The sequence below is a fragment of the Caulobacter sp. GW821-FHT11E11 genome (assembly GCF_058808315.1).
The window spans coordinates 1-665,534 of record NZ_JBXARO010000003.1 but is presented as its reverse complement, the minus strand read 5'-3'; the positions used below and the strand labels follow the sequence as shown (position 1 = coordinate 665,534).

At 67.9% G+C, this 665,534-nt stretch carries 586 protein-coding genes, 9 tRNA genes, 10 pseudogenes and 3 riboswitches; of the genes and pseudogenes, 289 read left to right on the top strand and 316 right to left on the bottom strand.

Annotated features, from left to right (window positions below):
* Positions 1-109: 109 nt before the first annotated feature.
* Both AC1RR5_RS10365 and spbR read right to left on the bottom strand, forming a co-directional pair.
* On the bottom strand, positions 110-874 hold the full coding sequence (locus AC1RR5_RS10365) for an NUDIX hydrolase (protein WP_492921312.1): 765 nt from the start codon (positions 872-874) through the stop codon (positions 110-112).
* 68 nt (positions 875-942) lie between these two features.
* A complete protein-coding gene (spbR, locus tag AC1RR5_RS10360) occupies positions 943-2,091 on the bottom strand; it encodes a pole-localized protein SpbR (protein WP_492921310.1) in 1,149 nt (382 codons plus the stop codon).
* A 153-nt stretch (positions 2,092-2,244) separates the two neighbouring features.
* Here spbR and AC1RR5_RS10355 point away from each other — a divergent pair, with 153 nt between their 5' ends.
* The 3 genes from AC1RR5_RS10355 to AC1RR5_RS10345 all read left to right on the top strand — a co-directional run bounded on the left by AC1RR5_RS10355 (position 2,245) and on the right by AC1RR5_RS10345 (position 5,961).
* Entirely contained in the window at positions 2,245-4,041 is a 1,797-nt protein-coding gene (locus AC1RR5_RS10355) for an ATP-binding protein (protein ID WP_492921308.1), read from the top strand.
* Positions 4,042-4,270: 229 nt separating this feature from the next.
* Positions 4,271-4,690, top strand: coding sequence for a nucleoside diphosphate kinase regulator (rnk, locus tag AC1RR5_RS10350; RefSeq protein ID WP_492921307.1), 420 nt, complete (start codon positions 4,271-4,273; stop codon positions 4,688-4,690).
* An 83-nt stretch (positions 4,691-4,773) separates the two neighbouring features.
* Positions 4,774-5,961, top strand: a complete 1,188-nt coding sequence (locus tag AC1RR5_RS10345; protein ID WP_492921306.1) for a CaiB/BaiF CoA transferase family protein — start codon at positions 4,774-4,776, stop codon at positions 5,959-5,961.
* Here the strand turns inward: AC1RR5_RS10345 and AC1RR5_RS10340 are convergent.
* Positions 5,951-6,820, bottom strand: a complete 870-nt coding sequence (locus tag AC1RR5_RS10340) for a transglycosylase SLT domain-containing protein (RefSeq protein ID WP_492921305.1) — start codon at positions 6,818-6,820, stop codon at positions 5,951-5,953. The two genes, AC1RR5_RS10345 and AC1RR5_RS10340, sit on opposite strands and share 11 nt — an antisense overlap.
* A 193-nt stretch (positions 6,821-7,013) precedes the next feature.
* Here AC1RR5_RS10340 and AC1RR5_RS10335 point away from each other — a divergent pair, with 193 nt between their 5' ends.
* Positions 7,014-7,730, top strand: coding sequence for an energy transducer TonB family protein (locus AC1RR5_RS10335; RefSeq protein WP_492921304.1), 717 nt, complete (start codon positions 7,014-7,016; stop codon positions 7,728-7,730).
* A gap of 62 nt (positions 7,731-7,792) precedes the next feature.
* Here the strand turns inward: AC1RR5_RS10335 and AC1RR5_RS10330 are convergent, their stop codons facing one another.
* Together AC1RR5_RS10330 and AC1RR5_RS10325 are read right to left on the bottom strand one after the other, a co-directional pair.
* The gene (locus tag AC1RR5_RS10330) at positions 7,793-8,956 is read right to left on the bottom strand and encodes an acyl-CoA dehydrogenase family protein (RefSeq protein ID WP_492921303.1); all 1,164 of its coding nucleotides are present in this window, start codon (positions 8,954-8,956) and stop codon (positions 7,793-7,795) included.
* 6 nt (positions 8,957-8,962) lie between these two features.
* On the bottom strand, positions 8,963-9,991 hold the full coding sequence (locus AC1RR5_RS10325; protein WP_492921302.1) for an NAD(P)/FAD-dependent oxidoreductase: 1,029 nt from the start codon (positions 9,989-9,991) through the stop codon (positions 8,963-8,965).
* A gap of 220 nt (positions 9,992-10,211) precedes the next feature.
* Here AC1RR5_RS10325 and AC1RR5_RS10320 point away from each other — a divergent pair, with 220 nt between their 5' ends.
* From AC1RR5_RS10320 to ku, 3 genes are all read left to right on the top strand, one after another.
* Complete coding sequence (locus AC1RR5_RS10320; protein WP_492921301.1) at positions 10,212-10,619, top strand: helix-turn-helix domain-containing protein; 408 nt, start codon at positions 10,212-10,214, stop codon at positions 10,617-10,619.
* A 118-nt stretch (positions 10,620-10,737) separates the two neighbouring features.
* Positions 10,738-11,769 carry a DNA topoisomerase IB gene (locus AC1RR5_RS10315; protein ID WP_492921300.1) on the top strand — a complete coding sequence of 344 codons (1,032 nt, stop codon included), beginning with the start codon at positions 10,738-10,740 and terminating at the stop codon, positions 11,767-11,769.
* A gap of 11 nt (positions 11,770-11,780) precedes the next feature.
* Positions 11,781-12,629, top strand: coding sequence for a non-homologous end joining protein Ku (gene ku / locus AC1RR5_RS10310; protein WP_492921299.1), 849 nt, complete (start codon positions 11,781-11,783; stop codon positions 12,627-12,629).
* Here ku and AC1RR5_RS10305 read toward each other — a convergent pair.
* From AC1RR5_RS10305 to AC1RR5_RS10295, 3 genes are all read right to left on the bottom strand, one after another.
* On the bottom strand, positions 12,626-13,054 hold the full coding sequence (locus tag AC1RR5_RS10305; protein ID WP_492921297.1) for a nuclear transport factor 2-like protein: 429 nt from the start codon (positions 13,052-13,054) through the stop codon (positions 12,626-12,628). The genes ku and AC1RR5_RS10305 overlap by 4 nt on opposite strands.
* Before the next feature lie 61 nt (positions 13,055-13,115).
* Entirely contained in the window at positions 13,116-15,734 is a 2,619-nt protein-coding gene (gene ligD / locus AC1RR5_RS10300) for a DNA ligase D (RefSeq protein ID WP_492921296.1), read from the bottom strand.
* Between the two features lie 18 nt (positions 15,735-15,752).
* Positions 15,753-16,022, bottom strand: a complete 270-nt coding sequence (locus AC1RR5_RS10295; RefSeq protein ID WP_492921294.1) for a hypothetical protein — start codon at positions 16,020-16,022, stop codon at positions 15,753-15,755.
* A gap of 328 nt (positions 16,023-16,350) precedes the next feature.
* On the opposite strand from AC1RR5_RS10295, the gene AC1RR5_RS10290 reads away from it, so the two are divergent.
* The 3 genes from AC1RR5_RS10290 (at position 16,351) to AC1RR5_RS10280 (ending at position 19,411) form a co-directional block, all read left to right on the top strand.
* Positions 16,351-16,632 (top strand): HU family DNA-binding protein, encoded by a 282-nt coding sequence (locus AC1RR5_RS10290; RefSeq protein WP_066682603.1) that lies wholly within the window; start codon positions 16,351-16,353, stop codon positions 16,630-16,632.
* Positions 16,633-16,760: 128 nt separating this feature from the next.
* Positions 16,761-17,981: a putative DNA modification/repair radical SAM protein gene (locus AC1RR5_RS10285; protein ID WP_492921292.1), complete on the top strand. Its 1,221-nt coding sequence runs from the start codon at positions 16,761-16,763 to the stop codon at positions 17,979-17,981.
* The gene (locus AC1RR5_RS10280; RefSeq protein ID WP_492921290.1) at positions 17,981-19,411 is read left to right on the top strand and encodes a UdgX family uracil-DNA binding protein; all 1,431 of its coding nucleotides are present in this window, start codon (positions 17,981-17,983) and stop codon (positions 19,409-19,411) included. The genes AC1RR5_RS10285 and AC1RR5_RS10280 overlap by 1 nt, the downstream gene beginning before the upstream one ends.
* A 48-nt stretch (positions 19,412-19,459) precedes the next feature.
* On the opposite strand, the gene AC1RR5_RS10275 is transcribed toward AC1RR5_RS10280, so the two are convergent.
* The 8 genes from AC1RR5_RS10275 to AC1RR5_RS10240 all read right to left on the bottom strand — a co-directional run bounded on the left by AC1RR5_RS10275 (position 19,460) and on the right by AC1RR5_RS10240 (position 25,225).
* Positions 19,460-19,996 carry a hemerythrin domain-containing protein gene (locus AC1RR5_RS10275; protein WP_492921289.1) on the bottom strand — a complete coding sequence of 179 codons (537 nt, stop codon included), beginning with the start codon at positions 19,994-19,996 and terminating at the stop codon, positions 19,460-19,462.
* A 128-nt stretch (positions 19,997-20,124) separates the two neighbouring features.
* Positions 20,125-20,322, bottom strand: a complete 198-nt coding sequence (locus AC1RR5_RS10270; protein ID WP_492921288.1) for a hypothetical protein — start codon at positions 20,320-20,322, stop codon at positions 20,125-20,127.
* 61 nt (positions 20,323-20,383) lie between these two features.
* Positions 20,384-22,108 (bottom strand): ATP-binding protein, encoded by a 1,725-nt coding sequence (locus AC1RR5_RS10265; protein WP_492921286.1) that lies wholly within the window; start codon positions 22,106-22,108, stop codon positions 20,384-20,386.
* Positions 22,105-22,698, bottom strand: a complete 594-nt coding sequence (locus tag AC1RR5_RS10260) for a TOL_0243 family YfiR-like periplasmic protein (RefSeq protein ID WP_492921285.1) — start codon at positions 22,696-22,698, stop codon at positions 22,105-22,107. The genes AC1RR5_RS10265 and AC1RR5_RS10260 overlap by 4 nt, the downstream gene beginning before the upstream one ends.
* Positions 22,699-22,868: 170 nt before the next feature.
* A tRNA-His gene (locus AC1RR5_RS10255) sits at positions 22,869-22,945 on the bottom strand.
* 201 nt (positions 22,946-23,146) lie between these two features.
* The gene (locus AC1RR5_RS10250; protein ID WP_492921284.1) at positions 23,147-23,878 is read right to left on the bottom strand and encodes an energy transducer TonB; all 732 of its coding nucleotides are present in this window, start codon (positions 23,876-23,878) and stop codon (positions 23,147-23,149) included.
* A gap of 13 nt (positions 23,879-23,891) precedes the next feature.
* Positions 23,892-24,323: a biopolymer transporter ExbD gene (locus tag AC1RR5_RS10245; RefSeq protein WP_492921283.1), complete on the bottom strand. Its 432-nt coding sequence runs from the start codon at positions 24,321-24,323 to the stop codon at positions 23,892-23,894.
* Between the two features lie 5 nt (positions 24,324-24,328).
* The gene (locus AC1RR5_RS10240; RefSeq protein ID WP_492921281.1) at positions 24,329-25,225 is read right to left on the bottom strand and encodes a MotA/TolQ/ExbB proton channel family protein; all 897 of its coding nucleotides are present in this window, start codon (positions 25,223-25,225) and stop codon (positions 24,329-24,331) included.
* Positions 25,226-25,543: 318 nt separating this feature from the next.
* On the opposite strand from AC1RR5_RS10240, the gene AC1RR5_RS10235 reads away from it, so the two are divergent.
* Complete coding sequence (locus tag AC1RR5_RS10235) at positions 25,544-25,816, top strand: hypothetical protein (protein WP_492921279.1); 273 nt, start codon at positions 25,544-25,546, stop codon at positions 25,814-25,816.
* Here the strand turns inward: AC1RR5_RS10235 and AC1RR5_RS10230 are convergent.
* The 13 genes from AC1RR5_RS10230 to AC1RR5_RS10170 form a co-directional block, all read right to left on the bottom strand.
* Positions 25,807-25,882 (bottom strand) — tRNA-Phe (locus AC1RR5_RS10230). The genes AC1RR5_RS10235 and AC1RR5_RS10230 overlap by 10 nt on opposite strands.
* Before the next feature lie 97 nt (positions 25,883-25,979).
* The gene (gene yacG, locus AC1RR5_RS10225) at positions 25,980-26,153 is read right to left on the bottom strand and encodes a DNA gyrase inhibitor YacG (protein ID WP_492921277.1); all 174 of its coding nucleotides are present in this window, start codon (positions 26,151-26,153) and stop codon (positions 25,980-25,982) included.
* The gene (locus AC1RR5_RS10220) at positions 26,150-27,235 is read right to left on the bottom strand and encodes a ribonuclease E/G (protein ID WP_492921276.1); all 1,086 of its coding nucleotides are present in this window, start codon (positions 27,233-27,235) and stop codon (positions 26,150-26,152) included. The genes yacG and AC1RR5_RS10220 overlap by 4 nt, the downstream gene beginning before the upstream one ends.
* Positions 27,232-27,825 carry a Maf family protein gene (locus AC1RR5_RS10215; RefSeq protein ID WP_492921275.1) on the bottom strand — a complete coding sequence of 198 codons (594 nt, stop codon included), beginning with the start codon at positions 27,823-27,825 and terminating at the stop codon, positions 27,232-27,234. Before AC1RR5_RS10215 ends, AC1RR5_RS10220 begins: the two co-directional genes overlap by 4 nt.
* A 6-nt stretch (positions 27,826-27,831) precedes the next feature.
* Positions 27,832-28,050 (bottom strand): translation initiation factor IF-1, encoded by a 219-nt coding sequence (gene infA / locus AC1RR5_RS10210; RefSeq protein ID WP_035044427.1) that lies wholly within the window; start codon positions 28,048-28,050, stop codon positions 27,832-27,834.
* A 97-nt stretch (positions 28,051-28,147) separates the two neighbouring features.
* Entirely contained in the window at positions 28,148-28,606 is a 459-nt protein-coding gene (locus AC1RR5_RS10205) for an arsenate reductase/protein-tyrosine-phosphatase family protein (protein ID WP_492921274.1), read from the bottom strand.
* A 4-nt stretch (positions 28,607-28,610) separates the two neighbouring features.
* A complete protein-coding gene (locus AC1RR5_RS10200; RefSeq protein WP_492921273.1) occupies positions 28,611-29,090 on the bottom strand; it encodes a UPF0262 family protein in 480 nt (159 codons plus the stop codon).
* Positions 29,091-29,109: 19 nt separating this feature from the next.
* Positions 29,110-30,396 (bottom strand): histidinol dehydrogenase, encoded by a 1,287-nt coding sequence (gene hisD / locus AC1RR5_RS10195; RefSeq protein WP_492921271.1) that lies wholly within the window; start codon positions 30,394-30,396, stop codon positions 29,110-29,112.
* A 44-nt stretch (positions 30,397-30,440) separates the two neighbouring features.
* Positions 30,441-31,886, bottom strand: coding sequence for an NCS1 family nucleobase:cation symporter-1 (locus AC1RR5_RS10190; RefSeq protein WP_492921270.1), 1,446 nt, complete (start codon positions 31,884-31,886; stop codon positions 30,441-30,443).
* Between the two features lie 116 nt (positions 31,887-32,002).
* Positions 32,003-32,197 (bottom strand): hypothetical protein, encoded by a 195-nt coding sequence (locus tag AC1RR5_RS10185; RefSeq protein WP_492921269.1) that lies wholly within the window; start codon positions 32,195-32,197, stop codon positions 32,003-32,005.
* Positions 32,198-32,377: 180 nt separating this feature from the next.
* Positions 32,378-32,815, bottom strand: coding sequence for a DUF2948 family protein (locus AC1RR5_RS10180; RefSeq protein ID WP_492921268.1), 438 nt, complete (start codon positions 32,813-32,815; stop codon positions 32,378-32,380).
* Positions 32,816-32,818: 3 nt separating this feature from the next.
* A complete protein-coding gene (gene murA / locus AC1RR5_RS10175) occupies positions 32,819-34,108 on the bottom strand; it encodes a UDP-N-acetylglucosamine 1-carboxyvinyltransferase (protein WP_492921267.1) in 1,290 nt (429 codons plus the stop codon).
* A gap of 110 nt (positions 34,109-34,218) precedes the next feature.
* A complete protein-coding gene (locus tag AC1RR5_RS10170; RefSeq protein ID WP_492921342.1) occupies positions 34,219-34,674 on the bottom strand; it encodes a hypothetical protein in 456 nt (151 codons plus the stop codon).
* Positions 34,675-34,763: 89 nt separating this feature from the next.
* Between AC1RR5_RS10170 and AC1RR5_RS10165 the strand changes: the two genes are divergently transcribed.
* From AC1RR5_RS10165 to AC1RR5_RS10150, 4 genes are all read left to right on the top strand, one after another.
* Positions 34,764-34,838 (top strand) — tRNA-Thr (locus tag AC1RR5_RS10165).
* Positions 34,839-35,254: 416 nt separating this feature from the next.
* Positions 35,255-35,566 (top strand): putative quinol monooxygenase, encoded by a 312-nt coding sequence (locus AC1RR5_RS10160; protein ID WP_492921266.1) that lies wholly within the window; start codon positions 35,255-35,257, stop codon positions 35,564-35,566.
* Between the two features lie 93 nt (positions 35,567-35,659).
* Complete coding sequence (locus tag AC1RR5_RS10155) at positions 35,660-36,169, top strand: pyridoxamine 5'-phosphate oxidase family protein (RefSeq protein ID WP_492921265.1); 510 nt, start codon at positions 35,660-35,662, stop codon at positions 36,167-36,169.
* Positions 36,170-36,197: 28 nt separating this feature from the next.
* On the top strand, positions 36,198-37,412 hold the full coding sequence (locus AC1RR5_RS10150) for an NAD(P)/FAD-dependent oxidoreductase (protein WP_492921264.1): 1,215 nt from the start codon (positions 36,198-36,200) through the stop codon (positions 37,410-37,412).
* 46 nt (positions 37,413-37,458) lie between these two features.
* Here the strand turns inward: AC1RR5_RS10150 and AC1RR5_RS10145 are convergent, their stop codons facing one another.
* A complete protein-coding gene (locus tag AC1RR5_RS10145; RefSeq protein ID WP_492921263.1) occupies positions 37,459-39,552 on the bottom strand; it encodes a catalase in 2,094 nt (697 codons plus the stop codon).
* A gap of 168 nt (positions 39,553-39,720) precedes the next feature.
* Between AC1RR5_RS10145 and AC1RR5_RS10140 the strand changes: the two genes are divergently transcribed.
* Positions 39,721-40,686: an NAD(P)/FAD-dependent oxidoreductase gene (locus AC1RR5_RS10140; protein WP_492921262.1), complete on the top strand. Its 966-nt coding sequence runs from the start codon at positions 39,721-39,723 to the stop codon at positions 40,684-40,686.
* Here AC1RR5_RS10140 and AC1RR5_RS10135 read toward each other — a convergent pair.
* Positions 40,683-41,942, bottom strand: a complete 1,260-nt coding sequence (locus AC1RR5_RS10135) for a DUF2252 family protein (RefSeq protein ID WP_492921260.1) — start codon at positions 41,940-41,942, stop codon at positions 40,683-40,685. The genes AC1RR5_RS10140 and AC1RR5_RS10135 overlap by 4 nt on opposite strands.
* On the bottom strand, positions 41,942-42,808 hold the full coding sequence (locus AC1RR5_RS10130; protein ID WP_492921259.1) for a DUF1206 domain-containing protein: 867 nt from the start codon (positions 42,806-42,808) through the stop codon (positions 41,942-41,944). The genes AC1RR5_RS10135 and AC1RR5_RS10130 overlap by 1 nt, the downstream gene beginning before the upstream one ends.
* A 215-nt stretch (positions 42,809-43,023) precedes the next feature.
* On the opposite strand from AC1RR5_RS10130, the gene AC1RR5_RS10125 reads away from it, so the two are divergent.
* Both AC1RR5_RS10125 and AC1RR5_RS10120 read left to right on the top strand, forming a co-directional pair.
* The gene (locus tag AC1RR5_RS10125; RefSeq protein ID WP_492921258.1) at positions 43,024-43,683 is read left to right on the top strand and encodes an alpha/beta hydrolase; all 660 of its coding nucleotides are present in this window, start codon (positions 43,024-43,026) and stop codon (positions 43,681-43,683) included.
* 90 nt (positions 43,684-43,773) lie between these two features.
* Positions 43,774-44,319, top strand: a complete 546-nt coding sequence (locus tag AC1RR5_RS10120; RefSeq protein ID WP_492921257.1) for a DUF1697 domain-containing protein — start codon at positions 43,774-43,776, stop codon at positions 44,317-44,319.
* 38 nt (positions 44,320-44,357) lie between these two features.
* On the opposite strand, the gene AC1RR5_RS10115 is transcribed toward AC1RR5_RS10120, so the two are convergent.
* Genes AC1RR5_RS10115 through AC1RR5_RS10095 form a run of 5 tightly spaced genes read right to left on the bottom strand, consistent with a single transcriptional unit; the run spans position 44,358 to position 52,492 of the window.
* Positions 44,358-47,624, bottom strand: a complete 3,267-nt coding sequence (locus AC1RR5_RS10115) for a glycosyl hydrolase (RefSeq protein ID WP_492921256.1) — start codon at positions 47,622-47,624, stop codon at positions 44,358-44,360.
* 54 nt (positions 47,625-47,678) lie between these two features.
* A complete protein-coding gene (locus AC1RR5_RS10110) occupies positions 47,679-47,879 on the bottom strand; it encodes a hypothetical protein (RefSeq protein ID WP_492921255.1) in 201 nt (66 codons plus the stop codon).
* 4 nt (positions 47,880-47,883) lie between these two features.
* Positions 47,884-49,197, bottom strand: a complete 1,314-nt coding sequence (locus tag AC1RR5_RS10105; protein WP_492921253.1) for a glycoside hydrolase family 1 protein — start codon at positions 49,195-49,197, stop codon at positions 47,884-47,886.
* Between the two features lie 38 nt (positions 49,198-49,235).
* The gene (locus AC1RR5_RS10100; protein ID WP_492921252.1) at positions 49,236-50,171 is read right to left on the bottom strand and encodes an alpha/beta hydrolase; all 936 of its coding nucleotides are present in this window, start codon (positions 50,169-50,171) and stop codon (positions 49,236-49,238) included.
* Entirely contained in the window at positions 50,171-52,492 is a 2,322-nt protein-coding gene (locus AC1RR5_RS10095) for a TonB-dependent receptor (protein WP_492921251.1), read from the bottom strand. The genes AC1RR5_RS10100 and AC1RR5_RS10095 overlap by 1 nt, the downstream gene beginning before the upstream one ends.
* 273 nt (positions 52,493-52,765) lie before the next feature.
* Here AC1RR5_RS10095 and AC1RR5_RS10090 point away from each other — a divergent pair, with 273 nt between their 5' ends.
* From AC1RR5_RS10090 to AC1RR5_RS10045, 10 genes are all read left to right on the top strand, one after another.
* The gene (locus AC1RR5_RS10090) at positions 52,766-53,671 is read left to right on the top strand and encodes a LysR family transcriptional regulator (protein WP_492921250.1); all 906 of its coding nucleotides are present in this window, start codon (positions 52,766-52,768) and stop codon (positions 53,669-53,671) included.
* A 180-nt stretch (positions 53,672-53,851) separates the two neighbouring features.
* A complete protein-coding gene (locus tag AC1RR5_RS10085; protein ID WP_492921341.1) occupies positions 53,852-55,084 on the top strand; it encodes an amidohydrolase family protein in 1,233 nt (410 codons plus the stop codon).
* A gap of 4 nt (positions 55,085-55,088) precedes the next feature.
* Entirely contained in the window at positions 55,089-55,889 is an 801-nt protein-coding gene (locus AC1RR5_RS10080; protein WP_492921249.1) for an alpha/beta hydrolase family protein, read from the top strand.
* On the top strand, positions 55,886-57,469 hold the full coding sequence (gene mhpA / locus AC1RR5_RS10075; RefSeq protein WP_492921248.1) for a bifunctional 3-(3-hydroxy-phenyl)propionate/3-hydroxycinnamic acid hydroxylase MhpA: 1,584 nt from the start codon (positions 55,886-55,888) through the stop codon (positions 57,467-57,469). The genes AC1RR5_RS10080 and mhpA overlap by 4 nt, the downstream gene beginning before the upstream one ends.
* Positions 57,457-57,909: a GlcG/HbpS family heme-binding protein gene (locus AC1RR5_RS10070; RefSeq protein ID WP_492921246.1), complete on the top strand. Its 453-nt coding sequence runs from the start codon at positions 57,457-57,459 to the stop codon at positions 57,907-57,909. The genes mhpA and AC1RR5_RS10070 overlap by 13 nt, the downstream gene beginning before the upstream one ends.
* A 9-nt stretch (positions 57,910-57,918) precedes the next feature.
* Positions 57,919-58,788, top strand: coding sequence for a VOC family protein (locus AC1RR5_RS10065; protein WP_492921245.1), 870 nt, complete (start codon positions 57,919-57,921; stop codon positions 58,786-58,788).
* 14 nt (positions 58,789-58,802) lie between these two features.
* A complete protein-coding gene (locus AC1RR5_RS10060) occupies positions 58,803-59,651 on the top strand; it encodes a fumarylacetoacetate hydrolase family protein (protein ID WP_492921244.1) in 849 nt (282 codons plus the stop codon).
* A 229-nt stretch (positions 59,652-59,880) separates the two neighbouring features.
* Entirely contained in the window at positions 59,881-60,609 is a 729-nt protein-coding gene (locus AC1RR5_RS10055; RefSeq protein ID WP_492921243.1) for a DUF7168 domain-containing protein, read from the top strand.
* Positions 60,610-60,801: 192 nt separating this feature from the next.
* On the top strand, positions 60,802-61,389 hold the full coding sequence (locus AC1RR5_RS10050; RefSeq protein WP_492921242.1) for an alpha-ketoglutarate-dependent dioxygenase AlkB: 588 nt from the start codon (positions 60,802-60,804) through the stop codon (positions 61,387-61,389).
* Between the two features lie 135 nt (positions 61,390-61,524).
* Positions 61,525-63,306, top strand: coding sequence for an SLC13 family permease (locus AC1RR5_RS10045; RefSeq protein ID WP_492921241.1), 1,782 nt, complete (start codon positions 61,525-61,527; stop codon positions 63,304-63,306).
* 88 nt (positions 63,307-63,394) lie between these two features.
* On the opposite strand, the gene AC1RR5_RS10040 is transcribed toward AC1RR5_RS10045, so the two are convergent.
* From AC1RR5_RS10040 to AC1RR5_RS10030, 3 genes are all read right to left on the bottom strand, one after another.
* Positions 63,395-64,291, bottom strand: a complete 897-nt coding sequence (locus AC1RR5_RS10040; protein WP_492921240.1) for a hypothetical protein — start codon at positions 64,289-64,291, stop codon at positions 63,395-63,397.
* A 13-nt stretch (positions 64,292-64,304) separates the two neighbouring features.
* Positions 64,305-65,105 (bottom strand): alpha/beta fold hydrolase, encoded by an 801-nt coding sequence (locus tag AC1RR5_RS10035; RefSeq protein WP_492921239.1) that lies wholly within the window; start codon positions 65,103-65,105, stop codon positions 64,305-64,307.
* Between the two features lie 140 nt (positions 65,106-65,245).
* Positions 65,246-65,995 carry an SDR family NAD(P)-dependent oxidoreductase gene (locus tag AC1RR5_RS10030; RefSeq protein WP_492921237.1) on the bottom strand — a complete coding sequence of 250 codons (750 nt, stop codon included), beginning with the start codon at positions 65,993-65,995 and terminating at the stop codon, positions 65,246-65,248.
* A 106-nt stretch (positions 65,996-66,101) separates the two neighbouring features.
* Here AC1RR5_RS10030 and AC1RR5_RS10025 point away from each other — a divergent pair, with 106 nt between their 5' ends.
* The 5 genes from AC1RR5_RS10025 to AC1RR5_RS10005 all read left to right on the top strand — a co-directional run bounded on the left by AC1RR5_RS10025 (position 66,102) and on the right by AC1RR5_RS10005 (position 70,154).
* The gene (locus AC1RR5_RS10025) at positions 66,102-67,031 is read left to right on the top strand and encodes a LysR family transcriptional regulator (RefSeq protein ID WP_492921235.1); all 930 of its coding nucleotides are present in this window, start codon (positions 66,102-66,104) and stop codon (positions 67,029-67,031) included.
* Between the two features lie 107 nt (positions 67,032-67,138).
* A complete protein-coding gene (locus tag AC1RR5_RS10020; RefSeq protein WP_492921233.1) occupies positions 67,139-67,549 on the top strand; it encodes a DUF427 domain-containing protein in 411 nt (136 codons plus the stop codon).
* A gap of 361 nt (positions 67,550-67,910) precedes the next feature.
* Complete coding sequence (locus tag AC1RR5_RS10015; protein ID WP_492921231.1) at positions 67,911-68,696, top strand: SDR family oxidoreductase; 786 nt, start codon at positions 67,911-67,913, stop codon at positions 68,694-68,696.
* Between the two features lie 4 nt (positions 68,697-68,700).
* Positions 68,701-69,453 (top strand): SDR family oxidoreductase, encoded by a 753-nt coding sequence (locus AC1RR5_RS10010; RefSeq protein WP_492921229.1) that lies wholly within the window; start codon positions 68,701-68,703, stop codon positions 69,451-69,453.
* Between the two features lie 38 nt (positions 69,454-69,491).
* Entirely contained in the window at positions 69,492-70,154 is a 663-nt protein-coding gene (locus tag AC1RR5_RS10005) for an HD domain-containing protein (protein ID WP_492921227.1), read from the top strand.
* Positions 70,155-70,193: 39 nt separating this feature from the next.
* On the opposite strand, the gene AC1RR5_RS10000 is transcribed toward AC1RR5_RS10005, so the two are convergent.
* Positions 70,194-70,949: an SDR family oxidoreductase gene (locus tag AC1RR5_RS10000; RefSeq protein WP_492921225.1), complete on the bottom strand. Its 756-nt coding sequence runs from the start codon at positions 70,947-70,949 to the stop codon at positions 70,194-70,196.
* Positions 70,950-71,263: 314 nt separating this feature from the next.
* On the opposite strand from AC1RR5_RS10000, the gene AC1RR5_RS09995 reads away from it, so the two are divergent.
* From AC1RR5_RS09995 to AC1RR5_RS09960, 8 genes are all read left to right on the top strand, one after another.
* Positions 71,264-71,725, top strand: a complete 462-nt coding sequence (locus tag AC1RR5_RS09995; RefSeq protein WP_492921223.1) for a carboxymuconolactone decarboxylase family protein — start codon at positions 71,264-71,266, stop codon at positions 71,723-71,725.
* A gap of 159 nt (positions 71,726-71,884) precedes the next feature.
* Entirely contained in the window at positions 71,885-72,295 is a 411-nt protein-coding gene (locus AC1RR5_RS09990) for a hypothetical protein (RefSeq protein WP_492921222.1), read from the top strand.
* A gap of 231 nt (positions 72,296-72,526) precedes the next feature.
* Positions 72,527-73,033, top strand: coding sequence for a helix-turn-helix domain-containing protein (locus AC1RR5_RS09985; protein WP_492921220.1), 507 nt, complete (start codon positions 72,527-72,529; stop codon positions 73,031-73,033).
* A gap of 158 nt (positions 73,034-73,191) precedes the next feature.
* Positions 73,192-74,031, top strand: a complete 840-nt coding sequence (locus tag AC1RR5_RS09980; protein ID WP_492921340.1) for an alpha/beta fold hydrolase — start codon at positions 73,192-73,194, stop codon at positions 74,029-74,031.
* A gap of 125 nt (positions 74,032-74,156) precedes the next feature.
* Positions 74,157-74,714 (top strand): RNA polymerase sigma factor, encoded by a 558-nt coding sequence (locus AC1RR5_RS09975; RefSeq protein ID WP_492921339.1) that lies wholly within the window; start codon positions 74,157-74,159, stop codon positions 74,712-74,714.
* Positions 74,711-75,730 (top strand): FecR family protein, encoded by a 1,020-nt coding sequence (locus AC1RR5_RS09970; protein WP_492921218.1) that lies wholly within the window; start codon positions 74,711-74,713, stop codon positions 75,728-75,730. Before AC1RR5_RS09975 ends, AC1RR5_RS09970 begins: the two co-directional genes overlap by 4 nt.
* A gap of 99 nt (positions 75,731-75,829) precedes the next feature.
* Positions 75,830-76,567, top strand: coding sequence for a response regulator transcription factor (locus tag AC1RR5_RS09965; protein WP_492921216.1), 738 nt, complete (start codon positions 75,830-75,832; stop codon positions 76,565-76,567).
* Complete coding sequence (locus tag AC1RR5_RS09960) at positions 76,554-77,570, top strand: ATP-binding protein (RefSeq protein ID WP_492921214.1); 1,017 nt, start codon at positions 76,554-76,556, stop codon at positions 77,568-77,570. The genes AC1RR5_RS09965 and AC1RR5_RS09960 overlap by 14 nt, the downstream gene beginning before the upstream one ends.
* On the opposite strand, the gene AC1RR5_RS09955 is transcribed toward AC1RR5_RS09960, so the two are convergent.
* Positions 77,567-80,524, bottom strand: coding sequence for a TonB-dependent receptor (locus tag AC1RR5_RS09955; protein WP_492921213.1), 2,958 nt, complete (start codon positions 80,522-80,524; stop codon positions 77,567-77,569). The genes AC1RR5_RS09960 and AC1RR5_RS09955 overlap by 4 nt on opposite strands.
* 483 nt (positions 80,525-81,007) lie before the next feature.
* On the opposite strand from AC1RR5_RS09955, the gene AC1RR5_RS09950 reads away from it, so the two are divergent.
* The 4 genes from AC1RR5_RS09950 to AC1RR5_RS09935 all read left to right on the top strand — a co-directional run bounded on the left by AC1RR5_RS09950 (position 81,008) and on the right by AC1RR5_RS09935 (position 88,470).
* Positions 81,008-83,725: a TonB-dependent receptor gene (locus AC1RR5_RS09950; protein ID WP_492921212.1), complete on the top strand. Its 2,718-nt coding sequence runs from the start codon at positions 81,008-81,010 to the stop codon at positions 83,723-83,725.
* A 205-nt stretch (positions 83,726-83,930) separates the two neighbouring features.
* Positions 83,931-86,894 carry a TonB-dependent receptor gene (locus tag AC1RR5_RS09945; RefSeq protein ID WP_492921210.1) on the top strand — a complete coding sequence of 988 codons (2,964 nt, stop codon included), beginning with the start codon at positions 83,931-83,933 and terminating at the stop codon, positions 86,892-86,894.
* A gap of 99 nt (positions 86,895-86,993) precedes the next feature.
* Positions 86,994-87,515 carry an RNA polymerase sigma factor gene (locus AC1RR5_RS09940; protein WP_492921208.1) on the top strand — a complete coding sequence of 174 codons (522 nt, stop codon included), beginning with the start codon at positions 86,994-86,996 and terminating at the stop codon, positions 87,513-87,515.
* A complete protein-coding gene (locus tag AC1RR5_RS09935) occupies positions 87,505-88,470 on the top strand; it encodes a FecR family protein (protein WP_492921206.1) in 966 nt (321 codons plus the stop codon). Before AC1RR5_RS09940 ends, AC1RR5_RS09935 begins: the two co-directional genes overlap by 11 nt.
* On the opposite strand, the gene AC1RR5_RS09930 is transcribed toward AC1RR5_RS09935, so the two are convergent.
* The 10 genes from AC1RR5_RS09930 to AC1RR5_RS09885 form a co-directional block, all read right to left on the bottom strand.
* Entirely contained in the window at positions 88,467-89,966 is a 1,500-nt protein-coding gene (locus tag AC1RR5_RS09930) for a GH39 family glycosyl hydrolase (RefSeq protein ID WP_492921338.1), read from the bottom strand. The genes AC1RR5_RS09935 and AC1RR5_RS09930 overlap by 4 nt on opposite strands.
* Positions 89,967-90,113: 147 nt before the next feature.
* Positions 90,114-92,093, bottom strand: a complete 1,980-nt coding sequence (locus tag AC1RR5_RS09925; protein WP_492921204.1) for a TonB-dependent receptor — start codon at positions 92,091-92,093, stop codon at positions 90,114-90,116.
* 55 nt (positions 92,094-92,148) lie between these two features.
* Positions 92,149-93,567, bottom strand: a complete 1,419-nt coding sequence (locus AC1RR5_RS09920) for an efflux transporter outer membrane subunit (RefSeq protein WP_492921202.1) — start codon at positions 93,565-93,567, stop codon at positions 92,149-92,151.
* Positions 93,564-94,445: an efflux RND transporter periplasmic adaptor subunit gene (locus AC1RR5_RS09915; RefSeq protein WP_492921200.1), complete on the bottom strand. Its 882-nt coding sequence runs from the start codon at positions 94,443-94,445 to the stop codon at positions 93,564-93,566. Before AC1RR5_RS09915 ends, AC1RR5_RS09920 begins: the two co-directional genes overlap by 4 nt.
* A 2-nt stretch (positions 94,446-94,447) precedes the next feature.
* Positions 94,448-94,657, bottom strand: coding sequence for a DUF1656 domain-containing protein (locus AC1RR5_RS09910; protein ID WP_291873900.1), 210 nt, complete (start codon positions 94,655-94,657; stop codon positions 94,448-94,450).
* Positions 94,654-96,672 (bottom strand): FUSC family protein, encoded by a 2,019-nt coding sequence (locus tag AC1RR5_RS09905; RefSeq protein ID WP_492921198.1) that lies wholly within the window; start codon positions 96,670-96,672, stop codon positions 94,654-94,656. The genes AC1RR5_RS09910 and AC1RR5_RS09905 overlap by 4 nt, the downstream gene beginning before the upstream one ends.
* Positions 96,673-96,678: 6 nt before the next feature.
* Positions 96,679-97,137: a MarR family winged helix-turn-helix transcriptional regulator gene (locus AC1RR5_RS09900; RefSeq protein ID WP_492921196.1), complete on the bottom strand. Its 459-nt coding sequence runs from the start codon at positions 97,135-97,137 to the stop codon at positions 96,679-96,681.
* 111 nt (positions 97,138-97,248) lie between these two features.
* Positions 97,249-98,235, bottom strand: coding sequence for a purine-nucleoside phosphorylase (locus tag AC1RR5_RS09895; RefSeq protein WP_492921195.1), 987 nt, complete (start codon positions 98,233-98,235; stop codon positions 97,249-97,251).
* A 125-nt stretch (positions 98,236-98,360) separates the two neighbouring features.
* Positions 98,361-99,224, bottom strand: a complete 864-nt coding sequence (locus AC1RR5_RS09890) for a dienelactone hydrolase family protein (RefSeq protein ID WP_492921194.1) — start codon at positions 99,222-99,224, stop codon at positions 98,361-98,363.
* A gap of 62 nt (positions 99,225-99,286) precedes the next feature.
* Positions 99,287-100,327, bottom strand: coding sequence for a glycosylasparaginase (locus tag AC1RR5_RS09885; protein ID WP_492921193.1), 1,041 nt, complete (start codon positions 100,325-100,327; stop codon positions 99,287-99,289).
* A 55-nt stretch (positions 100,328-100,382) separates the two neighbouring features.
* Here AC1RR5_RS09885 and AC1RR5_RS09880 point away from each other — a divergent pair, with 55 nt between their 5' ends.
* Entirely contained in the window at positions 100,383-101,120 is a 738-nt protein-coding gene (locus tag AC1RR5_RS09880; protein ID WP_492921191.1) for a copper homeostasis protein CutC, read from the top strand.
* Here AC1RR5_RS09880 and pelA read toward each other — a convergent pair.
* The 4 genes from pelA to AC1RR5_RS09860 form a co-directional block, all read right to left on the bottom strand.
* Complete coding sequence (pelA, locus tag AC1RR5_RS09875; protein WP_492921190.1) at positions 101,117-102,433, bottom strand: pectate lyase; 1,317 nt, start codon at positions 102,431-102,433, stop codon at positions 101,117-101,119. The genes AC1RR5_RS09880 and pelA overlap by 4 nt on opposite strands.
* A gap of 93 nt (positions 102,434-102,526) precedes the next feature.
* Positions 102,527-103,690 (bottom strand): glutathionylspermidine synthase family protein, encoded by a 1,164-nt coding sequence (locus AC1RR5_RS09870; protein WP_492921189.1) that lies wholly within the window; start codon positions 103,688-103,690, stop codon positions 102,527-102,529.
* On the bottom strand, positions 103,690-104,448 hold the full coding sequence (locus AC1RR5_RS09865; protein WP_492921187.1) for a PspA/IM30 family protein: 759 nt from the start codon (positions 104,446-104,448) through the stop codon (positions 103,690-103,692). Before AC1RR5_RS09865 ends, AC1RR5_RS09870 begins: the two co-directional genes overlap by 1 nt.
* Positions 104,449-104,472: 24 nt before the next feature.
* Positions 104,473-105,144, bottom strand: a complete 672-nt coding sequence (locus tag AC1RR5_RS09860) for a YjfI family protein (protein ID WP_492921186.1) — start codon at positions 105,142-105,144, stop codon at positions 104,473-104,475.
* Between the two features lie 156 nt (positions 105,145-105,300).
* On the opposite strand from AC1RR5_RS09860, the gene AC1RR5_RS09855 reads away from it, so the two are divergent.
* The 4 genes from AC1RR5_RS09855 (at position 105,301) to AC1RR5_RS09840 (ending at position 107,643) form a co-directional block, all read left to right on the top strand.
* Positions 105,301-105,945, top strand: a complete 645-nt coding sequence (locus AC1RR5_RS09855) for a YjfK family protein (protein WP_492921185.1) — start codon at positions 105,301-105,303, stop codon at positions 105,943-105,945.
* Positions 105,946-105,958: 13 nt separating this feature from the next.
* Entirely contained in the window at positions 105,959-106,372 is a 414-nt protein-coding gene (locus AC1RR5_RS09850) for a DUF350 domain-containing protein (protein ID WP_492921184.1), read from the top strand.
* A gap of 11 nt (positions 106,373-106,383) precedes the next feature.
* The gene (locus AC1RR5_RS09845; protein ID WP_492921183.1) at positions 106,384-107,013 is read left to right on the top strand and encodes a DUF1190 domain-containing protein; all 630 of its coding nucleotides are present in this window, start codon (positions 106,384-106,386) and stop codon (positions 107,011-107,013) included.
* A gap of 144 nt (positions 107,014-107,157) precedes the next feature.
* Positions 107,158-107,643 (top strand): hypothetical protein, encoded by a 486-nt coding sequence (locus AC1RR5_RS09840; RefSeq protein ID WP_492921182.1) that lies wholly within the window; start codon positions 107,158-107,160, stop codon positions 107,641-107,643.
* Between the two features lie 4 nt (positions 107,644-107,647).
* Here the strand turns inward: AC1RR5_RS09840 and AC1RR5_RS09835 are convergent, their stop codons facing one another.
* From AC1RR5_RS09835 to AC1RR5_RS09815, 5 genes are all read right to left on the bottom strand, one after another.
* On the bottom strand, positions 107,648-108,124 hold the full coding sequence (locus tag AC1RR5_RS09835) for a low molecular weight protein-tyrosine-phosphatase (RefSeq protein ID WP_492921180.1): 477 nt from the start codon (positions 108,122-108,124) through the stop codon (positions 107,648-107,650).
* Entirely contained in the window at positions 108,124-111,714 is a 3,591-nt protein-coding gene (locus AC1RR5_RS09830; protein WP_492921179.1) for a hydantoinase B/oxoprolinase family protein, read from the bottom strand. Before AC1RR5_RS09830 ends, AC1RR5_RS09835 begins: the two co-directional genes overlap by 1 nt.
* A gap of 45 nt (positions 111,715-111,759) precedes the next feature.
* Positions 111,760-112,335, bottom strand: coding sequence for a TMEM165/GDT1 family protein (locus AC1RR5_RS09825; RefSeq protein WP_492921178.1), 576 nt, complete (start codon positions 112,333-112,335; stop codon positions 111,760-111,762).
* 56 nt (positions 112,336-112,391) lie between these two features.
* Positions 112,392-112,530, bottom strand: a riboswitch (yybP-ykoY riboswitch).
* A 33-nt stretch (positions 112,531-112,563) separates the two neighbouring features.
* Positions 112,564-113,283 (bottom strand): DUF2793 domain-containing protein, encoded by a 720-nt coding sequence (locus tag AC1RR5_RS09820; protein WP_492921177.1) that lies wholly within the window; start codon positions 113,281-113,283, stop codon positions 112,564-112,566.
* Positions 113,284-113,375: 92 nt separating this feature from the next.
* Positions 113,376-114,383 carry an NAD(P)H-dependent flavin oxidoreductase gene (locus tag AC1RR5_RS09815; protein WP_492921175.1) on the bottom strand — a complete coding sequence of 336 codons (1,008 nt, stop codon included), beginning with the start codon at positions 114,381-114,383 and terminating at the stop codon, positions 113,376-113,378.
* 233 nt (positions 114,384-114,616) lie between these two features.
* Here AC1RR5_RS09815 and AC1RR5_RS09810 point away from each other — a divergent pair, with 233 nt between their 5' ends.
* Genes AC1RR5_RS09810 through AC1RR5_RS09800 form a run of 3 tightly spaced genes read left to right on the top strand, consistent with a single transcriptional unit; the run spans position 114,617 to position 118,777 of the window.
* On the top strand, positions 114,617-116,002 hold the full coding sequence (locus tag AC1RR5_RS09810; protein WP_492921337.1) for a methylmalonyl-CoA mutase family protein: 1,386 nt from the start codon (positions 114,617-114,619) through the stop codon (positions 116,000-116,002).
* A 3-nt stretch (positions 116,003-116,005) separates the two neighbouring features.
* The gene (gene scpA, locus AC1RR5_RS09805; RefSeq protein ID WP_492921173.1) at positions 116,006-118,159 is read left to right on the top strand and encodes a methylmalonyl-CoA mutase; all 2,154 of its coding nucleotides are present in this window, start codon (positions 116,006-116,008) and stop codon (positions 118,157-118,159) included.
* Between the two features lie 42 nt (positions 118,160-118,201).
* The gene (locus AC1RR5_RS09800) at positions 118,202-118,777 is read left to right on the top strand and encodes a Uma2 family endonuclease (RefSeq protein ID WP_492921171.1); all 576 of its coding nucleotides are present in this window, start codon (positions 118,202-118,204) and stop codon (positions 118,775-118,777) included.
* Here the strand turns inward: AC1RR5_RS09800 and AC1RR5_RS09795 are convergent.
* The gene (locus AC1RR5_RS09795; protein WP_492921170.1) at positions 118,774-119,235 is read right to left on the bottom strand and encodes a DUF4112 domain-containing protein; all 462 of its coding nucleotides are present in this window, start codon (positions 119,233-119,235) and stop codon (positions 118,774-118,776) included. The genes AC1RR5_RS09800 and AC1RR5_RS09795 overlap by 4 nt on opposite strands.
* Before the next feature lie 36 nt (positions 119,236-119,271).
* Entirely contained in the window at positions 119,272-119,736 is a 465-nt protein-coding gene (locus tag AC1RR5_RS09790) for a DUF4112 domain-containing protein (protein WP_291874416.1), read from the bottom strand.
* 182 nt (positions 119,737-119,918) lie between these two features.
* Between AC1RR5_RS09790 and AC1RR5_RS09785 the strand changes: the two genes are divergently transcribed.
* A complete protein-coding gene (locus AC1RR5_RS09785) occupies positions 119,919-120,236 on the top strand; it encodes a YbjQ family protein (protein WP_291873847.1) in 318 nt (105 codons plus the stop codon).
* On the opposite strand, the gene AC1RR5_RS09780 is transcribed toward AC1RR5_RS09785, so the two are convergent.
* Entirely contained in the window at positions 120,233-120,829 is a 597-nt protein-coding gene (locus AC1RR5_RS09780; protein WP_492921169.1) for a TetR/AcrR family transcriptional regulator, read from the bottom strand. The two genes, AC1RR5_RS09785 and AC1RR5_RS09780, sit on opposite strands and share 4 nt — an antisense overlap.
* Before the next feature lie 123 nt (positions 120,830-120,952).
* On the opposite strand from AC1RR5_RS09780, the gene AC1RR5_RS09775 reads away from it, so the two are divergent.
* Positions 120,953-122,134 carry an MFS transporter gene (locus AC1RR5_RS09775; RefSeq protein WP_492921168.1) on the top strand — a complete coding sequence of 394 codons (1,182 nt, stop codon included), beginning with the start codon at positions 120,953-120,955 and terminating at the stop codon, positions 122,132-122,134.
* Here AC1RR5_RS09775 and AC1RR5_RS09770 read toward each other — a convergent pair.
* Positions 122,117-122,440 (bottom strand): (2Fe-2S) ferredoxin domain-containing protein, encoded by a 324-nt coding sequence (locus tag AC1RR5_RS09770; protein WP_492921167.1) that lies wholly within the window; start codon positions 122,438-122,440, stop codon positions 122,117-122,119. The genes AC1RR5_RS09775 and AC1RR5_RS09770 overlap by 18 nt on opposite strands.
* Positions 122,441-122,474: 34 nt before the next feature.
* On the opposite strand from AC1RR5_RS09770, the gene AC1RR5_RS09765 reads away from it, so the two are divergent.
* Entirely contained in the window at positions 122,475-122,783 is a 309-nt protein-coding gene (locus tag AC1RR5_RS09765; RefSeq protein WP_492921166.1) for a hypothetical protein, read from the top strand.
* On the opposite strand, the gene AC1RR5_RS09760 is transcribed toward AC1RR5_RS09765, so the two are convergent.
* On the bottom strand, positions 122,780-123,481 hold the full coding sequence (locus AC1RR5_RS09760) for a Cif family virulence factor (RefSeq protein WP_492921165.1): 702 nt from the start codon (positions 123,479-123,481) through the stop codon (positions 122,780-122,782). The two genes, AC1RR5_RS09765 and AC1RR5_RS09760, sit on opposite strands and share 4 nt — an antisense overlap.
* A 109-nt stretch (positions 123,482-123,590) precedes the next feature.
* On the opposite strand from AC1RR5_RS09760, the gene AC1RR5_RS09755 reads away from it, so the two are divergent.
* The gene (locus AC1RR5_RS09755) at positions 123,591-124,004 is read left to right on the top strand and encodes a helix-turn-helix transcriptional regulator (RefSeq protein WP_492921164.1); all 414 of its coding nucleotides are present in this window, start codon (positions 123,591-123,593) and stop codon (positions 124,002-124,004) included.
* 97 nt (positions 124,005-124,101) lie between these two features.
* Positions 124,102-124,620, top strand: a complete 519-nt coding sequence (locus AC1RR5_RS09750) for a DUF4199 domain-containing protein (RefSeq protein ID WP_492921163.1) — start codon at positions 124,102-124,104, stop codon at positions 124,618-124,620.
* Here AC1RR5_RS09750 and AC1RR5_RS09745 read toward each other — a convergent pair.
* The 5 genes from AC1RR5_RS09745 to fliQ form a co-directional block, all read right to left on the bottom strand.
* On the bottom strand, positions 124,617-126,155 hold the full coding sequence (locus tag AC1RR5_RS09745; RefSeq protein ID WP_492921162.1) for a DUF5605 domain-containing protein: 1,539 nt from the start codon (positions 126,153-126,155) through the stop codon (positions 124,617-124,619). The genes AC1RR5_RS09750 and AC1RR5_RS09745 overlap by 4 nt on opposite strands.
* Positions 126,156-126,195: 40 nt before the next feature.
* Positions 126,196-128,280, bottom strand: a complete 2,085-nt coding sequence (cckA, locus tag AC1RR5_RS09740; RefSeq protein WP_492921161.1) for a cell cycle histidine kinase CckA — start codon at positions 128,278-128,280, stop codon at positions 126,196-126,198.
* Positions 128,281-128,384: 104 nt separating this feature from the next.
* The gene (gene flhB / locus AC1RR5_RS09735) at positions 128,385-129,482 is read right to left on the bottom strand and encodes a flagellar biosynthesis protein FlhB (protein ID WP_492921160.1); all 1,098 of its coding nucleotides are present in this window, start codon (positions 129,480-129,482) and stop codon (positions 128,385-128,387) included.
* Between the two features lie 9 nt (positions 129,483-129,491).
* Positions 129,492-130,247, bottom strand: a complete 756-nt coding sequence (fliR, locus tag AC1RR5_RS09730; RefSeq protein WP_492921159.1) for a flagellar biosynthetic protein FliR — start codon at positions 130,245-130,247, stop codon at positions 129,492-129,494.
* A gap of 25 nt (positions 130,248-130,272) precedes the next feature.
* Positions 130,273-130,536, bottom strand: a complete 264-nt coding sequence (gene fliQ, locus AC1RR5_RS09725; RefSeq protein ID WP_492082926.1) for a flagellar biosynthesis protein FliQ — start codon at positions 130,534-130,536, stop codon at positions 130,273-130,275.
* Positions 130,537-130,678: 142 nt separating this feature from the next.
* Between fliQ and AC1RR5_RS09720 the strand changes: the two genes are divergently transcribed.
* On the top strand, positions 130,679-131,485 hold the full coding sequence (locus AC1RR5_RS09720; protein WP_492921158.1) for an ion transporter: 807 nt from the start codon (positions 130,679-130,681) through the stop codon (positions 131,483-131,485).
* Here AC1RR5_RS09720 and AC1RR5_RS09715 read toward each other — a convergent pair.
* The 3 genes from AC1RR5_RS09715 to AC1RR5_RS09705 all read right to left on the bottom strand — a co-directional run bounded on the left by AC1RR5_RS09715 (position 131,460) and on the right by AC1RR5_RS09705 (position 133,609).
* Positions 131,460-131,825 carry a GatB/YqeY domain-containing protein gene (locus AC1RR5_RS09715; RefSeq protein ID WP_492921157.1) on the bottom strand — a complete coding sequence of 122 codons (366 nt, stop codon included), beginning with the start codon at positions 131,823-131,825 and terminating at the stop codon, positions 131,460-131,462. The two genes, AC1RR5_RS09720 and AC1RR5_RS09715, sit on opposite strands and share 26 nt — an antisense overlap.
* 43 nt (positions 131,826-131,868) lie before the next feature.
* The gene (locus tag AC1RR5_RS09710) at positions 131,869-132,168 is read right to left on the bottom strand and encodes an energy transducer TonB (protein WP_492921156.1); all 300 of its coding nucleotides are present in this window, start codon (positions 132,166-132,168) and stop codon (positions 131,869-131,871) included.
* 61 nt (positions 132,169-132,229) lie between these two features.
* A complete protein-coding gene (locus AC1RR5_RS09705) occupies positions 132,230-133,609 on the bottom strand; it encodes a hypothetical protein (protein ID WP_492921155.1) in 1,380 nt (459 codons plus the stop codon).
* A gap of 381 nt (positions 133,610-133,990) precedes the next feature.
* Between AC1RR5_RS09705 and AC1RR5_RS09700 the strand changes: the two genes are divergently transcribed.
* Positions 133,991-134,470 (top strand): ribonuclease H, encoded by a 480-nt coding sequence (locus AC1RR5_RS09700; RefSeq protein ID WP_492921154.1) that lies wholly within the window; start codon positions 133,991-133,993, stop codon positions 134,468-134,470.
* On the opposite strand, the gene AC1RR5_RS09695 is transcribed toward AC1RR5_RS09700, so the two are convergent.
* Positions 134,467-134,847, bottom strand: coding sequence for a methylglyoxal synthase (locus tag AC1RR5_RS09695; protein ID WP_492921152.1), 381 nt, complete (start codon positions 134,845-134,847; stop codon positions 134,467-134,469). The two genes, AC1RR5_RS09700 and AC1RR5_RS09695, sit on opposite strands and share 4 nt — an antisense overlap.
* Positions 134,848-135,007: 160 nt before the next feature.
* Here AC1RR5_RS09695 and AC1RR5_RS09690 point away from each other — a divergent pair, with 160 nt between their 5' ends.
* Together AC1RR5_RS09690 and AC1RR5_RS09685 are read left to right on the top strand one after the other, a co-directional pair.
* Complete coding sequence (locus AC1RR5_RS09690; RefSeq protein ID WP_492921150.1) at positions 135,008-135,607, top strand: hypothetical protein; 600 nt, start codon at positions 135,008-135,010, stop codon at positions 135,605-135,607.
* Between the two features lie 7 nt (positions 135,608-135,614).
* Positions 135,615-136,433 carry a hypothetical protein gene (locus AC1RR5_RS09685; protein WP_492921148.1) on the top strand — a complete coding sequence of 273 codons (819 nt, stop codon included), beginning with the start codon at positions 135,615-135,617 and terminating at the stop codon, positions 136,431-136,433.
* Here AC1RR5_RS09685 and AC1RR5_RS09680 read toward each other — a convergent pair.
* The 5 genes from AC1RR5_RS09680 to AC1RR5_RS09660 all read right to left on the bottom strand — a co-directional run bounded on the left by AC1RR5_RS09680 (position 136,430) and on the right by AC1RR5_RS09660 (position 145,168).
* The gene (locus tag AC1RR5_RS09680; RefSeq protein ID WP_492921146.1) at positions 136,430-138,028 is read right to left on the bottom strand and encodes a peptide chain release factor 3; all 1,599 of its coding nucleotides are present in this window, start codon (positions 138,026-138,028) and stop codon (positions 136,430-136,432) included. The genes AC1RR5_RS09685 and AC1RR5_RS09680 overlap by 4 nt on opposite strands.
* A gap of 24 nt (positions 138,029-138,052) precedes the next feature.
* Positions 138,053-139,564, bottom strand: coding sequence for a tetratricopeptide repeat protein (locus AC1RR5_RS09675; protein ID WP_492921144.1), 1,512 nt, complete (start codon positions 139,562-139,564; stop codon positions 138,053-138,055).
* Positions 139,565-139,566: 2 nt separating this feature from the next.
* Positions 139,567-141,102 (bottom strand): DUF1570 domain-containing protein, encoded by a 1,536-nt coding sequence (locus tag AC1RR5_RS09670; protein ID WP_492921142.1) that lies wholly within the window; start codon positions 141,100-141,102, stop codon positions 139,567-139,569.
* Positions 141,099-142,676, bottom strand: coding sequence for a DUF1570 domain-containing protein (locus AC1RR5_RS09665; protein ID WP_492921141.1), 1,578 nt, complete (start codon positions 142,674-142,676; stop codon positions 141,099-141,101). Before AC1RR5_RS09665 ends, AC1RR5_RS09670 begins: the two co-directional genes overlap by 4 nt.
* A 107-nt stretch (positions 142,677-142,783) precedes the next feature.
* Complete coding sequence (locus tag AC1RR5_RS09660) at positions 142,784-145,168, bottom strand: TonB-dependent receptor plug domain-containing protein (RefSeq protein WP_492921140.1); 2,385 nt, start codon at positions 145,166-145,168, stop codon at positions 142,784-142,786.
* 252 nt (positions 145,169-145,420) lie between these two features.
* Between AC1RR5_RS09660 and AC1RR5_RS09655 the strand changes: the two genes are divergently transcribed.
* A complete protein-coding gene (locus tag AC1RR5_RS09655) occupies positions 145,421-145,570 on the top strand; it encodes a hypothetical protein (protein ID WP_492921139.1) in 150 nt (49 codons plus the stop codon).
* Between the two features lie 4 nt (positions 145,571-145,574).
* On the opposite strand, the gene AC1RR5_RS09650 is transcribed toward AC1RR5_RS09655, so the two are convergent.
* Together AC1RR5_RS09650 and AC1RR5_RS09645 are read right to left on the bottom strand one after the other, a co-directional pair.
* On the bottom strand, positions 145,575-145,955 hold the full coding sequence (locus AC1RR5_RS09650; RefSeq protein WP_492921336.1) for a hypothetical protein: 381 nt from the start codon (positions 145,953-145,955) through the stop codon (positions 145,575-145,577).
* Positions 145,956-146,089: 134 nt separating this feature from the next.
* Complete coding sequence (locus tag AC1RR5_RS09645; RefSeq protein WP_492921137.1) at positions 146,090-146,419, bottom strand: DUF1491 family protein; 330 nt, start codon at positions 146,417-146,419, stop codon at positions 146,090-146,092.
* A 126-nt stretch (positions 146,420-146,545) separates the two neighbouring features.
* Between AC1RR5_RS09645 and AC1RR5_RS09640 the strand changes: the two genes are divergently transcribed.
* Complete coding sequence (locus AC1RR5_RS09640) at positions 146,546-147,466, top strand: hypothetical protein (RefSeq protein WP_492921136.1); 921 nt, start codon at positions 146,546-146,548, stop codon at positions 147,464-147,466.
* Between the two features lie 6 nt (positions 147,467-147,472).
* Here the strand turns inward: AC1RR5_RS09640 and divJ are convergent, their stop codons facing one another.
* Positions 147,473-149,209 carry a cell cycle sensor histidine kinase DivJ gene (gene divJ / locus AC1RR5_RS09635; RefSeq protein WP_492921134.1) on the bottom strand — a complete coding sequence of 579 codons (1,737 nt, stop codon included), beginning with the start codon at positions 149,207-149,209 and terminating at the stop codon, positions 147,473-147,475.
* 196 nt (positions 149,210-149,405) lie between these two features.
* Between divJ and AC1RR5_RS09630 the strand changes: the two genes are divergently transcribed.
* From AC1RR5_RS09630 to AC1RR5_RS09610, 5 genes are all read left to right on the top strand, one after another.
* The gene (locus tag AC1RR5_RS09630; RefSeq protein WP_492921133.1) at positions 149,406-150,200 is read left to right on the top strand and encodes a sensor histidine kinase; all 795 of its coding nucleotides are present in this window, start codon (positions 149,406-149,408) and stop codon (positions 150,198-150,200) included.
* 44 nt (positions 150,201-150,244) lie between these two features.
* Positions 150,245-150,670 (top strand): SufE family protein, encoded by a 426-nt coding sequence (locus tag AC1RR5_RS09625; RefSeq protein WP_492921132.1) that lies wholly within the window; start codon positions 150,245-150,247, stop codon positions 150,668-150,670.
* Complete coding sequence (gene trhO, locus AC1RR5_RS09620; protein WP_492921131.1) at positions 150,663-151,595, top strand: oxygen-dependent tRNA uridine(34) hydroxylase TrhO; 933 nt, start codon at positions 150,663-150,665, stop codon at positions 151,593-151,595. The genes AC1RR5_RS09625 and trhO overlap by 8 nt, the downstream gene beginning before the upstream one ends.
* 57 nt (positions 151,596-151,652) lie before the next feature.
* Entirely contained in the window at positions 151,653-152,102 is a 450-nt protein-coding gene (locus AC1RR5_RS09615) for a PA2169 family four-helix-bundle protein (protein ID WP_492921129.1), read from the top strand.
* An 83-nt stretch (positions 152,103-152,185) separates the two neighbouring features.
* Positions 152,186-152,506: an ArsR/SmtB family transcription factor gene (locus AC1RR5_RS09610; RefSeq protein WP_492921127.1), complete on the top strand. Its 321-nt coding sequence runs from the start codon at positions 152,186-152,188 to the stop codon at positions 152,504-152,506.
* On the opposite strand, the gene AC1RR5_RS09605 is transcribed toward AC1RR5_RS09610, so the two are convergent.
* Both AC1RR5_RS09605 and AC1RR5_RS09600 read right to left on the bottom strand, forming a co-directional pair.
* The gene (locus AC1RR5_RS09605) at positions 152,503-153,387 is read right to left on the bottom strand and encodes a DUF8189 domain-containing protein (protein WP_492921126.1); all 885 of its coding nucleotides are present in this window, start codon (positions 153,385-153,387) and stop codon (positions 152,503-152,505) included. The two genes, AC1RR5_RS09610 and AC1RR5_RS09605, sit on opposite strands and share 4 nt — an antisense overlap.
* Before the next feature lie 530 nt (positions 153,388-153,917).
* The gene (locus tag AC1RR5_RS09600; protein WP_492921124.1) at positions 153,918-154,391 is read right to left on the bottom strand and encodes a GatB/YqeY domain-containing protein; all 474 of its coding nucleotides are present in this window, start codon (positions 154,389-154,391) and stop codon (positions 153,918-153,920) included.
* Between the two features lie 355 nt (positions 154,392-154,746).
* On the opposite strand from AC1RR5_RS09600, the gene AC1RR5_RS09595 reads away from it, so the two are divergent.
* Positions 154,747-155,496, top strand: coding sequence for a glucose 1-dehydrogenase (locus AC1RR5_RS09595; protein WP_492921122.1), 750 nt, complete (start codon positions 154,747-154,749; stop codon positions 155,494-155,496).
* A 10-nt stretch (positions 155,497-155,506) separates the two neighbouring features.
* Here AC1RR5_RS09595 and AC1RR5_RS09590 read toward each other — a convergent pair whose 3' ends face one another.
* The 6 genes from AC1RR5_RS09590 to AC1RR5_RS09565 form a co-directional block, all read right to left on the bottom strand.
* Positions 155,507-156,232, bottom strand: a complete 726-nt coding sequence (locus AC1RR5_RS09590; RefSeq protein ID WP_492921121.1) for a DUF6456 domain-containing protein — start codon at positions 156,230-156,232, stop codon at positions 155,507-155,509.
* Complete coding sequence (locus tag AC1RR5_RS09585) at positions 156,232-156,600, bottom strand: helix-turn-helix domain-containing protein (RefSeq protein ID WP_492921119.1); 369 nt, start codon at positions 156,598-156,600, stop codon at positions 156,232-156,234. The genes AC1RR5_RS09590 and AC1RR5_RS09585 overlap by 1 nt, the downstream gene beginning before the upstream one ends.
* Positions 156,601-156,720: 120 nt before the next feature.
* Complete coding sequence (locus AC1RR5_RS09580) at positions 156,721-157,677, bottom strand: hypothetical protein (RefSeq protein ID WP_492921117.1); 957 nt, start codon at positions 157,675-157,677, stop codon at positions 156,721-156,723.
* Positions 157,678-157,695: 18 nt separating this feature from the next.
* The gene (locus AC1RR5_RS09575; RefSeq protein WP_492921116.1) at positions 157,696-158,631 is read right to left on the bottom strand and encodes a sugar kinase; all 936 of its coding nucleotides are present in this window, start codon (positions 158,629-158,631) and stop codon (positions 157,696-157,698) included.
* A 1-nt stretch (position 158,632) separates the two neighbouring features.
* Positions 158,633-160,390, bottom strand: a complete 1,758-nt coding sequence (locus AC1RR5_RS09570) for a DUF885 domain-containing protein (protein WP_492921115.1) — start codon at positions 160,388-160,390, stop codon at positions 158,633-158,635.
* Positions 160,391-160,489: 99 nt separating this feature from the next.
* Positions 160,490-160,564 (bottom strand) — tRNA-Gly (locus tag AC1RR5_RS09565).
* 149 nt (positions 160,565-160,713) lie between these two features.
* On the opposite strand from AC1RR5_RS09565, the gene AC1RR5_RS09560 reads away from it, so the two are divergent.
* Together AC1RR5_RS09560 and AC1RR5_RS09555 are read left to right on the top strand one after the other, a co-directional pair.
* Positions 160,714-161,574: an SDR family oxidoreductase gene (locus AC1RR5_RS09560; protein WP_492921114.1), complete on the top strand. Its 861-nt coding sequence runs from the start codon at positions 160,714-160,716 to the stop codon at positions 161,572-161,574.
* 110 nt (positions 161,575-161,684) lie between these two features.
* Complete coding sequence (locus AC1RR5_RS09555; protein ID WP_492921113.1) at positions 161,685-162,629, top strand: class I SAM-dependent methyltransferase; 945 nt, start codon at positions 161,685-161,687, stop codon at positions 162,627-162,629.
* Positions 162,630-162,633: 4 nt separating this feature from the next.
* Here the strand turns inward: AC1RR5_RS09555 and AC1RR5_RS09550 are convergent, their stop codons facing one another.
* Positions 162,634-163,506, bottom strand: coding sequence for an alpha/beta fold hydrolase (locus tag AC1RR5_RS09550; protein ID WP_492921112.1), 873 nt, complete (start codon positions 163,504-163,506; stop codon positions 162,634-162,636).
* Positions 163,507-163,562: 56 nt separating this feature from the next.
* Between AC1RR5_RS09550 and AC1RR5_RS09545 the strand changes: the two genes are divergently transcribed.
* Complete coding sequence (locus AC1RR5_RS09545) at positions 163,563-164,735, top strand: glycosyltransferase family 4 protein (protein ID WP_492921111.1); 1,173 nt, start codon at positions 163,563-163,565, stop codon at positions 164,733-164,735.
* A complete protein-coding gene (locus tag AC1RR5_RS09540; RefSeq protein ID WP_492921110.1) occupies positions 164,732-165,703 on the top strand; it encodes a glycosyltransferase family 9 protein in 972 nt (323 codons plus the stop codon). Before AC1RR5_RS09545 ends, AC1RR5_RS09540 begins: the two co-directional genes overlap by 4 nt.
* Here the strand turns inward: AC1RR5_RS09540 and AC1RR5_RS09535 are convergent.
* On the bottom strand, positions 165,700-166,299 hold the full coding sequence (locus AC1RR5_RS09535; protein WP_492921109.1) for a YitT family protein: 600 nt from the start codon (positions 166,297-166,299) through the stop codon (positions 165,700-165,702). The genes AC1RR5_RS09540 and AC1RR5_RS09535 overlap by 4 nt on opposite strands.
* A 250-nt stretch (positions 166,300-166,549) precedes the next feature.
* Between AC1RR5_RS09535 and infC the strand changes: the two genes are divergently transcribed.
* The 13 genes from infC to AC1RR5_RS09470 all read left to right on the top strand — a co-directional run bounded on the left by infC (position 166,550) and on the right by AC1RR5_RS09470 (position 179,539).
* A complete protein-coding gene (gene infC, locus AC1RR5_RS09530; protein ID WP_492082975.1) occupies positions 166,550-167,071 on the top strand; it encodes a translation initiation factor IF-3 in 522 nt (173 codons plus the stop codon).
* Between the two features lie 133 nt (positions 167,072-167,204).
* Entirely contained in the window at positions 167,205-169,139 is a 1,935-nt protein-coding gene (locus AC1RR5_RS09525; protein ID WP_492921107.1) for an alpha/beta hydrolase family protein, read from the top strand.
* A gap of 51 nt (positions 169,140-169,190) precedes the next feature.
* Positions 169,191-170,381: an MFS transporter gene (locus AC1RR5_RS09520; RefSeq protein WP_492921105.1), complete on the top strand. Its 1,191-nt coding sequence runs from the start codon at positions 169,191-169,193 to the stop codon at positions 170,379-170,381.
* A 123-nt stretch (positions 170,382-170,504) separates the two neighbouring features.
* Positions 170,505-170,705 (top strand): 50S ribosomal protein L35, encoded by a 201-nt coding sequence (gene rpmI, locus AC1RR5_RS09515; protein ID WP_018061454.1) that lies wholly within the window; start codon positions 170,505-170,507, stop codon positions 170,703-170,705.
* A 15-nt stretch (positions 170,706-170,720) separates the two neighbouring features.
* Complete coding sequence (gene rplT, locus AC1RR5_RS09510) at positions 170,721-171,080, top strand: 50S ribosomal protein L20 (protein WP_099580311.1); 360 nt, start codon at positions 170,721-170,723, stop codon at positions 171,078-171,080.
* Between the two features lie 121 nt (positions 171,081-171,201).
* Complete coding sequence (pheS, locus tag AC1RR5_RS09505; protein ID WP_492921104.1) at positions 171,202-172,275, top strand: phenylalanine--tRNA ligase subunit alpha; 1,074 nt, start codon at positions 171,202-171,204, stop codon at positions 172,273-172,275.
* Positions 172,276-172,285: 10 nt separating this feature from the next.
* Positions 172,286-174,724 carry a phenylalanine--tRNA ligase subunit beta gene (gene pheT, locus AC1RR5_RS09500; protein ID WP_492921102.1) on the top strand — a complete coding sequence of 813 codons (2,439 nt, stop codon included), beginning with the start codon at positions 172,286-172,288 and terminating at the stop codon, positions 174,722-174,724.
* Between the two features lie 276 nt (positions 174,725-175,000).
* Positions 175,001-175,153, top strand: a complete 153-nt coding sequence (locus tag AC1RR5_RS09495) for a hypothetical protein (protein ID WP_492082980.1) — start codon at positions 175,001-175,003, stop codon at positions 175,151-175,153.
* 122 nt (positions 175,154-175,275) lie between these two features.
* Positions 175,276-175,572 (top strand): hypothetical protein, encoded by a 297-nt coding sequence (locus AC1RR5_RS09490; protein WP_492082981.1) that lies wholly within the window; start codon positions 175,276-175,278, stop codon positions 175,570-175,572.
* Entirely contained in the window at positions 175,557-175,841 is a 285-nt protein-coding gene (locus AC1RR5_RS09485; protein WP_492921100.1) for an ACT domain-containing protein, read from the top strand. Before AC1RR5_RS09490 ends, AC1RR5_RS09485 begins: the two co-directional genes overlap by 16 nt.
* 56 nt (positions 175,842-175,897) lie before the next feature.
* Positions 175,898-176,488 (top strand): peptide-methionine (S)-S-oxide reductase MsrA, encoded by a 591-nt coding sequence (gene msrA, locus AC1RR5_RS09480; RefSeq protein ID WP_492921099.1) that lies wholly within the window; start codon positions 175,898-175,900, stop codon positions 176,486-176,488.
* A 73-nt stretch (positions 176,489-176,561) separates the two neighbouring features.
* Positions 176,562-177,959, top strand: coding sequence for a DUF4139 domain-containing protein (locus tag AC1RR5_RS09475; RefSeq protein WP_492921098.1), 1,398 nt, complete (start codon positions 176,562-176,564; stop codon positions 177,957-177,959).
* Positions 177,960-177,961: 2 nt separating this feature from the next.
* On the top strand, positions 177,962-179,539 hold the full coding sequence (locus AC1RR5_RS09470) for a DUF4139 domain-containing protein (protein ID WP_492921097.1): 1,578 nt from the start codon (positions 177,962-177,964) through the stop codon (positions 179,537-179,539).
* On the opposite strand, the gene AC1RR5_RS09465 is transcribed toward AC1RR5_RS09470, so the two are convergent.
* A complete protein-coding gene (locus tag AC1RR5_RS09465) occupies positions 179,536-180,273 on the bottom strand; it encodes a DUF1134 domain-containing protein (RefSeq protein WP_492921095.1) in 738 nt (245 codons plus the stop codon). The genes AC1RR5_RS09470 and AC1RR5_RS09465 overlap by 4 nt on opposite strands.
* Before the next feature lie 161 nt (positions 180,274-180,434).
* On the opposite strand from AC1RR5_RS09465, the gene lepA reads away from it, so the two are divergent.
* Positions 180,435-182,243, top strand: coding sequence for a translation elongation factor 4 (gene lepA / locus AC1RR5_RS09460; RefSeq protein WP_492921094.1), 1,809 nt, complete (start codon positions 180,435-180,437; stop codon positions 182,241-182,243).
* Positions 182,244-182,347: 104 nt separating this feature from the next.
* Positions 182,348-182,908 carry a hypothetical protein gene (locus AC1RR5_RS09455; RefSeq protein ID WP_492921092.1) on the top strand — a complete coding sequence of 187 codons (561 nt, stop codon included), beginning with the start codon at positions 182,348-182,350 and terminating at the stop codon, positions 182,906-182,908.
* 10 nt (positions 182,909-182,918) lie between these two features.
* Here AC1RR5_RS09455 and AC1RR5_RS09450 read toward each other — a convergent pair whose 3' ends face one another.
* Entirely contained in the window at positions 182,919-183,695 is a 777-nt protein-coding gene (locus AC1RR5_RS09450) for a protein NO VEIN domain-containing protein (RefSeq protein WP_492921091.1), read from the bottom strand.
* A 53-nt stretch (positions 183,696-183,748) separates the two neighbouring features.
* Positions 183,749-184,312 (bottom strand): hypothetical protein, encoded by a 564-nt coding sequence (locus AC1RR5_RS09445; protein WP_492921089.1) that lies wholly within the window; start codon positions 184,310-184,312, stop codon positions 183,749-183,751.
* Positions 184,313-184,375: 63 nt separating this feature from the next.
* Here AC1RR5_RS09445 and AC1RR5_RS09440 point away from each other — a divergent pair, with 63 nt between their 5' ends.
* Positions 184,376-184,552 carry a hypothetical protein gene (locus AC1RR5_RS09440; protein WP_492921088.1) on the top strand — a complete coding sequence of 59 codons (177 nt, stop codon included), beginning with the start codon at positions 184,376-184,378 and terminating at the stop codon, positions 184,550-184,552.
* Positions 184,549-185,169, top strand: a complete 621-nt coding sequence (locus tag AC1RR5_RS09435) for a glutathione S-transferase family protein (protein ID WP_492921087.1) — start codon at positions 184,549-184,551, stop codon at positions 185,167-185,169. The genes AC1RR5_RS09440 and AC1RR5_RS09435 overlap by 4 nt, the downstream gene beginning before the upstream one ends.
* Here AC1RR5_RS09435 and AC1RR5_RS09430 read toward each other — a convergent pair.
* Positions 185,099-186,196: a D-alanyl-D-alanine carboxypeptidase family protein gene (locus tag AC1RR5_RS09430; protein WP_492921086.1), complete on the bottom strand. Its 1,098-nt coding sequence runs from the start codon at positions 186,194-186,196 to the stop codon at positions 185,099-185,101. The two genes, AC1RR5_RS09435 and AC1RR5_RS09430, sit on opposite strands and share 71 nt — an antisense overlap.
* Positions 186,197-186,273: 77 nt before the next feature.
* On the opposite strand from AC1RR5_RS09430, the gene AC1RR5_RS09425 reads away from it, so the two are divergent.
* Positions 186,274-187,362 (top strand): L,D-transpeptidase family protein, encoded by a 1,089-nt coding sequence (locus tag AC1RR5_RS09425; RefSeq protein ID WP_492921085.1) that lies wholly within the window; start codon positions 186,274-186,276, stop codon positions 187,360-187,362.
* Position 187,363: 1 nt separating this feature from the next.
* Here AC1RR5_RS09425 and AC1RR5_RS09420 read toward each other — a convergent pair whose 3' ends face one another.
* The gene (locus AC1RR5_RS09420; protein WP_492921084.1) at positions 187,364-188,113 is read right to left on the bottom strand and encodes a class I SAM-dependent methyltransferase; all 750 of its coding nucleotides are present in this window, start codon (positions 188,111-188,113) and stop codon (positions 187,364-187,366) included.
* A 166-nt stretch (positions 188,114-188,279) separates the two neighbouring features.
* Between AC1RR5_RS09420 and AC1RR5_RS09415 the strand changes: the two genes are divergently transcribed.
* From AC1RR5_RS09415 to AC1RR5_RS09400, 4 genes are all read left to right on the top strand, one after another.
* A complete protein-coding gene (locus tag AC1RR5_RS09415) occupies positions 188,280-190,382 on the top strand; it encodes an acylase (RefSeq protein ID WP_492921083.1) in 2,103 nt (700 codons plus the stop codon).
* An 87-nt stretch (positions 190,383-190,469) separates the two neighbouring features.
* Positions 190,470-191,090 carry a beta/gamma crystallin-related protein gene (locus tag AC1RR5_RS09410; protein WP_492921082.1) on the top strand — a complete coding sequence of 207 codons (621 nt, stop codon included), beginning with the start codon at positions 190,470-190,472 and terminating at the stop codon, positions 191,088-191,090.
* An 11-nt stretch (positions 191,091-191,101) separates the two neighbouring features.
* A complete protein-coding gene (locus tag AC1RR5_RS09405) occupies positions 191,102-191,515 on the top strand; it encodes a beta/gamma crystallin-related protein (RefSeq protein ID WP_492921081.1) in 414 nt (137 codons plus the stop codon).
* Positions 191,516-191,598: 83 nt separating this feature from the next.
* Positions 191,599-191,736, top strand: a complete 138-nt coding sequence (locus tag AC1RR5_RS09400; protein ID WP_492921080.1) for an entericidin A/B family lipoprotein — start codon at positions 191,599-191,601, stop codon at positions 191,734-191,736.
* A gap of 6 nt (positions 191,737-191,742) precedes the next feature.
* Here AC1RR5_RS09400 and AC1RR5_RS09395 read toward each other — a convergent pair whose 3' ends face one another.
* On the bottom strand, positions 191,743-191,910 hold the full coding sequence (locus AC1RR5_RS09395) for a hypothetical protein (RefSeq protein WP_492921079.1): 168 nt from the start codon (positions 191,908-191,910) through the stop codon (positions 191,743-191,745).
* 282 nt (positions 191,911-192,192) lie between these two features.
* On the opposite strand from AC1RR5_RS09395, the gene AC1RR5_RS09390 reads away from it, so the two are divergent.
* From AC1RR5_RS09390 to AC1RR5_RS09375, 4 genes are all read left to right on the top strand, one after another.
* Positions 192,193-192,576 (top strand): DUF983 domain-containing protein, encoded by a 384-nt coding sequence (locus AC1RR5_RS09390; RefSeq protein ID WP_492921078.1) that lies wholly within the window; start codon positions 192,193-192,195, stop codon positions 192,574-192,576.
* A 137-nt stretch (positions 192,577-192,713) separates the two neighbouring features.
* Entirely contained in the window at positions 192,714-192,869 is a 156-nt protein-coding gene (locus tag AC1RR5_RS09385; protein WP_165185512.1) for a DUF3309 family protein, read from the top strand.
* A 65-nt stretch (positions 192,870-192,934) separates the two neighbouring features.
* Positions 192,935-194,386 (top strand): MFS transporter, encoded by a 1,452-nt coding sequence (locus tag AC1RR5_RS09380; RefSeq protein ID WP_492921077.1) that lies wholly within the window; start codon positions 192,935-192,937, stop codon positions 194,384-194,386.
* A 41-nt stretch (positions 194,387-194,427) separates the two neighbouring features.
* Positions 194,428-195,174, top strand: a complete 747-nt coding sequence (locus AC1RR5_RS09375; protein ID WP_492921076.1) for a DUF599 domain-containing protein — start codon at positions 194,428-194,430, stop codon at positions 195,172-195,174.
* 603 nt (positions 195,175-195,777) lie between these two features.
* Here the strand turns inward: AC1RR5_RS09375 and AC1RR5_RS09370 are convergent.
* A complete protein-coding gene (locus AC1RR5_RS09370; RefSeq protein ID WP_492921075.1) occupies positions 195,778-197,313 on the bottom strand; it encodes a methyltransferase regulatory domain-containing protein in 1,536 nt (511 codons plus the stop codon).
* A 186-nt stretch (positions 197,314-197,499) separates the two neighbouring features.
* Here AC1RR5_RS09370 and AC1RR5_RS09365 point away from each other — a divergent pair, with 186 nt between their 5' ends.
* Positions 197,500-198,789: a glycosyltransferase gene (locus AC1RR5_RS09365; protein ID WP_492921074.1), complete on the top strand. Its 1,290-nt coding sequence runs from the start codon at positions 197,500-197,502 to the stop codon at positions 198,787-198,789.
* On the opposite strand, the gene AC1RR5_RS09360 is transcribed toward AC1RR5_RS09365, so the two are convergent.
* The 9 genes from AC1RR5_RS09360 to AC1RR5_RS09320 all read right to left on the bottom strand — a co-directional run bounded on the left by AC1RR5_RS09360 (position 198,786) and on the right by AC1RR5_RS09320 (position 212,033).
* The gene (locus AC1RR5_RS09360) at positions 198,786-200,369 is read right to left on the bottom strand and encodes a TolC family outer membrane protein (RefSeq protein ID WP_492921335.1); all 1,584 of its coding nucleotides are present in this window, start codon (positions 200,367-200,369) and stop codon (positions 198,786-198,788) included. The genes AC1RR5_RS09365 and AC1RR5_RS09360 overlap by 4 nt on opposite strands.
* A gap of 56 nt (positions 200,370-200,425) precedes the next feature.
* A complete protein-coding gene (locus AC1RR5_RS09355; protein WP_492921073.1) occupies positions 200,426-201,463 on the bottom strand; it encodes a glycosyltransferase family 4 protein in 1,038 nt (345 codons plus the stop codon).
* The gene (locus AC1RR5_RS09350) at positions 201,460-202,497 is read right to left on the bottom strand and encodes a glycosyltransferase family 4 protein (RefSeq protein ID WP_492921072.1); all 1,038 of its coding nucleotides are present in this window, start codon (positions 202,495-202,497) and stop codon (positions 201,460-201,462) included. Before AC1RR5_RS09350 ends, AC1RR5_RS09355 begins: the two co-directional genes overlap by 4 nt.
* 3 nt (positions 202,498-202,500) lie before the next feature.
* Entirely contained in the window at positions 202,501-203,616 is a 1,116-nt protein-coding gene (locus tag AC1RR5_RS09345; RefSeq protein WP_492921071.1) for a DegT/DnrJ/EryC1/StrS family aminotransferase, read from the bottom strand.
* A complete protein-coding gene (locus tag AC1RR5_RS09340; protein ID WP_492921070.1) occupies positions 203,613-204,245 on the bottom strand; it encodes an acetyltransferase in 633 nt (210 codons plus the stop codon). Before AC1RR5_RS09340 ends, AC1RR5_RS09345 begins: the two co-directional genes overlap by 4 nt.
* A complete protein-coding gene (gene gmd / locus AC1RR5_RS09335; RefSeq protein ID WP_492921069.1) occupies positions 204,245-205,222 on the bottom strand; it encodes a GDP-mannose 4,6-dehydratase in 978 nt (325 codons plus the stop codon). Before gmd ends, AC1RR5_RS09340 begins: the two co-directional genes overlap by 1 nt.
* Positions 205,223-205,359: 137 nt before the next feature.
* Positions 205,360-206,670, bottom strand: coding sequence for an HlyD family type I secretion periplasmic adaptor subunit (locus AC1RR5_RS09330; protein WP_492921068.1), 1,311 nt, complete (start codon positions 206,668-206,670; stop codon positions 205,360-205,362).
* A 61-nt stretch (positions 206,671-206,731) separates the two neighbouring features.
* Positions 206,732-208,453, bottom strand: coding sequence for a type I secretion system permease/ATPase (locus AC1RR5_RS09325; RefSeq protein ID WP_492921067.1), 1,722 nt, complete (start codon positions 208,451-208,453; stop codon positions 206,732-206,734).
* 277 nt (positions 208,454-208,730) lie between these two features.
* Positions 208,731-212,033 carry a beta strand repeat-containing protein gene (locus AC1RR5_RS09320; RefSeq protein ID WP_492921066.1) on the bottom strand — a complete coding sequence of 1,101 codons (3,303 nt, stop codon included), beginning with the start codon at positions 212,031-212,033 and terminating at the stop codon, positions 208,731-208,733.
* A gap of 264 nt (positions 212,034-212,297) precedes the next feature.
* Here AC1RR5_RS09320 and AC1RR5_RS09315 point away from each other — a divergent pair, with 264 nt between their 5' ends.
* From AC1RR5_RS09315 to AC1RR5_RS09300, 4 genes are all read left to right on the top strand, one after another.
* Positions 212,298-212,597, top strand: coding sequence for a helix-turn-helix domain-containing protein (locus AC1RR5_RS09315; RefSeq protein WP_492921065.1), 300 nt, complete (start codon positions 212,298-212,300; stop codon positions 212,595-212,597).
* 67 nt (positions 212,598-212,664) lie between these two features.
* Positions 212,665-214,188, top strand: a complete 1,524-nt coding sequence (locus tag AC1RR5_RS09310) for a hypothetical protein (protein ID WP_492921064.1) — start codon at positions 212,665-212,667, stop codon at positions 214,186-214,188.
* 87 nt (positions 214,189-214,275) lie between these two features.
* Entirely contained in the window at positions 214,276-215,544 is a 1,269-nt protein-coding gene (locus tag AC1RR5_RS09305) for an FkbM family methyltransferase (RefSeq protein WP_492921063.1), read from the top strand.
* A 10-nt stretch (positions 215,545-215,554) separates the two neighbouring features.
* Positions 215,555-216,859 carry a glycosyltransferase family 4 protein gene (locus AC1RR5_RS09300; protein ID WP_492921061.1) on the top strand — a complete coding sequence of 435 codons (1,305 nt, stop codon included), beginning with the start codon at positions 215,555-215,557 and terminating at the stop codon, positions 216,857-216,859.
* On the opposite strand, the gene AC1RR5_RS09295 is transcribed toward AC1RR5_RS09300, so the two are convergent.
* From AC1RR5_RS09295 to AC1RR5_RS09255, 9 genes are all read right to left on the bottom strand, one after another.
* Complete coding sequence (locus tag AC1RR5_RS09295) at positions 216,856-218,355, bottom strand: tryptophan halogenase family protein (protein ID WP_492921059.1); 1,500 nt, start codon at positions 218,353-218,355, stop codon at positions 216,856-216,858. The two genes, AC1RR5_RS09300 and AC1RR5_RS09295, sit on opposite strands and share 4 nt — an antisense overlap.
* A 19-nt stretch (positions 218,356-218,374) precedes the next feature.
* Positions 218,375-219,481 (bottom strand): cupin-like domain-containing protein, encoded by a 1,107-nt coding sequence (locus AC1RR5_RS09290; protein ID WP_492921057.1) that lies wholly within the window; start codon positions 219,479-219,481, stop codon positions 218,375-218,377.
* Complete coding sequence (locus tag AC1RR5_RS09285) at positions 219,406-220,128, bottom strand: SapC family protein (RefSeq protein ID WP_492921056.1); 723 nt, start codon at positions 220,126-220,128, stop codon at positions 219,406-219,408. Before AC1RR5_RS09285 ends, AC1RR5_RS09290 begins: the two co-directional genes overlap by 76 nt.
* 99 nt (positions 220,129-220,227) lie before the next feature.
* Entirely contained in the window at positions 220,228-223,332 is a 3,105-nt protein-coding gene (locus AC1RR5_RS09280; protein WP_492921055.1) for a TonB-dependent receptor, read from the bottom strand.
* A 402-nt stretch (positions 223,333-223,734) separates the two neighbouring features.
* Positions 223,735-226,224: a beta-galactosidase GalA gene (gene galA / locus AC1RR5_RS09275; RefSeq protein ID WP_492921053.1), complete on the bottom strand. Its 2,490-nt coding sequence runs from the start codon at positions 226,222-226,224 to the stop codon at positions 223,735-223,737.
* Between the two features lie 73 nt (positions 226,225-226,297).
* Positions 226,298-228,940 carry a TonB-dependent receptor gene (locus AC1RR5_RS09270; RefSeq protein WP_492921052.1) on the bottom strand — a complete coding sequence of 881 codons (2,643 nt, stop codon included), beginning with the start codon at positions 228,938-228,940 and terminating at the stop codon, positions 226,298-226,300.
* Between the two features lie 139 nt (positions 228,941-229,079).
* Positions 229,080-230,426, bottom strand: coding sequence for a glycoside hydrolase family 53 protein (locus AC1RR5_RS09265; RefSeq protein ID WP_492921050.1), 1,347 nt, complete (start codon positions 230,424-230,426; stop codon positions 229,080-229,082).
* Positions 230,427-230,506: 80 nt separating this feature from the next.
* Positions 230,507-232,273: a response regulator gene (locus AC1RR5_RS09260; RefSeq protein WP_492921049.1), complete on the bottom strand. Its 1,767-nt coding sequence runs from the start codon at positions 232,271-232,273 to the stop codon at positions 230,507-230,509.
* A 181-nt stretch (positions 232,274-232,454) separates the two neighbouring features.
* On the bottom strand, positions 232,455-234,485 hold the full coding sequence (locus AC1RR5_RS09255; protein ID WP_492921048.1) for a TonB-dependent siderophore receptor: 2,031 nt from the start codon (positions 234,483-234,485) through the stop codon (positions 232,455-232,457).
* Positions 234,486-234,555: 70 nt separating this feature from the next.
* On the opposite strand from AC1RR5_RS09255, the gene AC1RR5_RS09250 reads away from it, so the two are divergent.
* From AC1RR5_RS09250 to AC1RR5_RS09230, 5 genes are all read left to right on the top strand, one after another.
* Complete coding sequence (locus AC1RR5_RS09250; protein WP_492921047.1) at positions 234,556-235,707, top strand: acetyltransferase domain-containing protein; 1,152 nt, start codon at positions 234,556-234,558, stop codon at positions 235,705-235,707.
* A 175-nt stretch (positions 235,708-235,882) separates the two neighbouring features.
* Positions 235,883-238,129: a TonB-dependent receptor gene (locus AC1RR5_RS09245; RefSeq protein ID WP_492921046.1), complete on the top strand. Its 2,247-nt coding sequence runs from the start codon at positions 235,883-235,885 to the stop codon at positions 238,127-238,129.
* On the top strand, positions 238,126-238,689 hold the full coding sequence (locus AC1RR5_RS09240) for a hypothetical protein (RefSeq protein WP_492921044.1): 564 nt from the start codon (positions 238,126-238,128) through the stop codon (positions 238,687-238,689). Before AC1RR5_RS09245 ends, AC1RR5_RS09240 begins: the two co-directional genes overlap by 4 nt.
* Position 238,690: 1 nt before the next feature.
* Entirely contained in the window at positions 238,691-240,208 is a 1,518-nt protein-coding gene (locus AC1RR5_RS09235; protein ID WP_492921042.1) for a PepSY-associated TM helix domain-containing protein, read from the top strand.
* A 70-nt stretch (positions 240,209-240,278) separates the two neighbouring features.
* A complete protein-coding gene (locus AC1RR5_RS09230; RefSeq protein WP_492921040.1) occupies positions 240,279-241,778 on the top strand; it encodes an MFS transporter in 1,500 nt (499 codons plus the stop codon).
* On the opposite strand, the gene AC1RR5_RS09225 is transcribed toward AC1RR5_RS09230, so the two are convergent.
* Positions 241,775-243,019 (bottom strand): histidine-type phosphatase, encoded by a 1,245-nt coding sequence (locus AC1RR5_RS09225; RefSeq protein ID WP_492921038.1) that lies wholly within the window; start codon positions 243,017-243,019, stop codon positions 241,775-241,777. The two genes, AC1RR5_RS09230 and AC1RR5_RS09225, sit on opposite strands and share 4 nt — an antisense overlap.
* A 196-nt stretch (positions 243,020-243,215) precedes the next feature.
* Here AC1RR5_RS09225 and AC1RR5_RS09220 point away from each other — a divergent pair, with 196 nt between their 5' ends.
* The 3 genes from AC1RR5_RS09220 (at position 243,216) to AC1RR5_RS09210 (ending at position 246,867) form a co-directional block, all read left to right on the top strand.
* Positions 243,216-245,369, top strand: coding sequence for a TonB-dependent receptor domain-containing protein (locus AC1RR5_RS09220; protein WP_492921036.1), 2,154 nt, complete (start codon positions 243,216-243,218; stop codon positions 245,367-245,369).
* A 230-nt stretch (positions 245,370-245,599) separates the two neighbouring features.
* Entirely contained in the window at positions 245,600-246,700 is a 1,101-nt protein-coding gene (locus AC1RR5_RS09215; protein WP_492921034.1) for a PepSY-associated TM helix domain-containing protein, read from the top strand.
* On the top strand, positions 246,697-246,867 hold the full coding sequence (locus AC1RR5_RS09210; protein ID WP_492921032.1) for a hypothetical protein: 171 nt from the start codon (positions 246,697-246,699) through the stop codon (positions 246,865-246,867). The genes AC1RR5_RS09215 and AC1RR5_RS09210 overlap by 4 nt, the downstream gene beginning before the upstream one ends.
* On the opposite strand, the gene AC1RR5_RS09205 is transcribed toward AC1RR5_RS09210, so the two are convergent.
* From AC1RR5_RS09205 to AC1RR5_RS09195, 3 genes are read right to left on the bottom strand one after another with little or no spacing between them, the layout of a single operon-like run.
* Positions 246,851-247,396 (bottom strand): carboxymuconolactone decarboxylase family protein, encoded by a 546-nt coding sequence (locus AC1RR5_RS09205; RefSeq protein ID WP_492921031.1) that lies wholly within the window; start codon positions 247,394-247,396, stop codon positions 246,851-246,853. The genes AC1RR5_RS09210 and AC1RR5_RS09205 overlap by 17 nt on opposite strands.
* 15 nt (positions 247,397-247,411) lie before the next feature.
* Entirely contained in the window at positions 247,412-247,930 is a 519-nt protein-coding gene (locus AC1RR5_RS09200; protein ID WP_492921029.1) for a redoxin domain-containing protein, read from the bottom strand.
* Positions 247,931-247,941: 11 nt separating this feature from the next.
* Positions 247,942-248,664, bottom strand: coding sequence for a hypothetical protein (locus AC1RR5_RS09195; protein ID WP_492921027.1), 723 nt, complete (start codon positions 248,662-248,664; stop codon positions 247,942-247,944).
* 120 nt (positions 248,665-248,784) lie between these two features.
* On the opposite strand from AC1RR5_RS09195, the gene AC1RR5_RS09190 reads away from it, so the two are divergent.
* The gene (locus AC1RR5_RS09190; protein ID WP_492921025.1) at positions 248,785-249,675 is read left to right on the top strand and encodes a LysR family transcriptional regulator; all 891 of its coding nucleotides are present in this window, start codon (positions 248,785-248,787) and stop codon (positions 249,673-249,675) included.
* A gap of 3 nt (positions 249,676-249,678) precedes the next feature.
* On the opposite strand, the gene AC1RR5_RS09185 is transcribed toward AC1RR5_RS09190, so the two are convergent.
* Positions 249,679-250,617 (bottom strand): alpha/beta fold hydrolase, encoded by a 939-nt coding sequence (locus tag AC1RR5_RS09185; RefSeq protein ID WP_492921023.1) that lies wholly within the window; start codon positions 250,615-250,617, stop codon positions 249,679-249,681.
* Positions 250,618-250,621: 4 nt separating this feature from the next.
* Positions 250,622-252,073 (bottom strand): catalase, encoded by a 1,452-nt coding sequence (locus AC1RR5_RS09180; protein WP_492921021.1) that lies wholly within the window; start codon positions 252,071-252,073, stop codon positions 250,622-250,624.
* 288 nt (positions 252,074-252,361) lie between these two features.
* Between AC1RR5_RS09180 and AC1RR5_RS09175 the strand changes: the two genes are divergently transcribed.
* Both AC1RR5_RS09175 and AC1RR5_RS09170 read left to right on the top strand, forming a co-directional pair.
* A complete protein-coding gene (locus tag AC1RR5_RS09175; RefSeq protein WP_492921334.1) occupies positions 252,362-253,198 on the top strand; it encodes an alpha/beta fold hydrolase in 837 nt (278 codons plus the stop codon).
* Between the two features lie 89 nt (positions 253,199-253,287).
* On the top strand, positions 253,288-253,692 hold the full coding sequence (locus AC1RR5_RS09170; RefSeq protein ID WP_492921019.1) for a helix-turn-helix domain-containing protein: 405 nt from the start codon (positions 253,288-253,290) through the stop codon (positions 253,690-253,692).
* Between the two features lie 3 nt (positions 253,693-253,695).
* Here the strand turns inward: AC1RR5_RS09170 and AC1RR5_RS09165 are convergent, their stop codons facing one another.
* The 4 genes from AC1RR5_RS09165 to AC1RR5_RS09150 are packed head-to-tail and all read right to left on the bottom strand — an operon-like array spanning position 253,696 to position 256,792.
* Positions 253,696-254,697: a FecR family protein gene (locus AC1RR5_RS09165; protein WP_492921018.1), complete on the bottom strand. Its 1,002-nt coding sequence runs from the start codon at positions 254,695-254,697 to the stop codon at positions 253,696-253,698.
* A complete protein-coding gene (locus AC1RR5_RS09160) occupies positions 254,694-255,269 on the bottom strand; it encodes an RNA polymerase sigma factor (protein ID WP_492921017.1) in 576 nt (191 codons plus the stop codon). The genes AC1RR5_RS09165 and AC1RR5_RS09160 overlap by 4 nt, the downstream gene beginning before the upstream one ends.
* Positions 255,270-255,328: 59 nt before the next feature.
* Entirely contained in the window at positions 255,329-255,952 is a 624-nt protein-coding gene (locus AC1RR5_RS09155; protein WP_492921015.1) for a pyridoxamine 5'-phosphate oxidase family protein, read from the bottom strand.
* Positions 255,953-256,003: 51 nt separating this feature from the next.
* Positions 256,004-256,792: a helix-turn-helix transcriptional regulator gene (locus AC1RR5_RS09150; RefSeq protein WP_492921014.1), complete on the bottom strand. Its 789-nt coding sequence runs from the start codon at positions 256,790-256,792 to the stop codon at positions 256,004-256,006.
* 180 nt (positions 256,793-256,972) lie between these two features.
* On the opposite strand from AC1RR5_RS09150, the gene AC1RR5_RS09145 reads away from it, so the two are divergent.
* The 5 genes from AC1RR5_RS09145 (at position 256,973) to metE (ending at position 264,029) form a co-directional block, all read left to right on the top strand.
* Positions 256,973-257,260, top strand: coding sequence for a hypothetical protein (locus AC1RR5_RS09145; protein WP_492921013.1), 288 nt, complete (start codon positions 256,973-256,975; stop codon positions 257,258-257,260).
* Positions 257,257-258,819: a PepSY-associated TM helix domain-containing protein gene (locus AC1RR5_RS09140; protein WP_492921012.1), complete on the top strand. Its 1,563-nt coding sequence runs from the start codon at positions 257,257-257,259 to the stop codon at positions 258,817-258,819. Before AC1RR5_RS09145 ends, AC1RR5_RS09140 begins: the two co-directional genes overlap by 4 nt.
* A complete protein-coding gene (locus AC1RR5_RS09135) occupies positions 258,816-259,094 on the top strand; it encodes a DUF3325 domain-containing protein (RefSeq protein WP_492921010.1) in 279 nt (92 codons plus the stop codon). The genes AC1RR5_RS09140 and AC1RR5_RS09135 overlap by 4 nt, the downstream gene beginning before the upstream one ends.
* Before the next feature lie 46 nt (positions 259,095-259,140).
* The gene (locus tag AC1RR5_RS09130) at positions 259,141-261,330 is read left to right on the top strand and encodes a TonB-dependent siderophore receptor (RefSeq protein ID WP_492921008.1); all 2,190 of its coding nucleotides are present in this window, start codon (positions 259,141-259,143) and stop codon (positions 261,328-261,330) included.
* A gap of 57 nt (positions 261,331-261,387) precedes the next feature.
* Positions 261,388-261,604, top strand: a riboswitch (cobalamin riboswitch).
* Positions 261,605-261,716: 112 nt separating this feature from the next.
* Entirely contained in the window at positions 261,717-264,029 is a 2,313-nt protein-coding gene (gene metE / locus AC1RR5_RS09125) for a 5-methyltetrahydropteroyltriglutamate--homocysteine S-methyltransferase (RefSeq protein WP_492921007.1), read from the top strand.
* On the opposite strand, the gene AC1RR5_RS09120 is transcribed toward metE, so the two are convergent.
* The gene (locus tag AC1RR5_RS09120) at positions 264,026-265,462 is read right to left on the bottom strand and encodes a helix-turn-helix domain-containing protein (protein ID WP_492921006.1); all 1,437 of its coding nucleotides are present in this window, start codon (positions 265,460-265,462) and stop codon (positions 264,026-264,028) included. The genes metE and AC1RR5_RS09120 overlap by 4 nt on opposite strands.
* Positions 265,463-265,627: 165 nt before the next feature.
* On the opposite strand from AC1RR5_RS09120, the gene AC1RR5_RS09115 reads away from it, so the two are divergent.
* From AC1RR5_RS09115 to AC1RR5_RS09100, 4 genes are all read left to right on the top strand, one after another.
* Positions 265,628-267,247 carry an isocitrate lyase gene (locus AC1RR5_RS09115; protein ID WP_492921004.1) on the top strand — a complete coding sequence of 540 codons (1,620 nt, stop codon included), beginning with the start codon at positions 265,628-265,630 and terminating at the stop codon, positions 267,245-267,247.
* A 31-nt stretch (positions 267,248-267,278) separates the two neighbouring features.
* Positions 267,279-267,506, top strand: a complete 228-nt coding sequence (locus tag AC1RR5_RS09110) for a hypothetical protein (protein ID WP_454717421.1) — start codon at positions 267,279-267,281, stop codon at positions 267,504-267,506.
* A gap of 79 nt (positions 267,507-267,585) precedes the next feature.
* Entirely contained in the window at positions 267,586-269,163 is a 1,578-nt protein-coding gene (gene aceB / locus AC1RR5_RS09105) for a malate synthase A (RefSeq protein ID WP_492921003.1), read from the top strand.
* Positions 269,164-269,311: 148 nt separating this feature from the next.
* Positions 269,312-270,418: a DNA alkylation repair protein gene (locus AC1RR5_RS09100; RefSeq protein ID WP_492921001.1), complete on the top strand. Its 1,107-nt coding sequence runs from the start codon at positions 269,312-269,314 to the stop codon at positions 270,416-270,418.
* A 135-nt stretch (positions 270,419-270,553) separates the two neighbouring features.
* Here AC1RR5_RS09100 and AC1RR5_RS09095 read toward each other — a convergent pair whose 3' ends face one another.
* The gene (locus AC1RR5_RS09095) at positions 270,554-272,149 is read right to left on the bottom strand and encodes a P-loop NTPase fold protein (protein WP_492921000.1); all 1,596 of its coding nucleotides are present in this window, start codon (positions 272,147-272,149) and stop codon (positions 270,554-270,556) included.
* 79 nt (positions 272,150-272,228) lie between these two features.
* On the opposite strand from AC1RR5_RS09095, the gene AC1RR5_RS09090 reads away from it, so the two are divergent.
* The 3 genes from AC1RR5_RS09090 to AC1RR5_RS09080 are packed head-to-tail and all read left to right on the top strand — an operon-like array spanning position 272,229 to position 279,397.
* Positions 272,229-273,521 carry a hypothetical protein gene (locus AC1RR5_RS09090; protein WP_492920998.1) on the top strand — a complete coding sequence of 431 codons (1,293 nt, stop codon included), beginning with the start codon at positions 272,229-272,231 and terminating at the stop codon, positions 273,519-273,521.
* Between the two features lie 12 nt (positions 273,522-273,533).
* Complete coding sequence (locus AC1RR5_RS09085) at positions 273,534-274,517, top strand: AAA family ATPase (protein WP_492920997.1); 984 nt, start codon at positions 273,534-273,536, stop codon at positions 274,515-274,517.
* Positions 274,514-279,397 (top strand): ankyrin repeat domain-containing protein, encoded by a 4,884-nt coding sequence (locus tag AC1RR5_RS09080; RefSeq protein WP_492920996.1) that lies wholly within the window; start codon positions 274,514-274,516, stop codon positions 279,395-279,397. The genes AC1RR5_RS09085 and AC1RR5_RS09080 overlap by 4 nt, the downstream gene beginning before the upstream one ends.
* A 665-nt stretch (positions 279,398-280,062) precedes the next feature.
* Here AC1RR5_RS09080 and AC1RR5_RS09075 read toward each other — a convergent pair.
* Positions 280,063-280,152, bottom strand: a tRNA-Ser gene (locus tag AC1RR5_RS09075).
* Positions 280,153-280,304: 152 nt separating this feature from the next.
* On the opposite strand from AC1RR5_RS09075, the gene msrA (AC1RR5_RS09070) reads away from it, so the two are divergent.
* Both msrA (AC1RR5_RS09070) and AC1RR5_RS09065 read left to right on the top strand, forming a co-directional pair.
* Positions 280,305-280,958, top strand: coding sequence for a peptide-methionine (S)-S-oxide reductase MsrA (gene msrA, locus AC1RR5_RS09070; RefSeq protein WP_492920995.1), 654 nt, complete (start codon positions 280,305-280,307; stop codon positions 280,956-280,958).
* Positions 280,958-281,305 (top strand): MmcQ/YjbR family DNA-binding protein, encoded by a 348-nt coding sequence (locus AC1RR5_RS09065; RefSeq protein WP_492920993.1) that lies wholly within the window; start codon positions 280,958-280,960, stop codon positions 281,303-281,305. The genes msrA (AC1RR5_RS09070) and AC1RR5_RS09065 overlap by 1 nt, the downstream gene beginning before the upstream one ends.
* Here the strand turns inward: AC1RR5_RS09065 and AC1RR5_RS09060 are convergent.
* Positions 281,302-281,931, bottom strand: a complete 630-nt coding sequence (locus AC1RR5_RS09060) for a TetR/AcrR family transcriptional regulator (protein WP_492920992.1) — start codon at positions 281,929-281,931, stop codon at positions 281,302-281,304. The two genes, AC1RR5_RS09065 and AC1RR5_RS09060, sit on opposite strands and share 4 nt — an antisense overlap.
* A 365-nt stretch (positions 281,932-282,296) precedes the next feature.
* Here AC1RR5_RS09060 and AC1RR5_RS09055 point away from each other — a divergent pair, with 365 nt between their 5' ends.
* The 5 genes from AC1RR5_RS09055 (at position 282,297) to AC1RR5_RS09035 (ending at position 290,924) form a co-directional block, all read left to right on the top strand.
* A complete protein-coding gene (locus AC1RR5_RS09055) occupies positions 282,297-284,798 on the top strand; it encodes a TonB-dependent receptor (RefSeq protein WP_492920990.1) in 2,502 nt (833 codons plus the stop codon).
* 137 nt (positions 284,799-284,935) lie between these two features.
* Positions 284,936-286,795: a glycoside hydrolase family 2 protein gene (locus tag AC1RR5_RS09050; RefSeq protein ID WP_492920988.1), complete on the top strand. Its 1,860-nt coding sequence runs from the start codon at positions 284,936-284,938 to the stop codon at positions 286,793-286,795.
* Positions 286,796-286,928: 133 nt separating this feature from the next.
* Positions 286,929-289,226, top strand: a complete 2,298-nt coding sequence (locus AC1RR5_RS09045) for a glycoside hydrolase family 3 N-terminal domain-containing protein (RefSeq protein WP_492920986.1) — start codon at positions 286,929-286,931, stop codon at positions 289,224-289,226.
* Entirely contained in the window at positions 289,223-290,515 is a 1,293-nt protein-coding gene (locus AC1RR5_RS09040; RefSeq protein ID WP_492920984.1) for an MFS transporter, read from the top strand. Before AC1RR5_RS09045 ends, AC1RR5_RS09040 begins: the two co-directional genes overlap by 4 nt.
* A gap of 283 nt (positions 290,516-290,798) precedes the next feature.
* Complete coding sequence (locus AC1RR5_RS09035; RefSeq protein WP_492920982.1) at positions 290,799-290,924, top strand: hypothetical protein; 126 nt, start codon at positions 290,799-290,801, stop codon at positions 290,922-290,924.
* Here the strand turns inward: AC1RR5_RS09035 and AC1RR5_RS09030 are convergent.
* The 7 genes from AC1RR5_RS09030 to manD all read right to left on the bottom strand — a co-directional run bounded on the left by AC1RR5_RS09030 (position 290,921) and on the right by manD (position 299,141).
* Complete coding sequence (locus AC1RR5_RS09030) at positions 290,921-291,817, bottom strand: TauD/TfdA dioxygenase family protein (protein WP_492920980.1); 897 nt, start codon at positions 291,815-291,817, stop codon at positions 290,921-290,923. The two genes, AC1RR5_RS09035 and AC1RR5_RS09030, sit on opposite strands and share 4 nt — an antisense overlap.
* Before the next feature lie 79 nt (positions 291,818-291,896).
* Positions 291,897-293,525 carry a glycoside hydrolase family 43 protein gene (locus AC1RR5_RS09025; protein ID WP_492920979.1) on the bottom strand — a complete coding sequence of 543 codons (1,629 nt, stop codon included), beginning with the start codon at positions 293,523-293,525 and terminating at the stop codon, positions 291,897-291,899.
* Complete coding sequence (locus AC1RR5_RS09020; protein ID WP_492921333.1) at positions 293,522-294,757, bottom strand: MFS transporter; 1,236 nt, start codon at positions 294,755-294,757, stop codon at positions 293,522-293,524. Before AC1RR5_RS09020 ends, AC1RR5_RS09025 begins: the two co-directional genes overlap by 4 nt.
* A 151-nt stretch (positions 294,758-294,908) precedes the next feature.
* Positions 294,909-295,397, bottom strand: coding sequence for a low affinity iron permease family protein (locus tag AC1RR5_RS09015; RefSeq protein ID WP_492920978.1), 489 nt, complete (start codon positions 295,395-295,397; stop codon positions 294,909-294,911).
* Between the two features lie 30 nt (positions 295,398-295,427).
* Entirely contained in the window at positions 295,428-295,682 is a 255-nt protein-coding gene (locus tag AC1RR5_RS09010; protein ID WP_492920977.1) for a hypothetical protein, read from the bottom strand.
* 332 nt (positions 295,683-296,014) lie between these two features.
* A complete protein-coding gene (locus AC1RR5_RS09005; RefSeq protein WP_492920976.1) occupies positions 296,015-297,856 on the bottom strand; it encodes a hypothetical protein in 1,842 nt (613 codons plus the stop codon).
* A 73-nt stretch (positions 297,857-297,929) separates the two neighbouring features.
* Positions 297,930-299,141: a D-mannonate dehydratase ManD gene (manD, locus tag AC1RR5_RS09000; RefSeq protein WP_492920975.1), complete on the bottom strand. Its 1,212-nt coding sequence runs from the start codon at positions 299,139-299,141 to the stop codon at positions 297,930-297,932.
* Positions 299,142-299,312: 171 nt separating this feature from the next.
* Here manD and AC1RR5_RS08995 point away from each other — a divergent pair, with 171 nt between their 5' ends.
* Complete coding sequence (locus tag AC1RR5_RS08995; RefSeq protein ID WP_492920974.1) at positions 299,313-300,074, top strand: FadR/GntR family transcriptional regulator; 762 nt, start codon at positions 299,313-299,315, stop codon at positions 300,072-300,074.
* Here AC1RR5_RS08995 and AC1RR5_RS08990 read toward each other — a convergent pair.
* Both AC1RR5_RS08990 and AC1RR5_RS08985 read right to left on the bottom strand, forming a co-directional pair.
* Positions 300,071-300,739 carry a dihydrofolate reductase family protein gene (locus AC1RR5_RS08990; protein ID WP_492920973.1) on the bottom strand — a complete coding sequence of 223 codons (669 nt, stop codon included), beginning with the start codon at positions 300,737-300,739 and terminating at the stop codon, positions 300,071-300,073. The genes AC1RR5_RS08995 and AC1RR5_RS08990 overlap by 4 nt on opposite strands.
* A 68-nt stretch (positions 300,740-300,807) precedes the next feature.
* Positions 300,808-302,079 (bottom strand): alginate lyase family protein, encoded by a 1,272-nt coding sequence (locus AC1RR5_RS08985; RefSeq protein ID WP_492920972.1) that lies wholly within the window; start codon positions 302,077-302,079, stop codon positions 300,808-300,810.
* Positions 302,080-302,268: 189 nt separating this feature from the next.
* Between AC1RR5_RS08985 and AC1RR5_RS08980 the strand changes: the two genes are divergently transcribed.
* The 3 genes from AC1RR5_RS08980 to AC1RR5_RS08970 all read left to right on the top strand — a co-directional run bounded on the left by AC1RR5_RS08980 (position 302,269) and on the right by AC1RR5_RS08970 (position 309,594).
* Complete coding sequence (locus AC1RR5_RS08980; RefSeq protein ID WP_492920971.1) at positions 302,269-303,426, top strand: glycoside hydrolase family 88/105 protein; 1,158 nt, start codon at positions 302,269-302,271, stop codon at positions 303,424-303,426.
* Between the two features lie 414 nt (positions 303,427-303,840).
* Positions 303,841-306,627, top strand: a complete 2,787-nt coding sequence (locus tag AC1RR5_RS08975; RefSeq protein ID WP_492920970.1) for a TonB-dependent receptor — start codon at positions 303,841-303,843, stop codon at positions 306,625-306,627.
* A gap of 213 nt (positions 306,628-306,840) precedes the next feature.
* Positions 306,841-309,594: a M14 family metallopeptidase gene (locus AC1RR5_RS08970; protein WP_492920969.1), complete on the top strand. Its 2,754-nt coding sequence runs from the start codon at positions 306,841-306,843 to the stop codon at positions 309,592-309,594.
* A 3-nt stretch (positions 309,595-309,597) separates the two neighbouring features.
* On the opposite strand, the gene AC1RR5_RS08965 is transcribed toward AC1RR5_RS08970, so the two are convergent.
* The 6 genes from AC1RR5_RS08965 to AC1RR5_RS08940 form a co-directional block, all read right to left on the bottom strand.
* Positions 309,598-310,092: a hypothetical protein gene (locus tag AC1RR5_RS08965; RefSeq protein ID WP_492920967.1), complete on the bottom strand. Its 495-nt coding sequence runs from the start codon at positions 310,090-310,092 to the stop codon at positions 309,598-309,600.
* Between the two features lie 153 nt (positions 310,093-310,245).
* Positions 310,246-311,982: a gamma-glutamyltransferase gene (gene ggt, locus AC1RR5_RS08960; protein ID WP_492920966.1), complete on the bottom strand. Its 1,737-nt coding sequence runs from the start codon at positions 311,980-311,982 to the stop codon at positions 310,246-310,248.
* 59 nt (positions 311,983-312,041) lie between these two features.
* Positions 312,042-315,314 (bottom strand): TonB-dependent receptor domain-containing protein, encoded by a 3,273-nt coding sequence (locus AC1RR5_RS08955; protein WP_492920965.1) that lies wholly within the window; start codon positions 315,312-315,314, stop codon positions 312,042-312,044.
* A 102-nt stretch (positions 315,315-315,416) separates the two neighbouring features.
* Positions 315,417-316,412, bottom strand: a complete 996-nt coding sequence (locus AC1RR5_RS08950) for a FecR family protein (RefSeq protein WP_492920964.1) — start codon at positions 316,410-316,412, stop codon at positions 315,417-315,419.
* Entirely contained in the window at positions 316,376-316,972 is a 597-nt protein-coding gene (locus AC1RR5_RS08945; protein WP_492920963.1) for an RNA polymerase sigma factor, read from the bottom strand. Before AC1RR5_RS08945 ends, AC1RR5_RS08950 begins: the two co-directional genes overlap by 37 nt.
* 87 nt (positions 316,973-317,059) lie before the next feature.
* Entirely contained in the window at positions 317,060-318,712 is a 1,653-nt protein-coding gene (locus tag AC1RR5_RS08940; RefSeq protein WP_492920962.1) for an MFS transporter, read from the bottom strand.
* A gap of 205 nt (positions 318,713-318,917) precedes the next feature.
* Here AC1RR5_RS08940 and AC1RR5_RS08935 point away from each other — a divergent pair, with 205 nt between their 5' ends.
* Positions 318,918-321,608: an AMP-binding protein gene (locus AC1RR5_RS08935; RefSeq protein WP_492920961.1), complete on the top strand. Its 2,691-nt coding sequence runs from the start codon at positions 318,918-318,920 to the stop codon at positions 321,606-321,608.
* A 42-nt stretch (positions 321,609-321,650) separates the two neighbouring features.
* On the top strand, positions 321,651-322,250 hold the full coding sequence (locus AC1RR5_RS08930; protein WP_492920959.1) for a peptidylprolyl isomerase: 600 nt from the start codon (positions 321,651-321,653) through the stop codon (positions 322,248-322,250).
* Here the strand turns inward: AC1RR5_RS08930 and AC1RR5_RS08925 are convergent.
* From AC1RR5_RS08925 to AC1RR5_RS08915, 3 genes are all read right to left on the bottom strand, one after another.
* Positions 322,247-323,797: a tryptophan halogenase family protein gene (locus tag AC1RR5_RS08925; protein WP_492920958.1), complete on the bottom strand. Its 1,551-nt coding sequence runs from the start codon at positions 323,795-323,797 to the stop codon at positions 322,247-322,249. The two genes, AC1RR5_RS08930 and AC1RR5_RS08925, sit on opposite strands and share 4 nt — an antisense overlap.
* 9 nt (positions 323,798-323,806) lie before the next feature.
* Positions 323,807-325,327, bottom strand: a complete 1,521-nt coding sequence (locus tag AC1RR5_RS08920) for a tryptophan halogenase family protein (RefSeq protein WP_492920956.1) — start codon at positions 325,325-325,327, stop codon at positions 323,807-323,809.
* Between the two features lie 157 nt (positions 325,328-325,484).
* Positions 325,485-328,571, bottom strand: a complete 3,087-nt coding sequence (locus AC1RR5_RS08915; RefSeq protein ID WP_492920955.1) for a TonB-dependent receptor — start codon at positions 328,569-328,571, stop codon at positions 325,485-325,487.
* A 649-nt stretch (positions 328,572-329,220) separates the two neighbouring features.
* On the opposite strand from AC1RR5_RS08915, the gene AC1RR5_RS08910 reads away from it, so the two are divergent.
* The 3 genes from AC1RR5_RS08910 (at position 329,221) to AC1RR5_RS08900 (ending at position 333,713) form a co-directional block, all read left to right on the top strand.
* Entirely contained in the window at positions 329,221-330,264 is a 1,044-nt protein-coding gene (locus AC1RR5_RS08910) for a LacI family DNA-binding transcriptional regulator (RefSeq protein ID WP_492920954.1), read from the top strand.
* A gap of 56 nt (positions 330,265-330,320) precedes the next feature.
* On the top strand, positions 330,321-332,615 hold the full coding sequence (locus AC1RR5_RS08905) for a beta-glucosidase family protein (protein ID WP_492920952.1): 2,295 nt from the start codon (positions 330,321-330,323) through the stop codon (positions 332,613-332,615).
* Between the two features lie 174 nt (positions 332,616-332,789).
* Positions 332,790-333,713 (top strand): Gfo/Idh/MocA family protein, encoded by a 924-nt coding sequence (locus AC1RR5_RS08900; protein ID WP_492920950.1) that lies wholly within the window; start codon positions 332,790-332,792, stop codon positions 333,711-333,713.
* Between the two features lie 117 nt (positions 333,714-333,830).
* Here AC1RR5_RS08900 and AC1RR5_RS08895 read toward each other — a convergent pair whose 3' ends face one another.
* The 3 genes from AC1RR5_RS08895 to AC1RR5_RS08885 all read right to left on the bottom strand — a co-directional run bounded on the left by AC1RR5_RS08895 (position 333,831) and on the right by AC1RR5_RS08885 (position 337,912).
* Positions 333,831-335,423, bottom strand: a complete 1,593-nt coding sequence (locus AC1RR5_RS08895; RefSeq protein WP_492920948.1) for a fatty acid--CoA ligase — start codon at positions 335,421-335,423, stop codon at positions 333,831-333,833.
* 96 nt (positions 335,424-335,519) lie between these two features.
* Positions 335,520-336,257 carry a copper resistance protein B gene (locus AC1RR5_RS08890; RefSeq protein WP_492920946.1) on the bottom strand — a complete coding sequence of 246 codons (738 nt, stop codon included), beginning with the start codon at positions 336,255-336,257 and terminating at the stop codon, positions 335,520-335,522.
* Positions 336,254-337,912 carry a copper resistance system multicopper oxidase gene (locus AC1RR5_RS08885; RefSeq protein WP_492920945.1) on the bottom strand — a complete coding sequence of 553 codons (1,659 nt, stop codon included), beginning with the start codon at positions 337,910-337,912 and terminating at the stop codon, positions 336,254-336,256. The genes AC1RR5_RS08890 and AC1RR5_RS08885 overlap by 4 nt, the downstream gene beginning before the upstream one ends.
* A gap of 48 nt (positions 337,913-337,960) precedes the next feature.
* Between AC1RR5_RS08885 and ybaK the strand changes: the two genes are divergently transcribed.
* Both ybaK and AC1RR5_RS08875 read left to right on the top strand, forming a co-directional pair.
* Entirely contained in the window at positions 337,961-338,437 is a 477-nt protein-coding gene (gene ybaK / locus AC1RR5_RS08880; protein ID WP_492920943.1) for a Cys-tRNA(Pro) deacylase, read from the top strand.
* A 54-nt stretch (positions 338,438-338,491) separates the two neighbouring features.
* A tRNA-Met gene (locus tag AC1RR5_RS08875) sits at positions 338,492-338,568 on the top strand.
* Positions 338,569-338,605: 37 nt separating this feature from the next.
* Here AC1RR5_RS08875 and AC1RR5_RS08870 read toward each other — a convergent pair.
* Positions 338,606-339,076, bottom strand: a complete 471-nt coding sequence (locus AC1RR5_RS08870) for a hypothetical protein (protein WP_492920942.1) — start codon at positions 339,074-339,076, stop codon at positions 338,606-338,608.
* 116 nt (positions 339,077-339,192) lie between these two features.
* On the opposite strand from AC1RR5_RS08870, the gene AC1RR5_RS08865 reads away from it, so the two are divergent.
* Entirely contained in the window at positions 339,193-339,606 is a 414-nt protein-coding gene (locus AC1RR5_RS08865; RefSeq protein WP_492920940.1) for a GFA family protein, read from the top strand.
* Between the two features lie 20 nt (positions 339,607-339,626).
* On the opposite strand, the gene AC1RR5_RS08860 is transcribed toward AC1RR5_RS08865, so the two are convergent.
* The 4 genes from AC1RR5_RS08860 to AC1RR5_RS08845 form a co-directional block, all read right to left on the bottom strand.
* Entirely contained in the window at positions 339,627-340,712 is a 1,086-nt protein-coding gene (locus AC1RR5_RS08860; protein WP_492920938.1) for a hypothetical protein, read from the bottom strand.
* A gap of 112 nt (positions 340,713-340,824) precedes the next feature.
* Complete coding sequence (locus tag AC1RR5_RS08855; protein ID WP_492920937.1) at positions 340,825-341,364, bottom strand: DUF1993 domain-containing protein; 540 nt, start codon at positions 341,362-341,364, stop codon at positions 340,825-340,827.
* A 78-nt stretch (positions 341,365-341,442) separates the two neighbouring features.
* Entirely contained in the window at positions 341,443-342,144 is a 702-nt protein-coding gene (gene hutC / locus AC1RR5_RS08850) for a histidine utilization transcriptional repressor HutC (protein WP_492920936.1), read from the bottom strand.
* Positions 342,141-343,517, bottom strand: coding sequence for a formimidoylglutamate deiminase (locus AC1RR5_RS08845; protein ID WP_492920935.1), 1,377 nt, complete (start codon positions 343,515-343,517; stop codon positions 342,141-342,143). Before AC1RR5_RS08845 ends, hutC begins: the two co-directional genes overlap by 4 nt.
* A gap of 73 nt (positions 343,518-343,590) precedes the next feature.
* Here AC1RR5_RS08845 and hutI point away from each other — a divergent pair, with 73 nt between their 5' ends.
* Genes hutI through hutU form a run of 4 tightly spaced genes read left to right on the top strand, consistent with a single transcriptional unit; the run spans position 343,591 to position 348,795 of the window.
* Positions 343,591-344,796, top strand: coding sequence for an imidazolonepropionase (gene hutI / locus AC1RR5_RS08840; RefSeq protein WP_492920934.1), 1,206 nt, complete (start codon positions 343,591-343,593; stop codon positions 344,794-344,796).
* The gene (gene hutH / locus AC1RR5_RS08835) at positions 344,781-346,322 is read left to right on the top strand and encodes a histidine ammonia-lyase (protein ID WP_492920933.1); all 1,542 of its coding nucleotides are present in this window, start codon (positions 344,781-344,783) and stop codon (positions 346,320-346,322) included. The genes hutI and hutH overlap by 16 nt, the downstream gene beginning before the upstream one ends.
* A complete protein-coding gene (hutG, locus tag AC1RR5_RS08830) occupies positions 346,319-347,134 on the top strand; it encodes an N-formylglutamate deformylase (protein WP_492920931.1) in 816 nt (271 codons plus the stop codon). The genes hutH and hutG overlap by 4 nt, the downstream gene beginning before the upstream one ends.
* Complete coding sequence (gene hutU, locus AC1RR5_RS08825) at positions 347,131-348,795, top strand: urocanate hydratase (protein ID WP_492920930.1); 1,665 nt, start codon at positions 347,131-347,133, stop codon at positions 348,793-348,795. The genes hutG and hutU overlap by 4 nt, the downstream gene beginning before the upstream one ends.
* Here hutU and AC1RR5_RS08820 read toward each other — a convergent pair.
* Positions 348,792-350,339, bottom strand: coding sequence for a glycine betaine ABC transporter substrate-binding protein (locus tag AC1RR5_RS08820; RefSeq protein WP_492920929.1), 1,548 nt, complete (start codon positions 350,337-350,339; stop codon positions 348,792-348,794). The genes hutU and AC1RR5_RS08820 overlap by 4 nt on opposite strands.
* Positions 350,332-351,093: an ATP-binding cassette domain-containing protein gene (locus tag AC1RR5_RS08815; protein ID WP_492920928.1), complete on the bottom strand. Its 762-nt coding sequence runs from the start codon at positions 351,091-351,093 to the stop codon at positions 350,332-350,334. The genes AC1RR5_RS08820 and AC1RR5_RS08815 overlap by 8 nt, the downstream gene beginning before the upstream one ends.
* Positions 351,094-351,229: 136 nt before the next feature.
* Between AC1RR5_RS08815 and AC1RR5_RS08810 the strand changes: the two genes are divergently transcribed.
* Positions 351,230-351,403, top strand: coding sequence for a hypothetical protein (locus AC1RR5_RS08810; RefSeq protein ID WP_492920927.1), 174 nt, complete (start codon positions 351,230-351,232; stop codon positions 351,401-351,403).
* A 142-nt stretch (positions 351,404-351,545) separates the two neighbouring features.
* Here the strand turns inward: AC1RR5_RS08810 and fliE are convergent, their stop codons facing one another.
* Genes fliE through flgB form a run of 3 tightly spaced genes read right to left on the bottom strand, consistent with a single transcriptional unit; the run spans position 351,546 to position 352,745 of the window.
* Entirely contained in the window at positions 351,546-351,860 is a 315-nt protein-coding gene (gene fliE, locus AC1RR5_RS08805; protein WP_492920925.1) for a flagellar hook-basal body complex protein FliE, read from the bottom strand.
* 10 nt (positions 351,861-351,870) lie between these two features.
* Positions 351,871-352,290 carry a flagellar basal body rod protein FlgC gene (gene flgC / locus AC1RR5_RS08800; RefSeq protein WP_492920924.1) on the bottom strand — a complete coding sequence of 140 codons (420 nt, stop codon included), beginning with the start codon at positions 352,288-352,290 and terminating at the stop codon, positions 351,871-351,873.
* An 11-nt stretch (positions 352,291-352,301) separates the two neighbouring features.
* The gene (gene flgB, locus AC1RR5_RS08795) at positions 352,302-352,745 is read right to left on the bottom strand and encodes a flagellar basal body rod protein FlgB (RefSeq protein ID WP_492921332.1); all 444 of its coding nucleotides are present in this window, start codon (positions 352,743-352,745) and stop codon (positions 352,302-352,304) included.
* Positions 352,746-352,853: 108 nt separating this feature from the next.
* On the opposite strand from flgB, the gene AC1RR5_RS08790 reads away from it, so the two are divergent.
* From AC1RR5_RS08790 to AC1RR5_RS08780, 3 genes are read left to right on the top strand one after another with little or no spacing between them, the layout of a single operon-like run.
* Complete coding sequence (locus tag AC1RR5_RS08790) at positions 352,854-353,156, top strand: FliO/MopB family protein (protein WP_492920923.1); 303 nt, start codon at positions 352,854-352,856, stop codon at positions 353,154-353,156.
* On the top strand, positions 353,156-353,956 hold the full coding sequence (gene fliP / locus AC1RR5_RS08785; protein ID WP_492920922.1) for a flagellar type III secretion system pore protein FliP: 801 nt from the start codon (positions 353,156-353,158) through the stop codon (positions 353,954-353,956). Before AC1RR5_RS08790 ends, fliP begins: the two co-directional genes overlap by 1 nt.
* A gap of 25 nt (positions 353,957-353,981) precedes the next feature.
* Positions 353,982-354,893 carry a ribokinase gene (locus AC1RR5_RS08780; RefSeq protein WP_492920921.1) on the top strand — a complete coding sequence of 304 codons (912 nt, stop codon included), beginning with the start codon at positions 353,982-353,984 and terminating at the stop codon, positions 354,891-354,893.
* 4 nt (positions 354,894-354,897) lie between these two features.
* On the opposite strand, the gene AC1RR5_RS08775 is transcribed toward AC1RR5_RS08780, so the two are convergent.
* The 6 genes from AC1RR5_RS08775 to AC1RR5_RS08750 all read right to left on the bottom strand — a co-directional run bounded on the left by AC1RR5_RS08775 (position 354,898) and on the right by AC1RR5_RS08750 (position 360,221).
* Positions 354,898-355,221 carry a hypothetical protein gene (locus AC1RR5_RS08775; RefSeq protein ID WP_492920920.1) on the bottom strand — a complete coding sequence of 108 codons (324 nt, stop codon included), beginning with the start codon at positions 355,219-355,221 and terminating at the stop codon, positions 354,898-354,900.
* 104 nt (positions 355,222-355,325) lie between these two features.
* Entirely contained in the window at positions 355,326-355,820 is a 495-nt protein-coding gene (gene mopJ / locus AC1RR5_RS08770; protein WP_492921330.1) for a motility/cell cycle regulatory protein MopJ, read from the bottom strand.
* A gap of 197 nt (positions 355,821-356,017) precedes the next feature.
* Positions 356,018-356,437 (bottom strand): Ros/MucR family transcriptional regulator, encoded by a 420-nt coding sequence (locus tag AC1RR5_RS08765; RefSeq protein WP_492920919.1) that lies wholly within the window; start codon positions 356,435-356,437, stop codon positions 356,018-356,020.
* A 224-nt stretch (positions 356,438-356,661) separates the two neighbouring features.
* Complete coding sequence (locus tag AC1RR5_RS08760) at positions 356,662-357,885, bottom strand: DUF2336 domain-containing protein (protein WP_492920918.1); 1,224 nt, start codon at positions 357,883-357,885, stop codon at positions 356,662-356,664.
* A 56-nt stretch (positions 357,886-357,941) separates the two neighbouring features.
* Positions 357,942-358,826, bottom strand: a complete 885-nt coding sequence (locus AC1RR5_RS08755) for a crotonase/enoyl-CoA hydratase family protein (RefSeq protein ID WP_492920917.1) — start codon at positions 358,824-358,826, stop codon at positions 357,942-357,944.
* 60 nt (positions 358,827-358,886) lie between these two features.
* Positions 358,887-360,221: a cytochrome P450 gene (locus tag AC1RR5_RS08750; protein ID WP_492920916.1), complete on the bottom strand. Its 1,335-nt coding sequence runs from the start codon at positions 360,219-360,221 to the stop codon at positions 358,887-358,889.
* Positions 360,222-360,400: 179 nt separating this feature from the next.
* On the opposite strand from AC1RR5_RS08750, the gene AC1RR5_RS08745 reads away from it, so the two are divergent.
* Positions 360,401-362,068 (top strand): GMC family oxidoreductase, encoded by a 1,668-nt coding sequence (locus tag AC1RR5_RS08745; protein ID WP_492920915.1) that lies wholly within the window; start codon positions 360,401-360,403, stop codon positions 362,066-362,068.
* A gap of 23 nt (positions 362,069-362,091) precedes the next feature.
* Complete coding sequence (locus tag AC1RR5_RS08740) at positions 362,092-363,630, top strand: acyl-CoA synthetase (protein ID WP_492920914.1); 1,539 nt, start codon at positions 362,092-362,094, stop codon at positions 363,628-363,630.
* Here AC1RR5_RS08740 and AC1RR5_RS08735 read toward each other — a convergent pair.
* A complete protein-coding gene (locus AC1RR5_RS08735; RefSeq protein ID WP_492920913.1) occupies positions 363,627-365,591 on the bottom strand; it encodes a M10 family metallopeptidase C-terminal domain-containing protein in 1,965 nt (654 codons plus the stop codon). The two genes, AC1RR5_RS08740 and AC1RR5_RS08735, sit on opposite strands and share 4 nt — an antisense overlap.
* 126 nt (positions 365,592-365,717) lie before the next feature.
* Between AC1RR5_RS08735 and AC1RR5_RS08730 the strand changes: the two genes are divergently transcribed.
* The 4 genes from AC1RR5_RS08730 (at position 365,718) to AC1RR5_RS08715 (ending at position 368,421) form a co-directional block, all read left to right on the top strand.
* Positions 365,718-367,052, top strand: a complete 1,335-nt coding sequence (locus AC1RR5_RS08730; protein ID WP_492920912.1) for an Nramp family divalent metal transporter — start codon at positions 365,718-365,720, stop codon at positions 367,050-367,052.
* A gap of 54 nt (positions 367,053-367,106) precedes the next feature.
* Positions 367,107-367,553 (top strand): MaoC family dehydratase, encoded by a 447-nt coding sequence (locus tag AC1RR5_RS08725; RefSeq protein ID WP_099580679.1) that lies wholly within the window; start codon positions 367,107-367,109, stop codon positions 367,551-367,553.
* 73 nt (positions 367,554-367,626) lie between these two features.
* Complete coding sequence (locus tag AC1RR5_RS08720; protein WP_492920911.1) at positions 367,627-367,944, top strand: DUF1272 domain-containing protein; 318 nt, start codon at positions 367,627-367,629, stop codon at positions 367,942-367,944.
* Positions 367,945-367,947: 3 nt separating this feature from the next.
* Complete coding sequence (locus AC1RR5_RS08715) at positions 367,948-368,421, top strand: OsmC family protein (protein WP_492920909.1); 474 nt, start codon at positions 367,948-367,950, stop codon at positions 368,419-368,421.
* On the opposite strand, the gene AC1RR5_RS08710 is transcribed toward AC1RR5_RS08715, so the two are convergent.
* Positions 368,403-369,191, bottom strand: coding sequence for a helix-turn-helix domain-containing protein (locus AC1RR5_RS08710; protein ID WP_492920908.1), 789 nt, complete (start codon positions 369,189-369,191; stop codon positions 368,403-368,405). The genes AC1RR5_RS08715 and AC1RR5_RS08710 overlap by 19 nt on opposite strands.
* 108 nt (positions 369,192-369,299) lie before the next feature.
* On the opposite strand from AC1RR5_RS08710, the gene AC1RR5_RS08705 reads away from it, so the two are divergent.
* The gene (locus AC1RR5_RS08705; RefSeq protein ID WP_492920907.1) at positions 369,300-370,220 is read left to right on the top strand and encodes an alpha/beta fold hydrolase; all 921 of its coding nucleotides are present in this window, start codon (positions 369,300-369,302) and stop codon (positions 370,218-370,220) included.
* 47 nt (positions 370,221-370,267) lie between these two features.
* Positions 370,268-372,178, top strand: coding sequence for a M1 family metallopeptidase (locus tag AC1RR5_RS08700; RefSeq protein WP_492920906.1), 1,911 nt, complete (start codon positions 370,268-370,270; stop codon positions 372,176-372,178).
* A 60-nt stretch (positions 372,179-372,238) separates the two neighbouring features.
* On the opposite strand, the pseudogene AC1RR5_RS08695 reads toward AC1RR5_RS08700, so the two are convergent.
* Both AC1RR5_RS08695 and AC1RR5_RS08690 read right to left on the bottom strand, forming a co-directional pair.
* Positions 372,239-372,435: pseudogene (locus AC1RR5_RS08695) on the bottom strand (CsbD family protein).
* A gap of 76 nt (positions 372,436-372,511) precedes the next feature.
* Positions 372,512-373,360 carry a trypsin-like serine peptidase gene (locus AC1RR5_RS08690; RefSeq protein ID WP_492920905.1) on the bottom strand — a complete coding sequence of 283 codons (849 nt, stop codon included), beginning with the start codon at positions 373,358-373,360 and terminating at the stop codon, positions 372,512-372,514.
* A gap of 126 nt (positions 373,361-373,486) precedes the next feature.
* Between AC1RR5_RS08690 and AC1RR5_RS08685 the strand changes: the two genes are divergently transcribed.
* From AC1RR5_RS08685 to AC1RR5_RS08675, 3 genes are all read left to right on the top strand, one after another.
* Complete coding sequence (locus AC1RR5_RS08685; protein ID WP_492920904.1) at positions 373,487-375,679, top strand: S9 family peptidase; 2,193 nt, start codon at positions 373,487-373,489, stop codon at positions 375,677-375,679.
* Positions 375,676-376,227, top strand: a complete 552-nt coding sequence (locus AC1RR5_RS08680) for a GNAT family N-acetyltransferase (RefSeq protein ID WP_492920902.1) — start codon at positions 375,676-375,678, stop codon at positions 376,225-376,227. Before AC1RR5_RS08685 ends, AC1RR5_RS08680 begins: the two co-directional genes overlap by 4 nt.
* A 131-nt stretch (positions 376,228-376,358) precedes the next feature.
* Positions 376,359-378,128 carry an ATP-binding protein gene (locus AC1RR5_RS08675; protein WP_492920901.1) on the top strand — a complete coding sequence of 590 codons (1,770 nt, stop codon included), beginning with the start codon at positions 376,359-376,361 and terminating at the stop codon, positions 378,126-378,128.
* Between the two features lie 84 nt (positions 378,129-378,212).
* On the opposite strand, the gene AC1RR5_RS08670 is transcribed toward AC1RR5_RS08675, so the two are convergent.
* Entirely contained in the window at positions 378,213-378,644 is a 432-nt protein-coding gene (locus tag AC1RR5_RS08670; RefSeq protein WP_492920900.1) for a Ros/MucR family transcriptional regulator, read from the bottom strand.
* A 413-nt stretch (positions 378,645-379,057) separates the two neighbouring features.
* On the opposite strand from AC1RR5_RS08670, the gene AC1RR5_RS08665 reads away from it, so the two are divergent.
* Positions 379,058-379,345, top strand: coding sequence for a DUF1330 domain-containing protein (locus AC1RR5_RS08665; RefSeq protein ID WP_492920899.1), 288 nt, complete (start codon positions 379,058-379,060; stop codon positions 379,343-379,345).
* Positions 379,346-379,392: 47 nt separating this feature from the next.
* On the opposite strand, the gene AC1RR5_RS08660 is transcribed toward AC1RR5_RS08665, so the two are convergent.
* A tRNA-Gln gene (locus AC1RR5_RS08660) sits at positions 379,393-379,466 on the bottom strand.
* Between the two features lie 165 nt (positions 379,467-379,631).
* Between AC1RR5_RS08660 and AC1RR5_RS08655 the strand changes: the two genes are divergently transcribed.
* From AC1RR5_RS08655 to AC1RR5_RS08645, 3 genes and pseudogenes are all read left to right on the top strand, one after another.
* A tRNA-Pro gene (locus tag AC1RR5_RS08655) sits at positions 379,632-379,708 on the top strand.
* A gap of 174 nt (positions 379,709-379,882) precedes the next feature.
* Complete coding sequence (sppA, locus tag AC1RR5_RS08650; protein WP_492920898.1) at positions 379,883-381,667, top strand: signal peptide peptidase SppA; 1,785 nt, start codon at positions 379,883-379,885, stop codon at positions 381,665-381,667.
* Between the two features lie 89 nt (positions 381,668-381,756).
* A pseudogene (locus AC1RR5_RS08645) lies at positions 381,757-381,893 on the top strand (hypothetical protein).
* A 113-nt stretch (positions 381,894-382,006) separates the two neighbouring features.
* Here the strand turns inward: AC1RR5_RS08645 and AC1RR5_RS08640 are convergent.
* Complete coding sequence (locus tag AC1RR5_RS08640) at positions 382,007-385,237, bottom strand: TonB-dependent receptor (RefSeq protein WP_492920897.1); 3,231 nt, start codon at positions 385,235-385,237, stop codon at positions 382,007-382,009.
* A gap of 605 nt (positions 385,238-385,842) precedes the next feature.
* Here AC1RR5_RS08640 and AC1RR5_RS08635 point away from each other — a divergent pair.
* Positions 385,843-386,250: a TIGR01244 family sulfur transferase gene (locus AC1RR5_RS08635; protein ID WP_492920896.1), complete on the top strand. Its 408-nt coding sequence runs from the start codon at positions 385,843-385,845 to the stop codon at positions 386,248-386,250.
* 4 nt (positions 386,251-386,254) lie between these two features.
* Here the strand turns inward: AC1RR5_RS08635 and AC1RR5_RS08630 are convergent, their stop codons facing one another.
* Positions 386,255-386,401, bottom strand: coding sequence for a hypothetical protein (locus tag AC1RR5_RS08630; RefSeq protein ID WP_492920894.1), 147 nt, complete (start codon positions 386,399-386,401; stop codon positions 386,255-386,257).
* A 67-nt stretch (positions 386,402-386,468) separates the two neighbouring features.
* On the opposite strand from AC1RR5_RS08630, the gene AC1RR5_RS08625 reads away from it, so the two are divergent.
* Positions 386,469-387,356: an MBL fold metallo-hydrolase gene (locus tag AC1RR5_RS08625; RefSeq protein ID WP_492920893.1), complete on the top strand. Its 888-nt coding sequence runs from the start codon at positions 386,469-386,471 to the stop codon at positions 387,354-387,356.
* Here the strand turns inward: AC1RR5_RS08625 and AC1RR5_RS08620 are convergent.
* The 4 genes from AC1RR5_RS08620 to AC1RR5_RS08605 all read right to left on the bottom strand — a co-directional run bounded on the left by AC1RR5_RS08620 (position 387,353) and on the right by AC1RR5_RS08605 (position 391,362).
* Complete coding sequence (locus AC1RR5_RS08620; protein WP_492920892.1) at positions 387,353-387,790, bottom strand: hypothetical protein; 438 nt, start codon at positions 387,788-387,790, stop codon at positions 387,353-387,355. The genes AC1RR5_RS08625 and AC1RR5_RS08620 overlap by 4 nt on opposite strands.
* Positions 387,790-387,972 (bottom strand): hypothetical protein, encoded by a 183-nt coding sequence (locus AC1RR5_RS08615; RefSeq protein WP_492920891.1) that lies wholly within the window; start codon positions 387,970-387,972, stop codon positions 387,790-387,792. Before AC1RR5_RS08615 ends, AC1RR5_RS08620 begins: the two co-directional genes overlap by 1 nt.
* Before the next feature lie 31 nt (positions 387,973-388,003).
* On the bottom strand, positions 388,004-388,318 hold the full coding sequence (locus tag AC1RR5_RS08610; RefSeq protein ID WP_492920889.1) for an ArsR/SmtB family transcription factor: 315 nt from the start codon (positions 388,316-388,318) through the stop codon (positions 388,004-388,006).
* A 101-nt stretch (positions 388,319-388,419) separates the two neighbouring features.
* Positions 388,420-391,362 carry a long-chain-fatty-acid--CoA ligase gene (locus tag AC1RR5_RS08605; protein ID WP_492920887.1) on the bottom strand — a complete coding sequence of 981 codons (2,943 nt, stop codon included), beginning with the start codon at positions 391,360-391,362 and terminating at the stop codon, positions 388,420-388,422.
* 228 nt (positions 391,363-391,590) lie between these two features.
* On the opposite strand from AC1RR5_RS08605, the gene AC1RR5_RS08600 reads away from it, so the two are divergent.
* Positions 391,591-393,354: a hybrid sensor histidine kinase/response regulator gene (locus tag AC1RR5_RS08600; RefSeq protein WP_492920885.1), complete on the top strand. Its 1,764-nt coding sequence runs from the start codon at positions 391,591-391,593 to the stop codon at positions 393,352-393,354.
* 3 nt (positions 393,355-393,357) lie between these two features.
* Here AC1RR5_RS08600 and AC1RR5_RS08595 read toward each other — a convergent pair whose 3' ends face one another.
* The gene (locus AC1RR5_RS08595) at positions 393,358-394,857 is read right to left on the bottom strand and encodes a bifunctional aminoglycoside phosphotransferase/ATP-binding protein (RefSeq protein WP_492920883.1); all 1,500 of its coding nucleotides are present in this window, start codon (positions 394,855-394,857) and stop codon (positions 393,358-393,360) included.
* Between the two features lie 145 nt (positions 394,858-395,002).
* Here AC1RR5_RS08595 and AC1RR5_RS08590 point away from each other — a divergent pair, with 145 nt between their 5' ends.
* Positions 395,003-395,623 carry a TetR/AcrR family transcriptional regulator gene (locus AC1RR5_RS08590; protein WP_492921328.1) on the top strand — a complete coding sequence of 207 codons (621 nt, stop codon included), beginning with the start codon at positions 395,003-395,005 and terminating at the stop codon, positions 395,621-395,623.
* 52 nt (positions 395,624-395,675) lie between these two features.
* A riboswitch (SAM-I-IV-variant riboswitch) is annotated at positions 395,676-395,780 on the top strand.
* Between the two features lie 49 nt (positions 395,781-395,829).
* Positions 395,830-396,756, top strand: a complete 927-nt coding sequence (locus AC1RR5_RS08585; RefSeq protein ID WP_492920881.1) for a homoserine O-succinyltransferase — start codon at positions 395,830-395,832, stop codon at positions 396,754-396,756.
* A 5-nt stretch (positions 396,757-396,761) separates the two neighbouring features.
* Here the strand turns inward: AC1RR5_RS08585 and AC1RR5_RS08580 are convergent, their stop codons facing one another.
* Complete coding sequence (locus tag AC1RR5_RS08580; protein WP_492920880.1) at positions 396,762-397,778, bottom strand: hypothetical protein; 1,017 nt, start codon at positions 397,776-397,778, stop codon at positions 396,762-396,764.
* Between the two features lie 80 nt (positions 397,779-397,858).
* A complete protein-coding gene (pdxH, locus tag AC1RR5_RS08575) occupies positions 397,859-398,527 on the bottom strand; it encodes a pyridoxamine 5'-phosphate oxidase (protein ID WP_492921326.1) in 669 nt (222 codons plus the stop codon).
* A 103-nt stretch (positions 398,528-398,630) separates the two neighbouring features.
* On the opposite strand from pdxH, the gene AC1RR5_RS08570 reads away from it, so the two are divergent.
* From AC1RR5_RS08570 to AC1RR5_RS08560, 3 genes are all read left to right on the top strand, one after another.
* Positions 398,631-399,332: a DnaJ domain-containing protein gene (locus tag AC1RR5_RS08570; protein WP_492920878.1), complete on the top strand. Its 702-nt coding sequence runs from the start codon at positions 398,631-398,633 to the stop codon at positions 399,330-399,332.
* Positions 399,333-399,442: 110 nt separating this feature from the next.
* Positions 399,443-399,859 carry an organic hydroperoxide resistance protein gene (locus AC1RR5_RS08565; protein WP_492920877.1) on the top strand — a complete coding sequence of 139 codons (417 nt, stop codon included), beginning with the start codon at positions 399,443-399,445 and terminating at the stop codon, positions 399,857-399,859.
* An 11-nt stretch (positions 399,860-399,870) separates the two neighbouring features.
* The gene (locus tag AC1RR5_RS08560) at positions 399,871-400,317 is read left to right on the top strand and encodes a MarR family winged helix-turn-helix transcriptional regulator (protein ID WP_492920876.1); all 447 of its coding nucleotides are present in this window, start codon (positions 399,871-399,873) and stop codon (positions 400,315-400,317) included.
* Positions 400,318-400,320: 3 nt separating this feature from the next.
* Here AC1RR5_RS08560 and AC1RR5_RS08555 read toward each other — a convergent pair whose 3' ends face one another.
* The 3 genes from AC1RR5_RS08555 to AC1RR5_RS08545 all read right to left on the bottom strand — a co-directional run bounded on the left by AC1RR5_RS08555 (position 400,321) and on the right by AC1RR5_RS08545 (position 402,052).
* Positions 400,321-400,725, bottom strand: coding sequence for a DUF4282 domain-containing protein (locus AC1RR5_RS08555; protein ID WP_492920874.1), 405 nt, complete (start codon positions 400,723-400,725; stop codon positions 400,321-400,323).
* Between the two features lie 100 nt (positions 400,726-400,825).
* A complete protein-coding gene (locus AC1RR5_RS08550; protein WP_492920872.1) occupies positions 400,826-401,359 on the bottom strand; it encodes a hypothetical protein in 534 nt (177 codons plus the stop codon).
* A 90-nt stretch (positions 401,360-401,449) separates the two neighbouring features.
* The gene (locus tag AC1RR5_RS08545) at positions 401,450-402,052 is read right to left on the bottom strand and encodes a TetR/AcrR family transcriptional regulator (RefSeq protein WP_492920871.1); all 603 of its coding nucleotides are present in this window, start codon (positions 402,050-402,052) and stop codon (positions 401,450-401,452) included.
* A gap of 113 nt (positions 402,053-402,165) precedes the next feature.
* Here AC1RR5_RS08545 and AC1RR5_RS08540 point away from each other — a divergent pair, with 113 nt between their 5' ends.
* Entirely contained in the window at positions 402,166-403,479 is a 1,314-nt protein-coding gene (locus AC1RR5_RS08540; protein WP_492920869.1) for an oxygenase MpaB family protein, read from the top strand.
* On the opposite strand, the gene AC1RR5_RS08535 is transcribed toward AC1RR5_RS08540, so the two are convergent.
* From AC1RR5_RS08535 to AC1RR5_RS08485, 11 genes are all read right to left on the bottom strand, one after another.
* Positions 403,476-404,849, bottom strand: coding sequence for an OprO/OprP family phosphate-selective porin (locus AC1RR5_RS08535; protein WP_492920868.1), 1,374 nt, complete (start codon positions 404,847-404,849; stop codon positions 403,476-403,478). The two genes, AC1RR5_RS08540 and AC1RR5_RS08535, sit on opposite strands and share 4 nt — an antisense overlap.
* A gap of 93 nt (positions 404,850-404,942) precedes the next feature.
* Complete coding sequence (flhA, locus tag AC1RR5_RS08530; protein WP_492920867.1) at positions 404,943-407,051, bottom strand: flagellar biosynthesis protein FlhA; 2,109 nt, start codon at positions 407,049-407,051, stop codon at positions 404,943-404,945.
* A gap of 138 nt (positions 407,052-407,189) precedes the next feature.
* Positions 407,190-408,563, bottom strand: a complete 1,374-nt coding sequence (flbD, locus tag AC1RR5_RS08525; protein WP_492920866.1) for a sigma-54-dependent transcriptional regulator FlbD — start codon at positions 408,561-408,563, stop codon at positions 407,190-407,192.
* Between the two features lie 27 nt (positions 408,564-408,590).
* On the bottom strand, positions 408,591-408,926 hold the full coding sequence (gene fliN, locus AC1RR5_RS08520) for a flagellar motor switch protein FliN (protein WP_492920865.1): 336 nt from the start codon (positions 408,924-408,926) through the stop codon (positions 408,591-408,593).
* 15 nt (positions 408,927-408,941) lie between these two features.
* On the bottom strand, positions 408,942-409,577 hold the full coding sequence (locus AC1RR5_RS08515) for a FliH/SctL family protein (RefSeq protein WP_492920864.1): 636 nt from the start codon (positions 409,575-409,577) through the stop codon (positions 408,942-408,944).
* A 13-nt stretch (positions 409,578-409,590) separates the two neighbouring features.
* Entirely contained in the window at positions 409,591-410,613 is a 1,023-nt protein-coding gene (gene fliG, locus AC1RR5_RS08510) for a flagellar motor switch protein FliG (protein ID WP_492920863.1), read from the bottom strand.
* Positions 410,613-412,274 (bottom strand): flagellar basal-body MS-ring/collar protein FliF, encoded by a 1,662-nt coding sequence (gene fliF / locus AC1RR5_RS08505; RefSeq protein ID WP_492920862.1) that lies wholly within the window; start codon positions 412,272-412,274, stop codon positions 410,613-410,615. Before fliF ends, fliG begins: the two co-directional genes overlap by 1 nt.
* A gap of 271 nt (positions 412,275-412,545) precedes the next feature.
* Positions 412,546-412,827, bottom strand: coding sequence for a CtrA inhibitor SciP (sciP, locus tag AC1RR5_RS08500; protein ID WP_099580735.1), 282 nt, complete (start codon positions 412,825-412,827; stop codon positions 412,546-412,548).
* 168 nt (positions 412,828-412,995) lie between these two features.
* Complete coding sequence (flgE, locus tag AC1RR5_RS08495; RefSeq protein ID WP_492920861.1) at positions 412,996-414,765, bottom strand: flagellar hook protein FlgE; 1,770 nt, start codon at positions 414,763-414,765, stop codon at positions 412,996-412,998.
* A 132-nt stretch (positions 414,766-414,897) separates the two neighbouring features.
* Positions 414,898-415,614, bottom strand: a complete 717-nt coding sequence (locus AC1RR5_RS08490; RefSeq protein WP_492920860.1) for a flagellar hook assembly protein FlgD — start codon at positions 415,612-415,614, stop codon at positions 414,898-414,900.
* Between the two features lie 14 nt (positions 415,615-415,628).
* Positions 415,629-417,485, bottom strand: a complete 1,857-nt coding sequence (locus AC1RR5_RS08485) for a flagellar hook-length control protein FliK (RefSeq protein WP_492920859.1) — start codon at positions 417,483-417,485, stop codon at positions 415,629-415,631.
* A gap of 415 nt (positions 417,486-417,900) precedes the next feature.
* Here AC1RR5_RS08485 and flgK point away from each other — a divergent pair, with 415 nt between their 5' ends.
* The 5 genes from flgK (at position 417,901) to AC1RR5_RS08460 (ending at position 422,885) form a co-directional block, all read left to right on the top strand.
* Positions 417,901-420,012, top strand: a complete 2,112-nt coding sequence (flgK, locus tag AC1RR5_RS08480; RefSeq protein WP_492920858.1) for a flagellar hook-associated protein FlgK — start codon at positions 417,901-417,903, stop codon at positions 420,010-420,012.
* A gap of 3 nt (positions 420,013-420,015) precedes the next feature.
* Positions 420,016-420,939, top strand: a complete 924-nt coding sequence (locus AC1RR5_RS08475; protein ID WP_492920857.1) for a flagellin — start codon at positions 420,016-420,018, stop codon at positions 420,937-420,939.
* Between the two features lie 66 nt (positions 420,940-421,005).
* Positions 421,006-422,226 carry a tRNA 2-thiouridine(34) synthase MnmA gene (gene mnmA / locus AC1RR5_RS08470; protein ID WP_492920856.1) on the top strand — a complete coding sequence of 407 codons (1,221 nt, stop codon included), beginning with the start codon at positions 421,006-421,008 and terminating at the stop codon, positions 422,224-422,226.
* A gap of 63 nt (positions 422,227-422,289) precedes the next feature.
* Positions 422,290-422,739 carry a DUF4126 domain-containing protein gene (locus tag AC1RR5_RS08465; RefSeq protein ID WP_492920855.1) on the top strand — a complete coding sequence of 150 codons (450 nt, stop codon included), beginning with the start codon at positions 422,290-422,292 and terminating at the stop codon, positions 422,737-422,739.
* The gene (locus AC1RR5_RS08460; RefSeq protein WP_492920854.1) at positions 422,739-422,885 is read left to right on the top strand and encodes a hypothetical protein; all 147 of its coding nucleotides are present in this window, start codon (positions 422,739-422,741) and stop codon (positions 422,883-422,885) included. The genes AC1RR5_RS08465 and AC1RR5_RS08460 overlap by 1 nt, the downstream gene beginning before the upstream one ends.
* Here the strand turns inward: AC1RR5_RS08460 and AC1RR5_RS08455 are convergent.
* The 3 genes from AC1RR5_RS08455 to AC1RR5_RS08445 form a co-directional block, all read right to left on the bottom strand.
* Positions 422,882-423,352, bottom strand: coding sequence for a hypothetical protein (locus AC1RR5_RS08455; RefSeq protein WP_492920853.1), 471 nt, complete (start codon positions 423,350-423,352; stop codon positions 422,882-422,884). The two genes, AC1RR5_RS08460 and AC1RR5_RS08455, sit on opposite strands and share 4 nt — an antisense overlap.
* A 75-nt stretch (positions 423,353-423,427) precedes the next feature.
* Positions 423,428-425,230 (bottom strand): methyl-accepting chemotaxis protein, encoded by a 1,803-nt coding sequence (locus AC1RR5_RS08450; protein ID WP_492920852.1) that lies wholly within the window; start codon positions 425,228-425,230, stop codon positions 423,428-423,430.
* Positions 425,231-425,349: 119 nt separating this feature from the next.
* Positions 425,350-425,850, bottom strand: coding sequence for a winged helix-turn-helix transcriptional regulator (locus AC1RR5_RS08445; RefSeq protein WP_492920851.1), 501 nt, complete (start codon positions 425,848-425,850; stop codon positions 425,350-425,352).
* A 236-nt stretch (positions 425,851-426,086) separates the two neighbouring features.
* Between AC1RR5_RS08445 and AC1RR5_RS08440 the strand changes: the two genes are divergently transcribed.
* Both AC1RR5_RS08440 and AC1RR5_RS08435 read left to right on the top strand, forming a co-directional pair.
* Complete coding sequence (locus AC1RR5_RS08440) at positions 426,087-427,274, top strand: acetyl-CoA C-acyltransferase (RefSeq protein ID WP_492920850.1); 1,188 nt, start codon at positions 426,087-426,089, stop codon at positions 427,272-427,274.
* 47 nt (positions 427,275-427,321) lie between these two features.
* Entirely contained in the window at positions 427,322-427,591 is a 270-nt protein-coding gene (locus AC1RR5_RS08435; protein ID WP_492920849.1) for a GNAT family N-acetyltransferase, read from the top strand.
* On the opposite strand, the gene AC1RR5_RS08430 is transcribed toward AC1RR5_RS08435, so the two are convergent.
* Together AC1RR5_RS08430 and AC1RR5_RS08425 are read right to left on the bottom strand one after the other, a co-directional pair.
* Positions 427,588-428,967 (bottom strand): M20/M25/M40 family metallo-hydrolase, encoded by a 1,380-nt coding sequence (locus AC1RR5_RS08430; protein ID WP_492920848.1) that lies wholly within the window; start codon positions 428,965-428,967, stop codon positions 427,588-427,590. The genes AC1RR5_RS08435 and AC1RR5_RS08430 overlap by 4 nt on opposite strands.
* A 63-nt stretch (positions 428,968-429,030) precedes the next feature.
* Entirely contained in the window at positions 429,031-429,531 is a 501-nt protein-coding gene (locus AC1RR5_RS08425) for a winged helix-turn-helix transcriptional regulator (RefSeq protein ID WP_492920847.1), read from the bottom strand.
* A 100-nt stretch (positions 429,532-429,631) separates the two neighbouring features.
* On the opposite strand from AC1RR5_RS08425, the gene AC1RR5_RS08420 reads away from it, so the two are divergent.
* Positions 429,632-430,429, top strand: a complete 798-nt coding sequence (locus AC1RR5_RS08420) for an SDR family NAD(P)-dependent oxidoreductase (RefSeq protein ID WP_492920846.1) — start codon at positions 429,632-429,634, stop codon at positions 430,427-430,429.
* Positions 430,430-430,535: 106 nt separating this feature from the next.
* On the opposite strand, the gene AC1RR5_RS08415 is transcribed toward AC1RR5_RS08420, so the two are convergent.
* Together AC1RR5_RS08415 and AC1RR5_RS08410 are read right to left on the bottom strand one after the other, a co-directional pair.
* Positions 430,536-431,105 (bottom strand): OmpA family protein, encoded by a 570-nt coding sequence (locus AC1RR5_RS08415; protein ID WP_492920845.1) that lies wholly within the window; start codon positions 431,103-431,105, stop codon positions 430,536-430,538.
* Positions 431,106-431,305: 200 nt separating this feature from the next.
* Positions 431,306-432,175: a LysR family transcriptional regulator gene (locus tag AC1RR5_RS08410; RefSeq protein ID WP_492920844.1), complete on the bottom strand. Its 870-nt coding sequence runs from the start codon at positions 432,173-432,175 to the stop codon at positions 431,306-431,308.
* A gap of 98 nt (positions 432,176-432,273) precedes the next feature.
* On the opposite strand from AC1RR5_RS08410, the gene bla reads away from it, so the two are divergent.
* From bla to AC1RR5_RS08385, 5 genes and pseudogenes are all read left to right on the top strand, one after another.
* Complete coding sequence (gene bla / locus AC1RR5_RS08405; RefSeq protein WP_492920843.1) at positions 432,274-433,155, top strand: class A beta-lactamase; 882 nt, start codon at positions 432,274-432,276, stop codon at positions 433,153-433,155.
* A 30-nt stretch (positions 433,156-433,185) separates the two neighbouring features.
* Positions 433,186-433,266 (top strand): annotated as a pseudogene (locus tag AC1RR5_RS08400) (hypothetical protein); the annotation flags it as partial.
* A gap of 167 nt (positions 433,267-433,433) precedes the next feature.
* Positions 433,434-433,748: a hypothetical protein gene (locus tag AC1RR5_RS08395; RefSeq protein WP_492920842.1), complete on the top strand. Its 315-nt coding sequence runs from the start codon at positions 433,434-433,436 to the stop codon at positions 433,746-433,748.
* A gap of 85 nt (positions 433,749-433,833) precedes the next feature.
* Positions 433,834-436,449, top strand: coding sequence for a glycoside hydrolase family 3 C-terminal domain-containing protein (locus AC1RR5_RS08390; protein WP_492920841.1), 2,616 nt, complete (start codon positions 433,834-433,836; stop codon positions 436,447-436,449).
* Between the two features lie 113 nt (positions 436,450-436,562).
* The gene (locus AC1RR5_RS08385) at positions 436,563-438,737 is read left to right on the top strand and encodes a hypothetical protein (protein WP_492920840.1); all 2,175 of its coding nucleotides are present in this window, start codon (positions 436,563-436,565) and stop codon (positions 438,735-438,737) included.
* Between the two features lie 34 nt (positions 438,738-438,771).
* Here the strand turns inward: AC1RR5_RS08385 and AC1RR5_RS08380 are convergent, their stop codons facing one another.
* Entirely contained in the window at positions 438,772-439,740 is a 969-nt protein-coding gene (locus AC1RR5_RS08380) for an SDR family NAD(P)-dependent oxidoreductase (RefSeq protein WP_492920839.1), read from the bottom strand.
* 123 nt (positions 439,741-439,863) lie between these two features.
* On the opposite strand from AC1RR5_RS08380, the gene AC1RR5_RS08375 reads away from it, so the two are divergent.
* Positions 439,864-440,427 (top strand): TetR/AcrR family transcriptional regulator, encoded by a 564-nt coding sequence (locus AC1RR5_RS08375; protein WP_492920838.1) that lies wholly within the window; start codon positions 439,864-439,866, stop codon positions 440,425-440,427.
* A gap of 1 nt (position 440,428) precedes the next feature.
* Here the strand turns inward: AC1RR5_RS08375 and AC1RR5_RS08370 are convergent, their stop codons facing one another.
* From AC1RR5_RS08370 to AC1RR5_RS08360, 3 genes are read right to left on the bottom strand one after another with little or no spacing between them, the layout of a single operon-like run.
* Positions 440,429-440,812, bottom strand: coding sequence for a hypothetical protein (locus AC1RR5_RS08370; protein WP_492920836.1), 384 nt, complete (start codon positions 440,810-440,812; stop codon positions 440,429-440,431).
* Positions 440,813-440,825: 13 nt separating this feature from the next.
* Positions 440,826-441,740, bottom strand: a complete 915-nt coding sequence (locus AC1RR5_RS08365) for a beta-1,6-N-acetylglucosaminyltransferase (protein ID WP_492920834.1) — start codon at positions 441,738-441,740, stop codon at positions 440,826-440,828.
* Positions 441,737-441,862 (bottom strand): hypothetical protein, encoded by a 126-nt coding sequence (locus AC1RR5_RS08360; RefSeq protein WP_492920832.1) that lies wholly within the window; start codon positions 441,860-441,862, stop codon positions 441,737-441,739. Before AC1RR5_RS08360 ends, AC1RR5_RS08365 begins: the two co-directional genes overlap by 4 nt.
* Before the next feature lie 552 nt (positions 441,863-442,414).
* Here AC1RR5_RS08360 and AC1RR5_RS08355 point away from each other — a divergent pair.
* From AC1RR5_RS08355 to AC1RR5_RS08345, 3 genes are read left to right on the top strand one after another with little or no spacing between them, the layout of a single operon-like run.
* Positions 442,415-442,621 (top strand): hypothetical protein, encoded by a 207-nt coding sequence (locus AC1RR5_RS08355; RefSeq protein ID WP_492920830.1) that lies wholly within the window; start codon positions 442,415-442,417, stop codon positions 442,619-442,621.
* A complete protein-coding gene (locus tag AC1RR5_RS08350) occupies positions 442,618-442,803 on the top strand; it encodes a coiled-coil domain-containing protein (RefSeq protein ID WP_492920828.1) in 186 nt (61 codons plus the stop codon). Before AC1RR5_RS08355 ends, AC1RR5_RS08350 begins: the two co-directional genes overlap by 4 nt.
* Positions 442,800-442,991 (top strand): hypothetical protein, encoded by a 192-nt coding sequence (locus tag AC1RR5_RS08345; RefSeq protein WP_492920827.1) that lies wholly within the window; start codon positions 442,800-442,802, stop codon positions 442,989-442,991. Before AC1RR5_RS08350 ends, AC1RR5_RS08345 begins: the two co-directional genes overlap by 4 nt.
* Positions 442,992-442,998: 7 nt before the next feature.
* On the opposite strand, the gene AC1RR5_RS08340 is transcribed toward AC1RR5_RS08345, so the two are convergent.
* From AC1RR5_RS08340 to AC1RR5_RS08310, 7 genes are all read right to left on the bottom strand, one after another.
* On the bottom strand, positions 442,999-443,331 hold the full coding sequence (locus AC1RR5_RS08340) for a hypothetical protein (RefSeq protein ID WP_492920826.1): 333 nt from the start codon (positions 443,329-443,331) through the stop codon (positions 442,999-443,001).
* 65 nt (positions 443,332-443,396) lie between these two features.
* Complete coding sequence (gene clpB / locus AC1RR5_RS08335; protein WP_492920825.1) at positions 443,397-445,976, bottom strand: ATP-dependent chaperone ClpB; 2,580 nt, start codon at positions 445,974-445,976, stop codon at positions 443,397-443,399.
* A gap of 105 nt (positions 445,977-446,081) precedes the next feature.
* Entirely contained in the window at positions 446,082-446,849 is a 768-nt protein-coding gene (locus AC1RR5_RS08330; RefSeq protein ID WP_492920824.1) for a M48 family metallopeptidase, read from the bottom strand.
* A gap of 72 nt (positions 446,850-446,921) precedes the next feature.
* A complete protein-coding gene (locus AC1RR5_RS08325; RefSeq protein ID WP_492920823.1) occupies positions 446,922-447,485 on the bottom strand; it encodes a hypothetical protein in 564 nt (187 codons plus the stop codon).
* A gap of 73 nt (positions 447,486-447,558) precedes the next feature.
* Entirely contained in the window at positions 447,559-448,167 is a 609-nt protein-coding gene (locus AC1RR5_RS08320) for a TetR/AcrR family transcriptional regulator (protein ID WP_492920822.1), read from the bottom strand.
* A gap of 38 nt (positions 448,168-448,205) precedes the next feature.
* Positions 448,206-448,796, bottom strand: a complete 591-nt coding sequence (locus tag AC1RR5_RS08315; protein WP_492920821.1) for a DUF4893 domain-containing protein — start codon at positions 448,794-448,796, stop codon at positions 448,206-448,208.
* Positions 448,797-448,851: 55 nt separating this feature from the next.
* Positions 448,852-449,628 (bottom strand): sialate O-acetylesterase, encoded by a 777-nt coding sequence (locus AC1RR5_RS08310; RefSeq protein WP_492920820.1) that lies wholly within the window; start codon positions 449,626-449,628, stop codon positions 448,852-448,854.
* Between the two features lie 483 nt (positions 449,629-450,111).
* Here AC1RR5_RS08310 and AC1RR5_RS08305 point away from each other — a divergent pair, with 483 nt between their 5' ends.
* Entirely contained in the window at positions 450,112-452,874 is a 2,763-nt protein-coding gene (locus AC1RR5_RS08305; RefSeq protein ID WP_492920819.1) for a TonB-dependent receptor plug domain-containing protein, read from the top strand.
* 63 nt (positions 452,875-452,937) lie between these two features.
* Here AC1RR5_RS08305 and AC1RR5_RS08300 read toward each other — a convergent pair whose 3' ends face one another.
* From AC1RR5_RS08300 to prmC, 3 genes and pseudogenes are all read right to left on the bottom strand, one after another.
* Positions 452,938-454,173 carry a DUF4167 domain-containing protein gene (locus AC1RR5_RS08300; RefSeq protein WP_492920817.1) on the bottom strand — a complete coding sequence of 412 codons (1,236 nt, stop codon included), beginning with the start codon at positions 454,171-454,173 and terminating at the stop codon, positions 452,938-452,940.
* 4 nt (positions 454,174-454,177) lie between these two features.
* Positions 454,178-454,377: pseudogene (locus AC1RR5_RS08295) on the bottom strand (hypothetical protein); the annotation flags it as partial.
* A 37-nt stretch (positions 454,378-454,414) separates the two neighbouring features.
* On the bottom strand, positions 454,415-455,284 hold the full coding sequence (gene prmC / locus AC1RR5_RS08290; protein ID WP_492920816.1) for a peptide chain release factor N(5)-glutamine methyltransferase: 870 nt from the start codon (positions 455,282-455,284) through the stop codon (positions 454,415-454,417).
* Between the two features lie 72 nt (positions 455,285-455,356).
* Here prmC and AC1RR5_RS08285 point away from each other — a divergent pair.
* Both AC1RR5_RS08285 and AC1RR5_RS08280 read left to right on the top strand, forming a co-directional pair.
* Positions 455,357-455,620: pseudogene (locus AC1RR5_RS08285) on the top strand (type II toxin-antitoxin system ParD family antitoxin); the annotation flags it as partial.
* Positions 455,621-455,658: 38 nt separating this feature from the next.
* The gene (locus AC1RR5_RS08280; RefSeq protein WP_492921324.1) at positions 455,659-455,907 is read left to right on the top strand and encodes a type II toxin-antitoxin system RelE/ParE family toxin; all 249 of its coding nucleotides are present in this window, start codon (positions 455,659-455,661) and stop codon (positions 455,905-455,907) included.
* On the opposite strand, the gene AC1RR5_RS08275 is transcribed toward AC1RR5_RS08280, so the two are convergent.
* Positions 455,908-456,669, bottom strand: a complete 762-nt coding sequence (locus AC1RR5_RS08275) for an MOSC domain-containing protein (RefSeq protein ID WP_492920815.1) — start codon at positions 456,667-456,669, stop codon at positions 455,908-455,910. It lies immediately after the preceding gene.
* A gap of 92 nt (positions 456,670-456,761) precedes the next feature.
* Between AC1RR5_RS08275 and AC1RR5_RS08270 the strand changes: the two genes are divergently transcribed.
* From AC1RR5_RS08270 to AC1RR5_RS08255, 4 genes and pseudogenes are all read left to right on the top strand, one after another.
* The gene (locus AC1RR5_RS08270) at positions 456,762-457,973 is read left to right on the top strand and encodes a YihY/virulence factor BrkB family protein (RefSeq protein ID WP_492920814.1); all 1,212 of its coding nucleotides are present in this window, start codon (positions 456,762-456,764) and stop codon (positions 457,971-457,973) included.
* Between the two features lie 86 nt (positions 457,974-458,059).
* Positions 458,060-458,599 (top strand): GNAT family N-acetyltransferase, encoded by a 540-nt coding sequence (locus AC1RR5_RS08265; protein WP_492920812.1) that lies wholly within the window; start codon positions 458,060-458,062, stop codon positions 458,597-458,599.
* Between the two features lie 35 nt (positions 458,600-458,634).
* Positions 458,635-459,165, top strand: a pseudogene (locus tag AC1RR5_RS08260) (AAA family ATPase); the annotation flags it as partial.
* Positions 459,166-459,220: 55 nt separating this feature from the next.
* The gene (locus AC1RR5_RS08255; protein WP_492920811.1) at positions 459,221-459,988 is read left to right on the top strand and encodes a DUF3108 domain-containing protein; all 768 of its coding nucleotides are present in this window, start codon (positions 459,221-459,223) and stop codon (positions 459,986-459,988) included.
* A 4-nt stretch (positions 459,989-459,992) separates the two neighbouring features.
* Here the strand turns inward: AC1RR5_RS08255 and AC1RR5_RS08250 are convergent, their stop codons facing one another.
* The gene (locus AC1RR5_RS08250) at positions 459,993-461,375 is read right to left on the bottom strand and encodes an aminotransferase-like domain-containing protein (RefSeq protein ID WP_492920810.1); all 1,383 of its coding nucleotides are present in this window, start codon (positions 461,373-461,375) and stop codon (positions 459,993-459,995) included.
* A 96-nt stretch (positions 461,376-461,471) separates the two neighbouring features.
* On the opposite strand from AC1RR5_RS08250, the gene AC1RR5_RS08245 reads away from it, so the two are divergent.
* Together AC1RR5_RS08245 and AC1RR5_RS08240 are read left to right on the top strand one after the other, a co-directional pair.
* Entirely contained in the window at positions 461,472-462,137 is a 666-nt protein-coding gene (locus AC1RR5_RS08245) for a LysE family translocator (protein ID WP_492920809.1), read from the top strand.
* A 54-nt stretch (positions 462,138-462,191) separates the two neighbouring features.
* Complete coding sequence (locus AC1RR5_RS08240; RefSeq protein ID WP_492920807.1) at positions 462,192-462,665, top strand: molybdopterin-binding protein; 474 nt, start codon at positions 462,192-462,194, stop codon at positions 462,663-462,665.
* Between the two features lie 3 nt (positions 462,666-462,668).
* Here AC1RR5_RS08240 and AC1RR5_RS08235 read toward each other — a convergent pair whose 3' ends face one another.
* Together AC1RR5_RS08235 and AC1RR5_RS08230 are read right to left on the bottom strand one after the other, a co-directional pair.
* Positions 462,669-463,205 (bottom strand): DUF1993 domain-containing protein, encoded by a 537-nt coding sequence (locus AC1RR5_RS08235; RefSeq protein ID WP_492920806.1) that lies wholly within the window; start codon positions 463,203-463,205, stop codon positions 462,669-462,671.
* Positions 463,206-463,308: 103 nt separating this feature from the next.
* Positions 463,309-465,516 (bottom strand): annotated as a pseudogene (locus tag AC1RR5_RS08230) (putative bifunctional diguanylate cyclase/phosphodiesterase).
* A 179-nt stretch (positions 465,517-465,695) separates the two neighbouring features.
* On the opposite strand from AC1RR5_RS08230, the gene prfA reads away from it, so the two are divergent.
* The 3 genes from prfA to AC1RR5_RS08215 all read left to right on the top strand — a co-directional run bounded on the left by prfA (position 465,696) and on the right by AC1RR5_RS08215 (position 468,923).
* Positions 465,696-466,766 carry a peptide chain release factor 1 gene (prfA, locus tag AC1RR5_RS08225; RefSeq protein WP_492920805.1) on the top strand — a complete coding sequence of 357 codons (1,071 nt, stop codon included), beginning with the start codon at positions 465,696-465,698 and terminating at the stop codon, positions 466,764-466,766.
* Positions 466,766-467,530: a pseudouridine synthase gene (locus tag AC1RR5_RS08220; RefSeq protein ID WP_492920804.1), complete on the top strand. Its 765-nt coding sequence runs from the start codon at positions 466,766-466,768 to the stop codon at positions 467,528-467,530. Before prfA ends, AC1RR5_RS08220 begins: the two co-directional genes overlap by 1 nt.
* A 391-nt stretch (positions 467,531-467,921) precedes the next feature.
* The gene (locus AC1RR5_RS08215) at positions 467,922-468,923 is read left to right on the top strand and encodes a hypothetical protein (protein ID WP_492920803.1); all 1,002 of its coding nucleotides are present in this window, start codon (positions 467,922-467,924) and stop codon (positions 468,921-468,923) included.
* Between the two features lie 78 nt (positions 468,924-469,001).
* Here the strand turns inward: AC1RR5_RS08215 and katG are convergent, their stop codons facing one another.
* Positions 469,002-471,239, bottom strand: a complete 2,238-nt coding sequence (gene katG / locus AC1RR5_RS08210) for a catalase/peroxidase HPI (RefSeq protein ID WP_492920801.1) — start codon at positions 471,237-471,239, stop codon at positions 469,002-469,004.
* Between the two features lie 310 nt (positions 471,240-471,549).
* On the opposite strand from katG, the gene AC1RR5_RS08205 reads away from it, so the two are divergent.
* From AC1RR5_RS08205 to AC1RR5_RS08175, 7 genes are all read left to right on the top strand, one after another.
* Positions 471,550-472,836 carry a cation:proton antiporter gene (locus AC1RR5_RS08205; RefSeq protein WP_492920799.1) on the top strand — a complete coding sequence of 429 codons (1,287 nt, stop codon included), beginning with the start codon at positions 471,550-471,552 and terminating at the stop codon, positions 472,834-472,836.
* Entirely contained in the window at positions 472,833-473,336 is a 504-nt protein-coding gene (locus AC1RR5_RS08200) for a flavin reductase family protein (protein ID WP_492920798.1), read from the top strand. Before AC1RR5_RS08205 ends, AC1RR5_RS08200 begins: the two co-directional genes overlap by 4 nt.
* Before the next feature lie 32 nt (positions 473,337-473,368).
* A complete protein-coding gene (locus tag AC1RR5_RS08195) occupies positions 473,369-474,934 on the top strand; it encodes a tryptophan halogenase family protein (RefSeq protein WP_492920797.1) in 1,566 nt (521 codons plus the stop codon).
* 94 nt (positions 474,935-475,028) lie between these two features.
* Complete coding sequence (locus AC1RR5_RS08190; RefSeq protein WP_492920796.1) at positions 475,029-475,844, top strand: intradiol ring-cleavage dioxygenase; 816 nt, start codon at positions 475,029-475,031, stop codon at positions 475,842-475,844.
* Positions 475,845-475,901: 57 nt separating this feature from the next.
* Entirely contained in the window at positions 475,902-476,729 is an 828-nt protein-coding gene (locus tag AC1RR5_RS08185; RefSeq protein WP_492920795.1) for a hypothetical protein, read from the top strand.
* Positions 476,726-478,369, top strand: coding sequence for a hypothetical protein (locus AC1RR5_RS08180; RefSeq protein ID WP_492920794.1), 1,644 nt, complete (start codon positions 476,726-476,728; stop codon positions 478,367-478,369). Before AC1RR5_RS08185 ends, AC1RR5_RS08180 begins: the two co-directional genes overlap by 4 nt.
* Before the next feature lie 69 nt (positions 478,370-478,438).
* Positions 478,439-478,861 carry a helix-turn-helix domain-containing protein gene (locus AC1RR5_RS08175; RefSeq protein WP_492920792.1) on the top strand — a complete coding sequence of 141 codons (423 nt, stop codon included), beginning with the start codon at positions 478,439-478,441 and terminating at the stop codon, positions 478,859-478,861.
* Positions 478,862-478,863: 2 nt separating this feature from the next.
* Here the strand turns inward: AC1RR5_RS08175 and ispG are convergent, their stop codons facing one another.
* From ispG to AC1RR5_RS08150, 5 genes are all read right to left on the bottom strand, one after another.
* Complete coding sequence (gene ispG, locus AC1RR5_RS08170; RefSeq protein ID WP_492920790.1) at positions 478,864-480,003, bottom strand: flavodoxin-dependent (E)-4-hydroxy-3-methylbut-2-enyl-diphosphate synthase; 1,140 nt, start codon at positions 480,001-480,003, stop codon at positions 478,864-478,866.
* Positions 480,004-480,065: 62 nt separating this feature from the next.
* Positions 480,066-481,145 (bottom strand): helix-turn-helix domain-containing protein, encoded by a 1,080-nt coding sequence (locus tag AC1RR5_RS08165; RefSeq protein ID WP_492920788.1) that lies wholly within the window; start codon positions 481,143-481,145, stop codon positions 480,066-480,068.
* A 172-nt stretch (positions 481,146-481,317) separates the two neighbouring features.
* Positions 481,318-483,582, bottom strand: a complete 2,265-nt coding sequence (ptsP, locus tag AC1RR5_RS08160; protein ID WP_492920786.1) for a phosphoenolpyruvate--protein phosphotransferase — start codon at positions 483,580-483,582, stop codon at positions 481,318-481,320.
* 256 nt (positions 483,583-483,838) lie between these two features.
* Positions 483,839-484,216, bottom strand: a complete 378-nt coding sequence (locus AC1RR5_RS08155; protein ID WP_492920785.1) for a YMGG-like glycine zipper-containing protein — start codon at positions 484,214-484,216, stop codon at positions 483,839-483,841.
* 134 nt (positions 484,217-484,350) lie between these two features.
* Positions 484,351-485,298: a DMT family transporter gene (locus AC1RR5_RS08150; protein WP_492920784.1), complete on the bottom strand. Its 948-nt coding sequence runs from the start codon at positions 485,296-485,298 to the stop codon at positions 484,351-484,353.
* Between the two features lie 133 nt (positions 485,299-485,431).
* On the opposite strand from AC1RR5_RS08150, the gene AC1RR5_RS08145 reads away from it, so the two are divergent.
* A complete protein-coding gene (locus tag AC1RR5_RS08145) occupies positions 485,432-485,806 on the top strand; it encodes a SprB repeat-containing protein (protein WP_492920782.1) in 375 nt (124 codons plus the stop codon).
* Positions 485,807-485,809: 3 nt separating this feature from the next.
* On the opposite strand, the gene AC1RR5_RS08140 is transcribed toward AC1RR5_RS08145, so the two are convergent.
* From AC1RR5_RS08140 to AC1RR5_RS08130, 3 genes are all read right to left on the bottom strand, one after another.
* Positions 485,810-486,538 carry a helix-turn-helix domain-containing protein gene (locus AC1RR5_RS08140; protein WP_492920781.1) on the bottom strand — a complete coding sequence of 243 codons (729 nt, stop codon included), beginning with the start codon at positions 486,536-486,538 and terminating at the stop codon, positions 485,810-485,812.
* Positions 486,539-486,556: 18 nt separating this feature from the next.
* The gene (locus tag AC1RR5_RS08135) at positions 486,557-487,021 is read right to left on the bottom strand and encodes a hypothetical protein (RefSeq protein WP_492920780.1); all 465 of its coding nucleotides are present in this window, start codon (positions 487,019-487,021) and stop codon (positions 486,557-486,559) included.
* Between the two features lie 88 nt (positions 487,022-487,109).
* Positions 487,110-488,357, bottom strand: a complete 1,248-nt coding sequence (locus AC1RR5_RS08130; RefSeq protein WP_492920778.1) for an aspartate kinase — start codon at positions 488,355-488,357, stop codon at positions 487,110-487,112.
* 169 nt (positions 488,358-488,526) lie between these two features.
* Here AC1RR5_RS08130 and ubiG point away from each other — a divergent pair, with 169 nt between their 5' ends.
* The 4 genes from ubiG (at position 488,527) to AC1RR5_RS08110 (ending at position 491,743) form a co-directional block, all read left to right on the top strand.
* Complete coding sequence (gene ubiG, locus AC1RR5_RS08125; protein WP_492920776.1) at positions 488,527-489,282, top strand: bifunctional 2-polyprenyl-6-hydroxyphenol methylase/3-demethylubiquinol 3-O-methyltransferase UbiG; 756 nt, start codon at positions 488,527-488,529, stop codon at positions 489,280-489,282.
* A gap of 122 nt (positions 489,283-489,404) precedes the next feature.
* The gene (locus AC1RR5_RS08120; RefSeq protein WP_492920774.1) at positions 489,405-490,412 is read left to right on the top strand and encodes a YMGG-like glycine zipper-containing protein; all 1,008 of its coding nucleotides are present in this window, start codon (positions 489,405-489,407) and stop codon (positions 490,410-490,412) included.
* 197 nt (positions 490,413-490,609) lie between these two features.
* Positions 490,610-490,909, top strand: a complete 300-nt coding sequence (locus AC1RR5_RS08115) for a glycine zipper 2TM domain-containing protein (RefSeq protein WP_492920772.1) — start codon at positions 490,610-490,612, stop codon at positions 490,907-490,909.
* Between the two features lie 96 nt (positions 490,910-491,005).
* Entirely contained in the window at positions 491,006-491,743 is a 738-nt protein-coding gene (locus tag AC1RR5_RS08110; protein ID WP_492920770.1) for a ferritin-like domain-containing protein, read from the top strand.
* On the opposite strand, the gene AC1RR5_RS08105 is transcribed toward AC1RR5_RS08110, so the two are convergent.
* Genes AC1RR5_RS08105 through AC1RR5_RS08090 form a run of 4 tightly spaced genes read right to left on the bottom strand, consistent with a single transcriptional unit; the run spans position 491,740 to position 494,072 of the window.
* Positions 491,740-492,174 (bottom strand): DUF1178 family protein, encoded by a 435-nt coding sequence (locus AC1RR5_RS08105; protein ID WP_492920769.1) that lies wholly within the window; start codon positions 492,172-492,174, stop codon positions 491,740-491,742. The genes AC1RR5_RS08110 and AC1RR5_RS08105 overlap by 4 nt on opposite strands.
* A 19-nt stretch (positions 492,175-492,193) precedes the next feature.
* Positions 492,194-493,027 carry a carbon-nitrogen hydrolase family protein gene (locus tag AC1RR5_RS08100; protein ID WP_492920768.1) on the bottom strand — a complete coding sequence of 278 codons (834 nt, stop codon included), beginning with the start codon at positions 493,025-493,027 and terminating at the stop codon, positions 492,194-492,196.
* A complete protein-coding gene (gene grxC, locus AC1RR5_RS08095; protein ID WP_492920767.1) occupies positions 493,024-493,278 on the bottom strand; it encodes a glutaredoxin 3 in 255 nt (84 codons plus the stop codon). Before grxC ends, AC1RR5_RS08100 begins: the two co-directional genes overlap by 4 nt.
* Before the next feature lie 29 nt (positions 493,279-493,307).
* The gene (locus AC1RR5_RS08090; RefSeq protein WP_492920765.1) at positions 493,308-494,072 is read right to left on the bottom strand and encodes a ComF family protein; all 765 of its coding nucleotides are present in this window, start codon (positions 494,070-494,072) and stop codon (positions 493,308-493,310) included.
* Between AC1RR5_RS08090 and AC1RR5_RS08085 the strand changes: the two genes are divergently transcribed.
* Complete coding sequence (locus tag AC1RR5_RS08085; protein WP_492920764.1) at positions 494,072-494,986, top strand: methyltransferase domain-containing protein; 915 nt, start codon at positions 494,072-494,074, stop codon at positions 494,984-494,986. The two genes, AC1RR5_RS08090 and AC1RR5_RS08085, sit on opposite strands and share 1 nt — an antisense overlap.
* Positions 494,987-494,989: 3 nt before the next feature.
* Here the strand turns inward: AC1RR5_RS08085 and AC1RR5_RS08080 are convergent, their stop codons facing one another.
* Together AC1RR5_RS08080 and mutT are read right to left on the bottom strand one after the other, a co-directional pair.
* Positions 494,990-495,226 carry a Flp family type IVb pilin gene (locus AC1RR5_RS08080; RefSeq protein ID WP_492920762.1) on the bottom strand — a complete coding sequence of 79 codons (237 nt, stop codon included), beginning with the start codon at positions 495,224-495,226 and terminating at the stop codon, positions 494,990-494,992.
* The gene (gene mutT, locus AC1RR5_RS08075; RefSeq protein WP_492920761.1) at positions 495,142-495,546 is read right to left on the bottom strand and encodes an 8-oxo-dGTP diphosphatase MutT; all 405 of its coding nucleotides are present in this window, start codon (positions 495,544-495,546) and stop codon (positions 495,142-495,144) included. The genes AC1RR5_RS08080 and mutT overlap by 85 nt, the downstream gene beginning before the upstream one ends.
* Positions 495,547-495,826: 280 nt before the next feature.
* Between mutT and AC1RR5_RS08070 the strand changes: the two genes are divergently transcribed.
* A complete protein-coding gene (locus AC1RR5_RS08070; protein WP_492920760.1) occupies positions 495,827-497,260 on the top strand; it encodes a DEAD/DEAH box helicase in 1,434 nt (477 codons plus the stop codon).
* Between the two features lie 212 nt (positions 497,261-497,472).
* Entirely contained in the window at positions 497,473-499,680 is a 2,208-nt protein-coding gene (locus AC1RR5_RS08065) for a PAS domain-containing protein (protein WP_492920758.1), read from the top strand.
* Between the two features lie 49 nt (positions 499,681-499,729).
* Here the strand turns inward: AC1RR5_RS08065 and AC1RR5_RS08060 are convergent, their stop codons facing one another.
* The 8 genes from AC1RR5_RS08060 to AC1RR5_RS08025 form a co-directional block, all read right to left on the bottom strand.
* Positions 499,730-501,277: a hypothetical protein gene (locus AC1RR5_RS08060; RefSeq protein ID WP_492920757.1), complete on the bottom strand. Its 1,548-nt coding sequence runs from the start codon at positions 501,275-501,277 to the stop codon at positions 499,730-499,732.
* Positions 501,274-502,044 carry an ABC transporter ATP-binding protein gene (locus AC1RR5_RS08055; RefSeq protein WP_492920755.1) on the bottom strand — a complete coding sequence of 257 codons (771 nt, stop codon included), beginning with the start codon at positions 502,042-502,044 and terminating at the stop codon, positions 501,274-501,276. The genes AC1RR5_RS08060 and AC1RR5_RS08055 overlap by 4 nt, the downstream gene beginning before the upstream one ends.
* Before the next feature lie 86 nt (positions 502,045-502,130).
* Positions 502,131-504,275: a TonB-dependent siderophore receptor gene (locus AC1RR5_RS08050; protein ID WP_492920753.1), complete on the bottom strand. Its 2,145-nt coding sequence runs from the start codon at positions 504,273-504,275 to the stop codon at positions 502,131-502,133.
* A 149-nt stretch (positions 504,276-504,424) separates the two neighbouring features.
* On the bottom strand, positions 504,425-504,952 hold the full coding sequence (locus AC1RR5_RS08045) for a hypothetical protein (protein WP_492920752.1): 528 nt from the start codon (positions 504,950-504,952) through the stop codon (positions 504,425-504,427).
* A gap of 124 nt (positions 504,953-505,076) precedes the next feature.
* Positions 505,077-506,462 carry a putative Ig domain-containing protein gene (locus AC1RR5_RS08040; protein WP_492920750.1) on the bottom strand — a complete coding sequence of 462 codons (1,386 nt, stop codon included), beginning with the start codon at positions 506,460-506,462 and terminating at the stop codon, positions 505,077-505,079.
* Positions 506,463-506,641: 179 nt separating this feature from the next.
* Positions 506,642-507,121, bottom strand: a complete 480-nt coding sequence (locus AC1RR5_RS08035; protein WP_492920748.1) for a hypothetical protein — start codon at positions 507,119-507,121, stop codon at positions 506,642-506,644.
* Between the two features lie 3 nt (positions 507,122-507,124).
* On the bottom strand, positions 507,125-508,603 hold the full coding sequence (argJ, locus tag AC1RR5_RS08030) for a bifunctional glutamate N-acetyltransferase/amino-acid acetyltransferase ArgJ (protein ID WP_492920747.1): 1,479 nt from the start codon (positions 508,601-508,603) through the stop codon (positions 507,125-507,127).
* A gap of 9 nt (positions 508,604-508,612) precedes the next feature.
* A complete protein-coding gene (locus tag AC1RR5_RS08025; RefSeq protein WP_492920745.1) occupies positions 508,613-509,584 on the bottom strand; it encodes a peptidylprolyl isomerase in 972 nt (323 codons plus the stop codon).
* Positions 509,585-509,885: 301 nt separating this feature from the next.
* Here AC1RR5_RS08025 and secA point away from each other — a divergent pair, with 301 nt between their 5' ends.
* Positions 509,886-512,654: a preprotein translocase subunit SecA gene (gene secA, locus AC1RR5_RS08020; protein ID WP_492920744.1), complete on the top strand. Its 2,769-nt coding sequence runs from the start codon at positions 509,886-509,888 to the stop codon at positions 512,652-512,654.
* A 61-nt stretch (positions 512,655-512,715) separates the two neighbouring features.
* On the opposite strand, the gene AC1RR5_RS08015 is transcribed toward secA, so the two are convergent.
* A complete protein-coding gene (locus tag AC1RR5_RS08015; protein WP_492920743.1) occupies positions 512,716-514,077 on the bottom strand; it encodes an MFS transporter in 1,362 nt (453 codons plus the stop codon).
* Between the two features lie 85 nt (positions 514,078-514,162).
* Between AC1RR5_RS08015 and AC1RR5_RS08010 the strand changes: the two genes are divergently transcribed.
* Positions 514,163-514,867 carry an ArsR/SmtB family transcription factor gene (locus tag AC1RR5_RS08010; protein ID WP_492920741.1) on the top strand — a complete coding sequence of 235 codons (705 nt, stop codon included), beginning with the start codon at positions 514,163-514,165 and terminating at the stop codon, positions 514,865-514,867.
* Positions 514,868-514,915: 48 nt separating this feature from the next.
* Here the strand turns inward: AC1RR5_RS08010 and AC1RR5_RS08005 are convergent, their stop codons facing one another.
* A complete protein-coding gene (locus AC1RR5_RS08005; protein ID WP_492920739.1) occupies positions 514,916-515,971 on the bottom strand; it encodes a DUF2855 family protein in 1,056 nt (351 codons plus the stop codon).
* A 70-nt stretch (positions 515,972-516,041) separates the two neighbouring features.
* Entirely contained in the window at positions 516,042-517,427 is a 1,386-nt protein-coding gene (locus AC1RR5_RS08000; protein WP_492920738.1) for a carotenoid oxygenase family protein, read from the bottom strand.
* Between the two features lie 79 nt (positions 517,428-517,506).
* Here AC1RR5_RS08000 and AC1RR5_RS07995 point away from each other — a divergent pair, with 79 nt between their 5' ends.
* From AC1RR5_RS07995 to AC1RR5_RS07985, 3 genes are all read left to right on the top strand, one after another.
* Complete coding sequence (locus tag AC1RR5_RS07995) at positions 517,507-518,112, top strand: TetR/AcrR family transcriptional regulator (protein WP_492920736.1); 606 nt, start codon at positions 517,507-517,509, stop codon at positions 518,110-518,112.
* 87 nt (positions 518,113-518,199) lie between these two features.
* Positions 518,200-519,096, top strand: coding sequence for an EamA family transporter (locus AC1RR5_RS07990; protein ID WP_492920734.1), 897 nt, complete (start codon positions 518,200-518,202; stop codon positions 519,094-519,096).
* 37 nt (positions 519,097-519,133) lie between these two features.
* Positions 519,134-520,276 (top strand): epoxide hydrolase family protein, encoded by a 1,143-nt coding sequence (locus tag AC1RR5_RS07985; RefSeq protein WP_492920732.1) that lies wholly within the window; start codon positions 519,134-519,136, stop codon positions 520,274-520,276.
* Positions 520,277-520,297: 21 nt separating this feature from the next.
* On the opposite strand, the gene AC1RR5_RS07980 is transcribed toward AC1RR5_RS07985, so the two are convergent.
* On the bottom strand, positions 520,298-520,708 hold the full coding sequence (locus AC1RR5_RS07980) for a hypothetical protein (protein WP_492920730.1): 411 nt from the start codon (positions 520,706-520,708) through the stop codon (positions 520,298-520,300).
* A gap of 231 nt (positions 520,709-520,939) precedes the next feature.
* Here AC1RR5_RS07980 and AC1RR5_RS07975 point away from each other — a divergent pair, with 231 nt between their 5' ends.
* Positions 520,940-521,959 carry a threonine aldolase family protein gene (locus AC1RR5_RS07975; RefSeq protein ID WP_492920729.1) on the top strand — a complete coding sequence of 340 codons (1,020 nt, stop codon included), beginning with the start codon at positions 520,940-520,942 and terminating at the stop codon, positions 521,957-521,959.
* Here the strand turns inward: AC1RR5_RS07975 and AC1RR5_RS07970 are convergent.
* From AC1RR5_RS07970 to AC1RR5_RS07955, 4 genes are all read right to left on the bottom strand, one after another.
* Positions 521,956-524,154: a putative bifunctional diguanylate cyclase/phosphodiesterase gene (locus tag AC1RR5_RS07970; protein WP_492920727.1), complete on the bottom strand. Its 2,199-nt coding sequence runs from the start codon at positions 524,152-524,154 to the stop codon at positions 521,956-521,958. The two genes, AC1RR5_RS07975 and AC1RR5_RS07970, sit on opposite strands and share 4 nt — an antisense overlap.
* Positions 524,155-524,313: 159 nt before the next feature.
* On the bottom strand, positions 524,314-524,949 hold the full coding sequence (locus AC1RR5_RS07965; RefSeq protein WP_492920725.1) for a carboxymuconolactone decarboxylase family protein: 636 nt from the start codon (positions 524,947-524,949) through the stop codon (positions 524,314-524,316).
* Entirely contained in the window at positions 524,949-525,473 is a 525-nt protein-coding gene (locus tag AC1RR5_RS07960) for a VOC family protein (protein WP_492920724.1), read from the bottom strand. The genes AC1RR5_RS07965 and AC1RR5_RS07960 overlap by 1 nt, the downstream gene beginning before the upstream one ends.
* 69 nt (positions 525,474-525,542) lie before the next feature.
* Positions 525,543-525,902, bottom strand: a complete 360-nt coding sequence (locus AC1RR5_RS07955) for a phage holin family protein (protein ID WP_492920722.1) — start codon at positions 525,900-525,902, stop codon at positions 525,543-525,545.
* 207 nt (positions 525,903-526,109) lie between these two features.
* Between AC1RR5_RS07955 and rpoH the strand changes: the two genes are divergently transcribed.
* The 4 genes from rpoH to AC1RR5_RS07935 all read left to right on the top strand — a co-directional run bounded on the left by rpoH (position 526,110) and on the right by AC1RR5_RS07935 (position 530,842).
* A complete protein-coding gene (gene rpoH, locus AC1RR5_RS07950) occupies positions 526,110-527,006 on the top strand; it encodes an RNA polymerase sigma factor RpoH (protein WP_492921322.1) in 897 nt (298 codons plus the stop codon).
* Positions 527,007-527,095: 89 nt separating this feature from the next.
* The gene (locus AC1RR5_RS07945) at positions 527,096-527,557 is read left to right on the top strand and encodes a hypothetical protein (protein WP_492920720.1); all 462 of its coding nucleotides are present in this window, start codon (positions 527,096-527,098) and stop codon (positions 527,555-527,557) included.
* 15 nt (positions 527,558-527,572) lie between these two features.
* Positions 527,573-528,289 (top strand): alpha/beta fold hydrolase, encoded by a 717-nt coding sequence (locus AC1RR5_RS07940; RefSeq protein ID WP_492920718.1) that lies wholly within the window; start codon positions 527,573-527,575, stop codon positions 528,287-528,289.
* A 264-nt stretch (positions 528,290-528,553) separates the two neighbouring features.
* Positions 528,554-530,842 carry a TonB-dependent receptor plug domain-containing protein gene (locus tag AC1RR5_RS07935; protein WP_492920716.1) on the top strand — a complete coding sequence of 763 codons (2,289 nt, stop codon included), beginning with the start codon at positions 528,554-528,556 and terminating at the stop codon, positions 530,840-530,842.
* A gap of 78 nt (positions 530,843-530,920) precedes the next feature.
* On the opposite strand, the gene AC1RR5_RS07930 is transcribed toward AC1RR5_RS07935, so the two are convergent.
* The 6 genes from AC1RR5_RS07930 to AC1RR5_RS07905 form a co-directional block, all read right to left on the bottom strand.
* A complete protein-coding gene (locus AC1RR5_RS07930; protein ID WP_492921321.1) occupies positions 530,921-531,667 on the bottom strand; it encodes a response regulator in 747 nt (248 codons plus the stop codon).
* 168 nt (positions 531,668-531,835) lie between these two features.
* A complete protein-coding gene (locus AC1RR5_RS07925; protein WP_492921320.1) occupies positions 531,836-532,927 on the bottom strand; it encodes a hypothetical protein in 1,092 nt (363 codons plus the stop codon).
* A 156-nt stretch (positions 532,928-533,083) separates the two neighbouring features.
* The gene (locus AC1RR5_RS07920) at positions 533,084-533,866 is read right to left on the bottom strand and encodes a polysaccharide deacetylase family protein (RefSeq protein ID WP_492920715.1); all 783 of its coding nucleotides are present in this window, start codon (positions 533,864-533,866) and stop codon (positions 533,084-533,086) included.
* Positions 533,866-535,527, bottom strand: coding sequence for an ATP-binding protein (locus AC1RR5_RS07915; RefSeq protein WP_492920714.1), 1,662 nt, complete (start codon positions 535,525-535,527; stop codon positions 533,866-533,868). The genes AC1RR5_RS07920 and AC1RR5_RS07915 overlap by 1 nt, the downstream gene beginning before the upstream one ends.
* A gap of 181 nt (positions 535,528-535,708) precedes the next feature.
* Positions 535,709-536,995, bottom strand: a complete 1,287-nt coding sequence (locus AC1RR5_RS07910; protein WP_492920713.1) for an adenylosuccinate synthase — start codon at positions 536,993-536,995, stop codon at positions 535,709-535,711.
* Positions 536,996-537,119: 124 nt separating this feature from the next.
* A complete protein-coding gene (locus tag AC1RR5_RS07905; protein ID WP_492920711.1) occupies positions 537,120-537,728 on the bottom strand; it encodes an acyloxyacyl hydrolase in 609 nt (202 codons plus the stop codon).
* A gap of 146 nt (positions 537,729-537,874) precedes the next feature.
* Here AC1RR5_RS07905 and AC1RR5_RS07900 point away from each other — a divergent pair, with 146 nt between their 5' ends.
* From AC1RR5_RS07900 to AC1RR5_RS07875, 6 genes and pseudogenes are all read left to right on the top strand, one after another.
* Positions 537,875-538,852 (top strand): threonine ammonia-lyase, encoded by a 978-nt coding sequence (locus AC1RR5_RS07900; protein ID WP_492920710.1) that lies wholly within the window; start codon positions 537,875-537,877, stop codon positions 538,850-538,852.
* A gap of 126 nt (positions 538,853-538,978) precedes the next feature.
* Positions 538,979-540,172: an alanine racemase gene (locus tag AC1RR5_RS07895; protein ID WP_492920709.1), complete on the top strand. Its 1,194-nt coding sequence runs from the start codon at positions 538,979-538,981 to the stop codon at positions 540,170-540,172.
* Between the two features lie 36 nt (positions 540,173-540,208).
* Positions 540,209-541,864 (top strand): M28 family metallopeptidase, encoded by a 1,656-nt coding sequence (locus AC1RR5_RS07890; protein ID WP_492920707.1) that lies wholly within the window; start codon positions 540,209-540,211, stop codon positions 541,862-541,864.
* Between the two features lie 128 nt (positions 541,865-541,992).
* Complete coding sequence (locus tag AC1RR5_RS07885) at positions 541,993-543,381, top strand: L-serine ammonia-lyase (RefSeq protein ID WP_492920705.1); 1,389 nt, start codon at positions 541,993-541,995, stop codon at positions 543,379-543,381.
* 49 nt (positions 543,382-543,430) lie between these two features.
* Positions 543,431-544,224: pseudogene (locus tag AC1RR5_RS07880) on the top strand (DUF72 domain-containing protein).
* Positions 544,221-544,694, top strand: a complete 474-nt coding sequence (locus AC1RR5_RS07875; RefSeq protein WP_492920703.1) for a hypothetical protein — start codon at positions 544,221-544,223, stop codon at positions 544,692-544,694. The pseudogene AC1RR5_RS07880 and the gene AC1RR5_RS07875 overlap by 4 nt, the downstream one beginning before the upstream one ends.
* Here the strand turns inward: AC1RR5_RS07875 and AC1RR5_RS07870 are convergent.
* Both AC1RR5_RS07870 and AC1RR5_RS07865 read right to left on the bottom strand, forming a co-directional pair.
* Positions 544,691-545,482: a DUF1295 domain-containing protein gene (locus AC1RR5_RS07870; protein ID WP_492920701.1), complete on the bottom strand. Its 792-nt coding sequence runs from the start codon at positions 545,480-545,482 to the stop codon at positions 544,691-544,693. The genes AC1RR5_RS07875 and AC1RR5_RS07870 overlap by 4 nt on opposite strands.
* Positions 545,483-545,533: 51 nt before the next feature.
* Positions 545,534-546,757, bottom strand: a complete 1,224-nt coding sequence (locus AC1RR5_RS07865) for an acetyl-CoA acetyltransferase (protein WP_492920699.1) — start codon at positions 546,755-546,757, stop codon at positions 545,534-545,536.
* A 125-nt stretch (positions 546,758-546,882) separates the two neighbouring features.
* Between AC1RR5_RS07865 and AC1RR5_RS07860 the strand changes: the two genes are divergently transcribed.
* The gene (locus AC1RR5_RS07860) at positions 546,883-547,830 is read left to right on the top strand and encodes a winged helix-turn-helix transcriptional regulator (protein ID WP_492920698.1); all 948 of its coding nucleotides are present in this window, start codon (positions 546,883-546,885) and stop codon (positions 547,828-547,830) included.
* Between the two features lie 23 nt (positions 547,831-547,853).
* Entirely contained in the window at positions 547,854-548,333 is a 480-nt protein-coding gene (locus AC1RR5_RS07855) for a hypothetical protein (RefSeq protein WP_492920697.1), read from the top strand.
* 4 nt (positions 548,334-548,337) lie between these two features.
* Here AC1RR5_RS07855 and AC1RR5_RS07850 read toward each other — a convergent pair whose 3' ends face one another.
* Together AC1RR5_RS07850 and didA are read right to left on the bottom strand one after the other, a co-directional pair.
* The gene (locus tag AC1RR5_RS07850; RefSeq protein WP_492921318.1) at positions 548,338-549,339 is read right to left on the bottom strand and encodes a dipeptide epimerase; all 1,002 of its coding nucleotides are present in this window, start codon (positions 549,337-549,339) and stop codon (positions 548,338-548,340) included.
* 47 nt (positions 549,340-549,386) lie between these two features.
* The gene (gene didA / locus AC1RR5_RS07845) at positions 549,387-549,590 is read right to left on the bottom strand and encodes a DNA damage-induced SOS-independent cell division inhibitor A (RefSeq protein ID WP_492920696.1); all 204 of its coding nucleotides are present in this window, start codon (positions 549,588-549,590) and stop codon (positions 549,387-549,389) included.
* Between the two features lie 110 nt (positions 549,591-549,700).
* Between didA and AC1RR5_RS07840 the strand changes: the two genes are divergently transcribed.
* On the top strand, positions 549,701-550,009 hold the full coding sequence (locus AC1RR5_RS07840) for a polyhydroxyalkanoic acid system family protein (RefSeq protein WP_492920695.1): 309 nt from the start codon (positions 549,701-549,703) through the stop codon (positions 550,007-550,009).
* A 330-nt stretch (positions 550,010-550,339) separates the two neighbouring features.
* Positions 550,340-550,633 (top strand): GNAT family N-acetyltransferase, encoded by a 294-nt coding sequence (locus AC1RR5_RS07835; RefSeq protein ID WP_492921317.1) that lies wholly within the window; start codon positions 550,340-550,342, stop codon positions 550,631-550,633.
* On the opposite strand, the gene AC1RR5_RS07830 is transcribed toward AC1RR5_RS07835, so the two are convergent.
* The gene (locus tag AC1RR5_RS07830) at positions 550,576-551,010 is read right to left on the bottom strand and encodes a winged helix-turn-helix transcriptional regulator (RefSeq protein ID WP_492920694.1); all 435 of its coding nucleotides are present in this window, start codon (positions 551,008-551,010) and stop codon (positions 550,576-550,578) included. The genes AC1RR5_RS07835 and AC1RR5_RS07830 overlap by 58 nt on opposite strands.
* Before the next feature lie 71 nt (positions 551,011-551,081).
* Between AC1RR5_RS07830 and AC1RR5_RS07825 the strand changes: the two genes are divergently transcribed.
* Positions 551,082-551,465 carry an MAPEG family protein gene (locus AC1RR5_RS07825; RefSeq protein WP_492920693.1) on the top strand — a complete coding sequence of 128 codons (384 nt, stop codon included), beginning with the start codon at positions 551,082-551,084 and terminating at the stop codon, positions 551,463-551,465.
* Here AC1RR5_RS07825 and AC1RR5_RS07820 read toward each other — a convergent pair.
* Positions 551,462-552,319, bottom strand: coding sequence for a sigma-70 family RNA polymerase sigma factor (locus AC1RR5_RS07820; protein ID WP_492920692.1), 858 nt, complete (start codon positions 552,317-552,319; stop codon positions 551,462-551,464). The two genes, AC1RR5_RS07825 and AC1RR5_RS07820, sit on opposite strands and share 4 nt — an antisense overlap.
* A gap of 94 nt (positions 552,320-552,413) precedes the next feature.
* Between AC1RR5_RS07820 and AC1RR5_RS07815 the strand changes: the two genes are divergently transcribed.
* A complete protein-coding gene (locus tag AC1RR5_RS07815; RefSeq protein WP_492920691.1) occupies positions 552,414-552,872 on the top strand; it encodes a carboxymuconolactone decarboxylase family protein in 459 nt (152 codons plus the stop codon).
* Between the two features lie 9 nt (positions 552,873-552,881).
* Here AC1RR5_RS07815 and AC1RR5_RS07810 read toward each other — a convergent pair whose 3' ends face one another.
* Positions 552,882-553,292: a DUF983 domain-containing protein gene (locus AC1RR5_RS07810; RefSeq protein WP_492920690.1), complete on the bottom strand. Its 411-nt coding sequence runs from the start codon at positions 553,290-553,292 to the stop codon at positions 552,882-552,884.
* Between the two features lie 50 nt (positions 553,293-553,342).
* Between AC1RR5_RS07810 and AC1RR5_RS07805 the strand changes: the two genes are divergently transcribed.
* Complete coding sequence (locus AC1RR5_RS07805; protein ID WP_492920689.1) at positions 553,343-554,704, top strand: aminotransferase-like domain-containing protein; 1,362 nt, start codon at positions 553,343-553,345, stop codon at positions 554,702-554,704.
* Here the strand turns inward: AC1RR5_RS07805 and AC1RR5_RS07800 are convergent.
* Together AC1RR5_RS07800 and AC1RR5_RS07795 are read right to left on the bottom strand one after the other, a co-directional pair.
* Complete coding sequence (locus AC1RR5_RS07800; protein WP_492920688.1) at positions 554,701-554,901, bottom strand: hypothetical protein; 201 nt, start codon at positions 554,899-554,901, stop codon at positions 554,701-554,703. The two genes, AC1RR5_RS07805 and AC1RR5_RS07800, sit on opposite strands and share 4 nt — an antisense overlap.
* 50 nt (positions 554,902-554,951) lie before the next feature.
* Positions 554,952-555,575: a TetR/AcrR family transcriptional regulator gene (locus AC1RR5_RS07795; RefSeq protein WP_492920687.1), complete on the bottom strand. Its 624-nt coding sequence runs from the start codon at positions 555,573-555,575 to the stop codon at positions 554,952-554,954.
* Positions 555,576-555,651: 76 nt separating this feature from the next.
* On the opposite strand from AC1RR5_RS07795, the gene AC1RR5_RS07790 reads away from it, so the two are divergent.
* From AC1RR5_RS07790 to AC1RR5_RS07765, 6 genes are all read left to right on the top strand, one after another.
* Positions 555,652-556,728, top strand: coding sequence for an efflux RND transporter periplasmic adaptor subunit (locus AC1RR5_RS07790; protein WP_492920686.1), 1,077 nt, complete (start codon positions 555,652-555,654; stop codon positions 556,726-556,728).
* A gap of 3 nt (positions 556,729-556,731) precedes the next feature.
* A complete protein-coding gene (locus AC1RR5_RS07785; protein WP_492920685.1) occupies positions 556,732-559,800 on the top strand; it encodes an efflux RND transporter permease subunit in 3,069 nt (1,022 codons plus the stop codon).
* A 103-nt stretch (positions 559,801-559,903) separates the two neighbouring features.
* Positions 559,904-561,085 (top strand): acyltransferase family protein, encoded by a 1,182-nt coding sequence (locus AC1RR5_RS07780; protein ID WP_492920684.1) that lies wholly within the window; start codon positions 559,904-559,906, stop codon positions 561,083-561,085.
* On the top strand, positions 561,036-562,667 hold the full coding sequence (locus tag AC1RR5_RS07775) for a phytoene desaturase family protein (RefSeq protein ID WP_492920683.1): 1,632 nt from the start codon (positions 561,036-561,038) through the stop codon (positions 562,665-562,667). The genes AC1RR5_RS07780 and AC1RR5_RS07775 overlap by 50 nt, the downstream gene beginning before the upstream one ends.
* Positions 562,664-563,803, top strand: a complete 1,140-nt coding sequence (locus AC1RR5_RS07770) for an aromatic ring-hydroxylating oxygenase subunit alpha (protein WP_492920682.1) — start codon at positions 562,664-562,666, stop codon at positions 563,801-563,803. The genes AC1RR5_RS07775 and AC1RR5_RS07770 overlap by 4 nt, the downstream gene beginning before the upstream one ends.
* The gene (locus tag AC1RR5_RS07765; protein ID WP_492920681.1) at positions 563,800-564,396 is read left to right on the top strand and encodes a TetR/AcrR family transcriptional regulator; all 597 of its coding nucleotides are present in this window, start codon (positions 563,800-563,802) and stop codon (positions 564,394-564,396) included. Before AC1RR5_RS07770 ends, AC1RR5_RS07765 begins: the two co-directional genes overlap by 4 nt.
* 173 nt (positions 564,397-564,569) lie before the next feature.
* Here AC1RR5_RS07765 and AC1RR5_RS07760 read toward each other — a convergent pair whose 3' ends face one another.
* The 6 genes from AC1RR5_RS07760 to AC1RR5_RS07735 all read right to left on the bottom strand — a co-directional run bounded on the left by AC1RR5_RS07760 (position 564,570) and on the right by AC1RR5_RS07735 (position 572,780).
* Positions 564,570-564,809: a hypothetical protein gene (locus AC1RR5_RS07760; protein WP_492920679.1), complete on the bottom strand. Its 240-nt coding sequence runs from the start codon at positions 564,807-564,809 to the stop codon at positions 564,570-564,572.
* A gap of 139 nt (positions 564,810-564,948) precedes the next feature.
* Positions 564,949-566,226 carry a metal-dependent hydrolase family protein gene (locus AC1RR5_RS07755; RefSeq protein WP_492920678.1) on the bottom strand — a complete coding sequence of 426 codons (1,278 nt, stop codon included), beginning with the start codon at positions 566,224-566,226 and terminating at the stop codon, positions 564,949-564,951.
* Complete coding sequence (locus AC1RR5_RS07750; protein ID WP_492920677.1) at positions 566,223-567,545, bottom strand: amino acid permease; 1,323 nt, start codon at positions 567,543-567,545, stop codon at positions 566,223-566,225. Before AC1RR5_RS07750 ends, AC1RR5_RS07755 begins: the two co-directional genes overlap by 4 nt.
* An 86-nt stretch (positions 567,546-567,631) precedes the next feature.
* Positions 567,632-570,016, bottom strand: a complete 2,385-nt coding sequence (locus AC1RR5_RS07745) for a TonB-dependent receptor (protein ID WP_492920676.1) — start codon at positions 570,014-570,016, stop codon at positions 567,632-567,634.
* A gap of 129 nt (positions 570,017-570,145) precedes the next feature.
* Positions 570,146-572,167 carry a tetratricopeptide repeat-containing sulfotransferase family protein gene (locus AC1RR5_RS07740; RefSeq protein WP_492920675.1) on the bottom strand — a complete coding sequence of 674 codons (2,022 nt, stop codon included), beginning with the start codon at positions 572,165-572,167 and terminating at the stop codon, positions 570,146-570,148.
* Positions 572,168-572,213: 46 nt separating this feature from the next.
* Positions 572,214-572,780 (bottom strand): SRPBCC family protein, encoded by a 567-nt coding sequence (locus tag AC1RR5_RS07735; RefSeq protein WP_492920674.1) that lies wholly within the window; start codon positions 572,778-572,780, stop codon positions 572,214-572,216.
* Positions 572,781-572,866: 86 nt separating this feature from the next.
* On the opposite strand from AC1RR5_RS07735, the gene AC1RR5_RS07730 reads away from it, so the two are divergent.
* Positions 572,867-573,466 (top strand): TetR/AcrR family transcriptional regulator, encoded by a 600-nt coding sequence (locus tag AC1RR5_RS07730; protein WP_492920673.1) that lies wholly within the window; start codon positions 572,867-572,869, stop codon positions 573,464-573,466.
* Here the strand turns inward: AC1RR5_RS07730 and AC1RR5_RS07725 are convergent.
* The 12 genes from AC1RR5_RS07725 to AC1RR5_RS07670 form a co-directional block, all read right to left on the bottom strand.
* Entirely contained in the window at positions 573,463-574,734 is a 1,272-nt protein-coding gene (locus tag AC1RR5_RS07725) for an NAD(P)/FAD-dependent oxidoreductase (protein WP_492920672.1), read from the bottom strand. The genes AC1RR5_RS07730 and AC1RR5_RS07725 overlap by 4 nt on opposite strands.
* Positions 574,727-576,124: a glutamine synthetase family protein gene (locus AC1RR5_RS07720; protein WP_492920671.1), complete on the bottom strand. Its 1,398-nt coding sequence runs from the start codon at positions 576,122-576,124 to the stop codon at positions 574,727-574,729. Before AC1RR5_RS07720 ends, AC1RR5_RS07725 begins: the two co-directional genes overlap by 8 nt.
* Entirely contained in the window at positions 576,121-577,524 is a 1,404-nt protein-coding gene (locus AC1RR5_RS07715) for an aspartate aminotransferase family protein (RefSeq protein ID WP_492920670.1), read from the bottom strand. The genes AC1RR5_RS07720 and AC1RR5_RS07715 overlap by 4 nt, the downstream gene beginning before the upstream one ends.
* 137 nt (positions 577,525-577,661) lie before the next feature.
* Positions 577,662-578,780, bottom strand: a complete 1,119-nt coding sequence (locus AC1RR5_RS07710; RefSeq protein ID WP_492920668.1) for an ABC transporter ATP-binding protein — start codon at positions 578,778-578,780, stop codon at positions 577,662-577,664.
* Entirely contained in the window at positions 578,777-579,634 is an 858-nt protein-coding gene (locus AC1RR5_RS07705) for an ABC transporter permease (RefSeq protein ID WP_492920666.1), read from the bottom strand. The genes AC1RR5_RS07710 and AC1RR5_RS07705 overlap by 4 nt, the downstream gene beginning before the upstream one ends.
* A complete protein-coding gene (locus AC1RR5_RS07700) occupies positions 579,631-580,551 on the bottom strand; it encodes an ABC transporter permease (protein WP_492921316.1) in 921 nt (306 codons plus the stop codon). Before AC1RR5_RS07700 ends, AC1RR5_RS07705 begins: the two co-directional genes overlap by 4 nt.
* Before the next feature lie 119 nt (positions 580,552-580,670).
* Positions 580,671-581,765, bottom strand: a complete 1,095-nt coding sequence (locus tag AC1RR5_RS07695) for an ABC transporter substrate-binding protein (RefSeq protein ID WP_492920665.1) — start codon at positions 581,763-581,765, stop codon at positions 580,671-580,673.
* Positions 581,766-581,798: 33 nt separating this feature from the next.
* Positions 581,799-583,178, bottom strand: coding sequence for a glutamine synthetase family protein (locus AC1RR5_RS07690; protein ID WP_492920663.1), 1,380 nt, complete (start codon positions 583,176-583,178; stop codon positions 581,799-581,801).
* Positions 583,175-584,536: an aspartate aminotransferase family protein gene (locus AC1RR5_RS07685; RefSeq protein ID WP_492920661.1), complete on the bottom strand. Its 1,362-nt coding sequence runs from the start codon at positions 584,534-584,536 to the stop codon at positions 583,175-583,177. Before AC1RR5_RS07685 ends, AC1RR5_RS07690 begins: the two co-directional genes overlap by 4 nt.
* The gene (locus AC1RR5_RS07680; RefSeq protein WP_492920659.1) at positions 584,533-585,984 is read right to left on the bottom strand and encodes an NAD-dependent succinate-semialdehyde dehydrogenase; all 1,452 of its coding nucleotides are present in this window, start codon (positions 585,982-585,984) and stop codon (positions 584,533-584,535) included. The genes AC1RR5_RS07685 and AC1RR5_RS07680 overlap by 4 nt, the downstream gene beginning before the upstream one ends.
* Positions 585,985-585,991: 7 nt before the next feature.
* Positions 585,992-587,482: an aldehyde dehydrogenase gene (locus AC1RR5_RS07675; protein WP_492920657.1), complete on the bottom strand. Its 1,491-nt coding sequence runs from the start codon at positions 587,480-587,482 to the stop codon at positions 585,992-585,994.
* 65 nt (positions 587,483-587,547) lie between these two features.
* On the bottom strand, positions 587,548-588,222 hold the full coding sequence (locus AC1RR5_RS07670) for a GntR family transcriptional regulator (protein ID WP_492920656.1): 675 nt from the start codon (positions 588,220-588,222) through the stop codon (positions 587,548-587,550).
* 71 nt (positions 588,223-588,293) lie between these two features.
* Between AC1RR5_RS07670 and aptA the strand changes: the two genes are divergently transcribed.
* Both aptA and gst read left to right on the top strand, forming a co-directional pair.
* The gene (gene aptA, locus AC1RR5_RS07665) at positions 588,294-589,607 is read left to right on the top strand and encodes an omega-aminotransferase AptA (protein WP_492920654.1); all 1,314 of its coding nucleotides are present in this window, start codon (positions 588,294-588,296) and stop codon (positions 589,605-589,607) included.
* 51 nt (positions 589,608-589,658) lie between these two features.
* Complete coding sequence (gene gst, locus AC1RR5_RS07660; RefSeq protein ID WP_492920653.1) at positions 589,659-590,360, top strand: glutathione transferase, Atu5508 family; 702 nt, start codon at positions 589,659-589,661, stop codon at positions 590,358-590,360.
* Here the strand turns inward: gst and AC1RR5_RS07655 are convergent.
* The gene (locus AC1RR5_RS07655) at positions 590,357-591,307 is read right to left on the bottom strand and encodes a bifunctional helix-turn-helix transcriptional regulator/GNAT family N-acetyltransferase (protein WP_492920652.1); all 951 of its coding nucleotides are present in this window, start codon (positions 591,305-591,307) and stop codon (positions 590,357-590,359) included. The two genes, gst and AC1RR5_RS07655, sit on opposite strands and share 4 nt — an antisense overlap.
* Positions 591,308-591,374: 67 nt before the next feature.
* Positions 591,375-591,857 carry a hypothetical protein gene (locus AC1RR5_RS07650; RefSeq protein WP_492920650.1) on the bottom strand — a complete coding sequence of 161 codons (483 nt, stop codon included), beginning with the start codon at positions 591,855-591,857 and terminating at the stop codon, positions 591,375-591,377.
* Positions 591,858-591,998: 141 nt separating this feature from the next.
* Here AC1RR5_RS07650 and AC1RR5_RS07645 point away from each other — a divergent pair, with 141 nt between their 5' ends.
* From AC1RR5_RS07645 to AC1RR5_RS07615, 7 genes are all read left to right on the top strand, one after another.
* Positions 591,999-592,370, top strand: a complete 372-nt coding sequence (locus tag AC1RR5_RS07645; protein ID WP_492920648.1) for a BlaI/MecI/CopY family transcriptional regulator — start codon at positions 591,999-592,001, stop codon at positions 592,368-592,370.
* Positions 592,370-593,827: a M56 family metallopeptidase gene (locus AC1RR5_RS07640; protein WP_492920647.1), complete on the top strand. Its 1,458-nt coding sequence runs from the start codon at positions 592,370-592,372 to the stop codon at positions 593,825-593,827. Before AC1RR5_RS07645 ends, AC1RR5_RS07640 begins: the two co-directional genes overlap by 1 nt.
* The gene (locus AC1RR5_RS07635; RefSeq protein ID WP_492920646.1) at positions 593,827-595,155 is read left to right on the top strand and encodes a M56 family metallopeptidase; all 1,329 of its coding nucleotides are present in this window, start codon (positions 593,827-593,829) and stop codon (positions 595,153-595,155) included. Before AC1RR5_RS07640 ends, AC1RR5_RS07635 begins: the two co-directional genes overlap by 1 nt.
* Positions 595,156-595,253: 98 nt before the next feature.
* Positions 595,254-596,603: a pectate lyase gene (locus tag AC1RR5_RS07630; protein WP_492920645.1), complete on the top strand. Its 1,350-nt coding sequence runs from the start codon at positions 595,254-595,256 to the stop codon at positions 596,601-596,603.
* 79 nt (positions 596,604-596,682) lie between these two features.
* The gene (aroC, locus tag AC1RR5_RS07625; RefSeq protein ID WP_492920643.1) at positions 596,683-597,801 is read left to right on the top strand and encodes a chorismate synthase; all 1,119 of its coding nucleotides are present in this window, start codon (positions 596,683-596,685) and stop codon (positions 597,799-597,801) included.
* Positions 597,802-597,978: 177 nt separating this feature from the next.
* Positions 597,979-598,521, top strand: coding sequence for a response regulator (locus AC1RR5_RS07620; RefSeq protein ID WP_492921314.1), 543 nt, complete (start codon positions 597,979-597,981; stop codon positions 598,519-598,521).
* Between the two features lie 48 nt (positions 598,522-598,569).
* Positions 598,570-598,797, top strand: a complete 228-nt coding sequence (locus AC1RR5_RS07615) for a hypothetical protein (RefSeq protein WP_492920642.1) — start codon at positions 598,570-598,572, stop codon at positions 598,795-598,797.
* Here AC1RR5_RS07615 and AC1RR5_RS07610 read toward each other — a convergent pair whose 3' ends face one another.
* The 3 genes from AC1RR5_RS07610 to queC all read right to left on the bottom strand — a co-directional run bounded on the left by AC1RR5_RS07610 (position 598,798) and on the right by queC (position 600,596).
* The gene (locus AC1RR5_RS07610; protein WP_492920640.1) at positions 598,798-599,163 is read right to left on the bottom strand and encodes a 6-pyruvoyl trahydropterin synthase family protein; all 366 of its coding nucleotides are present in this window, start codon (positions 599,161-599,163) and stop codon (positions 598,798-598,800) included.
* A 72-nt stretch (positions 599,164-599,235) separates the two neighbouring features.
* The gene (queE, locus tag AC1RR5_RS07605) at positions 599,236-599,868 is read right to left on the bottom strand and encodes a 7-carboxy-7-deazaguanine synthase (RefSeq protein ID WP_492920638.1); all 633 of its coding nucleotides are present in this window, start codon (positions 599,866-599,868) and stop codon (positions 599,236-599,238) included.
* Positions 599,865-600,596, bottom strand: coding sequence for a 7-cyano-7-deazaguanine synthase QueC (queC, locus tag AC1RR5_RS07600; RefSeq protein ID WP_492920636.1), 732 nt, complete (start codon positions 600,594-600,596; stop codon positions 599,865-599,867). The genes queE and queC overlap by 4 nt, the downstream gene beginning before the upstream one ends.
* Before the next feature lie 468 nt (positions 600,597-601,064).
* On the opposite strand from queC, the gene AC1RR5_RS07595 reads away from it, so the two are divergent.
* The 3 genes from AC1RR5_RS07595 to AC1RR5_RS07585 all read left to right on the top strand — a co-directional run bounded on the left by AC1RR5_RS07595 (position 601,065) and on the right by AC1RR5_RS07585 (position 606,464).
* On the top strand, positions 601,065-603,896 hold the full coding sequence (locus AC1RR5_RS07595; protein WP_492920634.1) for a TonB-dependent receptor: 2,832 nt from the start codon (positions 601,065-601,067) through the stop codon (positions 603,894-603,896).
* Between the two features lie 200 nt (positions 603,897-604,096).
* A complete protein-coding gene (locus AC1RR5_RS07590) occupies positions 604,097-605,629 on the top strand; it encodes a response regulator (RefSeq protein ID WP_492920633.1) in 1,533 nt (510 codons plus the stop codon).
* Positions 605,630-605,735: 106 nt separating this feature from the next.
* Complete coding sequence (locus tag AC1RR5_RS07585; RefSeq protein WP_492920632.1) at positions 605,736-606,464, top strand: helix-turn-helix transcriptional regulator; 729 nt, start codon at positions 605,736-605,738, stop codon at positions 606,462-606,464.
* Here the strand turns inward: AC1RR5_RS07585 and AC1RR5_RS07580 are convergent, their stop codons facing one another.
* Positions 606,465-606,791 (bottom strand): Mpo1-like protein, encoded by a 327-nt coding sequence (locus AC1RR5_RS07580; protein WP_492920631.1) that lies wholly within the window; start codon positions 606,789-606,791, stop codon positions 606,465-606,467.
* Between the two features lie 145 nt (positions 606,792-606,936).
* Between AC1RR5_RS07580 and AC1RR5_RS07575 the strand changes: the two genes are divergently transcribed.
* Together AC1RR5_RS07575 and AC1RR5_RS07570 are read left to right on the top strand one after the other, a co-directional pair.
* Complete coding sequence (locus AC1RR5_RS07575; RefSeq protein ID WP_492920630.1) at positions 606,937-607,746, top strand: acyl-homoserine-lactone synthase; 810 nt, start codon at positions 606,937-606,939, stop codon at positions 607,744-607,746.
* 264 nt (positions 607,747-608,010) lie between these two features.
* Positions 608,011-608,442, top strand: coding sequence for a helix-turn-helix domain-containing protein (locus tag AC1RR5_RS07570; protein WP_492920629.1), 432 nt, complete (start codon positions 608,011-608,013; stop codon positions 608,440-608,442).
* Positions 608,443-608,552: 110 nt separating this feature from the next.
* Here AC1RR5_RS07570 and AC1RR5_RS07565 read toward each other — a convergent pair whose 3' ends face one another.
* A complete protein-coding gene (locus tag AC1RR5_RS07565; protein WP_492920628.1) occupies positions 608,553-608,906 on the bottom strand; it encodes a PilZ domain-containing protein in 354 nt (117 codons plus the stop codon).
* Positions 608,907-609,128: 222 nt separating this feature from the next.
* Here AC1RR5_RS07565 and AC1RR5_RS07560 point away from each other — a divergent pair, with 222 nt between their 5' ends.
* On the top strand, positions 609,129-610,097 hold the full coding sequence (locus tag AC1RR5_RS07560; protein WP_492920627.1) for a glucokinase: 969 nt from the start codon (positions 609,129-609,131) through the stop codon (positions 610,095-610,097).
* A gap of 137 nt (positions 610,098-610,234) precedes the next feature.
* Here AC1RR5_RS07560 and AC1RR5_RS07555 read toward each other — a convergent pair whose 3' ends face one another.
* Positions 610,235-611,449: a methionine gamma-lyase gene (locus AC1RR5_RS07555; RefSeq protein WP_492920626.1), complete on the bottom strand. Its 1,215-nt coding sequence runs from the start codon at positions 611,447-611,449 to the stop codon at positions 610,235-610,237.
* A 107-nt stretch (positions 611,450-611,556) separates the two neighbouring features.
* Between AC1RR5_RS07555 and AC1RR5_RS07550 the strand changes: the two genes are divergently transcribed.
* From AC1RR5_RS07550 to AC1RR5_RS07535, 4 genes are all read left to right on the top strand, one after another.
* A complete protein-coding gene (locus AC1RR5_RS07550) occupies positions 611,557-612,015 on the top strand; it encodes an Lrp/AsnC family transcriptional regulator (protein ID WP_492920624.1) in 459 nt (152 codons plus the stop codon).
* 76 nt (positions 612,016-612,091) lie between these two features.
* The gene (locus AC1RR5_RS07545) at positions 612,092-613,525 is read left to right on the top strand and encodes a sensor histidine kinase (RefSeq protein ID WP_492920623.1); all 1,434 of its coding nucleotides are present in this window, start codon (positions 612,092-612,094) and stop codon (positions 613,523-613,525) included.
* A gap of 200 nt (positions 613,526-613,725) precedes the next feature.
* Positions 613,726-615,111: a glycoside hydrolase family 47 protein gene (locus tag AC1RR5_RS07540; protein WP_492920622.1), complete on the top strand. Its 1,386-nt coding sequence runs from the start codon at positions 613,726-613,728 to the stop codon at positions 615,109-615,111.
* Positions 615,112-615,228: 117 nt separating this feature from the next.
* A complete protein-coding gene (locus AC1RR5_RS07535) occupies positions 615,229-616,236 on the top strand; it encodes a glycerophosphodiester phosphodiesterase family protein (protein ID WP_492920621.1) in 1,008 nt (335 codons plus the stop codon).
* Here the strand turns inward: AC1RR5_RS07535 and AC1RR5_RS07530 are convergent.
* The 5 genes from AC1RR5_RS07530 to AC1RR5_RS07510 all read right to left on the bottom strand — a co-directional run bounded on the left by AC1RR5_RS07530 (position 616,169) and on the right by AC1RR5_RS07510 (position 619,453).
* Complete coding sequence (locus tag AC1RR5_RS07530) at positions 616,169-616,630, bottom strand: hypothetical protein (RefSeq protein ID WP_492920620.1); 462 nt, start codon at positions 616,628-616,630, stop codon at positions 616,169-616,171. The genes AC1RR5_RS07535 and AC1RR5_RS07530 overlap by 68 nt on opposite strands.
* A 68-nt stretch (positions 616,631-616,698) precedes the next feature.
* Positions 616,699-616,775, bottom strand: a tRNA-Met gene (locus tag AC1RR5_RS07525).
* 44 nt (positions 616,776-616,819) lie between these two features.
* Positions 616,820-617,872 (bottom strand): glycosyltransferase, encoded by a 1,053-nt coding sequence (locus AC1RR5_RS07520; RefSeq protein WP_492920619.1) that lies wholly within the window; start codon positions 617,870-617,872, stop codon positions 616,820-616,822.
* Between the two features lie 150 nt (positions 617,873-618,022).
* Complete coding sequence (locus AC1RR5_RS07515; protein ID WP_492920617.1) at positions 618,023-619,141, bottom strand: NAD(P)/FAD-dependent oxidoreductase; 1,119 nt, start codon at positions 619,139-619,141, stop codon at positions 618,023-618,025.
* A 27-nt stretch (positions 619,142-619,168) separates the two neighbouring features.
* Complete coding sequence (locus tag AC1RR5_RS07510) at positions 619,169-619,453, bottom strand: hypothetical protein (RefSeq protein WP_492920616.1); 285 nt, start codon at positions 619,451-619,453, stop codon at positions 619,169-619,171.
* A gap of 50 nt (positions 619,454-619,503) precedes the next feature.
* Here AC1RR5_RS07510 and AC1RR5_RS07505 point away from each other — a divergent pair, with 50 nt between their 5' ends.
* On the top strand, positions 619,504-620,859 hold the full coding sequence (locus AC1RR5_RS07505) for an APC family permease (RefSeq protein ID WP_492920615.1): 1,356 nt from the start codon (positions 619,504-619,506) through the stop codon (positions 620,857-620,859).
* On the opposite strand, the gene AC1RR5_RS07500 is transcribed toward AC1RR5_RS07505, so the two are convergent.
* Positions 620,849-624,286, bottom strand: coding sequence for an indolepyruvate ferredoxin oxidoreductase family protein (locus AC1RR5_RS07500; protein WP_492920614.1), 3,438 nt, complete (start codon positions 624,284-624,286; stop codon positions 620,849-620,851). The genes AC1RR5_RS07505 and AC1RR5_RS07500 overlap by 11 nt on opposite strands.
* 142 nt (positions 624,287-624,428) lie before the next feature.
* On the opposite strand from AC1RR5_RS07500, the gene AC1RR5_RS07495 reads away from it, so the two are divergent.
* From AC1RR5_RS07495 to AC1RR5_RS07480, 4 genes are all read left to right on the top strand, one after another.
* Positions 624,429-624,926 (top strand): Lrp/AsnC family transcriptional regulator, encoded by a 498-nt coding sequence (locus AC1RR5_RS07495; RefSeq protein WP_047409974.1) that lies wholly within the window; start codon positions 624,429-624,431, stop codon positions 624,924-624,926.
* A gap of 61 nt (positions 624,927-624,987) precedes the next feature.
* Positions 624,988-626,268: an MFS transporter gene (locus AC1RR5_RS07490; RefSeq protein ID WP_492920613.1), complete on the top strand. Its 1,281-nt coding sequence runs from the start codon at positions 624,988-624,990 to the stop codon at positions 626,266-626,268.
* Between the two features lie 95 nt (positions 626,269-626,363).
* Positions 626,364-627,260, top strand: a complete 897-nt coding sequence (locus AC1RR5_RS07485; protein WP_492920611.1) for a pirin family protein — start codon at positions 626,364-626,366, stop codon at positions 627,258-627,260.
* A 79-nt stretch (positions 627,261-627,339) separates the two neighbouring features.
* The gene (locus AC1RR5_RS07480) at positions 627,340-627,642 is read left to right on the top strand and encodes a hypothetical protein (RefSeq protein ID WP_492920610.1); all 303 of its coding nucleotides are present in this window, start codon (positions 627,340-627,342) and stop codon (positions 627,640-627,642) included.
* A gap of 59 nt (positions 627,643-627,701) precedes the next feature.
* Here AC1RR5_RS07480 and AC1RR5_RS07475 read toward each other — a convergent pair whose 3' ends face one another.
* On the bottom strand, positions 627,702-628,847 hold the full coding sequence (locus tag AC1RR5_RS07475) for an acyl-CoA dehydrogenase family protein (protein ID WP_492920609.1): 1,146 nt from the start codon (positions 628,845-628,847) through the stop codon (positions 627,702-627,704).
* 177 nt (positions 628,848-629,024) lie between these two features.
* Between AC1RR5_RS07475 and AC1RR5_RS07470 the strand changes: the two genes are divergently transcribed.
* Positions 629,025-629,726: a winged helix-turn-helix transcriptional regulator gene (locus tag AC1RR5_RS07470; protein ID WP_492920608.1), complete on the top strand. Its 702-nt coding sequence runs from the start codon at positions 629,025-629,027 to the stop codon at positions 629,724-629,726.
* Between the two features lie 3 nt (positions 629,727-629,729).
* Here the strand turns inward: AC1RR5_RS07470 and AC1RR5_RS07465 are convergent, their stop codons facing one another.
* Positions 629,730-630,818 (bottom strand): phytanoyl-CoA dioxygenase family protein, encoded by a 1,089-nt coding sequence (locus tag AC1RR5_RS07465; protein WP_492920607.1) that lies wholly within the window; start codon positions 630,816-630,818, stop codon positions 629,730-629,732.
* A gap of 119 nt (positions 630,819-630,937) precedes the next feature.
* Between AC1RR5_RS07465 and AC1RR5_RS07460 the strand changes: the two genes are divergently transcribed.
* Together AC1RR5_RS07460 and corA are read left to right on the top strand one after the other, a co-directional pair.
* Entirely contained in the window at positions 630,938-631,972 is a 1,035-nt protein-coding gene (locus AC1RR5_RS07460) for an adenosine deaminase (protein ID WP_492920605.1), read from the top strand.
* 4 nt (positions 631,973-631,976) lie between these two features.
* Positions 631,977-632,945: a magnesium/cobalt transporter CorA gene (gene corA, locus AC1RR5_RS07455; RefSeq protein WP_492920604.1), complete on the top strand. Its 969-nt coding sequence runs from the start codon at positions 631,977-631,979 to the stop codon at positions 632,943-632,945.
* Here the strand turns inward: corA and AC1RR5_RS07450 are convergent.
* From AC1RR5_RS07450 to AC1RR5_RS07430, 5 genes are all read right to left on the bottom strand, one after another.
* Positions 632,942-633,442, bottom strand: a complete 501-nt coding sequence (locus AC1RR5_RS07450) for a DUF2199 domain-containing protein (protein ID WP_492920603.1) — start codon at positions 633,440-633,442, stop codon at positions 632,942-632,944. The genes corA and AC1RR5_RS07450 overlap by 4 nt on opposite strands.
* 46 nt (positions 633,443-633,488) lie before the next feature.
* The gene (locus tag AC1RR5_RS07445) at positions 633,489-634,472 is read right to left on the bottom strand and encodes a DegT/DnrJ/EryC1/StrS family aminotransferase (RefSeq protein WP_492920602.1); all 984 of its coding nucleotides are present in this window, start codon (positions 634,470-634,472) and stop codon (positions 633,489-633,491) included.
* 115 nt (positions 634,473-634,587) lie between these two features.
* A complete protein-coding gene (locus AC1RR5_RS07440) occupies positions 634,588-636,120 on the bottom strand; it encodes a class I adenylate-forming enzyme family protein (RefSeq protein ID WP_492920601.1) in 1,533 nt (510 codons plus the stop codon).
* A 167-nt stretch (positions 636,121-636,287) separates the two neighbouring features.
* Complete coding sequence (locus AC1RR5_RS07435; protein ID WP_492920600.1) at positions 636,288-638,366, bottom strand: 3-hydroxyacyl-CoA dehydrogenase NAD-binding domain-containing protein; 2,079 nt, start codon at positions 638,364-638,366, stop codon at positions 636,288-636,290.
* A 406-nt stretch (positions 638,367-638,772) separates the two neighbouring features.
* Positions 638,773-639,999, bottom strand: a complete 1,227-nt coding sequence (locus tag AC1RR5_RS07430; protein WP_492920599.1) for a serine hydrolase domain-containing protein — start codon at positions 639,997-639,999, stop codon at positions 638,773-638,775.
* Positions 640,000-640,121: 122 nt separating this feature from the next.
* Here AC1RR5_RS07430 and AC1RR5_RS07425 point away from each other — a divergent pair, with 122 nt between their 5' ends.
* Positions 640,122-642,041 (top strand): ATP-binding protein, encoded by a 1,920-nt coding sequence (locus tag AC1RR5_RS07425; RefSeq protein WP_492920598.1) that lies wholly within the window; start codon positions 640,122-640,124, stop codon positions 642,039-642,041.
* Here the strand turns inward: AC1RR5_RS07425 and AC1RR5_RS07420 are convergent, their stop codons facing one another.
* Complete coding sequence (locus AC1RR5_RS07420) at positions 642,042-643,217, bottom strand: Yip1 family protein (protein WP_492920597.1); 1,176 nt, start codon at positions 643,215-643,217, stop codon at positions 642,042-642,044.
* Between the two features lie 271 nt (positions 643,218-643,488).
* Between AC1RR5_RS07420 and AC1RR5_RS07415 the strand changes: the two genes are divergently transcribed.
* Positions 643,489-644,739 (top strand): TetR/AcrR family transcriptional regulator, encoded by a 1,251-nt coding sequence (locus AC1RR5_RS07415; RefSeq protein WP_492920596.1) that lies wholly within the window; start codon positions 643,489-643,491, stop codon positions 644,737-644,739.
* Between the two features lie 102 nt (positions 644,740-644,841).
* A complete protein-coding gene (locus AC1RR5_RS07410) occupies positions 644,842-645,957 on the top strand; it encodes a hypothetical protein (RefSeq protein ID WP_492920595.1) in 1,116 nt (371 codons plus the stop codon).
* Here the strand turns inward: AC1RR5_RS07410 and AC1RR5_RS07405 are convergent.
* Positions 645,954-646,907 (bottom strand): hypothetical protein, encoded by a 954-nt coding sequence (locus AC1RR5_RS07405; protein WP_492920594.1) that lies wholly within the window; start codon positions 646,905-646,907, stop codon positions 645,954-645,956. The two genes, AC1RR5_RS07410 and AC1RR5_RS07405, sit on opposite strands and share 4 nt — an antisense overlap.
* A 105-nt stretch (positions 646,908-647,012) precedes the next feature.
* On the opposite strand from AC1RR5_RS07405, the gene AC1RR5_RS07400 reads away from it, so the two are divergent.
* Positions 647,013-647,732: a DUF6683 family protein gene (locus AC1RR5_RS07400; protein WP_492920593.1), complete on the top strand. Its 720-nt coding sequence runs from the start codon at positions 647,013-647,015 to the stop codon at positions 647,730-647,732.
* A gap of 12 nt (positions 647,733-647,744) precedes the next feature.
* On the opposite strand, the gene AC1RR5_RS07395 is transcribed toward AC1RR5_RS07400, so the two are convergent.
* From AC1RR5_RS07395 to AC1RR5_RS07380, 4 genes and pseudogenes are all read right to left on the bottom strand, one after another.
* A complete protein-coding gene (locus AC1RR5_RS07395; protein WP_492920592.1) occupies positions 647,745-650,081 on the bottom strand; it encodes a TonB-dependent receptor in 2,337 nt (778 codons plus the stop codon).
* Between the two features lie 237 nt (positions 650,082-650,318).
* A pseudogene (locus tag AC1RR5_RS07390) lies at positions 650,319-651,605 on the bottom strand (aminotransferase class V-fold PLP-dependent enzyme); the annotation flags it as partial.
* Between the two features lie 113 nt (positions 651,606-651,718).
* Positions 651,719-652,285 (bottom strand): hypothetical protein, encoded by a 567-nt coding sequence (locus AC1RR5_RS07385; RefSeq protein WP_492920590.1) that lies wholly within the window; start codon positions 652,283-652,285, stop codon positions 651,719-651,721.
* A gap of 123 nt (positions 652,286-652,408) precedes the next feature.
* A pseudogene (locus AC1RR5_RS07380) lies at positions 652,409-655,487 on the bottom strand (TonB-dependent receptor domain-containing protein); the annotation flags it as partial.
* Positions 655,488-655,926: 439 nt separating this feature from the next.
* Between AC1RR5_RS07380 and AC1RR5_RS07375 the strand changes: the two are divergent.
* The 4 genes from AC1RR5_RS07375 to AC1RR5_RS07360 are packed head-to-tail and all read left to right on the top strand — an operon-like array spanning position 655,927 to position 662,102.
* Entirely contained in the window at positions 655,927-657,420 is a 1,494-nt protein-coding gene (locus tag AC1RR5_RS07375) for an efflux transporter outer membrane subunit (RefSeq protein ID WP_492920589.1), read from the top strand.
* Entirely contained in the window at positions 657,417-658,490 is a 1,074-nt protein-coding gene (locus AC1RR5_RS07370; RefSeq protein ID WP_492920587.1) for an efflux RND transporter periplasmic adaptor subunit, read from the top strand. The genes AC1RR5_RS07375 and AC1RR5_RS07370 overlap by 4 nt, the downstream gene beginning before the upstream one ends.
* Positions 658,490-661,624: an efflux RND transporter permease subunit gene (locus tag AC1RR5_RS07365; RefSeq protein ID WP_492920586.1), complete on the top strand. Its 3,135-nt coding sequence runs from the start codon at positions 658,490-658,492 to the stop codon at positions 661,622-661,624. Before AC1RR5_RS07370 ends, AC1RR5_RS07365 begins: the two co-directional genes overlap by 1 nt.
* Position 661,625: 1 nt before the next feature.
* Positions 661,626-662,102 (top strand): GNAT family N-acetyltransferase, encoded by a 477-nt coding sequence (locus AC1RR5_RS07360; protein ID WP_492920584.1) that lies wholly within the window; start codon positions 661,626-661,628, stop codon positions 662,100-662,102.
* Here the strand turns inward: AC1RR5_RS07360 and AC1RR5_RS07355 are convergent.
* A complete protein-coding gene (locus tag AC1RR5_RS07355; RefSeq protein WP_492920583.1) occupies positions 662,099-663,085 on the bottom strand; it encodes a sensor histidine kinase in 987 nt (328 codons plus the stop codon). The two genes, AC1RR5_RS07360 and AC1RR5_RS07355, sit on opposite strands and share 4 nt — an antisense overlap.
* A 144-nt stretch (positions 663,086-663,229) precedes the next feature.
* Here AC1RR5_RS07355 and AC1RR5_RS07350 point away from each other — a divergent pair, with 144 nt between their 5' ends.
* Positions 663,230-664,669 (top strand): serine hydrolase domain-containing protein, encoded by a 1,440-nt coding sequence (locus AC1RR5_RS07350; RefSeq protein ID WP_492920582.1) that lies wholly within the window; start codon positions 663,230-663,232, stop codon positions 664,667-664,669.
* A gap of 100 nt (positions 664,670-664,769) precedes the next feature.
* Here the strand turns inward: AC1RR5_RS07350 and AC1RR5_RS07345 are convergent.
* A partial coding sequence (locus tag AC1RR5_RS07345) for an elongation factor Tu (RefSeq protein ID WP_492920581.1) occupies positions 664,770-665,534 on the bottom strand: 765 nt, incomplete at its 5' end.

The window sequence follows — 665,534 nt, the reverse complement described above, 5'->3', positions numbered from 1 at the left end:
AAGCACTTCCGACGCTTCGCCACCCGATACGACCGAAGAACCGTTCACTTCCTCGGCTTCATTCACCTCGCCGCCGCCATGATCTGGATGCGCTGAATGTCGATAAGGTCTAGAGCGCTTCCAGCGGCTCGGTCACCGGGCCGTAGCCGGCGTTCTCCTGGATCCGCAGGACCGGCCCGTCGATCCACGGCTCGACGGTGACCAGCTCGCGCGCCCCTGCCCGCGCCACGGCGTCGGAGGGGTCGGCGCTCTCGGCCAGCAGCTGCAGGTTCATGCGCGTGGGGAAGATCACCTTGCGCTGGCCCGACGCCGCCAGCTCCAGCGCCAGGCCTGGCGCGATCCACTCGGCGTCGACCGCCTCGTGGCCGTCGCAGATGGCCTGCTGGGCCAGCGGCGCGTGGGCGACGTAGAACCAGGTGTCGAACCGCTTGGGCATCAGCTTGGGCGTGATCCAGCGGGCGAAGACGGTCAGGGCCGAGAGATCAAGCTTCAGCCCCAGGTCCTCGACCACGTCGATGAAGGCCACCTTATCCTGCGCCACCGCGTCCCGGATGTCCTTGGCCGCCTCGCCGGCATAGAAGGCGCCGTCCTTGTCGCGGGCCAGCAGCACGCCGGCCTCCTCATAGGCCTCGCGGATGGCGGCGATGCGCAGAGCCACGCCATCGTGGCCGACCTCGTCGAAGCCGATCGCCAGGTCGCGCCAGCGCGGGTCGCTGTCGCCACCGTGGCTCTTGCCGCCCGGAAACACCAGGGCCCCGGCCGCGAAGTCGATCTGGTGATGCCGCTTGACCATCAGCACCTCGAACGAAGGCGCGTCTCGAAGCAGCAGTACGGTGGCGGCGGGACGGATCTCGCCTTGCGGGGAGTCGGACATGCGGGAAGTCTGGCGCCGCTAAGTGCGCTTGCCCAGACTTCTTTCGAACGATCGTTTGGTTTCGGCGCTTAAGCCGCGCCCTGGTCCTTGCGGTCGGCGCGGCGCTTGTTGCTGCTGCGGTCCATGCGCTCCAGCAGGTACTCGTTGTCCTCGCGCGAGACCGTGTGTGACGAGGTCAGGAAGCGCTGGATCATGTGCTCCTGGAAGCGCGCGCGATCGTGCGCCCCACCGTCGAACTCCAGGCCGTGGAAGGCGTCGACGCCCGCGCGGAAGGCCGAGAACAGGCGCGGCGGCAGGCCGGCGCGCTCGCATATCGCCTTCAGCCCCAGGGAGCCGGCGTCGTGGATCATCAGCCAGGTGCGGTGGTGCGGCACGCCGGCCAGCTCGGCCACGGCCCACTCGAAGAAGGTCATGTGGCCATGGGCCAGGGCGCGCAGGATCAGGGACGGCGACAGGCGGCCGACCTTGTGCAGGTGGGCGACGAAGGCCTTGGGATCGGAAGCGCGGCCGGCCTGGTCCACGAGGTCGATCGTGGCCCGCTCCTTGGCGCCGACGATCAGCTCCATCGTCAGCTCGGCCGACAGGGCGTGGTTGGTCAGGATGTGGTCGCGCAGTTGCTCGCCGACCATCTCGATCAGGCGCTCGGTCACCGCCATCGGCAGGGCCGTACGGTAGGCCACCGCTTGCAGCACGTGCTCGGACTTGGCGAAGCGGTCCAGGGCCTTCTGCAGCGCCACTTCCGAGAAGCGGGCGTTGTCGTTGGCGACGGCCGTGGCGACCACGTCCTCGTTGCCCTGCTCGACGAGCATCGAGGTAATCTTGGCCGACAGCTTGGGACGCTTGGCCACCGCCATCTGGCGCACCGGACCGCCGACGCGGACGATCTCGGCCAGGTCGGTGTCGGTAAACACCGGCGAGAAGCTGATGATCGGCAGGCTGACGCTCTCGACGTCGCGCGCCAGGCGGTTGGCCACGTCGGCCGGCAGGGCCTGGGAATTCTTGAGCGTGACCGCCATGGCCCGGCGGACCAGCTCGGCGGCGTCGGCAGCCATCACCCGCAGGATGTCGTGGGCGACCTGGCGCTCGTCGTCGGTGAGGACAGAGCGATCGATGCTCCGGCACAGCTTGTGCGCCGCCAGGGCGCGCTCGTCCGGCGTCGCGCCCTTCACGAGCATGCGGATGTCTGAGTCGGTCAGTGCAGCGCGGGTGGTAGCCATGGTTCGCCTGCCGGGAGCTATGCTTGGAGTCGCATGGTGGGCGGTTAGGCTTAATGATCGATTGAGCCGGGAACCTGTGGATTAACGATGTCCCGTAACTGGGTACAAACCACGCTCGACTAGGGTGCGCGCAGACCGAAGAGGAATGCGATCTTGCTCGCTGAGCGCCGCCTGAAGACAAGCCCGATGGACGGCGCCCGACTGGCCAAGGCCCTGGACGCCCAGGCCGCGCTTTTGCCTTATGCGCTGGGGGTTTTCGCCGTCAGCCTGGCCCTGTTCGTGTGGGTCGGATCGTTCGCCGACAACCGCGTCTGGATGAGCGCCACCTTCGCCGTCTTCGCCATCAACTGGGGCGCCTTCTACGCCGCGGTGAACTGGCTGCGCGACGATGCGTCGCAAGATCTTAACCGTCGGGCCCGGGTGCAGGTGCTGTGCGGCGTGCTGTGGGCCCTGAGCGTCATGCAGATCTCCGCCTTCGCCCAAGGCGCCGGCCCTGCTCGCGACACCCTGCTGATGATGGCCACGGCCGGCGCGGTGCTGTGCGCCTTCTTCGCCGCCCCGTACCTGCCCGCCCTGCTGATCGTCGCCCCGCTGGCCGCCGCCGGCCCGCTGATCGCCCAGTTCTCCCACCCGGACGGCCGCCAGGCCGGCGAGGTGACCTGGGGCGCCGCGGCGCTGGCCTTGACCCTGGGCATGATCCTCAACCGCATGTTCCGCCGCCAGCACGACCTGGCCGTCTCGCACGAGGAGTTGGTCGACGAGCGCCTGCGCGTGCTGGAAGCGGCCGAGCGCACCGCCCGCAGCAAGTCCCACATCGTCGCCACCCTCAGCCACGAGATCCGCAACGGCCTAACCGGCGTCACCCACGTGCTGGCCGCCGCCGCCGGCAAGGGCGGTCGCGCCGCGCCGTCGCGCGAGCAGCTGAACGCCGCCCTCGACGCGGCCCAGGACCTGATCGCGGTGCTGAACGCCACCCTCGACAGCGAGACCGCCGAGGCGGGCCGCCTGAACGTCGAGACCCAGCCGTTCGACCCGGTCCGCCTGGTCCAGGACCTGGTCCTGCTGGACAAGCCGCATGCGGCGCTCAAGGGCCTGGAGCTGTCGGTCCACATCGATCCGCTGCTGCGCGGTCGCGACAAGGGCGCGGTCATCGCCGACGCCCTGCGCACCCGCCAGATCATCGCCAACCTGCTGGGCAACGCCGTCAAATACACCGTGCGTGGCCGCATCGAGGTCCGCGTCGAGCTGCGCGAGGGCCTGATCGCCGTCGAGGTCGCCGACACTGGCCCCGGTCTGACCACCGAAGAGATGGAGCAGGCCTTCGAGGCCTTCCGCCGCGTCGAGCGCACCGGCGCCGGCGTCAACGGCGCGGGCCTGGGCCTGTCGCTGTCACGCCAGCTGGCCCGCCTGATGGGCGGCGCCCTCGACGCTCGCAGCGCCGTGGGCGTGGGCAGCTGCTTCACCCTGACCCTGCCCTTCGACGCCATCGCCGAGTACGAGCGTGAGGAAGAGCAACAGGACGCCGGCTTCACCGAAGCGCCGGGCGCGCCGCGCACCCTGCGCGTGCTGATCGCCGAGGACGACGCCCTGAATGCGGCCATGCTGCGCGCCATCCTGGAGCAGCTGGGCCACCAGGTGGTCCACGCCCAGAACGGCCGCCGTGCCGCCGATCTGGCCAAGATCGCCGAGTTCGACCTCTTGATGTTCGACCACCGCATGCCGGTGCTGGACGGGCCGGGCGCCGCCGCCTCGCTGCGCGAAGCCGACGGCCCCAACCGCGCCACCCCGATCGTGGCGGTCATCGAAGGCGACGGCGAGGAAGCCTCGGAGTTCCTGGACGCCGGCGCCGACATCATCCTGCGCAAGCCCGTCAGCGTCGCCGCCGTGGCCCGCGTCCTGGCCGACGCCGCCGCCCTGGATCGCAACGGCGCCAAGTCGGAAGCAGCCTAAGACCGTCAAGCACGGTTTGACATCCCGCCCGCGGAGGCGAGAATGGCGCATGTTTTCGCGCCCGACCTTCCGGCGTTTTCGCCATCACGGCGGTAGCCTGCTCGCAGGCTCCTAGCCCCGAACCGTCCGCGCGCCTGTCGCAGGCGTTCGGGGCGAACATCACGCATTCCGCCGCCTAAACAACGCGCCCTTCCGCGCGCGCCTTCACACCTTTCGCTGGGAGCTTTTCATGCTCACGCAAGCGGACGCCATCGCGCGTCCTCGCATCATCATGGCCGAGACCGAGGCCGAACACCTGTCCACCTTGGCCCTGCAGATGGAACAGGCCGCCCCGCTGGCGGCTGACATGCTGCTGCAGGAGATCGACCGCGCCGAGATCCGCCCCGACGCGGCCATGCCCGACCATGTCGTGCGCATGCGCTCGACCGTGCGTTTCGAGGACGACGCCCATGGCGTGGCCCGCTCAGTGCTGCTGGTCTATCCCAAGGAGGCCGACATCGCCGCCGGCAAGATCTCGGTGCTGTCCCTGGTCGGGGCGGGCCTGATCGGTCTTTCCGTCGGCCAGTCGATCCAGTGGCCCGACCGCGACGGCCACGAGCGGGCGCTGCGCATCCTCAAGGTCGAGCCGCCCGGCCGTCTGGTGTTCTGAACCGAGGGCTTGCCGCCGGGTAAGCCTTTCCCCTTCCCTCCCCCTCCCGCATGCTCCCCTCAACGAGAAAAAGGGAGAGAGCGATGCTGGAGGGACTGCGGGTCGTCGAGCTGGCGACCTATATCGCCGCCCCCGGCGCGGCCGGGATCATGGCCGACTGGGGCGCAGAGGTGATCAAGGTCGAGTCGCCGGAAGGCGATCCGATGCGGCGCTTCTTCGACACCATCGGCTCGGACCAGGACGCCAACCCGATCTTCGAGCTCGACAACCGGGGCAAGAAGGCCGTGGTGCTCGACATCCGATCCGATCTCGGCCGCGACGCCCTGAAAGCCCTGGCGGCCACCGCCGACATCTTCCTGACCAATGTCCGCCCCGCCGCCCTGGCCCGCGCCGGCGTCGACTACGAGACGCTGAAGGCGATCAATCCGCGCCTGATCTATTGCAGCCTGACGGGCTATGGCCTGACCGGTCCTGACCGCGACAAGCCCGGCATGGATGTCGCCGCCTTCTGGTCGCGGGCCGGGGTCGGGGCGATCACCGCGCCGAAGGGCACCGAGCCCTTCCCTATCCGCACCGGCATGGGCGACCACGTCACCTCCTTGGCGACGGTGTCCGCGATCCTCGCGGCAGTCCACGAGCGCACCAACACGGGCGTCGGCCGGCTGGTCGAGACCTCGCTGCTGCGCACGGGCGTCTATGCGATCGGCTCGGACATGGCGATCCAGCTGCGTTTCGGGAAACTGGCCTCCACGCGCGGCAGACGAGAGTCCGTGCAGCCGCTGGCCAACTTCTACAAGACGGCCGACGGCCGGTGGATCTGCCTGCTGCCCCGTCAGGGCTCGGTCGACTGGCCGCGCATCGCCGCCGCCGCCGGCCGGCCCGAGCTGGTCGACGATCCGCGCTTCGCCTCCGCCAAAACCCGTCGCGAGAACGGCCAGGCGCTGGTCGACATCCTGGATGAGGCCTTCGGGGCCATGGCCTATGAAGACGCCGCCGAGGCTCTGGACGCCGGCGACATCACCTGGGCGCCCTATCAGACCCCGCGCGAGCTGGTCGACGACGCCCAGGCCGAGGCGGCCGGCTGCTTCGTGGACACGCCGGACGGCGCCGGCGGCACGTTCAAGGCGCCGGCTGCTCCGGCCCGTTTCCCGGGTTCGGAGGATGGCCCACGCGGACCCGCGCCCAAGCTGGGCGCGGACACGGCGGCGGTATTCAAGGCATTGGGGTGGTCGGAAGATCAGGTCGCCGCGCTGACCAGCGTCAGCGTTTGACCTTCTCGTTGGCGTCGGCCAGCACGCGCAGCATCTCGGCCGAGAACATCGAGCTGGCCAGGCGCTGACCGCCGCCCATGCTGGCGCTGTCGGTATTGCCGAACGGGCTGCCGGCGTCCTGCGAGCCGCGCAGGATCAGGTCGACCATCGCCTCTTGCTGGCGGATGCGCTCCAGGCGACGACCGCTGGCATATTGCATGAAGCCCTGGTCGCTCTGGACCGTCGGAGCCTGCACCGGGCCGACGTCGACACGCGTCGCGCCGCCGGTCTTGGTCAGGTTGGCGTAGACCTCGCCCACGGTGGCGGCGCGGCCGTCGCGGTAGAAGATCGAGCGGTTGGCCTGGGCCGCGTCCGGGAACATCGCCGCGGCGCTGGCGCCCGGCGAGGCGGTGGCGGCCTGGATCAGGCGGGCCGAACCCGACGGACCCAGGAAGTGGGCGGCGTACAGCTCGCCGGCCGTAGGGTCGCGCCCCACCCGGCCACGAAGGTACGAGGCATGGTCACTGGCCAGCTCGCCAGCCATCAGCGAAGCGGCGTGCGGATCGGTCTTCAGGCCCAGCACGGCCTTTCGAGCCTCGTCGCCCTCGACGCGGAAGCGACCATCGGAGCCCTGGCTGATCAGGTCGGCGTAACGAGCATAGCCGTACTTGGCGCCGTGCTTCTTCAGCGTGGACAGCCAGGTCTGGTCGACGAACTGGAACAGGCCCGAGGCCGACGACGTCCGCGCCTTGGCGGCGGGGTTGAAACCGCTCTCGCGCTTGGCGGTGCCCATCAGGAACGTGAAGTCGACCCCGGTCGCGCTGGAAGCGCGCTGGATCGCCGACTCGACGACGCTGCGAATGGAACTGACGGCGGGCATGGGCCTCAGGAGTCGGCGACTATGGTTAATTCGCGATTAACCACGTTCGCAGACCCGCGTCCGGAGACGAGATGCCGCACCCATTCTTACAGGCGTAAGACAATTCGCCACGTAGATTACGAATGTCAATTTACAGACAGAAGCGTTCGTGCTGACCTGATCCTACAGATGTAATTCAGCGTAGGAGATCGACATGAACCTGGCTCTCCACCCCAGCGGCTCCGGCATTCCCGGCCTGGACGCTCCGCCACGCAAGCCCTCGAAGGTGCTGCTGATCGGCCTGGGCGTCTCGGCTGCGCTGCACGCCGGGCTGATCGGCTACCTGGCCTACCAGAAGTGGGTCTCGCCGCTGCCGAACGCCGAGCCGGAGACGATCTTGCGGTTGGACCACTACGAGCTGCCCACGCCGCCTCCTCCACCGCCGCCGCAAACCGACCAGCCGCCGCCGCGCAACCAGATGAAGCTGCATACGCCGCTCGCCACGCCGTTCACCCCACCAGAACCCTTGGTGGTCAAGACGCTGGACGTGCCAGAAAGTCCCGGCACAGATGCGCCGCCGACCCTGCCGACGGTTCCTGCACAGCCCAACGTCCCGCCCGCGCCGCAGCCCAAGGTCATCACCCGCGCCAACTGGCTGCGCACGCCCTCGGCCGACGAGGTCTCGCGCTACTATCCGGAAAGCGCCCAGCGACGCGGCCTGTCCGGCTCGGCGACGCTAAGCTGCATGGTCGCGCTGAACGGCACGGTCCGCGACTGCGTGGTGGCCAGCGAAACGCCCGTCGACGAAGGCTTCGGCAACGCGGCGCTGAAGATCTCGCGCTTCTTCAGGATGAAGCCGCAGTTGGAGGACGGCCAGGCCGTCGACGGCGCGACCGTCCGTATCCCCATCCGGTTCAACGCGGGCGCCTAAGCCCACCCTCCGGCGTTGAAACGGCGGCCGGGTCGCGAGCCTTCCGCGACCCGGCCTTTGACTCAGTAGCTCTTGGGCAGACCCAAGACGCGCTCGGCGATGAAGTTCAGGATCATCTCGCGGCTGACCGGCGCGATGCGGGCGATCATCGCTTCGCGGAAGTAGCGCTCGACGTCGTATTCCTTGGCGTAGCCCATGCCGCCGTGGGCCAGGACCGAATTCTCGCAGGCATGGAAGCCGGCCTCGGCGCCCAGGTACTTGGCGGCGTTGGCCTCAGCCCCGCAGTCCTTGCCCTGGTCGTAGAGGGCGGCGGCCTTGAAGGCGAGCAGGTTGGCGGCCTCCAGCTCGGCCCACGACTTGGCCAGCGGATGGGCCACGCCTTGGTTCTTGCCGATGGGACGGCCAAACACGATCCGCTCGTTGGCGTAGGTGGTCGCCTTGGCCAACGCCGCGCGGCCCAGGCCAATGGCCTCGACGGCGAACAGCACGCGCTCGGGGTTGAGGCCGTGCAGCAGGTACGCGAAGCCCTTGCCCTCCTCGCCGACCAGATCCTCCGCCGGGACGAACAGATCCTCGATAAAGAGCATGTTACATTCGACGGCCTTGCGGCCCATCTTCGGGATCGGCTTGGCCTCGATCTTCTCGGCATCGGTGTAGAACAGCGACAGGCCTTGCGTCGGCTTGGCGCACTGATCCTTGGGCGTGGTGCGGGCGATGATCAGGATCTTGTTGGCGCGCTGGGCGCCGGTGGTCCAGATCTTCCGGCCGTTCAGGCGATAGCCGCCGTCGACCTTCTCGGCCCGTGTCTCCAGGCTGGAGGTATCGAGGCCCGAATTCGGCTCGGTCACCGCGAAGCACATCTTGTCCTCGCCCGAGATCAGGCGCGGCAGCAGGCGCTCGCGCTGCGCGTCCGTGCCAAACTTCACCAGCGGCATCGGGCCGAAGATGTTGAGGTGGATTGCGCTGGCGCCCGAGAAGCCCGCACCCGACTGGGCCACGGTCTGCATCATCACGGCAGCTTCGGTCAGGCCCAGGCCCGCCCCGCCGACGCTTTCGGGCATGGCCACGCCCAACCATCCGCCCTGAGCAATGGCGGCGACGAACTCCTCGGGGAAGTTGCCGGTCTCGTCGGTGCGGCGCCAGTACTCATCATCGAAGGCCGCGCACACCTTGGCGACGCCTTCGCGAATGGCTTCCTGCTCTTCGGTCAACCAGAATCCGGACATCCGGCCCTACTCCCCTGCGTTGCTTTGACCCTCGGACTTCTCGAAACGGCGCGCGTCCATGGCGGCGGCGTCCGGGCCCGGGTTATCGTCATTCAGATACGCCGCGACCATGTCGGCCACAAGCGGCGCGAGCAGCCAGCCGTTGCGCCGCGCGCCCACGGCCAGCATGACACCGGGGGCCCTGCTCCAGCCGACCAGCGGCAGGCCGTCGGTCGTGGTCACGCGCACGCCGACCTCGACGCTCGCCGCGTCCAGATCCAGGTCCGGCCGCAGGTCCCAGGCCGCGGCGCGCAGCGTCTGGGTGGCGGAAGCGTCAGGCTCGAGGTCGTCGCGACCGACCTCCATCGTCGCCCCGATGGCCAGGGTCTCGCCGGGGGCCAGGTAAACCCCCTCCCCCCGCACGACCACGTCGCCTTCGTCGGCCGAGGTTCGCAGAAGCTGCCCCTTGATCGGCGCCAAGGCTCTGGTCTCCGGCGCCAACTGGCCATCCCGCGCGCCAGGGCCGGTGGCCACGACCAGGATGTCGAAGGTCTCGATACGACCGTCCGCCAGCAACAGATGGCCGGGCGCGAAGCCCTCGACCGCCTCGGCCTCGAACCGCACGCCCGCCGCCTCAGCGGCCGCCCGCAGCGCCGCCAGCGCCGGCCGCGCTTCGATGCGCCAGTCCTCGGGGATGGTCTCGTCGGCCGGCAGGCCCAGGTCGCGCAGCTTGCTCGCGACCTGCTCGCGCCAGGCTTCGGAGCCCTCGATTCGCACGCCCGCCCGGTGGATTTCGATGCCCAGCCCCTTGGCGAAGGCCGGCCACAGGTCACGGGCGCGGCGCATCAGGGCCAGGTGATCGCGCGACGCGGGGTCGAAAAGCGCCTCGCTGACCGGCGCTAGCATGCCCGCCGCCACGCCCGAGGCGTTGTCGCCCAGCGGCGCCGGATCGAAGACGGTGACCTTGAAGCCGGCCCGCGCCAGGCGCAGCGCCACCGCCGATCCCAACGCCCCGGCCCCAGCCACGGCGATACGCGCGCCTGATTGAACTGTCATGGCGCGCAAACACCTTCCGAGCGCGCGAACGTCAAGTCCGGAACGACCACGTCCTTTACTTGGTCCATTCATCATTAACGATAGTAAATCGAGCGCGACACTTTGGCGCGAAGACCCGTTCCGTGCACGTCCGGACGTGACGATGCAGCCAAGCTGTGTCTATACCCGTTAACATTGGCATGACGGCCGCCGCCGCGCGGCGCAGATGGAATAGAGGCGGATGAACGATCGACCCGCAGTCGAACCAGCCCACCCCGTTGATCTTTATGTGGGCGCTCGGCTGAGAATTCGCCGCAAGATGATGGGCCTGAGCCAGACCCAGGTCGCGGACGCCCTCGGCATCACCTTCCAGCAGATCCAGAAGTACGAGCGCGGCGCCAATCGCATCAGCGCCAGCAAGCTTTACGACGCCGCCAAGCTGCTGCAGGCGCCGGTGTCCTACTTCTTCGAAGGTCTGGAAGACACCGACGGCGGCATCGACGACGGCTTCGCCCAGCGCATGACCGAGTTCGTGTCGACGCCCGAAGGCCTGGAACTGGCCAGCCTGTTCCCGCGCCTGGCCGACCGTCGCCTGCGCCGCCGGGTGGTCGATCTGGTCCGCGCCATGGTGGACGACGACGCTCCGTAACGGCGTCCCGATCAGTAGCTTTCGAAAGGCCCGCGCCGTCAAAGTCGCGGGCCTTTTCGCATTCGGAACCCGCCTCCGCGCCCGCCGTTGATCCGACAAAGGACGGAGGGCTGGTCATATGCCGCGCGATACGCTCGAACTTCAGCCGGCGGCGCCCGGCCTGCTCTATGTGAACGACGACGATCCAGGGCTACGCCGGGTCAAGGCCGGCGAGGGCTTCGCCTATCGCGACCCCGACGGCGACAACGTCGATGACGCCGCCACGCTGGACCGCATCAAGACCCTGGCCATCCCGCCGGCCTGGACCGACGTATGGATCTGTCCCTCGCCGCACGGCCACATCCAGGCCACCGGCCGGGACCAGAAGGGCCGCAAGCAGTACCGCTATCACGAGGCCTGGCGACGCGACCGCGACGGGCTGAAGTTTGGCCGCATGATCGCCTTCGGCCGTGCTCTGCCGAAGTTGCGGACGCGGGTCGAGACCGATCTCGCGCGCCGGGGCCTGCCCCGCGACAAGGTGGTCGCCGCCGTTGTCCGCCTGATGGAGCTGACCCTGATCCGGGTCGGCAACGAGGAGTATGCGCAGGCCAACAAGAGCTTCGGCCTGACCACCCTGCGCGACCGCCACGCCAAGCTGTCCAGCGTGGGCGGCACGTTCCAGTTCAAGGGCAAGAGCGGCAAGGTCCACACGACGGGCTTTCGCGACCGTCGCCTGGCCCGCATCGTCAAGGCCTGCCAGGACGTGCCCGGCCAGCGCCTGTTCCAGTATCTCGACGAGGACGGCCAACGCCGCTCGGTCGAGAGCGCCGACGTCAACGGCTATATCCGCGCGGCGATGGGCGAGGACTTCTCGGCCAAGGACTTCCGCACCTGGGCCGGCACCCTGGCCGCCGCGCGGGCCCTGTGCCTGATCCCCAAGGCCGGCAGCCCCACCGAGGCCAAGCGCAACGTCAACACTTGCGTGAAGGCTGTCGCGGGCCTGCTGGGCAACACGGCCGCCGTCTGCCGGGGCTCGTACATCCATCCGCTGGTGCTGGAAGCCTATCAGCAGGGCGTGTTGCCGCTGAAGCCAGGCCGCTCGGAGCGGGCGTTCGAGTTGGCCGTTATCCGCTTCCTGGAGGCCGCCAAGGCCTCGTGCTCGAAAGCCTGAGGAGAGCGCCTATGGCCGCCGGCCGTCCCACCTGGCAGGGCCACCTGCGCCTGTCGCTCGTAACCTGCCCCGTCGCGATGTACACCGCCACCGACTCGCGCGGCGACGTGCACTTCAACATGCTGCACAAGAAGACCCACAACAGGATCCGCATGGTCCCGACCGATCCGGACCTGGGGCCCATCGAGCGCGCCGACATCGTCAAGGGCTACGAGGTCGAGAAGGACGAGTACATCGTCGTCACCCAGGACGAGATCGACAGCGTCCGCCTGGAAAGCACCCGCACGATCGACATCGAGCGCTTCGTGCCGGCCAGCGACATCGATCGCCTCTACTGGGACAATCCCTACTTCCTGGTCCCCGACGGCAAGCTGGCCGCCGAGGCCTATGGCGTGATCCGCGAGGCCATGACCAAGGAGGGCCAGGTCGCCCTCGGCCGCGTGGTCATGCACCAGCGCGAGCGCCTCTTGGCCATCGAGCCGCGCGACAACGGCATGGTCGCCTGGTCCCTGCGCAACCGCCGCGAGGTCCGCGACGCGGCGACCTATTTCGACGCCATCCCCGACAAGAAGCCCGACGCGGCGATGATCCAGATCGCCCAGAAAATCATCGAGCAGAAGGAGGGCCCCTTCGATCCCGAGCAGTTCAACGACCGCTACGAGGACGCCCTGCGCGCGCTGATCAAGGAAAAGCAGAAGGGCAAGGGCCGCAAGGTCACCGTCGAGGAGCCCGAGGATACGAACGTGGTCGACCTGATGGAGGCGCTACGCAACAGCCTGGGCAAGGCGCCGGCCAAGGCCAAGCCGGCGGCCAAGAAGCCCGCCGCGCACAAGGCGCCGGCGCGGAAGAAGGCCGGCTAGGCCGTCAACCCGCCCAGCAGCTCCTTCAGGCGCGGCCCGGCCTTGGCGGCCATCGCCTCGCCCACGGCCGCGGCGGCGTTGGCCGGACGGATCATCACCTCGAATTCGGTGATCTTGCCGGCGTCGTCGAAGGAGATGATGTCGATGCCCTTGAGCTTCTTGTCGCCAACGCGCGCGCTGAACTCGAGCACCACGGACTCGTGTCCCTCGGACCAAAACTCCCGGTGATAGGCGAAGTCCTCCAAGATGGTGTTGACCGTGGCGATGATGTGCACGAGCGGCTCGACGCCCGGATAGGGCGTGAAGAAGGCCGGCGAGCGGAACACCACCGCGTCGGACGCCAAGGGACGCAAACGGTCGAACTCGCGCTTCTCCAGCAGGTCGTGCCAAGTCTCTAGCGCTTGCAGCGCCTGCTCGCGGGCCATGCCGTTCTCCCCATGATCCCGACGTTCGAATGCGCCGGATAGCGGCACTGTAAAATCCGACCTACGCCTTGCCCAGCTTCTTGATCGCCGGCGCCAGGTCGCGCTCGCTGTCGGCATAGGCGTCCCAGGCGTCGAGGTCCTTCACCAGGCCCGGAACCGTCCGGATGTTGAACCGCGACGGATCCAGTCCCTTGCGCACCTGGGTCCAGGCCACCGGCCATGAGACCGGCGCGCCCGGACGGCCGCGCGGCGACAGCGGGGCCACGGCCGTGCTCATGCGGTCGTTGCGCAGGTAGTCGAGGAAGATTTTCCCGCCACGATCCTTCTTGGCCATGGTGATCAGGTACTGGTCGGGACTGTCGGCCGCCATGCGGGCGCAGACCTCGCGGGCGAAGGCCTTGGCGGCGTCCCAGTCGACCTTGGTTCCCTTCAGCGGCGTGACCACATGGAGGCCCTTGCCGCCGGTGGTCTTGCAGAACGGGACCAGGCCCAAGGCCTCCAGCCGGTCGCGGATCTCGCGCGCGCCCTCGACCACGGCGTCGAACGAGACGTCCGGCGCGGGGTCCAGGTCGAAGACCAGGCGGCCCGGAACCTCCGGCGCGCCCTCCCGGCAGTTCCAGGGGTGCAGCTCGGGCGCGCCCCACTGGGCGGCGGCGACCAGGCTCTCGACGGTGTTGAACACCAGATACGGCTTGTGGTCGCCGCTGACCGTGACCTCGTCGATCAGGGCCGAGACGCCTTTGCCCGAATGGCGCTGGAAGAAGGTCTCGCCGCCGATGCCGTCCGGCATGCGGATCACCGAGCAGGGCCGGCCCTTCACGTGCTCCAGCATCCAGGGGCCGACGGCTTCGAAGTACTGCGCCAAGTCCAGCTTGGTCCCCGGCGTGCCGTCGCCGGCGTCGGGCCACAGCGGCTTGTCGGGATTGGAGATCGCCACGCCCAGCACCGAGGCCTTGCCGCCGGCGCGCTTGGCCGAGGCCGGTTTCGGCTGAGCCAACTCGACCTCCTCGACCGGGGCCGGCGCCTCGGCCGCGACGGCCTTGGCGGGCTTGTCCTCGCGCAGGCCCTTGAACGAGGCCTGGCGCACCGAGCCGTCGCCCGTGAAGCCCGCGAACTCGATCTCGGCCACCAGTTCGGGCTCGACCCAATGGATGCCTGCCCCACCGCGCGGCGCACCCTTGCCGCCGAACGGCGAGGTCTTGCGCGCCAGCGCCTTCAGAGCCGGGAGCAGCTTAGCGACCTTGTCGCGGCCATAGCCCGTGCCGACCCGGCCGACATGGGCCAGTTCGCCCTCTTTATTGTAGATGCCGACGATCAGCGAGCGGAACGCGTCGCCCGTGGTGGTCCAGCCCCCGATCACCACCTCGTGGCCGGCCCGGCACTTGGCCTTGGTCCAGGTCGCGCCCTTGCCCGAGCGATACGGCGCGTCCAGCTTCTTGGAGATCACGCCCTCCAGCGACATCCGGCAAGCCGACTGCAGCACCGCCTCACCGCCGCTGGTGAAGTGCTCGACGTAGCGGATGCGTTCTCCCTCAGGCAGCAGCGTCTTCAGCCGGTTCTTGCGGTCCGACAGCGGCAGCTCGGTCAGGTCCTGACCATCGGCATGCAGCAGGTCGAAGGCGAAGAAGATCAGGTCGTCGGTCTTCTCCTCCGACAGCGCCGCCTGCAGTCCCGCGAAGCTGGGCGAGCCGGCCTCGTCCAGGGCCACGACCTCGCCGTCGATCAGGGCGTCGGGGAGATCCTCGGCATCCGCGATCAGCTGCGGGAAGCGCTTGCTCCAGTCCAGGCCCGTTCGGGTACGCAGAGCGGCCTTGCCGCCCTCGATCCGCAGCTGCATGCGATAGCCGTCGAACTTGATCTCGTGGACCCAGTCCCCGCCGCCCGGCGGCCTGTCGACCAGCTTGCACAGCTGCGGCGGGATGAAGTCGGACATCTTCGCCGCCTTGGCGGGCTTGGCCTTGGCCATCTTGCCCTTCGGCGCGCCCGTCTCCTCGGCGGCCTTCTCGGCGCTGGCCTCGGGTGAATTCGTGCTGCTCCAGACGGCGTCCGACGTGGGCCCCTGCCCTGTCATGAACGGCGTCGGCGCCTTGCCCTTGCCGGCCGCGATCTTGTCCATCGTCCGGCCCGAGGCGATCGAGAAGGACGTGTCCTCCAGGAAGTCGAGGTCGCCCTCGATCGCGAACTCGTCGTGATGCTTGATCAGCAGCCAGTTCTCGCGTTTGCCGCCGAACTTGTCGTTGTTGATCCGGACGAGAACCCAGCCGCCCTTCATCCGCTCGCCGGCGAAGACGAGCTTGATCTCGCCCTTCTTGAGGCCCTTCTCCAGGTCGAAGCCCGGCTCGGGCGCCCACCAGCCGCGGTCCCATAGCATCACCGTGCCGCCGCCATACTGGCCTTCGGGGATCGTGCCCTCGAAATCGCCATAGGCCAGCGGGTGGTCTTCGACATGGACGGCCAGGCGCTTGTCGTGCGGATCGCGCGACGGCCCCCGGGTCACCGCCCACGACAGGAACACGCCCTCGTGCTCCAGCCGCAGGTCGTAGTGCAGCCGCGTGGCGTCGTGCTTCTGGATGACGAAACGCGCCCGCTCGGACGCGGCGACCTCGACCTCGCCCGAAGGCTCAGCCGTGAGCTTGAAGTCGCGCTTGGCCTGATAGGCCGCGAGCTTGCGCGCTGCCATGGTCGTTATTCGCCCCCGTTACTCGCCATCGAAGACTTGCGGTCGCTTGTCGTCCTCGTCGACGCCATCGCCGCCGTCGGCGTCTTCCTCGAGGGCGATGATTTCGTCGTCGTCCAGATCCTCGCCGATCAGGGCGTCGTCATCGTCGGCGTCGCCCTCGGCCTGGGTAACATCCAGCACGTCCGGCAGCTCCTCAAAGGTGCGCAACTCGCCGTCCTTGCCGACGACATCCTCGTCCAGCGCCTCGGCGCCGTCCTGCCCGTCCCATCCATTATCGACATCGGTCATGGCGGTCTCTCCTGTGTGTTCAGGAAGAATGGCTAGGGCCGGCGCGGCGTTCCGGTCTTGTCGATTTGAACCCGAACCGGCCCGGATCGGAGGCGATTCCGTGCAGAATCACCTAGTGCGCGAGTCGGCTCATAGTCCACTTACGGGACCAATATTAACGCTTTTGCCCCGAACTTGGCCGTTCGTGAGGCGACGATTTCGTAAAAATCCCCGGCCCACGGGCGTTTTGCCCCCATGAATCGGCGTTTTAACCTTCCCTAACGGGTGACAAACCCGAAACGCCTCGGCAGGCTCACAACTCCCTGATTCACAGGACATGAGCTTAGAGATGACGAACGTTTCCGATCTGGTCGACGCCGCTGTCGCCGCCGACGACAAGCTGACCAAGACCCAAGCCAAGGCCATCATCGACGGCGTTTTCAAGTCGATCTCCGACGCCGCCGTGAAGGGCGAAGAAGTCTCGATTCCGGGCTTCGGCAAGTTCAAGGTCCAGGCCAAGCCGGCCCGCACCGGCCGTAACCCGGCCACGGGCGCGACCATCGAAATCGCCGCCAGCAAGAAGGTCGCCTTCACGCCGGCCAAGCAACTGAAGGACGCCGTCAACGGCTAAGCCTTTGGCGGGGAGCAGGCCGCAAAGTCTGCTCCCCGACGCTTCTATTCACGCGCGACATTGTGCTCCATGCCCTTGTCGCGCGTGAAGACTATCTAGAACAAAATAAGAACGATAACGTGCCATGCATGGCCGTTCTCGATCTCAGACGTAAGCTCGCTATCCTCTCCGACGCCGCCAAGTACGACGCGTCCTGCGCCTCGTCCGGCGCCGAGAAACGGACCTCCGTCGGCGGCCAGGGCGTGGGCTCGACCGAGGGCATGGGCATCTGTCACGCTTATGCGCCCGACGGTCGCTGCATCAGCCTGCTGAAGATCCTGCTGACCAACTTCTGCATCTACGACTGCGCCTACTGCATCAACCGCGTGTCGTCGAACACACCCCGGGCGCGGTTCACGGTGAAGGAGGTCGTCGACCTCACCCTGAATTTCTACAAGCGCAACTACATCGAGGGCCTGTTCCTGTCGTCGGGCGTCATCCGCACGGGCGACTACACGATGGAGGAGATGGTCCGGGTGGCGAAATCGCTGCGGCTGGACCACGACTTCCGCGGCTACATCCACCTCAAGCTGATCCCCGAGGCTTTGCCGGAACTGGCGGCCGAGGCCGGCCTCTATGCTGACCGGGTGTCGATCAATATCGAGCTGCCACGTGACGACAGCCTGGCCGCCCTGGCCCCCGAGAAGAGTCCCACCGACATCAAGCGCGCCATGGGCCGCATGCGCCTGGCGATCGACGATTACGCCGAGCCGGCGAAGAAGGCCGGACGGCGGTCCTTCGCCCGCAGCCAGTCGACCCAGCTGATCGTCGGGGCGGACGCGGCCAAGGACGGCGACATCCTGGCCCGCAGCGCCAGCCTGTATGGCGCCTATCGCCTGGGACGGGTGTTCTACTCGGCCTTCAGCCCGATCCCCGACGCCAGTTCGCGCCTGCCCCTGGCCCGGCCGCCGCTGCTGCGCGAGCACCGCCTGTACCAGGCCGACTGGCTGATGCGCTTCTACGGCTTCGAGCGGCCCGAGATCGTCGCCGAGGGCGAGGACCTGGACCTGACCGTCGATCCCAAGACCAGCTGGGCGCTGCGCAACCGCGCCAAGTTCCCGATCCATATCCAGACCGCTGACAAGGAAACGCTGCTGCGCGTGCCGGGCATCGGCGCCAAGGCCGTGGAACGCATCCTGGCGGCCCGGAAGGTCACCCGCCTGACGCTGGATGACCTCAAGCGCGTTGGGGCCGTCCTGAAGCGCGCCAGGGCCTTCGTGGTCACCGCCGACTGGACGCCCGGCGCCCTGGCTGATCGCGAGAGCCTGAAGGCCGCCCTGGTCCAGCCCCAGCAGCTGAGCCTGTTCTGATGCGGGTGGTGCGCTTGGCGTCCGAGATCGACTTCGCCGGCTGGCGCGCGGCCGCGCGGGCGCTGCGGGCCGAGGGCGTGACGCCCGAGGCGGTGGTGTGGACGGTGGAGCGGGAACTGTTCGACCTGGACTTGCCCGTCGCCGCTTCTGGCGCGGCGAACTTCACTGTGCCCGCCGCCTTTGTCGAATTGGCCGAGCAGGTGATCCAGAACCGCAGCGCCGACCGCTGTGCCCTGCTCTACCGCATCCTGTGGCGGCTGGAGCGCGAGCCGCGGCTGATCGACAATCCGGCCGATCCTGACATGGCGCGCGCCCGCGACATGGCCAAGGCCGTCAGCCGCGCCTCGCACAAGATGAAGGCCTTCGTCCGCTTCCGGTTGATCGAAGGCGCAGCGACCGAGACCTACGCCGCCTGGTTCGAGCCCGCCCACCGCGTCACCGAGGCCACCGCCGGCTTCTTCGTGCGCCGCTTCACCAACATGGACTGGACCATCCTGACGCCCGACGCCTGCGTGGCCTGGGACCGCGAGCGGCTGATGGTGTCGGAAGGCGCCGATCCGGCTGATGCGCCGTCCGAGGACGCTCAGGAAGAGCTCTGGCGCACCTACTACGCCTCGATCTTCAACCCCGCCCGGCTGAACCCCAGGCAGATGCGTCAGGAGATGCCCAAGCGCTACTGGCGGAACCTGCCCGAGGCGGCGCTCATTCCCGAGCTGATCGAAACCGCCCAGGAGCGCGCCGCCGCCATGGTCGCGTCCACGCCTCGCCAACCGTCCGACCGCGTGCTGAAGGCCGCCCTGCGCCACGCGCGCGACGCCTCGTACGGCTCGGGCGCGGCCACGACGCTGGAGGAGGTCGACGCCGGCGTCCATGTCTGTCGCCGCTGCGACCTCTGGCGCGACGCCACCCAGGGCGTGCCGGGCGAAGGCGTGACCCCGGCGCCGCTGATGTTCGTCGGCGAGCAGCCCGGCGACCAGGAGGACCTTGCCGGTCGCCCGTTTGTCGGGCCGGCGGGGCAGATGTTCGACAAGGCCCTGGCCGAGGCCGGCGTCGCCCGCAACCGGACCTACGTCACCAACGCCGTGAAGCACTTCAAGCACGAGCTGCGCGGCAAGCGGCGTATCCACAAGACGCCGGACCGCGGCGAGGTCACCGCCTGTCGCTGGTGGCTGGACGCCGAGCGACGCCTGGTCAAGCCGCGTGTGATCGTGATGCTCGGCGCGACGGCGGCCCTGGGCGTGACGGGCAAACCGACGCCGATCGGGGCCAACCGCGGGAAGGCGCTGCAACTGTCCGACCAAAGCCAGGGCGTGGTGACCTATCACCCGTCGTTCCTGCTGCGTGTCCCGGATGAGGACGCCAAGGCGCGGGCCTATGCGGAATTCGTGCAGGACCTGCGGATGGCGGGTGAACTGGCGGGCCTGACATAGCAAAACGCCCGGCCTCTCGGCCGGGCGTCTGTTGAGCGCTCGGTAGCTTTAGTGCGCGGCCTTGCCGCCGTACTCAGCCATCAGCTCTTCCTTGCGGGCCTTCATGCGTTCGCCCATGCCCTCCAGGTCTTCTTCGCCCTTCTTGGCCTGGGCGAAGAAGCCGCCGGGCTGCTCCTCTTCCTTGACGTGGTGCTTGATGTACTCGCCCAGCACCTTGACCTTGGCGTCGTAGAACTCCTGGCCGGGCTTCATGGCCTCGATCTCGGCGATCAGCTTCTTGGCGCCGTCGTGCTCGACATATGCCTCGTCGATCAGGTCGTCCTCGACCTCGCCGCGGCTCTCTGGATAGAGGACCTCTTCCTCGATCTGGGTGTGGACCTTCAGGGCCAGGGCGATCTGGTTGAACAGGGCCAGCTTCTCGGCGTCCTTTTCGAGCTGCTCATACTCGTCGAACATCGCCTCCACCTCGCGGTGGTCCTTCTTGAGCAGGGTGATGGCCAGCGGATCACGGCGGCCCGTGCGACGGGTCGACTTACGCGGCTTGGCGGACTTGGTCTTACTGGTAGTTTTCGCGGTGGCGGCCATGGTGTTCTCCTGAACTGACCGCCAACCAACTCGCGGAGGAAGAGACCCGTTCCGTCGCCGTCAAACTCTTGAATGAGAAGCACTTTCAATGTCGAGCGACCGACAGTCGGCCGCTCGACACATGACGGTCAGCGGTTCTGAACGTTGCCCGAATGGGTCGTGTTCTGGCGCAGGTTGCCCGAGCGGCCTTGCTCGTCGAGATTTACGTCGGCATTGCCGACTTCCTGACTCTGCAGATCGTCGTGGCGACCGCCCTGCCCTTCGATGTCGGGCTTCTGGCCCTTGAAGGCGCGTTGTTCGGGCGGGATGGGGGGCGCTTTGGACATGGCTTCCTCCGTGATCGGTGAATGACTCCAACCGATCCGCGCTCCCGAGGGTTCCTACACCCTAGCTGGCTCGCTGCTGGCCCGTCAGCGCCGTATCCAGCTCCGTCGCCAGGGCTTCGATGCGGTAGGGCTTGATCAGCACCCGGCGGCCCTCGTTGGTCGCGGCGGCGGCGGCGGCGCTGTAGCCGGTGGTCAGGATCACCGGAAGGCTGGGGCGCAGGCGCGAGATGTCGCGCGCCAGGTCCAGGCCACCGACGTCGCCCGGCATGACCATGTCGCTGAACACCAGGTCGAAGGCGCCGTCCTTGCGCAGCACCTCCAGGGCGGCCAAGGCCTCGCCGGCGCGGACCACCTCGTAGCCCAGTTCGCGCAGCATCTCCTCGACCAGCTGGGCGACGCTGTCGTCGTCCTCGACCAGCAGGATGCGGTAGCGGCCGATCGGACCGGCCTTGCGCGGGGCGATGGCGGCGGGCTCGGCGGCCAAGGCCTTGGTCGAGCGCGGGATGCGCAGCCAGATCGTGGCGCCCTCGCCCAGCTTGCTCTCGACGCCCGCCTCGCCGCCCGAAGCGCGGGCGAAGCCGTAGACCTGCGATAGGCCCAAGCCCGTGCCCTTGCCGACGGCCTTCGTCGTGAAAAACGGTTCAAAGAGCCGGGTCAGCATCTCGGGCGCGACGCCGGGGCCGGTGTCGCGAATGGCCAAGCGGATGGTGTCCCCTGCCCCGTCCGGACGGCCGGAGGGTTCGTTGCGGGCCTCGATGGTGATCGTGCCGCCATCGGGCATGGCGTCGCGGGCGTTGATGGCGATGTTCAGCACCGCCACCTCCAGCTGCGAGGCGTCGACCTCGATGCGCCACAGGTCGGGCGGCAGGTTGATCTCGACCTTGACGTCCTCACGTAGGGAGCGGTCCAGCAGGGCGTGCATGCCGGCCAGGCGGGTGGCGATATCCACCACCTCGGGCTTCAGCGGCGTGCGGCGCGAGAAGGCCAGCAGTTGCTGGGTCAGGCTGGCGCCGCGATCGATGGCCTGGCGCACGCCCTGGCGCAGGCGCTCGCGGCGCGCGGGGTCGGTGGTGCGGTCCAAGAGGTCGATACCGCTGGAGGCGACCATCAGCAGGTTGTTGAAGTCGTGGGCCACGCCGCCGGTCAGCTGGCCCATGGCCTCCATCTTCTGCGACTGACGCAGGGCCTCCTCGGCCTTTTCGCGCTCGCGGATCTCGGCCTGGAGCTTGCGGTTGGTCACGACCTCGCGGGCGTTGCTGGCGCCCAGCACGGCCACCAACAGGGCGGCCATGACGATCAGTAGCGCGAAACCCGCATAGCGCATCGCCCGGCGGGACGGCGATTCCAGCACCGAGCGCAGATAGACCGAGCCCAGCACCGTCTCTCCCTCGGTCACCGGCGAGGTCAGGACCAAGCGGGCGCCGTCCAGGCGGGGCGGTCCCAGGGTGTTGCGGGCCGGCGGCGGCGGCGCGCCGGGACGGGTGAAGCTGGCGGTCAGCCCGCCTTGCATGTCGTAGGCGGCGACCGCCTCGACATCGGGGTTGGAGCTCTGGGCTCCGACATATTCGCGGGCCGCAGAGCGGTCGTCGAAGGCCAAGGGCGCGGCCATGCTGCCGGCCAGGATACGGAGCTGCACCTCGGCCTGGCGATGGCGCTCCTGCTGGCCCAGGTGCTCGTTATAGGCGGCCATGCCGAAGGCGGCCGCGACGATGGCCACGGCCAGGGCGATGGCCATCGACACGGTCAGGGCGGGCCGCCAGCCCGGTCGCGCGGCCGGTGCGGTCATTTGCCCCCCTCGCGCGGCTGCGCCGACAGCGCCAGCAGCTTGGAACTCAGGGTCAGGCCGGCCGCCTGGGCGGCGTCGGCGCGAATCGAAAAGCGCAGGCGGCTGTCGACGATCACGAACTGGACGATGGCGCCCGGCGCCTCCAGCTCCTCGTCCGCCACGGTCAGGACCGGCTTGCCGGCCACCACGGCCAGCATCTGCTGCGGCGTCTGCTGGCGAGAGGCGCTGAGGAACAGCAGGTGGCAGCCCGCGCCCTTGGCCACGATTGGCAGGCGCATGACGATCACGGGATGGTCGCCGACATGCAGGGCGCCGGCCACGCGGTCGATGGCGCCGCCGAACGGATCACGGCCGCCGACGCACAGCCGGAACGGGCTGCCGGGCGCCTCGAACGCTTCCTCGGGCCAGTCAACAAAGGGGGTGAACTTGGCCAGGTAACCGGCCTTCAGGGCGTAGCCGGGCTCCTGCTCGCCCGCCTGGGCCGCGCCAGCGAACGCGCATGCGAAGACCGTCGCCGTGAAGAGCCACGACGACCACGTACGCCAACCGGGCTTGCGCACCGGGGCACTGGGCGGGAAACCCAAAACCATACGCCTGTTCCCCCATGGGATTCTCAACGCGAAGCGGAACCGTTCGATCCCACACCGATGACATTTTGGAGGCAAGGGTCGACCATGCGACAAAACGCAGGGGCGAATAGAACTCGGGGGTGACCAGAACGCAAAAGGCCCGGGGCGAACCCCGGGCCTTTAGGTGACGATGGTACCGCCTCTCAGGCTTGAACTGAGGACCTCCGGTTCCACAAACCGGCGCTCTAACCAACTGAGCTAAGGCGGCGCATCGCGAGGGAGTGTCTTTAGTCGGACGCGCTCCCCGGATCAAGCGTCGAAACACGCTATTTTCACAGGAAAACGCGCGGGTTCCGCCTAGGCGTTTTCCAAGCAAAACCGCATGCGCTCACGCCGGGGCATTTTCCAAAGAAAACGCCCCGGAGCCGAAACTCCGGGGCGTCTCTTAGCTTTCGCCTGGATCCAGGCCCTATTGCGGGACTTGGAACACCAGCGGGACGGTCACCTGACCACCGTCGACGGGCGCGCCGTCGAGGGTTTTGGGCTTCATCCGGAACAGGCGCGACAGACGCAGGGCAGCGTCGCCGAAGCCCATGTCCGCAGGGTTCTCGGAGACTACAGAGCAGCTCTCCAGGGTACCCTTGGCCGTCACGGTGCACGAGATCGTCGCGCGACCAGAGACTTCCATCCGTTGAGCACGGTCCGGATAGTACCGGGCCATGTCGTCACCGCTCGGCTTACGAGCCCAGTCAGGGCGCGTGATGACCGAAGCGCGAGCCGGCGGGTTCGTCGGCACCGGCGGCACGGCGGAGATCACCGGCGGAGCCGTCGTCTCGACCCGCTTTTCAACGGGCGGGATCGGCAGCGGCGGCGGCGGCGTCACGTCCGGCGGCGGAGCCACCGGGGGACGCGGCTGCACCACGGCCGGAGGCGGCGGCGGTTCATTGGTCGGCGGCGGCGGCGGCGGAGGCGGCGGAGGCGGCGGCGGAGGCGGAGGCAGCTCCACATCCACAGCTTCGTCCGAATACTCCTGGAACACCGCTTCGAACTTCTGCTTCGCCAGGTAGGCGAAGAGGAGCGCGTGCAGACCGCAGACTACGACCAGGGCGACGCCGAACGGCCCCATACCCTTTTTGCGACGCGGGCCGTCAGAGGTGAGCGGATCGTAGTGGCGATGCTCGGGCGTTTGTTGTTCAGCCATGCAGCACCCCTACTTAGCTATCATCCCGTCCAACGAGAGCCACGCTGTAGAAGCCGTTATCCTGGAGGGTGTTCATCACCTCCATGAAAGCCCCGTAGCGAACCTTTTCGTCGGCCCGGATGAAGATGCGCTCCTTAGACGGATCGCGTCGGCCCATACCTTTGACGATGTCCTGACCCATCTCTTCGATGGAGGTCTGGTTGTCACCGATATAGAGCTGCCCCGTCGACTTGATCGAGATATAGACCGGCTTCGGCGGGTTGGGAGTTGCTTTCGCCACCGCCGCGGGCAGGTTCACTTCGATCGACACGGAGGCGAGCGGAGCCGCCACCATGAAGATGATCAGGAGGACCAGCATAACGTCCACGAAGGGCGTAACGTTGATCTCGCTGTTCTGTTCGACGCTGAACCTGTCGCCCCCACCGCCTGAGAGTTTGGCGGCCATGGGTGTTACGCCCCCTTGTCGAGCTGACGCGAGATGGCGTTCATCAGTTCAGCAACGAAGCCTTCCGAGCGGGTGCCGTAACCCGAGATGCGGGTCTGGAAGTAGTTGTAGAAGATAACGGCCGGGATAGCGGCGAAGAGGCCGATACCGGTGGCCAGCAGAGCTTCAGCGATACCCGGCGCGACGACGGCCAGGTTGGTCGTGTTGGTGTTCGCGATGCCGATGAACGACGTCATGATGCCGTAAACCGTACCGAACAGACCGATGAACGGACCAGCCGAACCGACCGAGGCCAGGAACACCATGCCGCCCGACAGGCGCTTGGCCAGCGAGGCTTGCACCGCGTTGATGGCGTAGGTGGCGCGAGCCAGCGTCGAGTCACGGTGCTCGCCGGCGACAGCCAGACCAGCTTGACGCGACAGTTCGACTTCCTGCGAGGCAGCGGCGGCCATGTCGGCCATCGGGTTGCCTTCGAACTCTTCCGACGAGCTGATGCGCGCGATGTCAGCGATCGAGCGAGCGCCGCGGAAGGCTTCCAGGAACTTGTCCGATTGCTTGTTCAGGCCAGCGAACTCGAAAATCTTGGTGAGCAGCAGAACCCACGAGAAGACCGAGGCCAGGAGCAGGCCGATCATGACGACCTTAACGACGGCGCCGGCGGCCAGGAACATGCCGACCGGGGTCAGCGAGTGGCCAGCTTTCTTCTCGCCGCCTTCTTCGGCGGGAGCGGCTTCCGGAGCCGGGGCAGCAGCGGCGGCGTCAGCGGCCGGAGCGGGGGCGGCGGCTTCCGAAGTCGCGGGGGCCGGAGCCGCGGCGTCTTGGGCGAAAGCCGGGGCGCTCGCCATCAGCGCGATAGCGCCAACGAGAGCGATGAGGGGGGTCTTCCGTTTAATGTCGAGCATCTTTCGCCAGTTCCTGATTGGTCTAGCACGTTTGGACCGAGGGTCGTCGCGCGAGAGCGTCTCCACCCTAACTCTGAATAGCCCACCTGGAGGTCGATTGCTCTCCCAAACCTGGCGGACCCGCTTCGCTGCGCTCGACCCGTTACGCCCCTCACGAGGACCAGGCCTCCAGAAGGATCGTTTCGAAGCGCGGGCAACCGACGCCCTTTTGGGGCTCCGGTCTTACCGCAATGTTAGAATTGCGGCTGTGGTCCTTTGGCAACCCCTTTTCGCACCGTCAAGGGGCTCGTGTGGGCACAAAATCGTCGTAGACGGCCCATGCCCCCGCCCATTACCGCGCCGCACAAAAGAGTTTTCTGGAAAAAGGGGCGGTTTTTCCCTGACAACGAGAAAAACCATGCTGCACCGCAGCAAAGCAACAAAACGCTGGTCGATGAAGAAAGGCGCCCGCTGTCTTGGCAGATGGGGCCGCGGGCCGAACGGTCAACCGCCCTCATGACGGAAAAACGACGACGCGGACGACCTGGCTTCAGGGCGTCCGAAAATGCGCTCGGCTTCCAGATCGGAAAAGGAAGAGAGAGTGGTGCCTGAGACCGGATTCGAACCAGTGACACGCGGATTTTCAATCCGCTGCTCTACCAACTGAGCTACTCAGGCATCTTGCGTTCGGCGGTCGAAACCGCTTCGGCGACCTCGCTAGCAGCGAGGAGCCGGGTCTATAAGTGAGGCCGAACGGGATGTCCAGCGCCCTTTTTCATTCCCTGTGGATGTCTCCAGACAGAGGATTTTCGTCGTCCTCGTCGGTCCCTGGAACGACATAGCGACCGCTCAGCCAGCGCTGGAGGTCCACGTCCGAGCAACGCTTGGAACAGAAGGGGCGGAAGGCGGTTTCGACCGGCTTGCCGCAGATAGCGCAGCCCGTGCTCATGCGGCGGACACCTCGATACGGTCGTCGGGCCAGCCCGACTGAGATTCTACGACAAAGCGGCGACCCAGGCGCTCGGCGACGCCGGCGTCCAGTTCGGCCGCGAAGGCTTGCGCGACGACCGGGGCGCAGCGGGCCGTCAGGCGACCGCCTGGGTCCGCCCTGCCCTCGCGCTCCAGCGCTCTTGCGAGACGGCGCGCCACATAGCGGGGATTCGCAGACCCATTCTGAGCCAGCAACCGGTCGAGAATCGGCGCCGCGCGGCGCGGGACGATCATTTCCAGCGTCCCGAACTTGCTGATCGCCCCGATTCCCACGCCCGGATTGTCCTGGGCGAAGGCGTTGCGGGCGGCCGTGGTCAGGGCCTGGCCGTCATGGCCGCGCCCCACCAGGTCGAAGACGATGATTCCCCCCAGGCCTTTGAGGCGCAGCACGCGCGCGGCGACGCTCAGGGCGGCCATGTTGGCCTGGCGCGAGGCGCGCTTCGAATCGGTCGCCTCACGCGCGCCCAGGTCGACATCGACAGTCGTCAGGGCGCGGGTGGGCTCCACGGCGATGTCACCGCCGCCCGGCAGGGCGAAGACGATCGCCAGGGCGTCGGCCTCGGCCTCCTCGACGGCCAGGAGGGCCTTGTCCCCCGTCGTGGGCGATCCGGCCTTCACATGGTGACGCAGGAGCGCCTCCAGGGTCGGCGCGGCCTCTATGACGCGCGGCTCGCCCGTCCCCTCGGCGACGAAGCGGGCCACGGCGGCCTTGCCCAGGCGCGAGGCGGTCTTGATCTCGATCTCGACCAGCCCGCCCTCGACCAGCTTGGGCATGTCGGGCCGGATAGGCAGCAGCACGTCCTGGCCGCCCGGCAGGGCCACGAAGGCCGAGGCGAAGGCCTTCTCGATCGTCTTGATGCGGGCCACCCCGCGCACGCCCTCGGCGTCCAGCGGGTCGTCCGAGGGCCAGGAGACCAACAGGCGCTCGGGACGGCCATCCAGGGTCACGACCCCGACCGTCTCGCCGACGCCCTTGTAGAGGTACGCCCGGCGCTCGGCGGGGACCTTCACGGTCTTGGTATACTCGGTCTTGGCGTTCATGGCCGATACCCCAGGCCCGTCAGCAGGTTCAGCGTCTCATAGAGCGGCAGGCCGACGACGCTGGGATAGGAGCCTTGCAACTCGGTGATGAAGCCGCCAGCCAGGCCCTGGACGCCGTAGCCGCCTGCCTTGCCCTGCCACTGGCCGCTAGCGACATAGGCGTCGCGCTCGGCGTCGGACAGGCGCTTGAAGCCGACCTTGGTCTCGACCAGACGCGAGGATTCGCGGCCGTCCGGGGCGATCAGGGCCACGCCGGTCAGAACCTTGTGGGTCCGGCCCGACAGCAGCTTCAGGCAGTAGAGGACATCGGCCTGCGTTTCGGCCTTGGGCAGGATGCGCCGGCCGACGGCCACCACCGTGTCGGCGGCCAGGACAAAGTCGCCCGACGCGCGGGCGGCGACGGCGCGCGCCTTCTCCTGCGCCAGGCGCAGGGCATGGCGGCGCGGGGTCTCGTCGCGCAACGGAGATTCGTCGATGTCGGCGGGGTCGACCCGGTCGGGCGTAACGCCGACCTGGGCCAGCAGGTCCAGGCGCCGCGGGCTCGCGCTGGCCAGCACCAGCGCCGGCCGGGCGGCCGTCTGCACAACCATACGCGCTTACTTGAAGCGGTAGGTGATACGGCCCTTGGTCAGGTCGTAGGGGGTCATCTCGACCAGGACCTTGTCGCCGGCCAGCACGCGGATGCGGTTCTTGCGCATCTTGCCGGCGGTGTGGGCGATGATCTCGTGTGCGTTCTCGAGGGTCACCCGGAAGGTGGCGTTCGGCAGCAGTTCGCTGACCGTACCGGGAAACTCGAGCAGTTCTTCCTTAGCCATCAGGCCTCTCAATGGAGCGAATCGTATAGCCGCGAGGGTACGCCTGACGGGTGAGTCAGGACGAGGCCCTTCGCGGCGAGGCGCCTCTATAACGCATTCACCCCCCAAACGTCGATGGCGCGCCGAAACGTCGCTTGATGGCCTCGGCCAGGGTGTCGCGAACCTCCCTGTACGCCTCAAGTCGGGCCTCGCGTGAGCCATCCTGGAGGGTGGGGTCGTGGGTAGGCCAGTACTCGATCTCGACCGCGCGATCGCGCGACAGCTCCACCGCTCGGTGCTGAGCCTCGGGAGTCAGGGAGACGACGACGTCGAAGCTGTCATCCTCCAGTTCGACGAAGGTCTTGGGCTTGTGGTCCGAGACGTCCAGGCCCAGCTCGTCCATGACCACGACGACGAAGGGGTCGATCCCCTCCCCCGCCGGATCCGGCTTCAGCCCGCACGAATCGACGAAGGCCCGTGTGCCGTAGAAACGCTTGAACAGCCCCTCGGCCATCGGCGAGCGCACGCGGTTGTAGTTGCAGGTGAACAGCACCGCATCGGGCAACGCGTCCGTCACCGACTCAGCCCCGCCAGTGCAGCGCGCAGATCAGGGTGAAGAGGCGGCGGGCGGTGTCCAGGTCGGTCTTGACCTTGCCCTCCAGCCGCTCGCGCAGGAGGCTCGAGCCCTCGTTGTGCAGGCCGCGCCGGCCCATGTCCAAGGCCTCGATCTGCTGCGGCGTCGAGTTGCGGATCGCCGAGTAGTAGCTGTCGCAGATCATGAAATAGTCTTTGATCACCCCTCGGAAGGGTGACAGCGACAGCAGGTGGCGGCGTTCGTAAGCCGGTCCCTTGATGTCGAAGGCCAGGCGGTTCTCGATCAGCGACAGGCGGATGTCGTAGGGCCCGCCGCTCGCCTCGGCCGGTTCGAAATAGTTGGCTTCCAGGAGATCGAAGATCGCGACCTGGCGCTCCTGCTCCTGGTCGCGCGACGCAGCCGCGAGGCTGTCCTCGTCGATCTCGATCGACTTGATGCTGTGGCTGGCGCGGTCGTCGGTGCTCATCTGCGCAAAGGTTCGCGCGTCAGTCGGCCGAAGGCAACCGTATGGACGCCGACAAGGCGTGGGCGGGCAGCCCCTCGGCCTTGGCCAACGCCACGGTGTGCGGTCCCAGGATGCCGAACGAGGCCGTGTCGCACTTCACGATCGAGGTGCGCTTGATGAAGTCGTAGATCGACAGGCCCGACTGGAAGCGCGCCGCGCGGCTGGTCGGCAGCACGTGGTTGGAGCCGGCCACATAGTCGCCGATGGCTTCCGGCGTCACCCGGCCCAGGAAGATCGCGCCGGCGTGGCGCACGCGGTCTGACAAGGCTTCCGGATTGTCGAGGGCGAACTCGACGTGCTCGGGGGCGATGGCGTCGACCAGGGCCGGGCTCTCGTCCAGCGGCGCGATGATCACCGCGCCGTGGTCGCGCCACGAGGCGGCGGCGTCCTCGCCGGTGGCCAGGGTCTTGAGGCGCTCGATCACGGCGGCCTCGACGGCGGCGGCGAAGGCCTCGTCGTCGGTGATCAGGATCGACTGGGCGGCTGGGTCGTGCTCGGCCTGGCTGAGCAGGTCGGCGGCGATCCAGTCGGGATTGTTCTTGTTGTCGGCGACCACCACGATCTCGGACGGACCGGCCAGGGCGTCGATGCCGACCACGCCGTACAGCCGGCGCTTGGCGGCGGTGACATAGGCGTTGCCGGGGCCGACGATCTTATCGACCGGCTGGATGGGGCCTGCCCCGTAGGCGAGCGCGGCGACGGCCTGGGCCCCGCCCACACGCCAGATCTCGGTCACGCCGGCTTCCTTGGCGGCCGCCAGCACGGCGGGCTGCAGCTTGCCGGGCGGGGTGACCATGGCGATGCGGTCGACGCCGGCCACCTGGGCGGGCACGGCGTTCATCAGCACCGTCGAGGGATAGGCCGCGCGGCCGCCGGGGACATAGACGCCCACGGCCTCCAGCGGCGTCCAGCGCCAGCCCAGCTCGACGCCGGCCTCGTCGGTCCAGGCCTGGTCGGCCGGCCGCTGGCGGCTGTGATAGGCGCGGATGCGGGCGGCGGCGAAGGCGATGGCCTCGCGCACGTCGGCGGGCGTGTCGGCCCAGCCCTGCTCGATCTCCTCAGGCGTGACCCGGATCGTCTCGGCGGTCAGCTCGACCTTGTCGAACTTGCGGCTGTAGTCGAGCAGCGCCTCGAGCCCATGGGTCTTCACGGCTTCCAGCACTTCCGCGGCGGCGGCGTCGACATCAGCCGGCGAGCCGCGACGCTCGTCGAGAAAGGCCTTGAAGGCGGCCTGGAAATCCGGGGCGGTGAAAGAGAAGCGGCGCATGGGGTCTAAATGCGGTTTTTGCGGCGGCAAGCAAGTCAGAAAGCCTAAGGGCGTCCCCGCATCATCACCCCGTACACTGTCGCCGCGATCGCCAGGCCCACGAACCAGGCATAGGTGTAGAGCCCCGTCCAGAACGCCCCGACACCCGCGAACAGGTGCGGCGCGGCCGCCGCCAGGAAGCCCGGCAGGTTCGGCAGCACGCCCAGCACCAGGGCCACGATCGCCGCCGGGTTCCAGCCGCCCCGGTACGCATAGGCCCCGTCCTTGGCGTAGAGGTCGTCCACAACCAGCTCTGCCTTCCGCACGATCCAGTAGTCGACAATCAGGATCCCCGCGATCGGTCCTAGCAGCGCGCCGTAGCCGACCAGCCAGGTGAAGATGTAGCCCTGGGTGGTCTCCAGGAGCTTCCAGGGCATGATCAACACGCCGATGCCGGCCGTGATCCAGCCGCCGATGCGGTAGGTGATCTTGCTGGGCCACAGGGCCGAGAAGTCATAGGCCGGCCCGACCAGGTTGGCGGCGATGTTGCAGCAGACAGTGTCCAAGCTGATGATCAGCAAGCCCACGACCACGGCGATGCCGCCGATGTCGCCGGCCAGCTGCACCGGGTCCCAGATCGCCTTGCCGAACACGATCACCGTGGCCGAGGTCGTCACGACACTGACCAGGGCCAGCAGGCCCATCGGCGCCGGCAGGCCCACGGCCTGGCCGATGATCTGGTCCGATTGCGTTTTGGCGAACCGCGTGAAGTCGGGGATGTTCAGGGCCAGCGTCGCCCAGAACCCGACCATGGCCGTCAGGGCGGGCGCGAACACGCTCCAGAACTGACCGGCCTTGGCGCCCCCGTCGACGAAGGCCGAGGGCTGGTGGAAGATGGGACCCAGGCCGCCGGCCTTGCTGACCGCCCACCAGACCATCAGGCCGCAGATCAGGATCTTGATCGGCGCGGTCCAGGTCTCCAGCTTGCGCACCGCCGTCAGGCCCTTGGTGACGAACAAAAGCTGGATGGCCCAGAAGGCGAAGAAGGCCAGCAATTGGCCAAGGCCAATGCCCAGCAAGGGCAGCGGCGCGCCCTCCAGCTTCCTGCCGACGATCACGCCCAGCAGGGTCAGCAGCGCGCCGCCGCCGATCCAGGTCTGGATGCCGTACCAGCCGCAGGCGACAACGGCCCGCGCCACGGCCGGGACCCGCGCGCCCTTCCAGCCGAACGACGAGCGCGCCAGCACGGCATAGGGCACACCCCAGCGCGCGCCGGCGTGGCCGATCAACAGCATCGGGACCAGCACGACCAGATTGCCCAGCAGCACGGTCGCCACCGCCTGCCCCGCCGACATGCCCTGCTCGATCAGGCCCGAGGCCAGCATGTAGGCCGGCACGCAGATGACCATGCCCAGCCACAGCGCCGCGAAGTGCTGCCAGCGCCAGGTGCGCTGCGCCTCGCTGGTCGGGGCCAGGTCTTCGTTCCACAGGTCGCTGTCAGGGGTGCGCATGCGGCGAAGCTTAGGGGCTGTTCGCACTCGCTGGCAATCGGCGGAACAGTGTTCGCTCTGCCGCCACCCAAGCCTTTGCCTTGCTAGGCACAAGGCCTAGGAAGGCAGGGCGTTGTTTAAGCGAGCGCCGCGTAGGCCAGGGTCGCAAGCCCGGCGCAGAACACGAAGCTCAGCGCCACCAGCGTCGCCCGCCCCCAGTCGAAGCAGGGCCCGCCATGGCGCAGCACCGGCGGCTCGGGTTTGGTGATGTCGCACGAGCGGAAGAAAACCGACTGGGTTTCCCCAGTCGCATAGGACGACTTCCGGGCCATCGAGGGCCTCCCTAGACGAGCGCGCCTCTGTCGGGCGCATGGCGTTAACCTAACACCGCTCGCGCCTCAGGCGAATTAGCCTAGCGATCACTACCGCGTGGGACGAATCCTCAGCTGGAGGCCTGCCCGTCACAGATCAGAAAAAAGGCGCCGCTCAACAGATGAGCAGGCGCCTAAATTTCAGTCCGCGTGCCCCGGTGTCCGGGGCGTCGCCCAAGGGTCGGAAACATCGGCCAAAGCCACGTCCAGGCAGTCGACCGAAACGCGCATGTCGCCGCCGCCCGCGAAGGTCAGGACCACGATGCCCGCCGGCGCCTCTTCGGCCGGCTCGAAGCCGATCGACATCAACGAGACGACCGCGCCCTTGGCGTCGCGGCGCAGGTTGCGGGCCTGCACGCCGGCGACGTCGCCGAACTGCAGGGCCGAGCGCACGCGCTCGCCCTTCTTGGCCTTGGCCTCTTCCCAGCGGAAGCGGTTGCAGGCGATCGTCAGGGTGCGGCCTTGCGCGTCCCAGCGGATGTCGCCGATCTTGGCCACGGCGTCCTGCAGGGCGGCCGACAGCACGCCCAGGTCGTCGGCGTCTTGAGCCAGCAGGCGCAGGGGCTTGTTTTCAGCCATACTCTAGAGCTCCGGCTCGCCGTCGCCCTTGATGCGACGGACCTGGGCGCCGCAAGCGCCCAGCTTCTCTTCGAGACGCTCGAAGCCGCGGTCCAGGTGATAGATGCGGCTGACCGTGGTCTCGCCGCGCGCGACCAGGCCGGCGATCACCAAGCTGACCGAAGCGCGCAGGTCGGTGGCCATCACCTCGGCGCCTTCCAACTGCTCGACGCCGCGCACGCGGGCCTCGCCGCCCGAGACCGAGATGTCCGCGCCCAGGCGCATCAGCTCGGGAGCGTGCATGAAGCGGTTTTCGAAGATGGTCTCGCGGATGCGGCTCTCGCCGTTCGCGGTGGTCATCAGGGCCATGAACTGCGCCTGCAGGTCGGTGGCGAAGCCCGGGAACGGCGCGGTCTCGATGTCAACGGCGTTCAGGCGCGAACCGTTGCGGCGGATGATGCAGCCATCGGCCGTGTGCTCGACGCCGGCGCCGGCCTCTTCCAGCTTGATCAGCAGGCTGTCGATCAGGCCCGGACGGGCGTTGGTCAGGCGCACTTCACCGCCGGCCATGGCGGCGGCGACGGCGTAGGTGCCCATCTCGATCCGGTCGGGGATCACCGCGTGGGTCGCGCCCTTCAGGCGAGCGACGCCGGTGATCGTCACCGTCGGCGTGCCCGCGCCTTCGACCTTGGCGCCCATGGCGTTCAGGCATTCCTGCAGGTCGACCAGTTCCGGCTCGCAGGCGGCGTTGTGGATCACCGAGACGCCGTCGGCCAGCACGGCGGCCAGCATGGCGTGTTCGGTCGCGCCCACCGACACGATCGGGAAGTGGATCTCGGCGCCCTTCAGGCCACGCGGGGCCTGGGCGTAGACATAGCCTTCGTGCAGGTCGATCTTGGCGCCCAGGGCTTCCAGCGCCTGCAGGTGCAGGTCGACGGGACGGGCGCCGATGGTGCAGCCGCCCGGCAGCGAGACCTTGGCCTGGCCCGAACGGGCGACCAGAGGGCCCAGCACGTTGAACGAGGCCCGCATCTGGCGCACCAGGTCATAGGGCGCGAAGCCGCTGGTGATCTCGGCGGCGTGCAGCAGGGTCTGCTGGCCGTCGGGACCGTCACTCTCGGTGACCTCGACGCCCAGGCGCGACAGCAGCTTGCCCAGGAAGCGCGTATCCGCCAGGCGCGGCATATTGGTCAGGCGCAGCGGCTCATCCGTGAGCAGGCTGGCCGCCATCAGCTTGATGGCAGAGTTCTTGGCGCCGCTGACCGGGATCGTCCCGTTCAGCCGCGCGCCGCCGGTGATGGCGATGCGATCCATTCAAGTCCCTCGGGCGCGCGGGTGTGGGGTCGCCGCGCGGCTCACATGTGAGCCGCGCGTTCTATCCGTTGCAAGAGGGGTTGCAAGGGCTCCCCATCGAAATTGGCAGGCTAAAGCGGCGCGGAGAGATCGTAGGGACGCTCGTCGTCAGGCCATCGCAGGTCGTGGGTGGCGCCGGCTACGTCCAGGGCGACCTGGGCCAGGTCCAGCGCCTTGCGGATCGCCGAGAGACCATCGCGGCCGAAGGCGGCCTTGCCGTGCTCGGTGTCGAACTGGCCGCCGTCGCCGGTCAGCCGCACCGCGACCGCCCAGCCCTCGCCGTCCGGATGGGGGAACGGCGCCGACAGCTCGATCGCCAGGGCGGCGCGATTTCCGTCGCGGTGACTTATCCCCAGCAAGCTTCGAACGACGTTATACGGCTTGGGCGCGGCTTCGGCGGCGGCGGTCGCGGGATCGACATCCCCGCCAGAACTCCCACGGGCCGCGGCTTTCCGCTTACGGAGGTTCGTTCTGAGCGCTTCGGCGAGCTTGGCTTCGCGGGTCGTCTTGTCGTCGCTGATCGGCATGCGCACGGGGTGCGGCGACAAAGTTCTGCGGTCAAGGCGATTTAGGGCTTGGCGTTCGCGATTCACCTCGCTATACGCCCCTCCTCTTCGCCGCGGTAGCTCAGTGGTAGAGCGCATCCTTGGTAAGGCTGAGGTCCAGGGTTCGAGTCCCTGTCGTGGCACCATGGGGTCCAAGCAAAAACAATTGCTTGGACCCCACCTACTCCCCGAAATCGCAAAGATTCAAAAGCTTGCAGTAAGCAAACGTCCGCTTGAGACGCTTGCGCGCGGCCAGCGCCGCGTCGTGCAAAGCTGACCGGCCAAGGTGGATTTTACCCTTGCCGCGGATCCAGCCGTTGCAACGTGAAAGGCCACTCAGCGCCAGAAGCCGCCCTTAGCTCATGGCCGAGCAGCAGAGATTGGTCGATGCTGAAGTCAGAGCGGTCTTGGGTTCAGCTTTCCCAAACGGGCCTCGGTCACGAGACCTCCAGCATGCTCACAGCGAAGCCCGATTGGCGACTGCTGCCATATTCCGAGAGGGCCGCTTGGTAGTCCTTGTTTGTCGGCGCCGGAACACGCCGTCGACGCAGGGAGGAGCGCCATGAAACGCGAATTCGCCGATAGTCTGGTGATGCTGGCCGAGCTCACAGTCAAGCCGGACAAACTCGCGGAGTTCTTGAACTACACCATCGCGAACCTGGCGATGAGCCGGTCGTATCCCGGCAACATTCAGTTCGACATTTTGATCGACGAGGGCGTTCCGGAGAAGGTGACCTTCTACGAAGTCTGGGAGTCACTGGAGGCGCAGCAGACCTACATGGCTTGGCGCGTCGAGGCCGGCGACCTGACAAAACTGCTTTCGCTACTGGCCTGTGAGCCCAAGTTCACGGCCTTGCGCAGGATCTCCGCCTAGCGCCCCGTTCGAACGCTCCGACGCCAAGCGAGTGCTTTCAGCAACGCGCGGTCGCCCGAAGCGTTTGCTGGGTCCGATCGCGGAGGAAGCACGATGGCCAAGGAACGCACCGACGACAATTCCAAGTCGCCGCAGGAGGTTGAGGACCGCATCTGGGAGCTGGTCGAAAAAATCGACATCGGCATGTTCACGACCTGGGATGGCGAGCAACAACACAGCCGGCCCTTGTCGGCTCGGGTGCGCCGCGACGAACACGCCATCCATTTTCTCGTCGATGTCGAGGGCGACAAGAACGGTCAGGTCGAACACTTCCCCAGCGTCTCATGTGCTTGGGCCGATAACGGCCACTACAAGTATGTCTTGATCGCCGGCACGGCCCGGCTGACCAACGACCGCGCCAAGATCGCCGAGCTGTGGAGCGACTTCGACAAGGCCTGGTGGGAAGACCCAACCGACCCGGCTATTCGCCTCCTGACCCTTACACCCGAAAATGGCGAACTCTGGGATAGCCCAGGCAAGGCCGTGGCGCTGGCCAAGATGGTCATCTCCGCGGTGACGGGCGCGGCGCCCCAGATGGGCGACCACGCCAAGGTCGCGCTCTAGCGTCTGCCTGCGGTTCAAGGGGGGTTTGATGACGGGGACCACGATCAAGCGCGACCTGCGCACCGGGCGCTCGCTTTGGGCCGATAGCCCTGGCCTGGGCGTGCCGGTGCGTGCGCTGACGGCCGCGATCAGCGTCGATGTCGCCATCGTCGGCGCCGGGATCAGCGGCGCCTTCATGGCGCATGAGCTCTCGAAGGATCATTCGGTCGCGGTGCTGGACCGGCGTCCGCCGCTCATGGGGTCGACATTGGCGTCGACGGCGCTGCTGCAATGGGAGATCGACCTTCCGCTCACGGCGCTCGCCAAGAAGATCGGCGCGGCGAACGCCAGGCGAGCCTATCTCCGGTCGCGCCTGGCCGTGGACGCCCTGAAGCGGATCGTGGCCGAAGAGCGCATCGTTTGCGGGCTGAAGGACAAGTCGTCCCTCTACCTGGCGGGCGATGCGTACGGCCATCGCGCGCTGGAGACCGAAGCGCAGGCCCGCGCTGAGATCGGCTTGGACAGCCAATATCTCGATAAGGCCGCCCTGCACGAACGGTTCGGCGTGGAGCGCACCGGCGCTATCCTCTCCAGCGGCTCAGCCAGCGGCGATCCTGCCCGGCTGGCGGCAGCGCTACTGAGGCGCGCTCACGAACGCGGCGCGCGGATCTGGTCGCCCGTCGAGGCGCTGCAGGCGGTCAGCGATCCGGACGGGGTGACGCTGCTGACCGACACAGGTCATGCGGTGCGGGCGAAATCGGTGGTGTTCTGCTGCGGGTACGAATTTCCCAAGACCGTCCCCACCCCAGGGGCCGAGATCATCTCGACCTGGGCGATGGCTTCCAAGCCCCGTCAGCGCTGCCCCGCGTGGCTGCGGGACATGCTCGTCTGGGAGGCGTCCGATCCGTATCTCTATCTGCGCATGGGCGGTGACGGTCGCCTGATCGTCGGGGGCGAGGACGAAGCCTCCGCGGTCGCCCACCAGGACAAGGCAAAGCTGAAGCGCAAGCGCGAGATCCTCACCGGCAAGCTGCAGCGGCTGCTCCCGGACGTCACGTTCGAGATCGACTACGGCTGGGCCGGCGCCTTTGGCGAGAGCGCGACGGGCCTGCCCAGCATCGGGCCTATTGAGGCCATGGATCACACCTGGGCCGTCATGGGCTTTGGCGGCAACGGCATCACCTATTCGGTGATCGCCTCGCAGATCGTCGCGGCCGAGATCCGGGGCGAACCCGACCCGGATGCGGATCTCTATAGGACCTGAGAACGAAGCTCGCGGCGCGTGACCGCGAGCTTCGCCTCGTGAGGCCTTAAGCCAGCGTCCGCACCTTCGGCTCGCGATCCCAGAACCGCTTGGCCGCCGCCGCGATGAAATCGTCGCCGAGGTCGGTGACGCCTTCGTCCGGCTCGACTCCAGCCTTGGCGAGCAGGGGCTGGGCCGCCTCCGTGGCGCCGATGGCCTTCAGGTGGCCGAAGGCGTCCATGACGAATTGCACGGCGGCGGCCTCCTTGAGCAGGGCCGCGCAACCGTCTTCGGACAGCACCAGGGCGATCGCGTCGACCGTCACCGAAGGCGTGCCAGCCAATTGGCCGTCGGCCGCGATCAGGGTTCCGTCCGCGCCCTTGGCCCCGCCGATCTTGGGCGCGATGACCTTGGCCACGGCGCCAGCCTTCTTGATCGCCGCCTTCAGCTTGTCGACCGCCTTGGCGTCCGAGCCATCGGCCACCAGCACGCCGATGACGTGGCCCTTGATGTCGGTGGGCTCCAGCGGGCCGTTGATGATCCGCAGGGCCGGCGAAAGCTCCAGGTCCTGGACGGCGACCGCCGCCTTCGAGGCCTTGGGCACGGGCATGTTCAGGCCCGCACCGACCCGCTTGGCGAGATCGGGATCGACATTGACGAGGTTGGACAGCATCCGCGTCCGCACCGCCTCGATGCCGACCTTGGAGAGCTCGAACACCAGGGCCGAGGCCAGGTGCGCCTGCTCGGCCGGATCCAGCGAGCGGAAGAACAATCGCGCCTGGCTGTAGTGGTCGGCGAAGCTCTCGGGGCGGACCCGCAGCTTCTCCGCGCCCAGGTCGGCGCCGACGCTGGTGGTCCGGAAGCCGGTCACCGGGCATTCGCGCGGACCGCCCTCTTCGCCCGCCGTTTCGGCCAGGCTGTTGGGCTCGTAGTTGGCGCGGCCCTTGGGCTGCAGCATCTGCATCATGCCGTCGCGCTGGAAGTTCATCACCGGACACTTGGGCGCGTTGATCGGGATCTGGTGGAAGTTGGCCGTGCCCAGCCGGCTCTTCTGGGTGTCGAGATACGAAAACAGCCGCCCCTGCAGCAGCGGATCCTCGGTGAAGTCGACGCCCGGCACGATATTGCCGGGGCAGAAGGCGACCTGCTCGGTCTCGGCGAAGAAGTTGTCGGGATAGCGATCCAGCACCATCCGCCCGATCGGCTGCACCGGCAGCACCTCTTCCGGGATGATCTTGGTCGGGTCCAGCACGTCGAACGGCAGGCTGTCGGCGAAGGCCTGGTCGAAGGCCTGGACGCCCAACTCCCACTCGGGGAAGTCGCCGCGCTGGATGGCTTCGAACAGGTCGCGGCGCTGGAAGTCGGGATCGGCGCCGGCGATCTTCACCGCCTCGTCCCAGATCGTCGAGGCCACGCCCTGCTTGGGCTTCCAGTGGAACTTGACGAAGGTGACCTTGTCCTTGGCGTCGACCAGCCGGAAAGTGTGGACGCCGAAGCCCTGCATGGTGCGCAAAGAACGCGGGATGGTCCGGTCGCTCATCGCCCACATGATCATGTGGGTGCTCTCGGGCATCAGGCTGATGAAGTCCCAGAAGGTGTCGTGGGCGCTGGCGGCCTGCGGATAACCGCGATCGGCCTCCATCTTCACCGAGTGGACCAGGTCTGGGAACTTCATGGCGTCCTGGATGAAGAACACCGGGATGTTGTTGCCCACGAGGTCCCAGTTGCCCTGCTGGGTGTAGAACTTCACCGCGAAGCCGCGCACGTCGCGGGGCGTGTCGACGCTGCCCGCGCCACCGGCCACGGTGGAGAAGCGCACGAAGACCGGGGTCTTCTCGCCGGGACGCTGGAACAGATCTGCCTTCGAGAGCTTGGCCGCGCCTTCATAGGCTTCGAAATAACCGTGGGCGGCCGAGCCGCGCGCGTGGACGATGCGCTCAGGAATGCGCTCGTGATCGAAGTGGAAGATCTTTTCGCGAAGGACGAAGTCCTCCAGCAGCACCGGCCCCCGCGCGCCGGCCTTCAACTGGTTCTGGTTGTCGGAGACCCGGATGCCCTGATTGGTGGTCAGGTGGCCCTCCGGACTATGCGGGCCGCCGTCCGGCACGCGCTGATGGGTCTCGTCGCCCTCGCCGCGCTCGGTAATGAAGCCGTCGTCCATGGTCGCCTCCTCGATCCCGCTTTCGGGTCGAGGGCCAAACCCGCGCTAGCCGGGGCGGTTCCGTCGAGTATCAGCCACATCTCAACATGGACGTGTGGATGTAGACGCCGCAGCCGGAACGGGCCTGAGGTCCCGACGGTTTAAGAGCGCCTCTGACCAGGAACCTTCATGCCGCCGATCGCAAATTCCAAAGCCTCGAGCCAAGAAACCCCAGCGAACGCGGCGACCGACTACGACGTGATCATCGTCGGCGCGGGTCCTGCGGGCCTGACGGCGGCGACCTATCTGGGACGCTTTCGCCGAAAGGTCCTGATCCTGGACGGAGGTCCCTCGCGCGCCGACTGGATCCCGGAAAGCCACAACACGCCGGGCTTTTCACGCGGCGTCAGCGGCCGGGCGCTGCTGGACGACATGGGCCGGCAGGCGGCGCTCTACGGCGCTGAGCGGCGATCGGCCAGGGCTCAAACCCTGACACGGGTCACCAACGGCTTCGAGCTTCATCTCGACACGCCCGATGACCGCCCCCTGCGCGCGCGCTTCGTCCTATTGGCGACCGGCGTCGTCGATCGTCTGCCCGAGCTGGACGCGATCGATGCGGCCATCCGCGCGGCCAAGGTGCGTATGTGCCCGATCTGCGACGCCTACGAGGTCATAGACCGTAAGATCGCCGTCCTGGGCGACGGAGATCTGGGCGCGCGCGAGGCTGCGTTCCTGACCACCTACTCCCAGGCCGTCACCCTCCTGCATCTTGGCCCTGCCTCGAACCTCAGCGATCGCCAAGCGCTTGCGGCTCATGGCGTCGAGGTCGCGTCCATCGCCATGGCCGATCTGTCGGTCAGCGCCGACGCTGTCACCGTTCGCTCCCCGGGCGGCTCTGGACGAGACTTCGACTGCCTTTACTTGGCGCTGGGCTGCGAGATGCAGAGCCGCCTGGCGGTCTCGTGGGGTGCGGCGCACGATCCCGATGGCAATCTCCTGGTCAACGCGCACCAGGAAACCTCGATCGAAGGGCTCTACGCCGCCGGCGACGTGGTGCGAGGCCTCAATCAGATCGCCGTGGCCGCGGCCGAGGCGGCGATCGCCGCGACCGACATCCACAAGCGCCTGCGAGCCTTGAACCTCCAGCGTCACTAGGCCGGCGTCTTGCGCGGTCCATCCGGTACGAGCGCCAAGGCGTAGCGGCGGCAGTGTTCCAAGTAAGCCGCCTCGTGCACGGCGGTCAGGTCCACGACGCTGGACCAGAGCCATGAAGGGGCATCGAGCGCGCCGGAACGGTTGCGGGCCAGGTCCGCGATCCAGGCCTTGCGTGTCGCCTCGTCCATCTGCCGGCCATGGGCGTGACCAACGACCCGGGCCAAGGATTTGGCGGCGTCCATCGCTTCAACCGGCGACAGACCGACGATCTCCAGCTTCATGTCTTGCGGCATCAGCTCGCGCACGAAGACGGCCTTGTCCAGGAGGCGCCCCGCCGCCATGCGCTGTCCGAGGTTGGGCGACAGGGCCAGCGCCCCGGCCACGACCCGTTCGGCATTGTCGCGCGGCATGGCGGCCTTGGGGTCGCGCGGCGCGGCGGCCTTGATCGCCTCCTTGATGTCCAGGAAGCAGATGTCGGGCGCGCGGTCCCCGCCATCGACTTCCAGCAGAACGGCGAAGCGCAGGCGGCCCAGCGAGCTGCAGCCCTTGACCCAATAGGCGGCGTCCAGGAGGCGAATGTCGTCCTTGCGGCCTCGCGACTTGAGGCTGGTGACCAGATCTCGCACCGCATCGCTCTGGCAGATCGCTTCGATCTCGTGGCGCTCGGTGCGCGTGATGGGCCAGAAGCGGCGGCCAATCGGAATCTCTGGCCGTACGCCGCTCAGGCGCTCGCCGGCCAGGTGCTTCCAGGCCCGTCGCTCGGCTTCGCGCACGACCGCCCCGATCATCGGCGGATGCGGCGCCTCGATATCGAAATCGCCCGCCAGCGCGTCCTCGTAACCCTCGACCATCGCCTCCAGCATCTGGGCGGTGATGACGCCGGGCAGGTCCGAACCGCGCGCGGCCGAGGCCAGCGACAGGCCCAGGCGGATCAGGTCGTGCGCCGGATTGCCGATCACGGTCTGGTCGAGATCGCGGATCTGGATGTCGACCTGGCCCTTGGCGTTGGCCAGAGGCCCGAGATTGCCCAGATGGCAGTCGCCGCAGATCCAGACTGGCGGACCAGCCGGAAGGCTGGTCTGACGCCCCTCCAGCCACTCGTAGAATTTGACCGTGCTGCCCCGGACATAGGCATGGGCCGAGCGCGCCATCTTGAGATTGCGCGTCCGGACAAGGACGGGTCCGCGCTTGGCCGGCCGCACGGCCAGAGCCTCGCGCGCGGCGCCCTTGGCGCGTTCGATGCGATCCTTGGCCATCAGGGCAGCGCCTCGGCCGGACGGATATGTCGGAAGGCCGCCTCCACGAACCCGAACAGGCCGAAGGCGACGAGGCCCATGGCCACAAGAGCCAGCACCCAGGAGCCGAACGGCTGGCTCTCAACCGCCTGCAGCGCTCCGCCCCAGCTGCGGGCGTCGCTGCTGCGCGCGTCCAGCCCCGCCTCGATCAGGAAGGCGCCCGCCGGCAAGGTCGCCAAGCCTCTCGCGCCGTAGCCGATCTTGGCCATGGGCACGACCCAGCGGCACACCTTGTCGTCGCACGACAGTCGCTTGGCGAAATCCTGCTTCAGGCCCTGGATGACATTGCCCAGCCCGACGCCAATCAGCCCCGCCCCCGCGAGCAGCAGGAGAATATCGCCGTAGGGCAGCGCCAGGATGGCGGCCGCCGCACCGTGGGCGGCCTGTTCTTCGTCCGCCTCGCCGACATCCTCGACCTCGTCCAGCAGTTCCAGCGCCCAGAGGCCAAGGCCGCCGTAGATCAGGCCGCTGACGGCTTGGCCGATCCGCACGGCGATGGCCTTGGGCGTTGTCCCATGGCGGTCGGCATCGAACACCGCCTGCAACGCCCGCCAGGTCGCAAAACCTAGGAGGCCGACCGCGACGAGCGCCACCAGGACCAGGCCAAGAGGCCAATCGGCCCAGGCCGCCAACATGGCCTTGGCCCCGCGCGCCTTGGGCAGCACGTCGGCGGCGGCCAGCAGGACGATCGCGCCGAGACCAAGATAGACCACGCCGCGCGCAGCGTAGCCCAGGCGCGAAGCCCATTCGAGCAGGCGCGCGAAATCGAGCCGCCTTGTCCAACGCGGTATCTTCAGTCCTGCCAGCACGGCTCTGCTGCGCCCCATGTCCAGCCCTCACGCGATCCGTAGCGGCCAAGCGCTACAGTCGGGCAAACTCAACGGCGCCCTGCTCCTCGGCGTTCCCGAAGGCCTCTTGGTTTGTTTCAAAAGATTGCCCGAAGGTCCTGTCGATCCCATGTCGGACACGGACACTTTCGGTCTCGATCGCTTTTGCCTAGGCTCCCGCTCATCCCTCCCCGCCTTCATTGTTGAGGACCGGCGTGACTGACAGCCTCATGCTCGACGGCCCTGGCCTCGCCCCCGCCTCGGGTGGCGCGCCCAAGTCCCTGGTGATCTTCCTGCACGGCTACGGATCGAATGGGGCTGACCTGATCGACCTCGCGCCCTATTGGGCCCAGGCCCTGCCCGATACCCTTTTCCTGTCGCCCGACGCGCCCCAACCCTGCGACGGCGTGCCTTACGGCCGCCAGTGGTGGCCCCTCACCAGCCTGACGTCACAGGCGCGAGCCTCCGGGGTGCGCACGTCAGCTCCGGCCTTGAACGCCTATATCGACGCCCAGCTGGCGGCCCATGGCCTGACCGAGGACAGGCTCGCCCTGGTAGGATTCAGCCAGGGCGCGATGATGGCCCTCCATGTTGGCCCGCGGCGCACCAAAGCCCTGGCTGGGATCATCGGCTTTTCGGGAATGCTCGCCGATCCCGAGGCCCTGGCCGCTGAGGTCGTGACCAAGCCTCCGGTGCTGCTGGTGCATGGCGACCGCGACGAGGTCCTGCCAGTCGCCGCCCTTCACCAGGCCGAAGCCGGCCTCAAGGCGCTCGACTTCGAGGTGGCCGCGCATGTCTCGCCCGGCCTGGGACACAGCATCGATGAGATCGGCCTGCGGCTGGGCGCGCGATTCCTGATCGAAAAGCTCGTCTGAACGCGTCGAGCACGAAGCGCCGGCCTCAAATCCCCCGCGACGGCGGCCCGCGCAGGGCTTACACAGCCGCCTCGTTCGAAAGGCTCGACCATGTCTCTTCACATCGCCCTGCTACGCGGCGTCAACGCCGCCGGTGGTCGTCTGATCACCGCCGACGAGCTGACCGGCCTGTTGACCGATCTCGGCCACACCGAAGTCCGCATGGGCCCCAAGGTCGGCGACCTGGTGTTCGAGAGCGGCGAGCGCACCGGCGCGGAACTTCAGACCCAGATCGAAACCGAGCTGATGGCGCGCCTGGGCCTGCGCACCGATGTCTATGTCCGCACCGCCGAGGCCTGGCGGGCCCTGGTCGCGGCCAACCCGTTCCCGGACTTCGCGGCGGCCGATCCGGGCTGGCTGATGACTCTGTTCTGCAAGGACACCCCCGACAAGAAGGCCATGGGCGCCCTGCGCGCGGCTATTCGCGGGACCGAGCAGGCGCGGGCCGAAAGCCGCCAGATCTATGCGATCTATCCCGACGGCGTCGGCGGCTCGAAACTGACCACCAGCCTGGTTGAGAAGACCCTCGGCACGCGGATCACGGGGCGGACGTGGACGGCGGTGCTGGCGCTCACCGAGATGCTCGAGCCGATCTAGTCCTCGCTGCCTTTCCTGTCGCCATCGTCCCGCCCGCACTACCGTCGCTCGATCAGGGTGACCGGCCCGATCAAGCCGGAGGGTGACAGCGGCGCGTTCGGCGGGAACGGGCTGAAGGTGGCCAGAGCCTTGGGCCCCTTGGCGTCGGGCTGGTGGTCGCCGATCAGACGGTTGGGCCACAGGTTGCTGACCCTGACTTCCAGCCTATTGCTCCCCGGCTTCAAGGCGTCGGTCACATCCAGCGCGAACGGCGCGTTCCAGGCCGTACCGACCAGCTTGCCGTTGAGGGTGACGCTGGCCAGGTTCTTCACCTCGCCCAGATTCAGCAGCACCCTGCCCTGCCTGGCCTTTGGCGCCTGGAAGACCGTCACATAGGTCGCCGTGCCCGAGAAGTAACGCACCTTGGGGTCGCCGCTCGCCGTCCACGAGCCGAGCTTGGCCTCTGCGTCTCCGACTTCCGGGAAGGACAGGCGCCAGCCGGCATCCAGCGTCGCGAGGGTCCGGTCGGTTCTGGTGGGCGCCTGATACTCAGCTGCCCCCGGTTTGCGGAAGACGACAAACACGGCGTCGTGCGGGGCAAGCGCCAGCTGGACGCTGGTGCGGCTGTCGGCCGTCCTGTAGCTGGCCGCCTCGATTGATCCCGTATCGGCCCGCCAGACCTCGGCCGCCCGGCCGCTCACCCGGAAGCTGGCCGAAACGTCCTTAGCCTGATCGCCGGGATTGGACACGAAATAGAGGTCGCCGTCCTCCAGGCGCCGGTGGACGAAACGCAGGCCCGCGCCGCCGTCGTCGACGTCCTGGCCGACCGGCGCCAGGGCTCCGGCCAGATCGGTCGACACGTCGGCGAAGGTCTCCGAGGCCAGACGCTGGAACACGGCATCGTCGTCGGCCAGGCTGGGACTACCCACCGGGCGCTGGCCGACGATGGTCACGCCCACGCGCTTGAGTTCCGCGATCTTGCGCAGCACCGGCAAGGTCATGTGGCGGGTGGACGGGTCCAACGCCAGAACGCGATAGCGCGCGCCCGAAGCGCTCACCAATCCGCCGTCCTTGGCCTCCAGCACATTGACCAGGGCCTCGCCGTTGACGAAGTCGTAGGCGTAGCCCGCCGGGATGGCCGGCATCTGCTTGCCGAACAGCTCGGTGATGTTTCCTCCCTCGCCGTAGAGATAGGCGACCTCGGCGACGAACCGCCCCTGCTGCAGCAAATGCGAGCTGCGGGCCAGGTAGTCGATCCAGGGTCCGGCCTGCTCGGCCCAGGTCTCCTTGCGGGTGAACCACTGGCCGAAGATGGCCAGGCTCATGCCGGGTCCGGGCGTGTCGACGGGCTGGTGAACCGACGTGTGGATGATGAAACGATTGAGACCGTTGGCCATCATCGCATCGGCCACCGGCTTCAGGGCCGCCGGGTCATAGCCATAGGTGTTGCTGGCGGCCGTGAACGACTCCGCCGCCACCAGGTTCTGGCCGTAGAGGTGCGCCACCGAAGCGGATTCGCGGATGTCGGCGTCGTAGCTGTGCGGATCGTTGGTGACGGGCACCTGCGTCCAGGTCGCGCCCATCGGCACGTCGGCGCTCTTCTTGACCTGCATGCCGTCGCCGACGAAGGCGCGGCCGGTCTCGTGGGACTCGCCATAGCGCTTCATGCCCCGCGCATGAAGGGCCGCCGACAAAGTCCCGTAGTGCTCGTCGGCGATCAGGTCGCCGATGGTCTGGCGGAAGTCCCACAGGAAGGCGTCGCTGGCCACCGCGCTCTCGACGACCCGGCCGCTCAGCACGGGCAGCCACGGCCGGGGGTCGTAGCCGCGCCGGGCCTCAAACTGCGCCAGCATGGCCTCGGTCCAGTTGGCCGAGCCGGCCTCCCAGCTGTCGGTGACCACCGCCTGGACGCCGCGCTTGCCCATCAGCGCGGGCCCGACCGCCTTCTCGTATTCGCCGAGATAGGCGTCGGCATAGGCCTTCACATGCTCGCCGTTCAGCTTGTCGACCTCCAGACCGGTTCCTTCGTCGGAGGCGGGGCTGTTCTGGCGGCCGGTCAGGGAATAGCCGTAGCGCAGGACCACCCATTTCCCGGCGGGCGGCGTCCAGTCCAGGCTGCCGTCTGCCTTCAGGCGATCGGTGAGGTCAATGATGTCGGCCCGGCGGATGACGGCGTCGGCGGCGATCCGCGGCGTCGGTTCGTCGCCCAGCCCCATGGCCGACGACCAGCCAGCCTTGTCCTCGAACCGATGGACGCGCGCCCCGACCTCGAAGGACAGCTCGGCGATCTTGTGGCTGGTCGGCGCGGGGATCCCAAACATCGCCGAAGCCGGATCAGGCTTGCGCGGCAGGAACACGACCCGGAAATAGCGCGCCGTGGTCGCGGCGAAGGCCACGGTCTGCTGGAGCGCGCCGTGCGTTGGCAGCTCGGTCAGGGCGCGGAAGGTCTTGCCATCATCGCTTGCCTCGATCCGCCCCTCCGGCGCGGTGGCGCCGAACTCGCCGAACCCACCGGCGTGGGCGGCGACCAGACGCAAGGCCCGCAGGGTCTGCGGCCGGCCATAGTCGAACTGGACCCAGGTCTCGCGGTCGGGCGCGAAGGAGAGCTCGACCTGGCGCACCAGGTCGCCGTCGCCCAGCGTCGCCACGTCCACCGCGCTGCTGGCGATCACCTTCGCCGCGGCCGGCGCGGTTTCCGCCGCTGGCAGGCGATAGGCCACGACGGCGGCGTCGCGATACAGGGTCGGCGAAACGCCCTTGACCGCGGCCATGGCCGAACCGCCACCGGGCACGGCCTGGAACGGGCCAGTGGTCGAGGGCGGCGCGGGCAAGGACTTGTCGAGCTTGCGGCCGCCATCGACCGTGAGTTCGCTCCAGACCAGCTTCTTCATGGCCTGCTGCGGCGTGACCCAGGGACCGCCCGTCTCGCTCCAGCCCGGCGAGCCGGCGATGGCGAATTCGAAGCCGTTGGCGTCGGCCGTTTCGACCGCGTGCTTGAAGGCCGCGCGCCACTCGGGCGTCATGAACACCAGGCGCTTGTCGACCAGTTGCGGCGTGTTGAACGGTCCGGCCGGCTCGTTGAACGAAGCGTCGAAGTTCTGCACTCCGGCCAAGCCGATGCGCTTCATCCAGGCCAGGTCCTTATCGATCCCGTCCTGGGTGATGTTGCCGTTCATCCAATGCCACCAGACGCGCGGCCGGGCGGTGTTGGGCGGATTGGCGAAGGCCTTGTCCAGCCCGTCCACCGCCTGGCGCGCCAAGGCGGGTGAGCCGCAGAGCATGGCGGCCAGGGCCGCTCCGGCGATCAGGCGACGGGCAAGGGTCATGGTCGGTCTACTCCGGGGCCGGAAGCATACGCCGCCGGCCGAACACTGTCGGGATCAGTTCGCGCGCCGAGCTTTCAGCCGCTCGACGGTCAGGGCCATGAAGCCGCCGAAGAAGCCGCTGAACAGGCCGCTCACCCCGTTATCCAGGGCGTTGACGATGGAGTTCGGCGGCACGGGGACGAGATAACCGACCAGGGCGCTGATCACCGCGCCGATGACGCCGCCGATGAGACCCGCGAGGATGGCTTTCTTCATCGGCTCAGATCCTGTTGGCGCGGGCGATGGCGCCCAGCAGCACGGCGCTGGGCTTGGGCGTGCGGACCTGGGTGGCGCGATCGACGGCGACCAGGCCGAACTTGGGCCCGTAGCCGAACACCCACTCGAAATTGTCCATCAGCGACCAGTGGATATAGCTCTTCACCGGCACGCCATCGGCCAGGCAGGCCTTCACCCCTTGCAGGGCGACCTTGATGTAGGCGACGCGGCGCGTGTCGTCCTCGGTGGCGATGCCGTTCTCGGTCACATAGATCGGCTTGCCGGTGGCGGCGTGGGCGTAGCGGATGGTCTGCTCCAGCGCCTGGGGCCAGAACTCCTCGCCGGTCTGGGTCAGCTCGACGCCCTCAGGCGGATGCATCTGCCCCTTGGCGTCGACCCGCGCGCGGCTGTAGGTCTGCACGCCCACGAAGTCGCCGGTGGCCTTCAGGGTGTCCAGCCAGGGCTGGTAGCACTGGGCGCGCTTCTCGTCGCGACGGCTGTCAGAGCCGACCGCCTGGTCGTCCATCATCGCCAGCGAGAGGCCGACGGGGAAGTCGCCGGGACCGGCCTTGATCGCCGCGTAGCCCAACCGGTGCGCCTCGATCAGGTTGGGCATCATGACGTCCTGGCGACCGAACTGGGCGCTGGAGAAGGTGGCGCTGCCGCAGGCCTTGGCCGCGTCGACCATGGCCTGCTTCATCTGGTCGAGAATGAACGGCGGCAGCATCCAGTGCAGCAGCAGGCCGATATTGGGCTCGTTGAAGGTCACCGCCGCGCCCGCCAGGTCGCCCACGCCCTTGACCGCGTAGTCGCAATAGCGCGCGAACAAGGCCGGCGATTCCGGGTTCTCCCAACCGCCCTGAGCCGCGAACCAGCGCGGGACGGTGAAGTGGTTAAAGGTGATGACCGGCGTCAGGCCGTGCTGGCGACAGGTCGCGGCGACCTGGCGATAGTGGCGCAGCTCGGCGGCGGAGAACTGACCCTTGGCCGGCTCGATCCGCGCCCACTCCAGCGAGAAGCGATAGGTGTTGAAGCCAAGCTTCGCCAGCAGAGCGATGTCGTCGGCATAGCGATGATAGTGGTCGCAGGCGTCGCCCGACGGCTCCATGAACGGGCCGGGCTTCAGTTGCTCCAAGAGCCAGGTGTCGCCGTTGACGTTGTTGCCCTCGACCTGGTGACCGGCGGTGGCCGCGCCCCACAGGAAACCCTTGGGCATGTTGCCGGCCAGGGAGACCTTGCCCGCGGCCACGGCGGGCGTCGCGGCGGCGACCGCCGCCAGGGAAAGCAGCGCGCGGCGCGAAACGTCACGATCGGTCATTCGAGATACTCCGGAAACTGGACATCGTGGCGCGTGGCCTAGGACTTGGTCAGGAAACCCATCGCCTTCATCCAGGCGAAGAACTGGTCGATCCACAGGTCACTGGTCGTGCCCTGCTTGCGCATGCCGAAACCGTGGTCGCCCTTCTGGTAGACGTGCAGTTCGGTCGAGCCTCCGGCCTGGCGCCAGGCCTGGACCAGACCGAAGTCAGTCCTGCCAAACAGCGGATCGTCCGCGGCGATGGCGGCGAACAGCGGCTGCGGATGGGCCGGCGGCGTCACTGTGTTTAGCGGACCGTAGATCGGGGCGACGAAGTCGGGTCGCGCGTCGGACGCGTCCTTGAGCGTCGTCTGCAGGACGGTCATGGCGCCGGCCGAGAAGCCGACCATACCGACCCGCTTGGGATCCACGCCCCACTCACCGGATCGCCGGCGCACCAGGCGCAGGGCCTCTTGCGCGTCGGCGATCGCCAGCGGCTGGAAGATCGGCGGGACCTTGTCGGCGCCGGACTTGGCGGCGGCGCCGAAGCGTGCGGCCAGGGCGCCGAGCGCGGCCTCGTCGTCATCCGGCGTCGGATCCAGGCGGTACTTCAGCACGAAGGCCGCCACGCCATGCGCGGCCAGCCACTCGGCGACCTGCACGCCCTCTCCGTCGATCGACAGCATCATGTAGGCGCCGCCGGGGGCGACGATGACCGCCGCGCCGGTGGCCTTGTCCTTGGCCGGCAGGAACGGCGTCAGGGTCGGACGGGTGACGTTGCGGATCGCTCGCCCGCCCATCAGCACGTTCCAGTGCTCGACCTGGGTCGCTCCTTCCGAACCGGGCGCCACGCCGGCATAGAGCGGGATGGCGTTCGGCTCGGCCGGCGTCGGGATCGTCTTGATCTCGGGCTTGGGGAAGTTCTGCGCCTGAACCGATCCGGTCCAGGCGCAGGCGATCGCGGCGACCGTCGCCAAGGCGTAGGCGACGCGCATCAGAAGTGGCCTTCCAGGCTGACGCCGATCGTGCGGCGCGCCTCACGGGTGCGCCAGTTGATGTAGCCGTCATAGCCGCTCTGGAACGGCAGGGTGATGACGGCGGCGTTGAAGTCCTGGTCCAGCAGGTTGCGGGCGAACACCCCCACCCGCCATTGCCGGTCCTCCGGACCGATCCCGGCCGACACGTTCAGCACGCCGTAGCCCTTTTGCTCGGTGTTGGGATTGCCGACGGCGTTCTGGGTCTTGCTCCGGTAGGAGTAGTTGGCCGAGGCGTCGAAGGTCAGGGCGCTGGAAATCGCATGCTCGAACGAGCCGCCGACCACCGTCGTGATCTTGGGCGCGCCGGCCAGGGTCTGACCCTTGGCCTGGTAGAGCGGGTTGGCCGTGGTCGAGCCCGGCGCGTTGCAGGTCGACGCGACCGCCGCGGCGCCGGCCGCCAGGACGTTGTTCGGACAGGCCGTCAGGTAGTCGGTGTATTTGGCGTCCGAATAGGTGGTCGAGGCGTTCAGCTTCAGCGAGGCGCTGACCCGCAGATTGGCCTCGATCTCGAAGCCCGTCGCCTTCAGGCCGCCGGCGTTCTCGGTGACGAACTCGTTGTTGCGCAGCACCGCCGTCTGCAGGTCGGTGTACTTGTCGTGGAAGATGTTGCCGTTCAGCGTCAGGCGACGGTCCAGCAGCGTGGTCTTGGCGCCGATGGTGATGTCGTCCACCGTCTGCGGGGCGACATTGGTCCGCGTGCCGCTGAGCGCCGAGAAGGTCACTGTCGGGCCCAGATAGCCACGGGCCACGGTGCCGAAGATCAGCACGTCATCGGACGGCTTGAACTCCAGGCCGAGGCGGCCAGACGGGCTGCTCTTGGAGGTCGAGCCGGTCTGCAGGGCGCGCGGGGCATAAGGCACGGTGCTGCCGCCCGCGGTCAGGAAAGGCGGCAGGGACGGATCCGCCTCGGACCAGTTGGACGCCTCGACCTTGTCCTTGGTCATACGCGCCCCGCCCAGCAGGCTCAGGGTGTCGCTAAGCTTGAAGCGGCCGTCGATGAACACCGCGGCGCTATCGGTCGTGGTCTCGCCGTGGTTCAGGCCGGCGGTGATCGAAACGACGGGGACGAGGCTGAAGGGCGTCGCCGGCCGCAGTTGCGCGCTCTCGCCGGTGTTCTCGGTCTTCAGTCGCGAGACGAAAACGCCGGCCACGTAGGTGAGAGCCTTGTCGCCCGGCGAGGTCAGGCGCAGTTCCTGCGACAGCTGGGACTTCTTCAGGCCGCGGGCCTGGGCCGTAAACTTGGCCTGCGGCGAGCCGTCGATCGAATAGTTGTACGGGTCGTCCTTGTAGCCGCGATAGGCGCTGAGCGAGGTCAGGGTGTATTCGCCCAGATCCCAGTTCAGCTCCAGGGAAGCGCCGTAGTTCTTGGAGCCCAGCGTGCCGCCGCCGTCCTCGATCGACTTGTCGTTCGAGGCGCCGGGCGTGACGCCGAGGGCCGCCAGATTGGTGAAGGGCGGCAGGAAATTGTTGTCGGTCGTGGGCGCCTTGTTGAGCGTCCACAGCTGACCGGGTCCCTTCTGGCGTTGCTTGGAATAGTCGCCGATCAGGTAGGCGCTGAAGGTGTCGCTGGGCTTCCAGTAGAGCTTGGCGCGCGCGCCGTTGTTGTGGATGCCGCCCCAGTCCTCGTTGCGGACCACGTTGCGCACGAAGCCGTCATAGGCCTTGTCGAACAGGAAGACCCCGATCGCCAGCTGGTCGCTGAGCGGAACAGTGAAGCCGCCGTGGATGTCGCGCTCGTTCAGCGAGCCATAGGAGGCGAAGATGTCGGCCGTCGGCGCGCCCAGGCTGGGCTTGCGGGTGGTGATCGAGATCACGCCGCTGGAGGCGTTCTTGCCAAACTGGGTGCCTTGCGGGCCTTTCAGGACTTCGACGCGCTCCAGGTCGCCCAGGCTGTCGACCGGCGAACCGAACGGCACGACCACGCCATCGACGACCAGGCCGACGGGGGATTCCGAGCTCGAGGTGAAGCCGCCCGCCGAGCCGACCCCGCGCAGGCGGAAACCGCTGTCGTTCGGCGTGGTGCCGAACTGGACGCCGCTGACGGAGTACTGCAGGTCGGTGACGCTCTTGCCGCCGGTCTTGACCAGTTGGTCGCCGCTGACGGCCGAGACGGCCAGGGGAACGTCTTGCAGGCGTTCGGCGCGACGGGTGGCGGTGACGACGACTTCGTCGAGGGCGACCGCCTCAGCCGGCGCCGTGGTCTGGGCGTGGGCCGTCGCGGCCGAAGACGCCAGGGCGATGCAAGTCGCGGCCAGCAGGCGAGCCTTGAAGGAAGTCATCTGGTTGTTCCCCGTCCTGTTATGAGCCGGTGCATGACCGACTTGGCCGACGGCCGACGCGAGGTCGGTCGAGGGCCTTGTTTCACTCCCGACGACGGTTCGAGCCTGGGCTCGCCGCCTGTTCGTTGATGGTCACGCTAAGGAACGGGGTCCGGCGAGACCAATTCAATCGTTGAACACCATCCATCATCGCCAATGATGCGCGCTCGTCGCTGTCATTGATGGAGATCAAGCGAGATTGTCCGCCGCCCCGAAGCGCGCCTAGGATTGGTGATGCGTTTCCACAATCTAGATCTCAACCTGCTGGTCGTACTCGATTCGCTGCTCAGCGAACGCAGCGTCAGCCAGACCGCCCAGGAGCTGCGGCTGACCCAGCCGGCGATCAGCAACGCCCTGTCGCGTCTGCGCCTGCATTTCGAAGACGACCTGATGGTGCAGGTCGGCCGCAAGATGGTCCCCACCCCGTTCGCCGAGAGCCTGGCCGAGCCCGTGCGCCAGGCGCTGGACGACCTGCGCCGCATCGTCGTGACACGTTCGGAGTTCGACCCGTCGGTAGCCGAGCGCACCTTCACCTTCGTCTGCTCGGACTACGTATTCAGCGTGCTGCTGACCGGCGCGATCCAGAAGCTGGCGACCATCGCCCCGCGCATTGGCATCCAGGTGCTGCTGTCCACCGACCTGACCCGCGGCCTGCTCAGCGAGGGCAAGGTCGACTTCATGGTCGTGCCAGAGCGGCGCGGCGATCCCCAGCACCCCAGCACGCCGGTGTTCACCGACCGCTTCGCCTGCATCGCCTGGTCTCAGAATCCGCTGATCGGCAACGTCCTGACGCTGGAGAAGTACCTGGAACTGGAGCATGTCAGCGTCGTGCTGGGCCCGCACAACCCGCCGCATATCGAGCAGGAGTCGCTGGACGCCCAAGGCGTGGTCCGCAAGATCGCCGTCCACGCGCCTACCTTCAATGCGGTGGCCGAAGCGGTCGTCGGCGGCAACCTGATCGCCACCGTCCACGCCCGCGCGGCCGAGCTCTATGCCGCCCGCCTGCCGATCAAGGTCTATCCGCCGCCCGTCGAGATCGCGACGTTCGTGGAGTGCCTGCAGTGGCACAAGAACAAGCAATCCGACGCGGGCACGATCTGGATGCGCGACTTCCTGGTGAACCACGCACGCGACCTTTAAGCACCTGAGTTATCAACGATAATTTCCGCATCACCGGCCGTGATGCGAGCCATTCCGCGATTGAATTTCCGCCGACATGCGGCCTGTCCCTAGATGGCGTCAGGTGGCGTAGGCGCTTCGTCCGAGACGATCGAACGCCGCCCAACGAGAAATCAAAGGGTGGAACTCGACGTGTCGCGCATGCTCATCACCAACGTCCGGATTTTCGACGGATCGGGGCAAGCGCCCTTCCCCGGCGAAGTGCTCATCGAGGACGACCGCATCACCCGGGTCACCGAGGCCGGCAAGCCCTGGATCGATCCGGCCGGTGCTCAGGTTCTGGACGGCGGCGGCGCCACCCTGATGCCGGGCATGGTCGAGGCCCACGCCCACCTGTCCTGGCCCTCGTCGATCGAGCGCTTCATTCCCGACTTCGTGCTGCCGCCCGAGGAGCAACTGCTGGCCACCGTGCGCAACGCCCGGGTGGTGCTGGAAAGCGGCTTCACCAGCGCCTATTCGGCGGGCGCCCTGGGCGAACGCATCGAGGTCGTGGTCCGCAACGAGATCGAAGGCGGCTGGACGCCCGGTCCGCGCCTGCGCGCCGCCACCATCGAGCGCAGCCCCGAGGGCGATCCGATCGCCACTGGCGACGTCCATCACGGTCGCGGCCCCGAGGCGATGAAGAAATTCGTCAAGTTCTGCAAGGAGATCGGCGTCGACCAGGTCAAGCTGCAGATCAGCGGCGAGGACGCCCTGCTGCCCGGCAGCAGCCAACACATTCTGTACACGGAAGAAGAAGCGCAGGCGGCCGGCGAGCAGGCCCGCGAGAGCGACATCTGGCTGTCGGCCCACACCCAGGCCAGCGAGGCCATCAAGATGGCGCTGCGGGCGGGCGTGCGGGTGCTCTATCACTGCACCTATGCCGACGCCGAGGCGCTCGACATGCTCGAAGCCAAGAAGGACGAGATCTTCGTCGCCCCGGCCATCGGCGTCATCGTCGCCACTCTGGAAGCCACGCCCCCGCCGCACATCGACATGAGCGCGATGAAGGAAGCGGCCAAGCCGGTTATCGAGCTGTCCAAGAAACTCATCCCAGAGCTGAAGCGGCGCGGCATCCGCGTCCTGCCGGGCGGCGACTACGGCTTCCCGTTCAATCCGAATGGCGCCAACGCCCGCGACCTGCAGCACTTCGTCGACCTGTTCGGCTACACGCCGACCGAAGCCCTGGTGGCCGCCACCAAGCTGGGCGGCGAGTTGATGGGACGCGGCGACGAGCTGGGCCTGATCAAGCCAGGCTACCTGGCCGACCTGCTGCTGGTGAAGGGCGACCCGACGCAGGACGTATCGATCCTGCAGAACCGCGCCAACCTCCTGGTGATCATGAAGGGCGGCAAGGCCCACAAGTCGCTGCTGCCCGTGAGCCAGGCGGCCTGACGCCATGACCTCGATCCAAAGCGGCCTGACCTTCGCCGTCCATGACGGCGTCGCGCTGAAGGGCGATCTCTACGTGCCGGCCGGCGAGGGTCCTCACCCGATCGTCGTCGCCGTGCCCGGCGGCGCCTGGCTGCGCGGCGACAAGAAGCAGTTGGGCCACTGGGGCCGCCACCTGTCGGCCGCCGGCTTTGCGGTGTTCGCCATCGACTATCGCCGCGCCACGGCCGGCAAGGTGTTTCCCCAGAACGTCCAGGACGTGATGGCGGCGGCGCGCTTCCTGGTCGACCAGGCGAGCGCGCTGTCGTTGGATCCGGCGCGACTGGGCCTGCTGGGCGCCTCGGCCGGCGCGCACCTGGCGGCGCTGACGGCCTTGACCCACGACCAGCCCGTCACCTTCAAGACGCTGGTCGGCGTCTATGGCGTCTATGACCTTGTCGCCCACTGGCAGGCCGATCTCGACAAGAACCCCGAGCCTGGCCAGGACCACACCGTGCGGATGCTGGGCGCGACGCCCTACGACGACCAGCAGCTCTATTTCGACGCCTCGCCGATCCGCCAGGTCAGCTACGCCCGCAACGCGCTGAAGACCCTGCTGGTCTGGGGCGCCGACGACGCCGATGTCCTGCCCGCCCAGTCGGAAAGCTTCGCCCGCGCCTTGCGCCAGGCACGGTTCTTCGTCCGCACCCAGGCCGTGCCGGGCGCCGGGCATTTCTGGTTCAGCGATGAGCCGATCGACGCCCCCCACAGCCACACCGGCAAGGTCGCCCCGACCCTGGTCGCCTTCCTGAAGCAGCACCTGGCATGAGCGCGCTGATCTACGACGTCGCCGTCGTCGGCTGCGGACCGGTCGGGGCCATGGCCGCCAACCTGCTGGGCCAGGCGGGTCTTTCCGTGCTGGTCCTCGAGCAGGAGCGCGCGCCGCATCCCCTGCCCCGGGCCGTCCACATTGATCATGAGATGATGCGGATCTTCCAGGGGGCGGGCCTGGCCGAGCGCCTGCTGCCGCTGATGCGCGAGACGCAGGGCCACCTGCACATCGGCGCCGATGGCGGCGTAATCCGCTACATGGGCACGGCCGGTCACGCCAAGCGCTTCGGCTGGGCCAACGACTACTTCTTCTACCAGCCCGAGCTGGAAGCCGAGCTGCGCGACGCCCTGGCCCGCTTCCCAAAGGTCGAGCTGCGCCTGGGCGCTGCGCTGGAGAGCCTGATCCAAGACGCCGAGATCGCCACCCTGACGCTCGGCGACGGGACCACCGCTCGCGCCCGCTACGTCATCGCCTGCGACGGGGCCCGCAGCGCCGTGCGCAAGAGCCTGGGCGTCAAGCTGGACGACCTCGACTTCGAGGAGCCGTGGCTGGTCATCGACGCCGAGGTCGACGGGCCGATCGCCTTCCCAGCCTTCACGGGCGTGCCGCAAGACGCGGACCTGCAGCAGCTGTCGGTGATGCTGTGCGACCCGCGCCGCCCGGCCACCATCGTGCCCGGACGCGGCGACCACCGCCGCTGGGAGTTCATGCTGCTGCCCGGCGAGGATGACCAGGCGATGATGGAGCCAGCCTCTGTCGAGGCCCTGATCGCACCGTGGGTCGCGGGCTCGACCTATCGTCTGGTTCGCGCCGCCACCTACCGCTTCCACGGCCTGGTCGCCGAGCGCTGGCAGGTCGGCCGGGTGTTCCTGGCCGGCGACGCCGCCCACCAGACCCCGCCCTTCTTCGGCCAGGGCATGTGCCACGGCCTGCGTGACGTCTCCAACTTGGCCTGGAAGCTGGCCCTGGTTCTGGACGGCCGGGCGGGTGCAAGCCTGCTCGACACCTATCAGCCCGAGCGCGACCCGCATGTGCGCGGCGTGATCGGCGCGGCGGTCGGGGCCGGACGCTACATCTGCCAGCTAGATCCGGCCCTGGCCGCCCAGCGCGACGCCCAGCTGCGCGAGGTCATGGCCGCCGCCAAGCCTGGCGCGACGGCCGCCGACCTGATCCCGCGCTACCAGGCGGGGGTCGTCCGTCCCGAGGCCGGCGAGCGCTTCATCCATCCCCGCGTCCAGGGCAAGGACGGCGCACCGCGCCTGCTCGACGACCTGACCGGCGGCGGCTTCGTGCTGCTGTCGCTCGAGGCCGCGCCACTGGAGGGCCTCAGCTCCGCCCAGACGGCTGCCTGGAAGGCGCTTGGCGCGCGCGCCTTCTCGTTGGCTGGCGACCTCGTCGACACCGATGGCGCGATCACCGGCTGGCTCGCCGCCAAGCCCGCCCGCGCCGTGCTGCTGCGGCCCGACGCCTATGTCTACGGCGTGGTCGACGCGACCACCGACCTCCCCACCCTGCTCGACCATCTGGCCGCCGATCTGCGCCTGCGCGCCACCGAGGAAATCCTATGCACCGCCTGACCCTCCAAGCGGCCTCGGCCATCGTCGACGCCGCCCTCGCCGAGGCCCGTCGCCAGGGCTTTTCGCCGCTGTGCGTGGCGGTGCTGGACGCCGGCGCGCACCTGATCGCCCTCAAGCGCGAGGACGAGGCCAGCCTGATGCGCGCTCAGATCGCCATCGCCAAGGCCACCGGCGGCCTAGGCATGGGCTATGGCAGCCGCGAACTGGCAAAGCGCGCCAACGCCTCCCCCGTCTTCTACTCGGCCCTGTTCGCGATCAGCGGCGGGGCCATGGCCCCTTCACCGGGCGGGGTGCTGATCCGCAACGCCGAAGGCGAGCTGATCGGTGCGGTCGGCGTCAGCGGCGACACCGGTGACGCCGACGAGGCCTGCGCAATTGCCGGCGTTATCGCCGCCGGCCTGACCCCCGATCCGGGCGGCGCGCCCGCCCCGAAAGCCTAGAGCCCCACCATGCGCCTTCGCAGCATCGAACTGAACGTCCCCGACACCGTCGCGGCCAAAGACTTCCTGACCGGGGTCTGGGGCGCGGCCGACGCCGGGATTGTCGAGTCCACCGCCTACGTCCGGGGCTCGGGCGCGTTTCCCTATCTCGTATCCTTGACCCAGGCCGACGCCCCGTCGATCCGCTCGACCACGTTCGTCGGGACAGCTGAAGAGGTCACCGCCATCGCCGCCCGCGCCAAAGCCGCCGGCGCGCCGTGCCGCGACACCGTCTCCGACGACCTCGGCGGCGGCCAGGGCATTCTCGTCCAGCTGCCCGAGGGCGAGGTCCTGCGCTTCTTGCACGGCGACAGACTCGTGGCCCCCATCGAAGGCCGCGACCTGCCGGTCAAGCTGACCCATGTGGTGATGAACTCAGCCGACGCCGAGGCCACCGCCGACTTCGCCGAGACGGTGCTGGGTTTCAAGGTCTCGGACCGGACCAAAGGCATGGTGTTCGTGCGCTGCAACACCTCGCACCACTCGACCGCCTTCGCCCGGGCCGGCTTCACCTCGCTGAACCACATCGCCTTCGAGATGGCCGACGTGGACGCGGTGATGCGCGGCATCGGCCGCATGCGCGACGTCGGCGCCGCCCCCGCCTGGGGCCCCGGCCGCCACGGTCCCGGCGACAATGTCTTCGCCTATTTCATCTCGCCGTTCGGCGCGGTCGTGGAGTTCTCCACCGCCGTGGAGATCGTGCCCGAGGACTATCGCGTCGGCGTCCCCGAGGACTGGACCTGGCCAGAGGGCCGCATCGACCAGTGGGGCATGTCCGACAAGGACCTGGTCAATCTCGGCGTCGCCGAACGCACCTTCAAATACCTGCCGCTGGCTTGAGTGAGACTTCCTCGATGAAACTGATCAGCTTCCGCCACCAGGGCGTCGCCAGCTACGGCGCGGTGCAAGGCGACCGCGTCGCCGACTTCGGCGCCCTGGCCGGGCCTGACGCCTACGACCTTGTCGCCGCTCTGGCCACTGGCGCGATCGCCGATCTCGCGGCCGAGGCGACGTTCGACATTCCGATCGCCGAGGTCGAGCTGCTGCCCGTTGTCACCACGCCGAGCAAGATCTTCTGCGTCGGCCACAACTACGAAACCCACCGCCAGGAGACCGGCCGGGCCAAGGTCGGCCATCCATCGATCTTCACCCGCTTCGCCGACACCCTCACCCCGCACGGCGGCCAGATCGTTCGCCCCAAGGTCTCGACCAGCCTCGACTACGAAGGTGAGCTGGCCATCGTCATTGGCAAGGGCGGCCGCCACATCGCCGAAGCCGACGCCATGGACCACGTCGCCGGCTTCGCCTGCGCCAACGACGCCTCGGTCCGCGACTGGCAGTGGCACACCCAGCAGTTCACGCCCGGGAAGAACTTCCCCGCGACGGGAGGCCTTGGCCCCTGGCTGGTGACGCCCGACGAGATCGCCAACCTGGACGCCGTCACCGTCACCACCCGTCTGAACGGCGAGGTCATGCAGCACGCCAGCCTGGCCGACCTCATCTTCCCCCTGCCGACGATCATTGCCTATCTCTCGGCCTTCACGCCGCTGTCGCCCGGCGACCTGATCCTGACCGGCACCCCTGGCGGCGTCGGCGCCAAGCGTGAACCGCCGGTCTGGATGAAGCCGGGCGACGTTGTCGAGGTCGAGATCACGGATGTCGGCCTGCTTTCGAACATCGTCGTCGAGGAGGTTCAGGTCTAATACCGGTGATGCGCGCTCGGGTGGCGATCATCAGCGCCCGGTCTGACCGGGCGCGACAAAGCCGGCAGCGGTAGTTGGTACAGCCGGCGACAGCTGTCGCCGTATCTGGCGTTGTTAGCGAGCTGGTGTGCGTGCGCTGCTGGGATGCTCGGCAGGCTTCGGTTAGAAGGCTGCCCAGGCAAACTTGGCGGGCCGGCGCCGCCTAAAGTCGACTTTTCGGGACGCATCCGTGAACGTAAATCCCGATCTCGCCGCCCTTGAAAAGCTCAAGACACGCATCCAGGGACTTCGCGCCAAGACGACGGACAACGGCTGCACCGAAGCCGAAGCCTTGTCGGCTGCCGCCAAGGTCGCGGCATTGCTCGATCGTTACGACCTATCGCTGACTGACGTCGAAATCCGTGAAGCGCCATGCGAGCGGCGCGAATACGACACCCGCCATAACAAGCGCATACCGCTGGAGGACTGTATCGGCGCCGTCGCGACCTTCTGCGACTGTCGGGTTTGGCGCGAGAAAACCCCTACGGGCGATCCGCGATACGTCTTCTTCGGTCTCCGCGCCGATATCGAAGCCGCGCACTACCTGACAGAGCTGATCGACAGCGCCGTGCGGTCCGAGCTTGGCCGCTACAAGACCAGCGCCAGCTACCAACGGTTTCGGCACCAGGACCGACACATGGCGAACGCATCCTTCACCCTGGGCATGGTCACGTCCATCGCGGAAAAACTGACCGCAATGAAGGTCGGGCGAGACCAGGCGAACAACGACGCCGGGCGTCATCTTGTTGTTCTCAAGTCAGCGGTCGTTGACGCCGAACTCAGGAGACTCGATCTGAAGCTGGAGACCGTGCGCCGCGCTACCCGGATGGTGTCGACAGACGCATACGACGCCGGCGGCGCCGCGGGCGCGTCCTTGGCTATCAATCCCAGGGGACGAGAACCCCCATGGCGACCGTGAGCGTCGATTGACTCTCAAACCTTATTGAGAACAATAAGGGAACATCAAGGACCCTGACATGCCCTCCTCCCCCCGGCCCGGACGCGCCGCGTCTGCGGAGACGCCGCCGCGCGTCTATCGCCGCGCTGTCGAGCAGGCCGGCATGCCCTGGTCACGGTGTTGCGCGGTAAGGCAAGTCGAGGCGCCGAAGACATGAGTTTGCAGCTCAGCCTTTTCGAGGCGTCGCGCTCGCCTAAGCCGTCGCTACCGGAAGGCTTCGCCTACCAGCCCGACTTGATCGATAGGAACGAAGAGCGTGATCTTGTGGCGCGCTTCCAGGATCTGGATTTTCAGCCCTACGAGCACCTGGGCTATCTGGGTAACCGTCGCGTGGCCAGCTTCGGCTGGCGCCGCGATGATCGCGGCCACATGGTCGAGACGGGCGAGCCGATCCCCGACCTCCTGCGTCCGTTGCTCGACAAGGTCGCCGGCTTCACGGGGTTGGCCGTGGACAGTTTTCGTCACGCCCTAGTCACCGAATATGCTCCCGGCGCGGGGATCGGCTGGCATCGCGACCGTCCGCCGGCCGTGGCCGTCGCCGGCGTCTCACTGCTCTCGCCCTGCGCTTTCCGGCTCCGTCGCAGGGCCGGCGACCGCTGGGACCGAGCGACCATCCAAGCCCAACCCCGGTCGGCCTATCTGATGGCCGGCCCGTCTCGTAGCGACTGGCAGCACAGCATCCCGCCGCTGGAAGCCCTCAGATACTCGGTGACTTTCCGAACCGTGAGGCAGGATCGGTGAGCCTCCGCCTCTTCAGCGAGCTCTGGGCGTCTTGGGCCGACGTTCCTCTCGGCACTGCAGCAACATGCAACAGCGTGAACCTGCACCGTCGCGGCGAGTTACCCCAACAAGCACGGCTTCGGGGAATTTCATCAAGTGACACTTCACCAGGGCCTAGCCTTCGGTCTCATTGCCGCGACCATCGTCGCCTTCGTCTGGGGACGATGGCGCTATGATCTGATCGCCTTGGGGGCTCTGGCCTTAGGCATGGCCATGGGGTTGATCCCGGTGAAGGCGGCCTTCGAGGGCTTCGCCAACGACATCGTCGTCATCATCGCCAGCGCCCTGGTGCTGAGCGCCGCCGTCGCGCGCTCTGGCATCGTCGACCTCCTCATGGCCCCGCTGCTGCCCAAGTTGAAGGACGAGCGTACCCAGGTCCCCGTTCTGGCCGGGACGACCGCCGTCCTGTCGATGGCCACCAAGAACGTCGGGGCCCTGGCCCTGATGATGCCCAGCGCCTTGCAGATCGCCCACCGCACCGGCGTGCCGCCCGGCCGCTTGTTGATGCCCATGGCCTTCGGCTCGTTGGTCGGCGGTTTGGCCGTACTGGTCGGCACCTCGCCCAACATCATCGTCTCGGAGGTTCGCCAGGAGGCGTTGGGCCAACCTTTCAAGATGTTCGACTTCTTCCCGGTCGGCGGCATTCTGACCGTGATCGCCATCGCCTATCTGACCTTCGCCTATCGGCTACTGCCGCGCGAGCGCCAAGCCGCGATCGATGTCGACGCGGCCCTGGCGGCCAAGGCCTATGTCACCGAGGTCGAGGTCCCCGAAAGCTGGAGCTTCCAGACCGGCAGTGTCGGCGCTCTGAAGAAAGCCGCCGAGGGCGCGGTTTCGGTGGTTGCGATCCTGCGGGGCCGCAAGCGGATCGAGGCCCCGCACGCCAATCTCAAGATCCACGTCGGCGACGTGTTGCTGCTGGAGGGCGAGCAGCAGGAGCTCAATCAGCTGATCGTCGCGGCCAAGCTGCGCCTGCGTGACGCCGACCGGCCGGTGGCCATGAACGAACCGACCGAGGAAATTCGTGTGGTCGAGGCGGTGATCGGCGGTGAGAGCGACTTGATCGGTCAGTCGGCCCGCAGCGTCACCCTCAGCCATAGCCATGGCGTCAATCTGCTGGGCGTCAGCCGCAGCGGTCACCGCATGGCCGGGCGGTTGGCGACTATCCGGCTCCGAGGCGGCGACATTCTGGTGCTGCAGGGCGCCGAGCAGTCGCTGCCCGCCGCGCTCAAGGCCCTGGGCCTGCTGCCCCTTGCCGAGCGCGAGGTAAGGCTAGGCGGCGTGCGCCACGCCTTGTTACCGGTGGTGATCCTGGCGGTGGCTATGGGACTTGTGGCCACCGGCGTCATCCCAGTCGCGGCCGGCTTCTTCGGCGCGGCGGTGCTGGTGGTTGCGACCGGAGCGCTGCGGATGCGTGAGGCCTATGCAGCCTTGGAGGCGCCGGTGCTGGTGCTGGTCGCGGCGCTGATACCAGTCAGCGACACGGTGCAGAAGACCGGCGGCGCCGACCTGATCTCGGCCTGGCTGTCGGGCGCCTTCCACGGCCTGCCGCCCATCGCCACCCTGACGGCGATGATGGCCGTGGCCATGGCCGCCACGCCGTTCCTCAACAACGCCGCCACCGTGCTGATCGCCGCCCCGATCGGCATGGGCGTGGCCCAGCGTCTGGGTCTGTCGCCGGATCCGTTCCTGATGGCCGTGGCGGTCGGAGCAGGCTGCGACTTCCTCACGCCCGTCGGCCACCAGTGCAACACGCTGGTGTTGGGACCGGGCGGGTACCGGTTTGGCGACTATGCCAGGCTAGGTGCGCCACTCAGCGCGCTGATCCTGCTGATCGCGCCGTGGCTGATCGCTTGGGTCTGGCCGTTCCACGCCTAAGGATGTGCGGCGCCGTGAGCGGACATTCGCACGCCGCGAAAACTAGACCCGCAACTTACCGCGAGCGGCGTCGATAGCACGAATGGGGTTAGGCCCCCTCCTGCCCAGTCCGTCGCCTACCGAGCCACGCCGCCACGTTCAGCGCGTAGCGGTGCGTGTCCGCTAGAGCCTGGGGCTCACGGATCATGCCGTCGCCCGGGCGCTCGGAGACGAAGCTCGGGCATCCCCGCGACAGATCCCAATTGTAGTCGGCGAAGTGGTGGAAGGTGCTCTGCAGGATCGCGGGGCCGCCCTCGTCGCCGCGCTCGAAGGCCACGGCGAGATTGAAGTTCCGGTCCGTGGCCAGGCTCCTGCCCATCGCGACGACACGCGCCTTCGCGCCATCGGGGACGATCACCGCGCCCTCGTGCGGATGGGCGGGCAGGTAGCGCAGAACGCCGGTGGGAGACGACGGGGAGAAGAGGATCGGGTGCGTCGGCTCCACCACCTGGATGACCTGATAGTCGCCGTTGGCCCCCGACCGGTAGTTCGGCCAGGAGATGGCCTGCGTCTCCTCGTCGTCACGGATATGGCGGCTTTGGTCGGGCTCGAGGTTCTTGCTGTGGAAGCGATGCGCCAGGCCAACGCCGCCCAGCGTGCAGACGGACGAGCCCAGATCCATATGGTCCCGCGCGACCATCAGGGCGCCGCCGCCGGCGCGGAACCGGGAAATCGCCTCGCAATCCTCGGTCGTAAGGCCATTGCCGACATCGACCGCGAACAGCCAGAGCTGATCGAAGTCGCTGTCATCCAGCCTGGAGAGAACGGGATCGGGAACGCCTATCGGCCCCCGATCCCGCGCCTCCACCGCGTATAGCGGCCGCCCTTCGCCGTCGACCGCGCCGACCAGCAGATCGCGCAACAGGCCAAAGCGCGCGATGGACCAGTCGTCCGACACGGTGGGTATCGTGGTCTGCAGCAGAATGCGCGTGGGAAGGACGTTCATGGCGATCTCCAATTCAGCGGCCCGAGGCGGCGTCTTCGATCAGCGTCGTGACCGCATCGGGATGGGAGACCATCAAGGCGTGGGACGCCCCTTCGACCGCGACGGTCTTTCGCGCGCCCGCCCGCTCGGCCATGAACCGCTGGGTCTGCGCCGGGATGTTGCGATCTGCCGAGCCGTAGATCACGTAGGACGGCAGGCGTTTCCATGACGGCGCGGAGGCCATGTCGGACAGGGCTCGCCCCGTCACCGGCCGCTGGGTTGCGGCCATCAGCGCCGCCGTGGCGGCGGGCACATCGGCGGCGAACTGATCGCGGAACTTGGCGGGCTGGATGTAGAAGTCCTCGTCCCCGTCGGGCAGGGTCACCGGCGCGAGCGCCGTGGCCAGCGTGCCGCCCGGGAACTTTCCGGAGAGGAAAAGGGCCGACTCGCCCGCCTCGGGCAGGAAGCCGGCGACATAGACCAGCGCCTGAACGTTGGTGGCGTCATTGGCGGCTTCGGTGATCACCTCGCCGCCGTAGGAATGGCCGACCAGGATGACCGGACCGGGGATCGACTTGACGAGGGCCGACACCGTCTGGGCGTCCGAGCCTAGGGCGCGCAGGGCGTTGGCCGCGGCCACCACCCGATAGCCGTCCCGGGTCAGCCGCGTCACCACCCCGTTCCAGCCGGAGGAGTCGGCGAAGGCGCCGTGCACGAGCACGATCGTCGGCTTTTCGCGGGGCGGCGCGGCCTGGGCCGCCGCCGGGTTCGCCAGGCTCAGCGCGGCGGCCAGGGACAGCGCGGTCAGGGAAAGGCCGGAAAGGATCTTGCGCATGAGTGTCTCCGTGGCGGCCAGGAGCGGCCTGTGCGCCAAGACTGCGGACCCGCCCGCCCCGCGCCTACCTCGCGGAAGGGTCTGGCTGACCTCGTCGAAGGTCTAGGCCAGCCCCTCCCGGGGCGGGGGCCCGCGAGGTGCTAGAGCAGGCTCATGCCGCCATCGACCTTGAGGTTGACGCCGGTGACGAAGCTGCTGGCGTCGGAGGCCAGGAAGAGCGCCGCGCGCGCCAGCTCCTCCGGTCGACCCAGGCGGCCCAGCGGGATGCCGCTGGCCACCGCGCTTTCGAAGGCCCCGCGCTCCGACGCCGGAATGCCCAGCTTGTCGAGGATGGCGGTGTCGGTCGGGCCGGGGCTCAGGAGGTTCACGCGGATGCCGCGCGCCTTGAACTCCAGCGCCCAGCTGCGCGCGAAGGCGCCCAGGGCCGCCTTCGACCCGGCATAGACCGCGTGGCCGTCCAGCACCTTGTCGCTGGCGATCGAGCTGGTCAGGATGATCGCGCCGTTGTCGCGCAGCAGCGGCGCGATCGTCTGGACGCCGAAGAACACCGCCCGCGCGTTGGTCGCGAACTGGGCGTCGTACTCGGCTTCCGAAACCCGCGACGAGGGCGTGATCGTGTTGACGCCGGCATTGGCCATGTAGATGTCCACGCCGCCGAAGCGCGTCCGCGCCAGCTCGGCCACGGCGTCCTGGTGCGCCGGGTCGGCGACGTCGCCGGCCAGGCCGACGGCTCGGGCCCCGATCTCGGCGACCGCTGCGTCGACGACGTCCGCGCGGCGTCCGGTGATAATGACCGACGCGCCCTCCCGCACGAACAGCTTGGCCGTCTCCAGGCCGATGCCGCTGTTGCCGCCGGTGATCACCGCGACCTTGTTGATGAGAGTATCCATGGGGCTACGGGCTCCGAAGACGTGTTGATGAAGCCCTCCAGATAGCCTTGACGAAAATTCAAATAAGTCGGCGCATTGGCACATCACTCATTCCATTACGGAACAGATGACCGACCTCCTCGACAACGCCGCAGGGCTGACGGCCTTCATCAACACGGTCGAGACCGGCTCCTTTAGCGCCGCCGCGCGCCTGGCGGGCACGACCCCGTCGTCGGTGTCCAAGAGCGTGGCCCGACTGGAGCGGCGACTGGGCGTGGTCCTGTTCACGCGCTCGACCCGCACGCTGAACCTGACCCTGGAGGGCGCGGCCTATTTCGAGCGCGTCATGCCGCTGCTGCGGGCCCTCGGCGAGGCCCAGGACGTCGTCCAGAGCGCCGCCGTCGCCCAAGGTCGGCTTCGGGTTTCCTTGCCGACAGACCTCGGTCGCCTGCTCATGGATCCCCTGACGCGGATCTTCCTGAAGCGACACCCGCGGATCCATCTGGAACTGCACATGACCGACCGTCGTGTCGACCTGATCCGCGAAGGCTACGACCTGGCCTTGAGGGCCGGCGCGGTGGACGACAGCGCCCTGACCGTGCGCGCGCTGGGCCTGGCGCCGCTGGTCCTGGTCGCTTCTCCGGACCACCTGGACCAGCATGGCCGGCCCGAAACGCTCGAGGCGCTCGGCGCCGCGCGCCACGTTCGTTATCGCCTGGACGGCAGGCCCTTCCCGATCACCTTCGCAAGCGGCGCGATGCTGTCGCCGGAGGGCGCTCTCGATTGCGATTCCGGCTTCGCCCTGAGAGCCGCGGCGATCAATGGCGTGGGGATCGCCCAGTTGCTGCGCTGGACCGTGGACGAAGACCTGCGGGCCGGCCGGCTGGAGGTCGTCATGCCCGACGCGCCCCTCCCAACGGTGCCGCTGCAGATCCTCCACGCCTTCGGGCGCCTTCAGCCCCTTCGCGCACGCCTCTTCGCCGACTTCGTGGCCGAACAAGCGGAGGCTCTGGCGCGGGCGTCCAGCGATCTCGCCCTAGACCTTGGTCCAGCCTGAACCAGACCTTTGCCGCGCTGGCCGCTCGCCCTCCGTACAGTTTCGACGCGCGGCCAAGTCCCCTAGCCCTGGAGAGGAACCATTTCCTCAAGCCAGGCGCGATCGACATGACCCCTCCCCCGTCCAATCAGACCTTCGAGATCACGCGCGAGCCCATGCGCGTCCGTGCGCTGTTCGAGGGCCACGACATCGCCGACAGCGATGACGTGGTCGTCGTGCGCGAGGCGGGCCGGCCTCCCGTGCGGTACTTCCCGCGCAAGGACGTGTTCATGGCGTTCCTGCACCAGACCGACAAGGTCACCCGCAACGCCGACAAGGGCGACGCGCGGCACTTCACGATCTATCGGGACCAGCACATCGTCGACAACGTGGCCTGGTCGTACGAGACGCCCAACGCGCCTTTCGCCGACATCGCCGGGCGCATCGCCTTCCGGGCCGAGCACGTCGAATTCCAGGTCGACGGACAGTCCGCGGCCGAGACCGGTATCGATGACGAGGGCGTCGTCGTCGAGGGATAGGCGCACCGAGCGCCTTGCGCTGACTACACCTAAGTACAGTTCCGTTTAGGCCGACCGACTTTCTAATAACGCCGTCGCAGCCGTGTTAATCGGACGCGACAGGGATGATGAACGCAGGATTTTTTCCGATTTCATCCTGCGGCCAACGAAGTGGCAGGCGAGCATCCTACCTGTCCGGCTCAACCCCGCACGACGCCGCGGCGCGCCCCTGCGCCGCTGGCGTCGTGCACCCCGGCCAAACGTCGGTGATGACCTATACGGTGGGATAGCCCGCCCTGGCCCTCGCAGCCAATCGACCCATCCCCGCCCCCAGCCCTAGCCTGCCGATCCTGGATTTTGGATCACGCCGAGGGCGACACACATGAAGATCGTTGTGGTGGGCGGCAGCGGCCGTATCGGCGGCAGGCTCGTCTATAATCTTCGTCAGGACGACTATCGCGTCCTGGAGGCCTCGCCGTCCTTCGGCGTCGACACCCTGACGGAAGTCGGACTGGCGCGCGCGCTGGAAGGCGCGACGGCGGTCGTCGACGTCACCCAGTCGCCGTCGCTGGAGGGGTCGGACGCCAAGGCATTCTTCCAGACCTCGGGCCGCAATCTGCTCGCCGCGGCGCGCGCGGCGGGGGTCGGACACCACCTGGTCCTGTCGATCGTCGGCGTCGATCGCCTGCAGTCCAGCGGCTACTTCCAGGCCAAGAAGATCCAGGAAGACCTGGTCAAGGCTTCCGGGCTTCCCTTCACGATCCTGCGGTCGACGCAGTTCTTCGAGTTCATCACCGGTGTCGTCCAGGACGGCACGACGCGTGACGTGGTCATCTCGCCAGCGCCCGTCCAGCCGATCGCCGCAGACGACGTCGCCGAGACCCTGGCCGACCTCGTCCTGGGCGCGCCCCTGAACGACACCGTCGAGGTCGCTGGACCCGAGCGCCAGCGCCTGGACGATCTGGCGAGCCAGGTGCTCACCGCCTACGAGGACCCCCGCCGGGTGACCGCCGACATCCACGCCCGCTATTTCGGCGCCGAGCTGGACGAGCGGTCCCTGCTGCCGGGCGACCGCCCACGCATCGCCCCGACCCGCTTCTCGGACTGGCTGCGCCAGAGCCTGCAGGCGCCGTCCGCCGCTACTCGTCACGCAAACCGGAAGGGCTGATCCCATGAAAATCGTTGTCACAGGCGGCGCGGGGGTCGTTGGATCCAAGGTCGTCGAGATCCTCACGCGCCTGGGCCATCAAGTCACGTCCGCGTCGCGCAGGACGGGCGTCGACGTCATCACCGGCCAGGGGCTGGAAGAGGCCTTCGTCGGCGCCGACGCCGTCATCGACGTCGTCAATCCGTCGACCTATGACGAGGCGACGGCCCTGCGGTTCTTCGAGACCTCCAGCCGCAACATCCTGGCTGCCGCGGCCGCCACCGAAGTGCGCCACTATGTGGCCCTGTCGATCGTCGGCTCCGAGCGCCTGCCGGACAGCGGCTACTTCCGCGCCAAGCTTGCGCAGGAGGCCCAGATCAAGGCGGCCAGCGTGCCCTACACGATCGTCCGCTCCACCCAGTTCTTCGAGTTCCTGGACGCCGTCGTTGAGGACGGCGCGCGGGGTGACGAGATCCGCCTGCCGCCGGCGCGGGTCCAGTTCATCGCCGCCCACGACGCCGCGGCGGCCCTGGCCGACATCGCCGATCGCGCGCCGGCCAACGACACCCTCGAGGTGGCCGGTCCCGACCCGTTCCGGCTGGACGATCTGGCCCGTCTGTATCTCGCGGCGCGCGGCGACGCCCGGCGCGTCACGGCCGATCCGGACGCGCGCTACTTCGGCGCCCGGCTCGACGACCAGACCCTGATCGCGGGCGCTGTCCCGCGGTTCGGACACACCGAGTTCGACAGCTGGCTGCGGACGCGGACCGGCCGCTAGACGCGCCGCTCTCCTCCCTTCCCGCAAGGATCATCGCCATGACCGACGCCCCGCCTGCCACCGAGGGCCAACTGCGGACACTGTTCCCGGGCCTTCCCCAATCGCCCCTGATCAGCCGGGCCTTCCACCATGCCCGCGATCGCAGTCCCGCCTTCCTGTTCAACCACGCCGCCCGCTCGTGGATGTTCGCCGCGCGGCTCGCGGCGCTGGAGGGCGTGGCGCATGACGCCGAGGTCCTGGCCGTCTCGACCCTGCTGCACGACCTGGGCCTGACCGAGCATGTCTCGGGACCCAACCGCTTCGAGGTCGAGGGCGCCGGCGCCGCCAGGGCCTTCGTGCGCGAACAGGGCTTCGACGACCACCGCGCCCAGCTGGTCTGGGACAGCATCGCCCTGCACGGCACGCCTTCGATCGCCATGTTCAAGGAGCCGGAAGTGGCGCTCTGCGCGCGCGGTGTCGGCGCCGACTTCGGGACGCCGGACAACGACCTTCTGGGCGCCCCGACCATGACCCTGGCCATCGCCGCCGCGCCCCGGCTGGACATGAAGCGCCAGTTCACCGCCTGCGTCTGCCACATCGCCCGGACCAGGCCCGAGACCACCTACGCCAACTTCATCCGCGATTTCGGCGAACGGCTGGTGCCTGGCTACAAGGCTCCGTCCTGGGTCGACGTGATCGCGGACGGCCCCTTCGCCGAATAGGCGCGGGCGGCCGCTGGGCCTCCCGCGCCGTCGGGACCGCTAGTCGGCGGCCATGGACTCGTTGAGCCAGGCCTCGAAGGTGGTCTCGCCCAGGATCGGATCGGCGCCAGGCGTCAGCGAACGCTCTTCCAGGCGCGCGCCGAAATAGAGCGCCTCGGGGTCGGCGACGACGTCGCGGGGATCCTGCTGGGCGTCCAGGTACTGCTCGGCGAAGACGTCCAGGCGGAAGCTTTCGGGTCCAGCCACTTCGATCGTGCCATTGACCGGCGCGCCCACCACCACGCGGGCGAGAACGGCGGCGACGTCGTCGGCCGCGATCGGTTGGATCTGGACCGGTGGCAGGCGGATGGCTTCGCCCACGGCCGCGGAATGGACGATGCCGCCGACGAACTGGAAGAACTGGGTCGACCGCAGGATCGTGTAGGGCGTCGAGGAGGCCTTGATCAGGGCCTCCTGCGCCAGCTTGGCACGGAAATAGCCGCTGGCCTGCAGGCGTTCGGTCCCCACCACCGACAGGGCGATGTGGTGCTTGACGCCGGCCATCTGCTCGGCGGCCAGGAGATTGCGCCCCGCCGTCTGAAAGAACGCCATGGCCGCGTCATCCTCGAACGACGGCGAGTTGGCGACGTCGACCACGACGTCGGCGCCGGCCAGCGCCTGGGCCAGGCCTTCGCCGGTCAGGGTGTTGACCCCGGTGTTGGGCGCGGCGGCGATCGCCTCATGGCCCATGCGGGTCAGGTTGGCGACGGTCTTCGACCCGATGAGGCCAGTTCCACCGATGACGACGATCTTCATTGCAGGTCTCCTTGAGGGTTGACGGAGAGCCTTGGGGCGCAACGCCTGGGGCAAGTCCTCGGACCTCTCCGACGGTTCGAACAAGGGAGGTATCGCGCGCCTCTTGGCGCATGGAACGCTATCCATACCGCCACGTCCGGCGGCCAAACCTAACCCCGGCCTGGACCTGGGCGCGGGCGTGGCGAGGCCGGACTATCCCGAGGACAGGGGCGGCCTATCGGAAGGGCGTAGCCGCATCCACCGGCCGGACGATGGCCGGCGCCCCCGCCGGCCCGGCAAGGTCGGATCACTTCAACTTCACCGAAGGATCCCACATGACCCCGCGCTTCGCCCCGTTCAAAATCGTCCCGGATCTCACCACCGCCCTGATCGCGGTCGAGAAGGCCCTGGGCGCCACCAGCATCGAGCACAGCCTCGCCGAGCTGGTGAAGATCCGCGCCTCGCAGATCAACGGCTGCGCCTTCTGCGTCCACATGCACGTCACCGACGCCAAGGCGCACGGCGAGACCGACATGCGCCTGTTCTTGCTGGACACCTGGCGCGAGTCCCCGCTGTTCACCGACCGCGAGCGCGCAGCCCTGGCCTGGACCGAATCCCTGACTCGGATCGCCAAGACCGGCGCGTCGGACGCCGACTACGCGCTGGTCCAGAGCCAGTTCAACGAGGTCGAGATCGCGACCCTGTCGGTGATGATCGGCCAGATCAACACCTGGAACCGCCTGCAGGTGGCCGCTCGCGCCGTTCACCCCGTCCAGCCCGCCGTCGCGGCCGCCTAACCCCCCAGCCCGCCGAAGCGACCCCGCCTCGCTTCGGCCGCGCGGAGACGGCGCGCCGATCCCTCCCCCCGAAGGCGCGACGCCGCTCCGCTGCGCCCCGGCTCGTCACCACGAGCCGGGGCGTGACCCTTTTCGCCTCATCTTTCGCAGGGAACCGCCATGCTGAAGTCTTTCCTCATCGGTCTCGCCGTGGTGCTGGGCCTCGCCGCCCTCGCCAACGGAGCCTTCATGTTGGCCTCGCCCGAGGGCTGGTATTTCGCCGTGCCTGGCGTGACGACGACCGGGGCGTACAACCAGCACTTCATCCGCGACATCGGCATCGTCTTCCTGTTCATCGGCGCCGGCTTCCTGACCGGGGCGTGCAAGCCTCGCTTGCGGCTGTTCACCTGGGCGGCGCCGACGATCTGGCTTTCCGCCCACGCGCTGTTCCATTTCTGGGAGGTGGCCGTCGGCATCTGCTCGGCCTCGGCCATCGGCCGCGACTTCCCCGCCGTGACCCTGCCCGCCCTGCTGGGCTGGGGACTGACGATCTGGGCGTTCCAGCAGAGGGGGATCGACGGCGCGTCCTAGCTCCCTTCTCACGACCCCGGCCAGTTCCGCCGCGCTCCATGGGGCGCGGCGGTTTTGCGTTCCGGGCGGCGCCGTTCCAGCGCGCGGCACGCCTAACCCCCGCACGACCTATACCGCCGCATAGGGTCGCCAAACCTACGCCCATCCCGCTCAGACCAAGGGACGGATGGGGCTGCCGCTCGCCGCCCTCTAGCGTCTGGTCATCAACAGCGCCTCCGCGGAGACAACCCCATGCCCCTCTATTCGGCGACCTCCATGCCAACGGATCGGCCACGCGACGACGCCGCGGCCTCCACGGTCGATCAGCTGCTGCGGACCTTCGCGGATCTCGGCGCCCATCCGGCCGAAGGCGAGCCCGATCCGAGCGCGGACCGCCGTCGCCCCCTGCCCCCGGGCGCCCAGCTCCCCCTCTGGCGCGCGAGAAAGATCGAACGTTTCATCGCGGAGAATCTGGACCGGACGCTGAGCCTGGAGACCCTGGCCTCTCAGGTCCAGCTCAGCTGCAACCACTTCGCGCGAGCCTGCAAGAACACTACGGGCCTAACGCCGCGCCAACTGGTGCTGCGCCACCGGATCGAGCGCGCTCAAGCGCTGCTGCGCGACACGGCCACGCCGCTCGGCGAGATCGCGCTGATCTGCGGCTTCGCCGACCAGGCCCACTTCTCGCGGACCTTTCGCCAGGAGCTCGAGGCGACCCCGTCCGACTGGCGCCGCCGCAACCGCGCCGCCTCCAACTGAAGGGACATCCCATGACCCCGTCGAACCAGAACGCTTCGCGCCGCCTCGTCGTCGCGAGCCTGGGCCTGACTGCCGCGACCGTGGCGGCCGGCCTTCCCTCGCCCGGATCCGCCCGGGCCAAGACCCCCTCCCCGCAGACCACGTCAGGAACCAGCACCATGGGCAGCAGCTTCGTCACCACCAAGGATGGCGTCCAGATCTTCTACAAGGACTGGGGGCCCAAGACCGCCCAGCCGATCGTGTTCCACCACGGCTGGCCGCTGACGGCGGACGACTGGGACAACCAGATGCTGTTCTTCCTGGCCCAGGGATATCGCGTGATCGCCCATGACCGTCGCGGTCACGGGCGCTCGACCCAGACCGACACCGGCAACGAGATGGACACCTACGCCGCCGACCTGTCCGCGGTGACCGACCATCTGGGCCTGAAGAACGCCATCCACGTCGGCCATTCGACGGGCGGCGGCGAGGCTGCCCGCTACGTGGCGCGATACGGCGGCGCCGGTCGCGTGGCCAAGCTGGTGCTGATCGGCGCGGTGCCGCCGATCATGGTCAAGACGGCGGGCAATCCGGGCGGCTTGCCGGTCGAGGTGTTCGACGGCCTGCGCGACGCCCTGGCCGCCAACCGCGGCGAGTTCTATCGCGACCTGGCCGGCGGCCCGTTCTACGGCTTCAACCGCCCCGGCGCGAAGGTCCGCCCGGTGGTGGTCGACAACTGGTGGCGGCAGGCCATGATGGGCGGCGCCAAGGCGCAATACGACTGCATCGCCGCCTTCTCGGCGACCGACTTCACCAACGACCTCAAGACGATCGATGCGCCGGTGCTGCTGATGCACGGCGACGACGACCAGATCGTCCCGATCGCCGATGCGGCCCTGCTGGGGATCAAGCTGCTGAAGAAGGGCTCGCTGAAGGTCTACAAGGGCCTGCCGCATGGCATGGCCACGACCCATCCCGAGATCATCAATCCGGACCTGCTGGCCTTCTTCAAGGGCTGACGCGACCTGGGCCGGGAAGCGCCTCTCCGAGGAGGCGCTTCCTTCGCTCCGGAGCTCTCGGCAACCGGACCGCACGAGGAATTGCGATGAATCGCGGGTCAGCGCATGGTGAAGCCGCCTTGCAGGTGCGTCGCCTGAGGCGCGACAGGGAGAACCTGCCCATCAGCCTCCTCGATCCAGAGACCGACCAAGTCCTGGCGGGCCAAGCCGTATCCCTGCGAAACGCGCTTGCGCGCTATTTCCAGCGGCGGGTGCGAGACGCCAGCGAGGTGGACGATCTGGTGCAGGAGGTCTTCCTGCGTATCGTGCGACGCGGCGACGCCGGCGAGCTCGAGAAGCTGGAGGGCTACGTCTTCAAGACGGCCTCCAGCGTGCTGATGGATCGGGCCCGACGTCGCAAGGTCCGCCAGGCCGACCGTCACGTTCCCTTCGAGCCAGAGGTCCATGCCGGCGAAGCGCCCGGCCCCGAACGGACGCTGATCGGGCTGGAAACCCTGGAGGCCATCGGCGTGGCGCTGCTCGAACTGCCGGAGCGAACGCGCCGGGTGTTCGTCCTGCGCCGGATAGAAGGCCTTTCCGCCCCCGAGATCGCCCGACGGCTGGGGGTCTCGCCCGGCGCGGTGGACAAGCACATGCTCAAAGCGGTTCGCCACATCCTGGCGCGAACGAGGGACGAACGATGAGCCATCCCTTTGCCCAGGCGGACCAGGCCACCGCTCCCGAAGACGCCGCCGCCCTGTGGCTGCTTCGCCGTGACGCCGGCCAGGACGTCGAACGCGATCCCCAGTTCATCGCCTGGCGCGACGGCGCGCCCGACAATGCGCGAGCCTGGGCGCACGCGGCCTCGATTTGGCAGACCACGGGCAGCGCCCCCAGCGATGATCCGCTGTTCGCGGCTCTGCGGCGCGACGCCCTCCAGGCGCGGCCCGATCGTCGTCCCCTCGTCGCCACACTAGCCGCGATGGCGGCGGCCGTAGTCGTCGCGGTCGGACTGGCTTGGCTCCCCCTGTCGTCGCGCATCACACCCACGCCAACGCAGCCCGGTCCCCCGACCAACGCGGCGCCGACCTTCGCCGTCGCCGCCGCCGAGACCCCGAACAGTTTCGCGCTGCCGGACGGCAGCCGCGTCACGCTGAACGCCAACTCCGCGATCGCCGTCGACTATCGAGCAGGTAGCCGCGCTGTGCGTCTGCTGCGCGGACAGGCCTATTTCAGCGTCGTCCACGACACGCAGCGCCCCTTCACCGTGGCGGCGCGGACGCGGACGATCACCGACCTGGGCACCGAGTTCGACGTGCGGCTGGATGATCAGGCCATGACGGTCACCCTCGCCAAGGGCGCTGTCGCCGTATCGGCCGTTCGCGGCCGGGACGACATCAAGCTCTCGACGCCCGGCCAGCAACTCGTCTCGGCGCCGGGCCAGGCCGACGCGGTCACGCGCGTGGACCTGACAGGGGCCCTGTCCTGGCGGACCCGGCTTCTCGAGTTCTCCGAAACGCCCCTGGCCGCCGCCGTCGCCGAGGTCAACCGCTACGGTGGCCCCTCCGCCAAGGTCGTCGACCCGGCCGCGGCCGTGCTGCCGGTCAGCGGCCAGTACCGCGCGGGCGATCCTACCCGCTTCGCCCAGTCGCTGGCCGAAGTCTACCGGGTGCGGGTGCGGACTCGCGACGACGGCGGCGCCGACATAGCCTCCCGCTAGCGGAAGCAACGGGCCACGAGAGGCCTTCTCAAGAAAAATCTCGGCGCTTGGTATGAGGTCGGCGAAAGGCTGCGTTCTTGGTGGCAGGAGGGCCTTCAAATGCCAGCACTGCTCAAGATCGACGCCTATCGCACCCGATCGGTCCCGGTCGCGGCGGACCCGTTCCCGTCGCGCGCCGACGCCCCGCTGAACGACACGGGCAGCGCTCCGGTCGTCCTGGTGGTCGACGACGACGACGAGGTCAGGGCGTCGCTCTGCGAACTCCTGGAGTCGGTCGGCATCGCCGCAGTCGGCTTCGGGGCGGCCAACCGGCTTCTCGAGACCGACCTGCTCGACGCGCCTGGCTGCCTGATCCTCGATGTGCGCATGCCCGGCCTCAGCGGCCTGGCGTTCCAGGAACAGCTGATCGCGCGCGGCGACAGCAAGCCGATCATCTTCCTCACCGGCCACGGCGACATCCCGATGACCGCCAAGGCCATGAAGGCGGGCGCCACGGACTTTCTCACCAAGCCCGTGCGCGATCAGACCTTGCTCGACGCCGTCGCCCTGGCCCTCGCGGCGGACGTCCGGCAGCGGGCCGAAAACCTCTCCAGGCGTCACGCGCTCGAGCTCTACGCCACGCTGACGCCGCGCGAACGACAGGTCCTGGAAGCGGTCGCCCAGGGCCGTCTCAACAAGTGCATCGCCTTCGATCTCGGGATCAGCGAGGTGACGGTCAAGCTCCATCGCAGCAGCGTCATGCGGAAGATGGGCGCCCGGTCGGTCGCCGATCTGGTCCGCGCCTGGCAGTCGCTGCCGGCCGACGCCCAGCGGGAAGTCGGCCATGAGCCGGCTTGACCTCTCGGCGCCGTACGCCCTGCTGACGCTGGACGGACAGGCCCCGGATCGCGTCATCGACGCCAATCCGCGCGCGGCCGCGCTGTTCGGAAGCGACAATCCCGACGCGCTACTGGGTCCGGCAGACCACCTGTTCGCGGCGACGCCGGAGGCGCCCAGTCGGATCGCCGCCGCGCGTCTGGCCGGGCGCGGAGAGCACGTCGAGGACATCACCATCCGCCGGTTCGACGGCGCCGCGCTCGACGTGCTGATGCACGTGACGTTCCCGTCGTCCACGAAACCGTCCGGATCGATCCTGGTGCTGATGATCGACGTCACGGACCGATTGCGCGGCGACGCCCTGATGGCGTCCATCGCCCATGAAATCCGGCAGCCGCTTTCGGCCATCGCCACCAATGCCGACGCCTCCGTGCGATGGCTCGACCGCGCCACGCCGCGCGTGGACAAGGTCCTCCCGCTGCTGGCTCGCATCAGCGCCAACGCCCGCCGGGCCAGCGATCTCCTGCAAAGCCATCGCAGAGCCGGAGACGGTCGCAAGGCGCACGGCGCGCTGGACGTCAACGCCGTGGTCGCCGAGACCTGCGAGCTGGTTCGACACGACGCTGGGGACCGCCGGATCGGCATTGACCTTGCCTTGGTCGACGCCCCGCCCCTCGTGCGCGGCGACCGGATCCAGCTGCAGCAGGTCGTCTTCAACCTGCTCCTGAACGCCGTGCAGGCGATCGATCAATCGGCGGTCCGACGCCGCCGGGTGAGCGTCAGCACCGCGATCGGCGGCGACGGAGTCCGCCTTTCGGTGAAGGACACCGGTCCCGGCGTGCCGCCCCAGCACCTCGATCGGATCTTCACGCGCGCCTTTACGACCAAGCCCGACGGCATGGGCCTGGGCCTGGCCATCTGTCGTACGATCGTCGAGGCCCACCACGGCTCGATCCGCGCCTCGAACGCCCCCGGCGGCGGCGCCCGCTTCGACGTCGTCCTGCCCGCCGCGTCCCGGCCTTAGAACCGCGCGGTCAGCGAAGCCGTGATCCACCGTCGGCGCGGGTCGCCATAGGCGCTGAAGCCCAGATTGGTCGGCGTGGCCACGATCGGCGGACTTCGATCGAAGAGGTTCTGGACCGACAGGCGAGCCTCCAGCGACCGCAGCGGGTCCAGCCCAAACGGCGCGATGAACCGCCGGCGCAGGCTGAGGTCGACATAGAGCTGCGCGGGCACGCGCTCGGCGCCCTGGTCGCGGATGAGCTCGGAATTGCCGACCGAAGCGGGGTCGGCGGCGGCCACCCTGTAACTGGCGTAGTATTGCGCGTTGAGGTCGATGGTCAGGGGACCGCGCGCCCACTCCACCCCGCCGTTGCCACGCCATTCCAGGGGCCCGTCCACGTAGCCGACCTTGTCGATCGTCGGCGCGCCAGGGGCCCCACGCTTGGCGAACGTCGGCTCCCAGGTGAACGCGCCATAGACGCGCAGATCGCCGATGCGCAGTGGCGGCGCTCGCCAGTCGACCTGGACATCCACGGTCTCGACCTCCGTGCGGCCGGCGTTGATCAGCGTCATGTCGAGCGCCGTCACCCGGCCGACGACAAGGCCATCCGCCTTGTCCGCCTCCGTGACCGGGGCGCGGATGACCCGCTCGGGGTACCGCGCTTCGGCCGCCAGCAGCTCGGCCGGGCCCAGCAGGAAGCGCGCCGGCTCACGCGAGACCGTGGTCCGGGCGTAGTCGATGGAGAGACGGGGTCCGCCACGGCCATCGGGATTCAGCACCGCGCCGACCGAGAAGCTGGTGGCTTCCGCGGAACCGATACGGGTCGAGCCCCCCTGGAGGATCTTCCAGGTCCCTTCGCTTCCGAGCGCCCGGCCAGACCTGCGCGGATCTAGCACTGCCTCGGCGCCGGGCAGCCTGAAACCGCTGATGCCCGCGAAGTCCGCCAGCGTCGGCGGTCGCTCGCCGGTCGCCAGACTTGCCCGCAACATGAGCCGAGGGGTCGGCAGGAGGCGCGCGCCGGCCGTGAACATCGTGGTGGTGTGGCGGACCGAGAAACGGCCCTGGCTACTGCCCAACGAAATGATCTGCAGGTCACCGTCGTGGACCAAACGGTCGTGCCGCACGGCGAGCTGCGCTTCCAGGCCGCGCAGCAGGAGATTGCTGGCGTCGGCCGCGCCCAGCGGCGCCCGAAGCTCGACATAGCCGGAGCGAACGCGTTGGCTCCGGGCAGGCAGGTCAAGCGACCGTCCGTAAAGCTCGGTCTTGGAGGTGGCGACGCGATCTTCACGGTCCTCGAAGAGCACCGTAGCTGTAAGCGGCCCGGACGGGAGCTTCAGCAGAGGTCCGGACAGGCGTATCGACGCGTCGAGCAGGCGGCCGTCGAGATACAGCCTCTCCTCGGTGGGCATCGAATAGGCTGGCAGCGCCGCGACCAGGGCCGCCCAGTCTCCAAACGGCGCCACGGGCGGTTCGCCATTGGGACCCGGCTTCGCAGTGCCGACCGCTATCAGGAGCCCGGCGTTCGCGCGCCTAGCCTTGCTACGGTACAGGCTCCGCCCGACCGTGTAGTCGGCCGACGCCTTCCAGCCGCTCGGTAGCGCGACGATCGTCCCGGCGCTCCAGCGGCTGGTCGCGATCGCATACGAGGTTTCGTCACCCAACGCGCCCATCGGGAAGCTGAGGGCGATAGCCTGGGCGAAGGGATTGCCCGGCGCGTCGGCCGACAGCAGGAAGGTGCTGTCGAACTCGGTGCCGGCCCATCGCCCGGTATTCCTCAGATAGAAACCGTCGAGATAGACCTCGGCGCTCGCCCCCAACCGGCGGCGGATGTTGACCAGGCCCGACGTGATGTGGCCCGCCGTCGCGATGTAGCCGCGCTTGCCCGAGAGGTCGTCGGCCAGGTCCGCCGGGATCTTGCCGGCGTTGGCCACGAGCAGCGCGTTGGCGTTGGCGCTGGTCCCGCTGAAGCCCAGGGGCAGGAAGGTGAAGGTCCCGCCCAGCGCCGCGCCGCCGCGATCCGGGTCGAGGGTCAGGTTCCCTTCGAGACTGGCGACCGAGACCCCGTCTCGAACGGGAAGGGAGACGGCGTAAGCCGTGGGATTGTTGGCGAAACGCAGGCGACCGGCGCTGTCGACATAGTTCCTGCGCCCCGTCTCGAGCGGCGCGGCCTCGCCATGGGAGACGAAAAGCATGACGTCGGTGTCGCCATGGTCGGGCGTGAAGCCTAGCCGCCCTTCCATGCGAAATTGCCGAGAGTCGCCACGCTCGCTTCCGCCCGCATGGGCCGTCAATTCCAAGCCCCGATAGTCTCGCCGCAGCACGATATTGACGACGCCCCCGATGGCGCCGGGACCGTGAATGCCGCCCGCCGTGTTGGTGAGCACCTCGACCCGCTCCACCGCGCCCGGCGGAATGCCGTTGATGTCGGCCTGGTTGAAGTCGCCGCCCGATGACGGCACGAAGGGCATCCGCCGGCCGTCCACGAGGACCAGCGTCGACGTCTCGCCAAAGCCTCGAAGGTTGATCGCCGACCGACTTTCGCCGCCGCCCAGGGCCAGGGAGCCCGCCTGGGTGTTGGCCGGCTCGCGGACGCGAAGGAACTCGTCGATCGTCGCGCGGGCGGCCGTATCGATCTCGGCCTGACCGAAGACCTTGTAGGGCTGGATGTCGTTCTCGGTCCGGCGGATGTCGGCGTTCTGCGTGCGGCGTCCGACCACCAGCAGCTCGGCCACCGCGCCGTCGTCGCGCCCCTCGCCCCTTTCGACGGGCCGCAGCGTGGGAAGCGCGAAGAGCACGATGACGCCGCCCGACGTTCTGCGGTAGCCGACGCCACTGCCCGCCAGCAGTTGGGAGAGCGCCGCCTCGCCGGACAATCGGCCACGAACGGGACGCGCCGCCAGCCCCCGCACCAGACCACGATCGAAAAGCAATTCGATCCCCGTCTGCCGCGCCAGGTCGGCGAGCGCCGAAGGCATGTCTCTCGCGCGGATGTCCAAGGACACGGTCGGCCCGACCGCCGCCGTCGCTCCGGTCGCGAGGCAGGACGCCAACAGCAACGGAAGGACGAGACTTCGCAAGGAACAGTCCTCAAAATTATGGTGAGCGCCCTCGCTAGCAGAGACCTCTTCTGTTGTCGTCCCGACTGATGCGGCGATCGTGGAGAAGGGATCAACTGCCGGGTGAACAGACCCAGTATGAGGGTGCTGTTGGCTCTCCAGCTCCGTATTGGAAACAGCACGCCCGCTCCGCGGACGTAGCGGCTCAATGCGTGTTTCCACCCCCTGCCAAGGGCCGGCCCCGATCGTCCGCTGACGGATCGCCCGCGCCGTTCGTCGCAAACATTTCACATAAAACCGGGCCTCAAAACTGTCCCCGGCGGGCGCTCATCGCCCTCTCCCCGGCCGACGATCGCGGGGAAGCCTCCCCGCCGCGTCAACAGACCCAAAGGGATCGGGGCCATGAAAAAAGCCATCAAGTTCAACCTTCTGACCACGACGGCGCTGTCCGTCGCGCTGCTGGGCGCGGCCCAGGCGCATGCGGCCGAAACGCCTGCCGCCCCCGTGGCGCCGGCCGCCGAGCCGGCCGCGGACGAGATCGAGGCGATCGTCGTCACCGGCTTCCGCGACAGCCTGCTGCACGCCCGCGACCTGAAGCGTAAGGCCACCGGCGCCGTCGACGTGATCGTCTCCGAGGACATCGCCGCCTTCCCCGACCTGAACCTGGCGGAATCTCTGCAGCGCGTCCCCGGCGTGACCATCTCGCGCGACAGCGGCGAAGGCCGTCAGATCACGCTGCGGGGCCTGGGTCCGGACTTCACCCGCACCCAGCTGAACGGCATGGAAGTGCTGGGCAACACCGCCTCGGGCATGGACAACCGCGGCGGCGTCAGCCGTTCGCGCGCCTTCGACTTCAGCCTGTTCGCCTCGGAACTGTTCAACCGCGTGACGGTGCAGAAGTCCTACGCCTCGGAACAGGACGAAGGCGGCATCGGCGGCACCGTGCAGCTGGCGACGGCCAAGCCGTTCGACTATGCGGGCTTCAAGGCCGTGCTGTCGGCCAAGGGCCAGCACAACAGCAACGCCGGCGACAAGATCACGCCGCGCGTGGTCGGCCTGATCTCGAACCGCTGGGGTAATTTCGGCGCCCTGGCCTCGGTCGCCTACGGTGAGAACGACTCCAACGAGTTCGGTTATCGCAGCTTCAACTGGGGTCCGATCCGCGGCAACGCCGGCAATATCGGCTCGGGCGTCAGCGCCGCCGACGCCGCCAAGCTGACGGCCGCCACCGCGACCATCTTCGCCCCCCAGGCCAACACCTATTCGACCTGGTTCGACCACCGCAAGCGCCTGGGCGCGACGGTGGCCCTGCAATACCAGGGCGACAAGCTGAAGCTGGACTTCGACGGCCTGTACAGTCAGCTGGAAAACAGCCGCCAGAACTTCTCCCTGGCCACCTCGGGCATCAACAGCCTGACCGGCAACATCACCGGGACGCAGGTGATGCAAAGCGCCGTGATCCAGGGCAACACCCTGATGGCCGCCAACTATACCGGCGTCGACATCCGCAGCGAGTTCAATCGCGAGGAAGACAAGACCAAGTTCTACCAGCTGGGTCTGAGCGGCTCGTACCAGGCCACCGACAAGCTGCTGCTGTCGGGTCTGATCGGCTACTCGAAGTCGGACTACGCCCTGCCGGTCTTCGACAAGGTGTTCCTGGAATCCAAGAACTACACCTTCAGCTTCGACGACCGTCCCAGCATGCCGGTCAACACCTACGGCCCCGGCCTGACCGATCCGGCCAAGTGGGACCTGATGCGGATGGACACCCAGGAGAACAAGATCTCCTCGGAATACTCCAACGCCAAGTTCGACGTGGCCTTCGCCGCCAACGAGATCTCCACCCTGAAGGGCGGCGTCTCGTTCAAGAAGTTCCAGAACTACGGCGCGCAGTGGGGCGACAAGCAGTTCCGCAACGTCCCGGCCAACACCAAGATCCCCGACAATCTGAAGATGGTCGTGCCGTTCAAGTCGCTGGGCGCCTACATCGTCGGCGACGTCGATCCGGTCTACGCCCTGATCGGCCAGACGCGTGACCTGGAAGCCCAGGGCGCCAAGTTCGCCACCCCCGGCACCGCCTTCACGGTGACCGAGGAGACCAAGGCGGCCTATCTGCAATACGACCTGAACACCGAGATCCTGGGTAAGGGCGTCCGCGCCAACGCCGGCGTCCGCTACTACTCGACCGACCTGAGCTCGGACGGCACGCTGAACACCGGGACCAGCCTCCAGCCGGTGTCGATCAAGCACAAGTACAACGGCTGGCTGCCCGCCCTGAACGTGGCCGTCGACGTCAACGAAGGCCTGGTCGCCCGCTTCAGCGCCAACCGCGACATCAGCCGCCCAGCCCTGGGCGACCTGGCCGCCGCCGGCTCGCTGACCACCGCCCCGTTCGGCGGCACGATCAGCACCGGCAACCCAAACCTGACCCCGTTCACTTCGGACTCGATCGAAGGCTCGCTGGAGTTTTACGACGGCAAGGTCGGCGCGTTCACGATCGGCGTCTTCTACAAGAAGCTGAAGTCGTTCATCACGTCGCAGACCAGCATCATGCCCTACTCGCAGACGGGCTTCCCGCTGTCGTTCCTGCTGCCGGGCCAGGACGGCTCGATCATGTACAATGTCAGCCGTCCGGTGAACGGCCCCGGCGCCGACATCCAGGGCCTGGAAGCCTCGTTCCAGCGTGATTTCACCTTCCTGCCCGCGCCGTTCAACCACCTGGGCGTCGTGGCCAACGGCACTTATGCCGACGGCTCCTCGCCGGTGATCATCAGCGGCCAGTCGGTGACCCTGCCGCTGATGCAGCTGTCGAAGTACTCGGCCAACGCCACGATCTACTACGAGACCGATACCTGGGGCATGCGCCTGTCGACCGCCTATCGCGACAAGTACCTGACCGGCGCCGGCGGCAACGGCAACATCGGCGACGGCTACAAGTCGACCAACAACGTCGACTTCGCCGCTCACTATAACGTCCTGCCGAGCCTGAAGCTGACCCTGGAAGGCATCAACCTGACCAACCAGCACAGCATCCAGTTCACCGACATCGCCGCCAAGCGGACCACGGTGAACGTCAGCAGCGGTCGCACCATCCTGATCGGCGCGACCTACGAGTTCTAACCCCTCCTTCGTCCCCTGAACTTGGGGCCGTCGTCCTTCCGGGACGGCGGCCTTCTTTTTGCGTTGCCCTCTTTCGTTGCCGTGGGGCCACGCCCGGGCGGTCCAATCACTCCGTCCACAGAACCTTCAAATTACTGACATGCGCCGTTTGTAGGGGTTCGCCCAGGCGCCGGAAGCTTTGCTGGTCGCCGTTGTGAGGACCCTGATGGCGGCACGGCGCGCCTGGCTGTCGCGTTCGGGTTCGGTGTTGGCCGGCGCGATGCTGGCCTTGACCGCCGCCACGCCCGCGCGGGCCGAGGCGCCGCGACGCTTCGCCATCGAGGGCGGCGACCTGTCCCGCGCCCTGAACAGCTTCTCGCGCCAGGCCGACGTGCCGGTCATGACCCTGGCCGACATCCGCCACCGCACCAGCCGCGGCGTGCGCGGCGTGCTGACGCCCAGCCAGGCGCTGAACCGCCTGATCGACGGCCAGAACCTGCACGCCGTGGCGGCCGGCGGCGGCTATGTTCTGCGCGAGGCCGCCCCCGCCCCGCCGCCGCCCGTGTCCGCGCCGCGCCATGCCCCGCCGCCCGAGATCTCGACCCAGGTCGACGCCGTCGTCGTCACCGGCTTTCGCGAGACCATGCTGCACGCCCGCGACCTGAAGCGCCGCGTCGCCGGCGACCAGGAGGTGATCCTGGCCGAGGACATCGCCGCCTTCCCGGACCTAAACCTGGCCGAGTCCCTGCAGCGCGTGCCCGGCATGACCATCTCGCGCGACACCGGTGAGGGTCGCCAGATCGCCCTGCGGGGCCTGGGCCCCGACTTCACCCGCGCCCAGCTGAACGGCATGGAGGTCTCGGCCTCGACCGCCTCGGGCATGGACAATCGCGGCTCGGTCAGTCGCACCCGGGCCTTCGACTATTCGATCTTCGCCAGTGAGCTCTTCAACAAGGTCACGGTTTGGAAGTCGTACGCCGCCGACCAGGACGAGGGCGGCATCGGCGGCACGGTCGAGCTGCGCACGGCCAAGCCGTTCGACTATTCCGGCGACAAGTTGGCCTTTTCGGCCAAGGCCCTGACCAACAGCGCCACGGGCGCGGTCAGTCCGCGCTTCGCCGCCCTGGCCTCCAAGCGCTGGGGCGATGTCGGGGCGCTGGTCTCGGTGGCTTACAGCGAGAACGACGCCAACGAATACGGCTATCGCAACTGGGGCTGGACGCCGGTGACCTTCGGCGCGGCCAATATCGGGCCGGGCGTCGATCCCGTCGTGGCCAGCCGCCTGATCAACGGAACCGGCGCCAATCGCGTCATCATGCCGGTGGCGCAGAGCTACTCGACCTGGTTCGACCACCGCGCGCGCCTCGGCGTCACCCTGGCCCTCCAATACGAGCCCGGCGACCGCCTGAAGCTGGGCGCCGACCTGCTGTACGGGCGCCTTTCCAACGACCGCGACGAGTTCTCGCTGGCCAGCGCCGGCGACAATCCGCTGACCGGCGACGTTAAGGGAACCCAGCGCCTGCGGGCCGCGCAGATCCGGGGCAACAGCCTCGTCTATGCCGACTACTCCGGCGGCGTGGACCTGCGCAGCGAGCACAAGCGCTCGGAGGACTCCACGGTCTTCCTGCAAGGCGCGCTCAGTGGCGAGTGGCAGACAACCGACCGCCTGCGCCTGCGTGGCATGGCCGGCTGGTCGAAGTCCGACTTCGAAGGGCCGGTCTTCGACAAGATCTTCCTGCAGGCCAGCAACAAGGCTTTCAGGTACGACCTGCGCGGGGCCGACGCGGCGGCCAGCAACACCTACGGCTTCGATTCGGCCGACCCGGCCCATTGGAACCTGATGCGCGCCGACACCCGCGAGGATCAGGTCGTCAACCAGTTTACCACCGGTCGGCTGGACTTCGACTACCAGGCCGCGCCGACGCTCACGATCGAGGGCGGCGTCCAGTACAAAGCCTTCCGCAACGACGGCTATACGCGGCGCGCCCGCACCGACTATCCGACCGGCGGCCCCGCGCCCCAGGCGGTCAAAGAGCTGATCTTCGAGAAGTCCCTGCGGCCCTACGTCGTCGGCGACATCGAAGCGACCTTCGCGCGCCTCAACGTACCCCGCGACCTCAGCGCGGCCGACGACATGCCCGGTTCGGACTATTCGATCATCGAGAAGACCTGGGCCGCCTATCTGATGGCGCGCGCCAACGGCGTCGTGGGCGACAGGAGCTGGCGCGGGGACATGGGCCTGCGCTGGTACGCCACCGACCTGACCTCGGCCGGCATGGTCAACACCGGGACCAGGCTGGAGCCGGCGGTGCTGCACAGCGTCTATGACGGCGTGCTGCCGGCCTTCAACCTGGCGGTCGACCTGTCGCCCTCGGTGGTCGCAAGGGTCTCGGCCAACCGCAACATCAGCCGCCCCAGCCTCTCGGACCTGCGCGCGGCCGGCAATGTCAATTCCGCGCCGTTCGGCGGCACGATCTCGGCCGGCAATCCCAACCTGCGCCCGTTCCTGGCCGACGCCCTAGAGGGCGCGCTGGAGGCCTATCAGGGCCGCCAGGGCTATTTCGCGATCAGACTGTTCTACAAGCGGATGGACTCATTCATCACCACGGCGAGCAATTCGGTCACCTACGGCTCGACCGGCTATCCGCTGGAGTTTCTGTCGCCGGGCAATGGCCCCGACACCATCTACGGCTTCGTGCGCCCGGTGAACGGCGACGGCGCCTCGATCCGCGGGGTCGAGCTGGCCGTGCAGCGGGACTTCGACTTCCTGCCCGCCCCATTCGACGGCCTGGGCTTCGTCGGCAACGTCACCCACGCCGCCGGCCGCTCCAACGTGCTGATCGACGACGCCTCGATCATGCTGGACCTGTTCCAGCTGTCGAAATGGACCTCGAACGCCACGCTCTATTACGAGACCAAGCGCTGGGGCGCGCGCGTCTCGTCGGCCTATCGTTCGGGCTATCTGGACGGCGCCGGCGGCAGCGGCTCGATCGGCTCGGGCTACAAGGCCAGCAACAACATCGACTTCGCCGCCCACTACAATACGGACGGCGGCCTGCGCATCGTGGTCGAGGGCGTCAACCTGACCAACGCCCCGATCACCCAGTTCTCCGACCTCACCGAAAAGCGCCTGACCGCCCGCACGGTCAGCGGCCGCACCTTCACCCTCGGCGTGACCTACGAGTTCTGACGCGCCATGCGGAAAAGCATCTTCTCCCTGTCCCCGTTCGGTCGTCCCGCGCCTCTACCCCATATGGACGCGCGCACGACCATGCCGACCGGAAGCGCCATGACCGACGTAATCGCGGTGCTGCGGCCCCACGAGCGCAAGCTCTCGGCCTATATCGTCCGCCGGTCCAAGGACGCGGGGCGGGCCGAGGACATTCTGCAGGAGACCTTCCTCACCGTGATGCGCCAGGCGCAAAAGCAGGAGATCACCCAGCCGCTGGCCTATGCCTATCGGGTGGCGGACTCGCTGATCTACGCCCAGGCCCGCCGCGACAAGCGCGAGTCGCCGATCGGCGACGAGGACTTCGGCTGCGACCTGCCCCTGCCCGACGCGGTGCTGGAGCACAAGCAGCGCGCGGCGGTGTTCGAGAAGGCCCTGAAGCGCCTCTCGCCCCTGCGCCGCGACATCTTCATCCGCCGTCACATCGACGGCCAGTCCAGACAAGCCATCGCCGACGATCTTCGGATCAATGTGGAGGCCGTCAAGAAACACCTCGTGCGGGCCATGACCGAACTGGCCGGCGCGATGCAGGACGCGGCGGTCAACGCCGCGCGAGAAGGGAACGGCCGCGATGCGCGCTAACGACAACTGGCGCCTGCCGTCCGAAGACGAGCTGGAGATCGCCGCCGACTGGGTCGATCGTCTACCCAACCTGACCGCCGAAGAACGCCTGGAGCTGGAAGCCTGGCTGGCCGGCGGTCCTGGCCGCGCCGCCGCCTTTAGCCTGATGCGCGACACCCAGCGCGACACCGCCCTGCTGGACGCCGCCGAGCGCGTGCGCGCCGCACCCGTGGCCAAGCGCTCGATCCGCCTGGGCCTGATCGCCGCCGGCATCGCCGTGGTCGCCGGCCTGTCGGCCGCCGTGCTGGTCCGGCCCTATCTGGCCGGCGTCGAAAAGCCCCTCGAACTGGCCACGCCGCTGGGCCAGCGCGCCGAGCACAAGCTCAGCGACGCCTCGGTGGTCACCCTGGCCGCCGATAGCGGCGTCTCCGTGCGCTACAGCCGGGGCGCCCGCGACGTGGCCCTGAACAAGGGCGACGCGGTGTTCGACGTGGCCAAGGACGCCAAGCGCCCCTTCCGGGTCCAGGCCGGCGACACCCAGGTGACCGCCGTCGGCACGACCTTCGAGGTCGAGCTGGTCAGCGACGCCGTCCAGGTCCGCGTCTTCGACGGCGTGGTCCGGGTCAACCGCGACGGCGCCGAACGGCGCCTGGGCAAGGGCGAGTGGCTGATGCTGGCCTCGAACCGCGCGCCGGTCGGCGGTCGCCTGGACGCCGGCAGCTACGAGGCCTGGCGCTCGGACTGGCTGGACGCCGACGGCCTGCCGCTGAAATACGTGATCGCCCGCCTGAACCGCTACACGACCCAGAGCGTGGCCCTGCACGATCCCAGCCTGGGCGAGCTGAAAGTCACCGGCCGCTTCAAGCTAGACCGGCCGACCGAGTCCCTGACCATGATCGCCGCCCTGCTCGACATGCAGGCCCATCCGGAAGGCCGGCGGGTCTACCTGACGCCTCGGCGGGCGCCTTCGTCCTAGAGCGGCGCCAACTCGATCAGCACGATGTCGTTGGCGCGCATCGGCAGGTCGACCACGGTCTCGCCACGCACGGTGACGACCTTGTCGATCTCGGGCCGGTCCTGGGTCAGCCCCTCCAGCAGGCGCTGCTGGTCGGCGGTCAGGGTCTTGGGCAGGCCCATGTCGATATAGGCGCTGTAGGCGTCGTTGGCGCGATAGCCGGTGCGGCGCGCGCGCAGGCGATAGCGGCCCGGCTTCAGGCCCGCCACGCGCAGCTTCAACGGCTCGACGTCGAAGGCCGGATGCAGGCGCTGGTAGAACGGCCGGTTGCTGACCTTCTGGTCCGGCTGACGCCAGGCATAGGCCAGCACCGTTACCCGCCCACCGTCACGCGCGGCGAAGACCTGGCCGTCGCTGGTCGCCAGCGCCTGGCCCCTGATGGCGTTCAGGTACTTGTAGGCGAACCAGGCCGGCTTCCTGATCCCCTGCGGGTTCATCAGGCCAAAGCCGCCCTCGAACGGCTTGGTCGGCGGGCCGGGCTCTTCGAAGAGGTCGGTATAGGTCCAGTAACTCATGCCCTGGACCAGGCCTTGCGTGCGCCGCAGCTTCTCCAGGATGTAGGCGGCGCTGACATAGCTGTCGTGGACGCTGTCGCGCGGCGTGTAGCTGGTGCTCCACTCGGTGAAGTATAGCGGCAGGCCCGGGAAGGCCGAGGCCTCGATCTGCTCGCGCACCCGCCGCACATCGCCGACGATGGCGTCCGGCGAGGCCGACAGCTTGGTGTCCTGCTCGCCCTTCTCGTCCAGGAACCCACCCTCGACGCCGTAGGTATGGGTGGTGACGAAGTCGACGGCCGCACCGCTCTGCTTCACATGGGCCAGGAACTCCGGGACCCAGGCCGCGCCGGCCGTCGAGGGCCCGCCAACCCGCAGGGTCGGGTCGATCGCCTTGATGGCCCGAGCGGTGACGTCATAGAGCTCGAAATAGGCCGCCTGATCTGCCTTCTCCCAGAAGCCGTCCAGGTTGGGCTCGTTCCAGACCTCGAAGAACCAGGTCCGCACCTCGGCCTCGCCGTAGCGCTGGCGCACATGCCGGACGAAGGCGTCGATCAGGTCGCGCCACGGCCCCAGCTGCGGGTGGCTGGTGTTGCCCTTCCAGTAGAAGATCGTCAGGTCCGAGGTCTTCATCGCCTCGGGCGTGAAACCCAGCTCGACGAACGGCTTGATCCCCTTGGCCAGCAGGGCGTCGTACAGCTGATCGAGTTTCGTCCAGTCGTAGACGATCTTGCCGTCCTGGACCTTCACCGTGCCCAGCACGTCGTGGAACACCGCGTGGAAGCGGATGTAGCGGAAGCCCAGCTCGTCGACTGTGGTCTTCAGCTGCCCCTGGCTATCGTCGCGGATCAGGGTGCCGGGATAGTCCGAGCCGATCGACAGGTCGAAGAAGCGGTCGACCGGGCCGGTCGTCTTGGCCACGTCCAGCGCGATCACGCGCGGCGCCGGCGCGGCGTGCGCCATCATTGGCAGGCTCGAAATGGCGGCCAGCAGGGCGCGGCGCGACAGGCGCATGAGCTTCCTTCCCTCTTCGTTGAGAGCAGGGCTACACGGCCATGATAGCGCTATCAATTCCTATTGTAGGATAATTACAGATCAGCGGCGCCCAAATCAGCGCCGCAGAGCGAAGCCGACATAGACCGTGCGAGGCGCGGAGAAGCTCGTGACGCCATCCGCCGTCTGGCCGACAGCGAGGTTGGCGTCCAAGGCGTTGTCGGCCGCCAGATAGACCTCGGACGTCGGCGACAGCGCCCAGCCGACCCGCAGGTCGACGCCCGTCCCGGCCTTCAGGACCCGCAGGTTCAGGTCGTCCTCGTAGCGCTTGCTCTCGTAGCGCAGGTCGGCGTCGAGGGTCAGGCGATCGATCGGCTTCCAGCGGACACCGGCAGTAGCGGTCAGGGCCGGCGCCTGGGCGGGCCGCTTGCCATCCAGCTGGGCGACCGCGCCGCTGCCCTCGACGCGGGCGTGGGTCGCCGAGACGGCCGCGCGGACGGTCCAGGCCGATGACAGGTCGGCGGCGATGTCGCCCTCCAGGCCATAGGCGTTGATCTCGCCGGCGTTCTGGCGCTGGCGCAGGACACCGCCGGCCGGGATGAAGCCGGCGATCGGGAAGGCGCCCGGACCGATGCCGATGGTGACGTTGGTGATCGGGTCGTGGACCTGATTGTAGAAGACGCCGAGGTTCCACTTCACCGCCCCTTCACCGGAGAAGCCGGTCTCGACGCCGTACAGGGTCTCGGGCTTCAGGGCGGCGTTGGCCTCGGTGACGTCGTTGCCGACGCGGAACGGGCGGTGCAGCTCGTTGAGCGTGGGCGGCCGGAAGCCGGCATAGGCCGCCGCGCGCACCCAGGTCTCGCCGGACAGGCGCTGGCGGACACCCACGCGGGCCGTCGGGGTCGTGCCCGAGGCGTTGGCCGGCGGCGCGTCCAGGGTCAGGGCGCCGGTCGCCGCATCCCGCTCGCGCCGCACGCCGCCATACGAGCGCCAGCCGTCCAGCCTCGCCCCCGCGACCAGGATGAAATCCGGCCGGCTCCAGGCGGTCTCGGCATAGACGCCGCCCACCAGGGTCCGGCCACCGGCCGTGCGCTGGCGGGTGAAGGTCCCGGCCATGTAGCGGAAGAGCTCGTTGGTATTGCCCTCGGTCGCCCGGACGTCGCCGCCCAGCTCCCACGTCCATTCGCCCAGCGCGCCCTGCCAGGCCGCGTTGAGGCCATAGCCGCTGGAGGGCGTCGAGTACTGGTCGTTGGCCGGGGTCGTGCCGATACGTCCGGCCGCGACGGCGGCGGAGGTGTTCTCCAGGTCGCTGCTGCGCGCCCAGGCCTGCAGCCGCCAGCTGTCGGTCGCCAGGGTCACGGCCAGCGAACTGCCGGTGGCGTTGGACTTGGCCCCGAACAGGCCCGCGCCGCGCTTTTCCTGGAAGGTCGCCACACGTGCGGCCCAGCGCACGCCGCCGGCTTCGCCCTGCACCCGCGCGGCGATCGAACCGTCTTCCAAGGTGGTAGGGACGTCGGCCGCGCCCGCCGCCGAACCCCGCACGGGCCGGTAGCCGTCGGTGCGCGAGCCGCTAGCGGTCAGCAGTAGGTGATCGGTCCCGAACGTCCCGGCCGCCCGCCAGCCGTCGCGCTCCCGCATCTCGGCGGTGAAGCTGGTCAGGCCGCCGCCGGTCGCCCGCTCGCGCAGGGCCACCACGCCGGTCAGGGCGCCGGCGCCGTAAGGTCCCGCCCCGGCCCCGCGCACGATGGTCGCGCCGGATAGACCCTCGCCCGGCAAGCCGGTCCAGATTACCCAGCCGCCGAACGGATCGTTCTGCGGCGCGCCGTCCAGGGTGACGAGCGCTCGGCCAGCGCCCGACGGCGCGACGGCGCGGAGCGAGAGCCCCTGGATGGTCGGATTGGCCGCGTCGCTGCCGGTGCGGCGAAACAGCGAGACGCCCGGCGTGGTCTTCAGCACGTCGTCCAACCGCCCCTGGGCGCCCAGTTCGGCGGCGTTATAATAGGCGGTGGAGAAGACGTCCTGCCCGGGCAAGGGAAGCAGCCGGGGCGCCTCGACGACGACGGCGGAGACCGGGGGCGGCGGGGCGTCAAGCGGCACGGGCGAACTCTACTTTGGCGAAAGGCTATGCTTAGTCCAAAGCCCTGCATCGCCGCTATCGTTCCCAGCCACCGCCCAGCGCCAGAAACAGGTTTACCTGGTCAGCCGCGACCTGACTGTCCGACGCCGCCAATTGCGCCTCGGCCCCGGCCAAGGTGCGCTGTGCATCAAGGCCCGCCAGGTACGGACTGCGCCCAGCACGATAAAGGCGCTGAGCCTGGCTCTCGGCCAGTTGCGCCTGATCGCGGGCGGCCTTCAGGGCGGCCTGCCGTTGCAGGTCGTGGACATAGGCGTCCAGGCTCGTCTCTGTCTCGCGCAGCGCGGTCAGCACCACACCGTCGAACCGGGCCAGCGCGCCGTCCGCGCCGGCCTCGGCCTGGCGGATCCGGGCGCGCTCGCCCTCGCCCGGCAGGGTCCAGCTGATCAGCGAGGTCAGGCCCCAGCGGTCGGCGGGCGCCGTGCCGATGTCCGCCAGCAGGCCCGTCGAGCCCGCCCCCGCGCCCAAGGTGATGCTGGGATAGAGCGCCGCCGTCGCGACGCCGATCCGGGCGGTGGCGCCGGCCAGGGTCCGCTCGGCCTGGCGCACATCGGGACGGCGCTTCAGCAGGGCCGCGCCGTCGCCGACCGGGATCGGGCGCGTCAGGGTCGGCGGGGCCACGCAGGCCTCGACCGCCTTGGGGAATTCGGCGGGCGGCTTGCCGGTCAGGGTGGCCAGCTTGTACAGCGCCGCGCGGCGGCGGCTCTGGAAGGTCGGCAGGCTGGCGCGCGACAGGTCCAGCTGGGCCTGGGCGCGGGTGACGTCCACGGCCGTGCCGCGACCGGCCTTCACCAACTTCTGGGTGACCGCCAGGCTGCGGCCCTGAAGGTCCAGGGTGCGTTGGGCCACCGCCAGTTCGTGGCCGTTCGCGCAGGCCTCGACATAGGCGCGGGCGACGTCGGCGGCGACGCTGACGCGGGCTAGGTCGAGCGCGGCCTGCGAGGCCTCGGCGTCGGCATGGGCGGCCTCGGCGGCGCGCTTGATCCGGCCGACCAGGTCGACCTGGTAGCTGACCTTCAGGCCCACATCGGCCAGGTTCTCGACCGGCAGCTGTTCGGCCTTGAGGAACTGCTCGCCGGACTCGCGCGAGTGCATGGCGGCGGCCGAGGCCCCGACCGTGAAGCCGCCCGCGTCATCCGCCTCGCCGGCCACGGCCCGCGCGCGGGCCAGGTTGGCGGCGGCGACGCGCAGGTCGGTATTGGCGGCCAGCGCCGCCTCGACCAGGCCGTTCAGGACCGGGTCGTCATAGAGCTTCCACCAGCCGGTCGGAACCGGGTCCTGACTGACGGCCTTCGAGCTCGCGCCCAAGAAAGCCCCCTGCGCCGAAGGGGCGTTGATCTTGGCCTTGTCCGGCAGCTTGTAGTTGGGACCGACGGTCGTGCAGGCGGTAAGCGCCAGCAGCGAGCCGGCGACCGCCAGGATGCGCAGCGGGCTCATCGACCGGCTCCCACCACCGCGACCGTGGCGGTGCGGCCGGCGATCAGGCGCAGGTCGTGCGGTGTCTGGTCCAGGGCCACGCGCACCGGCACCCGCTGGGCCAGGCGCACCCAGCTGAAGGTCGGATTGACGTTGGGCAGCAGGTTGCCACTGGCGGCGCGGTCTCGGTCCTCGATGCCGGCGGCGATCGACTGGATATGACCCTTCAGTGGCCGCTCCTCGCCCATCACCTTGATACTGACCGGCTGGCCGATGCGCAGACCCGACAGCTTGGTCTCCTCGAAATAGCCCTCGACCCGGAACGAGCGGCTGTCGATCAGGGCCAGCACCGGCTTGCCGGCGGTGACGTAGTCGCCGGTGCGCAGGGTGAGGTCCGACAGGAAACCGTCGGTCGGCGCCAGCACCACGGTGCGCTTCAGATTCAGCACCGCGACATCGCGAGCCGCCAGGGCCTGAGACAGGGCCGCCTGGCTCAACTCGACCTTGGACAGACTCTGCTCGGTGACTTCACCCGCCACCAGGTCGCCCAGGGCGCGGTTGCGGGTGAGTTCGCGGCGGGCCTGGGCCAGTCCGGCGCGCTGGGCCTCGACGGCGGCGTCGGCCTGGCGCAGGGCCAGGGCGTAGCGCTCGCGGTCGACATAGAACAGCGGCTGGCCGGCCTTGACCGTCTGGTCGTTGGTCGCCTCGACGGCGGTGACCAGGCCCGACACGTCGGGGGCCACCTGCACGACGTCGGCGCGCACGCGGCCGTCACGGGTCCAGGGGTCGACCTGGTAGTGGGTCCAGAGCGCCTTGCCGCCGACCAGAGCGGCGATCACGACGGCGCCGGTGACGGCGACGCGGGCGGTGGTCAGCAGGATGGATTTGGTGGAGGGCATGGTCAGAACTTCAGAGGAGAAGGGACCGTCACGACGGCGGCCCAGAGGATGACGAACAAGGCGGTGTCGAACAGCGCCGGGTGCCAGACGAAGCGGTAGGCGCCGACCTTCGACAGGGCGCGACGCAGGACGAACGAGGCGGCCAGGGCGATCACCGCCGAGACCAGGACGGACGACAGGAAGACCCCGTCGATATTCAGCTCACCGGTCATCGGGCGATCTCCGGAACGAAGGCGGGGGCCTCCGGGAACAGGTTGCGGCGCAGACCGACCAGGCCCGAGACGCCCTGCACCGCCGAGGCGGCGGGGGCGATCGACAGGCCGCGCAGGGCCGCATCGACGCGGGCCAGCAGCTCCTCGCCGGGCTTGCGGCTGTGGCCGGCGGCCAGGGCGGCGAAGTGCTCGCCGACGCTGTCGAGGGCGGCGTCCAGCTGGCTCTTACCCTCCGGCGAAAGGTCAGGACGGGCGGTCTGGACGGCGACCAGGTTCATGCCGACCCGCAGGTCGCGCAGGGCGTCGACGCCGACGAAGTCGTGGCGCTCTCCGGCCTGGGCCAGCTTGGGGGTCAGCATGCCCAGCCGGTCGACCAGTATGGCGGCGAAGGCGGCCGGCTCGGGCGCCTGGCGGGCGCGGGCCAGGCGGGCGAGGCCTCTCCAGGTGCGGATCAACAGGCGCCGGGCGCTGGCGTCCACGCCCATCGAGCGCAGACCGGCCGTGACCATGATCGCGAACAGCAGGCCGACAAACTGGCCCAGATTGCCATTGAGGAAACTGGCGAAGTCGGCGCTGAAGGTCTCTTGCAGGGCGAGCGCGTTGCAGAAGCCGATCAGGACGGCCAGGCCCGCGCCCATGGTCGCGGGGTTGGGAATGTAGAGGCCCAGGAACAGCAGCGGCGGCGCCATGACCAGCAGCAGCATCGGAAAGCCGTCGATACTGGGCAGGATAGCGAACATGTAGAGCGCCGAAAGCGGGAGCGAGACCAGGGTGAACAGGCCGAAGTTCTTGATGGCCGGCACCGGGTCATCCATCGCCGCGAAGAAACAGCAGAAGACGGCGGCCATGACGGGCGCGGCCGCGCCGTCACCCCAGCCGGCCAGGATCCAGGCGGCGCAGGACAGCAGGATGGCGATCGCCGCCGCGCCGCCCGACAGTAGGGCCAGCGGCAGGTCAGCATGCATCGGGCGCAGACCCTTAGCCCTAGCCGAGGCGTCCAGGGCCGGCGACAACGGGGCGTCGGGATTGTCCAGGCGCGCCATCAGGGCGTGGCCCTCGGCCAGGGCGCGGACGGCGTCGGACAGGCGCACCAGCAGGCTCTCGATCAGCAGGCTGTCCCAGGCCGCGCCACGACGGCGAGCGGCGAGTTCCTGCAGGCGCTCGATCAGGTCCAGGCCCTCATCGCGCGGCGAACCGGACTCGATCCAAGCGACCACGGTGTCGAGCGCAGCACGGACGCGGTCGTCGCGGACCTCGCGCAGGGCTTCCATGCGGTCGGCGAGCCCCGACAGCAGTGGGATCAGCAGCAGCATGCGCTCGTGCAGGGCGCGGACGACGCCGGTGGTCTCGCGCAGGCGCGAAGTGTCGAACGGCAGGTGGACGGCCAGCATCTGGATCTCGCTGGCGGCGGCGGCCAGGTGACGGCGGTCGCGCGCGATGGCCTCGGCGTCCTCGCCGCGCAGCACGTCCAGCGCCCAGCGGTCGGCCTCGCCCAGCCAGGTCTTTAGCCGAGTGCGAAGCACCGCGCCGACGGGACGCGGGAAGACCAGGCTATGGACCAGGGTGGCGCAGATGATGCCCAGGCCGATCTCGATCACCCGCGACACGGCGACGTCGAAGATCGCGCCGGGCTGGGAGACGCTGGGAAAGCCGATGATCGCCGCCGTATAGCCGGCCAGCATCAGCACATAGCTGCGCGGTGTGCGGTCCAGCAGCGAGATGGTCAGGCAGCCGCCGACCCACAACGCGAGCGCCAAGGACAGCAGCCACGGAGCGTTGACCAGGTTCGGCACCAGGGCCACGGCGGCCATGGCGCCCAGGATGGTGCCCAGCACGCGATAGACGGCCTTGGAGCGCACGGCCCCGGCCAGCGGCTGGCTGACGATATAGGCGGTGGTCATCGCCCAGTAGGGGCGCGGCAGGCCCAGGGCGAAACCGATATAGAGGGCCAGCATCGCCGCCGCGAAACTGTTCACCGAGAACAGCAGCGTATGCCGATCGAGTTTCGGGAACATGGGAGGCTAGATCCCCTGCCCGGCCGCGGCGTCCAGGGCGGCCTCGAAGGCGGCGAAGGTGCGCAGGGCGGCTTGAAGGTCGGCGTCGCTGACGCCGGTCAGCATCTGGGCCCGGACCACCTGCACGGCGTCCTCGACCACGGCGGCCAGAGCCTGGCCTTCCGCGGTCAGGTGCAGGGTCTTGGCGCGCTTGTCGGACGGGTCGTCGCGGCGCTCGACCAGGCCGGCCTGGGCCAGCTGGTCGAGGATACGGACCAGCGAGGGGCCCTCCACGCCTATCTCCTCGGCCAGTGTCCCCTGGCGCATGCCACCGCCGGCGCGGGCGATGTGCAGCACCGGCATGGCCTTGGCGTCCGAGATGCCATGGGCGGCCAGGGCGCGATTGACCTCCTTGCGATAGACCCGCGCCAGGCGCAGCAGAGCGCCGGCGAAGGCGCGTTCAGCAAGGGTGCGGGCAGAGGTCATGGAACGACGATCTTTTAAATAGGTAGCTTCCTATCTAAATTAGATAGCATCCTACCTATTTGATCGCAAGAGCGGCGCCGGCAGAATTTGCTGCAGCGCAATGTGACGAGTTCAGAGGGGCGGCGGACCGTCCCGCCATCGCGGCCAGTCGGCGACGATGTGGTCAACGACCCGCGATCCGACCACGCCGATATTGGCGACGGTCTCGGCGAAGCCGCCGGCCGTCTGGCCCGGCGCCGGGTCGAGATGCTGCAGCGTCGTTTCGCCCGGCGCGCCCTGATCGAAATTGACCGCGCCGCGCAGGCTCAGGATGCGTCCCGTTCCCCACTGGCGCTTGATCACCAGGGCCAGGGCGGCGGCCTCCATCTCGGTGATCACATAGTCGTCGGCGCCGTAGAGCTTGGCGATGTACTGGGCTTCCCGGGACAGACCCGGGCCATGGAAGAAGGTGTCGCCGGTCATGTGCGTGCCGACCATGACCGAGGGGGCCTTGCGCGCGCGGGCGTCGGCATAACGCATGCGGTAGCGGCGGGCGTCCTCGCTGTCCTGCATCGGCGCGCCCTGCGACAGGCGCACGGCCCAGCCGACCAGGTTCGGATCCAGCGGGAAGCGGCGATAGTCCTCGTACCCAGCCCGCGGCATGAAGGTCGGCGCGCCGGGCGTGTTCTCCTCCGGCGCCCAGCGATGGCCCAGATCATAGTCGACCAGCCAGGTCGCCCACGAGACGTCGCCGATCGTCCCGCGCGACGGCGGGGTTCCACCGACGCCGCTGAGAATGAAGTAGGCCTGCGAGAAGTCGTAGGCCGGGTCCAGCAGGATGGCCTGCATCGAGGCCGACGCATTGACCTTGCCCATGCCCAGGGTCGAACCGCAGACGCCGTCAGTGTCGCAGTAGACCGGCTTCAGAGCGCCCTTCACCGGTCGGGGCGTGCTCTGGCGCCAGTAGCGCTCGTACCAGGGCTGGAACTCGCCGGCGCGGTCGCCGATGTTTTCGCCGATCTCGAACATGGCGGCCACGAAAACCTTGACCTTGACCGGGGTCGGAGTCCGCGCCTGGGCGCCGCTCGCCAGGGCCAAAGCGACGATCGTCGCGACCAAGGTTCCAGTGTATCGAGATAGCAATCGGATGATCATGCTGGACGCTATCAACCTTAAAGGCTGATTTGCAGAGGAACCGCGCCGTCGAAGGCGCGGTCCCCGTCGTTGCCCGATTTCGATGCGACCTAGCCCAGCGCCTTCTTGTACAGCGCCAGCAGGTTGGCCCAGGCCGTCTCGGCGGCCGCCTCGTTGTAGACTTGGCTGCCTTTCACCGTCCAACCGTGGGCGGCGCCGGCGAAGACCTCGACCTGGGCCGGGCGCTTGGCCTCGGCGAAGGCGGCCTTCAGCTTGTCCTTCACGTCCGGTTCCTTCTGATCGTCGTTGTCGGCGATCTCGATCAGGTACGAGGCGTGGGTCTTGGGGATCAGCAGGTGCGGGCTGTCGGCGTCGGCCGTGATCAGGCCGCCGCCGTGGAAGGTGGCCACCGCGCCGATGCGGCCCGGCGCGGCGCCGGCCGTGCGGAACGACAGCGGACCGCCCATGCAGTAGCCCTGCACGCCGATCTTCTTGCCCTTGTCCGTCTGCGGCTGGGCGTCGAGGAAGGCGACATAGGCCTCGGCGTCCTTGAAGGTGCCGGCCGGGGTCACCGAGGCGCGCAGCGGGGTGATCTTGGCGCGGTCGTCGGGATTGGCGAAGTTGAAGGTGCCGTCGATCACCGGCGCCTTCTTGACCCGGTAATAGAGGTTGGGGACCAGCACGACGTAGCCGGCGGCGGCGAGGCGGCGACCCATGTCACGGAACACCGGGCGCAGGCTCATGACGTCGGGCCACAGAAGCACGGCCGGGTGCTTGCCCTTGCCCTTGGGATAGAACAGGGCCGCGTCGGCCTCGCCGTCGTCGGTCTTGATGGTGACGTCCTTCTCCTCGACCGTGTCGTCGGCGCGGGCGACGGTGGCGACGCCGGTGGCGACCACCGTCATCAGGCCGAAAGCCCGGCGCGACAGGCGCGGGTCGTGAACCAGGCCGGGGTGGATATCGTCATCGCACATGGCGGTCTCCCTCTGAACTTGGCGGGCACGCTATAACCGCGTTCTGCCGCCGCCTACCCACTTTAGGACGCGACTTGGTACGTCGCTTTCCCGGGCAGCAGCAGGTCCTGCTTGCGGCCGTCGCACAGGGCGTAGCTGAAGCCGGACTGGATCGCCCAGGCCCCGACCTCGCCCTTCTTGTTGACGGCCAGGAAGCCCACCTGGATGTCCTTGGCCTGGGGCTTCTTCTTCAGGATCCGCTCGACGGCCTCGCGGCAGGCGGCCTCGGGCGAGCGGCCCTGGCGCATCAGCTCCACGACCAGGAAGCTGCCGACATTGCGGATCACCTCCTCGCCGACGCCGGTCGAGGTGGCGCCGCCGACCTCGTTGTCGACATAGAGGCCCGCGCCGATGATCGGGCTGTCCCCCACCCGGCCGCGCATCTTCCAGGCCATGCCGCTGGTGGTGCAGGCGCCGGCGATATTGCCCTTGGCGTCGATGGCCAGCATGCCGATGGTGTCGTGGTTGTTCGCCCCGCCCGGCGTACCCAGCCGGCCCGTGGTCTTGCCGTAGTCGCCGACCTCGCTGTTGGCCTTGGGCGCGTACTTGGCGTCCTTCTTCCAGGCCTCCCAGGCAGCCTTGGATTCGGGGGTCAGCAGCTCCTCGTACTGGAAGCCCTGCTCGATCGCGAACTGCAGGGCGCCGGCTCCGACCAGCATCACGTGCGGGGTCTTCTCCATCACCCGGCGGGCGACCGAGATCGGGTGGGCGATGTGCTCGAGCGCCGCGACCGAGCCGCAGTTGCCCAGCTCGTCCATGATGCAGGCGTCCAGCGAGACATGGCCGTCGCGGTCGGGGTAGCCGGCGCGGCCGACGCTGTGGTTCTTCAGGTCCTGCTCGGGGATGCGCGCGCCGGCCTCAACGGCGTCCAGCGCCCTACCGCCCTTGGACAGCACCGCCCATGCGGCCTGGTTGGCGGCGACGCCGAAGTCCCAGGTGGAGATCACGCACGGGCCGTCCAGCTTGGTGATCGTCTCGCCACTCCCTTGGGCGGCGGACGCCTTGCTGCTCAACATCGCCGATCCCGCCAGGGTGGCGCCGATCAGACCCCTACGATTCATCATCTTCGTGTGCTCCAAGAAGGCCGCGCCGATTCCCTAGCATGAGCGAGACCAGACCATGACCGCCGACCGCGTCCTGTTGGAAGTCTGTGTCGATACGCCTGCCGGATTGGCGGCGGCGATCGCCGGTGGCGCGGATCGCATCGAACTTTGCGCGGCGCTGGCCCTGCAGGGCCTGACCCCCGCCCCCGGCCTGATGGCCCTGGCGGCGCAGGCGCCGATCCCGATCTATCCGATGATCCGTCCTCGGAACGGCGACTTCTGCTTCGATGCGCGCGACCTGGACACGATGCGTCGCGACATCGACGCGGTGCGCGGCTACGGCCTGGCCGGCGTGGCGATCGGCGCCAACCGTCCGGACGGCGAGCTGGATGTCCAGGCGCTGGAGATGCTGGCCAGGCACTGCGAGGGCCTGGGCATGACCCTGCACCGCTCGTTCGACTTCGTGGCCGATCAGGCCGCGTCGCTGGAGACGGCGATCGAGCTGGGCTTCGAGCGCATCCTGACCTCGGGCGGCGCCCTGACCGCCGAGGCCGGGGCCGAACAGATCGCCGCGCTGGTCAGCCAAGCCGCAGGCCGCATCGCCATCCTGGCCGGCGCGGGCGTGCGGCCGAGCAACGTGGCCGAGTTGGTCCGCCGCACCGGTGTGCGCGAGGTGCACGGCTCGTTCGGCGGCTTCCTGCCGGGCGCCGATTCCGCCTCCAAGCTGGGCGCCATGGGCTTCGTGCCACCCGAGCTGCGGGACACGGACCATGCGGCCGTGGCCGAGGTGGTCCGCATCCTGCGTTCGCTCTAGAGGCCCAACTTGGCCGGGTGGGTCTTGGCCCAGGTTTCGTACGCCGCAATCGCCTTGGCCGGGCCCGTGCCGAACCAGGCATAGCCGTTGCGGCGTTCCAGCGAGAGCTCGTTGACGTCGTCGCGCAGGGTCTTGTCGCGCTCGCCGAAGACCGGCTTGCCAGCCGTGCTGTAATAGCGCGACCACAGCGGACCCGCGCCCGGCTGGTCGACCAGGCGGCGGCCTTCGGGGTCGGCCTTGCCGCCGATCCAGGCCTTGCCCGTCAGCGCCGCGCCCTTCAGCCAGGCCACGCCCGCATGGACGGCGGCGATCTCGGCCGGGGCCGGATCTGGCAGGCTCATCAGGTAGGTCAGGAGATCGGCGCTCTCGCCCGTGGACAGGGCCGGCGGCTCGAAGTTGCGGCCAGCGACCGGGGCCAGGGTGAACGGGTCGGCCTGCTGGCCCCAGATCGTCGGCTTGCCGTCGACGCGGATCTGGGCGGCGACGATGACCTCGCGGCCCTTCTTGGCGGCCGCGCCCGACTTGGCGCGCAGGTCGGCGGGCACGAAGGCGAAGTCCGGCTTGGCCTCCGACACCTCGGTCAGCAGATCGGCGGCTTCCGAGACGGCGTTGTCGTTGAAGGTGACGGCGTCGTGATAGCCGCCTTCCAGCGGCCAGACCTGCGGCCAGCCACCGTTCGGGAACTGGGCGTTTAGCAGATAGTGCACGCCCTTCAAGAAGCTCTGACGATAGACGTCGCCATCCTTGCTCGAAGCCTGCGCGGCGACCTTGGCCAGGAAGCGCAGCTCGGTGATAGTGGCGTTGTTGTCCAGCGTGCCGACATAGCCCCACTTGGGGTCGCGGGCGGCGTCGAAGTCGTTCTCGGTCAGATATTTGGAATTGTTGTCCGAAGCCCAGGGCTGGCCCGGCAGGCGCAGCGCGCCGTGGCGGTCCTGGTTCTTGCTCCAGCCGCCGGCCGGGGTCTGGAAGCTGACAATGACGTCGGCGACGTGGCGGGCCTCGGGCGAGGCGTACCAGGCCGCGTCCTTGTTCAGCGGCATGCCGCCGTCGCCGTGGCCCGTCGCGGGCGGCCGCGGCGCGGTCTCACCGGGCTTCAGCTCGGCGGCCAGGGCGGCGCGGTCGGCCTTCTCCTGGGCGCCGGAGCGCGCGAGATAGGCCTTCCACGCCGGCTGCTGGGCGGCCGGCAGTTTGGCGATCCGCTCGGCGGTGATCGGCTGGGCCGGCGTGTTGGTCCCGATCACACTGGCGAAGGCCGGCGACGCCAGCAGGCTGGCGGACAGGAACAGGCCGATGGCGGCGGCGCGATAGGTCATCCGGACGTCTCTCCCCGAGGGCGTCATTGTCGTTGAACGCCTGGATATCTCGGGAATGATACCGGTTTCCTACCGGGTTGAAACAGAGGTCGATCAGCCCTCGATGATGTGCGGGATGAACCGCGAGCGGTCACGGGTCACGCGGCCCCGGTCCTCGCGCACGCCGATCCCGGCGGCCTGGTCGCCAATGACCCAGGAGCCGACCACCGGATAGTTCACGCCGAACTTGGGCGGGGGTTTGAGTTCCTGGCGGATCCAGCCTTCCTCGCCATAACCCAGGTCCAGAACCCGGCCCTTGCGGCCATCCTTCCAGAGCTCGACGTTCGCGCCCTCGCGGCTGAACAGCGGCTTGCGGGCGTAGCTGGAGCCCAGGCGCTCGACCTTGGGATCGTCGTCGAAATAGGTCTCCAGCAGGTTCGGATGGCCCGGATTGCGCTCCCACAGCAGCGGCAGCAGCGCCTTGTTGGACAGCACCGCCTTCCACGGCGGTTCCAGGAACAGGGTGTTGGAGCCGGCGATGTTGGCGGCGTACGGCTCGCGCAGCATCTGTTCCCAGGGGTGCAGCTTGAAGATCGCGCCGATCAGGTAGTTGTCCTGGTCGATGAAGCGGCCGTCGGCGTCGAGGCCGATCTCTGTCGTCGGCACGAACTTGGGCTCCAGGCCCGCCAGGGTCGCCATGTCCTCCAGGAACCGCACCGTCTGGCGGTCCTCGACGAAGTCGGCGTCGCTGGCGAAGTGGACGAATCCACCGTTCGGGAAGATCTCCTTGAACCGCTCGGCCAGGCGATCGTGCAGGCTGTTGAACTGGTCGGTGCTGTCGGGGAGCTTCCCCTGCTGGATCAGGTCCTCCAGCCACAGCCACTGGAACACGCCCGCCTCATAGATGCTGGTCGGGGTGTCGGCGTTGTATTCGTAGAGCTTGGGCGGACCCGCCCCGTCGTAGAAGAAGTCGAAGCGGCCATACAGCGAAGGATCGCGTCGCTTCCACGAGGCGGCGATCAGATCGCGCGAGGCTTCCGGGATCCGCAGCCGCGCCATCAGGGCGTCGTCGCCGACCGCGTCCTCGACCAGCTCCAGGCACAGCTTGTGCAGCGCCTCGGTGGCGGGCTCGATATGGCCCTCGATCTGTTCGAGCGTGAAGGCGTAGGCCGCCCGCTCGTCCCAATAGCGTCGGCCATCGGCGTGATGCCAGGTGAAGCCGACGGCCTCGGCCTTGGACTTCCAGTCCGGCCGAGGCGTCAGGGTAAGACGGCGCATCAGGCGTCCGAGCCGTCCTTGTTGACCTTGACCTTGTCCTCGATGGCCAGCATCGGGGCGGGCAGAGCCTCGTCCTTGGGGGCCATCAGGCGCGCCAGCACGTCCTCGGCGCCGCCACCGCCCGGCAGGATGCCGGCGGCCGCGAGCTTGGCGTCCAGATCCGCGCCGGTCTTACGGTCCTCGGACTCGCTATGCAGCTTGAACTGCTCTTCGCGGACCGACTGGCGTTCCTTGATGCGCTTGAGGCTATCGGCGGCCGAACCGACGACGCCGCTGGCCGAACCCGAGCGCGAGATCACCGCGGCCTGGGCCTTCTGGACGCTCTCGTTGACCTTCACGATCTCGATCTCGCGGCGCAGCGCTTCGACCTTGGTGTCGGTCTGGGCGATGATCGTGCGCAGCTTCTCCTCGGCCGTGCGCAGCTCGGTCATCTGCGTCGACTTCTGGCCGGCGTCCTTCTCGAGGTCGGCGATGCGCTGGGCCACTTCCAGGGCCAGGGCCTGGTCGCCCTTGTTCATCGCGGCGCGGGCCGAGGACTCGTACTTGCGCGACTGGTCGGTCAGCTGGCCGACCTCGGTCTCCAGGCTGCGGCGGCGGGCGACCAGCTTGGCCAGCTCGTCCCGGGCCTTGCCCTGAGCGTTGTCGGCGTCGCGGATTTCCTGGTCCAGGATCCTCAGGGCGTTGGCGTCCACGATGGTCTGCGCACCGTCATGCGCGGTCCCACGGAACAGGGCCGAGAGCTTGCTCCAGATCGACATCAATAAGTCTCCAGGTCCAATTCTTTAGGCGGCCGACGCGCGGCTTTTTTCGAAGGTGTCGCGCAGGTCGCTGGCGGCGGCGATGGCGTTGTCGGCCAGGGTGCGCAGCTCGATGATCAGCGTCTGCAGGGTGGTCTTGGACGAGATCTCGCCCATCAGCTCGTAATAGTCACGGCCGTCGACGCTGGTGATGCCGAAATTCGACAGCGGCACGATCTTCTGGGCCTTGAGCAGGAACTCGTTGAAGGCCGCGCGGTCGTTCTGCTCGTCACAGGGCCACAGCAGGGTCGAGACGACCAGCTGCAGCGCGCCGCCGCTGACATAGATCGGCAGGTCGCCGAACTCGTGCATGACCACCTGCAGCACAGGCTCGACGCCTTCGATGACGGTGGCGGTCATTTCGTCTTCGCGCACGAGGGCGCTTTCCACCAGCCCGTCACGCAGGCTGTGGATCGTCCAGGCGGTGTCGATAACGGAGTCCATGTGTCTGACGCCCTTGGGAGGATGGGGGTTGGTCTTGAGAGTTGGCCCGCGCACCGATTCCACGACGATGGACTGGACGGCCGAAAGGATGTCGGGCTTGCATGCCGCCGGGGCCCAGACTTCGATCTTCACGAAGCCGGCGACCCTGCGGGCCTCGCGCCACGCTCGGGTTCTTTCAGCGGCCTGGGCGCTTCTCGTCGGTTTGGCAGGCATGCGTTACATGTACGCATAACATGTACGCTTGACAAGGCGTCGTTCGGGGGCATCCTGCGGCCGACTTCTCCTTAGGGCAAGCGCGCCTTGGGGTAGAGCCGGCATCATCGTTCAGATAGGTATGCCGGCCAGTTCTTTGAGGGCTCGCGCAGCGCGATGTTCGGAAAACTTTTCGGCAAAAAAGAGGGCGCCCGCCCCGCCCTGCCCGTCATTCGCAACGTGACGATCGGCCGGACCGTGGTGCTGGACCCGCTGGCCTGGCGCCGCCTGGGCGCGGAGACCAAGTTCGCCCTCGACCGCGACACGCTGGAGATCACCGCCCAGGGCCTGATCCAGCTGAACGACGGCGCGTTCGTGCATCGCTTCTACACGGACGACGAGATCCTGTTCCAGGTCGTCTCGGACGACCGCGAGGGCCAGAAGGCCAACGACTTCACCGTCTTCGTCCCGTGGGCCAGTGAATATCCGGCCGACCGCGCCGATCGCGACCTGTGGATCCAGCGCCTGCGCGGTCGAACCTTCCAGCCCGAGGGCCTGCCCGCCTACACCCGCCTGTGGTTCGGCGACGAGGCCGAGCAGCAGGACCCGGTGACGCTGTGGGAAGACGTCTATTACGACCGCGACGCCGAACAGCCCGCCCGCCGCCTGTTCCAGACCGCCATGCTGTTCCACCGCGACTTCGCCGGCGGCGACGGGCGCGAGCTGCTGCTGGCGCTGACGGTCGAGCCGGAAGACAGCAGTGACGTCAGTCACGAGACGATGATCGGCCTGCCGCTGTCGGTGGGCGAATTCAGGGCATAGGGGACCAACGACGATGTTCGACTTCACCGGATTCCAGGAAGGCGCGACGGCGTTCCTGCTGGCCTTCGTCGTGGCCGGCCTGTTCACGATCGCCTTCAAGTACATCTACCAGTGGGTGACGCCCTACAACGAGAAGGCCCTTATCCGCGCCGGCAACAACGCCGCCGCGATCGCCCTGGCCGGCGCCCTGATCGGCTATGCCCTGCCGCTGGCCTCGGCCCTGAGCCACACCGTCAGCCTGCCCGAGCTCGCCGCCTGGGCGACCCTGGCCGGGATCATCCAGATCGCCGCCTTCACCGGCGTGCGCCTGGTCGCCCTGCCTGACGTCAAGGCCCGCATCGAGAACGGCGAAACCTCGATCGGCGTCTATCTGGCGGGCATCTCGATCGCGGTCGGCCTGCTGAACGCCGCCTGCATGACGGTTTGAGGAACCCGGCGATGACCACGCGCAAGCGCTCGAGCTCGCTGAAGCTCACCACCATGCTGGCCGGCGCCACCGCGCTGACCCTGTCCGGCTGCGACGATCCCGGCGGCCAGGCCAGCTGGGACCCCAACAAGGGCCAGCAGGTCGAGGCCTTCAGCTACAAGACCCTGCAGGAATGCAAGGACGCCAACGAGGTGTCCGACCAGCAGTGCGACACCTCCTTCAGCGCCGCCCAGAAGGACGACGAGAAGAACGCCCCGCGCTACGAGGCCCGCGCCTCGTGCGAGGACGTCTATGGCGTCGGCAACTGCGTGCCGCGCAACCAGGCCAATGGCGGCGGCAGCTTCTTCACGCCCCTGCTGGCCGGCTTCGTGATCGGCCAGATGCTGGACGGCGGCGGCTATCGCGGCACCGGCCTCTATCGCCGCGACGACGGCTATTACTCGACCTATGGCGGACGCCTGGGCCGCGACTACGGCACCGGCCGCACGACGATCAGCAAGTCCAGCATCGATCCGCCGGACGCCATCCGCCAGGCCCCGCCCAAGATCCAGACCCGCACCTCGGTGGTCTCGCGCGGCGGCTTCGGCGGCGGTCGCAGCTATGCCAGCAGCGGCAGCTATCGCGGCGGTTTCGGCGGATAGACCGAGTTCGTTATTTTTGCGATTGACTCGCAAGAGCGCGTCGCGTTTAGTTGCGAAGTGTTCGCAAGAACGCGTCGGGCCGCTCACCGAGATCGGTTCGCCACGGCGGGTGTCGGCCCCCTGCTTGGCGAGGAGATTTCCGGCGTGCGGCCCGACCCTTTCTCAGAGACACACCTGAACCACTGCGGCCCGGTCGGGCTGGCCGATGGCGAGCGCATCCTGCTCTGGATGCTGCGCCAGTGGGTGACGGCCCGCGTGCTGGGCGAAGAGCCCGGCCAGCGGCTGTCGAAGAAGGCGGGCGCCCTCGTCTCCCCACGCGTGGCGACCGCCTTCATCCTGATGATGAGCGCCATCGAGGGCCAGGTCCGCCGGCCCCTCTGCGTGTCCGCGCCCTGCTGCGGCGGCTATGCGGACGACGAGCAGCGCCTGATCACCGCCTGCGGCGTCTGCCCGGCCTCGCCCGAAATCGCCGGCCGCCTGATCGAGGGCATGGTGGTCACGCCCGAGACCGTGACGGTCATGGCCCGTTTCCTCAACACGGCCCTGGCCAATGACGGCATGGCCCTGCCGATGCGGTTCGAGGAACCGGAAGCGCCGGTCCAGCCCGCGCGGCGACCGACCCTGCACTAGCCTCCTAGCGCCAACCCTCGTCCGCCAAGCGCTTGGCCAACGCTTGGGCGCTGAGCACCACGTCGTTCCAGGTCACGTCGAAGCCGGCGTCGTCGCCATAGTAGGGGTCGGCCACCGGCCGCCCCGCATGGCCTTCCACCAGATCCAGCAGCAGCCCGACCTCGGCGGTCGCGTCCGAGGGCGCGACCTGCAGCAGGCCGCGCAGGTTGTCGTGGTCCAGGGCGTAGATGTGGGTGAAGGTTCGGAAGTCGTCGGCCTTCACCTGGCGGGCCTTCAGGCCGCTGATGTCGATGCCGTTGCGGCGGGCCACGGCGATGGCGCGCGGATCCGGCGGATCGCCCTTGTGCCAGCCGCCCGTGCCGGCGCTGTCGACCGTGACGTCCAGGCCTAGCCGCTCGGCTTCCGCCCTGAATGCGCCCTCAGCCAGGGGCGAGCGACAGATGTTGCCCATGCAGACGAACAGCACGCTGGCCTTGGTCATCACGCTTTTCCCCAACCGCCGCCGCCCGGCGTCTCGATGACGATGGCGTCTCCCGCGCCGACCTCGACGAGATCGGTGGCGGCCATCGGCTGAACGCTACCGTCGGCGCGCTCGATCCGCGCCTTGCCGACGGCGCCCGGGCCACCGCCCTCTAGCCCGAACGGTGGCACGCGCCGGCGGTTGGACAACAGCGTGGCGACCATCGGCTCGCGGAATCCGATCCGGCGCACCACGCCGTCGCCACCGCGATAGGCCCCCTGCCCGCCCGAACCACGCCGGATCGAGAACGCCGCGACCAGCACCGGGTATCGGGTCTCCAGCACCTCGGGATCGGTCAGGCGGCTGTTGGTCATGTGGGTCTGGACCGCGTCGGTCCCGGCGAAGTCCGGGCCTGCCCCCGCGCCGCCGCAGATGGTCTCGTAGTACTGCCGCCGCTCGTCGCCGAAGGTGAAGTTGTTCATCGTCCCCTGCGCCCCGGCCATGACGTTCAGCGCGCCATAAAGTGCGTCGACCACCACTTGGCTGGTCTCGACATTGCCGGCCACCACCGCCGCCGGATAACGCGGCCGCAGCATCGAGCCTTCGGGGATGACCAACTCGACGGGCCGCAAGCAGCCGTCGTTCATCGGGATCTCGTCGTCCACGAGCGTGCGGAACACGTACAGCGCCGCCGCCCGGCAGATCGAGGCGGGGGCGTTGAAGTTGGTCGGGACCTGGTCGCTGGTGCCGGTGAAGTCGACGCGGGCGGTGCGGGCCTGCTGGTCGACCTCGATGGCGACCTTCACGACCGAACCATCGTCCAGCTCGTAGGCGAACGATCCGCTACGGGTCGTCGCCAGCACGCGGCGGACGGCTTCTTCGGCGTTGTCCTGCACGTGGGCCATGTAGGCCTCGACGACGTCCTGGCCGAACTCGGCGACCATGCCGGTCAGGGCCTCGGCCCCGCGCGCGCAGGCGGCGATCTGGGCCTTGAGGTCGCCGATGTTCTGGTCGGGATTGCGCGCCGGCCAGCGGCCCGAGGTCAGCAGGAACCGCGTCTCGGCCTCCAGGAGCCGCCCGCCCTCGACCAGCAGGAAGTTCTCGATGAGAACACCCTCCTCCTCGACCGTCCTGCTGGTCGGCGGCATCGAGCCTGGCGTGATCCCGCCGATGTCGCCCTGGTGGCCCCGCGCGGCGACGTAGAAGAGCAGAGCGCCCTCAGCGTCGAACACCGGCATCACCACCGTGACGTCCGGCAGGTGGGTGCCGCCGTTGTAGGGGGCGTTGAGCATATAGACGTCGCCGGGCTGCATGCCGCGTCCGTCGTGTTCGCGCGCATCGCGGATGGCCCGCACGCTGTCACCCATCGAGCCCAGGTGCACCGGCATGTGCGGGGCGTTGGCGATCAGGTCGCCGTCGCGGCTGAACAGAGCGCAGGAGAAGTCCAGCCGCTCCTTGATGTTCACCGAATAGGCGGTGTTCTGGAGCGCAAAGCCCATCTCCTCGGCTACGGCCATGAAGAGGTTGTTGAACACCTCCAGCATGACCGGGTCGGCCTGCGTGCCAATGGCCTTGCGGGTCGGCAGAGCGACGACGCGGTCGAGGATCAGATTGAGGTGCGCGTCGACCGCGGCGCGCCAGCCGGGTTCGACGACGGTCGTGCCGGTGGCCTCGCGGATGATGGCCGGACCGAGGATCTCGGCGCCGATGGCCAGGGCTTCACGGTCGAAGACGGGCGTGCTGTGGAGTTCGCCGGCCATGCGGGTCTCTACAATGGCCAGCGGTCCGGTTTGAATTGCTCCAACGGATTTTAAGTCCGGCGCGCCTCCTGCGTTCGAATGCCCGATCGCCTCCACCGACAGCGTCTCGACCACCAGCGCCGTCGTCGGCGAGGTGAAGCCGAAGCGGCGCTGATGCAATTCTTCGAACTCTTCGCGAACCTTGTCGCCAAACGGCACGACCAGCGGCGTGTCGGTGCCGGCGTACTTCACCCGCAGGCTGGCGACGGTCTCGACCGAGGCCATCGGCACGTCCTGGGCGCGCAGGGCGGCTTCAGCCTCGGCGGCCAGCACCTTCGCACGGTCGGTCAGGTCGCCCGCCGCGTCCAGCGGTCGCTCGACCGTCTCCTCACGGATCAGGCGCAGGTCGGCCAGGCCCATGCCGTAGGCGCTCAGCACCCCGGCGAAGGGGTGGATCATCACCTTGGTCATGCTCAGCGCGTCGGCCACCAGGCAGGCATGCTGCCCGCCCGCCCCGCCGAAACAAGCCAGCACATAGCGGGTGACGTCGTAGCCGCGCTGGATCGAGATTTGCCGCACCGCCTTGGCCATGTTCTCGACGGCGATGGTGACGAAGCCCTCGGCGACCTCTTGCGGGGTCATGGCCTTGCCAGTCGCCGCTTCGATCTCCGCCGACACCGCCTCGAAGCCGCGCGCAACGGCCTCGGCGTCCAGCGGTTGGTCGGCATTAGGACCGAACACCTTGGGGAAGAACTCCGGCCGCAGCTTGCCCAGCATGATGTTGCAGTCGGTGACCGTCAGCGGCCCGCCCCGGCGATAGGCCGCCGGTCCTGGCACCGCGCCGGCCGAAGCTGGCCCCACCCGCAGCCGCGCGCCGTCGAACGAACAGATCGAGCCGCCGCCGGCCGCCACGGTGTGGATGTTCATCATCGGCGCGCGCATCCGCACGCCGGCCACCACGGTCTCGAAGGCCCGCTCGTACTGGCCGGCATAGTGGCAGACGTCGGTCGAGGTGCCGCCCATGTCGAAGCCGATGACGCGCTCGAACCCGGCCTCGCCGGCGGTCCGCGCCATGCCGACCATGCCGCCGGCCGGGCCGGACAGGATGGCGTCCTTGCCCCGGAAGGCCCGCGCGTCGGTCAGGCCGCCGTTCGACTGCATGAACAGCAGCCGGGTGTCGTGCCCCAGCGCGCCGGCGACCTGGTCCACATAGCGCCGCAGGATCGGCGACAGGTAGGCGTCGACCACCGTCGTATCGCCCCGCCCGACCAGCTTCATCAGCGGGCTGACCTCGTGGCTGACCGACACCTGGGTGAAGCCGATCTCGCGCGCGATGATCGCTACCCGCGCCTCATGATCAGTAAAGCGAAAGCCGTGCAGCAGCACGATGGCGATGGCCCGGAAGCCTTCGTCGAACGCGGCCTGCAGCCCCACTCGCGCGGCGCTCTCGTCCAGCGGCCGCAACACCTGCCCCTCGACACTCATCCGCTCGTCGATCTCGACAACGCGGTCGTAAAGGGCTTCCGGCTTGACGATATGGCGCTCGAACAACTTAGGCCGCGCCTGGTAGCCAATGCGCAGCGCATCGGCGTGACCCGCCGTGATCGCCAGGACCGTCGGCTCGCCCTTGCGCTCCAGCAGGGCGTTGGTGGCCACGGTCGTGCCCATCTTCACCGCGTCGATTGTCGCGCCCTCGGGCAGCAGCGCCCGGACACCCGCCACGGCGGCGTCGGCATAGTGCTCGGGATTTTCCGACAGCAGCTTGTGGGTGACCAGCGACCCATCCGGCCGCCGCGCGACGATGTCGGTGAACGTGCCGCCGCGGTCGATCCAGAATTCCCAGCCGCGCAAAACTTGAGGGTTGGGGGTCATGAGGGGCGAAACTCCATGCTCCGCCCCTCATAGCCGCTGAGAGAGCTACTTCAACAGTCCCGTCAGCTCGGCCACCTGCCAAATGCCCAGCAGGAGGAAGATCAGCGCCGCGCCGATGCGCACGTACTTCAGCGGCACGATCTTGGTGGCGGCCTCGCCCAGGTACACGGCGGGCACATTGGCCAGCATCATGCCCAGGGTGGTGCCGGCGGCGACCCAGAAGATCGAGTGGAACTTGGCGCCCAGGGCCACCGTGGCGATCTGGGTCTTGTCGCCCATCTCGACCAGGAAGAAGGCGATGGTGGTGGTCAGGAAGACGCCGTAGCGACCCGCGTTCTGGCCCTCCTCGTCATCGGCCTTGTCGGGGATCAGCGCCCAGCCGGCCATGGCGATGAACGAGATGGCGATGGCCCACTTGAACCAGGCGCCGCTTAGGGAGTCGGCGACCCAGTAACCTGCCGTGGCGGCCAGGGCGTGGTTGGCCAGGGTGGCGACCAAGATGCCCATGATGATCGGGATCGGCTTCTTGAACCGCGTGGCCAGGATGATGGCCAGGAGCTGGGTCTTGTCGCCGATCTCGGCGATGGCCACGACCAGGGTCGAGACGAGCAGGCTTTCCACTGAAATAGTCCTCCGGGCCGGGCGCATGCCAATAGCGTCGACGTCCACCCGGCCCGGATGGAAATCGGCGCCATTGGTCTCGCCAAGGAAGCTCTAAAGTCGCTTCCTTTCCCCGCGCCATGGTCCGAGGACCAAGTGTGTTGACGGCGGGGCCCGCTGATAGATGCGGGCGGCTACTCCCCAAAGGTGAGGCGGCGTGTAGCCGAGCCCATCCCCGCCGTCAACGCGTCAGGCCACCGAAGCGGGTGCGTCGAACCGCAGCACGTGAATAGCCACTCTCACCTTCCCCGCCACGAAGTTCCCACCCACCGCCGTCAGCAGCACCGGCGTGTCGGCGTAGAAGGCCGTCGGACCAATCACCCCGATGTTGCTGGAGTTCTTGGCCACGCCAAGCGAACCGCCGAACTTGCTGGCCTCGCCCGAGACGCCGCAATGGTACGACGCCGCCCCGGTGATCGCGGCCGTGGTCCGGGTCGAGACCGCCAGCACGATGGCGCGGCTCGGGATAGCGATGCTGGTCGCGATCGAGGCGCCCGACAGCGCGACCTCCTGCTCCAGGACCTCCAGGCGGGTGTTGGCGAGGTTTGGCGTCTGAGCCGCCACAGTGCTCCGGAACGTCGCCGACAGCGGCGTCCAGGCCGCGCCGTCGAAGGCGACCATCTGGTTCTCGTCTTTGACCCAGGCCAAGACGCCCGCGGCAGGCGTCAGGGCCTCCCAGGCGCCGGCCTCGAAGCGCATCAGCGTTCCCGCCGGCGGGCCGGGCCAGGCGGCGATCCAGACGCCGCCACTGACGGGGCTGGCCGGCTGAACAGTGACAGACCGGCTCTCGACGGCCAGTTGCACCAGGCCGTCCAGCCGGGCGAGGCTCTCATTGATGGGGATGTGTTTCTGGGCCTGGGCGGCGACCACATAGGGCAGGCCAAGGCGGGGTGTGACGTCGTCGAACATGTGCGGCTCCGGGAGCGGTTGAAGTTGCTCCCAGCATCACGTCGCCGCGAAGAGCGGGGACGAAGCGTGCTCCGTCCCCGTGCCTTGCCCGCTTACTCGGCGGCGAAAGCCAAATGATTTCCGGAGGTCAGCGCCGTCTTGGCCGCCAATTCGGCCTTGGCTTGCTCGTACTCCGCCGCGAACTTGGCGACGAGCTCAGCGGTCGGCAGCACCTTGTCGATCGCACCGATGCCCTGGCCCGAGCCCCAGATGTCGCGCCAGGCCTTGGCCTCCTGGTTGCCGCCCGAGCCGAAGCTCATCTTGGACGGATCGCTGACCGGCAGGTTCTCCGGGTCCAGGCCCGCATTGACGATCGACGAGCGCAGGTAGTTGCCATGCACGCCGGTGAACAGGTTCGAATAGACGATGCCGTCGGCGCGGCCCTCGACGATGCCCTGCTTGTAGCCCTCGATGGCGTTGGCCTCTTCGGTCGCGATGAAGGCCGAGCCGATATAGGCTAGGTCCGCGCCCATGGCCTGGGCGGCCAGGATCGAGCGGCCCGAGGCGATCGAGCCAGACAGCGCCACCGGCCCATCGAACCACTGGCGGATTTCCTGGATCAGCGCGAACGGCGACAGGACGCCGGCGTGACCGCCCGCGCCGGCCGCGACCGGGATCAGGCCGTCGGCGCCCTTCTCGATGGCCTTGTGCGCGTGCCGGTCGTTGATCACGTCATGCAGGGTGATGCCGCCATACGAGTGGATCGCGCCATTCAGATCCTCGCGGGCGCCCAGCGAGGTGATGACCACCGGGACCTTGTGCTTGATGCACAGTTCGATGTCCTCCTCGAGCCGGTTGTTGGTCTTGTGGACGATCTGGTTGACCGCGAACGGCGCGCTGCGCGCTTCCGGGTGAGCCTTGTCGTGGGCGGCCAGTTCCTCGGTGATGCGGTGCAGCCATTCGTCCAGCTGCGAGATCGGACGGGCGTTCAACGACGGGAACGAGCCCACGATGCCGGCCTTGCACTGGGCGATGACCAGGTCCGGATTGCTGATGATGAACAGCGGCGAGGCGATGACCGGCAGGCGCAGGTGGTCGCGCAGGATCGGCGGCAGAGCCATGGAGGAGTTCCCCTTTGGAGTCGGTCTGGAGCGCCGACATATGTGATCACCGATCAGATTAAACGCGCGTTTGGCTCCCGCGCAAGACTTGACGGCCGTAAGGGCAGGAGCGCATCACGGTCGAAAAGACAAAAAATGCTGCACCGCAGGAGAGAGACGCTTTGACCGTGCCGACGACGTCCCTGGCCGAGGATTTTGGCGCCCAAGGCGACGACGCGACGCGCGTCCGCTGGATGGCCCTGGTCGAGAAGACCCTGAAAGGCCAGAGCTTCGACGACGCCCTGACGGTCAAGACCCCCGACGGCCTGACGATCCAGCCGCTGTACACCGCCGCCGACGGCGTTGCCGTGGCCCGCGACCTGCGCGCCCGCGATCCCGAGCGCCCTTGGGACCTGCGCGTCCGCGCGGCCCATCCCGATCTTTCGCATACGGCCAAGGATGTCCTGACCGATCTTGAGAACGGTGCGGCCTCGGTGCTGCTGCAGATCGATCCGACGGGCGCGAACGGCGTCGCCATCGGCTCGGCCGACGATCTGGCCAAGGCGCTGTCGGGTGTGCTGGTCGACCTCGCCCCCGTCGCCCTGGACGCCGGCTTCCTGGGTCCCAAAGCCGCCGACTGGCTGGGCGCGCTGGCCAAGGCCGCGCCGAACGCGCCCTTGGCGTTCCACCTGGATCCTCTCACCGCCTTCGCCCAGGCCGGCGTCAGCCCTGGCCCGATCGAGAGCCACGTCTTCAACGCCGCCACGGTCGCCTCGCGCCTGGCCCAGACCTACGTCAAGGCCAGCCTTTTCCTGGCCACGGGCCGCGCCGCCCACGAGGCTGGCGGCTCCAATACCGAGGAGCTGGCGATGATGACCGCCAGCGCCCTGGCCTACGCCAAGGCTCTGGTCCGTCAGGGCCTGACGATGGACGAGGCTTTCGGTCGGATCGTGCTCGGCGTCAGCCTGGACGGGGAATATTTCACCGGCGTCGCCAAGGTCCGCGCGGCCAAGGCGATGTGGGCGCGGCTCACCGACGCTTGCGGGGTTTCCGTCGCGCCGAAGATCGAGGTCCGCTCCTCGCGCCGGATGCTGGCCAAGGCCGACGCCTGGACCAACCTGCTGCGCCTGACCTCCGCCGGGTTCGCCGGCGCGGTTGGCGGCGCGGACGTGATCCTGTTGGACGCTTTCACCGACGCCATCGGCCTGCCCACCGCCTTTGCCCGCCGCCAGGCTCGCAACACCCAGCTGGTTTTGATGGAAGAGAGCAATCTGGGCCGTGTCGCCGATCCGGCCGGCGGGGCCTGGTACCTGGACAGCCTGACCGACCAGATGGCCCGCGCCGCTTGGGGCGGCTTCCAGGCCATCGAGGCCGCCGGCGGGATCATCAAGGCTCTGGAAAGCGGAGCGGTCGCCGACGCGGTGGCCAACACCCGCGCTTCGCAGGAAGCCGCCTTCGCCGACAAATCCCGCAAGATCCTCGGCGTCACCGTCTTCCCGAACGCCGACGACAAGACGCCGGAGGTCGAGACGCCCGAGGCGGTCGCCGTCACCGGTCTCGACGTCCGCCTTCCCGGCCCAGATAGCCACTGCCCGGCCCTGACGCCGGTCCGCTTCGCCGCCGCCTTCGAGGGAGCGTAAGCCATGAGCAAGTTCCCCGACTTCACGGCCATCGACTTCGCTGAGGTTGCCTCAGCGCCGGCTCCGAAAGGCGAGGCCTGGAACACGCCCGAAGGCGTCCCCGTCGCCCCGGCGTTCGACGCCGAGGACGTGGCGGACCTGGACTTCACCGGCGGCTTCCCGGGCGTCGCGCCCTATGTGCGCGGCCCCTACCCGACCATGTACGTGACCAATCCGTGGACGGTGCGGCAGTATGCGGGCTTCTCGACGGCCGAGGATTCCAATGCCTTTTACCGCCGCAACCTCGCGGCCGGTCAGATGGGCCTGTCGGTGGCCTTCGATCTCGCCACGCACCGGGGGTACGACAGCGACCACGAGCGGGTGAAGGGCGACGTCGGCATGGCCGGCGTGGCCATCGACTCGATCCTGGACATGCGCACGCTCTTCAGTGGCATCCCGCTCGACAAGATGAGCGTGTCGATGACCATGAACGGCGCGGTGCTGCCGATCCTGGCGCTCTACATCGTCGCGGCCGAGGAACAGGGCGTCTCGCCCGACAAGCTGTCGGGGACGATCCAGAACGACATCCTCAAAGAGTTCATGGTGCGGAACACCTACATCTATCCGCCCGCGCCCTCGATGCGGATCATCTCGGACATCTTCGCCTTCACCTCGGCGAACATGCCCAAGTTCAACTCGATCTCGATCAGCGGCTATCACATGCAGGAGGCTGGGGCGACGGCCGACCTGGAGCTGGCCTACACCCTGGCCGACGGCATCGAATACGCCCGCGCCGGCGTCGCGGCCGGCATGAGCATCGACGTCTTCGCCCCGCGCCTGAGCTTCTTCTGGGCGATCGGCATGAACTACTTCATGGAGGTCGCGAAGATGCGCGCGGCCCGCCTGCTGTGGGCTCGCCTGATGAAGCGCGAGTTCGAGCCCAAGGACGACCGCTCGCTATCCCTGCGCACGCACAGCCAGACCTCGGGCTGGTCGCTGGCGGCGCAGGACGTGTTCAACAACGTCTCGCGCACCTGCGTAGAGGCCATGGCCGCCGTGAACGGCCAGACCCAGAGCCTGCACACCAACGCCCTGGACGAGGCCCTGGCCCTCCCGACCGACTTCTCGGCCCGCATCGCCCGCAACACCCAGCTGTTCCTGCAGATGGAGAGCGGCACGACCCGCGTGGCCGACCCCTGGGGCGGCAGCTACTATGTCGAGCGCCTGACCCACGACCTGGCCCAGAAGGCCCTGGCCCACATCGAAGAGGTCGAGGCCGCCGGCGGCATGGCCAAGGCCATCGAGCGCGGCATCCCCAAGCTGCGCATCGAGGAAGCCGCCGCCAAGACCCAGGCCCGCATCGACGCCAATCGCCAGAGCGTGGTCGGCGTCAATCGCTACAAGCCCGAGGTCGAGGACGTGATCCCGATGCTCAAGGTCGACAACGGCTCGGTCCGCGCCCAACAGCTGGAAAAGCTGGAGCGCCTGAAGGCTGAGCGCGATCCGGTCGCGACCGAGGCGGCGCTGAAGGCCCTGGAAGACGGCGCGCGCGGGACCGGCAACCTGCTGGCCCTGGCCGTCGACGCCGCCCGCGCCAAGGCCACGGTCGGCGAGATCAGCCTGGCCATGGAGAAGGTGTTCGGCCGCCACCGCGCCGTGATCCAGGCCATCGAGGGCGTCTATGGCAAGGAGGCCGGCGCCGATCCCAAGGCCGCCCGCGCCCGCGCCATGGTCGCCGCCTTCCGCGAAGCCCACGGCGGCGCGCCGCGCATCATGGTCGCCAAGATGGGCCAGGACGGCCACGACCGCGGCCAGAAGGTGATCTCCAGCGCCTTCGCCGACCTGGGCTTCCAAGTCGAGATCGGCCCGCTGTTCCAGACCCCGGCCGAGGCCGCCGACGAGGCCATCGCCGCCGGCGTCCACGTGGTCGGCGCCTCATCCCTGGCGGCGGGTCACCTGACCCTGGTGCCCGAACTGAAGGCCGAACTGGCCAAGCGCGACCGTTCTGACATCGTGGTGGTGGTCGGCGGCGTGATCCCGCCCCAGGACTTCCAGGCCCTGCTGGACGCCGGCGCCGCCAGCATCTTCCCGCCCGGCACGGTCATCGCCGAAGCGGCCATCGAGGTGCTGGAGAAGCTGAACATCCAGCTCGGCTACAGCCAGGGCACGGCGGCGTAGGATCGAGCGTGCGCTAATCGTACGGCGTGGTACGATTAGCTCATGAACGCCCTCGTCCGCGCGCTGGAAACGTCTCAACAGCACCGCTTCACGCTGGACGATGTGCTGCGCATGCAAGAGGCTGGGATCCTCGACGAAAGCGCTCGTGTCGAGCTGATCGATGGAGCCCTAGTCGAGATGGCTGCCGAAGGCGCACCGCATACTCGCGTGAAGATGCAGATCGCAAAGCGCTTCATGCTTTTCGCGGGCGACGCTGTGCAGGTGATCATCGAAGGCACACTGAGGCTGTCGCCGATCAACGCGCCCGATCCCGACCTCTATCTCTACGACGCCGACTTGGCGCTCACTGACGTGACCGGCGCCAATGTTGGCCTCGTCATCGAGATCGCGCATTCGACCATTCGACACGACCTCGCCTTCAAGGCCGAGCTCTACGCTCAGCATAGCGTGCGTGACTATTGGGTCGTGGATGTGAACAGCGACACGATCAGCGTTCATCGCGATCCGGTCGACGGCGTGTATCGCGACATCAAGCGCTATACGGCAAACGACACCGTGACGGCTCTCGTCCTGCCGAGCGTTTCACTGCGCCTCGCCGACCTGCCGCCGATCCGCTAGCCCTTCTTGCGCCCAAACATCCCGCGCTTCTTCCTTGACCGCTCCACGGCGATCTCGTCGGGCAGGCCGTGGCGGGCTTCGATGTCTTTCTGCAGCGCCTTGGCGGCCATCAGGTGGCCGGGGAACAGGGTATCGACCAGCCAGCCGGCGACCGGCACCGTGTCGGAGAGGTTGTCGGCGGCGAGATAGGCCGCCATCCGCGCCAGGGTTCCGGCCGAAGCGCCGCCCTGGAAGGCGTGGAACATCAGCAGCGCGCCAGCGCTGAGGCCGTAGGCCAGGCCCACGCCCGGCACCCAGGCCAATACACCGTCGAGGCCGATGCCGAAGGGGCCGACGCCGATCAGGCGGTCGGAGAGGCGCTTGACCGTCTCGGCCGAGCGCCAGGCGCGATGGGCCTTGGCGCGGCGGCCTTCATGGCGATCCGAATAGCCGGAGGAGAGCGAAAGATCGTCGGTCATGCTTGGCTCAACGCTCCGCCCCTCTTGTCGTTGCTATCAGCCCAGGAACACGACCCGGCGGCGTTCCTTGCCCTGCTGGATGCGCGCCAGCAGGTCACGATACTCCTGCGTGGCCTGCACGTCCTTGCGTGAGCCCTCGAAGTAGATCGTGTCGTCCATGTGCTTGGTCAGCATGTCGGCCGACCACTTGTGGCCGGTGAACAGCACGTCGACCGCCTTGCCCGCCACCGGGATCGAGCCGGCCACCGTGTCGATCAGGATGATGGCCACGATCTGGATGACGATCATCGGCGCCGCGCGAGCCCGCACGGCGTCCAGCACGATCAGGCCGCCAGCGCCCAGGCTGTACAGCTCGCCCGCGCCCGGAATCCAGGTCAGCAGGCCGTCCAGGCCAATGCCCAACGGTCCGATCCCGACGACGTTGTCGGAGAGCTTCTTCACCCGCTCGACGTTGTTGCGGATGTTGTGCAGCTCGATGTGCGACTTCGCGAAGATCACCAGGCGGCTCCGGACACGGTAAACGCGGGCAATCTGCCTGAAGCCCGGCCGTGCAGGAAGGGCAAAGGCCCCAGATTCCCCCGCCACGCGAACCTCGTGATGATTAGTGTCGCTTTCCGGGGGAGCCCCTCGCGAATGGCGGCGTTTGCGCCTAAGTTAACCCTGTTGCGCGCCAGGATTCCCGGATGCTGATCTCGACCACGCCGTTCATCGAAGGCAACCCCGTCCGGGAGTACAAGGGCGCTATCTATGCCCAGTCGATCCTGGGCGCCAATGTCGTGCTCGATCTGCTGGCGGCCATCCGCGACTTCGTCGGCGGCCACTCCAAGTCGTACGAACGCGTCCTGGCCCGCGCCCGCGAAGACGCTATGAAGAACCTGGTCAAGGAAGCTGAGAAGCTGGGCGCCAACGCCATCCTGGCCGTCGACCTCGACTACAACACCGTCGGTCCCAACGGCTCGATGATGATGGTTTCCGTCTCCGGGACGGCCGTCGTTCTCTAGAGCCTGGGCAGCAGCCCTTCCAGCATGGCCTTGAAGGTCGGGATCGCCTTCAGCGCGGCCGCTTCCGGGTCTACCGCATTGGCGATCCACAAGGCCGCGTCGGTCGAGGCGCCGCAGACCAGCCGCGCGGCCACGTCCGCGTCAATGTCGCGCCGCACCAGTCCCTCGGCCTGCAAGTGCTCCAGATTGGCGCGGATCGTGGCGATACAGCCATCGGCGCTGGGCCAGGTCGATGGGTCGCCCAGGATGGCCGGCGCGTCGCGCAGCATGATCCGCTGGATGTCCGGCTCCAGCGCCATCTCGATATAGCCGATGTTCTCGGCCACCAAGCCCTCCCAACGCGAGGGCGCGGCCGCAGCGATCGCCGACAGGCGCTCGGCCATCTCGGCATCGATTTCCAGGACCACGGCCTCCAGCAGACCCTTCTTGTCGCCGAAGTGGTGGTAAAGGGCCCCGCGCGTCAGCCCGGCCTCGGCGGTGAAATCGTCCATCGAGGCCTCGGCATAGCCCTTCTCGCCAAAGGCCTTGCGGGCCGCGGCGATCAGCTTGGCGCGGGTCTCTGCGATCATCTCGGGGCGCGATCGGCGCGACATGAAGAACCTCGGCGAAAAGTCAGCGGAGCGTAGTTGACATACGGCGCGTATGTCACCACTTCAAGTCACATACGAGGCGTATGTATGTCGTCAGGACAGGCATCGCAAAGTGGAGTGCGGGACGTGTCGAACCCCTACAGCGAGATCTTTCAGACGCCAGGAACCAAGGGCTTCGCGGCGGCTGGGTTCGTGGCGCGCCTGCCCGTCGCCATGGCCCCGATCGGCATCGTCACCATGCTCTCGCAAGCCAAGGGCGGCTATTGGCTGGCCGGGGCGGTCGCCGCTGCCTTCACCCTGACCAACGCCATCGCCGCGCCTCAGATCTCGCGGCTGGTCGACCGTCATGGCCAGAGCCGGCTGCTGGTCCCCGCCACCATCATCGCCGTTGTCGCCTTCGCCCTGCTGGTCCTGGCCACGCGGCTGAACTGGCCCAGCTGGACGCTGTTCGCCTCCGCCCTGCTGGCCGCGGCCATGCCCAGCATGCCGGCCATGGTGCGGGCCCGCTGGACCGAGAAGTTCCGCGACACCCCGCAGCTGAACACCGCCTTCGCCTTCGAGTCCGCCGCCGACGAGCTCGTTTATATCGCCGGCGCGTCGCTGTCGGTGGGCCTGAGCGTGGCGCTGTTCCCCGAGGCGGGCGTGCTGATCTCGACCCTGTTCCTGGCCACTGGCATGACCGCCTTCGTGCTGCAAAAGGCCACCGAGCCCAAGGTCCGTATGGTCGAGGGTGTCCCGCATCGATCGGCCATCACGCTGCCGGCCGTCCAGATCCTCACCGCAGCCCTGGTCTTTGTTGGCGCGATCTTCGCCACGGCCGAGGTCAGCACCGTGGCCCTGACCAAGGACCTGGGCCAGCCGGGCGCGGCCAGCCTGGTCATCGGCGTTTACGCCATCGGCTCGTTCGTCGTGGGCCTGATCGTCGGCGCCCTGAACCTGCGCATACCGCTGCATCGTCAGCTGCTGACCGCCCTCGCCGTCCTGCTGGTCACCACCCTGCCGCTGCTGGCCGCCAACAGCGTCGTGACACTGGCCGGCGCGATCTTCATCAGCGGCGTGGCCATCTCGCCGACCTTCATCACCGCCTTCGGCCTGGTCGAGCGCCGCGTGCCCGCCGAGGTGCTGACCGAGGGCGTGACCTGGGTGATGACCGGAATCGGCATTGGCATGGCCCTGGGCGCTTTCGCGGCCGGCTGGGTGGTCGACAGCTTCGGCGCGCACAACGGCTTCTGGGTCTCGATCGCGGCGGCCAGCGCGGCCCTGGCGATCGTCGGCCTGGGCCAGCGGGTTCTAGCGCGGCCGGTCTAGACCCAGCCGCTCGACCACGCTTTCGGTCGACGCGCCGCGCGGGACTACGGCCCATTCGCGCGGCGCCGAGGCTTTCACGGCCACGACTGCGCCCTTGGGACAGACGTCCAGGCAGTCGACCTCAATGACGGCGGCAGCCGCCTTGCGACCCTTGCCCTTGGCCCCGATCACCTTGCGCAGCACCTTGGCCAGCTTCTGGTCGCCGTCGTCGCCGAAGCCGCCTTTCAGCTTCTTCGAGCACTTGCGGCACACCAGCACCACCTCGCTCCAGTCGGCCTTCACGCGCTTGATCGGCTTCTCGCTCATGACCTGAAGATGGGAACGATGCTAGGAGGGCGCCATGGCTCGCAAACTCACCGCCAAAGTCGTCAAGGATCCCACCGCCGAGGCCGATCGCGCCTGGTTCGAGGCCAACCCCGAGCGGCGATTCCGCCTGCGCGATCCCGCGCCCGTCGAGTTCAAGGACCCGCTGGGCGATCCCGGTGATGGCTTTTCCTGGCGCGTGCTGATCGCCCGCCTGCCCGACGGCGGCCGCCTGCGCCTGCCGGTCTCGCTGTCGTGGGAGCTGCACAACGACCACGCCAAGGACCAGCACCTGCAGATCCTGTTCGACCAGGTCGCGCCGGCCGAGGCCAAGGCCCGGCTCTAGCCTTCCCGCACCCAGAGCAGGGCCAGCATCCGCCAGCCCTCGCGTGTGCGCAGCAGCAGAGCGCAGTCGGCATAGGTCGCGCCCGACGCCGACAGGAACGTCCAGGTCGCCGCGCCGAGGTCGCCCCGTCCCTCTTCCGCCCGCGCCAGCACCGTCTGTTTCGAGGGGTAGTTCGCCTTCGCCCGCGCCGCGTAGCGCGCCTGCCAGTCGGCCACTGACGCAGCGACCAGCTGCTCGTCGTCGAGGGTGATCACCAGGGCGCGCGGCGCGATCGCCTGGGCCAGCTCGGCGGGATTCCAGCCGGCGTCGGATTTCAGCTTGAGGTCCACCGCCGCCCGCACGCCATCCGCTGGCTCCCGCGGGCCATCGGGACCGACCACCCGGCCGACGATACGCCAGCGGCACTCCAGGCGCGCCCACAGCGTGTAGTCCCGCTGTGCGCCGCCTTGCGTCCACCGAGACGTAACGATCGCCGTGCGTGGGCCTTCACTGACGAGCTGTGTTTCCAGATCAGGCGCGGGCTGGGCGGGCGCGGTCTTCCAGGCAGACCGCGTCTGGCCGACGACTTCGCCGCCCTCCATTGCATAGACGACGGTCGAGGGCTGGACCCGCGCCACGATCGCGGCGGCGTCGCCGGCCCGGAAGGCCTGCGTATAGGCCGCGATCGCGGCCGGAAGGGTCTCGCATGTATCGAACATGGCTCGACCCTAGCGCCCCGAGCCGGTTCGGGAATTTCGAAGATCATGGCCGATCGTTTCGCCAGATGGATGCTGGCGATCGCGCCGAGGATCGCGCACCCTCGAGGCCATGATCCGCACCGTCCTCCTCTGGGCGCTGGTGCTGGCCGTGGGCGCGTTCGCGCTGCAGTGGCTGGAGTACCGGTTCCTGGTCCGCGCCCTTTCCTGGCAGGTCTATGTCGGGCTGGTCGGCGTCGCCTTCGCGGCCGGCGGGGTCTGGATCGGTTGGAAGCTGGCGGCGCGCGCCCGGCCGCAGACCTTCGCCCGCAACGAGGCCGCCCTCGCGTCCCTGGGCCTGACCGGCCAGGAGGTGAAGGTGCTGGAGCGCCTGGCCGCCGGCCGCTCCAACAAGGAGATCGCCCGCGACCTTGGCCTCTCGCCCAACACGGTGAAAACCCATGTCGGCAATCTTTACGGCAAGCTGGATGTCAACCGCCGCACCCAGGCGGTCGGCAAGGCTCGCGGGCTGGCCCTCATCCCCTGAAACCGGTCGAATTCACCCGTTCGGGTGATACCGTCGCGGCAGCGAGACCAGGCAAGCTGGCGGCGCGTCGCAGGGGGCGGCGCGGAGGAGGGACATCATGCAACGCACCATCCTGACCTACGGCCTGATCTCGGGCGCGATCATCATCCTGGGCATGATCGCCACCATCGTGCTGTCGGCGCAGCACAGCCTGTGGCTGGGTTATCTGATCATGCTGGTCGGCCTGTCGGCGATCCTGCTGGCGGTGAAGTCGCATCGCGACCAGGCGCTGGGCGGAGTCATCAAGTTCTGGCCAGCCTTCCTGATCGGCCTGGGCGTCGCGGTCGTGGCCGGCGTCGTCTATGTCGCGATCTGGGAGGGTTACCTGGCCATCACCCACTACCGCTTCATGGACGACTACACTGCCAGCATCCTGGCGGCCAAGAAGGCCGAGGGCCTGTCGGGCGCGGCCTACGCCAAGCTGGCCGCCGAGATGGCCGAGATGACCCGGAACTACGCCAACCCGCTGTACCGGATGCCGATGACCTTCGCCGAGATCTTCCCGGTCGGCCTGCTGGTCGCCTTGGTCAGCGCGGCCCTGCTGCGCAATCCGAGGTTCCTGCCGGCGCGCGCCTAGAGCCGGACCACGCGCACCGCCATCCACGGCCGGCCAGGCAGCGCCACGGTCGGCCGCTTGGGGTCGTGCAGGTAGTAGGCGTCCTTCTTGGCCATGACGAATTCGCCGTCGACAGGCGTCACGGTCATGTTCCAGGTGTCGAGCACGTCGACCCGGAAACGCTCGCCGCCGGCCAGTTCGTCCTTAGGCAGGTCGACGGCCCATTCGCGGGGCGCGGCCTCGCCGAAATAGCGCAGGTAGTAGGACCCGGCCTTGCCGCCCAGGTGCTGGTCCCAGGTGCGGTCGATGGGGTCGAGGCCCGGCGTCGGGCCGGCTTCCATCACCGCCTTCAGGAAGGCCAAGCGCGGGACGCTGTGGCCCGTGAAGTGGCCGCCCTTGGCCGTCCAGCGCACGCCTTCCTTGAAGACCTCGCCGTGGCCGACATAGGTCCCGGCCACCGTGCCGTGCCAGAAGCGCTGGATCAGGTCCTGCGCGGTCAGGTCGCCCCAGCGCTTGTCCAGGTCGCCCTCGTAGCGGACCTCGTCGAAGATCACCGGCTTCTTCCACACGTCGCGGAAGATCTGGGCGCGGCTGTCGTCCATCACCGCCGAGCCGTTCTGGACGCTGGCATGGGTGATCCACGGCCGGCTGTTGTCGTAGACGTCGCGCCAGTTGTGGATCGAGCACAGGCGGCCGTACGGATCCTCGGCCTTGATCAGCTGGCCGATGCGCTCGAAGTCGGCGATCGACTTGGCCTTCACCAGGTCCCACTCGTTGGCCAGCGACCACCAGACGTTCGCGAAGCTGGCGAACCGGGCGACCATGTAGCGGATGTAGCGGTCGTCCCGCGCCGGCGTCATCGCATGCCAGCCGGTCTTGTCGTCATAAGGGTGGAACAGGATCAGGTCGGCCTGGACACCGATCTCGGCGAGCCGCCGGACGCGGTCCTCCAGACGCCGGAAATAGACGGGGTTCGGACGGTCGTAGTCCCAGCCTTCGCCGGCCTTCTCGAACGGGTGGATCGGCTCGCCCGCCACGTTCGGGAAGATGCACATGCGCATCTTGTTGAACGGCGAGGCCTTCAGGGTCGCCAGGGTCTCGTCGCACAGGGCGTCGCTCTGCTGGGCCCAAGAATAGGCCGTAGTCCCCACCTGGCGATACGGCGTGCCGTCGACATGGGCGAAGTGGTAGCCGGCGGTCACCTGGACCGGGCCGTGGTCGCGAGGGGCTGTCGCTGTGACCGTCCCGGTTTGCCCGTTCAGAGCCTTGACCGGACTGGTCGTCCGCCAGCGCCAGACGCCTTCGGTCGGAGGAGAGAAGCGGATCTTCCAGGTCCCGTCGCCGTCATGGAACCCCCGGACCTTCAGCGTCGCCTTGCCGTCGGTGAAGACCGCCGCGAGGGCCACGTCGAACGGATTGCCGGGCGCCGTCGCCTTCAGTGTGATCTCGTGGACGCCCCAACGCGGGACGGTCGAGCCGTCGGCCAAGGCTGGCGCGGCGATGAAGGCCAGGCCAAGGCCCGTGGCGGCGCGGCGGGTCAGGGAAAGCGAACGCATGGCCGCAGTAGCGCGGCCACGCTCGGATTCCGCAATCCCTTTAAGCCGCCTGCAGCTGCTGCTTGACCCGCTCGGCCAGGGTCTTGATGTCGATCGGCTTGGGCAGGAAGGTCACGCCCGTCTCGCCTTCCAGCAGGTCGCTGAACTCGGCCTCGGCATAACCCGAGATGAACATCACCGGCGCGGCGCCCAGATAGATCCGGGCCTTCTTGAGCAAGGTCGGGCCGTCGATGCCGGGCATGATCACGTCGGAGATCAGCAGGTCGATCTTGCCGGCATTCTCTTCGGCGATGATCAGGGCCTCCTCGCCGTCGGCGGCCTCCAGCACCTCGTAGCCGCGGGCGCGCAGCAGGCGGGCGGCGACGCTGCGGACGGCGTCCTCGTCCTCGACGAACAGGATGCGGCCGGCGCCCGACAGGTCGCGGGCGGCGCGCGGCTTGACCGGCTCGGCCTTGGCCGCGGCCTGGGCGGCGGCGACGGCCGGCGGCGCGTCGTAGATCGGCAGGAAGATGCGGAACGCCGCGCCCTCGCCCGGACGGCTGTGGACGTGGATCCAGCCGTCGCTTTGCTTGACGATGCCGTAAACGGTAGCCAGGCCCAGGCCCGTGCCCTCGCCCACCGGCTTGGTGGTGAAGAACGGGTCGAAGATCTTGCCCATGACGTCGGGCGGGATGCCGGGGCCGTCGTCGCTGACCTCGATGAAGGCCACGTCGCTCTCGGCGGCCGGGAAGCCCAGGCCGATGGCCTCGTCGCGGGTCAGGCGGGCAGTGCGGATGCGCACGATGCCGCCGCCCTTGGCCGCGCGCACGGCGTCGCGGGCGTTGACGGCCAGGTTCATGACCGCCGTCTCGAGCTGGCTCTTGTCGGCGCGCACCTGAGGCAGGTCGCGGCCGTAGTCGGTGATCAGCTTGACGTCTTCACGCAGCAGGCGGCGCAGCAGGACCTCGAACTCCGAGATCAGCTCGCCCAGATCCAGCACCTCGCGCTGGACGGTCTGCTTGCGCGAGAAGGCCAGCAGCTTGCGCACCAGGTCGGCGGCGCGCACGCCCGTCTGGCGGATCTCGTTCAGGCCTTCGTACGACGGGTCGCCGACCGGGTGGCGGTGCAGCAGCTCGTCCAGGCGCAGCTGGATGGCTGTCAGCAGGTTGTTGAAGTCGTGGGCGACGCCGCCGGCCAGCTGGCCGATGGCCTGCATCTTCTGGGCCTGGGCCAGCTGCAGCTCGACCTGCTTCTGCTCCGACACGTCGATCATGTAGGCCACGACACGGCCGTCGGCGCGGTAGAGATAGAGGTGCGCGATCCGGCTGGGATCGCGGGCCAGGCGCACCTCGAACGGGCCGGCGCGGCCTTCGTTCAGGCGGGTCTCGGCCTCGGCGCGCGAGTTCGGGTCGATCAGGTCGCCGAACACCCCGCCGGCCTGGGCGCCGGTCATGGTGGTCAGGGCCGGATTGGTCTCCAGGATCCGCGACTTGAAGGGCTCAAGGCCTTCCAGCAGCGCCGCGCCGAACGGCGAGGCGCCGGCGAAGGCGTCCAGGGCGTTCTGTTGCGGGGCCGCGGCGCGCTCGACCACCGGCGCGGGGATCGACAGCTCGGCGATCGGTTCGGGCACGTAGATCGGCGCCAGGCGCAGCAGCAGGCGGCCACCGGCCAGGCGCGAGACCTTGGCCGTGTAGTCATTGCCGCCGGCGGTCAGCACGCCCTCGGCCATCTGGCCCTTGCGGGCCTGGACCAGGGCGGCGAACAGGCTGGAGCCCGCCGCGCCGCTGGGCAGGCGACGGCCCTCGCCCATCACGTCGCGCCAGGCGGGATTGGTCAGCAGCACCCGGCCGTCGGCGGCGGCCAGGGCGGCCGGCTCGCTCAGGGCCTCGATGAAGCCTTCGGCCTGATCGGAATCGTCGCCGCTGGCGCCCGAGCCGCGAATGGCCACCAGGCCCAGGATCGCGACGCCGGCCACGCCCAGCAACAGCAGCAGGCCCGCCAGGGTGGTGGGGCCGGCTTTCAGCGCCGGAGCGGCCGAAAAGGCGGCCGCGGCCACGAAAAATACCGCCGCGCCCACCAGCCACGGATCGAAGCGCCGACGCGATGCGCCGGTCGAAGCTTTGTCCTGGAGCTGGAAATCGGCCATGGGCGGCATTGTTACCTTTGTTACGGCGAAGCAGCGACTCACCCGCAATCGGAGAAAGGATAGCCTTTCCCGAGCGGTAGGTCAGTTTTCCCGAAAATTGAGTCTTAGAGAGGACGCGCGCGGCTCGGCTCACGGGCCTGAGGCTTCTTCCCGTTCATGATGAAGCTGATGACCTTGGCCACGGCTTCGAAGTGCTCGACGGGGATTTCCTCGTCGACCTCGACGCTGGCGTGCAGGGCGCGCGCCAGGGGCGGGTCTTCCAGAACCGGCACGCCGTGCTCCTCGGCGATGGCGCGGATCTTCAGGGCCAGCTCGTCGACACCCTTGGCCACGCACATCGGCGCGGGCGTCTCGCCGGGCTCGTACTTCAGCGCCACGGCGAAGTGGGTCGGGTTCATGACGACCACGGTCGCCTTGGGCACGGCCTGCATCATCCGCTGGCGCGAGCGCTGCATCTGGATCTGGCGACGCTTGCCCTTGATGTGGGGGTCACCGTCCGACTGCTTGTACTCGTCCTTGACCTCCTGGAGGGTCATGCGCATGCGCTTCATGAACTGCTGGCGCTGGATGAACCAGTCGAAGGCCGAGGTGGCGACCAGGAAGATGATCACCATGATCAGCAGCTTCTTGGATAGCTTGATCGCCTCGGGGATCAGCGAGACCACGTCCATGCCGACCAGGTTGCGCACCTCGCCGACATTGGGCTTCAGCACCATCCAGGCGATGATCGCGGTGACGGCGATCTTCACGATCGACTTGGCGAACTGGATCATGCCCTGCATGCCGAAGATGCGGCCCAGGCCCTTCATCGGATCCAGCTTGCTGAGTTCGGGCTTCAGCTTGTCGGGCGTCAGCATGAAGCCGGTCTGCGCCACGTTGGCGACCACGCCCAGCACCGAGGCCACGACCATCACCAGCACCAGCGGCGGCAGGGCGGCCATGACCGCCTGCTTCATGACCAGCATGGCGCCGCCGCTCGACAGCTCGATCGTGCCGGCATGGGCGATGAACGGATAGAGCGCATTGGCCAGGTCGCGGGTCAGCCAGCCGCCGGCGATCAGGATCACCGAGACCGCGCCGGCCAGCGAGGCCAGCTGGGCGATGTCCGCCGACTTGACGACGTCGCCCTTGGCGCGGGCGTCCGAAAGCTTCTTGGCTGACGGTTCTTCTGTTTTCGACTCGGGATCTGAATCGTCGGCCATGCGCGCCCCCTAGCTGAAAATTCGCAGGAGTTGCGCGTAGCGGTCGGTCCAGACCATGGCGATGCCGCCCAGGGACAGCGCCAGCAGAGACAGGCCCAGGATCACGCTGAGCGGCGAAGCCACGAAGAAGATCTGGAAGGCGGGCATGACCCGCCCGACCAGGCCGACAGCGAGATTGAAGACCAGTGAGAATACGATCACCGGCGCGGCCAGCTGGACGCCCAGGGTGAACGATTGGGCCACCGTCCGCACCGCCAGGGTGACGGCGTCATTGACCGGCACGGGACGGGTGAACGGGAACAGGGTGTAGGACTTGACGATGGCGCCGATGAACAGGTGATGCAGGCCCGTGGCCATCACCAGGGTCAGGCCCAGCATCGACAGGAAGGTGGCCACCGCCGTGCTCGAGCCCTGCATCGAGGGGTTGGTGCTCTGGGCGAACGACAGGGTGGTCTGCATCGAGATGATTTCGCCGGCCGTGGTCAGCGAGCTCATGAACAGGCGCAGCACCGAACCGATCATCAGGCCGATCAGGATCTCGTGGATCACCGCGCCGACCAGGCCGCCCAGGGTGTTGGGGATCGGCGGCACGGTGTTGGCGATCAGGGGCCCCAGCAGCAGGGCCATCAGCAGGGCGAACGCCAGGCGGATTCGCGGCGGCACCGACGCTTCGCCGATGCCGGGCATGGTCATGACCATCGCCGCCACCCGCGAGAACACGAGCGCGGCGACATAGACCTGAAATGCCGTGGCGAAGGAATTCACCGCTTAAGTCCCCGCCCCTTCCGACCTACATGCCCGCGATGCGAGCGGCGATCTGGCGCATGAAGCCGCTCATCAGCGAGCCCATCAGCGGCAGGAAGATCAGCAGCGAGACGAAGATGGCGACGATCTTGGGCGCATAGACCAGGGTCTGCTCCTGGATCTGGGTCAGGGCCTGGAACAGGCCGATGGCGACACCGATCACAAGGCCGACGATCAGGCAGGGCGCGCACAGCTGAAGCGTCAGCCAGATCGCGTCCCGGCCAACATCAAGAACCTCTGCGCCCGTCATGCAAAGCCTCGTCGGAATCGGCCGTACTGGCCGTGTTGTTTCGAGGCTGGAAGATCGTCCGGATATGGTTAACAGGGCGTTAGGGGTTGTCGCCAGGGCGGCAAGAAATGCCGGGCGCGACGGTCGGTCGCGGGGGACCATGATGAACGAAATCGACGGGCCGATGTCATTGCGACGCCGCCTCTACGCCCAGCTGGAACCCAGCGCACGCCCGATTCCGGGGCTGTCGCTCCTGAACCGCGTTCTGGTTGGCGCCATCCTCTTCGCGACCGCCATCGCGATCGCCGAAACTGAGAAGAGCCTACCTCGATCGGCCGTGACGGTGTTCGAGATTTCCGAGATCTGCCTGGGCTGCTTCTTCTTGCTGGAATACCTGATCAGGGTGTGGACGGCGCCGGAGCGTCGTCCACACCGCTCCCCTTTGGCGGAAAGACTTCGGTTCGTCTTTTCACTAGCGGGCGTCCTCGACGTCGTCGTGGTCGTTGCTTCCTTCATGCCTGCCGCCGTCGGCAGCGCGGTATTGCTGCGATGGTTGCGCCTTGGGCGGATCCTGCGGCTGGCGAAGCTGGGCCGCATGTCCCGCGCGCTCGACCATATCCTCGAGGCCATCCATTCGCGTCGCCACGAGTTGACCTTGGCCGTTCTGGCCGGCCTCGCGCTGATCGTGGTCGCGGCCACGGCGCTCTACTTCGCCGAGGGATCGGTTCAGCCCGAAAAGTTCGGCAGCATCCCGCGCGCGTTATGGTGGGCCGTCGCGACCCTGACCACGATCGGCTACGGCGACGTCTATCCCGTCACGCCGCTCGGCAAGCTCCTGGCCGGCGTGACCGCCCTCCTGAGCATCGGCCTCATCGCCATGCCGACAGGCATCCTCGCGGCGGCCTTCAGCGACGGAATGGAAAAGCATCGCCGCCTTTCCGACGTCAGTTCACCAGATACCGTTCGATAAGCTCCACCTCGTCCAACCGCTCCCGCGCTACGTCAGCACGTCCTACCCGCTTGAGCTCTTCCGCCGCCATACGGCGGTCGGCCTGCTCTTGCACCAGAACAGCACGAACATCCGCCGCGCTCAGCACACGCCGAGGCGCCTCGGCAGAACCGTCACCGAACTGCAGGACCACGTATTTCTGATGCTCGGCGGTCATCGGCACGGCCTCGGCGTTGTCGAGGGCGGCGATCAGCACACGCAGGAGGCTGATCTCGGCCGTGCGGCGATCACGCATGGCGGCCTTGAGGTCCGTTTGGAGGCGTAGCCGCATGGCGGCGGCGGGCGGATCGATGGCGCTCATCACGTCATCATGCCGCCGGCCGCGCCGGCTGTCGTCAATCGCTTTAGCGAATACGGATGCGCACCGGGACCTGGATGTACGAACCGGCGCGGCTCTTGCCGTCCGGGCCCAGCAGGTCGACCTGGTATTGCGAGACCATCGACAGCGCGGCCTGGCCGACGCCCAGGTCGCCCGGGCTCTCTTCCTGCACGGTGCAGGCGGTCAGGTGGCCGTCGTTCTTGACGAGGCAGTTCAGCAGGGCGACGGCGACGCGCGGCTCGGAGACGGGGGTCAGCAGGTCCGACGGAGCCTGGGCCGGAGCGGCGTTGGCGAGAGCGGCGGCGAGAGCGAGCGAAGCGATCACGAGTTCATCCCTTTTACTTTGTCTTTTTCAGCGGCCCTACCCGCCGGTGTCCTATTTCGGATCAGGCGGCCTGGGCCTGTTTCAGACGTTGCAGGCCTTGTGCCGCCAGGTCGGTCAGCGAGCGCAGACCCAGTTCCGAGAACACGTCGAAGGCGCAGGCCAGCGCCGCCCCGGCGCGAGCCAGGCGGCCGTCGTCGCGACCGGTGATCTCGACCCGGGCCTCGTACAGGCGGGCCAGATTCATCTGGGCCACGGCCCAACTGGCCGGATCGCGGCCGCCCGGCGCGGCGGCCAGCTCGGCCTTGAAGGCCAGCTCGGCGGCGTCCAGCACCGCCAGGTCGGCGGTCAGCTCGGCGCAGCGGGCCAGGCTGAGGGCGCGGTTGTTGGCGACCACGGCGCGCAGGGCCAGGGCCGGCTGGGCCTTCAGCACCACGGTGGCGCGGTCATAGGCCGAGACGGCCTGCTCGAAGGCGCGCTCGCTGGTCGAGGCCTCGCCCGTGGCCTGGAAGGCCGCGCCCAGCGACGCCTGGGCGCGCGCCCAGTCCATCGGGCTGTGGTCGGCGGTCAGGACGTCGACGGCCGCGCTCTGGGCCTCGACACCGTCGACCAGACACGACAGTTCGCCGTCCAGCTCGCCCAGCAGCACCAAGGCCTGGCCGCGCAGGCCTTCCAGCCGCGCCCAGGCCAGCGGTTCGAAATCGGGATCCAGCACGCCGGCGCCCGTCTTGGCTTCCGACATGGCCAGCTCGGCCAGGGTGCGGTCTTTCAGGCGCTCGGCGCAGGCCAGGATCAGTTCGATCCGCGCGGCGCGCTGATCAGCCAGCTGCAGGCGGGCCGGGCCGCCCTTTACGCGCTTGGCGGCGGCCAGGGCGCGCAGTGGCGCCTCATAGGCCTGGACCGCGACGAGAGCCCGGTCGACATTGTTCTCGGAGAGGGCCGCGCGGCCGTCCAGGCCGGCGGACAGCGCCCCGCAGAGGGCCGTGCGCTGGCCGACCGGCGTGCGGGCCAGGGTCGCCGAGGCGGCGGCCACCAGGCCCTCGTCGCCGAACAGGTCCGCGCCTAGCACGGCCAGCACGGCTTGCTCACAGCGGGCGGCGGCCAGGGCGTCCGAGCGTCGTTCGGCCTCGAAGATCTTCACAGCGGCCTCGGCCTGGGCAGCGCCCTTGCGAAGCGCGGTCGCGTCGCCGCTGCGGCGGGCCAGTTCGCGCCAGACGACGGCGGCCTCCAGCAGGCGCGCCCCGCGGTCCTTGGCGCCGATGCGGCCGGCGACCACGTCGGCCGAACGGGCCTCATTGGTCAGGAGCCGAACATCCAGAAGCTCCAGCAGCGACGTATCGCCCCCGGTCAGCCCCTCGCGCCATGCCCCCTTGAAGCTGCCTTCGGCATCGACGCCGAACAACCGCTTCAGATCCCGTCCGAACTCGAACATCGCTTTGCGCACTCCGCCTGCGGATCGTCCCACGTCGGGACAGCCCGACGGAGGTTCAACGCCTAATCAGCAAAACCGGAGCCAGCGCGCTTAACAAGTGGTTAACAGGTGTTTACAGCGCGTTAACCATAAATATTTTCCATATTTTTACACCTTGATCCGAATTTCAACCATATTGGTTGAAGATGTAGTGAACTGGCACACTTCTTGCTTTAGCGAATACAAGCAGAGCCATGTAAGAGCATTATTTCTTAGAACTTTGTTCATTGAACTAAAAATGACGTTAACCCTAAGTTTTAAGCCCGAGTTTACCTTTCGTTCACGGGCGCCCTCCCCTCCGCAGCGCGAAACGGTCTAGAAAGCGCGGATCGTCATCGATTCCGGAGCCCCGCCATGGCCGCCGTCACTGTCTGGATCGCCAGCCTCTGCCGCCCCGATCCGGGCTATGGCGGTTGGGCCTGGGTGCGCAGGATCGAGGGCGAGACCGGCGCGGCGGCCACCAAGGGCGCGGCCGGCGGCGAGCGCCGCACCACGGGCGCGACCATGAGCCTGACGGCCCTGACCGAGGCGCTGGATGGCCTCTCCGACCTGCCGGCCGACACGGCGGTGACGCTGCGCTTCCTGGATCCCGGCCTGGCCGGCCAGCTCGTGACCTCGGACGGCGACTACGCCACGGCCGAGCCCACCGCCTGGGCCGCCGCCCGCGCGGCCGTCGCCAAGCGTCCCGTTCTAGAACTGGTCCCAGCCACGCCGACCGATGCGGCCAGCGGCTTCCTGAACGCCTGGGCCGAGTTCGGCCTCGACACCGCCAAGTCGCGCGGCAGCTTCAAGGCCGCGATCCCCAAGCCGAACTTGATGAAGTTCCCGGGCTAGCCTTCGCGGCAGCCCACGATCAGGTCCGCCGTCGCCGGATTGCACGCGAACGGGATATTGGCCAGGGTCGCCAGGCGGATCAGCGCCTTGACGTCGACGTCGTGCGGCTGCGGCGAGAGCGGGTCGACGAAGAAGATCAGGACGTCCAGCCGGCCCTCGGCGATCATCGCCCCCAGCTGCTGATCGCCGCCCAGCGGCCCGCTCTTCAGCCGCACCAGATTGAGCTTCGGCAGCGCCTCCAGGATCCGGCCGCCGGTGGTGCCGGTGGCGAACAGCGCCTTGTCCTTCAGGAAGTCGGCATGGGCCAGCGACCACTCGACCAGCGCGGCCTTCTTGTCGTCGTGGGCCACGAGGCCGATGGCGAGGGGAGCGGTCATGCGGTGCGATTCCGAGCGGATACGAAGCCGATATAGCGGCTAGCCGACCTGCTCACGAGTCCGTGCATGGACCAAAATCCTGGGATGCATAATCTGAACAGCTCTACCCCAAGAGTACGGTGCGCGTATGGGTGAGCTTCCAAGAGCATGGCGTCGGGCGATGATCTTCATCACCACGCTCTCGCTGCTCTTCATCGTCTGGAAGTCGGCGTCGCCGACCAGCGACTGGATGGCCGAACATCTGGCGGAATTCCTGGGCTCGGTGGCGAGCGCGGGCGCGTTGGCCTTCATCGCCTATAGCCTCAACATCCAGGCTCGCCAGACCCGCAGCCAGGAGATCCTGACCGCCTTCTCCCTGGCGCGCAGCGACCTGGAGAGCCTGTCGCGCACCATCGCGCTCTCGGCCAAGCTGGTCGTCCAGACCCGGGCCAACGGCGAGCGGGGTCGACTGGACTACTGGGAAGGGCTCTACGCCTCCGGCGACCGCACTGCCTTCACGCGCCTGTTCACGCGCGGCCAGAAGATCAGGGCCTGCCTGAAGGCCAAGGACAGCATGCCGCTTCGGCACAATGTCGGCCTCTACATCCAGCTGTTCGAGAGCGTGCTGGCGCTCAGTCGCGAGGACGAGCTGCGCGGCATGCTGTTGAAGCTGCCGCTAGGCCGCGCCTACAGCGCCCTCAAGATCGCCGTCGACGAAGACCCCGACGGCCGGTATCTGCGCAGCCTCGAACACTTGCCGCGCGATATCGAGGACGCCTGACCAAGCCATGAGCGAAACCGAGATCGACGGCCGCCTGCTGCAGCGCTGGCTGCGCACCGACGCGGCCGAGCCGGGCCTGCTGGTCGGCTGCGCCCTGGACGACGGCGAATGCGACGAGCCGCTGGCGATCACCCAGGTCGACGTGGCTCGCCAGGCGATCGTCTGCGGCCGAGTCCGCATCCCGTTCGCGCGCCTGCCCGACTGCCTGCTGGTCGCGCCGGCCGACCACCCGGTCGTCCCGGCGATCCGGGCCTGTGTCTCGCCGCAGGAACAGCTGCACCAGCGCATGAAGACGGAGCTGGGCGAGGAGTATCCCCGGCCGTTCGCTTCGGTCGAAGACCTCGAGGCCGTCCACGCCGCAGAGATGGCGCGTCGCGAGGGCAAGCTGCCCGAACGCGCCTTGCGTGGGCCGTGGGTGCGAGCGTTGAAGCGCAATGAGCTGCATCGCCAGGGCGCGCAGTTGGCCCAGTCGTGGCGGCAGCTGGCCAACGCCATGGGGGCGCCGTGGTCGGACATCGCCCTGCACCTGGCCTGGTTCCAGCGGCACGCCGGCCATCCCAACCGCGCGATCGAGACGGCGCGAGACTTCTGGGCGTCGAAGGCGGTGGCGTCCCAGACCGAGATCGCCATGCTGGCCACGGTCGAGGCGGCGTCCTGGATCGATCGTTTCGAGCGCAAGGGCGGCGCACCGCCTGACCTGGTCGAGGCCCGTCGCGCGGCCGCCAAGGCCTACGCCATCAACACGACCGATCCCGAGATCAAGGCCGTCTACCAGCGCCTGCAGGCGATCGCGGACGGCCCTGACGATAGTCGCAGGGGCCGCTAGGCGCGTTCCTTGGTCCGCTCGAAGCGCACCTTGGGATAGCGCTCGGCGACATAGCCGATTTCCCAGGACGACTTGCCCAGGAACACCGGCTGCTCGTCGATGTCCTGGCCCATGGCCGACTTGTGCTTGCTGACAAAGTCCTCGACGTCGGCCCGATCGCCGCCCAGCCAGCGGGCCTCGGCATAGGGGCTGGCCTCGAAGATACAGTCCAGCTGGTACTCGTTGGCCAGGCGGTCGGCCATGACCTCGAACTGCAGCTGGCCCACGGCCCCGACGATGAAGTCGCTGCCGATCATCGGGCGGAACAGCTGGGTGACGCCCTCTTCGGCGAGACCCTCCAGCGCCTTCTTCAGGTGCTTGGCCTTCAGCGGATCCTTGACGCGCACGCGGCGCAGGATTTCCGGGGCGAAGTTGGGCAGGCCGGCGAAGCGTAGAGTCCCGGTCTCGGACAGGCTGTCGCCCACCCGCAAAACACCATGATTTGGAATCCCAATGACGTCGCCGGCGAAGGCGTCCTCAGCCAGTTCGCGGTCGCTGGCGAAGAACATGATCGGCGCGTTGACGCTCATGGCCTTGCCGGTGTTCTGGGCCTTCAGCTTCATGCCGCGCGTGAAGCGGCCGCTGGTCAGGCGCAGGAAGGCGATCCGGTCGCGGTGGTTGGGGTCCATGTTCGCCTGGACCTTGAACACGAAGCCCGACACCTCGTTGTCGCCGGGGGCGACATGGGTGTCGACGCCGGCCTTGTTGACCTTGGCCGGATGCGGCGGCGGAGCGTAGGCGCCGATGCCGCCCAAGAGCTCGTTGACGCCGAAGTGGCGCAGGGCCGAGCCGAAGAACACCGGCGTCATGTGGCCTTCCAAGAAGCTCTGGACGTCGAACGGCTTGCCGGCCTCGGTGACCAGCATGGCGTTGTCTTCCAGCTCGGCCTTTTCTTGCGGGTCCAGGTACTGGACCACCGCATTGCCTTTGAAGGCGATCGGGTCCGGGTGGCCCTCGTCGTCGGTCGAGCTCTTCTTGGCGTAGGGGATGAACTTGTCGTTGCGCAGGTCCAGCATGCCCTTGAAGCGGCCGCCCGAACCGGCCGGCCAGTATAGTGGCGCCGGGTCCAGGGCCAGCTTGGACGAGACCTCGTCCAGCAGCTCGAACGGGTCCTGGGCCTCGCGGTCCATCTTGTTGATGAAGGTGATGATCGGGATGTCGCGCAGGCGGCACACCTCGAACAGCTTCAGGGTCTGGGGCTCGATGCCCTTGGCGGCGTCCAGCACCATGATCGCCGCGTCGGCGGCGGTCAGGGTGCGGTAGGTGTCTTCGGAGAAGTCTTCGTGGCCCGGGGTGTCCAGCAGGTTGAACATCAGGCCGTCGTGATCGAACGTCATCACCGAGGCGGAGACCGAGATCCCGCGCTCGCGTTCGATCTTCATCCAGTCCGACTGGGTCCTACGCGTCTGGCCACGGGCGCGCACGGCGCCGGCCGCGCGGATCGCCCCGCCGGCCAGCAGCAGGTTTTCCGTCAGGGTCGTCTTGCCGGCGTCGGGGTGGCTGATGATGGCGAAGGTGCGCCGACGGGCGGCTTCAGCGGCGGGGGACTTGCTCATGGCGCGGGGTTACCGCTCCGGAGCCTACTTGTCACCTTCCTCGGATGTCGCGGCCGGCTTTCGCCGCGCGATGGCCTCCTCGAACCGCCGCTTGGCCTCGGCGGCCTGGGGGCCGGCGTGCGGGTCGTTGAACACCGGCTCGACCATGGCGGCGGCCTCGTCGAAGCGGCTGCGCCGCATCAGCGCATCAGCGGCGGCGATGCGGAACTGCGCCACCTGCGGGGCCAGCGCCTGGGCTTTCAGCAGCACGTTGACGGTGTTGTCGTTGGGATAGTTGGCGTCGCCGCGCCGGCTTACGCCGTAGTCATAGAGCAGCAAAGCGTTGTTGGGGTCGACGGCGAAACCCTTGCCGAACCACTCACGCGCTTCCCGCATGTAATTCGCCGCATTGGCGGGGTCAGTACGGGCCTGCAGCATGCAGGACCAGCCCAGGGTCTGCAGCGCCTCGACGTCGCGCGGATCGACCTCGACCCTGTGCTTGAGCAGGACCTGAGCCTTGGCGCGGTCGCCGAAGTCGTTCTCGGCCCGCGCTTGCGTCATCTCGGCCAGGCGATCGCCGGGATAGCGAGCCGCGCGCTCGCGGATCATGGCCAGCAAGGCGGGGCGTTCGACCGGCGGCACGCCCATCTTCAGCCGCTGGCCTTCTAGCAGCAGATCGTCGGCCGAGGCCGGCAGGCGGGTGACGGTCAGCGCCTGCGCGCTCGACGGCGGACGCGGCAGGCGCCGCCCCGGCAGGGCCAGCATGTACTGCTTGAGCACGCGCTCCAGGTCCTTCATCGGAACGCCAGCCGCCTCGGGCATCAGCGCCACCGGATCGCCGCCCGCGGCCACCGCGGTGGCGTACCGGGTCAGGCGAGCCAGGCGCGCGGGGTCCGACATCATGTAGTGGGTCAGCAGCCAGGACTGGGCGTAGAAGGCGGCGATGTCGCGCCGATCGCCCGTCAGCGCCCGTCGGCCCAGGATCTGGTCGAACGGCGTCCAGGTCGTCCCCCGCAGCCAGGCGATGCGCGGGCTCGTGCGGCCCAGTTCCACGGCGTCAGGCTTGAACAGCACGGTGGAGAAGTACTCGGCATACCCCTCGACCAGCCACGAGGCGTAGGCGGCCGGCGCATGCTGCTTCATGAAGTGGTGGGTGTATTCGTGGAACAGCACCTGGCGACCGCGCTCGGTGTCGCCTTCCAGGCTGATGATGGCGAAGATGTCGCCGACCGAGGCGTTGTAGAAGCCGGCGACATTGGTGATGCTCGGCTGCACGCGTTTCAGGTCGGTCTGGCGCGGCACGATGTAGATCGGCAGCGGCCTCTCGTCGGCCGAGACGTCCACGTCATGCAGGCTGCGCAGCAGGCCCGCGAAGCTCTCCAGATCCTTGGCCATCTGGACCAGGACCCTCTCGCTGACGTGTCCGTACAACGAGAACGACGGCGTGCTGATGTGCAGCCAGTCGCTGGCGTCCTGAGCGCGGGCAAGGCCCGAGACGGCCAGCGGCGCCAAGGCCACGCTCAACGCGAACGTCCGCCGCGATATCACGCTACGCATAATCAGCCCTTCTTGTCGGACGCCGGTTTCTCTTCGGGACCACCGGCCGCCTTGGCGACCGGCTTCTCTTCCGGCAGCGCCTTCAGCATCGCCTGCGCCGCCTCGGCTTCCGGGCCGCCGTGCGGACTGCCGGCCAGGGGCGTCAGCACGGTGCGGGCGGTGTCGTATTCCTTGAACTCGACCAGCGCCCGGCCCGCGTCCAGACGCAGGTGGCCGACCTGGGGCGCCAGGGTCATGGCGCGCACCCGGATGTTGACCATGTTGTCGGTCAACGGCTCCAGCTGCCGGGCTTCGGCATAGCCGTGCAGCACCCGCGGGTCGTCGGGCTCGACCTTGAAGGCGCGAGCGAACAGCTTGCCGGCCTCGCCCAGGATCTCCTTGCGGTGGTCCTTGTCGGCGTCGGCGACCATGAGCCGGCTCTCGCCCAGCACGACCAGGGCGTCCTTGTCCTTGGGATCGGCCACCAGGAGCGCGTTCAGGAGCGCCTCCCCCGCCGCGCGGTCGCCGAACTGGGTCTCGGCCTGGGCGCGCACCAGCCGGGCGAAGCGGTCGTCGGGATAGCGGGCGGCGGCGTTGCGGATCGATTGCAGCACGGCCGGCCGCTCATCCTTGCCCACGCCCAGCTTCAGCCGCTGGTAGTCCAGCAACAGGGCGTCCGCCGAGAGCGGCAGGGTGGTCACGGTCATCTGCGCTTCCGCCGGCGTGAGGCGCGGCAGCGCACCGGCCGGCAGCGGACGGTCCAGATACGACTTCAGCGCGCTGCGCAGGCCGTCCATGTCCTGGCCGAAGACCTTCTGCCACGCCTCGGTCGGCTTCTGTCCCGTGCGCACGGCCTCCAGGTACGGGCTCAGCTTCTTGCGGCGCTCCGGGTCCGACAGGATGTAATGGGTCAGCAGCCAGGCCTGGGCGTAGTAGCTGTTGGTCTCCCACTTGCCGAACTCGCCGGGACGCTTGGTCAGCAGGTCGCTCATCGAGACCCAGCTGGAGCCGGGCGCGACCAGGGTATAGGCGCGGCCCTTGTTGTAGCCGCCGACGACGAAGCGGTTCCAGCCCAGGTCGGTGGTCATGTAGTACTCGGCATAACCCTCGACGAGCCAGGCCGGATAGGCGCTGGGATAGTAGCGCAGCATGAAGTGATGCACGTATTCGTGCATCACCGTGTCGTCGCCGCGGTTCTGGTCGTTATCGTCGGACACGCCGTCGCGGATGGCGATGGTGAACACTTCGGTCGTCGCGGGAATGTAGACCCCTTGCGTGCCCTCGCGCGCCCAGGGCAGCACGCGCCGCAGCTGACCAAGGTCGGAGACCAGATAGACCGGCAGCTTGATCGGCGGCGCGTTCTCCGGGGGCTGCCTGTGCAACCGGCGCAGCACGGAGTCGAAGTCCTCCAGCATCGAGGCGTACTGGCGCACGGCCTTTTCGCTGCGGCCATAGACCACGAAGTGCTCGCTCTCGGCCCGCCGCCATTCGGCGCTGGCCGTCGCGGGAAGCGCCAGCAGGGCCAGGCACAGCAGCGCGGCCGAGAGCTTGCGGATCACGGGGTCGCCTCGCCGCCGATCTTCTGCAGCAAGGCCTTGGCCTGCTTGGCCGTCTTGCCGCCGTGCGGGTTGTTGGCCACCGGACGCAGCAGCGCAGCGGCCTTGTCATTCTGGCCGCGCGTGATCAAGGCCTCGGCCTCAGTGATGGTGATCTCCGGAACCTGCGGCGCCAGCATGTGGGCCTCGTCCAGCACGTTCAGGACGTTGTCGCTGGGATATTTCGGATCGAGCTTGCGGCTGAGGGCGTAGCCGTACAGCGTCTGGAACCGCTCGGGATCCAGCTTGAAGGCCTGGCCCAGCTTCAGGCCCGCCTCCTTGTACAGCGTCGCGCGGCGGGCCGGATCGCGGTCGCCGATGGCCATGCGCCCCATGCCCGCCAGCTCGAAGCCCTCGGGATCCTCCGGATGCTCGGCGGCATAGGCGTCGGCCAGCTTCAGCCCGGCCTCGCGGTCGCCATAGGTCAGCTCGGCCCGCGCCAGGGTCAGCCGGGCGATCGGCGCGTTCGGATAACGCTCGGCGCCGCGCCGGGCCTGAGTCAGCAGGCCCTGCTCCCAGGTCTTCAGCTGTTCCTTGTACTCGGCGATCCGCTTGGGCGTCGCGCCCGGGGCGTCCTCGTCGATGTCGGCGTCATTGCCAAACAGGCCGGCCCGGCGCAGGCCCTGGCTGACCAGCAGCAGGTCGTCGGCGGCCGGGGGCATCGGCGAGAGCTTGATCTCGGGCGTGGGCAGGTTGCTGACCGTGTAGTCGGTGAACTTCAGCGCGCCCATCATGTAGCCGCGCAGCTCCGTCTGCAGCTTGCCGTGCGACATGCCGGTGATCTCGGTCATGGCCTTGATCGGATCGGCGCCGCCGCCGACAGCCTTCATGTAGGCCTGCAGCTGCTGGTAGCGCGCCGGATCGCTCATGAAATAGTGGGTCAGCAGCCAGGCCTGGGCGTAGAACATCGGCGGCTCCGAGCCGCCGGTCAGCTCGAACGGCCGCTTGCTCAGCAGCTTCTCCATCGAGACCCACGGGCCGTTGCGCAGGTCGCCGCCGCGCATGGCGTTGCGGCCGACCTGGATCTTGTTCTCGTCGATCACCGCGCTACCGAAGTACTCGGCATAACCCTCGGTCAGCCAGGCCGGATAGCCGTAGGGGAAGTAGCGCAGCATGAAGTGGTGCACGTATTCGTGCTGGATGACGTGGTCGCTTTCCTTCTCGCGCAAGGCCACGGCGAACACGTCGTTGGGGCTGGGCACGTAGAAGCCGCCGACGCCGTCCCCCAGCCCCGGGATCACGGTCTCGAACCCGGTCTTGGAGATCACCAGATAGATCGGCAGCTTGCGCACCGCGTCGCCGTCCAGCGGCATGCCGTGCAGGTAGCGCAACAGGCCGTCATAGCGCTCCAGCTTGACGACATAGTCCTTGAGGGCGATCGGCGTGACGTCGCCATAGACGGTGAAGTGCGGGCTCTCGGCACGGGTCCAGCGCCCCTTGGCCCCCTCCCCTGAGGAATTGGCCGCCCAGGCGGTCGAACTCGCCAGCGCTGTCGTGACCAACAGGCCGATGATCGCCGCCATTTTGCGCTTGTACATGCGCCTACCCCACAACCCGCAATCTGCGATTGAGGCTAGGCGGGATCACCGTTGGGACGCAAGAGGGGTTCGAGGCGCGGCCGAGACCGCGCCTCGAAAAGTCAGGCTTAGAACTTGGCCGAGAGACGGGCGTACCAGAGGCCGCCATCGGTGTCGTACGGCGCGTTGCGCGAGTAGATCAGGCCGCGCGAGGCCTGGAACGTCGCCTCGTCCGGATAGGTGTCGAACAGGTTCTCGGCGCCCACCGTCAGCTTCAGCTTTTCCGTCAGTTCGGCGCTGATCGACAGATCGACCAAGGCCTTGCCGGCGAAGTTCTGGATCAGGTCGGCTGCGCCGTTGGCCTGGGCGTCGGTCCACTCGCCCGACCAGCGGGTGCGGATCATGCCGTTGAACCGACCGCGGCTGTAGTCGAACGTCACGTTGGCGGCGTTCTGCGGCAGGCCGTTCTCGAGATTGACGCGGGCCAGGTTCGAGACCTCGGTCAGTTTGGAGCGGGTGACCTTGGTGTCGTTCCAGTTCCAGGCCGCCGTCACGCCGGCCTTGCCGCCCAGCAGCTGGCCGCGCCACGAGCCCACCACGTCCACGCCCTGGGTGCGGGTGTCGAACGAGTTGGTGAAGTAGCTGACCGTCGTCAAGCTGTCCGCGCCGGGCACGCCGGCCGCGACCAGCTGGGCCCGCAGCGCCGGGGTCACCGTGAAGTTCGGCGACACGGCGAAGCGGTTGTCGACGTCGACGCGGTAGTAGTCGACCGAGGCCGTGAAGCCGCCCTGGCGGAAGACGAAGCCCAGCGAGACGTTCTTGGACTCTTCCGGCTCCAGCGGCTTGCCGCCTAAGGCCTGCGAGATCGGGTTGATCGGCGACAGGCGGCCCGAGGTGAACAGCAGCAGCGTCGTGGTGTTCAGGCCCTGCGAGGTGCGGGTGTTGTTGATCTGGCCGGCGGTCGGGGCGCGGAAGCCGCTCGAGACCGCGCCACGGATGGCGAAGTTCGGCGTGAACTCGTAGCGCGCGGCGATCTTGCCGTCGGTGGTCTGGCCGAACTCCGAGAAGTCCTCGTGGCGGATGGCGATGTCGGCGCCCAGCTTGTCGGTGATCGGCAGGTCGAGGTCGATGTAGCCAGCATAGCTGGTCTGGTCCCACGACCCGGCCTGGCTGGGGGCGTAGCCCGGGAAGCCGTTCGAGCCGCTGGGCAGGCCGGCCGGCGCGCCAGGGCCGACATCCCACGAATAGCGGTCGCCCGCCTGGATCTCGTAGGTCTCCTTGCGGGCTTCCAGGCCCAGGGCCAGGTTCGCCGGCTTGGCCAGGAACGACCATTCCAGCGGCCGCGAGGCGTCCAGGTTGAGGGTCTGTTCCTTCTGGATCAGCGAGCCGGCGTCGAAGCTGGTCGGCGACTGCGGGCCGAACGAGGCGTTGATGCTGTTGTTCAGGAAGTAGTCGACGTCGTCGCGGCCCCAGCCGAACGAGGCGTCCCACGACCAGCCCATGGCGTCGCCGCGCAGGCCGCCGGTCAGCGAGGCGTTGGTCTCGTCCTGACCGAAGATCGGCGAGAAGCCGGCCGGGTACAGCTGGTTCAGGGACCAGCCGGGGAACAGCGGGCTGGTGCGGTACGAGGTGTCGGTCGACGGGTTGCGCCAGTTGAAGTCGGTCTCGCCGTGCATGTCGCTGAACGTGCCGAAGGCATAGGCCTCGACCGCGTCGCTGACCGGCAGGACCAGGTTCAGCGAGGCGCGCCAGACTTCGCGGTCCGGCTGGCCCCAGCGCTGCACGGGGTTCTTGACCTTGATGGTCGGATTGGCGGCCTGGAAGGCGATGGCGTCCGGACGCTGGCGGGTGCGCGAGGTGGCCTCGGCATTGGTGTAGTCGAGCGCGCCGACCAGGCTGCCGCCGCTGCCGATGGCGACGCCATAGCGCGCGCCCAGTTCGGTCTTCTCGCCGTCGCCGGCATAGTAGCGGCCGTACTGGGCGTGACCGTCGAAGCCGGTCTTGTCGCTGAGGATGACATTGATCACCCCGGCAATGGCGTCCGAGCCGTACTGGGCCGAGGCGCCGTCGCGCAGCACTTCGATGCGCTCGATGCCGCTGGCGCCCAGCGAGGCCAGGTCGACGCCTTGTTGGCCGCGACCGCCGAGGACGGCCGAGCGGTGACGGCGCTTGCCATTGACCAGCACCAGCGTCTGGTCGGGCGACAGGCCGCGCAGGGTGGCCGGGCGCACGAAGGCCTGGCCGTCGGCGGCCGGCAGGCGCTGGACGTTGAACGACGGCGTGGTGGCCGCCAGCTTGTCCATGATCTCGTCCGAAACGGTGTTGCGCAGGGCTTCCTGGCTGACGACGTCGACCGGCGCGGCCGACTCGAAGGCCGTGCGGTCGATACGGCGCGTGCCGGTCACGACGATGGTGTCGACCTCGGTGTCGGCGCTCGCGATTTGCTGCGCCTGGGCTTGGCTGGAGAGCGCCAGGGCGAGCACGCCCCAGGCGACGGTGGACAGAAGCTTCATCGTGAACCTGCACTGTTTGTTTCAGCGCGGCGTAGCGATGGCTGTTGTCGGACAGGCGACGGACTGATGTCGGCTGGATGAAGGCTGGGAACGGCGTTCGCCGAAACCTTGGGCGCAACCCTGACCGGCCTGCGTCCATTTCGCCTAGGGAAACGACAAAAAGCCCCTATTCGAAGAATGGGTTTGGAGTCATGCTTCCCGTATTCCGCACCGGCGACGTCAGATCGCCGGACGAATGGAGGAAATCGAACGATGGCCCTGCTCGACCATCACCATCGCGCCCCCGCCCGGCAGCATCCCGCCGGCAGCGCGCTGTGCTTTGGCATCACCATCGCCGGACTCGTCGTCCTGGCAATGGTCATCAGTTGGCTGATGACGATGGTGCCGGTTCTCGGTCGCTAAGGTTTTAAGCGGCCAGACGCCGCCAGACCTGGCGGTCGGCTTCGAGATTGGTGAGCGCGCCGGAATTCTGGCGCTGTAGAAGCGTGGCCATGATCTCGATGCTCAACTGCGCATAGCGCACCTGGACATCTTCCTTGAGGCAACCACGGCCCGGCGCGATGAACAGGGCCGCATTGACGTCCGGCGACTTGGCCACGATCAGGGCTGCCAGGCGCTCGGCCCGTTCGCGATCCTTGTGCTGCAGCAGCGGTTCTTCCGCGAACAGCTCCTTGCCCAGTTCCCCGACATAGTTGAGCGACAGCGCCGCGAAACGGTCGCGAGTCATCGGCGGCGACAGTTCTGCCGCGTCGAAACTCAGGATCACGTCGTTCATCAGGAAAAGCATGGCGGGCACAGGGAGCAGTTTGGAGGCCCGCGCAAAATGCCCGAAACACGCTTTAGGTCCGGTTTAGGAGCAGGGTTAACGTCGCGCCTAAGTCGACTTACCCACAGACGCTCCACCTATGAGATTCATTACTCCTAGGCCTCGACCGGCTCGGTCAGGAAGTGGCGACCGTCTCGGTCCTCGATTTCGACCACCCAGACGTCGGGGTCGATGCGGGCCGCGCGCTCGGCATAGGCGTCGAGGTCGGGCTCGAACTCGGAGCGAACCGGCTGCATCCAGAATCGCTCGCCGTCACCGCGCGTGGCCTCGCTGAAGAGCTTGGCGGTACCGGCCTTGCGGTCGACCACTTTGACCAGCACCGCCCCGGCCCGCTGGTCGCCCTTGCGGGCCACCATGGCGAAGGCGCCGCCCAACTCCGCGCGGCGGATCAACGCGCCGACCCAGATATCCGTCGAAAGAAGCATCCGCTAACCGAACCGAAACCCCGGGGCTCTATAGCTCGCCCCTTCAAGTCTCGAAGCATACGAGCAAATGACGCCCCTCTGTCCGCCTAATTTAGGCGGACAGAATTTCCTGGAGTTTGAAGCGCGATGGCCGCCGAAACCGGCTTCCACTTTCGGCTATCGCGCTTCAAGGCGCACCAGAAAGGTCGCGTGGCGCGATGGGTCGGGGTGTCGATTGGGTTGGCGAGCTTCGCCTTCCCTACGGTGCTGTTCGCCAACGCCGCCGACCAGCTCTACGAACGCACGCTGATGACGGCGGCCGACGGCCGCTGCCGGCTGTTCACGCCCACCGTCTCGGCTGCCCTCGACGCCTCCCGCGCCCAGGCGCGCGGCGCGACCCTGCGCTCGGGCGCCAGTGAGCAGCAGGTCGCCGCCCTGGAGCAGCGCGCGCGCGGCAAGGCCGCAGGCGTGGCCTGCAATTCCAAGGACCTGACCGTTGCCGCCGGCCGTGTGAAGAAGGCCTTCGAAGGCTATTCGCAGATGCTGGCCATGAACTATCCGGGCGATGTCGCCTCGTGGAAGGCCGAGCGCTCGGTCTCGTCGACCATCCCGGTCTGGCGGCTGTCGCAACCCTCCAGCTTCGGCGCCGATCGCCTGATCTTCGGCCTGGTCGGCCGCGCCCAGGCGCTGACGACGGTGGCCACCTTCGACAACGGCCAGCGCCCCTACGCGGCGCGCATCATCGTGCGCGACACCAGCCGCACCATGGGCCCCTACATCGCCCCCGGCGCGGGCCGCAACCTCTCGGGCAAGGTCGCGCCGCGCAACGCCAGCCGGGTGTTCACGGCCGAGACCCGCGAGGAAGCCCCGCTTACCCTGCTGCCGACCGGCGCCAAGACGGGCCTGGCCTTCCGCTTCCCGACGGCGGCCGCCGATGCGATCTCGCAACTGGATCCGCGCGAGGCGGTGACGGTGGAGTTCGCCTTCACCGGACGCGGCGACGAAGTCACCCGCAAGGCCTATGTCGAGGTCGGGGATTTCGCGGCGGGCCGGGCGTTCCTGCGCTAGACGCGCTTAGCGCGGCGCGAAGGCGATGACGTTGTCGCCCAGGGCTGCGGGCGGCGCTTCAGCCTGCTCTTCCACCAGCGTTTCCAGAGACACCGGCTCGGGCGCGGCCGCGCGCAGCGGGGTCAGCAGCACCGGCAGGCGCACCGACACGCTGGTGCCCGCGCCCAGGCGGCTTTCGATGATCATCTCACCGCCATGCAGCTTGGCGAAGGCGCGGACCAGCGACAGACCCAGGCCCGTGCCCTTGGCGCGCTGCTCGACGCCGCCGGCCTGCTCGTAGGGACGGCCCAGGCGCTCGAGGTCCTCAGGGGAAATGCCGACGCCGGTGTCGGCGACGATGATCTCCAGAACGCCGTCATAGCCATGGGCCGTGACCGTCACCTGGCCGCCGCGCGGGGTGAACTTCAGGGCGTTGGAGACAAGGTTCAACACGATCTGCTTCAGGGCGCGGCGGTCGGCGTCGACCTCAAGCTCGCCCGGCGGCAGCACGCCGCGCAGCTGGACATTGGCGGTGTCGGCCTGGACGCGCAGCAGGCGCATGGCCGCCTGCACCGCCTCGCGGGCGTCGAAGATCCCGCGTTGCAGCTCGAAGCGCTCGGCCTCGATCTTGGACATGTCCAGCACGTCGTTGATCAGGTCCAGCAGGTGGCCGCCGCTCTCGTGAATCAGCTCGGCATATTCGGCGTAGCGGTCGCTCAAGGGGCCGAACATCCGGCCGCGCATGATGTCCGAGAAGCCCATGATGGCGTTCAGCGGCGTGCGCAGCTCGTGGCTCATATTGGCCAGGAAACGGGCGCGACCGGCGGCAAGGCCCTCGGCGTCGACGCGGGCCTGATCCAGAGAGCTCTCGCGGTTGCGCTCGGCGGTGACGTCGCGCAGCACGCCGACCAGCTGGTTGGGCGACACCCGCACCAGGTCGATCGCGACGATGCGCTCCAGACCCAGGGCCGGGTTGAAGGTCAGGCTGGCCAGGCCGTCGCGATGGGCGGCGGCGATGGCGGCGGTCAGGCGCTGGCGGTCGCCGGGCGCGGCTGCGCCGGTCAGGCCGCGATTGACCAGGTCGACGGTGGTGACGCCGGGCGGCGGCGCGCCGCGCACGGCGGTCACCTGCCCCTGGCCCTTGATGGCGATGGCCAGGTGCGGCAGGCCATCCAGCAGGGTTTCCAGCGCCAGGATCTCCGACGCGTTGCGATCGTCGCGCGCGCCCTGGCGGCGACGGCCGATCAGCAGGCCGGCGGCGACGCCAAGGCCCGTGGTGACCAGCGCGAGGAAGCCCAGCACGAACGCCAACGGGCCGGTCGGCTCGGGCGGGGCCAGGCCGGAAAGTTGGGTCAGGGCGGCGACGCAGCCGCCGATCAGCGACAGGGCCGCGCCTTCGGCCAGGCGACGGGACTGATTGGTGAGCGAGGCCGCCGCGACCGGGGCCAGGCACCAGGCGGCCATGGCGCCGGAGACGCCGCCGGTCAGCACCGCCGCCAGGGCGCCGCCCACGGCCCACAGGACCAGGATCAGCGACTGGGTGCGCTCGTCGTCACGGGTAAAGATCAGCGAGGCCAGGGCCGGAACCGCGCCCGCGCCCAGGGCCGCCCACACGGGCCAGCCGCCGGCGTCGGTGAACAGGGTCGCGGCGGCCGCCAGGCAGATAGCCGCCAGCCAGCCCAGGCGCCATGCATGCGCGGGATCGAACCCCGCCGTGCGAACGGCTGGGCGTCTGATCGGGTCTGGAAGCGTCTCGAATTCCAAAGGCCGCTGACTTCAAGCGCGGTGGGGAAGGATCACCGTCGTCAAACCTTAACGCGGCCGAGCCGTTCCCCCAAGACCGCACAATCGCTGAGCGACCTTTCCTGGTGGACGCGTTGTGGACGGAAACGGATTCGTAAGCGCCTGAGGCGATAGTCTCGGGTTCAATCGTCACGGACAGAACGTCCGGGAGCCCACCATGCCAGAACTGGCGTCCATGGACGCTTCGACCGTCTCCGCCCTCGCGGACACCGATCCGGCCGTGCGCCGGGCGGCCGCGATCGAGCGTCGACGCCTGGCTCTCGACGACCGCAAGCGGTCGTTCCTGCGCATGGTCAGCCACGAACTGCGCACCCCGCTGAACGCCGTGATCGGCTTCTCCGAGATCCTCTCTCAGGAGCTCTACGGCCCGCTTGGGAGCCCGCAGTACAAGGAATATGCGGGCATCGTCCATGAGAGCGGCCTGAAGCTGCTGAAGCTGGTCAACCAGATCGTCGAGATCGCCCGTCTCGAAGGCCACGTCACCGATATCGAGATGACGCCTGAGAACCTGGACGAGGCGATGGAGGATGTCGTCGACGCCCTGCAGTCCGAGATCCGCCGCCGCGACGTGATCGTCCATCTGGTCGGCGAGAAGACCATGCCGGCGGTCCTGGCCGACAGCCGGGGTCTGCGGACCATGCTGACCAACCTGCTGCAGAACGCCGTCACCCACTCGCCCGCTGGGGGAGTCGTGCATGTCGCCGCCGCCAAGATCGGCCGCGAGGTTGAGATCACCATTCGCGACCAGGGCCCTGGCGTGGAGAGCGCCGAGCTGCCCCGCCTGCTGCAACCGTTCGAACAGGGCGGCTCGACCCTGACCCGCACCGCCGAGGGCGTCGGCCTGGGCCTGCCGATCGTCGACCTTCTGTCGCGCGCCATGGGCGGCCAGCTGAAGCTGTCGTCCAGCCTGGGCGCGGGCTTCCTGGCGCGACTGATCCTTCCCGCTGCATAGGCCAAAGCTTGCCTTGCAGGGACGAGGCCCCTAATTGGCCCGCCATGACCAGCCCGATCGACACCGCCCTCAACGACCTCGCCGAAGAGTTCGAGCTCCTCGGCGACTGGGAGGAGCGCTATCGCTACGTGATCGAGCTGGGCAAGGAGCTCGAACCTCTCACCGACGCCGAGCGCTCGGAAGAGAACAAGGTGCGCGGCTGCGCCAGCCAGGTGTGGCTGGTCACCCAGCCGCAAGCCGACGGGACGCTGAAGTTCCGCGGCGACAGCGACGCCCACATCGTCAGCGGCCTGGTGGCCATCATGCTGCGCCTCTATTCGGGCCGGACGCCCGCCGACATCGCCACCTTCGACGCCAAGGGCGCGATGGACAAGCTGGGCCTGTCCGGCGCGCTGTCCTCGCAACGCTCCAATGGCCTGAAGTCGATGGTCGCCCGCATCCAGCACGACGCGCAGGTTCGCCTTGCCTGACATCCGCGTCGCCGCGCTGTACCGCTTCACGCGGTTTCCGGACCCGGCGGCGATCCAGGGCCCGCTGGCCGCGCTGTGCTGCGGCCTGGGCGTCAAGGGCACCCTGCTGCTGGCCCCCGAAGGCATCAACGGCACAATCGCCGGCGAGGACGCCGCCATCGAGGCGGTGCTGGCCCACATCCGCGCCCTGCCCGGCTGCGAAGGCCTGGCGCCCAAGACCGCCTGGGCCGAGCGCATGCCGTTCTATCGGATGAAGGTCCGCCTCAAGAAAGAGATCGTCACCCTGGGCGAGCCGGACCTCGACCCCACCGACGCCGGGACCTATGTCGCGCCCACCGACTGGAACGCCCTGATCAGCGATCCCGACGTGGTGGTGATCGACACCCGCAACGACTACGAGGTCGCCGTCGGCGCCTTCGAGGGCGCGATCGATCCCCGGACAGCCAGCTTCTCGGACTTCCCCGCCTGGTTCCGCGACTGGCGCCAGGGCCTGGACGCGCCGCCGAAGAAGATCGCCATGTACTGCACCGGCGGCATCCGCTGCGAGAAGTCGACCGCCTTCCTCAAGGCCGAGGGCGTCGAGGACGTCTTCCACCTGCAGGGCGGCATCCTCGACTATCTGGAGCAGGTGCCCGAGCCGGAAAGCCTGTGGCGCGGCGAGTGCTTCGTGTTCGACGAGCGCGTCGCGGTCGGTCACGGCCTGTCGCAAGGAACCCACGTCCTGTGCCGAGGCTGCCGCATGCCGGTCAGTCCGGAGGCCCAGACCTCAAAGCTGTATGTCGAGGGCGTCTCCTGCCCCGCCTGCGATGATCAGCGGTCGGACGACCAGAAGGCCCGCGCCGCCGAACGCCACCGCCAGGCCCTGCACTGCCAGACCCTGGGCATCGATCACGTGGGCGCGACACCGCCGGTCAAGATCGGCTGAACCGTTCGCGGTCGCCCCGCGTTGACCCGGCTCCCCTACCTAGCGTGGAGCCCCGCGATGCATACGAACGAAGACCACATCAAGCTCGTCAACGGCCTGGTCGAAACCACGATCGACAGCGCCGACGGCTACGCTGAAGCCGCCAAGGACGCCGACGCCTCGCGCTATCGCGAGCTGTTCGAACGCCGCGCCCAGGAGCGCCGCTCGGTCGCCTCGGAACTGCAGGACGAGGTCCGCCGCCTGGGTGGCGAGCCCAAGGACGACGGCACCATCCTGGCCGCCGCCCACCGCGTGTTCCTGAACCTGAAGGACTCGATCACCAAGGGCGACGAAGCCGTCGTCACCGAGGTCGAGGCTGGCGAGGACCACATCAAGGCCAAGTACGAGAAAGCCCTGCAGGACACCGACGTCGACGCCCAGACCCGCGCGGCGATCGAAAAGGCCTGGACCTCGGTGAAGTCCGGCCACGACCAGATGCGCGACCTCAAGCTCTCGCTGAAGCACTAACCTTCAGCCTGAACGCTTCGAAGGGCGGGTCCGGACGGTCCCGCCCTTTTCGCATATTTGCGTCCGGCCCCGCCGCACCGCATATGAAGGCCATGGAAGACGCAGCCCACATCGTGCTGGACACCCCTATCGTCCTCGACGAGCGCCAGGTGAACCTGATCGCCAAGGCCCTGGCCGACCCGCGTCGTCGCCAGATTCTCAAGGAGGTCGGCGCGGCCAGCGAGCCCTTCCCGTGCGGCGCGATGGCCCAGCACGTGCCGGTGACCGCCGCCACCCTCTCGCACCACATGAAGGAGCTGGAGACGGCCGGCCTGATCAAGATCTGCCGCCAGGGCAAGTTCGCCTTCCTGGTGCTGCAACGCGACGTGCTCAGCGCCTATCTGGCCCAGCTCGCCGAGATCTAGACCGACAATACCGCCACGCCGGGCGTGTCCGAGATCAATGGCGGACAGATGACGTCGTTGTCCCAGCGGTCGCTGCCCTGCCAGCGGATGTACCAGAGCGAGCCATCGTCGTGGTAACCCTGGTGGAACGTATAGACCGAGCCCTTGAACGTGACCGCGGCGGGGCTCTCCGACATCCCGCACGGCAACGTGTAGGTCTTGAACCAGCTTTCGGGATAGGCCGGACTGCCGCGCCAGCAGGACATCTTCCCCTCGTCACTGCTGCGGCAGAAGAACAGGAAAAGATCGTTGCCGCTGACGGTGACGGACGGGCTTCCCGCGATGGCCCCGACACCCATGCTCGGCACGACAACGGTGTCCTTGCCCCAGCTCGTCCCGTCATAGGCCGAATACCAGATCGACCGATCGGAGTGCTCCGGGCCGCGCGAGTCATAACCGCTGTGGAACAGATACAGCTTGCCGCCATAGACCGTGGCGCTGGGGCTGTACGACATGCCGAGCGGGATCTGGGTGTCGCCCGACCAGCTCGTCCCGTCATAGGTCATGTGGAACAGCTTGCCGGAATTGCCGCTGTCCTGGTGGAAGACCCAGAGCTTGCCGCCGTAGACGACGGCGGCCGGGTTGTGCGACAGGCCCGCGCCCAACGACTGGTCGGCTGACCACCTGCCGTTCGCGTAGGTCATGTGCATCAGGGTATTCGCATTGTCGCCCGTGCCCCGCCGGAACACGTGAACCACGCCGTTGTACACCGCCACCGCCGGCCCACCGGTGATGCCGGCGCCGAGCGCCTTGTCCGCCCAGGTCGCGCCGTCCCAGGTGGCGCACCACAGCGCGCCGTCGTTTCCATAGCCTTGATGAAGCACATACAGGGTGTCGGTCATCGCAATGCCTCCCAGCGTTTCTTTCGAAAGCGTAGAGGCAATCGCAACTCAACCGCGTAACCATTTCTTGCTACAGCCGGAGAGTTTACCGCATCGCACGGAGGTCTTGATGCAGTGGCGCGTGTTGGGATTGGCGAGCCTGTTCGTCGTCCTCGCCAGCGGCCTGGCGACGCTCGCCGTCCTGCACGATCCGCCCGAGACCAAGGATCACATCGCCCGGGAGTGCCGCTTCATCGCGGCCCTGGACAAGGCGCGGATCCCCAAGGTCAACAAGTACAACGACGGCCCGAGTCTGGAATTCACGCGCTTCCAGTACTCCCGTGTCACGTTCCTACCGGGCGATCGATACGCGCTGTTCAGGTCAACCTCGTGCGCCTGGTCCCATGACGCCTGGGACCAGGAAGCGACTTCCGCGTCTGGCGACGCGTGGGCGACGTTTGGGAACCCGCCAGCAGCTACGACGAGGTGGCCCTGTACGTGCCGCCGCGCTTCAAACCGCCCGTTCGCTGCTTCGAACGGGCGCCCTCGATCTAAGCCTTGGCCAGCGCGCTGGCCGCCTTGCCGTCATACTGACCGCCGAAGCTCGTCTTCAGATGGGCCATGATCGCCCCGACGTTAGCGCCGGGGTTCTTGGCCCGGAAGTCGTCGATGGCTTCGCGCAGTTCCGATTCCGTCATCTGCTTGGGGCCATACGAGGACAGGATCACCAGTTCGGTTTCAGCCGCCTTGGTGCGCTCGTCCACCTTCGACGCATCGCCACCGGCTTCGATCAGGCGCGCGCGTTCAGTCGCGAGGTTTTCCAGCGTCAGCTTGGTGTTCTTCAAGAACTTCGCGACGGTCGCGACAACCTTTTCGTCCGTGACCTCCGTCACGCCGCGCTTGAATTCTTCGGTCGTGATCTGCGTCGCTTCGCCGATCAATGTGGTGAGCACGTCAGCCTTCAGACGGTCGCTCAGCTTGCGCGCCGCGAGTTGGTCAGCTTTGAGCTCGTCGAGCAAAGCCATGTCGTCGTCCTTTCAGTTCATTCTATTCGGTCGTGCTGTAGTGGGGGTGACCGCAGCTCTTCAAGAGCACGGGCGAGGCGCAAGTCACGAGGAATTATCCGGGCTAAGTCCCCGCACCCGTAAGCGCAACGATCTTATATAGGCAGGACAAGGCAGGGGCGCATGGCTGAACGTATTTCGCTGCCAGCCTCCTTGCGCGACGCGGTCGCGCCGGAAAGCACGCGCTTATGCATTTCCGCGCAACGACCGCAAAAAATCTCTCTCCCCCGCTCATTGAATCACTTCGATGATTATCTAAATGTCGAAGCGATCGCCGATGAAGGCGACCGGCCACTAGGCCGAACGGAGAGAGATCATGAGCAAGCTTACGGGTAAGACCGCTGTCGTGACCGGCGCCTCGAAGGGCATCGGGGCCGCTATCGCCAAGGCCCTGGCCGCCGAGGGCGCGGCCGTCGCCGTCAACTACGCTTCCAGCCGCGACGGCGCCGACAAGGTCGTGGCCGAGATCACCGCCGCCGGCGGCAAGGCTATCGCCGTCCAGGGCGACGTGGCCAAGAGCGCCGACGTTACCCGCCTGTTCGAAGAGACCGATAAGGCGTTCGGCGGCGTCGACATCCTGGTCAACAACGCTGGCGTTTACGAGTTCGCCGCACTGGAAGACGTCACCGAGGAGCACTTCCACCGCCAGTTCAACATCAATGTCCTGGGCCTGCTGCTGGCCACGCAGGAAGCGGCCAAGCGCTTCGGCGCCGACGGCGGCAGCGTGATCAACATCAGCTCGGCGGCGACCACGGTCGATATCCCGACCGCCTCGGTCTACACGGGCACCAAGGCCGCCGTGGACTCGATCACCCGCGTCCTGGCCAAGGAGCTGGGCTCGCGCAAGATCCGCGTCAACGCCATCTCGCCCGGCGCGGTCGAGACCGAAGGCACCCACACCGTGGGCATCATCGGCAGCGACCTCGAGACACAGATGATCGCCCAGACCCCGCTGGGCCGCCTGGGTCAGCCGTCGGACATCGCGCCGGTGGCGACCTTCCTGGCCTCGCCGGACAGCTTCTGGATCACCGGCGAGATCATCGCCGTGGCCGGCGGCAACCGCTAACGACCAGGCCTCAGGCCATCCGATAATGCTGCGCCAGGCGCTGCAAGGCGAGTTTCAGGACCGTCTTGCCCGCCCGGCGCGGCAGCTTCAGCGACCGCTCGGCCGTCTCCAGCGCCGAGCCCAGCAAGCAGACCCGTTCCAGGATCTCGCGCAGGCCCGGCCCCACCGCCGCCAATGCCCTGGCGATCCGCTCACGCGCGGCGTGGTCGCGCTCGGCCGGGGCCAGACCTGGGCGTCCGCCTGATACGCGTGGTGTCAGGTCCCAGCGCATGGTGGTGCGGCCCTGGGTTCCCAGGCTCTCGAATTCCTCGCGCAGCCGTTCGCCCGCTGCGGCCTCGACCGGCGTCAGCCACGGCTGGCCCTCCCCGTCACGGCGACGAGCCAGCCAGGCGATCGGCGACTCCCCGAGATTGCGGCGGACCTTGCCTTCGGCGGTTTCGACTTCCGCTTCGATCACCCCGGGCCGTCCGGGCGGAGGAAGAGCGGGCTCCGATCGCGCCGCCATTGACCACCCGCCCTGCGGACGGACCTTCAGGGTCGCCTCCCGCGCCAAGACCTGGAAGGCGGCCTCGTCCAGGGTCAGCATCACGCTGCGCCGCCGGCTGGCGCCCAGCCGCACGCCGTAGCCCAGGCCCTGCGCCTCGACCACCGCCCCGGGACGCGACAGCAGCCGCATGGCCCTCTCGGCCAGTCGCCGGGCCTCCAGCTCCGCCTCGAAGACTTCGCCGACGCCCATCACGGCATCCCCTCGGCATGGGCCGGCGCCTGGCGCAGGCAGGCTTCCAGCTCGGCCAGGCGACGGTCGAAGGCGGCGTCCTCGCGCAGGTCCTCGATCTTGCGACAGGCGTGGCCGCAGGTGGTGCGATCGCGTCCGAACGCGAAGGCCACCCGCGCCAGCGACCAGTGGAAGGTGATGTGGGTCAGGTAGATGGCCAGCTGCCGCGCGCGGACAGCGGCGATCGACGCCCGCCTCGGCGTCGAGATCTCGGCCGCCGGCACCCCGGTGGCCAGGGACACGAGATGGGTGACGAAGCCGACCGTCAGGCGGTCGCGACGGGGATCGGGCGTGATCGCCCAGATATCCTCAAGGGCTTGAACCAGCATGGAGTCCTCTCCTCCCGACCGCGAGTGCGATCGACAGATACGACTATAGGTTTATTTTCCCAAACAGAGGAAGATATTCCTATTGCACTCAAGCTTCCCGAGGATAAGGCATTGATTTTTCTAGGCCGCGACCCGCGAAGCACCCGCGCCCGGACGAGCATTGGTGCGCGCCAAGTCGGCGATAGCGCCCCTCAGGAGATTCGGCGGCGAGCGCCGAGGCTGCAGGATCCGGAAGGACGGCACGCGGTCGAATAGCCGCCCCATCCGCTCGGCCCAAGCCGCGTCGATCCGGACACCTGACGCGCGGAGCCGGCGACAGGCCTCGACCGAGGCCGCCGTTCCGAAGACGGGATTGGCCGCTCGGATATCCCCGGGGCTCGCGGCGCGCAGCTTCTCGACGATATGCGACGGCGGGAGCGGCCCCTCTCCAAGCCAGCGCTCGGATCGGTGGAAACCGTCAGAACCGAACAGGCGCATCATGTAGGCGGCCCGCGACTGCAGCAGTACGCGCTCCTCGGGATCGACCAGGATGATGGGAAACAGCGGCGCCAACGCGGGCAAGGCGGTGTTGGCATAGGCGCGAACGCCCCAATAGGGCTCGGCGATGGCGGCGAAGTGGGCCGCGTCGCGGATCAGCTCCAGGCCCGAGTCCTCCATCGGCAGGATCTCGATCTTGGACTTGCGGCGATCGACGGAGTCGTTGGCGACGTCGACATACAGCGTGCCCAGCCGCATGGCGTTCTGGAAGTAGCGTCCACGCAGCGCGCCCCAGACGAGACGGGCCTCACCACCGCCCTTGAAGAAGGCCTTGAGCGCCCGCGCCCCCGGCGAGCCGGCCATGTCGCTCCAGGCCCTCAGGCGAGCGAACACGTCCAGGGTGATCTCCAGGCAGTAGCCGTAGGGATAGGGCTTATCGCGACGCGCCGCGGCCTCGTCCCCCAGCACCCGATCGGTCCCGACCCGCAGATCCAGGAATGCGGCCTCCAGCTCGGCCAGGACGGGCGTGAGGAAGCGCCGCGTGAGGGCGGCCTGGAGGCGGCCCGCGCCGAGGGGCTCGGGCGGCTTGAGCAGGGTCATACGCGTACACGAAGGGAACTAGGCGTCGAGGGCGACGTCATGGGGCAAGATAGCGCCTCGGTGCGAGACCACCAACGCAGCCAGGGCGTGGGCCCGCGCAACCGCCTCCGAAATGGGTTTCCCGGCCAGGCGCGACGACAGGTAGGCGGCGTTGAAGCTGTCCCCCGCCCCCGTGGTGTCGACCGCCTTCACGCGGCCGGGCGCCGGCGTGGTCGTCCGGCCGTCGGGGCGATGGACGTTGACGCAATGGCTCTCGTCGCGCGCCACCACCTCGGCGCCGGCCTTGGCCCATTCGCCGGCCAGGTCCTCGGCCTCGCGGTCGTAGAGCGGGCGGCTGTCCTCGCTGCTCAGCGAGATGTAGCGGCATGACGGCACGACCCCGTCCAAGGCGGCGCGGGCGGCTTCGGCGCTGGGCCAGAGGGCCGGGCGGTAGTTGAAGTCCAGCGCCACCGCGATGCCCAGCGAGTGGACGTAGGCGAGGATGTCCTTCAGGCGCGCCCGGCCAATGTCGCCGATCACCGCCAGGGTCACGCCCGACAGATAGACGAGGTCACTGGCCTTGGCCGCCTCGATCAGTTGGTCGGCGGTGTGGGCCGAGAACAGGTCGCGGATCGGGGCCCGCTCGCGCCAGTAGTGGAACTTCCGCTCGCCGTGATCGTCCAAGACGATGGCGTAGAGGCCCGGCAAGCGGTTCTCGACCTGGCGGACCAGGCGGGTGTCCATGGCCTCGCGACGCATGGTCGACAGCACGCCCTCGCTGAAGGGATCCCCCTGCCCCAGCGCCGTACAGTAGGCGACCTGATCACCCAGCCGGGCCATGTAGATCGCCGTGTTGAAGGTGTCGCCGGCATAGCCCATTCGGTACAGGGGCGCGCCGCCGCCCATTCCTACTTCAGGGGCAGCTTCCGGCGACAGCTCGACCATGCATTCGCCGAGGACGGTGATCTTGGCCATGTCAGCCCTTCTTCTTGTTTTGCTGGGCGATCCAGGCGTCGATGCGGGTCTCCAGGACCGACAGCGGCAGCGAGCCGTGCAGCAGCACCGCATCGTGGAAGCCGCGCTCGTCGAAGCGGTCGCCCAGCTTCTTCTCGGCCTTCCGGCGCAGCTCCAAGAGCTTCAGCTCGCCGATCTTGTAGGCCAGGGCCTGGCCGGGCCAGGAGACATAGCGCTTGAGCTCGACCTCGATGTTTACCGGCGACAAGGCGGTGTTGTCCGTGAAGCAGGCGCGGGCCTGGTCCAGGCTCCAGCCTTTCCAGTGCATGCCGGTGTCGGCCACCAGGCGGCAGGCGCGCCACATCTCGTAGGACAGCCGGCCGAACAGCTCATAAGGATCGCGATAGATCCCCATCTCCTCGCCCAACCACTCCGAATACAGGCCCCAGCCCTCGCCATAGGCCGTGAAGTAAAGATTTCTGCGGAACTCGGGCGCGCCGACCTGTTCCTGGGCCAGGGAGGTCTGGATGTGGTGGCCCGGCGCGCCCTCGTGCAGCACCAGGGCCGGCAGCTCGTACAGCGGCCGCTGGTCCAGTTCCGAAGTGTTGATCATCAGCCCGCCGGCCCGGCCGGCCTTGGGATCACCACCGAAGTAGCGGCCGGTGGTGTAGCCCTTCTCGATGCTGGCCGGCACCGGCCGCACGCCATAGGTCAGGCGCGGCAGGACGCCGAAATGGGCCGGCAGCTGGTCGTCGGCGCGCTTGGCGATCTCGCTGGACTTCTCCAGCAGCTGCTGGCGGCTGGTCGCGTAGAAGCGTGGATCCTGGCGCAGCATGGCGATGAAGGCCGTCAGGTCGCCCTGGAAGCCGGCGACCTTCATCGCCTCCTGCATGCGGGCGCGGATGCGAGCGACCTCCGCCTGGCCGATGTCGTGGATCTGGTCGGGCGTCAGGTCGGTGGTCGTATGGCGATGGGCCAGGAAGGCGTAGTAGCGCTTGCCGTCCGGCAGGTCCGAGGCTGCCAGGCTCCTGGCCGCGTGCGGGACGTAGTCCTCGGTCATGAACTTGACGAAGCTGGCGCGGGCCGGAGCGACCTTGTCGGTCAGCGCCGCCTCGCCCTCGGCGATCAAGGCCGCGCGGTTCGGGACCTCGGCCGGCAGCGACCGCAGCGGGGCCAGCAGCGGATCCTCGGACAGCGGCGTGGCGGCCGCGCGCTGGGCCCGCTCCAGCACCGCCTGGGCGGTCGGGACGGCCTGGACAAAGCCGCTGGCCACGCCGCGTCGGGCGTTGTCGATATTGGTCGCGTACCAGCCGGGCATGCCGTTCAGCAGGGCGATCCAGCGCCGCGCCTCTTCGACATTGCGCAGGGTCGTGCCACTGGCCCGGTACAGCATCATCACGTCGAAGCCGCCATCGCTGCTGAACGGCATGCGGGCCTCGTCGAAAGCCGCCGCATCGATCCGGTCGCCCAGGCTGAACAGCAGCAGGTCGCGGGTCAGGCGCTCGTCCTCGGACAGGCCCTTGTCACCCATGCCTTTAAGCTCGGTCCGGATCTGCTTCAGCTTGGCGGTGCGGTCGGCGTCGGCGGCCGGCGTGACGTCGGGCAGCTTCCAGCGCGCGTCGCTCGAGCCGCCGGAATCGGGATCCTCACCCGGATCGCCCAGGGCCTCGTAGCGGATGACCAGATTGGTCAGGTTGACGGACGCGGGACCGGCCCAGGCGGCCGAGACCGTCAGCGCGGCGAGACAGGCGCCGGCCACGCAAGATGCGATGCGAGTCATGCGGTCCAGCTTAGGCCAAGCCGACGCGCAGGGACATGCGAATCGCCGACCCGATCAGGGCCGCCACGTTCGTCTAAATGTTCGGAAGATTTTCGAGAATGGAGCGGGCGAAGAGATTCGAACTCTCGACCCCAACCTTGGCAAGGTTGTGCTCTACCACTGAGCTACGCCCGCATCGGAGGGGCTCGGAAGAGCGCCCCGCGACGAGGAGGCGGCTTATGGCAGAGGCCTTCGCGCTTGGCAAGCGCCCTTTGAGGGGTTGCGGAGAGGGTTTTTTCGGAGGCTTGATCTGGGCAGGTTTTCCGGGGGCGGAGTTCTAGGCGTTGCGTCTGTTTGTGTTCGGTCTGGGCTATGTCGGCGCGGCGTTTTCACGCGCCTTGCGAGCACGCGGTTGGGAAATCGCCGCCACGGCGCGGGATGAAGACCAGGCCGATCGGCTGCGCGCCCAGGGAATCACGCCGGCCGATCCAGACCACCGAGACGCCATGGCCGCCGCCCTCACCGGCGTGAACGCCATCCTGGTCACCGCCCCGCCCGGCCCCGACGGCTGCCCGGCCCTGGAATCGCTGATCCCCGCCCTGGCGCAGGCGCAGGCCTTCCCCGACTGGATCGGCTACCTGTCCACGACCGGGGTCTATGGCGACTTCGACGGCCGCTGGGTGTTCGAGACTTCCCCGCTCAAGGCGCAGTCGGTCGAAGGCGCGCGCCGCGTCGGCGCCGAGCGCGACTGGCGCCAGGTCGGACGCGGCATGGGCCTGACGGTCACCACCTTCCGCCTGCCGGGCATCTATGGCCCCGGCCGCAGCGCCCTGGACCGCCTGCGCGCCGGCGAAGGCCGCCGCATCGTCAAGCCGGGCCAGGTGTTCAGCCGCATCCACCTCGACGACATCGTCACGGGCCTCTCGGCCTCGCTGGACCGCCCGCGCGCCGGCGGGATCTACAACCTGGTCGACGACGCACCGGCCCCGCCGCAAGACGTCATGGAACACGCCGCCCACCTGCTGGGCGTCCCGGTCCCCCCGGACCTGCCCTTCAACGAACTGGGCATGTCCCCAGCCACCCGCCGCTTCTACGCCGAGAACAAACGCGTCTCGAACGCGCGGGCCAAGGCCGAGCTTGGGTGGCGCCCCGCGCATCCGACCTATCGCGAAGGCCTGGCGGCGATACTGAAGGCGGGTGGTTGACGCTCGCGCCAAAAAGACCGCTTGCCCAGAGACTCAACTTTTGATTTCACCTCGATGGCTGAGGGGGTGGGCATGGCGACCTCGACACAAGTAGTACGAGGGAGGTCGCCTTGAGTTATGCCGGCCCGAAACGCTTCCACGCGAACGCCCACGATGACTATGCGGCCTTCACGGAGGCGGCGATCAGCTACGTCGCCAATCTGCCGTCCCATGCTCTACGCGGCCTTGTCGAAAAGCCGCTGGATTGGCGACCCGGCCATCCCAGCTACTTCACCGCGATGCTCCAGCTGCTCAGCGCGCTGCAAGCGCTGAACCTGCCGCCGGGCGCCAAGATCATCGAGGTGGGTTCCGGCGCGGGCTGGGCGACCGAAATCCTGGCTTCGCTGTGGTACCGCGTCGATTGCGTCGAGCCCTCCCCGGAGATGATCCGCGCGGCCCGCAAGCGGGTGCGCGAGCACCTCAGGCTTCGCGGCAACGAGCACTTCCACCGTCGCGTGACCTGGCAGGCGTCGACGATGGAAGAGGCCCGGCTGGAGCCGGGCTCCGCCGACGCGGTGATCTATTTCGAGAGCTTCCATCATGTCGTCGACGAACACGCGGCGCTGGAAAAAACGCTGAACTCCCTGCGCCCAGGAGGCCAGATCGTCATCCTGGGCGATTCAAACTGGATCCCCGGAAATGTCGAGCAGGAGACGGCCTGGAAGGCGGAAATGGCCGCCTATGGGACGCTCGAAAGCCCCCTCACGGCCGACTACATGACCTGGCTGCTGGCGGAGAAGGGCTTCGTCGATATCAAGCGGTGTCACCTGGTGAACGGGCTGACGCCGACGGAACGCGAGGCTGAACCGGTCAGGGCCTTCGCACTAATGGACGCGACCTGGGTCAACCTTGCCATCGCCAGAAAGCCCCTGAACGGCCAAGCGCCCTCCCCGGACGTCGAATATCCTTACGGACTGCCGCTGGAGGACACGGCGCCGAATTCGGCGAGCGATCGCCTTCGCCGCGCGATTAGCGGCCAGCTGCGGAACCTGGCGGACGCGATCTCCGGCCGCTGAATCGCTACTCGTCGTCGATCGCCGGCGCCCTCGGCGTGATCCCCACCGCGTCCAGCCCCGCCGCATTGCGAAGCCGCGCCGCCCGCGCCAGGCGGCGGCTCACCAAGTCGCCCTCTTCCGGCTCAGCCAGCCCCTTGACCTCGACGACGGCGGCGACCAGGCGCTCCAGGTCCTGGGGACGCGACAGCCGGTGGTCACCGTCCTTGATCAGGGTGAAGACGACGTTGTCGGACTTCAGGGCGTTGGCCAATTCCAGCGCGTGTGTCCACGGCACGTCGGGGTCGGCGCCGCCTTGCAGCACCCGTACCGGGACGTCGATCGGCACGGGTCCCGGCAGGATCGACCACCGCGCCCCGTCGTCCAGCAGTTCGCGGGTGATCGCATAGCCGCCGTCGTCATACTCCGAAGGCCGGATCCAGAAGCCGTCGCGGGCGATGGCCGCCTTGGCCTCGGCCGAGAGGTCGGGCTCCATCAGCTTCTCGGTGAAGTCCGGCGCGGGCGCGATCAGCACCATGGCCTTCACGCGGTCCGGACGGGCGATCGCCGCCAGGCACGACAGCCAGCCGCCCATGGACGAGCCGACCAGCACCAGCGGCCCCGTGGTGAGCTCATCGATCACCGTCAGAGCGTCCGCGCGCCAGCGGCTGATGGTTCCGTCTTTGAACTGACCATCCGACTCGCCGTGGCCGAAATAGTCGAAGCGGATGTAGCTGCCGCCGGTCGCCTTGGCCTGCTCGGCCAGGACCTCGGCCTTGGTCCCCGTCATGTCGGAATGGAAACCACCCAGCCACACAACCGTTGGCCCTTCGCCCTCCACGCGGCGAAAGGCGATCTTCGAGCCGTCTTTGCTCGCTAGAGCACCTCGGGATTCGGTCATGGCGTCGCCTCGATCCTTTCGCTAACTAAAATCCGCTCGTTTTCGCCGAGAGTCGCGTGCCCGACCTACCCGCCGATTTCACCTTGCTGCAAGTCACACCCGAGCTTGAAACGGGCGGGGCGGAGCAAACGACGATTGATGTCGCCCATGCCGTGGTGGCGCAAGGCGGCAAGGCCTTGGTCGCAACCAAGGGCGGTCGCATGGCCGCGCGCCTGGAGGCCGACGGGGGCCGCCTGGCCCAGATGCCGGCCCAGTCCAAGAACCCGCTGGTCATGCTGGGCAACGCCGCGCGGCTGATCGACCTGATCCGGCGCGAGAAGGTCAGCTTGGTCCACGCCCGCTCGCGCGCCCCCGCCTTCAGCGCCCTGTGGGCCGCGCACGCCACCAAGGTGCCGTTCGTCGCCACCTACCACGGGGTCTACAACGCCAAGTCAGAACTGAAGCGCTGGTACAATGCGGTGATGACCAAGGGCGACCTGGTCATCGCCAATTCCGAATACACCCGCCAGCACGTGATCAAGGAACATGGCATCGCGCCCGAAAAGGTCGTGGCCATCCCGCGTGGCGTCGACCTTTCGCGCTTCGAGCCCGGCGTCGTCGGCTGCGACCGCGTCGAGAAGCTGCGCGCGACCTGGGGCGTGGCGGAGGGCGAACGCCGGCTGAAGGTGCTACTGGCCGGTCGCCTGACCCGCTGGAAGGGTCAGGGCCTGCTGATCGAGGCCATGAAGGTCCTGAAGGACCGCGGCGAGAACCGCATCCTCCTGCTGCTGGTCGGCGACGACCAGGGCCGCAAGGGCTATCGCGCCGAGCTTGAGGCCGCCATCGCCGCCGCCGGCCTGCAGGACGCGGTTAAGCTGGTCGGCCACTGCGACGACATGCCGGCCGCCTATCTGCTGGCCGATCTGGCCATCGCGCCTTCGCTCGAACCGGAAGCCTTCGGCCGCACCGCCGTCGAGCCGCAGGTGATGGGCCGCCCGGTCCTGGCCTCGGACCACGGGGCCACGCGCGAGACGGTCGCGCCCGGCGAAACGGGCTGGCTGGTCAAGCCGGGCGACGCGCAGGCCTGGGCCGACGCCCTGCTGCACGCCTGCGAAGTCGGGGCCGCCGGCCGCCAGACCATGGGCCTGGCCGCGAGGACACGTGCGCGGCGGTTGTATTCAGTGGACGCTATGTGCGAAGCCACCCTCAAGGTTTATGCACGCGTATTGGGTTTGGAGCGTTCGGCTTGAGCAAGGAGATCAAGAAGGTCCTGGTGATCAAGCTGGGCGCCCTGGGCGACTTCGTCCTGGCGCTCGCCGCAATGAAGAAGATCCGCGAGGCGCATCCCAAGGCCAAGATCACCCTGCTGACCACCGCGCCCTTCGAGGGCCTGGCCAAGCTCAGCCCCTATTTCAACACCGTCGAGACCGACGGCCGCCCCGGCGACGTGGGCGAGACGCTGGCCATGATCGGCCGCATCCGCAAGGCGCGCTACGACCGGGTCTACGACCTGCAGACCAACAGCCGCACCAACTGGTACTTCCAGGCGCTGCGTCCCTTTCCGCCGCAGTGGAACGGCATCGCCGTCGGCGCCCAGCTGCCGCAAAAGGGCAAGGCCCGCCAGCGCATGCACACCCTGGAGCGCCAGGCCGACCAGCTGCGCGCCGCCGGCATCTGGCCCGACGCCCCGACCGAGCCGGGCAGCGCCCCGCCGCCGGACCTGTCGTGGATCCTGCGCAAGCACAAGGAGCCGCGCCCCGTCGCCGGCGCCGCCACGCCCAAGCCCTATGTCCTGTTCGTGCCCGGCGGCTCGGCCCACCGGCCCGAAAAGCGCTGGCCCGTCGAGTACTACGCCCAGCTGGGTTCGCTGCTAAAGGCGCGCGGCCTCGACATCGTGATCATCGGCGGCCCGCAGGAAAGCGCCATGGCGCGCCACATCCAGAAGGCCGTCGGCGGCGCCCGCGACCTGACCGGCCGCACCGACTTCGCCCAATTGGCCGTACTGGGCGCCAAGGCCGCCCTGGCAGTCGGCAACGACACCGGCCCCACGCACCTGCTGGCCGCCGCCGGCGCGCCGACCATCGTGTTGTTCTCCGACGCCTCGGACCCCGACCTGTGCGGCCCGCGCGGCCACGTGGCCGTGATCCGCTCGCCGGACCTGCAGGCGTTGCCCGTCAGCACGGTCGCCAGCGCGGCGATGGCGCTGCTGCCGCATTAATAGCCGGCGTACCGCCCAGGCTTGTGATTAGCGATGATCACCGCGCTCAGCGCCACGGCGCTGGCGATGGACAGCAAGAGCTTGTCGAAGCTGATCGTGAAGAAGGCCGCGGCGATGACCAGGCAGTCGGCGGTCATCTGCACCTTGCCGGCGCTGATCCCGCGCCGTTCCTGCAGCCAGAGGGCCAGCACGCCCGTGCCGCCGACGCTGGAGCGGTGGCGCGCGAGGGCAAGAATGCCCATGCCGATGATGGTGCCGCCGAACACCGCCGAGAAGATCGGGTCGACGCGTTCGACCTTCAGCCAATAGGGCATGCCCCAGGCCAAGCCCGCCAGCAGCAGGTTGGTCGCCAGGGTCTTGCCGGTGAAGGTCCAGCCCAGGGTCCGCTGAGCCAGGACGTAGAACGGCAGGTTCAGGACGAAGAACGTCACGCCCACCGGCCAATCCGTCAGGTAGGAGATGATCAGCGCCACCCCGGCCACGCCGCCGGTGACCAGGCCCGCGGCCTTCAACAGGGTCAGCCCCACGGCGATGAAACTGGAGCCGATCAGGAGGGCGTGGACGTCCTCCAGGGCGGTGTGGCGATGCTGGGTCATGAAGGTCGGAACAAGCGTCTTGGTCAGAGGAAACTCGTCCCTGTCCCGCCGTTTCCATCCCATCACGCGCTAGATCAGAAAAAACTGGACCTGCGCGGCGTCTCTTTGTCCGCCTTCGCTTGATACGCGGCGGCCGGCGCGTCATATATCACTTTCTCGCGGCGCGCCCAGCGCGGCGCGCATGCGTTCAACTGTACCCTCAACTACTCTTTCCATTAACAGCCCCGGAGCCGCCCCTATTCGCCGTCCTATGCAAACGCCGCCCGTTAAAGACGGACCGCGTATCAACGAAGACATCCGCGTCCCGCGCGTCCTGCTGATCGACCAGAACGGCGAGAAGCAAGGCGAGATGCCGACCTCCTCCGCGCTCGAAGCGGCGGAAGAAGCTGGCATGGACCTGGTGGAAATCGTTCCGAACGCCAATCCGCCTGTCTGCAAGATCCTGGACTACGGCAAGTTCAAGTTCCAGGAGCAGAAAAAGAAGAACGAGGCGCGCAAGCGGCAGAAGGTCGTCGAGCTCAAGGAGATCAAGCTCCGCCCGAACATCGACATCCACGACTATGAAGTGAAGGCGAAAGCCATGACTCGCTTCTTCGAGGAAGGCGACAAGGTGAAGGTCACCCTGCGCTTCCGCGGTCGTGAAATGGCGCACCCGGAACTGGGCATGAAGCTGCTGCTCAAGGTCAAGGCCGACTTCGACGAAGTCGCCAAGGTCGAGTACGAGCCGCGCATGGAAGGCCGTCAGATGATCATGATCCTGGCCCCGCGCTAGGCTCCCGATCACCGGTAGACATCGAAACGCCCCGGCCCTCGCGCCGGGGCGTTTTGTTTTGGGCTAAACGCCCCGGCGAGCGCTCGACAGCTACACACCCTCTGGTAGCTTGGCCGCAGTTCTGGGGGATTCCATGTTCAAGACCATTCTGGCCGCCGGCTTGGCGACGGCCGCGCTGACGGCTTCCATCTCGACGGCCACGGCCGGCAGCCTGCAGGCCTATGGCCGCCTGCCGGCGTTGTCGGATGTCGAGATCTCGAGCGACGGCGCCAATCTGGCCTACATCGTTCACGACGCCGGAAGCGCGCGGGTGGTGATCCAGCCCCTGGATGGCGGCGCGGCCCAGAGCATCGATTTCGGCAAGGCCAAGGTGCGCGGCGTCAGCTGGCCCGACCCGGTCCACGTGCTGGTGGAGGTCTCCCGCACCGACTCCATCGAGTACATGACCTATGTCGGCGAGATGTTTCAGGCGACCAGCGTGAACATCAAGACGGGCGCCTCGGTTCAGATCCCGACCAAGGGCTACGAGACCATCACCAACATCCTGCAGGACAACCCGACCGGCGCCGTGATCGGCGGCAAGCCTGCGATCCTGGCCGCGCTGTATGCCGGCGAGGAGGCCAAGTCGATCCAGCGCGGTCGCTACGACCTCTACCGCATCGATCCCGATACCGGCATCGCGTCCATGCACCAGATGGGCGACATCGACACCAACAGCTATCTGGCCAAGGCCGACGGCACGGTGGTGGCGCGCACCCGCTTCCACCGCGAGAATTCCCGCTGGTCGCTGGAGCTGCGCAAGGGTGGCTGGACCGACGCCTATGTCGTCACCGCGCCCCTGGATCGCCCCGGCCTGCTGGGCCTGTCGCTGGACGAGAAGTCGGTCGTGCTCAAGCTGTGGGACGACGCGACCAAGGCCTATCGCTTCGCGCCGATCTCGCTGGAGACGGGCAAGATGGGCGCGTTCTACGGCCCGACCGAGCCCTTCAGGACGATCACCGACAACAGCCAGCGCATCATCGGCGTTGTCCGTGAAGTCGGCTTCCAGCAGTACGAGTTCTTCGAGCCTCGCATGGCAGCCGCCTGGTCGACGATCGCCGGCGTGTTTCCGGGCCGCCAGCTGACCCTGCAGTCCGCCAGCGACGACTGTTCGAAGATCGTCTTCTATGTCGAAGGCACGGGCGAGCCCGGCGGCTACTACCTGCTGAACCTGGCGGCCCAGAAACTGCAGAAGGTGGGCTCGGCCCTGCCGAGCCTGACCGGCGCGGACGTCGCCGAAGTGCGGACCGTGACCTATCCCGCCGCCGACGGCCTCTCGATCCACGGCTATCTGACCCTGCCGCAAGGCCGCGCGGCCAAGGGCCTGCCGCTGGTGGTGCTGCCGCACGGCGGTCCGCGCGCCCGTGACTCGGCCGGGTTCGACTGGTGGGCCCAGGCCCTGGCCTCGCGCGGCTACGCGGTGCTGCAACCCAACTTCCGCGGCTCCACCGGCTATGGCGAGGACTTCGTCCGCGCCAGCGACGGCGAGTGGGGCGGCAAGATGCAGACCGACCTGTCGGACGGCGTGCGGGCCCTGGCCAAGCAGGGCCTGATCGATCCCAAACGCGTCTGCATCGTCGGCGCCAGCTATGGCGGCTATGCGGCCCTGGCCGGCATCACCCTGGACAAGGGCGTCTATCGCTGCGCGGCCTCGATCTCGGGCATCGGCGACACCCGCAAGATGCTGGACTGGTACACCAGCCGCTACGGCGAGGAGCAGCCGATCGTCCGCGACTACAAGCGCTACTTCGCCGTCGCCTCGGCCTCGGACGACAAGCTGGCGGCGCGCTCGCCGGCGCGCCACGCCGAGAACGCCGACGGTCCGGTGCTGCTGATCCACGGCAAGGACGACACCGTCGTGCCCTTCGACCAGAGCACCGACATGCGCCGCGCCCTGGAACGCGCCGGCAAGCCGGTCGAGTTCGTCACCCTGGCGGCCGAGGACCACTGGCTGTCGCGCGAAGCCACCCGCCAGCAGATGCTGAGCGCCGTGGTCGCCTTCCTGGAGAAGAACAATCCGCCGAACTGATCGCCGCGCGGGTCGCCAACCTGGGCGTTCAGGCGTAAACCGCGCGTCCTGATGTCCGAACCCGCCCACAGCGCTCGCGCCCTGGTCGTCCTGCTCCTGGTTGTCTTCATCAACCTGGTGGGCTTTGGCGTGGTCATCCCGCTGCTGCCCTTCTACGCCAAATCGATGAACGCCGCCCCGTGGCAGGTGACGACCATGTTCGCCGCCTACAGCCTGGGGCAGTTCTTCGGCGAGCCGTTCTGGGGCCGGCTGTCGGACCGCATCGGCCGGCGGCCGGTGCTGATCGTCACCATCATCGCCAACACCCTGGCCTATATCGCCCTGGCCTTCGCGCCGAACATCTGGATCGCCATGGCCGTGCGCCTGGTCGGGGGTTTCGGCAGCGGCAACATCTCGACGATCCAGGGCTACATGGCCGACGTCACCCCGCCCGAAAAGCGCGCCGGCCGCATGGGCCTGCTGGGCGCGGCCTTCGGAGCCGGCTTCGTGATCGGCCCGGCCCTCGTCATGGTCATCCATCCGGGCGCGGGCCACCTGGGCTACCAGCTGCCGCTGTTCCTGGCCGCCGCCATGGCCGGGACCGCCGCCCTGGGCGTGGTGCTGTTCGTCGCCGAGAGCCGCGCGCCGTCCACGCCGGGCGCGATCCAGCCCAACCGCCGCGAGGCCCTGGCCGCCGCGGCCGCCCATCCGGTTCTGTCGCGGGTGCTGCTGGTCACCCTGATCTCGACCGCCGCCTTCGCCGGGATGGAGGCGGTGTTCGGCCTCTATGCCGATGTCCGCTTCGGCTGGGGCGCGAGCCAGGTGGCCGCGTGCTTCGCGATCATCGGGGTCATCGCCTCGCTGGGCCAGGGCCTGCTGACCGGACGCCTGGCCAGGCGATTCGGCGAGGGGCGCGTGCTGACGACGGGCCTGGCGATCATCGCCCTGACCCTCTTGATCACGCCGTTCATCCCCAGCCCGCCGGTGGCTGTCGTGGCGGTGGCCTGCACGGCCTTTGGCCAGTCGCTGGTCTTCCCGTGCGTGGCCGCCCTGATCTCGCGGGCCAGCCCGCCCGACCGCCAGGGCCAGATGCTGGGCCTGAACATGGCCGCCGGCTCGCTGGCCCGCATCGGCGGTCCCCTGCTGGCCGGTCCGCTGTTCGGCATCGCCATCGGCGGCCCCTACTGGTTCGGTTCGGCCCTGATGATCCCGGCCATCTTCTTCGCCATGACGATCGTGCATCGGACGAAAGCGGCGGCCTAAATGCTTGCCATGCCTGAGTCTCTCCTGTAGTAACCCCGCCTTTCCGGAACCGCCTGGCCAATTGGCATGCCATGGCGGTTCGTCTTGCTATCCCAGAGGACGGGGCGAAAGCTCCGACGCGAAATGCCTAAGTTGAAGACCAAGTCGGGCGCTAAGAAGCGCTTCAAGATCACGGCCACGGGTAAGCTGAAAGCCGGCGTCGCCGGCAAGCGCCACCGTCTGATCGGCCACAACGGCAAGTACATCCGCCAAAACCGCGGAACGAAGGTGATGAGCGAGGCTGACGCCAAGACCATCCGTTCGTACCTGCCCTACGGCCTTTAAGAGGAGCGCTGACACATGGCTCGCGTCAAACGTGGCGTCACCGCCCACGCCAAGCACAAGAAGGTTCTTGAACAGGCGAAAGGCTTCTACGGCCGCCGCAAGAACACCATCCGCACCGCCAAGGCCGCCGTCGATAAGGCCGGTCAATACGCGTACCGTGACCGCAAGGTGCGCAAGCGCGCCTTCCGCTCGCTGTGGATCCAACGCATCAACGCCGGCGCTCGCATCGAGGGCTTCACCTACTCGCAATTTATCCACGGCCTGGACGTGGCGGGTGTGGTGATCGACCGTAAGGTTCTCGCCGACATCGCGGGTAACGACCCGGCTGCTTTCAAGGCTATTGCTGACAAGGTCCGCACCGCCCTGGCCGCCTAAGGACATCTGAGTTTTCGAACTCATTCGATCCTGAAAAGCCCTCCGGTGCGAACCGGAGGGCTTTTTGCTGCGCGTTATCCGGTTCCAACCGTTCCCAAAACCGCCTAGACGGATGCCCGTCATGACCGATCTCAACACTCTCGAATCCGACGTCCTGGCCCAGGTGGCCGGCGCTGCGGACCTCCAAGCGCTCGACGCCGTCCGCGTGGCCGCCGTCGGCAAGACCGGCTCCATCTCGGGCCTGCTCAAGACCCTGGGCGCGATGAGCCCCGAGGAGCGCAAGGACCGCGGCGCGGCCATCAACGCTCTCCGCGACAAGGTCGCCACGGCCATCGCCGACAAGAAGGCTGGCCTGGAAGCCGCCGAGCTTGACGCGCGCCTGGCCAGCGAGACGCTGGACCTGTCCCTGCCCGCCCCGCACCGTCGCAAGGGCAGCGTCCACCCGACCATGCAGACCATGGACGAGATGATCTCCATCTTCGCCGAGATGGGCTTCGCCGTCGCCGAAGGTCCCGACATCGAGGACGACTTCCACAACTTCACGGCCCTGAACTTCCCCGAGAAGCACCCGGCCCGCGAGATGCACGACACCTTCTTCTTCAACACGAAGGAGACGGGTGAACGCATGCTGCTGCGTACGCACACCAGCCCGGTCCAAGTCCGGACGATGGTGTCGCAGAAGCCGCCGATCCGCATCATCGCGCCGGGCCGCACCTATCGCGTGGACAACGACGCCACCCACACGCCGGTGTTCCACCAGGTCGAGGGCCTGGTGATCGACAAGGGCATCCACATGGGCCACCTGAAGTGGACCCTGGAGACCTTCCTCGCGCGGTTCTTCGAGACCGACGCGGTCACCACCCAGTTCCGCCCGCACCACTTCCCATTCACCGAGCCGTCGGCCGAGATGGACGTGCAGTGCGACCGCTCGGGCGGCGAGATCAAGATCGGCCAGGGCACGTCGTGGCTCGAGATCCTGGGCTGCGGCATGGTTCACCCGAACGTGCTGCGCGCCTGCGGCATTGATCCTGACGAGTACCAGGGCTTCGCCTTCGGCATGGGCGTCGATCGCCTGGGCATGCTGAAATATGGCATGCCGGACCTGCGCGACATGTGGTCGTCGGACGTCCGCTGGCTGTCGCACTACGGCTTCAGCGCCTTCGCCGCGCCGAACGCCGCCTCGGGCCTGAGCTGAGACCAGAACGATGAAATTCACCCTCTCCTGGCTCAAGGATCACCTTGAGACCACCGCCACCGTCCCCGAGATCGTCGCGGCCATGACCATGGCCGGGCTCGAGGTCGAGCACGTCATCGATCCGGCGACCAAGCTGGCGCCGTTCACGGTCTGCAAGATCGTCGAGGCCGCCCGCCACCCCAATGCCGACCGTCTCCAGGTCTGCCAGGTCGACACCGTCGACGGCCGCAAGGAGATCGTCTGCGGCGCGCCGAACGCCCGTCCGGGCTTGACCACCATCTACGCCCCGATCGGCGCCTATGTGCCCGGCCTGGACGTGACCCTGGTCGAGAAGCCGGTGCGCGGCGTCGTCTCGAACGGCATGCTCTGCTCGGCCGCCGAGCTGGAATACGCCACTGAGAGCGACGGCATCATGGAGCTGCCCGACGCCCTGCCGGTCGGAACCTCGGCCGTCGACGCCCTGGGCCTGGAAGCCGTCATCGACTTCGAAGTGACCCCCAACCGTCCCGACTGGCTGGGCGTCGTGGGCATCGCCCGCGACCTGGCCGCCGCCGGCGTGGGCAAGCTGAAGGACGTCTCGATCGCGCCGATCCCGGGCACGTTCCAGAGCCCGATCACCGTCACGGTCGATGGCGAGGCCTGCCCGGCCTTCGCTGGCCGTTACATCCGCGGCGTCAAGAACGGTCCCTCGCCCAAATGGCTGGCCGACCGCCTGGTCGCCATCGGCCTGCGCCCGATCAGCACCCTGGTGGATATCACCAACCTGATCACCTACGACCGCGCTCGCCCGCTGCACGTCTATGACGTCGCCAAGCTGTCGGGGACGGTGATCTCGACGCGCCTGGGCCGCCATGGCGTCAATGGCGACGAGCACCTGATCGCCCTGGACGGCAAGACCTACGAGCTGACCCCGGAAATGTCGGTTATCGCCGACGCCTCGGGCGAGCGTCCGATCGGCCTGGGCGGCGTGATGGGCGGCGAGAGCACCGGCTGCTCGGACGACACCACCGACGTCTTCGTCGAGAGCGCCTGGTTCGACCCGATCCGCACGGCCCAGACCGGCCGCGCCACCGGCATCGCCAGCGACGCCCAGTACCGCTTCGCCCGCACGGTCGACACCGGGTCGCTGGTCCCCGGCATCGAGCTGGCGACCAAGCTGATCCTGGAACTGTGCGGCGGCGAGCCGTCGGAAGTCGTGTTCGTGGGCGAGGTCCTGCCCGCGCCCAAGCCGATCCTGTTCGACCCGGCCTATGTCGGCCAGCTGTCGGGCCTGGAGATCGAGCCGCAGAAGTCGCTCAAGATCCTCACGGACCTGGGCTTCAAGCTGGACGCCCCCAAGGACGTCTCGCCGACCGAGTTCGCGACCCATGCCGAGGCCGCCGTCTGCGTGACCCCGCCGACCTTCCGCCGCGACGTGGAAGGCAAGGCCGACCTGGTCGAAGAAGTCGCGCGCATCGCCGGCTACGGCGCCCTGCCCTCGACGCCGCTGCCGGAAGTGCCGCGCGCGGTCGGCGGCATCCTGACGGCCAAGCAGGCGCGAGGCCGCACGGCCCGTCGCGCCCTGGCGGCCGCCGGCTACGCCGAAGCGGTGACCTTCAGCTTCACGCACCACAAGACCGCCGAGCTGTTCGGTGGCGGGCAGCCGGAACTGCTGCTGGCCAATCCGATCGCCTCGGAACTGGACTGCATGCGCCCGTCGCTGCTGCCCAACCTGATCGAGGCGGCCGGCCGCAATGCGCGCCAGGGCTTCCCTGACGCGGCCCTGTTCGAGATCGGCCCGACCTTCCACGGTGAGCGTCCGAACGACCAGCGCACCGTTGTCGCGGCGATCCTGGTCCCCAAGGCCCCGCGCGGCTGGGACAAGGCGGCGCAAGGCGACGTCTTCACCGTCAAGGCCGACCTGCTGGCCCTGCTGGAAGAGCTGGGCGCGCCGGTGGCGTCGCTGCAGACCGCCCAAGGCTCGGCCTCGTCCTGGTGGCATCCGGGTCGCTCGGCGCGCCTGCAGCTGGGCCCCAAGGCGGTGATGGCCGAGTTCGGCGAGATCCACCCGGCGGTGCTGAAGGCCCTGGACGTGGCCGGCCCGGTCTATGGCTTCGAGATCACCCTGGAGGCGATCCCCGAGCCGAAGAAGAAGTCGATCAAGACCCGTCCGGCGTTCTCGCCGTCGGCCCTGATGCCGCTGACCCGCGACTTCGCCTTCGTCGTCGAGAAGGCCAAGCCGGCCGGCGACCTGGTGAAGGCCGCCATCGGCGCCGACAAGGCCCTGATCACCGCCGCGCGCGTGTTCGACGTCTACGAAGGCCCCGGCGTGCCGGACGGCTTCAAGTCGGTCGCTATCGAGGTCGTGGTGCAGCCGCGCGAGGCCACGCTGACGGACGCCGAGATCGGCGCGCTGTCGGCGAAGGTCGTGGCGGCTGCCGAGAAGGCTGGCGGCAAGCTGCGGTCTTAAGACTAGGCGAGGGGGCAGGTTGATCACTTGCCCCCTCGCGCCTTCGGCGCTCCTCCCCCGGAGGGGGAAGACGGATCCTTCTGCCCCCTCCGGGGGCGGACGACCTCGCGGAGCGAGGTCAGGTGGGGACCAGTGCTGAGTTTTCAGGCGCCCCGCCCTCGGTGAGGCAAAACCGCCCTCCCCCGCGACCGATCGCCCTTCGCACAGGCAAGACCTTGCGCAATCCCAAACGCCACGCTACCTGTAAGTGGCGCTAACTGGATTCATTGCTTCCACATGCAATCGACCTTCGCCTTCGCCGCCTTTGCGACCACCGGCCTTGCCGCCGTGGCTGCGATGTCGTGCGCCGTGGCGATGTGGAATATGATTAACACCCAGATTAAAACCGTTCCCATTCGGACGGGGCAAAATCGGCGCAAGCAGCGGTAGGAACCCTACCAAAACCAAAGCCGAAGGATCGCAAGATCTCCAAAAGCCCCGCTCCCACGAGCGGGGTTTTTTGTTGCGCGCTCCTCCGGTCCTCCAAGCCTCTCATGCAAGGGACCACTCCAATGAGCTACCTGCCCTCCCCACCCTCCTTCCATAGCGACCAGGAAGGCGTCACCGTCCACCAGCTGTTGCTGGCCGCCCAGGACGCTCCCAGCGCGCTGGAAGCCGTCCGCCAAGGCCTCGCCGACAGCGGCGCCGAACTGTGCGGCCTGACGATGAAGCCGGTCGGCCAGATCGTCGAAGCCTCGCTGAAGGTGCGCCACCTGGGCGACCAGGCCGCCCGCCTGCTGGCCCGTGACCTGGCCGCCTGGCCCGGCGTCAATTCGGCCTCGGTCGAGCATCAATGGTTCCGACCGTGAGCCTCGTAGACGCAGCCAAACCCGAGGAAGAGAAACGCCGTCTCTTCCTCGTCACCGCCGAAGACACGCCTGACGCCCTGATGCGGGTGCTGGGCGTGGCCTCGGTGCAGCAGGCTCGCCTGCGCGCCCTGTCCGCCGCTCCCGAGGGTCAGCACCTGACCATTAGGCTCGAGATCGACGACCAGGGCGACGCCCGGGCCGAGGTCCTGGCCTCGCGCCTGGCCGCCTGTCCCAGCGTGCGTGGCGTGGGTTTCGGCTGGCGGCTGTAACCTTCGTCCGTTTCCGTGCGTATCTGAGTCCGAGTCCGCTTTCTGGAGAGACCTCGATGCGCCGCCTGCTCGCCTTACTCGCCACCCTGTTCGCCCTGACCGGGGTCAGCGCCTCGGCCGCCGCTACGCTGAAGACCGAAAGCGCCGTGTTCGCCGGCGGCTGCTTCTGGTGCATGGAGCACGACATGCAGGGCGTGCCGGGCGTCATCAAGGTCGAGAGCGGCTATACCGGCGGCCACCTGAAGAACCCGACCTATCGCGACGTCACTAGCGAGACCTCGGGCCACTACGAGTCGGTGCGCGTCACCTATGACCCGGCCAAGCTGGACTACGGCTTCCTGCTGTATCGCTACTGGAAGCTGGTCGACCCGACCGACGACGGCGGCCAGTTCTGCGACCGCGGGCCGTCCTATCGCCCGGCCGTCTTCGTCACGCCGGCCCAGCGCCCGATCGCCGAGAAGTCCCGCACCGAGGCCGCCAAGCGCCTGAAGTCCGGCACGATGAAGACCGACATCCTGCCGCTGCAGACCTTCTACCCGGCCGAGGCCTATCACCGCGACTACGCCAAGCGGAACAAGCTGAACTACTTCGCCTATCGCACCGGCTGCGGGCGTGACGCGCGCCTGAAACAGGTGTGGGGCGGTTGAGCCCCTTCAACCCTGCCTAGACTTCGCCTTACTCCCGTGTAGCTTACTGATGTAATTACACGGGAGGATGTCGATGAACCGTCGCGCGCTGCTGGCCACGGCTGGCCTGCTCTTGGTCCCGCTGAGCGCGGCCCACTCTCAAGAAAACAGGGCGCAACAGCGCGAGGTCTCGGTCACAATCTACAATTCGGACCTGGCGCTCGTGGAAGACGCCCGCCCGCTGGATCTGAAGGCCGGCCGCCAGAAGCTGGAGTTCAAGGACGTCTCGGCCCAGATCCGGCCCGAGACGGTCAGCCTGTCGGCCCCTGGCGTCACCATCCTGGAGCAGAACTTCGACTACGATCTGCTCACGCCCGACAAGCTGATGGAGAAGGCGGTCGGCCAGCAGGTCAGGATCGTCCGCACCAATCCCGGCGACGGCAAGGAGACCACCGAGGTCGCCACCGTCCTGGCCGCCAACGAGGGCGTGGTCCTCAAGATCGGCGACCGCATCGAGGTGCTGCGCGACGACGGCGTCCCGACCCGCGTGATCTTCGACAAGGTGCCCGAGACCCTGCGCGCCCGCCCGACCCTGTCGGTCAGCGTCGAGAGCGCCAACGCCGGCGCGCGCCAGGCCAAGCTCAGCTACCTGACCTCGGGCCTGTCGTGGAAGGCCGACTATGTCGCCCTGTTCGACGAGGCCAAGAACGCACTCGACCTGCAAGGCTGGATCACACTCTCCAACACCTCGGGCACGCCATTCGAGAACGCCAGGACCCAGCTGGTGGCCGGCGACGTCGACCAGCTCTCCCAGAACAACGGCTATAGCCCGCCGCGTCGCGGGACGCCGGGCATGATCAGCGCCGGAACCGAGAGCGGGACCGGCGAGCGGGTCGCCGACTACTACGTCTATCCCCTGGCCGAGCGGACCACGATCGCGGCCAACCAGAACAAGCAGGTCGGCTTCCTGTCGGCCCAGGCCGTGGCGGCGCGCAAGGTCTACGAGGTCCGCTCGGACTGGTTCCAGAGCCAGCCCGAACCGGTGAAGGCCGTCGTCGCCATCCAGTTCAGCAACGCCAAGCTGGCGGGCCTGGGCAGCCAGTTGCCGGCCGGGACCATGCGGGTCTACATGCGCGACGCGGCGGGCGATCCGAAGTTCGTCGGCGAGAACGCCATCGGCCACACCCCGGCCGGCTCGGAGCTGTCGATCAAGACCGGCGAGGCCTTCGACGTCTCCAGCCAAGCGACCCTGGTCGCCGAGACCAAGGCGTCCAAGACCCGCTCGCGCTACGAGATGCGTTACCTGCTGCGCAACGCCAAGGCCCAGCCGGTGACCGTCGAGCTGCGCCAGGGCGGGCTGTGGCGCGACGGCGAGGTCAAGGCCGAGAGCCTCAAGAGCCGCCGCATCGACGCCCGGACGCTGGGCTGGAGCGTGCCGGTGCCGGCCAATGGCGAGACGACGCTGACCTTCACGGTCGAGACGGGGTGGTGAGGATGCGCGCCTTGATCGGCGCGCTCGCCCTGGCCGCCGCCGTCCCCGCCTATGCCGCCACCATCGCCTCGCCCGCGCCCGAGCGCGTGGCGATCACCCTCTATCGCGACGGTGACGGACCGTTCCAGGCGCTGCAGCCCTGGCAGCGCGCCCAGGCCGCCGAGAAGGGCCTGATCCTGGTCAGCGAGACCCGCACGGTCGACCTGCCCGCCGGCCGGCATGTGGTCCGCTTCGACGGCGTCGCCGAGGGCCTGATCCCGCAGAGCGCGGCGGTCGAGGGCCTGCCGGGCAAGGCGGTGGAGCGCAACTACGACTACGCCCTGCTCAGCCCCGGAACCCTGGTCGAGCGGTCGTTGGGCCAGCCGATCAAGGTGGTGCGCACCAACCGCAAGACCGGCCGCCAGCAGTCGGTCGACGCCACCCTGCTGCAAGGTCCCGACGGTCTGATGGTCCGCACCGCCGACGGCGTCGAGGCGCTGGGCTGCTCGGGCGGTCCCGAGCGTCTTGTGCTGGGCCGCGTGCCCGACGGCCTGACCGACAAGCCCAGCCTGTCGACGATCGTCGACGTCCTCGCGCCTACCCGCGCCAAGCTGACCGTGTCGTATCTGGCGCTGGGCGTGAACTGGCAGGCCGACTACGTCGCCCGTATCCACCCGGACGGCAAGCGACTGGACCTGACCGGCTGGCTGACCCTGGTCAACAGCGGCGGCAGCGCCTTCGTGGACGCCCCGACCCAGGCCGTGGCCGGCAAGCTTTCGCGCCAGTATGTCCGCGTCGACAAGGGCCAGGCCAAGGCGATCCAGCGCGCCTGCTGGCCGATGGACACCACCCATGTCGGCAAGGGCCCGATGCCGCCCGAGCTGGCCTATGCCGCCGGCGCGCCGATGCCGGCTCCGCCCGTGCCGACCATGGCCCCTTCACGCGCCGAGGTCGTCCTGAAAGGCGCGCGCCGGTCGCTGGCCGAGCAGTCCGACCTGGGTGACTACAAGCTCTACACCCTGCCCGAACCGGTCACCCTGGCCGCCCGCCAGACCAAGCAGGTGGCCTTCCTGGACCAGAAGGACGTCGCCTTCCAGCGGTTGTACGTGGTGAACCTGAACGTCTGGAACACGCCGGATCCCGAGACCGCGTTCACCTCCCTCGCCGTGGTGTTGCGGCTGGAGAACAAGGCCGCCAACGGCCTGGGTAAGCCCCTGCCCTCCGGCGCCCTGTCGGCGATGGAGACCGTCGACGGCCGCCCGACCTTCGCCGGCGAGCAGGCCGTGCGGGACGTCGCCGTAGGCGAGCCGATGGATCTCAACATCGGCCAGGCCATGGACATCATCGCCCGCCCCCGCCTGGTGGCCGAGGAGAAGCGGCCCAAGGGGATGACGCGGCGGACCTACGAGGTCGACCTGACCAACGCCAAGACCATCCCGGTGACCGTCGAGATCCGCCAGAACCCTTATCTGGAGGCCTTCAAGGTGGTGTCCGAGCCGCAGAAGCACGACATCCGCCAGGGCCAGGTCGCCTGGCGCGTGCCCCTGGCCGCCGGCCAGGCGCGGACCTTCCGCTATGCCATCGAGTACGACGGGTCCTAGAGCGGCATCCAGCGGCGCTTGCGGCTGTAGCCCAGGTAGCCGACGTTGGCGCCCAGGCGCAGGCCCACGCCCGCGCGGATGGGGGCCAGGGTGATGTCGTCGGCCTTCTGATAGTTCACGCCCAGGCCGCCGATCAGATAGGCGGTGCCCTCCACGCCGGGGAACCGGCGGAAGATGGCGTCGGGGTACTGCAGGTTATAGCAGAGGGTGAAGTTACGGCTGGCGTTACCGCCCCAGTCCCATCCGACAGTCGGGCCTTGCCAGAACACTTCCAGCGTCGGGCGGCCCTTCATGTACAGCAGGCCCCGACCGTAGCGCAGACCGGCCACGAAGGCGCCTGAGCCCTCTTCGCCGGCGATGTAGGCCGTGGGCTGGCCCTTGTCCCTGAACACCTTCTCGATCGCCGCCCCGGCGCTCTCGGCCGTCACGCCCAGGAAATCGGACGTGGCGCGGATCATCTCGTCGGCGGAATAGGTCTGGGCGCGGCCGGTGTCGTAGGCCGGCTGCGACCCGTTCGAGGCCGGGGCGGGCGACGGCGGCGGCGTGTAGGAGTCCTGGGCGATCGGCTGCGGCGACGAGGACGCATAGGGATCGGCCGGGGCGGGGCTGGCCGGACCGATCGGCTGCGGCGGCGGCAGTTGTTCGCTGTAGCGGCTCTGGCGAGCCAGGGCCTCGGTGGCCACGGCGCTCATGCCAGCGGCGGCGCCCGAGAGGATCAGCTTGCGACGGTCCATGGGAGCCCTCCAGATCGATTTGATTGCAACACTGTTGCAAGCCATTGAGACCGGTTTGCGGCTCCAAACTTAACGAGCGGTTAAGCATGCGCGACGCGTCGCCGCAGACCTAACGAGTAACGCCCCTCGCGAAGCGGGCCAAATGTGGTATGCGCACGCCCATGACTTCGACGCCTCTCGACAAGATCCGCAACTTTTCCATCGTGGCCCACATCGACCACGGCAAGTCCACGCTCTCGGACCGCCTGATCCAGGAGACCGGCGGCCTGACCGCGCGCGAGATGAGCGCGCAGGTCCTCGACAACATGGACATCGAGAAAGAGCGCGGCATCACCATCAAGGCGCAGACCGTGCGCCTGAAGTACAAGGCCGACGACGGCGAGGATTACATCCTCAACCTGATGGACACCCCCGGGCACGTCGACTTCGCCTATGAGGTCTCGCGCTCGCTGGCCGCCTGCGAAGGCTCGATCCTGGTCGTCGACGCCTCGCAGGGCGTGGAAGCCCAGACCCTGGCCAACGTCTATTCGGCGATCGACAACAATCACGAGATCGTCCCGGTCCTGAACAAGATCGATCTGCCGGCCGCCGAGCCCGAGCGCGTGCGCGCCCAGATCGAGGACCTGATCGGCCTGGACGCCAGCGACGCCGTGCTGGCCAGCGCCAAGTCGGGCCTGGGCATCCACGACGTGCTGGAAGCCATCGTCAAACGCCTGCCCGCTCCCAAGGGCGACCGCGACGCGCCGCTGAAGGCGCTGCTGGTCGACGCCTGGTACGACGCCTACCTCGGCGTCGTCGTGCTGGTGCGCATCTTCGACGGCACGCTGAAGGCCGGCCAGCAGGTCCGCATGATGCAGACCGGCGCCACCCACCGCATCGACAAGGTCGGCGTGTTCACGCCCAAGGCCACCGACGTGCAGGAGCTGGGTCCCGGCGAGGTCGGCTTCTTCACCGCCTCGATCAAGGAAGTGGCCGACGCCGCCGTCGGCGACACCATCACCGACGAGAAGAAGCAGACCGCCCAGGCCCTCCCGGGCTTCAAGGAAGTCCAGCCGGTCGTGTTCTGCGGCCTCTTCCCGGTCGACGCCGCCGACTTCGAGGACCTGCGCGCCGCCGTCGGCAAGCTGCGCCTGAACGACGGCAGCTTCACCTACGAGATGGAAAGCTCGGCCGCGCTGGGCTTCGGCTTCCGCTGCGGGTTCCTTGGCCTGCTGCACCTGGAGATCATCCAGGAGCGCCTGAGCCGCGAGTTCGACCTCGACCTGATCGCGACGGCCCCGTCGGTCGTCTACAAGATCCACATGCGCGACGGCTCGGAGATCGAGCTGCACAACCCGGCCGACCTGCCGGACGTCATGCAGATCGAGAACATCAGCGAGCCCTGGATCAAGGCCACGATCTTCACCCCGGACGAGTTCCTGGGCGGCGTGATCAAGCTTTGCCAGGACCGTCGCGGGCAACAGCGCGAGCTGAGCTATGTCGGCAACCGCGCCATGGTCATCTACGACCTGCCGCTGAACGAGGTGGTCTTCGACTTCTACGACCGCCTGAAGTCGATCTCGAAGGGCTATGCCAGCTTCGACTACCAGCTCGAGGACTATCGCGTCGGCGACCTGGTGAAGATGTCGATCCTGGTCAATGCCGAGCCGGTCGACGCTCTCTCCATGCTGGTCCACCGCGACCGCGCCGAGAGCCGTGGCCGCGGCATGTGCGAGAAGATGAAGGAACTCATCCCGCAGCACATGTTCGTCATCCCCATCCAGGCGGCCATCGGCGGCCGGATCATCGCCCGCGAAACCGTCCGCGCCCTGCGCAAGGACGTGACTGCCAAGTGCTACGGCGGCGACGCCTCGCGTAAGCGCAAGCTGCTGGACAAGCAGAAGGCCGGCAAGAAGCGCATGCGCCAGTTCGGCAAGGTCGAGATTCCGCAGGAAGCCTTCATCGCCGCCCTGAAGATGGACGAGGATTGATCGGCTTCCGCCAACAGATTTGAAAAGCCCCGCCGGTGTCGCCGGCGGGGCTTTTTGTTGGTCTCGTGCAAGAAGGCGGGCGATGGACGGGGTCTAGTGCCGCCATGTCCATCGCCGTCATCGACCACGACGAGATCATCGAGCGCGAGCTGGCCCTGATGAGCGCGTGTGTCGGCGCGGACTTTCCCGGCTATCGCAACCACGTCTACAGGGTGCTGACCTACGCGATGCACTTCCTCGGTGAAGATGCGCGATGGCGGCCGGCGATCGCCTTCGCCCTGGCGCATCATGATGTCGGCCTGTGGACCGACCGGGCGCTGGCCTATCTGGAGCCGTCCGAACGCCAGGCCGAGCAGGCCCGCCAAGCGCGGGCGCCGGACCTGGACGCCCAGCTGGTCCGCGACCTGATCCACTGGCATCACAAGGTCACGCCGTTCCGGGGCGCGAACGCCGAGGTCGTCAACGCCGTGCGCAAGGCCGACTGGATCGACGCCAGCGGCGGACGGGTGTCCAAGGGCCTGTCGCGCCGGCAGATCGTCACGGTGATGACCGCGCTGCCGCCGCTGGGCTTCTACGAGACGCTGATGCGGCTGCCCGGCGAGCTGAACCACGGCCGGACCTTGGGCGGCCTGGCGGTGATGGCGGCGCACGTGTTCAAGGCTTGAGGCCGCCGCCTCAGTGGAACGGCGGCTTCAGGCGGTAGAAGCGCGCTTCGCCCAGCAGGTCGTAGACGCGGCGAATGCGGAAGGCGTTGGGCTGGGCCTTGGCCAGTTCGAACTCGGCGTGGCTGAGGCCGAACGGAGCCACTTCGCCGGCCAGGGTGGCCTTGACCACGATCAGGCGCGGGATCTCGTCCAGGCCGAAGCTGATGACGTCGCAGCCCTCGGGATCGCCGTCACGGGCCGGGCGGATGCTGCCGGCCAGATCGGCGCGGCCGCGACCCGACAGGCGACGGGCCTCGTGCGCCACCACGCTGGCCACGCCCAGGCCCTTGAGGAACCGGTCGTCGGCCTCGCGGCCCGACATGTCGAAGCGCTGGATGGCCCGGATCAGGCGCTCGTCCATCGGCATCGGCCGGGGCGGCGCGGTCTCGATCAGGGCAATGGCCGAGGGGGCGGTGAACAGGGCGGCGGGGCGGACGGCCGAGGCCAGCAGGGTCGGCTTCAGGGCCAGCTGGTCCTCGACGGCGTCCAGCAGCGCCTCGTCATAGGACCACCGCGGCGGCATGTCCTTGAGGATCGGCAGGCCGATCAGCGACAGCACCGCCGAGATCTCGCCCTGCTTCCAGGTGATCGGCATGTCCGACTTGCCGGTGACGAAGCGGACCGTGCGGTCGTGGGTGGCGCGGTCGAACGGCTTGCCGGCGAGCGTCTTCTCCAGCTGGGCGACATAGTCTCCCACCACCACAGCGAGGTCAGCCCCCGTCCACTCGCGCCCCGATTCCCCCGTCATCTGACAATGATGAGGCAAGGCGCATCGGCGCGCCACACGCTTCAGTTAAGGCGTTAGCGACTGCTCGCTCCGGAAGCGACGGCCATCGGGGCGTCCTGGACCGGCATCTGGTCAGGCAGCAGCTTGGCCGCCTCCATGGCTCGGCGCACCGTGGTGACCGGATCGTTCGACCCGACCTTGAAGGTCACGGCCGCCGTCTGGGCCGGGTTGTCGCCGAGATTGGCGAAGCCGCCGGTCCGCTCGGCATTGACTGTGACGCCATAGGTCTTGTTGCCCAGCACCCGGCACAGCAGCACGAACGTCTTCTGGTCGGGCAGCAGCCGGGGCGTCTTCACGCAGTCCATCGGCTCGGCGCCCGCCGCCGGGGCGTAGTTCCAGGCGGCCGGCGACATCTGCTGGTCGAAGGCGACCTTCAGGATCAGCACGCCGGGGGCCACCGTCTCATCCTGGGCCGGATAGGTCGAGACCAGCTTGGGCGGCAGGGTCGGCGGCAGGATCAGCACCGGCGAGACCTCGTTGGGGTCCCCCTTGGCCTGGGCATAGGCGCCATTGGGGGCGCCCGACGCCGAAACGACGGCGAGGGCTATCAGGACGGGAACCGAACGGCGGGACGACATCTTTCCAGACTGACCTTCAAGCGCGGCCTTCTCAAGGCGCCATTCGAGGCCTACATCGCCCTTATGACCGATAAGAACGATATCCCGCCGGCTGACGAGACGCCGATGCAGCGCGCCCTGCGCCTGAAGAAGGCCGCTCAAGGCAAGCACGGCCACGGGGCCAAGGCCTCGACCGGCAAGATCGAGCGCTCCAGCGTCGCCGCGCCGACCGGCAAGTCCCGGCCCTGGATGACCCGGTGACGATCCCCAAGGTCCTCGGCCGCACCTCGTCGATCAATGTCCGCAAGGTTCTGTGGACTTTGGACGAGCTGCAGATCGCCTATGAGCGCGAGGACTGGGGCCAGGGCTTTGCCCCGACCAGCGACCCGAAGTTCCTGCAATACAATCCCAATGCCCTGGTGCCGGTGCTGATCGACCAGCACGGGCCGATCTGGGAGAGCAACGCCATCTGCCGTTATGTGGGCGCGGGCACGCCGCTCTTCCCGGACGACCGTCGCCAGCGGGCGCTGGTCGACCAGTGGATGGACTGGCAGTGCACCGAGCTTAACACCGCCTGGCGCTACGCCTTCGCGGGCCTGGTGCGCAAGACGCCGGGCTTCGATGACCCCAAGCAGATCGAAAACAGCGTCACAGCCTGGAATACGGCCATGGGCCTGCTCAGCGCGCGCCTTGTCGACACCGGCGCCTATGTGGCCGGCGACCAGTTCACCCTGGCCGACATCGTGCTGGGCCTGTCGGCGCACCGCTGGCTGTTCTCGCCCATCGAGCGCGAGGACTGGCCGACGCTCACCGCCTATTACGAGCGCCTGCGGCAGCGGCCGGCTTTCCAGAAGTGGAGCCTTCCGGAGGTTCCGTAACCACCGGCTCGGAGCCTTCCTTGGGCAGGCTGGAGATCGGCACGCCGGGCAGCAGCGGCTCGCCCGTCCACTCCCAGTGCCAGGGCTCGTAGGCGTAGTTGACGAAGCCGAACCGACTGGCGTTGACCACCATCCAGCGGAACAGCGGCGAGCGCGCCATGGCCAGGCGGTTGGCGTCGGCCGAGCTGTCGGGTCCAAAGCCCGGCGCGGCGTCGATCACTACGTCCATGGCCAGGCCCGTGCGGTGGGCCGAGCAGATGGTGCGGATCAGGCCCTGGCAGTTCTTGTCACGCGCGCAGCGCTGGGCGTCGGCGTCCGGGGCGCGGAAGCCGGAGAAGATCTTCAGGGCGCCGGGCTTGGTCAAAGCGCCGGCGGCCCGCGCTTCGGCGACCATGTTGCGATAGGCCGCCAGCGCGCCGGGCCGCATGCGGATGGCCTTGCCGCCATAGCTCTCTTCGGGCTTGGCCAGCTCCAGATTGGCCTCGGGCGGCGCGCCGGGGCAGATCCCCTCGCGGTTGGTGCGCACGAACGGCCGCGCCAGGTGCCAGCGCACCAGCATGGCGCCGAACACTTCCGGATCGACCACGCCGGTCTTCCGCAGGCCATGCGCCCCCTGCCAGCGGGCCAGGGCGGAGGCGAAGCCGTTCGAGCCGGGACCGCAGGTGGTGCCGATCTCGGCGGCGATGCGGGGGGCGTAGATCTCCCAGCCGGTCTCGGGCTTGCCGAACGGCGTCCAGGCCAGGGTCGACAGCGAGGCGGCGTTGACGGCGACGGCGGTGTCGGGCGCGTCGGTCCCGTCACAGGTCTCGGGCGCGCCGGCTAGCGGCAGGGCTCCGGCCAGAGGCGCCGAGCGTCCTGGGGGATCGATCGACGGCACGTGCTGTGGCGGCAGATAGGCCGTCTCGTTGCGCGCTGGCTCAGGCGTGGGCGAAGCCCTGCCGGACGGCCAATAGACCCACGTCCAGAAGCCGCCGACCGCCAGGAGCAGCAGGCCCAGAGCCCAGAGCAAACGACGCAGCGCCTTCAAACCGATCCTCGCAACGGGTGGAACTTCGCCATGGCTCAAGGCTTGAGACGGGAGAGTCGTTCCCCCGTGGAGAGTACATGACCGGCCTGGTTTCCCGTTTCGCCCTGCTCGCCGTCCTGGCCCTGTCGGCCTGCGACGACCAGCCGCCGGCCAAGCCCGCTCCCGCCAAGACCGTGCAGAAGGCGCCGCCGGCGGCGACGCCGCTGGTCGCCGCCCCACCGGCCGTGGCTGCTGCCTCGCCCCTGGCCCAGACGATCAACGCCGCGACCTTCGACCCGGCCGCCACCGATCCCGACGCCCACCGCAACCTGCTGATCCGCGTTCAGACCCTGCTGGACCGCGCCCGCTTCTCGCCCGGCGTCATCGACGGCCGCGACGGGACCAACCTGACCCTGGCGATCAAGGCCTACCAGGGCTCGCGCAACATCGCCGCCGACGGCGAGATCACCAAGGAACTGGTCGACACCCTGACGGCCGGCGACGGTGGCCCCGTGCTGGTCGACTACCAGATCACGGCCGAAGACGTGGCCGGCCCGTTCGCGCCCGTACTGCCCAAGGAAGACTATGAGGCGATGGCCAAGCTGCCGGCCATGAACTACCACACCCCGCTGGAGCTGCTGGCCGAGCGCTTCCACATGGATGAGGCGTTGCTGCAGGCCCTCAATCCCGGCGTCGACTTCTCTGCAGCTGGCACGACGATCGCGGTGACGGGCGCCGGCGCCGACAAGCTGGATCGCAAGGTCGACCGTATCGAGATCGACAAGGCCCTGGGCCAGGTCCGCGCCTTCGACAAGGACGGCGTCGAACTGGCGGTCTATCCGGCCACGGTTGGCAGCACCGAGCGCCCCGCCCCGTCCGGCGAGTGGGCCGTGCGCACCCTGGCCCCGGCCCCGACCTACACCTATGACCCCTCGCGCCTGACCTTCGGCAAGCCCAAGGGCAAGCTGACCATCAAGGCCGGGCCGAATAATCCGGTCGGCTCGACCTGGATCGACCTGACCAAGGACACCTACGGCATCCACGGCACGCCCGATCCCAAGCTGGTCAACAAGCGCGCCTCGCACGGCTGCGTGCGCCTGACCAACTGGGACGCGGCCGAGCTGGGCTCGGCCGTGAACAAGGGGGCCAAGGTGATCTTTATGGGTGCGGAAGCCCGCGCCTCCTAGATCACTTCGGCTTGCGGAACTTCAGGATGAACTGATCGGTCTTCCCGCGGATGCTGGGGTCGAAGACGCTGACCGTATGCGTGTCGGCCTTGTCGGCCAGGAGCGGGCTTTCGCTTTCGAGCTTGAAGCCGGCGGCCTCGACTTCGGTTTTCACCTGGGCGATGTCGATGCGGTGCAGGGCGTCCGGCGCCGTCGTCGCGCCGGCCAGGGCGGCGTGGTCGATGACCAGGAAGACGCCGCCTGGCTTCAGCGACTTGAAGATCTCGGCATTGGCCTTGGCGGCGGTGTCCGTCGGGAACGGCTTCAGGTGCATGTCGTGATAGTTCTGGACGGTGATCACCGCGTCGACATTGTCGGGCAGGTCCAGGCCGACCATCGGGCCGTTCAGCGCCTTGCTGTTGGCCAGGGCGGCGGTGACCGTCTTCTGGTCCTCGCCATACTTGGGCATGAACTTGATGAACTCGGCCGGTTGATAGGCATAGACCACACCGTTCGGGCCGACCGCGCCCGAGATGATCCGGGTGAAGTAGCCACCGCCCATGACGTAGTCGACGACGGTCTGGCCCGGCTTCAGCTCGGCCAGGGCCAGGATCTCGCCCGGATGACGCGCGGCGTCGCGGGCCGTGTCGGCGGCGGGGCGCGACGGGTCGGCCACGGCCTTGGCGATGTTGGCGGGAACCTCGGCGAACGCGACGCCGCCGACGCTAAAGGCCAGAGCGGCCAATACCGAAACCAAGTGCTTGCGGGCCATGGGCGCGCCTCCCTCATTGTTGGTTAGAACCTAGCAGCACAGCTAGGAACGACGAACGCCGTTATCCAGACGTTTCAGCCAGCTTTCGTCGAAACCGGCTCTAGGCACGACCAAGCCCGCCAGACATGATCGGCGGTAACAAACAGAACGGATCGGGGAGGTCTGGATGAAGTGGATCCTGCGCGGGATCGGCGCCTTGCTGGCGCTTGTGGTGCTGGCGGGCGCGGCCTTGATCGCGATCGACCAGGCCAGCCTGCCCAAGGCCCCTCCCCGGCAAGCTCTGCTCGACAAGGCCAAGGCCTATGACGTCCGCATCCGCCGCGACGACTGGGGCGTGCCGCACATCCTGGGCAAGACCGACGCCGACGCGGCCTTCGGCCTGGGCTACGCCCAGAGCGAGGACGACTTCGCCACCCTGCAGGACGTGGTGCTGGCCACGCGCGGCGTGCTGGCCCGCGACAAGGGCGCCAAGGCCGCGCCGACCGACTATGTCACCGCCCTGCTCGACGTCTGGCCGACCACCAACGCCCACTACGGCCAGCTGCCGGCCGACCTGCGCAAGATCATGGAGGCCTATGCCGACGGGGTCAGCGTCTATGCCGCTAAGCATCCCGAGAAGGTCAAGGCCGGGCTGCTGCCCCTGACCGGACACGACATCGAGGCCGGCTTCATCTTCAAGCAGCCGTTCTTCTACGGCCTGGACACCGAGCTCAAGCACCTGACCGCGCCTCGCGAGAAGGGGCCACCGCCGAAGGGTTCCAACGGCCTGGCCACCGCGCCGTCCCGCAGCGCCGACGGCGCCACGCGTCTGCTGGTCAATTCGCACCAACCCTATACCGGCCCGGTCGCCTGGTACGAGGCCGTGGTCGAGAGCGGTCAGGGCTGGCACGTGGCCGGCGGTTTCTTCCCCGGCGCGCCCTTCATGCTGCATGGCCACAACGCCACCCTGGGCTGGGCCAATACCGTGTCCAAGCCCGACCTGGTGGACAGCTACCGCCTGACCATCAACCCGGCGAACAAGAACCAGTACAAGCTGGACGGCCAGTGGAAAGACTTCGACAAGCGCTGGGTCACCCTGCGCGTGAAGCTCTTCGGCCCCATCGTCCTGCCGGTCAAGAAGGCCGTGCTGCGCTCCGTGCACGGGCCGGTGCTGGAGACCGATCACGGCGTCTTCGCCATCCGCTACGCCGGCATGGGCGAGTGGCGCCAGCCGTTGCAGTACTGGCGGCTGAACCGGGCGCGGACGATGGACGAGTGGCGCGCTGCCATCGCCACCCACGCCATCCCCAGCCTGAACTACGTCTATGCCGACGCGGCCGGGAACATCGGCTTCGTGCACAACGGCCAGTATCCAAACCGCACCGCCCAGGCCGACTGGACCGGCGTCCTGCCCGGCGACCGCTCGGACCTCGTCTGGCAAGGCTACCGCCCCTTCGACCAGAGCCCGCAGCTGTGGAATCCGAAGTCGGGCCTGGTCTTCAACTCCAACAACACCCCGTTCCAAGCCAGCGAGGCGGCCGACAACCTGAAGCCCGAGGCCTTCCCCGCCTCGATGGGCCTGCAGGCCAACATGACCAACCGCGCCTGGCGGGCGCTGGAGACCTTCGGGACCGACCACGCGATCACCGACACGAGCTTCCGGGCCCACAAGTTCGACGTGGCGTTCAGCGACCGATCGTCGGTGATGGAGATGGTCCGCGAGGTCACCGCGATCGATCCCAAGGGCGACGCCGATCTCGCCGAGGCCCAGCGCGTCCTGCGCGCCTGGGACAAGAAGGCCGACGTCCACGATCGCGGCGCGGCCCTGGCGGCGCTGATGACCCAGCCGATCTTGTTCGCCCGCTCCAACGGCGATCCGGCCCCGACGCCGATCGACAGCCTGCGCGCGGCGATCACACAGCTGAAGACCCACTTCGGCCGCCTGGATCCCGAATGGGGCCAGGTCAACCGCATCCGGCGCGGGACGGTGAACCTGGCCATCGACGGCGCGGCCGACACCTATCGCTCGGTGTGGGGCAAGCCGGAGACGGACGGCACCACCACCGCCGACGGCGGCGACACCTTCGTCATGTTCGTGACCTGGGACAAAGCCGGCGCGCTGCGCTCCGAAAGCATCCACCAGTTCGGCTCGGCCACGCTGGACGCCAAGTCGCCCCACTATGCCGACCAGACGCCGCTGTTCGTGGCCATGAAGACCAAGCCCGTCTGGTTCACGGAAGCGCAACTGAAAGGACACGTTAAGGTCGACTATCGCCCTCAGGATCGTTGAGCGCTAAAACTTTGCCGTTCAGGCGCCGTTCAGTTGGAGGGCGGCTAGTTGGCGTCAACAACGACGCCTCTCGGTGGGGAAACAGACATGCACAAGACCCTCGGCCTCGCGGCCCTTTCCGCTCTGGCGATCGCCGGCGCCGCCTCGGCCCAGGCGCCGAACTGGAACGGCCCGTACCAGGAGCCGCCGCGCGGTTCCTACTTCCAGTCGTGCCGTGAGATCTCCGCCTTCAACGGCGAAGTCCACGCGCGCTGCAAGACCAGCCGTGGCGGCTGGGCCTGGGTCAGCGCCTATGTCCGCGACTGCAACAGCCAGGGCATGGCCAATGGCGACGGCAAGCTGATCTGCCAGAGCCTGGCCGGCTCGGGCAACGGCGGCTGGAACAATGGCGGCTGGAACGGCGGTGGCGGCGGCGGTTGGAACAACGGCGGCGGCGGTCGCCCGGGCGGCGGCGGTCGTGACGGCGTCGTGCTGTTCGAAGATCCGCAATACCAGGGCCGCGCGTTCGAGGTGAACGGCGACATGCCCGACCTGGGCGCGGTCAAGTTCAACGACAAGGCCTCGTCGATCCAGATCGGTCGTGGCGGTCGCTGGGAGATCTGCGAGCACGCCAACTATCAGGGCCGTTGCAGCCGTCTCGACGCCGACCAGGCCATCCTGCCGCGCGAATGGAACGACCAGATCAGCTCCATCCGTAAAGTCCGCTAGGAAGAAACCCCATGCGCAAATCCGCTTTCCTGATCGTCTGCGGGACCATCGCCCTGATGGCCGGCGGCGCGGTCGCCCAGGACCGCAACTACGACCGCGACCGTCGCGACGGCTATGATCGCCGCGACGACCGCAGAGACAATCGCCGTGATGATCGTCGCGGCGGCTGGGATCGTGGCGGCGAAGTCGTGCTGTTCGAGCACGACGGATTCCGCGGCGAAGCCCGCCCGCTGCGCGGCGACACCCCGGACCTGGCGCGTCTCGGCTTCAACGACCGCGTCTCGTCCATGCGCATCTCGCGCGGATCGTGGGAGTTCTGCGAGCACGCCTACTATCAGGGCAAGTGCTGGCGCTACGACTACGATACGGCCAGCCTGCCCAAGAAGCAGAACGATCGCTACAGCTCGGTCCGCCGGGTTCGCTAAGGACCAATGCCGCGCCGGCCTCTTGAAGCCCGGCGCGGCGCACGGTTAAGGTCCGCCGCCTTTTTACTGGTGGAGTTCACCCCATGCGCAAGATCATCGTCCTCGCCGCCGCCGCGGCCGCCCTGCTGGTCTCGGCCTGCAACACCATCGAAGGCGCGGGCCGCGACGTCTCGTCCGCCGGCAAGGCCGTCGCCGGCGCCGCGCGCGACGCCAAGCACTAGACCAAGCTACGCGTCTTCCTCACGCGAGGTTTCCGCGCCGATCGTCCGCTTCTCATGCGGGGCGACGGCGTCCTCCGGGGCGTGACGGACGGCGTGTTCGGCCTTGGAAGCCGCCTCGCCCTTGCGGGGCGGCTCAGCGCCCGGATCGGTGGGTTTTCGAGGGTCGGGCGTCATGTGTCGCCTCCGCATTCCAGAACACCCGATCAACGTCAGCACGCTGTCGCAGTTCCAAAGACCCCGGATCGAGGACTCCAATTCCCGGAACATCGATCCGGCGAATAGTCTTCATTAACCAGGACCAGCCTGGAAAGCGATCGGGACATCGTTTGCATGACGACATCTCGATGAGATCCGCCAACTGGTTCACCGTTACTTACCCGCAAGCTGGACAAAAGGTCGCCGTGCGACGGCTGGTCGCCCTTTTCTCGTCGCGCCCGAAGGCGCATATGAGCGCCCATGTCAGAGTCCCAGCCCTCCCCGTCCCTTCTGACCGGCCTCAAGCGCGGTCTGCTGCACCGTTGTCCCAACTGCGGCGACGGTCGCCTGTACATGCGCTACCTGAAGGTCGATCCCGAGTGCGAGGCCTGCGGCCACGAGCTGGGCCGCTATCCGGCCGACGACGGTCCGGCCTATTTCACCATCCTGCTGGTCGGCCACCTGCTGGTCGCGCCGCTGCTGCTCTTCCCGTGGATCTGGGAGGCCTCGCCGTGGCTGGTCGCGCCCCTGACCCTGATTCCGCTCGCGGTGCTGACTCTGCTGCTGCTGCCGCGCGTAAAGGGCGGCGTGATCGGCGCCCTGTGGGCCATCAAGCTGAGAAAAGCCGAAGACACCCCGGCCTGAGCCTGACCCGGCCAAGACGTTCTCGAAACGTCGGGAACAAAACAGTCCGGAACCGACAAGCGGCGCCGCGAATTTCGAAGTCCTGACCCTAGCGTCGCCATGGTGGCCGACGCGGGATCTCAAGGAACATTCGGAAGATGCTCGGCACCATCCTCATCATCATCCTGATCCTGGCCCTCATCGGCGCATTGCCGACCTGGGGGCACAGCCGTTCGTGGGGTTACTTCCCCAGCGGCGGCCTGGGCCTGATCCTGGTCATCCTGATCATCCTGGTCCTGCTCGGCAGGATCTAGCGCGCGCTTGCCCTAAACCGGCGTTCGCTTAGTCTCCCCCTTCGAAACGGGAGGGGGAGATCCACATGACGGCGACCGCCGAAGCGGAAACCGGCGTCGGGGGCGCGCGCCTCTCGCCGCTGGCCCGCGCCAAGGCCATCCTGGGCGGCTCGGCCGGCAATCTGGTCGAATGGTACGACTGGTTCGCCTACGCGGCCTTCACCCTCTATTTCGCCCCAGCCTTCTTCCCCAAGGGCGACCAGACCGTTCAGCTGCTGCAGGCGGCGGCGGTGTTCTTCCTGGGCTTCGTGGCCCGCCCGATCGGCGCCTGGCTGATGGGCATGTACGCAGACCACGCCGGCCGTCGCGCCGCCCTGTCGGTCTCGGTGGCCCTGATGTGCGGCGGGGCGTTGATCATCGCCGTCACCCCCGACTTCAAGACCATAGGCCTGTGGGCCCCCGCCATCCTGCTGTTCGCCCGCGTGCTGCAAGGCCTGTCGGTCGGCGGCGAGTACGGAGCCAGCGCCACCTATATGAGCGAGATGGCCGGCAAGGCCCGCCGCGGCTTCTGGTCCAGCTTCCACTACGTGACCCTGATCGCCGGCCAACTGCTGGCCCTGGGCGTACTGATCGTGCTGCAAAGAACCATGCCCGAGGCCGACCTGAAGGCCTGGGGCTGGCGCATCCCGTTCATAGTCGGGGCCTTGCTGGCCGTGGTGGTGTTCTGGATCCGTCGGGGCCTGGAAGAAAGCATCGCCTTCAAGCGCCCGGCCCAGCGCGAGACCCTCTCGCGCGGCCAGGTGGCCAGCGCGGCGGCCTTCCTGGTGCTGACCGTGATCGCCGGCGTCACGGGCGTCATGCCCGGCGCCCTGGCCAGGCCGGCCCAGATCCTGGGCGCGGTGTTCCTGGTGCTGTTCTTCGTGTCGCTGATCGTGCCGCTGGTGCGCCGTCACCCGCGCGAGAGCCTGCTGATCATGGGCCTGACGGCCGGCGGCTCGCTGACCTTCTATGTCTACACGACCTACATGCAGAAGTTCCTGGTCAACACGGCCGGCTTCAGCAAGAGCCAGGCGTCCGAGGTCAGCGCGCTGAGCATGATCGGCTTCATGCTGCTGCAGCCCCTGGCCGGCTGGCTGTCGGACCGCTTCGGCCGCAAGCCGATGCTGATCCTGGCCTTCGGCGGCGGCGCCCTGACCATCTGGCCGATCATGACCGGCATCAGCCACGCCACCTCGGTCAGCACGGCCCTGGTGCTGATCCTGACCGGCATGACCTTCCAGTCCTGCTACACCTCGATCAGCGCGGTGGTGAAGGCCGAGATGTTCCCCGCCGAGGTCCGCGCCCTGGGGGTGGCCCTGCCCTACGCCCTGGCCAATGTGCTGTTCGGCGGCACGGCCGAGATGGTCGCCCTGGCCTTCAAGCACGAAAGCGTCGAGAGCACCTTCTACCTGTATGTCGCCGCCGTGATGGTGCTGGGCCTGACCTGCTCGATCATCCTGAAGGACACCGGACGACACAGTCTGATCCACGAGGACTGATCACCGTTTTCCGACTCTAATTGTCCGTCTAGATTTCACCCATGCACTTGCTCGACACCATCGTCCTGTCCGTCTTCGCCGCCTGCTGGCTGCTGTACGAGCCCATGCTCAAGCGCCTGGGCGAAGGCGGCGGCGTGCTGAACACCGACATGACGGTGATCCGCCGCCGTTGGATGCAGGAGATGGCGGTGCGCGAGATCGCCCTGCTGGACGGCCAGTTGCTGGGCCACGCGATCAACTCGGCCAGCTTCTTCGCCTCGTCGAACCTGATCCTGATCGCCGCGGCGGCCGGCGTGCTGTTCGGCGGCGACACTGCCTGGAAGAGCGTCGAAGGTCTTGCCGTGCTGGCCAAGACCACGCCGATGATGTTCCAGATCAAGCTGGGCCTCGTCTTGATCGCCCTGGCGCGCGGCCTGCTCGACTTCATCTGGTCGATCCGCCAGATGAACTACTGCCTGGCCGCGATCGGCGCTGCGCCGATGTGGGCGCCGCCGGCGGTGCTGGCGGAGTATGCGGAAGCAGCCGGCGGCATCCTCAACCCGGCCCTGTCGGCCTTCAACGCCGGCGTCCGGGCCTACTACTTCGCCCTGGCGGCTGCAGTCTGGCTGCTGGGCCCCCTGCCCTTCCTATGCGCCACCCTGGGCGCCATGACCCTGCTGCTCTGGCGCCAGCGCCGCAGCCGCGCCTCGGGCGCCGTGCGCAAGGTGCGCCAGATCCTGGAGCGCCAGCCGGTCGTGCACGGCCCGCACCTGACGCGCCTGAACCCGCCGCCGGAAGACCGGATCTAGGGACGGGCCGGAGCAAACTCCGGCCGGATTTGGGTACTGGAAAGCTTGGCTGGAGGAACACGGCCTTCGGCGCTGCGTTCATTCTCGCGCGAACACCCAGACCCCGAATGCATAAGCCCCGCCGGTGACATAAGTCTCCGGCGGGGCTAATGGGAAGTCTTGTGGGTAGACAAGTTCTTCATACCTTAACCCCCACCCCTTCGCAACCTCTTTGCTACGAGAATCCGACATTTCGTCGTGAATTCGTGTTGCAACTTCCGCTATTGCAAAGCTCCAGCCAGATTCCCGAGGCGCGGCGCGCAATATCGAGCGTCAGCCCAAGCCGCTCAAGGAAGGCCTCCGGAGCGCATCGATTTATTGAGTTCTCCGGAAAAGGTTTACTACGCAATGCTCTTACCCAGCATTGGGATGGAAACACTGATTTTTTGAATGCGTCTTATGAAATGGCGTGAACTGCATTTCTGAACGCTTCAACTACGCCAGCGAGCGTTAAAAGATTTAGTGATCATTCACCTGAGAGGCGAAGTCGAGCTCGGTGCGCCGGGACGGCCTGGTCGTTATTTCAGACCTGAAACCGTCCCGACTATCGCTTAGCGCGTGCGATCAGACCCCGAGGGCGGTCCAAAGCGGCAGAACCTTCTCCCCCCACGTCTCGGCCTGGGCGCGAAGTTCGGTCAGATTGTCGTCGCCCTGCAGGGCCACGCCCTCCTTGAGGATCGCCTGGCCCTGGCTCTGGAGAATGCTCCAGGCGAAACCGGCCCAATCGGCCGGCGTCTTGCCACCGGTCTGACGGCTCAGCCAGAACAGCTGGTGGAAACGCGGCGCGCTGACGCCGCCGCCCGTCATCGGCGAGGCGAAGTAGCCGATGTCCTTGTTCGACAACGAACGCTGGGCGATCGCCTTGTTCAGGGCCAGGGCGCGCGACTTGGCCTTGGAGAAGTCCTGGCCCGGCGCCGCGGGCTGGACGGCCCCCATCGCGAGCAGCACGGTGATGGCCGAGCTGAGTTGCGTGAAGTTGACGCCCTTGCCCGCGACATGGGCCTCCAGTTCGTGGATGGCGTGCGGCTTGTAGTCCAGCAGCAACTCGTAGATCGGGTCGTAGATGTGCGGAAGCATGTCCGCCTCGCCCGTCAGCCCTCTCACCTTGCGGGGCAGGTCGGCCTTGGGCAGGGACAGGATGATCCGCTCCTCGCGGACTGCGGCCGCCTGCTCGTGCCCTTCCAGCCGACGCACGCCGCGGATCCAGTAGTCCCGCCGGAACTGCTGGTTCGTGCAGAAGTCACGAACCGTCTCGCGCAGCGACAGGTCGGCCACGTTCCGCATGAATTCCGCCTGCTGGGGCGTCATGCTCAGCTCGGGCGTGCCGTCCAGGATGCTGGCCGAACTGGCGAAGTCGACCTTGGCCTCGCTCAGCCAGTTCTCGAGATCGGCGAAGTACATCGGGTGCCAGTCCCGGTTCATGTACTCGTGCGCCACGTAGCTGCGGTCCAGCCCCTTGATCTGCTTCAGCCGTTCGACGGCGCCGGGATTGGACCTGGCATAGAGCGGCTCAAGTCCCAGGAACTGGTCGATGAAGCCCAGGGCCGAGTCGATCTGGCCAACGATGCCCTGCCCCGGCGCGCCCATGATGTCGGCATGGCGTTTCATCAGGTGACGGATCGGCGCCGAGGCCGACCAACCCGGCAGGGTGTTGTACGAGATATAGAGCACCCCGCCCGGCCGCAGCTTGCGGCGGACGAAGTCGACCAGGACGCCGCGATTGGCGTCCGAGATCCAGGTCCAGATGCCGTGCAGGCCGATAAAGTCGAAGTCCGGCAGGTCCTTGCGGTGGCAAAACTCGGCGAAGGCTTCGTCATAGAGCTTGGCTTCGGCGCCCGCGATCCGGACCATTTCAGTCGCGAAGGCGGCCTGGGACGGATTGAAGTCCGTTCCGTACCAGTTGACGCTGGGCTGGGCCGCGGCATGGATCGAGACGGACAGCCCCTGCCCGAAACCCAGCTCGCAAGCATTCTCGATCCTAGGTGCATGACGCCCGGCCAGCAGAAGCGGCAGACGGCAGCGGACGGGGTTCAACTCCGTATAGTAGCCAAAGGTGTAGTTTACATCCGTGATATAGCCGGCGCTCCACTCAGTCGACACGCAGTCCCTCGCTGTTGATGGCCCGCCCTCCCCGAATGGATTGCTGCATTGAAAGGTCGCGACTGACAAGTTCCGGCCACAATTTAACGCCGAAAGGTCCACCCCTTTTCTCGTAGCGCCCGCGCAGCGAGCCGCTATAGCTCGGTCGTTCCCCTGAACAGCGCCAGAATTCGCCAAGCCTTGTCCATGAAGTCCTCTCTCCTCGCGCTGTGGCGCGGCTTGCCGGCGCCCGTACGCCGCGCGGCGCATCTGACCGCCGGCGCCCCGGGCGCGGCGTACCGGGCGACGGCCGATGCTTTCGACGAGATAGCCAAGACCCATGCCCTGCGGACGGCCCATGCGCGCGCCCACCGCCGGGCCAGGCGTCGTAACCTGCCCCCGACCCTGCCAGTGACGATCGTCGGCTTCCACGGGGCCGTCCACGGCCTGGGCGAAGGCGCGCGCATGCTGGTCCGGGGCTTCGCCGACATGGGCCTGCCCGTCCGCGCCATCGACCTGTCGGCCAGCGTCGGCTTCCCGGTCGACCTGCCGATCCCGTTCCCGCCTCCGACCGAGGGTGAGCGCGGCGTGGTGATCTCGCACATCAATCCGCCGGAGCTCCTGCGCTGGGCCCGCGAGACCGAAGGTCGGCCGCTCGAGGGACGCCGCCATATCGGCTACTGGGCCTGGGAGCTCGAGGACGCGCCCGCGGACTGGATCCCGGCCTTCGACCTGGTCGACGAGGTCTGGACCCCCTCGGCCTTCGCCGCCGAAGCCATCCGCAAGATCGCGCCCGCCCGGGTGAAGGTCACGCCCGCGCCCTACCCGCTGTATCTGAACTCGCGTCCGGCGCCCGACCGGGCCCGCTTCGGCTTTCCCGACGGCGCCGTCGTGGTGCTGATGGCCTTCGACCTGCGCTCCACGGCGCAGCGCAAGAACCCCTACGCCGCCCTCGCCGCCTTCCAGAAGGCTCACGCCAAGGCCGCGCGGTCGGCGCTGCTGGTCTGCAAGGTGGTCGGGGCCGATCTCTATACCGAGACGTTCCAGGCCCTTCAGGCGCTGGTAGCGGGCGATCACGCGATCCGCCTGATGACCGAGAACCTGTCGGCCGAGGACATGGCCCTGCTGACGGCCAGCAGCGACGTCATCCTGTCGCTGCACCGCTCCGAAGGCTACGGCCTGCTGCTGGCCGAGGGCATCTGGCTGGGCAAGCCGACCGTGGCGACCGGCTGGTCCTCGACCGTCGAGTTCATGGACCCGACCTCGAGCCAGCTTGTGGACTTCACCCTGATCCCGGTCGAGGGCGACGGCGCGATCTATCGCGAGGGTCGCTGGGCCGACGCCGATGTCGACGACGCGGCCGCCAAGCTGGCGCGGATGCTGTCGGACGACGCCTGGCGCAAGGAAATGGCCGCTGCGACGGTGCGCAACGGCCATGTCTCGTTCGATCGTGAAGCCTGGCTGCGGATGACCCGCGGCCTGCTGCCTCTGGATTAGCCCTTCGGCGAGGTCCTGACCGGCGTATCGTCCGACAGGGCGGGCAGGTCGTTGATCGACTGCGGCGGCGCGACCTTGTCGGCCGACACCGGCGCGGCCGGCAGCTCCGACGACGGTGGACGGATCGGCGTGGTGTCACCCGGCTCGGGCTTCTTCGCCGCCATCGGCAGGGCGACGCGGTCGAACGCCTGGACGACCAGGTCCGTCGGCAGCATGCCCTTGTAGCGGACCTTCTTGAAGTGGCGCGTCGGATCATAGGGCTGGAGGCCCGGCGCAAGATTGCCGACTTCCAGCGTGCCCACCTGGGCCAGCAGTTGCAGGCGACCGGCATATTCGTTGGCGCGACCGCGCACGAAGCTGATCTGGGCGTTCTGCAGTTCGGCCTGGGCGTTCAGCACCTCGATCGTGCTGCGCAGCGCGAAGCGCTCTTCCTCGCGAACCCCGTAGAAGGCGACCGTGTCGGCCTTCATTTCATCCTCGAGGGAGACCAGCGACCGGCGAGCGGCGACCAGCTGGTCCCACGACTGCGAGACGTTCAGCACCATGTTGCGGCGCGCATCGTCGATCAGCAGCTTGTCGCGATTGTTCTCCTCCAGCGACTGGCGAACCACCGAGTTAAGCTGGCCCGACGAGAACAGGGGCTGGGTCAGGGTGATCCCGGCGTTCAGCGTGTCGACGCGACGGTTGAGCTTGGCACTATAGAGGCTTTCCGACGCGTTGCGGTAGTCGGCCCGGGCGGCGACCGAGAACAATCGCTGCGCGCGCGCCTCGGCCACGCCCAGTCGCGACGCCTTCTCGGTGTACATCGCCGCCTGCAGGGTCGGATTGCTCTCCTCGGCCTGGTCGAAAGCCGTGTCCAGGCTGACGGGCAGGTCGTCGACGTCCGGCTCGGGCTCCAGGGTCGCAGGCATGTGGCCGACGATCGAGGCGTAATAGGCCTGGGAGATGTTCAGCTGCGCGTGGGCGTTGGCCAGCTGCGTCCGCGACGAGGCGAAGCGCGCCTTGGCCTGCTCCACGTCGGTCAGGGTGACCTGGCGGACGCTGTACTTGTCCTGGGTGTCCTTCAGTTGCTTTTCCAGCCAGGCCGCGCCGCCTTCGGCGATGCGCAGCACCTCGCGGTCGCGCCGCACCTGGACGTAGGCGCCGGCGGTCCTGACCAGCAGGTCCATCTCGATGCGGCGCAGGTTTTCGCGCGCCGCCCTCACCTGGGCCTCGACCCCACCCAGACGCGCGGCCAGGCGGCCGTTGCTGTAGAGCGTCTGGCTTACCGACAGCGCGGTGCTAGGGGTGCCGGCGTCGGCGTGCACGCCCGTGCCGACCTCCTCCACCCGATTGTAGGCAGCGGTATAGGACGCGCTGGCCTGCAGGCCGTAGGCGGACCGGGCCTGGGTATAGTTCTCGTCCAGGGCGCGCATGGCGGCGCGCTGGGCCTGGATGTTCGGATTGCTCTGGTAGGCGGCGGTGATCGCATCGGCCAAGGTCTCGGCGTGCGCGAGTTCGGCGCGGCCAGTCACGGCCATGGCGACGGCCAAGGCGATCACGGACGTCCGAACGGACAGGACTTTCGACAGCACTCGCATCTTCCAGACTTTCACGGCCCCCGCCAGAATGCGGCGTTCAAGCCAATATTTGTGGCTTAATCAAGAAGACGACGCACAGTCGCCTCCCACGTAACGTTCTTGTTGCGCCAGAGATCGCGCGCCGCGGCCCCCAGCGATATCGCGCGCGCCTTGTCGTACGTCAAACTATGCAACGCTTGAGCCAGCGCTTCGGGTGAAGGTTCGGCGACCGCGCCGGTCTCAGCGCTGACGATCTCCAGCAGGCCGCCGCTATCGGTGACGGTCAGCACGGCCTTGCCCGAGGCGAAGGCCTCCATGGTCACATAGCCCACGCTGTCTTCGTCGAACGGCAGGTAGGCGCAGACCAGGGCGCCGTTGGCCCAGCGCGCGATGTCCTCACGCGGATGGAAGCCGAACCGTAGATCGACGCGATCCTTCAGGTCCAGATCATCGACCAGCTTGGTCAGGCGATCGGCGTAGGCCTGGTTCTCCGGCGGACCGGCGATGACCAGGCGCAAGCTCCCCGGCAGCAGGGCCAGGGCCTCGATCAGCAGGTGCTGGCGCTTGCCCGCCGCCACCCGGCCGCCGGCGAAGACGTAGTCGCCATAGTCGCCGCCGGTGAACAGCTCGCCGTCGTTCAGCGGCGGATACAGGACCTCGGAGGCCACGCCGTTGAACTTCATCAGGCGGTTCTGGGTGACCGGCGAGTTGCACCAGATCTTGCGGCACTGCGCGAAGCATTCGTTGTCGGCCGCCTTGATCGCCGCCTTCACCGTGCGTCCGGTCTCGTCGAAGTCCAAGTGGCTCTGGCCAGCCTCGCACAGGTCATAGGCCTGGCGAAACTGGTGCAGCAGCCACAGCACCTTGTCCTGGTGCGGGATCAGATAGGCCGGGAACTTCAGGCCGATCACGCGGTCGACATTGTACAGCCGCATGCCCTTGGAGATCAGCATCTCCTCGATCAGGCGCTCGGCGGGCTCCCATGTGAATGGAACGCGGACTAGCTCCGACTGAACACCAGGAGTGCTGTTCAGGCGGCGGACCAGGTGGTCGGCCAGCTCCTCGGCCCCGCCGCGCTGGAACGGGGCGGCATTGTTGACGACGAGCACTTTCATGCGGTCAGCCGCTCCACCACGGTGCTCCAGTCGATCTTCATCTCGGCCAGGCGGTTCAGCGAAGCGGTCCCCATCTTGGCCACGGCCTGCTTGTCGGCATGCAGGCGGTCGAACTGCTCGGCCAGGGCGCGCGGGTCGGGCTCGCTGATCAGACCATTGCGGCCGTGCTCGACCAATTCCAGCACGCCGCCGCTGTCGGTCGTCGTGATGATGGCCTTCTTGGCGTGCGCGCCTTCCAGCGACGGATAGCCGTAGCTGTCCTCGTCCTTGGGCAGGTAGGCGATGGCGAGCGCTTCCTTCAGCATCTGCGCCTTCTCGTCCTCGCTGATCCAGCGATCCTCGAGGATGACGCGGTCCTGGACGCCCAGGTCCTTGGTCATCTGCACCAGCTGGCGGCCGTATTCGGCGCTGGACGCCGTGCCGGCCAGGCGCAGCTTCACGCCGGTCTTCACATGCTGCATGGCCTCGATCATCAGGGCCTGGCGCTTGTGCGGCTCCAGGCGCGAGATCGCGACGATCTCGTCGCCATAGCCCGTGTGGGTGAAGCGCTCGGGCTTGTAGACCGGCGGATACAGCGGCGTGGAGTCCAGGCCGTTGAAGGTCTTGAGGCGGTCGGCGACCACCTGCGAGTTAGTGAACACCGCCCGCGCTTCCGAGATCGCCTGGGTGTCGAGGGCCCGCAGGTTGTCGCGGATCGCCCGGTGATGGGCGTCGTCCGGCATACCGCGATAGGGCGTGTCCCACAGGTCGTAGAAGGTGCGGATGTGGTGGATGAACCACAGCACCTTGTTCGGGTGATCCACCACATAGGCCGGCGGCCGGAAGCAGATCACCCTGTCGCACCACTGGGTCAGGTCCATCATCCGCCAGGCGGCGATCTGGTGCAGGATCTCGTTCGGATCGTCGGTGAACGGCAGGTAGAACCGCTCGACCTCGTGACCGGCCTCGATCAGCTTCTCCTCGAGCCACTCGACGATGAAGCGCGCGCCGCCGTTGATGAACGGCACGATCGAGGACAGGAGGACGATACGCATCGGCTAGACCAGAACCTGGTCGAGCGCGGCCACGACGCGGTCGATGTCGGCTTCGGTCAGGCCCGCATGGGTCGGCAGGTTCAGGCCGTCCGCGCCACAGGCCTCGGCCTGGGCCAGATCGCCGGTCGCCAGGTGGGCATAGGGCGGCATGATGTGCATCGGGTGGAACACCGGGCGGCTCTCGATGCCCAGGGCGTCCAGGTCCTTGATCACCTGGTCGCGCGAGGTGGTCAGGCCCTCGCCCAGGCGCACGGTGTACATCCAGAACACGTGGCGGCCGGTGTCGGCGACATGCGGCTTGATCACTCGGTTGCCCAGGCGCGCCAGCTTCTCTTCGTACCAGGCCACGACCTGCTCGCGAGCGGCCAAGTGATGCTCGACCCGTTCCAACTGGGCCAGGCCGATGGCCGCCTGGATGTTGGTCATGCGGTAGTTGAAGCCGACGACGGGGAACCAGTAGCGACGGTTCGGATCCATGCCCTGGCTGCGATACAGCCGCATGGTCTTGGCCAGCTCGTCGTCATTGGTGGTGATCATCCCGCCTTCGCCGGTGGTGATGATCTTGTTGCCGAAGAAGCTGAAGGTGGCGCAGTCGCCCAGCGAGCCCGACATCTTGCCCTTGTAGGTCGCACCCACGGCCTCGGCCGCGTCCTCGATGACCAGCAGGTTGTGCTTCCTGGCGATCTCCAGGATCGGGTCCATGTCGGCCACCTGGCCATACAGATGGACCGGCATGATCGCCTTGGTGCGCGGCGTGATCTTGGCTTCGATCGCCGCCGGATCGACGTTGAAGGTGCGCGGATCGTTGTCGACCAAGACCACCGTGCCGCCGCAATAGGTCACCGCGTTGCACGAGGCGATGTAGGTCAGGCTGGGGATGATCACCTCATCGCCTGGGCCGATGCCCATGGCGACCAGGGCCAGGTGCAGCGCCGTCGTGCCGTTGTTGCAGGTGATGGCGTGCTTGACGCCGCAGTAGTCGGCGAAGGCCTTCTCGAAGTCGGTGATGAAGCGGCCGGCCGACGAGATCCATGTCGAATCCATGCATTCGAGCACATAGTCGCGCTCATTGCCGTCGAGGCTGGGCTGGGCGACGGAAATCCGCGGCAGGCTACTCAAGAACGCTCTCCTTTTATCTTCACGGGTACGCCGACTGCCAGTACGCCGTCCGGAAGGTCACGCACCACGACGCCGCCGGCGCCGACGGTGGTGTCCGCCCCGATCGTCACGCCCGGAATCACCCGCGCGCCGACGCCGAGGAAGGCCCGCTCGCCGACGGTCACGCCGCCGGCCAGGGCCGAGGCGGGGCCCAGGTGGCAGGCCGCACCCATGCGGCAGTCGTGATCCACGACCGCGCCCGTATTGATGATGGACAGATCGCCGACCTGGCTATCGGCGTTGATCGCCACGCCAGCCATGATCGCGACGCCCTCGCCCACCTTCGCCGTCGGCGAGATGACCGCCGAGGGATGGATGGCGTTGACCAGGGTAAAGCCCAGAGCCTGAGCCTTGCGCCCCAGCTTCTCGCGCAGCCGGTTGTCGCCGATCGCCACGAACAGCTCGGAAAACCCCTGCTCTAGCAGCTCGGGCAGCTTCAGGTCGTCGCCGACCACCGGAACGTCCAGCACCTGACGCGGCGTCGGATCGGCGTCGACGATCGCCGCCACCGTCTTGCCGGAGGCCCGCAGGCTTTCGATGACCACCTTGGCGTGGCCGCCGCCGCCGATGATGACGACGCCGGCCCCCATCAGTTCCGCGAGCGCCGCACGAGGTCGGCTTCGACCATCTCGGCGATCAGATCCTGCATGGTGATCTTGGGCTCCCAGCCCAGCTTTTCCTTGGCCTTGGTCGGGTCGCCGAGCAGCAGATCCACTTCAGCGGGACGCAGGAACTTCGGATTGATCGTGATGTGGTCCTGGTAGTTCAGGCCGACGGTGGAGAAGGCCACCTCGCACATCTCGCGGACCGTCCAGGTCTTACCGGTGGCGACCACGTAGTCGTCCGGGGTCTCCTGCTGCAGCATCAGCCACATGGCCTCGACATAGTCCTGGGCGTGGCCCCAGTCGCGCTTGGCGTCCAGGTTGCCCAGGTCGACGGTCTTCTGCTGGCCCAGCTTGATGGCCGCCACGGCGTCGGTGACCTTGCGGGTCACGAACTCGATGCCGCGCAGCGGGCTCTCGTGGTTGAACAGGATGCCGGCCGAGGCGTGCAGGCCGAAGCTCTCGCGATAGTTCACCGTCATCCAGTGGGCGTACATCTTGGCCACGGCGTACGGCGAGCGCGGATAGAACGGGGTCTTCTCCGACTGCACCGGGTGCTGAACCAGGCCGTACATCTCCGACGAAGAGGCTTGGTAAAAGCGGGCCTGCGGGCACTCCAGGCGCACCGCTTCCAGCATGTTGGTCGTGCCGATGCCGGTGACCTGACCCGTCAGGTTCGGCTGGTCCCACGAGGCGCCCACGAAGCTCTGGGCGGCCAGGTTGTAGACCTCGTCGGGCTGCAGGCGGCGCATCAGGCGCGACAGGCCGCCGGAGTCCAGCAGGTCGCCCAGTTCCAGCTGGACGTCGTCATAGACGCCGATCCAGCGCAGGCGGTCGCCGATCACGTCGGCCGAGGCCGAGCGACGCAGCATGCCGTGGACGGTGTAACCCTTCTCCAGCAGCAGCTTGGCGAGATACGCCCCATCCTGGCCGGTGATGCCGGTGATCAAAGCCGTCTTCGCCACGCTCTATCGACTCCAGTAAGAAAGAAAGGTTCTGACTACACTATTGGAGCCGATTGGAAAGCGCCGCCGGCTACATTTCCGGCGCGCGACGCCGCTTTCCGAAAAGCGTGCGAATTCAGGCTCTTGAAATCGTCCGGCTACTCCTCGCGCATGGTGGTGCGCAGGGTGTCGCGCAGCGGCTCGAACAGGTACTGCAGCACGGTGCGCTCGCCGGTCGGCACGACCACCTGGGCCGGCATGCCGGCGGTGACGCGCGGGCGGTATTCCTTCGGCAGCTGCCTGACGTCGACGCGGACGATCCCGAGGAAGTAGGCGGTCTTGCCCTCCGCGTCGACCAGACGGTCACGCGAGATCGACTCGATCTTGCCGTTCAGGATCGGGATCTTGCGCGAGTGGAAGGCGGGCAGACGCACCTCGGTCACCATGCCCGGGTGGACATTGTCGACGTCGGTCGGCGCGAAGTGCGCCTGGATGACGAAGGCTTCGTCGCCGGGGGCGATGTCGATCAGCGGCTCGCCAGGACGAACCACGGCGCCTTCGGTGAAGAAGCGCAGGTTCTGGGCCGTGCCGCTGACCGGCGAGACGATATTGATCCGCCGCTGGGCGTCGGAGGCCACGACCTCCTTCTCGGTCACCTCGGCCAGCCTCACGCGGGTTTCGGTGATGCTCTGGCTGACTTCCTCGAAGCGCTGCTGCTTGATCTGGCGGATCTTCAGCTGGGTTTCGCCCGCGCCTTGGACGGCCTTGGCGCGGTCGGCGGTGAGACGGCCGATCGAGCCCGACAGCGAGGCCTGCTCACGCTCCAGCGCCAGCAGGCGCGGACGCGGCACCAGGCCCTTGTCATAGATCTTGCGCAGGTCCGAAAGCTCGTCCTCGATAAAGCCGAGCTGGTCCTTCAGGCCTTGGGTCTGGCGCTCGATGCCCTCGATCTCGCTCTGATACTGCTCGCGCTGGGCGTTCATCAGATCGACCTGACCGCGGATGGTCTGCTGGCGCTCGATGAACTGCGACTGTTCGTCGGCCAGGGCGCGCGCGACCATCGGATCGGTGCGCTGGCTGGTCAGCTCGGCGGGGAAGCTGATGGACGGCCGCTGATCGCGCTCGGCCAGCAGGCGGGCCTCCATGGCCTTCAGCGCGATATACTGGTTGCGCGTGATGCCGGCGGCGGCGTTGGCCTGGGTCGGGTCCAGCTCGAACAGGACCTGGCCCGCCGTCACCTTGTCCCCTTCCCGCACCAGGATCTTGCGGAGCATGCCGCCTTCCAGGTGCTGGATGGTCTTGCGATTGCCCTCGGCGGAAACGATGCCGTTGGCGATCACGGCGCTGTCCAGAGGAGCGAACGCCGACCAGCCCAGGATACCGACGAACGTGATCGCGATGACCGCGTAACCGATCCGGGCCACGCCCTTGAAGTTGTCCGTAGGACGTTGAATTTTAGGGGGCTTCATCTTGCTTTCAGCCTGATGGGCGCGCCGCGAAGGCGGCCTCTGGAAGGTGTTCTGGCGGACGTCAGTTACGGATCGGCGCCGGGGTCGGAGCCGAACCTTGCGGCGCGGCGCCCGTCAGCTTGGCCAGCATGGGCGCGCGCTCGCCGAAATCGGCGATCACACCCTGATTGATGACCATGATGTAGTCGGCCTGGGCCAGCAGGTTCACCTTGTGCGTCGCGAAGATCACGGTGCGCTTGGCCGCCTTCAGGCGGTTCATGGCCTCCATCAGGGCCACTTCGCCCACCTGGTCCAGGCTGGCGTTCGGCTCGTCGAGGACCAGCAGGGCCGGCATGCGGAACACGGCGCGGGCCAAGGCGAGACGCTGGCGCTGGCCGCCGGACAACGACGCCCCGCCTTCGCCGATCGGCGTATCGTAGCCCATGGGCAGGCCCTGGACCATCTCGTGCACGCCGGCGAGCATCGCCGCCTCGATGACTTCCTGGGACTCGTACTCGGTGAAGCGGGCGATGTTCTGGGCGACGGTGCCCGAGAACAGCTCGATGTCCTGCGGCAGGTAACCGATGTGGCGGCCCAGCTTCTCGGGATCCCACTGCTTGATGTCGTAGCCATCCAGGCGGATCACGCCCGCCACGCACGGCCACACGCCGACGATGCCACGCAGCAGCGAGGACTTGCCGGCGGCGCTGGGGCCGACCAGGGCCACGGCCATGCCGGCCTCGATGCGGAAGCTGGCCTGCTTCATGGACGGCGCCTGGGCGCCGGGGGGCAGGATCGAGGCGGCTTCGGCCGACAGCACGCCGCGCGGATCGGGCAGCGGCATGTGCTCGGCGTTTTCGTCGCTCTCGCGCAGCATGGCCTGCAAGCGATCCCAGGCGCCGCGTGTACCCAGCAGGTTCTTCCATTGGCCCACCGCGCCTTCGATCGGCGCCAGGGCGCGACCAACCAGGATGGAGCCGGCGATCATCGCACCGGCCGAGATCTTACCATCGATCGCCAGATAGGCGCCACCGCCCAGGATCAGCGTCTGGACGATGTTGCGGAACACCTTGATACCCGACATCACCGCGCCGCCAGCGTCGCTGCCGGCCGCCTGCCAGGCCACCTGCTCGTCGCGGCGACCGCGCCAGCGGGCTTGCAGGCCGCCCCACATGCCCATGGCCTTCATGACCTCGGCGTTGCGCAGCGTGGAGTTGGCGTCGGCCTGGGCCGCGATCGAGGCCATGGTGGCCATCTGCAGAGGGTTCTTGGTGGCGCGGTCGTTCATCACGGCCAAGCCGAAGATCACGAAGCTGCTGATCACCGCCAACACGGCAAAATAGGGATGGAGCAGCCACGAGACGATGATGAAGACCGGCGTCCACGGCGCGTCGCAGAAGGCGATCAGGCCGCCGGTCATGAACTCGCGGACCTGGTCCATGTCGCGGAACGCCTGGGCGCCCTGGCTGCGACGGGCAAGCGTCGACTCCAGCACCGCCTTGAAGATCGGGTCGCGCGCCATGGCGTCGAACTTGAGTCCGCCGCGCACCAGCACCTGGGTCCGCAGAGCCTCGAGCAGGCCGTAGACCATATAGAGGAAGACGCAGATCAAAGTCAGGACGACCAGGGTCGAGACGTTCCGGCTGGACAGCACGCGGTCATAGACCTGCAGCATGTAGACCGGGCTGACCAAGGCCAGCAGGTTGATGAAGAAGCTGAAGACCATCGCGGTGATCACCGCAGGCTTCATCGTCCCGACCGCGCGGTCGAGAATGGTCGGCTTACCGGATTGCTTCAAAAACATGTCGAGCCTTCGGGGCGCCAGAAACCGCTGGCGAAGGGAGCTTTAGCAGAAGACGCGTCTCGACCATGAAATCGTGGCCAAAACTCGTCCCATTCCATTTCGGCTAGACCACTTTCCGGAGAGGGGTGCAAGGGGCGCTCGCCCGCGCGAGAGACCGAGCCAGCCCCGCAGGCCTGGAAAGTCCAGAAAAAACGAAACCCCCGGCTCCGAAGAACCGGGGGTCCGAAAGTCGTCCAAGCCATGCCCGCCCCGGAGGGCGAGCATGTCAGTGGAAGTCTTAGAGGGTGAGCACACCGTTGGCGTCGACGGTCGACGTCGCCAGGTTGTGGATACCCGTCAGTTCGACGACTTGGTCAACGCCGTCTTGGAACGTCACAGCGTCATCGTTGTCGATCACGACGTAGGTGTTGCCGTTGTACGTGAACCAGTGAACGACCGAGTCCGTACCACCGTCGTTGGCGGCGGCAGCGGCGTCCAGGTAGTTCGCGAAGCTCGAAGCGCCACCCAGGGTGATCTTCGTGCCCAGCGCACCAGCGTCGACGGTGCCGTTGACGGTGTTCGAGAAGTCCAGAACGTCGTCAGCGTCAGCGTTGGCGATCGAGGTGTAGAAGCCGGCTGCGGTTTGGACGCCGTCGAAGATCACGGTGTCGTCGCCGGCGCCCAGATCAACGGTGTTGACGTGAGCTTGAGCGCCGATCGTCAGGACGTCGTCGCCGGCGCCCAGGTTCACGGTGTTCTCGCCGGTGCCGATGACGACAACGTCAGCACCGTCGCCGGTGGTGATGGTGTTGTTGCCGTCGCCGACCGTGACGGTGTCGACGCCCGTGCCGCCGGTGACGGTGTTGTCACCATCGCCCACGGTCAGGGCGTTGGCACCGTTGCCCAGCGACCAGGTGCTGTCGCCGTCATGGTTACCAGCGGTGATCGTGTCGGCCTTCGCGCCACCCGTGTAGGTGATGTCGCCGGCGACGGCGTTGAAGGTGAACACGTTGGCGTAAGCGCCGCCCTTCACTTCCAGGTCGCCGGTGGCGCCGGCGGTCCAGGTGACGGTGCCGGCGGTCACGCCGCTGGCGTCGAAGCTTTCCAGAGCCGTACCCGTGAAGGTCAGGGCCAGGCCAGCGTCGCCCGAGATCGTGATCGCCTTGGCAGCGGCGTCAACCAGCGCCGCGGTGTGCGCGATGTTGGTGACGGTCGTGGCCGTATCGTCGGTCGAGAAGTTGACCGTTTCGACGTTGGCGGCGTTGATCGTGTTCACGTTCAGGCTGGCGACGCCCGAGATCGCCAGGTTCACGACGTCGGCGGTGCCGGTCGTCGCGTCCGAAACGGTCAGGGTCGTGGCGGCGGCTTGAGCGGCCGTGTACTTCACCGAACCACCGCTGGCCAGGTTGGTCAGGGCGATGGTTTGACCGATGTTGGCGGTCACTTCGACTTGCTTGATGTCGTCGAGGTTGGCGAGGTTCGCGGTCACGCCAGCGCCAGCGGCGCCAGCCAGGCGGACGATCTCGAAGCCCGAGATCTTGCCTTCGAAGGTGCCCGTAGCCGACAGCGTGCTCGCATCGTCAGCGTCGGCGAACGACAGGACGTCGCCCGTGCCAGCGCCAGCGTTGATCGAACCACCGACGCCAACGCCGCCGCCCGAAACCAGCGTCACGATGTCATTGCCGTCACCGGTGGTGATGGCCTTGGTCGTGGTGCCCAGGGTGATGGTGTCGACGCCCGCGCCGCCGGCGAAGGAGATGCCGTTGCCCAGGGTCGTGCCGATCGTCACGCCGCCCGTCGAAGCCGAAGCGTCGATGGTTTCCAGCGCGGTGGCGCCGGCCAGCGAGGTCAGCGTCAGCTTCTTGTCGCCCGAGATCGTCAGGGTTTCCAGGGCGCCGAGCGTGATGTTCGCCAGCGTCGAGGCAGCGCCCGAGGTCTTGATGGTCAGCGACTCATAGACGTCCGCGTCGTCCAGCGTGCCGCCGGTCAGGCCGTTGGCATTCACGGTCAGAGCGGTCACCGCCGTGCCAACAGCGGCGTCGCTGTTGTCGATGATGATGTTGCCCGAACCGGTGGTCAGGTTCAGCGTGGAGATCTGGTTGGTCGCCGTGGTCGACAGCGTGGTGTAGCCGCTGGCCGACACGGTCTTGATGGTGTCGTCAGCGTCGGTGCCGTCGGCGATGCCGGTGATCGAGACCGTGTTGTAGGTCAGGGTCGCACCGGTGCCCTTGGTGACGGTGGCCGAAACCGAGATCAGGTCGCCGCCGTTGGTCACGTCGACATCAGCAGCCGTCGCAGTGACGCCGGCCTTGACGTTCTGGGTGATGTTGACCGTCGTACCGCCGGTCACTTCGATGGTGCCGGCAGCGCCGCCAACCAGTTGCGAGGTGATGGCGACAGCGCCGGTGGCGTCAGCCACGGTGATGTCACCGGTGGTGACCTTCGAGGCGTCGACCGTGGCGTTCGAAGCGCCGGTGATGAGGATCGAACCCGCATCGAGGTTGCTGTCGACGGCCGTGACCGAAGCCGCGTCGACCGTGACGTCCGAACCGCCGTAGCTGTTGGCGGTCAGGGTGGTCAGACCGGTCCAGGTCGAGGCGTCGACCGTGACGGTCGCGCCGCTGGTCAGGTTCGCGACTTCGATGTTCTTCACGGTGGCCGTGCCCGGAACGGTCAGGGCGGCGGTCGTGATGTAGTTCAGGGTGTCAGTGCCAGCGCCGCCGTCCAGCGAGTCCAGAGCCGTCAGGACGTTAGTGCCGGTGGTGCCGTTGAACGTGTCAGCGCCGCTGCCGCCCGTGAAGGTCGCGCCCGCGTCAACGCCGGTGGTCAGCGTGAAGGTTTGGCCACCCGTGTTGCCTTGGCCATAAGCCGCGAACAGGTCGATACCGGCGACGTTGTTGCCGACCAGGTTACCGTCGTCGGCCAGGTCCTTCAGCAGGTTGGTCGTGGCAGAAGCGTACGAACCGATGCCAGCGCCGGTGTCGAACGACGTGGCTTGGTACAGGATTTCACCAACGATGGCGGCCTTCACGGCCAGATCCAGGTCGGCGTCCGAGATGCCCGAGATGTTCGCCTTGATGAAGGCCTTGTAGTAGGCCTGAGCGCTGGCGCTGGCCAGGAAGTTGTTGACCGCGTTGTCGACGTTGACGTTGTTGGCGTCAGCGGCGGCCTGACCGATGATGATCAGGTAAGCGGCCTTGGCGGCGGCTTGGACCGACAGCGAGCCGTAGGAAGCCGAGAAGGCGGCCTTGGCGTCGGCGTTGTTCAGAGCCAGCGACACCGATTGAGCGATAAAGCGGTTTTCGCCGTTCAGGTTGGCTTGAGCGCCCGAGCCGACGTAGGCGGCGTTCAGGGCGGTCAGGCCGGCCTGGCTCGGCGCGTAGCCGAGGAAGAATTCATAGGCGCCGACGCTGACAGCGGTCGTGCTGTCAGCGGCCAGATCCACGATCTTGCCGAACGCAACTTCGTCCGTGATCTGAGCCGACGCGAAATCGTTCACGATGGCCTGCAGGGCCAGCGTTTGGGCCGCCGAGGGGCCCGTGCCGGCGTTGGCGTTCGTAAAGAACGTCGTCGCCGTCGTCATATTAATGTTATAAGCCATTTGGCTCGTCTCCCAAAAAAATCCCACACCCCCTGCGACCTAGTGGCGCGCATGGGAGCAGCGATGGCTATAGAGCAAACGTCATACGTCCACAATACCCGAAATCGCGCCGTACAGCATTTTTGTAACCGGTACAGCAAATTCCTATATAGCGTTCCTTGAACCCCCCTCGCGAAGCAGCTATATTGAGTGGGCTTTCGACCGTCGGATGAGTGAGCGCGCGCCCGCGCTCCTCGCGACCAGTAAAGTGCGAGGTCATTGATTATGTACGGCAATCCACAACGCCGCAGCGCCTCGGAGGTTCAAGATCTCCGCCGCGAGGGCGGTCGCTGGCTAAAGGAGCGGCGCGAGGCCGCCGGCCTGTCGCAACGGCAACTCGCCGCCAAGGTCGGCGCCGACTACTACACTTTTATCTCGCAGCTCGAGACCGGCCGCGGGCGCATCCCGCCGGACCGATATCGCGACTGGGCCATCGCCCTGGAGGTCCAGGAGAAGGTATTCGTCCGCGAACTGCTCCGCTTCTACGACCCCATCACCTACGAGATCCTATTCAGCGAAGAGTAGTTCGGTTAGTGTGCGCCGCCGGCGGGGGCCGGCGTGCTTGTCTTAGACGTGGGGAAACGTCCACCGTATGGCCGCTCAGGTCCTTTCGTTCTTCCAGCGCTCGCCGCGTATCGCCCCTCGTCCAACCGACTGGACGCAGCAGGAGCTGGCTGAGTTCTACCGCGTCGAGAGCGCCCTGATCCGGGCCGGCATCCGTGTCGGCACCGACCGCGGCATGAGCGACGAGAACGAGCCGTGGTTCGTCTTCTACCGTTCCGACGACGGCGAGGTGGTCATCCACTTCGCCCGGATCGACGGCGAGTACATCATCGCGGGCCCCGCCTACGAGGAAATCGCCCGCGGCTTCGACTTCACGGCTCTGGTCCGCAACATGGTGGCCCGCCACCCGCTGATCCGCCGCTCGGACAACAACAGCAACCTGTCGATCCACCCCGCGGCCCTGCTGGTCGCCGTGGTCGGCACCGCCTTCTTCAAGACGGGCGAGGCCCGCGCGGCCGAGACCGGCTCGGCCAGCGACAAGGGCGGCCATTCGCGTCCGGTCCTGCTGTCCAAGCCCGGCGCCGCGCAGAAGGGCGCCTCGACGCTCGCCTCTTCGGACGCCGCCTATGACACGGCCCAGCTGCCGGCCAACCAGGCCGTCCTGATTCTGGCCGCCGCCCTGATGGCCTCGAACTATCAGGCCCAGGCCGAAACGATGGACCCGAGCGTCCGCACGGCGATCGCCTCGGCCGCCGCCGCCCTGGACTTCACCGGCGCGCCGGCCGCCAGCACGCATGCTGACAGCCTGGCCCTGAGCCGCCCCGTCTCTACGACCGACATCACGGCAAGTCCGACCCACATGGTCTCGTCGGTGCTGTCGCTGGTCTCCCTGCTGTCGACCCTGCCCGTGTCGCAGGATGCGGCGGCGTTCGAGCAGACCGCCCCGCGCGACACGGATGCGGCCTGGCACAAGGCCGCGCCGCTGTTCCAGCCGATCTCGAGCGCGGACGCCGCCGCCTGGGCGATCGACGTCCGGCTGAGCCATGCCGACGCCTTCGTCGTCGACGCCGTCGAACTGGTGCGCAACGTCGTGGGCGAGGCCGCGCAGCGGATTTCGGTCATCGAAGTCAGCAAGCTGCCGGAAGTCCTGGCCAACATCATCGCGCGCGGCGACCATTTCGAGGTCACCCAGCCCGAGCACCCGCAGACTCCGATCGAAACGGCCCCGACGACGCCGACGACGCCGACGGAGGGTTCCGGAAACGGCGGCGATCTCGGACCCGTGGGCGGCGAGACTCCGCCCGCCAAGCCGGACCCCACGCCCGGTGCGCCCGCGCCGATCGACCCGTCCCCGCCGAAGCCGGCGCTGAACTTCTCGGGGATCGTGCCGACCGAGGTGGTGCGCCAGTTCATCGACTATTTCATCGCCCATACTCACAACGTCCAGATCATCACCGAAGGGCGCGAGGTCGTGATTTTCGACGCCCGCGTGCTGTCTGATCCGGGTTCGATTGACCACGTGAGCAGCATGACCTTCCATTTCTTCGATGGCAGCTCGGTCAATCTGGTGGGCCATATTTCGTCCTTCCTCCACGACGGGGTTGTGGTCTAGACCGGACGCCCTGTGGGCTCCTGCCCCGGGAAGTGACCGCTCAGGGAAGCGTTGGCGCTCCGCGCGCCGTGCTCGGGAAGGACTGACTTGAGGCCCGTACGCCTGGATCTGGCGATGAGCTCCGCCATGCGCGCTCCCGTCATCGAGACCTCCGATGCTTCGCCCGAGGCCGGCCCGAACGGTCCGCCGCCGCGTCGCCGCTTCGCCTTCGCCCGCCGCCTGCTGGGTCCGGTGCTGTCGCCGGTCGCCAACTATGCGCGGCGCTACCTGCAGGCCACGGTCGAGCACGAGCTGCGCCAGACGCAGCATCACCTGACCGCCCTGTCGGGCGAGCTGCACGCGACCCAGGCGCGCCTGGACCACACCCAGACCCTGCTGCACCTCGTCCTGCAGCAACAGCAGGTCTCGGCCGCGGCCATGCAGTCGATGACCGCCCAGCTGGCCCGCATCGAGCCGGCGACCCAGCGCATCGAAAACCGCGGCGACCAGGCCTTTGGCCAGTTGGCCGCCCTGCCCGGCCTGTTCGGTCCGCGCTTCGACGAGCTGGAGATCAAGCAGCGGCCGCTGATCCACTACGACGCCGAGTCGACCGCGATCCGCATGCGCGACGGCTACGTCATGGCCCCCACGGCCCTGCCGACCTTCGTCACCATGCTGGCCAACGCCACCAGCAAGGGCCTGGAGCCCGGCACCAGCGACGTGCTGCGCCGCCTGGTCCAGCCCGGCATGGTCGTGGCCGACGTCGGCGCCAATATCGGTCTGCTTACGCTCGTTATGGCATGGTCCGCTGGACCAACCGGCAAGGTCATCGCCTTCGAGCCCGAGGCCGTGCCCCGCTCGAACCTCGAGAAGATGCGCCACCTCAACGGCCTGTCCTGGGTCGAGGTGCGCGACCAGGCCGTCGGCGAGAAGGCCGGCCAACTGACTTTCCACGTCAGCGACATCATCGGCCACAGCTCGCTGTACGCCCTGCCCGAGACCGAAGGCTCGCGCGAGATCCAGGTCGAGGTGGTCCGTCTGGACGACGTCGCCCCGGCCAAGCGCATGGACGTGGTCAAGATCGACGTCGAGGGCGCCGAACTGGACGTGCTGGCCGGCATGAAGGGCGTGATCGCCAAGAACCCGGATCTGGCCATCGTCGCCGAGTTCGGCCCCGAGCACCTCAAGCGCGTCGGCCAGACCCCGGCCCAGTGGTTCAAGGCCTTCGCCGACGCCGGTTTCAAGGCCTACATCATCGACGAGGCGACCAGCGCAGCCGAGCCGACCAGCGCCAAGGCCGCCGCCAAGGTGGTCTCGGCCAATATCGCCTTCGTGCGCGCCGGCGGCGACGCCGAAAAGCGCCTGCTGAAGCGCTAGGACCCGCCCAATGAAGATCTGCTGGGTGACGCCCTTCGTCCTGCGCTCGTCGATCGGCCGGGTCAGCGCCGAGGTCGCCAAGGCCCTGGCCGCGCGCGGCCACCAGGTCGAGATCCTGCGCTGTGAGGACCAGGATGACGCGGCCGAGCCGCTGCACCCGACGCGCCTGCCGGTCCATCACTGGCGCCGTTATGATCTGGCGCGCCTGCGGACCGAGTTCGATGTCGTCATCGTCAATATCGGCGACAACTATCCCTTCCACGCTGGCGTGTTCGCGATCCTGGACGCCGCGCCGTGCCTGGGGATCTTCCACGACTTCTATATCTACAACCTGTTCTCGGGCTGGCTGCACTACAACGGCCTGGACTATCGTCGGCACGACGCCGAGATCGTCGCGACCTATGGCGAGGCGGCCCTGCCGCACGCCGTAGCCGTCCGCTCGGGCCAGATGCTGGACATGGGCGAGATCGCCAAGCACCTGCCGATGACCGAGTGGCTGGCCCGCCGCTGCGAAGCCGCCCTGGCCCACGCCCGCTTCTACGCGCCCAAGCTGGAGGCCGTCGTCCAGGGTCCCGTGGCCGTCACCTCGCTGTGCTGCCCCGACCGCACGACACCGCCCGGCCCGCCCAAGGCTAAGAGCCAGCTGACCCTCACCACCGTCGGGGTGATGAACCCCAACAAGCGCGTGGCCGACGCCATCCGCGCCATCGGCGGCTCCGACGCCCTGAAGGCCTGCGTCTATCGCCTGGTCGGTCCGATCTCGGACGAGGAGCGCGCCAAGCTGGAAGCCGTCGCCGCCGAGGTGGGTTTCGAGAACCTGGTCATCGACGGCGCCGTCGACGACGAGATGCTGGATCGCCGCCTCGACGAGGCCGACATCATGGTCGCCCTGCGCAAGCCGGTGCTGGAAGGCGCCTCGGGCTCGGCCTGCGAAGGCATGCTGAGTGGCCGCCCGACCGTGGTGGCCCGCGCCGGCTTCTATGGCGAGCTGCCCGACGACCTGGTGTTCAAGATCGACGGTGAGATCGTCGTCGAGGAACTGCGCGAGGTCCTGGAGCGCCTGGTCGCCGACGAGGCCCTGCGCCGCAAGACCGGCAAGGCGGCCCGCACCTGGGCGCTGGAAAACCTCAACGCCGCCCGCTACGCCGAGGCGATCGAGGGCCTGGCCAAGGCCCAGGTCACCGGCCGTCCCCTGCTGGCCGTCGGCCATCGCCTGGGCGGCGCGCTGAAGGCCATGGGCCTGTCCGACACCGACCCGGCCACGACCCGCATCGGCGCCACGCTGCAGAAGCTGTTCGCGCCGATCGAGTCTTAAGCGCTCTTGCTGACCGCCGGCGCGCAGTAGCTGTCCAGGAAGGCCTGGTGCTGCGGCAGGCGCGGCAGCACGCCCGCGATGTTGCGCTTCAGGTCGTCCAGCGCCTGCTTCAGCTGCTGCGGCGGCATCAGCCGACCCATGTGGTGATAGGTCTGGGGCTGCACGCGCTGGCCCAGCAGCACCTGTAGCCAGGAGTCGGTCTGGAACAGCTCGCCCGGCGCCTGGTAGACCTGGGCGCTTTCCCGGAACAGCGCGATCCGATGGGCCAGGCTGTCGGGGATCTCCATGGTCCGCACACGGTCCCAGAACGGGCTGTCGGTCCGCTCGGTCGCCTTGTAGTGCAGGATGATGAAGTCGCGGATCTTCTCCAGCTCGTCGTCGGCCTGACGGTTGTAGTGATCGACGGCGGCCTGGCTGATCCCGCCGAACGGGAACAGCTTCATCAGCCGGGTCATCCCGACCATGATCAGGTGGATCGAGGTCGATTCCAGCGGCTCGACGAAGCCGCTGGCCAGGCCCAGCGCCACGACGTTCTTGTCCCAGGTCTTGCGGCGACGGCCGGTGCGGTAGCGGATCAGGCGCGGCTCGATCAGGGTCTCGCCCTCGATCTCGCCCGTCAGCATGTCGCGGGCCTCTTCATCCGACATGTAGTCGCTGCAGTAGACGAGACCGTTGCCCACGCGGTGCTGCAACGGGATCTTCCAGCGCCAGCCGGCCTGGTGGGCGATGGCGCGGGTATAGGGCACGGCCGGTTCGGTCGAGCGGGTCTGGACAGCCAGGGCGCTATTGGTTGGCAGCCAATGGCCCCAATCCTCGAATCCGGCCTTCAGGGTCTGCTCGATCAGCAGGCTCCGGAAGCCGGTGCAGTCGATGAAGAGATCGCCCTCGACGGCGTCGCCATTCTCCATGATCAGCGCTTCGACATAGCCGCTCTCGGCGTTCTGGCGCACCGAGGCGATCTTGCCCTCGACGCGGCGCACGCCGTCGGCCTCGGCCATGCCGCGCAGGAAGCGGCCATAAAGGCCCGCGTCCAGGTGGTAGGCGTAGTTCAGCGGGCCGTTCTCGCCGGTGTAGAAGCGGTTCTGCTCGGCCGCCTTCAGCTCCAGGCAGTAGTCGCCCAGTTCACCGCCGAAACCCTGCTCGCGCGCCTGCAGCCAGAAGTGATGGAAGCCGCCCATCCAGGTGGATTTACCGACCTGGCCGAACGAGTGGATGTAGCGATCGCCGATCTCGCCCCAGTGCTCGAACGAGATGCCCAGCTTGAAGGTCGCCTGGGTGGCGCGCATGAACTCGGCCTCGTCGATGTCGAGCAAGGCGTTGAAGGTCCGCGCCGTGGGGATGGTCGACTCCCCCACCCCGACCGTGCCGATGTCCTCGGACTCGACCAGGGTGATCTCCAGCAGCGGGCCCAGCTGTCGGGCCATGGCCGCGGCGGCCATCCAGCCGGCGGTGCCACCGCCCGCGATCACCACCTTGCGGATCGTCTGCTGGGTCATGGCGCCCCTCCCCTTGTTGTTATCGGTTCAGCCGGTCGAGCAAGTACGCCCGCAGCCGCCTGGCCTTCATCTCGTCCATCGGTCCCAGCGGCCCTTGCGCCGCTTCGGGCATCGGCGTGGCCGCGCGATCGGCCGGACCGAAGACGTAGTAGTCGAACAGGGCCTGCCAGCCCCGCTTCTCGTGCTCGGGCCGATCGCGCAGGCTCAGCAGGCCGTGCAACAGGGTGGTCATCGGCGTGTCCAGATGGGCCGGCGCGCTGTTCCACCAGTAGTTCACCAGCACGTTGAACGGCTCCAGCGCCTCGACCTGGTGCCACCACAGGGCAGGATAGACCAGCACGTCGCCAGGCTCCATCTCGGCCACCTGGGCCGAACCCTGAGCCTCGCGGAAGCCGGGATGGGCGTCGAAATCGGGGTTCTGGAAGTCGACCAGGCTGACCACCTGGCCGCCGGGCGTCGGCTCCAGCGGGCCGGGATAGAGGTTGGCGACCTGATCCGGCGGAAACAGGGTGAAGCGCCGGCGGCCCACGGCGCAGACGGCGATGTTGTTGGACATGTCATAGTGCGCGGCCGCCGTCGTGCGGTTGCCGATCCAGATGCCGGCCATCGGCGGCTCGGGCCCGAACACCTCCGGCCCCAGGCCCAGATCGTTGGCGGCCTTCAGGTCGGGGAAGTAGGCGTCCAGGTCGGCCGAGCCGACATAGACCGCCGGCGCGTCGTTGTGGCCCTCGACCTCTTCCAGACGCTGGAGGAAGGTCTCCAGCGGCGCGCGTTCGGCCTTGAAGTTCATGGCCGTGCGAGTGTCGTCGTAGAAGAAGCGGCCTTGGATCGACGGGTCGCCGGTGTAGCCCACTACCCGTCCGCCCCGGTCGTGGGCGCGGATGTAGTCGCGGGCCGCCTGACCGGATTGCAGCCCCGCCTGGACCAGCGGCCAGTCGCGGGCCAGGCCCTTGAACAGCATCGGCGTCTGGCCAGCCAGCACCGCCTCGAACGGGATCTGCCCCGGCGTCGCTGCCGTGGCCTCCAGCGTCCGACGGGCGGTGATCGCGGTCATGCGAGAGCGGCTTGCTTGTGGGTCTTCCGGGCGACCAACTCTTCGATATTGCCCATCGATGAGATGATCCAATGGGCCGCGCGCAGCAGGCCCGACTGGTGCAGTCGCTCCAGGGGCTCGCCCGTCACGGCCTCCAGGCGGTCGGGGGCCAGGGTGAAGACGTCGGGCAGGTCGTAGCTGGTCTGGTCGTCCAGCTTGATCTCGATGTCGATCGGCTCGATCAGGCCCAGCTCTTCGAAGAAGGCGAACATCGGTCCGCTGATCTCCAGGCCGTCGTGGATCTGGCCCAGGGCCTGGTTGATGCCCTGCAGGTACGGCGAATTGCCGCCGGCCGGCAGGAACAGGCGCTCGCCCGCGTCGCGGCTGACGCGCGGGTGGTCGAGGTCGACATGGATCATGGGCCGGGGCTCGGCGCCCGGCTCGTCGCGTTGCAGGGCGATCGAGAACGGGCCGCGCCGCTGGACGGCGGGGACGTAGCGGGCGTTCCAGCCGGTCTCGTCCAGGAACAGGTTCTCGTCGCGGTCCAGGCCCAGCAGGGCCACGGCCTGGTAGGCGCCGGCGGCGTCCTTGCGGATCAGGATGGGGTATTCGCGCTGCACCGCCTCGAACTCGGTGGGCAGCACCAGGGTCTGGTTGATCGCATCGCCATAGGCGACGCCATGGCCGGCGATAACGCGCAGGTCGGCGTGGTCGACGTTGTTCAGAAGCACTCGGTTCATGTCGGCCTACTCACGCCTTGAAGGCGTGTACTTCAAAGGAAGAAAGGGACCGCCGCAAGCGCGACGGTCCCTGCCCTCGTTTCTAGGAGACTTCCGGTCCTAGAAGCGGTAGCGGGCGCCGAGGAGGAAGCGCCGGTCCAGCTCTTGAGCGAACCACAGTTGGTTCGGATCGCGGCCGTAGGTGCGCAGGCTTTCCTTGGTCAGGTTGATGCCTTCCAGCGAGACTGCCAGCTTCGGCGTGATGTCGTAGCTGATGTTGATGTCCAGCTGGCCGAACGGCGCGACGTAGACAGGGTTACGCGCCCCGCCGCGGTTGGTGGCCTGCAGGAACTTGTCACGCCAGTTGTAGGCCACCCGCGCCGAGATCCCGTACTTGTCGTAGATCAGGGTCGCGTTGGCCGTATCCGACAGACCCAGCAGAGCGAACTGGTCCTGGCCCGACGGGGCGCCGTTGTTGAAGTCGACGTCGCCGCGCACCATCGTATAGGCCCCAGACACACCGAAGCCGGTGTCGCCGAAGAAGTGCTGCGCCGCGATTTCGAAGCCGTGGATCTTGCCCGTCCGGTTGTTGATCGGACGCGAGACCTGGAAGTTGAACAGCGGATCGGTGCTGTTGGGCGTAATGTCGACCGCCGCCAGGATGGCGTCCACGAAGGCTTGGTTCAGGTCGCCGCCCGCACCGCGGTTGGCTTGGAACTGAGCCGTGGCCGCCGCCGACGAACCGCCGTTCTGCTGCAGCAGGGCCGTCATCGTGAACAGGTTCACGTCGGTCTGGCTGGCGCCGATGCCCGACAGCAGAGACGCCGCCGTGCCCGACCGCGTGCCCGCCTGGCCCGAGGTCACGTCACGCAGACCAAACAGGTTCTGCATCACCGTGCCGGTGCCGACGAAGTTGTTCACACGCTTCTCGAAGAAGCCGGCCGTGATGAAGCTGCTGGGCTTGTAGTACCACTCCAGCGAGACGTCGAAGTTGTCCGAGATCAGCGGTTCCAGGTCCGGGTTGCCCGAGGTGCCTAGCGGGATGGCCCCGTTGGCGATCGGACGGTTCGGCTGGCCCGCGGTCTGGGCGGCGAACAGGTTGCCGAAGTCCGGCCGCGCGATGGTGCGGCTGAACGAGAAGCGGCCCACCACGTCGTCGCGAAGATCGACCTGGAAGTCCAGCGAAGGCAGCAGGTTGTTGTACTTGCCCTTGCCCGACAGCGGCGAATAGGTCGCCGCCGTGTCGATGCGGAAGTCGTTGTCCGACGTCCAGACGATGGCGGTCGGCGTACGCACCGCCGAGACCGAGGTGACCTTGGTCTGCTCGTAGCGGACACCGGTGACCAGAGTGGCGGGCATGCCGGCCAGTTCCGATTTCCAGGTCAGCTGGCCATAGGCCGCGGCGATGTCTTCGTCGACGCGGTTGTTGTTCTGGCCGGTGACCCGGACGGGGTTGCCCCGCGCCGTATAGACCGGCGACAGGGCGTTCAGCAGATCGACCGCGTCGGCGCGGAACGACGTCAGGCCGGGACCGGTCTGCTTCAGGTCGAACTCGCTGAAGCGGCAGGCCATGCAGAAGGCCTTCACCAGGCTGCCGGCATATTGTTTGACGTCACCCGGGTTGGAGATGCCCCACGAGCCCAGGTCCTGTTCGGTGTTGAGCGACGACTGGGTCATCTTCGACGTGCGGTAGTCTGCCCCGAAGTCCAGGCGGCTGCCGTTGTCGTCGAGGTCGTAGGTGAAGTCGATACGGACTTCCTTGACCTTCTGCTCCTGCCGCTGGGCCGAGGTGCGGCCCACCTGGCTGCCCAGGTCGCCGACGTCCAGTTGGCCATTGGCGTTGCCGCGCGGGGCGGCGTCGTTGATCGTGAACGACTGGATCGGAACCTTGCCGCTGTAGTCGACCGAGTGCGACGTCACGATCGGCGCGCCGATCGAGACCATGGTCGAGCTGGTGCCGTTCGGCGCGCCCGGCTTGGAGTCCGAATTCGAGATGTGGCCGTCGATATTGACGCGGAAGCGATCCGACAGGTCCCAAGCGGCGTTCAGGCCATACGACTTCAGTGAGTCGGTGTTGGCGCGATACTGCTGCTCGAAGCCCATGTCCTTGGTGCCGCTCAGGTTTTCCTGAAGCAGGACCGCGGTGGCCACGACCGGGTTGTTGTCGAAGGTGACCTTGTCGAACGGGCGGTTGAACCAGTTCGTGCTGTCGTTGCGGCGCTCGTACGACTTGTTCTCGGCGTATAGGGCGTCAGCCGTGATCGTCAGGCTTTCGGTCGGGCGGAATTGGGCGGTCAGCTGACCGTTGATCCGCTCGCGCTGGCCTTGCGAGAAGTGGTAGCGGCTGTCGTTGGGGATCGCGACCAGGGTCGTGCCGCTGGACGGCGCGTTGGTGATCTGGGTCGCGCCGCCGGCGCGGACGAAGCCGTTGGCCGGGTTGTTGAACTCGGCGAAAGTGCGGATGTTCCAGTCGTTCGAGGTGACCGAGCGGCTGGTGAAGTTGCGCTTCTGATAGCTGCCGAACGCCGTGATGCCGAACTTATCGCTCTCGTCGAGGTAGGTCACCAGACCCGAGACTTCCGGCGTGTACTTCGAGCTGTCCTCGAGCTTCTTGGACATGCTCTGGTCATAGACGCCCTTGACGCCGATGCTGCCCGAGAGGCCGTGCTCGCGGGAGTCCAGCGGGTGGCGGGTCTTGACGTTGATCGTCGCGCCGATGCCGCCCGAGGGGATGGCCGCGCGGCCGGTCTTGTAGACCTCCAGCGTGGTCACGCCTTCCGACGCCAGGTTCGAGAAGTCGAACGAGCGGCTGGTGCCGCCGGCGAAGTCCGTCGACTGGTCGCCACCGACCGTGGCCACGTTGGCCGTCGGCATGGTGCGGCCGTTCAGGGTCACCAGGTTGAAGCCGCCGCCGAAGCCGCGGACCGTGACCTGGGAGCCTTCGCCGTTCGTCCGGTCGATCGACACGCCGGTGATCCGCTGCAGCGACTCGGCGAGGTTGGTGTCCGGGAACTTGCCGATGTCTTCGGCGGAGATGGCGTCGACGACGCCGCTGTTGTTGCGCTTGATCTCGATCGACCGTTCGAGTGAAGCGCGGATACCGGTGACGACGATCTCGTCGACGGTGGTGTCAGGTGCCTGCTGGGCCAGCGCGGAGCTGGCGAACATGGCCGCCGTGATGGCGACGCAAGAGGCAGACGCGTGCAAGCGACGAAGCCGCTTCATAGCCGTTCCCCCTAATAAAAGCCCTCTGTGGGGCGATGTTTATTGTTACGAACCGGAAGCATTTCCCGGTCGCTCTTCCCGTTCCCGCGCACGGTGAACAACCAAAACACGAGAGACTAGTTAGCGGTAACATCGGTCTCCAACCGCCGCAATGGTCAATTGACAGCGCTAGCAATCTTTTTTCAAGGCCATTTTGGTCGTATTTCTACTACAAATGGCCTGAGTTTTCGGTCGCCTGCTGCACTGCCGCAAAGGCGCCATATTCCAATATTCACGCCGAGGTTGCGTTACATTTCGCGAAGGAAACCGGTTTCCAATGCAACAAACGCGCGGCGGCGGCTGGCTTTGCGCCAACCGCCGCCTCCCATGCGTGCATGAGTTTTCGAGAAAGTGTGCGGCGCGTCAGCCGAGGTCGAGATCGACGCTCGCGCTCTTCAGGCCGTCGGCGCCCGCGACCACCCTCGCCCGCCCCGGCTGATTCCGTCGGGTCCGGACAATCGCCTGGGCCAGGCCGTTGAAGGCTTTGCGCTGACTGGCGACGTCGGGCTCGTGGCTGGTCGGATTGCCGTTGCCGACCCCGATCACGTCGGCCGCGCCCGACAGCTCGAAGCGCACCAGAGTGTCGGCGCGCGGCACAATGCGGCCCTTGGCGTCCAACACCTCGACCTTGAGGACCGCCACGTCCTGGCCGTCGGCTTTCAGCTTCGTGCGATCGCTCGTCAGGCGCAGGGCGGCGGGCGCGCCGGCCGTCTCGCGACGGGCGCGCAGAATGACCTTGCCGTTCTTGTAGCCATGGGCCTCGATGACGCCCGGCGCATAAGGCACGGACCACTCGACATGGTGGTTGGCCTTCACGTCGCGCACGCCCTGGCTCTTGCCGTTCAGGAACAGCTCGACCTTGTCGCAGTTGCTGTGCGCCCAGACCGCCACCGGCTGCCCCTCGCGGCCCTCCCAGTTCCAGTGCGGCAACAGGTGCAGCAGCGGCTCGGATCGCCACCAGGCGCGGTAGTAGAAGTAGTTGTCCTTCGGGAAGCCGCAGGTGTCGAAGGCGCCGAAGTGCGAGCTAACGCTGGGCCAGCGGTTGAACGGCGTCGGCTCGCCCCGATAGTCGAAACCGGTCCAGATGAAGCCGCCCGCCATCCACGGGCGATCAGCCGCATGGCTCCACCACTTCTCGGCCGTCGTTGCCCACCAGGGGTGGTCGGTGTCGTAGGCGGGAACGTAGCTCTTGGCCTCGTCGCGGGCGTACTCACCGCGCGTGGTCACCACGCTGGCGCTCTCGCTGCCGATGATCGGCACGGCCGGGAAGCGGGCGTGGAAGTCGTCCATCTTCTCGTGGCGATAGTTGAAGCCCTGCACGTCGATGACCGTGCTGATCCCCTCGCCGAAGCCGTTGTCCATCGCGGCCGTCACGAGGCGCGAGGGGTCCAGACGGTTGACCAGGCGCTTCATGGTCCTGGCGACCTTGATGCCGCGCGCGGTAGCCTGCTGCGGCTCTTCATTGCCGATCGACCACAAGATCACCGACGGGTGGTTGCGGTCGCGGCGGACTAGGCGCTCCAGCTCGTCCAGCGAGGTCGGGTCGCTGGACATCCGGCGGGTCTCGTCGATGACCAGGATTCCCAGGCGGTCGCAGGCGTCGAGCAGCTCGACCGTCGGCGGATTGTGCGAGGCGCGATAGGCGTTGGCGCCCATCGACTTCAGCTGCTCCAGCCGCCAGACCTGCAGGGCGTCCGGGATCGCCGCGCCGACGCCGGCGTGGTCCTGGTGGTTGCAGCTGCCCTTCAGCTTCACCGGCTTGTCGTTCAGGAAGAAGCCCTTGGCCGCATCAAAGCGGACCGAGCGAACGCCGAAGCGGGTGACGAACCGGTCGACCATCGCCCCGCCGACCTTGGTCTCGGTGACCAGGGTGTAGAGGTGCGGGACCTCCAGCGACCAAAGCACAGGGTTGGCCAGGGTCACGGTCTGGGAAAGGCTCTGGCGCTCCCAGACGGGGATGCGGTCGGCGGCGGGAGCCACGACCAGGACCGGCTTGCCGGCAGCGTCCAGCACCGCGTGGCTGACCTCGAAGGCCTGAGCCGTGTCGCCTTCATTGACCAAGTCGGTGTCGATTTGCAGCGTGCCGTCGACCTGGGCGCGGACGAAGACGCCCCACTGCGGCACGTGCACCGGCGCGGTCTTGACCAGCCAGACGTGGCGATAGAGCCCCGCCCCTTCGTAGAACCAGCCTTCGCCCAGGCTGGCGTCGACACGCACGGTCAGCCAGTTGTCGCCGCCGACATTGGCGATGTCGGTGATGTCGACGCGGAACGGCGAATAACCGCTGTCCTCGCGCTCCAGGATGTAGCCGTTGACGATGACCAGGGCGTCGCGGAAGGCGCCGTCGAACTCGATCGACAGGCGCTTGCCGGCATCGGCGGCCGGCAGGGCGAAGGTCTTGCGATACCAGCCGACGCTGTTCTCCGGGAACTCGCGGCCCAGCGCCTTGTAGCCGTGGGCGGCGCGCAGGTCCTCGTCGTCCGGCTTGCCCGAGGGCTTGTAGTCGGGGTTGTTGGCGAACGGCAACTCGACGGCCCAGTCGTGCGGAAGGGTCACCGGCTTCCAGGCGCTGTCGTCGAAGTCCTTCTGCGCAGCGGCGGCCCCCCACCACGACGGCGCGCTGGCGCCGGCCTTGGCGAAGGTGCGCTGGTTGGCCCCGAAGCCGAAGTCCTTGGCCGGATTCGCGGCATGGCCCAGGGCGAAGCGCCAGTCGAAGTCCAGCGACGTCCGCTCGCGCGGGCCCAGGTCCACAGCGGCGACCGGGGCGACCTGGGCGTTGGCCGCCGCGGCCTTGGCCAGCAGCGCCGCGCCCGCTGTCCCCGCCAGGGCCTGGCGTCGGTTGATCTGGACCATCGAAGGACCTCTCACGAAAAAGAGGGAGGAAGCTTGAGGCTTCCTCCCAGCGCAGAGTTTGAAGGTAGACGGACTAGAACTTCAGCGTCACGTCGACGAGGAAACGACGGCCGTAGCTGTCGTAACGACCGATCCGGTTGGGATCGTTGTCGCGGTACATCCGCAGTTCCTGGTTGGTCAGGTTGTTGACCTGGAAGCGGACGCCGATCGTCTCGTTGACCTGGTAGGACGAGCTGAAGTCGAGGGTCTTCTCGGTCGCCAGGGTCTGCAGGTCCGCGCCGTTCCAGCCGTAGATCACGGTCATCGGCGAGTGGTACTTCCAGCCGAGACGGGCCTCGAAGCCGGCGTTGGAGTACCACAGGTCGACCGTGGCGGTGTTCTTGGCCAGGCCGGTCATCCGCAGCGGATTATTGGCCGGCGAGAACTCCTTCAGGTTCGATTCCACATAGGCGTAGTTCGAATAGATGCCGAACTTGCTGAGCGGACCCGGCAGGAAGAAGAACGGCGTCTGGAAGGTCAGTTCCGCGCCCTGGATGTGGCCGCTGCCGCCATTGGCCGGGCTGGCGACCGTGTAGGTCTGGCCGCCGAACGTGGCCGGGGTCTGCTTCCAGCCGATATAGCTGTCGACGGCCTTGTAGTAGTACGACAGCGCCACCAGGGCTTCGGGACGGAAGTAGTATTCGGCCGAGGCGTCGAACTGGATGGCCTCGAACGGCTTCAGCTTCGGATTGCCCGCGCTGCCTGTCCACGGCGCCCAGTTGGCCAGGGTGCGGCTGGCGCGCAGCTCGTCCAGCGGCGGACGGGCGATCACCTTGGCCACGCCCAGGCGGAGCAGCTTGCCGTCGCCGAAGTCCAGCTTGGCGTTCGCCGAGGGCAGCAGGTCGGTATATTCGTTGTCGACCGTCACGGCCTTGAAGACACTGGCGGTGTCCTGCTGCTGGCCGTCGCTGCTGGTCTTGGTGTGGACCAGGCGGGCGCCGACATTGCCGGAGACCCACGAGCCGCCCACGCCGTCGCCGGCGAAGTTCAGCTTGGCGAAGCCTTCATAGACCTTCTCGTTCACGGCCCAGCGCGAGGCCAGGTCCTCGGTCGCCTTGGAGACGTCGAAGGCGCCCGCGCCATAGGCGACCGCCGCGATCTTGTCGATGTCGCCGGTCAGCAGGGCGGGGACATTGGCGCCGTCGCTGAGCTTGTAGGCCTGCAGCAGGCTCGTCGGGATCGTCGCGCCAGTGGCCGACGGGGCGAAGGTGAAGCGGGTGTGGTCCTTGGTGCGGTCCGAGGCGCGAACGCCGAACTGCACGCCCTTGAAGACGCTCTCGCCGCCGAAGTCGCGGGCGAAGTCCAGGGCTGCGGCCTTCAGCTCGTCGTTCAGGCGTTCGGGACCGTCGTGCGAGCCGGCCAAGTCGGCCGTCTGGCTGAGCTTGATGCTCTCCTGGCTGGTGGTGATGGTCGGCGTCACGCCGGCGCGCCAGTCGAAGCTGGTCCAGTCCGGCCAGGCCTCGAAGCGCACGGCCTTCCAGGTGTTGGTCCGCTTGGCCTTGGAGTACGAGGCGTCGGCGGTGACGGTCCACTGGTCGCCGGTCCACTTGCCGTTCAGGCCGCCGGCGAACAGGTCCTTGTCCTCGCTGTACTTGGCCAGCACGGTCTGCACCGAGCTGAACGGCAGGCGGGCGGCCACGACGGCGTTGTTGATCAGGGTGTAGGACGCGCCGGGGGCGTTATAGGTCCCGTCGTTCCAGCCGATGTTGCCCGTGCCGGTGTTCCAGTTGCCCCAGTTGTTGGCGCCCCAGACGGTCTGGTCCTGGACCTCGGTGATCTTGATCTTCGAATAGAGGGCGTCGGCCTTCAGCTCGAACTTGTCGGTCGGCTTGAACTGCAGGCCGCCCGAGATTCCGGTGCGCTTCTGGTCGATGCGACTGGCCGACATCTGCGCGCCCCAGGGCGTGTAATCGACCTTGCCGTCGCGGTTCAGGTCGCTGCTGTAGTCGCTGGCGCCGGCCGGCGGACGCGCGTTGCTGTCGTTGTAGCCCCAGCCCGTGAACGAGCCATAGCCGTTCTTCTGGCGCTGGGCGGTGACGCCCAGGACCACGGCCAGGTCGTCGTTCAGCTTGTGAACCCACGAGCCCGAGCCGCGATAGCCGGTGGTCTTGTAGTTGGGGATGTCCTTGCCGCCGTCATAGAACACCGGGCCGGCGCGCAGCACGAACTCGGGACCGCGATAGTCCAGCGGGTCGATGGTCGAGATGTTGATGGTGGCCGCGACGCCGCCGGCGATCAGGTCGGCCGACTGCGACTTGTAGACCTGCACGCCCGAGACGACTTCCGACGGATAGATCTCCCAGCGCACGTTGCGATCGGGCTCGGACGAGGCGACCTCGCGGTTGTTGATCGTGCCCAGCACCAGGCGCGCGCCCAGGCCGCGCACGACAGCCTGGCTGTCATTGCCCCGGTCCCGGGTGGCGTTGACGCCCGGCAGGCGGGCGATGGACTCGGCGATGGTGACGTCGGGCAGGACGCCGATGTCCTTGGCCGAGATGGCTTCGACGACCTTGTCGGAGCCCTGCTTCACCGCCAGGGCGTCGCGCAGGCTCTTGCGCACGCCGGTGACGACGACTTCTTCGACCTGCGAGGTTTCGGTGGTCTGGGCGTAGGCGCTAGCGGCCGAGGCCAGAGCGATGCCGCTGACAGCGGCGAGCAGAATGGCATGGCGAGTCATGTATTTCCCCCTGATGAAACAGCGCCGCGCTTCGTTTTTATGGCGCGGCTGCCTTGGGCTACGACGCGTCGAGGCGCCAGACGCTCCCGCGAGCGCCACGACCTTCATTTATCATATCAATCGCACAAGGCAAGCACTGTCAGTCGAGCGGGATGACACTGGCGCTCTTGCCCACCGTCGCGGCCTTGGCGGAGGCGTCCCCGACGACGGCGGCGTCGGTCGCCGTAGCGGCCGTCACCGCCGCTCCGGGCATCAGGCGGGTCCGGTAAGTCCAGGCGCCATTCTCCAGCGTCATCGGGCGCGCGCCCACGCCGCCCAGGAAGTCGCCGTCGATGAACCGCGCGGCCTCGCCCTGGGACTTCACGCGGAAGGTTACGTCCACCGGCATGACATAGGGCGCGGCCAGCCACTGGACGCCTTCCAGGGCCTGGCCCTTGAAGTCGAATAGCGCGGCGTTCTCCCAGTTGGAGCCCGTGCCCCAGCGGGTCTTGCACTTGGTCGAGAGCCACGCCGGCTCCCAGTAGACGACCCCCACCCCGCCATTGGCGTAGACTAGCTGGGTCAGATCGGTGAGGTACTTCTTCTGCCCCGCCGTCGTGGCCGGATAGCCGGCGATCAGCGAGTCGGCGCCCAGCAGGTTGGGTGAAGCATCGGCGCCGTCATTGGTGAATGGATAGGCCGTCTCGACCACCAGCACGTCGGCCGAATACAGATGCCGCAGGCGGTTGATGGTCTGGCCCAGCTGCGCCATCGAGCGCTTGGACCACTTGCTGTAGTAGCTGATGCCGATCAGGTCGAAGTCGGTGACACCGGCCTTCTCGGCGGCCGCGAACCAGGGCTCGACGTTCTCGGGCTGGGCGATGTGCAGCATCACGCGCGGCTTGATCTTCGAGGCCGCCCCGGCGTCGCGCACGCCCTTGATGCCGGCGTTGAACAGCAGGGCGTTGCGGTCCCAGTTGATGGGCTCCTTGGCCTTGGCCAGGCTGGAGACGATCTCGCCATTGGTCTCGTTGCCCACCTGGACGAGGTCGGGCATCAGCCCCTCGCGGTCCAGTTCGGCCAGCGTGTCGTGGGTGAAGGCGTACAGCGCCTTGGCCTGGTCCGGGGTCGAGAGCTTGGCCCAGGCCTTGGGGGCCAGCTGCTTGTCGCCGTCGGCCCAGTCGTCGGAATAGTGGAAGTCCAGCAGCACCTGCAGCCCGGCCTTGCGGGCCTTGGCGATGCTGCGCTTGACGTCCTTCAGGTTCGAATAGGGCGTCCAGTCAGGATCGTTCCAGATCCGGATCCGCGCCACGTTCGCGCCCGCCGACTTGAAGAAGGCGTAGGGCTCGACCGTCTTGCCGCCCGACCGATAGACCGCCCCGCAATCCTCCATCTCGTTGGCGTAGGAGATGTCGACGCCGAGATAGGTCTGGGGCGCGGCATGCGCCGGCGCGGCCAGCAAGGCGGCCAACGAAAGCGCGATCAGCGAAGTGCGGGCGTTCGACATGTTTCCTCCGTCGCGGACGCGTTCGAGCGCGCCGCTGCGGAGCGACTATCATTTATCGTACAATTGATGCAAGCCGTCGTTCAGGTCTCGGCGAACCTTGTCTGGGCCACGTCGGCCAGCAGGGCGTAGAGCGCGGCCACGTCCAGCGGCTTGCGCAGCACCCCGTCGGCCCCGTCCTCGCGATAGCGGGCGACGTCCTCGGGGAAGACGTTGGCGGTCAGCATCCAGATCGGCACCCGCGTCCCGACCGGCTCGGCGCGGCGGATCTCGCGCACGGCGTCGCGACCGCCCAGCACCGGCATGTTGACGTCCATCAGGATCAGGTCGAAGGCCCCCGTCCGCCAGAGGTCCAGCGCCAGCGCCCCGTCCTCGGCGAAGGTCAGCGAGACCGGCGCATTTTCCAGCGCCAGCGCTAGCACGCGACGGTTGGCGGCGTTGTCCTCGGCCGCCAGGATCCGGATCTCGCCAGGCTCGCCCTTATCGCGCGCGACCGGGACCGGCGTCGGACGATGGATCGGCGCGGTGAAGGCGAACCAGAACACCGCCCCGCCCTGCCCGCCCAGCTTGGCCTCGGCCGGATCGACGGCGATCTCGCCGCCCATCAGGGCCAGGTTCTGGGCGCAGATCTTCAGGCCCATGCCGGTGCCGCCCTGCAGCCGGCCACGCTGGGTCTGGTCCCAGGCCTCGAACACCTTCAGCCGCTCGTCGGCCGGGATCGGCGGCCCGGTATCGGCCACCTCGACCAGCACCCGCAGCTGGCCGAAGCGAACCACCCCGGCCAGACGCAGGGTGACCTTGCCGCCTTCCGAGACCGCGCCCAGGGCGCTGGACACCAGGTTGACCAGGGTCTGCTCCAGCCGGACCAGATCGGCCACCACCTGGAACGACAAGGTCGGGTCGGCGTCCTCCAGGGTCAGCGACACGCCCAGCGCCCGGGCGTGGCTGCTCCACACCCGCACCACCGAGCGCGCCAGGGTCCGCAGGTCGACCGGCACGGTGTCCAGCTTGGCGCGCAGCGGATCGGCGCGGGCCAGGTCCAGGATCCCGTCCAGCAGCCGGGTCAGTTGCTCCGCGCCTTCGACCACCCCGGCGGCCAGGTCGGCCTGGCGCGGCGTCAGGGGCTCGCCCCGTAGCGAACGGGCAAAGCCGAGGATGGCGTTCAGCGGCGTGCGGATCTCGTGGCTGGCCACGGCCAGCAGCTCGCCCTTGGCGCGGTTAGCGGCCCTCGTCTCGTGCATGGCCTGGGTCAGGGCGACGTTGTTGCGGGTCAGGTCGCGCGCGGTCCGGGTCAGGGCCCGGTCGGTCGCCTGCTGGCGTCCGGTCACCAGCAGCACCGCCGCCACGAACAGCATCATGGCCAGCGCATAGTGATCCAGCTGGAACGGATGGCTCCAGTCGACCGCGATCCAGACCAGGGTCAGGGACGGCGGAACCACGCCGATCACGTAGCTGACCTTGGTCAGGTGCACCCGCAGGGCCGCGAACAGCAGCACGCAGATCGCCAGCAGCGCCGCCTCGACCTGCACCTGCGCCCCGTCGTAGAGCCGGATCTGCACCGCCATCCAGCAGGCGTTGCTGACCAGCAGGAACATCAGGATGTCGGACTGCAGGGCCAGGCGCTTGTGCGCCTTCACCGGATCCGGATCGCGCAGCGCCAGCTCGGTGGCCATGAACAGCGCGAAGTAGAGGCCGAACTCCAGGACGCCCAGACCGGCGATGGTCCACGGCGTGAAACTCATCAACAGCAGGACGAAGACGGCGACCAGGGCCAGGCGAGACAAGGCGACGCCACGCGAGTAGCGCACCAGCCCGTCCAGCTGGGTGACGTCCGTCGGCCGCTTCAACATAGGGTCCCGCCGAGCCCATTTCCGTGAGGGAAGCTCGCGCTTTCCATAGGGCTACGATTCGCGCACGAAGGATCGCCTTAAGCGCGAGTGGCCGACCAGAATTGTCCGACTAAGGCGCAATTTTGAACGCGTCGACGTCGGCCCAACCGATCCGCCGCAGGTCGAGGAGGCCCATGGTCACCTAAAGCCGCGCCCTCACCGTCGCCCGCACGCTGCGCGGCGCGCCGGGGAAGATCCAGACGGGGCTGTAGCTGCTCTGGGCGTAGTGCTCGTCGAACAGGTTGTCGACCTCGAGCCGGACGTCGATCTTCTCCGTCAGGCCGTAGTCGATCGCCGCCTTGGCCTTCCAGTACGACGGCAGCCGCAAGCCGCTGCCGTCCAGCGCCCCGGCCCGGTCGCCGACATAGGCCGCGCCGGCCGTCAGCGACCAGGTCGTGCCGTGGTCGGTATCGAACCGCCCGACCGCGAAGGCCCCGCCCTGATGCTCGGGCACGTCCAGCACATCGGGCGTGGCGAAGGCGGTGTCGTCGGCCCGGGCGCGAGTCCAGGCGTAGTTGACCACCACCTTCCAGGCCGAGGTGACCTCGAATGCGCCGTCCAGCTCGACACCCTGGCTGATCAGCTTGCCGACCGGAGCCAGGAAGCTGGCGTCGACCGGGTCGTTGGCCAGGATGTTGCGCTTGTCGATGTCGAAGGCGGTGACGGCCAGATCGACGCCCGGCCAGGCGCCCGAGACGCCCAGCTCCCAGCCCTTGCCGGCCTCGGGCGCAAAGCCCTGGCCGTTGCGGCCGGTGCCCGAGTTCAGCAGGAACGAGCGGCCATAGCTGGCGTGGGCGGTCCAGGCGTCGCCGAGCCGATAACGAGCGGCCAAGCGGTAGTCGACCGGCTGGTCCTTGGTCTCGCCGACCGCACCGGTGCGGTTGTTGCGGATCTTTTGCCGGTAGGTATCGGCCCGCAGCCCGGCCAGCAGGCTGAGGCGGTCGGTGACCTCCCACAGGTCCTGGGCGTACAGCGTCGCGACTTCGCGGGTCTCGCGGTTGTCGGTGAACGGCAGCAGCGCCAGGGCCTGGCCGCCATAGACGGGATTGTCGATGTCGATGCCGTAGGGCGCCGTGGCGCTGGGATTCCGGCGCAGCAACTTCTCGCGGTAGTCCATCGTGTAGCCCTTGAGGCCAAAGCCCAGGCGGTGCGCGCCGACCCGGCCGTTCAGCTCGACGCGGCCCGACAGGTCCTCGACCGTGTAGTCGCGCTCGCGGCGCTGCCGCCACAGGGTGCGCCCGACCAGCCGCGACTGGTCGCTGGAAAAGCCGTGCATCGATCCCTCCCGCCAGGCCGCGCCGGCGGTCCAGGTCCAATCGGGCGCCAGCCGCCCCTCGGCGGTCAGCTGCTGGCGCTCGTTGCGGAAGCGGGTCGCCCCGTCGCTGGGCTCGCCATAGAAGCGCGAGCGCGGCAGGGCCAGGACGTCGCCATTCACGGCCGGCACGCCCCGGTCGAACGGCGCGTCGAAGGTCGTGAACTCGCCGACATAGGTCACCCGCAGATCGTCGCTGGGCTTCCAGGTCAGGGACGGCGCGACGGCCCGGCGGTGCAGGTCGACATGGTCGCGCCAGCCGTCGCTGCGCTCGTCGGCGAGCGCCAGACGGCCCGCGAAGGTCTCGCTCAACGGCCCGGTCACGTCGACCTCGCCCCGGCGCAGGCCGAACGAGCCGACGGACGCCGCCACGGTGGCCGCCCGCGCGAACTGCGGGGTCTTGGAGACGATGTTGACGCGGCCGGCCGGATCGATGTCGCCGAACAGCGCGCCGGCTGGGCCTTTAAGGATCTCGATCCGCTCGGCCGTGGCCGGATCGCGCGGCGGGGCCAGGCCGCGGTTAGCGAGGAAGCCGTCGACATAGTACTCGGCCCCACCGTCCGGCGTGCCCAGGAAGCCCCGGATCGCGAAGTTGTCGAGGAAGCCGCCGCGGTTGTTCTGCTGGCTGACCCCGCTGGTCAGCTCCAGGGCGTCGGCCAGGCGGCCCGCGCCCACGGCGTCCAGCAGGTCGCGCTCGACCGAGCGGCTGGACGGCGACATCGCCTGGGTGACCTCGCCCGCGCCCAAGGTCAGGTCACGCGGCGCGCCGCGGCGGCCCAGGATGACGATCTCGCCCACCGCATGGGCCTCGTGCGGCTCTCCGGCTTCGGGGGAGGCTAGAGCCAGAAGGCACGCGCTCACGCAGCTCCACGACAGGGGCAAGGGAACAACTCCGTTGTAATGTTATTTCATAACAGCTACGCAGTGAGCCATGCCGCTGTCAACCACCCCTGCCTTCGCCACCCGCATTCGCTCGATCGACGCCCTGCGCGGCTTGGTTATGCTGCTGATGATGGTCGACCATGTGCGGGAGTTCTTCTTCATCCACGCCCAGGTCTCCGACCCGATGGATGTCGAGGCCACCCAGCCGGCCTTGTTCTTCACCCGCCTAGTCGCCCACCTCTGCGCGCCGGTGTTCCTGGCCCTGACCGGCCTGGGCGCCTGGCTCTATGGGCAGAAGCAGGGCGGCGCCTCAGCGGCCGCGGGCTTCCTGTTCAAGCGCGGCCTATTCCTGGTGGCGCTGGAGCTGACCCTGGTCAGCTTCGCCTGGACCTTCTCGCTGACGCCCAAGATCATCTATCTGCAGGTCATCTGGGCCATCGGCCTGTCGATGATCGCCCTGGCGGCGCTGGTGCGCCTGCCGTATCCCTGGCTGATCGCCGTGGGCCTGGTCATCGTGCTGGGCCACAACCTGCTGGACCCGATCACCATCGCGGCCGGCCAGCCCGGCCACGCCCTGTGGGCGGTGCTGCATGATCGCGGCTTCATCGAGCTGCCCTGGGGCGCGAAGGCCCGGACGTCCTACCCGCTGCTGCCGTGGATCGGCGTGGCGGCGCTGGGCTACGGCATCGGGCCGTGGTTCGTGCGAACCTGGCGCGAGCGCCGCGACCGGCTGGTCCTAAGCGGCCTCTCCATGCTGGCCCTGCTGGTCGCGCTACGGACCGGCAACCTCTACGGCGAGCCGTTGGCTTGGAGCGCGGGCGCGAGCCCCATCCAGACGGTCATGAGCTGGCTGAACTTCACCAAGTATCCGCCGTCGGCCGACTTCCTGCTGCTGACCCTGGGCGTCGGGGCCCTGCTGCTGCCGGCGCTGGAGAAGGCCCCCGCCCGGTTGGTCGGCGCCCTGGCCGTGCTGGGCGGCGCGCCGCTGTTCTTCTACCTGATCCACCTCTACGGCCTGCACCTGCTGCAGATGCTCGCGCGGACGGCGTTCGGTCCGAACCAGGGCGAGACCTGGGCCCTGCCCGGCGTCGGCGCGATCTGGCTGCTGGCGGCCATGGCGGCGATCCCCTGCTGGCTGGCCTGCCGCTGGTTCGGTCCCGTCAAGCGCGCCAGCCCCTGGCCGTGGATGCGCTATTTGTAGGCCGATCGCCCCACTTGATAATGCGAATGAGATTGACTCTCATCATCAACACCAAGTAAGCGCCCGACAACTGTTTTTGTGGGGGTTCTTGGGCATGAAGCGGATGTGGCTGGCGGCGAGCGCGCTTAGCGTTTTGGTTGTAGCGCAAGGGGTCCACGCGGCTGAGACCGCCCCCGTGGCGACGGCCGATGATCAGGCCACGGCCGTCGAGGCCGTCATCGTCACCGGCGAAAAGACCAACCGGGGGCTGCAGCAGACCGTCACCAGCGTCGCGGTGACCACCGCCGCCAAGATCGAACGCGAGAACATCCGGAACTTCTACGACGTGGTCGCCGGCACGGCGAACATGAGCGAGACCTACGGCAAGACCGGCTTCACGATCCGGGGCGTGTCCAACAGCAACGTCTCGGGCGGCGGGACCGGCGGCCTGGCCACCATTTATGTCGACGGCGCGGCCCTGCCGGTCGAAGCCAGCTACGGCGGCCCGCTGGACCTGTGGGACATCGGCCAGGTGGAAGTCCTGCGTGGCCCGCAGTCGACCCTTCAAGGTCGCAATTCGCTGGCCGGTGCGGTGATCATCACCTCGGCTAACCCGACCCAGACCTTCCAGGGACGCGCCCGCGTCGGCTACGCCAGCGGCGACGAGCGCAGCGTGGCCTTGGCGCTCAGCGGCCCGATCGTCGAGGACCAGCTGGCCTTCCGCCTGGCCGTCGAGAAGAAGAAGAGCGACGGCTTCATCTACAATCCGGTCCTGAAGCAGGACATGGACGCGGTCGACAACCTGTATTTCCGCGGCAAGCTGCTGTTCACGCCCAGCGCCCTGCCCGGCCTGCGGGCGATGCTGACCTACGCCCACAACGATCGTGACGGGGCCTACCTGTTCACCTATGCGCGCACCGACCGTCCCGACTATTACAAGCACCGCATCGACACGTCGGGCGATCCCAGCCGCACCAAGACCAAGTCCGACATCCTGACGTTCGACGCCGCCTATGCGTTCAGCGACAAGCTGACCCTGAACGCCATCGCCTCGTTCAACGCCGTCGCCAGCGACGCCACGGTCGACTTCGACTACCTGCCGATCCGCAGCTCGTACGGCACGCGCAGCCAGGACAACGACACCACCTCGCTGGAGCTGCGCCTGAACTACGAGGGCGAGCGGCTGAAGGGCCTGGCGGGTCTGTATCAAGCCCGCCGCGACGCCCGGGACTATTCGGTCAGCCTGACCAACGTGCCGTTCCCGCGCGCCACCCTGGTCAACGTCCTGACTTCAACCCTGCTGGCTGGCGTACCCTCGCCGACGCCCGCCCAGCAGGCCGGCGCCGCAGCCCAGGCCAACGCCTTCGCCAACCTCTACATCACCGCCCTGCCTGTGGTGCCGGTCGACTATAGCGGCGACCAGCCCTCGGTGATCGACACTAGCGCCATCTTTGCCGACGCCAGCTTCGCGCTGACCGACAAGCTCTCGGTGCTGGGCGGCTTCCGCTACGACCACGAGGAGAACACCAGCAGCACCGTGCAGACGGCGCGCTTCGCGGGGACCTATCCGGCGCCTGCGGCCTTCGGTCCTTACGCGCCCTATGTGGTTCAGGTGAACGCCTTCGTCGCCGGCATGGTCGCCCAGGCCAACTCGTCCGCGCCCACGGGCACGCGCAAGTTCAACGCCTTCCTGCCCAAGGTCGGCGTGAAGTACGAATGGACGCCGGACATCAACACCAGCCTGGTCGCCCAGCGCGGCTACCGCTCGGGCGGCTCGACGGTCAACGCGGCGCGCTCGACGGTGGCGGCCTATGATCCGGAATACACCTGGAACTACGAGGCCTCACTGCGCACGGCCTGGCTGGACGGGACCCTGACGGTCAACGCCAACGCCTTCTACACCGACTGGAAGGACCAGCAGGTCACCGTCAACATGGGCCTCAACGCCTATGACTACGAGGTCAAGAACGCCGGCAAGTCGCACCTGTACGGCTTCGAGGTCGAGGTGAACCAGCGCGTCACGCCGCAGCTGTCTTGGTACGCCTCGGCGGGCCACACCAAGACCAAGTTCGACGACTTCACAGTCACCGCGGGCACGGCCACCACCAACCTGTCGGGCTCGGAATTCCCTTACGCCCCGCATTGGACCCTGGCGGCCGGCGCCGACTACCGCTGGGACAACGGCCTGATCGCCCACCTGGACGGCAACTACCGCAGCAATTCGTTCTCGCAGGCCGACGTCAGCCAGGCCCAGGAGGCGCTGGTCAAGGCCCGCCTCCTGTTCAACGCCCGCTTCGGCTACGAGCGCGAGCACTGGGGCGCCTATGTCTTCGCCAAGAACCTGCTGGACGCCACCTACAGCCAGTACGATCGCAGCGACGCCAACATCGCCCTGCTCAGCGAGCCGCGCATCCTGGGCGTGACCCTGGAGACCCGCTGGTGAGCGCGCTCTGGGTTCTGGCGCTGGCGCCCCTGCCCCTGGCGGGGACGTATCTGCTGAAGCAGGCGTGGGACGGGCCCAGTCCGAACCGGCCGTGGTTCATTCTCGGCGGCTGGGGCCTGCTGGCCCTGGCCATCGCCGCCTCGGTCCCGCTGATGGGTCCGGCGCGCGGCCCCTCGGCGATCCTGGCGATCGCCTCGACCGTCGCCCTCGTCCTGGTCGCCCTGGGCGTCGAGCGTCGCAACGCCAAGAAGAAGGCCGCCCGCGAACTGGCGCCCGAACCGTCCGACCGCCGCCGCGTCGTCTGGCGCGGCTGGCTGCGCGGCTTCCTGGCCGGTCCGCTGGCGGGCGTCGCCGCCCTGGGCTGCGGCCTGGCCGTCGCCATCTGCGCCCCCGGCCAGATCCAGAGCCGCATGGTCATCGGCGGCCTGATGGTGCCGTTCCTATGGGCCGGCGGCATGGCCTGGACCCTGTCGGACGACAAGATCCTGCGCGCCTTCGCCGTGCTGGCCGGCGTCTCGGTCGTCACCCTGGGCGCGGCCTTCCTGAAGGGAGCGCTCTGACATGGACGGCTCGACCACCGCTCCCGCCAAGCCCGCCAAGACGACCGGCAAACCGATCTGGCCCAAGGTCCCCGCCGAGTTCGTCCGCGCCATGCTCGCCGGCCACTCGGCCCTGGGCCTGGCCTTCGCGGCCCTGATCTATCTGGTCTGCTTCTCGGGCTCGATCGCCGTCTTCACCCAGGAGTACGGCCGCTGGGAACAGCCCGCCGGACCCGTGCTGCACGCGGTCTCGTCGCAAGCCGTCGACGCGGCCTATCGCGAAGTGCTGGCCAAGAATCCCAAGGCCCACGACCTGTTCATCCGCCTGCCCGAACCGGCCTATCCGCGCCTGTCGGTCCATGGCGACGACGCCAAGGGCGGCGAGCATACCTGGTTCGCCGACGCGTCCGGCAAGGTGGTCGCCGAGCAAAGCACGCCCTGGATGACGTTCCAGGCCGAGCTGCACACCGTGCTGCACCTGCCCCGCGCCTGGGGCGGCTTCATCGTCGGCCTGACCGGCGTGGCGCTGCTGTCCTCGCTGGTCTCGGGCGTGCTGTCGCATCCGCGCGTGTTCAAGGACGCGTTCGCCTTCCGCTGGGGCGGCTCCAAGCGTCTGCAGGAAGCCGACCTGCACAACCGCATCTCGGTGTGGGGCCTGCCCTTCCACCTGGTGGTCTCGCTGACCGGCGCCTTCCTGGGTCTGACCTTGATCATCGTCGGCGTGCTGGCCCTGGCCACGTTCAAGGGCGACACCAGCAAGGCCTACGTCCTGTTCACGGGTCCCCAGGTCAAGGACGACCCGCGCCCGGCCGCCCAGCCGTTCAGCGTCGAGAAAGCCCTGACAAGCCTTAAGGCCCGCTATCCCGACGGCCGCGTGAACTACCTCTTCATCGAGCACCCCACCGAGATGGGCCAGCACGCCGGCGCCAACGTGGCCACCGACGGCCGCCTGTCGCGCGGCGAGACCGTGGTCGTCGACGGGGCCGGCAAGATCCTGGGCGAGGTCGGCTACGAGAGCGGCTCGGTCGGCATGCGCGTGCTGTCGACCATGACCCCGCTGCACTTCGGCTGGTTTGGCGGCTGGCCGGTCAAGGTCGTCTATCTGCTGCTGGGCCTGGGCCTGACGGCGGTGACCTCCAGCGGCGTCGCCATCTGGCTGGCCCGCCGCCGCGACAAGGGTCGCCCGGCCCCGCGCTGGGAGCGGGTGTGGATCGCCTTCGTCTGGAGCCAGCCGGCAGCCTACGCCTTCTCGGCCCTGGTCGCGGTGTTGTCGCCCTCGACGCCGCCCGTGGCGGTCTGGAGCCTGGCCACCCTGGCGGCCTGCGCCTCGGCCATCGTCGGGACGCCGGCCGGCATTTCGATCGCCCTGCGCCGCATCGCCGCCGGCCTGATCGCTTTGGTCGCTCTGGCTCATGCCGGCTTCCACTTCGAGACGATGGTCGATGCGGTGGGCTGGATCATCGACGCGAGCCTGCTGGCCACGGCCGTGCTGCTGGCCGCGACCACGCTGAAGAAAGCCGAACCCAAATCGGCCGTTTAGTGGGTGGCCCTCCGTGCGCGGAGGGCCTATCTCACCGGCAGGGAAAAACGCCGCAGCTCGTCGAGTTCGCATGGTGAAGTTTCGTCGGCGCGGTTTGGCGTCGATCAATTCCGAGATCCGGGACGGCATCGTCCCCGCCGCCGATGGCGTGACCGTCTCGCCTGAGACCCCGACCATCGAACACGGCGCGACCCGCAACTACCGCATCGTGGCGATGATCATCGCCTGCGCCCTGTTCATGGAGCAGATGGACGCCACGATCCTGGCGACCGCCCTGCCGACCATGGCGCGAGACTTCGGCGTGCCGGCCACCAATCTCAGCTCGGCCCTGACCGCCTACCTGCTGGCCCTGGCCGTGTTCATCCCCGCCAGCGGCCGCATCGCCGACCGCTTCGGGGCCAAGACCGTTTTCCGCCTGGCCATCGTCATCTTCGTCGCCGGTTCGGTGCTGTGCGGCCAGGCGACCAACCTGCCGTTCCTGATCGCCGCCCGCTTCCTGCAAGGCATGGGCGGCGCGATGATGATCCCGATCGGGCGCCTGGTTTTGCTACGCTCGGTGGCCAAGCAGGACATGGTCTCGGCGACCTCGTGGCTGATCATGCCGGCCCTGATCGGCCCGATCATCGGCCCGCCGATCGGCGGCTTCATCGTCACCTATCTGGACTGGCGCTGGATCTTCTACCTGAACATCCCGATCGGCCTGCTGGGCCTGGTCCTGGTCACCCTGTTCATCGACGAGGTCGCCGGAGAGAAGCCCGCCCGCGCCGATATCCCGGGCTTCCTGCTGTCGGGCGTGTCGCTGGGCTGCCTGCTGTTCGGCTTCGAGATGACCAGCCGCAGCGGCGAGCTGACCAACGCCCTGATGCTGATCGCCATCGGCGCAGCCGCCGGCGCGCTCTACATCCGTCACGCCCGCAAACACGCCGCGCCGATCCTGGACCTGACCCTGATGCAGGTGACCTCGTTCCGGCTGTCGGTGATCGGCGGCTCGCTGACCCGGATCACCCAGGGCGCCCAGCCGTTCCTGATCCCGCTGATGCTGCAGCTGGGCTTTGGCATGAGCGCGGCGGTCAGCGGGACCATCACCATCGCCGGCGCTATCGGCTCGCTGGCCATGAAGAGCCTGGCCCCGCGCCTGCTGCGGCGGTTCGGCTTCCGCGACAGCATGATCGTGGCGGGTCTGGCCGCCAGCGTCGGCTACGCGGTCTGCGGCTTCTTCCGGCCCGACTGGCCGCTGCCGCTGATCTTCCTGACCCTGATGGCCAGCGGCTTCTGCATGTCGTTCCAGTTCACCGCCTACAACACCATCGCTTATGACGAGATCCCGCCCGAGCGGATGAGCGCGGCGACCAGTTTCTACGCCACCTTCCAGCAGCTGATGCTGTCGATGGGGATCTGCGCGGGAGCCTTGGCGCTGCACGTCGGCATGCTGGCCGGCGGCCACACGACGCCGCATCTGAGCGACTTCACAGTGGCCTTCCTGGTCGTCACCGCCATCTCGGCCTCGGCGACGATCTGGAACCGCCGCTTCGACAAGGACGCCGGCGCCGAACTCAGCGGCAAGCGCTAGGGCGCGATCGCGGCCTTCACCAGGGCGTCGAACGTATCGGCCGGGCAGTCGAAGGCCGGCGTGGCGGTGCTGCAGCCGGGGATGAACACCGGCGCGGCCAGCGGCGGAGCGGCCAGGGTCAGCCGCGTGGCGGCGCGCAGCTGGCCAAGGCTCTGGCCCGTGAAGCGCGCCCGGATCACCCGCACGCCGTCGGCCCGCAGCCAGCGCTCGAACACCAGCGCGCTACCCGGCTGGATCTGGTTGGGCTGGTAGCCCGGCAGGGTCCACTCCATCCGCAGCAGCCCGCCCAGCACCGCCAGGGTGCCGTCGTGGCCGGCGATCACCACCAGCTTGGCGTCCTTGGGACCCAGCGCCGTCTCGCCATCCTCCAGCGTGGCCAGCAGGCGGCCGGCCAGATGGCCGGCCAGGGTCTTGGCGACATAGGGCGTGCGCAGGCGCAGGTCGAACTCGGCCTGGTGCAGGAAGAAGGTCCGGATCAGGGTCTCCTCGTCGACGCCTTTCCAGCCCAGGCCCGCGAAATCGCCGCCGTCGGCCCAGGCCATCAGCAGGCTCTCGGTGACGCCCGAGGCGAAGGCTTCCGGACCCGACAGGCTGACCAGCTCCTCGCCCTCGACGAAGCCGGGCTTGGCGTCCAGGGCGCGGCGCTTGCGAGAGGCCGGCGGGCACGGCCCCTTGGCGCACTGCATCAGGAAGGCGTCCAGTTGCTCGACCTCGGTGCGGTGACTGGCGCTCCAGGCGGAAAGGTCGCCGCCGGCGCGGCCGGCCACGGCGGCCTGGGCCAGGGCCTTGTCGGGCGTGACCACCCCGACCTTGACCGGCTCGAACATCGGATCGTCCTTGCCCTCGCCCACCGTGTTGACGGCATTGGCGCAGCCCGGCGTCAGGCCCTCCGCATAGGCCTTGCCCGTAGCGATCGTGCGCTGGGTGACATTGGCCCAGTAGTAGGCCGCGCCGCAGTCGCCCGCCTTGAGCAGGCCCTGCGCCGTGTAGAGCTCGCGATAGTACCCGCCCATCAGGGTGATCATCTGGCCGCCGCGCGCGGTCAGGTGGCCGGACGGCACGGCGAAGCGCGGCCACGGACGGGCCGAGGCCTCGCCCAGCTTTTCCGGCGTCGACATCGCCGCGCGCACGCCGTGGCGGCTAAGGATCACCACCTTCTCCAGGCGATCGCCAGTCGCCGCTTCGGCGGAAGTCGACAGCAGGGCCAGGGCCGCGACGGCGAGATGGACGAACGGACGCATGCGGGCTCCTCAAGGCTCCGCTCGCTCTTAGGGCGCCGCGCTATTGTCGGACAATGCAAACCACTGGGCGAACAGCGTTCGTCCATTGATTGGCCACTTTCGTCGCATTACAGAAAGTACACTTGTAGTTTATGCGGCCGAGCGGCGATCTTCCATCGTCGCTGCGCTCGGCGACCGCGTCCTGGGGGATCCATCAGTGCATTTCGGCCTCATCTGGGCCGCGGTCGTCGCCGCGCAAGCCACCACGCCCGCTCCTGCTCCTGCTCCGCAGTCCCAGAAGCCGGCTGAAGCCTCAAACGGGGTCAGCGCCGTCACCGTCACGGCCGACGCGCCGGTGGTGCGCACCTCGATCGACCGCCGCAGCTACAGCGTCTCCGGCGACCTGACAGCCCAGAGCGGCTCGATCTCGGACGCGCTGCGGAACCTGCCCTCCGTCGAGGTCGACGTGCAGGGCAATGTCAGCCTGCGCGGCGATCCCAACGTCACCATCCTGATCGACGGCAAGCCGTCCGGCCTGTTCCAGGGCGAAGGCCGCGGCCAGGCGCTGCAGCAGATGCCGGCCGAGCGCATCGACCGGGTCGAGGTGATCACCAACCCCTCGGCCGAGTTCCGCGCCGATGGCACCGGCGGGGTCATCAACCTCATCACCAAGAAGGCTAAGGGCGCGGGCCGCACCAGTGGCCTGCGCCTGACCGTCGGCGACGCGGGCCGCAACGGGGCCAGCGGCAATGTCGGCTACAACAGCGGCAAGCTGTCGGCCTCGGGCGACATCAACTGGCGCCGCGACCCGGCCAGCCAGGCCGACTACGAGCGCCGTCAGCAGGCCAATCTCGACAACGAGACGCAAGGCAAGACGAGCTTCGACTTCAAGAGCCTGACCAGCCAGGGCACGGTCGACTACGACGTCTCCGACAAGCTGCGGATCGGCGGCGAGGCCCGCCTCAGCCGCTTCCAGCTGGCCGTCGACAACGCCGCCGACACCACCCGCCGCGACGCCGTCGGCGCCCTGACCCAGGCCTTCCACCGCGACCTGACCATCCGCCAGAAGCGCGACAACGCCGCCCTCTCCACCAACCTGCGCAGGAAGTTCGACGGCGACGGCCACGAGCTGTCCCTGAAGCTCAGCTACGACGTGGTCGACGACAATCGCACGCGGACCGGTCACACCACCACCGTCCTTCCGGCCGCCGCCAGCACCTGGGACCAGCAGCGGCTGGGCTACGACACCCGCCAGACCGACCTGAAGGGCGACTATGTCCGGCCCATGGGTCCGGGCCAGACCCTGAAGGTCGGCTTCGACCTGCAGTTCGACGACAATGGCTACGACAATGTCGGCCTGCGCGGGACCAGCCTGGCGAGCCGGGTCGTCGATCCGGGCCTGACCAGCCGGTTCTTCTACGAGCAGCAGCTGAGCCAGGCCTATGTCACCTACGAGCGACCGCTGGCCAAGCTGACCGTGCTGGCGGGCCTGCGCTACGAGCAGTCCAAGCTGGACCTGACCGCCGCCGGCGTGAAGACCGACAACGACACCACAAAGCTGATGCCCAGCCTGCACCTGTCGTATCCACTGACCGATCGCCAGAAGCTGACGGCCAGCTACAGCCAGCGCCTGCAACGCCCCGGCCCGTTCGACCTGAACCCCGTGCCGTTCCTGCTCGACCCGCTGAACTACCGGATCGGCAATCCGAACCTCAAACCCCAGCAGACCCACTCGTTCGAGCTGGGCTGGCAGTACCGCAAGGCGCCGCTGACGGCCCTGGCCACCCTTTACTACCGCGAGAACGACAAGGTCGTGTCCGACGTCGTCACCGACATGGGCGGCGGGGTGTTCGTCACCACCAAGGCCAATGTCTCCCAGACCCGCAACGGCGGCCTGGAACTGGTCCTGAACGGCAAGCTGACGTCCAAGCTGACCTACAACATCAGCAGCAACACCTTCTGGGCCGAGTTGGACGGCAGCAACATCGGCATCCCCGGCAAGCGTTCGGCCGTCACCTTGCAAGGACGCGGCAGCCTGAACTGGCAGGCCACGCCCAAGGACCTGTTGCAGATGAACGGCTTCATCACCGGCAAGCGCCTGACGGCCCAGGGCTACGCCCTGCCCGCCATCGGCGTCGACCTGGGTTACCGCCGCAAGATCGACGACCAGCTGTCGCTGGTGATCACGGTGCAGGACGCCTTCGGCCTGTTCCGCGACAAGCAGGTGATCGACACGCCGACGCTGAAGAGCCTGGCGGTCCGCGACATCGACGCGCGCTGGGTCCGCGTGGGCCTGGCCTGGACGTTCGGGACCGGAAAATCGCGCAAGGATCCGGGCTTCGACTTCCAGGGTCCGGGCGGTCCCGGCTAGGCTGAAAACACCTCCAGAAAATCTGCTTCGATAAATTCCTATTTAATTGCTAGGAATTACTTAGTGACGCCTTCCTCCCCTTTGGCGCCGCAAAACTCAGCGCCGCCTTGTGGGCCGGCGCGGCGTCCCCGGCGCGGCCTGCCCGTCGCGCCGGGGACGCTCTACTTCGGTGTTGTGGCCGGCGAGCGGAACCGCTAGCGAACGCTTCTCATTCGCCCGAGCCTTCGTCGATGACGCGCAACACCGTCCGTGCCTGGACGCTGGTCCACAAGTGGACCAGCCTGATCTGCACGGCCTTCCTGCTGATGCTGTGCGTCACCGGCCTGCCGCTGGTCTTCCACGACGAGATCGACGGCGCCCTGAACCACGATCCCAAGATCGTCGCCGCGCCGGGTCAGCGCCTCGCGACCCTGGACGAGGTGCTGGACACCGCACTCAAAGCCCGCCCCGGCGAGGTCGGCCTGTTCATGAGCTTCGACATCGACCGGCCGGTCGTGAACGTCACCAGTGGTCCGCGCCCCGACGCGTCCGAGACCCAGATGCACTTCGCGTCGATCGACCTGACCACCGGCAAGATCCTGGCCCCCGGCGGCGCGGCGGGCAGCGTCATGGACGTCATCCTGCGCATCCACAAGGACATGTTCCTGGGCCTGCCGGGCCTGTTGTTCTTGGGCTTCATGGGGCTGCTGTTCACGGCCGCCATCGTCTCGGGCCTGGTCGTCTACCCGCCCTTCATGCGCAAGATCGACTTCGGCACGGTGCGGGCCTCGCGCTCGAGCCGGCTGAAGTGGCTGGACTATCACAACCTGCTGGGCGTGGTGACGGTGGCCTGGGTGCTCATCGTGGGCCTGACGGGCGTGATCAACACGCTGTCGGAGCCGATCATCCAGGTCTGGAAGGCCAACGAATTGGCCGCCATGACCGCGCCCTACAAGGGCAAGCCCGCGCCGACGCATCTGAGCTCGATCGGCCAGGCCGTGGCCACCGCCCAAGCGGCCGCGCCGGGCATGCGGGTGCAGTTTGTGGCGTTTCCGGGAGGGTCGTTCTCGAGCGCCCACCACTACGCCGTCTTCATGCAGGGCGAGACGCCGGCCACCGAGAAGCTCCTGACCCCGGCCCTGATCGACGCCGAGACCGGCCAGCTGACCGCCATGCGCCGCATGCCCTGGTACGCCCAGGCCCTGCTGCTGTCGCAGCCTCTGCACTTCGGCGATTATGGCGGCCTGCCGCTGAAGATCCTGTGGGCCCTGCTGGATGGGGTGACCATTGTTGTCCTGGTGACCGGCCTCTATCTGTGGCTCTCCAAGCGTCGCGGCGGAGAGGCGTCATGAGCCCCTTCCGCCGCGTCTGGGCCGCCCCGATCGCGATCGCCGCCGTCAGCCTGGTGGGCCTGGTCGCCGCCCTGCTGGGCGACGACCTCAACGACTGGATCTCGTGGATCGGCCTGGCGGTCCCGCTCGTGGTGATCGTCTGGGCCCGTCTTAAGCGGCGGGCTTGAGGCGCACGCCGGGGAAGTCCACCGGCACGTCCAGGGCGACATTGACGTAGTTGGTGAAGAGGTTCAGCGCCACGTGGGCGATGATCTCGACGATGGCCTCGTCGTCGAAGCCGGCGGCGCGCAGGGCCTCGACGTCGGTGTCGGTCACCGCACCGCGATCGCGCACCAGCCGCAGGGCGAAGGTCAGGGCCACGCGGGTGCGCGGATCGGCCGAGCGGCCAGCTTGCGCTTCGGCCATCTCCTCGGCCGAGGCGCCGGCGCGGCGGCCGAGCGCCGTGTGGGCGGCCAAGCAGTATTCGCAGTTGTTGGCGTTGGCGATGGCCACGGCGATCTCCTCGCCCAGGCGCGCGCCCAGCTTGCCGCCGCCCAGGGCGCCGAACGACCCCCACATGCTGTTGAGAGCCGCCGGCGAATTGGCGACAGCCTTAAACATGTTCGGCACGACGCCGAACGCGCCCTTGACCTGGTCGAGGGCCGGCTTGACGTCGGCGCCGGCGGCGGCCGGGTCGATAAGGTTTACGCGGGTCATGGGTAGTCTCCTTCTCTAGGTTTGGGGAATGGCGCAGGCGCCGGTTGAGCAGTCTTCAGGGGCTTGGGATTGCAGCATGCGGGTGATCTCGGCCCCGACATTGAGGTCCGGCGCATGGCCGAACACCTGGCGGCGCAGGCGGCCCTCGGCGTCGATCAGCACCAGGGTCGGTGTGCCGCGCATGCGGTAGGCCGACATGGTCCGAGGGATCGGATCGTCGATCCCGGCGGCGTCGATGCCGACGGGGAACTGGATCCGGTACTCGTGCAGGAAGGCCTCGAGCGTCGCAGGGCTGTTGGCCTCATGGTGCTCGAAGACGCTGTGCAGACCGACCACCGCCAGGTGCTCGGCGGGGAAGGCCTCGCGCAGCCGCTGGGCCTGGGGCAACGCGTGACTGACGCAGCCGGGGCACAGCATCTGGAAGGCGTAGAGCGCGACGGCCTTGCCGCGCAGGCCTTCCAGGGTCAGGGGCTTAGGCGTGTTGAACCACTGCGTCGTCATCCAGGACGGCGCAGGGCCATTCAGCGATGGCATGGGCTTGTTCCTTAGTGAGCGTGAACCGAAGTGACCTTGCCGGGCAGGCTCAGATCACCGGAGGCCACGTCGAAGACGTCGGACACGCACAGCAGCGGCGCGTGCAGGTTGGCGTTGACCTTCAGGGCCGCGGTGACGCCGTCGAACTTGACGCCCTCGGTCGCGCCGATCACCGAGACCGGCACCTTCACCTCGACGGTGTCGGTGGCCAGGGTGGTCGGATAGGTCGGGCTGTCGATCAGCAGCGGCACGCCGGGCCAAGTGGCCGGCAGCTTGGGCTTGGCGCCTTCCGGGATATCCTTGACCTTCAGGGCGGCCGGGCCGCAGGCGGGATCCTTGGTCAGCACCACCCAGTGCGGATGCCAGACGTGGCGGTTGACGGCTCCGGCCGCGCCGTCGTCGAAGTCGGGGTGGAAGGTCACGGCCAGGGCGAGGATGCCCTGGGCGCTCTCGAAGCCGACCGTGGCGCTGTCCAGCGAGGTCGGCCAGACATAGCTGTAGACCGCGCTGCCGGCGAACTGGCCGGTGGCCTTGGGCTTCAGCTCGCCGGCCTTGCCGCGCACCTGGACCTTGAAGGACACGTCCGTGCCGTTCGAGACGATCTCGGTGCGGACGATGTCATAGGGCGCGGCAGCGGCCGGCGTGGCCGGCGCGGTGATCGCCTGGGCGGCGACACCGCCGGCGGACAGCAGCGAGAGAGCGGAGGCGGCGAGCGCCGAACGCAGCGTGGACATAGAAGCAACCCCTTGATGAGCGCGGCCTCGGCCGCCGTTGTGAAGAAGGTGGTGGTTGATTTCTGTTGCGGGACTGCCCAGTTTCGCCATGCCGCTATTCAAATTCGCATGGGACGATCGATGGACTGGGACGACCTGCGCGTATTCCTGGCGGTGGCCAAGTCGGGCAGCCTGACCCGCGCCGCGCGCGACCTGGGCCTTAGCCAGCCGACCGTCGGCCGGCGCATCGCGACGCTGGAGAAGCGCACCGGCGCGCGCCTCTTGGACCGCACCCCGACCGGCTATGTCACCACCGCCGCCGGCGCGGCGATCCTGGCCGGGCTGGAGCGGATGGAGGGCGAGGCCCTGGCCGTCGAGCGGATGATCATCGGCCACGACGCGGGCCTCTCCGGTCCCGTCCGCGTCACCGCCATCGAGTGGTTCGCCGCCCGCGTGCTGGCCCCGATCTTCGCCGACTTCACCCTCGAGCACCCCGAGGTGACCATCGAGCTGCTGACCGACGTACGGCTGTTCAGCCTGACGCGGCGCGAGGCCGACATCGCCCTGTCCTTCAGCCGCTTCGACCAGGGCGACATCTTCCAGCGCAAGGTCGCCGACGTGCCGCACGCCCTGTTCGCCTCGCCGGACTACATCGCGCGGCGCGGCACGCCCGACTGCCGGACCGGCATGGGCGGCCACGCCATCATCCAGATGGACGAGCAGCACGGCGGCCAAGTCGACGCCGAGTGGCTGGCCGGCATCGCCGTCGACGCCCACGTCGCCCTGCGCAGCAACAGCCGCGAGGCCCAGGCCCGCGCCTGCGCCGCCGGGGCCGGCGTGGCGGTGCTGCCCCGCTGCCTGGGCGAGAAGACGCCGGGCCTGGTCGAGATCGTCACCCATTCGCTGCCTCCGACCCGGACGGTGTGGCTGGGGGTGCATCGCGACGTGCGCCAAACGCCGCGCGTGCGGGCCCTGGTCGAGGCGACGGCCGAGGGCTTGAAGGCGTCCGGCTACCTCGACCAGGCGGCTTAGGGCTCAGCCCGGGATCTTGACGAAGATCCCGATGTGGGCGGCGCTGGAGACCGGATGCTGGTGCTGCGGTCCGTGGCCGGCATTGGGATAGGTCAGCAGCTGCAGCGTCGGCAGTTGGTCGTTCAGCGCGTACCAGTTCTCGATCGGGCAGATCAGGTCGTGGTCGCCGCCGATGTGCAGGATCGGGATCTTGGTGGTCTTGAGGATCTCCAGGATCGGCGGGGCCGGGAACGGGTTGGCCTTGGGCTTGTCGCCCAGGTTCTGCGCCGCCCACTGGTAGGGCACAGCGGGCGCTCGTGGACCCTTGCGAGCGGCGATGCGGTCGTGGGAGGCGCGGGCGGCCGCGCGGCTGGCCGGCGCGTTCGGCTCGAAGAACAGGATGACCTCGTCCTCGAAGTCGTTCTCGCGGGCGGCGGCCTCGTAGAACAGCGGCTCGGCCAGCTTGGCGACAGGCCCTGGCGGCGTCGTGCCGACCAGCACCAGGTGGCTGATCTTGTCCGGAAAGATCGCCAGGGCCGCCTGCGCGGCGATCCCACCCAGCGACCAGCCCAGCAGGACCACCGACTTCAGCTGCAGCGCCTCGACCAGGTCGCGGGCGTCCTTGGCCCAGTCGAACGGATTGAGGCTCTTGTCGCCCGTGGAGAAGCCCAGGCCCGTGTAGTCGAAGGTGATAACCTGGAAGCCCTGCCCCGCCAGGCTGTCCAGGAATAGCGGATCCCAATCGTCGATCGTGCCCCGGAAACGCGTGCACAGGACGATCGGCCGTCCCGTCCCCACCGCGCGATAGGCCAGGCGCCGGCCGCCGGTCGTGACGAATTTCGTCGGCGCATCGACCGACAGGCTCTTGGCCTGGGCGGCCGGGGCCAAGCCCGCGGCCAGCCCGCCGGCGACGACGGCGCCGAGCAGGCCGCGCCGGGCCATCGGGGTTTCGGACAGGGTCATGGCGTCAGCTCCGGGAAAGGGAAAGGCGGGCCAGCGCCTCGGCGACGCCCTCGCCGTACAGCGGGTCGGCCTTGGCGCAGTTGGCGATATGGCGCTTCTGGATGTCGGGCGTGGCGCCGCCCACCGAGCGGGCGGTGTTGTCGAACAGGGCCTGGCGCTGCTGGGCGTTCATCAGCCGGAACAGGTCGCCCGGCTGTTGGTAGTGGTCGTCGTCGACCCGGTGGTCCCAGTGGGCGGCCGCGCCGTCGATCGCCAGCGGCGGCTCGTTCAGCTCGGGCCGGTCCAGCCACTCGCCCCGGCTGTTGGGCCAGTAGGTCGGCGTCGCGCCCAGATTGCCGTCGGTCCGCATCGCCCCGTCGCGGTGATAGCTGTGGAACGGGCACTTGGGCGCGTTGACCGGGATGTGGTTGAAGTTGACACCCAACCGGTAGCGCTGGGCGTCGCCGTACGAGAACAGCCGCGCCTGCAGCATCTTGTCCGGCGAGAAGCCGATGCCCGGCACGATGTTGGCCGGCGTGAAGGCCGCCTGCTCGACCTCGGCGAAGACGTTGTCGGGATTGCGGTTCAGCTCCAGCACCCCGGCCTCGATCAGCGGGAACTGGCCCTTGGGCCAGACCTTGGTCAGGTCGAACGGGTTGAACTGGAAAGCCTTGGCCTGCGCCTCCGTCATCACCTGGACCGAGACGGTCCAGCGCGGGAAGTCGCCGCGCTCGATAGCCTCGAACAGGTCGCGCTGGCTGCTCTCGCGGTCCTTGCCGACAAGCGCTTCGGCCTCGCCGTCGGTCAGGTTCTCGATGCCCTGGTGGGTGCGCAGGTGGAACTTCACCCAGCTGCGCTCGCCGCCTTCGCTGATAAAGCTGAAGGTGTGACTGCCAAAGCCGTGCATGTGGCGATAGCCGCGCGGCAGGCCCCGGTCGCTCATCACGATGGTCACCTGGTGCAGGGCCTCGGGCAGCAGGGTCCAGAAGTCCCAGTTGTTCTGGCTGCTGCGCATGCCGGTGCGCGGGTCGCGCTTGACCGCGTGGTTCAGGTCCGGGAAGCGCAGCGGGTCGCGGAAGAAGAACACCGGGGTGTTGTTGCCGACGAGATCCCAATTGCCCTCCTCGGTGTAGAACTTGACCGCGAAGCCGCGGATGTCGCGCTCGGCGTCGGCCGCCCCGCGCTCGCCGGCCACGGTGGAGAACCGCAGGAACACCGGCGTCTGCTTGCCGATCTCGGAGAAGACCTTGGCCTTGGTGAAGCGGGTGATGTCGCCGGTGACCGTGAAGGTCCCGTGGGCGCCCGAGCCCTTGGCGTGCATGCGCCGCTCGGGGATCACCTCGCGGTCGAAGTGGGCCAGCTTCTCGATCAGCCAGATGTCCTGCAGCAAAGCAGGCCCGCGCGGACCGGCGGTCTCGATATTGACGTTGTCGGCGACGGGGGCGCCGTTGGCGCGAGTGAGGCGATGATCCGACACGGCCGGCTCCAGGCAATCCAAGCGAGGCCCAAAGCTTGGCGACGTCGGCGCCGGCCGGATTGAACGAACTGGGCGCGAACACCGTGCGGTTGGTGCAAGACCCGCGGAAGCTCCCGGAGCCAGGATGCCCGCGTTCGAAAAACGGGGGCTTTGATGAACTCACCCGAACCCAAGGACGACCCCACGCGTCGTGGCGTCGTCGGCGGAGGCCTCGGCATCGCCCTGCTGGCGATGACCGCGCCCCAGGCCGCGCTCGCGGCCCAAACCCAGATCCAAGGAATGAGCAAGATGAGCAGCGGCTTTGTCACCACCAAGGACGGCGTCCAGATCTACTACAAGGACTGGGGCCCCAAGACCGCCCAGCCGATCGTGTTCCACCACGGCTGGCCGCTGACGGCGGACGACTGGGACAACCAGATGATGTTCTTCTACGCCCAGGGCTTCCGGGTCATCGCCCACGACCGCCGGGGTCATGGCCGCTCGACCCAGACCGACAGCGGCAACGAGATGGACACCTACGCCGCCGACGTGATCGCCCTGGCCAAGCATCTGGACCTGAAGAACGCCGTGCATATCGGCCACTCGACCGGTGGCGGCGAAGTCGCCCGTTATGTCGCTCGCTCAGAGCCGGGCCGCGTCGGCAAGGCGGTGCTGATCGGCGCGGTGCCGCCGATCATGGTCAAGTCCGACAAAAACCCCGGCGGCCTGCCGCTGGAGGTGTTCGACAGCTTCCGCGCCGCCACCGCCGCCAACCGCGCCCAGTTCTTCTACGACGTGCCCGCCGGCCCGTTCTACGGCTACAACCGGCCCGGCGCGAAGGTCGACCAGGGCGTGATCTGGAACTGGTGGCGCCAGGGCATGATGGGCGGCATCAAGGCCCACTACGACTGCATCAAGGCCTTCTCGGAAACCGACTTCACCGAGGACCTGAAGGCGATCGGCGTGCCGACCCTGGTCATGCACGGCGACGACGACCAGATCGTGCCCTATGCCGACAGCGCGCCCCTGTCGGCCAAGCTGCTCAAGAACGGTACGCTGAAGACCTACAAGGGCCTGCCGCACGGCCTGTGCACCACGCATCCCGATGTCGTGAACCCCGACCTGCTGGCCTTCATCAAGGGCTGATCCCAATCTCTCTCAGCGCACGGCGTACGGGTTCGCCGACGCCGTGCGTGTTCTTAAGTCGAGGCCTCTCGCGCCTCGGGGAGAACACCATGCTGGGACATGTCGGGGTCGTCGAAACTGAGTCCTATCGCAGCCGGCCGGTCGAACGGCCCAGGGTCGGCGGCCTGGCGCCCTGGCGCGCCCGCCAGGTCGAGCGGTTCATCGACGAGAACCTAAGCACCGCCCTCAGCGTGGCCCGGATAGCCACCTTCTCCGGCGTCGGTCCGGGCTATTTTGGCCGGGCCTGCAAGGACACCTTCGGCCTCGCCCCGCGCGCCCTGATCACTCACAAGCGGTTGGCCCGCGCCAAGCTGTTGATGGCCACCACCGACGAGCCGCTGAACCAGATCGCCCTGGCCTGCGGCTTCGCCGACCAGTCGCATTTCACCAATCGCTTCCGCCGCCTGGAGGGCGTGACGCCCACCGTCTGGCGGCGCGGCGCCCGCGCGTCCTGAGCCTCAGTCGGTCCGGACCAGCTTCAGCCGGCCCGGACCGTCCGGCACGCCGCGCACGGGATACAGCTTGGCCAGGCTGCGGGCGAAGCGGGCGTTGTCACCAGTGCGAAACTGGCCGGTGATGCGCAGGGCCGCTACGCGCGGGTCGTCGATCACCAGCTGCAGCACCGCATAGCGATTGAGCTCGGCCACCACCTCGCCCAGCGGCTTGTCGTCGAACACCATGCGGATCTCGCGCCAGGTCTCGGCGCTGACGGTATCGACGCGCCGCACCACTTCGGGCTTGCCGGGCGCGACCAGCAGCTCCTGACCCGGCCGTAGCACGACCGCCGCCTGGGCCGGGCTGGCGCCGGCGATGTCGACGCGGACGCTGCCCTCCAGCAGGGTCACCCGTAGCCCCTCAGAGTCGCTGCGCACGTCGAAGCGAGTGCCCAGCGCCGTGACTAGCCGCCCCTCGGCCTCGACCACGAAGGGCCGTGCGGCGTCATGGGCGACGTCGAAATAGGCCTGGCCGCGCACCAGCCGCGCCCGACGCTCGCTGCGCGTATAGGCCAGGTCCAGGGCGCTGCCCGGCGCCAGGGTCGCCTTGCTGCCGTCGGGCATGGGGAACAGGCGCTGCTGGCCGGCGGTCTCGAAGTCGATGGTGTGAACCGCCGCCGGCGGCGTGGTCTGCTCGACCTTCCACGGCGCCACGGTCACCGCCAGCCCGACCGCCGCCACGGCGCAGGCGGCGGCCGCCAGCCACGGCACGACAGAACGCGGAGCCCGCAAGGCCTTGGCGCGGCGACGCGGCAGGTCCAACTCACGGTGCTCGTCGGCGAGGTCGAAGCTGGCCAGGACGTCCTGGGCGTTCAGCCAGGCCTCTCGGTGGGCGGGATCCTGGTCCAGCCAGGCGTCCAGCCGCGCGGCCTGGACCGGATCGGCCTCATTGATTTCTACCAGCAGGCGGGCGGCGGCCTGGTCCGGCGTCAGGCCCGCAAGGTCGCTGAGCATACGGTCAGTCATCGCGAGATCCTCGTATGCGCCACCAGGTGTTCAAGCGCGCGGACCATGTGCTTCTCGATGGCGCTGGTCGACAGACCCAGCCGGGTAGCCACCTCACGCACGGACAGGCCCTCGATGCGGCGCAGCAGGAAGATCGCCCGCGTGCGCTCGGGCAGGGTCGCCAGGGCCTGGGTCGCCGCGCGCAGGGTCTCGCGGGCGTCCAGCTGACAGGCGAGGTCCGCGCCCGGCCCATCGTGGCGGTCGGGGTCGAAGGGCACGTGGCGGTCGGCCCGCCGCGCCTGGCGCCGCCGGTGGCGGTCGATCCAGACGCTGGCGGCGACGCGGAAGACGTAGGCGCGGGCGTGCTCTTCCTCGGCCAGGGTCAGCTGGTCGGCGGCGCGCAGGAAAACCTCCTGCACCAGGTCCTCGACCTCGGACTCCTGACCCGGACCCAGGCGACGGCGGAAGAAGCCGGCCAGCGGCTCGGCCAAGGCGGCGGCCAGCGCCGCCCCGCGCGCCTGGGCGCGGCGGCCCCGATCGCTCGCGAGCGCGTCGTGAGGTCCCTCCATGAACTGTTCATGCTCCAGGAGCATGCGGAACTCCAGCGCCGGCCATCTACACGAACACGCGGCGGCGACGGAAATCCGTACGGTCAGTAGAGGTTTTTCTTGGCGTCCTGGTTCAGGGCGAAGTCGATGATCTTGGCCGGAACCGGCAGCTTGAACTGGTCCTTGGCGATCTGGCCCAGGGTCGGAAACGCGCCCTTGGGCAGACGCTTGTCGGGGTTCCACAGATCCGAGCGCCGCAGCGCCTTGGAGCAGTGGAAATAGACCTCGCCGATCTCGACCAGCACCACCGAGCGCGGCCGTTTGCCCTCGTGGGTGAAGCGCACCATCAGGTCCTCGCGCGTCGTCACTCGCGCCAGGCCGTTCAGCCGCAGCACCTCCTCGACGCCGGGGATGAAGAACACCAGGCCTACGCCCGGCTCGCGGACGATGTTGCCCAGGGTGTCCAGCCGGTTGTTGCCGGGCCGGTCAGGGAAGGCCAGTTCGGTGTCGCTCAGCGCGTGGACGAAGCCCGCCTCGCCGCCGCGCGGACTGACGTCGCCGCGCCCGTCGGGCCGGGTCGAGCCGATGCAGAAGAACGGCGACAGCTCCAGGAACCGGCGGCTGTGGCGGTCAAGCGTCGGCAGGGCCTTGTCGACCACCGCCTTGGCAGGCTCGGCATAGACGGTCCGCAGACCCGCCCCGTCATCGATGAAACCTGGCTCGCTCATATCCAACTCCGCTGTCGCGGGGAAGTATATGCGAATCATTCTCAACTTCAATCACCGACGCGCGTAACGACCCGGCGACAATCCGAAGGATCTCTGGAACAGGGTCGCGAAGGCGCTCAGCGACGAGAAGCCCAGGGTCTGGGCGACCTGGGTCGAAGACTGGCCCGCGCCCAGCAGGGCGGCGGCCTGGGTCATGCGCAGCTGCTGGCGCCAGGCCACGAAGCTCATGCCCGTCTCCTGGCGGAAGTTGCGGGTGAAGGTGCGGCGGCTCATGCCCGCCTCGGCGGCCCAGGCGTCGATGTCGCGGCCGTCGGCGGGATCGCGACGCAAGGCGGCGCAGACCCGCTGCAGCCGGGCGTCCTGCGGCAGCTTGGGCCCCGCCTCGGTCGACGGCGGCGCGCGGGTGATCTCGCCCAGCATCAGGCGCACGATCTCCCCTTCCCGCCCGGCCTCGTCATACAGCGGGCCGAAGGTCAGGAACTCCTCGACCAGGGCGTGGAGGAACGGGCTGATGTCCAGCACCCGCAGGCCGTCGGGCTGAGGGCTGGCGGCGGTCGTCACGTAGAGGACGTTGTAGGCGGCGGGACCCGCGCAGCTGACCTCGTGGCGCAGGCCGGCCGGGATCCAGACCCCGCGGCCCGGCGGCAACACGATCGAGGCGTCGCCCGCTCGCACAGCCGCCACGCCTTCCAGCCGGTACGAGAACTGGGCCCGGTCGTGGACATGCGGCGGGTCGTAATAGCCGGTCGGCTGGCGTCCGTAGAAGCCCACGACCGGGCGCACCGGCGGATGATCCGCGCTGCTCTGGTCGATCGGGGGCTCGGACGGTTCGGCGGACAACGGAATCCTTGAGGCGGCAGGCGATTGGATATCAGCCGCTGACCCGCACCGGCGGCAGTCGCAAACGGGTCGATATGTTCCGCGATCGGGCCAAAGCCTGACCACATCATTGCGACTGCCTCTCAATAACGTTAGGCCGCCCGGAAATCAAAGTTTTGGTGGCTTCAAGGGGTGTCAAGCGTGAAGACGGCGGGCGTCGTACGCGGAAAGAGCAACGGCTGGGACGTGACGGCGCGCGTGGTGCTGGCCATTCCCGGCGCATACGCCGTCATGGCCGCCTGCACGATGCTGATCGCCCGCATCATCCCCGCCGCGCGGTTGGACGCCACCCTGTGGGCCACGATCGCTGCGTTCGGCATCTATGCCGCCCTGGTGGTCTGGGTGTTCGCCGCGTCCAGCGCATTGCGAGCGGGCTTGGTCCTGCTGGCCATCGGCGCGCTCGCCGGCTTCGGGGCCTGGCTCGCATGAAACAGGGCTTCCGACAATCGCAGGCGGGGCTGCACACCTGGTCGGGCCTGCTGGTCGGCTGGGTGCTGTACCTGATCTTCCTGAACGGCACGGTCAGCTACTGGCGCGAGGAGATCACGCGCTGGGCCCAGCCCGAGTTGGCCGCCACCCAGAACCTGGAAACCGTCGCGCGCGGCGCCATCACGCATCTGCAGGCCACCGCCCCCAAGGCCGCCTCGTGGCAGATCACCCTGCCCGACGATCGCGCCAGCGGCGCGACAACCACCTACAAAGAAAAAGGCAAGAAGCCGATCCTGCGCGGCGACGACCCGACCGCCACCCTGATCGGCCCGGACGGCAAGCCGACCACCGCCCGTGAGACCGAGGGCGGCGACTTCTTCTACCGGCTGCATTTCGACCTGCGGTACATGCCGGTGATCTGGGGCCGCTGGGTCGTCGGCTTCTGCTCGATGTTCATGCTGGTGGCGATCGTCAGTGGCGTGATCACCCACAAGAAGATCTTCGCCGACTTCTTCACCTTCCGGCCCGGCAAGGGGCAGCGCAGCTGGCTGGACGGCCACAACGCCCTGGCGGTGCTGGCCCTGCCGTTCCACGCCATGATCACCTACACGGGCCTCGTCACCCTGATGGTGATCTACGTGCCGTGGGGCGTGACCGCCAACTACCCCACCAAGACCGCCTACTACGCCGAGAGCATCCCGCGCACCAAGGCCCCCAAGACCAAGGGCGAGGCCGCGCCGCTGACCGACATCGGGCCGATCCTGGCCACAGCCGCCGCGACCTGGGACGGTGGCAAGCCCGGCCTCATCCGGATCGATAGTCCCAACGACAAGGCCGCCCGCATCGTCCTGACCCGCCGCGCCTCGGACAAGCTGGTCGACGGCCGCTGGGAGATCGTTTTCGACGGGGTGACGGGCAAGGTCCGCAGCAGCGTAGCGCCGACCTCGGCCGGCATGATCACTCGCGGCGGCATGATCGGCCTGCACGCCGGCCGCTTCGCGCCGATGACCCTGCGCTGGCTGTTCTTTCTGTCGGGCGTGGCGGGCACGGCCATGGTCGCCACGGGCCTGGCGCTGTGGATCGCCAAGCGCCGCGCCAAGCTGGGCGCCAAGTTCCACTTCGGCTTCTGGCTGGTCGAACGGCTGAACGTCGGGACCGTCGCGGGCCTGCCGCTGGCCATGACCGGCTTCCTATGGGCCAACCGCCTGCTGCCCACCGGCATGGCCCATCGCGCCGACTGGGAAGTCCACGCCATGTTCCTGACCTGGGCCGCCACGCTGGTCCACGCCTTCGTCCGTCCGCCGCAGCGCGCCTGGATCGAGCAGCTGAGCCTGACGGGCGTGGCCCTGCTGCTGCTGCCGATCTTCGACCAGGCCGCCACCGCGCGCGGGCTGATCGACAGCCTGAAGGCCGGCGATGGCTCGCTGATCGGCATGGAGCTGGGCCTGCTGGTCCTGGGCGCGAGCTTCCTGGCCATCGCCTGGCGCACCGCCCGCTCGCAGGCCAAGCGCCGCGCCAAGGAAGCCGCCCCCGCCAAACTGGCCGAGGCGCGCGGATGACCCTGCTGGTTCTGCTCCTCAGCCTCGCCGGCTTCGCGACCCTGGCCTTGGCCATGGACCGCCACCATCACGCCCGCACCGGCGCCCGGCCCGCCAAATCGCGCAAGCGTCTCCTGCAATTGGCCGGAAGCCTGGCCCTGATCCTCAGCTTCGCGGCGGGCGTCGCCGCCTGGGGATGGGCCTACGGACCGATTTACTGGCTGGGCTTCCTGACCGCGGGCGCCGCGCCGGTGCTGCTGGCCCTGACCTACGCACCGCCGCGCCGAAAACCCTGAAACTCCTGACTTTCTTGCACCTTTCGAACCAAAGGACACCCAAGCCTTGCCCGCTCGCACCGCCCTCCTCGCCAGCGCCGCCCTTCTGGCGCTCACCTCAGCCGCCCAAGCCCAGACGACCGAAGACACCACCGTCGACAGCGTGCTGGTGACCGGCCGCACCGAGGGCTACCAGGTCAAGGGCACCAACACCGCGACCAAGCTGCCACTGACCCTGCGCGAGACGCCCCAGTCCCTGACGGTCTTCACCCGCCAGCGGATCGAGGATTTCAACCTGATCACCGTAACCGAGGTCTTCGCCCAGACCCCGGGCGTCAACGTCCAGCAGTACGATTCCAACCGCGTGCTGTTCAACGCGCGCGGCTTCGCCATCACCAACTTCCAGTTCGACGGCGTGCCGACCCAGTACACCACCGGCGCCGGCGGCAATTCGGTGCTGAGCGACACCTCGATCTACGAGCGCATCGAGGTGGTGCGCGGGGCCACCGGCCTGGTCAGCGGCGCGGGCGATCCGTCGGCGACGATCAACATGGTGCGCAAGCGCCCGACCGAGGACTTCCGCGCCTCGACCAGCCTGTCGGCCGGCTCGTGGGACTATCGCCGGGCCGAGGTCGACGTCTCGGGCCCGCTGGTCAAGAGCGGCCGCATCCGCGCCCGCGTGGTCGGGGCCTATACCGACCGCGAGTCCTATGTCCGCTTCCAGCACGACAAGTCGCCCAGCCTGTACGGCGTGGTCGAGGCCGACCTAACCGACAGCACCCGCTTGCGGATCGGCGCCGACTACCTGCGCACGGACTCGCAGGGCGGGGCCTGGAGCGCCGCGCCGCTGTTCTTCCGTGATGGGACGAAGGCCGAGCTGCCCCGCTCGTACAGCGCCGGCGCCAGGTGGAACCGCTGGGAGCGCGAGAGCCGCAACCTGTTCGGGGTGCTGGAGCATGATTTCGGCGGCGGCTGGGTCGGCCGCCTGGCCTACAACAACCGCTCGACCGATACCGAGAGCCTGCTGCTGGCCGGCTCCAACAGCGGCGGCTTCGCCGACAAGACCACCGGCTTGGGGCTGACCATCTCCGACACCTACACGGTCAGCGAGACGCGCGAGCAGTCGTTCGACGCCTATGCCTCGGGTCCGTTCCAGGCGTTCGGCCGCCAGCACGAGTTGGTCGTCGGCGGCAATTTCTTCAGCCGCGACCTGCGCACGATCAACGCCGGCATCACCAGCCGCCCGTACAACGTCGCCGCCTTCCCCAGCATCTTCAGCTGGAACGGCGACATCGGCCTGCCGGGCGTGTCCAACACCGGCAAGCCGCGCAGCATCGCCAACACCACCGAGGCTGGACTCTACGCCGCCCTGCGCCTGAACCCGACCGACCGTCTGAAGGTGATCACCGGCGCGCGCTTCAGCGACTGGGACGTCCAGACCGACAACTTCAGCGCCACGACCGGGAACTTCGTCAACACCACCGGCCGCTATGGCGAGACCCGCATCGCACCGTATCTGGGCGTGCTGTACGACCTGACCGGAAACCTGACCGCCTTCGTCAGCTATGCCGACGTCTTCCAGCCGCAGAACCTGAAGACCAAGGACTTCGAGCAGATCGCCCCCAAGGTCGGCGGCAACTGGGAATACGGCCTCAAGGCCGAGTTCTTCGACAAGCGCCTCTACGCCTCGCTGAACGGCTTCTACATGAGCCAAGACAACGTCGCGGAAATCGACCCGACCGTGCCGCTGAACAGCCTGCCGGACGGCACGACGGCCTATCGCGCGGTCAGCGGCGTCAAGACCCAGGGCGCCGAGATCGAGGTGTCGGGCTCGATCACCAAGGCCTGGAGCGTGACCGGCGGCTACACCTACACCTTCAACGAGGACGCCAAGGGCGCCCGCGTGTTCACGGTCAATCCGCTGCACATGCTGAAGCTGAACTCGACCTACAAGCTGGGTCGCTGGACGCTGGGCGGCGGCATGAGCTGGCAGACCAAGGTCTATCAGAACATGAACGCCCCCACGGGCCGCTTCACCGCCGCCGGCGCGCCGATCCTGGCCGCTACGCGGGTGACCCAAGGCGGCTACTTCCTGGCCGACGCCCTGGTCCGCTACGCCATCACCGACAAGATCAGCGCGGGCGTCAACGTCACCAACCTGCTCGACGAGAAGTACTATCGCAACGTCGGCTACTTCAACGGCGGCTACTGGGGCGAGCCGCGCCGGGTGCTGTTCAACGTCCGTGCCCGCTACTAGGTCGGATACCACATAAAGATATCTTTATGTCTTTATTGACTCGCCGCCTCGGCGGAGCCACGATGATTGGGTCGTGGTTCCCTGGGGCGTTCGCGTGCTGGGGCTAAGATGGGAATTCGGTTTGAAGCCGGAGCTGCCCCCGCAACTGTAAGCGGCGAGCTGTTGTCCACCATGTGTCACTGACACGCCGAGCTGGTTCGGTGGCGTGTCGGGAAGGCCCGGACAGCGGCGGTGACCCGTGAGCCAGGAGACCTGCCTCGACAGATAACGTCCTCCGGCGGGGTGTCCGGTCTGGTCGCATGCCAAGGCGCGACCGGTCCCCCGTGCGCGCCCGACCGCGCGCGCCCTGATCAGCCTCGCCATAACACCGGCAGAGGCTTTTCGAAATGACCGTCACCGTCGCCACCCTTGGCTTTCCCCGCATCGGCCCCAAGCGGGAATTGAAGACCGCGCTCGAGCGCTACTGGTCGGGCAAGAGCGAGCAGCACGCCCTGCTCGACGTCGCCGCCGACCTGCGCGCCAAGACTTGGGCCCGCCAGGTCGCCCTGGGCGCGGACCATGTCCCGTCCAACGACTTCTCGTTCTACGACCAGGTGCTGGACACCAGCGCCCTGGTGGGCGCGATCCCGGCGCTCTACGGCTGGATCGGTGGTCCGGTGTCGCTGGAAACCTACTTCGCCATGGCGCGCGGTAGCCAGGGCGTCGAGCTCGCGCCCTGCGGTCACGACCATGGCCAGAAGACCGGCGTCCCGGCGCAGGAAATGACCAAGTGGTTCGACACCAACTACCACTACCTGGCCCCCGAAGTGTCGCGCGGCCAGGCCTTCGCTCTCTCGTCTACCAAGCCGGTCGACGAGTTCCTGGAGGCCAAGGCGCAAGGGATCCACACCCGCCCCGTCCTGCTGGGCCCGCTCACTTTCCTCAAGCTGGCCAAGACCAAGGACGAAGGCTTCTCGCCCCTGTCGCTGCTGTCGGGCCTGCTGCCGGTCTATGCCGAAGTGTTGAAGCAACTGGCCGGCGCCGGCGCCGACTGGGTGCAGATCGACGAGCCCTGCCTGGCGCTCGACCTCACCGAGTTCGAACGCGGCGAGCTGCGCCGGGCCTATGGCGCCCTGACCCACGCCGCGCCCGGCCTGCGCCTGATGCTGACCAGCTATTTCGGCGGCTACGGCGCGAACCTGGCCACCGCCGTGAACCTGCCGGTCGACGGCGTGCACCTGGACCTGGTCCGCGCGCCCGAGGAACTGGAGACCGCCCTCGCCGCCAGCCGTGAGAGCCTCGTTTTGTCGCTGGGCGTGATCGACGGCCGCAACGTCTGGCGCGCCGACCTGCCCAAGCTGCTGGACCGCCTCGAGCCCGTCGTCGCCCGGCGCGGCGCCGACCGCATCGTGCTGGCCCCGTCGTGCTCGCTGCTGCACACGCCGATCGATCTGTCGCTGGAGACCGCACTGGATCCCGAGGTCCGCCAATGGCTGGCCTTCGCCGTGCAGAAGATCGAGGAGCTGGCCGTCCTGGCCAAGGCCCTGAACCACGGCCGGGCCAGCGTGGCCGCCGAGCTCGAGGCCAGCGCCCAGGCCGCCCGGGCTCGCCGCACCTCGCCGAAGATCCACAACGCCGCCGTCGCCGCGCGCCTGGGCGCCACGACCGAGGCCATGGCCAGGCGCCACGCCGCCTTTAACCGTCGTCGCGAGCAGCAGTTGCCCCTGCCCGCCTTCCCGACCACCACGATCGGCTCGTTCCCGCAGACCGAGGAAGTCCGCAAGGCCCGCTCGGCCCACGGCAAGGGCGAGCTGAGTGACGCGGCCTACGAGGCCTTCCTGCGGGAAGAGACCGAGCGCGCCATCCGCTGGCAGGAAGGGGCCGGCCTCGACGTGCTTGTGCACGGCGAGTTCGAGCGCAACGACATGGTCCAGTACTTCGGCGAGCAGCTGTCGGGCTTTGCCTTCACCAAGAGCGCCTGGGTGCAGTCGTACGGCTCGCGCTGTGTGCGCCCGCCGATCCTGTTCGGCGACGTCTCGCGGCCCAAGCCAATGACGGTGGCGTGGTGGCAATATGCCCAGTCCCTGACCGATCGTCCGGTGAAGGGCATGCTGACCGGGCCGGTGACGATCCTGAACTGGTCATTTGTCCGCGACGACGTCCCGCGCCAGCTGGCCTGCCGCCAGATCGCCCTGGCCATCCGCGACGAGGTCGTCGACCTGGAAACCGCCGGCGCCAAGATCATCCAGATCGACGAGGCCGCCCTGCGTGAGGGCCTGCCCCTGCGCCGCGCCGACTGGGACGCCTATCTGGACTGGGCCGTCGAGTGCTTCCGCCTGACCGCCTCGGGCGTGGCCGACGCCACCCAGATCCACACCCACATGTGCTACTCGGAGTTCAACGACATCATCGCCGCCATCGGGGCGATGGACGCCGACGTGATCTCGATCGAGACGGCGCGCTCGAAGATGGAGCTCTTGGACGCCTTCGCCGGCTACGCCTATCCGGCCGAGATCGGGCCGGGCGTCTACGACATCCACTCCCCGCGCGTGCCGTCAGTCGACGAGATGGCGCAGCTGCTGACCGCCGCCCAGGCGCGGCTGTCGACCGGGCAGCTGTGGGTCAATCCCGACTGCGGCCTGAAGACCCGCAAGTGGCCCGAGACCAAGGCGGCCGTGGCCAACATGGTCGAAGCGGCTAGGCGCGCCCGTTCGGCCTAACGCGCGAACGGAAACGGCGACAGGGACTTGCTGGTCTCCTCGACCAGCAAGGTCCTGTTGATCGGTGCGGCGGCCCGCTGGGGACAGGCGGCCCGTTCGCAGATCCGGCACGAGGGGCCGATCTCGACGGTGATGGGATTGACCATGTCCATGCCCCGCGCGTGGACCAGCTTGCCCGCATATTTCAGGTCGCAGCCCAGGCCGATGACCAGCTCGTCCTCCAGCCCGGAATGCAGGCCCGAGACCCGGCGCACCGTGCGCGACAGGGTGAAGTAGCGCTCGCTGTCGGGGGTTTCGATCACCTGGGTGACGATGCGGCCCGGCGTCTTGAAGCTGTCGTGGACGTTCCAGCGCGGACAGGCGCCGCCGAAGCGCGAGAACGGGAACGGCCCGGCGGCGAAGCGCTTGGAGATGTTCCCCGCCGCGTCCAGCCGCATCATGAAGAACGGCACGCCGCGCGAGCCCGAGCGGCCCAGGGTGGTCAGGCGCTGAGCCGCTTGTTCGTAGCTGACGCCGAAGCGCGGCCGCACCCGCTCGATGTCGTAACCGCTGGCCTCCATGGCGCTGAGGAACGGCTCGTACGGCATCATGATCGCCGCGGCCAGGTAGCCGTCCAGGAACACCTTGAGCAGCTGGCGGGTGGCGCGGTCGGGGGCCTTGAAGCGGTCGGTCAGGTCCGACAGCACCTCGCCGCCCTCCATCAAACCGAGCTGGTAGCACATGCCGAAGATGCGGCTGGCCGGGGCCAGGGTCTCGGACAGCATCAGGCGCTTGCGGTGATGGTCGTAGCGGCGCAGCGAACCGGTCATCACCTCGACCGGCATGATCCGGGTCTGGACGCTGAACTTGCTCTGCAGGCGCTCACGCACGGCGGGACCCAGGTCCTGCGGGTCGGCCTTCAGCTGGGCGACGATCTTCTCGGCCAGGGTCTCCAGCTCAGCGAAGTGGTTGCGCTGGGCGCCGACCAGGTCGCGAACCCAGTCGGTCGGCGACTGCTCCGAGATCGGCCCCGCGCCGTCCGGCCGTTCGAAGGCGCCCAGGTCGATCAGCCGGCCGCGATCCAGATAGGCGCGATAGAGGCGGCTGACGGCCTCGGCCAGGCCCGGCGACAGCTCGGCGACTTCGGCGGCCTCGTGCCGGCCAATGCCCAGATCGGCGAACATCTTGTCGGCGAGCACCTCTTCCAGCCCCGCGCCACCGCCGGGATCGTCGGCCGACAGGCTGCGCAGGTCGAGGTCATAAGCGTCGGCCAGGCGCAGCAAGAGCTGGGCGGTGACCGGCCGCTGATTGCGCTCCAGCAGGTTCAGGTAGCTGGCCGAGACCCCCAGCTCCTCAGCCATGCGGGCCTGGGTCACGCCCAGGTCGCGCCGCAGCCGCTTGAGCCGCCCTCCTAGAAACAGCTTCTTTTCCTGCTTTTTGTCGAGCGTCGCCATTCAGTCAACTTGTCACGACTTTACAAGAATTACAAAGTCGATCTTTGACAAATTGCCTTCAATAGGTTCGACCCATCCCGCAGCGCAGCGTTAGCTCACCAGGACGAGTTTTCCTTGGCCCGCAAAGGCGCAACGCCCCGGGCCCCGTAGTGGGATCGAACGACCATGACGCAGCGCAAGACCTATGCCGACCACCGCGACGCCCTGCTGGCGCGCTATCCGAACGGCGTCGCGCCGGGTGGTGTGGACATCGACGACATCATCCAGCTGAAGCTGCAGAACACCTTCCCCACCCACCTGGATATCGCCCGCGCCATGGCGCCGGTCATGCGCGCCGACATGGCCGCCTACGACGCCGATAGCTCCAAGTTCACCCAGTCGCTGGGCTGCTGGTCGGGCTTCCACGCCCAACAGATGATCAAGTCGGTCAAGCGCCTGCGCGGCACGACCAAGGGCGCGTATGTCTACCTGTCGGGCTGGATGGTCGCCGGCCTGCGCAACCGCTTCGGCCACCTGCCCGACCAGTCGATGCATGAGAAGACCTCGGTCGTCGACCTGATCCAGGAGATCTATGTCTCGCTGCGCCAGGCCGATGAAGTCGGGATCAACGACCTCTTCAAGACCCTGAAGGCCGCCCGCGACGCCGGCGACCAGGTCGCCGAGCAGGCCGCGATCAAGGCGATCGACAACTTCGAGACCCACGTCGTGCCGATCATCGCCGACATCGACGCAGGCTTCGGCAACGAGCACGCGACCTATCTGCTGGCCAAGGAGATGATCAAGGCCGGCGCCTGCTGCCTGCAGATCGAGAACCAGGTTTCGGACGCCAAGCAGTGCGGCCACCAGGACGGCAAGGTCACCGTGCCGCGCGAGGACTTCATCGAGAAGCTGCGCGCCTGCCGCCTGGCCTTCGAGGAACTGGGCGTCGACGAGGGCGTCATCGTCGCTCGCACCGACAGCCTGGGCGCGGGCCTGACCCAGAAGATCCCGGTCAGCGCTGGCGAAGGCGACCTGGCCGCCGACTACATCAAGTGGCTGAAGACCGAGGCCATCACGCCCGAGAACCCGCTGAAGGACGGCGAGCTGGCGATCATGAAGGACGGCGCCTTCCACAAGCCCGTGCGCATGCCCAACGGCCTGTTCGCCTTCCAGGACGGCACCGGCCGCCAGCGCGTCATTGAGGACTGCATCGCCAACCTGACCCAAGGCGGCGCCGACCTCCTCTGGATCGAGACCGACACCCCGAACGTCGACGAGATCGCCTCGATGGTGGCCGAGGTCCGCAAGGTCGTGCCGAACGCCAAGCTGACCTACAACAACTCGCCGTCGTTCAACTGGACGCTCAATCTGCGCAAGCAGGTCCGCGACCAGTGGATCGCCGAGGGCAAGATCCACAAGGACAGCTATCCGGAAGGCAATTCGCTGATGTCGGCCGAGTACGACAAGAGCGACCTGGGCCGCGAGGCCGACGAACGCCTGGCCCGCTTCCAGGTCGACATCGCCGCCCGCGCCGGGGTGTTCCACAACCTGATCACCCTGCCGACCTTCCACCTCACCGCCAAGAGCGTCGACGAACTGTCGCGCGGCTACTTCGGCGAGGAGCGCATGCAGGCCTATGTCAACACGGTGCAGCGCGAGGAAATCCGCCGCGGCGTGTCGGCCGTGAAGCACCAGCACGAGGTCGGCTCGGATCTCGGCGACACCTTCAAGGAGATGGTCGCCGGCGAGCGCGCCCTGAAGGCCGGCGGCCACGCCAACACCATGAACCAGTTCGCGGCCGAATAGCCGCCATCCCTAGCAGAAGAGGACCATGACCATGACCGCCTTCGCCCCCGCCGCCATGCCCGACACCGACGCCCAGAAGCGCGCGGTGGACCGGGTCGCCGAGGCCGCCCACCGCCTCAACGACGCCGTGCAGCGCGCCATCGCCGCCGGCTACTCGGTGGAACTGGTGCGCACCTCGCGCCACCACGACGGAACGGGTAACTGGGGCGACCAGATCGTCCCCACCGTCCGTGAAAAGGGCGCCGAGAAGAGCGCCTAACTAACGATAACCGACCAGAGTCCTGAAGACGGCTCCCCGGGTTCCGGGGAGCCGATCCCACCGCCACGGAAAGCTTCCCATGCCGCTCGACATCGCCGCCAACATCCAGGTCACCGGTCCGGTCGAAGGCCGAGCTGCGGAAGTACTCACCCCCGAGGCCCTGGACTTCGTCGCCGACCTGCACCGCCGCTTCGACGCCCGTCGCCGCGAGCTGCTGCAGGCCCGCCAGGCGCGGCAGGCCCGCTTCGACGCCGGCGAGCTGCCCGACTTCCTGACCGAGACCGCCCACGTCCGCGCCGCCGACTGGAGCGTCGTGCCCGTCCCCGCCGACCTGCTGGACCGCCGCGTCGAGATCACCGGCCCCGTCGATCGCAAGATGATCATCAACGCCCTGAACTGCGGGGCCAAGGTGTTCATGGCCGACTTCGAGGACGCCACCGCCCCGACCTGGGCCAATGTCGTCGAGGGCCAGGTCAATCTGAAGGACCGCTGGCAGGGCGAGCTGACCCACGTCGACGCCAAGTCCGGCAAGTCGTACGCCATGGGACCGACCCCGGCGGTGCTGAAGATCCGCCCGCGCGGCTGGCACCTGATGGAGCGCCATCTGGAGGTCGACGGCCAGGCCGTGGCCGGCGCGCTGTTCGACTTCGGCCTCTATGCCTTCCACAACGCCAAGGCGACGCTGGAGCAAGGCTCGGGCCCGTACTTCTACCTACCCAAGCTGGAGAGCCATCTCGAGGCCCGGCTCTGGAACGACGTCTTCGTCCGCGCCCAGGAGGCCCTCGGCCTGCCCGTCGGCACGATCAAGGCCACGGTGCTGATCGAGACCATCCCCGCCGCCTTCGAGATGGACGAGATCCTGTTCGAGCTGAAGGACCACATCGTCGGCCTCAACTGCGGCCGCTGGGACTACATCTTCTCGTTCATCAAGCGCCTGGGCCGCACGCCGGCCTTCCTGACCCCGGACCGTTCGGCCATGGTCATGGGCAAGGCCTTCCTGGGCGCCTATTCGCTGAAGCTGATCCAGACCTGCCACCGCCGCGGCGCCTTCGCCATGGGCGGCATGGCGGCCCAGATCCCGGTCAAGGGCGACGACGCCGCCAACCAGGCCGCCTTCGCCAAGGTCAAGGCCGACAAGGAACGCGAGGCTGGGGCCGGCCACGACGGCACCTGGGTCGCCCACCCCGACCTGGTGCCGGTGGCCATGGAGGTCTTCAACCGCCTGATGCCGACCGCCAACCAGCGCGACAAGACCCTGGAAGGCCTCGACATCACCGCCGCCCAGATGCTGGAGCTGCACGAAGGCGGCCGCACCGAGGCCGGCGTGCGCGAGAACATTCGTGTGGGTGTCCGCTACACCCAGGCCTGGCTGGAAGGCCGGGGCGCCGTGCCGCTCTACAACCTGATGGAAGACGCCGCGACGGCCGAGATCTGCCGCACGCAGCTCTGGCAATGGATCCGTCTGGGCGCCGAGCTGGACGACGGCCGGGTGCTGACCTCGGAGCTGTTCGTCAGCCTGTTCACCCAGGAGATGGCCGACCTGCGCCGCGACTTCGGCTCGCCGCGCCTGGAAGGCGCCGCCGAACTCTTCACCCGCATGGTGCTGTCCGACAGCCTGGAAGAGTTCCTGACCCTGCCGGCCTACGAACTGCTCTGACCGAGAGAGCCGGCCAAGAGAGCAGAGGGGGCGAGACACAACACCAAAAACCATCCGCCCCGAAGGCCCCGCCCCCCCCAGCGCGCCGGGGTCTTTGTCGTTGAGGCTCTTGCCATTATCGGGCGCGGCGTCCGATAGCCGGTGGGCCATGACCGCTACCCAAGACGCTCCCGCCCCGCTCCTGAAGGAGATCTTCGACCGCGCCCGCCTGCGCCACCTGGCGGACGAGACGCGCGCGGTCTATCCGGCCTTCGACGCCGCTAGGTTCCTGGAGCTGGCCAGCCACGACCTGGATGCCCTGTCGATCATGCAGCGGCTAAGGCAGATCGCGCAGGCCTATGGCGAGATTCTGCCGAAGGACTTCCACGCGGCGGTCGAGATCCTCCGCGCCCTGATCCCGCGTATCAATCATCGCTTCGTCACGCTGGTGCCACCAGAGTTCGTGGCCCTGTACGGCCTCGATCACTTCGAGACCTCGATGGCGGCGCTGAAGACCTTCACGGCCTACGGCAGCGCGGAGTTCGCCATCCGGCCGTTCCTGCGTCGGGACCTGACGCGGACGCTGGAGGTGATGGAGACCTGGACTCGCGATCCCGACGAGCACGTCCGCCGCCTGGCCAGCGAGGGTTCGCGCCCTCGCCTGCCCTGGTCCTTCCGCCTCGACGCGCTGGTCCAGGACCCGACCCCGGCCCTGCCGATCCTCGACGCCCTGAAGACCGACGACAGCGCCTATGTCCGCAAGTCGGCAGCCAACCACCTCAACGACATCACCAAAGACCATCCGGACAGGGTGCTGGACCACCTGAAGACCTGGCCCCTGGACGACAAGCGCAGCGCCTGGATCGCCAAGCACGCCCTGCGCGGCCTGATCAAGCAGGGCGATCCCCGCGCCTTGGCCGTGATCGGCGCGACCGAGGGCGCGGACGTCCAGGCCGAGCACTTCACGATCCAGCCCGCCGCCATCCGGCTGGGCGAGGCGATCGCGCTCTCGACGCGCCTGGCCGAGACCGGCGGCCGCGCCCAGACCCTGGTCGTCGACTATGCGATCACCTACCCCAAGGCCAGCGGCCGCGCCTCGCGCAAGGTCTTCAAGTGGAAGGGCGTCCAGATCGCCGCCGGCCAGCGCCTGGATCTCTCCGTGCGCCAGACCATCAAGGACTTCACCACCCGCAAGCACGCGCCCGGCCGGCATGAGGTCGAGCTGCTGGTCAACGGCCAAGTGGTGGCGCGAGCGGCGTTCGACCTGTCGATCTAGGGCATCACGTGAGCCGGCAGCGCCAGCAGCCCCGGGGCGCCTCCTTTGGCGATTTGCTCAGTATAGTAAGAGGCGTTCTCGGTGGATACGGAGAGCGCGCTTGCACTGGCGCCTCAACCGCCAACGTAGCGAAGATCATAGACCCATGTCCTTGAGCTTCGCGTTGTAGCTGTCGACATGCGACTGCTCGATCCGTTGAAGACGGTGGCGAACGGCAAAGCCAAAAGCCATGTTGTTGTGCAAGGCGATGTTCCCGTCCTTAAAGGCCTGCCATTCCTGCGTTCCGACGTCGCCGCTTACGTTGAGAAACGCTTCGGCGCAGGCCCCCATGTAATTGTTGTTGGTCAGGAAGCCCTGGAGGTAGGACCGCGCCATTTCCGGATCACCGAAGCCATGACGATCCTTGATGCTGGAAGGCCTTTCAATGGGCTCGTCATCTTGGTTCAAGACATGGGCCGGAAACAGGAAAGTTTTCCAAGTACGCTCGGACTGATCAAAACGCATGGGAGCTCCCGTCTCCAGCGCGCGCGCACAGATCTTCAGCTCGTCATATGCAGCGCCGTCGAACAGTTTGACTGCGGTCACGATCAGGAAATCGTTCAGGTCGTAGTCAGTCCCGTCCAAGAGGCGGTAACCGATCTCGACGCCCGTAATCATGCGTCCCATCGTGCGAGGATTGGTAATCCACTGGGCGAGGAGTTCGCGGGCCACCTCGTGGCGCTGCCGACCGCAGTACGCGCCCCCATTGCGCACGGTCAGCTTCGTGATCTCCTCGCACCGACTTACCACCTCGTCGAGTAGCTCACCCTGGTCCGGATCCGGGAAGTCGTAGTTGAACTGAACGATCTTCTCCAGATATTGCGCCGCCGACCTCATATCCTCCGCGCCACCGAAATGCGCGTTGGCGATGGCGGCCACAACACGTGGCTGGTCATAGAGCAGCAGCAGCATTACGCGCGGCAGATCACGCACCCACCAGATCGCCGCGATCAGGCGTGTGATCTGCGCAGGCGTCAGCCGGTCGACATCATCGACGATGAACAGCAGGTTCCTCTTATGGGCGGCCTGGGTGAGGGCCTTGTGAAGGTGCTCGCGAAAGGCGCGCGGCGTGATGCCCCCCCAGCCAACGTCGTCGATGGAAACGTCTTCCTGCTGGGCTTCCGTCACCCAGTTAGCGACGTTCAGCGCAGCGCTGCCCAGCTTGACGAGCGCCGCAGGATTGCGCATCAGCCCCCGCTTTGCCTGGGTGAACAGCCTCTTGAGCCCCGTGTCGTCAAGATAAGCGTCCTCGACTGCGTCAAGAAACACGAATGCCAAATCCGTGCGTTCAGGCTGGGTCCAGATGTCGATGTTCTGGATTTCTATTTTCTGCTTACCGTCGAGTGCGATCAGCGTCTTCTCGACCTCCGCGACCTTGTCCGGAGAGGGCGAGAACTTCTCGGCCCATTGCGACACCGTAATGTCCTGACCTTCGCGCTTTGGCAATTCCCCCTTCAGGAGCTGCTTCGTGAGATTGACCAGGGTGGTTTTGCCACTGCCCCAAGGCGCGTTGACGGCGATGATCTGTCCGGCGAATTCACCGACATTGGCAATCACGTGCGCGAGATTGAGCGCGTGCGCCGCGAGACCGAACTTCACGGCTCCGTCAAACACCGCATTGAGATCGTCCAGCGGACGATCTGCAGTAAGCCGCCCCCGCGAGGGGCTATCGCCAGAGTGGCCGAGATCCATTTTTCTACTCCGGACTTGCGCTCAAGGCCTAGTTTAGAAATGGTAACCTTAATACGCCGGATGCAAGCGAGACGTGTGCATGATCGGATATGTGCTTGTCTACCTGCCCGGCCGTGGTGTTGCTGATGCGCCGACTCAAGCGCAGGTGGACGCACAGGTCAGAGAGCTCGGGCAAGAGGCGTGCGGGCTGGCGGGGGACGCTTTTTGTGTCTTGGTCGACAGCGAGAGCGAAGCCGGAGCAGAGCCCGACCTCCGCCGCCTGGCTAATATCGACAGCCTGCTGATCGAGCATGACGGCTTCGCCTACCCGTCGCACGAGATGGTGCGGACGGCGCGCATCGCGCATGAACAGAAGCACGCGCAGCGTCTTTGTGTGGTTTCTTCCCCGGGCGCGGTCTCCGCTCCGGCGCCTTGGTCGTTCTGCACGGAGGCTTTTCCGGCCTATCGGCCCGGCCAGCAGGCCGCCTGGATTCGGGATGCATTCCTCGACCTATCTACGAAAATGGCCGCCATGCACGATGGCGTCGCGCGAGCCCGCAAAGCGGTCAACGAGGCCGCGCATGTCATCCTCGCCGCAGCGCTTTCCCTCGGCTGGCAGCCCCTGCGCGGCGAGGGACTGACGCCAGGCAAGTTGCGGCTGAAGGATTGTACGGAGACGGCAAACCGGATCGCGAACCAACTGCTCGCACAAGCCTGGCCGCTGACCATCGCGTCCACCATCGATGCGGCCGCCTTCGTCTGCGCCAGACAGGGCGAGTTGCTCAGCCTAGAAAAGGTGGCCGACGCTTTCGCCGATCTTCTGCAACTCTCTGCAACGGTGGATAAGGCGGACGCTACGGCGCGGCTGGATCGGCAGCTCAACTACGCTGGTGTCCGGACACTGAGCACGGCTGTCGGCTCCGAGTGGCGTAAGGAGTCGGCCCTCGGTACGCATGACAGCGACGGCATCGTGGTGTTGATCGATGGCAATTCCGACGTGGCGCGATTGATTGCGCAAGGCGTGGCGAGCGCAGGCCTCGTATTCCGGGATGACGACATGAAGCTGCTTGATGAGCAGCCGAATGACGGCGAGTTCGCCGAAATGGAAGGTGCGCCTTCGCCGACCGGTATTTCCGGTTCACGGGTGTATTTCGCCGATGATCCACAGAGCGTCGTATCGGGCTTTGTGTCGAGCGATCGCGATAAGATGCCATCGCACCGCTTCTTCCCCGTCTTGCTCGAAGCGACTTATCACGACGATGTGCGGTGTGGGCTGAGGTCGCGTTTTGACGTGATCAGCATCAAGCGCGAAAGCACCGAGCCACCGGTGGCGGCGTACGACCGGTTCAACGAAACCTTTTTCGGTCGCGTCCAGGACCGCCGGAATACTTGAAGGGAACAGTAAGTGACCGACACCGTTCGACCGCTTTGGACGCTCTTCGATCCTTCGGAGGTCAGCGACGAGGCGAAAGTCTATTCGTTCGACTATGGCGCGAATGCCGATGAACTGGTCACCAAAATCAACGTGGCCTTGGCAATCGGTCGCCCGCTCCTACTCACCGGCAAGCCCGGTGTCGGCAAGTCTTCCATTGCCGAGGCGGTGGCGAAAGCGAAAGGGTGGCAGCTCTTCAAGATCACCGTCACCTCGCGAATGGAAGCAGACGACCTTAAGGCCAGCTTCGACGACATCCGCCGGCTCGGCGACGCTAACGGCAGCTCGGCCGCTCCGGTCGAACAGTACATGCGCCCCGGCGTGCTCTGGCAGGCCTATGATCCTCTCGATGCCCTGTCAGTGTTCGAGGCCGCACCGGCCGGACCGCCGCCACCGCCCGAACTGATTGCCTATCGCGATGCGGAACCGGAGACGCGCGGTCGCGTGCTCCTGATCGACGAGATCGACAAGGGTGACATCGATTTCGCCAACGATCTGCTCGACGCCTTCGACCGCGGGACCTTTAGCATCGTCAGAACAGGGCGGTTGATCGGCCAACTCGGCCAGGGCGCGGGGCACAAGGGTAACAAGCGGCTCCTCATCGTCATCACATCGAACAGTGTCCGGACGCAGTCAGCCGCGTTCTACCGTCGCTGCCTACCGCACCATATGGCCCGCCCCGATGAGGAAACGGCAGTGCGGCTAGGCCGTGTGGTCGCGACCAGGGTCGGCGCGCCCGCAGACCGGCTCGACGACCGCCGCCTCCGTAAACTCGCCGAGCTCAGCAAGGTCGAGGATGGGGTGAATACCGCCTTCCTCGTCGACCTGATTGAATACTGCGTGCGCTTCGGCGCGCTTCCCCCCAAGGGCGACGAGGACGGCTGGATCGCAATCACTGACGCGTTGGGAGAGTTTGCCAGGTCGCGTGGATCGACCGGAGAGGAAAACAGCTGGTGATCTCGGCCTCGGCGCTCCGAGATATCCTTACGCCGGCGGAGGCGTTGAAAGCGGTGGCGGTGCTGCAAGGCGAGGCCACGGTCGCGGGATTGTCGCTCGTCGCCGGCAAACAGACAACGCGTCCGGCGGCCGTCTCAACATTCGCGGATGGTTCTTCGGCCCCTGATGAAAACCCTGCTGGCAGACCGCCGACCACCGCCAGCAACGCCTTAGGTGCGCCTCCGGGAAGCGGCTCGTCTCTCATCAGAACCCAAGCCGCATCAGCGAGCCCGACTGAAGAGCGCTGGGCGTTGATCCGCGACCATCTTGCCGGCATTCAGCAGGTTCGGGCCGAGGCAGAGAGGAAGAACGCCACAGCGGGACGCAAGGTGCACCCGGTGCACTATCCGATCCTTCCGAGCGTCACCTTCCGGAACATCCTCCATGCGCTTGCCTCGACCGAAATGGAGACGGCGCGCCTCGATCTGCGGCGCGCGGTCGAGAAGCTTTCGCGCAGGGCGCTATCGCGTGTTCCCAAGCGTCGCAGACGGATCATTCGTGGCGGCGTCGCCATCATCCGCGATGACGGCGAAGGCATGCGGCCCTTCCGCCTGGATTTCGAACATTTCGCTCGACGGACGGCAGAGATCTTGGGCCCCGAGCACGTTCTCGACGGGCGCATCGATGAAAACGGGCGTATCCGGCTACCAGCGGGACTGGACCATATTCGCGGCGGCGCGATCCTGATCCTCAGCGATCTTCATCGCTTCGCACGTCAGCGCGGCTATCCTTCGCCCGGAGTCGCCGAATGGGAAGCCGTGCGCGAAATTGCAGATGCGCACGGCTTGTCGGTTACGGTCCTGGCGCCGGGCGACCGCAACGGATACGTTCCCCGGCCGATGCTGCCGCACCTGTTCTCGCGTGGGGGAGGCTTCGCCCGCATCGTACCGTGGTACGAACAACTCTCTCCGTTCCAGGCCGCCGCCTTCTCGGCGGGATGGGATAGCGTCCGCCATGTCGGCGCCGATGGTGACCACGCGCAGGCCCAGCTTGAGGAGCGTGAGGCGGCGCTGAAGCGCTTCCTGTCGCTGGTCAGCGACGTGGAAGCCTTCACCTTGCGCACCTTGCGGGTCATCATGTCCGCACCGGATCGGGCCGCCGCGGCATACGGGCTCGCGGTCACTGCGCCGACCGCTGATGAGTGTTTCCCGGACATGGGACCGCTCACCGAGCACATGGTGTGGTGCTCTGACATCTTCCGCACGCGCGGTGCGCTATCGACCCTGCGGGATCATGCCGACAACATCCCGCGGTCGCTCCATCTGTCCGAGAACGAACAGCGGCTGATGGCCTTCGCTCCACGAGTTTTGGAGCAGGCTCGCGCGACACGTGGACTCGAGAATCTACTCGGCGATCGGGCGCGATGGCTGTTGCGGCCGACCCAGAACGACATTGCCGCCGAAGCGCGTGTGGCGGAGGCGCTGGCCCAGATCGATGGCAACATGCGCCGCGTGAACGCCATCTTCCCTGCGGAAGTCCGCACCCGGATCGGTGGGAAAGGCGCCACGGCAAGCGACTTCATCGGTGTATTCTTCCACAAGGCCGGCGAGCGCTCCGTGGTGTCACTTAAGATGAACGCGGCGAAGGCGGACCTTGTCTTCCCTTGCCCGCCCGGCGCCGCGCTCAAGGACATGCTGCTTGAATTCGTGCGGGTAGAAGCTGGATCGCCGCCGCTCGCCAGCCACAGCCTCGCCACCCTGCCGGATCGTTTCGACGTTCCCGATGGTGCGGGTACCTGCGTGCTGCGCCTTGCCGGCGCGTCTCACGCCTTCTCCCTCGATCGAACGCCAAACACCGCTCCCATCCTTTTCAGCCGCACGGTCGACATCCCACGTGGATCGCTCACATCCGCCATGATGTTCGACGGCGGCTCACTGGGCGAAGGCGCCCTCTTCGTTTGGGGCAAGGCATTCGATCCGATAGGACTGGTCGAGATCGATCGGCGGTCTCCTGGTGCGGTCGAGATCGAACTTCAGGGCGCCGGACCCGGACTGGACGTGTCCGGGCCAAGCAAGATGGCGCTGACAGCGGAGGGCGAACGCCTCGTTTTTCAGCCCGATCCCCGACTTGATCTGATGCGAAGCATCGACGTGCCAGGACAAGCATCAACCTGGAACCGATACTATAGCGCGGTTGGCGGCGGCGCGATCCTATTGGGTGCGCCTGATAGCGCCTGGATCTATACCCCCAGGGGCGATGGCGGGTCGGGCCAGATGGATGTCTCCACCTGGCGACTGCTAAACGCCACAGGAAAGGCTGCCTTGCGCGACCTTTTCGGACTGAAGTACGCCACGTCGAAGGCAGGCGCTGTGATCGCCTTCAAACTCGCGAAGGCAGAACGGTGGCGTTTATGCTATCTTGAACACCACCCCGACACCGGGCAGGGCGCCAGTTGTGTGGTCCCTATTTCAGAGACCCAGGGCGATCTTGCCTATTCTGACGACGGCTATGTCTTCGGGTGTGATTACGGCGGCAGACTTTACGTCTATGAACCCGTGTCACAGCGACCTGTCGAGGTCGGCACGTCCAGTCAAAGTTTCAAATCCGCGAGCGAGAGCGATACGAGTGGCGCAGAACTGATCAGGCCCAGCTTGGCGGGAATGACCACCCGCCTGGTCGGGCCCGTGGAGGGATACGAGCCCGGCGAGCTCATCGACATGCTGAAGTCCGGGCAGAGCGACAACCTGGACCGGCTGGCTGCGGCGCTGAAGACATCAAAATATCATCTGACTACGGAGGAGATCGTCGCGACGCTGTCCGCGCCAACGCGAATCGCCGGGGCGATCAAAGCCATCCTCGACGGCGATACGGCAGGACTGGCCGCCCTCGACCTTTCGCCCGACGAGGTGGGCTTCACCATCGAGGGTGGCGGGCTTAGCTTGCTGCTACTCGCCTGTTCGGCGGCTGAGCCCGCACCGCTCGTGCGCTTGCTGATCGAGGCGAAAGCCGATGTAAATGCGGTTAGTGCAGCGGGCGTTCCGCCGCTCTATCGCGCCGCAAGCGCTGGGGATGGCGGCGCGACGCTTGAGTTGCTGCTCGACGCGGGCGCCGATCCCCTGGCTACGTTCCAGAGCCACGGCGTGCGCATGGGTGTTCTTCCGGAGGCGATCTTCTCCAATGACGACAAGAAGCCATGCAGCCGAGCCGCCATCGACCGCCTGATGGCGAGTGAAATTGATCCGCATACCTATGCGCGCGCGTCGGCCTACGACCTCCTGATCGGCGGCGCTTCGCGCGATGATCCAGAGCTGCTCCTGAGACTGCTTGACGTCGTCGGCGGCGACCGGGTCCACTATGCCAGCCGCAGCGGCTGGACGGCGCTGACCGTCGCGGCCTATTTCGGCCATACGCGCAACCTTGAGATTTTGCTCGCGGCCGGGGCCGACCCGTTCTTCACCGATACGAATAATTGGTCGGCGGCCCGTATCGCGCTGAAGCACGGCCCTGGCGAAGCCGTCCGGGTGTTGCTGGACGCGGTCCGGCGAGCCGATCGTCCTGTGGCAGAGAAGCAAAACATCCTCGGCGAATGCTTGGCCGGAGTACTGGAACAGTATGAGACGATAAATGCCGACGCGCGCGCGTTGCTTGGCATGCTGCTCGATGCTGGACTCGATCTTGATGCGGCCCCCTGGCCGCTCGCCGGCGAGCGGTGGGTCGATCTGGCGCCGTTGATGGTGGAGCGCGGCCGTCGAACGGGGATCGTCAACACGGCGCTCCGCAACAATGCAAGCGCCTGCGCCAGCGTCGCGCTAGTTGCGCGCGACGGCCTGTCCGAAATCGTTGATTTTGCTCGGCGCAACGCGGACGGTCTGACCCTCGCGCATGGTTTCGCCGCGCGCTGGCGTCCGCGAAATGACTCTCGCTGGCAGGAAAATGGACACAACGACGCCTCGCCCGCTCCCAATCCGTTTGAGTTACTGAAGCGGGCGAATGTCGATCTGGGCGCACAAGACAAGTCCGGCTTCACGCCGCTTCACTATGCTGCGGCCTTCGGCAACACCGATGCGGCGCTCCATCTGCCACATTCGCCCGTTTCTGGCGTAGCCGGCGTGCCGTCCGCAGCGAGCCTAGCGTCCAGCTTTGGTTACGATGTCGCGCCGTTCGGCGGCAAGGTTGAGGCCAGCGCCGGATCGGACCGGTCGCGCCGCCTCCTGGGCATGTTCGAGCAAGCGCGGCTCAGCTTCGCTCCGCTCGACACGAAATGGACGATTGAAGCCACGCTGCCGCCGCCGCGCTTCGCCGGCGTGGGAAAGGAGGCAACGATCCCGCTGCCGCCGCCAAAAGGCGCTTGGACCGCGCTCCAGCGACGGCGAACGCGGCTGCCCTACCGTAAGCCATCTTTCCTGATCGAAACGTGGTGGAGACGCGATGATGGGACCATCGGAATTAGCGGTCACGTCGCACGCGCGGACGGCAGCAAAGTATTCGACATTACCGGCGCATCAGCACCGTTTCACCAGCTGAACAGTGAGGCGGAACTCGACATCGCAGACGATCCCGCTGCGGCAAAGCTGTACCATCACGTCTTCTGCTGCGCGATCCACGGGGACGGCGGGCGCTACCAGATCTTAGACTCGGAGGCGGCGCTGCGTCCGCATCTAGACCGACAGACGCGGACGCCGCCTGTCTCGCACAAGCTTTGGCGCTCGGAGAAGGATGATCGCTGGCGCGTTGACTGTCCGATAATTTACGACAACGCCATGTTCGCGGCCGAATTCACCATCGCCGATAGCGGCATGGTCGACATGCTGAGCGACGCTCATGTGGATAGCGTGAAGCTCGACAGCATCTTTGAAGCGGACAACACCATTTTCTTCCGGCGATCGGCCATCTCCGGCTGACTGGATGCTGCGCTGGGGCAAGGGCGAGCAAGTTTTTACGTCTGATACGTCCAAGAGCTCTGAACATCACGAGTGTTCGGTCGTAATCTTGGGCCCGTGCAGTTAGACCTCGCGGCGGTGGCGAGCGGCCTCGACAAAGTCGGTGAAGACCGCCAGCAGCGAATGGCCGGCGCCAATGCACCCGACGACCGCGACGGCGACGAGCTATTCGGAGCTACGGCCCTGCACGGCCTCGGGCCCGTTGTCGCGCTGGTTCGTCCGCCTGCTGGACGCCAGCAAGGCCTAGAGCCGGGACCGCCCGACCGAACAGCGCGCGGATCGCGGCCCTAATCGCAGCCATCACCACGCATCTTTCCCTGCTCGCCAAGAACACTCTGAGCCTGCACGCGCCACCCAAGCCCTTGCAGGCTTTCGGTTTTGGACGTCGCGGGGCATTCCGATGTCCAATCGTCCAGCGAGCAAAAGCTTCGAATTTTCCCTGATGTTTTCCCTCCGCCAGGGAAACCTCACTGGATCGCAGACGCGCAGAGACATGGACCGAAAACGGTCCGGTCGCTGAAGCATGGGGTTTTCGAGGACTCTCGCGCGACTTCGGTTCGAAGGGTCACCTGCTCTCCAGGCCTTAAGGCCAGGACGCCGCCCATTGCATGGAAGCAGGGAAGTAGTGGCGGTGAGAGAGGGATTCGAACCCTCGATAGAGTTTCCCCTATACACGCGTTCCAGGCGTGCGCCTTCAACCACTCGGCCACCTCACCAGCGCACTCGAGTCGGGGGTGGTTGAGACCCCCGGCGCGGGAAGGCGCGCAATATACTCAGGGACCGGCCGGTAGCAAGCGCGTTCCCGGATGAAACTGGCCACGCGAGCGTTTATATCGGGGCGCAAGAATTTCCGCCGCGAAAGGCCGCCATGCTGTCGACGACCAAGACCCTCGAGATGCCGACCGCCGACACCGCCCTGCCCGGCCGTCCCGAGCCCATCCCGACGGCGCAGACCCACTTCATCAACGGCCATCCGCTGAAGGGTCCTTATCCCGACGGCCTGGAGACGGCGATCTTCGCCATGGGCTGCTTCTGGGGCGTGGAGCGGGTGTTCTGGACGATCCCCGGCGTCTACGTCACCGCCGCCGGCTATGCGGCCGGCATGACGCCGAACCCGACCTATGAGGAGGTCTGCACCGGCCGCACAGGCCATACCGAGGTGGTGCTGGTGGTGTTCGATCCCAGCGCCGTGACCTATGAGGCGCTGCTGAAGACCTTCTGGGAGAACCACGACCCGACCCAGGGCATGCGCCAGGGCGGCGACATCGGCACCCAGTACCGTTCGGGAATCTTCGTCACCAACGACTTTCAGACCGCCGCGGCCGCCGGGTCGAAGGAGGCCTATGCGCAGGCGCTGTCGGATCAGGGTCTGGGCGACATCACCACGGAAATCGCCGCCGCCGGCCCGTTCTACTTCGCCGAGGACTATCACCAGCAGTACCTGGCCAAGAACCCGAACGGCTATTGCGGCATCGGCGGCACCGGCGTGGTGTGCCCGATCGGTCTGGGCGTCGACGCCTGATGACCCCGGAAGCCTTCGACAAGGCGTGCCTGGCCCTGCCCGGCGCGACGCTCTCGATCCAGTGGGGCGATGACCACGTCTTCAAGGTCGGCGGCAAGATGTTCGCCGTGCGCGGCAACGCCGTGCCGAAGGGCGGGATCTCGTTCAAGGCCTCGGAGGTGGCGTTCGAGGTGCTGACCGAGACCGGCCGCGCCATCCCTGCCCCCTACCTGGCCCGTGCCAAGTGGGTGCGTTTTGAGGACCTTTCAGAACTGGACTCGGGCGAGGTCGCCGACTGGCTGAAAACCGCCCACGGCCTGATCGCCGCCAAGCTGACGAAGAAGGTCCGGGCGGAGCTGGGGCTCTAGTTCGTCGCCAGCCCCTGGAGCGCGGTCGTCTCGATCGCCTCCAGCAGGCGCTCGTTGGTCAGGCCGGGCGTGCCGGGCGTCCACTTGGTCAGCCAGATCAGCATGCCGACCAGCAGCTGCACGACCAGCGGCGGCTCGCAGGCGACGATGGTGCCGTCGGCCATGCCCTCTTCCAGGAACCGTTCCAGCCGCCTGGACAGCCGCGCCGTCCAGACGTCGATCGCCTGGCGCTGATCATCGGCCAGATACGAGCTGTCGCCGAAATAGAGCTGTGGCCCGTTGGTCACAGCGTCTTCCAATAGAGCCTTGAAGAACCGCCGCAGTTTGCAGCGTCCGGTGCCGCCGTCGGCCTCGACCACCGCCAGGATGCTCTCGAAGCGCTCGAGGGAGCGCTGGTGCCCGGCGAAGGCCAGGGCCTGTTTGTTGGGAAAGTAGTAGTAGAGCGCCGCGTCACGCAGATCGATGGCGGCGCCGATATCGGTCATGGTCGCGGCGGCGAAACCCTTGGCGTTGATGGTTTCGATGGCGGCCCGCAGGATCGCCTCTCGCTTCTTCACAGACTTCAGGCTCTGCGCCATCGGCCTGGCGTCTTCCGCCAGCACCGTGGGATCCCCACCCTTCGCCAATCGCGCTCTCTCCTCCGGGCGCCCTCGATTCTTCCGTCGGGGAACGCTGATATTTCACACTTGTCACGAATGGCGACGGGATCAATCCGTTAAATTCTAACTTGCGCTAGAATATCAAGTTCATATTAAAATCGCGCCAGCCACGTTTGGTATGCAAGGCCAAGCGTGCTGGGGCGGAAACATGACGCAAAGCGTCTTCATCCACGGCCTGGACCATCCGACCGCTTTTCGCGGCCCGGCCGGTCGGCCAGGGTCGCCCTTCCCCTACGTCACAACGTCCTTTCTCCCCCAAAAGAAACCCGCGATTGCTCGAGGCGGGATGGGGAGACTTGCGGACGATAATAAAGAAAAACAGGGAGTTAGTTATGAGAAACGTCCATCTGCTGGGGGTGTCCGCCCTCGCCATCGCCATCGCATCGCCGGCCTTCGCTCAACAGACCACGCAGGCCGATAGCACCTCCATCGAAGAAATCGTCGTCACCGCCACCAAGCGCGAACAGACCCTGCAGGACGTGCCGATCTCGGTCGCCGTCACGGGTCAGCAGACGATCGAGCGCGCCCAGGTCCGCGACCTAATCGACCTGCAATCGGTCGTTCCGTCGCTGAAGGTCCAGCAATTCAACGCCGCCGGTCAGACGAACTTCGTCATCCGCGGCTTCGGCAACGGCAACGGCAACGACGGCATCGAAAGCTCGGTCGGCATCTTCATCGACGGCGTCTATCGCTCGCGTTCCGCCGCCGCCCTGGACGACCTTCCGGAAATCGAGCGCGTCGAAGTGCTGCGCGGCCCGCAATCGACCCTGTTCGGCAAGAACGTGTCGGCCGGCGCGATCAGCATCGTGACCAAGAAGCCGCAGTACGAGTTCGGCGGTAAGGTCGAAGGCACCTACGGCAACTACAACACCCGCCAGATCAAGGGCACCATCACCGGCCCGCTCAGCGAGACCGTCGCCGTGCGCCTGTCGGGCAGCGTCAACAAGCGTGACGGCTACTTCACCAACCTGACCACCGGCAGCGACGTCAACGACCGCGACCGCTGGTCGATCCGCGGCGACCTGCTGTGGGAACCGACCGACAAGACCTCGTTCCGCGTCATCGCCGACTACAACAAGATCAACGAGACGTGCTGCGGCGTGACCTCGATCTTCAACGGTCCGGCCACCCTGGCCATCGGCGGCATCCTGAAGAAGCCGATCAGCGACACCACCAAGATCTTCGACCGCGACGTCATCTTCAACACCGACCCGGCCAACAAGCTGTCGGGCAAGGGCATTTCGGGCCAGCTGGATCATGACTTCGGCATCGCCAAGCTGACCGCGATCACGGCCTATCGGAACCAGAAGAACGCCTCGTTCCAGGACATCGACTTCACCGGCGCGGACATCTCCAACAACCGCACGGCCAACACCATCAAGACCTTCACCCAGGAAATCCGCCTGGCGTCGAACAGCGACGGTCCGTTCAACTGGCTGATCGGCGGCTTCTACCAGAATGAAAAGCTGGATACCGGCCGCACCATCACCTACGGCAGCGACGTCCGCGCCTTCGCCGACGCCCTGGGCGGCCAGATTCCCGCCGCCCTGCTGGGCGCTCTGCCCGCCGCTCTGCGCCCGGCCCTGACCGGCCGCTCGAACATCTATGCCCTGGAGTTCCTGCAGAGCCTGGTGACGCCGTCGATCCGCCCCGGCTCGACCTACTTCCAGGCCGGCCAAGGCCTGAGCGACTACTACAAGATGAAGCAGGACTCGTACTCGCTGTTCAGCCAGTTCGACTACAAGGTCACCGAGAAGCTGACCCTGACCGGCGGCCTCGCCTACATGAACGACACCAAGAAGGCCCGCTCGAACGTGGTCATGAACGACCCGTTCTCGGCCCTGAACCTGGGCGCCGTGCCGCAGTTCACCGCTCTGGGCCTGCCGGGCAACATCTACAGCGCTCTCGGCGCCCTGCAGTTCTTCTACGGCAACGACCCGACCCACGGCCCGGTCAACTATCCGAACGCCAACGAGTCCGGTCAACTGAAGGGCGACAAGGTCACCTACGCCGTTCGCGCGGCCTATGACTTCGGCGCGATCAACGCCTATGCCAGCTACTCCACGGGCTGGAAGGCCGGCGCCTTCAACCTGTCGTCGGACAGCCGTCCGCCGAACGCCAACGGCGTGGGCCGTAGCGCTCAACCGGAAAACGTCGACGTCTACGAACTGGGCGTGAAGGCCAGCTTCCCGGGCGGCTACGCCAACGTCGCGCTGTTCAAGCAGTCGATCAAAGGCTTCCAGTCGAACGCCTTCACCGGCCTCGGCTACAGCCTGGTCAACGCGGGTGAGGAGTCGGTGAAGGGCTTCGAAGTCGACAGCGCCTGGCGTCCGGTCCAATGGCTGAACCTGGCGGCTTCGGTGACCTATCTGGATCCGAAGTACGACAGCTTCACCGGCGCGGCCTGCGTGACCTTCGACACCGTCCGCTGCCCGGTCGACCCGACCACCGGCCGTCGTCCGAACTTCCGCAACCTGACGGGCGACACTCCGGCCGGCATCGCCAAGTGGTCGTTCTCGACCTCGGCGACGATCAACCACGACATCAGCGAAAACTGGAACGGCTATGCGCGCGTGGAATACGACCACAGCAGCAAGGTCCAGCTGACGGAAACGGTGTCCCCGGCCCTGGCCAGCTATGACACCAACATCGTCAACGCCAGCCTGGGGATCATCAACACCCCTCGCCAGCTGGAAATCGGCCTGTGGGCGCGTAACCTGACCAACGACGAAAGTCTGATCTCGGCCTTCCCGACGGTGGCCCAGGACGGCAGCTACAGCGGCTATCCGAACGCCCCGCGCACCTACGGCGTGACGGTCCGCAAGAGCTTCTAAGGCTCAAGCACAGAACGAAGTTGGGGCGGCTCGATCTCGGGCCGCCCTTTCTTTTGCGCCAAGTGGTATGACCAATTTAGATTGCGCCCTGACCACTTGCCGTGCTTCAACAGCGGCCAACAAGAGTGGAGGACGCGATGGGTATGGGTTTGAAGGGTCTGGCGGGCGCGGCCTGCGCGTTCGTCCTGCTGGCGCCGCTGGGGGCCTTGGCGTCCTCCCCCAACCTGACCCGCGCCGACAATCGCGACGGCCAGGACCTGTCGGGGACCTGGCGCTATTCGGTCGACCCCTATCGCGACGGCCTGGCCGGCTTCCATAAGGGTCCGCCTGGCGCGGGCCATCGGCGTTATGACGACGTCGATGTCGACGCCCTGACCAAGGCTAAGCCGACGGCGCTCTATGAGTACGACATGGATCGTGCGGCGACCGCGACCTTGCCGCAAGGCTGGGTCGGGCATGACCCGTCCTTGCGCTACTACCAGGGCCTGATGTGGTACACGCGCCGCTTCGACACGCCGGCGCTGAAGCCCGGCCAGCGTGCCTTCCTGCGCTTCGAGGCGGTCAACTACACCGCCAAGGTGTTCCTCAACGGCAAGGCAGTCGGCGAGCATGAGGGCGGCTTTACGCCGTTCTCTCTGGAGGTCACCGACGCCCTGCGGGCCAGCAACAACCAGCTGACGGTCGGGGTCGACTCCACGCCCCAGGCCGACGGCGTGCCGCCGCCTGTCACCGACTGGGAGAACTATGGCGGCATCACCCGGCCGATGCGCCTGGTCATTACGCCAGGGACCTTCATCGACGAAGCCTGGGTCCGCCTGACCAAGGACGGCAAGATCGCCGCCACCGTAACTCTCGACGGCGCCCAGGCGGCCAACCAGGAGGTCCATGTCCGCGTCGCGGAGTTGGGCCTGGACGTCACGGGCCGCACCGACGCCAAGGGCGTGCTGACTGCTTCCGCCGCCGCGCCCAAGGGCCTGGTCCGCTGGTCGCCCGAGAAGCCCAAGCTGTACGATGTCGTCGTGCAGACCGGCGATGACAAGCTGACCGACCGGGTCGGCTTCCGCATCATCGAGACCAAGGGCCGCGACATCCTGTTGAACGGCAAGCCGATCTTCCTGCGCGGCATCTCGGTGCACGAGGAAGAGTTCGGCGACAACCCGGCCCGCACCATCACCGAGGCCGGGGCCCGCGCCCTGCTGTCCGAGGTCAAGGACGGCCTGCACGGCAACTTCGTGCGCCTGGCCCACTATCCGCATAGCGAGATCACCACCCGCCTGGCCGACGAGATGGGCCTGCTGGTCTGGAGCGAGATCCCCGTCTACTGGCTGGTCGACTTCAGCAATCCGCGCACCCTGAAGCTGGCGCGCGACATGCTGGCCGACAACATCCGCCGCGACCGTAACCGCGCCTCAATCGTCATGTGGAGCGTGGCCAACGAGACGCCGATCGACGACGCCCGCAACGCGTTCCTCTACCAGCTGGTCGGCGACGTCCGCGCCTTGGACGACAGCCGCCTGGTCACCGCCGCCTTGCTCACTGAGCGCAAGACCGTCGACGGCCACCCGCTGACCAGCCTGAACGATCCGCTGGCGGACAAGCTCGATGTGGTGTCGATCAACACCTACAACGGCTGGTACAGCAACGACGCCCTGGACGATGTGCCCAACATCGCCTGGAAGGCCACCGACAAGCCGATGGTGCTCTCGGAGTTCGGCGCCGACGCCCTGGCCGGTTTCAGCGACCCCGTCCTGATGCGCAAGTTCTCCGAAGACTTCCAGAAGAAGTACTACGAGAAGACCCTAGCCATGGCGGCGAAGATCCCGAGCCTGCGCGGCATGTCGCCGTGGATCCTCAAGGACTTCCGCAGCCCGCGCCGCCAGCACCCGATCTATCAGCAGGGCTGGAACCGCAAGGGCCTGGTCTCGCCGACCGGCCGCCGCAAGTCGGCCTTCTGGGTGCTGCAGGGCTTCTACAAGGACAAGGAAGCCGGGAAGTAGGCTCTCTCTCGCCCCGCCCTCTACGACCAAAGTCGCAAGGGGCGGGGATGCTTTCGGGTAGCGCTCCCATCCCGCGCCCTTTATCCCGGCTGACAAGGATCGCCAGAAGCGACCAACAAGCGGGGATGGCCAAATGGCGAAGGTCGTTACGACGCGACGCGATGTGATGGCGGGCGGCTTCGCCCTGGCGACCACGCTGCTGGCGCCCCGCCCCGGCCACGCTGTCCCCCTGACCAAAGCTCATGCCCAGCGGGTCAAGGACCTACTGGCCCGCATGACCCTGGACGAGAAGATCGGCCAGATGCACCAGCCGGCCGGCGGTCGGCAGAAGGCCCTGAACTCCAAGATCGACGCGGCCGCCCTGGACCTGGTCCGCAAGGGCGGCGTGGGCAGCTACCTGCACGTGGCCGGGGCCCAGTTCCTGACCGACCTGCAGAAGGTGGCCGTCGAAGAGTCGCGGCTGAAGATCCCGCTGCTGTTCGCCATCGACGTCGTCCATGGCTACCGCACCCTCTACCCCGTGCCGCTGGCCATGGCCGCGACCTTCGATCCCGACAGCTATCGCGCCTGCGCCCGCATGGCGGCGATCGAGACCAGCGTGGCGGGCCTGCACTGGACCTTCGCCCCGATGGTCGATGTCGCCCGTGACCCCCGCTGGGGCCGGGTCGTCGAGGGCGCGGGTGAGGACTCCTACCTGGGCTCGGTCATGAGCGTGGCCCAGACCGAGGGCTTCCAGACCAAGGATCTGGCCGGCAAGGATACGGTGCTGGCCTGCGTCAAGCACTTCGGGGCCTATGGCGCGGTCGCCGGCGGCCGCGACTACGACAGCGCCGACCTGTCGGAGCGGACGCTGAACGAGGTGATCCTGCCGGCGTTCGAGGCCGGCAAGACGGCGGGCGCGGGCAGTTTCATGACCGCCTTCAACGACATCGGCGGCGTGCCCACCACCGCCAACGCCGCCCTGGTGCGCGGCCACCTTCGGGAGAAGTGGGGCTTCGACGGCATCGTGGTCAGCGACTGGAACGCCATCGCCGAACTGGTGTCCCACGGCATCGCGGAGACCCCGGCCCAGGCCGCCGCACTGGCCCTGAAGGCCGGCGTCGACATGGACATGGCCGGCGGCGTCTACGCCACGCACCTGAAGGCCGCCGTCGCCGAGGACGCCTCGCTTCTGCCGCTGATCGACCAGGCCGTGGGCCACATCCTGCTGACCAAGGCGCGGTTGGGACTGTTCGACGATCCCTACCGCTTCGGCGACGTAGCGCGCGAGAAGACCGTGATGGTCTCCGCCCCGCACCGCACCATCGCCCGCGACGCCGCCCGTAAGTCGGTCGTGCTGCTGAAGAACGATGGCGCCCTCCTCCCGCTGGCCAAGACCGCCAAGGTCGCCGTGGTCGGGGCCCTGGCCGACGACGCCCGCAGCGCCATCGGCTCGTGGAAGGCGCCCGGCGAGGAAGCCGACGCGGTCACCCTGGTCGCGGCGCTGAAGACCCGCCTGCCCGGCGTCACCTTCGTCCCCGGCGCGGCGCCGCGCAGCGACGACCTCTCGGGCGTGGCGGCGGCCGTCGCGGCGGCCCAAGCAGCGGACGTCACCCTGCTGGTGGTCGGCGAGGATTTCGACCACAGCGCCGAGTCCCGCAGCCGTTCGGACCTGTCCCTGCCCGGCGGCCAGAAGGCCCTGGCCGACGCCGTGCTGGCGACCGGCAAGCCCGTGGTGCTGATCGTCATGGGCGGCCGTCCGCTGGCCATTCCCGACCTGCTGGCCAAGGCGCCGGCCTCGCTGATGACCTGGCTGCTGGGCGTGGAGAGCGGGCCGGCCCTGGCCGACATCCTGCTGGGCGAGACCTCGCCCGCCGGTCGCCTGCCGATGGGCCTGCCGCGCGCGTCGGGCGCCCTGCCCGAGACCTATGCTCACTACCCCACCGGCCGTCCCGCCGATCCCGACCTGGCCAAGGACACCGCCCGCTATCACGACGTCGATGTCGGCCCGGTCTATCCGTTCGGCCACGGGCTCAGCTACGCGACCTTCGGCTATTCGGATCTGACCCTGGACACGGCCGAGATCGGCCCCGCCGGAACGGTCGCCGTCACCGTGGCGGTCACCAACACCGGCAAGGTCGCCGCCGACGAGGTGGTGCAGCTGTACATGCGCGACCCCGTCGCCGCTGTCGCTCGGCCGGTGAAGGAACTGCGCGGCTTCCAGCGCCTGGCGTTGAAGCCCGGTGAGACCAAGAAGGTGACCTTCAAGCTCTCGGCCCGTCAGTGCGCCTTCTGGGAGGCCGGCAAGTGGCGGATCCAGAAGGGCCAGATCGAGCTGATGGTCGGCGCTTCGTCCGACGACATCCGGGCGCGCGCGGCCTTCGCCATCACGTCCGACGGCTGGAGCGACACGCCCGCCGCCGCCCTCCTGACCCCGGTGAACATCGCATGAGCCTGGAAGCCCCCACCGTCCGCCGGGTCACCGCGCGGCTGATGCCGCTGTTCTGCGTCATGTACTTGATCGCCTACATCGACCGGCAGAACGTCTCGTACGCCAAGCTGGAGATGGTCCAGGCCCTGGGCCTGTCCGAGGCCGCCTACGGCCTGGGCGCCAGCCTGTTCTTCATCGGCTACTTCCTGTTCGAGGCGCCGTCCAACCTGATCCTGGCCCGGGTGGGCGCGCGGGTCTGGTTCGCGCGGATCATGTTCACCTGGGGTCTCGTCACCCTGGCGCTGGGCTTCACCCAGAACGCCACGATGTTCTACATCCTGCGCTTCCTGCTGGGGGTGACCGAGGCCGGCTTCTTCCCCGGCGTGCTGTACGTCCTGACCCTGTGGTTCCCGCAGGCCCACCGGGCGCGGATGGTCGGCCTGTTCATGGTCGCCTCGGCGCTCGCCAACGCCGTCGGGGCCATGGTCGGCGGGGCGCTGCTGGACCTGCACGGCGTGGGCGGCCTGGCCGGCTGGCAGTGGGTGTTCCTGGCCACCGGCGCGCCGGCCGTGCTGATGACCCCCTACGTCCTCTGGAAGCTGCCCAACGGCCCCGAGCATGCCCCGTGGCTCGAGCCCGAGCAGAAGGCCTGGTTGGCGGAAACCCTGAAGGCCGAGAACGGCGGCGCGGAGATCAGCCACGCCGGAGCCTGGAAGGCCATCCTGGACCCGCGCGTGCTGCTGCTGGCGGCGCTGTATATCGGCATGCCGCTGGGGGCCTATGGCCTCAGCTACTGGCTGCCGACGATCGTGAAGGCGTTCGGCGTGTCCAACACCATGAACGGCCTGATCAACATCATTCCCTGGATCCTGGTCGGCGCGGCGCTGTGGCTGGTCCCGCGCCACGCGGCCCGCCGTGGCTTTACCGTCTGGCACGTCGCCGGCCCGCCGCTGATCGCCGCTGTCGCCCTGGTGGCCAGCGTGATCGTGCCCGGAACCTGGGCCAAGTTCGCCCTGCTGTGCGTCGCCGCCCCGGCCATCTTCGCCGGCCAGCCGGGCTTCTGGAGCCTGCCGCCGACCTTCCTGTCGGGGGCCCGCGCCGCGGCCGGGATCGCGGCGATCAACGCGGTCGGCAACCTGGGCGGCTTCGTCGCCCAGAACGTGGTGCCGATCATCCGCGACCGGACGGGCAACAACCTGGCGCCCATGCTGTTCCTGGCCGCTTGCCTGACCGTCACCGGCGTCATGGTCTTCGTCGCCTTCCGGGTGCTGAAACCCGTTGTCGGGACACCGCAAACCCAAGCCGGCTAAAGCTCTGCGCCGGTTTGTCGCAGGAGTGCGACAGAGTGGAGCGTTGCCATAGGTCGAAGACTCGACGATGGTCAGATCACTCGGCGCACCCCACCGCGTCCGACACCTTTTTGTGCTTAAGCCGGCTGGCCGGGCCCGATGTGGCAAGACCAGCCGGTTTGTTTTCCCGGTCATGCTCAAGCCTTCCCTGGGATCCGTCCCGCGAACAGGCAAAGCCAACCAAAAACCCAGCGCGCGATTAAATCGCGCAATTTGCGAAACGACTACGAACCGGAAGCTCGCCATGCCGTCCAGCACCGCCGCCTACAGCTTCGACGCCCGCGCCACGCTTGAGCGTCGCGTGCTGCCGCTGACGGCCACGCTGACGCTTTGGATCGCCCTGATCGAGGCCGCCCGCCTGGCGCTCTAAGCCGCTAGAAAAGGCTTATCGCCCTTGATCGTCACCCGCTCGACGATCCGCTCCTGGGGCCAGTAGTCCAAGATCGCGTAGTGCTGCGTAGCGCGATTGTCCCAGAACACGATGGCGTTCGGGGTCCAGCGGAAGCGGACCTGATATTCGGGCGACTTCACCCGATCCAGCAGATCATTCAGCAGCGTCTTGCCCTCGTCCTCAGGCAAACCGAGGATCCGCGTCGTGAAGACCTTGTTGACGAAGAGGTGCTTCTCGCCGGTCTCCGGGTGCGTGCGCACCACCGGATGGACCATCGGGGGATAGGCCGCCCGCAACTCCTGCCGCTTGGCCTCGTCGACGCGATAGCCGTAGCTCTGGATGATGTCGTGCTCGGCCGTCAGGGTCTCGAGCTGGTCCTTCAGCTTCTGCGGGATGTCGCGATAGATGGCGGCCGTGTCGGCGAACAGGGTGTCCCCGCCCAGCGGCGGCATGTGCCGCATGCGCAGCACGCCGCCCATCGAGGGGGCTTCGCGGAAGGTGACGTCGGTGTGCCACTTGTTGGCGGCGCGGACGATCGGGACGATCTCCTCGCGCAGCTTCATGCCGTCGGCGGCTTCGATGTGCAGGATCTCCGGGAAGCCCGGCACGTGGGCGGTGACCGGATGGCCCTCCAGGTCGCCGAAATGACGGCCGAAGCGGACGTGGTCCTCGTAGCTGATGTCCTGGTCGCGGAAGAACACCACCTTGTGGCGCAGCAGGGCCGCGCGGATGGCCGCGACGATCTCGGGCTTGAGCTCCTGGGTCAGGTCCAGGCCGGAGATCTCGGCGCCCAGCACCGGGCCCGAGGGCGTGACGGTCAGGCCGGCATAGTCGACGGCGTCGTGTTCGGAAATCGAAACAGGGGCGTTCATGGCGGTCTCCCTGGGCCGTCTGCGGCGGCCTCATGGAACGAACCTTACGACTGAACGCCGATCACTCAATCCAGATAATCTAAGTTCGGTATTCCCGCTCCTCGTACTCGAACCAGTCGAAGTCGGCCGGCGCGGCCATGCCCGAGGTGTCCTGGCAGGCCATGCCGACGAAGGCGCCGGTGAAGCCCGGCGCGCCGGGAACGGTGGCCTCGTCCGACAAGATCGAGGCGTCGAACACTTCGGGCAGCCAGGCCCAGTCCCCCGCCCCTTGCCGGAAGCCGAACCGCAGGCGCTCCAGATCGACCTCGACCCGCAGCTCGACCGGGCCGGCAGCCAGCGGGATCGGGGCGGTGAAGCTGTCGGCCGACGGGCTGTCGGGCGTGCAGGTCATGACCCGCAGGTGCTTGCCCGCATCCTCATCGTGGCTGACGTGCAGATAGTGGAACTTGGCGCCGTTGTAGTAGCAGATCAGCCCGGCGGCCTGCTGGTAGTGCGCCGGCTCGAAATCCAGCACCGTGGCGGCCGAATAGCAGTGCGCCTGCTGGCGACGGGCGACCAGGGCCTGGCGGAAGACGCTGCCCACGGTTTCCCGCCCGTACAGGCGCAAGGACCCTGGCTTGGCGGTCAGGCTGAAGATCTCGTCCGGATAGGGCGTGCGCAGCCACTGGAAGTCGATCGGCAGGTCAGGACCGTCGAAGTCCGCACGCACCGGCGCGGCGGGCCAGGGCTGCTCGGGCAGGTCGGGCGCGGGCGTCTCCAGCGTCGGGTCGCCGGAGCCGTCCAGGGTGCGGGGCCAGCCGTCCTCGCCCCAGACCAGCTTCTGGATCGCCGTCTCGCGGCCCAGGGTGCAGCGGCCGCGATTGGGCAGCGGACGGCCGCACAGATAGACGGCGTAGGTCTGGCCGTCGGCGGTCTCGACCATGTCGGCGTGGCCGGCGCGTTGCAGCGGCGCGTGCGGCCGGTCGCGGGCGGTGATGACATAGGTGTCGGGGTGCAGGTCGTACGGCCCGTCGATGCTGCGCGAGCGGGCCATGGTCATGGCGTGGCCCCAGCCGGTGCCGCCCTCGGCGGTGACCAGATAGTACCAGCCGTCGCGCTTGTAGAGGTGCGGGGCCTCGGTCAGGCCGATGGCCGTGCCCTCGAAGATCACCTTGCGCTCGCCGGCCAGCTTGCCTTCGGCGGCCGCGTATTCCTGCAGGACGATGCCGGCGAAGCGGTTCTTGCCCGGCCGGTGATCCCACAGTTGGTTGACCAGCCACTTGCGACCATCGTCGTCATGGAACAGCGACGGGTCGAAGCCGGAGCTGTTCAGATAGACCGGCTCGGACCACTCGCCGTCGATCGTGTCGGCGGTGACCAGGTAGTTGTGGAAGTCTCGCAGCGACGCGCCCGAGGCCCCGCCCACCGTGGTGCGGCCATAACGCTTCACGTCGGTATAGATCAGCCAGAACTTGCCGTCGGCATGGGTCAGGCACGGGGCCCACAGGCCGCAGCCGTCGGGATCGCCCAGCATGTTCAGCTGGCTGGCGCGGGTCAGCGGCCGGCTCAGCAGGCGCCAGTTCTTGAGGTCGCGCGAGTGGTGGATCTGCACGCCCGGGAACCACTCGAAGGTCGAGACGGCGATGTAGTAATCCTCGCCGACCCGCACGATCGACGGATCGGGATTGAAGCCGCGCAGGATGGGGTTGCGGATCACAGGCGTACTCATGCGGCAGGAAGCTGACTGACCGGCTCGGCCTTGGGCCCGATGCGGTCCTTGACGAAGGTCCAAAGGATGATGGCGCCCAGGATGTCCAGCACGCCCAGGGCGACGAAGAACGGATCATAGCCGATCGTCGTCACCAGCCCGCCGATCAGCAGCGAGAACAGCAGGACGCCCAGATTGCCCATCATGCCCGCCAGGCCCGCCACCGTGGCGACCTCGTCGCGGCGGAACAGGTCCGAGGCCATGGTGATGACGGTGACCGACAGGGTCTGGTGCGCGAAGCCGCCCAGGCACAGCAGCGCGATGGCGGCATAGGGGCTCTCGACGCGGCCGACGAACATCATGCCGGTCATCATCGCCGCGCCCACCGTGACGGCCCAGCGGCGGGCGTTGATCAGCGACACGCCGCGCTTTTGCAGGACGTGGGCAATGACCGGTCCGAACATGCAGCCGAGATCCGCGGCCACGAACGGCAGCCAGGCGAACATGGCGATCTGCTTGAGGTCAAAGCCGCGCGTCTGGGACAGGTACAGCGGCACCCAGAACGACAGCGTCCCCCAGGTGGGATCCGCAAGAAAGCGCGGCAGGGCAATGCCCCAGAACTGCTTCTGCTTCAGGATCGAGATGACCGAGGGCTTTGTCCCCGCATCGGTCAGGTGGGCTTCCTGGCCGGCGGCGATGCGCTCGCGCTCCTCGTCGGTCATCGACGGGTGCTGGTCGGGCGAGCGGTAGAAGAACAGCCACAGCACCACCCAAAAGAGGCCCAGGACCCCGGTCAGGACGAAGGCGGCGCGCCAGTTCCAGGTCAGCACGGCCCACACCACCAGCGGCGGCGCTAGCATCGAGCCGATCGACGAACCGATGTTGAAGACTCCGCCCGCGAAGCCCCGCTCCTTGGCCGGGAACCAGGTGGCGACGGTCTTCATGCCCGCCGGCTGGGCCGAGCCCTCGGCCAGACCCAGAAAGCCGCGCAGGAAAGCGAAGGCCTGCCAGTTATTGGCCAGGCCGTGGGCCATGGCGACCAGCGACCAGGCGGCGGCGAAGACGGCGAAACCGGTCCGCAGGCCCAGGGTGTCCAGCACATAGCCACAGACCGGCTGCATCATGATGCCGATCTGGAAGGCGCTGGTGATCCAGGAATATTCCTTCACCGAGATGTCGAGGTCCTTGAGGACCGTCGGCGCGGCCACGCCCATGGTGGAGCGGGTCAGGTAGTTGACGATCGCGCCCAGCATCACCAGGCCGATGATCCACCAACGCAGCGCTCTCAGCTTCGGCAAGACGGACACTCCCCCGTCGGACGTCCTTGGTCGGGGCCCGTTGGATGTTACCGCTATCGCCGATGAGGTCAGACGTCCACCCTACGAAGGTCTGATGTTGACAAGCCTAGTTTGGGTGACCTGCGCGCAGCGCCTTGGCTCGCCGGGCGGCTTGCGAACGCGCCGAAGGCGCTTTCGCGGCCTTCTTCGACTTGGCCGCGCGCGCGTCCTTTTCAGCTGCCGCGCGCTGCAGCGCCTTCACGCTGAGGTCCGCCCGCGCCTTGCAGTGGGCGTGCAGGGCTTCGAGCTCCTTGTCGGTGAGCTTCTCGATGCCCATGAACTGGTTCTCGGCGTCGGTGGTGGCGCGGATCAGCTCGTCCAGCTTGGTCTGCAGCGCGATGCCGTCTCGGTTCTGGGTGTTCTGGATCAGGAACACCATCAGGAAGGTGACGATGGTCGTGCCGGTGTTGATCACCAGCTGCCAGGTCTCGGAGAACTTGAAGAGCGGCCCGGTCACCGCCCAGATCAGCACCAGGGCGACGCACACCAGGAAAGTGGGCGGACTGCCCGTCACCCTGGCGGTGACATTGGCGAACTTGGCGAACAGCTTGTCCACGGGCGACTCCCTAAGGTCGCCTGATAACGCCTAGGCCGGGATGGAAGCTCCAGCGGACGCTTTCTCACGCAGCGCTTCACCGCCTTGGCGGCCCACTTCACCCACAAAGCGGTCTTTGCCCTCGGGCGCGGCCGCGGGCTCCCACACGAAGACGCTGACGCATTCGTGCGCCGCAGCGACCTCGGCCGCCAATTCCAGGGCGTCGAGATCGTCCTGAGCGAACTCAGCGATGAAGGTCAGGGACACGCCATCGGCGCGTCGAGGGTAGAACAGGTAAGTCGCCATCTGTTTCAAAGCTCCGCCCATCGAGCGGGAGCAAGAGCCGAGGCTCCATCTCTCAGTCATCGGCGCTCGAAGAATGATGCCGATGATAGCTAGACGCTAACACCCCAATTCGGGGATGGCGAATAAATAGCAGCGCTCATTTCAACAAATGTTAGTCGTAAACTCGACATTCATTGCCAGATACGCTCATAAACCATGGAAATACATCATGAACGGACAGCATTGTGGCGCCCGTGGTGTAAAAATATTTCTACGTCACCTATGCGACAGAGTTTTGTGAAAACTGTTGTTTTCTACGTGACTGGAATTCGCGACCCTGGTCATCACGTCGTCTACTTGTAGGACATCGTCCAGCTGATCGTGATCGGCCCACCTGCGCCTTCCGCTCCGGTGCAGCTGGTCAGCGCGGACATCGCCCCGGTCGGCGCGCGGTAGGCTTTGTCGTCGGCCAGGGCCCGCGTCGAGCAGGTCAGGCCTTCGACCTTGAAGCTGGTGACGTCACCGGTCGCGAACGTGGTCGTTCCGCCCTTGGTCGTCGCCTTGCCCGAGAAGCTGGCGAAGGCCAGGTCCACGGCCTTCACGGCCACACCAGCCTTGGGCGTGAAGACATCCGTGCGGCGGATGCGGCCGGGCTCCAGGACATAGGTCGTCTGGACGCTGAAGCGATCGTCGGCGACCGGGGCCTTGCCGCCCAGACGGTCCAGCTGGTCCTGGTCATAGGTCACGGTGGTGCGCGCGCCTTGCTCGGCCACCTTCACATGAGCCGCATAGGCCAGCGGCGCCAGTTGAGCCCCATCGGCCAGGGTGATGCGCGGCAACAGCTGCGGGAACGTCGCGTCCGCCACGCCTTGCAGCATCCCCGGCGAGAACGGGATCGGATAGTAGGGCGTGTTCTGGTGCTGGCCGTCGCCGCCATTGATGATCGGCAGGCCGATGACACGGCCTTTGTCGCGGATCGTCACCACGAGCCGGTCGTTCTTGCCCCGGGCGAACCAGGTCACCGTGCGCTTGGGCAGCCTGTCCAGCCACGCTGCATAGCCAGGATCGGGCGCCTTGTCCTTGAAGCCCAGCTCGTTCCAGATCGCGCTGGTATAGATGTACTGCCGGCCCAAGCTGAGGTTCTCGCCCAGGATCCGGTGCTTGCCGCGATAGGCGTCCGTGCGCCGGCCGTGATCCCACAGGTTCACCGAGCCCATCTTCGGGTCGAACCAGAAGTCCATGTAGCGGGCAGCGACGCGCGATGAGAACGCGTAGCCCATGACCTTCTCTTCCGGCGCCAGCACATCCAGCTTGGCCGCGGCGGTCAGCACTTCCAGGAAGGCCGTCTCGCCATAGGTCCCGATACTGCGGCCATATTCGAAGCCCTCGCCGCGCAGGTTCAGGCGCGGCAGCATCAGGTCGACCGAGCGGCGCAGCCACTGGCGCACCTCCGGCGTGGCGGGCATGCCGGCCTCGATCAGGCGGTGGCTGATCTCGCCGATCAGCAGGACGGAATAGCGGTCGAAGCGCCCCTCACCGTCGGTCTCGTCGGCGAAGCCGTATTCGCCGGAATATTTGCGGTAGTGGTCCAGGGTCTTGCCCAACAGGGCCTCGCTGGCCGAGGCGTCCTCCCAGCCCAGGCGATAGCGCAGCCGCGCCACGCTGAAGGCGACGCCGTAATAGTTGTTGGGCAGGTTGATCAGGGTCAGGTCGTCGGTGCGCACGAAGCGGCGCCAGTCCAGCTTGGCCTTCAGCTTGGCCAGGGCTTCCGGCGAGACCGCCTGCTCCAGCAGCCTGGCCTCCTTCAGCATCAGCAGCGCCTGGCAGTAGTAGTAGATGCCCCAGGTGTCGTTCGTATCGTCGACGGTCATGTCGGCGATCTGGCGATAGGCGGCCAGATATTCGGCGAACTTGGGATCGGTGCTCGGCGTGTCGACGATCAGATAGGCCAGGCCGATGGCGATCTTGCCGGGCAGGAACTTGTCGTCGGCCTCGAACACCTTGACCCCGTCCAGGGTCATGTCGCGCTTTTCGGCCAGCAGCTTGTGCAGCAGGACGGCGGTCTGGGGCAGCAGCCGCTGCTCCACCGTCTGGTTCATCGGCGCGACCGCGCCGGCATAGATCGGACCGCGCTGTGCGGCGACGGGCGTAGCGAAGGCCAAGGCCGTCAGGAACAGGGCAGTACGCAGTCGCATCGATAGCTCGTCGGCGGCAAATTTGGCATGACCAATCTTGCCGCCGACGAGGAGTTGTCAAGCCAATTTGGCTTTACCAGTTGAACATCGTCCCGTCTTCCAGGCGGTTCACCGGCAGGTAGGCGCGCCTGTACTCGTGCTTCGAGGCCAGCGCTTCGTCGATGTCGACGCCCAGGCCCGGCTTGTCGCCCGGATGCAGCATGCCGTCCTTGAAGGTGTAGGCATGCGGGAAGACGGCGTCCGTCTCCGGCGTGTGGCGCATATATTCCTGCAGGCCGAAGTTGGGGATCGCCATGCCCAGATGCAGGGCCGCGGCCATGGTCACCGGCGACAGGTCGGTGGCGCCGTGGCAGCCGGTCTTGACGTGGTGCAGGTCGGCGAAGGCGGCGATCTTCTTCAGGTTGGTGATGCCGCCGGCGTGCAGGACCGTGGCGCGCAGATAGTCGATCAGCTGCTCCTCGATCAGGGTCTTGCAGTCCCAGATATTCGAGAAGATCTCGCCCACCGCCAGCGGCGTGGTGGTGTGCTGGCGGATCAGGCGGAAGCCGGCCTGGTTCTCGGCGGGGACCGAGTCCTCCAGCCAGAACAGGCGATAGGGCTCCAGATCCTTGCCCAGGCGCGCGGCCTCGATCGGGGTCAGGCGGTGGTGGACATCGTGCAGCAGGTGCACGTCCCAGCCCAGCACTTCACGCGCCTTGGCGAACAGCTGCGGGGCGTGGGCCAGGTACTTGGAGGTCGACCAGACGTTCTCAGTCGGCAAGTTCCCGTCGGCCGGCTCGTAGAACATCTTGTCGCCCGAGACGCCGTAGGTGCTGGCCAGGCCAGGCACGCCGGTCTGCAGGCGGATGGCCTTGTAGCCCATGGCCTTGTACTTCACGGCCTCGGCGATGGTGTCCTCGATGGTCTCGCCGTTGGCGTGGCCATAGACGGTGACGCCGACCCGGCTGGCGCCGCCCAGCAGCTGGTACAGCGGCAGGTTGGCGACCTTGGCCTTGATGTCCCACAGCGCCATGTCGACGGCGGCCAGGGCGCTCATGCCCACGGGGCCGCCACGCCAGTACGAACCGCGATAGAAGAACTGCCAGGTGTCCTCGATCTGGTGCGCGTCGCGACCGATCAGGCACGGAATCATGTGATCTTTCAGATAACTGACCACTGCCAGTTCGCGGCCGTTCAGGGTCGCGTCGCCGACGCCGGTGGTGCCGTCCTCGGTCGTGATCTTCAGAGTCACGAAATTGCGGCCGGGGCAGGTGACGATGACCTTCGCGTCGATGATCTTAAGCATGGACCTAATGAGCTAAGCGGAACCGTAAAGTGGCCTGACCACTTCTACAGACATATGTGGCAAGATGCTAGTGGTCTTGCCACTTAGGTCGAATGTGTGCGCTGTAGCGCCGTCGCAGCCCTTGCAATAGGCTGCGCGGAGCCCGACGCAGCGTCGGATGGATAGTAGACGATGACCACGACGACGGCCGAAACCCGCAAGCTTTACCAACAGGTCGCCAACTCGATCGCCGGCGCGATTCGGGATGGCGTGCACCGTCCTGGCCAGCGGCTGCCGTCGGAACGCGATCTGGCTGAAGACTACAAGGTCAGCCGCCCCACCGTGCGCGAGGCGATGATCGCTCTCGAAATCCGCGGCCTGGTCGAGGCCCGCCACGGCTCGGGCGTCTATGTCACCGAGGCCCCGCGCCCCGAGAGCCCCGAGCCCGACCTCGACATCGGCGCCTTCGAGCTGACCGAGGCCCGCCGCCTGATCGAGGGCGAAGTCGCCGCCCTGGCCGCCGCCACCATCACCGAGGACGAACTGGCCGAGCTGGCCGGCATCCTCGACGACATGGTCGTGGAGAACGACAACAACGTGAAGGGCGATCGCGCCGACCGCCGTTTCCACGTGACCATCGCCCGCGCCAGCCGCAACAGCGCCCTGGTCACCGTCGTCGAGAACCTGTGGGACCTGCGCTACAAGTCCCCGCTGTGCCGCGCCATGCTGGAACGCGCCCGCCAGGTCGGCGTGCGCCCCCGCATCGACGACCACCAGGAGATCCTGATGGCCCTGCGCGAACGCAACCCCGCCGGCGCCCGCAACGCCATGCGCGAACACCTGGGCCGGGTGATCGACAACCTGCTGACGGCGACCGAGATCGACGCCCTGGAGCAGGCGCGCAACGAGGTCGCCGCGCGGCGGACCGAGCTGGCCCGCCGCTCGGCGATCTAGCCCTCAATCGCCATCTTCTTCTGACGCTCCAGTTCCAGCGCGCTCGGCTCGGCCAGGGCGAAAGAGCCAGTCTCGACCGCGCCTGCCCGCGCATAGCGGCTGACGACTACGCCCGAGGGTGAAGCCTTGCTGTCCATCAGGCGGAACGCGCGGGAAGCCGCACCGCCCTGGAACAGCCGCTTGCCTTGCCCCAGCACGACCGGGAAGGTCAGGGTGTGCAGCTCGTCGACCAGGTCACTGGCGAACAGAGCCTGCAGGAAGTCGGCCGAGCCTTGGGTCAGCAGGTCGGGGCCCTCGCCGGCCTTCACACGCTTCAACTCAACGACCGGATCGACGCCCAGCCAGCGGCTGTTCTGCCAGGTCAGCTTGAAGCCGGGATCGCGGGTGGCGACGAACTTGGTCGCCTTGTCGAACACCGAGCCGATCGGGTCGCCCACCTCAACGAACGGCCAGTGGGCGGCGAAGATCTCGTAGGTCTTGCGGCCCAGCACCAGGTCGAACGGTCGATCGAACATCCCGCCAATCGCCTGGCCGGTTTCCTCGTCGAACAGCGGGGCGGTCCAGCCGCCCAGCGCGAAGCCGCCGGTCGGATCCTCGGTCGGACCACCCGGCGCCTGCATGACGCCGTCCAGACTGACGAAGGCGGCGACGATCAGCTTTCTCATGTCTGTTCTCCCTGAGTGACACCCAAGGAACGAGGGGCCGCCGGCGCTCCCGACAGCCGCTCCGAACTTTATTTCTTGTACGGCGCGACCGTCAGGCGGCTCTGCGGCGCCGGGACCTGCCTCGCGATCTGGTCGGCCTTGGCCGCCAAGCCCGCGTCGCCGTAGGCCCAGGCGGCCAGGTCGTAGAGATCCAGGGCCTCGCGGGTCGCGCCCTCGGGCTTGAATTCCTTGTAGGGGAAGGCCGCCTCGTTGCCGACGAACTGGGCCAGGTAGCCGAAGGCGGCGCGGATCCCCTGCCCCTTCGGTCCCGTATAGCCCCATAGGTCGACGCCGACGCAGGGACCCAGCTCGGCCATGCCGACCAGCGGCTCCAGGGCGAAGTAGCTGTAGTGCAGCCCCCGGGTGCGCGCGAGCTCCTCGGGCAGCTTGCCGTCGGCCTCGACCTGCGGGTCGATGCGACCCTTGCCGACGCTGGCCAGCACGTCCTTGGCCAGGTCCGGCTGGCGGGCGAACAGGGCGAAGGTGGCCAGCTGGTAATCGTACCAGATGCCGTGGTTGTTCTTGGCCGCGCGCTCTTCCTTGCCGGTCGGGGCTGTCTGCATCCAGCGGGCGTAGTCGCCGAACCAGGCCTCTAGGCCCTTCTGTTCTGCGGCGGTCAGCGTCTTGGCCGGGGCCAGGACGCCGATCGACTCGACCACCCGCAGCAGGCGGAAGGTGTCCAGCACGCCCTCGGCGCGGCCCAGCGTGCGACCGGGCACGCCCTGGGCATAGGTCATCGACGGGTTCATCCGCGTCGCCGGGTCCAGGAACCAGACACGCAGCAGTTGGGCGGCCTTGGTCGCGTACTCGGCCTTGCCGGTGAAGTAGTAGGCCAGCGACAGGGCCTCGACCGCATTGCTCATGGCGTCCATGCGCCCGGCGTCGAAGGCCTCGGTGTTGCGCTCGGGGTTCACCTCGCCGTCCTTGCGGATGTAGGGCTCGCCGTTCGGCTTGGCGGGATCGGGCCACCAGTACGGGCCCATCGAGATGTAGTCGTGCTTGTCGCCGCTGGGCGGGGTGCGGGTCTTTTCGGTGACGGCAAAGGCGGGGCCGGCCAGCGCCTTGTCGGCGCGGGCGATCAGGGCCTGGTAGGCTGGGGCCAGGGCGGGGTCGGCGAGGTTGGCCTTGGCGGCCTGCAGCCACTGCGGTTTCCAGCGGAAGGTGCGGCGACCATCGAAGGCGGCGGCGTAGCCGTCGTCGGCCTTGCACACGGCGCCGGGCGCGGCCAGCGCCGGGGCGGCGACCAGCGTGGTGGCCAGGCCGGCGGCGAGCGCCAAGGCGCGGATCGAAGCGGAAATCATGGGCCCCTCCGTGGGAACTAGGGCGCGCACCTTAGCGTGGTCGTTCCCGGGCGCAAGGATTGGCCTGACCAGATTGGTAAGCCCTATTCCGCGAAAATTGTCTGGCCTTGGCCGGATCGGTAAGACAACCTCCGATGATCGACAGCGCCCGCGAGAGGCGCGGAAAACGAACTTCGAGGGGAGACTACGATGCGCGCTATGGTCGCCGCCGCCTTGGCCTGCCTGGCTTTCAGCACGTCCAGCGCCCTCGCCGCGCCTGCGCCATCAGCGCCGCCCGCGACCATCGACCTGCCCTCTTCCGCCCTGACCCTGGGCCGCGCCGTCGCCGACTGGCAGCTGTGGCGCATGGACGGCCAGTTCGACTATGTGAAGACCCACAAGCCCGGCACGCAGAACCCGCGCGGCTGGATCCAGGGGGCCTTCTATGTCGGCCTGAGCGCCTTCGCCGAGCGGACCGGCGACCTGACCTATGCGGGCGCGATCTGGAACCATGGCGAGGAAGAAGGCTGGGGCCTGGGCAAGCGCCCGCTGCACGCCGACGACCACGTGATCGCCCAGGCCTGGCTGTGGTTCTACGCCCGCGACCACAACCCTGCTGAAATCGCGCCGGTGAAGGCCCGCTTCGACGCCATCCTGGCCGATCCACCCAAGGCGGACCTCAAGTTCATCGACGGGACCGAGCAGCAGCCCTGCCAGGCCCGCTGGTGCTGGAGCGACGCGCTGTTCATGGCTCCACCAACCTGGACGGCCCTGTCGGCGGCGACCAGGGACCCGCGCTACGCCGCCTACGGGGCCAAGGAGTTCTGGGCCAGCACCGACTACCTGCTGGACAAGGACGAGAGCCTCTATTTCCGCGACAGCCGCTATTTCGACCGCCGCGACGACCAGGGCCGCAAGATCTTCTGGAGCCGCGGCAACGGCTGGGCCTATGCCGGCATCGTCAACATCCTGAAGGCCCTGCCCGCCAACCATCCCGAGCGGCCGCGCTACGTCGCCCTGTTCCGCAAGATGTCGGCCCGGCTGGTCGCGCTGCAGAAGCCCGACGGCTACTGGTCGGTGTCGCTGCTGGCGCCCGAGCACAGCCCACCCGAAAGCAGCGGCACCGGCTTCTTCGTCTATGGCCTGGCCTGGGGCGTGAACCAGGGCCTGCTGAAGGATCCGAAATACGCCCGCTCGGCGCGGCTGGGCTGGTCGGCCCTGGCCCGCGCGGTGCAGCCGGACGGCAAGCTGGGCTGGGTGCAGCAGGTCGGCTACGCGCCCGACCATGTCGAGGCCGGCGACACCCAACTCTACGGATCCGGGGCCTTCCTGCTGGCCGCGTCAGAGGTCTCGCGCGGCCGTTTCTAGGCCCGCGCGCGCATCGTCATGCGTGGTTTTGGGTAAGCTCGCCCTTGCCGATACGAACATTGTTATTCAATAGAACCAACTATTCGAATCTCACGATGCACAACATTTAAACCTTCACCGTTCTGCGAACGATGTAATTTCAGTTATGTTCCGTGACCATCGTTATAGATTTCTGCATCGTTTCAAATTCGAGATCATAAAGACTTATTCACGCCTCATTTGATTTGTGACGTTGCCTTAAAGAGACAGCTTCAAGACAAACCCATTACATCTTGAAGCGTGCGATTGACCACCTCGGTCCGCGAGTCCTAAGCCGCCGCCCAACCGCCGGATCGTGGCGGGAAACAAAATCTTACATCGGGCTGTAAGGACGCCGGCGCTCGCGCCGACGAGGGCGGCCCGGAAGGATCGACAATGAAGTATCAGATTACCCGGGGTCGGTTGCTCGCCACCTCGATGATCGTCGGTGTGGCCACCCTGGCCGGTTTCGCCGCGAACGCTCAGACCGCCGCCGCTCCGGCCGCTCCTGAAGACAACTCGGTCGAGGCCGTCGTCGTCACCGGCTCGCTGCTGCGCCGCACCGACACCGCGACCCCGTCGCCGGTCACCGTCCAGACCCAGGAACAGCTCAAGGCCCAGGGCATCACTACGGTGGCCGACGCCATCCGCAGCCTGTCGGCCGACAATTCGGGCTCGGTCCCGGCCGCCTTTGGCAACGGCTTCGCCGCCGGCTCGACCGGCGTCGCCCTGCGCGGCCTGACGGTCAACTCGACCCTGGTCGTGACCGACGGCCTGCGTAACGCGTCGTATCCGCTGGCCGATGACGGCCAACGCAGCTTCGTCGACCTGAACTCGATCCCGTTCAACGCGGTCGATCGTATCGAGACCCTGAAGGACGGCGCCTCGTCGCTGTACGGCGCCGACGCCATCGGCGGCGTAGTCAACATCATCATGAAGTCGAACTACCAGGGCATGGGCGCGGATCTGTCGATCGGCACGTCCCAGCACGGTGGCGGCGACCAGTATCGCTTCAACGGCGACGTCGGCTACGGCGACCTGGATAGCGACAAGTACAACGTCTATTTCGACGTCGAGTACCAGCTGGACAAGCGCATCCGCATCGACCAGCGCGGCTATCCGTTCAACACCTTCGACCTGACGGGCATCCCGGGCGGCACGAACGACAATCCGGGCGCCGGCGGCAGCACCTTCTATGGCCAGATCAAGCGCGCCACGATGGGCACGCCCGGCGACATCTCGACCGGCGTCGCGCTGGACGGCGAGTTGTGGCAGCCGCTGCGCACCTGCGCCAGCGACTCCCCGCTGACCACCTCGGCCGGCGGTTCGTACTGCGCCCAGAACACCGCCCTGTTCGGCGATGTGCAGCCCAAGCAAGAGCGCGTCGCCGCCTATGGCCGCTTCACGGTCAAGCCGAACGACAACTTCCAGGCCTATCTGTCGACCAGCTTCGTGCAGTCCAAGACCTCGACCACCGGCGCCCCGCGCACGATCTCGTCGTCGACGCCGCACAACCTGTCGAACATCGTCCTGCCGGCCCTGCTGTCGAACGGCCAGCTGAACCCGAACAACCCGTTCGCGGCGCAAGGCTATGATGCGCTGATCCGCTACCGCTTCAGCGACATCGCCAACTCGGCCAACTACACCAACCGCATGCTGCGCCTGGTGGGCGGCGTGGAAGGCTCGGCGGCCGACTGGAACTACAAGGCCAATGTCGTGATCGCCCACGGCTGGCTGGAAAGCGCCAACTACGGCTTCATCAGCTACAACGCCCTGATGGATGCCGTGAAGAACGGCACGTACAACTTCATCGACCCGTCGAAGAACAGCCAGGCCGTTCGCGACACGCTCGCGCCGGTCCTGGCCAAGACCTCGACCAGCGACCTGGACTCGGTCAACTTCCAGGCCTCGCGCGACGTCTTCAACCTGCCGGGCGGCCCCGCTCAGCTGGGTGTCGGCGGCGAGTTCCGCTACGAAGCCGTCAACGACCCGGCCCTGAACCCGGTCAACGACGCCCAAGGCCTGGGCAACGCCCGCACCATCGGCAACCGCACCGTCGCTTCGGCCTTCGCCGAGCTGGGCATGCCGGTTCTGGACAACCTCGAAGTCAACGTCTCGGGTCGCTACGACCACTATTCGGACTTCGGCGGCAACCTGTCTCCGAAGATCGGCGTGAAGTACACGCCCATCCAGACGGTCGCCCTGCGCGCCACCGTCTCGAAGGGCTTCCGCGCCCCGTCGTTCTCGGAATCGGGTGACTCGGCCAGCCAGGGCTTCACGAACTTCTCGTTCGCGAACTATCCCGACTTCATCGCGGCCCACGGCGGCAGCGAGTACACCAAGACCTACTCGCTCTCGAACATCACCGCGGCCAACCCGGACCTGAAGCCGGAGAAGTCGACCAGCTACACCGTCGGCGCGGTGTGGGCCCCGACCCGCTCGTTCAGCATCTCGCTGGACTACTACCACATCAAGAAGAACGACGTGATCGCGCAAGCCTCGTCGGGTGACGCCATCGCCGCCTATTACGCCGGCGAAGCCATCCCGGCCGGCTTCGTGGTGACCCCGGATCTGGCCGACCCGGACGCCCCGAACGCCCTGCCGCGCATCCTGTCGATCTCGTCGCCGTACATCAACGCTGACTCCCTGCGGACCAGCGGCATGGACCTGAACATCCAGAACACGATGTACCTGCCGGCCGACATCAAGTGGACCAGCAACCTGGACGCCACCGTCCTGTTCGACTTCAAGTACACGCAAGGCGGCACGACGTATAACTACGTCGGCAAGCAGGCGCCGTACGTGCTGTCGTCGGGCGCCGGCACGCCCAAGTACCGCGCCTCGTGGAGCAACACCTTCAAGCGCGGTCCGCTCACCACCACGGGCACCCTGAACTACGTCAGCGGCCTGCGCTCGATCGACGAAAGCTATGTCGGCGACCAGACCTGCCTCTACGGCGACGCCGACTTCAAGTGCCATACGAAGGACTTCATCAGCGTCGATCTGACGGGCGGCTACGACGTCAACGAGCACACGACGGTCTATGCCGACGTGCTGAACCTGTTCGACGTGGGCCCAATGTTCAACCCGGCCAACTACGCCGCGGTGAACTGGAACCCGACCTATTCGCAGTCGGGCGCCGTGGGCCGTTACTTCCGCGTGGGCGTTCGCCTGAAGTACTAGGCGCCATGCGAAAGCTATCTCGCGTACGGACCGCGTGAGTAGGGTCCGATGAGATGGAAGGGGGTCGCCTGAAAGGGCGGCCCCTTTTTCTTGGGCCGTTAAAAAATGGGCTGATCCGTCCGTTGCCGCAGGTGCGGAAACGCCGTCTGCTTACGTCAGTCTAGGGAGGAGCTGACGCGCCAATGCGTCCGCCAAGGGCTTACGGGGTTGGATATGACGCGTAGCGGAGCGATGGCCGGTGCGGCCTTGGGCGTGGTGCTGGCTTTCAGCGCGATCGGAGCGGCCGGCGCCGCCGACATCGCCACCCCGGAAAAGGCCTTCGCCCAGCCGGTCGGCAGCGACTATTTCCTGGCCGACTACACCGCCTACGAGGCCTATCTGAAGACCCTGGCCGGCCAGTCCGACCGCATGAAGCTGGTCGACATCGGCAAGACCGAGGAAGGCCGCACCCAGTGGATGGCGATCGTCTCCTCGCCCGCCAACCTGGCCAAGCTGGACGACTACAAGGCCATCGCCCGCAAGCTGGCCAAAGCCGAGGGCGTGTCCAAGGACGAAGCCACGAAGCTGGCCGCGCAAGGCAAGGCGATCGTCTGGATCGATGCGGGCCTGCACGCCAACGAGACCATCACCACCCAGGGCCAGATCCAGGTCCTGTACCGGATGCTGAGCCAGAACGATCCCGAGACGCTGCGGATGCTGGACGACTGCATCATCCTGTTCGCGCAGGACAATCCGGATGGTCTGGAGATGATCGCGGACTGGTACATGCGTAACCAGGACCCGAAGAAGCGCGAGTTCGCCTCGCTGCCGCGCCTGTACCACAAGTACATCGGCCACGATAACAACCGCGACAGCTTCATGTCGTCGATGGCCGAGACGACCAACGTCAACAAGCAGCTGTTCCGCGAGTGGTATCCGCAGATCGTCTACAACCAGCACCAGACCGGCCCCAACGGCATGGTGGTGTTCGTGCCGCCGTTCCGCGACCCGTTCAACTTCAACTACGACCCGCTGGTCATGACCGAGCTGCAGGAAGTCGGCATGGCCATGCACAGCCGCCTGGTGGCCGAGGACAAGCAGGGCTCGGGCGCCCGTAGCGCCGCCCCCTACTCCACCTGGCACAACGGCATGGAGCGGTCGGTCGCCTACTTCCACAACTCGATCGGCCTCTTGACCGAGATCATCGGCGGCCCGACCCCGACCACGGTCAATCTGGTGCCCGAGCTGCAGCTGCCCAGCAACGACCGCCCCGCCCCCATCGCCCCGCGTGAATGGCGCCTGCAGGACTCGCTGGACTACCAGTGGACCATGAACCGCGCGGTGATCGACTACGCCTCGCGCAACAAGGAGCGCCTGCTCTTCAACATCTGGAAGATGGGCGACAACAGCATCCAGCGCGGCGGCAAGGACAGCTGGACGATGACCCCGACCAAGGTCGACGAGCTGACCGCCGCCGGCAAGGGCAAGCCCGGTCCGTTCGGCCAGGCGGTCGATCCGACGCTTTACAAGTCGGTGATCCAGACGCCGCAGAGCCGCGACGCCCGCGCCTATGTCATCCCGGCCGACCAGGCGGACATGCCGACCGTGGTCGCCTTCCTGAACGCCCTGATCAAGACCGGCGTCGACGTGGACAAGGCGACCAAGGCCTTCACGATCGGGGCTAAGACCTATCCCGCCGGCTCCTATGTCGTGCGCACGGCCCAGGCCTATCGCCCGCACGTGCTGGACATGTTCGAGCCGCAAGACCACCCGCACGATCTGGAATATCCGGGCGGCCCGCCCAAGGCCCCGTATGACGTCACCGGCTACACCCTGGCCTACCAGATGGGCATCAAGTTCGACCGCATCCTGGACGGCTTCGAGGCTCCCACGGCGCGCGTGCCCGACCTGATCGCCGTGGCGCCGGGCTCGGTGAAGGGTTCGGGCGGCGCGGGTTGGCTGGTCAGCCATGAGACCAACGCCAGCTTCACCCTGACCAACCGCCTGCTGAAGGCCGGCGCGCCGGTGTTCTGGCTCAAGGACGGCGCCAAGGCCGGCAAGACCGCCTTCGGTCCCGGCGCGATCTGGATCCCCGCCTCGCCCGCCGCCAAGGCGGTGATCGCCCAAGGGGTGAAGGATCTCGGGATCGACGCCTATGCGGTCGGCGGCAAGCCCTCCGGCGCGACCATCGCCCTGAAGCCCGTCCGCATCGGCCTGGTGGACGTCTATGGCGGCTCGATGCCCTCGGGCTGGAACCGCTGGATGCTGGAGAAGTTCGAGGCCCCCTTCACGGTGGTCTATCCGCAGCGCCTGGACGCCGGCGACATCGCCAAGGACTACGACGTCCTGGTCTTCCCCGACGGCGTGGTCCCCGCCCCGGCCGACGGTCCGTTCAAGGCCGGCCGCCCCTCGACCCAGCCCAAGCCGGAAGACATCCCGGCCGAGTACCGCGCCTGGCTGGGCCGCGTCAGCGACGAGAAGACTCTTCCCCAGATCGCCGACTTCGTGAAGGGCGGCGGCACGGTGGTCGCCATCGGCGCCTCGACCCGCCTGGCCACGGCCCTGGGCGCGCCGGTTGAAGTCGCCACCGCCAAGCTGGAAGACGGTAAGCTCAAGGCCCTGACCAACCGCGAACTCTACATTCCCGGCTCGGTGCTGCGCGCCAAAGTCGATCCGAAGCAGCCCCTGGCCTATGGCGCCGGCAGCGACGTCGACGTCTTCTTCGACCGCAGCCCGGCCTTCACCGTGAAGCCCGACGTGAAGGGCGTGTCGCGCGTGGCCTGGTTCGAGACCGACAAGCCCCTGCGCAGCGGCTGGGCCGTCGGCCAGGACAGGCTGAAGGGCTCGACCGCCATGCTCGACATCGACATCGGCAAGGGCAAGGTCTTCGCCTTCGGGCCGGAGATCACCCAGCGGGCCCAGTCGTGGGGAACCTTCAAGTTCCTGTTCAACGGCCTGCTGTACGGGCCGGCGGTCAGCGGCAAGTAGCCGTCAGCCGTCGTAGTCGCACCGGCGGTCGGGGTCCTTCCAGGTCAGGGTTTCGAAGCCCTTGTCCGTGATCACGACCGACCGGACCATCTGGGTGCGCCTGTCCTTCAGGCTGAAGGCGGGCGTGATCCACAGCACGCCGCACTCGACCGGCGCCTCGGCGGCGGATCGGGTGAGGCCCAGGGTCGCCAGCACCCGCTCGCTGGCCACGCCGCCCCGGGGACTGCGCTCGACGGCCTCGCTCCGGGCGACCAGATAGTCATCGCCGCGCGTCAGGACGAAGACGCAGCAGGTCGAGACCTCGGTCGTCACACCGCCGGCCGTCGCGCGCGCCGGGAACAGGGCGCCCGAGAACCGCCGCCAGCCGGCCACGGGCTCGTCCGCGCCGCTGGCGATGACCTGGCCGACGGCGACCGGCGCCGGTGGACCGGCCAGGACGCTCGGCGCCCAGAGCGACAGGCCCACGCCCGCCAACACCGCTCCCAGACCCACGCGCATGCCGCCCTCGCCCGCTCAACCTTAAGGAAACTTATCGGCGGCCCTTCGGCTTCCCGCAAGAGGCCGCGCCAAACGAAAATCGGCGCCGAGGGGGCAGCCCCGGCGCCGATGGATCGCGTCCCGTGAGGCTTCACAGGTGGGGGAGGAAACCCCTCAAGGCGCGATCGCCTCGGCTCCCGGACGACGCGGATCCGCGCCGCCCAGATAGAGGCCATTGTCGATCATGATCGACTGGGCGGAGCCCATGGTCTCGTCCGAGGTTATCGGGTGGCCCATCGCCTTGAGCAGGGCCACCGTATCTGGATTGAAGTTGGGCTCGACGCGCAGGGTGTCGCTGGCGTCCTGGAAGATGCGCGGCTGGTGCGTCGCTTCGGCTACGTTCAGCTTGAAGTCCACCGCGTTGACGATGACCTGCAGCACCGTGTCGATGATCGTGCTGCCGCCCGGCGTGCCGGTGATCAACCACGGCTTGCCGTCCTTGAAGATCATGGTCGGCATCATGGTCGACAGCACCCGCTTGCCCGACTGCAGGGCATTAGGCGGCAGCGGCTTGCCGTCGCGTTGCGCCCGCCACGCGGCCGCGTGCGAGTAGTTGTTCATCTGGTTGTTCAGCACGAAGCCCGCGCCGGCCACCATCACGCCCGAGCCGAAGTCCGCGCCTAGGGTGAAGGTGTTGGAGACCGCGTTGCCGTCGGCGTCGGCCACCGAGAAGTGGGTGGTGTTGTGGCTCTCGAACGCCCACGGATCGCCGGCGCCCAGGTCCTTGGCCGGGGTGGCCTTGTCCGGATCGATCAGCTTGGCGCGCTCGACGCCATAGGCCTTGGACGTGAAGCCCTGCAGCGGGACCTTCACGAAGTCGGTGTCGCCCAGGTACTTGTAACGGTCGGCATAGGCCAGCTTCATGGCCTCGGCCTGCAGGTGCAGGGTCTTGGCCGAGCCGGGACCAGAGGCCTTCAGGTCGAAGGTCTCCAGGATGTTCAGCATCTCGAGCAGGGTGGCCCCGCCGGCGCTGGCGGGCGGCGAGGTCATCACCGTCAGGCCGCGATAGGCGCCAACCAGCGGCTGGCGGATCGCCGGCTTGTAGGCGGCCAGGTCCTCGGCGGTGATCAGGCCGCCATGGGCTTTCATGTCCGCGGCGAAGCGCTGGGCGATCTCGCCCTTGTAGAAGGCGTCCGCGCCCTTGTCGGCGATCTGGCGCAGGGACCAGGCCAGGTCGGGCTGCTTCAGGGTCTCGCCGGCGCGATAGAGCTCGCCGCCGGGCTTGTAGAACGCCGCCTTGCCCGCCTCGCTCTCGGATAGCCGCTGCTTGCCCCAGCTGAATACGAAGGCTTCGTCCGGCGACAGCACCACGCCGTCATGGGCCAGCCTGAAGGCCGGTTCGACCAACGCCTTCCACGGCAGTTTTCCGTACTTCTGGTGGGCCAGGTACAGGCCAGCGACGGTGCCCGGCACGGTCGGCGCGCGGTAGCCATTGGAGGCGACGTCGTCGATCTCCTTGCCCTTCGCGTCGACGAAGGTCTCGAGCCTGGCCGCCTTGGCCGCCACACCGCGATAGTCGATGAAAATCGTCTCGTTCGTCTTGGCGATGTGGACCAGCATGAAGCCGTCGCCGCCGATATTGCCGGCGCGCGGCAGGGTGACGGCCAGGGCGAAGGCGGTGGCGACCGCCGCGTCCACGGCGTTGCCGCCCTGGCGCAGGATCTCGACGCCGACCTTGGTGGCGATGGCGTTCTGGCTGACGACCATGCCCTTCTCACCCACCACCGGCGAGTGGATGCTGGGATATTCCAGCAGCTGCTTCTTCTGCGCGAAGGCCGGGGTCGCGGCGATCGGCGTCAGCAGCAGGGCCAGGACCGAGGCGGTCGTCGTCAGCAGGCGGAACGGTTTCAAGGCGAGCCTCGCACGCGAAAACGGGGCGGCCCGAAGGCCGCCCCGCTGGGGGTGATGTTCTAGAACTTCTTGGACAGGTTCATGTACCAGTAGCGGCCCGTGGCGTTGTGCAGGGCGCCCAGGTAGCCGAAGTTCGACGAGGCGATCGGCGGATCCTTGTCGAACACGTTGCGCGCGCCGATGCGGATGGTCGAGCCGTCGAAGATCCCGTCCTTGAAGGCATACTGGCCGTACAGGCTGACCGTGGTCCAGTCCTTGACCGGGAAGTACTGGCCGTTCACCTGGGCCGGGCCGGTGTCGTAGACCTCGCCGACATACTGCACGAAGGCGCCCGCGCCCCAGCCGTTGTAGCGCCAGGTCAGGTTGGCCGTGCCGCGGAACTCGGGGAAGCCGTCCATCTTGATCTGGTTGCCGGCCGACGAGATCGTCAGGCCCGGCAGCTCGCCGGCGGCGACGGCGGCCTGAAGCAGCGACTCCACCGGGCTGGGCGCCTGGTCGTACTTGAGCAGCTTGGCGACATTGACCGAGAAGCCGAAGTCGCCCCAGCGGGTGTCGTCCAGATCGTAGTCGAGGCTGAAGTCGACGCCCTGCACCATGCGCGGCTGCAGGTTCTGGTAGGTGTCGTTGATGAAGGCGATGTTGCCCACGGTGGCCGAGCCGACCGGCGCCTCGCGCACGACGTTCGGGTTCGAAGAGCCGTGCAGGCGCAGATAGTAGTCCAACGCGATGGCGTTGTAGCCGCCCACCACGCCGATGACGCCCTTCTCGCGGATCGACCAGAAGTCGGTCGTCAGGGTCAGCTTGCCGAATTCACGCGGGATGAAGGCCGGCTGGTAGACGAAGCCGACCGTGGCGTTGTCGGCCTGTTCCGGCTGCAGGTCCTTGTTGCCGCTGCGCGACTCGATGGTGCTGATGCTGGTGCAGGTCGTGCCGTTGATGCGGCAGGCGCCGTAGTCGATGCGGCTGTTCGAGACCGTCGCGCCGTCGCTGTAGAACTGCGGCAGGTTCGGCGCGCGGAAGCTCTGCGAGACCGAGCCGCGCAGGGCCAGGCCATAGCCGACCTTCCAGTAGATCGCGCCCTTGGGCTTGTAGACGCTGCCGAAGTCCGAATAGTCCTCGCCGCGCGCGGCGATCTGCAGGCTGATTTCCTCGACCAGCGGGATGTTCATCTCGGGCGAGATGATCGGCACCGCCAGCTCGAAGAAGGCCGACTTGACCGAGCGGCTGCCGTGCACGTCCGGCGAGCCCGAGGCGCCCAGCACGTCGGTGCCGTAGGTCACGCCGGTGACGCTGTTGGTGTACTTGATCTTGCCGTCCAGGCGATCGTCGCGGTCGTCGTCATAGGTCTCGCGGCGCCACTCGACGCCGGCGGCGACGCCGACATCGCCGCCGGGCAGACGGAAGAGGTCCTTCTTGGAGACCTTGAAGTCGGCCAGGGCCAGCGAGGTCTCGCTGATCCGATAGACGTTGATCAGGAACGAATTGATCGTCGCGCGGTCGTTCGGCGTGGCGTCGCCGATCGAATAGTTGTCCAGGCTGCCGCCGTTGAACGGGTTGTAGGCCGTGGCGTCGGTGCGGTTCAGCGCCTGCTGGAACAGGGTGTTGCTGATCGCATTGTGCGTCATGTCCTTGGTGCGGGCCTTGGAATACAGCAGCGCCGAATCCCACTTCCAGCCGGCGAACGAGCCCTTCAACCCGCCCAGCAGGCGGTAGCTGTCGTCCGTCACCGTGTAGGTGCGCGGGCCGGTGTCGACCGGACGGTAGGTGGTGATGTTCATCGCAAGGCCGGTGGTCGGAACGCCGGTCAGGCCGGCGATGCGGTTCGGGCTGGTCGTCGGGCCGAAGGGGTTCCAGTAGGCGTTGGCCGCGATGGTGATCGGGGCGGTGGTCAGCGGCGCCGACTGCTCGCGGCTGCCGGTGAACAGGGCGTGGTAGTAGCCCGCTTCGCCATAGGCGGTGATGTCGCCGAAGTCGTGCTCGACGGTCGAGAAGAAATTGGTCCGCTCGACACCGCCACGCAGGGTGCGGTCGGGGTTTTCGTCATAACGCAGCGCGCGATCGGTCGTGCCGGTGATGGTGCCCGACTTGATGCAGAGATTGCCGGTCAGCACCGTGCTGGAGCAGCCGGCGGCCGTGTTGCTGGTCGGCTCGATATGGAACACGCCCGAGGTCGTCAGGGCGGTCGTCCCCTGGCGAACCACCGTCGTCGAGGGGATCAGGGTGAACGAGCCCCAGGGGCTGGCGGTCGAGCGGCTGTCGAAGGTGGTGTTGTCCACCCACGGGGTGTCGGCGATCTGCCCGCGGTGATCCTCGCTGGCGGCGTAGTCGCGCTCGGTCGCCATCAGGCGGCTGCGGCCGGTGTAGTTGCCGAAGAAGGTCAGGCGCGTGCCGTCTTCCAGGCACGTGCCCGCCTTCACATTGACCGAGCCTTCGCGATAGCCCGTGCCTTCCGAGCCGCCGAACTGGGTCTCGATCTTCAAGCCGCGAAACTTGGTGTCGAGCACGGTGTTGACCACGCCCGCCACGGCGTCGGTGCCGTAGATGGCAGCGGCGCCGTCGCGCAGGACCTCGATGCGCTTGACGCCCGCGACCGGGAACGAGTTGGTGTTGACGGTCTGGACCGGCACCAGGTTCTCGGTCTGGCTGCCCGGCGCCAGCACGGCGCGGCGGCCGTTCAGCAGGGCCAGGGTGTTGCCGGTGCCGAGGCTGCGCAGGTTCAGCGAGGCCACGTCGCCGCGCGCGTCGTTCAGGTTGCCGGTGGTGCGAGCTTCCTGGAACTGCACGTCGCCGGCCTGGGGGATCGAGCGGAACAGCTCGTCGCCCGACACCGCGCCGGTGGCGACGATCTCGTTCTCGCCGACGACCGTCACCGGCAGGGCTTCGGTGGTGCGGGCGCCTTCGATCTGCGAGCCGACCACGATGACGGCTTCGACGACCTGGGCCTCTTCACTCGTCGCGCCGGCCCCCGCGCTCTGGAACTGGGGGGATTGAGCCTGGGGGACATCGGCCGGGGCCTGGCGCAGCGTGATGGTCTTGCCGTCGTCCGAGGCGACGACCAGGCCAGCGGCCTTGGCCAGGCGGGCCAGGGCGTCGGCGTCGGCCACGTCGCCGGTCACCGCCGGGGTGCGCTTGCCGCTGGCGGCCTCGAACGGGAACAGCACCTGCTTGCCCGACTGCTTGGCAAAGGTCTGCAGCGCATTCACCGCGTCGCCGGCCGGGATGTTGAAGCTGTGACGGGCTTCCTGGGCCAGGGCCGGACCGGCCAGGACCAGGACGGCGGCGGACGCCAGCAGGAAGCCGCGAACCGTACGGCGACGCGTGTCGATCGACATTGGTATTGGTAACCCCTCGGGGCGCCATCCATCCCCATGGGAAGACGCCTTCACCTCACCGACGATGATGGCTCAAACTTCCGCCATCGGGACGCGAACTTTTTAGCCCCGGCGAGACAGCCGGATGGCCCCGTCGGCGCCGGCCGAAGCCCGCACCGGGAAAGTGCTTGTCACGGCGGCGACGAAGCTGTTGGGCTCGGTCGTCTGGAAGTAGCCGGCCAGGCGCAGGCCCGAGATCGACGGATCGACGATGCTGATCTGCTGGCGGTTGTAGCGGTTGAACTCGGCCACCGCCTGCTCCAGCGACTGGCCGTTCAGGGCGATGGCGCCCTGGCGCCAGGCCAGGGCCCGGTCGATCTCGCTGTCGGACACCACCCGCGAACGATGGCCCGCCGAGCTGTAGATGGCCGCGACGCCGGCGGTCAGGCGCAGTTCGTCCTTGCCTTCGGTCGGCTCGGGATCCAGGGCGACGGCGCCGCGCTTGACGGTCACGGCCGCGCCGTCCGAGCGCAGGCGCACGGCCATCTCGGCGCCGTCGTCGGCCTGCATCACCGCGTCGGCGGCCTTGATCAGGAACGGACGGGAATCCTTGGCGGCCTCGAACACGGCCTCGCCGCGCACCAGCTTCACCTCGCGCACGCCCTTGCGGTAGCGGACCACGACCTTGCTGTCGGTGTTGAGCTCGATGCGGCTGTTGTCGCTGAGCACGACCACCCGGCGCTCGCCGATGGCCGTGGCGTAGGCGGTCCCGCCGCCGAAGGTCATGACGCCGGTGACGACCACGGCGGCCGCCGCGGTGGCCGCCATGCCACGCGCCCAGCCCGACCGGCTGAACTTGGGCAGGGTCAGGCGGCGCTCGGGGGCCAGCAGGTCACGGTCAGGCCGTTCCACGCCTGGACGCATGGCGCGCAGGCGGTCCAGGCGCGCCCAGGCGGCGGCCTCGCGTTCGAAGGCGGCTTCGTTCTCGTGGCTTTCGGCGCGCCAGGCCTCGAAGGCGGCGCGGTCGGCGGCCGAGCACGAAGGATCGTCAAGCCGGACCACCCAGAGGGCGGCCGCCTGTCTCACCGTTTCGCGTCGTGATCCCGTCTCGCGCTCCATGAGCGTCCTTCGTCGACCTTACTCTTACGCCCGCCGATACGACGTCCCAACTTCTCGGAACAGTACCGGAGACCCTTCACCAAGTGCTTCTCAACAGTAGAGACGGACAGGCCCAGCCTAACCGCTATCTCGTCCGGCGAGAGGCTGTAAACTTTTCTCAACGTGAAGACGCGGCGGCACTGCGCGGGCAGTTCGGCGATCGCGTCGGCCAGGGCGCGCAGTTCCTCACGTGATTCGAGCAGCATGTGGGCGCCGGGCGTCTCGTCGATCGGCTCGATGCGATCGAAGTCGGCCACGGCGGTGATGGTCAGAACCTTGCGGCGGCGCAGCGCGTCCAGGGCGCAGTTGCGCAGGATACGGGTGGAGAAAGCGGCGGGATTTCCGATTTCGCGCCAGGTTTTACAAGCGATGGCGCGCGCGAAGGTCTCGTGGACCAGGTCCTCGGGATCGGTCTGCCCGTCACGGCAGAACTGCCGCGCATAGGCCAGCAGGTCGGGCTCCAGCGGCAGGATCTCCCGCCGGAACCAGGCGCGCCTGTGTTCGTCGTCTTGCGTCATCAACGCTCCCCTTAGGGAGCAGCCAAGCCCATCGAACGCGCGATGGCAACCCGGCGACAGCGGTCGCCGGGTTGTGAACAGCAGCTTTGCCTAGTCGTCGATCACGTTGTTGCGGGTGTCCTTGAGGAACAGCCCACCGATGATAGCGGTCACGCCGGCAATGATCACCGGATACCAGAGGCCGGAGTAGATGTTTCCGGTCGCCGCCACGATGGCGAAGGCCGTGGTCGGCAGGAAGCCGCCGAACCAGCCGTTGCCGATATGGTAGGGCAGCGACATGGCGGTGTAGCGGATCCGGGTCGGAAACAGCTCGACCAGCATCGCCGCGATCGGGCCGTAGACCATGGTCACGTAGATCACCAGCAGGGCCAGCAGGCCGATGACCTTGGGCTTGTCGACCGCGGCCGGGTCGGCCTTGGCCGGATAGCCGGCGGCCTTCAACTGGGCGCCTAGATCGGCTTCCCAGGCCTTGCGGGCGTCGGCGAAGGCCTTGCCCGTCGCGCCGTTGGCGTCAAAGCCTTCCAGGTTCACCGCCCCCACCTGCACCGAGGTCGGCGAGCCGGCCGAACCGGCATGGACGCTGTAGCTGACGCCGGCCTTGGCCAGATAGGCCTTGGCCACATCACAGGGCGTGTTGAACTTGGCCTTGCCGATCAGGTCGAACTGGAAGGCGCAGGTGGCCGGATCGGCCGAGACCACCACCGGCGACGAGGCCTCTGCATGGGCCAGGGCCGGGTTGGCGTAGGTCGTGATGCCCTTGAAGATCGGGAAATAGGTCGCCGCCGCCAGAACGCAGCCCAGGATGATGATCGGCTTGCGGCCGATCTTGTCCGACAGCCAGCCGAAGATGACGAAGAACGGCGTGCCGATCAGCAGAGCGATCGCCACCAGCGTATTGGCGTGGGCGCCGTCCAGCTTCAGGGTCTTTTCCAGGAAGAACAGCGCGTAGAACTGGCCGGTGTACCAGACCACCGCCTGGCCCATGGTCAGGCCCACCAGCGACAGCAGGACGATCTTCAGGTTCTTCCAGTTGCCGAAGGCTTCCTTGAGCGGCTTCTTGGTGCCCTTCCCTTCGGCGATCATCTTCTGGAAGGTCGGGCTCTCGTGCAGCTTCAGGCGGATCCAGAGGGACACGCCCAGCAGCAGCATCGAAACCAGGAACGGGATGCGCCAGCCCCAGGCCTTGAACTGCTCTTCGCCCAGCTGGGTGCGGGTGACCAGGATCACGGCCAGCGACAGGAACAGGCCCACGGTCGCCGTGGTCTGGATCCAGCTGGTGTAGAAGCCCCGCTTGCCCTCCGGCGCATGCTCGGCGACGTAGGTCGCGGCGCCGCCGTACTCGCCGCCCAGGGCCAGGCCCTGGACCAGGCGCATGACCACCAGGGCGATCGGCGCGGCCACGCCGATCTGGGCGTAGGACGGCAGCAGGCCGACCACGAAGGTCGAGACGCCCATCAGCAGCATGGTGATCAGGAAGGTGTTCTTGCGGCCCCAGATGTCGCCCAGGCGCCCGAAGATCACCGCGCCCAGCGGCCGGATCGCGAAGCCCGCGGCGAAGGCCAGCAGCGCCAGGATGAAGCCTGTCGTCTCGTTGACGCCCGAGAAGAAGTGATTGGTGATGATCGCGGCCAGCGAGCCGTAGAGATAGAAGTCGTACCACTCGAACACGGTACCGAGCGAAGACGCCCCGATCACCAGCGCGTCGCGCCCCTTCTTGGGCGCGGCTTGGCTGTCAGCCCCCATTACGCTTGTCCCTTCCCTCGATGCGCCGCGCGTGTCTCCCCGCGGTCGCGAAACCCTAACTCACAGAACGGGATTCATAGACCGAGGATTTCCGGTAGCGCTACCACGTTTTGAAGAACACTGGTTTGGCGAGCGGAACGGGTTCTTAAGGTCAGGACGGCAACATCCCGCAACCTTCCGCAACAAAGCGCCCCGCGCCGGTCCGATGCCCGCTTCCCTGATCCACAGCCGGTTCGCGGCCCAGGCCCGCGCCACGCCGGATTTCGTCGCCCTGTCCTACGCCAAGGGCGAGGTCACCTATGGCGAACTGGAGACCCTGTCGCGCGCCCTGGCGGCGCAGCTGACGCCGGGCGTGCTGACCGGCATCCTGGCCACGCGCGGTCCGCGCCTGGTCGTGGCCATGCTGGCCTGCGCCCGCGCTGGCGCGCCGTTCGTGGTGCTGGACCTGGCCTATCCCCTGCCCCGCCTGCGCAAGATGCTCGACATCTGCCGCCCGGGCCTGCTGCTGGAGGCCGGCCCCGCGCCGGAGGATCTTTCAGACCTGCCGCGCCTGCCGGTGTCTCTGACCGCCGAGGCCACGGACGCCGCGCTGCCGACGGTCGATCCCGATGCCCCGGCCTATCTGCTCTTCACCTCCGGCAGCACGGGCGAACCCAAGTGCGTGGCGGTCTCGCACCGGCCGCTGGTCAATTTCGTCGGCTGGCAGGCGCGCACCTTCGACCTGGGCGCGCCGGACCGCTTCACCCTGCTGTCGGGGCTGTCGCATGATCCGGTGCTGCGCGACGTGTTCACGCCGCTGAGCCTGGGCGCGTCCTTGCACATTCCGGATCAGGCGACGCTGACCGCGCCCGGTGGCCTGGCTGCCTGGTTCGCGGCCGTGCGTCCGACCGCCGCCCACATGACCCCGCCGCTGGGCCAGCTGCTGACCGCCGGCAAGGCCCCCGCCCTGCCCGACCTGCGCTACATCTTCTGGGGCGGCGACGTCCTGCGCCGCAGCTTGGTCGACGCGGTGAGCGCGATCGCGCCCGAGGTCGAGAGCGTCAATTTCTATGGCGCGACCGAGACACCCCAGGCCGCCGCCTTCTACCGCGTGCCACGTCACGACGACGGCGAAGAGCGCCTGCCGATCGGACGCAGCACCGACGGCTTCGAGGTCGAAGCGCAAGAGGACGGCGCCATCGTCATCCGCTCGTCGTTCCTGACCCTGGGGCCGGTGCTCGAGGGCCGCCTGCCGCCGCCCGCGCCGCCCAGCCTACAGACCTACGACACCGGCGACCTGGGCGAGCGTCGCGCCGACGGCGCGGTGATGATCCGGGGCCGCCGCGACGACCAGGTCAAGATCCGCGGCTACCGCGTCGAGATGGCCGAGGTCACCGCCGCCGCCCTCCGCGCCCCCTATGTCGCCCAGGCTGTGACCCTGAACATCGGCGCCGACGCCGCCCGCCTCGCCCTGTTCGTCCAGCCCCTGAACGGCGAGCTGTCGCTCAATCCCGAGGCCCTGCGCGCCCGCCTGGCCGCCGGCCTGCCCGACTACATGGTCCCGGGCACCATCCTGGTCCTGCCCGCCTTGCCCCTGCTGCCCAACGGCAAGGTCGATCGCCAGGCGCTGATCGCCCAGGCTCAGGCCCGCCCGGCCGCCGCGCCGACCCGCGCCGCCGCGACGCCACTGGAGAAGACCCTGGTCGCCGACTGGAGCGACCTGTTCGCCCGCGAGGTCGGGGTCGACGACAGCTTCGCGTCCCTGGGCGGCGACAGCCTGTCTTACGTCACCGCCTATCTGTCGCTGGAAGAGGCCCTGGGCCAGGTCCCCGACAGCTGGACCACCATGACGCTCGCTGAGCTGGCCGCGACCAGCGGCGGCGAGGCGGCCAAGGCCGGTCTCTTCGGTTGGATCGAGAGCGCCATCCTGCTGCGCGCCGTCGCCATCTGCGGCGTGGTCGCCAGCCACTTCCAGCTGATCTTCACCGGCGGCAGCGCCACCAGCGCCCTGCTGTTCGTATCGGGCTACATCTTCGGGACGCTGCAGCTGAACGAGATGGACCACCAGAAGTCCCTCAAGCCCCTGGGCCGGCTGCTGAAGGGCCTGCTGCTGCCGCTGTTCGCCTACGAGTTGGCCAACACCGCCCTGAAGCTGGTCACCCACGACCCGGTGCGGCTGTCGAGCCTACTGCTCTACACCGACTTCCTCGACTATCGCGGCCTGCCCGCCGAGGGCCCCAACGCCTATGGCGGCCACGATCCGGTGATGTGGTACGTGCACTGCATCTTCCACGTCATCCTGCTGTACGGCGCGCTGTTCTGGCTGCTGGACCGGGTGCTGAAGGTGAAGAAGCCGGCCCTCGCCTCGGCGATCACGGTGCTGACCGTGGGCCTGCTGGGCCGCTTCGTTCTGCCGTTCTTCTTCGTGCCCGACTTCGGCCGCGCGCCACTGGACATGATGTCGGTGTTCAAGCACGCCCCGACCACCCACATGGCGACCTTCGCCCTGGCCGCGCTGGCGGGCCTGCTGAAGGGCAAAGGGCGCATCGCCTTCACGATCGCCGCGGCGGTCTACGCCATCGCCAGCTCGCCGTTCTACACGATCGGCGACGCAGCCGTGCTGGCCCCGATCGCGGCGCTGGTGCTGTTCGTGCCCAAGGTCCCGTGGCCGCGCCTGCTGTCCAAGCCGGTCTACATGATCGCCGGGGCGTCGCTGTTCATCTACCTGCTGCACTTCAAGGTGATGGGCGTGTGGACCCGCGTGACCGACGCCTCCCTGGCCTTCGCCTGGGCCCTTGCGATCATCGCCGGCGTCGTGGCCTGGCGCTGCTGGAACCTCGGAATGAAGCTGCTGCCGATGCTGCCGGGCTTGCTGCATCCGCGCCGGCTCTTCACGCGGGCGCCGGCCATCGGCTAGGGTCCGCGCCGAACACCCCGGCCAAAACTTCTGGAATACTCCATGACCCAGATCGTCCGCCGCGCCCTCATCGGCGCCGCCCTCGCCCTGCTGGCCTCGACCTCGGCCTTCGCCGCGGGCAAGCCGCGCGTGGCCATCGAGACAGACAAGGGCACGATCGTCGTCGAGCTGGAGGACAAGAAGGCTCCGATCACGGCCGCCAATTTCCTGGCCTATGCCGACCGGCATCGCTTCGATGGCGGGCAGTTCTTCCGCGCCAACCGGGCCAAGGGCGCGCCGGGCGCGGGCTCGATCCAGGGCCAGCCCAAGCCCTATTCCCGCCGCGCCCCGCCGATCGCCCACGAGAGCACGCTGAAGACCGGCCTCAAGCACAAGGCCGGCGCCATCTCGATGGGCCGCGACGCCCCGGGCTCGGCCACCGCCGACTTCTTCATCTGCGCCAGCCCGCAGCCCTATCTGGACGCCAAGCCGGGCAAGTCCGACGCGGCCCAGGGTTATGCGGTGTTCGGCTATGTCGTCTCGGGCATGGACGTCGTGAAGAAGATCCTGGCCGGCCGCACCGACGGCCCGACCAACGTGCCGTCGATGAAGGGCCAAATCCTGAACCCGGCCGTGAAGATCATTTCGGTGAAGCGGCTCTAGGCCACCGTCTTGAACGGCGCGGCCACCGGTTCAGGCGTCGGGGCCGGGCAGTTCTGGGCCAGGAACTCGCCGTGGCTGGGCAGGCCCGCGACCTGGACGGCCAGCATCGGCTTGGACTGGTCCAGGGTCTGCTGGATGACCTCATAAGGCACGGTGTCGACCAACTGCTGGTAGCGGCGCGGGCGCACGCCCATGCCCTCCATGACCGACTGCCAGGACGGGTTGCGGAACATCTCGTCGACGCCCTCGCGCAGCACGCCGTGGGCCTTGAAGAGTTCGATGCGGGCCTTGAGGGTCTCGGGCACCGGCGCGTCGCGCACATCCCGCCAGAACGGCGTGTCCTCGCGCTGGCTGGTGCAGTAGTGCAGCACGATGAAGTCGCGGATCTCCTCGTAGTCCCCCGTCATGCGGCGGTTGTACTCGGCCGCCAGGGCCGGGTCGCAATCACGGTCGGGGAAGAACCGCAGCAGGTAGTCCATGCCGCGATAGATCAGGTGCAGGGCCGTCGACTCCAGCGGCTCGATGAAACCGCCCGCCAGGCCCACGGCGACCACGTTCTTCTCCCACGGACGCTGACGCATGCCGGTCTTGAACGGGATGAACATGGGGTTCATCAGCGCCGGCCCTTGTAGGTTCCTGACCAGGGTGTCGCGGGCTTCGTCGTCGCTGAGGTGCTTTGAGCTGAACACATAGCCGTTGCCCGCGCGGTGCTGCAGCGGGATGCGCCAACGCCAGCCGGCGTCCTCAGCCTTGGACAGGGTGAAGGGGTGCGGCGGGCCGACGTTCTCCGTCTGCACCACCACGGCGCGGTCGCACAGCAGCACGTCGCCCCAGTCGACGAACGGCACGTCCAGGGTCTTGCCGATCAGCAGGGCGCGGAAGCCCGAGCAGTCGATGAAGAGATCGCCCTCGACCTCGTGGCCGTTCTTCATGATGACCTTGGCGACGCCGCCGTCGGGGCGGGTGACCACGTCGGTGACGATACCCTCGGTGCGCTTGACGCCGCGCGCCTCGGCATAGTCGCGCAGGAACTTGGCCACCAGCCGCGCGTCGATGTGCAGGGCGTAGCTGGCCCCGGCGATCAGGCTGCGCTGGGCCTTGAACGGCAGCATGAACTTCCACTGGTCGGCCATCACCGTGCCGGGCGCGAAGTCCTGCAGGTTGGATGGGTGGCCATTGGCCTTAGCCCGCAGCCAGCACTGGTAGAACTCGTGCGGGCCGATCGGGCCGCCGATGGCGCCGAACGGGTGGTAGTAGACCTCGTCCTTCTGCTTCCAGTCCTCGAAGCGGATGCCCAGCTTGAAGCTGCCTTGCGTGGCCTGGATGAACTCGCGCTCGTCCACGCCCAGGCTGGCGATCAGCTGCAGGAACGGCGGGATGGTCGACTCGCCCACGCCGATCGTGCCGATCTCCTCGGACTCGATCAGCTCGACCGCGCAGCCTCCATCCTTGAAATAGTGGCTGAGCATCGCCGCCGAGATCCAGCCGGCCGAGCCGCCGCCGACGATGACGATCTTCTTGATGGCGTTGGGGTTGGTATTGGTCATCGCGAAGTCCTACTGCGCCGCCATGGGCGCGGGTCGGCAGTACTGATCAAGGAAGGCGCCGTGCGGCGGGGCGGCGTCGACCACCTCGCGGATGGCCTTGCGCATCTCGGCCAGCGGGGCGCTGAGGGTCGCCGGATCTATGCCGTCCAGGGCCGGATCGACCATGTCGGGCAGCAACTCGAAGCCCGCATAGATCGCCATCCAACTGGCCGGCTGGAACATCTCCCAGCGGTAGCGGATGAAGTGGCCGCGCTGGGTGAACAGGTCGACCTTGTGCTTCAGCGTCTCGGGCAAGGCCACGGCGTTGCAGTCGCGCCAGAAGGCGGTGTCGCCCCGCTTGTTGGCCCAGTAGTGCAGGATGATGAAGTCGCGCACGCGCTCCATCTCGCGCCTGGACCAGTCGTTGAACTCGTCGGCCAAAGCGGGCGCGAAGTCGCGGTCCGGGAACAGCATCTTGATCTTCTCGATACCGGTCTCGATCAGGGCGATCGAGGTGCTTTCCAGCGGCTCCAGGAAGCCCGACGCCAAGCCCAGGGCGATGACGTTCTTGTTCCAGACCTGCTTGCGGCGGCCGGGGTTGAAGCGGATCTGCCGGGGCTCGTGCAGCAACGGATCGGGGATCGCCGCCTTCAGCTCGGCCAACGCGTCCTCGTCGCTGATGTGGCGCGAGGAATAGACATAGCCATTGCCGTAGCGGTGCTGCAGCGGGATGCGCCAGCGCCAGCCGGCGCTCTGGGCGGTGACGTCGGTATAGGGCATGGGATCGCCCACGCCCTCGCTCTGCACCGCATAGGCGCGGTCGCACAGCAGCACGTCGTTCCAGTGCTCGTAGCCGGTCTGCAGGGCCTCGTCGATCAACAGACCCCGGAAGCCCGAGCAGTCGATGAAGAGGTCGCCTTCCAGCGTGTCGCCGGTGTGGAGATCCAGCGACGTCACGAAGCCCGTCTCGGGGTGCAGGTTGACCTTGGTGACCTTGGCGTCGATGCGGCGCACGCCGTTGTCCTCGGCCACCCGGCGCATCAGCTGGGCGAACAGGGCCGCGTCGAAATGCAGGGCCCAGTCGAAGATCGACAGGGTCGAGGGCGGGTTGCGCGACGGGGCCATGAACTTGCCCGCCGCCGCCAGCGAGGCGCCCAGCGAGTAGTCGGCGATGTCGGTCGGCTCGCCGGCCTGAGCGAGCTTGCGCCAATAATGATGGAACGAGATCCCCCGCAGGTCCTGACCAAACAGGCCGAACGGGTGGATGAACGACTGGCCCTCGCGGACCCAGTCGTTGAAGCGGATGCCCAGCTTGCAGGTCGCGCCGGTGGCCCGCATCACCTCGATGTCGGTCAGTCCCAGCTGCTGGTAGAAGCCGCGGATGGTGGGGATGGTCGCCTCGCCCACGCCGATCGTGCCGATCTCGGAGCTTTCGACCAGGGTGATCTCGATAGGGCCGCCCTGGAAGTGCCGCTTCAGCGCCGCCGCCGCCATCCAGCCCGCGGTGCCGCCGCCGACGATCACCAGCCTGCGGATTCGATTGTCCTGCATCGCCCTACTCCCGACTGCCGGCTCTGCGTCCGGTTGGGCTCCAGGCTATCGGCTCGCGCGTGAGCCGGACAGGCCCAAGCCCCCCAAATGGAGCTCTCAAAAAAAGAAAGCCGCCGTGGATGTCCACGGCGGCTGCAGGAGGTGAGAGGGTTGGCTGTTACCAGCGAGCGCGGACACCCAGCGTGTAGCGGGGCTCGAACTCGTTCTGGCGGATGTACTGGGTCTTACCCTTGGCGAAGCGAGCGTAGTAATCCTCGATCTCGCCGGTGACGTTTGACCCGTTGAAGTAGACGGTGATGTTGTCGCGAACGTTGTAGCTGACGTTCACGTCCACATAGCCCGTGCTGTCTTGGTAGATCGGGATGTTGTTGCTCATCACCTCGGCCAGACGGTCGGTGCGATAGTTGTAGGCGACGCGCGCCTGCAGCTTGTCGTCCTGGTACCAGCCGACCAGGTTGAACTGGTGCTTGGAGTTGTCCTGGAAGGGCAGCTCCTCGCCGTCCAGACCGGTGCGCGACTCGTTGCTCGGCGAGTAGGTGTAGTTGGTGTCCACGCCGAAGTTCGAGAAGAAGCCGGCGTTGTCGATGAAGTCGCTGACCGCCAGCTTGGCGCCCACTTCGACACCCTTCACCGAGCCACCGTCGCCTTGGATCGGCAGGGTGACGTTGACCGTGCGGCGGATGACGCCGTCCTGGTCGGGGAAGCGGCCGGTGGTGACGCCGTTGGTGACGAAGCTGTCGATCTTCAGCTTGAAGGCCGAGATGTTGAACATCGAGGCGCGGCCGACATAGTACTCGATGGCGCCGTCGAAGTTCGTCGACCGCCACGGGTTCAGCATCGGGTTGCCCGACGATTCCGCGCTGGTGACGCAGCGGACGTTCGGCAGGGCCGCGCCGCAGTCGGCGGTGTTGATCTTCAGACCACCACCGTAGTTGCCCAGGTCGAGGGGCTGCATCGTCTTGGAGTAGGCGAAGCGGAACTTCAGCTTGTCATTGAAGTCGTAGCTGGCGTTCAGCGAGGGCAGCCAGTCGGTGTACTTGCGACGGGTCACCTGGTCGCCCGCGTCGGCGTTGGTGTCGCCGTAGTTGCGGGTGTCGCCGGTCAGGTTCTGCTTGACGGTCAGTTCGGTCTCGATGACGCGCAGGCCGAAGTTACCCGACAGGCCGCCCGCCGCGAAGTTCATCACGCCGTAGGCGCTCTGCTCGTTCAGGCGGACGTCGTAGGTCTGGCCGGGGACCTGCACGCGGATGGCGCCGCCGAACACCTTCTTGTGGAAGGCTTCCGCGTCGTCGAAGTCGTGCGGATCGATGGCCCAGAAGCCGGGGATGCCGCTGGTGATGCCGCCCAGGTCGTCGACCCAGACCACGTTGTTGTAGGTCGACAGGCCGGTCGGCGCATTGACCGTGTAACCTTGGAAGACCGGAGCGCCGGTGACCGGATCGGGCACGAACTCGCCCGCCTGGCACTGGTTCTGGTTCATGACGACGTCGATGGCCTTCCACTGGGCCTCGCAGCCGCCGGCCGGAACGGGCTGGCCGTTGGCCTGCACCGCGCCCGGCGTACCGCCGTAGAAGCCCGAGAACAGGTGGAACTGCTCGACCTCGACCGTGCGCTTGCTCTGGCGAACGCCCGCATCGACCTTGGTGATGAAGCCCAGCAGCGGCTCGTCGAACTTGTAGTGGCCGTCAGCGCGGAACACGTTCATGTCCGAATTGACTTCGTTGTTGCCTTCCGACGAGAAGGCGCCGATGGCGTAGCTGTCCTTGTTCGCCATGTAGTCCTTGAGGGACTTACCCGCGCCCAGGCCGCCGGCCAGCGGACGGTCGAAGCCGCTCCACACCGGGTGATCGCCGCTGATGTTGTAGTGCAACTGCGGGTTGGCGCCGTAACCCTGCGGGTTCGGATCCAGATAGCAGCCACCGGCGCTGCCGGTGATGGCGTTCGTACGACGCGAAGCGGCGAACTTGTCGCAGATCGCCTTCGGATAGAACGTGCCGCGGGTGCGGTCGGCGGCGTCGCGGAACAGGTTGAAGCGGCCGTCGGCATAGCGCCAGTTGCTCAGGTCGCCCTGGGCCTGGCCGTTCATGCTGAGACGATCGCCGTCGGCGCGGATGGCGCGGGCTTCGAAGGTGAACGGACCGCCGTTGTCGTAGTCCAGGCCCAGGTTGAAGTTCTTGGTCTTGGACTTGGTCGTGCGGTTGACGGTGAAGCTGTTCACCCACCACGCGTTGATGTCGTACTCGTCGACGGCCACCCAGTTGCCGATGCCCACCGGGCTGGACACGGTCGGCTTGTTCCAGGTGCCGAAGGCGCCGCCGTCCCAGCGGTTGGAGATGTTGATGCCGACGGCGCGGTTGTACTCGTCGAGCTTGGCGTAGAAGCCCTCGGCGATCAGGGTGAAGCCCTCGCCCAGGTCGGCCTCGAACGCGGCGTTGATGCCGAGGCGCTTACGCTCGACCACGCGGTTGAAGCTCTCGTAGCCGTGGGGCGAGATGTAGCTCTGGGCGAAGCCGCCGCCCCAGTCGTTGTTGCCCGACAGGCCGACAGTGCCCGAATAGTTGTTGCCGAGGTTGGCCTTGCTGGCCGCCGCGCCGACCATCAGGCCGACCCGCTCGTTGCGCCAGTTGACGACGCCGTTCAGCAGGTAGTCGTCCTTCTTGGTGCGTTCGCCGCGCTGGGCTTCGGCCGCGCCCGTGAAGGTCAGGCCTTCCTTGAACTGGAACGGACGGCGAGTGCGCAGGTCGATCGTGCCCGAGATGCCCGACAGGGCGTTGTTCGGGTTGGTCGACTTGTAGACCAGCACCTGGTTCATCAGCTGCGACGGCACGTCCAGCAGGTCCGGCTGGGCCGAGCCCATGTTGCCGGCGCTGAGGTACTGTTCGCCGTTCAGCAGGGTGATGACCTGGCGCAGGCCGCGGATGTTGACGGTCTTGCCTTCACCGGCGTCGCGCTGGATCTGGATGCCCGAGATGCGCTGCAGCGAGTCGGCGATGGTGACGTCCGGCAGCTTACCGATGTCTTCCGACGAGATGGCGTCGACGATCGAGGCCTCGCGGCGCTTGACGTCGACCGACTTGATCTGAGACCCGCGAACGCCGGTGACGACGATCTCTTCGACCGTCGAGTCGCTGGCGGCGGCGTCCTGGGCGAATGCCCCGGTGGCCAGGGCCAGCTGTGATGCGCCGGCGACCAGCGCCAACGTCAGGCCGCGCTTGAGCACGGCTGTCCTTGCTTCCTGTGACAATTCTCGCTCCCCAATTAAGTCGTTTTTATTGGCCGTCCGCCCGCCCCTCGCGCCGCCGCTCTGACGGCGGCTTTCGAGAAACGTTTGAGGCTTTGCGGACCTGTCGACCGCCTGGACCCTGATGAGTCTGGCGATTGTCCAAATCCCTCGGCGGCCCCGGCGCCCGGACACTCGATTCCGGCCCCGCGCCTTCATCGAACGATGTCACATTCATCAAATGTCCCGAGCAAGTCAACAAGAATGTCAACGTTGTCATTCCAGCCCTGCAAGGGTTTTCAGGCCCTCGTCGCACAACCCTTGGCCTAGCATTAGAACGCAACTCCCGCGCCACGGGCCACACTTTTGATCGTATTTCTGTTGTTTTAATTGGATTTTATGCGCAACACATCGAAGCATTTGCAGCGCTGTCACAATGCATCCCGCATGGCGTCGGCCGATATGCCACAACCCCTGAAATACGGGTGTTGGCCATACGAAATGTCCTGAAATTGTCCCGATAACCGACTTTTTTTGACCCGTTTTTGTCCTGAAGCCATGACAGGCAAGACAAGATGGACTATGCCTTCGGTTGCTCACCGCCTTGCGGGCGCCGCCATTGGCTGATGGGGTGCGCCGGGGAAGCTTGGCGGTAGAGCGGGTACGGGGTCCAATGACGACGATCAACGACGTGGCCGAGCGGGCGGGCGTTTCGCCCAAGACCGTCTCCCGCGTTCTCAACGATCACGACAGCGTCAGCGCCAAAACGCGCGATCGCGTCCGCACGGCCATGCAGGATCTCGAGTATCAGCCCAGCGCCGTGGCCCGCAGCCTGCGCTCGCAGGGCTCCGGCTCAGTCGGCGTGCTGATGGGCGACCCATCGGGCGGCTACCACACCCGCGTCCACCACGCCCTGCTACTGGCCTGCGTCGAGACCGGCCGCCACCTGTCGGTCGACCTTAGCGAAGGCCCAATCCCCGGCTGGGCCGACCGTGTCCGCGCCTTTGTCCGGGACAGCGGCATCCGCGAGATGATCCTGCTGCCGCCCGAGTGCGACTTCGGCCCCATGAAGGAGCTGATGCGCGAGCTGGACGTGCGCTGCGTGCTGATCACGCCCACCACGCCCGACCCTCAGTTCCCGGCCATCGGCATGGACGACCGCGCTGCCGCACGCGAGGTCGTCGAGCACCTGTTCTCGCTGGGCCACACCCGCATCGGCCACATCGCCGGCCATCCGGATCACGCCGCCAGCACCCACCGCCGCAACGGCTTCTTCGAGGCCTATGCCGCCCGTGGCCTGCCCCGTCCGTCGCCCGAGCTGATCGTCCAGGGCGAGTTCACCTTCAAGACCGGCATCGACGCGGCCAAGGCCCTGCTGGACATCGAAAACCCGCCGACCGCGATCTTCGCCGCCAATGACGACATGGCCGCCGCCACCTGCATGGAGGCCCAGCGCCGAGGCCTGCGGATCCCCGACGACCTGTCAGTGGTCGGCTTCGACGACGCCCCCATCGCCGGCGTGATCTGGCCGACCCTAACCACCATTCGCCAGCCCTTCGACCAGATGGCCCTGCGCGCGATGCAGACCTTCGCCGCCTGGAGCGCCAATGAGGGCGCCGGCAAGACCAACACCCCCTTCCTCGCGCAGCACTCGCTGGTGGTGCGCGAGTCCACCGGTCCCGCCCGAGACGGTCCGCCGCCTCGGAGACGACCTTAATCCCCTCCCCGACGTGGCCGCAGCGCCGCGCGGGGCGAGACGACCACGGAGGAAACATGACCCAGACGACTTCGCTGGCGACCTGGCGGGGCCTTTCGCTCGCCCTGCTGATCGGCGCCTCAGCGTCAGCGCTGACCGTCGCCCCGGCCCTGGCCGACGCGGCCAAGAAGCCCGCAGCGGCTCCGGCCCATCCGTGGCTGAACCCCAAGCTTTCCGCCGACGCCCGCACCGATCTCGTGCTCAAGGCGATGACCAACGACGAGAAGTTCACGGTCATCTTCGGCTACTTCGGTTCGGACATGAAGCCGAAGTACACGCGCCACAAGGACTCGCTGGAGGCCTCGGCCGGCTACGTGGCGGGCGTTCCCCGCCTCGGCATCCCCGGCCAATGGCAGACCGACGCCGGCGTCGGCGTCGCTACCCAAGGCAGCCACCAGGACCTGCGCGCCCGCACCGCCCTGCCCTCGGGCATGGCCACCACCGCCACCTGGAACCCCGAGCTGGCCTTCAAGGGCGGCGCGATGATCGGCAAGGAGGCCCGCGACTCGGGCTTCAACGTCCAGCTGGCCGGCGGCGTGAACCTGATGCGCGAGCCGCGCAACGGCCGGAACTTCGAATATGGCGGTGAAGACCCCCTACTGGCCGGCGTCATGGTCGCCGCCCAGATCAAGGGCATCCAGTCCAACCACATCATCTCCACAATCAAGCACTACGCCCTGAACGGCCAGGAGACCGGCCGCTTCGTGGTCAGCAGCAACATCAGCGACGCCGCGGCCCGCACCTCCGACCTGCTGGCCTTCCAGTTCGCCATCGAGCAGTCGGACCCGCACTCGGTGATGTGCGCCTACAACCGCGTCAACAGCGACTGGGCCTGCGAGAACGACTGGCTGCTGAACACCGTCCTCAAGAAGGACTGGGGTTACAAGGGCTACGTCATGTCGGACTGGGGCGCCGACCACTCGTCAGCCAAGGCCGCCAACGCCGGCCTCGACCAGGAATCGGCCGGCGAAGCCTTTGACAAGGAGCCCTTCTTCGGCGCGCCGCTGAGGGCCGATCTGGCCAGCGGCAAGGTCAGCCAGGCCCGCATCGACGACATGGCCCGCCGCGTGCTGCGCGCCCTGTTCGCCAGCGGCGCGGTCGACCATCCGGTGACCCAGCCCAAGGGCCACGACCTGCCGGCCGCCACCCTGGCCGCCCACGCCAAGATCACCCAGGCCGACGCCGAGGAAGGCATCGTCCTGCTCAAGAACGACGGCGACCTGCTGCCCCTGGCCAAGACCGCCAAGACCATCGCCGTGATTGGCGGCCATGCCGATGTCGGCGTGCTGTCGGGCGGCGGCTCGTCGCAGGTCTATCCGGCCGGCGGCCGCGCGGTGAAGGGCCTGGAGCCCGCCACCTGGCCGGGCCCGGTGATCTACTATCCGTCCTCGCCGCTGAAGGCGCTGCAGGCCCGTTATCCCAACGCCAAGGTCGTTTACGATGACGGCACGGATCCCGCCCGCGCCGCCAAGTTGGCCGCCGAAAGCGAACTGGCCCTGGTCTTCGCCGACCAGTGGACCACCGAGTCCTGGGACGTCCAGGACCTGAACCTGCCCAAGAAGCAGGACGCCACGATCGACGCGGTGGCCTCGGCCAACAAGAAGACCGTCGTGGTGCTGCTGACCGGCGGTCCGGTGGTCATGCCGTGGCTGGACAAGGTGGGCGCCGTGGTCGAGGCCTGGTTCCCGGGCACGGCCGGCGGCGAAGCCATCGCCCGCGTCCTGACCGGCGAGATCGACGCCACCGGCCGCCTGCCCGTCAGCTTCCCCAAGAGCGTGGCCGACCTGCCGCGTCCCAAGCTGGACGGCGTCGGCAAGGCCGAGGGCGAACTGTTCGACACCGACTACGACATCGAAGGCGCCGCCGTCGGCTACAAGTGGTACGACCTCAAGAAGATCGAGCCGCTGTTCCCGTTCGGCTACGGCCTGTCCTACACCAAGTTCGCCTATTCGAACCTGACGGCCACGGCTGCCGGCGACAAGGTCACGGTCAGCTTCGACGTCAAGAACGTCGGCGCCCGCGCCGGCAAGGACGTCCCCCAAGTCTACGTGGCTCCGAAAGCGGGCGGCTGGGAAGCGCCCAAGCGCCTGGCCGGCTTCAAGAAGGTCGCCCTCGCCCCCGGCGCGACGCAGCGCGTGACCGTCACGGTCGACCCGCGCCTGCTGGCGACCTGGGACGACAAGACCCATGGCTGGTCGATCGCGGCCGGCCAGTACGACATCGCCCTGGGATCCTCGTCCCGGGCCCTCTCCTCCACCGCCCAGGTCACCCTGGCGGCCCGGAGCCTGCCGGTATCTCCGGCGGCGAAGTAAGGGGGTTGGGCGGGATCTAGCCTACCCCTGTCCCGCCGGGCCCATTTACGTCTCTTCCCTCTTCAAGAGCGTCGCCTTCCCGGGTGACGCTCTTTTTTTGCCTGCCGCCTTGCGTCGCATCATTTATAATATAATAGCGCCACACGGCGGTGAACGCCGATGGAGGAAGCACGCGTGATCCGGATCGGCCTCGTCGGCGTGGGCAAGATCGCCCATGACCAGCACATCCCCGCCATCAACGCGGATCCGCGCTTCGACCTGGTCGCCGCCGCCAGCCGCAGCAAGCCGAACCTCGGCGGGATCCCGGTCTTCCACGACATCGACGCGATGCTGAAAGACGGTCCAGAGCTGGACGCCGTCGCCCTGTGCACCCCGCCCCAGGCGCGCCGCGAGACGGCGCTGTCGGCCCTGCGCGCCGGTAAGCACGTGTTCCTGGAAAAACCGCCCGGCGCCACGGTCAGCGAGGTCGCCGAACTGGCCGCCGTCGCCCGCGAGCACGGCGTGGTGCTGTTCACCAGCTGGCACTCGCGCTTCGCCGCCGGCGTGCCACGAGCCAAGGCCTGGCTGGCGTCGCGCAAGGTCCGCAAGCTCGCCATCGAATGGCGCGAGGACGTCCGCCGCTGGCACCCCGGCCAGACCTGGATCTGGCAGGCCGGCGGCATGGGCGTCTTCGACCCCGCCATCAACGCCCTGTCGATCCTGACCGAGATCATGCCGGCCGAGGTGTTCGTCACGGATGCGCGGCTGCAGGTGCCTGAGAATGTCCAGTCGCCAATCGCCGGGCATGTGGAAATGACCACGCTGGGCGGGGCGCAGATCGTCGCTGACTTGGACTTCCTGCAGACCGGGCCGCAGACCTGGGACATCACGGCTTGGACCGATGATGGGGTGCTGAAGCTGTCGCTGGGCGGAGCGGAACTGGAGATCGACGGCGTGGCGGTCGAGGTCGGGGAGAACCGTGAGTATCCGGGGCTTTATGATCGGTTCGCGGGGTTGATCGCGCGGGGCGAGTCCGAGGTGGATGTGCGGCCGCTGGCGCTGGTGGCGGATGCGTTTCTGGTGGGGACGCGGGAGAGCGTGGAGGCGTTTGTCGAATAGCACTTGCCCCCTCCGGGCCTTCGGCCCTCCTCCCCCGGAGGGGGAAGAAGGATCACCTTCCGCCCGCCTTTGGGGGCGGACGACCACGCGGAGCGTGATCAGGTGGGGGCTGCCGACCTAGTTCACCTGCCGCTCCCTGCCTTCCCAGTAGGGCGCCCGCAGCTCCCGCCGCAGGATCTTCCCCGACGCATTCCGCGGCAACGCCTCGACGAAATCCACGCTCTTCGGCGCCTTGAACCCCGCGATCCGGCTCCGCGCGAAGGCGATGATATCCTCCGCATCCGGCGTCACCCCGGGCTTGGCCGCCACCACCGCCTTGACCGCCTCGCCCCACTTCTCGTCAGGCACGCCGATCACCGCCACCTCGGCTACGTGCGGGTGGCCGTACACCGCGCTCTCCACCTCGGCGGGATAGATGTTCTCGCCGCCCGAGATGATCATGTCCTTCACCCGGTCGTGGATGAACAGATAGCCGTCCTCGTCCAGGTAGCCGGCGTCGCCGGTGCGCAGCCAGCCGTCGACGTCGACGGTCTTGCGGGTGGCCTCGTCCAGCTTCCAGTAGCCGGCCATGTTCGAGCCCGAGCGGATGGCGATCTCGCCCACGGCGCCCGTCGCCACGCTATTCCCAGCGTCGTCCATGACCTTGATCTCGACGCCCGGCATCGGCAGCCCCGCCGCGCGCATGCGCTTGTTGCCGGCCGGGTCGTGGTCCTCGGGCGGCAGATAGACCACCGTGCCGGTCGTCTCGGTCATGCCGTACTGTTGGACGAAGCCGCAGCCGAACACCTCCATGCACTCGCGCAGCAGGTCCAGCGGGATGGGCGCGGCGCCATAGAGGATGTGGCTCAGCCGCGAATAGTCGATCTCGCGCGCCCGGGGCTGGCGCACCACGATCTGCAGCGCCGCCGGCACCATGAACATCTTGGAGACGCGGTCCTTCTCGATGAAGTCCAGCACCTTGAAGGGATCGAACTCGCGCGCCACCACGCCCTTGGCGCCGTTCATCAGGCCCACCAGGCCCCAGCCCGTGCCGCCAATATGGGCCACCGGCATGGCGACCAGGCTGACGTCCTCTGGCCCCCACTGATTCCATTCCATCGGGTTCTTGGAAGCCTCGCGGCGCATGCCCAGCAGGTTGTCGTGGGTCAGCATCGCGCCCTTGGGCCGTCCCGTGGTGCCCGAGGTGTAGAGCTGGATGGCGATATCGGAGGTCTCGATCGGCTTGTGCGGATCGCTGTCGGGCTGCTTGTCGCGCCAAGCCTCGAAGGTCGGGTGCTCGCCCGCGCCCTCGGCCTCCATGGCGATGACCACCGGGCGATGAGTCAGCTCGGCCGCCACCGCCTCGACATGAGCGATCAGTTCGGGACCGACGAAGACGATCCTGGCCTCGCTGTCGCCGACGATATAGGCGATCTCGGGCGCGGCCAGCCGCCAGCCGATCGGTGTGGTCACCACCCCGGCCTTGGCGGCGCCCAGCAGCAGCTGGAAATAGTGGTCGCTGTTCTTGCCGACATAGGCGACGCGGTCGCCCGTCCCCAGGCCCGCCGCGATCAGGGCGTGGGCCACCTGGTTCGCATGGCGGTCGAACTGAGCGAAGCTCGTCTCGCGCCCTTCAAAGACGAACGCCACGTCGCCGGGCCGCACCTCCGCATGATAGCGGGCGACGTCGCCCAGAGTATGCATGCGGTCGAAATCGATCGCGGTCGACATCAGGCCTGGCTCCCTCGTTCGCCCACTCTAGCGGCGGGTCAAACGGATGTTGGGCCTCAGCCGCGCTCCCGGCAAGCTATCCGTATCGATAGGGCGTCAACGCCAGGCGCGGACGCCGACCACGATCGCCGTGCTGCCCGCCCGCTCGCCCAGCGGCGTCATTGGGCCGAAGGTCCGCTCCCGGACGATCCCGACATAGGGCGCGAATTCGCGGGTGATCTCGTAGCGCAGGCGCAGGCCACCCTCGAGCTTGGCGGCGCCGGCCTCGGCCACGTCGGCCTCGACGCGCGGCTGCAGGATCAGCCTCTGGGTCAGGCGCAGGTCGTACGACGCCTCGGCCCGGGCCGAGACATCGCCCTGGTCGGACAGATAGGCCGCGCCCTGGAGCTCGAACCAGTAGGGCGCCAGGCCCTCGAAGCCGACAGTGGCATAGGACCGCCCCTTCGGCGCCAAGTCGTAGCGCACGCCGGCCTGCAGGTCGAAGTAGGGCCCAACCGGCCAGGCCTTCAGCAACTCGGCCTCACCGCTCTCCCAACCCTCGCCGTCGACGCGTTCGCCGCGCGCCTTCACGACCCACTTGGAGGCATCGTTGCCCGACCAGGCCTCACCCTCGAACGCCTGGGCGTCGCCGCCCTTGCGTGAGCGGTATTCCAGTTGGTCGGCGCGGACGGTCCAGAAACTGCCGCCCCCGTGCTCCTTCATCAGCTGGGCGCGAGCCGCCGCCATGGCCTGGGGCGTGTAGAAGCGCTCGGCGGCATGGTCGGTCGGCGCGACCGGCGCGGGCTGTTCGATCGCCGCCGGCGGAGGCGCGTGATGCGCGTGCTGGACCATCATAGCGGCCGCACCGTCACGACATTGAACATCCCAGCATGCATGTGCAGCAGCAGGTGGCAGTGGAAGGCCCAGTCGCCGGGCTCGTCCGCCGTCAGGTCGAAGGCCACCTTGCCGCCCGGGGCGACATTGACCGTGTGCTTCAGCGGCTGATGCGCCTGGCCGTTGACCAGCTCGAAGAAGTGGCCGTGCAGGTGGATCGGGTGGGCCATCATGGTGTCGTTGATCAGCACCACCCGCACCCGCTCATCGCGCTGGAAGGCGATCGGCTTCTTGATCGGCCCGAACGCCTCGCCGTCGAACGCCCACATGAAGCGCTCCATGTTGCCGGTCAGGTGGATCTCCATCTCCCGGCCGGGCGGGCGTATGTCCTTTGCCGGAACGAGATTGGCCAGATCGGCGTAGCGCAGCACCTTGTGCCCTACGTCCTCCAGCCCCTGCGGCGGCTGGCCCATGCGGTCCATCGGCATCGGCGAGATGGTCTGGACGCCTGGCGTCAGCGGCACATTCGGGGCGTTGCTCTGCGAGCGCATCGACATGTCCATGCCCGGCATGTCCATCCCATGGTGCATGTTCCCCATGCCCATGTCCTTCATGGTCGCCAGCGGCCGCTTCCTCAGCGGCGGCACGGCGGCGGTCATGCCCGGACGCGGCGCCAGGGTCCCGCGCGCCAGCCCCGAACGGTCCGAGGCTTCGGCGACGAGCGTGAAGGCCTCGTCCCGCGTCGGCCGCACGACGACGTCATAGGTCTCGGCCGGTGCGATCTGGAACTCGTCCACCGCCACCGGCACGACCGGCTGGCCATCGGTCGCCACGACCTCCAGGCCCAGGCCCGGAATCCGCACGTTGAAGATGGTCATCGCCGCGGCGTTGATGAAGCGCAGCCGCACCCGCTCGCCCGGCGCGAACAGACCCGTCCAGTTGTCCCCCGGCCCCTGGCCATTGATCAGATAGGTGTAGGTCGAGCCGGTGACGTCGGCGATGTCCGTGGGGTCCATCCGCATCTTGCCCCAGTCGACGCGGTCCTTCAGCGACTGGTCCTGGCCCGCCAGCAGGCCGCCGACCGTCTGCTTCTGCAAGTTGAAGTGGCCGGCATTGACCTTCAGCTTCCGGAACAGGTCGTGCGGATGCAGGAAGCTCCAGTCCGACAGCACCACCACGTGCTCGCGGTCGTAAGCGATCGGATCCTCGCCCGCCGGGTCGATGATCATCGGGCCGTAATGGCCGACCTGCTCCTGCAGGCCCGAATGGCTGTGCCACCAGTAGGTGCCAGCCTGCCGCACCGGGAACTCATAGGTGAAGGTCTCGCCCGGCTTGATGCCCGGAAAACTGACGCCCGGCACGCCGTCCATCTGGAACGGGACCAGCAGGCCATGCCAGTGGATCGAGGTATCTTCGTCGAGGTTATTGGTGACCGAGAGCCTGACGTTCTGGCCTTCCTTCAACCGGATCAGCGGACCGGGGATCGAGCCGTTGACGGTCACCGCATGACCCGCCCTGCCGTCGATCTTCGCCATCGTGTGGCCGACGGTCAGCTTGATCTCGTCGCCCGACAGCGCCGCCGGTCGCGCGCCCTCGCTGGCCATCGCCCAATCGGGCAGCAGGCCGGCCGCGCCCAAACCAAAAGCGCCGCGCAGCAAGATCCTTCGATCGATCATCCGCTATCCGTATTCCAACGCTTCACGCAGTTGGGTATCACCCAAAGCATGTCCAAGAGCACCCCTGCCACGATCGCATTGAGCAAGGCCGGCGTCGCGTTCGACCTGCATACGTACGACTACGACCCTGGATCCGAGCGTGTAGGTCTCCAAGCGGCCGAGGCCCTGGGCGAGGACCCCAGCCGCGTGCTCAAGACCCTGGTGGTGATGCTCGACGGCAAACCCGCCTGCGCCATCCTGCCCTCGGACAAGGAGGTCAGCATGAAGAAGCTGGCCGCCGCCCTGAAGGGCAAGTCGGCCGCCATGGCCCCCGTCCCTGACGCCGAACGCATCACCGGCTACAAGGTCGGCGGCGTCAGCCCCTTCGGCCAGAAGAAGCGCCTGCCGACGGTCATGGAAGAAGCCGCCTTGGCGCAGCCCTACGTCTTCCTCAACGGCGGCCAGCGCGGCCTGCAGGTGAAGCTGGCTCCGGCGGATGCGGTGAAGGCCCTGGGCGCGGTGACGGCGGCCATCGTCTCGGAGTAGGCGCCGGCTTGATATCCCGCGCGGTTCTCGCCTATAAGCCGCGCCTCCTGGCCCGGTTGGGTAGCTCAGATGGTTAGAGCGGTGGATTCATAACCCACAGGTCGGCGGTTCGATCCCGCCTCCAACCACCAGGACTGACCTCTTTCTCCCTGAAAATACAACGCGATGTCACCCCGGCGGGTGAGGCGGATGCTTGGCCAGATGCAGCGCCATGCCGATGCCGTTCCACACCGCGTGCGACAGGATCGCCAGGCCGTAGGCGACTCGCCCAGCTTGCCTGGACCAGTCCCAGGACATGTAGGCCATCAGCAGGAAAGCGAAGGCTTGGCCTAGCGTCCCCGGGCTGGCGCCGTGCAGCAGCCAGGACGCGCCGAAGATGATCGCCAGCATGATCCACAGCGCCAGCGACACCCGCTCGCGGTTCGTGCGCCGCACCAGGTAGGTGACGAACGGCGTCTCGATCAGCGCCGGCAGCAGGACCCAGCTCGCAAACACCGCCCAGGCCCCGGCGTCGGGCGGCGGCGGCGCGGGTCCCCGGGTGGAACCGCCGACGATCGTATTGGCTGCAGCCCGCACCAGCAGCGAGATCGTGAACAGCGCCACGCCCACCAGCACGGCCTGACCGATCAGCTTGCCCAATTTCCTGTCGCCCGCGCCCATGACCGATCCATGCCACAGATTGTGACATGACGCCTACTAGTCTTGAGCGCGAGCGAGGTTTGACCGCCGCTTGCCCCGCCCCCTACTCTGCCGGCATGACCCAAACGGCCTTCAAAGGCGGATGCCTGTGCGGCGCTCTACGCTGGGAAGCCGATCGCGCGCCCGACTTCATGGGCGTGTGCTGCTGCGCCGACTGCCGCAAGGCGTCGGGCTCGGGCTTCATCCCATTCATGGGCTTCCCGGCCTCGGCCCTGACCATCACCGGCCCGGCGCGGCAATATCGCAGTCCCGCCTTCCGCGGTGGCGAGGCCACCCGCAATTCCTGCCCGAACTGCGGGGGCCTCGTTTTTGGCGGGGAGCATGGCTTGCATGGCTCCCACACCATCTATGCCGGGTCGCTGGATGACCCGGGCCTGTTCAAGCCCGCCATGGCGCTGTTCGGCCGCGACAAGCCCGACTGGGTGGTCCTGCCCCAAGGCGTGACCGTGTTCGAGACGATGCCCGATTAAGGGCCCGACTAGGGACCCGACTAAGCCATCATGCCGGCGTCGTGCGCATCGGCGGCCTGCCCCACCAGCGCCACCGCCTTGGCCGCGCCCACCAGCTCGGCGCCATAGGCCGCCGTGCCGTCATAGGCCTTGCCCAGGAAGGCCTTTACCGCCTCGGCATAGGCGCCGACGCCGGCCTCCAGCCCCTTGGACATCAGGAAGCCCGCCACCGCCGCCTTGGCCCCCAGGGCGTCGTGGCCATAAGCCTCGAAGTACTTCTGCTGGGACACGATGTAGTCGATGGCGGCGTTGACGTTGACGCCCGCCGTCTGGGCTTTCGTATTGCCGATGATGGCGTCGTAGATCTTGGCCGCCGCGTCGCGGAAGTTCAGCGTGTCGTAGGCGGTCTTGAAGGTCACCGCCCCCGTGCCGCTCATGGCCTGGTTGACCGCGAACTCGATGTACTTGTTCTCGGTATTGTAGATCGCATAGGCGAAGTCGGTCAGGTCGGTGGTGTTGGTCGCGCTGTCGATCAGCTCGGTCAGCGCCGCCTGGGTCGGGGTCTTGCCGGTAAAGAAATTCATCGCCTGCAACGCCAGGGCCGAGGTGTCGGCCGAGAAGCCGATCAGCTTCTCCAGGAACACCGCCTTGGTGATCTTGCCGGCCGTGACGTCGGCCTGTAGCTGCACCAGCAGCTTCATCTCGGCATAGAAGGCGTTGACCACCTTCTCGCCGTTCGGGCCGGTCAGATATTCCGAAAGCGCCTTGGACGAGGTGGCGGCGATGCCGGCCAGGGCCTTGTAGGCGTCCTTGATCTGGGCGTCGGTCAGCACGATCGGATTGGCGACCGCTCCACCACCGCTGTCGCCGCCGCCCGAGCCGAAGGCGACGCTGAGCGGCGTGTCCAGCGGCCACTTCAGCAAGGCCTCCTTCAGGGTGGCCAGGCCGATATTGATCAGCACCGGATTGGCCTCGACCAGGGCGAGGGCCGCGTCGACCTCGGGGGTCAGGACGTTGAAACTCTTCAGCAGTCCCCGGATGTCGGAAAACTTGAAGCTGGCCTGGATCAGGCCGCTGTCGATCAGCTGGACCAGGAACTGGAAGTCGCGAAGTGTCGGTTCGGCCATGACGGGATCCCTTGCGGGACCCTCGTCGCACCACGCGCCACGTCCCCGAACGCCGTTCTACGGTTCGGGCCGCCCGCGCCGACATCCCCAGGTCAGGGGGTTGTGGGCGAACTCAACCTCCAGGAAGGGTGCCCGGACGAATGTAGGCGAACATGTGCGAGACCCAGTCGGGCTTGCCCAGGGCCACGCCCTTGTGACGCAGGATCGCGTAGGCGGTCGTCAGATGGAAGTAGAACTGGGCCAGCGCCCAGTCGCGCAGGAACTGCTCGCCGGTCATGTCGAAGACGATGCCGTTGGGCATCTTCAGCTCGATCTTGCGCTCGGCCGCGCCGTCGAAGGCGGAGGCTTGTGTCGCCTGCACCCGCGCGACGGCCTCTGCCAGCTGGGCGCGCAGGCCGTCGAAGTCGGTAGCGTCCTCGGCCGGGGTGAACGAGTCCGAGCCGGTCAGCTGCCGCAGCATGTCACTGGCCTGGGTGCAGACGAACCGCACCTGGGTCGACAGCGGGAACATGTCCGGCGCCAGGCGGGTCGACAGGAGGTCCTCGGACGACAGGCCGCTCTCGGCGGCGAAGGCCTGCGCCTTAGTTAGCTGGTTCGACAGGCCCTTCAGCATCTGGGCGTAGGTCGGGACGGCGATCGCGTGCAGGTCCATGGGGGCTCTCCGGTTTAAGGCGGAGCTAAGCTGAGGTGGCCGCCCCGCGCCAGAGGGACCGCGCCCTTAAGCCCCCAATCACGCCCCGGGGCCGAACCGCGCCACCAGGTCGTACGCTTCGCCCGGGAACACCTGACGGACGCGGGTGACGTGCTGGCCTTCGCGCCACGTGCGGCGGTCGACGACCAGGCAGGCCGCGCCCTCGTCCAGGGCCAGCAGGCGGGCGTCCTCGGCGTCGGCGTTGATGGCGCCGATACGGCTCTCGGCCTCGGTCCAGGTCACGTGTTCCAGCAGCCAGGCCCCGGGCGGGTGCTCGGCGAAGTCGGCGGTTTCGATCTCCGGCGCGGCCTTCAGCGACACCAAGCGCCGTTCCAGGGCGAACGGCCGGCCGCCGGCGTCGTGGACGCCGTCCAGTTCCAGCAGCTTGCCGCCGGCCGCTAGCTCGACCTCTTCGGGGCCGTCGGCATCGCGCACCACGCGCGACAGCAGACGGAAGGCGTAGGCCTCGCCGCGCGCGACGATCTCGGACTGGATGTCGGGAATGTTCAGCACCGGCGCATGGACCTTGGGCCGGGCTACGAACGAGCCGGCCCGCTTGCGGCGCACGATCAGGCCGGCCTCGACCAGGGCGGTCATGGCCTTGTTCACCGTCATGCGAGCGCAACCGTACTCGGCCATCAACTCGGCCTCGGTCGGCGCCCGGTGGCCGGGCTCCCAGTCACCGGAGCGGATGCGGGCCTCGATGTCGGCGCGGATGCGCTGATGCAGCGGTCCGGTCACGCCAGCAGGGCCTTCAGGGTCTGCACGTAGCGTTCCTGGATCGCCTCGCGCGCGTGGTGGCGACCGCCGCTGACCAGCTGCTTGCCGTGCCGCCAGACGGTATCGATGCCGCCGCCGGCGAAGACCAGGCTGTCGATCAGGGTGTCGCCCGAGCGGCCGACCAGGTTCGGATGATTGGCGTCCAGGGTGATGAAGTCGGCCGGCGCGCCGCGACGCAGGCCGCCGCGCCCGACTCCGAGCGCCTGGGCCCCACCGATCGTCGCCCCGCGCCACAGATCGCCGCCGGTCGAGCGCTTGGCGCCGCCCGCCAGCACGTTGCGGGCCCGGCGGGTCAGGCGCTGGGCGTATTCCATGGTCCGCAGTTCCTGGGCCGCATCGATCACGATGTTGGAGTCGGTGCCGATTCCAAAGCTTCCGCCAGCCGACAGATAGTCCGGGGTCGGGAAGACGCCGTCGCCCAGATTGGCCTCGGTCACCGGACACAGGCCGGCGGTCGCGCCGCTCTTGGCCAGGCGCTCGGTCTCGGTGGCGTTGATGTGGGTGGCGTGGATCAGGCACCACTGCTTGCCGACCTCGGTGTGGTTCATCAGCCAGCGAACGGGACGCTGGCCGGTGGCGGCCAGGCAGTCGTCGACCTCTTTCGTCTGCTCGGCCACGTGCATGTGGATCGGGCCGCCGGCGGCCAGTGGCAGGATGGCGGTCAGCTCCTCGCCGGTCACCGCGCGCAGGCTGTGCGGGGCGATCCCGACCACTGCGTCGGGTAGCGGCGCCACGATCTCGCGGCAAGCCTCGACCAGCCGGGCGAAGCCGTTCACGTCGTGGACGAAGCGCTTCTGGCCGACGGTGGGCGGCAGGCCGCCGAAGTTGCTGTGCGCGTAGAACACCGGCAGCAGGGTCAGGCCGATCCCAGTCTCTTCCGCCGCCGCCGCCATCCGCGCCGCCATCTCGGCAGGGTTGTCGTAGAAGCCGCCGTCGGGCGCGTGGTGCAGGTAGTGGAACTCGCCCACCCGCGTGAAGCCGCCCTCCAGCATCTCGACCTGGCCCATGGCGGCGATGGCCTGGGCCATGTCGGGGTCCAGCCGCTCCAGGAAGCGGTACATGACCTCGCGCCAGGTCCAGAAGTTGTCGCCGGTCTCGCCGCGCGTCTCGGCCAGGCCCGCCATGGCGCGCTGGAAGGCGTGGCTGTGGACATTGGCTAGGCCTGGCAGGGCGGGGCCCAGGCGTACCGCGTCGCCCGCCGACGTATCGGTGTCGATCCGCCCGATGCGGCCGTCGGTGATCGTGAACTTCACGCCGCGCGCCCAGCCGTCCGCCAGCAGGGCGCTCTCGCACCAGACCACCGTGGAAGCTTCAGGATTCTGCGCGTCGGTCACTGGACAAGCCTCATCGTTCGCAAATATGTCTATACATATTAGAACCGACCGCAAGTGAGGGGACACGACCAGGATGCGTTGCGACACCCTGTGGATAACTTGCCGTCTCGCCACCCTCGACCCGACGCGGCCGGGCCTTGGAATCGTCGAGGATGGCGTGATCGCCGCCCGCGACGGGCGCATCGTCTACGCCGGTTCGGCCGATGACGCGCCTGCCTTCGAGGCCGACCAGACGATCGACGTCGAGGGCCGCTGGATCACCCCCGGCCTGGTCGACCCCCACACCCACCTGGTCTTCGCCGGCGACCGCGCGCACGAGTTCGAACTGCGCCTGGCCGGCGCCTCGTATGAGGAGATCGCGAGGGCCGGTGGTGGCATCGTCTCGACCATGCGGGCCACCCGCGCGGCCTCGGAGGCCGAGCTGGTCCAAGCCGCCCTGCCCCGCCTGGACGCCCTGATCGCCGAGGGCGTCACCACGGTCGAGATCAAGTCCGGTTACGGCCTCTCCCTCGACGACGAGATCAAGAGCCTGCGCGCTGCTCGGACCCTGGGCGAGATCCGCCGCGTCGGGGTCAGCACGACCTTCCTCGGCGCCCACGCCCTGCCGCCGGAATATCGCGACGACAAGGACGGCTATGTCGCCCTGGTCTGCGAGAAGATGATCCCGGCCATCGCCGCCCGCGGCCTGGCCGACGCGGTCGACGGCTTCTGCGAAGGCATCGGTTTCTCGCCCGACCAGATCCGCCGCGTGTTCGATGCCGCCAAGGCCCATGGCTTGCCCGTCAAGCTGCACGCCGAGCAGCTGTCGAACCTGAACGGCGCCGCGCTGGCCGCCGAATATGGCGCGCTGTCGGCCGATCACCTGGAGCATCTCGACGAGGCCGGGATCGCCGCCATGGCCGCCTCGGGCACGGTCGCGACCCTGCTCCCCGGCGCCTACTACTTCACCCGCGAGCACAAGGCGCCGCCGATCGCGGCCTTGCGCGAAGCGGGCGTGCCGATGGCCCTGGCTACCGACTGCAACCCCGGCACCTCGCCCATGACCTCGCCGCTGCTGGTCATGAACATGGCCGCCACGCTCTTCCGGATGACCGTCGACGAGTGCCTGGCCGGCGTCACGCGCGAGGCCGCGCGGGCGCTGGGCATCTTGCACGACCGCGGGACGCTGGAGGCCGGCAAGGCCTGCGATCTCGCCATCTGGGACGTCGAGCGTCCCGCCGAACTTGTCTATCGCATGGGCCTTAACCCGCTCCATGCGCGCGTGTGGAGAGGCCAGTGACCAAGCTTGTTCTGAACCCCGGCGACGTGCCGCTGGCCGACTGGAAGGCGATCTATCGCGGCGCGACGGCGACCCTGGCCGAGACCGCCTGGCCGGTGATCGCGGAAAGCGCCGCCGCCGTCGAACGCATCCTGGCCAAGGGCGAGCCGGTCTACGGCATCAACACGGGCTTCGGGAAACTGGCCAGCGTCCGCATCGGCGACGAAGACCTTGAGACCCTTCAGCGCAACATCGTCCTCTCCCACGCCGCTGGCGTCGGCGAGCCCTCGCCCGTCCCGGTCATCCGCCTGATGATGGCCCTGAAGCTGGCCAGCCTGGCGCAGGGCGCCTCGGGCGTGCGGGTCGAGACCGTGCGCATGCTGGAGGAGATGCTGCGCCAGGACCTGACCCCGGTGATCCCGGCCCAGGGCTCGGTCGGCGCTTCGGGCGACCTGGCGCCGCTCGCCCACATGGCCGCGACCATGATCGGGGTCGGCGAGATCTTCGTAGACGGCGAGCGCAAACCCGCCGCCAAGGCGCTGAAAAAGGCCGGCCTCGAGCCCCTGACGCTGGGCCCGAAGGAAGGCCTCGCCCTGCTCAACGGCACCCAGTTCTCGACCGCCAACGCCCTGGCCGGCCTGTTCGACGCCGAGCGGCTGTTCCAGTCGGCCCTGGTCACCGGCGCGCTGTCCACCGAGGCCGCCAAGGGTTCGGACACCCCGTTCGACCCGCGCATCCACGCCCTGCGCCGCCACGCCGGCCAGATCGAGACCGCCGCCGCCCTGCGCGGGCTGATGGCGACCTCGGAAATCCGCGCCTCGCACCTGAAGGAAGACGAGCGCGTGCAGGACCCCTATTGCCTGCGCTGCCAGCCGCAGGTGATGGGCGCGGCGCTGGACGTGCTGCGCCAGGCGGCGACCACGCTGGAGACCGAGGCCAATGGCGTCTCGGACAACCCGCTGATCTTCCCGGAGGCCGACGAAGCGCTGTCGGGCGGCAACTTCCACGCCGAGCCGGTGGCCTTCGCCGCCGACATGATCGCCCTGGCGGTCTGCGAGATCGGCTCGATCGCCGAGCGCCGCATCGCCATGCTGGTGGATCCTGCGCTGTCGGGCCTGCCAGCGTTCCTGACGCCCAAGCCCGGTTTGAACTCCGGCTTCATGATCCCTCAGGTCACGGCCGCGGCCCTGATCTCGGAGAACAAGCAGAAGGCCTATCCGGCCAGTGTCGACTCCATCCCGACCTCGGCCAACCAGGAAGACCACGTCTCGATGGCCGCGCACGGCGCGCGGCGCCTGCTGGGCATGGTCGAGAACGCCATGGCGGTGCTGGGCATCGAGCTGCTGGCCGCGGCGCAAGGCTGTGACTTCCACGCCCCGCTGCGGTCGAGCAAGGCCCTTGAGGCCGTGCGCAAGCTGACCCGCGCCGAGGTCCCGCACCTGGATGACGACCGTCACTTCCACCCGGACATGGAGGCCGCCAACGCCCTGGTCCGTTCGGGCGCGGTGATCGAGGCGGCGGGCGCCCTGCCGGGGGTCACGGCGTGAACTGGCTGCAGGTCACGCGCGGCGACGCCCCGCTGATCGTCAGCCTGCCGCACACCGGGACCGAAATCCCTGCCGACATCGAGGCCGGCCTCGTCTCCCCCTGGCTGGCCCGCAAGGACGCCGACTGGTGGGTCGACCGGCTCTACGCCTTTGCCGAGGGCATGGGGGCGACGATCGTCCAGACGGCGATCTCGCGGACGGTCATCGACGTCAATCGCGACCCGTCGGGCGCCTCGCTCTATCCGGGCCAGGCGACGACGGAGCTGTGCCCCACCACCACCTTCGACGGCGAACCGCTGTATCGTGACGGCGGGCCGGACGCGGCCGAGATCGAGCGGCGGCGGACGCTGTACTTCGAGCCCTACCACGCCGCCCTGCGCGCTGAGATCGACCGCCTGCGCGGCCTGCATCCGACCGTGGTGCTGTACGAAGCCCACTCGATCCGCTCACTGGTCCCTCGACTGTTCGACGGCGAGCTGCCGCAGTTCAATCTCGGGACCAACAGTGGCCAAAGCTGCGCCGACGCCCTGATCGCCGCCGTCGAAGCCACCTGCGACGCCTCGGGCCGCTCGCGCGTCACCAACGGCCGCTTCAAGGGCGGTTGGACCACGCGCCACTACGGCCAGCCTCTCACCGGCATCCACGCCATCCAGATGGAGCTGGCCTGCCGCGGCTACATGGACGACCCCGCCGAGCCGCCGACGCCCGACACCTGGCCCACGCCCTTCCACGCCGACCGCGCCGAGCCGCTGCGCCTGGTGCTCGAAGACGTCCTCAACGCCTGCCTCACCTTTGCTCGGAGCAAAGCATGACCCGCCGCGACAATACCCGCGTCATCCGCCCCGCCACCGGCACCGAGCTTTCCGCCAAGTCGTGGCTGACTGAAGCCCCGCTGCGGATGCTGATGAACAACCTGCACCCCGACGTCGCCGAGCGTCCGGAGGAGCTGGTCGTCTACGGCGGCATCGGCCGCGCGGCGCGCGACTGGGAGAGCTTCGACAAGATCGTCGAGACCCTGCGCCGGTTGGAGGACGACGAGACCCTGCTGGTGCAGTCGGGCAAGCCGGTCGGCGTCTTCCGCACCCACGCCGACGCGCCCCGTGTGCTGATCGCCAACTCCAACCTGGTCCCCCGCTGGGCCAACTGGGAGCACTTCAACGAGTTGGATAAGAAGGGCCTGGCCATGTACGGCCAGATGACCGCCGGCTCGTGGATCTATATCGGCGCCCAGGGCATCGTGCAGGGCACCTACGAGACCTTCGTCGAGATGGGCCGCCAGCACTATGCCGGCGACCTGTCGGGCAAGTGGCTGCTGACCGCAGGCCTGGGTGGCATGGGCGGGGCCCAGCCGCTGGCGGCGGTGATGGCCGGGGCCTCGTGCCTGGCCATCGAATGCCAGCCCTCGCGGATCGAGATGCGGCTGCGCACCAGCTATCTCGACAAGTCCACCGACAGCGTCGACGAGGCCCTGGCCTGGATTGAAGAGGCCAACGCGACCAAGACCCCGATCTCGGTCGGCCTGCTGGGCAACGCCGCTGAACTGCTGCCGGCGCTCTACAAGCGCGGCGTCCGCCCGGACCTGCTGACCGACCAGACCAGCGCCCACGACCCGATCAATGGCTACCTGCCGGCCGGCTGGACGCTGGACCAGTGGGCCGACGCCAAGGAGCGTGACCCTGCCTCGGTCGACAAGGCCGCCCGCGCCTCAATGGCCGTCCATGTCCAGGCCATGCTGGACTTCCAGGCCGCCGGCGTGCCGACCGTCGATTACGGCAACAACATCCGCCAGATGGCGCTGGAGGAAGGCGTGGCCAACGCCTTCGACTTCCCCGGCTTCGTCCCGGCCTATATCCGCCCGCTGTTCTGCCGGGGGATCGGGCCGTTCCGCTGGGCGGCGCTGTCGGGCGATCCCGAGGACATCGCCAAAACCGACGCCAAGGTGAAGGAGTTGATCCTGGACAATCCACACCTGCACAACTGGCTCGACATGGCCGGCCAGAAGATCAAGTTCCAGGGCCTGCCGGCGCGCATCTGCTGGGTGGGTCTCGGCGACCGCCACCGCCTGGGCCTGGCCTTCAATGAGATGGTCGCCAGCGGCGAGCTGAAGGCTCCGATCGTCATCGGCCGCGACCACCTCGACTCAGGCTCGGTCGCCTCGCCCAACCGTGAGACGGAAGCCATGCAGGACGGCTCGGACGCGGTGTCGGACTGGCCGCTGCTGAACGCCCTGCTCAACACCGCCTCAGGCGCCACCTGGGTGTCACTGCACCACGGCGGCGGGGTCGGCATGGGCTTCTCGCAGCATGCGGGGATGGTGATCGTCTGCGACGGCACCGAGGCCGCCGCCAAGCGCATAGCGCGGGTGCTGTGGAACGACCCGGCGTCGGGCGTCATGCGCCACGCCGACGCCGGCTACGATATCGCCCTAGACTGCGCGCGGGAGAAGGGCCTGGACCTGCCAGGGATCCTCTAGCGCGCCAACAGCCCCGCCGCCTCGGCGGGGCTCTTCTTGCCCGTGTCGCGGTCGACCGCGTAGTTGGCCGCCTGCATCGCCTTGACGTCGATGCTGCCGGAGAGCGGCGTCAGGGCGTCCAGCAGACGCCGGTCCCCGGCCCGCTTCGGCGAGACCAGGATCACCGCGTCGTAGGGCGGCAGCGCGCCTTTGGGATCGCCCAGCAGCACCAGGTCATCGGCCGCAATCCGGCCGTCGCTTGAGAAGGCCGAGATCACGTCGGCCTCACGGCTCTCCAGCGCCCGATACATGAAGGTCGGCTGGAACTGGCGCTTGGACTTGAACTCCAGGCCGTAGGCCTTGACCACCGCCGCCCATTCCGGCCGCGAGAAGAACTCCAGGTCGCCGCCCATGGTCAGCTGCGGGGCCTTGGTCGCCAGATCGGCCAAGGTCTTCACGCCCAGCGCCTCGGCGCGGTCGCGGCGCATGGCCAGGGCGTAGGCGTTCTCGAAGCCCAGCGAACCGAGCACCACTACGCCGTCGCGGGCTTTCAGGTCGGTGCGCAGACCGTCCAGCACCGCCTGACGGCCGGGGTTGTCCGTGCGGTTCAGGACGTTGGCCCACAGGGTGCCGGAATAGTCGACATAGGCGTCGATCTCACCGCTCGCGAGGGCGCGGTAGGCGACGGCCGAGCCGAGGTTCACGCGGCGCTGGACGGTCGCGCCCTGCCCCTCCAGCTTGCCGGCCATCAGCTCGGCCAGGATGTACTGCTCGGAGAAGTTCTTGGCCCCGATGACGTAGGCCGATCGGCCTTGCGACAGCGCCGCGCCGGCCAGGGGCGCCAGCGCCGCCAGCAGGCCGATCGCGAGACCTATGCCGCCGGCCCACAGCCGCTTGCCGTTCCGTCGCGCCACGCCGCCCTCGATCAGGCCCAGCAGGCCGTCCACGACCAACGCCAGCCCCGCCGAGGCCGCGCAGCCGACCAGCACCGCGACCCAGTCCTCGGTCTGCAGGCCGGAGAAGATGTAGTCGCCCAGCGAGGTCTGACCGACGGGTGTGGACAGCGTCGCCGCCCCGATCGTCCAGACGGCGGCGGTGCGCACGCCGGCCATGATCACCGGCGCGGCCAGGGGCAGCTCGACGCGCCACAGCCGCTGGCGGTCGGTCATGCCCACGCCTCGCGCGGCCTCGACCACGGCGGGGTCGATACCAGAAACGCCCGCCGCCGCGTTCCGCAGGATCGGCAGCATCGAATATAGGGTCAGGGCCAGCAGCGACGGTAGGAAACCCAGCGCCGGGAAGCCGTGCCCCAGCACCTTCACCGCGAGCCCGGAGAGCAGCAGCAGCACGGGGTAGAACAGCGCAAGCAAGGCCAGGCTCGGAATGGTCTGGACGAGGCCGGCCGCGCCCAGGGCGATCCACTTCAGGCGCGGATTGCGGGCGGCCGCGACGCCCAGCGGCAGGGCGATGGCCAGGCCCAGGGCCAGCGCGGACGCCGACAGGGTCACGTGCCAGCCCAGGCGCTCGGGCAGGACCGCCAGGGCGGCGGAAAGACGATCAGCCACGGGCCAGCTCCGCCAGACGTTCGGCCTGCTTCCTGGGCGCGGCGATCAGGTCGGCGACCACCGGGTCGGGATGCCCCGCCAGCAGCTCCCTCGGCGGGGCGTGGGCCAGCGCCCAGCCGTCGGCCATCACCACCACCTCGTCGGCCAGCAGCAGGGCCTCGCCGACGTCGTGGGTGACCATCACCGTAGTCAGCCCCAGCCGATCGTGCAGCCGGCGAACGTCGTCGGCCAGGGCGACGCGCGTCACAGGGTCCAGCGCCCCGAACGGTTCGTCCATCAGCAGGATCGAAGGCCTCGCCGCCAACGCTCGCGCAACACCCACCCGCTGACGCTGGCCGCCCGACAGCTGCGACGGCGACCGACCAGCGACCGCGCGCGGCAGGGCGACGAGGTCGAGCAGTTCATCCACCCGCGCGGCGATCTTCTCCGCCGGCCAGCCCAGCAAGTCCGGCGTCACGCCGATGTTCTGGGCCACGGTCATGTGCGGGAAGAGGCCGATCTCCTGGAAGACGTAGCCGATGCCCCTCCGCAGTTCCGGCCCCGGCTTGGCGGCGATATCCGCGCCATCCAGCAGCACCCGGCCGCTGGTCGGCGTCGACAGCCCGTTCATCAGCTTCAGCAGCGTGGTCTTGCCCGCGCCCGAGCCGCCGACCAGGGCGATGAAGCGGCCCTTGGCGATCTCGAGCGACGTCTCGTGCAGCACCGTCTGGCCGCCGTACGTCTTGCTGACTTGGTCGAGGACGATGGCGCTCATGGGGGGAATCAACCTTTCGCCGCCTCCGAGCGTTGACTCGAATGAAGGGTGCGACAAGGCGGCGCGCGACAGGTCGTCAGGTTCGCACAGGCCGAGTCAATCTCGACCATGAGGGACAGGTTCAAGGAGCGTCTTCATGACCGTCGCCACGCAAGCCCGTACGTTCGATCCGCGCCCCAAAAGCGCTCGGGATGGGCGTCGCGCGCCCCGCCAATGGCCCCTGGGCTTCGCGGTGCTGCTGGCCTCGGTGTTGAACGCGATCGTCTGGGGCGGCCTGTTCGCGGTCGCCAAGACCTTTCTGCATTTGTAGGCGCCCGCGTACCCGGCGCTCCAGTTTGTAAGCGTAGCGTTTCCTTTCTTTCTCCCCTGAAGCGAACTGGGCCGCGTCCTCCCCCGAGGCGCGGCCCATTTTTTATCTCGCGACGATGTTGGAAAAGAGAGAAGCCGATCCCTTAGATCGGCATCCGCATGATCTCTTGATAGGCCGAGATCACCTGGTCGCGGACGGCCATCACGGTTTCCAGGCTGGCTTCCGCCGAGCTGATGGCGGTGACGACGTCGACCAGTTCGGCCTTGCCGGCCACCTGGTCGGCGATCTTGTGTTCGGCGACCTTAGAGGCCTTGGTCGCACCGTCCATGGCCGACTTCAGCATGTCGCCGAAGTCCATGCCCTTGGCCTTGTCGGTCCCGCCCAGCGAGCCTATCGAGCCGACGCCCATGGCGCCTTGCGTAGCGTAGGCCTTGGCGGCGGCGAGCGCGGTGATCATGGCCTAGCCCCTACTTCTTCAGGATGTCGAGGGTGCGCGATTCCATGGAACGCGCGGTCTCGATGACGTTGAGGTTGGCTTCGTAGGCGCGCTGCGCCTCCTTCATGTCCAGCGCCTCGACCAGCGTGTTGACGTTGGGCGTCTTGACGTAGCCCTTGGCGTCGGCGGCCGGGTTGCCGGGGTCGTACTCGGACTTGAAGTCGCTCTTGTCGGGATCGACGCGCAGCATCTGCACGCCCTCGGCGCCCTGCACCTGGGTCGGCTTGAACACCGGGATCTGGCGACGATAGGGATCGCCGCCGGCGGTGCGCGCCGTCGAGTTGGCGTTGGCGATGTTTTCCGCAATGACCCGCATGCGGCCCTGCTGGGCGCGGAGGGCCGACGAGGCCACGGCCATGGTGGCCAGCGAGTTGGATTTGATCTCGGGCATCGCTTAGTCCCCTAGCCGTTCGGCTTGCGCGCCGCTTGGCGCAGCATGTTCATGGACTTCTGGTAGAAGCTGATCGCCGCGTCGTAGTTCATGCGCGCGTCGGTCATCTTGAGCATCTGGTCCTCGAGCGAGACCGCGTTGCCGTCGAGGGTCGTTTCCGAGTCCGGCTTCTCGGCTTCGCGCCAGCCGCTGGTCGGCTTGGTCGGTGCCATGTGGGTGGCCGAGGTGGCCATCATCGACACGCCGCTGGTCGGGGCGCTGGGCCCGCCGCGATAGGCCGAGCCCGAGGTCTGGTTCATCAGCGAGGCCTGGAAGCTGAAGGCCTTCAGGTCGTTGGGGCGGTATCCCGGCGTGTCGGCATTGGCCACGTTCTGGGCGATAAGCTTCTGGCGCTCGGTCAGATAACCGAGGCGGCTCTTGAGCATGCCGAAAAGGGGAATGTCGTCCGGACCCATGGCGATCATGGTGAAGAAACAGGGTTAATTCGGCATTAAGAACCCTCAGGCACACCAGGGTCGCAGGCACGTTTTGCCTGCGCCAAGTTGTCTCGCTTTTAGGCGATCATGGACATCATCGAATTCATTCGCGCCCTGGCGGCGCTGGCGGTCACCCTGGGCCTGATCGGCCTGGCCGCCTGGGGCTTGCGCAAGTACGGCCCCGACGCCATCGGCCGCGCGATCGCCGCCCGCCAGGACCGCCGGCTCAAGGTGGTCGAGACCCTGGCCCTGGATCCCACCCGCCGCCTGGTCATCGTCAGCCTGGACGGTGAAGAGCGCCTGGTCATGCTGGGCGACGGCAAGCTGCTGGACTGGGTCCCGCCGCCCAAATCGCCTGAAACCGTCCCCGCTTCGGAGCCCGTGGCCTGATGATCCGCGACCTGATCAAGTCGGTGACGGGCGCCAAGGCGGAGGATCTGCGCCGCGCCGCGATCATCTCGGTGCTGGCCGCCATCGCCTGCGCGGTCATGCCCGCCGCGGCGCTGGCCCAGTCGGCGGTGAACATCAACCTGGGCACCGGCGCGGGCCTGACCGACCGGGTCGTCCAGCTGGTCGGCCTGATGACGGTGCTGTCGCTGGCCCCGTCCATCGTGATCATGACCACCTCGTTCGTGCGGATCGTGGTGGTGCTGGGCCTGCTGCGCACCGCCATCGGCATCCAGCAGAGCCCGCCCAACCCGGTGATCATCAGCCTGGCGCTGTTCCTGACCGCCATCGTCATGGGACCCACCTTCGAGCGCTCGTACGACGCGGGCATCAAGCCGCTGCTGGACCACCAGATGGAGCTGCCTGAGGCGGTCGAGGCCGCCGGCGGTCCGGTGAAGCAGTTCATGCTGCGCCAGGTCGATCGCGAGGACCTGGCCCTGTTCGTGCGCCTGTCCAAGACGCCCCAGACGAAGAACGCCCAGGAGCTGCCGCTGCAGGTGGTGACGCCGGCCTTCATGATCTCGGAGCTGAAGCGCGCGTTCGAGATCGGCTTCCTGCTGTTCATCCCATTCCTGGTCATCGACCTGGTCGTGGCCAGCGTGCTGATGAGCATGGGCATGATGATGCTGCCGCCCGCGTCGATCAGCCTGCCGTTCAAATTGATCTTCTTCGTGCTAGTGGACGGCTGGCGACTCGTCGCGGGCAGCCTCGTGGAGAGCTTCCAGCGCGGCGGCGGCGGTTAGGCCCGATTTCTAGAAGACCCAGACCATGACTGTTTTTGTTCTCGGCTCGATCAACCTGGACGCTGTAGCCCGGGTGGACGACCTGCCCCGCCCGGGTGAGACCGTGGCCGGCACCTCGCTGGAGCTGTTCCTGGGCGGCAAGGGCGCCAACCAGGCGGTCGCGGCCGCCCGCATGGGCGCGGCCACCCGCCTGATGGGCGCGGTCGGCGGCGACGACAGCGGCAAGAGCCTGAAGGCCAGCCTCGCCGGCTATGGCGTGCAGGTCGCCGACGTCATGGAGCTCTCGGGCGTGCCGACGGGCCAGGCCCACGTCTGGGTGGCCAACAACGCCGAGAACATGATCGTGGTCACCGCCGGGGCCAACGCCCTGGTCACGCCCCAGCAGGTCGGCGCGACGCCGCTGGAGGGCCAGCGCGTGCTGCTGTGCCAGCTGGAGACCCCGGCCATCGCCATCGAGACCCTGTTCCGCACCGGCGCGGCTAAGGGCGCCCTGCGCGTGCTGAACGCCGCCCCCGCCCTGCCCCAGGGCGCGGCCCTGTTCCCGCTGACCGACATCCTGATCCTAAACCAGACCGAGCTGGCGACCTACGCCAAGCTGGACCGCGAGCCGATCCGTCTGGAGGACGTCTCGATCTCGGCCCGCAAGCTGATGAGCCGCCCGGACCAGACGATCATCGTCACCCTGGGCTCGGCCGGCGTCGCCGCCGTGCGTCGCGACGAGGCCTTCCTGGTCGAGGGCAAGAAGGTCAAGGCGATCGACACGGTCGGCGCGGGCGACTGCTTCTGCGGCAGTCTGGCCGCGGCCCTGGCGTCGGGCATGGACCTGCGCGACGCGGTCGAACTGGCTAACGGCGCCGCCGCTCTGTCGGTACAGAAGGCCGGCGCCGCGCCGTCGATGCCCCTGCGCCGTGAGGTCGAGGCTTTTCTAGAGGGTTGAGCCGCTAGCGCGGCGCGGGCGGGGCCGACCAGCTTTCGGCGTCGTCGACATAGGCCACGCGAGCGCGCTTGTCATAGATGCACAGCTTGGCGCGCGCCGAGCCTCGCGAGCGGTCCGAGACCAGCATGGCGACCCGGCCGACCCGGTCATTGAAGCCGACGATCGTCGAAGGCCGCGCGTTGCGAATGCCGCTCGCCGCGACGCAGGCGCGGGTGACGCGCTGATTGAACTCGGCCCAGGCCTGGTCGCTGGACGCCTGGGCGGACGCCGCGGGCAGCAACAGACCGGCGACGGACAGCGCGGCGAGGGTTCGGACGGGCAAACGCATTGAGCACTCCATGACGACGCCGGCGGACAGGGCCGGCGAACCTGCGTCATGAACGCTCAAGATGGCGGAACGGCGCCGGGTCGACGGCGTCTTGGCGCGGACGCCTAGGCCGCGCGGATGCCCGAAATGCCTTCGGCGGCGGCGCCGACCACGGCGTCGTAGCCGAGGATCATGTCGACGTCCTTGCCGTTGGTGGCCAGCGGCAGGCGCAGCCACAGGATCGACATGTGCGGAGCGCCGCGCCAGGCCAGGCTGTGGACGCCGACGCCGGGACGCCGCTCGTCGACGACCTTGTCCAGTTCCTTGCGCCAGTAGTCGAAGGCGTCCTTGTTGTAGACGTCGCCGATCATCCGGCCGGTGATCTCGCGGCCATAGACGCCGTAAAGGCCGGTGCCGGCCAAGCGCAGACGGTAGTCGCGGGGCGCGTTGACGACGTCAATCAAGCTGACCGTCGGCAGCAGCCGCTTCATGCTCGTAGGGTGCAGGTCGACGCGCGCAGGGAGGCTCGCCCCCCGGCGGAGGGACGCCCAATAGGCGAACATCTCCTGATGAGCGCGGGCCGCCGTAGCGGATGCGCTCAATTGCGCGGACATCTTCAGAGTCCTTAACAAGCTATTGGAATCACTTCGATTCACTATCGCTTAAGGAACGAATCGGCGGCAAGTGAAAAACATGTCGCGCGACAAGATTCCCATATTGAGTCAACCGCCAAAGACAACGCCCGCCGTCCGGGTGCGGACGGCGGGCGTTGGGGTCTTTTGAGGCCGCTAACGGCCAAGCTTTTGTTCCGACTCGACTATTTCGCCTTGCGCGCCGGCTTCCGACCGCCTTGGCCCAGGCCCATCTGCTTAGCGAGGTTCGAACGAGCCTCGGCGTAGTTCGGGGCCACCATCGGGTAATCCTTGGGCAGACCCCACTTCGAACGGTAGTCCTCGGGGGTCATGTCGTACTTGGTGCGCAGGTGGCGCTTCAGCGATTTGAACTTCCGGCCGTCTTCCAGGCAGATCAGGAAGTCGGGGGTGATCGACTTGCGGACTGGAACCGCCGGCTCCTTCGGCGCGGGCGCCGGCTCGGCGGCCGGAGCGCCGACATTGGCCAGCGCGGCGTGAACTTGCTTGATCAGGGCCGGCAGGTCAGCGGTCGAGACCACGTTGTTGCCGACATAGGCGGAGACGATGCCCGCCGTCATCTCGATCAGGTCGGATTGATCTTCCATAAGGCCTCGCCCGTAAGCCAATCTTTTTACATGACTGATTCACTAACCAGTCGACGGCTGCATACAAAGATTGTCTGCGGCGGGCAATACGGGCTTTGTAAGAGATCGTACGTAATAATTCAGTGTTCGCCCAACCGGCTCAACCAGCCAGAGGGCAAGTAAGTGAGGTTGAGTTCCTGAGCGACCACAAGCAGTGGGGTCGAAAAACCAACGATATTCCGGATTTAGCGGCCGAAATCGCGAGACAGCGCTAGCATCGCGGCTCGCTGCGGCGCCGAGTATTCGTCGACGGCGGCTTCGTCGCCCTCGCGGATGGCCTTCAGCAGGGCCGGAGTCAGGGCCGAGGTCAGCGACCAGTTCCAGTAGCGCAGCACGGTCTGGGCGCGATCGACGGCGACCATGTCGTAGACGGTCAGGACGCGTTCCAGCGCGTGGTCGATCGCCCCGCTACGGTCGGTTTCCTGGCGGCGCAGGCCACGCCACAGCAGGCGCACGTTGTTGCGCGGCAGGCCGGTGGCCTTGCACAGGATGGCCAGGGGCTCGCCGCCCGGATCGGTGAAGATCTTGGCGCCGGTCATCGGCTTCAGGCCCGAGAGATACGAGATCTCCTCGGCGATCTCGCGGGTGATGCCGGTCTCGCCGGCCGCGACCGCCTCGTCCAGGCTGTTGTAGGGGCTCTTGGCGATGGCGGCGCGGTTACGCTGGCGGCGCTCGATGAACTGCAGGGCCTTGCGCGACAGCGGGTCCTGCCAGCCCTCGGCCGAGGCCAGGGCGAAGACGTCGCCGACGGCGTCCTGCAGGATCTCGCGCGACACGGCGAAGCGCTGGAGGATGGTCTTGCGCGCCTCAGCGTCGGCCCACCAGAACATGACGTAGGCGTGGCTGGGACGCAGCTCGGCCCGGCGCAGCAGCAGCGGGATCAGGTACTGGTTGTCGCGCGTGGCGGCGACGATGTTCTCGACGCCCTGGTGGCTGAACTTGACCAGCTCGTTGCGCAGCAAGGTCTCGATGACCGGCGGCTCGCCCATGTCGATCAGGGCGTCGGCGACCACTTCGCTGACGCCGCGCCGCTGGGCGATCAGCCGGCGGTGATCTGTGGTCGATTGGTACAGGCAGGCGATCAGGTCGGCGTCCGACAGCTTCTCGGACTCGACCAGCAGGGCGCGGGCGACCGGCAACTCGTCGCGCAGAAGCAGACGCACCAGCACGCCGGGAATCTCGACCAGCATGGCCAGGCGGCGGGCGACCTTCTCGCGCTCGCCGACATTGGCGTCGCGCAGCATCTCGACCAGCAGGTCGGCGGTCATCGACCGCTCGAACGCGTTGATCCGGCTGGTCGGCAGGCATACCACGTCCGCCAGCCGCTTGAGCAGAGCCGAGCGCGAGCGCGGGGCGGCCTTGGGGGCCTCCGGCTCGGGGAACGACGACAGGGACGCGGCTTCGCTCATCCCGGCGAAGAGATCAGATCGTGCTTAACGGGTGATGAGCGAAGGCCGCGACAAAGTCACCGGAACTGCGGTTCTTCCCACTCCGGCCAGATATCCGGCACGTCGGTCGAGACCTTGTTCGGATAGACGGGGCTGCGCTTCTCCAGGAACGAGGTCACGCCCTCCTTGGCGTCGCCCGAGGCGCCGCGCGACTGTATGGCCCGGCTGTCGGCCTTGTGGGCTTCCATCGGATGGTCCGCGCCAGCCATCCGCCAAAGCAACTGACGGGTCAGGGCCACCGAGACGGGCGCGGTATTGTCGGCGATCTCGCGGGCCAGGGCGCGGGCGGCGGGCAGCAAGTCCTCGGGCGCGTGCAGCGAGCGGACCAGCCCCTTCTCCAGCGCCTCGGACGCCGGGAACACGCGGCCGGTGTAGCACCACTCAAGCGCCGTCTGCAGGCCCACCAGGCGCGGCAGGAACCAGCTCGAAGCCGCCTCGGGGTTGATGCCCCGACGCGCGAAGACGAAGCCGAACTTGGCCTCGGTCGAGGCCAGGCGGATGTCCATCGGCAGCTGCATGGTCACCCCCACGCCGACGGCCGCGCCGTTGATCGCGCCGATGATGGGCTTCAGGCTGTCGTACATCCGCAGGGTCACGCGGCCGCCGCCGTCGCGATAGACGTCGCCGACCTTGCCCTCCTCGCGCTCCACGGCCTGGGGCGAGCTGCGGTCAAAGGTGCCGCCGCCGCCGCCCAGGTCGGCCCCGGCGCAGAACGCCCGACCCGCGCCGGTGATGATCACAGCTTTGACCGCATCATCGGCGTCGGTGATGTCGAACACCTCGATCAGGTCCTTCATCATCCGGGCGGTGAAGGCGTTCATCCGGTCCGGACGGTTCAGGGTGATCGTCGCGATCCCGTCCTCGACGTCGTACAGGATGGTCTCGAAGGTGGGCTGCGACATGGGGCGGTTCCTCGTGATTTGCAGGCAGTCAAACATGCGTATGAATACGCCGCAACCGCCCTACCCCCGCTTCACCCCCAGCTTGCTGATCGCGTGCACGAAGTTGTTCGGGGCGATCTCGATGTTCCCTGTCCACTTCAGATCCGGGAAGCGTGCCAGGATCTGGCGGTAGGCTTCCTCCAGCTGGATCTGGGCCACGCGCTTGCCGATGCAGGTGTGGGGGCCATAGCCGAAGGCGATGTGCTTGCCGGCGTTGGCGCGCGTGACGTCCAGCGTGTCGGGGTCGGGGAACATCGCCGGATCGCGGTTGGCCGCGCCGTAGTACATGACGACCTTCTCGCCTTCGCGGATCAGCTGGCCGTCGACCTCGACGTCGGCGGTGGCCGTGCGGCGCATGTAGATCACCGGGCTGACCATGCGGATGAACTCGTCCACCGCGCCGCCGAGCAGCGAGGGATCGTCGATCAGCTTCTGCTTCTGGTCGGGGAACTCGGTCAGCAGCTTCATCGCCCCCGACAGGGTGTTGCGGGTGGTGTCGTTGCCGGCGAACACGATCAGCAGCCACGAGCCGTCGAGATACTCGTCGGCCAGCAGAGCACCGTCGACCTGGGCCCGCGCGATCGCGGTCATCAGGTCCTCTTTCGGATCCTCGCGACGCTTCAGCAGCATCTTGCGGCCGTAGTCGAACATCTCCTCGACGCCGTTGTTGAAGTCCTGGACGAACTGCATCAGCTCCAGGGTCGGGGCGATCGGCGCGGCGGCGTTCTGGACGGCCAGGTCCTGGGCGCGCTCCAAATAGTGCATCCAGCCCAGGAACTTCTGCCGGTCCTCGGGCGGCACGCCCAGGATCTCGCACAGGGTGAACAGCGGCAGGATCGAGCTGAAGTGCTCGACCATGTCGATCTCGGCCCCGCCCGCCAGCAGCGGCTCCATCTCGTCGAGAAGCCGAGTCACCTCGCCCCGCACCCGCTCGGTCAGGCCGCGCAGATAGGCGGGCGTGAAGTACGGCATGTGCTCGCGACGCAGCTGCAGGTGATGCGGCGCGTCCAGATTGATCATGGTGTCCATCGACGCCCGGAACAGCAGGGCGTGGCGTTTGTCCGGCGGGCCCATCGACATCAGGATGCCTCCGCGCTGCGACGAGAAAGTCGCCGGGTCGCCGTTGACCCGCTGGACGTCCTCGTACTTGGTCAGGGCCCAGAAGCCGGGGCCGTTGAACGGCTCGCCGTGCCACATGACCGGGGCCTCGGTGCGCATCCGCGCGAAGTCGGCCCAGGGTTGGCCTTTCTGGAAGCGGAAGATGTCGGCGAGGTCGACGCCGCTCAGGGTCGGATAGGTCGGCGGCGCACCGGGGCCGGCAATGCCGTCCACCACCGTCTGGCTGATCAGGTCCATCGTGCGCGTCTCCCCAGGAGTGCTCAAACGAGCACCGTTCTTTGAGGCGACGATACCCCGGAAACGCGTCGAACCAACGGCGCCGCGACGGCAACTTGCGCGATCGCGAAAGGTGCGCGCATCCTGCCAACTGAACACCGATCATGCGGGACACACGCGGGCGGTGAAGGGAGATAACGATGACCGGGATCATCGAGGCCGACTACGTCATCGTGGGCGCGGGCTCGGCTGGCTGCGTGCTGGCGGCGAGGCTGTCCGAGGGCGGCAAGTTCAAGGTCGTGCTGCTGGAGGCCGGCGGCGACGATCGCCCGACCAAGAACCTCGGCCAATTCGCCTCGAACCTGATGATCCACATCCCGGTCGGCTACTCGTCGACCTTGAAGGATCCAAAGGTCAACTGGCTGTATCAGACCGAGCCCGACCCCGGCACGGGCGGCCGCACCCATGTCTGGCCGCGCGGCAAGGTGCTGGGCGGCTCGTCCTCGATCAACGGCCTGCTCTACATCCGCGGCCAGCACGCCGACTATGACGGCTGGCGGCAACTGGGCTGCGAGGGCTGGGGCTGGGACGATGTCGCCCCTTACTTCCGCCGCGCCGAGCACCAGGAGCGCGGCGGCTGCGACTGGCACGCCACCGGCGGGCCGCTGAACGTCTCGGACGTGACGACCAAGCACCCCGTTTCGGACGCGGTGATCGAGGCCTGCGAGCAGGCCGGCATCCCGCGCAATGACGACGTCAACGGCTCGTCCCAGGAAGGCGCGACCTACTACCAGCTGACGGTCAAGAACGGCCAGCGCTGCTCAGCGGCGGTGGCTTATCTGCACCCGGCCATGGATCGTCCGAACCTGCAGGTCGTGACCAACGCCCTGGCCGGCCGCGTCCTGTTCGAGGGCCGCCGCGCGACCGGCGTCGAGTTCACCCAGAACGGCGTCAAACGCGTGGCCAAGGCGCGCGGCGAGGTGATCCTGGCCGGCGGCGCGATCAACTCGCCCCAGCTGCTGCAGCTGTCGGGCGTGGGTCCCGCCGAGCTCCTGATCAAGAACGGGATCCATGTCGTCCAGGACCTGCCCGGGGTCGGCGAGAACCTGCAGGACCACTACGTGATGAGCGTGCGCTATCGGCTGAAGGCCGGCGTCGTCTCGGTCAACGAGCAATCCAAGGGTGGCCGCCTGGCCGGCGAAGCGCTGCGCTACCTCTTCCAGCGCAAGGGTCTGCTGACCCTGTCGGCGGCGCACATCGCGGCCTTCTGCAAGTCGCGCCCGGACCTCTCCGGACCCGATATTCAGTTCCACATCCTGCCCGCCACCATGGACCTGGATAAGCTGGTCAACGAGCAGAAGATGGAGCTGGAGGACGCCCCCGGCTTGACCATCGCCCCCTGCCAGCTGCGTCCCGAGAGCCGTGGCCACATCCGCATCAAGTCGGCCGATCCATCCGTCTATCCGACCATCTTCGCCAACTACCTGGCCGATCCGCTGGACCAGGAGGTCGCCGTCGCCGGCCTGAAGTGGGCGCGCAAGATCGGCCAGGCCCCGGCCCTTTCGCCCTATGTCGACAGCGAGATCAATCCGGGCGGCGAGTTCGCCACCGACGAGCAGCTTCTGGGCTACGCGCGGATGAGCGGTTCGACGATCTATCACCCGGTCGGCACCTGCCAGATGGGTCACGGACCGATGGCCGTGGTGGATCCGGAGCTGCGCGTGCGCGGGGTCGAGAGCCTGCGGGTCGTCGACGCCTCGGTCATGCCGCGCCTGGTCTCGGGCAACACCAACGCCCCCACCATCATGATCGCCGAGAAGGCCAGCGACATGATTCGGCAAGCGGCCCGCGCGCCCGTCGCCGCCTAAGCCCCAGACGCAGAGGTATCGAGATGCACCCCTACCTCCACGCCCAGACTCAAGGCGACAAGCCGGCGTACATCATGGCCGGCTCGGGCGAGGTCGTGACCTACGCCCAGCTGGACGCGCGCTCGAACCAGGGGGCGCATCTGTTCCGCACGTTGGGCCTGACCCAGGGCGACGTCATCGCCATCCTGATGGAGAACAACGCCCGCTTCTTCGAGGTCGCCTGGGCGGCGCAGCGGGCGGGCCTGTACTTCGTCTGCGTCTCGACCAAGCTGACGGCGGCCGAGGTCGAGTACATCCTCAAGGACTGCGGGGCGAAGGTCTTCGTCACCTCCACCGCCATGGGCTCGCTGATCGACGAGGTCGCGGGGCTGGTCCCAGGCCTGACCCTGTTCGCCGTCGGCGGCCCGCATGGTCCTTATGCCGGCTTCGAGGACGCCCGCGCCGGCCAGCCCAGCACGCCGATCGCCGACGAGACCGCCGGCTCGGACATGCTCTATTCGTCGGGCACCACCGGCCGGCCCAAGGGGGTCAAGCCGGCCCTGAACGGCGGGCCGATCGACGCGCCCAACGCCTTGCAGATGATGGCCCAAGGCCTGTTCGGCTTCAGCGGCGACAGCGTCTACATCTCGCCCGCGCCGCTCTATCACGCCGCCCCACTGCGCTGGTGCATGACCGTCCACAAGCTGGGCGGCACGGTGATCGTGCTGGAGAAGTTCGAGCCCGAAGCGGCGCTCGCGCTGATCGAGAAGCACAGGGTCAACTGCGGTCAGTTCGTCCCGACCCACTTCGTACGCATGCTCAAGCTGCCCGAAGAGGTCCGCGCCAAGTACGACGTCTCGTCGATGAAGTCGGCGGTCCATGCCGCCGCCCCCTGCCCCGTGCCGGTCAAGGAGCAGATGATCGCCTGGTGGGGTCCGGTGATCTACGAGTACTACGCCGGCACCGAAGGCAACGGCTTCTGCTGGATCAATTCCGATAACTGGCTGGCCCACAAGGGCAGCGTCGGCCAGGCGGTGCTGGGCGAGCTGCGCATCTGCGACGACGCCGGCGACCCGGTCCCGCCCCGCACCGAGGGCGCGGTCTACTTCGCCAACGGCCCGGCGGTGAACTACCACAACGCTCCCGATAAGACCGCCGAGAGCTACAACAAGCACGGCTGGACCACCCTGGGCGACGTCGGCTGGGCCGACGAAGAGGGCTACCTGTACCTGACCGATCGCAAGAGCTTCATGATCATCTCGGGCGGCGTGAACATCTATCCGCAGGAGATCGAGAACCTGCTGATCACCCACCCCAAGGTCGCCGACGCCGCCGTCGTAGGCGCCCCGTGCGAGGAGATGGGCGAGAAGGTCGTGGCGGTGATCCAGCCCATGGACCAGGCCGAGGACCGCGATGAACTCGCCGCCGAACTGATGGCCTTCGCCCGCGCCAACCTCAGCCACGTGAAGTCACCGAGGCGGATCGACTTCATGGCCGAGCTGCCAAGGCATCCGACGGGCAAGCTCTACAAGCGGCTGATCCGCGATGCCTACTGGGGCAAGGGCGAGAGCCGGATCGTCTAGCTGGGATAGTTGTACTCGGCCTTGCCGTAGACCCCGACCAGATCGACGCCAAAGGCCGCGCCGTCCGCGAGATCGATCAGGAAGGCGTCATTGGCGCGGGCCAGCATGCCCACGTCGGCCTTGGCGGCCTCGGCCAGCAGCCAGCCCACCATGGCCGCCTTCGTGCCCTGGCCGTCCGGACCGTCGTGACCATAGGCGTCGAAATAGTCGACGCGGCTGTCGATCAGCGCATGCACCTTCGCGTCGGTCGGCGTCGAGCCGAAGATCGTCGCATAGGCCTTCTTCGTCGCCTCAAACAGGCTGAGCGCGCCGTAATCGGCGGTGAACCTGGCCGCGCCCTCGCCATTCTTGCCCAGATTGACGGCGAAGTTGATGTAGCGGTTCTCCAGATTGAAGCTCTGGTAGTAGGCGCTGTTCAGGTTGTTGCCGTTCGGCCCCGCGGCGGCCACCAGATAGTCCATCCCCGTCTCGAGGGGGATGTGGCCGGTGAAGAACTGATAGCTGAGCGTCGCCACTGAAGTGGTTGAGATCGCCGTCTTGGCCAAGGTCACGCCCAGCGCGGCGCCGTCCAGCAACCCGCCGATGGCCTTGGGATTGAGCTCGACGATCAAGGCCTGGGCGGCGGCCTCGCCCGGTTGGGCGCGCAGGACGTTGGCGATACCCAGGCTGACGCGGTGAACGCCCAGCGTCAGGGCCTTGTCCTGGAAGGCTAGGGTCTCGATGCCGCGTAGGGTGTCGACATCGGCGGTGCGGCCGGTCCGCAGGTCGCTGACCGTCCAGCCCGTGGCGTCGACCTTGACCTGGAACGAGGCGGCCGCGTCGACATAGCGCGCCGTGTCGAGGCCCGCGCCGCCGTCGAGCAGGTCGGACCCGCCGCCGCCGATCAGGACATCGTCACCGTCGCCGCCGGACAGCGCGTCGTTCCCGCCGCCGCCGTCGAGCGTGTTGGCCGCGCCATTGCCCTTGACGGTGTCGTTCCCGTCGCCCGCGATCACGTTCTCGATGATCGTGCCATAGGCGATGGCGAGGTTGTTCTCCCAGGTGAACAGAGCCTTGTCTTTGATCAGGAGGTCCGTGAAGAGGTTCACGTCACGGGCCTGGTCCGGAAACTTCGCCAGCCAGTAGGCGCGCTGATCCTCGGCCGAAAAAATGTCGATGCTGCTGAAGGCGCCGGGTGTCAGATCGATCGTCGACGCACGCTGGTGGCCCGACAGGTCGATGACGTCGACGCCGCCGGCGTCATACACGGTCGTTATGCTGGCGACCTTCTCGTCCCAGGCATAGCGCGTCGCCCCGGCATTGGTGTTCGGATTGGCGCCGTAAAGGCTTTGCAGCGCCGCGATGTCGAGCACGCCCAGCGCCAGCGGGACCATGTGGTTGGTGGTTGTCAGATTGCCCTGTGACGTCCGGCTCAGGTCCAGGATGAACCGGTCCTGGAGGACCTGGGTCGACATCATCGTGTAGCGTGCGGCGTCATAGTCCGCGGAGACGTTCGCGGCGGCGAAGTTGGGCGCCAGACCCAGCGCGTAGCCGATCATCATCAGGGTGGCGGAATACGGATATTCGCCGGCGGCCATGTCGTTGCCGATCTTCAGCGAGAACGACTTCATGCCCGTTCCCAGCCAGATGTCGCCGGACTGCTGCAGGCTGTCGCCGGGGAACTGGGCGTAGGGGCCATAGTCGGTGAAGGCGACGCGGATCTGCCCCGGCTTGGAGACGTCGTCGGTCTCGATGATCGGCGTGGCGATCACCGCGCTGAAGTAGCTCATCAAGACGCGGAAATTGGCCGCCTGCGTCGCGGACAAGGCCTCATAGCCCGGTCGGCCGGGCTCGGCGCCGCTCCCCTCATAGCCGGGCCAGGTGCTGCTGGCCGTGGGGATGCTGTAGGTGATGGTCGGCGTGGTCCAACGCAGACCGTTTTGAGTGAGCGCCTTGATGGCCTGGTTCGCGTCGAGCGGCATGAAGCTTCCCCCTGGCGGACAGAAACGCGACCCGACAGGGCGCCACGGAACATCAATGTACGGTTGAGGGAATAAGTGATGCCGCCATGGCTGACAAGCACGGCCGCTGCACCCTAACTAGACCTTATGTTCGCCGCCCTGCTCGACCGCCTCCCGAAAACCGCCACCGCGCCGTTCTGCCCCGCCGAGGTGCGGGGCGCCGTCGTGGTGCCGGACGGCCTGCCGGCCTGGAAGCGGATGCTGCGGGTGGCGGGCCCCGGCCTGCTGGTCAGCGTCGGCTACATGGATCCCGGCAACTGGGCGACCGACATCGAGGCAGGGTCGCGGTACGGCACGTCGCTGCTGTTCGTGGTCGTACTGTCGAGCCTGGCGGCGATCGTGCTGCAGACCCTGTCGATGCGGCTGGGCCTGGTCACCGGCAAGGATCTGGCCCGCATGTCGCGCGAGCGGTTCGGGCCGCGCACGGTCAAGGTCCAATGGCTGCTGGCCGAGCTGGCCATCATCGCCTGCGACATTGCCGAGGTGCTGGGCTCGGCCCTGGCCTTCAAGCTGCTGCTGGGCATCCCGCTGTGGGCCGGGGTGCTGCTGACGGCGCTGGATACGGTCATCGTGCTGGGCCTGAAGGGCAAGGGCTTCCGGCAGCTGGAGGCGATCATCCTGGGCCTGATCTCGACGGTCGGGATCTGCTTCCTGGTCCAGCTGATCCTGGCCCCGCCGAACGGCGCCGACGTGGCGCGCGGCCTGGTCCCGTCGCTGTCGGCCCTGCAGCAGGGCAACGCCCTGTACCTGGCCATCGGCATCCTGGGCGCGACGATCATGCCGCATAACCTCTATCTGCACTCGGCGATCGTGCAGACGCGGGTGACGCCGGCCGACGAGCCGGGCAAGCGCGCCGCCATCCGCCTGTCGACCATCGACACGGTGGTGTCGCTAATGCTGGCCCTGCTGATCAACGCCGCCATCCTGATCCTGGCGGCCTCCGCCTTCCACGGCACGGGCCTGACCGAGGTCGCCGGCATCGAGGAAGCGCACCAGCTGCTCGCCCCGGTCACCGGCGGCGTGCTGGCCGGCGTGCTGTTCGCCATCGCCCTGTTCGCCTCGGGCCAGAGCTCGACCTTCACCGGCACCATCGCCGGCCAGGTGATCCTGGAGGGCTTCCTGGACCTCAAGATCCCCTGCTGGCAGCGGCGGCTGATCACGCGGGGTCTGGCCATCGTCCCGGCCCTGATCGGGGTGCTGACCCTGGGCGAGCACTCGGTCGGCAAGCTGCTGATCCTGACCCAGGTGGTGCTGTCGGCCCAGCTGCCGTTCGCCATCTGGCCGCTGCTGCGCTTCACCGACGACAAGGCCCTGATGGGGGCCTTCGCCAATGGCTGGATCACTAAGATGGTAGCCTGGTTCCTGTTCGTGGTGATCTCGGCGGCCAATGTCTGGCTGGTGGTGTCGACCTTCTCCGGTTGACCCGCGCCGCCCGGACTGGTCTCTATCCGAACAACTGTTTGGGAGAGAAATGTCATGAAGGAAGTCGCCTATGCCGACGTCGCCAGCCTGGTCGGCCAGGAGATCGGGGTGTCCGACTGGGTCGAGGTCACCCAGGAGCGCGTCAACCTGTTCGCCGAGGCCACCGGCGACCACCAGTGGATCCATGTCGACGTCGAGCGGGCCACCCGCGAGATCGGCGGCCCGATCGCCCACGGCTACCTGACCCTCTCCCTGATCCCGATGCTGGGCGCCGACATCCTGCGCGTCACCGGCGTCACGCGCGGCATCAACTATGGCTGCGACAAGGTCCGCTTCACCGGCATGGTCCGGGTCGGCAAGCGCGTGCGCATGCGCCAGAAGCTGCTGTCGGCCGAGCCCAAGTCGGGCGGCCTGCAGATGAAGAACGAGTGCACCATCGAGATCGAGGGCGAGGAACGCCCGGCCTGCGTGGCCGAGACGATCTCGGTCATCTACGGCTGAAATCGAGGGATCCCTGTCATTTCCCCTGGCGGCCGCTTGCGATAGCGAGCGGGCCTACCGTCAGGGGATTTGCATGCTCGAGCTCCGTCCCAACTGCGAACTGTGCGACGTCGATCTGCCGCCGGACGCCCTGAACGCCCGCATCTGCAGCTACGAGTGCACCTACTGCGCGGCTTGCGCCGACGATGTGCTCCAAAACGTCTGCCCCACCTGCGGCGGCGGTTTCGCGCCCCGCCCGATCCGACCCAAGCAGGCCTACCACCATCCGCATATTTCACTCGGCCTGGGCTTCCATCCGGCCGGCGCCGTCCGCAAGTACACGCGCTGGAGCCGGGACCAGATCGCCGCCATGACCGCGCGGCTGAAGGACGTCCCTCCACAGGAGCGTTGAGCGATGGCCAAGCAGCACGACTACACCTGCCTGATCGAATGGACCGGCGACCGGGGCGACGGCACGCGCACCTATCGCGGCTATGACCGCACCTGGAACATCGCCACGCCGGGCAAGCCGGTGGTCAACTGCTCCAACGACCCGCTGCTGGGCGGCGACCCGACGCTGCACAATCCGGAAGACCTGCTGCTGTCGTCACTGAGCGCCTGCCACATGCTGTGGTACCTGCACCTGGCCTCGGTGGCCGGGATCGTGGTGAAGGGCTATCAGGACCAACCGATCGGCGTCGGAGAAAGCACGCCCGACGGCGCCGGCCGTTTCCTCAACGCCACCCTGAAGCCGCACATCAAGGTCGAGCGCGGCGCGGACCTCGTCAAGGCCGACGCCATCCACCATGAGATCCACAAGGTCTGCTTCATCGCCCGCTCGGTGAACTTCCCGGTCGACTACGCGGCGACCTACGAAGAGGTCGACTGAAGGGCTTTAGCCGTCGCCGCATCGGCGGGCAGGAAGGTCTCGATCGCCAGCTCGGAAACCATCACGTCCAGCGGCGAACCGAAGGTCATGGTGGCCGACAGGAATGACAGCTCGCCGCCCGGCGTCTTCAGGCGCAACGGCGCGGCGATCAGGCCTTCGCCGGCGCGCGGATGGGCCTCGCCGCCGGGATAGGCCGACAGCTCCTTGATCAGGTCGGCCAGCTCGGCGTCGCCGCTCTCGGCCAGCTGGCGGCGCAGGCGCGACAGGATGTGGCCGCGCCATTCGGCCAGGTTGGCGATGCGCGGGGCCACGCCCTCGGGATGCAGGCTGACCCGCAGCACATTGACCGGGCCTTCCAGCAGCTTGGGCGCGACGCCCGCCAGCAACGGCGCGAGACCCGCGTTGCTGGCGAGCATGACCCAACGGCGATCGATGGCCAGGGCCGGGAACGGCATGTGGGCGTGCAGCACCGCCTCGACCGCCGCCCGCGCGGCGGCCAGGCCGGGATCATCGTAGGACCGCTCGGGAAACACCGGCGCGAAGCCGGCCGCCAGCAGCAGGGCGTTGCGTTCGCGCAAGGGGACCTCCAGGTGCTCGGCCAGGCGCAGCACCATGTCCCGGCTGGGCGTGGCGCGCCCGGTCTCCAGGAACGACAGGTGGCGCGTCGAGATCTCGGCGTCCAGGGCCAGGTCCATCTGGCTGAGCCGGCGCTTCTGACGCCAGTCGCGCAGGCGCTCGCCGATGGTCGGAATGAGGGTCGCGGTGTTCATGCCCTGGAAGCTAGGGCGCGCCGCGCGCCGCCGCCATTACCTGCCACGTAATCGACGCTGGGAGCAGGCGGCGAAATGCTGAGCGGGCTTCAACGAGGGAGACCCGCCATGACCAGCCTGCCCCGCCGCCATGCGATCACCGTGATGACCGGCATCGGCGCCATCGTCGCCAGCCTGCCGGCTCCAGCCGTCGCCAAGCCCGCCCCGACCAAGCGTCCCGTCATGATCACCGCCCGCGATGGGACCCGGCTCTATTTCCGCGACTGGGGCGAGGGGCGGCCGGTGGTGTTCCTGGCCGGCTGGGGCCTGCCGTCGGAGTGCTGGGCCTATCAGGCCGCCGAGCTGTCGGAGCAGGGCCTGCGCTGCATCGCCTACGACCGGCGCGGCCACGGCCGTTCGGACGCGCCGTGGAAGGGCTATGACTATGACAGTCTGGCCGACGATCTGGCCGCGGTGCTGGAGCAGCTGGATCTGCGCGACGTGGTGCTGGTCGCCCACTCGATGGCCGGCGGCGAGGTGGTGCGGTACTTCAGCCGCCACGGCGGGACGCGGGTGGCCAAGGTGCTGCTGCTGGCTCCGCTGGATCCCTGCCCGGCCCAGAAGCCCGACAACCCCACCGGCCTGCCGCCCGCGATGTTTGAGGCCTTCCGCACCCACGTGCTGATGCGCGACTATCCCCGATGGCTAGAGGAGAACGCCCGGCCGTTCGTGACGCCGAACACCTCGGCCGAGATGATGGACTGGATCCGGGGCCTGATGCTGGGCACGACGACCAAGGCCCTGGTCGAGTGCAACCGCGCCGCCACCACCGCCGACCTGCGGCCCGAGATCCCGAACCTCAAGGTCCCGATCCTGGTGATCCAGGGCGACAAGGACGCCTCGACCCCGCTCGAGACCAGCGGCAAGCGCTACGCCGCCCTGGCGCCGAACGCTCGCTTGGTCGTCTACGAAGGCGCGCCGCACGGCCTGATGTTCACCCACATCGAGCGGCTCAACGCGGACATTCTTGCGTTCGCGAGGGCTTCCTAGACGACGCGTACGGGCGCATTAAACCTCCCTTCGAACAGGGATGATCCATGACCTTCCAAGCCCGTGGCCGCGCCGTTCTATTGTCACTCCTGCTGAGCGGCGCCGCCCTGCCTGCTCTGGCCCAGACGCCGGCCGTCCCCGCCATCCTGAAGACGACCGAGGCGCGGGACATCCACTCCTACGCCCAGCCGCTGGTCGCCCGCGTCACCCACATCGACCTGGACCTGACCGCCGACTTCGCCGGCCAGAAGATGACCGGCACGGCCGCCCTCGACATCGCCGCCGCGCCGGATGCGAAAGAGGTGGTGCTCGACAGCAAGGGCCTGGTGATCCACGGCGTCACCGACGCCAAGGGTGCCGCCCTGCCCTGGACCCTGGGCAAGGTCGACCCGATCCTGGGCGCGCCGCTGACGGTCACGCTGCCAAATAACGAAAAGGGGGCTGCCAAGCGCATCGTCATCACGTATGACAGCGCTCCGGGCGGCGCGGCCCTGCAATTCCTGACGCCCGCCCAGACCGCCGGCAAGAAGAGCCCGTATCTGTTCAGCCAGGGCGAGGCGATCCTGAACCGCAGCTGGATCCCCACCCAGGACAGCCCCGGCATCCGCCAGACCTGGACCGCCCGCATCGTCGCGCCCAAGGGGCTCAAGGCGGTGATGAGCGCCGAAATGCTGACGCCCAACGGCGAGCCGCTCGCTGACGGCAGCCGCGCCTATCGCTTCAAGATGGACAAGCCGGTCGCCTCGTACCTGATCGCCATCGCGATCGGCGACCTGACCTTCACGCCGCTGGGCAAGCGCACCGGCGTCTATACCGAGCCCTCGGTGATGAAGAAGACGGCCAACGAGCTGGTCGATGTCGAGAAGATGGTCGCCGCCGCCGAGAGCCTCTACGGCCCCTATGCCTGGGGCCGCTACGACCTCCTGGTCCTGCCGCCGTCGTTCCCGTTCGGCGGCATGGAGAATCCGCGGCTGACCTTCGCCACGCCGACCATCATCGCTGGCGACCGCTCGCTAGTCAGCCTGGTGGCCCACGAACTGGCGCACTCGTGGTCGGGCAACCTCGTGAACAACGCCACCTGGGCCGACTTCTGGCTGAACGAGGGCTTCACCGACTATTTCGAAAACCGGATCATGGAAAAGCTGTACGGCAAGCCGCGCGCCGACATGCTGGCCGATCTGGGCTGGAGCGACCTGCAGGACGCCATCAAGGACGCCGGCGGCTCCACCGGCGCCGACACCCGCCTGCACCTCGACCTGACCGGCCGTGATCCCGACGACGGCATGACCGACATCGCCTATCAGAAGGGCGCGACCTTCCTGCGCACCATCGAGAAGGCCGTCGGCCGGCCGCGCTGGGACGCCTATCTGAAGGCCTATTTCGCCCGCCACGCCTTCCAGAGCCAGACCACGGCCGGCTTCGTCGCCGACCTGCGCGAGCACCTGATCAAGGGCGATCCCAAGCTGGAAGCCGCCATCGGCATCGACAAGTGGGTCTATGAGGTCGGGCTGCCGGACAACGCCGTGCACGTGAAGTCGGCCGCCTTCCCGGCGGTGGACGCCCTGGCCGCCGACTACGCCAAGGGCGGCGCCGCGCCGGCCAAGTGGAAGGCCTGGAGCACGCCCGAGCGCACCCGCTTCATCGCCAGCCTTCCGCGCAAGCTGTCGGACGAGCGCCTCAGCACGCTGGACAAGGCCTTCGGCCTGGACGCCCAGGGCAACAGCGAGATCCGCTTCGTGTGGCTGGAGCTGGCCGTGGCCAACCGCTACCAGCCGGCCCTGCCGTCGCTGGAAGCCTTCCTGACCGACCAGGGCCGCCGCAAGTTCGTGGCCCCGCTGTTCAAGGACCTTATGGCCCAGGGCGACTGGGGCCAGCCGATCGCCAAGCGGATCTACGGGAAAACCCGGCCGCTGTACCACGCGGTGACGCGCCAGACAGTGGACGGGATCGTGAAGTAGCCAGCCTTAGCGCCCAAACAAAACGGCCGCCGGATCGCTCCGGCGGCCGCTTTCATTCAGTCATAGCTCGGTGTTCACTTCTTGATCGCGTCGCCGATCTTGTCCTGGGCTTGGCCGACCTTGTTCTGAACGTCGCCCTTCGCCTTCTGGACCGCGCCTTCGGCTTCGAGACGTTCATTGCCCGTGGCCTTGCCCGCGGCTTCCTTGACGGCGCCGACGCCCTTGTCGATAGCGCCTTCGACACGATTGGTGCTCATGGCTTTCGCTCCTGCTGTTCGCGTTATTGCGTTGCAGAAGAAACGGGCCAGGCGCGGATCGCGTTCCGAGAAATCCCTAGTGCGACGCGCCCATCGCCATAGCGGAAACCGCTACCGCTGGGATCGCGCCGGGCATGGCCGGCTCGGGCTTGGCCAGCCGCGCCTGGGCCACCGGCGCGCCGGGAAGCTTGTCCAGCATGGCCAGGGCTTCGCGGATGAACTTGGCGTGGGTGACGATGCCGATCTCCAGGCGCTCGCCCGACAGCTCGACCTGTTGCGTGAGCAGGCCGGCCACGAACTGGACCTCCTGGCTTTCGCTGGCGCCCGGCCGGCGGCGCGCGCCCTCGGCCATGAACACCGGGCCGCCCGAATTGCCGGGGAACACCGAGAAGTCCATCAGGAAGGTCGGGAAGTTGGTCGCCGGAGCCAGCGGATAAGAAGCGACGCGGCCCGACCGCAGGATCGGGAAGCCGGCCGGATTGGCCGACAGACCGCGCGGGAAGCCCAGCGCCATCATCTCGTCGCCCGGACCCAGATTGTACTGGTTGAAGGTGTCGTCCTGGGCCAGGTACTTGATCGGGATCGCCGCCTTGACGAACTCGGGCGGGGCCTCGACCTCCATGACCGCGACGTCACGGGTCGGGTGCTTGACCCACAGGGGGTGGTCGCCGTCGCGGATCTTCAGGGTCTCGGGATCGAAGCGCCAGACGCCGCCAGCGCCCTCGATGCGATAGCCGATCTTGGCCGACACAGACGGCATCTTCTCGAAGACGTGGGCGGCGGTCACCAGGATGACCCGCGGCTTGCCGTCGGGGGTGGGATCGGAAATCAGAAAGCCCGTGCCGACGGTCCGCGAACCGTCGCCTAGCGGCTGTTCAAGCTGGACCGTCGCCTTGATCAGGTCGACGGACAGATCCCAGGCCATATCGCCCCCTTGGTGCTTACGCTTACTCGCCCGACTGCTGAGGGAATTTGACCACAGGATTCTTGCGCCGCAAGTTGTCGTTCTGCCGCACTTACGCGTTGTGTCAGGTTAAGGGGGAGTTTGCGCATGGATCGCCGACGCTTGATGACGAGCGCCGCCGGCGCGCTTATGTCATCCCCCGTAGTCTTGTCTGGAACAGCTTTCGGGTCCCCTATGTCTGTCGAAAACGCCGCCCGGCCCACGCCGCCAGTCGCCAAGAAAATTCCCAAGACCATTGAGCAGCTGGGACGGAGCCGCACCGACGACTATGCCTGGATGAAGGACGACAACTGGCAGAAGGTCCTGCGCGACCCGTCGCTGATCAAGGCCGACGTCAAGGAGCACCTGACGGCCGAGAACGCCTACACCAAGGCCATGCTGGCCTCGACGGAAGGCCTTCAAGAAAAAATGTTCGCGGAGATGAAGGGGCGCATCAAGGAAGATGACGCCTCGGTGCCCGCGAAAGACGGTCCGTTTGACTATTACACGCGCTTCGAGAAGGGCGCGCAGCATCCGATCCACGCCCGCAAGCCCCATGGCGGGGGTTCGGAAGAGATCTTGCTCGACGAGGAAACCGAGTCGAAGGGCAAGGCCTTCTACCAGGTCGGCGCGGCCAGCCACTCGCCGGACCACAAGCTGTACGCCTTCGCCGTCGACGAGCAGGGTTCGGAAGTCTACCGCATCCACGTGAAGGACCTGGCGACCGGCAAGGTGCTGGAGAGCCCGGTGGAAAGCACCACCGGCGACTTCTGCTTCTCCCCCGACAGCCAGTGGCTGTACTGGACGTTCCGCGACGACAACGGCCGCCCGGCCAAGATCTATCGCCGCCCGGCCAAGGGCGCGGCCAGCGACGACGTGCTGATCTATGACGAGCCGGACGAGGGCTTCTTCATCGGCGTGGGCCTCACGGCCTCGGAGAAGTTCGTCGTCATTTCGTGCGGCAACCAGGAGACCAGCGAGGCGCTGATCATCCCGGCCGCGACGCCGACCGCGACGCCCGTCGTCTTCCACCCGCGCGAAGTGGGTCTGCGCTACGAGCCGGAGCACTGGAACGATCACTGGGTGATCCGCACCAACGCCGACGGCGCGGTCGACTGGAAGCTGGTCACGGCTCCTGAAACGGCCACCGGCAAGGCCAACTGGAAGGACTGGGTCGCCCACCAGCCGGGCCGCCTGATCTCCGGGACCATGGCCTTCAAGCGCTGGTTCGTGCGCCTGGAGAAGGTCGATGCGCTAAACCAGGTGGTGGTCACCGCCGCCAATGGCGACGCGCACACCATCGGCTTCGATGAGCAGGCCTACGCCTTGAGCCTTGAGGGCGGCTACGAGTACGATACCGACAACGTCCGCTTCGTCTACAACTCGATGACCACGCCTCGGCAGTGGTTCGACTACGACATGGCCTCGCGCCAGCGCACCCTGCGCAAGACGCAGGAGATCCCCTCGGGCCACGATCCCGCCCAGTACGAGACCCGCCGCCTGAATGCCAAGGCCAGCGACGGGACCGACGTGCCGGTGTTCATCCTGATGAAGAAGGGGACCAAGCTGGACGGCTCGGCCCCGCTGCTGCTGTACGGCTATGGCAGCTACGGCATCGCCATGGAGCCCAGCTTCTCGATCCGGAACCTGTCGCTGGTCGACCGCGGCTGGATCTGGGCCACGGCCTGCCCGCGCGGCGGCTCGGAAAAGGGCTGGGGCTGGTTCCTGGACGGCAAGAAGTTCAAGAAGAAGAACACCTTCACCGACTTCATCGCCTGCGCCGAGCACCTGCATGGCGCCGGCTATGGCAAGCCGGCCAACACGGTCGCCTATGGCGGCTCGGCCGGCGGGCTGCTGATGGGCGCGATCACCAACATGCGGCCCGACCTCTTCGCCGGCATCATCGCCGCCGTGCCGTTCGTCGACGTGGTCAACACCATGAGCGACACCACCCTGCCCCTAACCCCGCCGGAGTGGCCCGAATGGGGCAATCCGCTGGAGGACAAAGAGGCCTACGACTACATCGCCAGCTATTCGCCGTACGACAACGTCAGCGCCAAGCCCTATCCGGCCGTGCTGGCCACCGGCGGCCTGTCGGATCCTCGTGTCACCTATTGGGAGCCCGAGAAGTGGGTCGCCAAGCTGCGACCGGCCACGACCAGCGGCAATCCGGTGCTGCTGAAGATCAACATGGACGCCGGCCACGGCGGCGCCTCGGGGCGCTTTGATTTCCTCAAGGAGATCGCCCTGGACTATGCCTTCGCCGTCTGGGCGGTCGAGAAGGGCTGGACCAAGGCGTGAGCGTGCTGATCCGTCCGTCGACCGACGCCGACCTGCCTGGCGTCACCGCCGTCTATGCCTGGAACGTCCTGAACGGCCTGGGCACCTTCGAGGAGACCCCGCCGGACGAGGCCGAGATGGGCCGACGCCGCCAGGCGTTCCTGGATCGTGGCCTGCCCTACCTCGTCGCCGAACTGGACGGCGAGGTGGTCGGCTACTGCTATGCTGGGCCGTTCCGCCTGCGCGCGGCCTACCGCTACACGGTCGAGGACAGCGTCTATGTCTCGCCCCAAGCGGTGGGCAAGGGCGTCGGTAAGGCCCTGCTGGAGGCCCTGATCGCGTCTTGTGAGGCTTTGGGCCTGCGACAAATGTGCGCAGTCATCGGCGACAGCGGCAACGCCGCCTCGATCGGCCTGCACGCGGCGCTAGGCTTTGAGAAAATGGGGGTTTTTCCCAGCATGGGCCACAAGTTCGGCCGCTGGGTGGACCTGGTCTGGATGCAGCGTTCGCTGAACGGCGGTGGCGAAACCCCGCCCGACGCGCCCGGCATGAGCCTGAGCGGCGTCTAGCAATTGTAAAACATCGTCATTCGAAACAAGGCTTAACCAGTCTTCCCTTAGTCTACTGAGCTGAGGGAAGTCGGGGACAGGTCTTGCAGGGCTCGAAGACTGACGAAAAGCGGCGGACGAAGGTCGCGCTGATGCAGGCCTACGTGCCCATAGCGCGTGGGTACCTGATCGCGACCGCGATCTACTACGCCCTGATCAGCCTTTCCCACCCCTTCTACGAGACCGGCGCGGCCCTCCTGATTCTGGAGAGCCTGGCCATCGGCTCAGCCCTCTACGCCCTGGGGAGCTGGATCGCCCTGCGCCGGGGCAAGATCATGGGCCTGCCGCTGGAAGCGGTGATCCTGGGCATGAACGGCCTGTTCCTGACCAACACCCTGGTCTACCAGTTCATTCACTTCGAGCCGCAGAAGCTCGTTTATTTCGTGCTGATGGCCCTGGTCTTCGCGACCTCGGCGCCCAGTCGGCGCGTGGCGCTGATCAGCGCGACCGCCGCCATCGCCGGCCTTGTCGTCATGACCCGCCAGGCGCCCCAGGAGCTGGTCACCCAGTTCCTGTATGTCGGCGTGGCCGGCGCCTTCGCCGCCGCCGGCATGTCGACCCTGATGCGCGGCGTCGTCGGCCGCGAGGTCCGCGCGCGCCTCGCCAGCGAGGCCCTCAACGCCGAACTCCAGCGCGAGCTGACCGAGAACCGTCGCCTCAAGACCGAGGCCCAGGACCTGGCCCTGACCGCCGAGACGGCCAACCGCGCCAAGACCGAATTCCTGGCCACCATGAGCCACGAGATCCGCACGCCCCTGAACGGCGTGCTGGGCATGGCCCAGATCATGGCCGCCGGCGCGCTGGAACCCGACCAGCGCCAGCGCCTGGACACCATCAGCGCCTCGGGCCAGTCGCTGCTGACCGTGATCAACGCCATCCTCGACATCTCCAAGATCGAGGCCGGCAAGATGGACATCACGCCCGCTCCGTTCGACCTGCCGGCCCATCTGGACGCCCTGCGCCAGCTTTACGGAGGCCTGGCCCGCGACAAGGACCTGGACTTCAGCCTGGAGATCGCGCCCGGCGCGGCCGGCTGGCGGCTGGGCGACGCCGAGCGCCTGCGCCAGGTGCTGTCGAACCTGATCTCCAACGCCGTGAAGTTCACCGACGCCGGCGGCGTGCGAGTGATCGTCGAGGGCGACTACACCAGCCTCATCGCGCGCGTCATAGACACCGGCAACGGCATCCCGGAACACCAGCGCGAGCGCCTCTTCACCAAGTTCGTGCAACTGGACAGCTCCAGCACCCGCCGCGCCGGCGGTTCTGGCCTGGGCCTGGCGATCTGCAAGACCCTGGTCGAGCTGATGGGCGGCCAGATCGCCTTCTCGCCCTCGCCGGAAGGCGGCGCCTGCTTCACGATCGCCCTGCCGATGCCCGAGGTCGCCGCCGCCGCTTCGGCCGTCTCGGCCCTGGACATCGCCACGCCCCAGGTCGACGACGACACCGCGCCCAAGATCCTGGTGGTCGACGACAACCAGACCAACCGCGCCGTGCTGCTGACCCTGCTGCACCACCTGGGCGTCGACGGCCATTTCGCCGTCGATGGCCGCGAGGCCGTGGCCATGTGGGAGAAGGAGCGCTGGGACGCGATCCTGATGGACGTGCACATGCCGGTCATGGACGGCGTCCAGGCCAGCCAGGCCATCCGCGCGGGCGAGAAGCGCACCGGCCGTCCCCGCACCCCGATCATCGCCGTCACCGCCAGCGTCCTGACCCACGAGCGCTCGCTGTACGCCGAGGCCGGCATGGACGCCCTGGTGCCCAAGCCTGTCGAGATCCCCCGCCTGGTCGAGGCCCTGGCCCGCGTGCTGTCCCTGGACGCCGTCGCGACGGCCGAGCCCGACACGCGCGGCGTGGCCTAGGCTGCTTTCCCCTGAGCTCCAGGCACAAAAAAGGGGACGCCCGCCGCGTCCCCTTTTCGTAGTTCGGTAGACTTTAAGAGCCGATCAGCCCTTGCGGCCGCGCGTGGGAGCCTTGCCCTTGCGACCGCCCTGACCCAGGCCAAGGGCCTTGGCCATCTTCGAACGCGCTTCGCTGTAGGCGGGCGCGGTCGTGGGATAGTCGTTGGGCAGGCCCCACTTGGCCTTGTACTCGGCCACGGTCATGCCGTGGGTCGTCAGGTGGCGCTTCAGCGTCTTGTACGGCTTGCCGTCTTCGAAGCTGATCAGAGCTTCAGGCGTGATGCTCTTGCGAATCTGGGCCGGCGAGGCCTTGCTGACGGCTTCGACGGTCGGCGCGGGCGGCGCGCCAATACCAGCCAAAGCGTCGTGCGTGGCGCGGATCAACGCCGGAAGTTCGGAAACCGGCGTAACGTTATTGGCCACATAGTTGGCCACGATTTCGGCGGTTAGCTCGATCAGGGTAGCCTTATCTTCCACGATCACAACTCCATTCCCCTAGTGTTTTCGCAAATACACCCTCACCTCGAAAACACAAGTAGTTCACACCGCATTTCCGCTTTAATTCGTGAATTACCGTAACAATTGACTATCGTTGAGCCCGTTCAACGAGGCGAATTTTCGTCAACTATACCGTCGACAACGTTGTTATCAGGCGCTGAGTCGGTCGCTAAACCCTTGCGGGTGGCGATGTTTCTCGCAACTGCGAACTGGACTTGTGGTTTAACGAACACATAACCCGCAAATACCGCATCCCGGAGGATCGAGGCCGCCGCCGATGCGGCATGGACGTCCTCGCCACGGTGCGATCGCGCGCATCGACTCGGTCATTGCTTATCTTCACCTGAGCGCGGAACGTTCAGGCTTCGACATAGCCATCCCGGGGGCCGTTCATGACTGTCTACGTCGTCGCGCAGCTAAGCTTCACCGACGAGCCGCGCTACCGCCAATACCAGGCCCGCTTTGGCGAAGCCTTCGCCGGCCACAACGGCCGCGTCCTGGCCGCCGACGAGGCGCCCCAGGTGCTGGAGGGCGAATGGCCGTTCTCCAAGCTGGTGATGCTGCAATTCGAGGACGAAGCCGCGGCCCGGGGATTTCTGGACAGTCCCCTGTACCGGGAGATCTCGATCGACCGAGACGCTGGCGCCAAGACGACGGCGGTGCTGGTGCGGGGCGTGTGAGCGCCCGCCCGGCTAAGCTTGCTCTAGTCTTGGAGATCAGGAGGAAGTGGCTGGGGAACTAGGACTCGAACCTAGAATGACGGTACCAAAAACCGCAGTGTTACCATTACACCATTCCCCAGCAGGAACGGCGAAACCCGTCAGGGCTCGGCGAGGCGGTGGAGATAGCTCACGACTCGGATGGATGCAACATCCCATTTCAGAACTTTTTTCGGGCCGTCACACGAACCTCGAAAAAGGCGCTTGCGCCCTCCGAAACCGCCACCTATAAGGCCGGCCTCCAAGTCGGAGTGTGGCTCAGTCTGGTAGAGCACTGCGTTCGGGACGCAGGGGTCGCAGGTTCAAATCCTGCCACTCCGACCACTTCCTCCCCGCCAACCAGAGGCGGGAAACCTGCCAAAAATACAGAAGCTTAGGCGCCGCGAAAGCGGCGCCGAGCCTTCTCGCGCGCGTTCATGAGATTCGTTGCGCGCTCTTCATTTGGTCGCAACCCCAACACCGGTTAGCTTGTCGGCGGTTTCGCTAGCAGGACCTCCGATGAAGCAGTTCTTTCTGACCGTCGCCGGCGTTTTCGTCGGCCTTCTTCTGTTCGTGGTCGGAGTGCCGTTCCTGCTGATCGTGATGGCCGCCGGCGCCGCCCGGCCGGCGCCGGTCCCCACTCACACCGTCCTGCAACTGGACCTGCGCACCAGCCTCACCGACCAGGAGCCCAAGAGCCCGTTCGCGGCCTTCGGCGGCGGCGGGGGTTCGGTGATGTCGATCATCGAGACGCTGCGTCGCGCCGAAAAGGACGACAAGGTCGAGAGCGTGCTGGTGCGCCTGCCCGAGGGCGGCGTCGCCCCGGCCGCGGCCGACGAGCTGCGCCTGGCCTTCAAGCACTTCCGCGAGGTCGGCAAGAAGCCGATCTACGCCCACAGCCAGGGCCTGTATCCCTCCGGCATGGTCACCTCGACCTACATGCTGGGCGCGGCGACCAACGAGTTCTGGATGCAGCCCGACTCGAGCTTCCAGGCGGTCGGCGTCTCGACGGAGTCGATGTTCTTCAAGCGCTTCTTCGACAAGTACGGCATCAAGGCCGAGTACGAGCAGCGCTACGAATACAAGAACGCCGTGAACCCCTATCTCTACAGCGACTACACGCCCGCTCACCGGGAATCGACGCTGTCGTGGATGGGCTCGGTCTATCGCACCGCCCTGACCAGCGCCGCCGTCGATCGCAAGCGTGATCCGGCCCAGATCATCAAGACGCTGGAAGATGGCCCCTACAGCGCCCAGGAAGCCCAGGGAAAGGGCCTGATCGACAAGGTCGGCCAGGTCAGCGACATCCAGGCCTTCGCCCTGGAGAAGGCCGGCAAGGGCGCCAAGCTGGTCGACTTCAACGACTATGCCTCCCGCTCCAAGCCGCCGGCCGTCAAGACCGGCCCGGCCATCGCCGTGATCGGCGCCGAGGGCGCGATCGTCACGGGCACGGGCGGCGGCGGCTCGCCGTTCGGCGGCGACAGCAATGTCTATTCCGACGACGTGGCCAAGGCCTTCAAGGACGCGACCGACGACAAGGACGTCAAGGCGATCGTCTTCCGCGTCTCCTCGCCCGGCGGCTCGGACACGGCCTCGGAACAGATCCTGGCGGCCATGAAGACCGCCAAGGCGGCCGGCAAGCCCGTCGTGGTCAGCATGGGGACCTATGCGGCCTCGGGCGGCTACTGGATCTCCAGCCAGGCCAATTCGATCGTGGCCCAGCCCTCGACCCTGACCGGCTCGATCGGTGTCTATGGCGGCAAGTTCGCCCTGGGCGACGCCCTGGCCCGCTTCGGCGTCGACACCAAGCCCCTGCACGTCGGCGGCGACTATTCGCAGGCGTTCGGCTCGGCCGACGGCTTCACCCCCGACCAGCGCGCCAAGTTCGCCGGCTGGATGGACCGCATCTACGCCGGCTTCATCAGCCGCGTCGCCGAGGGCCGCAAGCTGCCGCCCGAGCGCGTGCGCGAGATCGCCAAGGGCCGCGTCTGGACCGGCGAGCAGGCCAAGCAGCTGGGCCTCGTCGACCAGCTGGGCGGCTTCTACGACGCCGTCGACAAGGCCAAGCAGCTGGCCAAGCTGAAGGACGACGTGCGCCTCAAGCGCATGGACGGGACCCAGTCGCCGTTCGAGGCCTTCGAGAAGTTCCTGGGCGTCAGCGAGACCTCGGCCAAGACCCTGGCGGCCGCCGCCTGGGTGCTGGGCGATCCGCGCTCGCAGGCGATCCTGGACGAGATGGCCCACGCCCGCCTGCGCGCCGCGCCCGGTGGAGCCTCGGTGCTGGCCGATACGCCAGTGCGGTAGGCTCGGGCACATAAAGAGACGAGAAGGCCGCCCAGGGGCTCCCTGGGCGGCCTTTTTGTTTGGCTGTCTACGGGCGGCTCCGTGGGTCGGTGACAGGCGCTGAGCGCCCCCTCCGTCACGATGCGTATCCGCATCGCGCCACCTCCCCCGCACGCTTCGCTACGGGTGAGGAGGATACAGCTGCCCTCCTGCCCCGCGTGCGGGGGAGGTGGATCGGCGCCGATAGGCGACGAGACGGAGGGGGCGCTGTCACCGCCCCTCGCTTACCCCACCGCCCAAAAGAAAACGGCGGGCTCCTTTCGGAGCCCGCCGCCATTCTCAGAACCGTAAGGCTCGACCTCAGAAGGCCAGGTCGAAGCCCACGCGCACGTAGCGCGGCTCTTGGTAGGCGATCGGCTTGCGGTAGTTGGCCGAGTAGCCGCCACCGGTCGTTTCGCGGCGCTCTTCGTAGGACGTGATGGCGTCCGAGTTGAACACGTTGAAGACGTCGGCGCGCAGGATCAGGTTGCCGCCCAGAGCCATGATCTTTTCCGGCACGGTGTAGCGGACCGACAGATCGAGCGTGGTCTGCCAGTCGGTTTCCTGAGCCGAACCGCGCGGAACCGGAGCGGACGGGGCCAGCAGGGAACCCGTGTCGCTGAAGGTCTTGCACCAGCGCGAAGCAGCGCCGTAACCGGCCGAGTTACCGTCGGTCGGGTGACGACCCAGGCAGCCCTGGTGCTTCGGCGAGATGATCGAGGCGTTGGCGCCGAACATCAGGTTGTCGGTCACGGCGTACGAACCGAACACCTTGAACTGGTGAGCGTGGTGGTTCGGCAGCAGACCTTGCTGGTAGTCGGTCAGGCCAACGAAGTCGTACAGCACGGTCGAACCGGCGTCGGCTTGGTTGTTGTCCGACAGCACGGTGCCTTCGTAGTTACCCTTGCTTTCCGACAGGGTGTACGAGCCTTGCAGGCCCCACTTGCCGTCGAAAGCGCGCTCGAAGGTGAACTCGAGGGCGATGTACTCACGCTTCGGCTTCGGGAAGCCCAGCTCTTGAGCGGTGAAGGTCAGTTCCTTCGGCAGAGCAGCAGCAGCGGCGATCGTCGCGGCGTCGTGCACCAGGGCGTTCGGCTGACGCAGCTTGATCGTCAGGTCTTCACCCGGGTTGAAGACGATGTACTGCCACGAGTTGTTGAAGATGTTCTCGCAGGCGGCCAGCGTCGCGCCAGCGACGTGGGCGTTACACCACTTCACGACGAACGGGTCGAGCGTGGTGTCTTCCGAGATGCGGTTCAGCTTGCGGTAGGTCAGGTTGACGCCGGCCTTCCACAGTTGGTTGAACTGACGCTCGTAGCCGATCGTGAATTCGTCTTCTTGCGAAGCCTTGATGCCTTGAGCGGCCTTCGAATAGGCCGGCTCGGCGACGCCGAGGCCGTACGAAACCGTACAACCGATCACGTTCGGCGAACCGGCGACGACCGACGACGGGCAGACCGTGAACGTACCAGCCGGGAGGCCCGGGTTGGTCGTGGTGGTGATCTGCGTGCCGAGAGCGGTCGGAGCCAGGTTGGCGCCCGTCGTGAAGTTCGGGCCGTTCGTGGTGCCGTTGACATAGCCCGGCGCGTAGAAGAACGCGCTGTAGCCCAGGTCGGCGCCGCGATAGCTGAGGTTCGACGCCGGCGGGATGTAGTAGCGGCCGAACGAGGCCGAGATCTTATCCTTGCCTTCGCCGACCGGGTCCCAGGTCACGCCAATGCGCGGGCCCCAGTTGTTCTTCAGGTTCAGGACCTGTTCGCCCAGCAGGTTGTCCAGGGTGAACTTGTCGTTGCGGATGCCCAGCTGCAGGCTCAGGTCCGGGGTGATGTCCCAGGCGTCCTGCACGTACCAGGCTTCGTTGACGCCGTGCACCGGCGCGCCGCCGAAGCGGTTCGTCTGCACTTCGACGTAGTTCACGCCGCCCAGCACGCCGTTGGCGTCACGAGCGGTCGGGTTGGCCGCGTCGTACTTCGGACGGTGATAGACGTAAGCGATACCCGTGGCGCCCGGACCGGTGTTGATCGAGGCGTGGTTCAGGGTCGTCTTTTCATGGTCGAAGCCGCCACGGACGTGGTGCTTGCCCAGGAAGTCGAAGTACAGGTCGCCGTCGATGCGGTAGAATTCGCGCAGCGTCTTGCGGGTTTCGATCGTGGCTTGCTTCTGGGCCGAGATCGTCTGGGTCGCCTGACCGTCGACGTCGCTGGTGACCAGCGGGTCAACGGTGTTGCCCGGCAGCACGCTGTTGGAGTCGCGGTTCTTGCCGTAGGCGGCCGACAGGGTGAACCAGTCGGTGAACGTACCCGTGTAGCGGGCCACGTAGTTCACGCCACCTTGACGGTAGACGGTCGACGGCAGAGCCGCGCCGATGGTGTCCGTCGCCGCAGTGTAGGCGTTGGCCGAGCGGTTGATGGTCTTCTGGGTGTCGAAGTAGGTCAGTTCGACGCGGTGACGGTCGGTGATGTAACCGTCGATCTTGGCGCCCCAGAACGGGTCGTTCGAACGGTCTTGGACATACTGACCGGTGGTCTTCTGGGCCTGGGCCGTCTTCAGGTCGCGCTGTTGGTTCAGCACGTAGAAGAACAGGTGATCTTCGATGATCGGGCCGCTGACTTCGAACGTGGCGCTCTTGTCCGTGCGCTTCGCACGGTGGTTGGCCATGATGTAGGTGTCCGGCGCGTCCTTGCGCCAGGAGTCGGCTTCGTAGTTGCCGTGCACTTCGAAGTGGAAGCTGTTCGAGCCCGACTTCGTGACGGCGTTGATGACGCCGCCGGTGGCGCGACCGAACTCGGCGGGGTAGCCGCCGGTCTTCACTTCGATCGACTTGTAGAAGTCGAACGGCACTTCGGCGGCGCCGATGTACGTGTCGAAGTTCGTGATGTTCAGGCCGTTCACGTAGAAGGCGTTTTCAGCGACCGAGCCGCCGCCGACCGACGGTTGACCGCCGAAGTTGGCAGCCGACGGAGCCGTGGTGACGCGCGACGAGCTACCGGTGACGACGCCCGGGGCCAGTTGAACGACGGCCGTCAGCGAGCGGCCGATCGGCGCTTGCTTGGTCAGGGTTTCGATGTCGACGGTCAGACCCTTGGTCGTCGCGGCGAAGTCCAGCTGCGGGTTGGCGGTGGCGGTGATCACCACTTCGCTGACTTCTTCGCTCGTGCCCGCCAGGGTGAACGAATAGGCGGTCGAACCGCCCAGGCCGACGCGCACGTTGCCGTCGTTGGTCGGCTGGAAGCCGTCCTTGCTGATGGCGACCGAGTAGCCACCGATCGGGATCAGGGGAACGCGGAATTGGCCGGCGGCGTCGGTGGTGACCGAGCGGGTGAAGCCCTGGTCCAGCGACTTGACGGCGATGGCGGCGCCGGCGACCGGGTTGCCCGACGTGTCACGCACGGTGCCGACGAGCGAGCCCGAGCTGTAGTCCTGAGCGCTGGCCGCGACAGGCGCCAGGCTGGCCACGGCCGCGATCGTCAGCGGCGTGGCGACGGTCGCCAGACCCGCGAGCAGGGTCGTCGTCAGTAGACGCGCGCGGGCGCTACCTTTGGTGGAAATCATGCTGTTCAAATCCCCTCTGAGCATGACGCGAGCGGCAAATCGGACGAGTCCCCCTCTAGAAACTTTGTCCGACCTGGAGCGGAAATCCGCTGAGTTCGCGTCACGAGATCACTGGTGTCCCGGAAACATTTCCCCGGTTGCGGCGACGTTAGGGGCCGCTGTGGCCGAGGGTCAATTGTGATTGCAGAATTGTAATCCACATCACGCCCCCCTGTCGCAAAATCGCCACAGCACCGCCGCTTTTCCGGAAACCCATGCTCAAGATAGATACCTTGGCCTTGCAAGGCTCGGGCATAACTTGATCATCATCTTGTTTTGACGAGGCTATTTAGCCCCAAAAGACCGATGTTCTCAGTCGTCGCGTTTCGAAGAATTTTTTGCGACGATCGTGCCGCTCACAATTGACAAGCAACAAATCATCGTCGGAAACGGCGAGATTCAGGTAAAAGTTTTTTAATGTACGGGATGGTTTCGGCACGTTCTTCCCGCGACTGATCACCTCGCGTGCACGCGGGCGCGCACAGGTGACCATTGCCTAGGCGCCTGGGTGTCGCGACAATGTCGCGGCGGCGAAATTGCGCCGCGCCTCAAGTTGCGGCGAACCGATGAGCGATTTCCGACGAGTCACCGAATCCCTGTCCGTGAGTCCGCAGGTGACCGAGGCCGACATGGCCCGCGCCGCGGCCGAGGGATTCGTGCTCGTGATCAACAACCGTCCGGACGGCGAGGACCCCAGCCAGCCCTCCAGCGCCACGATCGAGGCGGCGGCGCGCGCGGCGGGCCTGGACTATCTGCACGTGCCGGTGCGCGGCGGCCCGACTCAGGAGCAGGTCGACGCGGTGCGGGCGGCGACGGAGGCCGCAGGCGGGCCGGTGCTGGCCTTCTGTCGCTCGGGCACGCGCTCGATCGTCACGTGGTCGATCGGCCAGGCGCTGGCGGGCGAGGATCGCGAGACCCTGGTCAACCAGGGTCGCGACGCGGGCTACGACCTGTCGGGCGTGCTGCCTTCGTAAGCGCTTAGAAGGCGGCCGCCTCGCGGGCCACCATCGGGGTCGGTTCGGCCTGGCAGCTGGCCAGGACGAACTGGGCCATCATGATACACACGATGGCGAAGGCCGCGCGCTGGAGCCGTTTTGAGACAAAAATCGCCGCGTCCGCCGCCATGGCCCGTCCTCCGAAGGTTACTAGAGGGTAAAAGCGCAAGACTGGCGCCGTTTTGGAGTCTCTCCCGATGATCCCCTTCGTCCGCGAGTTGGAGTTCGAATATGGCCGCTGCGATCAGGTCTCACCGCTGATCCGGCGGGTCATCGCCCGCAATCCGGGGCCGTTCACCTATACGGGCACCGGCGTCTACATCGTTGGCCGGGGCGAGGTCGCGGTGATCGACCCCGGTCCCGACCAGCCCGAACATTTCGAGGCCTTGAAGGCGGCGCTGGCCGGCGAGCGGGTGACCCATGTGCTGGTCACCCACCATCACCTGGACCACTCTCCCCTCGCCCACCCGCTGGCGGAAGCCTTCGGGGCCAAGGTCTATGGCCTGCCCGCGCCGAGTCCTTACAAGAGCGACGCCCCTGCCCTGGAAGAAGGCGGCGACGACCGCTTCCAGCCCGACGTGGTCCTGGCTGACGGCGACGTGCTGTCCGGCCCCGGCTGGACGCTGGAGGCCATCACCACGCCCGGCCACACCTCCAACCACCTCTGTTTCGCGCTGAAAGAAGAGAACGCTCTCTTCGCCGGCGACCACATCATGGGCTGGTCGACGACGGTGATCACCCCGCCCGACGGCGACATGGGCGACTATTTCGCCAGCCTGGCGAAGGTGAAGGCCCGCGACTTCGACGTCCTGTGGCCCACCCACGGCGCGCCGGTGCGCGAGGTCGGGCCGTTCATCGACGCCTATGTCGCCCACCGCCGGGCCCGCGAGGCCCAGATCGTCGAGGCGCTCGAAGCCGGCTTCACCAGCATCAAGGCCATGGTGCCCAGCCTCTATGCCGCCGTGGATCCCAGGCTGCACCCCGCCGCCGCCCACTCGGTGCTGGCCCACATGCTGCAGCTGGTGCGCGAGGGCCGGGTCGTAGCCAACGGCGACGGCCTGGAGGCGGAATACCGCCTGGCCTAGCGCCAGCGCTCGCCGGGACTGAACACCAGTGACCGCGCGACCGCGCGCCACGGGATCACCACCAGGAAGATGACCACGAACAAGCAGGCGAAGGCGACCGACCCCGTGCCCTCGTCCATCTGGCCGGCCGACCATTTGGGATAGGCCACCACCGACAGCCAGATCACCTTCCAGGCCACTTCGAACAGCAGTAGCGGCGCCATCTTCAGCGGGTGGCGCAAGCCCAGCAGCGAGAGCAGCGACAGCGCCCCCAGCATGCACTGGACGACGCCGTCCATCAGTTCCCAGCCGGCGTGGCGGAACAGGATGCCGGGCCAGATCTCCGCGCCCAGGGCGAAGGCCAGCAGCACATAGCCGACGCGCATGACGTTCAGCCGCCAGGCCGGCAGGTCCGCGCCCGGCGCGGTGCGGTGCGATGAGTCCAGGGCGACCATTATTCGACCGCCTTCAGGATCTTCTCGATCCCGGCCAGGCGGGCCTTGATCTCGGCCAGGCCCTCGAGGACCTCACGCTGGGCGGCGGTTTCGGCCCGGCTGGCCCGGGCCGCCAGGACTCGCGAGCCATACCGCATGCCGAAGATCAGCAGGATCGTCGCCAGCGGCAGGCCCAAGGTCATCAGAAAGATTCCAGCACTCACATTCAGCCCCTTATTTCTCTGGTTTTTCGGACAGCGTCGCGGCCGCCGAGACGATGGTCTCGGGCGTCAGCTCGACGCGGAAATCGACGACCTCGAAGTAGTTCAAGGCCTTGCCGTCGGTGGAGAGCTCGAGCTGGCTGCGGACCAGGCCGGCCTCCTCGAGCTTGTTCAGGTGGAGATGCAGCAGCGGCCGGCTGATGCCGATCTCGCGCGCCAGCTGGCTGACATAGTTGCGTCCGCCGGCCTTCAGCGACGCCAGGATGCGCAGCCGATGCGGGTTATCGAGCGCCGACAGGATCGCCGCCAGCTCGTCGCCCGGGGTCATGATTGAGCAACGCATTTCATGTGTCAGTTATTTCTGACACATGATAGCGAGTCAAGCCCCGCCATGAAATGGGGCTCGGGAGGCGTCTGGAAAGCTTGGGGCTACTGCCCCTTCACCGCCGTGATCAGCTCGCCGATGCGGGCGCAGTTGCGACCCTGGTCGGGGCCGGCGTCGCGGCCGATCGAGCGCAGATCCAGGCGTGCGCCACGGGCGTCGGGACGGACACGCACGACCAGATCGTCGGTCAGGCCGTACCAGAAGCTCTGAGCCGTCGCCTCCAGGCGGCCGTCCACCGGATCGTCGGTGACCAGGGTCATGCCCTGGGCCATGACCGCGGCCTTGACCGCTTCATAGACGTCGCCGGGCGCGCGCTCGCTGACCAGCGGGCGGGCGGCGGGGCAGGTCTCGGCGTTGATCTCGGCCAGGCGGCGACCGGCATAGGCGGCCGAGCCCACAGGCAGGGCCGGGTCGTCGTCGACCACCTCGGCCGAGCCGCCGCGCGCGGCCATGGCCGCGTCCGAGAACGAGAGCGGCGTCTTCCAGTCGGTCGAGACGTCGTGGATCGGCGGCGACTGGCCCACCAGCGCCTTGGCCCCAAACATCACCGCGAAGGTGGCGGCGGTGATCACCAGGGCCAGAATCGCCGCGCGACCCAGGCGCTTGAAGCCGGCCATCAGGGCGATGACCAGGCCCAGCAGACCCGTGGCGACGCTGACGAAGGCCAGGCGCGGAGCCCAGTCCAGGGTCATGGCGGTGTAGCCCAGCGGCAGCGGGATCACGCCCAGCTTGACGCCCAGGGCGCCGCCCCCGGCCAGGATGGCGGGCGCCAGGGCGGCCAGCAGGGCCACGTCCAGATAGAACGAGGCCCAGGCCGGCGGCTTGCCGGAAGCCTTCTTGTCGGACGCCGTCTTCTCCTGGGCCTTCTTGGCCTTGCCACGCTTGCCCGGCGTGATCGGCATGGCGAACGGCAGCGCCTCGCCGGCGTCGGCCAGGACTGGCGTCGGCTTGGGGGCCTCGGGCTCGTGCAGGCGCAGTGGCGGTTCGGGCTTGGGCTCGGGCGGCGGAGCCTTCACGAGCGTGGCCTCGGCCTTGGGTTCGGGCGCGGGTTCCGCCTTGGGCTCGGCTTCGGCTACGGCCTCGGCGGCGGCGATCGCCGTGGCCTCGGCGATGATCGCGTCGGTAGCGGAGACAGTCTCCGCCTCGGGCTCGATATGCGCGACGACTTCCGGCTCCGGAGGCGGGGCTTCCGGCTCGGGTTCGGACACGGCGAGCACGACCTCGGGCTCGACCTCCTCGGGCGGATCGGGGGCGTAGATCACTGAGGCCTGGGCGCCATCGGCGGCCGCCAAGGTCGGCGTCGGAGCCGGCGCCGGCGACGGCTGCAGCGGGGTTTCCGGCAGCTTGTAGCCCTCGTCGGCCAGGCGCTTGCGGATCACCTTCTTGTCGATCTTGCCGGTCGCGCCCAGCGGGATGTCGTCGACGAACAAGACGTCGTCGGGCATCCACCACTTGGCGATCTTGCCGTGCAGGAAGTCGATGAACTCCTGCTTGGTGGCGGTCTCGCCCTCCTTCAGCTTGACCAGCAGCACCGGCCGCTCGTCCCACTTGGGGTGCGCCGCGCCGACCACCGCCGCCAGGGCCGCTTTCGGATGGCCGACGGCGATGTTCTCGATCTCGATCGTGCTGATCCACTCGCCGCCGGACTTGATGACGTCCTTGGCGCGGTCGGTGATCTGCATGAAGCCGTGGTCGTCGATCGTGGCCACGTCGCCGGTGTCGAAATAGCCCTCGTCGTCCAGGATCTTGCCGCCGGCGCCGCGGAAATATTCGGCGGCGATGATCGGCCCGCGGATCTTCAGGTGGCCGAAGGCCTTGCCGTCGTGCGGCAGCGGATTGCCTTCGTCGTCGCGCAGGCAGATCTCGACGCCCAGCGGCGGGCGGCCCTGCTTCAGGCGATAGGGCATCTGCTCGTCATAGGGCAGCTTGGAGAGCTCATCCGTCATGACGGAGAGCGTCCCGACCGGCGAGGTCTCGGTCATGCCCCAGGCATGGACCACCTCGACGTCGTACTTCTCCTGGAAGGCGCGGATGATGCTTTCGGGACAGGCGGCCCCGCCGATCACCACCTTCTTCAGCACCGGCAGCTTGGCGCCCGTGGCCTCCAGGTGCTGCAGCAGCATCTGCCAGACGGTGGGCACGGCGGCCGAGAAGGTCACGCCCTCGGTGTCCAACAGTTCGAAGATCGAGGCGCCGTCCATCTTGGCGCCGGGCATCACCATCTTGGCGCCCGTGCCCGGGGCCGAGAACGCCACGCCCCAGGCGTTGGCGTGGAACATCGGCACCACCGGCAGGATGGTGTCCTTCTGCGACAGGCCCATCACGTCGGGCTGCATGGTGATGAAGGTGTGCAGGAAGTTCGAGCGGTGCGAATACAGCACCCCCTTGGGGTCGCCCGTCGTGCCCGAGGTGTAGCAGAGGCCCGCGGCCGTGCCTTCGTCGAAGCCGCCCCAGGCGCAGGTCGACGACTGCTGGTCGAGCAGCTCCTCGTAGCAGAGCAGGCCCTTGAAATGGGGGGCCTCGGCGGCCAGCGGAAACTCGGCCGGCATATGGGCGCGGTCGGTGAAGACGATCACGTGCTCCACATGCGGCAGGCGCGGCAGCACCGCCTGCAGGATCGGCAGGAAGGTCAAATCGACAAAGATGGCGCGGTCGCCGGCGTGGTCGGCGATCCAGGCGATCTGCTCGGGGAACAGGCGCGGGTTCAGGGTGTGGCACACCGCGCCGATGCCCATGATGCCGTACCAGGCCTCCATGTGGCGGCCGGTGTTCCAGGCCAGGGTGCCGACGCGGTCGCCCGGCTTGACGCCCATGGCCAGCAGGGCGTTGGAGACGCGCTTGGCCCGGTCGTGGATCTGCGCATAGGTCGTGCGGACGATCGCGCCCTCGACCGAGCGGGTGACCACCTCGCGCCCGCCATGCCACTTGGCGGCGTGGTCGATGATCTTGTCGAGGGTCAGCGCCCCATGCTGCATCAGCCCCTGCATCGACTCCCGCTCTCTCTCGGTTGCTTATCGTTGTTCAGGCAAGGCTATCGGCGCTTTGCCGGCTGCGCAACGCGCGGCGCTTCACAAGAGAAATCCAGGAAATGTGATCGGTCGCCTAGTCGACGCACGCGCTGATCGGTCGCACGCGTGGTAAGGAGACTCTTGGTTGATGCCGGGGGATAGTCGCAACGTAGGCGAACAACGTTCGTCGTTTCGAGGGGCGCTGTTTTGGGCTGGTGGGCCGACACTCTGGCTGATGAACGACTGGACGAGGTCGCGGCGGATATCCGCCGCCTCGGCCCTTCGCGCATCGTCTCGGGCTGCCTGGCTGCTGGCGTCATCGGTTTCGGCCTCGGCTACCGCACCGCCCTGGCCTGGCTGGCCAGCTTCTTCGTCGCCGAGGGTCTGGCCGCCCTGGCCACCCGCAATTTCGGCAAGGGACGTCCGGGCAGCCGCACCGATCGCGCGGCCTTCATGCTGGCCGCCATCCCGGTCAACGGCAGCTGGGCGGCGCTGGCCGCGCTGCTGTGGCTGAACGGCTCCGACCATCTCAAGATCGCCGCGGTCGCCATCTGGTGCGGCCAGCTGGTGTTCATGCAGCAGTACCGCCACCAGCCGCTGGCTCTGCTGATCCTCAGCGGCCTGGCGCCGATCGCCAGCCTGATCGTCTTCCCATTCTTCTTCATCGCCGGCGCCGACCCGGCGACCCAGGCCCTGCGCTGGTCGCTGGTGCTGTTGATCGCCATCACCGTCAATGTCGCCCTGCGCAACCGCGCCGCCGCCCGGCGCATGGACGCGCTGACCCGCGGCCTGCGCGACGAGCGCGAGCGCGCCCTGGAAGCCGCCCGCGCCAAGTCGACCTTCATCGCCGTCACCAGCCACGAGCTGCGCACGCCGATGAACGGCTTGCTGGGCATGGCCCACGCCCTCGGGCGCTCCAACCTCGACCCGGCCCAGCGCCAGCAGGTCGAGCTGATGATCAAGTCGGGCGACAGCCTGATGCAGCTGCTTAACGACGTGCTGGACCTGTCGCGCGTCGAGGCCGGCAAGGTCGAGCTGGCTCCCGAGATCGTCGATCCGCGCGCCATTGTCTCCGACGTGGTCGACGCCTGGCGCGACGCGGCCGAGGCCAAGGGCCTGTCGCTGTTCGCCCGCTACGACACGGAAGTTCCCGCCTGGGTCTGCGCCGATCCGCTGCGCATCCGCCAGGTCCTGACCAACCTCGTTTCCAACGCCGTCAAGTTCACCGCCCAGGGCCATGTCCGCGTCTCGGTCAGCGCCGAGGCCGTGGGGCCTGACGAGCAGATGATCCGCTTCTCGGTCTGCGACACCGGCCCCGGCGTGCCGCCCGAGGCGGCCGATCGTGTGTTCGACAGCTTCACCCAGGCCGACGAGACCATCTCGCGCGGCTATGGCGGCGCGGGTCTGGGCCTGGCCATCTCGCGCTCGCTGGCCCGCCAGCTGGGCGGCGACCTGGTGCTGCGCCCTGGCTCCGGGCCCGGAGCCTGCTTCATGCTCAGCATCCGCGCGCCGCTGTCCCAGGCCCCGGTCGCGCCCGAACCCGAGCCCCAGGTCGACGACGAGGCCCTGGGCCAGATCCACGTGCTGATGGCCGAGGACAACGCCGTCAACCAGCTGGTCGTGCGCACCATGCTCGAGCCGGCCGGCGTCGCGCTGACCGTGGTCGAGAACGGCCAGGAAGCGCTCGAGGCCATGACCCAGCAGCACTACGACTGTGTGCTGATGGACATCAACATGCCGGTGATGGACGGCATCACCGCCCTGGAGGCCATCCGCCAGGGCAAGGCCGGCGACCCCGCCCTGCCCGTCATCGCCCTGACCGCCTCGGCCATGGCCGGCGACCGCGAACGGTTCCTCGGCATGGGTTTCGACGACCACCTGGGCAAGCCGGTCAAGCCGATGGACCTGATCACGGCGATCATCCGCGCGGTGAACCCCGAGCCCCCGGACGAGGGCCGGCAGGCGGCCTAGGCCCTACCCCATCGTCTCCGCCAACGCCCGGGCTTCGTCCTCGAAGGCGTTGACCGTGTCGACCTTGCGCCAGGTGATCTCGCCGGTGTCGCGGGTCAGCTGGTTTTCCAGCACGGCCACATCCGCGTCCGAGGCGTCGTTGACGCGGGCGGCCACGCGTTCGCGCAGCACTTCGGGCGGCGCCTCAAGCCACACACCCAGGAAGCCGACGCCGACACGTTCAGCCAGGGCCTCGGCGCGGGCGCGCTCCTCGGCTTTCAGGAACACCGCGTCCAGCACCACCGAGCGACCGGCCTTCAGGCACAGCTCGGCGTCATGGAACAGCTGGTCGTAGACCTTGGCGCTCATCTCCGGCGTATAGGCCTCGCGCGGCAGGCGCTGCAGCGACGGCACGCCCCACAGGCGCTTGCGGATCTCGTCGGTGCGCAAGACCACCGCGCCGGGCGCCGAGCCCAGACCCGGGGCGCAGACGCGCGAGAAGGTCGACTTGCCCGAGCCCGACAGGCCGCCGGCCGCCACCAGGCTGACCGGCTTGGGCGCCAGGTGCTCCAGAGCGGTGTTCAGATAGGCCCGTGCGGCCTCGTCGTCGCCGGTATAGGCCCAGACGTGGGTGCGCACGGCGGCGCGGACGCTCAGCATCAGCGGCAGGGCCGCCAGGCCGGTCCACAGGCCCTCGCCGAACGTGCGGGCGGCCTCGTCCAGATAGGCGTTCAGCACCCGGCCGGCGGCGTCGCGGCGACGGCGGAAATCCAGGTCCATCAGCAGGAAGGCCAGGTCGTACTGCACGTCGATGTCCGACAGGGTGTCGTTGAACTCGATGCAGTCGAACAGGATCGGCTGGCCGTTCTCGATCAGGATGTTTCCGAGGTGCAGGTCGCCGTGGCAGTGGCGGGCAAAGCCCTCCGTGGCGCGGGCGTCCAGCAGCGGACCCAGGCGCTCCAGCGCGATGTCGGTCTCGTGCACCAGACGCTCGACGGCCTGCTTGCCCAGACGCGCGGACAGACCCCGCAGCAGGTTGGCGTTCGAGCGGATCGTGTAGCCCATGGCCGAGACGCCGCCGCCTTGCGGGCGCAGGCTCGAACCGGCGTGGAAGCGGGCCACCGTGCGGCCCAGCGAATCCTCCAGCGCGTCGTCGATCGCCCAGGGCTGGGTGGCCAGCACGCCGTTCTGGTCGAAGCGGCGCATCTCCAGCAGATATTCGACGATCTCGCCCTCGCCGTTGATCTCCAGACCGCCATCGGCGGTGCGGGTCAGGCAGCGGACCTCACGATAGATGTCGGGCGCGGCGGCGCGGTTGAAGGTCAGCTCGCGCTCGAGGGCCCAGCGGCGCAGCTCCAGCGTCGAATAGTCCAGGAAACCGAAGTCGACCGGGCGCTTCACCTTGAAGGCCGAGTCGTCGATCAGGAACACGCGTGCGCACGACGTCTCGATCGTGCTCTCGGCCCGGCCTTCGAACCAGGCGGCCACTTCCTGCTCGCGCGCGGCTTCCGCGTCCTTGATCACGCCGAAAATCCCATCTGTCCGCGCACGAAATCCGGCGCCGGCGCTGCATAGCCGAAAGCTCGGCGCGAGTCCTCTAACGTCAGCCTTGCTTGCACCTCATTTTCGCGGCTAGATTGTATCGAAGACATCAAGTGTGAGTACTCCTATGCTTGTCGGCGCGGGTCTGAAGCGGTCGGGTCAAAAGCGCGAGGAGATCCTCGGTTCGGCCAGGAATCTCTTCCTGCGTCAGGGCTACGCCGACGCGGGCATGGAGGTGGTGGCCCGCGCGGCCGGCGTCTCGACGGCCACGCTGTACGCCTACTTCCCCAGCAAGGCGGATCTTTTCAAGGCCATCGTCATGGAGACGGTCAGCGGCATCGCCGCCCCGGTGCGCGAGGCCGTGCGGACCAAGGGCGACGCCCGCACGCGGCTGACCGCCTTGGCCGTGGCCTATGCCGACTTCTTCTCGCGCCCCGACACCCGCGCCATGTTCCGCATCGTCACGGCCGAGCGCCGCCGGTTCGAGGACGTCGCCGAGTACTTCCTGCAAAGCGCCCGTGACGAGCTGGGCGGCGCGGCCATCGCGGTGATCAACGATCTGGTGAAGACCGGCGAGCTGAAGGTCCAGAAGGCCTCGTGGGCCGCCGGCCAGCTGATGGGCATGCTGGACCACGTGACCCTGGTGCTGGGCCTGTCGGCCGGCGACGAGGTCCAGTCCCGCCGCCCGATCAAGGCCATCGCCGAGGACGCGGTCGAGACCTTCCTGGCCCGCTACGGCGTCCGATAGTCGCAAGGCCCCTCGCCCGGCTTGTCGCGGCGCGCCGCATCCGCTAGTTCTGAACCCGCATCAAGAGTTGGGCCGCGCCCAACGCCAACCTGCCTTCCCGGGCAAGGTGGCGCTCCTCCGGGAGGATGTGGCCGAGACGGCAATCCAACGGGTCCAACCCCAGCTTCCGTCCCGCGTCGATGTTGTCGAAGTTCAGGGGCGAAGCCTTGCCGATCAAGATTCCGGATTCACTGCCTGCCCGCGCCACCCTCGAGGCCGAGGGCGTGGTCATGATGCGCGAGACCGACGCGGCCCGTCAGGACATCCGCCCGCTGCGCTTTGGCCTGCTGAACCTGATGCCGGACAAGCCCAAGACCGAGACCCAGTTCGCGCGCCTGCTGGGCGCCACGCCGCTGCAGGTCGAGCTGTCCCTGATGCAGCTGGCCAGCCACACGCCGCGCAATACCCCGGCCGAGCACATGTCGGCCTTCTATCGCTCGTGGGACGACATGCGCGAAGAGCGCTTCGACGGCTTCATCATCACCGGTGCGCCCGTCGAGACCCTGGAGTTCGAGGACGTCGCCTACTGGGACGAGCTGCGCCGGATTCTGGATTGGACCCAGCGCCACGTGCACAGCACCCTGACCATATGCTGGGGCGCGCAGGCCGCGCTGCGGCACTTCCACGGCGTGGGCAAGCACGTGCTGCCGGCCAAGCGCTCGGGCGTCTTTGGCCACCATCTGGTCGAGCCGACCTCGCCCTATCTGCGCGGCTTCGCCGACGAGGTCGACATCCCCGTCTCGCGCTGGACCGAGGTGCGCCGCGAGGACGTCGACCAGGCCGCCGGCCTGAAGGTTCTGCTGGAATCGGACGAGGCCGGCCTGTGCCTGATCGAGGACGCCCAGCGCCGGTCGCTGCACATGTTCAACCACCTGGAATATGACGGCGAGACCCTGAAGGACGAATTCGTCCGCGACAGCGCCAAGGATCCCTCGACGCCGCAGCCGGCGCACTATTTCCCCGGCGGCGATGCGACCCGGACGCCGCGCAACCGCTGGCGCAGCCACGCCCACCTGCTGTTCGCCAACTGGATCAACGACATCTACCAGACCACGCCGTTCCGCCTGGACGACATCGGGGCTGAAGCGGCCTGAAGGCCCTACTTCACCACGTAAGAGAGCGAGATCTTGAAGTTCGAACCCGCGGCCATCGCCCCGCGCGGTTTGAGCCGCACGTGGGTCACCTGGCTCTGCGTCGCCGCTGTCGGCAGGAAGAGCCAGCTTGAGCCGCCGTCGGACGAAAACTCGACGTCGTCGCCCAGATTGGTCGCGGCCACGTAGCTGAACGCCAGGCCGGAGGCCGGGCTGCCCTCAGTGAAGATCGCGAAGGCCCCGCCCGCGCCGTCGCCGTCCAAGGCGATCGTGGTGTTGGCCGGGGTCGGGATCTTCAGCTCCATCGTGTTGCTGACCAGCGCCGAGGTGTCGGGATTGGTCACCGTGACGGTGGTGCGCTGCTTGGCGCCCGGGATCGACTTGGGGTTCGTCACGCCGTTCTTGTCGTCATAGACCACGGTCGTCGTCGTCGTGACGGTCGCCGGCTTGCCGCCACTGATCGTCAGATTGACCGTGACGACGCTCGACCTGGTGTCCTTGTCGGTCACGCCGATGCAGCTGCTGCCCAGGGCCAGCGAGCAAAGGCTCCAGTCCCATGAGACCGTGAACGCGCCGGTATAGACGCCCGACTTCACCGCGCCCGAGATGGTCGGCTTGATATAGACCGGCACGCTGCTCGGCGCGAAGCCGATCAGCCCCGCCAGGTCGACCGCCGTGCCGTTGACATAGTAGGTCGCCGAGCCCGACAGCGGCTTCGTCCCCGCCGCGTCGGCCGACAGCACGTAGTTGATGTCCGGCGCTCCAGACTGACTCAACTTGTAACCGTTCGACGCCGTGATCGTGGCCTTCACATAATTTCCGGAGAACGAGATCCACAGCGGACTGCCCGTCGCGCAGCCGAAGCCAGCCCCCATGCTGGGCGTCACCGGCGCGGCGGCGTTGGGCGAATAGGTCGCCGTTCCCGTCGCGGTCGGCGTGGCGGTGCACGCCGCCGACGCGCCGGTCGCGCAGACCAGCAGCGCGAACGCCGTCGCCAGGAAGGTGAAAATCGAATTCAGCCGCATCGGCCAAAAGCCTAGGCGCGGGCGGTTAATCGCACCTCAAGGATGTCCCTGCCCCAGACGCTCAACCGCTAGACTTTAGTCTACGGAAACAGTCGCTTGGTGGTCCAGCCGCCGCCGGCGCGGTCGAAGACCAGGCGTTCGTGCAGGCGGAAGGGGCGGTCGCGCCAGAATTCCAGGGTGACCGGCACGATGCGATAGCCCGACCAGTACGGCGGACGCGGCACCTTCCCCAGGCCGAACTTCAGGCCCATCTCGGCGACGCGCTTTTCCAGGGCCAGGCGGTCGGGCAGCGGCCGCGACTGGTCGCTGGCCCAGGCGCCCAGCTGGCTGTGGCGGGCGCGGCTGGCGAAATAGGCGTCGGCCTCGGCGTCGCTGACCGGCTCGACGGTCCCGCGGATCCGCACCTGGCGGCGCAGCGACTTCCAGTGGAACAGGATGGCGGCCTTGGGGTGGGCGTTCAGCTCCTGGCCCTTGGCGCTCGCGGTGTTGGTGTAGAAGACGAAGCCGCGCGGATCGACGTCCTTCAGCAGCACCATGCGCGAGTCCGGCATGCCGTCGGGGTCGACGGTCGAGACGGTCATGGCGTTGGGATCGTTGGGCTCTTTCTTGCCCGCCTCCTCCAGCCACTCGGCGAACAGGGCGAACGGATCCTCCTCGCTCAGCAGGGCCGGCGGCGTGGCCTCGGTGACCTGGCGGACATAGTCGTCCTCGCTGGGCGAGGCGGGGATCAAGGTGGGGTCGGCGCTCATGACCTTGATATAGGCCGCCCGCGCCGCGTGGGCCACCTCGGGGTGATCCCCTAAAGTCTTAACTTAACTCGCCGTTGACCATCCCAGCGGCAGGGTCGCGCGGATGACCGTCCGTCCGTCCGCCTTGACGCTTTCCGCCGCCCGCGCCCTCCTGGGCGTGGCCGCGGACGCGGGCGAACGCGAACTGCGCACCGCCTATCGCGAGGCGGCCAAGCGGGCCCACCCCGACCGTCCGACCGGCGACGCGGCCCTGTTCCGCGACGTGCTGGCCGCCTACCGCCTGCTGCAGGACCATCCTTACCAGCCGGCGACCTTCCCACCGGCCGTGACCAGCGGTCCGCCGATCGCCGACCGGATCTATCTGGACATCGACATCGCCACGGCCGTCGCTGGCGGCGCCGAGGATCTGGCCATCGACGGCCGCCATCTGCGGCTGAAGCTGCCGGCCGGCCTGCGCGAAGGCGACAAGGTTCGGGTCGAGGGCGTGATGTTCGAGGTCCGCTATCGGGTCCAGGACGGCGCCCTAGTCCGCGGCGATGACCTGTGGCTCACCGGCAAGGTCGATCCGCGCGTGCTGGCCGAGGGCGGCCGCGTCGACGCCGACACCCCGCTGGGCCGCCGCCCCGCCTGGATCTCGACCAAGGCCGCTGCCCGCGGCCTGGTTCGCCTGCCCAACCAGGGCCTGCCCGCACGCGCCCAGCACAAGGCCGGCGATCTCTTCCTGCGGCTGGAAGCCGCCGAGGCTGGCGCCGAGAGCCCGGCCCGCTCGCTGCTGAAGCGCTTCGCGGCGGCCTGGGCGGCCTAACCCTTTCTGCAAATTATATCGCGCACGATATTTTTTCGCGAACGACACTTGAAGATCGATCGCGCACGATTAAATCCTCCCTATCGAAATCAAGCAAGGGAGCTACTCCGATGACCACCCTCTACACCACCCGCGCCACCGTCGTTGGCGGCCGTGACGGCCACGCTCGCAGCGAAGACGGCCTGCTGGATATCCAACTGTCGGCGCCCAAGGCCCTGGGCGGCAAGGAAACCGGGACCAATCCCGAGCAGCTGTTCGCGGCCGGCTACGCCGCCTGCTTCCAGAGCGCCATGGCCCACGTCGCCCGCACCCAGAAGATCGCGCTGACCGGCTCCACCGTGACCGGACAGGTCGGCCTCGCCACGCAAGAGGTCGGTTTCCGTCTGGAAGTCGCGCTGGAAGTCGAAACCCAAGGTCTTTCGCAGGCCGACGCCGAGGCCCTGGTGGCCACCGCGCACCAGGTCTGCCCCTACTCGAACGCCACGCGCGGCAATGTTGACGTGGCCATCAGCGTCAAGGCGGCTTAATCAGTAAACCGATGAGCAAAAAACCCGCGTCTTCCGATCGTCCCGTCGAGGCCCTGCGCCTGGACAACCAGCTGTGCTTTGCCTTGTACGGCGCGGCCAATCGGATGACGCGGCTCTATCGGCCGATGCTGGACGCGATGGGCCTGACCTATCCGCAGTACCTGGCCATGCTGGTGCTGTGGGAGAAGAGCCCGCAGACGGTCGGGGCCCTGGGCGATGCGCTGGATCTCGATTCCAGCACCCTGACCCCGCTGCTCAAGCGCCTGGAAGCCGGTGGCCTGGTCGAGCGTCGTCGTGATCCCGAGGATGAGCGGCGGGTCATCGTCGCCCTGACCGACAAGGGCCGCGCCCTGCGCGATCAGGCCGAACTGATTCCCGAACAGATGATCTGCGCGCTCGACATGCCGATGGACACCATCGAGACCCTGCGCGAGCGCCTCAAGATTCTGGCGAAGTAGGAACTAGACCTGCTGGCGCGGCGCCTGCGCGGCCTGCTGGCGGGCGCGGTGCGCGGCGTGGTCGGCGTCGCTGGTCTGGCGCAGGGCCCGCAGGTCCTCGCTGATCCGGAAGATGGCGACATAGAATTCGCAGAACGCGCGCCACAGCAGCACCAGGGCGCCGGCGACCAGAAGACCGGCGATCAGCACCGGGAAGGCCAACAGCAGCGAGCCGACGCCAGGCTCCTTCAGCGCCAGGCCGACGGCAGCGCCGACGACCGAGAAGCCGAACAGGGCCACGACGCCCAGGCCAGCCCAATAGATGAAGTGAATCACTGGCCCGGTGACCAGACGGTCAAAGGTCAGCAGATCCCACATCAGGGAGCCGGAACGCTTAGTCTTATTGGCCGGAGGCATACGGAACCCCAAGTCGGCGATTAACGCCTCTTTGAAGGCCATCGCTACCAGTGACGAGCCCGCTCGGCAATGCCGAGCGGGCTCGCGGTTGTATCGGTCCGATGACGGCCCGTTATTGCTGAGGCTTGGCGCCGGCGACGGTGGCGTCGATCTGGGCCTTGGTGGCCGTGGTCGAGACGCTGCCGTCAGCGCCCGCGCTCAGGCTGTTGCCCGGCAGGGCGAACTTCACGCCGCCGTTGGTGACGATGACGTTGGTCGAGCCATCGGCGCCCGTGCTGGTGCCGGTGATCTGGCCAACCGAGACGCCGCCGGCGTCCTTCACGGCCGAACCGACCTTGAAGCTGGCCACGGTGGCCGAGCTGGGCGTCGCGGCGGCGTCAGCCGTGCTGGCCGAGGGCGACGTCGTGGTCTGGGTGGTGCTCGTGCCGGACGGCGTGGCGGTGGTCGTCGTCGACTGAGTCGGGGCGGCCGTGGTCGGCGAGGTCGGCGCGGCCGGGTTCGGCGCGGCGGCCGAAGGCGTAGCCGGCGCGGCGCTCTGGGCCGGCGAGGTCGTCGTCTGGCTGGTGGTGGTGGTGCTCTGGGCGAAGGCCGAACCGGCGAACGTCAGCGACGCAGCGGCGGCGAGCAGGGCGAGCTTGTTGGTCATGTCTTTACTCTCCGTCGGGAGCCCCTCCCGGCCAAAACAACGTCACCTTGCCGCTGCGGTTCCGTCGGAGAGTCGACGTGAGGCTGCGCACTACTCGCTCCGCGTGACCAGAAGCGCCGATATATAGGCCTCCATCAGCCGCACCAGTTCGTCCTCCAGGGCCTGCGGATCCAGGGCCAGTTCGCTCTCGATCGTCGCGGCGCGTAAGAGGCCGACGACTGCGTGGGTCAGGACGAAGCCGGCCTCGGGCGACAGATCGAACCCCAGGGCGGCCTTGCCGGCGATCATGTCAAAGAAGGTCAGGTGGTTGTGCATGACCACGTCGTCGCCGCCCTCCTCCGTGAGGGCGTCCAGCAGGGCGCGGCGGGTGGCGGGCGAGCCTTCGAAGGCCGTGGCCAGGGTGCGGACGATCAGGCGCACCGTACCTATTTCAGGACCCGCGATGACGATCTCGGCGATGCGGTCGCGGGCCGCCGCCGCGCGTCGATGAGCCAAAGCCGCCAGGATCGCCTGCTTGCCGCCGAAGTACTGGTACAGCGTGCCGACGCTGACCCCGGCCCGCTCGGCGATGTGGTTGGTGGTCAGGGCATCGACCCCGCCGGCCTCCAGAAGTTGAAAGGCCGCCTCCAGAATCGCCTCGACCGTCGCTTCGGAGCGCGGCTGGCGCGGCGTTCGCCTCGTCTTTTCAGTCACTTGCGGCTGGGCCTCTCAGGATGCGGGCAAGGCGAGTAGCGCGGGGGTCTCAGCGGCATAACCTAAGGCCCTGGAATGGGATCCGTCACGGCTCCCGCGACGAAAGGATTGCGATGAACGCCGCGCTGGAAAAGGTCCGGGCCAAGGTCGCCTCGCAGAAGACCGCCCTGCCCGCGCTGTACGGCGACGTCGACTTCGACGCCACGCCCGAGCGCTTCACAGACGATCCGAAGGCCAGCGTGGCGCCGCGCTTGCGCAACCTGGATCCCGACAAGGTCGCGCTGATCAAAGCCTACACCATGCTGGGCGACGTGGTGGCCGACGCCTATGCGGCACTGATGCCCCGGTACGGCTTCCGGCCGCTGATCCAGATGCTGACCAAGGCCTGTGACGAAGGGATCGGGGCGGTCCCCGACGCCCCGCCGGAACTGGCCGCCTTCATCGCCGACATGGAAGCCGCGCCCGACTGGCTGGACATGGATTTGGTCCGCGAGGGCCAGCGCCTGGACCGCAACGCCGCCGCCAACCTCGGCCCCTTCGCGATCCGAGGCGCGTTCATCGCCACCTTCATGAACAAGTACGCCGCCCTGCCGATGGCCCTGACCGGGACCCTGTCCAGCGACACGGCCGCCCGGCGGGTCAACGAGACGGCGACCTTCTTCACCACCACCCTGCTGCCCGGCTCGCTGGAGCGCCACGGCGCCGGCTTCCGGGCGGCGGCCATGGTGCGGCTGATGCACTCGATGGTGCGCTTCAACGCCCTGAAGCGCTCGGACCGCTGGGACGTGCGCGTCTATGGCGTCCCGATCCCGCAGGTCGACCAGATGCCCGCCGGCCTGATCCCGATCTTCCTGATGAGCTACAAGATCGTCGGCCAGGGTCGGAAGACCTTCACCGCCGAGGAACGCGCCCGGGTCGAGCTGGCCCGCTTTCGCTGCTTCCTGCTGGGCCTGCCCGAGGACCTCTTGGCCGATACCCCGCAGGGCGTCGTGGACACCATGAACGCCCGCAGCGGCACCCTGCGCGCCGGCTTCGACGACGCCACCTGCGGCGAGCTGGTCCGCGCCACGCTGAACGCCTATCTGCCGCCCGACGAGCGCCCGGAGAACCGGCTGTTCGACAAGGTCGAGCGGCGGTTCTCCAAGGTGTTCTTCCTGCGCAACTTCATGAACGGCGACGTCGCCGCCGCCCGCCGCATGGGTGTCGAGATCGGCCCGCGCGACTTCATGATGTTCGGCTTGGTCGCCCTCTTGGTGACCAGTCAGCTGATGGCCTACCGCTTGGCGCGCAACGTCCCAGGCGTGGCCGATCTAGCCGACGCCCGCCTGGTGGCCAAGCTGAAGAAGCAGCTCGCCCGCTACGGCCACGCGGAGTTCACCTCGGACGCCGAGAAGTATCGGCCGGCCGGGAGGCCTGCGACCGCCTAGAAGTCCAGCTCCATCCGCGCCCCGGCGACCTTGGCGGTATAGTCACGGTCGCCGTTCGGCAGCGGCGTGGCGTCCGTATAGGCCAGGATCCCGCCGTTGAGGTTGAAGCGCAGGAACTCGACCGGCTGCCAGATCAGCGCCGCCAGCCAGGCGTTCTGCGTGCCGCCGACGATGCTGCGGTCGTTCAGGTCCAGATAGTCGTAGCGGACATTGACCTGCAGCGTCCCCAGACCGCCGGCGCGGAGTGGCTTCCTGGGCTTGGCGCGGTCGAAGATGCCGCTCTTGTAGCCGCGCGTGTCGTCGGTGAGGTAGTAGCCGAGCTCGGCATAGCCGCCGAAGAACCGCGCGTTCGGGCCCGTCTTCAGCTGGGCGTCCAGCCAGTGGGTCTCGGCCGCGCCATGCCAGCGGCCGCGCACGAACGCCGCCTCCAGGCCGTAGTGAGCCTCCTGCCGCACCTCCAGCGCCCGCGTGCCGATCAGGCGGCTGTTGCTGGTGTGCAGATAGGGCCGCTGGCGATAGCGGGTCGCGGTGTCGCCCACGCGCCCCAGGTCGCGCCAGTGGGCCGAGCCGCCCAGGTGCCACTGGGTCTTGCCGATCTTCGGCGCATAGACCACGCGGCCGTCCAGGCCGTAGCTGTTGTTCTCGTCGCCGCCCGCCGGGCCGTCGCTGGCGTTGGCCAGGGCGGTGAGGTCGTCGGCGAACAGGCCCGCCTGCGCCAGCCACGGCCCCTTCTCGTACTGCGCGGAAAGCCCCAGCCGCCGCTCGAACGCGAAGGCGTCGGTGAAGGCCGCCCGCTCCATCAGCGCGCCGGAGGTGTCGCCGGTCAGCTCGTCCAGCGACTGGAACTGGTTCTGGTTGCCCAGGGCCAGCAGCCAGCCACCGGTCTTGTAGGTGACGAAGGTGTCCACGAGATCGACGGCGTTGTCGGAGAGCTCCAGCTCCAGCTTGTAGCCGATGCCAGCCCCCAGGCCGCCCTCGCCGCCCAGGCGGATGCGGCGCATCTCGCTGGCCGTGCCCAGGCCGCGATCCGCAAGCGTGCGCGGCGCGTCGACATGGCCGATATCGGCCTGGATCCGCCCCTTGGCCTTGAAGCTGCGTCCGCCGCTGGCCGAGATCACCGGCGAGCCCTTCCAGGTGATCTCCGAGGTCGCGGCGGGCTTGGACGCGCCAGCGGGCGCGGCCGCTGGCGGCGCGGTGCGCTGGAGCCCACTCGCGGCGTCCAGGCGGCCTTCCAGACGCTGCACCTGCGCCTTCAGCCCCGCGATCTCGGCGCGCAGGGCGGCGAGGTCTTCGGGGCTCAGCGCGTCTTGCGCGAAAACAGGCGACGAAAGCAGGCAGGCGCCCGCCGCGCCGAGCGCGACGAGGGGCATAAACTTGGGATGCAAAACAGCACCATGGGAAAGAGCAACCTGCCCCTCCCTAATGCGACATATCGATGAAGGTTTTGCGACTGCGGAGGCGTTTTAGACCATTCCCACCGTGCGCAGACGCGCGCGCGGGTGGATTTCGTTCTGGCTCATGACCACGGTCTGGCCGCGGAAGCGCTCGATGATCGAGCGGACGTAGGGGCGCACGCCGGGGCTGGTCAGCAGCACGGGGGCCTCGCCGGCCAGGGCGGCGCGTTCGAAGCTGTCGCGGACGCCGCGGATGAAGTCCTGCAGGCGCGAGGGCGGCAGGGCCAGTTGCTTGTCGTCGCCGGGGCCGATCAGGGCTTCGGCGAAGGCCTGCTCCCAGTCGGCCGACAGGGTGATGATCGGCAGGGCGCCGTCGTCGCCGCGGTTGGCCCAGCACAGTTGGCGGGCCAGACGGGCGCGGACCTGTTCGACCAGCTGGGTGACCGAGGCGGTGTGGGGGGCGGCCTCGCCGATGCCTTCCAGGATCTGCGGCAGGTCGCGGATCGAGACGCGCTCCTTCAGCAGCGACTGCAGCACGCGCTGGACGGTGGTGGCGGTGGCCGTGCCCGGGATCAGGTCGGCGACAAGCTTCTGCTGGGCCTCGGGCATCTCCTTCAGGAGCTTCTGCACCTCGGAATAGGACAGCAGGTCGGCCATGTTCTCCTTGAGGATCTCGGTCAGGTGCGTGGTCAGCACCGTGGCCGGGTCGACGACCGTATAGCCGCGGAAGGTGGCTTCCTCGCGCAGGTCGTCGGCGATCCAGGTGGCCGGCAGGCCGAAGGCGGGCTCGCGGACGTGTTCGCCGGGCAGCTCGACCTGGCCGCCGCGCGGGTCCATGGCCATCAGGTTGCCCAGGCGCACTTCGCCGGCGCCGGCTTCCATTTCCTTGATGCGGATGGCGTAGCCCTGGTTGGCCAGGCGCATGTTGTCCAGGATCCGCACCGGCGGCATGACGAAGCCGAACTCGCCGGCCAGGGTCTTGCGCAGGGCGCGGATCTGGTCGGTCAGCTTGCGGCCGTCCAGGTCGTTGATCAGGGTCAGCAGGCCGTAGCCCAGCTCGATCTTGACGTCGTCGATGGCCAGCGAGGCGCTGATCGGCTCTTCCTCGGCCTCGGCCGGCGCGGCGTTGGCCGCGTCGAGCGCCGCGGGATCTATGGGCTTTGGTTTCTTGGCGTCCTGGATGCGCTTGTAGGCCAGGGCCCCCGCGCCCAGCGACAGCACCGCGAACGGGATGATCGGCATGCCCGGGATCAGGGCGATGACGCCGGCCGAGGCCGAGACCATGCCCAGGCCCGCCGGGTTCATGCCCAGCTGGGTCATCAGGGCCTTGTCGGCCGAGCCTTCGACGCCGGCCTTCGAGACGACCATACCGGCGGCGATCGAGATGATCAGGGCCGGGATCTGGCTGACCAGGCCGTCGCCGATAGTCATGATCGTGTACGAGGACGCGGCCTCGCCGATCGGGATCTTGTGCTGCACGACACCGATGATGATGCCGCCGACGATGTTGATGCCGGTGATGATCAGGCCGGCGATCGCGTCGCCCTTCACGAACTTGCTGGCGCCGTCCATGGCGCCGAAGAACGTGCTTTCCTGCTCCAGCTCCTTGCGGCGCAGCTTGGCCATTTCCTGGTCGATCAGGCCCGTCGACAGGTCGGCGTCGATGGCCATCTGCTTGCCGGGCATGGCGTCCAGGGTGAAGCGGGCGGCGACTTCGGCGATCCGGCCCGAACCCTTGGTGACGACCATGAAATTCACCACCACCAGGATGATGAAGACGATGACGCCGATGACGAAGTTGCCCTGCATCATCAGGTGACCGAAGGCCTCGATGACCGCGCCGGCCCCGCCGGTGCCTTCCTGGCCGTGGCCGAGGATCAGGCGGGTCGAGGCGACGTTCAGGCCCAGGCGATACAGGGTCGCGACCAGCAGGACGGTCGGGAACGAGGTGAATTCCAGCGGCCGCTTGATCAGGATCGCCGTCATCAGGATCAGCACGGATCCGGTCAGCGAAATGGCCAGCAGCAGATCCAGCAGGATCGGCGGAACCGGCAGGATCAGCAGCACGATGATGCCGACGACGCCCAGGGCCAGGCCCATTTCGCCGCGCAGGAAGCCGTCCAGCAGCGACTTGGCGCTGGGTACGGATCGAGCGGTCGGGGCGGCGGCGTCAGCCATGCGAAACCTTGGAGCCGTTGAAGTGTCTAGCTAGACCAGCGCTTGGAGCGATTTGCGGTCCGCCGCCATCTCCTTAACGAGAATTAGCCATGTTCGGCGCCGGACGGATGGTCGCGGCGCCGAGCCATGAAGTCGCACCTAGGCGGCCGCGCCCACGCCCCCTTGCGGCGGCGGAACAGGGACGCCGGCGTCGCCATATTCCTTGAGCTTGTTGCGCAAGGTGCGGATCGAGATGCCCAGGATGTTGGCCGCGTGGGTGCGGTTGCCCAGGCAGTGCTCCAGGGTGTCGATGATCAGCTTCTGTTCGACTTCAGCCACGGTAGATCCCACGAAAGTGCGCGAAACGGCGTCGGCGGCCATCTGGGCGCCACGGGCGACTTGAGCGTCCGGCGAAGGGGCCGGGGCCAGCTGTTGGCCATCCGGCAGGCGGATGGCGAATTCCTCGATTTCCGGACCGGTCGACAGCAGCACCGCGCGGTGCATGGCGTTTTCCAGCTCGCGGACGTTGCCCGGCCAGCGATGGGCCAGCAGGCGGCGCTTGGCCTCCGCCGAGATCGGCTTTTCCGGCACGCCGTTGGCGGCCGAGTACTTCTTGACGAAGAACTCGCACAGGCTGAGCACGTCGCCCGGACGCTCGCGCAGCGGCGGCAGGCGCAGGTTCACGACGTTCAGGCGGTAGAGCAGGTCTTCGCGGAAGACGCCGTCCTTCACCGACTGGGCCAGGTCGCGGTTGGACGTGGCCAGGATGCGGATGTTGACCTTGACCGGCTTGGAGCCGCCGACGCGGTCGATCTCGCGCTCCTGGATGGCGCGCAGCAGCTTGGCCTGCAGGCGCACGTCCATTTCCGAGATTTCGTCCAGCAGCAGGGTGCCGCCGTCGGCTTCCTCGAACTTGCCGATGCGACGCGCCATGGCGCCGGTGAAGGCGCCCTTCTCGTGGCCGAACAGCTCGCTTTCCAGCAGGTTCTCGGGGATGGCGGCGCAGTTGACCGAGATGAACGGCGCCTTGGCCCGGCGCGACTTGCCGTGGACATAGCGGGCCATGACCTCCTTACCCGAACCGCTTTCGCCGGTGATCAGGATCGAGGCTTCCGACGGCGCGACCTGGTCGGCCAGCTTGAGAACCGACTCCATGGCCGGGTCGCGGACGACCATCGGCTTTTCGTCGTCGGTGACGGCGGCCAGGACGGCGGCGATCAGCTCGGCGTCCGGCGGCAGCGGGATGAATTCCTTGGCGCCGGCCTTGATGGCGGCGGCCGCCCGGATCGGATCGGCGTCGACGCCGCAGGCCACCACCGGCACCCGCATGCGCTCGGCCTCGTTGGCCGCGATCAGGCTGGCGATGTCGAGCGAGTAGTCGACCATCAGGAGGTCGGCGCCCTGCCCCGCGCGCAGCGCGTTGGTCGCCTGCTCGGGGGTTTCGACGTGCGAGACCTTGGCCCCGGCGTTCATCGCCATTTTCACGGCGACCGAGAGCTGTCCGTTCAGTTTTCCGACGACGAGAAGCCGCATGTTCTAACTCCTTACAACCACGGGGCCTTAGCCCTGCTGGTCGCCGTCCTTGATGATTTCCGTCATGGTCACGCCCAGGCGCTCGTCGACGACGACGACCTCGCCCCGGGCGACCAGACGGTTATTGACGTAGATGTCGATCGCTTCGCCGACCTTGCGGTCCAGCTCCAGGATCGAGCCCTGCCCCAACTGCAGCAGTTGCGCCACGGACATGTGCGCGCGCCCCAGCACGGCCGAGATGTTGACCGGCACGTCGAAGACCGGCGCCAGGTCGGAGGCGGTCTTGTCGCTGAGCTCGATCGGCATCTCGGAGGCCAGCATGCTGCCTCCGAATTCGTCGAGCGGGAGATTGTCTTCGGCCATCTTAGGTCAGCCTTCTCAAGAGAACATGGGTTCGGCGTGGAGGCCTTCGGCCGCGATCGCGGCCTCCAGCGCTTCGGCGACGCGCTGGGCGGCGCCGTCCGGATCGAAGGCCGCACGGCCGTCGCCCCAGTCGAAAGTAAAGGCCGCGGGGGCCATGCCGCCGTCGGCGCGGGCGACGATCTGGCCCTGGTAGCCGATCTGGGTCGCCACGTGCTCAAGCGCCTGTTGGGTGCGCTCTTCCAGCTCGGGCGAGACCCGGACGAAGATGCGCGGCTGGGCCTCGACCTCGCGGGCCAGGGCTTCCAGCGCCGCGGCGATCGGAGCCTCGGGGAAATGATGCAGGGCCGCGTCGGCGATCTTGCGGGCGCAGGCCAGGGCCAGCATGGCCGAGCCTTCGCGGTGCTCGTGCGCCACGTGGGTCAGGCCCTCGAAGGCCTGCTGCACGGCCTGGCCGACATCGCGCAGGGCGTGGGCGGCTTCCTGCTCGGCGCGGGCCACGGCCGAACGCTCGCCGTCCTGGAAGCCCTGCTGGCGCGCGGCCTCGACCTCTTCGGCGGTGAAGCTCTTCTTCACCTTGGGCGGGGTGTAGGCGACGCCGCCGCGGTCGTCGAAGACCGTGCCGAAGTCGAACTTGCGAGGGGTGTCCATCATGATGCCATTTCCCTCAGTAGATCAGCTCGTCGTCGCCGCCGCTGCCGGCCAGCATGATTTCGCCCTTGGCGGCCAGGTCCTTGGCGACCTGGACCATGCCGACCTGAGCCGCATCGACGTCCTTCAGACGCACGGGGCCCATGCTCTCCATGTCCTCGCGCATGATCTTGGCGGCGCGTTCCGACATGTTCGAGAAGAACAGGTCGCGCAGCTTGTCCGAGGCGCCCTTCAGGGCCAGGGCCAGCTGTTCCTTCGGCGTGCCGCGCAGCAGGGTCTGGATGCCGCCCGGGTCCAGCTTCGAAAGGTCTTCGAAGACGAACATCAGGGCGCGGATCCGCTCGGCGGCTTCGCGGTTGCGCTCTTCCAGCGCGGCGATGAAGCGGGCTTCGGTCTGGCGATCGAAGTTGTTGAAGATCTCGGCCATCATCTCGTGGCTGTCGCGCTTGGACGTGCGCGCCAGGTTCGACATGAATTCGGTGCGCAGGGTCATCTCGATCTTGTCGAGGATCTCGCGCTGCACCGGCTCCATCCGCAGCATGCGGGTGACGCATTCCAGGGCGAAGTCTTCCGGCAGGCAGGCCAGCACGCGGGCGGCGTGGTCGGACTTCACCTTGGACAGCACCACCGCGACGGTCTGCGGGTATTCGTTCTTCAGATAGTTGGCGAGCACGGCCTCGTTCACGTTGCCGAGCTTGTCCCACATGGTTCGACCCGCCGGACCGCGGATCTCTTCCATCAGTTGGTCGACCTTGTCCTGGGGCATGAACGAGGCCAGCAGGCGCTGGGTCTGTTCGTACGAACCCATGATCGCGCCCGTCGAGCTCATGCCCGAGACGAACTCGACCAGAAGGTCTTCGACGACCGAGGCCGAGACCGTGCCGAGGCCGGCCATGGCCTGGGAGACCTCTTTGATCTCCTCGTCGTCCAGGGATTCCCAGATCTTGGTGTGTTCTTCACCGAGGGCGAGCAGAACGATCGCGGCCTTTTCGGGCCCCGAGAGGTTCTTGATATCGGTGACGGCGACTTTCATGGCCATCAGGTCGACTCGTGCAGCCAGTTACGGAGGATGGCGACCGACTCGTCGGGGTGCTTTTCGACGAACTCGGAAACCCGCTTGATCGACGAGGCCTTAACCTGCCCCTCGATCTTGGCGATGTCGATACGCGAGTCGATGTCGGCGGCGCCCGTCGGGCCGGCGATGGCGATCGGCTCACCCGACTGGTCGACCACGACCTGCTGCTGGGTGCCGTCCGACAGCGTGACCAGGCGGGTCACCGGCTGGCCGGGGCCGGCCAGGGCCATCGGGCCCGGCGCGGGCTCCGACAGGTTCTTGATGAACGGGCGGACCGCGAACAGCAGGATCAGCAGGGCGACGACGCCCAGGATGCCCAGTTCGGCGAAGCGCATGATGTCGTTCTTGTCGAAGCCCGACAGCAGGCCTTGCTTTTCCAGGCCCTGATCCTCGGGCTGCGGGAACTTGATGTTGGTGACCTTGACCTGGTCGCCGCGCTGGGCGTCGAAGCCCACGGCGGTCTTCACCAGTTCTTCGATCTGGGCGATCTCCTGGGCGGTGCGCGGGGTATAGGCGCCCGGCTTGCCGTCCTTGCCCATCGGGGCGGTGATGCCGTCGATGGCCACGGCCACGGCGACCTTCTTGATCGTACCGGGCTCCTGGACCGTCGTCTTCACGGACTTGGAGATCTCGTAGTTGGTGACGGTGCCGTTCTCGTTCGAACGCGAGCCCAGCTGCTGGAAGCCGGCGGCGCCGCCCTGGCCGGGCACGTTCGAGGTGGCGGTGACGCCCGAATTGTCGTCGTTCTTGGTTTCCGAGGCGCCGGACTCGTTGGAGCTTTCCGAGCGAACGACCTGGCCGTCCGGATCGAAGCGCTCTTCCTGGGTGGTGACGCGGTCCAGGTCGATGTCGGCGGTGACGTTGACGCGCGCCTTGCCCGCGCCGAGGACGCCCTCGATCATGTCCTTGACGGTCTTGGCGATGCGCGCCTCGGCCTCGGTCTTGCGATCCTGGGCCAGCTTTCCGGCCATGCTCTCGTCGCTGGGCGCCGACAGGGTCTTGCCGTGCTGGTCGATGACCGCGACCTTCTCGGCCTTCATGTTCGGGACCGACGACGAGACCAGGTTCTGGATGGCGCGGACCATTTCCGACGAGGGCTCGCGAGCCCCGACGCCGATGGTGACGGCGGACGACGGTTGCTCGGCGTCTTCCTCGAACAGCTGGCGCTTGGGCAGCACCAGGTGGACGCGGACGCTGTTGACGCCCTGCATGGCCTTGATGGTGCGTTCCAGTTCGCCCTGCAGGGCGCGTTGACGGTTCAGCTGCTGGACGAAGTCGGTCTGACCCAGCGCGTTGTTGCCGTCGAAGATTTCGTAGCCGATGGAGCCGGAGCTCACGAGGCCCTTGCCGGCGACCATCAGGCGGGCGCTGGCGACCTTGTCGCGCGCCACCATGATCGTCGAGCCGTCGCCCTTGGCTTCATACTTGATGCCGGCCTGGTCCAGGGCGGCGGTGACCTCGGAGGCCTCTTTCAGGTCCAGGTTCGCATACAGCAGCTCATTGGGCTCCTTGCCCATGAACATGACGAGGGCCACCAGGACCGCGACGACGCCGGCGCCCACGCCGAGCATCGCGGCGAGACGCCCGACACCGAACTGCTTGATTGAACCCAGAAAGCTTTCCACGAAGCCTCACCCTTGATCCCAACCGCCCTCCGCGAGGAGAGCGACCGACAAGCGAACGAGAACCGCCCGTCGGTAGGCAGGATTTACCCAGTACAAGGTAAACGAGGCGTTTATATTTGGCCGTGGACGAGCCTGTCGGAGGCGCCAAAACGTCGCGGCCGCCCCCTTTCGGGAGCGGCCGCTGAACGTCTTCAAACCCTTTTGGCGCAAGGCCTTCGGGGATTTTCAGGCCAGCAGGGGGTGGTCACATTAACGCACCCCCTCCCGGGTCTTAACGGTACTGCTGGATCCGCGTGGTCCGCAGGCCCGCCAGGCCGTGTCGATCGATCGACTGCTGCCAGCTGAGGAACTCATCGTTCGTCAGCTTGTAACGATCACACGCCTCGTCGAGCGAGAGCAGACCCCCGCGGACGGCGGCTACGACCTCGGCCTTACGACGGATCACCCAACGCTGGGTTTCCGGCGGCGGCAAGTCGGAGAGAGTCAGAGGCGCCCCGGTCGGACCGATGACGTACTTTTCACCCCGGCTGTTCGTGCGCTGCTGCTGCAACATGGCTTTACGCCTTTCCCACAACCATCACTGTTGAAGGCCACTATAGGCGCCGCCTAATAACAGCGGCTTAATCCCAATAGTAAAAGATGCCTAAACAGAATGGCTCCTCTAGCAGTCCGTAGTGTCTCGATGTGAAACACAAGAATTAAAGAGCGTTAATCCCTATGATTAGCGCTTAATATTCAGAAGCTCTTCCAGCATCTGGTCGGCGGTCGTGATGATTTTCGACGAAGCCGAGTAAGCACGCTGGGTGGTGATCAGGCCCGTAAACTCCGTCGACAGATCGACAGTCGAAGCTTCCAAGGTCGAGGGAGCCAGCGAACCTGCGCCGCCCGAGCCCGGAGCCTTCAGGCTGTAGGTGCCGCTTTCATTGGTGACGCGATAAGCGTTGCCGTTGACGCCCTTCAGGCCGTTCGGGTTCGAGAAGGTGGCCACGGCGACCTGGGCGATCCGGCGGGTGACGCCGTTGTCGAAGATCGCCGAGACGTAGCCGTCCTCGTCCACTTCGATGTTCGTCAGGTTACCGAAGGCCGTACCGTTGGTGTTGACCGACTGGACGACCGACTGGCTGTTGTACTGGGTCAGGCCGCCGGCGGCGCTGGCCAGATCGATCTGGACGTCCTGGGTGTCGATGCCCAGGCTATCGGCCCAGACCGGCACCGTCGGGTCGGCCGGCGTGACGACCGTGCCCGAGGCCTGGATCGAGATCGAGGTCGGGGTGGTGTTGCCGAACAGGGCGCCCGTGTCCTTCAGCTTGCCGTCCGTGGTGAACTCGACGATGCCCGAGCTGATCTTGCCGTTGCCATTGTTGGCCAGGTCGCCCGGCTTGGCGCGCAGTTCGGCGTACCACTGGTTCGGGCCCGGGGCCTTCAGCAGCGACAGGGTGACGGTGCGCTGGCCGCCCTTGGAGTCCGACAGCGGGATCTGGATCTCGAAGTCCGGCTTCACGCCCTTGGTGTTGTCCTGGGCGTAGTCCGACATCGACCAGCTGGCCGGGTCGTAGAGCTTGCCGGCCTTGGCGTCGACTTCTTCCGTCGGCGTGCCGCCGATGATGTTCAGGTCGGCCAGGCTGACGGTGTCGCCCGCGGCGTTGATGCGCACGTTGAGCAGGCTGCCGCCGCCCGCCGGAGCGCCCTTGTAGTCCAGGGTCGAGCTGGCCAGGGCGCCGGTGCCCGTATCGTAGCCGACGATGCCGGTGGCGACGATGACGCCGTTTTCCTTGATGTCGACCTGATACTGGTTCTCGGTCGGCGTGCCGACCGGGTTGGCGACGCCCGTCGAGCTGTAGACGACGTCGTAGTTGTGGCTCTTCGGCGTGCCGTTGGTGTCCATGACGCCGCTGAACGAAGGCGAGCCGGCGGTGCCGACCTTGTACGAGACGGCGGCGGCGACCGGCTGTTCCGAGCGCAGGTTGGCGTTGACGCCGACGCGGGTGGTCTTCTCGGCGGTGCCGCCGACGGTGCCGACGTTGATCGACGACAGCTGCATCAGGTCCGACGGGTCGGGCGTGATCATGCCGCTGACCGGATCGGCCAGCCAGCCTTGCAGGTACAGGCCCGCGTCGTTGCGCAGGTAGCCCAGGCTGTCCAGCTGGAACGAGCCGGCGCGGGTGAACGAGCGGGTGTCGGTGGCGGTCAGGCCTTCCGGCTTTTCCGTGGCGACGAAGAAGCCCGAGCCCGAGATCGACAGGTCCAGGTTCGACGTCGTCGACTGGGTCAGGCCCTGCTGGCTGATGAACTGGTGCGTCTGGGCCTTAACGCCACCGGCGCTGTAGGTCTGGTTCTTCGAGCCCGAGGTGACCAGGGTCGAGAAGTTCGAGGTCGAACGCTTGTAGCCGACGGTGTTGACGTTCGCGATGTTGTCCGAGATCGCGGCCAGGGCCGACGAGTTGGCGATCAGGCCGGAAACGCCGGCGAGCATGGCGCTGTTGATGCTCATGACTGAATTCCTACTTCTAAAATGGGGTTCGAAGGGTTCAGCGCTGTTTGCGTTTGGGTCCGAGGGAAGACCGTCTTCCGGGGACCGCGTCGGCGTCTTTCTGACGCCCGTTCGATGGGTGGATCAGGTGGATCAGGCGGCTTCTTTGTCCGCCTCGGTATCGGGTTTGGCGGCGACGGCGGTGATGCCGATGACGCTGTCGACGGGGATGGCCTTGCCGTCGACGACAACTTGCGGCGAGCCGGTCGAGTTATCGACCGCGGTGACCACGCCCTCGGTGCGGCCCTTGACGTTCGTCGCCTTGATTTCCTTGCCGTCGGCGCCCTTGGCGATGACGTTGATCGTGTAGACGCCGCCGTTATCCAGCTGGACGCCGGCGTCGTCCTTGCCGTCCCAGGTCAGGGTGTGGCCGCCGCTCTTCTGGTCGTCCGGCTTCAGGGTGCGGACCACCTTGCCGGCGGCGTTCTTGACTTCGACGGTCAGCGAGGCCGAGGCGCCCGGCTGGCTCCAGCTGAAGGTGGCCTTGCCGTCCTTCAGGGTCGAGTTGTCGGTGGTGGCGGTGACCTGCTTGCCGATCATGTTGACGCCTTCCGACAGACCCGTGCCGGTGTTCATGCCGACCAGGGCGGCCAGCAGGTCGTTGGTGACCAGCTGCTGCTCGACGCCCGTCATCTGGGTGATCTGCTGGGTCATCTGGGTCGTGTCGGTGGGCGACAGCGGGTCCTGCATCTTCAGCTGCGTGGTCAGCAGCTTCAGGAACGTCTGCTCGTTGTTGGCGAGCGACGTGCGCGAGTTGTTGATCTTGTCGAGAACCGACGAAGTGTTCTGTGAAGAGACGGCGGTGGCCATGGCGCGGTTCTTTCCTAGATCCGGATGTCCAGACCGCTGTCGGTGGTCGTCTTCAGACCGGGCAGCAGTTCGGGGGTGATGAGGATGTCTTCTTCGCCGTTCAGGGCCGACTGGAACGCGCGGCCCGAGAAGGCGCGCTGGTTCTGGTCGCCGAAGTCCTGGAAGGCGAGGAAGGGGTTGGAGTTCTGACCGTTGTTCTGGCTGGAGACGTCGAACGACAGGCCGTTGTCCGAAACGGTGAAGCCGGCGTCGGCCAGGGCCTGGCGCAGTTCGTTGGCCTTGCCGCGCAGTTCCTGGGCGGCGTGGACCGTGTCGAACTTCATCGAGGCGGTCATCGAGCCGTCGCGGGCGATCTCGATGCGCACGTCGACCTTGCCCAGGTTGTCCGGGGTCAGGGTCACGTCGAAGCGCGTCGCCTTGGCGTCGGCCTTCTTGATGATCTCGGCCGAAAGGGCGGCGACCGTTTCCGGCGCGCCACGCGTGCCGGCGGCGGCAGCGGCCGGAGCCGAGGCGTTGGCGACCGAGGCTTGCGCCAGCGGGGCCGGCGTCGCCAGGGCGTTGGTGTCCACCGTGGCGGCGGCGGCGGCCGGGGCGTCGACCGCGGCGATCGTCGTCGTGTTGGCGTCCGCGCTCTTGGCTTCGGTCGAGGTTTCGGCGCTGGCGACGACGGCGGTCACGGCCTGGGCGGTCTCGACGGCGACGGCGTCGGCGGCTTGAGCCTGGGCGGCCAGGGCGGTCGGCGCGGTCTTCGGCGCTTCGGCGGTCTTGGTCGTGGTCTTGGCGGCTTCCGGCGCGACCGTCTCGGCGGCGGCGGCGTCGGCGGCCTGGGCGACGGCTTCCGGCGCGACGACGTCGGCGGCGACGGCCGGAGCGGCCTCGGCGACGACCTTGGCGTCCACGATCTGCGCGGCGACCGCGGCGACCGGGGCCGGCGTCGGCGCGGTCGCTTGGGCGACGGCGGCCTTCGGGGCTTCGGCGGTCTTGGTCGTGTCGGTGGTCTTGACCTCGGCGGCCTTCGGCGCGGCGACATCCTCGGCGACGACCGGGGTCGCTTCCTCGGTCGACAGCTGGGCCAGGGCCTCCAGGGCGGCGGCGTCGACGGCCTGGCCTTCCGGCGCGACGGCGGCGTGGGCGGTCGTCGCGGTCGGTTGAGCCTGGACCGGCTGGGCTTGAGCCTGAACGGTTTGGGCGATGGTCGTCGGGGCGGCCTCGACCGTCTGGACGACTTGAGCGGTTTGGGCGACCGGCGCGGCGACCGTCTGGGTCTGGGCGGCGTCGATGGCGGCGGCGAAGTCGGCGACCGGCTCGGCGGCCGTGGCGGTCGCGTCGACGACCGGCTGGGCGGCGGCGGTCGGCTCGGCCTGGACCGGGGCTTGCACGGGAACGGTCATCGCCGCGATCAGGGTGGCGGCGGCCTGGGCGGCGGCTTGCGTCGCGTCGACCTGGCCGGCCTCCTTGTCCGAGACCTCGGTCTTGGCCGTGTCCTTGTCGCTGGTGTCGTCGGTCTTGGCGTCCTGGGTGGCGTCGGCCTTGTCCGAGGCCTTGTCGGCGGCGTCCGACTTGGCGTCGGCGGCGTCGGCCTTGGCGTCCTGGGCATCGTCAGCGCGGTCGGCGGCGCGGGTGTCGCTCTTGGAGTCGGTGCGCGCCGGCTTGTCGGCCTTCTTCACGTCGCGGTCTTCGCGGCGGTCGTCGCGCTGGTCGACCTTGGCGTCGCTCTTGGCTTCCGTACGCGAGGGACGCGGCGCGGGCGCCTCGTCGTCGTTGCCGGCGATGGCCAGCAGGGCGTCGAAGCCGTCATTCGACGACTTGGCGCTCACGGCCGGGGTCGGCGCGGCGGGAAGAGCGGCGGTGGGGGCGGCGATCGCGGTCATTCGCAGTCGTTGCTCGGGCTCGGCGGCGGTCCATGACGAACACGCCTTGTTCGGTCTCCCTCTGAGCAATGGTCGGGCCAACTCGGAAAATCATGGTCAAATCCATGATTTCATTGAGTTTAATCCCTTGTTTACGAAGAAAAATCGCTCCCCGTGCGGCGCTTTTTGCCGAGTCCGAGGGGTCATGAGCGACGTGAGTTGCCGCGTCGGCGCGTCGCGGGGGCCTTCCGGGGGCAGTTGGCGCCGTAATTGCGCATGGCCTCTTGTCGAATTTCCGACCACCGGAACATATCGCCTTGAATTTCAATGGCTTGGCATTTCAACGGGGCTTGATCCCCACCCCAGCTCGGCAAGTTTCGCCGGGCAAGGTCGCGCCGTGTGTTGCGCGGTTTGCCGAGCATGAAGGAGCCTACGCATGTCGCTGAATGCGATCATGAGCACGGCGACGTCCGGCATGATGGCCGCGCAGACGGGTCTGCGCGTCACGTCGGACAACATCGCCAACGTCAACACGACCGGCTACGTCCGCAAGACGGTCAGCCAGTCCAACCTGCTGTCCAACGGCATGGGCGTGGGCGTCAGCATCGACGCCATCAAGCGCGCGACCGACCGCTTCCTGCAGTCGGCCAGCCTGAACGCCGCGTCGGACAGCGGCCGCTCCTCGGTCGTCGCCAGCACGATGAACAGCGCCCAGCAGCTGTTCGGCGATCCCAGCGGCGAGACCAGCTTCTTCCAGACGCTGGACAACATCTTCGCGGCCTTCTCCTCGGCCCAGGACGATCCGTCCTCGTCGCTGCTGCGCACCCAGGCCCTGACGCGCGTGGACGACTTCCTCAGCGAGTCCAGCCGCATCACCTCGTCGCTGTCCAAGCTGGGCAAGGACGCCGACACCCGCATCTCGGCCGACGTCAACCGCGTCAACGACCTGCTGAGCCAGATCGACGGCCTGAACACCGACATCACCCGCGCCAAGGTGGCCGGGGCCGACGCCACCGGCGCCGAGAACGTCCAGAGCGGCCTGGTCGACGAACTGGCCAAGATGATGAACGTCCAGATCTCGCCCCGCACCCTGGGCGGCATCTACGTGCGTTCGACCGAGGGCCTGCCGCTGGCCGGTGACGGCGCGGCCAAGCTGACCTACCAGACCTCGGCCACCGCCACTGGCTACCTGACGGTGCAGTTGGCCAACGGCTCGGTGCAGCCCACCCCGCTGAACATCACCAGCGGCGAGATCAAGGGCCTGCTGGACGTGCGCAACGTCGAGCTGGTCAACCTGTCCGACCAGCTGGGCGAGTTCACATCGCGCGCGGCCGAGGAGATCAACCGCGCCTCCAACGCCGCCTCGTCGGTGCCAGCCCCGACCATCCTGAACGGTCGCGACACCGGCCTGGACGCCCAGGCGGCGATCACCGGCATGACCGGCAAGACGACCATCGCCCTGACCGACAGCAGCGGCGTCATCCAGCGCCGCATCGACATCGACTTCGACGCCGGCACGATGAGCATCGACGGCGGCGCCGGTCCGACGTTCAACAGCTCCGACTTCATGGCCCAGCTGAACACCGCCCTGGGCGCCCAGGGCTCGGCCGGGTTCTCGAGCGGTGCGCTGAGCATCGGCGGCGCGGGCGGCCTGGGCGTGGCCATCCAGGACGACGCCACCAATCCGGCGACCAAGGCCGGCAAGGGCTTCAGCCACTATTTCGGCCTGAACGACATCATCCGCACCGACGGCTATTCGCCGTACGAGACGGGCCTGACCCCGACGGACCTGCACGGCTTCACCTCGGGCGCCATGACCCTGCGCCTGACGGACGTCGAAGGCGGCCGCATCCGCGACATCACCGTCGCCCCGCCTCCCGGCGGCACGATGCAGGACATGCTGGATGCGCTGAACTCGCGCGCCAACGGCACGGGCCTGTACGGCGTGTTCACGCTGACCGACAAGGGTCAGATCAACTTCACCTCGAACAGCACGACGCCGGTGACCATGTCGGTCGTCGCCGACACCACCGAGCGCAGCATCGGCGGCCCCTCGGTCAGCCAGCTGTTCGGCATCGGCCCGGCCGAGCGCAGCACCCGCGGCGAGAAGTTCTATGTCAGCAAGACGATGGACGCGGACCCCAAGCTGGTGCCGTTCGCCAAGCTGGACCTGACCCAGATCGTCGGCGGCAGTCCCGCCCTCGCGGTCGGCGACGGCCGCGGCGCCCTGGCCCTGGCCAAGGCCGGCGACACCGCCGCCGCCTTCTCGGCCGCCGGCGACGCCTCGGCCGTCAATATGAGCGTCATCCGCTACGCCTCGGACTTCAGCGGCTCGATCGCCCGCAAGTCGGCCACCGCCGAAAGCCGCAAGGACGCCGCAGACGCGGTGGCCAGCGAGGTCGACAGCCAGCGCCAGTCGGAAGAGGGCGTGAACCTCGACGAAGAACTGATCAACCTGACCACCTACCAGCAAGCCTTCAACGCCTCGGCCCGCCTGATCCAGGCGACCAAGGACATGTTCGACGTGCTCACCGGAATCCTGGGGTAAGCCATGACCCGCGTCTCGACCGTTCAGAACTACAACATCATGACGTCCAACCTCATGAAGGCTCAGATCAGCCAGAATGCGGTGGGCGCCCAGGTCTCCAGCCAGAAGGTCGCCAGCGACCTGAAAGGCTATGCCAAGAACGCGGAGATGCTGACCGCCATGCGCGGCACGCAGACCCGCCTCAACGGCCTGCTGGACCAGGCCAAGTCGGTCGGCAACCGGCTGGAGATGCAGGACACCGGCCTGGGCCGCGTCTCCAACGCCACCCAGGGCGGGCGCGAGGCCATCGCCAACGCCCTGGCGGCCGGCAGCGCCACCACCCTGATGCAGCAGCTGAGCGCCAGCTTCAGCGAGGTGGTGCAGGGCCTGAACACCAAGTCGAACGGTCTCTACGTCTTCTCCGGCGCCAAGACCGACACGGCCACGACCACGGCGACCAGCATGGCCGACCTGACCAGCGTTCCGATCACCTCGGACCTGTTCCAGAACGACCAGTACATCGCCACCAACCGGGTCGACGAGCAGACCAGCGCCAAGACCGGCATCCTGGGCGACGCCATCGGCGCGGACGTCTTCGAGGCCTTCAAGCAGGTGCAGGCCTATGTCGACGCCAACGGCCCGTTCACCGGCAATCTGGACGACGCCCAGGTCAACTTCCTCAAAGGCCTGCTGCCCGTCTTCGACGCGGCCCAGAAGGGCGTGATCGACACCCAGGGCAAGAACGGCGTCACCCAGAAGCGCTTCGAGTCCGCCCAGAACGACCTGTCGAACCAGGCCGACACCATGACGGCCATGGTCGGCGGCATCACCGATGTCGACATGGCCGACGCCGTCACCCGCCTGGAAGCCGCCAAGCTTGCCGTCCAGGCCTCGGCCCAGGTGTTCACCAGCCTGCAGGCTTCGTCGCTGCTGAACGTGCTGAAGTAGGGAGCGGCGACAAGCCGCCCTCCCCTAACCTCGCAAAACCGGCCATCAACCGCTATATGGCGGCGGATGAACGCCGACCTGCTGATCCCCGCCGCCCCGACCGACGCCGACGCCCTGATCGCGCGCGCGGTCGAACAGGTGCGCGCGGCCGTCGGCCTGCCGGAGGGCACGCGGATCGTCGCGGCCATGTCCGGCGGCGTGGATTCCACCGTCACCGCCGCCCTGCTGGCCAAGGCCGGCTATGACGTGGTGGGCGTGACCCTGCAGCTCTACGACCACGGCGCGGCGATCACCAAGAAGGGCGCCTGCTGCGCCGGCCAGGACATCCTGGACGCCCGCATGGCCGCCGAGCGCATCGGCATCCCCCACTATGTGCTGGACTACGAGAGCCGCTTCCGCGAGCAGGTCATCGAGGACTTCGCCGACGCTTACCTGCGCGGCGAGACGCCGATCCCCTGCGTGCGCTGCAACCAGACCGTCAAGTTCCGCGACCTGCTGGACGTGGCCCGCGACCTGGGCGCCGAGGCCATGGCCACCGGGCATTATGTGCAGCGCGCCTTCGCGGGTGGCGGCAATCGCCCGCAGCTGCGTCGCGCGGCCGATCCGGCCAAGGATCAGAGCTACTTCCTGTTCGCCACCACGCGCGACCAGTTGGACTTCCTGCGCTTCCCGCTGGGCGGCATGGACAAGCCGACCGTGCGCGCCGTCGCCTTCGGCTTAGGGTTGGCCATCGCCGACAAGCCCGACAGCCAGGACATCTGCTTCGTCCCCGAGGGCAAGTACACGACCGTCATCGACCGCATCCGCCCGCAAGGCGCGGAAGCGGGCGACGTCGTGCACCTGGACGGCCGCGTATTGGGCCGCCACGAGGGCGTGACCCGTTACACCATCGGCCAGCGCCGAGGCCTGAATATCGCCGTCGGCGACCCGCTGTTCGTCGTCCGTATCGACGCCGACAAGCGCCAGGTCATCGTCGGCCCGCGCGAAGCCCTGCTGACCGCGTCCCTCACCCTGAAGGAAGGCAGCTGGCTGGGCGGCCAGGACAGCCTGGAAGCCGCCGCCGAAGAAGGCCAGGCCGTGCTGGCCCGCGTCCGCTCGACCCGTGAACCGGTCGCCGGCCGCCTGGCGTTCCAGGACGGCCAGGTCGCGGTCGTGTTCGACGGCGCCGAGGAAGGCGTCGCGCCTGGCCAGGCCTGCGTGCTCTACGACCCCGCCGATCCCGAGCGCGTGCTGGGCGGCGGCTTCATCGCCGGCACGACGCGGACCATGGACCTGCCGACCGCCTGACACGCCACGGATCGAACCGGGTCTTCCGGGGTTCAGCACAAGAACCCTTCACGGAAGATCCGCATGCTCCGATCCCTGCTCATCGGCCTGTCGGCCGGCTCCCGCTCCATGACCCCGCTGGCCGCTGTCAGCGAGGCCGCGCATGGCGGTCATCTGGACGCCAACAATCCCTCCGCCCAGCTTCTCGGCCATCCCCTGGTCGCGGCCGGAACCAAGGCCCTGGCCGCCGGCGAGCTGTGGGGCGACAAGCTGAAGACAGCCCCGGACCGCATCGTGCCGCTGGGCATCGCCGCCCGCGTCATCACCGCAGGCTTCACCGGCGCCGCCCTGGCCCCGCGCAAGAAGATGCTGCTGGGCGGCGCGCTCGCTATCGGCGCGGCGGTGGCGGCTTCTTACGTCACCTTCCATCTGCGCATGAAAGCCATCAACCGCTTCGGCCAGACCAACAGCGGCCTCGTGGAGGACGCCCTCACCGTCGGCGCGGCCCAGCTGGTCACGCGGGCGCTACGCTGATGGAACGCAAGGACAAGGAGCCGGTGGCGCCCGAAATGACGCCCGCGCCGGAGGCGGATGCGCCGGCCGACGGCGTCCGCCGCCAGCGCCAGCACATCGAGGAATTGGACGGCGAGGATTCGCTGCGCGGCGGCGTGGCGGACTAGCCTTCGCCCGGAGGTTTGCCGTCGCCCTCCTGAAGCACCGTCGGCCGAGGGCGTCGGAATTCCTGGTCGCGCAGGGCCTCGCGCGTGAAATGCTGGGTGATGAGAGCGTTCACGTCCTGCACCGGCGCGACCAGCGCCAACGCCACGGCTGCGCCGATGCCGAGCGCCGAGACGCCAAACGCGAAAAGCGTAACCATCGGCGTGATCGCCAGCCAGAACGGCAGCGTGCGCCAGTCGTAGAGCGGCAGCTCCGCCCTGTTCCGCACAGACATCTCGCGCAGCATGATGCTGGTGAACAGCACCGCGACGCCGCAGGCGACCACGGCCAGGATCAGGGCGGCCCTCAGCGCGACCGAAGCCGCATTGCGCCCGATGATCGCGCCCGTCCAGCCCAGCCCGGTGCAGACCACCGCGAAGGCGTAGGCGCGCAGGCGAGCCTTGGGGCTCAGGCCGGTGTCACTGGTCACGACGTACGCTTCGCCCCTGTTGAACGGCGCCCATGATCCAGGTCGCCGCCCGCCGGGACAAGGGGTTTGGACGCCCTAGGCCGCGCGGCCCGGGCGCACCGCGACCCCGTCCTCGACCTTGAACCGGCTCATCAGGCGGAACAGCTCGCTCGTCTCGCGGGCCAGGCCGTGGGCGGCGGCGGTGCTTTCCTCGACCATGGCGGCGTTCTGTTGGGTCATCTGGTCCATCTGGTTGACGGCGACATTGACCTCGACCAGCCCGGTGGACTGCTCCTTGGCGGCGGCGGCGATGCCGGCCACAACGCCGCTGATCTGGCCGACCCGCTCGCCGATCCGCGTCAGCGCCTCGCCGGCCTGGGCGACCAGCTCAACGCCGCGCCCAACCTCCGTGCCCGACGTATTGATCAAGCGCTTGATGTCCCGCGCCGCCTCGGCCGAGCGCTGGGCCAGGGCCCGCACCTCCATGGCCACGACCGCGAAACCCTTGCCGCTCTCGCCGGCGCGGGCCGCCTCGACGCCCGCGTTAAGGGCCAACAGGTTGGTCTGGAAGGCGATCTCGTCGATCACCCCGATGATCTGGTTGATCTCGCGCGAGCTGTTTTCGATCTGGCCCATGGCGGCGACGGCGTCGTCGACCACCCGGCGCGAACCGTCGGCGTCGTCCTTGGCCTGGCCGACGATGTGGCGCGCCTGGTCGGCGCCATCGGCCGTCCTGCGGACGGTGGCGGTGATCTGATCAAGGGCGGCGGCGGTCTCTTCCAGGCTGGCGGCCTGGCGCTCGGTGCGTTGCGACAGTTCGCTGGAGGCCTGGCTGATCTCGTCCGTGCCCGAGCGGATGCCCCGGCTGGCGTCGGACAGCACGCCCATGGTCTCGCGCAGGCTCTCCATCGCCTGGTTGAAGTCGGCGCGCAGCTTCTCGTAGTCGGCGGCGAACGGGGTCTTCAGGCGGAACACCAGGTCGCCGGCCGACAGCTTCTCCAGCCCCTGGGCGATGGAGCTGACGACCAGCTCCTGCTCCTTCTGGGCCTGGGCCTTGGCGGCCTCGACGCGGGCGCGTTCGGCCTCGGCGGCGGCGCGCTGCTCGGCGGTCATGCCCTCCAGTCGCAGCTTCTCGATCGCGGCGTCCTTGAAGGCCTGGACCGCGCCGGCCATCTCGCCGATCTCGTCGCGGCGGCCCACGCCCGGAATGGCGATGGCGTTGTCGCCCGAGGCCAGGCGGCGCATGGCCGAGGTCATGGCGCTGACCGGGGCGGCGACCAGGCGGCTCAGCACGACGGCCAGGATGGCCGACAGCGCCAAAGCCAAGAGGCAGCTGACCACCAGATAGATCTTGCCCATGAAGATGGCCTTGGACTGCGACTCAAGCCGCTCGTCCTGCAGCAGATGCTGGGCCTCGCTGATCTCGTCCAGGGTCGCCTGCATCTCGCGCAGGGTGTTGCGCCCCATCAGCTCGACGGCCTGATCGTGGCCGCCCTCCTGCTTGGCCAGGGCCAGCGGCTTGTCGGCGAACTCAGCCCGCCAGTTGGCGATCATGGTCTTCAGTTTCTGGGCCCGCGTGCGCTGCCGCTCGCTGGACGTGTCGGCGATGAAACGGTCGACCGCGCCGTCCACGGCCTTCACATGGGCCTCGTAGGCTTCCAGGTGCGAGGCGTCTCTGGCCATGACGAAGCCGCGCACGGCGTTCTGCTGCTCGACCAGCCCTTGGGTGACCGCCTCGACGTCCAGCGACAGGTCGTAGGTCTTGTCGTTCTTCTGGGCGGCGTCGTGGATCTGGTCCAGCTTCAGGAAGACCATGGCGTCGCCGATCAGCGACACGACGATCAGCACCGCGAAGGTCAGCAGCAGCTTGCGCGCGATCTTCAGGTTGTTGAGGAACATGGAAAGCCGTCCGAGCAGGGCCGGCAAACGTTTGCCGCGCGCGCAAACTTCGCGCCCAACGTGCTTTCCGAAACCTTACTCGGCGAAAAGGCCGCACCCCGCCGCCGACCCGTATCGGGTCATTCCGCGGCGATCTTGACCGCTTCAAGCGCCTCGCCGACGGTCAGGCCCTGGGCCTCCCGAGGCGCGCGTTCCAGGTCGCGGCGCTGGACCACCTCGCCGCACTCCTCGCAGGCGAGGACCGGATGGAAGGCGCAACCGCACTTTTTGTGGGTGAACATCACCGGCGACTGGTCGCGACCATAGACGTGGCGGTCGCCCCATTCGGACATGGTCAGCAGCACCGGGGACAGGGCCAGGCCCTTCTGGGTCAGCCAGTATTCGTTGCGCGGCGGCCGCTCGGAATAGAGGCGGGTCTCCATGACGCCGTGGCTGACCAGGGTCTTCAAACGCGCGGCCAGGACGTTGCGGGCCACGCCCAGCCGCTCCTGCCATTGTTCGAAGCGCTTCACCCCGGCGAAAGCGTCGCGGAGGATCAGCAGAGTCCAGGGATCGCCCACGACCTCGAGGGTGGCGGCGACCGAGCAACGTTCGTTCGTATAGTCAGCAGTGCGGCCCATTTTGGCAGGGTGCGGCGTTCCGCGAGGGAAAGCAAGAGACCGTTGCGTTTGAAGATGAACTGCCGTACGTTTTTAATCGCAATTGACTCTCTCGGTTATTGCATGACTGGCGAGGAGGCCTGGTTTCGGCCGACGCCTCCTCGCCCCTTTCCCATCACAAAATCGCAAGCCGCTTGCGCATCACGAGGCGATCAGGGCCTATCTCGCCTCAAAATTACGTTCTGGGAGCTTAATCCATGTCCGCGTCTGATCCCGTCGTCATCGTCTCTTATGCCCGCACGCCGATGGGCGGTTTCCAGGGTGCCCTGGGCGGTGTGAAGGCCACGGACCTGGGCGCGGCGGCGGTCAAGGCGGCCATCGAGCGGGCCGGCGTCGCGGGCGACAAGGTCGAGCAGATCATCATGGGCTGCGTGCTGCCGGCCGGCCTTGGCCAGGCGCCGGCCCGCCAGGCGGCGCTGGGCGCGGGCCTTCCCCTTTCCGTCGAGGCGACCACCGTCAACAAGATGTGCGGCAGCGGCATGCAGGCGGCGATCATGGCTCACGACGCCCTCGCCGCAGGCTCGGTCGACGTCGTCGTCGCCGGCGGTATGGAGAGCATGACCGGCGCGCCCTACCTGATGTCCAAGCACCGCGCTGGGGCCCGCATCGGCCACGACCAGATGTGGGACTCCATGTACCTGGACGGCCTGGAGGACGCCTACACGCCGGGCAAGCTGATGGGCGCCTTCGCCGAGGAGACGGCGGCCCAGTACCAGTTCAGCCGCGAGGCCATGGACGACTACGCGACCAAGGGTCTGGCCAAGGCCAAGCACGCTATCCAGAGCGGCGCCTTCAAGGCCGAGATCACCCCGGTGACCGTCACCAGCCGCAAGGGGACCGAGGTCGTCGACACCGACGAGCAGCCGCTGAAGGCCGATCCGGCCAAGATCCCGACCCTGCGTCCCGCCTTCGCCCGCGACGGCGGCATCACGGCGGCCAACAGCAGCTCGATCAGCGACGGCGCCGCCGCCCTGGTCATGACCCGCGAGAGCGTGGCCAAAGCCCTGGGCCTGCCGATCGTCGCCCGCGTCGTCAGCCACGCCGCCCACGCCCACGAGCCGGGCCTGTTCACCACCGCCCCCGTGCCGGCCATGAGGAAGGCGCTGAAGAGGGCCGGCTGGGCGGTTTCCGACGTCGACCTGTTCGAGGTCAACGAGGCCTTCGCCGTCGTCGCCATGATCGCCCAGCAGGAGCTCGGCATCCCCGAGGACAAGCTGAACGTCAACGGCGGCGCCTGCGCCCTGGGCCACCCGATCGGCGCCTCGGGCGCGCGGATCCTCTGCACCCTGATCAACGCCCTGCAGGCGCGCGGCGGCAAGAAGGGCCTGGCGTCGCTCTGCATCGGCGGCGGCGAGGCCACGGCCATGGCGGTGGAGCTGGTCTGACCCTATCTGGGGCGGATCAGATTCCCGTTGAGACGCGTTCACTCGTCATGACCGACACCTTCCGCCACAACCCCGAACTCAGCCGCTACGAGCTGGAGGAAGACGGCCACCTGGCGTGGGCCGACTACCAGCGCTCGGGCCACCGGCTGGTGATCCCGCATGTCGAGGCCGACATGGCCCTGCGCGGCACCGGCGCGGCCGGCCGGCTGATGGGCCGCGTCGCCGAGACGGCCCGCGCCGAGGGCATGCGGATCACCCCGCTATGCTCCTACGCGGCCGCCTGGCTGAAGCGGAACGACCCGGACCTGATCGCCTAAGGCTTGGGTGCGGGCGGCGGGCTCTCGAAGCTGCCTGCCGCGCCCGGGAACACCGTCGGGCTCTCCCAGCCGTCGGCGCTGACCGCCGACACCCCGAAGAAGAAGTCGTCGATCACCACGTCCTTCAAGGTCGTGCCATGAGGCGTTTCTGGGCCGGCCGGAACCCAGCGGCTGAAGCGCCACTGTGGGTCGGTGGTCACGCGCCATGACACCTTGTGGCCGGCCGCGCCCGGCGTGGCGGCCCACGAGACCTTGGTGTCGGGGCTGACCGCCCCCTCGATCCTGACGCCCGACGGCGGCGGCGGGGCCGAGGCTAGGCTGGCCATGGTCACCGTGTTCAGCCGCGTGACCTGGGCCAGGTAGGCGAAGTCGACGCCCTCGACCGTGTCGCCATAGGGCCGGCCGTTCTCGGTGCGCAGGTCCTGGTGCTGGCGGTCGTAGTTCTCGACCGCCTCGGTCACCCGCACGGCCGGATAGCCGGCCTCTAGCATCGGCACCTGGTCGCCGCCCCGGCCGTAGCGGTCGGTGCGATAGACCATCACCACGTCGAAATTGGTCAGGTACTTGTCGGCCAGCCCGTCCATGTAGCGCGCGAGATTCCGCGAGGGGCTGTCGACCTCGCCGCCGTTGTAGCGGCGGCCATTGGCCTGTTCGGGCGTCTCGACCGCCTTGGTGCCCTCCGAGAAGACGCGAACGTGGGTGTTGTCCATCACGCCGCTCTGGCCGCGGCTGTTGCCGACGATGTCGTTGTTGAGGTCGGCCTCGATCTTCCAGCCCTGGGTGCGGGCATATTCGGCCAGCACCTTGCCGCCGTAGAGCCCCTGCTCTTCGCCCGACAGGACCGCGAACACCAGGGTGGCCGGGAACTTGTGCTTGCTCAGCACCCGCGCCGCCTCGATCACCGCCGCCACGCCCGAGCCGTCGTCATTGGCGCCCGGCGCGTCGCTGGTGAAGTCCATGACGTCGGTGACGCGGCTGTCGATATGGCCGGCGATGACGATCACCCGGCTGGGATCGGTCGTGCCCTTCTGGATGGCCAGGACGTCCATGACCTCGGTCGGGTTGGGGATCCGCTTGCCGGTGAACACCTGGCTGGGTGTCTCGACCGTCAGGCAGCCGCCGCAGTCCTTGGAGATCGCCTCGAAGCGGGCCTTGGTCCAGCGCCGGGCCGCGCCGATGCCGCGCTTGTCGGACTTGGTGTCCGACAGGGTGTGGCGGGTGCCGAAACCCACCAGCGCGCGGATCGTGCTCTCCAGCGCCTTGGCGTCGACGTCGGCGGCGATGGTCCGCAGCACCGGCTGGTCAGCCGACGGCGCCTGCTGGGCATGGGCGGCGCTGGCCATCAGGACGGCAGCGAGGGTAAGGGGCAAGCGCATGCGGGCTCCGGACGAAATCAGGCGCGCACGTTTCCGGCCAGGCTCGTCTCGCGCAAGCCTTTTTCAGGCCTTTGCCGCCTTCGCCGCCATGAAGGCCACGCGGTCCAGCACCTCGGGCCCGGCGGCGGGACCGGGCGTGTAGGCGAAGTGCTCGCCGGTGATCGGCTTGCCGCTGATGCGGTCGACCATGATCGGCTCGGCGGCGACACCCGTCTCACGGTCCACGAGCTGGCCGGCCACACCCTCGATGGCGAAGTGGCGGTTGCCGAAGGCCAGCATCGCCGTCAGCACCGGCGCGAAGTCGCGGCCCAGGTCCGTCAGCAGATACTCAAAGCGCGGCGGCCGCTCGCTATAGGCGCGCTTCTCCAGCATCCCGTTCTCCACGAGGCCGGCCAGGCGCTTGGTCAGGATGTTGGGCGCCACGCCCAGGCTCTTCTCGAACTGGTCGAAACGGGTCAGCCCCTGGGCCGCGTCGCGCAGGATCAGCAGGGTCCAATGGTCGCCCACCCGCTCCAGCGTGCGGCCGACAGGGCATTGGGTGGGGGGGCGCTCGGGCTTGCTCATGACAAATAATCTGGGAAGCGACTTGCGAAAAGCAAGTTACCTCATAGCTAAGCGTGGAGCCGGACCGATGGGGCCTCGGCGAGAGACTGAGGCTACCACGATGAGCGACACCAACACCAAGGGTACGGCCCTGATCACCGGCGCTTCGACCGGCATCGGCGCGGTCTATGCCGACCGCCTGGCCAAGCGCGGCTACGACCTGATCCTGGTCGCCCGCGACGAAGCCCGCCTGAACACCCTCGCCGACCGCCTGCGCGGCGAGACCGGCGTCAAGGTCGAGGTCATCAAGGCCGACCTGACCGACAAGGCCGACGTCCTGAAACTGGAACAGCGCCTGGCGACAGACACCACGATCAACGCCTTGATCAACAATGCCGGCGTCGCCGGGTCGAACGACTTCGTCGCCTCCGATCCCGACGCCTTCGAGAAGATGATCCAGCTGAACGTGACCACCGTCACCCGCCTGGCCTCGGCGGCGGCCCGCAACTTCGTGCCGCGCAACAAGGGTGCGATCGTCAACCTGGCCTCGGTGGTCGGCCTGGCCCCGGAACTGGGCATGCCGGTCTACGGCGCGACCAAGGCCTTCGTGCTGTACCTGACCCAGGCCCTGCGCGTGCAGCTGGCCGACTCCGCCGTGCGCCTGCAGGCCGTGCTGCCCGGCGCGACGCGCACCGAGATCTGGGAACGTTCGGGCTCTGACATCCATGCGATGGATCCGAACATGATCATGGATGTCGACGACATGGTCGACGCGGCCATTGCCGGCTTCGACCAGGGCGAGCTGGTGACGATCCCGTCCCTGCCCGACGCGGCCGACTGGGACGGCGCCCTGGCCGCCAAGGCCAAGCTTTATCCGAACCTGTCGCGCAGCGAGCCAGCGGCTCGCTTCAAAGCTTAAAGCGGAAAGCTCGTCGGCGCGGCGCTCACTCCCGCGCCGACGAGTCCGCCCTGACGGTTTCCTACTGGGTTGATGCCACCAGTGGGAAACCGCCGGGAACGCGAAACTAGCTGAGCACCATCACGACGACGCGGCGGTTCTGGGCCCGGCCCTCACGCGTTTCGTTGGCGGCGACGGGAGCGTCCTGGCCGTACGAGATGGTCGCCATGCGGTTCAGGGCGACGCCGTGCACGCTGAGGAACTTGCGCACGGTCTCGGCGCGCTTCTCACCGAGCTCGTCGTTGTATTCCTTGGAGCCCGAGTTGTCGGTGTGGCCCTGGATTTCCAGGTACACGTTCTTGTTGTCGGCCTTCAGCTTCTCGGTGAACTCCGACAGGCGTTGCTCGGCTTCCGGCGAGAGGTTCGCGGCGTTGACCGGGAACTTCACGGAGTCATCGCTCAGCACCAGGGCGTACTGGAACTTGCCCTCGGCCAGCTTGCCGGCGGCGATGGCGCGATCCAGGGCTTCCTTCGAGGTCTTGTCCAGCTCACCGATCTGGGTGTCATGAGTGCTGACCCGCTCATTGACGGCGCCAACCTGGGTGTTGACGTACTTCTTGGTGGCGCAGCCGCTGACCGACAGGCCGCCCATCACCAGGGCGGCGGCGATCATCATGGTCTTCGTGCTTGCTATCATGGGTTTGGGTCTCGTCCGTAGAATGGGGCTGCGAGACGTCCTGCAACGCTCGCAGGACCAAATCGGGCAGCGGAACTTGGCCAAAGATGGGCGCGATTCCGGCGCTTCCGGGCCAAGCTATGCCATTGATATGGCGACGGTTTCCGAACCTATAGAACCGCGCGCAAGCGCCGTGTGCGGCGTTTGGTTCCGAAAATTCTTTATTGATTTTCCGTGCTGGAAAGCCACGCCGAAAAGGCCTGCAGGGCCGGCGTCGGGGCCTTGGACTTCAGCCAGGTCAGCCAGTAGCGACCGGCGCTGACCTGAGTCGAGAAGGGCCGAACCAGGCGCCCCTGCTGCAGATCGCGAGCAAACATCATCGGCGGCGCCAGCGCCACCCCCAATCCCTGCATCGCCGCCTCGACCATCACCCAAGAGCTGTCGAACACCGGCCCGCGGATGGGCGGCGGCGACAGGCCGGCGGCGGCGAACCAGTCGGGCCAGTCGGCGGCGCGGTAGCTGCGCAGCAGGGTCTCACCGAAGAGGTCCGTGGGCTCCTTGATCCGCTCGGCCAGGGCCGGCGCGCACAGCGGGCTCATCGGCGCCTCGAACAGCGGCGACGCCTCGGTGCCATGCCAGGCCCCGTCGCCGAACCGCACCGCGCAGTCCAGCCCCTCGCCCGCCAGGTCGGTGCGGTTGTTGTTGGTGAAGAGCCGCAGGTCCACGAACGGGTGGGCCTCGCGGAAGGCCGGCAGTCGCGGCAGCAGCCAGCCCACCGCGAAGGTGCCCACGACCCCGACGCTGAGCACCTCCAGCACCCGGCCGCCCTCGAACCGGGCCAAGACGTCGTCCAGCCGGTCGAACGAGTCCCGCACGCTAGGCAGCAGGGCCAGGCCCTCGTCGGTCAGGGCGAGACCACGCGGCAGGCGGCGGAACAGGGCCGCGCCGAGCCTGGCTTCGAGCCCCTTCACCTGGTGGCTGACGGCGGCCTGGGTCACGCACAGCTCGATCGCGGCCCGGGTGAACGAAAGGTGCCGGGCCGAGGCCTCGAAGGCGCGCAAGGCGTTCAGGGGCAGCTGGGCGCGGCTCATTAACGATGACCCTAACGGAGCTAATGGGTCGACCAAGGTATCGTCGTTTGCGGGCGAGGCCAGCCCCCGGCAGGTTCCGCGGGCAAGGAGACCCCCACATGTTGCACCGACGTCAGCTGTTGACGGCCCTGGCGGCCGCGCCCGTTCTGCTGCCCGCGTTTTCGCAAGCCGCCCAGACGGCGGCGCCAGACCTTACTTCACGTATTAACGAATTGGAGCGCCGCAGCGGCGGACGCCTTGGCGTGGCGGTGCTGGACACCCAGACGGGCCGCCGCTTCGCCTGGCGCGGCGACGAGCGTTTCCGGATGTGCAGCACGATCAAGATGCCGCTCTCGGCCGCCATCCTGCGCCGCGTCGACCAGGGCCGCGAGCGCCTGGACCGCAGGATCACCTACGGCCGCGACGTGCTGATGGGCAATTCGCCGGTGGTCGAGAAGCATGTCGAGGACGGCATGACGATCGGCGCCCTGTGCGACGCCACGATCACCCGCAGCGACAACGCCGCCGCCAACCTGCTGTTCAATGCGCTGGGCGCGCCGACGGATCTCACCCGCTTCCTGCGCGCCATCGGCGACCAGACCACCCGCAGCGACCGCCTCGAGCCGGAGCTGAACACCGGCGCGCCCGACGATCCCCGCGACACCACCACGCCGGCAGCCATCGCAGAGACCTGGAAGACCCTGCTGCTGGGCGACGCCCTGTCTCCCGCCTCGCGGAAACAGCTGACCGCCTGGGTCGTGGCCAACAAGACCGGCGACAGGCGCCTGCGGGCGGGCCTGCCCAAGGGCTGGCGGGTCGGCGACAAGACCGGCAACAACGGCAAGGACCAGACCAATGACGTGGCCATCGCCTGGCCGCCGGGGCGGAAGCCGGTGCTGATCGCGAGCTTCCACGATCGGGGGAGCGCGGATGATGACGTGCGCAGCGCGGTGCTGGCGGATGTGGCGCGGGCGGCCGTGGCGGCGGGGTTTGGAGCGTAGAAAGTTATCCACAGGGTGACGGCGTGGAGCGCCCCCTCCGTCTCGTCGCCTGTCGGCGCCGATCCACCTCCCCCGCAAGCGGGGCAGGAAAGAGCCGCTTCCTCCTCCCCTGCGAAGCGGGGGAGGTGGCGCGATGCGGATACGCATCGTGACGGAGGGGGCGCAATTCCCGTGCTTATCCCCGCTCAGTCACCGACGTTTCCATGTCGCGCCAGCCACTTACCCAAAAACACCCGTTTCCTATCCCCGCCCCTCTCAACGCCCTCATGCTCTTCCCCATGAGCCAGACCCAATCCCCCTCCACCTGGTGCGCCGACCTCCAGGCCAAGCTGATGGCCGCCCTCGACGCCGCCTGGGCCTTGGCCGAAACCACGGACGACCCCGCCGTCATCGCCAAGGCCCGCGCCAAGGCCCGGCTATGCGGCCAGATGGCCGCCGAGGTCCGCAAGGTCGCCGCCATGGTCCCGCAGGCCAAGCCGCGCCAACTACCGCCCGCCATGCACGAGGCGCTCGATCGCCTCGATACGGACAAGCCGCCGGCCGCCCAGGCCATGGCGATGCAGGCCGCGCTGAGGAAGCTGAAGCGACGCTAAGCGCACCACTTGTTACCGGTAACTTTTCTGCTAGCTTTCCCGCGCTGACACCGGTGGCCAAACCGGGACGGGGAGAGAAACGACCATGCGGAACCTCATCGCGCCCTCGCTGATCGCGCTAGCGTTCGCTTCATCGGTAGCGGCCCAGACTCTCCCCTACCAGGACCCCAAACTCCCCGCCGCCCAGCGCGCCGCCGACCTCGTCAGCCGCATGACGCTGGAGGAGAAGGCCGCCCAGTTGCGCCACGCCGCGCCCGCCATCCCGCGCCTCGGCGTTCCCGCCTACAACTGGTGGAACGAGGGCCTGCACGGCGTGGCCCGGGCCGGCGAAGCCACCGTCTTTCCGCAAGCGATCGGCATGGCCGCCACCTGGGACGAACCGTTCGTCCATGAGGTGGCCGACACCATCGCCACCGAGTTCCGCGCCAAATATCTTGAGAAGGTCGCACCCGACGGCAGCACCGCCCAGTATCGCGGCCTGACGGTCTGGTCGCCCAACATCAACATCTTCCGCGACCCGCGCTGGGGCCGGGGCCAGGAGACCTGGGGCGAGGATCCGCACCTGACCGCGACCCTGGGCTCGGCCTTCGTTGAGGGGCTGCAGGGTCCCGACCTGAACCACCTGAAGACCCTGGCCATGGCCAAGCACTTCGCCGTGCACAGCGGTCCCGAGGCCGACCGCCATCGCGACGACATCCATCCCTCGCGCCACGACCTGGAAGACACCTACCTGCCGGCCTTCGAGGTCCTGGTCACCAAGGCCAAGGCCCAGTCGGTGATGTGCGCCTACAACGCCGTCGACGGCCAGCCGGCCTGCGCCAGCGACATGCTGCTGAAGGACAAGCTGCGCGGCCAATGGAAGTTCGACGGCCATGTGGTTTCGGACTGCGCCGCCATCGCCGACGTCTGGCTGCCGACCTCGCACGCCTATCGCAAGACGCCCGCCGAGGCCTTCGCCGTGACGGTCAAGGCCGGCACCGACCTGCTGTGCGACTTCGGCGGCCCCAACGGCGTCGAGGCCCCGGCCATCGTCGAGGCCGTGCGCACCGGCCTGGCGACCGAGGCCGAGGTCGACCAGGCCGCCCGCCGCCTGTTCGAGGGCCGCATCCGCCTGGGCCTGTTCGATCCGCCCGGCTCGGGTCCGTGGGCCAAGATCACCGCCGCCGACAACGACACCCCCGCCCACCGCGCCCTGGCCCTGAAGGCCGCGCAGAAGGCCATGGTGCTGCTGAAGAACGACGGCCTGCTGCCGCTGAAGACCGCGCCCAAGTCGATCGCCGTGATCGGCCCGAATGCCGACAGCGTCGACGCCCTGGTGGGCAACTACAACGGCACGCCGTCCAAGCCGATCACCGTGCTGGCCGGCCTGCGTGAGCGCTTCCCCGATGCCAAGGTCACCTTCGTCGAAGGCACGGGCCTGATCGGTCCGCCCAGCGAGAACGCGCCCGACGCGATCTTCTGCCAGGACGCCGCCTGCGCGACGAAAGGCCTGAAGGCGGAAGAGTTCGCGGGCCTGGAACTGGCCGGCGCGCCGACCGCCACGCGTGTCGACGCCAACGCCTCCCTGCGCTGGGGTTGGCCGACGCGCACGGCGCGCAAGGCGTCGATCCGCTGGAGCGGCTTCGTCACGCCCACGCAAAGCGGGCCGCACAGCTTCGCCATCGAGGGCGAGCGCGGCTGGCGCATCAAGATCGACGGAAAGGCCGTCGCCGAAGCCTGGGACACGATCCAAGATCCGAGCCAGGCCCAGACCGTGATGCTGACCGCCGGCAAGGCGTACGCCATCACGATCGAGGCCCGCCAGGACAGCAATCGCGGCAGCCAGCGCCTGACCTGGAGCCAGCCGGCCGACAACGCCGACACCGCCATCGCCGCGGCCAAGGACGCCGACCTGATCGTCTTCGTCGGCGGCCTGTCGGCGCGGGTCGAGGGCGAGGAGATGCCGGTCCACGCGCCGGGCTTCGCCGGCGGCGACCGCACCAGCCTGGACCTGCCCGGCCCGCAGCAAAAGCTGCTCGAAGGCCTGGTCGCCACGGGCAAGCCCACGGTGATGGTGCTCATCAACGGCTCGGCCATGGCGGTGAACTGGGCCGACCAGAAGCTGCCGGCCATCGTCGAGGCCTGGTATCCGGGCGGCGAAGGCGGCAGGGCCGTAGCAAACCTGCTGGCCGGCGACTTCAGCCCGGCCGGCCGCCTGCCGGTGACCTTCTACCGCTCGGCCGACCAGCTGCCGCCGTTCAAGGACTACACCATGGCCGGCCGCACCTATCGCTACTTCAAGGGCGAGGCGCTGTATCCGTTCGGCTACGGCCTGTCCTACACCAGCTTCAAGTACGGCAAGCCGGTGCTCAGCGCCGCCAAGGTCAAGGCCGGCCAGCCGCTGACCGTCAGCGTCGACGTCACCAACACCGGCGGCCGCGACGGCGACGAGGTGGCCCAGCTGTACGTCACCCGTCCCGGCGTGAGCGGCGCGCCCGTGCGGGCCCTGAAAGACTTCCAGCGCGTCACGCTGAAGAAGGGCGAGACCCGCAAGCTGACCTTCGCCCTGGACGCGGCAGCCTTCGCCACGGTCGACGCCGACGGCAGGAAGAGCGTCGTCCCCGGCGCGGCCGACCTGTGGATCGGCGGCGGTCAGCCCGTCTCGCGGCCGGGCCTGCCCCAGGCGGCCGGCGCGGCGGCGAAGGTGACCCTGACGCCGTAGCCGACATCCACCTTAGGTGCGACGTCGCATCAAGGCTCAGCTTGAGGGTGTTTAGCAAACCCTATATAGGGTAGGCCAACGCTCGTCGGTCGAGCGATGGGGAGCGCGCGTTCATGGCTACCACCCTGCAGGGTCTGAAGACCTACTACGACAACGTCATGCGGTCCGATTTCGCCCACATTCCGGCGACGCATCAGACCCTGCTGGCCAACCTGTCGACCCAGGTCGACGCGGGGACCCTGACCGTGGCGGCGGCCCAGTCGCAGGTGGTCAGGCTGGCGGTCGACACGACCTCGGTGGCCAGCCTGTCGTACAACTTCTTCACCGGCTCGACGCCGTTCCACCATGGGTTCGACTACCTGGTCTCGGCCGGCGGCCCGAACGCCAACAACCTGAATTCGGCCTACTATCAGGCGTTCAACGTCGAGAACCGCTACATCAACTTCGCCCTGAACCTGGGCAAGGCCGGCGAAGGCGCGACCTGGTTCGCCACCAACTACGGCGCCCTGACCATGGGCCAGGCGGTGGCCAAGGCCTATGCCGAGATCTTCGGCGTCACGCCGGACGCGGCCAAGATCGACGAACTGCTCAACAGCCAGGTGCCCGACGGCAAGGGCGGGACCTACACCCGCAACGCCTATTTCGCCACCTATGGCGGCGACGGCCTGGAGGGCGTCGGGACCAAGGCCGCCATGGTCGGATGGCTGCTGTCGGCCGCCGCCAAGGAGGATGTCGGGACCTACGCCAAGGCCAACGACGCCTTCCTGGCCGATCTTGCGCTGGACGGCGTGGCCTTCTTCCGCGGCGAGCTGGTGACGGTCTACGGACCCCCGCCGGCCGCGACGCCCGACGACAACACCATCACCTTCGCCGGCGACCTCGCGGCCGGCCAGACCCTCGCCGCCAACGCGGGCCACGACAAGATCACCGTCAACGGCACGGTCTATGGCCGTGTCACCGCCGACGGCGGCGACGCCCTGGTGCTGGGGCGTCTGGGCCTCACGCCCGGCTCGCTGGGCGTGCCCGAGCAGATCAGCAGCGTCGCCGTGACCGGCGGCAACAACACCGTCTGGCTCAAGGGCGGCTCGGTCCCGGGCTCGACCGTGACCGCGACCGGCGCGTCCAACACCCTGCATATCGACGGCGGTTCGACCTTCCACGAAGGGACAATCAGCGGCTTCCAGACCGTCTACCTGCACTCGGGCGGCATGCCTTCGGTAACGGGGGCGTCGGTGATCTACAGCGTCCTCAACGATGCGGCCTACACCGGCCTGGTCAGCATCGGCGCCTATAATCGCGAGCTAGTGGTGCTGAAGGACACGCCCAACGGCGTCATCCTCTCGGCCAACGGCACGACCGACCAGAGCGCTCGGGTCGATGTCCACCTGCAGAACTTCATGGGCGCGCCGACGACCCAGGAAAGCGTCGGCCGCGGCTACTACCAGCCCGACGGCGGCGCGATCGTGTTCTACGGCCGCAGCGACGGACCGCTCGACAACAACGGGACCCTGGCCCTGCATGTCGATAGCAACAGCACGGCCGGCATGATCGTCGGTTTCTCGACCAACAGCGCGCTCAGCCCCAACTACCGCGGGCCGCTGCCCAACCTGGTCATCGACGGCGCGGGATCGCTGACCGCCCAGATCGCCGGCAGCTTCACAAATGTCGACGCCACGCAGGCCGGCGACCTGAGTCTGTCCTACCGGGTCAACCCGTCGACCACCGAACAGGTCTTCCGCCTGGGCGACGGGACCAACAACTTGCGCATCTACTTCACTGGGGCGAACGGCTCCAACCCGGTCCTGGCCGCGAGCAAGTTCTATCTGGGCGCCGGCGTGGACACGATCAGCCTGGGCGCTGGCGGCTACGACACCGCCGCCGCCGCGTCGGGTCCCGGCTCCGGCCTGACTAACCTGCACATCTCCAACGGCGTCACCCTGAGCCCGCCGCCCCAGATCATCGGCTTCCAGAAAGGCGTCGACCACCTGGTCCTGGACACCCAGATCCATGCGATCACCGCGAACGTCCAGGCCTATGCCGACGGCAAGGCCACCCTGCAGGACGCCCTGATCGCCGTTTCGGCCCATGTGGCGGCGAGCACGGGCGCGGTCTTCAGCTGGGGCGGCGACACCTATGTCTATGCCCAGGACAGCCAGATTGGGGTGAACACTGTAGGCGGGACGGGTCCCGACGTGATTCCGATCGGCGACGGGCTGATCAGGCTGACCGGCGTCACCGGCCTGACGGTCGGCACGGGCGCGGGCAGCTACGACATCCACTACGGCTAAGGGGGCGGGAACCTCTCCCCGCCCCTCCAGCGGCTTAGAACGTCTCGCCGACCAGCTTCTCGCTCAGCGCCCACAGGGCCTGGGCGTTGGCCGGATCCAGCGCGTAAGAGCGCACGCCGTAGCGGACCTCCGAGGCGTCCTCGACCGGCGGCGCGAGGTGGCAGTCCTCGCAGTAGCGGCCGGCGACCTCGTCGATCGGGGCCACGACGCCGGCCCAGACGCTGGTGGCCGCGCCCTGTGGGATAGTCTTCCACTGGAAGGCGTCCGCGCCCTTGGCGGCGGCCTCGGCGTTCAGGTTGTCGATCATGCCCTGGATGAAGGCCGGATCCAGGTGGCGGGCCAGCTCGGTCTGGATGCCACCCGGATGCACCGCCACGGCTCGCACGCCGCGATCCTTGTGGCGACGGTCGAACTCGACGGCGAACAGGATGTTGGCGGTCTTGGAGCGGCCGTAGGCGGCGAACGGCACGTACTCTGTCGTCTCGAAGTTCGGATCCTCGAGATTGACGTCCGAGAAGCGGTGACCCGACGAGGCCAGCGACACCACCCGCGCCCCGGCCTTCAGCAGGCTGGCGATGCGGTTGATGAAGGTGAAGTGGCCCAGGTGGTTGGTGCCGAACTGGGTCTCGAAGCCGTCGACGGTCTTGCCGAAGGGCGTGGCCATGACGCCGGCATTGGCGATCACCAGGTCGAAGGCCCGGCCGTCAGCTACGAGGGCGTCGGCGGCGGCGCGCACGCTCGCCAGGCTGGCCAGGTCCAGTTCGATCAGCGACAGCGAACCGCCGCTCCTGGCGGCCGCCTCGCGCACGGCGGCGGTCGCGCCCTCGGCCTTCTGGAGGTCGCGGGCCGCGCCCACGACATCGGCGCCGTGGGCGGCCAGGGCGCGGGCGGTCTCGACCCCCAGGCCGGCCGAGACGCCGGTGACCAGCACCCGCTTGCCCTTGAGATCGACGCCGACCAGGACGTCGTCGGTGGTGGAGGTGGCGCCGAAGGAATTGCTCATGACTCTCTCGTCCCTTGTTGTCCGAGCCGATCCGGAGGATAAGTGGAGGAAGGCTCCGGATACATATTCGGAGGCATCCTCCGTTTTTCAAGACCGATGTCCGAAAATTCTGAACTCCCAAGCGTGAAAGGGGCGCGCAAACCCCGCGCCGACAGCCTGCGCAACCGCGAACTGCTGCTGACGTCGGCCAAGACGGCCTTCGCCGAGACGGGCGCCGACGCGCCGCTGGAAGACATCGCCCGCCGCGCCGGCGTGGGCATCGGCACGCTCTACCGCCACTTCCCCACCCGCGAGGCCCTGGTGGCGGCGGTCTATGAGCGGGAACTGGCGCAACTGGCGCGGGCCGCCGACGACTTCCTGGCAGGCCGCCCGGCCGGCGAAGCCCTGGCCGCCTGGCTGGACCTCTTGATCGACTACATGGCCACCAAGCGCGTCGTCGCCCCCGCCCTGCGCGCCGATCCGGGCGAAGGCTCGCGCGTCTACGCCACCTCCGGCGCGACCATCCTGCCGGCCCTGCAACGCCTGACCGACGCCGCCCACGCCACGAACGCCATCCGGTCCGACATCGGCTTCGAGGACATCCTGCGGATGATGGGGGGCCTCAGCCAGGGGTATGAGCTGCCCGGCTGGGAGGTTGGCGCGCGGCGGTTGCTAGGGGTGATGATGGACGGGTTGCGGGTGCGGTAGGCTAGGCGGGCGAGTTCATGTCCAGACGCCAGGACCGGGTCACCGCGAAACCCATCCAGAGCGCCGCCAGGATCGCCGAGACGGCGAGCAGGGCGTTGAAGCCACGCGCGAGAACCAGGCGCGAGTCCACCGCCGCCAGGGCGGGCCGGACAAGGCAGTCTTCCGCCGCACGCGGCGGCGCCGGACGCCGCAGCACCTCCTGGCGGGCCAGACGCTCGCTGGTGGCGCGAATTTCGGCGCACTGCGTCCAGTCGCCGTCTGGAACGATGACGTAGGTCTTCAAGGGCGGATCGCGCAGGAGATCGGCCACGGACAAGCCGACGACGCCCACATACGCCGTCGCGCACAGCGCCATCACGAGATTGCGGCTGATCGGGTCAGCCACCCGCGCTCCCACCCTAGGCCACCAACATCGCGAGCGGGTCGGCGACCGCCGGTGTGCGCTCGCTGGCGACGACCTGGGTCCGCAGATGGGCTTCCAGAATATCGAGGATCTCTGCATCGACCTCGGCGTCGAACTTGCGCGCGAAGAGGTCCGCGCTGGACGTCAGCATGTCCGCGTCGGCCTTGGTGAAGGTGCGAGGGCGAAGCTTGATGTCCCCATCGGGAACCCAGTCGATCGTCCGCTTGTCGTCGTTGACGATCTCGCCGTGCGCGGCGGTGTTCATCATCACGGTCTGGAAGAAGCCCTCATCGGCGATGAAGGTGTTGCGGTAGAAGGCCTTGTAGCGCTCGACCGACGGGTCGTGACAGACGAACTCGCAGAACGCCCGGCTGACCATCTTCCACTGGTTGCCGATGTAGGGCGTGGCGTCCTTGAGGAAGAGACGGGTCACCAGGCTGTCGATGATGCGACCGCCCTGCTCGACCACGTGCTGGAGAATCCGCCCCATGGTTTCGGGCCGGCTCTTGGCCTGGTCCAACACCCGGATGAACTCGCGCCCCCGGTTGGCGCCGAGAAAGTCGCGAATGCGGTCCTGCGTCGCCAGGGGAAAGTCCTGGCCGCTGAGATTGATGAAATAGTCCCACCGGGCGTCCATCTCGAGCAGCTTGGCCATGCCCCGCAGCTCGGCGTCGACCAGGCTGTAGCCGCCCCACAGGGCGCGTTGGCCCTCGAGAACGGCGGCGTTGGGATAGGCCGCGAGGAACGCGCGGAGCTCGTCCTCCAGACCCGGGCTGGCGTTCTTGTCGACATGGACAAGGTAGTGATTGGCCGGATCGTGGATCGCCTTGAACAGCCGCTTGAACTGTTCGGGATAACGATGGACCAGGACCAGATAGGCGATGGTCGGCGGCTCGCGGCGCGCGATCAAGACTTGGTGCCTCGCAGGGCGTCCGGGTCGATCGGCCGAGGCCTGGAAGGCTGGCTCCCGGTCGACCGGGAATCGTTCAGGCCCTTGGGAGCCGAGGGGCGTGTTCCGGGATAGGTTTTCATCGTGTGGCCTTTCGTCGAGCGCGCCGGTCCGCGGCGTTCGGTCTTCTCGCTGCGCCCCGTCCGCTACTTCTTGCGCGGCGCCAGGGTCTGCGAGAGCGCCGCCGACGGCGCGGCGGCGATCACCTTGGGCTTGATCGTCTTGGGTTTGCGGACTTCACGATTGCCTTTGGACATGGGTGTTCCTTTTGAAGGCGGCGGACGTCGGCCATGGGCGCGGCGCGGGCCAAGCCCGATCCGTCGCGGTCGACTCTTTTGCGATGTGAACTTGATAGGCGTCCCGGCTTCGGGACCTAGGGACCGTCCGCTTGGCGGACCGGTCCGAATGGCGTGACTGCGCGCCTCAAGAAAACCTTAGCACGGACATCCGTGCGACGGGGAAATGATTGCGCCGATTGGGGAGCCATCCCCCTCGGATCGCGCTATCATCCCTGCGCCACGGATTACCCCGCGCCATGCGGACTCGTTGGCCTGAAAGGACGTCATGTCCTCCCCCTCGAACACTCCAGTCCGCACGCCGACGCGCGTGGGGTTTCCGTGAGCCCGTGGAGCGCCGTGCTGGCGATTTTCGGCGTGCGCCAGGTCTCGATCCGCGAGGTGCGGGCCGAAGCCTTTTTCCTCGGCGGCCGGCACAAGGGCGAGATCCGGGAGGGCGCGCAGAAGGAGTTGCTGGCGCCGGGCCTGCATCCCGATCGCGCGGCCCTGCTGCGGGCGGTCATTCGCAAGACGCCGCGTTCCAATGTCGGGGAGGCGCGCTCATGACCGATGAAGACGCCCAGGCGATGCGTCGCGAGAACGACTATCTCAAGCGCCGGAACGCTCAATTGCAGAACGATGTCACTAGTCTGGGCGGCCAGGTCCTGCGCATGCAGCAGGAATTGGAGCGCTTCAGCGGTCGCCATCCAGGCCAGGCGCCGAACCCGCTGGCGAGCGGACAATCGTGACGCTCACGCCTGGCCAGCGCGCGGCCCTTAAGAACCTGGCGCGGAAGAAATCCGGCGAGGACGTCGACTGGATCAATATCAGCGACGCCCGCGCCCTGACCGATCAGGGCTTGGCCGAGAGGACCGGCGGCGGCTGGGTCATCACCCCGGCCGGAGCGGCCGCGCTCGCCGCTTCGGGGGACGGGTAGCCGTCCCCTACGCCCCTTCCTCATCCACATAGATGACCACCGGCTTGCCGCGCGACAGCGGCTCCCAGCCGGCCTCGATGGCCGACGTGATCGCCTTGGCGATGATGCGCACCGGGATCTGCGAGGGCTTGAGCGGCGGGGCGCTGAACTTGGGCTTCGGGCCGGGCGGGAACTCGATCAGCGCCTCGCGCTGGCCTTCCTTGTGGCGCGCGGCGATCACCTTGCCGTGGCGCTCCGACGGGTCGTAGTTCCACTGCGGCAGACGGTGCAGACGCCAGACATAGGGGTTGCCGTCGATATCGATGTCGAACTCGACGGTGAGCTTGGTGGTTTTGGCCATGCGAGGGAATAACCCGATGTGGCCGCAAGAAAAAGGGCCGCCCCTTTCGGAGCGGCCCTTGTCGGTTATTGCAGCGTCGCTTTTCCGAACGACAGCAGGCCGTTCTCAACCCCGACGGCGATGACGCCGCCGTCCTCGATCTCGCCGGCCAGCAGCTTGCGGGCGATCGGGTCGATCAGGTCCTTCTGGATCACGCGCTTCAAGGGGCGCGCGCCGTAGACGGGGTCATAGCCCTTGTCGGCGAGCCAGTTCAGGGCTTCGGCGTCGATCGACAGCGTCATGCGACGGTCGGTCAGCAGCTTCTCGACCCGCTGCAGCTGAATACGAACGATGTCGCTCATGTGCGTCCGCGCCAGGCGGTTGAACAGCACGATCTCGTCGATCCGGTTCAGGAACTCGGGGCGGAAGTGGCCGCGCACCATGCCCATCACCAGCGGCCGGACAGCCTCGACGTCTTCACCCTCTTCCTGGTTGGCCAGGAATTCGGCGCCGAGGTTGCTGGTCATGATGATCAGCGTGTTGCGGAAGTCGACCGTGCGGCCCTGGCCATCGGTCAGGCGACCGTCGTCCAGCACCTGCAGCAGCACGTTGAAGACGTCCGGGTGGGCCTTCTCGATCTCGTCGAACAGCACGACCTGGTACGGACGGCGACGGACGGCCTCGGTCAGCGCCCCGCCCTCGTCGTAACCGACATAGCCGGGAGGCGCGCCGATCAGGCGGCTGACCGAGTGCTTTTCCATGTACTCGGACATGTCCATCCGGGTGATGGCGTGTTCGTCGGCGAACAGGAACTCGGCCAGGCTCTTGGTCAGCTCGGTCTTGCCCACGCCCGTCGGGCCCAGGAACAGGAAGCTGCCGATCGGCTTGGTCGGGTCGTGCAGGCCGGCCCTGGCGCGGCGGACGGCGTCGGACACGGCGGCCAGCGCCTCGTCCTGGCCGACCACGCGACCGCGCAGTTCGTCCTCCATCTTGAGCAGCTTCTCGCGCTCGCCTTCCAGCATCTTCTCGACCGGCACCCCGGTCCAGCGGCTGACGACGGCGGCGATCTGCTCGGCGTCGACGACCTCCGGCGTCAGGGCGGCGGTGTCGCCTTCCTCGGCCTCTTCCAGGCGGCGTTCCAGGGCCGGGATCTCGCCGTACTGGATCTGGCCGGCGCGGGCGAAGTCGCCGGCGCGCTGGGCGGTGGCGAGGTCGGCGCGCAGGCGGTCCAGGGCTTCACGCGCTTGCGCGGCGCCGCCGACCTTGTCCTTCTCGGCCTTCCAGCGGGCGGTCATCTCGTCCGACCGGAACTGCAGGTCGTCGACCTCGACCTCGAGGTTCTCCAGGCGGTGCTTGGAGGCGGCGTCGGTTTCCTTGGACAGGGCCTCGCGCTCGATCTTCAGCTGCACCAGGCGGCGGTCGATCTCGTCCAGCTCCTCGGGCTTGGAGTCGATCGCCATGCGCACGCGGCTGGAGGCCTCGTCCATCAGGTCGATCGCCTTGTCGGGCAGGAAGCGGTCGGCGATGTAGCGGTTGCTGAGCGTGGCGGCGGCGACCAGGGCCGAGTCCGAGATACGCACCCCGTGGTGGACCTCGTACTTCTCCTTCAGGCCGCGCAGGATCGAGATGGTGTCCTCGACCGTGGGCTCGCCGACGAACACCGGCTGGAAGCGACGGGCCAGGGCCGCGTCCTTCTCGACGTGCTTGCGGTACTCGTCCAGCGTGGTGGCGCCGACGCAGTGCAGCTCACCGCGCGCCAGGGCGGGCTTCAAGAGGTTGGAGGCGTCCATCGCCCCATCGCCCTTGCCCGCGCCGACCAGGGTGTGCATCTCGTCGATGAACAGGATGATCGAACCCTCGGCCGCCGTGGTCTCGGCCAGCACCGCCTTCAGGCGCTCCTCGAACTCGCCGCGATATTTCGCGCCGGCGATCAGGCTGCCCATGTCGAGGGACAGCAACTTCTTGTCCTTCAGGCTTTCGGGCACGTCGCCATTGACGATGCGCAGGGCCAGGCCCTCGACGATGGCGGTCTTGCCCACGCCGGGCTCGCCGATCAGGACGGGATTGTTCTTGGTGCGGCGCGACAGGACCTGGATGGTGCGGCGGATTTCCTCGTCGCGGCCGATCACCGGGTCCAGCTTGCCGTCGCGGGCGGCCGCCGTCAGGTCGCGAGCATAGCGCTTGAGCGCCTCATAGCCTTCCTCGGCATTGGCGCTGTCGGCGGTGCGGCCCTTGCGGATGGCGTTGGCGGCGGTCTCCAGGGCCTGGGCGCTGACGCCGGCTTCCTTGAACAGCTTGGCCGCGTCCGCGCCTTCCTTGGCGATGGCGATCAGCAGGCGCTCGGTCGTGACGAAGGCGTCGCCGGCCGCCTTGGCGCCCTTCTCGGCCTCGGCGAAGACGCGGGCCGTGTCGGGCTTCATGTAGAGCTGGCCGCCGGCGCCGTCGACGCGCGGGGTCTTGGCCAGCAGGGTCTCGACGCCGCCGTCCAGTTGGTCGGGGCGGCCGCCGGCGCTCTGGATCAGGGCGCGGCTCAGGCCGTCCTTCTCCTCGAGCAGGACCTTGAGAATGTGTTCGGGCGCGAACTGCTGATGGCCTCGCGCGAGGGCCAGGCTCTGGGCCGACTGGACGGCCTGCTTGGCGCGGTCCGAATAGAGATCGATATTCATGTGTCTAAGGTGTCCCCTTCCTAGGCGGATCTGGACCAGCCGCCTCTTCTGAGCACGGCCGATCCCAGTGGGGCATTTAGGTGTGGCCCTCTAGCCACACAAGGCTCACCAGCCCCGGCCGGCGAGATAACGTTCGAGTTCGGTAATCCGCACCGCGTCGGACGGGTGGGTCGAGCCCAGATCGCCGCCACCGGACTGGCCGGTCTTGGCGTCCTGGGCCTGCATGTTGCGCCACAGGGCGACCGCTTCGCGCGGCCGGTAGCCGGCGCGAGCCATGAAGTCGACGCCCAGCTTGTCGGCCTCCAGCTCCTGTTTGCGCGAGAACGGCAAGAGCACCCCGAACTTGGCCGCGTCGCTGCCGTGGTCCTTGAGCAGCTTGCCGAAATCGGTGCCGCCGGCCGCCGCGCCGGCGATGCCCAGCAGGATCTTCGAGGTCCGCTCCTGCGAGACGCGCTCGGCGGCGTGGCGGGCGACGACGTGGCCGGCCTCATGACCGATCACGGCGGCCAGCTGGTCGTCGTTCTCGACGATGGCCAGCAAGCCCACCGTCACCCCGACGTGGCCGCCGGGCAGCACGAAGGCGTTCGGGGCCTCGTCCAGGAACACGGCGTAGTCCCATGGCCGGTTGCCCAGGCCCGCGGCCGTGATCACCCGCTGACCAACGGCCTGGACGCGGGCGTTCTTGCGCGGCTCCTTGGAGATGTAGCTGGTCCGCAGCGTGTCGGCCCAGGCCTTCTCGCCCTCGCCGACCAGGCTGTCGTCATTGACGATCAGCAGTTGGTCGCGGCCGAGGTCGGCATTGTAGGCGCAGCCCGACACCGCGCAGGCGGCGGCCATCAGGAGCGGCAGGGTCAGGCGGCGCAAGGTTGCCATGAAGCTCGGCTGTGTTTCAGACACGACATAAGCCTTATCCCCGGCGGCCCGCCCGGACGCAACCGCTCAAGCTTAGAACGACCACGCACAACCGACACCCAACTTGGCCTCCGCCGCGCCCAACAGGCTCGGCTGGATGACACCGACCGGTTTGCAGCCATTCTTGGGCGGCCGCGTCAGATAGGGCCTGGCGTCACGGACATAGCGGCCGGTCGGATCGAGATTCGGACGCGGCGCCCTGCCCGCGTCCATGGCCTGGGCCAGCTGCTCCTGGCAGCGCGCCCGCGCCTCGGCGGGCAGGCGGTCCAGCGTCGCCAGCCGGCAACCGCCCAGGCCAGCCAGGCCCGGCGCCGGCGACGCGGCCGCGACGCCCTCCGAGGCCGATGGCGAGGCAGGTCCGGCGGGCACGGTGACCGGAGCGACCGGCGCGAGGTCGGCCTTCGTCGAGACCCCGCGAGGTGCGCCCCTGGCCTGGGCCGACGGCCTGGGCCTCGGCGGGATCGGCGCGCGCTCCAGCGAGACGACCATGACCGGCTGCGGCGGAGAGACGGGTTTGCGCGCCAGGTCGAGCACGAACAACAGCACCAGCAGCGCGTGGAACGCCACCGAGCCCAGCACAACGCCCCATCGCCGCACGCCCCGCCCCTTCTAAACCCCCGGTAGCTTCACTAGCGGTGAGGTCGCGGGCGGAAGTCGGTCTGAAACGTGGCTATTCCTCGTCCAGCGGCCGGCCGTTGCGGGCCCGCAGGTCGGCGATCAGGGTGCGCATGGCCCAGCCGGTGGCGCGGGCCATCTGTTCGCCGGTCAGTTTCCAGTGGTCGCGCATCTCCAGCCAGGGCGTGGTGTGCAGCACCTGCAGCATGGCGGTGGCCAGCACCTGGTCCTGCGCCGGCAGGTCCTTGACCAGGTCGGCGGCGGCGGCGCTGTAGCTGGCCAGACGCTCGTCATTGGTCGACAGGCGCATGACCCGGCCTTGGGGCGTGGACCGCACCAGAGTGGCGATCGGGGCGATGCTGTCGAAGCCGGTATAGATGTCGTGCAGGTCGTCGGTGAGGTTGGCCTCGCAGGTCGGATAGGCGACCCGCGGCCCGGCCAGCGCCTGCACCCGCTCATGCGCCGCCGCCAGCAGCGCCTCGCGGTCGGGGAAGTAGCGATAGACCGTCCGCCGCGCCACGCCCGTGCGCTCGGCGATCAGGTCGTGATTGATGTCCATCCGCCCCTCGGCCAGCAGCGCGATCAGGGTGTCGGCGATGCGGGTGCGCATCTCCAGCTTCTGGGTCTCGCGGGCGCCGGGGGGCTTGGGGGTGTCACCATCCATGGCGGCGGGTTTAGAACGCGGCACAAATTGTGTCAAATTCAGCGGCGAAGCTCGAGGATGTCCAGCTTCGACTCCTGCTTGGGCCACGGCAGGGCCAGGCGGTACCGGCCCGCGCCCACCCGCTCCAGCACCCCGACCTGGTCGCGGTCGGGATCGCGGCCGTAGCGGGCCTGGCCCTCGCCGGTTCCCCAGGACACCGCGCCCAGGAACACCAGGCGCCTGGAGGCCTCGGGATAGAGGTTCCCCGCCTGGCGCTGGCTGCCGGTGGTCTTCTCCAGGATCAGGTCGCCGCCCGGGGTCAGCGCGACCCGGCAACGGAACCAGCCATAGGCCACATAGGACGGCCCGCTGCCCGGCGAGCCCAGCTTGATCGTCCGGCAGCGATAGGCGCCCGGCGTCGGCTGCGGGCGGGCCAGCGACACGCGGGGATCGGCCAGCGCGCCCAGGGCCTTCAGCGCACGCCCGTGGCCATCCGAGCGCGCCTGCGACAGGGCCGAGTCCCAGGCCTCGTCCAACTGCTCCAGCCGGCGGATGTCGGCCCGCTTGGCGTCGGCGCGCCAGTCGGCGGAAGCCGCGTGCGCCGAGCCGGCGGCGAGCAGGGACAGGATGAGGGCGGCGGGCAAACGCATGGCGGCTCCTGAGCTTTGCGGTCAGGGGTAACGCCGGGCGGTGGCGAGAGTTCGGCTAACGGCACCCCTTGCGCAGCAGGCCGTCCATCGCCGCCGCCAGCTTGCCGCCCAGCGTCCGCTGGCCGGCGGTCGTCAGGTGCAGGGTGTCGGACTTCAGCGGCAGGCCCTGGGCCGAGACCATGGTCACGCATGCGGGCATCGGGCCGGCCTGGACCGCCTGGATCGCCGCCCAGGACGGATAGGTCTTGGGCGCGCTGACCTCGGGCGACGGCGGGTCGGCCAGTTGCACCAGGACGAGGGGCAGGCGCCTGTCGCCCAGATCCTCGCGGAACTGCTCGATCAGCGCTTCGAAGCTTTCGCGCCAAGCCGTGGCGGAGTCGGGCCGGCCAGCGTCGGTCTCGCCCTGGTACCAGAGAATCCCGCGCACCGGGCCCACCGCCTTGGCGCGGGCGAGGCAGGCGCCGTAGAGGGTGTCGCGACCGCCGCCCGGCGTCCATTGGCCGATGGACGAACCGCCCTTGGCGCAGGGGACCAGCAGGATCGGCCGGCCGTTCAGGCCCTGCAGATCGCGGGCGAAGAACAGCCCCGGCCCGACCGCGGCGATGGCGTCGCTCGAGATGGCGTCGACCTGGCCAATCGCGGTGTCCAGCGGCTCGACGGCCGGGCGGAGGGTCTCTTCGTTGCCGTAGAGCTGGATGGCCGGATCGGCGAGGCGCTCCTCGGCGGTCAGCTCCTCGACCAGGCCCCGGCCCGACATGTTGGACTGGCCGGTCAGCAGATAGACGTCGGGCTTCTGCGCCATCAGCGCCAGGGCGAGCAGCAGGGCGCTCATTTCAGGATCGCCCGCGGACCGCGAGCCGATCGTTCGTCGGCCATTCTTCGGCTCCGGCCCCGTCGGGATCCGACCCTATCGCCGAAGCGGACCGGTCGCCAGGGCCTCCGTTTGGCTGGCCACACCGTCAGTCCAATCTGACATTTTTGGTCAGGCCAGTTTGACAAAGTCAAAAAACATGGTCATGCCAATCGCGCGGCAGTCATTCGTGCACGTCGCAACACGAGGCGAGCGTAACGGCGGCGCGCTCAGGGGAAACGGAAGGTCATTTCTCGGACAGCGCAGGTCCGTTCGACGCCTGAAAAACACCAAAAGAAACAAAAGCATACCTGAACACAGGTCACCTCGCTGAGCAGGAGGGGAAAACTTGCTCATGCAAAAAGGGGTGGAATACCAATGTCTCGATATCAACACGGGCTCGCGCGTCGCGCGGGTCTGCTGGTCAGCGTCTCGTCAGTCATACTGGCGAGCGGCGGATACGCCATGGCCCAAGACAAGACGACGGCGTCCGACGAGTCTCAGGTCGTCGAAGCCGTCACCGTAACCGGTTCGCGGATCACCGCGATCGCCACCAATGCGCCGACGCCCGTCACGGTCGTCTCGACGGAACAGATCCAGCAGACGACGCCCAGCAGCCTGCCGGACGGTCTGAACAAGCTGCCGATCTTCCAGGGCTCGGCGATCCCGACCCGCTCGGGCGACGGCGCGGGCAACCAGGCCCAGAACGTCCTGGCCCTGCGCGGCTTTGGCACCCAGCGCACGCTGGTGCTGATGGACGGCCATCGCCTGACGCCATCGAACGCCAACGGCACGGTGGACGTCGACTCGATCCCGCAGATGCTGATCAGCCGCGTCGACGTCGTCACCGGCGGCGCCTCGGCGGTCTATGGCTCGGACGCCGTCACCGGCGTGGTCAACTTCATCATCGACAAGAAGTTCACCGGCCTGAAGATCGAAGCCAACGCCGGCATCTCCACCTACGGGGACGGCAACAGCTACAAGTTCGGCATCGCCGGCGGGGCCAATGTGCTGGGCGGCCGGGGTCACGTCCTGGGTTCGTACCAGCGCCGTGAAACCGACGACGTCTCGAACTTCGACCGCGCCTATGGCCGGGGGGTCTACACCCTGACCGGCAGCGGCACCGTCGCGGCGCCCTTCACCACCTCGATGAATGTCCGTCGCGGCGATAGCGCGTTCGGCGGCAAGATCACCCAGTGCGTCGGCGGCTGCGCGGCCCTGAACCAGCAATTCGTCAGCAACGGGGTGCTGGGTCCGTTCCTGCCCGGCCAGACCACCGGCACCGGCAACCAGAACGTCGGCGGCGACGGCGCCTTCGCCCGCTACACCACCGCGCTGGTGGCCATGCGCCAGGACGAGCTGTTCGGCCGCTTCGACTTCGAGCTGACCGACAACGTCAACTTCTACGCCCAGGCCTCATACGCCAACGCCTACTCCGGCGGCTGGCACTTCCCGGTCAAGCTGACCCCCGGCAACGGCCAGGCCAGCACCTTCTACAAGAACAACCCGTTCCTGAACGCGGCGACGCGCGCGGCCCTGGGCGACAACGGCCTGTCGGACGCCACCAACACGTTCCAGATGGGCACCTACATCATCAGCACCGGGTCCAAGGGCCTGACCGGCACGCGCAACGTCAACGAATACACCAACTTCAACACCGGCCTGAACGGGACGCTCGGCGACTACCGCTGGGACCTGACCTACACCCACGGCAAGAACGACCTGATGGTCGAGAGCCGCAACAACTCCAACTACCAGAAGCAGTTCGCCGCCCTCGACGCGGTGACGGTGGGCGGGGTCGTGCAGTGCTACGCCGCCACCCAGGCCGCAACGGCCGCCGCCTACAAGGGCTGCGTGCCGCTGAACGCCTTCGGCCCGACGGCGATCACCCAGGACGCCTTCAACTGGTTCACGGCCAACACCCACCAGAACGTCATCAACACCATGGACGACGTGGCCGGCAGCTTCACCGGCACGGCCTTCCACAACTGGGCCGGCCCGATCAACTTCGCCGTCTCGGGCGAGGCGCGCTGGAACAAGTACACGGTGTGGAGCGACGCCAGCCCGACGGCCACCGTCGACTGCACCGGCCTGCGGATCTGCAACCCGGCCCTGGCGCTGTGGGCCCAGCCGGTCTCGGCCAATGTCACGGCCAAGAACAACGTCTGGGAAGTCGCCGGCGAACTGGCCATTCCGCTGCTGAAGGACCTGCCGCTGATCAGCAGCCTGGATGCGAACCTGGCCGGTCGCTACACCGACTACAGCACCTCGGGCAGCGTCCAGACCTGGAAGGCGGGCCTGGACTATCGCGTCAACAACAGCCTGCGGTTCCGGGCGACCACGTCGCGCGACATCCGCGCGCCGACCCTGAACGACCTGTTCCAGCCGGTGCAGGCCTCGGTCAGCGGCTTCGTCGACCTGCACACCAGCACCAGCAGCACGGTGTTCATCTCGACCAAGGGCAATCCCGACCTGGTTCCGGAAGTCGCCCGCACCTACACGGTCGGCGCGGTGTTCACGCCCAGCTTCTTCCCCGGCTTCAGCGCCTCGGTCGACTGGTACAAGATCAGCATGGACAACGCGATCGGCGCGATCGCGGCCGGGAACAACACCATCCAGCGCCTATGCGAGGACTCGGGCGGCACGTCGCAATATTGCACCCTGTTCGAGCGTCCGCTGCCGTTCAGCAACCACACGCCGGCCAACTTCCCGACCAAGGTCTATAACCAGAGCCTCAACACGGCCTTCACCGAGATCAAGGGCTGGGACGTCGAGCTCAACTACCGCTTCCAGGCCCTGGGCGGTTCCTGGACCACGCGCCTGTTCGGCAACTACCAGCCGACCAACGTGTCCCAGGCCTTCCCGAGCGCGCCGTTCACCACCGTCTCGGCCCCGCAGGCCCGCGTCACCGGCATCCTGCGCTACGAGCGCGACAACCTGGCGATTGGCGTCCAGGACCGCTGGCTGGGCGGCTTCAGCAAGATCACCTCGCCCGGTCAGGTGTGGGTCGATCCGGACGTGCGCCCGTTCAACTCGACCGACATCAATGTCGAGTACAAGCTGGGCAAGGACGCCAACACCACCGCCTATGTCACGATCCAGAACGTGGCCAACGCCAAGCCCGAGATCGTGCCGCTGGCCGGCTCGATCGGCCTGACCTTCCCGGTTCCGGGCGGCCAGGACATCATGGGCCGTTACTACACCGTGGGCGTTCGCGCGCGGTTCTAAGGCATAAAGAAAAAGGGAGCCGCTTTCGCGGCTCCCTTGATCTTGTCACCGATCCTGAGTGGATCAGGCGTCTTCGGATTCAGAACCGGTCGGAGCGCCCTCGCCCGCCTCGAAGCTGCGCGGCGCGCGGCGACGACGGGGCTTCTTCACCTCTTCACCACCATCGGCGGCCGGCGCTTCCGCAGCCGGAGCCTCCGCGACGGGCGCTTCGACGGTCTTGGGCGCACGGGTCGACTTGCGGCCCAGGAAGGCCGGAGCCTCGCTGACGGCGCCGTCCTGGCCCCGCAGCACCGGCGAGCTTTCGCTGGCCGGGGCGCTGGAGGTGGGCAGCGGCGAGGCTTCCGGCTCGATCACGGCCAGCGGATCACGGTCGCCGCGCGGCTGCCAGTCGCGGTCGCGGTTGCGATCGCGGTCACGGCCACGACGACGGCCTTCGCGGCCCTCGCCCTCACCGCCTTGCGGCTGGTTTTCACCCTCGGCGGCGGCCGGGCGGTCTTCACGGGGACGGTCATCCCGGGGACGATCGTCGCGGTCGCGGAAGCGGTCCTCACGAGGACGGTCGTCACGCGGGCGATCGTCGCGAGGACGATCATCACGCGGGCGGTCGTCCCTGGGGCGGTCATCGCGCGGACGATCATCACGGGGGCGATCATCACGGGGGCGATCATCACGGGGACGGTCATCGCGGTTGCGGTCGCGGTCGTCGCGGTCACGCCAGCGGTCGCGGCGGCCTTCGCCCTGACCCTGGTTGTCGCGACCCTGGTTGTCGCGCGGACGGTCGTCGCGGTTGCGATCACGGTCGCGGTTGTTGTTGTTGTCGAAGTTGCGGTCACGGTCGCGGTTGCGGTCCCGATCGCGGTTCTCGAAGCGGTCACGGCGTTGCTCGCCGCCTTCACTGTTCTCGCCGCCTTCGCCCTGGCCTTCCGGCTGAGCGGGGGTCTCGGCGGCTTCCGGCTCTTCGGGCGGCTCGGCCTCGAAGTCGATCTCATACGCCGAGTAGACGTCCTTGCCGACGATGTCGGACACCGGACGATTCGGCTGGATGGCGCGCAGGACGCGGAAATAGTGCTCGGCGTGCTGCAGATAGTTCTCGGCCAGCACCCGGTCGCCGGACGACGTCGCGTCGCGGGCCAGCTGCTGGTACTTTTCGTAGACGCTCTGGGCCGCGCCGCGAACCTTGACCCCTTCGGGCCCGTTCGAGTCGAAAGCGCGGTTGGCGTTGTGCTGTTGAGGCTTGCCGCCGCTGCCACCGCGATTGTTGCGGCCGCGCTGGCGCTTCATGCCTTTGAAATCTCTCATGGTCTCTCTGAACCTGTCCGGAGGTCAGTCTTGCGCTGGCGCGTCCGGCCTTGCTGGTCTCTGAGCGGGTCGAACCCTGGTGAGTTTCAGAGACACTGGTTTCCGTAGAGCCCCCGCCCTGTCTTTGGGCGCGGCGACCGGCGAACCGGGCGCGCCTGCCAGGGGAGCATCGCAAACGTCAAGAACGTCTGCTTTTCCCGTCACCTGGCGATCTGGAAGGGGACATGACTCGTCTAACGGTTCACGCCCCGGTTTCCAAGGGATTTTTCACCCCGGTGACAACACGGTCGTGCGTCGACAGGTCCTTGATCGTCGTGACCTGCTGGGCGCCGGCCTCGCGGAACAGCGCCTCAACGTCCTTGGACTGGTCGAAGCCGATCTCGACGGCGAACATCCCGGCCGGTTTCAGCACCCGCAGGATCTCCGGCGCCAGCAGGCGATAGGCGTCCAGGCCGTCGGCCCCGCCGTCCAAAGCCAGGCGCGGCTCGTGGTCGCGAACCTCCGGCTCCAGGGTGTCGATGACGGCGGTCGGGATGTAGGGCGGGTTGGAGACCACCAGGTCGAAGCTGGCGTCGCCCAGGCCGGCCGTCCAGTCGCCGTGCAGGAAGGCCGCGCGGGTGTTGAGGTCCAGGCTGGCGGCGTTGTCGCGCGCCACGGCCAGGGCCTCGGCGGAGGCGTCGATCCCCAGGCCCTTGGCCGCCGGCCGCTCGGCCAACACCGCCAGAAGAATGGTGCCCGAGCCCACGCCCAGGTCCAGCATCGAGAACCCCATCTGCTCGGGGAAGGCCTTCAGCACCTCGTCGACGATGACCTCGGTCTCGGGACGGGGCGTCAGGACGTTCTTGTTCACCTGCAGCAGGATCTTCCAGAAGCCCTTGCGGCCGATGATGTGGCTGACCGGCTCCCGGCGCGCACGGCGGCTCAGGTAGTCCTCGAGGGTCGCTTCCTGCTCGGCCGTCAGCTCACGATAGGGATCGGTGACGATCTCGGTGCGCGAGACGTTGGCGGCCACTTCGAGCATCAGGCGCGCGTCGATGGAGGGCTGATCGATGCCGGCGTCCTTCAGACGATCCTTGGCGGCGGTCCAGGCTTTGACGAGGGTCAGGGTCATGGGCGGGGTTTAGCGTGTTGAGGTTGGGGTGGCGAGATTGAAAGAGGTACCAGATTTTGGTATCGTGACGACATGGCCAGCAAGAATACTTCCGTGAGCCTGGGTGAGCATTTCCAGGCTTTCATCGATGCGCAAGTCGCCTATGGCCGCTACGGCTCGGCCAGCGAGGTCGTGCGGGCGGGGCTTCGCCTTTTGGAGAGCCACGAGGCCAAGCTCGTGGCCTTGCGAGCAGCGCTAAAGGCGGGTGAAGAGAGCGGCTTCATCGAAGACTTCGACTTCGACGCGTTCGTTGAGGAAAGGCTGCGGGAGTCCCAAACGCAAGGGTTCCACGAGGAAAGGCTTACCGCCTCTCGTCTCTCGCCAGGCTCGATCTCATCGAAATCTGGAGTTACTCGCGCGGTCAATGGGGCAACGTCCGCGCCGAAGCCTATCTCCGAAGCATCCAGTCCACGGTCGAAATGATCGCCGAGCGTCCTGACGTCGGCTGGACTGACGAAGCGATAGGCGAAGGCTACCGCCGCCGCGCGATCGGATCGCACGTCATTTTCTACCGCATGGGCAAGGGCGTGGAGATCGTCCGCGTTCTCCACCAAATCATGGACGCGAAATCCCGCCTGGGCTGATCAGCCAACCGCCACCCCATCCCCCTCGGCCACCGCACCGCCCGCCGTCACGTTCACATAGATCCCGCAGAACATGTGCTCGTAGTTCTCGAACAGCGCCTTCACCAGTTCCACGTCCCGCTCGGCCGTCGTGGGATCGACGTGTGTCGCCGCGCAGCGGACGATCGGTTTGAGGACCTCAGCGGTCGCGCCGCCGACGGTCAGGGTCTTGCCGGTCCAGTCGTTCTCGGCCCAGGCGGGCCAGCCTTCGACATAGAGGTTGGCGCGGAAGCGCAGCGGATCCAGGTCCATGCCCAGGCGCTGCCCCAGGTCCCGCACGCTGGCCAGGTTGACGATCGAGACGTAGCCGGAGCGGCTGTCCATGAACCGGTGCGCGCCCGGGCCTTCGATGACCTTCAGCGGGCCCTTGATCTCGCCGTCCAGCAGATCGGCCAGCCAGCTCTCCAGACCCGTCCGCCCGGCGTCCGAGCGCAGGTCGCCGGCGAAGTCGGGGCGGCCCTCGGCGCGGGCGCTGAACACGCCGGTCGTCTCGTCATAGGCCGTCCGAGCCTTGGCGACGGCCGGGATCTTGGCCAGCACCGTGAACTTCATCTTCGAGATGTGGCCGGGCGCCTCGGGATCGAAACCGCTCGGCCCGTCCTCGACGGCGTAGAGCCGATCGCATGGGAAGCACGCCCCCGCCTCCAGCGTGGCGGTGGTTAGCCGCTCGGGCGTGAAGCCCTTCACGGGGTGGCGGTAGATCGAGGCGATGCGGGCGTCCATGGGCCGGAAGATTGTGGACGACTCACCCCGTGGCAAGGCTTGCGCGGAACAGAGCGCGGCCATCCGGGTTTTGCTGCTCTGGAGGGCGTTTCATGACCGACGCTTCGCCGCGTCCGATCCTCAAGTGGTTGAAGTCGCGTCCGTACCATTTGACGCCCTGGATCGTGCTGCTGGCGGTCGCGCCATTCGCCTTCCCCAAGAAGCCTGTCGAAGAACACATCGCGGCGCCGCCGGGCCTGTCGGAAGACCGCGCCATGCCGCCGGACGACTTCGACCAGGCCGAGCCGAAACGCGGCCGCGCCGCCCGCCATCCGGGCCACATCCCCCTGCTGGGCTGGCGCGACATCCTGTGGCGCACCTGGCGCGAGATCACCGTCGACCGCCTGCCGGCCGTGGCCGGGGGCGTGACCTTCTACACCCTGCTGGCCCTGTTTCCGGCCATCGGCGCCTTCGTGTCGCTGTACGGCCTGTTCGCCGACGTGCGCACGGTCGAGGAGCAACTTCGCGAGATGCGCGGCGTCTTCCCGCCCAGCGTGGTCCAGATCGTCGGCGAGCAGATGCTGCGGCTGGCCAGCCAGGGCCAGGCCAAGCTGGGCGTGGCCTTCGGCTTTTCCCTGCTGCTGTCGATCTGGAGCGCCAACGCCAGCATGCGAGCGCTCTTCGACGGGCTGAACATCGCCTATGACGAGGACGAGAAGCGCCATCTGGTGCCGCGCACCCTGCTCAGCTACCTCTTCACCTTCTGCGCCCTGCTGTACGCGGCCGTCGCCTCGGGCGTGCTGATCGCGACTCCCCTGTTCTTGAAGGCCGCGCGCCTCTCGGCGTTGGACGAGATCATCGCCCCGATCCGCTGGCTGCTGGTGCTGGCCATGACGGCCTTCGCCTTCGCCGTGCTCTATCGTTTCGCTCCCAGCCGCGCCCAGGCCCGCTGGCGCTGGGTGTGGATCGGCGCCGCCGGCGCCGCGGCCGGATGGCTGTTCGGCTCGCTGGGCTTTTCGTTCTACCTGGCCAACATCGCCCACTACGACGCCACCTACGGCACGCTGGGGGCGGTGATCGCTTTCATGGTCTGGGTGTGGTTCTCGATCATGGCCATCCTGGTCGGGGCCGAGCTGAACGCCGAGATCGAGCACCAGACCGCCGTCGACTCCACCACCGGCCCCGAACGCCCGATGGGCGCGCGCGGCGCGGCCATGGCCGACACCGTGGGACTGGCCTTCCATCCCTGGGAGATGATCAAGCGCGAGGCCGGCATGGTCCGCCGCGTCACCGGCGGCGCGTGGAAGAAGGTGCGCGGGCGCTGAACATTGTTCGGCTTGACCCGGGGAATCGGGTTGTGGCGACCAGACGGCGTTCCTAGCTTCCGACCTTCGCCGTCGGGGACCGTTCCATGCCGCTGCTTTCGCCGTACCAGGATCACGAACTGGCCGACCTCGCCCTGCTGGTGAACTCGGCCTATCGTGGCGAGTTGGCCGAGAAGGGCTGGACCAGCGAGAGCTACCTGCTGGGCGGCCAGCGCACCGACGAGGACAGCCTGCGGGCCGACCTCGCCGAGAGCCCCGGCTCCACCCTGCTGACCTTGCGCGACGCCGAAGGCGAGAAGGCCCACGCCTGCGTCTGGCTGCAGCCCGCCAAAAACGAAGATGGGGACGACGCCTGGTACGTCGGCATGGTCACCGTCTCGCCCCTGCGCCAGGCCGGCGGCATCGGCCGCACCATGCTGGAGGCCGCCGAAGCCTATGCCAAGGAACGCGGCGGCAGGCGCATGACCATGACCGTGATCTCGGTGCGCGACACCCTGATCGCCTGGTACGAACGCCGCGGCTACCGCCTGACCGGCGAGACCGAGCCCTTCCCCTATGGCGACGAACGCTTCGGTGTGCCCCAGCGCGACGACCTGCACTTCGTGATCATGGAAAAGGCGCTCTAGAGGCGCTAGGCTCCGGGGACCTCGACGAGGATCTCCCCATGCATCGTTACATCCTGACCGGCGCCCCGGGCGCTGGCAAAACCGTGCTCCTGCGCGCCTTGGAGCGCGCCGGCCACGCCGTGGTCGAGGAGGCGGCGACGGACATCGTCTCGCTAGCCCAGGCCGAGGGCGTCGCTGAGCCCTGGACCGATCCAGGCTTCATCGACGCGATCGTCGGGTTGCAGAGGCAACGCGAGGCGCGGGCCGTCGGCGAGGTCGTGTTCTTCGACCGCTCGCCGGTCTGCGCGCTGGCCCTGGCGCGGTTCCTGGGCCATCCGGTCTCACCGCTGCTGCGGGATGAGCTTGAACGGGTAGCGGGCGTCTATCAGCGGCGGGTGTTCCTGGTGCGGGGGCTGGGGTTCGTCACGCCCACGGCCGCGCGGCGCATCAGTCTGGAGGACGCGCTGCGGTTTGAGGCTGTGCATGAGGCGGCCTATGCAGAGCTGAGCTACGAGCTGGTTCCGATCGCACCGGCCCCCGTGGCCGAGCGCGCGGCGGCGGTGCTGGCGCGCATTACCGAAGCTTAAGTAGCCGACCGCCCTCGCCTCCCCTCACATGCCCCATCCAACTCAGGGGCTCTCCATGTCGCTCATCCTCCGCGCGGCCGCCGGCGTCGCGCTCGCCCTCTCGGTCGCGGCCTCCGCCCAGGCGGCGGTGACGCCCGTGCCGGTCGGCCAGCCGCTGGCGCGGTTCGACAAGCTCAAGCCCGCCACCCACCGCTATCTGCGCTACAAGCAGGTCGGCGAGACGATCCAGCCGCTGGACGTCTGGACCCGCGATATCCGCATCGAGCCCGACAAGGCTGGCGTGAAGCGCCTGCACATCGTCCAGCACTGGGACGGCGCGACGCCGGGCGCGGTGAAGACGCTGGACAGCTGGTTCGAGCTCAAGACCTTCCGCCCTTACGCCCACGTGCGGACCACCACCAAGGACGGCCAGACCAAGGTCGAGGGTTTCGACTTCAAGCCCGACCGGATCGTCGGCCTGAAGGATCTGGAAGGCAACGCCCAGGCCGCATACGATGTCGCCTCGCCACAGCCGACCTTCAATTTCGAGACCGACATGGAGTTCCTCCAGGCCCTGCCGCTGGCGGCCGGCTACGAGGCCCAGATCGTCTTCCACCATCCGGGCGGCGGACCGCCCGCGCCGTATGTGTTCAAGGTGACGGGCAGCGAGGCCCTGACCAGCTCGGCCGGCGGCAAGGTCGACTGCTGGGTGGTGACCACCGACTACAACCGCCCGGAGATGAAGCCCACGACCTTCTGGATCGCCAAGGACAGCCAGGTGGTGATCAAGAACGTCGCCACCGCGCCGGACGGGGCGGTGTGGGTGAAGACGCTGATCTGGTAGCCGCCTAGATCACCGCCCGCGAGCGCTCGGCCACTTCGCTCGACAGCGAACTGGCCACGATCTCCAGCGCCCGCCGCAGGGACGCCCGGTCGACCGCCGCGCCCAGGCACAGACGCACGCCGCTCTCGAGGCCCGGCTCGACCACCGGGGCGTCGGGCGGGGTGACCTCGACGCCGCCGCGCAGGGCGCGACCGGCCATGCGTTCGGCGGCCAGTTCGCCCATCGGCAACCAGACGTGCGGGGCCTTGTCCGAGTGCGGGGTCTCGATGGCGCCGCCCAGGATCTCGCGGGCCATGTTCAGGCGCACGACGGCCTCCTCGCGCACCTCGACGGCGATGGCGTCGGCCGAGCCGTCCTCTATCCACTGGGTAGCAACCAGGCCGCCAAAGCCCGGCGGGGCGTAGGTCAGGGCCCGCACGGCGTCCAGCACCCGGTCGAAGGCCTCGTCGCTGGGCGCCACGAGAAAGCCGGCGCGCAGGCCCGGCCCCAGGATCTTTGACACGCCCGAGACGTGGAAGGTCCGCTCGGGGGCCAGCAGCGCGAACGGCGGCGGCGCCTCGGGGGCGTAGATGCCGTAGATGTCGTCCTCGACGATGGTCAGGTCGTACTTTCGGGCCAGGGCGGCGATCGCCCGGCGGCGGCCGGCGCTCATGATCCGCCCGGTCGGGTTCTGCAGGGTGGGAATGGTCGACAGCACTCGCGCGCCGGTCGCCTTGATCGCCGCCTCCAGGGCGTCGGGGTCCAGCCCCTCGCCGTCCATGGCCACGCCCTTCAGCCGCAGGCCGTTGTGGGCGGCCAGCGCCTTGACGCCGTTATAGGTCGAGGCCTCGCACAGCACCGTGTCGCCGGCCCGCGCGACCGAGCCGATCGCCAGGGCCAGGCCCTGCTGGGCGCCGGCGCAGCAGATCAGCCGCCGCCAGTCCACGCCCTCATAGCTGCTGGTCCGCGCCAGCCAGGCCGCGCCGGCCCGGCGCTGGACCTCGTGGCCGGCCGGTGGGGCGTAGGCCAGGTGCTCCAGCAGGTCGGGGCGCTTGCGCATCCGCGCCAGGGCCTCGGTCAGGCGCGAGGCGGCGGGCGCGGCGGTGGCGATGTTCTGGGCCAGGTTGATCGGCCCGGCGCGTTCATAGGGGCGGTGCTCGGTCGGGGCGTTGACGAAGCTGCCACGGCCGACATGGGCGCTGACCAGTCCGGCCTTCTCGGCCTCGACATAGGCCCGCGTCACGGTGCCCAGGCCCACGCCCAGGCGGTAGGCCAGGTCACGCTGCGGCGGCAGGCGCATGCCGGCGGCCAGCTCCCCCGAGGCGATGTCGGCGCGCAGCACCCCCACCAGCCGCTCGTAGAGCGGGGCGCTGCCGTCCGGAATGCTGGGTGTCCAGGCCGAGACCACGGGCCGTCTCCTTTATTGTCATCATGACAATATGCAGTTTGACTCACGATACAATGGAAATCATCACCATGACATTCCTGATCCTAGGAGGTCGTGATGACTCCGGAATTGCTCCTCGCTTACGTCCTCTTCTGCTTCGCCACGGCCGGTACGCCGGGCCCCAACAACATGCTGCTGCTGGCGTCGGGCGCGAACTTCGGGTTCCGCAAGACGGTGCTGCACATCCTGGGGATCAGCGCGGGACTGGGCTTCATGGTGCTGGCGATGGGGCTAGGCCTGGGCGGAGTATTCCGCACCTATCCGGTGCTGCACGAGATCCTGCGCTGGGTCGGGGCGGCCTACATGCTGTGGCTGGCCTGGAAGATCGGCACGTCCAGCGCCGTTAGTGACAAGTCGCTGGCCAAGCCCATGACATTCCTGCAGGCGGCGGCGTTCCAATGGGTCAATCCCAAGGCCTGGGCCATGGCGCTGGGCGCCGTCACAACCTACGCGCCCGAAGGGAGCGGCTGGACGATCGTGCCGCTGCTGGCCGGCACCTTCATGATGGTCGGCGCGCCGTGCAGCGCCGCCTGGGCGGGGTTCGGGCAGGGTCTGCGGCCGTTCCTGGACCGGCCGGCCGTGCTGCGGACGTTCAATGTCACGATGGCGGTGCTGCTGGTGGTGTCGCTGTATCCGCTGGTGGTGGATCACAAGGCCAAGCCGGTGAGCCTGGAGGCGTTGGCGAGTGTGCCGGCCCCGCCGGCGATGCAGTCGCGGGGGTAAAGCCTTGCGTCGCGGGGTCTCGCCGGGCCAGATCGCCCGCAAGGAGACCCCGCCATGCGCCTGCTGCTCGCCCTCGCCGTCACCGCCCTGCTGGCCACCGGCGCGGCGGCGCAAGACCTGAAGGTCACCGTCGCCGGTCGCGACAGCGTCGTCCTGACGCCCAAGGACCTGGCCGCCCTGCCCCGCGCCAAGGCGACGATCAAGGTCAAGGGCGCCGACGTCACCTACGAAGGCGTGCGGCTGGACGCCGTGCTGGCCCAGGCCGGCGTCGTGCATGGCGAGCGGTTGATGGGCCGGTTCCTGAACCAGGTGGTGATCGCCCGCGCCGCCGACGGCTTCTTCAGCGTGCTGTCGCTGGCCGAGACCGACCCGGTCTATCGCGCCAATCCGGTGGTGGTCGCCGACACCGTCAACGGCCACAAGCTGGACGAACGCGAAGGCCCCTATCGCCTGGTGGTCGATGGCGACCTGAGACCTTCGCGCGCGCCGCGCCAGCTGACCTCAATCGAGGTCAAGCCGGCCTTCTAGGTCTTAGGCCGCGACCGACTTCACCCGTTCCGGACCGATGCCCAGGAAGTCGCGCTTGCCCAGCGGGACGCCCTGGTTGCGCAGGATGTCGTAGGCGGTGACGACGTGGAAGTTGAAGTTCGGGATCACGAACTCCAGCAGATAGTCCAGGCCCGTGAAGCCCAGGGTGATCGACGGGCCGGCCGGCACGGTGACCTCGCGCTCGGCCGCGCCGTCGAAGGCCGAGGCCGGGACGCTTTCGATGAAGGCCAGGGTCTTGGCCACGCGGTCCTGCAGCTGGGCGAGGGTCGTCTCGTCATCGGCCATCGGCGGAGCCTCGACGGCGGCCAGGCGGGCGATGGCGCCCTTGGCGGTGTCGGAGACGCGCTGGATCTGGCCGGAGAGCGGCAGCATGTCCTCGAACAGACGCGCGGTGACATAGTCGTCCGGGTTGGCTCCGGCGGCCTCGGCATGCGCCTTGGCCTTGTCGAGCAGGGCCGACGTCGTCTTGAGGCCGCGCGTGATCGACGTCACGGCGACGTGCTGGATGGAAACGGACATGGGAGATCCTCGCTGAGCTCGACCCCTCCGGCCGAGCTGCACAACGAGTTAGACACGCTTATGAGCGTTTTCAATAAAGACTGATGACAATTCCTGTCAGCAGTTACGCATCCACCGTGAGTTTCACGCGTCCGCCGCCAGCGACCAAGGCGTCGATCTGGTCCGCCGGCACCGGCGCGCTGAACAGGAAACCCTGCGCCTGGGCGCAGCCGATCTCCTTCAGCTACTCGCGCTGCTGGTTGGTCTCGACACCCTCGGCGATCACCGACAGATGCAGGGCCTTGGCTAGGCGGACGATGGCGTGGACCACCGCGCCGGCTTCCTTGTCCTGGCCCAGCGGGGTGATGAAGCTGCGGTCGATCTTGATCTTGTCGATCGGATAGCGCCGCAGGTAGCTGAGCGAACTGTAGCCGGTGCCGAAGTCGTCCAAGGCCAGCGAGAAGCCCATGTCGCGCAGGCGCTCGATCGCCCGGTGGGTGGTCTCGTCGTCGCCCAGCAGCGCGCCTTCGGTGATCTCCAGCTCGATGGCGTCGGCGCGGGCCCCGGTCTCGTGCAGAAGCAGGGCGACCTGGTCGGGGAAGTCGGCCTGCTTCATCTGCAAAGCCGAGACGTTGACGGCGACCTTCAGGTCCTTCCAGCGGCGGCTGTCGGTGAAGGCGCGGCGCATGACCAGCTGGCCCAGCGTGTCGATCAGGCCGCAGTCCTCGGCCAGGGGCACGAAGGCGGCGGGCGAGATCGGGCCCTTGGTCGGGTGGGTCCAGCGGGCCAGGGCCTCGACGCCCAGCACCCGGCCGACCGCGTCGACCTGCGGCTGGTAGGCCAGCCACACCCCGCCGTCGCTTATCGCCTGGCGCAGGTCAGCTTCAAGCCCACGGCGGGCCTTCAGCGCCGCGTCCATCTCGGCCTCGAAGAAGCAGTAGCGACCGCGGCCCTCTTCCTTGGCGCGGTACATGGCGACGTCGGCGCGGCGGGCGGCCTCGACCGCGCCGGCATGGGCCTCGGCCTGGTCGATCAGGGCGACGCCGATCGAGCCGCCGACGAAGACGGCGCCGCAGGACAGCTCGACGGGCGCGCCCAGGGCCGCCACCAGGCGCTCGGCCAGGGCGGCCGCGCCCTTGGGCTCCAGGTCGATGGCCACGACGCCGAACTCGTCGCCGCCCAGCCGCGCCACGGTCTCGCCGACCCGGCACAGGGCCGACAGGCGCTTGGCCATGGCCTGGATCAGCTCGTCCCCGGCAGCGTGGCCGTGGGTGTCGTTGACGGCCTTGAAGCGGTCCAGATCGATGGCCAGCACGGCGGCCGCGCCGCGACGCCGCGACAGGCTGTCGATCGCCTGGCGCAGGCGCTCCTCGAACAGCACGCGGTTGGGCAGGCCGGTCAGGGCGTCGTGCAGGGCCATGTGCTTGGCGCGCGCCTCGCTGGCCACCAGGCCCTCGGCGATGCGGCGGCTGCGGCGGGCGAAGACCAGCACGGCGACGGCCAGGCCGCCGACCACGATCAGGATCGGCAGCACCGCCTTGCGCAGCAGACGCTGGCCCGGATGCGGCGGCTCCCAGTCCAGGGTGGCGATCACCTGGCCGGCCATGTTCTTCAAGGCCACATGGGCGTCATCGCTCTGGGCCGTGGCGTCGCCCGCATGCAGGTGGATGCCGGGCAGCAGGAAGCGGCTGGCGAAGCCTTCCAGGAAGGCCGCGTCCAGCTTCAGGGCCGTCATCACCACCGGCGCGCGGTCGCCGCGCGGCAAGACCTTGCCGAAGTCGGACTGCACCAGGCTGGCGGTGACCAGATAGGGCTCGCCGTCGATACGCTCGACGCTGCTGACCTGCATGGCCCGCGAGATCAGGCCGCCGTCGGGACGCGGTCCGGTCGGGCGCGGCCGCAGGGCCTCACTGGCGCGCAGCCGCTGGAGCAGTGGCGTGAAGATCGGGGCGTGGCGGTCGTAGTAGGCGCTGGACATCACCTGGCCGACCTGCTCGCTGAACAGGGGACGGCCGTCGGCGTCGACGACGAAGATCAGGTCGAAGCCAGCCTGGCCCAGCAGGTAGGCGCCGACATTCTCGCGGGCCCACTGGGGATCGAAACGGTTGTCCAGGTGCTGGACGGCCTCGTCCCAGACCACCTGGGGCGCGACGATGCGCTCGATGTCGCTGGTCTTGGCCGCCACGCCGCGCTCGACCAGGGCCTGCTCGTGCTCCAGCGCGTCGCGGTCCACGCGGGCGGCGATCATGAACAGCACGGCGACCAGAATGCCGACCGTCAGCAGGGCCATGCCTGCCAAGGGGGCGGAAAGACGGGTCTCGATACGCTTCATGGTCGTGGGAAGGCCCAGGCCGGCGACGGGAAGCCGACACACTCGCCGCGAATGGCTAAGCCGTGGCTAACAGCTGGGCCGTTGCTCTCCGAACTGAGTATTGCCCCGGATCCATTCCCTTCGGCGGGGAAAAGAACTAGAGAGACCGACCCACTCCCTCAGACATTGCGACATCTCCCTTGCGACTGCCCCAGGCCCGCCTCGACCAGGTTCTCGACCGCTTCCGCGAAGTGGAGGCCCGCATGGGCGCCGCGACGGACGGGACCGAGATCGTCAAGCTCTCCAAGGAGCACGCCGAGCTGCGCCCCGTCGCCGAGGCCGTCGAACGCCTGGCCAAGCTCAGCGCCGAGCGCGCCGAGCTGGACGTCATGGCCGCCGATCCCGAGATGGCCGACATGGTCAAGGACGAGATCCAGGCGCTGGACGACAAGCTGCCGATCCTCGAGCACGAGCTAGCCCTGATGCTGGCCCCCAAGGACAAGGACGAGAACGCCTCGGCCATCCTCGAAGTCCGGGCCGGCACCGGCGGCGACGAGGCCGCCCTGTTCGCCGGCGACCTGTTCCGCATGTACCAGCGCTACGCCACCCTGCAGGGCTGGCGGGTCGAGATCGACAGCATCTCGGAAGGCGAAATGGGTGGCTACAAGGAAATCATCGCCTCGGTCACCGGCGATGGCGTGTTCGGCCGCTGGAAGTTCGAGAGCGGCGTGCACCGCGTGCAGCGCGTGCCGGCCACCGAAGCCCAGGGCCGCATCCACACCTCGGCCGCCACCGTCGCGGTGCTGCCCGAGGCCGAGGACGTCGAGATCGAGATCAACGACAGCGACCTGCGGATCGACACCTACCGCTCGTCGGGCGCCGGCGGCCAGCACGTCAACAAGACCGACTCCGCCGTCCGCATCACCCACTTGCCCACCGGCGTGGTGGTGACCTCGTCGGAGAAGTCGCAGCACCAGAACCGCGCCAAGGCGATGAAGAACCTGAAGGCGCGCCTGTACGACATGCAGCGCCAGGCCCTGGACGACGCCCGTTCGGACGCCCGCAAGAGCCAGGTCGGCAGCGGCGACCGCTCGGAACGCATCCGCACCTACAACTTCCCGCAAGGCCGGGTCACCGATCACCGCATCAACCTGACCCTCTACAACCTGGCGCGGGTGATCGAGGGCGACGCCCTGGACGATGTCATCAAGCCGCTGATCGCCGAGGACCAGGCCGCCCGCCTGGCCAGCCTCGAAGACGGCTACAACTGATGGCTTTCACGCGGACCTACGACGAGGACGAGCCCCAGCGGGTCAACAAGTGGCTGGCTCAGAGCGGCGTGTGCTCACGCCGCGAGGCCGAGGCCCTGATCGCCCACGGCCTGGTCTCGATCGACGGCGAGGTCGTGGAAGACGTCGGCCGCAAGATCCTGCCCGGCCAGACCCTGGTGCTGGCCGACCGCGCCACCGCGCAGCTGGAATCGACCTTCACCTACATGATCCACAAGCCGGTGGGGGTGGTCTCGGCCCAGCCGGATCCCGGCCAGGTTCCCGCCGCGCGCCTCCTGACCCGCCAGAACATCTGGGGCGGCGTGCCCGCCCCGATCCCGCAGTCGGGCGACTTGCTGCCGCCGATCGGCCGCCTGGACAAGGACTCGCGCGGCCTGCTGTTGCTGTCGCAGGACGGCGTGGTGGCCAAGGCCGTGATCGGCCCGCAGTCCGACCTCGAGAAGGAATACCGCGTCGCGGTGATGGGCGAGCTGACCGAAGAGAAGCTCGAACTCCTGCGCTTCGGCCTGGAGCTGGACGGCCGCGAACTGCGCCCCGCCGAGGTCGAGGTCATCTCCGACCAGCGCCTGCGCATCGTCCTGCGCGAAGGCCGCAACCGCCAGATCCGCCGGATGTGCGAACTGGTCGAGCTGAAGGTCGTGGACCTGTTCCGCGTCCGGATAGGTCCGCTGACCCTGGGCGAAATGCCAGAGGGCCGCTGGCGGCCGCTGACCAGCGAAGAGCGGGCGGCGTTGATCGCGGGCTGAGGCGGAAGCGCCACGGGCCAATGTCCAGGCATGAGCGCGTTTTAATTGGCTGTCCCATCCAGGCCTCGATAGACCACGACCAGTTGAGTCGCTTGGGGAGGTACGCGTGCTGAGAGTTTCTTGGGGTCTGTCGGGCCTCCTTCTGGCAACCCTCGGCGTTTTTGCGACCAACACGGTCGCCGAGGAGGCGACGCCCTCGCCCTTCCCTTCGCGTCTCGCCCAGGCGATCACGCCTCTGGACGTCAAGCCGGACGGCCTGTCGGGCGCGGGCGCGCTCGTCCTGTCCAAGGCCATCGCCGCCAGCCGCTACGTCCTGATCGGCGAGAGCCATCACAGCCGCGAGATCCCGGCCCTCACGACCCAGATCTGCCGCCTGATGGCGCCCTCGGGCATGACCGCCATGGCCATCGAGAGCGGCCCGGAAGCGGCCCGCGCCGTCGATTCCGTCATGCGATCGCAAGACCGCGAAGCCCGGGTCGACGATTTCGTGCGCGCGCATCCAGACAGCATCGCCTTCTTCAACGGCCGCGATGAAGTCCGGATGGCCGGCGATTGCGCCGCCGCCGCCGGACCGAAGTTCCAGCTCTGGGGACTGGACCAGGAGTTCCTCGGGTCCAGCGGCCATCTGCTTCAGAAAATGCTGGCCGCGAAGCCAGGGCCCCTCGCCCGCGCCGCCCTGACCGATCTGGCCGCGCAGGACAAGAAAGCGACCGCCGCCGCGCTGGCATCAGGCTCGCCTTTCGACCTCTTCCTGCTCTCGGTCCCGCAAGACGATCTTGATAAGGCCGCCGCCGCGATCGCGCGGGATGGCGGGGCGCGCGTCCGCCATCTGTTTGGCCTGCTGACGGAAACCCGCGCCATCTATCAGGCGTCGCGGTCTGGCCAGGGCGACGCCAACGGACGCCGCGCGCGGCTGATGAAGCGCACCTTCGCCGCCCATCTCGCCGAAAATCCTGACGCCAGGGTCCTGATGAAGTTCGGCGCCTACCATGTCTACAAGTCGATCAATCCGCTCAATCAGCGCGACCTCGGCGCCTATGTGGCCGAGCGCGCCGAGGGCGAAGGCGTCTCGGCGCTGCACATCATGGTGCTGGGGGCCAAGGGCTCGGAGGGGGGTTATGGCGGCGTCGGCCGGCCCTCCGTCGTGCGTCCCTTCGATATGAAGGACGACAAGGACCCGGACTGGCGCAAGGATGCCACGCTCGCACAGGCGGCTGGCGCCGCGCCGGGATCGTGGATGCTCGTGGATCTCCGGACGCTCAGGACCAAGGCCTTGCTGGCGGCCGCGCCGCCGGAATGGCGTGACCTGGCGCTTGGCTACGATATCGCCATTCTGGCCCCGACGCTCACCGCATCCGACGTGCTCGGCGTCGAGAAACCCGCGACGCGCTGATCTCGTCCCAGCGCGCACTGAAAAGGGCGGCCGCCTCACAGCGACCGCCCTCAGCTTTCCTTCGGCCAGGGCCGAGGGCTAGGTCAGGTCGATACGGTCGGCATTCATGACCTTGGTCCAGGCGGCCACGAAGTCCTTCACGAACTTTCCTTGCGCGTCGGACGAGCCATAGACCTCGGCGAGGGCCCGCAGTTCGGCGTGGGAGCCGAAGATCAGGTCGACGCGGCTGGCGGTCCAGCGGGGCTCGCTGCTCTTGCGGTCATGGCCGGCGAAGGCGTTGACCGCCGTCGGGCTCCAGACGGCGCCCATGTCGAGCAGGTTGACGAAGAAGTCGGTCGTCAGCACGCCCGGACGGTTGGTGAACACCCCGACCTTGGAGCCGCCGGTATTGGCGCCCAGCACCCGCAGGCCGCCGACCAGCACGGTCAGCTCCGGCGCCGACAGGCCCAGCAGTTGGGCGCGGTCGACCAGGGCCTCTTCGGGGGCCATGAACTGGGTCCCCTCCTTGCGATAGTTGCGGAAGCCGTCCGAGATCGGCTCCAGCGGCTCGAAAGACTCCGCGTCGGTCTGTTCAGCGGAAGCGTCGGTGCGGCCCGGCGAGAACGGCACCTCGATGGCGCTGCCGGCGTCCTTGGCGGCCTTCTCGACCGCGGCCGAGCCGCCCAGCACGATCAGGTCGGCCAGCGAGACCTTCTTGCCGCCCGCGGCCGAGCCGTTGAACGCGTTCTGGATGCCTTCCAGCGTCGACAGAACCTTGGCCAGCACCGGCGGGTCGTTGACCGCCCAGTCCTTCTGCGGGGCAAGGCGCACGCGCGCGCCGTTGGCGCCGCCGCGCTTGTCGGACTTGCGCCAGGTCGAGGCCGAGGCCCAGGCCGCCGAGACCAGCTCGGAGACCGACAGGCCCGAGGCCAGGATCTTGTCCTTCAGCGCCTGGACGTCAGAGGCGTCGACCAGCGGGTGGTCCACGGCCGGCACCGGGTCCTGCCAGATCAGCGTCTCTGCCGGGACCAGCTTGCCCAGGTAGCGCGCCTTGTCGCCCATGTCGCGGTGGGTCAGCTTGAACCAGGCGCGGGCGAAGGCGTCGGCGAACTGGTCGGGGTTCTCATAGAACCGGCGCGAGATCTTCTCGTATTCGGGGTCGAAGCGCAGGGCCAGGTCCGAGGTCAGCATGCGCGGGCGCTGCGTCTTGGACGGATCGAAGGCGTGCGGAATGTCGGCCGGCGCGTCCTTGGCTTCCCACTGCTGGGCGCCGCCAGGGCTCTTCGTCAGCTCGTACTCGAACTTGAACAGGTTGTCGAAGAAGTGGTTGCTCCACCGCGTCGGCGTCTGGGTCCAGGTGACTTCCAGGCCCGACGTGATGGCGTCGGCCCCCAGGCCCGTGCCGTGCTTGCTATGCCAGCCCAGGCCGCCGTGCTCGATCTCGCCGCCTTCCGGCTCGGGACCGACGAACGAGGGATCGCCCGCCCCGTGGGTCTTGCCGAAGGTGTGGCCGCCGGCGATCAGGGCGACGGTCTCCTCGTCGTTCATGGCCATGCGGGCAAAGGTCGCGCGGATATCGTGCGCCGAGGCCAGCGGGTCGGGATTGGCGTTCGGGCCTTCCGGATTGACGTAGATCAGGCCCATCTGCACCGCGCCCAGGGCCGGATGCAGCTGGCGCTCGCCGCTGTAGCGCTCATCGCCCAGCCACGAGCCTTCGGGGCCCCAGTACAGCTCCTCGGGCTCCCACTGGTCGACGCGGCCGCCGGCGAAGCCGAAGGTCTTGAAGCCCATCGACTCCAGCGCGACGTTGCCGACCAGCACATAGAGGTCGGCCCACGAGATCTTAGCGCCGTACTTCTGCTTGATCGGCCAGAGGAGACGACGCGCCTTGTCCAGATTGGCGTTATCCGGCCAGCTGTTCAGCGGCGCGAAGCGTTGTTGCCCGCCACCGGCGCCGCCACGGCCGTCCGAGGTGCGATAGGTGCCGGCGCTGTGCCAGGCCAGGCGGATGAACAGGCCGCCATAGTGTCCGAAGTCGGCCGGCCACCAATCCTGGCTGTCGGTCTGTAGGGCGTGCAGGTCGGCGATCACCGCGTCCAGGTCCAGGCTCTTGAAGGCCTCGGCGTAGTTGAACGCCTCGCCCATCGGATTGGAGCGCGGCGAGTGCTGGTTCAGCCCCTCGAGACGCAGGTTCTGTGGCCACCAGTCGCGGTTGCCGTGGCCACCCCGGCCCTTGCCCATCGGGCACTGGCCCTGGACGTTGTCGTCGACCTTCGCATCCATCGTCGTTTCCTCCGCTTTGGTTTGGAACCCAGCGCCGTTCCCCGATGTGAGCATCAGCCGCCTCATCGCGGCATAGGTACAATTGATTGTTCCTATCGCGACGATAGACGCAGCCATTGGCGGCCGGGCAGTACGCGGCCGAACCGTCCGTACAAGTCCGCATCGCGTGGCGCGCGAACCTAGGTCCATGCCTACCACTCAATTCAAGAATTGTAGGTACGTAACTACAAAACTCAAAATGACAACGTTGTCCAAAATCGGCTTGCCAGTTGAATTTTCAGGCTGTTAGCGTCGGCCTCAGGGAAGAAACGCGACCGCCTCAAGGCGGCGCAAAGACCAGGGGGATGCTGTGACGCCAGCCGAATTGAGCGTAGCCTTTTTCCTGCAGATGGCCGTGATCGTGGCCGCGTGCCGCGCCTTTGGCTGGCTGCTGAAGCGGTTCTTCGACCAGCCCCAGGTGATCGGCGAGATGATCGCCGGCATCGTGCTGGGCCCGTCGCTGCTGGGCCTGCTGGCCCCCGAGCTGCAGCACCACCTGTTCCCCAAGGAGACCAAGTCGGTCCTCTTCGTCGGCGCCCAGCTGGGCGTGGGCCTCTACATGTTCCTGGTGGGCGTGGGCTTCCGCGCCGACCACTTCAAGGCCAACGCCAAGAGCGCCGTGACCGTGTCGCTGTCGGGCATGGTCGCGCCGTTCCTGGTCGCCATCGCCCTGACGCCGTGGCTGATGAGCCTGAACCTGTTCGGCAAGGGCGTGCAGACCTTCCAGGCCATGCTGTTCATGGGCGCGGCGATCTCGATCACCGCCTTCCCGGTGCTGGCGCGGATCATCCAGGAGCGTGGCCTGACCAAGACCCCGCTGGGCTCGCTGGCCCTGTCGTCGGGCGCCATCGACGACGCCGGCGCCTGGACGGTGCTGGCCATCGTGCTGGCCAGCTTCGGCGGCGGCCCGGCCGTGGCCCTGAAGGCCGTGATCGGCGGCGGCCTGTTCGCGCTGTTCATGCTCACCGTCGGCCCCAGGCTGCTGGCGCCGCTGGGGCGCTGGGCCGAGCGCGAGGGCAAGGTCACCCCGCCGCTGCTGGGCGTGGTGGTCATGCTGTTCATGCTCAGCGCCTGGGCCATGGACGCGGCGGGCCTGCACTCGGTGTTCGGCGGTTTCCTGCTGGGCGCGGCCATGCCGCGGGGCGTGCTGACCCGCGAGCTGAAGACGTCGCTGGAGCCGCTGACCGTGGCCCTGCTGGTGCCGATGTTCTTCACCTTCTCGGGCCTCAACACCCAGATGAACCTGCTCAACAGCTGGTCGCTCGCCGCCGTCGCCCTGGTCATCCTGGCCGGCTCGATCCTGGCCAAGGGCGGGGCCTGCTGGGCCGCCGCGCGCCTCACCGGCCAGGACAACGCCACGGCCCTGGGCATCGGCGCGCTGATGAACGCCCGCGGCCTGATGGAGCTGATCATCATCAACATCGGCCTGCAGAAGGGCATCATCGGCCCGGCGCTGTTCTCGATGCTGGTGGTGATGGCGCTGGTCACCACCCTGATGACCTCGCCACTGTTCGAGCAGGTCTACGGCAAGCAGGCCCGCGCGCGCGGCGAGCTGGGCGCGCTGAACGACGACGAGGATGACGACCTCGTCCCGGCCGGGGCTAAAGCATGAGCCCCGCGACGGCGCTCGCGCCCGCGCCTCTGCCGTCGACGGACTTCAAGGACGTGCTGGCGCACCTGGCCAGCGGCGTCGCCATCGTCTCCTGCTGGGATGGCGACGTCCCAAGGGGCCTGCTGGTCAGCTCGATCACCGGCCTCTCGGTGGACCCGCCGCGCTTCCTGTTCTGCGTGCGCAAGGAAGCCGGCTGCCACGACATCTTCCTGCGCCGCCCGGCCCTGTCGATCGCCCTGCTGGGCGCGGCCGACAAGGACGAGGCGGTTCGGTTCGGCGGTCCGTCCCTGGCCCATGAGCGCTTCAGCGCCGACCGCTGGGACTTGAGCTCCGACGCGCCGCCTGAGTACCGCCAGGGCCTGGCCAGCGCCGCCTGCGCCATCGACGAGATCGTCGAGGCCCAGACCCACTCGGTGTTCATCGTCACGGCCACCCGGCATCGGCTGGATTCCGCCGCGCCGCTGATCGCCTGGAACCGCGCCCTGATCGCGGTCGACTAGAACAACAACAAAAGTACGCAGGGGAGTATCCGATGAGCGACAAGAACCCGAACGCCATCCAGAAGATCGTCATCGTCGGGGGCGGCTCGGCCGGCTGGATCTCGGCCGCCATGCTCAGCCACTATTTCCGCGAAGGCGACTGCGAGATCGAGCTGATCGAAAGCGAGCAGATCGGCACCGTCGGCGTGGGCGAGTCGACCATCCCGCCGTTCCTGCAGCTGATCTCCAGCCTGGGCGTCGACGAGCGCGAGTTCATCCAGGCCACCCAGGCCGCCTTCAAGCTGGCCATCCGCTTCGAAAACTGGCGCAAGAAGGACGAGGTCTACTACCACCCGTTCGGCCAGATCGGCGGGCCCATCGGTCCGCACGAGTTCTACCAGTGCTGGCTGCGCGCCAAGGCCAACGGCCACCCGTCGGCCCTGCAGGACTTCGCCCCCGCCACGCTGATGGCCGACCAGTGGAAGTTCATGCCGCCGGGCGCCCTGCGCGAGACCATGCTGTCGGGCTCCAGCTACGCCCTGCACCTGGACGCCAACCTGGTGGCCAAGTTCCTGCGCAAGTTCTCCGAGGAGCGTGGCGTCAAGCGCGTCGAGGGCATCGTCGACCAGGTCGTCACCCGCAATGACGGCACGATCGAGAAGGTGATCCTGCAGAACGGCCACGAGGCGGCCGGCGACCTCTTCATCGACTGCTCGGGCTTCCGCTCGATCCTGAACGGCAAGGCGATGGACACCCCGTTCCTGGACTGGTCCGACGTGCTGCTGAACGACCGCGCCATCACGGTGCAGACCCAGAACATCCGCGAGCCGCATCCCTATACCCTGGCGGCGGCCCAGGACTTCGGCTGGCGCTGGCGCATCCCGCTGCAGCACCGGGCCGGCAATGGCTACGTGTTCTGCAGCAAGTACATCAGCGACGACGAGGCCCGGCACGTGCTGCTGAGCCAGGTCGAGGGCGAGCCGATCACCGACACCTGGCTGGTGCCGTTCAAGACCGGCATGCGCACGAAACTGTGGAACAAGAACTGCGTGGCGATCGGCCTGGCCGGCGGCTTCATCGAGCCGCTGGAGTCGACCGCCCTGCACCTGATCTATCGCGGCATGGACTATCTGCTGCGGTTCTTCCCCGACCGGCACTTCGCGCCGTCGCTGCAGGCCGAGTACAACCGCCGCATGGCCGCCGACTACGAAGAGATCCGCGACTTCATCGTGCTGCACTACCAGACCACCCAGCGCGACGACACGCCGTTCTGGCGCGAGTACCAGCAGGTCCAGCCGCCCCAGAGCCTGAAGGAGCGCATGGAGCTGTTCCGCGAGACCGGCACGCTGCGCGACGGCGTCGATGACATGTTCCGCGCCCCGTCCTGGCAGTCGGTGATGGAGGGCATGGGCGTGCGGCCCAAGCGCTACCAGCAACTGGTCGACACCACGCCCTATGAGGTGATCCGCCAGACCCTGGACCGCTCGGCCCCGATCGTGAAGGCCCAGGTCGCCACCCTGCCCGGCCATGGCGAGTTCCTGGCCCAGCACTGCCCCGCCCCGCCGCCGCCTCCCCCGCCGGAGCATCGTCGCCCGAAGGTCGCGGCGACGACCGCCTAACCTTTCCGCCTGCGACCGGCTGGAAACGAACCCGGCCCTCGCGGCGCCACGACCACGCGGCATTCCCTGTTGGACGACAACGACGGGAACGACCATGGCCGACCTTCATCGACGCGGACTGTTGGCGCTGGGCCTCGTGGCCGGCGCCAGCGGCGCGACCGCCGCGCCGCGCCTCAATGCCGGCCCCAAGCTGACGCCGGCCGTCACCGAGGGTCCCTACTACCTGGCCGGCGCGCCGGTGCGGGCCGACATCGCCGAGGGCCTGCCGGGCGTTGCGGTCGCGCTGCGCTTCCACGTCTTCGACGAACTGGGCGCGCCCCTGCCGGGCGCGCGGGTGGATGTCTGGCACTGTGACGCCCAGGGCCGCTATTCCGGCTTCGGCGACGCCCCCGGCCGCGAGCCCGAAGCGGCCCTGAAGGCGGCGCGGTTCCTGCGCGGCGTCCAACCGGTGGACGATGGCGGCGCGGCAACGTTCCGCACCGTCTATCCGGGCTGGTACGAGGGCCGCACCACCCACATCCACTACAAGGTCTGGCTGGGCCAGCAGACCCTGCTGACCTCGCAGGTCTTCCTGCCCGACGCCCTGAACGAGTTCCTCTACGTCCAGGCCGCCGACTACAAACGCGGCCGCACGCGCGACACGCTCAACAGCAACGACTTCATCGCCCGCGAAGGCGGCGAGGCGACCTTCGCCGCCGTGGCCGAGGGCGCAGGCCGCTTCCGGGTCGATTTCGACGTGGTCGTGGACCGCAACGCCCGCCCCCGGGCCGAGGGTTTCAGGGGTCCGCCGTCCGGTGGCCCGCCGCCCGGCTTCCCCGGCGACGACCTCCTGGGCCCGCCAGGTCGTCCCCAGTCCTTGACCGGCGAAGCGCGGATCGCGGCCTTGCTGCCCAAAGCTCTCCTTCGATAGCGATCACTTGCCCCGGCGCAACCTGGAGACGATGGTGAGCGCTCGGGAGACACCATCATGGCCGACCACAACCGCAAGCGCGCGCTTGCCGACATCGTCAGCCTGGAGGCCTGGCGGCTGACGACCGATGGCCAGGCCGGGATCAGCCTGCATGTCGACGTCGCCTTCGGCACGGCGCGGGTGGGTGGCGGAGCGGAAGAGCGCGCGCGGTTTCGCCTTAGCCTGCGACGGGCCGAAGTCGTGGTGATCATCCCAAAGACCGAGCCAGCCAGGGTCGATCGCGGTTCCGTGGCGCGCGGCGAGGGCTCGGCGGTCAAGATCAGGGCCGAAGAGACCCGCAAGGTCAGACGCAGGACCGGCGCCCAGGCGAAGCTGGGCGTGAAGGCCGGCCTCGGAGGGGTGAAGGGCGATCTGGGCGCCAAGGCCGAGCTGGGCGCATCCGTCGCGCGCGACCTGAGCGTGGCCATCGCCCGCCAGGGTGGCGCGATGAACATCAGCCAGAGCCTGACGGAAGAGGGTGATCACCGCTGGATCGTCACGCCCGCCATCGCCGGCGAGCCGCTGGACGGCCATCCGTGGAACGCCAACAAGGCGCCTCGACTGAAGTTTCTGGACCTGCGCCGCGATCCGTCACGCGGCATCGAGCCCAGCGTCCGCGTCCAGGTCCGATGCCTGCGCGAGGATCTCGAAATCAGCCAGATTGTCTTGCTGGACGAGCCACGGTGGGCGTCCCTGACCCGATCGCCCACCCACCGCCTCCGCCTGGCGGCCGCGGAGGCGGTCATCCGCGATCGCCTGCTCAAGGCGGGCCTGATGCACGGCGCGCTGGACGACCCCTACGCCCAGATGTGCTTGTCCGAGATCACCGTCGGGGAAGACGAATGAGCCCGGCCGACGAAGACGACTGGCTGGCCGTCTTGGAGCGGGTGCTATGCGCCGACACCGGCGACCTACGCGCCTTGGCGCGCATCGCCGGCGCCGATCCGCGCACCTTCTACATCGGCACGCGCTTCGACGGCGCAGACCTGCGCGGCCAGGACCTGCGCGGCATGCTGCTACCCAATCTGGATCTGACCCGGGTCCGCATCGACAAGACGACCCTGCTGGACGAGGCGCCGCCGCAGTCGTCGCCGGACGATGACGAGCCGATAGCGCTGGTCTTTGCCCCGGGACATCGGCCGTGGAGCCTGGCCGTGGACGCCATCGCCCTGCGCCGCGTCAGGTTCTTCTTCGGCGCCGAGCAGACCGACGCCTTCTTCATTGAGGCCGCGCATTTCGACGGCGCGAAGCTGATCATCGCCGAACATGACGTCGCCGATATCCTTACGCGCTCGATGGCGGGACTTTCGATTGATCTCATTGTGCTGGCGCATGTGGATCATGCGTTCTTTCCCGAAGAGGAGCGCGATCGGATCCGGGAGGGCGACCTGCCGCGCGTTCTGGTCCCCGCCTTGCGTGAGGACAGCCCGCTGACCGGGCGCGGTCCAGGCAGGATGTCGCGCAGACTTCCGACCGGACTGCGGGACGCGATCATCTACTTCGCGTCGGACTGGACCAATCTCCGCCGCTTCTCCGCGAAAGCGCGCAGCTTGGTCTTCTTGAGCGCGCGCAAGACGCCTACCTCGCCGTTCCCTTGGCTCCAGCTGTATGCCTGGGCGACACGCTATGGGCTGGAAATGGATGACGGTCGCCGCATGGGGCAGCCGAGAACGAGCACCGCGCCGGCAGACTATTCGTCCGTGTTCTTCGATCATCTGCGCTGGCAGCTTCCCTCGCCCCTGGAGACCCGGTTCGCGGCCGCCGTCCTAATCGCCCCCGGCCTGCGTCCGACCTACCATCCCGAACGGGGCTACTTCGGAACCGTCTGGCGGCTGCTCGAGGCGCTGGGCTGGCGCGTCCGGGAAATCGAGCCGCTCAACCATGAAAAGCGCCGCAAGCTGCACGCGCAGGGTGATCGCGGGCCCCTTCGCTTCCTCGTCGACGAGCGCGCGCTCCGCCCGCCGCCGCCGACCGGCGCGCTGACGCCAGTCGATATGCGCGACCTCAGCCGCCTGATGGTGGCCGAGATGGCCGACACCGCCACGGTGGTGTCGCGCCTGGTGTCCGACCGCGAGCTTCGGGTCAGCCTGCGCGACCTGGCCCAGCTGGGCGCCAGCGGCGCGACGTTCTGGACGCTGATCGGACGCCAGGCCGAGCGCCTGTCCAGGACCGGCCCCTTCGCGCAGAGGACGCGGTACCTGGCCACGCTGATGTTGCAAGCGATGCGCGAGGCTGACCTGAACGAATGGAGCGCGCTGTTTCTGCGGTCGGACTTCCTGGAGCAGCACCGTCTGCGCGTGACCCGGAGCCGGCGGTTGTCGCGCCACACGCCACAGGGGCGCGAGGACGTGCTGGAGCTGACTATCGTCCTCAGCGACGTCGACGCGAAGGCCGGACCCGATCTTGAGACCTTCCGGCTGGTCATCGATCCTGCCGGCCCAACTCTGCGCCAGCCGTCCGCTACTCCCGCTCGACTTGATACATAGCCGTTACAGAGCCGCCCTAGTTGCACCGCAGCAATCGGGTTCTTTCCGGCGTGTACGGAGAGACTGAAAATGCCCAAGGACATGGCCACCGAAGGACGGCGCCCCAGCCCGATCGACCTGCATGTCGGAGAGCGGGTGCGGCTGCGGCGCAGGCTGCTGGGCGTGGCCCAGGACCAGCTGGCCGACGACCTGGGCCTGACCTTCCAGCAGGTGCAGAAGTACGAGCGCGGCGAGAACCGGATCAGCGCGTCCAAGCTCTACCAGATCGCGACCTTGCTGAAGACCGACATCGGCTTCTTCTTCGACGGCCTGCCCGACCCGGTCGAGGCGGCCGGACCCGACGGCGCCGGCCGCGAGGCCGACCGCACGGTGCAGACCTTCCTGCACACGTCCGAAGGGCTGCAACTGGCCACGCTGTTCCCGCGCATCGGAACCAGCCGCGTGCGCCGCCAGCTGGTCGACCTGGTGAGGGTGATGGCGGACGACGCCTAGGGCTACTCCGCCGCCAGGGCCTTGGCGTCGTCGGCGGCCTTGAGTTCGGCGGCCTTCTTCTCGACCAGCTCGACGATGTGGTCGACCATGCCGTCGTTGGACTGTTTGTGGTCGGGCTTGCCGGCCATGTAGACCATGCCCGCGCCCGCGCCGCCGCCGGTGAAGCCGATGTCGGTCATCAGCGCCTCGCCTGGGCCGTTGACCACGCAGCCGATGATCGACAGCGACATCGGCTGCGAGATGTGGGCCAGCCGCGCCTCAAGCGCTTCCACGGTCTTGATGACGTCATAGCCCTGCCGCGCGCACGACGGGCAGGCGATGATGTTGACGCCCCGGTGGCGCAGGCCCAGCGACTTCAGGATGTCGAAGCCGACCTTGATCTCCTCGACGGGATCGGCGGCCAGCGACACCCGGATGGTGTCGCCGATGCCGGCCCACAGCATCGAGCCGATGCCGATCGAGGACTTCACCGTGCCGGTGCGCAGGGCCCCGGCCTCGGTCACGCCCAGGTGCAGCGGACAGTCGATGGCCTCGGCCAGCTGGTAATAGGCCGCCACGGTCATGAACGGGTCGGACGCCTTCACCGAGATCTTGAACTCGTGGAAGTCGTGGTCCTGCAGGATGCGGGCGTGGTTCAGCGCGCTCTCGACCATCGCGTCGGGGCACGGCTCGCCGTACTTCTCCAGCAGTTCGCGCTCCAGCGAGCCGGCGTTGACGCCGATGCGCATCGAGCAGCCGTGGTCGCGGGCGGCCTGGATGACGTCGCGCACGCGGTCGGGGCTGCCGATATTGCCCGGATTGATCCGCAGGCAGGCCGCGCCGGCCTGGGCCGCCTCGATGCCGCGCTTGTAGTGGAAGTGGATGTCGGCCACGAGCGGGACCTTGGCCTCGCGGGCGATGGTCTTGAACGCGGCCGTGCTGTCGGTGTCGGGGCAGCTGACGCGGACGATATCGGCCCCGGCCTCTTCCAGCTGACGGATCTGCTCCAGCGTGGCGGCTGCGTCGCTGGTCAGCGTGTTGGTCATCGACTGGACGGTGATCGGCGCGTCGCCGCCCACCTCGACATTGCCGACGCGGATCTTGCGCGATTGCCGGCGCGTGATCATGCGCCAGGGACGGACGTGCGTGTGGTCTGCGGCCATGGCGCTAATTTAGAGGGTGTTGAGGGCGGATAGAAGACCCGCCCTTCGCCCTTGCGAGAAAACTACTGCGGCCGAACCGGCGTGGCTGGCTTCGCCGCCACCGGAGCCGCGGCCACCGGCGCGGGCGCCGGCGGGATCAGCTTGGCCACGGCCGTCTGGTTCGAAGTCAGGTGACCCGTCAGGCGGCCCTGGTAATAGACCTCGAACAGCGACGGCTCGACGACGTCCAGGATCAGGCCCGGCGTGGCCGGCGCGCGATAGGCGTCGCCGGTCGACAGCCAGCGGGTCATGTGGATGGAGCCATCAGCGCGGCGCACGGTCAGGGCGCCGGCCTTGCGGGCCTGGATCAGCACGCCCGAGGCTTCCTGCGGCGTCGCGCCCAGGATCTGGCCCTTGGGCTTGAACTGCGAGCCGACCACGAACTGGTTGGCCGGATCCACCACGCCAGCCTTGGCGTCGGCCTCGGCGCGGACCTTGGCGGCGGCCTTGGCGGCGTCGACGGAACCGCCGTTGGCGGCGGCGTCGTCGAGGCCGGGGGTCTTGTAGGGCTCGGGCGTGGTGCTCTCGACCGGAGCCGGCAGCGGCGCGCCCAGAGCGACCTGGTTGTTGCTGGCATGAGCCTGGACCTGGGTCGAGGCGGCAGCCGGGGCCACCTGGGCCGGCGGCTCGTCCTTGGCGATGGCGCGCTGGGCGACGTTCCACAGCAGGATGGCGCCCACCACCAGCAGGCCGCCGGCGAAGATCAGGGCCAAGCGCGGATCACGCTCGCGGCGCACGCCGACCGGGGCGCGCAGCTCGGCGCCGTCGTTCTCGGGCGCGTCGTTCTTGAAGCGGGCCACGGCGGCCTCGGCGTCCAGACCCAGCAGGCCGGCATAGGCGCGGACATAGCCGATGGTGAACGGGCGCGAAGGCAGGTCGTCGAAGCGCAGGTCTTCCAGCGCCTCGATATAGCTCTGACGGATGCGCGTCGCGTCGGCCACGTCCTGGGTGGTGAGGCCGCGGAACTCCCGCGCCGACTTGAGGGCCATGCCCACGTCGGCGCCCTCATCGATCGACGGATGATGGACGGCGACCGGCGTATCATCCGTGTCGGCGTCGGCGACGAGATGCAGACGTCTCACGTTGCCCGTATCCAGCGGCATGACTTGACTATACGCCCCCAAAATCGCGCCGCGCGCGAAGCGCGACGCACTCCCCCACTCCGTATGGCACGGAGGTCTTAACAAGTGTTTGGGATAACAAACTAAGTAGCCGGATTCAATGGACTAAACGGTGACGCTTGGTTAACGGCCAAGCTTTTCTTCCAAATAGCCCCTAGACCGCGACGTAGAGCTTGCGCGCCAAGGTTTCGATCTCGCCGCGCAAGGATCCGCCGGCGCCCTTCAGCAGGGCCTCGACATTGCGGCGAGCGGCCTCGCGATCGCACGATAGGACCATCTGCTTGACCGGGCCGATACCGGCCGGCGGCATGGAAAGTCCTTCGAATCCAAGGGCCACCAGCGCGAAGGCCTCCAGCGGACGACCGGCCATCTCGCCGCACACGGACACCGGCGTGCCGGTGTCGGCGCAGGCCTGCTGGATGGTCTTCAGCGCGCGCAGGGCCGCCGGCGACAGCGGGTCGTAGCGGTCCGAGACCTTGGGATTACCCCGGTCGGCGGCGAACATGTACTGCATCAGGTCGTTGGTGCCGACCGAAACGAAGTCGGTCATCGGCAGCAGTGCGTCGAGATGCCACAGCAGGGACGGGGCCTCGATCATCGCCCCGACGTCCAGGCGGGCCGGCGCGGCGCGGCCACGCTTCTGGGCCCAGGCCACTTCTTGGTCGACGAAGGCGCGGGCGGCGCGGAACTCGTCGACATTGGCCACCAGCGGGAACATCACCCGCAGCGGCCGGCCGTTGGCGGCCTTGATCAGGGCGCGGATCTGCATGCGCAGCAGGGCCGGACGGTCCAGGCCCATGCGCACGGCGCGCCAGCCCAGGGCCGGATTGTCCTCGCGCTCCAGCTCCATGTACGGCAGCAGCTTGTCGCCGCCCAGGTCAAGCGTGCGGAAGGTCACCGGCATGCCGTCGGCGGCGTCCAGCACCTTCTCGTACAGCGCCGTCTGGGCCTCCAGGCGCGGCAGTTCCTCGGCGACCATGAACTGGAACTCGGTGCGGAACAGGCCGATGCCCTCCGCTCCCGTCTCGGCCAGGATGTCCAGATCGACGGCCAGGCCGGCGTTCATCAGCAGCGTGATCTTGGCCCCGTCCTTGGTGATCGGCGGGGTGTCGCGCAGGCGGGCGAACTCGGCCTTGCGCTGGGCGCGGACCTCCATCCGGGCCTTCAGCGCCTTGATGACGTCCGGACGCGGCCGCAGCCAGGCCTCGGCCGTCTCGGCGTCGACGACCACCGGGTCGCCCTCGCTGACCCGGTCGCGCAGGCCGGCCAGGCGGCCGACGCAGGGGATGTCCAGCGCGCGGGCGACGATGCCGGCGTGGCTGGCGGCGCTGCCCTCTTCGAGCAGGATGCCCTTCAGCTTGGTGCGGTCGTATTCCAGCAGGTCGGCCGGCCCCAGGTTCCGGGCGATCAGGATGGCGTCGTCGGGCAGCTGACGCACGTGGTGCACGTCGCCCGACAGGTGGCGCAGCAGCCGGTCGTTCAGGTCTTCCAGGTCGTGCAGGCGCTCGCGCAGATAAGGATCACGGGCCTGGCCCAGGCGGGCGCGGTGCTCGGAGCGGACACGCTCGACGGCGGCCTCGGCGGTCAGGCCCGAACGCACGGCTTCATTCAGCGACCGGTTCCAGCCCCGGTCGTGGGCGAACAGGCGGTAGGTCTCCAGCACCTCATACGAGGCGCCGACCAGGCCGTGCTGGCCTTCCAGCATCTGGTCGATCTGGGTCTGCAGGGCCTCGATGGCGTAGGAGAGCCGCGCTTCCTCGGCCAGGGCGTCGTCGGACAGCAGGGTCTCGGGCACCACCGGCTGCTCGTGCAGCACGGCCACGCCGTAGGCCAGGCCTTCGGCGAAGCGCGAACCCTTCAGCCGCTCGGGCTTGTGCGGCGCCAGCTCGACGTCCTTGAGCTCGTCGGCGCCCAAGAGCTCGCTGGAGCTGACCATCTCGGCCAGCACCATGGCGATGATCTGGAGGTCCTCGACCTCTTCCTCGTCATAGACCCGCTCGGTGCGGTTCTGGACGACCAGCACGCCGATGGCTCGACCACCGCGCAGCAGCGGCACGGCCAGGAAGGCGTGGTACGGATCTTCGCCGGTTTCCGGGCGGTACGAGAACTGTGGGTGGCTGGCGGCGTCCGACAGGTTCAGCGGCCGGCCCAGGCGCATGGTCTCGCCGACCAGGCCCTCGCCCGGGCCCAGCCGCGTAACGTGGACGGCCTCTCGGGCCAGACCCTCGGTGGCGAACAGTTCGAGATCGTTGGAAGCGCGGCGCAGATAGATCGAGCAGACTTCGGCCACCATCGAGATGGCGATGGTGCGCACCACCATGTCCAGCTTGGCCTGGGCGGGACCGCCGCCGGCCATGGCCTCGCGAATCTGCCGCAGCAGGCTGCGTGGTCCTCGAACGGCGATGCCGGATGCAGCCATCTCGTTCGCGTGCGCTCCCTAAGTGCCCGGATAGAAGGTCTAGCCCAGCTTCAAGCGCCAGGGGTTAAAGACCGTCCGTCCTCTTAGATGGGGGCTATAGCAGATTTCGCCCGCGCGAAAGCGGCCTAGGTCAACCGAACGTCGATTAGGTGCGGGGGCACGAAAAAGCGCCGCCCGGTTTGGACCGGGCGGCGCAGTCTGCACGCTAGGGGAGGGATCGGAACTCTAGCGGCGATACGCGAAGCGAACTGGGGGACTAGCGGCGATAGCCGTAGTCGCGGGCGTCGTAGCGGTTGCCGTAACGGTCATAGGCGTAGCGGCTGTTCTGGTGGCTACGTTGGCCGTAGTAGCGGTTGTCGTAGCCGCGGCTCTGCTGGTAGCGCGGGGCCGTACGATAGCCGTAGCCATAGTTGTTCTTCTTCTTGGCCGTGGTGGCGCCCAGGGCCGCGCCGGCGACCGCGCCGATGGCGACCGCTTCGGTCTTGCCGTCGCCGATGGCCGCGCCGGCCACGCCGCCGATCACCGCGCCCAGGATGGCGCGTTCGGTCTTGCTGGCGGCGAAAGCCGACGAAGCGGGAGCAACCAGGGCGCCGGTGATGGCGACGGCGATCGCAGTCTTGGTGAAGGTCTTCATGACAAACTCCTTTTCCAGATGCGTCGCCCCCAAACCAATTCTGGGCGGCGCTGTTGATGTCTGTTGTAAGGGGGCCTGCCTGAACCTGATTTGAACCGCGCTGTTCAGGTTCGCTTCATGTTGAGAAAAAGTTTTCAGCCGGCCACGAGGGCCTCTTTGGCCGGCCGGTGCAGCCGCACCGACCACAGCACGCCGACCAGCATCAGCACGATCGCGGCGGTCTCCAGCCCGCGCGGCCAGCGGCCATCGTGCGCGAAGCCGTACAGCAGGGCGAACAGGGTCTCGAACACGATCAACTGGCCGGACAGGCTCAGCGGCAACAGCCGGCTGGCCGAGTTCCACAGGCCGTTGCCGATCACCGAAGCCCCGATCGCCACCGCGAAACTGACCAGCCAGAACCAGCGCCAGTCCGCCGAAGCGTGGGCCTCACCGGCCATCATGAAGGCCGGGACGACCAGCAGCAGCGACAGCAGGCCCGTGGCCAGGCCCGTCAGCAGCGACCACTCGTGGCTGGTGAACTTCGGCGTCGCGGCCAGGCGGCGAGCGTTCCAGACGGCGTAGACGGTCCAGACCGCCAGGGCCAAGAGCGCGCCCAGCAAGCCGACGACTTGCTTGCCGATCCCGACGCCCTGGCCGTCGGTGAACACCGAGACATTGATGCAGACCCCGCCGGCGACGATCAGCGCCAGTGGCGCGGCCAGCTGGCGCAGTTGCACGCCCTCCCCCGGCCTGGCGCCCACCAGGGTCACCGTCACCGGCAGCAGGCCGATAACCAGCGAGGCCAGGGCTACGCCCGAACTCTGCACCGACACCGACAGGCCGACATAGTAGATCAGGTTGCCCAACAGGCTCAGCAGGACCAGATCGCGCCAGTCGCGGCCGTCCATCTTGCGCATCACGGCCTTCCAGGTCGGGACCAGCAGCACCGCCGAGGCCAGGCCGTAGGCGATGTAGCGCCCGGCCGTCATCTGCAGCGGCGTGAAGGCGGCCAGCAGCTTTGGCGCCAGGAACACCCCGCCCCAGAACGCGCCGGCGACCAGCCCGCACAGCAGGCCGAGGAGGAGATTGCGGGAGGTGCTCATGGGGCTGGGTTAGCAGCTCGCTCTAGCGCCGGCTTGGCGAAAGCTCCCGCGGATTTGGCGAGTGCTCCCAAGGGTTGACTCTCAGGTAGAGCGATGACGAAATACAACCCTGGGCAAATTGCAGGAGGGTTCTATGAAGTCTCGTCGTGAATTGATGTTCAGTGCCGCCGGCCTTGGCGTCGGCGCGCTGATGGTCGCTACCGCCGCCCAAGCGCGCACGCTTTCCGCCAGCGCCTCGCCGTCGATCGTCGGCCTGGATGACGACAACTGGTCGGACCCCGTCACGGTCAGTGTCAGCGGCGGCATCGGCCCCTACACCTATCAATGGGTGCGCACCTCGGGTTCGAGCGATATCGAGGCGACAGACCCGAACAGCGACGTGACGCAGTTCCGCTGGCTCGGTTCATTCGGCGGCCCGCCGCGCCTGTCGGGCTGGATCTGCCAGGTGACCGACAGCGCCAACGAGACCGCCAGCACCGGCCTCATCCGCGCCGCCTATGCCAACTGAGGCTTAGGATCGCCGCCAGGCGCCAGGGGTGACGCCCAGGCTGGCCTTCATCCGCTTGGTCAGCCCGCTCTGATCCCCGTGCCCCGTGCGCACCGCGATCTCGGCGATCGACAGGCTGGTATCGGACAGCAGCCGCTGGGCCGCGCGCAGGCGGGCATCCGACAGCGCCCCGTGCGGCGTCGTCCCATAGGCGTCGGCGAACCGCGCGAAGAACCGGCTCTGGCTCATGCCGGCCTCGTTGGCCATATCGCGAACCGTCAGAGGTTGGTCGAAGCGGGCCTCGATCAGGGCGGCGGCGCGGGCCAGGCGCGGGTCGACGCCTATCGGCGCCGCCGACAGGCCGCGCAGCAGCAGCGGCGTCCACAGACTGGCGACACCAGTCTCGATCGCGCCGGGCGCCTCGCCGGCCAGATATTCCAAGAGGCCGCGCACCGCGCCGGTGACCGGGGCGAACGGCCGCTCGCGCAGGCATTCGAACGGCTTCATCAGCGCCCCGCCGATGTCGGCGACCACGAACAGGTTCTCGCCGGAGGCGGCGAAGGCGTGGCGGGTTCCGGGCGGCACCACCGCCGCGCGGCCGGGATCCACGCGCCCGCCCTTGCCGTCGATCTCCATCTCCAGCACGCCCCGGCGCGGCAGCACGATCTGGTCGAAGGCATGGGCGTGCGGCGGCGCGTCCTCGCCGTAGCGGCGGAACGACAGTTCGGCGGGGGCGGTCAGGTCGTGACCCATGCCCTCACTATAGCGGGATCAGCCGTGCCCCGGCAGAGCCAGGGGCTCGTCGGCGTCGGCGACCAGGCGGCGGGCCTGTTCGAGGGCCGCGTCGATGTCGGTCTCGATGAACTCGACCTCCAGATCGGTCAGCGGGTGCGGAGCGGCGACGACATTGCGCAGATAGGCGCGCTTTTCCGCTTCCGTCATGGTCCACCAGCCGACGGTGTGACCTTCCTCGATGACCGCGTCGCCCATGGCCAGCAGGTCGTCGGTGTCGAAGATCGGCTGGCCGGGCTTTTCCGGGAACCACTGGCCATCGTCCGGCAGGGCCTGGTCTAGCTGGTTCAGCAGCGCCGCCAGCCACGGGCTGATCAGCAGCGGCTTCTCGTAGCCGTCGCCGAACTTGGCGCGCAGCAGCAGGTCGTAGAGCAGGTCCAGGCCGGCGTCGCCGTGGAAGGTGACGGTCTTGGCGTCGGGATCGAACTTGAAGACGTCGGGCATGGGATTCTCGGAGGCTGCAGCGCCTTCTTAACGTCAGAACACGACGTTTCGGCAACGGCGGAGCGCGATCGCGCTCCGCCTATAGGCCTTACAGCTGGTCCAGGCCGTAGACGGCGTGCAGCGCGCGCACGGCCAGCTCGGTGTAGGCCGCGTCGATCAGGACCGAGATCTTGATCTCCGAGGTCGAGATGACCTGGATGTTGATGTTCTTCTCGGCCAGGGCCTGGAACATCGATTGGGCGACGCCGGCGTGGCTGCGCATGCCCACGCCGATGACCGACACCTTGGAGACGTCCTCGTCGACGGCGACGTCCTCGAAGCCGATTTCCTTCTGGGCGGCGCGGACGATCTCGACGGCGCGGGCGGCGTCACGCTTGCCGACCGTGAACTCCATGTTGGCGGTGTCGGCGCTGCGGGCGCGCGACTGCACGATCATGTCGACGTTGACGTTGGCGTCGGCGAGGCGGCCGAAGATCTGCGAGGACACGCCCGGGTGATCGGGCAGGCCCAGCAGGGTGATCTTGGCTTCGTCGCGGCTGTAGGCGACGCCCGAGACGATGCGCTTTTCCATGATTTCTTCCTCGTCGCAGACGATCGTACCTTGGCCCGGGGCTTCGCCCGGTTCGACGAAACTCGACAGCACCCGCACCGGGACGCGATGGGCCATGGCCATCTCGACCGAGCGGGTCTGCAGCACCTTGGCCCCCAGCGAGGCCATTTCAAGCATCTCTTCGTAGCTGATCTTGGCCAGGCGCTTGGCCTTGCTCTCGATCCGCGGGTCGGTGGTGTAGACCCCGTCCACGTCCGTATAGATGTCGCACGCGCCCTTCACCGCCGCGGCGATGGCCACGGCGCTGGTGTCCGAGCCGCCACGGCCCAGGGTGGTGATGCGCTGGTTGGTCGTCACGCCCTGGAAGCCGGCGATGACGGCGATCTCGCCGTCCGCGAAACAGGCTTCGAGGTTTTCCGGCGGAATGTCCTCGATGCGGGCGCTGCCGTGGGCCTCGTTCGTGAGGATCGGCACCTGCCAACCCAGGAACGAGCGGGCCTTGTGACCCATGTTGCGCAGGGTCATGGCCAGCAGGCCGGCCGTGACCTGTTCGCCCGAGGCGACGATGGCGTCGTACTCGTCGTCCGATTCCGGAAGACCTTGCGCAGCGCGACCGGCGCCGTCGGTCCAGGCGACCAGTTCGTTGGTCTTGCCCGACATGGCCGAGACGACCACCGCTACCTGCTTGCCGGTCGCCACCTCGGCGGCGACCAGGCGCGCCACACGGCGGATGCGCTCCAGATCGGCCACCGACGTGCCGCCGAACTTCATCACCAGACGTGACACGTCCCAGATACCTCGACACTTGGTTATTTCTTGCGCCCGCGCGGCCGGATCGCTCCCCCTCGCGCAAGCTCGGGCCTTCTAGCGACCGGACGGCGCAACGGCAATGTCGCGCAGCTGTCTTTTTTCTCCGATCGTGGCGCGAAAAACTCCGCGTGGTAGAGGAAGGGCCATGACTCAGAGCGCCGCCCCCCCCTCCTGGAGCATCGACCCCGCCGACGTGGCGCGGTTCTCGGCCATCGCCGCCGAGTGGTGGGACCCCAAGGGCAAGTTCGCGCCGCTGCACGTGTTCAATCCCTGCCGCCTGGCCTTCATCCGGGAAGAGGCCCTGGCGCGGTTCGAGCGCGACGGGACGGTGCGCGCGCCGTTCGAGGGCCTCACCCTGCTCGACATCGGCTGCGGCGGCGGGCTGCTCAGCGAGCCGATGGCGCGCCTCGGCTTTACCGTCACCGCTGTCGACGCCTCGGAAAAGAACATCAAGACCGCCGCGACCCACGCGGCCGAGCAGGGCCTGGCGATCGGCTACCGCCCCGCCACCGCCGAGCAGCTGCTGGCCGAGGGCGCGGGACCGTTCGACGTGGTGCTGACCATGGAGGTCATCGAGCACGTCGCCGATCCGGGCGAGTTCCTGCGCACCTGCTCCAAACTGCTCAAGCCCGGCGGGCTGATGATCGTCGCCACCCTGAACCGCACGCTGAAGGCGCTCGCGCTCGCCAAGATCGGCGCGGAATACATCCTGCGCTGGGTGCCGCCGGGCACGCACGAGTGGAAGCAGTTCCTCAAACCCGAAGAGCTGCGCGCCTTCCTGGCCGGCGAGCCGGTCGAGATGCAGGGGCCGTTCGGCGTCGCCTACAATCCGCTGACGGGCCGCTGGAGCCGCTCAACCGATGTCGACATCAACTACATGATGACCGTCACCAGGGGTTGAAACGGCAGAGGTTCGGGAACCTCGATGGCAGGCGGGCTTTTCCTCCCCGGGACATGAACCCGGATTGGCGACCCTGTCGGGGGTGGCCGTCGATCCGTTCGAGTGGGAACGGAGACAACCCTATGACTCATAAGACCTTGGCCGCCATCCTGGCCGCCACCGTGGCCTGTGGCGCGATCGCCCCGGCCTTCGCGCAGGATTCGGCTTATCAGCGCAGCCTGCAGAACTACGACAACCAGCGCGCCAACTACTACGACAAGGTGGCCGAGTATCAGGACCGCCAGGAAGCGTACGAGCGCGACCGCGCCAACTATGTGCGCACCCGCGACGACTATGACCGTCGTTACGGCCGCGGCGCTTATGACCGCCGCAACCCCAGCTATGCCGAGCGCTATCGCGTCGCCCAGTACCGCGACAGCGCCGCCTACTATGCCGAGCAGGCGGAGTTCGAGCGGTCGCGCGCCACCTACGAGCGCGCCCGCTACGACTATGACCGCCGCAACGGCCAAGGCGCCTACGACCGCCGCAACCCGCGCGAGGCCGACCGCTTCCGCACCGAAGGCGTCAGCTACACGTCGGGCTCCAGCGCCGACCGCGACCAGTGGGAACGCGACCGCTCGCGTTATCTGAGCGCGCGCGACGACTATGACCGCCGTCGTGGCTCGGGCGCCTATGACCGCCGTTATCCTGGCGAGGCCAGCCGCTACAACGCGCCCTATGCCGGCGCCTACAGCATCGACACCAGCGCCAGCGTCTCCTACCCGAGCGACTGTCGCCAGGACGCCAAGAAGAACGCCACCGTCGGCGGCGTGATCGGCGCCCTGGCCGGCGCGGCCCTGGGCTCGAACGTCGCCGCCCGCAACGCACGTCCGGAAGGCACCGTCCTCGGCGCCCTGGTCGGCGCTGGCGTCGGCGCGGCCGTCGGCAACGCCTCGGCCAAGTGCGACACGCGCGGCAACTACTACAGCTACGAGCAGACCCAGCCCTATCGCTACAGCGACGGCCGCTACGCCGCCGCCAGCGAACGCTGCCGTCTGGCCCCGGCCCCGGCCGAGTACAACGGCCGCGTCGAGCAGCGTTATGTCCGCGTCTGCCCGGACGCCGACGGTCGCTACCGCGTCGACGGCTAATCCTGACCATAAGACCCAAGCTGGAAGGCCTTCCCGATCACGATGTTCATCGTGATCGGATAAGAAGGCCGCCTTGCCAAGAAGCGAGCCAGCCAAGCTGGCTCGTGGCAGGTAGCCGACTTTCTGGCAACCGGCCGCCAGCTTGGGCGTTTATGCCTCGAGGGATCTAAACCAAGAACACTATCGGAGAGCCCGCCATGCGCGCCCGCCTGAAGACCATCGTCCTGGCCACCGTTGTCGGTTTCACCGTCAGCAGCGTGGCCGTCACCGCCGCCGACGCCCAACAGCGTCGCGAACGCGTCCTGGTCTGTAAGAAGTCCAAGGCCAAGAACGGCGCCATCATCGGCGGCCTCGGCGGCGCCCTGCTGGGCAACACCGTCGCCGGCCGTGGCAACAAGACCGAAGGCGCCCTGCTGGGCGGCGCGGTCGGCGCCGTCGCCGGTCACGAGATCGGCAAGGGCAAGAAGAAGTGCCACTACGAGTACCGCTATCGGTAATCGTTAGCGCTTCATCAAAGCCAAGGGGCGTCGGATGTGAATCCGGCGCCCTTTTGCTTTGCCCCTCATCTGGAACAAGGGCCGTACACGACCGTTATGGTCAAGGTTCGGGGTGGCCGCCGCAATGACAGGTCAACCGGACGCTTGCGAGGCGGCCAGGTGGGCAACGCGTTCAGACGTCGGTTTCTCGACGTGCTCTGCTCAATCTACATCTACAACGAACATCGCGGCTATACCGCCATCGATCGCATGCTGAGCGCGATCCGCCTGAGTTGGCCCAACGATCAGGCGCTGATCGATCTGGTGGAAAGCCACCGCGCCGACGAGCACAAGCACTACCTGATGTTCCGGCGGTGGTTCGAACGCCGTGGCGCGATGCCGCTGGACCTGGACCGCGCCGTTGGCCACATCGACCGCTTCGTCGAGCTCATGTTCGGATCGCCGATCGATGACCTGCCGGTGGAGCTGATCGGTCGCGACGATCTCTTCGAGCGCCTCTGCCGCGTCATCTCCTTGACGGAAAAGCGCGGCCATCGCCAGGTCGAGACCCTGCTGCGGAATACTGCGATCCGCGAGGATGGCATGCTCACCAAGATCTTTCGCGTCATCGAACAGGACGAACCCAGCCATTGGGCACCCTATGACGGCTGGCTGCGCGACCATCACCGACGCCAGGCCAACTGGTGGGAGCGCGCCGTCGACGGACTGGTCCACGGCGAACTGCTGGCCTTCAAGCTGCCGATCATCTTCCTGACGCCGGGCCTGCCGCGACGCACGTCGTGGCCGGACGAACAGGACGTTCAGAACTCCAGCGCGACCCTGGCGGCGATCTAGTTCACGTCCGTCTTCTTTGGCGCGGCCGGCGGCAGCGCCGCGACCTTCACCCCGTCCTCGACCAGGGCCTTGACCTCGGTCGGCGAAGCCTCGCCATAGATGCCGCGGTCTTCGGACTTGCCTTCGTGGATGGCGCGGGCCTCCTTGGCGAAGGCGTCGCCGACATAGTCGAAATTGTCCTCGACGTGCCGGCGGACCTCGCCCATGGCGGTCATCATCATCTCACGCATCTTGGGATCAACCGCCGGCGCCGCGCGCTGGGCCTTCGTGCCCGCGACGGCCGGGGCCATGATCTGCTTGGAGACGCCGTGCGAGCCGCACAGCGGACATTCGACAAGGCCCCGCTGGGCCTGGTCGTCATAGTCCGCCGACGAGCCGAACCAGCCCTCGAATTCGTGGGCCGCGTCGCACTGGAGCGCGTACTTGATCATGAAACTAAGATGAGGACTTTCAGGGACCGACGAAAGGCCGGGCGTTCTTGAGGACCGGGATCGCCGCCCGCGCCTTGTCGGCGGCGGGCAGGTCGAGGTCGGCCAACAGCACGCCGGGCTCGTCGTGGTCAAGCTTGCCGAGGATCTCGCCCCACGGGCCGATCACGATCGAGCGACCCCAGGTGCCACGGCCGTCCTCGTGGAAGCCGCCTTGCGCCGCCGCGATCACGAACGAACCGGTCTCGATGGCGCGGGCCCGCAGCAACACGTCCCAGTGCGCCTCGCCAGTCGGACGGGTGAAGGCCGCCGGGGCCGTCAGCACCGTCGCGCCGGCCAGGGCCAGGGCGCGATGAAGCGCGGGGAAACGCATGTCGTAGCAGATGGTCAGGCCGAACTTGGCCAAGGGCGTGTCGACCACGACCGCCGCCTCGCCCGGCGTATAGGTCGCCGATTCCCGCGCGGTCTCGCCGGTGGGCAGGTCGACGTCGAACATGTGCAGCTTGTCGTAGGTCGCCACGATCTTGCCGGTCGGATCGATCACGGCCTGGCGGTTTGCCGCCTTGCCATCCTCGCGCCGCACCAGGGCCGAGCCGATGTCGATCCAGGTCCCCGTCTCGGTCGCGATCTCGCGCAGACCATTGACGACGGGATCGTCTTCCAGCGCCGTCAGGGTCGGCAGCAGCTTGGCGCGGTCCTTCTGCAGGACGTTGGTGCATTCGGGCGTCAGCACGAATTGCGCCCCGCCCGCGATCGCCTCGCGCACCAGCGGCGCGACATGGGCCAGCGCCGCCGCGTGGGTCGCGGGCGTGCGTGTCTGGATCAGACCGACTCGTAGAGGCGCGGACTGGCTCATGCAGAGAGAAGAGCGTCCAGCTTGCCTTCGCGTTCGAGGGCCATCATGTCGTCGCAGCCGCCGATGTGCTGCTCGCCCACGAAGATCTGCGGGAAGGTCGTGCGGCCCGAGCGCTGCATCATTTCCTGACGCAGGTTGGGATCCATGCCGGCCTCGACCTCGGTGAAGTCGGCGCCCTTCTCGTCCAGCAGGGCGAGGGCGCGGGCGCAATAGCCGCAGAACGGGCGGGTGTAGATGGTGACGTGAGCCATAAGCGTAAGAAACCTTGAGTCCTGCGTCTTCATATAGGACGCGCTTGCATTTCTGTAACGCGGGCGACGAAGGATAACGTCACATCCGCCGCCCCGGCCGCCAGAAGTGCTCGCGCGCAACCTTCGGCCGTGGCGCCTGTGGTCAACACGTCATCAATGAGAACGATCCGCCGGCCTTCAATCCGGACCCGCCTCGTTTCGGGGACGACGAAGGCGGCGGCCACGTTGCGACGCCGGCCCGTGGCCGACTTGCCGCCCTGGCTGGCGGTATCGCGCTTGCGGACCAGAGCGTCGGGCAGATAGGCCAGCTTCGCCATTCGCGCCAGGGGCCGGGCGATCTCGGCCGCCTGGTTGTAGCGGCGGCTGAACATCCGCGAGCGGTGGACGGGCACGGGGACCACGGCGTCGGCATTGGCCAGCAGGTCGACCGCCGCCCGCGACAGCCAGTGGGCGAACAGCCGCGCCAACTCGGGCTGGTCGGCGTGCTTCAGCTTCAGCACCAGGTCGCGCGAGTGTTCGTCATAGATGCAGGCCGCCCGGCAGCGCTGGAAGGCCTTGGGCTTGGCCAGGCAGCTAGGGCAGCGTTCCTGCGCCATCTCGGCATAGGCCATGGCCAGGCCGCAGCCGTCACAGACCGGATCGTCAAGGAAGGTGACCTTCGAAAACGCCGAGGCTGACAGGCCGCCGCTCAGCGCCGCCTCGCCATCCAGACTGGACGGCGGCAGCAAGAGATCGAGCACCGAGCGCCCGACACCTTTCCAGAACGGTCTGAAATCGCCATGTTCCGCCCGCAATGACCGCCTCCCCCCTGCTCTTCGACCGCGCCCTGCATCGCGCCCGCCTCGACCGCGCCTCGCCCGCGTTCGCGTCCGCCGATTTCCTGAAAGCCCGCGCGTCCCAGGACGTGGTCATGCGGCTGGAGACGATCCTGCGACGCTTTCCGGTCGCCGTCGACCTCGGCGCGAGAAACGGCCATTTTTTCAAAGCCTTGAGCGAGAGTGACGCCCTCGCCAACATCGACACCCTGATCGAGGCTGACCTCTCCGGGCGCATGCTTCAAGGCCGCGACACCCTCCGCGTCGTCGCCGACGAGGAACGCCTGCCGTTCGGCGACAACACCCTGGACCTGGTGACCTCGACCCTGTCGCTGCACTGGACCAATGACCTGGTCGGCGCGCTGATCCAGATCCGCCGCGCCCTGCGTCCGGACGGCCTGTTCGTCGGCGCGATCTTCGGCGGCGCCACCCTGACCGAGCTGCGCCAGTGCCTGCTGGCCGCCGAGGCCGAGCTGTCGGACGGCGCGTCCATGCGCGTCTCGCCGTTCGCCGACGCGATCGACGCGGCGGGCCTGCTGCAGCGGGCCGGGTTCGCCCTGCCCGTCGCCGACGTGGATCGTGTGAAGGTCCGCTACAGCCATCCGATCAAGCTGCTGCACGACCTGCGTCGCATGGGCGAGACCAGCGTGCTGCTGGACCGCTCGCGCAAGCCGCTGGGCCGCAAGGTGCTGTTCCGGGCGATGGAACTTTATGTCGAGCGTTTCGCCGAGGCCGACGGCAAGGTCCCGGCGACCTTCGAGATCGTCTCGGTCACCGGCTGGGCGCCGCACGACAGCCAGCAGAAGCCGCTGCGGCCGGGCTCGGCCAAGATGCGGCTGGCGGATGCGTTGGGAACGACGGAAGAGTCGGCGGGCGACAAGCCTACGCCGTAACGATCAGCTGCCGATCGCGTTCGCGGTCTTGGTGAAGGCGGCCTTGAAGTTGCCCCCGAGGGTCGTCAGGGCGGTGATCAGGATGACGGTGATCAGGCATGTGATCACGCCGATCTCGACGGCGGTCGCGCCGCTGTCGTCGCGCCAGAAGCGGCTCAGAGCAGATCGCGCAGCCAGGCGACCAGCGGCTCGTCCGCGGGGGGCATCGGATAGTCCGTCAGCTTGTCGGGCTTCACCCATGCCAGCGCCTCATGCTCCTTGCGCGTCACTTGGCCGTCCCACCGACGCAGCAGGTAGAGTGGCATCAGGAGGTGAAAAGACTCGTAACTGTGGGACGCGAAAACGAACGGCGCGAGGCAGGCCTGGGCGACGGTGATGCCAAGCTCTTCCTGCAGCTCGCGGATCAGGCACTGTTCCGGCGTCTCGCCAGGCTCGACCTTGCCGCCCGGAAACTCCCACAGGCCCGCCAGTTGCTTGCCTTGCGGCCGCTGGCAGATCAGCACCCGCCCGTCGACATCGATCAGGGCGGCGGCGGCGACGAGGACGATCGGCTTGGTCATGGAGTGCGGTTTGGCGCGGCGAGCCAAGGGTGGCAAGGGGTCGCGGCGAGGCGTTCCTTGACTTTTGCACCGCAACATAAGATATGAGCCCTGCGCCTTACTCGGCGCTATCGGTGCTCCAGCCGCGTGAGGGTCCTTTTGGGACCAGCCTGTCGAGCGCCCTGAAGAGCTTCTCATTAGAGAGCCCGTGCACGCGGGGCGCTCCCCGACCGACTAGCCGAGGGGCCAGCCGTGCGAGGACGCATGGGCTGCATTCGGCGCATGATTAAGACAAACACACGTGACGCAATTTTCCGACCTTGGCCTGGCCAAGCCGCTGCTGAAGGCCCTTGCCGAGAAGGGCTACAAGGAGCCGACGCCGATCCAGGCCCAGGCCATTCCGGTCATCCTGCAAGGCAAGGACCTGCTGGGCATCGCCCAGACGGGCACCGGCAAGACCGCCGCCTTCGCCCTGCCGATCCTGCAGCGCCTGGCCGAAGACCGTAAGCCGGCTCCGCGCCGCGGCTTCCGCTGCCTGGTCCTCTCTCCGACCCGCGAACTGGCCACCCAGATCGCCGAGAACTTCAAGGCCTACGCCGTTCACATGGGCCTGTCGGTCCATACGATCTACGGCGGCGTGAAGTACGGCCCGCAGATGAAGGCCCTGGCCGGCGGCATCGACGTTCTGGTCGCCACGCCGGGTCGCCTGATGGACCACATGGCCGAGAAGTCGGCCATCGTCTCGGGCACCGAGATCTTCGTGCTCGACGAAGCCGACCAGATGCTGGACCTGGGCTTCGTGGTGCCGATCCGCAAGATCGCCAGCCAGCTGACCAAGAACCGCCAGAACCTGTTCTTCTCGGCCACCATGCCGACGGAAATCGGCAAGCTGGCCGGTGAACTGCTGAAGGATCCGGTGCAGGTCTCGGTGGCGCCGCAGGCGACCACCGTCGAACGCATCGACCAGCGCGTCCTGTTCATCGAGGCGCAACGCAAGCGTCCGCTGCTGGCCGAGCTGTTCGCCGACAGCAACTTCTCGCGCTCGATCGTCTTCACCCGCACCAAGCGCGGCGCCGACCGGGTGGCCAAGTACCTGAACGCCGCCGGCATCGAGGCCGCCTCGATCCACGGCGACAAGACTCAAGGCCAGCGTGAGCGCGCCCTGGCCGCCTTCAAGGCCGGCGAGATGCGGGCCCTGGTGGCGACCGACATCGCCGCGCGCGGCATCGACGTCAACGACGTCAGCCACGTCATCAACTACGAGCTGCCCAACGTGCCGGAGGCCTATGTCCACCGGATCGGCCGCACCGCCCGCAAGGGCAAGGACGGCATCGCCATCAGCTTCTGCGCCGATGACGAGCGTAACCTGCTGAAGGACATCCAGAAGGCCACCCGCCAGGTGATCCCGACCTTCGATCGCCGCAACGACAAGAACCTCGCGGCCGCCGCGGCCGTCGCCGACAAGCTGGCCCCGCCGGAAAAGTACGTCGACCCGCGCAAGGCCGACCCGCGCAACGACGTGCCGTCCGAGCTGCGTCGCAAGCGTCCCCGCAACCGCAATGGCGGCGGTGGCGGCGGTCGTTCCGAGGGCGGACAGAAGGCCCATGGCCAAGGCCAGAAGCGCCAGGGCCAGGGTCAAGGTCAGGGCCAGAAGGCCGGCGCTCCCCGGAACGAGTTCCGCGGGCCCAAGCGCCCGGCCGCTCCGGCCGAAAAGCGCTGGTCGCCCATCGACTAAGCGGAAATAAAACAAAGGGTTGTATAAAGGGGCGGCGAAAGTCGCCCCTTTTCTTTTCCTGCGTCCTTTCGCTACAGCGAAGCTTGTGTCCGCCTCGTCTATGAGGTCACCTTAACGACGGGCCGGTCAGCCGATCGGATGGGGGACCGAAAGCGATGGGCGAGGGCAAGCAACCCGCCACGCCTGTACTGACACGCATCGCGGGCGGCGAGATGGCTGCTCGCGTCAAGGCCTTCGACTGGTCCCCTACGCCGCTGGGTCCGATCGACGCCTGGTCACCGGCCCTGCGCATGGCCGTCGACATGATCCTGGCGACCAACTTTCCCATGGCCCTGCGCTGGGGGCCCGAGCTGGTCCTGATCTACAACGACGCCTACGCGCCGGCCCTGCGCGAACATCACCCCCAGGCCCTGGGCGTACTGTTCAAGAACACCTCGCCGGACTTCCAGGCCTCGATCCGGTCGTTGCACGAGGACATCCTGGGCGGTGTCAGCGGCGGCTTCGCCTTCGAGCGGTTGCCGCTGCGCGTGCGCAGGGGCGGCGACGTCGAGACCGGCTACTTCACCGTCAGCTACAGCCCCGTGCCGGACGCGACCGCCGCCAACGGGATCGGCGGCGTGCTGGTCACCGCCGTCGAGGTCTCCACGTCCGTCGCCGCCGAGCAGACCCTGCGCGCCACCCAGGAGCGATACGCCATGGCTCGCGAGGTCGCCGGCGTGGTCGGGGCCTGGGAGTGGGACATCAAGGCCAACAAGGTCTATGCCGACGCCCGCTACGCCGAGCTGCACAATGTCGCCCCCGAATATGCCGAGGCCGGCCTGCCGGCCCAGAGCTACACCCCCGCCGTCCATCCGGAGGACCGGGACCGCGTCCGCGACATCGCCGTCAAGGCCGCCCAGACCGGCGGCGACTTCTCCGCGGAATACCGGCTGGTGCAGTCCGACGGCTCCATCCGCTGGGTCTATACCCGCGGCTGCGCCTATCTGGACGACGACGGCCAGCCGCATCGCAACACCGGCGTCATCGTCGACATCACCGAACGCAAGGCCGTCGAGGCCGACCTGGCCGCCGCGCGCCTGGACCTCGACCTCGCCGCCCAGGCCGCCGGCATGGGCCGCTGGGACCACAAGCCGGTGCTGGGCCAGCGGTTCTGGGACGCGCGCGCGCGCAGCATCTTCGGCCTGACGCCGGACGAGGAACCCTCGCAGGAGACCTTCGACAGACTGCTGCATCCCGAGGACCTGCCGGCTGTCCGCGCCGCCGTGGCCGCCGCGACCGCCCCGGGCGGGACCGGCGCGATCAACATGGAGTACCGCATCCATCGCGGCGACGACGGCGCCCTGCGCTGGGTCGAGACCTTCGGGCGGGCGTTCCTGGACGGCGACAAGGTCGTGCGGTTCGTCGGCGTGGTCTCGGATGTGACCGAGCGGCGCGAGGTGATCGACCAACTGCTGCGCCAGGAAGAGACCCTGCGCCTGGCCATCGATGCGGCCGACGTCGGCACCTGGGACTTCGACATCGACACGGAAACGGTGGTCTGGTCCGACCGCTGCTACGGCATGTTCGGCATCAAGCCCGGCGAAGCGATCGATCCCGGGACCTTCCTGGCTCGCGTGCATCCCGGCGACCAGGCGCGCGTGCAGGAGGCCATGAGCCTGGCCCGCGACCCGACGGTCCGCGCCGACTATTCGATCGAGTTCCGGGCCATCGGCCGCGACGACCATGTCGAGCGCTGGCTGTACGTGAAGGGCAAGGTGTTCTTCGGCGACGACGACAAGGCCCACCGCTTCGTCGGGGCCGTGGTCAACATCACCGACCGCAAGCGCGCCGAGCTGCATCTGCGCCTGCTGGTCAACGAGCTGAACCACCGCGTAAAGAACAGCCTGGCCACCATCCAGGCCATCGCCGCTCAGAGCTTCACCGGCGAGCGCGCCCTGCCCCAGGCGCAAGAAGCCTTCTCCAGCCGCATCGTCGCCCTGGCCGAGGCCCACGACCTGCTGACGCGCGAGAACTGGGAAGGCGCCGAGCTGCACGACGTCACCGCGCGCCTGGCCGACCTGCACGGCGGCCATGCCCGTTTCGAGCTGTCGGGCCCGTCCATCCGCCTGTCGCCCAAGACGGCCCTGTCGCTGTCGATGGCCCTGCACGAGCTGGCCACCAACGCCATGAAGTACGGGGCGCTGTCGACGGCCGAGGGCCGTATTCGGGTCGTCTGGGGCCTGGCGCCCGAGCCCGGCGCGGCGCGGCTGGACCTGACCTGGACCGAACGCGGCGGGCCGCCGGTCAAGCCGCCGACCGAGCGCGGCTTCGGCTCGCGCCTGATCGAACGTGGCCTGGCGGCGGAACTGTCGGGCTCGGCGGCGATCGACTTCCAGCCGGACGGGGTGGTGTGCCGGATCCGGGCGCTGCTGGAGGCCTAGGCTTTCTTGGCGCGTGATGGCCGCAGAAACCGGCGTCCACTTTCGGCTATCACGCGCTCGCCGCCCTCAACGCCGCGCCGATCTGCTCGTCCGTCCGCCGCAGCGCCATCATCACCGCTCCCGCCACGATCAGCGGCAGCAGCGCCCAGACGTACCAGCCGGCCACGGCCAGGGCGGTCGCGCCGCCGACCAGGAAGGCGATCAGCAGTTCGGCCAAGGCCGCCAGGAACGAGCCCGCGCGACGGCGGCGGAAGTCGGCGCGCTTGCCGGGCTTCTGATGCCAGATGCCGATCAGGCCCGAGCTCCAGGCCGTCAGGCCCGCGCCGATCGCGGTCCACAGCGCCGCCAGCGGCGCGAACCAGGCCAGGGCGGCGATCGGGACGGCCAGCAGCACCGCCACCGGGATCAGGGCCGCCGCCAGCTTGGCCCGGCGCAGCACGCTCATCGGCGTGGGCGAGATGGCCAGCAGGTCGGGGGTGTCCTCGGCCGAGACCGTGATCCAGATCAGGCTGCCGGTCACCTGGCCCGCCAGGAAGGTCACGGCGGCGGCGGGACCGGCCAGAGCCCAGGCCGGCAGGTGCGCGGCGTTGCGGGCCAGCAGGAAGGCCAGCGGCAGCATGTACAGCACCCGCAGCAGCACCTGCGACAGCAGGGCCGCGTCACGGCTGACCAGGCGCAGCTCCTTGCGGACCGTGGCTCGGAACGCGCCGGCGGCGAAGGCGCGGGTCGGCCCCTTGGCGGCCTTGCGGGTCTCGGCGCCTTGGGTGGCGGCGGCCGCGTCGGCGAAGCGACGGCCCAGCACCTGGGCGGCGAACAGGAAGATCCCCGCCCCGAGCGCGACGACTGCCAGCAGCGGGATCGGCTGGCCGAGCGCCGCGCGCAAGGGCCAGTCGGCGAACGGCGGCAGGACGACCTTGCCTTCGTTGACGTCCAGGGCGATGCGGGCGAACAGGCTTTCGCTGCGCTGCTCGCCCATCAGGTTGCGGTACTGCGACGCGAGGAAGAAGGCCGCGCCGATCACGGCCGCCATCACCTGGGCCACGGTGCGCGTGCGGCGCGGGCCAATCAAAGCAAACAGCGCCATGGCCAACAGCAGGCCGATCCCGGATGCGCCCAGGGCGGCGGCGCTCAGCACCACGAACACGCTCGCCCAGGCCCAGTGGCCCAGCACGATGGCCGGCGTCAGCAGCAGCACCGCCGGAGCCAAGAACCAGAGCCCCGCATTGACCGCCAGGCCCAACGCCCGGACGAACAGCACCTTGCGCGGCGCCAGGGGCGAGGAGAACAGCAGGTCGAGGTCGTTGCGCTCGTAGAGCGCGTCCGCCGAGGCCGCCAGGGTGGTCGACAGCATCAGGGTCAGGATCACCGCCAGCACGAGGTCGGCGATGACCACCGCCAGCGGGACGATCGGGACCTCGTGGTCCCGGACGGCCAGTCCCAGGAAGATCCCGCCGATCAGGATCATGCAGCCCAGCACGGCGAAGGCGATCCAGGCCCCGACGCCGCCCTTGCGGCCGGCCTTGAAGCCGCGCCATGTCAGGCGCAACTCGTGGGCCAGCAGCCAGGGCGTGCTGGCGGGCTTGAACGGCAGGCTCACGCCCCAACCCTCTCAGGGGCCGCCTCGGCGGTCGTCAGCTGCAGGAAGACGTCTTCCAGCGTGCGGCCGCTGGCCTCGCCGGCCTTGGCGCGCAGCTCGTCCAGCGTGCCCTCGGCCATCAGCCGGCCGCCGGCGATGATGCCGATGCGGTCGGCCATGCGCTCGGCGACTTCCAGAATGTGGGTGGTCAGGATCACCGTGCCGCCGGCGTCCACGCGGGCCTGCAGCATGTCCTTGACCAGGCGCGCGGCGGCGGCGTCCAGGCCCGTCAGCGGCTCGTCCAGGATCAGCAGCTTGGGATCGTGGATCAGGGCGCCGGCCAGGGCGACCTTCTGCTTCATGCCGCGCGAGAAGCCCTCGCAGCGGCGGCGGGCCTCGTCGGCCAGGCCCAGGGTGGCGAGCAGCTCTTCGGCCTTGGCCTTGGCGGCGCGCGGCTCGATGTTCCAGAGGCCGGCGACGAACTCGAGGTACTCAAGCGGCGTCAGCTTGTCGTAGATCATCGCCTCGTCGGGGGCCCACGCCAGCAACGCCTTGGCGCCGGAGGGGTCCTTGCGGGCGTCGACGCCGAAGATCTCGACCGCGCCGCTGTCGGGCTGGGTCAGGCCGGCGACCATGCGCAGGGTGGTGGTCTTGCCCGCGCCGTTGGGACCCAGCAGGGCGTAGAGCTCGCCGGCATGGACCGTCAGGTCGAGGTCGGACACCGCGGGCTTGGCGAACGTCTTGTTCAACCCGCGAACGATCAAGGCTTCCGTCAAACCCGCCCCCAACACTGCACCGGCGCGATGTGAGCCCGATGCGGGGTGGGTGGCAAGAGGAAGCGCCCGCCTCCAGAAGGAAGCGGGCGCAAGCCATCTTAGAACGCGTACTTCAGGGCGACCGTGTAGTTGCGCGGCTCGCCATAGCGGTACTGGCTGTAGAAGCCGGTCTGCGCGTAGTAGGTCTTGTCCGTCAGGTTCTCGATATTGGCCTGGACCGACAGCTGCGCGTTGATCTCGTAGCGGGCCATCAGGCTGACCAGGGCGTAGGACTTCTGCGCGAAGCTGAACGGCGCGTTGGTGACCGGGTTGGTCGAGGCCGAATAGGCCTCGCTCTGCCAGTTGACGCCGCCGCCCACCGTCAGGCCGCTGAGCGCGCCCGGCAGCTGGTAGGTCGTGAACAGCTTGAACAGCTTGCGCGGGAAGGCGGTGTTGACCTTCACGTCGTTGACGTCGCGCATCTGGAACTGGCTGTAGCCCAGCGAGATGTTCCAGTTGTCCAGCGGCTTGCCGATGACTTCCAGCTCGAAGCCCTTGCTGGTCGCGCCCTTGGCGGCGATCGAGGCGCGGGTCGGCGGAGACGAGCCCGGGATGATGTGCGTCAGGTCCGGGTCGGTCTGGGCCAGGTTGTCCTGGACGATGCGGAACACCGCCACCGAGGTCTGCAGCTTGTCGTCAAAGAAGGCGCTCTTCAGACCGCCTTCCAGGCTCTCACCGGTGATCGGCTTCAGATAGTCGCCCCGGAAATCCTGGGCGTTCTGCGGCTGGAAGATCTCGGTGTAGCTGGCGTACAGGCGATGGTTCGGCGTCAGGTCATACAGAGCGCCCAGGTACGGGACGAACACGTTGTCGTCGCCGAAGTCGAAGGTCCCGTAGTTGAAGCCCTTCTGGCGCCAGCTGGACAGGCGCGCGCCGCCGATGACCTTGAATTCGTCGGTGACGTTCAGGCGGGTGGCGACATAGTAGCCGCTCTGCTTGATGCGCTGGTCGACCGTCGGCGACGCGGTCGTCGAGAAGGTCGGGTGCGGGATGGCCGTCCAGTTGAAGAAGCTGCCCGCCGTCGAGGCCGCGGCGGTGGCCGCGAAGGTGTCGGTGGTCAGGTGCTGCTTGCTGCCCAGCGCGCCCAGCACCAGCTCATGTTCGCGGCCGAACAGGGTGTAATCGCCCTTCAGCTGGACATCGATGCTGTTCTGGATGCTCTCGCCACGGTCCTTGTAGGGATAGGGCGCCCACTGCCAGGTCCCGGTCGTCTTGTCGATCAGGCCTGACATGTAGAGCAGCTCGGTGCTCTGGGCGTTGCGGATCCAGTTGTAGTTGACGCTCAGCGACCAGCCGTTGCCGAACTGGTGCTGCAGGTTGGCGAAGACGTTCTGGTTGGTGCTGTCCCAGTAGCTCCACTTGGCCGAGGCGGTCTTGGTGCGCGGCCAGATGGCGACGCTGCCGTCGCTATAGAAGGTGGGCAGAGCGCCCCAGGCCGGCGCGTTCGGCGCGCCCTTCTGCTGGCTGGCGCCGACGCGCAGCAGGGTGGCGTCGTCCAGATCGGCGTCGACGACCCCGTACAGCACCGACTTCTCGTTCTTGTACCAGTCGATGAAGTTCTCGGTCTTCTCGTACTTGGCCACAGCGCGGCCGCGGATCTTGCCGCTGGCGGTCAGCGGGCCGGCGACGTCGGCCTGGACCTGGCGGTTGTTCCAGCTGCCGACGCTGGCGTTGACGTAGCCGGTCAGCTCGCTGCTGGTCGCGTGCTTGCGGACCAGGTTGATCGAGGCCGACGGGTCGCCCGCGCCGGTCATCAGGCCGGTGGCGCCGCGCACGATCTCGACGCGCTCATAGATCGACACGTCGGCGATGGTCTCGCCGGCGCCGCCGGCCAGGGTCCAGGCGGTCGGGACGCTGTCGATCTGGTAGTTCTTGATCTCGAAGCCACGCGCATTGAACGTGTTGCGCACGTCGTCGACCTGGTTGGCGGCGACGCCGACCGTGTTGGTGACGATGTCGGCGACCGTGCGCAGGTTCTGGTCGAGGATGCGCTGGGCGGTGATCACGGTCACCGACTGCGGCGTCTCGCGCAGGGTCAGGCCCAGGCCGGTCGCGGTGTCGATACGGTTGTTGATCGTGTACGAGCCGGTGATGACCACCTGGTCGACCTCGGTCGCGTTGGCCGTCTTGGCCTCTTGCGCCATGGCGGGCGCGGCGAATGCCAGAAGAGCGCCGCCCGCGAGCAGCGTGGTCTTGAAGTCCATGTGACTTACCCCTGATAGGACGCCTGCCGCACGGAGAGACGCGGCGGTCGCAGGCGTTGTCGGCTTGAGACGCCGTTGATCAGGAGGCTATAGCGAGCGTCACCTGCGATTGCAAATGACTCTCATAAAGATTTGGGCAGCGGTTCCTTTCAGAACCGCGTCTTGCAACCCTGCCGCAGGTGCACGCCGCGCAGGAAACCGCGCCGGGCCAGACCGGCGTCGACGGCGGCATTCAGACGACGGTCGTTGGGCGCGGCGCCGGTCACTTCGCGGACCAGGCCACGGAAGGGAATGATGCTGTTGATGATGGTCTTGCCGCCCGCCTCGGCCAGCTTGCCGGCCCGGTTCTCCTCATAGGAGTTACCCACCACGTAGTCGGCGCCCAGGACCGCGTTCAGGCCGGTCACTTCCGAGGACAGGGCCTTGCAGGTCTTCAGGCCCTTGAGGCTGTAGGGATCGGCATAGGCCTTCTCGAGGATCGGCGGGATCTCGCGCTTGGACATGCCGACGTCGCGGACCGGCTGGCTGCCGATGTCGGTGGCCTTCTTCTTGGCCTCGCCCCAGCGGCCGCCGGGCTCGTCCGGCGTGGACGGCGGCTTGACCTGGGCGAGAGCGGGCGCGGCCGAGGCCAGCATCGCGACCAGCAGTCCGGTCATGACGGTTTGCTTCAGAGACATCTCAACGCCCTCCACCCAAGTGAACACCGATCAGGAACGACAAGCTCCGCCTGGAGTTCCGCCGTCCCTGATCGTAGCCCAAAGCCTAGTTCGGAGTGCGCCCGGCTTCCAGTTCGAAGCGTGATCAGCCGCCGTATGCGTAGCCGGGAACGCCGTAGACGCCCACCAGGTTGACAGCGAAGCTGGCCCCGTCGGCAAGGTCGTACAGGAAGATGTCGTTGGAGTTGGCATACATGCCGACATCGGCCTTGACGGCCTCGGCCAGCAGCCAGCCCGCCATCGCCGCCTTGGTCCCGATGCCCTCGGCCCCATCGCCGCCGTAGCTGGCGAAGTAGCTGATGCGGCTGTCGATCAGGGCGTGGACCTTGGTATCCGTCGGCGTGCCGCCGAAGATGGTCTTGTAGGCCTCGCGCGTGGCCTCGAACAGCGTCAGCGACCCGTAGGTGGCCGCGAACGCCTCCTTGCCCTCGCCGAACTTGCCCAGGTTCACCGCGAAGTTGATGTAGCGGTTTTCCAGATTGAAGTTCTGGTAGTAGGCGCTGTTGAGGTTGTTGGGGTTGGGGCCGCTCGGCGACAGCAGGTAGTCCATGCCCGCGGCGCCGGGAATCTTGTTCGTGAAGAACTGGTAGGACAGCGTCGCCACCGAGGTCGTCTCGCCGGCCGCATAGACCATCGTCCAGATAGCCTGCTGCATCGGGATGGTCTTGTTGGTGACCTGCTCGATCAGATAGGTCAGGCCGGTGGTGCCCGCGCTCGGGGCCTTGCGGAAGATGTTGTTGTAGGCCGTCGTCAGCGTCCCGACGATGTCGACGACCGCCGGCGCGCTGAGCGTCTTGATCTCGATCGCGCCCGGGGTCGACACCAGGCCCAGATTGTCCTTGGCGTAGATCACGATCTCGCCGTCGCCCGCGCCGGCTGGCGCGATGCCCGACAACACGCCCTTGGCGTTGTCGAAGTGCATCCACGACGGCAGTTCGCCGCCATCCTTCAGGGCTGCGTAGTATGTCAGCGTCGTATTGGCGTCTTCGTCGGTGAACGCCGTCGACGACAGCGTGTAGCTGAAGATCTTGCCTTCCTGCCACTCGATCGTCGCCGGCAGCGAATTGATCTTCGGCGCGTGGAACAGGGTCAAGTTCTTGAGGTCGGAGACGACTTCCATCCCGTAGAATGGACTGGCGGAGCCGGGAACATAGCCGGGCGAGATATAGTAGACGCCAGAATAGGGCGCCATGAACCTCCCGATCAGGTCGAGCTTGTAGTCGGCGCCATTCAGCGTGATGCTACCCGGATCGTCCTTATCATCATTGACGACCATGGCATTGCCGTACTGATCGTAGATCTTCAGGTTGGGGTCATTGTAGGTGATCGAAAGCAGATTATAGAGACCGCCCGCGCTCAGCTCGATCCGATACAGCGTGGGCGGCGTGGCCCTGGTTCCAGTGTCCTGGACGATCTGATCGTAGCCACCGCCATTGTACTTGACCAAGGTCAGCGTCGAAGCATCGGCCATATCGCTCTTGCTGAGCTTCGGACCGAAGATAGTCGAATAAGGCAGCATGCCCTGTCATTCCCCCTCAAAAGCCTCAACCTTAGGATCAGGCGCTTTGAGGGGACACAACCACACGAGTTACTACCTAGCAACGTGAGCTAGACCGAAAACGGGCAGCGCACGTCGAGCGTGAGCGGCTCCTAGTTCGGCGGGGTCGCCGCCTCCAGTTCGAAGGCGGCGTCGAAGGCGTCCTCGCTGGGGACCTTGCCTTCCAGGGCGCCGAGGAACAGATCGTCAAGGGCGTCCCAGATGAAGGTCATCTGCTCCAGCACGGCCGGCACCCGCGCGGTCTCGAAGCCGGGATACAGGTCCTCGACCAGCCACAGGCCGCTGTGGGCGTCATAGCCGAAGCGGCAGCCGATCAGACGGAACTGCGCCAGGGCCAGGGTCTCGAACAGCGCCGTCAGGTCGCGGGCCTCGGCCAGGTCGTCGGGGTCCAGAACCAGGCACCGCACCTGCAGCCAGCCATGGTCGGGCAGCAGGTAGTACGCGCCCTCGTCCTCGCCCCCGGACACTTCCAGGCCGCGATCGATCGCGTCGACGACGTAGCCGGCTTCACGGCAGGTCGTGGCGAGGTCTTCCAGGAAGGCGGCTTCCTGGTCGGGGGTCAGATCGGTCATGGGCTAGCTCCGGTAATCGCCGTTGATCGCCACGTACTGCTTGGTCAGGTCGCAGGTCCAGACGGTGGACGAGCCCTTGCCGACGCCGACGTCGACGCTGACCTCGAACTCCTGGTTCTTGACGTAGGCGCTCATCTTGGCCTCGTCGTATTCGGCCGAGACCAGGCCGTCGCGGGCGGCGTAGAGGTCGCCGAACTTGACGCTGATCTTCTCGCGGGCGACCGGCTCGTCGGCGCGGCCCACGGCCATGACGATGCGGCCCCAGTTGGCGTCCTCGCCGGCGAAGGCGGTCTTGACCAGCGGGCTCTCGGCGATGGTGCGGGCGATCTTGCGGGCCGAAGCAGGGCTTTCGGCGCCGTTGACGGTGATCTTGACGAACTTGGTCGCCCCCTCCCCGTCGCGGACCAGCTGCAGGGCCAGGTCCAGCAGCACGCCTTCCAGCTTCTCGCGGAAGTCGGCCAGGCGCTTGTCGCCCGGGCGGCTGATCTTGGGCGCGCCCGACTGGCCGGTGGCGAACAGCAGAAGGGTGTCGTTGGTGGAGCGGTCGCCGTCCACCGTCACGCAGTTGAAGGTCGTGCGGGTATAGAGCGAGACCAGGGTCTGCAGCGCCGCGGGCGCGATGGCCGCGTCGGTGGCCACGAAGGCCAGCATCGTCGCCATGTCGGGCGCAATCATGCCCGAGCCCTTGGCGATGCCGGCGATCTTCACTTCCACGCCGTCGATCAGCGCGGTCGCGTAAGCGCCTTTCGGGAAGGTGTCGGTGGTCATGATCGCCCGGCCAGCCTGGGCCCAGGCGTCGGCGGTCAGGCGCGCTTCGACTTCCGGCAGGCGGACGGTGATCTTGGCGTCGTCCAGGATGACGCCGATGACGCCGGTCGAGGCCATCATCACGTCGCGCTGGCGGCAGTCCAGGCGCTTGCCCACGGCCGTGGCCACGCGGCGCACCGCGTCGGCGCCGGGCCGGCCGGTGAAGCTGTTGGCGCAGCCGGCATTGACCACCAGGGCGCGGACGTCCGCGCCGCCGGTCGCGGCCAGCTGCCGCTTGCACCAGTCCACGGGGGCCGAGCCGACGCCGTGACGCGTGAACACGCCCGCCGCCGAGGTGCCCTCGGCGAAGCGCATCAGCAGCAGGTCCTCGCGTTCGTGCTTGTAGAACCCGGCGCGGCCGGTGGCGATCTCGACGCCGGCGATCGGCGGGATCAGCGGGAACGGCACGGCCAGGGGCGAAATCGCCAGGCCCGGCTTGCCCGCGCCGCCTGAGACTGGCTTGGGGGCGGCGGGCTTGGCCGGGGTGGCAGGCGCGGGCGTCCCCTCGCCGGCCGACTTCTGGGCGCGGCGCAGGCCGGCGCGCTTCAGGGCCGAGGTCAGCGGGTCGACCAGAGCGCGCTCGATGGCGGCGCTCGCGGCGGCCACGGGGTTCGGCGCGGCTTCAGGAGCCTTCGCGGCCGTCTTCTTGCCGGAGGCTTTGGGAGTCTTGGTCATGAGCCGCTCTTACTTTTTGGCGGGTTGAGCAGGAGGAGGCGGCGGCGCCGAGGCCGGCGCGCCGGCCGGCGGTTCCGGCGGCGCGGAGGCGGGCTCCTGGGCGCCGGCTGGGCCGGCCGCGTCCTGGGTCTTGCCGATCAGCATCTCGACCTTGGCCGAGCCGCGCAGCTTCTCGAGGATGTCGCGGACCTGATCATAGGTCAGGAAGCGCACGATCTGCGGCCGCGCGGATTCCAGCGTGATCGGCTCTTCGGTGCGCTTGTCCTCGACCTTGACCAGCACCCAGCCGCCCTCGGCCGCGAACGGACCGACCAGCGTCCCCTTCTGGGCGTCCTTCAGGGCCACGCCATAGGGCTCGGGCATCACGTCCAGGGTGAAGTAGCCCAGGTCGCCGCCGTTGAAGCGGGTGGCCTGGTCGGTCGAGCGCTCCATGGCCAGGGCGTCGAACGACGCGCCGGAGGCCAGCAGCTTCTTGACGCTCTCGGCCTCGGCCTGGCTGCCGACGATGATCTGGCGAGCGCGGATCTCTTCCGAGCGCTTCGAAAGCTTCTGCTGCTCGGCATAGAGCTTGCGGATGGCGTCCTCGGTGACGGCCTTTTCCACGACGCCTTCGACCAGCATGTCGCCCAGGATGCGCTCGCGGGCGGCGGCCAGGCGGCGCTGGGCGATGGCTTCCTTGTCGATCTTGCGCTTGGTCGCCTCGGCGGCCAGCAGCTTCTGGTCGATCACCTCGTCCAGGCGCTGGCGGAAGACCTCGCTGGAGATGTCCAGCGGCTCGCCTTCGCTGATCAGGCCTTGGGCCACGGCCTCGCGCTTGACGTCCGACGCCCAGATCACCTGGCCGTTGACGCGCGCCACGGCGGTGTCACCGGGCTCGGGCGGACGTTCGGCGACCTTGTTCTGGCCACACGAGGCCAGCAACAGGGCGCACGTCACGGCGCTGATCAGACTGACGAGGCGGAAAGTGGTCTTCAAGGCCAAGTTCTCCGGCTTTGCTTGATAAGCGCTCTAGCGTGGTTTCTCGCTGAGTGGAAACGGCTTCGCCACACAAAGCGTTCGTGTTGGCGAAAACTGCCGCCACACGCCCCGTCGACGGGTTTGAAGCCCCACTTACCAAGGGGTCTTCGCGTTGACACCAAGAAGGCCGGTGCTTAAGTCTCCGGCCGCAATGGAATAGCGGATTTATCCGCTTATCCTGCGCGACTTCATCTACCGTAGTCGAGGCCTTCCAGCCTTAGCGCCGGCCTCCTCGTTAAACCGTCCCCCACCGGATTCCCTCTGCATGCTTGGTCTCGCCAAAAAGCTCTTCGGCTCTTCCAACGAACGCAAGGTCAAGACCTTCGCGGCGCGGGTCGCCAAGATCAACGCCCTGGAGCCCGAATACGCGGCCCTCTCGGACGAGGCCCTGAAGGCCAAGACCGCCGAGTTCAAGGCGCGCCTGGAAAAGGGCGAAACGCTGGACGACGTGCTGAACGAAGCCTTCGCCGTGGTGCGCGAAGCCGGCAAGCGCGTGCTGGGCATGCGCCACTTCGACGTCCAGATGGTCGGCGGCATGGTGCTGCACTTCTCGGGCATCTCGGAAATGCGCACGGGTGAAGGCAAGACCCTGGTCGCCACCCTGCCCACCTACCTGAACGCCCTGGAAGGCAAGGGCGTCCACGTCATCACCGTCAACGACTACCTGGCCCGCCGCGACGCCGACTGGATGGGCCAGATCTACACCTTCCTGGGCCTGAGCTATGGCGTGATCGTCAACGGCCTCAGCCAGGGTGAACGTCAGCGCGCGTACCGCAGCGACATCACCTACGGCACCAACAACGAATTCGGCTTCGACTACCTGCGCGACAACCTCGTCTACAGCGTCGAGGAAATGGTCCAGCGCGGCCACAACTTCGTCATCGTCGACGAAGTGGACTCGATCCTGATCGACGAAGCCCGCACCCCGCTGATCATCTCGGGCCCGACCGAGGACCGCAGCGAGTTCTACAAGACGATCGACGTGCTGGTGAAGCAGCTGATCCTCGACAAGGGCACCTACGACCACGACGAGAAGCAGAAGCAGGTCATCCTGACGGAAGACGGCCAGGAGAAGATCGAAGAGATCCTGATGTCGGGCGGCCACCTGGCCGAGGACTCGGCGGGCCTCTACGACGCGGCCAACGTCTCGGTGGTGCACCACGTCAACCAGGCCCTGCGCGCCAACATCCTGTACACGCGCGACAAGGACTACATCGTCAAGGGCGGCGAAATCATCCTGATCGATGAGTTCACCGGCCGCATGATGACCGGCCGCCGCCTGTCGGAAGGCCTGCACCAGGCCATCGAGGCCAAGGAAGGCGCCGACGTCCAGCCCGAGAACCAGACCCTGGCCTCGGTGACGATCCAGAACTACTTCCGCCTCTACAAGAAGCTGTCGGGCATGACCGGCACGGCTTCGACCGAGGCTCAGGAATTCGACGACATCTACAAGATGGGCGTCAGCGAAATCCCGACCAACCGCGTCATCAAGCGCATCGACGACGACGATGAGGTCTATCGCACCGAGCGCGAGAAGAACGAGGCCATCCTCAAGCAGATCGCCGACTGCCACGTGCGCGGCCAGCCGATCCTGGTCGGCACCGTCTCGATCGAGAAGTCGGAAGAGCTGTCCAAGCTGCTCTCCAGCTTCGCCTTCGAGAACGACGGCAAGAAGCAGAAGGGCATCCCGCACCAGGTGCTGAACGCCCGCTTCCACGAACAGGAAGCCGGCATTGTCGCCGACGCGGGCGTGCCCGGCGCGGTGACCATCGCCACCAACATGGCCGGCCGCGGCACCGACATCCAGCTGGGCGGCAATATCGACATGCGCCTGGCCAACTGGCGCCAGCAGCAGAAGGGCATGGGCCTGGAGATCAGCCATGAGGACGAGGTCGCCGAGCGCGCTCGTCTCGAGGCCGATATCGTCGTGGCCAAGGACAAGGCCCTGGCCGCCGGCGGCCTGTTCGTGCTGGGCACCGAGCGCCACGAAAGCCGCCGCATCGACAACCAGCTGCGCGGCCGCACCGGCCGTCAGGGCGACCCGGGTCGTTCGAAGTTCTTCCTGTCGTGCGAAGACGACCTGCTGCGCATCTTCGCCGGCGAGCGCCTGGACGCGATCATGCGCACCTTCGGCGTCCAGGAAGGCGAGGCGATCACCCACAAGTGGCTGAACAACGCCATCGCCACCGCCCAGAAGCGCGTCGAGCAGCGCAACTACGAGATCCGCAAGAACCTCCTGAAGTACGACGACGTCGTCAACGACCAGCGCAAGGCCGTGTTCGAGCAGCGCCAGGAGTTCATGGAGTCGACCGACCTCTCGGACATCATCGCCGAGATGCGCCAGGACACGATCGACGACCTGGTCGCCCGCCACCTGCCGCCCAAGGCCTATGCCGAGCAGTGGGACATCGACGGCCTGAAGGAACGCGTCCAGTCGATCCTGGGCCTGGACCTGCCGATCGAGACGTGGGCGGCCGAGGAAGGCATCGCCGACGAAGAGATCAAGGACCGCATCCTGAAGGCGGCCGACGCCTATGCCGCCGAGCGTGAAGTGATCATCACGCCCGACCAGATGCGTTCGGTCGAGAAGAACTTCCTGCTGCAGATGATCGATCTGCAGTGGCGCGAGCACCTGATGCACCTGGACCACCTGCGCAACGTCATCGGCCTGCGCGGCTACGGCCAGCGCGATCCGCTGAACGAGTACAAGACCGAGGCCTTCTCGCTGTTCGAGAAGCTGCTGGGCGACCTACGCACCAACACCACCCGCTGGCTGATGACGGTCGAGATCGCCTATGCCGATCCCGAACCGCTGGAGAGCCCGGACAACCTGGTCGAGGTCCACCTGGACCCGCTGACCGGCGAGAACGCCGCCGTCGCCGGCGCCATTCCGGACGGCCTGTCGCCGCAACAGCGCGAAGCCCTGCCGGTCTCGTCGCTGCCGGAAGACTGGGAACGCACCGGCCGCAACAGCGTCTGCCCCTGCGGCTCGGGCAAGAAGTTCAAGCAGTGCCACGGCTCGCTGGTGAAGTGAGCTAGGGACTAGGCTTCTAGGTTTGAGAGCGCCCGTCCCGGGAAACCGGGGCGGGCGTTTTCTATGGTCTGGTGGGCAATCCCGCGACCACCGCCGCGCCGACCAGCAGCGTCGCCGCCGCGATGCCTGAGGCGTGCAGGCCCATCACCACGTCCACGCCCGCCAGCGCGCCGAAGATCGCCACGCCGGCCGCGCCGCCGACCTGGCGGCAGGCGTTGAGGGCGCCCGAGGCGGCGCCGGCGTCGTGCTTGTCGACGCTGGCCAGGAGGCCGCTGGTCAGGGCCGGGATGGCCAGGCCCATGCCGCCGGGGATCAGGGCGAAACCGGGCAGCATCTCCAGCATGCCGCTCTCCGCGCCCAGCCGCGCCGTCAGGGCGTAACCGCAGGCGGCCAGCAACACCCCGCCCGTCGTCACCGTCCGCGCGCCGAACCGGGCCACCAGGCCGCCGCTCAGCAGGTTGGAGACGATGAAGGTCGCCGTCAGGGGCAGGAAGGCCAGGCCCGCCTTGGCCGGCGCCCAGTGCAAGGCGCGCAGCATGTAGAGGCCCAGCACGAAGATCAGGCCGTAATAGGCGAAGTTCAGCGCCGAGCCGACGACCACCGCCGTCCAGGCGGGACGCTTGCGGAAGACGTTCAGCGGCATGGCCGGGTGGGCCGCGCGACGCTCGAACAGCACGAAGGCGGCGGCCAGGACCACGCCCGCGACCAGGGCCAGCAGCGGCGCGCCGTCCCAGCCGCGGTGGCCGCCCTCGATCAGCCCGCCGACCAGCAGCGAGACGGCGGCGACGGCCAGAGCCTGGCCGGGGATGTCGAACGGGACCTTGGGCTTGGCCGGGGTCGGCGGGGTGACCAGCAAGGTCAGCACCGCGCCCAGCGCGCAGACCGGCAGGTTGACGAAGAACACCCAGCGCCAGCCGAGCGACTCCACCAGCAGTCCGCCCAGAACCGGGCCTGCAGCGATCGACACCCCGCCGGCGGCGGTCCACCAGCCGACGGCCGAGGCGCGCTTGGCGCTATCGCCGTGGGCGGCGTGGGCGATCAGGGCCAGGGACGGCGGGATCAGCAGCGCCCCGGCCGCGCCTTGCGCCGCGCGGGACAGGATCAGCATCAGCGGGCTGGCCGCGAAGCCGCAGGCCGCCGAAGTCAGGCCGAACAGCACGAGCCCCGCCACGAACGCCCGGCGCGGTCCGACCCGGTCGCCGATCGCGCCGGCCGACAGCAGCATGGCCGCCAGGGCGAGGATGTAGGCGTCGACCACCCATTGCAGCTGGGCGGTCGGGGCCTGCAGCGCCGTGCCGATGGCGTCCAGGGCGACATTGACGATGGTCGCGTCCAGCTGGGTGACGAAGAAGCCGAAGCTGGCGGCGCCAGTGACCAAGGCAAGATTTGGGATCAAGGGAAGACGGGAGGATGCGGTGCTCATGGTCCCGGATTTGCCCCCTCACGCCACGCCGATGCTACACGCGCCGATGAACCATTCCGTCGGCGATGGGTCTAGGATGTGGACCATGGACGCCAACATCGCCACCCCCGCCGCCCTGATCGGCGACCCGACCCGCGCCGCCATGCTGCAGGCCCTGCAGGACGGCCGCGCCCAGCCCGCCAGCGCCCTGGCCTGGGCCGCCGGCGTCACTGCCCAGGCGGCCAGCAATCACCTCTCCAAGCTGGTCGACGGCGGCCTGCTGGCCGTCGAGCGCGAGGGGCGGCATCGGTATTACCGGCTGGCCTCGGCGGAGGTGGCGCATGCGATCGAGGCGCTGTCGGTGCTGGCGACGCCGGTGCGGTCGCTGGAAGCGCCGCGTTCGCCCAAGGCACGGGCGTTGCGGGATGCGCGGTGCTGCTATGGCCACCTGGCCGGGCGCCTGGGGGTCAAGGTCTGCGACGCCCTGGTGGGCCAGGATCTGATCCGGCCGGCGGCTGACAAGCTCTACGAGGTGACGCCTCTGGGGCGGGTTTGGTTCGAGGACCTGGGCGTCGAGGTCGACACCCTGCGGTCGCCGAGGGGTGTGGCGCGGCAGTGCCTCGACTGGACCGAGCGGCGGCATCACTTGGCCGGGCCGCTGGGGGTGAAGCTGCTGGAGGCGATGACCGCGCGGGGGTGGTTGGCGCTGGAGGCGAAGGGGCGGGCGGTGCGGTTGACCACGGCCGGCGCGCAGGCGTTGCGGGACCGGCTTGGGGTGAACCTCGACGACGAAGGCAGCATCGCCGCCTAGCCGTTGCATACGCTCTCCTCCCCCTCTGGGGAGGAGAGTGATCCTCCACTAGGGCTTCAGGACGACCCCGACATCCGCCGCCGTGCCGCCATCCACCTGCGCCAGGTACGCCGCGCGCATCGCGTCGCGACCTTCCCCGACCTCAACCTTCAGCCACCGCGGCGCATCCGCCACAAAGTCCGCCCAGGCCGCGCCATACCGCGCTTCGAACTCGCCCGGCGCCCAATCCTGCAAGCGCTTCGCCCGCCGATCCGGGGCAAAGAAAAACGCCGGCGTCGGCCCCGGCAAAGCGCCACCGCCACGCGGCGCCTCCCAGTGCGTGCCGCCGACCAGGATCGAAGCTTTCAGCTCATCAGCGAACCGATTGTGCACGCCCGCCAACACCGCCGCATCGCCCGCGAAGTCCACGAACGCCGCCGGCCCCGCGATCGGCGCGCTCGCCAGGTCGTCGTACAGCACCACCTGGTCGTAGAACCCCAGCCCCTCGACGAACGCCTTGTTACGCGGCGAGGTCAGGCCGACCACCGTCACGCCGCCGCGCTTCTTCAGCAACGCCGCCAAGGCGATCGCCGTCTTCGACGAGGCGCTGGACAGGATCACGCTCTTCGCGCCGTAGAAGCCGTTCTCGTCGAACTGGTCGTCGATCAGGAAAGCGGTGATGAACAGTGGCTGCAGCAGCGCCTGATGCGCCTCCAGCGCGTCGGCCGCGCCGACCGCCAGGTACTGGTTGTAGACCGGCGGCAGCGGCTGGCGATGCGCGGCGACGTCGGTGAAGCCGCTCTTGCCGGGCTTGGCCTGCACGGTCAGGTGCGTCGACATCGGCCAGTAGCCGTAGAACCGCTGGCCGACCGCGATGTCGGGATGCGCCGAGGCCTCGACCCGGGCGTGGCCCCAGACCGGCACGCGGCCGAAGCCGTCCGGGCCAGGGAAGAAGTCCCAGTACTTCATCATCTCGCCGAACACGGCATAGGTGATGTTGTTGGCGGTCAGGGCGAAGCTCTCGATGGCCAGGCGGACCTGGCCGTCGTCCAGCGTCGGCGGCTCGACGTCGCGAAATTCCGTGCGGCGCAGGTCGCTCTTGGCGACGACGAAATCCCAGGCCATGCGGGCCTCCCAGCTGTGTTTCGACGGAGTTAGCGGGAGGCCGCGCGGCAAGTCAAACGTGCGTTTGAGATCAGGCCGCCACCCACTGGCCGTGGAAGCCGAACGGCACCCGGCGCGGGAGTTTCGCCGAAGCGATCGGACCGTTCTCCACCGCCTGGGCGTCGAACACCACGAACGCCGAGACGTCCTCGGCCTGGCGATAGATCACCGCCGTCAGCCAACCCTCGCCCTCGGCCGCATCCGGACCGGCGTGGGTGAAGACGGCTTCCGAGATCGCGTCGCCCTGCGGCACGGTCCACGTCTTCCGCGTCCCTGAGACCAAGTCGACATGGGCCACGATGTTGGAGCGGAAGTCGCCCGGCTTGAGGCTCTGACCCACGAACCAGCCATGGCGATAGGCCATGCCGGCGAAGCGTTCGTCGAAGCGCGGGAACTCGCCGGCGGTGTCGTCCAGCTGGACTTCGGTCAGGGCGCCGGCCGCCAGGTCGATCGTCCAACGCGTCAGATAGGCGGCGGCGTTCTCGCCCTTGGTCCCGTCGGCATTGGGGAACAGCGGCGCGGAGGCGTAGCGCATGACGTCCGCGACGATCGTCTCGCCGTCTTCGAAAGCGTTCATGACGTGGAACGCATAGCAGGCCGGGACCTCGATCCAGCGTAGGCTGGCCACGCCCTGGTCCCGCCGGATCACCGCCAGATGGCCGCCCACCTCGGGTTCCCAGGCGAAGACCGGCTTGCCGCTCATGGCGCGCGGCAGGCTGCCGGTCAGGGGCAGTACCGGGATGACGATGTAGTGCTCGGTGACGATGCAGTCGTGGATCATCGAGCAGTACGGGGCCTCGAAGGTCTCGCGCTTGAGCAGCTTGCCGTCCTTGTCGGCGACGCCCCAGCTGACCTTGTTGGACAGCGGCATCGGGTCGTCGGCATAGGCGAAGAACACCAGCTCGCCGATGATCGGGCAGGCCTTGGGGTGGGCGGTGACCTTGCCGCCCAGGTCGTATGCGCCCAGGGTCTCCAGATCGGGACCGCTCATCTCGAACGGCGCATGGGCCTCCTCCAGCGCCAGCAGGTGGCCGCCGTGCTGGATGATGTTGGTGTTCATCGCCCCTTCGGACGCGACGCCCAGCACCGACGGGTCGGTGGTCATCGGATTGCCCCAGCTGCCCCACAGCGCCTGGCCCGCCTCGCGCTCTAGCTGCCACTTGTTGGTGCGGACCCAGCGGTTGCGATAGCGGACCTTGCCATCCTCGACGGTGAAGGCGTGCAGCATGCCGTCGCCGACGAACCAGTGATAGTTGGCGTCGCGCGGGTCGAACTGCGGGTTGGGGCCATTGCGATACAGCGTGCCTTTCAGGCCCGCCGGCAGGGTCCCGACAACCTCCAGCTCGAAGTCGTCCTCGCTGCGCACCGGCGCGAAATTGCCCGACAGGAACGGATTGATACGCACATCGCCGTCCATGACCGCTCTCCAAGATGATGATTGTTTACAGTGTAAATTTATGTTGTAAGCGAATGGTCGAGTCAATTGGGATTCTTAAGTGCCCCGCGTCCTGTCGTCCGAAGACGTCGAAGCGTTCCGTAGCCGCCTGTGCGTCGCCGCCGAGGGCCTGTTCGCCGAGCGCGGCATCGAGGCGGTGACCATGCGCGAGCTGGCCCAGGCCCTGGGCGTCAGCCCGATGACCCCGTACCGCTACTTCAAGGACAAGGACGCGATCCTGGCGGCCGTGCGCGCGGCGGCCTTCGACCGCTTCGCCGCCCGGCTGGAGGCGGCGATGGCCGCGGCCGCCAGTCCCCTGAGCCGCTCGCGCGACGCCGGCCAGGCCTATATCGCCTTCGCCCTGGCCGAGCCCCAGGCCTATCGCCTGATGTTCGACCTCAGCCAGCCGACCGAGGGCGACTATCCCGACCTGCAGGCCGCCATCGTCCGCGCCCGCCGCACCATGACTGTCCATGTCGAGGCGCTGATCGAGGCCCGCCTGATCGAGGGCGACGCCGAGCTGATCGGCCACATGTTCTGGTCGGTGCTGCACGGCATGCTGATGCTGCAGATCACCGGCAAGTTGGCGCCCTCGATCGACCCGGCCAAGCTGCGGGCGCTGGTGTTCCAGACCCTGGTCCAGGGCCTGGGGATCGCGGCGCTGTAATTGTAACGGGGACAATGTTTCCGTTGCGACCGCCGACTTGAGGGCTCAATTCGTCCGGACCAGTCCAGCTTCGAGATCGGAACGGTCATGACCACCACGCCCCTGCCCTTGCGCCATTTCCTGCTGGCCCTGGCCGTGGTGGCGGTGTGGGGCACCAACTTCGTGGTCATCCGCATCGGCCTGAACCACCTGCCGCCGCTGCTGTTCGCGACCTTGCGGTTCTGCATGGTGCTGGTCCCCATGGTGTTTATCGTCAAGCGCCCGGCGGTGTCGTGGAGCAACCTGGCGGCCTATGGCCTGCTGATCGGGGCGGGGCAGTTCGGGCTGCTGTTCGTGGCCATGAAGGGCCATATCTCGCCGGGTCTGGCCTCGCTGATCCTGCAGACCCAGGTGTTCTTCACCATCGGCATGGCCATGTGGATCAGCAAGGAACGGATCCAGGGCTTCCAGATCGCCGCCCTGGTGCTGGCCGTCGCCGGCATCGTGGTCATCGCCGCGCATGGCGGCGGCGCGGCCACGCCGCTGGGCGTGGCGCTGGGCCTGCTGGCCGCGCTCAGCTGGTCGGGCGGCAACATCGTCGCGCGCCAGGCCGGGCCGGTGAACATGCTGGGCTATGTCGTCTGGGCCAGCCTGTTCTCGATCCCGCCGCTCTTCATCATGTCGCTGTGGCTGGAAGGCTGGCCGGCCATCGTCAAGGGCGTGACCGGCGCGGGCCTGACCACCTGGCTGGCCGTCGCATGGCAGGCCGTGGGCAACACCATGTTCGGCTACGCCGCCTGGGGCTGGCTGCTGGCGAGACACCCGGCCGCCACGGTGACCCCGATGGCCCTGCTGGTGCCGGTGTTCGGCATGAGCGCCTCGGCCTTGCTGCTGGGCGAGGGCCTGCCGGCCTGGAAGCTGATCGCCGCGGCCCTGGTGCTGACCGGCCTCGCGGTGAACATGCTGTGGCCCAAGGTGCGGATGCGCTTGACCGCCGCCGCGTAACCCGGCGGACGCTCTCCCCAACAAAGGGAGGGCCGCCATGCCGACGCCGTTCAAGGTCGAGTGGAGCCGCGAGGCGATCGACAAGGTCCTGGCCCAGGTGCGGGCTTACGAGTTCCCGCCGGCGCCGGAAGGCGGTGGCTGGGCCTATGGGTGTGACGCGGATTTCCTGAAGGCCCTCTGCGCCTACTGGACCGATGGCTTCGATGTCGACGCCGCCCAGGCGAACCTCAATCGTTTTCCGCAGTTCACGACGACCATCGAAGACCTCGACATCCATTTCGTCCACGTGGTCGGCGAGGCGCGGGGTAAGCGGCCGCTGCTGATCAGCCACGGTTGGCCGGGGTCGCACTTCGAATTCTGGGACGCCATCGAGCCCCTGGCCTTCCCGTCGCGCCATGGCGGCGATGCGGCTGACGCCTTCGACCTAGTGATCCCGTCGCTGCCGGGGTTTGGGTTCTCAGGCAAACCCAAGCGGCCGCTGGGCCAGCGGGCGACGGCGCGGATCTTCGACACGCTGATGACCCGCGAGCTCGGCTACGAGACCTATCTCGCCCAAGGCGGCGACTGGGGCGGGTTAGTCACCTCGTGGCTGGGCCTGGACCACGCCACGCATGTGAAGGCCATCCACCTCAACATGATCGGCCTGCGCCCGCACGGCCCGCCGACCACGCCGGAGGAGATCGCCTGGATCACCGGCTTCGGCGCCCAGATGGATCTGTGGGGCGCCTATTTCCGCCTGCAGGCCAGCAAGCCGCAGTCGGTGGCCTGGCTCGGCGCCAACAACCCGGTCGGCCAGGCCGCCTGGATCCTGGAGCGCTTCCACGACTGGGCCGATCTCGGGGCCAAGCCGTTCGAGCAGGTCTTCAGCCGCGACCAGCTGCTGACCAACATCATGCTCTACGTCATGACCGGCAGCTTCACGACCGGCGCCTGGTACTACCGCGCCCTGCTGGAGGAAGGCGGCCCGGTCCTGGCGCAGGGCCAGCGCTGCGAGACGCCCACCGCCTTCGCCAACTTCCCCGGCGAGAGCATCTACAAGCCCCCGCCCCGGTCGTGGGCCGACCGCGCCTACAACATCGTCCGCTGGACCGACCAGCCGCGCGGCGGCCACTTCGCGGCGATGGAGGAGCCCGCGCTCTTCGTGCAGGATGTGCGAGCGTGGGGACGAGCGCACGGCTAAACCGTCGCCCGCCCCGCGGCGTCAGAAGGCCGTGTCGAACGTGCCGTTCAGATCGGAGTCGTAGGCCAGCACGCCGCCAACAATCTTGACGTGAGTTTCAGGCCGCCCGTCACCGGTCAGGTCGAACCAGCGCGAACCATCGCTCATTACGATCGCCTGCAGATATACGGCGTAATTATCGTGTTCGAATATGTCCCAAGTATATTCAACGATATTCGGATCTGACACATTCAGGGTATTCATAAGATCACGGTCACGAATATCGGCCTGCCCGCCAAACATGACATTGTTTACATAATCATATATTGCAGGAAGAGATCCATCTGGCCTGAAGGTCGGGTAGGGCTCCATACCCATGTCGTCGTATTCAGATCCTTTGAAATAAGCTATAGTGCCCCATTCCGGCTTAACAATATGAACGATTTCTACCATTAAATCCTCCAATTTATGGAACATGAATCCAAGTACACTTCAAAGGACTTTTACATATTTCGAAGCAACACCTCTCCCAGAAGTCGAAGAAGTACGGTCCACGTCGAAATACAACCAAGGGTGATCATGATCTCAATTTAAGGTCAAGTGCATCCGATCACTTTAGGCGCCTCTGGACGCCGCCATATTCGCCGTGGCATGCCCGGCGCAGTTCGCGCCAAGGAGTCCCGCATGGCCCGCTACGATTTCGCTTCCGACAACGTGGCGGGCGCGATGCCCGAAGTCATCGAGGCCTTGGTCGCCGCCAATGCCGGCACGGCCTCCGGCTACGGGACCGACCATGTCAGCAAGGCCGCCGGCGACCGCATCCGTAGCCTGCTGGACGCCGACGCGCAGGTGCGGTTCACGGCCTCGGGCACGGCGGCCAACGCCTTCGCGCTGACCTTGCTGGCCCAGCCGCACGAGGCAGTGCTGGCCCACGAGCACGCCCACATTTGCACCGACGAAACCGGCGCTCCCGGCTTTTTCGGCCAAGGCGTGGGCCTGATCGGCCTGCCGGGCGCCTCGGGCAAGATCGAGCTGTCGGCGCTGGAAGCCGCCCTCGCCCGCCCCGAGGTCTCGTACAATCAGCCGGCCAACGCCCTGTCGCTGACCACCGCCACCGAATACGGCACGGTCTATTCGCAGGCGCAGCTGCAGAGCCTGATCGCGCCGGTGAAGGCCAAGGGCTATGGCGTCCACCTGGACGGCGCACGTCTGGCCAACGCCGTGGCCGCCGGCTTCGACCTGAAGAGCATCGCCAGGATGGGCGTCGACATCCTGGTCATGGGCGGCACCAAGGCCGGCTCGACCCCAACCGAGGCCGTGGTGTTCCTCAATCCCGACCACGCCCGCCGCCTGGACGCGCGCCTCAAGCACGCCGGCCAGCTGGTCAGCAAGGGCCGCTTCCTGGCCGCGCCGTGGCTGGGCCTGCTGGGCGAGGACGGCGGCACGGGTCCGTGGGCGGCCCGCGCGGCCCACGCCAACGCCATGGCGCAAAAGCTGGCCGGCCTGATGCCGTTCGAGATCAAGCACCCGGTCGAGGCCAACGGCATCTTCGTCGAGATGGACGAGCCGACGCTCGAACGCCTGCGCGGCGAGGGCTGGTTCGTCTACCGCTTCCTCGATGGGACGGTGCGCTTCATGTGCTCGTGGGCCACCACGCCCGAGATGGTCGACGACCTGGGCGCGGCGCTGAAGCGGGTGGCTTAGGAGGCCGCCCGCTTGGCTTCCTGAGGCTGCGGCGCGGGCTCCTCCTTCGGTGCGAAGGCGATCACCGGAGCGGCCTCGGCGGCGGCCGAGGTCTCAGTAATCCCCAGCAACCGAGCGATCTCCGACGCCGGCGCAGGCCTGCTGATGAAGTAGCCCTGGATCTCGGCGCAGCCCTGGCCGCGCAGGGCGTTCAGCTGTTCCAGGGTCTCGACGCCCTCGGCCGTGGTGACGATGCCCATGGATGAGCCCAGGTCCAGCACGGCCTTGATGATGGCCATGGCGTCGCTGTCTTCCAGGATGTCGCGAACGAAGGTCTGGTCGATCTTGATCTTGTCGAACGGGAAACTGCGCAGATAGCTCAGCGAGCTGTAGCCCGTGCCGAAGTCGTCCATCGAGATGCGCACGCCCAGGGCCTTGAGGTCATGCAGCATGCTCATGTTGGCGACGCTGTCCTGCAGCAGCACCGACTCGGTGATCTCCAGCTCCAGGCGCTGGGCGGCCAGGCCCGAGGCGGCCAGGGCCGAGACGACGGTGCGCACCAGGCCCCGGTCGCGGAACTGGGCCGGCGACAGGTTCACCGCCAGGCGCACGTGACCCGGCCACTTGGCGGCCTCGGCGCAGGCCGTGCGCAGCACCCACTCGCCCAACTGGACGATCAGGCCGATCTCCTCGGCCAGGGGGATGAAGTCGGCCGGCGAGACCATGCCCCGCTCGGGGTGACGCCAGCGCAGCAGAGCCTCGCAGCCCGTCACCTGCTCGACGCCCAGATTGTAGAGCGGCTGGTAGAACAGTTCGAACTCGCCGGCCGTCAGGGCGCGGCGCAGGTCCAGCTCCAGGGCGCGGCGGGCCTGCAGTTGCTCGTCCATGGCGCGTTCGAAGAAGTGGAAGGCGCCGCGGCCGTCGGCCTTGGCGCGGTACAGGGCCATGTCGGCCTTCTTCAACAATTCGTCGGCGTCCTCGCCGTCGGAGGGCGCGGCGGCGACGCCGACGCTGGCGCCGATCACCACTTGGTGGCCCTGCAGGTCGAACGGCGCGGCCATGGCCTCGACGATGCGGCCGGCCAGGCGGGTGGCGCCGTCCATGTCCTTAAGGCCGGTCTGGACCACGGCGAACTCGTCGCCGCCCAGGCGGGCCACGGTGTCGCCTTCGCGCACGCAGCCTCGCAGACGCTCGGCGGCCTCGCGCAGCAGGGCGTCGCCCAGCGGGTGGCCCAGGGTGTCGTTGACGGTCTTGAAGCGGTCGAGGTCGATGAAGTGTACGGCCAGTTGGTCGCCCTTGCGCGCCCGGCGGGCCAGGGCGTCGGTCAGCGACTTCTGGAACAGCACGCGATTGGGCAGCTCGGTCAGCGGGTCATAGTGGGCCAGGCGCGCGATCTGGGCCTCGGCCCGCTTGCGCTCGGCGATGTCCTCCGAGACGCCCAGCAGGTACTCCGGCACGCCGTCGGCGTTGCACAGGGCGATCTTCTTGGTGCGCAGGATGGCCATGCCGCCGTCCTTGCGCGGCACGTGGTCTTCCTCGATCACGCGCACTTCGCCCGACTCCAGCACCTCGCGGTCGCGCTCGACATAGAGGGCGGCCAGTTCGGGATCGTGGATGTCGGCGTCGGTCTTGCCGATCACCTCGGCCCGCGCCATGCCCAGCGTCTTCTCGCCGGCGCGGTTCAGCAGCACGTAGCGATGGTCGTCGGCGCGCTTGACGAACACCATCGAGGGCATGGCCTCGACGATGGCGGTCATGAAGGTCTGGGCGCGCTCGACATCGGCCTTGGCGGCGGCCAGGGCCTCGACGCCACGGCGGTTGGTCTCGTTGGCGGCCTGCAGCAGGCCCAGCACCGTGCCGACGCCCAGATAACGGCCGCCCTCGGTGACGATGAAGCCGCGCAGCAGGTCCGAGGCGCGATAGGACAGGCTGTCGGTCGTGAACGAGGCCAGCTCGGTGTCGGCGTCGACGACCAGCGGCTCGCGGTCCATCAGGGTCGAGATCGGACGGTTGGCGTACAGGGCGCGGCCGTACTCGGCGGCCATGCGCAGGAAGAAGGCGTTGCGCTCGACGATGCCGATCGGCCGGTCGTCGGCGTCCAGCACGGGCACGATCAGGGTGTCGGGCTCCTCGCGGAACCGCTCATATAGCGACTTGCCGAGATCATCCTGGCGCGCCGGCGCCAGCGAAGAAACGGTGTCCCGCAAGGTGAACATGGTACGCCTCCACTTACGGTGTGGCAGGGACCATTTCCTGACTAACGAGGCGCTAATAGCCCCGCTTGGGGCGCTTCATTTCGCCAAAATTTCATGGCGCTGTCACAGTGTTTGCGGCGCTATTTACTGTGCTTATCTATTTTCGAGAGAAGCCCCGACCTACCGCCCGGTATCCATGAAGTCTCGAGCCTTGAAGGCATCGGGCGCGGCGACCTCGACGATGGGCTCTTCGCGGTCGTCGAACTCGGTGCGCAGGGCCCGGCTCATCACCGCGTGCATCTCATAGAGACAGGTGATGTAGGTCAGCTCCAGGATCTGCTCATCGGTGAGAAAGCTCTTCAGCGCCACGAACACCCCGTCGGCGATCCGGCCGCCGTCGAGGACCAGGCCGTCGGCATAGGCCAGCACCGCCCGCTCCTGGGCGTCGAAGACGTCGCTGACCTGCCAGGCCGGCACGGCGGCGATCTTCTCTTCCGAGACCCCCAGGCCGCGTAGCGACTTGCAGTGCTGGGAGAACACGAACTGGCTGCCCCGCGTCCAGCCGGCCCGGGTCTGGGCCAGTTCGCGCAGCACCGGATCGATCTTGCGGGCCGGGTCGCGGTAGAGGGCAAAGCCTTGGGCGGCGTGGCGCAGCACGTCGGGGCTGCCGGCGAAGACGGTCCACCAGTCGCCGCGCGTGCCGGTGGCCGTGCCGGGGTCGGCGACGGGATCGCGGTCGCCGAACAGCAGGTCGTAGAGCTTCAGCGTCCCCTTGTCGGTGACCTCGCTCCGGGGAACCTCCCGCAGACGCGGCATCAGGCGTCCACCTTGGCTTTGGCCGGCGCGTGCTTCACATCCTCCGGCCCGAAGTCACGGGTGAAGGCGGCCAGCTCCATCATGATGCCGTTGGGATCGGTGAAATAGACCGAGCGGACGAAGACGCCGGGGTGGAGTTTGCGCGCCACGCCCATCTCGCTGTCGTCGTGATTGACCACCATCGGGAAGGCCGGCACGCCCGCCGCCTGCAGGCGCTCCAGGCAGGCTTCCAGGTCGGCCTCGTCGACGGTGAAGGCCACGTGGTTCATCGAGCCGACGGCGGTCTTGGAGTCGGCCGGGAAGCTCTTCACCGAGGCGATGCCCGGCGCGGCCGGCGGCGTTTCGGGCCACCAGAAGAAGGCCAGGCATGACCCGCCGCCGCAGTCGAAGAAGAAGTGCTGGCCGCCGTCCGGCAGGGTCACGGTCTTCACGAGGGGCATCTGCAGCACCTCGGAATAGAACGTCACCGTCTGGGCCATGTCGCGGCAGACCAGAGCCAAGTGATTGACGCCGGTGATCTTCATCTCGGCTTCCTCCCGGAGACCGAGGTTACGCCGATCGCGGCCCGCGTCGAGCGTGCCGCGACGTCGCTTCTATTCCCGCTCTTTCTTGGCGTCGCCGAGCAGGACCTGACCCACCCAGCTGACGATGCCCGTCACGATGGCCGCCTGGATCCCAGGCCACAGGCCGGCGACCGCCAGGCCGTCGAGGAACCAGGCCACGAGACCGATCATCGCCGCGTTCACGACCAGCAGGAACAGGCCCAGGGTGATCATGGTCAGCGGGAAGGTCAGCAGGGTCACCACCGGGCGGACGATGGCGTTGACGATCCCCAGCAGGAAGCCGGCGATGATCAGCGTGGTGAAGCCGTCGGCGGTGACGCCGGGGATGATCCGCGCCGACAGCCACAAGCCGGCGGCGGCGATCAGGATGCGGAGAACGAAACGGATCATGCGGCGGAACTCTCCTCGTTTTGCGGAAGAGTGACCTAACGAAAACGAACGAGCAAACTGTCGCCCGATTTGTACAATACCCAAGCCGTGAACTCGGACATTACAAATGCGTTACCACTCTTCAAACCGCCGCTTTGCGACCTATCTAGTCCCTCGTGTGAGGGATGATCGCGCGCACTTGAGCAGCGGATCCGCACGCAAGGGGATATAAGAAGTATGGCCGTGAATTCTCTATCGGTGATGTCGCCGGACGGCGGCTTGTCGCGTTATCTCACCGAGATCCGCAAGTTCCCGATGCTGCCCAAGGACGAGGAGTTCATGCTCGCCCAGCGTTGGAAAGAGCATCAGGACTCGGCCGCCGCCCACAAGATGGTCACCTCGCACCTGCGCCTCGTGGCCAAGATCGCCATGGGCTATCGCGGCTACGGTCTGCCGATCGGCGAAGTGATCTCGGAAGGCAATGTCGGCCTGATGCAGGCCGTCAAGAAGTTCGAGCCCGACAAGGGCTTCCGCCTTGCCACCTACGCCATGTGGTGGATCCGCGCCTCGATCCAGGAATACATCCTGCGCTCGTGGTCGCTGGTGAAGATGGGCACGACCGCCGCGCAGAAGAAGCTGTTCTTCAACCTGCGCAAGGCCAAGAGCCAGATCGCCGCCTTCCAGGAAGGCGACCTGCATCCTGACCAGGTCAGCGCCATCGCCACCAAGCTGGGCGTTTTGGACAGCGAAGTCATCTCGATGAACCGCCGCCTGTCGGGCCCCGACGCGTCGCTGAACGCGCCCCTGCGCACGGACGGCGAGAGCGAGTGGCAGGACTGGCTGGCCGACGACGACCAAGTTTCGCAAGAGACCGTCGTCGCCGAGAACGAGGAGAAGTCGCTGCGGATGTCGCTTCTGGAAGAAGCGATGGTCGAACTGACCGACCGCGAGCGTCACATCCTGACCGAACGTCGCCTGAAGGACGACCCGACCACCCTGGAAGAACTGGCCGCCCAGTACGGCGTCAGCCGCGAACGGGTTCGCCAGATTGAAGTCCGGGCGTTCGAGAAGCTGCAAAAGAACATGCGCGAGGCGGCGATCGCCAAGAACATGGTCGATGCATAAGGCACACCACTCACGCCCGTGAGATGGAAAGGGGCGCTCTCCTGAGCGCCCCTTTTTCGTTTCGGGCCCGATGGTCTAAGACGTCCGCCATGACCCTGACCTGCGCCCACACCGGTCAGCCGGCCGTCTACCAACGCACGCCCGACGACTGCATGATCTGCGTCCTGGCGATGCTGACCGGCCGTTCGTACGAGGACGTGGTCGCCACCGCCCTGGCCCACGATCCCGCATTCCCGGTCCAGGGCCCGATGAGCCATTCGATCCTGCGCAGCGTGGCCCACGGCTGGGGCTTCATGCTGCTGAGCGGCATCTACATGCTGTGGTCCGCGCCCGGCATCGTCGGGGTGCTGTCGCCTACCCTCCCCGGCACGGGCCACGCCGTGTTCTGGGACGGCGAGAAGATCATCGATCCCAAGCCCGGCGGCGCAGTCGACCGCGCCTATGTCGACGCCCACGGCCTGGAGTTCACCCAGCGCGCCAGCGACCTGCTCCCGCTGTCGGACCACGAACTGGCCATCGCCGCCGCGCGGACGACGGACGAACCATTCTGAGTCTATAAGGCCGAGATGACCGCCCCCCTGCCCCAGCTCATCCTGCTCCCCGGCCTGCTCAACGACGCCGAGCTGTGGCGCGACCAGATCAGCGACCTCGCCGATGTCGCTCGCGTCTGGGTCCCGGATCTGGCCCCCTACGCCACCCTGCGCGAGATGGCCGACAGCGTGCTGGCCAAGGCCGAGCCGACCTTCTGCCTGGCCGGGTTCTCGATGGGCGGCTACGTGGCCCAGGAGATCGCCCGGATCGCGCCCGAGCGTATCGAACGCCTGGCCCTGCTGGACACCTCGATCCGCGTCGACACGCCCGAGCGCGCCGCCCAGCGCCGGGCGCTGAACAAGGCCGCCGCCAAGGGCGGGACGTTCTTAGGGATCGGCCAGGCGATCATGAAAAGCTACATCGACGCCTCGCGCCTGGACGACGTCGACCTGACCACCCGCATCATCGACATGACCCAGCGCCTGGGCCGCGAGGTGTTCCTGCGCCAGAACAGCCTGGAGCGCGAAGACGGCGAGGCGGCGCTGCGGGCCCTGCGTGTCCCTTTGGTCATCATCGTCGGGGAAAACGACCAGATCACCCCCGCGCCGGGCCACCGTGAGATGGCCAAGGCGATCGGCTGCTCGCACCTGGTGGTGATCCCCCAGACCGGCCACATGACCCCGATGGAGGCCCCCGGCCCGGTCAACGGCGCCCTGCGCCACTGGCTGCAAAGACCGGCCGGAAAGCGCTGATCAACGGCTTATGGCCACGCTTCAGCCGCATTTGAGCGAGAAGCAATCGTTATATCGTATCAGAAAAGACTGACGATAGACGCTCCGCGAAACGAGTAATAGCCGCTTTACTTAAGCTGCGCCGGAGCGGCTGTTTCAAAAAACTGAAACAAAACCGTCAAGCAAACATCACTGGTCCCTCCGGACCGTGAAATCTATCCCCTGCCCCGCATACGCGAACGCGCGCCTGCTCAAACAAGAGCGCGCCAACAAAGGGGATATTTCATGCGGAAGACCATGCTCTTCGCGCTGGCGGCGCTCGCGCCGCTGGTCATAGCCTCGGCCGCGACGGCCGCTGCCGACGACGCGCCGATCGCCACGGCCGACGAGCCGACCCTGGCTTCGGCGGTTGTCGTCCAGGCCAAGATCGCCTACCGCAATCGCAGCGAGTCGACCGCCCCGGTCCTCGACTACGGCCTCGACTACTTCCAGCGCTTCGAGCCGCTGACCGTCGGCGACGCCCTGAAACGCGTCCCCAGCGTCTCGTTCCTGTCGGACGTGCTGGAATCGGACGGCGTGCGCCTGCGCGGCCTCGACCCGGCCTACACCCAGATCCTGATCAACGGCGAGAAGGTCCCGGGCTCGGGCTCGTCGTCGGGCTCGTTCGGCAACGGCGCCGACCAGTCGTTCTTCGTCGACCGCATCCCGGCCGAACTGATCGACCACATCGAGATCGTGCGCAGCAGCTCGGCCAACCGCAGCGGCGACGCCGTGGCCGGCGCCCTGAACATCGTCCTGCGTGACGCCCTGGCCCTGGACGGCGGCTATGTCCGCGCCGGCGCCCTGATGTTTGACGACAAGCGCATCCGCGGCGCCTTCGGCGGCGTGTGGGGCGGTCAGGTCGGCCCGGGCCGCCTGCTGGTCGGCGCCAACGTCCAAGGCCGTCGCAACCCCAAGGAAAAGCTCAGCCTGCGCTATGACGAGCCGGGCGCGACCCTGAACAACAACGAGATTCAGACCGACAAGCGCAACGGCACGGACAGCTCGTTCAACATCGCCTACGACGTGCCGGTCGGCCCCGGCCAGCTGTCGGTGAACGGCTTCTACGTCCACACCGACCGCTACCAGGACGAAGACTCGATCGAGTACAACACCGGGAACAACACCAACGCCAACCTGTCGACCATCAACAACAACGACGTCGACATCCAGCAGGACAGCTACTCGCTGAACGGCAAGTACAAGTTCCCGATGGCCGGCGGCACGACGACCGTGAAGCTGGGCTACGCGGCGTTCAAGAACGACGAGTACGAGTTCGAGTACGAGACCGAATATCTGCGCGACTCGACTCCGTTCCCGGACGGCGACCGCTTCACCGGCGACCGCGCCAAGACCCGCATCACCGACGACGAAGTCTCGGCCAAGCTGGAACACAAGCGCGAGCTGACGCAGAGCACCGACCTGGAGTTCGGCGTCCAGTACGAAGGCAAGCGCCGCGACAGCCGCGTCAGCGAAGTGCCGCGCAACCGCTACAACCTGCCCGCCGCCACGCCGCCCGCCTACAAGCCCTTCGACATCACCGGCAAGGCCCGCCTGGAGCAGACCCGCCTCGACCCGTACGTGATGCTGTCGGGCCGCTCGAACGGCTTCAAGTGGGAAGCCGGCCTGCGCTACGAGACAACCGACGTCACCGTCGACGACTTCGTGCTGCGTGAAGAGACCAAGAAGAAGTATGAGGTCCTGCTGCCCTCGGCCTCGATCCGCTACAACCTGACCGGTGCAGACCAGGTCTATGCCGCGGTAGCCCGCACGGTCCGCCGTCCGAGCTTCCAGCACCTGTCGCCGGTGCTGCTGGAAGAGGAACTGGGCGCCAACGACTTCGTCGGCGATCCGACCCTGGATCCGGAAAAGGCCTGGGGCCTGGACGTCGGCTACGAGCGTCGCATGGGTCGTGACGGCGTCTTCGGCGTCAACGTCTTCTACCGCGACATCAAGGACCTGCTGGAGATCTACAACACCGGCGTCCGCGGCTCGGCCGATGATCCGCCCAGCGACATCGCCTGGGTGTTCTCGGCCCGCAACACCGGCGACGGCAAGGTGTACGGCATCGAGTTCGACCTCTCGACCCCGCTGTCGTTCATCGGCCTGGATAACACCGGCGTGTTCGTGAATTACTCGTACCTCGACTCCGAGGTCAGCGACGAGTTCGGCAAGCGCCGGTTCAACAGCCAGGCGGAGTCGGTCTACAATGTCGGCTTCATCCAGGACATTCCGTCCGTCGCCGCCTCGTTCGGCATGACCTATCGCAAGCAGGGCGAGGCCTACAGCCGCGTCGTCGGCGAAGAGGTCACGACCACCTACGGCGCCGACCTGGAAGCCTTCATCGAAAAGCGGATCGGCAAGAACACCGTCATCCGCCTGACCGGCTCGAACCTACTGGACGCCAACAAGCGCGAGACGTTCAACAAGTTCACCACCCTGGCCAGCCAGCGTGATCGTGACTTCGACGAATACGAGCTGGAACGCGAAAAGGCCGGCCCGGTGTTCCAGCTGACCGCCCGCATGGCGTTCTAAGGAACCTTCGGGTTTTGAAATGAAGAAGGCGGCGCCCGCGAGGACGCCGCCTTTTTTCTTGGAGCTTTGGCTAGCGCTTTAAGCCGCTCGGCCCGTGTCTTCGCCCGTCATGAAGCCCATCAGCGCGTCGATGCGCTTGACCAGCTCGGCGCGGCCGCCGGCGCCGGACGTTTCCGCGGTCATGAAGGAGCCCAGGGCCTCGGCGGCCTGGACCAGACGGGGGTCCTTGACGGCCTCGCCCACGCGCTTGAGCTCAAGAGCCTGGGCGGCCAAGGCGCGACGGGCCTGGGCCGGATCGCTGTCCAGGGCCGTGGCTGCGGATTTGACGATGCGCAGGGCCTGGGACAGGCGCGCGGCGGGCGTGCCGGCCGCGTCGGCCTTGCGCTTGCGCGGACCCTTGTAGTCGGCCGAGTTGAAGCGGCGGCGGTCGGGACCGACATAGGCCACGGCCTCGATCCAGTCGCGCGGCTTCAGGGCCACCGCCTCGAGGCGGCGCTCCAGGTCGCCCAGGTTGAAGGGCTTGCGCATGAACTCGTGCACGCCGGCGTCACGGGCGCCGAAGATGGCCTCGGCGGTGGCTTCGGCCGTGCACATGATCACCGGCGCCTCGCGGCACAGCAGGTCGCTGCGGCGAATCTTGCGGGTGAAGGCCAGGCCGTCGACGCCGTTCTGGGCGTGCTCGACGAAGATCAGCTGCGGGTCGGTGGCCCGCGCCATGGCGTAGCCCTTCTCCGCCGTCGGCGCGGCGAAGATCTGCACCCCGCCCAGCGGGCGCAGGTGTTCAGCCAACAGACGCGCGGTCGCCGGGTTGGGGTCTACGACCATCACCCGTTGCACCTTGGCGGCGACACGCTGGATTGTGCGGGCGTTCCCGTCGAACACGGACTCGCGGCTCCTCGAAACTAGACCCCGATCAGTAGTCCCAGAATGTAAAAATCCGCTTATTGCGCCAAGAGGGTTGACCGCGTCTTTTTGTCAGGGGGTCGGACCCGATCAGGTCAGCAGCGGCACCGACAGGCCGGCTTCGAAATCCATGAAGATGTCGATGGCCTCGTCGACGTGGGCGGTGACGGCCTCGCCCTCCGGGAAGCGATAACGCCAGAAGCTGGAGATGTGCGAGATCACCCCGACCCGCTCGCCCAGGCTCAGAAACAGCTCGGGCGCGCGCAGCAGGAAATCGCGGAACTGTTGCGGCCGGCCGTTGTCGACCAGGCTGTCGAAGGCGTCGTCATAGACCTTCAGCGTGCGCAGGATGGCGCTGCGCTCGACCATCACCCCGCCTTGCAGGCGCTTGCGGGCCTCTTCCAGGTAGCGGCTGGTCTCGGCGTCGCGCTGGCCGGTGACCATGATGCGGCCGATCTCGTTGCTGACGTCGGTCAGCTGGGGCCACAGCTTGGTCAGCATCCACTTGTAATAGAGGAAGCCCTTCCAGCTGAAGACGCCCTCCTTGAAGCTCTCGCCTTCCATGACCAGGGTGTCGCGCAGGGGCTCAAGCCGCTCGTCGACATCGGTCGCCAGCAGCGCCTCGACCAGCCGCGCGGCGTGGGCCCGGCCCAGCCCCCCGACGTCGCGATAGGCCAGCTCGATCAGCTTGGCGATCTCCATGGTCACGAAGCCTTGCATGGCGTCGTAGTCGGCTGGCGACAGGGCGAAATAGCAGTTGGCCACGTTCAGGCCGTGGCGGCGCAGATGCTCGCGCAGCAGGAACGGGTCCAGCGACGGCAGGTTGTCCATGCTGCGCAGCGTCGTCAGGTCGCGGCTCATCTCGCCCGAGGCGTTGCAGGCCTCGATCAGCAGATCGGTCCAGCCGCGCTGGCCCACGAACACCGACTGCCCGCCCAGGCCGAGGTCGCGGCGGTCGAACGGGATGATGATCTTGGTCGCGGTCGGCCGCGCCTCGTCGAACAGGTAGATGTCGTCGTTGCGCAGGCGGTGCTTGATGATCAGCGCCGTGTTCAGGACCTTGTTCTTGAACATCGGGTGCTGGGCGTATTCGGGCCGGTGGCTGCTCTCGGCCTCGATGGCGATCAGGTTCAGCACGCGGCTGGTCGACGCCGTGCGCTCAAGAGCGCGCAGGCTGCGCATCACCCGGTCGGCCTTGTTGACCGGCTTCAGCTTGCGACGGCGCGCGAGTGCGGACACGAAACCCCCTTGTTCAGAAGGGTTCGTATAAGGCCAAGCCTGCTAACAAACGCTGACTGAACCGCGTTCAACCGTTTGCACGCAACCAAAAGTGGGGACTCAGCGCGGCGCGGCCCGCCGCATGACCTGGGCGAACGGCGCGATCCAGATCTCGGCCTCGTGGGCCTTCAGGTAGCGCAGCAGACCGTGGTGCGCCTCGGGGGAGACCGTCAGATAGTCACCGCCCACGCCGTGGAACATGAAGACGCCCAGGCCGCCCGCGCGCTGAACCTCCTTGACGTAGGCGATCAGGTCCTCGGCCGTGGCGGTCTCGGGGAACGAGCGGCTGGGCACGCGGAAGGGGTCCAGCTTGGCCGGGTCGCTGACCACCGCGTCATTGGGCACGCCGGTGCGGACATAGGCGATCGCGCCCGAAGCCTTCAGCGCGTCGGTATAGTCGACGCCGCCGGCCAGGCTGATGCTGCAAGGGACGGAATAGGTCCGCGTCGTCTGGCCGTCGATCGCGGTCAGCAGGGTGTTCATCGCCCCGATCTCGCGCAGCATGCCGGGGACGGTGTAGCGCTCGGCATTGAACTGGGCGTCCATCGGGAAGGATGCGCGCGGGCACGGGTGGAACATCGAGTGGTTGCCCAGCTCGTGCCCAGCCTGGGCCAGCCGTCGCCAGCGCGGAATGTCCTTGGCCGCGAACGTGCCGTTGAGGAAGAACGTCCCGCGCAGGCCCGCCACCTCCAGTTGTGGTGCGGCGACCTCCAGGTGCGAGACCAGGGCGTCGTCATAGGTCAGGATGATCGCCGCCTTGCGCCCGCCCGGCCAGTCGAAGGATCCCGCCGCGACCGGCGAGGCCAGGACCAGCGCCAGCAATGCGACAGCGATCCGAAGCACTAGGCGACCGCCAGGCGGAGCGTCGGGACCGGCCCCCGCAACGCCGCTACCGTCATCAACAGGCCGGCCGGGTTGATCGGCTTGGGATGCGCGGCGTCGAAGCCTTGGGCCAGCAGGCGTTCGGCGTCGCCGGCCATGGCGTCGGCGGTCAGGGCCACCACGGGCAGGTCGACCCGGCCGCCCTCGCCCGCGCGGATGCGGCGCACGGCTTCGCTGCCGTCCATCCCAGGCATGTGGACATCCATCAGCACGACGTCGAAGTCCTCGATGCGCAGGCGGACCAGGGCCGTGTGACCGTCGTCGGCCGTGGCCACGATGGCGCCGGCCGCTTCCAGGATGGCGCGGGCGACGGTCTGGTTGACGGCGTTGTCGTCGACGACCAACACGCGCGCGCCGGTCAGGTCCAGGGTCTCGATGGCGTCGTCGGCGTCATTGGCGGCCACGGCTTGCGGCAAGGCCAGGCGGGCGGTGAAGGTCGAGCCCTGGCCGGGCGCGCTCTGCACGCCGATCTCGCCGTCCATCATGTCGACCAGCTGGCGGCAGATCGCCAGGCCCAGGCCCGTGCCGCCGAAGCGGCGGGCAATGGTGCGGTCGCCTTGCGCGAAGGGCATGAACAGGCCGGCCTGCTGCTCGTCGCTCATGCCGACGCCGGTGTCGGAGACCGACAGGGCCACATCGTCGCCCAGCGGCGCGATGCGCACGGTCACGCGGCCGGTCTCGGTGAACTTCAGGGCGTTGGACACGAGGTTCATCAGCACCTGGCGCACGCGGGCGGCGTCGCCCGACAGCCATTCCGGGGTGGCGGGATCGATGTCCAGGACCAGCTCCACGCCCTTGAGCCGAGCGGTCTCGCTCCAGACCAGGCGGATCTGGGCGGCCAGCTTGCGGATGTCGAACGCCGCGACCTCCAGCTCCAGCTTGCCGGCCTCGATCTTGGAGAGGTCGAGAATGTCGTTGAGGATGGTCATCAGGCCGTGGCCCGACTGCTCGATCATCTCCAGATATTCGGCCTGGCGCTGGTCCAGCTTGGCGCCGCGCAGGGCGTAGGCCAGACCGAGGATGCCGTTCATCGGCGTGCGCAACTCGTGGCTCATCATCGCCAGGAAGGCCGACTTGGCGCGGCTGGCTTCCTGCGCCTCTTCCTGCGCCCGCTCCAGCGCCTGGTTGGTGCGGCGCATGACCCGCACCGCGTCGATGGCGTAGACGACCAGTCCGGCGATCGTCACCAGGGCGACGGCCTTGTCCCAGGTGTTGAAGCGCTGAGCCATCAGCGGCGTTACGATCAGGGCCAGGAAGGGTCCGGGCAGGATGGCCAGCGTCGCCGTCCAGCTGATCGTCGCATATTTCAGCCCTTCGACCACCAGGCCGAACAGGATCATCACGGCCGCGAACTTCATCGACATCGGGCCGTTGACGGCCGACCAGCCGGCCATGACCGACCAGGCCAGGGTGAAGGCGGCCGGCGGTCCCAGGCGAATGTACAGCGGCGTGCGGCTGCCCACGCGCGGCTTGAAGCTGAACTGCAGATAGACCAGCCAGCCTTCGAGCAGGACGTTGACGGCCGCCCACAGCAGCGGCGGCACGGGCCCGAAGTGGAAAGCCAGCAGTCCGCCGACCAGGGTCGTGACCAGCAGGCGCGCCACGCGACTGCGCCGGCTCATGATGAGCGAGGCGCCTTCGCGTCCGTCATCGAGGAAGTCTCGGAGAGCCAAAACGCTCCTCCCGCACGGCTAAGGTGCGGGAGGATAGAGCGAACATAGTTCACCAAGCGTTTACCGTGCGACGGTGTGTCGCACCGATATGGGTAGTCCCCCCTGGAAGGGGTCGCGCATCAGGCCCCAGCTATCCCTGGAAGGGGTCGCGCATAAGGATGGTGTCATCCCGCTCGGGGCTGGTCGACAGCAGGGCCACCGGGGCGCCGATCAGCTCCTCGACGCGGCGCACATACTTGATGGCGTTGGCGTTGAGGTCCTTGAACGAGCGAGCGCCGGCGGTGCTTTCGGTCCAGCCGGCGATCTCTTCGTAGACCGGCGTGGCGGCGGCCTGATCGCGCAGGCCGGCCGGCAGGTAGTCGACGACCTTGTCGCCGATCTTGTAACCGACGCAGATCTTCAGGGTCTCCAGGCCGTCCAGCACGTCCAGCTTGGTCAGCGCCACGCCGTGGATGCCGTTGATGGCCACCGACTGGCGCACCAGCACCGAGTCGAACCAGCCGCAGCGACGGGCGCGGCCAGTGTTGACGCCGACCTCGCGGCCGACGGTCGACAGGTGCTTGCCCACGTCATCGAACAGCTCGGCCGGGAACGGGCCCTCGCCCACGCGGGTCGTGTAGGCCTTGACGATGCCCAGCACGAAGCCAGTCGCCGACGGCCCCATGCCCGAGCCGGCCGAGGCCTGGCCCGCGGCGGTGTTGGACGAGGTCACGAAGGGATAGGTGCCGTGGTCGACATCCAGCAGCGAGCCTTGCGCGCCTTCGAACAGGATGCGCTTGCCGGCCTTGTGGGCCTGGTCCAGCACCCGCCACGCCGGCTGGGCGTAGGGCAGGATGCGCGGGGCCAGTTCCATCAAGGCGTCGAACAGTTCTTCCGCCGAAGCCTCCGGCAGGTTCAGACCGCGACGCAGGGCGCCGTGGTGGCTGAGCAGGCGCTCGATCTTGGGCTTCAGGGCTTCCGGATCGGCCAGGTCGGCGACGCGGATGGCGCGGCGGCCGACCTTGTCTTCATAGGCCGGGCCAATGCCGCGGCCGGTGGTGCCGATCTTCTGGGTCGAGGCGGCCTCGCGGGCCTGGTCCAGGTCGCGGTGCAGCGGCAGGATCAGGCAGGCGTTGTCGGCCAGGATCAGCAGCTCGGGGGTGATGGCCACGCCCTGGTCGGCGATCTTGTCGATCTCGCCCAGCAGGTGCCACGGGTCGACCACGACGCCGTTCCCGATCACCGACAGCTTGCCTTGCACGACGCCCGACGGCAGCAGGGCCAGCTTGTAGACCTTGCCGTCCACCACCAGCGTATGGCCGGCATTGTGCCCGCCCTGGAAGCGCACGACGACATCGGCTCGGTTGCTGAGCCAGTCGACGATCTTGCCCTTGCCTTCATCGCCCCACTGGGCGCCGACGACGGTCACATTGGCCATGGTAGAGATATGCCTTGTCACCTGCCCGGTGACGTCCAGCGGCCCTTCGACAGGACTCGGCCGCAGACGTTTATTCAGTTGTGGGCGGCAACGAAGGCGCGGTCAAATCCAGCGCCTCGCGAAGTCAGAAGGCGTAAACCAGCCGGACCCCCGCGTCGTCAAGCCCCTGGTTCTTCCCTTGGTGGAAGATCTGGCCGTTCGACAGGTGGGTGTAGCTCAGTTCCACCGACACCTTGTCGCTGACCTGGTAGCCCAGGGCCAGCTCCGGCTCGAACAGCACCTTCGAGCCGAAATCGATGCGGTGGTAATAGAGATAGGTGCGGCGGTCGCGCTCGGCCTGGGTCAGGCCCGGGGCGTTGGCGGGCGGCAGGCCGGCCTTGCCGTCGGTATAAGCCAGGCCGATGCCCGGGCGGAAATAGAAGCCGCCGGGCTGGCCCAGCTCGATCCGCCAGTCGAAGCCGGCGGCCACGAAGTTGGAGGTGTTCTTGCTGTTGATCGACACCATGGTGTGGACCTGCGGCTTGCCCAGCCACGTCAGGTTTTCCAGGCGATTGGTGCGATAGCCCAGGTGGACGTCGAAACCGTCCTCGCGCCCCGCGGCCCCCAGGCCGACGGCGTTGCCGATGAAGGTCACGTCGTGCTTGTAGACACCGACAAAGGCTTCGCCGGCGCAAGCGGGCGCGGCGACGGCCAGCGCGGCAGCGGCCGCGGCGGCGAACATGGCGGTCTTCATCGAGTCGTCCTGAACAGTCAGCCCCGCCCTATATGGATCGAACGGCGATTGTCGCAAAGTGTTTCAGGCGGCGTTTCTTGAACGGTTTCGCCCTGGTGTGGCGGCAACGCTTCAAAAGCAGCACTGCAACCCCTAAACCTGGGGGCATGACCATCGCCCTCGCTGACATCCAAGCCGCCGCCGTCCGTCTGAAGGGCCTGGCGGTCGAGACGCCGCTGATCGAAAGCCCTGCGCTGAACGAACGCCTGGGCGGGCGGGTGTTCCTCAAGCCCGAGACCCTGCAGCGGGCCGGGGCCTTCAAGTTCCGGGGCGCCTATAACCGGCTCAGCCAGCTGAGCGACGCTGAGAAGGCGCGCGGCGTCGTGGCTTTCTCGTCCGGCAACCACGCCCAGGGCGTGGCGCTGGCGGCCAAGCTGCTGGAGATCCCGGCCCTGATCGTCATGCCGTCGGACTCGCCGGCCGTGAAGGTCGCGGGCACCAAGGGCTTCGGGGCCGAGATCCGCTTCTACGACCGCTTCACCGAGGACCGCGTCGCCATTGCCGACCAGATCGCCGCCGAGCGCGGCTGCACGGTCGTGCCGTCGTACGACGATCCACACATCATCGCGGGCCAGGGGACGCTAGGCTTGGAGATCGTCGAGCAGGCCCGCGCCAAGGGTGTTGAGCTGGACCGCGTGCTGTCGCCCGTCGGCGGCGGCGGCCTGATCGCGGGCACGAGCACGGCGGTGAAGGGCCTTTCTCCGTCCACAGAAGTCTGGGGCGCCGAGCCCGCCGGCTTCGACGAGACCCGCCGCTCGCTGGAAAGCGGCCAGCGCGAGACCATCGACAAGGACGCCCGCTCGATCTGCGACGCCCTCCTGACGCCGGCGCCGGGAGAGCTGACCTGGCCGATCAATAGCAAGACGTTGAGCGGGATCGTAGCGGTGACCGACGCCGAGGTCGCTGAGGCGATGCGTTACGCGTTCTCGGTGCTGAAGCTGGTGGTCGAGCCGGGTGGCTGCGTGGCGCTCACTGCCGCTTTGACGGGCAAGGTTGATCTGAAGGACCGGACGGCGGCGATCGTGCTGTCGGGCGGAAATGTGGATCCGGGGTTGTTCGCGAGCATCCTCAAGGGTGAGATCTGAGCATTTCCATTTACCGCTCATCCCCGCGAAAGCGGGGACCCAAGCGGTGTTTCCAGATTGCGTTCTGACGTTCAGCGTGGGTCCCCGCTTTCGCGGGGATGAGCGGTTTTAGGGGTTGGGGATCAGATGAACTTTCCAAGCGCACAGCACCTCCCCCAGACCCCTCTCCTCGTCGTCGACCGCGCCGCGCTCACCCGCAACCTCGCCCGCATGCAGGCCCTCTGCGACGCCGCCAGCGTGCGCCTGCGCACCCACGGCAAGACCCACAAGAGCTCCACCCTGGCCCGGTTGATCGTCGAAGGCGGCGCCGTCGGCCTGTGCTGCCAGACGGTCGGCGAGGCCGAGGCCTATGTCGCCGGCGGCATCAAAGACATCCTCGTCACCGCCCCCGTCCCGCCCTGGGGCCCTGCCCGCCTGGCCGCCCTGGCCCGCACCTGCGCGACCATCGGCGCAGTCGCCGATGACGAGGGCCAGATCGACCGGCTCTCGGACGCCGCCGTCGCCGCCGGCGTCAAGCTGGACCTGGTGGTCGACCTCGACCTCGGCACCCACCGCGCCGGCGCCTATCCCAAAGACGCCCTGCGGCTGGCCCGCGCCGCTGACGCCTCGCCGGGCCTGCGGTTCGCCGGCCTCCAGGCCTATCTGGGCCACCTGCAGCACATGGACGACCTTGCTTTGCGCCAGAGCGCCGACGAGGCCGCCTTCGCCACGCTGAAAGACCTGGTCGCCGAACTGACCGCCGCCGGCCTGCCCCCGGGTGTCGTCACCGGCGGTGGCACCGGCACCCACGCCTACGACCTGGCATCTGGCGTCTATACCGAGCTGCAGGCCGGCTCCTACGCGGTGATGGACGTCGAGTACGACGCCTGCGGCGCGCCCGGCGGCGGCGACTGGGCGTTCGAGCCGGCGCTGTTCGTGGCCGCGACCGTGGTCTCGGGCAACCACAAGAGCCACGTCACCTGCGACGCCGGCTTCAAGGCCATGTCGATGGACGGCCCGCCGGCCCGCGTGGTCGCCGGCGCCGCGCCGGGCTCGCTGTGGCGGCCGATGGGCGACGAGCACGGCATGATCGCTCACCCCGCCATGATCGACGTGCTGAAGGCCGGCGGCCGCGATCCGCTGGGCTTCGACCGCGCCGTGGCGACCGCTGACGCCGATCCGACCCGCGATTTCCCGGCCGATGCGCCGAGGGTCGGCGACCTCGTCTGGCTGCAGCCGGGCCACTGCGACCCGACCATCAACCTCTATGACGCCCTGCACGTCTGGGACGGCGAAACGCTGGAGCGCTGGGCGGTGGACGGCCGGCGGGTCACGCTCTAGGGTCCGCGCCAAGATTTCCCCCAAAGAGGGTTCCGGATGAAACGCCTGCTGCTTGCCACCGCCTTGATCGCCGCGCCCATGCTGGCGCAGGCCGCTGACGCGCCCAAGATCGACCCCGCCAAGCTGTCGGCCCACATCAAGGTGCTGTCGTCCGACGACTACGAGGGCCGCGGCCCCGGCACGGCCGGCGAGACCAAGGCCGTCGGCTATATCGTCGAGCAGATGAAGGCCATCGGCCTGACCCCTGCCGGCGACGTGCAAAAGGACGGCAAGCGCGCCTGGACCCAGAACGTGCCGCTGGCCAAGTTCCAGCTCGACGGCCCGGTCGCCGCGTCCTTCACCAAGGACGGCAAGGCGCAAGCCCTGACCCAAGGCGACCAGATCGCCATCCGCGCGGCCATGACCAATGTCGACGCCGTCTCGCTGAAGAACGCCCCGATCGTCTTCGCCGGCTATGGCGTCAAGGCGCCGGAGCGCAATTGGGACGACTTCAAGGGCCTGGACGTGAAGGGCAAGATCCTGGTCGTTCTGATCAACGACCCGGACTTCGAAACGGGTTCCGGTGATTTCGGCGGCAAGGCCATGACCTATTACGGCCGCTGGACCTACAAGTTCGAAGAGGCCGCCCGCCTGGGCGCCGCCGGCGTGCTGATCGTCCACGAGACGGCGCCGGCCTCGTACGGCTGGGCCACGGTCAAGAACTCCAACACCAACGTGATGTTCGACATCGTCCGCAAGGAGCCGGCCAAGCAGCATCCGGCCGTCGAGGCCTGGATCCAGCGCGACACGGCCGTCGACCTCTTCAAGCAGGCCGGCCTCGACTTCGACGCCCTGAAGAAGCAGGCCCAGACCCGCGACTTCAAGGCCGTGGAACTGAAGGGCGTGACCTTCTCGACCGACTTCAAGGTCAAGCACGAGACGATCGTCTCCAAGAACATCGCCGGCCGCATCGTCGGCACGAAGTTCCCGAACGAGACCATCATCTACAGCGGCCACTGGGACCACCTGGGCGTGGGCGCGCCGGACGCCAAGGGCGACAAGATCTATAACGGCGCCGTCGACAACGCCGACGGCATCGCCGGCATCCTGGAGCTGGCCCGCGCCTTCAAGAGCCGGCCCGCGCCGCAGCGCTCGATCCTGTTCCTGGCCGTGACCGCCGAGGAAAAGGGCCTGCTGGGCTCGGAATACTATTCGGCCAATCCGCTGTTCCCGACCGCCACCACGGTGGGCGACATCAATATCGACGCCCTGTCGGCGGCCGGTCCGGCCAAGGACGTGACCACCTCGGGCGACGGCAAGGTCGACCTGCAGGACATGCTGGCCGCCAAGGCCAAGGCCCACGGCCGTTACTTCACGCCCGACCCGACCCCGCAGGCTGGCCACTTCTACCGCTCGGACCACTTCCCGTTCGCCAAGCGCGGCGTGCCGGCGATCTCGATCGGCTCGGGCAACGACCTGATCAACGGCGGCAAGGAAGCCGGCGAGAAGGCCGAGGCCGACTACACCGAGAACCGCTACCACCAGCCGGCCGACGAATGGTCGGCGAGCTGGGATCTGTCGGGCCAGGCCATGGACCTGGGGCTGGTCTACGAGATCGGCGCCGACCTGGCGAACTCGCGCGTGTGGCCGCAGTGGCAGGCGGGGTCTGAGTTCAAGGCGCTGCGCGACAAGACCGCGGCGCAGCGGAAGTAACACCAAGCGCACGAGATCCTCGTCCTTCGACAAGCTCAGGATGAGGATCTCGACTGCACCATCGTATCCAGAGCTTACCAGTAGCCCTCATCCTGAGCCTGTCGAAGGACGAGGGCGGACCCACGATCATGACCGCCTCCGTCTTCGACCTGTTCAAACTCGGCGTCGGCCCGTCGAGCAGCCACACCATGGGGCCGATGACGGCCGCCGTGCTGTTCATCGGCCGCCTGCGCGAGGCGGGGAAACTGGCCGACGTCGCGCGGGTCGAAACCCGCCTCTACGCCTCGCTGGCCCTGACCGGCAAAGGCCACGCCACCGATCGCGCCGTGATCCTGGGCCTGATGGGTTTCGTCCCCGCCACGCTCGATCCCGACGCCGGCGAGGCGGCCCTGCTGGAGAGTCAGGCCACCCAGTCCCTGAACCTGGGCGGCGACCATCCCGTCGCCTTCGACGAAGCCAAGGACATCGTCTGGCTAGGCCACGAACGCCTGCCGCAGCACCCCAACGGCCTGACCTTCACCGCCTTCGACAAGGCCGGCGAGGTCCTCGCCGAGCGCACCTATTTCTCGATCGGCGGCGGCTTCGTCCGCGACGAGCGCGAGATGGGCAGCAACGCCCCGCCCGAGACCGGTCCGGAAATCCCCCACCCGTTCGAGAGCGGCGCCGACCTGCTGCAACGCGCCGCCGATGCGGGCCTGTCGATCGCCGGGGTCATGGGCGCCAACGAGCTGGCCCGGATGTCGGAAGACGACATGAACGCCGGCCTCGACCGCATCTTCAACGCCATGGAAGCCTGCATCGATCGCGGCATGCGCCAGGACGGCGTGCTACCCGGCGGCCTGACCGTCAAGCGCCGCGCCCGCCAGATCCACCAGACCATCCTCGGCCGGATGGAGCGCCAGATGAGCGACCCGCTGGCGGCCATGGACTTCGTCAACCTGTGGGCCATGGCGGTCAACGAGGAGAACGCCGCCGGCGGCCGTGTCGTCACCGCCCCGACCAATGGCGCGGCGGGCCTGGTCCCCGCCGTGCTGCGGTTCTTCGTGCGCTTCCACAAGGGCACGCCCGAACAGATCCGCGTCTTCCTGCTGACGGCGGCCGCCATTGGCGCGCTCTACAAACGCAACGCCTCGATCAGCGGGGCGGAAGTCGGCTGCCAGGGCGAGGTCGGCGTCGCCTGCTCGATGGCCGCCGCCGGTCTGGCCGCCGCCCTGGGCGGCACCAACGCCCAGATCGAGAACGCCGCCGAGATCGGCATGGAGCACAATCTGGGCCTCACCTGCGACCCGATCGGCGGCCTGGTGCAGATCCCCTGCATCGAGCGCAACGCCATGGGCGCCATCAAGGCCATCGACGCCGCCCGCCTGGCGCTGTTGGGCGACGGCCAGCACTCGGTCAGCCTCGACAAGGTCATCGCCACGATGAAGCGCACCGGCGAGGACATGAACGAGATCTACAAGGAAACCTCGATGGGCGGCCTGGCCGTGGGCCTGTCGGTCAACCGGGTGGAGTGCTGACCGCAGGAGTCAGCAGCCTCGCGTCCCGCCCTTGCCGAACCGGCCGGCGATGCTAGGGTGCGCGCCGAGAACAGGAAGGGAACAGGCATGGCCAAGGGCGTGATCCGGGCAGGCATCGGCGGCTGGACGTTCGAGCCTTGGCGCGGTCCCTTCTACGGCGATGACGTCAAGCAGAAGGACGAGCTGAAATATGCGTCGTCCAAGCTGACCAGCATCGAGATCAACGGCACCTACTATTCGACCTTCAAGCCCAACAGCTGGCAGAAGTGGCGCGCCGAGACGCCGGACGACTTCGTGTTCGCGGTCAAGGCCAGCCGCTACTGCACCAATCGCAAGGTGCTGTCGGAGAACAACGACTCGCTCGAGAAATTCCTGTCCCAGGGGCTGGAAGAGCTGGGTCCGAAGCTGGGGCCCATCAACTGGCAGTTCATGGGGACGAAGAAGTTCGATGCGGCTGACTTCGAGGGATTCCTGAAATTGCTGCCAAAGGAGCGCGGCGGGGTACAGCTGCGCCACGCGCTCGAGGTTCGCAACCCGACCTTCGCCTGCCAGGAGTTCTACGACCTGGCCGCCAAGTACGGCGCGGCCATCGTCTACGCCGTCGACGACGAGGAGCCGACCTGGCCCTGCATCGACGAACCGACCGCCGACTTCACCTATGCGCGGCTGATGTCCAGCAAGCCGGACGAGCCGACGGGCATGACGTCCGAGGAGCTGGACGGGATCGTCAATCAGGCCCGGACCTGGGCCGAGCGGGGGGACGTGTTCGCGTACTTCATCGCCGGCGCGAAGGTGCGGAACCCGGCGGCGGCGATGGCGCTGATCGAGAAGTTGAAGGGGTGACGCTGCTCGACGCATTCGAAATCCGCTCGGGAAATCATCCCGTCGGGGGAATGACGATCGACATCGCCGAGGGGCCAAAATCCGGCCATGCCTCGGCGTCCCGCATCACCCTTTCCGATGCTGGGTTCGACTTGGTCGAACCGGTGCTGCGCCGCATTGCGCCGAACTATCACCCGGATACGCGCTACGGGATCGGTGAGTTCGACGCCGTGACCTGGCGTCGCGTCGCCGCGGAATTGAAGGCGACGGCGCATCGTTTGAGCGCGGACGGCGTCCTGACCGCCGATGATGTCGTCCACACGCTTGTCTATGACGCCGACGACAATCCCCTGGCCGATGCGGACAGCTTCCTGCGCGAAGCAAACACGCCAGAAGCCCGCGCAGTCATCGAAGCCTTTCTGTCATCGGTCGCCGACTGGATAGAAGCCCGCCTCGAGCATGCGACGGTCCTGACGATCTTCGGCTACTAGGCGGCCTTCTTCGGAAACCACGGCACGAACCCACTGGTCCGCGCCACATAGGCCTCATACCCCGGCTTGCTCTTCCGCATCCGGCCCTCGGTCGTCGGCACGCCGCTCCACTTCGTCAGCAGCACGGTGATCAGCACCGGCCCCGGCAGGCTCCAGGCGCCCAGGCCGCTCTCGGCGGCGATCAGGTACAGCCCCCACCAGACGCAGGCGTCGCCGAAATAGTTCGGGTGGCGGGTGTAGCGCCACAGGCCCTTGTCCATGACCTGGCCGGCGTTGGCGGGATCGGCCTTGAAGCGGGTCAGCTGCCAGTCGCCGATCGTCTCGAACAGGATGCCGACCAAGGCCAGGGCCGCCCCGGCGAAAGCCAGCGGGCCAAGCGGCCCCGGCTGCTGGCCCAGTTGCACCGGCAGGGCGACCAGGAAACCCAGGGCGTATTGCAGCGAGAACACCAGCAGCAGCGCGGTCTTGGCAAAGCCCCAGCCGCGCGTCCGCTCGGCATGGGCGATCATCGAGACATAGCGCCGATCGGCCCCATGCTTGCGCCACCGCCACAGCAGGTACCCGCCCAACCGCGCCGCCCACAGGGTGCAGAGGCCGGTCAGCAGCAGGCTGTGCGGGGTCGGCGGAGCTTGCAGAAAGGTGCTCCAGGCCAGCAGCGCCATGCTAGGTCCCCACCAGGCGTCGATGAAGCTGACGTCCTTGATCCGTAGACTGACGATCCACAGAAGCAGGAACGCAACCGCCGAAACGGCGGCGTTGACGAGGAGCAGGGTGAGCGGCGGAGGCATGTGAACAGGGACCTCGAGCAGGGCTATTGAACTGGCGAAAGGAAGCGACCTCTACGTCCCCACGACAAAACTCACCGTTGTCGTCGTGGACCCGCCGATGTTCAGCGTCTGCACCGTCTTGGCCCCCTCAACCTGATAGTCCTCGGCCCGTCCCGAGGTCTGCTTCCAGGCGTCCAGCAGCATCCGAACGCCCGTGGCCCCCACCGGGTGCCCGGCCCCGATCAGCCCGCCGGACGGATTGATCGGCAGCTTGCCACCGATGGCGATGTCGCCGGCCTCGACAGCCTTCCAGCTTTCACCGGGCGCGGTCAGGCCCAGGTGGTCGATGGCCATGTATTCGGTGGCGGTGAAGCAGTCGTGGGTCTCGACTGCGTCGATACCGGAGACGTCCGGCGCGATCCCGGCCCGCGCGCGGGCGTCCAGGATGGCGCGGCGCACCTGCGGGAAGACGTAAGGCGCGTCACGCGACGCCTCGACCTTGCGCGCATAGCTGATCGGCGCCGAACGATGGCCCCAGCCCTTGATGCGCGGGATGCTCTCCAGAGGGATGCCGCGCTTGTCGGCGTATTCCCGCGCCCGCCGCTCCGACGCCAGGAACACCACGGCCGAGCCGTCGGTGACCTGGCCGCAGTCCTGCTTGCGCGTGCGGCCCTCCACCACCGGATTGGCGACCGGATCGTCGGTGAAAGCCTCGGGTCCGAAATTCCACCCGCGAGTCTGGGCGTTGGGGTTGCGCTTGCCGTTGGCGAAATTGATCTCCGAAATCCCCATCAGGTGCCGGTAGTCCAGGCCGTAACGCCGGTCGTACTCGTCGGCCAGATCGGAGAAGGCGCGCGGCCACAGGAAACGCGCATCCTGGAACTCGTGGCCGGCCCAGGCGGCGCTGCCCAGGTTCTCGGCCGCCTTCTGGCCGGGGACATTGCGCATCTGCTCGATGCCGACGACGCAGGCCAGGTCGTAGCGCCCCGCCTCGATCTCGGCCGTCGCAGCCAGGATGGCGACACTGCCCGAGGCGCAGGCCGCCTCGTGCCGCGCGGTCGGCAGGCCGTCGAAGGCCGGATGCACCATGCCGAACATGCCGCCCAACAGGCCCTGCCCCGCGAACAGCTCGGCGGCGAAATTGCCGACATGGCCGGTCTCGATGTCCTTGGGATCCAGGTCGACGACCGCCAGCCCCTCGCCGACGACTTCGGCGAAGGCGTCGGCCAGCTCGCGTCCTTCACGGCTCCAGTTGGCGGCGAAGTCGCTCTGCCAACCACCCAGCACATAGACCATGCGCCAGCTCCCTCATTTCTAGTTAGTTCGATTATACAAGCGACCATCGTCGAGTCCACGACTTAGACGAACAACGGTTTGAACCACGTTGACTCGCCCAGCCGAAGCGGCCCACCAAGCCGCCCATGGTCCCGCCAAAGGCTCCTGCTCTCGTCCGTCGCAGTTCAGCCGCCCGCGCGCTGAACCTGATCGGCGACCGCTGGACCCTGCTGGTGCTGTACGCCGCCTTCATGGGGGTGAAGCGCTTCGACGGCTTCGTGGCCATGACCGGCGTCGCCCGCTCGCTGCTGACCGACCGCCTCAAGCGCCTGGAGACCGGCGGCATCCTGGAGCGCCGCCTCTATCAGGACCGCCCGCCGCGCTACGAGTACCGGCTGACGGCGATGGGCCGCGACCTGTACGACTCGGCGCTGATGCTGCTGGGCTGGGAGATGCGCTGGCGCTTCGATCCCGACTGCCCGTCGCACCAGATCGTCCACGAACCGTGCGGCCAGCCGCTGAAGCCCGTCCTGGCCTGCAAGACCTGCGGCGAGGCGGTGAAGGTGCGCGATATCACCCTCTCCCCCGGCCCCGGCGCCGGGCTTGAACCCGCCCCGCCGGCCCGCCATTCCCGCCGCGCCAGTTCCGACGACGTCGGCGGCGCGCCCCTGCATCCGATGCTGGAGCGCGGCATCGAGGTGCTGGGCGACCGCTGGACCGCCCACCTGGTCGCCGCGGCCTTCTACGGCCTGCGCCGGTTCAAGGATTTCCAGGCCGAACTGAAGGTCGCCAGCAACATCCTGACCGACCGCCTGGAACGACTAGTGGCGCGCGGTATGCTGGAGCGCGTGCGGTATCAGGAGCGGCCAGAGCGGTGGGAATACCGGCTGACCCAGGAAGGCCGCGACCTCTTCCCGCTGATCGCGGCGCTGATGGCATGGGGCGATCGGTGGCTGGCAGGTAGTGAGGGAAGCCCGGAAATCCTGACACACAGCTGCGGCGCGCGGCTGGAGCCGGTGGTGCGTTGCGGGGCATGCGGAGGCGGTGTCGATGTGGGAAACACCCAGGTATCCCTGCCTCTAAGCCAGAGTTGATCCGCTCGCCCAAGGAGCACGCCATGGACTTCCCATTGGGCCCGCTGGACCTGTTCCTGATCGACATCAGCGAGCCGCGCGACAATGACCTGCGCATCGTCATCGTGGTCGCTGACGATCCGAGCCCCTTCGAGACCGTAGACCTGGCCGGCATGTCGATCGAGGCGCGCGAGATCCGTCTCAATCGCGAGAGCCCGGTGCTGGAGCTCTACTGGTCCGACTATGTCGTCTACGCCATGCGCAACGAGCGTTTCGCGACCCTGGCGCCCGGCGAAGAGCCCGTCCCCGATCGCCTGTCGACCCGCGCTGCGTCGCCGTTCCTCGACTATGTGGCGGCCTCGACCTTCGCGACGAACGACTATCCGGGCCCTCTGACGCACTGGGCCCTGGTCACGCAGAACCATTGCCTGGACGTCGTCTCGACGACCCCGCCCGAGGTTCGCCGGCTCGAGCGCCATGAATATCCCACGGGTCCCGTGGCGAGGGACCGCGGCGTCGGCTAGGCCGTCACAGCCACAGCCCTTCGGCCTCCACGCCATCGCCCCAGAACCCCGGCTTGGGCGGTGTGATCCGGCCGCGCTCGACCCGCAGGCCGCCGGGATGATCCACCGCCAGCCACCATGGCCCGTCCAGGTCGGCGAAGTCGCTCGCCCCGCCCAGGTGCAGCGCCGGCGCGACGCCCAGCGACGAGGCGACCATGCAGCCCGTCATCACCTGGAACCCCAACCCCCGCGCGGCCTTCAGCATCGCGACCGCCTCGGTCAGGCCGCCGGTCTTGTCGAGCTTCAGGTTCACCGCCTGGTAGCGGCCACGCAGCTTGGCCAGATCGCCGCCGACATGGACGCTTTCATCGGCGCAGACCGTGAACGGCGGGTCCCAGCCTTCCAGGTCTTGGTCGGCGTCGGCCGGCAGCGGCTGCTCGACCAGGGCGATGGGCAGGTCGGCCAGCAGGGGCTTGAGGTCCCGCAGGATGTCGAAGGTCCAGCCCTCGTTGGGGTCGACGATGAACCGCGAGTTCGACGCAGCGGCCGCGACGGCGCGCAGGCGAGCGGCGGGATCTTCGGCCGAGAGCTTGATCTTGATCAGCGGCGCATCGGCGACGGCGCGGGCGGCTTCGGCCATGGCTTCGGCGCTGTCGAGGCTGACCGTGACGGCGGTGACCAAATCGGTCGGGACCGTCAGGCCAGTGGCCTCGGCGACGCTGACGCCCGTGCGCTTGGCGCGGAGGTCCCAAAGAGCGAGGTCAAGGGCATTGCGGGCCGCGCCGGGCTGCAACGCGGCGCAGGCGGCCTCCACATCGTCAGAAGCTAGCGCGGGCGCGAGTTGCGCCAACACGCTCTCCACCGTCTCGTCATAGCGGCCGTAGGGCACGCTCTCCCCACGCCCGATATAGCCCTCTGCCGAGGCCGTCACCTCGACCACGTCGGCGGCGGTCTTGACCCCGCGCGAGATGCGGAACGGGGCCTTCAGCGGATGCGAGACCGGGCGGGCGGAAACGACGATCGACATGCCCGCAGGCATGCCGCGTTTCGTCAGATCCTACCAGCCCCCCAAAATCACCAGCCCCAGTGACGCGGGATGGGCGAGTCGGCGCGGCGCTCGGCCATCACCTTCAGGGCCAGCGGACGGTCGACGACGAACAGCACCGCCCAGACCAGCAGCACGCCGGCATAGTGGATGGCGCCGAGCAGGCCGCCGGGACGACCGGGACGAACGAAGCGGCGCGCGGTGAACGGCTGGGTCATGGCGAAGTCGGTCATGTCGTCCCTCATCTGATGAAAACGATCTTGGCTGCGCCATGCGCCAGAATCGGACGTATTGAACTGGACCGCCGCCGCCCGCATTTCAGGGTAAGCTTCGAGAGGATTCCATGGCCAAGACCGTCAGCATCAACATCCCCCACCAGCTGGGCGCGGCCGAGGCCAAGCGCCGCCTGGAGCAGGGCCTGTCGCAGCTGGCCGGCCAGATCCCCGGCGGCGACGCCAAGGGCTTCACCCAGAGCTGGGCCGGCGACGTGCTGAACTTCTCGGCCGTGGCCATGGGCTCGACCATCACCGGCGTCGTCCAGGTGCTGGAGGATCACGCCCGCCTCGACATCTCCCTGCCCGGCCTGCTGGGCATGGCGGCCGGCAAGATCAAGGACGAGCTGAGCCGTCGCGGTCAGGCCCTGCTGAAGTAGCCATGTCGTCCCTGGAGATCTGGTCGCTCGGCTACTGCCGGGCGCGCGGCTATGGCGATCCCGTGCCGGGGCCGGCCGGGCTGTGGTTCGAGATCGGCTTTCCCGATCAGTTGGGTCGCCACGTTGTGACCTCGGCGTTCGAACCGAAGGCCTATCGCCGCCTGGTCGCGGGGATCGCCCGGCCCTGCACTTACGTCGAGGCCCTGGCGCCGCGCGAGACGGTCCTGCCCCACGTGCCGGCCGGCTGGATCGTCCGCGATCCGGCCTGGCTGATGGCCACGCGTCTGGCCGCCGCCGAGCGCCGAGCCGCCGCCCGGCTACACGCTCCGCCTGACGCAGACCGACAACAAGCTGCACATCGACATCGACGCGCCGGACGGCAGCCCCGCCGCCACCGGTCGCTGCGGCCTGGCCGGCGACAGCGTCACCTTCGACCGCATCATCACCGAGGAAGCCCACCGCCGGCGCGGCCTGGGTGGCCTGATCATGAGCCGGCTGACCGCCGCCGCCCTGGAGCACGGCGCTACCCACGGCGTGCTGATCGCCACGCCCGACGGCCGGGCGCTCTATTCGACCTTGGGCTGGTCCGAGGTCGGCGAGGTCGTGTCGGTCATCAGCGGCTGATCGCGCGCCAAGAGCTGCGCCGGTGTCATGGTCAGGAGCCCCTCCGGGATCGGGCGGCGGTTGGGGATATTGTCGCGGCCCCAGACGGCGATGGCCTGCAGCACCGGCAACAGGTCGGCGCCCGCCGGGGTGAGGGCGTAGCGCCCCCGCGCGCCCGAGCCCGCTGCCGCCCGCTGCTCGACGATCAGCCCCGCCTCAACCAAGCGCTTGAGGCGCTCGGACAGGATGTTGGTGGCGATGCCCTCGGGAGCGGACTGGATCTGCCGGAAGCTGCGCGCGCCCAGTATCAGGTTGCGGATCACCAGCAGCGACCACTTGTCTCCCAGGATGTCCAGGGTCGAGGCCATGGCGCAGTCGGAGCGGAAGGTGCGGTCCATGGCGAAGATCTCACGCTTGCAAAATGCAACCTAAGCCCGGATAGTCCGCGCAACAAGCGGGGGAAATCCAGATGATCGTCGCACCTATCACGTCCACCCTGGCCGCGCTCGCCGCCGTCGCCCTGGTGGGGCTCAGCGTCCCGATCTCGGCCCAGCGGTTCAGGGCCAAGGTCTCGCTGGGCCATGGCCGCGACAAGGACCTGGAGTGCCGCGTCCGCGCCCAGGCCAACTTCGTCGAATATGTGCCGCTGACCCTGATCGTGCTGGGCCTGGCCGAGGCCGGCGGCGCGTCGACGATGGCGATCACCCTCATCGCCGCCGCCGTCGTGCTGGGCCGCGCCGCCCACGCCTGGGGCATGCTGGGCGGGCCCTTGCGCGCCCGTCAGCTGGGCATCCTGCTGACCTGGATCGCGCTGCTGGGCGCCGCCGGCGTGCTGGCCTTTAGCCTGATCTAGACCACCGAGACCTCAGCCGAGGCCAGGCGATCGGGATCGCCGGCGGCGAAGATTTCGACGACCTTGCCGTTCTCGATCCGGATGTCGAGCACCAGGTACAGCCTGCCCAGCGGAGCCACGACCGCGCCGATGACGCCATCGACCAGGGCGGTGCGACCGGAGACCGCCAGGCCGTTGTAGTAGGCCGCGACCTTCTCGGCGCCGCGCAGCTCGCGGGTCTGGCCGCCGCCGGCGAAGATGTCGGCGCGGACCACGACATTGGGATCCAGCACCGCCATCAGCCCGGCCATGTCGCCGGTGCGCGAGGCCAGCAGGAAGGCGTCGACCACGCTCTTCTGGGCCGTCTGGGCCGTATCCAGCACATCGCCGCCGCGCACCCGGCGACGCGCCCGGCTGGCCAGCTGGCGGGCGGCGTCAGGCGTGCGCTCGACGATCGGCGCGATCTGCTCGAACGGCATGTCGAACAGGTCGTGCAGGACGAAGGCGATCCGCTCGGCCGGGTTCAGCGACTGCAGCACGACCAGCAAGGCCAGCCCCACGGAGTCGGCCAGGATGGTCTCGCGCTCGATGGCGTCCTCGCCGCTGACCGAAGGCTCGGGGCCACCTTCCAGCAGGGCGTCCTCGCGGCGGGACTTCTTGGCGCGCAGCATGTCCAGGCACACGCGCGAGGTCACTGTCGTCAGCCAGGCCGACAGGTTGTCGACGCCGCTGGTGTCGGCGCGCGACAGGCGCAGCCAGGCCTCCTGCACGGCGTCCTCGGCCTCGGGCAGCGAGCCCAGCATGCGGTAGGCCACGCCCCGCAGGCGGATGCGGTCGGCTTCGAATCGATCGGCGAGAAAATTTTGTTCGGGCATCGGTCACATCGCTCCGTCGGCTTCCGTCACCTCTTCGACGAACGGATGTCGCCGGATGTGACCGGCGGCGCCGACAAACCGCAAGGAGACTTCGATGCAAGCCCGTATGACCCAGCCCGCCTTCCTACTGCCCGACGCCATGAAGGCTCTGATCGCGCTCAGCAAGTCCGCCCATGTCGAGGGCGTGCCGGAAACCCTGCACGAGCTGCTGCACCTGCGCGTCAGCCAGATCAACGGCTGCGGCGTCTGCCTGGAGATGCACGCCCGCGCCGCCGCCAAGGCGGGCGAGAGCCCCGAGCGCCTGGCCACCGTCGCCGGCTGGCGCGACACACCCTATTTCACCGACGCTGAACGCGCCGCCCTGGCCCTGGCCGAGGCCGTGACCCGCGTGGCCGACAAGGCCGACCCGGTGCCGGACGACGTGTGGAATGAGGCTGCCCGTCACTATGACGAGAAGGCCCTGGCCGGCCTGCTGATCAGCATCTCGGCGATCAACGTCTGGAACCGCCTGAACGCGGCGACGCGCCAGGTGGCGGGTAGCCTCGGCGTGTAATCGGAAGGGCTAGAGCCGCCGCGAGTCGTAGTCGTGGCGGCCCAGGCTCTCGAAGCGGCCCTCCTCGGCCTTGTTGATGTATTGGGCGGCGACCAGCCAACCCTTCACTGGGCGCAGGGTCCCGAGACAGCCCAGGATCAGGGCCGGGAACACCGTGGCGAAATGCACCCAGATCGGCGGGTGGAAGGCCACCTCGACCCAGGCGAAGATCGAGATGATCACGATGCCGACGCCGCTCATCACGAAGAAGGCCGGGCCGTCGGCCGGGTCGGCGAAGCTGTAGTCCAGGCCGCAGCGGTCGCACGACGGGGCCAGCTTCAGAAAGCCGCTATAGAGCTTGCCCTCGCCGCAGCGGGGGCAGCAGCACTTCAGGCCGGCCTCCACAGGCGTGGGGGAGTCGTAGAACTGTTGGTCGGCCATCGAAGAGCCCTTCCTACAATCGCAGGATTGATCCATACATTGTGCGATCAATGTATGGATATTGTCGCGTGACCACAACTAAGGGATCACCGAATCTGGCGCCCGCCTGGCTGCGTCGGATCGACGCCTTGGACGGGCCGGCCTATCGCCGCATCGCCCAGGCGCTTGAAAACGCGGTGGCCGAGGGCGAGCTGCAGGCCGGCGACCAGATCCTGGCCCAGCGCGAAGTGGCTCGTCTTGTCGGAATCGACTTCACCACCGTCACCCGCGCCTATGCCCTGGCCCGCGAGCGCGGTTTGATCGAGGGCGCGACCGGTCGCGGCACGTTCATCCGTTTACGGACGATTGAGGATGAGGCCGGTCTGGTCGACCTGTCGATGAACCTGCCGCCCCCGCCGGCGGGGCTGAACCTGGCGGCCCTGCTGCGCGAGACGACCGGCGCGATCCTGGCGCGAACCGATCCGGCGACCTTGATGGCCTACCACCCCGGCGCGGGCTCCCTGGCCCAACGGACGGCCGGTGCGGCCTGGCTTGTAACGGTGCTGGGCGAGGTCGCGCCCGAGCGGGTCGTGGTCGCCAGCGGGGCGCAGACGGCGCTGTCGGCGCTGCTGGACCATCTGACCGTCCCCGGTGACACGATCCTGGCCGAGGCCTTCGCCTATCCGGGTCTTCTGGCCACCGCCGCTCGGCGCGGCCTGAAGGTCGTCGCCTGCCCGCTGGACGACGAAGGCCTGGAGCCCGCGGCGCTGGCGCGGCTGATCGCCGAGCATCGTCCGCGCCTGCTGTGCTGCACCCCGACCTTCCAGAACCCGACGGCGGCGACCATGAACCTTTCGCGGCGAGAAGCGGTCGTGAACATCGCCAAGGCGGCAGGCGTCACGATCATCGAGGACGACGCCTACGGCCTGCTGCCAGCCTCGCCCCTGCCCGCCCTCGCGGCCCTGTGGCCCGAAGGCGTGTTCCACGTCGCCACCACCGCCAAGACCCTCTCGCCGGGCCTGCGCCTGGCCTATGTCATCGCGCCGCCGGGGCAGGCGGAAGGCTTCGCCGCGGCCCTGCACGCCATCGCCCAGATGCCCGCGCCGCTGATGGCGGCCGTGGTCACAAGCTGGATCCGCGACGGCGTCGCCGGCCAGGTCTTGGCGGGGGTGCGGGAAGAGGCTGTGGCGCGGCGAGCCTTGGCCGCCGAGCTGCTGCCGGCGGCCGTGGGCGGCGCGGAGAGCCTGCATGTCTGGCTGCCCGGCGCCGTGGCCGACCCGGCGGCGCGCGAACGCGGCCTGGCTCTGGTCGGCGCCGAGGCCTTCCGCGCGCCGGGCGCGGCCGGCGAAGGCCTGCGCATCTCGCTCGGCGCGGCGGGAAAGCGCGGGACTTTAGTGCGCGGCCTCAAGGAACTGGCCGCGCTCACGAGTTAGAACTCGACGTCATCCTCGTTGATCTCGCCATCAGCCTCGCCGCCCATGGCGTTCTCGAGGCTGTCGATGATGTCGTCCATCTGATCGGCGGTGATCGAGACGTAGATCGACTCGCCGCCGATGGCCGAGACCAGGAGGCGGTAGCCGTCCTCGGTTTCCTGCAGACTGAACGATTGGAGCGGCAGGAGCTTGGCCATAGGGGATCCTTCCCGGAAAAACGAGGCGCTCATCTAGAGACCCGAAGGCCCTATTTCAACGCGCCTCGCCGCAGCATGGCCACATGGGTCGCGATCAGCGGCTCGCGGTCGACCCACGGGAACTCCGGCCGGGCGATCAGCAGCGAGACCAGGCCGTGCAGGCCGGCCCACAGCGCCTGGGTCGCGGCCATGACATCGTCGCCGGCCATCTGGCCCCGCGCGTACAGCTCGCCGACCATCTCGACGAAGACGTGGAAGACCTCCTTGCCCGCCGTCATCGGGCGGCCGCCGGTCTTTTCCAGGAACGAGCCGTCGACGCTCTTCTCCAGCATGAAGGCCACGCGGTAGGCATCCGGGTGCTCCAGGCCAAAGTCGATATAGACCCGCAGGCAGCGTTCGAAACTCTCAGGCGTCGGGGTGTAGTCTACCCGCGCGGCGGCCATCTTCTGACCCAGGATCGCGAAGGCCCGCACACACAGCTCGGCGGCGATGTCGTCCTTGGTGGCGAAGTAGGCGTACAGCGCTGGCTGCGAGATGCCGGCGATCTCGGCGATCTGCCGGGTCGAGACGGCGTGGACGCCTTTCTGGGCGAACAGGCTCTGGGCGGCGTCGAGGATCTCCTCGCGGCGCTCGGCGCCCTGGCCCTTGGGTTTACGCGGGGAACGGGTCTGCATCCGACGTCCTTGACCACCGGTCTCCAAGCTTGACAAGCAAGCATTATCGATCACTGATAACTTATCATCGATCGATGTGGAACAGCTTATGTGGCGGAACGGGTTTCTGGCGTCGACGACTCTAGTCGCGGCGGTCGTTCTGGCCGGCTGTGGCGGCAAGCCCAAGACCGATGAACCGGTTGCGCCGACGCCGGTCGAGGCCGCGCGGGTAGCCGCTCCCGGCGCGTCGGGCGCGGTCACCGGGGCCGGGACGCTGGAGCGCCGTCGCGAGATGGCGCTGTCGTTCCGCATTCCCGGCGTCCTGACCGCCGTGCGGGTCGAGGCCGGCGATACCGTCCGCGCCGGCCAGGTCCTCGCCGCGATCGATCCGGCGGGCGTCGACGCCCGCCAGCAGCAAACCGCCGCCGACCTGGAACGCGCCCGCCGCGACGTCGAGCGCGACAAGACCCTGTTCGAGAAAGGTTTCGTGGCCAAGCAGCGCATCGACGACCGGGCCAGCGTGCTGAAGGCCGCCCAGGCCGCCTATGACGCCGCCCGCTTCGACCGCCGCTGGGCCAGCCTGGCCTCGCCGGTGTCGGGCGTGGTGCTGGAGCGCCGGGCCCAGGCGGGCGAGGTCGTGGCCGCCGGCCAGGTGGTGGCGCGGGTCGCCGACCTGACCTCGCCGCTGGTCCTGCGCCTGCCCCTGGCCGCCCGCGAGGCCGCCCGTGTGCGCGTCGGCGACACCGCCCAGGTGACCGTCGAGGACCTGGGCAGCCAGGCCCTGACCGGCCGCGTCACCCGCGTCGGCGAGGCCGCCGACACCCGCACCGGCGCCATCAGTGTCGAGATCGAGCTGTCCGCCCCGCCGGCCGCCCTGCGCTCGGGCCAGGTGGCCCATGCCAGCCTGCAAGTCCGCACCGCGCCCGGCGCCGCCACGACCTATGCCCGCATCCCGGCCGAGGCGGTGCTGGAAGCCAGCGGCCAACGCGCCTTCGTCTACCGCTTCGACAACGGCAAGGCCCGGCGCACGGCGGTCAGCTTCGGCGGCTTCGACGGCGACGACGCCCTGGTCGCGGGCCTGCCGGGCGGGACCCAGGTGATCACCGCTGGAGCCGGCTTTGTGGCCGACGGCGAGGCCGTCCGGGTCGTCGACCCCGCGCATCTGGGGCGCTGATCCGTGAAGTTCGACCTCGCGACCTTCGCCGTCCGCCGCTGGCAGTTCACCCTGGTCGCCTTCGGCCTGCTGGTGATGCTGGGGGTCAACGCCTTCCTGAACGTGCCGCGGTCCGAGGACCCGCACTTCCCCACCCCGATCGTCATCGTCCGTGCGGTGCTGCCCGGCGCCGAGCCGTCCGAGATGGAGCAGCTGATCGTCGACCCGGTCGAGGACGCCGTCGACGGCCTCGACGACATCGACAAGGTCGAGTCGACCGCCGTGGACGGCGCGGCGGTGATCCGCGTCCACTTCACCTGGGACGTCGACACCGAGCGCAAGTTCGACCAGGTCGTGCGCGAGGTGAACGCCATCCGCGGCAACCTGCCGGCCGGCCTGCAGCGGCTGGAGATCGAGCGGGTGCGCACCACCGAAGTGTCGATCGTCCAGGTCGCCCTGACCTCCGACATCCTGCCGATGCGCCGCCTGGAGAAGACCGCCGACCGCCTGCGCGAGCGGCTGGACCGCGTGCCGGGCGTGCGCGAGGCCAAGTACTGGGGCGCGCCGCCGTCCGAGGTGCAGGTCACGCTGGACCTGGCCCGCCTGGCGGCGCTGCGCCTGCCCGCCACCGCCGTGGCCGACGCTCTGCGCCAGGCCGGCGCCGAGGCGCCGATCGGCGCGGTTCAAGCCGGAGAGAGACGCTTCAACGTCAAGTCCGGCGGAGCCTTCCGCGACCTGGCGACCGTGGCCGACACGCCCGTCCGCTCGCTCGGCGGCCAGGTCACCCGCGTCCGCGACGTGGCCAGTGTCGCCTGGGCCCAGGCCGAGCCCTCGCACCTGACCCGTTTCAACGGCAAGCGCGCCGTGTTCCTGACCGTGAACCAGAAGGACGGCCAGGACGTCGCCAAGATCACCAAGGCCGTCCAGCAGGTGTTGGACGACTACGAAAAGACCCTGCCCGCCGGCGTGAAGCTGGAGCGCGGCTTCGTCCAGGCCGAGAACGTCAAGCACCGCCTGAGCAACCTGTTCCGCGACTTCGGCATCGCGCTGGTTCTGGTGCTGATCACTCTGCTGCCGCTAGGCCCGCGCGCCGGCGTGGTGGTGATGGTCTCGATCCCGCTTTCCCTGCTGATCGGCCTGACCATGCTGCAGGCGTTCGGCTTCACCCTGAACCAGCTGTCCATCGCCGGTTTCGTGCTGGCCCTGGGCCTGCTGGTCGACGACAGCATCGTCATCACCGAGAACATTGCCCGCCGGGTGCGCGAGGGCGAGGACCGGGTCGAGGCGGCCATCAACGGCACGCGCCAGATCAGCCTGGCGGTGCTGGGCTGCACGGCCACCCTGATGCTGGCCTTCCTGCCGCTGATGGCCCTGCCGGCCGGCTCGGGCGCCTATATCAAGTCGCTGCCGGTGACGGTGCTGTGCACCATCGCCGCTTCGCTGCTGGTCTCGATGACCATCATCCCGTTCCTGGCCAGCCGCCTGCTGGACAAGCATTCCGACCCCGAGGGCAACGCCCTGCTGCGGGCGGTCAATGACGGCATCCACCGCTTCTACCGGCCGGTGCTGCACCGGTCCCTGGCGCGGCCGTGGCTGACCCTGGCGATCCTGCTGGCCATCTGCCTGACCACCCTGCCGCTGGTGAAGCTGATCGGGTCGAGCCTGTTCCCCCAGGCCGAGACGCCGCAGTTCCTGATCCGCATCGAGACGCCCGACGGTTCGTCCCTGGCCCGCACCGACCGCGCCCTGCGTTATGTCGAAAGCCGCCTGAAGACAGAGCCCGACATCGCCTGGCAGGCCGCCAATCTGGGCCGCGGCAATCCGCAGATCTTCTACAACCGCAGCCAGCGCGAGAGCGCCACGACCTTCGCCGAGGTGTTCGTCAGCCTGAAGGCCTGGGAGCCGGGCAAGAGCGAGCGGGTGCTGGACCGGCTGCGGCGCGACTTCAACAACTATCCCGGCGCGCGGATCAGTGTCCTGACCTTCGAGAACGGCCCGCCGATCGACGCGCCGGTGGCCGTGCGCCTCACGGGGCAGAACCTCGAGGTCCTGAAGGCCCTGGCCGCCCGGACCGAGGCGATCCTGAAGGCCACGCCCGGCACGCGCGACGTCACCAATCCCGTGCGCCTGGACCGCACCGACCTGGACCTGGGCGTCGACGAGGCCAAGGCCGCCGCCCTGGGTGTCCCTGCGGGCGCCCCGCGCCGCATCGCCCGCCTGGCGCTGTCGGGCGAGGAGGCCGGCCGCTTCCGCGACTCCGACGGCGACGACTACGCGGTCAAGGTGCGGCTGCCGGCCGCCGATGTCGACGGCGCGGCGCGCAATCCGCTGGCGGCGCTGAAGGGCGTCTATGTCCCGACCGCCGACGGCCTGGCCGCCCCGCTGGACGCCATCGCCATGCCGAAGCTCAAGAGCAGCCCCTCACGCATCGACCGCTTCGATCGCGAGCGGACGGTGACGATCAGCTCGTATGTCCGCACCGGCTTCCTGGCCTCGGGCGTGACGGAAGAGGCGGTGGCGCGGCTGAATAAGGACCTGCCCTTGCCCCCCGGCTACCGCCTGTCGCTGGGCGGCGAGGCCGAAGCGGCGTCGGAGAGCTTCGCGGGCCTCGGCGCGGCGGTGCTGGTGGCTGTGTTCGGCATCCTGGCCGTGCTCGTTCTGGAGTTCCAGAAGTTCAAGACCGCCCTGGTCGTGGCCGGCATCATTCCGTTCGGGGTGTTCGGCGCGGTGCTGGCCCTGGCGCTCACGGGCAACTCACTGTCGTTCACCGCGACGATCGGCGTGGTCGCGCTGATCGGCATCGAGATCAAGAACTCGATCCTGCTGGTCGACTTCACCGAACAGCTGCGCCACGAGGGCATGAACCTGCACGACGCCATCGAGAAGGCCGGCGAGGTGCGCTTCCTGCCCGTGCTGCTGACCTCGGTCACCGCGATCGGCGGCCTGCTGCCGCTGGCCCTGGAACGCTCGGGACTCTACTCGCCCCTGGCCATCGCCATCATCGGCGGCCTGATCACCAGCACCCTGCTGAGCCGCGTGGCGACGCCGGTGATGTACTGGCTGACGGCGCGCGGGAAGGCCGAGCACGCCTAGGGCGGACAGGCATTCTCTTCACCCGCTCCGAAAAGGAAGCCGGTGCATTTCTGCACCCTTAGGTTAAGCTGCAGGCCTGTCGCGTCATGTGAAGGCTGTCTGGTTGAGTCGTGGGAGTATTGTTGAAGCCGAGGGCGCTCGGCCGCGCTATCCGGCGCTGGACGCGCTCAGGGCCGTCGCCGCGCTCTGTGTGATCGTCTATCACGCCGTTCTGCTGAACGGGATCGGCATCCCCCAGATCGCCAAGGTGTTCGTCTACCGGTTCGGGCTGGCCGTTCCGCTGTTCTACGCGCTGTCGGCGTTCTCGCTCGCGGTTGGCTACTATGGACGCCTGCGAGGGTTCGACGACCTGATCCGCTACGCGCTGCGGCGGTACTTCCGGATCGCGCCGCTGTTCTACGTCCTGGTCCCGATCTGGATCGCCGTGATGTGGTTCAGGGAGGGCCAGGCGACCACGCCGTTCGCCGTCTTCGCCAACCTGACGTTCCTGTTTGGCTTCATGCCGGGCCTCCACGAGAGCGTGGTCTGGGCCGGCTGGTCCATCGGCGTGGAGATGATCTTCTACGCCCTGCTGCCGCTTGTTCTTCTGGTCGCGCGCGGGGTCGGCTCCAGCCTCGCGCTCTACGCCGTCAGCCTGGTCGTCGCCGTGGCGTTCCAGGCCTGGATCGGGCCGAACGGAACCTATGGCTACATGAACATCGTCACGCACCTGCCCCACTTCATGGCGGGGTTGGCGGCTTTCCATATCCACCGGTCCGGCCTGCTGGACGGGCGTGATCGCCTGCGCGCGGCTCTGCTGCCCATAGGCCTGTCGATCTGGGCGGTGATCGCGGGGTTCAGGATCAGCCACCCGGTCGTCCGGAGCGTGGACGTCGAGCAGTACCTGATCGCCCTGGCCTTTCCGTGTGTGATCCTCTCGCAGCTGAAGCGGCCCAGCGCCTTACTGGTCAATCGCGTCGCCCTGTTCCTGGGCCGGCGCAGCTTCAGTCTTTATCTGCTGCACCCGCTGGTGATCGTCGCCACCGCGCCGCTGGTGGCGGCGATGACAGCGGCGCACGGGAATGCGGTCACGGTCGCGGCCGTCGTGGCGATGATCATCCTGCTGACCGTCGCCGCCGCCTCGATCACCTATCCGCTGATCGAAGCGCCCTTCATGCGGATCGGCGAGAGGGTCGCCACTTGCCTATTATACGATCGTATAGCAACCTCTCCTCCTGCTCTTGGGGAGAGACACAATGGCCGACACCACCAGCCGCGACGCGGTGATCATCGGCGGGGGGCATAACGGCCTCGTCTGCGCCTTCTACCTGGCCAAGGCGGGGTTGAAGGTCACGGTCTGCGAGGCGCGGAGCGTGGTCGGCGGGGCGGCGGTGACCGAGGAGTTCCACCCCGGCTTCCGCAACTCGGTCGCCAGCTACACGGTCAGCCTGCTGAACCCGCGCGTGATCGCCGACATGGGCCTGCACGGCTACGGCCTGACCTTCCTGGAACGGCCGATCTCGAACTTCCTGCCGATCAGCGACGACAAGTTCATCAAGCTGGGCGGCGGGCTGGAGCGCACCCAGGAGGAGTTCCGCAAGTACAGCCGCCGCGACGCCGAGGTGCTGCCGGCCTACTACGCCATGCTGGACGAGATCGGCGACGTGCTCCGCGACTTCGCCCAGGAGACGCCGCCGAACCTGGGCGACGGCCTGCCCGGCATGCTGCGAGCCCTGCGCCAGGGCGGGCGGCTGGCCTTCCTCTCCCGCGAACGCAAGCGCGACCTGCTGGACCTATTCACCAAGAGCGCTCGCGACGTGCTGGACGGCTGGTTCGAGAGCGACGCGGTCAAGGCGGCGTTCGGCTTCGACGCCGTGGTCGGCAACTTCGCCAGCCCCGACACGCCGGGGTCCGCCTACGTCCTGCTGCACCACACCTTCGGCGAGGTGAACGGCAAGAAGGGCGCCTGGGGCCACGCGGTCGGCGGCATGGGCTCAATCACGCAAGCGATGGCGAAAGCCTGCGAGGCGGCGGGCGTCGAGATCTTGCTGAACGCGCCGGTCGAGGGCGTCCATGTCAACGGCGACAAGGCCGTCGGCGTGCAGCTGGTCGACGGCCGCCAGATCATGGCTCCCATCGTCAGCGCCAACGTCAATCCGGCTCTGCTCTACAAGAAGCTGGTTCCGCCCTCGGCCCTGACCGCCGACTTCCGCAAGACGGTCGACGGCTACAAGAACGGCTCGGGCACCTTCCGGATGAACGTGGCGCTGTCGGAGCTGCCCAGCTTCACCTGCCTGCCGGGCCGCGAGACCGCCGAGCACCACCAGTCGGGCATCGTGATCGCCCCCAGCCTCGACTACATGGACGCCGCCTATCGTGATGCGAAAGCCGAGGGCATCAGCAAGGCCCCGATCGTCGAGATCCTGATCCCCTCGACCATCGACACTTCGCTGGCGCCTCCGGGCCAGCACGTGGCCAGCCTGTTCTGCCAGCAGTTCGCGCCGGAGCTGCCGAACGGCCGCAGCTGGGACGAAGTGCGCGAGGCGGCGGGCGACCTGATCATCGATACGGTCGATCAGTGGGCGCCGGGCTTCAAGGCCTCGGTGCTGGGCCGCACCCTGCTGTCGCCGCTGGACCTGGAGCGCAAGTTCGGCCTGATCGGCGGCGACATCATGCACGGCCACATGTCGCTGGATCAGCTGTGGGCCACCCGGCCCTTCCTGGGCAACGCCAGCCACCGCGCGCCCATCAAGGGTCTCTACATGTGCGGGGCCGGCACGCACCCCGGTGGCGGCGTCTCGGGCAATCCGGGCCGCAACGCCGCGCGCGAGATCCTGCGCGACAAGGATTTCGTCACGGCGGTGAAGCTGTCGGTGGTCGGGCGATGACCGCGATCTCCAACGAGGATCCGCAGGCTGACTGGGGACTGCCGGGTTGGATCTACGGCAACGAGCGCTTCTTCAAGGAAGAGCAGGAGAAGATCTTTCGCCCGTCGTGGCAGATCGTCTGCCACCTGAACGACATCCCCAAGCCCGGCGACTTCCACACCTTCGACTTCGTGGGCGAGAGCCTGGTCGTGGTGCGCGGCAAGGACGGCGGGGCGCGGGCGTTTGCGAACGTCTGCCGCCACCGGGGCGCGCGGCTGCTGGACGGGCCCGTCGGCCACTGCGGGCGGATCGTCTGCCCCTATCATGCCTGGACCTACGACCTGGAAGGCCGGCTGATCGGCGTGCCGATGCGCGACGACTATCCCGCCCTGCAGATGCACGAGCAGGGCCTGGCCAAGGTCGAGACCGAGATCTGGCGCGGCTTCGTCTTCGTGCGGATCGAGGGCGCCGGGCCCTCGGTGGCCACGATGATGGCCCCCTATGAGGACGAGGTCGCCCACTACCGCTTCGAGGAGCTGCAACCGTTCGGCCGCGTCACCCTGCGGCCGCGTGAGGTCAACTGGAAGAACATCAGCGACAACTATTCGGACGGCCTGCACATCCCGATCGCCCACCCCGGCCTGACGCGGCTGTTCGGCAAGGGCTACGGCGTCGAGGCCAAGACCTTCGTCGACAAGATGTGGGGCCAGCTGATCGACGAGCCGTCGCGCAATCCGTCCGAGCGGCTGTACCAGGACCTGCTGCCCGACGTTCCGCACCTGCCGGACGATCGCAAGCGCCTGTGGACCTACTTCAAGCTCTGGCCGAACTTCGCCTTCGACATCTATCCCGACCAGGTGGACTTCATGCAGTTCATCCCGGTCTCGGCCGAGAAGACCATCATCCGCGAGATCGCCTACGCCCTGCCCGACGAGCGGCGGGAGATGAAGGCGGCGCGCTATCTGAACTGGCGCATCAACCGCCAGGTCAATGCCGAGGACACCGAGCTGGTGGCCCGCGTGCAGCAGGGCATGGCGTCGCGGACCTTCACGGCCGGACCGCTGGCGACGAGCGAGGTGTCTCTGCGCAGCTTCGGCCGGAAGATGCGAGCGCTGGTTCCGGAGAGCCGACTGGAGCGGCCGCCGGAAGGATGGTGAGCCAGCCCCGCGCCGCCTTCACTCGCGAGACCCCCGACGTCCGCCGGCAAGCGCTGGTCGCCGCCGCCGAGATCGTGCTGGCTCGCGAGGGCGTCGGCGGGACCTCAGTGCGGACGATCTGCGCCGAGGCCGGCGTCTCGCCCGGGCTGCTGCGGCACTATTTCGAGGGCGTCGACGAGCTGATCGCCGCAGCCTACGAGGCCGTCAGCCAGCGGATCGATGCGGCGCTGGACGCGGCGCTGGCCACGGCGGAGCCGTCGCCGCGCGCGCGCCTCTTGGCCTATCTGACCGCCAGCTTCGCAGCTCCGGTGCTGGACCCGCAGTTGCTGGCGGCCTGGATCGGCTTCTGGTCGCTGGTGAAGACCAAGCCACGCATCGCCGCCATCCACGCGGCGTCCTATGCGGGCTTCCGCGCGCGGCTGGAAAAGCTGCTGGAACAGGCCGGCGCGCGCGACACGCGGCTGGCGGCCATCGCCCTGACGGCGACCGTGGACGGACTGTGGCTGGAGCTGTGCCTTGATCCGGCGACGTTCGGTCCGGACGAGGCGGCGCGGATCATCGCGCGCGCGCTGGAAAGCTGGCTTGGAGAATAGAACTCCGGTCTTCCCGACAATGCCGGTTCAGGGAGATATCGGGGCGCGCTGTCGTTGCAGCGCCAGATCCCACCACCCCAAACACCTCGGCGACCGGCTGCCGCCGGGAAGACCGGATGCCCCCTATTGGGCGGAGCGCGGTACGCAGCGCGCCCCAAAACTCAAACGCAAACTTAGGCCGCTGCAACCTGATGTGCAGCGCGATTACGGCCCCAAGAGGGCGTACGCACTTCGGCTTCCGACACGTGGACCTCGGCCTTGCGGCTTTGGGCGCGCATGTGGCGGGCCAGCAGCTGGGCCAGGGCCTCGGCCTCGTGTTGCGACGAATACGAACCAATCAGTTCGGCCGAGTCATTCCAGGTCACATGCCACACACCGGCGACCGGGCGGACGTAGTAGTGATTCTCGGTCATGAAGACCTCCTTGGACGTACTCAACGTGACGCTAACCACGCAGACATGACAGTTGTTTCGCTATCGCACAACAAAATTGCGCTGCGATGCACAATGCATGGTCCGGGCCAAGTCAGGCTGTGCAGTTATTCACCGCCGGTCACGGTTCATCCTTAACCATAGCGCCGCCCTTCATGACCTTGGGCACGCGGGTCAGGATCGAGACGTCCGCCAGCGGATCGCCGGCCACCGCGATCAGGTCGGCGTAGCAGCCGGCCGCGTCGCAGCCGACCTGGCCGGTCTTGTTCATCAGCTCGGCCGCCACGGTGGTCGCCGACTGGATCGCCTGCATCGGCGTCATGCCGTACTTGACCATGTAGGGCAGCTGGCGGCCGTTCAGCCCGTGCGGATAGACGCCGGCGTCGGTGCCGTAGGCGATCTTCACCCCGACCTTCACCGCCTTGCGGAAGCCGTCGCGCTGGGCCTGCGTGGTCTCGTAGTTCTTGCGCAGCGTTTCGGCGGGCCAGCCGTGGGCCTTGCCGTATTCGTCGATCCAGTCGCCGTCATAGATGTCGGCGACCAGGAACACGCCCTTGGCCTTCATCATGGCGATGGCCTCGTCGTCCATCAGCGAGCCGTGCTCGATCGAGCGCACCCCGGCCTTCATGGCGACCTTCATGCCGTTGGCCCCGTGGGCGTGGGCGGTGGCGTAGGTCCCGCGCTTGGCGGCCTCCTCGACGGCGGCGCGGATCTCGTCTTCGGAAAGCTCCAGCTGGCCAGGCTCGGTGCCGACAGTCAGCACCGCGCCGGTGGCGATCAGCTTCAGGAAGTCGGCCTTGTGAGCCAGGATGTTGGCGGCCTTGCGATGGGCGTCGGCGGCGTCCTCGACCACGCCCACCCGCATCTCGGCCGGGATGCCGACGTCAGCGGCGATGCCGGTGACCTCCCCGCCCCCGCCGGGCACGGTGATGTAGGCCCCAGCCACCGACATGCGCGGACCGGGCACCAGGCCGTTGTTGATCGCGTCGCGCAGGGCCACGTCGCCGAACGCCCGCCAGGTGCCGACGTCGCGCACGCTGGTGAAGCCGGCCATCAGGGTCTTGCGCGCGTGGTCGGCGGCGATGAACGACTGATAGGCGGCCGTGGTCAGCAGCGGCTCGGCGATGTTCTCGGTCTGCTCCTGGTCGACCAGGTGGGTGTGCATGTCGATCAGGCCGGGCAGGACGGTCAGCTTGGACCAGTCGGTGACGGGACCGTCCCCCGGTCCATTTGGCGCCGCGGCCTTCCAAGGCGTGACCGAAGTGATCTTCTCGCCCTCGATGCGGATCAGCTGGTCGGTCAGCACCTTGCCGGCCTGGGGATCGACCAGCTTGCCGGCGTGGACGTAACTGACCTGCCCGTTCGAAAGTGCGGAGGCCAGCAGCAGCGCGACGATCATGCGGAAATCTCCGGAACAGGACGCGCCGCACGGGCGGTCAGGAAGCGGACGGGCAGGCCGGCCAGCAGCAGCACGACGCCCCACAGGGTGGCCGAGGCGCCCGCGCCGTAGAGGGTCCAGATCGAATAGACCGCCGCCAGGATCGACAGCACGGTCAGCGGCATCGTGGCCGTCATCCGCTTCTGCTGCTGCAGACGCAGGGCCGCGCACGCGCTGAACAGATAGGTGAACAGGCTGGCCGAGGTGGCCAGCAGGGCGATGAAGGTAAAGAGGTCAGCCATCGACTTGGCGTAGTTCATCAGCACCAAGGCGGTCAGCAAGGCGCTGGACAGCACGTGGGCCCGCACCGGCGCGCCGCGCTTGCCGGCCTTGGCGAGAAAGGCCGGAAACACCCCGTCACGGGCCATGGCGTAGGGCATCTCGCCCTGCAGCAGCACCCAGCCGTTCAGGGCCCCGAAGGCGCTGATCGCGGCGAAGGCGGCCAACACCAGCCGCAGGTCGCCGCCGCCGTGATAGCCGACGAAGTCCGCGAACGGGGCGTTGGAGCCCTTCAGCAGATCGGCCGGCGACAGCAGCACCACCGCCGAGCAGACGACCAGATAGATCAGGCCGGTGAAGGCGGTGCCGTACAGGGTCGCGCGGGGAATGGTGCGGGTCGGGTCCTGCACCTTGTCGGCGGGCACGGTGGCCGACTCCAGGCCCAGCAGGGCCCAGAGCGTGAGCGTAGCGGCGGCGGTGATCGCCCCGGCCGACAGATGCGTGGGCTCGAACGGCGTCACCGCGGCTCCGCCCTTCTTGGCGAAGACGACGATGGCGAGGCCCGCCACGGCGACCAGCGGCAACAGCTTCAGGATGGTGGCGACCACCTGCAGCCGCCCGGCCGACTTGGAGCCCCAGCAGTTCACCGCCGTCAGGCCCCAGACCAGGGCGACCGTGACCAGGGCGTGCAGGCCCGGCGCCGTGGCGATGGCTGGCGCGAACACAGACAGATAACTGACGCAGCCGACCGCGATCGCCGCGTTGCCAACCCACATCGAGATCCAATAGGCCCAGGCGACCATGAAGCCGGCCGTCGGCCCGAACGCTTCCTGGGTATAGGCCAGCGGCCCGCCGGCGCGCGGAAAGGCCTCGGCCAGCTTGGCGAAGACGAAGGCCAGGCACAGCGCCCCGCCGATCGTCAGCATCCAGGCGATCACGGCGTTCCAGCCGTACGGCGCCAGCGAGGCCGGCAGCATGAAGACGCCCGAGCCGATCATGTTGCCCACGACCAGGGCCGTGCACATCCACAGGCCCAACGGGCGGGCGCTCGACGACGCCATGTTTCCCCCTAACGCGACAGACTGGGGCGGGTGACGAAAAAGGGGCGGCCCTTTGCGGACCGCCCCCTCTCACTCCCCACCACGAACTAGAACTCTTTCCCCACCTTGATCCCGACGGTGCGGGGCTGGTTCGGGACGATATAGGCCTGGGTTCCACAGACGCTCTCGGCGCATTCGGCGTAGCGGTTCAGGCTGGCCCGCTTGTCGAAGACGTTCTTGAGGTAGAGCTGCATCGACCAGCTGTCCTTGGACAGGCCGGTCGAGAAGTCGACCACCGAGTAACGGCCCTGCTTGCCGATGATCTCGCGCTCTTTGAGGCGCAGATCGGTCCAGTTCGAGGTCTGGCCCATGACCGCCACCTGCCAGAAGCCGTCATAGTCGGCGACTTGGTATTGGTAGCGGGCCGTGATGTTGGCCTTGAACTTGGGCGTGATCGGCAGGCGCGTGCCGTCCGGCGCTTGTGGGCCGTCAGGGAACGCCGTCGAGCCGACCGGGCAGGTCGTGATCGGCGTGCCCGCGCTGTCCGTCGCGCCGCAGTAGTTGGCGGTCAGCTTGGCGTCGGTATAGGCGGCCGAGGCGTTGAGCGTGAACCCGTCGACCGGCGCCCAGGTGATGTCGCTCTCGATGCCCTTGATGCGCGCCTGGTTGGCGTTCTTGATCTCGGTCAGGCCGTTGGCCCCCAGGATCGAGAACTGGAAGCCGCTCCAGTCCTCCATGAAGATCGCGCCGTTCCAGCGGAACGCCCCGCCCCACGAGGTCTTCCAGCCCGCCTCGTAGTTCTTCAGGTAGTCGGCCTGGTACGGCGGCAGGGTGCTGCGCCGGTTGATGCCGCCCGGCCGGAAGCCCTTCGAGTAGGTGGCGTAGACCAGCTTGTCGCCGTCGATCTTGTAGGTCAGCGTCACCTTCGGCGAGTTGCCGCTTTCCTTGGTGCCCTTGTCCAGGTTGGTGCAGGGCGAGCCCGCCACCACCGCCGCCTTGAAACAGGCCCGCTCGCCGGTCGAGCCGTAGCCCGTGCCGTAGCCGTAGAAGCCGACCAGGGTGTTGTGCGCCTTGAAGAAGCGGATGCCGGCGGTCAGCATCAGCTTGTCGGTGATGTCGTACTCGGCCTGGCCGAACACCGCCTTGTCGCGGTCGATCCGCTGTTGGGCGGTCAGCCAGATGGTGCCCACATAGCCCGGCACCGACAGGTCGCTGCCCAGGCCATCGATCTTGTAGTTCTGGAAGATGCCGTGCTTCTGCTTCTGGTAGAAGCCTCCGACCACGAACCGCAGCTTCTGGTCCTGCGGCGAAGCGATGCGGATCTCGTGGCTTTCCTTGCGATAGCGGTCGCGGCCCTGGATGTACTGCGACGGGTTCACCAGGTTGCCGGCGTTGTCGGTCCAGTAGAAGCCGTAGCCGACCTGGTCGTAGAAGTACGAGTAGTCGGTGTAGTCCTGGTTGGTCTCGTCGTTGCGCTTCAGGTACGAGCCCGAATAGGTGACGTCCAGGTTGGCCACCTGGCCCTCGATGGTCAGGGCCGCCTGGACCCACTTGTCCTTGCTGCTTTCCGGATAGAAGTGGGTGACCTTCAGGTCGCCGACCTGCGGGTCATAGGCGAACAGGCCGCCGACCTTCTGCACCTGGCCCATGACGCTGGGGGTGATCACCCAGTTGTCGTCCAGCTCGACCCGCAGGGCCGCGCGGCCGCCTTGGGTGTAGACGCGGTTGTAGTCCTTCCGCACCCGGGCGTTGTTGTTGATCGTGTAGTCGTTGGTCGGGTCGGTGTCGCCCCGATCGTAGGTGCGCGTGCCCGCCACGTTGTCGATATAGCCGGCGTCGCGGACGTCCCAGCCGACCGCGCGCACGGCGATCTTGTCCGACAGCGGAATGTTGACGAAGCCCTCGATCGTGTGGCCGGTCCCGCCGTGATCGACCTTGTTGCCCTCGATATCGACGCCGGCCGCGAAGCCGGCGGTCGAGGGTTTGTTGGTGATGATCCGCAGCGTGCCCGCCTGCGAACTGGCGCCGTACAGCGTGCCCTGCGGGCCGGCCAGGGCCTCGACCCGGGCGACGTCATAGACGTGGATGTCCAGGGCGCCCTGGATGGTGGTGACCGGCTGTTCGTCCAGATAGACGCCGACGCTGGGCAGCGAGCCCGAGTGGTTGCCGTCCCCGCCGCTGGCCACGCCGCGCATATAGACCTGGCCAAAGCCGGGACCGCTGGTCGTGAACGAGACGCTGGGCAGGTACTTCACATAGTCGACGAAGCTGGCGACCTGCAGCTGCTCAAGCTTCTCTCCCCCGAGCGCCTGGATGCTGACCGGAACGTCCTGCAGATTTTCTGACCGCTTCTGCGCGGTGACGACGACCTCCTCGAGAGCCGTCGTGGTTTGACTAGACTGGGCGTGAGCAACGCCGCTGAGCATGGAAGACGCGAGCAGGGCGGCGGCGAGGCCCCCTGTCTTTTTTAGACGAACCGATCCCGACGACATTAAGTCGCTCCCCTTGGCGGCTGATCGAACGAGGTTCGACCTGCCTCAGGGCCTCGGCAAGGTTGGAAATTTCGGTCTGTCGCCAATTCCTGTGAGTGTTGCAGAAATGGCAAGGTTTTGAGCAGCTGGTCAAATAACGGGCGAGTTGGGATAAGCGTCCAACACCGGGCCCAATGCCTGCTTGAGCGGGTCCAGATGCGATTCGAATTTCTGCCAGTGCTCGACGGCGTCCTTGAAGATCGGGCGCCGCACCTGCTCTGAACTGGCAGTGCGGACGGCGCGGTCGTTCTCGTGCGGCGACAGGCAGGCCTCTTCGAACGGTAGCCCGCAGTGGGCCAGCAGCGCACGGATTTCGGCTTCCGGATCGGCGATCATGTGCTCGTAGATCACCCGGTGCACACGGCCAGGCAGAACCGCATCGAAATGCGTCATCAGCTCGACGTAGTCGGCGTAGTAACGGCCGATGTCGGTCAGGTCGTAGCTGAACGCCTGCCCCCGCGCGAAGTGCTGCTTGAAGCCCGAGAAGCAGCAGCCCAGCGGATGGCGGCGGGCGTCGATGATCTTGGCGTTGGGCAGGATCAGGTGGATCAGCCCGGCGTGCGCGAAGTTGTTGGGCATCTTGTCGATGAAGAACGGCCTGTCCGTCTTCCGCTGGATACGGGTGCGCTCCAGGAACTCCTCGCCCAGGGCCTTGAGGTCGTCGGCGGAAAGGTCGGCCAGGCTTTCCGGATAGGTCGACTCGGCGCGGGTGGCGGTCTTGCCGCCCAGGCGACGGGCCATGACGATCAGGTCGGGCAGCTCCATGGTGCCCTCGACCATCGAGTGGCTGGCCAGGATCTGCTCCACCAGGGTCGAGCCCGAGCGCGGCAGGCCGACGACGAAGATCGGATCGGGAGCCTGCGACCCCTGCCCCGCCCGCGCGGCGAGGAACGCCGGCGTGAACACCGCCTTGGTGCGGGCGGTGTCGGAAGCATTCTCCTCCGGGTCGTAGTCCAGCTGCTTGCGCCGGATCGCGGCGCCGGCGGCGTAGTGCTCGAACGCGTCGTCCCACAGTTCCGCATCCTCGTGCGCCTTGCCCAAGGCGTAGCGCAGGTGCAGGCGGTCTTCGTCCGAGAGGTCCGGCGTTTCCAGGGCGGCGGTCATGGCCGCGAGATCCGCTTCGCTGAACTTGACGGTCTTGAGGTTGGCCAGGCTCCACCAGGCCTCGCCCAGGGTCGGCGCCTGCTCCAGCGCCCGGCGATAGGCCGCGACGCAGTCGGCCTGACGGCCCACGGTCTTCAGCGCATGGCCATAGCTCATCCAGCCCTTGGGTTGGTTGGGATAGTCGGCCAGCACCCGGTCGTAGACGGCGATGGCGCGGTCGTACTCGCCCAGGCGCGCCAGGATGGCGGCGTGCAGGTTGGCGTAGCCGGGATGGCGAGCGTCCTTGGCGGTCAGGGTCTCGATTTGCGCCAGGGCGTCGGCGTTCTTGTTCTGGCGATAGAGCATGGTCGCCAGGTTGTGCCGAGCGGCGGCGAAGTTCGGCGCCAGCTCCACACAGCGCGTCAGCAGGTTCTCGGCGTCGGCGTAGCGGCCCAAGCGGGCGCCGGTCTCGGCCAGCATGCGGATGGCGGCGACATCGCCGGGATCGGCCTTCAGCCGCTCACGCAGCAGCCCCTCGGCTTCGCCCAGCCGGTTGTCGGACAGCGCGGTGGCCGCCTCGACCAGGACCGGGTCGCGGGTGGAAGCACGCAACTGGCGGGCCAGGGCGCGCTCGGCGCCGGCCGTGTCGCCCAGCAGCTCCAGGCTCTCGGAGAGGCCGCGCCAGGCTTCCGACAGGCGCGGCTCCAGGGCGCTGGCCCGATCGAAGGCGCGGACGGCCTCGGCGGTGCGGCCTAGCTGTTCGAGGCTGAGGCCCAGCTCCAGCTGGGCCAGCGGCATGTTGGGCAGAGCGGCGGCCAACGGCGCGACGTTGTCCAGCGCGGCTTGCGGATCGCCCGACAGCCGCAGTCCGGCGGCCAGCAAACGGGTCGTGTCGGCATGGCGCGGCACGACCTCCAGGATCGCCCGCGCCTGCTCGACCGCCATTCGCGGATCGACCTCCAGCAGTCGTTCGGCATGATCGAGCGCTGCGGCGAGGCTCATGGCGGGCTGGGCGGTCGTGGACTCCATGCGCCGAGGAGAGCGGCTCCCCGGCGAAGGTGTCAATCGGGTGACGCTACTTGGCGAACTTCTTCTTCAGCTCCGCCAGGGTGTAGGCATTGCCCCACTCGAAGTGGCCGTAGACGGTCTTGGCCTCGGCGTTGTCGCCGTAGCCGGTGTTGGTCAGCCGCACCCGCGTACCGTCGGCGATCGGGGTGAACTCGATCACCGTCACGGTCTTCTGGAACTCACCCTTGCCGGCGAAGTTCTCCGGGGCCTGGACGTTGCGGATCACCAGCAGCTGGTCGGGGATAAAGGTGACGATCTGGTTCTTGATGTTGCCCGCATCGCCCGGCTTGGCCTTGGGGTCGTAGCTGGCCTCGATCATGCCGCCGGTGCGCAGGTCGACCTGGGCCATCGGCACCGCCCAGCTCTTGAAGCCGTCCGTCGTGGCGAAGGCCTCGAACACCGCTTTCGGCGGGGCGGGGATGTCCATCGACAGCTGCAGCGCCTTCTGGCCGGCGGCGTCGACATAAGAGGTGTTCGAGACGCCCGGGAAATCCTTCCAGCTGCGCGTCTGGGCGCTGGCGGTTCCCACGAGCGCCAGCAACGCGGCGGCCGCGATCATTGTCGATCGGATCATGCTTGCCCCTCCCCAGGGTCGCTTGAATGACCATTCAAGTGAAGCACGACTTGATCGACCATTCAAGCGTGATGCAAACTGCCGCCATGGCCCCTTCGAACCCGCTCGACACCCGCAGACGCATCCTGCTGACGGCGATGGAGCTGTTCGCCGCCAAGGGCTACGGCTCGACCTCGGTGTCGGACATCCTCTCACGATCCCAGGCCAACAGCGGCAGCCTCTACCACTTCTTCCCGGGCAAGCAGGACGTGCTGGTCGGGGTGCTGGAGATGTACCGCGACGGCATCCAGGAGATGCTGCTGGACCCCGCCTGGCGCGGGGTCGAGGACCCCGTCGAGCGCATCTTCGCCCTGCTGGCGGCCTATCGCGGCATGCTGCTGGAGACCGAGTGTCTGTACGGCTGCCCGATCGGCTCGCTGGCCCTGGAGATCCACGAGCCCGACCCGCCCGTGCGCGAGCTGCTGGCTCAGAACTTCATCAACTGGACCACCGCCATCGAAGGCTGCCTGAAGGACGTCGACCTGCGCCCCGGCACGGATTTGCGTGGCCTGTCGGAGTTCATCCTGACGACGATGGAAGGCGCGGTGATGCAGGCCCGCACCCACCGCGACATCGGCTTCTTCGACCGCAGCATCGCGCAGTTGCGCCAGCACATGGCGCTGCTGACGGCGAAGGCGCTGGCCTAGAGCCGGTCCCGCAGCGCGTACCAGCTGAGGCCCGCCACCGTCAGCGGCCAGCGCAGCAGCCGGCCGCCTGGGAACGGCGGGGTCGGCAGGCGGGAGATCAGCTCGACGCCGGCGGTCTCGCCTAGCGCCGCCTCGGCCAGAAGCTTGCCGACATAGGGCGCCAGCATCACCCCCTGTCCCGAATAACCCGAGGCCACGCGCACGCCCGGCGCAACCTCGCCGACGAACGGCATGCGGCTCATGGTGATGCCAAGGGTCCCGCCCCAGGCGTGGGTGATCGGGATGTCCTTCAGCCGCGGATAGACCTTGGCGAGGTTCTTCCGGACCATGCCGGCGATATCGCTCGGGAAGCCCGGTCGGTAGTTCTCGCCGCCGCCGAACAGCAGCCGGCCGTCGGCGGTCTTGCGGAAGTAGTTCACGACGAAGCGGCTGTCCGACACCGCCGCGTTCGAGCGGATGATCGTCTCGGCCACGTCTTCCAGCGGCGCGGTGACGGCGATGAAGTTGTTGATCGGCATGACCCGCGCGCGGGCCTTGCCGGCCATGGCGTTCAGCAAGCCGTCGCCGCTGAGGATCAGCTGGTCGCAGGTCACCCGGCCGGTCGCGGTCTCGACGACAATCTTGCCGCCCTCGCGTCGCCAGCTCTCGGCGCGAGTGTTCTCGTGGACCGTCGCCCCCGCCGCGATCGCTCGACGCGCCATGCCCAGCGCCAGGTTCAGGGGATGCACATGCCCGCCGCCGCGATCGACCAGGCCACCGTGATAGACATCCGTGCCCAGCTCGTCGGCGAGGTCGGCTTCGCTGATCAGCGCCAGCTGGTCGTAGCCGTAGCGGTCGGCCATCAGTGCGATGTAGGCCGCGTCCTCGGCCTCGCCGTTCGGCTTGTGCCGGGCGTGGACCATCCCCGGCCGCCAGTCGCAGGGGATGGTGTCGGTCAGGGTCTTGAAGTGGCTTCGCGCGTCCTCGGCCAGCCGCCACAGCGCCAGGGCGTCGTCACGGCCGACGGTCTTCTCCAGCCAAGCCTGGTCACGCCGCTGGCCGGTATGAACCTGCCCGCCGTTGCGCCCTGTGGCCGCGTAGCCGACGTGGCCGGCTTCCAGCACCACGACCTTGGCGCGGGAGGCCAAAGCCATCGCCGCGCCGAGCCCGGTGAAGCCCGCCCCGACGACACAGACGTCGGCGCTGACATCGCCGTCCAGCGGCGCCAGGTCGGGGTGGTCGTGGGCCGTGGCCGCGTACCAGTTCCCCGCGCCGTAAATCTCAGACATTCAGCAGCAGGAACTCCCGCTCCCACGGGCTGATCGTGCGCATGAAGGTCTCGTATTCGGCCTGTTTCACGCGGTCATAGGCCTGGCAGAAGATCGGCCCCAGGATCTCGACCAGCGGTTCGCACTGTTCGAACAGCTTCAACGATTCCGTCAGGCTGCGCGGCAGTTGCACGCCGGCGACGCTGGCGTCGGTCTCGACCGGATCGCTGGGCGTCAGGCCCTGGGTCATGCCCAGATAGCCGGCCGCCAGCGACGCGGCGATGGCCAGGTACGGATTGGCGTCAGACGAGGGAATGCGGTTTTCCAGCCGTCGGTTGGCCGGGTCGGACGGCGGCACCCGCAGCCCGCAGGTGCGGTTGTCGTAGCCCCATTGCGTGTTGACCGGCGCGCCCGAGTCCTTGGCGATCCGGCGATACGAGTTCACGTACGGCGCCAGTATGGCCATGATCGCCGGCAGATAGGTCTGCTGCCCGCCGATGAAGCCGTGGAACAGCGCCGTCTCCTCGCCCTTCTTGTCCGAGAACAGGTTCTTGCCATCCTTGTCGACGATCGACTGGTGGATGTGCATGGCGCTGCCGGGCTCGCTGGCCATCGGCTTGGCCATGAAGGTGGCGTAGATTTCGTGCTCCAGCGCCACCTCGCGGATGGTGCGCTTGAACATGAACACCTGGTCGGCCAGCTCCAGCGGATTGCCGTGCCGCAGGTTGATCTCCATCTGCGCCACGCCGCTTTCGTGGATCAGGGTGTCGATCTCCAGGCCCTGGCGCTCGGAGTATTCGTACATGTCCTCGAACAGCGCATCGAACTCGTTCACGGCGCTGATCGAATAGCCCTGCCGGCCCGTCTCCGGACGTCCCGAACGGCCGATCGGCGGCTTGAGCGGGTAGTCCGGGTCGGTGTTCTTGTCGACGAGGTAGAACTCGATCTCCGGAGCCACGATCGGCACCCAGCCCTTCTCGGCATACAGCGCCAGCACCCGCCGCAGCACTTGGCGCGGGGCTTCCTCGACGGGACGACCGTCTGGGTGGAAGGCGTCGTGGATCACCTGGGCCGTCGGGTCCTGCGCCCACGGCACCGCCGCGAGCGTGGCGAAGTCCGGGGTCAGGAAGATGTCGGTGTCCGACTGCACCGCGCTGACCGCGCCCTCGAACTCAGGGAAGTCGCCGGTGATGGTCTGGTAGAACACCGCCAGCGGCAGGTTCATCGAGGGCGTCCCCAGGAACTTGCGCACCGGCATGATCTTGCCGCGCGCCACGCCGGCCAGATCGGGCACCACGCACTCGATCTCCTCGATGCTCTGGCGCGAGAACCAGGCCTGGGCCTCTTCCAGCGACGAGACGCCACGGTTCAGCGTCGTCTCGCGCTTGGCCTTGTTGTGCTTCGGTTTCATGCCGCGGCCTCCGATTTCAAGGCGCGGAGCACGGGCTCGGCCTCGTCCAGAGACTGACGGATGATGGCGACAAGTTTGTCGATCTCGGCGTGGGTGATGATCAGCGGCGGGCAGCAGACGATGCTGTCGCGAATGGCGCGGACCATCAGGCCGTTCTTGATGCACAGGTCACGGACGATCGGACCGGCCTCGCCCTCCTTGTCGAGGAAGCGATGGTTGGTCCCTTTCTCGCGGACGATCTCGACGGCGCCGATCAGGCCTAGCGAGCGGGTCTCGCCGACCAGCGGGTGCTCGTTGAGACTGGCCAGCGCCTTGGCCAGATACGGCCCGGTGTCGTCGCGGGTGCGCTCGATCAGGCTCTCGCGCTCGAGGATCTCGATGTTCTTCAGCGCCACGGCCGCGCAGGTCGGGTGGCCCGAATAGGTAAAGCCGTGGATGAAGTCGCCGCCCTTCTCGCGCAGCTCGGCGACGATGTGGTCGGCCACGCCCACGGCCGAGATCGGCAGGTAGCCGGAGGACAGGCCCTTGGCCATGGCGATCAGGTCCGGCTTGATGCCGTAGTGCTGGTGGCCGAACCACTGGCCTAGGCGCCCGAAGCCGCAGATCACCTCGTCGCAGACCAGCAGGATGCCGTACTTGCGGCACAGCGCTTCCACCGCCGGCCAATATCCGTCGGGAGGGATGATCACCCCGCCCGCGCCCTGCACCGGCTCGCCGATGAAGGCCGCGACGTTCTCGGGACCGACCTCCAGGATCTTGTCCTCGATCTCCTTGACCGCGCGGTCGCGGAAGGCGGCCGGGTCCTCGCCGAAGCCGTCGCCGAACGGGTACGGCTGCATGACGTGCTCGACGCCCGCGATCGGCAGGTCGCCCTGCTTGTGCATGTGCTTCATGCCGCCCAGCGAGACGCCGGCCACGGTCGAGCCGTGATAGGCGTTCCAGCGGCTGATGAAGACCGTCCGCGACGGCTGCTCCTTGAGCTTCCAGTAGTGACGGACCAGGCGGAAGACCGTGTCGTTGGCCTCCGACCCCGACGAGTTGAAGAAGACGTGGCTCAGGTGGCCACCCATCTTCTCGGCGATCTTGGCCGCCAGGGTCACGGTTGGCGGCGTCGCGGTCTTGAAGAACGTGTTGTAGTACGGCAGCTCCAGCATCTGCTCGTAGGCCGCGTCGGCCAGCTCCTTGCGGCCGTAGCCGACATTGACGCACCACAGGCCGGCCATGCCGTCCAGGATCTGGTGACCCTCGCCATCGTGGATGTAGACGCCGTCGGCGCGGGTGATGATCCGGCTGCCGCCCAGCTCGGCGATGACCTTGTGATCGGCCTGGGCTGGCAGGTGGTGGGCCAGGTCCAGGCGCTTGAGCTCGGCGATGTCGTGGTTGCGGATCGGGACGGTCATGACGCTTTCCCTGCTTTCACTCTTATTCCGCTCATCCCCGCGAAAGCGGGGACCCAAGCGGTGTTTGTTGTTTCGCTGGAGCACTCGCCGCCAGCTCGGCTTGGGTCCCGCTTTCGCGGGGATGATCGGTGTAGGGGCTAGGACAACAACACCGCCGGCGAGCAGGCGTGCCAGCACAGCCAGACGGTCTCGCCCAGCTTGAAGTCTTCCTGGTCCCAGCGGGTCAGGTTCGAGCGCTGGACCTTGATCCGGCGCCCGCCCTTGATCTCGACCTCGTAGGTCGAGGAGCCGCCCAGATAGGCCTCGTGCTTGATGACGCCGGCGATGGCGTTGGTCCCTTGCGGGCAGTCGCCGAGGTTGGGCGGGACGTCGCCGTCCTTCTTGTGCAGCTCGATCTTCTCGGGACGGATCGCCGCCCACACCGTGCCGCCTCGCGCGCCGGTGACGCCGTGGTCCAGGAAGATGTCGACCGGCAGGTCGGGCGAGCGGATCACCGCGTGGCTGGGCTCGTCGACGGCCAGCACGCCCTCGAACAGGTTCACCTGGCCGATGAAGTCGGCCACGAACCGGCTGTTGGGGAACTCGTAGAGGTCGTTGGGCGAGGCCACCTGCTGCAGCAGGCCCTTGCTCATCACCGCGCAGCGGGTCGCAAGCGCAAGAGCCTCGTCCTGGTCGTGGGTGACCATGATGAAGGTGATGCCGACCTTCTCCTGCAGGGTGCAGAGCTCGGTGCGCATCTGCTCGCGCAGCTTGGCGTCCAGGGCCGACAGCGGCTCGTCCAGCAGCAGCACGCGCGGACGTTTTACAAGCGCCCGAGCGAGCGCAACGCGCTGGCGCTGGCCGCCCGACAGCTGGTCGGGCTTGCGGCCGCCATAGCCGCCCAGCTGCACGAGGTCCAAGGCCTCCTCGACGCGGCGGTCGCGCTCGGCCTTGCCGACCTTGTCGACCACCAGGCCGTAGGCGACGTTGTCGGCCACGGTCATGTGCGGGAACACGGCATAGGACTGGAACACCATGTTCACCGGCCGCTTGTTGGGCGGCACGTTGGAGATGTCCTCGCCGTCGATCAGGATGCGGCCCTCGGTGGGGGTCTCGAAGCCGGCCAGCATGCGCAGCAACGTGGTCTTGCCACAGCCCGACGGTCCGAGCAGGGCGAAGAACTCGCCTTCGGTCACGGTCAGCGAGACGTTGTCGACGGCGGCCACCTTGCCGAAGCGTTTGGTGACGTTCTCGAAGGTGATGATCGGCTTGCTCATTTAGCGTCCCCCGCCCCGTGGCCAGCCGTGGCCGCCGGGTCCCCCTGCAGTTTCAGCGCCGCCGCGGTCAGCAGCACGGTCAGCACGATCAGCACCGTCGAGGCCGCATTGACCTCAGGCGTCACCGAGAAGCGGACCATCGAATAAACCTTCACCGGGAAGGTCACGGTGTCGGGACCGGCGGTGAAGAAGGTGATGACGAAGTCGTCCAGGCTCAGCGTGAAGGCCAGCAGCGCGCCGGCCACCAGCGACGGGGCCATGTGCGGCAGGATCACGTCGCGGATGGTGCGGAACTCGCCGGCCCCCAGGTCGCGGGCCGCCTCCTCCATCTCGCGGTTGAAGCTGGCCATGCGGGCGCGCACGACCACCGCCACGAACGGGAACGAGAACGACACGTGGGCGATGATGATCGCCCCCAGGTTCAGCGGCCACGGCAGGTCCTGCGGCCAGGGCATGACCCGGGCGAAGAACACCAGCATGGCCACGCCCATGCAGATCTCGGGCACGACGATCGGCAGGGCCAGCGCGCCGTCCAGGACCGTCTTGCCGGGGAAGCGGAAGCGCCACAGCACCAGCGCCGCCGCCGCGCCCAGGAACAGGCTGACCACGGTCGACACCGCCGCGATCGTCAAGCTGTTGCCGAACGCCTCCAGCAGCGCGGAGTCGTTGAACAGCTTGTCGTAATATTTGAGCGTGAAGCCCTTCCAGACGATGTTGCGCTTGCTGTCGTTGAAGCTGAACACCATCAGCGCGATCAGCGGCGCGTAGAGGAAGATCCCCACGGCGGCCAGCCAGGCCTGCATCTGCCAGCGGCGCAGGTATTCGAGGGGGCCCGGAGCGGAGCGCTTGCTCATGCCTTGGCCTCCGGCGTGCGCTTGGCCAGCAGCGCCTGGATCGCGATGGCGATGAAGGTCAGGTACATCAGCACGAACGACATGGCCGCGCCGAAGGGCCAGTCGTTGGCGCGCTTGAACTGGCGCTCGATGACGTTGGCGATCATCTGGCTGTCGGGCCCGCCCAGCAGGTCGGGCGTCAGATAGGCGCCCAGGGCCGGGATGAAGGTGATCAGCACGCCCGAGGCGATGCCCGGCAGGGCCAGGGGCACGACCACCTTGAACAGGGTCCGCAGATGCCCCGCGCCCAAGTCGAGACTGGCTTCCAGCAGCGACTTGTCCAGGCGATCCAGGGCCGAATACAGCGGCAGCACCATGAACGGCAGGTGCACGTAGACGAGCCCCAAGATCACCGCGAAATTGTTGTGCAGCAGCTCGAGAGGCTGGAAGTCGCCGAGGGGTTGGAGGCCGACCAGGGCCGCGAAGGTCCCGCCGCCCTTCCACAGCCACTCCAGGCCCTGGTTGACGTAGCCCTCGGTGCGCAGCACGGCGATCAGGGCGTAGGTGCGGATCAGGAGGTTCGTCCAGAACGGCAGCATGATCAGCAGCAGCAGCCAGGTCTTGGCCTTGTCGGAGGCGAAGGTGATGGCCAGGGCCACCGGGAAGCCGATGACCAGGCACAGGCCCGTGGTCAGCCCCGCCACCCAGGCCGATTTCAGGAAGATCTTCAGGTATAGCGGCTCGATCGCCCGGGCGTAGTTGCTGAACGTGCCGCTGATGGCGATCTCGGTCAGGCCGGCGTTGTGGCCGAAGCTGTAGGCCCAGACGATCGCCATCGGCGCGAGGAAGAACAGCACCAGCCACACCAGCGGCGGTCCCAGCGCCGCGGCGAAGACGGCTTTCGCCTGTTTCCAGGATTGTTCCATGGAGTTCTCCAGATCCTCCCCCTAGCGGGGGAGGTGTCGCCGCAGGCGACGGAGGGGGAAGAAGCCGGATCGCCCGCTCGTCCCCCTCCGGTCTTCGGCCGCCTCCCCCCGCTAGGGGGAGGATTTCCCGCTTAAGCCGCCCGCACCCGCGTGATGACTTCCTCGTACAGGCTGGCCTTTTCGGCCCCTTCGAACGCCCCGTACTCGCACTTGGCCATGACGTCGGCCGGCGGGAAGATGACCTTGTTGTTGCGGTACTCCTCCGGCATCAGCGCCTTCGCGGCCGCGTTGGGGGTCGGGTAGAGGATCGTCTTGGTGATCTCGGCCCCGACCTTGGCGTCCAGCAGGTAGTTGATGAAGGCATGGGCGTTGTTCGGACGCGGCGCCCCCTTGGGGATGCACAGGGTGTCGCTGTTGATCAGCGAGCCTTCCTTGGGCACCACGAAGTCGATGTCCGGGTCGTCCTTCATCACCTGGGCGATGTCGCCGTTATATTCGAGGACCAGGTCGACCTCCTTCGACACCAGCAGATCCTGGCCGTTGTCGTCGTGGAAGGCCTTCACGAACGGCTTCTGCTTGATCAGCATCTGCTCGATCTTGGGGATCATGTCGGCGGGGATGTCGTTGACCGAGTGGCCCAGATACTTGGCCGCCAGGCGCACCAGGTCGGCGCTTTCCGACAGCAGGGCGATGCGGCCCTTGTACTTGTCGCTGTCGAACAGCCACTTCCAGCTGTCGGGAACCCCGTCGACCTTGCTCTTACGATAGCCAATGCCCAGCAGCAGCCAGGTGTAGGGCATCGAGTACTTCCGGCCCGGATCGAAGTCCGGGTTCAGGAAGGACGGATCCAGGTTCTTGATGTTCGGGATCTTGGCGTGGTCCAGCGGCTCGAGCATGCCGGCCTGGCCCATGCGGGTGACGAACTCGTTCGACGGCACGATCACGTCGAAGCCCGGATTGCCCGCCTTGAGCTTGGCGAACAGTTCGTCGTTGGTCGCGAACAGGCTCATGTTCACGTCGACGCCGGTGGCCTTCTTGTAGTCGCCCAGCGTGGTCTCGCCGATATAGGTGTCCCAGTTGTAGAAGTTCAGCTTGGGCTCTTCGCCGCCGGCCGTCGTGGCCTTGGGTTTCTCGCCGCAGGCCGTGAAGCTGAGGCCGATGGCCGCCGCCCCGAAGGCCGTCAGAAGCGAGCGCCGCGAGGCCCCGCCGTTCCTGTATCCGCTCATCCGAAACTCCCTCTTGTTTCGTTGCAGTTGTTGTCAGGCGTTACGCAGATACCAATCGAAATCGAGCTCGGTGACGACCTCGAAGAACCGCGCCTGTTCGGTACGCTTCACCGAGACGAACATGTCCACGAAGCGGTCGCCCAGATAGTCGCGCAGCACGTTGGACTTCTCGAACAGGTCCACCGCCGCGAACCAGTTGGCTGGCAGCCGCGACTTCTCCTTGGCCGCCGCCGCATAGCCGTCGCCGACCACCGCCGGGCCCGGATCGATCTTGTTGGTCAGGCCGTGGTGGGCGCTGGCCAGCAGCACGGCCATCACCAGGTACGGATTGCCGTCGGCGCCGGCCACGCGGTGCTCGACATGGCGCGTCGGGGCCGGACCGGCCGGGACGCGCAGGCTGACAGTGCGGTTGTTGACGCCCCAGGTCGCGGCGACCGGCGCGTAGCTGTTGGCCTTGAAGCGGCGATAGCTGTTGGCGTTCGGCGCCAGGATGGCCATGCCCTCGCCCAGCAGCACCTTCATGCCGCCGATAGCGTGCTTCAGCATCGCCGAGCCCTCGGTGTCCTCGGCGGCGCACAGGTTGTTTCCGTCCTTGTCGTTGAAGCTGACATGGACGTGGAAGCCGTTGCCCGCGCGGTCGGCCCAGGGCTTGGCCATGAAGGTCGCCTCGCAGCCGTGGCGCAAGGCGACGCCCTTGGCCATGCGCTTGTACAGCAGGGCGTCGTCGCAGGCCCGCAGGGCGTCCGGCTTGTGCTTCAGCGTCAGCTCGACCTGGCCCGGCGCGAACTCCGAGATCGCGCCCTCCAGCGGCACGCCGATCACGTCGGCGGTGTCCCACAGCTCGCGCAGGAACGGGGCGTGGGCCTCCAGCTCGGGCAGGCCGTAGACCTGGATGCCGCTGGGGCGCAGGCCGGTCTGCATCGACTTGGCCGGCAGCAGCTCGCCGCTCGGGCCGCGTTCCAGATCGACCAGGTAGTATTCCAGCTCGCAGGCGGCGACCGGCGTCAGGCCATCAGCGGCGTAGCGGTCCAGCACCCGCTGCAGCACGTGGCGCGGGTCCAGATCGTTGGGCGTGCCGTCCAGCTCGTACAGCGACAGCATCACCTGGGCGACGTCGGGGCCGAGCCACGGGGCCAGCGTCAGGGTGCCGGGCACCGGCCGCGCGCGACGGTCGGCGTCGCCGTCTTCCCAGACGAGGCCCGTGTCCTCGCAGTCGGCGCCCAGGGTGTCGACCACCAGGATCGAGCCCGGCAGGAAGCGGCCGTATTCGTAGATCGCCTCCAGCTCATGCACCCGCAGCCGCTTGCCGCGCGGCACGCCGGTCATGCTGGTGAAAAACACGTCGACGAACCGCACCTGCGGGTTCGCCGCGAGAAAGTCCCGGCATTCCTGGATGTCGGCTACAGCGCTCATGCGTCCCCCATCGCCGCCGCGAAGCCGTCCACGGCCGCGACAAGCCGGTCGATCGCCGCGTCGTCGGTGACGGGCGAGACCAGCATCATGTTGTGGAAGGGCGCGATCAGAACGCCCCGGTTGATCAGCCACAAGTGCAGCGCTTCCACCGCCTCGTGGTCCAGCACTTTCCGCATCTCAGCGGCATTCTTCGGTGGAGGGTTGGCGAAGACCAGTTCAACCCGCGCGCCGACATGGGCCACCGACCACGGCAGGCGACGCGCGGTGATCACGGCTTTCAGGCCAGCGACCAAACGCTCCGCGCCGGCCAGCATCTTCGCGTAGGCCGCTTCGGTCATCACCTCGGACAACATGGCGCGCATGGCGGCCATCGCGAGCGCATTGCCCGAGAGCGTGGTGCCGATGCCCGACTGGCCTGGACCGATCCGCGCCTGGGCTTCGTCCATCCGGGCGGAGAGCTCGGCGGTGACACCCCAGACAGCGGCCGGCACGCCGCCGGCGACGGCCTTGCCCAGGACGAAGACGTCGGGCTCCAGGGCGTAGGCTTTGGTGTAGCCACCGGGGCTCGTCGAGATGGTGTGGGTCTCATCGACGACCAGCAGAGTCCCGGCGTCGCGGGTCAGCTGGCGCAGGGCGTCATGGAAGCCGGGCTCGGGCAGGATCATCCCGCAGTTGGTCATCACCGGCTCGGCCAGAACGGCGGCGACGTCGCCGGGCGCGAGGGCCGCTTCCAGCGCGGCGAGATCGTTGAACGGCACGACGCGGGTGGTGGTCGTCAGGTCGTGAACCTGGCCCAGCAGGCCCGGCTTCATCACACCTTCGCCGTCCTTCAGCACTACGAAGGCGTCGTCGACCATGCCATGATAGCAGCCGTCGAACACCAGCACGACCGGCCGCCCCGTCACTGCCCGCGCCCAACGGATCGCCGCGCGGTTGGCGTCGCTGGCCGTGGTCGCCGTTTGCCACAGCGGCAGGCCAAAACGCTCGGCCAGCAGCTTGCCGACGATCACCGCCGAGGCGGTCGGCAGCATGAACCCGGCCCCGCGCTTGATCTGGTCGGCGACCGCAGTCGCCACCGAGGCGTCACCGTGCCCGAACATCGACGGCGTGTCGCCCAGGCAGAAGTCATCATAGAGCTTGCCGTCGACATCGGTGACCTGCGCGCCGACGCCTTGCGCGGCGAAGATCGGCGACGGTGACGCCCAGTCGTTCATCCAGTGCATCGGCGCGCCGCCGCGCCAGACGCCGGCCGCGGCCTTGGCCATCGCCGCCGAACGCGGATGCTCGGCCGTGAACCGCGCGCGCTCGGCGGCGATCAGGTCTGACAGTCCGTTACGGGCGGCGACGGCCAGGCTCATGCGACCCCGCCGAAGCAGAGGTACTTGGTCTCCAGATATTCATCGAGGCCCTCGGACGCGCCCTCGCGGCCCAGCCCCGATTCCTTGACGCCGCCGAACGGCGCGACCTCGGTCGAGATCAGGCCTTCATTGATGCCGACCATGCCGGCTTCGATGGCCTCGGCCACGCGCCAGCAGCGGCCAACGTCGCGGCTGTAGAAATAAGCCGCGAGACCAAAAGGCGTGGCGTTGGCCAGCTCGATCGCCTGCTCTTCGGTGTTGAACTTCACGATCGGCGCGACGGGGCCGAAGATCTCCTCCTGGAACAGGCGCATGTCCGGCGTCGCGTCGCTGAGCACGGTGGGCTGGTAGAAGAGGCCGCCCAGGTCGTGACGCTCGCCGCCCACGACGACTTTCGCGCCACCCTGTACCGCCTCGCGCACCAGGCTCTCGACCTTGGCGATGGCCTTGTCGTTGATCAGCGGGCCGATCGTCACGCCCTCGCCCGTGCCCGGTCCGACCTTGAAGGCCGCGACCTTCTCGGCCAGCCGCGCGACGAAGGCGTCGTGGATGCCGGCCTGGACGATCAGGCGGTTGGCGCAGACGCAGGTCTGGCCGGTGTTGCGGTACTTGCTGGCGATGGCCCCGTCGACGGCGGCCTCCAGATCGGCGTCGTCGAAGACGATGAAGGGCGCGTTGCCGCCCAGCTCCAGGCTGAGCTTCTTCATCGTGCCAGCGCACTGCTGGTAGAGGATCTTGCCCACCGGCGTGGAGCCGGTGAACGACAGCTTGCGCACCCGGGCATCGTCGCACAGCGCCTTGCCGATGGCGCCGCTGTCCTTGCCGGTGACGACGTTCAGCACGCCCGCCGGCACCCCCGCCTCGACCGCCAGCCGGGCGATGGCCAGGGCGCACAACGGCGTCTCGGCGGCCGGCTTGACTACCACCGTGCAGCCGGCGGCCAGGGCCGGGCCGACCTTGCGGGTGATCATGGCGATCGGGAAGTTCCACGGCGCGATGGCCGCGCAGACGCCCACGGGCTGCTTGATCGAGGCCAGGCGCTTGCCCGGCATCGGCGAGGGAATGGTGTGGCCATAGGCGCGCTTGGCCTCGTCGGCGAACCAGTCGACGAACGCCGCGCCATAGGCCACCTCGCCCTTCGACTCCGCCAGCGGCTTGCCCTGCTCGGCGGTCATCAACCGGGCCAGGTCATCGGCGCGGGCGAGCATCAGGTCGCTCCACTTGCGCAGGATCGCCCCGCGCTCCTTGGCGGTCTTGGCGGCCCAGGTCGGGAAGGCCCGGTGCGCGGCCTCGATTGCCACCCGCGTCTCGCCCGCGCCCAGGTCAGCGACGTTGGCGATCACCGTCCCGTCGGCGGGGTTCAGCACCTCGAAGGTGGCGTCGCCCTCGATCCAGAGGCCGTCGATGAAGGCTTCGGTTTCAACGAGATTCAGGGACTTGCTAGTCATGGGCGGGCTACCTCAGCGTCACGGACACCGACTTCAGGTCGGCGTACTTGTGCAACGCATGAAGGCTGCGGTCGCGGCCGAAACCCGACTGCTTGAAGCCCCCGAACGGCATGGTGATGTCGCAGGCGTCCCAGCCGTTGACCCAGACCAGCCCCGCCCTCAGCCGCTTCGCCCCACGCAAAGCGCGGTTGATGTCGGAGGTCCACAGGCCGGCGGCGAGGCCGTAGACCGTGTCGTTGGCCAAGCGCAGGGCCTCGTCCTCGGACTTGAAGCTCATCACCCCCAGCACCGGGCCGAACACCTCCTCGCGGGCCAGGGTGTGGTCGGGCTCCAGGCGGTCGAAGATGGTCGGCTCGACATAGAAGCCACCGGTCTCCTGGCGCACGCGCTGGCCGCCCAGCACCCGCCGCGCGCCCTGGCTGTCGGCGGTGGCGATGTAGTCGAGCGCGGTGTTCATCTGCCGCTCGCTGACCATCGCGCCGAACTGGGTCGAGGCGTCCAGCGGATCGCCGACGACCATGCCCTTGGCCACGGCCACGACCTTCTCCAGGAAGGCGTCCTTGATCGAGGCCTCGACCAGCAGGCGCGAGGCGGCGGTGCAGACCTCGCCCTGGTTATAGAACACGCCCCAGGCGGCGGCCTGGGCGGCGGCGTCCAGGTCGGGACAGTCGGCGAAGACAATCTGGGGTGACTTGCCGCCCAGCTCCAGGCTGACCCGCTTCAGGTTCGAGCGGGCCGAATATTCCATCAGCTTGCGACCGACCGGCCCCGAGCCGGTGAAGGCGATCATGTCGACGTCGTTGGACAGCGCCAGCGCCTCGCCGGCGACGGAGCCCAGGCCGGGGATGACGTTCAGAACGCCGGCCGGAAGCCCGGCTTCCAGCGCCAGCTCACCCAGCTTCAGCGCCGTCAATGGCGACTGCTCGGCAGGCTTCAGCACCACGGAGTTGCCCATGGCCAGCGCCGGCGCGACCTTCCACATCGCCATGTGCAGCGGGAAGTTCCACGGCACGATCGCGCCGATCACGCCCAGCGGCTCGTGGACCGCATAGCTCAGGCGATCGGCCGGCGAGGCGCCGACCTCGCCATAGACCTTGTCCAGCGCCTCGGCGTACCAGCGGCAGGTGCCGATCGCGAGCGGGAGATCGACGTTGCGGGCGTCGCTGATCGGCTTGCCGACGTCCAGGCTCTCCAGCAGGGCCAGCTCCTCGGCGTCGCGCTCCATCAGCTCGGCCAGGCGGAAGAGGACCTTCTTCTTGGCGCGCGGCCCCTGGTCGCGCCAGCGGCCGTCCTCGAAGGCGGCGCGGGCCGAGGCAACGGCGCGGGCGACATCGTCGGCCTGGCACGACGCCACCAGGTTCAGCACCTGACCATCGCGCGGCGAGACGTTGTGAAAGGTCGCGCCCGAAGCCGCCTCGACCTGGACGCCGTCGATGATCGCCTGGCCCGGCACGGCCAGCCGCGAGAGACGTTCGGAAATGTCGACGGGCAGGGTCACGCGGGATAATCCAGACTAATTGTGATCACAGTTTGCGCCGGGCGCGGAAGTGTCAAGCACTCGACTCATGCGGCCGCCTCCACGGCGGTGCGCATCTTGTCCATGCCTTCGGAAAGGTCAGCGGCGATGGCGCGGCGGGCGCCGTCCGCGTCACCCGCTTTCAGCGCCGTGATCGCCTCGGCGTGGCGGTCGGCGGCCAGGTCGTTGGCCCCGACGCGGCCGAACACCACCCGCATGAACGGACCCACCTGCAGCCACAGGCCGCCGGCCATGGCCTCCAGCACCTCGGCCCCGGCCCGCTCGTAGATGGCGAAATGGAAGGCGTGGTTGGCGGTCATGTAGCGGTCGACATCGCCCAGCCGCAGGGCCTCGTCGACATCGGCGTCGATGGCCTGGAGCTGCCGGATCAGTCCGGTGTCGGCGTTTTTCGCGGCCCGCGCGGCCAGTTCCGGCTCGACCCACAGGCGGGCCAGGGACAGCTGCTCCAGCCGGTCGGCCGTCAGCGACGGCACGGACAGGCGCTTGTTGGCCGGATTGATCGCCAGCGCCCGTTCGGCCACCAGCCGGCGGACCGCGTCGCGCACCGGCATCGGGCTGACACCGAGCTCGGCGGCGAGACTGCGCAGGCTGACGCCCTTGCCCGGCGCGATCCGGCCGGTGATCAGCGCTTGGCGGATCGCCTCATACACCTGGTCGTGGACGGCTGTCTGATCGGCGAGCGGTTTGCGCACTTTCCTCACTACCAGATGCAGGTGACTTGCCAAGTCACACCCAACTGCGATCACAATGCAAGGCCCCTGAGGATCACCCCATGACCAGCGCCAACGACCTCGACGCCTTCTGGATGCCGTTCACGCCGAACCGGCGGTTCAAGAGCAACCCGCGCATGCTCTCGTCGGCCAGCGGCATGCTGTACAAGACGCCCGAGGGCCGCGAGGTGCTGGACGCCACGTCCGGCCTCTGGTGCGTCAACGCCGGTCACGATCGGCCGAAGATCCGCGAAGCCATCCAGAAGCAGGCGGCCGAGATGGACTACGCGCCCTGCTTCAACATGGGCCACCCGCTGGCCTTCCAGTTCGCCTCGCGCCTGGCCCAGGTGACGCCTGCGGGCCTGGACCGGATCTTCTTCACCAACTCAGGCTCGGAGTCGGTCGACACCGCCCTGAAGATCGCGCTCGCGTACCATCGCGCCCGGGGCAAGGGGACCAAGACCCGGCTGATCGGCCGCGAGCGCGGCTATCATGGCGTGGGCTTCGGCGGCATCTCGGTGGGCGGCATTCCGACCAACCGCAAGTACTTCGGCAGCCTGCTTACCGGCGTCGACCACCTGCCCCACACTCACGGCGTGCCCGGCAACCTGTTCGCCAAGGGCCAGCCCGAGCACGGCGCCCACCTGGCCGACGACCTGGAGAAGATCGTCGCCCTGCACGACGCCTCCAACATCGCCGCCGTCATCGTCGAGCCGGTGGCCGGCTCCACCGGCGTTCTGGTCCCGCCCAAGGGCTATCTCGAACGCCTGCGAGCCATCTGCGACAAGCACGACATCCTGCTGATCTTCGACGAGGTCATCACCGGCTTCGGACGCCTGTCGGCGCCGTTCGCCGCCGACCGCTTCGGCGTCACGCCCGACCTGATCTGCATGGCCAAGGGCCTGACCAACGCCGCCGTCCCGTGCGGCGCGGTGGCCGCCTCGACCAGGATCTACGACGCCATGCTCGAGGGCGCCGACGCCCCGATCGAGCTCTTCCACGGCTACACCTATTCGGCCCACCCGCTGGCCTGCGCGGCGGGCTTGGCCACCTTGGAGACCTACCAGGAGGACGACCTCTTCGCCCGCGCCGCCGGCCTGGAGGGCTACTGGCAGGAGGCCATGCACAGCCTGGCCGACGCCCAGCACGTGATCGACATCCGCAACCTGGGCCTCGTCGCCGGCATCGAGCTTTCGCCCCGCCCCGGCGCCCCGACCGCGCGGGCCATGGAGGTGTTCGAGACCTGCTTCGACGAAGGCCTGCTGATCCGCGTCACCGGCGACATCATCGCCCTGTCGCCGCCGCTGATCCTGGAGAAGGCCCACATCGACCGGATGGTCGAGACGCTCCGCAGGGTGCTGAGCAAGGTCGACTAGAACGGACGCGCCGGGCGGGCGTTGTCACCGGACGTTTCCGGGAGCCCCGCCATGTCCGACTACGAGCTCTACTACTGGTCCGCGCCGTTCCGGGGCCAGTTCGTGCGCGGTGTCCTGGCCTTCGCCGGCAAGGCCTGGACCGAGGCCGGCGACGACGCGATCGGCAAGCTGATGGCTGGGCCAGTCAAGGCCATGCCGATCCCGTTCATGGGTCCGCCCCTGCTGGTCGACCGCAAGGCCGACGTCGCCATCGCGCAGATGCCGGCCGTCGTCCTCTATCTGGGCGAGACGCTGGACCTGCTGCCGAACGATCCGGCGCTGAAGGCCCTGACGCTGAAGATCGTCTGCGACGCCAATGACGTGATCGACGAACTCACCCTGGATGGCGGCCGCCAGATGTGGACCGACAAGCGCTGGGAAGAGTTCGAGCCGCGCCTGCGGAAATGGATGTCGTTCTGGGAAGACACTGGCCGCCGCCATGGCCTGAAGGCCGGCAGCGGCTTCCTGCTCGGCGGCGACGCGCCGGGGATCGCGGACGTGGTCACGGCCGTCCTGTGGTCGACGATGACCGAACGCTTCGACAAGATCGGCGAAATCCTGGACGACGCCGCCCCGCACACCGCCGCCCTGGTCCGCCGCGTCGCCGACCTGCCGCCGCTCAAGGCCCTCGCCGAAAAGGCCCGCGAAGACTACGGCGACACCTGGTCCGGCGGTCAGATCGAGGCCTCGCTGCGCAAGGTGCTGGGGGCCTAGGCCTTCAACGACATCGCCACGTCGCACCGCTCATACCGCGCCCCGAACAGGCGCATGATCTCGGCGTCGTGGACGAAGCCCAGCTTCTCGTAGAGGTGGATCGCCGGCGCGCACTTCCTGTTGGTCAGCAGATAGACCTTGTCCATGCCCAGGCTGGCGGCGCGTTCCAGGGTCTTGGCCAGCAGATATTCGCCGACCTTGAGGCCCCGCGCGCTTTGCAGCACGCCCATCTTGGTCAGCTCGACCCAACCGTCCTTGGACACCATCAGGGCGCAGGTGCCGACCACGCCCAAGTCCGGGGTCTCGGCGAACAGCACCACGCCGCCCTTGTCGAGGATCAGCTCGCGCGGGTTGGACAGCAGGGCGATGTCGTTTTCCTCCAGGGCGAACATGTCCTGGATCCACTCGGCGTTGATCCGATAGAAGGCCTCGGCCAGGTCATCGGAGAAGTCGCGCGCCCACATGGCCGGCGGGCCGGCGCGCTCGATACGGGCCAGCAACGAGGCTTCGGCGAGGCGCGCCTCGACCTTGGTCAGCCCTTGCATGAAGTCGCCATTCAGGCCCGCGACCAGCTCGGCGGCGGCCGGCTCGATGCGCGGCAGGAGCTCGGTCTGGACCCGAACCAGCAGGGCCTCGCCCTTCTCGGTCAGGGCCAGACGCCGGGAGCGGCCGTCGCCTGGCACGGGACGCGCCTCGACGAAATCGCCCAGCGTGCCGAGAGCCCGGGTCACGGTCGGCTGGGCCAGCTGCAGGCGCTCGGCCAGCTCACCGACCGCGATCGGCCCGTGCAGGCGAATGGTCATCAGCAGCGACATCTGGGCCGGCTGCACCGGCAGGTCCAGCGACCGCGCCACCTCGGCGGCGTCGGCCTGCATGCGCTCGGCCAGGCGTTTCAGCCGGCTGCCCAGGAACCCCACGCCAAACCCCGCCAGCAGATCGACGTCCATGTCGAACCTCCATTTCATAGCACGCTATATAGCTAGCTATGAAATGGCTGAACTGGCAATAGGCTGATTACATCTTGAAAGGCCGGACGACGGCGCACCGCACCTCGTTGTTGATGACCGTGACCGCCGCCGACCGCGCGCCGGTGAGGTCGTAGAACCGGTCGCGCCCGCCCAGCGACACGAGCAGATAGTCCGGCGCGCTGAACTTGCAGACGGAGTAGCGGACCTTCGCGCCGTCGATCCGGTCGACCAGATGCGTGCAGCTCATCGTCCCGCCGACGCGCCGGTATAGCGCCTCGTCATAGGGCGTGGCTTGCGGGTAGCGGCGCAGGCTGCGGAAAACCTCAGGGGCGAGCGGCGCGCAGGCCGGGCCGCTGACGCGCCAGAACGCGTCCCGGCGCGCTAGCTCGGCGCGATCGTGGCGCGCCATGACCTCGGCGCCCACGCCGATCAACGCCACGAACCCGATGGCGATCGGCGCCCAGCGCCAGAGGCTTCGCCGACGACCTTCCAGGGGCAACTTCCGGATACTGACCTGATCGGTCGCCATGATTGAACTCACATTTGTAATCTAGATGTACGTTCGTAAATCATGATCCCGCGCCTGTCACTACCGAACGTCGTTCATCACACTTGACGCCAATGCGTTACATTTGTAGCGTACTCACGACATCACGAAGGCTCCACCGCCATGACCGAACCCTCCGACCTGGAACTGGAAGTGCTGAAAGCCTTCTGGCGCGGCGGCGCAATGAGCGCCCGCGAGGCGCAGGGCCTGATCGAGCCCGAGCTGGGGTGGAGCGCTTCGACCACCCGCACCGTACTGGAGCGGATGGTGGCCAAGGGCCTGCTGGTCCGCCGCTCGGTGCACGGCCTGGCGGTCTATGAGGCCCGGACGGGCAAGGTCGACGTGATCGGCGGCGTGCTGAACCGCCTGCGCGGCCTGCTCGAGATCGACGGCCGCCTGCCGGCCTCGGCCTTCGCCGGCAGCCAGATCCTGTCCGAGACCGAGATCGCCGAACTGGAGACCCTGCTCAACACCCAGGGCAAGGAGGACAAGTGATGCATCCGCTGCTCACCTCCACCGCCTTGGGCCTGATCGCCGCCTGGCCGGTCGGCGTGCTGGGCCTGGGCCTGGGCCGCCTGGTCGAAGGCCTGACCGAGGATCCCCGCCCGCGCGCCGCCGCCTGGAGCCTGGCCTACGCCCTGCCCGCCGGCGCCCTGGCCGCGACCGTGGCTCTGACCTTCGCGCCGACGCCGGTCGCCGAGGTCCCCATCGCTATGACCGCGCCGGTCGTGGCGACCGCGCCGGCCTGGACGTCGGAAGGCGAACTGACGACCAACCTGGCCTGGAGCCTGGTCGGGCTCTCGGTCGCCGGCCTGCTCGCCCGGGGCCTTCGCTGGAACCGGGGCCGTCGTCGCCTGGCGGCTATCCGCGCGACTGCTGAGCCCTGCCAGGACACCGCCTTGATCGAGGCCATCCGCCTGCGCGCCGCCCGTCTTGGCGTGAAAGCCCCGCCCGTGCGGGTCAGCGCCGAGATCGCCGAGCCGCTGCTGGCCGGCGCGCGTCGCCCGGTGATCCTGCTGCCCAAGGCGCTCGTCGAGAGCACCGACGCCCAGCGGTTGGAGCTGGTCTGCGGCCACGAACTGGCCCACCTGCAGCGCGGCGACAACTGGCGCATCCCGGCCGAGGAGGCCGTGGCCGGCCTGTTCTGGCTGGCCCCGCCGGTGGCCGCCCTGCGCGGTCGGATGCTGGCGGCCCGCGAAGCCGTCTGTGACCAGACCGCCCTGGCCGACGCCGCGCCCGAGGCTCGCCGCGACTATGCCCGCGTGCTGGTCGAGGCCCTAAGGATGAACGCCCTGCCCGCCGCCCAATCGGCCTTCACCGGCCGTGAGCGCAACCAGGTTCGCATGCGCTTGTCGGCCATCCTGCAGCCGCGCGGCAGCGCCTCGGCCGGTCGGGTCGGCCTGGCCATCGTGCTGGGCGGCGCGCTGACGGCGGCCACCGGCGCGGGCTCCCTGGCCCTGGCCGAACAAGCCCGCCGCCTGGCTCCGCCCGAGCCAGCCATCGCAGCGGAGGAAGCCGCTCCGGCGGCGGCCGTCGCACCCGCGATCGAAGCCGCCGAGGCCGCGCCGATGGCGACTCAGGCCGCACCAGCCGCGCCGGCAGCAGAAGCCGCGCCGGCCGCTCCGATGGCGGTCGCCGTCGCGCCCGATCCGCGCCCTGACCCGCGACCGAACCCGCAGCCAGATCCTCAACCCCGGCCAAACCCGCAACCCAATCCGCAGCCGAACCCGCAGCCGCATGTCGAGGTCAGGGTCGCGGTCGAGCCGGCCGTGTCGGTGCAGACGGAGATCCAGCCGACCATCCGGCTGATCCTGCCCAGCGACAAGGCGCAGGACCTGGGCCGGCGGATCAAGGTCATGAACCCCGACGTCAGCACGCGCACCTCGACCCAGTCCAAAGCCTCGGTCAGCGTCAACGTGCGCAGCGCCGAGTCTCCGTGGGAGCGCCGCTGATGCATCCGCTCTTCGCTTCCGCCGCGCTCGGCCTGATCGCCGCCTGGCCCGCCAGCGGCCTGGGCTGGCTGCTGGGCAAGGCCGCCGACCGCCTGACCGGCGATCCGGCTCCGCGCGCCCACGCCTGGAACCGCGCCGTCGCCCTGCCGCCGTCCATGCTGGCCGTGATGGTCGCCATCCGCGCCCTGCCCGAGGACACCACCGCGCCCGTCTACCAGGTCGCCATGACCTCCAGGGCCGTCGCCTCCGCCGGCGCGGCTATGAACGAGGTCTCGGCCCGGGCGCTGTCCAACGTCAACGGTGTCGAGACCCTGGGCGGCGCGCTGATCCTGGGCGCGCTGGGCGGCCTGGCTGTCGCAGCCGCGCGCCAGGCGATGGGCCGCGCTAAGCTCAAGCGCATCGTCGACCGGGCCCGCCCCGTGTCGCAGGAGCTGGCCCTGGCCGTCCGCGCCGCCGCCCGCCGCATGGACACCGGCCGCCCCGAGGTGAGGATCAGCGACGACATCGACCAGCCCCTGCTGGCCGGCCTGCTGACCCCGGTCATCCTGCTGCCCGCCGAACTGGTCGCGCGCCTGCCTATCGAGCGCCTGATCCCGGTCTGCGCCCACGAGTTGGGCCACCTCAAGCGTGGCGACAATTGGCGGCTGTTGTTCGAGCACCTTCTGGGCGGCCTCTTCTGGATGGCCCCGCCCTACGCCGCCCTGCGCACCCAGGCCGCCGCCGCCCGCGAGGAGCTGTGCGACGCCCTGGCCCTCGAGGGCGCCAGCCCGGCCATCCGCCGCACCTATGCCGAAACCCTGGTCGACGTGCTGCGCACCCGCGCCGCGCCCACCCTGCATCCCGCCTTCACCGGCAAGGGACGGAGACCGATCCTCATGCGCCTGAAAGCCATCACCGAACCTGGCAAGCCCGCCAACCTGGCCCGTCGCGCCCTGCTGGGCCTGGCCGGCCTGCTGGCGATAACCACGGCCGCCGCCGGCTCCATCGCCCTGGCCCAACAGGGCGAGGCCCACAGCCGCAGCCGCACCGTCATCAGCGACGACGCCGGCCAGTACATCGACATCCGCTCGGACTATGTCCGGGTGACCAACGCCGAACTGGCCAACGGCAAGCTGAAGATCCCCGAGGGCCAGATGTCGACCTATCACGGCCACATCCTGGTGCGCGGGCGGCTGACCGCGCCCCAGACCCAGGTGCTGCTGAACGGCAAGGCCGCGCCGGCAGGCTTCGACCCAACCACCCTGGAGCGGGGCGACATCCGCGCGCTGGAGGTCACCAACTACAAGAGCGACCGCAAGCCCCGCGTGGTGCTGAACGTCATCATGTAGCTTATGACACCGGTGGACAAAGCCGGTTTCACTCTGCATTTTCGCTCCCGATCAGACGGCGACGCCAAGCACGCCGCCGTCGCTTTCGGGGATGGACCATGCTCAGCCGCCACCTTCTCGCCGCCGCCGGCGCGCTCGCCCTGACGTTCGCGGCCGGCTCGGCCCTGGCGGCTGACGTGCTGGCCTTCCCCGGCGCCGAGGGCGCGGGCCGGTTCAGCACCGGTGGTCGTGGCGGCGCGGTGCTTCGGGTGACCAACCTGGAAGACGCCGGCCCCGGATCCTTGCGCGCGGCCGTCGAGGCCAAGGGCCCACGCACGGTCGTCTTCGACGTCGCCGGCACGATCCAACTGAAGACCCCACTGAAGATCTCCAATGGCCAGATCACCCTGGCCGGCCAGACCGCGCCGGGCGGCGGCATCACCCTGCGCGACCAGACCCTGATCGTCAGCGCCGACGACGTCGTCATCCGCTTCATCCGCTCGCGCCTGGGGGCCGAGAGCAAGGTCGAGGGCGACGCGATCTGGATCTCGGGCGGCCGCCGGATCATCCTGGACCACGTCTCGGCCAGTTGGTCGGTGGACGAGACCCTGTCGGCCTCGGCCCGCTATGACCAGCCTGGGCAAGGCTTCTATGACCTGACCGTCCAATGGTCGATCATCGCCGAGAGCCTGGCCCACTCGATCCACGTCAAGGGCGACCACGGCTATGGCAGCCTGATCCGGGGCGGCAACGGGTCGAAGATCAGCTTCCACCACAACCTGTGGGCCAACCACATGGCGCGCGCGCCGCGTCCCGGCAATTACGAGGGGCCGGACAAGGATCCGATCGGGGCGTTCTTCGATTTCCGCTCGAACGTCTTCTACAACTGGGGCAGCGACAAGTCGGGCTACAACGCCGACAAGGCGACGCTGTCGGCCTACAACTTCGCCGACAACGCCTACATCCCCGGCCCCAGCTCGCAGAAGCCGATCGCCTTCAAGGAAAGCGACACGCTGGCCAGGGCCTATTTCGCCGGCAACAGCATGGGCGGCGTAGTCCCGGCCGATCCGTGGAGCCTGGTGACCTTCACCATCCCCGAGCCCGCGGGCTATCGCCTGGCCTCGCCCGTGGACGTCGCGCCGGTGACGCCCGAGAGCGCCGACAAGGCCTATGCCCGCGTGCTGGCCGACGCCGGCGCCTCGGTGTGGCGCGACCCGGTCGACACACGGATCCTCGACGGCGTGAAGACGCGCACCGGCAAGGTCATCAACATCCAGTCCGACGTCGGCGGCTGGCCGGTGCTGCCGGCAGGCAAGCCGGCCAAGGACACGGACGGGGATGGCATGCCCGACGCCTGGGAGAAGGCGCACGGCTTCGATCCCAAGACGGCCAACGGGGCGGTCGTCGGCAAGGACGGTTGGACGAACCTGGAGCTCTATCTGGCCGACGCGGCCAAGGTTCGCGGCTGAACACTCCAGATCCTCCCCCTGACGGGGGAGGATCTTGCGGCTTTTGCGACGCGCCCAGCTTTCCGCTAGAAGCCGCCCCATGTCGCACAACACCTTCGGTCACCTGTTCCGCGTCACCACCTGGGGCGAAAGCCACGGCCCGGCGCTTGGCTGCGTCGTGGACGGCGTGCCGCCCGGCATCGCCCTGACGGCCGAGATGATCCAGGGGTTCCTGGACAAGCGCCGCCCGGGCAACGGCAAGTTCGTGACCCAGCGCCAGGAGCCGGACGCCGTGCGCATCCTGTCGGGCGTGTTCGAGGACGAGCGCACGAACGGCCAGCGCACCACCGGCACACCGATCAGCCTGATGATCGAGAACACCGACCAACGCTCCAAGGACTATGGCGAGATCGCCCAGGCCTTCCGTCCCGGACATGCCGACTATCCCTATTTCGCCAAGTACGGCGTGCGCGACTATCGCGGCGGCGGGCGCAGCTCGGCGCGCGAGACGGCGGCCCGCGTGGCGGCCGGCGCGGTGGCGCGGCTGGTGATCCCCGGCGTGACGATCCGCGCCGCTCTCGTCCAGATCGGCCCGCACGCCATCAATCGCGACAACTGGGACTGGGCCCAGACCGAACAGAACCCCTACTGGTCGCCGGACGCTGAGATCATCCCGGTCTGGGAAGAGCACCTGGAGACGATCCGCAAGGCCGGCTCGTCGACCGGCGCCGTCGTCGAGGTCGAGGCCATCGGCGTTCCCGCCGGCTGGGGCGCGCCGCTGTATGGCAAGCTGGACGCCGAGCTGGCCGCCGCCCTGATGTCGATCAACGCCGCCAAGGGCGTGGAGATCGGCGAAGGCTTCGCCAGCGCCGCCCTGACCGGCGTGGACAATGCCGACGCCATGCGCCTGGGTCCCGACGGTGAACCGGTGTTCCTGAGCAACCACGCCGGCGGCGTCCTGGGCGGCATCTCGACCGGCCAGCCGCTGGTGGCGCGCGTGGCGTTCAAGCCGACCTCGTCGATCCTGATCCCGCGCCAGACCCTCAACGAGGCCGGCGAGGAGGTCGACCTGCGCACCAAGGGCCGCCACGATCCGTGCGTCGGCATCCGCGGCGTGCCGGTGGTCGAGGCGATGACCGCGTGCGTCCTGGCCGACGCCTTCCTGCGCCACCGTGGGCAGACTGGCGGGCATGTACACGCGCCTGGCGCGAGCCGCTGATACCGTAAACAATGGTCAGTTGACGTGCCATTAACTGGTCTTACCACTGAATTAGTTCAGCTTTCGAGTTGACGTGCATACGTTTGCAGGCGTAAGCCTCGCTTGAGCGTATCCCCTGGCGCGCGATCACTACGCGCCAAGGTTGCGATGCGCGACGCGATGGAGGGGGCTCAGCGCGTGCGGTTCGACCTCTTGAAGATCCTGCTGGTCGACGACAACCAGCATATGCGGCTGCTGCTGATCGAGATCCTGCGCGCCATCGGCGTACGGCAGGTCTATGAGGCCATGGATGGGTCTGAAGCCCTGTCGATCCTGCGTTCCACCGCGATCGACGTGGTGTTTACCGACCTGTCGATGAACGGCCTGGACGGCATCGACTTCGTCCAGCTGGTGCGCAACTCGACCGACAGCCCCAACCCGTTCGTGCCGATCGTGATGATCACCGGCCACTCGACCGAGCGCCGGGTGAACGAGGCGCGCAACGCCGGCGTCAACGAGTTCCTGGTCAAGCCGGTGACCGCGCGCGGCGTCATCCACCGCCTGACCCTGCTGATCGAGAATCCCCGCCCCTTCGTCCGGGCCGGCGACTATTTCGGCCCCGACCGCCGCCGCCGCGACGATCCCCGCTATCAGGGCGAACGTCGGCGCGCGGACGACAAGAGCGAGCTGTATGTGGATGACCCGCAGATCGGGCGCGGCCATCCGACGCGGAGAATTTAAACCATTCGCCGGGTAGAAGATGGTGAACAGCGTTTTGTGAGCTTCACCATGACCCTTCGCCGCACCGCCCCCATCGCCGCCATCCTCGCGATGGTCGCCGTCTCGCAGACGGGCTGCCTGGCCGCCGCCGCGGTCGGCACCGTGGCCGGCACGGCCATCGGCGTCACCGGCGCGGTCGTCGGCGGGGCCGGCAAGGCCGTCGTCGCCACCGGCAAGGCGGTCATCCCCGGCGACGGCAATAGGGACCGCCGCGACCGTGACGAGTACCGCCGCTAACTAGAGACTCAGCGCGCAGCGCTCGCCGATGGTCGGGCGCGACAGCTCCACGCGCGACAGGCCCGGGAACTGGGCCTTCAGCCGTTCCGCGAAATAGAGACACAGCCGCTCCAGGGTCGGGACTTCCAGGCCCGGGCGGTCGTTCAGGAGGCCATGGTCCAGCTCGGCCGCGACGGCCTTCAGGGCGACGTCCAGCGCCTCCAGGTCGGCGACCCAGCCCTCTTCCTGCATCTGCCCGCGCACGCTGGCCTCGACCTTGAACGAGTGGCCGTGCAGCTTGCGATAGCGATGGTCGGTCGGACCTTGCTCGATGTAATGGGCGGCGTCGAAGAACGCAGCCTTCGTGATCTCGAAGACGGGCTTCATAGGGACTTCTTTGACTAAGGCCTGGGAGGCTCTAGCGCATCGACCCTGTCACCAAGTCGAGCGCCTTATCCGTCAGGGCAGGCCGAGATATTTGTGCGTTTGGACGCTTAAACGCCATTGTGGGTGCGAAAGGCAATAGGCGACGGCCAATTGCGTGTTCCTGTCGCGGTCCGGGCCATCCATCGGCTGCAGGTAGAAACGCTCGAAATCCAACTCGGCGAAGCGCTCCGGCATGGCCTTGTCCTGCGGAAAGACCAGCTTCAGCTCCTGGCCCGAGGTCTGGACCACCGGCGCGTCGGCCTTGGGGCTGATGCAGATCCAGTCGATCCCGGCCGGAGCCTCCAGCGTGCCGTTGCTCTCGCAGGCGATCTGGAAGCCGCGCGCGTGCAGCGCCGCGATCGCGGCCTCGTCCAGCTGAAGGAAGGGCTCGCCGCCGGTGCAGACCACCAGGCGGTCGTCCGGCCCGCCGGTCCACTGGGCCTCGACCGCCGCGGCCAGGTCATCGGCCGTGGCGAACTTGCCGCCGTTCTCGCCGTCGGCGCCGACGAAGTCGGTGTCGCAGAAGGTGCAGACGGCCTTGGCGCGGTCCTGCTCGCGGCCGGTCCACAGGTTGCAGCCCGAGAAGCGGCAGAACACCGCCGCCTTGCCGGCCTGGCCGCCTTCGCCCTGCAGGGTCAGGAAGATCTCTTTGACGGAATAGGTCACGCGCCCACCGGCTCTTGGGAAAGCGCCTCGCGCCCGGCCGCGTCCCACTCGACATAGCCCTTTTCGCGCAGCTCGCACGCCGGGCAGGTCCCGCAGCCGTGACCCCAGGCATGCAGCTCACCGCGTTCGCCCTGGTAGCAGGTGTGGCTTTCCTCGACGATCAGCTTGACCAGGTCCTCGCCGCCCAGCGCCTTGGCCAGGCCCCAGGTCTGGGCCTTGGTCAGCCACATCAGCGGGGTCTCGACCCGGAAGTTGCGGTCCATGCCGAGGTTCAGCGCGAGCTGCTGGGCGTCCAGCGTGTCGCGGCGACAGTCGGGATAGCCCGAGAAGTCGGTCTCGCACATGCCGCCGACCAGGGCGTCGATGCCCCGGCGGTCGGCGAGCGCGGCGGCGTAGATCAGGAACACCAGGTTGCGGCCCGGCACGAAGGTCGAGGGCAGGCCGCGCTCGGTCATCTCGATGGCGCGGTCGGCGGTCAGGGCCGACTGGGCCACCTGGCCGAAGCTCTTGATGTCCAGCACGTGGTCCTCGCCCAAGCGATCGGCCCACTGTGGGAAACGCGCGGCGACCTCGCGACGGACGTCCTGGCGAGCCTCCATCTCGATGGAATGGCGCTGGCCATAGTCGAAGCCGACCGTCTCGACACGCTCATAGCGCGCGAGGGCCCAGGCCAGGCAGACGCTGCTGTCCTGGCCGCCGGAGAATAGAACAAGCGCGGCTTCGCTCATGCGAGCCTCTCGGATGCAAAGATCGGGAACATGGGCCCTCCTCTACACGAGGCAAGGCCGGGCCGGAACAGCGTGGCCTGAGAAGGCGCGACTCACGCGATACTCCGATGACGAACCAAGACGAAGTCTTTCGCCAACGAACTAAGGCCAGGGCCCGTGATAGCGAAGCCTTGTGGCGCTTGTCGCGCCACGCTTCCGCTACGTCAACGCCAAACCCGATCTTCTAATGCGTTGTAAACTTACACCTAGCAGGAGAACACCACCTCTCGGAAAGTGAAAAGCTGTAACCTATCGCTGTTCACTTACGATCAGGCCAGTTGACAGCTTTCAAACGCAAGTATGCAATCTGCCAATGCTGCGAGGGGCTCGCCGTACGCCCGCGTGGTGAAAACAGTACGGCGCCGAGGAAACATCGACCCTCGCAGGCTCCACACATAAGGCGCCGCTTGGGTTCAGGGAGGGAATTCAATGTCGCAAACTCTGCGTATGCGGAGCCTTTTGGTCATGGGCGCTTCGGCGGTCGCGATCTCCGGCCTCGCCGTCCCCGCTTTCGCTCAAACGGCCAAGCCGGCCCAACAGAACACCACCGTCATCGAAGAACTGGTCGTCACCGCCCAGAAGAAGGAAGAAGCGCTTCAGGACGTGCCGATCGCGGTGTCGGCCTTCAGCCAGGACAGCCTGGAAGCGCAGAAGATCGACGGCGGCCCGAACCTGCAGCTGGCGATCCCGAACGTCACCTTCGCCAAGAGCAACTTCACCAACAGCTTCAACTTCCAGATCCGCGGCATCGGCGCCAAGGCCGTCGGCGCGTCGGCCGACCAGGGCGTCGGCGTCCACATGAACAACGCCCCCATGCAGTCGGGCAACCTGTTCGAGGCCGAGTTCTACGACGTGGAACGGGTGGAAGTGCTGCGCGGCCCGCAAGGCACGCTGTACGGCCGTAACGCCACCGGCGGCGTGGTCAACATCATCACCGCCAAGCCGACCGACCAGTTCGAGGCCAATCTGCGCGCCGAGTACGGCAACTACAATTCGATCAAGCTGCGCGGCATGGTCAACGTGCCGATCTTCGGCGACAAACTGGCCCTGCGCCTGTCGGGCACCTCGCTGAAGCGCGACGGCTTCGTCACCAACACCTTCAACAACCACGTCGTCGACGACCGGGACCTGTACTCGACCCGCGTCCAGGTGATGTTCAATCCGACCGAGAAGCTGCGCACCAACTTCCTGTGGGAACGCTTCCACGAGGACGACAGCCGCGCCCGCACCGGCAAGCAGCTCTGCACCAAGGACGAAGGTCCCGCCACGGTCGGCGGCGTGCCCACCGGCGCGGCCCGTCGCTACCTGACGCAAGGCTGTCTGCCCGGCTCGCTGTACGCCCCGGGCGCCTATGGCACGGTCAACACCTCGGGCACCCTGACGGGCCTGCTGGGCAACATCTTCGGCTTCACCTCGGGCGACGCCAACGTCGGCGACCGCACCTCGACCAACCTGCGCGAGATCGAGACCGCGCTGGACCCGCTCTACCAGTCGGGCTCCAACGTCTACCAGTTCACCCTGAACTACGACCTGTCCGACGCGCTGACGCTGACGGCGATGACCGCCTACAGCAAGGGCAGCGTCTATACCAAGCAGGACTACAACCGGAACGTCTCGCCGGTCGCCTTCAACAGCACGCCCTTCACGCCGGGCGGCTTCTTCAACGACCCGCAGGTCGGCAACACCAACAAGTTCACGACCATCGACGTCTCGTCGGGCCGCTCTGAACAGTTCAGCCAGGAACTGCGCCTGCAGTCCAACTTCGATGGCCCGCTGAACTTCAACGTCGGCGGCATCCACTTCACCTACCGGACCCTCACCGACTACTACGTGATCGGCAACTCGCTGACCCTGTCGTCGATGGCCCTGAACGCCTCGAAGGGCCTGTCGCCCACCTGCAACCCGGCGACCGTCGCCAACTGCATCGGCATCGACACCTCGGCCACGCCCACCGGCGAGGGCCACAACTACTATGACAACCGCACGCCCTATAACCTGGTGTCGGACGCCCTGTTCGGCGAGCTGTACTGGCAGGCCAACGACGACCTGAAGTTCACCCTGGGCCTGCGCCAGACCCGCGACAAGAAGGCGGTCAAGAACTACTCGACCGTGCTGCTGGCCCCGGGCTACGGCCTGACGCTGAACCCGACCAACCCCGACCAGCGCGCCCGCTTCAGCGAGCTCACCGGCCGCTTCGGCTTCGACTACAAGGCGCACCTGGGCTTCACCGACGACACCCTGCTCTACGCCTTCTACTCCAAGGGCTATAAGGGCGGCGGCATCAATCCGGGCGTTCCGGCCGGCGCGATCGGCATCAAGCAGACCTTCGCCCCCGAGTTCGTCAACGCCATCGAGATCGGGACCAAGAACACCCTGGCCGGCGGCAGCGTGCTCTTCAACGTCACGGGCTTCCACTACGACTACCAGGGCTACCAGATCAGCAAGATCGTGAACCGCACCTCGGTGAACGAGAACGTCGACGCCAAGGTCTACGGCTTCGAACTGGAATCGATCTGGTCGCCGGTCCGGAACCTGCGCCTCAACGCCACCGTCGGTTATCTGAAGACCAAGATCGGCGATGGCGTCACCTCGATCGACACCATGAACCGCACCCAGTCCAACGCGGCCTATACGGTCGTGAAGGTGGGCCCGCAGGCTTCGTCGGTCGGCGCCAACTGCGTGCTCAACACCGTCGGCGTCGCCACCATCCTGGGCGCGGGCGCCGGGGCCACCCTGCCCTGGGCCTGCACGGGTCCGGCGGCCTATCAGGCGTTCCTGTCGACCCCGGCCGCCCTGGGCGGCGCGGGCCTTCCCGGCCCGACCGCCGCGTTCTTGGCCAATGCCACGGGCCTGTTCAACTACGGCGCCGGCTACTCGATCGAAGGCACGGCGGCGGACCTGTCGGGCAACGAGCTGCCCAATTCGCCGCACTGGACGTCATCGGTCGGCGCCCAGTACACGCTCGAACTGTCGGGCGGCTGGTCGGCCACCCTGCGCGGCGACTACTACCGCCAGAGCAAGCAGTTCGCGCGCGTCTACAACACCGCCTACGACCAGCTGAAGTCCTGGGACAACGGCAATGTCACCCTCAAGGTGGAGAAGCCGGAGTGGGGCGTCTCGATCGACGCCTACGTCAAGAACATCGGCAACAAGACCCCGATCGTCGACGCCTACACCACCGACGACAGCTCGGGCCTGTTCACCAACGTGATCACCGCCGAACCGCGCCTGTACGGCGTGGCGATCACCAAGTCCTGGTAAGGGACGTTTCGAAGCAATCTCGGAAGGGGCGGCAGTCACTCGCCGCCCCTTTGTCATGCCTAGTTTTCGCCGCGCGTGTCGGGCGCTCGACAGAAAACTCTGTGTATTCCGACATTACCGGTTTGGGAGCGCTCCCAACTTAACGACTCCGCAAGGGCGCCGGGGGCATGGTGCCCCTCCAAATCCCAGCGAAGCGCCGTATGGAAACGCTGACCCGTCTGATCGACACCCGCGCCCCGATCTCGCCCGCCACGTCTTGCGACGAGGTCACGGCGATGTTCGACGCCGATCCGGCCCTGGCCGCCCTGGCGGTCGTGGACCCAGATCGCACGCCCATCGGCCTCGTCTATCGCGACGTGCTGCAGGGCATGATGCGCGTGGCCGGCGCCCTGCTGGCCGACAAGCCGATCTCCGAGGTCATGGACACCGACCCGCGAACGGTCGCGGCCCAGACTGACGCCAGCAACTTCGTCAACGCCCTGGCCGACAGCCTGACGCCGGTGTTCCGCACCGCCTATGTCGCCGTCGACGCCGCCGGCCGTTACGCCGGCGTGGGCGGCCTGGCCTCGCTGCTGGCCTCGCACCGTCGCCGTCAGGGCGAAGCGCGCGACGCCATGGCCATGGTCGAGCGCATGGCCGTCGACATCGGCTCGCACCTGGACGGCGTCCTGGCCATCACCGAGCGCCTGGAACAACAACGCCTGACGCCCGACGCCTCGGCCTTCGTCCGCGCCATCGGCGACACCAGCCGCGACATGGGCGCGACGGTCGCCCGCGCGATCGACCTGCACCGCTCGGCCCGCGGCCAGCTGACCATCAACGCCGCTCCGACCCGTCTGCGCGACTTCGCCGACGCGGTCGAAAGCCGCTGGGCCGCTCGCGCCCACGAGGGCGGCTCGACACTGCTCGTCTCCTACGACGGCGATCCGGAATGCGGCGTCGAGGTCGACGGCGAACGCCTGCTGCAGGTGTTCGACATCCTGATCGAGAACGCCCTGTCGGCCGGTCGCGGCACGATCGAGGCCCGCCTGACGGCCCGCGCCGAGGGCGACCACATCCGCCTGGAAGGCCAGGTGCGCGACAACACCGGCAGCCACGCCGAAGAGCGTCTGGCGCGCGTCAACGATCCGCTGGGCGACACCAGCCAGCAGGACCGCAACGAGATGGCGATGGCCGTCGGCGTGGCCCTGGCTCACCGCCTGCTGCGCGCCATGGGCGGTCCGCTGCACGCCGAGGCCAATCGCGGCGCCGGCCTGACCGTCGCCTTCGAGCTGCCCCTGGCCGCCGCCGCGGCCGAAGCCGAGGTCCACGAGACCCAGGAAGTCACCGGCCGCGCGGCCCACATCCTGATCGTCGACGACAACGCCACCAATCGCATGGTCGCCGAGGCCCTGTGCGACATGTTCGAGTGCACCTCGGAACAGGCCGTCGATGGCGTCGAGGCCGTCGAGATGGCCAAGAGCGGCCGCTACGACCTGATCCTGATGGACATCAAGATGCCGCGCATGGACGGCATCGCCGCCACCCGCGCCATCCGCGACATGGCCGGCCCCGCGGGCGTCGTGCCGATCGTGGCCCTGACCGCCAACGCCGATCCAGCCGACGTCCAGACCTACATCGCCGCCGGCATGCAGGACGTCGTCGAAAAGCCGATCAAGCCCGAACGCTTGGCCGTGGTCCTCAGCGCCCTGCTGAACGGCGAGGACGAAGACGGCGAAGAAGCCGCCGCCTAGAGCCCCCTGGCGCGACTCTTGGTCGCTCCACTCGGGAGAGTAGGCGCTTGCAGCCGCCTCGCATCCGCGCCTAGCTTGGCTCCGCGAGTGCGGAGTAACCAGACGCGTGCTGAACACGGCGGAACAACAGGCCTGGGCTTTCCTGAGCCAAGCGCCCCACCTCGGCTCGGCCGAAGAGGTGGAGACCCACTTCGCGCAGGCCATCGCCGCCTTCGGCTACGACAAGTTCTGCGCCACCCTGGTCAATGCCGAGCACTACGGCAAGGAACCCCCGACCCTCAGCCGCCAGGACTTTGACAGCTGGGACACGCGCTATTGGAGCGAGCGTTACGTGGTCCATGACCCGTGCGTGAAACTCCTGCTGAAGTCGCCCCGCTCGTTCGCCTGGACCGACGCCAAGCCGCTGGGCGACAATCGCGCCCAGTCGATGTGGGGCGAGGCCTCGGACCTGGGGATGAACGACGGTTATGTCGTGCGCGTCTTCGGCCCGGCCGGCCAGGAAGTGCTGATCCGCATGGCGACCGAGGCCCCCGACACCGATCCGACCAAGCGCGCGGTGATCGACAGCCTGGCCACGGTGTTTGGCACCATCATGCTCAAGCACTGGGAAATGCAGGACGACAATCCCGACTACGGGATCCTGTCCGAGCGCCAGGCCCAATGCCTGTACTGGGCCGGTCGCGGCAAGACCGACTGGGAGATCGGCGCGATCCTCGAGCTGTCGCCCCGCACAGTCCACCACCACATCGAGGCCGCCAAGAAGCGCCTGGGCGTGGTCAAGCGCCAGGAAGCCGTGCTGAAAGCCGGCGAACTGGGGTTGTTTTCAAAGCTCTAGCTAGAACTTCCGCCGCCCTGTGATCACCTCGAACCACAGCCGGAAATCGCCCATCAGGCTGTAGAGCGGATACTTGAACGTCGCCGGCCGGTTCTTCTCGAACACGAAGTGGCCGATCCAGGCGAAGCCGTAGCCGATGACCGGCGCGGCCAGGAAGAACCGCCAGTCCTTGGCCAGGCCCAGCATCAGGGCGACGATCACCAGGGTCGTGCCGATCACGTGCAGCCGCCGGCTGACCCGATTGACGTGTTCGGTCAGGTAGAACGGATAGAAGGCCGCGAAGCTGCGGTAGCGCCCTTCAGCGCCCTGTGGGTTCGCCGTGTTCATGCCTCCGATGCTGATCCCCAACCGTCGCCGTGGCAAGCCTTACGCGTGTGGCTAGAGAGCACCATAGGCCGTTTGGCCTATCGTCAGTTTCGCGGATCATGTCCCTTAATCCAGGTCGTCCACTCGCAGGTTTTGGGGGCCGGCCATGATCCACATCATCACTTCCGAAAATCGCCATCTGTACGGCCCCCAGCTCTGGGCCATGCACGAGGAGCGTCGTCGCCAGTGCGTCGAGAAGAACGGCTGGGTCGACCTGGTCGTGCTCAACGGCGGCGAGGCCGACGACTATGACGACCACCGCGCCATCTACCTGCTGGGCTTCAACGACGACATGGAGCTGGAGGTCGGCCTGCGCCTGCGGCCCACCGACGACCGCTGCATGCTGGCCGACAAGTTCCCGCACCTGATCGCCCCCGGCGAGACGCCCAAGAAGGGCCTCGACGTCTGGGAAGCCACGCGCCTGTTCACCACCGAGGCCTATCGCAAGCGCAAGGGTCCGGGCCGTGGCGAGCGGGTGTTCGAGTGCTGGGCGGCCGCCTTCGAGCTGGCCCTGCGCCACGGCGTGACCCGCTTCGTCGGCATGATCGACATGCAGCTGTATCCGGGCATCCTGAATTCGCCGATCGACACCCGCCTGGTCGGCATCCCCCGCCCCTACGAGTACGGCATCGTCGCCGGCTCGGAGATCGCGGTGAGCCATCAACTGCTGGACCGGGTGCTGGAGGCCATCGGTCGCGAGTCCCCGATCGGCTACGAGATCGACTCTCTGGACCTGATGGCGTTCGGCGACATCGCCGCCGTCCAGCGTCAGGTGACCCGCGCCATGACGCCGCAGCTGACCGCCGGCCAGGAGCGCGACGAGATGCTGGCGGCCGAGACCCTGTTCCGCCTGCACGACACCACCGGCCAGGCCCGGCGGATCTGGGGCGACCGGGCCCGACAGCTCAACGCCTGACACAGCAAGGCTTCGCGGCCCTTCGGCTCGCCCCGCCCGGGCGGGCCGAAGACATTTTCGCCACCGATGCGCGCGTTATGCTCGCCTGACGAAAGTAGGTCGCGCATCGGTTGGCGGCGAATCGCCTTGTGGGCGACTAGCCTCCTCGTTTCGGGGAAGGAAGCAGGACCATAGCGACAAGTCGCCGCGCATGGAGGTCCCTCGCTTCCACCGACGTCACGGTCGTGTCATCTTCCCCGAACAACCGTTGGAGGCGGAAAACACATGAGCGAAGAAACTGAAGGCCGACGCCCCAACCCTGTCGATCTGCATGTCGGTGGTCGGGTTCGGATGCGTCGCAAGCTGCTTGGCGTGAGCCAGGAACAGCTGGCGGACTCCCTGGGTCTGACCTTCCAGCAGGTGCAGAAGTACGAACGTGGCGCCAACCGCGTCAGCGCCTCGAAGCTGTACGAAATCGCCAAGACCTTGCAGGTCCCGGTGTCGTTCTTCTTCGATGGCCTTGCTGACCCGATGAGCGGCACGGAAGTCGACGACGCCACCCAGCACGCCGAAAAGGTCGTTCAGGAATTCCTGACCACCCCGGAAGGTCTGGAGCTGGCCGAGGTGTTCCCGCGTATCGGCCGAGGCCGTGTTCGCCGCCAGGTTCTCGACCTGGTGCGCGCCATGGCCGATGAAGCCTCGCGCGAGACCGCCTGAGCAGGACATCACGCGGCCGGCCGCGCCAACCCTGAGCGCGCGGTTTAGTACACAGAGTAAGACGAGACCTCGGTCGGCGGGCCGGGGTCTTTGTCGTTTTCGGGTCTGGCTCAGCCGGTCGAGACGTCCGATTGCGAGGCCAGCCAGATGCGCTTGGCCGAGCCCGCCACGGCGGGCGTAAGCCCGCGAAGATCGTAGGTCCGGACAATGCGCAGACCGACCTCGCGGTCGCGCTGCCAGGCGACGGTGACGTCGTGGGCCAGGCCCGCGGCCAGGTCGACCAGCTGGACTTTCCCCGGCGGCGCGGTGTTCGACAGCAGCTGAATCCGCGCGCCGCTGCTCGACAGATCGCGGATCACGCAATCCCAAGCGAAGGCGCCGCACAGGACCTTGCCGGACCTCTGAGTCTGGATCCGGACCGCTGTCCGACGATCGCTTTCCACGCCTGACGCGTACTTCGCCATAGGGGGATAAACGCACGGCGCGGTTAATCGCCCGTGCAAATTTAAGATTTTTATAGTGAAGGTTAACGCGGTCCGAACTCGAAGCGGGTTTTGGCTTTCAGCGGTGACAACCTTGTCATAACGTTGTTCTTCAGTGATAGCTTCCGTTTACCGATCGATGTTACCGGTACAACAGAATTCATCAGAAGCCGGACAGAAGATCAGGCCGAACGAGGAAACGACATGGCTAAGGGATCGGTCTTGTTGGCCGACGTAAACGGGCGTGACCTGGCGTTAGCGGTCGTGCGCCCCGGCGATCCGCCGCGTGAGCATCAGGAACTGGCCTGCGGGTCGCTGCGCGAACTGGAGCAGCATCTGGCCGCAGCGCTGGCTGGCCATGGCGAGCTGATCGGGGCGGCGATCTGCGGCGCAGGTCCGGAGATCGACGGCGCCATCGACCTAACGGCCGGCGACTTCACCGTCACCCAGTCGTGGCTGCGGGCGGTGCTGAAGACCCCGCGCGTGGCACTGCTCAACGACTTCGCCGCCTGCGCCCTGGGCGCGCCGCGTCTGGCTCCGACGGCCATGACCGTGATCCATGACGGCAAGCCGGCCAAGAACGCGCCGATCGCCGTCATCGGCCCCAATCTCGGCCTCGGCGTCGCCGGTCTGTCGCCGCATCGCAACGACGGCTGGGTGCCGGTGGTCAGCGAAGGCGGCCACATCGACTTCACCCCCGGTGAGGCCCGCGAGGTCCCGGTGTTCTCGGCCCTGCAGATCAAGTACGGCCGGGTCTCGGCCGAGCACTTCCTGTCGCAACAGGGCCTGGTGGACATCCACATGGCGCTGGGCGGCGGCAGCGACAGCGACGACGTGATCCTGGCCCGCGTCCGCGACGGCGACGCGCGGGCCCGCGAGGCAGTGTCGATCTTCAGCGCCCTGCTGGGCGCCTTCGCCGGCGACGCGGCCCTGATGTTCGCCGCCCGTGGCGGAGTCTATATCAATAGCCCGCTGATGGAGCGCATCGACGGCATGCTGGACCACGCCGCCTTCGCCCGGCGGTTCTCCGACAAGGGCCGGATGAGCGCCTATCTCGAGGGCATCCCGGTCTACCTGACCATCGGCCGCTGCACGTTGCTGGGGCTGTCGGGGCTCTTCAGCGCCAGCGACATGAAATACTCGGCCGAAGAGGTGAAGTTCCTGGACTGCTGAAGCGGGTCCAAAATCCTCCCCCTAGCGGGGGAGGTGTCGGCGCGCAGCGACGACGGAGGGGGAAGAGGCAGGTTCGGCAGGACTTCCCCCTCCGGCGCTTCGCGCCACCTCCCCCGCTAGGGGGAGGATCTCTGCTCTCAGGCCAGGGCCGCCACCTTCTCAGCTTCCAGCGCTATCTCCAGATCCCCCAGGATATCCCCTACCTCTTCCAGCCCCACCGACAGCCGCACCAGACCCTCGCCGATCCCGGCCGCCGCGCGTTCCTGCTGCGCGTAGGTCGAGTGGGTCATGCTGGCGGGGTGCTGGATCAGGGTCTCCGCATCCCCCAGCGACACGGCGCGGCGGATCATCGTCAGGCGGTTCATCATCGCCACGCCCGCCGCATGGCCGCCCTTCAGTTCGAAGGCGATCATGCCGCCGCCCCCGGCCATCTGCCGGGCGGTCAGGTCATGCTGCGGGAAGCTCTCCAGGCCCGGATAGAACACCCGGTCGACGGCCGGATGGGCCTCCAGCCAGCGGGCGACGATCTCGCCGCTCTGGCCATGACGGGCCATGCGCAGCGACAGGGTCTTGAGACCGCGCAGCACCAGGAAAGCGGTGAACGGCGACATCACCGCCCCGGTCATGTCCTTGACGCCCACGAGGCGCACGCGGGCCATGTCCTCGACGCCGCCGGCGGCGATCCCGCCCACCAGGTCGCCGTGGCCGCCCAGATACTTGGTCGCCGAGTGGACGACGATGTCCGCGCCCAGGGCGATCGGCCGGGTCAGGACCGGCGTGGCGTAGGTGTTGTCGACCACCACCTTGGCGCCGGCCCCTTTTCCCCTGTGGGCGATGCGGCTGATCGCGGCGATGTCCACCAGGCGCATGTTCGGATTGGCCGGGGTCTCGAAATAGACGATCCGGGTCTTGTCCGAGATCGCCGCCGCCAGCGTCTCGGGCCGGGTCATGTCGACCTGCCGCACCGTGACGCCGAACCGGGTCAGGCCGTCGCGCAGGAAGGCGAAGGTGCAGCCGTACAGGGTCTGGTCGGTGATCACCTCGTCCCCGGCCTGCAGGAAACTCCACAGGGTGGCGGTGATCGCGCCCATGCCCGAGGCGGTGGCGACGGCGGCCTCGGCGCCCTCCAGACTGGCCAGGCGGCGCTCCAGCAGGTCGGTCGTCGGGTTGGAAATCCGCGAATAGAAGTGCCCCGCCCGCGTGCCGGCGAACATCTCGCCGCCGGCCTCGGCGCTCTCGAAGGCGAAGGTCGAGGTCAGGTGCACCGGCGGCGTCAGCGCCCCGTGCTCGTCGGCCGGGTCATAGCCCGCGTGAATCGCCCGCGTGGAAAAGCCGCCCTGGTCGATACGCATGTGTCACTCCCTAATTCAGGTGACAGTGGCGCGGGATGGGCCGTGGTAGATTGCGAAGTCTGCCACGATGAGCTTCTCTTTTAGCAGATTCTGCTCAAGAGGCCGTCATGGACGCCAAAGACCGCCAGATCATCCGCGAGCTGCAGAAGGATGGCCGCCTGACCAACCAGGACCTGGCCGAGCGGGTGAACCTGTCGCCCTCCCCCTGCCTGCGCCGGGTGCGCAACCTGGAGGCCGAGGGGGTGATCACCGGCTACACCGCCATCGTCGACCAGAAGGCCTATGGCCTGCCAATCACCGTCTTCGTCCGCGTGCGCCTGGATCGCCACGGCCAGGACCTGATCAGCGGCTTCGAGGCCCAGGTGGCGCGGATCGACCAGATCCTCGACTGCTTCCTGCTGGCCGGGAGCGACGACTATCTGCTGCGCGTTATCGTCGACAGTCTCGAGGCCTACGAGGACTTCATGCGCCGCAAGCTGCACGCCATCCCCGGCATCGCCTCGATCGACACCAGCTTCGCCTATGGCGTCGTCAAGCAGACCCGTGTTTTTCCGGTCGCGAGCTAGCCGCGACGTCACCTCGCTACCGCTCACGCGAAATTCAGTCGAAGCCTTACCGTCCCGCCCGATACAATCGCGACCAATGATCGACGAAGCGCCACCACAGTCAGCATCCCCGATGGCGGCTTCCCCCAGCGTGACCACCGCGCTGAAGCACGCGCCGTTGGGAATCGCCATCTTCGACGGCCAGATGCGCTATCTGGCCGCCTCGCGCCAATATCTGACCGACCAGCGCCTGCCCGCCGACATGCCGCTGATCGGCCGCCGCCACTACGACGCCTTTCCCGAGGTGCCGCAGAAGTGGCGCGACCTGCACGCGCGCGTCCTGAACGAGGGCGTCGAGCTGCGCCACGAGGGCGACCCCTATGTCGACCGCGACGGCCGCACCGAGTGGATCCGCTGGTCGATGGCCCCCTGGCGCACCGACAACGGACAGATCGGCGGCCTGGTGCTGTACACCGAGGTCGTCACCGCCAATATCGAGGCCCGCCAGAAACTGGAGGCCGCCGAGGCCCGCTATCGCGCCGTCTTCGACCAGGCGGCCATGGGCGTGGCCCGCCTGACGCCCGGCGGCGACATCCTGGAGGCCAATGACAGCTTCTGCGCCCTGCTGCAGCGCCCGCGCGACGATCTGCTCGGCATGCCGATCCAGAACCTGGCCCACCCCGACTTCCTGGAGGAGGTCCTGGCCTCTAGCCGGGCGCTACTGAACGGCGAACGCGAGACCTGCGCGGCCGAGCGGCGCTTCATGGTCCCCGGCGGCGATGTCTGGATCCACCTGACCGCCTCGATGGTGCGGGTCGACGACGAGCCGGTCTACATCCTGGCGATCATCTCCGACATCAGCGTCCGCAAGCAGGCCGAAAACGCCCAGGCCAATCACCAGAGCCAGCTACGCCTGCTGATCAACGAGCTGAACCACCGCGTAAAGAACACCCTGGCCACCGTCCAGTCGATGGCCGCCCAGACCCTGCGCAACGAACCCGATCCCGTGGTGGCCTTCGAAAAGTTCGAAGCCCGCCTGATGGGGCTGTCGCGGGTGCACGACATCCTCACCCGCGAGAGCTGGCATGGGGCCGAGCTGCACGAGGTGGTCGAACGCGCCCTGCGGCCGTTCGACGAGTCGGGCGCCCGCGTGGGCGTCGAGGGTCCGCCGGTGCGCCTGCAGCCGGGCGGCGCGCTTACCATGGCGCTGATCCTGCACGAACTGGCGACCAACGCCTTGAAGTACGGGGCTCTGTCCAATCCCGACGGCCGCGTCGATCTCTCCTGGACCTACGACCCGGCCGCCCGCCAACTGGAGGGCCGATGGATCGAGAGCGGCGGTCCGAGGGTCGCCGAACCCACCCGCAAGGGCTTCGGCTCGCGCCTGATCGAGCGCAGCCTGCGTGGCGAGCTGAAGGGCGCGGCGGTGATGGACTATCGTCCCGAGGGACTGCATTGCACGCTCAGCGCGCGTTTGCCCGAGGCGCCGCCGGAAAACTCTGACGGAAACCCGACACTTCCGCTCGCTTAAGTGTCCTAATGGGAAACTTAGTCGACCACCGCATGGCGGGTGGCCTCCGGTTGTGTCGTCTTAGGAAGGCAGATCCCCCGGCTAATCCCACCAGCCGGGCGACTTTGTCGGCCGGGGTGTCGTGAATCCCGGCCGACCACTTTCCGCTCTCGCCACTTTCCGCTCTCGTTGGATGTCTCGACCGCCGGTAGGCTGGCGCCATGACGCTCGCTCGACTCACACGCCGCTGCGCCCTCACCGCCCTCGGCGCCGCGCTGTGCGCCCCTGGTCTTGCCTCCGCCCGATCGGAAGACTGGAAGGCCCTGGCCGCCGACGTCCGGTCTGAGTTCCAGTGGGCCTGGCAGGGCTATGTCGCCAAGGCCTGGGGCAAGGACGAGATCAATCCGGTCAGCGGAACCTCGCGCTCGTTCTTCATTGAGGGCCACGATCTGGGCCTCTCGCTGGTCGAGGCGCTGGACACCCTGTGGATCATGGGCCTGGACGCCGAGTTCCAGGCCGGCGTTGACTGGGTGAAGTCCAGCCTCTCCTTCGACGTCGACGGCGAGGCCCAGGTCTTCGAGACCAACATCCGCCTGGTCGGCGGCCTGTTGTCGGCGCACCTGGCTTGCGGCGATCCCGTGCTGCTGGCCAAGGCCAAGGGCCTGGCCGACCGGCTGATGAAGGCCTTCGACGCCTCGCCGCACGGCCTGCCCTGGCGCTATGTGAACCTGAAGACCGGCGCGGTCCGCGATCCCGAGACCAACCTGGCCGAGATCGGCACCTACATCACCGAGTTCGGGGTGCTGAGCCAGCTGACCGGCGACGACCGCTACTTCAAGGCCGCCAAGCGGGCCATGAAGCACGCCCTGGACCGCCGCTCGAAGATCGGCCTGATGGCCGCCAATATCGACGCCCGCACCGGCGAGTATCTCAGCCGCAACGCCAGCATCGACGTCTATGCCGACAGTTTCTACGAGTACCTGTGGGACGCCTGGGCGCTGTTCGGCGACGCCGACTGCAAGCGCTGGGCGGTCGAGTGCGTCGACGCCCAGCTGGCCCACCAGGCCAAGCGCTATGACGGCCGCCTGTGGTTCCCGATGGTCGACTTCGAGACCGGCGCGGTGACCTCCACCGCCCAGAGCGAACTGGCCGCCTACTATGCCGGCCTACTGGGTCAGGTCGGGCGCAAGGCCCAGGGCGACGACTACCTGGCCTCGTTCACCCACTTGCAGGCGACGTTCGGGATCATCCCGGAGTCGATCGACGTCACCACCGCCCAGCCGCGCCGCAAGCACACCGGCCTGCGTCCGGAATATCCCGACGCCTGCCTGAACCTGTGGCTGGTCGACCGCGACGAGCGTTATCGCGCCCTGGCGGCGATCCACTATCGGGAGATGAAAGCCACCAGCCGCGCCCCGTTCGGCTACACGGCGCTGAAGGACATCACGACCAAGCCGATGACCCAGGGCGACAACTGCCCTGGCTACTGGTGGTCCGAGCAGATGAAATACTACTACCTGCTGTTCGCCGACACGCCGCGCATCGACTACGGCCGGCTGCAGCTGAGCACCGAGGCCAACGTGCTGCGGGGCTTCCGCAAACCCTGAGCGGGGAGATCACGCGGAGGATGCGCCGCTCCCGCGCCGTCATCCAAGTAAGCCCGAACTGCCGTATGCTTGTCGCGTGAATCGGTCATGTGGCGTGGAGGCCGGAGGCCTTAGACCATGCGACGTCTCGCGTTCCCGATCGTCCTGACGCTGGCCCTGGCGGCCGGCTCGGCCCAGGCCGGCGCGTTGCGCGACCGCCTGTACGATCCGGCCGACGGCGTCCTGGTCGTCGCCCACCGCGCCTGCCACCAGCCCGCTCCCAGCCATGGTTTCGAGCAGAGCGTTCCCGAGAACTCGCTGGCCGCCCTCGAGCGCTGCGTGGCGCTGGGCGTCGATTTGGTCGAGATCGACGTGCGCCGCACCCGCGACGGCGCCCTCGTGCTGATGCACGACGCCAAGGTCGACCGCACCACCGACGGCAAGGGCCGCGTCGCCAACCTGACCTTGGAACAGGTCCAGGCCCTGCGCCTGAAAGACGCCCACGGCGGCGTCGAGCCTCCGCCGACCCTGGAGGCTTTCCTGCGCGCCGCCCAGGGCCGCATCCTGGTCAATGTCGACCTCAAGGGCTCGCTGGCCGACGAGGCCGCCGAGGTCGTTCGCCGCACCGACGCCGCCGACTGGGTGCTGTTCAAGGCCAAGGCCGGCCTGGGCGCGCCGCCGATCGCCGACCTGCCGCTGTACCGCGACCTGGCCTTCATGCCGATGGTCGCCGGCAAGGCCGCCAAGCGCCCGCTGGGCTTGGCCCGCATCACCGCCCGCCAGGCGTCCGGCGATCGCCAGATCCCGGCCGTCGAGCTGGTCTCGCTGCGTCGCCCGGGTTTCGTCGCCGTCCGTGACGCCGCCCGCACCGCGCGTATCCGGGTCTGGACCAACACCTTGGCCACCAAGGGCTTGCGGGGCGTGCTGGACCAGTCCGGCGACCGCAAGGCGCTGCAGGATCCGGACAAGGCCTGGGGCCGGCTGATCGACCAGGGCGTCAGCATCGTCCAGACCGACTATCCGGCAGCCCTGCTCGACTATCTGGACGGCCGCGACCTGCGCGGCCACGTCCCGACCGCTATCGCGGTCGCAGACGCGCAATCGCCTGCTCCAGCTTCGATCGGCGTTTCGTCCAGGAGTCGCTGAGCGCGGCGGCCTCGGCGTCGAGCGCGCGGCGACGGCGATCCAGCTCGGCCTCGGCGTCGCGTTGCTCGCTCTCCGCCACATCAAGCGCGACCTCGGCTTCGGTCAAAGCCTGCCTGCGCCTCGCCTCGGCGGCATCGTCCGTCTTCTTGACCTTGGGCTTTGGCAGCTTGTCGACCGCCGCCTTCAGCCCCCCTTCGGCCCGCCGGATCACCGCGCCCGGCGCGGCCAGGGCCGCCTTGGCGTCCGGCGCATCGGGCGCCTCCTGCGCGACGCCTTCCTTGAAGAGATCCCGGTCCGTCTCCCAGGCTTCCAGCGCCTTGACCCGCGAGGTCGCCGCCACAGTGTAGCGGTGGAAACCGTCCGACCAGGTGAAGATCTTGGGTGCGCGCGCCATGACGCGACAACGGCCAGCGCTGCAGCGCTGTTCCAAGTCTTTATATTCTAAGGGAAAGTAGTCCGTCCTGGTGGCGGGGGGCGGGATCGAACCGCCGACCTGTGGGTTATGAATCCACCGCTCTAACCATCTGAGCTACCCAGCCATCGCCAGGACGGACGCGGGTCATACCTCCGAGTGCGTCCCGTATCAAGCCTTGGATAGCATCCCGTCCAAGGCTGCTTCCAAGCGCCGCGCCAGCTCGCCGGGGCCATAGTCCTGCAACACCAGCTGGCGCGCGGCCTCACCATAGCGCCGAGCGGCCTCGCGGTCGCTGATCAGCTCGCCCAGGGCCTCGGCCAGGCGGTCGGGGTCGTCGTCGGGCACCAGGCGGCCGTTGACGCCCTCCTTGAGGATCTCGTCGGGACCGTCGATCTCGGTCGCCACCACCGGCAGGCCGACCGACATGGCCTCCAGCAGGGTCAGCGGGAAACCCTCCTGGTGCGAGGGGAAGGCGAACAGGTCGCCCGTGGCCAGGAAGCCGGCGACATCGTCGGTCCATCCAGTCAGCTTCACGCAGGGGTCGAGGTCCAGCTCCTTAATCAGGGCCTCCAGGTCGTCGCGCTCGTCGCCCTCACCGGCGATCTCGCAGGTGACGTCGAAGTCCCAGGCGCGCAGCTTGCCGACCGCGCGGATCAGGACGTCGAAGCCCTTCTTCACGTGCAGGCGGCCGGCGGCGACGATCTTCACCGACGCCCCTTCGCCGCGCGAGAACGGGCGGGCCTGGGCGCTGGGTGGCTTGACGGCATTGGGGATGAACCAGACGTGGTCGCGCGGCGCGCCGCGTTCGATCGCCAGCCGCGCCAGATGCCGGCCGACCGCCAGGTAGTGGACGCCGGGCGCCACCTCGAACGAGGGCTTGTGCAGGCAGACGGCCTGGACCGCATTGGCCGGGGCGACCTTGGCGAACACCCGCGCCGGGCGCTGGCCGTGGCTGAGGATCAGGTCCGGCGCGGCCGAACGCACCACGCCCTTGGCGGCGGCCAGGGTCAGCGGGTCCCAGTCGGTGAAGGCCGTCATCGGGACCAGCGGCGGCGTCCGGCCCGCCTCGCGCTCGGCGATCTTGCCGCCCTTGCGCACCACGCCGACGGCCTGGCCGCTGTGCTCGCGCGCCCAGGCCTCGAGGATCGGCTGGTAGTCGAGGAACACCTGCTCCAGGCCGCCCAAGCCCTTGCCCAGCATGGCGTGCAGGATGTTGGTCAAGGCAGGCTCCGGGCGTCGTTACGGGCCGGGACCATCGGAGGGCGCGGCCGTGGTGTCAACGCGGGAGCGCCCGCCTCTGATCCTACTTGCCGGTCGGTCGACATCAACATCCACGGGACGCGGGTTTAGTTTGAGCCCCATGGAGATTTGTCATGCGCCCAGCAGGCGGCTGGCGACCTCTTCGCCGATGGCCAGGCTGCTGGTCAGGCCGGGGCTCTCGATGCCGAACAGGGCCATCAGGCCGTCGAAACCGTGATCCTCGACGCCGCGAAGCTGGAAGTCCGGCTGCGGCTCGTGGGGTCCATGGAGCTTTGGCCGCACGCCGGCATAGTCGGGGATCAGCTTGTCGTCGGGCAGGCCCGGCCAGAACTTGCGGATATAGGCGGCGAAGGTCTCGGCGCGGGCCGGATCGATCGAATAGTCGGGCGCGGCGACATATTCCAGGTCCGGCCCGAACACCGCCTGGCCGCCCAGGTCGTTCCGGTAGTGGGTGCCCAGCGCCCCGTGGATCGGCGGCGGATAGATCAGCCGCTGGAACGGCGCCTTGCCGGCCAGGCGGAAATAGACGCCCTTGCCGTAGTGAGCCTTGGGGATGTGGCCCTCGGGATAACCCTCGATCCGCCCGGCGACGTCCTGCGACGACAGGCCCGGCGCGGTGACCAGCAGGCGGCAGGTCAGGCTGGTCGGATCGACGCCACCGGCCCGGACCTTGAAACCGCCGCCCTTGAAGACTTCGGCCCCTTCGAACGGCGTGCCCAGAACCACCACCCCGCCCGTGGCTTCGATCTCGCCCTGCAGGGCCAGCATGTAGTCGTGGCTGGCGAAGACGCCGCTCTCCGGCGACAGCAGGGCCGCGAGGGCGTTGAGGCCCGGCTCCAGGGCGCGGGCCTGCTCTCCGGTCAGGCGCTCCATGCCCTCGACGTCGTTGGCCAGGGCCTGGTCCCAGATAGCGTCCAGGCGCGGGATATCGTCATCGGACGTGGCCACGACCAGCTTGCCGCAGCGCTTGTAGGCGACGCCGTGCGCATCGAGGAACGCGTACAGCAGCCGCCGGCCCTGGACGCATAGCTTGGCCTTCAGCGACCCGGTCGGATAGTAGAGCCCGCCGTGGATCACCTCGGAATTGCGCGACGACACGCCCTGGCCGATGTGGCCCTGCGCTTCCAGCACCGCGACGACCAGACCGCGCTTGGCCAGGGCGTAGCCGCAAGCCAGGCCGACAGCGCCCGCGCCGACGACGACGGCGTCGAAGTCGAACTCGGTGGTCATTTCAGAGCCGCCCGATCAAGCCGGCGATCACGACTTCATTCCGGCCTTCAGGTCAGCCAACATCTCGGACAGGGACGGCAAGCTGTCGCTGTCGTCAGGGTCGACAACGTCGGCTTCCAGGACGTCCAGCAGCGCTTCCAGTTCGTCGGCGCCCCCGACGATTTCCGCCGCGCGGCGATAGTTCAGCTCGGCCAGCTCGGCCGCGACGCCCTCGTCCAGTGACGCGAACTCGCCGCGCTCGACTCGCGCTTGCAAGTCGGCGGCGTCCTCCGGGCTGAGCGTGACGGTCACGGGGTTCGGGAGCTTGTTCATGCCCGCCAGCCTAACACGAACCACCCATCGTGCCAGCGCGTTGGCTCTGCATGACCAGCCAGGCCAAAGCGGAAAAGCCGGAACTGTTGCGCGCCATCGGCCCCGTGCAGATGACCCTGTACGCCGCCGGCAGCATGATGGGCGCGGGCATCTATGGCCTGATCGGCAAGGCGGCCGGGCAGGTCGGATCGGCGGTCTGGGCCTCGTTCCTGGTGGCGTTGGTCGCGGCGTTGCTGACGGGCCTGTCCTACGCCTCGCTGGCCTCGCGCTATCCCAAGGCGGGCGGCGCGGCCTACATCACCGAGCGCGCTTTCCATCGCGGCCTGCTGACCCACGTGGTCGGCCTGGCGACGGCCTGTTCGGGCCTGACCTCGATCGCGGCCGGGGCCTGGGTGATCGGCGAGAACCTGCACACCTTCCCGGCGTTGTCGGCCGCGCCGCCGGTGCTGCTGGCCCTGGCCTATGTGGTGCTGATGGCCGGGATCGTGTTCCGGGGCATCCGCGAGTCGATCTGGGCCAACCTGGTCTGCACCTTCGTCGAGGCTGGCGGCCTGCTGCTGGTCATCGTGGTCGGCGCGAAGTTCTGGGGCGCGGCGGATCTCTTCGACATCCCCACGTCCGCCGACGGCGCGGCGACCAGCCTCGTGCCGCTGCTGATCGTGCAGGGCGCGGCCCTGACCTTCTTCGCCTTCGTCGGCTTCGAGGACTCGATCAATGTCGGCGAGGAGGTCAAGAACCCGCGCCGCGACCTGCCTATCGGCATCATCGCGGCCATGGGCATCACCGCCCTGCTCTATGTCGCCGTGGCGATCACCGCGGTCTCGGTCATCCCCTGGCGCGAGCTGGGCGAGGCCAAGGCGCCGCTGGCGGCGGTGATGGACAAGGCCGCACCGTGGCTGCCCGGCTGGACCTTTGTGGTCATCACGGTCTTCGCCGTCGCCAACAGCGCCCTCGTCAACTACGTCACCGCCTCGCGGCTGCTGTACGGCATGGCCCGCGACGGCCGCCTGCCGGGCGCTTTGTCCAAGGTCCACGCCGGCCGGCGCACGCCGCACGTGGCCATCGGCGTGCTGCTGGCCATCGTCTCGGCCCTGGTGCTGGCGGGCGACGTCACCCAGCTCAGCGAGGCCACGGCCCTGCTGCTGCTGGCCGTCTTCACCGTGGTCAATATCGCCCTGCTGGTTCTGCGCCGCCGACCGGGCGAGAAGCGCGGAGCGTTCGAGCCACCGGCCTTCGTCCCGGCCCTCGGCGCGACCGTGTGCCTGGGCCTGATCGGCGTGCGGGTAGCCACCGGCGACCTTGCCGCGCCATTGACGGCGGGCGGCCTGATCGCGGTGACGCTAGCGCTCTACGCCGTGATGCGCCGCCCGAACCCGACGACGACCCGCAGCCTCGCTAGGCGCTAGGCCCGCACCACTGCTCCCACAGCTTGGCCTCGGCCGCCTTGGCGGTGACCACCGAGGCGTCCTTGACGTGGCCATAGCCGCGGATCTGCTGCGGGATCTCGGCGATCTTGACCGCCAAAGGCAGGCTCTCGGTCGAGAGCCCGGCGGCCAGGCGGTCCAGGGTGACCTCGTACGAGGCCATCAGGCCGCGCTCCATCTTGCGCTCCTCGGTGTGGCCAAAGAGGTCGAAGGCCCCGCCGCGCAGGCCCTTCATCTTGGCCATCATCGGAAAGGCGACATCGAGCATCCAGCCGCCGAAAGCGATCTTCTTGGGCTTGCCGTCCGGGCCCTTGGGGGCCAGCAGCGGCGGTGATAGCCAGACCTTGGTCTGGCCGCCCTTGAAGGCGCCGGCCAGTTCGGCCGCGAACCGGCCGTCGGTGTAGAGCCGGGCGACCTCGTACTCGTCCTTGTAGGCCATCAGCTTGTAGAGGTTCACCGCCGCCGCGCGGGTCAGGGCTTCGCCGCCGACAGAGGCTTCCGCGCTGCGCACCTTGGCCACCTTGTCGGCATAGCGCTGGGCGTAGGCGGCGTTCTGATAGGCCGTCAGTTCGCGGATGCGATGAGCGATCAGTTCGTCCAGCGGCATGACCTCGGGCGTGGCGACCTTGTCTTCTTTCACCGCGATCGCCGACGGGTCGTGGGCGATGCGACGGCCCAGTTCGAAGGCCTGCAGGTTGGCCTCGGCGTCGACGCCGTTCAGCTTGATGGCGCGATAGAGGGCGCGGCTGGACAGCGGGATCACCCCGCGCTGCCAGGCAAAGCCGACCATGATCATGTTGGCGTAGATCGCATCGCCGAACTCGGTTTCCGCCAGGCGCTGGGCCGGGCAGGCGTCGAAAGTCTGGGTCGCGCCCTTGATCCGGCGGGCCATGGCCCCGCTGTCGAAACGCACATCGCGACTGGTGACGAACTCGGCGGTGGGGGCAAAATCGCTGTTGCCGAAGGCGCGGGTGCGGTCCTTGGCGTACAGCGACAGGCCTTCCGGCGAGGCGGCGACCAGCAGGTCGCAGGCGATCAGCACGTCGGTGCTGGCCGCGGCGACACGGCCGCCGACGATGCTGTCCTCGGTCTCGCCGATCTTCACGTGGCTGAACACCGAGCCGCCCTTCTGCGCCAGACCGGTCATGTCCACGACGCTGCCGGCGCGGCCGTCGATATGGGCCGCCATGGCCAGGATCGAGGCCACGGTGGTGACGCCGGTGCCGCCGACGCCCGTGAACAGGATCTTGCGCACCCCGACCAGTGGCTCGAACTCGGGTAGCGGCGTCGACTCGGCGGTCAGGGCCGCCGGCAGCTTCTTGGACTGGGCGTTCTCCGCGCCCTCCAGCGTGATGAACGAGGGGCAGAAGCCTTCGACGCACGAATAGTCCTGGTTACAGGACGACTGGTTGATCTTGCGCTTGCGGCCAAACTCCGTGGCCAGGGGCTCGACCGAGACGCAGTTGGACTTCACCGAGCAGTCGCCGCAGCCTTCGCAGACCAGCGGGTTGATGAAGACGCGCTTGGTGGCCTTGGGCATCGAGCCGCGCTTGCGGCGGCGGCGCTTTTCCGTGGCGCAGGTCTGGTCGTACAGCAGCACCGTCGTCCCGGCCGTGTCGCGCAGCATCTCCTGCACGCGCATCAGGTCCGAGCGCGGGAAGATCTCGACGCCGGGGGCCAGGTCTGTGACGCCCTGATAGCGCTCCAGTTCGTCGACGACGATGACGGTCTTGGTCACGCCCTCGGCCGCCAGCTGGCGGGTGATCTGGGCGGGGGTGAAGCCGCTCTCGGCGCGCTGGCCGCCGGTCATGGCGACGGCGTCGTTATAGAGCAGCTTGTAGGTGATGTTGGTCTTGGCCGCGACCGCGCCCCGGATCGCCAGCGAGCCGGAGTGGTTGTAGGTGCCGTCGCCCAGGTTCTGGAAGACGTGCTTCTCGCTGGTGAACGGCGCCGCGCCCACCCAGGTCAGGCCCTCGCCGCCCATGTGGGTGTTGAGGTCGGTCATCGGGTCGTTGAACCCGGCCATGTAGTGGCAGCCGATGCCGGCCAGGGCCCGCGAGCCGTCAGGCAGCTTGGTCGAGGTGTTGTGCGGGCAGCCCGAGCAGAAGAACGGCTTGCGGGCCTGGTCGGCGGCCAGGCTGACGGCCGCGACGCCGGCGGCCGAGACGCGGTTGAGGTAGGCGCGGGCCCGCTCCATGTGCGGGCCGTCCGGCAGGCGGTCGTAGATCGCCAGGGCGATTTCGGCGACCGACAGCGAGCCCAGTTCCGACAGCAGCGGCGCGCCGCGTTCGTCGATCTTGCCGATGATGCGCGGGCGCGCCTGAGCGGGCAGATCATAAAGCGCGGCCCGAGCCTGGGGCTCGATCAGGGCGCGCTTGTGCTCGATGACCATCAGGGCCTCAAGGCCGGCGGCGAAGGCGCGCAGGCCCAGGGGCTCCAGCGGCCAAGGCATGCCGACCTTATAGATGGAGACGCCCAGGTCGGCGGCTTCCTGCAGGGTCATGCCCATGGCCGTGAAGGCTTCCAGCACGTCCTTATAGGCTTGGCCCTGGCAGACGATGCCCAGGCGGGCCTTGCCCACCCGCACGTGCGAGGCGCCCAACACCACGCGGTCGATGTTGTTGGCGCGGGCGAAGGCCAGGGCCGCAGGGATCTTGTGGAGCCGCATGCGCCGCTCCTTCTCCATCGGCTGGTCCTTCAGGCGGATGCCCAGGCCGCCCGGCGGGAAAGCGAAGTCGGGGATCACCACCTTGTGGCGGTCCAGCGAGACGTCGATCGTCACGCCCGAGTCCATCGTGTCGGCCAGGGCGATCATGCCCGTCCAGAGACCCGAGAACCGCGACATGGAAATGCCCAGCAGGCCGTAGTCGAGCACTTCCTGGACGTCGGCCGGCGACAGCACCGGCATCTCGAAGTCCTGGAAGGCGAATTCCGATTGCGACGGCAGGGTCGAGCTCTTGCAGCCGTGGTCGTCGCCGGCCACCGCCAGCACGCCGCCGGTGGGGAAGACACCCGCGAAATTGGCATGCTTGAAGACGTCGCCGGTGCGGTCGACGCCAGGCGCCTTGCCGTACCACATGCCGAACACGCCATCATAAAGCGCGCCGGGGAAAAGGTTGGCCTGCTGGCTGCCCCACACGGCGGTGGCGGCCAGGTCCTCGTTGAGGCCTTCCTGGAAGACCACGTCGTGCGCGGTCAGCAGCTTCTTGATGCGCGCGGCCTGCTGGTCGAGGCCGCCCAGGGGCGAGCCGCGATAGCCCGACAGATAGCCGCCGGTGTTCAGCCCCGCGAGGCGATCCAGGCGCTTTCGATCGAGCAGAACCCGGAGCAGAGCCTGCACGCCGGTGATGAATGCCCGACCATCTTCGAGCACATATTTGTCGTCGAGCGTGACTTCCGAGTGCCGCATAGCAAAAATTTTCCTCCTGGGTCTTCCCGCCCGTTACGCAATATCTTATAGAAGCGCGGAAATTGTTTGCCCAAGGCGTGCCCGACTCGGGGTCGTTTTGCGCAAGAAGTGAGCGTCAACGCCCGCTGGGGGGAGGAATTTCTTGTCCGAACAACTCGACGCCGTGGATGCCAAGATCCTGGATCTCATCCAACACGACGCCGGACTGTCCGTCGCGGAGATCGCCGAACGAGTCGGCCTCTCGTCCAGCCCGTGCTGGCGCCGGATCAAGCGCCTGGAAGACGCCGGCGTCATTCAGCGCCGCGTCACGATCCTGGACCGTGAAAAGCTGGGCCTGGGCTTCGAAGTCTACTGCACCGTGAAGCTGTCCCTTCCGACCAAGGAAAATCTGGACACGTTCGAACAGGCGGTCGGCAAGTGGGCCGAGGTCGTGCAGTGCGCCACCGTGACCGGCGCCGCCGACTACGAGATGCGCATCGTCACCCGCGACATGCGCGCCTTCGACGAATTCCTGCGCGACAAGCTGCTGTCGCTGGGCCTGGTGTCCAACATCGAGAGCCGCATCGTGATCCGCGGCGTCAAGAACTCGACGGCCGTGCCGCTGGGCTTGATCAGCCCGTATGTGAGCCCACTGGGCTAGGACTTCCCGGAGCGCGGTCGGGGGGCCGCGCTCCAACCACCTGACATCGAGGGAGGCCGTGATGGCCATATCGGCTTCCGGTTCGACCGGGGCGTCGACGCGACGCGTGCTGGCCGCCAGCCTGATCGGCACGGCGGTCGAGTTCTACGACTTCTATATCTACGCGACCGCCGCCTCGCTGGTGTTCGGGCCGCTGTTCTTCCCCGCCTCCTCGCCGTCCGTGCAGCTCCTGGCCTCGTACGCCAGCCTGAGCGTCGCCTTCATCGCCCGCCCGCTGGGCTCGATCGTGTTCGGCCACTTCGGCGATCGCATCGGCCGCAAGTCGACCCTGGTGGCGTCGCTGATCATCATGGGCGGCTCGACCCTGCTGGTCGCCTTCCTGCCGACCTATCACCAGGCCGGCTGGATCGCGCCGTTCATGCTGTGCCTGCTGCGCTTTGGCCAAGGCTTCGGCCTGGGCGGCGAGTGGGGCGGCGCGGCGTTGCTGGCGGTCGAGAACGCCCCGCCCGGCTGGCGTGCGCGCTTTGGCATGTTCCCGCAGTTGGGCGCGCCGGTCGGCTTCATCGCCGCCAATGGCCTGTTCCTGCTGCTGGGCGCCATCCTTACACCCGAGCAGTTCCAGGCCTGGGGCTGGCGCCTGCCGTTCCTGGGCAGCATCCTGCTGGTCGGGGTCGGGCTGTGGATCCGCCTGAAGCTGACCGAAACCCCGGCCTTCGAAGCCGCCGCGCACGAGGCCCCGCCCGCCCACGTGCCGGTCGCCGAGCTGTTCCGCACCCACGCCCGCGAAGTCATCGGCGGCACCTTCGCCGTCGTCGCGTGCTTCGCGCTCTTCTACCTGACCACCGCCTTCTCGCTGGGCTATGGCGTCACGACCCTGGGCTATGGGCGGCAGGTGTTCCTGGGCGTCCTGCTGTTCGCCATCCTGTTCATGGCCGCCGGCATCGTCGGGGCCGGCTACTGGTCGGATGCGACGAGCCCCCGCCGCGTGCTGATGGCCGGCTCGGTGCTGACCGTCGTCGCCGGCGCGGCCCTGGCGCCGATGATGGGCTCGGGCTCGCTGTGGGTGATCGGCGCGTTCCTGTCACTGGCCCTGGTGGTCATGGGCCTGGTCTACGGACCGCTGGGCGCGTGGCTGCCCAGCCTGTTCCCGGCGAGGGTGCGCTACACCGGCTCGTCGATCGCCTTCAATGTCGGCGGCGTCATCGGCGGCGGCATGACCCCGGCCATCGCCCAGGCCCTGGCCACCCATGGCGGCCTGAAGCTGGTCGGCGTCTATCTGGGCGCCGCTGGCCTGATCAGCCTGCTGGCCCTGCTGCCGCTCAAGCGCGCCGACGCGTTGTAGGGCGCAAAAACGCGAACCTTGCTTTGCCGGGTTTGCACAAGACGACGCGGGTCGGTCCCGGCTAAGCTCAGCTCATTCCTTCCCGGAGCCGACCCATGATCGACCTCGTCATCGAAGCCCGCCGCCACGACATCGGAAACTTCGAGGTCGGCCGCGTGCTGCCCTTCCACGCCAAGCGGATGGTCGGCCCGTTCACCTTCCTGGACCACATGGGGCCGGCCGAGTTCGCGCCCGGCTTTCCCAAGAGCGCCGACGTCCGCCCGCACCCGCATATCGGCCTGTCGACCCTGACCTACCTGTTCCAGGGCGAGATCACCCACCGCGACAGCGTCGGCTCGCTGGCGCAGATCAAGCCGGGCGAAGTGAACTGGATGACCGCCGGGTCGGGGATCACCCACTCCGAACGCTTCGAGACCCTGCGTCGCCAGGGCGGCCGCATGGACGGCATGCAGGCCTGGATCGCCCTGCCCCACGAGCATGAGGAGACCGCCCCCAGCTTCAGCCACCACGAAGGCCCGGCCGAGCTGCCGTCCTATGAGAGCGGCGGACTGAAGGCGCGGCTGATCGCCGGCGAGGCGTTCGGGGCCAAGGCCAGCGTGCCGGTGTTCTCGCCGCTGTTCTACGTCCACTGGGAGATGGAGCCGGGCACGACCGCGGCCCTGCCCGCCGAATATTCCGAGCGCGCGGCCTATGTGGCCGACGGCCGGGTCGAGGTCGACGGCCGCGAGCTCTCGGCCCTGCAGATGGCCGTCTTCGCACCCGGCGACACCGTGGTCTTCAAGGCCCTGGAGCGCTCGACCGTCATGCTGCTGGGCGGCGAGCCGGTGGGGCCGCGCTTCATGGAGTGGAACTTCGTCTCCTCCTCCAAGGATCGCCTTGAGCAGGCCAAGGCCGACTGGAAGGCCGGCCGCATGAAACTGCCCGACCTGGATCACGACGAGTTCATCCCCCTGCCGGAAGCCCCGCCGCGCACGCCGCCTCAGCCGCTGTAGGGGACGGTACGCAACCGAACCTCCGCCTTGGGATTATCTCCTGACCCGGCGCCAAGGCCGGATATGGGAGAAGACGCTCATGCGTATCGTGACGATCGCGGCCGTGGCCGCTCTGGGCCTGACGGTGATGGCCTGCGAAAACAAGGCCGAGAAGGCTCAGGAGGCGACGACCGAAAGCGCCGCCGCCGCCGCCAACGCCCAGAATGCGGCCGCCGCCGCGACGGACGCAGCTAACGCCAGCGCCGACGCCGCCGCCACGGCGACGACTGAACAAACCAAGGAAGCCGCCGGCGACGCCGCCGCTGCCGCTGGCGACGCTGCCGAAAAGGCCGGCGACGCCGCCCAGAAGGCTGGCGACAAGGCCAAGGACGCCGCGCACTAGTTCACGCGCGTCTCCAGACAAGAACGCCGGCCGCTCACGCGCGGCCGGCGTTTTTCGTTTTAGGCGTCGATATCCCAGCCCAGCGCCACGCGACCGGTCAGCACGGTCTGCGGCTTTTCCTGCAGCGGGTGGTAACGCGCGCCCTGGACGTCGCGGAAGGCGCGCTCGAGACCGGCCTCGCGATAGAAGGCCTTCCCGCCCGCTGCCTCCATGGCGCGCTCGACCGTCTCGATGGCCGACCGGCCGACCAGGGTGCGCAAGGTCATGGCCAGGCTGGTGCTCTGCGGGCCGGGCGCGCCGGTCTCGGCCAGCGCGATCATCCGCGTCATCGCCAGGTCGAGCGCGGCATAGCTGTTCTCCATCTCGCCCACCAGGCTGGCGGTCAGGATGTCGGGGGTCTTGCGACGCACCAGGTCCAAGGTCCGCGCCCGCGCGCCGTCGGCCACGCCGGCATAGGCCGAATAGATCAGCGGGAAGGCGATCATGCTGATGATGTGGAACAGCATGTGCCACGGCCCCGCCGGCCGCCGGCCCGAGATCGCCGCGTCGGGCACGAAGACCTCGGTCAGCTCCACGTCGTTCGAGCCCGTGCCGCACATGCCCAGCACCCGCCAGCTGTCGCGCAGGGCCACGCCTGGCGCCTTCAGCGAGACGCCGAAGTGCAACACGGTCGGCCCCGCCTCCGGGTCGTCATAGACCGCGCTGGTCATGAGCAGGTCGCCGGCCGGCGAACCGCTGGAGAAGGCCTTGCGCGCCGTGATCTTGAAGCCGCCTTCGACCTTGACCGCGCTCCCGCCGCTGGCCAGCCAGTCCGAACCACCGCTGGACACCAGCACCAGGTCCTCGGCCACAAGCCGCTTGAGCAGGCCTTCGGTCGGCGCGCCCTGGTGGCGCCAACGCCAGGCGGCGACGGCCACCAGGTGGCTGTGCATGGCGAAGGCCAGCGCGGTGGAGCCGCACGCGGCCCCCAGCCGGCGGATGACCTGGCCGATCTCGGTGACCGTGGCCCCGCCACCGCCGAACTCGAGGGGGACCAACGCCTTGAACAGGCCCTCGGATTTCAGCAGGGCGTAGGCCTCGACGACGAAGCTGTCCTCGGCGTCGTGTTCGGCCGCGCGCGGGGCGATCTGGGCGGCGATCTCGTCGGCGCGCGCCAGCCAATCGTCGGCCGCGGGCGCGGTAGTGTTTTCGGGTGCGAGCAACATGTCGTAACTTCCGTTTGGGCGGACGATCAACAGAGGTCCGCGTGATGCGAAACCTTGTGTCGCGAACACGCTGTACCTGCCTAGTTCAGCAACTGAACCGACCCGGTACAGGAACTGAACTAGCGGCATACTCGAACAGCAGTCTACACGCCGCCGACGTTTGATGGGGGAGAGCGCATGGCGCAAGGCAGCTACAGGCAGTTTTGTCCGGTCGCGATGGCGGCCGAGATCCTGTGCACGCGCTGGACCGTGGTCCTGCTGCGCGAGATGGTCGCCGGCTCGACCCGGTTCAATGACCTGCGCCGGGGCGTGCCGCGCATGTCGCCGGCTCTGCTGTCGCAGCGCCTCAAGGACCTGGAGGCGTCCGGCATCGTGCGCCGCGACGCCCTGCCCGGCGAGCCGGGGGTCTCGGAATATCGCCTGACCCAGGCCGGGCGCGACCTGGAAAGCCTGATCGACGCCTTCGGCCAATGGGGCCAGCGCTGGGTCACCACCGACCTGTCGCTGCAGCAGTTGGACGCCTCGCTCTTGATGTGGGACATGCGCCGCAACCTGGATCCGCGCCCGATGTCGCGGCCCAAGAGCGTGATCCACTTCCGCTATCCCGAGCAGGCGCCGGCCGATCGCTCGTGGTGGCTGCTGGTCGAGCCCGAGACCCAGGTTGATTTGTGCTCGGTCGATCCGGGCTTCGACGTCGACCTCTATGTCTCGACGGACCTGCGGACCATGACCGCCATCTGGATGGGCCACGACACCGTCCGCCAGGCGCTGGGCGAGGAGCGCATGCTGCTGACCGGCGACCGGGCGCTGGCCTCGGACATGCAGACCTGGCTGGGTCTCAGCCCGTTCGCCAAGACTGCCAGCATGGTCAGCGCCTAAGGCCTATTTGTAGCGCCGCTGCTCGCGCGCGCCGTGGCGGACATAGTGCTTGCGCGGGTCCATGCCGGCCGCCGCCACGTCGGGGTTCAGGTCCAGGTAGCGCTGCGGATCGAAGTCCTTCGGCGCCTTGGCCGGCAACAGGCCCGCCCAGCGGTCCGGGGCCCCGACCGGAGCCGGCGCGGCCGCGCCGCGCTTGGGCACCTCGGCGATCGGACGGTCGACATAGGTGTTCGGGGCCAGCTTGCCCGTCGTGATGTCGACGATGTCGCGCAGGTCCAGATTGCCAGCCAGCGGGTCCGAGAAGGCCGGCGTGTAGTAGGCGCAGTCGTCGAAATAGTAGTGGGTGACCTGCGACCAGCGCGTGCGGGCCGGGTCGTTCTGGCGACTGCCGCCGTGCAGCAGGTTGGCCGCCCAGATCAGCGCCTGGCCCTTCTTGGGGCGGAAGTATTCCGGCTTGGTCCCCGTCGCGTCGATCAGCGCCCGCCAGGCTTCCTCAAACGGGGGCTGGGCGAACTCGGCGGTTTCCGTGCCCGCCACCTTGCCGATCGCGTCGTTGTAGAGGATCGGCCACTTGTGCGAGCCCGGATAGTAGACCAGCGGGCCGGCGTCCTCATGGATGTCTTCCAGCGCCAGCCATACGCCGCACATGAAGCGCTCGGGCACGCTGGAGAAGTGGATCGAGTCCGAGTGGACGTGCTGCTGCGTCCCGACCGGGAAGTTCAGGGTCTGGAACGGGAAGGCCCGGCGGCCATAGAGCTTCGACAGCAGCTCCAGCACCGCCTCGTTCGCGGCGATGGCGCGGACGTCCTCGTGGGTGCGCCAGGCGTCCTGCACCCGCAGGCCGTCATTGCCCGCCCAGCCCTCGGCCCGCCAGCGCTCGAAGTCGTATTGCGGGGTCAGGTCGGCCTTGATGCGCTCGATGCGCGCGGCGAGGTCCTCGTCCGGGAAATCGAAGACCGCAAAGCCCTTCTCGTTCAGCTGGATCGCGACGTCGCGCTCGCTGTTGGAGAGGCCCATCTGGTCCAGCGAGGCCGCGAACAGCATCGATTCCACCAGCGGCACGCCGGGCAGGAGCTTCTGGGAAAGGGTCATCGCAAGGTCCCCGAACAACGCTGGAACTTTTGCGGGCTTAACCGGCGCCACGCGGCATGACCAGTGGTTTCGGCCGATCCCCGGTTGATCAACGGCCATGCCCGCGCGCATAAAACGCCATGACCGACACCGCCTTCGCCCAATTCGCCTTTGCCGACTTTGTTAGGGGCCTGCCCAAGGCCGAGCTGCACATGCACATCGAGGGCAGCCTCGAGCCCGAGTTGATGTTCGAGCTGGCCAAGCGCAACGGGATCACCCTGCCCTTCGCCTCGGTCGAGGAGATCCGCGCGGCCTACGACTTCTCGAACCTGCAGGACTTCCTGGACATCTACTATCAAGGCGCGGGCGTGCTGATCACGCAGGCGGACTTCAAGGACCTGGCCCTCGCCTATTTCAAACGCCTGGCGGCCGACGGCGGCACGCATGCCGAGATCTTCTTCGACCCGCAGACCCACACCGATCGCGGCATCGCCTTCGGCGTGGTCATGGAAGGCCTGCTGGCCGGCATGGACGAGGCCGAGAAGACCCTGGGCGTGACGTCCAAGCTGATCCTCTGCTTCCTGCGCCACCTGTCGGAAGAGAGCGCGTTCGAGACGCTGGAACAGGCCAAGCCCTGGCTGGGCAAGCTGGCCGGCGTGGGCCTGGACAGCTCGGAGGTCGGCCACCCGCCCGCCAAGTTCGCCCGCGTCATGCAGGCCTCGCGTGACCTCGGCCTCAAGGTCGTGGCCCACGCCGGCGAGGAAGGCCCGCCGGAATATGTCTGGGAAGCCATCGACCTGGTGAAGGTCGACCGCATCGACCATGGCAACCGCGCCCTGGAGGACGAGGCCCTGACGGCTCGCCTGGTCAAGGACGGCACCACCCTGACCGTCTGCCCGCTGTCGAACCTGAAGCTGTGCGGCGTGCCCAGCCTGGACGTCCACCCGCTGAAGACCATGCTGAACCTGGGCCTGAAGGCGACGGTGAACTCCGACGACCCGGCCTATTTCGGCGGCTACCTGCTGGAGAACTACCTGGCCACCGCCGGCGCGGTTGGTCTCACGCGCGAGGAGATCGTCACCCTGGCCAAGAACAGCTTCACCGGCTCGTTCCTGAGCGAGGCTGAAAAGACCGAGCGGGTGGCCCAGGTCGAGGCCTACGCGGCGGCTCACTAATACTGTGACCGTCGTCGCCGCCAACGCCTATGTCGCCGGCAAAGCCGTTCGCGCGCTCAGCCTGGACGATCCGGCGAGCCTGACGCCGCAAGGCGACGAGTTCGTGTGGATCGGCCTCGTTGAGCCCGACGAGGCGGAGCTGCGTGTGCTGCAGGAAGCTTTCGGCCTGCACCCGCTGGCGGTCGAGGACGCGCTGAACGCCCGCCAGACGCCCAAGGTCGACGTCTATGGCGACCAGCTGTTCGTCGTGGCCAAGACCGCGCACCTGGACAACGACCACATCATCTATGGCGAGACCGACTTCTTCGTCGGCCGCCGGCACCTGATCACCGTCCGCCACGGCTCGGCCCGGGCCCATACCGAACTGCGGGCCCAGCTGGAGGCCGCGCCAGCCCTGCTGGCCCACGGCGTCGACTATGTGCTGCATGCGGTGCTGGACTTCATCGTCGACGGCTACATGCCGATCGTCGACACGATCGAAGACGACCTGCACGCCTTCGAGCGGCGAGCCCTGGACGCCTTCCTCAGCCGCGCCGAGATCGCCCGCATCTTCAACCTTCGTCGGGCGCTGATGAAGTTCAAGAAGCTGCTGGGGCCGATGACCCAGGTGGTCAGCGCGCTGGAACACCACGACCTGCCCTGCATCGACACCGAGGTGCGGGCCTATTTCCGCGACGTGCGCGACCACATCCAGCGCACCGAGATCCTGGTCGACGGCCTGCGTGAAGTGCTGACCTCGGTCTTTGAGATCAGCAGTCTGCTGGAGCAGCAGCGCCAGGGCGTGATCACCCGCCAGCTGGCCGCCTGGGCCGCCATCCTGGCCGTGCCGACGGCGGTGGCCGGCATCTACGGCATGAACTTCGAGCACATGCCCGAGCTGAAGTGGGAATACGGGTACTATGGCGTGCTGGCCGGGATCGTGGTGATCTGCGGCCTTCTGTATCGCCGGTTCAAAAAGGCCGGCTGGCTCTAGGCGCCGCAGATTTCCAGGATTTCGTGGTGCCGCGCGGCGTCGATGCCGCCGCGCTGCTCCTGCGCCAGGCGGCTCTTGTCGCTCTCGGGCAGGCTCAGGGTCGGGCGTTCGCCGGGATCCTGGAACTGGATCAGGACCCGCGTGCCCAACGAGGTGTTGGTATAGGCCTCGAGCTTGTTGGCCAGCTTGCCCGGAACCGGCGGCTCCTCGCGACCGTCCGCGTCATAGAGGTCGAGATAGCGCTCGAACACCTCGGCATCGACCTCGACCCAAGGGCCCCAGCCGAAATAGTCGTCCGTGCCCTTCAGCGGCACGGGCAGGATGCAGCGGATGAAGAAGCGGTCGCCCCACTGGCACAGGTCGTCGTTAAAGCGGGCCTGGGCGTCGCGCTCGTCTTCCGGCAGCGCCCAGACCTCGTCGGGCAGGCCGTAGCCCCAGTCCCGGGACAGGCCGTCGTGGTCTTCGCCGCAGATCGCGCAGTGGAACGTCTCGGCCATCGTCATCCTCGGAATCTCCGGCGAATGACTAGGACATCACGCGGCTCTAGGCCACCGCGTCGCGCAGGGCGTCGCACAGGCGATCCAGGCCCTCGATGTCGAGATTCGGATCCAGCGTGATCACCACGGTCGAGGCCGCCAGGTGGTCGGCGGTCGGGGTGTCGTCGGTCGCGAGAGAACGATCGCGCACGGAGCAACTGGCCTGAACGCCCGCCGCCTGGAGCTTCCAGGCCACGGCGCCGGCGTCGTCGGTGGGCAGCGACAGGGCACAGGTCGGGGCGATCCAGCTCATGCCCCAGCCGGGCTGGAAGCCGACGCCGCTGTCCAGCAGCAGGACGCGCAGTTGCTGGGCCGTGCCGCACAGGCGCTGGCGCAGGCCCGGCCAGGCGGCTAGGCCGTCGTCGCCGGAGAAGGCTTCCGCCTGGATGTCGTTGATGACCGTGGCGTCCTCGCAGGCGACGAACACGCCCTGCCCAGCGGGCAGACCCACCAGAACAGGAACAGGCGCCTCGATGACCACGTCGAAGGCGCCGGCGGCGTCGATCAGGATCGGCAGGCCGGTCTCGGCGCGGAAGGCGGACCAGGCGCGCATGTCGGGGGCGCGGCCGTGGGCGGCGGCGGGCACGATGGCTTCCAGCGGACCGGGGGCCTCAGGCAGGCGCTCACGCAGGTGATTGGTGTCAAACATGGCGCTGAACGGGTCGACATCGACCAGCCAGGCCTTAAGACCGGCGGCGGCGACGCCGGCCAGGGTCTCGGGATCGGCCAGGGCCGAGACGACGCAGATCCCGCCTTCGCGCACGCCCATGGCCTTCAGCGCCGCGGCGGTGGCCTCGACACGTTCGGCGAAGGCGCGGACGGCGACGGGACGGGCGAAGCGGGCGGCCAGACGCTGGTCCAGGTCCGAGGCGTGACCGGCGGCGCCGAGCGCGGCGGCGACCGCGTCGAAGTCGATCGGCGCGCCGGAAGCACGGACAAACGCCCTCTGCTGAAGGGCGTTGAGCTGAGCGGCGACGGGCTTCGGGAGCATTTCAGACGCATTCCACGACGAACCGGGCGACCGCAATGGCCGCACCATATGGTTAAGCAACCGTATTCATCGATTCCGCTTGGCCTAATGTGGCGCGCGGTCGCGGCAAAAAAGTCTATGCGCTAGGCTGAATCTGCCATGAGTCGCGGAGTTCGCGCTTCAAGACCTTGCCGATATGGCTTCTTGGCAGGCTTTCCACGACACGGACGTCCGCCAGCCGCTGGGTCTTGCCGACCTGGCCGTTCACAAACGCTTTGATCTCGGTCGAATCCGCCGCACCCCGCACCGCCACGAAAGCCACCGGCGTCTCGCCCCACTCGGCCGAGGGCACGCCCACCACCGCCGCCTCGACCACCGCCGGATGCTGGACCAGCACCGCCTCGAGGTCGGAGGGATAGATGTTGAAGCCGCCGCTGATGATCATGTCCTTCTTGCGATCCATCAGGGTCAGGAACCCCTCGTCATCGAAGCGGCCCACATCACCGGTGCGGATGAAGGTCCAGCCCTCGGGCGAGGTCCAGATCGCCTCGGCGGTCTTGTCCGGGCGGCCGTGATAGCCGTTCATGGTCGCGGCCGAACGGCCGACGATCTCGCCGACCACGCCGGGACCGACCTGGACGCCGTCCTCGTCGATCAGGCGAATGTCGTGGCCCGGGGCCGGGCGGCCGACCGTGTGCAGCTTGTCGGGATGCTCATGGGCGATGAGGATGCAGGTGCCGCCGCCCTCGGTCATGCCGAAATATTCGACCAGGCCACCAGGCCAGCGCTCCAAGACCTGCTGCTTCAGCTCGGCCGCGAACGGGGCGCTGGTGCAGAACTTCAGGTGCGTCGACGACAGGTCGTAGTCGCCGAAGTCGGGCCGCTCCATCAGGCGGCGGTACTGCACCGGCACCAGCATGGTGTGGCTCATGCGGTGCTGTTGGGCTAGCGACAGGTACTTGCCGGCGTCGAACTTCTTCATCAGCACGACGGTTCCGCCGCCCGCGAGCGTGGGGAAGAAGCAGACCAGGGTGGTGTTGGAATAGAGCGGGGTCGACAGCACGCTGACCGCCGTCGGGCCGTAGCCGACGCCGTCGCCCCGGAACACATGCTTCCAGCGCATGCCGTGCGACTGGACGATGCCCTTGGGCGTGCCGGTCGTGCCGCTGGAATAGATGATGTTGAAGGGGTGCTCGGGGCCGATCTGGACCGGCTGTGGCTGGGCGTCGAGGGGCGCGAGCCAGGCGTCGAAGTCGCGGTCCAGATCGATCTGGCGCACCGGGATCGGCGCGGGCTTCTGGGCCTCCTCCACCCCGGCGTCGAGGAAGAACAGCTTGGCCCCGCAGTCAGCGACCATGCCGGCGATGGCGTCGGGGGTCGAGGACGGCGCGATCGGGGCCACGGCGACGCCGGCCCTCAAGGCGCCCAGGAACAGCGCCGCATAGGGGATCGACGACAGGGCGCAGACAGCGACGGCTTCGCCGGGCTGGACACCATCGCGCTGCAGAGCGGCCGCGACGCGGTCGGCCAGGGCGTCGAACTGGGCGTAGGTGACGCTCTCGCCGGTCTCCATGATCACGGCCGGATGGTTGGGGCCTTCCTGGGCGCGGACACGCAGGATGTCGCCGAGCGTGCCGTAGTCGGCGGACATCATGGCGGCGATGGTCATGGCGATCTTCCTACTTACTCTGATCCCCAAATACCGCTCATCCCCGCGAAAGCGGGGACCCAAGCTGGCTTTCGGGTTGTGGCGCGGCCCATGATCAATCGTCGGACTCGGCTTGGGTCCCCGCTTTCGCGGGGATGAGCGGATTGTGGCAAAGGGGCAGCGCTGCCCTAAGCGTCCTTGAACCCCTTGCCCTCGGCCACCAGCCGCTCCAGCAGCGCCGACGGCTTGAAGTCATCGCCCAGCGTCTCGTGGAACTCGCGCATCTTGGCCAGGATCTTGTCCAGACCCACCAGCTCGCCCCAGAACATCGGGCCGCCGCGATAGACCGGCCAGCCGTAGCCGTTGATCCAGACGATATCGATGTCGGACGCCCGGATGGCCTTGCCCTCCTCCAGGATCTTCGCGCCCTCGTTGACCATCGGATAGAGGCAGCGTTCCAGGATCTCCTGGTCGCTGATCTCGCGGCGCTGGATCTGGCGCTTCTCGGCGAAGTCGCGGATCACCTGCTCGACTTCGGCGCTGGGCTTGGCGTTGCGGTTCTCGTCGTAGTCGTAGAAGCCCTTGCCGTTCTTCTGGCCACGGCGGTCCATCTCGCAGAGGACCTCGCGCACGGTCGAGGACGAGGTCTTGGCCGGGTCCCAGCCGATGTCGAGACCGGCCAAATCGCTCATGGCGAACGGACCCATCGGCAGGCCGAAGTCGTACAGTACCCGGTCGACGTCCCAGGGCATGGCGCCTTCCAGGATCAGCTTCTGGGCCTCGCGCTGGCGCTGGGCCAGCATGCGGTTGCCGACGAAGCCGTGGCAGTTGCCGACCAGCACCGCGACCTTGCCGATCTTCTTGCCGATCTGCATCGAGGTGGCGATCACCGACTTGTCGGTCTTGGCCCCGCGCACGATCTCGAGCAGGCGCATGACGTTGGCCGGCGAGAAGAAGTGCAGGCCGATCACGCTTTCCGGCCGCGAGGTCGAGGCGGCGATCACGTCGATGTCGAGATACGAGGTGTTCGAAGCCAGGATCGCGCCGGGCTTGGCGATCTTGTCCAGCTTGCCGAAGACCTCCTTCTTGATCTCCATCAGCTCGAACACGGCCTCGATGATCAGGTCGCAGTCGGCCAGGTCTTCTAGGTTCATCGAGGGCGTCAGCAGGCCCATGCGCTTTTCGACGTCGTCCTGGGTCAGGCGGCCCTTCTTGGCGGTGTTCTCGTAGTTCTTGCGGATGACGCCGACACCGCGCTCCAGGTTCTCCTGTTTCGCCTCGATGATCGTCACCGGGATGCCGGCGTTGAGGAAGTTCATCGAGATGCCGCCGCCCATGGTGCCGGCGCCGATGACGCCGACCTTCTTGACGGGGATGATCGCGGTGTCGTCCGGCACGTCGGGGATCTTGGCGGCCTGGCGTTCGGCGAAGAACACATAGCGCTGGGCGGCCGATTGCGTGCCGGTCATCAGCTCCATGAACAGCCGGCGCTCTTCCTTCAGGCCTTCCTCGAAGGGCAGGTTTACCGCCGCCTCGATGCACTTGATGTTGTTCTCCGGGGCCATGAAGCCGCGGAACTTCTTGGCGTTGGCCTTGCGGAAGTCGGCGAAGATCTCGGGCTTGCCGCGGGCGGCCTCGACCTTGTCGTTCAGCTCACGGACCTTGTTCAGCGGCCGATCCTCGGCCAGCACCACGCGGGCGAAGGCGATCGCCCCGTCGCGCAGCGCGCCTTCCTCGACCAGCGAGTCGAACAGGCCCATGGCCAGCGCGGCCTTGGCCGGCACGTGCTGGCCGCTGGTGACCATCTCCAGCGCCTTCTCGACGCCGACGATGCGCGGCAGGCGCTGGGTGCCGCCGGCGCCGGGCAGCAGGCCGATGTTCACTTCCGGCAGGCCGGCCTTGGCCGACGGCACGGCGACGCGGTAGTGCGCGACCAGCGCCACTTCCAAGCCGCCGCCCAGCACCGTGCCGTGGATCGCGGCGACCACGGGCTTGGGCGAGTTTTCGATGACGTTCTGGACGTCCTGCAGGGACGGGCCGGTCATGGCCTTGCCGAACTCGGTGATGTCGGCGCCGGCGATGAAGGTCTTGCCTTCGCAGATCAGCACGATCGCCTGCACGGCCGGGTCGGCGATGGCGGCGTCGAACGCGCCCTTCAAGCCTTCGCGGACAGCGGCCGACAGCGCGTTGACCGGCGGCGAGTTCAGCGTGACGACGCCGATGTCGCCTTCGACGGAAAGATCGGTGACGGCGTTGATCGCGGCCATGGCGTTTCGACCCTATTTTTCGTTTGAACGGTTGTTTGAAGCCAGCCTGCACGCTGTGGCGAAGATGTCCAGACCTCCGTGGCGGCGCCCGTCTATCAGGCAAGGCTTGTTGACGGCTCCGATTGCATACTCCAAATTCGAAACGTTAGTTTCAGTCGAGGTCATCCGTGGCGACGGATGCGCCGCCGAGCCCGCTCGCGCGCCGTATTCGCCTGAAATCCAGAGAGAATGATCCGTACTGGGGAGGGCGTTCGCGGAAAGTCATGGGCTTTGGGCGCGACTTGCACGCGTCCTGACGTTTCGAAGTCGGTGGAGTCCGCGAGCGTGGCGTATTGCTCGCAATGCGTCGGACTTTGGTAAAGCGCAACTCGGCGCGGGAGGGCATCCCGCGCCGTTTCTTTGCGTTCTAGGCCGCGCTTTCCGTGAAGCTGGAATAGACCAGCGTCCGCAGTTCGCGGCGGATCGGGTAGGCGTTCGACGGCATCAGCTGGGTCATGAACACCACCGCCAGGTCCTCGACCGGATCGATCCAGAACGCGGTCGAGGCCATGCCGCCCCAGAAGTACTCGCCGGGCGAACCCAGGTTCTTGGTCCGGGCCTGGTCGATGGTCATGGCGAAGCCCAGGCCAAAGCCCAGCCCTTCGAACACCGCCTCGCTGAACAGCGACTTGGACAGGTGCACCAGCTCCTGACCACCGGGCAGATGGTTCATGGTCATCAGCTTGATGGTCTTGGGACTGAGCAGCCGCACGCCGTCCAGCTCACCGCCGTTCAGCAGCATCCGGCAGAAGCGCATGTAGTCGTCGGCCGTCGAGACCAGCCCGCCGCCGCCCGACTTCACCATCGGATCGGAGAGGAACCGGCTCTTCTCCGGATCATCCTGCAGCACCACCTTGCCCGACGGGGTCAGGGCGTAGCAGGCGGTCAGGCGGGATTTCTCGCTTTCGGCTGCGAAGAAGCCGGTGTCGGTCATCTTCAGCGGATCGAAGATGCGGGTCTTCAGGAAGACGTCGAAAGGCATCCCCGAGATTGTCTCGACCAGATAACCCAGCACATCGGTCGAGACCGAATAATTCCAGGCCTCGCCGGGCGAGAACTCCAACGGCACAGTCCCCAGCGCGTCGACATAGCCCTGCAAGCCCCCCTCGCTGTCGATGCCGTCCAGCTTCAGCTTGCGATAGGCCGCGTCGATATTGTTGCGGTTCTGGAAGCCGTAGGTCAGGCCCGAGGTGTGGCGCAGCAGGTCCAGCATCCGCATCGGCTCGGCCGTGCGCTTGGTCTGGAACGCGCCCTGGACGCCAGCCACGAACACGCCCTGGTCGCGCCAGGCCGGGATGAAGCGGTGCACCGGGTCGTCCAGCGACACCAGCCCCTCCTCGACCAGCATCATAAAGGCCACGCTGGTGACCGGCTTGGTCATCGAATAGATGCGGAACAGGCTGTCGGCCGTCAGCGGCTTGTTGCGCTCAATGTCGGCCGAGCCCAGCACCGACGTATAGGCCAGTTGCCCGCGTCGCCAGACCTGCGTCAGGGCGCAGGGCAGTTTTCCGCTCTCGATATACTTGCCCTTGAGGAAGGTCTCGATGCGGTTAAGTCGGTCCGACGACAGTCCCACGGCTTCTGGCTTACTCAACGTCCTGCTCTCCCCTTGTTCACGACTTTCGTTGGCCTGGATCAGGACTCACGTTCGGACGTTATGCCGCAACGTAAACTTTACCCGATCCTGCGATACCGATTGAAAACGAGGGAAACGGGATGGGCAAGCACTTGGATACCGAGGCTGCCTCCAGAATCGAAGCCGCGGCCGCCGACTGGTTCTTCCAGAGCAGCCTCGACATGTTCGTCGTCCTCCAGGACGACGCGATCATCCGCGTCAATCCGGCCTGGACCGACCTGACCGGCTGGACGGCCGAGGACACGCTGGGCCGCCCGATCCGCGACTTCTTCCACCTGCACGACACAGAGGTGATCCACGCGATCGCCGACACCCTGCGCAGCGTCGGCCAGGCCCGCTCGCAGCACCGCCTGGCTCGCAAGGGCGGCGGCTGGCTGTGGGTGCGCTCGCAGTCCAAGGTGCTGGAAGGCGGCGGCCTGCTGATCGTCTTCCAGGACTTCAGCGAGGACCGCGCCCGCGAGATCACCCGCCAGCAGGCCGAGCGCTCCAACGAGCTGCTGCGCACCGCCGCCGGCGTCTATGTCTGGCGCTTCAACCCGCGCAAGGGCGTCTACGTCTTCGACCAGGACATCCCCACCCCCAGTTCGCCGCAGGGCGGAGTGCGGACCATGACCGTCACCGAGATGACGATGTCGATCCACGAGGAGGACCGCGCGCGCGTCTGGGAGGCCTTCTCCAAGACCCTGCGCCGGGGCGAGCATGTCGAGATCGACTACCGCTACCTCGATCCCGCCACCAGCGAATGGGCCCATATGCACTGCGCCTGGCGCGGCGTGCGCGGCTCCAGCCCCGACGCCTGGGACGTCATCGGCATCAGCCAGAACACCACCGAGTTGGTCGCCGCCCGCGACGCGGCCCTGGGCGCGGCCGAGGCCAAGAGCCAGTTCCTGGCCAATATGAGCCACGAGATCCGTACGCCGATGAACGGGGTGCTGGGCGTGCTGCACCTGCTGAAAAGCGAGAACCTGACCGACGACGGCCGCCGCCTGCTGAACGAGGCCCTGGGCTGCGGCGAGATGCTGTCGGAGCTGCTGAACGACATCATCGACTTCTCGAAGATCGAGGCCGGCAAGCTGGAACTGGCGACCGAGCCGGTCGAGCCCGGCGACCTGCTGGCCGGCGTCGCCGACATGCTGCGGCCGCAGGCCGAGGCCAAGGGCCTCTATCTGCGCGTGGAGGCGCCGGGGGATCTCGGCTGGGTGGCCACCGATCCGCTGCGCCTGCGCCAGGCCCTGTTCAACCTGCTGGGCAACGCCGTGAAGTTCACGCTGGAGGGCGGCGTCGTGGCGCGGCTCTCGGGTCGTCGCGACGGAGACCGCGCCCGCCTGCGCTTCGAGATCCAGGACACCGGCGTCGGCATCGGCGAAGAGGCCGGGCTCAGCCTGTTCGAGCGCTTCCGCCAGGGCGACGGCTCGACCACGCGCCGCTTCGGCGGCTCGGGCCTGGGCCTGGCCATCTGCCGCCGCCTGGCCGAGATGATGGGCGGCGAGGTTGGGTTCGACAGCGAACTGGGCAAGGGCTCGACCTTCTGGCTGGAGGTCGAGACCGACACCTGCGCCGCGCCGACCGGCCACACCGAGGAACCCGACGGCGCGCTGTTCGCCGGCCTGCGTATCCTGCTGGTCGAGGACAACGCCACCAACCGCCTGATCGCCGGCCGCATGCTCGAAGCCCTGGGCGCGCGGATCACCACCGCCGACGATGGTATCCAGGGCGTGGCCGCCGCGACCCGCGAGGCCTTCGACCTGATCCTGATGGACATCCAGATGCCGGGCATGGACGGCGTCGAGGCCACCCACCGCATCCGCGCGCTGAAAGGCCCGGCGGGCGAAGTCCCGATCCTGGCCATGACCGCCAACGCCATGGCCCACCAGCAGGCCGCCTACCTGGCCGCCGGCATGGACGGCGCCATCGCCAAGCCCTTGTCGCCCACCGCCCTGACCCAGGCTATCGCCCAGGCCCTGACGGCGGACCGACCGAGCACGCGCAAGGCGTCGTAGCTACTTCGCCATCGCCTCCAGGCGACCGGCATCCACCGACCGCACGGCCTGCTTCAGCGCGTCGATGTTGCCGGCCGAGCCATCGGCTTCGACGGAGAAGCGGTCGCCGATCACCACCGAGTATTTCCCGGAGTTGCTCTGGCGGTTCCACTGCTCGGTGGTCAGTCGGCCATCGATCGTGGTCGTCTTCTCGTACTCGTCGGCGGTCTCGCGCGTGGCGTGACCGCCCATGCCTGCCGCCAGAGCGGTAAGCCCAGCCACCGGACCAAGGTCGGTGACCGTCAGGCGGAACGAGCCGCCGTCCGCCTTGTCGTACTGGCCGGTGGCCACGACGATCTGGGCCTGGTCCGTACCGCTGGAGGTGGTCTCGACGCTGGACCGCGTGAAGCCGGCCGCATTGGCGGGCAGCAGGGCCTTCAGCGCCTCGGGCGAGGCGGCCTTGCCGGGGTTCTTCGACAGCTCTTCGGCCCGCTTGGCGGCAGCCTCCATGCGGCCCAGGTCCACCTTGGCGCCATTGATCTCGACAGTTCCCGACGCCTTGTCGGCATGGGTCATCGCGTTGAGGCCGGACATCCCCGCCACGCCGCCGATCGCGGTGGTGACCACGCCGATGACCAGGGAAACCACGATGGCCACAATGATCGTGACGACCGCGTAGCCGGTCGCCTTGTCGGCCGGGGCCTTCATGACGCGCGGCAGGCCCAGGTACAGCAGGTAGCAGCCATAGAGACTGGCCAGCAGGGTGAGCATGCCCAGGGCCGGCACGATCTGCAGGACGCCCGCGACCCAACCGGCGGTGCCCGAATAGGCCGCGACCTTGAAGGCCTGCACGCGGTTCTTCTCGGCCCCGAAGCTGGGGGCCAGGGCCTCGATCACCACGCCCAGAACGGCGGTCATGACCAGCGAGCCGACATAGCCGACCACCGCCAGGGCGATCGCCGCGCCGATACCCGGCTTGAACGACAGGCCAGGAATGCCGACGCCGAACAGCTGTCCGCCGATCAGCCCCGCTATGGCCGGAATGGCCGCCAGGATGCAGACATAGCCCGCGAACAGGCCGCCGATGCTGGCCGGCTCCCGCGCGACCTTTTCCCATTCGGCGGAGGGGGAGAGCAGTATCCCCTTGACCCTCGCCACCAGACCGGTCCCCGCCGATCCGCCTTCAACTACCGTCATGTTCGCGAACGCTCCTGATAAGGAATCCAGCGCCCGCCCCGATGCCGCATCCTTGGCATAGTTCGCGTAAAGGTCGAAACACCGTTTTCCGACAGTCCCGCGACGCTGCGAAAATGGGGTGAGCTGCAACAATCCTGACAAAAGCCGGCTGTAGGGGGCGCATATTGTCCCGTGACGGACGAGCCGGCCTTTAAGCCGCCTCTTCTGGCGCCTAAATTGGACCCAACCGTCCAGTGACCGGCGCAACCGGCGCGCGACGGGTTGTTTGGGGTTGGTTACGATGGATGACGGTCGGATCGCGGGGGCGGCGACAGCCCGCTACGCCCGCAAGAAGGAGACGATCCTGGCTGCGGCCACGGCGATCCTGAACCGCCAGGGCGTGCGCGGCATGACCCTGGCCGACGTCGCGGCCAAGGTCGGCCTCAACACCACCAGCGTCACCTACTACTACCGCAAGAAGGACGACCTGGCCGCCGCCTGCTTCATGCGCGGCCTGGAGCGCTTCGAGGCCATGGTCGAGGAGGCCGCCGGCGAGGCGACGCCCGCCGCGCGGATCCTGAAGTTCCTGGACCTCTATCTCGACCTCAACCGCCGGGTCCGCCTGGGCGAGGCCACGCCCCTCACCAGCTTCACCGAGATCAAGGCCCTGAAGGAGCCTCTACGCGGCTCGGTCGTCGGCGCGTTCAACGACCTGTTCCGCCGGGTGCGAAGCTTCTTCGACGACCCGTCGATGGCCCACCTGGACAAGCGCCAGCGCAACGCCCGCACCCACCTCCTGATGGAGCAAGTGTTCTGGTCGGGCCGCTGGCTGCGCCGCTACGACGTCGAGGACTATGGTCGGGTGCGCGACCGGATGGGCGACATCCTGCTAAACGGCCTGCCCGCCGACGGCCGCGCGTGGACCCCGCAGCCCCTGCCCGACCCGACCCCGCAGTCGCCGGAAGGCCAGGAATGGCGCGAGACCTTCCTGGTCGCCGCCACCCGCCTGATCAACCAGCGCGGCTATCGCGGCGCCTCGGTCGAGGACATCTCGGCGGCGCTGAACGTGACCAAGGGCTCGTTCTACCATCACCACGAGGACAAGGACGCCCTGGTGTCCGAGTGCTTCGAGCGGACCTTCACCGTCACTCGCCGCTCGCAGCTGGACGCCAGAGAACTTGGAAAAAAGGCCTTGCCGGCCGACAGCTGGACCCAGCTCGTCTCGACCGCCGCCGGCCTGACCTCGTACCAGCTGTCCGAGCACGGGCCGCTGCTACGCGCCTCGTCGCTGGGCGCCCTGCCCGAGCCGCTGCGCCACGACATGGCCGACGGCTACATGCGCGGATGGCAGCGTTTCGCCTCGATCATCTCCGACGGCATCGCCGACGGCTCGGTCCGTCCGATCGATCCCAGCATCGCCGCCCACATGATCAACTCGATGCTGAACGCCGCCGCCTCGCTGGGCGCCTGGACGCCCGGCCTGGCGCGCGAAGAAGCCGCCGAGCTGTTCGCCAAGCCGCTGCTGACGGGCGTGCTGAACTAGCCCAGGCGCCAAAGGTTGCGACCTATTAACCATAGGGTGGCCCTGCCCTAGGGGCGGCTGGTATCGTCAAGCGTCTGATTCGCTTCGAGTTCCGTCCGCGCCATGACGACGATCAACCCGTATTCGCCGACCTACGCGCCTGGCCTGACCGCCGGGCAGACGGCGACACAGCGCGCCAACCAGTCGACCGGCTATGGCCAGACGCGCGACCAGAGCCCGACGATCAACACGCCGGCGGTCAATGTCACCCTCTCGGCCGCGGCCCAGGCAGCGCTGAAGGCGCAGACCGACTCTCGCACCATCGACGCGGTCGTCGCCGAGGCTCGCATCCAGATCACCGCCCAACTGAAGGCCGCCAAGACCTCAAGCGCGCTGAAGGACGGCAATCCGGCCATCGACCTCACAGGCATGGACCGCCGTACGCTCTACGCCGTCGCCAGCAACCGGGGCGGCCAGTTCCCGCTGGACCAGCAGGTCGTCGCCGCCCTCGCCCTGAAGGGCCAGAACGACACCGCCCTGGCCGGCCCCGCCGCCCAGGCGCGACTGACCGGCGACTATGCCAGCCTCTACCAGACCGCCATCGACCAACTGGACGCCGCCGGTCCCGAGGAGAAGGCTTCGGCCGCCTGGACCGACGAGCGCGCCGCCCTGGTCGAAGGCCGCAAGCAGGCCATCGCCCGTCCAGGCCTGGCCCCCGCCGGCATCGAGAACGACAGCGTCGCCGCCTATATGAAGGAAACCGGCAGCGCCGTGGCCGGGGCCAAGACCCGCGACTTCGGCAAGGTCGCCGGCGACGTCCGCACCGCGCTGGACAAGCAGTACGAACTGGCCTTCGCCCCCGAGGTGGCCAAGGACTCCAGCAGTGGCGAGATCGACTTCCGCCGCTTCGACGACCGCTCGCTGTCGGCCGTCGCCCTGAACAAGGACGAGCAGTTCTCGGCCCACGAGATCGCCCAGGCCAAGGCCGAGATCCGCTCGCGCGACAGCGCCGCCATCAAGGCCAGCTACAGCTCGACCAGCGAGGACGAAGGCGGCTTCGGCAAGGCGATGATCACCCGCTACGCCGGCATGACCGCCGAGGAGCGCGAAGCCTCCGGCTGGACCCCGGCCGTCTACAGCAAGATGGTCGAGCTGCAGGCCTCGCGCGACAAGCTGGCCCAGATGTTCAACGCCGACGGCTCGGTGGCCGCGCCGTCGAGCTTGCTGGACTTCATCTAGTCCGGCTTGAAGCTGCGGACGCGGAAGCCGAAGCCGTTTTCGCGGGTCCAGATCAGTGTGGCGGGGACCGAAGCGTATTGCGCGTTGGCGTTCGGGCGCGTCCAGATCACCCCCTGCATGCGCACGAGGTCGGCCCTGTCGCCGATGATCTTCCGGGGCTGGAAGTACCGATCCGGCCCCCGCGCCACCCAGGCCTGTGACGCCGCGAAGATCCCCTTGGCCATCGGCGCGCCGGGCCAGGTCACCTCGGCCTGGTCGAAGAACAGGGCGCCCAGCGGCCGCGCGAAGTCGGGACCGGGCGGACGCGCGAAACCCGGCGTCTTCCAGACATTGTAGGCCTCGGCCGCCGCGGCCCGGTCGCCCGACAGCAGGGCGCAGTCGGCCAGTTGGGTGACAGCGTTGCGAGTGCGGCTGGTGTCCAGGGTGGCGCAAGCCGGCAAGGCGGCTACGGCGACCTTGGCCAGGGCGAAGCCGTAGCGCAGGGCCGCGCCCTTGCGGCAAGCGTTCTCACCCGCTCGCCGGACATCGCCCAGGGCGTCGACCGTTTCGACCGTGACGCTCCACGGGTGCATGCACAGCGCCAGCGCGTCGACCTTGCCGGGCTCGGGCGGCGGCGGGGGCGCCGGGACGATGTCGAACCCCACGCCGTCCTCGACCAGCGCGCGCCAGGTCGCCGCCGAGATCGTCGCCGTCATCGGCGGATAGACCTGCCGCCACTCGTTCGCGGGCGGCATGCGGACCTCGACCCGCGGCTCCTCGCCCGGCGCGCGGATGAACGACACCAGCCCGGCCGGCTGGCCATTGCTGTCGGTGAAGGCCGCGCGCACGACCAGAGTATTGGCCGTCCCCAAGGCGGCGATCTCGGGGACGCCGTAGGTCTTTGCTTCCTGCGCCAGAGCCGGCGTGGCGAGCAGCAGCAAGGCGGCCAGGACGAGCTTGCGAAGGGTCATGGCGCGACGATGCGGCGGGCGATGAGGCCAGTCAACCTGACGATCGCCCGAGAACTTTCCTCAACCTCCGGCGTTAGCGCGAGGTGTGAAATTGGGGAGCTTCCCATGACCCTCCGCCGCCTGGCGCCGCTGCTGGCCGCCGTCGTCCTGACGACGGGCCTGCCCGCCGCCGCCCAGGACATGCCCACGGTGCTGCCGCAGGGCTTCGAGCTGAACAGCATCCTGAACCAGCAGCGGGTCGACGCCGCGATCAACTCGGGGCGCTCGAGCGCCCCGACGCGCCCGGCCGCAAAGCCCGTGACCACCGCCTACGCGCCCTCGCCCGTCGTCAGCCAGCGCGTGCGCCGACAGTTCTCCGAGTGGGTCGGCCAGCAGGCGGGACCCGAGGCCGGTCGCCGCGTCGGCGAGGTCCTGCGCAACGGCGATCCCGTAAAGAGCTGGGCCGGCATCGTCGGCGCCGACGGCCTGCGTCCCGGCGACGTCGCCGACGCCCTGGCCGGCTATTGGGTGCTGAACTGGGTGATGGCCAATGGCGCGGACAACAACCGCGCTCAGGCCCAGGGGGCGCTGCGGCAGGTGCGCGGGATGATCGCCGACAATCCCGCCTATGCCCGCCTGAACCTCGCCCAGCGCCAGGAGATGGCCGAGACCCTGATGCTGAACTTCCTGCTGCAGCACGCGGCCTATCTTGACGCCGTGCAGCGGGGCGACAAGGCGCTGGCTCGCCGCCTGGGCGACGCCGCCGCCGCCCGCTTCAAGAACGAGATGGGCGTGAACCTGCGCCAGCTGAACCTCACGCCCGCCGGGTTCGTCCAGCGGGCGTGAAGCCTCTAGTGCTTAGTAACGAACCGACAGCTCGACGCCGTAGGTGCGCGGGGCGTTGAGGTTGCCGTAGTCGCCCAGCGTCGCGCGGTTGGCAGGGTCGCGGCGGTAGACGAAGTCGGCGTCCAGCAGGTTGCGCGACCACACCGACAGCGCCATGCGCGGGCCGCCTTCCTTCAGCTGCAGGTCGGCCAGCCCGACGCGGGCGTTCATGATGAAGGACTTGTCGGCCTTCACGTCGGTCTGGTCGAAGGTCTGGGTGGCGTCCGAATAGTTGGCGTCGACGTGGGCCTGGAAGGTCGCGCCCCACAGCGGCGCCTCGTAGTCGGCCGAGACGCTGCCCGCGTTCTTCGGCGTGAAGACGATAAACACGGGTTGCAGCTGGCCGTTGAAGGGGTTGCGGGTCGGGGGCACCTCGGTGTCGGTATAGGCATAGGCCGCCGACAGGGTCAGGCCTTCCGTCACGCGCCATTGGCCCTCGGCTTCAAAGCCACGGATTTTCGTCGTGCCCGGGGCGTTGATGGTCTCCAGCGTGTTGCGGGTCGACGAGCCGGTCACCGTCACCAGGCTGAAGTCGATCTGGCTGCCCTGGCGGTCCATCGCGTAGGCGGCCAGGTTCAGGCGCACGCGGCGATCGAACAGGTCCGTCTTGGCGCCGATCTCGTAGGCCTTGACCTCTTCCGGACCGAAGGCGCGATAGGTCAGCGAGCGCGAGCTGGCGCCGCCGGCGCGGTAGCCGGTCGAGTACTTGGCGTAGAGGTGGACGTTCTCGGCCGCGTCATAGGCCAGGGTGACCATCGGGTCGAAGCGGTCGTTCTTCTGGGCGAAGGTCAGGTTGGTGCGCACGTTGTTGACGATGAACAGCTCACCGCTCTTGTCGTCCCAGGTGAAGCGACCGCCGACCGTCAGGTGCAGCGCGTCGTTCAGCAGCGGCGGCGTGTAGGTCGCCTGGCCATAGACCGCGTAGCTCTCGGCCGTGGCGCGCGAGGCCCGGTCGATCGAGCGCGTGCCGCGGATGGTCGGGGTCGGGTCGAGGATGGTGTAGCCGGCGCCGTCGGCGTTCCAGCGGTTGGTGCTGGGGGTCGAGGCGTCGTCGCTGGCGTCTTCGGTGAAGTAGTAGAGGCCCGCGACGTAGTCCACGCGCTCGGTGCTGCCGACGGCCTGGAACTCCTGGCTGAACTGGTGCTGCCACAGGCCGGCCAGGCTGTAGCGGCTGAAGTTGGTGTTGGGCGAATAGGCCGGGATGCGGTGGGCGCCGCCGGCATTGTCCCACTGGTCGACATCGACTTCGCGATAGGCGCTGATCGAGCGCAGTTCGAGGTTGTCGTTGACCAGGTACTTCAGGTTCAGCGACACGCCGTTGGTGTCGTCGACGCTCCACTGCTGGGGTACGCCGATGTCGGCCATCTTCATGCGCTTGTCGCTGGCGATGACGATCGACGGCAGCGGACGGATCTGGCCCGAGGGCAGCGTGCCGGTCGCCGGACCGACGGTCAGGCCCAGCGGGTTGTAGCCCAAGAGCTGGCTGTAGAACGGCGTGTTCTTGTCCTTGCCGATGTCGCCGATCAGGTCGGCGGTGAAGTTCTGGGTCGGACGCCAGCGGACCTGGGCGCGCAGGCCGCGACGGTCATAGGCGTTCCAGCCAATCGCGCCCGGCAGCGGGTTCTTGGTGGTGGCTTCCTGGCGTTGCAGGGCCGCGTCGATCTTGAAGGCGAGGTCGCCGATGGCCGGCAGGTTCAGGTGCAGTTCGGCGTTGTGCGAGCCGTAGTTGCCCACGCCCGCCTTCATGCGCATGTCGAACTCGCCGGTCGCCTGGCGGGTGACCATGTTCAGGGCGCCGCCTTCGGTGTTGCGGCCGAACAGCGTGCCTTGCGGGCCTTTCAGGACCTCGACGCGCTCGATGTCGAGCAGGGCCGCGCCCAGGCCGTGCTGGCGGCCCAGATAGACGCCGTCGATATAGACGCCGACGCCCTGCTCGCGGGCGGGCTGGTTGGCGTCCAGCGGGACGATGCCGCGAATGCCGATGGTCAGGGCCGACTGACGGGCCTCGAAGGTGGCGACGCGCAGGCCGGGAATGGCGCCGTCGGCCAGGTCCATCAGGCTCTGGACGCGGCGCGCTTCCAGCGCCTTGTTGTCCATCAGCGAAATGGCGATCGGGGTTTCCTGCAGCTTGGTCTCACGGCGCGTGGCGGTGACCAGGACATCGCTGAGGGCGGTGTTGCCTTCGTCGGTGGCGGTGGGCGGCGTGGCCGTGTCGGCGGCGACGGTTGCGGCGGCCAGGGCGGCGACGGGGGCGGCCAGGACGGCGGCGCCGGCGAGGAGGAAGGCGCGCAGCTTGAGAGAGGTCTTCATTTTTATCCCCTTGAGAGGGGGCGAGACCTAGCCGGGCCACATGTAGCGAAATTTACATTTTATGAAAGCTTTCAAAGGGTTCGCGAGACACCCAGACGCGCGAGCGTCGCTGATCAGTCATAATCCGCCCACCGACCGCCACAGGGCTGGGTTCGCGGGAGATCCGGCCGGGCTCAACTGCAGAAGCCTCCGCCGAACAGCTGTTGATTCAACTGTGATTGCGCCGCCACGACCGGCTCAGGCGAACATCTTGTGCTCGGCTCTCAGCGCCTTGGCCAAGGCGTCGACGTCCGCCTCCGTGCTGTAGAACCCCGGCGTGACCCGGATCGCCGGCCCATTCTTGATGCCGGTGCGCCAGACGGTGAGGATGTGGTGGCGCTCGAACAGCACGCGCTGGACCTGCCGGGCCTTGTCGTCGGTATCCATGCCCTTGAGCCGGAAGCTGGTGATCGCGCAGTAGCGCGCCGGATCGTCGGGCACGCAGATCTCGACATTGGCCAGGTCACGCACCCCGTTCACCCAGCGGTCCCGCAAGGCCCGCATGTGCTTTTCCTTGGCCGCCGCGCCCACCGCGAAGTGGAAATCCACGGCGATCGGGATCGTCGCCACCCCCGGGAAGTTCACCGTGCCCGGCGGCACGCGGGCATAGATGTCGTCGGCCGGCACGGTGCTGCCGAAGGCGATGTCGATATCGGCCAGGCGGCTCTTGCGGATGTACATCGCGCCCGTGCCCAGCGGGGCCGAGGTCCACTTGTGCACCGACCAGCCGACGAAGTCCGCGCCCAGGTCCTCCACCTGGAAGTCCAGCAGCGCCACGCCGTGGGCGGCGTCGACGATGGTGTCCACGCCGCGCGCCCGGGCCATGGCGACGATCTCGCGCACCGGGGTGACCAGGCCGGTGCGGTTGGAGATCTGGGTGACCAGCAGCAGCTTGGCCTCCGGCGTCTTCTTCAGCACGTCCTCATAGGCGGCCAGGATGTTGGCGGTGGTGGCCGGCTCGGGCATGGCGAAGGTCACGACCTTGGCGCCGCGGTGCGATCCCAGCCAGCTCATGGCCGCGATCATCGCGTCATAGTCGAGGTCGCAGTGGATGACCGCGTCGCCGGGCTTCAGCGGCTTGTAGTTGCAGATCAGCATCTGCAGGGCGTCGGCCCCGCTGCGGGTGACGGCGATCTCCTCGGGCGCGCAGCCCATCTGGCGGGCGATGGCGGCCTGGGCGGCCTTGAAGGTCGAGGTCCAGCCCTCGCCGCCCGGCAGCACGTTGCGCGCCCAGACGGCGTTGGCGCTGTTCACCGCCGCGACGTGCTTGGCGTAGTCGTCGGCGACCACGCGCGGCATCATGCTCCAGTAGCCCGCCTCCAGGTTATGGACGCCCGGCGTGACGTCGTAGTGCCTGGGCAGGTCGGCGACGGGGATCGAGCCGGGCCGCAGGACCACCGGCCCAGCGCTCGCCGCCATGGCGGGCGCGGTCAGCAACGCCGGGGCGCCGGCGACGGATTTCAGCAGGTGACGACGGGTCGGCGTGGCGGCCATCTCGGGGCGATCTCGCGAGGGTTATAACATAACACCCATGAGGTCGCAGGATCGCCAGCTTGGCAAGCGCTTTGCGCCGCCGATCGGATTTCGCCTTGGCGCGCCTAGCTCTTGGGCACGATGATCTCGACCTTGCCGCCTCGCCAGCGCATCAGCGGCTGGCCCTGCCCTGCCAACACCAGAGCGAAGTCGGTGAGCAGCACGGCGTCGCTCGGTATCTTGTCGTAGAGGCGCCAGGTCGTGTGGACCTCGCCGTCCAGGGTGACCAGGGCGAAGCCCAGGATCGGCGGCGGCCCCGTGTGGCCGGCGGTCATGGCGGCGACCAGGTCGGGAACCGGGGTCAGGTAGCCGATCGGATCCTTCTTGGAGGGGGTGGCCGCGACGCGGGCCACGATCGCCTCGTTGCTGTCGCCGCGCAGCGTATAGGCCTTGGTTCCCGCTTGGAACGTTCCGCGCTCGCAGCCCTTGGCGGCGCGTTTGAGTTGGTCGGGGAGGTTCTGCTTGAGCAGCACCCCGGTCCACAGGCTCTGCGCCGCCAAGATCGACGGGCCGGCGGGATCGGTCAGGCCAACACCCCTGGCGTCGGCGGCGCCCTCGACGCACGGCGCGGCCAGGGCGGGAGACGCAAGACCGATCGCCAAGCCGGCGATCAGGAACAGGACGCGGAACATCGAAAAACCTCAGGTTGCGCCACGCACGCTAGAGGCCGGACCGGTCAGCCGCCAACCCTTTTCACAAGAAGACGGCGCGTCCTGGGGGAGGACGCGCCGCAAGTCCCACAGACGCGGAGGAAACTAGAACTTCTTGCGCAGGCCCACCTTGTAGGTGCGGCCCAGCGGATCGCCGGTGAACGGGTCGTAGCCCAGGTCCAGGCGGGCGTAGGACGGATCCTTGTCGAACAGGTTGGTGATCGCCAGGGTCGCCGTCGTGTCCCAGGGCAGGAAGACGCGATAGGCCAGGTCGGTGAGGATCTGCTTCTCGATCTTCTTGCCGGCGTTGACCGTCACGCCCGCGCCCGTGGTGTCCTTGTAGGCGTTGGCCGCGAACGGCGCGACGCGCTGGTCGGTGTAGCCGCCGATATAATGGACCGACAGGCGCAGGTTATGAGGGCCCATGTTGTATTCGGCGAAGACGTCGCCCTTCCACTTGTGGATCGGCACGACCGTGGTCTGGTAGTTCAGCAGGCCGACGGCGTCGAAAGCCTTCTCGACGGTGATGCCCGCCACCTGGGTGGCGCCGACGCTGTACTTGCGGATGTAGGTCGCGTTGCCGCCGAAGGTCAGGTCGCCGCCGACCACGTCCTTGAACCGATACTCGGCCGAGAAGTCGAAGCCCGAGTTCTTCACCGGCGCGCCGTTGATGTAATTGGTGCGCAGGCGGGCGATGCTGGTGGTCGGGGTGGCGCACGACCCGTTGAAGGTGAAGCGCGCAACCAGCGCCGCATAGGCCGGATCGGCGCAGTTGTTCGCGCCCGCCGCCCCGTTCGGATACAGCGATGCGACCATGCCCGCCACCGGCTCGGCCACGATCGGGTTTTTGAAATCGAAGGCGAAGTAATCGATGCTGGCCTTGAACGCATCGACGTTGAACAGCAGGCCGAAGTTGTAGGTCTTGGCCTTTTCCGGCTTGAGGTTCGGATTGCCGAAGATGTCGACGGCGCGGAACACGCCCAGGATGCCCTGCAGCGAGGTCACCGACGTCGTGGTGGTCAGCGGATCCGGCGGCCCGCGGAAGGTCGAGCCGGCCGAGGCGCGCAGGGCCATCCACGGCAGGGCCTGCCAGCGCAGCGAGGCCTTGGGATTGAAGGTCGAACCGATCCCATTGCCGTACTTCTCGTAGCGGGCGGCGAACTGGGCCTGGAAGTCCTCGGTGATCGGCACCGACAGCTCGCCGAAGCCGGCCATCACGTCGCTCTGGTTATCGGCCTCGTTGCCGACGCCCAGGAACATGAAGGGCCCGTTGCGCTGCGAGCCGGTGCAGGTGGTCACCCCGAAGTCGGGCGTGTTCACGCACGGATTGATCGCGGCGTTGCTGATGTCGTTGTAGTCGGCCTTGAAGTAGGTGCGGCGGTATTGGACGCCGGCGGCCCAGGCGACGTCGCCGCCCGGCAGGGTGATGCTGGTCTTGCCGTTCAGCACCGCCTCGCCGACGAACAGGCGCGAGGACTGCTTGGTCGACAGCTTCTTGAAGAACCAGTCGACCAGGTCCTTGTTGTTGGCCAGGGCCGAATTGTAGGCCGGATTGGCCACGCCGGTGATGGCGTTGCTGGGGATCGCGCTGGCGAAGGGGTTGTAATACATGCACTGGCCGACGCCGGCCGTGCCCTGGATGCCGGGCAGCGACGGATTGCTGTCGCATAGCGGACCGCCCAGGCCTTGCAGGGCCAGCGCGAACCGATTGACCAGCGTGTCGTAGCCGGTGCGGATGCCCACTTCCTGCGAATAGGTCAGGGCGACGTCCCAGCCGATGCCGTTCTCGAATTCACCGGATAGGTCGGCCGAGACGCGGAAGGCGTCGAACGAACGCGAACCGATCGACGGGCCGTAGCCGAACTTGGGATTGCCGCCGATGCCGAAAGGCCGGTTGGCGGCGTTCAGCGCGCCGAACCCGAAGATCGCGCCGGGCGCGGTGGTGGTCGCGCCGGTGGCCAGGTTGGTCAGCTGCACCGTCGGATTGGCGGCGATGAAGGCCAGCAGGCCAGGATTGGTCGCCGGCACATAGTAGCGGCCGGCCAGGGCGGCGCTGGGCGCGACTTCGGCCGTCGGCACGGCCAGGGCGGCGTAGGAGGGCGAGGTGTTCCAGTCCGGCACGTCCGTATGGGCGTACAGCACCTCGGCGTGGAACTTGGTCTTGGCCGACAGATCGGTGTTGATCTCGGCATAGGCCTGCACCGCGTTGGACTTTTCGACCAGGTTGTCGAACGGCGTGTAGTGCCAGTAGCAGACCGGGGTCAGGCCGCTGAAGCCGGGGAAGCCGCCCAGGCCCGCGCAGGCCGGGTCGCGCATGCCGCTGGTCGTGCTGGCCAGGGGGATGAAGGTCGACGGATTGCCGGCGGCCGACCAGCCGGCTTCGGGGTTCGACAGATAAGGCTGATTGGCCCAATCGCGGTCGGCGACCGAAAGCTTGGAGCGGTGCTGCCAGCCCAGGCTGGCCAGGACGTTGCCGTTGTCCCAGGTCTTGCCCCAGGTCAGGCTGCCGCCGTAGTCGCCCTTCGAGCCGTCGATGTGGCGGTAGTCGGCGGCCGCTTCCAGGCCTTCGAAGTTCTTCTTGGTGATGAAGTTGACGACCCCGGCGATCGCGTCCGAGCCATAGGTGGCGGCCGCGCCGTCCTTCAGCACTTCCAGGCGGCCGATCGCGGCGGCGGGAATGATGTTGGTGTCGACGATGCCGGCCCCCGCCGCGCCGAACGGGTTGATGGCCAGGCGGCGGCCGTTCAGCAGCACCAGGGTGCGCTGCGAGCCCAGGCCCCGCAGGTTGACCGAGCCCGAGCCTTCGGAGCCCTGGGCGCGGCTGTCAAACTGGTTGGTGTCGCCCAGCACGCCGTTGGAGATCGACAGGGCCTTCAGGAGCTCGACGGTGGAGGGCGAGCCGCGCTTCTGCAGCTCCTCGGCGCCGATCACGTCGACCGGCAGGGCCGCGTCCTCGGGCGTGCCCCGAATGAACGAGCCGGTGACGACGACCTCCTCGACCTCGACCGGGGCGTCGTTACGCTGTTGAGCATAGGCCGCCCCGCTGGCTAGCGACATGGCCAGCGCGAGGCACGAGCCCCCGCGCAGGAAGCTGGTTCGTTTCATTGGTTTTCCCTCCCTCGATTATTTTTTGAACTGGCGGCTCGTCTTGGAGCGACCAGGGACGGTCAGCGGGGCGGCGCTCTCCCAAATCCACGCGTCCGCACGCGCGCGGCCGGAGCCACACGCTGCGAGGAGCGTTCGTTTTCGAAACTTGGCGATGCGCCTTCTGGAGCCGACAAACCTTGGTTCCCCCGGGGTCGGACGCTTGAAAAGCCACGCATACTGCCCAGGTTTTGCAACCGGGACGGATGCCGATCAATAAGATCGAACATCTGTTTCGATGATGCGGTATGTTTTGTAGCGCCGTCAACCGCCGCAACAATCAGGCTACAAGGCCCGCGTCACCACGTCGCACTGCTGACAGGTATGGGATCACTGATCAGGAATGATGGGTGCATCGCAACATAAGCTTCGCTAAAGCGTTCGACGGGGGGTTTTCCTGCGGGGGTCGGGCCCCTAAGTGGGAAACCATTGGTCGCCAAGCCGTCCAATTGGGCGGGAATATTCGGGTTGGAATTTTTATGCGTCTTGCCAAGACCGGCGCCCTGCGGCGTCCAGGCCGGCCTTCTGGCTTGTCCCCTGCCGTGCTTATCGTGCTCGCGGGCGCTGGCCTGACGGCCTGCACCACGCCCGCGCGTCAGGTCGACGTGAAGCTGCCCAATGCCTATGAGGCGCCTGCCGGCGCGCCCTTGGCTTCCCAGGCGCTGGATCAATGGTGGACCGCCTTCAACGACCCGGTCTTGAATGATCTGGTCACGACCGCGCTGGAGAAAGCTCCGGACACCCGCATGGCCGCCGCCAAGCTGGAAGAGGCGCGCGCCGTGCGCAGCAGCCAGATCCGGCAGATCTACATCCCGCAGACGCCGCTGACCGGCTCGGCCAAGCGGACCGACACCGACATCATCGACCAGAGCGGCACCGGCGGTTTCACCCTGGGCGGAGTGACCAAGACCTACGCCGCCAATTTCGACGTCTCGTGGGAGCTGGATCTGATCGGCCGTCGCGGCGCCGCCCGCCGGGTGGTCGACAACGACCTGGCCGCCGCCCGCTTCTCGTATGAGGGCGCCCGCGCGGCCCTGGCCGCCAATGTCGCCCAGTCCTATTTCGAAGCCCGCGGCTACGCCGTGCAGCTGGAAGACGCCCGCGCCAATGCGACCATCGCCGAGAACCTGTTCAAGGTCTCGGACGAGAAGGGCCGCCGCGGGCTGTCGGCCACGTCGGAAGGCGATCGCACCGCCGCCGACCTGGCTCAAGCTCAAGCCCAGGTCGCCCAGGTCGAGGCCCAGCTGCAGGCCGCCCGCCGCAGCCTGCTGATCCTGGTCGGCAAGGGCGTCGATCCCCTGGCCAGCCTGCCGGTCGAGCCGGTGCTGGCCACGGCCCCGCCCGTCCCGGCCTCCGCGCCCGCCGAACTGCTGGCCCGCCGCCCTGACGTGCGCGAAGCCGCCGCCCGCCTGGCCTCGGCCTCGGGCAATCTGAACATCAGCGAGCTGGCCCTGTTCCCGACCCTGACCCTGACGCCGGGCCTCGGGATCACCAAGCAGATCAGCCCCAGCTTCCTGGCGCCCGGCTCGACCCAGTCGACCACCAGCTCGGCCTGGTCGATCGGCGCGGACCTGTCGATCCCGATCCTGAACATCCCCAGGCTGATGGCCGACATCAAGGCCGAGAACGCCCGCGTCGAGCAGGCCGCCGTGACCTACGAAAAGACGGTCCAGACGGCGTTCGGCGAGACAGAGAACGCCCTGGTCCAGCAGGCCGCCGACGAGCGCCGCGTGACCCTGCTGGCCGCCGGCGAACGCCGCGCCGCCTCGGCCTACGAGGCCAGCCGCAAGGGTTATGGCGCCGGCCTCACCGACCTGACCACGACCCTCCAGGCCGAACAGACCTGGCGCAACGCCCGCACGGCCCTGACCGGGGCCCGGACCCAGGCGCTGCAACGCGCCGTCCAGACCTACAAGGCGCTCGGCGGCGGTTGGTCGCCGCAGAGCATTCCCCAAAAGCCTTCTGCGCAATGAGACCCGAACCGATGACGACCCGTTACCTGATCGCCACCGCCCTGGTCTGCAGCACCGTGGGTCTGACCGCCTGTGGCGGCAAGAAGGACGCCGACAAGAAGCCCGCCGCGGCCGCCGCCCAGGCGCGCACGGTCAGCGTCGGCAGCGTCGAGACCCGGCCGCTGGGCGGCGGGGTCGAGGCCTCGGGCCTGCTAGTCTCCCGCGAGGAGGCCGCCGTCGGCTCGGAGCTGACCGGCTACCGCGTCGCGCGCCTCTATGCCGACGAAGGCGACTGGGTCCGCGCCGGCCAGCCACTGGTCCAGCTGGACGACACCCTGCTGCGGGCCCAGGTCGAGCAGCAGGCGGCCGTCACCGCCCAGTCCCAGGCCGAGGCCAAGCGCGTCGCCGGCCTCGATGGTCAAGGCATCCTGTCCCAGGAGCAGATCGAGACCCGCCGTTACCAGGCGAAAGCCCAGGAAGCGGCGCTGAAGGAACTGCGCACCCGCGCCTCGCGCATGACCATCACTTCGCCGGTCAGCGGCCGGGTGCTGTCGCGCGGCGTGCAGCCCGGCCAGATCGCCGGTGGCGGCACGACGCCGTGGTTCACCATCGCCCGCGACGGCCTGGTCGAGCTGGACGCCGAGGTCAACGAAGCCGACCTGTCGGGCATCCGCGAAGGCCAGGGCGCCCAGGTCAGCCTGCCCGGCGGCCAGTCCATCTCGGGCGTCGTGCGCCTGGTCAGCCCGCGCGTCGACAGCGCCAACCGCCTGGGCAAGGTGCGCGTGCGCCTGCCCGTGCGTCCCGACCTGCGCCCCGGCGGCTTTGGCCGCGCCACCTTCGGGGCCTCGGGCGCGCCGGTCACCGCCATCCCGGAATCGGCCATCCGCTACGAGGCCGACGGCCTTTCGGTGATGACCGTCGACGGCAACAACCGCGCTCACCAGGTCGCCATCAAGGTCGGCCAGAAGGGCGGCGGCTGGGCTCAGCTGGTCCAGGGTCCGCCCGCCGGCACGCGCGTGGTTCTGGGCGGCGCCTCGTTCGTGGCCGACGGCGACACCATTCGCCCCGCGACTAACCAGGCCGCCCGCTGATGGCTAGCGAACACAAGGCCGGTGAAAAGACCGGCGAGCTGAAGATCTCGGCGTGGGCGATCAAGAACCCGATCCCGGTCGCGGTGCTGTTCCTGGCGCTGATGATCGCCGGCATCGGCTGCTACCTGACCCTGCCGATCAAACAGTTCCCGAACGTCGAGTTCCCCGCCGTGACCGTGACGGTCACCCAGAGCGGCGCCGCGCCGGGGGAAATGGAAACCCAGGTCACCCGTCCGATCGAGGACGCGGTGGCCGGCATCTCCAACGTCAAGACCATCAGGTCCTCGGTGGTCCAGGGCGCCTCGACCACGACGATCGAGTTCAACCTCGGCGAGGACCTGCAGAAGGTCACCGACGAGGTGCGCTCCAAGGTCGACCAGACCCGCTCGATCCTACCCCGGGAAGTGGATGAGCCGATCGTCCAGCGCCTGGAAATCACCAGCGCCCCGATCATCACCTACGCCGTCTCGGCCCCGAACATGAGTTCGACCGAGCTGTCGTGGTTCATCGACGACACCGTCACCCGCGCCCTGCAGGGCGAGCGGGGCGTGGCCCAGGTCGCGCGCGTCGGCGGCGTGGATCGCGAGATCAACGTCGTCATCAATCCCGACCGCATGGCCTCGTTCGGCGTGACGGCGCCGCAGCTGAACCAGGCCCTGGCCAATTTCAGCGTCGACGCTCCCGGCGGCCGCGCCAAGATCGGTGGCCGTGAACAGACCCTGCGGGTGCTGGGCGCGGCGACCACGGTCGAGCAGCTGCGACAGATCACCATCCCGATCGGCGGCAACCGCTATGTGAAGCTGACCGACGTGGCCGAGGTGGGCCAGGGCTCGGAAGAACAGCGCGGCTTCGCCCGCCTGGACGGCAAGAACGTCGTCGCCTTCCAGGTGATGAAGACCCGCGACAGCAGCGACGTCGCCGTCGAGGACAACGTCAAGGGCGCCATCGACGCCCTGGAGGCCAAGCAGCCGGGCGTGAAGTTCGTGAAGATCTTCTCGACCGTCGACGAGACCCGCGCCAGCTTCGCGGCCACCGAACACACCCTGCTGGAAGGCATGCTGCTGGCCTCGCTGGTGGTGTTCCTGTTCCTGCGCGAGTGGCGCGCCACGCTGATCACCGCCATCGCCATGCCGGTGTCGCTGGTCCCCACCTTCGCCTTCATGGCGGTGATGGGCTTCTCGCTGAACGTCGTGACCCTGCTGGCCCTGACCCTGGTCATCGGCATCCTGGTCGACGACGCTGTGGTCGAGATCGAGAACATCGAGAAACGCGTCGCCCGTGGCCAGAGGCCGTTCCAGGCGGCGATGGAGGGCGCGGACGCCATCGGCCTGGCTGTCGTGGCCACCACCTTCACCATCGTCGCGGTGTTCGTGCCCGTCTCGTATATGCCCGGCACGCCCGGCCAGTTCTTCAAGGAGTTCGGCCTGACCGTCGCCGTGGCGGTGCTGTTCTCGCTGGTGGTCGCCCGCCTGCTGACCCCGCTGCTGGCCGCCTATTTCCTCAAGCCGGCCAAGCAGGCTCACGCCCGCCCCGAGTTCAAGGGCTTCTATCGCAACGTGCTGGACTGGTCGCTGGACCACCGGATCCTGGCGATCATCATCGGCACCCTGATCCTGATCGGCTCGTTCGCCCTGGTGCCGTTCATTCCCACGGCCTTCCAACCGGCCGCCAACGCCAACTTCTACTATCTGAAGGTCCAGGGCCCGCCCGGCGCGACCACGGCCGACATGGAGCGCACCGTCCAGTCGGTGACCACCCTGTTCCGCAAGCGTCCGGAGACGGCCCACGTCTTCGCCCAGGTCGGATCGAACATCGGCAGCGGCTGGGGCGGCCAGAGCGGGGCCGACATCCGTGACGCCACCATCACCATCGTGCTGAACGGCGATCGCGACCTGACCGTGACCGAGATCAAGCAGGTCGTCCGCGACAGCCTGCGCCAGGTTCCCGACGCCCGGGTCAACCTGCTGGGCGACTGGGGCACCTCGGACGTCCAGACCATCCTGACCGCCGAGGACGGTCCCCTGCTCGAGCGCACGGCCGCCCAGGTCGAGCGTGAGATGCGCGGCCTCTCCACCGTCGCCGACCCGCGTCCCTCCTCTCCACCTAGCGGTCCGGAGATCGTCATCCGCCCGCGGGCCGACGAGGCCGCCCGCCTGGGCGTCAGCGCCGCCGACATCGCCGCCATCGCCCGCGTGGCCACGGTCGGCGATATCGACGCCAACGTCGCCAAGATGACCCAGGGCGAGCGCCGGATCCCGATCCGCGTGCGCCTGCCCGCCGAGACCCGCGCCGACCTCCAGGCCCTGGGCGGCCTGCGCGTGCCCACCGCCAGCGGCGGGACAACACGATTGGACAGCGTGGCCGACCTGTCGTTCCAGGCCGGCCCGGCCAAGATCGACCGCTTCGCTCGCAAGCGTCAGCTGACCATCGAGGCCGACCTCAACAACGGCGCGCAGCTCGGCCAGGCGATAACGGACGTCGGCAACCTGCCGACCATGAAGAAGCTGCCCGCCGGCGTCGCACCGGCCACGGCCGGCGACCAGGAGGCCTTCGTCGAGCTGTTCACCGGCTTCGCCGTCGCGCTGCTCTCGGCCGTGGGCCTGGTGTTTGGCGTGCTGATCCTGCTGTTCCGCAGCTTCTTCAAGCCGATCACCATCCTGTCGGCCCTGCCGCTGGCGATCGGCGGCGCGTTCCTGGCCCTGCTGGTCACCGGCCAGTCGCTGTCGATGCCGTCGCTGATCGGCTTCCTGATGCTGATGGGCCTGGCGGCCAAGAACTCGATCCTGCTGGTCGAATACGCCATCGAGCAGGAGCGGGCCGGCATGAGCCAGCGCGACGCCATCGTCGACGCCTGCCACGAACGGGCCCGCCCGATCGTCATGACCACCCTGGCCATGATGGCCGGCATGCTGCCCACCGCGCTGGGCATCGGCACCGGCTCGGAGTTCCGCCAGCCCATGGCCGTGGCCGTGATCGGCGGCCTGATCACCTCGACCGTGCTGTCGCTGGTGCTGGTGCCGGTGGTCTACGAGATCGTCGACGACATCGAGATGTGGCTGAAGCCCAAGCTGGCCCGCCTGACCACCCCGCGCGAGGCCAGCAATGGCCAGGCGGTTCCGGTCGACCGGCTGTAGCGTGATCCTCAGGCCCTTTCACCCCGGCGACGAAGACGCCGTCGTCGGGGTGATCCTGCCCATTCAGAGGGAAGAGTTCGGCTTCTCGATCACCGCCGCCGACCAACCCGACCTCGCCGATATTCCAGCCTGGTACCAGGTCGGCGCGGGCCAGTTCTGGCTCGCCCAGCTGGACGGGGAAGCGGTCGGCACGATTGCGCTCAAGGACATCGGCGACGGCGCCGTGGCCCTGCGCAAGATGTTCGTGAAGCCGGTGGCGCGCGGCGCGATCGGCGCCGCCCAGGCCCTGCTCGACACCGCCTTGGCCCATGCGCGAGAGCACGGCGTTTCGACGGTCTGGCTGGGCACGACCGAGGCCTTCAAGGCGGCCCACCGGTTCTACGAAAAGAACGGCTTCCAGTTGGTCGAGGCCGAGAGCCTGCCCGAGACCTTCCCACGCATGGCGGTGGACACGCGCTTTTACCGGCTGACGCTCTAGTCCCGCTTCGGCGCGTAGCTCAGCCGGCACACCGTCCACTCGTCCTCACGCGCCATCTCGAACTTACCGACCAGCTGCTGGGCCATGGCGCGGACGATGCGCAGGCCCAGGCTCTTGGAGGTCGCCGGATCAAAGCCCGCCGGCGGCGCGGCGCCGTCATTGCTGACGGTCAACAGGTGGGTCAGCCCCGACTGGTCCAGCACCACCCGCACCTCGCCGTCTCCAGCCTCGCCGAAGCCGTGCTCCAGGGCGTTGTTGAAGCTCTCCAGCATGACCAGGGTCACGGGCGTGGCCTGGTCGGGGTGCAGGGGCTGCTCGCCACCCTCGATCGTCAGGCGCACCCGCGCGCCGGCCGCGGCGGCGGCGCTGGCCAGCAGGGCCTCGGCGAAGATGCGGAAGGGCACGGGATCGCCGGTGCGGTTGTGCAGCTCGCGCTGGATGCGGGCGATGACCTCGATCCGCTCGCCGGCCTGGGACAGGGCGTGGCGGGCGTCGGCGTCGGTGACGCCCTGGCCCTGCAGCCGCAGCAGCGCGCCGGCGACCTGCAGGTTATTGCTCACTCGGTGGTGCAGTTCGCGATAGAGCAGGTCGCGGCTGTCAGCCAGTTCGCGATACCGCTCGCGTTCGCTCTCCAGTTGGTCCAGCGCCTTGCGCATGCCGTCGATGAAGAAGATGTCGACCGCGACCACGAAGGCAAAAAAGGCCAGCGCCACCAGCACCGAGAGGTCGAAGCTGAAGCCCATGAACGGCGGGATGAAGAAGTACCAGGCTGCGAGCCCGCTCAGTGTGCCGCACAGGATGCCAGGGCCCAGGCCGCCCAGATAGACGGCCACCACAATGGCCGGGAAGAAGGTCACATAAGGAAAGCCGGGCGGGAACACCGCGTCCAGGCCAAAGCGCAGCAGCACGGCGAACACCGTCAGCGCCAACGCCAGACCATACCGCGCCGCCGGATTGTTGCTGATCTTCGCCCGCAGGTTCACGCCCGTCTCCCTACCCCGCTTTCGGTGCTGGGCCTTTCCGGTCAAGCCGTCAAGCCGGTGGGCGACATAGCGAGGTTACACATCCTTATGTTGCAGAGCGCGTAGGCGGAGGCGAAGCTTGGCCGTCGTTTTGAGGACCGCCGCATGAAGCTTTCGATCCTGGCGCTGGGCGCGCTGCTGGCAACGCCGGCTCTGGCCAACGCCGATCCCGCCACCGACCGTCGCCAAGCCGTCGAGACGGGCCTGCTGCACGCCGTTCTGGTCGACGGCCAGGGCTCGGGCGCGCGCCGCCTGGACGACCAGATGCGGTCCCTGAAGGTTCCCGGCGTCGCCATCGCCGTGGTGCGCGGCGGCAAGCTGGATTGGGCGCGGGGTTATGGCGTCACCAGCCTTGGCGGCAAGCCCGTCGACGCCGACACGCTGTTCCAAGCCGGTTCGGTCAGCAAACCCGTCGCGGCGGTCGCGGCCCTCGCCCTCGTCCAGGACGGGACCCTGGCGCTGGACGCGCCGATCGGCGTTGCGCTGAAAAGCTGGACCCTGCCGGAGAACGACTTCACCCGCGCCTCGCCCGTCACCCTGCGCCGGCTCCTGTCGCATACGGCTGGAACGACGGTGCACGGCTTCCCGGGCTATGCCGTCGGCACGCCCCTCCCGACCGTGCTCCAGGTTCTGGACGGCGCGGCGCCCGCCAATACCGCCGCCGTCCGCGTCGAACAGCCGGTCGGGGTCGCCTACCGCTATTCCGGCGGCGGCTATACGATCGCCCAACTGGCCATGATCGACGCGGCTGGCGCGCCCTTCCCCACCATCGCCCGCGCGCGACTCTTCACGCCGCTGGGCATGGCCCGCAGCACCTACGACCAACCCCTGGCCGCCAGGACGCCCAACGTCGCCCTGGCCCATGACGAGGCCGGTCAGGCGATCCCGGGCGGCTTCCACATCTATCCCGAGATGGCGGCGGCGGGCTTGTGGACCAGCGCGTCCGACCTGGCGCGTTTCGTGGTCGAGGTTCAGGACGCGGCCAAGGGTCGGGGCAAGGTGCTGTCGGAGAAGACGGCTCGCGAAATGCTGACGGCGGGTCCAGGATCCTGGGGCCTGGGCTTCAAGGTTACGGGCCAGGGCAAGGCCCTGGCCTTCTTCCACGACGGCTCCAACGCCGGCTACAAGGCCACCTTGGTCGGCCATCCCGAGACCGGCGACGGCGCGGTGATCCTGACCAATGGCGACCAGGGCTACCAGCTGGGCCAGGAGCTCCTGCGCGGCGTCGCGGTCGCCTATGGTTGGACCGACAACCGCCCGATCGTCCGCAAGGCCGCTCCCCTGCCGCTGGACGCCCAGCGCCGGTTCGGCGGGACGTTCGAGATCAAGGGGCTTGGGACCTTCGAGATTCGGGACGCCGGCGCCGCCATGATGATCGAGATCCGCAAGGGCCAGGCCTTCAAGCTGATCCCGGCTTCGGACCGGAGCTTCTTCATCACCGAGCAGGACATCGTGGTGACGTTCCAAGACCCCGACCATGGGACGGCGGAGGCGGACGGGCAGCGGTTCGCGTTCGAGCGCGTGAAGGCCGGAACGCCAAAGTAGGTCCTCCCTTAGCGGTGGAGGATCCAGACAGCAAAAGGCCCCGAGATTGCTCTCCGGGGCCTTCGCTTAGTTCAGTTCAGCGTGTGCTGAAGAAGGTCGATTACTCGACGATCTTGGCCACGACGCCGGCGCCGACGGTGCGGCCGCCTTCGCGGATGGCGAAGCGCAGGCCTTGGTCCATGGCGATCGGGGTGATCAGCTCGACGTCCAGCTCGGCGTTGTCGCCCGGCATGATCATTTCCACGCCTTCCTTCAGCTTGATGATGCCGGTGACATCGGTCGTGCGGAAGTAGAACTGCGGACGGTAGTTGGTGAAGAACGGGGTGTGACGGCCGCCTTCTTCCTTGTTCAGGATGTAGGCTTCGGCCACGAACTTCGTGTGCGGGGTGATCGAACCCGGCTTGCAGAGCACTTGGCCGCGCTCGACGTCTTCACGCTTGGTGCCGCGCAGCAGCACGCCCACGTTGTCGCCGGCTTGACCTTGGTCCAGCAGCTTGCGGAACATTTCGACGCCCGTGCAGGTCGTCTTCTGGACCGGACGGATGCCGACGATTTCGACTTCTTCGCCGACCTTCACGATGCCCTTTTCGATACGACCGGTCACGACCGTGCCGCGGCCCGAGATCGAGAACACGTCTTCGACCGGCATCAGGAAGGGCAGGTCAACCGGACGTTCCGGTTGCGGGATGTAGGCGTCGACCGAAGCCATCAGCGCCAGGATCGCTTCTTCACCGATCTTGGCGTCGCGGTTTTCCACGGCGGCCAGGGCCGAGCCCTTGGTGATCGGGATGTCGTCGCCCGGGAACTGGTACGAGCTGAGCAGCTCGCGCACTTCCATTTCGACGAGCTCCAGCAGCTCTTCGTC

What these genes read in the sequence shown, in the direction of transcription:
- AC1RR5_RS09165 (WP_492921018.1), bottom strand. Translation starts at nt 254,697, where the DNA reads ATGACTGACCGTATGCTCAGCGACCTTGCGGGCCTGACGCCGGACCAG.
- AC1RR5_RS10220 (WP_492921276.1), bottom strand. Translation starts at nt 27,235, where the DNA reads ATGAACGCCAAGACCGAGTATACCAAGACCGTGAAGGTCCCCGCCGAG.
- AC1RR5_RS08490 (WP_492920860.1), bottom strand. Translation starts at nt 415,614, where the DNA reads ATGGCCACCGCCGTCTCTTCACAGAACACTTCGTCGGTTCTCGACAAG.
- AC1RR5_RS07400 (WP_492920593.1), top strand. Translation starts at nt 647,013, where the DNA reads ATGACCCTCCGCCGCCTGGCGCCGCTGCTGGCCGCCGTCGTCCTGACG.
- AC1RR5_RS09985 (WP_492921220.1), top strand. Translation starts at nt 72,527, where the DNA reads ATGCCCCTCTATTCGGCGACCTCCATGCCAACGGATCGGCCACGCGAC.
- AC1RR5_RS08195 (WP_492920797.1), top strand. Translation starts at nt 473,369, where the DNA reads ATGAGCGACAAGAACCCGAACGCCATCCAGAAGATCGTCATCGTCGGG.
- AC1RR5_RS10100 (WP_492921252.1), bottom strand. Translation starts at nt 50,171, where the DNA reads ATGCGCGTCGCCTACGCCTTGGCGACGGTCGCCGCGATCGCCTGCGCC.
- AC1RR5_RS09120 (WP_492921006.1), bottom strand. Translation starts at nt 265,462, where the DNA reads ATGGCGACGCTCGACAAAAAGCAGGAAAAGAAGCTGTTTCTAGGAGGG.
- AC1RR5_RS07535 (WP_492920621.1), top strand. Translation starts at nt 615,229, where the DNA reads ATGCGACGTCTCGCGTTCCCGATCGTCCTGACGCTGGCCCTGGCGGCC.
- AC1RR5_RS09375 (WP_492921076.1), top strand. Translation starts at nt 194,428, where the DNA reads ATGCACTTGCTCGACACCATCGTCCTGTCCGTCTTCGCCGCCTGCTGG.
- AC1RR5_RS07830 (WP_492920694.1), bottom strand. Translation starts at nt 551,010, where the DNA reads ATGGACCGCACCTTCCGCTCCGACTGCGCCATGGCCTCGACCCTGGAC.
- AC1RR5_RS08725 (WP_099580679.1), top strand. Translation starts at nt 367,107, where the DNA reads ATGAAGGAAGTCGCCTATGCCGACGTCGCCAGCCTGGTCGGCCAGGAG.
- AC1RR5_RS09110 (WP_454717421.1), top strand. Translation starts at nt 267,279, where the DNA reads ATGACCGCCTTCGCCCCCGCCGCCATGCCCGACACCGACGCCCAGAAG.
- AC1RR5_RS09615 (WP_492921129.1), top strand. Translation starts at nt 151,653, where the DNA reads ATGCATACGAACGAAGACCACATCAAGCTCGTCAACGGCCTGGTCGAA.
- AC1RR5_RS08240 (WP_492920807.1), top strand. Translation starts at nt 462,192, where the DNA reads ATGCGCCTGCTGCTCGCCCTCGCCGTCACCGCCCTGCTGGCCACCGGC.
- AC1RR5_RS07760 (WP_492920679.1), bottom strand. Translation starts at nt 564,809, where the DNA reads ATGACCGAGAATCACTACTACGTCCGCCCGGTCGCCGGTGTGTGGCAT.
- AC1RR5_RS09865 (WP_492921187.1), bottom strand. Translation starts at nt 104,448, where the DNA reads ATGTCGATCTGGAGCAAGCTCTCGGCCCTGTTCCGTGGGACCGCGCAT.
- fliE (WP_492920925.1), bottom strand. Translation starts at nt 351,860, where the DNA reads ATGATCACCGCGCTCGCCGCCGCCAAGGCCTACGCTACGCAAGGCGCC.
- mnmA (WP_492920856.1), top strand. Translation starts at nt 421,006, where the DNA reads ATGAACGCCGACCTGCTGATCCCCGCCGCCCCGACCGACGCCGACGCC.
- cckA (WP_492921161.1), bottom strand. Translation starts at nt 128,280, where the DNA reads ATGGCCGATTTCCAGCTCCAGGACAAAGCTTCGACCGGCGCATCGCGT.
- AC1RR5_RS08120 (WP_492920774.1), top strand. Translation starts at nt 489,405, where the DNA reads ATGACTCATAAGACCTTGGCCGCCATCCTGGCCGCCACCGTGGCCTGT.
- AC1RR5_RS09955 (WP_492921213.1), bottom strand. Translation starts at nt 80,524, where the DNA reads ATGCCTTCGGCGCTCGCCGACCTGGCGCGGCAGACGGGGATCGAATTG.
- AC1RR5_RS08040 (WP_492920750.1), bottom strand. Translation starts at nt 506,462, where the DNA reads ATGGCCGATGCTTCGACGCTGACCTTGGTCAAGTACAATGGCGGTGGC.
- AC1RR5_RS10170 (WP_492921342.1), bottom strand. Translation starts at nt 34,674, where the DNA reads ATGCCGATCAGCGACGACAAGACGACCCGCGAAGCCAAGCTCGCCGAA.
- AC1RR5_RS09900 (WP_492921196.1), bottom strand. Translation starts at nt 97,137, where the DNA reads ATGACCTCTGCCCGCACCCTTGCTGAACGCGCCTTCGCCGGCGCTCTG.
- AC1RR5_RS10035 (WP_492921239.1), bottom strand. Translation starts at nt 65,105, where the DNA reads ATGCGCAAGATCCTTTCCGGCCTTTCCCTGACCGCGCTGTCCCTGGCC.
- AC1RR5_RS09260 (WP_492921049.1), bottom strand. Translation starts at nt 232,273, where the DNA reads ATGTTGAAGCGGCCGACGGACGTCACCCAGCTGGACGGGCTGGTGCGC.
- AC1RR5_RS09550 (WP_492921112.1), bottom strand. Translation starts at nt 163,506, where the DNA reads ATGACCGAATCCCGAGGTGCTCTAGCGAGCAAAGACGGCTCGAAGATC.
- AC1RR5_RS09340 (WP_492921070.1), bottom strand. Translation starts at nt 204,245, where the DNA reads ATGGGGGCCGGCGTCGTCATCATCGGCGGCGGCGGCCACGCCAAGGTG.
- AC1RR5_RS07740 (WP_492920675.1), bottom strand. Translation starts at nt 572,167, where the DNA reads ATGGAGTCCACGACCGCCCAGCCCGCCATGAGCCTCGCCGCAGCGCTC.
- AC1RR5_RS09065 (WP_492920993.1), top strand. Translation starts at nt 280,958, where the DNA reads ATGACCCCGGAAGCCTTCGACAAGGCGTGCCTGGCCCTGCCCGGCGCG.
- AC1RR5_RS08710 (WP_492920908.1), bottom strand. Translation starts at nt 369,191, where the DNA reads ATGAACACCGCGACCCTCATTCCGACCATCGGCGAGCGCCTGCGCGAC.
- AC1RR5_RS10305 (WP_492921297.1), bottom strand. Translation starts at nt 13,054, where the DNA reads ATGGCCCGCGAGCAGGCGCTGCAAGCGCTAGAGACTTGGCACGACCTG.
- AC1RR5_RS08935 (WP_492920961.1), top strand. Translation starts at nt 318,918, where the DNA reads ATGCCCGCTTCCCTGATCCACAGCCGGTTCGCGGCCCAGGCCCGCGCC.
- infC (WP_492082975.1), top strand. Translation starts at nt 166,550, where the DNA reads ATGCAAACGCCGCCCGTTAAAGACGGACCGCGTATCAACGAAGACATC.
- AC1RR5_RS08620 (WP_492920892.1), bottom strand. Translation starts at nt 387,790, where the DNA reads ATGGTCGCCCTGGACTCATCGCACCGCACCGCGCCGGGCGCGGACCTG.
- hisD (WP_492921271.1), bottom strand. Translation starts at nt 30,396, where the DNA reads ATGCGCCGCTTCTCTTTCACCGCCCCGGATTTCCAGGCCGCCTTCAAG.
- AC1RR5_RS07895 (WP_492920709.1), top strand. Translation starts at nt 538,979, where the DNA reads ATGAACTTTCCAAGCGCACAGCACCTCCCCCAGACCCCTCTCCTCGTC.
- pdxH (WP_492921326.1), bottom strand. Translation starts at nt 398,527, where the DNA reads ATGAGCGCCGACCCCACCTTGATCCCCGCCTCGCCCAGCGAGGACGAC.
- AC1RR5_RS08150 (WP_492920784.1), bottom strand. Translation starts at nt 485,298, where the DNA reads ATGAGCACCTCCCGCAATCTCCTCCTCGGCCTGCTGTGCGGGCTGGTC.
- AC1RR5_RS09585 (WP_492921119.1), bottom strand. Translation starts at nt 156,600, where the DNA reads ATGCTGGTTCAAGCCCTTGAGGATATCTGGGCGATCACGCCCGATCCC.
- AC1RR5_RS07505 (WP_492920615.1), top strand. Translation starts at nt 619,504, where the DNA reads ATGACCAGCCAGGCCAAAGCGGAAAAGCCGGAACTGTTGCGCGCCATC.
- AC1RR5_RS07905 (WP_492920711.1), bottom strand. Translation starts at nt 537,728, where the DNA reads ATGAAGACCGCCATGTTCGCCGCCGCGGCCGCTGCCGCGCTGGCCGTC.
- AC1RR5_RS07365 (WP_492920586.1), top strand. Translation starts at nt 658,490, where the DNA reads ATGGCTAGCGAACACAAGGCCGGTGAAAAGACCGGCGAGCTGAAGATC.
- AC1RR5_RS09910 (WP_291873900.1), bottom strand. Translation starts at nt 94,657, where the DNA reads ATGACCGGTGAGCTGAATATCGACGGGGTCTTCCTGTCGTCCGTCCTG.
- AC1RR5_RS08085 (WP_492920764.1), top strand. Translation starts at nt 494,072, where the DNA reads ATGACCGCCTCCCCCCTGCTCTTCGACCGCGCCCTGCATCGCGCCCGC.
- AC1RR5_RS08590 (WP_492921328.1), top strand. Translation starts at nt 395,003, where the DNA reads ATGCTTGTCGGCGCGGGTCTGAAGCGGTCGGGTCAAAAGCGCGAGGAG.
- argJ (WP_492920747.1), bottom strand. Translation starts at nt 508,603, where the DNA reads ATGACCAAGACTCCCAAAGCCTCCGGCAAGAAGACGGCCGCGAAGGCT.
- AC1RR5_RS07450 (WP_492920603.1), bottom strand. Translation starts at nt 633,442, where the DNA reads ATGGCCGAGACGTTCCACTGCGCGATCTGCGGCGAAGACCACGACGGC.
- AC1RR5_RS10030 (WP_492921237.1), bottom strand. Translation starts at nt 65,995, where the DNA reads ATGGATACTCTCATCAACAAGGTCGCGGTGATCACCGGCGGCAACAGC.
- manD (WP_492920975.1), bottom strand. Translation starts at nt 299,141, where the DNA reads ATGCTTAAGATCATCGACGCGAAGGTCATCGTCACCTGCCCCGGCCGC.
- AC1RR5_RS07735 (WP_492920674.1), bottom strand. Translation starts at nt 572,780, where the DNA reads ATGATCCGATCGACAATGATCGCGGCCGCCGCGTTGCTGGCGCTCGTG.
- AC1RR5_RS07460 (WP_492920605.1), top strand. Translation starts at nt 630,938, where the DNA reads ATGACCGACACCGCCTTCGCCCAATTCGCCTTTGCCGACTTTGTTAGG.
- AC1RR5_RS10270 (WP_492921288.1), bottom strand. Translation starts at nt 20,322, where the DNA reads ATGTCCAAAGCGCCCCCCATCCCGCCCGAACAACGCGCCTTCAAGGGC.
- AC1RR5_RS08010 (WP_492920741.1), top strand. Translation starts at nt 514,163, where the DNA reads ATGGACGCCAACATCGCCACCCCCGCCGCCCTGATCGGCGACCCGACC.
- AC1RR5_RS07755 (WP_492920678.1), bottom strand. Translation starts at nt 566,226, where the DNA reads ATGATCGTCGCGCTGCTGCTGGCCTCCGCACTTTCGAACGGGCAGGTC.
- AC1RR5_RS08415 (WP_492920845.1), bottom strand. Translation starts at nt 431,105, where the DNA reads ATGATAGCAAGCACGAAGACCATGATGATCGCCGCCGCCCTGGTGATG.
- AC1RR5_RS09030 (WP_492920980.1), bottom strand. Translation starts at nt 291,817, where the DNA reads ATGAACGCCCCTGTTTCGATTTCCGAACACGACGCCGTCGACTATGCC.
- AC1RR5_RS10340 (WP_492921305.1), bottom strand. Translation starts at nt 6,820, where the DNA reads ATGCCCGCCGTCAGTTCCATTCGCAGCGTCGTCGAGTCGGCGATCCAG.
- AC1RR5_RS08385 (WP_492920840.1), top strand. Translation starts at nt 436,563, where the DNA reads ATGGCTACCACCCTGCAGGGTCTGAAGACCTACTACGACAACGTCATG.
- AC1RR5_RS07425 (WP_492920598.1), top strand. Translation starts at nt 640,122, where the DNA reads ATGGGCAAGCACTTGGATACCGAGGCTGCCTCCAGAATCGAAGCCGCG.
- fliN (WP_492920865.1), bottom strand. Translation starts at nt 408,926, where the DNA reads ATGGCCGAAGACAATCTCCCGCTCGACGAATTCGGAGGCAGCATGCTG.
- AC1RR5_RS09325 (WP_492921067.1), bottom strand. Translation starts at nt 208,453, where the DNA reads ATGTTTTTGAAGCAATCCGGTAAGCCGACCATTCTCGACCGCGCGGTC.
- AC1RR5_RS09605 (WP_492921126.1), bottom strand. Translation starts at nt 153,387, where the DNA reads ATGACCGACACCCTGTATGTGCTTCATCAAGGCTATGGAAACGACGGC.
- flhB (WP_492921160.1), bottom strand. Translation starts at nt 129,482, where the DNA reads ATGGCCGACGATTCAGATCCCGAGTCGAAAACAGAAGAACCGTCAGCC.
- AC1RR5_RS07550 (WP_492920624.1), top strand. Translation starts at nt 611,557, where the DNA reads ATGGACGCCAAAGACCGCCAGATCATCCGCGAGCTGCAGAAGGATGGC.
- AC1RR5_RS07685 (WP_492920661.1), bottom strand. Translation starts at nt 584,536, where the DNA reads ATGAGCCTGGCCGTCGCCGCCCGTAACGGACTGTCAGACCTGATCGCC.
- AC1RR5_RS07725 (WP_492920672.1), bottom strand. Translation starts at nt 574,734, where the DNA reads ATGTCTGAGATTTACGGCGCGGGGAACTGGTACGCGGCCACGGCCCAC.
- AC1RR5_RS09720 (WP_492921158.1), top strand. Translation starts at nt 130,679, where the DNA reads ATGAACGAAATCGACGGGCCGATGTCATTGCGACGCCGCCTCTACGCC.
- AC1RR5_RS08615 (WP_492920891.1), bottom strand. Translation starts at nt 387,972, where the DNA reads ATGACCTTGGGCCTGCCGCTGGCGACGATCCTGCTGATCTTCGGCATG.
- AC1RR5_RS07395 (WP_492920592.1), bottom strand. Translation starts at nt 650,081, where the DNA reads ATGAAGACCTCTCTCAAGCTGCGCGCCTTCCTCCTCGCCGGCGCCGCC.
- AC1RR5_RS09005 (WP_492920976.1), bottom strand. Translation starts at nt 297,856, where the DNA reads ATGCGACTGCGTACTGCCCTGTTCCTGACGGCCTTGGCCTTCGCTACG.
- AC1RR5_RS08535 (WP_492920868.1), bottom strand. Translation starts at nt 404,849, where the DNA reads ATGCCCCTCGTCGCGCTCGGCGCGGCGGGCGCCTGCCTGCTTTCGTCG.
- AC1RR5_RS08330 (WP_492920824.1), bottom strand. Translation starts at nt 446,849, where the DNA reads ATGGCAACCTTGCGCCGCCTGACCCTGCCGCTCCTGATGGCCGCCGCC.
- flgC (WP_492920924.1), bottom strand. Translation starts at nt 352,290, where the DNA reads ATGCCCGAGATCAAATCCAACTCGCTGGCCACCATGGCCGTGGCCTCG.
- AC1RR5_RS08975 (WP_492920970.1), top strand. Translation starts at nt 303,841, where the DNA reads ATGAAGTATCAGATTACCCGGGGTCGGTTGCTCGCCACCTCGATGATC.
- AC1RR5_RS09320 (WP_492921066.1), bottom strand. Translation starts at nt 212,033, where the DNA reads ATGGCTTATAACATTAATATGACGACGGCGACGACGTTCTTTACGAAC.
- AC1RR5_RS07915 (WP_492920714.1), bottom strand. Translation starts at nt 535,527, where the DNA reads ATGAGCCGGCGCAGTCGCGTGGCGCGCCTGCTGGTCACGACCCTGGTC.
- AC1RR5_RS08925 (WP_492920958.1), bottom strand. Translation starts at nt 323,797, where the DNA reads ATGACCAATACCAACCCCAACGCCATCAAGAAGATCGTCATCGTCGGC.
- AC1RR5_RS10365 (WP_492921312.1), bottom strand. Translation starts at nt 874, where the DNA reads ATGTCCGACTCCCCGCAAGGCGAGATCCGTCCCGCCGCCACCGTACTG.
- AC1RR5_RS08550 (WP_492920872.1), bottom strand. Translation starts at nt 401,359, where the DNA reads ATGACCAACAAGCTCGCCCTGCTCGCCGCCGCTGCGTCGCTGACGTTC.
- AC1RR5_RS09025 (WP_492920979.1), bottom strand. Translation starts at nt 293,525, where the DNA reads ATGAGTACGCCTGTGATCCGCAACCCCATCCTGCGCGGCTTCAATCCC.
- AC1RR5_RS09755 (WP_492921164.1), top strand. Translation starts at nt 123,591, where the DNA reads ATGATCCGCACCGTCCTCCTCTGGGCGCTGGTGCTGGCCGTGGGCGCG.
- AC1RR5_RS10185 (WP_492921269.1), bottom strand. Translation starts at nt 32,197, where the DNA reads ATGGCCCGGAAGTCGTCCTATGCGACTGGGGAAACCCAGTCGGTTTTC.
- AC1RR5_RS09845 (WP_492921183.1), top strand. Translation starts at nt 106,384, where the DNA reads ATGACCACGCGCAAGCGCTCGAGCTCGCTGAAGCTCACCACCATGCTG.
- AC1RR5_RS07720 (WP_492920671.1), bottom strand. Translation starts at nt 576,124, where the DNA reads ATGAAACCGAAGCACAACAAGGCCAAGCGCGAGACGACGCTGAACCGT.
- AC1RR5_RS07570 (WP_492920629.1), top strand. Translation starts at nt 608,011, where the DNA reads ATGAGCGAAGAAACTGAAGGCCGACGCCCCAACCCTGTCGATCTGCAT.
- AC1RR5_RS08625 (WP_492920893.1), top strand. Translation starts at nt 386,469, where the DNA reads ATGATCCCCTTCGTCCGCGAGTTGGAGTTCGAATATGGCCGCTGCGAT.
- AC1RR5_RS08755 (WP_492920917.1), bottom strand. Translation starts at nt 358,826, where the DNA reads ATGTCGCAGCCCACCTTCGAGACCATCCTGTACGACGTCGAGGACGGG.
- AC1RR5_RS08440 (WP_492920850.1), top strand. Translation starts at nt 426,087, where the DNA reads ATGTCCGCGTCTGATCCCGTCGTCATCGTCTCTTATGCCCGCACGCCG.
- galA (WP_492921053.1), bottom strand. Translation starts at nt 226,224, where the DNA reads ATGGTCCAGATCAACCGACGCCAGGCCCTGGCGGGGACAGCGGGCGCG.
- AC1RR5_RS09780 (WP_492921169.1), bottom strand. Translation starts at nt 120,829, where the DNA reads ATGTCGCGCCGATCGCGCCCCGAGATGATCGCAGAGACCCGCGCCAAG.
- AC1RR5_RS07655 (WP_492920652.1), bottom strand. Translation starts at nt 591,307, where the DNA reads ATGGACGTCGATCTGCTGGCGGGGTTTGGCGTGGGGTTCCTGGGCAGC.
- AC1RR5_RS07370 (WP_492920587.1), top strand. Translation starts at nt 657,417, where the DNA reads ATGAGACCCGAACCGATGACGACCCGTTACCTGATCGCCACCGCCCTG.
- AC1RR5_RS09465 (WP_492921095.1), bottom strand. Translation starts at nt 180,273, where the DNA reads ATGGACCGTCGCAAGCTGATCCTCTCGGGCGCCGCCGCTGGCATGAGC.
- pheS (WP_492921104.1), top strand. Translation starts at nt 171,202, where the DNA reads ATGACCGATCTCAACACTCTCGAATCCGACGTCCTGGCCCAGGTGGCC.
- AC1RR5_RS07975 (WP_492920729.1), top strand. Translation starts at nt 520,940, where the DNA reads ATGGCCCGCTACGATTTCGCTTCCGACAACGTGGCGGGCGCGATGCCC.
- AC1RR5_RS07715 (WP_492920670.1), bottom strand. Translation starts at nt 577,524, where the DNA reads ATGACCGTCCCGATCCGCAACCACGACATCGCCGAGCTCAAGCGCCTG.
- AC1RR5_RS10085 (WP_492921341.1), top strand. Translation starts at nt 53,852, where the DNA reads ATGCTCATCACCAACGTCCGGATTTTCGACGGATCGGGGCAAGCGCCC.
- AC1RR5_RS08950 (WP_492920964.1), bottom strand. Translation starts at nt 316,412, where the DNA reads ATGGAGCGCGAGACGGGATCACGACGCGAAACGGTGAGACAGGCGGCC.
- AC1RR5_RS09860 (WP_492921186.1), bottom strand. Translation starts at nt 105,144, where the DNA reads ATGCCTGCCAAACCGACGAGAAGCGCCCAGGCCGCTGAAAGAACCCGA.
- AC1RR5_RS09795 (WP_492921170.1), bottom strand. Translation starts at nt 119,235, where the DNA reads ATGACCGACGATCTTTCGCTCTCCTCCGGCTATTCGGATCGCCATGAA.
- AC1RR5_RS07350 (WP_492920582.1), top strand. Translation starts at nt 663,230, where the DNA reads ATGAAGCTTTCGATCCTGGCGCTGGGCGCGCTGCTGGCAACGCCGGCT.
- yacG (WP_492921277.1), bottom strand. Translation starts at nt 26,153, where the DNA reads ATGAGCACGGGCTGCGCTATCTGCGGCAAGCCGGTCGAAACCGCCTTC.
- AC1RR5_RS10130 (WP_492921259.1), bottom strand. Translation starts at nt 42,808, where the DNA reads ATGGGGCGCAGCAGAGCCGTGCTGGCAGGACTGAAGATACCGCGTTGG.
- AC1RR5_RS09835 (WP_492921180.1), bottom strand. Translation starts at nt 108,124, where the DNA reads ATGACCAAGGCCAGCGTGCTGTTCGTCTGCATGGGCAACATCTGTCGC.
- AC1RR5_RS09810 (WP_492921337.1), top strand. Translation starts at nt 114,617, where the DNA reads ATGGCCCTGGTCGAGAAGACCCTGAAAGGCCAGAGCTTCGACGACGCC.
- pheT (WP_492921102.1), top strand. Translation starts at nt 172,286, where the DNA reads ATGAAATTCACCCTCTCCTGGCTCAAGGATCACCTTGAGACCACCGCC.
- AC1RR5_RS07750 (WP_492920677.1), bottom strand. Translation starts at nt 567,545, where the DNA reads ATGGCGTCGTCGAGCGCCCGCCCGTTGGGCCTGTGGATGTGCACGGCC.
- AC1RR5_RS07555 (WP_492920626.1), bottom strand. Translation starts at nt 611,449, where the DNA reads ATGCGTATCGACCAGGGCGGCTTTTCCACGCGGGCGATTCACGCGGGC.
- AC1RR5_RS08305 (WP_492920819.1), top strand. Translation starts at nt 450,112, where the DNA reads ATGGCCCAAGACAAGACGACGGCGTCCGACGAGTCTCAGGTCGTCGAA.
- AC1RR5_RS08665 (WP_492920899.1), top strand. Translation starts at nt 379,058, where the DNA reads ATGACTGTCTACGTCGTCGCGCAGCTAAGCTTCACCGACGAGCCGCGC.
- hutI (WP_492920934.1), top strand. Translation starts at nt 343,591, where the DNA reads ATGCGTTGCGACACCCTGTGGATAACTTGCCGTCTCGCCACCCTCGAC.
- AC1RR5_RS08700 (WP_492920906.1), top strand. Translation starts at nt 370,268, where the DNA reads ATGACCTTCCAAGCCCGTGGCCGCGCCGTTCTATTGTCACTCCTGCTG.
- AC1RR5_RS09870 (WP_492921189.1), bottom strand. Translation starts at nt 103,690, where the DNA reads ATGCGCCGTCTTACCCTGACGCCTCGGCCGGACTGGAAGTCCAAGGCC.
- secA (WP_492920744.1), top strand. Translation starts at nt 509,886, where the DNA reads ATGCTTGGTCTCGCCAAAAAGCTCTTCGGCTCTTCCAACGAACGCAAG.
- queC (WP_492920636.1), bottom strand. Translation starts at nt 600,596, where the DNA reads ATGAGCGAAGCCGCGCTTGTTCTATTCTCCGGCGGCCAGGACAGCAGC.
- AC1RR5_RS10285 (WP_492921292.1), top strand. Translation starts at nt 16,761, where the DNA reads ATGGCCGTTCTCGATCTCAGACGTAAGCTCGCTATCCTCTCCGACGCC.
- AC1RR5_RS09575 (WP_492921116.1), bottom strand. Translation starts at nt 158,631, where the DNA reads ATGGCCAAGATCACCGTCCTCGGCGAATGCATGGTCGAGCTGTCGCCG.
- AC1RR5_RS08350 (WP_492920828.1), top strand. Translation starts at nt 442,618, where the DNA reads ATGACCGATGAAGACGCCCAGGCGATGCGTCGCGAGAACGACTATCTC.
- AC1RR5_RS07640 (WP_492920647.1), top strand. Translation starts at nt 592,370, where the DNA reads ATGCATCCGCTGCTCACCTCCACCGCCTTGGGCCTGATCGCCGCCTGG.
- AC1RR5_RS08175 (WP_492920792.1), top strand. Translation starts at nt 478,439, where the DNA reads ATGCCCAAGGACATGGCCACCGAAGGACGGCGCCCCAGCCCGATCGAC.
- AC1RR5_RS08445 (WP_492920851.1), bottom strand. Translation starts at nt 425,850, where the DNA reads ATGGGCCGCACTGCTGACTATACGAACGAACGTTGCTCGGTCGCCGCC.
- AC1RR5_RS09090 (WP_492920998.1), top strand. Translation starts at nt 272,229, where the DNA reads ATGATCGGATATGTGCTTGTCTACCTGCCCGGCCGTGGTGTTGCTGAT.
- AC1RR5_RS08015 (WP_492920743.1), bottom strand. Translation starts at nt 514,077, where the DNA reads ATGAGCACCGCATCCTCCCGTCTTCCCTTGATCCCAAATCTTGCCTTG.
- AC1RR5_RS08165 (WP_492920788.1), bottom strand. Translation starts at nt 481,145, where the DNA reads ATGCCGCTGGATACGGGCAACGTGAGACGTCTGCATCTCGTCGCCGAC.
- AC1RR5_RS08610 (WP_492920889.1), bottom strand. Translation starts at nt 388,318, where the DNA reads ATGACCCCGGGCGACGAGCTGGCGGCGATCCTGTCGGCGCTCGATAAC.
- AC1RR5_RS09265 (WP_492921050.1), bottom strand. Translation starts at nt 230,426, where the DNA reads ATGTCGAACGCCCGCACTTCGCTGATCGCGCTTTCGTTGGCCGCCTTG.
- AC1RR5_RS09655 (WP_492921139.1), top strand. Translation starts at nt 145,421, where the DNA reads ATGGCCCTGCTCGACCATCACCATCGCGCCCCCGCCCGGCAGCATCCC.
- AC1RR5_RS08780 (WP_492920921.1), top strand. Translation starts at nt 353,982, where the DNA reads ATGACTGTTTTTGTTCTCGGCTCGATCAACCTGGACGCTGTAGCCCGG.
- AC1RR5_RS09385 (WP_165185512.1), top strand. Translation starts at nt 192,714, where the DNA reads ATGCTCGGCACCATCCTCATCATCATCCTGATCCTGGCCCTCATCGGC.
- AC1RR5_RS07815 (WP_492920691.1), top strand. Translation starts at nt 552,414, where the DNA reads ATGCAAGCCCGTATGACCCAGCCCGCCTTCCTACTGCCCGACGCCATG.
- AC1RR5_RS07515 (WP_492920617.1), bottom strand. Translation starts at nt 619,141, where the DNA reads ATGACCACCGAGTTCGACTTCGACGCCGTCGTCGTCGGCGCGGGCGCT.
- AC1RR5_RS09160 (WP_492921017.1), bottom strand. Translation starts at nt 255,269, where the DNA reads ATGCTCCTGGAGCATGAACAGTTCATGGAGGGACCTCACGACGCGCTC.
- AC1RR5_RS09490 (WP_492082981.1), top strand. Translation starts at nt 175,276, where the DNA reads ATGAGCTACCTGCCCTCCCCACCCTCCTTCCATAGCGACCAGGAAGGC.
- AC1RR5_RS07485 (WP_492920611.1), top strand. Translation starts at nt 626,364, where the DNA reads ATGATCGACCTCGTCATCGAAGCCCGCCGCCACGACATCGGAAACTTC.
- gst (WP_492920653.1), top strand. Translation starts at nt 589,659, where the DNA reads ATGTCCGACTACGAGCTCTACTACTGGTCCGCGCCGTTCCGGGGCCAG.
- AC1RR5_RS10275 (WP_492921289.1), bottom strand. Translation starts at nt 19,996, where the DNA reads ATGGCCGCCACCGCGAAAACTACCAGTAAGACCAAGTCCGCCAAGCCG.
- AC1RR5_RS07860 (WP_492920698.1), top strand. Translation starts at nt 546,883, where the DNA reads ATGGTCCCGCCAAAGGCTCCTGCTCTCGTCCGTCGCAGTTCAGCCGCC.
- AC1RR5_RS10260 (WP_492921285.1), bottom strand. Translation starts at nt 22,698, where the DNA reads ATGGTTTTGGGTTTCCCGCCCAGTGCCCCGGTGCGCAAGCCCGGTTGG.
- AC1RR5_RS09970 (WP_492921218.1), top strand. Translation starts at nt 74,711, where the DNA reads ATGAGCCATCCCTTTGCCCAGGCGGACCAGGCCACCGCTCCCGAAGAC.
- AC1RR5_RS09190 (WP_492921025.1), top strand. Translation starts at nt 248,785, where the DNA reads ATGGACTGGGACGACCTGCGCGTATTCCTGGCGGTGGCCAAGTCGGGC.
- AC1RR5_RS09880 (WP_492921191.1), top strand. Translation starts at nt 100,383, where the DNA reads ATGACCGCCGACCGCGTCCTGTTGGAAGTCTGTGTCGATACGCCTGCC.
- AC1RR5_RS09010 (WP_492920977.1), bottom strand. Translation starts at nt 295,682, where the DNA reads ATGGCGACTTACCTGTTCTACCCTCGACGCGCCGATGGCGTGTCCCTG.
- AC1RR5_RS08065 (WP_492920758.1), top strand. Translation starts at nt 497,473, where the DNA reads ATGGCTGCTCGCGTCAAGGCCTTCGACTGGTCCCCTACGCCGCTGGGT.
- AC1RR5_RS09215 (WP_492921034.1), top strand. Translation starts at nt 245,600, where the DNA reads ATGACGCGCAACACCGTCCGTGCCTGGACGCTGGTCCACAAGTGGACC.
- ku (WP_492921299.1), top strand. Translation starts at nt 11,781, where the DNA reads ATGGCCGCCGGCCGTCCCACCTGGCAGGGCCACCTGCGCCTGTCGCTC.
- AC1RR5_RS07890 (WP_492920707.1), top strand. Translation starts at nt 540,209, where the DNA reads ATGAAACGCCTGCTGCTTGCCACCGCCTTGATCGCCGCGCCCATGCTG.
- AC1RR5_RS08970 (WP_492920969.1), top strand. Translation starts at nt 306,841, where the DNA reads ATGACGCGTAGCGGAGCGATGGCCGGTGCGGCCTTGGGCGTGGTGCTG.
- AC1RR5_RS07705 (WP_492920666.1), bottom strand. Translation starts at nt 579,634, where the DNA reads ATGAGCAAGCGCTCCGCTCCGGGCCCCCTCGAATACCTGCGCCGCTGG.
- AC1RR5_RS08675 (WP_492920901.1), top strand. Translation starts at nt 376,359, where the DNA reads ATGCAGGCCTACGTGCCCATAGCGCGTGGGTACCTGATCGCGACCGCG.
- AC1RR5_RS10330 (WP_492921303.1), bottom strand. Translation starts at nt 8,956, where the DNA reads ATGTCCGGATTCTGGTTGACCGAAGAGCAGGAAGCCATTCGCGAAGGC.
- AC1RR5_RS08135 (WP_492920780.1), bottom strand. Translation starts at nt 487,021, where the DNA reads ATGCCCGACGTCTTCAAGTTCGATCCCGACGCCAAGACCGTCACCTTC.
- AC1RR5_RS08005 (WP_492920739.1), bottom strand. Translation starts at nt 515,971, where the DNA reads ATGGCCTGGGATTTCGTCGTCGCCAAGAGCGACCTGCGCCGCACGGAA.
- AC1RR5_RS09395 (WP_492921079.1), bottom strand. Translation starts at nt 191,910, where the DNA reads ATGACGCCCGACCCTCGAAAACCCACCGATCCGGGCGCTGAGCCGCCC.
- AC1RR5_RS09525 (WP_492921107.1), top strand. Translation starts at nt 167,205, where the DNA reads ATGTTCAAGACCATTCTGGCCGCCGGCTTGGCGACGGCCGCGCTGACG.
- AC1RR5_RS07435 (WP_492920600.1), bottom strand. Translation starts at nt 638,366, where the DNA reads ATGGCCGCGATCAACGCCGTCACCGATCTTTCCGTCGAAGGCGACATC.
- AC1RR5_RS07745 (WP_492920676.1), bottom strand. Translation starts at nt 570,016, where the DNA reads ATGTCGTCGGGATCGGTTCGTCTAAAAAAGACAGGGGGCCTCGCCGCC.
- AC1RR5_RS10015 (WP_492921231.1), top strand. Translation starts at nt 67,911, where the DNA reads ATGAAGATCGTTGTGGTGGGCGGCAGCGGCCGTATCGGCGGCAGGCTC.
- AC1RR5_RS08465 (WP_492920855.1), top strand. Translation starts at nt 422,290, where the DNA reads ATGCTCCGATCCCTGCTCATCGGCCTGTCGGCCGGCTCCCGCTCCATG.
- AC1RR5_RS08730 (WP_492920912.1), top strand. Translation starts at nt 365,718, where the DNA reads ATGTTCGCCGCCCTGCTCGACCGCCTCCCGAAAACCGCCACCGCGCCG.
- AC1RR5_RS10115 (WP_492921256.1), bottom strand. Translation starts at nt 47,624, where the DNA reads ATGACCCTTGCCCGTCGCCTGATCGCCGGAGCGGCCCTGGCCGCCATG.
- AC1RR5_RS08475 (WP_492920857.1), top strand. Translation starts at nt 420,016, where the DNA reads ATGACCCGCGTCTCGACCGTTCAGAACTACAACATCATGACGTCCAAC.
- AC1RR5_RS07960 (WP_492920724.1), bottom strand. Translation starts at nt 525,473, where the DNA reads ATGAAGATCACCGGCGTCAATCACTTGGCTCTGGTCTGCCGCGACATG.
- AC1RR5_RS09100 (WP_492921001.1), top strand. Translation starts at nt 269,312, where the DNA reads ATGACCGCTACCCAAGACGCTCCCGCCCCGCTCCTGAAGGAGATCTTC.
- AC1RR5_RS10105 (WP_492921253.1), bottom strand. Translation starts at nt 49,197, where the DNA reads ATGACCGATCGTGACGTTTCGCGCCGCGCGCTGCTTTCCCTGGCGGCG.
- AC1RR5_RS07810 (WP_492920690.1), bottom strand. Translation starts at nt 553,292, where the DNA reads ATGGCCGACCAACAGTTCTACGACTCCCCCACGCCTGTGGAGGCCGGC.
- AC1RR5_RS09050 (WP_492920988.1), top strand. Translation starts at nt 284,936, where the DNA reads ATGGGTATGGGTTTGAAGGGTCTGGCGGGCGCGGCCTGCGCGTTCGTC.
- AC1RR5_RS07970 (WP_492920727.1), bottom strand. Translation starts at nt 524,154, where the DNA reads ATGTTCACCTTGCGGGACACCGTTTCTTCGCTGGCGCCGGCGCGCCAG.
- AC1RR5_RS08895 (WP_492920948.1), bottom strand. Translation starts at nt 335,423, where the DNA reads ATGTCGACCGCGATCGATTTCGACCGCATGCATACTCTGGGCGACGTC.
- AC1RR5_RS07650 (WP_492920650.1), bottom strand. Translation starts at nt 591,857, where the DNA reads ATGGCGACCGATCAGGTCAGTATCCGGAAGTTGCCCCTGGAAGGTCGT.
- AC1RR5_RS08885 (WP_492920945.1), bottom strand. Translation starts at nt 337,912, where the DNA reads ATGATCGATCGAAGGATCTTGCTGCGCGGCGCTTTTGGTTTGGGCGCG.
- AC1RR5_RS09250 (WP_492921047.1), top strand. Translation starts at nt 234,556, where the DNA reads ATGCCGCTGTCAACCACCCCTGCCTTCGCCACCCGCATTCGCTCGATC.
- AC1RR5_RS08930 (WP_492920959.1), top strand. Translation starts at nt 321,651, where the DNA reads ATGACCCAGATCGTCCGCCGCGCCCTCATCGGCGCCGCCCTCGCCCTG.
- AC1RR5_RS07565 (WP_492920628.1), bottom strand. Translation starts at nt 608,906, where the DNA reads ATGGCGAAGTACGCGTCAGGCGTGGAAAGCGATCGTCGGACAGCGGTC.
- AC1RR5_RS09905 (WP_492921198.1), bottom strand. Translation starts at nt 96,672, where the DNA reads ATGTTCCCGAAACTCGATCGGCATACGCTGCTGTTCTCGGTGAACAGT.
- AC1RR5_RS09055 (WP_492920990.1), top strand. Translation starts at nt 282,297, where the DNA reads ATGAGAAACGTCCATCTGCTGGGGGTGTCCGCCCTCGCCATCGCCATC.
- AC1RR5_RS08460 (WP_492920854.1), top strand. Translation starts at nt 422,739, where the DNA reads ATGGAACGCAAGGACAAGGAGCCGGTGGCGCCCGAAATGACGCCCGCG.
- flbD (WP_492920866.1), bottom strand. Translation starts at nt 408,563, where the DNA reads ATGCGGCTTCTCGTCGTCGGAAAACTGAACGGACAGCTCTCGGTCGCC.
- AC1RR5_RS07375 (WP_492920589.1), top strand. Translation starts at nt 655,927, where the DNA reads ATGCGTCTTGCCAAGACCGGCGCCCTGCGGCGTCCAGGCCGGCCTTCT.
- aroC (WP_492920643.1), top strand. Translation starts at nt 596,683, where the DNA reads ATGTCGCACAACACCTTCGGTCACCTGTTCCGCGTCACCACCTGGGGC.
- AC1RR5_RS07635 (WP_492920646.1), top strand. Translation starts at nt 593,827, where the DNA reads ATGCATCCGCTCTTCGCTTCCGCCGCGCTCGGCCTGATCGCCGCCTGG.
- ubiG (WP_492920776.1), top strand. Translation starts at nt 488,527, where the DNA reads ATGACTCAGAGCGCCGCCCCCCCCTCCTGGAGCATCGACCCCGCCGAC.
- AC1RR5_RS07695 (WP_492920665.1), bottom strand. Translation starts at nt 581,765, where the DNA reads ATGAGCGGATACAGGAACGGCGGGGCCTCGCGGCGCTCGCTTCTGACG.
- AC1RR5_RS08560 (WP_492920876.1), top strand. Translation starts at nt 399,871, where the DNA reads ATGAGCAAAAAACCCGCGTCTTCCGATCGTCCCGTCGAGGCCCTGCGC.
- AC1RR5_RS07870 (WP_492920701.1), bottom strand. Translation starts at nt 545,482, where the DNA reads ATGCCTCCGCCGCTCACCCTGCTCCTCGTCAACGCCGCCGTTTCGGCG.
- AC1RR5_RS10345 (WP_492921306.1), top strand. Translation starts at nt 4,774, where the DNA reads ATGCTGGAGGGACTGCGGGTCGTCGAGCTGGCGACCTATATCGCCGCC.
- AC1RR5_RS07475 (WP_492920609.1), bottom strand. Translation starts at nt 628,847, where the DNA reads ATGTTGCTCGCACCCGAAAACACTACCGCGCCCGCGGCCGACGATTGG.
- AC1RR5_RS08360 (WP_492920832.1), bottom strand. Translation starts at nt 441,862, where the DNA reads ATGAAAACCTATCCCGGAACACGCCCCTCGGCTCCCAAGGGCCTGAAC.
- mhpA (WP_492921248.1), top strand. Translation starts at nt 55,886, where the DNA reads ATGAGCGCGCTGATCTACGACGTCGCCGTCGTCGGCTGCGGACCGGTC.
- AC1RR5_RS08265 (WP_492920812.1), top strand. Translation starts at nt 458,060, where the DNA reads ATGCCGCTGCTTTCGCCGTACCAGGATCACGAACTGGCCGACCTCGCC.
- AC1RR5_RS09205 (WP_492921031.1), bottom strand. Translation starts at nt 247,396, where the DNA reads ATGACCCGCGTAAACCTTATCGACCCGGCCGCCGCCGGCGCCGACGTC.
- scpA (WP_492921173.1), top strand. Translation starts at nt 116,006, where the DNA reads ATGAGCAAGTTCCCCGACTTCACGGCCATCGACTTCGCTGAGGTTGCC.
- AC1RR5_RS07560 (WP_492920627.1), top strand. Translation starts at nt 609,129, where the DNA reads ATGGCTAAGGGATCGGTCTTGTTGGCCGACGTAAACGGGCGTGACCTG.
- AC1RR5_RS09980 (WP_492921340.1), top strand. Translation starts at nt 73,192, where the DNA reads ATGGGCAGCAGCTTCGTCACCACCAAGGATGGCGTCCAGATCTTCTAC.
- AC1RR5_RS08185 (WP_492920795.1), top strand. Translation starts at nt 475,902, where the DNA reads ATGGCCGACCACAACCGCAAGCGCGCGCTTGCCGACATCGTCAGCCTG.
- AC1RR5_RS09355 (WP_492921073.1), bottom strand. Translation starts at nt 201,463, where the DNA reads ATGAAAGTGCTCGTCGTCAACAATGCCGCCCCGTTCCAGCGCGGCGGG.
- AC1RR5_RS09800 (WP_492921171.1), top strand. Translation starts at nt 118,202, where the DNA reads ATGAACGCCCTCGTCCGCGCGCTGGAAACGTCTCAACAGCACCGCTTC.
- AC1RR5_RS09315 (WP_492921065.1), top strand. Translation starts at nt 212,298, where the DNA reads ATGTACGGCAATCCACAACGCCGCAGCGCCTCGGAGGTTCAAGATCTC.
- AC1RR5_RS10250 (WP_492921284.1), bottom strand. Translation starts at nt 23,878, where the DNA reads ATGGCTGAACAACAAACGCCCGAGCATCGCCACTACGATCCGCTCACC.
- AC1RR5_RS10335 (WP_492921304.1), top strand. Translation starts at nt 7,014, where the DNA reads ATGAACCTGGCTCTCCACCCCAGCGGCTCCGGCATTCCCGGCCTGGAC.
- AC1RR5_RS07575 (WP_492920630.1), top strand. Translation starts at nt 606,937, where the DNA reads ATGATCCACATCATCACTTCCGAAAATCGCCATCTGTACGGCCCCCAG.
- AC1RR5_RS09365 (WP_492921074.1), top strand. Translation starts at nt 197,500, where the DNA reads ATGAAGTCCTCTCTCCTCGCGCTGTGGCGCGGCTTGCCGGCGCCCGTA.
- AC1RR5_RS08515 (WP_492920864.1), bottom strand. Translation starts at nt 409,577, where the DNA reads ATGATGGACACCCCTCGCAAGTTCGACTTCGGCACGGTCTTCGACGAC.
- AC1RR5_RS08080 (WP_492920762.1), bottom strand. Translation starts at nt 495,226, where the DNA reads ATGGGTGAAGCCCGACAAGCTGACGGACTATCCGATGCCCCCCGCGGA.
- AC1RR5_RS07540 (WP_492920622.1), top strand. Translation starts at nt 613,726, where the DNA reads ATGACGCTCGCTCGACTCACACGCCGCTGCGCCCTCACCGCCCTCGGC.
- AC1RR5_RS09200 (WP_492921029.1), bottom strand. Translation starts at nt 247,930, where the DNA reads ATGCCATCGCTGAATGGCCCTGCGCCGTCCTGGATGACGACGCAGTGG.
- AC1RR5_RS07645 (WP_492920648.1), top strand. Translation starts at nt 591,999, where the DNA reads ATGACCGAACCCTCCGACCTGGAACTGGAAGTGCTGAAAGCCTTCTGG.
- AC1RR5_RS10020 (WP_492921233.1), top strand. Translation starts at nt 67,139, where the DNA reads ATGACCCCTCCCCCGTCCAATCAGACCTTCGAGATCACGCGCGAGCCC.
- AC1RR5_RS08980 (WP_492920971.1), top strand. Translation starts at nt 302,269, where the DNA reads ATGCGCGCTATGGTCGCCGCCGCCTTGGCCTGCCTGGCTTTCAGCACG.
- AC1RR5_RS08390 (WP_492920841.1), top strand. Translation starts at nt 433,834, where the DNA reads ATGCGGAACCTCATCGCGCCCTCGCTGATCGCGCTAGCGTTCGCTTCA.
- AC1RR5_RS08690 (WP_492920905.1), bottom strand. Translation starts at nt 373,360, where the DNA reads ATGGCCTGGGATCTGTCCGTCGACCTGATCAAGGCGACGGTCCAGCTT.
- AC1RR5_RS07420 (WP_492920597.1), bottom strand. Translation starts at nt 643,217, where the DNA reads ATGACGGTAGTTGAAGGCGGATCGGCGGGGACCGGTCTGGTGGCGAGG.
- AC1RR5_RS07445 (WP_492920602.1), bottom strand. Translation starts at nt 634,472, where the DNA reads ATGCTCCCGAAGCCCGTCGCCGCTCAGCTCAACGCCCTTCAGCAGAGG.
- AC1RR5_RS08395 (WP_492920842.1), top strand. Translation starts at nt 433,434, where the DNA reads ATGAGCCAGACCCAATCCCCCTCCACCTGGTGCGCCGACCTCCAGGCC.
- AC1RR5_RS07800 (WP_492920688.1), bottom strand. Translation starts at nt 554,901, where the DNA reads ATGGCCAAGCTCCTGCCGCTCCAATCGTTCAGTCTGCAGGAAACCGAG.
- rpmI (WP_018061454.1), top strand. Translation starts at nt 170,505, where the DNA reads ATGCCTAAGTTGAAGACCAAGTCGGGCGCTAAGAAGCGCTTCAAGATC.
- AC1RR5_RS08380 (WP_492920839.1), bottom strand. Translation starts at nt 439,740, where the DNA reads ATGAGCAATTCCTTCGGCGCCACCTCCACCACCGACGACGTCCTGGTC.
- AC1RR5_RS09660 (WP_492921140.1), bottom strand. Translation starts at nt 145,168, where the DNA reads ATGAAGCTTCTGTCCACCGTCGCCTGGGGCGTGCTCGCCCTGGCGCTC.
- AC1RR5_RS08790 (WP_492920923.1), top strand. Translation starts at nt 352,854, where the DNA reads ATGGACATCATCGAATTCATTCGCGCCCTGGCGGCGCTGGCGGTCACC.
- AC1RR5_RS08430 (WP_492920848.1), bottom strand. Translation starts at nt 428,967, where the DNA reads ATGCGCTTGCCCCTTACCCTCGCTGCCGTCCTGATGGCCAGCGCCGCC.
- bla (WP_492920843.1), top strand. Translation starts at nt 432,274, where the DNA reads ATGTTGCACCGACGTCAGCTGTTGACGGCCCTGGCGGCCGCGCCCGTT.
- AC1RR5_RS08435 (WP_492920849.1), top strand. Translation starts at nt 427,322, where the DNA reads ATGACCGACACCTTCCGCCACAACCCCGAACTCAGCCGCTACGAGCTG.
- hutU (WP_492920930.1), top strand. Translation starts at nt 347,131, where the DNA reads ATGACCCGCCGCGACAATACCCGCGTCATCCGCCCCGCCACCGGCACC.
- AC1RR5_RS08045 (WP_492920752.1), bottom strand. Translation starts at nt 504,952, where the DNA reads ATGTCTCTGAAGCAAACCGTCATGACCGGACTGCTGGTCGCGATGCTG.
- msrA (WP_492921099.1), top strand. Translation starts at nt 175,898, where the DNA reads ATGCGCCGCCTGCTCGCCTTACTCGCCACCCTGTTCGCCCTGACCGGG.
- AC1RR5_RS09455 (WP_492921092.1), top strand. Translation starts at nt 182,348, where the DNA reads ATGTCCATCGCCGTCATCGACCACGACGAGATCATCGAGCGCGAGCTG.
- AC1RR5_RS07465 (WP_492920607.1), bottom strand. Translation starts at nt 630,818, where the DNA reads ATGACCCTTTCCCAGAAGCTCCTGCCCGGCGTGCCGCTGGTGGAATCG.
- AC1RR5_RS10040 (WP_492921240.1), bottom strand. Translation starts at nt 64,291, where the DNA reads ATGAACGTCCTTCCCACGCGCATTCTGCTGCAGACCACGATACCCACC.
- AC1RR5_RS09035 (WP_492920982.1), top strand. Translation starts at nt 290,799, where the DNA reads ATGCCGTCCAGCACCGCCGCCTACAGCTTCGACGCCCGCGCCACGCTT.
- AC1RR5_RS10010 (WP_492921229.1), top strand. Translation starts at nt 68,701, where the DNA reads ATGAAAATCGTTGTCACAGGCGGCGCGGGGGTCGTTGGATCCAAGGTC.
- AC1RR5_RS09280 (WP_492921055.1), bottom strand. Translation starts at nt 223,332, where the DNA reads ATGAAGCGGCTTCGTCGCTTGCACGCGTCTGCCTCTTGCGTCGCCATC.
- AC1RR5_RS09295 (WP_492921059.1), bottom strand. Translation starts at nt 218,355, where the DNA reads ATGACCCAGCAGACGATCCGCAAGGTGGTGATCGCGGGCGGTGGCACC.
- msrA (WP_492920995.1), top strand. Translation starts at nt 280,305, where the DNA reads ATGCTGTCGACGACCAAGACCCTCGAGATGCCGACCGCCGACACCGCC.
- AC1RR5_RS08940 (WP_492920962.1), bottom strand. Translation starts at nt 318,712, where the DNA reads ATGGGGGCTGACAGCCAAGCCGCGCCCAAGAAGGGGCGCGACGCGCTG.
- AC1RR5_RS09330 (WP_492921068.1), bottom strand. Translation starts at nt 206,670, where the DNA reads ATGAAGCCCCCTAAAATTCAACGTCCTACGGACAACTTCAAGGGCGTG.
- AC1RR5_RS09390 (WP_492921078.1), top strand. Translation starts at nt 192,193, where the DNA reads ATGTCAGAGTCCCAGCCCTCCCCGTCCCTTCTGACCGGCCTCAAGCGC.
- AC1RR5_RS08985 (WP_492920972.1), bottom strand. Translation starts at nt 302,079, where the DNA reads ATGATTTCCGCTTCGATCCGCGCCTTGGCGCTCGCCGCCGGCCTGGCC.
- AC1RR5_RS09485 (WP_492921100.1), top strand. Translation starts at nt 175,557, where the DNA reads ATGGTTCCGACCGTGAGCCTCGTAGACGCAGCCAAACCCGAGGAAGAG.
- AC1RR5_RS08715 (WP_492920909.1), top strand. Translation starts at nt 367,948, where the DNA reads ATGGCCAAGCAGCACGACTACACCTGCCTGATCGAATGGACCGGCGAC.
- AC1RR5_RS10140 (WP_492921262.1), top strand. Translation starts at nt 39,721, where the DNA reads ATGCCGCCGATCGCAAATTCCAAAGCCTCGAGCCAAGAAACCCCAGCG.
- AC1RR5_RS09360 (WP_492921335.1), bottom strand. Translation starts at nt 200,369, where the DNA reads ATGCGAGTGCTGTCGAAAGTCCTGTCCGTTCGGACGTCCGTGATCGCC.
- AC1RR5_RS09020 (WP_492921333.1), bottom strand. Translation starts at nt 294,757, where the DNA reads ATGCTGGGCGCGATCGTCAACTACCTGACCCGCTCCACCATGGGCGTG.
- AC1RR5_RS08750 (WP_492920916.1), bottom strand. Translation starts at nt 360,221, where the DNA reads ATGGACCTGATCAGCCAGACGGTGGTGGACGGCATTGCCGGCCCCGGT.
- AC1RR5_RS08315 (WP_492920821.1), bottom strand. Translation starts at nt 448,796, where the DNA reads ATGCGTTTGCCCGCCGCCCTCATCCTGTCCCTGCTCGCCGCCGGCTCG.
- AC1RR5_RS08735 (WP_492920913.1), bottom strand. Translation starts at nt 365,591, where the DNA reads ATGCCGCTCGACGCGAACCAGGCCATCAAGGCGCTCACTCAAAACGGT.
- AC1RR5_RS07680 (WP_492920659.1), bottom strand. Translation starts at nt 585,984, where the DNA reads ATGACTAGCAAGTCCCTGAATCTCGTTGAAACCGAAGCCTTCATCGAC.
- AC1RR5_RS10245 (WP_492921283.1), bottom strand. Translation starts at nt 24,323, where the DNA reads ATGGCCGCCAAACTCTCAGGCGGTGGGGGCGACAGGTTCAGCGTCGAA.
- AC1RR5_RS08035 (WP_492920748.1), bottom strand. Translation starts at nt 507,121, where the DNA reads ATGACCGATCTGACCCCCGACCAGGAAGCCGCCTTCCTGGAAGACCTC.
- AC1RR5_RS09140 (WP_492921012.1), top strand. Translation starts at nt 257,257, where the DNA reads ATGAAACAGGGCTTCCGACAATCGCAGGCGGGGCTGCACACCTGGTCG.
- AC1RR5_RS07480 (WP_492920610.1), top strand. Translation starts at nt 627,340, where the DNA reads ATGCGTATCGTGACGATCGCGGCCGTGGCCGCTCTGGGCCTGACGGTG.
- AC1RR5_RS08815 (WP_492920928.1), bottom strand. Translation starts at nt 351,093, where the DNA reads ATGAGCGCCATCGTCCTCGACCAAGTCAGCAAGACGTACGGCGGCCAG.
- AC1RR5_RS09915 (WP_492921200.1), bottom strand. Translation starts at nt 94,445, where the DNA reads ATGCCCTCCACCAAATCCATCCTGCTGACCACCGCCCGCGTCGCCGTC.
- AC1RR5_RS07500 (WP_492920614.1), bottom strand. Translation starts at nt 624,286, where the DNA reads ATGCGGCACTCGGAAGTCACGCTCGACGACAAATATGTGCTCGAAGAT.
- AC1RR5_RS08540 (WP_492920869.1), top strand. Translation starts at nt 402,166, where the DNA reads ATGAACGCCGCGCTGGAAAAGGTCCGGGCCAAGGTCGCCTCGCAGAAG.
- AC1RR5_RS10145 (WP_492921263.1), bottom strand. Translation starts at nt 39,552, where the DNA reads ATGGACGACGGCTTCATTACCGAGCGCGGCGAGGGCGACGAGACCCAT.
- AC1RR5_RS09225 (WP_492921038.1), bottom strand. Translation starts at nt 243,019, where the DNA reads ATGCGTCCGTTCGTCCATCTCGCCGTCGCGGCCCTGGCCCTGCTGTCG.
- AC1RR5_RS10280 (WP_492921290.1), top strand. Translation starts at nt 17,981, where the DNA reads ATGCGGGTGGTGCGCTTGGCGTCCGAGATCGACTTCGCCGGCTGGCGC.
- AC1RR5_RS08115 (WP_492920772.1), top strand. Translation starts at nt 490,610, where the DNA reads ATGCGCGCCCGCCTGAAGACCATCGTCCTGGCCACCGTTGTCGGTTTC.
- AC1RR5_RS09520 (WP_492921105.1), top strand. Translation starts at nt 169,191, where the DNA reads ATGTCCGAACCCGCCCACAGCGCTCGCGCCCTGGTCGTCCTGCTCCTG.
- AC1RR5_RS08300 (WP_492920817.1), bottom strand. Translation starts at nt 454,173, where the DNA reads ATGAGAGATTTCAAAGGCATGAAGCGCCAGCGCGGCCGCAACAATCGC.
- AC1RR5_RS09770 (WP_492921167.1), bottom strand. Translation starts at nt 122,440, where the DNA reads ATGAGCGAGAAGCCGATCAAGCGCGTGAAGGCCGACTGGAGCGAGGTG.
- AC1RR5_RS08685 (WP_492920904.1), top strand. Translation starts at nt 373,487, where the DNA reads ATGGATCGCCGACGCTTGATGACGAGCGCCGCCGGCGCGCTTATGTCA.
- AC1RR5_RS07410 (WP_492920595.1), top strand. Translation starts at nt 644,842, where the DNA reads ATGACGACGATCAACCCGTATTCGCCGACCTACGCGCCTGGCCTGACC.
- AC1RR5_RS09470 (WP_492921097.1), top strand. Translation starts at nt 177,962, where the DNA reads ATGCGCGCCTTGATCGGCGCGCTCGCCCTGGCCGCCGCCGTCCCCGCC.
- AC1RR5_RS07985 (WP_492920732.1), top strand. Translation starts at nt 519,134, where the DNA reads ATGCCGACGCCGTTCAAGGTCGAGTGGAGCCGCGAGGCGATCGACAAG.
- AC1RR5_RS09590 (WP_492921121.1), bottom strand. Translation starts at nt 156,232, where the DNA reads ATGGGCGTCGGCGAAGTCTTCGAGGCGGAGCTGGAGGCCCGGCGACTG.
- AC1RR5_RS10120 (WP_492921257.1), top strand. Translation starts at nt 43,774, where the DNA reads ATGTCTCTTCACATCGCCCTGCTACGCGGCGTCAACGCCGCCGGTGGT.
- AC1RR5_RS10060 (WP_492921244.1), top strand. Translation starts at nt 58,803, where the DNA reads ATGAAACTGATCAGCTTCCGCCACCAGGGCGTCGCCAGCTACGGCGCG.
- flhA (WP_492920867.1), bottom strand. Translation starts at nt 407,051, where the DNA reads ATGGCTGACGCCGCCGCCCCGACCGCTCGATCCGTACCCAGCGCCAAG.
- AC1RR5_RS10110 (WP_492921255.1), bottom strand. Translation starts at nt 47,879, where the DNA reads ATGAAGAAAGCCATCCTCGCGGGTCTCATCGGCGGCGTCATCGGCGCG.
- AC1RR5_RS10265 (WP_492921286.1), bottom strand. Translation starts at nt 22,108, where the DNA reads ATGACCGCACCGGCCGCGCGACCGGGCTGGCGGCCCGCCCTGACCGTG.
- AC1RR5_RS07855 (WP_492920697.1), top strand. Translation starts at nt 547,854, where the DNA reads ATGGACTTCCCATTGGGCCCGCTGGACCTGTTCCTGATCGACATCAGC.
- AC1RR5_RS07865 (WP_492920699.1), bottom strand. Translation starts at nt 546,757, where the DNA reads ATGGTCTATGTGCTGGGTGGTTGGCAGAGCGACTTCGCCGCCAACTGG.
- aptA (WP_492920654.1), top strand. Translation starts at nt 588,294, where the DNA reads ATGACCAGCGCCAACGACCTCGACGCCTTCTGGATGCCGTTCACGCCG.
- AC1RR5_RS09045 (WP_492920986.1), top strand. Translation starts at nt 286,929, where the DNA reads ATGGCGAAGGTCGTTACGACGCGACGCGATGTGATGGCGGGCGGCTTC.
- AC1RR5_RS08965 (WP_492920967.1), bottom strand. Translation starts at nt 310,092, where the DNA reads ATGCGCGTGGGTCTGGGAGCGGTGTTGGCGGGCGTGGGCCTGTCGCTC.
- fliG (WP_492920863.1), bottom strand. Translation starts at nt 410,613, where the DNA reads ATGGCCATGAAAGTCGCCGTCACCGATATCAAGAACCTCTCGGGGCCC.
- AC1RR5_RS10290 (WP_066682603.1), top strand. Translation starts at nt 16,351, where the DNA reads ATGACGAACGTTTCCGATCTGGTCGACGCCGCTGTCGCCGCCGACGAC.
- AC1RR5_RS07730 (WP_492920673.1), top strand. Translation starts at nt 572,867, where the DNA reads ATGGCCCCTTCGAACCCGCTCGACACCCGCAGACGCATCCTGCTGACG.
- AC1RR5_RS07945 (WP_492920720.1), top strand. Translation starts at nt 527,096, where the DNA reads ATGACCCTGACCTGCGCCCACACCGGTCAGCCGGCCGTCTACCAACGC.
- AC1RR5_RS09185 (WP_492921023.1), bottom strand. Translation starts at nt 250,617, where the DNA reads ATGACCCTGTCCGAAACCCCGATGGCCCGGCGCGGCCTGCTCGGCGCC.
- AC1RR5_RS09040 (WP_492920984.1), top strand. Translation starts at nt 289,223, where the DNA reads ATGAGCCTGGAAGCCCCCACCGTCCGCCGGGTCACCGCGCGGCTGATG.
- AC1RR5_RS09950 (WP_492921212.1), top strand. Translation starts at nt 81,008, where the DNA reads ATGAAAAAAGCCATCAAGTTCAACCTTCTGACCACGACGGCGCTGTCC.
- AC1RR5_RS07820 (WP_492920692.1), bottom strand. Translation starts at nt 552,319, where the DNA reads ATGCCCGAACAAAATTTTCTCGCCGATCGATTCGAAGCCGACCGCATC.
- AC1RR5_RS10135 (WP_492921260.1), bottom strand. Translation starts at nt 41,942, where the DNA reads ATGGCCAAGGATCGCATCGAACGCGCCAAGGGCGCCGCGCGCGAGGCT.
- sciP (WP_099580735.1), bottom strand. Translation starts at nt 412,827, where the DNA reads ATGTTGCAGCAGCAGCGCACGAACAGCCGGGGTGAAAAGTACGTCATC.
- AC1RR5_RS08190 (WP_492920796.1), top strand. Translation starts at nt 475,029, where the DNA reads ATGGCCGACCTTCATCGACGCGGACTGTTGGCGCTGGGCCTCGTGGCC.
- AC1RR5_RS09665 (WP_492921141.1), bottom strand. Translation starts at nt 142,676, where the DNA reads ATGTACAAGCGCAAAATGGCGGCGATCATCGGCCTGTTGGTCACGACA.
- AC1RR5_RS08110 (WP_492920770.1), top strand. Translation starts at nt 491,006, where the DNA reads ATGGTCAAGGTTCGGGGTGGCCGCCGCAATGACAGGTCAACCGGACGC.
- AC1RR5_RS09570 (WP_492921115.1), bottom strand. Translation starts at nt 160,390, where the DNA reads ATGACTCGCATCGCATCTTGCGTGGCCGGCGCCTGTCTCGCCGCGCTG.
- AC1RR5_RS08720 (WP_492920911.1), top strand. Translation starts at nt 367,627, where the DNA reads ATGCTCGAGCTCCGTCCCAACTGCGAACTGTGCGACGTCGATCTGCCG.
- AC1RR5_RS08275 (WP_492920815.1), bottom strand. Translation starts at nt 456,669, where the DNA reads ATGGACGCCCGCATCGCCTCGATCTACCGCCACCCCGTGAAGGGCTTC.
- AC1RR5_RS08640 (WP_492920897.1), bottom strand. Translation starts at nt 385,237, where the DNA reads ATGATTTCCACCAAAGGTAGCGCCCGCGCGCGTCTACTGACGACGACC.
- AC1RR5_RS08865 (WP_492920940.1), top strand. Translation starts at nt 339,193, where the DNA reads ATGACCCAAACGGCCTTCAAAGGCGGATGCCTGTGCGGCGCTCTACGC.
- pelA (WP_492921190.1), bottom strand. Translation starts at nt 102,433, where the DNA reads ATGACCTATCGCGCCGCCGCCATCGGCCTGTTCCTGTCCGCCAGCCTG.
- AC1RR5_RS09815 (WP_492921175.1), bottom strand. Translation starts at nt 114,383, where the DNA reads ATGGCTCTGCCGCCGATCCTGCGCGACCACCTGCGCCTGCCGGTCATC.
- AC1RR5_RS09640 (WP_492921136.1), top strand. Translation starts at nt 146,546, where the DNA reads ATGGCCGCCGAAACCGGCTTCCACTTTCGGCTATCGCGCTTCAAGGCG.
- AC1RR5_RS08990 (WP_492920973.1), bottom strand. Translation starts at nt 300,739, where the DNA reads ATGAGAAAGCTGATCGTCGCCGCCTTCGTCAGTCTGGACGGCGTCATG.
- AC1RR5_RS08570 (WP_492920878.1), top strand. Translation starts at nt 398,631, where the DNA reads ATGACCGTCCGTCCGTCCGCCTTGACGCTTTCCGCCGCCCGCGCCCTC.
- AC1RR5_RS07385 (WP_492920590.1), bottom strand. Translation starts at nt 652,285, where the DNA reads ATGTTCCGCGTCCTGTTCCTGATCGCCGGCTTGGCGATCGGTCTTGCG.
- rnk (WP_492921307.1), top strand. Translation starts at nt 4,271, where the DNA reads ATGCTCACGCAAGCGGACGCCATCGCGCGTCCTCGCATCATCATGGCC.
- ptsP (WP_492920786.1), bottom strand. Translation starts at nt 483,582, where the DNA reads ATGGCTGCATCCGGCATCGCCGTTCGAGGACCACGCAGCCTGCTGCGG.
- AC1RR5_RS10315 (WP_492921300.1), top strand. Translation starts at nt 10,738, where the DNA reads ATGCCGCGCGATACGCTCGAACTTCAGCCGGCGGCGCCCGGCCTGCTC.
- AC1RR5_RS09760 (WP_492921165.1), bottom strand. Translation starts at nt 123,481, where the DNA reads ATGTTCGATACATGCGAGACCCTTCCGGCCGCGATCGCGGCCTATACG.
- AC1RR5_RS09495 (WP_492082980.1), top strand. Translation starts at nt 175,001, where the DNA reads ATGCAATCGACCTTCGCCTTCGCCGCCTTTGCGACCACCGGCCTTGCC.
- sppA (WP_492920898.1), top strand. Translation starts at nt 379,883, where the DNA reads ATGAAGCAGTTCTTTCTGACCGTCGCCGGCGTTTTCGTCGGCCTTCTT.
- AC1RR5_RS07900 (WP_492920710.1), top strand. Translation starts at nt 537,875, where the DNA reads ATGACCATCGCCCTCGCTGACATCCAAGCCGCCGCCGTCCGTCTGAAG.
- AC1RR5_RS10325 (WP_492921302.1), bottom strand. Translation starts at nt 9,991, where the DNA reads ATGACAGTTCAATCAGGCGCGCGTATCGCCGTGGCTGGGGCCGGGGCG.
- AC1RR5_RS07775 (WP_492920683.1), top strand. Translation starts at nt 561,036, where the DNA reads ATGGCCGACACCACCAGCCGCGACGCGGTGATCATCGGCGGGGGGCAT.
- AC1RR5_RS09700 (WP_492921154.1), top strand. Translation starts at nt 133,991, where the DNA reads ATGGCCGCCGTCACTGTCTGGATCGCCAGCCTCTGCCGCCCCGATCCG.
- AC1RR5_RS07955 (WP_492920722.1), bottom strand. Translation starts at nt 525,902, where the DNA reads ATGATCCGTTTCGTTCTCCGCATCCTGATCGCCGCCGCCGGCTTGTGG.
- AC1RR5_RS09135 (WP_492921010.1), top strand. Translation starts at nt 258,816, where the DNA reads ATGACCCTGCTGGTTCTGCTCCTCAGCCTCGCCGGCTTCGCGACCCTG.
- AC1RR5_RS08245 (WP_492920809.1), top strand. Translation starts at nt 461,472, where the DNA reads ATGACTCCGGAATTGCTCCTCGCTTACGTCCTCTTCTGCTTCGCCACG.
- AC1RR5_RS10025 (WP_492921235.1), top strand. Translation starts at nt 66,102, where the DNA reads ATGACCGACCTCCTCGACAACGCCGCAGGGCTGACGGCCTTCATCAAC.
- infA (WP_035044427.1), bottom strand. Translation starts at nt 28,050, where the DNA reads ATGGCTAAGGAAGAACTGCTCGAGTTTCCCGGTACGGTCAGCGAACTG.
- AC1RR5_RS08760 (WP_492920918.1), bottom strand. Translation starts at nt 357,885, where the DNA reads ATGAGCGAAGCCGCGTCCCTGTCGTCGTTCCCCGAGCCGGAGGCCCCC.
- AC1RR5_RS09400 (WP_492921080.1), top strand. Translation starts at nt 191,599, where the DNA reads ATGCGCAAGATCATCGTCCTCGCCGCCGCCGCGGCCGCCCTGCTGGTC.
- AC1RR5_RS09235 (WP_492921042.1), top strand. Translation starts at nt 238,691, where the DNA reads ATGGACGGCTCGACCACCGCTCCCGCCAAGCCCGCCAAGACGACCGGC.
- AC1RR5_RS08765 (WP_492920919.1), bottom strand. Translation starts at nt 356,437, where the DNA reads ATGGAAGATCAATCCGACCTGATCGAGATGACGGCGGGCATCGTCTCC.
- AC1RR5_RS09440 (WP_492921088.1), top strand. Translation starts at nt 184,376, where the DNA reads ATGACCGATAAGAACGATATCCCGCCGGCTGACGAGACGCCGATGCAG.
- AC1RR5_RS10080 (WP_492921249.1), top strand. Translation starts at nt 55,089, where the DNA reads ATGACCTCGATCCAAAGCGGCCTGACCTTCGCCGTCCATGACGGCGTC.
- AC1RR5_RS09930 (WP_492921338.1), bottom strand. Translation starts at nt 89,966, where the DNA reads ATGGCGCACGCCGCGCCGGCGCCGCGCGTGATCGCGCTGGACGTGGCC.
- AC1RR5_RS10180 (WP_492921268.1), bottom strand. Translation starts at nt 32,815, where the DNA reads ATGGCTGAAAACAAGCCCCTGCGCCTGCTGGCTCAAGACGCCGACGAC.
- AC1RR5_RS09580 (WP_492921117.1), bottom strand. Translation starts at nt 157,677, where the DNA reads ATGACCCTGCTCAAGCCGCCCGAGCCCCTCGGCGCGGGCCGCCTCCAG.
- AC1RR5_RS08320 (WP_492920822.1), bottom strand. Translation starts at nt 448,167, where the DNA reads ATGGATGGTGACACCCCCAAGCCCCCCGGCGCCCGCGAGACCCAGAAG.
- AC1RR5_RS08200 (WP_492920798.1), top strand. Translation starts at nt 472,833, where the DNA reads ATGAGCCCCGCGACGGCGCTCGCGCCCGCGCCTCTGCCGTCGACGGAC.
- AC1RR5_RS09410 (WP_492921082.1), top strand. Translation starts at nt 190,470, where the DNA reads ATGCACAAGACCCTCGGCCTCGCGGCCCTTTCCGCTCTGGCGATCGCC.
- AC1RR5_RS10070 (WP_492921246.1), top strand. Translation starts at nt 57,457, where the DNA reads ATGCACCGCCTGACCCTCCAAGCGGCCTCGGCCATCGTCGACGCCGCC.
- AC1RR5_RS07795 (WP_492920687.1), bottom strand. Translation starts at nt 555,575, where the DNA reads ATGCAGACCCGTTCCCCGCGTAAACCCAAGGGCCAGGGCGCCGAGCGC.
- AC1RR5_RS07910 (WP_492920713.1), bottom strand. Translation starts at nt 536,995, where the DNA reads ATGGCCAATGTGACCGTCGTCGGCGCCCAGTGGGGCGATGAAGGCAAG.
- AC1RR5_RS09595 (WP_492921122.1), top strand. Translation starts at nt 154,747, where the DNA reads ATGAGCAAGCTTACGGGTAAGACCGCTGTCGTGACCGGCGCCTCGAAG.
- AC1RR5_RS09830 (WP_492921179.1), bottom strand. Translation starts at nt 111,714, where the DNA reads ATGACCCCCAACCCTCAAGTTTTGCGCGGCTGGGAATTCTGGATCGAC.
- AC1RR5_RS09945 (WP_492921210.1), top strand. Translation starts at nt 83,931, where the DNA reads ATGGCGGCACGGCGCGCCTGGCTGTCGCGTTCGGGTTCGGTGTTGGCC.
- AC1RR5_RS09990 (WP_492921222.1), top strand. Translation starts at nt 71,885, where the DNA reads ATGCTGAAGTCTTTCCTCATCGGTCTCGCCGTGGTGCTGGGCCTCGCC.
- AC1RR5_RS07935 (WP_492920716.1), top strand. Translation starts at nt 528,554, where the DNA reads ATGCGGAAGACCATGCTCTTCGCGCTGGCGGCGCTCGCGCCGCTGGTC.
- AC1RR5_RS08630 (WP_492920894.1), bottom strand. Translation starts at nt 386,401, where the DNA reads ATGGCGGCGGACGCGGCGATTTTTGTCTCAAAACGGCTCCAGCGCGCG.
- AC1RR5_RS08775 (WP_492920920.1), bottom strand. Translation starts at nt 355,221, where the DNA reads ATGCGTTTGCCCGTCCGAACCCTCGCCGCGCTGTCCGTCGCCGGTCTG.
- AC1RR5_RS10095 (WP_492921251.1), bottom strand. Translation starts at nt 52,492, where the DNA reads ATGACTTCCTTCAAGGCTCGCCTGCTGGCCGCGACTTGCATCGCCCTG.
- AC1RR5_RS10000 (WP_492921225.1), bottom strand. Translation starts at nt 70,949, where the DNA reads ATGAAGATCGTCGTCATCGGTGGAACTGGCCTCATCGGGTCGAAGACC.
- AC1RR5_RS09890 (WP_492921194.1), bottom strand. Translation starts at nt 99,224, where the DNA reads ATGTGCGATGACGATATCCACCCCGGCCTGGTTCACGACCCGCGCCTG.
- AC1RR5_RS08215 (WP_492920803.1), top strand. Translation starts at nt 467,922, where the DNA reads ATGACCGCCATGGCCATCGAGAGCGGCCCGGAAGCGGCCCGCGCCGTC.
- AC1RR5_RS09610 (WP_492921127.1), top strand. Translation starts at nt 152,186, where the DNA reads ATGAAGGCCATGGAAGACGCAGCCCACATCGTGCTGGACACCCCTATC.
- AC1RR5_RS07610 (WP_492920640.1), bottom strand. Translation starts at nt 599,163, where the DNA reads ATGAAGCCCGTCTTCGAGATCACGAAGGCTGCGTTCTTCGACGCCGCC.
- AC1RR5_RS10215 (WP_492921275.1), bottom strand. Translation starts at nt 27,825, where the DNA reads ATGGTTGTGCAGACGGCCGCCCGGCCGGCGCTGGTGCTGGCCAGCGCG.
- AC1RR5_RS08920 (WP_492920956.1), bottom strand. Translation starts at nt 325,327, where the DNA reads ATGCAGGACAATCGAATCCGCAGGCTGGTGATCGTCGGCGGCGGCACC.
- AC1RR5_RS08220 (WP_492920804.1), top strand. Translation starts at nt 466,766, where the DNA reads ATGGCTTTCACGCGGACCTACGACGAGGACGAGCCCCAGCGGGTCAAC.
- AC1RR5_RS09175 (WP_492921334.1), top strand. Translation starts at nt 252,362, where the DNA reads ATGAGCAGCGGCTTTGTCACCACCAAGGACGGCGTCCAGATCTACTAC.
- AC1RR5_RS07595 (WP_492920634.1), top strand. Translation starts at nt 601,065, where the DNA reads ATGTCGCAAACTCTGCGTATGCGGAGCCTTTTGGTCATGGGCGCTTCG.
- AC1RR5_RS09535 (WP_492921109.1), bottom strand. Translation starts at nt 166,299, where the DNA reads ATGACCCAGCATCGCCACACCGCCCTGGAGGACGTCCACGCCCTCCTG.
- ligD (WP_492921296.1), bottom strand. Translation starts at nt 15,734, where the DNA reads ATGGCAGCGCGCAAGCTCGCGGCCTATCAGGCCAAGCGCGACTTCAAG.
- AC1RR5_RS08860 (WP_492920938.1), bottom strand. Translation starts at nt 340,712, where the DNA reads ATGGCCGAACCGACACTTCGCGACTTCCAGTTCCTGGTCCAGCTGATC.
- AC1RR5_RS09415 (WP_492921083.1), top strand. Translation starts at nt 188,280, where the DNA reads ATGAAGTGGATCCTGCGCGGGATCGGCGCCTTGCTGGCGCTTGTGGTG.
- AC1RR5_RS09850 (WP_492921184.1), top strand. Translation starts at nt 105,959, where the DNA reads ATGTTCGACTTCACCGGATTCCAGGAAGGCGCGACGGCGTTCCTGCTG.
- katG (WP_492920801.1), bottom strand. Translation starts at nt 471,239, where the DNA reads ATGCTCACATCGGGGAACGGCGCTGGGTTCCAAACCAAAGCGGAGGAA.
- AC1RR5_RS08485 (WP_492920859.1), bottom strand. Translation starts at nt 417,485, where the DNA reads ATGACCGCGATCGCCGCCCCCACCGCCGCTCTTCCCGCCGCGCCGACC.
- AC1RR5_RS07590 (WP_492920633.1), top strand. Translation starts at nt 604,097, where the DNA reads ATGGAAACGCTGACCCGTCTGATCGACACCCGCGCCCCGATCTCGCCC.
- AC1RR5_RS08100 (WP_492920768.1), bottom strand. Translation starts at nt 493,027, where the DNA reads ATGAGCCAGTCCGCGCCTCTACGAGTCGGTCTGATCCAGACACGCACG.
- ispG (WP_492920790.1), bottom strand. Translation starts at nt 480,003, where the DNA reads ATGGCCGCAGACCACACGCACGTCCGTCCCTGGCGCATGATCACGCGC.
- AC1RR5_RS08410 (WP_492920844.1), bottom strand. Translation starts at nt 432,175, where the DNA reads ATGAGCCGCGCCCAGCTGCCCCTGAACGCCTTGCGCGCCTTCGAGGCC.
- AC1RR5_RS09855 (WP_492921185.1), top strand. Translation starts at nt 105,301, where the DNA reads ATGTTCGGAAAACTTTTCGGCAAAAAAGAGGGCGCCCGCCCCGCCCTG.
- AC1RR5_RS07825 (WP_492920693.1), top strand. Translation starts at nt 551,082, where the DNA reads ATGATCGTCGCACCTATCACGTCCACCCTGGCCGCGCTCGCCGCCGTC.
- AC1RR5_RS09935 (WP_492921206.1), top strand. Translation starts at nt 87,505, where the DNA reads ATGCGCGCTAACGACAACTGGCGCCTGCCGTCCGAAGACGAGCTGGAG.
- AC1RR5_RS09685 (WP_492921148.1), top strand. Translation starts at nt 135,615, where the DNA reads ATGAGCGAAACCGAGATCGACGGCCGCCTGCTGCAGCGCTGGCTGCGC.
- AC1RR5_RS09195 (WP_492921027.1), bottom strand. Translation starts at nt 248,664, where the DNA reads ATGTCCACGCTGCGTTCGGCGCTCGCCGCCTCCGCTCTCTCGCTGCTG.
- AC1RR5_RS09820 (WP_492921177.1), bottom strand. Translation starts at nt 113,283, where the DNA reads ATGTTCGACGACGTCACACCCCGCCTTGGCCTGCCCTATGTGGTCGCC.
- AC1RR5_RS07930 (WP_492921321.1), bottom strand. Translation starts at nt 531,667, where the DNA reads ATGGTCGTAGACCCCAACCCGGCGACCGCGCGTCTGTTGGCTGAACAC.
- didA (WP_492920696.1), bottom strand. Translation starts at nt 549,590, where the DNA reads ATGACCGACTTCGCCATGACCCAGCCGTTCACCGCGCGCCGCTTCGTT.
- lepA (WP_492921094.1), top strand. Translation starts at nt 180,435, where the DNA reads ATGACTTCGACGCCTCTCGACAAGATCCGCAACTTTTCCATCGTGGCC.
- AC1RR5_RS08995 (WP_492920974.1), top strand. Translation starts at nt 299,313, where the DNA reads ATGACCACGACGACGGCCGAAACCCGCAAGCTTTACCAACAGGTCGCC.
- AC1RR5_RS07405 (WP_492920594.1), bottom strand. Translation starts at nt 646,907, where the DNA reads ATGACCCTTCGCAAGCTCGTCCTGGCCGCCTTGCTGCTGCTCGCCACG.
- AC1RR5_RS09645 (WP_492921137.1), bottom strand. Translation starts at nt 146,419, where the DNA reads ATGCTTCTTTCGACGGATATCTGGGTCGGCGCGTTGATCCGCCGCGCG.
- AC1RR5_RS08000 (WP_492920738.1), bottom strand. Translation starts at nt 517,427, where the DNA reads ATGGACGGCGATGTGCGTATCAATCCGTTCCTGTCGGGCAATTTCGCG.
- AC1RR5_RS09170 (WP_492921019.1), top strand. Translation starts at nt 253,288, where the DNA reads ATGCTGGGACATGTCGGGGTCGTCGAAACTGAGTCCTATCGCAGCCGG.
- flgK (WP_492920858.1), top strand. Translation starts at nt 417,901, where the DNA reads ATGTCGCTGAATGCGATCATGAGCACGGCGACGTCCGGCATGATGGCC.
- AC1RR5_RS07530 (WP_492920620.1), bottom strand. Translation starts at nt 616,630, where the DNA reads ATGGCGCGCGCACCCAAGATCTTCACCTGGTCGGACGGTTTCCACCGC.
- AC1RR5_RS07440 (WP_492920601.1), bottom strand. Translation starts at nt 636,120, where the DNA reads ATGACCATCGCCGCCATGATGTCCGCCGACTACGGCACGCTCGGCGAC.
- AC1RR5_RS09745 (WP_492921162.1), bottom strand. Translation starts at nt 126,155, where the DNA reads ATGCGTTCGCTTTCCCTGACCCGCCGCGCCGCCACGGGCCTTGGCCTG.
- AC1RR5_RS07925 (WP_492921320.1), bottom strand. Translation starts at nt 532,927, where the DNA reads ATGCGCAGCCTGCGCGCTCTTGAGCGCACGGCGTCGACCAGCCGCGTG.
- AC1RR5_RS08740 (WP_492920914.1), top strand. Translation starts at nt 362,092, where the DNA reads ATGCACCCCTACCTCCACGCCCAGACTCAAGGCGACAAGCCGGCGTAC.
- AC1RR5_RS08425 (WP_492920847.1), bottom strand. Translation starts at nt 429,531, where the DNA reads ATGAGCAAGCCCGAGCGCCCCCCCACCCAATGCCCTGTCGGCCGCACG.
- AC1RR5_RS10090 (WP_492921250.1), top strand. Translation starts at nt 52,766, where the DNA reads ATGCGTTTCCACAATCTAGATCTCAACCTGCTGGTCGTACTCGATTCG.
- AC1RR5_RS09675 (WP_492921144.1), bottom strand. Translation starts at nt 139,564, where the DNA reads ATGCGTAGCGTGATATCGCGGCGGACGTTCGCGTTGAGCGTGGCCTTG.
- AC1RR5_RS07615 (WP_492920642.1), top strand. Translation starts at nt 598,570, where the DNA reads ATGACCCTTCGCCGCACCGCCCCCATCGCCGCCATCCTCGCGATGGTC.
- flgE (WP_492920861.1), bottom strand. Translation starts at nt 414,765, where the DNA reads ATGAGCATCAACAGCGCCATGCTCGCCGGCGTTTCCGGCCTGATCGCC.
- AC1RR5_RS09625 (WP_492921132.1), top strand. Translation starts at nt 150,245, where the DNA reads ATGACCAGCCCGATCGACACCGCCCTCAACGACCTCGCCGAAGAGTTC.
- AC1RR5_RS08855 (WP_492920937.1), bottom strand. Translation starts at nt 341,364, where the DNA reads ATGGACCTGCACGCGATCGCCGTCCCGACCTACGCCCAGATGCTGAAG.
- AC1RR5_RS07965 (WP_492920725.1), bottom strand. Translation starts at nt 524,949, where the DNA reads ATGCCGCGTCTGCGGGAGGTTCCCCGGAGCGAGGTCACCGACAAGGGG.
- AC1RR5_RS09230 (WP_492921040.1), top strand. Translation starts at nt 240,279, where the DNA reads ATGGTGAAGTTTCGTCGGCGCGGTTTGGCGTCGATCAATTCCGAGATC.
- AC1RR5_RS08420 (WP_492920846.1), top strand. Translation starts at nt 429,632, where the DNA reads ATGAGCGACACCAACACCAAGGGTACGGCCCTGATCACCGGCGCTTCG.
- AC1RR5_RS07805 (WP_492920689.1), top strand. Translation starts at nt 553,343, where the DNA reads ATGTATGGATATTGTCGCGTGACCACAACTAAGGGATCACCGAATCTG.
- AC1RR5_RS08155 (WP_492920785.1), bottom strand. Translation starts at nt 484,216, where the DNA reads ATGAAGACCTTCACCAAGACTGCGATCGCCGTCGCCATCACCGGCGCC.
- AC1RR5_RS09300 (WP_492921061.1), top strand. Translation starts at nt 215,555, where the DNA reads ATGAAGATCTGCTGGGTGACGCCCTTCGTCCTGCGCTCGTCGATCGGC.
- prmC (WP_492920816.1), bottom strand. Translation starts at nt 455,284, where the DNA reads ATGACCCTGACCCTCGTCAAAGCCTGGACCGCCGCCAAGGATCGTCTG.
- AC1RR5_RS08705 (WP_492920907.1), top strand. Translation starts at nt 369,300, where the DNA reads ATGACCAGCCTGCCCCGCCGCCATGCGATCACCGTGATGACCGGCATC.
- AC1RR5_RS09995 (WP_492921223.1), top strand. Translation starts at nt 71,264, where the DNA reads ATGACCCCGCGCTTCGCCCCGTTCAAAATCGTCCCGGATCTCACCACC.
- AC1RR5_RS08955 (WP_492920965.1), bottom strand. Translation starts at nt 315,314, where the DNA reads ATGTCGATCGACACGCGTCGCCGTACGGTTCGCGGCTTCCTGCTGGCG.
- AC1RR5_RS10240 (WP_492921281.1), bottom strand. Translation starts at nt 25,225, where the DNA reads ATGCTCGACATTAAACGGAAGACCCCCCTCATCGCTCTCGTTGGCGCT.
- AC1RR5_RS07545 (WP_492920623.1), top strand. Translation starts at nt 612,092, where the DNA reads ATGATCGACGAAGCGCCACCACAGTCAGCATCCCCGATGGCGGCTTCC.
- AC1RR5_RS09475 (WP_492921098.1), top strand. Translation starts at nt 176,562, where the DNA reads ATGAACCGTCGCGCGCTGCTGGCCACGGCTGGCCTGCTCTTGGTCCCG.
- AC1RR5_RS08745 (WP_492920915.1), top strand. Translation starts at nt 360,401, where the DNA reads ATGACCGGGATCATCGAGGCCGACTACGTCATCGTGGGCGCGGGCTCG.
- AC1RR5_RS07470 (WP_492920608.1), top strand. Translation starts at nt 629,025, where the DNA reads ATGGCGCAAGGCAGCTACAGGCAGTTTTGTCCGGTCGCGATGGCGGCC.
- AC1RR5_RS10005 (WP_492921227.1), top strand. Translation starts at nt 69,492, where the DNA reads ATGACCGACGCCCCGCCTGCCACCGAGGGCCAACTGCGGACACTGTTC.
- AC1RR5_RS09445 (WP_492921089.1), bottom strand. Translation starts at nt 184,312, where the DNA reads ATGTCGTCCCGCCGTTCGGTTCCCGTCCTGATAGCCCTCGCCGTCGTT.
- AC1RR5_RS07850 (WP_492921318.1), bottom strand. Translation starts at nt 549,339, where the DNA reads ATGTCGATCGTCGTTTCCGCCCGCCCGGTCTCGCATCCGCTGAAGGCC.
- AC1RR5_RS08905 (WP_492920952.1), top strand. Translation starts at nt 330,321, where the DNA reads ATGACCCAGACGACTTCGCTGGCGACCTGGCGGGGCCTTTCGCTCGCC.
- AC1RR5_RS07885 (WP_492920705.1), top strand. Translation starts at nt 541,993, where the DNA reads ATGACCGCCTCCGTCTTCGACCTGTTCAAACTCGGCGTCGGCCCGTCG.
- AC1RR5_RS09920 (WP_492921202.1), bottom strand. Translation starts at nt 93,567, where the DNA reads ATGAGCCCGCTGCGCATCCTGGCGGTCGCCGGCTCGCTGCTGGCGCTT.
- AC1RR5_RS07510 (WP_492920616.1), bottom strand. Translation starts at nt 619,453, where the DNA reads ATGAACAAGCTCCCGAACCCCGTGACCGTCACGCTCAGCCCGGAGGAC.
- AC1RR5_RS09095 (WP_492921000.1), bottom strand. Translation starts at nt 272,149, where the DNA reads ATGGATCTCGGCCACTCTGGCGATAGCCCCTCGCGGGGGCGGCTTACT.
- AC1RR5_RS08145 (WP_492920782.1), top strand. Translation starts at nt 485,432, where the DNA reads ATGAAGTCTCGTCGTGAATTGATGTTCAGTGCCGCCGGCCTTGGCGTC.
- AC1RR5_RS09960 (WP_492921214.1), top strand. Translation starts at nt 76,554, where the DNA reads ATGAGCCGGCTTGACCTCTCGGCGCCGTACGCCCTGCTGACGCTGGAC.
- AC1RR5_RS07580 (WP_492920631.1), bottom strand. Translation starts at nt 606,791, where the DNA reads ATGAACACGGCGAACCCACAGGGCGCTGAAGGGCGCTACCGCAGCTTC.
- AC1RR5_RS08140 (WP_492920781.1), bottom strand. Translation starts at nt 486,538, where the DNA reads ATGGGTCACGACCTGACCGCCCCCGCCGAACTGTCGTTCCGCCGCTAC.
- AC1RR5_RS09785 (WP_291873847.1), top strand. Translation starts at nt 119,919, where the DNA reads ATGCTGATCTCGACCACGCCGTTCATCGAAGGCAACCCCGTCCGGGAG.
- AC1RR5_RS08635 (WP_492920896.1), top strand. Translation starts at nt 385,843, where the DNA reads ATGAGCGATTTCCGACGAGTCACCGAATCCCTGTCCGTGAGTCCGCAG.
- AC1RR5_RS07940 (WP_492920718.1), top strand. Translation starts at nt 527,573, where the DNA reads ATGACCGCCCCCCTGCCCCAGCTCATCCTGCTCCCCGGCCTGCTCAAC.
- ybaK (WP_492920943.1), top strand. Translation starts at nt 337,961, where the DNA reads ATGTCCAAGAGCACCCCTGCCACGATCGCATTGAGCAAGGCCGGCGTC.
- AC1RR5_RS08105 (WP_492920769.1), bottom strand. Translation starts at nt 492,174, where the DNA reads ATGATCAAGTACGCGCTCCAGTGCGACGCGGCCCACGAATTCGAGGGC.
- AC1RR5_RS10295 (WP_492921294.1), bottom strand. Translation starts at nt 16,022, where the DNA reads ATGACCGATGTCGATAATGGATGGGACGGGCAGGACGGCGCCGAGGCG.
- AC1RR5_RS10155 (WP_492921265.1), top strand. Translation starts at nt 35,660, where the DNA reads ATGGCCAAGGAACGCACCGACGACAATTCCAAGTCGCCGCAGGAGGTT.
- AC1RR5_RS08050 (WP_492920753.1), bottom strand. Translation starts at nt 504,275, where the DNA reads ATGGACTTCAAGACCACGCTGCTCGCGGGCGGCGCTCTTCTGGCATTC.
- AC1RR5_RS10150 (WP_492921264.1), top strand. Translation starts at nt 36,198, where the DNA reads ATGACGGGGACCACGATCAAGCGCGACCTGCGCACCGGGCGCTCGCTT.
- AC1RR5_RS09600 (WP_492921124.1), bottom strand. Translation starts at nt 154,391, where the DNA reads ATGGCTTTGCTCGACGAGCTCAAAGCTGACCAACTCGCGGCGCGCAAG.
- AC1RR5_RS09285 (WP_492921056.1), bottom strand. Translation starts at nt 220,128, where the DNA reads ATGAACCGAGTGCTTCTGAACAACGTCGACCACGCCGACCTGCGCGTT.
- AC1RR5_RS09650 (WP_492921336.1), bottom strand. Translation starts at nt 145,955, where the DNA reads ATGCTTTTCCTGATGAACGACGTGATCCTGAGTTTCGACGCGGCAGAA.
- spbR (WP_492921310.1), bottom strand. Translation starts at nt 2,091, where the DNA reads ATGGCTACCACCCGCGCTGCACTGACCGACTCAGACATCCGCATGCTC.
- AC1RR5_RS09420 (WP_492921084.1), bottom strand. Translation starts at nt 188,113, where the DNA reads ATGGCCCGCAAGCACTTGGTTTCGGTATTGGCCGCTCTGGCCTTTAGC.
- aceB (WP_492921003.1), top strand. Translation starts at nt 267,586, where the DNA reads ATGCCGCTCGACATCGCCGCCAACATCCAGGTCACCGGTCCGGTCGAA.
- AC1RR5_RS08565 (WP_492920877.1), top strand. Translation starts at nt 399,443, where the DNA reads ATGACCACCCTCTACACCACCCGCGCCACCGTCGTTGGCGGCCGTGAC.
- AC1RR5_RS07690 (WP_492920663.1), bottom strand. Translation starts at nt 583,178, where the DNA reads ATGAGCGCTGTAGCCGACATCCAGGAATGCCGGGACTTTCTCGCGGCG.
- AC1RR5_RS07710 (WP_492920668.1), bottom strand. Translation starts at nt 578,780, where the DNA reads ATGAGCAAGCCGATCATCACCTTCGAGAACGTCACCAAACGCTTCGGC.
- AC1RR5_RS09270 (WP_492921052.1), bottom strand. Translation starts at nt 228,940, where the DNA reads ATGACTCGCCATGCCATTCTGCTCGCCGCTGTCAGCGGCATCGCTCTG.
- grxC (WP_492920767.1), bottom strand. Translation starts at nt 493,278, where the DNA reads ATGGCTCACGTCACCATCTACACCCGCCCGTTCTGCGGCTATTGCGCC.
- AC1RR5_RS09350 (WP_492921072.1), bottom strand. Translation starts at nt 202,497, where the DNA reads ATGCGTATCGTCCTCCTGTCCTCGATCGTGCCGTTCATCAACGGCGGC.
- AC1RR5_RS07490 (WP_492920613.1), top strand. Translation starts at nt 624,988, where the DNA reads ATGGCCATATCGGCTTCCGGTTCGACCGGGGCGTCGACGCGACGCGTG.
- AC1RR5_RS08910 (WP_492920954.1), top strand. Translation starts at nt 329,221, where the DNA reads ATGACGACGATCAACGACGTGGCCGAGCGGGCGGGCGTTTCGCCCAAG.
- rplT (WP_099580311.1), top strand. Translation starts at nt 170,721, where the DNA reads ATGGCTCGCGTCAAACGTGGCGTCACCGCCCACGCCAAGCACAAGAAG.
- AC1RR5_RS09695 (WP_492921152.1), bottom strand. Translation starts at nt 134,847, where the DNA reads ATGACCGCTCCCCTCGCCATCGGCCTCGTGGCCCACGACGACAAGAAG.
- AC1RR5_RS09715 (WP_492921157.1), bottom strand. Translation starts at nt 131,825, where the DNA reads ATGAGCGCCATCGATCCGCCCGCCGCCGCCATGCGGCTACGCCTCCAA.
- AC1RR5_RS10200 (WP_492921273.1), bottom strand. Translation starts at nt 29,090, where the DNA reads ATGAGCACCGACGACCGCGCCAGCCACAGCATCAAGTCGATCGAGATC.
- AC1RR5_RS09750 (WP_492921163.1), top strand. Translation starts at nt 124,102, where the DNA reads ATGCAACGCACCATCCTGACCTACGGCCTGATCTCGGGCGCGATCATC.
- AC1RR5_RS09680 (WP_492921146.1), bottom strand. Translation starts at nt 138,028, where the DNA reads ATGAGCAAGTCCCCCGCCGCTGAAGCCGCCCGTCGGCGCACCTTCGCC.
- AC1RR5_RS08310 (WP_492920820.1), bottom strand. Translation starts at nt 449,628, where the DNA reads ATGAGCGCCCTGCTGCTCGCCCTGGCGCTGATGGCGCAGAAGCCCGAC.
- AC1RR5_RS10320 (WP_492921301.1), top strand. Translation starts at nt 10,212, where the DNA reads ATGAACGATCGACCCGCAGTCGAACCAGCCCACCCCGTTGATCTTTAT.
- fliP (WP_492920922.1), top strand. Translation starts at nt 353,156, where the DNA reads ATGATCCGCGACCTGATCAAGTCGGTGACGGGCGCCAAGGCGGAGGAT.
- AC1RR5_RS09690 (WP_492921150.1), top strand. Translation starts at nt 135,008, where the DNA reads ATGATCTTCATCACCACGCTCTCGCTGCTCTTCATCGTCTGGAAGTCG.
- AC1RR5_RS08890 (WP_492920946.1), bottom strand. Translation starts at nt 336,257, where the DNA reads ATGATGGTCCAGCACGCGCATCACGCGCCTCCGCCGGCGGCGATCGAA.
- AC1RR5_RS08235 (WP_492920806.1), bottom strand. Translation starts at nt 463,205, where the DNA reads ATGTCCGTTTCCATCCAGCACGTCGCCGTGACGTCGATCACGCGCGGC.
- AC1RR5_RS08810 (WP_492920927.1), top strand. Translation starts at nt 351,230, where the DNA reads ATGACCGTCGCCACGCAAGCCCGTACGTTCGATCCGCGCCCCAAAAGC.
- AC1RR5_RS08340 (WP_492920826.1), bottom strand. Translation starts at nt 443,331, where the DNA reads ATGGCCAAAACCACCAAGCTCACCGTCGAGTTCGACATCGATATCGAC.
- AC1RR5_RS09310 (WP_492921064.1), top strand. Translation starts at nt 212,665, where the DNA reads ATGGCCGCTCAGGTCCTTTCGTTCTTCCAGCGCTCGCCGCGTATCGCC.
- mutT (WP_492920761.1), bottom strand. Translation starts at nt 495,546, where the DNA reads ATGACCAAGCCGATCGTCCTCGTCGCCGCCGCCGCCCTGATCGATGTC.
- AC1RR5_RS07770 (WP_492920682.1), top strand. Translation starts at nt 562,664, where the DNA reads ATGACCGCGATCTCCAACGAGGATCCGCAGGCTGACTGGGGACTGCCG.
- AC1RR5_RS10065 (WP_492921245.1), top strand. Translation starts at nt 57,919, where the DNA reads ATGCGCCTTCGCAGCATCGAACTGAACGTCCCCGACACCGTCGCGGCC.
- AC1RR5_RS09405 (WP_492921081.1), top strand. Translation starts at nt 191,102, where the DNA reads ATGCGCAAATCCGCTTTCCTGATCGTCTGCGGGACCATCGCCCTGATG.
- AC1RR5_RS08270 (WP_492920814.1), top strand. Translation starts at nt 456,762, where the DNA reads ATGACCGACGCTTCGCCGCGTCCGATCCTCAAGTGGTTGAAGTCGCGT.
- AC1RR5_RS09965 (WP_492921216.1), top strand. Translation starts at nt 75,830, where the DNA reads ATGCCAGCACTGCTCAAGATCGACGCCTATCGCACCCGATCGGTCCCG.
- AC1RR5_RS09425 (WP_492921085.1), top strand. Translation starts at nt 186,274, where the DNA reads ATGACCGGCCTGGTTTCCCGTTTCGCCCTGCTCGCCGTCCTGGCCCTG.
- metE (WP_492921007.1), top strand. Translation starts at nt 261,717, where the DNA reads ATGACCGTCACCGTCGCCACCCTTGGCTTTCCCCGCATCGGCCCCAAG.
- AC1RR5_RS10160 (WP_492921266.1), top strand. Translation starts at nt 35,255, where the DNA reads ATGAAACGCGAATTCGCCGATAGTCTGGTGATGCTGGCCGAGCTCACA.
- AC1RR5_RS08180 (WP_492920794.1), top strand. Translation starts at nt 476,726, where the DNA reads ATGAGCCCGGCCGACGAAGACGACTGGCTGGCCGTCTTGGAGCGGGTG.
- AC1RR5_RS10050 (WP_492921242.1), top strand. Translation starts at nt 60,802, where the DNA reads ATGAGTTTGCAGCTCAGCCTTTTCGAGGCGTCGCGCTCGCCTAAGCCG.
- AC1RR5_RS09210 (WP_492921032.1), top strand. Translation starts at nt 246,697, where the DNA reads ATGAGCCCCTTCCGCCGCGTCTGGGCCGCCCCGATCGCGATCGCCGCC.
- murA (WP_492921267.1), bottom strand. Translation starts at nt 34,108, where the DNA reads ATGGATCGCATCGCCATCACCGGCGGCGCGCGGCTGAACGGGACGATC.
- AC1RR5_RS09630 (WP_492921133.1), top strand. Translation starts at nt 149,406, where the DNA reads ATGCCAGAACTGGCGTCCATGGACGCTTCGACCGTCTCCGCCCTCGCG.
- AC1RR5_RS07840 (WP_492920695.1), top strand. Translation starts at nt 549,701, where the DNA reads ATGGCCAAGACCGTCAGCATCAACATCCCCCACCAGCTGGGCGCGGCC.
- AC1RR5_RS07630 (WP_492920645.1), top strand. Translation starts at nt 595,254, where the DNA reads ATGCTCAGCCGCCACCTTCTCGCCGCCGCCGGCGCGCTCGCCCTGACG.
- AC1RR5_RS08450 (WP_492920852.1), bottom strand. Translation starts at nt 425,230, where the DNA reads ATGTTCCTCAACAACCTGAAGATCGCGCGCAAGCTGCTGCTGACCTTC.
- clpB (WP_492920825.1), bottom strand. Translation starts at nt 445,976, where the DNA reads ATGAATATCGATCTCTATTCGGACCGCGCCAAGCAGGCCGTCCAGTCG.
- AC1RR5_RS08605 (WP_492920887.1), bottom strand. Translation starts at nt 391,362, where the DNA reads ATGCAGGGGCTGATGCAGCATGGGGCGCTGACCCTCGACAAGATCATC.
- AC1RR5_RS10235 (WP_492921279.1), top strand. Translation starts at nt 25,544, where the DNA reads ATGCCCCCGCCCATTACCGCGCCGCACAAAAGAGTTTTCTGGAAAAAG.
- AC1RR5_RS09155 (WP_492921015.1), bottom strand. Translation starts at nt 255,952, where the DNA reads ATGAGCGAGCCAGGTTTCATCGATGACGGGGCGGGTCTGCGGACCGTC.
- AC1RR5_RS09940 (WP_492921208.1), top strand. Translation starts at nt 86,994, where the DNA reads ATGACCGACGTAATCGCGGTGCTGCGGCCCCACGAGCGCAAGCTCTCG.
- fliQ (WP_492082926.1), bottom strand. Translation starts at nt 130,536, where the DNA reads ATGACGGGCGCAGAGGTTCTTGATGTTGGCCGGGACGCGATCTGGCTG.
- AC1RR5_RS09450 (WP_492921091.1), bottom strand. Translation starts at nt 183,695, where the DNA reads ATGACGGGGGAATCGGGGCGCGAGTGGACGGGGGCTGACCTCGCTGTG.
- AC1RR5_RS08580 (WP_492920880.1), bottom strand. Translation starts at nt 397,778, where the DNA reads ATGCGGCTGAATTCGATTTTCACCTTCCTGGCGACGGCGTTCGCGCTG.
- AC1RR5_RS09380 (WP_492921077.1), top strand. Translation starts at nt 192,935, where the DNA reads ATGACGGCGACCGCCGAAGCGGAAACCGGCGTCGGGGGCGCGCGCCTC.
- AC1RR5_RS09885 (WP_492921193.1), bottom strand. Translation starts at nt 100,327, where the DNA reads ATGATGAATCGTAGGGGTCTGATCGGCGCCACCCTGGCGGGATCGGCG.
- AC1RR5_RS07990 (WP_492920734.1), top strand. Translation starts at nt 518,200, where the DNA reads ATGACCACCACGCCCCTGCCCTTGCGCCATTTCCTGCTGGCCCTGGCC.
- AC1RR5_RS10190 (WP_492921270.1), bottom strand. Translation starts at nt 31,886, where the DNA reads ATGCGCACCCCTGACAGCGACCTGTGGAACGAAGACCTGGCCCCGACC.
- AC1RR5_RS09765 (WP_492921166.1), top strand. Translation starts at nt 122,475, where the DNA reads ATGGCTCGCAAACTCACCGCCAAAGTCGTCAAGGATCCCACCGCCGAG.
- flgB (WP_492921332.1), bottom strand. Translation starts at nt 352,745, where the DNA reads ATGGGTCCGGACGACATTCCCCTTTTCGGCATGCTCAAGAGCCGCCTC.
- AC1RR5_RS07980 (WP_492920730.1), bottom strand. Translation starts at nt 520,708, where the DNA reads ATGGTAGAAATCGTTCATATTGTTAAGCCGGAATGGGGCACTATAGCT.
- AC1RR5_RS08255 (WP_492920811.1), top strand. Translation starts at nt 459,221, where the DNA reads ATGTCGCTCATCCTCCGCGCGGCCGCCGGCGTCGCGCTCGCCCTCTCG.
- AC1RR5_RS09115 (WP_492921004.1), top strand. Translation starts at nt 265,628, where the DNA reads ATGACGCAGCGCAAGACCTATGCCGACCACCGCGACGCCCTGCTGGCG.